This is a genomic window from Streptomyces mobaraensis NBRC 13819 = DSM 40847 (assembly GCF_017916255.1).
GTDB lineage: Bacteria > Actinomycetota > Actinomycetes > Streptomycetales > Streptomycetaceae > Streptomyces > Streptomyces mobaraensis.
Map to the genome: position 1 here is coordinate 5,726,832 of NZ_CP072827.1, position 922,746 is coordinate 6,649,577.

The window sequence follows — 922,746 nt, forward strand, 5'->3', positions numbered from 1 at the left end:
ATGCTCGCGGTCGCTCCCGCACCGGTGATGACGTCGCCGTGGTCGACGTAGAGCACGGACGGGTCCACCCGCACCGCCGGGTAGCGCTCGCCGAGCAGCCGCGCGTACCCCCAATGCGTCGTCGCCGTCCGGCCGTCCAGCAGTCCGGTGGCCGCGAGCGTGAACGCGCCGGAGCACAGGGACACCACCCGCGCGCCCCGCCGGTGCGCCTCGCGCAGGGCGTCCACCAACTCCCTCGGCGGGTCGCCGTACACGTCGGCGGAGGCGGGGACGAGGACCGTGTCCGCGGTGACGAGGTCGTCGGCGCCGTAGGGGGTCCGCGCGCGGAACCACGAGCGGGCGCGCGCATCGCCCTCCGCCGTGTCGATGGCGCAGACGCGCAGGTCGTACCAGCCCTCGGGAGCCGTTCGGCGGTTCCACTCGGCACCGTCCGGGCCGCGCGAGTCGCCCGGCCGCGCGGAGCCGGTCGGGGCGGCGGCACGGCGCGACCGCCCGACGCCCCGGTGATCACCGGCACCCCTTCCGGTGGCGCTGTCCGCGGTGACGACGCCAACGGGCCCGAACGCCTCTTCCGGGCCGAAGCCGCCACCCCGCCCCAACGCTTCTCCAGGACCGAAGTCGGCGCTCCACCCCAAGGCACCGCCGCTGCCGAAGACGTCGGTCCCGAACACATGGCAGGGAATGGCCAATTCGAAGAAGGGCATGCCGTCAGTGGCTGCCACGGCGATCGAGGGCATGGCAGTAATGTACCGGGCGTTGTCATTGCTGCCACTCGTGGCCGTGCGTCGATCTCCCGATGCTGGGGTGCATGAAGTCCCTGCCTGAGCACGTGAAATCGCTCGACCCCCCGTCCGCGGCCCGTTCCGCAGCCCACTCCGCAGCCCATTCCGAGTCCCGCCCCGAAGACCACTCCGAACCGCGTGCTGACCCCCGCCGCTGGCTGGTTCTCGCCGTCGCGTCCGCAGCCCAGTTCCTCGCCGTCCTCGATGTCTCCGCGATCAACGTCGCCTTCCCGGTGATCGGCGAGGACTTCTCCTCGGCCTCGGCGGCCGGGCTCTCCTGGGTGCTCAACGCGTACACCATCGTGCTCGCGGCACTGCTGATCCCGGCCGGACGGCTGGCCGACGTCCTCGGCCGGAGGCGGTCGTTCCTGATCGGCCTCACCGTGTTCGGGCTGGCCTCCGTCGGGTGCGGGCTCGCGCCCGGCCTGGGGTGGCTGGTCGCCGCCCGGGTCGCGCAGGGCGTCGGCGCGGCCGTGCTCGTGCCCACCTCCCTCTCCCTCGCGCTGCCCGCGTTCCCCGCCGCCGAACGCGCCACGGCCGTCGGCGTCTGGACGGCCATCAGCGCCGTGGCGGCCAGTGCCGGGCCGGTGCTCGGCGGGCTGCTCGCCGCGTCCGACTGGCGCTGGGTCTTCCTCATCAACGTCCCGGTCGTGCTGGCCGCCCTGGCGGCGGGCGTCCGCCTGCTGCCGCGTCCCGCCCCGGCCGCCCGGCGGAGCTGGGACCCGCCCGGGACGCTGCTGGTGTTCGTCGCGGTCGGCGCCCTGACGACCGCCGTCGTCGAGGCCGGCGACTGGGGCCGCACCTCGCCTGCCACGCTCGGCGTGCTCGCCGCCGGGATCGTGGCGACCGGGCTCGGCGTCCGGCACGTGCGGCGCGTTCCCGAGCCGGTCGTCGATCCGGCGCTGTTCCGCACCCGGGGTTTCACGGCCGCCACCCTCGGGCTGTTCTGCTACTTCCTCGCGTACTCGGCCATGCTGCTCGCCGCGTCCGTGCTCTGCTCCGACATCTGGGGCTGGTCGGTGCAGCGCTCCGGACTCGCCCTCGCGCCCTGGCCGGGCACGGTGCTCGTGGTCTCCTCCCTGGCCGGCCGCGTCGTCCGGGCGATCGGGGAGCGGGGAGCCGCCACCCTGGGCGCGCTCTGCTTCACGGCCGCCCCGCTGTGGTGGCTGACCAGCGTGAACGGTGAGCCGCGCTACGCCGCCGCGGTCCTGCCCGGGCTCGTCCTCGCGGGCGTGGGCACGGCGCTCTGCCAGTCGGTGATGTTCGCGGCGGCCGGGCGGCTGCCGGAGGACCGGATATCCCTGGGGTCGGGTGTCCTCATGGTGTCCCGGCAGGGCGCCACGGCCCTCGGCGTGGCCGTGCTCGTCGCCCTGGGCGGTGGTGCCCACCGCCTCGGCCTGGGCACTCTCCGTGCGGGATGGGTGTTCGCGGCGGTCACCGCCGCGCTCGCCCTCGTGGCGTGCCTGACGTTCCCCCGCCGCGAGCCTTCCGCCCGTGCGTCGGGTGTCTGACGTCCTTCCGTCGTGGTTCCCCCCGCGCCACTCGGGGTGATCACGCCTGAATCAGGTGAGGATGGGGGGATGGGATTCCATGTCGATTCCGAGGCCGGGCGGCTGCGGCGGGTCATCCTGCACCGCCCGGACCTGGAGCTGAAGCGGCTCACCCCGTCCAACAAGGACGCCCTCCTCTTCGACGACGTGCTCTGGGTCCGCCGCGCCCGCGCCGAACACGACGGCTTCGCCGACGTGCTGCGCGAGCGCGGCGTCGAGGTGCACCTCTTCCGGGACCTGCTGGAGGAGAGCCTGCGGGTGCCCGCCGCGCGCACGCTCGTCCTGGACCGGGTCTTCGACGAGAAGGAGTACGGCCCGCTGGCGACCGGCCCGCTGCGCGCGGCCTTCGAGCGGATGCCCGCCCCCGAGCTGACGTCCTGGCTCGTCGGCGGGATGACCAAGCGCGAGTTCCTGGAGCGGCACGCCGAGCCCGTCTCCGTCCGCTTCCATGTGATGGACCTCGACGATTTCCTGATCAACCCGTTGCCCAACCACCTCTTCACCCGCGACACCTCCGCCTGGATCTACGACGGCGTGTGCATCAACGCCATGCGCTGGCCCGCCCGTTGGCACGAGACCGTGCACTACGAGGCCGTCTACCGGCACCACCCGATGTTCGCGGCGGACGACTTCCACATCTGGTCGGAGGGCCAGGCCGCCTACCCGTCGACCATCGAGGGCGGGGACGTGCTGGTCATCGGGCAGGGCGCGGTGCTGATCGGGATGAGCGAACGGACCACTCCGCAGGCCGTGGAGATGCTGGCCCACCGGCTGTTCGCCACCGGTTCCGCCCGGACCATCGTGGCGCTGGACATGCCCAAGCGCCGGGCCGTGATGCACCTGGACACGGTGATGACCATGGTCGACGGCGACACCTTCACCCAGTACGCCGGGCTGGGCATGCTCCGCTCGTACACCATCGAGCCCGGGGTCGGCGAGCGGGAGCTGAAGGTCACCGACCACCCGCCGGCCCATATGCACCGGGCCATCGCCGCCGCCCTGGGGCTGGACTCGATCCGGGTGCTCACCGCGACGCAGGATGTCCACGCGGCTGAGCGGGAGCAGTGGGACGACGGGTGCAACGTGCTGGCGATAGAGCCGGGCGTGGTCGTGGCGTACGAACGCAACGCGACGACCAACACCTTCCTGCGCAAGCATGGGATCGAGGTCATCACCATCCCCGGCAGCGAACTCGGCCGGGGGAGGGGCGGGCCGCGCTGTATGAGCTGCCCGGTGGAGCGGGATGCCGTCGGGTAGCGCGGGTCCATGGGTGCGGGCCGTGGGACTGAAGTGTCGGTGGGCGCCTGTGAGCGGATGCCGGGAGAAGACCGGTGGGTGCCTGTGAAAGATGCCTGGAGAGGACCGGTGGGTGCCTGTGAGGGATGCCTGGAGAGAACCGGTGGATGCCTGTGAGGGGATGCCCGGAGAGGGCCGGTGGGTGCCTGTGAGGGGATGCCCGGAGAGGGCCGGTGGGTGCCTATGAAGGGCCGGTGTATGCCCCATGAGACGATGAGTGCATAATATTGCGATCAAGCGCATAGCATTCCAGTGCGGAGGCGTACGGGAACGCGCCGCATCCGGGAGCGCACGGCATTCAGGGAGTCCTCATGGCCACAGACCTCGCGGGCCGCGGCCTGCTCAAGGAGACGGATCTCAGCCCCGAGGAGTTCCACGCCCTCGTCGAGCTGGCCGCCGAGCTGAAGGCGGCCAAGCGGGCCGGTACCGAGGTGCCCCGGCTGACCGGGCGCAACATCGCGCTGGTCTTCGAGAAGACCTCCACCCGCACCCGCTGCGCCTTCGAGGTCGCCGCCGCCGACCAGGGCGCGCGCACCACCTACCTGGACCCCGCCGGCTCCCAGCTCGGCCACAAGGAATCCGCCAAGGACACCGCTCGGGTCCTCGGCCGGATGTACGACGCCATCCAGTACCGGGGGCACGCCCAGGAGACGCTGGAGGAGCTCGCCGCGTATGCCGGGGTGCCGGTCTTCAACGGCCTTACCGACATGTGGCACCCCACCCAGATGCTCGCCGACGTCCTCACCATCTCCGAGCACACCGCCAAGCCCCTGGAGCACGTGGCCCTCGCCTACCTCGGCGACGCCCGCTACAACATGGGCAACTCCTACCTCGTCACCGGCGCCCTGCTCGGCATGGACGTCCGCATCGTGGCCCCCGAGGAGCTCTGGCCCGACCCCGAGGTCGTCGAGCAGGCGCGGCGGCTCGCCCGCTGGAGCGGTGCCCGCGTCACGCTCACCCGGGACGTCGCCGAGGGCGTGGCGGGCGCCGACTTCGTCGCCACCGACGTCTGGGTCTCGATGGGCGAGCCGCGCGAGGTGTGGGACGCGCGGATCGCGCTGCTCGCCCCGTACGCCGTCACCATGGATGTCCTCCGGGCCACCGGCAACGCGGCCGTGAAGTTCCTGCACTGCCTGCCCGCCTTCCACGACCTGGGCACCTCGGTCGCCCGGGAGATCCACGAACGGCACGGCCTCACCTCCCTCGAAGTGACCGACGAGGTCTTCGAGTCCGTCCACTCCGTCGTCTGGGACCAGGCCGAGAACAGGATGCACACCATCAAGGCGCTCCTGGTGTCCTGCCTGGGCCGCCCGGAAGGGCCGGAGCAGTCCGGGGAGGCCGCGGTGCCCATCGCGCACTCGTGACGACAGTCACACAACGGTGATAACTTCGCCGGGCAGGCACCAGCCCACCCGGCTGAAGGAGGCCGCGCCCGATGAGCCCGTCGCCCATGAGCCCGTCGCACCCGCCGCACCCGTCGGATGCACCGCACACGCCGAATACGCCGAGCCCGTCGAACACGTCCCACCCCACGAGTCCGGCCACCACCCCGGCGAACCCCTTCACCGGCTCGGCGGCCACGACCGGCGCATGGCGGCACCTGCGCCTGACCCTGGACTCCGGTGTCGCCACCGTCACCCTCACCCGCCCCGACAAACTCAACGCCCTCACCTTCGGCGCCTACGCCGACCTGCGCGACCTGCTCCCCGAACTCGCCCGCGACGGCTCGGTGCGGGCCCTGGTCCTCGGCGGTGAAGGGCGCGGGTTCTGCTCCGGCGGGGACGTGGACGCCATCATCGGCGCCACGCTCGCCATGGACACCCGCCGGCTCCTCGACTTCAACCGTATGACCGGGCAGGTCGTCCGGGCCCTGCGCGAGTGCCCGTTCCCCGTCGTCGCGGCCCTGCACGGCGTCGCCGCCGGAGCCGGGGCGGTCCTCGCCCTCGCCGCCGACTTCCGCGTCGCCGACCCCACGGCCCGGTTCGCCTTCCTCTTCACCAAGGTCGGCCTCTCCGGCGGCGACATGGGCGCCGCCTACCTGCTGCCGCGCGTCGTCGGCCTCGGCCACGCCACCCGGCTGCTGATGCTGGGCGACACCGTCCGCGCCGCCGAGGCCGAACGCATCGGGCTGATCAGCCAGTTGGTGCCGGAGGGGGAGGCGGCCGACGCGGCCCTCGCCCTGGCCCGCCGACTGGCCGACGGGCCCGCCCTCGCCCACGCCCAGACCAAGGCCCTGCTCGCCGCCGAGCTGGACATGCCGTTCTCCGCCGCCGTCGAACTCGACGCCGCCACCCAGGCGCTCCTGATGAACAGCGCCGACTACGCCGAGTTCCACGCGGCGTTCACCGCCAAGCGGGCGCCGCGGTGGCGGGGCGTCTGAGATGCGGGTCGCGGTCATCGGTGGCGGGCCCGGCGGGCTCTACACCGCCGCCTTGTTGAAGCGTCAGGACCCGGGGCACGAGGTCACCCTCTGGGAGCGCAACGCCCCCGACGACACCTTCGGTTTCGGTGTCGTCCTCTCCGACGAGACACTCGGCGGCATCGAGGGCGCCGACCCCGACGTCTACGCCGCGCTCCGCCGCTCGTTCGTCCGCTGGGACGCCATCGACGTCGTCCGCCGGGGCCGGGCCCTGCGCTCCGGCGGCCACGGCTTCGCCGCGCTCGGCCGCCACCGGCTGCTGCGGATCCTGCACGAGCGCTGCCGCGGCCTCGGCGTCGACCTGCGGTTCCGTACGGAGGCGCCGCCCGCCGCCGAACTCGCCCGCAGCCACGACCTCGTCGTCGCCGCCGACGGCGTCCACAGCGCCACCCGCGCCGCCCACGCCGGTCACTTCCGTCCCACCCTCACCACCCACCGCTGCCGCTACATCTGGCTCTCCGCCGGTTTCGCCTTCGACGCCTTCCGCTTCGAGATCGCCGAGACCGAGCACGGCGTGATGCAACTGCACGGCTACCCCTACGCCCCCGACGCGAGCACGGTGATCGTCGAGATGCGCGAGGAGGTCTGGCGCCGGGCCGGCTTCGACCGGCGCACCGAGGAGGAGACCCTCCGCGCGTGCGCCGCCCTCTTCGCCGACGCGCTGGGCGGGCGCCCCCTGCGCTCCAACCGCTCCACCTGGACGGCCTTCCGCACCGTCGTCAACGCCCGCTGGTCGTACGGCCGTACGGTGCTGCTCGGCGACGCCGCCCACACCGCCCACTTCTCCATCGGCTCCGGCACCAAGCTCGCCGTCGAGGACGCCCTCGCCCTGGCCGGGCAGCTGGCCGCGCACCCGGACGTCCCGGCGGCCCTCGCGGCGTACGAGGCCGAGCGCCGCCCGCTCGTCGAGTCCACCCAGCGCGCCGCCCGGGCGAGCCTGGAGTGGTTCGAGGAGCTGGAGTGGCGCCGGGACCGGACGCCGCGCCGGTTCGCCTTCGACCTCCTCACCCGCAGTCGCCGCGTCACCCATGACAACCTGCGGCTCCGCGACCCCGCGTTCGTCGCCGCCGTCGAGGCGGAAGCGGGCGTTCCGGCCGGAACCCCGCCCATGTTCACCCCCTTCACCCTGCGCGGACTGACGCTGCGCAACCGCGTCGTGGTCTCCGCGATGGACATGTACTCCGCCACCGACGGCACACCCGGCGACTTCCACCTCGTCCACCTCGGGGCGCGCGCCCTCGGCGGCGCGGGGCTGGTGATGACGGAGATGGTCTGCGTCAGCCCCGAAGGGCGCATCACCCCCGGCTGCACCGGCCTCTACGCCCCCGAACACGAGGCCGCCTGGCGCCGGATCACCGACTTCGCGCACACCGCGGCCCCCGGCACGGCCGTCGGCGTCCAGCTCGGCCACTCCGGGCGCAAGGGCTCGACACGGCTGATGTGGGAGGGCATCGACGACCCCCTGCCGGAGGGCGGCTGGCCGGTGGCGGGCCCGTCACCGCTGCCGTACCGGCCGGGCGTCAGTCAGGTGCCACGGGAACTCGACGCCGACGAACTGCGGGCGATCAGGGAGCAGTTCGCGAACGCCGCCGCCTCCGCCGCCCGGGTCGGCTTCGACCTGCTCGAACTCCACTGCGCCCACGGCTACCTGCTCTCCTCCTTCCTCTCCCCGCTCACCAACCACCGTGACGACGCCTACGGCGGCGATCTCCCGCGCCGGCTCGCCTACCCCTTGGAGGTCTTCGACGCGGTACGCGCCGTCTGGCCCGCCGACCGCCCGATGACCGTGCGGATCTCGGCGACCGACTGGGCGCCCGGCGGCACGACGGCCGACGACGCGGTGACCGTCGCCCGCGCCTTCGCCGCGCACGGCGCGGACGCGGTGGACGTCTCGACGGGCCAGGTCGTCCCCGACGAGCGGCCCGCGTTCGGCCGGTCGTACCAGACGCCGTTCGCCGACCGGATACGCAGCGAGGCGGGCGTCCCGGTGATCGCCGTCGGCGCGATCTCGTCGTGGGACGACGTCAACTCACTGATCCTGGCCGGACGGGCGGACCTCTGCGCCCTCGGCCGGCCGCACCTCTACGACCCGCACTGGACGCTGCACGCGGCGGCGGAGCAGGAGTATGCCGGGCCGGGCGTGTCCTGGCCGGTGCAGTACCGGGCGGGGAGCCGGAAGCCGCCGGTCGGGCGGCGGGGGTAGGGCGCGCCGCCCCCATCCCGCCCTTTCACCGTTTCCGGGGGGAGTGCCCCGCAGCCCCTGTGAAACCGCGCTGCGCGCGGTTGTCCTCGATCTCCCCCAGCGGGGGCACCCCCAACGGACTGAAATCAGCCGACCCCCCTGTCCAGCACCCCTGCCACAAACGTCTCGCCCGCGTCCCGCAGTCTCCGGTGCAACGCCGTGAACACCCGCGCCGAGCGCACGCCCGGCCACCCCGTGGGCAGCACGGCCGCCGGGAGGCCCGGGTCGGCGTACGGCAGGCGGCGCCAGGAGTCGAGGGCCAGCAGGTAGTCCCGGTACGCCTCCTCGGGCGGCGTCGGCCGCCGCCGCGCCCAGCGGCGCAGCACGGGCTCGTGCGCCTCCAGGAACGCGTGGTGCCGGCGGGCCAGCGCGTCCAGGTCCCACCAGCGGGCCACCGCCTCCGCCGTCGGCTCGAAGCCGAGGTGCCGGCCGTGGAACAGGTCGACGTACGGGGCCAGGCCCAGCCGGTCGAGCGTGTGCCGGGTCTCCTCATGCACATGCGCCGGAGCGATCCAGACGCCCGGTGCCGCCGTGCCGAAGCCCAGCCGGGACAACCGCGAGCGCAGCAGGTGCCGCTTGTGCCGCTCCTCCTCCGGCACGGAGAAGACCGCGAGCAGCCAGCCGTGGCCGGGACGGGTGGCGGGCCGGCCGAGGATCCGGCGGTCGCCGTCGTCGAGCAACTGCCGGGCCGCGTCCGACAGTCCGTACCCGGCCGCGCCGTCCGCCGTCCGGCCGGAGGTCAGCAGGCCGCGCCGCTTCAGCCGGGAGACCGCCGACCGCACCGAGGGCGCGTCCACGCCCACCGCGCCGAGCAGCCGGATCAGCGCCGCGACCGGCAGCGGGCCGGCCGGTCGCCCGGCGGCCCCGCGGCCGTACGCACCGTAGAAGGAGACGATCAGCGAGCGGGGGGTGTGGGACGGCTGGTGGTCAGTCACGGGGAAACTGTAAAGCGCCCGAACGCAGCCGGAACCGCTGGAGTTTGCCGGTGGGCGTGCGCGGCAGCGCGTCGAGGAACACGATCTCGCGAGGGCACTTGTAGGGGGCGATCTCCTTTTTGGTGAACTCGCGCAGGTCGTCGGCGGTGTGCCCGGTGCGCGGGACGCCGGGCCGGAGCACCACGTGGGCGACGACGACCTCGCCGCGCCGCTCGTCCGGCCGCCCGGTGACGGCCGCCTCCAGCACGTCCGGGTGGCGGAGCAGCGTCTCCTCGACCTCGGGGCCCGCGACGTTGTGCCCGCCCGAGACGATCATGTCGTCGGCGCGGCCGAGGAAGGTGTGGCAGCCATCGGGGTCCCGGACGTAGCGGTCGCCGGTGAGGTTCCAGCCGTCCCGGACGTACGTCGTCTGCCGCTCGTCCGCGAGGTAGCGGCAGCCGACCGGGCCGCGCACCGCCAGCAGCCCGGGCGAGCCGTCGGGCAGCGGCCGGCCGGTGTCGTCGACGATCCGCGTCTCGAAGCCGGGCACCGGGCGTCCGGTCGTGCCCGGGCGGGACGTTTCGTCGGCGGCGAGGAAGATGTGCAGCATCTCCGTGGCACCGATGCCGTTGATCAACGGCAGCCCGGTGGCCGCCCGCCAGGCGTGCCAGAGCGCGGCGGGCAGGTGCTCGCCCGCGGAAACGCATCTGCGGAGGGACGACGTGTTGTACGAGCCGATCCGGTCGAGCATCGCCCGGTACGCCGTCGGGGCCGTGAACAGCACGGACACGCGCTGCCGTTGGACGTCGGCGAGCAGCTGCCCGGCGCCCGACCAGCCGGCGAGGACGGCCGAGGCACCGGCCCGCAGCGGGAAGACCAGCAGCCCGCCGAGGCCGAACGTGAAGCCGAGCGGCGGGCTGCCGCCGAAGACGTCGTCCGGCCGGGGCCGGAGCACCCGCGCCGAGAAGGTGTCGGCGACCGCGAGGACGTCCCGGTGGAAGTGCAGGCAGCCCTTGGGCGGTCCGGTGGTCCCGGAGGTGAAGGCGATCAGCGCGACGTCGTCCGCCGAGGTCGCCACCGCGGCGTACGATGGTGGTTTCTTTGCCGACAGCCGCAGCAGGTCACCGGGTGAGCCGCCGCCGAAGGGCGTCGTCCGCAGCCCGGGAACGGCCGCCTTGACCAGCTCGCCGGTGGAGCGCGCGTCGCAGAGCGCGTGCCGTACGCGGGCGATGCGGCAGATCTCGGCGAGCTCACGGGCCCGTTGCGCGTCGGGCACGGTCACGGCGACCGCCCCCGCCTTCATCACGGCCAGCCAGCAGGCGGCGAGGAGCGGGGTGGTGGGGCCGCGCAGCAGCACGCGGTTGCCGGGGACGACACCCAGGTCGGTGGTGAGCGTGTGCGCGAACCGGTCGACACGCTCGCACAGTTCGGCGTACGACCAGACGCTCCCGGACTTGTCCCGCAGCGCCGGCCGGTCGGGGCCGAGCCGCGCCGCGGTCGCGTCCAGCAGCTCCGCGCCGCAGTTGAGCCGGTCCGGGTAGCGCGGGACGTCCGGCCCGAACGGCAGGTCAGGCCATCGGTCGGGCGGCGGGAGGCTGTCGCGGGGGAAGGTGTCGACGTGGGCCGACGGCATGAGCTCCATGACGGGTCGCGCCCCCTCGTGCCGGGAAAGGGTGGAGGTGCGGGGGACCGCCGGCGGCGCGCGGGGGCCGGGGGCGGTGCGGGAGGACTTGCCAGCCGTACGGATGCGCTGCCAGCGTAACGAGGCCGTGACGACAGTCAACAGAGCGCGACAAAGGACCACACGCTTCCGAAAGGACCGACGAGGATGCCTTCCTCCCGAGACACCTTCCAGGACGGCCCGCGAGACACCTCCCAAGGCACCCCCCGAGGCGCCTCTGAGGAAACCTCCGCTGAACGCCCGCCGGGCCGCCCCCCGCTCGCCTCGCTCAGGCCCGAACAGCGCGCCTGGACCGCCACGTTACGCACCCTGGCCGCCCGCCGGCTCCGTCCGCTCGTCGAAGCGGCCGAACCCGGGCGCGTCAACCGTCCGCTGGTGGCCGCGCTGGGCGAACACGGGCTGCTGGCCCGGGTTTTCCCACCGGACGGCGTCGTCCGCGCCGTCGACCTCTGCCTGCTGCGCGAGGCCCTGGGCCAGGAGTGCACCGAGGCGGAGACCGCCCTCGCCCTCCAGGGCCTCGGCGCTCATCCGATCGCCGAGGCCGGCACGGAGAAGCAGCGCGCCCGCTGGCTGCCGGAGGTCGTCGCCGGACGGGCCGTCGCGGCCTTCGCGCTGAGCGAGCCGGAGGCGGGATCGGACGCCGCCGCGCTGAGACTGCGTGCCGAGCCCGCCTCCGGCTCCGGCTGGACGCTGCACGGCGAGAAACAGTGGATCTCCAACGCCCCGGAGGCCGACTTCTACACCGTTTTCGCCCGGACCCGCCCCGACGCCGGCGCGCACGGCGTCACGGCGTTCCTGGTCCCGGCCGACCGGCCGGGCCTCGGCGGCCGGCCCCTGCGCATGATCGCCCCGCACCCCGTCGGGCTGCTCACCTTCGACGGCGTCCCCGTCGGCCCCGACGACGTCCTCGGCGAGGTGGACGGCGGCTTCGGCGTCGCCCTGCGCACCCTCGACCTCTTCCGTCCCAGCGTCGGCGCGTTCGCCGTCGGCATGTCCCGCGCGGCCCTGCGCGTGGCGCTCACCCACGCCGCCGAACGCCGCGCGTTCGGGGGCCCGTTGAAGGACCTCCAGGCCGTCTCGCACCAGCTCGCCGACATGGCCACCCGCACCGAGGCCGCGGCCCTCCTCGTCCACGCCGCCGCCACCGCCTACGACGCGGGCGAACCGGGCGTCGCCGGCCGCTCGGCCATGGCCAAGCTCTACGCCACCGAGACCGCCCAGTACGTCGTCGACGCCGCCCTCCAGATCCACGGCGCCCGCGGCCTGGAACAGGGGCACCTCCTGGAACACCTGTACAGGGAGGTCCGGGCGACGCGCATCTACGAGGGCGCCACCGAGGTGCAGCGCACGATCATCGCGAGGGAGCTGTACCGGTGACCGGGGCCGACGGGGGCCCGGCCCGGCCGACCCGCGTCAACCCGCCGCAACTCTCCCCGCCCCGGGGCTTCTCGCACGCGGTGGTGGCGGAGGGCGGCCGTCTCGTCTTCCTCGCCGGCCAGACGGCCCTCGACGCCGAGGGCCGTCTGCTCCCGGCCGACCTCCCCACCCAGTTCGAACGCGCGCTGGCCAACCTCCTCACCGCCCTGGCGGCCACCGGCGGCACCCCGGCCGACCTGGCCCGCGTCACCGTCTACACGACGGACGTCGCGGCCTACCGCGCGTGCGCGGGAGAGCTGGGCCGTGTCTGGCGCCGGCTCGCGGGACGCGACTACCCGGCGATGGCGGTGGTCGGCGTAGTCCGCCTGTGGGACGAGGAGGCGCTGGTGGAACTGGACGGGGTGGCGGTGCTGCCGTGACCCCCTGATCCCCTGATCCCCTGGTCCGCCGATCCCTCGATCGCGTGCCCGCTCCGGTCGCGGGAGAAATCCGGCCGTCCCGGACGTTGCGCTTCATACGGGTCCGGATGGCGCGAGACGACGGGAGACGGACAGTGGTGCAGGTACGGGTACGACGGTGGTGGCGGCGACCGTTCTTCGCCGGGGCGCTGGGCGTCGCGGTCCTGGCGGCCGGGGCGGCGGCCTACTGGTTCCAGCCGTGGAAGCTCTGGCAGAACGAGACGGTCCACGAGGCGGCACCCACCGCCTCCGCCCGCACTCTGGCCACGGGCACCCTAATCAGCCACGAACACACCACCTCCGGCACCGTCCGCGTCCTCCGCCTCCCGGACGGCAGCCGCACCCTCCGCCTGGAGGGCCTCGACACGAGCAACGGCCCGGATGTGAAGGTCCTCCTCAGCGACGCACCGGTGAAACCGGGCCGCGCGGGCTGGCACGTCTTCGACGACGGCGCCCACGTCAGCCTCGGCTCCCTGAAGGGCAACAAGGGCGACCAGAACTACGCGCTCCCACGGGACTTGGACCTCGACCGCTACACCAGCGTCAGCATCTGGTGCGACCGCTTCGACGTCTCCTTCGGGGCGAGCGCCCTCATGAAGGCATGACGGGCGTGCCAGCAACGTACAAGACGCCGCGGCGGGCTCCCGCCGAGACTCGGACCATGAACGACACCGAGCCCGTCAACCTCGCCAAGGCCCTCGCCTCCTTCGACGACGTCTACAGCCCGCGCATCGTCGCCCGCATGAACGACTACGACGTCCGCGTCGCCCACACCCGAGGCGAGCACGTCTGGCACGTCCACGAGGACACCGACGAGTTCTTCCTCGTCCTGGACGGCCGCTTCGACGTGGCGCTCCGCGACTCCGACGGAACGGAACACACGGTGCGCCTGCACAAGGGCGACACCTTCGTGGTGCCCAAGGGCACCGAACACAAGCCGTCCTCCCCGGGCGCCTCCATCCTCATGTTCGAACCCACGGGCACCCCGACGACGGGCGACCGCCACGAGGGCGAACTCCCGGCGCACGTCGACAGCACGACGGGACACGAGCTGTAGCGACTTTCGTGGTGGCGGGGGAGAGGGTGGAGGGGAGCCGGGCAACCGGCTCCCCTCCACCCCGCTCACATCACGGCCAGCCCTGCTTTACCTTGTCGGGGGCGGTGTTCCAGCTCTTGGGGATGAAGGTGATCACATAGGCTCCGCGGTCGAAGTCCGAGTAACCCTCGGACCAGTTGCGGAACTTGCTCTCGTAGACATGCATGGCACCCAGGCTGCCATTGGGCGCGTGATAGTGATTTCCGTGGGTCCAGACGGTCTTGTCGGCGTCCGCTTCCGTCTGGGCGCCGAACCAGCCGTAGTCGAAATTGACGAATCCCTCACCGGGGCTGGTGGGGCTGCGCGGAATGTTCCTGTCCCTCGACATGTCGACCAGGCCGGTGCCCGGGGCGGGGCGGAAGGCGTCCGGGTCGCCGTACTTCCTCTTGTCGGCCGAACTCGACCGGTCCTGGCCGCTCCAGAAGTGCTTCGAGTAGATGACGGCCTTCATCCTGGACGGGTCGTGATTGCCTCCGTTCCGCTCCTTGAAGGACGGCGTGTTCCGCAGCGCCGAGTAGAACGGGGAACGGGCGTCCTCGTTGCGCAGGGCGTCGTTGCCGTTCGCCAGTTCCTTCTTGAGGTTGTCGAGGTAAGCGCTCTCGTCGTGGGCGTTCTCCAGGGCCCTGTTCATGACGGACGCCACCTCACGCGCCCGCTGGAAGCCCTTCTCCTCGTCGAAGCTCTCCTTCGCGACGCGGCCCTCGAACTCCGCCCGCGTCTCGCCGGACCGGGGCCTGCCGTTCTTCAGCTCGTTCTTGAACCTGTCCTCGTCGAAGGACGCGAAGGCCAGTCTGTTCGTCGGGTACTGACCCGAATTGACCCAGGTGACACCGACGCAGCCGTAGGACAGCCACTCCCGCTGCTCCTCGGTCATCTGCTGCTTCCTGCCGTCGCGGTGGCTGTAGACCTGCTGCCACTTGCGTATGTAGTTGTTGACGACCGTCTCGGCCCTGCCGTACGAGGGACGGTACGGGTCGGGCATCCTGTCGAGCGGCTCGGCGGGAGGGGTGACCCTGTCGTCGGAGTCGGGGGCCCGGAACGACGGGCCGGCGCTCGAAGCGGCCGGAGCGCTTTCGTTGAGCGCGTTGATGTTCGCGACGTCATCCGCCGTGAGGCGGTAGGTTTCGGCGTAGGACTTCGTCTCTTCCCCCGCGCCATTGTCGGCGGCGGCCTCGCCGGCCGACGGCATGAATCCGGCGGTGCATAACACCGCACTCATAGTGGCGAAGACGAGAGCTCTCCGGCGTATGCGCATGGAAACCTGCAACTCCTTTGTCGTGGAACATCGTTGAACGCGGCCGTGCGGAAGCACGTCGCGATGAAGGGGGATTCGGTACGCGTCGCCGCACCTTCGGCGGCGGAAAAACGCGGCCGGGAGGCGGGAAGAAGTGCGAGCGAAGGCAGTCGCAGCCGATGTCGGGCGGGGCGAGACCGGACGTGGCCGCCCGCCCGGCGGGGCGCGTGACCCGGATCGGTCAACCGGCCGAGGCCCCGGCGGCCGCGTTATTCGGAGGCCGTCACCGAGGCGGCGGGGCGAGCCCGGGCCGAAAGGTCCTGTGGGGCCGTCCGTGCGAGTGGAAGAACGCGGGTCGCTGTCACGGCGACAGGGGTGAGGACGCGGACAGGGGCACGGCGTAACACTTCTCGACTCCCGGATACGTGATCGGGTGGATACGAGAAGTGATCATGTCTTCGGGTCGATTCCCCGGCAACACCATGGCGGCAATTCCGGCCACCCCGCCCCAAGGACGATATCCGGCCGCCCCTCCGACCCGACGCTTCGTCCACACAGCCGAAGGGCGCCGCCGCACCCCCTCCCGGCCCGCGTCGACGCGGACGGGGATGGACGGCACGGCGGCGCCCTTCGCGCAGACGCCTCGGGCGCCTCGGATCGCCTCCGGCGCCTCAGATGTCCCGGAAGATCTCGATCTGCGCGCCGATGGAGTTCAACCGGTCCGCCAGGTCCTCGTAACCCCGGTTGATGACGTACACATTGCGGAGCACGGACGTTCCCTCCGCCGCCATCATCGCCAGGAGGACGACGACCGCGGGCCGGAGTGCGGGCGGGCACATCATTTCGGCCGAGCGCCAGCGGGTGGGGCCCTCGACGAGGACGCGATGGGGGTCGAGGAGTTTGACGTCGGCGCCGAGGCGGTTGAGGTCGGTGAGGTAGATGGCGCGGTTGTCGTAGACCCAGTCGTGGATGAGGGTCTGGCCCTGCGCGAAGGCGGCGATGGCGGCGAAGAACGGAACGTTGTCGATGTTGAGGCCGGGGAACGGCATCGGGTGGATCTTGTCGATGGGGGCCCGGAGTTTGGAGGGGCGGACGGTGAGGTCCAGGAGGCGGGTGCGGCCGTTGTTGGCGCGGTATTCGGGGCTGCGCTCGTGGTCGAGGCCCATCTCCTCCAGGACGGCCAGTTCGATCTCCATGAACTCGATGGGCACCCGGCGGATCGTCAGTTCCGACTCCGTGATCACCGCCGCGGCCAGCAGGCTCATCGCCTCCACCGGGTCCTCCGACGGCGCGTAGTCGACGTCCCGGTCGATGTGGGCCACGCCGTGGACGGTGAGGGTCGTGGTGCCGATGCCCTCGACCTTGACGCCCAGCTCCTCCAGGAAGAAGCACAGGTCCTGGACCATGTAGTTGGAGCTGGCGTTGCGGATGACGGTGACGCCGTCGTGCCGGGCGGCGGCCAGCAGGGCGTTCTCGGTGACGGTGTCGCCGCGCTCGGTCAGGACGATGGCGCGGGTGGGGGAGACGCTCCGGTCGACCTTCGCGTGGTACGTGCCGTCGGTGGCGGTGATCTCCAGGCCGAAGTGGCGCAGCGCCGTCATGTGCGGCTGGACGGTACGGGTGCCCAGGTCGCAGCCGCCCGCGTACGGGATGCCGAACTGGTCCATGCGGTGCAGCAGCGGGCCGAGGAACATGATGACGCTGCGGGTGCGCCGGGCGGCCTCGCGGTCCATCGCGTCCAGGTCGAGGTCGGCCGGGGGGACGATCTCCAGGTCGTTGCCGTCGTTGATCCAGCGGGCGCGGACGCCGATGCTGCCCAGCACCTCCAGGATCCGGTAGACCTCCTCGATCCGGGCCACCCGGCGGAGGGTGGTGCGGCCGGCGTTCAAGAGGGTCGCGCAGAGCAGGGCCACGCACGCGTTCTTGCTGGTCTTGACGTCGATCGCGCCGGACAGCCGGCGTCCGCCGACCACCCTCAGGTGCATGGGGCCGGCATAGCCCAGGGAGACGATCTCGCTGTCCAGCGCTTCACCGATACGAGCGATCATATCAAGACTGATGTTCTGATTTCCCCGCTCGATGCGGTTGACCGCGCTCTGGCTGGTGCCGAGCGCGTCGGCGAGCTGCGACTGAGTCCAGCCTCGGTGCTGCCGGGCGTCACGGATGAGCTTGCCGATGCGGGCGAGGTAAGCGTCTGTCATGAGGTAGACGGTATCTCAGATATGAGATCTTTCGCGGCAGGGCGTTGTGATCTATCTTTGTTCTATTGGCATGCGAACAATGTGTTCCCTGCGGCCCGTCACGTCGAGAGGTGGTCGGTGAACCTTCCCCTGCGCACCGCCGGGCGGCCCTGGCGCCCAGTCCTCCTCGCGCTGCCCTACCTCCTGGCGGCCACCGCCTTCCTCCTCCTCTTCGAACGCCGGCGCGACCGGCTGCCGGACCGGCTGGCCACGCACTTCGGCGGTTCCGGCCGGGCGGACGGCTTCACCGTCGCGAACTCCTTCGCCTACCAGGGCCTCGCCCTCGTCCTCTCCCTCGCCGTCCTCTTCGCCGCGCTCGCCTTCTTCCTCGAACTCGAAGTCCTCTCCTGGCGCGCCCTCGCCGCCACCGCCTACGCGGTGGCGGCGCTGATCGGCTCGCTCATGATCTGGACCGTCCTCTGCAACGCGTCCGCCGACGCCCCCGACGACGCCCGGCTCGGCCTCGCCACCCTGCTGACCACCCTGCTCTCCGCCCTCGTGGCGGGGGTCCTCGGTGTCCTCCTCGCCGGTCTCACCGCCCCGCGCCCGCGGCAGGCGGTCGCCGCCCCGGCCTCCGTCGCCCCCCGCCTGCCGCTCGGCGCCTCGGAGGGCGCGGCCTGGACGCGCACGGTGGTCTCCCGCCCGCTGCTCGGCATCGGCGTCGCCCTCGTGGCCGTCGCGGCCGGGTTCGGCTTCGCGGGCGGCTGGACGGCCGGGCTGGGGATGGCGGTCGGCGCCGTGCTGGTGCTGCCGCTGTCCGGCGCGCGCGTCACCGTCGACCGCCACGGCCTGACGGTCGCGCCCGTGTGGGCGCCCCGGCCCAGGCTGCGCATCGGACTCGACCGCGTCGTGTCGGCCGACGGCCGCGCGGTGGACGCGTTCCGCGAGTTCGGCGGCTGGGGCTACCGCGCCCGCTCCGGGCGCAGCGGGTTCGTGCTGCGCTCCGGCGACGCCCTCACCGTCCGGCTGGCGGCCGGCGGCGAGTTCGTCGTCACCGTCGACGACGCCGCGACCGCCGCCGCCCTGCTCAACACCCTCGCCGACCGGGCCCGTCGGCGCGCGGGCACCGGGGGCTGACGTGCTCGTCCGCCTCGACCACGGCTCGCCCGTGCCGCTCGGCGACCAGATCGCCGCGTCCGTCCGCGGCGCGGTCGCCGACGGCTCGGTACGCCCGGGGGAGCGGCTGCCCGCCGCCCGCGCCCTCGCCGACTCGCTCGGCGTCAACGTGCACACCGTGCTCCGCGGCTACCAGCGGCTGCGCGAGGAGGGGATCATCGAACTGCGGCGCGGCCGGGGCGCCGTGGTCACCACGGGTGACGCCGTCGCCGACCGCGCCCGGCTGCTCGCCGCCGCCGGCCGGCTCGTCGCGGAGGCGCGCTCCTCCGGCCTGGGCGACGAGGCCATCCTGGACCTCGTCCGGACCAGCCTCGGCCCCGCCTGACCCGCCCGATCGCGCGGCCCGCCTGACCCGCCTGACCCGCCCGATCGTGCCGCGGGGGAGGCGAGTTGATGCAGTGAGCCGACGAGCGTGCCGGACCCCCTCCGCGCGCGCCCGCCCCGGTGCGCGACACTGGAAGGGACGCGCAGGCCGGAGGTGAGGGGAGCCGACCGATGACCGAACGCAAGCCGCCCGGCGTGGACTTCGAGACCTGGGCCGACCGGCAGATCCGCGAGGCGGCGGCGCGCGGGGAGTTCTCCGACCTCCCCGGCTTCGGCAAGCCGCTGCCCGGCCTCGACCGCCCCTACGACGACATGTGGTGGGTCAAGGAGAAGATGCGGCGGGAGAACCTGTCGTTCCTGCCCCCGTCGCTCGTCCTGCGCAAGGAGGCGGAGGACGCCCACGCGGCGGCGCTCGGCGCCCGGTCGGAACGGGAGGTCCGGAACGTCCTCGCCGCGATCAACGAGAAGATCGCCGCGGCCCTCCGCCGGCCGCCCGAGGGGCCGCCGCTCAACCTGACGCTGTTCGACGTCGAGGACGTGGTGCGCGTCTGGCGCGACCAGAGGGGCGAGAGGGGGAGGCGGGACGGATAGCGGGAGCCGCCGGCGTCGGCTCACCCGGTCGGCGGTACCTCCCATGATCAAAGCTCGCCCCCGCCGAAGCGGAACGGCCACGCCCCAACAGCCCTCTCACAGGGCGAACAGGGCCCAGGGGCTCTCCGCCCGCCCGGCCCCCGAACGTGAGGAGCACCGGCCATGACCTCCACCCCCGACGACGGCGGTTCCGACGTCCCGCGCTGGATGCTCGTCGTATCGGCCACCGCCGACCTGCTGCTCGGCCTGATCAAGCCCGTGCTCAGCGCCCCCAAGGACCGCCAGAACGGCCCGACCGGCGACTGACGCGGGAGCGCGGGCGCCCCGCGCGCGCGATCGCTCATCCGGGCATGACCGATCCCCGGTGATGTACTAGAGTTATCTCGACATCGAGATATATGCCGAGAGAGGCGTACCGTCGTCGTGTCGGCAAGAAATACTAAGGCATGCCTAAGTTAGGGCAACCTTAGCGGACCGGCGCGGCGTTGTCGCGGCAGGATGGCCGCAGTACGCGCATTCATGCACATGAAGGAGACTGTCGTGTCGGCGAACAGCTTCGACGCCCGCAGCACGCTGCAGGTGGGCGACGAGTCGTACGAGATCTTCCGGCTGGACAAGGTCGAGGGCTCCGCTCGCCTTCCCTACAGCCTCAAGGTGCTGCTGGAGAACCTGCTCCGCACCGAGGACGGCGCCAACATCACCGCCGACCACATCCGCGCGCTGGGCAACTGGGACTCGCAGGCCCAGCCCAGCCAGGAGATCCAGTTCACGCCGGCCCGCGTGATCATGCAGGACTTCACCGGCGTCCCCTGCGTCGTCGACCTCGCCACCATGCGCGAGGCCGTCAAGGAGCTCGGCGGCGACCCGGCGAAGATCAACCCGCTGGCCCCGGCCGAGCTGGTCATCGACCACTCGGTCATCGCCGACAAGTTCGGCACGAAGGACGCCTTCGGCCAGAACGTCGAGCTGGAGTACGGCCGCAACAAGGAGCGCTACCAGTTCCTGCGCTGGGGCCAGACCGCCTTCGACGAGTTCAAGGTCGTCCCCCCGGGCACCGGCATCGTCCACCAGGTGAACATCGAGCACCTCGCGCGTACGGTCATGGTCCGCAACGGCCAGGCGTACCCCGACACCCTCGTCGGCACCGACTCGCACACCACCATGGTCAACGGCCTCGGCGTCCTCGGCTGGGGCGTCGGCGGCATCGAGGCCGAGGCCGCGATGCTCGGCCAGCCGGTCTCGATGCTCATCCCGCGCGTCGTCGGCTTCAAGCTGACCGGTGAGCTGCCCGCCGGCACCACCGCCACCGACCTCGTCCTCACGATCACCGAGATGCTGCGCAAGCACGGCGTCGTCGGCAAGTTCGTCGAGTTCTACGGCGAGGGCGTGGCCGCCACGTCGCTGGCCAACCGCGCCACCATCGGCAACATGTCGCCGGAGTTCGGCTCCACCGCCGCGATCTTCCCGATCGACGGCGAGACCCTGAACTACCTCAAGCTCACCGGCCGCAGCGAGCAGCAGGTCGCGCTCGTCGAGGCGTACGCCAAGGAGCAGGGCCTCTGGCTCGACCCGGCCGCCGAGCCCGACTTCTCCGAGAAGCTGGAGCTCGACCTGTCGACGGTCGTCCCGTCGATCGCCGGCCCGAAGCGCCCGCAGGACCGCATCGTCCTCGCGAACGCCGCCGCGCAGTTCGCCCAGGACGTCCGCAACTACGTCGACGACGTCGACGAGGCGGGCAAGGAGTCCTTCCCGGCCTCCGACGCCCCGGCCGTCTCCGCCGGTGCCCCGTCGAAGCCGGTCACCGTGACCGCCCCCGACGGTTCGACGTACGAGATCGACCACGGCGCCGTCACCGTCGCCGCGATCACCTCCTGCACCAACACCTCGAACCCCTACGTCATGGTCGCCGCCGCGCTCGTGGCCAAGAAGGCGGTCGAGAAGGGCCTGACCCGCAAGCCGTGGGTCAAGACCACCCTCGCCCCGGGCTCCAAGGTCGTCACCGACTACTTCGACAAGGCGGGCCTCACCCCGTACCTCGACAAGGTCGGCTTCAACCTCGTCGGCTACGGCTGCACCACCTGCATCGGCAACTCCGGCCCGCTGCCGGAGGAGGTCTCCAAGGCCGTCAACGACCACGACCTCGCCGTCACCTCGGTGCTCTCCGGCAACCGCAACTTCGAGGGCCGGATCAACCCCGACGTCAAGATGAACTACCTGGCGTCGCCGCCGCTGGTCGTGGCCTACGCGATCGCCGGCTCGATGAAGGTCGACATCACCAAGGACGCCCTGGGCACCGACCAGGACGGCAACCCGGTCTACCTCAAGGACATCTGGCCCTCCGAGGCCGAGGTGAACGACGTCGTCGCCAATGCCATCGGCGAGGACATGTTCAACAAGTCCTACCAGGACGTCTTCGCGGGCGACGCCCAGTGGCAGGCCCTGCCCATCCCGACCGGCAACACCTTCGAGTGGGACGCCGAGTCCACCTACGTCCGGAAGCCCCCGTACTTCGAGGGCATGCAGATGGAGCCGGCCCCGGTCACCGACATCGCCGGTGCCCGCGTCCTGGCCAAGCTGGGCGACTCGGTCACCACCGACCACATCTCGCCCGCCGGTGCGATCAAGGCCGACACCCCGGCCGGCAAGTACCTCACCGAGCACGGTGTGGAGCGCCGTGACTTCAACAGCTACGGCTCCCGCCGCGGCAACCACGAGGTCATGATCCGCGGTACGTTCGCCAACATCCGCCTGCGCAACCAGATCGCGCCGGGCACGGAGGGCGGCTTCACCCGCGACTTCACCCAGGACGGCGGTCCGGTGTCGTTCATCTACGACGCCTCCCGCAACTACATCGAGCAGGGCATCCCGCTCGTCGTCCTGGCCGGCAAGGAGTACGGCTCCGGCTCGTCCCGCGACTGGGCCGCCAAGGGCACCGCGCTCCTCGGTGTCAAGGCCGTCATCGCCGAGTCCTACGAGCGCATCCACCGCTCCAACCTCATCGGCATGGGCGTCCTCCCGCTGCAGTTCCCCGAGGGCGCCTCGGCGGAGTCCCTGGGCCTGACCGGCGAGGAGACCTTCTCCTTCACCGGCGTCACCGAGCTCAACGAGGGCCGCACGCCGCGCACGGTCAAGGTCACCACCGACACCGGTGTCGAGTTCGACGCGGTCGTCCGCATCGACACCCCCGGTGAGGCGGACTACTACCGCAACGGCGGCATCATGCAGTACGTGCTGCGCAGCCTGATCCGCAAGTAAGCGGTAGGGCGCTTCGCGCCCGAGGGCCGCATTCCGTGTTCGCACGGGGTGCGGCCCTCGGTGCGTCCGGGCGGACGGCTACGGGATGGTTTCGCCGACGGCGTTGACGAACGCTGCCCAACTCACTCTGGGGAAGCGGATCAACGCACGCTCGGGAGCTTTGCTGTCGCGGACGCGAATAGCCCCGGGAACTTGATCCGCCACTTCGACGCAGTTGCCGCCGTCTCCATTCGTGTAGGACGATGTGCGCCATTCCGTTGTGCGTATGTCAGATGTGGTGCCCATGCGTCGTCCAATCCTTCGCCGCCGATTCGACCAGGGCCAGGGACGCTGCCGGGGAGAGCGCGTCAGCCCTGGCCAGATCGTATGACCGTTGGGAGTGGGCGACCAGGATGGGATCCTCAATGAGTTGACCCGTATCCGCACCTTCGGTGTAGACGGCAGGTGGGGCGTCGCTGAATTCCATCAGCGAGACCATCGTGTTCAGCAATCGGTGTGCTCCGGCGGCGAAGGGCATCACCTGGATGACGACGTTGGGCAGGGTGCGCGTTACCTCGACGAGATGATCGAGCTGCTCGCCCATGACTTCGGGCCCGCCCACGGCTACGCGCAGCGCCGCTTCATGGATGATCGCCCAGTAGACGGGAGCGGACGGGCTCTCCAGCAGTTTTGACCGCTCCATTCGGGCTCGCACGAGCCGTTCCACCACCTCCTGTGAGGTGAACCGCTGCGTAGCCAGTGTCACAGCCCGTGCGTATGCCTCGGTCTGCAGCAACCCGAGCACGTACATCGATGAGATCTCGCTGATCGACTTCGCCTGCCGCTCCAGCTCCGCCGCGTCCTCGAAGTAGTGGGCGACCTTGTACCTCCGGGCGAGCTTGCACAGTCGTTGCATGTGCTTGCCGGTCCCGAAGATCTCGTCGAACCGCTTTGACAGCTCCAACTGCGGGATGCGGAGGGCCGACTCGAACTGGCCGATGTACGAACCCGAGCAGAACGCCCGTGTCCCGAGGCCGGTCTGTGACAGGCCGGCCTCGTTGCGCAGGCGCTCCAGCTCGGAGCCGTAGAACGCGCGCGGGTTGGCGTACGGGTCCTTGGACTTGGTCGCGCTCACACACCCAGCGTATCCACGAGGGGCCGCTGGGTTAGGTGGGTTCCGGAAGCGTCACTCAGAAGAGCAGCCGGTACTGGTTCCAGCCCGACTTCCCCACCAGCACCCGGGACTTGAACGGCGCCGACGCCCGGCCCGTCCCCTTGTACAGCCACAGCGCGCCCTTGCCGTCCCGCGCCAGCAGGTCCGCGTGGCCGTCGAGGTCCACGTCGCCGGTGCCGAGGAGGAGGTTGAACTGGTTCCAACCGTCGCCGATGCGAGTGCGGGACTTGAAGGGGCGGGCCGTGTCGCCGGTGCCCTGGTAGAGCCAGAGGGTGCCCTTGCCGTCGCGGGCGACGACGTCCGTCCGGCCGTCGCCGGTGAGGTCGGCGCGGCCGGCGATCGCCGTGTACTGCCCCCAGCCCGGGCCCACCTTCTTGCGGCCGGAGAGGGAGCCGTCGGCCTTGGCCAGGTAGAGCCAGAGGACGCCCGCGCGGTCGCGGACCAGGATGTCGGACTGCTTGGCGCCGCCGAGGTTGCCGGGGGAGAAGAAGCTGTCGTACTGGCCCCAGTCGGTGGCGACTTCCCGGGCGCCCTTCGGGGTGATGTACCCCACCGAGTCGTCCGGCCCGATGGCGTAGGTGGCTTCCCAGACCCCGTCGCGGTCGTGGTCGACCCCCGTCGCCGCCTTGATCGCGCTCCAGTCGCCGCCGAAGGACTTGCGCGACGCCAGCCCGCCCTTGCCGTCGGGCATGTAGACGAAGTAGCCGCCCCGGCGGTCGACCGCCTGGACGGGGAAGACAGGCGCGTCCGGCGCTATGCGGGCGTTGCCGGCCCGCAGGGCCGGTGCCGCCGGCGGCCGTACGGCTGGGACGGAACCGGGGCCGGGGACATCCGCCGACGCCGTGCCGGCGGTGATGGCGGCCAGGGCGACGGCGGTCGCGGCGGTGAGGGCGCGCGACAGGGCGCGGCGGCGGGAACGGCCGGAAGCGTGGGGCACGTAGGGCTCCGTACGGTAGGAGGCGTCGGGAAAACGGCACGACGGAGGTGTCGCGCGCGTACCGCCCACGCCCCCCCCCGCGTGATCACCGATGCTGCCACACCGTCCCCGGCACCCCGGAGTTGAGGTCACCCTCAAGCCCGCGCGTAGTCGCCCGGGGACGGTCCCGCCAGATCGAACGCGCGGACCGCCCCGGTCCGGTTCGTCGCGGCCGAGGAGACCGGAGCCGGCGGACTCTCCGCGCAGGGCCCTGAAACGCCTGTGGCGCCCCTCCGGGTGGAGGGGAGCCACAGGTTTCGATGTGACCTGACGAAGCGTCAGAACATCAGGCGGTACTGGCCGAAGCCCGTCCCCACCTTGACCGAGCCCTTGAAGGGCTCGTTCTGCTTGCCGGTGCCCTTGTAGAGCCACAGCGCGCCGGACTTGTCCCGCGCCAGCAGGTCCGCGTGGCCGTCGCCGTCGACGTCGCCGGTGCCGACCAGCAGGTCGAACTTGTTCCAGCCGCCGCCGATCTTGGTGCGGCCCGCGAAGGGCTTGTTCAGGTCGCCGGTGCCCTTGTACAGCCAGAGCGTGCCGGACTTGTCGCGGGCGACGATGTCCGTCTTGCCGTCGCCGGTCAGGTCGCCGCGGCCGGCGATGGCCGTGAACTGGCCCCAGCCGCCGCCGACCTTCTTGCGGGCGGACAGCTTCCCGATGATGTCGGCCTGGTAGATCCACAGCACGCCGGACTTGTCGCGCCCGAGCACGTCACCGTACGCCGAACCGCCCAGGTTGCCCGGGGAGAAGACGGTGTCGTACATGCTCCAGCCGGTGCCGACGCGCTGGCTGAAGCCCTTGTCCGCGAACCACGCCTCGTTGTTCTTCTGGACGTAGTAGTGGCCGTCGCCCTCGCCGAACTGGTTGTGCCGCTGGGTCGCCAGCCGCATCTGCTTCCAGGCGTTGCGGGACGCGTTGGTGTTCTTGCCCGCCTTGCGGGCGGTGAGGCCGCCCTTGCCATTGGGCTGGTACGAGTAGTAGTCGCCCTTGTTGTCGATGGCGTTGAGCACCAGGAAGGGCGCCGCGCCGCTCGGGTCGGCGACGGTGGCCTTGGCGGCGGCCGTCTTGTCGGCGGTCACCGTGGGGCCGAGCTTCCCGGCCGGGGCCGCGGCGGGCCCGTCGGCCAGCGCCGTACCGGCGGTGCCGGCCACGAGGGCGGCGGCGATCGCCGTGGTGACGACGCGGGGGAGTGCGCGACCGCCGAAGCGGCGGCCGTTGGTGTGGGTCACGTAAGACTCCGTATTACCGAATTGTCTGAGAAAAGTAGTGCGATCAGAAGACTAGGCGGTACTGGTTCCAGCCCGAACCGTCGATCTTCACCCGCGACTGGTAGGGCGAGGACGCCTTGCCCGTGCCCTTGTAGAGCCAGAGGGCGCCCTTGCCGTCCACGGCGAGCAGATCGGCGTGGCCGTCCCCGTTCACGTCACCCGTCGCGACGAGCTTGGTGAACTGGTTCCAGCCGCCGCCGACCTTCGTCCGGGACGCGAAGGGCTTGTTGATGTCGCCCGTGCCCTTGTAGAGCCACAGCGTGCCGGACTTGTCGCGGGCGACGATGTCCGTCCTGCCGTCGCCGGTCAGGTCGCCGCGGCCGGTGATCGCGGTGAACTGGCCCCAGCCGCCGCCGACCCGCTTGCGCGGGGCGAGCTTGGCGTAGTCGCGGCCGAGCTTGCCGTCGGCCTGGTGGACCCAGAGGACACCCTGCTTGTCCCGGGTGAGGATGTCGGAACCGTAGGTCCCGCCGAGCTCGCCCGGGGTGAAGAAGGTGTCGTAGCCGCCGAAGCCGCGCGCCACCTTGGCGGCGTGGCTCCCGGGGCTCTGGTGGAAGACGTCGCCGTTGTCCACCAGCACGTACATGCCGTCGAGCTTGCCGTTCCGGTTGTGGTCGACGAAGGTGACCGCCTTGGTGCGCTCCCAGTCCTTGTCGCTGCGGGACGACCCGAGCGATCGCAGGCCGCCCTTGCCGTCCGGAACGAAGGAGCGGACAGCGGACTTGTCGACGGCGACGACGAGCAGCACCGGCGCCGCACCGGTCGGCTTCCCGGCGGCGACCTCGGCGGACCGAGTCCCCGGCAGGGCGCCGGAGAACTGCTCGGCGGGGCCGTCGGCCAGCGCCGTGCCGGCGGTGGTGCCGACGAGGGTGACGGCGATCGCCGTCGTGACGAGGCGCGGCAGCGCGCGCCCCTTGCGGCCGGGGATGTGGGCCACTGGGTCTCCTGGAGAAGGAAAGAGGGCACAGAAGTGGAGTCCGGCGGAGCCGGGAACGGGCCGTGCCGCCGGCGAGCGGGGCACGGCCCGGTGGTGCTGTGTCACCTCAGGGGCGTCAGAAGACCAGACGGTACTGGTTCCAGCCCGAGTTGCCGATCTTCACCGGGGCCTTGAAGGGCGCGGCGGCCTCGCCCGTGCCCTTGTACAGCCACAGGGCGCCGTCGTTGTCGATGGCCATCAGGTCGCTGTGGCCGTCGCCGTCGGTGTCGCCGTTGGAGAAGAGGTGGTGGTACTTGTTCCAGCCGCCGCCGATCCGGGTGCGGGCCTCGAAGGGCTTCTGGGCGTCGCCGGTGCCCTTGTAGAGCCAGAGCACGCCGTCCCGGTCGTGGGCGACGATGTCGGTCTTGCCGTCACCGGAGTAGTCGCCCCGGCCCGCCAGCTCGGTGTACGTCCCCCACTCGGCGCCCCGGAGCTGTATCTCGCTGACGAGCCCGCCGTCGAACTTGTTGAAGCGGACGTTGGCCGTCCCGCCCTTGCCCAGTGCGACGAGGTCGGCCGCGTTGCCGCCGCCGAGGTCGCCGGGCGAGATGAGGCCGTGGTAGAAGTACCCGTAGTTGGGCACGAGGTTGGTGTCTTTGCCGGTGATGCCGTGGAACTTGAGGTCGCGGCCGTTCTCGGTGATGAAGTAGTCACCGTCGTGACGGCCGTCGGCGTCGCGGTCGACCTGGGCGATCTCGCTCAGGTCCTTCCACGGGTCGCGGGCCTCGCGCGGCTTCAGGCCGCCCTTGCCGTCGACCTCGTAGACGTAGAAGTCGTCACCCTTGGCGGTGACGGCACCGACCTGGAACACCGGCGCGGAAGCCGACGGGCTCTTCGCGGCGGCGACCTGGGCGCCCGACGTGTGCGCGGCGGCGACTCCGGCCGTCCCCCCGACCAGGGCCACCGCGACGGCGGCGGTGACAAGGCGCGAGAGACCGCGCCGAGAAACACGCGAAACAGTAGTCATGGAAAGTTTCCCCCCAACCATGAGAAAAGGTGCAGCGACGCTGCTCGCCGTCCACGGAGAACAGCGCCGGATCTTCACGAGACCACGTGAAGAGGCGGAACCCGGCGGAGCCGGGAACGGGCCGTGCCGCCGGCGAGCGGGGCACGGCCCGGTGACGCGTCACCGCCAGGGCGGTCAGTAGACCAGGCGGTACTGGTTCCAGCCCGAGTTGCCGATCTTCACCGGGGCCTTGAAGGGCGCGGCGGCCTTGCCGGTGCCCTTGTAGAGCCACAGCGCGCCCTTGCCGTCGACGGCCAGCAGGTCGCTGTGGCCGTCGCCGTTCAGGTCGCCGTTGGAGAAGACCTTGGTGTACTTGTTCCAGCCGCCGCCGACCTTGGTGCGGGCCTCGAAGGGCTTGTTCGCCTTGCCCGTGCCCTTGTAGAGCCAGAGCGTGCCGGACTTGTCGCGGGCGACGATGTCCGTCTTGCCGTCACCGGTCAGGTCGCCGCGGCCCGCGAGGTCGGTGTACTGACCCCACTCCTTGCCGGGGACCAGGTTCTCACCGGAGAAGGTGCCGTCCTCCTTGACGGTGTACAGGCTCAGGTGACCGCTCTTGCTGCGGGCCAGCAGGTCCGACTGCCGGGAGCCGGCAAGGTTGCCCGGCGACAGGATGGTGTCCTTGAAGTGACCGAAGCCCGGCACGACGGTGCGGGCGTGGCCCGCGAGGCCGATGAACTTCAGGTCGCCGCGCTCGACGTAGTAGTTGCCGTCCTGGCGGCCGTCCGCGTCGCGGTCCACCCAGGTGGCCTGCGTGACGTCGGTGAACTTCGCGCCACTGGCCTGGCGCGGCTTCAGACCGCCCTTGCCGTCGGCCTCGTAGTAGTAGAACGCGTCGCCCTTCTTGGCGACGGCACCGAGCGGGAACACCGGCGCGGAAGCGCTCGGCTTCTTCGCGGCGGCGACCTGGGCGCCCGTCGTGTGCGCGGCGGCGACTCCGGCCGTCCCCCCGACCAGGGCCACCGCGACGGCGGCGGTGACGAGGCGCGAGAGACCGCGCCGAGAAACACGCGAAACAGTAGTCATGGAAAGTTTCCCCCCAACCATGAGAAAAGGTGCAGCAGTGCCGCCCTCCGTGCACGGAGAGCAGCACTGGATCTTCACAGACTCTACACAGGCTTCCCGGCCTCAACTACCGCTGGGGTGAACCCAACAGCTCCATCTCGGCCAGACTCGCCTCGCCACCGACGACTTTCAGCCGGTAGTGACGGTAGGTGACCGGAGTGCGCAGAGCGAACACCCGCGTTTGCCGGTCCCATGTGAAGGACTGTCCCTCGCGTCGATCGGTTCCGCTCCAGTCACTCCCATTATTCGAGCCTTCGAGAACCCAACTCCGGGGCGCCCGGGTGCGGTCGGCGGAGGTGAGGGTGTACGAGGTGATCCGGGAGCCGGCGGCCACCTCCAGCGGGACGGTGGTGACGGTGGCGGCGGTGCGGGAGGTGTTGTCGGTGAGGGCGGAGCCGTCCGGGACGGTGACGTCGGACAGCGGGGCCGGGACCTTGTCGTCCTTCGTGATCGAGGTCGGCCCGGCGCCCTCGCCGGAGGCCCAGGAGGACGGCTCGGGGCCCATGGCGAACTCCAGCGTGGCCCCCTTCGCCACCACCGAGTGCGGCAGCGCCGTGGAGTTCCAGGGCTTGCCATCGATCGTCAGCCCCTGCACGTACACGTTCCGCGCGCTGTTGCGCGGGGCCTTGACCACCAGGTCGCGGCCGTTCTCCAGGTGCACGGTCGCCTTGGTGAACAGCGGCGACCCGATCGCGTACTCGCCCTGCCCCATCACCAGCGGGTAGAAGCCGAGCGCGCTGAAGACGTACCAGGCGGACATCTCGCCGTTGTCCTCGTCCCCCGGATAGCCCTGCCCGATCTCGCTGCCGAGGTACAGGCGGGAGAGCACCTCGCGCACCTTCGCCTGCGTCTTCCACGGCTGCCCGGCCGCGTCGTACAGGTAGGCGATGTGGTGGGAGGGCTGGTTGCTGTGCCCGTACATGCCCATGCGGACGTCCCGGGCCTCGGTCATCTCGTGGATGACCCCGCCGTACGAACCGGCGAACCGCGGATCGCCTGTCTCCGGGGTGGCGAAGTAGGCGTCGAGCTTCTTCGCCAGCCCGGACCGGCCGCCGTACAGCGCGGCGAGGCCGCGGGTGTCCTGGGGGGCGGTGAAGGCGAAGTTCCACCCGTTGGTCTCGGTGTAGTCGTAGCCCCAGACCCGCGGGTCGTACGCCTCGGGGGACAGCCGCCACGAGCCGTCCTCGTTCCGGCCCTGGAAGAAGCCGATCCGCCGGTCGAACAGCCTGACGTAGCCGCGGGCGCGGTTGAGGAAGTACTCCGACTCCTCCCGGTAGCGCTCCTTGTGCGTCGTCGCGTAGAGGGACTGGCCCATCCGCGCCAGCCCGAAGTCGTTGAGGTAGCCGTCCAGCGCCCAGGACATGCCCTCGTGCGTCTTCGTGCTCGTCCAGCCGAGGAAGACGGACGTGTCCATGCCCTTGCGGCCGGTGCCGGGGTCCGTCGGCGCGACCGTCGCGTTCTTCAGCGCCGCCTCGTACGCGGCCTCGGCGTCGAAGCGGACGCCCTTCGCGTGCGCGTCGGCGAAGGCGATGTCGGAGCTGGTGCCCGTCATCAGGTCGGCGTAGCCGGGGGAGGACCAGCGCGAGACCCAGCCGCCGTCCTTGAACTGCTGCACGAAGCCGTCCACCATCCGCCCGGCCTGCCCGGGGGCCAGCAGGGAGTACGCGGGCCAGGTGGTGCGGTAGGTGTCCCAGAAGCCGTTGTTGACGTAGATCTCGCCGTCGACGATCCGGGCGCCGGTTCGGGTGGGGGTGGACGTGCCGGTGGGCGCGGAGAACGGGCTGGCGTAGCGGTGCTTGGGGCGATCGGCGGAACCGGTGTTCTCGAAGCCGGAGTTGGGATAAAGGAAGAGGCGGTAGAGGCCCGAGTACAGGGTGGTGAGCTGGTCGGCGGTGGCGCCCTCCACCTCCACCCGGCCCAGCAGGGCGTCCCAGGCCGACCGGGCCCGGTCGTGGACCCGGGCGTACGGCGTCCCGGCCGGGATCTCCTGCTCCAGGTTGGCCTTCGCCTGGTCGGTGCCGATGAGCGAGGTCGCGATCCGCAGGGTGACCGTGCGGTCGGCGCCCGGCCGGAACCGCAGGTAGCCGGTGACGTCGCTGCCGTCCCCTGCCCCGCCGCGCCGCAGCTTGCCGCCGCCGGTCACCGGGGCGTCGAAGACGCCGTAGACGTACAGCCGGCCCGCTCCCGTCGACAGCCCGCTCTTGACGTCAGACCAGCCGGTGAACGTCCCGTGCGCGGTGTCCAGCGTCAGGCCGCCGGCGTTGGTGACGTTGTCAAGGATGACGTTGGCCTTGTCGGCGGATCCACTCGGAAAGGTGAATCTCATCATCGCGGCGTGGTCCGTGGGCACGACGTCGGCCCGCAGTCCGTTGTCGAAGGTGACGCCGTAGTGGTGCGGCGTGGCCGTCTCGCGCGCATGGTGGAAGGGGAGGGCTCGGGCGGTGCGCGAGGCGTCGGGGGTGCCGGCCGCGACCGAGGGCATCACCTGGAAGGTCTGCCGGTCGCCCATCCACGGGCTGGGCTCATGGCTCGCCGAGAACGCCTGGAGGGTGGGCAGGTTGTCGGCGTTGTTCGCCGCCGCGTACCGGTAGAGCCAGCTGGTCGAGCCCGCGTCGGTCACGGGCGTCCAGAAGGTGAAGCCGTGCGGGACGGCGGTGGCGGGGAAGGTGTTGCCGCGGGAGAAGGAGGAGCTGGAGAGGGTGCCGCGGGTGGTGAGGGCGCGGTCCGCGGGGTGGGCCGGGGGCTTCTCCTCGGGCGCGGGGGCCAGGGACACGTCGTCGATCCAGCCCCGGAAGGGCGCGGGGCCGTCGGGGGCGTCGTAGGCGACGAGGACGCGGGCCACGGTCTTGCCGGCGGCGACGCGGCCGATCGCCGCCTCCTTGTTGTTCCACTGGTTGACGTACAGCGTCCTGGAGTCCGCCTGGCCGCGCGGCGTCAGCGGCGCGCCGTGCTGGTCCCGGGCGTCGAGCTGGCTCAGGTAGGTGCCGTCGGTGAAGGCGAGGTCGAGGGAGACATGGGTGGCGGGGTAGCGGGGGTCGCGCTCGGCCATGGCGGGGAAGATCTTGTACGCCAGCCGGGTGCGCGCGGTGACCCGCACGTTCACGGCGAACACCTTGTTGTACGCGTAGGCGCGGCCCTTGGCGCGGTGGGTGCCGCCGTAGCGCAGGGCGTGCTTCCCGGTGAAGCCGGCGCGGGGCTTGGCCGTGGGGGAGGCGGCCGGGCCGGTGTCGGGGTACGTGCGCATGGCCGCGGGCGGCGGAGTGCCGGGGTCCGCCGTGGCGAACTGCACCTCGGCGAGCTGGGTGAGCTCGTCCCCGGCGTTGCCGGTGATGTCGAGGCGGAAGTGACGGTAGGAGGTGTTGCCGGAGAGCGTGAACTGCCGTGTCTGGAGCCGTTTTTCGAAGTCCTCGCCGTGCCGGGTGTCGAGGACGGTCCAGCTCTTGCCGTCCGCCGAGCCGCGCAGGGTCCAGTCCCGGGGGTCGCGGCCGGGGGCGTCGTTGGCGGAGGTGAGGGCGTACCGGGCGACGGCGACGGGCTCGAAGAGGTCGAATTCCAGCCAGGCCGTCCGCTGCCGGACCAGCCACTTGCTGCTGGGCTCGCCGTCGACCAGGTTCTCCTTGATCTCGCCGCCCTCGGCGTTCTCGCCGCTGGCCCGGACGGCGGTCACCTTGTCGGTGGCGTTGCCGGGGATGCCCTGGCCGTCGCCGCCGTCGACGCCCGAGGACCTGGCCCGGCCGTCGGGGCCGGTCTCGGCCGTGTTGCGCCAGTCGGGGCGGGGGTCGCCCGGTTCGAAGGAGGACGCGAAGCTCTCTTCCGCCCGTGCCCCGGCCGCCGCGTCCGCGGCCCTCCCGACGGGCGCCGCCGCGGCGCCGGACGGGGCGATCTGAGGGGCCGTCACCAGTATGGCGGCCACCAGGACGGCCGCGGGACGGGCGAGCGCCCGCCGGCGACGTCTGAGTCTCTGTCTCATCCCTTGCCTCTCCCGAAGGCAGACAACGTTGTCACCCGGATCGCGCTCTGTTAAGTAGGGCGTGAGGCTCCAGTGGTGTCAAGGGTTCCGGGGCTGGTGTCGCCCGGTGTCGGAGAGGTCTCAACTCGGGAAAGACTGACGGTCAAAGACGCTTCCGATCTTGCCCAGTTGGTGAGAAGTGGACTATACCTGTCGGCGTCCGGGGCGACCCCGTGTCGCCGTGGCGGAACCGGGGGAACGCCGGGGCCCACCGAGGGAACGAGCCGACGGCTCCGCCCGGGCACCTCCCCGGCGTACACCCAGCGCCTCCAGCACGCCCAGTACGTCCAGCACGCTCAGCACATCCAGCACGCCCAGCTTCCACCGAACCGCGGTGTCGTGCCCTTCGTCGAGCCGACTGCACAGGGGAGACCGCCACACCGCCTGAGTCCTGGAGAAGGCGAGGACTTGAGCATGGGATCCACCTCGGAATTCAGCCGGCGCGACCTCATCAAACGCGCCGCCGCGCTCGGCCTGGTGGCCGTACCGGCGATGAGCGCGCTCAGCGCCTGCGCGTCCGGCGGCGACGACGATGACGCGAAGCCCGACAAGCCGGCCGGCGGTGGCGGTGGCGCCGGCGAGATGAAGCCGCTGAAGGTGAACGCCTCGGCCCCGCTCGACGTGGTCATCTTCGACGGCGGCTTCGGCCAGCAGTACGCCAAGGACGCGGAGGCCGAGTACAAGAAGGCGTACCCGCAGGCCGAGATCAAGCACACCGGCACCCAGGACATCGCCCCGCAGATCCAGCCCCGGTTCAACGGCGGCACCCCGCCCGACCTCATCGACAACTCCGGCGCCAAGCAGATGGACCTGGGCACCCTGGTCGGCCTCAAGCAGCTCACCGACCTCAACGCCCTGCTCGACGCGCCCTCCCTCGACGACCCCAAGAAGAAGGTGCGGGACACCCTCCGCCCGGGCGTCGTCGAGATGGGCCAGTTCGACGGCGACGAAGTGTGGGTCTTCTACTACGCCTACACCGTCTACGGCGTCTGGTACTCGAAGACCAATCTGGAGAAGCTCGACGCCCAGTACCCGGAGACCTGGGACGAGATGCTCAAGCTCTGCGAGAAGGCGAAGAAGAAGGGCATCGCCGGCTGGACGTACGCGGGCCAGCACCCGTACTACATCCCGTTCAGCCTCTACCCGTTCATCGCCAAGATCGGCGGCACCGAGGTGCTGGACCGCATCGACAACCTGGAGCCTGACGCCTGGAAGCACCCGGCCGTCAAGGCCGCCTTCGAGGCGTACTACGAGCTCTACAAGAAGGGCTACATCCTGCGCGGCACCGCGGGTCTCGACCACATCCAGTCGCAGACGGCGTGGAACGAGGGCAAGGCGCTGTTCATCCCGAACGGCTCCTGGGTGGAGAACGAGTCCAAGAAGATGACGCCGAAGGACTTCCGGATGGCGGTCGGCGCGCCGTCCAGCCTGGACAAGAGCGACAAGATGCCGTTCGGGACCCTCTGGGCGTCCGGCGGCGAGCCGTTCATCGTGCCGAAGAACGCCAAGAACGCGCAGGGCGGCATGGAGTTGCTGCGGATCATGCTGGGCAAGAAGTCCACGCAGAACTTCATCAAGGCGGTCTCCTCCCTCACCTCCCTCAACGGCGGCACCGAGGGTCTCACCCTGCCGCCCGGTCTGGCGTCGTCCCAGGAGGCGCTGACCAAGGCCGGCCGGAACGTGGTCAATCCGCGGCTCCAGGACTGGTACGTCTCGCTCCAGAAGGAGAAGATCGGCAAGGCGGCGCTCGGTCTGATGATGGACGGCCGGCTCACCCCGGACGAGGCCATCAAGAAGATCCAGAAGTACACCGACGACACCCGCAAGGACGACTCCGTCAAGAAGTACAAGCACAAGTAGCCCGTCCCGCACCGTCCCGCACCGTCCCGCGCCAAGGCGGCACCCGTCACGGCAGTTCCAAGATCGGGGTCCGAGGTCATGCAGCACGGTAAGTACCGTTTCATCGCCGGGTTCCTGGTGGTCCCGCTGGCGATCTACGGGGTCTTCGTCGTCTCGCCGTTCGTCCAGGCCATCTACTACTCCTTCACCAACTGGACCGGCCTGAGCTCGAAGTTCAAGATGACGGGGCTGAAGAACTACCAACGCCTCTGGGACGACGAGCTGTTCTGGAAGGCCCTGGGGCACAACCTCCTGCTGCTGCTCGTGCTGCCACTGGTGACGCTGGGACTCGGCCTGTTCTTCGCGTTCATGCTCAACGTCGGGGGCCGCCGCCGGAAGAACGCGGCGGTGGCCGGCGTCCGGGGCTCCGGCTTCTACAAGATCGTCTACTTCTTCCCGCAGGTGCTGTCCATCGCGATCGTCGCCCTGCTGTTCAAGTTCGCCTACAACCCCAACAGCGGGGCGATCAACTCCTTCCTGGACGCGATCGGCCTGGGCTCCCTCCACCCCGACTGGCTGGGCGACCCGGACCTGGCGCTGTGGTGCGTGACGGCGGTGATGGTCTGGAGCAACGTCGGCTTCTACGTGGTGCTGTTCTCCGCCGGGATGAGCGCCATCCCCAAGGACTTCTACGAGGCCGCGCTGCTGGACGGCGCCAACCGGGTCCAGACCTTCTTCCGGATCACCCTGCCGCTGCTCTGGGACACCGTCCAGACCGGCTGGGTCTACATGGGGATCATGGCGCTGGACGGCTTCGCGGTCGTCCAGATCATGATGGACGGGCCGGGCCCGGACTACTCCACCGAAGTCCTCACCTACTACCTCTACACCAAGGCGTTCACCGACGGGCAGGCCGGCTACGCGACGGCCCTGGGCGTGGCGCTGCTCATCGTCACCATGGTCTTCGCGGGCATCGTGATGAAGCTCGGGCGGCGCGAACGGCTGGAGTACTGATGCGCCCGCCCGCGGCCCCGGCGCCCGCCCGTTCCGTCCGTCCGCACAACCACCCGGGGGTGGCACCGTGACCGTGCAAGCCGAGCCGTCGGACCGTCCGGACGCCCCCGCGCCGGCCGCCCCGCCGGAGAAACGGGCGCGGGGCGTGGGCGGCGAGCGCGAGGGCGGCGTGCTGAACGTCTTCTCGCACGGCGTCCTCGTCATCTGGGGTCTGATGGTCACCCTGCCGCTGCTCTGGGCGGTGATGAGCGCCTTCAAGACGGACAAGGAGATCTTCTCCTCGCCCTGGTCGCTGCCGAAGAGCCCGGACTTCGGGGCCTGGAGCCGCGCCTGGTCCCAGGCGCACATGAGCGAGTACTTCCTCAACTCGATCGTGGTGGTGGCCGGTTCGCTGTTCGGCACCATGCTGCTGGGCGCGATGGCCGCCTATGTGCTGGCGCGTTTCGACTTCCCCGGCAACCGCTTCGTCTACTACCTGTTCGTGGGCGGGATGAGCTTCCCCGTGATCCTGGCCCTGGTGCCGCTGTTCTTCGTGATGAAGAACATGGCGCTGCTCAACACGTACCACGGGCTGATCCTCGTCTACATCGCCTATTCGCTGCCCTTCACCGTCTTCTTCCTGACCGGTTTCTTCCGGACGCTGCCCACTTCAGTCGCGGAGGCGGCGTTGATCGACGGCGCGTCGCACACCCGGACGTTCTTCCAGGTGATGCTGCCGATGGCCAAGCCCGGCCTGATCAGCGTGGGCATCTTCAACTTCCTCGGGCAGTGGAACCAGTACCTGCTGCCGGCGGTGCTCAACGTCGGCGACGACGACAAGAAGCTGCTTCCCCAGGGCCTGGTGGCGCTGGCGGCCAGCCAGCGGTACAAGGGCGACTGGTCGGGGCTCTTCGCGGGCCTGGTGATCGCGATGCTGCCCGTCCTCGCCGCGTACATCGTCTTCCAGCGCCAGGTGCAGTCCGGGCTGACGGCCGGCGCCCTCAAGTAGCGGCCGGGCTTCGCGAGGGGCCTTCCGCCGGCTTTCGCCACGGGCCTCCGGGCGGGTCGCCACCCGGTCCGCCGACCCGGAGGCCGCCGGCCGGCCCGGCCGCTTCGCCGACGCCTTCTTCCGGCCCCGGAGCCGCTCCCGAGCCGCTCCCGAGCCGCTCCCGAAGCCGTTCCCGAGCCGCCGGAGGGCCCCGGGGAGCCCCCGGAGAGCCCCCGCCCCTCCGCCCCGGCCGCCGCCGGGCGGTGATCCGTACCATGGGAGGGCCCCGCCCGACGCCGTCCCGGTGTTCGGAGCCTTGACGTGTTCCCGGGTGTGCGGCTGAGCTTAGAGTTCATATGTTGTACGGATACCGGGCTCCACTGTCGCAGCCCGGTGGCCGGGGCGGCGGTCGTGCCGTGCCGACGAGGCGGGAGTGGATGGGCGTGGAGACTCCGGGGTCGCAGTCGTCGCTGCACCGGGCCAACCTGGAGCGGGTCGTCCGCGCGGTGCGCAGGTCGGGGGCGCTCACCCAGGCGGAGATCGCCCGGACCACCGGGCTGTCGGCGGCCACCGTCTCCAACATCGTCCGCGAGCTCAAGGACAACGGCACCGTCGAGGTGACCCCCACCTCCTCCGGCGGCCGGAGGGCCCGCAGCGTCTCCCTCTCGGGCGACGCCGGGATCGTCGTCGGCGTCGATTTCGGCCATACCCACCTGCGCGTGGCGATCGGCAACCTGGCCCACCGGGTGCTCGCCGAGGAGGCCGAGCCGCTGGACACGGACGCCTCCGCCACCCAGGGTCTGGAACGGGCCGAGCACCTGGTCAAGACGCTGATCGCGGCCACCGGCATCGACCCCGGGAAGATCATCGGGGTGGGCCTCGGCGTCCCCGGGCCGATCGACGAGTCCGGGGTGCTCGGCTCGACGGCGATCCTGCCCGGCTGGGCCGGCACCAACCCCCGCGACGAGCTCGCCACCCGGCTCGACGTCCCCGTCCACGTCGACAACGACGCCAACCTGGGCGCGCTCGGCGAACTGGTCTGGGGGGCCGGCCGGGGGGCCGCCGACCTCGCGTACATCAAGGTTGCCAGCGGCGTCGGCGCCGGCCTGGTGATCAACGGGCAGATCTACCGGGGCCCCGGCGGCACCGCGGGCGAGATCGGCCACATCACCCTGGACGAGTCCGGGCCCGTCTGCCGCTGCGGCAACCGCGGCTGCCTGGAGACGTTCACCGCCCACCGCTACGTCCTGCCGCTGCTGCACTCGGCCCACGGCCCGGACCTCACCGCGCCGCGCATGGTCCGGCTCGCCCGCGACGGCGACGCCGGCTGCCGCCGGGTGATCGCGGACGTCGGCCGGCACATCGGCAGCGGCGTGGCGAGCCTGTGCAACCTGCTCAACCCCAGCCGGGTGGTGCTCGGCGGCGACCTCGCGGAGGCCGGGGAGCTCGTCCTCGCGCCCATCCGGGAGTCGGTCGGCCGGTACGCGATCCCCAGCGCCGCACGGCAGTTGGAGGTCGTACCGGGCGCGCTAGGCGGCCGGGCCGAGGTGCTGGGCGCGCTCGCCCTCGTCCTCAGCGAGATGGGCGACTCCTCGCTGCTGGACGGATTGCCGGCGGCGGACGCGCCCGGTCGCCACTGACCTCTTTCCGGGCGCCCGGACGGGCCCTTTCCGGGCGCCGCCCGCAACACACCCCTTGAGTTCACGCACATAACGCATGGCATCGTTGCCATCTCGTTAAGGATTAACTTCTTGACGCCCCTTTGCGGTCCGAGTTGACTTCCGGTCACCTCGGCCGCAACGGCGCGGCCATGTCAGGGAGGTATCCGTACGTGAACACGCATCTGCGTCGCGCCGCGGTGGCCGTCGTCGCTCTGTCGACGGCCGTCACCCTCGCCGCCTGCGGCAAGGCCAAACAGGCCGGCGACAACGGGGACAAGAAGGAGAAGAAGGGGTCGCTCACCATCGGGCTGCTCCTTCCGGAGAACCAGACCGCGCGGTACGAGCGTTTCGACAAGCCGCTGCTCGAAAAGAAGATCAAGGAATTGGCGGGCACCAGCGCCACCGTCCTCTACGAGAACGCCAAGCAGGACGCCTCCGTCCAGCAGCAGCAGGTCGACACGATGATCACCAAGCGGGTCGACGCGCTGATCGTCGACGCCGTGGACGCCAAGTCGATAGCGAGCTCGGTGAAGAAGGCGCACGACAAGGGAATTCCCGTCGTCGCCTACGACCGGCTCGCCGAGGGCCCGGTCGACGCCTACACCTCCGTCGACAACGAACGGGTCGGAAAGATCCAGGGCGAGTCGCTGCTCAAGGAACTCGGCGACAACGCCGGCAAAGGCCAGATCGTCATGATGAACGGCTCGGTCACCGACCCCAACGCCAAGATGTACAAGGACGGCGCCCATTCCGTGCTCGACGGAAAGGTGAAGGTCGGCAAGGAGTACGACACCAAGGAGTGGAAGCCGGAGAACGCCAACGAGAACATGAAGGGCGCGATCTCCTCGCTCGGCAAGGAGAACATCGTCGGCGTCTACTCCGCCAACGACGGCATGGCCGGCGGCATCATCACCGCCCTCAAGAGCGCCGGCTTCGGCAAACTGCCCCCGGTCACCGGCCAGGACGCCGAACTCTCCGCCGTCCAGCGGATCCTCGCCGGCGAGCAGTTCATGAGCGTCTACAAGCCGTACGTACCCGAGACGGAGGCCGCGGCCACCATGGCCGTCGCCCTGGCGCAGGGCAAGAAGCTCGACGGCACCGCCAAGACCACCGTCGACAGCGGCAGCGAGAAGAAGATCCCCGCGATCATCGTCGACCCCTTCGCGCTCACCAAGGCCGACATCCCCAAGTACGTCGGCAAGGAGGGCTTCTTCACCCTCCGCGAGATCTGCACCGACAAGTACAAGTCCGCCTGCGACGCCGCCGGCCTCAAGTAGGGCGCGCGCCCGAGGAGCTGATCCACATGTCCGCTGCGCCCGTTCTGGCGTTGCGCGGGATCTCCAAGCGGTTCGGTGCCGTCCAGGCGCTGACCGACGTCGAGCTGGAGATCCGGTCCGGTGAGGTGGTCGCCCTGGTGGGCGACAACGGCGCCGGCAAGTCCACCCTCGTCAAGACCATCGCGGGCGTCGCGCCCGCCGACGACGGCGTCATCGAGTGGGAGGGGCGGCCCGTCAGCATCGACCGGCCGCACACCGCCCAGGAGCTCGGCATCGCCACCGTCTACCAGGACCTCGCCCTCTGCGACAACCTCGACGTCGTCGGCAACCTCTTCCTCGGCCGGGAGATCTCCCGTGCCGGGGTGCTGGACGAGGTCGGGATGGAGCGCCGGGCCCGCGAGCTGCTCGCCGCCCTGTCCATCCGCATCCCCAGCGTCCGGATCCCCGTCGCCGCCCTCTCCGGCGGCCAGCGGCAGACCGTCGCCATCGCCCGCTCGCTGCTGGGCGAGCCCAAGGTCGTCATCCTCGACGAGCCCACCGCCGCGCTCGGCGTGGAGCAGACCGCCCAGGTCCTCGACCTGGTGGAACGGCTCCGCGAACGGGGTCTCGGCGTGATCCTCATCAGCCACAACATGGCCGACGTGCGGGCCGTCGCCGACCGCGTCGCGGTGCTGCGCCTCGGCCGGAACAACGGGGTCTTCGCCGTGCGCACCACCTCTCAGGAAGAGATCGTCTCGGCCATCACCGGCGCCACTGACAACGCTGTCACCCGCCGTGAGGCCCGCATCGCGGAGGACCGGGCATGACCACCGACCTCTCCAAGACCCCCGAGGCCCCCCGGCCCGCCGCCCCGGCTGTCGTCGCCCCCGTCGATCCCCGGCTGCTCGTCCGCGAGGAGGGCTTCGCCGGCTACTGGTCCGAGTTCCTCCGCAAGCTGCGCAGCGGCGAGCTGGGCTCGCTGCCCGTCGTCGTCGGCCTGATCGTCATCTGCCTGGTCTTCCAGCTCCAGGACTCGGCCTTCCTCGGCGCCGAGAACCTCTCCAACCTCTTCATCACCGCCGCGGGCACCGGCCTCATCGCCGTCGGCATCGTCTTCGTCCTCATCCTCGGCGAGATCGACCTCTCCGTCGGCTCGGTCAGCGGCCTGGCGGCGGCCGTCTTCGCGGTCCTCAACGTCAACCACGGCATGCCCGAATGGCTCGCCCTGATCCTGGCGATCCTCACGGGCACGGTCGCCGGGGTACTCCACGGCTTCTTCTTCGCCCGGATCGGTGTCCCCGCGTTCGTCGTCACCCTGGCCGGCCTGCTGGGCTGGAACGGCCTGATGCTGGAGGTCCTGGGCGCCAACGGGACGATCAACCTCGACGACTCCGGGCTGGTCGCCAAGCTCACCAACCACTACTTCGAGGACATCTCCGCCGCCTACGGACTGGCCACCGCCACCGTCCTGGCCTACTTCCTCGTCGCGTGGCGGGACGCCCGCCGGCGGGCCGCCGCCCAGGTGCCCAGCCGGCCGTTCGCCGAGATCGTGCTGCGCACGGCCGCCCTGGCGGTGCCCGCCTACGCGGTGGCCTGGGTCTTCAACCAGTACAAGGGCCTCCCGCTGGCCGTGGTGATCTTCCTGGGCGTCGTCGTCGCCCTCGACCTGGTACTGCGCCGCACCCGCTACGGCCGCAAGGTCTTCGCCGTCGGCGGCGGCGTCGAGGCGGCCCGCCGGGCCGGCATCGACGTGGCGACGGTACGGATCTCGGTCTTCGCGCTCTCCGGGACGATGGCGGCGTTGGGCGGCATGTTCCTGGCCTCCCAGATCAACGCGGCGAACCAGTCGTCGGGGGCGGGCAGCCTGCTGATGAACGCGATCGCGGCGGCGGTGATCGGGGGGACGAGCCTGTTCGGTGGCCGGGGCAAGACGTGGTCCGCGCTGCTTGGTGTGCTGGTGATCCAGTCGATCGCTTCGGGGATGGCGTTGCTGGGGATCGCATCCGCGGTGCAGTACATGATCACGGGTGCGGTGCTGCTGGCTGCGGTCGTGATCGATTCCGTGTCGCGGCGTACGCAGCGGACGGCGGGCCGCGCGTAGGGCGCCTGCGGCGGGCCGGTGCCCCGGTCCCGCCCCTTCGCCGATTCCTGGGGGCTCCGCCCCCAGACCCCCCTTTCGCGGCTTCGCCGCTCGTCCTCAAACGCCGGACGGGCTGAATATTCAGCCCGTCCGGCGTTTGAGGACAACCGCGCGCAGCGCGGTTTCGGGGGTGCGGGGGCTTGCCCCGCGAGAAACGGCGAAAGGGCGGGACCGGGGCACAGCCCGCCGCAGGCGGTGCCACCGGCCGTCCGGGTGACAAACAACCCCTCACCCGTTCACCGCCATGCCAAGCGGAAGATTAGACTCGACCGACCGGCAAAAGCTCGACAGCTTAAGGAGGCACGGGTGGCCCTGCTGACCCGCATCAGGGAACCGCGCGATCTTGACCGGCTGAGCCCCGAGCAGCTCGACCGGCTGGCCGCGGAGATCCGCACCTTCCTCGTCGACGCCGTCTCCAAGACCGGTGGCCACCTCGGCCCCAACCTCGGTGTGGTCGAGCTCACCATCGCGCTGCACCGCGTCTTCGACTCGCCCAAGGACAAGGTCCTCTTCGACACCGGGCACCAGGCGTACGTGCACAAGCTGCTCACCGGCCGCCAGGACTTCTCCCGGCTGCGGGCCAAGGACGGCCTCTCCGGCTACCCCTCGCGGGCCGAGTCGGAGCACGACGTCATCGAGAACAGCCACGCCTCCACCGTGCTCGGCTGGGCCGACGGCCTCGCCAAGGCCAACCAGGTGCTCGGCCGCGACGACCGGCACGTCGTCGCCGTCATCGGCGACGGCGCCCTCACCGGCGGCATGGCCTGGGAGGCGCTCAACAACATCGCCGTCGCCAAGGACCGCCCGCTCGTCATCGTCGTCAACGACAACGAGCGCTCCTACGCCCCCACCATCGGCGGCCTCGCCAACCACCTGGCCACCCTGCGCACCACCGACGGCTACGAGCGCTTCCTCGCCCGCGGCAAGGACCTGCTGGAGCGCACCCCGGTCGTCGGCAAGCCGCTCTACGAGACGCTGCACGGCGCCAAGAAGGGCCTCAAGGACTTCATCGCCCCCCAGGGCATGTTCGAGGACCTCGGCCTGAAGTACGTCGGCCCCATCGACGGCCACGACATCGAGGCCCTGGAGTCCGCCCTCCAGCGCGCCAAGCGCTTCAACGGCCCGGTGATCGTCCACTGCCTCACCGAGAAGGGCCGCGGATACCAGCCCGCCGAGCAGCACGAGGCGGACCGCTTCCACGGCATCGGCGTCATCCACCCCGACACCGGCCTGCCGGTCTCCGCGTCCGGCGCCAGCTGGACGTCCGTCTTCGGCGACGAGATGGTCGCGCTCGGCCGCGAGCGCGAGGACATCGTGGCGATCACCGCCGCGATGATGCAGCCGGTCGGCCTCGGCAAGTTCGCCAAGGAGTTCCCCGACCGCGTCTACGACGTCGGCATCGCCGAGCAGCACGCCGCCACCTCCGCGGCCGGCCTGGCCACCGGCGGCCTGCACCCGGTCTTCGCCGTCTACGCCACCTTCCTCAACCGCGCCTTCGACCAGGTCCTGATGGACGTCGCCCTGCACAAGTGCGGCGTCACCTTCGTCCTGGACCGCGCGGGTGTCACCGGTGACGACGGCGCCTCGCACAACGGCATGTGGGACATGTCGATCCTCCAGGTCGTCCCCGGCCTGCGGATCGCCGCCCCGCGCGACGCCGACCAGGTCCGCGCCCAGCTCCGCGAGGCCGTCGAGGTCGACGACGCCCCCACGGTCGTGCGCTACTCCAAGGGCACGGTCGGACCGGCCGTCGAGGCCGTCGGCCGGGTCGGCGGCATGGACGTGCTGCGCCGCCCCGCGGACGGCACCGACCGGGCCGACGTCCTGATCGTCTCCGTCGGCGCGCTCGCCCCGATGTGCCTGGAGATCGCCGACCTCCTCGACAAGCAGGGCATCTCCTCCACCGTCGTCGACCCGCGCTGGGTCAAGCCGGTCGACGAGGCGCTGCCCGGCCTCGCGCGGGAGCACCGCGTCGTCGTCACCGTCGAGGACAACGGCCGGGTGGGCGGCGTCGGTTCGGCCGTCGCCCAGGCGCTCCGCGACGCCGGTGTCGACCTGCCGCTGCGCGACTTCGGCATCCCGCCGCGCTTCCTCGACCACGCCTCCCGCAAGGAGGTCATGGCCGAGATCGGGCTGACCGCCCCGGACATCGCCCGCCAGGTCACCGGCCTCGTCGCCAAGCTCGACGGGACGTCCGTCGAGGGCGGCGTCACGGAGGCCGCCGAGGCCGCCGTGCTCCCGGGCGCGGACGAGCCGGGCGAGCCCGCCGAGGCCGCTGAGGCTGCCCGCGACTGACGGCGACCGGCCGCGACCGACGCGACCGACGCAGCCGACCGCGACCGACGCGGCTGACCGCGACCGACGCGGCTGACCGCGACCGACGCGGCTGACCGCGACCGGCGCAGCCGACCGCGACCGGCCGCGACCGACACGGCCACCGGACCCCGACGAGGGCCGGTCGGACCATCCTCCCGGGGTGGTCCGGCCGGCCCTCGCCCGTACCCCCGACCGCCCTCCATCGGGTGAATCCGGCGCGGGCAGGCTGTGGCCCCCCGGGCCCGGCGCCGGACATCGCGGACACTCGCTCAGTTCAGGGACGACGCGGGGCGGCGCGAGCCGCGACTGGTGGAGGTGGGCCGATGGCCACGGAGCGACCGACCCGGAACGACCGCGGCAGGAGCGGGGTGTTCCGGACCAAGACGGTGGAGCAGTCCATCCGGGACACCGAGGAACCGGAACACGTCCTCAAGAAGTCCCTCTCCGCCCTCGACCTCACCGTCTTCGGCGTCGGCGTCGTCATCGGCACCGGCATCTTCGTCCTCACCGGCAAGGTCGCCAAGGAGACCGCCGGTCCCTCCGTGGCCCTGTCCTTCGTCCTCGCCGGCATCGTCTGCGCGCTGGCGGCGCTGTGCTACGCCGAGTTCGCCTCCACCGTCCCGGTGGCCGGCTCCGCGTACACCTTCTCGTACGCCTCGCTCGGCGAACTGCCCGCCTGGATCATCGGCTGGGACCTCATCCTGGAGCTGGCGCTGGGCTGCGCCGTCGTCTCCGTCGGCTGGTCCGGCTACATCCGCTCGCTGCTCGACACCGCCGGCTGGCACTTCCCCGCCGCCCTCTCCGGGCCGCACCACGGCGACTTCGGCTTCGACCTCCTCGCCTGCCTGCTGGTGCTGGTGCTCACCGGGATCCTGATCGCCGGGATGAAGCTGTCGTCACGCGTCACCGCCGTGGTGGTGGGCGTGAAGGTGACGGTCGTCCTCCTCGTCATCATCGCCGGATCGTTCTTCGTCAGCGGCGCCAACTACGACCCGTTCATCCCGCCCTCCCAGGGCACCGCCGGCGGCAGCGGCCTGGCCGCCCCCCTCTCCCAGCTCCTCTTCGGCTTCACGCCCTCGCAGTTCGGCGTCATGGGCATCTTCTCCGCCGCCGCGGTCGTCTTCTTCGCCTTCATCGGCTTCGACATCGTCGCCACCGCCGCCGAGGAGACCCACAACCCGCAGCGCGACGTGCCGCGCGGCATCCTCGGCTCGCTCGCCATCTGCACGGTGCTGTACGTGGCCGTGTCCATCGTCGTCACCGGCATGGAGAAGTACACCCGCCTCTCCGTCGACGCGCCGCTCGCCGACGCCTTCAAGGACGCCGGGCAGCCCTTCTGGGCCGGGCTGATCAGCTTCGGCGCGGCCGTCGGTCTCACCGCCGTGTGCATGATCCTGTTGCTCGGGCAGAGCCGGGTGTTCTTCGCGATGAGCCGCGACGGGCTGCTGCCGCGCGTCTTCTCCACCGTGCACCCCCGCTTCGGCACGCCCTACCGCTCCACGCTCCTCCTCGGCGGCATCGTGGCCGTCGTCGCCGGGTTCACCTCCATCGACGTGCTGGCCGAGCTGGTCAACATCGGGACCCTCTTCGCCTTCATCGTCGTCGCCCTCGGCGTCATCCTGCTGCGCCGCGCCCGCCCCGACCTGCCGCGCGCCTTCCGCACCCCCTTCGTACCCGCCGTGCCGGTGCTGTCCGTGCTGGCCTCGCTCTGGCTGATGCTCAATCTGCCGGCGGAGACCTGGCTGCGGTTCGCCGTGTGGATGGCGCTGGGCGTCGTCGTCTACTTCGCGTACGGGAAGCGGCACAGCAGGGTGGCGGCGGAGGCGGCGCGACGGTGAGGGGGCCTTCCGGACTTCCGGAACGGGGCTGCGGGATCCCGCCCCTCCCGCCCCGCCCCGATTCCTCCCCGACGACCCCGTATGTCACCCGCCGCCGGAACAGACCGACCCCTAGGTTGGCCGCATGCCCGCCGTCCAGCCCGTCGCCGTCCCGGCTCCCGCCGCCGTCCCGCGTCCCCGCGCGAGCGCGGAGCCGTCGTCCACGGCCCCCCGGCGCGGGCTGCCGTTCTGGACCGGCCTGCTGCCCGTCCTGACCGCCCTGGCCCTCGCCACCCGGCTGCCGTCCTTCCTCCGCCCGCTGTGGAACCCGGACGAGGGCTTCCTCGCCACACAGGCCCGGATGCTCGCCCAGGGCGCCGTCCTCTACCGCACCGTCGTCGACCGCAAGCCGCCCCTGCTGCCCTGGCTGTACGAGGCGTGCTTCCGCGCCTTCGGCGACGGCTCGCTGCTGCCCGTCAAGGGGCTCGCCGTGGCGGCCCAGCTGCTGACGGCCGTGCTGCTGGCCTCGCTCGCCCGCCGCCGCTGGGGCGCGTGCGCCGGGCGCACGGCCGGGGTGCTCTACCTGCTGGTCTCCATCGGCCTGGAGCCCGAGGACGCGCAGGCCGCCACCTTCGAGGTGTTCGCCGTGCCGTGGACGGCCGCCGCCATGTGGTGCGCCGACCGCGGCCGCTGGGGCCGGGCCGGCCTGGCCACGGCGGCGGCCCTGCTCACCAAGCAGACCGGGGGAGCGGTCCTGGCGCCCGTCCTGCTGCTGCTCTGGACCGCCCGCCCCGGCCCGCCGGACGGACGGGTCCGCCGCGGCACGGCCGCCCTCGCGGCCGGGCTCACCCTGCCCGTCGCCGCCGTCGCCTGGGCGTGCGGCCCGGCCCGGCTGCTGTTCTGGTGCGTGACCGGCTCCGGCACGTACGCCTCCGTGGACGGCACGGTCGGCGCCTCGGCCGCCCGCGCCCTCACCAACGCCGCCGTCCTGAGCACCAGTTGCGCGGGCCTGCTGGCGCCCGTCTGCCTCCTCCTGCTGGCCCGCCGCCGGTTCGCGCCGCCCGACCTGTGGCTGTGGCTGATCGCCTCGGCGGTGGCCGTCACCACCGGCTTCCACTTCTTCGGCCACTACTACCTCCAGCTGATCCCGCCCCTCACCCTGCTGGCCACCGCGGCCCTGCACGCCCTCCCCGAGGCCGCGCGGCGCGTGGCCGCCGGACTGAGCGCCCTGTCCTGCGCCGCCTTCCTGACCGCCGGACTGGTCGTCACCCCGCCCGAACTGCCGCACTCGCTACGGGTCGCGGACGCGGTACGGGCCCGTACCGCCCCCGCCGAACCCGTGCTGATCTGGGGCATGCACCCCGAGCAGTACTGGTTCGCCCGCCGCCCGCCCGCCGGCCGCTTCCTGACGGCCGGACTGCTCACCAACTACAGCGGCGGCCGGGACGCCTCGGCCGTCGGCGAGGCGTACGGCGTACCGGGCGGCTGGCCCGTCCTCCGCCGCGAACTCCGGGCGCGCCCACCGGCCCTGGTCGTGGACGACTCCCGCGGCCGGCCGTACGCGGTCGCCCGGGTGCCCACGCTCCGGGCCTTCCTGCGGCGCGGCTACGCGCGGGTGGGCAGCGTGGAGGGGGCGGTGCTGTACGCGCGGCGGTGAGCCGCCGCCGTCGCACGGCCGCGGCCGGCCGTCAGGGCCGTACCGTCCGCGGCCCCACCGTCTCCGCGCCCAGCGCCGCGACCCGCTCCCGGAGTTCCCGGTCGGCGGTCGCCACCACGCACCGCCGCCCCCGGGCCCGCTCCCCGGCCGCCACCTCGACGATCCGGTCGTCCCCGCTGCCGTCCGCCGCCTCCACCCGCACCCCCGGCACCGGCTCCGTCCCGCGCGCCGCGCCCTCCACCACCAGGACGACGTCCAGCGGGCCGGGCAGCGGCGGGACGACGTCCGGCAGCCCGTCGGACGCGTACCGGACCAGGGCGTCGCGCAGCCGCTCGGTGGCCCCGCGGCGGTCCCGCCACCAGCCGTCGGGCACACTGCCCACGACGTTGGCCGCGTCGACGAGGAGGAGGGGCCCGGGATCGGCCGCTTCGGCTGCTGTCCTACCGGCGTTCATACCGACCAGGCTCGCACGCCGGGTACGAACCGGAATGCGCTCACCTGCGCAATGTTATTGTCGGGGGTCGGAAATCGCCGGTGAAACGGCTCCGCGCGACGCGGAATTGGGGCAGAGAGAGGCTGGCAGCGAGTCATGGCACGGACGGCCACCCCCACGACCGGCTGGCTGCTGCGGGGACAGGACGGCCGGCTCACGGCCTACGCTCCCGCCGCCAACGGCCTGCTGCGCTGGACCGAGACCGCCCCCGGCGGCCCCGGCTGGACGGGCCCCGAGCGGATCACCGTCCCCGGCCTGGAGCCCCACCTCTCGCTCTGCCGCACCCCGCAGGGGTACGTGTACCTGTTCGGCGTCCGCACCCGCGAGACGGACGACGGCCGCACCGAGACGGACGTCGTCTACGCCACGCAGTTCCAGCCGGGCCGCGCCCTGACGCCCTGGCGCTCCATCGGCACCCCCTACGGGCAGGACCAGGAGCGCGCCGCCCGCATCGGCGCCCCCGCCGCGGTCGTGGACAAGAACGGCCCGCAGGTCTTCCTCCGGAACGCGGGCGGCGGCGTCTGCGGCCGGCGCCAGGACGCCAAGGGCGTCTGGGGCGCCTGGACGGACATGAAGGGCAGCAACGTCCTCGACTCCCTCGCCACGACGGTCACCGAGGACGGGCGCGCCGAACTCCTCGCCCCCTGCGACGGCAGCGTCCAGAGCTGGCGGCAGGAGGAGCCCGGCGGGCCGCTGAAGCGGGTCCGCAACATCCCGGCCACACCGCTGGCCGGCTCCGCCGCCTGCCTCGACGCCGGCGAGGGCCGCGTCAGCCACTTCTGGCGGGACGCCGCCGACTCCGCCCTCCGCGTCCACACCCGCGCCGTGGGCGACCCCGAGGACGACGTCACCCCCGTCCCCCTCGGCTCCTCCGACGACGAGGGCACCGGCCCCGTCGCCGCCCTCCGCACCACCATCGACGGCCACGACTGCACGGTCCTCGCCCAGCGCACGGCGTCCGGCCTGCCGGCCGTCGCCGCCTACCCGACGGGCGACGAGAAGGCGGGCGCGTTCTGGTCGAAGACCGGCGAGGCGTGCGTGGGCGCGCCCGCGATGGCCCTCGACGCGCTGGGACGGGTGGTGCTGGCCGCTTTCGCGCCGGACGGCGGGCTGTGCGTCTCGCGGCAGAAGGACGAGGCGGGGCTGGCGCTGGGGCGCTGGGTGCGGGTGTAGTCGCCTGCGGCGGGCGGTGCCCCGGACCCGCCCTTTCGCCGATTCCTGGGGGCTGCGCCCCCAGACCCCCCTTGTCGCGGCTCCGCCGCTCGTCCTCAAGCGCCGGACGGGCTATATCAGCCCGTCCGGCGTTTGAGGACAACCGCGCGGAGCGCGGTTTCAGGGGGTGCGGGGGCTTGCCCCCGCAAGAAACGGAGAAAGGGCGGGACCGGGGCACCCCCAACGCGGCCGGGGGCCGCACGGAAACTGCGTCCGCACGGCCCCCGGCGCAAAACCCCGGCGTGTTACGCCGGCACGCTCGCGACCCCCGGCTCAAGGAACCGCTTGCCGTTGACCCGCTCCGAGATGCCCTCCCGGTCCAGGTACGGCGTCACACCGCCCAGGTGGAAAGGCCACCCGGCGCCGGTGATCAGGCACAGGTCGATGTCCTGAGCCTCCGCCACGACACCCTCGGACAGCATCAGCCCGATCTCCTGGGCGACACCCTCCAGGACGCGCGCCCGCACCTGCTCCTCCGTCAGGACGGTGTCGCCCTGCTTCAGGAGCGCGGCGACCTCGGGGTCCAGCTCCGGCTTGCCGGAGTCGTGGACGTAGAAGCCGCGCTTGCCCGCCTTGACCACGGCGGCCAGGTTGGGGGAGACCTTGAAGCGGTCGGGGAAAGCGCCGGCCAGCGTCTCGGAGACGTGCAGACCGATCGCCGGACCCACCAGCTCCAGCAGCACCAGCGGCGACATCGGCAGACCGAGCGGCTCGACGGCCTTCTCGGCGACGGCGACCGGGGTGCCCTCGTCGATGACGTTCTGGATCTCGCCCATGAAGCGGACCAGGATGCGGTTGACGACGAACGCCGGGGCGTCCTTCACCAGCACCGCGGTCTTCTTCAGCTTCTTGGCCACGGCGAACGCGGTGGCCAGCGCCGCGTCGTCGGTCCGCTCGCCGCGCACGATCTCCAGCAGCGGCAGGACCGCGACCGGGTTGAAGAAGTGGAAGCCGACGACCCGCTCGGGGTGCTTCAGCTTCGACGCCATCTCGCTGACGGACAGCGACGAGGTGTTGGTGGCGAGGATGGCGTGCTCCGGCACGACCGCCTCGACCTCGGCGAACACCTGCTGCTTGACGCCCATCTCCTCGAAGACGGCCTCGATGACGAAGTCCGCGTCGCCGAAGGCGGCGGCCTTGTCGAGGGAGCCCGTCACCGCGGCCTTGAGGCGGTTGGCCTTGTCCTGGTTGATCCGGCCCTTGAGCAGCAGCATGTCGATCTGGTCGTGGACGTACTTCACGCCCTTGTCGACGCGCTCCTGGTCGATGTCGGTCAGCACGACCGGCACCTCGAGGCGGCGGGCGAACAGCAGCGCCAGCTGCGAGGCCATCAGACCGGCGCCGACGACGCCCACCTTGTTGACCGGGCGGGCCAGCGACTTGTCCGGGGCCCCGGCCGGGCGCTTGCCGCGCTTCTGCACCAGGTTGAAGGCGTAGATGCCGCTGCGCAGTTCGTCGCCCATGATGAGGTCGGCCAGCGCCTCGCTCTCGGCCTCGAAGCCCTGCCGCAGGTCGCCGTTCTTCGCCGCGGAGATGATCTCCAGCGCGCGGTAGGCGGCGGGGGCGGCGCCGTGCACCTTGGAGTCGGCGAAGGCCCGGCCGCGTTCGACGGCCGCGTCCCACGCCTCGCCGCGGTCCACCTCGGGGCGGGAGACCTGGAGTTCGCCCTTGAGCACGGCGGCGGTCCAGGCCAGCGACTGCTCGAGGAAGTCCGCGCCCTCGAAGATCGCGTCGGCGATCCCGAGCTCGAAGACCTGCTTGCCCTTGAGCTGCCGGTTCTGGTTGAGCGAGTTCTCGATGATGACGGAGACCGCGCGGTCCGCGCCGATGAGGTTCGGCAGCAGGACGCAGCCGCCCCAGCCGGGCAGCAGCCCGAGGAAGACCTCGGGCAGCGAGAAGGCGGGGATCGCCTTCGACACCGTCCGGTACGAGCAGTGCAGCCCGACCTCGACGCCGCCGCCCATCGCCGCGCCGTTGTAGTACGCGAAGGTGGGCACCGCGAGCGAGGACAGCCGCTTGAAGACGTCGTGCCCGCCCTTGCCGATGGCCAGCGCGTCCTCACGGGTCTTCAGCAGCTCGACGCCCTTGAGGTCGGCGCCGACGGCGAAGATGAACGGCTTGCCGGTGACCCCGACGCCGACGATCTTCCCGGCCTTCGCCTCCGCCTCGACCTGGTCGATCGCCGCGTCCAGGTTGGCCAGCGACTGCGGGCCGAAGGTGGTCGGCTTGGTGTGGTCCAGGCCGTTGTCCAGCGTGATCAGCGCGAACGTGCCGGCACCCAGCGGGAGGTCGAAGTGGCGCACGTGCGCCTGTGTGACGACCTCGCCGGGGAACAGCTCGGCCGCACCCTTCAACAGTTCGGTGGTGGTGCTCACTTGCCCTCCCAGTGGGGGTTCTCCCAGATGACCGTGCCGCCCATGCCGAGACCGACACACATCGAGGTGAGGCCGTAGCGGACGTGCGGCTGCTCCTCGAACTGCCGGGCCAGCTGGGTCATCAGGCGGACGCCGGACGAGGCCAGCGGGTGGCCGAACGCGATCGCGCCGCCGTACTGGTTGACGCGCGGGTCGTCGTCCGCGATGCCGTAGTGGTCCAGGAGCGCGAGCACCTGCACGGCGTAGGCCTCGTTGAGCTCGAACAGGCCGATGTCGTCGATCGTCAGACCGGCCTTGGCGAGGGCCTTCTCGGTCGCCGGGATCGGGCCGTAGCCCATGACCTCGGGCTCGACGCCGACGAAGGCGTACGAGACGAGCCGCATCCGGACCGGCAGGCCCAGCTCGCGCGCCACGTCCTCGGCGGCGATCAGCGAGGCGGTGGCGCCGTCGTTGAGGCCCGAGGCGTTGCCCGGGGTGACCCGGCCGTGCGGGCGGAACGGCGTCTTGAGGTTGGCCAGGCCCTCCATCGTGGTGCCCGGGCGCATCGGCTCGTCGGCCGTGACCAGGCCCCAGCCCAGCTCCCCGCCCTCGGGCGTGGTCCGGCGCACGGAGATCGGCACGAGGTCGGCCTGGATCTTGCCGTCGGCGTACGCCTTGGCGGCCTTCTCCTGGCTGCGGACCGCGTAGGCGTCCGCGCGCTCCTTGGTGAGCTGCGGGTAGCGGTCGTGCAGGTTCTCCGCCGTCATCCCCATGACCAGGGCGGACTCGTCGACCAGCTTCTCCGAGAGGAAGCGCGGGTTGGGGTCGACGCCCTCGCCCATCGGGTGCCGGCCCATGTGCTCGACGCCACCGGCCAGGGCGATGTCGTACGCGCCGAAGGCGACGCCGCCGGCGACGGTCGTCACGGCGGTCATGGCACCGGCGCACATCCGGTCGATGGACATGCCGGGCACGGTCTGCGGCAGGCCCGCGAGCATGCCGGCCGTACGGCCCAGGGTCAGACCCTGGTCGCCGATCTGCGTGGTCGCGGCGATGGCGACCTCGTCGATCTTGGCGGGGTCCAGGTTCGGGTTCCGGCGCAGCAGCTCACGGATGCACTTGATGACGAGGTCGTCGGCGCGGGTCTCGTGGTAGATGCCCTTCGGGCCCGCCTTGCCGAACGGTGTGCGGACGCCGTCGACGAAAACGACGTCCCTAGCGGTACGAGGCACGTTGGCTCTCCTCCAGGTGCGGATCGCTGCGCGCGGGCATGCCGATACGGCTCCGCCGCGGTGCGGGCTGACAACCTCATGCTACTTACGGGTAACCAAGCTGCACAGCCCCTCCGGCGGGAGCGGCGAAGGTCACATCTGATGGGTTGTGCCCCGGTCCCGCCCCTTCGCCGCTTCCTGGGGCTGCGCCCCAGACCCCCTTGTCGCGGCTCCGCCGCTCGTCCTCGAACGCCGGACGGGCTGAACGTGCCTGAGGTGGCACGTTCAGCCCGTCCGGCGTTCGAGGACAACCGCGCGGAGCGCGGTTTCGGGGGCGCGGGGGCTTGCCCCCGCAGGAAATGGTGAAGGGGCGGGACCGGGGCAACCCCCCTCAGGCCGAAGCCTCCCGCAGCGCGCGGACAAGCACCGGCGTCACCTGCTCCACCTGCCAGGGCCGAGCCCCATGCCCGGCGAGGGCAGCCGCGACGGCCTCCGGCGAAAGATCCCGCGGCGGCTCCCAGCAAACCCGCCGCACCGTATCCGGCGTGATCACATTTTCCTGAGGCATCGTCAACCGCTCAGCCAACGCCGACACAGCGGCCCGCGCCGCCGACAAGCGAGCCGCCGCGACGGGATCCTTGTCCGCCCAGGCGCGCGGCGGCGGAGGCCCGGTCAGCGGCTGGCCGGGCTGCGGGAGTTCGGACTCCGGGACGGCCCGCGCCCGGTCCACCGCCGCCTGCCACTGCTCCAGCTGACGGCGGCTCATCCGCGGCCCGAAGCCGGGCAGCGCGGCCAGCGCGTGCGCGTTGGCCGGCATGTTGAGCGCGGCCTCGATGATCGCGCCGTCGCCGAGCACCTTGCCCGGCGAGACGTCGCGCTTCTGCGCGATCTGGTCGCGCGCGGTCCACAGTTCGCGGACGACGGCCATCTGCCGGCGCCGGCGCACCTTGTGCATACCGGAGGTGCGCCGCCAGGGGTCCTTGCGCGGCGGCGCGGGCGGCGCGGCGGCGATGGCGTCGAACTCCTGGCGGGCCCACTCCAGCTTGCCCTGCCGGTCGAGTTCCTTCTCCAGCGCGTTGCGCAGGTCGATCAGCAGCTCCACGTCGAGCGCGGCGTAGCGCAGCCAGGGCTCGGGCAGCGGTCGGGTGGACCAGTCGACGGCCGAGTGGCCCTTCTCCAGGGCGTAGCCGAGGACGTTCTCGACCATGGCGCCGAGTCCCACCCGCGCGAACCCGGCGAGCCGTCCGGCCAGCTCGGTGTCGAACAGCCGGGCCGGTGTCATCCCTATCTCGCGGAGGCAGGGGAGGTCCTGGGTGGCGGCGTGCAGGACCCACTCGGCGTCGCCGATGGCCTCGCCGAGCGACGAGAGGTCGGGGCAGCCGACGGGGTCGATCAGGGCCGAGCCGGCGCCTTCGCGGCGGAGCTGGACGAGGTAGGCGCGCTGCCCGTACCGGTAGCCGGAGGCGCGCTCGGCGTCGACGGCCACGGGCCCGCGGCCCCCGGCGAAGGCGGCGACGACGGCGGCCAGGGCGTCGCGGTCGGCGACGACCGGCGGGATGCCCTCACGTGGTTCCAGCAAAGGGATCGGCGCCGGTTCGACGTCGTCCGGGGGGCCGCCCCCGGTGGTTCGCAGTGGTGGGTCTGCTGCGGTGTCTTGGGCGTCGGTCACCGGTCAAGGGTATCCGGGGATGACGGAAGCCCGCCGACGGAACGTTCCGTCGGCGGGCGCGGGGGGCGGGTGCGGTCAGTGGATGATGCCGGTGCGCAGGGCGACGGCGACCATTCCGGCCCGGTCGCCGGTGCCCAGCTTGCGGGCGATGCGGGCGAGGTGGCTCTTGACGGTGAGTGCCGAGAGGCCCATCGAGACGCCGATGGCCTTGTTCGACTGGCCCTCCGCAACCAGCCGCAGGACCTCGACCTCGCGGCCGGACAGTTCGCGGTAGCCGCCGGGGTGGCCGGGCGCGCCGGGTGGGCGGCGCTGCATCCGCGCGGCCGCCGCGCCGATCGGGGAGAGCCCGGGGCGGCCGGGTACGCCGAGGTTGGTGCGGGTTCCGGTGACGACATAGCCTTTGACGCCGCCCGCGAGGGCGTTGCGCACGGCGCCGATGTCGTCGGCGGCGGAGAGGGCGAGCCCGTTGGGCCAGCCCGCGGCGCGGGTCTCGGACAGCAGGGTGAGGCCGGAGCCGTCGGGGAGGTGGACGTCGGCGACGCAGATGTCGCGCGGGCTGCCGATGCGGGGGCGGGCCTCCGCGATGGACGATGCCTCGATCACGTCCCGCACCCCCAGGGCCCACAGGTGGCGGGTGACGGTGGAGCGGACGCGGGGGTCGGCGACGACGACCATGGCCGTCGGTTTCGTCGGGCGGTAGGCGAGGCTCGCAGGTTGCTCAAGGAGAACGGACACCAGGCCTCCAGAGGGAGTGGCGGGGACGGGTGCCGACTTTTGGGTAAGCCGGGGCGATCCGTACGGGAAGGGTCACAAGTCCCTTCGGCAGACAAACCGCCCGGCTTTAGGGAATGATCACGAATTGATGAGTAACAATTCGGGCAATTCCGGCCTGAGGGTGATCGCCCCGGTGATCACCCCGATGGCCGTGTCGGCGCACGCCGGACCCGGCCCCCGGCGCGGCACCCCCTGTGCGTACCCCCGCCGTCAGCGGCTCTGCGGCCCCCGCCGCTGCGGCAGCGTCACGATCCCGGCCTCCGGCGCTCCGCCCGGCGGCAGCCCCGCGATCTGGCAGAGCAGGTCGCACCAGGCCGACAGGTGCGCCGCCGTGTCCGGGACGGCCCCCTGCCCGCCCGGCTCGATCGGCGACCACGACGCGCGGATCTCGATCTGCGTGGACGGCGGACGCTCCCGCAGGCCCCCGAAGTAGTGCGAGCCGGCCCGCGTCACCGTGCCGCTCGGCGCCGCGTACGGCACCCGGCGCGCCTCCAGCGCCCCGGTCAGCCAGGACCAGCACACCTCCGGCAGCAGCGGGTCCGCCGCCATCTCCTCCTCCAGATCCGCGTGCACCAGCGTGACCAGGCGGAAGGTCCCGCCCCACGCGTCGTGCCCGGCCGGATCGTGCAGCAGGATCAGCCGCCCGTCCGCCAGTTCCTCGTCGTCCACCACGACCGCCGCCTCCAGCGCGTAGGAGAAGGGGGCCAGCCGCTGGGGCGGCGGGGTGGCGTCGAGTTCGATCTCGGGCCGCAGGAGCACGCCCTGCAGCCCGGCGACCGCCTGCCGGAAGACGGACGGGGAACCCTCCCCACCCACGTCGTCCGGACCGTCCTCGTGGTGTCCGTGCGCCGCAGCCATGCCCGGAAGACTAGGCGGAACGACCGCCGGTTCCGGGTAGGGACACCCACATGCGCGGGTCACTCGTTCGGCCCGTGCGAAGATTTGGGGCATGAGTGAGATGGGCGAGCAGCAGACGGGCCGCGGCGCGGCATACGATTCGGCGTTCCTGCGGGCGTGCCGGCGCGAGCCCGTGCCGCACACGCCGGTGTGGTTCATGCGGCAGGCGGGCCGCTCGCTCCCCGAGTACCGCAAGGTCCGCGAGGGCATCCCCATGCTGGAGTCCTGCATGCGGCCCGAGCTGGTCACCGAGATCACCCTCCAGCCGGTGCGCCGGCACAACGTGGACGCCGCGATCTTCTACAGCGACATCGTGGTGCCGCTGAAAGCCATCGGCATCGACCTCGACATCAAGCCCGGCGTCGGCCCGGTCGTCGAGCGGCCCATCCGCACCCGCGCCGACCTGGAGCAACTGCGTCCGCTGGACGCCGGCGACGTCTCGTACGTGACCGAGGCCGTCCGGATGCTCACCGCCGAGCTGGGCGCCACCCCGCTCATCGGCTTCGCCGGCGCGCCCTTCACCCTGGCCAGCTACCTGGTCGAGGGCGGCCCCTCGCGCAACCACGAGCACACCAAGGCCCTGATGTACGGCGACCCGGAGCTCTGGGCCGACCTGCTGGACCGGCTCGCGGACATCGCCGCGGCCTTCCTCGAGATCCAGATCGAGGCGGGTGCCTCCGCGGTGCAGCTCTTCGACTCCTGGGTCGGCGCCCTGGCCCCGGCCGACTACCGCCGGCACGTGATGCCGGCCTCCGCCAAGGTCTTCGACGCCGTCGCCGGCTACGGCGTGCCGCGCATCCACTTCGGCGCGGGGACGGGCGAACTGCTCGGGCTCATGGGCGAGGCGGGCGCGGACGTCGTGGGCGCCGACTGGCGGGTGCCGCTGGACGAGGCCGCCCGGCGCGTCGGCCCCGGCAAGGCGATCCAGGGCAACCTGGACCCGGCCGTGCTGTTCGCCCCGCGCGAGGCCGTGGAGGCCAAGGCGGCCGACGTCCTGGAGGCCGCCCGCGGCCTGGAGGGGCACGTCTTCAACCTCGGCCACGGCGTCCTGCCCACCACGGACCCGGCCGCGCTGACCCGCCTGGTGGAGTTCGTGCACGAGCGGACGGCGCGCTAGCGGGCGGCCGGCAGGTTTCACACCGTCAGGAAGACCGTCTCCCCCGGGCCCCGGAGCCGTACGTCGAAGCGGTACGCGCGGTGCCCGCCCGGCTCGGGGACGGCCAGCAGGGTGCCCCGCCGTTCCTCCGGGACCGCCGCGAGCAGCGGGTCGTCCGCGGGGGAGGCGAGGTACGCCCGGGTGAACAGGTGCCGCTGCAGCCCCCGTACGTGCAGGCACACCGCCAGATACGGGACCCCGCCCGGCGGCAGGGTGCGGAGCGCGTAGTGCCCGTCGCCACGCGTCGCCACGCGGGCGAAACCGGTGAACGTCACCCCGTCCCGGCGCAGACTGCCCGGCGCGCCCGCGCGGGAGCCGTCCGGGGCCGGCTGCCAGAACTCCAGCAGCGCCTCGGGCACCGGCGCGCCGTCCCCGTCGAGGACGTACCCGTGCAGGGTGACCGCCTCCGGGTGCCCGGCGGGCGCGAGGTCGCCGCCGCCGGGGTACGGCAGGGCGGCGCCGAAGTACGGGCCGACCGTCTGCGGCGGTGTGCCGGACGCCATCAGCGGCTCCCCTCCGTCCAGGTCGCGGCCGGGCCGTCCAGCACGACGTCCCAGCGGTAGCCCAGGGCGTGGCCCGGGACGTTCAGCGCGGGGTCGTAGGCGCCGATCAGGCGGTCGAGGGCGGCGGGTTCGGGGACCGCGCGGGCGATGGAGTCGTGGGCGAGCAGCGGGTCGCCCGGGAAGTACATCTGGGTCACCAGCCGCTGGGCGAAGGCCGTGCCGAACAGCGAGAAGTGCAGGTGTGCCGGGCGCCAGACGGCCGACCGGCCGTCGAGCGGGTACGCGCCGGGCCTGATGGTGACGAAGCGGTAGCGGCCCTCGCCGTCGGTGAGGCAGCGGCCCGCGCCCGTGAAGTTCGGGTCCAGCGGGGCGGGGTGGCGGTCGTCCGGGTGCGCGTACCGGCCCGCCGCGTTGGCCTGCCACAGTTCGACGAGCTGGCCGCGCACGGGCCGGCCGCGCCGGTCCGTGACGCGCCCGGCGACCGTGATCCGCTCGCCGATCGGCTCGCCCGGGTGGCGGCGCGTCAGATCGGCGTCGCCGGGGTCCACGTCGGCGGGGCCGAAGACCGGGCCGGTGAGTTCGACCGCGTCGGGATCGCATAACAGGGACAGCGGGGGCTGCTGCGGTCTGCGCTGCGGTATGCCCTGGTACGGGGGCGGTGGCGGGAGGGCGTCGAGGGGCGTCATGGGCTGTGGCTACCCAGCGGCGGAGCCGGGTTACCCAGGGGGCGGCCACCGGCTGCCGGGAGCCGCGGCCCCCGGCCGCCCCGTCAGATCAGAGGCGCGTCCATCGGCAGTCCCGCGTAGTTCTCCGCGAACTCGGCCGCCGCCGCGGTGGGGGCCGTCAGTCGGTCGAGCCGGGCCGTGCGCAGCCGGTGCTCGTAGGCGTCGGTGGCGGCGTCGGTGTCCGGTGCCGCGTGCAGCAGCAGGGTCATCGCGTGCGAGAACTCCTGCACCTGCCACACCCGGCGCAGGCACAGCTCCGAGTAGCGGTCCAGGAGCGCGGTCGAGCCGGTCCGCCGCCGGTGGGCGAGGCCCCGGGCCATCGTGACGACGTCCGCGAAGGCCAGGTTGAGGCCCTTGGCGCCGGTGGGCGGGACGAGGTGCGCGGCGTCCCCGGCCAGCAGCAGCCGCCCGTACCGCATCGGTTCGACGACCTGGCCGCGCAGCGGGATCACGGACTTGGCCGTCACCGGGCCGTGGTGGAGGGGGCTGCCGGGGACGGCCAGCCGGGCGTCGAGTTCGGCCCAGATCCGGTCGTCGGGCCAGTCCTCCGGCGCGGTGCCGGCCGGGACCTGGAGGTAGTGCCGGGAGACCTCCGGCGACCGCATGCTGTGCAGGGCGAAGCCGCGCTCGTGCCCGGAGAGGATCAGCTCGTCGGAGGCGGGCGGCGCGTCGGCGAAGACGCCCAGCCACGCGTACGGGTACCCGCGCTCGTGCAGCCGGGCCGCCCCCGTGGCGAGCAGCGCCCGGCGGGCGGCGCCGAACGAGCCGTCGCAGCCCGCCACGTAGGAGCACTCCAGCGTCTCCTCCCCGCCGTCGCGCGTGTACCGGAGCACCGGCCGGTCGCCGTCGAGTCCCTCGACCGCGGTCACCGGGGAGTCGAACAGCAGGGGCGTGCCGTCGGCCGTCACCAGCGCGATCAGGTCCTTGACGATCTCGGTCTGCGGGTAGAGCGTGTTGGCCCGGCCACCGGTCAGCGCCGCGACCCCGAACCGGTGCCGCCGCCCGCGGTGCCGCAGCTCGAAGCCGTCGTGCCGGACGCCCTCCCGGTCCAGCCGGTCCGCCGCGCCGCAGGCCCGCAGCACGTCCACCGCGCCCTGCTCCAGCAGCGCGGCCCGCTGCCGCCGCTCGACGTACTCCCGGTCGCGCGCCTCCAGCACCACGCAGTCCACGCCCGCCCGGCGCAGCAGCCGGGCGAGCAGCAGTCCGGCCGGGCCGGCTCCGATGATGCCGACGGTGGTGCGCATGCGGGGATCGCCTCTCGATATGCGGAGGGGCGGATCAGCGCTCCAGCACCAGCGCCTGCCCCTGCCCCACGCCGATGCACAGCGCCGCCACCCCGGTACCGGAACCGGCCGCCGCGAGCTGATGGGCCACCGTACCGGCGAGCCGGGCGCCGGAGCACCCCAGGGGGTGCCCGATCGCCAGTGCCCCGCCGTGCCGGTTCACCAGGGCGGGGTCGAGCTCCGGCCACTCCGCGAAGCATCCCAGCACCTGCGCGGCGTACGCCTCGTTGAGCTCGAAGTGTGTCAGGTCGGCGAAGGACCGGCCGGCCCGGGCCAGGGCCCGGCGGACCGCCTCGACCGGGCCCAGTCCGTACAGGTCGGGCTCGGTGCCGGTGACGGCGGACGCCCGGACGCGGGCCAGCGGCTCCCGGCCGGTCGCCCGCAGCCCCTCCTCGTCGCAGAGCAGCAGGGCCGCCGCGCCGTCGTTCAGCGGGCAGGAGTTGCCCGCCGTGACCGTACCGCCCTCCGGCCGGAACGCGGGCTTCAGCCGGGCCAGGGCCTCCTCCGACGTGGCGTCGCGGATGCTCTCGTCGCGGGCGAGCTCCACGTCCGGCGGGAACACCACCTCGTCGGCGAACGCGCCCTCCTTCCAGGCGCGGGCCGCCTTGCGGTGGCTGGCCAGGGCGTACGCGTCCTGGTCGGCGCGGGAGATGCCGTGCTTGTCGGCGATCAGCTCGGCGCCCTCGCCCAGGGAGACCGTCCACCGCTCGGGCATCGCCGGGTTGGTCATCCGCCAGCCGAGGGTCGTCGAGTACAGCTCCTGGTGGCCGGCCGGGAAGGCGCGGTCCGGCTTGGGCAGCACCCAGGGCGCGCGGCTCATCGACTCCACGCCGCCCGCCACCACCACCGACGCGTCCCCGACGGCGATGGCCCGGTACGCCTGGACGACGGCCTCCAGGCCGGAGGCGCACAGCCGGTTGACCGTCGAGCCGGGGACGGTCACCGGCAGCCCCGCGAGCAGGACGGCCATGCGGCCGACGTTCCGGTTCTCCTCGCCCGCGCCGTTGGCGTTGCCCAGCACCACCTCGTCGATCCGCGCCGGGTCGAGCGCGGGCGCCCGGGCCACCAGGGACCGGACGACGTGGGCGGCCAGGTCGTCCGGGCGGACGCCGGCGAGCGCGCCGCCGTAGCGGCCGAGGGGGGTGCGGACGGCGTCGACGACGTAGACGTCGCGGATGCGGTCGTTCATGCGGTCTCCGTAAGCGGTCGGGCGGTCGGCGGGAAGGGCCGAACGGGCGGCGGAGCTCGGCGAACGGCCCCCGGAAGCACCGACTGACCGTTCGGTCGAGAGTCTTGGCGGGCTCCCCGCCGCATGTCAATGGGGTGCGGGGCGGCGGCCCGGCGCCGTCTGAGACAGTGAGCCCATGAGCAGCGAAGCCCACACCCGCGCACCCCACGTGGCCGTCGTCGGCGGCGGGATCTCCGGACTGGCCGCCGCCCTCCGGTTGCTGGAGGGGGGTGCGCGCGTCACGGTCCTGGAAGGCTCCGGCCGGGTCGGCGGCAAGCTGCTCGCCGGGGAGATCGCGGGCGTCCCTGTGGACCTGGGCGCCGAGTCGATGCTCGCCCGCCGCCCCGAGGGCGTCGCGCTCGCCCGCGCCGTCGGCCTCGGCGACCGCCTCCAGCCGCCGGCCACCGCCACCGCCGGCATCTGGACCCGCGACGGCCTCCGCCCGCTGCCCAAGGGCCAGGTGATGGGCGTCCCCGGCGACCTCGACGCGCTCGCCGCCTCCGGGGTCCTCTCGCCGGACGGCCTGGCCGCCGCCGCCCGCGAGGCGGAGCTGCCGCCCACCGAACCGGGCGAGGACGTCGCCGTGGGCGCCTACGTCGCCGAGCGGTTCGGCCCCGAGGTCGTCGACCGGCTCGTCGAACCGCTGCTCGGCGGCGTCTACGCGGGCAACGCCTACCGCACCTCGATGCGCGCCGCCGTCCCCACCCTCTTCGAGGCCGCCCGCGGCCGGCGCTCGCTCACCGAGGGCGTCCGCGCGCTGATCGCCGCCGCCCCGCCGAACCCCGGCCCGGTCTTCGCCGGCATCGACGGCGGCATCGGGCAGCTGCCGCTCGCCGCCGCCGACGCCGTCCGCGCGGCCGGCGGCGAGATCCGCACCGGCAGCCCGGTCGCCGGCCTGCACCGGACGGCCGACGGCTGGCGGCTCGACCTCGGCGACGCCCACCTGGCCGCCGACGGCGTCGTCCTCGCCACGCCCGCGCCCGCCACCGCCCGGCTGCTCGCCGGCACCGCGGACTCCGCCGCGGCCGACCTGGCCGAGGTCGAGTACGCCTCCATGGCCCTGGTCACCCTGGCCTTCCGCCGCCCCGACGTCGCCGGGCTCCCGGCGGGCAGCGGCTTCCTCGTGCCGCCCGGCGACGGCCGGCGGATCAAGGCGTCCACCTTCGCGAGCAACAAGTGGGGCTGGATCGCCGCCGCCGACCCCGACGTCTTCGTCCTGCGCACCTCCCTCGGCCGCCATGGCGACGAGGACGACCTGCACCGCGACGACGCCGACCTGGTCAAGCTGTCGCTGGCCGACCTCCACGAGGCCGTCGGCCTGGACGCCACGCCGATCGCCGGCCGCGTCACCCGCTGGGACCGCGGCCTCCCGCAGTACCCCGTCGGCCACCTCGACCGGGTGGCGCGGGTCCGCGAGCGGGTCGCGGTCCTGCCCCGGCTGCGGGTCTGCGGCGCGGCCTACGACGGCGTCGGCATCCCGGCCTGCGTCGGCGGCGCCCGCCGCGCGGCCGAGGAGCTGTTGGCCACCCTGCCGCGGGGCGCCCGGGACGCGGGGGGACAATAGGGGGCATGACGACTGACGCCCAGAAGATCCCGAACGCCGGCAAGAAGGCCAAGGACCTCAACGAGGTCATCCGCTACACGCTCTGGTCGGTGTTCAAGCTGCGCGACGTGCTCCCCGAGGACCGCTCCGGCTGGGCGGAGGAGGTCGAGGAGCTGTTCGCGGCCCTCGCCAAGGAGGACGTCACCGTCCGCGGCACGTACGACCTCTCCGGACTCCGGGCCGACGCCGACGTGATGATCTGGTGGCACTCGGAGACCTCGGACGCGCTCCAGAGCGCCTACAGCCGCTTCCGCCGCACCCGCCTCGGGCGCGCCCTGGAGCCGGTGTGGTCGAACATGGCGCTGCACCGCCCCGCCGAGTTCAACAAGTCGCACATCCCGGCGTTCCTCGCGGACGAGACCCCCCGCGAGTACGTCAGCGTCTACCCCTTCGTCCGCTCGTACGACTGGTACCTGCTGCCCGACGAGGACCGCCGCCGCATGCTGGCCGACCACGGGAAGATGGCCCGCGGCTACCCGGACGTCCGGGCCAACACGGTCGCGTCCTTCTCGCTCGGCGACTACGAGTGGATCCTCGCCTTCGAGGCCGACGAGCTGTACCGGATCGTCGACCTGATGCGCCACCTGCGGGCGTCCGAGGCGCGGATGCACGTCCGCGAGGAGGTCCCGTTCTTCACCGGCCGCCGCAAGGCGGTCGCGGACCTGGTGGCCGGGCTGGCCTGAGCCCGGCGACGGAGAACGGCCGCCGGCCGGGCCTTTCGAGCCCGGCCGGCGGCCGTTCGCGTCCTGCCCGGGGTCAGGTGGCCTGCGGCTCCGGGCGCCCCGCGCACGTCGCGTTCCGCACCGGCAGTTCACCCGTGAGCAGGTACTTCTCGAAGTACCCGTTGACGCAGGCGTTCGGCCCGCCGCCGATCCCGTGCGTCCCCGCGTCCCGCTCGGTGACCAGGGCCGCCGAGCCGCGGAACCGGCGCAGCAGCTCCAGCGCGCCCGCGTACGGGGTGGCCGCGTCCCGTTCGGCGGCCAGCAGCAGGACGGGCGGCAGCGCTCTGCGGGCCGTCCCCACCTCGAACGGCCGCTGCCGCGGCGCCTTCCAGTAGGCGCACGGCAGGTTCATGAACGCGTTGCTCCACGTCTCGAACGGCGCCCGCCGGGCGAGGTGGTCGTTGTCGCGGTTCCACCGGGACCAGTCGCGCGGCCAGGACGCGTCGTTGCACTCGACGGCCGTGTAGACGGCGTTGCCGTTCTCGGCGGCCACGCTCCCGGAGGCACCGCCGGCGAGCGCGACCAACTGCCCCTCGTCACCGCGCAGGTACGCGGCGAGCGCCCGCGCCGCCCGGGCCCAGGCGGTGTCGGTGTAGCCGGCCTTGAGGAAGAGGGCCTGGAGCTGCGCCGGTCCGACCTTCCCGCCCGCCGGTCGGCGGCGCAGCCGGTCGGCGGCCTTGTGGTAGGCGGCCAGCACCTCGTGTTCGGTGCGGCCCAGGCGGTACACGTTGTGGTGCCGGGCCGCCCAGCGCCGCCAGTCGTACCAGCGGCGCTCGAAGGCGGCCGACTGGTCGAGGTTGTTCCGGTACCAGATCTTCCGCGGGGACGGGTTGACGACGCTGTCGAAGACCATGCGCCGGACGTGCCCGGGGAAGAGGGTGGCGTAGACGGCGCCGAAGTACGTCCCGTACGACGCCCCGATGAAGTTGAGCCGCCGTTCGCCGAGGGCGGCGCGCAGGACGTCGAGGTCGCGGGCGTTGTTGCGGCTGGTGAAGTGCCTGAGGTCGGGGCCGGCCTTGCGGAGGCAGCCCCGCGCGTACGCCTTGGCCTGGGCGATGCGCTGCCGCTTGTACGCGGCGGAGGGGTGCTCGGGGGCGTCGCTCGGGCCGCGTTCGAAGCGGGCCGGGTCCACGCAGGAGAGCGGCGCGGAGCGGCCGACGCCGCGCGGCGCGTAGCCGATGAAGTCGTACGCCTCGGCGAGCCTCTTCCACGCCGGGAGACCGGCCAGCAGCGGGAAGATCATCCCGGAGCCGCCGGGGCCGCCCGGGTTGAAGACGAGCGCGCCCTGCCGGGCCGAGCGGTCGCCGGTGGCGTGGCCCCTGCTGACGGTGAGACTGATGTGCTTGCCGTTGGGGTGGGCGTAGTCCACCGGGACGGAGAACGTGCCGCACTCCACGGGCGCGGGCAGGCCCTCGGCGGCCGGGCAGGCCCCGAACGTGATGCCCTTGGCCGCGGCCCGCTCGGCCGCGAGCACCACGCCGCGGGCCTCGGCGGGGCTGTCGGCGGCGGAGGGGGCCGTGGGGGCCGTGGGAGAGAGGAGCGCTTCGGTGCCGTGGGCGGCCGGAGCGGAGGTGACGGCGGTGAGGCCGGTGAGGAGGAGGGATCCGACGGTTCCGTAGAGGGCGACTGCGCGCACGGGCGTCCCTTCATATCTAATTGCGACAAAAGGGATATTCGATACACGGATCGGCGAAGTAAAGCACCGGGGGGAGATGTCGGGGGAGTTGGGCCCGATGGGCCCCGCCCCCGCCCCCGCCCCGGCCCCGGGTGGGGCCCGCGGGTGGTTCGCGCGTCAGTAGCGGTGGGCCGCCAGCGTCTCCGCCAGCGCGGCGCGCAGCTCCGGGTCGCGGAGGGCGCGGCGGCCGTGCACGGCCAGTGAGGTGAGCAGGCCGACATCGTCCTGTCCGGTGCCGTCGGCCGGGCGGACCACCGGCGCCCGGTCGAGCAGCGCCCGGCCGGCGGTGGAGGCCCAGAGGGTGTCGGGGTTCACCTCGTACCGCGCGATGGCCAGGCAGCCGGCCGTCAGCGCCAGCGGCACGGCCAGCCAGCCGGCGGTCCGCCCGAACGCGGCGCCGTCGGGCAGCGTCAGCAGCGTCGCCACCCCGGTGAGCAGGGACAGCGCACAGGCCGCCCGGACCTGCCGGACGGCGCCCGTCACCTCCTGGCGGACCCGCGCGGGCACCGCCAGGCCGGCCGCCGTCAGCCGGTCGGCGAGCGCGCGCACCGCGTCGGCCGTGCCGTGCGCGGCCCGTATCCGCGGGACGGGGGACTGTCCTTCGGGGCCCATCGCGCTGATCACCGAGCGCTCGACCTCGTCCCGGCCCACCGGGTCGACGACGGTCGCCCACCCCGTGTGCGCCAGCAGCAGCCGCCGCTGCCGGGCCATCGCGACCAGCGTGAGGTCGGTGACCCGGTCCGGGCCGCCGTTCAGGAACGCCGTCTCGTACAGCGTCAGGGTGTCGAACCCGGCGACGGCCGGGCCGGGCGCGGGGCCCGCCGCCGCCATCGCGGCGTGGCAGAGACGGGCGCAGGCGGCGACGGCGACCACGCACGTCACGATCAGCAGAACGACCCACATACGGGTGTTCTACTCGACGGCTCGCCTCTCGCGCACCTCCATGTCCGGAATGCGGGCTTTGGTGGTCCGGTGTGCCGGATCCGCGCCCGGCCGGCGAGCGGCGTACGGGTCCGGCGCCGCCGTCCTGCGGCAAGATGGCGGGTGGGGGTGATGGGCGTGCGCGAGCGGCCGGGAACGGGAGCCGGAGCGGGAGCGGGGGCGGGTCCCGGGGCGAAGGGCGGGGCGGTCGGGCGGAGGTACGACCCGGACCGGCTGTTCCTGCCCCCCGACGACGACCTGGCGCCCAACCGCCCCGGCGAGACCCTCCGCGCCCGCCTCGACGCGTCCCGCGCCGGCCGCGGCACCCTCCTGCTGGCCCGGCTGCTCGGCCGCCGTCCCGCGGAGGACCGCTGGCGCCGGGCCCTGGCCGCCGAACAGCAGGTCGGCGCGGCCCTGGACGGGCTGACCGCGGGCGGCTGGGAGGTGCTGCACTCCGTCGTCCTGCCCGGCGACGCCGTCATCCCGCACCTGCTGATCGGCCCCGGCGGCGTCTTCGCCGTCCTCGTCGAACCCACCCGGCGCGCCCCGGCGCGGGCGGACGACGCCGTGATCCGCGTCCCGCGCGAACGCCATCCGCGCCCCGCCGTCCGCCGCGCCCGCCAGAGCGCGGCCCGCGCCTCCCTGGTCCTCACCCGCGGCTGCGGCTTCCCGGTCCCGGTGGGCCCGGTCGTCGTCCTGCCCGGCGCCACGGAGGTCCACGACGAGTCCGAGCGGGGCGACGTCCGCGTGCTGCTGCTGCGCCAGGTGACGGGCCTGGGGGTGCTCGGCGGCGTTCTCCACCCGGACCGCGTGGACCGCGTCCATACGGTGGCGCGCAACCGGCGGTTGTGGCTGGGCTGTTGAGGGGGGGCGGCCGGGAAGGATCCGGCTGACTGCCCAGGCCGGTCGCCGACCCGGCTCGCGGGCGGGTCCGACGGCTCGGCCGCCGGTACGGGCGTCGCGGCGGACGCCGGCGGCCTGGCCGCCGGGTTCGGCGGGTGGGGTGGTGGAGCCGGAGGCGGAGCGGACGGGCTAGACGGCCGCGTACGCGTACGCGCGCCCGCGGGGTGTCCGGGTGAGGACGCGCTTGCCGTGCAGGCGGCGGAGGATGATCACGACCGTGCAGTAGGTGAGGGCCCCCGGCAGCTCCCGCTGCACCTCGCGCGGGGTCAGCGGGGTGCCGGCCCGGCGCAGTGCCGCGAGGACCTCGCACTCCAGCGCGCCGCTCGCGCGGCGGCGCCCGCGACGTACCGCGGTGGCAGGTGTGCCCGCTCCCATGTCCTCGGTTCCTCCGCTGTACGACGTCTGCGACGTGCACGACGTGATCACGTGCTGCAGGGGTCCGGTCACGGACCCGACAGACGAGTGTAAGGGGCCGCCCGGACATATAGCGGCGAAGCGGTGGGACGGAGGGGCGGGGGCGGGGCCCTGGCGCGGGGGTGCGGCGGTGGGGCGGTTACGCGGTGGGCGCCGTCGTGCCGTCCGTGCCGTCTGTGCCGTCCGTGCCGTCGAGAAAGGAGCGGGTGAGGGACGCCAGCTCGCCCGGGTCGCCGAACCAGTCCATGTGGCCCTGGCCGGGGACCTCCACGAGGCGGCTGCCGGGGATCGCGGCGTGCAGGTCGCGCGATCCGGCGATCGGGATCATCGCGTCGTCCGCGAACCCCACGACCAGGGTCGGCGCGGTGATGCGCGGCAGCAGGCCGCGGATGTCGACGTGCAATCCGAGTTCTATCTGGCGGAGCACGCCGGCGGGCGGCCAGGGGTCCCAGAGGTACCGCGCCAGCCCGTCGTGGCCGAAGTCGTCGAGGGCCGACGCGCCGTAGCCGGTCAGCGCGGAGAACCGTTTGAACAGTTCGCGGTCCGTGCGGCCGAGCTTGAGCCAGGTCTCGAAGTAGAACCGGTCGCGGGGTCCGGTCGAGTGCGACCAGCCGGCGACCAGGACGAGCCGGCGCACCAGCCCGGGGTACTCGGCGGCGACGGCCGCCGCGGCGACCGCGCCGAGCGAGAAGCCCAGCAGGTCGACCGGGCCGTCGACGGCGGCGCGCGCCGCCCCGGCGACCTGGGCGGCGACGAGATCCAGGGTTAGGGGATCGCCGTTGTCGCCGGTCAGGCCGCTGCCGCTGAGGTTGGGGCGGACGACCGTGTGATCGTCGGCGAAGTACGGCACGACGTTGCCGAAGACCTTCTCGGCGTCCCCGCCGGTGCCGTGCACCAGGACCAGCCCCGGTCCTCGGCCCTCGCTTTCGTAGTGGACGCGGGTGTCGCGAACGGTGGTGAAAGGCATGCGGGCTCCCTGGATCGCAGCACTGAGGAGACCCCGGACGCCGGCCGGCCGCCGGTCCCGGTGATCGTTCGCATCATGTCGGCGGCCGGGAGGCGAGGCCAAGGAGGCGCGGGGTTCTCTGTCACAACGCGCTTGCGGGCAGGGCGACTTCAGGGGGCGGGGGCGGGCCGGTGCGCTCTGCTGCCGGGCGCGGGGCCTCGTCATCGGGGGCGGGGTGCGCTGTCCCCCGGAGGGGGCTCCGTCGAGGTTCCGGCCCCGGCCCCGCCCCCGGTCAGCGTTCTGCGGACGGCCTCGCGGAGCCAGCGGTGGGCTCCGTCGGCGGCGTGGCGCGGGTGCCAGGCCATGCCCATGGTCACGGGCGGGAGCGGCAGGGGGATGTCCAGGAGGTGGAGGCCGAGGGCGGTGGCGGTGCGGGTGAGGGGCGAGGGGGCGGCGCCGGGGAGAGCGGCGGGGACGAGGCAGACGACGTCGCTGTGGGCGACGAGGTGCATCGCGGCCAGGTGGCTGGGGAGGACGGCGGTGACCCGCCGGCGGAGGTCCCGTTCGGCGAGTGCGGCGTCGAGGGGGCCGGTGAACCGGCCGCGGCGGCTGACCGTGACGTGTTCCGCCGCGGCGAGCCGGGCCGGGGTCAGCGGCTCCGCGGCGAGCGGGTGGCCGGGCCGGACGGCCGCGGCCATCCGCAGGGTGACCAGCTCCTCGACGCGGGTCTCGGGATCGACGTGGTCGATCACTCCGACCTCCAGGTCGATCCGGCCGTCGCGGAGGGCCGGACCGGCCTCCAGTTCCTCGGCCCGCAGCCGCAGCGAGACCCCCGGCGCCTCCCGGCGGGCCAGCTCCAGCAGCCCCGGGGCGAGCGCCGCGCCGACCAGGTCGGCGGCCTGGAGGGTGAAGGTGCCGCGCAGGGCGGCCGGGTCGACCTCGGAGCCGGGGCTGAGCAGCGCGCCGAGGCGGCGCACCACCTCGGCGGCCTCGTCGCGCAGCTCCTGGGCGCGGGGGGTGGGCACCATGCCCTGCCCGGCCCGGACGAGGAGGGGGTCCTGGAGGACCCGGCGGAGGCGGGCCAGCGTACGGCTCATGGCGGCGGGCGAGGTGTGCAGGCGAGCGGCGGCGCGGGTGACGCTCCGCTCGTCCAGCAGGGCGTTCAGGGCGACGGCGAGCTGGGCGTCGATCACCGGTTCGGGGCTGTTCACCAGGGTAATTCCATTCTGGGCAATGATTCGTTGCCGATATTCCCATTGTGGCAACGAGGGCTGCTCACCAGGATGAGGGCGTACCGAATCGGCTCGACCTCTGGGGTCCCTCATGATCGTCATCACCGCTCCCACCGGGAAGATCGGCCGCCGGCTGCTGCCGCTGCTCCTGGAATCCGCCCCCGCCCGGGGCGAGCGCCTGCGCGTGGTCGTCCGCGACCCGGCCCGGCTCCCCGACGCGGTACGCGACCGCGTCGAGGTCGTCACCGGCTCGCACGGCGACGCCGAGGTCGTCGACCGGGCCTTCGACGGCGCGGACGCGGTCTTCTGGCTCGTCCCCCCGGATCCGTTCCGGTCCCCGGACGACGGCTACTCCGGCTTCACCCGCCCCGCCGCGAAGGCCCTCGCCGCCCACGGGGTCGGGCACGTCGTCGCCGTCTCCGCGCTGGGCCGCGGCACCCCGGCCGCCGGCCGCGCCGGGCTCGTCACGGCCTCCCTGGCCATGGACGACCTGATCGCGGGCACCGGCGTCGCCTACCGCGCCCTGGCCTGCCCGTCCTTCTTCGAGAACCTGCTGGAGGAGGCCGGCTCCCTGCGGGAGCGGGGCGTCTTCACCGACACCGTCGCCGCCGACCGCAAGGCCCCGCTCGTCGCGGTCGCGGACGTCGCCGCCGTCGCCGCCCGCCTGCTCCTGGACCGGACCTGGACGGGCACGGGCAGCGTCCCCGTCCTCGGCCCCGAGGACGTCTCCCCCGACGACCTCGCCCGCGTCATGAGCGAGCGACTGGGCCGCCCCGTCCGCTACGAGCGGCAGCCGCTCGACGAACTCCGGGCCGGCCTCTCCCGGCACGGTCTGGACGAGGCGTTCGTGCGGGGTGTCGTCGACATGAAGCGGGCCAAGGACGACGGCCTCGACGCCGGCGTCACGCGTACGCCGGACACCGCGACCCCGACGGCCTTCGAGGACTGGTGCGCCCGGGTCCTGAAGCCGGCCGTCCTGTCCTGACGAGGACGCGAGTCCTCGCACCCGTTTCCCCCTCCCAGCCAATGCCCGACCAGTCCCAACCATCCCAACCGAAGGAAGCACTGTGTCCACTCAGGCAACCGAAGCCCCTGTCACCGTCTTCATGCTCGTCAAGACCACGCGCGCATGGCTCGACAAGACCCCCGAGGAGCGGATGCACGCCCTCACCACCGAGATCGTCCCCGTCATCGAGGCCAAGACCACCGGCGTCCGGTCCCGCTTCTTCGACACCGAGTTCTACTCGACGCGCGTCACCGACGTCTGGCTCTGGGAGGCCCGCGACCACCAGGCGTACCAGCTCCTGATCGACGCGCTGCGGGAAACGCCGTTCTGGGACCACTACTTCGAGGTCGTCGACCTCCTCGTCGGCGTCGAGAACGGCTATGCCCGCACCTACGGCTTCGACACCGTGACCACCATCAACACCTGACACACCAGCGAAAGACCGACGCGCCGGTGAACCTGGGCGACTGCGGATAGAGCGGGTTCGGCCCACCGCGACTTCGGACCCGCGTCCGCCGGCGGCGCGGCAGTGGTCAGGAGCGCCCGCGCAGGGCCGGGTGGTCGGCGATCACCGTCGCCGAGCCGGGGGCGATCTCGACCGCGCCGCCGTCGCCGTAGATCCGGCGTTCACTGTGGCAGCGGTCGGTGTCACGACATCCCGGGTTCGACGAGCACCCGGGCGGCTGGCCGGTGCAGACGGCGCCCGGACGAAAGGGCTGGCTTCTTGTCGGCGAGTGGTGGCCGGACCTGGCCCAGGACAAGCGACGAAGCGGCGGCGGTGACGACGCGGTGACGGGCAGACGGAAATGTCTTTCTGCGTGAGGTGCGCGAGGTCGACCAGCGTCCGCACCGGCCCGTCCGTGCACAGCAGCCCGTCGCACAGCTCGAACAAGGCGTCGCCCTGTATGGTCAGAGACGCGTCCAGCCCAGACCGGAAGTGTGCGGCTTCCGGCGAACGTAGCCAGCAGGGCGCCCTGTTGCGCCTTGCTCACGACCGCGGCCTTGGCGCTGATCCACGCTGTGACGGGAGCACAGGATCAGTCGAAGGCCGCCTTCACGTCCCCCGAATACGTGCCCCTTGTACAAGCCGGGCGGTACGCAACCTCCGGGCGGTCTGCTCGTTGTCCCTGTGTCGCGCGGCCGGCGGAAGATGCTCGATCGGGGGCGGAGATGCAGCGACGGTGGGCACCGGTCTGGTTACTCTGCGGCGCCTTCGTGTTAGCCCTCGTCCGGGAACTCCAGCACGGTGAGGGAGGCGAGGGCGTGGCCGTCTCCGTGACGATCGCGGTGGGAGGGCTCTTCGGTGCGCTCGGCATGTGGACGTGGCGTGGTCGGCCGCGGACCGCTCGCTCGACTCACCGGCAAGTCGCGGACGCGGCCGAGGCGTTGGCTATGCTCGTGCACCAGCAGTGGGAACAGGAGGCGATGCTGCGGCAGTTGTTCTCGCCCGCACCGCTGCCCGTTCTCTGGTGGGACGCGGCGCTGCCCGACGCCTGTGACCACCGCCGGCTCATCGGCGACCCCGTCTCGTGCCGGGCGGACGCACCGGAGGACCTGGCCGTCGCGTTCCGGCGCCTGCCGCACCGGCGGCTCGTCGTTCTCGGCCCGGCCGGATCGGGCAAAACCACCTTCGCCGTACTGCTGACGCTCGCGCTGCTGCGCGACCGCGCCCCCGGCGCCCCCGTACCGGTGCTCCTCTCCCTCGCCTCCTTCGACCCGGCACGGCACAGCGCCCACGACTGGCTCGCACGCCAGATCGCGGACGGCTATCCGGCGCTCGGCGACGTCCGGTCGTATGGCACCACCGCCGTAGAGGACCTGCTGGCCGCCCGGTGGGTGATCCCCGTACTGGACGGGCTGGACGAACTGCCTCCGCCCAGCCAGCCCGGCGTACTCGCGGCCCTGAACGCCGCCTTCCCCGCCCACGCGCCGCTCGTCCTCACCTGCCGTACCAGCGCCTACGCCCGGGCGGTCGCTGGGGCGAGTGTGTTGACTGCGGCCGCCGTCATCGAACCGGCTCCCCTGGATGCCGTCGACGCCCTCGCGTCACTGCGGCTCGCCGCGCCGCCCGGCCCGGCGCAGCGGCGCTGGGACCTGCTGGCCCGGCACGTGGCCGACCACCCCGAAGGGCCCGCCGCGCAGGCCTTGCAGAGGCCCCTGCTCACGGCTCTGGCCCGTACGGTGTACGCCGACGCCGGGGGCGACCCCGCCGAACTCGCCGACGTCGGCCGCTTTCCCACGGCGAACGCGGTGGAACAGCATCTGCTCGACGCGCTCGTACCGAGCCTGCTCGAACGGGCCCGCCACTCCAGCGGATCCTCCCGGTCCGGCCGGTCCGTCCAGTCCACCGGGTCCGCCCTGCGCCACCTCGCCTGCCTGGCTCACGGGCTCAGCCGTCAGGGCACGCACGACCTGGCGTGGTGGCAGCTCCACCAGTGGGTTCCCCTGCTCGGCCGTACCTGGAGCCGGGCCGCGGTGTGGAGTCTCGTCGCGGCCCTGGCCGCCCTGTCGGGGTACGCGCTCCACCACGTGGCAGGCCCCCGGCCGCAACTGGATTCGCCCGCGTTCGTGAGGGTGACGTGCGGGGTCGCCCTCGCCCTCTTCGCCATGCAGTGCCTGGCCGCCCGAACCGTTACGCGAGGCGGCGTCCGCCCCCGCCCGCTGCGTACCGCCGCGCTGACGGCGCTGGTGGGGGCGTTGACCAACGCGCTGTGCCAGGTGGTGCTGCGGCGGATGTTCACCCATGTCGGAACGGTGGAGACCGTTCAGCACAATCTCAAGCATCTCACCGTCTACGGCCTGGGCATCTTCCTGGTCCTTCTCGCGTCCGGCCCGCCGGCTCCGCCGCGGGTACCGAGCCGGGGTTCGTTCACGTTGCTGCACTGGCGGGAACGGCTGCCGCGCGCCCTGGCGACCGTCGCCGGGACGGCCGTTCTCATCGGCACGGCGCTTCACCTGTACGTGCTGATCGGCATCTGGCCGTCGGATCCGTGGACGCACAGGACCGCCGTCTCCGCCCTGGCCGTCTGGGCCACCGGCATCGCCGCCGGAGCCCTGTGCGGGGCCGTCCTCGGTGCCGTCCGGTCGGTCCGGACCTCCGCCTCACGGCTGGATGTCACCACTCCGGCCGAATCGATGCGGGCGGACCGGGCCATCACCCTCGTCGGCGTGGCGGCCGCGGCCCTTCTCTTCCACCTGCCGGACGACGTCGCCCTGGCCATGAGCCTTGCCACCGGACACGACCCCTGGCCCCCGGTCTCCGACATCGTGCTGTTCGCCCTGTCCGATCTGCTGCCCGTGGGAATGGTCCTCGCCCTGACCGCCTTCGCCTGGCCGCACTACAGCGTGGCACGGCTGATCCTGGCCGCCCAGGGGCGTCTGCCGTTGCGCTTGCAGACGTTCCTGTCGGAGGCCCACCGGTTGGGCATCCTCCGCCAGGTCGGTTCCGTCTACCAGTTCCGGCACGCGAGCCTGCAACACCGGCTCGCAGCCTCGGCCCACCTACCCCCTCAGCGCGACCGACGCGGCGACAGTCGCACGGCCGTCCGGTCGGCGCTCTGCTCCGGGGCGGGCCCGCCGGGGGAACGGCACGAGAGGCCGCAGGAAGAATGATGCATCCGGCGTCTCGTCCGACGAGGACTCCGGGTCAGGGTCGCCACCGGCGAGGCGTCGCCCTGGAACCTCCCGGTCTGGACCTCACCGGACCCGGTGCCCCTCACCGGTGCCATCGGGCCGGTGACCCGGGCGACCACGACGGTCTTGCCGCGCGGACGGGCGTCTGCCTCACGCCGCGACTTCCAAGTCGGGCGCTGCCCGTGCCTCGCTGCCAGGATGGGCCGGGAGTGGCTACGAAAGAGACGTGTTGTGTTCCCGGGCCGCTCAAAGGGAATTACTACTTCATGAGCTGCCGGTAAAGGGCATACTGCCCGTGTGCACAGACGGGAGGGCGACGGCACGCCCGTGGCAGCTAACGCCACATCACCTGGAAACCACCGGTCCTGGAAGTCACCGGGACCATCAGCCGCCGCATCGATCTCCATCTCGACGGACGCGGGCTGTTGTTGATCCCCTCGTGGTTCGGTCACCGGCTTCCGCTGCTCGATCCCCATGCCGAGCCGCAACCTTTCCTCACGTATCCGGCGCACCGCGAGGCCGTCGGCGCCAGGCCGGACGGGGCGTCGACGGGCGCCTCGGCGGCCGCCCTGGGCGCGTTACTGGGCCGCACCCGCGCCGCGGTACTGCTGACGATCGCCGACAGGACAGGCTGCACCACAACCGAGATCGCCCGCCGAGTCGGCATCTCCGCCGCGAGCGCCAGCGAACACACGTCCGTGTCCGGTCGGCCGAACTCGTCACAACGGCCCGTCACCGCAACACCGCCCTGCACACGGCAACACCCACGGCCCTGGCCCTCCTCGGATCCTGAGGCGAAAGCCCTCGACTACGCCGTACTCCTCACCGAGGCGGTCGCCACGTCGGGTCGAGTTCATCTGCCGGCGCCCGTCCCGAGGGAGTGATCATCGAGATCGCGATCGACCGCGCTATGGGGCAAGCGAAGCTTTCGGCGCACAGGCGGGCTGCTTGCACCGGCTTCGTTCGTCCGCTGAGGGGGTGCTGCCCACGCGGCGCCCCGCCGAATCTGGCTCGGGCGGTCTTGAAGTGGTTTGCTGTCGGGCCTTTCACCGCGAACTCGTGGCTACGGTCGCCGCAGGCGTCCGACCGGGCAGTAGCGCTCGCCGCCCTCAACTGCAAGAGTTAGCCCGGGGGCGATCTCGGTGAGGGCGGGAGTGCGGACGCCATCGGCCGATGGCGCGGCCGGCGCTGGGCGGGACGAACGGTCCGGCGAGGACGTCCCGCAGACGGAGCCGGTCGGTGTAGGTGAGGCTGCCGCGGAGAACGGCGAGCTGGGCCAGGGTGATCAGGCCGGTGCTCTGGTCGTCCCCGTCGCAGAGGACGAGGTGATCGACACGGGCGCCGGCCATGAGGGCCAGAGCCACCTCGACCGTCATGTCGTCACGGACCCGTGGTCCGGAGGCGTCCCTGTCGTCGGCCACGGCCTTGGGGGAGGGATCCACGCCATGCTGATGCTGCGTTCGCGACGGTGTCATACGCGCCTCCTGGCGGACAATGGAGAGGGGTGGGCTGGTGATCACAGTGTGCTACGCGGCCGAATCGAAGCCGGTCCGCCGCCGTGACCCGCGGGACCCCGCTTCACCGACGGGCCGGCCCTGGCCGGCGTGGCCCCGGCACCCCCGGCGGGCCCGGGACGAGGAGGACGGCCCGCGGCGGTGTTCCACGTCCGGCGCGGTGATGACGACCGGGACACCGGAAGGGGTCTGGGCGCCGGTGATGCGGCTCAGCTCCGCCTCGCCCGAACGCACCTGGGCGACCCGCGGGGTGATGCCCGCCGAGACCATCAGCCGGCTCATCCCGCGCCGCTGACCAGGAGTCACCAGGGTGACGACGCTGCCGGACTCGCCGGCGCGGGCCGTGCGGCCGCCGCGGTGCAGGTAGTCCTTGTGGTCGCCGGGCGGATCCACATTGACGACCAGGTCGAGGTCGTCGACGTGGATCCCGCGCGCCGCGACGTTGGTCGCCACCAGGACCTTCACATGCCCGCTCCTGAACTGAGCCAGGGTCCGCGTGCGCTGCGGCTGGGACTTGCCCCCGTGCAGGGCCGCGGCGCGGACACCGCTGCTCAGCAGGTGCTCGGTCAGCCGGTCCACCGCGTGCTTGGTGTCGAGGAACATGATCACCCGGCCGTCCCGCGCCGCGATCTCGGTGGTCGTGCGGTGCTTGTCCGCGTCGTGCACGTGGAGGATGTGGTGCTCCATCGTGGTGACCGCGCCCGCCGACGGGTCGACGGAGTGCACCACCGGGTCCGTCAGGTAGCGGCGGACCAGAAGGTCGACGTTGCGGTCCAGGGTGGCCGAGAAGAGCATCCGCTGCCCGTCGGGACGCACCTGGTCGAGCAGGGCGGTGACCTGCGGCATGAAGCCCATGTCGGTCATCTGGTCGGCCTCGTCGAGGACCGTGACGCCGACGCCGTCCAGCCGGCAGTCGCCCCGGTCGATGAGGTCCTTGAGCCGTCCGGGCGTCGTGACGACCACCTCGGCCCCGGTGCGCAGCGCACCGGCCTGCCGTCCGACGGACATCCCGCCGACGACGGTGGTCAGCCGCAGGCCGCGGAGCGGGCGTACGGGGCGAGCGCGTCGGCGACCTGCTGGGCGAGCTCCCGGGTGGGGACGAGGACGAGGGCGAGCGGTCGCCGCGGCTCGGCACGCCGCCCCGCCGTACGGGCCAGTACGGCTAGGCCGAAGGCGAGGGTCTTGCCCGAGCCGGTGCGGCCCCGGCCGAGCACGTCACGGCCGGCCAGGGAGTTCGGCAGGGTCGCCGCCTGGATCGGGAACGGTACGGTCACGCCTTCGTGGCCGAGCGCGGCCAGCAGCCGCGCGGGCATGGCGAGATCGGCGAACGCCCCGACGGCGGGCAGCGCGGGCGTGACCGTCTTCGGCGGCGCGAACTCGCCCCGCACGGCCGGTCGATTTCCGGGGGCCTTGGAACGGCGCGGACCGCCGGGTCGGTCGAATGTATGGGTGGGGCGGGAACGCTTCATGCGGAACCTTCCTTGACGGGCACGTGGCAAGGAATTCCCGCAGCAGTCGATCCGCGCAGAGAATCTCGAGAGACGAGCCGGATGTGAAATGCCGGGTCGGACCGGTGGAACGTGTCACCGGTCGGATATGCGGCGGAGCGTTCCGCCGCGCGCCCTGAAAAACGGCGAGCCGGGGCCCGCACCCCAATGGTGCGGGCCCCGGCTGCGCAGTACGTCGGTGCCGGTGTCAGGCGATGACGATGTTCTCGGCCGTCGGGCCTTTCTGGCCCTGCGCGATGTCGAACGTCACCTTCTGGCCCTCCAGCAGCTCGCGGAAGCCCTGGGCGCTGATGTTCGAGTAGTGGGCGAAGACGTCGGCGCCGCCGCCGTCCTGCTCGATGAAGCCGAAGCCCTTGAGAGCGGACAGTCCAAGCCCGGCCCCGCCGGCGTCCAGGGTGACGCCGGGCGGGGTCGAGCACGCTCACCACGACGCGCGTCAACGGTCCGCTGGGTCGCCGACGTGTGCCGGCGGCCCGGTGTTCGTCGTCGTTGTCCCCGTTCACGCCGGCGACGCCGCGCCGCAGCATACGGGCGGCGCTTTCACCAGGACAGTGTGAGGGAACCGTCCTGGCCGGCCTGTCCTTGACCGCCTTCGCCGCCAGGGCCGCCCGGGTTGGTTCTGCCCGTAACGGTATTCCCCTTGACGCCGGGGCCGCCGCCGACGCCGTGCTTCCCCCCGTCTCCCCCTCGGCCGGCGTGTGCCCCCGCCGGGCCGGGTCCGCCGCTACCGCCACGGAAATAGGCCGGCCTGCCCGGTTCTCCGGCATGCGTGGATACGCGCTTGACGACTTCCGCCCGCTGCGGATCGCAGGAACCGGTCTCCCCACCCCCGCCTCCGGCACCCGCTCTGGCATTGCCGGAACGGGGCTGTCCGCTTTGCTGTCGTTCTGCTCCGCCGCCTCCGCCCCCTCCCTCACCGCTGCGGCCGGCGGATCCGCCGCGGGCCAGGATCAGTTCGGGGAACCGTTTGGCGCGACGCTCGACGAAGGACGGGCCGCCGGCGGTTCCGTCGGCCCCGTGCCCGCCCGAGCTGCCGGAGCCGGCGGAGGTGGGGTCCCCGTGTCCTCCCTTGCCGCCCCCGCCCCCATTCCGGGGACGGAGACCTCCTTGGCCGACGCGGAGAATGAGCGGCTCTCCCGGTTCGACGCTGACCTCGCACACCAGCAGGGCACCGCCGGCGCCGCCTCCGCCGGGGCCGCCCTTGTGTCCGGCGCTTCCGTTTGCCTGCTGCGTTCCGCCGCCTCCCCCGCCGCCTCCGCCTCCGCCTCCTCCACCGCCGCCCGCCCCGACGGCGGTGATGGTCAACCGGTGGATTCCGTCGGGGACTTGGAATTCGTAGCGGCCGGCCCGCGTGAAGACCCGCTCGGCAGCGGCGGCGGGCGAGGGTGCCACGACCCCAGCGGTGACGAGAGCCAAGACGACGCCGACCAGCGTCCCCGCCCGGCCCGCGCCGGCCGCCGGCCGTGTACGTGCCAGGCACCCGGGCGGGAAAGGGAAGGAGGAGACGGGGAAAGGGCTGCGCATACTGAGCCTCCGTTGTGGATGCTTGACGGGTGCGTCGGACCTTGCGAGGGGATCGAGCCGCGTGTCGGGAGCACGGCGGCCGAGGGCCCGGAGGGCCGCCGGCTCAATCCTCGTTCGCGCGCTTCCGCTGTCTCAGGCCGTCTTCCGGCCCGCCGCGTGCTTGGCCGCCGGCGTCGCCGGTGTCCTCATCGCCAACGGCCTGTCTTCCGAGGGTGCGGGGCTACCAGCTGATGTAGGCGTAGCCGGGCCCGCCGTCCTTGCCGGGGTGCCCCGGGGAACCCGCGTGGCCTGCCAGGCCCGGTGAGCCCGCGCTGCCTCCGGCGGGGGTTCCCCCGCCTTTGCCGCCTCGCCCACCATCGCCGCCTCGCCCACCGTCACCGCCGGCCCCTCCGACCGCCGTGCCGGGAGGCGGGGTGATGGGGTCCGGGGCCTCGACGGCGGCTTGGTGTCCCCCGGCTCCTCCGGCTCCGCCGCCGGCGTCGCGGACGAGGTTGCCCCCCCTGCCGCCTTCGCCCCTGTCTCTGTCGGAGTTCCGGCCGGCCTCGCCATTGGCGCCGTTACCGCCCTTGTGCCCCGGGTTGATGACGGCCGGGACGGAGGCTTCCTGCGTCCCGCCGCATCGGAAACGTGATCGCACCGATGGTGCGGAGACGGCTGTCGCGACTCCGCCCGCCCCGCGCCCCCCGCCGGATTTGGCGTTCCCGGAGGAGAGGCTGCCCCCTCCGTAGTGCCCGCCTCCACCGGGCGCGGCCGCTGCCCCTCCCGGAACACCTTTGAGATCCGGGGAAAACGCGGAGGCATAAGCCACGGCCCCGCGCCGCTCATCTTTCACGACGACACCGATGGCCAGACCGCCTCGGCTGCCGGGCGTACCGGTCTCGCCGGCGTGGCCGTCATAGCCACCGGCGGCTCCGGAGCCGCCTTGACCGCCGGTGCCCTGCCTGCCTGCGGAGCCCGCAGCCCCTCCACGGCTGCCGGGCCGCACCAATACGGACAGTTTGTCTCCGGCGCGCACGGGGACGGCGGCGCAGCGCAAGTACGCACCGCTGTGACCGGAGAATCCGCCGTTGCCACCGCCCCCGCCGCCTCCACCGCCTCCTCCGCCACCGCCACCGGTTCCGAAGGACGCGCCCCCGCCGCCGCCACCCCCGCCGCCGCTCCCACCGGCGCCACCCCCGCCGCCGGCGCCGGCACTCCACAGGTGGAAGGTGACCGACGTCACCCCTTCGGGCACGGTGAAGGTATGCGACCCGAGGCCGAATCCCTGCCCCCCGGCCGCGTGCGCCTGCCCGGGGGCGCCCAGCAGCGCCGCACAGCTCGCCACGCCCACAGCGGCGGCGACAGCCCGGCTGCGCACCCGCTCGTTCAACCGCTTCACTGAATCCCCGTCCTCCCCATTACGTATGCGGTTCGGCGATCAGAGAGCACCGTCCCGCGCTTCCCACCCGCCACGCGCACCGCACAGGCGCGCCGGCTATCCGTCAGCACTGCCTCAAGGCCGCGTTCACCGTGCTTGAGACGCCCGACGTGGTGCTCTGGACCGTCGGGCCGAGCGTGTCCTTGGTACTGCCCACCGGCCCCGCCCCCGGCTGCCCGGCCGAGGACTGTTCGCCGGCGTAACCGCCGGGCGAGGCGGAGCCCATGGGGTCGTACCGGTACGGGTCGGTCACCTCGCGTTCCTGGGTGATCCTGCCTGGGGCCGGCGAGACGATCAGCGCCGGAAACGGAGCACGGTCCACGACCACGACCACGGCCATGGTCGTCGGCCGCCGGCAGGCCCACCGCACGCCCGCGCATCGAAGCCATGCACTCCTCCCTTCGGACAGACCTGTACTGCCGCCACACGGGCACCCTTGAGAGGGGTGCGCCGCAGGGACCCGGCCACGCCGAACCATCGGCACGTGCGCGGGACCGCTTCCGGAGGACCCGACCGTCCTGTGGCTCCAGACAACTACTGGCTCGGCCGCCGGCCGCACAAGGCCCCGCCGGTCCGCGAACGGCACCGGTCTGAATGGCTGTTCAAAGGGGAACGGCAATCCGAGGAGTCGCCATGCCGTAACCCGGACGCAGCGACCCAAATGGCGCCCCCGGCCCATCCCCCCGAACCGCCTACCGTGCCCTCATCACCTACATGGGTGCATTTTCCGGATGTAACCGAAAGTCAACGCCGCAAGCACCCGCGACGGCGCCTGACCCCAGCTGCGACCGCGGCGTCCAGGGCCGGCGAGAGGATCGGTTCGCCGACCGCGCACGGGCAGTCCTGCGGAGAGGGCGGGCCGTCCCAGCTCCCGCGTTCCAACGCGGCGGCAGTCCGCCTACGGCCGTCGCAGGCGGACCGGAGCGGTCAGAGGCGCTCGCGCAGCGCCGGGTGGTCGGCGACCACCGTCGCCGGAGCCGGGGGCGATCTCGAGGTCTGCCGGCGTAGACGACAGCGTGCTTGTCCGGCGCCGGGAACTCGAAGCGGGCGAAGAAGTCGTCCAGAGCACCGGGGTTGACGGCTTGGGTCCCGAGGGATCGCCAGGCAGTGGGGGATCGCCCGCCTGTTCTGGTCGGGTGGGATGCGAGCGAGGGAGCCCTGGCGGGGCCCCGACACGCACAGTGGCCCGGCATGTTGTCAAGCGATGAGGAGTGCTCGTGCTGTCCGCACGACATGGGCGTGCGGACAGCACGGCCGCGTCGGGGCGGCGTCCCCGTCACCGTAGCGTGGTTCGGGACTGTACATGGCCCCCGAAATCCGCTGCGGAGGTGAGGAATTCCCTGGTGGGGATCCCGTGGCGAGGGCCTCCCATGGACTGCGGGGGGCCATGATCCGGCCCGGGGCGGGAGCCTTGGGGGCGGAATTCGATTGCTGACCTCGCGATCAGGAACGTAGCCTGGGGTCGCTCACGGAGCTGTCTGCTCCGCTCGTATATGTCACGAGGTGATGACCTATCTCCCAGGCCTGAGAACCGCTTGCTGTGAGGCTTGACCCCCTGCTCTGTGCAGCAGCGCGCGGTCGTCTCTCAGCAGAGGTCTGCCTTTCGGCCTGGGCGTTGCCATACCCGATTTTCCTGTCGCCGCGCAGTAAGCGGGACGGGCATGCCTGGCCTGCCCCTTTCCCCTTGCTGTCCGCCAGAACAGGAACTGTGTCGTGTCCGCTGACACCAAATCCCTCCCCTCCCGCTCCGCCTCCGCCGGCGGCCGGCCAGGCGGTGGTCGCACCGTCATGCTGGTCGTCGTCTTGGTCGCGGAGCTGATGAACGCTCTCGACGGCTCCGTCGTCTACACGGCCCTGCCCGCCATTCAGCACGACACCGGTGCCTCGGGCGCCGCGGTGCAGTGGATTCACGCCGCCTACGCGCTGACCTTCGCCATTGGGCTGGTCACCGGCGGCCGGCTCGGCGATCTCCACGGCCGCAAGCGGCTCTTCCTCCTGGGGACCGGCGTCTTCACCGCGGCGTCGCTGCTCTGCGGCCTGGCCGGCACACCCGCCGTGCTGATCGCCGCCCGCTTCGTCCAGGGCGGTGCCGCGGCGGTCATGATTCCCCAGGTCCTGGCCACGCTGCACGTGACCTTCGACGAAGGCTCCCGTGCCAAGGCGTTCAGCCTCTACGGCACCGTCATGTCGCTGGGCAGCGTCGCCGGACCGGTCCTGGGCGGCGTGCTCACCAGCGCCGACGTCTCCGGCCTCGGATGGCGCCCGATCTTCCTGATCAATGTGCCCATCGGCCTGGCGGCCGTGCTCCTCGGCCTGCGGCACCTGCCCGAATCCCGCGACCTCGCCGCCCGGCGCCCGGACCTCGCGGGCATGCTCCTGGCCGGCTTGGGCCTGCTGCTGATCGCCTACCCGCTCACCGCCGGCGGGGCACACCAGTGGCCCGTCTGGAGCTTCCTCATGATGGCCGGGGGATTCCTGACCCTGATGGTCTTCGTGGTCCAGCAGCGGGCCAGGACCGCACGGGGCCGCGACCCACTCGTCGTCCTGGCGTTGTTCAAGCGCAGGGCGTTCGCCGCGGGGCTGTCCGCGCAGCTCGTCTTCGGTCTGCTGTCCGGGGTGTTCTTCCTGGCGTGGACTCTGTTCATGCAGGACGGGCTCGGGCTCTCCCCGCGGCAGGCGGCGGCAGGTTTCGTGGTGGCGTCGCTGGGTGAGATGGCCGGGGGGTGGCTGACGATGAGCCTGGCCGGCCGGCACGGCACGCCCTGCTGGCCGCGGCCACCCTGTGCGGATACGCGTGGCTGATCGCAGAGCGGAACACCAGCATGTCCCTGGTGTCGACGGTCGCGCCGATGCTGCCGGTCGGCCCCGGTCTCGGCATGATCGGGGCGGCACTGGCCGACACGACGCTGCGTCAGGTGGACCACGACCACGCCGGCTCCGCGTCCGGGCTGTTCAACACCTCGACCCAGCTCGGCATCGCCCTGGGCACGGCATTGACCTCCGTGGTGTTCTTCGCCCACTCCCCGGCCGGCAGCCATGGCACCACCGTCACTGCCGCGTTCACCGGAACCCTCTGGTACGTCATCGCAGCCCTGCTGGCGATGTGGGCCCTCACGCTCCTGCTGCCCAAGCGCCACGCCACGGATTAGAACCGGCCCTCCGGGGTCCGGACGGCAACGACCGGGCCCCGGGTGCCTCAGGGCGGCCGCCCGGACGTCTGGGTCCGCGCCAACCGGTCCGGACCGCTGCTCTCGCCTGCCGACACATCTGTCAACGAGGAACAACCGATCCCCATGATTCGCGTGTTGATCACCGATGGCCTGCGCCTCACGCGCGAAGCGCTGTCCGTCGTGGTCGCGTCCGAACCCGGCATGCAAGTGGTCGCGCAGGTGCCACGAGGCGACGAGATCGCGCCGCAGGCCCTGCGCACCCGCCCGACCGTGGCGCTGCTCGACGCCCAGCTCCCCGGCCTGGACGGGATCCCGGCCGCGGAACGGCTCAAAGCCGCTCTGCCCCCCTGCCGCGTCGTCATCCTGACCACCCTGGAACGCCCCGGCACCTTGCGAACCGCCCTGGAACTGGGAGTCGAAGGATTCCTGAGCAAAGCCGTATCGGTCAAAGAACTGACCGACTCCGTCCGCAAGGTCGCCCGGGGTGAACGTGTGCTGGACCCACGGCTCGTCACCGACGCCCTGCACACCCCCGACAACCCGCTCAGCGAACGCGACAGGGAACTTCTCCGCCTGGCCGCACATGGCCACACACCCCCGGAGATTGCCGAGATCCTGCATCTCTCACCCGGGACGGTCCGCAACAATCTGGCCGCCGTCAACCGCAAGGTCGGGGCGCGCAACCGTATCGAGGCGATACGCACCGCCACCGCCCTCGGCTGGATCTGACCGGACCGGCCTTCGCCACCGCGCCCTCGGGTGCAATATGCACAGACGACGCCGGACAGCGATGGTGTGAACACCGTCGCTGTCCTCATAGACGGACTGATACTCCAGCAGGATCCCGGGTCCCGGCCGCATCCCTGGAAGGCGCCGAGTGCGAAGCTGCGGGCCCCGCGTTCGCGCGGCGTAGGGGCTCCACGTCGGTCAGACCTACGTGCCGAGAACGACGCCTCGGTCGTCGCCGCGCGCCCCCCTGCTCCCGCGTTCGAACGCACGGGCAGGCCCTCTACGGATGCCGCAGGCGTCCGACCGGGCAGTAGCGCTCGCCGCCTTCAACTGCAAGAGTCAGCCCAGGGGCGATCTCCGTGAAGCCGGCGTCGCGGACGAGTGGCAGGTCGCTGGAGGTCAGTTCCGTCCAGCGGGTGGGGGTGGCAGTGCGGACGGAGAGGGGGAAACCGTCCTCGCGCCACGCCTTGCGGGCCGTGTCGTCCAGGCGCCACCAGGCGAGCTGGGCGCCGTGTCCGGCCTGGGCCATGGTCTTGCCCGCGGACATCTCCAGGCCGGGGTTCAGCCAGAGCACCGGCCCGTCCGGGTCGGCGGGGCCGGGCGGGGCCGGGTCGTCCAGGTCGGTGCCCGACACCTGGAGCTTCACCAGCTCCGGCGGCCAGCCGTCGAGCGGGACCGGCGGGAAGACCCGTACCTCCGCCGTCCCGCCCGTCACCGTGATGCCGGGCAGGGCCGAGGCCCGGCGCCACTCCGCGCCCCGGGCCCGGCGGACGACCTTGCGGATGCGGGCGTCCTGCCAGTCCCGTACGGCTTCGGCCCACTCGCCGTCACCGGTGGAGCGCTCGTCCGACAGCAGGACGAGCACCGCGCGGGCCGCCGTCTCCAGGGCGTCGGTACGGGCCGGCGGGGCGGCCTTCTCGATCCGCACCACCAGCGGCAGGACGAACTGCGGCGCGGTGTCGCGGGGGTCGCTGGAATCGGCCGGGATGCCGGCTTCGGAGCTGGTCACGGACCCAGTCTGCCAGCCGCCCGGCCGGAGCCCCGGGCCGCTATGGTGATCCGGGGAATCGGGGAGGGGTGGGGATCCTGTGGAACTCCGGGACGTCGGCCGCCGGTACGGCGTGCGCGGCCGGTGGGTGCTCAAGGACGTCGCACTGCGGGTGCCGCGCGGCACGCTGCTGAGGATCGAGGGCGGCAACGGCAGCGGCAAGTCGACGCTGCTGCGGCTGCTGGCCGGCATCGACGCCCCCAGCGCCGGACGGATCACCGGCCGGCCCCGCACCGCGTACGTCCCCGAGCGCTTCCCCGCGGCGCTGCCGCTCACCGCCCTCGGCTACCTCACCCGCCTCGGCCGCGTCCACGGCCTCGGCCGGCGGGCGGCCGACCGCGCCGCCCGGGACTGGCTCGAACGCTTCGACGCCGGGCGGTACGCCCGCACGCCGCTGCGGGAGCTGTCCAAGGGCACGGCCCAGAAGGTCGCCGTCGCGCAGGGCCTGGTCGGCGCGCCCGAGCTGCTCGTCCTCGACGAGGCGTGGACCGGTCTGGACGGCGCGTCCCGGCGCGTCCTCGACCGGGCCGTGCTCGAGCGCGTCGCCGGCGGGGGTGCCGTCGTGTTCGTGGACCACGATCCGCGCCGGCTGGCGGGGGAGTGCGGCGCGGTCCACCGGGTGGAGGGCGGACGGCTCGTGGACGGGTCCGCGGGCCCTCGGGCCCGTACCGAACGGGTCCGCGTCGAGGCGGAGGGCACCGGTCCGCTGCCGGAGCGGCTGCCCGGCGACCCGGCCCGGGAACGGCTCACCGGCGCCGTCCGGCTCACCGTCGCCACCGCCGACTCCGACGCGCTGCTCCACGCCCTGCTCACCACCGCACCGCCCTGGCACATCCGCTCGGTGACCGCCGTGCCCGCCCCGGAGGAACCGCACCGATGACCGCCCTGCTGCGCTACCAGGCCGCGCTGCTCCTCCGCTCCCACCGCTGGCTGCCGCCGGTGCTGCTCTACGCCGCCCTCTTCGCGGTCGGGGTACGGCCCGGGGAGCCGGTCCTCGACTCCTTCGGCCTCGCCGCGGGCCTCCTGCTGCCGGTGGCCGCCTGGCTGGTACGCGTCTGCGTCACCAACGAGCCGGACGCCGCCAGGGACTGCGCCGCCGCGGCGGCGCGGCCGTGGCGCGTCCACCTGGCCGGGCTGCTGACCGGCCTGGGGGCCTCGCTCGTCCTGGCCGCCGCCGGGACCGCCGTCGTGGCGCTGATATCGGATCCGCACAGCTCCCGCGGGCGGGTGGCCGTCCCGCAGGCACCGGCCGTCGGCGCGGGGCTCACGGCCGCCGTGAGCTGCGCCCTGCTCGGCACGGCCGTCGGCGCCCTCTGCAACCGGCCGCTGCTGCGCAGCGCGGCCCGGTCCGTACCGGCCACCGTGCTCGCCGTGTTCCTGGTGCTGCTCCCCGGTGGCTCGCCCGCCAACGCCGCCGTCACCGAGCTGGTCAGCGCCTCGCGCAGCGGCGCGGTGAGCTGGCCGCTGCTGCCGCTGGCCGTCGCGGCGGTGTTCGCGGCGGGGGCGGCGGCGGTGGCCTGCGCGCTGAGCTCGCGGCGGTGACCCGGCCGTTGTGCGGGGCTCCGGGTCAGCCGCCGGCGATCAGGTCGGACACCCGGACGAACTCGTAGCCGCGCTCCCGGAGCCGCGGGACGATCGTCCGGACGGCCGCCTCCGTGGCCGGGGCCGCGCTGCGGGTGCAGTGCATCACCACGACCGAACCCGGCCGCGCCTTCGCCAGCACCTCGTCCGCCACCGGCCCGGGCCGCTTGGCGAACGCGTCGCCGCTTATCACGTCCCACTGCACGGCCGTCACCTTCGCCGGGCCCAACTCCCTGAGCACGGACGGGTTGTGACACCCGCCCGGGAAGCGGAAGTACGGCACCGTCCGCTCGACCCCCGCGCGCCGGAACGCGGCGAACGCCTTCTCCACGTCCGCCCGCGCCCCGCCCTTCACCGGCGGGAGGCCGTAGCACGGTGTGGCGAACGCGTGGTGGCTGTACGAGTGGTTGGCGACCTCGAAGAGCGGATCGGCGCCGATCGACCGGGCCTGGTCCGGGTACTGCTCGGCCCATCTGCCGGTCATGAAGAGCGTGGCGGGCACTTTGAGGCGGCGGAGGGTGGCGATGAGGGCGGGGTTGTCGAAGTGTTCGCCGCGGGCGGCGCGGGGGCCTTGGTCGGACGTCATGTCGGCGTCGAAGGTGAGGGCTATGTGTTTGCCGTGGTCGCGGCGGCCGTGTGAGAAGAGGGGGGCTGCGCCGGCTTTGCCTGGGGGGAGCGTCGGGGCGGATGTGGGTGAGGGTTTTGCCGGTGCGGCTGCGGCGGCCGGCTTGTTGCCGGGGGTGGCGGCCTGCGTCGTGCCTTCACCGCCGCCGCAGGCGGTTGCGCAGCAGAGGAGGGCCAGGGCGGGGGCGAGGGCGCGGGATATGCGGGGCACGGTGGGACGTTACCCCGGTGGGGTGTGCCCCGGTCCCGCCCTTTCACCGTTTCTTGCGGGGGCAAGCCCCCGCACCCCCTGAAACCGCGCTCCGCGCGGTTGTCCTCAAGCGCCGGACGGGCTGATTCAGCCCGTCCGGCGCTTGAGGACGAGCGGCGAAGCCGCGAAAGGGGGGTCTGGGGGCGCAGCCCCCAGGAAACGGTGAAAGGGCGGGACCGGGGCACCCCACCCCCTCAGCCGTCCGCCAAGGACTTCGCGTCGCGCGCCAGCGCCGTGAGGCGGGAGATGGCGCGGAAGTACTTCTTCCGGTAGCCCCCGGCCAGCATCTCCTCGCTGAAGAGCCGGTCGAACGGCCGCCCGGACGCGAGCACCGGTACCTCCCGGTCGTACAGCCGGTCGGCGAGCACGACGAGTCGCAGGGCCGTCGACTGGTCCGGCACCGGTTCGACGCCGGTGAGGCAGACCGCGCGGACGCCGTCGCAGAGGGCGCCGTAGCGGCTCGGGTGGACCTGGGAGAGGTGCCGGAGGAGGGCGGGGAAGTCGTCCAGCGAGGCGCCGTCCACCGAGTAGGCCACCCGCTTGACGGTCTCGTCGTCGAAGGGGGCCGGTGCCTCGGGGAGGCCCCGGTGGCGGTAGTCCTCGCCGTCGATGCGCAGGGCGCGGAAGTGGGCCGAGAGGCCCTGGATCTCGCGGAGGAAGTCGGCGGCGGCGAACCGGCCCTCGCCGAGCTTGCCGGGCAGCGTGTTGGAGGTCGCGGCGAGCGCGACGCCCTGTTCGACGAGCTTGCCGAGCAGGGTGGAGACGAGGACGGTGTCGCCCGGGTCGTCCAGTTCGAACTCGTCGATGCAGAGCAGCTCGTGGCCGCCGAGCGTGCGGACGGTCTGCTGGAAGCCGAGGGCACCGACCAGGTTCGTCAGCTCGACGAAGGTGCCGAACGCCTTCCGTTCCGGGGCGGCCGGTGCCGCGTGCCAGAGGGAGGCCAGCAGGTGCGTCTTGCCGACGCCGTAGCCGCCGTCGAGGTAGACGCCGCGCGGTCCGGCCGGGGCGGGCTTGGCCTCCCGCCGGAACCAGCGCTTCCGGCCGCTGCCGGCGGCCGGGGAGCCGAGCCCGGCCGCGAAGCCGGACAGCACCCGGACGGCCTCGGTCTGGCTGGGCTGGTTCGGGTCCGGTATGTAGGTGTCGAACCGCACCGCGTCGAAGCGCGGCGGCGGCACCATCTCGGCGACCAGGCGCTCGGCCGGGACGTGCGGGGTGCGCGAGGTGAGCGCGACGGGCTGCTCGCCCGTCGGGCGGGGTTCTGGGGATGCTGCGGTGGAGGACGACACAACTCTCCAGGGTAGTTCGCCGCCGCGTGCGGGGTGGCCGGGGGCGGAGCGAGGCATGTCACACCGGGGGCGGCGAGGCGTGTCACACTGCGGCCCATGCGACGCCTGTTCCCCTCGCCCACCGCCCCCGCCGACCTCCAGGACCGCGAATGGGGGCTCGACGAACTGGCCGACCTCTACGCCTACCCCGGGGCCGTCGCGGACGGGCGTCCCTGGCTGCGCGCCAACATGGTCTCGTCCCTCGACGGCGCCGCCCACCACGAGGGCCGCTCACAGCCGCTGTCCTCCGCCGCCGACATGCGGATCTTCGGTACGCTGCGCGCGCTCGCCGACGCCGTCGTGGTCGGCGCCGAGACCGTACGGCAGGAGGGCTACCGCCCGGCGCGCGTCCGCGAGGCGTTCGCCGCCCGGCGCGCCGCGCTCGGCCAGTCCCCGGCGCCGGTGATCGCGGTGGTGAGCGCCGGGCTCGACCTGGACTTCGCGCTGCCGCTGTTCGCCGAGCCGCTGGTGCCGACCCTGGTGCTGACCGGCGAGGCGGCCCCCGCCGAGCGGCGGGACGCGGCCGCCGCGGCGGGCGTGGAGGTCGTCGTGGCCGGCGAGGGGAGGACGGTGGACGTGGCGCGCGTACCGGAGCTGCTGGCCGCCCGCGGGATGACACGGCTGCTGACGGAGGGCGGGCCGCGGCTGCTCGGGCAGTTCACGGCGGCCGGGGTGCTGGACGAGCTGTGCCTCTCGCTCGCCCCGATGGTCGCGGCCGGGGTCGCGCCGCGGATCGCCGGCGGGCCCCCGCTGGAGGTGCCGCGGCGGTTCGCGCTGGCGTCGGTGCTGGAGCAGGACGGGTTCCTGTTCACCCGGTACCGGAGGGGGACGGGTGGGCCGGCGGCGGGTGCCGCGGCGGCCGGGGCCGGAGGAATCGGCATCTGACAATCGGCGGAATCCCCTGTTCCGCTTATCGTCCGACGGGCAGAATTGTGTCGGACGCTCCCCCGGGGGCACGGGTTCGAAACAGCGGGCTCCGAGGGAGCACGCGCAGGATGGTTTCTGTGTGGGCCCGGGGCCCACGGAGGAGAAGGGCGCCGACCGTGTTCACGAGCGTATTGATGATCGAGCAGCCGCTGTCCGCGACGGACGTCGACTTCGTCACCGGCCTGCACGACGAGGAGATGTCCTTCGTCGTCCTGATGCAGCCCAGAGGCGCCGAGGACCGGCTGCTGCGCGCCATCGACGACGTCGCCCTGGGCGAGCTGGAACAGGCCGTCCACGAGGCGGACGAGCCCGAGGGCGAGGCCGCGCTGCGGCCCGCCGCCCTCGCGCTGGAGCACTCCCTGCGCCTCCTGCGGGGGGCCGGCAGCGAGGCGGTCGGCCAGATCATCGACGATCATCCGCTGGACCTGCTCCGTTCCGTCGTCGAGCAGACCCACGCCGACGAGGTGATCGTGCTGACCGCACCCCACCTCGTCGAGGAGTTCTTCCACCGCGACTGGGCCTCGCGCGCCCGCCACAAGGTCGGCGTGCCGGTCCTCAAGCTGTACGCGCACGCCGACGCGGACGAGGAGCGGTCCGCGGCCGACGTGGAGTAGACCCTGGACGTCAAACGGGGCCGCCCGCCCGCGGCCATCCGGACAGGTGAGTTTGCCGCCGGACGGGCTGACCCCTCAGCCCGTGGGGGGGTGCCCGCTCCGGGGGACGGGGGCACCCCACCCGGCCGGAGGCCGCCCCGCCCGCACCGGGTGCGAGAATCGGCGCAGTCAGAAGTCCCCGGACCCCCGGGGACGGAGCAGCAGCCGAGAACGACCCAGGGAGCACCGCACATGGCACCGGCCGTCCCCACGACGATGGACCGCCCGCACTTCATCGGCATCGGCGGCGCCGGCATGTCGGGCATCGCGAAGATCCTCGCCCAGCGCGGCGCCCGGGTGGCGGGCAGCGACGCGAAGGAGTCCGCGACCGCGGCGGCGCTGCGCGCCCTCGGCGTCACGGTCCACATCGGGCACGCGGCCGGGCACCTCGCCGAGGACGCCAGCTGCGTGGTCGTCTCCAGCGCCATCCGGCAGGACAACCCCGAGCTGGCCGCCGCCGCCGAGCGCGGCATCCCGGTGGTGCACCGCTCGGACGCGCTGGCGCGGCTGATGGACGGGCTGCGCCCGATCGCCGTCGCGGGCACCCACGGCAAGACGACCACCACCTCGATGCTGGCGGTGGCGCTGGACGCGCTCGCGCTCGACCCGTCGTACGCCATCGGCGGCGACCTCCACGGCCCCGGCACCAACGCCCGGCACGGCGCCGGCGAGATCTTCGTGGCGGAGGCGGACGAGAGCGACCGCAGCTTCCACAAGTACGCGCCCGAGGTCGCGATCATCCTCAACGCCGAGCTGGACCACCACGCGAACTACGCCTCGATGGAGGAGATCCACGAGTCGTTCGAGATCTTCGTGGGCCGGATCCGCCCGGGCGGCACGCTCGTCGTCTCCGCCGACCAGGAGGGCGCCCGGGAGCTGACCCGCCGCCTCGCCGGGCGCACCGGCGACGTCCGGGTCGTCACCTACGGCGAGTCCGAGGACGCCGACGTGCGGATCCTCGACGTCACCCCGCGCGGCCTGACCAGCGAGGTCACCGTGCTCCTCGACGGCCGCGAGCTGTCCTTCGGCGTCTCCGTGCCCGGCCGGCACTACGCGAACAACGCGGTCGCCGCCCTCGCCGCCGGTGTCGCCCTCGGCGTCCCCGCCGACGACCTGGCCGCCGCCCTCGGCAAGTACACCGGTGTGGGCCGCCGCCTCCAGCTCAAGGGCGAGGCCGCCGGCGCGCAGGTCATCGACTCGTACGCGCACCACCCCACCGAGATGACCGCCGACCTGGAGGCCATGCGCGGCGCCGCGGCCGGCTCCCGCGTCCTGGTGGTGTTCCAGCCCCACCTGTTCAGCCGCACCCAGGAGCTCGGCACGGAGATGGGCCGGGCGCTCGCCCTGGCCGACGCCTCCGTCGTCCTCGACATCTACCCGGCCCGCGAGGATCCGATCCCCGGCGTCACCAGCGCCATGATCATCGACGCGGCCCGTGAGGCCGGTGCCGACGTGCGTGCCGAGCACGACATGGCCGCCGTTCCGGACGTCCTCGCGGGAATGGTCCGCCCCGGCGATCTCGTTCTCACCATGGGCGCGGGGGACGTCACGGACCTCGGTCCGCGGATCCTGGCCCGCCTGGAGAGCTGACCCCCGAGAGGACGTACGGCCGATGCCCTACGAGGTCGAGAAGACGGACGAGCAGTGGCGCGCGGAACTGACGCCGGCGGAGTACCAGGTGCTCCGCCGCGCCGGGACGGAACCGGCGTTCCGCGGCGAGTACACGGACACCACCACGGCCGGCGTCTACTCCTGCCGCGCCTGCGGAGCCGAACTCTTCCGCTCCACCGAGAAGTTCGCGAGCCACTGCGGCTGGCCGAGCTTCTACGACCCCAAGGACTCCGACGCCGTCGAGCTCCTGGAGGACCGCTCGCACGGCATGGTCCGCACCGAGGTCCGCTGCGCCCGCTGCGGCTCCCACCTGGGCCACGTCTTCGAGGGCGAGGGCTACCCGACGCCGACGGACCAGCGCTACTGCATCAACAGCATCGCGCTGCGCCTGGAGCCCGCGGAGGGCTGAGCCCGGCCGGGAGGCCGGGACGGGAAGCGGGCCGGCCGGATCCGGCCGTCGGCGACGGGGGGCGCCGACGGCCGGACGGCCGGCGGACCGACGGAGGGGTGGCGGCCGGGACCGGTCGGCCGGGCGGGTGAGGGATGGCCGGCCGGCCCCGACCGCGACCAGGGACGGAATCCCCCCGGTCGGTCGTCCACCACCTTGCCCTGCCCGCCCGCCGGCGCACGGGGGCCGAACGGGCCGTTCGGGGACCGTTCGGCCCCGGTCCGCTACTCGCTCACCCGCAGGACCGCCGCCGACTCCGCCGGCAGGTGGAGCAGGCCGTTCCGCTCCGGGGGCGGGAGGGGGCGCCAGGCGGCGAGGACGCGGGCGGACGCGGGGACGGGGAGCTCGGCCGGGGTGCGGCCGAGGTTGGCGGCCACGAGGAGGGGGCCGCGGCGGAAGGTGACGCATCGGTCGGGGCCGACCGCCGGGTCCGTGTCGGTCCAGCCGGGGGCGGTCAGGGCCGGTTCCGTGTGCCGGAGGGCGATCAGCCGGCGGTGCCAGGCCAGGAGTTCGGCGTGCGGGGCGCGGCCCGGCTCGTCCCAGTCGAGGCAGGAGCGCAGCCGGGTGGCCGGGTCCTGCGGGTCGGGGATCTCCTCCGCGGGCCAGCCGTGGGCGGCGAACTCGCGGCGCCTGCCGCGGCGTACGGCCTCGGCCAGCTCCGGGTCGGTGTGGTCGGTGAAGTACTGCCACGGCGTCCGGGCGCCCCACTCCTCGCCCATGAAGAGCATCGGCGTGAACGGCGCGCACAGCACCAGCGCGGCGGCGCAGGCGAGCAGGCCGGGGGAGAGGCGGGCGGCGAGGCGGTCGCCGAGCGCACGGTTGCCGATCTGGTCGTGCGTCTGCGCGTAGCCGAGCAGCCGGTGGGCGGGGACGGCCGCCGGGTCCAGGGGGCGGCCGTGCGGGCGGCCGCGGAACGACGAGTGGGTGCCGTCGTGGAAGAAGCCGCCGCGCAGCGTCTTGGTGAGGGCGTATTCGGGGTCCGCCGCGAAGTCGGCGTAGTAGCCCTGGGATTCACCGGTCAGTGCGGTGTGCAGGGCGTGGTGGAAGTCGTCGTTCCACTGGGCGTGCAGGCCCAGGCCGCCGGACGGGCGCGGGGTGATCGTGGCGGGGTCGTTGCGGTCGGACTCGGCGATGAGGAAGAGGGGGCGGCCCAGGCGTTCGGCGAGGCCGTCGACGGCCTCGGACAGGTCCGCGAGGAAGTGGCGGGGGCTGTCGTCCGCGAGGGCGTGGACGGCGTCCAGGCGCAGGCCGTCGAGACGGTAGTCCGTCAGCCAGGCGAGGGCGCTGCCGATGAGGTACGTCCGGACTTCGGCGGAGCCGGGGCCGTCCAGGTTCACCGCCGCGCCCCACGGGGTCTGGTGGCGGTCCGTGAAGTACGGGCCGTAGGCGGGGAGGTGGTTGCCGGACGGGCCCAGGTGGTTGTGCACCACGTCCAGGACGACGCCGAGACCGTGCCCGTGCGCCGCGTCGACGAACCGGCGCAGGCCGTCCGGGCCGCCGTACGGCTCGTGGACGGCCCAGGGCGCCACCCCGTCGTACCCCCAGCCGTGTCGGCCGGGGAACGGGCAGACGGGCATCAGCTCGATGTGGGTGATGCCGAGCGCGGCGAGGTGGGGGAGGCGTCGGGCCGCCGCGTCGAAGGTGCCTTCGCGGGTGAACGTGCCGGTGTGCAGCTCGTAGAGGACCGCGCCGGGGAGGTCGCGGCCCGGCCAGTCGTGCCGCCACTCCCAGCGCGCCGGGTCGATGACGGCCGCCGGGCCGTCGGGGCCTTCGGGGAGGCGGCGGGCCCGGGGGTCGGGGCGGAGGGGGCCGTCGTCCAGGGCGAAGCGGTAGCGGGTGCCTTCGGTGCCCGGTGCTTCGCGCTGCCACCAGCCTTCGTGGGCGTGCGTGCGGTGCATGGGGTGGGTGCCGTCGTCCGTGTGGAGCGTGACGCGTCGCGTGTGCGGGGCCCATACCTCGTACAGCACCGGCGGCTCCTCGGGTCGGAGTGGGGTTGCCCCTGCCCCGCCCTTTCCCGTTTCTCGCGGGGGCAAGCCCCCGCACCCCCGTAACCGCGCTCCGCGCGGTTGTCCTCAAGCGCCGGACGGGCTGATTGGCTCAGACCTGGTGCAGCCCCCGCCCCGCCAGGGAGAGCATCACCTCGCCCACCGCCTCCGACAGCGTCGGGTGCGGATGGATGTGCTGGGCCACGTCCGCCGCCTCCGCGTCCCAGCCGACCATCAGCTGGCCCTCGGCGATCATTTCGGAGACGTGGGGGCCGACGAGGTGGACACCGAGGATGCGGCCGGTGCGGTCGGCGACCGCCTTCACCATGCCGCCCTGGCCGTGGACCATGCCCTTGGCGGTGCCGGTCAGCGGCATGGAGTTGACGGTGACGTCGTGGCCGGCGGCGACGGCCTGTTCCTCGGAGAGGCCGACGGACGCCGTCTGCGGGCTGGAGTAGGTGACGCGGGGCACGGCCGCGTAGTCGACCGGGCGGGGGGCGCGGCCGGCCAGGGTCTCGGCGACGAGCAGGCCCTCGGCGAACGAGGCGTGGGCCAGGCCGAGGGAGGGCGGCGGCAGCAGGTCGCCCACGACGTGGACGCCGGGCACCGCCGTCTCCAGGCGCGTCCAGTCGGCCGGGGCGAGGAAGCCGCGGGCGTCGGTGGACAGTCCGGCCGCCGCCAGGCCCAGGCCGTCCGTGACCGGCACCCGGCCGACGGCCACCAGCAGGCGGTGCACGGTCAGTTCGCGGACCTCGCCGCGGGCGGTGCGGACGGTGGCCCGCACCCCGCCCTCGAAGGGGCGCGCGTCTTCCAGGCGCGCGCCCGTCTGCACGTCGATGCCGCGCTTCTTCAGGCCCCGGGTGAGGTGCCGGCTCACGTCGGCGTCCTCCAGCGGAAGCAGCCGGTCCGCCGCCTCCACCAGCGTCACGCGGGCGCCCATGGAGCGGTGCAGCGAGGCGTACTCGACGCCGATCGCACCGCCGCCCAGCACCAGGACGGACGCCGGGAGCCCCGGCGCGAACAGCGCGTCGTCGCTGGTCACCACGTGCCGGCCGTCCGGTTCCAGGCCCGGGAGGGTGCGCGGGCGCGACCCCGTGGCCAGGACGACGCCGCGCCGGGCGCGCCACTCCGTACCCGCCTCGGCGCCGGAGTCCACCCGGATCGTACGGGCGGAGGTGAGGGAGGCGGAGCCGCGGACGACGCGGACGCCCGCCTGGGACAGGTGGCTCTCGACGCCCTTGTGGTTGCGGCCGACGATGTCGTCGCGGGTGGCGGTCAGCGCGGCCCAGTCGACGGACTCCAGTGTGGCCCGCACGCCCCAGCGCTCGCGCGCCTCCGCGATGCCGTCCACCAGTTCCGCCGCGTGCAGCATCGCCTTGCTCGGTATGCAGCCCCGGTGCAGGCACGTGCCGCCGACGAGGTCGCGTTCGGCGAGCACCACGTCCAGCCCGAGGTGCGCCGCGCGCAGTGCGGTGCTGTAGCCGCCGGTGCCGCCGCCGATGACGATGACGTCTGTCTCATGCATGGCACAACCCTCCGCCCAGCAGTGAATATGAGTCCAACGCAAGGTTTCGATCGGAGCGATGAACGATGTTCATGGGGGAGTCGTGAGTCTGCGGCAGATGGAATATCTGGTGGCGGTGGTCGAGGAGCGGTCCTTCACCCGTGCCGCCGAGACGCTCAACGTCACCCAGTCCGCCCTGTCCCACCAGATCAAGGCGCTCGAACGGGAGGTGGGCGGCGCCCTGCTGGAGCGGCTGCCGCGCGGGGTCGGGCTGACGCCCATGGGACGGGCCTTCCTGCCGCACGCCGAACTCGCCGTCCGCAGCGCGGGGCTGGCCCGGCGGGCGGCCAAGGCGGCGGCCGGGGCCGAGGGCGGCGAGCTGCACATCGCGACGCTGCACGCGCTGGCGATCGGCGCGCTGCCGCCGGTCCTCGCCCGCTGGCGGCGCGTGTTCCCCGACGTCCGGCTGCACCTGCGCGAGTACCTGACCACGGACGAGCTGCGCGACCACGTGGACCGGGGCGTCGCCGACATCGCGATCGGCCCCCGGCCCGAGCGATGGGCGGGGCCGGTGGTCTCCCTGGGGACCGAGGAGATCATGATCGTCGTCTCCCGGGACGATCCCCTGGCGGGGCGTACGCGCCCGGTCCACCTCGCCGAACTCGCGGACCGGGCCTGGGTGCGCTGCGTCCTGGAACCGGTGATCGGCGGCCGGCGGTGGCTCGACCGCGAGTGCGAGCGGTACGGGTTCCGCCCGGTGACCGCCATGGAGGTGCAGCACGCGTCCACGGCGGTCCGGCTGGCCGTGGCGGGCGTCGGCATCCTCGCCTGCTCGGTGGAGGTGGCGCGGGCGACGGCGGGGGCGGTCGCCGTTCCGGTGGAACCGGCGTGGCGGCAGGAGCTCACGGCGTACGCGCGCGTCGAACTCACGGGCGCCGCGCTGCGGTTCGTCGAGGCGTGCCGCGAGGACCGGCGGGCGACGGGCGCGCCGGCGCCGCACGTCGGCGGACCGGCCGCTGCCCATCCGGCGCCGCGCGTCAGCGGACCGGCCGTCGCCCTCGCGGCGCCGGCACGGTGAACAGGACGCGGAAGTACGACGCGTCGGCCCGCTCCTCGACCATCCGGCCCTCCGCCTCCACCCAGGCGTGCGCGCCGAACGGCGGGCGGGCCCGGACGCCCACCGCCCAGGCGGGCCACTGACCCCGCGCCCGGCACAGCAGCACCGTCGCCAGGGAGCGCGGGAGGCAGCCCTCATCCGAGGCGCAGCGCAGGCTGACCGCCTCGACGGCCGCCCGCGCGGCGCGCGCCTCGGCGTAGGTGGCCGGGCGGGCGCCGCGCGCGAGGCGGGTGAGGAGGGCCCGGATCCTGGCCGGGGGCCGGCGGGCCAGGCGGCCGGCGAGCGCGACGGCGGCCAGGGCGAGCAGCCGCCGGCCGGGGGAGAGCCGTACCGGGGCCCGCCGGGGGACGACCGCGCTCATCCGCGGACCACCTTCGCTGCGCGCATGCCGGTCAGCAGCCGTTCCACGTCGGCGCGGGCCCGCTCCGCGTCCACCGCGTAGCCCTCGGTCAGGGCGTCCGCCGCCTGGTCGACCGTTCCGCCCGCCAGGAGGGTGCGGAGCGCCAGCGACGCGGTGGCGTTGAGCTGCCAGTAGCGTCCGGTTGCTTCGTCGAGCAGCACCGTGCCGTACTCGGTGTCGGTGGTCGAGGCGTCGGGACGCAGGTGCAGGGCCATCGTTCGTTCTCTCCGTGACGGTGTCGGACGCGGACAGGGCGGGGCGGGTCAGCCGGCGGACCGCACCCACAGCTCGCAGGCGAGCGCGGTGGCGAAGGCCCCCTCGTGCGAGCGGGGCGCGTACGGGCGCTCGCAGAGCGCGCGGAGCGGTCCGGGGTCGGCCAGGCCCAGGGCGGCGAGCCGGGAGGAGTCCCACAGCGCGGCGAGTTCCCGGCGGTGCGCGGCGAAGCCCTCGGCGGCGATCGTCGTGCCGTCCGACTTCGTCCGCCGCTCCAGCACTTCGGAGGGTGTGATCCCGCGCATCGCGGCCTTGGCCAGCGGCTTGAACTCCCATGGGGTGACGCGGTCCTGGGGCCTGGTGGCGAGGCACGCCTCGACCACCCGGTCGTCCAGGAACGGCGAGGCCGACAGGATGTCGTCGGTGCTCGTGAGCTGGTGGAAGCCACGGACCTGCCGCCCGGCGTCCTGGATCCCCAGCAGGTCGGCGTGGGCGCCGCGGGCCGGCGCGAGCGGTACGGCCGTCCGGACGGTCTCCCGCAGGGCCACGGTCACCAGGTGCCGCGCCTCGGGGGTGGCCCACGGGGGCAGCCGCAGTTCGCCGCCCCAGTCGAAGGCCCGGTCGCGGGCGCGGCGGGCGCGACCCCGGACCAGGGCGGCGGCCTCCGCGGTGAGCCAGCGGCGGTAGGAGTCGCCGTCCAGCAGCGTCCGGGCCGCGTCGGCCAGGGGGAATCCGGCGAGCCGCCGGTAGGCGTACAGGGACCGGGCGGCGGTCAGCGGACGGCTGCGCAGCAGGTCGTGGTAGCGGGCCGGGTGACCGGACAGGCTCTGGTCCCCGCCGAGTCCGTCGAGGTGCAGCCGGGAGCCGTGTCCGATGGCGAGGGCGCGCAGGGCCCGCAGCCTGGGGGCGCTCAGCAGGGCGGTGGACGGCTCGTCCGGCGGGCCGGTGAGGTCGGTGAGACCGCTGAAGAAGGACGGCAGGTCCCGTTGGGGGAAGACGATGTGCTTCACCCCCGGCAGCCGGGCCGCGGCCAGCCGGGCCCAGTACACGTCGTCGTCGGCGCTGTCGTCGTTCTCCACGGTGAAGGCGGTCAGCGCGACGGGCTCCCGGGCGGCCAGCACGGTCATGGTGGTGGAGTCCATGCCGCCGGAGAGGTCGCTGGTCAGCGTGGAGGAGTCCCGGGTACGGACGCGGACCGCCTCCTCCAGGGCCCGCCGCAGCGGTGCTGCCGCCTCCGCCAGCGGACGGACCGCCTCCGGGAGGTGCCACCAGCGGTCGACGCGGTGCCGCCGGCCGTCGGGGGAGAGGGTCAGCCGGGAGCCGGGCGGGACGGCGGCCACGCCCCGCCACGCCGGACGGTCGCTCAGCGGGTGCGGAAGGGAGCCGAGCAGACGCAGCGCCAGCACGGTCCGGTCGAGGGACGCGCCGGTGAGGGCGGCCAGGACGTCGGCGCGGTCGCCGGCGACGGCCAGGCCGTCGAGGCTGCCGTGGAAGACGCGGCGCAGGCCGGAGGCGCTGCCCCGGATCTGGGTCCGGCCGCCGACGGAGGCGATGAGGTGGTGGCTGCCGGCCCAGCGGGAGGCCGGCCCGTCGAGCTGCGCCGGATCGGTGGTGCGGGCGGCGAGGGCCGTCAGCTCGGACCGGCTCGCCGAGCAGTGGCCGACGACGACGAGCCGCGCCGTGCCCGCCTCGACGGAGACGACGGGTTCGGCGCCCGTCCGGCCGACCACCCAGGGCCGGCCGGACGGGTGCGTCATGATCCGCGTATGGCCCGGAGGAAGCCGGCCGGCGGCGGCCGCCGCCGTCTCATGGTCCGGCAGGACCACGAAGAACCGCTCTTCTTGACCGGTCACCTCAACCTCCATATCGGGACCGCCGGATCACGACGGATTTACCGGACTTCGAACGGGATCACCAGAACTTCGAGAAGCTGTGCGTGATCGGTTCGGAGCCCTCGAGGCCGATGTATCCGGTGTCCTCCTGGAAAGAGCCGACCTCGAACATTTGCGGAGCCTCGTACGGTGCGAGCGCACGCGGCTCGGTTGCCTCATCGTTCTTCATCGCACATTCACCTTCTTCCTTGTGAATACGGTGGACAAGGTGGTTTCCCGGCAGGGAACGGCGCGAGTCCGCTGCTCATGGGCATGATCGAGCAGTGCGTCCGCGGTCCCTCCGGAAAACCGGGTGTTCTTCCGGGAAGACGATCAACCGTAACCACGGTGGATCACCGCGGGCAACCCCGAACCGGCCCGGAACACGGGGGAGTTGCGGAATGGCGCCCACTGTTTCCCGAGATCCGACATTTGTCATTCCGATGAAGTGAACTCCGGGAAAATGCCGCGAAATTCAGGCATTACGTCGCCGGAACGCCTCATTCCCGGGCCAGCAGCGCCACCGGGTACCGGTGCAACAACCGGCCCAGCAGCACCCGTTCGTCGCACGCCCGGCCCGTCAGCAGCTCCCGCCACCCACCGCCTCCGCCGCCGTCTCCCGGCAGCGTCAGCGCCGTGTCGCCCCAGCCGCCCGCCGCCTCCAGCCCCCGTGCCAGCCGCGTCGCCACCGTCACCACCTCGCCCGAGCGGGCGAAGGCGACGCAGTGGTCGGCGGCGGGCCCCTCGGCGGTCAGCGGGGCGTACGTGGCGTCCGGGCCGAACCAGGCGGGGTGGGCGCGGCGCAGGCGCAGCGCGGTACGGGTGAGGTGGAGCTTCTCCGCCCCCAAGCCGGCGGGCTCCCCGGCCGCGAAGTCCGGCGGGCGGCGGTTGTCGGGGTCGACGAGGGTGCGGGAGACGCGTTCGGTGCCCATGTAGACGTCGGGGACGCCGGGCATGGTGAGGTGGAGCAGTGCCGCGCCGAGCGTGTTGGCCCGGATCGACGCGGCGGCGGTCGCCGCGAAGGCGGTGAGCTCCTCGTGGGCCGGGCCGCACGGCCCGGCGACGACGAAGCGCTCGACCGCCTCCTCGTACGCCGCGTCGGGCTCGGTCCACGTCGTCCGCAGCGCCGCCTCGCGGACGCCCTTGAGGACGGCGGGGACGAGCCGCAGGGCGTCCGGTTCGCCCAGGCCGAAGGCGGTCTGCCAGGCCGTCCAGGCCACGTGCGGCTCGGGCGCGGGCGTCCGTTCCGCCAGCCGGGCGAGCAGCCGCGCCCACGCGTCCGGGTACTCGGTGAGCACCGCTATCCGCGCCCGGACGTCGGCGCCGCGCTTGGTGTCGTGGGTGGACAGGACCGTGCCGGTGGTGGGCCGGTCGCGCTGCGAACGGGCGCAGAAGGCGTGGAACTCGGCGGGCGCGACGGCCGGCCGGCCGGGGGAGCCGCCGACCTCGGTGGCGGACAGCAGGGGCGCGTAGCGGTAGAAGGCGGTGTCCTCCACGGACTTGGCGTGCAGGGCGGCGGCGGTCTGGGCGAACCGGGCGCAGAAGTCCCGATGGTCCGGCCCGTCGCCGAGCCGTCCCAGGGCCGCGTCCCGCACCACGTCCACCGCGTCCGCCTCCGCCGGCACGGCGAACGCCGTCCGCGCCTCCCGCGCCGCCTCCTCCAGCAGGGCGGCGTCGGCGGGGGCCACGGGTGCGCCGGGCCGGGCGTAGGGGCGGTAGACGGGCAGCCGGACGAGGATCTCGCAGAGGGCCGTGCGCAGCGCCCAGGGGGCGTGGTCGCGCAGCGGCAGCGCGCCGTCGCAGATCCGGCCGGCGACGCGGACGAGGCGTTCGACCTCCGTCACCAGCTCGTGGGAGACCATCCGCCAGGCGGCCCGGCGGGCCGTGGCCGGCCAGTCGCCGCCGCGGTCGGGCGGCGGCGCGGCGAACGTCCGGTAGGCGGCGGTGAGCCGCTCGGCGCCGGCCGGGTCGGTGAACAGGCCGTCGACGCGGTGGAGGGCGTCGTAGCCGGTGGTGCCGGCCACCGGCCAGTCGGCGGGGAGCGTCTCGTCGCGGGCGAGGATCTTCTCGACGACCGTCCAGCGGCCCCCGGTGGCCTCGTGCAGCCGCCGCAGGTAGCCGGCCGGGTCGGCGAGCCCGTCCGGATGGTCGATCCGCAGTCCGTCGGCCACCTCTTCGCGGAGCAGCTGGAGCACCTTGGCGTGGGTGGCGTCGAAGACCTCGGGGTCCTCGACGCGGACGGCGATCAGCTCGGAGACGGTGAAGAAGCGGCGGTGGTTGAGCTCGGTGCGGGCCAGCCGCCACCAGGCCGGCCGGTACCACTGGGCGTCCAGCAGCTCGGGCAGCGGCAGCTTCTCGGTGCCGGGGCGCAGGGGGAGGACGTGGTCGTAGTAGCGCAGGGTGCCGTCGTGGACGGTGAAGCGGTCGAGTTCGTCGCCGAGCCGGCCGGCCAGCAGGGGAAGCAGCACCCGGCCGCCGTGCTCGGCCCAGTCGATGTCGAACCAGCGGGCGTAGCGGGAGACCGGCCCGTCCCGCAGCACCTCCCACAGCGGCCCGTTGAGGTGCTCGGGCGCGGGGACGGCCATGTGGTTGGGCACGATGTCGAGGATCAGGCCGAGCCCGTGGGCGCGGGCGGCGCGGGACAGCGCGCGCAGCCCGTCCTCGCCGCCGAGTTCGGCCCGGACCGCCGTGTGGTCCGTCACGTCGTACCCGTGCGAGGAGCCGGGGACGGCCTCCAGGACGGGGGAGAGGTGCAGGTGGGAGACGCCGAGGGCGGCGAGGGCGGGCACGGCCCGCTCGGCCGCGGCGAACGGGAAGGAGGGCTGGAGCTGGAGGCGGTAGGTCGCCGTCGGAGGCGCCGGGCTGTCGCGCTTCATGGGAACATCCGTACCCAGTCGAAGGGCTGTGTGCTCGTCCTACAGTGGGCGTTGCAGGACGGCCAGGCTCCGGTCGGTCAGGGTGAGCCGGTCGCCGGCGGCGAGCTTCCGGCCGTCGTCCGTCACCCCGTCCGGGAGCGCGGTGTCGACCACGACCTGCCAGAGCCGCCCGTGGTCCGGGGGGATGACGAAGTCCAGCGGTCCGTGGTGGGCGTTGAACAGCAGCAGGAACGAGTCGTCGACCACCCGTTCCCCGCGCGGGCCCGGCTCGGAGATGGCGCCGCCGTTGAGGAAGACCGCCAGGGACTTGGCGTACGCGGCCTGCCAGTCGGCGTCCCGCATCTCCTCCCCTTCCGGGGTGAACCAGGCGATGTCGGACAGTTCGTTGAAGGTGCCCTGCTCGGGGCGGCCGTGGAAGAAGCGGCGGCGGCGGAAGACCGGGTGGTCGCGGCGGAGCCAGACCATGGCGCGGGTGAACGCCAGCATCCGCCGCGCCCGCTCGGCCGCCGTGCCGTCCGGACCCGGCCAGTGCACCCAGGACAGCTCGCTGTCCTGACAGTAGGCGTTGTTGTTGCCGCGCTGGGTGCGGGCGAACTCGTCGCCGTGGCTGATCATCGGCACGCCCTGGCTGAGCAGCAGGGTGGCGATGAGGTTGCGCATCTGCCGCTCGCGCAGGGCGAGCACCGCCGGGTCCTCGGTCTCGCCCTCGGTGCCGCAGTTCCACGACCGGTTGTGGCTCTCGCCGTCCCGGTTGTCCTCGCCGTTGGCCTCGTTGTGCTTCTCGTTGTACGAGACCAGGTCGTGCAGGGTGAAGCCGTCGTGGCAGGTCACGAAGTTGACGGAGGCGAGCGGGCGGCGGCCGTCGTCCTGGTAGAGGTCGGAGGAGCCGGTCAGCCGGGATCCGAAGTCGGCCAGGGTGGCCGGCTCGCCGCGCCACAGGTCCCGGCAGGTGTCCCGGAACTTTCCGTTCCACTCGGTCCACAGCGGCGGGAAGTTCCCGACCTGGTAGCCCCCCTCCCCGACGTCCCACGGCTCCGCGATCAGCTTCACCTGGCTCACCACCGGATCCTGCTGCACCAGGTCGAAGAACGACGACAACCGGTCCACCTCGTGGAACTGCCGGGCGAGCGTCGCCGCCAGATCGAAGCGGAACCCGTCCACCCGCATCTCCGTCACCCAGTACCGCAGCGAGTCCATGATGAGCTGGAGCACATGGGGACTGCGCATCAGCAGTGAGTTCCCGGTGCCGGTGGTGTCCATGTAGAACCGCGGGTCGTCCGCCAGCCGGTAGTACGAGGCGTTGTCCAGACCGCGGAACGAGAGCGTCGGCCCCAGGTGGTTCCCCTCGGCCGTGTGGTTGTAGACGACGTCCAGGATCACCTCGATGCCGGCCTCGTGCAGCGCCCGCACCGCCGACTTGAACTCCAGGACCTGCTGCCCCCGGTCGCCCCACGAGGCGTAGGCGTTGTGCGGGGCGAAGAAGCCGATGGTGTTGTAACCCCAGTAATTGGCCAGGCCGAGATCCACCAGGCGGTGGTCGTTGACGAACTGGTGCACCGGCATCAGCTCGATCGCCGTCACCCCCAGGTCCTTGAGGTGGTTGACGATCGCCGGGTGCGCCAGCGCCGCGTAGCTGCCCCGGACGTCCTCCGGCAGCTCCGGGTGAAGCATCGTCAGACCCTTGACGTGCGCCTCGTAGATGACCGTGCGGTGGTAGTCGGTGCGCGGCGGCCGGTCGTCGCCCCAGTCGAAGTACGGATTGACGACGACGGACGTCATCATGTGCGGAGCGGAGTCCAGATCATTGCGGGCGTCCGGATCGTCGAAGTGATAGCCGTAGACCGCCTCACACCAGTCGACGGCGCCGCTCACCGCTCGTGCGTACGGATCCAGGAGCAGCTTGGCGGAGTTGCACCGCTGCCCCCGCTCGGGGGCGTACGGGCCGTGGGCCCGGAAGCCGTACCGCTGGCCCGGCATCACCCCCGGCAGATAGGCGTGGCGCACGAACGCGTCGCTCTCCCGCAGCTCGACCGCCGTCTCCGAACCGTCGTCGTGCAGCAGGCACAACTCGACCCGCTCCGCCGCCTCGGAGAAGACCGCGAAATTGGTGCCCGCACCGTCATAGGTGGCACCGAGGGGATACGCCTGTCCCGGCCAGACCTGCATAGGCTCGACTCTTTCGCTTCTCCGGGCTCTCCCGGGCACCGTTGCCCTGGACCGTCGAGATACAGATCTTCCCCAAAAGCGGCGCCCCCACCGCTCGCCGGGCCACGTCCACCCGGGTGACGGGCGGGATTTCCCCTCGGAGGCCCGCCTTCCGCAAGCGGGTTTCGGCCTTTCTCCGTGCTCCGCGCCGGATATCACTATGAATCAGCTCACTCCCGCACCGGTGCCCCCGGACAACCGCCACACCCGGCAGGCGAGTTCACCGGGCGGCCGACCGGGGCGTGTGCGCCGGCTCCCGCGGGCGCAGTAGTCTGCCTTGATCATTGAACGGGGGGCGGAAGGCGGTGGACTGGTGAGCTCGGGCGGGCTGGAGCTGCCCCCTGCGGACGGCGACGCGGGGGAGGAAGCGCCCGGCGGTACACCCCTCGGCGCCGTCTCGCTGGTGCGCCCCGGCGAGATCGGGGCGGAGCTGGACTGGGACGCCGCCGCGTGGAGCGAGGTGCGCACCCGCGCCCGCCGCGCCGGCCGCGCCTACATCTGGCTGAATCTGGTGGAGCAGCGGCTGCGCGCCGTCGTCGCCGCCGTGCTGCGGCCGGTGTACGAGCCGGTGCACGGCGAGGACGAGTGGGTCGTCGCCGCGGCCGGCCCCGCCGGCCAGGAGTGGGTGCAGCGGGCCGTCGCCGTCCGCGAGGTCAGCCGCCGCAAGGGCTACCTCCTCGACCCCGCCGACGACAACGTCCTCAGCTTCCTCACCCTGCCCCAGCTGCGGGAGCTCCTGGTCCAGCACTGGCCGTGCTTCGAGCCGTACCTCGACGACCGGCGCGAGCTCGAACTGGCCCTCGACGAGCTGGAAGTCACCCGGAACGTCGTCTCCCGCAACCGCGCCCTCTCCCGGACCGTCCTCGACCAGGCGGAACGGGCGTCCGCCCGGCTCCTGGACATCCTCGGCAGCGGACCCGGCGGGCACTCCGTGGACCGGCTGCCCGTCGACGCGGTCGAGGATCTGGTCGGCGACCGGTACGCGGACGTCGTCGGCGTCCACCCGGACCGGGTGCGGCTCCAGCGGCAGCTGCCCGTCGAGGACCTGTTCGGCAGCGCCCGCCGCCTCGACGCGGTGGGCATCGGCCTGAACCTGCTGGTGCAGAACTACTCGGGGCGCCGGCTGGTGCGGCTCGCCGAGCACGGCTGCCGGGCGCGGCTCCTCTTCCTCAACCCGGCGAGCAGCGCGGTCCGCCGCCGGGAGCGCGAGCTCGGCCTGAAGAAGGGCGAGATGAGCCGGTCCGTGGAGATGAACATCATGCACATGCGGCGGGTGCGCGACCGGCTGTCCGACCCGACCGCGTTCGAGATCCGCGTCTTCGACGAGACCCCGCGCTTCACGGCCTACCTCGTCAACGGCGACGGGCCTGACGGGCTCGCCGTGGTCCAGCCCTATCTGCGCAAGGCGCGCGGGATGGAGGCGCCGGTGCTGGTGCTGCGCGGCGGCCGGCGCGCCGAGGTACGGGCGCAGGCACCGGACGAGCACGGGCTGTTCGACACCTATCGCGAGGAGTTCGAAGGGGTCTGGCAGGACTCGCGGCCGGTCTCCTGACGGTTCGCCGCGCCGGGGCCCCGCTGTGCGGAACCCCTCGCCTGGAGCCTCGCGCTCGGCGCTCCCTTGTCCGCCGGCCGGTATGACGCGGTCTCAGCCCGTTGTCAGTGCCTCGTGCGAGGCTGTTCTTCCAACGGGGAAAGCACCACCGAGGGGGGATGTGCCATGGGCTGGCACGGGGAGCTGCTGGTCGGGTTCGACCTGGAGACGACGGGGACGGATCCGGCGGAGGCCCGGATCGTCACGGCGGCCGTCGTGGAGACCAAGGCCGGTGAGCCGGTGGGCCGGAGGAGCTGGCTCGCCGATCCCGGCGTACCGATCCCGGCCGAGGCTGCCGCCATCCACGGCATCACCGGGGAACGGGCGGCGGCGGAGGGCCGGCCCGCCTACGAGGTGGTCGCGGAGATAGGGCGGACCCTGGCCGCGCACTGGGCGGCGGGCACCCCGGTCGTCGTCTACAACGCCGCCTTCGACCTCAGCCTGCTCGCCGCCGAGCTCCGCCGGTACGGCCTGCCGCCGCTGCTGCCGGAGGGCCTCGGCCCGGTCGTCGACCCCCTCACCATCGACCGCGCCGTCGACCGTTACCGCAAGGGGCGCCGCACTCTCGGCGCGGTCTGCGCCGAGTACGGGGTCGTCCTGGACGCCGCCCACGAGGCGGGCGCCGACGCCCTGGCGGCGGTACGGGTCGCCCGCGCGATAGCCGAGCGGCACCCGGGCATAGCGGAGGCCGACCTGGCGGACCTGCACCGCAGCCAGGTGCGCTGGTACGGCGAGTGGGCCGCGGGCTACCAGGCGTGGCTGCGGAGGCAGGGGCAGGAGGGGGCCGTGGTGGACGGGAAGTGGCCGCTGCGGTAGGGCGGGGGAGCGGGGCAGCCCCCGCCGGGCGGCTGCCGGCTACCGGCTGTGGCTGCCGGGCGCGTCGTCGGGCTCGGCCGGGAGGTCCTGCTCCCGGGCCGGTCGCGGCTTCGTGTGGAGCACCTCCCGGGCCTGCTCGGCGGCGCGGAAGGTGCTCTCGGAGACGAAGTCGAGGAAGCGCGCGATGTTCTCCATGCGGATGCCGGCCGGGGTGTCGGAGCCGAGGACGCCGACGCCCTCCCGCGCGGTCCCGACGAGCCCGGCGAGCGCGCGGGCGCTGGCCGTCATCGACTGGTACCAGACGTCGTCGTCGACGGTGTAGCGCTCCCGGCGGCCCTGGTCGCGCTCCCGGCGGATGAGGCCCTGGCTCTCCAGGAACGCGGCCGCCTTGGAGACGGAAGCCGGGCTCACCTGGAGGCGGCGGACGAGTTCGGCGGCGGTGAGGCTGCCGGAGTCGGTGAGGGTGAGGCAGGCCAGCACCCGGGCCATCATCCTGGGTACGCCCGACGCCATGAGGACGGTGGTGAAGGTCTCCTCGTACGCGCGCACGGCCTCGGCGTCGCGTCCGTGGAGCTGCGGGGGCGCCTCCGCGGCCCGCGGCGCGGCCGGTCCGCGCCGCCGGGCGCGGTGTTCGGTGGCACGGTGGGCCAGGTCGGCGCGGTAGGCGGTGGGGCCGCCGTTGCGCATCACCTCGCGGGTGACCGTCGAGGTCGGACGGTCGAGACGGCGGGCGATCTCCGCGTAGGCGAGGCCGTCGGCCAGGCCCAGCGCGATCTGCCGGCGTTCTTGCTGGGTGAGCCTGCCTCCCGGCATCTCGTCCTCCTTCGCGGTCCTGGTCCCGGGGAAGCCGCCACCATAGCGTTCGCCTTCATCTCATTGCAACGAGAGGAGGGCTGACGTTGCGTTACCTGTCAGGATCGTTGCAATGATTTACCCCGATTGACCTGCGTAAATGAGGAGTTGCTGCAACAATGTCGTTGTGAGGTTCGTAAATGCAACGTAGCGTTTCCTTCGTCGGAAAGAGATCGAGCAAGGAGACCACCGTGCAGAAGTTCGCCACCCCCGCCCCCATCTCCGCCGTCCTCGCCATCCCCGCGGGCCGCGTCCGGTTCATCGCCGCCGACCGGGCCGACACCGTGGTCGAGGTGCTGCCCGCGGACGCCTCCAAGGCCCGGGACGTCAAGGCCGCGGAGCGGATCGCGGTCACCTACGACGACGGAGTCCTGCGGATCACGGCCGAGCCGGCGAAGAGCCCGGTCCTGGGCAGCTCCGGATCGGCCGAGGTGACCGTCCGACTGCCCGCCGGTTCCCGGGTCGACGCCAAGACCGCCGACGGTGAACTCCGGGGCGTCGGACGGCTCGGCGACGTCGCCTTCGAGAGCGCGCGGGGCGAGGTCAAGCTCGACGAGGCCGCGAGCGCCCGCCTCGTCCTCCAGGCCGGTGACGTCACGGTCGGACGCCTGGGCGGCGACGCGGAGATCAGCACCCGGAAGGGCGACCTCCGAGTCGCCGAGGCGGTGCGCGGCACGGTCGTGCTGCACACCGAAGCCGGCGAGGTGTCGGTCGGCGCGGCCCGCGGCGTCTCCGCGTCGCTGGACGCGGGCACCGCCTACGGCCGGATCCACAACGCGCTCAAGAACAGCGAGGGCGCGGACGCCGCCCTGAGGATCCGCGCGACCACCTCCTACGGTGACATCACCGCGCGCAGTGTCTGACGCCGTGTCCGGCGGAGCGCGCGCCTGCCGCCGGCCGTCAGAAGGGCCGCCAGCGCACCGCGGGGTCGCCGTCGCGCAGCGACGCGACCCTGCGCCGGAACTCGGCCAGCGCGGCCGGATTGCCCGGCGCGTGCTGGGCGACCCAGGCGCAACTGGCCGTCTCACGCGCCCCGCGCAGCACCGCGCAGCCGTCCCACTCGCGGACGTCCCAGCCGTAGGCGCGGACGAAGGTGTCGTAGGCCCGCGGGTCGAGGCCGTAGCGGTCGCGGCTGAGCGCCATCACGACCAGGTCGTGCTCGCGCAGGTCGGCGGCGAAGGTCTCCAGGTCGACCAGGACGGGCCCGTCCGGCCCGACGTGGACGTTGCGGGGGAGCGCGTCGCCGTGCACCGGGCCCGGCGGGAGGTGCGGGACGAGCGCGGCGGCGGCCCCGGCGAAACCGTCGCGCCGCTCGCGCAGGTACGCCGCGTCCGCCGGGTCGATCGCCTCGCCGGCCAGCAGCAGCCAGCGCTCGACACCGTCGAGCAGTTCGCGCGGCGGCAGGCCGAAGTCCGGGGCGGGCAGGGCGTGGACGAGCCGGAGGAGCCCGGCCAGGTCCTCGGGGGCCGCGGGGCGGACGGCGTCGGGGAGGCGGTGCCAGAACGTCACCGGGTGCCCGTCCGCCAGTGCCACCTCCGCCTCGGCGGGCCGCACGGCCGGGACGCCGCTCTCCGCCAGCCACGTGGCGACGCGCAGTTCACGGCGCGCGCGGTCGGCGAGCGAGGCGTGCCGCCCGACCTTCACCACCAGCCCGCCGGTCGCGAACACCGCGTTCTCGCCCAGGGCGAGCAGCGTCGCGTCGCGCGCCGTGGGCGCCGCCACCCCGGCCCGCGCCAGGAGGGCGCGCGCCCGCCGCTCCGTGAATGCCGCCTCCGACACGTCGGCCACCGTCCGCACCCTCGCTCTCGTTCCGTCCCCTCTGGTCCGTGGGGCGGGCGTTCGGCGCCCGGCGTTCCGGCGAGGGGTGTCCCCGGGCATTCTGCCGCCTGCCGGTGCCGGGGCCCGCACCGGCAACCGCCCGCCGGGGCGGTCGGCCGTCGAACGTCCGTCCCCGCGGACGGATCGCCGAGGCGGGCACGCGGCGCGCAGGAGGCCGTATGAGGTGTGGACGCGGCGGAATGGCCACCGTTGCCCGCGTCGGACGCGCCCGCGACCGGCGGACGCCCCGGCCGGCCGCCGGCGATCGGACGCGCGGGGTACCGACCGCCTGGTACGGTCCCCTCGGCCGCCGTGCCTCACCCCCACGGGGCACGGCGGCCACCTCCGTCACCGGCGGCACCCGCGGAGAATTGCCGGCGCCCGCGGAGAATTGCCGGCGCCCGTCCGCCCGGCCCGCATTAGGCTCCGATCACCGACGTGTGTGACTGGAGCGCTGCATGACGACCGCGATACTCGGCTTCGCCCTCTTCTCCCTCCTGGTGACGGTCTCTCCCGGCCCCGACCTCGTGCTCGTCCTGCGCAACTGCCTGCGCGGCGGCCGTCGGGCGGGTGCCGCCACCGGCCTCGGGGCGGCCGTGGGGTCGCTCGGCTGGGGGGTGGCCGCCGCGTTCGGTCTGGCGGCGGCGCTCCAGCGGTGGGACGCGGCGTTCACGTTCGTCAAACTCGCCGGCGCCGCCTATCTCGTCTTCCTCGGCGCCCAGGCGCTCTGGGCGCAGCGCCGTGCCGTCGCCCTGTCCAAGGAGCCGCCGCCCGCCCTGCTGCGCGAGGGCGACGCGCCCGGGGCGCTCGGCGCCGGCGCGGCCTTCCGGCAGGGCGTCCTGAGCTGCCTGCTCAACCCCAAGGTCGGCGTCTTCTTCGTCGCCGTCGCCCCGCAGTTCCTGCCGGACGGCGCGTCCCCGCTCGCCACGACCCTCCTCTTCGGGGCGATCGACGCGGTCATCGCCGCCGCCTGGCTGCTGCTCGTGACCTTCGGCGCCACCCGCTTCATGGCCTGGCTGCGCCGGCCGCGCGTCCACCGCAACCTGGAACGCGCCACGGGCGGCGTGCTGTTGGTGCTGGGCATCGGGACGGCCGTCGAGTCGGCCTGACGGGCGTCCCGGCGGGGCGAAGCCTGCGCCCGGATGCCCGGATGCCCGGAGGCGGGGAGCCAAGAGGCCCGGCCGCCCGGGGTGCCCGTGCTGAGAGCGCCCGCCCGCCCGACGCGGGATAGGGCGCCCCTGTCCCGTCGGGCGCCGTTCCCGCTCAGGCGGTGAAGTCCGCCGCGTGCTCCTCGGCCCAGGTCGCGAACGTACGGGCCGGACGCCCGGTCAGCAGCTCGACGCCGGGCGCGACCGCGTCAGGAACACCGTCCGTGGCCCGCCACGCGTCAAGCAGCGTGTCCGCGTACTCCTCCGGGATGAAGGCGGAGACCGACCGCTTCCACTCCTCCGGGCTCACGGTCTCGACGGTCAGGGTCCGGCCCACGGCGCGCCCGATGTGCTCCACCTGCTCGCGGAAGGTGAGCGATTCCGGGCCGGAGAGCGTGTGCCCGGTGCCGCGATGCGCCGCGGAGGTGAGCACCGCGTGGGCGGCCTCGGCGATGTCCCGCTCGTGGATGGAGGCGGAGTGCGCCTCGGGGTAGGGGAGGCGGACGACGCCCTCGGAGCGGATGGCGTGGGCCCACCCGAGCGCATTGGTGGCGAAACCTCCCGGCCGCAGCGCGGTGGAGAGGATGGGGGACGCCGCCAGCGCCCGCTCGGCGTCCCGGTGCATGTCGGCGATCGGGTTCCGGACGTCGTCCGGCACCAGTGCGGCGGTCGACGACAGCAGGACGATGTGCTCCACTCCGGCGCGTTCCGCCTCCGCGAGGAAGGCGTCGGCGTGCGACGCCTGCGCGTAGAGGAACACCGACGTCACCCCGTCGAGGGCGGCGGGGAACGTCTCCGGCTCCCCGAGCGAGCACCGCACGGTGGGCGTGCCGTCCGGGAGTTCGAGCCGCTCGGGGGCGTTCGAGGCGACGCGGACCGGACGGCCGTCGGCGCACAGGAGGTCGACGAGGGCCCGGGCCACGCGCCCGCGGCCGCCGGTGACGAGTGTGGTCATGGTGGAGGAGAGCCTTCCGTAGCATGGTGAGGCACATGAAATATGCGCCGCACAAAGATTGTGTCGCGCAAAGATCGACCAACGCAAGGGGATTTCCATGGCGGACGAAGGCCGCGCGCCGGAGCGCGCCGAGCTGCTCGCGCGGATCGAGGCGGAGAGCCGCGGCCATTACGCGGTGTGGACCCTCTTCAACCAGGCGCTGGCGGACCACCTGGGCCTGCACCCCACCGACCTCCAGTGCCTCGGCGTCCTGGACGAGCAGGACGGCCCGCTGTGCACCGGAGAGATCGCCCGCCTCACCGGCCTGACCCCCGGCTCCGCCACCCGCCTCGTCGACCGCCTCGTCAAGGCCGGCCTCGCCGAACGCCACACCGACCCCACCGACCGCCGCCGCGCCCTCGTCTCCCTCGCCCCCGGGTCCCTCGCCACCGTCCGCGCCGCGTGGGACGAGCCGAGCCGGGCCTTCGGCGAAGTGCTGGCCGGCTACACCGACGACCAGCTCGCCGTCATCGGCGACTATCTCCGCCGCGCCTCGGAGGTGGGCCGCGCCCAGGCCGAACGGCTGCGGGGGGAGGCGGCGGGCCGGGCCTGAGCGCCGCTCGCCTCCCGGAACCGGCCGACACGCCCTCCGCCCCGGCTAAGCCGCCGCGCGTACGCCCGTCGCCACCCCGGCGGCCGTGCCGGCCACCCCCGCCTCGTACCGCCGCACCAGCAGTGCCACCACCTCCCGCGCCGCGCCCAGCGGTTCCGTGACCGCGTCGGCGCCCGCCGTGGCGGCGCTCGCGGCGACGCGGTCCGGGAGGCGGCCGGGGGCCAGCATGTAGCGGGCCACGGCGACGCGTCGGCAGCCTCCGGCGCGGAGGGCGCGGACGGCGTCTTCCGTGCGGGGGCCGGTGGCGGAGGCGTACGCGGGGTGGACGGTGTGCCAGCCGGTGGCCTGCCAGGTGCGGGCCAGGGCTTCGACGGTGGCGGTGGCCGCCGGGTCGGAGGAGCCGGCGGCGGCCAGGACGACGCCCGTGGTGCGACGGGCGTGCGCGGGGACGCCCGCCTCGCGCAGACGACTTTCCAGGGCCGAGAGGAGGAGGCGGGACGGGCCCAGCACCGGCGCCTGATGGACCGTCAGCTCACGTGGTGTGGCGGTGCGGAGTACGTCCGGGATGTCCGTCGACGCGTGGAAGGCGTGCGTCAGCAGCAGCGGTACGGCCACCGCCGTCCGTACCCCGTCCTCCGCCAGACGGGCGAGGGCCGTCGGGACGTCGGGCGTGCGCAGGTCCAGGAAGCCGGCCGCGACGCGTACGCCCGGGAGGCGGGCCGCGACCCGGGAGCGCAGGGCGGCGACGGTCGCCGCGTGGCGCGGGTCGCGGCTGCCGTGGGCGACCAGGAGCAGCGCGGGGGGCGTGCCGGTCATTTCGCCGCCAGCCCGCGCGTGCGGAGCACCCGGCGTTCCAGGGGGCTGAAGACCGCCAGGTCGATGGCGATGCCGACGAAGAGGATCAGCAGGATGCCGAGCAGCACCCCGGGCATGTCCGAGTCGGTGCGGGCGTTCTCCAGGTACTGGCCCAGCCCCAGGCCGAGATCCGGTGAGGATGCGATGAGTTCGGCCGCCATCAGGGAGCGCCAGGCGAACGCCCAGCCCTGTTTGAGGCCGGCGATGTAGCCGGGGAGTGCCGCCGGCAGCAGGACGTGGCGTGCGCCCCGGGCCCCCGTCGCGCCCAGGGTGCGGCCGGCCCGCAGGTACAGCGGCGGCACTTGGTCGATGCCGGACACCAGCCCGTTGGCGATGGACGGGACGGCGCCCAGCAGGATCACCGCGTACATCGCCGCGTCCGTGATCCCCAGCCAGATGACCGCCGCCGGCACCCACGCCACCGAGGGCAGCGACTGGAGGCCGGAGAGGATGGGGCCGAGGGCCGCCCGGACGAAGGGCACGCGCGCCACCAGCAGGCCCAGCGGGGTGCCCAGGGCGAGGGCGGCGAGGAAGCCGAGCAGGCCGCGCGAGACGCTGGTCCAGATGATGTCGAACAGCGTCCCCTGGAGCCAGAGTTCGCGCAGGCTGTGCCAGACGGCGGAGGGGTCGGGCAGCTTGTAGTCCGCGGTGACCCCGGCGACGACCAGCAGCTTCCAGACGGCGAGGACGAGCACGACGGCCGTGACCGGCGGCAGCACCTTGTGCAGCAGCACCCGCCGCAGCGGCGGCCGTTCGACCGGGACGGCGTCCAGGGCGTCGAGCCCGGCCTCCAGCCCGGCCAGGTCGGAGGAGGCGGTCCCGGAGACGGCGGTCCCGGAGGAGGCGGTCTCAGTGCTTGCCATGGCGGCGGATCTCCCCACGCAGTTCCTCGGTGATCTCCACGGACAGGTCGGCGACCGCCGCGTCCTCGATGCGGCGCGGCTGCGGGATGCCGATCGTCCACTCCCGCGCCACCCGGCCCGGCCGGGACGACAGCAGGACGACCCGCTGCCCCAGCCGGACCGCCTCGCGCACGTTGTGCGTGACGAACAGCACCGACAGCGCGGACCCCGACGCCGGCGCCTCCGACCAGATCCGGGTGAGTTCGTGGTGCAGCACGTCCCGGGTGATGGCGTCGAGCGCGGCGAACGGCTCGTCCATCAGCAGCAGCCGGCTGTCCTGCGCCAGCGCCCGGGCGAGGGCGACGCGCTGCCGCATGCCGCCGGACAGCTCGTGCACCCGCTTGCGGTGCGCGCCGCCCAGGCGGACGAGGTCGAGCAGCCGCTCGGCCTCCGCCCGCCGGTCGGCCCGGGGCACGCCGCGCAGCCGCAGCGCCAGCTCGATGTTGCGGCCCGCCGTCAGCCAGGGGAACAGGGCGTGCTCCTGGAACATCAACGCCGGCCGGCCGCCGGGCACGTCGATGGTGCCCGCGGTGGGCCGGTCCAGCCCGGCGACCAGGTTCAGCAGCGTGGACTTCCCGCAGCCGCTGGCCCCCAGCAGGCAGACGAACTCCCCGGGGCGGACGTCGAGCGTGATGTCCTCCAGGACCGGCCGCCCGTCGCCGGACCGGCCGAAGTTCTTGTGGACGCGGTCGATCCGGACGGCCGGCGGCGCGTCGCCGGCCGGTGCGGGCGGGGTGCCGGCCGTGCCGGTGCTCGTGGTGGTCGTGGGGGTCGTGGTCGGGGCCATCCGGACCTCCTGGTGTGCGGTCGGGTGGTGCGGGGACGTGGCGTTCCGCCTACTGCCGGCCGAGCCCCGCCGCGTCGACGGGTGGCCGGCCCTCGGCCTTGAGGACCTTGTTGAGCGGAGCGAGGTCGTAGATGCCCGACAGATCGGGCTTGTCCAGCAGGCCGGCGGCGACCGCGTGGTCGGCCTCGGCCCGCAGCGTGGCCGCCAGCGGGTCGTCGGTGGTCCGGATGGACGCCCACGCCGGGTCGAGGACGTCGGCCGGCAGCGCCTTGCCGGACAGCTTCTTCAGCGCCGCGTTGGCGGACGCCTTCGCCTTCGCCGGGTTGGCCGCGATCCAGGCGTTGGTGCGCACCGAGCCGCGCAGCACGGCCTCGACGACGTCCGGGTGCCGATCGAGGAACTTCCTCGACACGATGACGTTGGTGATCACGAACTTCCCGCCGGGCCACAGGGACGACTCGTCCAGCAGCACCTTCCCGCCCTCGGACACCAGCTTCGACGCCGTCGGCTCCGGCACCCACGCGCCGTCCACCGAACCGGACTTGAACGCGTCCGGCGTGACCTTGTTGTCCGTCCGCACCACCGACACGTCGCCCTTGCCGCTCCCCGGGTCGACCTTCCAGCCCTTGCCCGCGACCCAGTTGAGGAAGGCGACGTCCTGGGTGTTGCCCTTCTGCGGGGTGGCGATCCGCTTGCCCTTGACGTCGTCGAGCGTGCGGACCTTCTTGGGATCGACGACGAGCTTGACGCCGCCGGAGGCCGAGCCGGAGACGATCCGCAGGTTCTCGCCCTTGGCCTTGACGTAGCCGTTGATCGCCGGCGAGGGGCCGATCCAGCCGATGTCGATCGAACCGGCGTTGAGCGCCTCGATCTCGGAGGGGCCCGCGTTGAACGTGGTCGACTTGAGCTTGGTGCCGCCGAGTTCCTTCCGGAGGATGCCCTCCTGTTCGCCGACCAGCGGGGTCGCGTGCGTGATGTTGGGGAAGTAGCCGATGGTCACGGAGTCGGCCGACAGCTTCGCCGCGCCCTCGCCGGCCTGCCCGGCGGGGCGCGTGTCGTCCTTCGCGGAGCCGTAGCCGCAGGACGCCAGGGTGAGGGAGAGGGCCAGTGCCAGGAGGGGGACGGCGGTGAGGGAGGCCGCGCGTGGTCGGCGGCGGGCGGAGGCGGGCATGCGGGTGGTTCCTCTCGGCGGGGCGGTGGGGGAGGAGTGGGGGCGCGGCGGGGGCTTGAACAGGAGGTTCCGGCAGGGGCGTTGCGGGGACGTTGCACCGGCGTTGCACGGCGGTGCGGGGTGTGGAGGTTCACGGGGCACGCGTGGTGCCCGGGGTGCGGCGACGACGGGTGGAGGCCGTCGTCGCCACACCCCGAGCACCCTCCGGGGCGGCGCCGGGTGACGGACGAGCCCCCGCCACGCCCGCCACCCGGCTGCGATCGGAGCGGCCCCCGCCGTACCGCCCGCCGTCACCCGGCGTGCGGTGCGGGCCGCCCGCCCGCACATCGCGCGACGCCGCCCCGGCCGCTGCCCAGCGTCCCGCCGCCGACCCGGCCGCCCAGGCGTCCGAAGGTCGCGAAGACGCCCGGGGCGCCACCCCCGCCGCCTGTCGCCATCAGAAGTCCCAGCCGTCGTCCGGAGCCGGGACGGAAGCGTCCGCCTCCGGTCGTCCGGACCCCCCGGACGCCGCCGTGAACGCCGGGCCCGCCATGCCGGCGGTCAGGGTCGTTCCGTCGGCCGGGTCGATCAGCAGGAAGGCGCCGGTGCTCCGGGAGACCGCGTAGTCGTCCAGGGCCAGCGGCTCGGCGGTGCGCAGGACCACCCGGCCGATGTCGTTGGCGGCCAGGGCGCCGGGGGACGGGCGCAGGGCGAGGTCCGCCGGGTCGAGGCGCGACGGCAGCGCCTTGACGACGGCCTTCACCGTGCGCGTGGTGTGCTTCAGGAGCACCCGGTCGCCCTCCCGCAGCGGCCGGTCGGCGACGTGGCAGACGGTCGCCTCGACGTCCCGGACCGGCTCCGGCGCGCCCGCCGCCGGGGCGATGAGGTCGCCGCGCGCGACGTCGAGGTCGTCGGCGAGCCGCACGGTCACCGACTGCGGCGCCCACGCCACGTCCACCGGCGTGCCGAGCGCGTCGATCGCGGTGATCGTGCTCGTCCGGCCGGACGGCAGGACGGTCACCCGCTCCCCGACGCGCAGCACGCCGGAGGCGATGCGTCCGGCGTAGCCGCGGTAGTCGGGGTGGCCGGCGGTCCGCGGGCGGATCACGTACTGGACGGGGAACCGGGCCGGGTCGCCGGTGGGGTCGGCGATCACCGGGACGGTCTCCAGGTGCTCCAGGACGGTCGGACCGCCGTACCAGTCCAGGTGGGCCGAGGGCGTCACCACATTGTCGCCCGCGAGCGCCGACACCGGGATCGCGGTCACGTCGGGGACGCCGAGCGAGCCCGCGTAGGCGGTGAACTCCTCGGCGATCCGGGCGAAGACGGCCTCGGACCAGTCCACCAGGTCCATCTTGTTCACCGCGAGCACCAGGTGCGGGACCCGCAGCAGCGCGGCCACCGCGGCGTGCCGGCGGGTCTGCTCGACGACGCCGTGCCGGGCGTCGACCAGGACCAGGGCCAGCTCGGCGGTGGACGCGCCGGTGACCATGTTGCGCGTGTACTGCACGTGCCCGGGGGTGTCCGCGAGGACGAACCGGCGGCGGGCGGTGGCGAAGTAGCGGTAGGCGACGTCGATGGTGATGCCCTGCTCGCGCTCGGCCCGCAGCCCGTCGGTCAGCAGCGCCAGGTCGGGCGCGTCGTGGCCGCGGTCGCGGGAGGCGTGTTCGACGGCCTCCAGCTGGTCGGCCAGGACCGACTTGGAGTCGTGCAGCAGCCGTCCGACCAGGGTGGACTTGCCGTCGTCGACCGAACCGGCGGTGGCGAAGCGGAGCAGCGAGGTCGCGGCCGCCGGCTCCGTGGCGATACTGGCGATGCTCATGATCAGAAGTACCCCTCGCGCTTGCGGTCTTCCATCGCGGCCTCCGACAGCTTGTCGTCGGCGCGCGTCGCGCCCCGCTCGGTGAGCCGGGAGGCGGCGATCTCCTCGATGACCCGGTCGACGGTCGCGGCGTCCGACTCCACGGCGCCCGTGCAGGACATGTCACCGACCGTCCGGTAGCGCACCACGCGTCTCTCCACCCGCTCCCCGTCCCGGGGGCCGCCCCACTCGCCGGGGGTCAGCCACATCCCGGACCGGGCGAAGACCTCGCGCTCGTGGGCGTAGTAGATGGAGGGGAGTTCGATCCCCTCGCGGGCTATGTACTGCCAGACGTCCAGCTCGGTCCAGTTGGACAGCGGGAAGACGCGGACGTGCTCGCCGGGCGAGTGCCGCCCGTTGTACAGGTCCCACAGCTCCGGCCGCTGGCGGCGCGGGTCCCAGCCGCCGAACTCGTCGCGCAGCGAGAACACCCGCTCCTTCGCCCGCGCCTTCTCCTCGTCCCGTCGGCCGCCGCCGAACACCGCGTCGAAGCGGTGCCGTTCGATGGCGTCCAGCAGCGGCACGGTCTGCAGTGGGTTGCGGGTGCCGTCGGGGCGCTCGCGCAGCCGTCCGTCGTCGATGAACTCCTGGACGGACGCGATGTGCAGCCGCAGCCCGTGCCGGGCGACGACGCGGTCGCGGTAGGCCAGCACCTCCGGGAAGTTGTGCCCGGTGTCCACGTGCAGCAGCGCGAACGGCAGCGGGGCCGGGGCGAACGCCTTCAGCGCCGTGTGCAGCATGACGACGGAGTCCTTGCCGCCGGAGAACAGCAGCACCGGCCGTTCGAACTCGCCCGCCACCTCCCGGAAGACGTGCACGGCCTCCGACTCCAGCGCGTCGAGGTGCGTCAGGGCGTACGGACTGTCGCCGCGAGCCGTCACAGCACTCCCCTCCCCGCCAGCAGCGCGTGCACCGCGTCCGCCGACTCCGCCACCGTCCGCTCGTGGGCGTCGATGCGCAGGTCGGGGTCGTCCGGTACCTCGTACGGGTCGTCCACGCCGGTCAGTCCGGTGAGTTCGCCGGCGGCCTGGCGGGCGTACAGGCCCTTGACGTCCCGGGCCGAGCAGACCTCGACGGGCGTCGCCACGTGCACCTCCAAGTAGCCGGTGCCCAGCGCCTGGTGGCGTTTGCGCACCGCCTCGCGGGTGTCGGCGTACGGCGCGATGACGGGGACGAGGACCGTGACGCCGTGGGCGGCGAGCAACTGGGCGACGAAGCCGATGCGCCGCACGTTGACGTCGCGGTCGGCGCGGGAGAAGCCCAGGCCGGCGGAGAGGAACTCGCGGATCTCGTCGCCGTCCAGCACCTCCACCGGGCGGCCCTCGGCCCGCAGCCGGTCCGCGAGCGCGCGGGCGATCGTCGTCTTGCCCGCGCTCGGCAGGCCGGTGAGCCACACCGTGGCACCCGTCATCCTGTTCTCCCAGGGGGTCGGTCGGTTCGGTTCGTGCGGTGGGTACGCCGTGTGCGGCGCGTGGCTTCCCGCGGTCATCCGTGCAGCCCGCACTCGGTCTTGGTCCGGCCCGCCCAGCGGCCGGCCCGGGCGTCCTCGCCCTCCCGCACCCGGCGGGTGCAGGGTGCGCAGCCGATGGACGCGTACCCGTCCATGAGCAGCGGGTTGGTGAGCACCCCGTGCTCGGCGACGTACGCGTCCACGTCGTCCCGCGTCCAGCGGGCGATCGGCGCGACCTTGACCTTGCCGCGCCGGGCGTCCCAGCCGACGACGGGCGTCGCGGCCCGGGTCGGGGACTCGTCGCGGCGCAGCCCGGTCGCCCACGCGTCGTACCCCGCCAGCCCCTCCCGCAACGGCTCCACCTTGCGCAGCGCGCAGCACAGGTCCGGGTCGCGGTCGTGCAGCGCCGGACCGTACGCGGCGTCCTGCTCGGCGACGCTCTGCGGCGGGGCGAGGGTGATGACGTTGACGTCCATCACCGCCGCCACCGCGTCGCGCGTCCCGATGGTCTCCGGGAAGTGGTAGCCGGTGTCGAGGAAGACGACGTCGACGCCGGGCCGGACGCGGGAGGCGAGGTGGGCGACGACGGCGTCCTCCATGGAGGAGGTGACGCAGAAGCGGTCGCCGAAGGTGTCCGCGGCCCAGCGGAGGATCTCCTCGGCGGGGGCGTCTTCCAGGTCGCGGCCGGCGCTGAGGGCGAGCCGTTCGAGATCGGCCTGCTCACGACGGGTCATCCGGTCCTCCGTTCCTCCGGCCGTCCGTTCCTCCGGAGATCCCTCGGGACAGCAGCCCCAGGAACCTCAGCTGGAACGCGCGGTTGCAGGCGGCGCACTCCCAGGCGCCATGGCCCGCCTCGTGGGGCCGCAGGTCCTCGTCGCCGCAGTACGGGCAGTGGAAGGGGGCGGCGCGCTCGCTCACGACAGCTCCTCCTCGCCGGCCCGGGCCGCCCACGCGGCGAAGCGCTCGCCGTCCGCGCGGCCGGCGAGGTAGCGCCGGAGCACCCGCTCGATGTAGTCGGGGAGTTCGTCCGCCGTCACCTTGAGGCCGCGTACCTTGCGGCCGAACCCGGCCTCCAGGCCCAGCGCCCCGCCCAGGTGCACCTGGTACCCCTCGGCCTGGCGCCCCCGCGCGTCCGTGACCAACTGCCCCTTGAGACCGATGTCCGCCACCTGGATACGGGCGCAGGCGTTGGGGCAGCCGTTGAGGTTGATGGTGAGCGGCTCGTCGAACTCCGGGAGCCGCCGCTCCAGTTCGTCGATGAGGGACGCGCCGCGCGCCTTGGTCTCGACGATCGCCAGCTTGCAGAACTCGATGCCGGTGCAGGCCATCGTGCCGCGCCGGAACGGGGACGGGGCGACCCGGAGGTCCAGTGCCTCCAGACCGGCGGTCAGCGACGCGACCCGGTCCTCCGGCACGTCGAGGACGATCATCTTCTGCTCGGCGGTGGTCCGCAGCCGGCCCGAGCCATGGGCCTCGGCCAGCTCGGCGATCTTCGTCAGGGTGCTGCCGTCCACCCGCCCGACGCGCGGCGCGAAGCCGACGTAGTACCGGCCGTCGCGCTGCCGGTGGACGCCGACGTGGTCGCGCCAGCGCTCCGCCGGGCGCTCGGGCGCGGGCCCGTCGAGCAGCGGGCGGCCGAGGTACTCCCGTTCCAGCACCTCGCGGAACCGTTCCGGCCCCCAGTCGGCGACGAGGAACTTCAGCCGGGCCCGGTTGCGCAGCCGCCGGTAACCGTAGTCGCGGAAGATGCCGATGACGCCGCCGAAGACGTCCGGCACGTCCTCCAGCGGCACCCACGCGCCGAGCCGGACGCCGATCTTGGGGTTGGTGGACAGTCCGCCACCCACCCACAGGTCGAAGCCCGGGCCGTGTTCGGGGTGGCGCACGCCGACGAACGCCACGTCGTTGATCTCGTGGACGACGTCGAGCAGCGGGGATCCCGAGATCGCCGTCTTGAACTTGCGGGGGAGGTTGGAGAAGTCCTTGTTGCCGATGAAGCGGCGCTGGATCTCCTCGATGGCCGGGGTGCCGTCGACGATCTCGTCCTCGGCGATGCCGGCGACCGGCGAACCGAGGACGACACGCGGGGTGTCGCCGCACGCCTCGGTGGTGGAGAGGCCCACCGCCTCCAGCCGTCGCCAGATCTCGGGGACGTCCTCGATGCGGATCCAGTGGTACTGGATGTTCTGGCGGTCGGTGATGTCGGCGGTGCCGCGCGCGAACTCCTGTGACACCTCGCCGATCACGCGCAGTTGGGCGGTGGTCAGCCGGCCGCCGTCGATCCGCACCCGCAGCATGAAGTACTCGTCGTCCAGCTCCTCCGGCGCCAGGACCGCGGTCTTCCCGCCGTCGATGCCGGGCCGGCGCTGGGTGTACAGCCCCCACCAGCGCATCCGGCCGCGCAGGTCGGCGGGGTCGATGGAGGCGAAGCCCGCCTTGGCGTAGATCGTCTCAATACGTGTCCGTACGTTGAGACCGTCGTCGTCCTTCTTCACCTGCTCGTTGGCGTTGAGCGGGGTGAAGTGCCCGACGGCCCACTGGCCTTCGCCGCGGTGGCGGCCGGCCTTGCGGCGGGGTGTCGCCGGTGCGGCGGCTGCGGGGGGTTGCGCGGTGGCGGCCATGGCGTTCTGTCCTTCGGGAGGTCCGCCCGCCGGGCCGGCGCCGCACACCCGGGACGCACACCTGCGCCGCGGGCCGGCCGCCGCAGCCGCTGTATGGCGGCATGGCGGTGCTGACCTGCGGGTATGGCGAGCGGCAGGGTGGGGAGGGTGCGGCTGACGACCCGATAGCGGACGGAATCGGGTGGGGCCCGCCGGTCCGCGCCTTCGGGGACGGCGGTCAGGGAAGCGGTGGTGCTGAGCCTGTCAGCCCGCTGGACAGATGGCGCTGGACACGCGGCCGAGGTCGACGTGACGCCGACTCACCAAGGCAACTCCAGCTCGTGACATGAGGGCAGCGTGGCACGGGCTTTTGGGGGGAGTCCACTGTTCGCCATATGGTGAGACGGCTTGTCTTGATATATGAGATATTGATGATGGTCAGGCGGGACTGTCAGGACTGTCAGGGCTGTCGGTGGCGGCCGGGTGCGCGCCGGGCCAGGGGCCGGGGGTCGGAACGTCCGGCTCGTCCTCCGTCTTCGTCGCGAAGACGGTGAAGCCCCGGCGCTCGTAGTTGGCCATGGCGTGCTCGCCGTCCCTGGAACAGGTGTGCAGCCAGACGCGTCGGGTCGGCGGCAGCTCCGGCCACCGTTCGGCCAGGTCCCAGGCGCGCCGGACGCCGTGGGTCAGCAGATGGCCGCCGATGCGCCGGCCCCGGAAGGCGGGCAGCAGCCCGAAGTAGACGATCTCGACGGAGGCCGCGCGTCCGGTGTCCTCGTGGCCGGCGCCCCCGAACCCGTCGTCGGCGCCCCCGAACTCGGGGCCGGGGTCCCCGGGCGCCAGCTCCGCATAACCGGCCGGCGTCCCCCGGTCGTACGCGACCCACGTCTCCACGCCGGGCCGGTCCAGGTACGCGCGCCACCGCGCGTACGGCCAGTCCAGCCGGTCCGTCCACGTGTGGTCGCCGCCCACGGCCGTGTAGAGGAACCGGCTGAACTCGGGCGACGGCACCTCGGAGCGGACGAAGCGGACATCGGGGCCCGGGCCGGGAGCGCCGGCGGGGACGAGGGCGTCCGGTGCGGTCATGTGGAGTGACCAGGTGGTCACCGGGGTCGTTCTGTTGTCCATGACCTCACCCAACCACGCGTGCCGCGGGGGTTCCGGGTGGCCCCCGCACGGCCGTCCGGCGGATGAACGGACCGGTCGGAGACGGATACGGTTAGGGCGTGCAGGCAGCAACAAATGAACCACCGGGGCAGCGGAAGGGCCGGCTCCACCGAGCCCGGGCCCTGTACCGAAATGTGTCGAAGCGGAGGATGGCGTGGCTGCTCCTCAAGGACACGATCAATTCCTGCATGGAGTACCGCGTCACCGGCCTCGCCGCCGAGGCCGCGTTCTTCACCCTGTTGTCGCTGCCGCCGTTGCTCCTGGGCTTCATGAGCCTGCTGGGGTACCTGGACGACTGGACCGGCACCCACACCATCAGGAGCCTCCAGGACAACATCATCAAGGCGTCCTCGGCCGTCCTGTCGGACCGCGGCGTCAACCAGATCACCGTACCCCTGCTGAACGACGTACAGAACGGCGCCCGCCGGCCCGAGATCGTCTCCGTCGGCTTCGCCATCGCCCTGTGGTCGGGGTCGCGGGCCGTCAACGTCTTCGTCGACACCATCACCATCATGTACGGGCTGGAGGGCCGGCGCGGCATCGTCCGCACCAGGCTGCTGGCCTTCCTGCTCTACATCGTCGCCCTGCTGATCGGGGCGGTGGTGATGCCGCTGATGGTGGTGGGGCCGGAGGCGGTGGAGAACATCGTTCCGTGGAGCGCCGGCGTCGTCCAGGTGCTCTACTGGCCCGTCGTCCTGGTGCTGTCCGTCGCCTTCCTGACGACGCTGTACCACGTGTCGGTGCCCGTGCGGTCGCCGTGGCGCGAGGACATCCCCGGTGCGCTCGTCGCGCTCACGATGTGGGTGATCGGCAGCTTCCTACTGCGCATCTACCTCACCCACACGGTGGAAGGTCTGACGATCTACGGCTCGCTCGCGGCGCCGGTCGCCGTCCTGCTGTGGATCGGCGTCTCCGCCTTCGCGGTGCTCGTGGGCGCGGCGGTCAACGCGGCCATGGACCGCGTCTGGCCGTCGGTGACCACCGCCGCCGCCCGCGCCGAGGCGGACCGCCGCAAGGCCGCCGCGGCGGCGGTGGCGGCCGAGCGGGCGGCGCTGGCGATGGTCCACGAGTACGAGGACGATCCCGAGGGCTACTCGGAGGACGGGCTGCGGGACCGGGAGCCGCCGTCGGAGTTCCCGGAGCGGTGGGCGCAGTTCCTGCCGCCCGAGGACGTGCGGACGCGGCTCCAGCACGTGCGGTCGGACAAGTCGGACAAGGTGGGGAAGGCGGCCAAGGGGGCCAAGGGGGAGCCCCGACACGCCAAGCACCGGAGGCGGTAGAGGGGCGCGTCGGCGGCTCGGGGGAGCGCCGGCGCGGTCGGATAAATCGCTCGCGAGCGCGGCCCGCCGCGCCCTAGAGTCCCCCCGACGGCCGCGGCAGAGCGGCAGGAGGACGCGGCAGCGATGCCGCGCGCGGAATCAGGAGGTGAGCCCGGGATGACTGTCACCACGGCGGCCACGACGGCCCGTACCCGGCGATCGACCACTCTCACCTCCCTCCTTCCGAAGGAACACCGCGTTGTCCTCCAAGTCGTCCACGCATTCCCCGCAGCACCCCCTCGCCCGCTACGGCTGGGACGAGGGCTTCGCTGACGCCTTCGCCCCCTACGCCGCCGAGGGTTGCGCCCCCGGCCGGATCGTCCGCGTCGACCGGGGCCGCTGCGACCTCGTCGTCGCCGACGGGACCGCCGACGACGGCGTCCGCACCGTCCACGGCGACACCTCGCTCGTCACCACGGGCGACCCGCTCCGCATCATGTGCACCGGCGACTGGGCGGCCGTCGACCTGACGACCGGTCATGTACGGGCGCTGCTGCCGCGCCGCACGGCGTTCGTGCGGTCCACGTCCTCCCAGCGGTCCGAGGGCCAGATCCTGGCCGCCAACGTGGAACTGGCCCTGATCGCCGTCCCGCTCTCCACCGACCCCGACCTCGGCCGGGTGGAACGCTTCCTGGCGCTCGCCTGGGAGTCCGGGGCCGAGCCGGTCGTGGTCCTGACCAAGGCGGACCTGGTGCCTGACCCGGCCGCGCTCGGCCACCTCCTCGCCGACACGGAGACGGCCGCGCCGGGCGCCCAGGTGTTCGCCGTCAGCGCGGCCACGGGAGAGGGCGTCGACGTGCTCGGCGCCGTGCTGTCCGGGGGCACGTCGGTGCTCCTCGGCCCGTCCGGCGCCGGCAAGTCCACCCTCGCCAACGCCCTGGTGGGCACCGACGTCCAGGACGTCCAGGCGATCCGCGACCGCGACGGCAAGGGCCGCCACACGACCACCACCCGCAACCTGCTGCCCCTGCCGGGCGGCGGCGTTCTCATCGACACCCCCGGGCTGCGGGGCGTCGGCCTCTGGGACGCCGAGGGCGGCGTCTCCCGCACCTTCTCCGAGATCGAGGCCCTCGCCGCGGAGTGCCGCTTCCACGACTGCGGCCACGACAGCGAGCCCGGGTGCGCGGTGACGGCGGCGATCTCGGACGGGAGCCTGAGCCCCCGCCGCCTCGACAGCTACCGCAAGCTCCTCCGCGAGAACCAGCGCCTCGCGGCCCGCACGGACGCGCGCCTGCGGGCGGAGCTGCGGCGGGAGTGGAAGCTTCGGCGGGCGGAGGGGGCGTACATGGTCGAGCGCAAGCGGGGGCGCTCGCGCTAGGCGGTTTCGGTGGGGGTGCCCCGGTCCCTCCCCCAGAGGGGGCACCCCCATTCACCGATTCTTGCGGGGGCAAGCCCCCGCACCCCCGAAACCGCGCTCCGCGCGGTTGTCCTCAAACGCCGGACGGGCTGAGTGTCGCGCCCGGGCGCACTGATCAGCCCGTCCGGCGTTTGAGGACGAGCGGCGAAGCCGCGACAAGGGGGTCTGGGGCGCAGCCCCAGGAAGCGGCGAAGGGGCGGGACCGGGGCAACCCTCCCCGGAGGGGCAACCCCGCGTCCGATTTCCGCCAGTCCCCCCACCTCCCCTCCCGCACACTGGAACACGTGACAACGACCGCACCCCACCCCGACGACCTCCGGTACCAAGCCGTGAGCAGCAGAGACGCCCGCTTCGACGGCGAGTTCTTCTTCGCCGTCGCGACGACCGGAATCTACTGCCGGCCGAGCTGTCCGGCGGTGACGCCGAAGCGGGCCAACGTCCGGTTCTACCCGTCGGCGGCGGCCGCGCAGGGCGCCGGGTTCCGGGCCTGCCGGCGGTGCCGGCCCGACGCGGCGCCCGGGTCGGCGGAGTGGAACATCCGGGCCGACCTGGTGGGCCGGGCGGTGCGGCTGATCGCGGACGGGGTGGTGGACCGGGAGGGCGTCGCGGGGCTCGCCGCGCGGCTCGGGTACAGCGAGCGGCAGGTGCACCGGCAGCTCACCGAGGAGCTGGGCGCCGGGCCGGTCGCCCTCGCCCGGGCGCAGCGCGCGCACACCGCCCGCGTCCTGCTGCAGACCACGGACCTGCCGGTCACGGAGACCGCCTTCGCGGCCGGTTTCGCGAGTGTGCGGCAGTTCAACGACACCATCCGCGAGATCTACGCGCAGACGCCGAGCGAGCTCCGGGCGCAGGCCAGGACCGGCAAGCCGCTCCGCGCGGGCAAGGGCACCACCCCGGCGGGCGTGCCGCTGCGGCTCGCCCACCGGGGCCCGTACGCCGCGCGGGAAGTCTTCGACTTCCTGGAGCGCCGGGTGATCACCGGGGTCGAGGAGGTGACGGGCACCCCGGGTGCCCGCGTCTACCGGCGCACCCTGCGCCTGCCCTACGGCACCGGCATCGCCGAGGTCCAGGAACCGCCCGCCGGGCACGGCCGCGCGGGCGGCCGGAGCGGCCGGGGCTCTCAGGGCTCCCAGGGCACCCGGGGCAGCTGGCTCGCCTGCCGGCTGCACCTCACCGACCTGCGCGACCTCGCCAACGCCGTCCAGCGGATGCGCCGTCTCTTCGACCTGGACGCCGATCCCGACGCGGTGGCGGAGCGCCTCGGCGCCGACCCTCGGCTCCGTCCGCTCGTCGCCGCCCGGCCCGGCCTCCGGTCACCGGGGGCGGCGGACGCGGAGGAACTGGCCGTCCGGGCGGTGCTCGGGCAGCAGGTCTCGGTCGCCGCGGCGGCCCGCCTCGCGGCTCGGCTCGTCGCCGCCCACGGCACCCCGCTCCCCGTACCCGACGGCACGCTCACCCACGTCTTCCCGGAACCCGGCGTCCTCGCCGAGGCCGGTCTCGACGGCCCCGACGACCCGGGCATGCCGGAGTCCCGCAGGCGCGCCCTGCGGACGGCGGCGGCGGCCCTCGCCGACGGTACCGTCCGGCTCGACCCGGGTGTCGACCGCGACGACGCCGAACGGCGGCTGCTCGCCCTGACCGGCGTCGGCCCGTGGACCGCGGGCTACATCCGGATGCGGGCGCTCGGCGACCCCGACGTCTTCCTCCCCGGCGACGCCGGGGCGCGCCACGGACTCGCCGCCCTCGGCGTGGGTCCGGATGCCGCCGACGACTGGCGGCCCTGGCGTTCGTACGCACTGCACCACCTCTGGAACCACACGCCCGCTGCTGCGGGGAAGTAAGGACGGCACCCGATGCTTCCGACGCTGTACACCGAGATCGACAGCCCCCTCGGCACCCTGCTGCTCACCGGCCGCCCCTCCGTGACCGCCCCGGGCGGCACCGCCCTCGTGTCCCTTTCCGTCCCGGGCCAGCCCAACGGGGCCACCGTCCGTCCCGACTGGCACCGCGCACCCGACGCCTTCGCCGAGGCCCGGCGCCAGCTCGCCGCCTACTTCGCGGGCGGGGCCAAGGAGTTCGCACTCGAGTACGCCGTCGAGGGGACGGAGTTCCGCCGCCGGGTGTGGGACGCGCTCGACGCCGTCCCGTACGGCGCGACCACCAGCTACGGCGAACTCGCCGCCCGCGTCGGCGCGCCCCGCGCGGCCGTCCGCGCGGTCGGCGGGGCCATCGGCGCCAACCCGCTGCTGGTCCTGCGCCCGTGCCACCGCGTCATCGGCGCGGACGGGTCGCTGACCGGTTACGCGGGCGGGCTGGACCGCAAGCGCCTGCTGCTCGCGCTGGAGGCGGGGGAGCGGCCGGTGCAGGACGGGCTGCCCGGCATGTGAGGCGGGTTGTGCGGGCGCACAGGGGGGGGCGCCCGCTCAGCTCCGTGCCACCGACGGCCGTCGGCATGCCGCTCCCGACGGCCCCGGGCCCCCCGCCGTCCAGCCTCGCTCCGCCGCCTTCCAGCCGAGTTGGAGCCGCGTCGTCACCCCGGCCAGTTCCATCAGCCGCTTCACTCGCCGCTGTACCGTCCGCAACCCGAGCCCCAGTTGTTTGGCGACGCTCGCGTCGGTCAGGCCCGACAGGAGCAGCGACAGGACCGCCAGGTCCGTGGCGTCCGGGACGTCGGAGACGGGCGGTAAAGGAGCGTCCTCGACGGGCGGCAGCGGGCGGGCTTCGTGCCAGACGGTCTCGAAGAGAGCGGTCAGCGAGTCCAGCAGTTCCCCCGCGCCGACGACGAGCGCCGCGGGGCCCGCGCTGCCGGAGGGGAGGACAAGGAGCGCCTCCCTCCGGTCCGCGAGGAAGAGGTCGGCCGGTACGCGGTCGGCGATCCGGACCTGGTGCGGAGCGCCGGCCGCGGGGGCGGGGACGCGGAAGGGGCTCCCCGCGCGGTCCACGACCGTGCGGTGACGGACGGGATGCCCGTGTCGGACGGGGTGTCCGGTGCCCGTGTCAACCCAGGGGCGGCCGATGTCAACCCAGGGACGGTCCTTCACCAGTGCGCACACTTCTTCGACGGCTCGCCGCCGCAGCCCCGTCAGACGGTCGGCGACGGCCGCCGCGCCGGTCACCGCCTCGACGGCCGCGCCGGGGCCGCCCGACGGGTCCTCCGACCGCTCCTGCCTGCGCTGTCCTGCGGCTCTTCCGCCTTCCAGGTCCCCGACGGCGGCCGGACCTATGGCACCGGGCACGTGACACCCCTCCCCACGACCGTGTTGCGACTCCCGCCATCATCGCCGCGTGGGGCCCCGCGTGCACTCTTCCCGTATGCCCAGCAGTGTGGACAATAAGGGCATGAGTCAGCTGGGGGATCAGGGACAAGAGGACGCCTGGTGGGCGGAGTTGTACGGCCGGACCACGGACGGTCCGGGCGCCGCCGCCGAGGAGGACAGCCTCGACGACCGGTTCGCTTCCGCCGCGGCCGTCGTCGGCGGCGACCCGCCGCCCCAGGGCTCCCCCCGTCCGCCGGGCCGTCCGTCCCGCGGCGCGCCCCCGCCCAGCGGGCTGCCCGCCCGCGCGGCCTGGTCGGTCTCCCGCGCCGGCGGACTACCGGACCCCTCCCGGCTGCCCCCGCTCCCCGACCTCGCCGGCCCGCTCCGCGGCACCCCGCCACCCCCGCCTCCTCCACCACCACCGCCCCCACCGCCCCCGCCCCCACCGCCGTCCGCGGCCTCCCGCTGGGACCTCAACACACCGCCGCCGTCCGGCCCCGCGCCGCGCGGCTCCCGGCCGGGGCCCGCGGCGCCGGGCCGAAGGCCCGCCTCCCCGCCCCCGAACGGCGCGTGTCCGACGCCGGCGGGCACCCCCGAGACCCCGGACCGCGCGGACGGCCGCGCCGACCGGCCGCGGGGGAGGGAGGAACGGTCGGGAGGAAGCGGCCGACTCACGGCCGGCGAGCGGCCCGGAGCGGGCGATCCACGAGAGGCCGGCGAGCGGCGCGAGGCGGGCGACCGGCCCGACGCGCCGCGCGGCTCCCGTCGTACGGCCCCCGTGGAACGCCCCGGTCGCTCGGGCCGATCCGACCGCCCCGATCGCCCCGACCGGCCGGGGCCGGTGATCCGTCCGCCGCTGTCCGTCAACCGGCCTGACCCGACGGGCCGTTCGGGTCGCGCGCACGAGCCCGAACGGCTGGCCGACCGCGACGGCCGGCCGGCGGGGGGCGGACACCGGCCGGAAGCACCCGTCGGCCCGACGAGCGCCGACCGCCTGGACGCCGGCCCGCCCGGATCCCCCGGGCCCACCCGGGCCCGCACGCCGGACGCCCGCGCATCGACGAGCGCCGGAACCGGACCCGCCTCCCGCGAAAGCACCGGACGACGTGACGACGCGGGGCGACGCGATGGCGCCGGACAACGCGACGGCGTCGGACAACGCGATGGCGCCGGACAACGCGACGGCGTCGGGCGACGTGACGACGCCGGACGACGCTCCACCAGCGGCAGGCGACCGGCACCGCTCCCCGACCCGAACGAAACCCCGACCCGCCCCGACAACGGACCGGGCGCCCCCGGCACAGTGCCCGCCCCCCGGCCCCCGGCAGCCTCCGCCGGGCGGGCTGTCCCCGCCGCCCGACTGGAAGACTTCGCCCAGCCGGAGGCTCCCACCCGACGGGATGCCTCCGCCGGTCGGGCCGCCCCGGACCGATCGGACGCCTTCGCCGGGCCGGAAGCCCGCGCCCAGCGGGAGACTTCCGCCCGGCGGGGTGCCCCGTCCGGGCCGGGTGCTCCTGATCGACCGGAGGCGCCGACCGGGCCGGACACCTCGGAACGGCCGGAAGCCCGCGGTGGACCGGACACCTCCGCCAGTTCGGATGCTGCGCATCGCTCGGACGCTTCCGCCGGACCGGAAGCTCTCGACGGGCGGGACCGCTTCGTCGAGCGGCCCGCCACCGGGCCGGCAGCCTCCCCGGACGCCGTGCACCGCACGGACGCTTTCGCCGGTTCGGAGGCTTCCGGTGGGCGGGACCGCTTCGTCGGGCGGTCCGTCACCGGCGGGCCGGAAGTCTCCCCGGATGCCTTGGCCGGTTCGGATGCCGTGAATCCGTCCGGTGCCTTCGCCCGGTCGGAGGAGACCCCCGGCGGGTCGGAGGTCTCCGCCGGACCGGGAGATTCCCCTCGGTGGGACGCCTCCGCCGGTTCGGACGCCGTGCAGCGCTCCGACGCCTTCGCCCGGTCGGAAGGCTCCGTCGGGCCGGAAGACCGCGCTTGGGGAGAGGGTCCCGGCCGGCCGGACGGCGCCGCTGAAGCGGGAGTGCCCGATCAGTCGGGGGGCTCTCCTCGGCCCGGCGGTCCCGCTCGGCCGGGAGCCGTGGCGAGGTTCGGCGCGTCCGGGGAGGGCAACGCACCCGCGCTGCCGGAATCCTCCGGGGCGCCCGAAGCGACCTCCCACCCCCGCATCACCCCCCGTCCCCAACTCCCCACCCTGCCCGACCTCTCCGCGCTCATCGGTGCTCCCAGGGTTCCCGAAGTCCACACCTTTCCCGATGTCCCCGCACCGCACATCACCGGCGGCCCGCCGCGGGCGCCGCAAGCGTCGGAGACGTCGGGGTTGTCGGACGTCTCCGATCCTCCCGCGACCCCCGACGCCTCCGGCGCGTTCGGCGCCTTCGCGTCCGGTCCCGCGGCGGCGTGCGAGTCCGCCGCGTCGCTGGAGGCCGCCGTGGTGCCGCAGGTGCCCCGGCCGCGGCGCCGGGAAGGCGTCCGGTCCCGGGCGCAGGAGTACGTCGGGCAGGGGCCGCCGACCTACGAGGCGGAGCCGACCGCCTGGCCCGCCGCCGACCCGGGCGGGCTGGAGGACCTCGTCCCCGACACCGTCCTCGACGGCGCCCGGTACGGCGCCATGACGCTGCGGGCCGTCTCCCTGCGCGGCGACTCCGCCCGCTACCGCGGCGAGCCGCGCCGGGACGCGCTGCTGACCGCGCGGTTCGGGAGCGGGGACGGCGCCGTGCTGCTGGTCGCCGTGGCGAGCGGCGCCCGCGCGGCCGAGGGCGCGCACCGGGCGGCGCGGGACATCTGCGCCTGGCTGGGCAGCGCGGTCGGGCGCAGCCACGCTCGGCTGGGTGAGGACATCCGGGCCGGGCGGCGCGGTGAACTGCGCTCCGGGCTGCACCGGCTCACCGACCGCTCGTACGGACGCCTGCGCTCCCGCGCCGCCGAACTCGGCCTGCCGCCCGCCGAGTACACCGCCGCCCTGCGCTGCCTGCTGCTGCCGGCCGACCCCCGGTGCCGTACCCGCGTCTTCTTCGGCGTGGGCGGCGGCGGGCTGTTCCGGCTCCGCGAGGGCGCCTGGCAGGACCTCGACCCGGCGCCGCGCCCGGCCGCGGCCGACCAGGGTGCCGACGGCCCCGGGGGCGACGCGCTGTGCGACGACCGGATCACCGTCGACCTGGGCATCCCGACCCCCGGCACCACCCCCGTGATCGACCCGGAGGAGGTGCCGACCGAACCCTTCCGGTTCCGGGCCGCGGTCGCCCGGCCCGGTGACGCCCTGCTGCTCTGCAGCGCCGGGCTCGCCGAACCGCTGCGCGGCGAACCGGCGTTGGCCGACGCCCTCGCCGAACGGTGGGGCACGCGCGCGCAGCCGCCGGGGCTGGCCGAGTTCCTGTCCGACGCGCAACTGCGCGTCAAGGGGTACGCGGACGACCGGACGGCCGCCGCGATCTGGGAGGCGTAGGGGAGCGCGGGCGGGAAGGCCTTTCCCTTCGATCTCCGCATATGACGACCGGAGATCGAAGGCCGGCGCGTGCCACCGGCGCCGCGCGTAAGACCCGTGCGCGTAAGGGCCATACGCGCAAGAGGTTCTCGCATTTCCGCCGCATCATCATGTTGATGACTCAACAGGAGTCGTCTCTCCGCAGGCGGGGCATGCATTTGCCGTGAGCCTGTTCGATGCCGGGGCGCCGGGGAGGGGTCGGGGCGAACGGAAATGAAGCGGCGGACTGCACACTGGTTGGGCGCGGGGAACCGCGAAGGTCGGGAAGGGTCCGCGGGCGTCACGGCTGGAAACGAGGTGAACGGCGGGGAATGCGAGCCCTACTGGGAAAGACGGCTCGGCCGCGACGACCTGGCGGCGGTCGCGGGGGTTCGGGCGGGACTGCGCCGGTTCCTGGTCCACTGGGGCGCGCCCGGCCGGGCGGAGACCGCCGAGCTGCTGACGAGTGAGCTGGTGACCAACGCCCTGGTGCACACCGACGGCGGCGCGGTGGTGACGGCCGTGCTCGGCGGTGGCCCGTCGGCCGTCGTCAAGGGGCTGCTGCGCGTGGAGGTGCGGGACACCCTGCCCCGGCGCCCGGTGCTCCGCGCGTCCGACGTGGGGCCACCGGCCCGGGAGAGCGGTTCGGGGACGGACGACGACCGGTGCTCCGGTGACGGGGACCGGTGGGCCGGCGAGAGCGTGGCGACCTCCGGGCGCGGTCTGCTGCTCGTCCAGGCCCTGGCCGACGCCTGGGGGGTGCGGACGCACGGCACGGGCAAGGCGGTGTGGTTCGAACTGGCGGCGGAGGGGCGCTGACGAGGGGGCGGTGGGGGGACGGCCCGCGGGAACGGGCGGAAAGGACGTCGCGATGCCGCCCGTCCGCTCCGAGCCGGTGGACGCGCCCGGAGCGAACGGGTCAGCCGAACTGCCGCTCGATGCGTGCCAGTTTCTCCTCCAGGGAGTCGAGTCGCCGGATGGGCTGGGTGTCGTCCTCTGCCGTGAGGTCGATGGGGCCGGTGTGGCCTGTCGTGTTGCTCGTGGTGCTCGCCGTCACCGAAGTGCCCGCCGCAGTGGCCGTACCGGCTGTGTTCACCGCCTGGAGTGGGCGGCCGCGGGCGGGGAGTTGCTCCTGCTCGGTTATGGAAGGCTCCGCCCCGGACTGCGAGCCGATCTGCGCCGGCTGGGGTGCCGCCGGCACCGCCGTCACCTCCACCTGCCGCCCGCCGCGGGCGCGCCCCCACAGCACGCGGTGCTGCCGGTTGTACGCCTTCAGCCGGGCGCGCTCCAGCTTGCCGGCCTCGCGACGGCGCAGCCGGTGCTGGCGGCGCTGCCGCTTGTCCTCGCGGACCTCGTCCACGGCCTCGTCCAGCGTCCGTACGCCCTCCAGCAGCATCAGCGACCAGGCGCCGAACGTCTCGCGCGGCGCCCGCAGCCACCGCACCATGCGGATCTGCGGCAGCGGCCGGGGGACCAGGCCCTGTTCGCGCAGGGCGGCCCGGCGGGTCTGCTTGAGCGCGCGGTCGAAGAGGACCGCGGCCGACAGCGACATGCCGGCGAAGAACTGCGGGGCTCCCGCGTGGTCCATGCCGCGCGGCGCGTGCACCCAGTTGAACCAGGCGGCGGCGCCCGCGAACGTCCACACGAGCATGCGGGAGCCGAGCGCCGCGTCGCCGTGGCTGGCCTCGCGCACGGCCAGGACCGAGCAGAACATGGCGGCGCCGTCGAGTCCGAAGGGCACCAGGTACTCCCAGCCGTCCGTCAGGCCCAGGTTCTGCCGTCCGAAGCCGACCAGGCCGTGGAAGGAGAGGGCGGCGGCCACCGCCGCGCAGCAGAAGAGGAGGACGTAGGACGCGCTGCCGTACAGCGCCTCCTTGCGCCTCCTTCGTTCCTCGGTGCGTTCCCAGGAATCCGTGGCCGTCGCGTCCTCAGGGGCGCCGTGGCGGCCCCGGGAGAACACCGTCACCGCCACCACGGCTCCGGCGAGGGCCACGGCACTGGGCAGAACCCAATTCAGCGGTATGTCGGTCACTCTCATCTTGCGTCCCTTGCATCGCGGTACCGGCCTTTCGCGCGCCATCCTGACGGAATCGGCCAGAGCGCCAAGCGGTTTCCGGGCAACTCGCCGCCAATGGACGCCAAGGACATACGGATAGGTGTGTATTGCTTCGAACAACCTGCTGCGGTACGGGAATTGGGTTCTAATCAATCCACCCGTTCGAGTGGATTGGAGATGATCAGCTTGTGCTCGGTCGGGTGATACGAAGGGTGTCGTGTGGTGCTCGTGTCGGCCGGAGTGCCGCCGACCGGTCCGCCGCGGGACGGACCCGGACATCCCCTGTTCCCGGACGGTCGCTCCCCGCTCCGTGACGATCGGGGTTTGAGCCGCCGGATCCTCCGCCTATGGTTCGAATGGAGACATAGGAGGACCTCTCATGGAGCAGGGCAGACCCCACCCGGCGCTGCCGTACCCGCGCACCGGCGCGCCCGCGCCCGCGTGCGCGCCGCTCGCCGAGGGTGCCGGGGCGCGCGGCGAGCACGTGCACGGCGACCGTTGCGGGCACGCCGAGCACGCCGAGCGCGTCGAGCACGGGCAGTACGTCGAGCAGGGTGAGTACGGTCGTGGCGCCCCCGGCCATGGAGGGCACGCGCACGTGTGCGGGAGCGCCGGTGCGCCGGCGGCCGGTGCCGGGATGGTGGCCCGGCGCATGCCGACCCGCTACTCCGTGCGCGGCCAGGTCCTCGAGGCGCTGCGCAAGGCCCTGGTGAGCGGTGAGCTCATACCCGGTGAGGTCTACTCGGGCCCCGCGCTGGCCGAGCGGTTCGGCGTCTCGGCGACGCCGGTCCGGGAGGCCATGCAGCAACTGGTCGCCGAGGGCGCGGTCGAGGCCGTGCCCAACCGGGGCTTCCGGGTGACCAGCCGGTCCGCCCGCGACCTGGCGGAACTCGCCGAGGTCCGGGGCCTGCTGGAGGTGCCCGTACTGCTCCGGCTGGCCCGTACGCTGCCCGCGGCCCGCTGGCGGGAGCTGCTGCCGCTGGCCGAGACGGCGGCGGCCGTCGCCCGGGGCGGGGACCGCGCCGCCTACGCCGAGGCCGACCGCGACTTCCACCGCGCCCTGCTCGGGCTCGGGGGGAACCGCCAGCTCGTCACCGTCGCCGACGAGCTCCACCGGCGTGCGCAGTGGCCGACCCCCGACGGCCCGGTCCGGCACACGGAGGACCTCGTCGCCGACGCGGCCGAGCACGTCGCCCTCCTCGACGCGCTCGCCGCCCGCGACCTGCCCGCCGTCGAGACGCTCGTCCGCCGCCACTACACGGGGGCCGCGCGCTAGCCGGCGGGTCGGGAACGCTCAGCCGCCCACGGGGGGCGACGCTCGGCCGCCTCCGCCGGGGGCGTCGCCCAGCCCTCCCGCCGGGGGCGACGCTCAGCCGCCCGCCGCGCCTTCCTGCGTGCCGGCCGTGTCCGCCACCGCCGTGGTGTCCGCCGCCGCCGCCGGGCCCGGGGTCAGTCGGTCCGCCAGCCAGGACGGGACCCCGCCCAGCAGCCGCACCAGCCGGCCCGCCTCCGCGCGCAGCCGGGTCGCCTCGGCCGGGTCCGGGAGGACGGCGGCGAGCGAGACGAGGGCCGGCGCGATCCCCACCAGGTAGCCCAGTTCCTCGCGGATGCGCAGCGATTCGGTGTAACCGTGCCGGGCGTCGGCGGTGCGGCCGTCGTGCTCGGCCATGGCCGCCAAGTGCCGCCAGGTGAACGAGAGCAGCAGCCGGTGGCCGTGCGCGGTCGCCCCCGTATGGGCCCGCCGGAAGGCGGCCGTGGCGTCGGACGGGTTGTCCGAGAGGTGCTGGGCGATCAGGCCGCGGCGGAAGTCGAGCAGGGGGCGGCCGGGGGAGTGGGGCGCGAGCAGTGCCGCCGCGCGCCCCAGGGCGGAACGCGCTTCGTCCGCCCGGTCGCGTACCCCCAAAAGGGTGGAGAGGTAGGCGAGATGCCCACGTTCGCATGCCGCCGCGCCGCGCTCCTCGTCGTCCGCGGCCAGCGCCTCCGCGGCGCGCAGCGCGTCCTCGGCGGCGCTCCATCCCTCCGCGGTGAACACACAGCGCTCGATCAGCACGGCCGTGCGCCACCGCGCGGCACCCGGGTCCGTCGCCGCGCGTGGGGCGATCAATTCGGCGGCGTCCTCCCAGCAGGCCCGCGAACGGAGTCGCCACACCGCGCGCTCCAGCGGTCCGTCCTGCGGGCTCGGCCCCTGTGGTCCCCATGGTTCCGTCAAGCCAGATTTCCGCATGGCGGTATCCGCCACAGTGCCCTCCCCAAGCGCGCCGTCGAGCTGGAAGCCAAGCCTGCTCCGATCACAGCACGCGGAACCGGGCCCGGCCAAGAGGCCGGTGTGAAGCAATTCACAAAGCCGGGGGTGGACTTCGGCCGGAAGTGCTGCGAAGATCACCGCCCCCGTCCCTCGCCCACCCGTTGACCAGGCCGTTCCGGCCCGCGACGGTGGCAGCCGTCCGGGCGGCGGGGCGGGAAAATCCCTCGCGCGCCACGCCTGCCTCTGACACCATGGCCCGCGCGCACCACATCGCGCGCACCACATCGCGCGCACCACATCGCGCGCACCACATCGCGCGCATCGCATCGCGCGCACTGCATCGCTACATCGCAACAGCCCAAGCCGCACAAGGGAGACGACCGGACGATGCGCCAGGCCCTCGGAAACATCCAGCGCCCTGACCGGACGACCGTTCCCGAGGACTTCTCCCCTTATGCGCACCTCCAGTCCGGCCCCGACCACCCGGGGCTTCCTGAACATCGGCATCCTGGCGCACGTCGACGCCGGTAAGACCAGCCTCACCGAGCGCCTGCTGTTCGACACCGGCGTCATCGACCGGCTCGGCAGCGTCGACGCCGGCACCACCCGCACCGACTCCGGTGAGATCGAGCGCCGGCGCGGCATCACCATCCGCTCCGCCGTGGCCTCGTTCACCGTCGACGGCCTGCACGTCAACCTCATCGACACCCCCGGCCACAGCGACTTCATCGCCGAGGTGGAACGCGCCCTCGGCGTACTCGACGGGGCGGTGCTCGTGCTGTCCGCCGTCGAAGGGGTGCAGGCGCAGACCCGGGTACTGATGAAGACCCTGCGCCGGCTCGGACTGCCCACCCTGATCTTCGTCAACAAGATCGACCGGACGGGGGCGCGCGAGGCCGAGACGCTGTCCGCGATCCGGGCACGTCTCACGCCGCGCATCATCCCCATGAACACCGTCCACGCCATCGGCACCCGGGACGCCCGGACGCTGCCCGGCTCCTTCGACGACCCCGCCTTCCGCGAACGTGTCGCCGAAGCGCTGGCGGAGGACGACGACGCGCTGCTCACCGACCTCGTCGAGGACCGTGTCCCCGACGCCGGCCGGCTCCGGTCCGGCCTCGCCGACCACACGGCGCGCGGCCTGCTGCACCCCCTCTACTTCGGCTCCGCCCACTCGGGGCAGGGCGTGGCGGACCTCCTGGACGGCATCGCGCGCTGGCTCCCTGACCGGTCCGCCCCGGAGCGGAGTGCCGGGCCCGGCACGTTCGCGGATTCAGCCCCGTCCGCCCCGTCCGCCCCGTCCGCCCCGTCCACCGAGTCCGCCGTGCCCGTCGGCACCGTGTTCGCGGTCGAGCGGGGCGCGAACGGGGAGAAGACCGCCTACCTCCGCCTCTTCTCCGGCTCCCTGCGCCGCCGCGACCGCGTCACCCTGCACCGGCACGGCCCCGACGGCAGCGTCGGCGACATCACCGGCCGCATCACGGCACTCGAGGTCGTCGGAGCGCCGCCCGGCGCCGACCACCGGCTGACCCCCGGCGGCATCGCCCGGCTCCGCGGCCTGCCCGGCGTCCGCGTCGGCGACCGGCTCGGCCCCGTGCCTGCGCCCGGGTCGGCCTTCGGTGGCGGTAACGGCAAGCGGGACGGCAACGGGGACGGGACCGAGGGCGGAAGCGGGGACCCGCTGCCGCGGTTCGCCCCGCCGAGCCTGGAGACGGTCGTCCGGCCCCGGCACCCGGAGGACGCCCCACGCCTCTACGCCGCGCTGGCCGCGCTCGCCGACCAGGACCCGCTGATCGGCACCCGCCCCCTGCCGGACGGCGCCGGCACCTCCCTCCTGCTCTACGGCGAGGTCCAGAAAGAGATCATCGCGGCCACTCTCGGCGAGGAGTTCGGGGTCGAGGCCGTCTTCGAGGAGAGCCGGACCGTCTTCCGGGAACGCCCCACCGGGAGCGGCGCCGCCTACGAGGGCATCGACCGCCACCACACGCCCGCCTTCTGGGCGACGATCGGGCTCCGGGTGGATCCCGGCGCGCCCGGCTCCGGCGTCGTCTTCCGCCGGGAGACGGAACTCGGCGCGATCCCGCTCGGTTTCGACCGCGCCATCGAGGAGACCGCGCGCCGCACCCTCCAACAGGGCCTGTACGGCTGGCCCGTCACCGACTGCGTCGTCACCCTCACCCACTCCGGCTACGCCAGTCCGGTGAGCACCGGTACGGACTTCCGGTCGCTGACCCCCCTCGTCCTGATGCGCGCCCTCGACGAGGCCGGCACCCGGGTGTACGAGCCGTGCCACGCCTACGAGGCGGAGGTGCCCGCCGACGCGCTGAACGCCGTGACCGGGCTCCTCGCCGAGCAGGGGGCCAGGATCCGGGACACCGTGCCCGGCCAGGGGACGTGGCTGGTCAAGGGCGTCATCCCGGTGCGGCGGGTGGCGGCGGTGGAGCGGCGGCTTCCGGCGTTGTCCCGGGGCGAGGGGCTCTGGTGGTCGGCCCCCACCGACGACCTGCCCTGCCCCGGGACCCCGCCGGTCCGGGCCCGGACGGACGGCGATCCGCTCAACCGCGCCGCCTACCTGCGGCACTTGGGACGCGGCTGAGCGGCCCCGGCCCAAGTGCCCCGGTGGCCATGCCCCGGTGGTCACGCGGCGGTGGCCGGTGGCGGGGCGGCGCCGGCGTTCCCCTCCTGATGTACGTCGGCGCCGCCCGCTCCCCCCGGTTCGTGGGGCTCAGTAGCCGCTCCGGTCCTGGTACCAGCCGGAGTCGCCTATCTTCTCCTTGGCCGCGAAGGGCGCGGACGCCTTGCCCGTGACCAGGATGTCCGGCTGCTTGGCCTCGCCCGGGTTCCCCGGCGAGAAGAACGTGTCGTACTCGCCCCAGCCGGACGCGCCCTGGCGCTGTACCGACTCCAGCGGGAAGCGCGGCGCGTCACCGGGCCGTACCCGAGTCGGCTCCTGACGAGCCGTCATGGCGACCGCCCCGGCCCGTCATCGGCCACGACCGCACCCGCGGCGATCGCGACGAGCGCGGCGGCGACCGCCGCGGCGAGGCGAGGGAGTCGGTTCACGTCTCGATCTCCTTGTCGGGCGGTGAACAGGGATGGCGACACATGCGACTGACAGGCCGTCACCCGCTGCTGCGTATGCACATCATTTCACAGTCTCGATGACTGTCAACCGAGTTCACACTCCCGTGTCGTCCTGCGCCGTGCGGCGGCGGACGTCGGTGGTCAGTTTGGCCAGGAGGGCGGCGAGCGTGGCGCGTTCGGGGTCCGAGAGGCCCTCGACGAGCATGGCCTCGCGACTGAGGACCGTGTCGACGGAGCGTTCGATGAGGGCGTGGCCCTCGGGGGTGAGGGTGACCAGCACGGTCCGCCGGCCCGTGGCGCCCGGTGCGCGTTCGACGAGCCCCTCGCGCTCGGCCCGGGCGACGCGCTGCGAGATCGCTCCGGCGGTCACGAGGGTGCGGCGGGTGAGTTCGCGGGTGGTGAGGGCGTAGGGAGGCCCGGAACGGCGGATGACGGACAGGAGGTCGAGGGTGGCCGCGTCGATCCCCGCCCGCCGGAGGGCCCGGTTGCGGTCGTCCGCGAAGAGCTTGGCCAACTGCCAGATGGGGGTGACGATCTCGATCGACCCGGTCGGGGTGCCCGGCCGTTCCCGGCGCCAGGCCGCGGCGATCTCGGCGGCGGAATGGGCGGGTCGGAGCGGTCCGGATGCCGGGACCGCGGAGACGGCCGAGGCGGCGTCGGTCGCGGCGTGGTCCCTCGGGCTGGCGTCCACTGGTGATCCCTCGGCTTGACGTCCACTGCTACGTTTAGACCTAAACGTAGCAGTGGACAGGAGGATTCCGTGCCCCGCACCGTTCTCGTCACCGGCGGCACCAGCGGCATCGGCCGGGCCGTCGCCGCGGCGTTCGCCGCCGACCGGGCCGAGGTCTTCGTCACCGGACGCACCCCTGACACCGTCGAACGCACCGCCCGGGACCTCGGGGTGCGCGGCGTCGTCTGCGATGCCGCCGACCCCCGGCAGGCCGAGGCGCTCGCCGCCCGGCTCGACGACCTGGACGTCCTGGTCAACGCCGCCGGCGGACTGGCCCGGCCGGGCACCGAAGCGGAACCCGGCCTCGACGCCCTCCTCGCCCAGTGGCGGGAGAACCTGGCGCAGAACCTGCTGACCGCCGTGCTCACCACGGCGTCCGTGCGGGACAAGTTCACCGCCGGCGGCTCCGTCGTCAGCATCGGGTCGATCGGCGCCGAGCGCCGGGGCGGCGCGTACGGAGCGGCCAAGGCCGCGCTGGCCGCCTGGAACGCCTCCCTGTCCGCCGAGCTCGCCCCTCAGGGCGTCACCTGCAACGTCGTCGCCGCGGGGTACGTCGCCGGCACCAACTTCTTCCACGGCGGGCTGAGCGCGGAACGCGAACGCGCGCTGGTGGAGGAGACGCACGTCAAGCGCCCGGGGACGGTCGAGGACATCGCCCGGACCGTGCACTTCCTCGCCTCGCCGGGAGCCCGGCACATCACCGGGCAGACGATGCACGTCAACGGGGGCGCCTTCACCACCCGGTAGGGAACCGCCGCCGGGCCCAGGGCCCTTACCGCCCCCGGCCCCCGCTCACTCCGGCGGCTTCCCCTTCAGTCCGTTGCCGCACAGCGGCACCACGGCGAACGGACGGTCGCCCTCCACCGCGTGCTCCGGCACCAGCCCCTCCTGAAGCGCCGCCCAGCAGACGGCGGACGTCGGTTCCACGTACAGCCCGTGCCGGGCGAGTTCGCGGTGGGCCGCGACGATCCGGTCCTCCGGGACGGTCACGAACGTGCCGCCCGTCTCCCGTACCGCCTGCAGGACCTGGGAGCCGCGGGCCGGCCGGGCGATGGCGATGCCCTCGGCGACGGTCGGTTCGGCGGTGACGCGTTCCGGTACCTCGCCGCCCAGCGCGGCGGCGCGCGCGAGGGGCGCGCAACCGGCCGCCTGCACCGCCGTGATGGCGGGCAGGCGGTCGATCAGCCGCTGGTCGAGGAGCTCCTGGCAGCCGAGGCGGGCGCCGAGCACCAGGGTGCCGTTCCCGGCCGGGAGGACGAGCGTGCCGGGCAGCCGGCCGCCCAACTGCTCCCACAGTTCGAACACATAGGTCTTCGTGCCGTGCGGGAAGAACGGGTGGTGGACGTGGCTGGCGTAGAACGTCCCCGGTTCCTCCGCCGCGCGGGCCGCCTCGGCGGCGGTGTCCTCGCGGGAGCCCTCGATCCGGCGCACCTCGGCGCCGTACGCGCGGAGTTGGGCCACCTTGCCCTCGGAGGTGGCCGCCGGCACGTAGACCTCGCAGGCGAGGCCCGCGCGCGCCGCGTAGGCGGCGACCGCCGTCCCCGTGTTGCCGCTGCTGTCCGCCATGACCTTCCGCACGCCCAGCCGGGCGGCCAGCGCCACCAGCAGGACCGCGCCGCGGTCCTTGAACGAGCCGGTGGGCATCAGGTGGTCCGCCTTCAGCAGGACGTCCGGCCGGCCGGGCGCGCTGATCAGCGGGGTCATGCCCTCGCCGAGGCTGATCCGGGGCGGGCGCGGCAGCGGCAGCGCCTCGGCGTACCGCCACAGGGTGGGCGGGCGCCGTCCGAGTTCGACGGCGTTGGGCATGGCCGGCGTGAAGCCGTGGAGGTCGAGCAGGCCGTGGCAGTCGGCGCACCGCCAGGCCGGCTCGGCGAGGGCGTGCAGGCGCCCGCAGGTGCCGCACCGCAGCCGTATTGTGCCGCACGGGGCGTCCGGGTCGTACGCGTCGGCGGACGCCGAGGGGCCGTACGGGGTGTGGGGGTGGAACGGGCCGGAGGGCCCATCGGCCGGAAAACGCATCGTGCCTCTCCTCCTCGTGTCCACCTCATGCGTCACGGGGCGGGGGAACGGAAGCGCCGTTCCGCTGTGCGCCTGCGGTCATGGGCCGGCCCTCGCTCCCGAGCCGCCGACGCGTTTCCGCACGCCTTCCGCTGTCCGGACCCTTGGAGCCATGGAAAGGACAGGCCAGGGACAGCCCACGAACAGACCATGTGCACCACAAGGGCCTTGACAACCATGGTCAACTCCCCACCCAGGCAGAGTGTCCAGTGATCTGGACAGTTCGTCAAGAGTTGAAGCGCGTATCCCCGATGACGTACTTCTAGTCTCGTTCCGGACGCGCGGGACGGGATCGGACGGTCCGGCGAAGCCGATGGGCGTGCGGAGGCAGGGATGACATCACCGGCATCAGCGGGATCAGGGGCATCGGCGGGATCAGAGGCGGCGGTGGCAGAGGCGGCACCGGCGGGACCGGAGGCGTCGTCGGGGGCGGCGGCAAGCACCGCCGATGCCGTGCTCCAGGCCCTGCGCCCGGTCGTCGACGGCCTCGCCGCCACCTTCGGCACCCAGTGCGAGGTGGTGCTGCACGACTACCGGACCCCGGACGCCAGCGTCGTCGCCCTCGCCGGATCCGTCACCTCGCGGTCCGTCGGCGGGGCCATGAGCGAGATCGGCCTGGAGATGCTGGCGCGCGGCGACACCGCGCGCGACAAGCTCAACTACGTCACCAAGACGCCCGACGGGCGCACGGTGAAGTCGTCCACCCTGCTGCTGCGCGACGGCTCCGGGCACGTCTTCGGGTCGCTCTGCGTCAACCTCGACATCACCGAACTCCGGCTCGCCGCCAAGGCGATGGCCGCCCTGGTCGGCACGGCGGACGCCGCGCCGGCGGCCACGACGGTGTTCTCGGACGACATCGGCGAGGTCGTCACCGCCGTGATCGAGCAGGAGGAGGAACGCCTCGGCCGGCCGCTGGCCCACGACTCGCGCCAGGGCCGGCTCCGGGTGATCGAGGCACTGGACGCCCGCGGGGTGTTCCGGCTCAGCCGCTCGGCGCTGGTCGTCGCCGAACGGCTCGGGGTGTCGCGGGCGACGGTCTACGCCGACCTCGGACTGGTACGAGGGGAGCGGCGGGCGCCGGACTGAGAAGTCCGGGAGGCCCACCGCACCGCCTCAACTCATCCGCAGCGCCAGGAAGAAGTCCAGCTTGTCCTCCAGCCGCGACAGGTCGCGCCCGGTCAACTGCTCGATGCGGCCCACCCGGTAACGCAGCGTGTTGACGTGCAGGTGCAGTCGCGTCGCACAGCGCGTCCACGAACCGTCGGAGTCGAGGAACGCCTCCAGGGTCGGGATCAGCTCGGCGCGGTGCCGGTTGTCGTACTCGCGCAGCGGGTCCAGCAGCCGGGCGGTGAACGCGCGGCGCACGTCGTCGGGGACGAACGGCAGCAGCAGGACGTGCGAGGCCAGTTCCTGGTGGCCGGCCGCGCAGACGCGCCCGGGCCGGGCGGCGGCGACGCGGCGGGCGTGCCGGGCCTCCTCCAGGGCGCCGCGCAGCCCCTCCGCCGAGTGGACGGCGGCGCTGACGCCGAAGGTGAGGCGGCCGTCGCCGTCGAGCCCCCGGGAGAGCGGGGCGCGGACGGCGGCCAGCAGCGCGTCGGCGTGCAGGGCGGCGTCGGCGCCGGCCGGCCGGTCCTCGTCAGGGGCGGCCGGGGCCGCGGGGAGCGGCACCAGGGCGACGGCCTCGTCGTCGGTGTGGGCGACGGCGATCCGCTCGGACGGCTCGGTGCCCGTCGCGTCCGGGGCGACCAGCGCCTCCTCCAGCAGGCTCTGGGCGATCGGCCCGGACGGGAGGGCGGCGGCCGTCTCGCCGTCGGTCCACTCCACGCGGGCCACGACGACCTGCCAGTGCGGGGCGGCGCCCGTCCCCGGCGCCAGCACGGGCGCGGCGACCCGCAGCCGGGCGGCGATCTCGGCCGGCGCGGCGTTCGACTGGACGAGCTCCAGCACCTCCTGCGCCAGCCGGCGGCGGACCGTCCGGGCGGCCTCGCGCCGCTCGCGCTCGACGGCGATCAACTGGGTGACGCCGTGCAGCAGGTCGAGGCGTTCGGCCGGCCAGTCGCCGGCGTCGGCCTCCACGGCGAGCAGCCAGTCCGAGAGGACGGTCTCGCGCGGGTCGGCCGGGCCGGCGGACGTGCCGTGGATGGGGAACAGGGAGTACGTGGCCCCGCCCGCCGTCACCCGGTGCGGGCCCCGGCGGCCCGAGCGGGCCGCGGCCAGGTGCTCGCCCGCCAGTACGGCGCTGACCTCGGACGACAGCGCCGGGCCCGCTCCCGCCAGCGAGGAACCGGCGATCGGGCGGCCGGTGGGGGACAGCACCCAGGCGCGCAGGTCCAGGTCCGAGCCGAGCAGGTCCAGGACGACCTCCGGGCCGCCGCCCGCCGGGCCCGAGGTCATCAGCCGGCGGTGCCGGTCCACGACCGCGGCCAGGTCGCCGGCGCGCTCGCCGGAGACCTGCCGGACGACGTGCTCGGTGATGGACGCGAACGACACCGTCTCGTCCACGGAGAACAGCGGCAGCCGGTGCCGGGCGCACGCCTCGATCAGGTCGTCCGGGGTGGAGCTGATCTCCGCCTCGCCCGCCGCGAGCCCGGCCACCCCGGCGGTGGCCAGGATGCGGACGAAGCGCTCGGAGTCGGCCGGTTCCCGGCGCCAGGCCAGGCCGGTGAGGACCAGTTCGCCGCCCGAGAGGTAGCGGCTCGGGTCGCGCAGATCGGTCGTCATCACGCCGCGCACGGTGCGGTCGAGCTCGTCCTCGCCACCGAGCAGTCGAAGGCCCAGCGCGTCGGTCTCCAGCAGTGCGCGCAGCCGCATGGGGGGTCGCCGCCGATCTTTCTCGTGTGTTGGTCGTGTTACCGGTGCGAAGCCGTGAGGTTTCCGCGCTCCGCCTTTCGTTCGAATCTACAAGACGGTGTGCGTGACCAGCCAACCGCTTCATGGTTTCGGTGACTGCTCCCCCCACGTGAAGCCTCTGTGTACTGGCTGCACGCGGCACCGACCCGGCACCGGCCCCCACCCGGAGCTCCCCCACGACCGACCCGCCCGGAGCCGTCCGAACGGCCCAAGCACGGTCCCCGCACCGCCCCCCGTACGGCCGTACCGCCCCCGCCGGGCGGCGGGCGGCGTTCGGCGGCGGGCGGTACGGCCGTACGGCGGCGGGACCAGAGCGAGAAGAGAACGCCCATGGACTTCCTGCGCCCCGACCGCTGGGAGGACGCGCTGGCCGCCAAGGCCGAGCACCCTACGGCGGTGCCCCTGGCGGGCGGCACGGATGTGATGGTCGAGATCAACTTCGACCACCGCCGCCCCAGCCACCTCCTCGACCTCACCCGCATCGGCGACCTGTACGCCTGGGAGGCCGACGGACCCGACGTCCGCCTCGGCGCCGCCGTCCCGTACGCCCGCGTCATCGCGGAGCTGTCCGGCCCGCTCCCCGGCTTCGCCCTGGCCGCCCGCACCGTCGGCTCGCCGCAGATCCGCAACCGCGGCAGCGTCGGCGGCAACCTCGGAGCCGCCTCCCCGGCCGGCGACTCCCACCCCGCGCTGCTCGCGGCGGGTGCCGTGGTCGAGGCCGAGTCGGTGCGCGGCACCCGGCTCGTACCGATCGACGACTTCTACACCGGCGTCAAGCGCAACGCCCTCGCCCCGGACGAACTGATCCGCGCCGTACGCGTCCGGAAGGCCGCCGGGCCGCAGCAGTTCGCCAAGGTCGGCACGCGCAACGCGATGGTCATCGCCGTGTGCGCCTTCGGCCTCGCCCTGCACCCCGACACCCGGACCGTCCGCACCGGCATCGGCTCGGCGGCGCCGACGCCCGTCCGGGCGCGGGCGGCGGAGGACTTCCTGGCCGCCGCCCTCGGCGAGGCCCGCTGCTGGGACACCGGCCGGCCCGTACCGGCAGCCGTCGCCGAGGAGTTCGCGGCCCTCGCGTCGGCCGCCTGCAACCCCATCGACGACGTGCGCGGCAGCGCGGCCTACCGCCGCCGCGCGGTGGGCGTCATGGCCCGGCGCACGCTCGGCTGGGCGTGGCGGGAGTACACAGACGGGACGACGGGGGAGAGGGGCGAGCTGTGCGCGTGAACATGACGGTCAACGGCCGGCCGCAGCGGGCCGACGACGTGTGGGAGGGCGAGAGCCTCCTCTACGTCCTGCGCGAGCGCCTGGGCCTGCCGGGCTCCAAGAACGCCTGCGAGCAGGGCGAGTGCGGCTCGTGCACGGTCCGCCTCGACGGCGTCCCGGTCTGCGCCTGCCTGGTCGCCGCCGGCCAGGCGGAGGGGCGCGACATCGTCACCGTCGAGGGCCTGGCCGCCCGCGCGGGCGTACCGGACGGCCGACTCTCCCCGGTGCAGCGGGCGTTCGTCGACGCGGGCGCCGTCCAGTGCGGCTTCTGCACCCCGGGCCTGCTCGTCGCCGCCGACGACCTGCTCGCCCGCGACCCCGACCCGTCCGACGCGGACATCCGCGAGGCCCTCTCCGGCAACCTCTGCCGCTGCACGGGCTACGAGAAGATCCTCGACGCCGTACGCCTGGCGGCGGCGCGGGGCGGGGGCGGCGTGGGGGACGAGGCCGGCCGCGACGGACAGGAGGGCTGAGACGTGAGGGAACGAACCCCGGCCGGCGGGCCGATGACCGGAGGGCCGGCGGCCGGCGGGCGGACCCCCAGCGGGGCACCCGCCGGGCTCACGCAGGGCAGCCGAACCCGTGGCGGCATCGGCGAGTCCACCCTCCGCCCGGACGGCACGCTCAAGGTCACCGGCGAGTTCGCCTACGCCTCCGACCTCTGGCACGAGGACATGCTCTGGGGCCACACCCTGCGCAGCCCGCACGCCCACGCCCGGATCCGCTCCGTCGACGTCGCCGAGGCCCTCGCCACCCCCGGCGTGTACGCCGTCCTGACCCACGACGACCTCCCGGCCGCCACCCGCTACGGGCTGGAGCTCCAGGACACCCCCGTCCTCGCCGACGGCGTCGTCCGGCACCACGGCGAACCGGTCGCGCTCGTCGCCGCCGACCACCCGGAGACCGCGCGCCGCGCCGCCGCGAAGATCCGGGTGGCGTACGAGGAACTGCCGGTCGTCACCGACGAGGCGAGCGCCACGGCGCCCGGCGCGCCCGTCCTCCACCCCGGCCGTACGGACGGCCACGCGGCCCACGTCCCGCACCCCAACATCGTCCACCGCCAGCCCGTCCGGCGCGGCGACGTCGCCGCCGCGAAGGCCCGGGCGGCGGCCGTCGTCACCGGCGAGTACGAGGTGGGGATGCAGGACCAGGCGTTCCTGGGGCCGGAGTCGGGCCTCGCCGTGCCCGCCGAGGACGGCGGCGTCGACCTGTACATCGCCACCCAGTGGCTGCACGCCGACCTCCGGCAGATCGCGCCCGTCCTCGGCCTGCCGGAGGACAAGGTGCGGATGACGCTGTCCGGCGTCGGCGGCGCCTTCGGCGGCCGGGAGGACCTGTCCATGCAGGCCCACGCCTGCCTGCTCGCGCTGCGGACCGGCCGGCCGGTCAAGATGGTCTACAACCGGTTCGAATCCTTCTTCGGCCACGTCCACCGGCACCCGGCCCGGCTCCGCTACGAGCACGGCGCCGACCGCGACGGCCGGCTCCTCTACGTCACGGCCCGCATCGTCCTGGACGGCGGCGCGTACGCCTCGTCGTCCCCGGCCGTCGTCGGCAACGCCGCCTCGCTCTCCGTCGGACCGTACGAGTGCCCGAACGTCGACGTCGAGGCGCTCGCCCTCTACACCAACAACCCGCCGTGCGGCGCGATGCGCGGCTTCGGCGCCGTCCAGGCGTGCTTCGCCTACGAGGCGCAGATGGACCGGCTGGCCGCCGAACTCGGCCTCGACCCGGTCGAGTTCCGGCGCCGCAACGCGATGTCCCAGGGCTCGGTCATGCCGACCGGGCAGGTCGTCGACTCGCCGGCCCCCGTCGCCGAACTGCTGCGCCGCGTCAAGGCGATGCCGATGCCGCCCGAGCGGCAGTGGGAGACCGCCGGCGGCGGCCCCGACCTGCGGGCGCTGCCCGGCGGGGTCGCCAACACCACGCACGGCGAGGGGGTCGTGCGGGGCGTCGGCTACGCGGTCGGCATCAAGAACGTCGGCTTCTCGGAGGGATTCGACGACTACTCCACGGCACGGGTGCGGCTGGAGTACGCCGGAGGGGAGGCCGTGGCCACCGTGCACACGGCGATGGCCGAGGTCGGGCAGGGCGGCGTCACCGTCCACGCCCAGATCGCCCGGACCGAGCTGGGCGTCTCCCGGGTGACCATCCACCCGGCCGACACCCGCGTCGGATCGGCCGGTTCCACGTCCGCGTCCCGCCAGACGTACGTCACCGGCGGCGCCGTCCGGCACGCCTGCGCGACCGTCCGCGAGCGCGTCCTGGCACTCGGCCGGACGAAGTTCGGGACGTACCACCCGGCCTGGGCCACCGCCGAACTCCTCCTGGAGGACGGCAAAGTCGTCACCGACGGGGGCGAGGTCCTGGCGGCCCTCGCGGACGTCCTGGAGGGCGAGGAGCCGGTCGAGGCCGAGGCGGAGTGGCGGCACCGGCCCACCGAACCGTTCGACCTGCGCACCGGCCAGGGCACCGGGCACGTCCAGTACTCCTTCGCCGCGCACCGCGCGGTGGTGGAGGTGGACACCGAACTGGGCCTGGTCAAGGTCGTCGAACTGGCCTGCGCCCAGGACGTCGGCAAGGCCCTCAACCCGCTCTCCGTCACCGGCCAGATCCAGGGCGGGAGCACCCAGGGGCTGGGGCTGGCCGTCATGGAGGAGATCGCGGTGGACCCGGGCACGGGGAAGGTGCGCAACCCCTCCTTCACCGACTACCTCATCCCCACCATCCTCGACACCCCGGCCATGCCGGTCGACGTCCTCGAACTCGCCGACCCCCACGCGCCGTACGGGCTGCGGGGCGTGGGGGAGGCGCCGACGCTCTCCTCCACCCCCGCCGTCGTGGCCGCCATCAGGCAGGCGACGGGACTGGCGCTGCGGAGGGTGCCGGTGCGGCCGGAGCATCTGACGGGAGGCTGAGAGCGGCCGAGGTGGATGTCCCCCCACACCCCCCATAGATCCCCATATCCCCCCACCCCCACCGGTATCGCACGCTCGGCATCCAAGGAGCAGGCAGACACCATGACGCAGCCATCCGTGGAGCCGGCGGCCACGGCCGCGGGCGCGAGCGCGGGCTCGTGTCCCCCGGCCGGCAGGTCCCGGCTCGACCGGCTCGACCGGTTCTTCCAGATCTCGGCACGCGGTTCCACCCCCGCCCGCGAGGTGCGCGGCGGCGTCACCACGTTCATGGCGATGTCCTACATCGTGCTGCTCAACCCGCTGATCCTGTCCGGCAAGGACGCGTCCGGGCACACGCTCGGCCACGCCGCCCTCATCACGGCGACCGCGCTGGCCGCGGCCGTCTGCACCCTGCTCATGGGCCTCGTCGGCAAGGTCCCGCTCGCGCTCGCCGCCGGGCTCGGCGTCTCCGGGGTGCTGGCCGGCCAGGTGGTCCCGCACATGACCTGGCCGCAGGCGATGGGCATGTGCGTGCTGTACGGGGGCGTCATCGTCCTGCTGGTCCTCACCGGGCTGCGCGAACTCGTCATGAACGCCATCCCGTTGGCGCTCAAACACGCGATCACCATCGGCATCGGGATGTTCATCGCCCTCATCGGCCTGGTGAAGGCCGGCTTCGTGCACGCGGCCAAGGCCGGCGGACCGGTGACCCTCGGCCCGGCGGGCGAGCTGGCCGGCTGGCCGGTGCTGGTCTTCTGCGTGACGCTCCTGACCGTCTTCATGCTCCAGGCGCGGAACGTCCCGGGCGCCATCCTCATCGGCATCGTGACCGGCACCGTCCTCGCCGTCGCGGTCAACGCCGTCGCGGACCCGGGCCCCGGCACCTGGCAGGCCGGCGCCCCCGAACTCCACGGGAGCGCCGTCTCCCTGCCCGACTTCTCCCTCCTCGGCGACGTCTCCTTCGGCGGCTGGGGCTCGCTCGGCGCGCTGAGCGTCGGGGTGATCGTCTTCACCCTGGTCCTGGCCGGTTTCTTCGACGCGATGGCCACGATCATCGGCGTCGGCACGGAGGCCGGACTCGCCGACGACCGCGGCCGGATGCCCGGGCTCAGCCGGGCGCTGCTCGTCGACGGCGCGGGCGGGGCGATCGGCGGGGTCACGGGCGCGTCGGGCCAGACGGTCTTCATCGAGTCCGCCACCGGCGTCGGCGAGGGGGCCCGTACCGGGCTGTCGTCCGTCGTCACCGGCCTCCTCTTCACCGCCTGCCTCTTCGTCACCCCGCTCACCCGAATGGTCCCGGGGGAGGTCGCGGCGGCGGCGCTGGTGGTCATCGGCGCGATGATGATGAGCCATGCGCGGCACATCGACTGGAACGACCGGGCGGTCGCCGTCCCCGCGTTCCTCACGGTCGTCCTCATGCCGTTCACCTACTCGATCACGGCGGGTGTCGGCGCGGGCGTCATCGCCTACACCGCGATCAGAACGGCCGAAGGGAAGTGGCGGGAGCCGGGGACCTTCATGTGGGTGCTGACGGCGGTCTTCACGGTGTATTTCGCGCTGCACCCCATCGAGAACTGGCTGGGCGTCAGGTAGGGATGAGGAGAGGAAGGAGGTTCCCGACATGCTGGACCTCGCGGAAGAGCTGCGCCGCTGGTGCGCGGAGGGCCGCGACTTCGCCGTCGCCACCGTCGCCTCCGTCCACGGCAGCGCTCCGAGACAGCCGGGTGCCGCCCTCGCCGTGGACGCGGCCGGAACGGCGATCGGCTCGGTCTCCGGCGGCTGCGTCGAGGGCGCCGTCTACGAGCTGTGCCGCGAGGCGCTGGAGACCGGCACCGCCCGGCGCGAGCGCTTCGGATACTCGGACGAGGACGCGTTCGCGGTGGGCCTGACGTGCGGCGGCGCGATCGAGGTCCTGATCGCGCCGGTACGGGCGGCGGACCCCTGGCGGGGCGGGTACGAGGCGGCGCTGTCGGCGGCGGCGGACGGGGAGCCCGTGGCGCTGGTCCGCTCCCTGTCCGACGGGGAGCCGGGCGCCCTCCTGGTCCGCCCGGACGGCGCTTTCTCAGGCACGCTCGGAGGGGTGGGGGCCGGGGCTGAGGCGGGGCTTTCGGTCTCGGGGTCGGTGGTGACGGGGGCGTCGCCGGGGCTTTCGGCGGCGGGGGCGGCGGTGGCCGGATCGGCGCTTGAGCCGGTGGCGGGGGCTGCGCCTGGGGCGGCGGTGGCCGGGCCGGTGGTGGCCGGGTCGGCGTCGGCCCCGGCGTCCGTGAGCGACCGGCGGGCGGCCGACGAGGCCGCCGCCTTCCTCGCCGTCGGCCGCACGGGCGTCCTGACGCCGGTCGCCGACGGCGCGTACCGCGGCCGGCCGGCCGAGCTGCTGATCGAGTCCAGCGTCCCGCCGCCCCGCCTGATCGTCTTCGGGGCGATCGATTTCGCGGCGGCGCTGGCGCGCGTCGGGAAGTTCCTCGGCCACCACGTCACGGTGTGCGACGCCCGCCCGGTGTTCGCCACCCGCGCCCGCTTCCCGGACGCGGACGAGATCGTCGTCGACTGGCCGCACCGCTACCTGGACGGTCAGCGGCTCGACCCGCGCACGGCCGTCTGCGTCCTGACGCACGACGAGAAGTTCGATATCCCCCTCCTGGTCCGCGCCCTCCGCCTCCCCCTCGCCTACGTCGGCGCCATGGGCTCCCACCGCACCCACCACGCCCGCCTCGCCCGCCTCCGCGCGGCGGGGCTGGGGGAGGAGGAGCTGTCCGGCCTCCGCTCGCCCATCGGCCTCGACCTGGGCGGCCGGACGCCGGAGGAGACGGCCCTGTCGATCGCGGCGGAGATCGTCGCGGTGCGCAGGGGCGGCTCGGGGATGCCGCTGCGCGGGGCCGGTGTGCCGATTCACCGTGAGGCGGTGGGGGCGGGGTGCTGACGCGGGAGCCGGAACGCGCGGGCGAAGCACGCCAGGCCAGGCATCTCGGGCGAGACGGCTCGGACCTTACGGCTCAGACGAAGAAGGCGTTCATCCCGTCGACATCCGACAGGTACGTCTCGATGGCCGCTATCTCGCCGTCGCGCAGACGGCAGACGGTGGACAGGTGTTCGTCCAGTCGCGCGTCGCCCCGGCGGGCGGTGTTGTGCAGGGACAGGGCCATGTTCTCGCGGCTGACGAGGATGTGCAGCAGCTCGAAGTGGACGCCGTAGGAGGCGATCTTCTCGGCCCGCTCCACCACCGCGTCTGCCCCCTCCGCCGTACCGGAGATCGCGTTGTCGCCGGGCAGTGTCCAGGTGGCGTCGTCGGTGAGCAGTGTGCGGATGCCGGCCCAGTCGCCGGCGCTGAGGAAGGCGTGGAAACGGACGCCGAGCCGGTGGGCGGCCTCGTACTGGGACATGGTTCCTCCACGGGGGTGCGGAAAGGGAGTTGAGGTTAAGGCGATGAACTTCGCTTTAATCCACTCAAGCAGGCGAGGCGCTAAAGCGCAACGCTTTGCTTTAAGGTGTAGGGATGACCGCCAAAAGCAAAGACAGCCGCCCCGGTGGCCGGAGCGCCCGCGTCCGCTCCGCCGTCCACCAGGCGGTGGTGGACCTCGTCGCGGAAATCGGCGCCGACAAGGTGACCGTCCCGGCGGTGGCGCGCCGCGCCGGCGTCCACCCCAGTTCGGTGTACCGGCGCTGGGGGACGACCGCGGCCCTGCTCGCGGACGTGGCGGACAGCCGCCAGGAAGAGGAGGCGCCGGAACTGCTCGGCGACCTCCGCCAGGACCTGGAGCGGGCGGCGGTGTGGACGCTCGCCGACCTCTCCCGGCCGGGAGGCGTGGCGTTCTTCCGCGCCGAGGTGGCACCGGACGTGGACGACCGCAGGGCGGGCCTCCGCGCCTGCCTGGAACGGGTCAGCGCCCGCTTCCGGGCCCCCTTGGAGGCGGCCGCCGGCCGCGGCGGGACGCCGCCCTCCCTGGAGCGGGTGCTCGACCGCGTCGTCGCACCCCTCTACTTCCGCGTGGTCTTCTCCGTCCCCGGGACGGACGAGCGCTACGCCCGGGGCCTCGCCGCCGAGCTGTGCGCCGAGCACCCGGCCGGCTCCTCCGGCTGACGGCCGCCGGCCGCGGAGTGGTCCCGTCCGGGCGGCCGGTAGAATCGACGCCCGTGGCGGACACCCAGTACGAAGACCTGTTGCGGCTAGTGCTCACCTCCGGAACGGCCAAGGCCGACCGGACGGGCACCGGCACCCGAAGTGTCTTCGGGCACCAGCTGCGGTACGACCTCTCCCAGGGATTCCCCCTGGTCACCACCAAAAAGGTGCACCTCAAGTCCATCGTGTACGAGCTGCTGTGGTTCCTCCGCGGCGACTCGAACGTCGGCTGGCTGCGCGAGCACGGCGTCACCATCTGGGACGAGTGGGCCGACGAGAACGGCGACCTCGGTCCCGTCTACGGCGCCCAGTGGCGCTCCTGGCCCGCCCCGGACGGCCGGCACATCGACCAGATCGGCGAGGTCCTCGACACGCTGCGCCGGGACCCGGACTCCCGCCGGATGATCGTCTCCGCCTGGAACGTCGCCGAGCTGGACAAGATGGCCCTGGCACCGTGCCACGCCTTCTTCCAGTTCTACGTGGCCGACGGCAAGCTCTCGTGCCAGCTCTACCAGCGCAGCGCGGACCTGTTCCTGGGCGTGCCGTTCAACATCGCCAGCTACGCCCTGCTCACGCACATGGTGGCGCAGCAGGTCGGCCTCGAACCGGGTGACTTCATCTGGACCGGCGGCGACTGCCACATCTACGACAACCACGTCGAGCAGGTGACCGAGCAGCTCTCGCGCACCCCGTTCGAGTTCCCCGCGCTGCGGCTGCGGAAGGCCGACTCGCTCTTCTCCTACGCGTACTCCGACGTCGAGGTGGTCGACTACCGGCACCACCCGGCGATCAAGGCCCCGGTCGCGGTATGAACGACGCGTCGGCGGACGGCGAGCGGTCGGGCGGCGGACTGACGGACCGCGGGCTGTCGGACGGCGGCCCGGTGGACGGCGGCCGGGTGAAGGTCGGGCTGATCTGGGCGCAGGCCCGTGACGGTGTGATCGGCGCGGGCAACGCGATCCCGTGGCACCTGCCCGAGGACCTGGCCCACTTCAAGGCCGTCACCCTCGGCCACCCGGTTGTGATGGGCCGCAGGACGTGGGATTCGCTGCCCCCGCGGTTCCGCCCCCTCCCGGGCCGGCGCAACATCGTGGTCACCCGCGATCCGCACTGGGCGGCGGACGGCGCGGAACGCGCCGGTTCCGTCGCCGAGGCGCTGCGGCGCGCGGCGGCCGAGCCGCGGGACGCGTCCGCGCCCGCCGAGGTGTGGGTGATCGGTGGCGGCGAGATCTACCGGGCGGCCCTGGAGCACGCCACGGCGCTCGCGGTGACCGAGGTCGACGTGGCGGTGGACGGCGACACGTACGCCCCGGCCGTCAACGGGTCGTGGACGCTCACCGAGGACACCGGCTGGCGGACCTCCGCGTCCGCCTCCGGACTGCGTTATCGCATGCGCGGATACGCCCGTTGACGGCGTTCGTCCCCTGTCCGCGCGGCACCCGGTGAGTTCCCGAACGCTTTCGGCGGCGTAATCCGTCACCGGCGGCTCGCGCGGCATCGGCCGGGCGGTGGCCCTGCGCCCGGCCGCCCGCCGACGGAGGCGAGCGGCCCCGGCCGAGACGGGGACCCCTCATCCCCCCGTCCGCACCACCGCCTGATCCCCCCGGGGCCCGGACAGGTGCAGGATCTCGACCGCCTCCGCGCCCGCCGGTCCGAACCAGTGCGGCTCGCTGGTGTCGAATTCCGTCGCCTCGCCCACCCGGAGGGTGAAGTCGCGCTCACCCACCATGACCCGCAGGTCGCCCGCGAGGACGTAAAGCCACTCGTAACCCTCGTGCGCGACCGGCTTCGGCTCGCGCGGCGCGAGCACCTGCTTGAAGACCTGGACGCGCCCCGGGTACTGGGTGAGCGGGACGAGCACGCTCCCGGGCTTCCGCAGGTGCGGGCGCAGATGGACGCGGGGGTCGCCGGTGGCCGGCGGGGCGACCAACTGGTCCAGGGCGACGCGGTGCGTACGCGCGAGCGGTATGAGCAGATCGAGCGTGGGACGCCGTTTGCCCGATTCCAGGCGGGACAGCGTGCTCACGGAGATCCCGGTCTCGTCGGCGAGCGCTTCCAGGGTGAGGCCGCGGTCGCGCCGCAGGGTCCGTAGCCGCGGGCCGATGGCCGCCAGGGTCTCGGCGAGTTCGGCGTCCGTGGCGTCCGTGGCGTCAGTGGGGTGCATGGACCCCATTTTGCGGTCTTCGCAAAGTCCCTGGTCCGCCGCGGGTGCCCGGCCCGACCATGGCCGGGCAGGCGAAACCGGACGGAAGGCGGGCTCAGGTGACCACGACGACTCCTCCCCTACGACCGGAGCGGCCGGACCGGCCGACTCCGTCCACGGCCCCCACCCCGCCCCCGTTTCCGCTGAGCGCCCGCCGCCGCTGGACGATCCTCGTCATCTGCGCGTTCAGCATGTTCCTCGTCGGCCTGGACACCACCATCGTCAACGTGGGCCTGCCCGCGATCGGCCGCGGCCTCGGCGTGGGGACCCGCGGGCTGGAGTGGGTCGTGGACGCGTACACCGTGGCCCTGGCCGGCCTCCTCATCGCCTCCGGGGCGCTCGCGGACCGCTTCGGCCGCCGCCGCGTCTTCCGGATCGGACTGAGCGTCTTCGGCATCGCCTCCCTCGCCTGCGCGCTGGCCCCGACGCCCGGCCTGCTCGTCGCCGCCCGGACGCTCCAGGGCGTCGGCGCGTCGATGCTGAGCCCGGTCGCCCTGGCGATCGTGGTGAACGCGATGCCCGATCCGCGCGAGCGGGCCCGGGCGATCGGCGTGTGGGGTTCCGTCTTCGGGCTGAGCATGGCGGCCGGCCCGGTCACCGGCGGCGGGCTCATCGCCGCGTTCGGCTGGCGGGCGGTGTTCTGGATCAACGCGCCGGTGATCGCCGCGGCGCTGCTGCTGGTCACGGCGTTCGTACCGGAGTCCCGCGGTCCGCGCGCCCGACGGGTCGACGTTCCGGGTCAACTCCTCCTCACCGTGACGCTCTTCCTGTCGGTCGGCCTCCTGATCGAGGGCCCCCGCGTCGGCTGGGCCTCGCCCTGGGCCGCGGCCGCGTACGCGGGGATCGCCGGGTCCGCGTCCGCGTTCGTCCTGGTCGAGCGCCGACGGCCCGAACCCCTCATGGACCTGGGCCTCTTCCGGCGACCGCCGTTCGCCACGGCCGTGCTCGGCGCGGTGGCGGTGTTCCTCGCGCTGAATGTGACGCTGCTGCTCAACACCCTCTACCTCCAGCACACCCGCGGCTGGTCGCCGCTCGCGACGGGCGCGGCGACGCTGCCCATGGCGCTCGGGGCCACCGTCTGCGCGCCATGGTCCGGGACCCTGGTGGCGCGCCTCGGCCCCCGCCGTCCGCTGCTCGCCGCGGGCGGTTTCCTCGCCGCGGGCGGCCTGTGCCTGACCGGCCTCGGCCGGGACACCGGCGTCCCGCCGCTCCTCGTCGCCTACCTGCTGATCGGCGCCGGGTTCGGCTTCGCCAACGCGCCGATCACCAACACCGCCGTCAGCGGCCTCCCGCCGTCCCGGGCGGGGGTGGCCGGGGCGATCACCTCCACGGCGCGGCAGGTCGGTTCGGCGGTGGGCATCGCGGTCGCGGGCGGCCTGGTCGCGGGCGTCGCCCCGGCGGACCTCGCGCACGCCGCGCGTCCCGGCTGGGTGCTCGTGACGGCGTGCGGCCTCTTCCTCCTCGTCGTGGCCCGGGCGTCCCGGACGACGCCGGGGCCGGCCGAACGGCGCCTGCCGCCCGCCCGCGGCCGCTAACCTGGCAGGTCCGCCGCCCACGTTGAGCCGGGAGCGCCGCACATGATCCGACGCCGTCACGGGAACGCGTTCGTCTGCTGCGACCTGTGCCCGGGGCGTCCCGTCCTCCCCACCCCGAACGACGAGGTCAACCCGGCCAAGTGCATCCGCTGCCAGGGTGATTACCGCTGGCTGCCGGTGCCGCACCCGGAGGACCACCTGTGCGACGTCTGCCGGCGGGAGTGCCCGGACTGCCGGGCGCCCTCCCCGGCGGGCGGCCGGTGCCTGACCTGCCAGGGCAAGTGCCGCGTCTGCCAGGGTCCGTTGCCGGAGCGCGACCTCACCGTCCACGCGGTGGAGCCGGAGGCCCGCAAGGACCGCAAACGCCGCTGGCGCCGCCACTTCTACCCGCACACCGCCGCCCGCGACCGCTGCGACCGCTGCCTGGAACAGGCCGGTTCCCGCGACCCGCTGCGGGCGGTCCTGGCGGCCGTCCCGGACCGGCTCCTGCGCGCCTGCGGCGGCGCGTACCCGCCGGAGGCGATGCGGACGATCTGGGCGCAACTGGACCACCGTACGGCCCGCCAGCTCGTCGAGCGCGTCGAACGCCGCTGGTGGACGAGCTGGTCGAACCGCCCCCTGCGGCGGGACGCCGACGAGCGGCGGGACGGCTACGGACCCGACGACGTCGTCCTGTGGCTCCTGGCCCCCGCCGGCTGCTACGCCGACTGCGAGGACGGCTTCCGCCCGGACGACCCGGACCGCCCCTGCCCCGCCTGCCGCGGCCACGCTCCCCTCCCCGGCCCGCCCACGACCCGCGACGAGGCCGACGAGGAACCACCCCGCACCGCGGACCGCACCCCGGCCGAGGCCGTGGCCCACCGCCCGCCCCAGACCGAATGCACCGGCAGAGACGGCGCCTGCGGCGTCCCCGTCACCGCCCCCTACGACCAGTGCCCCACCTGCCTGGACTGGCCGGTGTGCACCTGCGGTTACCGCCGCTACGACCCGGCTCGCGCCACGGCGTGCCCGGCCTGCTCGTCCGCCTCCGACAGGGGCTGATGGCGCTGTCGTTGCGTCCGGTGGTGCACCGGACGCAACCGGCCCTAGCATTCCTCCCGTGATCAGAGCTGTGGTCTTCGACGTCGGTGAATGCCTCGTGGACGAGACGAGGGAGTACGGGACTTGGGCGGACTGGCTGGGCGTACCGCGACATACGTTCGCCGCCACGTTCGGAGCGGTCATCGCCCAAGGCCGGGACTATCGCGAGACGTTCCAGGCCTTCCGCCCTGGGTTCGACCTTCACGCGGAGCGGGAGAGGCGCGCGGCGGCCGGGAAGCCGGAATGGTTCGGTGAGGCCGACCTCTATCCGGACGTACGGCCCGCTCTGCGGGAACTGCGTGCCGCCGGTCTGTGGCTGGCCATCGCGGGCAACCAGACCGTCCGAGCGGGGAGCCTGCTGCGTGAGCTGTTCCAGGAGGACGTGGATCTCATCGGCACCTCTGACGACTGGGGTGCGAGCAAGCCCGATCCCGAGTTCTTCGCCCGCGTCGCGAAGGCGGTGCCTTTCGAGGCCGAGGAAATCCTGTATGTGGGCGACCGATTGGACAACGACATCCGCCCGGCCGTCGCGGCGGGCATGCGAGCGGCTCTCGTTCGCCGCGGCCCGTGGGGCGTCATCCAGCAACACGATCCGCTCGCCTCGGAACTGCCGACCTTCCGCATCGACCACCTCACCGAGCTGAGCGCGCTCGTCGACACCTTCAATCGCGGAGAGCGCTGACCTCCATTCTTCCTCAGCTCTGCTGGGCCGATCCCGACACGCGTTGCTCATAGCGGCGCAGCATCTACAGGGGCTCCGCCCCGTGCGCCACCGCGATCGCGTCGATCCGGCGCGCCAGGTCGAAGTCAGCCTCGGTGAGCCGGTATCCGGCATCGTGCGTCGTGATAGTGAACCGCACATGATCCCAGCGGAGATCGATGTCCGCATGGTGGCCGATGAGCCGCTCGACGTCCGCCACATGCACGATCAGGGCCACACCCCCGTGGTAGCGGATCCGGAAGCCACGGCTGATCGCCTCGCTCTCGTCCGCCCGCCGCCACCCGGAAAGGGAGAGCAGCCGGTCGCTGATCTCCTGCTCGGAGAGTGGTTCCTTGGCTTCCGTCATGTCATGTCCCTTCGGTCCGCTCACCCTGCGTGCCGTCCCTGGCGCGCCAATGGGCCCGCGCTGACAAGGCTGGATCGGACCCGTCCGGTAGTGTTACCGGGCTGAGGCCCCGGGCTCCGCCGAACCAGCGGGGCGTACCTCCTACAAGTCGTCGAACTCCCCTTTCGCCATGCCGTCCGCGAAGGCGGCCCACTCGCCGGCGGTGAAGAACAGGACGGGTCCTTCGCGATCCCGACTGTCCCGTATGGCTCGCCCTCCGTCAGCTGTCCGGGCGACTTCCACGCATTCCTGGTACGGGCCCTGCGAGGCGGATGCCTTCTTGAACTCCGTTACGATGTGCCGATTCTTCGTCATTCAGCTTTCTCGCTTTCCGGGATGTCCTTCATCGCGGTCCGGATGAATTCCACGCTCTGATCGGGAGCCAGAGCGGACGAGCGCAACGCTTCAAAGATGCGGACGTGCTTGGCGACGTCCTCCGGTTCCTCCTGGATGACAGTGTTCGTGGGGGTGTCGAAGGCTACGGCTTCCGGTGCGGGCTCCGGGCCGAAGCTGTAGACCACGAAGTGACTTGCCATGTGTGCGGCTTTCCACTCGCTCACCGGAAGGACTTGAACCGTCACATTCGGCTGCTGCGCCATCTCTACGATGTAGCGCAGCTGTTCGTGGTGGACTTCGGCGGACGGCATGGGTGCCGTAAGGGCTGGCTCCCAGATCACCGCCGCGAAGTGCGCACCCTTCTCGCTGATCGCGCGGCGCCGTTCTTCCTTGACCTTCAGGAAGGCTTCTTCGGCTTCCGCTGTGTAGACATTGAGGCTGGAGTGCCGCGTCAGCGTGCGCACGTAGTCCGGGGTTTGGAGCAAGCCGGGGATGAACAGCGGCTGCCAGGTGCGAATGTATGAGGCGTCGCCTTCGAGGGTGACGAGGTCGGTGAACTGGTCCGGGAGCCGGTGGTCCATCCACCAGCCGCGTCGATTGCTGACCCGGGCAAGTTGCTCAAGGTGTTCACTGACGACGGGGTCGGTGACTCCGTACAGTTCGAGCATGAGGCGCACATCGCCCGGCTTGGCGGTGACTTGCCCCGCTTCGATGCGGCTCACCTTGGACTTGGAGCCGGCGATCTTTTCTGCCGCATGCTCCTGGTCCAGCTTGGCCGCCTCGCGGTAGCGCCGCAGTGTCGCGCCAAGTCGCCTGCTGCGAACCGTAGGTCGCCCACCTGCGGGCATGGCCCCTCCTTGACTGTCTGTGTCCAGTCTGCACGCGTGGTGACGCTACACGCTAGCGAGTAACCCCTACGAGGTGAAATGCAACTTTGCATTGACGTTGAGTTGCAGTTCGTGTGAGTTGCGCTCTAGCGTGAGGTGCGCCACAAGCGCCGGCCGTGAGTGGCGCTCGTGGCCCAGGTTCCGTCTGCCTGCCCTGGGGGCTGCATGTCCGGACGCACGACCCGACGCGAGTTCCGAGCTGATCGGAGAGCTGTTTTCGGTGCTCGGAGGTATGTCGAATCGGTGTGCCAGGACTGGAAGATTCGAGCCGAGCTGACCGCGTCGGCTGTCCTTCTGGTCAGTGAACTGGCGACCAATGCTGTGCTGCACGCCAAAGGGGGCGAGGGCGTGTTCGAGCTCTGTCTGCGCCGCAGACGCGGAGTGCTTGTTGTCGAAGTGACCGACTCGTCTGGCTTGAGCGTTCCTGAACCGGCCTCGAACGTGCCTGAGTTCGTTGTCGAGGTGCCATACGCAGGTTGCGATAAGGGGTTTGACCTCGATTGCGTCAGCCAATCGGGCCGAGGTCTCCTGATCGTCGCCTGCCTTGCGGCGAAGTGGGGAGTTCGGCAGCGGCTGGACGGTCCCGGTAAGACCGTGTGGGCCCACCTCAAAGTGGAATAGGCGAAGTGTCGGTAACCGTCGGGCGAGCGGCCTCTTTGATTGGCCGCGTTGCGCCGAGTGTTCTTCTTGAAGCCCGCGTGCCAGCCCAGGGAGCAGCGAAACGTTGTGGGAGCAGTCCCACCCGGTGTTCGGCCTGCCCGTCAATACCATCAATCGATCGGGGTCGACCGTGATCAGGTACAACGCCGACTGGCTCGTATCCCGCGACCCCCGCCCCCGCGAGATCCGCGAGACGTGGATGCGCGACGCGCCGGCCATGCTCCGGACCGGACTGCACTTCGAGGCCGTCCGGCTGGCCGTCAGTGTGGTCGGTGTCGTGGCGGACAGCGGTGAGCGGGATGCGATCGAGGACGCTTTCAGGGCAGCCGGTATCGAGAACGCCGTGATCGCCGATCCCTACGGCCGCTGGTTCTACGTCCTCGTGCCGAACGGGACGGCCGGGGAATGGGACGTCCCCGGCATCCACGTCCTGGCCGCCGACCACTACCTCGGCGTCCCGGCGCCGCACCGGGCCGACCCGCCCGGCACGCACTGGCTCCTCTGCCCGCCTCAAGGGGAGGAAGACCTCGCCGACCCGGCGGCCCTGCGGCGGCTGATTGCGGCGGCGTGCGCTCGGGTGGCCGCCGGGCCGGCGGGTACGCCGGGTGGCGTCAACCGGGCGGAAGGTCGAACCGTTGGAGCGGAGGGCGTGAACCTCCGTGCCCACCCCGCCACTTGGCCGGTCCGGACCCCGCGCGACGGGATCCCGTCCCCCCTTCCCGGCGGTACCCTCCTCCCGTCGGGCTCCGTGGCCGGAGGGAGTGGAGCGCATGGCGCGCGAGATGCGACAGCGGCGGTCGGACAGGGAGTTGAGCGGGCGGGAGGTGGGCGAGGATCCGTTCACCTTGGGGGTCGCCTCCGGCGATCCGCTGCCGGACGGCGTCGTGCTCTGGACGAGACTGGCGCCCCGGCCGCTGGAGGCGGACGGCGGGTTACCGCCGGAGTGCCGGATTCCGGTGGAGTGGGCGGTCGCGGCCGACGAGGAGCTGCGGGAGATCGTCCAAGGCGGGACCGCGGTGGCCGACGGGGCGGACGCGCACAGCGTGCACGTCGAGGTGGGCGGGCTGGACCCCGCGCGGACGTACTGGTACCGCTTCCGTTGCGGGCGCTGGACCAGCCCGGTGGGGCGGACGCGGACCGCGCCCGCGCCCGGGGCCGACGTCCGTCAGGTGAGGGTGGGGCTGACGTCCTGCCAGCAGTACGACGAGGGCTACTACACGGCCCTCGCGCACCTCGCGCGGGAGGACGACCTGGACGCCGTCCTCTTCGTCGGCGACTACATCTACGAGAACGAGATCAACGCCCAGGCGGGGGCACGTGGTTACACCGGCGAGCAGCGGCTGCCGGAGGTGTTCGACCACTGGCTGACCACCCTCGACGGCTACCGGCTGCGCTACGCGCTCGGCAAGACCGACGCCGACCTCCGGGCCGCGCACGCCGCGCACCCCTGGATCGTCACCTGGGACGACCACGAGGTCGAGAACAACTACGCCGCCGCCGTCTCCCAGCACAACCTGCCCACCGACGAGTTCCTGCGCCGCCGCGCCGCCGCCTACCGCGCGTACTGGGAGCACATGCCGCTGCGCGAGGCGCAGCGCCCGTGCGGGCCGGACGCGCTGCTGTACCGGCGGTTCGGGTACGGGGACCTGGTGCGGTTCGACGTCCTCGACACCCGGCAGTACCGCTCCGACCAGGCGTACGGGGACGGCTGGCAGTACCCCGGGCCCGAGTCCGAGGACCCGGCGCGCACGCTCACCGGGGCCGAGCAGGAGGCGTGGCTGCTGGACGGTTTCCGGGAGTCGTCCGCGCTCTGGAACGTCGTCGTCCAGCAGGTGGCCTTCTGCCAGCGGAAGGGGAACGTCGGGCGGGCCAAGGTCTCGATGGACGCTTGGGACGGGTACCCGGCCTCGCGCCACCGGATCCTCCAGGGCGCGCGGGACGCGGGCGTCGCCAACCTCGTCGTCCTCTCCGGCGACGTCCACGTCCACTACGCGATGGACATCAAGGAGGACTTCGACGACCCCGCCTCCGCCACCCTGGGCGTCGAGATCGTCGGCACGTCCGTGTCCAGCGGGTTCGACGGGGTCGAGCGGCCGGATGACTGGGAGAACGTGATGCGGGTCAATCCGCACATCAAGTACTACGCGGAGCGCCGGGGTTACGTCGTCGTCACCTTCACCCCGGACGCCGTCCGGGCCGACTACCGCGTCCTGCCGTACGCCACGCGGCCGGGGGCGCCCGTGGGGACCGACGCGAGCTTCGTGTCCCGGGCGGGGCGGCCGGGGTTCGTCCCCGCGTGAACCGGCGGAGCCGGCGGGCGTCGGCCTGACCACCCCGGCGGCTCCACGAACGCTGCACTGTGCAAATATTCGATCGAATATTTGTCCTCTGTTCCCTAGTGCAGTGAGTCGCCTTGACACCTCACAGATGGTCCCGGAGCCTCGCCACCGTCCTCGCCATGGCGGCCTGTGGCGTCTCCGCCACCGCCGCCGTGGCGGCCCCCGGGCCTACGGGCTCCGGCACCGCGCCGAAACCCGTACCCTCCGCGTCGGCCCCGGCCCACCGCGCGACCCCGTCCGCCGTCGAGAAGTTCTGGACGGCCGACCGCCTCGCCGCGGCCGTGCCGCTGGACGCCGGCCGGGGCGCGCCCGGCGCGTTGCCGCGCCCCGGAGTCTCCCGGCTGGCTCCGCCCGGACCCGTGGGCACCGCCCCCAAGGGCATACCCAAGGGCGTGTACGGCGACGGCATCCCCGCCGTCGGCACGTTCTTCTTCGACACCAAGGCCACGGGCGCCACGTACTGCTCCGCGAGCATCGTCCGCAGCGCGCACCGGAATCTCGTCCTCACCGCCGGGCACTGCGCCAAGCACGCGGCCGAGAAGGGCATCTTCATCCCGCAGTTCCGCAAGGGCAAGGCGGTGAAGGACCAGCCCTTCGGCGGCTACCCGGTCCAGAAGGCGTTCACGTACGCCAACTACCAGCCCAACAGCATGCGGGCCGACTCCGACCTCGACTTCGCGTTCCTGCGCGTCGGCCCGGAGTACCAGCGCAAGAAGCAGGTGGAGGAGGTCACCGGCGCCGGACTGCGGCTCCGCGACACCCCGCGCCTCGCCAACCAGGTCACCGTCCACGGCTACCCGCACCTCAGCGGCAACGGCCAGCGGGCGATCAGCTGCACCGTGCCGACCGAGCGCCTCGCCGGCTTCCGCCAGATGCTGATGCGGTGCTCCGGGTTCTACGGCGGCGTCTCCGGCGGGCCGTGGGTCACCGGCTACAACGCCAAGACGCGCACCGGCGACGTCATCGGCAACGTCGGCGGCTACTACGGCGGAGGCCCGCCGCGCAGCTCCGGCCACGACGACTGGATGAGCTACTCGCCCGTCTACGGGCAGGAGATCCAGGACCTCTACCGCGCCGCCGTCGCGGACCGCGCCCCCGGCACCGCCCCGCTGCGCGGCCTCTACGAGGGCAAGCTGGCCGGTCCCGCGAGCGACTGGAAGTACGCCACCCACGTCATGGCCGCCGACGTCGACGCCGACGGCCGCGACGACCTGCTGGTCATCTGGAAGGACGGCGAGGCCACGCTCTACCCGGGCGACGGCCGCGGCGGCTTCGGCACCCCGCGCACCCTCGCCAAGCAGCAGAGCTTCTGGAAGAACGCCCGCTCGGTCACCACGGGCGACTTCACCGGCGACGGCCGCCCCGACCTGATGGTCCTGTGGGCCAAGGACGACAAGAAGGACACCTCCACCGGCAAGGTGAGCGTGTACTCCGACATCAGCGCGGCGCGGCTGACCGGCACCAAGGAGTACGTCGTCCAGCAGGCCGGCTCCGAGTGGAAGTACGCCACCGCGATCACCGCCGGCGCCTACGACCCGGGCAAGGCCGACGACGTCGTCGTCCGCTGGAAGGACGGTGACGTCACCCTGCACAGCGGCGTCACCGGCGGCGGCACCGGCCGCGAGCGGACGCTGGTGAGCAAGGACGCCGCCTGGAAGGACGCCGTCTCCCTCACCACCGCGCAGCTCTCCGGCAAGGGCGCCGACCTGCTCGTCCGCCGCGCGGACGGCAAGCTGGAGGCGTTCTCCGGCATCACCGCGACGTCCGGCCGCCTCGGCGCGTCCGCCGTCCTCCAGCCCGCCCACCCCTCGTACACCCGCAACTCCGCCATGGCGGCCGGCGACTTCACCACCTCCGGCCGGCGCGCCGACCTGCTGGTCCGCTGGACCGAGGGCGAAACCTCCCTCTACGAGGGCACCGGCCCGAAGCGGATCGGCACGTGGAAGACCATGGTGTCCCCGTGACCTGACGCACCCGCGGCGTCCACCGCGGCCCGCCCACGGCGACACCGCGACCCGAACGGGGCGGCACCGGCAACCGACCGGGGCCGCCCCGCTCCCATTCTCCACGTTCGCCGATCCAATGGGGACGGACCCGCGCGGGCCCGTCCTGGGTGACTGCGGATAGCGGCCTGTGCGCCTGTCCGTCCCGTGCTCGTGATTCCCGGCGTCGCCGGTCATGAAAGTGATCAATCGGGGCAGGCGCCCGCCGGGTCCCGGCGGGGACGGGGGTGGCTCCTGCGGCGGGGCGTGAGCGGAGCCGTGCCGATGGCCGGCCGATTCAACAGCCGGCCGGGTCCCGCCGATATCAAAGCGACGCGGAGACCGTGGAGAAGGAGGCGGATGATGGTGCAGGAGTGGCACATGGCGGCCAATATCGGGGCCGGGCTGGGGCTGGGCTCGGTGATCGGGCTGGAGCGTCAGTGGCGGGCCCGGATGGCGGGGCTGCGGACGAACGCCCTCGTCGCCGCCGGGTCCGCGCTCTTCGTGCTCCTCTCCACGTACGGCTTCTCCGACGCCACCAGCACCACGGGCTACGACGGTTCCCGGGTGGCGGCGCAGATCGTCTCGGGCATCGGTTTCCTCGGCGCGGGCGTCATCATGCGCGACGGCCTGCGGGTGCGCGGGCTGAACACGGCCGCCACCCTGTGGTGTTCGGCCGCCGTCGGCGCGCTCGCCGGCACCGGGCTGTACGTGATCGCGATCCTCGGCACGGCCGGCGTCGTCGCCGCCAACACCCTGCTGCGGCCGCTCGCCCGGCGGCTGGACCGGGAGCCGCGCGGCGGGGCGGAGGTGGCGACCGACTACCACTTCGAGGTCGTCTGCACCGAACCCGAGGAGGCGCACGTCCGCACCCTCGTCGTCCAGGCCGTCGGCCGCCCCGGCTTCCGGCTGCGCTCGGTGCACAGCCGCGACGCGGAGGACGTCGGGAAGGTCACCGTCTCCGCCGAACTGACCACCGAGCGCCGCGACGACAGCCTCCTGGAGGAGGCCGTCAGCCGGCTCTCCCTCGAACCGGCGGTCTCGGCGGTCAGCTGGACCGTCCTGAACGCCTCCGACGAGGAGTCGGAGGGCGACGGGGACGACGACGACTACAGCCCGGCCGGACGGGCCCGGCGGCGGGTGCGGAACCTGTTCACGGGCCGGTGACCCGCTTCACGGACCCGCTTCACGGACCCGCTTCACGGGGCGGTGACCCGCGGCGGGTCCTCCCGGCCGGTCGTGCGGCGGAACGTGAACGGGCAGTGCGGGCCGCCGTGCCCGATGGTCGTCGGCCGCTCGAAGGCGAAGCCGTGCCGCTCCGGGTCGACGGCGTCGCTCCAGTTGGCGTCGAAGGCGCAGAGCACCGGCGTCAGCCGCCCGGCGCCGTTCGCCTCCAGCACCTGGTGGTAGAAGCAGCGGTCCACCTGGGCGATGTGCTCCCGGTCGTCGTCCCGGGGGTGGCTGAAGGCGAAGGCGGGCCCGAAGTAGTCGCGTTCGCGCCGCCGGCTGAACTCCACCATCAGCGCGAACGGGTCCGGCGCGGCGTCGAGCGCGGCGGCGACCCCGGCCAGCATCTCCGCCCGGAGCGGTTCGACGAACGCCCGCTCCAGGAGCGGCAGCAGCTCCGCGTCGGGGAGCCCGGGGGAAAGTTCCCGGTACGCGGCCAGGACGGCGAGGGAGACGGCCAGGTTGTGCCGGGACGGCTCGTCCTCGGCCAGGTGCCGCTGGTCGGTGCGGAGGCGCTCGTACCGGTCGCGGAGGCGGGAGGTGAGGCCGTCCGGGACGGAGTGGTGTTCCGCGAGCGCGGTGAAGAACGCCTCGATGGCGAGGTGGGTCTGGTCCACCGGATCGGTGGTGGTGGTCTCGGAGGAGTGATCAGTCACGGGGACTCCCGGTGGTCGGGCCTCTCCCGGACCGGCGGCACACGACCGTGCGGTACGCGTGACGGCCGGACCCGGCGCGAGGCGGGCCGGCCGGCGCACCCACCAACCACCATGGCGCCGGCTTGACGTGTTCAGTTGACGGCTCATGATGGTGGATCGCGGGACGGGCGTCAAACGGTTCGACTCACGGGTTCGACTCAAGGGTTCGGCTTAACGGTTCGACGTGCCGGGCCCCGCCCACCACACTGTTCCCATGCGCATACGCCCTCCCCACCCCGCCGAACTCCCGCTCCTCCAGGACGTCGAACGGGCCGCGGGCGAGCGGTTCCGCGAGGTCGGCATGGCGGAGATCGCCGCGGACGAGCCGCTTCCGCTCGACGAACTGGAGGAGTACCGCCGGGCCGGGCGGGCTTGGGTCGCCACGGCGGAGGCCGGGGGACGGGACGTGGCCGGAAGCCCGCCGGCCGTCGTCGCGTACCTGCTCGCCGACCGGGTCGACGGCAACCTCCACGTCGAGCAGGTCTCCGTCCACCCCGCCGCCGCCCGCCGGGGCGTCGGACGGGCCCTGCTGGAGCACCTCGCGTCCGCCGCCCGCGCGGCGGGGGTCCCCGCGCTGACCCTGACCACGTTCGCGGACGTCCCCTGGAACGCGCCCTACTACGAGCGCTGCGGCTTCCGCCGGCTGGCCGACGACGAGATCACCCCGGAACTCCGGGCGGTCCGGGAGCGGGAGGCCGCGCACGGGCTGGACCGGTGGCCGCGGGTGTGCATGCGCCGGGAGGTGTGACAGGTACGACACCGCCGTCCCGCGTCGTCACCGGTGCGACGCGTACGCCGGGCGCGCGGGCCGCCCGGCGCGCCCCCTGCGGCGGGGCACCTGTGCCACCTCGTCGGTGGCTCGTGCCTCCATCGGGTGAACGGGCGGCCGTACCGCGCCGGGCGGCCCCGCAAGCCAGTAGGAAAGGCACATGCCGCCCAGAACGACACCCACCGAGCGCCAGAAGAGGCTGGGGAGCGAGCTGCGCAAAATGCGCACCGCGGCCGGGGTTTCCACCGACTACGCAGCCCGCCTGCTCGGCGTCGACCGTACGAAGATCTCCCACATGGAGTCCGGGACGCGCGTCGTCTCACCGGAGAGGCTGCGCATCCTCGCCTGCAACTACGCGTGTTCCGACGAGCGGTACATCGAGGCCCTCGCCGACATGGCCACCGACCGCAAACAGGGCTGGTGGGAGCGGTACCGGGCGGACCTGCCGCCCGGCATGCTCGACATCGCGGAACTGGAGTGGCACGCGGAACGGGTCCTGACCTCCCAGGTCATGCACCTCCCCGGGCTCCTCCAGACCGAGGACTACGCCCGCTCGATCTTCGCGGCGGTGCTGCCGCCGCCGAGCCGGCTGGAGGTGGAGCTCCGGGTGGCCTTCCGGATGGAACGGGCCCGCGTCCTGCGCGGCGACCGGCCGCTGGACTACGTCGGGTACATCCACGAGACCGCGCTGCGCACCCGCTTCGGCGGCCGGGACGTGACCCGGCGCCAACTGGAGTACCTGGCCGAGGTGTCCGAACTGGACCACGTCGTCCTCCGGGTCGTCCCGGTCTCCAGCGGCGCCTTCCCGGGCGCCGGGCACTCGCTGCTCTACGCGGAGGGGCCGGTCCGGCAACTGGACACGGCGCAGCTGGATTCCGAACTGGGGCCGCTCTTCTGGCACGCGGAGCTGCAGTTGACGAAGTGCCGGGCGCAGCTCGCGTGGATGGAGAACGCGGCTCTGGACCGGGAGGAGTCCCGGGCTCTGATCCGCGCGGTGGCGCGGGAGCTTTGAGGGTCCCCGGCCCCTCCCCTTCTCCGCCGGACGGGCTGTTCTTCCGCCCGACCGGCGTCTCACCCCCTACACCCCGACGTCGCGGCTCCGCAGATCCTCGAGCGTCTCCCGGCGGACGACGAGCCGCGCCCGCCCTCCCGACACCGCCGCCACGGGCGGGCGGCCGACGTGGTTGTAGGCGGAGGCCATGGACAGGTGGTAGGCGCCCGCCGCCGGGACCGCCAGGAGGTCGCCCGGGCGCAGATCGGCGGGGAGGGCGACGTCCTCGGCCAGCACGTCACCGGCCTCGCAGTGCCGCCCGACCACCGTCACGGCACGGGCCGGTGCCAAGGAGGAACGGTTCGCCAAGTGGACGGTGTAGCGGGCACCGTAGAGGGCGGGCCGGGGGTTGTCGCTCATCCCGCCGTCGACGGCGACGAAGGTGCGCCCGCCCGTCGTCTTGACGGCCAGCACCCGGTAGAGCGCGACCCCGGCGGGTCCCGCGATCCAGCGGCCCGGCTCGACCGTCAGCCGGGGGACGGGGAGTTCGGCGTGGGCGCAGCGCAGGGCGAGTTCCGCGGTGACGCGGTCGGCGTACGCGGCGGGGTCCACGGCTGGGTCGCCGGGGCGGTAGGCGATGCCGAAGCCGCCGCCCAGGTCCAGCTCGGGAAGGGTGACGCCGTGCCGGTCGCGCAGCCGGGCGAGCAACTCGACGAGCTTCCGGACGGCGGTCGTGTACGGGTCGGTGGAGGTGATCTGCGAACCGAGGTGGCAGTGCAGGCCGACGAGTTCGAGCCGGGGCTGGCCGAGGACGCGCACCACCGCCTCCTCGGCCTCGCCGCCCGCGATCGGCAGCCCGAACTTCTGCCCCTCCACCCCCGTCCGTACCGCCGCGTGCGCCCCCGCCGCCACTCCGGGGACGACCCGCAGCAGCACCCGCTGCCTCGTCCCGGCGGGTATGAGCGCGGCCAGCCGGGCGATCTCGCCCGCGCTGTCCAGGACGATCCGGCCGACACCGAACCGGAGCGCGGCGCGCAGGTCGGCGGGGCTCTTGGCGTTGCCGTGCAGGACGACGCGCTCGGCCGGGAAACCGGCGTGCACGGCGAGGTCCAGCTCCCCGGCGGAGCAGACGTCGAGGTCCAGCCCCTCCTCGTCGATCCAGCGGACCATGGCGCGGCAGAGGAACGCCTTGCCGGCGTAGGCGATCCCGGCGCCGGGGAGCGCGGCGCGCCAGGCGCGCGCCCGGGCGCGGACCTCGTCCTCGTCGAGGACGTACGCCGGGGTGCCGAAACGGTCGGCCAGTTCGGCCAGCGGGACCCCGCCGAGCGCCACCTCGCCGGAGGGCAGGGTACGCGCGGAGGCCGGCCACAGGGGGGCCGGGCCGACGGCTTCCGGGGCGCTGGGGGCCGCCGGGGGTGTGGACGCTGCGGGGGTCGCTGCAGTCGCGGGGGTCGCGGGGCTTGCGGGGGCGATGGGCACGGGAGTTCCTTCGACGGGATGGCGGGTTGGGTGGGGAGGCGGGGACGGGGTACCGGGACGGTGCTCGGTTTGGGTCCCTGGCCGTGCCTGGCCGGGCCCGGCCGTATATGGCCCGGCCGGGCCCGGCCGTACGCGGGGTGAGCCGCGCCCGAGCCGGACCGCTCACGCCGCGTACTCACCGGGTCCGGACCCGGCCCCGCGCCCGCCGTTCGCGAACGACCGGGCTCAGCCCGGGAGCGTGGGCAGCAAAGCCGTCGGCGACGGGCCGTCAGGTGAGCGGATGACCGCCGGGGCGGTGAGTTGCGGGTCCACGGAGACGAGGGTGACGCCGAGGGGCGCGGCGAGCGACCGTACGGCCGGCAGGGCCAGCCGGACGGTCGGCTGGTGCGGGCCGAGGCACGCGGTGAGCCGGGCGCGGGTGGTGAAGGCGACGGCCGTCCGGCCCCCGAGCGGCGTACGGAAGACGCGGAGCGCGAAGCCGACGGGACAGGGCCGGACGGGCACGTACAGCACCGGGACCGCGGGCGGGGGCGCCGGGAGGACGGACGTGGAGGTGTGACCGGCGGGGGTGGGAGCGGGGGAGGGGGCGGGAGTGGTGGAGGCCGGGAGCGGCGCTCCGCCGGGATGGGAGGGGTCGTCGGAGGACTCCCCGCCGTCGGCCACCGGGCTGTGGGCGGCCGTCACGGCGGCCACCACGGCCGCTACCGCGGCGGCTTCGGCGGGAGTTCGGTTTACACGCATGACAGTCCTCGGGAAGGATGAGAGGAAAGTGAACCGGGGGTGAGCGAGGTGGGGCAGGGACAGTGCGCCCGAGCCGGCGGCCGGGGCGCCGCGCTGCCCACGGTATGCCCGGCCGGACGCCGGACGACCGTTTCCTTGACAGCCTGTTGACCCGCCACACGGGAGCCTTGACGGCCCGTTGACGCAAAAGACGCGAGACCGGCGCGTTCACCGGGCCCGGGACGGCCTCCGACGTCGGATCACCCGGCGCGCGACCGACCGCCGTGAACCCGTGCGCCGGGTGTGCGCCCCTCCCGTGCGCCGGGTCCCACTACCACTCTGCCATGAGCGGGCAAAGAATTCGGAAGGACTAGTGCGGGGACGGCCGTCCCCCGCGAACCCCGGCGGGAACCCCCTGTTCGCGCGGCGCGGACAGTCCCGCCCGGGGCTGGCGGGTCTTCGATCACCGACGCACGATGCTCACCTGCGGATCGACGGCTCGCGCGGCAACTGGAGGAACACGTGGCGGCAGAGAAGGCGGCAGAGGACAGGGCGGGAACCCCGGCCGGAGCGGCGACGGGTCCGTCGTCGGGAGCACCGACCGGTACGCCGGCCGGATCGGCGACCGGCTTCGAAACCTTCCGGGCGGCGCGGGACTTCCTGCTCGCCCACCGGGAGGACTACCGCGCCGCGTACGACGGCTTCGTCTGGCCCCGGCCCGCGGAGTTCAACTGGGCGCTCGACTGGTTCGACCCGCTCGCCCGGGGGAACGACGCGACCGCCCTGTGGATCGTGGAGGAGGACGGCGGCGAGACCAAGCTGTCCTTCGACGCCCTGCGCCGCCGCTCCGACCGCACCGCCCGCCGGCTGCGCGCCCGCGGTGTCCGCGCCGGCGACCGGATCGTCGTCATGCTCGGCAACCAGGCAGAGCTGTGGGAGACCATGCTCGCCGCGATGAAGCTGCGCGCCGTCGTCATCCCCGCCACCCCGCTGCTCGGCCCCGCCGATCTCGCCGACCGGATCGGCCGCGGCCGGGCCCGGCACGTCGTCGTCCGGACCGCCGACACCGGCAAGTTCGCCGAGGTGCCGGGCGACTACACCCGGATCGCCGTCGGCGGCACCCCGCCGCCCGGCTGGCTCCCGTACGAGGACGGAACGGCGGAGGGGAGCGACGAGCGCGACGGGAGCGACGAGCGCTTCGTCCCCGACGGGCCCACCCCCGCCGACGCCCCCCTCCTCCTGTACTTCACCTCCGGCACCACCGCCCGCCCCAAGCTCGTCGAGCACACCCACGCCTCTTACCCCATCGGCCACTTGTCCACGATGTACTGGATCGGGCTGCGCCCCGGCGACGTGCACCTCAACATCTCCTCGCCCGGCTGGGCCAAACACGCCTGGTCCAACTTCTTCGCGCCCTGGAACGCCGGAGCGACCGTCTTCGTCGTCAACTACACCCGCTTCGACCCGGCCCGCCTGATGGCCGAGATGGACCGCTGCGGGGTGACGAGCTTCTGCGCCCCGCCCACCGTGTGGCGCATGCTCATCCAGGCCGACCTGAGCGCCCTGCGCACCCCGCCGCGTGAGGTGGTGGCGGCGGGCGAGCCGCTCAACCCGGAGGTCATCGAGGCCGTCCGGCGCGCCTGGGGCGTCACGATCCGGGACGGGTTCGGGCAGACGGAGACGTCCGTGCAGGTCGCCAACCCACCCGGGCAGCCGCTGAAAACGGGTTCCATGGGCCGTCCGAGCCCCGGCTTCACCGTCGTCCTGCTCGACCCGGTCACCGGTGAGCCGGCCGACGAGGGGGAGATCTGCCTCGATCTCACGGGCGACCCCGCCAGTCGGCCCGTCGGCCTGATGACCGGCTACGCCGGCGACCCCGAGCGCACCGCCGGGGCGATGGCCGGCGGCTACTACCGCACCGGCGACATCGGCTCCCGGGACGAAGACGGATACATCACCTACATCGGGCGCGCGGACGACGTGTTCAAGTCCAGCGACTACAAGATCTCGCCGTTCGAGCTGGAGAGCGCGCTGCTGGAGCACGAGGCCGTCGCGGAGGCCGCCGTCGTGCCCGCGCCCGATCCGCTGCGGCTCTCCGTGCCCAAGGCGTACGTCGTCCTCGCCGAGGGCTGGGAGCCGGGGCCGGACACCGCGAAGGCGCTGTTCGCCCACTCGCGCGCCGTCCTCGCGCCGTACAAACGCATCCGCCGGCTGGAGTTCGCCGAGCTGCCCAAGACCGTGTCCGGCAAGATCCGCCGCATCGAGCTGCGCGAACGCACCGCGCAGGGCGGCGGTACCGAATTCAGAGAGGAAGACCACCGGTGAGCACACCCTCGTACGCGGGCGGCCCCGTCGACACCCCCCTGCTTCGAGAGACCATCGGCACCAGCCTCACCCGTTCCGTCGCCCTCTTCGGCGACCGGGAGGCGCTCGTCGACGTCCAGGGCGGACGGCGGTGGACCTACGCGGCGTTCGGGCGCGCCGTGGAGGAGGTCGCGCTGGGGCTGCTCGCCAAGGGGGTGGCCCAGGGCGACCGGGTCGGCATCTGGGCCGTCAACTGCCCGGAGTGGATGATCGTCCAGTACGCGACCGCCCGCATCGGCGCGATCATGGTCAACATCAACCCGGCCTACCGGGTGCACGAACTCTCCTACGTCCTGCGGCAGTCCGGGGTGTCGGTGCTGGTCTCGGCCACCGCCTACAAGACGAGCGACTACCGGCGCATGGTCGAGCAGGTCCGCGGGGACTGCCCGGCGCTGCGCGACGTCGTCTACCTGGACGACTCGACGTGGACGGGCCTGGTCCGGCTCGGCGCCGGGACGCCCCGCGAGCGGCTCGCCGAACGCGAGGCCGCGCTGCGCCCCGAGGACCCCGTCAACATCCAGTACACCTCGGGCACCACCGGCTTCGCCAAGGGCGCCACCCTCTCCCACCGCAACATCCTCAACAACGGCTATTTCGTGGGCGAGACGCTGGGCTACACGGAAGAGGACCGGATCGCCCTGCCGGTCCCCTTCTACCACTGCTTCGGCATGGTCATGGGCAACCTCGCGGCCACCACCCACGGCGCCTGCGTCGTCATCCCCGCGCCCGTCTTCGACCCCACCGCCACCCTGCACGCCGTCGAACGCGAGCGGTGCACCTCGCTGTACGGCGTCCCCACGATGTTCATCGCCGAACTCGACCTGCCGGACTTCGCCACCTACGACCTGTCCTCGCTGCGCACCGGCATCATGGCGGGCTCGCCGTGCCCCGCCGAGGTGATGAAGCGGGTCGTCGCCGAGATGCACATGGAGGAGGTCACGATCTGCTACGGCATGACCGAGACCTCCCCGGTCTCCACCCAGACCCGGCGCGAGGACGACCTGGACCGCCGGACGGGCACGGTCGGCCGGGTGCTCCCGCACATCGAGGTGAAGATCGTCGATCCCGAGACCGGCGCCACCGTCCCCCGCGGGGAGCACGGCGAGTTGTGCACCCGCGGCTACTCGGTGATGCTCGGTTACTGGAACGAGCCCGAGCGGACGGCCGAGGCGATCGACGCCGACCGCTGGATGCACACCGGCGACCTCGCGGTGATGGACGAGGAGGGGTACGTCCGGATCGTCGGCCGCAGCAAGGACATGATCATCCGGGGCGGGGAGAACGTCTACCCGCGCGAGATCGAGGAGTTCCTGCACACCCACCCCAAGATCGCCGACGTCCAGGTCATCGGGGTGCCCGACGACCGGATGGGCGAGGAGATCATGGCCTGCGTCATCCTCCACGACGACGCGGGCGGCCTCAGCCGCGACGAACTGGCCCGCTACTGCCGCGGCCGGCTCGCCCACTACAAGGTGCCCCGCTATCTGCGGGTCATGGAGAGCTTCCCGATGACGGTGAGCGGGAAGGTGCGGAAGGTGGAGCTGAGGGAAGAGGCGGTGGCGCTGCTGGAGGGAGCGGGGGTGCGGTAAGGGGCCCCGGTCCCGCCCTTTCACCGTTTCTTGCGGGGGCAAGCCCCCCCGCACCCCCTGAAACCGCGCTCCGCGCGGTTGTCCTCAAACTCCCCCAGAGGGGGTGCCCCCAACGGGCTGATATTCAGCCCGTTGGGGGTGCCCCCTCTGGGGGAGTTTGAGGACGAGCGGCGAAGCCGCGAAAGGGGGGTCTGGGGGCGCAGCCCCCAGGAAACGGTGAAAGGGCGGGACCGGGGCACCCCTACGCGGCGGCCGTGCGCACGAGCATCTTGCCCGTGTTCCGGCCCGCCAGCATGCCGAGGAACGCCTCCACGACCCCGTCGAACCCCTCCACGACCGTCTCGTCCCGCACCACCCGCCCGGCCGCGATGTGCGGGACGAGGAACTCCTCCCACTCCGCCTGCGCGTCCCCGTGCTCGCGGACGAGGAAGCCCTCCAGGCGGATGCTCTTCTCGACGATGTCGTAGAGGTTGCGGGGCGCGGCCGGCGGCTCGGCGCTGTTGTACTGGGCCACCGCCCCGCACCAGGCGATCCGTCCGTGGGGGCGCATCGAGGCGATGGCCGCCTCCAGGTGGTCGCCCCCGACGTTGTCCAGGTAGACGTCGATGCCGTCCGGGGCCGCCTTCGCCAACTGCTCGGCCACGGGCCCGTCGTGGTAGTCGAAGGCGGCGTCGAACCCCAGGACGTCCACGAGATGGGCGACCTTGGCGGCCGAACCCGCGCTGCCGATCACGCGGCCGGCCCCCAGGAGCCGGGCCAGTTGCCCCGCGGTGCTGCCCACCCCGCCGGCCGCCGCGGAGATGAACACGGTGTCCCCCGGCCGCACCCCCGCCACCCGCGTCAGTCCGACGTACGCGCTGAGGCCCGTCCCGCCCAGCAGCCCGAGCCAGGCGCTCAGCGGCACGTCCTCGTGGTGCGGCAGCGCCCGGGCGCCCTCCGCCGTGCTCACCAGCGCGTGCGTCCGCCAGCCCTTGCGGTGGAAGACCAGGTCGCCGACGGCCAGCGCCGGATCGCGGGACTCCACCACCCGCCCGACCGCCCGGCCCTCCAGCGGCGCGTTCAGCTCCCACACGGAGTCCATCGCCTCCCGCATGTACGGATCGACGGACAGCAGGAGGTTCTCCACCAGCGCCGAGCCGGGCTCCACCGCGGGGAGCGGCTCCTCGACGAAGGCGAAGTGCTCGGCGGTGGGCATGCCCTGCGGACGGGCGGTCTGGTGGACGGCGCGGAAGGTGCGGGTGCCGCTGGTAAGCGTGTCGGTGCTGGTCATGGGAGGACCGTAGGCCGGAGGTCGGTGCGGGACCCAGCCCCTGGCGTCGATGGACCGGGGGCTTCCATGAATCCGGTTCATGGACGTAGATTTCCCCGATGCCGCAGAACGAGACCGCCGTCCCGGGGACCGCCTCCTCGAGGACCGCCTCCCCGGGGAAGCCCCCCGAGATCACCTTCCCCGAGCTCCGCGTCCTCGCCGCCGTGGACGCGGCGGGCAGCTTCACCGCCGCCGGAGCCCGGCTGGGGCTGACCCAGTCCGCGGTCTCGCACGCCGTGCGCACCTGTGAACGCAAGCTCGGCGCCGTCCTCTTCGACCGCGGCCGGCACGGCGCACGCCCCACGGAGGCCGGGGCGCGGGCCGTGGCCCGGGCCCGGCGCATCCTGCGGCTGCTGGAGACCATGGGCGCCGAGACCCGCGGGCCGGGCCCGGAAGGGCTCGCCGGACCGCTGCGGATCGCCGCGTTCCGCAGCGCGGCCGCCCAGTTGCTGCCCGGCGCGCTGGCCCGGCTCGCGGTACGGCACCCGGGGCTCGCGCCGGAGGTGCGCATCGTGCGGGAGATCGGGCGCGGTACGGCGGGCGAGGTCGCCGACGGCCGCGCCGACCTGGGCATCGCCACCCTGGACGGCACCCAGCCGCTGCCGCCCGGCCTGGTGGCGGTGCCGCTGATCACCGAGCCCTACTCCCTCGTCCACCCGGCCGGCCATCCGGCGCCGCGCTCCCTGCCGTTGGTCGACTGGGCGGAGAACTGCGGTTCGTACACCCGCGACTGGTGGGCCGGGCAGGACTGGATCCCGCCCGCCACGATCAACGCGGAGGACGACAGCGTCGTCCTCTCGATGGTCGCCCAGGGCCTCGGCATGGCCATCATGCCGTCCCTCGCCCTGGCCATGGCCCCCGCCGGGGTCACCGTCGTGGACCTGGGCCCGACGGGTCCGCGGCGGATCGTCGGCTACGTCACGACCCCGGAGCTGGCGTGCAGCGCGGCGGTCCGCGAGCTGATCCGCGCGCTACGGTCGTGAGCGGGGGGCGCGCCCGCGGGGGTCGCGACCCCGCGCCCGCCGGTACCGCGCCCCCAGCCGGGCCCGCGCCCGTTGACGTTCCGTCCGTCCCGAATGCGCTGACATGACCGGCAATTCCCTCCGTGGGGTGAAGTGCCGGGCGGATCGCTTTGCGCGGTCCGGCGGGTGGGGAGGCTCGGCGCGACGACGAGCGCCCGGGCCGGGCGGCGATCCGAACTCCCGGTCGGGGGAACGTTTCGGTGCTTTGCCGGTCACCTCGTGAGGGTGATGCGCGGCATGGTGCGGCGGGGCCCAGGGCAGTCGTGATGTGTCTCACCCGATGAGCGGATTAGAGGTACTTCATGCGCAGCTTCGCCGTAATGACCCTCCGTGCCGCCGCGTTCCTGGGTGTGCTCTCCGGCCCCGCGCGGGGCACCGCGCCGTCCGCCGCCGCCGGCTCGCCCGCCGCCGGGGCGGGCTTCTTCGACGGCGTCGTGAACTCGGGAAAGGACGCCCTGGAGGCGTGGAAGCTGGAGGCCGCCGAGACGGTCGGCAGCGTCATGGCCCTGCGAAAGCCGGCCGGGCAGCAGGGCTGACCCTCGGCGGATCGCCCGGCGCGCGACGGACCGTCCGCTTCGCGTCGGCGAAGTGCTCAGCGTCGCCCGACCAGTTCCTCCGCGCAGGCGTTGAGCGCGCGCGGTGCGCCCGTGAGGTCCATGACGAACAGCGGGAGCCGGCAGTCGTCCGCCCGGGAGCGGGCCTCGGTCGTGTAGCCGGCGAGGGAGAAGCAGACCCCGGTCGCGTCCTCGGCCAGGGCGTGCAGCCAGAGGCATTCGACGTCCCGCGTGGTGGTGGGCAGCGTCGTGGGATCCACCCGTACGACGAGGCCGTTGGCGAGCAGGTCGACCAGACCCGTCCCCGCCGGCCCGGTCGGCCGGTCCGGCCGGCGGACCTGGGCGAAGCCGAGCCAGCGCAGATAGCGCTGGGCGGCGGTGACGGCGTCGCGCTCGGTGCGGATGGCGACGGGCCGGAAGTCCGGCCGGGTCGTCCGCCGGGCCCCGGCGAGCCCCTCGGTTCCGGCGCCGCCGGCCGGCGCGGCGGAGTCCACGGGCAGCTGGACCACGGCCCCGCACGAGCAGTCGAACTCCGGTCTGGGCCACTGGCCCTGGCGCCCGCAGCCGCCGCAGCGGACGGCGACCCAGCCGTTGCGCCAGGTGCGGTGGGCGACCGGACGCGGAACGGAGCCGGGGGAGACGGGCAGGGTGAGGGGAGCGCCGCAGGCGCAGGGATAGGTGGGCGGAGTGTACGGGTGCTCCCGGCCGCACGTCGGGCAGTGCACCGGAACGCTCTTGGCCATGGTCGGCTCCAGCGAACGGGTCCGTAGGACTGAGGCACTCCATAGTCCACGAAGCGGACGCCGCGAGGGGCGCGAATGGCCGAAGCGGGGACCCGGACGGCGGCGCCGCGGCGCGACCCGGCGGTTGGGACGCCACCGTCCGGGGGTTTAGGGGGCGGGCAGCGGCTCGTACTCGCGGACGGCGTCGATGTCGGCGCCGTGCGGGGTGTTGGCCTCCCGCTCGATCATGATCTCCACCAGCACGGGACGCGAGGTGGCGACGGCTTTCTCGCGCGCCCACTCGATGGCGGGCCGGATGTCGGCGGGCCGGACCACCCGCCGTCCTGAACAGCCGTACGCCTCCATGATCTTGACGTGATCGGTGCCGGTCTCGTCGTAATGGATGTCGACCTGGTAGTTCATGGCGTAGGGGAGGGACGCCTGTCGGATGAGGCCCAGGTACTCGTTGTTGAGCATGATCAGTACGAAGGGGATGGCGTACTGCGCGGCCACCGCCAGTTCCTCGACCGTGTACTGGAACCCGTAGTCCCCCACGACGCCCACGACTTCCGTACCGCCCCGGCCCATGCCCTCCAGCGCCTTCTTGACGCCGATCGCGGCCGGCACTTCCCAGCCGAGCGGACCGGCCTGACCGCAGACCTGGTAATGCCGGGGCCGGTGGGCCTTCTGATGCTGGCCGCCCCAGATCTGGTAGAGGCCGATGGCGGTGACGAAGTACGTGTCCGCGCCGAAGACCTCGTTGATCTCCCGGTAGACCCGGGGCGCCTTGACGGGCACGGTGTCGAAGTCCTCGCGGCGGACGAGGGTCCGTTTCAGCTCGGCGCACCGGGCCCGCCAGGGACCGATGCGCGGCCGGGCGGACCGGGCCCGGGCGGCGGCCAGTAGCGCGGCGAGGAAGGCCCGGGCGTCCGAGACGATCCCCAGCTCCGGTGCGACGACCCGCCCCAGCTGGGTCGGTTCGACGTCCACCTGCACGAACCTGCGCGCGCCGCGGTAGACGGAGAGGTCCGCTCCGGTGTGGCGGTCGCCGAAGCGGGCGCCGACGGCGAGCACGAAGTCGGCCTCCAGGAACGAGGCGTTGGCGTACCGCTGGGACGTCTGGATGCCGGTGGTGCCCATGTTGAGCTCGTGGTCGTCCTCGATGACGCCCTTGCCCATCAGCGTCACCTGGAACGGCAGCCGCAGCTCCTCGACCAGCGCCCGGAGTTCCGCCGCCGCCCCGGCGGTGACGACCCCGCCCCCGGCCAGCACGAGCGGCCGTTCCGCGGCGAGCAGCAGGTCCAAGGCAGCCTCTACGGACGGGCCGTGCGGCGGGCAGGGCCGGACGGGCAGCCGGGCGTCGGTCCCGGGCGCGTACGCGATCTCGTGCCGGGCCACGTCCAGCGGGATGTCGACGAGCACCGGCCCCGGCCGTCCCTCGCGCGCCGTGCGGAACGCCTCCCGGAACACCCACGGCAACTGTGCCGCCTCCTTGACCTGCACGGCCCACTTGGTGACCGGCCGGGCCACCGCCACGATGTCCACCGCCTGGAACGCCTCCTGGTGCAGCTTGCCGGAGACCGCCTGGCCGGTGACGCAGACCATCGGGACCGAGTCCGCGTGCGCCGTGTAGAGGCCGGTGACCAGGTTGGTGGCGCCCGGCCCGGAGGTCGCCAGGGCCACGCCGACCCGCCCGTTGGTCCGGGCCCAGCCGTCGGCCATGTGCGCCGCGGCCTCCTCGTGCCGGACGACGAGGTGCTCGACGCCGCCGTCCGCCTCCAGCGCCTGGTACAGCGGGAGGATGGCGGCGCCGGGGCAGCCGAAGACGATGTCGACGCCCTCGTCCTTGAGGATGTGCACCACCGCGCGCATGGCGGGGATCCGGGGCACGCTGATTCCGCTCATGCGGCCGACATCCTCTCCACGCCGCGCAGCAGGACCGAGTGGTCGAGCCCGCCGTCGCCCTGCGCCCGGACCGCCGCGACCAGTTGGGCGACCAGCCCGCAGAGGGGCAGCGCGACGCCGGCCTCGCGGGCGGCGGCGGTGACGATGCCCATGTCCTTGTGGTGCAGGTCGATCCGGAAGCCCGGGGTGAAGTCCCGGGTGAGGAAGGCGTGCTTCTTCCGGTCGAGGACCGCCGAGCCGGCGAGGCCGCCGTTCAGCACGTCCAGCGCGACGGCCGGGTCCACGCCGGAGCGTTCCAGGAAGACGACGGCCTCGGCGCAGGCTTGCAGCGTGGCCGCGACGATCAGCTGGTTGGCCGCCTTGACGGTCTGGCCGGCGCCGTGCGGTCCGCACAGTGCGGCGGTCGAGCCGAGGACGTCGAACAGCGGCCGGGCCGCCTCGAAGTCCGCGCGCTCCCCGCCCGCCATGATCGACAGGGTGCCCTCGACGGCGCCCGCCTCGCCGCCGGATACGGGGGCGTCCAGGACGCGGAGGCCGCGTTCCGCGCCTGCTTGGGCCAGGGTGACGGCCGTGCGGGGAGTGACCGTCGACATGTCGATGAACAGGGTGCCTGGGCGGGCGTGTTCGAGGACGCCTTCCTCGCCGAGCGCGACGGCCGTCACCTCGGCGTCCGCCGGGAGCATCGTGATGACGACGTCCGCGTCCTGGACGGCTTCCCCTACGGAGGGGGCGGGGGTGCCGCCGTGGGCGGCGAGGTGGTCGAGTTTGTGTTGTTCGAGGGTGTGGGCGGTGAGGGGGTAGTTGGCTTTGAGGAGGTTGTGGGCCATGGGGGAGCCCATGATTCCGAGGCCGATCCAGGCTATGCGCATGGGTTTCCTTTCGGTGGGTGGTGGGTGTGCCCCGGACCCGCCCCTTCGCCGTTTCCTGGGGCTGCGCCCCAGACCCCCTGATCGCGGCTTCGCCGCTCGTCCTCAAGCGCCGGACGGGCTGGATAGCGCGCCCGGGCGCACACTTCAGCCCGTTGGGGGTGCCCCCTCTGGGGGAGTTTGAGGACAACCGCGCGAAGCGCGGTTTCGGGGGTGCGGGGGCTCACCCCCGCAAGAAACGGGAAGGGGCGGGACCAGGGCACACCTCCTACGGCCGATGCTCCAGCGCGACCCACCCGCCGTACCCCACCTTGCGCAACCGCGCGACCAGCGCGCCGAAGTCCAGACGACCCGTCCCGGGCGCCCCGCGCCCCGGGCAGTCGGCGAACTGCACATGCCCGGCAACCGACCCGTACCGGTCGATGACGGCGTCCAGGTCCGCCCCGCCCATCGCCAGGTGGTACAGGTCCATCAGGAACTTCGCGTTCCCCAGCCCGGTCACGGCGTTCACCCGCTCGGCGACGGCGACGGCCGCCTCCGCCGTCACGAGCGGATAGTCCGGCGACTCGGCCGAGTTGAGCGTCTCGATCAGCAGGTCGGCACCGACCCGGTGCGCCGCGCGCGCCGCGAGGACGAGGTTGTCGAGGGCGAGCGCGTCCTGGACGGCGGGATCCACGTCCGGCAGCCGGTTGCCGTAGAGGGCGTTGAGGCCCGTACAGCCCAGCGACCCGGCGAAGTCGGCGGCGACGTCGATGTTGGCGCGGAACCGCTCCGCCTCCCGCCCCGGCAGGGACAGCGCCCCCCGGTCGGGCCCGGGCAGTCGGCCCGCGTAGAAGTTGAGCCCGACGAGCCGGGTGCCGGCGGATGTCAACGCGGCGCTCAGGGCGTCGAGTTCGGAGCGCGGCGGGCACGGTTCGTCCGGCCACGGCCACCACAGCTCGACGGCGGTGAACCCGGCGGCGGCCGCGGCGGCGGGGCGTTCGAGGAGGGGGAGGTCGGCGTAGAGGAGGGAGAGGTTGGCGGCCAGACGCTGTTCGGCGGGCTCGGGAGCCACCATAGGGCCACCTGCTTCCGTATCGTGGAATGAAGAATCCGTTCAACGGAAAAGAAGGTGCCGGAGACTCGTCGGCCTGTCAAGAAGCTCCGGGGCAGCCCCCGGAAAGGAGGGCTGCCCCGGAGCGGTACCGCCGACGGCCGTTACGGCTGCTTGCCCTGCAGGGTCTTCTCAAGGGCGTTCGCGTACAGGCGGGCGCCCCCGATCTTCGGGTGGAAGGACTGGGCCGACAGCCCCCGGGACAGAGGCAGCCAGGACGCCAGCGGGTCATCGGATTTCGTGAGCTTGGTGACGATGGCGTGGATCTGCTCCGGGTCCCCGCACACCGCCTTGCCCGCGAAGTCCTCCGTCGGGTCGGAGAACACCACCTGGGCGCCTTGCTCGCCCGCGTCGGCGGCCGCCTTCTTCATCGCCGCCGTCAAGGTGGGGGCGACACCGTTGAGCCAGGCGGCGGACGCCTCGGAGAGACCGACACCGGGCAGGCCGGGGATGCCCTTGTTCAGGCACGAAGCGCTGCCGGAGAACAGCGGGGGGTACCCCATGAGGACGATCTTCGCATGGGGAGCCCTGTCGTGGATCTCCAGCAGGACCTTTTCGATGTCCGGGCGGACGATCTGGTCGATGATGCCCGGCACTGCCTTCTCCATCGGCTTCCCTATGAAGTCCGAGTCCCGGCTGCCGATGCGGTCCTTGTCCTGGGAACCGAGCTTCTTGTTCGTCTCGTCGTCCCTGTCCAGTACGTCGAAATCCTTGTCCTTGCAGTTGCCGTCGCCGAACGCGAGCAGGCACTTCTTGACGATGTAGGCGAACCGCGAGTCATTGCCGCCGATGGAGATCGTGACCAGGGTCGTGTTGTTGTCCAGGTACCCCTTGTCCATCTGCGGCATCTCACCCCCGTCCTCGTTGTACACGCCACCGTGCTTCACGTTGTACGTACGCGCCCCCGAGCACGCGACCATCTGGTAATCCATGTCCGAATTCCACGTGTCGTCCAGCTCGCCGACCGACTTCGACGTCCCGGGCAGCGTCGCCTGACGGGACCACGCCTTGCGCGACCGGTGGCAGGCATTGCGCTGCTTCGGGTCGCCGTTGCGGTAGTTGGTCTCCGGGTAGTAGTCCGCGTCGCCGTCCGACGCCCCCTCGCCCGAGGAGAACGAATCGCCCATCGCGACCACGGAGTTCTTGGGCTTGCCCGGGAGTTCCTGGAACTGGATCGTGTCCCAGGCGATGTCCTCGTCCGCCGTACCGTCCTCAGTGGCGTTGGACAGTTCCACCGTCGGCTGCCCGGTGAAGTGGAACACGCCCAGGCTCACCCACCGTCCGGCACGCTGTGCCACGAACCGGTCGGGGCTGGTGCTGTCCGTGTTGTGGACCCGGTACAGCGCGTGCTTCGTGTGGGCGCCCGTATCGGGCAGGAGGACCAGGACCCGGGCCCAACTCAGCTTCTGGGGCAGGGTCCAGACTCCGGTGATGGTCATCGGGCCGTCGTTGCCGCCGCCGTGGGCCGCGTTGCGGGTGTGCGCGAACCAGAAGATCCCCGGGTGCCCGCCGCCGTTCGTGTGGAGGTCCCCCTTGCCCTCGTACAGCTTCTCTCCGTCGTGGTGCCCCACGCCGCCCTTGGGGACGCCGTTGAAATGGAAGGTGAAGCTCCCCTCCGAACGCGCCTTGCCGCACGCGGACCACGTCTCCGTCCCGTCCGGCACGGAGGTCACGAGGTGCCCGCCCGGCACGGCGCCGGTGCACACCGGATTGCCGTTCAGCAGATCACGGCCGCGGCCCGGCTCCGGGACCGCCGTCGCGTACTTGATGTCCTCGAACCCGCACGTGTCGGCGCAGTCGGGCTTCCACGTCACGTTGGGCTGGTTCCACCAGAACTGCCGGTAGCAGTCCTCGTCGGGGCACTTCGGCGGGGTCTTCGGGTCGCAGCCGTTGGTGGGGTTGCAGAACGCCTCCAGCGGCGGGGTGACCTGGCTGCGGTACTCCTTCTTCTTCCACCACGCGGGCCGGTAGCCGGCCGAGGAGAACCCCGACTCGCCCGCCCGCTGCTGACGGCCGTCGGTGTTGTAGGAGAAGCCGGTGTCGATGGACCAGGCGGCCCAGCCCATCACCTTCTCCTCGTACGGCCAGTCCTGCGGGTGGGCGGCGTCCTTGACGGCCCCGGGGCCGTCCACGTCGGTGTCCATGAACGGGTGGCCCCAGCTCTTGGCGTAGAGCGGGTTGGCCGGGTTGTTGTACCAGCCCAGCCCCCAGTGCCCGCCGTTCTTGCCCGCCTCCGACGGCGGGTTGAAGCCGAGGTTGTAGTTCCAGACCGCGGTGAACCAGTTCTCCACCCGGGACGGGTCGTCGTTGTTGACGGTGATCTTCTGCCCGTCGGTGTGCACCTCGTTCCACTTGTCGGCGAGGATCTTCATCGAGGCGGCGACGTTGGTGGCGTAGTCGATCGCGACGAGCTTCTGCAGGGCCGGGGACAGGCTCTTCTCGTTGTCCTTCTCATGGCCCGCCAGGCGCATGCCGTCGGTGACCTGCCCGACGCCGTACCCGCAGTCGGACTTCTCCCAGTGGATCCGCCAGAAGGAGTCCGGGTCGTCCTTGACGGGCTTGCGGCCGTAGTAGCCGTCCATCGCGGCCAGCGGATTGCCCATCTGGCCGGGGATCGAACCGCCTTCGGCCTGCCACAGGTTGGATTCCTGCGCCATGATGCCGAGCATCACGTTCGCCGGGATGCGCCCGCCCCCGTTCAGCGTCGGCGGCGGGAACAGGCCCTGCGGGTCGATCGTGCCCAGCCCGGCCTGGTCGCGGTATCCGCCCTGCCGGAGGTACTGGCCGCGCAGCTGGCCGCGGACGGCCATGTCGACGGCCCACTCGACCTGGTTGGGCGTCGGCTGCAGCGCCTGGGCGTTCAGGTCGTTGCGGGAGACGGCGCAGACGCGGTCGGTGTCCCGCGGATCCGTCTCGATGTCGGTGCCGTCGCCGGCCGCGAACGACCGTGCGGCCGGCTTGGCGTCGCGGACGGGAAGGGCGGGGGAGGGCGCCTTGCCGCCCGGCGCCTTCCCGTTCGGCGCCGTCGCGTCCGCGACCGTCTGGCTGAGCTTCTTCCCCGTGGCGGTGGCCGTGCTGGTGACCGTCACCGGCGCCGTCGGGGCCGTGGTCTCGGGGGACGGCGCGGTGCTCCGCCCGGGATCGGGCTCCGCCTTGGTGAAGCCCTTGCCCGCGTCCTTGATGCGGGTCAGCCCGGCCCGGACGCCGGGCGTGAGCACCGGGTCCACGGCGAGCCTGCCGCGGGTCGAGACGTCCTTGCCGGCGGGGGCGTCGATCCGGGTGACGCCGGTGCCCGCCACCTTCGGCGCGCCCTGGGGGCGGCCGGTGAGGAACACCCGGCCCTGGTCGCCCTGCGCGAGGCCGAGGTCCCCGAGCTTCCCGGAGGCGACGACGGCCGGCTTGCCGCGCCCGTGCCACACCTTCGCCTGGGCGGTCCTGGCGTCCTTGCGGTCGACGAAGCCGATCGTGCCGTCCCGCGCGGGCCGGATGTCGAACGGGACGCTGTCGCCGGTGGCGAGGGCCTTCACCTTCCCCGTGCGGTCGAGGTGGACCAGGTCGCGCCCGCTCGCGGCCACGGCCCCGTCCGCGACCGGGACGGCACTGGTCAGCTCGCCCTGCGCGGCCGCCTCGCCCACGGTCTTCCCGGACGCGTCGACGGTCACCACCCGGGTGCGCGTCTTGCGCGGATCGTTCATGTCACGGAAGGCGGTGAACGCGGCCGTGTGCGTCTGGGTGTTGCAGGACGGGTCGAACGAGGCGAGGGAGACGGTGAACGGCAGCTTCTTCACCGCGCCGGTCGTGACGTCGACGATCGCGGCGAACGCGCCGCCCTGCATCAGGTCGGGCTTGTTGGTGAAGGTGCGCGGCGCGTAGACGGCGGCGACGTGGTCCGGGTCCATGACGCACTGGTTGCCGATCCAGGTGTCCTGGGACAGGCCCGGCTCGGCGAGGACGGCGGCGGCCCGCCACTCGTACGCCTTGCCGCTGTCGGCGACCAGGATCTTCAGCCCGCCGGTGTCGGCGGCCGCGGTCACGGCCCGGTCCCCGCTGCTCTTCCAGTCCTTGCCGAGGGTGCCGTCGGGATCGGTGACGCGCCCGGGCGGCGCCGGTTCGGCGGGAGCGGCGCCGCCGGGGCCGGCGGCCGGCCGTGGTGCCGCGGCGGCGGGCGCCGCCTGGGCGAGCCCGCCGGCCAGGGCGGCGCAGGCCAGGACGACGGCCAGCGGCGCGCGTGTTCGTCTTCTTCTGTATGTCAAGGGAGGGGTTCCTGTTTCGTGCTTGTCGTTCTGGTTCGGTTCTGGTTCGGTTCTGATTCCGTTGGGGTTTCGCGGAGTGCACTCGTGCCCATGCCGGGGCACGGCTCGGCCCGCCGCGTCCTCGAGGACGGGCGGTCGACAGGTGGTTTCGTCGGCGGCGCCGGGCGGGCGGCGACCGGACACACGCGGGGCGGTGACCGCCCCCGTACGGCCACCGCCCCGCGTGGAGGGCGGTCGTCGACGGCGCCCCCACGCCGTCCTCCGCCATCCGGGGCGGAGCTCCGCCCGCGCGCCGCGGCCGGGGGTCCGCTTCCCGGCCGGCCGCTGCCCAGAAAGCTAGGGCAACAACCCGGGGGCACCTAGGTTCCGTGTGCACAGTGAACCGGCCGTTCCGGTGCGCCCTCGCACAGTGACGAGGCGACGCCGGGGCGGCGCGCCGGACGGTGTCCCCGCCGGGGTCCGCTCCTGTCGCCGCGCCGGTGTACGGCGTCGGCGCGGGCGCCGCCGTTCACTGTGCACGACGGCACCGGAAGCACCGCTTCACTGTGCAGGCAGGGCCTGGGTGCGGCCCGGCCGGTGCCGTAGCTTTCCGGTCGGCGGGCGCGAGGACCGTGACCGCACCGGCAGCCGGTCTCTCGCCCGGCGTCTCCCGACGTCCCGCCGCTTGCCTCTACTTCGCCTTACTTCGCCTTACTTCCCCCTACTTGCCCCTACTTGCCCCTACTCCCCTTTCCCGCCGCTTCCTTGACGAGGAGAACCACGCATGTCCGCCTCCACCCCCGCACCCCGCCGCCGGCTCCGCGCGATGGCGTTCGCCGGCGTCCTCGCCGCCGCGGCCCTCGGCTCCGTCGGCACCGCCGGCGCCGAGGGCAACCCCACCGGCAGGAGCGAGTACGACTACAGCACCTACCAGAACCCCGAGAGGTGCGCCGACCAGTCGGAGGAGTTCCGCTTCCGCTTCTACTTCAACTCCAATTCCGGCGGAGCCTGGACCAACATCGGCCACCCGATGCACGACCTGACCGTGATGCACATCGGCGGCAGCGGCGGCGGGGACGTCCCCCTGAGGTACTGCGACAAGGGCAAGGGCGCCGGCCAGGTCGTGGGCAACAACTCGGCGTCGGCGTACAACTGGTACCGCGGCTACTGCGCCACCGTCTTCTACAACTCCTGGTACCGGGGCGCCAGCGACCGGATCGCCCCCAACAGCGGCATGAACCTCTCCGCCACGTACAACAACAACAAGTCCATCGACTTCAACGCCTGCTGACGACGGCGTCCGGTACCCACCATGCGACCGAGCCACCGCGGAGCCCTGCCGGCCACCCTCGCGGCCCTGATCCTGTCCGTCCTGGCCGGCTGCTCCGGCACGCACCACGGGTCCGCGGTGGCCCCCGCGGCCCCCGCCGCCGCTCCCGGATCCCCCGACCGGCCGCCGGCGGACGACCCCGCCACCTGGACCCTGCCGCTGATGCGCTACCTGCCCACCGACGCCCAGGCACGCACCATCGGCCGGGCGCGCGAGACCCTCACCCGGGACTGCGCCCGCCGCTACGGCATCACCCTCACCCCCGAGCCCGAACTGCCGCCGCTCGGGCCGAAGAACGTCATGGACTGGCGCTACGGCATCCACGACCGCGGACTCACCGCCCGCCGCGGCTACCAGGTCGACGACGCCCAGCAGGCCCGCTACGACGCCGCGCTGCGGGCCCGGGGCAAGCTGCCGCGACCGTCCCCGGACACCCCCGTCGTCGTGTCCGGCACCCGCCTGCCCCCGGACGTGCTGGCCGCCGCCGGCCCCGAGGCCCGGAAGGGCGTGGTCGCCGGCAAGCCGGTGCCCGACGGCGGCTGCGCCGGCGAGGCGCAGCGCACGCTGGGCACCGCCACCCAGGGGGTGTCCCCCTTCGTGGCCCGGCTCATGACGGCCTCCTACCCCCGGTCCATGGAGGAACCCGACGTCCGGCGGGTCTTCGCCCGGTGGTCCGGCTGCATGCGCGAGCGCGGCTTCCGCTACGCCGCGCCGATGGACGCCAACGACGACCCCGCCTTCCGTCCCGGCCCCCGGGGCGTCACCCGCGAGGAGATCGCCACCGCCGTCGCCGATCTCGACTGCCGCGCGGCACACCGTGTCGCCGAGGTCTGGCACACCGCCGAGACCCGCCTCCAGAACGACGTCGTCGCCCGGGAGGCGGCCACCCTCGCCGCCGAACGGCGCGCCCTCGACCGCACGCTGGCCACCGCCCGGCGGGTGGTGGAGGGGAAGTCCTGAGGATGCGTCCGGAAAAACCGTTAGTGATCTCTATTCGGCGTTCGATGTACCCTTTGCCACCGGGGGTGGCATGGACATGCGGGCGACGGTCGACGAGGGAGCGGTCCGGCGCGCACAGCGCGCGGAGGACGTGCTGGCCATGCAGCGCGCGGCCCGCAAGGGCGGCACCCGGTCGCTCCTGCGCTGGCTGGCCGACCGGACCGGCGCCCGGGTGCGGCTGGTCACCGGCGGGGCCCCGGCGCCGACCGCCGATCCGGCCGGTGCGGCCGACGAGGCCGACCGGCTCCTCCGGTGCGGCCTGGGCGAACTCGCCTCCAGAAACCTCCGTTCCATGGCCATCGACGGCGACGGGCACACGGTGCTGCTCGTCCTCCTGGACGGCCCGCGCGGCATCCGCCCGCCGGTCCTCGCCGCCGTCGCCCCCCGGCCGGTACCGGACCGCCTGCCCGCGCTGCTCGCCGACGCCGCGTCGGTCATGAGCCTGTGCTGGCAGGCCGAGCACGCCGAGCGGATGCGCCGCCGGCTCGCCTGCACCGAGGCGTTCAACCGGGAGGCGGTGCTGCACCTGCTGATGAACGGTCACATCACGGTCGCCCGGCAGGTCGCCGGGGCGCTCTCCCCGCAACTGCCCGCCACGATCCGCTTCTACGTGGTCGAATGCCCGCCCGGGGTCCGCGACGACCTCGCGCCGCGCTGCGCCGAGGCGGCCGAGAGCGCCTGGGTCGTCCGCTGCCCGGTCTACTCGGACCACATCCTCGTCATCGCGCCGGCCGCCGTTCCGGCGCTGGAGGAGACCTTCGCCGCGCTCCGGGACGACTGCCGGGTGGGCGCGAGCGAGGACCTGCCACTGAGCGACACCGCCACCGGCTACGCCCAGGCGTTCCACGCCCTCGCGGCCTCCCGCGACCAGCCCGCCCGGCACGCCCGGTTCGCCGGCCGGCCGGACCTGGCGCTGGCCATCGGCGCGACGGCGACGGCCTGGGCGCGGGAGGTGCTGGCGCCGCTGCACGCCTACTCGGCGAAGCGCGCCCAGGACCCCGACGGCGGGGCCCTGGTGGCGACGGCGGCGTCCTGGCTGGCCTTCTCCTCGCAGGCGATCGCCCACCTGAAGATCCACCGGAACACGCTGTCCGCTCGCCTCAAGCACATCGGAGAGCTGCTGGACCTGGACCTCGACCGGCTGGCCGACCAGTCCCTCCTGGCCCTCGCCCTCCGCGCGGACGCCCTGCCCTTCGACCACCGGGACGCCGGTGCCGCGCACTCCCTCGACGACCTCCTGGCGCGTCCGGCCGCGGTGGCCTGGGCCCACCAGCAGCTCCACCCGATCCGGACGAGACCCGCGGCGGACGAACTCGACCGGACCCTGGCCGCCTACCTGTGCAACGACGGACGGCTCGGCCCGACCGCCACCACGCTCTCCCTCTCCACCACCGCCACCCGCAAACGGCTCGCCCGCATCGAGACGGTCCTCGGGCGGTCCCTGCTCCGCTCGCCCAGCGCGCGGTACGACCTGTGGCTGGCACGCCGGGCGGTGACGCTCGCGGGCGGGGGGTGAACGGGGCTTGGGCCTGGACGGGGCTTGGGTCTGAACGGCCTTGGCCTTGAACGGCCTTGGCCTTGAACGGCCTTGGCCTTGAACGGCCTTGGCCTTGAACGGCCTTGGCCTTGAACGGCCTTGGGTCTGAACGTCCGTGGGCTCAACGGGCCGGCCCGTCCGGCCGCCCGGGGGCGTACGACGTCCGGAAGCGGGAACGCACGTCGTCCGGCCCGTGTACGACGTCGAGTCGCACACGGACCGGACGTGTCACGTCCGTACCGCCCTCCCGCCCGCCCGCGGGCGCGGGGCGGAGCGCCCTACGCCGCGGGCGCGGCCGCCGTCTCGTCCGCGCCCAACTGCCCGGACACGTACGCCGCGAGGCCACCCGCCGTCGGGTGGTTCCACAGCACCGTCACCGGCAGCCGGATCCCGAGCAGCTTCTCCAACTGCCCGCAGACGACCATGGACATCACCGAGTCCAGCCCGAGGTCGGTCAGCGGCCGGTCGCGGTCCAGCTCCGCCGCCGGGATCTTCATCTCGCGGGCCAGCCGTCCGCAGACCTCCTCGTCGATCCGGGCGGCCAGGACGTCGGCGGGCAGCGCGCGCCAGTCGACGGGGGCGGCGGCCTCGGGGGCCCCGGCGTCCGCCTCGGCCTCCGCCGCGCGCCCGGCCGGCGCCTCCGAGCGCAGGGCGCCGAACCGCGTCCCTGGCAGCCAGGCGCACAGCCGCCCGCTCTCGTCGCTGATGACGATGTCGACGGTGTCCGTCTCGGGATCCACGAGCCGGATGTCCACCACACCCGTCTCGGGCGCCTCGCCCACCACGCGCACCTCGCGTATATGGGCGGGCATCCGGACGGTGGGCGGCCCGCCGTAGATGACGGGGACGACGCCGAGGGCCGCGTCCAGCAGCGGCGCCCAGGTGACCTGGTCGCCGGGCACGGCGGGAGCGTGGATCACGGCCCGCAGGACGTTCTCGCCCTTGAGGAGTTCGCGCACCTCCCACGGCCAGGCGATGCCCTCGACGCCGATCGCGTCCAGCCGGCCGATCACCACCGACGGGTCGGCGGTCTCCAGGTCCTCCGGGGCCCGTACGGTCAGGAAGGCGTCCGGGAACGGTACGGCGCTGTCCGCCATGGTCGAACCGGACGTGTGCGTCAGCCAGTTGCCGGGGCCGCCCTTCGCGCCCACGGCCCGGGTGCTGAGCCGCAGATTCAGCCCCTCCCGTACCACCTGCACCTCACGTGCCGAGGCGAGGGCGATGGGGAAGCGCAGCGAGAGGTCGAACAGCGCCTTGCTGCCGCCGACGCCCGGGGCGGCCTCCAGGAAGGTGTGGATGATCGAGGAGGCGGGGACGATCGAGGCGCCGTGCAGGGAGTGCCCGCCCGGGAAGGGCCGGCTGGCCTCGTCCAGGACGGTGTTCCACACCCGCAGCGCGGTGCCGTTGGCGGTGGCGAGGTCCACGGGGGCGCCGAGGAGCGTGTGGCCGCTGATGTCGTGCTGGTGGGAGACGACCGCGGCGGCCGGCAGCACGGCGTCGAGCCAGTGCCTGCGGTGCTGCCAGACGACCGGCGGCAGCTCCGCCGGGGGCGCGGCCGGGTGGTGGAGCGACCAGTCGATCTCCGCGCCGTGGGCGTGCAGCCCGCCCAACCCCGCCAGCAGCGTGCGCAGTTCGGGCTTGTCGCGGCGGAGACTGTGCCCGATGTGCGCGCCGGTGACGTCCAGGTGCGCCAGCGTCTCGCCGATCGAGTGGGAGACCACCGGGTGCGGCGAGACCTCCAGGAAGCGGCGGTACCCGTCCTCGACGGCGGCGGTCACCGCCTGTGCGAGCCGGACCGGTTCGCGCAGGTTGGCCACCCAGTACGCGGCGTCGTGCGGGGCGTCGGAGCGGGGGTCGGCGAGGGCCGTGGTGTAGAGCGGCACCTCGGGGATACGCGGCGCGAGTTCGCGCAGGGCGTCGCGCAGGCCGTCCGTGAGCTCCAGCATGTGGCGGCTGTGGAAGGCGACGTCGGAGTTGACGTTGCGTACCGGCAGGCCCTCGGCCTGCCAGTCGCGGACCAGCGCCGCCACGGCCTCCGCGTCGCCGGAGACCACCGACGACAGCGGCGAGGACGCGATGGCCGCGGAGATCCGTTCGTCGCCGGCCAGCCGCGCCGCCACCTCGTCGAAGGGCAGTCCGACCATGGCCATCGCGCCCCTGCCCGCCACCCGGCGCAGCAGCGCCGAGCGACGGCCGCTGAGCCGGGCGCCGTCCTCCAGGCTCAGCGCCCCGGCCACCACGGCCGCGGCGATCTCGCCCACCGAGTGCCCGATGACGGCCGACGGCCGGTGCCCGTGCGCCCGCCAGACCTCGGCGAGGCCCACCTGCATCGCGAAGATCATGGACTGGGCGCGGTCGACCGCGTCGAAGTCGCCGTCCAGCAGCGCCTGCCGGGCCGAGAAGCCCAGCTCCTCCCGGAACACCGGTTCCAGAGCGTCGATGACGGCCGCGAACTCGGGCCGTTCGGCAAGCAGTTCGGCCCCCATGCCCGACCAGTGCGAGCCGTGCCCCGAGAACACCCAGACCGTCCCGGCGTCCGCCCCGCCGCCGGGTCGTACGGCGCCGGTGACGACGCCGTCCACCTGCCGTTCCGCACTGTCGTCGGCGGCCAGCTCCCGCAGCCGCGCGACGAGTTCGGCGCGGCCGTCGGCGACCACGGTCGCCCGGTGCTCCAGGTGGCTGCGGCGCGTGGCCAGGGTGTAACCGACGGCGGACAGCGGGGTGCCGGGGTGCTGTTCCAGCCAGTCGGCCAGGCGGCCCGCGTAGGCGGTGATCCCGGCGCGGGAGCGGTATGAGAGGGGGTACGCGCGGACGGCACCGCCCTCCGGTTCCGCGGCCGGCTCCTCGGCGGCGGGCGCCTCCTCCAGGACGATGTGCCCGATGGTGCCGCCGTACCCGTACCCGGAGACGCCGGCCCGGCGCGGGGTGTCGCCCTTCGGCCACGGCTGGTGCTCGGTGACCAGCCGCAGCCCCCAGTCGTCCCAGGGGATGTCGGGGCTCGGCTCGCTGGTCAGGACCGTCGCCGCCAGCTCCGCCTCGCGCAGCATCAGGGTGGCCTTGATGATCCCGGCGACGCCGGAAGCGGGTTCGGCGTGGCCGATGTTGGACTTCACCGAGCCGATCCAGCACGGCTTGCCGTCCGGCCGCCCGGCGCCGAACACCGCGTGCAGACCGGACGCCTCGACCGGATCGCCGAGCCGGGTGCCGGTGCCGTGGGCCTCGATGTAGCCGGCGGTGGCCGGGTCCAGGCCGGACCGTTCCCAGGCGAGGCGGAGCAGGTCGCGCTGGGCGTCGGGGTTGGGGGCCATGATGCCGTTGGTCGCGCCGTCCTGCGCGACGGCCGAGCCGCGGATCACGGCGAGGATCCGGTCGCCGTCCCGCTCGGCGTCCGCCAGCCGTTTGAGCACCAGGACGCCGCAGCCCTCGGCGCGCCCGTACCCGTCGCCCTCCGCGTCGAACGGCTTGCTGCGGCCGTCGGGGGAGAGGGCGCCGGCCGCCTCCAGGGTGAGCGTGTACGCGGGCGAGAGGATGATGTTGACGCCGCCGGCCAGGGCGAGGGACGTCTCGCCGGTGAGCAGCGACTGGCAGGCCAGGTGCACCGCCACCAGCGACGCCGAGCAGGCCGAGTCCAGGACGAAGCTGGGGCCGTGCAGGTCGAGGACGTGCGAGACGCGGTTGGCGATGCCGGTGAGCTGGGCGCCGATGCCCGTCCACGGCTCGATCCGGGGCAGGTCCTCCAGCAGCCGCCGCCCGTAGTCGTCGGAGCAGGTGCCGATGTAGACGCCGGCGTCGGAGCCCGCCACGGAGCGCGGCGCCATGCCGGCGTGCTCCAGCGCCTCCCACGCCACTTCGAGGACGAGGCGCTGCTGCGGGTCCATGAACTCCGCCTCGCGCGGCGTGATTCCGAAGAACTCGGCGTCGAAACCGTCGACGTCACCGATGAAGTTGCCCGGCCGGTCGGCACGGCGCAAAGCCTCGGAGAACTCCGGGCTGATCTTCGTGTAGGGACGCCAGCGGTCCTCGGGAGTGGGTTCGACGGCCACCTGGCCGCCGGAGAGGAAATTCCAGAACGATTCCGGGGAGTCGATGCCGCCGGGGAACCGGCAGCCGATTCCGATGAGCGCGACCGATTCTCGCTGCTGAAGCATGCGCGTCATTCCGTTCGTTTGGAAGGGCAAAGGGTGGGTGGGTGATGGGGGAGCGGGGCCGGAAACGGCACAGGTGTTTCCGGCGAGGGGGTTCGGCCCGAGTTCGGTCCGAGGGGGAACGGCTCAGCGGGCCGCGACGCCGACGGTGACGGGCACGCGCCGGAGGGCGTCCGGTGAGGGGCCGTCGGCAGGACGGACGGCCGGGCTCGCGGAAGCGGAGGAGACCCACGAGCTGGAGGAGCCGGGTGATCCGGGTGGTATGGGCGATCCGGAGGCGGCGGAGGAGGCGGCGCGGGCGCGGATGCGGCGGCAGACGGTGAGCGTCCAGTCGGTGCGCGCCCCGGCGGCGCGGTGTTCGGCGGCGGCGCACAGCAGGTCCCAGAGACCGGCAGCGCTCCATTCGGTGAACCGGCGGTGCACGGTCTGCCAGGAGGCGCCGAACACCGGGGGCAGCCGGCGCCAACTGCAGCCGGATCCCGCCACGAACACGATGGCGGCCAGCACCTCGCGGTCGTCGACCCGGCGCTGCCCGCCACCCTGTGGCCGTTTCGGCGTGGGCGGTATCGCCTCCTTCGCCAGGTGCCAGAGGTCGTCCGGGACGAGGCGTCCGGTGAGGACGGTCGGCGCGGGCGCGGGCAGGGAGAGGGCGAGGGGGCTCCGGAAGTCCGGCGCCGACGGGCGGGTGGATAACGCGGGTGAGCTCACTTCGTTTTCTCCGTAATCACGTGTGCACGCGGTAGGGGAAACGGGGGGTGCGCGTCGTTCTCCGGCCGGTGTCCACGGCGATGGGGACCGGGCCGGCGTCTTTCGGCAACTGCCTTTTGCCTGCCGGGCATTCGGGACGTGTGGCCCGAGATCCCGAAAGAGTGCCCTTTAATCGTTGGCCAACACAATGATGGATGTACCATCACAGAAGCGGCAATGTGATCCACGTCACCAAATGTTTTTCATGTCTCACTTGGTGGCACGTCCGCCAGGGAGGTCGTGGAAACCGACGGGGAACTCCCACGCCCCGCCGTCCGACCCCGTCACCGAGCGTGGCGCCTGCGGCCGGTCGCCGCCGACGCAGAGTGAACCCTCTTCCGAACGTACAAACTTGGACGGCGGCCAAGTGAGACGCCGGGCCGGATACCGTGGCGGCATGGTGCGACTGAGAGTGGAATTCACCACGGAACCGTTCGACCTCGACCGCCCGCCCCCGCACGCCGTCGTCGCCCGCGACGTGGTCCAGACGGCCGGCCTCGACCACGTGGACGTCGGCCCCTTCGGCAACACGGCCGAGGGCGGCGCGGAAGCGGTCCTCGCCGCCGTGGGCGAGCTGCTGCGCCGCTCGATCAGCGCGGGCGCGACGCGCGTCTCGCTCCAGGTGAACGTCCTGGACGCACCCGACGCCACCCCGGGGACCGGCCGGTGACGACCCCTCCCCCCGGCCCCTCCCCGGACGCCGACCGCTTCCGCGCCGCGGTGACCCCCCTGGTGGAGGCGATGGGCGGCCTCCTCCTCGACCCGGCCGAGGCCCTACCGGACGACGTGGTCCTCAGCTGGGAAGGCCACGAGGTCCTCGCCGTCCGCCTCCCCCACCTCGCCGACTCCCTCGACCGCATCCTCACCGACCTCGAACGCCGCCACGGCGCCCCCCTCGCCCGACTCGACCGCAAAACCAAGCAGTCCATCGTCCGCAACCTCGAAACCCGCGGCGCCTTCACCCTCCGCCACGGCGTGGAAAAGGTCGCGGCGGCGCTGGGGGTGAGCCGGTTCACCGTCTACAACTACCTGAATTCCCAAGACGAGCGACGCGCCATGGAGCGCGGGGAGCAGCGCTGAAGGTGGGTCCTTGAACCGCCCGGGCGCTCCGCGCGCGTCGTGGCGCGGCATGCTGCACCACGTTCACGGATAGATGAGGTGTGCAGAGCGCTCGGCCGGCAAACAGTCGGGGCGCTCGCGCCTCCTATCGGTTTGCTAAGGAGACGGGCAAGCTCCAGACATGCCCGTCTCGGAGGTAGACGGCCGGCCCACGGTGATCGACCTGTCGCCGATGGCCGTCCGAGCCGTCAGTAGTCTCCGCTTCGGCAGGTCGGGGCCGAACGCAGGATGACGCCCCGGTATGAGCCGGGGCTTCAGTGCCTCACCGCCTGGCTCAGGAGACCCCTCGGTGTGCTGCCCACGCCTGGGCTGCGTCCGCGAGTGCCTGCAACCACTTCTCCTGGGGGTGCTGGGCGGCGATGGCCCGGTGCATGCGCAGGTCGGCTGCGGCAAACGCGTCAATCGCCTTCGTATCCGCGTGAGCGAACGCGGTGCAGCGGGCCGCCCATCCCTCCGCCGACCGCGGGCTGTGGCCGGCGGAGACCAGTTGCACGACGAAACAGGCCGGGTCGATAAACGGGGCCCCGCGAGTGGGCCATGACCAGTCGATCAGCCACGAACCAGCATCCCCGACCATCACGTTGGACGGGTTGATGTCGGTGTGCAGTAGAGCGTCACCGCGGAAGAACGCCAACTCGTCTTCGCTTCTCACGTAGGCGTCCCATCGTTCTTCCTTCCAGTTCCGCGCTGCGCTGGGTGGCGCCAGGCTCGCCGCACGGTTGAGGAGGTCCACGGCGATGGGTAGGTCCGCCGAACCGGGTTCGAAGTCCGCGTCACGTCCCTCGATGACTTCGAACCCAAGAATGATCCACCCGGCGTCATCCCCTACGACACTCCACAGCACCCGGGGTGAGAGGGATTGTACGTACGGGTTGACCGCCCACTCCCGGAGAATGGAGTCTCGTCGCCCTCCTGGCCTATTGATCATGGCCTTGACGAAGAACGGCCCCATCTCGCTGTCGATGACCGCAGCGAAGTCGGTGGTGAAACCCTGCTTCGGGACATGGACTCGCCCGACTTCACCCGTGTATGGGTGGATGAGTTGCCGGAAATGCCCGTCGGGCAGCTCAGTCAAAACGACCCCTTTTCGACCAGGTCAGAACCTAGGCCGGCATGTAGTCGGCGTTCCCAAGCGGCACGCCGAGTTTGGTTCGCACCTCGGGTCGCACGGGTTCTTCGGGACGCAGTCCGGTCGGCACTCCTGGTTGTCCTTGTCCTTGTCCTTGTTCCCCCACCCCCAGACCTCACGGAGGGAGGAAACGGCCTCGGACAGTTCGGGGCTGTTCAGGATAGAGGTCAGCGGGGCGTCGTGGACGTTGCCGACACCCATCCAGGTCGAGAAGACGCAAGGGGCGACGGTGCCGGACGGGTCGACCACAGCCCGCCCGTCACCGCAACCGCCGCACAGGTTGGCTGCGTCCGGCTCCTGCTCCCCGCAGGCCCGTCCGAACTCGCGGATGCGGTCGGCTCCGATCCGGCTGACGCCGATCGACCTCAGGTCGGCCTTGGCCTCTTCGATGGCCTCCGAGTCGATTCCGACGATGCCCACTCGGATCGGGATGCCCAGGGCGAGCGCCTTGACGATGTTCGCGCGCGTCCTGGCGTGACTCGGGCGACCGGTGACCTTGTCGTGGTCCGGCGCCTTGCGCGAGTAGTAGGACGTTGCGAGGGACAGCCTTTCGCGCTGGAACAGGCGCCAGTGGACCGGCGAGACGTGGACGAGGTTGCTGTACACCTCGACGGCCAGACCGATGGTCAGGGCGTGGTCCACCAGCTCCGCGAAGTGCGGGTGCATGGACGGCTCGCCGCCGATGAACTGGACGTCGCGGACGCCGCCGGCAGAGGCCTGGTCAAGGACGCCGAGCCAGTCTTCACGGGACATGTCCCCGTGCGAACCGTCCGGCCCCGACGCGTTGTAACAGTGCAAACAAGAGAGCTGGCACTTACGCGTCAGATCCAGCCACAGAAATTCTACGTTGGTTTGTTCGATCGCTAACGCTTCGGTGGTCACTGACCTGCCCTTCCGCTCGTTGGTGTTTACGGCGCAGCCCTGGTTTTCTGCGCCGTTGCGCGATTGGACGGTGCACCGGTCGGGTTGGAGTTCAGCCACGAGCCAGCCGGACGGGCAACGTGGCCCGCTCACGACGACGCCACGGCATTGCGCACCGTCAGTGCCGCCGTAGAGGCCATCGCGCCACCCCTTCCGCAGCCATCCGATCTCGTCCCGCTCCCGGAGGGAGCGGTGGCTTGTGCGGGCCCACACGATCGCCGCGACCAGTTTGAGCAAAACGGGAGGGCCCTTCCCGTTTCGGCAAGCCTGAGCTCTCGACGAAGCGGGGCCCCGCCTGCCGGGCGATCTCCAGCGGAGTGAGGAGACCGCTGGCGCTACCCGCGGCAGCCGGGAGCTCAAGGACTTAGCGGCTCGTCAAGCCGCTCGGCCGGCAGTGGCTCCCCAGGCCCCGCAACAGCTCGTCGTGCTCGTTTCTGAGCGCCGAGAGGTGGAAGTTGTCCTCTGCCTTCTCGACCGCGCACAACTCCACCTGCAACTCCCTGAGTTCGCTCCGTTTGAGGTCACAGGGGATGCAGGCGGAGCTGGGCGACGTCCAGGGGCCGCTGCTGTGCGGCATCGAACAGCTCATGCGTCCTTCTGCCGACCGGTGGGGCAGGAACAGGGCGGGAGCCGCAGAGGCGAGTCAGCCGGCCGGTCCATGCGGGGGACGTGCGTCACCGCCGGACCGTACGACCGCCCGCTGTCCCGCGAGACCCGCAGCGTCAGGCGGGAACGCGGTTTCGGGTCAGCGCTCACGAACCCTCCGGGAGTAGGCCGGCGGCCCTCAACTCCGGTTTGGTGGCGATCCGGTGCTCGTCCTCCGGGCACGTCCACTCGACGCCGTCCGTCGAACACAGGATGACCTCACCCCACTTCCGGCGAACCACCTGGCCCAGGCGGTTGCGGCCGGTGTCCATGGCCCAGTTGCCGTATCTGACCACTACGCCCCGCCCCCCGACCGATCGCCGTGCTCGTCGCGTGCCATTTAGCCGCCTCCTCACCACTGCCGAGGACGCGGACGGCGGACCCGTCCCAGTCGATCAACAAGCCCCAATTCAGGCGCTCGATGAGGTGTGCCAGGCCGGGCGCCGACGGCGCCAGCTCGACCATGGAGTCGTACAGATCACGGCGTCGCCGGCGGTCCCCGGCGCTACGGTTCTCCGTCATAGCGCCCCCGGAGTCGTCCTCACGGTTTGTCGTCCATGACGGTAGGTGTGCGGTGTGACACTAACCATGGGCGTAAGAAGGGAGTTTGGAACGCGGCTGCATCGAGCTCCCATGTTCCATGGGAGTTACCCGGAAACGCCCAGGTGAGCGGCAACCTCCCGCATGTCCGCCGTGAGGGTGCGGCTACGTGTCTTCAGAATGTCGCCCATGACCTTGCGGGCCAGCGGCTGATGCCGCATCCATTCACCCCGTGTACGCCGTACGCGGATCAGCTCGTCCATCGCGTCTTGGTGAGCACCCAGCAGCGTGTGAGCGCTCGCCACAACAAGGCGATGCCGAACCCAGTTCGAGCCACTGGGCATTCCGATCTGCCTCCGGGCCCTGGCTGACAGGACGCCTTCGTCGGCTCGGTCCAGGACCTCCCGTGCGTCCGCGGAGTTTCGACTGACGAGGAGGATGTCCTCGACGCGCTTCAGCTCGGCCGTGATGGGGCCGACGCCGCCCCAGCTCCCCGGCCAGCTGTCGTCTTCACTTTCCATGCCGGCGACGGCCCTTGAGACCATCTTCCGAGCGTGCTTTGCTTCGTCGGGGCGGTTGTCGCGGACAGCCGCCGCGGCGGCGCGCATCCACAGTTCCGCCCAAACAGCCATTCGGGTCCGGCTCGCTTCAGAGATCTTGGGCTCTACCCGCTCGGCCGTGGCCACCGCCAGTGCGTAGCACTCTCCGAAACGATTTTGACGCAGCAGGAGCCACCCCATGCCCACGACGCCGATCGTCGCGAGATGCTGATGGCCGGCGGTCCTGGCCACCCGAATGCCCTCGGCTATGGCCATGTACGCGAGGTCGTACTGGCGCACCTGAGTGAGGTACTTGCCCGCGACGTACAGGGCTTCTGCGTGGATGGTCGCGGCTTGCCGCGCTTCCTCCCCCTCCGCTGTGGTCACAGCGGTCTGCGTCCGTTGGAGCAGCCCCGGGAGTGCTCGGGCAACCGAATCGAGTTCGCTGGCCCTGTAGAGGGACAGGGCGTGGGCGACCTGTTGACGCGCTCCGGCCGCCCCTCCATCCCCCGCAGGTGTCCCCACGGGCCCATCCAGGCCCAGCGGAGGCATCAGGATCGAGCGGAAGGCGACCAGGTTTCGGCGCGTAGCCTCATCACCCACGACCGGGGCCGGGCTGCCTGCGGCGAACAGCTCCGAGGTCGTTACCTTCAGCGCGCGGGCGAGGGTGTGCAGGGTCTCCGTCCGGGCGTCCCCGCCCTGCTCGACCTTCTGCACTGTCTTGACCGACAGCCCCGCCGCCTCCGCCAATGACTCCTGGCTGAAGCCGGCTGCGAGCCGGTATCGCTTTACGTTCGAGGCCAGTTCACTGGACATACGCTCACCTACTCTCTGAGCAGCCACGGTAGTACGAGGCCGCGGGCACTCCGGCGTCCTCACTCGAACATCTACCCAACTGGGGGGAGGCGATCAGCGGGCGGAGTGAGCCGGGTGGTCGGCGGTGTCGAGGTCGTCGGGGCGACCGTCGTCGCGTCCGGGTTCTCCCGGAGGACGGTGCCGGCCTACGCCGCCCGCCGCCCGCCGCCCGCGGACCCGGGGTGTCGGGGCGGCCTCGGCATCGGCCCCGTCCGGCTCCCGCCCCCGTGTCATCGCGCCGCCTCGCCCAGGGCGCGGCCCGGGCCGGCCGCCGCTCTCGGGGCTCCGATCCGCTCGCGGTGGAAGGCGATGTCGGCCATTCGCCGTTCCGGGCCCCGGCGGCGCAGGAGCAGATGGCCGGCGAAGGCCGCCGGGCCGAAGAACACCTGGGCGGGGATCAGCGCCGCGGCGTGCCCGGTGACCGCGCCGACGATGTGCAGGGCGGCCACCGGGGCCACGCCGCCGAAGAGGGCGACCAGCACGAGCCCGGTGCGCAGTCCCGCCTTCCCGTACGCCTTGTAGGCGGCGGTGGTGAAGAGGGCGTAGGCCAGCAGGTCGCCCATGCCGAGCACGGCGCCGAGGCCCTCCCCGACGCGCAGCCCGGCCGCGGGGGCGAAGGGGTAGCCCTGGACCGCGTCGGACAGTTCCTCGGTCAGGGGGACGACCCAGGCGAAGAACGCGTCGTAGGCGGTGAGCGCGAGGAGGAACCACGCGACGTTCCTCAGCCGCATCCCGCCCTGGACGTTGATGTTGGTGGCGGAGATGACGACCAGGCCGACGACGCAGCTGTTGGCGATCCAGTACGGCGCGGCGGTGTCGCCGAAGGCGAGGTGGGCGCCGAGCACGGCCGCGATCAGCGCGGCGATCAGTGCCCAGCGCAGCCTTCCGTCGCCGATGACGGGCTGGTAGCCGACGGACAGCCCGCCCGCGAAGGCCGCCGCGAGCACCGCCGGCAGGACCGGGCCGGGCAGCGTCAGGTAGAGGTACGGCAGCGCCAGGACGAAGCCCATCATCAGGAAGATGTCGGTGCCGTTGAAGACGCCGATCGGCGGCCTGGGGGTGCGGACGGTGCGGAAGTAGCCGACGGCGCCGACGCACACCGCGCATGCCAGGGCGCAGCTGACCGCGAGTTGGAAGAAGACCGTCATGCGTGGCTCCGGGTGAAGGTGTGCTCCAGCAGGTCGCAGCGGAGCGGAAAGCGCAGCGCCGCTTTCGTGTCGGCCAGCGGCAGGACGGTGACGTCGGCGTCGATGCCCTCGGCCCGCAGCCGTTCGGTCACGTCGGCCGCGCCGATTTCCCTGGAGGCGACCTCCACGCGCAGCCGGCCTTGGGCGGTGACCTCGGCCCGGTGGCGCAGCGGCCAGGGCAGGCCGGGGGTGCCGTCCAGCGCCTCCACGATGTCGCGCGGGGTGACGACGGCGTCGGCGGTGCGGTACAGCTGTCCGGCCTTGCCGAGGATGTGGGAGACCGCGGGGACCGAGGCGAGTTCGCAGGCGGGTTCGCCGTCCAGGGTGCGGACCACGTCACCGGTGTTGTACCGCAGGACGGGCATGCACTCCCGGTAGGGGAAGTACGGGGTGACCGTCAGCTCGCCGAGGCGGCCGGGCCCGGCGGGCTCGCCCGTCTCCAGGTCGAGGACCTCGGTGTACCCCATGTTGGGGTCGATGTGCAGGTGACGGTGGCTACAGGTCCGGCCGCTGACGGGCAGCAGCTCGGTCATCCCGAAGGAGTCACCGACGGTGCGTGCGCCGAAGGTCTCGCGGAAGGCGGCCTCCAGGTTGCGCGACAGCATCTCCCCTCCCGCGTAGACCGCGCGCAGCCCGAAGTCCCGTGGCCCGTAACCGCGTTCGCGGACGACGGTCACCATGCGGGCGAGGTAGCTGGGATTGCCGGTGAGCACCGTCGGCCGGGGGCCGGAGCGGCCGAGCAGGTGCTCGACGGACTCCTCGGGCGGGACCTGTCCCACGACGTGACAGGCGGCGTTGGCGAGGCGGCACACCTCGACGTCCTCCTGCACGGCGGCGGTCGCCCGCGAGCTGAGGTTGATCTGCATCCGGTCGCCGGGCCCGAGGTCGCCGCGGAGTACCAGGGACAGCGCGATCAGAGCGGGCCACAGCTCCATCTCGTAGCGGGAGAGCCAGACCTGGACCGGCGCGCCGGTGGTCCCGGTGGTCTGTGTCACCAGGTACGGGGCGCTGCAGAGGAAGTCGGCGGGGCGGGCGATCAGATCGGCCTTGCGCGTCACCGGGATGCGGGTGAGCGTCTCGGTCGTGATACCGGCCGGGTCCGTCCCGGCGAGCCGTTCCCGGTAGAAGGGCGAGCGCGTGGCGAGCCTGCGCACGGTGCGCTGGAGCGCCCGGTTCTGCAGGTCGCGGCGCTCGGCCGGATCGGTGAACGGTCCGTCGGCCAGCTCGTCGACGTCGTCGCCGAGCGAGCCGAACTCCTCCAGCGTGACGAGCGCGTCGGCGACCAGCCGTTCCACGGCCCGTACGTTCAGCCGCCGGCCGAACACCATGGCCATGGCCACCCGCACCTGCCGGACAGCCGTCTCCAGCACTGATGCCTCCCTCGCACCTCGAACAGGACGAAGGGGTGGGGGCGGCGGACCGCCCCCACCCCCGTGATGTACGTCAGCTGGCGGAACAAGTGCTGAAGAAGACGGCCGTCATCGCGCCCACGACGTACTTGAACTGCTTCGCGCTCGACTTGATGGCGCTCATAAGTGCCTCCCCTGTTTGCTGCGAGTGGACGTCCGCTCGACTCCCGCGGGAGTACCGGCGTTCCGCCCCTTGACGACAGACACAGTGGCGCGACCACCGCGCACGGGCAATGATCGGGTCCATTCAGCGGACCGCGGACCGAGGGGGAAACGCGACCGGGGGAGGGCCGTGGGCCTGCTGTGCACTTCGTCACCGGCGGAGGGCGTCACTGTGCAGACGTTTACTGTTCATCGAGCGGAGGCTGAAGTAGGTTCACCGCTGCCGGTGTTCGAGAACAAGGCGACGCAGCGCTGGCATTGGGCCCGTTCGCCGAGCCGGACGGGCGGCGTGCCGCGTCGACGACCACCAGGCGAAGGGTTCGAACGGGGGAGTTGTGGGGCCGTCCGATCGACGGCCCGGCATGAGAGGGGGACCCTCATGGCGAGATCCGGCGCTGAGGGACGCGGCGTGCTGGAAGGCGCGTTCGCACTCATGGAGGTACTCGCGCACGACGACGAGGTGGGGCTGACCCGGCTGGCGAGCGACGCCGCGCTGCCGAAGGCCACCGCCCACCGGCTGCTCGGGCAGTTGGTCGCGCTGGGCGCGGTGCAGAGTCACGAAGGCCGCTACCGGCTGGGCCCGCGGACGTTTCGGCTCGGGCAGTCCTGGCATCCGGCGCGCGCGCTGCGCGCCGCCTCGGCCCGGCCGTTGCGGGAACTCGCGGCGCTCAACGGTGAGGTGAGCCTGAGCCTGTCGGTGCCCGAAGGCGGACACATCATCGTCGTCGGGGGCATGCGGGGCGAGGTGGGCGAGGTCTTCCCGCTGCGCTCCGGGGCCGTCCTGCCGCCCGGCAGCGCGGCCGAACTGGTCCTGGCGGCGGCCGGCCCGGTGCCGGGGCGGCCCGCGGGGTGGACGGAGGCCGCCTGGGCGCGTGAGGTCGCGCGGATTCGGGAGCGGGGGCTCGCGTTCGACTACGAGCAGTGCGTGGAGTCGCTGTCGTGCGTGGCGGCTCCGGTGCACTCGGCGTCCGGCCAGGTGGTGGCCGCCGTCGCGGTGACCGCCCTGGACGCGAAGCTGATCCCTCCGCTGTGCGACGCCGTGAGCCGTGCGGCGTCGGTGATCAGCGGCAGGCTGGCCCGCCTGCCGGAGCCCGCACCCAGGCCCCGCAGGGCCGGGCCGGCCCCGAACCGGGCCGTGAAGAGCTTAGCGGGCGCGGCCGGTCGAGGCCGCTGAGCCGGCGGCCGGACTGTCCCGTGTGCGGTCGCCCCCGGGGTCCGCACCTCCACATCGCTCAAGTCGACTGCGAAAGCTCCCGCGGTGGCTGGGCCGCGGTGCCCGCCAGCAGTGCGTGGACGCGCCGCCACGCGTCGGCGGACGTGGTGCGATCGGTGCGGAGGAAGCCGTGTCCGACGCCGGGGTAGACGACCGTCTCGTGCGGTGTGCCGGCCTCGCGCAGTGCGTCCGCGATCTCGCGTCGCTGTGCGGGCGGGATGAGGTGGTCCTCCTCGCCGACGAGGAAGAGGACGCGTCCGGTGATCTTCGGGGTGAGCGACAGCGTCGGTTCGGGGCGGCTGATCGGGATGTCGGTGGTCGGCAGCCAGCCGCCGTAGAAGACGGCCACCGCGGCGAGGTCGAACTCGGTGGCCGCGAGGTAGGCGATGTGACCGCCCACGCTCAGCCCGACCATGCCGACGCGCTCGCTGCCGGTCGCGCGCAGGTGGTCGACGGCGGCGCCGACGTCACTGAGCACCTGGGCGCGCGTCATCAGCTCCAGCAGTTCGAAGCCCCGCTTCCGGCCCTCGGGGTCGCGGGGCAGTTCGCTTCCGGGAGCGGTCCTGTGGTGGAAGTCCGGCGCGAGGGCCACGAACCCGAGTGCCGCGAGCCGGTCGCAGACCTCGCGGACACCGGCGTCGACACCGAAGAGCTCCATGCCCACCAGGACGCCCGGGAACGGGCCGGGAGCCGACGGCCGGGCGACGTAGGCCCCCATCGCGGGACCGTCGCCCACCGGGATGTCCCGGCGTTCCGTACGGATGGGGTAGGACCCGGTCGTGCCGGAGTCCGTACTCGTGACGTTCATGCTGTTCATGGCGCCAACGTAGCCACGCCCTAGACTGGTATCCACAGGACGTTTTTCCTAGTAACGGAAGTACCAGGATGCCTCAGTCCACCTCCCGTGCAAGGGAGTTGGGAGAGCTGCTCCGCTCCCGCCGCGAGCGGCTCCGGCCGGCCGACGTCGGTCTGCCCGCAGGGACTCGACGCCGGACCCGCGGCCTGCGCCGTGAGGAGGTGGCCCAGCTCGCGGCTATCTCCTCGACGTACTACACCTACCTGGAGCAGGGCCGCGAGGTACGTCCCTCCCGGCAGGTGCTCGACGCGCTCTCGGCGGCCCTACGGCTCGACGCCGCCGAGCGGAGGCATGTCCACGAACTCGTCCACGGTGCCCCACCCGCCGAGACCCCCGCCGTCGCCGAAGCGCCGCCACCCGCCCTGGCCTCCCTCGTCGACCGGCTCGACCCCTGCCCGGCCTATGTCACCGGCCGGTGCTGGGACGTGCTGGCCTCCAACCGGGCCGCCCGAACCCTGTGGACCGACTGGCCGGCCCGGCCGCCGGAAGCCCGCAACCTGCTCTGGTGGATGTTCTCCGACCCCGCCGCCCGCCAGGTGATGGTGGATTGGCCCGCCGAAGCGTCCGCGCTGCTCGGCCGGTTCCGCACCGCCGCCGCTCGGCACCCGGGCGACCCCGGCTTCGGATCGCTGCTCGAACGCCTCCACGCGGTGAGCCCCGAGGTCAGGGAATGGTGGCCACAGCACCGGGTCATGCCGCTGAGCTCCGGCACCAAACGGCTGCGCCACCCTGCCCTCGGCGAGATCGAGTTGGAGCACGTCGTGCTCCGACTCGCCGACGACCCCGAGCAGAAACTGGTCACCTTCACCGCCTCGGACCGGGTCCAGGCCCGGATCTCCCGGCTGCTGGAGACGGACCGGGCCGAAGGCCCCTGACGACGCGCGGAGCCAGTAGGCCGGAGGCGAAGCCGCGCCGAGGTCCGTCCCCCTGGGTGGGTGCGGCAGGGCCACCCTCTTCACGGTGCCGGACCGTACGTTGGACGGCATGGACGACAACCGGTTGAGCGAATTCCTCCGCGCCCGTCGCGCGTTGGTGCGCCCTGAGGACCACGGGATGCCCGCGGGCGCGCGTCGTACCCCCGGTCTGCGCCGGGAGGAGGTGGCCGTTCTCGCCGGGGTGAGCACCGACTACTACGTGCGGTTGGAACAGGGACGCGAACGCAATCCCTCGTCCCAGGTCCTGCGGGCCCTGGCGGCGGCGCTCCTGCTGAAGGACGAGGAGGCCGCCTACCTGCGCGCCACGGTCGATCCGCCGCCGCGCCCACGCCCCCGGCCCGCCCGGGAGTGCGCCGGTCCGCAACTGGTGTCCTTGCTGGACGCCTGGGCGGGCACCCCGGCCCTGGTCTACGGCCGGTACCTCGACCTGCTGGCCGTCAACCCCCTCGGCGAAGCGCTGTTCTCCTGGCTCGGCGGCGAGAACAGCCTGATCACCGCCATGTTCCTGAACCCGGCCGCGCGGGACTTCTACCGTGACTGGTCCGTGGTGGCGCAGGGGTGCGTGGCCGCGCTGCGAGCCGCCAACCCCACCCAGGACGATCGGCGGCTGCGCGAACTCGTCGGCGAACTGTCCGTGTGCAGCGACGATTTCGCCCGCATGTGGGCGCGCCACGAGGTACGGGCCAAGACGGCCTCCGCCAAGCGGTTCCGGCACCCGACGGTCGGCGACCTCACCCTGGACTTCGAGACCTTCTCCGTCAACAGCGCCCCCGGCCAGCACCTGGTGGTCTACCGGGCCGAGCCCGGCAGCACCGCCGAGCGGTCGCTGACCCTGCTGGGCGACCTCACCGCCATCGATCCCCAGAGCGTTCGAATCACTCCCCAAAACGAAGGACACATCCCACATGAGCACCTCTGACACGTCCATCGACCGTCCCGTGTGGTTCATCACCGGCTGCTCCTCCGGCCTGGGCCGGGCCCTCGCCCATGCGGTGCTGGAACGGGGCTGGCGCGCCGTGGTCACCGCTCGGGACCCCGGCACGGTCGCCGACCTGGTCGCCGGGCACGGGGAACGCGCCCTCGCCCTGCCGCTGGACGTCACCGACGCGGACCGGATCGCGCAGGCGGTCGCCCGGGCGGAGGCGGCCTTCGGGCGGATCGACGTCCTGGTCAACAACGCCGGTTACGGGTACCTCGCCGCCGTCGAGGAGGGCGAGGACGACGAGGTGCGCGCCCTGTTCGACACCAACGTCTTCGGTCTGATCGACACCACCAAGGCCGTCCTGCCCGGCATGCGAGCCCGTCGCTCGGGCCACATCGTCAACATGTCGTCCCTCGGCGGCCTCGCCGGCTTCGGCGCCACCGGCTACTACCACGCCACGAAGTTCGCGGTGGAAGGTCTCTCCGAGTCCCTCGCCGCCGAGGTCGCCCCCCTGGGCATCAACGTGACGATCGTCGAACCCGCCGCGTTCCGCACCAACTGGTCCGGACCCTCCATGCGCCAGTCCGCCGTGGTCATCGACGACTACGCCCCCACCGCCGGCACCCGGCGCACCAGCACCTTCGCCACCTACGGCCACCAGCCCGGGGACCCCGCACGCGCCGCCCGGGCCGTCCTCGACGCCGTCACGGCCGAACGGCCGCCGCTGCGCCTGCTGCTCGGCAAGGCGGCGTACGACATCGCCACCGCCAGGCTCGACTCCCTCCGGACGGCCTTCGACGGCTGGCGCGAGGTGACGCTCGGCGCCGACTTTCCCGCGGAACGCGCGGCCGGCTGACCGCTCAGGGCGCGGCCCGTCGCGCGTGACCGTCGCGGTGGCGGCGCAGGGCTTCGAGCCGCTCGTCGTGCTCGTGCCGCAGGAGCGCGACACGGCTGCCGTCCTCTCGGCGCTCGGCGGCCCGCAACTCCACTTCCAGGGCGCGGAGCTCGCCCTCGTGGATCTCGCAGGGCGGGCACGGCGTCGGTGTGCGCGACGCGCGGGGTCCGCCGCTGTGCGGCAAGAGGATCGGGAGTGAGGGGTGGTTCATCGGGTCCTCGGGTGACAGGTGGGACAGGAACACGGCGGAAAGCGGAGCGGCGAGTCCGGCGGGCGGTCGGCGCGGGGGAGGTGCGTGACCGTGCTCCCGTACGTCCGGCCGCCGTCCCTGGAGACGCGCAGCGTCAGCCGGGAACGCGGCTCCTTCCGCCCGGCGCTCACCGCCGCTCCCAGAGCCCGGCGTCCTTGAGCTCCCGCACGGTCGCGATGCGGTGGTCGTCGAACGGGCAGTCCCATTCACTTCGGCCGTCCGGTGCGCGCAGCACGATGTGCGTGTACTTCTGGCGCACCACCTGGCCGAGCCGGCCGTCCCGGGTGTCGGTGGCCCAGTTTCCGTATCTCACCATCGGACACACCCCCCTGCCGTGGCCCGACTCGGAGTTCGCCTGCAGAGTTCCATGTGAACCACGGGCGTATCCGGGTGGAGCCGAGACACCTGGATCCAGTCCGATGTGATCGACGGCTCTCTGAGTCCTCGCACCGTCCACCTCCATCTGTCGTTGGGGGATGAGGAAACCGTTGCAGGGGCTCGACGGGCCAGGCGTCATGCGGACAGGGCATACGGGTATGCGCCCAACGCATACGGCGGCTCGCGGGTGCGGTCACTCGCAGTTACCGTGAGGGGAGCAGGCGCAAATGCAGTGGTCCGACGCCAGGTTGCGGGAAGCGGCCGCGGAAGGCGACTACGGACGAGTCATCAAACTGGCGCGTGAAAACGCCCGTATGACTCAGGGCCAACTCGGTGACGCCTGCGGACTCTCTCAGTCCGCTGTCTCACGCCTGGAGAAGCGCGGCAGAGGCGAGTACCACATGGCAATGCTCGCGAGGGCGGCAAGTCATCTCGGCATCCCACCGCATTTGGTCGGACTGGCCGACAGCGGTGCGAGCCCGCCCGGGGATGGGAATGATCCAATGGAACGGCGTAAATTTCTGACCGGCGTGGCGATAACCGCCTCCGTGCCAGTCCTCGGTGTGCCGACTCCCGCCCCGCAAGAGAGGGAGACCGGGCAAGCAGCCGTCTTGCGTATGGCTACGACCGCATATCGCCGAATGGACGCCACCGCCCCGGCCCGCGTGCTCGCCGAGGCGGTGCAGGGACATATGCGTCTCATCCAAGCAGTGACGTCGCAGGCGCGGGATCGTTCGACGCGGTCCAGGCTGGCGTCGGTGGGGAGCGAAGTGGCCGGCCTGGCCGGCTGGTTGAGCTGGGACATGGGCGATCACGGCTCGGCGCGAACATGGTACGGAGCCGCGATCAAGGCTGCCCGCCAGTCGGCCGACCCCCTGCTGCTCGCCTACCAGCAGGGCAGCTTGGCAAGTTTCGAAGTGGACGCGGGCAATGTGGCGCAGGGCCTGAGTCTCATCCACGGCGCACGCCGACTGCTGGGCCGTGACAGGCCCGCCATCGCCGCGGCATGGCTCTCTTCGTTGGAAGCGGTCGCGCACGCGACAGCAGGCGATGAACGTGCGGCCGAGCGCGCGCTCGTGGCGAGTGCTTCGGAGGTAGAGCGGCTGCACAGCGCGGATCCGCCGCCGTGGCCGTGGGTGTTCGTATTCGATGAGCGCAAGGTCGCCGCGGCTCGCATTACGTGTGGCGCCCGGCTGGCACGTCCGCGGTGGGTGCATTCGTCTGTGGAAGACGCCTCCGCGGCCCTATCATCGGGGCATGAGAAACAGCGGGCCCTCCTAGCGCTGGACGTGGCCAGTGGACATATGGCCTCCGGGCACTTGGACGCGGCGTTCACCCTCGCGACACAAGCATTGGACGTCGGCTTGAAGTTGCGCTCGGGACGCGTGGTCGAGCGGGCGCGCCAGTTCCGACGAGGTCTCTCCACGGGGAACCCGCCTGTCATCGTCCGCGACTTCGATGAGCGAATGCACGATGTATACCTGTGACGAGAGGGTCGCATGAGGATTGGTATCACGGGCCATCGCGGACTTTCGTCCGAAGTCGAGAGGCGTGTTCGCTTGGAGCTGGCCGCTCTTGTCGCGTCGCTGGAGGCGGCGGACCTGGTCGTCGTGAGCTGCATCGCGGACGGGCCGGATGCGTGGTTGGCGCAGGAAGTTCTCGCCCGGGGCGGGCGGCTTGAAGTCGTGGTTCCTGCCGAGAGCTACCGAGAGGGGCTGCCGCTCTCGCATCACGCGGAGTACGACGAGCTCATGCGCCGAGCTGTCGACGTGCACGCGACGGGACTGCGGCACTCCGACTCACACGCTCACATGGCGGGCAGCGAGCTGATGGTGGGGCTCGTCGACCGGCTGGTCGCCGTTTGGGATGGTGAGCCGGCGCGCGGCTATGGCGGCACCGCCGACGTCGTGGCCTACGCCGAGCGTAACGGCGTTCCCACTCAGGTTGTCTGGCCCGACGGAGCCTCCCGGTAGCAGGTCGCGACGGCCTCGGTCCGGCCCGCACGTCACCTCTTCAGCGCGCGCCGCGCGCGCGACCGCAGCGCGTGGGCCGTGTCGATGGCGGCGGTGCGCGATCGGTGGGCGGCCTCGCGCAGGGGGCCGAGGGCGCGCTTGCCCGGGCCGCGGCTCAGCAACTCCTCGTACAGCGCGAGGTGTTGGGCGGCGATGTGGGACGGGGTGAAGCGGGCCGAGTTCCGGTGGGCCGCTTCGCCCATGCGCCGGCGCGTCGCGTCGTCGCGGATCAGGTCGCACAGCGCGGCGGTGACGCCCGCCGTGTCGCCCGGGCGGACCAGGCGGCCGTCGACGCCGTCGGTGATGATCTCGCGCGGGCCGTTCGGGCAGTCGGTCGCGACGACCGGGAGGCCGCAGCGCATGGCCTCCACGATGGTCATGCCGAAGGACTCCCGGTCGGAGGTGGAGACGGCTATGGACGCCTTCGCCAGTTCCGCCTCCAGGTTGTCCACGTGGTCGTCGAGGGAGACGTGGTCGTGCAGGCCGAGGGCGTCGATGAGGGCGGTCAGGGCGCGGCGCTCGTCGCCGGTGGTGTCGCCCCTGCCGAAGATCCGCAGCCGCCAGTCCGGGTGGGAGGCGACGACGCCGGCGAAGGCCCTGATGAGGAGGTCGTAGCGCTTCACCGGGATGAGGCGCCCGGCGGCCACGACGACCTTGCGGTCGGGGTGCTCGGCCGGGCCGGCGGCCGGAGCCGCGGCGGGGACACTGTTCGCGATCGCCCGTATCCGTACGCCCGGCAGGGCGAGCCCCCGGTAGGCGTGCGCGTCGGCCTCGGTCACGGTGGTGAGCGCGTCCAGCAGGGGGTAGCGGTGGCGTATCTCGTGCCGCAGGCGCAGGCCGTGGCCGGAGAGGGTGAGGTGTTCCTGGCCCACTCGGATGGCGTCGGGGTGGGCCTGCCGGGCGATGTGCACGTTCAGGCCCGGCCGGGTGCCGACGATCACGTCCGTCTCCAACCCGGACAGATACCGGCCGATGCGCTCGTCCGTGAGGCGGCTGTACTGCCGGTGCCGGCCGTCCGCGCGGGGGAAGACGCGGGCGGGCCGGGCGTGGCGGGGGTCGTCGCCGTCGTAGTGCGGGGAGTCGCGGCACAGGTCCACCAGATGGGTCAGCCGGACGCCCGGCGGGGCGCCCATGACCGGCGTCTCGCGGTAGCGGATGGCCGAGATGATCTCCACGTCGTGCTGGGCGGCGGCCAGCGCGGCGGCGAGGTTGAACGTCGACCTGATCGTGCCGCCGACGGTGTAGGCGTTGTGGAGGAGGAAGGAAATACGCATGGGTGCACGCCTCCGGCCGGCGGCTGGTGGGGTCGGTCACGGTGTGGGACACAGCATGCGGCGATCCACCCAAAGATGATCTAAAGAACCCAAAGGCCGTCTTAAGGGAGGAGTCTGCCGACATGGCAGGCTTCATCCCGTGACAGGCATCCTGGTCGTCGAGGACGACCCGCAGCTCGGCCCCGCCCTCCGGCGCGGCCTGACGGCGGAGGGCTACCGCGTCGAACTCGTCCGCGACGGCACCACCGGGCTGGAGCGGGCCCTGACCGGCGGCCACGCGGTCATCGTGCTGGACATCATGCTCCCCGGTCTGAACGGTTACCGCATCTGCTCCGCGCTCCGCGCCGCGGGCCTCACCACGCCCGTGCTGATGCTCACCGCGAAAGGCGGCGAGTACGACGAGGCGGAGGGCCTGGACACCGGCGCCGACGACTACCTCGTCAAGCCGTTCTCCTCGGTCGTCCTCCTCGCCCGGCTGCGGGCCCTGCTGCGCCGGAGCGCCACCGGCACGGCCGACCGGTCCGTGCTGCGGGTCGGCGACCTGTGGGCGGACGTGACCTCCCGCCGCGCGGGCCGGGGCGACGTGGAGTTCGCGCTGACGCCGAAGGAGTTCGCGATCCTCACCTGCCTGCTGCGCACACCGGACCGCCCGGTGCCGAAGGAGGAGATCCTCGACGAGGTCTGGGACCCGGCCTATACCGGCGGCACCGCCATCGTGGAGGTCTACATCTCGACGCTCCGCAAGAAGGCCGACGCCCCCTTCGCCACCCACAGCATCGAGACCGTCCGCGGGTACGGGTACCGCCTCACGCCCCGCGAACGGCCGTGACGACCGCCCGCCGGAGGCCGTGGCGCCGCCGTACGCCCGCTCCGCCGGCCCTGCTCCGCCGGCTGTCCGGACTGCCCGGACACGTCCGCATCGCGCTCGTGGCGGGGATCACCGCCCTCGTGCTGTCCGGCACCGGGGCGTGGTGGTTGTTCCAGCACGTGCGGGAGAACGCCTACCGGGCGACGGACAACCGGGCGTTCGAACTGTCCATCCAGCTCGCCGCCCAGGCGGCAGCGGGCGGGGAGGGGCTCAGCGACCCCCTGCGCGGCTGGCCCCTCATCCAGATCGACCGGGCCGGCCGTACCGTCGCCGCGGCCGGCGGCACCGAGGACCTCACCGGTCTGGCCGGCCGGCTCCCGCCGCCGCCCGAAGGGCCTCCCCGCCGGGCGACCGGCGGCCCGCAGCGGGGCACGGTCCGCGTCGGCGGGGTCGACGAACGCGACCACGACCGTTTCCACCGTCCCGACGGAACGCTGAAGCCGCCGCCCGTCACCAACACCTCCGCCGAGCAGAAGGCGCTCCTCGACCACCGGCAGGCGCACGTCCTCGCCCACCGCACCATGACCGTCTTCGCCACCGCCGTGCACACCCCCGCGCACGCGTGCCGCCGGCCCACCGAGGCCGACGGCTCATGCCGCTCCACCCTCTACGTCCTCGTGCCCCCCGACGACTCCGAGCGGGCCGCCGACCCTCTGCGCGTCCCGCTCCTGGCGGGCGTCCCACTGGCCGCGCTGCTGGTCGCCGCCCTCGCCTGGACGGCCGCGCGCCGCTCGCTGCGTCCGGTCGAGGCGATCAGGCGGGAGGTCGCCGAGATCACCGACACCAGCCTCGACCGCCGCGTCCCCGTCCCGGACGCCCGCGACCCCGTCCGCCGCCTGGCCCTGACCACCAACACCACGCTGGACCGGCTGGAGGCCGCCGTGGAAGCCCGGCGCCGCTTCGTCGCGGACGCCTCGCACGAACTGCGTTCCCCCGTCGCCGCGTTGCGCTACGAACTAGAGACCGCCCTCGCCCACCCCGACACCGTCGACGCGCACGAGACGCTGCGGCACGCCCTCACGGCCACGCGGCGCGTCCACGCCCTCACCGAGGACCTGCTCCTGCTGGCCCGCCCCGACCGGCCCGCTGCCCGTTCCCTGGTCGACCTGGCGGGCCTCGCCGCGGAGCTCGTCCACGAGTACCGCCACCGCGGCCACCCCGTCTCGCTGCGCGCCGGCCCCGACCGGGCACCCGTCCGCGGCGACGGCGCGCAACTCCACCGCCTGCTGCGCAACCTCCTCGACAACGCCGTACGGCACGCGCGTACCGCCGTCGTCCTGGACGTCACCACCGACGGCCGGACGCACACGGTCACCGTCCACAACGACGGCACGCCCCTGGCCCCGGACGAGTACGAGCTGGTCTTCGAGCGGTTCACCCGGCTCGACGAGGCCCGCGCCCGCGACGCGGGCGGCAGCGGCCTCGGGCTCGCCATCGCCCGCGACATCGCCGAGCGCCACGGCGGCACCCTCACCGCCGGCTCCGACCACCCGCGCCCCGGGACCACCTTCACCCTCGTCCTGCCCGGGTCGGCGTGAACTACCAGGGCACGGCCTTCCCCTCGTAGTCGACGAAGTGCAGGCCCCGCTTCCCCCGATGCGCTTCCATCGTCTCCACCACCCCCGGAACGCTCTCCTCCACGCTGAGGTCCGCCTCCGGGCCGCCGAGTCCGGTGCGGACCCAGCCGGGGTCCATCAGGAGCAGGGTCCGGGTGTCCGAGGCGTGCCGGGCGGCGTGGCAGCGCATCAGCTGGTTGAGGGCGGACTTGCTCGCCCGGTAGAGGTCCTGGCCGCCCCGCGTGTTCAGCGAGACGCTGCCCTGGTCGGAGGACATGACGCCGATGGTGCCGGCCGGGGCGACCAGCGGGCGGAGGGTCTCCACGACGCGCATCGGGCTCAGCGCGTTGGTGACCATGACCTCCGTGAACATGTCCGTCGGCACCTCGCCGATCGGGAGATCGCCGCGCGTTATCGCGGCGTTGACGAAGAGGAGGTCGAGCGTCCGCGACGCCAGCCGGTCGCGGAGCGCCGCGATCCGGTACGGGTCTGTCATCTCCAGTGACTCGACGGTCAGTCGGCCCCCGGAGGTGTCGGTGTCGGACGTGAGGGTGGCGGCCAGGTCGTGCAGGCCCGTACGTCCGGTGCCGCGGACGGTGCCGATGACGTCCCAGCCGCGCCGGAGGTACTCGGCGGCGATCCCGAGGCCCAGGGTCCGGGAGGCCCCGACGATGAGAGCGGTTCTACGGGTCTCGGACATGCTGATTCCTGTTCTGGATACGGGCCGGCGGCGGGCGGATTCCGCGGACACGGGCCGGCGGGCAGGGCCCCAGTCTCCGAGCGGGCCCCGCCGGGCGTCCAATACCCTTCCCTCCGCATTGATACCGTTCGGGCATGGATCTGGACCTGCGCAAGCTCCGCTACTTCGTCGCGGTCGCCGAGCACCGGCACTTCGGCCGGGCGGCCCAGGCCCTGTTCATCGCCCAGCCGGTCCTCAGCCGGCAGATCCGGGCCTTCGAGGACGAGTTGGGGTACCGGCTGCTCGACCGCACCACCCGCAGCGTCGAACTCACCGCCGCCGGACGGCAGCTGTACGACGAGGCGCGCCGGATCACCGCCGTCGTCGACGCCGCGCTGCGGCGGGTGCGCGAGGCCGACCGCGGCGAGCAGCGGCTCGTCGTCGCCTTCTCGCCCGGCCTCCAGGTGTCCGACGCCATCCGGGAGTTCACGGCGCGCCACCCCGAGGTCGCGGTCGACGTGTTCCCGTTGCGCTGGTGGGAGCAGGACGCGCCGCTGCGCGACGGCCGCGCCCACGTCGGCTTCCTCCGGCGCCCCTTCGACGACGCCGGGCTGCGCACCGTCCCCATCGGCCGCGAGCGCAAGGTCCTCTGCCTGCCCGCCGCCCACCCGCTGGCCGGTCGTCCCGCTCTCACGGTCGCCGACCTCGACGCCGAGCCGATCCTCGACGTCAGGACGCGGCGGACGTCCTCACTGGAAGAGAAGTTCGAGCTCATCGCCTCCGGGCAGGGTGTCGCCCTCGTCCCGCTCAGCGTCGCGGGCAGGTACTCCCGCCCCGACCTGGTCTACCTCCCCGTCACCGACGCCCTGCCTGTCGAGACCTGCCTCGCCGTCCCGGAGGGCGACTCCTCCGGGCCCGCGTCCGCCTTCCTCGACATCGCCACCGCGACGCTGCGGCGGCGCTCCGGACACGGTGATGGCGAGGCCGGCGGTGAGGGCAAGGCTCACGGCGAGGGTGAGGCCCGCGGCGAGGGTGAGGCCGACGGTGGCCGCGGCTGGTTCGACGAGGTCCACGACCGCCGCCGGTCGGCGTCGCGGGGGCGATCCTGATCGGCGGCGGCGGGCCCGCATGAGCGCGGTCGCGCCCGGGTATCCCGCCAAGCGTGGTTTTTCAACAAAGTGTTGACGCCGAGGTGTCCAGGGCGTTAGCTGTGCGCAGCGCGTCCGAGTGCGGCGAGAAGCGCCACGGAGGTTCCCGTGACTTCGAGTTCGGTGCCGGGGCTCACCCGGTTCAACGCGGCGGACGACGGTGCGGCCCGCGCCGCGCTGTCGGAGGTGTGCGCGAGTACGGCGTGGGTCGAGGAGCTGCTGCGCGGCCGTCCGTACCCCGACGTCCGGGCGCTGCTCGCCGCCTCCGACGCGGCGGTGGCGCGGCTGGACGCGGCGGGGCTCGACGAGGCGCTCGCCGGGCACCCGCCCATCGGGCGGCCCACCCCGGGGGACGCCGTCTCGGCCGGTGAACAGCGCGGCATGACCGGCGCGCCGCCCGCGCTCGCCGCCGAGGTACGCGAACTGAACCTCGCCTACCGGGAGCGGTTCGGCCACGTCTTCCTCGTCTGCGCCACCGGCCTGACCGCCGAGGAGCTGCGCGACGCCCTCCGGCGCCGGATCGGCAACCCGCCCGACCGCGAACGCGAGGTCACCAGAGCCGAGTTGGGGCGCATCAACCGGCTGCGGCTGACCCGGCTCACGGAATCCACCCCCACGGAAACCGCCACCGTCTCCACCCACGTCCTCGACACCGCCGCCGGGCGCCCCGCCGCCGGGGTGACCGTGGCCCTCACCGCCCGTACCCGGGGCGCCTGGTCGGCGGTCGGCACCGCCGAGACCGACGGCGACGGCCGGTGCGGCGGCCTTCCGGCGCTGCCCGGGGAAGCGACCCACGCGCGGCTGCGGTTCGACGTCGGGCCCCACCTGTCCCGTGAACGAGCCGGGGGCGCAGCGTTCTTCCCCGAGGTCACCGCGGTCTTCGCCGTGGCGCCGGGGGAGCACTACCACGTACCGCTGCTGCTCAGCCCCTTCGGCTACTCCGTCTACCGAGGGAGCTAGCACGCGATGACCGAAGCCCCCATGACCGAAGGCCCCACGACCGAAGCCTCCAGCCGTCCCGCCGCCACCCGTCCCGTCCTCGGCCAGAACCAGTACGGCAAGGCCGAGTGCCACGTCGTCCGCGTCACCCGCGACGGCGCGACCCACCACATCAAGGACCTCGTCGTCTCCGTCGCCCTCTCCGGTGACATGGAGGACGTCCACCTCTCCGGCTCCAACGCCAACGTCCTCACCACCGACGCCACCAAGAACACCGTCTTCGCCTTCGCCAAGGAGCGCGGCATCGCCTCGGCCGAGGAGTTCGGCATCCACCTCGCCCGGCACTTCGTCACCAGTCAGCGGGCCATCCACCGGGCGCGCATCCGGATCGAGGAGCACGCCTGGGACCGGATCGACGCGCCCGGCGGCGACGCCCGGCACTCCTTCGTCCGGGCCGGCCGCGAGACCCGTACCGCGCAGATCACCTACGACGGGACGGCCTGGGAGGTGATCTCCGGCCTCAAGGACCTCGTGGTCCTCAACTCCACCGGCTCCGAGTTCCGCGGCTTCGTCAAGGACCACTACACCACCCTTGAGGAGACCGACGACCGCGTCCTCGCCACCGAGGTCAACTCCCGCTGGCGGTACGGCTGGACGGACGACGCCCGGCCCGCGCCGGACTGGGACGGGTCCTGGGCCGCCGTCCGCGGCCACCTGCTGCACGCCTTCGCGGACACGTACTCGTACTCCCTCCAGCAGACGCTGCACGCGATGGGCGGCCGGGTCGTCGAGCACCGTCCCGAGATCGAGGAGATCCGCCTCTCCCTCCCCAACAAGCACCACTTCCTCGTGGACCTGGCGCCCTTCGGCCTCAAGAACGACCACGAGGTCTACTACGCCGCCGACCGCCCGTACGGCCTGATCGAGGCCACCGTCCTGCGCCCGGGGGCGGAACCCGGCATCCCCGTGGACCTCACCTGTCTCTAGGGCTCCGCCCGCGGTACTTCCGGAGGAACAGCACTGTGACAGCAGCACAACCGCGGCGCACCGTCATCGAGAACTGCGCCCTCGCGACCGTGGACGCGCACGACACCGAACACCCCACCGGCCACCTCGTCATCGCGGACGAGCGGATCGAGTCCGTCGGCCCCGGGCCCGCCCCCGCCGGGCTCACCGGCGTCGTCCGCCGGGTGGAGGCCGGCGGCCACCTGGCGACCCCCGGGCTGGTCAACACCCACCACCACTTCTACCAGTGGCTCACCCGCGGCCTCGCCCAGGAGGCCGTCCTCTTCGACTGGCTGAAGGCGCTCTACCCGATATGGGCGCGCATCGACGAGCCCATGGTGTACGAGGCGGCCCGCGCCTCGCTCGCCATGATGGTGCGCGGCGGGGTGACCACCGCCGCCGACCACCACTACGTCTTCCCGCGCGGCAGCGGCGACCTGCTCGGCGCCGAGATCCGCGCCGCCCGCGAGCTGGGGGTGCGGTTCCACCCCACCCGCGGCTCGATGGACCTCGGCGAGTCCGCCGGCGGGCTGCCGCCGGACTTCGCCGTCGAGACGATCGACGCCGCGCTCGCCGCCACCGAGGAGGCGATCGACACCCACCACGATCCGTCCCCCGGCTCGATGCTGCGCGTCGGCGTCGCGCCCTGCTCGCCGTTCTCCGTCACCACCGACCTGCTGCGGGAGGCCGCCGCGCTCGCCCGCCGCAAGGGCGTCCGGCTGCACACGCACGGCTCGGAGACGGTCGAGGAGGAGCGGTTCTGCAAGGAGCGGTTCGGGATGGGCCCGACCGACTACCTGGACTCCACCGGCTGGCTCGGCGACGACGTGTGGATGGCCCACTGCGTGCACATGAACGACGCCGACATCGCCGCCTTCGCCCGCACCGGCACCGGCGTCGCCCACTGCCCGTCCTCCAACGCCCGCCTCGCCGCCGGCACCGCCCCCGTCCCCGCCCTCCTCGCGGCCGGCGTCCCGGTCGGGCTCGGCGTGGACGGCACCGCCTCCAACGAGTCCGGCGAACTCCACACCGAGCTGCGCAACTCCCTCCTCGTCCACCGGCTTTCCTCCGGCGCAGGTGCGTTGACGGCCCGTCAGTCCCTGCGCATGGCGACGTACGGTGGCGCGCGGGTGCTCGGGCGGGCGGACGAACTGGGCTCGCTCGAACCCGGCAAGCTCGCCGACCTCGTCCTCTGGCGCCTCGACGGGCTCGGCCACTCCACCGTCGCCGACCCGGTGGCCGCCCTCGTCCTGGGCCCGCCGGCGCCCGTCACCCTCTCCCTCGTCCACGGGCGGCCGGTCGTCGAGAACGGCCGGCTGGTCACCGCCGACGAGGACGGGATCGCCCGCGCCGCCCGCACCGAATCCCGCCGCCTGGCCCGCATCGCGGCGGGGGAGTGAGGGAACTCCCCATCCCGCGACGCCTCCGGAAACCGTGCTGCCCCATCGGCGGTACGCACAACGACAGGAGGAACGCCCCCGTGACCGTGCCCAGCCCGTCCGCCGACGCCGCCGCCGAACCACCCGAATCGGGGCCGCCCCCGGCGGGCGGCGGGCAGATCCCCGGCCCGGAGGCGTCGTCACCACCGGACGCACCCCCACCCGCGGACGCGCCCCCGCCACCGGAGCCATCCCCGCCACCGAAGTCGTCCCCGCCGCCGGAGGCACCCCCGTCCGTCCACCCCGTCGACGAACTCCCGCGCCCCGCCCGCCTGCTGGCGACCGGACTGCAACACGTCGCCGCCAGCTACGCCGGTGTCGTCGCCCCGCCGCTCGTGATCGGGGCCGCCGTCGGGCTGTCCACGCGGGAGGTCACCTTCCTCGTCGGGGCCGCCCTGTTCACGGCCGGGCTGGCCACGCTGCTCCAGACCATCGGGTTCCGCGGTGTCGGGGCGCGGCTGCCGTTCGTCAACGGCGTCTCGTTCGCGGGCGTCGCGCCCGTCCTCGCCATCGCCGACGGGCAGGCGGACCGGCGGGACGCGCTGCCGGTGGTCTTCGGGGCCGTGATGGTCGCCGGGGCGCTGGGTTTCGTCCTGGCCCCCTACTTCTGCCGACTGGTCCGCTTCTTCCCGCCGGTCGTCAGCGGCACGGTCATCACCCTCATCGGCCTCACCCTGCTCCCCGTCGCCTTCGGCTGGATCCAGGACGGCCACCCGGAGCGGCCCGCGACCGGGACCGGCCTCGGGCTGGCCGGGGCGACGCTGCTCATCGTGCTGGTGCTGCGCCGGCTGCTCCAGGGGTTCCTGCGGCAGATCGCCGTGCTGCTCGGCCTGGTCGCCGGAACGCTGCTGGCCGTGCCCCTGGGGGCGGTGGACGGCTCCGCCACCCGGCACGCGGCGCTCGTCGGCTTCCCCGAGCCGTTCCACTTCGGCACCCCGCACGTCCAGGTGTCGGCCGTGGTGAGCATGTCCATCCTGATGCTGGTGTGCATGACGGAGAGCACGGCGGACATGCTCGCGCTCGGCGAGATCGTCGGGCGGCCGGCGGACGAGACGACGATCGCGGCCGGGCTGCGGGCAGATACCCTCGGCAGCGCCGTCGCACCCGTGTTCAACGGCTTCACCAACAGCGCGTTCGCGCAGAACATCGGACTCGTCGCCATCACCGGCGTGCGCAGCCGCTTCACCGTCGCCGTGTGCGGGCTGGTCTTCGTCGTCCTCGGGCTCAGTCCGGCGTTCGCCTCGCTGGTCGCGCTGGTGCCGCGGCCGGTGCTGGGCGGGGCCGGCCTGGTGCTGTTCGGGACGGTCGCGGCGAGCGGCATCGGCGTCCTGGTCAAGGCGGGGCTCGACCGGGGCGACAACGTGCTCGTCGCCGCCGTCTCGCTTGGCATGGGCATGATCCCCGTCGTCTCCAAGACCTTCTACGCCGGGCATGCCGTCCCGGAGGCGGTGCGGACCGTCCTCGGTTCGGGCGTCAGTGCCGGCTGCCTGACGGCCGTCCTGCTCAACCTCGCCTTCCGGGGAGTGGGGCGCGCCCGGCGGGCCGCCGGACCACCCCGCGTGGCGGAAGGGGAGAAACCGCTGATCTAGTGATAATCGGGGCACACCGACTGCATCCGCCGTGCGGAGAGGGGCCCCATGGACGACCGGCCGCCGCCAGACGACGACGCCTCCGGCGCCTCCGAGACCTCCGAGAGCGAGCCCGGCCGCCGCCGCTTCGTCTTCCCCAGCGCCCTCACCGTGCTCGTCGCCGTCACCGTCGTCGTCTGGGCCCTCGCCTTCGTCATCCCCTCCGGCAGCTACCGGCGGACCCCGGACGGCAACCCCGTCCAGGGCACGTACCACCGCGAGGCGGCGCCCGGCGACTTCGTCCACCGGCTGGGCGAGCTGTTCCTCGCCCCCGTCAACGGCCTCTACGGCATCCGGGACCCGCGCACCGGCCAGGTCGCCCCCGACGCCGCCGGCACCCTCTACGGCAGCGCCGGCGTCTTCCTGTTCGTCCTCGCCATCGGCGCGTTCATCACCGTCGTCTTCGCCACCGGCGCCCTCGACCGCGGCATCGAACGCCTCGCCCACCGGCTGCGCGCCCGCGGCGCCCTGCTGATCGCCGGCGTGATGACCGTCTTCTCGCTGCTCGGCACGGTGGAGGGCTTCGCCGAGGAGACGCTCGGCTTCTACGGTTTGATCGTCCCGCTGATGCTCGCCCTGGGGTACGACCGGATGGTCGCCACCGGCGCCATCATCCTGGGCGCGGGCGTCGGCGTGCTCGCCTCCACCGTCAATCCCTTCGCGACGGGCGTCGCGTCGTCCGCCGCCGACGTCTCGCTCGGCGACGGGATCGCGCTGCGCTTCGCGATGTGGCTGGTCCTCACCGGCGTCACCATCGCCTACGTCCTCTGGTACGCCCACCGGGTGCGCGCCCACCCCGACCGGTCCCTCGTCGGCTTCCTGCCCGGCGACCGGGAACTGGCCGCCGCCTCCGCCGAACCGCCCGCCCTCACCGGGCTGCACCGGACCGTGCTCGCCCTGGTCACCGCCGTCTTCCTCTTCATGATCTTCTCGGTGATCCCCTGGGCGAGCGCCCTCACCGGGCGCGCCGACGCGAAGCCCTACGGCTGGGAACTCGGCTGGTCCTTCGCCCAGTTGGCGGCCCTCTTCCTCACGGCCGCGCTGCTGGTGGGGATCGTGGCGCGGCTGGGGGAGCGGCGGCTGAGCGCGGTCGTCGTCCAGGGCGCGGCCGACTTCCTCGCGCCCGCCCTGACGATCGTCCTCGCCCGCGGTGTCACGGTCATCATGAACAACGCCCGCATCACGGACACCGTGCTGCACTCGATCGAGAGCGCCGTCACCGGCACCGCCGCCTCCGTCTTCGGCGTGATGGTCTTCGTCGTCAACCTCCCCCTCGCCTTCCTCATCCCCTCCACCTCCGGCCACGCCACCCTCGCCATGCCCATCCTCGCCCCGCTCGCCGACTTCGCGGGCGTCTCGCGGGCCGTGGTGGTGACGGCCTGGCAGGCGGCCAGCGGCTGGATGAACCTGTGGGTGCCGACGACGGCCGTGGTGGTCGGCGGGGTGTCGCTGGCGAAGGTGGGCTACGACCGGTACCTGCGCTTCGTCTGGCCGCTGCTGGCCGTGCTGGCGGTGCTGATCTGCGGGTTCGTGGCGTTCGGGGCGGTCGCTACCTGAGGCGGGCGGCTCGGGCCGTGTGGGGACGGGCCCGCCCCGGCGGCCGTCGCGTCCCCGCCGCCCGTCCGGTCCCTTACGGCGCCGCGACCTCCGGCGTCGGCAGCCCCCGCTCGTCGTCCCGGGCGGCCTCGGCCGGTCCTGCCCCTCCGTTCACGGCCGCGAACTGCGTGCGGTACAGCTCCGCGTACCGCCCGCCGAGCGTGAGGAGCTCGTCGTGCGTGCCGCGTTCGACGACCCGGCCGGCCTCGACGACGAGGATCCGGTCGGCGGCCCGGACCGTCGACAGCCGGTGGGCGATCACCACCGCCGTGCGGCCCTCCAGCGCCTCCGCCAGGGCCTCCTGCACGGCGGCCTCGGAGGTGTTGTCGAGGTGGGCGGTGGCCTCGTCCAGGATGACGACGCGCTGCCGGGCCAGCAGCAGCCGGGCGATGGTCATCCGCTGCCGCTCGCCGCCGGAGAGCCGGTAGCCGCGCTCGCCGACGACCGTGTCGAGCCCGTCCGGCAGCGCGCGCACCAGGTCGTCGAGGCGGGCCCGGCGCAGCGCGTCCCACAGCTCGTCGTCCGTCGCGCCCGGCCGGGCGAGGGCGAGGTTGGCGCGGACGGTGTCGTGGAAGAGGTGGCCGTCCTGGGTGACCATGCCGAGCGTGGCCCGCAGCGAAGCGGCCGTCAGGTCGCGGACGTCGACACCGCCGAGGCGCACGCTGCCCGCGTCCACGTCGTACAGCCGGGGCAGCAGCTGCGCGATGGTGGACTTGCCGGCGCCCGACGAGCCGACGAGGGCGATGGTCTGCCCGGGCTCGGCGCGGAACGAGACGCCGTGCAGCACCTCGGCGCCGCCGCGCGTGTCCAGCGCGGCGACCTCCTCCAGGGAGGCGAGGGAGACCTTGTCGGCCGACGGGTAGCCGAAGCGGACGTCCTCGAACTCGACCGAGACCGGCCCGTCCGGCACCGGCCGGGCGTCCGGCCGCTCCGCGATCAGCGGCTTGAGGTCCAGCACCTCGAAGACCCGCTCGAAGGAGACGAGGGCGCTCATGATCTCGACACGGGCACCGGCCAGCGCGGTCAGCGGCGCGTACAGCCGGGTGAGCAGCAGCGCGAGGGAGACGATGGCGCCCGGTTCGAGGGAGCCGCGCAGCGCGAACCAGCCGCCGAGGCCGTACACCAGGGCCAGCGCGAGGGCCGAGACGAGGGTGAGGGCGGTGATGAACGCCGACTGGGCCATCGCCGTCCGCACCCCGATGTCCCGCACCCGGCGCGCCCGGGCGGCGAACTCCGCCGACTCGTCGTCCGGCCGCCCGAACAGCTTCACCAGCGTGGCGCCCGGCGCCGAGAACCGCTCGGTCATCCGGGTGCCCATCGCGGCGTTGAGGTCGGCGGCCTCCCGCTGGAGCCGGGCCATCCGGGCGCCCACCCGGCGGGCGGGCACCACGAACACCGGCAGCAGCACCAGCGCGAGCAGGGTGATCCGCCAGGACAGGGTCAGCATCACGGCGAGGGTGAGCAGCAGCGTCACCAGGTTTCCGACGACGCCCGACAGCGAGTTGCTGAACGCCCGCTGCGCGCCGATCACGTCGTTGTTCAGCCGGCTGACCAGCGCGCCGGTGCGGGTGCGGGTGAAGAACGCGACCGGCATCCGCTGGACGTGGTCGAAGACCGCCGTCCGCAGGTCGAGGATCAGCCCCTCGCCGAGCGTCGCCGACAGCCAGCGGTTGAGCAGGCCGAGCGCCGCCTCGCCCAGGGCGATGGCGGCGATCAGCAGCGCGAGCCGGACGACCGTGCCCGGCTCGTCGCCGTGCACGATCGCGTTCACGACCCGCCCGGCGAGCACCGGCGTCGCCACGGCGAGCAGCGCGCCCGCGACGCTCAGCAGGACGAAGAGGACGATGTGGCGGCGGTGCGGCCGGGCGAAGGCGGCGACGCGGCGCAGGGTGGCCCGGGCGAAGGGGCGCCGGTCGCGCTGCGCGTTGATCAGCCCGTGCAGCTGCATCCAGGCGGTGGTCTCCATGCTCATGGGAGGAACCGTAGAACCTCAACCTCCGTCGAGGTAAAGCGGCGATCGCACCGGAGCGCGCACCACCGCCCGGATCGCGGCCCCGGCCATGGCCCGGAGCGCCGCTCGGTCCGGCCGCCGGAATCCGCCGGCCGGACCAGAGGAGGGACGAGACGGCGTGGACGACCGGGCTCAACGCAGTGGCGAGGGCGCCCAGCGCGAGGGCGAGTGCGGGGGTGACGAGCAGCATGGCGTCTCCTTACCGGGGGCGGGTTCCGGTTCCGGCGAGAACTGCCCGGAGCCCCGTCGTCCCAGTCGCGGTCTCCCCCGTGTGGGCTGCGCTGTATCGATCCCTCGCCGCCTTGTTCGGGGGCGGCGCGGTCTCAGTCGAGGAGTTCGTACGCCGGCAGGGTGAGGAACTCCGCGTAGTCGTCGTCCAGGGCGACCCGCAGCAGCAGGTCGTGGGCCTCGCGCCAGCGGCCCGCCGCGAAGCCCGTCTCGCCCAGCTCGGCGCGGACCGCCTCGAGTTCGGCCGCCGCCACCTCGCGGACGAGGGCGGGCGTCGCCTTCTCGCCGCCGTCCAGGACGACGCCGGTGTGCACCCACTGCCAGATCTGGGAGCGGGAGATCTCCGCCGTCGCCGCGTCCTCCATCAGGTTGAAGATGGCCACCGCGCCCTGCCCCCGCAGCCACGCCTCGATGTAGCGGATGCCGACCTGGACGGCGTTCCGCAGGCCCTCGAAGGTCGGCTTCGCCTCCGTCGTGCCGAGCGCGAGGAGCTGCCCGGCGGTGACGTGGACGTCCTCGCGCAGGCGGTGCTTCTGGTGCGGGCGGTCGCCGAGGACGGCGTCGAAGGCGGCGCGGGCGACCGGGACGAGGTCCGGGTGGGCGACCCAGGAGCCGTCGAAGCCGTCGCCCGCCTCCCGTTCCTTGTCGGCCCTGACCTTCGCCAGGGCCGCCTCGTTGACCTCCGGGTCGCGGCGGGACGGGATGAAGGCCGCCATGCCGCCGATGGCGTGCGCGCCGCGCTGGTGGCAGGTGCGGACGAGGAGTTCGGTGTAGGCGCGCATGAAGGGCACGGTCATGGTGACGGCGTTGCGGTCGGGCAGCACGAACTCCGCGCCCGCGGCACGGAAGTTCTTGATGAGGGAGAAGAGGTAGTCCCAGCGGCCCGCGTTGAGCCCGGAGGCGTGGTCGCGCAGCTCGTAGAGGATCTCCTCCATCTCGAACGCCGCCGTGATCGTCTCGATCAGCACGGTGGCGCGGACCGTACCGTGCGGCAGGCCCAGTCGCTCCTGCGCGAACACGAACACGTCGTTCCACAGCCGCGCCTCGCGGTGCGACTCCAGTTTGGGGAGGTAGAAGAACGGCCCCTTGCCGCGCTCGGCGAGGCGGCGCGCGTTGTGGAAGAAGAAGAGGCCGAAGTCGACCAGCGCGCCGGGTACGGGCCGGCCGGCGACGGTGAGGTGGCGCTCGTCGAGGTGCCAGCCGCGCGGGCGGACGACGACGGTCGCCAGCTCCTCGTCGGGGCGCAGGGCGTACGTCTTCCCCTCCGCGGTGGTGAAGTCGATGCGGCGCTCGAACGCGTCGATCAGGTTGAGCTGGCCCTGGACGACGTTCCGCCAGGTGGGGGCGGAGGCGTCCTCGAAGTCCGCGAGCCAGACGCGGGCGCCGGAGTTGAGGGCGTTGACCGTCATCTTGCGGTCGGTCGGCCCGGTGATCTCGACCCGCCGGTCGTCGAGCGCGGCCGGGGCGGGGGCCACCCGCCACGTCGGGTCCTCGCGGACGCGCGCGGTCTCCGGGAGGAAGTCCAGCGTCCCGGTACGGGCGATCTCGGCGCGCCGCTCGGCCCGGCGGGCCAGCAGGTCGTCACGGCGCGGGGTGAACCGCTCGTGCAGAGCGGCCACGAACTCCAGGGCCGGGCCGGTCAGTACCTCCTCCTGGCGCGTCACGGTCGCGGTCCCGGCGGCGACGGACGGGGTCGGCGCTGCTGCGGGCATGGGCGGTCACTCCTCGCTCGGGGGGATCGGGGGGTGCGGGGGGTGCGGCGGTGCGGGGCCGTGCGGCACGGGGTGCCGCACGGTGACGATCTCTTTGGAGGTTAGTTTCCGCATGCTGGAAATTCAATCCGGTGAGATGGGGGAAGGGCGCTTTCCGGCCGCCGGACGGGCGGTCGCCCATGGCCCGAAGTGCCATCCCGGGGCGGTGACGCGAGGCCGGTGGGTGGGGGACGCCCCCCATCCACCGGCCTCGGCGAGCGGGACTCAGCGCACCGTGAGCGGATCCGCGGCGGTGACCCACACGGGCCCGTCGGCGCACTCGACCCGGCGCCCGACGCCATGGCCGGGTGCGGTCAGAGAGGTGCGGCGGACCTTCCAGGGACGGCCCTCGATGACGCCGACCGGGCCGTCGAGACGCGGGTGGTGACCCGCGATGTTCCAGGCCCGGACCTGGTCGTGGACCTGGTGCGCGGGGCGGGTCCAGTCGATGGTGGCGTAATCGGCCTCGAAGAAGCCGGCCCAGCTCGGCGGTCCGCCCGTCTGGGCGTCACCGGGATCGTCCGCGGCCAGCCGGTCGAGCACGGTGGGGAGCAGGGGCAGGGCCACGCTCAGGACGCGGTCGTTGACGTGGGTGAACGACCAGTCCTCGGAGAGCAGGGGCATGCCGGCCGCGGCCAGGACGGTTCCGTTGTCGAGTTCCTCGTCCATGCGGTGCCAGGTCACGCCGATCGCCTCGCGCCCGTCCCGGACGGCCCAGCCCACGGGGTTGGGGCCCCGGTAGGCGGGCAGCGCGGAGGGGTGGCAGTTGGCGATGCCGTGCCGGGGCGCGTGCACGGCGTCGGCCGGCAGCCGGCGCGGATAGCCGTAGCTGACGGCCATGTCCACGGCGTACGCCCGCAGGAGGCCGCCCACCGCGGCGGTGGTGTGGGGCAGGACGAGATCGACGCCGGAGGGGAGGTCGTGTTCGCCGAGGAGGTGGCCGGGCCAGGCGCGGGGGCGGCGCCACCCGATCACCACGGGCACGGTGTGTCCCAGCCGGCGCACTGCTTCGACCAGGGGCGGGGCCGTCTGCGGCAGGGCCGCCACGACGGCCACGCGCCAGGCGGGTGCGGGACTCATGACGCCACCGTCGCCGGGCCGGCCGGCTCCTGGGCCGGCGTGCCGGTGGCGGCCCGCAGGCTCGCGGGACGCAGGTCCGTCCAGACCCGGTCGATGTGGTCGAGGCAGGTCTGCCGGGGCGCGGCCGGGTGCTCGACCGTCCAGCCGGCGGGGACGGCGATGTGCGCGGGCCACAGGCTGCGCTGCTCCTCGGCGTTGACGAGGACGAGGAAGTCGGTGTCGGCGCGGTCGAAGGGGTTGTCGCTCACGGGGTCTTCTCCAGGGCGTCGGCCGGGGTGTCGGTCGGGGCGTCGGGCGTCGGGGCGTCGGACAGGGCGTCGGTCAGCGCGGCCGGGGTCGGCAGGCTGCGGATCAGGTTGAGGTCGAGGACGTCGGCGAGGCGGGCGTCGAGAGCGGACCGCAGCCGGTGCAGGAGGCGGGCGGCCAGCAGGGAGTGCCCGCCGAGCAGGAAGAAGTCGTCGTCCGGCCCCACCGCCGGCTGCCCCAGGATCTCCGCGAAGACCCCGGTGACCAGCGCCTCGGTGGCGCCGCGCGGAGCACGGGCGGCGCCGGGCCGGGGCGCGGGCGGGGCGGGGAGGGCGCGGCGGTCGACCTTTCCGTTGGTGGTCAGCGGGAGTTCGTCGAGGACGACGAACGCACCGGGAAGCATGTGGTCGGGCAACCGCCGCGCGAGCAGTTCCCGGAGCCGGGCGGGGGCGGTGTCGGGGCTGAGGGCCGCCGGGGCGTGGTCTGTCGTGTCGAGGTCCGTCGGCTCGTACCCCGTCGGATCGGATCCCGTCCGGTCGAGAGCGACGTAAGCCGTCAGAGCCGGGCGGCCCCGGGTGTCCTCGCGGGCGATGACCGCGGCCTGCCGGACGCCGGGGAGGGCCGCGACGGCGGCCTGTACCTCGGCGGGTTCGACGCGGTGGCCGCGGATCTTGACCTGGTCGTCGTTGCGGCCCACGAACTCGTAGGAGCCGTCGGCCCGCCGCCGGGCCAGGTCGCCCGTGCGGTAGAGGCGGGTGCCGGGCGGCCCGTAGGGGTCGGCGACGAATCGGGCGGCCGTCGCGGCGGGCCGGCCGAGGTAGCCGCGGGCGAGTTGGTCGCCGGCGATGTACACCTCGCCCGCGATGCCGTCGGGGACGGGGACGAGCCCCTCGTCGAGGAGGCGGACGCGGGTGCCGGGCACGGCGGTGCCGATGGGCGGCAGGGCCGGCCAGTCCCGGGGCGCCCCGGCGAGGGTGGTGGCCGTGGCGACGTGGGTCTCGGCCGGCCCGTAGTGGTTGTGGAGGGTCTTGCCGGTGGCGGCGCACAGGGCGCGCAGCGGGGGAGTGGGCACCAGGGCCTCGCCGGCCTGGACGAGGTGGGCCAGGTCGGGAAGGGTCTCCCCGGCCTCGACGGCGAACTCCGCGAGCGCGGCGAGGACGGGGTCGGGGGCGTACAGCTCGGTGACGCGGTGTTCCTTGAGCCACGCGGTCCACGCGGCGGCGTCGGCGCGGGTGCCGGCGTCGGGTACGGCCAGGAGGCGGCCGTCGGCGAGGGCGGTGAGGATCTCCTGGCTGGCGACGTCGAAGGCGAGGGAGGTGAACTGGGCGGTGACGGAGCCGGGTTGGGCGGGGAAGCGGTCGAGGTGCCAGTCGACGAGCCGGTCGACGGCTCCCGACGGCATGACCACCGCCTTGGGGACGCCCTGGGTGCCGCTGGTGTGGACGACGTAGGCGGGGTGGCCGGGCAGCCGGGGGCCGCCGCGTTCGGCGTCGGTGAGGCCGACGGGCGGGGCGGCGGCGAGGGCGGCCCGCGCGGCGGCTCCGTCCAGCACCAGCAGCGGGGTGTCACCGGCGGGGCCGGTCAGGGCCGGGGCGAACTCCCGGTGGGTCACCAGCAGTTCCGGGCGGACGCCGGTGAGCAGGGTGGCCAGGCGTTCGGCGGGGTGGCGGGGGTCGATGTGCAGGTAGGCGGCGCCGGCTTCGAGGGCGGCGAGCATCCCGGTGATCGCGTCCCGGCCGCGCCGCAGGCAGAGCGCGACCACGGACTCGTGGCCCAGTCCCCGGGCGCGCAGGACCCGGGCCAGCCGGTGGGCGGCAGCGGCCAGTTCGCCTCGGGTCACGGTCCCTTCCGCGTCGGTCAGCGCGGGCGCGTCGGGGTCCCCGGCGGCCCGCGCGGCCACCCGTTCCAGGACCGGACGCGGTCGGCCGGGCCCGTCGGCGGAGGGCGCGGTCGCCTCTTCCGGCACCGGCTCGGCCGTCAGGAAGGGGAGCCGGCAGGGCCGGTCGAGGCCCTCGTCGGCGAGGGCGCGCAGGGCGTCGAGGAAGCGTTCGCCCAGCTCCCCGGCTCCCTTCGCGGTGAGCCAGTCGGGCCGGTACTGGACCGTGAGGGTCAGACCGGTGCCGGCGCCCGTGCCGCCGGGGTTGACCAGGAGGCAGAGCGGATAGTGGGTGCCGTTGCGCACCTCGGCGGAGGTGACGGTCAGCCCGGGCGCCAGGCTGGTGACGAAGGCGTCGGTGTAGCTCTCCAGGACGACGACGGTGTCGAACAGCTCCCGGAGGCCCGTCACACGGGTGATCTCGGCGAGCCCCAGGTGCTGGTGGGGCATCAGCTCGGTGCGCTGGGACTGGAGGGCGTCCAGCACGGATGCCGCGTCGTGGGCGGTGCGCAGGTCGACGCGGACGGCGGCGGCGTTGTTCATGAGCCCGACCGTCGTGTCCACGCCGGGCAGATGGGGTGGCCGGTCGGCGACGACGGTCCCGAACAGGACGTCCGCCCGGCCGGTGAGCTGGGCCAGGGTCAGCCCCCAGGCGCCCAGGACGAGGGTGCCGAGGGACAGCCCGGCGGCCCGGGCCCGGTCGGCCAGGGCCCGGGTGTGCCGTGGCGACAGACCGAGCCGGACGGTGTCCGGCAGGAGCGGACCGCCGGTCCGGGCGGGTGCCAGGAGGGTGGGCTCGTCGACGCCGGCGAGCACCCCGCGCCACGCCGCGCGGGCGTCGGCGGTGTCCTGGCCGGCGAGGTGGCACAGATAGGCCCGCGCGGAGTGCCGGGTCGGGGTGTGGCCGGGGTCGGCGTACAGGGCCGCGAGGTCGTCCAGCATGACCCGCATGGACCAGCCGTCCATGAGGATGTGGTGGTAGCTCAGCAGCAGCCGGTGCCGGGCCGGGGCGAGACGGACCAGGACGGCCCGCAGCAGCGGCGGCCGGCCGAGGTCGAAGGGACGGGCCCGGTCGGCGGCCGTCAGATCGGCCAGGGCGGCCTCCCGGTCGGCCGGGGCGAGGCCGGTGAGATCCTCTTCGCGCCACCGGACCGGAACCCGGTGGGCCACGGTCTGCCGTCCACGGCCGGACGAGTCGTGCGAGAACCCGGCACGCAGGGCCGGGTGCAGGTCGAGCAGCCGGTCGAAGGCCGCGCGGAGGGCGGTCGCGTCGAGGGGACCGTCGAGGTCGAGACGGGTCTGGACGTGGTACGGGTCCTGGCCGCCGCCCTCGTACTGCAGGGCGTGGTAGAGCATGCCCTCCTGAAGCGGCGAGAGCGGCCACTCCTCGGCGCCGTCGCCGGGCCGGGGGCGGGGCGGCGCGGGGGGTTCGGAGGGGACGGCGTCGGTTGTGGGGGTGCGGGCCGGCTGGGTGCCGGTCGTCGCGGTTCCGGACGGCGCGGGGGCGCCGGAGGATGTGGCGCCGGTTGCGGGGGCGCAGGGTGTCGCGGCGATGGCTGTCGTGGTGCGGGCCGGCGGGGTGCCGGTCGCGGAGGTGCCGGTCGTCGAAGTGCCGGTCGTCGAAGCGCTGGTTGCCGGGGCGCCGGCCGTTCGGGTCCGGGCCGTGGTGGTGCCCGTCGTGGTGGTGTCCGCCGCCGCGACGGCCGTCGCGGCGGCGGTCTGCGTGGCGTCTGCCGTGGCGGCCTCTGCCGTCGTGGCGTCGGCCTGCGTGGACGCTGCCACCGTGGCGTCCGCCGTCGTGACGCCGGTACCGGTTGAGCCGTGATGTGCCCCGGCCGGGTGGGGCACCGAGGCCGTCGGGACGTCGGTCAGCAGGGTGGTCAGGGCCCGTTCCCACAGCGCGGCGAGGGTGCGGGTGCCGGGCTCGTCGAGGAGGTCGGCGGCCCAGCGCCACTCGGCGCGGAACCGGGGCGTGCCGGTGCGTTCGTCGACCAGGCCGTTGATCTCCAGCGGGTGGGAGAGGGGCATCTCGGCGGCGCGGTGGATGCCCAGCGGCTCGGCCTCGGCCGCGTGCGGCCAGGAGTCCGGTGCGGGTGCGGCGAACCGGCCGAGGTAGTTGACGAGGACGGGTCGTCCCGGGTACGCGGCGAGGACGCCGGCGGTCTGCGGGTTGAGGTGACGCAGCAGACCCCAGTCGGCCGGGTCCGGGCCGGTGGCGCGCCGGGCGCGGCGGACGGCGGCCAGCAGCTCGCGCAGCCGGGCGGGCGAGACGCAGTCCTCGGGCCGGGCACCGCCCGGAACCGGCAACCGCACGGGGTACATGCTGGTGAACCAGCCGACGGTGCCGGTGACATCCACTCCGGGAGCGTCGGCCGCGTCCCGGCCGGGCCGGGGGGAACGGCCGTGGCTCTCGGTGTCGAGGACGAGGTGGTCCTGACCCCGGTGGGCGGCGACGGCCGCCGCCAGGGCGGTGAGGAGGATCTCCTCGGTGGTGGCGTCGAGCCGGGCGGGCGCGTCGGCCAGCAGCCGGCCGGTGCGTTCGGGGTCCAGCTCGACGCTCAGGGTGCGGGAGGTGGCGATGGTGTCGCGGGCCGGATCGAGGGGGCGGCCGCCCCAGGGGGCCGGGGCGCCGTCGAGGACGCGGGTCCAGTGCGGCAGACCGGCCATGACCTCGGCCGAGCCGGCGCGGGCCACCTGCTCGCCCGCCCACTGGCGGTAGGAGCCGGTCGCCTCCCAGGCGGTGAGGGCCGCCGCGCCGCCGGTGTGGGCGGCGGCGAGGTCGGGCAGCAGGATCCGCCAGGAGACCCCGTCGACGACCAGGTGGTGGAGCAGCAGCAGGAGCCGTCCCGGACGGTCGCGGCCCGCGTCGAAGAAGACGGCGCGGACCATGATCCCGGCCTGGGGCGCGAGTTCGGCCCCGGCCCGCCGGCGGTGGGCCTCGACGGTGTCGGCGAGCCGCGGTGGCGGCAGGTCGGCGGTGGGGACGACGGTGAGCAGCCCGCCGGCGTCGACCTCGCCGGGAGGCGGGATCTCCGGTGTCCAGACCGCTCCGCCCGCGTGCGTGGCGACGCGCATGCGCAGGGCGTCGTGCCGGTCGAGCAGGACCTGGAGGGCGGCGGTCAGGCTGCCCGCGTCGGCTCCGGCCGGGGTCTCCAGCAGGACGCTCTGGTGGAAGGCGTCGGTGCCGGTACGGACCTCCCGCAGCCAGTGCATGATCGGCGGCATCGGCACCGGCCCGGTGGCGTTCGCGTGGAACAGGTCGGCCGCGGGGGCGGCCGTCCGGTCGCAGACGGCGGCGAGGCCGGCGGGGGTGCGGTGCCGGAAGACGTCCTGGGTGGTCAGGGAGAGGCCGTCCCGGCGGGCGCGGCTGACCACGCGCATGGCGGTGATGCTGTCCCCGCCGAGCCGGAAGAAGTCGGCATCGGCGTCGACTTCGGGCGTGCCGAGGATCTCGGCGTAGACGGCCGCGAGGATCCGCTCGGCCCGGGTGGCCGGCCGTCGGCGCACGGGCGTCCCGGCCCGGCGGCCGGGGGCCGATGGCAGACCGGCGGCCGACGGCAGGTCGGGGGCCGGCGGCAGGGCGGCCAGGGCGGTGCGGTCGACCTTCCCGTGTGCGGTGAGGGGCAGTTCGGCCACGAGGGTCACGCCGCTCGGGACCATGTACTCGGGCAGAGCGGCGGCGAGACCGGCGAGGATCGCCTCCCGGACGTCACCGGGCGCCTCGCCGGAGGCGGCGGTTCCGCCCGGCCCGCCCGGCCCGTCCGGCCCGCCCGGCCCGTCCGGCCCGCCCGGCCCGTCCTGGCCGGCGGGACGGGACGGCACCACGTACGCGTGCAGCCGCTTGCGCCCCTGGGCGTCCTCGCCGACGGTGACGGCCGCGCGGGCGACCTGGGGGAGGGCGGCCAGCGCGGCCCGCACCTCGCCCGGTTCGACGCGGTGCCCCCGGATCTTGACCTGGTCGTCACCGCGTCCGACGAACTCCAGCGTGCCGTCGGGACGGCGGCGTACCAGGTCGCCGGTCCGGTACATGCGCGTGCCCGGCGGCCCGTACGGGTCGGCGACGAACCGGGTGCCCGTCAGGCCGGGACGGCCGAGGTAACCGGCCGCCACCTGGTCGCCGGCGACGTACAGCTCCCCGACCCGCCCGTCGGCGACGGCGGCCAGGGAATCGTCGAGGACGTGGGCGCGCAGCCCGGGCAGCGGGACGCCGATGGGCGGCACCGGTCCGGCGAGGTCGGCGGCGGTCACGTCGTGCAGGGTGGTGAAGGTCGTGCACTCGGTGGGTCCGTAGGCGACCACGAGGCGTGTGTCGGGGCACGCCGCCCGTACCCGGGCCAGGGCGCGCGCCGGGACCGCCTCCCCTCCGGTGATGACGGCGCGCAGCCCGGCCAGGGCCTCGGGCTCGTCGGTGGCGATCTGGTCGAACCAGGCGGTGGTCAGGAAGACGGAGGTCACGCCGTGCGCCCGGACCTGGCCGGCCAGGACGTGCGCGTCGAGCCGGTCGACGGCGGGGACGACGACCCGGCCGCCGCGGGTCAGGGCGGGCCACACGTCGTGGGTGAGGGCGTCGAAGCCGAGCGCCGACGTGAGCATCGTCATCCGGTGGGCGGGGTCGTCCCAGCGCTCCTGGCCGACGAACGCGGCGAGGTTCCCGTGCGTGACCAGGACGCCCTTGGGGCGCCCGGTGGAGCCGGAGGTGTGGAACACGCAGGCGGGCCGGTGGGCGCCGGAACCGGGCTGGGACGAGGTCTGGTGAGCGGGGCGCGGGTGGGCGCGGACGGCCAGGTCGGTCGGGTCGCCGCCCGGCTCCCCGCCTGCCCTCGCACGCTCGGCGAGCACGACGGTCGCCGAGCAACCGGCGTCCTGGACAAGGGAGTCGAGCCGGGCCGCGGGCTGCCGGGGATCGAGCGCCAGATAGGCGGCACCGGCGCGCAGGACAGCCAGCAACGCGATGACGAGCGCGGGGGAGCGGGGGACGCGGACCGCCACGAAGTCGCCGTCGGCCACCCCGACTTCGGCCAGCCTGGCGGCCAGTGCCCGCGATGCCGCGTCGACCTGACCGTAGGTCAGCGTCGTACCGTCCGTGATCAGGGCCGGGGCGTCGGGGTCGGCCGCCGCCCGGGCGGCGAACCGCTCGTGCACGGGCCGGAGTACGGGATCGGGGTGGGGGAGCGCTCCGCCGTCCGTCGAGTGCGGCTGGGCCGGAGTGTCCCGTGAGGACAGATCAGTGATCAACACGAGGGTATTAAGTAGCCGTGCCCACCGGGCCCGGTTCCCGCCTGCTCCTCGGGCGGCGCACACACCACACGAAAGAAGGAGGGAGGCCCGGTATTTGGTGAACTGCAATTCGTGCCAATTCGACGGCGAGGCGCCGGAGGCGAACGCGCACCCGGGGAAGCGGAGTTCGTGTGCGGAACGCTCCCGGTGCCACCGGGCCTGTTCCGTCGCCGCCGCGCCCGGCGCGGGTGAGCGGGCGCGACCGCTCCGGACGTTGCCCGCCGGGAGCCCGGCGGAGCCCCCGGCGTCCGTGCCGGTCGCGGGCAGCCCCCCGGCCTCGTCGGCGGGCCGTCGCGCAGCCGGCGGCCGGAGGGGAGGCGGCCGGGCTCGCCCGAGCGGGGTCGGGGGCCACCCGGAGGAGATCGGAAGGCTCGGCCGAGCGGCCGGAGGGGTCCGCCGGTTCGTCGCGGATCTCCGGCGGGCCGTCGCGCAGCCGGTGGCCGAAGAGGAGGCGGCCGGGCTCGCCCGAGTGGGGCCGGGCTCGCCCAGGCGACGCCGGGGGCCGCCCGCAGAAGGCCAGATGCTCAGCCGAGCAGCCGGAGGAGGTCCGCCGGGGTGTCGATGTCGTCCGGGTCGGCGACGTCGTCGCACGCGACGGCGGTCACCGCCGCCGCGTGCGCGCGGAGGTACGCACGCGCGCCCCGGTCGCCCTCGGCCGATGCGGCGACGCCCGCCCAGTGCGGGCGGGCGAAGAGGACCGGGTGGCCGCGCCGGCCCGCGTACGACGCGGCCACCAGGCCGGCCCCCGCGCGGTGCGCCGCCACCACCCGGGCCACCGCCGCCGCGCCGATCCCCGGCTGGTCCACCAGCATCACCAGGACCGCCGACGCGCCGGTCCCGGCGAGCGACGCCAGACCGCTCCGGAGGGACGAGCCCATGCCGTCCGCCCAGCCGGGGTTCTCCACCACCGTGCACCCCGCCCCCGCGAGCCGCCGCCGCACCTCCTCCGCCGCGGCGCCCGCGACGACGTGCACCGGCCCGCAGCCGCCCGCCGTGAGCTCCGCGACCGCGCGCTCGGCCAGGGTGCGGCCCCGGTGCTCCAGCAGCGCCTTGGGCCGCCCGCCGAGCCGGCGTCCCCCGCCCGCCGCCAGCAGCAGCCCGGCGACGGGCGGAAGGCTGTCGTCCTTCGTCAGCGTCATGCCCCTTGCATAGCGCAATCGCGGCTGTCCGCGCGCCGTACGGGAGTTCGCCGGTCGCTCAGGAAGACGCGGCCTGAATTTCGCTTTCCGTGTGGCGCGGCCCGCGGAAAGTGGCGTTAACTGATCGCGCGTGGCGTGGGCAGGGGGAGATTCGTGGCGGAAGGCGCCGTGGTGGTGGAACAGGAGCCGGCGGGCCGGGCCGGCGAGCGGGACCCGAGGGTGGACGAGCTGGGCGCCGCGGTCTCCCGGCTCCGCAGGGCGCTGGCCGCGCACCCCGCCCGGTTACCCGACCGGGACACCGCCGAGGACGAGCTCGCCGCCCTCGACGCGATGACCCGTACGGGCACCCCGGAGGTGTCGCGCCTGCGCAGTTCCCTGCTCCTCGTGGCGGGGGCCGTCGGGTCGGTGAGCGCTCTGGCCCCGGCCCTGAACGACGTGCGCGAGGCGGTCGACCGCTTCGCGGGGTAGGGGCGCCCGGCCCGGCCTCCCACCACCCCTGCGAAGCCCTTGCCACCGGCGTCGCGGGCCGGCGCGCTCGACCCGTCCGGGGTTCGGGGACAACCGCGTGGAGCGTGGTCGGTCCCGGGGCCCGGGGCGGCGTCCCGGACACAGCTGAGGCGGTGTCCCGAAACGCCCGAGCGAGAGGGACCGCGGCGCGGGGCCGTAATCCGCGGTAACCCGCCGCCGGGCGCCGTCCGCCCCGGAACCCGGCCGTCAGGCCGGCGAGGTGTTCGCCAGCGTCGCCGCCAGCTCCGCCGCGACCTGCTTGAGCAGCGGGACGATGCGTTCCGTCGCCTCCTCCGTGACGCGGCCCGCCGGGCCCGAGATGGAGATGGCCGCGGCCGTGGGGGAGTCGGGGACCGGGACGGCCAGGCAGCGGACGCCGATCTCCTGCTCGTTGTCGTCGACGGCGAAGCCGGAGTCCCGCACCCGGGCCAGGGCGTCGACGAAGACGTCGGGGGACGTGATGGTCTTCTCGGTGGCGGCGGGCATGCCCGTGCGGCCGAGGATCGCGCGGACCTCGTCGTCGGGCGCCTGGGCGAGGAGGGCCTTGCCGACGCCGGTGGTGTGCGGCAGGACACGCCGGCCGACCTCGGTGAACATGCGGACCGAGTGGCGCGAGGGCACCTGGGCGACGTAGACGACCTCGTCGCCGTCGAGCAGGGCCATGTTGGCCGTCTCGCCCGTCTCGTCGACCAGCCGGGTCAGGTGCGGCCGGGCCCAGGTGCCGAGCAGGCGGGCGGAGCTCTCGCCGAGGCGGATCAGCCGCGGGCCGAGGGCGTAGCGGCGGTTGGGCTGCTGGCGGACGTAGCCGGTGGCGACGAGGGTGCGCATCAGCCGGTGGATGGTGGGCAGCGGCAGGCCGCTGGCCGTGGCCAGTTCGCTCAGCCCGACCTCGCCGCCGGCGTCGGCCATGCGCTCCAGGAGGACGAAGGCGCGCTCGAGGGACTGCACGCCCCCGGTGGCTGACGGGGTTCTGGGCTCGGACGAGGGCACTGGTCGGGGTCCTTCCGGGGTGGGGTGAGAGCAGCCTACCGGGCCGTGGCCGGTGGCTCACCCTCGGTTCTGGGGCGTGGAAGTGCCATCCCGGTGGGCGGAAACGACCTGGTGGGGGCGGAGGGGTTGACGGGACTCCGTCAGGGCTGAAAACTGCGGGCCAGCGCTGTTCAACAGAACGTTGAAATCCGCCTGTTGACCCTCGGGGGGCCTGGTGTCCGACCGGCAGTTCGTCCTGCGTTCCCGGCGCGTGGTGACGCCCGACGGCACCCGCCCCGCCTCCGTCGTCGTCGAGGACGGCCGCATCACCGCCGTCACCGGCCACGCCGCCCCGCCCGGCCCCGGCGTTCCGGTCGAGGACCTCGGCGACGACGTCCTCCTCCCCGGGCTCGTCGACACGCATGTACACATCAATGATCCGGGCCGAACGGAGTGGGAGGGCTTCGCCACCGCCACCCGCGCCGCCGCGGCCGGCGGCGTCACCACCCTCGTCGACATGCCGCTCAACAGCGTCCCGCCCACCACCACCGTCGAGCACCTGCGGGTCAAGCGGGACACGGCCCGGCCCGCCGTCCACGTCGACGTCGGGTTCTGGGGCGGCGCGGTGCCGGACAACCGGGCCGACCTGCGCCCGCTGCACGACGCCGGCGTCCTCGGCTTCAAGGCGTTCCTCTCGCCGTCCGGTGTCGACGAGTTCCCGCCCCTGGACGCCGCCGCCCTGGAGGCCGTCGCCGCCGAGCTCGCCGCCTTCGACGGGCTGCTGATCGTGCACGCCGAGGACCCGGAGCGGCTGGACGGCGCGCCCGGCCCGGACGGCCCCCGCTACGCCGGTTTCCTCGCCTCCCGTCCGCGCGACGCCGAGAACGCGGCGGTCGAACGGCTCGTCGACGTCGCCCGCCGGCACGGCACCCGCGTCCACGTCCTGCACCTGTCCTCCGCCGACGCGCTCGGCACGCTCGCCGCCGCCCGCGCGGCCGGCGTCCGGATCACCGCCGAGACCTGCCCGCACTTCCTGACCCTCACGGCCGAGGAAGTCCCGGACGGCGCCACCGAGTTCAAGTGCTGTCCGCCCATCCGCGAGGCCGCCAACCGGGACGCGCTGTGGGCCGGACTGGCCGCCGGCACCGTCCAGTGCGTGGTCTCCGACCACTCCCCGTGCACCGCCGACCTCAAGGTCCCCGACTTCGGCCGCGCCTGGGGCGGCATCGCCTCCCTCCAACTCGGCCTGCCCGCCGTCTGGACCGAGGCCCGCCGGCGCGGCCACACCCTGGACGACGTGGCCCGCTGGATGGCCACCGCCCCCGCCGCCCTCGCCGGACTCGCCGCCAAGGGCGCCGTCGAGCCCGGCCGCGACGCGGACTTCGCGGTCCTCGCCCCCGACGAGACGTTCACCGTCGACCCGGCCGCCCTGTACCACCGCAACCCGGTGACCGCCTACGCCGGCCGCACCCTGAGCGGCGTCGTCCGGTCCACCTGGCTGCGCGGCCGGCGGATCCACCACCGCGGCGCCCTCACCGAACCCACCGGCCGACTCCTGGAGCGCGCATGACCACCAGCGGGACAACCAACGGGACCGTCGACGGGATATCCGGCGCCCCTGCCGCCGCCCTCACCACGTTCACCGGGTCCGCGCGGCCCTACCGGGGCGGCGACCCGTACGCCGACTACCGGGCCGCCGCCGAGCCGCCGTTCGGCCACCTGCCCGACCTCGCCGACCGCCGCCTCGGCGGCTCCGTCATCGCCGCCAACGACGAGTTCTTCGCCGAGCGCGAGAACCTCCTCGTCCCCGGCCCCGCCCGGTTCGACCCCGAGCACTTCGGCCACAAGGGCAAGGTCATGGACGGCTGGGAGACCCGCCGCCGGCGCGGCCCGTCCGCCGCCCACCCGTACCCCGCCGACGGCGACCACGACTGGGCACTGGTCCGGCTCGGCGTGCCGGGCGTCGTCCGCGGCCTCGTCGTCGACACCGCGCACTTCCGCGGCAACCACCCGCAGGCTGTCGGCGTCGAGGCCACCGCCGTGCCCGGCACGCCGTCCCCCGAGGAGCTGTCGGCGGACGGCGTCGGGTGGACCGTCCTCGTCCCGCGCACCCCGGTCGGCGGCCACGCCGCCAACGCCTTCGCCGTCGGCCACCCCGGCCGCTGGACCCACCTGCGCCTCAAGCAGTACCCCGACGGCGGCATCGCCCGCTTCCGCGTCCACGGCGAGCCCGTCCCGGACCCGGCCTGGCTCACCGCGCTGGGGACGGTGGACGTGGCCGCGCTGGAGAACGGCGGCCTGGTCGAGGACGCCTCCGACCGCTTCTACTCCGCGCCGTCCGGCACCATCCTGCCGGGCCGCTCCCGGCGCATGGACGACGGCTGGGAGACCCGCCGCCGGCGCGACCGGGGCCACGACTGGGTGCGCTACCGGCTGGCCGGGCAGTCGCTGCTGCGCGCCGTCGAGATCGACACCGGCTGCCTCAAGGGCAACGCGGCGGGCTGGGCCGCGCTCTCGGCGCGCGACGCGGCGGCCGGCGGCGACTGGACGGAGATCCTCCCGCGCACCCGACTCCGGCCCGACTCCGTCCACCGCATCCCGCTGCCCGGCCACCCGGTCGCCACCCACCTGCGGCTCGACATCCACCCCGACGGCGGGATCGCCCGGCTGCGGGTGCACGGGACGCTGACGGGGGACGGGGTGCGGGGGCTGGAGGAACGGTTCGGGGGGTGAGGCCGGGTGCACTGCCGTTCGCGGTTTCGGGGGTCCGTCACGTCTCCGCGAGCGCGTTCCAGAACATCGTCTCGTAGCTCTGGAGCAGCCGGCCGTACCGGTGGGCCAGGCCCTCGGTGAGGAGCCCGTCCGCCAGTCCGGCCGCGACCGCCGCCAGGGCCGCGTCGGCGGCGTCCGGCGCGGGCCGGGCGAACAGGTCGAAGAAGCCGCAGGCCGTGTCGTCGAACCCGTAGTGCGCGCGCAGCGCCCGGCCCAGGGCGGCGCAGTAGCCGCTCCACGTCGCGAAGTTGACGGTCAGGGCCACCGCCACGTCCACCGGCTCGGCCTGCAGCGCCAGCCACGACGTGTACGCGGGGTACGCCTGGCAGCCCGGCGTCGGCTCGTACGCCCGGACCGCCCGCTCGTCCAGGCCGCAGGCCGCCGCGAGCGGTCCCAGCAGCTCCAGGGCGGTGGTCTCGCCGTCGGCGAGCGGCGCGAAGAACGCCTCGACGGCGGGGCGGCCCGCCGAACGTTCCGCCAGATGGCGGTAGGAGGTCCGGTCGGACGCGATGACGTGGTGCTGCTCCAGGGCGAACGCGGCGATCACCGAACGCGGTGCCGAACCGTCGGCGATCAGGGGGACGAGCCGGTTGGCACCGGTGTCCGGGGCCAGCTCGCGCACCGCGTCGGCGAGGACGTCCTGGGCCGTGCGCGCCATCGGCGTTCCGCCTTCCTGGGGGTGGGCCCGGTGCGGGGACGGGCCGCCAGGATAGCGGCCGGGCACCGCCCGGAGCGGTCACTCGCCCGGCCGGAGCGGTCACTTGCCCAGGTAGAAGAGGAGGAAGAAGAAGGCGGAGATGAAGTGGACGGCGACCAGGTAGATGAAGACCCGCACCGCCATGCCCATGGGCGCGCGGTCCTCCACCTGCGCCGCCTCCCTGAGGGGGGCCGGATCCGGGCTCACGGCCCGCGGCGCGGGGGCCGTCGCGGCCTCGTCCGCGGCCGGTCCCGCCGGCCGACGGTGCGCGGTGTCACTCATGGTGTCCCCTCCGGTTGGGTCCGGCGTCGCCGAGGCACAGCCCGGCCGCGCCGCTCTGCATCAGCGTGTGCATGAACAGCAGGTCCGCCCCGCCGGGCGTGGCGGACGCGATGCGGTGCGGGGTGAGCGAGTCGAAGTGGGCCGCGTCGCCCGGCTCCAGCAGGTGCGTCGTCCCGCCGAGGGACAGCCGGAGCCGGCCGCCGGTGACGTACAGCCACTCCTCGCCCGGGTGCACCCGCACCAGGTCCTCCTGGCCCGCCGCGTCGTGGCCGTGCGGCACGTGCAGCCGCAGGGCCTGCATGGCGCGGCCGGAGCCGCCGGCGCGCCAGTACGTCCAGCCGCCCGCGCGCTGGGGTTCCATCCGGTCCCCGCGCACGATCGGATCCGCCGTCTGGGGCACTTCGCCCAGGAGGTCGGATACCGTCGTCCCATAGGTGCGCGCGAGCGCCAGCAGCATGGGGAGGGACGGCGTCCGGCGGCCGGTCTCCAGCCGGGACAGGTGAGCGGGCGACAGTCCGGCCCGGGCCGCCGCCGCCTCCAGCGTCAGCGCGCTGCGCGTGCGCAGCGCGCGCAACTGCGGGGCGACGGCGGGGAGATCCTCGGTCTCGGGGGCGTCCGTGCCGGTGTTTGGGCTCATGCTCCCGGTATAGCCCTGTCATGCCCCAAAGGCAAAAGTTGTTGCCTCAGAGGCAAATCATCCTCTCTTTGGGGACTCCCCGGATTCGGTGAACGGTGAGCAAACATCAGCCGTTTGTCGTTGACATGACATGTGCTACGCGCGTCATCCTGGGCGCATGAACATCCCCCACCGTTTCGCGCGCCTCGGCGTGCCGGCCGCGCTGGCCTCCTTCCTCTTCCTCGGCGCCCCCGCCGCCGCCATGGCGGCTCCCGCCACCTCCACCCCCACCGTCTCCTCCGGCTCCTCGGTCACGGCCGTCTCGCTCGCCGTGAAGGGCGTCGGCCACGTCTGTCAGTCCGCCCTGCCGTCGCAGGCCCACGACACCCTGGACCTGATCGACGAGGGCGGCCCCTTCCCGTACCCCAAGGACGGCACCGTCTTCTCCAACCGCGAGGGCGTGCTGCCCAAGCAGAGCAGCGGCTACTACCACGAGTACACGGTGGTCACGCCGGGCTCGCCCGACCGCGGCGCGCGCCGGATCGTCGCCGGCCGGGCCGACCACGAGGACTACTACAGCGCGGACCACTACCAGTCGTTCGCCCGGATCGACTTCTCCTGCTGAGTCCCGTCGACCCGTACTCCCGCCGGCCGGCGCCGCGTTGACCGCGGCGTCGGCCGGAACCGGGTGTTCCGCCGGTGGTGCGGCCCGGCGGCCCAAGCTGACGGAGCGTCATATCCCGCACACAACCGGGCAGGTGCCGTCACACCCGGCCGCACCCTCGCACGCTCCGGCGGGCCCCGTCGGGCATCCGGGGAACCGCGAGACTGGGTCGGATGTCAGTCCCTGCCGTTACCGTTCTTCTCGTTCCGCGAACCGCGACCACGGGATCCGTGAACGCACGACGAGAAGGGCGGCGAACTGTCGTGTACCGCTGGGAGATCACCCGGGCAGCGCTGGGGCAACGCGTCCTCGCCATGGTGCGCGGTGACAGCTACGACCAGGCGACGCTGACGTCCGGCACGCTGCTCTCGGCCGGCCTCACCAGCCTGGAGATATCCCTCGCCACACCCTTCGCGCTCGACGCCGTCGCCACCCTGGCCCGGGAGGTCGGCGACGAGGCGCTCATCGGGGCCGGCACGGTCCTGGACGCGGCCTCCGCGCGGATGGCCGTCGAGGCCGGCGCCCGCTTCCTGGCCTCGCCGGCCCTCGACCCCGAGGTGCTGCGCACCGGCCACCGCTACGGCGTCCCGGTGTTCGCCGGGGTCTCGACGCCCGCCGAGATCGTCCGCGCCCTGGAGCTGGGCGCCGACGCCCTGAAGCTGTTCCCGGCCGCCGGCCATCACCCCGGGCGCGTCCGCGAGATCCGCTCCGAACTGCCCCAGGCGGCCCTGGTCCCCAGCGGTGGCGTCGGCGTCGACACCGCACCCGAGTGGATCGCGGCCGGAGCTGTCGCCTGCGGCATCGGCGGCGCCCTGGCGGAGGGCGACCGCGACGCGGTGGCCAAGCGGGTGGAGGACCTGATCGCCCGGCTGGCGGAGGCGGACGGGGGCGAGGCCGCAAGTGCCGGGGGCGCCGGGGAAACGGAATAGGCGCGGGCGAGCGCGGACCGGCGGGCGGCGCGCTCCCCTGGCCACGGGCCCGCACGCGGCAACGCCCCGGCGCCCGCCCGCGCCCCGCCGGGGGAATCGTGCCCGCCTGTCGCGGAGGCGCCTGCCGCGGCGCCGCCCGACCGCGCCCCGGCCCGGGGCATCGCCGCGCGCCGCTCCACCGGCTCGTACCCCCGCGCCGGCCCCGCGGCCCCTGGCCTTGGCCCCCGGCCGTCCTCCCGCGTCGGTCTCTCGCCTGGGGCCCCAGGGCGTCCACCCGCGTCGGCTCCTCGCCTTGGGCCCCGCGCGTCGTCCGTCCACGTCCCCCGTCGTCCCCGCGCCAGACCGGGCCTCACCCGAGCGCCCGCGCGCCGAAGCTCGCCAGCAGCAGCGCGGAGGCGGCCAGCAGCAACAGGCCCGACCCGGCGAGCAGCAGCCGGAAGACCCGGGTGTTCATCCGGTGCCGGGTGCGGGCCACGACCAGGGCGAGGAGCGCCTTGCTGCCCACCAGCAGCGCGTAGAAGGCGACGAGGAAGCCGACCGCGCCCCCCGGGCGCTCCCGCCACGCGTCGACGAGGAGGGGCGATCCGGTCGTCAGCCAGAACAGCCACGGGTGCGGGCTGAGGAGGTTGACCACCACGCCCTGCCGGACGGTCCGCCGGCCGGCGGCGGTACGAACGGAGGCGCCCGGCCCCGAGCCGGGACCCGGCTCTGATCCGGCGCCCGGCCCTGAGCCCTGCCCCGGCCCCAAGCCCTGCCCCAGCCCCGAGCCGAGGCCAGACCCCGAGCCCGCGCCCGGCCCGGGCAAGGCGCCCGGCCCGGGCAAGGCGCCCGGCGCGGCCGGGTCCTCCGGCCGTGGCAGTGTGGCCGTCCGCGCGTCCCGGAGCGTGGTGCAGGCCGGCCACAGCAGGAACAGGCCGCCGACGAGGCCGCCCGCCGCGACCGCCCGGTCCGGCAGCGCGGAGAGCACCGTCACCGACAGCACGATCACCGGTAAGTCGGTCAGCAGCGGCACGGCGGCCACCCGCAGCCCGACCCCCAGCCCGCCGCGCAGCGTGCCCGACAGCACCAGTGCCAGCAGCGGCCCGGGGCTGATCCCCGCGCTCAGGCCGAGCGCCACCCCGAGGGCCAGAACCTTCATCACCGCTCCTCTGCCGAGCCGTAGCTGTCGGCGCCCCCGGCGAGGCCATGGGCCCGCACGCCGGAGCGATCCTCGCGCGCTCCCGGGACGCGCGCCAGAGCGCCCGTCCGCTGCCGGCGCCCGCCACCGGCCGCGTAGGTCCGGACCTATATGTCCGGACAACCGGACCTCCGGACTTCCCGTCATCAGGTCCCCCCGCTACCCTCCACGGCGTGGCGAAGCACCGACCCCCGCAGCACCAGGCCCCCCAGTCCGATGCCTCCCAGCCCGATGCCCCCCGGCACCGGCCCCTCCAGTTCTCCCTCGACCGCGGCAGCCCCGTCCCGCTCTACTACCAGCTGGCCCAGCAGCTCGAAGCCGCCATCGAGCAGGGCGGGCTCGCCCCCGGCAGCCTGCTCGGGAACGAGATCGACCTGGCCGCGCGGCTGGGGCTGTCGCGGCCGACCGTGCGGCAGGCGATCCAGTCGCTCGTCGACAAGGGCCTGCTGGTGCGCCGCCGCGGCGTCGGCACCCAGGTCGTGCACAGTCAGGTGAAGCGCCCCCTGGAGCTCAGCAGCCTCTACGACGACCTGGAGGCCGCCGGCCAGCAGCCCGCCACCCTGCTCCTGGGCCGCGCGACCGAGCCGGCCACCGCCCGTGTCGCCGCCGCCCTCGGGGTGCCCGAGGGGGCGGACGTCGTCCGCGTCGAGCGGCTGCGGCTGGCGCACGGCGAGCCGGTGGCCCACCTGTGCAACCACCTCCCCGTCGGCCTGCTCGACCTGGACGGCGACGTCCTGGCCGAGACCGGCCTCTACCGGCTGATGCGCTCCGCCGGCATCACCCTGCACAGCGCCCGGCAGACCATCGGCGCGCGCGCCGCCACCGCGGAGGAGGCCGAGCGGCTCGCGGAGCCGGCCGGGGCACCGCTGCTGACCATGGAGCGGACGACGTTCGACGACACGGGACGGGCCGTGGAGCTCGGTTCGCACCTCTACCGCGCCTCCCGCTACTCCTTCGATTTCCAGCTCCTGGCCCGGCCGTGAGACGGTCCCCTCGGGCCGTCCGCGATCGTTCGGTCGACAGAATGTTCTGACAAAGTATTGACGCGGTGTGGCGCACACCACTAGAACACCTGCACACCCCGTCGGGGTGCCGGGGAAAACCCCGCCGGACGGCCGTGACGGATCGTGACGGATACTTGGGCGGTTGGGCCCGCTGGACCGGGGCCCGGCCGCACCGTGACAGACAGTGGAAGGGCAAGTCCTCGTGGCAAGGGTTCGGACAGGCGTACGTGCGGTGAGCGCCGTGCTGGCAGCGGTGCTCGGCGCCACACTGGCGGGGTGCAGCAGTACGGGCGGCAAGCGCGCCGAGGAGCGGGCCGCCAAGGCCGCCCAGGGGCGTTCCGCGGTCGACACGCCCCGGTGGACCTTCGCGATGGTCACCCACTCGGGCGATGGCGACACCTTCTGGGACATCGTGCAGAGCGGTGCCAAGCAGGCGGCCGTGAAGGACAACATCAAGTTCCTCTACGCGCATGACGTGGAGGGGAACAAGCAGGCCCAGAGCGTCCAGGCGATGATCGACCAGAAGGTCGACGGCCTGATCGTCTCCCTCGCCAAGCCGGACGCGATGAAGGACGTCGTGGCCAAGGCGGTGAAGGCCGGCATTCCGGTGATCACGGTGAACTCGGGCTCGGACAAGTCCAAGGAGTTCGGCGCCCTCACCCACATCGGGCAGGACGAGGTGATCGCGGGCGAGGCCGTCGGCGAGCAGCTCAACCAGCGCGGGAAGAAGAAGGCCGTCTGCGTGCTGCACGAGCAGGGCAACGTCGGCCACGAGCAGCGCTGCGAGGGCGTGAAGAAAGCGTTCAAGGGCGAGGTGGTGAACCTCTACGTCGAGGGCACCAACATGCCCAACGTCCAGTCCTCCATCGAGGCCAAGCTCCAGTCCGACAAGGACGTGGACGCCGTCGTCACGCTCGGCGCCCCCTTCGCGCCGACCGCCGTCAAGGCCGCCCAGCAGGCCGGCAGCAAGGCCGAGGTGGACACCTTCGACCTCAACGCCAAGGTCGCCGACTCCCTCAAGGACGGCTCCCTCGGCTTCGCCGTCGACCAGGACCCGTACCTCCAGGGCTACGAGGCCGTCGACCTGCTCTGGCTCTACCGCTACAACCGCGACATGCTCGGCGGCGGCCGCCCGGTCCTCACCGGCCCGCAGATCGTCACCAAGGACGACGCCAAGGTGCTGGCCGAGTACACCAAGCGGGGGACGCGATGAGCAGCACCACCGCCACCGTCCCCGAGGCGGGCCCGCGGACCAGGAGCCTGCCGCGCCGCCTGCTCGGCCGCCCCGAGCTGGGCTCGGTCGTCGGCGCCGCCGCGGTCTTCGTCTTCTTCGCGATCGTCGCCGACTCCTTCCTGTCCGCGTCGAGCCTCTCCACCGTGCTCTACGCGTCGTCGACCATCGGCATCATGGCCGTCCCGGTGGCGCTGCTGATGATCGGCGGCGAGTTCGACCTGTCGGCCGGTGTGATGGTGACCAGCTCGGCGCTGGTCTCCTCGATGTTCAGCTACCAGATGACGGCCAACGTCTGGGTGGGCGTCGGCGTCTCGCTGCTCGTCACCCTGGCGATCGGCTTCTTCAACGGCTTCGTCCTCACCCGCACCAAGCTGCCCAGCTTCATCATCACGCTCGGCACGTTCCTGATGCTCACGGGCCTCAACCTCGGCTTCACCAAGCTCATCAGCGGCACCGTCTCCACCAAGACCATCGGGGACATGGAGGGCATCGAGTCCGCCCGCGCCCTCTTCGCCTCCCACTTCACCCTGGGTGACGTGGACCTCCAGGTCACCGTCCTGTGGTGGATCGGCCTGGTCGCCGTCGCCACCTGGGTGCTGCTGCGCACCCGCGCCGGCAACTGGGTCTTCGCGGTCGGCGGCGGCGTGGACGCGGCCCGCGCGGTCGGCGTCCCGGTCCGGCGCACCAAGATCGGCCTGTACATGGCGGTCGCGTTCTGCGCCTGGGTCTCCGGCCAGCACCTGCTGATGTCCTACGACGTGGTGCAGTCGGGCGAGGGCGTCGGCAACGAGCTGCTCTACATCATCGCGGCGGTCATCGGCGGCTGCCTGATGACCGGCGGCTACGGGTCGGCCATCGGCTCGGCGGTCGGCGCGTTCATCTTCGGCATGACGAGCAAGGGCATCGTGTACGCGCAGTGGAACCCGGACTGGTTCAAGTTCTTCCTCGGCGCGATGCTGCTGCTGGCGACCCTGCTCAACGCCTGGGTCCGGAAGCGCGCGGAGGCCAGCAAATGACGGCTCTGATCAGGCTGGCCGGCGTCGGCAAGGACTACGGCAACATCCGCGCCCTGGAGGACGTCTCCCTGGAGGTCCACCCGGGCGAGATCACCTGTGTGCTGGGCGACAACGGCGCCGGCAAGTCCACCCTCATCAAGATCATCGCGGGGCTGCACCGGCACGACGCCGGCACCTTCGAGATCGAGGGCGAGGAGGTCCGCCTCGGCTCCCCCCGGGACGCCCTGGACCGGGGCATCGCCACGGTCTACCAGGACCTCGCGGTCGTGCCCCTGATGCCGGTGTGGCGGAACTTCTTCCTGGGCTCGGAGCCGACCAGGGGCCGCGGCCCGTTCAAGCGCCTCGACGTCGCCGCCATGCGCGAGACCACCCGCACCGAGCTGGCCCGGATGGGCATCGAGCTGCACGACGTCGACCAGCCCATCGGCACCCTCTCCGGCGGCCAGCGGCAGTGCGTGGCCATCGCCCGCGCCGTCCACTTCGGCGCGAAGATCCTCGTCCTGGACGAGCCGACGGCCGCGCTCGGCGTCAAGCAGTCCGGCGTCGTCCTCAAGTACGTGGCCGCCGCGCGCGACGCGGGCCTCGGTGTGGTGCTGATCACCCACAACCCGCACCACGCGTACCTGGTCGGCGACCGGTTCGTGCTGCTCAAGCGGGGCGCGATGGCCGGCAGCCACGCCAAGGCCGACATCGGCCTGGACGAGCTCACCCGGCAGATGGCGGGCGGCAGCGAGCTGGAGCAGCTCAGCCACGAGCTGGAGCGGGCCCCCGCCCCCGACCTGGCGGCGCGGGAACCGGACGGCGGCCCGGGAAAGCCGGACGACGACGCATGACCACCCCGCGGGGCCCGGCACCGGAAGCGGTGCGGGCCCCGCCGCCCGTCGTCCGCCCGTTGTGCGGCGGACACCGCCGGTGAGGCACAATCGGCGACGCGGGCAGCACCCGCACCGACCGCATCCGCGAGGCCCAGGGCCTCCCGAGACCACCGCAGGGACGACGACCTCGTGCGAGCACGCCCCCGATCTGCCGCCGGAGCCCACCGAGGCGCGGAGGTGCCGCGATGAGCATCTACCGCGAGCGGGTCCACCGGGGCTCCGCACGGGCCACCGTCCTCCGGACCACCGGATCGCGCGAACGCCGTTCCCACCTCACCGCGCCCCGGGTGCCCACGGTCGGCATCGACATCGGCGGCACCAAGGTCATGGCCGGCGTCGTGGACGCCGACGGCACGATCCTGGAGAAGGTGCGCACCGAGACCCCGGACAAGTCCAAGAGCCCCAAGGTCGTCGAGGACACCATCGTCGAGCTGGTCCTCGACCTCTCCGACCGGCACGACGTGCACGCCGTCGGCATCGGGGCGGCGGGCTGGGTGGACGCCGACCGCAACCGCGTCCTGTTCGCCCCGCACCTGTCCTGGCGCAACGAGCCGCTGCGCGACCGGCTGGCCGGCCGGCTGGCCGTCCCCGTCATGGTCGACAACGACGCCAACACCGCCGCCTGGGCCGAGTGGCGCTTCGGCGCCGGCCGGGGCGAGGACCACCTGGTGATGATCACCCTGGGCACCGGCATCGGCGGCGCCATCCTGGAGGACGGGCAGGTCAAGCGCGGCAAGTACGGCGTCGCCGGCGAGTTCGGGCATATGCAGGTCGTCCCCGGCGGCCACCGCTGCCCGTGCGGCAACCGCGGCTGCTGGGAGCAGTACAGCTCCGGCAACGCCCTCGTCCGCGAGGCCCGCGAGCTGGCCGCCGCCGAGTCCCCGGTGGCGTACGGGATCATCGACCGCGTCGGCGGCAACATCCCCGAGATCACCGGCCCGCTCATCACCGAGCTGGCCCGCGGCGGCGACGCCATGTGCGTCGAGCTGCTCCAGGACATCGGCCAGTGGCTGGGCGTCGGCATCGCCAACCTCGCCGCCGCCCTCGACCCGTCCTGCTTCGTCATCGGCGGTGGCGTCAGCGCCGCCGACGACCTGCTGATCGGCCCCGCCCGGGACGCCTTCCGCCGCCACCTGACCGGCCGCGGCTACCGCCCCGAGGCCCGCATCGTCCGCGCCCAGCTCGGCCCCGAGGCCGGCATGGTCGGCGCCGCCGACCTCGCCCGGCTGGTCGCCCGCCGCTTCCGGCGCGCCAACCGGCGCCGTGTCGAACGGTACGAGCGCTACGCACGGGCCGGCCGCGGGTGATCACCATGGAGCACACGGACCGCCAGGAGGCCGCGGAGACGCCCGGGAGCACCCCGGGCGGCCCCCGCCCGCGCCGCTGGCTCAAACCGCTGGTCGTCTTCCTGCTCGTCGCCATCCCGGCCGGCTACCTCTACATCTCCGCGCTGCAGAGCCGGAACGGCAACGGCGACAAGCAGGAGGAGCACACCATCACCGGCCTGGAGGAGGGCTGGCCCTCCCGGCTCCAGCGGCGCATCTACGAGGTGACCGTCCCGGCGGACGCCGAGGACGTCGCCCATTTCGAGACCAACTCCTGGAAGTCCAGCTCCCTCTTCCTCCAGTTCACCACCACCCAGGACAAGTTCGGCCAGTGGCTGAACGGCCACGGGATGAAGCCCTCCGACCTGGAAGAGGGCGATGTGACCATCGACGAGGGCGAGGCCGACACCGTCGGCTGGAAGTTCACCGGCAAGCACCACTGGGCGGGCACGGTCCGCGAGGAGGACAAGCCCAAGCCCAACATCGAGGTCACGGCGAACCTCGACGACCCGCGCTACCCGCGGGTGTTCGTCGTCTCGACGACGACTCCCTGACGGGCCGTCCCGCAGCTCCGGGGGGTTTCCTTCGGCAAACCCGTGTCCCTGCGGCCCCACCGGTCCTAGGCTCGGCCCATGGCCCGAGCGGCGGGCCGTGGTGGAGGACGTCATGGACCAGATAGCACCCGAACTGCTCATGGCCCTGGCCGGCGGGACCGCCGGTGCGGCGGGGGACCAGATGTGGCAGTCCCTGCGGAACCTCGTCGCGAGGTGGCGGGCGGGCGGGGAGCCGGAGGAGACGGGCGAGCCGGGCGCGTTGACCGCCCTGGACGAGGCGCCCGACGACGCGGAGCGGGCCGCCGAGCTGGCCGTGGCCCTGGACCGCCGGGCCCGGCAGGACCCCGCGTTCGCGCAGGCCCTCGCGGAGTGGCGGCGGCGGGCGGAGGCTCTGGAGGGCACCACCCGGACCGGCTCGGGCAACGTGCACAACTCCGTCTCCGGGGGCACGCAGAACACTGTCATCCAGGCCCGGGACGTGAGCGGCGGCATCCACCCCGGCGGCGGTTGAGGAGGCCGCCCGGTGGGCGGCCTCGGCCCGCTCGGCTGACGCACGACACCCCCAGGGGCTACTGTGGGCGACGTGTCGGAACAAATCGAACTCTGTTCTCTCGCAGCCGAGTTCACCGAGGCCCTCGCCCGCCAGCAGCGGCTCGCCGAGCGCCGTGAGGCCATCGTGACCAGGCTGCACGACGAGGTCGAGCGGCTGCGCCAGGGCGAGATGGAGACGGCGCTCGACCTCGTGCGCCACTCCCTGATCCGGCTCCACGACCAGATCCTCCGCCAGGCCGAGCACGTCACCGGCCCGCTCGGCGTCGACGAACTGCGGGCCCTGCTGACCGCGCTGGCCGACGAGGCGGCGGACACCGTGGCCAGGACCGGCGTCGAGCGGTACGTCCCCCGGCCCGGCGAGGCGTTCGACCGGACGCTGCAGCGCCCGGTGGGCCGCGTCGCCGCCGAGTCGCCCGAGGCGGAACGGACGGTGGCGCGCGTCGTGGCGGCCGGGTTCGTCCAGGGGGAGCGGGTCGTGCGCAAGGCCGACGTCGTGGTGTGCCGGTGGGAACCGGACGCCCCGCCGGTCGCTTCCTCCCCGGCGACCCCTTCTTCCCCGGCAGACACGCAGAGCACGACGACACATCAGGGCAACTGACGGACAACGGACGGGACGGACCCGGACACGGGCCTCCCGGTGGCGGGAGAGAGACCCTATGGCCGTGTACGGCATCGACCTCGGGACCACCTACTCCTGCGTCGCGCGGATCGACGACGTCGGCAGACCGGCCGTGCTGCGCAACCTCGAAGGAGCGGACACCACCCCGTCCGTCGTCTACTTCGAGAGCGCCGACAGCGTCGTCGTCGGACAGAGCGCCAAGGACGCCACCGTCCTCGACCCCGACCACGTCGTCCAGCTCGTCAAGCGGGACATGGGCGAGCCGGTGCCGCGCGAGTTCCACGGCCGCGCCTACTCACCGGAGGAGATCTCCGCCCGCATCCTCCGCAAGCTCGTCGACGACGCGAAGGCCGCCACCGGCGAGGAGGCGCGCGACGTGGTGATCAGCGTGCCCGCCTACTTCGGCCTCGCCGAGCGGGACGCCACCCGCAAGGCCGGCGAGATCGCCGGGCTGCGGGTGCTGGACGTGGTGGCGGAGCCCATCGCCGCCGCCCTCGACTACGGAGCCCTGGAGGACGCCGCGGAGCACGGGGACCGGGCCATCCTCGTGTACGACCTCGGCGGCGGCACCTTCGACACCACCGTGCTCACCCTGCGCGGCCGCGAACTGACCGTGCTCTGCACGGACGGCGCCAAGGAGCTGGGCGGCAGCGACTTCGACGACCGCGTCGTGGCGCACCTGGCCGACCGCTTCCGCGAGCGCTTCCCGGACGCCGACGACCCGCTGTCCGACCCCCAGTCCGAGACGCAGCTCCGCAAGGACGCCGAGGAGGCGAAGAAGGCGCTGTCCTTCCGGGAGCGCTACACCGTGCGCGTCATGCACCAGGGCAGGGTCGAGGCGGTGGAGCTGACCAGGGGGCTGGTCGAGGAGCTGACCCGCGACCTGCTCGACCGCACCGTCGACATCACCCGCCGTACCGTCGAACTGGCCGCCGAGCGCGGCGTATCGGCCTTCGACGAGGTGCTGCTCGTCGGCGGCGCCACCAAGATGCCGGCCGTCGCCGCCACCCTGCGCGCCCAGTTCGGCTTCGAGCCCAGGCTGCACAACCCCGACCTCGCGGTGGCCCGCGGCGCCGCGCTCTACGCCCTCGACCGGGCCGAACGCGACCGGGCGGAAGAAGGGGCCGGCGCGGAGGAGACCGGCCTCACCCACCGCCCCTACGAGATCTCCACCGTCGCCTCGCGCGGCTACGGCATCAAGGTCACGGACATCGACACCGGCCGGGAGTACGTCACCCACCTCGTGCACGCCAACGACGTCCTGCCGGCCTCCGTGACCGACGACTTCCACACCATCCGCGACGACCAGCGGAAGGTCCGGATCGAGGTGATGGAGCAGGCGGGCGCGGTGGAGTCGGACGAGCCGGCGCACAACACCGCCGTCGCCGAGGGGACGTTGAAGATCCCGCCGGGCAAACCGAAGCGCTGGCCGTTCCAGTGCGTCTTCACCCTCGACACCTCCGGGCTGCTCAACGTCGTCGCCACCGAACGGGAGACCGGCGAGCGGATCGAGATCTCCGTGCGGATCGGGGGCCTGTCGCAGGAGGCCGTCGACGAGGCGCGGGTCGCGATGAGCCGCCAGCGGATCGGCTGAGCGCGGGCAGGACGGGGGTACGCTCGTGGGTTTCGACGAGGCACGGTACCGGCGCGAGGTGCTCGACGCCGGGCTGCCCGTGACCGAGGACCTGCGCACCCGCTACCAACTGCCGCCGGACGCCGACGGGGACGCGGTCGCCGAGGCGGTCGCCGCCGTCCGCGCCTGCTGGCGCCGCAGCCGCGCCCGGCTCCGCTACCGCCCGGTGATCGAACAGCTGGAGGCCGGATACCTGGCCCACCGGCCGCTGTTCGACGCGGCCGCCGCCGGCGATCCCGGCCCCCTGCGGGCCGCCCTCCAGGAGCACGGCCGGCGCGCCGCGTCCCAACGGGCCCGGCTGCGCGCGGCCCTGGAGGAGGCCGCGGGCGGGCTCGGCCTGCTCGCCGAGAGCACGGTCGCGCACCTCGCCGCCGCCCACCGGGTGCCCGAGGACGAGGTACGGGCGGCGCTGTCCTCCGCCGGGCTGCGGACCGCCGAACCGGACGCGCTGCCGCGCTCGGTGCCGCACCCCGCGTACGCGCGCTGCGCCGGCCACCTGGAGGTCCTGGGCCTGCGCCACCTCGCCGACTTCCTCGCCACGGGCACCCCCGGGGGCCGGACCGGCCGGCCGGTGCGGATCTTCGGCCCGCCGCCCGCCGACCCGCCGGCCGTCGAGGCGGCGGCGCGCCGCTGGGGCCGGCTGCCGCACGGCGCCGCGCACACGGCGGCCCAGGCCGTGATCGCCGCCGTCCGCGGCGTCCTGGCCGAGCAGGGCCCGGAGGGACTCGCCCGGATCCTGCGCCACGAACTGGCGGCCCCGCTGCGGACGCGCCACGCCGCCCGCGCGGCCCCGGCCACGCTCCTCGCCCACGCCGTGGGGGAGTTGGGCGTCGCCGAGGACGACGCGCGGCGCCTGGTGTTCGCGGTGCTGCACGAGCCGGCCGGGGACCCGGTGGCCGAGCGGCTGCGCCGGCTGGCCGCCGACGGCCGGCTCGCCGAGGCGGTGGCCGTGGCGGACCGGCTGCCGCCGGACGCGCTCCCCGACGACGTCCGCGCCCTGGCCGAGCGCCTGCGCGGCAGACTCGCCGACGCCCGCGCGGTACTGGAGCAGGCGCGCCGGCTGCCGCCGGCGGAGGCGGACCGGGCCTGGGACCTGCTGGAACAGGCGGAGGCGGCGGTACGCGACCTGCCCGGGACCGACGCCGTACGCCGCGGTCTCGCCGTTCAGCCGGTGCCGGAGCTCACCGCCGTCCGGGACGGCGCGGGCGTCGCGCTCCGCTGGCGGCCCTCGCCGTCCACCGCCGGCGAACCCGAGTACGTCCTGCTGCGCGCCGAGCGGCGCGCGCCGCGCGACGCGGCCGACGGCACGGTGCTGCCGCTGCCGTCGCCGCGCGCCACCTCGTACACGGACGGCGCTCCCCCGCCCTGCGTCCCGCTGTACTACGCGGTCGCCGTCCGCCGCGCCGCCGAACCGGCGAGCGGGTTCTCGCCGCTCGCGGTGAGCGGCCCCCTCGTGCACTGGCCCGAGGTCACCGGCGTCCGCGTGGAGCCCGGGGACGGCCGGATCACCGTCGCGTGGACGTGCCCGGACCAGGCCCGGTCCGTCGAGGTCGTCCGCGTCCCGCCGGACGCGGCGGAGACGCGCGTCGCCGCCCGCCGCGACGGCTTCACGGACGGCGGGCTCGCCAACGGCACCACGTACGGCTACCGCGTGGGCGTCGTCTACCGCACCGACTACGGAACGACCGTGCGCACGCCGGGCGTCCGGCTCACCGCCACCCCGCTCCCGCCGCCCGAACCGGTCGCGGCCCTGGAGATCCGCCCGCTGGACGGCCACCCCGACGGCCGGCTCCTGGCGCGTCTCGACCCGCCCGCCGGCGGGGAGGTACGGCTGTACGGCTTCGCCGGCGCACCCCCGTGGCCGGCCGGCACCCGGCTGCGCACGGCCGACCTGCCCGGGCCGCCGCTCGCGGTCCAACACGCTTCCGACGGGCTGGTGTTCGCGACACCGGACCGGCCCACCGCGGTCCTCGCGGTGACGGTCGCCGGCGACCACGCCGTCGTCGGCGCCCACGACGCGACCGGCGGGCCCGCGCTCGGCACCCCCACGCTCGTCCGGCACGGCGGCGCGGACGTGGTCGTCCTCTTCGACTGGCCGCCGGACGGCGGCGACGAGGCCGAGGTCGTCTGGCGGACCCCCGGCGAGGCGGCGGGACGGCGGCGTACGGTCACCCGCGCCGCCTATCGGCGGGAGGCGGGCGTCCGGCTGCCGGTCGCGGACGGCGCCGGGGTGGAGGTGCGGGTACGGGCGGTGGCCCGGCTCGGCGGGCGGCCCGTGTACGGCCGGCCGGGCACGGCGGCGCTGCCGGCGCGCACCGAGGCCCGCTACCGGCTGGAGCGGCACGGCCTGCCCGGACGCCGCACGGTCACCGCCGTGTTCACCGCCCGCGCCGCCGTACGCGCCGAACGTCTGCTGCTCGTACGGTCGCACGGCCCGTTCTGGCCGCTGGACCCCGCCGACGGGGACGTCCTCGCGGAGGCGGCCGACGTGACGCTCGGCCCCGGGAAGGACGTGCGGCTGTCCGCGCGTCTCACCCGTGGCCCGGGCACCCGGCTGCGCTGCTTCGCCGTCGGCGCGGCGCTGGTACTGCGCGACCCGCCGCAGCACACGCTCGGCGTCACCCGAAGGGAACGCGGGTGAGAACGCCGTGGCGGCGCCGCACCCGGGTGTGCCCGCACTGCCTCCGTACCCTCTCGCGCGAGCGGCTCGCCTACGTCTGCGCGGGCCGCCCGGCCTGCGCGGACGACCGGGCCCTGGCGTCCGCCGACCCTTGGGCCGGGTCCGCGGTGTGCGGCACCTGCGGCCGTACCACCACCCGGCTGCGCTGCACCGCGTGCGACGGGCGGCTGCCGGAGGGCTATCTGCGCACTCCCGGCAGACTGGTCGCGCTCGTCGGGCCGGCCGGCTCCGGCAAGAGCACCTTCATCGGCGTCCTGCTGCACGAGTTGCTGCACGGCCTCGGCGCCGAACTCGACGCCGCGCTGCTCCCCTGCGACGACACCACCGTCCTCGCCTACCACGAGCGGTACGCACGCCACCTGTACGAGGAGCGGCACACCGTCCCCGAGACCGCCGGGCACGACACCGGCCGGCCCCTCGTCCACCGGCTCGGCCGCGTCCGCCGGGGCCGCTTCGGACGGGCGCGCGAGCGGGTGCTGACGCTGGTCTTCCTCGACACCGCCGGCGGGCACTTCGCCTCGCGAGAACACCTGGAGACCCGGCTGCGCTACCTGGCCGCGGCCGACGCCGTCATCGTCCTCCTCGACCCGCGGGACCTGCCCGGGGCACCGGCGCCGGGCGGCGCCGGGGTGCCGGGTCGGTCGGGCGAGGTGCTCGCCCGGGTCCTGGCCCACCTGGGCGGCGGCGGGAAGGTGACCGTCCCGGTCGCGGTCGCCCTCACCAAGGCCGACCTCCTGTGGCCGCACCTCCCGGAGCACTCCCCGCTGCACCGCGCCCGCCGCCCCGGACCCGTCTTCGACGCCGACGACCGGGCCGCCGTCCACGCCGAGCTGCGCGCCCTGCTGCGGCGCTGGCAGGAGCACCAACTCGACGCCCGGCTGGCCCGGTTCTGCACCGACTACCAGTTGTTCGCGGTGTCCATGCTCGGCGCCGCGCCCCGGCGGGACGGCGGCCTCGGACTCGGCGGCGTCGTACGCCCGCACCGCGTCGAGGACCCCCTGATGTGGCTGCTGCACCGCTTCGGCGCCCTCGACCGGGAGCGGAAAGGGAGCGGGGACGCGCGGCTGCCGTGGCGCCGGGGGAGGGGGTGAGCCGTGACCAACCCCGTGCTGCTGCTCATCGTGATCGTCCTGCTGGTCCTCCTGGTCGTCGGGCACGGCGTCTGCGTCACCCTTCCCAGGCTGGTGTGGGCCCAATGGCGCACGGTCTGGCGGACGTTCGGCCGGGCGGCGCCCGTCCCGCCCGATCCGCGCGGCGAACCGGCCGTCCCCGCGTACCCGCGCGTCACCGCCTCCCGCGACCTCCGGGCGGCCTGGTGGGACGGGCTCGAACAGCACGAACGGCTGATGGACGACGCCGAACGGTTCCTGGCCGACCGGGTCGGCGACGGGTTCCGGCGGCCGGGACGGAGCGGGACCGGCGGCCCAGGCTGCCTGATGGTCTTCCTGCGCCCGGCCTTCCTGCTCACGGCCGTCGCCGTCGTGCTGACCGCGACCGCGCTCAACGTCCTTCCGCTGCTGTTCACGCTGACGCTGTGGGCGCTGTGCCGGGCCCTGTGGGGCCTGTGGTGGGCGGTGGGGGCGGGGGTCGCGCGGGCGGAGGGCGCACTGCGCCGGGGACGGGCGCCGTGCCCGTACGCGGACTGCGGACGCGTCATCGAGCGACCGGTCCGGCTGTGCCCGACGTGCCGGGCCCGGCACCGGCGGTTGGTGCCGGACCGGTACGGCGTCTTCCGGCGCCGCTGCCGCTGCGGTGCCCGCCTGCCCGTCGTCCTGCGCGCACACCGCCTGGACGCGTGCTGCCCGCACTGCGGAAAGGGGCTGCCTCCCGGGTACGAACGGGCGCGCGTCGTCGTGCTCGTCGGCGGCTCGGCCGCGCAGCGCGCGGGGGCGCACCGGCAGGGGCTGACCGACCTGGGCGTCCCGCCCGGCACCGAGCCGCCGCTCGTGCGCGCGGCGGGGACGCCCGTCCTGTGGTACGACCCGGCCGGTGACGCTTACGGCAGTCAGGAGTCGGCGGCGGCGCTGGACGTCCTGCGCCGGGCCCACGGGGTGATGCTGGTCGTGGACGACCCCGCCGTCCACGGCGACGCCGTGCGTGCCGCCACCCGGGTCCTGCACGTCCTCTTCGCCCTGCCCCGGCGTTCCCGCCCGCGCCGGCTCGCGCTGCTGTACAGCAGGGCCGTGCGCGGCGACGACACCGCCGTGCGCGCGCGGTTGCGGGCGGCGGGCGGCGGCCATCTGCTGCGGGCGCTGGACGGTACGGGCATCCCGGTCCGCTGCGTCCCGGCCGCGGCGCTCGGGGGGACGGTGCGGTGGCTGGCCGGTACGGCCGATGCGGCGGGCACGGGCGCGAGCATGGCGCCGCCGCTCGCGCGCCCGCCGGTGAACGACGCGTTCCGCTTCCCCCGGCACCGCGTCCCCCGCCACGCACTCCTCCTCGCCCACCTGGCCGGATACCTGGTCGTCCCGCTCGTGCTGACGCTCCTGGAGACGAGCGCGCTGCCGCCGGGCTCCCTCGCGGGCCTGCCGCAGCGGTACGACAAGTGGCGCCACCCGTTGGCGGATACGGTCCACCAGGTCGACCTGGCCGCGGCCGCCACCCCCGACTGGCCGAAGCTCAGGGCGAGTTACTCGGCGCCCGGCCACCCGCCGTCCGCGGCGCTGCCGGGCCACGAGGGCTACTGGTCGGTCCGGGGATCCCCGCGGCAGAGCGGCTGGCTGCGGGCGGACTTCGGGATGCCGCTGCCGCTGGACGAGGTGTCGGTGGACTTCGACCCGGACAGCGTCACGTCGTTCGCGGCGCCGGCCGACGTGGAGGCCCAGGTCGGCGCCCGTACGATCGTGCTTTCGGAGAAGCGGTCGCGCGGCGAGAAGTCGGGCCCCGTCCTCACGAAGACGTACGGCTACGACGTCAGGGTCCCGGAGCCCGTCGACTCGGTCCGCGTCGGCCTCAGTTCCCTCTTCGACAAGAGCGGCAGGGAGGCGCGGAAGCTCCGCCTGCGCGAGGTCAACCTCCGCTGGTCCAGCTCCGACGCCCTGCGCCTGCGCCCGATGGACGGCGGGGGGCTCGCCGTGCGGAACACCACCGCGCGCGACCTCGCCGTCGCGGTCCGCCCACCCCTGCTGCCCGCGGGCTGGCGCGCCACCCCGGTCGGGCGCCCGCCCCGGATCCTGCGGGCGCACGCCGCGTTCGAGGCGCGCTGGCGGATCACGGCCCCGGACGGGATCACCGGCCGCGCGCCCGTCGCCTACGCCGTCGACATCACCGAGGACGGCCGCACCGTGACGGCACGCTGCCTGGCCCTCCTCACCGCCGCGCTGCGGGCCGAGCCGCTCTGCTGAAGGCCGGGAGGCCGCTGATGGCACCGGAGGCTTCAACCGCCGCCGGACGGCGGGGTCCACCGGGGCCCGGCGAAGTCGGCGAGCGCCGCGGCGAGCCCGGGATCCACGTGCGGCGACGGGCCGGTCGAGAGGACGAAGTACCACCCCTCACCCATGCGGGAGCGGCGGGGCGGACGCGGGGCGTCGGCGAGGAGCCGGACCTGGAGCGCGTGGAAGCGCGCGTCCCGGCCCCGGACGATCGCGCGGCGCACGGTGATCTCCTCGACGTGCCGCCACGCGTAGGAGCGCCGCCTGCGCCCGAACACGGAGGTGACCCCGTCCCGGGTCAGCTCCAGTTCCAGCGGCCGTCGCGGCTTGAGGAAGCCCACCGCGGTGATCAGCGCACCGAGGAAGGGCCAGAAGACCAGGCTCAGCCACGCCATCGGCTGGTGCCACTGCCCGCTCACGCTCATCCGGACGACGAAGGTGCCCATGATCACCCCGACCACGGCCCAGTGGGCCAGCGGAAGCGTCCGCGACCGGCCGCGCAGGCGGTAGTGGTCCGCCGTGCGTTCCACCGTGGACTCGCGGGGGTCCGAGAGCTTGGGGAAGGGGACCGCCCAGGGGGCGGACCCGGCCGTTCCGCGGGCCTCGGCCCGCCGCCCGGCCAGATGCTCCTGGAGCCTGCGGTTGCGGAAGCGGTAGGTGCCGCCCGACACCTGCAACAGGCCCGCCGCGCGCGCGTCCCGCAGGAACGCCATCAGCGACCAGGGCACCCGGCCCGCCACCGCGAGGGAGCACTTGGCCAGCAGCCAGCGGCTCCACGGGCTGAGCAGCACCAGCATGGCCGAGGCACCCGCGCAGGAGCCGATCACCGCCTTCCAGCCGCCGCTCCCGCCGTCGAGCCAGAGGAACGCGCTGGTGCCCACCCCGATCAGCGGGGCCACCAGCGTCAGCGTCGTGACGAGCGCGCTCCGCTCGCCGCGCAGGAGTTCGTCGGGGGTCGCGGCGTCCACGGTGTCGGCGGGGGCCGCGTACACGATCATCAGCAGGACGGGCAGGACGCCGCCGACGGACAGCGACACCAGTAGGGGGTCCCCCGCCACGGCGTACAGGGCCAGGAGGAGGACGACGAGGACGGGACCGCCCGTGAGCACCGCGAGGCGGACCAACGGGCCCACGCGCGCGTGCCGGTCGAGAGAGCGCAGGGCCCGGACGAACAGCAGCGGATTGGCGCTGCGGCGCGGTTCGGCCAGGCGCTCGCCGAACCACGCGGTGGTCACGGTCCGGGCGAGGGCCGCGGTGACGACCCCGATCGCCACCTCGGTCGAGCCGAGGAAGTCGGTCGACGGCGAACCGCCCGCCGCGCCGGACATGCCCGCCTTGACGGCGAAGGACAGCAGGATCCCGGTCACCAGCAGCGCCGGCAGGGCCAGCAGCCGGGGCAGCGGCGCCGTGTGCAGCCGCCACCAGGCCAGTTCGGACTCGCCGCGCCGGTTCAGCAGCAGCGCCAGGTACGACAGCCAGGCGTGGGCCCGTTCGGCGTCCCAGGTGCGCGGCGCGTGCAGCCGGCCGGGGTGCGCGGGCACCGGGGGGAACGCGGCGGGCACGATCCGGTCGAGCAGGTGCGCCTCGACGGCATCCCGGGTCGGGAAGCGCTCGCGGTCCGCCAGCGTGCCCGGGTCGGCGGGGCCCTGCTCGTACGCCCGGCGCGCCAGCCACACCATCAGCGGGCTGCTCAGGGCCCAGGCGGCCGGCGCGGCGGGTTCTTCGCGCAGGGTTTTCAGCAGCGGTGCCCACGCGGCGGCGCGGGACCGGGGCCGGGCCTTGCGGAGGTACTCCGCCACCTCGCCGGGGCGCAGCGGCAGCGACTCGATCACCGTGGAGTGCCGCAGCCCCTTGCCCTGCCGGTCGAGGTGGGCGTACTCGGCCGTCCGGGAGACCAGGACCACGTCGCCCCCGCCGCCGAGGCCCGTGTCGAGCGCGTCGAGGACCTCGGCGCGGCGGTGCTCGGGCAGTTCGTCGAGGCCGTCGAGGACGGGCAGTACGCGGCGTTCGAGGACGAGCCGGCGGGCCGGGTGGACGCCGTCCACGGACGGCAGGCCGGGGTGGTCCCGGCGCAGCCGGTCGACCAGCCACTCGGCGAGCGACTGCCGCCGGGCGTCCCAGGACTCCAGCGACAGCATGAGCGGGACCGGCACGTCGTCCTCGCCCTGGGTGAGCCGGCGGGCGAGGAGTTCGAGGGTGAGCAGGACGGACAGCACGGTCTTGCCGGACCCGGCGGTGCCCAGGACGACCAGCCGCCGCCGGGGCCCGAGCCCGAGGAACGTCCCGGCGATGGTGTCGGTCCCGGAGCCGGCGGGCGGGTGCTTCCCGGCGGACGCCACGCGCCGGCTGGGCGTCCAGCGCACGGGCAGCGGCTCGGGGTCCGTCATGTCCCAGGCGTCGGCCTCGGCCCGCCACCGGTGGAGGAGGCTGCGGGCGAGTCGTCGCTCGGCCGCGGCGAGCGGGGCGTCGTCGTCGGGCGGCGGGTGCTCCATCCGCAGCGTCACGTTGAGGTCGCCCCGGAGGATCCCGATCTGGATCAGGTACTCGGCCGTGCAGTCGACCGCGGTGTTGATGATGTCCGGCTCGCCGCCGGTGCCCGTCCGCCTCACCATGTCCGTCCGCCCCCGTCGTCACGCTGTCCGTTGCCGCGAAGCCTCAGCCCTTCTTCGGCGTTCCGTGGAGGCGCACCGTGCCGAGGATCCGCATGACCGTCGAGTCCGGCAGCTCGTCCCGTACGCCCGTGGCGCCGTAGAGGACCCAGGCGACGTAGCCGCCCGCGGAGTTCCTGAACCCGAAGGCGACGGCCTTGCCGTCGGTCGAGCACCTGTTCTTCCGGGGCGCGTTCCTGGACCGGGCCCAGGCGATGCTGCCCTTGACGCCGGACTTGGTGGTGTACGGCCTGGCCGTCCTGTCGGAGATGATGCTCTTCTTGTCCGGCTGTGTGTAGCCGCCGTACACCCACACGGCGGCCTCGTTGACGGCGACGCGGTCGGTGTCCGGCGCCCCCTTGGCTCCCTTGGTGCCGGCCCCCGCCAGCTCGGTGCCCACCACGCGGCCGTTCGTGTCGATGTCGGGCACGCACCACTCGTCCCGGAGGGACGCGAATCCGCTCGCCAGAACGATGAACTTGCCCCAGTTCGCGGGGACGTCGGGGTCGATCGCGCTGTCCCGGAAGCCGTAGTGCGCGGCCGGATCCTTGACGTCCCACTCCGGCGGCACGTCGAAAGCGGTGCCGAACTCGGGGTTGACGACGACCTTCCAGCCCGGGACGGTCGGCCGTTCGGCCGCACCGGCGCGCGGAGTGGTGCTCGGCGACGCGGACGCGGACGCCGACGCTCTCGGGCCGGGCGAAGCGCCCGCCGCCTCCTCCGCCGTCCCGCCGCCGCCCAGCAGCGGGGCTCCGGCGACGCCGACGGCCGCGAGCACGGTCACGACGGCGGCGACCGCGACGGCCTTCGCCCGGCGCCCGGTCCCCGTGGACGGCTCTCGTAACGGCATGGTCAGTACGATAGCGCCTGCTCTTACGAGGGAGCCGTTGCCGGGAGAAGCGCTACGAGGCGGGCCAAGGCGGCCGGGAACCGCCCGGGTTCGCCCTCACGGCCGGGTACGAGGTGATCGCCGGCCCCGGCCCGTTTCCGGTCCTGTCGGAGCGGTCCGCCGCCTGGCCGGTCGCCGCCAGCAGGTCGAGCCCGAGCGGGGTGCACCAGTGCCAGGCGACGTTGCCGTCCCGCTGGGTGCAGATCAGCCGGGCGGCACGCAGGGCTTTGGCGTGTTCCGAGGCGGAGGACTTGCCGATGCGCAGTTCCCTGGCTATCTCGGTGGTGGTGCGCTGCCGCACGAGCAGGTGGAGCACGGCGGCCCGGGTCCGTCCGAGCAGGGCGGCGAGACCGGTGGGCGAGGCGCTGTCGGGTCCCGGGCCGAGCAGGGGGAGGGTGGCCGTCGAGGCGTAGAGCAGGACGCTGGGGCCGTCGTCCCGCAGCGCCACCAGCGGCCGTCCCTGCCAGAGGACGGAGGGGAGCAGGACGACGCCGTGCCCGGACAGGTGCCCTTCCGCGTCCTCGGGGCAGTCGTAGATCAGCGTGGTGCCCTCCCACCGGCCTCCGGGACCCAGACCCGCGAGCGTCGTGAGGAGGCCGTGGTCGGCCAACAGCCGGGTACGCCAGGCCCGTTCGGTGTCGAACGCGGACCGCACATGGTTCCAGGAGCCGGCCAGGACGGTGTCGTAGGCGTCCCGCAGGGCGTCCTCGAGCAACTGCCAGGCTTCCCGGTCCTGGCAGGCCAGCCGCCGTACCCACGGCGTCCGCGGACGGACGGCCGGGCAGACGTGGTCCAGATCCGACCGGACGCGCGCGGCCGGGCTGCGGAGCACGGTGTCCAGCCCGTCCTCCAGCCCCCGGCTGAGGGGATCGAGGAACATGGGGCCGCGCGCCGAGGGCGGGACGAGGGACGTCAGGATCCCGGCCCGGACGGGAAGCGCCCGCCGCGTCCGGCGCTGCCATCCGCTCAATACCGGCGGTAAGGAACGGCGTTGCAGCAGGGCCATGGCGGTGACCAGTTCCGTCAACGGCGCCGGTTCCGCCGCGAAGGACACGCGCAGCAGGTCCTCCGCGGTGAAGTGGAGACGCAGCATCCCGTACCTCTCTCTTCCGCGGGCACCTGCCCGCGCCCCGCGCGACCGGTGCGCGCCGGCCGCGGTTCGGCCAGGACCGAACCGCTCGTACCACAGGGGTCCCGCCACGATTATGAGAAGCACGGTCAGCCGACCGGAAGCGGTAATCGGACGATGTGGCGGAGCCGCGCCCGGTGCTCGTGCGCCGGGCTCGGGCTCCCCCGGGGGACGGAGCTCCCGTCCGGCCGGGGCCCGGGTCCCGGCCGCGCCGCTCTCGGCGGGGCCGCCCGGCGGTCACGGGGGTGCCGCCGGGCCCTCGCCGGGACCACCGACGACGACCCGGCCCGCGTCACCCTCGTCACGGACGCGGGCTCCGGCTACCCGGGGGTGCCCTGTCGTCGGGAGTCCGCCCGGACGGGCGGGGCGCCGCCCGTCCGGGCGGACGGTACGGCGCATAGAATCCGATTCCATGCCGAAGCCTGATGAGCTGATCGTCCGGATCGCCGCCCGCGTGGAGTCCGGGCAGAACAGTCGGATGTCCCTGACCGTCGTCACTGGTGGTGCCGTCATCACCGGCCGACTGGCCCCTGAGGCCATGTGGCGGCGGAGGGTGTCGGAGGTGCTGGGGGACTCCGCCGAACTGGGCGAGTTCGCCGACGTCTTCGACGCCCCCGCGAAGAAGGAAGGGCCGCCCACGCACCTGCACTTTCACGTCGCCCGGATTCTGCAGGGCACGGTGGGCATCCCGGAGACGGGTGGGATGTACCGCGTGGCGATCGAGGACGTCAGTGCCTGGACCATGGGCGACTTCAGCTATTCCGATCAGTGACCGCCCCTTCCGCCCCTTCCGTCTCTTCCGGCTCTCCCGACTCTTCCGACCGGTGATCCGTCGTCCCGTCGTCTGACCCGTCGTCGGCGGCCCGCCGGTGACGAGCGGCCCGCCGGTGACGAGGGGCCCGCCGGGACGCGCCGGCGGGCCCCTCGGCCCTTCGAACGGTCTTCCGGGGCCGCCCGGACGGGTTGCCCCGGGCCGCACCGTCGTGCCCGAGGGGCGCGAGCGGCCGGGCCCGTCCGGTCAGCGGTCCTCGCCGGCCTGACGCTCGCGTACCGCCCGCTCGACGAACTCCACCAGGTCCGCGTGCGAGCTCGACAGCCGGCCCGTGCCGGTGATGTCGCCGGAGTGCAGCGCGATGAGGTAGCGCAGCCGCAGGGCGATCTCGTCGACGATCTCCTCCCTGCTCCGCTGGAGGAAGAGCGGGTCGACCCCGAAGTATTCGGCGAGCGCGGCCAACCGGGCGTCGGTGGTGGCCACTTGTTCGCCCTTGCGGAGCTTGCCGAGCGTCACGTGAGAGACGACCGTCTCGCCCGCCGCCTTGTTGACGGCGTCGGCGATGTGGCGGTCCGACGGCGGTTCCGCGCCGTCGGGGCCGCCTCGCGCCCGCAGGTAGTCCAGCTTCTGCGCGAGGGGCAACGAGGCTGCGGCGCAAGCTGAGTTCACGTCTCTCATGACCACTTTTTTACTCGGTTGCCGCCGGTTACCCATAGGTATGGTCCAAAGCTGTGGGGATGGTCACCGGAGATTGCCGACAAATCATCCCTGGAAGGTGACGTTCCGGTTACCGGGTGTGTGTCATGCGATGGGCTGCACATGAACGGATGGCTGCATTCCACTTGCAGAACAACGCAGTTGACGTACCGTCAGGCACCTGACGGTGCGTCGGCGCGCGGGGCTCCGGGCGGGTTCGCCGGTCTCTCGGCCGGGGTGTCGCCGCCTCCCGCGAGCGGGTGCCCGAAATAGTTACTGACCAGTCGGTTCAACGGCATTGAGACGATCTTGCATTCTCGGCCGGATCTGCCTAAGCTCACCGGCGTTAAGTGGGGTTAACAGCTCGACGCACCGCCTTCCGGAGTCATGGAAGTGTGCGGGGGTCGGGCATACGGGGGAGAGTTTTGAAAGGTATCGGGCCGGAATCCGTCCGTACGGGGATTCCAGGGGGACGTGTCTCGATCGACGAACGGCCGAACGGAGCCGACCGGTGGTGTGCCCCGGTCGTGGAAACCGTCCGTTCTTCACGGGTTCACCGCTTTCACGGGCTGCCGTCAACGCGTCCGTCGCACGCTGATCTCCGCGCGCCCGGCGCGCGGGACTGACTGACTCACCTTCACTTCCGGGTCCGCCGGGCTGCCTGACGCCGCCCTGTCGTGCCCGGGAATCGACCAAGCCTTTTTCATTCGGCCGTGCCGTGGCGGTCCGGGCTACCCGGATCCGGTCGCGCCGCCGTTTCTTCCGACGTCGATCCGTGCTGCCCGCAGGCCGGCCGGCGTCCCGTGTTCACGACGTCATGCGGTCATTCGCCGCGCCAAGGGGGAACCTTTCGCATGCTCGCGCAAGCGATGCCGAGTCGAGGGATCGGGGGAGTGCTCGACACAATCGGCGGCACTCCTCTGATAGAACTCGACAGGATCTTTCCGGACCGGTTGTTCCGCGTCTTCGCCAAGCTCGAGAAGTTCAACCCGGGCGGCAGCGTCAAGGACCGCGTCGCGCTCAACATGCTGCTGCACAAGGTGAGTTCGGGCGAGCTGGTGCCCGGGAGGTCCACGGTCGTGGAGTCCAGTTCGGGTAATCTGGCGATCGGGCTCGCCCAGGTCTGCCGGTATTTCGGGCTGCGGTTCGTCTGCGTCGTGGACGCCAAGACGACGGAACAGAACATCGCCATCATCCGCTCCTACGGGGCGGAGGTGGAGGTCATCACCGAACCGGATGCCGAGACCGGGGAATACCTCCCGAGCCGCATTCGCCGGGTACGGGAACTGGTACGGTCCCTGCCGGACGCCTACTGGCCCAACCAGTACGGCAATCCACTCAACGCGGCGGCGCACGAACAGACGATGCGGGAGATCGTCACGGCCCTGGACGGGCGTGTGGACTACCTTTTCTGCGCGACGAGTTCATGTGGCACACTGCGTGGCTGCGCCGACTTCGCGAGGGAGTCGGGGCTTTCCACGAAAATCGTCGCGGTCGACGCCGTCGGCAGCGCGATATTCGGCGGACAGCCGCCCACCACACGGTTGTTGCCGGGACACGGCGCCGCTCTCCGGCCCGCTCTGTTCGATCCCCGGGCGGCGGACCACGTGGTGCACGTGTCGGACCTCGAATGCGTGAGCATGTGCCGGCGCCTGGTGGACCGCGAGGCCATTCTGGCCGGCGGTTCGTCGGGAGCGGTCGTCGCGGCTGTTCACCGGATGCGCGACGAGATTCCGGACGGCTCCCGCGTCGCGGTCATCTTCCCGGACAGCGGCGAGCGTTATCTGGAGACCATCTATTCGGATTCCTGGGTCGCCCGGAAATTCGGTGACGTCTCCCATCTGTGGCAAGAGAACCCGGGCCCGGTGCCCGAGACCGTAGGAGCAATTCCGTGCTGATCGCCAGACACGCCGACGTCCACGAGGTGCTCGCCGGACGCGAGGAGGAGATCCTCGCCCTCGTCCAGGAGACCTACGGGACCCACGAGGACGGCCGGACCGCCGTCCCGCACTCGACCTTCCTCCGCTTCCCGGGCGACGACCGCAACCGCGTCATCGGGCTCCCCGCGTTCGCCGGCGGCGACAGCCCGGTCGCCGGGATGAAGTGGATCGCCTCCTTCCCGGGGAACATCGACGAGGGCCTGCCGCGCGCCAGCGCCGCCATCGTCCTGAACTCCCTGGAGAACGGCTTCCCCGTGGCCCTCCTGGAGGGCTCGCAGATCTCCGCCAAGCGCACCGCCGCGAGCGCCGCCCTCGCCGCCCGCCTGCTCACCGAGGGCGACGAGCCCACCGGCGTCACCCTCGTCGGCGGCGGCGTCATCAACACCGAGGTGCTGCGCTTCCTCCTGGTGGCCCTGCCCTCGCTCCGCGAGGTCACCGTCTTCGACCTCGACGCCGGGCGCGCCGAGGCGTTCGCCGCGCGCTGCCGCGCGCTGGGCCCGGACCTGACCGTCGAGGTCGTCGCCGACCGCCCCACCGCACTCGCGCGGCACCGCCTGGTCGCCCTGGCCACCACCAGCGGCACCCCCCACCTCGGCTCCGACGAGCTCCGCCCCGGCACCGTCGTGCTGCACGTCTCGCTGCGCGACCTGCACCCCGAGGTGATCCTCGGCGCGCAGAACATCGTCGACGACGCCGACCACGTCTGCCGCGAGCGCACCTCGCTGCACCTCGCCGAACAGCAGGCCGGCAACCGGGACTTCATCGACGCGAGCATCGGCGCGCTCGTCCGCGGCACCGTGCCGTTCACCCGCGACCCCGGGCGGATCACCGTCTTCTCGCCGTTCGGCCTGGGCATCCTTGACATGGCGCTGGCCGAGTACGTCCGCGCGCGGGCCGCCGAGCGCGGGCTGGGTGTGCGCGTCGACGGCTTCCTCGGCCACGACGCGGCGAAGGCCGAAGCGGCGGAGTCCGCCCGATGAGCACCGGCCCCCGCGTCCTCGCCCTTTTCCCCGGCCAGGGCAGCCAGACCCCCGGCATGGGCCGCGCCTTCGCCACGGCCCGCCCGGAGGCGGCGGCCGTCTTCGACGCCGCCTCGGACGCGCTCGGCATCGACATGCGCGCCCTGTGCTGGGACGCCCCCGCACCGGAACTCGCGTCGACGGACAACGCCCAACCGGCCCTGCTGACCGCCTCCATCGCGGCCTGGCGGGTGCTGGAGCACCACGGCGTGACCGCTGCCGCCGCCGCGGGCCACAGCGTCGGCGCCGTGGCCGCGCTGGTCGCCACCGGGCGGCTGGAGTTCACGGACGCCGTGCGCCTGGTCCGGCTGCGCGGCGAGCTGATGGCCGCCGCGCCCGGCGAGGGCGGCATGTGCGCCGTCCTCGCCACCGGCGACGAGCGGGAGAAGGCGCTGGCCGAGGCGGCCGAGCGCGGCCTGGACATCGCCGCCGACAACAGCCCGCGCCAGTTCGTCGCCTCCGGAGACCTGGCCGCGATCGGGGAGTTCGCGGCGGCCGTCGGCGCCCGGGCCAAGCCGCTGGAGGTCTCGCACGCCTTCCACAGCCGGCTGATGGCGCCCGCCGCCGCCGACTGGGAGGCCGCCGTCGCCGAGGTCCGGCTGCGGCCCGCCACCGCCCCCGTCGGGCTGATCACCACCGGCGCCTTCGGCACCGACGACGCGGACCTGCGCCGGGACCTCGCCGACGCGCTCTGCGCGCCGGTCCGCTGGCGGGAGCTGATGGAGGCGGCGGGCGAACGGCCCGAACCCGCCGCCCCGACGGCGGCCGTCGGCCCCGCCAAGGCCCTCGTCGGCCTGGCCAAGCACTTCCCCGCCAAACCGCAGGTGTCCCTGGTGGACACGCCGACCTCCCTCACCGCGCTGCTGCGCCGCCTGGGGGCCTGACAACAGTGAGTACAGCCATGCAGTTCGAACCGTCCACCGTGGCCCTGGTCACCGGCGCCTCCCGGGGCATCGGCCGGGCCTGCGCCCTGGCCCTGGCCGAGGCCGGCTGCGACGTGGTCGTGCACTACGTCTCCCGCACCGAGGCCGCCGAGGAAGTGGCCGAGCGCATCCGGGAGATGGGGCGCAAGGCACTGGTGGTACGCGCGGACATCGGCGTCGAGGCCGAGGTCAAGGCGATGTTCAAGACCATCCGCGCCGAGTGGAAGCGGCTCGACGTCGTCGTCGCCAACGGCGGCATCACGGCCGACGGCTTCCTCGCCACCATGAGCCTCGACAAGTGGCAGCGGGTCATCGACACCAACCTCACCGGCGCGTTCCTCACCTGCCGCGAGTCCGTCAAGATGATGCACCGCACCGGCGGTTCGATCGTCCTGATGGGCTCCACCAGCGGCGTCACCGGCCAGCCCGGCCAGGCCAACTACAGCGCCAGCAAGGGCGGCCTGATCAGCCTCGGCAAGGGCCTCGCCCGCGAGGTCGCCGAGCGCGGCATCCGCGTCAACATCGTCGCCCCCGGGTTCACGGACACCGACATGGTGCGCGACATGCCGCCCGCGGTGCGCGAGCGGCTGATCGGCACGGTGCCCATGAAGCGCGCCGGCACCCCCGAGGAGGTGGCCTCGGCGGTCACCTTCCTGGCCTCGCCGGCCGCGAGCTACATCACGGGGAAGGTCCTCGTCGTCGACGGCGGACTCGTCCCGTAACTCCCGGCAAGCCACCCACCACTAGACACAGGAGTACCGCCATGACCGCCACCTACGAGGAACTGCTGGCGACCGCCGAGGCGCGCACCGCCCTGAACAACCACGTCAAGGCCCAGCTCGTGGAGAGCCTCGGCCTGGAGATCCGCCCCGAGCTGATCGGCGACGACCAGCCGCTGTTCGGCCGGGGCCTGGAGCTGGACTCGCTCGACACCCTGGAGATCGTCGTCATGGTCGAGGAGCAGCTCGACGTCACGATCAGCGACGACGACCGCTCCGCGTTCGGCTCGATCAACCGCCTCATCGACTTCGTCGTCGCCGACCGCGGCGAGATCCCGCAGGTGGAGGCGGCGTGACCACCCCTGCCACTCCCACTTCCGCCCCGCTGAGCTTCGACGCCAACGCGATCCGCGCGCTGCTGCCGCACCGCTGGCCGATGCTGCTCGTCGACCGCGCGTACGACGTCATCCCGGGCAAGTCCGGCTACGGCATCAAGAACGTCACCATCTCGGAGCCGTATTTCGCCGGTCACTACCCCGACCAGTCGATCATGCCGGGCGTCCTCATCGTCGAGGCGATGGCCCAGCTGACCGCCGTCGTCTACGCCTCCGCGTGGCTGGCCGAGGCCGGGCAGAGCGGCGAGGCCGAGGTCGCGGCCCGGGTCGGCTACCTCGGGGCGATCCGGCAGATGAAGTTCAGCCGCCTCGTCGTCCCCGGCGACCGGCTCACCATGAAGGTCGAACTCGGCCGCCCCTTCGACCGGCTGACGCCCGTCACCGTCCAGGCCAGCGTCGACGGCGAGCTGGCCGCCAAGGGCTCGCTGACCGTCAGCGAGCGCACCGCGGGGGACCCGAGTGGACTCCAGTGAGCTGGTGATCCGGCCCTACGAGGAGTCGGACGCGGCGGCGATCGCCGAGCTCTACAACCGGTACGCCGACGTCCCCAACCCGGTGGACCGGAAGCTCGACGCGGAACTCGTCCGCGGCGAGCTGGCGGAACGCGGCACCCGGCTGTTCCTCGTGGTCGAGGCGGACGGGGAGATCCACGGCACCATCGGCTTCTTCCAGGGCCACGTCCGGCGGGCGTACGCCCCGGGCGAGGTGTTCGGGGACATGTTCTTCCTGAGCCCCGCGCTGCGTGGCGGTTCGGTGGCCGGCCGGATCTTCTCGCAGGCCATCCGCACCCTGCGGCTGGCCGGCGTCGAGGTCATCCGGCTCACCGCCAACCCCGGCAACAAGCTGGCCTTCCCGCTCTACCGCCAGGTCGGGTGCAGCGTCACCGGGCCGGTGGAGGCCACCGAGGACGGCAACATCGAGCTGGTCAGCTACATGCCGCGGGTCATGGCCCGGCTGCGCCGGGACTACGCCCACCTCATCCCGCAGTCCCTCCAGCTGAACGCCAGTTGGCGGTACATGGTCGGCGGCGGGGAGCGCGCCCTCGGTGACGACACCGAGGAGCTGGGCGGCCGGACCGTCCTGCGCACCGAACTCGCCATCGAGGGCACGGTGTTCACCGTCCTGCTCGACCCCGAGGACGGCGAGCTGCTGCACGTCGGCACGGACGCGGAGGAGGCGCCCGCCCTGGCGCCGAAGCCCGTGCCCGCGCCGCCGGCCGTCAGCACCGTCGAGGCGGACGGCCTCCGCCTCGAACTGCACCACGGCGACGGCCGGATCGAGCTGCACGGCGCCGGCCACCTCGGCCCGCTGCTGCGCGAGACCTGGCCGGTCTTCGGACCGCCCTTCGTCACCGGCTTCCGCCGCGCCCTGCGGCGGGAGGACGCCCTCACGGTCACCCCGCGCGCCGACGGCTGGCTGGTCGCGGAACGGCACCCGGACGGTGTGCTGTACCGCGAGACGACGCTGGTCGGCGGCGTCCTGGAGAACCGTTTCCGCTGGGAGGGCGGCGAGCCGCCCGCGGACACCCTGCGGACGATCGTCGAAGGCGGCCTGCGCAAGGGGCTGCTGCTCACGGAGGACGGCCATGTGCCGGCCGGCCGCGGGCTGCACCCCGTCGACGCCACCGAGTTCGCCACCGCCGGTGCCGAACTCGGCCGGGACGCGCGGATCGGCTGGTGGGACGAGGCGGCCTCGGTCGGCCTCGACGTCCTGGGCGGCGACGCCCGGGCCCGGCTGGTCACCGACGCGCTGGTGCTGCTGGACTTCGCCCCCGGCGCGTCCGGTACTCCGGGACACGCTCACTCCGTCACCGTCCGCACCGAGTGGTCCGGCGGCGCCCCCATGGCCGCCGACGGGATGGAGCCGCTCGCCGCGCAGGCGGCGGAGCCCGTCGTGGCCCCTCCCCCCGTGCTCCCCGTGGCCGACCGCGCGGCGTGGACGGCGGACACCGTGGCCCGCCGCCCGGTCCACCGGGCGGCCGTCGGCGCGGACACGCTGCTGGTCAGCGCCGAGGCGGGCGGGATCGCCGCCTGGCGGTCGGCGGGGAAGTCCGTGCTCGCCACCCCGTTCCCCAAGGAACGGGTGCTGGGCAGCAACCCGCGCTGGCGGGCCGGCCTCTGGGCCGTCCGCCAGGGGCCGCGCGAGGACCCCGACCGCGGCCTCGGCTGGGGCGCCGAGCGGCACGAGTGGCGCTTCGACGAGGCGACGGGCCGACTGCGCGCGGACGGTCTGGACTGGTCCGTCGCGGCCCCCGCCGACGGCCCGGCCGACCGGCTCGACCTGGACCTGCGGGCCGAGGCGCGCGACGACGAGAGCGAGGTCGTCGTCTGGCTGACCCCGGCCGCGCCCCGGCAGCCCGAGGCCCTGGTGCCCGGCAGGCCCGGCGAGCTCTGGCGGATCCGGAAGCCCGGCGCGTGGCAGCGCTGGAGCGACCGGCTCGCCCTCCGGCTCGCCGACGGCCGTTGGCTGTCCGTCGCGCCGGGAGAAGGGCACGGCACCGAGGTCTTCCTCCGCACCACCAAGGCGGGACCGCTGGTCGGCCTGGTCGCCCGGCAGCCGCGCGGCACGGCCCTCGCGGCCCGCTGGTCGCTCGCGGTCCTGCCCGGCCCCGCCGTCGACGCGCCGCCGCGCGCCGGCGCCGCTGAGACCGCCGCGGGCCGCTGAGACCGCCGCCCCGGGCCGAACCCCCGGGCCCGGGGCGGCACCCGGCTCCGTACCACCCGACCCCGCACCACCCCACCGAACTTCGCACCACCCCACAGAACCGACACACCGGACACCCCAAGGAGACGACATGACCAGCGCCACCCCGGCCACCGTCGCCGAGCAGTACGCGTACCTGCGCACCACCGTCGGCGTCTACACCCCGGGCGCCGCCCTGGCGACCCTCGGCGGCCTGGAGCGCGGTGAGGTCCTCTCCCGCGCCCTGGCCCGCGACAGCGAGTACGTCGAGCCCGACACCGCCCGCGAGAGCCTGATCCTCGACGAGGACGCCACCGTCTGGGACGCCGTCACCCACATCGAGCTGGACGACACCAGCTGGCTGCTCGCCCACTCCCGCGACGACCTGGCCGGCCTGCTGGAGAAGACCGTCGCCGACGCCGGCGTCCAGGACGTCGAGATCACCGGCGCCACCGACCACGTCGCCATCGCCTTCGAGGGCCCCAAGTCCTGGCGGATCGCCGCCGACCTGCTGGACTTCGAGATCTCCAGCCTGGTGCTGCACGGCGCCACCACCGTCACCCTGCCGGGCGACGGCGGCGCCGAGGGCGTCCTCGCCCGCATCGGCACCACCGGCGAGTACGGCTACCTCCTGATCGCCCCGGCCGGCTCCGGCGCCGCCGAGTGGGTCGCCGCCCGCGCCGCCGAGCTGGACGGCGGCCCCGCCGGCGCCGAGGCGCTGCTGCGCGCCCGCACCGAGGTCCGCCACCCGCAGATCCCCGCCCAGTCCGAGGGCCTGACCGTGCGCGAGGCCGGCCTGGAGTGGCTGGTGAGCTGGGGCCGCGAGGACGAGTTCCGCGGCGGCGAGGCGCTGGCCGCCGCCGAGGAGGCCGGGCGCGGCCTGATCACCGTCCTCGCCGAGGCCGGCCAGGCGCCCGCCGCCGGCAGCACCGTCGAGGCCGGCGACCGCGCGATCGGCACCGTCCACCTCGTCGCCCCGCTCGCCGGCACCGACCAGGAGATCGCCCTGGCCCTGCTCGACAAGCCCTTCGACGTCCCCGGCCTGGAGCTCACCGGCCGCACCGCGGACGGCACCGCCGTCACGCTGCGCACCGCCGCCTCCCCGGTCGTCATCCCGCAGTCCTGGAACGAGCGGCTCGGAGCCTGACCATGCGCATCGTCATCACCGGCCTGGGCATGATCTCGGCCGTCGGCTCCACCGCCGACGAGTGCTGGACCGCCATCCGGGCCGCCCGGAGCGGCATCGGCACGGTCACCGAGGTCGACACCACGGGCCTGATCACCACCCAGGGCGGCCAGTCGCCCGTCAAGGAGGTGCCCGGCGTCGACCGCTGTCTGACGCTGGCCCTCACCGCCGCCACCGAGGCCGTCGAGCACGGCCGCCTCGCCGAGGCCGGCTACGCCCCCGAGCGGGTCGGCGTCGTCATCGGCAGCAGCCTCGGCACCAGCCGCAGCGTCGGCACGTTCCACCAGCAGTGGCTCCGCGAGGGCCTGCGGAAGGCGGACGTCCGGCTGCTCAAGGGCTACGCCCTGCACAGCGTCGCCGACGCCGTCGCGGAGAAGCTCGGCCTGGGCGGCCCCCGTTCGCTGCTCTCCAACGCCTGCGCCGCCGGCGCGGTGGCCATCGGCTACGCGCTGGAGCTCATGTGGAGCGGCGAGGCCGACGCCGTGCTCGTCGGCGGCGTGGACCCGCTGGCCGAGCTGTCCTTCAACGGCTTCAACTCGCTGGGCGCGCTGGACTCCGGCGGCTGTTCCCCGTACACCCGCTCCGAGGGCCTCAACCTCGGCGAGGGCGCGGGCTTCCTGCTGCTGGAGAAGGCGGACACCGCCGCGGCCCGCGGCATGTCCGCGGTCGCCGAGGTGGCCGGCTACGGCCTGTCCGCCGACGCCTACCACCAGACCGCCCCGGACCCCGGCGGCGAGGGCGCCCAGCGCGCCATGGCCGCCGCCCTGCACAGCGCCGGGCACACGGTCGAGGACGTCGACTACATCAATGGCCACGGCACGGGCACCCCGACCAACGACAAGGTCGAACCCAAGGCGATCAAGACGCTGTTCAAGACGCCGCCGCCGGTCAGCTCCACCAAGTCGATGATCGGCCACACCCTGGGCGCGGCCGGCGCGGTCGAGGCCGTGGTCTGCGCCCTGGCCGTGCGCGACGGCGTCCTGCCGCCCACCGCCAACACCGGTGGCGCCGAGGCCCCGAGCGGCCTCGACATCGTCCCGGAGGCCGCGCGCGAGCAGGACGTCGACGTCGTCGTCTCCAACTCCTTCGCCTTCGGCGGCAACAACGCCGCCCTGGTGATCCGGCACCCCGAGCGCGTCACCACCGAGCCGCCGGCCGCCGCCGCGGCCGCGGCCGGCCGGGACGTCGTCATCACCGGCGTCGCGGGCATCGCGGGCGCCGCCACCGGCAACGACGAGCTGTTCGCCGCGCTCGCCGAGGGCACGCCCGTCTACCAGGGCGAGGTCGAACTCGACGGCTTCGGCACCCGCCGGGCCGGCACGGTCGACTTCAAGGCCATCGCCGCCGGCATCAACCCCGCCGTGCTCCGCCGGATGGACCCCACCAGCCGGCTGGCCGCGGCCGTGGTCGCCGAACTGCACCGCGCGTACGGCAAGCCGAGCCGCCAGGAGGCCGCGGGGACCGGGCTCATCTTCGCGACCGGACTGGCCCCGATCACCCCGGTCCAGGAGTTCGACAGCGGCGTCGTGCTCGCCGGCGGACCCACCGGCGCCAACCCGAAGTTCTTCCCGAACACCGTGGTCAACGCCGCCGCCGGACACGTCGCCATCCTGCACCGGTTCAAGGGCATCACCGCCACCGTGTGCAGCGGCGGCACCAGCGCCCTGAGCGCGCTGCACTACGCCTACCGGCTGATCGCCCGCGGCGCCGCCGAGCGCATCGTCGTGGTCGTCGCGGACGAGTGCCCCGACGCGCTGGTCGCCGGGCACGTCAAGGTCCCCGGTTTCCTGGGGAGTTCGGACGTCCGTCCGTTCGCGGGCGGCGGCACGGTGCTGTCCGCCGGCGCGGTCGCCATCGCGCTGGAGTCCACGGACGCGGCCCGCGCGTCCGGCCGCCGGGTCCTGGGCCGCGTCGCCGGCTTCGGTCTCACCGGCGACGACAGCGGTATCGCCGGGCTCCGCCCGGACGGCGCCGCCTGGGCCCGCTCGATGACCGAGGCGCTGCGCGCCGCGGACCTCTCGCCCGAGGACATCGGCCTGGTCGCCTCGGCGGCCATGGGCCGCCCGGCCGTCGACGACGCCGAGATCGCCGCGCTCCGCGCCGGCGGCCTGGCGGAACGTCCCGTCACCGCCACCAAGTCGGTGTTCGGCGAGACCTACGGCTCCGCCCCGGGCCTGGCCCTCGCCGCCGCGCTGCGCGCGATGGCCGACGGCGTGCTCCCGGGCACGGCCGGTGTCCCGGACGCGCCGGAGGAACTGCCCGGCCTGGTCCCGCAGGGCGGCCGTCAGGGCGGCGTCGACCACGCATTGATCTCCAGCTTCGCCTACGGCGGCAGTTACGTGTCGCTGGTCGTCTCGAAGGGGGACGTGTGATGACCGCCACCACGACGGCGGCCCGGACCGGCACACGGACGGACGACGTCCTCACCGCCACCGGCCTGGTCAAGAAGTTCGGCGACCGCGCCGTGGTCGACGGCGTCTCGCTGCGCGTCGGCACCGGCGAGATCCTCGGCTTCCTCGGCCCCAACGGCGCCGGCAAGTCGACGACCATCGCCATGCTGACCGGCGCCCTCAAGCCCGACGGCGGCACCATCCAGGTGGACGGCGCCGACTTCGCGGCCGGACCGATGCGCGCCAAGGCCCTCATCGGCGTCGTCCCGCAGGAGATCGCGCTCTACCCGACGCTCAGCGCCCGGCAGAACCTGACCTTCTTCGCGGGCGCCTACAAGCTGTCCCGCGGCGAGCGCCGCGAGCGCATCGACTGGGCGCTCGACGTGGTCGGGCTCGCCGACCGGGCCGGCGACAAGGTCGCGTCCTACTCCGGCGGCATGCAGCGCCGCGTCAACATCGCGGCGGCCCTGCTGCACATGCCGCGGCTGCTCTTCCTGGACGAGCCCACCGTGGGCGTGGACGCGCAGAGCCGCAACCAGATCTTCGAGACGGTGCTGCGGCTGCGCGCCGAGTTCGGCATGTCGGTGGTCTACACGAGCCACTACATGCCCGAGGTCGAGCAGCTCTGCGACCGCATCGTCATCGTCGACCACGGCAAGGTGCTCGCCGAGGGCACCCAGGAGGAACTGCTCCGGCCGCTCGGCGAGGGGCTGCTCGAATGGGCGCCCACCGCCGAGGAGCTGGGGAAGCTCCCCGGCGGCATGTCCTGGCTGGAGGCGCGGTTCGCGGGCCACGGGCAGATCTCCGTGGCCGCGTCCGGCGACGGCTCGTCCGTCCTGCGCATCCGGGTCAACGACATGCCGGCCACCCTGCGCGAGGTCTCCGAGATCGCGGCCGGGACCGGCCTCGGCCTGGGCGGCATCCGCCTCGGCCGCCCCGACCTCGAATCCCTCTTCCTCGACCTGACCGGCCGCCAGATCAGGGACGGTGCCTGATGTTTGCCATGATCCGTAAGGAGCTGCTGGTCCTGTTGCGGGACCGCGCCTCCCTGATCACGCTGTTCGTCTCGCCGATGCTCTTCATCACGGTGATGAGCCTCGCCCTGTCGAACTCCTTCGACACGCTCGGCTCCGCGCCGAAGATGAGCATCTCGATCGTCGACCAGGACGGCGGCGCCGCCGCCAGGAACGTCGCCAAGGCGCTGAAGAGCAGCGACGAACTGGACGTCACCACCGGGCTGAAGAGCGACGCCGCGGACAAGCGGGTGCGGGACGGCAAGGACTCGTTCGCCGTCGTCATCCCGGCCGGCTTCGAGAAGGAGGTGGAGAGCGGCCGGAAGCCGCACTTCTCCTTCGTGGTGGACCCCTCGTCCTCCCGCCAGGTCGTCGACCCGCTCCAGGCCGCCATCCGCAGCGCGGTGCTGACGGTCACCTCCAGCACCCGCACGGCCGTCTCGCTGGAGAAGCAGCGCGCGGCCGAGCGCGACCCGGTCCGCCGGGCCGAGCTGAAGAAGCAGATCGACAAGATCGACGAGACGTGGAGCGGGGTGACCTCGACCAGCACCTTCCCCAAGGGCATGACGGGGGTGAAGTACCCCTCGGTGTACCAGCAGAACGTCCCCGGCTACACCGTGATGTACGTCTTCTTCATCGTCACCGTCATGGCGGGCTCGATCATGGTCGAGCGCCGTGAGGGAACGTTCCGACGGCTGCTCTCCGCGCCCGTACCGCGCTGGCAGTTGCTGCTGGGCAAGGTGCTGCCGTACCTGTTCGTCGCGGTGGCGCAGGTGGGCGTGCTGATGGCCTTCGGCAAGCTCGTCTTCGGCATGGACCTCGGCGTCCACCCGCTCGCCCTGGTGCCGATCACCGTGGCGCTGGGCTGCTGCGCGGTGGCGCTCGGCCTGCTGCTGGCCTCGTTCGCCAAGAGCGAGTCCCAGGTCAACGGCATGGGCACCATCGTCATCCTGGTGCTGGCCGCGCTCGGCGGCTGCATGGTGCCCGGCGTCTTCATGCCGGAATTCATGCGGAACATCGCCGAGTTCACCCCGCACGGCAAGGCGCTCAACGCCTTCCAGGAGGTCATGGTCAAGGGCGCCGACCTCGGGACGGTGCTGCCGGCCAGCGGCTTCCTGCTGGGCCTGGCCGCGCTGTTCTTCGTCCTGGCCGTGCCGCGGTTCCGGTTCGTCAAGTGATCCCCGCCGAGGAGCGGACCGGGACGCTGTACGTCCGCCTCACCGCCGCCCCTCGGCTCCCACGCGACGCCTTCGGCCGCCGCTCCAGCCCGCCCGGGCGGGTGCTGCTCCGCGCGGCGGCAGGGGCGGCGGCCGGACTCCACCAGCCGCCGGAGCGGCTGCCGGACGGCCGCTGGCACTGGCCGGACTCCGGCTGGCGCGGCTCCGTCTCGCACACCGGGGCCCTCGGCCTGGTGGCCCTCGCCCGGGGCGTCTGGGTCGGGGCGGACGTCCAGGAGCACCGGGAACGGCCCGCCGCGCTGCGGTGGCTGGCCCGCGTGCTGGGCCGGCCGCCCGGGGCCGTGGCCACGGTCCGCGAGTGGACCGAGGTCGAGGCCCTGCTCAAGGCCCGGGGCACGGCGGGCGTCCGGCCGGAGCGGCTGGACCCGCTGCCCGGGTGGCGGCCGGGGTGGCGGGACGCGGGCGGGGGGTGGTGGCTGTGGAGCGGGACGCTGGCGGGGGCGGGCTTCGACTGCCACTCCGGTCCCGGTCCCGGTCCCGGTCCTGACTCCGGCTCTGGTCCGGGCCTTGGCTCCGGCCTCGGTCCTGGTCTCGGTCGTGGCCCCGGTCCTGACTCCGGCTCCGGTCCGGGCCTCGGCTCCGGCCTCGGCCCTGGCCCCCGTCCCGGCCCCGGCCCCGGTCCCTGCCCCGAGACGTACGTCGCGCTGGCGGCCCGGGCACCGCTGGCCGTCCGCCCGCTGCCGCCGTACGACGGCGACGGGCACCCCGCCTTCCCCGCGGTGCCATCCGGGGCCGACGGCCCTGGTGACCCCGCCGGCCCCGCCAGTCTCACCGGCCCTGCCGGCCCCCGCAGTCCCAGCAGAACGAAAGGAACGCAGAGATGACCGCCGTCAGCCGCGCACGCCGCGCCGACGCCGGCTACAGCCGGCCGATCTCGCCCACCGAACGGGGCTACCTCGCCGGCGCCCTGGTGACACCGCCGATGGCCATCCAGATCTTCGTCGAGGGCGAGGGCGCCGTCACCGCCGACGAGCTCCGGCGCGCCGTCGCCGTGGCGTCGGAGGCATGCCCCGGCGCCCGTCTGGTCAAGCGGGGCAACCGCTGGGCGGACAGCGGGATCACCCCGCCCGTCCTGGAGGTGGACGGCGCCGCGCTCGACCGCCGGACCTTCGACACGGCCGGCAGCGAGGTGCTGCGCCGGCCGTTCAGCCCGGTCAAGGGCCCCAACTGCGAGGTGCTGCTGCTCTCCGGCGAGCCCGCCACGATCGTCTTCCGCGCCTTCCACGCTGTCATGGACGGCAAGGGCGTGATGACCTGGGCGCAGGAGGTCTTCCGCGCCCTGCGCGGCGAGGAGCCGGTGGGCGCGCCCTCGACGGAGACCGAGTCGGGCGTCGTCAAGCGCTTCGGCACCGGTGCTCCCGCCCCGGGCCCGGCCCCCGAGTGCCCCAACCCCTTCGACCGGCTGCCGGCCGGCCGGGACACCGGGGACGTCTCCGACGTGCCCTGGCTGTGGCGCCGCAGGACCGTCGAGGGCAACCACAACGCCGTGGTGGCCAGGACGGCCGCCGCGCTGTGCGCGCTGCTGCCGGACGAGGACTGCCGCTTCATGGTCCCGGTCAACATCCGCCGCCACGACCCGTCCCTCGCCTCCACGGCCAACCTCAGCCTCCCGCTGTTCGTCGACGTCCCCGCGGGCGCCGACCGGGCGCAGATCCAGGGGCGGCTGCTGCGGGCCATGTTCGAGCGGCAGGAGCTGTCGTCGATCGGCGCGTTCCCCGTCACGTCGTCCGGCATGGCGCCCACCCTCGGCGCGGCCCGCGCGACCCGGGAGCACCGCGAGACGTACCCCTGCACGCTCGTCGTCTCCGACCTGGGCAAGGTCGACCTGGACGCGCTCTCCGGCGGCGGTTTCACGGCCGCGACCGCGTACTCGCTGCCCATGCACGTGCCGTACGCCCCGGCCTTCCTCACCGTCTACCAGCCGCCGGGCCGCACCGAGATCGGCCTCTCGTGCCGTAACGAGCCGGGCATGGCCGCCCGGGCGGACGCCCTGCTCGACCTGATCGCAGAAGAACTGACCGGTCTGCCGGCCCGGACCGGCTGACGAAGGAGTGACCACCATGGGGGACAACGGGCACCTGCCCGGTGAGCAGTGGGACGCGGTCGTCGTCGGCAGCGGCTTCGGCGGCCTGGTCTGCGCCGGCTACCTGGCGGCCTGCGGGCGCCGGGTGCTCGTGCTGGAACAGCACGACGTGGCCGGCGGCAACGCCCACGCCTTCCGGCGCCGCCGCGCCTACGAGTTCGACGTCGGCCTGCACTACGTCGGCGACTGCGGACCCGGCGGCATCCTGCCCGCCATCCTCTCCGGCCTCGGCCTCGCCGACCGGGTCGCCTTCCGCTCCCTGGACCCGGACGGCTTCGACGAACTCGCCCTCCCCGGCCTCGACGTCCGCGTCCCGGCCGGCTGGGACCGCTACCGGGACCGGCTGAAGCGGGCCCTGCCCGGGGACGCCGAGGGCATCGACGCCTTCGCCGCGATCTGCGAGGCCATCGGCAAGGAGAAGCACGAGGCCCTCCTCGCCGACATGGACCTCGACGACCCGCGGATGCTCAAGCTGATGCCGCTCACCGGGCGGTGGGGCCGCCGGACGCTGCACGACCTGTTCGAGCACTGCGGGCTGTCGGCCCGGGCCCGCGCGGTGCTGGCCGCGCAGTCGGCCAACTACGGTTCGCCGCCCAGCGCCACCACGGTCTTCACGCACGTCTCGGTGCTCGACCACTATCTGCGCGGCGCGTACTACCCGATGGGCGGCGCGCAGGGGCTCGTCGCGGCGCTCGTCGAGGCGCTGGAGGCGCGCGGCGGCGAACTGCGCACCCGCAGCCGCGTAGAGCGCATCCTCGTCGAGCGCGGTACCGCGCGCGGCGTCCGGCTCGCGGACGGTACGGAGATCGAGGCGCCGCTCGTCGTCTCGAACGCCGACTACCCGCGCACCATCCTGGAGCTGACCGGCGCCGAGCACTTCCCGCCCGCGCTGGTCAAGCGCACGCGCGGCGCGACCATGCGGCTGCCGGTGGCGGTCCTGTACGCGGGCCTGGACCGCGACTTCTCCGACCGCCCCAACGCCAACGTGTGGTGGCACCGCGGCTGGGACGTCGAGGCCGCCTACCGCGAGGTCGCCGAGGGCTGCCCGTCCGGCGAACTGCCCTTCGCCTTCCTCTCCTTCGCCTCCCTGAAGGACCCCGAGTCGCCGCACGTCTGCCCGCCCGGGCACACCAACCTGCAGGTCATGGCACCGCTGGCGCTGCGCTACGGTGGTCCCGAGCAGGGCGGTTACCGGCGCGACCCCGCCTACGCGGCGGAGAAGGAACGGGTCACCGAGCTGCTGCTGACGGCCGCCGAGCGGGCGCTCGGACCGATCCGCGACAGCGTGGTGCACCTGGAGACGGCCACCGCGCTCACCCACCAGCGGTACATCTCCTCGACCGGCGGCACCCCGTACGGGCTCGCCACCTGGGGGCCGTTCGGCATGCGGCCGGAGGCGCGCACCAGCGTCAAGGGCCTGTACGTCGTCGGCCAGAGCAGCCGCTACGGCAGCGGCATCGTGGGCGTGGCGATCAGCGGCATCCTGTGCGCGGCCCGCGTCACCGGCCGCCGGCTGCTCGCGGAGGCGCACGCGGGCGCGGTCTTCACCGACCCCGCGCTGCTGCCCGAACGCCCCGCCGACTGGGACCCGATGGCGGTGTCCCGCGGCGCGGCCCGACGGGACCGCTCCGTGGCCCGCACCGGGCGGGGGACGCGTGGCGGCGGCGAGCCCGCCGTTCGCGCCGAGGGAGCCGACCGGACCGGGGGAGCGGCCCGCATCGAGGGGGCGGCCCGCGACGCGAGCGCCCCCGCCGGGCGCGCGCCCCGCACCCGTACCGACGCCGCCACCCGCCCCGACCCCGCCACCCGCCCCGACCGGGTGGCCCGCACCCGTACCGACAACGCACCGGCCACCGTGGGGGACCAGCCGACATGAGCCACACACCCGTCTACGACCTCCTGACCCGCGCGGCCGGCGAGCACCCCGACCGCCCGGCCGTCCGCGACGCCGCCGGCCGCTGGAGCTACGCGCAGCTCGCCGCGCACAGCCGCAGGACCGCCGCCTGGCTCGCCGGGCGCGGCGTCGGCCACGGCGACCGCGTCATGGTCCGCCTGGCGAGCGGCCGCGAGTACCTGGCGCTGCTCTACGGCACGCTGGCCCTCGGAGCCGTCCTCGTCCCGGTCAACCCGGCGATGCGGGACTTCCAGCTCCGCGGCGTGATCGAGGACGCCGAGCCCGCGCTCGTCGTCACCGACCCGGCGCACACCGACGCCGTCCGCGCCCTCACCGGCCGGCCCGTGCTCGGCCTCGACGAGGCGTGGGCGGAGATCGCCGAGCAGGAGCCGGCCCCCGTCACCACCACGGCCATCTCCCGTGACGTGGCACTCCTGATGTACACCTCCGGCACCACCTCCCGCCCGAAGGCCGTCGTCTCCGAGCACGCCCAGGTGCTGGCCGCGACCCGGGCCGTCGCCGCCCGGCTGCGCTACCGCGCCGACGACGTGGTGTACTGCCGGCTGCCGCTCTCCTTCGACTACGGTCTCTACCAGGTCTTCCTCGCCGCGCTGGCCGGCGCGGAGATCGTGGTGCCGGGCGAGGTCCCGGACGTGATGCTGCTGCGCGGCATCCGGGAGACGGCGGCGACCGTCGTGCCCCTCGTGCCGTCCCTCTCGGAGATGCTGGTACGGCTGGCCGCCCGGGACCCGGAGCCCACCTCCGTCCGGCTGTTCACCAACACCGGCGCCGCCCTGCCGCCGCCCTCCGTGGCGGCGCTCCGCGCGGCCTTCCCGGGCGCCTCGGTCTCGCTGATGTACGGCATCACCGAGTGCAAGCGCGTCTCGATCCTGGAGCCCGACGAGGACCTGGACCGTCCGGGCTCCGTCGGCCGGCCGCTGCCGGACACCGAGGTCCTGGTGGTGGACGACGAGGGCCGGCCGCTGCCGCCCGGCGAGACCGGGGAGTTCGTCGTCCGGGGACCGCACGTGATGTCCGGCTACTGGCGGGCCCCCGAGCAGACGGCGCGGCGCTTCCGGCGCTGCGAACGGACCGGCGAGGTACGGCTGTTCACCGGCGACTACGGCCACCGGGACGCCGAGGGACACCTCTACTTCTCCGGCCGGCGCGACGACATCTTCAAGCGCCTCGGCATGCGGGTGAGCACCCTGGAGGTCGAGGCCGCCGCGCTGGACGTCCCGGGCGTCCGGGAGGCCGTGGCCCTCGCGCCCGACGGCAGCCGGGACCTCACCCTCTTCGTCGTCGGCGGTCCGGAACCGGCCGAGGTCCGGCGCGAGTTGCGCGCCCGGCTGGAGGCCGCCAAGGTCCCGGCCGCCGTCCTGACCGTGCCCGCCATCCCGCTCACCGGAAACGGCAAGCCGGACCGGAAGGCGCTCGCCGCGGGCCTGGCCTGACGGCGTCACGACCAACAGGCCGCAAAAAGGCGGCGCAAGCAGGCAACAGCAGTCACAGAACGACAGGAGCCGCACATGAGCACCCAGTGGGACGACCGTTTCGAGCAGGTCCTCCGCCGCAACCTCCCCGACCTCCCCGCCGAGGACGCCCTCCTGCCCGAGGCCGACCTCATGGACCTCGGCCTGGACTCCATGGGCATGATCAGCCTGCTGATGGACCTGGAGACCGAGTACGGGGTGCGCATCCCCGAGTCCGAGCTGACCTTCGAGGCGTTCGCCTCGGTCGCCGGCCTGTGGGCCGTCGTCGGCTCCGTCACCTCGGCCGCGTAGGGGGAGCCCGCATGACCACGACCACCCCGCCGCGCCCGGGCGAGCGGCACCTCGCCCGGATGGCCCGCGGCGCCGAGGGCATCAAGCCCTCGGAGATCCCCACCCTCTTCGCCGTGCGCGGCCGCACCGACGTGGTGTCGCTCGCCGGCGGCATGCCCAACCTGGAGGGCCTGCCGCAGCGCGCGATCGCCGACGAGACGGCCGGCCTGGTCGCCCTCGGCGGCAAGGTCGTGCTCCAGTACGGCTCCGCCCAGGGCCTGCCCAAACTGCGCGAGCAGATCTGCGAGGTGATGTCCCTGGAGGGCATCGCCGCCGACCCGGACGACGTCGTCGTCACCGTCGGCTCGCAGATGGCCCTGGACTTCGTCACCCGCATCTTCTGCGACCCGGGCGACCTCGTCCTCACCGAGGCCCCCAGCTACATCGGCGCCCTCGGCGTCTTCGCCTCGTACCGGGCCGACGTCGTCCAGGTGCCGGTGGACGACCGGGGCCTCGTCCCGGACGCACTGCGCGTCGCGCTGGAGGACGCCGAACGCGCCGGACGGCGGCCCAAGTTCCTCTACACCGTGCCGAACTTCCACAACCCCGCCGGCGTGACGCTCGCCGTCGAACGGCGCGCCGAGGTGCTGGAGATCTGCGCCGCGCACGACGTCCTCGTCGTCGAGGACAACCCGTACGGCATGCTGGCGCTCGACGGACGGACGTTCCCCGCGCTCCGCTCGATGGACGCCGAGAACGTCGTCTACCTGGGCTCCTTCTCCAAGACCATCGCGCCGGGCCTGCGCATCGGCTGGGTCACCGCCCCGGCCGCCGTCCGCGAGAAGCTGGTGCAGGCCGCCGAGTCCACGACCCTCTGCCCGCCCGCCTTCACCCAGGCCGTCCTCTCGCGCTACCTGGCCCGGCACGACTGGCGCGCGCAGATCGACACCTACCGGGACAGCTACCGCGTCCGCCGCGACGCCATGCTCGCCGCGCTGGCGGAGCACCTGCCCGAGGGCAGCCGCTGGACCCGGCCCGAGGGCGGCTTCTTCGTCTGGGTCACCGTCCCGGACGGCGTCGACACCGACGCGCTCATGCCCTACGCCGACCGGCACAAGGTCGCCTACGTCCCCGGCAGTGCCTTCTACGCGGAGGGCAGCGGACGCGGCCGGAGCGAACTGCGGCTCTCCTTCAGCTACCCCACCCCGGAACGCATCGCGGAAGGGGTCCGCCGCCTGGGCCTCGCGATCACCGACTACCAGTCGGCGCACTAAGCCGCCGGCACCGCCGAACGACCATCACGACCCCAGGATTGGGTGAAGAAAAACCATGTGCGGAATTGCAGGCTGGCTCTCCTACGGCCGCGACCTCGAGCGCGAGCGCCCCACCGTCGAGGCGATGACCGCCACCATGGCGCTGCGCGGCCCCGACGCCTTCGGCGTCTGGACCGACCGCCACATCGCGCTCGGCCACCGGCGGCTGTCCATCATCGACCTGGAGGGCGGCAAGCAGCCCATGGTCGAGGAGACGCCCGCCGGCACCGTCGCCCTCACCTACAGCGGTGAGGCGTACAACTTCACCGAGCTGCGGGACGAACTGGTGCGGCGCGGCCACCGGTTCCGCACCACCAGCGACACCGAGGTCGTGCTCCACGCCTATCTGGAGTGGGGCGAGCGGGTCGCCGAGCACCTCAACGGCATGTACGCCTTCGCCGTCTGGGACGGCCGCACCGAGAAGCTGGTCCTCGTCCGGGACCGGCTCGGCATCAAGCCGCTCTACTTCTACCCGACCGCCGACGGCGTGCTGTTCGGCTCCGAGCCCAAGGCGATCCTCGCCAACCCGCTGGCCGAGCGCGTCGTCGACGTCGCGGGCCTGCGCGAGCTGCTGACCTTCACCAAGGACCCGGGCCAGGCCGTGTGGGCCGGCATGTCCGAGGTCAAGCCGGGCACGATCGTCACGGTCGACCGCAACGGCCACCGGGAGCACACGTACTGGCGCCTGGAGGCCAACCGCCACACGGACGACACCGACAAGACCGTCGCCCGCGTCGGCGAGCTGCTGGAGGACGCCGTCGCCCGCCAGCTCGTCGCCGACGTCCCGCGCTGCGTCCTGCTCTCCGGCGGCCTGGACTCCAGCAGCATCACCGCCCTCGCGGCCGGGCACCTGAGCGCCCAGGGCGAGCGGCTGCGCAGCTTCGCCGTGGACTTCACCAGCCACGACGAGAGCTTCACCCCCGACCAACTGCGCGTCGCCCGGGACACCCCGTTCGCGCACGACGTGGCCGGGCACGTGGACTCCGACCACACCGACATCCTCATCGACCACCGCCAGCTCGCCGACCCGGAGCTGCGCCGCGCCGTCGTCGCCGCCCGCGACCTGCCGGCCGGCATGGGCGACATCGACATGTCGCTGCTGCTCCTCTTCCGCGCCGTGCGCGAGCGCTCCACGGTCGCCCTCTCCGGCGAGTCCGCCGACGAACTGTTCGGCGGCTACCGCTGGTTCCACGACCCGGCGGCCCAGCAGGCGGACTTCTTCCCCTGGCTGATCAACCTCGGCGAGAACGGCGACTACAGCCCCCTCGGCGTCGTCCGCCCCGAGGTCCTCGGCGCCCTGGACCTGGGCGGCCACCTGCACGAGAGCTTCGCGCGCGTCACCGCCGAGGTCGGCACGGTCGAGGGCGAGAGCGACTTCGAGTACCGGATGCGCCGCAGCTCCTACGTCCACCTGACCCGCTTCGTCCGCACCATGCTCGACCGCAAGGACCGCATGAGCATGGCCGCCGGCCTGGAGGTCCGGGTGCCGTTCTGCGACCACCGCCTGGTCGAGTACGTCTACAACACCCCCTGGTCGATGAAGACCTTCGACGGCCGCGAGAAGAGCCTGCTGCGCGCCGCCACCCGTGACCGCCTGCCGCGCTCGGTGGTCGAGCGGGCGAAGAACTTCTACCCCTCCACCCAGGACCCGGACTACGTCGCGGCCCTCCAGAAGCAGGCCCGCGACCTGCTCGCCGACTCCGACCACCCGGCCTTCCAGCTCGTCAACGAGGGCTGGCTGCGCCAGGTGCTCGCCATCGACGCCACGGAGATGCCGCTGGGCGCCCGCAACGGCATCGAGCGCGCGCTGGACGTCGCGGTCTGGTTCGACCTCTACAACCCGGAACTGCGCCTGGCCTGACGACGCAGGGGGCGCGCCGCGACGCGGGCGACGCGCCCCCTCCCTCCCCCTTTCCGTCCCTCTCCTCCCTACCCTCCGTCCGGCACATCCGGATCGCCCAGTTCCGCCTGACGATAGGATCAAGCGCGTGACCAAGCTCGACAGAACCCAGCTCCGCATCGGCGACGACGAGCGCGAGGCAGCCCTCGATGCTTTGACCACGCACAGCCGCGAGGGCCGGCTGACCATCGACGAGTACGGCGAGCGCGCCGAGGCCCTCCAAGAGGCCCGCACCCAGGCGGACATCCTGGCCCTCTTCAAGGACCTCCCCGAACCCCGCCCGACCCTCGCCCCCACCACCCCGGACACCTCCCTCACCCCGGCCGCCGGCCGCCCCGCCACCCCGGAGACCCGCCGCGGCCCCCTCGGCCTCCCCGACCGCACCGACCGCCCGACCCGCGCCACCGACCGCTTCGCCGGCACCCTCCTCGGCGTCCCCGTCGGCGCCGTCGCCGCCGCGGGCGTCAGCTACGCCACGGGCAGTTGGCTCTTCATGTTCCTGGCCCCGCCGATCGCCTACGCGGCGGACCGCCTGTCCCGCCGGGGGCGGAAGGACTGACAGCGGGGAGCGGGGCGCGAACGGCGGGAGTGGCGCGACGCGTTGACACACGCCGGCCCGGCGAGGCGTGTCCGGCCACGCGAGGCCCGCGAGAAGCGGTGGCGAGGCCATTTCTTCGCCGCTTCTTCCCGGCACGGGACGCGGTTTCAGCCGCGGCGTCTACGAGGGCGGGGCCCACCCCTGAATCCCGCCAGCCCTGACACCCTGAGCACCGCGTGGGCCGTCACCGCGTCCAGCGCGCGGGTCAGCTGCTCCAGGTCGGCGGAGCCGATGCGCAGGGTGCCGTGGGTGCGGGAGTGACGGAGGGCGGTGTCGAGGCGGTGCCAGAGCGCCGGGTTGGCGGCGAGGACCTGGAGGTCGAGCTCCAGCCGGTTGCCGGCGGCGTCGCGCAGGACGAGCCGCTGGGCGAACGCGCCGCCCCAGTGCACGGCGACCAGCCGGCCGGTGAGCACGCGGCGTCGGCGCAGCAGCCCGCGCGAGGCGAGCCAGCCGTCCCCGGCCGTCACATGTGGCGGTAGCAGGATCGCCAGCAGCACCACGGCGAGGGCCGCCCACAGCAGCGTACGCGGGCCGGTCAGCCCCAGTGTGCCCGCGTCCAGCGCGATCAGCACCGCGAAGAGCAGGGCGGCGCAGCACGCCGCGCCCCGGGCCCTGGCCGGCCAGCCGGTGTCCGCTACGGGTCCCATACCGCCTACCGTAGGCGCCGCCCGGCGGCGCTGCCCAGGACGAAGGCGCCGACGGGGATCTCGGTGTGGGGCCGCAGGCCGAGGGCCCGGGCGGGGATCTCGCCGTCACCGCCGCCCAGGATGCAGCCGGACAGGCCCATGGCCGTGGCCACCAGGTGGAGCGTCTGGAGCAGCACCCCGGTGTTCTTCAGGGTGAGGGCGTAGGCGTGCGCCGCGTACTTCCACGACAGGCGCTTGAAGCGCGACGCCACGGTGACGTGCACGTCCGGCGGCGGCCCACCGGTCGCGGCCGTTCCCTCCCGCACCAGCGCGTCCACCTCCGCCGGGCCGCCCGGCAGGACGGTCAGCGCGTGGGCGAGCGCGTCGTAGTGGTACAGGCCGCGGCCGAGCCCGGCACAGCGGTGCACGGCCACGTACAGTTCCAGCTCGTACGCCGAGCCGGCGCTGGGGTACGGGCGGCTGGTGACCGCGTACGGCCGGTCGTGCCCGGGCCGGGCGTCCAGCACCGTACGGACACGGGCGGCGCGGTACAGCCACCCCGCCAACTCGTCCACGTCCAGCGGGCTTTCACCGTAGGCGCGGACCGATGCGCGGGACTCCAGGACGTCGGTGAACGTGCGGTCCTCGCGCCGCGCCTCGTCCGGGTCGGGACGGCGCAGGGGGATGGTGCGGCCCGGACGGGCGGGTGCGACGGGCGGGGCCGGCGCCTCGGTGGCGCGCAGGGGGAAGACGGGGCCGTAGAGGCGGTCGCGGAGGCCGGCCCGGCTGCCGTCGTGGGCCAGCAGCTCGTGGAACGACCAGCCCGGCGGGAGCGCGGCCGTGCCGGGACCGTCGCCGTGCACCGGGTGCAGAAAGCCGGCGACGTGCAGCAAGGACAGGACCTCGGTGAGCTCGTCCTCCGTCAAGTCCGGTAGCGCCGACAGGAGTTCCTGACGCGTCGTGGGCCCGGCCAAGGGGGCGAACACCGCTGCCGCCCGCGCGTCGTCGAGGCGGATCCGGAACCGGGACCGCGGTGACTCGGCCACGAGCGTGCCGTCCAGCGGGCGCAGATGAGCGGCCTGGTCGAGCGTCACCGCGCCCGGTGGCGGGGGGCCGGGGCGTGGGGCCGCCTCCGGCGCCAGCGGTACGGCGGTGGCCAGTGGGCGCGTTCCGGCAGCGGTGGCGTGATGGCACAGCGAGTGGCCGAGGTGGTCCAGGCAGTACCGGAGCAGGGCGACTCCGGTGTCCGGAAACCGGCCGGTGAGGTCATCCAGAGCCACCGGGCCCCGCGTGAGCGCCGTCAGCATCTCCGCCAGCGGCCGGCCACCCGGGCCGGCCGGCGTGCTGCCCCAGCGGTGGCGCACGGTCACGAGCCCCTGATCGTCACCGTCGTGGTGCACCGTCGTGCCGGGTGCCAGGGACAGGAAGAGCGCACTCACGGGCGGCTGTCCCCCAGGGCGGCGGCGGCCCGTGCCGCGAAGTGGCGCAGCATGGCCTCCTGAGCGGCATCCAGGCCGAGCCGATTGCACATCAGGTGGGCGCACCGGTTGGCGGTGAGGGCCGTGCGGGGGCTGGGCAGGGCGAGCAGCGAGGGGTCGTCGCGCAGGGCGGCGAGGTCGGGGGCGAAGGCACCGGCGCGCTCCAGGCCCGCGAGGCTCGCGTGGAGCCGCGCGACGCTGTGGTGCCACGCGGCGAGCGGCCCGTCGCCCGGCGCCGCGGGGACCGGTGTGGCCAGCAGCCCCGCCGCGCGCCGCAGCAGACCGGGGCGCGCGCGCTCGTACGCCCGGTCGAAGCCCTCCGTGTCGTACGCGGCCCCGAGCATGCGGCGCCACGACTCCGCCCCGGCCCGCAACGCTGCCAGGCGCTGCCCGGCGTCCGACGCCGTCACGGTCCACGTCAGCAGCAGGACCGCGAAAGCGGCCGACAACCGCTCGGCGGGGGAGGGGCGGCGGGCGAGCAGGGCCCGGGCGCAGTCGCTCGCCTCGACGAAATGCCGCTCGACGGCGGCGAGGGAGGCGCCGGTGCCGTAGCGGTCGTGCTCGGGCCGGTACGGGCGGATCTGCGCGGTGTCGTGCAGGCCGCGCCACGGCTCGTGGGCCGGCAGGTGCTCCTGCTGCGCCGCCGCCGTGGCGAAGCGGTGGTAGGCCGCCTCGTCGACCGTGCACGGCGAGGGGTGGCGGGCCAGCCAGTCGTTCCACCGCTCCACGAGGTGGCCGGCGGCATCCCCGAGGGGTTTCGCGGACCGGACGCGGACCCGCAGATGGGGGCCGCCCTCCCAGTAGCGGAGGAAGAAGTGGCCGCCGACGGTCCCGGTCCGGGCGAGCCGGCCGAGTTCGGGTACGACGGCGTCGAGCAGCAGGACGTCGAGGTCGCCCTGGTGGAAGAGGTGCACGGCCGTCCAGTGGCCGGACGGCGGTGAGATGTCGGGTGAGGCGTCAGGCGCCGGCACGGTGCTCCCCGGGGAGGCCGGACGGGGGTCCGGCGGGCAGTTCGATGACGAGTTCGGTGGTGTACGGGCCCGTACCGGGGCCCTGGTCGGCGGCCGGGTCGGGCAGCGCTTCCTCGATGTGGACGACGGTGTCGGGCGCGGTGAGCGCGCGCGTGAAGGCGGCGGTCAGCAGGGGCGAGGCGAAGTCGACGTAGGCGGGCTTGTAGCCCTTGTCCGCGAACGGGTCCGGTGCCGGCCCCCCGGCCGGGCGGGTCCGCGCGAAGCAGCGCTGCGGAAGGCCCACCGCGCGCTGCCAGGCGAGCAGCCGCAGCAGGTGGTCGTGGCCGTGCTCGCCGGGCCGCGGCAGCGGTACGGACGCGGCCCGGGTGAGCCAGCCGCGGCGGCGCAGGACCACGTTCCCGGCGCGGAGGCGGGGCAGGTGGCGGATGCCGTCGGCCGGCACGTCGTCCGTGAAGGGGCCCGGCTGGAGGGGGTGCCCGGTACGAAAGAGGGTGTGCGGGTCGCCGAACAGCCGCAGCACGGTGGCGAGCGGGGGTGGCAGCAGCTGCGGGCTCATCAGCCCGAGGTGCACGGGGACGAGGTCGACTGCTGGGCGCGGCGCGTGGAGGGCGGGCAGGCCGGTGGCCGTGTCGACGTGCACCGTCACCTCGCCCAGCGCGATGCGCTGGTGGGCGGGGCGGCTGTCGCGGGTGAAGGGGTGGTCGAAGACGTGCGGCACGGTGGGGCGGCGCAGGTTGGTGTTGGAGGCGTACAGCCCGCCGAGGTCGACCGGGAGCGGGTCGCATACGGAGGCGGGGGCGGCGGGGCCCGGCGGCACCGGGCGGCCCGTGGCGCGCGCGTGGATGCGGTCGAGGCGGCCCTGCCAGTGGCCGTGCCCGGCGGTGACGGCGTTGAGGACGGCGTACGGCCGCCCGTCCGGGCCGGCCAGCGGCTGCACGTAGTGGGCGAGGGACAGCGGCGGACGCGGGAGGGCGAGGCCGGTGGGCAGGTCACCGGCGTGCAGGGCGGCCGTCACGCGGCGCCGCTCGCCGGCGAGCCGGCGCAGGACGGGCAGGGGGCTCGCGGCCAGCAGCTCGTCGTCCGTGCCGAATCCGGGGTCGAGCAGGTCGCGTACGCGCTGCGCGGCGGGGGACTGCTCGTCCTGGAGCTGGTGCAGGACGAGCAGCAGCGGCACCCGGGCGGCCGGGCCGTGGCGTTCGGTGAGCCACGCCGCGGCGGCGTGCCGGGCGGGCAGGTCGCGGTCGAGGACCGCCAGGGCGCGGCCCGTGGCGGTGAGATCGGCCAGCAGGGGCCGCCAGTGCGGATGACCGAGCGTGGCGGCGTCACCGCCGAGCACGCTGTCCTCGTGGAACGGCCGGCGCTCGTAGCTCTCGCGCGGGGCGGGAAGGCCCAGGGTGTCCTCGACGGACCGCAACCGCTCGCGGACGGCACGGTCACGGCGGCGACGCTCACTGTGGGTGGACGCGGACTGATGCCGCGTCAGTTCCATGCGCAGGCCGTGCAATGCGGCGCCTACGGGCGCGAGTTCCGGCGCCGCCTCCTCCAGCCAGGCGGTCAGCGCCGTCAGGTGGCAGGGCGCCGCGTCGTCCAGCGGCAGATCCTCCTGGAGGATGCCGGCGGCCAGGAAGCGCCCTACCGCGGGCCCGGCCTCGGCGGCGGTGAGCCCGTCGACCTGCCGCACGGCCTCCATCAGCCGGGACAGCTGTCCCGGTGCCGGCAGGGCGGTGATCCTCGCCCCGGCGGTGGGCGGGATCAGGCGTATCGCCTCCGGGGAGGCGTGCAGGGCCGGATTGGAGCGCAGGCGCAGGGTGGCGCGCAGTTCGGGGCGGGTGCGCAGCAGGGCGTCGGCGATGCGGCGCAGGCGCGCCAGGTTGATCTCCGCCTGCACCGGTCGCCGAGTCATGTCCCCGAAGTCCAGCCAGGGCCCGGACGGGCGCCACCGGGCCTGCCCGGTGGCGGTGAAGGTGCTGTACGGGCTGGTCTTCGCGGCCGCACGGGACAGGTAACGGGCCAGGCTCACCAGGACCTTGGTGCCCGGCGCTCGGCCGTGGGGGGTATCGAGCCAGCGTTCCAGGACGTCGTCGAGGCCCCGGCTGCCGTGCAGCAGCCCCTGCCGGAAGGAGGGGTCGGTCAGCGGACCGCGCAGCGCCCCGAGCACGGCCTCGGTCTCGCGCGCGAGCGTGTCCGCCAGCGCCGCGCGGCGCTGTTCCTGGCGGGCCCGTGCCGCGAGCCAGCCCTCGACACGGGCGGCGAGCGGCGCCGGCAGCGCGGCCTGTACGGCGGCGTCCCACTCGGTGGTACGGGGAGTACGGCCCTGGTGGGCGGCGCGGCGCAGGCCGATGACGCGGGGGCGCGGCGCCGGGTCGGGCAGCGCCCCGATGACGGCATGCAGCGCGTCGGCGACGGCCCGGCCCTCGGCGTCGATCCGTTCCTGCTCGGCGAGGACGGTCTCGGCCAGGGCGTGGCTTTCGGGGGTGTTGAGGGCGGCCAGCACGGACCGGGGGACGCCGGCGACGCGTAGCACCGGGTCGGGCGGCATGGCGGCAGCGGTGTTCACGACAGGGCTCCGGGGACGAGGACGGGAACGCGGAGGCGTGGTTCGGGCGCCGCGTGGCCGAGGGTGACGTGACAGGCCACCGCGCCCTCGCCGGGCTCCACCCGCAGCAGGGCTGCCGCCGCGGGTGTCGGGCGGTCGTCGCACCAAGCCGTCAGCCCCGTCTCGTGCGCGGCGACCCGCAGACGCAGTGCCTCGGCCGCGCGCAGCGGCAGTTCGCCCAGCAGATGCACGGTGACGGGCGCGTCGGCGAGGGCCGCGACGGCGGCGGGGCCACTGCGCGTGAGGACGTACGCCAGGGAGGCGGTGTCGCCCGGCCGCACGGGCTCCGGACCGTCTGTCACCGGCCCGTACAGACCGGCCTCCAGGCCCGCGACGTCCCGTACGGTCACCCGGTACGGTGCCCGTACGCCGGCCGCGGCCAGTACCCGGACCAGCTTCTCGCGGGTGACCGCCGCACCGGTACGCAGGTGCGCCGGGGGGCCGGTGGGCAGGTCCGCCAGCACGGCGTCGAGCCCGGCGCCCGCGGCGGCGGGCGGTGGGGCGGCCGGCCCCCCGTGCAGAAGCAGCGTGCCGGGCCCGGCGCCCGACTGCCGCGTACACAGTCCGCAGGCCGCCGCCACCAGGGCGGCCCGGGCGGCCCGTTCGCCCGTGTCGTCACCGGGCAGGTGCAGCACGAGGCCCGCCCCGCTCTCCGGGAGGGCGCCGGCGCCGGGTACGAGAGCGTGGGCGACCGGGTCGTAGGCGTACCTGCCCCGGGGCACAGGGGCGTCATCCCCTGCGGCGAGCAGCGGCCGTGGGACGTGGGCGTGGGCGAGCCCCGGGGACGTACCGGGGCGGGCTTCGAAGGGGCCCGGTCCACAGGCGTGCCCCAGGACGGCGGCCAGGTGGTGCGGCGTCACCGGGCCGGACGCCGGGGGACAGCCGCACGTCCGGGCGGCGCGCAGCGCGTCACCGGCCGTGCCCAGTGGCGGGAGCGGCGGTAGGGACAGCGGGAGGCCGGGCGGGGGCGTCATGAGCGTCACGGACCTCGTCACGGGAACGGGTGCGGGTCGGTGGACAGCTCGCCGGTGAGCCGGGGCAGGCCCTCGGTGCGCCGCATCAGGTGCCCGTACGTCACCGGGGCGGTGCCGGGGACGACGACCTTGACCGCCGTCAGGTCCAGCGCCGTGAGCTCGGCGGTCGTCTGGTCCACGGCGAGCACGTCGAACCCCGTGTCGAGGTAGCGGCGGACCAGGTCGCGCAGGTCGTCCGTCAGGTCGTCGTGGTGCCGGGGCAGCCGCCGGCCGCGGTGCACCTCGGCGAAGCCGCGGGGCGGCCGGCCCTCCAGGAGGAACGCCAGCCGCCCGGAGAACTCGGGCGCGGCGGCCACGAGGGCGTGGTCGGCGGGGTGGGTGATGCCGGAGGGGTCGAGGGCCAGCTGCCGGGCGCGTTCCTGCCGGGCCGGGTAACGGGCGGCGAGCAGGGACAGGTGCGGGCCGAGCTCCATCAGCGCGCGCACCGCGGCCTGTTCGGGGTCGGGGTGGGCGCCCGCGGCGAGGGCCGCGCGCGGCGTGCCCGGCCGTTGGTCCTCGTCGACGGCGAGCGCCACGACGCACGGGATCTCCTGCTCCAGGGTGGCGTCGAGGAGGTGGACGCGGTGCCCGGTCAGCTGGGCCAGGTGCTCCACGAGGAGCGGCACGGTGCGGTCGCGCGCGCTGCCCGGGTCGATGGCGTCGAGCGGGGCGCGCCGGTACCACGCCGTGAAGAAGGCGTCCCGCTCGGCGACTTCGAGCAGGCCGTGCAGTTGCGCCTCCTCGGCACAGCTGCCGAGCGCGCAGCCGTTGGAGACCTCGAAGACGAATCCCCGGTCGCCCGGGTCCCGCTCGTCCGCGGAGAGGAAGTACGCGTACGAGCGGGGCAGCAGCACCGGCCGCGCCCGCCCGTGGGACCACGCCCACACCCACTCCGTCACCCGGTCCTCCGCGAACCGGCGGAACGGGAAGCCCGGCACGTCGTAGTGGCTGTCGGGGTGCAGACCCAGCGTGCGCGGGTCGACGGCGTCGTCGCGTACGTCGGCGTACGCGGCCCGGACCACGGTGCGGCGGGCCCGCGGCCGGACACTCGCGTAGCGTTCGGCCCCTTCGAGGAGCGCGGCGGCCGTCGCCGTGTCCCGGTCGGGGCCGGCGCCCAGGCCCGCCTCGGCCTCGCCGCCGTCCGGCAGCGCGAGCGGTGCCCGGGCCAGCGGGACCGCCGCCGTCGCCTGCGTCACACCGCGCACCAGCCCCGTCTCCGGGTCGGCCAGGAGCGCGCGGAGCAGCGCGGTGTCCGGCCGCCGCAGCCGCAGGCCGGGGCGCGGCTTGGGCCGGGGCACGAGCGCGCGCGGCACGGCGGTGGGCGCGTCGTCGGGGAGCCCACCGCACACCGGACAGCACGGGTCGGGGAGGAAGGCGTGCGTGCTCACGTCGAGGGCACGCAGGCCGACCACCGTCATGGAGCGGGCCGCGCGGGCGTCGGGGGCGGTGAGGCGCTCGGCCACGAGGCGGGCGGTGAGGGTGACGGCGGGCGCGGTGAGCAGGGGCGAGGGCAGCGCGTACAGGTCGGGGGCGTGGCCGAGCACGGCCCGGGCGACGGCCCGGTCCGGTGCGTGTGCGCGCCGCATGCCGAGGCAGCGGTGGCAGCCGGGCACGCCGGGCCGTACGACCGGCCCGACCACCGCGCGGTCGCCCTCGGTCCACACCGGCAGGAAGGGCACGCCGAGCGCGGTCGCCCGCCGCAGGGCGCCGTCGTGCTCGTCGTCGGTGGCGCGGGCGTCGGTGACCGTTACGACGGCGGCCACCGCGGGCCGCCCGCCGAGGACCTCGTCGACCGCGTGGTGCAGCACGCCGCCGTCACCCGACACGAGAACGTCAGTGCGCGCCAAGGAGCACCACCCGGGCCACGAACGGGGCGTGCGCCGCGAACGCGCTGTCGTGGTCCAGCGGCACCGCGTACGCGGTCCAGCCCCGCGCCGCCAGCCGGTCGGCGAGGAGCCGGCACCGGCCGGCCGGGTCCAGGCCGGGCAGGGCGGCGGGCACCGGTGCCGGCGCGCCGGTCCGCACGGCCGGCGTCGTACCGGCGGGCGGGCACGCGCCCTGTCGGCGGGCGAGCAGGGCCCGCGCCGCCTCGGCGAACGCCTCGGCGGCCGGCGCGGCGCACCCGACGGCGACCCCGTCCTCCGCGACCAGCGCGACGACGGGCGCGCCCAGGCCCCCGGAGACGTCCAGGACGGGGGGAAGGGGGCCGAGGGCGTCCACCAACCGCCAGTGCCGGGCCGCCTCACTGTGGTGCGGCAGCACGGCCGGGTCGAGCACGGGGTACGGCCCGGCGTCCGGCGCCGCCATGCGCCGCAGGGCCAGCTGCCGCACGGCACCGAACAGCGCCGCCTCGACGGCGGCGTCCCAGCTCTCGGCACAGGCGGTGCCGGCGGGGGCGGGCGTGGCGTGGGCGGCGGGGGCCCGCTCGTCGAGCGGGAGAACGACGGAGGCGGGCAGGGGCTCCGTACGGCCGTCGGCCAGTCGTTCGGCGAGGAGGTGGTCCGTCGCCGTCCGCTCCACCGCCGCCGCCAGCGCGTGGGCGGCGGCCGCACGGCGCAGTGCCTCGTCGTGGGCGGCGCGCGGGTCGAGGGCGGCGCCGGTGACCGTGCCGCCGCCGGGCAGGTCGCAGCGGGCCACCGTCAGGGGGATCTGTGTGCCGTACGCCGTGGTGGGCGGCCCGTAGGGGCCCGTCAGTCCGTCGGCACAGGCCGACAGGCGCCGGGTCAGGTCGTCGGGGGCGAGGGCCGGCGCTTCGCGCAGTTCCTTCAGGCGTACGGCGAAGTCCTTGTCCGCCGCTCCGGCCGGGGGTGCTGCCAGGACGCGGTGCCGGTGGGAGGCGAGCGTTTGCCAGTCGATGCGCAGGACGCCGGTGTCGTCCTCTTCGGGTATGCCCGTCAGCAGCCGGAACACCGCCAGGGCCACGCGCCCGCCCACCAGAGCCGTCGCGGCCGCCGTGGGCTCCGGGGCCTGCGCGGGCGCGGGACGGTGCCGCAGGCGGTGCAGGACGTCGGCCCAGCGCTGGGCACCGTCGTACGGCAGCAGCCAGCAGCCGTCGTACCGGGCCAGGGCGCGGAACAACGGCGTACCCGTGGCCCGGCACGCGTCCTCGATCGCGGCGACCGCCCGTACGCCGTCGGGCCCTTCGCCGTCGCCCGCGTAGACGACGGCGTCCACCCGCCCGGCCGCTTCCCGCGGGTCCGCGGCGTGCACGCGGCGCAGCCCGCACGCGAGCAGGGCGTGCCGGGCGGCGTCGGCGAGGGGGCCGTCGCCGGCCGACAGGACACGCGCGGCGCGGTAGCGCTCGAAGTGGTGCTCGGGGGAGTCGAGCCAGTTCCCGACGTACGCGATCTCGGGTGCGTGGACCCGCAGTTCGTCGTCGGTCAGGCCGTGCGGCAGCGGATCGGCTGCCTCGCGGACGAAGCCGTGTGCCCGGAGCGTGTCGAGCAGGCGCAGCGCGACCGTCCGGTGGCCGTCGGGGAGGGGCGCCAGCGCGGCGTCCACGTCCTGCCGGCCGTCGAGCAGGGGCCGTAGCCGCTCCAGCCACGCGTGGACGGTCGCGCCGCGGAGGGCCACGGCGGACGACGGGCCCAGGACCGCGGCACCGTCGGCGGTCGGCGCGTACCGCACCTGCGGTGCCAGTGTCAGTCGGCGGCCCACGGTCGGCTTCCTCCCCCAGATCTGTGGGCGGTTCGGGAGTGCGAGGCCGGGCCCCGGCGGCGCGTCCTCCGCACCGCCGGGGACCGGCCCGGTATTACGACAGCGCGCAGGAGCTGCTGGCGCTGCGACAGCAGGCGTACGCCCAGGCGGCGTTGTCGTCGCTCTCGACGGCGTCGTCCTGCACGACCTCGAACATCTCGTCGCCGAGCTGCTCCAGGTCGAGGAGGGCTGCGTTCGCTGCGTTCTCCATGGACCGCTCCTTTCGTCCGATCAACGATGAACAGCGCATTGATAACCCGGGACGCGCGACAGCAGCCACCCATGCCGCATACTCGCGCGCCCCACCCCGCACTCGCCGCCGCACCCCGTCCGACCTGCGTATTCACCGACGTCAACCTCCCTGCTTTCCCTCCGTCTTCGATTCCTCTCACCTTCGCCTCCCGCATTTTTTCGGCAGTCTTCATGGCCCTCTTCCCGTCGCCTTCCATCGCGTTGCGGTGCCGCGTCCGATGCTGGAGGCGGACCACCGAGCGGAGGAGGGCCGGGTGAGGAAGGTTCATTTCGACGGCACGCACCGGGTGCGGCGCCCCGAGGAGACGTGGGCCGTCATCGACGGCCGGCGAAGCGCCTTCGGCGTCACCCGGGTCGCCGACGTGACGGGGCTGGACCGGCTGGGCGTACCGGTGGTGATGGCGGTCCGCCCGGCGGCGAAGACGCTCACCGTCTCGCAGGGCAAGGGCACGTCTCTGCTGCTGGCCCGGATCTCCGCCGTCATGGAGAGCGTGGAGCTGTGGCACGCCGAGTACGCCTGCCCGGCCGCCGAGGTGACGCGCGTTCCCGCCCGCGAGCTGGAGCTGCCGTACGACGTCACGGACCTCCAGCAGCACCACGGGAGCCTGCTGGGTGAGCACACCCCGCTGGACTGGCTGACCGGCAAGAACGCCGTGACCGGCGCGCGGACCTTCGTCCCCCGGTCGTACGTCGCCATGGACTACCAGGTGTCCGACGCCTGGGAGCCCCCGCTGCTGCACGGCTCGACCAACGGGCTGGCCGGCGGCAACAGTTACGACGAGGCCGTCACGCACGCGCTGTACGAGGTCGTCGAGCGCGACTGCACGGCGGCGATCGGCTCGGTGCCCGTCACCGAGCGGCGGCACGTCGACCCGGCGAGCGTCGACGACCCGATGTGCGCCGGCGTCCTGGAGCGGATGGCCGACGCGGGGGCGTGGGTGGAGATCGTGGACGTGCCCAACCGCTGGGGGCTGCCCTGCTTCGTCACCTACGTGTGGTCCGAGGACTTCCCCGCGCTGGCCGTCGGTTCGGGCGTGCACAGTTCCGCCGCGGTGGCCCTCAGCCGGGCGGTCACGGAGTCGGCGCAGAGCCGGCTCACCGCCATCGCCGGCAGCCGCGACGACCTGGCCGACGCGCTGTTCCCGCACGAGCCGTCCGTCCCCGGTGAACCGCCCGTCACGGCGGGGGAGGTCGTGCCGTGGAAGGACGTCTCCGCTGCCGGGCCCGACTTCGCCGAGGACACCGAGGAGACGCGGTGGCTGGCCGAGCGGGTGCTGGAGGTGACCGGTCGGCCGCCGGTGGTGGTCGACCTCAGCACCGAGGAGGACTTCAGCGTGGTCAAGGTGGTCGCCGCCGGGCTGGAGTTCGACGGCCGGCACGAGATCACCCGGCCCCTGTCCGCCCCCGCGCCGCTCCTGAAGGAGGCATCGTGACGATCCACGTGTTCCTCGGCCCCACGCTGTCCCCGGAGGAGGCCCGGCAGGCGGTCCCCGGTGCGGTCGTGCACCCGCCGATCCGCCACGGCGACCTGCTCGCCCTGCACCTGGGCCCCGGCGACACCGTCGTCGTCATCGACGGGGTGTTCCACCAGACCGCTCCCGTGCGGCACAAGGAGATCACCGACGCCCTGCGCCGCGGCGCGCGGGTGATCGGCGCCTCCAGCATGGGCGCGCTGCGCGCCGCCGAGCTGTGGCAGTGCGGCATGGAGGGCGTCGGCCTGGTCTTCGGCATGTACGCCCGGGGCGACCTGGACGCCGACGACGAGGTCGCCGTCGGCCACCTTCCGTCCGGCGACTACCGGGCGCTGACGGTACCGCTGGTCAACATCCGCTGGACGATCGCCAACGCGGTCGCCGAGGACGCGCTGACCGCCGGCGCCGGCGACGTGCTGCTGGAGGTGGCGCGTTCCCTGCACTACACCCAGCGGTCCTGGGGCGCGCTCGTGCACACCGCGAGCCGGACGCACCCGGAGGCGGCCGAAGCCGCCGTCGCCCTGCGCGCGTTCGCCGAACGCCGGCCCGACCTGTCCGACCTCAAGCACAGGGACGCCCTGCTGGCCCTGGCGCACGCCCGCGAGCCGCGCCCCGGCGGACCGGTCCCGGCCGACATCCCGGCCCCGCTGGTGCCCCGGACGATGTACCTCGAACGGTGGCGCGCCCTGCACCGCCCGGCCACCGCCGCCCCCGGCGGGCAGGTCGCGGACGTGGGCGAACTGGATCAACTGCGCTTCCAGCAGTTGTACGCGCCGGACTTCCCGGGGCGCTACCGGCGGTTGGCGCTGCGCCGCATCGCCGGCGGCGGGGCGGGGCGTGCCGACGTCGCGTCGACGGACGACTCCGCGCTGGCCGACGCCGCGCTCAAGGCGGCGGAGGAGCGCGGTCTCACCGCCGACCGCCTGCCGGACGGCGCCTGGGCCTCCTGGCTGACGGAGGAGGAACGGGCCTCCGGCGACGCCCGGAGCCGGCTGCTCACCCTCCTCGTCCGGTCGTTCCGCGTCGGGCCCGGAGCCGCACCGTTCAACGACGTGCCCGCCGAGCTGCGGGACGAGGACGGGGAGTGGGTGCTCAGCGCCGGCGCGGTGGCCGCCGCCGACCGGCTCAACACGCAGATGGCCCGCACCGGCAGACGGCGCACCCCGCGGCACCTGCCCGGCGCCCTGGTACGGCGCCACCTCGCGGACGTCTGGCGTGCCACCGGCCCGGACGGGCTCGCGGCCGCCGCCCACGACCGGGGCTTCTTCTCCCTGGAGGAGGCCGAGGAGGCCGCACGGCGCTTCGTCCTGCTGCACCGCGTCGGGGCCGCGCCCCGCACGGCCGCCGGCTGAGGGCCAGGGGGTCAGGTCCCGTCTCTCCGGGGCGACGGGATGAGGGAGGAGGCCACGGCCTTGTTCACCGCGTCCATGCGCGAGACCGCGCTCAGCTTGCCGTAGATGCTGCGCAGATGGCGCTTCACAGTGCCCTCGGCGATCGACAGGCGGCGCGCGATCTGGGCGTTGCTCAGCGCCTCCGCGGCCAGGGCGAGCACCTCGCGCTCCCGGGCCGACAGACTCTCGCCGGGCGCCCGGTCGAGGCGGTCGAGCCCCTGCCGTGACACCGACAGGATCACGTGGCCGGGGCCCCGCTCGACCTGGACGCTGTGGATGGCGGCGATCAGTTCGTGCCGCGTCGACCCCTTCACCAGGTACGCCCCGGCGCCCAGGCCGAGCAGCTCCCGGGCCAGCGCGACGTCGTCGTGCATGGTGAGCACGACGACTCGGCAGCCCGGCACGACGGCGCGCAGCTGCGCCAGCGTCTCGCGGACGCCCTGGCCCGGCATCTCGACGTCGAGGAGGACCACGTCGGGGCGCAGCTCGGCGGCCTTCTCGCACGCGTCCTTGCCGTCGTGGGCCTCGCCGGCGACCTCCAGGCCGGGCGACGCGGCGAGGATCTCGGCGACGCCCTCGCGGAACAGCGTGTGGTCGTCGGCCAGCAGGATCCGGACGGGCCTAGCCGCGCTCGCCACTGGCGTTCCCGTGGGGCCTGTCGAGCGGTACGCGGAGCCGGACACGGGTGCCGTGCCCGGGGCGGCTGTCCACGGTCAGGCTGCCGCCGAGAAGCGCGGCACGCTCGCGCATGCCGAGGAGACCGCCGTGCCGGCCGGACGCGGCGGGATCCAGGTCCGTGAAGCCGCGGCCGTCGTCCTCCACGGTGGCGCGCACCTCGGCCGGGGTCACCTCCACGGTGACGGTGATGCGGCCGGCGTGGGCGTGGCGCAAGGCGTTGCGCTGGGCCTCGCGGAGTACGAGGCGGACCTCGCGGGCGGTGCGGGACTGCATCAGGGACTCGTCGCCGGTGACCAGGACGCGTACGGTGCCGGGGACTCGGCCCGTGGTGCCGAGGTCGCGGGCCGGATCGGACGCGAGGGGGAGGGCGTCGGGGGTGCCGGCTGTCGTGCCGGCGCCGGCCGTATCGGTCTTGTCGGCCGTGTCGGTCTTGTCGGCTGTGCCGGCGGTCCGTGTGGTCCCGGTGGGTTCGGCAGGGGCGCGTAATCCGGCCATGACGGTGCGCAGGTTCTCCAGCGAGGCGCGGACGGCGTCCCGGGCCGCCGCGAGCTTGCGTTGTGCCAGCTCCGGGCGGGTGTCGCGGTACATGTCGTACAGCTCGAAGGAGGTGAGGGCCGAGCCGAGGCCGGCGGCGACCTCGTCGTGCAGGTCCCGGGCGATGCGACGGCGTTCGCCGGCCAGGGTCCCGGCCTCCGCCGCGGCGTCCGGGGAACGGTCCACGGGGCGCTCCGTCACCATGCCCGGCACCCCCGCCACTCCGTACGCCTGCAGCTTCCCGGCCTGAACCTTTGTTCGATCCGTGCAGCGTACCCCGATGTTGCTGAGGGCGCGTCAGGAAGCGGTCAACATCACGCCGTTGTGGTGGCGGCCTGACCGGGGGGCCGGTGTGCGCCGAAAGAGGCACGTCCCGTTGTTCCCTTCGGTGCCGTCGCAATGCCCCGCGTTGAGCCCCGCCCGCCGGCTTGATAGACAGCGCTCCGGAAACAATCGGGAAGCGTGGGGCGGGAGTTCCGGTGCGCCACGGGGTGTCCGGGGTAGCGGCGGGGTGGTCCGTCAGCGGGGGAGGCTGATCGATGAACGTGCTGATCGTCGAGGACGACGACGGAGTGGCCGAGGCGCTGGAACGCACGCTGGTGGCGCACGGCTACGGGACGCACCGCGTCGGCACCGGCGCAGAGGCCCTGGACCGGCTCGGTGAGGAGCAGTTGGTCCTGCTCGACCTGGGCCTGCCCGACCTGGACGGCTTCGAGGTGTGCCGGCGGATGCGGAAGGCGTCCTGCGTACCGGTGATCGCCCTCAGCGGCCGGAGCCGGGAACTCGACCGGGTGCTGGCCCTGCACCTGGGAGCCGACGACTTCGTCGCCAAGCCCTTCAGCCGCTACGAGTTGGTGGCCCGCATCGAGGCCGTCCTCCGCCGGGCCGCGGGCTGCGTCCGGCACGGCACCGCGCCCGCCGCGGAGACGGTCCCGGACGCCACCGCGCCGTCGGCCACGTCGCCGGGATGCGGGTCCGGGCCGGGGGCGCGCCGGGCCGGGCCCGACCCGCTGGAGGCCGGCCCTCTGCGGGTCGACCCGCGCACACGGAAGGTATTCGTCCGCGGTCAAGAGGTACGGATCACGCGCAAGGAGTTCGACCTGCTGCTCCTGCTGATGCGGGAGCCCGGCACGGTGATGGAGCGCCAGGAGATCATGTCCCGGGTGTGGGACGAGAACTGGTTCGGCTCCAGCCGCACCCTCGACGTCCACGTGCGCTCCCTGCGCGGCAAGCTCGGCGACCGGCAGTGGATCGAGACGATCCGCGGCGTCGGCTACCGGCTGGCCGTGCCGGCGACCGCCCAGGCGTGAGATGGGGCGCACGGGACGGACGGCGCGGTGTGCGGAGGCGCCGCCGGGCGTACGCCTCGCCCGGCCCTCGCCCGGGTCTCCACCCGGGGCCTTGACCGGGTGCCGCCCCGGGCCGGCGGCACCGACGGCACGGAACCGGCCACGGAGGCCGTCGGCGCCCGGCCGGCCACCGGCCGCGCCCGCGACGTACGGCTCGGCCCGGACGGGAGCGCTGCCGTGGCCACGCAGGCCACGCGGGTCGACGTCCTGCTGCACAGCACCGCCCGAGCCACGCCGGCCGGCCATGAATCCTCCTCGCCGTGCGGACCGCCGAACCGCGGGTACACGTGGCCATGTGCGACCAGAGGCCCCGCACGACCGCCGCGGAGACCGCCCGCGCCCGCGCACCGTCACGGCGCGGCAGTGCCGCGGCCGGCCGGCCGGGCTCGGGTCCCGGCCCGGGCGTCGCGGTGGCTCTCCCGGCTTTCTCCGGCCTCTAGTTGGGGCTGGCCCGCGCCGCGGCCGGAAGGCCGCGGGCGGTCGCGGTGATGCCGCTCCTGCGGCCGGCCCGCGCCGCCCGCACGATGACCGGAAACGAAGCCGACCGGGCGTCGAGCCCGGTTCCGGCATGGTGAATACTCGCTCCTCATTGCCTCCCCACAGCGCGAAGAACGGCAGGGAAAGAGCCATGACTGTCACGCCGGTGAAACCCGCTCATACCGAGCCGGAGCGGCCGGTCCGCCGCCGCTGGCGCGCCTGGTTACTGGAGGGTCTGAGCGAGCAGTCGGCACGTCATCCGGGCCCCCATGGCACACCGCCGGAGGAGCACGAGGGACACAGCTGGTGGCGCGTCATGTGCCTGACCGGTGTCGACTACTTCTCCACCCTCGGGTACCAGCCGGGCATCGCCGCGCTCGCCGCCGGCCTGCTCTCGCCGCTGGCGACCCTCGTCCTCATCGCCCTCACGCTGCTGGGCGCGCTCCCCGTCTACCGCCGGGTGGCCAGGGAGAGTCCGCACGGCGAGGGCTCCATCGCCATGCTGGAACGGCTGCTGCCCTGGTGGGCGGGGAAGCTCTTCGTCCTCGTCCTGCTCGGCTTCGCCGCCACCGACTTCATGATCACCATCACGCTGTCGGCGGCCGACGCCTCCGCCCACGTGGTGGAGAATCCTTTCGCCCCGTCGTGGATGCGGCACGCCAACGTGTGGATCACGCTGCTGCTCCTCGCCGGCCTCGGTGCCGTGTTCCTCAAGGGCTTCCGCGAGGCGATCCGGGTCGCCGTCCTCCTCGTCGGCGTCTACCTCGTGCTCAACCTGGTGGTCCTGGCCACCGCGGTGTGGCACGTGGCGGCCGGGCCCGAGGTGGTCGGCGACTGGTGGCGCTCCCTGACCACCGACTACTCGTCGCCGTTCGCCATGATCGGCGTGGCGCTCCTCGTCTTCCCACGGCTCGCGCTCGGCATGTCGGGCTTCGAGACGGGCGTCGCCGTCATGCCGCAGATCCGCGGCGGCACCGGCGACACCTACGACAACCCCGCCGGCCGCGTCCGGGACACGCGCCGGCTGCTCACCACCGCCGCCCTGTTCATGAGCTGCTTCCTCCTGGTGAGCAGCCTGGCCACCACGTTCCTCATCCCCGCCGAGGAGTTCGAGAAGGGCGGCGAGGCCAACGGCCGCGCGCTCGCCTACCTCGCGCACCGGTACCTCGGCGAGGTCTTCGGCACGGTCTACGACGTCTCGACCATCGCCATCCTCTGGTTCGCCGGCGCGTCCGCGCTCGCCGGCCTGCTCAACCTCGTACCGCGGTTCCTGCCGCGCTACGGCATGGCCCCCGAGTGGACTCGGGCGGTGCGGCCTCTGGTGCTGCTCTTCATGGCCGTCTCGGTCACGATCACCATCCTGTTCGACGCCGACGTCGACGCGCAGGGCGGCGCCTACGCCACGGGAGTGCTCGTCCTCATCCTCTCGGCGTCCTTCTCGGCGACCATCGCGGCCCGCCACCGAGGGCACAGGGCGGCCACCGCCGGCTTCGCCGTGATCAGTGCGGTCTTCGCGTACACCCTGGTCACCAACGTCATCGAGCGGCCCGACGGCCTGAAGATCGCCTCGTTCTTCATCGCCGGCATCCTGCTGTCCTCCCTGGGCTCGCGGATCAGCCGCTCCTTCGAACTACGGGCCGTGAACGTGACGTTCGACGAGGGGGCCGAGCGCCTCATCGACGAGGTGGCCTCCACCGGCCCGCTGCGGATCATCGCCAACGAGCCGGACGAACGCGACGAGGCCGCGTACCGCGAGAAGGAGTACAGCCAGCGCGAGGAGACCCACATACCCGACGGCTCGCCCGTCCTGTTCCTGGAGGTGACGGTCCAGGACTCCTCCGACTTCACCGCCGACCTCAACGTCACCGGCGAACACCGCCACGGCGCGCGCATCCTGCGCGTCGAGGGGCCCGGCGTGCCCAACACGATCGCGGCCGTCCTGATGGAACTGCGCAACCGCACCGACCGGGTGCCGCACGCGTACTTCAACTGGACCGAGGGCCACCCGCTCAGCCACCTGCTGCGCTTCCTGGTCTTCGGCGACGGTGAGGTGGCCCCGGTCACCCGCGAGGTACTGCGCCGCGCGGAACCGGACCTGTCCCGGCGCCCGCGGATCCACGTGGGGTGACACGTGGCGCGACGAGATCCGGTCAGTGGGCGTGGCGGCCCGGGTTACGGTCGGGGCGTCGGTTCCGGTGGCCTCGGAGCCAGTGTGGCCCACAGGAAGCGCGGCGGCGGAAACGAACGCGTGGTGTCACGGCTCCGACGGCGTGAGCCGCACCTACGGCGAACGGCGGACCCCGCACCCGCTGCACCTCGATGTGGCGGCCGGGGCGTGCACGGCACTCTTCGGGCGCAACCGCTCCGGAAAGTCGACGCTCCTGCGCATCGCCGACGACCGCGACCGGCCGACGTGACTCGTCGTCTGGTTGCGGTGAACGTTGCGCAAGAGGTCACGATTCCACGGAGAGTACGCAAGGCGGAACGGAAGACAAGGCATCCATGCTCCCCTGGGCCTGGGCCCCTGGTGAAGTCCAGGCGTTCCTCGCGGCGGCCGGAGGGGAAGGCCACAGGCGGTTCTTCGCGGCCCTGCTGCTCTCGCTCATGGGGCTCCGTCCTGCCGAGGTGTGCGGCCTGCGCCGGGAGGACGCAGACCTGGAAGCGGAGACGTCGAACGTTGCCAACGCGCGGACGCTGTCCGGGAACAGGCGGGGGAGCGGCTGATACCCCTCCCGCCGATGGCGTGCGACGCCAGAGTGGTCCCCGTCGCGTACGCCTGTACGATGCCCGCGCCGCGGGCCTCACGTACTTGGCGAACAAGGGCGTGCTGGGTCACATCCTCGCCCGGTGGGCCGGCCACGCGAACGTCAAGACGACGGAGAAGTGGTACGTGAAGCCCGGCGTGGATGACCTCCGTCCTGCGGCGGAAGCCTGGGGCGGCGTGGTGGAGGCCGGCACCCCCGTCCGTGAGATTTTGTGAGGTGTGGGAGCGTGAGCGGGTGAGCGAGAGTACGCCGAACACCCTGCAATACCGCTTCGACGGGCCGGAAGACGCCCCGGTCCTGATCCTGGGTCCCGCCCTGGGTACCACATGGCACAGGTCGTCGGAAGCGCCTTCTGGCGTCCACGTGGTCTACGTCGCTGCTGTTCATGCAGGTGGGGCCTCTGTGGTCCGGGTGCATCGATGATGTTGGTGACAGCAACGTGACGCGTGATGGTTCCACTGAGGCCCCCTGCCGGGCAGGTGCTGGCAGAGGCCTGCGGGAGCGGGTGAGGACGGATTGTGGCGGTATGCAGCGTTCGGTGACGGTGCCGTTGTATTCCGGCTCTCGGCAGTGCGTCGGGACTTGCACGATCTCTCAGATGCGACCCGACGTGGTGACGGGGGAAATCGTGACTCGCGCCGCCGAGTCGGGGCGCAGCCATCTGTGCGCCGCCTGGTGGAGCTGGTCAGGAGTGACCGCCTGCAGGGTTCGAGGCCATTCCCATAGCCAGGTGTGGGCCAGGCCAAGTGACTGGATATGGGTCAGCATGGCTGCCAGTCCACTCTGTGGGGCGAGGGACGCTGCCAGAGTGCCACAAGCGTGGCCTACCGCGCGGGTCAGCTCATCGAGCGGAACCTGATGGGTTCGTAGCTGCTCGACTTCCTCGAGGAGGATGCGCTGAGCAGCGGATCGGTGGGCGGCCGGGACGTCCACGTTGGCTTCGAGCAGGGAGTGGTCGGTGTAATGGTGGAGGCGGCTCCAAGGTGAGTAGCTCCAGCGAAGGGTTTGCCGGAATTTCCGCATGAGGCGGGCGTTGTATCCGCCGCCGAGGACCAGGTGAGCGGCGTAGAGCGCGGGATGATCCGGGGCAGAGCGGCCGGGGACGGTCCAGGCTGCTCTGACGCAGGCGCTTTCCCCTCCGCCTGCCTGGACTTGCTGCCATCCACGGCGTGGATTCTGCACAGAGGATTGGCTGGGGGATGTCGCAGGAGCAGCGTCGGTCGGCCCCAAGCCTCCAATGAAGTCCGTCAGGACGGAAATAGCCTCATGAGGGTCTATCGAACCTACTGCGGTGAAGCAGGATCGACCAGCATCCAGCGATGCTGTCAGCGGTTCACCGCTCAGGAGTTGTACGGCGAGGTCAATGTCAGCATCGGCCAGTGAGGCCAGGTCGACGTCTGCTGTGTGCCTGCTGTGGAGCATCCGGCGGACTGCGGCGCCCGCGAGGGCGTCGTGGTCGCCTTTCTCCTCGTCCGCGCGGGCTTTGAGGACCGCGGCGTGGCCGGCGAGCTCGTCAGGGGCGCCGGTTGCCTGGGCGAAAGCGCTGGCGAGTTGATGTAGCAGGGTGGTCCAGTTGTGCGCAAGGCAGGTGAGTGACCAGAGCAGGCCCTGGTTGTGTGTGGCAACGGTGAGGCGTCCGCCGTGGTGGGCCACGGCAGGGGCCAGCCCAGCAATTGGGCCGTCGGGGGACGGGAGGGACTCTGCTAACAAGCTGGCGCGTGCGGAGGCCACCTCGGGCGTATTCGGCGTGAGGCGTAGAGGTGTGAAGCCGGTGATCTCGACAAGAGGTACGTCCCCGTAACGGACGGCGGTGACGCTTTGCTGAGGTGTCGGCCTATGAGTAACGAGAGATGCCAGGGGAAGGACAGGTGCACCGGTGATCACTGGGCTGCCTCCAAGGAGAGTACCGCGACGTGTTGCTGGGCGAGGAAGGGAGCAACTGCGCCCACTTCTTCGGGTGTGACGGTGAGGATCTGCAGGGGAAGTTCCTGGACTGCCTCGGCTGCACCGTGCAGCAGCTCCATCGAGCCCACGAGCAGGAGGCGTCCCAATGGCTGGTCCTGGGAGCGCCACATCTGGGAGGCAAGACGCCGGGCCGTACGTGCCACTTCGTCCTGGGACGGACCAGTCCGCGCGATGGTGGCGAGTTCGTCGCGTATCTCGGTGACCAGTTGCTGCGGTGTGATGGTCTCGGCGTGCAGAGCCTCGATGATCCACGGGAGCGGAGCCCGCCCGTCGAAGGGGTTGCCGAACAGGCCGATATAGGTTCCCAGGTCTGTCACTCCCGTCGTGGGGCAGAGTCTGCGGTCCAGTCGGCCTAGCGGGTCATCGACAAGGACGTCGGCGAGTACGACTGCAGCAAGCAGCTCACGTGTGGGACGAGCCGCCTCGGGAGCGCGGAAGGCGATGGCCGTCGCTGGATGAGGGGCGTGAGGGTCGGACCGGCGCAAGAAGCGGTCTTCGGCGAGGGGCGGATCGGCCACGGGAGAGTCCTCGGAGCGCTCAAAGCGTTTGCTGATGGCTCCGAAGGCTTCGTGGATCTGGTCAGCGATGGATGCCTGGTCAAATGATCCACTGACCGTGAGTACAGCATTCGCCGGAGCGTAGAACTTCTGCAAGAAATGATCTAGCTGCTGGGGGGTGAGGGTCTCCACCCGGTCGACACCGTATCCGTTATGGGTGTTTTCTGGTGCGTTGAAGGCAATTTCCGAGATCCACATCCAGGGGAACCCGCCGAACGGTTGGCCGTCAATATTGGCCCGGATTTCGTCTTTGACTATCTGGACCTCTCTGCGCATCACGGCAGGTGACGTCTCCTCGACCGACATTCGCTGTGCTTCGAGCCTCAGCAGTGCTCCGACTTCCGCTTTCGGTAGCACTCCGTAGTAGTCGGTGTGGTCGGCCTGGGTGGTGGCGTTCAGCATGCCACCGCTCTGGAGTATGTGGTTGACCTGCGCCTTCGGAACACCGTCCCATAGCACGTGCTCGCAGAGGTGGGCGATCCCGTTGAGGTCCCTGGGCTCTGTACGGAAGCCGACGTCGTAGTGAACGGCGACGCCGACCAAGCCGTGAGCGTCGTATGGATCAAGAACCACTCGCAGGCCGTTGTCGAGTTTCAGTCGTTCGAAGCCACTGGCCATGGCTGTCACCTCCGGGTGTATCGAGCCAAGTTCCTGTACATGAAACACTCTTGACTCGTTGCTGGCTCCTGCACAAGGTGGCCCAGACATCAAACTGAAAAGCGGAGGGATCACGTGACGAGCGTCCACGAAAAACCGCTGCTTGCGGGTTCATTGAGGGCCAAGGACATCCAGATGGCCGCCACTGCCGATCTGGACCGGCGTGTCGTGCTCATCAGCGGTGCGATCGACGTGAACACGCACGACATCGTCGTGACCTTCGAACTGCCGGAACCCGGCAAGTGGCAGATCATCAAGAGTGAGTCGAACCTGACCGATCTGCCTTGGCTCACCTGGCAGATGACCTGTGACGAACACACCCGCTTCTCTGCCGACAGCGACGCCATGATCGTCTCGCGTCAGTTCGCCAAAACCTTCATGACGCCGGACCAGGACCGCATCACCTTCTATGACGGTGAAGTCAGGCCGGGTGAGGCGGTGTTGAAGATGTTCACGATCGAGGCTGCTCGACGACGGACGACCATCAACCACAACCGGTTCGTTCCCCCGCCCACTGACGTGCCCGGCACGAGTCCTCAACGTCCGGAGCAGCCCACTCAGCCCCGTCCCATCAAACAACAGCTGGAGGAGCAGATCCGGCTGGTGGTGGAGAACGGGATGCCGCCGCGCCCCGCGATCGAGCTCTACATTCCTGTGACGTCGATCAAGGGATGAAGGCTGATGTCCTTCGGGGGGTGCGAGCAGGCACCCCCCGAAGGACTGACCGAGGACGTGAATGAAGACCGCTTACCTTCACCGCTTTGTTGTTGCCCGCACTGTCTCCATGCTCGGCGACCGTGCCGCAGAGAGCGCACTGCCGATCATCCTGCTGCTGGTCACGGACGACCCACTGGTAGCCGGGCTGGTCACCGCCTCCAACATTCTCCCCGCATTGCTCTTTTCCCTTCCGGTGGGCCACCTTGCTGATACCCGGGAACGCCGCGGGCTCTTGATCACGGCTGATGTGTGGCGGGCGGTTCTGGGGCTTGGGCTCGCCCTGGTCCTCCTTGCGCCCGAACCTTCCGTCGCGTTGCTGGTCAGCATCACGTTCCTCATGGGATGCGGTGACGTCCTCTTTTCCGTGGCCTCGCACACCTATCTGCCTGCGCTTGTCCCGTCGACGCGAATCATGCGTGCCAATACCGCTCTGGAGGCCGGGGACGCGGCGGCTACGCTCACCGGCCCGGCGCTCGCCGGCGTTCTCGTCTCCCGGTTCCCGCATCCAGTCGCACTGGTGGTGAACGCCGGTTCCTTCGTCGTTTCCGCGGTATTGCTGGCTCGGCTGCCCACCGCAAGGGCCCCGCATGCCGACGACCACAGGGTAAGCAGCAACTGCCGGACCGCGCGGAGACACGGGGATGTGCTTGCCGGCTTTCGTCTGCTCATCTCCGACCCGCTACAACGGATCCTCCAACTGGCTTGTATCTACATGCACCTGGCCGCCGCCCTGTTCGTCCTGGTGATCGTGGCAGTGTCCGTGCAGACACTGCACATCGGGCCTTTCCGTACCGGTCTCGTTCTCTCCGCGGCGGGGGTGGGGGGCCTCATCGTGACCTTGCTGGTTACCCGATTCGTCGAGCACCTCCCTTGGGGGCTGCTACTCGGCACGGCACTGTGCGGGCTGGCTGCGACCTTTCTGTGGCTGGCCATGGCCCAGGGATTCGTCAGCCTCTTCTTTGCAGCACTGTGCATGGATGCATGTTCCGCTTTCGCCTTCGTCACAGCCGGCTCCGTGCGTCAGGTGTTCACTCCCGCTAAGGCGCTCGGGCGGCTCACGGCCGCTGCGGGCCTCGTCAGCGCAGCCGTGCGTGCCGCGGGCGTCCTGAGCGGCGGTGCTGTCGTGGCTTGGGCGGGTGGCCGTACAGCCGCCGTCGTCCTCGGAGTTATCGGCCTGGTATGTGCCGTGCCCCTGCTGATGGCCCGGACAGCACGCCGTCCGATCGCGGCCGACGCGACACCTGCGTCCTGACCGCACACGTTCTCTCAGTCCAGGAGACCCTTGTGCCCAGCACCTTCTTCCCCGCGCCGGAGGTCCTCGACAGCCCTCGCGGCCGCCAGTTCACCGGGACCATTCGCCAAGCCCTCGCAATTCCACGAACCGCGCTACCGCCCAAAGCCTCCGTCGTCATCATCGGTGGTGGACTGGCAGCCCTCACCCTTGCTGCGCAACTGTGGCACCACGGCATACGCGACTTCCTCCTGCTGGAACGCGAACCACGCCTTACCGGACGCTTCTTCACCCGGGTCGACAACGTCGGCCAACTGGTGCTGCGCAGCCCTTACGAGCACCACCCCGGTGCCGAAGGACACCGGGACTGCGAAATGCTGGATTTCGCCCGGCTGCACTGGTCCCAGTTGACGGAAGTGGAACAACACGAAGTCCGCATGGCGCAGTCGGGACAACGCGGTGTTGCACCCATCGACATCTTCGAGTCCTACTGCTCCCACGTCGCAGCCTCCCACGGCGTGCCTGAGAGGTCACGGCGAGCAGAGGTCCTCGAGGTGGCCGGAGCGGATGGAGGGTGGCAGGTCGTCACCGACCGCGGCACCGTTCAGGCTGCGAACGTCGTGTGGGCAGTAGGCGAACCTCGGCGTCCCGCGCCCCGAACCTGGGACACCAGTTCACCGCGGGTACGCTATTGGGACGAGCCGCAGAACAGTGATGCCCGGAAATCAACACATGCCGTCATCGGTTCAGGGCTCAGCGCCGCCCACATCGTCCATGATCTGTGTGCTCGCGGTGAACATGTGCAATGGATCTTCCGCGGTAAAGAGCACTACCAGTGTGCCGATGTGAACGCCGCTTTCTTCCGCCCGGAAGGCCGGGCGATTTTCACTCAGAGATCACTTGCGTACCGAAGCAGGATGCTCTCGGTGGAGCGTCGTCCGACCGTCATGTTCGAGTTCCGGCCGCGTCTGCAGGCATGGGAGGAGTCCGGCCGCCTCCGGGTTTTCCGGGAGACCGAGATCGAGTACCTCAAAGACCGCGGTACGCACGTCGAGATCGGCCTGGGAGACAGCAGCCCCATAGGAGTGGAGCAAGTCCATCTCGCCCTCGGAACCAAGGCATGCTTCGAGCCCGGACTACGGGACACCGAGGTCCAGTTGTACGGCGGACTGCCTCTGGTCCATGAAGAGACCATGGAGCTCGCCGGCACCACCCGACTGTACGTGATGGGAGCACTGGCGTCCTTGGCGCTGGGCCCGGCGGCACGCAACATCGATGGCCACCGGGTGGCCGCTGCCCGCATCACCACCGCCCTACAGGCTCGAAATGCCGGTGCTGACCAACCAGGATCGAACGGCTGAACAGGACGAGCGAATGATCATCGTGGACTACAAGGGAGCCGAGTCGGCTCTCGAGCCTCAGCTGATCGTGCTGGGAACGGAAAGCGAACGGATCTTTGCAGCACTGGGCATGACCACCCATCTCCGGAGCCTCGGAGAAGTCATGCTCGGCGCGGAACGAGCCGAGCACACCGGCTCATGGTCCCTGAACTGGATGGAGGCGGTAGAGCGCGGCATTCACTTCTGGGAGACCTTCCGCAATCGATTCACCTCTGCCCGCTTGGACGGCATCCGTCGCAACGGAGCACCCAGGGAGAACCTGGCTCGTTGCGGGACGGCTGTTGCCACCGAGCTCGGTCTGCCCGCCGATGACCCACTCGTGGCACTGCTGGCCGTCGCAATGATCCGCCGCGAGGAGTTCGACGACTACGTCCAGAAGAATGCGAAGGGAGCACGCACGTGAGGTACCGGGGAAACCCACCAACACTGGAGCTGTCCGACGCCTTTTACGCACGCTACTGGGAACGCGGCCCAGTGCACGTTCGCAACGCTGCCCCAGGGAGATTCAAGGAGCTCTTCGACACTGCAGCCTTCGAAGAACTCTTGGACTTCGGAGCACTGCGCTCAGGTTTCGTCACCGTCATCCACCAAGGCCGGCCCGTGGCCGCAGAACTGCTCTGCCGTGAACCCCAGGACGTGGGCGGAGTTGAGCACGACGACCTCGTCGACCCGCAGGCGCTGACTCCCTACCGCGAGCAAGGCGCAACGATCATCCTCGCCTGCCTCCAGCTGTACTCCCGGCAAGTGGCGGGACTCGCTCAACGGCTGTCGGATGCCATGAGGTGCGACGTAGAGGCGCACGCATTCCATACACCGGCCAGCACTCACGGCCTGGCTCCGCATTTCGACGGTGAGCCCGGGTTCCTCCTGCAGCTGGAAGGAAGCAAGCACTGGACCCTGCATCCGCCACTCACCGACGGGCTGCCAATTCAAGGCGGCCACCCGCCGATCGACTGGCAGCCAGATGAAACCCTGACCCAGCGGTTCACTGTAGAGCCGGGTGACCTCCTGTACCTTCCTCGAGGCTGGGTCCACTATGCCGATACCACGGAACAGCACTCCCTCCACATAACATTCCAAGCGCTGCTCAACCTCGAACGAGACGTGATCCTTGATCGTGTCGAACGCGAAGTGGACGAGGCTGTACGCAAGGAGGACGTCCTGCCGGTGGTCCCCGAAGACGGACCGTCGGCCTTGGCTGCCCATGTCCGGGTGATATCAGCGAAGTTGGCTGCATGGGCCGATGAACTGGAGGGCGCCGGGCCCGAGTAGCGATCCGGCACGGCCTTTGCTGTGGTCACCACAAGGTGGGGCTGGCCCTTGGGCCAGGAGCAGATCTGAGTTCTGGCGTTACCGACAGCGCCCAACACCGCAGGAATTGAAGAGCCGATACTGTCGATCAGGTTAAGGGGCACACCTGCTGGTGAGAGTCAATCGGCCAGTATTTAGATTGACAGGTAAGTGTTCCGGTGGTCTGCAAGGAATATTGGCCCGATCCCTTTCGGCTGACACCTTGACTATGTGTCGGTATTGCTTAACCCTGGGGTGGGTCGGAGTGCCGTGTCCATGAGCGGAAACGGAATTTTCGTTGCAGCAACGGCGAATCCGGCAAATGGTGAGTCACGTAGGCCACGCTATTCCAACTGCACTAGGAGGAGATTCCATGAGCGAGAAAGGTGTGGAGCGGGACGACTTCGACAGTCTCGTTGCCAGCGTCTCGGCGAAGGTGACTGCCGAGCAGGTTGAGGAAGCCCAACGCGTGTCCCAGGCCCTCTCCGAATCACCGTCGGAGTTCGGCCCAGTCGTCATGTTCGCATTGGACAAGAACTGATTGATCCCCGAGTCGTCCGCCCATCGGGCGGACGACTCGCCGGCCCTCGGGAGCAGTGTTGATCAGCACGCATGGATTGCCAGCAGTTCTCGAAACGCTGTCCGTGCTCGTTGCCTCGGACGGAACTCCCTCGGACGCCGTACCGGCGGGCTCCGCTGCCGGGCGGCTGGCGTGGCTGTGGCAGCAGTACATGCGCCGGCTCGAACCGGCGGTCCCCACGCTCGACACCGACCTCGGCGCACTTCCGGTCCACATCGGCGACACTCCCCAGGGGCAAGCCCTGCTGGACGCCTTCCACCGGGCTTGTGCCGCGGACAGTGTCTCGTACGAACGGCCACGCTACACGGCGGAGGATGCGAACCAGCTGATCCGATCCTCTGAGCAGGTATCGGACGCCCTCGACGGCTTGGCCTCTGCCTGGCCCGAAGTGCGAACGCTGTACGGGCTGCTACTTCCGATCGTGGTGCTCGCCCCATCGCGCAGCCTGGCCGGGGGGACCGCGAGCAGTTTGCCAGGGGTGCTGTGGGCCTCGGTCACACCGGCATGGACCCGGACCGATGTGCAGGAATTCCTTTTGCATGAGCTCGTGCACACCACTCTCTTCCTTGAGGAACGCCGGTACGGCTTCTACCGCAACATGCGTCTGCTGCTCGACGAAGAAAACCTCACACCGAGCGCCATCAGGACAGATCGAAGGCCGTTGGACAAGGTCTTCCACAGTATCGTGGTAGCGACTGAGATCCTTCTGGCCAGAATCCGACTAGGAACGTCCTCTCATTCGGGTGACTCACTGCATCCGGACAGTGAAATCCTCCGGGAGAACGCACTGACCAGCATCAGGGCGGTGCAGAAATTGGACACGAGCAGGCTCCTGACGTCACGGCCGATCGAGATAATGGAAAAATGCCGGACCCATCTTCAGCAGATGGTTCCGTTCCGTTAAGGAGTTTTCATGTACAGCCTGGTGGGCGCTCGCGCGATCACGGAGAACCTGGTGGTGCTCGCGTCGGCCGACGGCACGCCGCCACCTCGCACGCTCAGCGAGCTGCGGACCGCCTTCCGTCGGCGGATGTATTCCTCTCGAAAGGGCTCCCCAGCGTCAATGGCCGCATTGTCGGCAGAACCGGTCGGCAATGGGGAGAGAGAGCCAAGGATCGTCGCCGGTGGAGACGAGCTGCGCAGCCTCGTGCATGGATTCGACTTACCGCGGCACAGCAGTGACGACGTGATACCGGCTCCCGGATGGCGTGTCGAGAAGGTCGTTCTCGGCTGGCGCCAGCTATGCATGCTGGACGACACGCTTGGCGGCCTGGCGGAGGTCGTAGTCGACACTGTGTTCGTGGCCGGTGCTGGTTGGACGGGCTCGATGTCGAACAACAAGCACATTGGGGTCCTTTGGCTCATGCCCGGCCGTGAGTGGCGGAACGAGGAGGTCGTCGAAGCGTTTCTGCATGAGATCACCCACACGACGCTGTTTCTCGACGAACGCCGCTACGGCCACTTTCTGCCTGCGGCCGCTGACGTGCGCGTACGCTCCGCCATCCGGCAAGATGTCCGGGAGTACCCGGCAGTTGTGCACAGCACCCTGGTTGCGGCCGAGCTCCTGGCCTGGCGTGAGCGGCACAGCACTCCGGACATCGCCTGTCGCAGGCTGCACGGACCGACCAGGGAGCTGACGGCACGGGCTCAAGAGGCGCACGCGCAGATTGTGGCAGAAGACCTGCGACGAGGACTGCTTACACCTCGGATGCGTGAACTCGTCGAGGAGGCCGGAGAGCGGATCCGTATCAGCGCCGCATCATCGGCCTGATATGGCGAGCAAGGTCCCACGTTCCCTTGATCCCTGCCACCGATGGTGAGGACGTCATCGTGTACTACACCAGCGGGTTCCACGAGTGTCTGAGTAACCTGGTTGTCCTGGCCAGCACCCGGATGAACGGTGCCGTCCGCACCGAGCAGGACCTCGCCACGGGCCTACGGAACTTCATCGCAGCCACCAACACCACCCAGGCGGCCCCCGGGCCTCTGCACATCGTGGACGACGAGGACCGGCTTCGCACCCTGGCCCGGCAGTTCGGTCGCGAACCTGCAGACAGAAGACGGAAGTTGGCTGCACTCCCCGAGATGGTGGAACTGTTCCAGGACGCTTTGAATATCCTGCCCCCGCAGGCGCAGCGCCTCTTTCGCCTATTGGTGACCGAGGTTGCCCTGTTTGACAGCGAAGTGGTCGTCCCCGGCAGCGGAGCACTGGTAGAGCAGGTGGGTTCCATCTACATCGCCGTAGGGGCTGACTGGACAGCCTCCGACGTGGCCGAGTGTCTTGTCCACGAGATGACTCACCTGTTGTTGCGCTGCGACGAGCATCGCTACGGCCACTACGTCAACCCTGCTGACGCCGTGCGAGAGCAGAAGTTTAGTCGGACCGCCGTATCCTTGACCCAGCGGTCACCCATGGTTGCCTTTCATAGCTTGGTCGTGGCGGCCGAGATCATGGGCCTGCGCTCGCAACTGCGCGGCGGAAATCGCAACTCCCCGGCAGGGGGCGCCCATGGGCCCGACAAACTGCTGGTTCATCGGGCTCTGCAATGCGCGGACGAACTCCTGCAACGGACCGATCGGGACAATCACTACCGTGAGCGCGCCATCGTCCTCATGGAACACGCCGCCACCGGGCTCCGCTCGGCCCTCCCCGAAATGGCTCTCTGATCATGCAGGTATCGCACAAAGGAAGCCGGTTCGTCGTTCTCGACGAGATTCTCGACCCGGCGAGTGAGTCCGCCATGTGGGCCTGGTTCCAGACTCAGTCATTCGGCATCAGCGTACCCGGCAACTGGGGACGTCGCCCGTTCGACGGGGTCGGAGCCTATGCAAGCCCCTCTCTGGTCATCGATGCCTCCGCACCGCCGGCCGAATTGTTGGGACGAACGCTCCTGAAAGCTGCGCAGCTGGCGCAGGACGTGGTCGGTGTGCCAGGAAAGGACTGGCGCGCCGTCAGCCGAACCTGTTGGACGTATCCGGCTGGCGCACAACTGAGTTGGCACAATGACAGTGCTGGTGATCAGACGGGCGCGTACGTCTGGTACGTTCATCCGCAATGGGGCGCCTCCTGGGGAGGCGAGCTGCTCATCGTAGACGAGCCGGCGTCCCAACTGGTCACCAGGGCAATCGAGTCCGGGCTGGTCCGCCCTGGGGAAACCGAGTCCCCACTTGCCTCCGAAGCCGAGTCGAAAGTGCTGTTCAGTGCTCTTGATCCGGTGTGCGTTCAGGCTCGGCCCAACCGTATGGTTTTGCTCATGCGAGACACCTTCCACACGGTGCGACGAGTCGACACTTCCGCAGGAGACCGCTCGCGTTGCTCGGTGGCCGGCTTCTTCCTGACGATGGACGGAGCAAGTCAAGTGGCCAATGAAGAGCAGCAGTCCAGGTCGACGACTGGTACTGCAGGCCTTTCGAGTCAACTGGCAGCACATCAGAGGGCTGAGGGTCGGCCGGTACAGCGTGGCTAACCCCTCCGGCGGTTCCTACCGCGAAGTGTTGAGTCGCCACGCCGCCCGGCACTTGCTCGCGGCGGCAGGGCTGGCACGGCTGTCCATGGGGATGGTGGGACTTGCACTGGTGCTCTCGGTCCGCGAAGCGACGGGGTCGTTCGCCGCGGCCGGCTTCGCGGCGGGCGCCTTCGCCCTGACCGCTGGGGTATTGGCGGCAGTACGTGGACGGTTGATCGATCTCAAGGGCCACCGTCGCGGACTGTGGGTCCTGGGCGCCGGGTACGCCCTCGTGGGCTGTGTCCTCCTGGTACTCGTGATCACGGCGCAGAATCCGGTTGCCCTGATCGCGGCCTCGGGGATGCTGGGAGCCGTTGCCCCTCCGGTATCGGCCGCAACGAGGACTGCATGGGCTGACATGGTTGGCCGTGGACCGCTCCTGTCGACAGCCCTGTCGCTCGACACGGTAACGGAGGAACTGCTCTCCCTCGTAGGACCGGTCATCACCGGGTTCCTCGCCGCGACAGGAAGCCCGGTGATTGCTCTCACCGTAGCGATCGGCCTTGAGGTGCTGGCGGTGGGACTGTTTCCTGGCGGATCGATGCGCACCGCCGCGGCTCCCACCACCACGACTGGGCGCGAGGGGCGGCGGCTGCACAGTTCGCTCCGGGTACTGATCGCTGCGGGCCCGGCACTCGTTCCCCTGCTGGCGGTGGGCATAGGTTTCGGCATACTCGACGTGGCGGTCCCTGCCCTGGCTCTACAGCATGGAGGCACGGCGTCGGCGGGTTGGATGTTGGCGCTCCTGCCGGCCGGTAGCACCCTGGGTGGCCTCTTCTATGGACATCGCACGTGGTCGTCTCCGCTTGCGAAGCGCTACAGATGGCTTTGCCTCATGTTGGCTGTCGGCTTTGCCCCTTTGCCTCTCATGGCCTGGGAACCGTCGGCATTGCCGCTGTTGTTCGTCGCGGGCTTGGTCGTCGCGCCTACGGTCGTTACGTGCTACCTGTTGGTGGACGAGGTGACCCCGGACGGCCGGAAGACGGAAGCAGCCACATGGGTCAGCACTTTCAACAACACAGGGACAGCCGCCGGGTCAGCCCTTTCTGGAGCTCTCGTTGCCGGTTTCCCGCTGGTGGTGGTCTTCACCCTGCCGGCTGTTGCCGTGACCGCCACCACGCTTGGCATGGTGCTGTGGCAGTGGCACCCGGCGCGGAGTGGAGCCGCGAGCGGGTCGGTCGTACGACCGGTGCGGGTGCCCCGCCGTCACTAGCCTCGCTGTTTCGGTTGGGCTCGGTTGAGCGCTGTCCCAGCGATGGCCGGCGAGGGGTGGCCGGTAGGGCGGGCCACTGGGCTGTCCGTCAATGCTGGTCGCGGGTGGACGAGCAGTCAACTCATCGTGATCCTGTCCAGAGCAGGTTCAGTGCCGGTTCGGACGAGGATTTCCGGAAGTGGTCGGGGCATGCGGTTGTGCTGGGGGCGGTGGGACGGTTGCGTGGCACTGTTCCGGGCGGGGGTCTGACTCATGACTTCTTTGACCGAAGTGTCTTGTCACAGACATGTCGACTGTCGTTGCGGGATGGTGCCTGCTGTCACCGAGCCACAGGGCGTGTCCCAATAGGGGCCTTGCCGTCTTTCAGGCGCCGTCACGGTTCAGACCGCCCGGCCAGGCAGGTGCCAGCCACCCAGCACATCACCATGTGGGAGGCGGACCACCATGACGACCAGACAGCGCAGCACTTCCTCCACCAGCACAGGCCCGCCTGCTCGGGACGAGGTCGTCCTGGGTGTGGACACGCATGGCGAGGCTCATGTCGCCGCAGTGGTCTGCCCACTGGGCCAGGTCCTGGGCACCAAGTCCTTTCCGGCCACAGCGGTCGGCTACCGTCAGCTGCTCGCCTGGGCCCGCAAGTTGGGCACGGTGCGCCGGGCCGGGGTGGAGGGCACCGGTACCTTCGGCGCGGGCTTGTCCCGCTACCTGCTGGCGCAGCACGTAGCGGTGTTCGAGGTGAACCGGCCCGACCGCTCGGCCCGCCGTCTGCTCGGGAAGTCAGACCCGCTCGACGCGCAGGCCGCCGCGCGGGCCGTGCTCAGCGGTCGCGCCCGGGCGCGGGCAAAAACTGGCAACGGTCCGGTGCAGAGCGCCCGGATGTTCAAAGTCGCCAAGGATTCCGCGGTCAGGGCCCGTACCCAGGCGATCAACCAGCTCAAGGCCGTCCTGGTCGTAGCCGACCCGGCCCTGCGGGAACGACTGTCCGGCCTGGGCAACCGCGAACTGTTCCGCACCTGCGCACGCCTCGGCCCGCGCGAGGGTGAGGTCGGCGGGGGCGATGAGGGCACCGTAACTGACGCCACCCTCATTGCACTGAGTATGCTGGCTCAGCGCATCGAGCAGCTCACCGGACAGATCGATGAGCTGAATCAGCGACTGACCGGGCTCGTTGAACGCCATGCCCCGCAGCTGCTCGCGCCGGTCGGCATCGGCCCGGACTCCGCTGCCACGCTCCTGATCACCATGGGCGACAATCCCGAGCGGCTGAGCACCGAGGCATCCTTCGCTGCCCTGTGCGGAGTCAGCCCCATCGAGTACTCCTCGGGCGGTCGGAGCTCGCACCGGCTCAACCATGGTGGCGACCGGCAGGCGAACGCCGCTCTGCACCGGATCGTGTTCACCCGGCTGCGCCACGACCCGCGCACCCAGGCGTACTACGAACGCCGCACCCAGGAGGGCAAAACCCGTCGTGAGATCATCCGATGCCTCAAGAGATATGCCGCCCGCGAGGTCTTCAACCTGGTCAGGGCGGTGTCTACCAACCCCCCGTTATAGGGGCGTCCGTGACAGATGAGAGGGTCTGGCGGGTGACTGAGACACCGGCGAACACCCTGCAATACCGCTCTGACGGGCCAGAAGACGCCCCAGTCCTGGTACTGGGGCCGGCGTTGGGTACCACATGGCACATGTGGGACCGGCAGGTGCCGGAACTGACCCGGCAGTGGCGCGTCTTCCGCTACGACCTCCCGGGCCACGGCGGCGCGCCCGCCCGCCCGGCGGCCACGGTCGGCGAGCTCGCCGACCGGCTGCTCGCCACCCTCGACGCCCTCGGCGTCGAGCACTTCGGCTACGCGGGCTGCTGCATCGGCGGTGCGATCGGCGCCGACCTCGCCCTGCGCGGCCCGGAGCGGCTCGGCTCCCTCGCCCTGATCGGGTCGGCCGCCCGCTTCGGCACGGCGGACGGCTGGGGCGTACGGGCCTCCGAGGCGCGCTCCCACGGCCTGGACCCCGCGGCGCGGTCCGCGCCCGAGAACTGGTTCAGCCCCGCCTTCGCCGCGGCCCAGCCCGCCATAGTGGACTGGGCCGTCCACATGGTGCGCACCACCGACGTCCCCTGCTACTCCGCCGCCTGCGAGGCGCTGGCCGCCTTCGACGTCCGCTCCGGCCTCGAACGGGTGGGCGTGCCCACGTTGGTGCTCGTCGGCGCCGAGGACCAGGTGACGCCGCCCGCCGACGCCCGCGTCCTGGTCGCCGGCATCCACGACGCCCGCCTCGCCGTCGTCCCCGGCACCCGCCACCTCGCCCCCGTCGAGCAACCCGCCGCCGTCACCGACCTGCTGGTGAACCACTTCACGGCGGACTGGCACCGGCCGGGGGTCGCTCGGCGGGGACGCGGCCCGGGCCCCGGTACGCCGCCGCCCGCGCCCACCGCTCCGGCAGGGGCGGGCGAGCGTTCCGCCGGTGGTTCGCCCGGCGGTCCCTTTGCGGGTAGTCCTGCCGGTCAGCCGGACGTCAGCGGACCGGGTATGCCGCCCACCGGTGGTGCGTCCGGTGGGGCGGGCGTGCACGCAGGCCCCTCCGTCGGCCCGTCGTCGGGTTCCCCGGCCTCGTCCGGCGGCCCCTTCGCGGGTGGTGCGGGTGGTCCTGCCGGTCTGCCGGAGCCCAGTGGGTCGGGTGTGTCTTCCCCTGGGGGTGCGTCCGGTGGGGCGGGCGTGCACGCCGGCCCGTCTTCGGTTCCTCCGGTCACGCCCAATGGACCGTCGGAGGCCGGCGACGCCGGTCAGTCGAAGCAGAGCGGGTCGGGTGGGCCCTCCGTCGGGGGCGCGCCCGGCGGTTCGGGCGTGCGTGCCGGTCTCTCCTCGGGTGCTTCGGGTGTTTCCACCGGCCCCTCTTCGGTTCCTCCGGTCATGTCCGGCGGCCCCTTCGCGGGCGGTCCTGCCGGTCTGCCGGACCTCAGCGGGTCGGGTGGGCCGTCCGCCGGGGGTGCGCCTGCCGGTCCGGGCCCGGCCGGTCAGGGGGTACGCGGCGGCGGCCCGTCTCCCGCCGGCGCGGGCGCGCCCGCCGGTTCGTCGCCCGCCGGCTCGTCGTCCGGTGCTCCCGCCGGCTCGTTCGCGGCCGCGCCTGCCGCGCCGCCAGGCGTGGTTTCCGGTGACGCGCCGACGGCGCTGTTGCCGCCGATCGTGCTGGAGGACGGGCCGGTGCCGTCCGCCGCCTTCGCCGAAGGGCCGCCGGAGGGCTGGCCTCCGCCGCGGGCCGCCGACGCGCCACAGGGCGTGTTCGGCCCGCCCCCGGCGAACGGAGTACCGGATTCCGCCCCGGATCCGGCTCCGTTCGGCACGGCGCCCGGGCCCTTCGGTCCCGTCGACGGCCGGCGGCCGACCGCGCCCGGGGCGGCCCACGGGCCGGAAGCCATGCTCCGCAACGGCACGTTGCGCGCCGACGTCTTCGGCCCCCCGGCGGGCCCGCCGGTCGACAGCCCGTACGCCGCCCCTGCCCCGACCTCCGTTCCCGGCTGCTCGGCCGAAGGGCCGGCCGACGCGGCTCCTCAGGGCACGCCGACGGCGTACGGCCCGCCTGCGGAAGCCGCCGCTCCGGGGGCGAGTGGCTTCGGACCGTTCCCGGGCCCGTCCCCGGCCCCCGCCACCGACGGTCGTACCGAACGCTTCGGTCCCTCGTCCCTGCCCGGCTTCGGACACGGCGTCACCGGCCCGACGGCCCCGGCTTCCCAGGCGGGCGCGCCGGGTGCCGAAGTCCCGTACGGGACTGTGGGATTCGGCTCTCCGGCCGGCGGCCTCACCTCCCTGGAGGAGGGAGCGCCCTCCACGGCCCGGCCCGCGGCGGGCCCTTCCGCGGGAACCGGTGCCACAGGCGCGGACGCGGCGGCATCCCAGACGGAGCGGCCCGGACAGGACGGCCCCGCCCGGGTGGACGTACCGACGACGGACATGTCCGCGCTGTCCACGCCCACTTCGGCGAGCCACCGCGAGGCCGCTGAGAAGGGGATCGGTGAGGCGGTGGCCGGTTCCGCGCGGGTGGACGTGCCCACGACCGACATGTCCGCGCTGTCCGCGCCGAGTTCGACGCGCCGTCCCGGGGCCCGGACCGGCGGGAACCACAGGACGATGACGGCGGAGACCGGCGATGCGGCACGGGTGGGCTCGGCCGGTGAGACCGGCGTGGACGTGTCCGCCGCTGACCCGTCCCCGGCGGGCGAGCGGACGCCGACGCGCCGTCACGACGGCGTCGGGGCGGGTGCCGACAAGGCGACGGCGCCGGGTTCCGGCCGCGTGGATGTGCCGACGACCGACATGTCGGTGCTTCCCGCTCCTGGCTCGGCGGCGGCTGTCGGCGACGCGCCCGGTGCGGGTGGCTCCGCCTCGGACGCTGCTCGCGTGGATGTGCCCACGACGGACATGTCGGCGCTCGCCGCGCCTGGTTCTGCGGCGGTTGTCGATGGGGCGCCTGGTGCGGGTGGTTCCGCTTCGGGTGCCGCCGGGGTGGATGTGCCGGGGGCGGACATGTCCGCGTTCGCCGCGCCTCGTTCGGTGGCGGCTGCCGGTGACGGGCCCGGTGGTGCGGGTGGTGCGGGTGGTTCCGGCCTGCATGCCGGCCGGGTGGATGCGTCCGCGCCCTCCGTATTCGGTTCGGCGGCTGCCGGTGACGCGCCCGGGGCGGGTGGGTCGGCATCCGGCGTTGCCCGAGCGGGTGGGCCGGGTGCCGAGGTGTCCATGGGGTCCGTATCGGGGGCGCCCGTTCGTTCGGGGGACGGCGCGGCGGATTCGGGACGGGAGGCTGCCGACGTGCCGACCACCGACATGTCCGCCGTTTCCGCGCCGAGTTCAGCCGGTCGCTCCGGGGGCCGGGCCTCGGCCGCCGAACCGGCCCGGACGGCCCCCCAGACCGCCCCCGAGACGTCCCAGAGCGACACCGGCACCGGCCGTCCGAGTGCCCGGCGTACCTCCGGGAGGACCGGCATCGGGGTGGGCGTGGGACGGCAGGCTGCCTTTGGGGCACGGGGGCAGCGGGAGGGGGCGGATGCCCCGGCTGCCGCGACAGCCTCAGCGGCCCCGGCGGCCCCGGCCGTCGCGGCAGAGGAACGGCCCGTCGGTATGGACACCGGCACTCACCCTGGCACCAGCACTCACGCCGGCACCGGCACCCACCACCCCAGTACCGACACCCCGACCGGCCTGGGCGTCGACCCCGGCGTCAGCCCCGACACCCCCACCCCCACCCCCACAACCACCCCCTCCGAAGTCGCCCGCAGAGAAGACGTCCGGCCCGCCGGTTCCGGCACTCTGCCCGTCGCCGCGCCCGGCGCGGATGCCGCCGCGGCCGCCGACGCGCGCGCCCCGCGCGCCCGGCACCGGGCCGGGGACGCGTACTCGGCCGACGCCCTGACCGTCGTCGAACCGGGGGCGGGGGCCGACGCCGGGGGCGCGGGCGCCTCGGCGGGGGCGCTCGACGTGCGGCGGCGGGCGCTGGGGGAGGCGCACGGCGAGGCGCACGGCCAGGCGGCCGGCGCGGATCCGTTCACGCGCGAGTTCGAGGACTTCGCGGCGCGCGTCACCTGGGACGAGAGCTGGTCCCGTCCCGGCCTCGACCCGCGGACGAGGGCGCTGCTCACCCTGACCGCGCTCACCACCGGGGGGCACTTCCAGGAGCTGCCCGGCCACGCCCGGGCCGCGCTCCGGCTGGGGGTCACGCCGGGCGAGATCCAGGAGGCCCTGCGGCACACGGCCCTCTACGCCGGCCTGCCCGCGGCAAGGGCCGCCCTCGCCGCGATCCGGCCGGTCATGGGTGACGGGCAGGGCCGACCGGAACCGTCCCCCGAGGACAGCGCGCCCGGTCGTCCCGACGCGCACCCCTAGCCCCAGCGCCATCATGGAGACATGAAACTCACCAAGTACGGTCACGCCTGCGTCCGTCTGGAGAAGGACGGCCGCGCCCTCGTCATCGACCCCGGCGGGTTCACGGAGGAGGACGCGGCCCTCGGGGCGGACGCCCTGCTGGTCACCCACGAGCACCCGGACCACTTCGACGCGCTCCGGTTGCGGGCCGCCTTGGAGGCCAACCCCGCCGCCGAACTGTGGACGCTGCGGAGCGTCGCCGAGCGGCTCTCCGCAGCGTTCCCGGGACGCGTGCACACCGTCGGCGAGGGGGACGCGTTCACGGCCGCCGGGTTCGACGTCGAGGTGCACGGGCAGTTGCACGCCGTGATCCACCCGGACATCGAACGGATCACCAATGTCGGCTACTTCGTGGACGGCACCCTCTTCCACCCCGGCGACGCCCTCACCGTCCCCGGCCGGCCGGTGGACACGCTGATGGTGCCGGTGATGGCGCCGTGGAGCCGGGTCGGCGACGTCATCGACTACCTCCGCGAGGTCTCGCCGCGCCGGGCGATCGACGTCCACGACGCGCTTCTCACCGACCTGGCGCGGCCCGTCTACGACCGGATGCTCGGCCCGGACGGCCCCGGCGTCGGCGGTGCGGAGCACTCCCGGCTGGCGCCGGGGGAGAGCGTCGAACTCTGACCTCCAAGCCCGTGCAGTCACCCCTCCCACCTGCGAAAACGGGCGTTGTCAGACCCTCCCGTTAGGGTGGCCGCATGCGCATCGCCACCTGGAACGTGAACTCGATCACCGCCCGCCTGCCCCGGCTGCTGGCCTGGCTGGAGAGCAGCCGTCCGGACGTGCTGTGCCTCCAGGAGGTCAAGTGCGCCGCGGACGCGTTCCCCTACGAGGAACTGCGCGGCCTCGGCTACGAGGCCGCGGTCAACGCCACCGGCCGGTGGAACGGTGTGGCCGTGCTCTCCCGCGTCGGCATCGCCGACGTGGTGACCGGCCTCCCGGGCGGTCCGGACTTCGAGGGCGCGCAGGAGCCCCGGGCCATCTCGGCCACCTGCGGGCCCGCCCGCGTCTGGTCGGTCTACGTGCCGAACGGCCGGGACGTCGAGCACGACCACTACGGCTACAAGCTCCGCTGGTTCGAGGCGCTGCGCGACGCCGTGGCCGCCGACGCGGCGGGCGCCCGCCCGTTCGCCGTCCTCGGCGACTACAACGTGGCGCCGACCGACGACGACGTCTACGACCCGGCCGTCTTCGAGGGCGCCACCCACGTGACCCCGGCCGAGCGCGCCGCCCTCGCCGCCCTGCGCGACACCGGCCTGTCCGACGTCGTGCCCCGGCCGCTGAAGTACGACCACCCGTACACCTACTGGGACTACCGGCAGCTGTGCTTCCCGAAGAACCGGGGCATGCGCATCGACCTCGTGTACGGCAACGCGGCGTTCTCGGGCGCGGTCAAGGACGCGTACGTCGACCGCGAGGAGCGCAAGGGCAAGGGCGCCTCGGACCACGCGCCGGTCGTCGTCGACCTGGACGTTTAGACGACCTCGACCAGACGACCTCGACGTCCGCCGTCCCGGGTGCTCGGCCGATCCGGGCACCCGGCCGATCGGGCGCCCGGGCCCTGTCGCCGCGACCACGCCCGAAGCCGGACGGACGGACGACCCGGCTCGCTCAGGCCAGGTTGTCGGTGACGCGCCGGAGCACGGAGACCGCCGTCGCGTACTCCTCCTCCGTGATGTCACCGACCAGCTCCGCGCGCACCCGCGTCATGTGCTTCTTGGCCGCCGCGAGGCCGGCGTGCCCCTGGGCCGTGAGGGTCAGGCGGCCGTCCGCGTCGGCGACGAGCCAGCCCCGGTGCACGAGCACGTCGGCGGCGTTGGCCGTCACCTCGGGGTCCATGCCGTAGGGCACGTGCACGGCGCGGATTTCCTCCCGGGTGAGGCCGTGCTCGGCGCGGACGACGTTGTTGAGTGCCCACCACTGCGGCTGGGTCAGGTCGATGCGCGCCAGGGCGGCCCGCGAGTGCCGCAGGATCGCCTCGACGGCGCGCCAGGCGACGAGGGCGATGGGGGGTTGGGCGGATGTGGCGGTGCCGCTTCGCGAAGTGCTCACGTTCGTCATGATCACGAAGCTAGGACCTCAAGTGCGGTTGAGGGCAAGGCCGGTGTCGACGCCGACGCACCGCGCCACGCACCGCCGCCCGCACCCTCGTCGACGACGGCCGAGTGGGCCGCGCTGCTCTGGGGCGGCCCCCCACCCCGGAGGAGCCGACGGCCGGCGGCGGTGCGGCACTCGCCGGCGCGAGTGCGGCGCCCGGCCCCGCCGCCGGCGCCTCCCGGGACGAGCGCCGCACCGAGCCGACCGCTGTCAGCCCACCAGCCGCCGCAGGTCCACCGCGTCGGCGAACGCCTTCATCCCCGCGTCGTTCGGGTGCAGATGGTCCCCGCCGTCGAAGCGCGGCAGCATGCGTTCCGGGTGCTGCGGGTCGCGGATGGCGGCGTCGAAGTCGAAGACCGCGTCGTACAGGCCGCCGTTCTGCCGGATGTGCCGGTTGATCGCCGTCCGCTGGGCGTCGGCCGTCGCCGTGCAGTCGTAGAAGCCGCCGCAGGGCGCGATGGTCGCCGCGACGACCCGCAGGCCGCGCTCGTGCGCGCGTTCCGCGATCGACCGCAGGGCGGCGATCACCTGGGTGGCGGTGGTGCCGGCCCGGATGTCGTTGACGCCCTCGAAGACGATCACGGTCCGGACCTGGGACTGCGCCAGCACGTCGCGTTCCAGCCGGTGGCCGGCGCTGACGCCGCTGAGCGTGGTGCTCGGGCCGCTGCCCTGGTAGCGGTCGTCGACCACCCGGTTGCCGGAGATCCCGCTGTTGAGCACGCCGTACGCGGGCACCGCGTGCTGGGCGCGCAGCCGCCGGGACAGCAGGTCGGGCCAGCGCCCGTTGGCCTCGGGGGTGGACCGTTCGCCGTCGGTGATCGAGTCGCCGAGCGCGACCACCGACCCGGGGCCGCCGCCGACGTCGACGCCGGTGAGCAGCGGCCAGGTGGCGAGCGTCCCGGTGTACGCGCCCGCGTCCCGGTCGGCGGTGCGGTCGCCGCCGCCGTCGGCGGTCAGGAAGGACCGCTGGTTGGTGTAGTTGTGCACGGGCAACGCCCGTACGGTGCCGGGCAGGTGAATGCTCACCAGGAGGCTGGTGTCCGGCGGCACGGTGAACCCGAGCGGGTCGCTGAACCGCTGCGTCCCGGCCGGCAGCACGACCGCCTGCTTTCCCCCGAACGTGAGCGTCCGGGGCGCGGCCGCGGCCGTCGCGCCCTTCCTCTGTACGGCGACGGTCGCGTGGCCGATCCGCACCGGCTCGGCCGCGAACGTGTTCTCCAGCCGGATCCGGGTGCGCGGCCCGCCCGCGCTCCCGTGCACCACCAGCCGCAGCGTCCGGTCCTTCCACGGTCCGACGGCCGTGTACCCGGACGTGGGAGCCGCCCAACTGCCGGTCCACTCGTTCGTGGGAGCGCGCAGCGCCATGGAGAAGACGTGCAGCCCGGTCGCCGCGCGGGGGGCCTGCGGCAGGACGACCGACTCCACGTCCCGGCCCCGGGCGACCGGCACGGTCACCGCGTGCAGCCGGGTGGTCTCCGTACGCCGCCCGCCGGGGGTGTTGAGGTGCGGGAGGCCGACGGCCTTGGTGGTCAGCGGGCCGCGACGCCAGTCGGGGGCGGTCAGCCGGTACGTGGTGCGGGAACCGTCGCGGTAGCGGACGGTCCCGGTGCCGCTGACGTCACCGCCCGGCCCGGCCGCCGCGCTCCCCGCGACGAGGAAGGTGAGCGCGTCGCCCCGGCCGCGCAGCCGGACCGTCTGGCCGGCCGCCCGGACGTTGTCGGGCGTGCCCGGCGCCGAGCGCGGCCAGCGGAGCGCGGAGCCGTCGATCGGCAGTTCCTTGCCGGGGGTCCAGCCCGCCGCGGCGAGGTCCTGGGCGGAGAAGGAGCCGCCGGCTCCGTCGAAGTCCGCCTCCCGGGGCCGGGCGTCGTCGCTCACCGCCTTGTTGTCGAAGAGCCGCTCCAGAGGGAGCGGCTCCTTCGCCGGTTCGGCCGGTGCGGCGGGGCGGGCGAGCGCCGGGGCGTTCGCGAAGGCGACGGCGCACACCGCCCCCACCACGACGGTTCCCGCCGCCGCCCGCCGTCTGTGCCGCCGTTCCGTGTGTGCCGTGCCGTGCGCTGTCCGGAGCATGCTTCTCATGCCTCCCGTGATTCCCCACGCCGAATGTGGCGGGATGAAGTTAGGGAGACCACGGAACCACGTCAAGGAGGCCGCCAGGCCACGTCGTCCTGCCGCGTGCGGGTGGTGGGGCCATCTGCACGAGTGCGATCCTTGCCGGTATGAACATTCCCTTTTTGGACGGCTGGCGCAGGCGGCACGACGCGGCACGCGGGGGCGCCGCGCACGGCACGGCCGACTGGGACCCGGAGGGCCTGGCCGAGCTGCTGTCGGAGTGCGAACTGCTGCGCGCCCAGGCGGAGTCGGCGGGCGTGGCGCTCGACGACGGGCCGTCCTCCCTGGAGGCCCTCGACCAGCTGCAGCCGCGCTGGCGCGGCGACGAGGAGCTCCAGTCCTGGCTGGGCAACGACGCGGGGCTGTACCTGGGGACGGTGCTGGTCCGCACGGTCGGCGGCGCGGCCTGGCAGATCCGCTCCGACGGCCAGCCGGTGGTCCGGCTCGCCGGCGGGCGCGAGGTGGACGTGGTCGAGACCGGGCACGCCTGGGCGGAGGACGGCGCTCCGGAGCTCTCCCAGGTGTACGCCGAGCTGTCCGAGAACTGACGCCGAAACGCGGCGGGTGCCGGACGCCGGGCCGGACGCCGCGCGTCGGGCACCGGGTCGGGCGCGCCGCCGGACCGACGCACCCGGCCGGCCCGTCGGACCGCCGCAGCGAGCCCGCGCGGCGCGTCGCGGTGGCATGACGAACCCCGGTGCCGGGCCGCACGGCGGTCCCCGCGCCCGGCGCCCGGCTCGCTGGTGGCGGCCGGTGTCGCCACCGCACCCGCCCGCCTCATCTCGCAGCCGCCCAGGGCCGCCCCACCCGAGCCCGTCCTGCCCGCGGCTGTCTCGGTGGCACCCCCGCAGCCGCGGCTGTCTCGGTGCTTCCGCAGCGTTGCCGAGCCCGTCCTGCCCGCGGCTGTCTCGGTGCCACCCGCAGCCGCAGCTGTCCCGGCCCCTCGCAGCCACCCCCCCCCGGGGTACGACCCTCACCCCGTGAACGGAATCACGTACTCCAACCGCCACCGATCCGCCCGCACCACCAGGTCGGACGTCTCCACCGCGCGCCCGTCGCCGTCGAAATGCGTCCGTTCGACGACCGTGACGCACTGCCCGGCCGCGCAGCCCAGTGCCTCCGCCTCCGGTGTGGTGGCCGGTCGGGAGCCGACCAGTTCGCGGGCCCGGACGACCCGTACGCCGATGGCGGCCAGCCGGCCGCGCACGCCCCGGCGGGCGTACGGACCGCGTTCGGGGTGGACGACGTCGGTGCCGGCGGTGACGGCCAGCGGCTCCCAGCTCGTGGCGAGCTGCACCGGGCGGCGGTCGGCCAGGTACTCGTACTCCGTGCACACCACCGGATCGCCCGGGGCGATGCCCAGCCGCTCCGCGATCCGTGCCGGCGCGGGCGCCTCGGCGGAGGTCGCCTCCCAGGTCAGTGAGGTTCCCCCGGACGGGTGACCGCACGGCGGGTGCTGGTCCCGGATCGGGTGGCCGTCCTGGTCCGGCCGCCGGTTCCGCTCCCGCTCGCGCTCCCGATCCTGATCCCCGTCCCGGTCCGGCCGCTGGTCCCGGTCCGGCCGCCAGTCCCCGTTCGGCCGCGGGTCCCGCGTCGGCGGCCGACCCCACGTCAGGTGCGGGGCCCGCACCGGATGCCGGTCCCGGACCGTGCGGATCTCCGCCGCGAACGGTGTGTCGACCGCACCGGTCGTACGCAGCAGCGTGCCCAGCGGCGCCCGGTCGGCGACGAACACCCCGCGGCCGAACTGCCCCTCCGCGTACCCCGCGGCCTTGAGCACCCGGACCGCCCGGTCGACGGTCTGGTCGCTGGCCGCGTAGGCCCGTTTGAGCTCGGAGCGGGAGGGGATCCGGGCGCCGACGGTCAGTGAGCCGTCGTCGATGCGCCGCCGCAGGTCGTCCGCGATGCGCAGGTATACGGGCCTGCTGTCGGCCACTCCGGGCTCCCTTCCCCCTGGTTCCCCGTTCCCCCATTCGGACCCACAGGCTAGGTACCCAGGCTGGGTCTGTGTACCTAGGAAAGCCCAGGTGACCCCCGATGCGGGGTGGGGGAGAGGAGCGGGTGCGCCGGAGGAAATGTCGGCCTGGTGCCGTTCCGTACGCGTGTCGCCGGTGACGTCCCGGAACGCCCCTGGATAGGTTGCTCCGACCGGCCGGTGCGGGCCTCCGGACAAGGGTCAGCCTCCGGACAGGGGCCAGCCTCCGGACAGGGGCCAGCCTCCGGACAGGGGTGACCCTCCAGGCAGGGCGGGCCTCCGGACAGGGCGAGAGTGAGTTGGGCAGAGCATGGCCGTCGATCCGCTGATCGAACTGCGTGGCGTCAACAAGTACTACGGGAAGCTGCACGTCCTCCAGGACATCGACCTCACGGTCGGCCGGGGCGAGGTCGTGGTGATCATCGGCCCGTCGGGCTCCGGGAAGTCCACGCTGTGCCGGACGATCAACCGGCTGGAGCCCATCGACTCCGGCACGATCACTCTGGCCGGGCAGCCGCTCCCGGCGGAGGGCCGGGCCCTCGCCCGGCTCCGGGCCGAGGTGGGGATGGTCTTCCAGTCGTTCAACCTCTTCGCGCACAAGACCGTCCTCGCCAACGTCTCGCTGGCCCAGGTGAAGGTCCGCGGCCGGGGCAGGGAGGAGGCGGACCGCCGCTCGCGCGAACTCCTGGAGCGGGTGGGGCTTCTGGCCCACGCGGAGAAGTACCCGGCCCAGCTCTCCGGCGGCCAGCAGCAGCGCGTGGCCATCGCCCGCGCGCTCGCCATGGACCCCAAGGCGCTCCTCTTCGACGAGCCGACCTCGGCCCTCGACCCGGAGATGATCAACGAGGTGCTGGAGGTGATGCAGCAGCTCGCCCGCGAGGGCATGACGATGGTCGTGGTCACCCACGAGATGGGCTTCGCCCGCTCCGCCGCCAACCGCGTGGTCTTCATGGCCGACGGCCGCGTCGTCGAGGACCGCGTCCCCGAGGAGTTCTTCACGGCCCCCGAGAGCGACCGGGCCAAGGACTTCCTCTCCAAGATCCTCAAGCACTGAGCGGGTGACGCAGCACATGGCACACCGCACCGCCGGCCGGGTCCTGAGCGTCCTCGCCGCCCTTGCCGCCCTCGCCCTGCTCACCGCCGCCTGCGGCAAGGAGGGCAGCCCGCCGATCAAGGGTCCCGCGCCCGGGGAACTCCCCGCGTACCACGTCGCCACCGGCTTCTCGCTGCCCGGCTCGCCCACCTGGCGCGCGGCCAAGGGGCGCGGCCACCTCACCGTCGGCGTCAAGGAGGACCAGCCCTACCTGGGCGAGAAGGACCCCGCCACCGGCGCGTACTCCGGTTTCGACATCGAGATCGCCCGGATGATGTCCGCCTCGCTCGGCTTCGACCCCAAGACCCTCGCCTTCCGCACCATCGCCTCCGCCAACCGCGAGACGGCCCTGCAAAACGGCCAGATCGACTACTACGTCGGTACGTACACCATCAACGACCTGCGCAAACGCCAGGTCGGCTTCGCCGGCCCGTACTACGTCGCCGGGCAGTCGCTGCTCGTCCGGAAGAACGAGAACGACATCCAGGGCCCGCAGGACCTCGACGGCAAGCGGGTCTGCTCGGTCGCCGGGTCCACTCCGCTCCAGCGCCTCCAGCGGGAGTTCCCCAAGGCCCAGGCCGTCGCCTACGACACGTACTCCATCTGCGTCGACAACCTCCTCAGCCTCCAGGTCTCCGCCGTCACCACCGACGACACCATCCTCATGGGCTTCGCCGCCAAGGCCCCGGACGAGCTGAAGATCGCCGGCCAGCCGTTCTCCAAGGAGCCCTACGGCATCGGCGTCCCGCGCGGCGACACCGCGCTGCGGCTGGCCCTCGACGACGCCATCGAGGAGCACGAGCGGAACGGCGACTGGAAGAAGGCGTACGACGCGACGCTCGGCCGGTCCGGCGTCCCCGCGCCGAAGCCGCCGGCCGTCGACCGCTACGGCACCGGGAGGTCCACCCCGTGAACGTTCTGACCGACAACCTCTCCCTCTACGGCGAGGGCCTCCTCGGGACCATCGAACTCACCGTCTACGGCTCGCTGCTGGCCCTCGCCCTCGGCTTCCTGATGGCGTCCTTCCGCGTCGCTCCCGTCGCCTCGCTGCGCGCCTTCGGCACCGTGTGGGTGACGGTCCTGCGGAACACGCCGTTGACGCTGCTGTTCTTCGCGGTGGTGCTGGGCCTGCCGCGGTTCGGCGTGGTGCTGCCGTTCCAGCTCTTCGCGGTGCTCGCGCTCGGCTGCTACACCTCGGCGTTCATCTGCGAGGCCGTCCGCTCGGGCATCAACACCGTGCCCGTCGGCCAGGGCGAGGCCGCCCGCAGCCTCGGCATGACCTTCGGGCAGACGCTCGCCACGGTGATCCTGCCGCAGGCGTTCCGCTCGGTGATCCCGCCGATCGGCTCCACCCTCATCGCCCTCGCCAAGAACTCGGCCATCGCCGGCTCCTTCAGCGTCACCGAGCTCCTGGGCACCTACAAGACGCTCAACGAACTCGGCTACAGCATCATCTGGACGTTCGTCTGGATCGCCGTCGGCTATCTGATCGTGACCCTGACCATCAGCGCGATCTTCAATGTGATGGAGAAGCGGTGGGGAGTGGCCCGGTGACCGGAACCGCCCTGTACGACATCCCCGGCCCGCACGCCCGCCGGCGCCACCGCCTCTACGGCCTGATCGCGAGCGTCGCGATCGCGGCCCTCGTCGGCTGGGTGGTCTACCTCCTCTTCGACACCGGGCAGTTCACCGCGCAGAAGTGGACGCCGTTCGAGTACGTCGGCATCCAGGAGATGCTGCTGCGCGGGCTCGCCAACACCCTCCGCGCCTTCGGCTACGCCGCCGTGTTCTCGCTCGTCCTCGGCGGGCTGCTGGCGGCCGGGCGGCTCTCCGACCACCGGCCGCTGCGCTGGGCGGCCACCGTGATCGTGGAGTTCTTCCGGGCCATGCCCGTGCTGGTGATGATCTTCTTCGTCTTCGTCGCCCTCAAGGTCCAGCCGCTGCCCGCCCTCGTCACCGGCCTCACCCTCTACAACGGGTCGGTGCTCGCGGAGGTCTTCCGCACCGGCGTCGACTCCGTCGAGCGCGGCCAGCGGGAGGCCGCCTACGCGCTGGGGATGCACAAGACGCAGGTCATGACGTACGTCCTGGTGCCGCAGGCGGTCCGGGCGATGCTGCCGACGATCATCAGCCAGCTCGTCGTCGCCCTGAAGGACACCTCGCTCGGCTTCCTGATCACCTACGAGGAGTTCCTGCACGCCGGCAAGCTGATCGCGGGGAACCTGGACTACGGGCTGCCGTTCATCCCCGTCGTCATGATCATCTCGCCGGTGTACATCGGGATGTGCATGCTGCTGTCCTGGCTGGCCACCTGGGTCGCCAAGCGGCAGCGGCGCAGCGTCAAGACGGAGGCGGTGGAGGTGGCGCCGGCCGAGCCGGGGACGCTGCTCCCCGGTCCGGCCGGCCACCCCCCGCCGCACTAGCGCCCGTCAGGCGTCCGCGCCCAGCCACAGGTCGGGGCCGAACACCTCGTAGTGCAGGTCCGCCGCGGCGACGCCCGCCGCCAGCAGCTGCGCCCGCGCCGCCCGCATGAAGGGGAGCGGACCGCACAGGTACACCACCGCGTCGGCCGGGACGTCGATCGCCGACAGATCCGCGTAGCCGGTGCGCTCGGCCGGCCACTCGCCCTCCGGGCGCTCGTACCAGACGTGCGCCTCGGCGTCCGGCAGCTTCTCGACGAGCCGGCGCACGTCCTCGCGGAACGCGTGGTCCGCCTCGCTGCGGTCGGCGTGGACGGCGATCACGCGGCGGGTCGAGCCGGTCGCGGCCAGGTGGGCGAGCATGCCGACCATCGGGGTGCAGCCGATGCCCGCGGAGACGAGCACGACCGGACGGTCGCCGTCCGCCAGCACCACGTCGCCGAAGGGAAGGCTGACCCGGAGCACCGCGCCGACGTCCACGTGGTCGTGGAGGTGGTTCGAGACCTCGCCCGCCGGGTCGCCCGGGACGCGCTTCACGGAGAAGCGGAGGGCGTCGTCCGGCCAACCGGAGAGGCTGTACTGGCGGATCTGCCGGGCGCCGTCGGGCAGTTCGACACGGACGGAGACGTACTGGCCGGGCCGGCCGGCGGGCAGCTCCCGGCCGTCGAGCGGGCGGATCTCGAAGGTGGCGACGTCCGCGGTCTCCCGGTGGCGGGCCACGACGCGGCAGGGCACGAAGACCTCGCCCGCCGGGACGCCCGCGTCCTCGTACAGCCGGGCCTCCAGGGCGATCAGCGCGTTGGCCATCAGCCAGTAGACCTCGTCCCAGGCGGCGGCGACCTCGGGGGTGACGGCCTCGCCCAGCACCTCGGCTATCGCGGCGAACAGGTGCCGCCGCACCAGCTCGTACTGCTCCGCCGTCACGCCGAGCGCGGCGTGCTTGTGCGCGATACGGGACAGCATCGCGTCCGGGCGGACGTCCGGGTGCTCCACCAGCGCGGTGGCGAACGCGGCGATGGCGCCCGCGAGGGCCTGGCGCTGGCTGCCGTTGGCCTGGTTGCCGCGGTTGAAGAGGTCCCGCAGCAGGTCGGGACGCTCGGCGAACATCTTGTCGTAGAAGAGCGGGGTGATCTCGCCGATGGCCCCGCCCACGGCGGGCAGGGTCGCGCGGACGATCTCGGTCGACTTCGGGGACAGCACGGCGGCTCCTTGCGTTTCGCGCCCCGGACGGATAATGCGCATCCAGGACTCGCATTTCAGGGTGTGCGGACGCCGTGTGGCGTGCGGCGCCGGTTGTGATCAGGGGTGTGGGTCGGGTCCGTCCTCGGGCCTGGCGGTCAGGCTCAGCAGGACCGGTCCGGTCGGCTGCCGGACCAGGTCCTGGACGGTGATCGGGTCGAGGGCGGCGAAGAACGCCTCCTGCGCGTCGCGCAACGCCCCCCGCAGTCGGCAGGCCCCGCGCAGCGGGCACGGCGGATCGTCCTCGCAGCCGACGACGTCCCCCGAGCCCTCCAGGGCGCGCACCAGCCGGCCCACCGAGCCCGTCAGCCCCAGGGTGGTGAGCGCCAGCCCGCCGCCCCGGCCCCGCCGGGTCTCCACGACCCCCAGGTGCGTCATGCGGCTGACCACTTTGGCCGCGTGCGTGTACGGCACTCCCACCGCGGCCGCCACCTCGCGGGTGGTGGGCGCGGTGGTCTCGGCACCGCCGGACGTCACGGCCAGGCGCATGGCGATGCGCAGGGCGATGTCCGTGCTCTTGGTCAGTCGCACAGTTGTACTTTACCTAATCGGAGTTTTGGAGTCGCATTAGGGGGGTGGGGTGGGGCTGGGGGTGCTCGGTGTGACTTGCCCCGGGGCCGGGTGCGTGGCGCTGCGTGGCGCTGTGTGGCGCGGATCCTGCCGACGGACGCGGAGCCACTGACCCCGCGTCACCATCACCATGCCGCCCGCCCGCGTACCCCCGGCCCGCGTACGCTCGCCCGCCTACGCCCCACCCGATGTCGCGATCAGCGGAACGGCCGCCCGAGCGGCGCCCGTTCGCTACGTGCGGTCGAGTGACGGCCGGTACCAGTGGTACGGGGAAAGCCTCGTGAGATTGACAGACGGTCAACGCGAGGCGAGTCTGACTGCCGTGTTCGACGGCCCCCGGCGACCTTTCCCGGGGCGCGGTCGGCCTGGAACCATCACCGATTCTCCGGAGGCAGTAGTGGCAGACGCAGGCGCACACGGCGGGCGGTACGGCAAGGTGCTGGCGGCGGTCGGCGCCGCCACGGCCCTGGCGGCGGGGGCCGCCGCCCCCGCCACGGCCGCCACCCCGGCCCACGGCGGCGAGCGCTACGTCGCCCTCGGCGACTCGTACACCTCCGCGCCCGGCGTGCCCACCCAGAGCGGCGGCGACTGCGCCCGCTCCAGCGTCAACTACCCGTCGCTCACCGCGAAGGCGCTGCACCAGAAGTCGTTCAAGGACGTCAGCTGCAGCGGCGCCAAGACCGACGACATGTGGCGCGCGCAGGGCGCCAACGCCCCGCAGCTGAACGCCCTCGGCAAGAAGACCCGTCTGGTCACCCTCGGCATCGGCGGCAACGACATCGGCTTCGGCGAGATCATCGGCACCTGCGCCCAGCTCTCCGTCTCCGACCCGGCCGGCGCCCCTTGCCGCAAGAAGTACACCGCGGCCGACGGCGGCGACCTGCTGAACAAGCGCATCGCCGACGCCGCGCCCAAGGTGGCCCGCGTCCTCAAGGCCGTGCACCAGCGCGCCCCGCACGCCCGCGTCGTCCTCGTCGGCTACCCGTCGATCATGCCGGACAGCGGTGTCGGCTGCTTCCCCGACGTCCCGATCGCGGCCGGGGACACCCCGTACCTGCGGGACACCGAGAAGAAGCTCAACGCCATGCTGAAGCAGCAGGCGCGCAAGGCCCACGTCCGGTACGCCGACACCTACCGCGCGACCGTCGGCCACGACGTCTGCCGCCCGCAGGCCGACCGCTGGATCGAGGGCGCCCAGCCGGCCCGTCCCGCCGCGCCCTTCCACCCGAACGCCGACGGCGAGCGGGCGATGGCCAAGCCGGTGATCACCCAGGCGCGGGGCCGCTGACCGACGGCGGAGCACGGACCGGCCGGCAGCCGGAGCACGGACCGGCCGGCAGCCGGAGCACGGGCCGGCCGGCAGCCGGAAACGCCAAGGCGGTCGACACGCCGGAACGACAAGGCGGCCGACAGCCCGAGCGGATCCCCGGCCGGGTGCCGTGTCGCGCCCTGTCGGCGGAGGAGTCCGGCGAGTAGGGTCCGGGGCCTCTCAGCCGACAGGGAGGTACCCATGGCAAGACCGCCAGCGCGCCGGCGAACGACCGTGCTCTGCGCGACGGCCGCACTCGTGGCCGGACTCGGCATCATGCCGGCCGCCGCTCAGGCCGGCCCCGACACCGCTCAAGGCGCCGGCCGCGCCCCCGCCAAGACCCCGCTGGCCGTGGGCCGCGGCGGTGCCGTGGCCAGTGTCGACGCCGACGCGTCCGCCGCCGGCATCGAGGTGCTCAAGGGCGGCGGCAACGCCGTCGACGCGGCGGTGGCCACGGCCGCCGCCCTCGGCGTCACCGAGCCGTACTCCGGCGGCATCGGCGGCGGCGGCTACTTCGTGTACTACGACGCGAAGGCCCGCAAGGTCTTCACCATCGACGGCCGCGAGCGGGCGCCGCTCAGCGCGGACAAGAACCTGTTCGTCGAGAAGGGCCACGCGATCCCCTTCGAGGAGGCCGTCACCAGCGGACGCGCCGTCGGCGTCCCCGGCGCCCCCGCCACCTGGGACGCGGCCCTGCGGTCCTGGGGCAGCAGGTCGCTCGGCCAGGTGCTGAAGCCCGCCGAGCGGCTGGCCCGCAAGGGCTTCACCGTCGACGAGACCTTCCGGCAGCAGACCGCCGACAACGAGAAGCGCTTCCGCGACTTCCCCGCCACCGCCCGCCTGTTCCTGCCGGGCGGCAGGCTCCCGGCCGTCGGCTCCACCCTCAAGAACCCGGACCTCGCCCGCACTTACGAACTGGTGGGCAAGCGCGGCATCGGCGCGATGTACGGCGGGGACCTGGGCCGCGACGTGGTCCGTACCGTCCGCACACCACCCGTCGCTCCCGGCGCGCACCGCGTCGTACGCGCCGGTGACCTCACCCAACGCGACCTGCGCGCGTACGCGGTCAAGCGTCCCGGTCCCACCCACACCACCTACCGGGGGCTCGACGTCTACGGGATGGCCCCTTCGTCGTCCGGCGGGATCGCCGTCGCCGAGGCGCTGAACATCCTGGAGAAGGGCGACCTCCGCAAGCTCGACGACACCACGTACCTGCACCGCTACCTGGAGGCGAGCCGGATCGCGTTCGCCGACCGCAACCGGTGGATCGGCGACCCCGCGCAGGAGAAGGTGCCCACGGCGGCGCTGACGTCCAAGCGGTTCGCGGCCTCGCGGGCCTGCCTGATCAAGGGCGGCCGGGCGCTGATCAGTCCGCTCGCCCCCGGCGACCCCCGGCACCCCAAGCCCTGCGGCACGACGGGCCGTGCCGCCCCCACCCCGTACGAGGGGCAGCAGACCACCCATATGACGGTGGCCGACAAGTGGGGGAACGTCGTCTCCTACACCTTCACCATCGAGCAGACCGGCGGCAGCGGCATCACCGTGCCCGGCCGCGGCTTCCTGCTCAACAACGAGCTGACCGACTTCTCGTTCACCCCGGTCAGCCCGGGCGTCCACGACCCGAACCTGCCCGGCCCGGGCAAGCGCCCGCGCTCGTCGATCTCGCCGACGATCGTCCTCGACCACGGGAAGCTGAAGTTCGCGCTGGGCTCGCCGGGCGGGGCGACGATCATCACCACCGTCCTCCAGACGCTGCTCAACCACGTCGACCGCGGGATGCCGCTGGTCGACGCCATCGCCGCACCGCGCGCCAGCCAGCGCAACGCCGCGACGACGGACGTGGAGCAGGCGCTGTGGGACGGCTCCGTACGCCACCGGCTGGAGGCGAAGGGGCATGTGTTCAAGCTGAACCCGTCCTTCATCGGCGCCGCGACGGGCGTCGAACAGCTGCCGGACGGGCGGTGGCTGGCCGCCGCCGAGAAGGTCCGGCGCGGTGGCGGGTCCGCGATGGTGGTGCGGCCGGGGCGGTGAGCCGCGGCGGGCCGGTGGGGCGCCTTCCCGGGCGTCCCACCGGGCGTCATACGAGCAGGTGGAGGACCGCCTCCGTCGTATCCGTCTCGCCCAGCAGCGGGAACACCCGCTCGACGGCGTTCCGGTGCCGTTCCGGATCGACGTCCGTGACCGAGTCCGTCACCACCGTCACGTGGTAGCCGTGTTCGTGCGCCGCCCGGGCCGTGGACTCCACGCCCAGGCCGGTGGCGATCCCGGCCAGGACGAGCTGGGTGACGCCGTGCCGGCGCAGCCGCTCGTCTAGGCCGGTGCCGTGGAAGGCGCCCCAGGTGCGCTTGAGGACGACGATGTCGTCGTCCGCGCGGCCGAGTTCGGGGCGCGGGTCCGCGAAGTCGGCGGGGTGTTCGCCGGTGCGGCGCCCGGCCTCCGTACGGCCGGGTGCCGCGCCGACGACGCGGACCAGGACGACGGGGAGGCGGCGGGCACGGAAGGCCGCGGCCAGCCGGGCCGCGCGGGCGACGACCTCGTCGGCGGGGCGCGCGGTCGGCAGGGCGGTGATGCCCTTCTGGAGGTCGACGAGGACGAGGGCGGTCCGCGGGTCGAGCGTGGTGGCAGGCATGTCCTCACCCTAGGCGGTGAACAGCCAAACTGACAAGGTTGGCTGTTTAGTGCTGGCGGCATCGAAAGGGTGGTCCGAAGGTCGCGTCGGTCTTGCCTCGGCGGGTGGCGGGTCATACGGTCGCAGTCCACGCGGATCTTCGCGCGTAGCCCGGCGTCCCGTATGCCGGATCACGCCCCGGCGGAGGAGCAGCTCATGACCACTGTTGTGCGCGCCGCACTGGTCCAGGCCGGCTGGACCGGTGACACCGAATCGATGATCGCCAAACACGAGGAGCACGCCCGCGCCGCCGCCGCGCAGGGCGCCCGGGTGATCGGCTTCCAGGAAGTCTTCAACGCCCCCTACTTCTGCCAGGTCCAGGACAGCGAGCACTACCGCTGGGCCGAACCGGTCCCCGACGGGCCGACCGTCCGCCGGATGCGCGAACTCGCCCGGGAGACGGGCATGGTGATCGTCGTCCCGGTCTTCGAGATCGAGCAGTCCGGCTTCTACTACAACACCGCCGCCGTCATCGACGCCGACGGCAGCTACCTCGGCAAGTACCGCAAGCACCACATCCCGCAGGTCAAGGGCTTCTGGGAGAAGTACTACTTCAAGCCCGGCAACCTCGGCTGGCCGGTCTTCGACACCGCCGCCGGCCGGATCGGCGTCTACATCTGCTACGACCGCCACTTCCCGGAGGGCTGGCGGCAACTCGGCCTGGCCGGCGCCCAGCTCGTCTACAACCCCTCGGCCACCTCCCGCGGCCTCTCCGCGTACCTCTGGAAGCTCGAACAGCCCGCCGCCGCCGTCGCCAACGAGTACTTCGTCGCCGCGATCAACCGCGTCGGGCGGGAGGAGTACGGCGACAACGACTTCTACGGCACGTCGTACTTCGTCGACCCGCGCGGGCAGTTCGTCGGCGACGTCGCCAGCGACACCAAGGAGGAACTGGTCGTCCGGGACCTGGACTTCTCGCTGATCGACGAGGTGCGGCAGCAGTGGGCCTTCTACCGCGACCGGCGCCCCGACGCGTACGAGGGGCTGGTGCGGCCGTGAGCGCCCCCGGCCCGGCCGTCACCCCGGGCCTCCACGCCCGCCACCGTGCCGTCCTCCCCTCCTGGCTGTCCCTCTACTACGCCGAGCCCATCGAACTCACCCACGGCGAGGGCCGCTACGTCCGGGACGCCGAAGGCCGCCGCTACCTCGACTTCTTCGGCGGCATCCTCACCACCATGACCGCCCACGCGCTGCCCGAGGTCACCAAGGCGGTCGCCGAACAGGCCGGCCGGATCCTCCACACGTCCACCCTCTACCTCGACCGGCACATGGTCGAACTGGCCGAGCGCATCGCCGCCTTGAGCGGCATCCCCGACGCCCGCGTCTTCTTCACCACCTCCGGCACCGAGGCCAACGACGCCGCGCTGCTGCTGGCCACGACGTACCGGCGCTCCAACCAGATCCTGGCCATGCGCAACAGCTACCACGGCCGTTCCTTCTCCACCGTGGGCATCACCGGGAACACCGCCTGGTCGCCCACCAGCCTCTCGCCGCTCCAGACGCTCTACGTGCACGGCGCCGTCCGCTCCCAGGGCCCCTACGCGCACCTCTCCGACGCGGCGTTCACCGCCGCCTGCGTCCGCGACCTGGAGGACATGCTCGGCCAGGCGCACGGGACGGTGGCCGCGCTGATCGCCGAACCGGTGCAGGGCGTCGGCGGGTTCACCGCGCCGCCCGACGGGCTCTACGCGGCCTTCCGTGAGGTGCTGAACCGGCACGGCATCCTCTGGATCAGCGACGAGGTGCAGACCGGCTGGGGCCGCACCGGCGACCACTTCTGGGGCTGGCAGGCCCACGCCGAGAACGGCCCGCCCGACCTGCTCACCTTCGCCAAGGGCATCGGCAACGGCATGTCCGTCGGCGGCGTCGTCGCCCGCGCCGAGGTGATGGACTGCCTGGAGGCCAACTCCATCTCCACCTTCGGCGGCAGCCCGGTCACCATGGCCGCCGGCCTCGCCAACCTCACCTACCTCCTCGAACACGACCTCCAGGGCAACGCCCGGCGCGTCGGCGGCCTGCTGATCGAACGGCTCCGGGCCGTCGCCGCCGGCCTGCCCGTCGTCCGGGAGGTACGCGGCCGGGGCCTGATGATCGGCGTCGAGCTCACCTCGTCCGACGCCGCGGCGGCTGCCCTCGAACGGGCTCGCGAGGAGGGCCTGTTGATCGGCAAGGGCGGCCGGGACGGCTCCGTCCTGCGCATCGCCCCGCCGCTGACCCTCACCGTCGCGGAGGCGGAGGAGGGCGCGGCGGCGCTGGAACGGGCGCTGCGGCGGGTGTGGGACGCGTCGGGGAAGGAGGAACACCGGTGACCAGGACCCTCGTCCAGGGCGGCCTCGTCGTCACCGCCGCCGAGGAGACGTACGCCGATGTCCTCGTCGAGGACGGGAAGGTGGCCGCGCTGGCGGCGGCCGGCAGCTCGGTCGCCCGGGGCTGGACGGCCGACCGGGTGATCGACGCGACCGGCAGGTACGTCGTACCGGGCGGCGTGGACGCCCATACCCACTTCGACTTCCCCTTCGGCGGCACGTCGTCCTCCGACACCTTCGAGACCGGCACCCGGGCCGCGGCCTGGGGCGGCACCACGACCGTCGTCGACTTCGCGGTGCAGACGCGCGGCCGGGCGCTGCGCGAGGGGCTCGACGCGTGGCACGCCAAGGCGGAGGGGAAGTGCGCGGTCGACTACGCCTTCCACATGATCCTCTCCGACGTGAACGAGGACACTCTGAAGGAGATGGATCTCCTCGTGGGCGAGGGGCTGACCTCGTTCAAGCTCTTCATGGCCTACCCGGGGGTCTTCTACAGCGACGACGGGCAGATCCTGCGGGCCATGCAGCGCGCCGCCGGCAACGGCGGGCTGGTCATGATGCACGCGGAGAACGGCATCGCGATCGACGTCCTCGTCCAACAGGCCCTGGCGGCGGGCAGGACGGCCCCCCGGTACCACGGCGAGGTCCGCAGGGCCCTGCTGGAGGCCGAGGCCACCCACCGCGCGATCCAGCTCGCGCGGGTCGCCGGCAGCCCGCTGTACGTCGTCCACGTCTCGGCGGAGGAGGCGGTCGCGGAGCTGGCGGCGGCCCGGGACAAGGGACTCCCGGTCTTCGGCGAGACCTGCCCCCAGTACCTCTTCCTGTCGACCGACAACCTGGCGGAACCCGGCTTCGAGGGCGCGAAGTACGTGTGCTCGACGCCGCTGCGCCCGCGCGAGCACCAGGCGGCCCTCTGGCGCGGGCTGCGCACGGACGACCTCCAGGTCGTCTCCACCGACCACTGCCCGTTCTGCTTCTCCGGCCAGAAGGAGCTGGGCCGCGGCGACTTCTCGAAGATCCCCAACGGCCTGCCGGGCGTGGAGCACCGGATGGACCTCCTCCACCAGGCGGTCGTCGACGGCCACATCACCCGCCGCCGCTGGATCGAGCTCGCGTGCGCCGCCCCGGCCCGGATGTTCGGCCTGGCGCCGCACAAGGGCACCATCGCCCCCGGCGCCGACGCCGACCTCGTCGTCTACGACCCGCGGGCCACACAGGTCCTCTCCGCCACCACGCACCACATGAACGTCGACTACTCGGCGTACGAGGGGAAGGAGATCACCGGCCGCGTCGAGACGGTCCTGTCCCGCGGCGAGATCGTCATCGACGAACGGCGGTTCACGGGCCGGACGGGCCACGGCCGCTACGTACCGCGGACCACCTGCCAGTACCTCGCGTAACTCGCCGTACCTCGCGTCGTCTTAAGGAGCACAGCTTTGGACTTCGGCCTCGTCCTGCAAACCGACCCGCCCGCCACCGCCGTCGTCGAGCTGATGCGCCGCGCCGAGCGCCGCGGCTTCCGGTACGGCTGGACGTTCGACTCCGCCGTGCTGTGGCAGGAGCCGTTCGTCATCCACAGCCGCATCCTGGAGCACACCGAACGGCTCATCGTGGGGCCGATGGTCACCAACCCCTCCACCCGCACCCCGGAAGTCACGGCCTCCACGTTCGCCACGCTCAACGACATGTACGGCAACCGCACGGTCTGCGGCATCGGGCGCGGCGACTCGGCGATGCGGGTGGCCGGCCGCCGCCCCAACACCCTGGCCGCGCTGAGCGAATCGATGCGGATCATCCGCGACCTCGCCGAGGGCCGCGAAACGGACGCCGGCGGCACGCCGCTGCGGCTGCCCTGGGTACGGGACGGCCGGCTCCCGGTCTGGATGGCGGCCTACGGCCCCAAGGCCCTCGCCCTGGCCGGCCGCGAGGCCGACGGCTTCATCCTCCAGCTCGCCGACCCCTTCCTCACCGAGTGGATGGTCAAGGCGGTACGCGGCGCGGCGGAGGAGGCCGGCCGCGACCCGTCGTCCGTCACGGTCTGCGTCGCGGCCCCCGCCTACGTCGGCGACGACCTCGCCCACGCCCGCGAACAGTGCCGCTGGTTCGGCGGCATGGTGGGCAACCACGTCGCCGACCTCGTCACCCGCTACGGCGCCCACTCGGGCCTCGTCCCCGAGGCCCTCACCGCGTACATCGAGCGGCGCCAGGGCTACGACTACAGCCACCACGGCCGCGCGGGCAACCCGTCGACGGACTTCGTCCCGGACGAGATCGTCGACCGCTTCTGCCTCCTCGGCCCGGCGGAGGCGCACGTGGCACGCCTGGAGGAGCTACGGGCGCTGGGCGTCGACCAGTTCGCGGTGTACGCGATGCACGACGCGAAGGAGACGACGATCGACACGTACGGGGAACGGGTGATCCCGGCCCTGACGGAGGCGGCCTGACTCGTTGCTACCCGACCCGCCGCCGCCCCACCTCCCCATACGCCTCCCGCGCGTCGAGCAGCTCCTCCCAGTGCTCACCGGCCCAGGCGCAGGCGACCTCCAACGGCCCGAGCAGACCGCGCCCGAGCGGGGTCAACGCGTACTCGACGCGCGGCAGGGAACCGGGATACACCGCCCGCTCGACGAACCCGTCCCGCTCCAGCGCCCGCAGCGAGGCGGTGAGCACCTTGGGCATGACGCGCCGCAGGGGAACCCGCAACTCGGAGAACCGGCGCGGCGCGCCCTCAAGACACCGAATGATCAAAGGCGACCATTTGTCCCCGAACCGGATCGGATTGAGCGAGGAAGGGCACAACTAATCGAACATGTCGGCAGGCAGGGGTTCCCTCATAGCGTCACGATAGCCGCCCGCGGACCGGTATCCGGGAGGTAACCGGTGCGGTGGCTACGGTCACGGCACCGGCCGGGGCGAAGGGCTCCGGCCCCGCTGAGAGGCATCCCCATGAAGATCGTGATCTTCGGCGCGGGCGGCAGGACGGGCCGTCACCTGGTGGCGGAGGCGACCCGCCGGGGCCACACCGTCACCGCCGTGGTCCGCGACCCGTCCCGCCACCGCGACCTGCCACCACAGGCCCGGGTGGAGGCGGGTGACGTCACCGACGAGGCGGCCGTGGAACGCCTGGCCGCGGGCCATGATGCCGCTATCTCGGCGGCCGTCGACCTGTCCGGTTCCCCGCACGACTTCTTCACGACGTCGACCCGAGCCCTGACCGAGGGCCTACGGAAGGCCGGCGTCCGCCGCCTGATCGTCGTCGGCCTCGCCTCCGTCCTCCGCGGCCCGTCCGGCACCCTGCGCGTGCGAGGACGACGACCACTCCAAGCCCGGAGCCTGGCCGCTGTACGAGCTACCCCCGCGCGTGCGGGGACGACGCGGTGGCCGACGGCGCGAAGTCCTGGGCACCGGAGCTACCCCCGCGCGTGCGGGGACGACCTGGAGCGGCTGCGCGGCACGATGGAGGCCGGGGAGCTACCCCCGCGCGTGCGGGGACGACCTGCATGTCTCCGGTCTCGATACGCGCACGCCAGAGCTACCCCCGCGCGTGCGGGGACGACGGTAGCGGGTGTGTCCGCCGGGGTGGACTGGACGAGCTACCCCCGCGCGTGCGGGGACGACGCCGCACCGAAGCGGCGGGTGCGGCGCTCGGCCGAGCTACCCCCGCGCGTGCGGGGACGACACTTCCTGACCTGCGGCGTTCTCAGGCGCTGGGCCGTTTTTCCTTCACCTCCTTCCCAGGTCGCCACGGCTCACCCGCGCCCCCGCGCGGCCGGGCCATAAGGGTGAGGCCGTCGAAGTCCGTGGGGGTCCAGCGTTCGCGGCCGCACGTGCGGGCCGACCAGCCCTGTTCGGTTGCCGCGGGCTCGATCATCACAGCTTGGCCGTCGCGGATGCGGTCGGAGAGGAGGGACCAGAGGCGGTCGCGGATGCGGGCGTTGGGAGATCCCACGTAGACGCCCGGAGCGGCCTCGATGAACCAGCGGGTGAGGTGGCCGCGGAGTCCCGGGGGCGCGGCGATGAGGACGACCACCGTTGTGCCGGCGCTCATCCGCTCGTTTCCGAGGTCGGGCCGGTGTCCGGAGCGGGCGGAGGTGGCGGGATGACGTCCAAGTGGGTGTCGGAGGCGAAGGGGTCACCCCAGTTGCGCCCCCCGGTGACGACCGTGTCGCCATCATCCCAGAGGCCGTTCAGCTCCTCGGCAGGAAGGCCCGCGTTGCCGGGGGAGAGAAGGTGCTTGACGTCGGTGACGATCCGAGGGAGGAGCTTGCCCTGTACGACGGCGTCGCGGAGGGCGGTTCGAGCGTCCCGTTCCGACGTCAGACCCTTTGCGGCGAGGTCGAAGGCGAGGGGGATGGTGAATTCGGCCTTGTACAGGTCGGCGACGTCCAGGACGAACGACAGGGCGGAACCCGTGTGAACGAAGCCGAGCGCGGGACTGACGCCGAGGCCGGTGACGACGGCGTGGCAGATGCCGTAGAGCGCCGCGTTGGCCGCTGAAAGCAGTCGGTTGACGTCGTCGCCTGCAGCGAAGGCGTCGCCCGCTTTGTAGTCGCGTTTGACCCAGGGCACCCCGGTGCGGCGGGAATGCTCCACGTACAGCCTCCGGACACGGGTGCCTTCTCGGCCGCGTAGCTGCTGAAGGGTCAGCCGTGCCGTGTCCTCACCCGGGAAACGGAGGTCGTACATGCGGCGGGCGACCGCCGTACGCTCCTTGGGCCGGGTGACGAGCCACGCCTGCCGCAGTTGGAGCCCGGCACCGCGGGCCGTGCTCAGGCCGGCGGCGTACAGGCGCACCCCGTGTTCGCCGACCCAGCAAACGGAGGTGGCCGAGTCGGCGAGCAGGGCCACGGCGGCGTGGGTGATGCGGCTGCCGGGGCCGATAAGGAGTACGGCGAGGTACGCGGCGGGGACGTGAACCACCGGGCCCTGTTGACCAACACGATCGCGTTGTCGTCCCGGTCGATGTGGCATCGCTCGACGTAAAGGCTGGAGACACGGTCCTCGACGCGGTGAACGTCCTGTGGCCCCGCCTTCCACCAGGGCTCAGGCACGCGGCACCGCCGCGGGCACCGGGGCCAGGGTGAGCAGGCCCTGGCCGTACCCCTTGGCGGGGCCGATGCCGTTCAGGAGGGCCGTACGCAGCGCTTCCGCGTCGGTGACGCGCAGACGGCCCTGGAAGGTGGCGGTGGAGATGGTGACGCGTGGCCCGTTCTGCTTTTTGCGGAAGCGCAGGATGTCGCGGGACACGAGGGAGACGGCGGGGGCGGGAACGGGCGGGGTGTCGGGTTCGAGGCCCGGAGCAGGGGCGGCCGCGGGGTCCACGGGCGGAATGGTGAAGCCGTGGCGCTTGGCCTGGCGGAACAGCCAGTCGAGCTGCTGGGCGGTGGTGCGGTGGGCGACGCGGACACCGCGGGGCCATCGCCGGCCGTCCGCCGGGGCTGCGAGGCGGCGATTCTGTTCCGGGCTGGGCTTCGAGGGCTGCAGAACGGACTGCACCGGGTTGGCGGTCAGTCGAAAGGCAAACTCCTGCTCTTCCACGACACGGTGGAGCAGCGGCGAGTAATCGGCGATCAGGGGCTCGCCCCCGTCCGCTCCCGGCCAGCCGGCATCTTCCACCAAGCCTTGCCAGGAGGGGCGGCTCTGGGTGAGTACCAGGATCTCGGCGCGATGAGGGGTGTTCGTCTCCAGGCGCCACAGGACGCGTTCCGTCACGGGCTGGTGGGCGAGACCGTTCATGACGGCGGCGTGCAGGCAGTGCGGATTGGCCAGCAGGGCCACCGCGCCCCGGCGGCGCGGGTTGAGAGCGATCTTCGACAGGTATGGCATCGGGTCACCAGCCCAGGAGGGCGAAGGGGTCGTGGCCGGGGTCGGCCCCGGCGGCAGGGATGTCGGAGGCGGGGGAGGCGGGGGAGTCGCCAGAGTTGGCGGCGTCATGGCCCGTGGGAATGCGGACCCACAGATGACGCACGGCTCGTTGGCCGAACGCGGTACCGGTCTTGAGGTCGTAGGTGTCCGGTACGTCGGCGGCGAGCACCTCTCCCGCGGGATCCTCGACTGTGGCCTCCAGAGTGACTTCGGAACCGCGGATACGTCGGCGATGGTGTTCGGCCGCTTCCCAGGGAACCGTCCCGAGGACGGCCGTCAGGTCGGCGTCGTGATGCAGTCCGAGGCTCACACGGCCGGTCGGCGGACAGGAGCGACGCCCGAGCGAGAGAGGGAAGGCCGGGTGACGGACAGCGCGTTCCAGACCGGCCAGCAAGGGAGCGGAGCCGCGCAGGGCGACGACGAACACCGCGTCCTGGAGGTAGTAGCGCTGCGTAACCCCCGTGTACTTGGCGGGAGTCGTCCTCTTCTGCACCCTCTTGCCGTCGACCTTTGCGGAGGGCAGGGCCAGGCCCCGGTGATCACTCACGGTGTGGTAGTCGCGCAGCAGGGTGCCCGGCTGGTCGACGCGAACGCCCATGTCCAGGTCGACGAGGTCGGCGATGGACGCCTCGCGGGGGCGGCCCTCGGCGGCCGCCAGCAGGCCGAGGACTCCCGACTTGGTGGGCTGCGGAAGGGTCTCCCGGCGGTTGTAGCGGGAGGGCCCGCCCCAGGACTGCAGGGGAGCGGCCAGCCGCAGCACGAGAATGGCCTGGTCGGTCATCGCCCGTCGTCCTCTGCGGCGATCGGCAGGAGGGGCTTCCCGGCGAGCCACGTTTCGAGGAGGTCGTCCACCTCGTCCAGAAGCTCGGGGAAGAGGCGCGACGGCCCGAATGCCGCCTCGAGCTCCTTCTCTCCCAGGGCATAGGTCGCCAGAGTGCGCAGCGGGACGGTACCCCAGGACGTGCCGACGGCACGCAGTTCCTCCGCCAGCCTCACCGCGGACTCGGAGGCCAGTCCGGAGGTTCCGGTGACGGGCTTCTCGAAGGCCGAGACGAGGTTGACCGGCTGGTCCGCCCGCAGGGTGACGAGCACCAGGTGCGGGAGCGTGCGGTGGGCGAAGGAGTTCTGGTGCCCGGTGGGCATCGAGCGGGTGAAGGCGTCGAGGAAGCGCTTCGCCGCGTCGCGGGTGGCTTCGGGGGAGGAGAGGTTGTCGCGCAGCTGGTGCACCCCGAGAACGGCGTACCGGTAGAGGGTGGAGGAGTTGAACTCCACGGTACCGATCATGCCGGCGCCGCTGTCCTCGACGTTCTCGTCGTCCACGGCGGTGTAGTAGTCGAACTCCGTGCGCACCGCGTGGGTCGAGAGGGCGTGGGCGACCTGGACGGCAGCATCCACATTCAGCTTCGGCAGGTCGGCGACCATGCGGCCGAAGAGGGCCACTTCGGCAGGGTGTCCGGTGGCCAGGGCCTCCACCACGGGCAGCTTCTTGACCTCGTTCTTCAGATCGGCGTCCGGAAGGGCGGCAAGTTGCGCGCCGCGCCCGTCAAGGGAGGCGACGAGGGTGTCGAGCTGGCGCTTTCCGAAGAACAGCAGGTAGGCGGACTGCTCGTCCTTCTTGGTGGACTTGGCGATGCCGAGCTCACCGACCAGTGCGGTGGCCAGTCGCTCGGACTGAGCGGTGTCCAGGCCCGCACCGCCGTCGGTGGCGGGCCGAGCGAGCCGCTCGGTCAGCAGGGCCGCGATCCGCTTCGTGCGGGTCGCCTGGTCCCCGGCCGGCTGGTCTTTGGCGAACTCGATACGCGTCGCACGCTTCCACGCCTGGGAGGAGACCCGGGCCCGGCGTGCGCCACCGTACAGCGCCTGCTTCGGGGTGCCCGAATCATCCCGGTTGATATTGGAAGGCGGCAGGCTCTGGAGGATGTGGATCTCGACGAAGAGGTTGGGCTGGTGGGGCATGGCAGGGCTCCTTCGGTATGAGCGCCGCAGAGCGGTACGAAGAGGAAAAGAAGAGAGGGTGGCCCAGGCTTGGGGTGCAGGGGGTACATGAGGGCACGAGCGCCCGCGAGCCGATCGCGGGGCGTGCCACTTCCCCCGGAGACCGTCGGCGCACCGGCTGACGGGTGGTTCAGACCTTGGATGACTCGCGATGGAAGTCGCGTTCCCACTTGGCGCGCCACCGCGACTGCGCGTCCGGCCGGTACGGATCGTCCCAGTCGCGCACGGCCTGGCGGACACCGTCGTAGTCGAGACCGATATCGGCCTTCCTCAGCAGGGGAACCAGGCCGCGGAGGTGGTGGGCCAGCTCATCGGCGCTGAGCGAAGTGAGCAGGGTGCCCAGCCGGCGTTCCACCGCGACGCGGTCGGGGCCTCCGTCCTGCGCGAGAAGACGCCGGCAGGCGGCCCCGGGAGTGGCCCCGGGCGTGTGCAACGAGCGCTTCCTGCCCTGCTGGTGAAGGCCGAAGAGGGTGAGAGCGGTGTGCTCGGCGGTGAGATCTCGGGTGAGCGCGCCGCGGTCCCGCAGCTCGTTGCTCATTCGGAGGCGGTGGAACGCCCACATGGCAGGGACTGTGCCCGGCTCCTCGCTCAGACCGGACCGCAGCGCGGCCAGTTCGGCGGCGGCGTGGGGCCGGTCGGGGTCGAAGCCTGCCCAGTACGCGGGCGGGGAGCCGGATTTCCCCTTCGCGCCCTCTGCTCCCTCGGGGGCGGGGGCGTTGTACTGGAGGCCCCAGGCGCGCAGGACCCGGCCGTGCCGAGGGGTCTGCCAGTCACACAGGTCGCAGTGGAGCCGGGTGTAGTCCAGCCCGACGCCCGCTTGGCGCATCAGGGGAAGGAGAGACCGGAGATGGTGCACCAGCTCGTCGAGATCCAGGGCGGTCGACACGGCGAACAGGCGGCGGCCGACAGTGTCCTTGAAGAGCAGGGATTGTGACCCGTTGGTCCCCCCTTCCTGATCGGACCGCCGGCGCTCGACCTCCTCCATCTCCTTTGTTTCCCGCAGGAGATGGAGACGCAGGGAGTGGCAGGCCGTGCCGATGCCGATGCCCGGCCGGTGCACGGGCTCGGCAGCCCCGTGCTGATGGAGGCCGAAGAGGGTCAGCGCAGCGTGCTCGGCCTCATAGGACCGGGGTAGGCGTTCCGCGTTCCGCTTCTCGTCCGTCAGCTCCACCCGGTGCAGATACCGCATGCCGGCCACGCTGCCGGGCTCCCGGCCGAGCCCTTCCCGCACGGCTCGGAGGCCGTGTTCGGCCCAGGCGGGGAGGCCGCGCCTGCCCTGCTCGGCCGGGCCGGACGGCCAACCGGAACACACTTCCTCCCAGAAGTACGGCCGACGGCGTTTGCCACCGGTGGTGGCTGCGGAACTCATGCCGCTCCCCCCTCTGCCAGGCGCGCCTCCGCAGTGCGCCACAGCGTCTCGTTCAGCCGGTTGTAGAAGAGGCCGGCGGCCTTGCCGCTCCGAAAAGTGACCTCCTTGCCGTTCACTTTCTCCGTGCGGCCGATCATGGCACGGGGCGGGACGGCGGACAGCAGACTGCTTGCCTCCTCCCTGGCGGCCCGTCGCAGCGTCAACTCCCAGCATTCCAGCGCTTTGTCCAGCAAGTCGTAGTCATCCCCGACGGTGCGCAAGCCTGCGAGGAGGCGTCGCATCCTGCCGTCCACGGCGTGCAGGAAGCGGGCCGAGGGCCGTTCGCCCTTGTCCCGGGGCAGTGGTTCGCCGCCGGAGGCCCGGCGGAGATCGGCGTGGAGGCCGTCCAGCGCGCGGGCCACCCGGTCGGCCTGTTCGGCGCACTGCAGAATTTCCTGACGGAGTCCGTTCTCCCCGGACAGCAGCGAGGCGACGGGCAACGGCAAACTGTCGGCGATGGCGTTTTCCACGACGGCTGACTGGTTGCCGTACTCCAGGCCGCTGATCTGCACGTTCAGGGGGTAAGTGGCGGAAAGACCGTCGTCGTTGAGCAGGCCGTCCACTTGACGCAGCAGCAAGGAAGTGTACGGGCCGTCACCGTCCTCGGGGACCGCGAGCGCGAGCAGTGAACCCAGCCCTTGCCAGGCCGCACGGCCGGAGGCGTGGCGACGGGGACGTTGGTGCGGCTGACCGGCCTTGGGCTTGGCCGTGTGATTCCAAGCGGTGTGCGGCTCTTCCTGGGGAGTGGAGGTGAGCCGGTCACCGGCGCAGACGATCACCTGTCGCACTCGGAGGCCATGGTCGGTCTCGGTCGGGATCAGGCGGATCCGGCGGGCCTGGAAGGTGAGGAGGTCGAGCAGGCCGCCTGCGGGGCGGGTGGACCACTCGGGGCCGGCCGGGGACTTCCAGGCGAGGGAGCTCGGCCGCTCGTCCCAGGCCCACTGTGGGAGATCGTCGGGATCCAGGCCGCTCGGGTAGATCGGCGTGTTGAGCAGCAGCGTCTCGTACAGGGTGCGGCCGGTTGGGACGATGACGCCGAGCTGGCCCAGCGGGGAGGTCGGGTTACCCGTCGTCTTCCCTGCCTTCGCCTGCAGATCGCCCACGGCGCCTGTCTTGATGGCGGCGGTGTCCCAGCAGTGTGCGTGCAACAGCCACAACGCCGCGTCCGCCGGTGTGAGATCCAGGTGGTCGGCATCGGTGAGGGTACTGAACAAGGGGACGTTGTTGCCCGACGCGATGGAAGGGACGAGCAGGGTGGACGGCTTGGTATCACCGCTGAGCGCCGTCAGGCCGGCGGCTTGCGCGAACGGTCGTTCCGTGGAGGAGAACAGATGGAATCGCTTGCCGTATCGGGGACCGAGGTAGTCGGCAATCTCCTGTGCTTCGGCGTCGGAGAACTGACCTCGTTCGAACCGCTCGGCCCACTCCTTGGGCGTCCGTGGCACACCGAGGGCGTGCAACATGATCGGCATCAGGAGCTGGCGCAGGACGGCGGGCAGCATGGTCGGGGCCGGCAGGTCCAGCCGCAGGATGGTGTGGGCCCGCGTGAGCGCTTCGAGAAGCCCGACCTCGGACTTCTCACACTCGCCCTTGGGCTTATCGCACCTGAGAACGGGTAACCAGCCGTCCCGGACGAGATCTCCTGTTACTTCCATCGGTCCTCTCGCTTCGTGGCGCATGTTCTTCGGAATATGCGGGGGTGACAGCTCAACGCCGTTGATCGGAGCAGGGGTTGGTGGATCGAACCGTGTGGAGAAGATTTTCACACAAGGCTTGTCATTTACAAGCGGTTTCGGCTTCTCTACCGCTTCCTACGCGACGAACTACGCGATGAACATCACGGAGTCGCTCCGGCGGTCGGCGGGTACGCTGCCGATGTCGCGGCGTCCCCGCCTCCCCGTGGTGGTGCGGGGGTGTTCCGGCTTGTCACTTGATGTCGTCCCCGCACGGGCGGGGAGCAGATCCGGCTCGGGGCGCCGCTTCGGATCTTCTCAGTCTCGCGCGACCAGCAGGCCGATTTCGGGTTCGTACGAGAGCCGGTTGGTACCCAGGATGGCCGCGCCGTCGTCCAGGACCAGCGCGCGGGCGTAGCGGAGCCAAGGGTCGCCGGCCCAGCCCGGCAGCGCGCCCAAAGTCTTCTCGGCTTCCTCCGACAGCCGGCCGGGCAGCCGGACGCTGCCGCCCAGCAGGCGTTCGACCACCGATTCGTCCGGTGCCTCGCCGTGCGCGCCGAGGCGCGTTCCGTCAAGTGCCGTGTATCCGTTGGCAAGGCGGTGTACGAGAACGACTTCGACGCCGAGCTCCCCGTCCCGCACTACGGCGTCGAGGTCCTCCTCCTTGGGCGTCGCGGCACCGGCGTAGTGCAGGCCCTCCAGGGTGGGCGCCGCCCAGTTCCGGGGGCGCGTGAGGACGTATTTACCTGCGGCCTCCTGGCGATTCGCCTCCTCGGCCCGCCAGGCCTCCAGTGCGGATGGCTCCTGCCACTCCGGAGGGCACACGTCGGCCTCCCCGTACGCGCGAGCGACCAGGGTCGGCACGTCCGACGGAATGCTCCAGGGAACTCCGCCCGCCCTGTCGGCTGTACCGTTGGCCAGCAGCGGACCTGCCGCTTCGGCCACCAGGGCTGTCGCGCGGAGCAGCGGCCACTGTCCGTAAACCTTCTGGGAGGCCGGGAGGAAACGGGGGCGTCCCTGTTCGGAACCGGCAGCTACACCGGTCACGATCACCCTCGGTGTTGTGTGTGCCCGTGGCCTGGCCGTTCCGGCGTGCCGGTGCAGTCGGCCGATGCGCTGCAACAAGAGGTCCACCGGGGCCAAGTCGGTGATCAGGAGATCCGCGTCGACGTCGAACGACTGTTCTGCGAGCTGCGTGGCGATCAGCACCATGCGCTTGGGCCGGGAACCGCCTGCTGCCGGGCCCAGGAGACGCAGGCACTCCTCCGTCCGGTCGGCCCGGTCCTTGGCGCACAACTGTCCGTGGAGAAGGTGGACTGTGCCTTCGACGCCCTCCCTGCGCAGTGCCTCGTAGATCGCCTGTGCGCGAGCCACCTGGTTGACGACCACGAGAACGACCCCGCCGTCCGCCACCTCCTCCCGCACCTTCGCGGCGACCGCCGACCCGTCGCTTTCGACGTCCGGGAGCCACGAGAGCCGCACGGGCGTGGACGAACGCCAGGACGGTGTGGGCAGCCGCGAACTTTCCGCCACCGGCTGCCCCGACACCGCATAAGCAGCGGTCACACACGGGTATCCGGCGGGTTGGGGTACCGGCTGCCGCACGTCCTCGTCGGCGAGGGCTCCCGAGAGGTACGCGTCGACGAAAGCCTGCCGCTGAGCCGGCGGCAGCGTTGCCGACAGGAGCACCACCGGCACCCCGGCCTGCCCCAGCCACCGCAGGGCCTCCAACAGGAACTGCCTCATGTAGACGTCGGCCGCGTGCACCTCGTCCACGATCACGACCTTGCCCGCCAGCCCGGCGAATCTGAGCATTACGTGGCGGGTGCGTGTCGCGGCGTAGAGCAGGTGGTCTACGGTGCCGACGGCGAAGGGGGTGAGCAAGCCGCGCTTGCCGCCCAGGAGCCACTGGGGAGGTCCGGTGCGATCGATGTCGTCCGCGCCCGCCGGACCGCTGGGGCCGCCGAACTCGTCGTCCTCATCGATCGCCCCATAGACCTCCCAGGGGTCGGCCAACGTCCCGTCGCTGCCGTCGGTTCCGGTCGGCCGGATCCCTTCCCAGATCTCACGCCATAGTGCGTTGTAGCGTCGCTTGCCGTGCAGTAGTGCGACATGCTGTTCCAAGATTGGGTCGAACGACCCAACCCACGACACTACTTGGGCATACATGGGATCGCATGTCGCCTGCGTAGGCATGGCCACGAAAACACCGTCGCAGCCGAAACGCGCCGCGAGCACCTCTGCCGCGGCCAGCGCCGCCTTGGTCTTGCCCTCACCCATGGGGGCCTCGGCGATGAGCAACCCGGGCGCCGGTATCGACCAGGCCCGTTCCACCAGCTCCCGTTGCGAGGCACGGGGGCGCACGCCCAGCCGTTCCGTCAGCGGAGCCATGGGACTCTTCGGCAGGGCGAGCTGCCTCCAACCGCCCCGCAGCCCCAGAGCTTTCCAGGCGGTCGCCGCTCTCCGGCACGCCTGGGCAGGCGAGACGCCCTGGGCGTCCGCAATACCCGCGAAGTGCCGGTGGTCGCTGGCGATCCAGTCCGCCATCACGACCAGCCCCGACAACGTCAGCTGCTCGGCTTTCCGTAAGGCCGAGACCGGCCTGGCCGCTGCCACGCTCTCGAATCCCACCGCGCGTGTGAACACGTCGACGAGCACTCGCTGGGTCTCGGCCCAAGCAGGTCCCGTACCTTGTGCGTCCTGGGACGGCGGCTTCTTCTTCGAGGGGAACTTCCCATGATGCCCGGCCACCAGGGGCAGCACCCACGCGACGGCTTCGTCTCTCTGCCACTCCTCCCGCAGTCGGGGCAGAAGCATCGCCGCTCCTGCCACGTCGTGACGCCACTTGACGCTCCTGGGCAAGCGGCGCCACGTCAAACCGGCCGCCCGCACCGGGGATGCCTCTGCCGGGTCCAATCCCTGGAAGGACGGACTTGCCTTGCCGCAGTCGTGAATGCCGCACATCCACATGAACCAGGTGCGTCCCCGCCCGTTGCTGATCTCGTCCAACCGCTTGCGGATCGAGGGCGCCAGGTACTCGTCCCACATCACCCCCGCCACAGCGGCGGTATCCAGCAGATGCCCGATCAGCAGATGAGTCCGCCCGCCGTTCCGCGCGGCGGACTTACCCCACAGCCGCGCCACTCGGGTCACGGTCTCCTGCGGTACCCCCATCGACCGCATCAGGCTGACGACGGACTCCTCGCTACGCACGATGCAACCCCTCCCCGAGTCACTTCTGTCTGCTGACGAGCTGACGAGGTGAAGGGTAGGGGGACCCACTGACAACGCCGGTCGGGGCAGGAAGCCGGTGGTGAACGAGGTAAAGGAAAACGGGCAATCGTGCTAGCGTCACCGCAGGTCAGGAAGTGTCGTCCCCGCACGCGCGGGGGTAGCTCACGGACTTTCGTTCCCGGCCGGGGGGCGTTGATGTCGTCCCCGCACGCGCGGGGGTAGCTCGACCGTCTGACGCTTCAGGTCGTAGAACCCCTCGTCGTCCCCGCACGCGCGGGGGTAGCTCGTGCGCGCTGCGGGTGAGCGCGCCCGTGTAGGCGTCGTCCCCGCACGCGCGGGGGTAGCTCGGAGCCCCGCCATGACCGCTGACGACCCGTGGAGTCGTCCCCGCACGCGCGGGGGTAGCTCCGACGCCTTCAACACCTACTTAGAGTGGTCGTCCCCGCACGTGCGGGGTAGCTCCCCGATACAGGCCTTGCTGATGCTGAGCAGCCAGTCGTACCGCACGTGCCGGTGCGTCCCTCCCTACGGCACCCGCGCCGTCCACCCCTCCGACGCGAACTTCGTCTCCGCCAGTTCGACCGCGCGGGTCATCTCCTCCTCCGTCGCCGCGCCCGTTGTCAGGCCGTAGCGGGTGCGGAAGGAGGTGATCATGCGGTCGATGACGGTGGCGCGGGGAAGGCCGGTTTGGCGGCGGAGGGGGTCTACTCGCTTTTTGGCGCTCTTGGTGCCCTTGTCGGAGAGCTTTTCGCGGCCGATGCGGAGGACGTCGAGCATTTTGTCGGCGTCGATGTCGTAGGCCATGGTCACGTGGTGCAGGACGGCGCCGTCGCCGGAGACCACGCGCTTCTGGGCGGCGCCGGCGATTTTGCCGGCCTCGGTGGCGATGTCGTTGAGGGGCTGGTACCAGGCCTTGATGCCCATGTCCCCGAGGGCGCCGAGGACCCAGTCGTCGAGGTAGGCGTAGCTGTCCGCGAAGGACAGTCCCTGCACGAGGGAGTCCGGTACGTAGAGGGAGTAAGTGATCGTACTTTGGGGTTCTACGAACATAGCCCCACCGCCACTGATGCGCCGGACCACCGTCATGCCGTGGCGTGCAGCCGATTCCGTGTCCACCTCGTTGCGGAGGGACTGGAAGCTGCCGATGATCACGGCCGGGGACGCCCATTCCCAGACGCGCAGCGTGGGCGGGCGGCGGCCGGCGGCCACTTCGGTGGTGAGGACCTCGTCCAGGGCCATGTGCAGGGCGGGCGACTGGGGGCCGTCGTGGATCAGCTGCCAGTCGTAGTGGTGCCAGTCCGTCGCGTTCGCGAGGGCCCGGCGGACCGCCACGCCCACGGCCTCCGAGGTGAGGCCGAACATCACCGTGCCCCGCGGGAGCGCCGCGTCGACGCGGGTGGCGAGTTCCTGCGCGGACAGGTCGGCGCTCGCGCCTTCCAGCGCTCGGTTGATGTCGAACAGCGCCTCGTCGGGTTCGAGGAAGAAGTCACCGGCGACGCGGACGTCGCGCAGCACCCCGTCCCGTTCCTCCAGGTCCACGACGACGAGCTTGCCGCCCGGCACCTTGTACTCACCGTGCACGACGCACCCTCCTGAAACATCCCGCCGGGCCGGTCCCGGTGGCGGACACCGTCACGTTACGTGCTGGGGGCACCCAGTGTCCCCACGGGTGGTCCTGCTCCTGCTGTGTGGTGTGGGGCTTTCGGGGGTGAACCGGTCTCGAATTCCTCGCCTTTCACTCGGGTTCCGGCGTGGCAATCTCCGGCGGCACATGGGACATGGCGCTTTTTCACCTCACCATGTGCGGGATTCGGCGGATAAGTTCCCAGCCGTGCCGAGAACGCGTCGCCGGGTATCCGGGGCGCTCATCACGTCTGAAAGGGGTTTCAGAGGTGGATGAAACGACGTACCTCACCGACGAGCTGCGCCCGGTCGCCGAATGGGTCGGAGAAGACGTCTCCGACCTCGTGAAGAAGTACGAGGCCGCCGTCGCGGAGCACCCCGAACCTCGGTTCGTGGAGGTCGCCAGGGCCGAGCCCGACACCCGGGTCGCGGCCGACTTCCACAAGGAGTACAACCTCACCATCGTCCCGCGCGTCCTCGTCCTGAAGGTCTCGGTGGACGCGCAGACCGGTGCGGACTGGCACGCGAAGGTGGAGGTCACGCCCACGGTCTTCGGCTACAAGCTGAAGAGCTCGGGCTTCGAACTCTCCCGCCTCAACAGCAGCATCACGATCCACCCGGCCATATCGGTGGCCGGCGCAGATCTGACGCTCGGTTTCTACGGACCGAAGCTCTGCTTCGGGGTGAGCGGCGACGTCTGGTACTGGGCCCTGAAGAAGCACAAGAAACCGATCGACGCATCGAACCTCTTCTGCCTCATGTGATCTGCCTCATGTGAGTTCTCGTGCGGTTACCGCGCGGTTCTCGCAGGGGTTCTCATGGAGTTCTCATGGGGTTCTCACACGGGTTTTCGCGCACGTTCCCGTGTGAGTTCTTCCGGTATTCGAAGGAAGCCGGAAGAGGTCGGGTGATCCGCCCTGCCGGTGCCGACCGCAGGGTGGATCGCCCGTTTTCGGGTGCCGTCCCGGCCGTGCGGCTTCGGCCGGGACGGCACCCGGGTCGAGTAGGCCCCGCACCGCCGTTCACCTGCCCGTCTCCGCCCGGCCACCTCCCCGGCCCCGGTTGTCGGTGGGGCATGATTCGATGGGCGTATGATCGATGACTTTCTCGCAGGGGACCTGACCGACGTCGAGGAGGCGGTGCGCAAGGCCGCCGCAGCCGAGATCATGCCGCGCTTCCGGCAGCTCGCCGCCCACGAGGTCGTCGAGAAGAAGGGGCCGCACGATCTGGTGACGGTCGCCGACCGGCTGGCCGAGGAGCACCTGACGGCGTCGCTCACCGCGCTGCTGCCCGGGTCGCGGGTGGTCGGGGAGGAGGGCGTGCACGCGAATCCGGCCGCCCTGGACGCGCTGCACGGGGACGACCCGGTGTGGATCGTGGACCCGGTCGACGGCACCCGGCAGTTCGTCCACGGCGACCCCGGCTTCGCCACGCTCGTCTGCCTCGCGCACCGCGGCGAGCTGCTCGCCTCCTGGACGTACGCGCCCGCGCTGGACGAGATGGCGACCGCCCGCCGGGGAGCGGGGGCCTTCCTCGACGGGAAGCCGCTGCGTCCCGGGGCCGCCGCGCCCGACGCCGAGCTCCGGGTGGCGATATCCCACTACGACTTCACCGACGACCACGAGAAGCGCGTGCTCGCGCGGCTCGACACGCCCGGCGTCGTGCCGCGGCCGTGCGGCTCGGCGGGCCTGGAGTACCTGAACGTGGCGCGGGGGGCGGCCGACGCGATCGCCTTCACGTGGCCCAACGCCTGGGACCATGCCGCCGGGCTGCTGCTGGTCGCCGAGGCGGGCGGGGCGAGTGCGACGGTGGCGGGCGAACCGTTCCGGATCGGCGGGGGCAACACGATGCCGTTCTCCGCCGCGCGGGACGCCGGCACGCTCGCCCGTATTCTGGGGCTCCTGGCGGCCTGAACAGCAGTCACAGGAGAGCCGCCGCGCCCCGGTCCACGCGCTCAGAGGGGAGTCCGCCGGTGCCCACCATGCTCGACGCCGTCGTCGTAGGGGCCGGCCCCAACGGGCTGACCGCCGCCGTGGAACTGGCCCGCCGCGGCCTGTCCGTCGAGGTCTTCGAGGCGGCCGACGGCATCGGCGGCGGCGCCCGGACCGAGGAGCTGACCCTCCCCGGCTTCCGCCACGACCCGTGCTCCGCCGTGCACCCGCTCGGCGTCGGTTCGCCCGCGTTCGCGGACATGCCGCTGGCCCGGCACGGCCTGGAGTGGCTCCACCCCGAGCTGCCGATGGCGCACCCGTTCCCCGACGGGTCCGCCGCCGTCCTCTCCCGGCGCGTGGGCGAGACGGCCGCCTCCCTCGGCGAGCACGACGCGGGCGCGTACCGCCGGGCGGTCGAGCCCTTCCACGGGAAGTGGGACACCCTCGCCCGGGACTTCCTGCGCACCCAGTGGGACGGGCTGCCCGGCGACCCGGTGGGCTACGCCCGGTTCGGGCTGTCGGCGGCCCTGCCCGCGGCCGTGTACGTGCGCCGGTTCCGCGACGCCAAGGCGCGGGCGCTGTTCGCCGGGCTCGCCGCGCACGGCATCGCGCCGCTCACCGGCCTCGGCACGGCCGGCATGGCCCTGATCTTCGCCCTCGCCGCGCACGAACGCGGCTGGCCCGTGCCGCGCGGCGGCTCCCAGGCCATCGCCGACGCGCTCGCCTCGTACCTGCGTGAGCGCGGCGGCGCGGTCCACACCGGCTTCGAGGTGCGACGGCTCGACGACCTGCCGCCCGCCCGCGCCTACGTCTTCGACACCTCGCCGACCGCCCTCGCCCGGATCGCCGGGCTCGGCGACGCCTACCGGGGCTTCCGCTACGGGCCGTCCGTCTTCAAGATCGACTACGCGCTGTCCGGGCCGGTGCCGTGGCGCGCCGAGGCCGCGCGCCGGGCCGGGACGGTGCACGTCGGCCCGACGTACGGGGAGATCCGCGAGGCGCTGAGCGCCGCCATGCATGGACGGGACCCCTCCGTTCCCTTTCTCATCACCGCCCAGCCCAGCATCGTCGATCCCAGTCGGGCGCCCGAGGGGAAGCACACGTTCTGGGTGTACGGGCATGTGCCCAACGGCTGGCGCGGTGACGCGACGGAGGTGATCGAGCGTCAGATCGAACGGTTCGCGCCCGGCTTCCGCGACCTGGTGCTGGCCCGGGCCGTCGCCGGGCCGCCGGCGCTCGCCGCCCGCAACGCCAACTATGTCGGCGGCGATATCGCTTGTGGCTCGGTGGCCGGGTTGCGGCTGCTCGTTCGGCCCAAGCTCGCCCGGGTGCCGTACGCGACCGCCCATCCCGCCGTCTTCCTCTGCTCGTCGGCGACGCCGCCGGGGCCGGGGGTGCACGGGATGTCGGGGCATCATGCGGCTCGGGCGGTGTGGCGGAGGTTGCGGGGCGGACGGTACGGAGCCGCGGGCCGTCCGGCGGAGGGGTGACCGCGCCCGCCGGACGTCGGTGGCCTGATCCTTCCGATCGCCCGGGAAGCGTGAGCGGCGCGTTGCCGCCAGTACGCCCGCGACCTGAGTGATCTCGGGGCTCCCGGGCAAGGCTGCGGCGGGTGGTGCCGCGTGCCCTCCGCTTGCCGGCGGGGCCGTGGAGCCGCCCGGGGGAGCCGCCACCCGGCGCTCCCTCCGGGGAACGCGAGAGAAACGGGTCCGTGATGAGACGAGCACTCGTGGCGGGGACACTGGCGCTGGGGCTGGCCGCGGCCGTGCCGGTCCTGGCCGCCACCCCCGCTTCGGCCCTGGACGCCTTCGAGATCCGCAACGACCGCAGCGGCAAGTGCCTGACCGTGAACGGCGACAACGTCGAGATCCGCACCTGCGGCAACGGTTCGTCGCAGTGGTGGATGTGGGACGGCAAGAAGCTCCGCAGCCTCGCGAACATGCACTGCCTCGACGTCCGCAACGGCGGCATCAACGAGGCCGTCCAGGCGGTCGGGGACTGTCACGGCAACGCCAACCAGCGCTGGTTCTTCTGGAACCGCGAGCTCCACACCGATCTGAACGGACAGATCGCCCAGGTCCAGCGGGCGGACGACACCTGGGACGGTGCGGGGATCAACATGCACGACCCCAACGGCGGCTCCTGGCAGCACTGGTACACCACCCAGGTCTGATCACGAGGGCGTGACCACGAGGGCACGACCACAAGGGGCTGCCCGCGCCGGGCGCGCCCGGACGGGCCGCCCCGCTCCCGCCCGCGGGGCCGCCGGCCGGTCCCTCGCCCGGTCGGCGGCCCGCCGTCGTACGGACGCCGTCACGCCGCCGGCCGCAGGTGGGCGAGCAGGTCGGCGCGGAGCGCCTCCGGGGCGGTGCCCAGGGCCCGGAGCACCTTCACCGTCGACGGGTGGTCGAGGGTCAGGACGCCGAGGACGATGTGCTAGGTGCCGATCCAGTTCTCCTTGCGGGCGAGCGCCTCCCTCAGGGACTGTTCCAGCGCCCGCTTGGCCTCCGCGGCGAACGGGACGTGCGGCCGGGACCCCTTCGGGGAGCGGAACGGCCACCACCGGGACGCCGTCTCGTCGGCCCCACCCGCCCCACTCGTGCCGCTCACCCCACGGTCCAGCGCCCCCGGCCCGAAGGCCCGCTCGGCGCGGGCCCGTACGGCCGACAGGTCGATGCCCAGCGAGCGCAGCGCCTCCGCGTCGTCCTCGTCCAGGGATCCCGTCGACCGGATCGCCTCCCGGCACGCCTCGGGGGTGATGCCGAGACGGAAGAGGGCGGCGCCGCCCAGGGACTGCGGGCGGCCGGCGACGGCGGCGAGCAGGTGCTCGGCGCCGATTCGGGAGTGGCGGAGGAGGCGCGCCTCCTCCTGGGCGCCGATCACCGCGAACCGGGCTTCCTTGGTGAACCTTTCGAACATCGCCGTCTACCTCCGGGCGTGCTTCTTGTGGACTGCCTGCCTGCTCACACCGAGTTGGGCGCCGATCTCCTCCCACGACCAGCCCAGCCTGCGGGCGTTGTCGACCTGGAGTGCCTCGAGTCGTTCGACCAGCCGCCGCAGCGCGGCGACGGCGCGCAGCCCCACGCGGGGGTCGGTGTCCATGGCGGCCTCGGTGGTGCCGACCGCGTCTTTCGCGTCTGTTCCGGCCATATGTCAACCATGGATGACGCGACCGCCGCCTGTCAGCCATCATTGACACGCTCCCGCGGTCGACGCCCATGTCGGATTTCCGCCAGCCCCGGGCGCCGCCGGCACCGATGCTTGACCGCATGCACACCGACTTCGACCGTTGCGTACGGGCCGCGCGGTCCAAGGACCCCCGCTTCGACGGCTGGTTCTTCACCGCCGTCCTCACCACCCGTATCTACTGCCGTCCCAGCTGCCCCGCGGTCCTGCCCAAGGACCGGAACATGAGCTTCTACCCGAGCGCCGCCGCCGCGCAGCAGGCCGGGTTCCGGGCCTGCAAGCGCTGCCGGCCCGACGCGAGCCCCGGCTCGCCGCGCTGGAACGAGCGGGCCGACGTCGTCGCCCGCGCCATGCGGCTGATCGCCGACGGGACGGTCGACCGCGAGGGCGTGCCCGGCCTCGCGGCCCGCCTCGGCTACAGCGCCCGCCAGATCGAACGCCAGCTCCTCGCCGAACTCGGCGCCGGGCCGCTCGCCCTCGCCCGCGCCCAGCGTGCGCAGACCGCCCGCGTCCTCATCGAGACCAGTGAACTCCCCATGGCGGACGTCGCGTTCGCCGCCGGCTTCGCGTCGGTCCGCGCCTTCAACGAGACCGTGCGGGCCGTCTTCGCCCTGACGCCCACCGCGCTCCGGGCCCGCGCCGGACGCGGCCGGCCGGCCGCCGCGCCGGGCACGCTCACCCTCCGCCTGCCGTTCCGGGCCCCGTTCACCCCCGACAACCTCTTCGGCCACCTCGCCGCCACCGCCGTCCCCGGCGTGGAGGAGTGGCGCGACGGCGCGTACCACCGCACCCTGCGCCTGCCCTACGGCCACGGCACCGTCAGCCTCCGCCCGCTGCCCGACCACATCGCCTGCCGCCTCGCCCTCTCCGACCAGCGCGACCTCGCCGGGGCCATCAGCCGCTGCCGGCGCCTGCTCGACCTGGACGCCGACCCGGAGGCCGTCGACGCGCTGCTGGGCACCGACCCGCACCTCGCGCCGCTGATCGACAAGGCGCCGGGACGCAGGGTGCCGCGCACGGTCGACGCCGAGGAACTGGCCCTGCGGGCCGTCCTCGGACAGCAGGTCTCCACGGCCGCGGCCCGCACCCTGGCCGCCCGGCTGGTCACCGCCCACGGCACACCCGTCGAGACGTCCGCCCCGGCCGGCGGGCGGCCCCCGGGCGGGCTCACCCACCTGTTCCCGACCACCGAGGCCCTCGCCGCCCTCGACCCCGCGTCCCTGGCCATGCCGGCCGGCCGCCGCGCCGCCTTCACCCGCCTGGTCACCGCCCTCGCCACCGGCGACCTCGACCTCGGCGTCGGCAGCGACTGGAACCGCGCCCGCGCCCGGCTTGCCGGGATACCCGGCATCGGCCCCTGGACCGCCGACATCATCGCCATGCGCGGCCTCGGCGACCCCGACGCCTTCCTGCCGACGGACCTGGGCGTCCGCCGGGCGGCGGCCGGCCTCGGCCTGCCGGCCACCCCCGGCGCCCTCACCCGCCACGCGGCGGCCTGGCGGCCTTGGCGTGCCTACGCCGTCCAGTACCTGTGGTCGACGGACGACCACCCGGCGGCCCGGATGCCGGGGCGCCCCCGAGAGGGGCGCGTGTGACGGGGGTGGGGTGCTGGGGGTGTGTGGTGTGCCCCGGTCCCTCCCTTTCACCGTTTCTTCCAGGGCTCCGCCCCGGACCCCGGCGCCACGGGCTTCCGCGCCGCGGCATCCGGGCGGGCGGGCCCGCGCCTGCGACGGCCCGGCTCCGCCGAGGGCCGTACGTACCGGAACCGGCTCCGCCGAGGGCTGTACGTACCGGAACCGGCTCCGCCGAGGGCTGTACGTACCGGAACCGGGTCCGCTGCCCTGCCGCGTCCCCGGCAGCAGGGCCTTCCTCCGAAGCCGTCGGCCGCCCGCCGGAACGCGACGCGGGGCCGGGGCCCGGCGCCCGGCCCGACGGCGTACCCTCCGGCAGTACGAGCCCCAGCCGCCCGCCCCGGGAGTCACCCCCACCCACCCATCGAAACGGAAGCGAACGGATCACTCCATGTCCGCCGTAGACACCGTCGCCGTACACACCGTCATCGACAGCCCCTACGGGCCCCTCACCCTGGTGGCCGCCGACGGCGCCACGCTCTCCGGGCTCTACGTCCTCGACCAGCGGCACCGGCCGGGGGACGAGGGGTTCGGGCATCCCGACCCCGCGCCGTTCACCGAGGTCGCGCGCCAGATCGCGGCGTACTTCGAGGGGCGGCTCACCCGCTTCGACGTGCCGCTGGACCTGCGCGGAACCCCGTTCCAGCGCCGGGTCTGGGCCGGGCTCCTGGAGATCCCCTACGGGGAGACGATGTCCTACGGGGAGCTGGCGCGGCACATCGGCGCGCCCAGCGCCTCCCGCGCGGTCGGACTGGCGAACGGGAAGAACCCCGTGTCGATCATCGTGCCCTGCCACCGGGTGATCGGCGCCGACGGCAGCCTCACCGGCTACGGCGGCGGGCTGGAGCGGAAGCGGCGCCTGCTGGAACTGGAGGGGGCGCTGCCGTCAGGGGCGGGGGACCGGCAGGACGCGCTGTTCTGAGGCCGGGACGCGCGGGTCCGCGACCGCGCGACGGCGGGCGTCACCGCGCCGGGAGCGGTATCAGATCGTCGACGACGAGGTCCGGGCTCTCCGCCGGGCCGGTGTCCGCCCTGATCAGGCGGTCCAGGAAGGCGACGACCCCCGCCGTCCCGGTGGCGAAGTCGGCGCTCTCGCGGAGCGCCTGCTCCCCGGGGAAGCCCGTGCCCTCCGCGCTGTCCACCCGGAAGAGGAGGACGCCCTCCGCCACCTTCCAGGCCGCTTCCCGGTAGCGCGGCTCGCCGGTGAACCGCCACACGTCGAGCAGCGCGTTGCCCATCCCCGACAGCCCGTGGAAGAACTGCGGCAGGACGGCGTACTTGTGGTGGACGTTCTCGACGAGGGGGGCGAGCCACCGCTCGAGTTCGTCGTCGGGCCGCACGGCCAGGTAGCGGACCAGTGTGGTGAGGACGCCCGCCGAGCCGAAGTCCCAGTAGCACCGCGCCACGATGGAGGCGTCCGCTTCCGTCTCCAGGGGCACCATGGCCGGGAAGCCCTCGAACTCCGTCCCGTGCCGGACCGCGTACGCCAGGTCGTGCCCGAGGGCGGAGCGGCCGAGGGCGAAGGCGCGTTCGTCGTGCGCCGCCTGCGACAGGCAGAGGAGGAACAGCGCGATCCCGCTGCCGCCGCTCGCGTAGCCCAGCGGTACATTCCCTTCCGCGTCCGGCCAGTACGGGCCCCGGGGGCCGTGGAGGCGGGTCTCGGCGAGCCGTTCGCCGGCCCGGACGGCGGCGTCGAGGAAGTCGTCGCCGTACCCGTCGCGCCAGAACCGGAGGCAGGCGGTCCCGTACCCCGCCAGGCCGTGCAGCACGTCGGCCGAGGCGTCGAGCAGCGGGTGCCGCCCGGCCCGTCGCAGGAGTTCGGCGGCGGCCTCGGGCCGGCCCAGCTCGCGCAGGACCCAGGCGATGCCGGCCTGCCCGAGGTAGAGGCCCGGCGGGTACGCGTCGTCGGTGATGCTCCGGTCGGCCATCCAGGCGGTCAGTCGCGCCGGGACCGCGTCCGCGCCCCCGGCGTGGTGCAGCGTGTGCAGGACGCCCGCGGCACCGTAGGCGACGGAGAGGGGATTGGTCTCGAAGACGGCGGGGTCCGCGGGGAACAGTCGGTCGTCGCGCTCCGGCGTGGCGGTGCGTTCGAGGTAGCGGAGGGCGGAGTTCCGCGTCTCCCGGGCGAGTTCGCGCGTGCCGCGTCGCGGTGGCTCCGGTGACCCCGGTGATCCCGGTGGCTCCGATGGTCCCGGCGACGCCGGTGATGCCGGGGACGGGTGGGGCGCGGGGCGACCGGCCGCCGGGTCCGGAGCGGGGGTTCGGACCGGAGCCGACACCGAACCGGAAGCCGCAGCCGGGCCGGAGGCCGTGGCCTGAGCCGACTCCGGGCCGGAGGCTGGAACCGGGCCGGAGGCCGCAATCGGAGCCTGAACCGGTGCCGTGACGGGCAAGGTGGCCAAGGCCGCGGCGACGTCGTCGATGTCGGGCGCGCGCCCGGACCCCGGCTGCTCCATGAGCGTGTCCAGCAGCTCGACGAAGGGACCGGACAGCCCCAGTTCCGCGGTGAGGTCGTCGAGGAACCGGCGGCGCGACGGCGCGTACAGCTCGGTCATCGCGTTCGCCAGCATGACGCTCCCGAACACCACCGCACCCAGCGCGTAAAGGTCGTTGGCCCGGTCGGCGCCCCCCGACCGCACCGCCTCGGGCATCGCCATGCCCGGCGTGTGAAGGCCGACGGGCGGGTCCACTCCTTCCTCGACGGCGCATTCGAGGTCGATGACGCGGATTCCGCCCTCGTTCGGGACGATGACGTTGTTGAAGGAGAGGTCCCCCAGGACGATGCCATGGCGGTGGGCTGCCCCGATCGCCCGGGCCAGCCGCACCCAGTGGGGGCGGAGGCCGGAGAAGTAGTCGTCCAGAGCGGTCCGGGTGGTCCCCGCCCGGTAGAGCGGATTCGTCCGGATGGTGTGGCGGCCCAGGTGCTCGCCCGGCAGATATTCCTCGACGAGGAAGGTGTGTCCGCCCTCCTCGAAGATCTCGACCGGACGCACGAAGAAGCCGCAGTCGAAGAGGGCGCGCAGGATGCGGTACTCCTTCTCCAGCAGCTCTACGGCGTCGAGGCGGCCGGATCCCACCTCGATGTGCGGCCGGGCTTCCTTCAGCACGACGGGCCGGCCGGTGGACCGGTCGTCGGCGAGGTAGACCCCGCCGCGATTGGAGAAGCCGAATGCCGACGTCACGCGGAACCGCCCGTCGCGGAGTGCCGGCGCCGTCCCGGTCCCCGCCGCAGGCGGTCCGTCCGGGGCGAGCGGGTCGGTCAGCCACTCCGGGAGGTGCCAGTACGGGAGCCGGACGTCGGAGACGTACGATCCGTCGCGGTCGGCGATGACGTACCGGCGGCTGCCGTCCGGCCGCAGCAGCGTCCGTGGGCTGAAGCCGCCGTACCGGTAGTAGACGCACGAGGAACGCGGCCACCTCCGGTCCGAGAGGACGTACGGGCCCTGGAAACCGTCGAGTTCGGCCGCCAGGACGTCTCCGAGACGGAGGAACGCCCGGTCGTCGGGCGGGTAGAAGGTCATGAACTTCCCGCCGGAAGCCCGGGGCCACAGCTTGCCGTTGACCTCGGCCACCGTCCGGGCGTCCAGCAGGAACTTGAACGGCACGGCGGCGTCCACGGCGCATCCGGCCGCTCGCTCCAGGCACGCGGGGGAATCCTGGGAGCGCACCGCCACGTGGATCTTCCAGCCCTGCTCGGGGGCCGTCGCCGACGTGGCGCGCGGCGACTCGGCGACGTACCAGAGGCCGCTGCGGCGGAGCGTCCAGCCGGGGGGCGCGAGGGCCTCGAACACCCCGGCGTGCTCCGGGCCCGGCGTGTACGCGTCCGCGCTCTCGAACCACCTGGGGTGGTACTGCGCGTAGGCGTTGAGGACTGCCCAGTCGTGCATGACACCGCCTCGCGGTCGGCCAGGGGCGAACGTGCGTCGTGGTGCCGGTCGCGGTCGGGCGGCGCCGCTCGCGTGGGACGGCACCGGGACCGGGAACGCCGCGTTCGCGACGGCGGTCGGGGACGCCGTCCCATGGTGGGCACGGTCACTTCAGGGTGGGTCCGGCGCAGCTGTTCTGGTAGCAGGAGGTGAGGCTCACGTAGCCCCTGATCTCCTGGGCGTCACGGCCGCCTCCCGCGTGCGCGAGAAGTACCCTCTGCAGTTCGAGAACCGAGGGCATCACCTGCTGGGCGAGTTCGCCCGCCGTCGTTCCCGACGTGGTCGGTTCCGTCATGTCGTCCACTTCCCGACATCCGACGAATCTCTTGAATGGTGCACCGATGTTGGTCGGTCCGGTGGCACACGGCCCTTCCGGCGGTCGGCGGCTCACCGGCCTCCTGGCCGAGCGCTCGACAGGTACGGATCACCGCATAGAGCGCGGCATCATTTCCAGCGTGCGCCGTGTCGTCCGCGCCCGCAATTCGCGCCACGCGCGCTCCCTCAACTCTCCGGGCTCCCCTCCCACCGCCGCAGCAGCGCCGGCAGCGCCGTCCCGATCGGCTCCCGGATCACCTCGTCCGCCCGTTCGTCGTACGGCGTCGGCTCGGCGTTGACGATGACCAGCCGGGCGCCGTGGTCGGCCGCCACCCCGGCGAGCGCCGCCGCCGGGTTGACCATCAGGCTCGTCCCGACGGCGAGGAAGACGTCGCACGCCTTGGTCACCGTCAGGGCGTCGCCGAGCACGGCGGGGTCCAGCGGCTGCCCGAACATGACCGTCGCCGACTTCAGGATGCCGCCGCACTCCTCGCACGCCGGGTCCGGTTCACCCGCCGCGACGCGCTCCAGCGCGGCCTCCATCGCCGACCGCGCGCCGCACTCCGTGCAGACCACCGACCGGGCGGAGCCGTGCAGTTCGAGCACCTTGCGGTCGGGCAGACCGGCCGCCTGGTGGAGGCCGTCCACGTTCTGGGTGATGACGCGGACGGGGGTCCCCGAGCGTTCCAGCCGCACGATCGCCTCGTGGGCGGCGTTCGGGCGGGCCCGGAGGGTGGGGGCGTCGCGGCGCATCAGCCAGGAGCGGCGGCGGATCTCCGGATCGTTCATGTAGTACTCGTAGGTGACGAGCTTCTCCGCCTCCGGGTCCCGGCGCCAGAGGCCGTCGGGGCCGCGGTAGTCGGGGATGCCGGAGTCCGTGGAGACGCCTGCGCCGGTGAGGATCGCCACCAGGGGGTTCTTCGCCATGCGGCGAGGGTACGCAGTGGTGCCGCGCGGGGCGAGCGGAATTCGTCCGGCCGCCCCCGCGCCCCCGGAGCGCCCGGCGGGCGCCGCCCTCAAGCGCCCGCGGGCCCGGAGTCGTCCGCCGGCAGGCTGTCCATGAACGAACTCACCGAGAACACCGCCCGCCCCGGCCCCGCCGGTCCGTACCCGGGCGGCGACGTCAGGCCGAACTCGTCCATCGTCGCCCGGTAGGTCTGCAGCAGCCGGATGTGGTACTCGAGCGGCGCGCCCTGCGGGTTGGAGCGGCCGAGCGGGGTCGTGGGCTCCGGGCACCAGGTGGTGAAGCGCGGGGTGATGCCACGCGACATGAAGAACCGCAGCCCCTCCGCCGTCGAGTCGACGGCCTCGCCGACCGTCGCGAACCCGGCCGGTGCCGCCATCTCCACGCCCGCCACGAAGTTGGGGATGACGTTCCGCGGGCCGAAGACCTCGGCCGAGTCCAGGATGCGGCGGTGCCACTCGTCCCGGCCGACGTAGCGCTCCTTGCCCGGGCAGTACAGCTCGAACAACCGCCGGTCCCACACCTCGTAGTTGGGGTGGTAGATGCGGATCCCGTAGTCGTGGAACCGCTGGACGTCCGCCTTCGGCAGCGCCTGGGCGACGACCTTCCCGGTCCAGCGCCCGGGGAAGCGCTCCTCGATCGCCTGCGCGTAACGGCCGTAGAAGTCCGCCTCGGTGAGCCCGTCCACCCGCGAGGTGATGGAACCTCCGGTGAGGGTGTACGCGCGCGAGGCGCCGGCCGTGTCGTGCTTGTCGATGATCTCCAGCGCCTCCAGTACCTCCTCCACCGACTTCACGCCCGTGTACGGGCGGCCGGCCGCCTTGTGCTGGCGCCAGTTGTGGTTGATGTCGCAGTACTGGCACTCCTCCTTGGCACCGAAGTACTGGCAGACCCGGAAGACCGTCAGGTAGATGAGGTAGCCCCACTGGATGGTCGGGGCGACCTCCATCACCGACTTCCCGTTGGCGAGCGTGTGGCGGTAGTAGTCCGGCATCGGCGGCAGGCCCACGTCCGCGATGTGCCGGCCGTCCAGCATCAGGCCGAGCGCACCCTCAGGGGTGACCCCGACGCGGTACGGGGACTGGGGATTGACCCGTACGGAGACGACGGTGCGCCGCAGCCCGTAGGGGCCGCCGGTCAGCACGATCTCCTCCGGCGGCCGGCGCAGCGCGGCGGCGCCCAGCTCGGGGAGGGTGCGGTGGTCGAAGGAGAAGATGAAGTAGGACTTCGGTTTGACGTCGCCGCCCTCCTCCCCGGCGAGCGCGGACTCGTCGAAGGCGATCCCGCCGCGCAGCAGGTCCTCCTTGATGACGGCTTCCCGCGGCACCCCGGGGAAGCGGTCCATCAGGTCCTCGACCTCTTCCGTACGGCTGCGTCCCATGACCGCTCCCTCTCCGCGTCCGTCCCTCGTGTCCCGCACCGCCCCGGCCGACCGGTTTCCCTGGCCGGATCGAGCCGGATCGAGCCGGATCGAGCCGGATCGAGCCGGATCGATCCGGTTCAGGCCGGGAAGTCACCGCCCCGGCGCGGGCAACGACGCGCAACGGAGTGCGCCGGGGCGGCACTTGCGCCGCCCGGAACGGCCTCGCGGCATCCCTCGGAAGCCCCGGCGCCGACCGGGCAGCACCCCGCCGATGCTAGCGCGCGGGCACGGGACGCCCGGGTCCTAGGTCTTTCGGCCGGCATGGCCGGCATGGCCGACACGGCGGACACGGCGGACACGACGGACGGGACGGACAGGACGGGTAGGACAAGGCACTACGAGCGCGGCGGGCACCGGCCCATCCGTCACCGAACCGCGCTCCCGGTCCCCGGCACCGGCACCTCGCCCCCCGCCGGGGCCCCCTCCCGCAGGGGACGGTGGTGCAGCCAGTCCAGTACCTGCTCCGCGTGGCGGTCCGGCGGGAACACCGGGTAGAAGACGTGCTCCACCCGCCCGTCCAGTACCACCAGCGTCAGCCGGGTGAACAGCCGTTGCCCGCCCGCCTCGAAGGTGGGCAGCCGCAGTTCGTCCGCCAGCCGCAGCGCCGGGTCGGAGAGGACGGCGAACGGCAGGCGCAGCCGCTCGACGACTTCCCGCTGGTAGGCGGTGTCCTGGCCGGACAGGCCGTAGACCCGCGCCGCGCCGGCGGCCGTGAGTTCCTGGTGGTGGTCGCGGAAGCCGCAGGCTTCCGGGGTGCAGCCGCGGGCTCCCGGGATGGCGTTCCAGCCCTCGGGGAGGTCGGTGCCGGGCCGTCCGGTGAGCGGGTACACGTAGATCACGGTACGGCCGGGGCCCAGCGCGTCCAGGCGGACGGACCGGCCGTCCGTGTCCGGGAGTTCGAGGGGCGGCAGGGCCTGGCCGGGCAGGGTGTCGCAGGCGCCGTCGTCCTCGGGGACGGGCAGTCCGGCGGGCAGGCGGGTGATGTCGTGCATGGCGTCTCCCTCAGTCGTGGTGGGTCCGGGGTGCTCCTGTGGGTCGGGAGCGCAGCTGTCGCGGTGGGCGGCCTCGTGCAGCCGGGCGGCCAGCGCCGCGCGGCGGGCGGCGAGGGCGTCGATGCGGCGGGTCAGGTCGTCGATCGCCGCCCGGTAACCGGCCAGTGAGGCCGGGCAGTCGTCGGCGTGCGGGCGCCCGGCCGCCAGGCAGTCGAGGAAGGGACGGGTGTGCTCGACGGCGATGCCGAGCCCGTTGAGGTCGCGGATCTCGCGGATGACCCGCACGTCGTGCTCGTCGTAGTCCCGGTAGCCGTTCGCCAGCCGGGCGGGGGTGACCAGGCCCAGTGCCTCGTAGTACCGCACCGCCTTGACCGTCGCGCCCGCCCGCCGCGCGGCGTCCCCGATCCTCACGACCCCGTCCTCATATTCCCCATGACCGCCTCCGCTCTCGTCCCCCGGAGGCTAAACCCTGCCCCCGGGGGCAGGGTCAACCCGTCACGACGACCGGCCGTCGTCCCCGTCCCCCCGCTCCCGCGCGCTCTCCGCCACCCGCCGCAGCCGCGGGTGGCGGACCGGCCCCTGCTCGGTCATCGCCTCCCCGATTATCGTCCGCAGGGCGTCCCGCAGCCCGTGCAGCGCGTGGTGCCGGGCCGGGCCGGCACCCGGGTCCGCGCGCAGCTCGGTCAGCAGCGACCAGCACAGCGCCAGCATCACCAGGACGAACGGCAGCGCGACGAGGATCGTCGCGGACTGCAGCGACTTCAGCCCCCCGGCCACCAGCAGCACCGCCGCCACGGCGGCCATCAGCACGCCCCACGTGACCACCAGCCAGTTCCGGGGGTGCAGGGCGCCGCGGCTGGTCAGGGAGCCCATCACCAGGGACGCGGAGTCGGCGCTGGTGATGAAGTACGTCATCACCAGCAGCATGGCGATCCACGAGACCAGGGTGGCCAGCGGCAGCGTGTCGAGCAGGGCGAACAGCGACGCCTCCGCGCCCTCGGCGACGGTCCCCGCCATGTCGGCGGCGCCGGTCATGTCCAGGCGGAGGGCGCTGCCGCCCATGACGCAGAACCAGACGATCGTCGCGCCGCTGGGCACGAGCAGCACGCCGATCAGGAACTCGCGGATGGTCCGGCCGTGCGAGATCCGGGCGATGAACGTGCCGACGAACGGTGCCCAGGACAGCCACCACGCCCAGTAGAACACCGTCCAGGCGCCCAGCCAGGCGGAGTCGGTGAAGGCCCCGGTGCGGGTGGCGAGGGTGACCAGGTTGTGCAGGTACGAACCGGTGGCGGCGGGGACGGCGTTGAGGATGAAGACGGTGGGGCCGAGGAGGAAGACGAACAGCATCAGGCAGGCGGCCAGCGCGATGTTGAGCGTGCTCAGCCACTTCACGCCCTTGTGCAGGCCGGAGAAGGCGGAGAGCACGAACGCGGCGGAGAGGGCGCCGATGACGACGAGTTCGACGGACGTGGAGTCCTTGACGCCGGTGGTGATGTTCAGTCCCTTGGCCACCTGGAGGGCGCCCAGCCCCAGGCTGGTGGCGGTGCCGAAGACCGTCGCGAACACGGCCAGCAGGTCGATGATCCGGCCCGGCCAGCCGTCCGCCCGCTCCTCGCCCAGCAGCGGGACGAAGACGGAGCTCAGCCGGTTGCCGCGGCCCTTGCGGAAGCCCGCGTAGGCGAGGGCGAGCCCGGCCATGCCGTAGATGGCCCAGGGGTGCAGCGTCCAGTGGAAGAACGAGTACTCCAGCGCGGTGCGGGCGGCGCCCGGCGAGTCCGGGGAGACGCCGCTGCCCGGCGGGGGCGCGACGAAGTGCTGGAGCGGTTCGCCGACGCCGTAGAACATCAGGCCGATGCCCATCCCGGCGCTGAACATCATCGCGATCCAGGCGAGGTTGCCGAACTCCGGCCGGTCGTCGTCCGCGCCGAGCCGGATCCGGCCGAAGCGGCTGAGCGCGATGACCACGCACAGCACGAGGAACACGTCGGCGGCGATGACGAACAGCCACGCGAAGTTCGACAGCACCCAGCCGAGGGCGGTGGTGGAGACCCGGTCGAAGGAGCGTTTGCCGAGCGCCGCCCAGGCGACCACCGCCAGGACGGCGACGGCGCCGACGGCGACCAGGGGCGGGTCCGGGCGGTCGTCCCGCGACGAGGGGGGCGAGGGGGACGCGTCGGTGGTCTCGGTGCTCATGACGCCCCACTATGGCCGGATTGAGGGGATTCCCGGGGCTGGCACGCCGCCCGGGGGCGATGGGCACCGCCCGAGGGGATGGGCACCGCCCCGGCCGCCCGGATAGGGTGCGCGGGCGCGGCGCGGCGCGGCACCGGACGACACCTGGAGACAGAGGGGCAGCGGATGACCGACGCACATGTGCTCATCGCCGCGGACAAGTTCAAGGGCTCGCTGACGGCCGTCGAGGTCGCCGCCCACCTCACGGCGGGACTGCGCCGGGCGGCGCCCGGCCTGGACGTGACGGCACTGCCGGTCGCCGACGGGGGCGACGGGACGGTGGACGCGGTCGTCGCGGCCGGGTTCACCCGCCGGACGGCCCGGGTGACCGGGCCGCTCGGCGAGCCCGTCGAGGCGGCGTGGGCGCTCGCCGGTGACACGGCCGTCGTCGAGATGGCCGAGGCGTCCGGCCTCCGGCACGTACCGCCGGGGCGCCGAGCGCCCCTGACCGCCACCACGTACGGCACCGGCGAGCTGCTGCGGGCGGCCCTCGACGCGGGCGCCCGGCGGATCGTGCTCGGCGTGGGCGGCAGCGCCACGACCGACGGCGGGGCCGGCATGCTCGCCGCGCTGGGCGCGCGGTTCCTCGACGGCTCGGGGCGGCCCCTGGGGCCCGGGGGCGGCGCGCTCGCCGCTCTCGCCCGGGCGGATCTGTCCGGGCTGGACGGGCGGCTCGCGCGGACGGACGTCGTCCTCGCCTCCGATGTCGACAATCCGCTGACCGGCCCGTCGGGGGCGGCGGCGGTCTACGGCCCGCAGAAGGGGGCCTCCCCGGCCGACGTGACGCTCCTGGACCGCGCCCTCGGCCGCCTCGCCGACGTCCTCGACCCCTCCCGGGCCGCCGCTCCCGGCGCCGGCGCCGCCGGAGGGCTGGGGTACGGCGCCCTCGTCGGGCTCGGGGCGGTCTTCCGGCCCGGGATCGAGGTGCTGCTCGACGTCGTCGGGTTCGAGGAGGCGCTGGCCCGTGCGGACGTGGTGATCACGGGGGAGGGGTCGCTGGACGCGCAGACGCTTTATGGCAAGGCGGTCCAAGGAGTCGCCACGGCGGCGCGGGCGCGGGGGGTGCGGGTGGTGGCCGTGTGCGGGCGGCTGGAGCTGGGGTGGGGGGATCTCGTGGTGCTCGGGGTCGGGCGGGCGTACGCGCTGTCCGAGCTCGAACCGGACCCGGAGCGGTCCATGGCGGAGGCCGGGCCCTTGCTGGAGCGGGTGGGGGAGCGGATCGCTCGCGAGGCGCTCGACTGAGTGCCGGGGGAGGGGGCCCCAGACCCGCCCTTTCACCGTTTCCTGGGGGCTGCGCCCCCAGACCCCCCCTTTTCGCGGCTTCGCCGCTCGTCCTCAAACGCCGGACGGGCTGTATCCAGCCCGTCCGGCGTTTGAGGACTGGGGGTACCCCCTCTGGGGGAGCCCGCAGCGCGCTTCGGGAGTGCGGGGGCTTGCCCCCGCAAGAAACGGTGAATGGGGGTGCCCCCTCTGGGGGAGGGACCGGGGCGCGAAAAAGGCCCCGGACTTCCGCCCGGGGCCTCAAGCCAAAAACTACGGCAGCTGCGCTGCCCGCGCTTCCCGCCGATTATCGCGGAACGTATTCACCCGCCGCGCAGTGGCGAACAGCGGAATCACCGCGCCAAGCACGACCTGAAGCGCACACCCCGTCTGAAGCAGCAGCTCCCCACCCGGCGCGTCGAACGCCCAAGCGGCCAGCAGCCCCATGCTGAGCACGATCCAGCTGAGCATGGCGACGGCCAGTCGCCCGCGCGGCTTCGGGTACTCGACGCGGCTCACCATCAGCCACGCGACACCCACGATCGCGAGGAGCGTCGGCACGAAGGGCAGCTCCAGCAGCACCACGGAGACGACCGTCAGCGCGCCGAACGGGCTCGGCATGCCCTGGAAGATCCCGTCGCGCAGCGTGACGCACGAGAAGCGGGCGAGCCGTAGGACGACCGCCAGCAGCACCACCACCGCCGCGACGGCGGACACCTTCTGGTGCGCGCCCTGGGCGACGACGCCCCACACCACCACGAAGTACGCGGGGGCGAGGCCGAAGCTGATCAGGTCGGAGAGGTTGTCCAGCTCCGCGCCCATCGCCGAGCTGCGCAGCTTCCGCGCCACCAGGCCGTCGAACAGGTCGAAGACGGAGGCGAGCAGCATCAGCATCACCGCGGTGGCGGCGTTGTTGCGCGCCATGCCGCCGTCCTCGTTGTTGGTGAGGTGCGGGATGAGGATGCCGGTGGTGGTGAAGTACACCGCCATGAAGCCGCAGATGGCGTTGCCCAGGGTGAGGGTGTCCGCTATCGACAGCCGCGTGGACAGCGGCATGTCGTCGACGTCGTCCTCGGGCTCGGCCTCCGGGACCCAGGTCGCCTGTGTGTCGGGATCAATCACGGTCAAGGCGGGTCACTCCTGCTGTCGTGGCCTGTCCCACCTCGACGGCCGCCTCGACGCCCTCCGGCAGGTAGACGTCGACGCGCGAGCCGAAGCGGATCAGACCGATGCGCTCGCCCTGCTCCACCTTGGTGCCCTGCGGCACGTAGGGGACGATCCGCCGGGCGACGGCGCCGGCGATCTGCACCATCTCGATGTCGCCGAGCTCGGTGTCGAAGTGCCAGACGACGCGCTCGTTGTTCTCGCTCTCCTTGTTGAACGCCGGAACGAACCCGCCGGGGATGTGCTCGACCGACGTCACGGTGCCGGCCAGCGGCGCGCGGTTGACGTGGACGTTGAGCGGGCTCATGAAGATCGCGACGCGGGTGCGGCCGTCCTTCCAGGGCATGATGCTCTGCACCACGCCGTCGGCCGGGGAGATCACCCGGCCCTGGGCGATCTCGCGTTCCGGGTCGCGGAAGAACCACAGCATGCCGGCGGCCAGCGCGGTCGTCGGCACGGCGAGCGCGGCCCAGCGCCCGGAGCGGCGGGCGCGGGTGAGGCTGACCGCCGCCGTGGCGACGGTGGGGAGGAGCCACGGCGATGCTCCGCGCGCGAGGCGTACACCGAGGAGGCTGTCGCGTGGTGCAGAGGTAGAGCTGTGGGGCATGGGTGACCTTCGTAGCGGAGGGTGCCGCATAGCGATCGGGGGACGGCGGCTTTCCGGCGATGCTATCGGTTGCGACCGACAACTGGCTAAGCGCCAGGGCCAGTAGATGGCCGGACATCGATGACAGAGTGTGATCTACTTCTCGACAAATCCTCTACGAAAGCCCCTCATTTCGGACAATTCCTACTGCTTCACCCCTGAATTCGGTACTCCTCCAGGAGTCGCCGACCGATGATCATTTTCTGGATCTCGGCCGTTCCCTCCCCGATCAGGAGCATCGGGGCCTCCCGGTAGAGGCGCTCGATCTCGTACTCCTTGGAGAAGCCGTAGCCCCCGTGGATGCGGAAGGCGTCCTCCACGACCTCCTTGCAGTACTCGGAGGCGAGGTATTTGGCCATCCCGGCCTCCAGGTCGTTGCGCTGACCGGAGTCCTTGGTGCGGGCGGCCCTCACCATCATCGCATGAGCGGCTTCGACCTTTGTCCCCATTTCAGCCAACTTGAACTGAATCGCCTGGTGCTGGGCGATGGCCTTCCCGAACGTGTGACGCTGCTGCGCGTAGGCGACGCCCAGTTCGAACGCACGCTGTGCGACGCCGCAGCCACGCGCGGCGACGTTCACGCGGCCGACCTCGACGCCGTCCATCATTTGGTAAAAGCCGCGTCCGGTGGTGCCGCCGAGTACGCGATCGGCCGGCACCCGCAGGCCGTCCATGATCAACTCGGTGGTGTCGACGCCCTTGTAGCCCATCTTGTCGATCTTGCCGGGAATGGTGAGCCCCGGCCTGACCTGCCCGAACCCGGGCTCCTTCTCGACGAGGAAGGTGGTCATCGACTTGTGCGGGGCCGAGCCCTCCGGCAGCCCCTCGTCCGTCCGGCACAACACCGCGACCAGCGTCGACGAGCCGCCGTTGGTCAGCCACATCTTCTGGCCGGTGAGGACGTACTCGTCCCCGTCCCGGACGCCCTTCGAGGTGATGGCCGACACATCGGAGCCCAGCCCCGGCTCGGACATCGAGAACGCGCCCCGCACCTCGCCGGTGGCCATCCGCGGCAGGAAGTGCTCCCGCTGCTCGGCCGTCCCGTGCTGCTTGAGCATGTAGGCGACGATGAAGTGGGTGTTGATGATCCCCGACACGCTCATCCAGCCGCGGGCGATCTCCTCCACACAGAGCGCGTATGTGAGAAGGGACTCACCGAGCCCGCCGTACTCCTCCGGGATCATCAGCCCGAACAGGCCGAGTTCCTTGAGGCCCTCGACTATCTCCGTCGGATATTCGTCGCGGTGTTCCAGGTCCGTCGCGACCGGAATGATCTCCTTGTCGACGAAGTCCCGGACCGTGGCGAGGATCTCCCGCTGGACGTCCGTCAGTCCCTCGGTCTGTGCGAGGCGGCCCATCTCACTTCTCCCGGACGATCGGCTCGGGGCGGCCCGGCTGCTCGCCGCCGCGCTCCTTGATGTACGTGGCGGTGGGCACCATCACCTTGCGCCGGAAGACGCAGACGAGCGTGCCGTCCTGCTTGTGACCGCGGGTCTCGACGTAGACGACCCCGCGGTCGCTCTTCGACTTCGACGGCGTCTTGTCCAGCACGGTCGTCTCGCCGTAAATGGTGTCGCCGTGGAACGTCGGCGCCACGTGCTTCAGGGACTCGACCTCCAGATTGGCGATCGCCTTCCCCGAGACATCCGGTACCGACATTCCCAGCAGCAGTGAATAGACGTAATTGCCGACGACGACGTTCTTCCCGAAATCCGTCGTCCGCTCCGCGTAGTTGCTGTCCATGTGCAGCGGGTGGTGATTCATGGTGAGCAGACAGAAGAGGTGGTCGTCGTATTCGGTGACCGTCTTCCCGGGCCAGTGCTTGTAGACGTCGCCGACAGTGAACTCTTCGTAGGTCCGGCCGAACTGCATGACGGTCACGCCTCCGGGATCTCGAACTTGGACGTACGGGACATGCCGGCCGCCCGGCCCTTGCCCGCGATCACCAGCGCCATCTTCCGGCTGGCCTCGTCGATCATCTCGTCGCCGAGCATCGCCGAGCCCTTGGCGCCGCCCGCCTCCGAGGTGTAGTACGCGTAGGCGTCCAGGATCAGCTCGGCGTGGTCGTAGTCCTCCTGCGACGGCGAGAAGATCTCGTTGGCGAGCGCCACCTGGTCCGGGTGGAGCACCCACTTGCCGTCGAAGCCCAGCGCCGCCGAGCGCCCGGCGACCTCGCGGTAGCCGTCGGCGTTGCGGATCTGGAGGTACGGGCCGTCGATCGCCTGGAGGTCGTGGGCGCGGGCCGCCATCAGGATGCGCATCAGGATGTAGTGGTAGGCGTCGGCGCCGTAGCCGGGCGGCTGCTCGCCGACGACCAGGGACTTCATGTTGATCGACGCCATGAAGTCGGCCGGCCCGAAGACGATGGTCTCCATGCGCGGCGACGCGGCGGCGATGGCGTCCACGTTCACCAGGCCCTTGGCGTTCTCGATCTGCGCCTCGATGCCGATCCGGCCGACCTCGAAGCCCATGGTCTTCTCGATCTGCGTCAGCAGCAGGTCCAGGGCGGCGATCTGCTGGGCGTCCTGCACCTTGGGCAGCATGATGCAGTCCAGGTTCGGGCCCGCGCCCTCGACGACCGTGACCACGTCCCGGTACGTCCAGTGGGTGGTCCAGTCATTGACGCGCACGACCCGGGTCTTGCCCGTCCAGTCGCCGTTGTTGAGCGCGTCCACGATCGTGTGGCGGGCGCCCTCCTTGGCGATCGGCGCGCAGGCGTCCTCCAGGTCCAGGAAGACCTGGTCCGCCGGGAGGCCCTGGGCCTTCTCCAGGAAGCGGGGGTTGCTGCCGGGGACGGCGAGGCAGGAGCGGCGGGGGCGGAGCCGGTTGACAGCAGGGGTGCCGGTCATGCGGAGACCTCCAGGGGGTCGAGCGCGTTCGCTGTGCGGATCTCATCGACGATACGGCCGATGATCTCGGTGATACCGAAGTCCTTCGGGGTGAAAACCGCCGCCACCCCGGCCTCCCGGAGCACGGCGGCGTCGGCGGACGGGATGATCCCGCCCACGATCACGGGCACCTCGCCCGCCCCCGCCGCCCGCATCCGGGCCAGCACGTCGGGGACGAGCTCGGCGTGCGAGCCGGAGAGGATGGACAGGCCGACGCAGTGCACGTCCTCCGCGACGGCCGCCGCGACGATCTGCTCGGGGGTCAGCCGGATCCCCTGGTAGACCACCTCGAACCCGGCGTCGCGGGCGCGTACGGCGATCTGCTCGGCGCCGTTGGAGTGCCCGTCCAGGCCGGGCTTGCCGACGAGCAGCCGCAGCCGGCCGGTGCCCAGGTCCGACGCCGTCCGGGCGACCTTCTCCCGGACGGCCGCGAGCGGCGTGCCCGCCTCCGCGGTGACGGCCAGCGGCGCGCCGCTCACGCCCGTCGGGGCGCGGAACTCGCCGAAGACGTCGCGCAGCGCCCAGGCCCACTCCCCGGTCGTCACCCCGGCGCGGACGCACTCCAGGGTCGCGGGCATCAGGTTCTCGGAGCCGGCCGCGGTCTTCTTCAGCACCGACAGCGCCTCCTGGGCGCGGAACTCGTCCCGGTCGTCCCGCCACCGGTGCAGCGCCGCGACCACCCGCGCCTCGTCGGCCGGGTCCACCGTCATGATGGCGGTGTCGAGGTCGGCGGTGAGCGGGTTGGGCTCGGTGGTCTCGAAGCAGTTGACCCCGACGATCTTCTCCTCGCCCGACTCGATCCGCGCCCGCCGCTCGGCGTGCGAGGAGACGAGCCGGGCCTTGAGGTAGCCGGACTCGACGGCGGCCATCGCGCCGCCCATCTCCTGGATGCGGTCGATCTCGGCGAGGCTGTCGGCGACCAGCCCGGCCACCTTCTCCTCGATCACGTGCGACCCGGCGAAGATGTCCTCGTACTCCAGCAGGTCGCTCTCGTGCGCCAGCACCTGCTGGATGCGCAGCGACCACTGCTGGTCCCAGGGGCGCGGCAGGCCCAGCGCCTCGTTCCAGGCGGGCAGCTGGACGGCGCGGGCGCGGGCGTCCTTGGAGAGGGTGACGGCCAGCATCTCCAGCACGATCCGCTGGACGTTGTTCTCCGGCTGCGCCTCGGTCAGGCCCAGGGAGTTGACCTGGACGCCGTAGCGGAAGCGGCGCTGCTTGGCGTTCTCGATGCCGTACCGGTCCCGGGTGATCCGGTCCCAGATGCGGCCGAACGCCCGCATCTTGCACATCTCCTCGACGAAGCGGACGCCCGCGTTCACGAAGAACGAGATCCGGGCGACGACGTCCCCGAACCGCTCGGCCGGCACCTGCCCGGAGTCGCGCACCGCGTCCAGCACCGCGATGGCGGTGGACATGGCGTACGCGATCTCCTGGACGGGCGTGGCCCCGGCCTCCTGGAGGTGGTAGCTGCAGATGTTGATCGGGTTCCACTTGGGGATGTGCGCCACCGTGTACGCGATCATGTCGGTGGTCAGCCGGAGCGACGGACCCGGCGGGAAGACGTGCGTCCCGCGCGACAGGTACTCCTTCACGATGTCGTTCTGCGTCGTCCCCTGGAGCGTGGTGACGTCCGCGCCCTGTTCCTCCGCGACCACCTGGTACATCGCCAGCAGCCACATGGCGGTGGCGTTGATGGTCATGGAGGTGTTCATCCGCTCCAGCGGGATGTCCTGGAACAGCCGCCGCATGTCGCCCAGTTGCGAGACCGGGACGCCGACCCGGCCGACCTCGCCGCGGGCGAGGACGTGGTCCGGGTCGTAGCCGGTCTGCGTCGGCAGGTCGAACGCGACGGACAGGCCCGTCTGGCCCTTGGCGAGGTTGCGCCGGTAGAGCGCGTTGGACGCCTCGGCGGTGGAGTGGCCGGCGTACGTCCGCATCAGCCAGGGGCGGTCCTTCCGCCGCGCGCTCGTCTCGTCGCCGCCCATCAGGCGTCCCGGAAGCGGTTGATGGCCCCGATGTGCCGGGCCCGCATCTCCTCGTCGCGGACGCCCATGCCCTCCTCGGGGGCCAGCGCCAGCACGCCGACCTTGCCCTGGTGGAGGTTGCGGTGCACGTCGTACGCGGCCTGGCCGGTCTCCTCCAGCCGGTACGTCTTCGACAGCGTCGGGTGGATCTTCCCCTTGGCGATCAGCCGGTTGGCCTCCCACGCCTCGCGGTAGTTGGCGAAGTGCGAGCCGACGATCCGCTTCAGCGACATCCACAGGTAGCGGTTGTCGTACTGGTGGTCGTAGCCGGAGGTGGAGGCGCAGGTGACGATCGTGCCGCCCTTGCGGGTGACGTAGACCGAGGCGCCGAACGTCTCGCGGCCCGGGTGCTCGAAGACGATGTCCACGTCCTCGCCGCCGGTCAGTTCGCGGATGCGCTTGCCGAACCGCTTCCACTCGCGCGGGTCCTGGCTGTGCTCGTCCTTCCAGAACCGGTACCCCTCGGCGTTCCGGTCGATGATCGCCTCGGCGCCCATCCGCCGGCAGATCTCCGCCTTCTGCTCGCTGGAGACGACGCAGATCGGGTTGGCGCCGCCGGCGAGCGCGAACTGCGTGGCGTACGAGCCGAGTCCGCCGCTCGCGCCCCAGATCAGCACGTTGTCGCCCTGCTTCATCCCCGCGCCGTTGCGCGAGACGAGCTGCCGGTACGCGGTGGAGTTGACCAGGCCGGGGGCCGCGGCCTCCTCCCAGCTGAGGTGGTCGGGCTTGGGCATCAGCTGGTTGGACTTGACCAGCGCGATCTCCGCCAGGCCGCCGAAGTTGGTCTCGAAGCCCCAGATCCGCTGCTGCGGGTCAAGCATCGTGTCGTTGTGCCCGTCGGCCGACTCCAGTTCGACGGAGAGGCAGTGCGCGACGACCTCGTCGCCCGGCTTCCACGCGTTGACGCCGGGGCCGGTGCGCAGCACGACGCCCGCGAGGTCGGAGCCGATGACGTGGTACGGCAGGTCGTGGCGGGCGGCGAGCGGCGAGAGCCGGCCGTAGCGCTCCAGGAAGGAGAAGGTGGAGACGGGCTCGAAGATCGAGGTCCACACGGAGTTGTAGTTCACCGAGCTGGCCATCACGGCCACCAGCGCCTCGCCGGGCCCGAGTTCGGGCACCGGCACCTCCTCGACGTGCAGGGACTTGCGCGGGTCCTTCTCCCGGGTCGTCAGCCCGGCGAACATGTCCGCCTCGTCCTTGTGCACGGTCACCGCGCGGTACGACTCGGGGATCGGCAGGGCTGCGAAGTCCTCGCTGGTGGTGTCGGGGGCGAGGATGGCGTCGAGTATCTGGTTCACGGTAGTGCCTCCGGCGAAGCGCGTTCTCGGGGAAACGGCTTGAGGGAACGTCGGGGGATGGTGCCGTCGGTTCGGTGGGGTGGCGCGGGAGCGCGCGGGGTGAGCGCGCAGGCGGTACGTGTGCTGTGCCTGGTGACGCAGGCGGTCCGGGCGCACAGATGGTGCTTGTGGGGACAGCCGGCACACGACGCCTGTTGTCTGTGCGCCGGCCGCCCGGACGCCATCAAGGTATGGCACGGCGTGCCACTCGACAAGACACTCGGTGCCAGGAATTTGAGACATCTGTCACCGGGGGTTCACATATGAGCGGACGTCTCCGGCGGAAGGGACGGATCCGCCGGGTCGCGGGCGAACGGCCCGGCCGGTTCGTCGGTCGATGTCCGAGGTCCCGCCTAGGTTGACGGGGGACGAAATCGTGCACAGGAGGAACACATGGCTCAGCTGCTGAGAGTGCAGAACTTCAATGTCTCGAGTGACGGCATCGGCGCCGGCGAGGACCAGAGCCTGGAGCGCCCGTTCGGCCACGTCGAGCCCGAGAGGCTGTTCGCCTGGGCCGGTGCCACGGCGAGCTGGCCCATGCGCACCGACCCCGGCGGGAGCCGGGGCCTCGACGACTACTTCACACGGGACTTCTCCCGCAACATCGGTGCCGAGATCATGGGCCGCAACAAGTTCGGCCCCCAGCGCGGCCCCTGGCGGGACCACGAGTGGCGCGGCTGGTGGGGTGACGAGCCGCCCTTCCACACTCCGGTGTTCGTCATGACCCACCACAAGCGTCCTTCGTTCACGCTCTCCGACACCACGTTCCACTTCGTCGACGGCGACCCGGCCTCGGTCCTGGAGCGGGCGCGCGAGGCGGCCCGGGGCAAGGACGTCCGGCTCGGCGGCGGGGTCACCACCATCCGGCAGTTCCTCGACGCCGACCTCGTCGACACCCTGCACGTGGCGGTCTCACCGGTGAAGCTCGGATCCGGGCTCCGGCTCTGGGAGTCCCCCGACGAGCTGCTCGACCGGTTCCACCTCGATGTCGTGCCCAGCCCGAGCGGCGTGACGCACCACTTGTTCTGGCGCAAGTGACACCCTTCGGCACCTTCAGTCCTCGCCCGACGAGACACCGAGGTCGCGCCGCATCGCGGTGCGCAGGGTACGGAGCAGGTCCCAGACGGCGTGCTGGGCGCGGGACGCGGAGTCGAGGGTCTCGCCCGCTTCGGGCTCGTCGCGTTCGAGGCGTTTGACCTGGCCGTAGACGTCGCTCAGGGCCCGGTTGACGGTCTGCGCCGGGCCGAGGACGTGCTCGGGGGCGATCATCTGCGCCTCGGAGTAGCGGTCGCGGAAGGCGGCCTTCGCCTCGTCGAGGGCCGCCTTGTCGGTGTCGTCCGCTGTGCCGCGTTCGCGGAGTATGTGCAGGTGGCGGTTGAGGGCGGTGGTGAACTGGCGGGCGTCCCGGTTGAGTTCCGTGTAGCACGTGCGGCGGAGGGCGAGGTTCTCGCGCTCCTCGTCGTGCGCGCGGACGAGCCGTATCTCGCGGCGTCTGGCGCGTTCGGCGCGGCGTTGGGTGAGCAGGGACCCTCCCAGGGTGCCCGCCATGCCGGCCACGGCGATGATCACTGAGCTGAGATCCATGCTGTCCTCCGTCGCGCACCGGAGAGCCCCGTCCGCCGGCGCGGGGGACGGGGCTCTTGTCGGCGGCTTGCTGTGCCGCCTGGTACTCCAGTGTGCTGGGTGGACGTTCGGCCGACCCCGTCGTCAGACGCGGTCGGCCGCGATGAGGACGTACTGGAAGGATCCGTCCCGGTACGACTCGATGAACGCCTTCTCGATGCCGGTGACCAGCGAGGACGTGGCCCGCAGCTCCCAGTACGGCAGGGTGTCGGGGGTCAGGTCGATCACGGTCTGCGGCACCAGCCGGTTGTCGGCCATGGCCCGCAGGTACTCGCGGCGGGAGTGGATGTTGCACTCGAAGTGGGCGTTGATCTGGGAGACCCACTTCGACGGCTGGCCGTAACGCGGGTTCCAGCAGCCGGTGATGGTCACGTACCGGCCGCCCACCTTGAGGAAGCGGGAGTGCTCGGCGAACAGGTCGTGCAGGTCCACGTACATGGTCGACTCGTTGTTCCACGAGGCGGCCACGCTGCCCTTCTCGAACGGGGTGTCGAGCATGTTGCACACGCGGGAGCGCACGTGGTCCTGGATGCGCAGGTCCCGTGCCCGCCCGTTGCCGAAGTCGGCCTGGGTGGCGGACAGGGTGACGCCCTCGACCCTGCAGCCGAAGCGCCGGTGCGCCATGATCATGCACCCGCCGCGCCCGCAGCCCGCGTCGACGAGGAGGTCGTCGGTCCCGATGGGGCCGAGGTGGTCCAGGAGGAAGTCGGCTTGGGCGGATTCGAGCCGGTGCAGCTCGGCGATCAGCTTCTTCTCGTACTCGCTGTGCTCCGGGTCGCCCAGGGCCTCCTGGCTGACGGCACCGATGCCGTAGTGGTGGTGGTAGAGGCCGTCCACGTCACCGAGGCGCAGGTTCACCGGCCTCGCCTCGTTGTTCCAGTACCGGGCGATGTCCTCCTGGTAGGGGGTCGCCGGAGCCGGGATCGTCGCGGCGGCGGTGGGGATGATTTCCGTGGTCATAGAGAGACGTCCGTTCCTTACCAGAAGTCGGGCAGGCTGTAGCGGTAGGTGTTGGTGCGGTGCCAGTCGTGGTTGCCGTCGACCCAGGCGGCCACGCCCTTGAGGAAGCGCACCACGCTGGGCAGGGGGCAGTGCGCGGCGAGCTCGGCCGCCGCCGCCTCGAAGGAGTGCATGAGTTCGTTGTGGATCTCGACCGCCTTGAGATAGGCGTCGCGCTCCGAGAGCTGCCGGCGTTCCGCCAGGACCACGGGCAGGTTCAAGTGCTTGCCGGGACTGGCGAGTTCCTTGGTGTACGAGTAAAGGTCGTTGACGATGGTGGTCGCGTTCCCGGCCAGCGCGATGACCCGCTGCATCTCCGGGCGTGCGTGCAGGTCCGCCGGCAGCTCGTAGCCTCCGACGGTGTCGGTGATGGTGGGACAGGGGCGGAAGTTGTTGAACTGGCGCATGGCCAGGTACTCCCACACCTCCGGGTCGTGGTCGGTCTCGGCCCAGGCGGCCTCGGCCAGGTAACCCAGGTGCAGCCGTGCCATGTCGTGGCGGAAGCGGTCGGCCTGGGAGGGCGTGGCCATGCGCACGAAGTAGTCCATCGCGCTGCGGTAGGCCCGCCGCGGGGGGTCCGAGCCGAGTGACTCCTCCCACGCCGGCGCGTACTCCTGGGTCGTGTGGAGCGGGTCGAGCGCGGTGTGTGCCAAGAGGAGGCGTCCGCCGAGGCCGACGGGCGAGCCGCCGTGGTCCTCGCAGTAGCAGTCGTCGACGGCGTTCTCCGCGACCATCAGCCGGGCGGCGATCATCAAGTGATCGACCGTGGGGGCGTCGGGGTGGCAGCCGACCATGTACCGCCCGATGGAGAAGCCGTCGAACTGGCCTTCCCACTCCTCGGGGTAGAGCCGGACCTCGTCCTCGGCCCAGCGCTTGATCCGGCGGCTCACCTCCTCCACCCGGACCGGGTCGGGCTCCGGGACGGGATGGTGGTAGAGGCCGGGTACGGCCTGTCCTTCTGCGGGCGGGGCCGGGGCGGGCTCCGGCGGTGGCCGGTGCGACGTGAGGGCCAGGGACGCCAGGGACAGCGCGGCGGTGCCGAGGCCGCTCGGCCCGCCGAGGACCCGTTGGGGATCCGGGGCGATCGCCGGTGCGGAGACGATCACCGGTTCGGAGACGCTTGCCGGTTCGGAGACGCCCGCTGGTTCGGAGACGCTTGCCGGTTCGGATGGTGCGACCGCTCCCGCGCCGGCCAGGGACAGCGCGGTCGTGCCCAGCCCGGTGGGTCCTCCCAGGACCCGTGCCGCGGTGGGTACGGCGGCGGGTTCCGAGGGCGGGGCGGGCGGCGTGCCGGTGCTCGGCGGGAAGGGATGAGCGACCGGCGGACGCGGCATCGCGGCGAGGGCGAAGGCCGCCGCCGGGATCGGCAGGTCGGGCGCCGACGGAGTGGGGACGTCCGGCACCGTGCCGGCCGGCTCCGACGGCGGCGCGGGGACGGACGGTCCACGGGCCCCGGGATCGGGCATCTGCTACTCCTCGTTGCGGTGGGGTGTGCGCTCGTGCGGTGTGGGCGGGCGAGCCGGCCCGCTTCGCGCGGCGTGCGTGCCCTCAGTCGCGTCGGCGGGCGATCTGCACGTTCTCCATGACCCCGAGTGCGTCGGGTACCAGCACCGCGGCGGAGTAGTACGTGCTGACGAGGTACGAGACGATCGCCTGCTCGTTGATGCCCATGAAGCGCGCCGAGAGGCCCGGTTCGACCTCGTCCGGCAGCCCTGTCTGCCACAGGCCGATGACCCCTTGGTTCTTCTCGCCCGTGCGCATGGCGATGATGGAGCTGGTCTGCTCCTTGGTGATCGGGATCTTGTTGCAGGGCAGGATCGGGACCCCGCGCCAGGCCGGGACGGACTGTCCGCCGAGATCGACGTGGTCCGGATAGAGCCCGTACGCGTTGAAGCCGCGTCCGATCGCGGCGATCGTCCTCGGGTGGGCCAGGAACAGCTTGGTGCCACGGCGGCGACAGAGCAGGTCGTCCATGTCGTCCGGGGTCGGCGGGCCGGAGTGGGTCTGGATGCGCTGCTTGAAGTCGGCGTTGTGCAGCAGCCCGAACTCGCGGTTGTTGACCAGCTCGTACTCCTGGCGCTCGCGCAACGCCTCGATCGTCAGCCGGAGCTGCTCCTCCAGCTGGTTCATCGGCCCGTTGTAGAGGTCGGAGACCCGTGTGTGGACCCGCAGGATGGTCTGGGCGACCGACAGTTCGTACTCACGCGGTTCGAGCTCGTAGTCGACGAAGGCACCCGGCAGGTCGGCCTCGCCGACATGCCCGGCCGACATGGCGATCTCGGCCTCACCGTGCTTGTTCTGCCGTCGCTGTGCGGCGGCGGCGAACTCGGCGACATGGGCTTGGAGGCCGGGTACGGAGTCCCGCACGGTGGCGAAGTCGGCGCGGGAGAGGGTGAGGAGGGTGCCGGAGGTCTCGGCGGTGGCCGTGTAGTCGTAGCGGGCGTCGGGGTCCAGAAGGGCGTTCTCCCCGAAGTGGCCGCCGTCCGCGAGCACCGCGAGGGAGGCCTCCCCGCCGTACTTGCCCTCACCGATCTGGCGGATACGCCCGTGGGCGATCAGATGGATCCGGTCCGCCGGGCTGCCGCGCTCGACGATGACCTCACCGGCGGTGAAGTCCCGCTGTTCACAGCGGGCGGCGAGAGCGGTGAGGGCGCTCACGTCGTCGAAGCCCCGCAGCAGGGCCAGTTCGCCGAGTTCCCGGGGGATCACACGGACCGTGGCACCCTCCTGCACGAACTCGATGCACCCGTCGCCGACGGTATGCCGCAGCCGCCGGTTGACCCGGTAGACGCCGCCCTTGGTCTCGACCCAGGGGAGCATCCGCAGCAACCAGCGGGAGGTGATCTCCTGCATCTGCGGCGCGGACTTGGTGGTGGTGGTGAGATTGCGCGCGGCCGAGGTGCTCAGCGACTGCTGCGGCGCGGCCGGTGCGGCCTCGGGTCCCGGGCTGCTGTCCACGGTCATCGGGTGGCTACTCCTTGCCTGGCCGGGCGGCCGACGCACGAGTGTGCGCCGATACGAGACGCGGAGGATCCGGCAAGTCAGGGAGGGGTGATTGCAGTGATCCTTCCAACAGCGGGACGGTAACGGCCAGTTGAGCCGGTCGGCCCGGAAAGCCGGTCGCTTCCTTCGAAGCGGTGATATTCTTTCGAATCCGGTTTATCTGATCAATGAGTGATATAGCGTCACTTCGTCGGTCGGCGAGGGGGCGCGGTACGCCGCGTGCGTCGCCGCCTTCGAACACGGAAAGTGCCTCCCAGCCGGGTGAGTCGAGACTTTCGGGCAAGTCTCGTCATCCCGGTCCGGAAGGCACTTTCTTCACCGAAGCGTTCAGGTTAGACGCTGAAGGCTCCGCCCTTGATGGCGGATACGAGGCCCGCGAAGGCGGCCGCGGGGACACGCAGTATGGGGCCGGTGGGGCGCTTGCTGTCGCGGATGGGGATCGCGCCGGATGGCGCGGAGGCGGGGGCCCATTCGACGCAGTCTGTGCCGTCCCGGTCGCTGTAGCTGCTCTTGACCCATGTGTTCATTTCGGTGCCCTCCCGTCAGGGATTGAGGCTTTCGCCCTTGAGGGAGGATATGAACCCCGCGAAGGCGGCTGAGGGGAATCGCAGGACGGGGCCGTCCGGCGTTTTACTGTCCCGGACGGGGGTGGAGTCGGGGATATCTAGGCCGATTTCCACGCAGTTGGTACCGTCGGGGTGGCTGTGGCTGCTCTTCACCCAGCGCGCGACGCTTGTAGCTACTTTCACGACCCCTCCCATACTCTTCCAGTGCGTCTCTGATGAAGGCGACTGATTCGCTCGCTGACAGGCAGTCGGCTCTGAGCACATCGTACGTGCGGGTGTGTCGGGCGACGACTGCCGGATCGTCACTGAAGTGCCCCCTTTCCAGAGACTCGAAGTACACCCACTCTTCTCCGTCGATAAGTTTGAGGATCGTCATCGACGTTCTCGGGCGCAGGAGTTGGCTGTTACTTGCCGGAGCGATCTGAATGCGGATGTTGGGGAGCTTTCCTACGTCCAGCAGATGGCGGCACTGTGCCGCCATCACCTTCGGGGACCCGACCACGTTGCGGAGAGCGCTCTCGTCCACGACGACCATCAAGAGCGGACCGTCTGCACAAAGGAACCGCTCTTGCCTGGAAAGGCGAATACGGATGCGCTGCTCCCTCCTCGCCGGGTCCGTGTCATGGGCGAACAGTGCTTGTACGTACTCCTCGCTTTGCAGTAGCCCGGGCATCACATTGGCTTGAAACGCGAGGAGGCGTGTCGCCTTGGCCTCGAAGTTGATCCGGCGCTGAAACCAGTCTGGGTACGCCTGGTCGGGATACCAATCGGTCTCCCGCCATAGCTTGTACAGTGCACCGCCGGTGCGCAGCTTTGCGTCACACCGCTTTACGAGCGGTTCGCTCGGTACCCTGTCGCCCGTCTCGATGCGGCTCAGTACCGACCGCTCGCAGAGGATCTGCGGGGCCAGTGATTCCTGTGTTTCTCCTGCTGCCCGTCGGTAATGGGCGAGCAGTTGACCAAACGCGCGGCGCCCTCCCGGGGCGGAACTGGCGGCGTTGCGGGCGGACATGCCCCCTCCAACCCATGATCACGTGTCGTGTCAGTGCGTCACTGGCACGCCACGAAGTGTTGCGTGTCACTCATGGCGCGCGCAACTCTCCTGGTGGGGCGTGAAGTTGCGCTCCGTGGCACATGGGAAGGCGCACAGATGATCGAGTCCACGTACCGCCGTGCCGCCGGCGCGAGACCGTCGCACCGCACGCCGCCGAAGGCGTGCCCGGGCCGGGTGGAGGGTGCCGCGTGACGCACATGTCGTTCGGGCACGTGCTCGTCCCCAACCCCCAGGCGCCGTGCGCCGCGTGCACGCGCATCACCGAGGCGCGGCGCGCCGCCGAGCGCGCGGGCGACTGGCCCCGCGCGGAGCGGCTGCGCCGCGAGAGCCTGCGGCACGCGGAGGCGCACCGTGGCTGACTGGATCCCCCAGCCGCTCGAACTGATCCTGGACATCGAACGCGACCGGTTCGGCGTCGTCGTCGGCTGGGACCACGACACCCGCCGGATCACCCTCCGCCCGCCGGAGGGCGGACGGACCTGGCACCCGACGCGGTACCGCCGCGCCACCGCCACCGACAAGCTGCGCGCCCGCGTCAACAAGCTGAACAGGGAGGGACGTCCATGGTGACGCCGTGCGAGGCGTGCCAGTGGTGGGACACCGTGATCGGCCGGACCGAGGCGCGGGTGCGCACCGCGCCAGACCGCTGGGAGCGGGCCACCGCGGAGGAGCACCGGGCCCAGTACATCGCCAACCGGGCGGAGCACGTCCGCCGGGACCACGCGTGAACGTCACGGGTTCAGGCGGTCCCCACGCCGCGGTCCTTCGCGTGGCCGGTGGAGCTGGGGGTTGGAGCGGTCATGTCCTGTAGGCCGGTGACGGTCAGGAGCCGGAGTTTGCCGGCGGCTTCGCTGTCGGCAGCGGCGGTGAAGACGATGATGCGCAGGTCTGCGCCGTGGAGGGAGAGCACGTCGCAGTCGAGCTCGATCGGGCCGACTTGGGGGTGGTCGATGGTCTTGCGTCCGCTGGCGTGGTGCGCGACGGCGGAGCCGTCCCAGAGGCGGGCGAAGTCCGTGTTCGATCGGCGCAGGTCGCCGATCATGGCGGCCAGCCGGCGGTCGGCCGGGTAGCGCGAGGCGACGCCGCGCAGGTCGGCGACCAGGGCGGCCCGGTGCCCCTCTGGGGAAGGGTGCCGGACCCGGCCGGGGTCGTTGTGGAAGGTGCGCCAGACCAGGTTCGTCTCGCGGCCGGCGCGGCGTCGTGTCTCGCCGTGCAGGGCCGCCCACAGGTCGTTGTGTTCCAGCAGGGTCCAGGCCGCGTCGAAGACGGCGATCGGCACGTTGCCCAGACGGTTGAGCAGCCGTTGCACGTTGGGGCCGATCAGCTGGGGGACGGTTCCGTCGAGCTCGGCGGCGTGGCCGGCGAGCCGGCAGGCCAGCTTGAATTCGGCGTCGGTGAGTCGCAGGGCGCGGGACAGCGCCCGCAGGACGTCGGCGCTGGGGTGCGCGCGGCCCTGTTCGAGGCGTTTTGCCTGGCCCGACCCGGGCCAGGCAACCCCGGTTCCCGCAGGGCCAGACTCGGTCTAAGGCCCAGGGAAAGGGCCGAGGGGAAGGGAAGCCAGGGATGAGCACTCCGACCACGGACGCACCGGTCGCACTGCCGCTGCCCGAACGCGGCACGAACCCCCGCAGCGTCGCCTGCGCCCCGGACGGGCCGGCGGAAGCGACCGGGACCTTGCGCGAGCGCGACGGCGACCTGCCCAGGTGGCCGGGCCCCTTCCCCCTCGTCAATCGCTCCACCACTCATCGATCCCGAAAGGATCCGTGATGTCGTCCTTCCTCGTCATCGGAGCCACCGGAAACGTCGGCGGCGCCCTGGTCATCCAGCTCCACGAGCAGGGCCACCACGTGCGGGCCCTGGTCCGCAGTGCCTCGCGGGCCGAACTGATTCCGGCCGGCATCGACATCGCCGTCGGCGACCTGGACGACGCCGAGAGCCTGACCCAGGCCGCCCGTGGTGTCGACGGCGTCTTCTTCATGCAACTCGCCCCGCTGCCCGCACAGGCCGAGAACATGATCAAGGCCGCCCGTACCGCCGGAGTACGCAAGATCGTGGTGCTGTCCTCCATCGGTACCGTCCTGGAACCGCTGCCGCTGATCGGAGCCAGGATCGCCGCCCGCGACCAGGTCTTCCGTGGCTCCGGGCTCGACGTCACCTACCTGCGCGCCAACACCTTGATGACGAACGCGACATGGTGGTGGCCCACGATCCGCGACGAAGGCCGCGTCTACGACGCGAGCGACCCCGGCAGGACCGTGCCCGTCGACCCCTTCGACATCGCCCGTGTCGCCGCCCTCGCCCTCACCCAGGATGGCCACGCCGGCCGCGCCTACATCCTCAACGGCCCGCAGGCGCTCACCGCCCGCGAGCAGGTGGAGATCCTCGCCGACGTCCTGGGACGGCCGATCGAGTTCGTGCCGCTGCCCCCCGAGCAGTTCGCCCAGCGGAGCATCGAGCGGGGTACTCCGCCCGAGATGGCCGCCGCAGTGCGGAACCTCAACGAGCTGTTCCGCGCCGGACGCGCCGGAGTCATCAGCGACGACATCACCAACCTCACCGGCTCCGCCCCGCAGACCTTCCGCCAGTGGTGCGAGGAGCATGCGGGCGAATTCCACTAAGACCATGTCGCACGTGGCAGTTGGCCGTTGTTGCGGTCACAGGGGGGAGTGGGCGGCGAGCCTTTGCCGCCTGTGGCCGGACCTTCGACGGTGGGACCGTCTTCAAGCTCAGGTCAGGTCGTTCATAACGCCTATCAGAAGGGCGAGCGCCAGTGTTCCGTGGACGACTATTCCCACAGTCGCCGGGATCCTGACTCCCTTGCTCAGGCGGCCGCTGCGTCGGGCGACGGCCGAACACGACAGCCACAGCCCCAGCACCGGCAGGACGAGGAACCCGATGAATCCCAGCAGTCTGATGCCGTACGTCTCGCTCTGCATTGGGAAGAGACACAGCAGCCATGTCAGGGGGATGAGCAAAAGGGCGAGGAGTAGCCGGACAGCGCGGGACACCGGTCCTCGGAGAGCCCGGCTCAGCGGGGGCCGAGGAGGTCGCGGCGGCACGAACGCGGTGTGCGTCGGCGGACGGAAACCGGGCTCCTGCGGTGGGCTGGAGACAGGTTGTCGCGGCGGTGTCGTCGGCGCCTCGGGCTGCGGCATTCCGAAGGGTCCCGCGGGCTCGGCGGCGTTGCGGGCGAGAATGAAACGGCCGGCGTCATGCCGGGAAGAGCAAGTCGGCGCTGGTCTGCGGTCGCGCGCGAGGGCGTCTGCGGTGCGGGCGTAGACGAGGTTCAACGGGAGGCCCCCGGGATGGCCGGGCACGCCTTGTTCGACCACGTCGACGAAGTACTTCGTGAAGTACGTCTGGGGGCGGGGTGCCACGCGGTCCGGTTCGAATCCGGCTTTGTTGTAGGCGCCGCTGGCGGCCAGGGTGATGGCGCCCGTGCCGGCCGTCATGTCGATCAGCCGCTCAGTGGCATGGCCGTCGCCGAGGCAGTGCCGCGGCTGGGTGGCGACACCGGCGAAGCAGCAGTCCAGGATGAGGATCTTCGTCTGGGCCTCGCATGCCCGCAGGGCGGCACGCACATCGGCGAACGGAAGCCCGATGGTCGTTCGCCGGTAGCCTTCCTCAGGGGACTCACACAGTGCCAGGCACAGTTCGTCTTCCACGGAGTGGCCGTGGCCCACAAAATAGAAAAGGGCGACATCCGTGACGTCCTCATATGCGGTCATGAGAGTGTCCGGCAGACCTCCGCGGCGACGTGGGTCGCGCTCGATGTGCACCCGGTGAGCAGGCCAGTCGCACAGGGGGCCGGTGAGCAGCCCCGCCATCCGATCCAGGCTGTTGCCGGCGGGCGGTACAGGCGGCAGAAACCTGTAGTCCGACACCCCGATCAGGACTGCTCGTGAACGCGAGTAGTCCCGCAAGGGACTGTCACTCATCGAGCAATCGCTCCAGAATCGGCATCACCTCATCCACGTTGGTAGCCTCCAGGACAAGTCGCTCCCCACGAACGGTCATCTCGATCCGTAGGCCCGACCGCCGCGAGCGAAAGAACTCCGGCAGCGTCCTGAACGCCTCCACCACACCCGCGCTGCTGGCGAGCACGACCAGCACGTCGAACGTGCCCAACTCCCCGTGCCCCGGCCGGCCGGGTGCCATGGCCACGTCCGTGCCCGGCTGGCCGCGCAGCCAATCCCGCAGCGGAAGCATCTGCGAGGGATCGGAAACGGTCAGCTCGATGTTGTCCCCCATGCCGGTCCCCCGTTACCCCACTCGGCTCGGCGCCCGTTCGATCCGGATCCGGATATCGTGCCGGGTCGGTCATCCTGCCACGGGAATGGACCCTCACGTACGAGAATCAGCACATCGGACGTGCCGGCTCCCGGGAGACGGTTCCCGCGTGCGCAACGCCGCTTTGACGTCGGTACGGCCCAGGGTTTCACCGAATGCCTTCAGGGCGCGGTCAAGACCGGCCGTCGTCTCGTCGGGGTGGTTCACCAGGGCACCGTCCGCCCCTCGCGGTCCAGGTACGCCAGGCCGGGGGTGCCCAGCCGGGACAGCAGGACGTCCACGAGGAGCGGCGCGCTCTCCTCGACGGTGAAGGGCGCGTCGGGGCCCCCGAGTTCGGTGCGGATCCAGCCCGGCGCCAGGAGGACGCAGCCGCGCCCGGCGTGGGCCTGGGCCTGCCGGACCGCGAAGGAGCGCAGGAACATGTTCAACGCCGCCTTGCTGCCCCGGTAGAGCTCGCGGCCCGCGGTCGTGTTGTTCGTGATGCTGCCCTGTCCGGACGACATCGCTCCGATGAGGCCCGTGGGGGACACCAGGTCTTCGAGTGCCTCGATCGCGCGCAGGGGGCCGAGGGCGTTGGTGGTCATCACCTCGACGAAGGCGTCCGTCGTCACCTCGCCGATGGGGGTCCACTCGTCGCTGGTGGTGCCGGCGTTGACGAAGAGGAGGTCGAGCCGGTCGCGTTCCGCCAGGCGCTCGTGCAGGCGCTCGTGCAGGGGCGGCAGGTGGCCGGGCTCGTTGACGTCGAGGTGGTCGATGGTGACGCGCCCGTCGGCACGTTCCGCGAGATCGTGCAGGGGGGTGCGCGCGGAGGGGTCGCGGACCGTGCCGATGACGTTCCAGCCCCGCCGGACGAACTCGGCCGCCATCGCGTGGCCGAGGCCGCGCGAGGCTCCGATGACGAGGGCGGTCGGTGTTCGCCGCCCTGTGCTGCTGGTCGATGGCATACGACGGTCGTCTCCGTTTCGTCGGTGGTTCGGTGGTTCGGTCGTACGGGGGGAGTCTGCTCGCCGTGCCGTCCCGGGGCGATCCGGGCGGGCCGGTTCGTAGGATTCCCGCTGTGACAGGTGCCTCCGCGTCCGGATCCTTCGAGATCCAGCCCGACGACGTCCGAATCATCCGCGCGTTGCAGGTCGCGCCCCGCGCGTCCTTCGCCTCGATGGCGGCCGCGCTCGGCCTCACCGAGAGCGCCGTCAACCGCCGGTACCGGCGCCTGTGCGCCGAGGGCGTCCTCCGCGTCGTCGGGGTGGTGAACCCGGGAGCGCTGGGGCAGAGCAGGTGGCTGGTGCGGCTGCGCTGCCGGCCCGGCAGCGTCGAGGCGATCGCGAACGCGCTCGCCCGGCGGGACGACGTCAACTGGGTGGCCGTGGGGGCGGCGGGCTCCGAGGTCACGTGCGCGACGCAGTCGCGGGACCGGGCGCAGCGCGAGGAACTGCTCGGCCGGCGGCTCCCGCGCACCGCCGCGGTGCTCGACATCGACGCGTTCGCCATGCTCCGCCAGTTCATGGGAGGCCGCGGCCACTACTGGGCCGCGCTGCGCGGCACGCTGTCCCCCGAGCAGGAGGCGATGCTCGCCGGGGAGGAACAGCCGTTCACGGAGTCCCCGGTGGTCGCCGGCGACCCCGTACGTCTCACCCCCGAGGACGAGCGGCTTCTCGACGCGCTCGCCGCGGACGGCCGGGCCGGTCTCGTCGCCCTCGCCGCGGCGACGGACTCCACGCCGGGCCGGGCGTCCCGCCGCCTCCGCGCCCTGCTGCGGCGACGCGTCGTGTACTTCGACGTCGAGATCGCCCCGGCGGCCCTGGGCTTTCACGCACGGGCCAACCTGTGGCTGCGGGTGCACCCGTCGGAGGTGAAGAACGTCGGCCGCGCGCTCGCGCGGGAACCCGAGATCGCCTTCGCGGCGGCCATCTCCGGCCCGTACAACATCCATGCCGTCGCCCACTGCCGGGACTTCGACGAGCTCTTCGAGTTCACCTCCGACCGGATCGGTGCCCTGCCCGGTTTGCAGAGCATGGAGGTGTCGCCCGTTCTGCGGCACGTCAAGCAGGCGGGCACGCTCGTATCGGGTGATCGCCTCGTCGGGGCAGCGGATCCCCGGCGGCTTCCGTCCGCTCCGGCCTGATCGTGAGCCGCGTCGCCTGATCGTGAGCCGCGTCGCCGGGACGTGAGTCGCGTCGCCGGGACGTGAGCCGTGTCGGCCGGAAGGTGATCTGCGTCGCCCGGCAGGTGATCCGCGCCGGCGCGAGCGTGATCGGCGTCGGCCGGAAGGTGATGCGCGACGCTCCGGACGTGATGCGCGCCGCCCGTAACGTGATCGCGCCGCCCGGAACGTGATCTGCGTCGCGATTCGGCCACCCGCCGTTTCCCGGGGCCGCCCAGTGTGAAGGCGAGCCGCGAAAACGGGCCAGGGTGGGGAACGCCCGCCGGGCCCGCGCTCCGCAGGAAAGGAAACCGAGCCTTGCCAAAAGGCAGCAGCGCCGCGGTCCGGCGCGACGGCAGCGATGCGAGGGCCGCGGCCGACAGCCGGCACCCGGCGCTCTCCCGGGCGGCCGAACGCCGTCGCGCCTCCCGCTCGCGGCGCACGGACGTCACGGTCACGGACGAGCGGCTGGTGAGACGCGCGGTGAAGGCGGCGGCGCTCGGCAACGCCATGGAGTGGTTCGACTTCGGCGTCTACAGCTACCTCGCCGTGACGATCGGCGACGTCTTCTTCCCGTCCGGCGACGGCGCGGTGCGGCTGCTGTCGTCCCTGGCCACCTTCGCCGTGGCCTTCCTCGTACGACCGCTCGGCGGGCTGTTCTTCGGGCCGCTCGGCGACCGCGTCGGCCGCAAGCGGGTGCTGGCGCTGACGATGGTGCTGATGGCCGCCGGCACGTTCGCCATCGGCCTGATCCCCTCCTACGCGGCCATCGGATTCTGGTCCCCGGTCCTGCTGATCCTGCTCCGGATGCTCCAGGGCTTCTCCACCGGGGGCGAATACGGCGGCGCCTCCACCTTCATCGCCGAGTACGCGCCCGACAAACGCCGTGGGTACTACGGCAGTTTCCTCGAATTCGGCACCCTCGCCGGTTACGTCGGCGCCGCCGGACTCGTCACGCTCATGAGCGCGTGGCTGGGCGGCGACGGGATGCGGGAGTGGGGGTGGCGCGTCCCCTTCCTCGTCGCCGGACCGCTCGGGCTCGTCGGCCTGTACCTGCGGCTGCGGCTGGAGGACACGCCGGCCTTCCGGAAACTGACCGAGGAGCCCGCCGACCGGAGCCGTCACCGGGAGGCGACGGCCGGGCTACGGGAGATCTTCACCACGCAACGATCCCGGCTGGCCCTGTGCGTCGTCCTGGCCGGCGCCTACGGCATCACCGACTACATGCTGCTCTCCTACCTGCCCACCTACCTGACCGACCGGCTGGGGTACGACGACGCGCACGGCGTGGCCGTCCTCGTCGTGACGATGCTGCTGCTGATGTGCGTCATCACGACGGTGGGCCGGCTCAGCGACCGCGTGGGCCGGAAACCGCTGCTGATGGCGGGTATGGGCGGCTTCGTCGTGCTGTCGGTACCGGCGTTTCTGCTGATCGGACAGGGGAGTCTGCTCGCCGTGCTCGGCGGCATGCTCCTGCTCGGCCTTCCCCTGGTCTGCCTGCTCGGCACGATGTCGGCCGCGCTCCCCGCCCTCTTCCCCACCCGCGTCCGCTACGGCTCCCTCTCCATCGGCTACAACCTCTCCACCTCCCTCTTCGGCGGCACCACCCCGCTGATCACCACCGGCCTGATCCACGCCTCCGGCAGCGACCTGGCCCCCGCCTGGTACGCGGCGGGCGCGGCCCTCGTCGGCGTGGCCGCGGTGGCCCGCATGAAGGAGACGGCCGGCCGGCCGCTGGAAGGGTCGCCGCCGTCGGTGGCGACGGAGGAGGAAGCGGCGGGGATCGCGGCCGGCCGGACGCCGGACGACGGCGCCACGGTGTGAGGCGGTCCCGCCGGAGCGGCGGGGAGAACCCGGGAGAGGCGCGCCGGGCGGGGTCCTGGTGCCGCATCGGCGCACGTTCGCCCTGTAGTGCCTCGGTTCGGATGGCGCAGTCTCGACGAACGTCCCGTCCGAAATCCGCCAGCATGTTGGCGGTCGGTCGGGCGAGGATCCGCTCGTGATCGCTGAAACGCAAGGAATCCGCATCCGGCATCGCGGACATGAACCGCAGGTCGATCCCACCGCCTACGTCGCGCCGACGGCCACGCTGGTCGGTGATGTGCGCGTGGGACCGAGGGCGCGCGTGATGTACGGTGCGGTGCTCGACGCCGAGGGGGCTCGGATCGAGGTCGGGGAGGCGGCGGTGATCTGCGAGAACGCGGTGTTGCGCGGGTCTGCGGTCGCCGGCGATCAGCCGGTGCTTGTCGGCGACCACGTCTTCGTGGGGCCGCACGCCACGCTGCTGGGCTGCGAGGTCGGCAGGTGCGTCTATGTGGCGACCGCGGCGACGGTCCTGCAGAGCGCGCGGTTGGGGGCCGGCTCGGTTGTCGCTGTCGGCGCGCTCGTCCATGCGCGCACCGTTCTGCCGGGCGAGTACTTCGTGCCGCCGCACACCGTGGCGCTTGACACGCCGGTGCGGCTGGTGGCCCCGGGCGATCCGGGCCTGGCCGAGGCCGTCGGCCGGGTGGGCTTCGCGCACGTGGCGTTCGGTGTCGACATGGAGTGGACCGACCGGATCAGCCGGTACGAGCACATCGCGGAGGTGCGCGTCGCCGAGTTCGGCACGCACTGGGACGACGAGGTTGTGAATCCCGGCTAGTGCCGCATCAGCGGCCCTTGTGCTGTGCGGAGGTGACACGCCGTCCGGATGCCACTCCGGCGGGCGCGCCCCCGGCAAGCTGTGTTGACGGCAGAGCGAGTGCGGGTCCGTGAGACCGATGACGACAGGGGCAGACGGCTGCTGCGGATCACCGCAGGGGCACCGGGTCGGTGGGCGAACGTTGCCTGATGCGGCACTAGTAGGCGGCGATCGCCCAGAAGAGGCCCACCTCGTCCTCGCTCACCGCGATCAGCCCGAGATCGCCCCAGAGGTCGATGCCGTCGATGTACTCGCAGGTGAGGAAGCCGCTGAAGCAGAAGTACGCGGAGAGGCCCGACGCGATGAAGTCGTGGGCGGGGTCGGAGGCGGCGGCCTCCGCGGTGGTCCGGAAGCGGGCCGTGGGGCCGTAGCGGTCGAGCAGCGTCCGGGCGTCCGCCAGGACGGCGTCCCGGTCCGGGCGGGACCGGACGGGGGCGGTTTCCGTCCCCCACGACTCGGTCATGATGGCGAGCGAGGCGACCGCCGCCTCCTTCTCCACAGGGTGCAGCAACTGGGAGAAACCGGAAGCGGGCGGCGGCTCGAAGGGGTAAGCGGGCACCGTCCGGCGGGCGGTGCTGTTGCGGTCCCAGTCCAGTCGTACCCAGCGGCGGGGATCGGGGACCGACCGGCGCATGACGGCGATGGCGTCCTGCGTCCAGTCCTCGTGCAGGCGGGGTCCGGTCGCCGCGAAGGTGTAGTGATCGTCGAGCAGCCGCAGCGCCGCCGCGTTCCAGGGGTTGCGGCGGCTGCGCAGTTCGTACAGCAAGCCGTTGACCTCCCGCTGGAAGGCGTCCTTCGGCTCGCGGGGGATGCCGTCGAGCCGGCCCAGGGCCCAGGCGACGAGTTCGTCCTCCCCTTCCCCGGCGCCGGGGCCGGCGAGAACGGGACGCTCCGGGAGGGGCGGCGGGCCGTCGGCGCCATGGTCGAAACCGTCGCACAGGGCGTCCGAGAGGGCTTCCAGGTAGGTGTCGAGGACGTCGATGGGCGACTGGTCGGCAGGATGGGACATGGCGTCACTTTAGGTACCCCGCGTAACCGGCCCGCCCTCGGGTCGGAGGTCGTGCCGGCCGGACGTCTGCCGTGGCGGTACTCGGCACGCACCGGCGGTGTCCTCGGCCGCCCGGGCCGGACGCGCGTGACGGCCGGGCCGGTGTTACGGCCGGCCGGAGGCGGTGGTCCGGGTGGGGCCGGGCCGCGACACCCCCGCCCTCAACGGGACTTGAGCACCTTCTCGATCGCCGCCATCACATCCCCCAGCGGCGCGTCCGTCCGCGCCACCGCCACCATGACCTCGCCCTCGGGGTGCGCCGTGACCACAGGCCCCTCCGGCAGCGGGGCGCGGCCCGCGCCGATGCCCTTGCCGAAGGTCTCGCGGACGATCGCGAACGCGTGGTCCAGCTGGGCCTCGACGTCGCCCTCGCCGCCGCTGCGGAGCCAGCGGCGGAGGACGTGGTTGTGGGCGGTGACGACGGCGGAGGCGGCGACCTCGGCGAGCAGCGGGTCGTCGTCGTGGTGCGTGCCCTCCTCGAAGTGGCCCAGGAGGTAACGGGTGAAGAGGCGTTCGTAGCGGGCGACGGAGGCGATCTCGCGCTCGCGGAGGGTGGGGACCTCGCGGGTGAGGCGGTAGCGCGCGACCGAGACGGCCGGGGAGGCCGCGTACATGCGCATGACCTCCTTGATGCCCCGGCACACCGTGTCGAGCGGGTTCTCGTGCGCGGGGGCAGCGTCCAGGACCCCGGCCGCGCGGACGAGGGTGTCGTCGTGGTCCGGGAAGATCGCCTCTTCCTTGGAGCGGAAGTGGCGGAAGAACGTGCGGCGGGCGACCCCGGCCGCCGCCGCGATCTCGTCGACGGTGGTGGCCTCGTAGCCCTTGGTGGCGAACAACTCCATGGCGGCGGCGGCGAGTTTGCGGCGCATGGTGAGGCGCTGGGCGGCGGCGCGCCGGGAGCCGGCGGCCTCCGGGGCGGGGGAGGACGGCGACGGGCGCGGGCCGGGCGGCCCGGGCTCCTCGGAGCCGCTGGTGGCGGTCCCGCGCGGGGAGCGGACGGACTTGGCGGGCTGGGACATGTGGGGAACGTAACACGCCCCCGCGCGCCCGCGCCGGGACGGACCGCCGACCGGTTCCAGCAGCCCGCCCCACCCTTCCGCCGCGCCCCGTACTCCCGGGCCCCCGGGCCGCTCGACCGCGTGGCTCGGGGCCGCCTCCCGGGAGCCCTCACCCGCGCCACGCGGCCCCGGGCTCCCGGACCGTTCGGCCGCGCCTCGCGCCGCCGGGCCCTTGGAGCTGTCGGCCGCGGCACGCGAATCCGAGGCCCCGGGACCGTCCGTCGGGCCTCGCCGGGCCGGGTTCGGGGAGTCCGCCGCCGCGTCCCGCGCCCCCGGGCCCCCGGAGCGTTCCGCCGCGGTCCCCGTGGCCGGGGCGTCAGGCCCGCGCATACTCGCGGAAGCCGCGTCCCGTCTTGCGGCCGAGGCAGCCCGCCGCGACCAGGTGTTCCAGCAGGGGCGCGGGTGCGAGGCCCGGGTCGCGGAACTCGCGGTGCAGGACGCGCTCGATGGCGAGCGAGACGTCCAGGCCGACCACGTCGAGGAGTTCGAAGGGGCCCATCGGGTAGCCGCCGCCGAGCTTCATGGCGGTGTCGATGTCGTCCGGCGAGGCGTAGTGCTCCTGCACCATCTTCACCGCGTTGTTGAGGTACGGGAACAGCAGCGCGTTGACGATGAACCCGGCGCGGTCCCCGCAGTCCACCGGGTGCTTGCGGACGGCCGCGCAGACCTCGCGGACGGTGGCGTGGGCGTCGTCCGCCGTCAGCACCGTCCGCACCACCTCCACCAGCTTCATCGCGGGCGCCGGGTTGAAGAAGTGCATGCCCACGACGTCCTGCGGGCGGGACGTCGCCCGGGCGCAGGCGATCACCGGCAGCGAGGAGGTGGTGGTGGCCAGGACGGCTCCGGATCGGCACACCTTGTCGAGCGCGGTGAACAGCTCCCGCTTGACGGCGAGGTCCTCGGCCACCGCCTCCACGGCCAGGTCCACCTCCGCGAGGGCGTCCAGGGAGCCGGCCGGGGTGATCAGTTCCAGGGCCGCGTCGCGCTGCCCGGCGGTGATCCGGCCCTTCTCCACCGAGCGGGCCAGTGACGCCGCGACCCGGGCGCGGGCGCCCTCCGCCTTGTCGGCGGTGCGGGCGGCGAGCACCACCGGGAGGCCCGCCCGGGCGAAGACCTCGGCGATGCCGCTCGCCATCGTCCCGGAGCCGACGACGCCGACGGAGCGCACGGGCCGGCCGGCCGTCCCGGTGCCGGACGCCCCGGGCGTCTCCGCGTCCGGGACGGTCTCCGACGAGCCCGGCGCCGCGTACGTGTAGAAGCCGCGGCCCGCCTTGCGGCCGGTCAGCCCGGCCGCGGCCAGCTGCCCGAGGATCGGCGCGGGCGCGTGCAGCCGGTCGCGCGAGGCCGCGTACATGGCCTCCAGCACGGTCCGGGCGGTGTCGACGCCGATCAGGTCCAGCAGGGCCAGCGGTCCCATCGGCAACCCGCAGCCCAGCTTCATCGCGGCGTCGATGTCCTCGCGGGACGCGTACCGCGACTCGTACATGGCGGCGGCCTGGTTGAGGTAGCCGAACAGCAGCCCGTCCGCGACGAATCCGGGCCGGTCGCCCACCGCGACCGGCTCCTTGCCCAGCTCGTGGGCGAGTTCGGTGACGGCGGCGACCGCGCTCGGGGCGGTGAGCACCGAGGAGACCACCTCCACCAGCTTCATCGCCGGCGCGGGGTTGAAGAAGTGCAGGCCGAGCACCCGTTCGGGATGGGCGGAGTCGGCGGCGAGGCGGGTGACGGACAGTGCGTTGGTGCCGGTGGCCAGGATCGCCGTGGGCGCGACGATTCCGTCGAGGGCGGTGAAGACGTCGTGCTTGAGCGCGTAGTCCTCGGGCACGACCTCGATCACCAGGTCGGCGCCGGCGGCGTCGGCGAGGTCGGCGGAGGTGCGGAACCGGCCCAGGGCGGCCCGGCGTTCGTCCTCGGTCAGCTTGCCGCGGGTGACCGCGCGGGCGGTGGCGGCGGTGAGCGACTCGACGGCTCGGCCGGCCGCCTCGGCGCTGACGTCGATGCCGACCACCTCGCGGCCGGCCCGCACCAGGGCCTCGGCGATGCCGGAGCCCATGGTGCCGAGGCCGACGACGGCGACGGACCGCAGCGGGCCGGCGGGGGCGGTGGCCTCGGCGGCGGTACGGCCGGTGGGGGTACGGCCGGTGGCGGGGGACGGCGGGACGGTGGACTGACGGTCCATGACGGGACTCCAGAGGGTGTTTTCCGGCCCGGGGGCCCGCAGGGAGCGGCGGCGGGCGTGCCCCGGGCACGGGGAACTCGGCGGGAGCGACGGGAGCTGCGGGAAATACGGGAGCTTCGGGGGCTGCGGGGTACCGGCCCGGCGGCGCTGCCGGGCGCGGAGGCGCGGCGCGTCCCCGCGCGGGCGCGGCGCCTTAAGGATTTCCGCGGACGGGTAAAGGGCGTCCACGGGGAGGGAGTCGTGCGAGCGGCCGGCCCTGTCCCGGGGCCGTGCCGTACTGGAGTGCCGAACCGGCGGACGGCACCGGGAACTCCGGTGCCACGACGGCCGCGTCACCGGCCGCCCGAGCCGGGGTGCGGCTCGTGCCGGGAGATTAACTCACCGGTAACCGCGAGCGCCAGGGGGCGGGGGCCCGAATTAGTATGTGGTACAGGCCACTCGGGGAGGAGCGGGAATGGAAGAGGAATTCCGCGTACTGCTGAAGCGGGTGCGGGCCGAACTGGTCTCCCCGGCCGAGTTCACGGCGTACGAACGGCTGCTGGCCCTCGCGCGCACCGACGGCCGCGCCGCCCGCGACGAGCTCGCGGAGGTACTGGTCGCCCCCGAACAGCCGCTCTGGGCCCGGGAGATCGCCGCCTTCGCGCTCGGCGTCCAGGGGGACCGGCGGGCCTTCGAGACGCTGGTGCTGCTGCTCAACTACCGGGAGCCGGTGCGGTGCGCCACCGCGGCGTACGCGCTCGCGCGGCTGCGCGACCCGCGGACGGCCCGCGCCGCCGCCGCCCTCGCCACCAACCCGCTGCGGACCGCGTACGCCGTCCACCCCGTCCGGCTGCTGACCGAGCTGCGCGCGCCCGAGTCCGTGCCCGCCCTCCTCTCCACGTTGGAGCGGCTGTTGGCCGCGCGGGACCACTGCTGGCCGGTCGCCCGGGCGTGTGTCGAGGGACTGGGTCTGCTCGGGGACCGGCGGGCCGAGGCGACCCTGGTCGCGGCGCGCGAGCACGAGCGGCTGCGGCCGGCGGCGATAGTGGCCCTCGCCCGGCTCAACGGCCGGCCCCTCCCGACGGTGCGCGCGCGCAACGGGCCGCGGGGGTGAGTGTGCGTTTCGACGGGCTGGATGGTGCGTCCGTGGGGGCAATCACCTGACCGGGCGAATTCCCTTTGCACAAGGTGAGTTGAGGTCAGCGGCAGGTAATGTGTGCGGCGGCGTCCTTCGGGGCGCCCCCCTTCATGGAGGGACCGGCGTACGTCGGTTCGCGGGGGACCCCGGACACCGGGTTCCTCCGGTAGCGGTCACCGGATCTTGGCCGTGTTGAAAGGGGGGCGCTCCTATGACAGGTCGCCACCGCAGGCCTCGCCCGTCGATCTGGAAGCGTTTCACGCGGAAGGTGAGGGAGTGGCTGCGGAAGGGCTGACCCTCGGCTCGCACAACCCAAGCCGAGGGCCGTAAAGCCCTTGGGTCCCGTCCGGATACCGGTCCGGGCGGGGCCCTTTTTCCGTGTGGACTCCACCGTTCGGCATCAGGTTAGCGCCCTTGCGGTGCGGGTGCACGGGGGTGCCCCCTCTGGGGGAGGGACCGGGGCGCCCCCCCCTCAAAGCCCCCGCACGTACCGCACCTCCACCACCGGCTCCCCGTCCACCGGATCCACACGCTCCGCGCCGTCGGCCGTGAACCCCGCGCGAGCGTAGAAGCGCCGGGCGCGCGCGTTCTCGCGGAGCACCCAGAGCCCCAGACGCGCATCCCCCCGTTCCCGCGCCCTCTCCAACACACCGGCGCACAGCGCCCGCCCCACGCCGGTTCCGACGAGCGCGGGGCGCACGTAGAGGGCGTACAGCTCACCGGCGGGCGCTGGGAGATCCTCGTCGCGGGAGGGGCCCAGGCAGGCCCAGCCGATCACGCCGTCGAGGGGGGACTCGGCGACCAGTTCCGCCATCGGGTACGCGGGTGACGACCGGCGCGCCCGGTGGGCGGCGGCGTCCGCGAGCGGGTCCATGGCGTCGAGGTACCGGTCGGGGACGAGTCCCCGGTACGCCGTCCGCCAGCCGCCGACCCGGATCTCCGCCACGGCGTCCACATCGTCGTCGGTCATCTTCCGTATGCGCACCATGCACGCACGTTAGCGGTCCCGGGATGCCCGCAGACGGAAACGTCGGGATGTACGCGGATCGAGCGCACCCCGATTTGGGCAGGTGGGGCGTTGGTGATTGGCTTTGCCCGCACCCGCGGGACGCGCGGGCTGCCGCACATATCGTCATCCCGGAATCCCGGAGGGCAAGTCATGGGCCAGGTCGAGGCCACCACCGAGCGGATCATCTCAGCGGACCCGGAGGAGGTGTTCGACACGCTCGCCGACTACAGCGGCACCCGTGCCAAGCTGCTGCCCGAGCAGTACAGCGAGTACGAGGTGCGGGAGGGCGGCGACGGCGAGGGCACGCTGGTGCACTGGAAGCTCCAGGCCACCAGCAAGCGCGTCCGGGACTGCCTGCTGGAGGTCACCGAGCCGTCCGCCGGGCAGCTGGTGGAGAAGGACCGGAACTCCTCCATGGTCACCACGTGGACCGTCACCCCCGCCGGTGAGGGGCGGGCCAAGGTCGTCGTCAGCAGCACCTGGACCGGCGCCACCGGCATCGGCGGCTTCTTCGAGCGGGCCTTCGCGCCCAAGGGGCTGGCCCGGATCCACGACGCCGTCCTCGCCCGGCTCGCGGCTGAGGTGGAGAAGGGCTGAGCCCCTGGAGGCGTCTCACCTGTTCGAGTGGTTTTCCCGGCCCGGCACCGGACCGTCACAACCCTTCCGACCGGCGGAAAGCCGTCACGGCCGTACTCCCGGGTAAAACGTCGCGCTTGCTCCCCGTTGTCGCGTAATGCGAAAAAAGGGCGGCCGGACGATCAGGCGCGACGACGGGAGCACACACGTGGGCGGGTCCATCTCCGAGGCCATCGTGGCGACGAGCGGTCCACCCGCCCTGCCCGCCGCGAACGGCCCCGTCCCGGCCGGGACCCCCGACCGGGACCCCCGGCCGGGACGGGGGAGGGTCCGCGTCGTCTTCACCGCGCTGATGCTCACCCTGCTCCTCGCGGCGCTCGACCAGACGATCGTGGCCACCGCGCTCCCGCGGATCGTCGGCGACCTGCACGGCGTCGACCGCATGACCTGGGCCGTCACCGCCTACCTGCTCACCTCCACGGTCGTGCTGCCGCTCTACGGCAAGGTCGGCGACCTGCTCGGCCGCAAGACCGTCTTCGTCTTCGCGATCGTCGTCTTCGTCCTCGGCTCCGGACTGGCCGGCTGGTCGCGGACCATGGACCAGTTCATCGCCTTCCGCGCGCTCCAGGGCGTCGGCGCCGGCGGGCTGCTGATCGGTGTGCAGGCGATCATCGCCGACATCGTCCCGCCGCGCGAGCGCGGCCGCTTCATGGGCGTCATCAGCGCCGCCTTCGGGCTCGCCTCCGTCGCGGGGCCGCTGCTGGGCGGGTTCTTCACCGACCACACCTCCTGGCGCTGGTGCTTCTACGTCAACGTCCCCTTCGGGCTGGTCACCCTCGCCGTCGTCCTCAAGGCCCTGGACCTGCCCCGGCCCACCGCCCGCGGCCGGTTCGACGTCCTCGGCGCGCTGCTGCTCAGCGCCAGCGCCACCTGCCTGGTGCTGCTGACCAGTTGGGGCGGCACCGAGTACGCCTGGACCGACCGCGTCACCCTCGGCCTCGCCGCGGGCGCGCTCGGCACGGCCCTGCTGTTCCTCGTCGTCGAGCAGTACGCGGCCGAACCCATCATCCCGCCCCACCTGTTCCGCGACTCCGTCTTCGTCGTCACCGGCCTGATCGGCGCGGTGGTCGGCGTCGGCCTCTTCGGCGCCGCCAGCTACCTGCCGACCTTCCTGCAGATGGTCGACGGGGCCGGCGCGACGGAGTCCGGGCTGCTGATGCTGCCGATGATGGGCGGCGTCGTGGCCGCCTCCCTCGTCGCCGGCCAACTCGTCAGCCGCACCGGCCACTACAAGCTGCTGCCCGTCCTCGGCTGCGCCCTCGCCGCCGAAGGCATGTACCTGCTGTCACACCTGGACGCCGGGACGGGCCGGCTGGTCTACAGCCTCTGGATGGCCGTCCTCGGCACCGGCATCGGCCTCTCCCTGCCCGTCCTGATCCTCGCGGTGCAGAACTCCGTCCACCCCGCCGACCTCGGCACCGCCACCAGCGCCAACAACTTCTTCCGGCAGATCGGCGGTTCGGTCGGCGCGGCCGTCTTCGGGACCCTCTTCGCGCACCGGCTGGCCCACCGCCTCGCCGCCGAACTGCCGCGCCGCGCCGGGCTCCCCGACGCCGACTCCCTCACGCCCGGCCTGGTGCACGCCCTCCCGGCGGCGCTGCGGGACGGCTACGTCCGGGCGTACGCGGACGCCATGCCGCGGATCTTCCTCTACCTGGTGCCGGTGTTCGTCCTCGGCTTCCTGCTCGCCTTCCTGCTGAAGGAGAAACCACTGGTGTCCCACAACGCCCCCGAAGCGCCCACCATCCCACCCGCCCGCAACGAGCCGACCCCGCCACCGCCCGCGCCGCTGATCACCGAACCGGATCCGGGGCGTGAGGCGTACGTCCGGGAGGCGGAGTACGTCCGGGAGGCGGCGTACGCCCGTGAGCCCCGGGAGGGGACGTACGTACGCGAGGGGGCGCGCGTTCCCGACGACGCGCCGTACGCCGCCGGGGTGCCCGTCACCGGCGCCGTGCAGCACCAGGACGGCACCACCGTCGCCCGCGCCGCGCTCACCCTGATCGACGCCCAGGGGCGGCAGATCGGGCGCGGCTCCAGCGGCGACGACGGCCGGTACGCGCTGAACACGCCCGGCACGGGCTCGTACGTCCTCATCGCCGCGGCCGGAGGCCATCAGCCGCAGGCGGTCACCGTGACCGTCGGCGACCGGCCGGTCGAACTCGACGTCGTCCTCGGCGGCGCGGGCCGGCTCGCGGGCACGGTCCGCGCCGCCGACGGCAGCCCGGTGTGCGAGGCGCTGGTGACGCTCACCAGCGTCCAGGGCGAGGTCGTCGCCTCCACCCGGACCGGGCACGAAGGCGGTTACGTCATCGGCGAACTCGTCGCCGGCGAGTACACCCTGGCCGCCAGCGCCCCCGCCTACCGTCCGGCCGCGCTCCCCGTCACCGTCCAGTCCGCCCGCGAGACCCGGCAGGACGTCGAGTTGGCGGGCGGCGCGGTACTGCGCGGGACGGTGCGCGCCGGAGGCGGCCGGCCGGTCGAGGACGCCCGCGTCACCCTGCTCGACGCGGGCGGGAACGTCGTCGACTCCGCGATCACGGGCGCCGACGGCACGTTCCGCTTCGTCGACCTGTCCGCGGGCGAGTACACCGTGGTCGCGGCCGGATACCCGCCGGTGGCCACGGTGCTCCAGGTCGCCGGGGGCGGCCGGACGGAACGGGATCTGCAGCTCGGCCACGCGGACCAGGGGCTGACGGACATGTTCCGGGAGCGGCACGGGAGGTGAACCGCCGCGTCGGCGGGCCTTGTTCAGGGGCGGTCGGCGCGGCGGTACACCGAGTGCTGGAGCTGGTCCTTGGCCGGTCCGGTGGTGCGCCAGGTGAGCCGCCACTCGTCGGCCGAGACGACGGTGAACGTTCCGTCGTAGCGGTCCCGGCCGCAGGGGTGGCGGGTGGTCCAGTGCCCGGTGCGCAGGTCCAGGGGGTGGAAGGGGCGGCCGTCGGCGAAGCGGACGTCGGCCGTGCCGTCCGGCCGGCCGTACAGCAGGAGCGTCCGGCCCGCCCGGCCGGTGACGCCGTTCCAGGTGAGCCCGCCGTCCTCGACGTGCAGCAGGTGCGTCGCGCCGGCGGCCGGGCGGAACACGGCCGTACCGCGGAAGGTGCCCTCCTGGCCGGTGGCCAGGTCGCGGAGGACGCGGTGCACCGTCCACCGCCCGGTGAGGTGCGCCACGGCGTCGGGAACGGGGTGGGGGGCTTCGGGGGCTGGTGGGGCGGTGGAGCTCATGGGGGCATTATCGCGGGAGGGGGAGGTGGCTCTTTCGGGGCGGCTGGTGTGGGTGGTGTGGTCGGTATGGCCGGTGCCGAGGGCACCGACCGCTCCCCGTCACCTGCCCTTCAGCCCATCACCAGCGCGATCTTCCCCCGCCCGTGCCCCGTCTCGATCGCGCGGTGCGCGTCCGCGGCGCGTTCCAGGGGGAAGGTGCGGGAGACCTCGACGCGCAGCCGGCCCTCCGTCCAGAGGCCGGTCAGCGCGCTCAGCCGCGCGGCCGACCGCTGGGTGCGGAGCACGCGGACGCCCAGGGCGGGGGCGCGGTCGAAGCCGACGATCGTGCCGATCCGGTCCCGGTCCGCGACCAGTTCGACCGAGGCGTCCAGCGCCGCGCCGCCCGCCGCGTCGAGCGCGACGGTGATCCCCCGCGGCGCCAGCGCGCGGACCCGCTCCACCAGGCCGTCGCCGTACGCCACCGGGAGGGCGCCCAGGGAGCGCAGGTAGTCGTGGTTGCGGGGGCTCGCGGTGCCGATCACGGTGGCGCCGTACGCCCGGGCGAGCTGCACGGCGACCGTACCGACACCGCCGGCCGCCGCGTGGACCAGCAGGGTGTCGCCGGCGCCCACCCCGAGCAGTTCCAGGGCCGTGTGCGCGGTCTGCGCGGACGCGGAGAAGGCGCCGGCCACCTCCCACGGCATGCCCGCGGGCTTGGCGACGATCTGGTCGACGGGCACCACGACGTACTCGGCGTGGCACGCCATCGGGGCCCAGCCCAGTACCTCGGCGCCGACCGGGAAGCCGCCGGCCGGGAAGCCGTCGGCCGTGGAGCCGCCCGCCGTGGAGCCGCCGGCCGTGGAGCCGTCGGCCGGGGAGCCGCCCGCCCGGAAGCCGTCCGCCGCGAAGCCGTCCGCGTCCTCGCCGGTCCGGTCGACCACCCCGGCGAAGTCGTTGCCGATCGTCAGCGGGAACGCCGGTGTGGTGCCGGTGTGGAACAGGCCGCGCCGGACCGCGCCGTCGACGGGCTGCACCCCGGCCGCCCGTACGCGTACCCGCACCTGTCCAGGGCCGGGCTCGGGGGTCGGGAGTTCGAGCGGTTCCACGACCTCGGGGCCGCCGAACGCGTTGATCGCCGCTGCCTTCATGCGCTTCTTCCTCGTCTCGCGCGGGTTCCGGAGGGTGCCTCCCCCTCCGCTGCGCGATCATCGTCCGACCTCGACCGCGGTTGAGGTCAAGCCCGGGACGCCGCCGCGTTCCCCAACGTGCCCACGGAGCCGCGCAGGTGCCGGATCAGCGCGACCGCGGTGGCCGCCGTCGCCCCGGAAGGGGCCGCGTGACCGCGCGGGGGTAGGTCACCGACTCCTTCGCCGGGCGGCGGGGGGGGCGTTGATGAGCCAACTCCACGGCCCCGCCCGCACCACACAGGCCATTTTCAGCACCATTCACCACACGGTCCTCTTACCGCTTGTCCGTGTACGTGGTAGTACGGGAGGGCCGCACCAGACGGGGGTGAGTCATCGGGCGCCCCGCGCGCCCGTACCAGCGACCGACCACGAACGGAGCCCTGCCCGCGATGAACGACTCGACAGCCGCCCGCCTCGACGCGTCCGCCGACCGCCGCGAACCCGTCGCCGCCACCCCCACGGAGCACCTCGACCCCGTCGCCGACACCGCCCGGATGACGGCCGCCCTCCGCGCCCGCGAGTCCGAGCGGCCGGACCGGCTCTTCGACGACCCGTTCGCCGCCGCCCTCGCCGGTGACACGGGACGGAGACTGGCCGACCAGGCCGGCATGGTGGAGGCCATACCCGTCCGCACCCGCCACTTCGACGACCTCCTCCTGACGGTCACGGGCGCCGCCCCCGCCACCCCCGCCGCGACCGCCGCACCCCGCCAACTCGTCCTGCTCGCCGCGGGCATGGACAGCCGCGCCTACCGCCTCCCGCTCCCCACGACCGTCCTCTACGAGGTCGACCGGCCGGACCTGCTGCGGCTGAAGGAGTCGCTGCTCGGCGACGCCGTGCCGCGCTGCGCCCGCCGGGTGCCGGTCGGCGCCGACCTCGCCGCCGACTGGGCCGAGCGCCTCACGGCGGCCGGGTTCCGCCCCGACGAGCCCACCTGCTGGCTGGTCGAGGGGCTCACCCAGTACCTGGAGGAACGCGACGTCCTCCGCCTCCTCGACCGGATCACCGAACTCTCCGCCCCCGGCAGCCACCTCCTCGCCGACTTCGTCGCCGGGTCCCTGTTCCACGAGCCGGCCGTCCGCCCCATGCTGAGCCTCCTCGAACGCTCGGGAGCCGGGTGGCGGTACGGCACCGACGAGCCCGAGCCGCTGTTCACCGAGCGGGGCTGGCGGCCGGAGACGGTGACCTACGCGGCGGTCGGCGCGGCTCTCGGCCGGTGGCCGGAGGCGGGGCCGCGCGGCGGCGAACTCGTCCACGCCGTGCGCTGAACAGCGCACCGCGGCACAGGGGCCGCCCGTTCCCCTTCTCCCGTTCCTCCGACGCCTCCGACGCCTCCGACGCCTCCGACGCCTCCGACGCCCCCGACGAGGAGACATGACCGCACCCGATCCCGCCCGACCGCCGTGCGCCGACGTCATGATCGCCGGCGCCGGCATCGGCGGCCTCACCGCCGCGCTCAGCCTGCACGCCGTCGGCATCCGGCCGCTCGTCCTGGAGTCCTCGCGCCGCATCTCCCCGCTCGGCGTGGGCATCAACCTGCAACCCGCCGCCGTCCGGGAGCTGCACGAACTCGGCCTGGCCGACGAGCTGGCCGCCATCGGCGGCCAGGTCGTCGCCCACGTCTTCACCGACCGGTACGGCACCGTCCGCTACAGCGATCCGCGCGGCACGGCCGCCGGCTACCGCTGGCCGCAGTACGCCGTCCACCGCGGCGACTTACAGATGATGCTGCTGAGAACGGTGAGAGAGCGGATCGGCCCGGAGGCCGTCCGGACCGGTGTCCGCGTCGAGGACTTCACCCAGACCCCCGACGCCGTCCACGTCCACGCCTTCGACCGGACCACCGACCGGTACGAGCACCGCACCGCCCGGGTCCTCGTCGCCGCCGACGGCATCCACTCCCGGCTCCGCGCCCGTCTCCACCCCGCCCAGGGGCCCCTCCGGTGGAACGGCGTCACCATGTGGCGGGGCGTCACCGAGACCGACGCCTTCCCGCGGGACAACGCGCTGTTCCTCGCGTCCGACGAGCGGAACGCCCAGTTCGTCGCGTACCGGATCTCGCCCGCGACCCCGGCCCGCGGCCGCAGGCTGCTCAACTGGATCTGCGCGGTGCCCACGGGCACCCCCGGCCCGCTCGCCGGCGACGCGCACCGGAACCGTCCCGGCCGCCTCGCGGACGTCCTCCCGCACTACGCGGACTGGCGGTTCGACTGGACGGACCTGCCCGCGCTCCTCGCCGGCGCCGAGCGGATCCTCGCGTACCCCATGGTCGACCGCGACCCCCTCCCGGCCTGGGGCGAAGGCCGCGTCACCCTCCTCGGCGACGCCGCCCACCCCGCGTACCCCTCGGGCGCCAACGGCGGCTCCCAGGCGGTGCTCGACGCCCGCGTCCTGGCCCACCGCCTCGCCACCGAACCCGACCCCGTCCGGGCCCTGGCGGCGTACGAGGACGAGCGGAAGGCGCCCACCGCGGCGGTCGTCCTCGCCAACCGCGAGCTGGACCGCGTCGCCAGGGCCCGCTCGGCGGCCGGCGGCCCGGACGCGCGACGCGATCTGGAACGCGCCGCGGCGGCCCACCGGCGGGCGGCCGGCGAGGCCGCGGCCCTCAACTCCCGCCCCTCCTACACCCCACGAGCCGTGAGCTGACCCGCGCACACGTCTTCAATTCCACCGGCCCGGGCCCCAGGATGCTCTGTGAGCGGCAAGGACGGATCATCCGCGAGGAACGGGAGACGACGTGCGCTACGTACAACTGGGGGGCTCGGACCTGAAGGTGTCCCGGATCTGCCTGGGCATGATGAGCTACGGCGGTGGCCCCACCGCGCAGAAGTGGTTCCTGGACGAGGAGGCCGCCGAACCCGTCGTACGGCACGCGGTCGAGGCGGGTGTCACCTTCTTCGACACGGCCGACATGTACTCCTCCGGCCTCAGCGAGGAGATCACGGGACGCCTGCTCTCCCGCCTCTTCCCGCGCCGTGAGGACTACGTCCTCGCCACCAAGGTGTACTTCCCCATGGGCCCCGGGCCGGACGACCGCGGCCTGTCCCGCAAACACATCACCAAGGCCATCGACGCCTCCCTCCGCCGGCTCGGCACCGACTACGTCGACCTCTACCAGATCCACCGCTGGGACTACGACACGCCCATCGAGGAGACGCTGGAGGTCCTGCACGAACTCGTCGCCGCCGGCAAGGTCCGCGCCCTGGGCGCGTCCAGCATGTGGGCCTGGCAGTTCGCCAAGGCGCAGCACCTGGCCAGGGCCAACGGCTGGACCCCGTTCGTCTCCATGCAGAACTACTACAACCTCCTCTACCGCGAGGAGGAACGCGAGATGATCCCCCTCTGCCGCGACGAGAACGTGAGCTGCATCCCGTGGAGCCCCCTGGCCCGCGGCATGCTCACCGGCACCCGGGACCGCGACGGCGCCCACCGCACCCTCCGCTCGGGCAACGACCAACTCGCCCGCCGCCTCTACGAGGAAGCGGACTTCGACGTCGTGGACGCCCTCCGCACGGTGGCCACGGCCCGCGACCTGCCCCCGGCCCGCATAGCCCTGGCCTGGCTCCTCGCCAAACCCCCCGTCGCGGCCCCGATCGTCGGCGCCACTCGCGCCTCCCACGTGACCGACGCGGCCGCCGCCGTCGACCTGGTCCTGACGGACGACGAGATCGCCACCCTGGAGGCTCCCTACCGCCCGCACCGGGTACTGGGGTTGCGACGGTGACGGGGGCCGCCCTGCCGGAGACCTCCGCGCGCTCGGGTCCGATGTGCCGCCGGCTCGCCCCGCCGTTCGGGGCCTTCCCGGCGGCCGTCGGGAAGGATCAGCTCCCCAGGCTCGCGAGAACCGCCTTGGCGGCGTTCTCACCCGAGGTCGCCGCGTCGGCGAGCGAAGGCATGTCGAGCTGGTAGTCGCCGGCCAGGTGGATCGGACCGAGGGGCTCGCGCAGCGTCGGCAGCGAGGCGCGCCTCCCGGGGGCCCAGAACGGCACCACACGGCGGTGCCGCCGCACGATCCCCTCCCCGAGCTTCCCTCGGAGCTGGGGGTAGACCGACATCAGGTCCGCGACGAACCGATCGACGATCTCTTCGTCGGACAGCTCGAACAAGTCGTCCGCCACGGCGCCGCCGGCGAAACAGGCCGGCGCACCTCCGGGCTTCCGTGCCCCACCCTTCCGGATGGCGGCGGCGTGGTTGAACACCGCTTGGAACGAGAGCCGCGGCGTGGAGACGCCGAACAGATCGTCCCAGGGCTGAGGCCCTTCCTCCGCGGTGAAGAAGCCGACGATGACGTACCGGCCGTAGCGGATGTCATCGAACGCGTTGCGGTACCTCTGCGGGAGTTCCGGAAGGATCCGCGACGCGACGCGCCTGTCGAGTCTGGCGCGGACCCGCTTCGCGATGCGGCTCTCCGACGTGAGGAACGGAACGGCGGCGAGGATGCGGGCGCCGACCATCGCCATGCCGACCCGGTCCGTGAGGCTCATCCGCGTGCGGAACATGAGCGCGAACAGGTCGGACGTGTCGACCAACCGCCCGTTGAGAGCGAGTGCGACACTCTTGCCGGCCAACGAGCCCATCTCGATGCCGTGGTGGTGGAGGGCGTCGATCAACGGCCCGGTTCCCTCGGTGAACTGCGTCCCGACGTTGATCCAGTAGTCGCCCTTCCGGACCGTCTCGACGCGTCCGCCCGCCCGGTCCGCGGCCTCGAGCACGATGACGTCGCTCTCGTCGGCGAGCGTCGTCGCCGCCGTCAGCCCGGCCATCCCCGCGCCGATGACGACGGCGTCGCAGGTTTCCTCATGTACGGGCCGTGCCGCGCTCGCCGCCTTCAATTCGGGCTCCGCGCTCGTCATCCTTTTCGCTCCTCACTCCGGCGCTCTTCGGCGCTCCGAACGGCTGTGACACCGGGCTCGACCGGCGCCGGCGACGCGCCTCGCCTTCCTGCGCACCCGACGGCAGGCCAAGGACGATCACAGCGGCCGGTCAGGGCTCTCGCCTGATGCGGTGGGCTCGGCGGAACCGCAGGCGAGGGCGAGCAGTTTCCGCCAGTCGGCCGGCGACGCCGATGGCGGTACGCCGGGCCGGTCGCGCGGCAGCAGCACCCGCAGTGCGCCGGGTCGTACCGAGCAGACGACCGGCGTGCGAAGCCACAGCGCCTCCCCGTCCACCGCGACCGGGATCCGCGCCTCCTCCGCCGGGGTCTGCGGTCCCCCGGCGGTCACCTCGACCCGCCGCGCGGTCGTCACGGTGAGCCCCGGCGCCTGCGAGCCCCGTACGGCCAGCTCCGCCGCCCGCGCCGCGTTCTCCACCCTGATCCCGATCACGCCCAGCTCGCCGCTGTCGAGCACGGTCCGGCGCCCGCCGCCGCTCAACTCGTCGGGGGAGGCGTACGGGTTGTTGCTGACCAACAGCGCCTGCTGCCCCGCGAGCAGGGTGCCGTCCACGCGCGCGTCGAGCCGGCGCGCGCCCTCCCGGGCCAGGAGGTCCGGCATGAGCTTCAGGGCGGTACCCGCCTTGTCGTCGCGGTACTCGGGGCTCTGCACGATGTCCGCGTACACACCGAAGGACACCGTGTTGACGAAGGGACGGCCGGCGACGTCGCCGAGGTCGATCCGCATCTCCTCGCCGTCGGTCAGGGCGTCGAGGCAGCGGGCCGGGTCGGCGCGGTCGAGTCCGAGGTCCATGGCGAAGTGGTTGCGGGTGCCCGCGGAGATCACCAGGAACGGCAGCCCGTGTTCGGCGGCGACGGCCGCGACCAGCGCCTGAGTGCCGTCGCCGCCGGCGACGCCGAGCAGGTCGGCGCCGTCTCCCACGGCCTCGCGGGCCAGTTCGCCCACGTCGACCGGGTCCGACGGGTCCAGCAGGATCACCCGCGCGCCCAGTCGCTCCGCCCGCCTGACGAGGTCGAAGCGGCCGACCTTGCCGCCGCCCGACCTGGGGTTCATGATCAGCACCGCCCGCTCCGGGCGGCGTGCGCGGACGGGCCGCTGCGACCGGGGCGGCCGCGCCCGGTGCAGCGCCGCTCGGCCGCAGGCCGCCGCGGCCGCCCAGCACAGGGTGGAGATCACGGCGATCAGCCACAGACCGCTCCGCGCGAAGAACACCAGCACGCCGACCGGCGCCGCGACGGCCACCAAGGCCCCGAACAGCCGCACCGGACCGCGCCGGGACACGAACCACCAGAGGCCGGCGGCGCAGACCACCAACCCGAGGACACCGGCCCCGGACACGAGCAGCCCACCCTCGCCCAGCGCGAGCAGCAGCACCGCCACAGCGGCCGTCGCCGCGACCAGGGCGCACCACGCGAGCAGCCGAGCGGCCGGGCCGGCCCGCGACCGGGGCCTTCGTGTCGTGTGTATGGCGTTCTCCTGGGCGTCCTTCTGGGCGTTCTCCTGGGCGTTCTCCTGGAGGGGGCAGAGCCGTCCCCGTCCCACCAGCCTGGCGCAGCGCCCCTGGCCGAGTGCGTCCCGGACGCCTGAACGGGTGAGCGTGCGTTTTCAAACTCGAATCGTGTTCTAGTGCGGGGGTCGGTCAACCGCTGTCAAAGCCCGGGAGGCATTCCTGGCCACCCTGCTGCGGTACGCCGCTCGTGGATCGTGGCGGGTCGATGGGGTGACGCCCTCGTCGGGACGTCAGCCGTCCGCGCCGGCCGTCGGCCGGCGAGCCCCTTCCATGGCGTAGGTCTCCAGGTACGCGGTGACGAGACGGCGCGCCTCGTCGATCGTGGCGTCGTCCGCGGCCGGCGAGCGCCGGAACGCGATGTCGAAGAGCCGGGTGCCGGTCTCGAAGGCGAGGAGCAGCGCGAGCAGGGGCGTGTCGGCCGCTACGAAGCGCTGCTCGACGAGGTGGTGCCAGAGCCGTTCCGCCTGCGCCTCGTCGAAGGCGCGCACCATGTCGTCGAGCGTGGCGTGACGGCCCGCGAACCACAGCTCGGTGCAACTGCGATGACGACGGAGGTAGTCGAGGAGCAGATCGATCAGGATGTCGACGGCCTCGCGCAGCGTCCGCGCCCTTGGTTCGGCCAGCATGGCGCCGATGAGCCCGTCCAGCTCGCTCAGGTGTCGCCGCAGCAGTTCGGCGTCGACCTGGTACCGGTCGGCGAAGTAGTGGTACATCGAGGCGGCCGGGATGCCGACCCGCTCGCCGATGGCCTTCAGCGTGGCGGCCTCGTAGCCCCTCTCGGCGAGCAGGGCTTCGGCGGCGTCGAGGATGGCCTTCCTCCGCTCCATCCCGCGCCGCTGGGCCGCCGGGCGAGCCGGGACCCGGTTTGCCGCCTGGCGCGGGCCGTGGCGAGGTTGCGTTTCCACGGGTGGTGTGGATGCAGCCCGTTCTGCACCTACCTTCGGACCGCTCCGGTCGGCTGCGTCGGCGGCAGCTGGATTCACCTCGACGACGAAGTGCCCCGCGTGTGGCTTCAATTCAATCGGGACCGTACGTCGTTCGCCGGGATGGAGATCTGTGAGTTCGACCTTGAACGGCCCTCAGGGATGGGTCCACCGTGACCGGAAGGCGGCTCGCGGGACGGGCGCACGCGCAACGGCTGGTATTACTGAGGCATGCAGGAAGAGACGGCACGCTCCGCGATCGACACGTTCATCTCCGCGTTCAACGCCTCGGACGACAGCTATGTGACTGCCCTGCTCTCGCAGGCCCTGACCTCAGATGTGGTCCTCTGGGGGCCGTTGGGCCGCATCGAAGGGATCGCGGCGGTCGAGCGGTTCGTGCTGGACATCCGGCGCCACCCGGCGGGGGCCGGCACGATGGTGCGCTGCTCGGCGGTGGACATGCCGGACGAGTGGGCCCGGTACCGGTGGGTCTTCACCATGCCGGACGGAGGCCCCCGCCTGGCGGGAACGGACGTCGTCCATCTGCGTCGGAGCCTCATCGACCAGGTCATCGTCTTCGCGGGGGAGATCGAGCCGTCCGCCTCCTGAGTCGTTCTGCCAACTCGGCGATCCCGCGCGGTCACAGCACCGACCGTCCCTCGTGCGCCCCGTCCCCGTCGGCGCCCGTGAGGCGAACCGGGACGTCAACGCGCCCTGCGCCGACGGCGGTTCAGCCGCACGCCTGAGCGGCTCTGTCTGTGTGACCACGAGGACCACGAGTACCGCGAGGTCCACGTGGGTCACGGGGGTCACGATGATGGCGACCACCGATGCCCCAGGGCCACGGGCCGGCAGCCCCCTTGCGCCTTCGGACGGCTGGGGTACAACGGGGGGATGGCGAAGATCCGGGCCGCCGTGAACGCGGTCCCGGGCGGGCGGGGATGTGGCGGCGGGTGAACGGGGGAGGGGTGGGTGGTGGGGGCGCGTCGGCGCGTGGGGGTGGCGTATGGGTGGATGGCGCGCGGTGGTTGGTCGGGTTGCACGGGTCCGTTGGTGGGGGCGCTTACGGTGGGTCGGTGGTGCTCGTGACGGGTGACGGCCGGGGGAGTGAGTGTGCCGTGCGCGCCGAGGGGGGCAGGCGGTGCGCGGCTGCGGACCGTCGCCGCCCGGCGGGCCGTACGGGCGTCGCGCCGCCCGGTCGCACGCGCCGCACCACGCCGACCATGTCCGAGGCGATCCGTCCCGTCGTGGCGGGGGCGGTGGAGGAAGCGTATGGCTAGTGGCACGGCAGCAGGGGTGGACGGCGACGGGGGACGGGTGGACGCGCGGGCGCTCGACGAAGTCGTCCGGTTCACGTCCGAGCTGATCCGGATCGACACCACCAACCGCGGTGGCGGCGACTGCCGGGAGCGGCCCGCCGCCGAGTACGTGGCGGAGCGGCTCGCGGAGGTGGGGATCGAGCCGTTCCTGCTGGAGCGGAAGCCGGGGCGGACCAATGTGGTGGCCCGGGTTCCGGGCGCGGACCCGGTGGCGGGGGCGCTGCTCGTCCACGGGCACCTGGACGTGGTGCCGGCCGAGCCGGCGGACTGGGCCGAGCACCCGTTCTCGGGCGAGGTGCGGGACGGCGTCGTCTGGGGGCGCGGCGCGCTCGACATGAAGAACACGGACGCGATGGTGCTGGCCGTGGTCCGCGCCTGGGCGCGCGCGGGGGTGATGCCGCCGCGCGACATCGTGCTGGCGTTCACCGCGGACGAGGAGGACAAGGGGGAGGCCGGCGCCGGCTTCCTCGCGGACGAGCACGCCGCGCTGTTCGAGGGCTGCACCGAGGCGATCGGCGAGTCGGGCGCGTACACCGTCCACGGGGCCGGCGGGCTGCGGCTGTACCCGGTGGCGGCGGGGGAGCGCGGTTCGGCGTGGGTGGAGCTGAGGGCCCGGGGCACGGCCGGGCACGGGTCCAAGGTGAACCGGGAGAACGCGGTGGCCAGGCTGGCCGCCGCCGTCACCCGGATCGCCGAGTACGAGTGGCCGGTCCGGCTCACCCCCGTCGTACGGGCCGCGCTGCGGGAACTCGCCGCCGCCCACGGCATCGACGTCGACCGCGACGGGCCGCGGCCGGAGGAGGTGGAGGAACTGCTGGGCAAGCTGGGTCCCGCCGCCAAGCTGGTGGCCGCGACCGTCCGGAACAGCGCCAACCCCACCATGCTCAGCGCCGGTTACAAAATCAACGTGATCCCGGGGACGGCCACCGCGTTCGTCGACGGCCGGACCGTGCCGGGCGGGGACGAGGAGTTCGCCGCCACCCTGGACCGGCTCACCGGCCCGGACGTGGACTGGACGTTCTTCCACCGCGAGCGGGCCCTGCAAGCGCCGGTGGACGCCCCGGTGTTCGCCCGGATGCGGGCCGCGCTGGAGCACTTCGACCCGGACGCGTACGTGGTGCCGTTCTGCATGTCCGGCGGCACGGACGCCAAGCAGTTCTCCCGGCTGGGCGTCGCCGGTTACGGCTTCTCGCCGCTGCGGCTGCCCCCGGGCTTCGACTACCAGGGGCTGTTCCACGGCGTCGACGAGCGGGTGCCCGTGGACGCCCTGCACTTCGGCGTGCGGGTCCTGGACCGTTTTGTGATGCACGAGGCGAGCCCCCGCTCGTCCCACCACCCCCTGCCCGAGGAGGCGTAGCGATCATGGTGCCCAAGCCCACGGCGCCCTGCGGAACCTGGCCGTCCCCCGTGGACGCCGCCCTGGTGGCGGAGCACGGCGGCCGCCCCGATTTCGTGGGCTGGGTCGGCGACGACCTCTGGTGGGTCGCGGCCCGGCCGGCGGAGGGGGGCCGTCGGACGCTGATCCGGCGGCGTCCCGGCGGCGGGGAGGCCGTCGCGCTGCCCGCGCCGTGGGACGTCCGCACCCGGGTGCACGAGTACGGCGGGCGCGCCTGGGCCGGCACGGTCCGGGCGGCCTCCGGCGGCGGCCCGCTGCTGGTCTTCGCGCACGGCCCGGACCAGCGGCTGTACGCGTGGGAGCCGGACGGGCCCGACCCGTCGCCCCGGCCGCTCACCCCGACGTCCGCCGTCGGCGGCGGGCTGCGCTGGGCGGACCCGGTGCTCCTCACCGAACGGGGCGAAGTCTGGTGCGTACTGGAGGAGTTCACAGGCCCGGGGCCGGGCGACGTGCGGCGGCTGCTCGCCGCCGTTCCGCTCGACGGCCGCGCCGCCGGCGACCGGACGGCCGTCCGCGAGCTGACGGACGACCGGCACCGCTTCGTGACCGGCCCGCGCCTCTCGCCGGACGGCAGCCGGGTGGCCTGGCTGGCCTGGGACCACCCCCGCATGCCCTGGGACGGCACCGAGCTGCGGATCGCGCGTGTCGACGGGGGAGGGGGCGGTGGCGCGGGCGACGGGTGGATCGCGGACGGTGGCGGCGGTGGCGCGGGCGCGGGCGACGGGCGGATCGCGGATGTCCATGGCGGTGCGGATGCTCCCGACAGCGCGGACGCCCAGCCGGACGGCGCCCTCGCCCGCTTCACGGACGTGCGGACGGTCCTGGGCGGCCCGGAGGAGGCCGTCGCCCAGGTGGAGTGGGCGCCCGACGGCACCCTGCTGGCCGTCACCGACCGCACGGGCTGGTGGAACCTGCACCGGGTCGACCCGGAGACCGGCCGGGCCGTCAACCTCAGCCCCGCGAAACAGGAGTTCGCGGGGCCGCTGTGGCAGCTGGGGCAGCGCTGGTTCGTCCCGCTGCCCGGCGGACCGATCGCCGTGCTGCACGGCGCCGGCGCCCAGGTGCTCGGCGTCCTCGACTCCGAGACCGGGGCCGTGGCCGACGTCGCCGGGCCGTGGACGGAGTGGGCGCCCGCGCTGGACGCGCACGGCACCCGCGTGGTCGGCATCGCCGCCGGGCCCGCCGGCGGCTACGAGGTCGTCGAGCTGGACGGGCGGACGGGCCGGGCCCGGGTGGTCGGCGCCGCGCACCGGGACGTCGTCGACCCGGCGTACCTCCCGCGCCCGGAGGTCCGTACCTTCACCGGGCCCGACGGCCGCGAGGTGCACGCCCGGATCCACCGGCCGCGCCACCCCGAACGGGCCGTCCCGGACGGCGAACTGCCCCCGTTCGTCGTCCGCGCGCACGGCGGCCCGACCGGCCGGACGCCCCTCGCGCTCGACCTGGGCGTCGCCTACTTCACCTCGCGCGGCATCGGTGTCGCCGTCGTCGACTACGGCGGCTCGACGGGGTACGGCCGCGCCTACCGGGAACGGCTTCGGGAGCGCTGGGGCGTCGTCGACGTCGAGGACTGCGCGACGGTCGCCGGGGCCCTGATCGCCGAGGGGGTCGCCGACCCGGCCCGGCTCGCGGTCCAGGGCGGCAGCGCGGGCGGCTGGACGGCCGCCCACTCCCTCGCCGCCACGGACCTGTACGCGTGCGGCACGATGCTCTTCCCGTTCCTTGACCTCATGGCGGAGGCCGACGACGGCACCCACGACTTCGAGTCCCACTACACGGAGAGCCTGATCGGCCCGCGCGACCGGGTGCCCGAGCGCTACCGCGAACGGTCGCCGCTCCGCCGGGCGGACCGCATCAAGGTGCCCTTCCTGCTCCTCCACGGCCTGGACGACCCGGTCTGCCCGCCCGGCCAGAGCGAGGCCCTGGCCCGGGCGGCGCGCGGTCGCGGGGTACCGCACGCCTTCCTCGCCTTCGAGGGGGAGGGGCACGGCTTCCGCCGGAAGGAGACGCTGGTACGGGCGCTGGAGGCGGAACTCTCCCTGTACGCCCAGACGTTCGGCTTCGACGCGCCGGGGGTGCCGGAGCTGGAACTCGACCGGTGACGGCGGCCGGGGCTCGCCCCCGGCCGTTCTCCCGCCTTCGGGGCATCGGAACAACGGAATCAAAGGGGAGGGACGGGCGAGCGGTAGCGGTGATTCCCCCAGGCCGGCAGCTCATGTAAGGTAAGGCTTACCTTATTCGCACTGGATGGTGGGGGAACCCGTCGTGGAGCACACTGAACTCTCCGGCCGCGTCGCGCTGGTCACCGGCGCCGGACAGGGCATAGGCGAGGCCGTGGTCCGGGCCCTCGTCGCACGGGGAGCCCGGGTCGCGGCCCTCGACGCGGTGCCCGACGGCATCGGCGAACTGGCGGCGGAGTACGGGCCCGAGCGGGTCACCGCCCACACCGCCGACGTCTCGGACGCCGCCGCCGTCGAGGCCGTCGTCGAGGAGGTGGAGACGTCCGTCGGGCCGCTCGGCATCCTCGTCAACGTGGCCGGGGTCCTGCACTCCTCGCCCGTCGTCGCCCTCACCGACGAGATGTGGGACCGCACCTTCGCCGTCAACACCACCGGCGTCTTCGTCGCCTCCCGCGCCGTCGCCCGCCGGATGGCCGCGCGCGGCGCCGGCTGCGTGGTGACGGTCGGTTCCAACGCGGCGGGCGTGCCCCGGACCGGCATGGCCGCCTACGCGGCGTCCAAGGCGGCGGCGACCATGTTCACCAAATGCCTGGGCCTCGAACTCGGCCGCAGCGGCGTGCGCTGCAACGTCGTGTCCCCCGGTTCCACCGACACCGCCATGCAACGGGCGCTGTGGACGGACGACGAGGCGCCCGCCCGCGTCATCGACGGCGACCCCGGCACGTACCGCGTCGGCATCCCCCTCGGCCGGATCGCCGAACCCTCGGACATCGCCGACGCCGTCGCCTTCCTCGTCTCGGACCGGGCCCGGCACATCACCATGCACAACCTGTACGTGGACGGCGGCGCGACGCTGCGCGCCTGACGGAACGTTTCGGCCGGTGGTTTCCCGACGGTGGTGCCCGTCGGCGGCCGGGGAAGGCGAGCCTCCCGTCGGTGCGGCCTCGGGGGCGTCGGCCCGGGCCCGGCCGACGCCCCCTGGCGGGCGCTCACCCTGCCCCGTCGCTTCCCTTTCGGCACTCCTGGTCCCGTCCAGCCCCTCCCGGCGCCCTGGCCCCTCCCGTCGCCCCCCCCGGGGACCGGCCGGACCCCACCCCCACCCCCCACCCCACGCCCGGCGTCCACTCGCGCCGGAGGAACGGAGCAGCAGGTGACCACGGTTCAGCACGTCACCGCCCCGCCGCCGAACGAGCCCGCCGGGCGCGCCGGCGCCACCGGTGCGATATCCGCTTCACCCACGTCACGCACGCCATCCGCACCACCCACACCACTCGCATCCCCGAAAACCTCGCGGAACGACGCCGAACGGCGCGGCGCCGTCGAAGCCGTCGGCGCCGCGACCGAACTCCTCCACGCCTACGACCCCCACGACACCCGCTTCTTCGCCTCGCCCACCCGCACCCTCCTCGCCCGCGGCGTACGCGCCGAAGTCCCGCACGGAGACGCCCCGTTGGCGCGGCGCGTCGCCGAGACCCTGGAGACCCAGCGGCGCGCGGGCCACCCCACGCCCCTCGTCATCGGGTCCGTGCCCTTCGACCGGAGCGCACCGGCCGCCCTCGCCGTCCCGGAGACCGTCCGCACCGCTCCGTCGCCGGCCGCCGACCCGCTCATGGCGCTCCCCGCCGTGCCCCCGCCCGCCGCCGAGTGGGACGTCCGTCCGGAGCCCGCGCCCGCCGGTTACGCGGCGGCCGTCGCCGAGGCGGTGCGCCGGATGAAGGACGGGGAGTTCGGGAAGGTCGTCCTCTCCCGCACCCTCCGCCTCACCTCCTCCCGCGACCTCGACCTCCCCGCGCTGCTCGACCGCCTCGCCCGCCGCGACCCCACGGGCTACACCTTCGCGGTGCCGTCCGGCCCCGGCCGGACGCTGCTCGGCGCCAGCCCCGAACTGCTCGTCTCCAAGCGGGGCGGACGGATCGTCACCAACCCCCTCGCCGGTTCGACGCCGCGCAGCGCCGACCTGGCCGAGGACGTCCGCCGGGCGGCGGCCCTGCTGGAGTCCGAGAAGGACCTGCACGAGCACGCCATGGTCGTCGACGCGATCCGCGACGCGCTCGCCCCGTACTGCCGCTCCCTCGACGTCCCCGAACGCCCCACCCTCGTGCGCACGGCCACCATGTGGCACCTCTCCACCACCCTCCGCGCCGAGCCGGCCGACCCGTCCGTCTCCGCGCTGGAGCTGGCCTGCGCCCTCCACCCCACCCCCGCCGTCTGCGGCACCCCGACCGACACCGCCCGCCGCGTCATCGGGGAGCTCGAACCGTTCGACCGCGGCGCGTTCACCGGGATGGTCGGCTGGGGCGACGCCGACGGCGACGGCGAGTGGGTCGTCACCATCCGCTGCGCGGAGGCCGAACCGGCCGCCCGGCGGCTGCGGCTGTACGCCGGGGCGGGCGTGGTCGAGCAGTCGGACCCGGAGGCGGAGACCGCCGAGACCGGCGCCAAGTTCCGTACGTTCTTGCAGGCAGTGGGAGTGGACCAGTGACGGATATCCAGGACGGCGGCGGTACGGCGGCGGGCGCCCGGGGGCGTACCGGGTCCGGCGACGCGCCCGGCAACCAGCCCGAGTTCGTCGCGTACCCGGCCGAGTTCGCCGAGCGCTACCGCGCCGCCGGCTACTGGCGCGGCGAGACCTTCGGACGGATGCTGCGCGACCGCGCCGCCGCCCACCCCGACCGGATCGCGATCGTCGACCCCGGCCCCGCCCCGGACGGCTCCACCACCCGCCGCTGGACGTACGGGGAGCTCGACGGGCGGGCGGACCGGATGGCCGCCGGGCTGCTGGCCCTCGGCGTCGGCAAGGGCGACCGCGTCGTCGTCCAACTCCCCAACGTGGCCGAGTTCTTCGAGGTCGTCTTCGCGCTGTTCCGCGTCGGCGCCCTGCCGGTGTTCGCCCTGCCCGCGCACCGCGACAGCGAGATCCGGCACTTCTGCGCCTTCACCGAGGCCGCCGCGTACGTGATCCCCGACGTCGCGGGCGGCTACGACCACCGCGAACTCGCCTCCCGCGTCCGGGCCGAGGTGCCCACCCTCCGGCACGTCCTCGTCGCCGGCGACCCCGGGCCGCACACCGCCCTCGCGGACGTGCCGACGGCGGACGCCGGGGCCTTCGACGCCGCGTACGCCGGACCCGAACCGCACGAACTCGCCTTCCTCCAGCTCTCCGGCGGCTCCACCGGCGTACCCAAACTCATCCCGCGCACGCACGACGACTACATCTACTCGCTGCGCGGCTCCAACGAGATCTGCCGCGTCGACGAGCACAGCGTCTACCTCTGCGCCCTGCCCGCCGCCCACAACTTCCCGCTGAGCTCGCCGGGCACGCTGGGCGCCCTCTACGCCGGTGCCCGGGTGGTCCTCGCGCCGCGGCCCAGCCCGGACGTGGCGTTCCCGCTCATCGAGCGCGAGGGCGTCACCCTCACCGGCCTGGTGCCGCCGCTCGCCCTCGTCTGGACGGAGGCGGCGGCCGCCACTCCGTACGACCTGTCCAGCCTGGAGGTGCTCCTCGTGGGCGGCGCGAAGTTCAGCGAGGAGGCCGCCCGACGGGTGCGGCCCGCCCTCGGCTGCACCCTCCAGCAGGTGTTCGGCATGGCCGAGGGCCTGGTCAACTACACGCGCCTCGACGACCCCGAGGAGATCATCGTCGGCACCCAGGGCCGGCCGATCTCCCCCGACGACGAGATCCGCGTCGTCGACGACGAGGACCGCGACCTGCCCGCGGGCGAGACCGGGCACCTGCTCACCCGGGGCCCGTACACCATCCGCGGATACTGGCGCGCGCCCGAGCACAACGCCACGTCCTTCACTCACGACGGCTTCTACCGCACCGGTGACGTCGTGCGCCTGACGGAGGACGGCTACCTCGTCGTCGAGGGCCGGGCCAAGGACCAGATCAACCGGGGCGGCGAGAAGGTCGCGGCCGAGGAGATCGAGAACCACATCCTGGCCCACCCCTCGGTGCACGACGCCGCCGTGGTCTCCATGCCCGATCCGTACCTCGGCGAACGCACCTGCGCCTACGTGGTGTTGCGAGAGGGCGCCGAGCCGGTGCGGTCGGCGGCGCTGAAGAAGTTCATCCGCGGCCGGGGGCTGGCCGACTACAAGGTCCCGGACCGCGTGGAGTTCACGGACGCCTTCCCGCAGACCGGGGTCGGCAAGGTGTCGAAGAAGGACCTCAGGGCGGCGATCGCGGCGGAGCTGGCGAGGAAGGGGCGCTGAGGGGGCGGGTGGGAGACGGTTTCCGGACCGGCACCGGCGAACGGTTTCCGGACCGGCACCGGCGAACGGTTTCCGGACCGGCACCGGCGAACGGTTTCCGGACCGGCACCGGCGACCGCGAGTCGTAAGACAGCGACCGCGAACCGCAGGACAGCAACAGCGAACAGCAGCGATCAAGCACATCAGCGACAGCCGACAGCGCGGCGCGAGCCGCCCGCTCACGACCCCACCGAAAGGCCACCGCACCATGGCGCTCCCCGCCATCACCCCCTACCCCATGCCCGCCGAGGCCGACCTCCCGGCGAACAAGGTGGACTGGACCGTCGACCCGGACCGCGCGGTCCTGCTCGTCCACGACCTCCAGAACTACTTCCTCGGCGCCTTCACGGCCGGTGCCTCGCCGGTGACCGAACTGCTCGCCAACGTCGGCCGGTTGAAGAAGGAGTGCGCGCGGCTCGGCATCCCGGTCGTGTACTCGGCGCAGCCCGGCGGCCAGAGCCCCGCCGAGCGCGGCCTCCAGCAGGACTTCTGGGGGCCCGGACTGCCCGCCGACGGGCACGCGGAGGCCATCGCCGAGGCGGTGGCGCCCGACGCCGGGGACACCGTCCTCACCAAGTGGAAGTACAGCGCGTTCGTCCGCTCCGACCTGGCCGAGCGGATGGCCGCGCAGGGCCGTGACCAGCTCGTCGTCGTCGGCGTCTACGCGCACATCGGTGTCCTGATGACGGCCTGCGACGCGTGGATGCGCGACATCCGGCCGTTCGTCGTCGCGGACGCCGTGGCCGACTTCTCGGCTGACGACCACGCCATGGCCCTGCGCTGGGCCGCCGCCAAGTGCGCCGTCGTCACCACGACCGACCGGATCCTGACGGGCGCCGAGGGGAACTGACGGCCATGTCCCCGAACCGAGACCCGCGCCGCCGCACCCGGCGGCCGGGCCGTGGCGACCGCGGTGGGTTCCGCCCGGCGGTTCCCGTGACGACGCCGGGAGCGCGACGGTGACCGTACGGACCCTCGACCGGTTCCCGCTTCCGCCTTCCGCCGTCCGGGAGAGCGCTCCGGGGGACGCCCGGGAGAACGCCCGCGAGAACGCGCTGGAGAACTCGCTGGAGAACTCCCGGGAGCGCACCGCCCCCGAGGCCGCGGCACCGCCAGGGCTGCGCCTGACGGCCGCCCAGCGCGAGCTGTGGTCCCGGCCGGGCCGCGAGCAGGGCGGAGCGACGCAGGTCAGCGCGACGTCGGTCACCGCCGCGCCGATCACCGCCGCGCCGATCACCGCCGCGTACCGGGAGATCCGCGGCCCGCTCGACCCGGTCCTGTTCGCGGAGGCGCTGCACCGCACGGTCGGCGAGGCGGACGCTTTGCGCATGCGCGTCGTCGACACTCCGGACGGTCCCCGCCAGCGGCCGATCGCGATCGAGCCGCCGGGCCACGGGTTCCCGCTCTGCGCCGCGGACTTGCGTGTGACGGAAGGGATGGGCGAGACCGGTGGGGGAGACGGCGGTGAGGACCCGGAGGCGTTCCGCACCGCGCTGACGTGGATGCGCGCGGACCTCGTCCGGGGGTTCGACCCGGACGGCGGGCCGCTGTTCGCGTACGCGCTGTTCCGCGTCGGCGACCGGCGCTGGCTCTGGTACCGGCGGGTGCACCGGGCCCTGCTCGACGCGCACGGCCACCGGCTGGTGGACCGCCGGGTGGCCGAGGTGTACACGGCCCTGGCGGCCGGCGAGGACCCGGGCCCCAGCCCGTTCGGCCGGCTCGCGGACCTCGTCGCCGAGGACGCGGCCTACCGCGCCTCGCCCGCCCGCGAACGGGACCGCGCGTACTGGCGGAGCCGGCTCGCGCACCCGACCGTCGGGGACGACGACGCGAGCCACACCTCAAGCGATCACCACCGTCATCCCCATCCCACCGGGAACACCTTCCACCTCGACGCCGAGACCACGGCCGGGCTGTGCGAACTCGCCGCGTCCGTCCGGGGTTCCCGGACCGGGCTGCTCCTCGCCGCCCAGGCCCTGCACCTGTGCCGCGCCACCGGGCGCCGGGACGTCTTCCTCGGCCTGCCGCTGCCGGGACGCACGGGACCGGCGGCGCTGCGCGTGCCCGGGACCGTACGGAACACGGTTCCGCTGCGACTCGCCGTCAGCCCCGACGCCACCCTCGCCGGCCTGGTCCGGCAGGCCGACGACGCCGTCCGCGAGGCCCGTGCGCACCAGCGCTACCGCCGCGCCGACCTCCGCCGCGACCTCGGTCTCCCGGCCGGGCATCCCGCCCTCGCCGGACCGCTGGTCGACGTCGTCCCGGCCGTGGAACCGGTCGCCTTCGCCGGCGCGCCCTCCACGCTCCACGCGCTCACCCCCGAGAAGACCGGCGAGGGGGCAGCCGTCACCTTCCGCTTCCCCTCCGGCGAGACGGCGGACGAGGGCCTCCGAGTGGACACATGGACCGACCATCCGTCCGAGCCTCAGGAGCAACGGCATGCCCTGCACGCCCTGCTGACCCGCCTCCCGGCCCTGGACCCCCACGTACCGCTCTCCGACCTGTCCCTCGTCCCTGACGAGGAACACGAACGCGCCCTTCGCGAAGGCAACGACACGGCCGTTCCCGTTCCGGCCACGACGGCGATCGGCCCCTTCGAGGCCCGTGCCGCCCGGACCCCCGAGGCGACCGCCCTCGTCGCCGGCGACGAGCGCCTGACCTACGCCCGCCTGAACGCCCGCGCCAACCGCCTGGCCCGCCACCTCACCACCCTCGGCGTCCGCCCCGGCACCTTCGCCGCCGTCGACCTGCCCTGGTCGACCGCCGGGGTGGTGGCCCTGCTCGCCGTCCTGAAGGCGGGCGGCGCTTGCTTGTTCTCGGGGGAAGGGGAGGCACGCGGGAAGGATTCGCACGCCATCGGCGGCCCACGCGCCGCCGGTCCGTACGGTGAACCGACCGTACCAGTCTGCGTCTTGACGACCGCGTCCACCCGGTCGGCCTGTTCCGCCCGGTCCGCGGAAGGCCCCCGAACCGTCCTGCTGGACGACCCTGACCTCCCGGCCGTCCTGGCCGCCCACCCACCCGTCGATCCGGCCCGCGCACTGACCCCCCACGACCCCGCCTACGCCACCCGCACCACCAACACCAACCACCACACCGTCGTCGTCCCCCACTCCGCTCTCGACAACCGCCTCCGCTGGCTCCAACACCACCACCCCCTCACACCCGCCGACCGACTCCTCCTCCAAGGCCCCTCCTCCCCGGACACCTTGGCGGTTGAAGTGCTGTGGCCCCTGCGCGAGGGAGCGACGCTCGTCCTGGCCGCGCCGGAGACCGGTGAGACCGGTACGAGCGGTACGAGCGGTAACGAGGCGGCGGACGGCCGGGCGAGCGGCTGCGGTGCCGACGCACCCGCGGCCGAGACCGGACCGGATGACCGGCCCGACGAGGCCGGCGAAGCCGGCGCGCCGGTCCCATCACCCGCGCGTCGCGTACGCGAACACGGCATCACCGTAGCCCGCTTCGACACCGCCGCCCTCCGGAAGTTCCTGGGTGCGCCGGAAGCGGGGGAGTGCGGACGGTTGCGGCACGTCCTGACCGGCGGGGAACCGCCGGACCAGGCGACCGCCGATCGCTTCACCCGCCTACTGCCGCACACCGCCCTGCACCACCACTTCGGCCCACCGGAGGCGCCCTCGGCGGCGCACCGCACGTGGGCGCCAGAGGGGGCCGCGCCGCACGGAACCGTCCGGCCCGTCTGGAACGCGCGCCTCCACGTCCTCGACCCGGCGCTCAGGCCCTGTCCGCCGGGCGTCCCGGGCGAGTTGTACATCGCGGGCACCCCGCTCGCCATGGGGTACGCCGGCCACCCGGCCCGTACCGCCGGGCGTTTCCCGGCCGACCCGTACGGGCCGCCCGGAACGCGGATGTACCGTACGGGTCGAGGGGCCCGCCGCCGCGCGGACGGCGGCGTCGAACTCCTCGCCGCATCCGACCCGGACGGCTGCCAGGGCCCGACCGGCGGCGGAGAGCCACCCGGAACGGCACCGGCCGACGGCGCACCGGCGGGATGACTTGCCCCCCGCCATCAAGCTCCGGCCTCGGCGGATGCCGCCGCCGAGGCCGGTCGAACGCGACACGGGTACGCTGGCCCGCCCGGGCGCCGTTCACGGCCCGGGACGTATGACGGGGACGAGAGACGACGGGGTGAGGCCCTTGCCCAGCACACCGGGTGAGCCGGGCGCGGCGCATACGACCGGAAGGCCGGGCGCCACCGGTACCGCGGGCGACTCCGGCACTTCCGGCCCGGCCGCCGGCGCGTCCTCCGCACCCCGTACGCACGCCTCGCCCACAGCGTCACCCCAGCCCCCCGACGCCCAGGGGCAACCGGGAAACACCCCCCTCCGCCCCCGGATCCTGGGCCGCGACCCGCTCCCCGCCCCCTGGATCCCGGGAGCGGGCACGGGCGCCCCCGCCCTCTGGCTGCTGCGCATGCCGGACCGGGACCGCCCGACCCCTCGCGAGGAGTACGAGACGGTCCTGGACGCGAGCGAACGCGCCCGCGCCGCATCCTTCGTCCGGGACCTGCACCGCGACCGCTACATCGCCGCGCACCTCGCGCTGCGCCGGCTGCTCGGCGCGTACCTGGACGTGGCCCCGGCAGCCGTCGAACTGTTCCGCGAACCCTGCCCCTGCTGCGGCGCCCCGCACGGCCGCCCGGCGGCGGCCGGCGCGTCACTGCGCTTCAACCTCTCCCACGCCGGCGAACTGGCCCTGCTCGCCTTCGCGGACACGCCGGTCGGGGCGGACGTGGAGGAGGTGCAGCCGGCGTCGGTCGTCGACAGCGTCGGCCGCTCGCTGCACCCCCGGGAGGTGGCCGAACTGGAATCCCTCCCGCCCGCCGACCGGACGACGGCCTTCTCCCGCTGCTGGACACGCAAGGAGGCGTACCTCAAGGGCACCGGCACCGGCCTCGCGGAACGCCTGTCGGTGACGTACGTGGGCTGCGGCCCACGCCCCACGTCACCCCCCGGCTGGACCCTGTCCGACGTCGAGGCCCCCCAGGGCTACACGGCCGCGGCGGCCTTCGCGACCCCCGAACCGCCCACCGCCTGACGCCGCCCCCAGCCCTCGCCGCCCTTCACCCGAACGGAGCAGTCCCGTGCCCGCCGCGCCGGGCGTGCTGCGAAGGTGAGGGCATGGCCTCCAAGCGCAAGTCCTCGACGAGCGGTCCGTCCCGCGCCGGTTCCGCGGGGAGCCGGCTGCGGGAGGTGGCGACGACAGGGCGGGTCGTCCTGTTGGTCGTCGCCGTGCTGGCGCTCGTCTTCGTCTTCGAGAACACCCGGCACGTCACGATCCGGATCATCGGCCCCGAGGTGTCGGCGCCGCTGTGGCTCGCGCTCGCCGCGATGCTGGTGATCGGCTGGCTGCTGGGGCGGTTCGTGACCGTACGCCGTCGATGACGCGCGCGGGCGCGGACGGTGTCAATACGCCTCGGGCCCCCGCCTCTTGCGAGACGGGGGCCCGAATTCCAGTGCGCCACCAGGGACTCGAACCCCGGACCTGCTGATTAAGAGTCAGCCGCTCTAACCAACTGAGCTAGCGGCGCGGGAAGAAAATTATCAGATCTTCCGGCCGAAGCAAATGCGGCCAGGGGCTGGTTACCCTGTGCTGCCCCTTGTGCGTCATGCGTGGTCGCGGCCTCCTCGCCTCAGCTCCAAGGCGACACCAGCCCCGCCTCATAAGCGGTGATCACCAGCTGCACCCGGTCCCGGGCGCCCAGCTTCGTGAGCAGTCGCGACACGTGCGACTTGGCCGTGGCCACCGTGATGAACAGGTCCTGGGCGATCTCGCTGTTCGACCGGCCGCGCCCGACCAGGGTCAGTACCTCCCGTTCCCGTTCGGTGATGCCCTCGATCGCGGCGGGGGGACGCCTCGGTGCGGCGGCTTCCGAGCGTTCCGCGGCGAAGTCGGCGATCAGGCGGCGCGTCACGCCCGGCGCGAGCAGCGCGTCGCCCGCCGCGACCACGCGGATCGCCGCGAGGATGTCGTCCAATGCCATGTCCTTGACGACGAATCCGCTCGCGCCGGCCCGGAGGGCGCCGTAGACGTGCTCGTCCTCGTCGAAGGTGGTGAGCACGAGGACGCGGGCCGTCGTCGGGCCGGCCGTGATCCGCCGGGTGGCCTCGATGCCGTCCATACCGGGCATCCGGATGTCCATCACCACGACGTCGGGAAGGAGTTCACCGGTGAGCCGGACCGCCTCCAGGCCGGTGGCGGCCTCGCCGACGACCTCCAGGCCGGGGTGGTCGGCCATGAGTACACGCAGGCCGGACCGCACCAGCGGCTGGTCGTCGGCGAGCAGGATCCGGACGGTCATCGGGCCTCCGTGGCGGGATCGGCGGACGTCGGGGCGGGTGTCGGGACGGATGCCGTGGCGGGAGTCGGGGCGGATGCCGCGACGGGGGTTGGGGCGGGTGTCGGGGCAGAAGCCGTGGCGGGCGTCGGGACGGATGCCGGGGCGGGAGTCGGGACGGACGCCGTGGCGGGAGTCGGAGCGGATGCCGGGACGGACGCCGGGGCGTCAACCCGCTTCTCGCGCCCGGCGGTCGCGGGCAGCGGCAGCCGGGCCGCCACCCGGAAGCCCCCCTCGGCGCGCGGACCGGCGCTGAGGTGACCGCCCAGCAGGCCGACCCGCTCGCGCATGCCGATGATGCCGAAGCCGGCGGTGTCCCGGGCCGGGGCCGCACCGGCCCCCGCCGCCCCGGCCGCCCCCGCCACCCCCGCCGCACCCGCCGCACCTTCCATCCCGCCGCACCCGTCGTCCACGACCTCCACCACCAGCTCCTCCTCGCCGTACCGCACCGTCAGCCGGCACCGCCCGGTCCCCGCGTGCCGCACCACGTTCGTCAGCGCCTCCTGCGCGATCCGGTAGGCGGACAGGTCGATGTCACCGGGCAGCGGGCGCCGCTCGCCCTCCCGGCGCAGGTCGACGCGGACCCCCGCGTCCGCCGTCGACGCCGCCAGCCGTTCGAGGTCCGCGAGCCCCGGCGCGGGGGCGAGCGGCGGCCGTTCCGCGGCGTCGGCGTCCCGCGCTTCGACGGCGTCCGCGCTCCGCTGCGCCCGTCGCAGCGACACCAGCGTGCGCCGCAGCCCCGCCAGGGTCTCCCTGCTGGTGGACTCGATCGCGCGCAGGGCGTCGCGCGCCGCCGCCGGCTGCGTCTCGATCACCCGGCTCCCCACCCCCGCCTGGATGGCGATGATGCCGACGCTGTGCGCGACCATGTCGTGCAACTCCCGTGCGATCCGCAGTCGTTCGGCGGTCACCGCCTCGGCCACCTCCTGCGCGCGCAGCGCCGCTTCCCGCGCGCGCAGCGCCACCGCGTGCTCGCGGCGCTCGCGGCTGAGCAGCCCGGCCGTGCAGCTCGCGGACAGCGCCAGGACGGCGGTCACCGCGTTGACCGTCATGTTGTCCCCGTGCGCGAACAGGCCGATCACCGGCAGCTGGACGGCGGCCGTCACGGCCACGGCGGCGACGGACGTCCGCCGGGCGCGGGTGGCGACGACGAGGGCCAGGACGGCGTCCGCCCCCAGATACGCCAGGAACTGCCCCTGGTACGCCATCGCCGCATCCGCCCGGACGTCCTCAGGGCGGACGGGACCGTGCCCCGGAGGGCCCGCCACCACCAGGGTCGATCCGGCCAGCGCCAGTCCCAGCGCGAGCAGCGGCGCCCGGCGCGCCACGCCGACGAGCAGGCTCACGGCCGACAGCCCCGCGATGCCGCGGGCCGTGTCCGACGCCCACCGCGTGGCCCCCACCAGCAGTCCGACGGCGAGGAGATACCCGGCACCTCCCGCCCACGCCAGGGCCCTCGCGCCCGCCCTCGTACCTGTCCCCGCGCCCATGCCCATGCCTGCGCCCATGCCTGCGCCCACCCCCGTCCCCGTCCCGGCGCCCATGCTCGCGCCCGTGCCCATGCTCGCGCCCATGCCCGTCCCCGTCCACGCCCCCATGCCCGCCCCCGTCCCCGCGCCCGCCCTCCTGCCCGCCCCCGCCCCCGTCACCGGCGGGACGTCCCCGACCGCGTCACCCGGCGCGAGGCCCACGGTGCGAGTCCGGGGCCGACGGCCCGTCCGGCCGTCCACGACATGATCATCAGGGGTTTCACGCCGTGAGACTAACCACCCGCCCCCCACCCGGCATCAGCCCGGGGACGTACACCCCCGGGCGAACCCGTCCACCCGCAATACCGCCCCCGGCCCCATGCCCGTACCCCGGTATCCCGGCCAGGCTGGGGCCCATGATCGAAGTCAGCGAACTCACCAAGCGCTACGGTGGCAAGACCGCCGTCGACCGACTGTCCTTCACCGTCCGCCCCGGCCGGGTCACCGGATTCCTCGGCCCCAACGGAGCCGGCAAGTCCACCACCCTGCGGATGATCCTCGGCCTGGACGCCCCCACCGCCGGAGCGGCCACCGTCGACGGCGTCCCCTTCCGCCGCCACCCGCGCGGCCTGCGGCACGTCGGCGCGCTCCTCGACGCTTCCCACGTGCACGGCGGGCGCACCGCCGCGGCCCATCTGGCCGCCCTGGCCCGGAGCAACGCCCTCCCGCGCCGCCGGGTGGACGAATCGCTGGCGGAGGTGGGGCTGACCGAGGCCGCGAACCGTCGCGTCGGCGGCTTCTCCCTCGGTATGAAGCAGCGGCTGGGCATCGCGGCGGCCCTGCTCGGCGACCCGCCCGTGCTCCTCTTCGACGAACCGGTCAACGGCATGGACCCGGAGGGCGTGCTCTGGGTGCGCAACCTCTTCCGGCGGCTGGCCGCCGAGGGGCGCACCGTCTTCCTCTCCAGTCACCTGATGTCGGAGATGGAGAACACTGCCGACGACCTGATCGTCATCGGCCGGGGCCGCCTCATCGCCGCCGAGCCGCTGCGGGACTTCGCGACGCGCGGTACCCACCGCGCCGTCGCGGTGGCGACGCCGCAGGCGGCGGAGCTGGCCGCCGTCCTGACCGCGGCGGGCGCGATCGTGGAGCGGGAGGGTCCGACCCCCGAACCGGAACGAGACGCCGCGACCCCCGAACGGGAGCGACCGACCCCCGAACGGGAAAACCCGGCCGCCACGCGCCGCCTGACCGTGACCGGCCTCCCGGCCGCCCGCATCGGCGCCCTCGCCCACGAGCACCGCATCCGCCTCGACGAACTCACCCCCCACACCGCCTCCCTGGAGGCGGCCTTCATGGAACTCACCGCGACCGCGACGGAATACCCGGCAGGACGCCCCCGATGACGAACCCGACGCCCCCTCCCGGCCGCGAGGCCCCCCAGACCCCCCAGACCCTTGAAGCCCCCGTCCGCTTCCGCGACCTCGTGGCCGCCGAGTGGATCAAAACCCGGTCCCTTCGCTCCACCCCCTGGACCGTCGCCCTCACCCTCCTCTTCGTCGTCGGCTCCGCCGTCGCGGCGACGGCGTCGGACCACCACACCCGCCCCGGCCCCGCCGACTTCCTCCCCTACGACGCCTATCCGCCGGCCGGCTCCTGGACGCTGATCCTCGTCGCCGGCAGCGTCGGCGCCCTCACCGTCGTGAGCGAGTACAGCACCGGCCTGGTCCGCGCCACCACCGTGGCCGTCCCCGCCCGCGGCTCGGTCGTCCTGGCCAAGGCGGTGGTCACCGCCGTGCTGTGGACGGTGGTCGGCACGATCGCCTCCGCCGGTTCCTTCCTCGCGTCCCAGGCCGTCCTGAACGAGCGGCACGCCGGCGTCCCGATCACCCACCCCGGGGTCTTCCGGGCGCTGACCGCCACCGCGCTGCTGGCGCCGGTCTGCGCCCTGGTCGGTCTGGGCCTGGGCGTCCTGCTCCGGCACTCCGCCGCGACCATGGTCGCCGCCGTCTTCCTGCTGCTGGTGCTGCCCCCGATGTTCTCGGAGCGCGTCCGCTGGGCGGCGGACGTGCGGCACGCGATGGTCTCGTCCGCCTGGTCGCGCCTGGTCCAGAGCTGGGATCCCGACCCCGTGTCGCTCGCCTACTCGCCGACGGTCGCCGGTTCCTGGGCCGTGTACGTGCTCTGGCCGCTGCTCGCGGTGGCACTGGCCGTCCTCGTCGTCCGACGGCGGGATGTGTGAACCCTCGTGACCGGCCGTCAGTCCTCGTCCACGCTCGACAGCGCGTCGGTGATCAACCGGGTGGCGAAGTCCGGGTCGTCGGTGAGGCGGTTGATGTGATCGGCGAGCAGGAAGGCGGTGACCTCCAACGGGTTCATCTCGGCCTCGGTCCAGAACCCGTACTGCTTGCGCCACAGGCTCGGGCTCAGATCGGCGCCCGCGGCGATGATCAGCCCGGCCATCGTCGGGATCGCCTCGGGGCGGACGCTCTTGGGCATCATGCGCATCGTCCCGACCACGTTGGGCACCACATACGCGAAGACGTCCTTGCCGTGCGCCTCGTACGCCTCGCGCAGCCACTTCATGAACATGAAGATGAGCGTGCACGCGCCGTCCAGCACGTCGTTGGCCCCCCCGGCGTCGAGGGAGGCCGTGAACCGTCCCATCAGCGCCCGCTGTTCGGGATCCGTCCGGCTCTTGCCCGCCTGGACGGTCTTGAGCCGGGAGTCGATCAGCATGAGCGCCGCGCCCACGTCGCCGGCGGGAGCGTACTGGGGGTCGCAGATGGACGGCACGGAAATCCTCCTCACTCGACCGCGGCGGGTGGCGCGGCGTGCCCGCAGGGTAGTCCGCCGACGGCACGGGGGTCCGCCGAACGCCGGAGCCGCCGCCCCTTCGGTCGCCGCCCCGCCGTGTGCGGCGGGCACCTTAGGCTTGCGGCTCGAACGCCAGCTCAACGAAAGGCTCCCCGATGGTCGCGAGCGTCGCCGTCCTGTCCGACGTCCACGGCGTACTGCCGGCCCTGGAGGCGGTCCTCGCCGAACCGGACGTCACCGCGGCCGACCTGATCGTCGTCACGGGCGACCACGCGGCCGGCCCGCAGCCCCTCGAAGCGCTGGACCGGCTGCGTGCCCTCGGCGACCGGGCCCTCCTCGTCCGCGGCAACGCCGACCGGGAACTCGCCGCGCTGGCACGGGGCGAGATGGCGCCGGACGACGCCTGGGAACCGGACCTCTGGGCCGCCCGGCGGCTGCGCGACGAGGACGTGGAACTCCTCGCGAACCTGCCGCACCCGGTGACCATGGAAGTCGACGGCTTCGACGGCAGGGTCGTCTTCTGCCACGGCACCCCGCGCGACGACGCCGAGGTCGTCCTCGTCGACACCCGCCTCGACCGCTGGGCCGAGGTCTTCGCCGAACTCCCCGACGACGTACGGACCGTGGTCTGCGGCCACACCCACATGCCGTACGCCCGCCTTGTCGACCGCCGCCTCGTCGTCAACTCCGGCAGTGTCGGCATGCCGTACGGCCGGCCGGGCGCGTCCTGGGCCCTGCTCCGCGACGGACAGGTGCACCTGCGGCACACCCCGTTCGACGTGGACGCCGCCGTGGACCGGGTGGCGAGGGAATCGTCCTACCCCGCGGCCCGCGCCTGGGCGGACCACTACGTCCGGGCGAGGACGACGGACGCGGAGGCGCTCCGCGCGTTCGGCCCCCGGGACGGCAGGGACGCTCCCGCGTCGCCGGATCCGTCGGCGTGCTAAATGCGTGGCAGCGACGGGGACTTGAGCGTTAGGGTCGGGTCCCTTCGGTGGTCGCGTGGTCGCGTGGTCGCGAGGTCGCGAGAGGAGCGTTTGGTGGAGGGATTCGACCCCAAGACGAGCTTCGGATACGAGGTGTCGCAGCGCTACGACGACGAACCGCGCGGTGACGAGGCCGAGACGGTCGCGTTCCTGGCCGGACTCGCGGAGGGCCGGGCCGCCCTGGAGTTCGCGGTGGGCACCGGCCGGATCGCGCTCCCCCTCACGCGGGCGGGGGTACGGGTGGACGGGATCGAGCTGTCGCCCGACATGGTCGACCGGATGCGCGAGAAGCCGGGCGGCGACGGGATCGACGTCACGATGGGCGACATGTCCCGCGTCACCACCGGCCGCCGTTACGGTCTCGTCTACCTCGTCTTCAACACGATCGGCAACCTGCTGACCCAGGAAGACCAGGTCGAGTGCTTCCGGAACGCCGCCGCCCACCTCACCGACGACGGCGTCTTCGTCGTCGAGTGCCGGGTTCCGACCGCGCCCTCCCGCGCCGGTCACCAGTACCTCGACACCGAGCGGGTCGGCCTGGACTACGTCGACCTCGATGCCGGCCGGTACGACCCGCTGACCCAGATCCTCGACGTGAACCACATCCGCATCAGCGGCCAGGGCATCCGGCTCTCCCCGATCAGGCTGCGCCTGGCCCACCCGCCCGAGTTCGACCTCATGGCCCGCATCGCCGGACTCCGGCTGCGCGATCGGTGGGGCGGGTGGAACGGCGAGCCGTTCACCGCGGCGAGTTGGCGCCACGTGAGCGTGTACGAACGGGCGGACAGCGCTTCCGGGTGACGGGCGACTGGCGACGGGCGACTGGTGGTTGTGGGCGCTCCCGGGTGTCGCACACCCCGGCCTATCCCACCGCCCGGAACTCCCAAGCCCGCTCCGGGCCGCCCGCGCCCAGCGGCCGGAGGACGACCTGGCCCGCCCAGGACGGTTCGGGGGCGACGTCGACGGCGAGTTCGGCGCCGCCGGGGGAGCCTGGGAATCCGGGGGAGGCGTCGGCGTCGTCCGGGACGACGAGGTGGAAGAGGAGGCCCGCGCCCGAGCCGACGTGCGTGGGCCGCAGGGACCAGGAGCGGTGCCGGGCGCCCGCCCCCACCTGCTTGCCCGGCTCGGGCTCCCCGTGGAAGCCGAGCAGCGTCCCGCTCCGGACGTTGCGGACGGTCCGCGTCCCGTCGTCGAGCTCCTCCAGGATCCACTCCTGCTCGCCCGGGCCGGCGGTCCGCGGCATGAGGAGCGTGGGCGTTCCGGGTTCGGCGGAGCCGTCGCGGAGGGTGAGGAACCGGCCGCCGGGCCGGGCGATCGTGTAGACGCCGTTCGGTACCAGAGCCAAGGCCGACTCCCTTTCTGACGCGCGGCGCCACGAGGGGCGCCTCGGACTTCCGGGCGGAGCCATACGTCCCCGGTCCCGGCGTCCCGTACCGGGGTGAGGCCCCCGCGTCACCCCTCGGGCGCACGACGGCCTCACCCGGGGGAGGGCGCGCCGTCAGCGGGCGGCTCAGTGGGCGGTTCGGCAGGCGGTTCGGCGGGCGGGTGAGCGGGGCGATTCGGCGGGGCGCTTCAGGTGGGGGCGCTCAGCCGGTGGCCGTCGCGTGCGGGTTCGCCTCCCGGCCCTCCGTGCTGAGCAGTACCACCGTCGACTCCGGCCCGATCCCCAGCGCGGCCCGCCGCGCGACCGCGTCCGGCCCGGAGAGCGCTGCCCGCAGGCCCGCCAGGGAGGCGGCGCCGCAGGGCCCGGACGGAACGCCGAGTGCGCCCAGGTCGGCCATCGCCCGGGCGGCGTCGGCCTCGCCGACGGCGACGGCGGCGTCCAGGCCGTCGCGGAGGAAGGGCCAGGCGAGCGCGGACGGCGTTCCGCAGTTCAGGCCCGCCATGGCGGTCTCGCCGGTGGTGACGGTCACCGGTTCGCCGCGCGTGAGGCTTTCGAGGAGGCTCGCCGCCGCCTCCGGCTCGACGGCGAGCAGCGCCGGGCCCGGCCGGCCGTCGGCGGCCGGGGGCCGGCCGCGGTAGTGGGTGACGGCGGCCTGCGCCAGCGAGCCCACGCCGACGGGGACGGTCACCAGGTCCGGAGCCCCGGCGCCGGCCGCCGCGAGCTGCTCGTCGATCTCGGCGAACAGCGTGGAGTAGCCCTCCACGATCCAGCCGGGGATCCGTTCGTAGCCCGGCCAGGCCGTGTCCTGGACGAGGACCGTGTCCGCGGCGCGCGCGGCCTCGGCCGCCTGCCGCACGGCCTCGTCGTACGGTCCCGCCACCCGCACGACCTCGGCGCCCTCGCCTTCGATGGCGGCGACGGCGGCGGGGTGGACGCCCGACGGGACGAAGACACGGGTCCGCAGCCCGTTGTCGCGCCCCGCCCGGGCCAGGGCCCGGCCGTGGTTGCCGTCGGTGGCGGTCACCAGGGTGATCCCTGCCCGCCCCTCGGCCCCCTCCCGTCCCTCGGCCCCCTCCCGTCCCTCCGCCGCACGCTCGGCCAGGATGCGGTGCACCGCCCAGAACGCGCCCAGCGCCTTGAAGGCGGGCAGTCCCAGCCGGGACGACTCGTCCTTGACGAAGATCCGCCCGACGCCCAGTTCGGCGGCGAGCCGCGGCAGTTCGGTCAGGGGCGTCGGCGCGTAACCGGGCAGCGCGGCGTGGAACCGCCGCACCTCGGCGGGGCCGGACGCGCAGGTCCAGGAGCGGGCGGCCGGACGGGCGAACCAAGAGGGGGCGAGGAGGGCGGTGGAGGTCGCGTTGTCGGTCATGGCAGCAGCCTGCGGCCTGGCCCTCACTCCGGTCCAGCGCATGATTCCGACCTATATTCGTCGGCGAAACCGAATGGTCAGTGCATCCGTTCCCCGGGGGGAAGCCCGTGTTCGACCTCCACCGCCTCCGCCTCCTCCGCGAGCTCAAACATCGCGGCACTCTCGCCGCCGTCGCCGCGGCCCTCTCCTACAGCCCCTCCACGGTCTCCCAGCAGCTCTCCCAACTGGAGGCGGAGGCAGGCGTGAGGCTTCTGGAGCCGGTGGGGCGGCGGGTGCGGCTGACGCATCAGGCGGAGATCCTCGTCGCTCACACCGAGGCGGTCCTCGAACGCCTGGAACGCGCCCAGGCGGACATCGCCGAGTCGCTGAACGACGTCGCCGGCACCCTCCGCGTCGCCGCTTTCCAGACAGCCGCGCTCACGCTCGTCCCGCCCGCACTGACCCTGCTCCGCGCGGCCCACCCGCGCTTGAGGCTCCACGTCACCCAGGGCGAACCGGAAGACGCGCTCCCGGCGCTGCTGGCACGGGACTTCGACCTGGTCGTCACCGAGGAGTACCCCGGCGGCTCGATCCCCCACCCGGCCGAACTCGAACAGGACCCCCTCCTCGCCGACACCCTCCGCCTCGCCACTCCCCACCGGACGGACGACGGGCCATCGACCGCCGTCCCCTCCCTCCACCGGGCGGACGACGAGCCTCCCGCCGCACTCCGCTCCCTCGCCGGCCACCCCTGGGTGATGGAACCGGAAGGCACGGCCGCCCGCCGCTGGGCCGTGGCGCTCTGCCGGGACGCCGGCTTCGAACCCGACGTCCGCTTCGAGTCCAGCGACCTCTTCCTCCACCTCCGCCTCGTCGAGGAGGGGCACGCCGCCGCCTTCCTCCCCGACCTCGTCTGGAACGGCCGCCACCCCACCGTCCCCCTCCACCCCCTCCCGCACGGCCGCCACACCCGCCGCATCTCCACCGTCGTCCGCCGCGGCCGCGCCCGACACCCGGCGATCACCGCCTGCCGCACCGCCCTCCGCCAGGCGACCCAGAACGCGGCGAGACCGGCGGGCTGAGACGGCGCCGCGCCGCCCACCGCCGTCGTCTCACTGAACTCCGAGCCGGGCTCCGAGCCGGGCTCCGGGCGGTCTCACCGGACCCCGAGCGGCAGCGCCCCGTACGCCCCCGTCCGCACCCCCGGATCCGCCGGTTCACGTGATGTCACCGCGGGTGACAGCCGGACGAACGTGTCGGCGAAGCGTCGGGCGCAGAACCGCTCCAGGCCGCCGTGCCGGCCCACCCAGGCGCGCATCTCCTCTTCTCCGCCCGGGAGTTCGTCCAGCAGCCGGTCGAAGACGCGGGCGTGGTACGCGACCGCCGATCCGCCGAACCGGCAGACGGTCCACCGCCGGTCGGCCAGTTCCGCGACATGGGCCCGCAGCACGCTCGTCGCGTCGTGGCAGAAGACGACGTCGTCCTCGAAGACCAGCACGTGCCGCAGCCTCCGCTGCCGCGCCTGGGCGACGGCGGTCCGGTGCGCGAGGGCGTGGCCGGCCGCCGGTTCGCCGGGGACGGCGGGGGCGGGCAGGCGGCGGACGCGCCCGGCGATGCCCAGCCGCCGGAAGCGGCGGTGGGCGGCCACCCAGCGGTGCGCCTCGGCGTCGGCGCTGACGCACACCAGGGCGTCGAACTCGTCGAGCGGATGCCCGCGTTCGGCCGCGTGCTCGGCGACCCAGGCGTCGACGACGTCACCGCACGTCTCGCGGTAGTGGTCGACGACGGGCTCGACGGCCAGGCCCGCCTCCTCCCAGGCGAGGAGGTGGTCGCGGCAGCGGTCGGCGGTCTCCACGGGAACGGCCGTGCCGGGCGGCCGGACGGACCGCCGCGTCCAGCGCAGGAACGGCAGGCACAGCGCCCGCGCCCCCGCCGCCCGGAACCGCTTGTGCAGCGGCCCCACCTCCGCCCCCGCCCCCCGCAGCCGCGGGTTGAGCCCCGGCCAGACCTCCGTACGGCAGGCGAACAGCCCGAGATCCTGCATGCCGATCTCGAACGGCGGCGCCCCCGGGTCCGTCCCGCGCGGATCGCGTCCCCACGTCCCGAACGACGCGCCGTCGAACACCGGGTCCAGGTGCGTCCGCACGCCGCGCAGGTCGTCGCCGAGCAGCGGCCCGTGCAGCAGGTCGCGGGAGTACGGGTGCTCGTCCGCGTACGCGAGGAGGCCGGCGAGCGCGCCGGGCGCGAGGAGGACGTGCGCGTCCACGCACAGCACCCACTCCGTCCGGGCCTCGCGGACGACGAGGTCCCGCAGCGCGCTGCCGCGCACGTGCCCGGCGGGCACGTACCGCAGGCCGGGCACCGTTCCCTCCAGCGCCCGCAGGCCCGCGCCGGCCGGTCCGTCCGGATCGCCGTCCACGACGAGCAGGTCCACGCGGCCGGCGGCCTCGGGATGGTGGAGGCGGAGGGAGAGGAGGGTGAAGTAGGCGCCGTCGTAGTCGTCGTGGACGGCCGTGCCGACGGTCAGGCGGGTGGTGGGTGCGGCGGCGGCCATAAGGGGGTCCCCGTTCACCGGGCGGAGGCGGAGAGCCGGCCGTGGAAGGCGAACCGGCTGTCGAGCAGCTTCGCCGACGGCGAGGCGACCGGACGCACCTGGTACCAGGCGTCGGACGGGAAGAAGACGAGCGAGTCGTGATCCGGCTGCACGTCCCGGAACGACTCGGCGATGCCCGGGTGCCCCTCGCGGACCGTCGTGTCGTAGATCCGCGTCTGCCCGCCGGTGAACCCGCGGGGCCTGCGGTGCAGGTGGTAGACAAACGAGATGCGGTACGAATCGCTTGGGCCTGGGTCCGGGGCCGGGCCCGCGCTGTCGCGTACGGGCGGCTCCTCGCGCCGCGCGTCGAGCGGCAGTTCGTTGTGCATCGCGAACCCGAACGACACTCGGGGATCCACCACCGGCACCCCCAGCATCGTCATCACCATCGGCGCCAGCCGCGTCACCACGGCGGTGAGCGCCGGGAACCGGTCGGCCTGGTCCGCACACCGCCACGTCGGCGGAACCATCGCCTCCGCCCCCGCGCCCCGCCCCCTCACCTCGTCCATCAGCGCATGGCACCCCTCCTCCAGCAGCCGGTCGGCCGCCGCCGCGCCCAGGACGTCGTCGAACCGGCAGATCTGCGTCGCCAGTGTCACCGCCGTCGAGGCGGTCCCCCGGGGCGGCGCACTCGCGCGCTCCGCTTCGGCCACACCCACGCTCTCGGTCATCCCGCCACCTCCGCCTGCTCCGGGGACCCGCCCCCCGGGGTTGCGGCAGGGGTACCACGAGACGTACGGGACGAAACGGGCGCCGGCCGGCGCCATCCGGCCGGGTGAACGCGACGGGCCCAGCCGGGCAGACCGGCACACGGCTCGGCACCCTCACCACCGGAGAGTGAACATCCGCTTCGCGAGGGACCGGTACGGGAAGCATCGGAGCCATGGGCTCCCCCGCGCCGCCGCGTTTCCACATGCCGTTCCGGTCCCGCCTCAACCCCCACGTCGACCGGACCCGGGCCCGTACGAAGAAGTGGGCCCGGAAGATGGGCATGTTCGACGAGGGGTACCTGGAGTGGCCGCGGAGGTGGAGCGAGGAGACGTTCGACGAGGCCGACTTCCCGCTGTTCATCGCCTTGACCCATCCCGACGCCGACGCGGCCGAGTTGGACCTGGTGACCGCTTGGCACGTCGCCCTGTGGTTCGTCGACGACCTGTTCCTGCCGCTCTACCGGCGGGACCACGACCAGGAGTCGGCCGCGGCCCAGGTGGACCGGCTGATGCTGTTCCTGCCGCTGGACGGACTGCCCCGGCCCCTGACCCCTGACCCCTGAGCATCCCGTGGAGCGGGCCTTCGCCGACCTGTGGACCGGCACGGCCGCCACCATGACCCCGCTCTGGCGCGAACGGTTCACCGGCAGCGTGCGGCGTTTCCTCGACGGGGTGCTCTGGGAGCTCGAACACGTCGACCACGCGATCACCGACCTGATCGAGTACCTGGGTGCGTGCCGCGACTTCGGCGGCCTGCAGTTCACCGCCATCCTCATGGAGCACGCGATGGGCGAACTCTCCCCGGGCGTCCTGCGCGGCCGGGAGTTCCGCACCGCCACCGACGCGTTCGTCGACGCCGTCAGCCTGCACAACGACATCGTGTCGTACGACAGGGAGGTCGACGAGGGAACCATCGGCAACAACGGCGTCGAGGTCGCCCGCAACGCCCTCGGGCTGAACCGGCGGGACGCCGTCGCCGTCGTCGACGACCTGCTGACCGCCAGGGTCGACACCCTGGCAGCCGCCCCGACGGCCGTACCGGCGGAAGCGGTGCGGTTCGTCGGGGCGCTGCAGGAGGCGCTGGCGGGTTCGTACCGCTGGCACGAGCTGACCGGCCGCTTCGGCGGGACGGCGGCCGGATTCGCGGCGAAGCCGCGCGGTCTGGGCACCTCCGCGGCCTACGTCTTCGAGGTACGCGCCTGAGGGGGCGCAGGCCGGAATCCGAGTGGGGGCCGGAACCGGTACGGCCCCGCCGCCCGGTACTCCCGGGCCGGCCACCACAGCGCCGCGTAGTCCGGGAAGCGGCGCACCCCGCACGCGGTGCAGACGATCGCGGACCCGGACTCCGTCCAGCCGTCCGCCGGATGGCGGCAGTTGGCGGACGGCGTTCCCTCCTTCACGTCCCTCGCGTCCCTCGCGTCCCTCACGCGTGCGCCGCCCTCTGGTGGCGACCCATCTCGACGGTCAGCGCGACGGCCGTCGTACGGTCGCCCGCCCGCGACGCCGCGTAGTACGCCGCCTTGATGCGCGCGCACTCCGCGCACCGCGCGCTGTGCGTCCGCCCGGCTCCGGCGGGGTGGGCGGGCGCCGTCACCGCTTGTCCTTGTAACGCGCCCGCGCCGCCTCCGGCAGCGACCGGATGCTCTCCGGCATCGCGTGCCACTCGATTCCGCCCCCGGGCGGCCGGAGTTGGTACAGCGACCACCGGTGGTCCATGACCTCGCCGACGCGTTTCCGGGCGGCGTCCCACACGAGTTCGCCGATCAGGGGTGCGTAGATTTCGCGAGCTTGTTCGGGGGTACAGGCCATGGGGGGAAACCTCTCGGTGTTCACTGTCCGTGCCTCTAGAGTCGCCTTGCGCTTGCGCCTTGAACAGGCGGGTGGCTTGGACGTGGTGGATCGTCCACCGATCTTGGGGGCTGACGTGCACACGGATGAGGGTCAGGATGACGGGCCGGACACGCCGCTCAAGCACTTCGGTGAGGAAGTGCGGATCGAGCGGGAGAGGTTGGGGATCCGGCGCGACGAATTGGGCAGGGCCGCCCATTGCGGCTATTCGCTGGTCGCGAAAATCGAGTCGGGAGAGCGTGTCCCTCCTCCCCAATTCGCAGAAGCCTGCGACCGGGTCTTCCCGCATTCGCATGGCCGCTACACGCGACTGTGGAAACTCGTCCTCAAGTGCGCCTTCCCTCCGTCCTTCCGCAAGTATGTGGAGCAAGAAGAGATCGCTACCGTCATTCGACGGTTCAACTGTTACCTCGTACCCGGTCTGGTGCAGACGGAGGACTATGCGCGGGCCGTGATGGCGACCGGTCGTGCGCGAAACCAAGAGGATTTGGTCACGGCCCGAATGGCCCGCCAACGCATTCTGGAGCGCGCGCACCCGCCCCAGTTGTGGATCATCTTGGATGAAGCGGCCCTGCGGCGCATCTACGGTGGGCCGGAAGTGATGAGAGGACAGTTGGAGCGCCTGCTGACCCTGGCGGACACCGTGCCGCATGTAGTCCAGGTGTACCCACAGAGCGCGGATCACTTCCACGGCGTCGTGTCGCCGTTCGGCCTCCTGTCCTTCGACGAAGGTGCCGACGTGGCGCACGTGGAAGGGTTGCTGGGTGGGCGCTTGACGGCCGAGCGGCATGAGGTCGCTGTGGCGCAAGAAGCGTTCTCGATGCTGATGGCCAAGGCGCTGTCGCCCCTTGACTCGTCCCGGCTGATCGAGTCGGTTCTGAAGGAGTGCTACCAGTGAAGTCGAGCGGCCGAATACCTGAGTCGGCCTGGAGAAAGTCGAGTTACAGCAACAACGACGGCAGCGAATGCGTCGAAGTGGCGCACCGCGCCGACAGTGCCGTCCCCGTCCGGGACAGCAAACGGCCCCACGGGCCGCACCTCACCCTCCCGGCCCCCGCCTGGACCACCTTCATCGACGCCGTCAAGGGGCGGACGCTGCGCGGGTGAGGGCGCGCGCCCGGCCCTCCCGGCCGGGCCCTCGGGAACGGGCAATCCTCAGGTGTCGGTGACGAGCCCTGCACGGCCACCGCGCCGGCCAACGCAGCGCACCACGACCGCGAGAGAGGGGCCGCATCCGGCGCGCCAACCACCTGCGGCCACGGGTGCACCCCATTCGGCGATGCGACAGGCGTGCCCCCGCGCCCCGCGCGGGCCAAGCCGGTAGTCGCACCGCGCTATCCATCCGGTCCCGTGGTCGCCGGCCGACTCCGGTTGTCGCCCGTCAGCGGGCTCCTGAACGTCGGGTGCGGTAACGGAAAGAGGGCGCAGGGGCCGCTGGGGTCGGCCGGCCTGTCGGCCCTCCGGGCTACCTCACCCCTCCCCAACTGTCAGGCAAACCGATCATCTTCCTCCGATCGCGTAGATCACCGTGGCCTTTCCCTCGGAGGTGCGTTCACCAGTAGGTGTACGCGATCGATCGAGACGGCAGAGGTGAAGGGTGTCCCCTGGCACGGCGGAAAGCGTCCTGCGGGAGTTGGAACCATCTGTCGAGCGGTTGCTGAACCGGCATCTGGCGGTTGCACGTGACTGGTTGCCCCATCAGTACGTGCCGTGGAGTGCGGCGAGGGACTTCGACGGGCCGCTGGAAGGCTCGGGCTGGGATCCGGGGCAGTCGGCGCTGCCGCATGCGGTCCAGGACGCGCTGGTCATCAACCTGCTGACCGAGGACAACCTGCCCAGCTACCACTTCGAGATCGCCTCACGGCTCGGCCGTGACGGTGCCTGGGGCACGTGGGTCCACCGGTGGACGGCGGAAGAGGACAGGCACTCGTCCGTCCTGCGCGCCTACCTCCACGCTCGGCGGGGCGTGGATCCTGTCGCCCTCGAAAACCTGCGGATGCGGCACGTGGGCAACGGATACCACAACGACCTGCCGACTCCGCTGCATCTTCTGGCCTACGTCACGGTGCAGGAACTGGCGACCCGTCAGGCGCACCGCAACACCGGCGCGGCGTGCGGGGACCACGTCGGTGAGGCGCTCATGGCCAGGATCTCGGCCGACGAGAACCTGCACATGCTCTTCTACCGGGGCCTGTACGAGGACGCGATCCGAGCGTTTCCCGACGACGCCCTCGTCGCCCTCGCCGACGTGATCCGCGGCTTCCGGATGCCCGGCACCGAGATCCCCGGCTTCCGGGCGCGCGCCGCGCGCGTGGCCGCGGCGGGCATCTTCAACCTGGACGTCCATCTCGAATACGTGCTTCGGCCGCTGGTGCGGGCGCTCGGCGTGATGACCACGACCGGGCTGGGGCCGGCCGGGCGGGAGGCGCAGGAGCACATCGGGCGGCAGATGGAACAGCTCGAGGCGCAGGCATCCCGCGCGCGTGACGTCTACGTCCGTCTCAACGCATGCAGGGCGTCCGGCCCGGCGACGGAGGAACAGGAGATCCCGGCATGACACAGTCACCGGACCAGGCGGAACAGTCGGCGCTCCCCGAGAACCTGCTGGCCTTGCTGACCGACCACCTGGGCGTGCGTGCGCACCCCGAGAACCTCTCCGCCGGGATGACGTTCGAAAGCCTCGGCATGGATTCCCTGTCGCTGATGGAACTCGTGGTCGCCGCGGAGGAGAAGTTTGCCGTCGTCCTGCCCGAGGACGCACTGGACCTCGCTCCCTCCTCGACCCTCGCCGAGGCGGCTCGCGCCTTCCGGAACGCGCGTGCGGTCTGAGGTAGCCGTCACCGGCCTCGGCCTGGTGACCCCCGCGGGGCACACGGTGTCGGCGAACTGGGAGGCCCTGTGCCGGGGCCGTTCGCTCGCCGCGACCGACCCCGAACTGGCCGGCCTTCCCGTCGACTTCTCCTGTCGGGTCCGCGACCTGGACGTCGACGGGGAGCTCGGCCGGCCCCTTGCCCGCCGAACGGACCGTTTCATCCAGTTCGCCCTGATCGCCGCACGCCGGGCCGTCGCCGACGCCGGGCTCGATCCGTCGTCCTGGAGGGGAGAGCGGATCGGAGTGATTCTCGGCGTCGGGTCGAACAGCCTGAGTTCCTACGTCGACGAGTTCTGCCGTCTCGGCGCCGGGAAGCCGGAGCGTGTCTCGCCGCTCGCCCTGCCGCGCAGTGTGCCCAACATGGCCGCGAGCGAGGTCGCGATCGATCTCGGCGTCCGCGGTCCCAACTTCACCACCTCCAGCGCCTGCGCCTCGGGCGCGACCGCCATCGGCGTCGCACGCGACCTGCTGCGCTCGGGGACCTGCGACATCGTCCTCGCGGGCGGCAGTGAGTCGGCCCGCTCCCGTATGGCGGCGACGTGCTTCACCCGGATGCGGGCCCTCTCCCGGCGGCGCGAGCAGCCGGCTCTCGCCTGTCGTCCGTTCGACGCCGAACGGGACGGAATGGTCCTGGGCGAGGGCGCCGCCGTTCTCGTCCTGGAGCGGCCCGCCACCGCGCGCGCCCGTCGGGCACGGGTCCTCGCCCTGCTGGGCGGCTACGGCGCCGGATCCGACGCGTACCATCCCGTGGCTCCCCACCCTGGGGGAGAAGGGGCGGCCCGGGCCATCTCCGCCGCCTTGGCCGACGCGGGGTGCGGCCCCCGGGACATCGGGCTGGTCAACGCGCACGGCACCGCCACCGTCCTCAGTGACGCCTCCGAGGCGGCGGCCCTCACGCGTGTCTTCGGAGCCGACGCACCACCGGTGACCGCGTCCAAAGGCGTCATCGGCCACACCCTCGGGGCGGCCGGGGCGGTCCAGGCGGCCTACACGGTCCTCGCGCTGCGGCACGGAGCCGTCCCGCCGGTGGCGAACTTCGCGCACCAGGAAGGGGACCACAAGCTCGACATCGTGGCCGGGCACCCTCGCGCGACGGCCGCAGAGGCCGGAATCAGCTGCTCCTTCGGATTCGGCGGCCAGAACGCGGTCCTGCTGTTCACGGCTCCCTGAGCGGATCCGACGACGGTACGGGCCAGCGGGCGGGAGGGACGCACAGGTGGATGCGGTACGGCGGCGGGCGTGGCTCGTGGTGGTGGGCGCCCTGCTCGCCGCGGTGTGCGCCTGGGCACTGGCCCCGGTCGCGCTGTCGGCGCTGGGCACGGGCGGTGCGGTCGCCACGGGAACGGAGGCCGGGCGAGCCGGGCGGCAGGCCGAGCGGCTGGGCGTGCCCTCGCCCGATCTGCTGCTCACCGTGGACCGGCCCGGCGAGGGAGGCGGGACGGGGACGGTCCGGGAAGACGTCGGGGCCGTGGTGAAGACCCTCTCCCGGCATCCGGCCGTACGGGCGGTGTGGTCCGCCCAGACGACCGGCAACACCTGGCTGCGGTCGAAGGACGGCCGGTCCCTGCTCATCGGCGTGCGGCTGAGAGGGACGGACAAGGAACGCAAGACCGCGGCCCCCGATGTCGTGGCCGCCGCACGGTCCGCCGCTTCGAGGGCCCGCGTGGAGCCGAGCGGTGAGGTCTGGACCAACCGGGAGATCGACGAGACGATCGAACACGACCTGCGCCGGGCCGAGTTGACGGCGGCACCGGTGCTCTTCCTGCTCCTGGTCCTCGCCTATGGATCGGTCGTCGCCGCCTTGCTGCCGGTCCTTGTGGCCGTGACGGCCGTCGGCTGCACGCTTCCGGTCCTGGGCGTGCTGGCCCAGTGGACCAATGTGTCACGGGTCGCGGTGAGCGCCGCCTCCGCCGTCGGGCTCGGCATGGCTGTCGACTACAGCCTCTTTCTGCTGGCCCGGGTACGCGAGGAGATGGCACGGGGCGTGGACCGGGAAACGGCGCTGACCGCCGCTCTCCGCTCCAGTGGCCGTTCGGTCGCCTTCTCCGCGGCCGCCGTCTCCACCTGTCTGGCCACCGCCATGGTGGTTCCCGTTCCTCTGCTGCGCGGACTCTCCCTGGCGGGGATGGTCGTCACCGTGCTGTCCGCGCTCGTCGCCCTGCTGGTGCTGCCGTCGTGCCTTCGGCTGCTCGGCCCGCGCGTCCGGGCGTGGGATCCGCTGGCACGGTGGCGGCGTACGGACACCGGGGACGACAGCCGCTTCTGGCGGAGGACGACACGCACGGTCACCGCGCGGCCTCTCCTCGCCGGCGGCCTCGCGGTCCTCGCCCTGGTCCTGATGGCGGTCCCGTTCACCCACGCCAGGCTGGGCCTTGTGGACGAGCGCACCCTGCCCCCGTCCGCGTCGGCGGCCTCCGCCGCGGCCCGCGTGGGCCACGAGTTCGCCGTCCCGCCCGAGCACGTCCTGTCCGTGGTGGTGACCGGCCTCGGGGCGCGGGACGCCGCGCCTGCCTACGCCGCACGCCTCAACGGTCTTCCGGGCGTGGCGGGCGTACGCGTGGAACGCACCGCCCGGTCCGCCGCGGCAGGGAGGGGGGAGGCCGCCGTGCTGTTGGTCGCCTCTGCCGCGCCACCCGGCACAGCCGAGGCGGAGGCGCTGGTGCGGAGGGTGCGGGAGGAACCCGCGCCGGGAGCCGTGGCGGTCGCCGGGCGGGCCGCGGAGATCGCGGACAGCGCGACCGCGGTGTGCGGCGCCCTGCCGACGTGCGGGCTGCTCCTGGCGACGGGACTCGTGGTGCTCCTCGGGCTGTTCACCCGCTCTCCCGTCGCCCCCCTCAAGGCCGTGGCCGTGGCGGCCGTCAGCCTCGGGGCCGGTCTGGGGGCGATGGTCCTCCTCTTCCAGGACGGCCACGGCCGTGCCGTGCTCGGCGATTTCACCGCCCCCGGTGCGCTGGACGCCTCCACGTTGCTGTTCGTCCTCTTCATCACGCTCGCCCTGTCGGTGGACTACGAGGTCTTCCTGCTCGGCCGCATCCGCGAGGAGTACGAACGCAGCCGTGACAACCGCGGCTCGATCGTCGACGGCATCGCGCGCACGGGCCGGCTGATGACCTCGGCAGCCGCGGCCGTGGCGGTCTCGACCGCCGCCATGGGCGTGTCCCATGTCGCGCTCCTCAAGCTCATCGGCATCGGTATCGCTCTCGGTGCCCTCGTGGACGCCGTACTGGTACGCGGTGTCCTGGTCCCCGCTGTCATGGCGGCCCTGGGGCCGGCCAACTGGTGGACACCACACGGCAGTCGGATCGCACGGCGGACGGCCGTACGCGGGATGACCGCACACGCGAAGGAAGGAGAAGGCTGAGTCAATGAGTCGGTTCAGGGAGGGCCTCGCCTGGGGGCCGGACGAACCCTTGCCCCGGGTGACCGCGATCGAGACGGCCGTGCCACCCCATCGGTATCGTCAGGAGGACATCATGGCCGCCCTGGCACGCACCACATTGATGGAATCCCAAACGGGGATCTTGATGCTGCGCAAGATCCAGGCCAACGCCGGAGTGGCCACACGGCACTTCGCCCTGCCGCTGGAGCGGCTCATCGAGCTCGACGACTTCACCGAGAACAACCGCTTGTGGCACGACGCCGCCCTGGAACTCGGGGAACGCGCGCTCACCGGGGCCCTGCGGGCGGCGGGGGTGGAGCCGGGCGAGGTCGACGCGGTGATCAGCACCACCGTGACGGGCCTCGCCGTGCCTTCGCTGGAGGCCCGTCTGGCGCACCGGGTGGGCCTGCGGCCGGACGTCACGCGCATTCCCCTGTTCGGGTACGGCTGCGCGGGAGGAGCCGCCGGACTCGCCCGGCTGAACGACTACCTCCGGGCCCACCCGGCCCATGTGGCCGTCCTCCTGGCGGTGGAACTGTGCTCGCTGGCGTATCAGATGCAGGACACCTCGATGGCGAACATCGTCGCCGGCAGCCTCTTCGGGGATGGTGCGGCCGCGGTCGTGGCCGTCGGCGGACACCGGGGCACCGCAGCCGCGGCGGCGGGCCCCCAGCTCGTGGATTCCCGCAGTCGGCTGGTCCCCGACAGCGAGGAAGTGCTCGGCTGGGACATCGGATCCCACGGCTTCAGGATCCTGCTCGCCCCCGAGGTGCCCACGCTCACCGAGGAGCATCTGCCCAAGGCCGTCCATGACTTCCTCGGCACGTACGATCTGCTGCCGGGCCAGGTCGGAAGCTGGATCGTCCACGGTGGCGGCCCTAAGGTCCTCACCGCCGTGGAGAGGTCCTTCGATCTGCCGCCCGCGGCTCTGGAGCCCACGCGCCGGTCCCTGGCGGAACGGGGCAACCTCTCGTCCGTCTCCGTCCTGGATGTCCTGCACACGACGATGCGGACACCTCCACGGCCCGGTACGCCGGGGCTCGTCGCGGCCATGGGTCCGGGGTTCGCCATCGAACTCGCCCTGGTCCGCTGGTGAACCGCGACTGCCCCGCCCCTTCCCGACGCAAGGAATCGAAAGGGATCGAAAGGAAATGGCATCGTGACGGTTGTGGGATCGGGCCAGCTCCCCGCCGGGTTGCTGGCACTCATCACCTTGATCACCGTGGAGCGCGGCTTCGAACTCCTCGTGGCACGACGGCACGCGCGCTGGGCCGCCGCCAACGGCGGGGTGGAATACGGCCGTCGGCACTATCCGGCCATGGTCGCCCTCCACGTCGGCCTGCTCGTCGGCATCCTGGTCGAGGTCGCGGCGGCCCACCGGCAGTTCGTACCGGCGGTCGGCTGGCCGGCCCTGGCCGCCACCTCCCTGGTCCAGGTGGCCCGGTGGTGGTGCGTGCGGTCGCTCGGCCCACGCTGGAACACGCGCGTGATCGTCGTCCCGGGCATGCCCCTGGAGACCCGCGGCCCCTACCGCTGGCTCCGGCACCCGAACTACGTCATCGTCGTGACCGAGGGCCTGGCCCTGCCCCTGGTCTACAACGCCTGGCTGACCGCCCTCCTCTTCACCGCCGCCAACGCAGTGCTGCTGGCCGTACGGCTGCAGGTGGAGAACAGGGCGCTGGGGCTCGCGTCATAGGCGTATCGAGCACGGGCGTTGTCGACAGTCGCAGGTCCCGATCAAGGCGAAGACCTCCGGTGCCGCCCATAAGTGGCCGCGCCGCCGGCGGGTCGGCGGAACCGTTGCCGGAGGAGCACCGGGCAGAAGGCAGGCGGCGGGTTATCGCGTTGCATGGACACCGGAGCGGCGTTTACCCTGTTTTGCGTTCCGCTTGTGCCCATTCCGGGGCCCGGCGCTGTGTTTCGAGGTGACGACTTATCTCCCAGGCCAAGTAGCCGTCCGCAGTTCCCCACGTTCTGATCGTTCGAACGTGTCCGGGGGCGGACGTCGCGCCGGCCTGAGTTGCGTCACCCACCCCCGCGTTTCCCTGTCGTTTTCCGGGTGCAGCTCTGCCGTCTGCCCCGGGTTTCGTGTTGTCCGGCCCCGGCGCGGCTGACGGCAGGGCTCCCCGTCTCCTTGGATCAGGAGCCCCACAGTGCCTTCCCCCGCGCTCGACGACGAGCCACAGCAGACCACCCCACACCCGGATCACCTCACACCCGGCCTGTCGAAGATGGGCCTGGCGGCCTGGATCGCCCTCCTGGTGCTGCTGGGCGCCGAGCTGATGGACTTGATGGACCAGTCGGTCGTCCTGACCGCCCTGCCCGCGATCCAGGAGTCGACCGGCGCCGGACCGGCCGCCGTGCAGTGGCTGACCACCGGCTATTCCCTGCCCATCGCCGTCGGGCTGATCACCGGCGGGCGCCTCGGCGACCTCTTCGGCCGGCGAAGGATCCTGCTCGTCGGCGCCGCCGTGTTCACCACGGCCTCGCTGCTGTGCGGCCTCGCCGCCGGGCCGGGCGTGCTGATCGGCGCCCGCGCCCTCCAGGGCGTGGGCGTGGCCGTCATGATCCCCCAGATCCTGGCCACCCTCCACGTCACCTTCGACGGGCAGAACCGCAGCAAGGTGTTCGGTCTGTACGGGGTGATCATGTCGCTCGGCAACGTCCTGGGCCCGGTGATGGGCGGCCTGCTCACCGAGGCCGACCTGCTCGGGCTGTCCTGGCGGCCGATCTTCCTGGTCAACGTGCCCGTCGGCCTCGCCGTGCTCCTCCTGGGACGCCGGTTCATCCCCGAGTCGACCGTGCCGAAGGCCGCCCGGCCGGACCTGACCGGCATGCTGCTGTCCGCCCTGGCCATCGTCCTGATCGTCTTCCCGCTCAGCGAGGGACACCTCCACCACTGGCCGCTGTGGTGCTTCGCCCTGCTCGCCGCCGGCCTCCTCACCCTCGGCGCCTTCCTGCGCCACCAGCGGCGCAAGCAGGACAACGCCCCGCTCGTGCCGCTGTCCCTCTTCCGGGACAGGCAGTTCTCCGGCGGCACGGCCGCACAGCTGGCGCACGGCCTGCTGTGCGGGCTGTTCTTCATGACCTGGACCCTCTACCTCCAGCGAGGGCTGGGCATGAGCCCCTTCCACGCGGCCCTGGCCTTCGTGCTGCTCTCCGTGGGCGAGCTGGCCGGTGCGACCATCACGACGAAGAGCGGCGGACGCTTCGCCCGCCGCCTTCCGCAGACCGGAGCCCTCATCACGCTCGCCGCGATGGTTGCTTACGCGTTCCGGATCGACGCGGGCCAGGGGGGCCTGACCCTGCCGGCGATGACCGCTCCGGTGGTACTGATCGGGTTCGGCCTCGGCATGGTCGGCGGCCCGCTGGCCGACCTGTCGCTGGCCCGCGTCCCGCACGGGAACGCCGGAGCCGCTTCCGGTCTGTTCAACACCGCCATCCACCTGGGCATCGCCCTCGGCACCGCGCTGACCGCCCTGGTGTTCTTCGCCACCACCGGCGGCTCGCCCGACGCCGGGCTCAACCGCGACGCGTTCGTCACCGTGCTGTGGTGGGTCAGCGGCCTCCTCGCCTTGATGTGGGCCCTGATGTTCTTCCTGCCCAAGCACACGGAGAACCGGGCCGGCTGAGCCGGTTCCCCGAGCCGTCCTCCTCGGTGGGGCCGGCGGGCGCCGCGGTCATCCCTTCTCGGCGTTGCGGGCGCGCAGCGCCTTCACTTTGTGGCGGTTGCCGCAGTGCTCCATGGAGCACCAACGGCGGCGACTGGGGCGTGAGGTGTCGACGTAGACGAGGTGGCAGTCCTCGGCGGCGCAGGTACGGATGCGGTGTGCGAAGGGGCCGGTCAGCAGCTCCACGGCGTCTTGGGCGACGGTGGCCACCAGGTGGGTGCCCGTGGGGTTCCCGGCCCACTGCCGGTCTCCGGCCGGCGAGATGCCGGGTGCCAGGGCCGGGCGGGCGGCCGCCTCGTTGATGGCCGTGATGTCGCCGGGCGGGTGCGGCTCGCCGCGCGTGTGGGCGAGGACCACTCGGAACAGCGCGTCCCGCAGCCTCCGCGCGTCCGTCACCTCGGCCGCGGAGATCCTCAGTGCGGGCGTCGGCGTGAGCCGTGAGCGCTCCGCCCAGGCGGCCAGGTCGGCGGGCCCGTGCAGGACCTCGTACCGGCGGTAGGGGCCGGGGCCGCCGGTGGTCAGCAGTTCCAGGCAGAGCGCGCCGGGATCGAACCGGTACGCGACACCGGTGTGGGAGCGCAGCGTCAGACCCGTGGTTGCGGAGGAGTCCATGTAACCAATATAACTGGTTACATGGCACTGAGTTGGAAATTGGTCATCGACAGCACGAACGCGCCCGCCCTCGCGGACTTCTGGGCCGCGGCCCTGGAGTACGAGGTGGAAGACCCCAGCGCCCTCGTCGAGCAGTTGCTGGCCGCCGGCCGCATCGGCGAGGAGGCGGTCGCCGAGCATCGTGGCCGCAAGACCTTCCGCGGTTTCGCCGCGATCCGCCACCCTGACGACCCGTTCGATCCGTTCAGCGGCGTCGGCCGCGGCCGACGGCTGCTCTTCCAGGACGTACCCGAGGGCAAGTCCGGCAAGAACCGCCTGCACATCGACGTCCACGGCGAGCCGGGCGGCCTCGACGAACTGGTGGACCGGCTGGAAGGTCTGGGCGCCACCCGCGCCCACGAGGTCGACAAGGGGCCTGCCGGTCATTGGTGGGTCATGCGGGACCCTGAGGGCAACGAGTTCTGTGTGGCGTAGGGGCGTTTGACCGCGCTCAGCCGTTCGCCGTCCAGCCCGGTCCGTTCCCCGGGGCGGGGCGTCGTGTGTCCGTGGCGCCCAGGGCCGTCAGGATCTCGTCGAGGGTGCGCTCGAAGAGGGGCTCGGGGTCGGTGAGGGCGAAGTCGAGGTGTCCGAAGACCTCGACGGCGACCGTCCCGTACAGCCGCGCCCAGCAGGCGACGAACACGTAGATGACCTCCAACGGCACCGGCTCGCCGTCGAGATGCTCGCGGACCTCCTCCAACTGCGCTGTCCACGCGGGATCGAGTCCGGTGGGCGGGGCGATCGTCCCTTCGCGCCACAGCCGGACCATGAGGTCCAGGAGGACGCCGCCGAAGCGCCAGCCGGAGTCGTGGGCGGCGGTGCCGGGCGTGGTGTCCGCGTCCGCGTCCGGCTTGGCGAACAGCAGCCCGAACTCACGCGGGTGGGCGAGCGCCCAGCGGCGCAACTCGCGGCACACCTCGCGCAGTTGGCCGCCCGGCCCGGCGTCCGGGTGGCGGTCGCGGGCGGCGGCCAGGGTGGCGGCGAGTTCGTCGTAGAGGGATGAGGCGAGCGCCTGGATCAGGTCGCGGTGGCCGGCGTAGTAGCGGTAGAGGCCGGGGGCGGTCATGCCTATCTCGCGGGCGATGGCCCGCAGGGTGACGGCACCCGGGCCCTCCTCGACCAGCAGCCGCCGGCCGGTGCGCAGGATCTCCGCCAGGGCCTCGTCGCGTACCCGGTGGCGGCGGCCGGTGCGCGTTCCCGCAGTGCTGGACATCGGGCCGTGCCCGCCTTCCCGCTTGACAAAGTGAACGCCTGTAACTTTACCTTCTCCATGAAAGTTAACGGTGTTAGCAATCGAGCTGTCTCCTCGGGGGAGTCTGGAATGAAGTACGGCATCGTCCTCACCTACACGGTCACTCCGCGCTGGCTGGCCCTCTCCCGCGAGCAGCGCAACGCGATGCGCGCCGCGCACCTGGAACCCGTCTTCGCCGCCCACGCCGACCGGGTGCGGGCGCGCTTCTTCGACGCCGAGGCGTTCACGGGCCGCTTCTCGGACTTCACCGTGCTGGAGACCGACGACCTGGGCGCGTACTACTTCCTGATCGAGGCCCTGCGCGACACCCCGGTCATCGCTGAGGGCTACCTGACCTTCGGCGAGGTGTTCCTGGGCGTCGAGGACGGCTTCGAGGCGTACGAGCGGGCCCTGGCCGCCGGAGCGGCCCGCTGAACGGGAGCCGGAGCCCGGGGCGATGTCAGTGGTGGGCGGTTGAATGGCGGATTGACCGTTCACACGCTGGTGAAGCTGCTGCCCGACCCGGACGCCCTCCGGACCCGCTGTCGCGCACTCGACCTGCTCGACCACATCCTCGATCCGTCCTTCCCCATCTACTCGTTCACGCCCGACTGGCGGCCGGGCGTCGACCTGGCGACCATGGACATCGGCTCCGGCGACGAGTACGCGGTCGTCTACTTCGAGCGGCCCGTCGACCGTGACGCCGCGGCGGCGGTCCTGACCGGCGCACCGCTGACCCACCGGACAGTGACCGCATTGTCCCCCGCCGCCGACTTCGACGCGGTGGCCGCGCGGGCCCGCGCGCTGGGCCGCACGGTCTGAACCCGGCATCCCCAGGTTGCCGTTGCTGTGTTCGATACCGTAAACAGGTCCGCCGGGCTGGGAGGTCTCGTCCAGGGTCGCGCTGGGCATCGAGAACAGCACCGAGGTCTTGGCCTTCTTCAGCGCCAGGTCGACGGAGCCGAGCCAGGCGTCGTCCATCCTCGTGAAGTGCAGCAGTGGCCGCCGGGGTCGACGATGGCGATGTTCATCGCGGTGCCCGTCCCCTCGGCCGCGCTCCGGCCGGCGGCGGCGATGCGAGTGCCGGAGCAGACCTCACGCGGCGGCTGTTCTTGCCGGGTACCACGCTCGAATCCCGCTGACCGCCGCGCCGCGCCGCATCACGGCGACCGGCCGGTCCGGTACGGCCGGCTGCCACGACGGGGCGTCACGTGTGGACGTCGAGCAGGTAGTTGTTGTTGACGACGAAGGTGACCAGGCCCGTCCCGGTGCCGAAGAAGCCCGTCCCGGAGTCGTTCGCCTGGCTGCCGGAGCCGCGTTCGGTGGCGTTGCCCGTGGCTCCGCTGTTGTCGCGGTCGAAGCGGCGGTCGATGGAGTACGTGACGACCTGACCGGTGTCCGTTCGCTTGAGGCTGTCGGTGGTTCTCGTCGTGAAGAAGAGGTCGCCGCTGCCGGTCACCGAGCCGGAGATCGTCAGTACGGCCGGGAAGGACTGGTCGGGCGTCGCGCAGCGGAAGTCGCTGCCGCTCTTGCCGTCGACGGCGCCGGTGAGGGGATGTGCGTTCACGCTGATCGATCCGGCGCAGTTGACGACCGCCGGCGGTGTGCGGGCGGCGCCGGCCGCGGTGCCCGGCAGCGCGGCCGACGCCGCCAGGAGCAGGGCCGCCGCCCCGGCGGCGGACCAAGCGCGTGTGGTCACGAGGGACATCACGGTCCTCCTTCACCCTGCGGTGCGTGCGGTGTACGCACCGCCCGCTTTCGAGTGTGGTGCCGGGGGGACGGGGTGAATATCGCTCGTTCAGGTGACGGTCGGGGCCGACGGCGGGCCGGTGGCCGGACGTTGGGAGCCGTCGGCCCGTGGGGTCACCGGGCCTACCGCTCCGATGCGGTGAACTCGAAGCGGGCCACGTCACCGTCGGTGGCGGAGCGGCGGAAGCCCGCCTTCTCCAAGACGCGGACGGACGCCGGGTTCGCCAACTCGGCGCCGGCGGACACGGTGTGGACGCCGGGTGCGGCGAGGGCGAACGCCGCCAGGGCCCGGGTGGCCTCGGTGGCGTAGCCCCGGCCGCGGCGGGAGGCCACGATTCCGTAGCCGAGCTCCAGGATCCCCTCGGCGGGCGGCCAGAACAGGCCGATGGAGCCGACGACGTGACCGCCGGAGCGTTCGACGACCAACCGGTGGCCGTACTCGCCGAGCCATGCCGGGTTCTGCCGGAGGAGGCCGGCGATGACGTGGTCGCCTTCGGCGGGGAAGTCGTCCGCCCACTGTGCCGACCGGGCGTCGGCGAGGACCGCCGCAGCCTCGGCGGTGGTCCAGGGGCGCAGGACGAGGCGCTCGGTGGTCAGCTCGGTGTGGGGTGTAGCGATGGGGGAACTCACGTGATTCTCCTGGTCGTCGTGACGACCGGACCACGCTGTCTGGCTAGCGCGCGGGCCGGAAGAGGGTATGTCGAAGAGGGCCTGCGACGGCCATATTCATCGACCTCCTCATCCGTGATCACACGCGTCTCTCGCGTCGGCGTGAACGTAACACCCTGCCGTGTGCGGCGTAAACGTGTTCTGGATCACGCCCGGGCGCGTGCGGGGCGGTCAGCGTTGCGCCTCCGCGCCGTCCGTGACCTCCCGCAGCTTCAGGACGTCCCCCGACGGTTCCACCTCGACCGGGACGCTCGATCCGTCCGCCGACCTGAGGGTGAAACAGGGGTCCTCGCGGGCGAGTTGCCGCAGCTCCTCGTCCTCCGTGCGGCCCGGCTCCGTCTCGGCCACGGCCTCCCAGCCGCGGCCGCCGGGCCCTGCGGTCACCCGAACGGGGACGCTGATCAGGCATGTTTCGCTGTTGGCCCACCATTCCAGGCGGGCGCGTGCCACTTCTCCAGGGGATCGCACCGCCACCTCCGTCACGTCCCGCGGCCGGCGCCCCGGGTTCCGGGAGGTTGGCGGGCCGGTGACGTGGGTGGGCGTCCGGGGGGCGTCTGGGGGGGCGAATCGCAGGAGCGATCGGCCGGAACCCGACCCCCGTCCGTCGGCCGAGATCGTCGGATGCACAATGCACGTATGCCGATAACGAACACGCCGACGGCGGCGGTCATCGACGATGCCGCTCCGATCAGCCGCTTTCTGGCCCGTGCCTTCGACGACGACCCGATGATGCGCTGGTTCTTCCCCGAGGAGTCCTCGCGCGAAGCGTCGTTGACCACCTACTTCTCGACGATTTTCAGTCGGCAGTACGTCCTCAACGGCGTGTGCGAGCGGACCGCCGACGCCGCCGCGTTCTGGGTGGCGCCGGAGGCGCAGGAGAAGGCCGTGCCTGATGCGGAGACCATCCAGGAGCTGGTGGCGCTGCTCGGGGACCGGGCCGGGCTGTTCGGGGAAGCCGTCGAGACGGCCGCCCGGCACACGCCTCAGGAGCCGCACTGGTCCCTGGCGTTGATCGGTGCCGACCCGGCCGCCCAGGGGCAGGGGCAGGGGTCCGCCCTGCTGCGTTCCGGGCTGGCCAAGGCCGACGCGTCGGGCATGCCCACCTACCTGGAGTCCTCCAAGGAGTCCAACATCCCCGTCTACGAGCACTTCGGCTTCACCGTGCGCGAGGAGATGGTGCTGCCGGGCGGCGGGCCCACGCTGTGGGGCATGTGGCGTGAACCGCGCCGTCCGGCCGGCGTCTAGGGGTAGCCCCGGGGTCGGACCCGCCGCTACGGGCGGACGTAGGGGCGGGTCATGATCTCCATGTTGTGACCCGACGGGTCCTCGAAGTACGCGCCGCGCCCGCCGAACCAGCCGTTGACCCGGCCCGGTTCGGTGTGGTGCGGATCGGCGTAGTAGGTGACCCCGAGCGCCTCCAGCCGGTCGATCATGCCGTCGAACCGCTCCTCCGGCACGAGGAACGCGTAGTGCTGCGACTGGATCGGCTCGTCGCGCTTCTCGCAGTAGTCGAGCGTCACCCCGTTGCCGAGGTCGACGGGGAGGAACGGTCCGAACGGCGCGCCGACCTCCAGGCCCAGGACATCGGCGAGGAACTCCGCCGACCGCCGGCGGTCCGCGGCGTAGACGGCGGTATGGTTCAGCTGGATGACGGACGTGACGGACGCGGACTTGGCCTCGGGCTCGGACGCGGACTCGGTCGAGGGTGTGTGGGCAGGCTGCGGTGTGTTCTGCATGGGGGTGTGTTTCTCCGGGTCTTGGATTCGCTGACGCGCGGTCGATTCACTGACGCGTGGTCGATTCGCTGACGCGCGGCGATGCGCGCTGATGCACGGCGGCGCCACGACAGGCGCCCGCTGAACGGAAGACGCGGAGAGGAAGGCGGGGCTCTCACCCGCCTCGCGCTCACTCCGAGGCCGGGAACCCTGCTCGTGTATGGCCCATGGCCGACCCGGCAGTCACCCGGCCGACTCTAGTGGATCGTCGGCCGGCGGGGCAACGGCGGACGGCGGTTGACGGAGCGTCAGGTCCGGTGCGCCGTGACCGCCACCGCCGCGTACCGCAGCGTGAACGCTCCCCCCAACCCGTCGACCGCCGCGCCGACGCCCTCCAGCACCCGCTCCCGGACCTCCGGCGGCAGCCCTGTGTGGGCGCCCGACGTGGGCAGTTGGTCCAGCCACTCGTCCCGGGTGTACGTACGCTCCCACTCGACGTTCCACCGTTCCGGGGCGTCGAACGCGCCCGAGCCCCGGATGCCGTCGGCCGCCCGCGCGCACAGCGGCTCGTACGGGGCCGGGCCTGACGTCCACTGGCGGGCGGCGAGCGAACCGGGCAGCAGCCGGTCGTAGACCGTGGCGAACGCCTCCGCCACCTCCGGGGAGGGGAGTGCCGCGTTCCAGAAGACGGCCAGCCGGCCGCCCGGCCGCAGTGCTTCGGCGGCCTTCGCCGGGCCGGCGGCGGGGTCGATCCAGTGCCAGGTCTGGCCGGAGACGACGGCGTCGAAGGTCCGGCCGGCGGGGTCCCAGGTCTCGAAGGCGGCGGTCTCCACGGCGAGTCCGCCGCGCCGCGCCCAGGCGGCCATCCGGTCGTCGACCTCGACGCCGAGCACGCGGTGGCCGGCCGCGCTGAACTGCCGGGCGGCGATGCCGGTTCCGGTGCCGACGTCGAGGATGTCGAGGGGGCGGGGGCTTCCGGCGGCGATCCGGTGGATCAGGGCGTCGGGGTAGCGGGGCCGCGTCCGGTCGTAGCGTTCGGGGTCCGCGCCGAAGGACTCCGCCATGTGACGGGCAAGATGGGGCGCGTGAGATGAGGGACGTGCTCCCTCTGGCAAGGGAGTGGGCATGTGCCCACTCTAGTGGGCGAGCGCCCACTTGTCGGGGGAGCCGACCGGCGGAGAGGGAGCGGTGCGCGATGCCGACGGGCGTGGCCATGCGGGATGCGCGGGAGCGGCTGTTCGACGCGGCGGAACGGGTCCTGCTGCGGGACGGGCCCTCCGCGCTGACCAGCCGGGCGGTCACCGCGGAGGCGGGGTGCGCCAAAGGCGTCCTGCACCGGCACTTCGCCGACTTCGACGCGTTCCTCGCCGAACTCGTACGGGACCGCGTCCGGCGGATCGAGGAGCGGGGGGCCGCCCTGCGCGCCTCCGCCGGGACGGGCGACCTCGTCGGCCGCCTCGCCGACGAGCTCACCGACCTGTTCGAGTCGGTCGCGGTGGCGATCGTCGGCCTCGTCACCTCCCGGGACGGGCTGCGGGCCCGGCTCCGCCGCGAACGCCCCACCGGCGTCCCGCTCCTGACGGACGCGGCGGGCGTACTCGCCTCGTACCTCGCCGCCGAGCGCGACCTCGGCCGCCTCGCCCCCGACGCCGACGTCGACGTCCTCGCCCCGACGCTGATCGGGGCGGCGCACCTGCTCTTCGCCGACCGGACGGGCCCGCCGCCGGGCGCGGACGCGGTGCGCAGGACCGTCGCGGCGGTCGTGGGCGGTGTCGTGCGGGAGGGGTAGCGGGAGTGAGCGGGTTCGGGGGCGCGGCAGCCTGCCGGTTCGGCGGTGAAGCGCCGGGGCGAGGCCCATGCCCGACGGAGTGGCCGGGAGGGTGCCGGCGGCGGGATGCCGTGCGGCCGCGTCCGGAAGGCCGGTGCCCGGTGGAGGGCCGAGGGCGGGTTGGGGGGTGGTCAGGCCGCCGCGGAACTCCGCCTTCGCCGGGACCGGTCCCGCCGGACTCCGTCAGCCGGTGGTCCAGCGGTGGCCGGGGAGGAAGCGGACGTCGTACCGCTCGGGGACCGTGGCGAACTTCCCGGGGTCCGGGACGACGGGCTCGCGCGGCAGCCCCGCCTCGTCCGTGGGTACGCCGAGGGCCTCGAAGAACCGCTCGAACGTGCCCCCGGGGCCTGCGGCGACGCCGACGACCCGGCTGTGGTGCCGTTCCATCCGGTACGCGTGCGGGCAGCCGCGCGGCACGAAGCCGAAGTCGCCGGGGGTCAGCAGCTTCTCCTGCTGCCGGCCCGCGGTGTCCTCGACGAAGAGGCGGACGGCGCCGGCCGTGACGTAGAAGACCTCGTGGGTATCGGCGTGGACGTGGGCCGGGATGAGGTCGCCCTTCGGGCCCTCCACGGTGAAGAAGTTGAACATGTTCCCGGTCTGTTCGCCGCCCGCGTAGACGGTGATGAGGTCGCCGAAGAGGTGGGCCCGGTCGCCCTCGCCCTTCTCGATGAAGTACGGCCTGCCGGGGTCGGCGGGTATGTGCGAGGTCCTGCGGTAGCGGGTGGCGAATTCGATGGTCATGCGGGTCTCCGGTGCGATGCGGGGAGGATGGGGACGGCCTCGGGTGTGAATGTCAGGTAGCCTGACATGGTCGGCGGTGGCGGGCAAGTCGCCCCTCGCGCCCCGGCCTGTCCCGTCCGATCCCCGGCGTCCTGTGAGGAACCGATGCACCGCAGCCTGTCCCAACTCCTCGGCGAGGGGCGCCGATGGTTCGACGACGGGCTGTCGGCCGCCATGGAGGCGGCCGGCGCCACGCCCGTGTCCCCGGCCCAGCTGCAGCTCTTCTCGGTGCTGGATCCGGAGGGCACCACCGTCTCCGAGCTGGCCCGGCGGATGGGCGTCACCCGGCAGACCGCGCACCAGGCCGCGCACGGGCTGATCGCCGCCGGGCTGCTGGAGCAGGTCCCCGACCCGGGGTCCGCGCGGCGGCGGCTGGTCCGGCGTACGGCGGAGGGGGAGCGGGCGCATCGGCTGGCGGCGTCCGTGCTCACCCGGCTGGAGGACCGGCTGGCGGAGCGGATCGGAGGCGAGGCGGTCGCCGCGCTGCGGGGGGCACTGGAGGCGGGGTGGGGCGAGCCGCCGTCGTCGGGGTGAGCGGCGGTTGCCGGGGCGTATGGCCGCTACTGGGGTGAGCGGCCGCCGTCGGGGCACGCGGCCATCGTCAGGGCGCGCGGACGTCCCCGAGGTGAGCCGCCGTTGTCGGGCGGGGTGAGCCGCGTGCCGGACGGGCCGGGTGGTGCGGCCGGGGCCGGGGTCCGGCCCGTCCGGCGTTCGCGTCAACCCCGTGCCCGGTCCACGTACTCGAAAACCGACCCGTCCGGATGCCGGGCCACCAGGTTCCGCCCGATGGGCGTCGGCACCGGGCCGGCGATGACCTCCGCGCCGACCGCCTTCAGGTCGCGGACCGCCTCGTCCACGTCCGTCACCGCGATGGTGGCGGTGATCTTCCGGAGGATGGACAGTTCCGCCTCGGGGCCGCTCATCAGGAAGAAGCAGCCGACCGCGGCGACCGATACGCCGCCGCGCCGGAAGCGCACCGCTTCCGTGCCGGTCAGCCGTTCGTAGACGGCGATCGCCGCTTCCAGATCGCCGACGCACACCCTTAGCGAAGTCCCGAGAATGTTCATGGCAGCCAGGCTAGTTGTCCTGGGGCGGTGCGGAAGACGGCCTTTGGGCGCCGAACTGCCGTTCATTACACGGGGGTTCGTCAACCGGCGCGCGGGGGCGGCCGGAGCGCCCCCTCCGGTCTCTTCCCGAGCGTCCCGCCCGTCGGGCATGGTGGTGCTCCCGCCCCGCCCCCGGCGGCCGTGTCCCGTCCCGGGACCGGGCCGTCACCCGCCCGCCCGTGTCAGGCGGCCGTGCACCGCGGTGATCTGCGAAGGTGGACAGAAAAACGGTTGCGGAAAAGCTCCGCCGGACAAGCGGGCGCGGCGGACGGCGATCCGCGGGACGGAGGTGCGCAGGATGCAGCGGAGCCACTCGTACGCGCCTCCCACGTCACCCATGTCACCCACGCCCCTCACCCCTCCCGCGTTCCCCGCCGCCGAGCGCGGGCTGCCCGTCCCGCCCGAGCTGCGCGAGCGGTTCGCCGAGGCCGCGTCCCGGACCGCGCCGGAGCCCGTCGGCGGCGGGTCCGAGCTCCGGGCGGCGGCCTGCGGCTACCGGGCCCGCCGGGGGCCGGCCCCGGATCCTTCCGACGTCCTCGCCGCGCCCGGCGCCCAGCCGCTGCTGCTGGCCCTGCTGGCCTCCGCCGGCGGCGAGGTGCTGCTGACCCGCCCCTGCGCGGCCTGGTACGCGCCGCTCGCCCGGCTGGCCGGCCGGCTGGCGTACCACGTGCCCGTCACCGCCGAGGCCGGCGGCGTCCCCGACCCCGTCGCGCTGCTGGAGACCGTCCGCCGGGTCCGCGCCGAGGGCGGCAGGCCGCGGTTCCTCGTCCTGTCGGTCGCCGACGACACCACCGGCACGGTCGCGCCGCCGGAGCTGGTGCACGAGGTGTGCGAGGCCGCGGCCGGCGAGGAGCTGACGATCGTCAGCGACGAGACCTGGCGGGACGTCTGCCACGATCCGCACGCCACGGTCTTCGTCGGGCCCGCCGAGATGTATCCGGAGCGCGTGGTGGTCCTCACCGAACTCGCCGGGACCCTGCTGCCGGCCGCCTGGCCGGCCGCGTTCGCCGTGTTCCCGAGGTCCGGGCCGGGGCCCGTGCTGCGGGCCCGGGCGGCGTCCGTCCTGGACGCGCTGCGCGCCGAACTCGCGCCTCCCGTCGCCGTCGCCGCCCGCTGGGCGCTGACCGAACCGCCGCCCGTCCGCGAGCACACCGCCGCCGCCGCGCGGCTCTACGGGCGGACGTCCGCCGCCGTCCTGGAGCGGATCACCGCGGCCGGGGCGCTCGCCCGCCCGCCCCAGACCGGCCCCCACCTCTACGCCGACCTCGGCGAACTGCGGGCCGGCCTGGCCCGGCGCGGCGTCACCGACTCCGTCGAGCTGGAGGCGCACCTCGGCGCGGCGCTCGGGCACCCCGTCCCCGGCGGTCACCGCTTCGGGGACGAGCCGGACGCGCTGCGCGTCCGGCTCTCCGCCCTGCCGTTCCTCGGCACCGGCGACGAAGCGCGGCAGCGCGCCCTCGACTCCCCGGACCCGCCGGCCCTGCCGGAGGTCGCCGAGGCGCTGGCCGGCCTGGAAGCGGCGTTCCGCGCCCTGGCCGGCACGGACACCTGAGGTTCCCGACCACCGTCGACGAGCGTGCCGCCGCTCCCGCCCCGCGCCGGCACCCCGGTCCCCCCGAACGGAGCCCTTCGATGACCGAGCAGACCGAGCGCCCCCTCTCGGAACCCGAGCGCCCCCTCCCGGAACCGCGTCCGACCGGGGAGATCCGTACCTGGCCACGGTCCTTCGCCGACCGGCTCACCGCGCCGCTGCCCGGCGTCCGGGCGCTGGCCAGGGTGGCCCGGGAGGGGATGCTGCGGCCGGGCGCCGAGGCGCTGCGGGAGGTCCCCGACCTGCCGGTCGCCCCCGGCCCGCCGCCGGTCGTCAACGCCGCCACGGTCGCCGTCACCTGGGCCGGGCACGCCAGCTGGGTGATCGCCGTCGGCGGGCTCACCGTCCTCACCGACCCCGTGTGGTCCCGGCGGATCCTCGGCACCCCGCCCAGAGTCACGCCGGTCGGCGTCCGCTGGGAGGACCTGCCCCGGGTGGACGCCGTCGTCATCAGCCACAACCACTACGACCACCTGGACGCCCTCACCCTCAAACGGCTCCCGCGCCACACCCACCTGCTGCTCCCCGCCGGTCTCGGCCGCTGGGCGCGGCGCCGGGGCTTCACCCGCGTCACCGAGCTGGACTGGTGGGAGGCGGTCGAACTGCCGGGCGCCGCCGGGCCCGTCCGCTTCGACTTCGTGCCCGCCCACCACTGGAGCAAGCGGACGTTCACCGACACCTGCCGTTCGCTGTGGGGCGGCTGGGTGCTCACCGCGCCCGACGGCCGGCGGGTGTACTTCGCGGGCGACACCGGCTACGGCCACTGGTTCGAGCGCATCGGCGCCCGCTACCCGGGCATCGACCTGGCGCTGCTGCCGATCGGCGCGTACGCGCCGCGCTGGATGCTCGCGCCGGTCCACACGGACCCGGAGGAGGCGGTCCGGGCCTGCCTCGACCTGGGCGCCCGGTCCATGGCGCCGATGCACTGGGCCACCTTCCTGCTGTCCGCCGAACCGCCGATGGAGCCACTGCGCCGGGTGCGCGCCGCCTGGCGGGCGGCGGGCCGGGACCGGGACGACCTGTGGGACCTGCCCGTCGGCGGCTCCCGGGTGCTGGAGGGGCCGACGGGACCGGAGAGCGCCCGGGGCGCGGGGCCGGAGCGCGCGCGGCGGGCCTGGGGCGGCGCCGCGCAGTGAGCGCGCGTCGAGAGCGGGAGCGCGTGGCCCCGGCTCACCCCCGCGACCGGGCCGCCATCGCCTCCCAGAACTCGTGCAGCTCCCTGGCGCGCATGCCCGCCCAGTGCGGCGTCCGCCTGCGCAGCACGCCGGGGGAGCGCCGCCGCACCCGGCCCCGCAGCAGGACCTGCTGCTGCCGGCAGAAGGGCTCGCGCAGCTCGGCCCGGGCCCGGACGCCGCGCGGCGGGTAGGGGCAGAACTGGAACGGGCAGGTGGGCAGGCAGGTGGAGCCCGGCGCGGGGAGGGTGGAGGTGCCGGCCGTCAGCTCCGGGTGGAGGGGCGTCCGGTCCTGGCTGAGGCACGGCGGGAGCGGGGCGCCGGGCTGCCGCGAGCGGCGGAAACGGTCCTCCACGTCGTCCGGCCGGCCGTCGCGCTCGATGAGGTTCGTCAGCACCAGGACGTCGGCGACGAGGCGCTGGGCGCGCGCGTCGAGGGTGCTCCAGCCGACCGAGGGCGGCAGCCACAGGTTGTGCTTGCGGTAGCGCCGAGGGGCGCAGGCGCGCGAGCCGATCGTGTCGACGACGGCCTTCTCGTCGATCCAGAGGAAACGTTCCGGACGGCGGGTCTCCAGGGCGAGCGCCGCCAGGTCCCCGGCCTCGGCGACGAACGGGTGCAGGACCCGTTGCCCCGCCGCGCCGTCCCCCGTACCGTCCGGCGCCCCCGCGCCCGCCATCGCCAGCCAGCGGCGCACCGTCTGCACGGCGGTGGTCGGCCGGGCGGCGGGCGGCCCCGAGTCGTCGTCCCCGCCCGTGTCGGCCGCCTCCGCGTCCGGTCCGCCGCGGGCGATGCTGTCCGGCAGCTCCCACAGGCAGAGCGCCTGCACGAGGGTGAGCTGCGCGTACCAGCACCGGGACCGCTGGAGCGCGGTCTCCGCGTGCCGGATGAGCTCGCCGCGTCCGCCCTCGTACGCGAGGGGGTGCCGCTTCCGCCGGTTGGCCGCGTACTTGAAGCCCTGGGCGAGCGCGTTCTCCAGGACCAGCGGCAGGTCGGAGGTGCCGCCGGTGTACCGCGGGTCGAGGTGGCGCATCCACTTCGTCAGCCGGTACCGCGCCTCGTCGCGGTGGCCGTCGGAGACGGACCCGAGCAGCATCGGGATCATCCAGGCCCGGATGACGAACTCGCGTACCAGATCCACCCGTTGCCGCCGGTAGCGGCGGTGGAGCTCCTGCCGTTCGCGGTCGCGCGGGTCCGGCTCGCCGGCGCCGGGGCCACGGCCGGCCGGCGACGGCCCCGCCGCGGCGGCCCACGCGTCGTACGCCCGCCGCCGCTCGTCCTTCAGCGCGCGCACCCGCGCCTGGTACTCCTCCACGGGGTCGGTGTCGACCCCGACCCGCCGGCGGATCACGGCGAACGCCGGATCCCCGCCGTCGCCGAACTCCTGGGCGGCGGCCAGCCGGACGGTGTGCGACGGCTCCTGCCGGGCCAGCTCGAAGAGCCGCTCGTACAGCGGGACGGTGTCCGTCTTCCCGGCCGCCTCGCGCAGGGCCGCGCCGAGCTGTTTGACGAGGCCGAGCTTGGCCTCCTCCAGGGTCCGGACGTTCCCCTTGACGTCCGCCCACCGCCTGGTCAGCGTGGCGGTGACGGTCGGCAGCAGCCGCGGCTCCGCCTCCACCGCGTCCATCTCCAGCGCGGCGGCGTAGAGATCCAGCGCCTTGGGATCCGTACGCCGGTCCGCGGCGGCGGCGAGCTGCCGGGCCAGCGACCGGCCGCTCAACGGCGACCGCCGCCACAGCTCGTGCAGATCGCGGCGGACGTCCGCCGCCAGACCCCCGCCGGTGCCCGCGAGTTCGGCCGCGCGCTCCCGGGAGAGCAGCACCAGCGCGATGAGCAGCTCCCGGCTGGGACCGGGCGGTGACAGCGCCTGCTGGACGAGGGCGCCGGCGCGGCGCTCCCCGAGGTGGGCGAGCAACCGGAAGCCCAGGTACGCCTGGATGACACTGTGCGGGAAGCGGATCTTCCGCTCGAACCCCTCGACCAGGCCCAGGGCGTCCGCGCGGGACGCCGCCCGGGCGAGCGCGGCCTGGCACTGGCCCGTGTTGCCCGTCGCCAACTGCCGCTTCTCCTCCTCCCCGAGGCGCTCCCGGAGGGCGTCCCAGAGCCGCTCGCGATGCCACTCGGAGAAGGCGTCGCCGCGCTTGCCGTACCGGTCGAAGCGGTGCCCGGCCCACAGGTGCCCGGCCGTCGCCCCGACCCGCCGGGCCGGGCCCGGATGGACGTCCCCGCCCAGCAGGTCGCCGAAGCCGACCTCCAGCTTGTCCTGGAGCAGCCCGGCGCAGGCCAGTGCGGAGACGGTCGTCAGGGTGTCCTCGCGCTCCCGCGCCGTCAGCCCGACGTCCTCCCGCAGCCGGCCCTCCACCAGCGCGTGGTACCAGGTCTCCAGCAGCCACAGCCGCAGCGTGGACCGGTCCCAGCTGCGGGTGTCCAGCCGGTGCGGGTCGTTGCGCGGCCGGTCGCGCTCCAGGCTGCGGTGGCGGTGCAGATCCCGGGCGATCTGCAGGTAGATGGGCGACTCGGTGGCCTCCGCCGTCTCCACGACCCAGTCGAGGCGGCGCTCGTCCGACTCGGCGGCGCGTTCCTCCACGAAGCGCAGCGCCTCCTCCTCGCTGAGCGGCTCCAGTTCGATGATCGCGGCGTGCGTCCCCTCCAGCGGTGTGTGCGGACGCGACGCGATGACCAGCGGGAGGCGCTCCTCGTAGGCGCGCTCGATGGCCCGGCGGATGATGTTGTCCCGGTCGTCCTGGTAACGCTCGCCGAGCACGGCCTCCTCCAGCCCGTCCGCGATCACCACCGGCTTGTCGTCCGCCAGCAGTTGCTGCCAGACCCGCTCGTTCTTGCTGCGCGCCAGGATGCCCTGCGGCGCCTCTTCCGCGAACCGGCGCCGCGCCAACTGCTCGAAGTCCAGCTCGCCCTGGTCCGCGGTGTCCCGCAACCGGACGGGCACGGGCACGGCGCCCTGCCGCGCCAGCATCTCGGTGAGCCGCACCAGGACCGCGGTCTTGCCCGTGCCCAGGCCGCCGACCAGCAGGTACGGCCGCCGGGTGGCCCGGTCCCGCAACCGCTCCGCGATCACCTGCGCCACCTCCTGGCGGCCGACGATCTCGGCGGTGTCCGGCCCGGCCGTCGGGACCAGCTCATGCGGGGTGCGCCGGGCCTTGGCCAGATAGCGCCGCTTCGTCCAGCCGTACCAGCAGAACAGGAAGGCGGCGGAGGCGATCCCGGCCGTCAGCACCGGACCCACGAAGCGGATCAGCGCGTCGAAGCCCGCGTTCCCCTTGCGCCAGGTCTCGAACGGCGTCGTCTGCCCGGTGACGACGATGTACACGCCCTCGGCACACCAGGCGGCCACCACCAGCGCGATCAGCAGGCAGCAGGCGCGCGAGACCGCCGTGTACGAGTTCCAGCGGCGCCACTTGCCCGGGCGCGGCGCGCCGTGCCGGGCCTCGCGGCGGACCGCACGGCGGTGGCGGCGCGAGAGAACGGCCCAGTGCAGGGCGGCCGCCGCCCGGCGGAAGGGGAGCGTCACGACGGGGGCGGGGCGGGGACGGGATGTGCCGGGCGGACGGCGGACGACCTGCGTCATGCGGCGTCTCCTCCCGGAGGGGTGGGGAGGCGTTCACTTCACGGTAGGCACCGGCGGAATGCGGTCGCAAGCGGGGCGTGTGCCCCGGCATCGCGGCTGCGCCGCTCGTCCTCAAGCGCCGGACGGGCTGGATCAGCCCCTCCGGCGCTTGAGGACGAGCGGCGCAGCCGCGAAAGGGGGGTCTGGGGGCGCAGCCCCCAGGAAACGGCGAAGGGGAGGGACCGGGGCAACCCCCTACGGCCGAGCCTCCAGCACGTGCACCCGAAGGGCCGCCCCCGACAAGGGATGTCTCGTCTCCCGCTCACACCGCATACCGAGCTTCCGCATGACCCGCTCCGACGCGTCGTTGCCCACCGCGTGGACGCTGACGATCCGGGCCAGACCCCGGTCGCGGAGGGCGAAGTCCAGGACGGCACGGGCGCCTTCGGTGGCCAGGCCGCGGCCCCAGAAGGGGCGGCCGAGCCGCCAGCCGATCTCCACGGCGGGCAGGATCTCCGGCAGGTAGCGGGGCACGGACAGGCCGACGAAGCCGATCAGCCGCCGGTCCTCGCGGAGTTCGGCCGCGAAGAGGCCGATGCCGTGCTCCTCCCACTCGCGTTCCCAGGCGGCGATGCTCGCGGCCGTCTGGGCGCGGTCCTGCACCGAGCCGTCCCGGATCCACCGCATCACGTCCGGATCGCCGTTGATGGCCGCCATCGGTTCGAGGTCGTCCTCGCGCCAGCGGCGCAGCGTCAGTCGCGGGGTGCGCAGGGTGATCGTCATGGGGGCATCCTGCCCACTCCCACGACCCTTAGAGGTGAATCGGGCCACGCTCGGCCGGTCTTGGGGCTCGGAGGAGTGGTAGGAACGGCGCACCGTCCACGACCCGGGGAGCCCCTGTGCGTCCGACCTTCCGTGCCGCGCGCCTCGCCGCCGCCCTCGCCGCCGTCTCGTCCCTGCTCTGGTCGCCGCCGCCGGCCGCCGCCGGAGCCCCCACCGCGTACGCGGCGCTCGGCGACTCGTACACCTCCGGCGTGGGTGCCGGGCCCTACGACCCGGCGGGCGGGCTGTGCTTGAGAAGCCCGCGCGCCCACGCTCCGCTGTGGGCCGCCGCCCACGGGGTGCGGGACTTCCGGTTCACCGCCTGCGCGGGCGCCACCAGCGACGACGTGCTGCGGGAGCAGGTGGGCGCGCTGGACCCGGGCGTCCGCCTCGTCACCCTGACGCTCGGCGGCAACGACGTGGGCTACTCCCGCGTCATGCTCGCCTGCAGCGTCGGCCGGCCCGGCACGTGCGACGGGGAGGCGGACCGGGCCGAGGCCGAGATGGACCGCTCCCTGCCCCACCGGCTGGACGCCGCGTACCACACGATCGCCCAACGGGCGCCGCACGCACGGGTGGTGGTACTGGGGTACCCGTACCTCTTCGGCGCCCCCTCCTGCCTGGTCCCCTCCCCGCCGAACGCCCGGCGGATGGACGCCGCGCTCGATCACCTGGACGCGGTGGTCGCCGACCGCGCCCGGGCCGCGCGGTTCACCTACCTCGACGCGCGCCGGACCTTCGCCGGGCACGGCGCCTGCTCCGGCGCGCCGTGGATCAACCCGGCGGGACCGCTGTTCTGGGAGTCGTACCACCCCAACGCGGAAGGCCAGCGCGGGTACTTCAGGCTCCTGTCGCGCGGGATCTGAACGGGTGCGGTCGGACTGAGCGAGTGTGGTCGGGCTGAACGGGTGCGGTCGGGCCGGACGGGTGCGGTCGGGTCACGGCCGCCGCGGTTTCGAGGCGACGACGATCGCGTAGCCCAGCTCGGGCGTGACCGTGAGCCGGTCCATCGCGTCGAGCAGGGTCCGGCGCTCCTCGCGTTCCTCCGGAGGGACGTCCGTGCCGTCCGCCCGGATGGCCGCGCAGAGGGCGCGGAGGGTCTGCGGAACGCTGTGCTCCGAGACGTCCGTGACGCTCTCGACGGCCAGTCCCGCGTCGGCGAGCAGCGCCGGGTAGTCGGCGAGCGGGAGGATCGCGGCGATCCGGTTGAGGGCGCAGAAGGTGTCGAGGGCCGGGCGGCTCGCGGCCGGCAGGGGCGCGCGTTCGACGACGTTGGCGATGGCGAGCCGGGCGCCCGGGCGCAGCGCGTCATGGATCCGGCGCAGGACGTGCCGGGGGTCGGGCATGTGGAGGAGGGATTCGAAGAGCCACGCTCCGTCGAAGGAATCGGCGGGGAAGCGCGCCTCGGCCACGTCGGCGAGCCGGAAGGAGACCCGGTCGGACAGGCCCTCGGCCGCCGCCGCGGCGGACGCCAGGCGGACCTGCTCGCCGCTGAGGGTGATGCCGGTGACGGTGGCGCCGGTGGTCCGGGCGAGCTGGAGGGCCGGGCGGCCGGTGCCGCAGCCGGCGTCCAGGACGCGGTCTCCCGGGCCGACCCCCAGGGCGTCGGTCATCAGCCGGGTCATGCGGGCGGACGCGGTGGCGACGGAGGCGGCGGGGGCGCTCTCCGCCGGATCCGGCCAGTGGCCGAAGTGGATGCTGCCGCCGAGGAGTGCGGCGGTCCGTTCGCTGTACCGGTCGTAGAGTTCCGCGATGGCCTGGGGGGTGACGTCCCGGAAACCACTGATCATGACGGGTTCCTCCTACGGGGAAGAGGGCGGTGTCGGGCTGACCGACCGGCCTGACCGAGCGGCCTGACCGAGCGGCCTGATCGACGAGCGTCGCCCGCAGAGACACGGACGATCTCCCGAACGTTGCCCCCTCGCGCCCGCGGTGCGACAGGGCACGTCCGGCGAAACGGGACGGAAGCCGCGCCCGACTGGCCGGAACCCTCCGCACCCCTGTTCGGGAAGGGGGTGGACGAATCACGGCCGACGCGCCGCCGAGCTGGACCTTTTGCGGCGGAAGACGGCCCTCCGCGGGACAAAAAAGAGCGATTTTGCGCCGCGCCCCTCACTGGTCACCATGTGCTTCTGTCGCACGTATCTGCGACCTGCCCGCAGGATGAGAGGCGCACCACCCCATGCACGAAACCGACGGCACCCCCGCGCGCCGTTTCGGCCTCCCCACGGCGATAGCGCTGGTCATGGGGAACATCATCGGCGGCGGCATCTTCCTGCTGCCCGCCTCCGTCGCCCCGTACGGCACCGTCAGCCTGCTCGCCTTCGGGGTGCTGACGGTCGGGGCCATCGCGCTCGCCCTGGTCTTCGGACGGCTCGCCGAGCGGCACCCGCGGACCGGCGGCCCGTACGTGTACGCGCGCGAGGCGTTCGGCGACTTCGCCGGCTTCCTCTCCGCGTGGTCGTACTGGACCATGACCTGGGTCAGCAACGCCGCCCTGGCGGTGGCCGGCGTCGGCTACTTCCACGCGCTGACGGGCGGGAAGGGCTCGATGGGCACCGACCTGGCCGTGGCCCTGCTGATGCTGTGGCTGCCGGCCCTGGCCAACCTCGCCGGCACCCGCTGGGTGGGCGCCGTGCAGCTGGTCTCCACGGTGCTCAAGTTCGTCCCGCTGCTGTTCGTGGCGGTCGTCGGACTCTTCTACTTCGACCCGCACAACCTGGGCTCCTTCAGCGAGGGGGGCGGGAACTGGGCCGGCGGCCTGACCGCGTCCGCGGCGATCCTGCTCTACAGCTACGTCGGCGTCGAGTCGGCGGCGATGAGCGCGGGCGAGGTCCGCGACCCCAAGCGCAACGTCGGCCGGGCCAGCGTGTTCGGCACCATCGGCGCAGCCCTGGTGTACCTGCTCGGCACCCTCGCGGTCTTCGGCACCGTGCCGCACGGCAAGCTGGTCGGCTCCTCGGCGCCGTTCTCCGACGCCGTGAACGCGATGTTCGGCGGCGAGTGGGGCGGCACCCTGATCGCCGCCGCCGCGGTGATCTCCATCGTGGGCGCGCTCAACGGCTGGACGCTGATGAGCGCCCAGGCCCCGTACGCGGCGGCGAAGGACGGCCTGTTCCCGGCCGTCTTCGCCCGCAAGCGGCGCGGGGTGCCGACGGCGGGCGTGCTCGCCGCGTCCGTCCTGGCCACCCTGCTGACGGTGATCAACTACGTGTCGGGGGCGGGCGGGGTCTTCGAGATCCTGGTGCTGGTCACCACGTTCTCCGCGACCGTGCCCTACCTGCTGGCCGCCGCCGCGCAGGTGTACTTCCTGCTCACCGGCCGGCGCGACCGGGTGCGCGCGGGCCGGCTGACCCGCGACATGGTGCTGGCGCTCGGCGCGTTCGCCTTCTCCTTCTGGCTGGTCGCGGGCGCCGGCTACAAGGCGGTGTACCAGGGCGTGCTGTTCCTCTTCGCGGGCGTGCTCGTCTACGTGTGGATGGCGGCCCGACGGACGGCCGCGGCCGGGGGCGAGGACTCCGCGTCCGCCGGGGAGCCGACGGCGGCCGAGGAGCCCGCCGCGGAGGCGGCCCTCCGGGGCTGAGCCCCTTTCGCGCCGGGGCCTTTCCTCAGGCTCGCCGGTCGCCGGTGTGACCGGCGGGAGCGCGCAGATGGTGTACGCGAGCGGGCGGCACGTTGTCCCAGACGACGTGCCGCCCGACGCCGTACCGGGCCGTGAACGCGTCCAGCAGCGCGGCCACCGCCCGGTGCCGACGCGCCTCGGCCCTGCCGCCGGTCAGCGCGCGCAGCGGCCGGGTGCCGAGGTAGGCGAAGAAGGTCAGATATCCGCCCGGGACGAGGGCGCGCAGGTACTGCGCGAGGATCGCCTCGACCGTCTCCGGCGGGAAATTGGTGAACGGCAGACAGGAAACGATCAGGTCGTAGCGGTGTTCGCCCAGATCGAGCTCCGTGATCGATGCCGGTACCAGCCGGATGCGGTCACCGGCCGCCACCATGGCCGGGTTCGTCTCCCTCAGCCCCTCCAGCGCCCGCACGAACCGGGGGTTGACCTCCACGGCGTCCAGCCGGTCGCCCGGCCGCTCCAGCAGCTCCGCCAGCACCCGGGTGACCGTGCCCGTACCGGCGCCCGCCTCCAGCACCGTCCGGGGGCGCCCGTTCCGCGACGCCCGGCCCGCGCGGTCCCGGCCTGCGAGGTTTTGGTCCGGGTGGCCCCGGTCCGCTCGGTTCCGGTCCGCGCGGTCCCGGCCCGCGTGGCCCCGGTCCACCAGCGGCTGGGCCAGTCGGCAGGCCAGGCTGTGGCTGCTGGGGGCGATGGCTCCGGTGATGCGGAAGGTGCGCACGGACTCCCGGAGGAAGGCAAGCGGGCCTGCCGGGGGAGCGGGGGCCGGGTGGCGGGTGATACGGGAGGCGTCCGAGGCGCCGGTGACGGTAGGGGGCGTGGATGCGACAGGGCCGGCGTAGTCGAAGGCGGTCGGAAGGGGCGTCTGGTCCATGGCCACGACGCTAGGAACCGCGAACCGCCCGGCCATCGGCCGAACCGACCCGCCCACCCCCTACCGAAGTCGGGGGTCCGCCCGCCCGGTCGGCGGAGGCCCGCCGTCCGGGCCCGTGCCTAGGCTGGGCGCGTGTTCACCCTGACCGACCGGACCTGGCCCCGCTGGGCCGATGCCCTGCTCATCGCCCTGGTCGGCTTCCTGTCGGCGCAGGAGGCGTACATCCGCGGCGGAGACCGCCTCCTCGGTCCCGAGGCCGCCGTCGCGCTGGCCGTCGCCACGACGGCCACGCTGATCCCGCGCGAACGGTTCCTCCCGCTCGCCGCGGTCATGGCGGTCGCCACCGCCGCGCTGCTGGGCGTCGCTCCGCCGCTGCTCGTCGTCCTCTTCCGCACGGCCCGGCGCGGCCGGACCGGTCTCGCCGTGCTGTGCGCGGCGGCGGCCCTGACGGGCAACCGGTTCGCCGACCCCGGCCGCAACCTGTGGACCCTGCACCTCTACGGCCCCGTCATGCCCTTGGCCCTCGCGCTGGCGCTCGGGCTGTGGGCGGGCAGCCACCGGCGGCTGGTCGCCGCCCTGGACGACCAGGTGGAGCGGCTGCGCGTCGAACGCGGCCTCCGCGCCGAACAGGCCCGGCTCGCCGAACGCGCCCGTATCGCCGCCGAGATGCACGACGTCCTCGCCCACCGCCTCACCGTCCTCGCCCTGCACGCCGGAGCCCTCCGGCGGCGCGCCGCCGACCTCCCCGAGCCCGTCGCCGAACGGCTCGCCCTGCTGCGTACCACCTCCACCGAGGCCCTCGCCGACCTGCGCGACGTCCTCGGCGCCCTGCGCCACACCGATGACGGGCCGGACGCGGCCGACCGGCGCGAACCGCGCCTCGGCGAGCTGCGCGAACTGCTGGACGAGGCACGCGCCGCAGGGCAGTCGATCGAGGCGGACCTCGCCGGCGACGCCGCGTCCGTCCCGGTCAGCCACCGCCTCGCCGTCCACCGCGTGGTCCGGGAAGCCCTGACCAACGCCCGCAAGCACGCCTCCGGCGCGCCCGTCCGGGTCGCCGTCCACTACGGAACGGCGGAGTCCGCCGTGGAGGTGCGCAGCGCCGCGGGCACCCCGTCCGAAGCCGCCGGGCTGGGCGGCGGATACGGTCTGATCGGCCTCACCGAACGTGTCACGGCGCTCGGCGGCCGGCTGGAGTACGGGCCGACGGACGGGGGCGGCTGGCGCGTGGCCGCGACCGTCCCCGGAGCCGGGCGGCACACCACGGAACGCGCGGGAGCGGCATGATCCGGACCATGATCGTCGACGACGACCGGCTGGTCCGGCTCGCCCTCGCCGACATCCTCGACGACACCCCCGGCATCACCGTCGCCGCCGAGGCCGCCGACGGCGCCGAGGCGCTGGAACTGGCCCGCGCCCACCGGATCGACGTGGCCCTCATGGACGTGCGGATGCCCCGCGTGGACGGCATCGAGGCCACCCGGCGGCTGCGCGCCCTGCCGGACCCGCCGCAGGTCGTCGTGCTCACCACCTTCGACCTCGACCAGTACGTGTACGACGCGCTGGCGGCCGGCGCGTCCGGGTTCCTGCTCAAGGACACCGAACCCGACGAGATCGCCCGCGCCGTGCGGGTCGTCGCCGCCGGCCAGGCCATGCTCCATCCGCACGCCGCCCGCCGCCTCATCGACCGCTACCACGACACGGCCCGCCCGTCCGGCCGCGCGGCCAGGGTCCGGGTCGCGCGGTTGACGCCCCGCGAGACCGAGGTCCTCGCCCTGCTCGCCGGAGGCGCGTCCAACGCCGGGATCGCCGCCGCGCTGGGGATGCGGGAGAGCACGGCGAAGGCACACGTCAGCCGGATCCTGGCGGCGCTGGAGGTGGGCAACCGGGTGCAGGCGGCGCTGTGCGCGCGGGACGCGGGGATCGGCGCCGGCTGACCGACGGGCCGCTCGGCGGAACGGGCTTCGAGGCCGCTACCTGCGAGGTAATCGCCGTCCGCGCGCGGGACCGGCAAGCTGTGGGCATGCCTCCGGACCCGGGCGCTCGGGTTCGGAGGCTCCCCAAAGACCTTCGTCAGGAAGAGAGTTCGCCATGTCCGCCACGTCCGCCCAGTCCGCCCAGTCCGTCCACGAGACCGCCGTCGCCCGCTACCTCGCCGCCTGGAACGCCGACGCGGAGACCCTCGCGGCGGCCGTCGCCGCCGCCTGGACCGAGGACGGCTCCTACACCGACCCGCTGGCCGACGTCGCCGGGCACGAGGGGATCACCGCCGTGATCACCGCCGCGCACGAGCAGTTCCCCGGCTTCGAGTTCCGGCCGTCCGGTGTCGTGGACGGGCACCACAACACCGTCCGCTTCGGCTGGGAGCTGGTCTCCACCGCCGACGGTTCCGCGCCCGTCGCCGGCTTCGACGTGGCCGTGCTCGCCGAGGACGGCCGCATCCGCAGCGTCCTCGGCTTCCTCGACCGGGTGCCCGCTACGGCGTGAGGCTCCGCAGGTACGCGGCCGTCTCCTGGTCGGCGGGGAGGAAGGTCTCCAGCGCCAGTTCGGAGACGGTCACGTCCAGCGGGGTGTTGAAGGTGGCGATGGTCGAGACGAACGACAGCGTCCGGCCGCCGACGTCGATCACCATCGGCAGGGCGACCGGGGCGCGCCGGTCGGCCATCCGCTCCTCGCCGCAGGGGTCCGGCATCGGGAAGCCGGTGACCTCGTCGTACAGCGCGCGCAGCGGCGCCGACCGCATCAGGGCGAGCTGACGGTCCATCTGGTGCAGCAGGTGGCAGCGCCACTCCAGGAAGTTGCGGATGCGCGGCGCCATGCCGTGCGGGTGCAGGGTCAGCCGCATGGCGTTCTGCGGCGGCGCCAGCAGCTCCTCGGCGACGCCCTCCAGCAGCAGGGGGACGCCCCGGTTGGCCGCCACCACCTGGTACGTGCCGTCGACGACCAGCGCGGGGAAGGGCTCGTAGCCGCGCAGCAGGACGTCCAGGCTCTCGCGCATCTCGCTCAGCGCCGGGTCGTCGAGCGACCGTTCGGGGTAGCGCGGGGCGTAACCCGCCGACATGAGCAAGGCGTTCCGCTCCCGCACGGGGACGTCCAGATGGTCGGCCAGGCGCAGCACCATCTCCTCGCTCGGCCGGGACCGGCCCGTCTCGATGAAACTGATGTGCCGGGCCGAGGAGTTCGCCCGCAGGGCCAGCTCCAGCTGGCTGATCCGGCGGCGGTTCCGCCAGGAGCGCAGGAGCTCGCCCACTTGCGTTGCCGTCGAGGCCGCAGTAATCGTCATGCGTGTGACCGTAACCCGTCGCCCCTCGGGCCGACGGGAAATAACTCCCGCCCCGTGGGAGCCTTGGGGTACCGGCGGTGCGGTGCCTGCCGCGCGGCACCGGTGGTGTGTGGTGCGACGAAGACGGAGCACGGTCGAAGAGGAGCTGTCATGACGGTCGAACCGCTGTCGCAGCAGGACGTCGAGGAGCGCCTCCGGGAGCTCCCCGGCTGGACGACGGACGGACTGCTGCTGCGCCGTACCTACACCTTCGCCGGGCACCTCCCGGCGGCGGCCATGGTGCTGCACATCGCGGTCATCCAGGACGAGTTGGGGCATCACGCGGAGGTCACGCTCGGCTACGACCGGGTCGGTGTCGCGGTGAACACGCACAGCGTGGGCGGCAAGGTGACCGGCCTGGACATCGAACTCGCGCGCAGGATCGAGGCGGTGGCCGCCGGACACGGAGCGCGGGCGGTCTGAGCGGGGGCGCGGGTCGTCCGAGCGGGACGCCGCTTTCGGTGCGCAGGGGGCGTCACTTCGGTACGCCGGGCGCTCCTCATGGCGCGGCCCGCCCTCAGGACACGGCCGGTCCCACGGCACGATCAGCTTTCACGACACGATCAGCTTTCACGACACGGGCAGCCGGTACAGCGCGTCGACGTCCGCCGCGTACGCCTTCTCTATCGCCCGCCGTTTGAGCTTCATGGTGGGTGTCACCAGCCCCTGCTCCTCGGTGAACTGGCCGGGCAGGATGCGGAAGGTGCGGATCGACTCGGCCGGCGGCGCCTGCGCGTTGGCGGCGACCACCGCCCGCCGGATCTCGGCCTCCAGCTCCGGGTCGCGCACCAGCTCGCCCGGGGGCGGGACGGGCCGGCCGCGCATCGCGCACCAGTGCGCGACCGCCGGGCGGTCCAGGGTGACCAGAGCGGCGAGGAACGGGCGGCCGTTGCCGACGACCAGGCAGCGGTCCACCAGGGGGTGCGCCCGGACCCGTTCCTCCAGGGCCGAGGGCAGGACGCCCGTCCCTTCGGAGGTCGCCAGGGACTCCGCCTTGCGGCCCCGGATCGTCAGGTACCCGTCGTCGTCGAGCGCGCCCAGGTCCCCGGTGGCCAGCCAGCCGTCCCGGAAGACCGCCTCGGTGCCGCGCGGGTCGCCCAGGTAGCCGGCGAAGACCTGCGGGCCCCGGAGCCACACCTCGCCGTCGTCCGCTATGCGCACGCCGGTGCCGGGGACGGGCGTGCCGACCGTGCCGAAGCGCGGTCGCTCCGGCGGGTTGGCGGTCACGGCACCGGTGGTCTCCGTCAGGCCGTAGCCCTCGACGAGGGTGATGCCGGCGCCCGCGAAGAAGAGACCGAGGCGCCGGTCGAGGACGGCGCCGCCCGACAGCCCGAACCGCAGCCGGCCGCCCAGACTCTCCCGGAGCCCGGAGTAGACGAGCCGGTCGAACACCCGGCGCCGGACGCGCAGGGCCGTACCCGGGCCCGGGCCGACGCCGAACGCCCGCTCCTCCAGGGCGCCGGAGTGGCGGACGGCCACCTCCACGGCCCTCTCGAACGTCCGCTCGCGGCCGGTGCGCTCGGCCTCGTGACGGGCGGCGGTGAAGACCCGCTCGAACACATAGGGGACCGCGGCGAGGAACGTCGGGCGGAAACTCCGCAGCTCGGACAGGAACACCGGCCCCGACATCCTGGACTGGTGCCCCACCCGGACCCCGGCCCGCACGGCGGCGACCTGGACCATCCGGCCGAGGACGTGCGCGAGCGGCAGGACGAGCAGGGTGGACGCCTGCTCCCCGCGGCCGGAACCGGGGCCGGTCCCGGGGCGGAAGACCGGGCCGAAGCGGCCGACGACGTTGTCGGTCTCCGCCATGAAGTTGGCGTGGGTGAGGACGCACGCCTTGGGACGGCCGGTGGTGCCCGGCGTATAGAGGACGGTGGCCGGGGTGCCGGGGGTGACGGCCGCGCGCCGGCGGTGCACCTCCTCGTCCGCGACCCCGGCGCCGGCCGCGGTCAGCTCCTCGACGGCCCCGGCGTCGAGCTGCCACAGCCGGCGCAGGCCGGGCAGCCGGTCGACGACCGAGCCGACGGTCATGGCGTGGTCGCCGTGCTCGACGACGCAGGCGGAGACCTCCGCGTCGTGCAGCGTCCAGTAGACCTGCTCCACGGACGCCCCCGGGTACAGCGGCACCGACTGGGCGCCGACGGACCACAGGGCGAAGTCGAACAGCGTCCACTCGTAACGCGTCCGGGAGACGATCGCGACCCGGTCGCCGACCCGGACGCCCTCCGCCAACAGGCCCTTGGCCAGCGCCGTCACCTCGTCCCGGAAGGCCGCCGCCGTCACATCCCGCCAGCCGTCGGCCGCCCGACGGCCGAACGCCACCCGGTCCGGAGTGGCGGCGGCGTGCTCGAACACGGCATCCGCCAGACCGCCGGAGGGCGGCACCGGTACCAGGGGTGGGACGGTGATCTCGCGCACTACCTCGCTCCTCGCCACGCTCCGCACAGCGCGGGTGACCGTACCCGATCCCTCAACGGTGAACCCTGAGGCTCCGATAGACGGACGGGGCTCACGGTATCTGCACGAAATCTCCCTGACCTGGCTCGATTACGTCCTGTACCTCCTGACCATCCGGCCCGGCCGGGGTGTGCAGGCGGTCGCCGGCCGCCAGGATCGCCTGCGACAGCGCTTCCGCGCTGCCCCGCGCCGCGCTGTCCCGTTCCGGACCGGGGCCCTGCAACAGGACGACGTCGATGGCACCGAGCTCCGGCAGCCCCGCCCTGACCGGGACCGGCACCAGCCCCGGCGGGATCATGCCGCGCGTATGGGCCATCACCCCCAGCCCGGCCCGGGCCGCCGCGACCAGGCCGTTGAGGCTGCGGCTGGTGCAGGTCACCCGCCAGGCCCGGCCCTCGCGCTCCAGGACGTCCAGGGCCCGCGCCCGCGTGATCGCCGGGGCCGGGAAGACGACCAGCGGCAGGGGTCGGCGGGCGTCCAACCGCAGCCGCTCGCTGCCGATCCACACCAGGCGGTCACGCCAGACGAGCCGGCCGTTCTGCGGCTGCCGGGGGTGGCGCTTGACCAGCACCAGATCGAAGCGGCCGGCCGCCATCTGCTCGTGGAGCGTGTCCGACAGGTCCACCGTGAGCTCCAGGTCCACCTCCGGGTGCTCACGCCGGAAGCGCTCCAGGACCTCGGGCAGCCGGGTGAGGACGAAGTCCTCGGAGGCTCCGAAGCGCAGCCGCCCGCGCAACCGCGTCCCCGCGAACCAGTGGGCGGCCCGCTCGTTCGCCTCCAGGATCGTCCGGGCGAAGCCGAGCATGGCCTCCCCGTCCTCGGTCAGCTCCACGCTGTGCGTGTCACGGACGAACAGCCGCCGGCCTGCCGCCTCCTCCAGCCTGCGCACCTGCTGGCTGACGGTCGACTGGCGCACCCCCAGGCGATGGGCGGCCTGGGTGAAGCTGAGCGTCTGCGAGACGGCGAGGAAGGTCCGCAACTGCACCGGATCGAACATGCCCCGAGCCTATCGTCGGTCGTGATGACAGTCAGCATGGTGAACGGGGTTCCCGATGACCGTACCCCCGGGCAGGCTGGCACTCATGCGCCGACCGGCTTTTCCTACCTTTCCGTCTTCCTTCCCCTCCTTCCCTTCCTTCCTGTCCCGGCTGCCCGTTGATCCCTACGTGGCCGCGCTGCTCGGCACCGTCCTGCTGGCGGTACTGCTGCCGGCCCGGGGCTCGGCGGCGACGGTGGCCGGCATCGCCGCCAAGGTCCTGGTGGGCCTGCTCTTCTTCCTCTACGGCGCCCGGCTCTCCACCCGGGAGACGGTCGAGGGACTGCGCCACTGGCGACTGCACACGGCGGTCCTCTGCTGCACCTTCGTCATCTTCCCCCTGCTCGGGCTCGCCGCCCGCGGCCTCGTCCCCTACGTCCTGACCCCGAGCCTCTACGACGGCTTCCTCTTTCTGTGCCTGGTGCCCTCCACCATCCAGTCGGCCATCGCCTTCACCTCCATCGCCCGCGGCAATGTGGCGGCGGCCATCTGCGCGGGCTCCTTCTCCAGCCTCGTGGGCATCGTCCTCACCCCCCTTCTCGCGGCGGCGCTGCTCGGCAACAGCGGAGCGGGCTTCTCCCTGGACTCGCTGCTGTCGATCGTCCTGCAACTGCTCGCGCCCTTCCTCGCCGGCCAGGCGCTGCGCCCCTGGATCGGCGGCTTCATCAGTCGCCACCGCACCATCCTGGGCCGGGTCGACCGCACCTCGGTGCTGATGGTCGTCTACGTGGCCTTCAGCGCCGGCATGGTGCGTGGCGTCTGGAGCCAGGTGACGCCGTGGCGGCTGCTGGCCCTGCTGGGCGTGGAGGCCGTCCTGCTGGCGGTCATGCTCTTCGTCAGCGGCTACGGCGCGCGCCGGCTCGGCTTCTCCCGCGCGGACCGGATCGCCATCGTCTTCGCGGGGTCGAAGAAGGGCCTCGCCGCCGGACTGCCCATGGCCACCGTCCTCTTCGGAGCCGAGTCCAGCCTCGCGGTGCTGCCCCTGATGCTCCTCCACCAACTCCAGCTGATGGTCTGCGCCGTGCTCGCCAAACGCTTCGCCCGCCAACCGGACACCGCCCCGTCGACGGCCGGCCCCTCGCAGACGGACCCCTCGCCGGCGGACCCCTCGCCGGCGGACCTCTCGCCGGCGGACCCCTCGGATACCGGCCCTTCCAAGGCCGGTCCCCAGGGCACTGTCCCCTCCCAGGACACCGGCCCCTCTCAGGACACTGTCCCCTCCCAGGCCGACGTCCCGGACGTTGGTGCGCGGGAAGTTGACGCCCCGCAGGCCGCGCCGAGTGAGGCGGTGCCTGTCCGGCCCGAGATCACGACCGGCCGGGCGCGGTAGGCGGACCGGCCGCACCGCCCTTCACGCCGACCCCATCGCTCTTCAGGCCGACCATCGCCCTTCACGCCGACCCCATCGCCCTTCACACCGACCGCATCCCCCTCCACGTCGACCAACGCCTTCACGCCGACCGCGTCGCCGTGCGCACCGCCACGCGTCGCCGTTCACGCCGGTCGCAGGACCACCTTCCCCTGGTTGGCCCGCGATTCCATGATCTCGTGGGCCTTCGCGGCATCCTCCAAAGGCAGCTCGGCGTGGACGCACGGTCGTAGCCGGCCCTCGGCGTGCAGCGCCCAGAGGTCCTGCCGCCACTCCTCCATCAAGTCGGGCCGGTGGCGGGCTATCAGGGCCATCTGGAAGCCGATCGCCGATTTCGCGCCGACCAGCAGGTCGTACGCCCGGAGAGTGCCCCCGCCGGAGCTGTAGGCCACCAACCGCCCACCGGGCGCGAGCGCTTGCAGGGCGGGGGAGAGGAGGTCGCCGCCGACCGCGTCCAGGATGACGTCCACCGGTTCTCCCCAGGACTCCTCCTCGTAGGTGACGGCCTCGTCGGCGCCCAGCGACATGACGAACCCGAGCTTTTCCCGCGAGCCGACCGCCGCCACCACACGGCCCGCCCCGCGGGCCCGGGCGATCTGCACGGCCAGATGCCCGGCACCGCCGGCGGCCCCTGTGACCAGCACCGACTCGCCCTCGGCGGGCCGTGCCGCCTCATAGGCGCCTCTCGCGACGAGCCCGCAACGGACCAGGGCGACGGCGTCGGTGGCGCTCGCGCCGTCGGGGATCCGGGAAGCCATCGAGGCGTTCAACAGGGCGTAGTCCGCGTACCCGTCGCCGAAGCAGAGGCCGGTGACCCGCTCGCCCGCCCGGAACCCGGTCACGTCCGGACCGACCGAGACGACCTCTCCCGCCACGTCACCGCCCAGGCCGGCGGGATGAGGCAGCCCGCCCTCACGGACCTTCCGCGTCACGGGCAGGGTCACGCCGATCGCCTCGACGCGCACGAGCAGTTCGCCCGGGCCGGGGCGGGGGACCTCCGCCTCCTCGACCCGCAGGACCTCGGGGCCGCCGTTCTCGTAATAGCGGACACGTCGCATGGTGCACCTCCACAGCCGTCGGACGCCGGACACCTTCATTGGGGGTCCCAACGGTTAAGACTGTAGCGGATTCCGTTGGGGATTCCCATGGTTTTTCGTGGGAATTCCCAACGAGTCCGGGCTACCCTCGACGCATGGCACACACACGTACGGATCCCGGCACCGGCGAGCCCGCCCTCGGCCACATCCAGTCCCTCCCGAGCTGGCTGCTCAACCGCGCCTCCGCCCGCGGCCGCCGCCTCGTCGCCGACGCGCTCGCGCAGGACGGCATGCGCATGCCCCACCACGCCGTGCTCTCCGCCGTGGCCGATCTCGGCCCGGTCGCCCAGGCGGAGCTGGGCCGAACGACGGGGTTCGACCCCAAGGACATGGTCGGCATCCTCAACGACCTCCAGGCGCAGGAGCTGATCACCCGCGCCCCCGACCCGTCCGACCGCCGCAAGAACGCCATCACGCTCACCGCCGAAGGCCGCAAGCGCCTCAACCGCCTCACCGAGCTGGGGGACGCGGCCAACGAGGAACTGCTGTCCGCTCTTTCGCCGGCCGAGCGGGAGCTGTTCCTCGCCCTGCTCGCCCGCGTCGTCGACCAGGGCTGACCCGCTGTGAGGCGGGTCCCGGCCTGCCGGTGGGGAGGGTGTGAGGGCAGGGTTGGGAGAACCCCCGAGGGGCCCGCGGGATCGGTGTAGGGGGAAGCCCTGAAGTGACCCCGGTCCAGCCCTGATATTCGGCCAAATCCGGGACGCCCTCCCCTCGGATCTGGTGGGATGGCTTCGCGCGAAACTCCCGCCCCGTGCGCAGCCGTCGGCGTATGACATGCCGAATCCCAGCACCGCGAAAGGAGCCCGAGTGACCCTGCAGCAACTGCACTACTCCTGCTCGTCCGCGGCCTCGGGCCCCCGCTTCACCGCCGCCAGCCCCGACCTGCCCGCTCTCCTGCTCGGGGAGACCGAGCCCCTGCTCACCTACGAGCCGCCGGACACCGCTCCCGCGTCCGGCCCGGCCCGCGCATTCCCCGCCGGCTCCACCGACCCGACCGCCTGCAACCCCACCGCCACCAGCCCCACCCCCACCGCTCCCTCCGGCTCCCCCGCGGGCACCGGCGAACTCGTGGACCTCCCCGTCGTCTTCAGCCACAATCGCCTCTCCGACGGCACCCGGCTGCTCTGCCGCACCGTGTGTACCGGCACCTACCTCCGCGGCCGGCGCCACGCCTTCCACGCCCACGCGGTCCGGTTGACACAGGACGGGCCCTTGCCCGGCGGCCTGTTGCCCATCGAGGCGTGGGAGTCCCCCTCCTGGGCCGAGACCACTCCGGACGACGGAGTCCCCGTCCCCTTGGCGGCCTTCGCTCCGGCCCGCCGCATCGGCAAGGAGGGACTGCTGGAGTTCGTCACCGCCCGTGCCGAGCGACTGGAACCCTTTCTCACGGACGTCCGCTCCCTGTTCCGCAGTCCCGACTCGCCTCAACTCCTCGTGATCGAACGGGACACGACCCGCATCGCGCACTGGATCGCCGTCGCCAGCGCCGTACTCCCGCGTGAGCACGCCCACCGGCTCACCTTCACCACCTACACCCGTCGGCCACTGCTCGCCCGGCACCAGATCGTCGGCGCCCTCCCCGGGTCCGACTTCGACTACGCCCACGTCGCGGCCGACCGGCGCTACCGCGTCCACGACTGCGCGGGCGGCCAGTCCAGCCCCGTCCGGGACGAACCCGACCCCTGGGCCGTCGTCGCCGCCCGGGTGCTCCTGGCGGGCAAGCCCGCGCTGTTCACGGAGGCCGCCCGGCTCCGCGCCGCCGGTGACCGCGACACCACGCACGACGCCGGTCGGCTCGCCGCCGTCGCGCTCCGCGAAGGGATCGCCCTCGACTCGGCGGGACGGGCGGCCGCCGCCCGCTGGGCCCGTCAGCACGGCCACCACGGTCAGCAGGTCCGGCCCGGGCGGAACGGGCGGCAACCCGCGGACGACCGCATGGACAGAGCGGACGGAGTGGAGAGGGCGGACAGAACGGACGGCCCGGGCGGAGCGGTTCCGAACGCGGTGCTCACCGCCCTGGCCCGGGGCGGCACCCCCCGCACCTCGGCGGAATGGGCCGCCCTCGCCGAACTCGCCGATGACTTCGGCCCCTTGACGGACCACCCCGCGGGCGAGCGGCTCAGACGCGACCTGCGCGCGGAGCTCGACCGCGCCGCCCCCGGCGAACCCCTCGAACAGGTGCTGTCCCTCCTCCGCCTCGCGGAGGCCCTGCGCGTCGACCACACCCCCGTACTCACCGCCCGCCTGAGCGCCGCCCTGCTCGGTGACGCCCAGCAGGACCGCGAACGGGTGTGGGCGGCGGTCACCGGACGCCCGGGACTGACGGCGGCGGTCCTCGACGCCCTGGAGCGCACCGCGGCCACCGGCGACCCGTCGTCCGTCGTCCGCCTCCTCACCACCGGCTTCCCGAAAGAGCGGTTGGTGGACCACCCCCACCTGCGCATGGCGGCGGCCGTGGCGGGCCGGCCGCTCCCGCCCGACCAGGACCGCACCGACCTCCTCACCGCGCTCACCCGGGCGGCCGGGCGCCGCCACGGCTCCGACCCGGCCGTCCTGCGCACCGCCTACCGGCTGATCTGGGGCAGCGCCCGGCCCACCGCCGCCGAGGCCGCCGCGCTGCTGTCCCGGCTGCCCGCCGAGCGGCACCGCGCCGCGGGCCTCGACGACGTGCTCGTCCGGTCCGCGCTGGAGAGCGGCCCGGACGACGAGCACGCGCCCGCCGTCGCCCGGACCCTGATCCTGCGGTGCGGTCAGCGGCTCGACCCCCGCCGGCGCGCCGCGCTCCTCCTCCTCGACCAGGCGGGAGCCCTCGCCGACGGAGAGGAACAGCCGGGCTTCGCCGCCAGGGTCCTCGCCCTCCGCGAGCAGGCGGCGCCGCTGGAACCGGCCATCGACGAGCGGGTGTGCGGCGCCCTCCTCCGCAGACTGCTCTCCGGCGAGCCGTGCCACGACGAGCTGTCCGCGCTCGTCCGCTCCGGCGACGAGGAACTGCTCACCGCCTACGCCCGCATGGCCCGTAGCGGACTGGCGGACCTGGTCCTCCGCCGCTCACCCGAGTTCGCGGGCGTGTGCTTCATGGCCTGGAACGCCGAGGCCGGCGAGAGCGATCTCTGGGACGACCTCCGGAACGATCTGCTGGTCACCGTGCTGCGCCCCGCCGTCCGCCGGATGACCCGAGAGGAGTTGGACGAAGTCCAGTGGTTCCTGAGTGAACAGGACGGCGCCTGGGGCGAGATGTTCCTCGACTGGAACAGGCGCCCCGGGGTGCTCGGCAGGCTCGGGTCCCTGTGCCGGACGGCGGGGGCGCGGGCGCGACCGGACTGAGCTTGCCGGGCCGCCCGCGCCCGGCCGCAAAGGCGCGAAAAGCGCCCGTCACGGCATCACAATGCGCTCCTCGCCCGCGTAGACATTCATCGACGACCCGCGCAGGAACCCCACCAGGGTCATCCCCGTCTCCACCGCCAGGTCGACGGCCAGGGACGAGGGCGCCGACACGGCGGCCAGGACGGGGATCCCCGCCATGGCCGCCTTCTGCGCCAGCTCGAAGGAGGCCCGCCCGGAGACCAGCAGCACGGTGCCGGACAGGGGCAGGGACCCCTCGCGCAGCGCCCTGCCGACGAGCTTGTCGACCGCGTTGTGCCGTCCGACGTCCTCGCGTACGTCCAGGAGTTCGCCCTCCGCGGTGAAGAGGGCCGCCCCGTGCAAGCCGCCGGTGCGGTCGAAGACCGTCTGGGACGCCCGCAGCCGATCGGGGAGGGTGGCCAGCAGCGCGGGCGAGAGGCGGACGGGCTCCGGGCCGTCCGAAACCGGCCAACGGGCCGTGGTCCGTACCGCGTCCAGGCTGGCCTTGCCGCACAGTCCGCACGACGACGTGGTGTAGACGTTGCGTTCCAGGCTCACATCGGGGACGGGCACGCCGGGAGCGAGCCGGACGTCGACGACGTTGTAGGTGTTGGAGCCGTCGTCCTTGGCCCCCGCGCAGTAGACGATGTTCGCCAGGTCCTCGGCCCGTCCGAGCACCCCCTCGCTGACCAGGAACCCGGCCGCCAGCGCGAAGTCGTCGCCCGGCGTGCGCATGGTGATCGCCAGCGGTTTGCCGTTGACCCGGATCTCCAGCGGCTCCTCCGCCACCAGCGTGTCGGGGCGCGTGTTCACCGCCCCGTCCCGGATGCGGATGACGCGGCGGCGTGCGGTGACCCGTCCCATGCTGATCGGTTCCGTTGCTGTCGGCGGCGGCGGACGGCTCATTCTCGCCGGAGCCGGTGACGGACGGGGAGTCGGGTCCGACGGTTGGGCCGGGGGCCGGGGGCCGGGGGCCGGGGGCCGGGGGCAGGGGGCCAGGAACCGGGAGCCGGGCGAACGGGCGGGGGCGGCGGCGACCCCTCCCGCAACCCCCCCACCCCTTACCGGCGGTCGTACGTGACATGGGCCTCATCGCGTACGAGGCACCCTGCCGCCGGCCCGGACAGGAGGCTACCGTTCGGTAGGCAACGTGCTGTTCCCCGCCCCGACTGTGCACCGAGAGCGGAGAAACCTCATGGCACCGACCCTCAACACCCTCGTCCTGCGCCCCGGCGCCGAATGGGACACCGCCTGGCGGCGCTGCCTGGACACGGCCCCCGAGGCGTTCCGGGACGACCGCGTCCTCAACCTCTGGAACGGCGCCTGGCACGCGGACGGCCGTCCACTGCCCGCCGTCACCCCGGTCGACGGCACCCCCGTCGCCGGGCCCCCGCGCCTCGACGCCGAGGCCGCCCACCGGGCCGTACGCGCCGCGCTCGATCAACACCGCGCCTGGCGCGAAGTGCCACTGGCCGATCGCAGGGCCAGGGTGAGCGCCGCGCTGGACGCCCTGGAGGAGCACCGCGACCTCCTCGCCCTGCTCCTGGTCTGGGAGATCGGCAAGCCCTGGCGGCTCGCGCGGGCCGATGTGGACCGCGCGATCGACGGGGTGCGCTGGTACGTGGACGGCATCGCCGGGATGACCGCGGGCCGCGTCCCGCTCGCCGGTCCGGTGTCGAACATCGCCAGCTGGAACTACCCGATGAGCGTGCTCGTCCACGCCATGCTCGTCCAGGCGCTGGCGGGCAACGCGGTGATCGCGAAGACCCCGACCGACGGCGGCCTGTCCTGCCTGACGCTGGCCTGCGCTCTCGCCGTGCGCGAGGGCCTGCCGCTGACCCTCGTCAGTGGCAGCGGCGGCGAGCTGTCAGAGGCGCTCGTCCGGGCGCCGGAGATCGGCTGCGTCTCGTTCGTCGGCGGGCGGGACACCGGCGCCCGGGTCGCGACCGCCGTCGCCAACCTGGGCAAACGCCATATTTTGGAGCAGGAGGGCCTTAACACCTGGGGCATCTGGAACTTCAGTGACTGGGACACCTTCGCCCCGCAGATCCGCAAGTCCTTCGACTACGGGAAGCAGCGGTGCACGGCCTACCCCCGCTTCGTGGTGCAGCGCTCGGCGTTCGCGGACTTCCTCGCCGTGTACCTGCCGGCGGTACGGTCCGTGCGCTTCGGGCATCCGCTGGCCACGGAGTGGCCCGCGGACGATCTTCCGGACCTGGACTTCGGCCCGCTGATCAACGCGGCCAAGGCGAAGGAGCTCACCGACCAGGTGGCCGAGGCGATCGACCGGGGTGCCGTCCCGCTGCACCAGGGCTCCCTGGCGGACGGACGCTTCCTGGCGGGCCAGGACCGGAGCGCGTACGTCCCACCCGTCACCCTGCTCAACCCGCCCCCGTCGTCGCCCCTGCACCACGCGGAACCCTTCGGTCCTGTGGACACCATCGTCCTCGTGGATACCGAAGCGGAACTGCTCGCCGCCATGAACGCCAGCAACGGCGCCCTGGTCGCGACCCTCTCCTGCGACGACCCCGAGACCTTCGGCCGCCTCGCCCCGCAGATCAGGGCCTTCAAGGTCGGCCACGGGAAGCCGCGCTCGCGCGGTGACCGCGACGAACTGTTCGGCGGTTTCGGCGCGTCCTGGCGGGGCGCCTTCGTGGGCGGGGAGCTGCTGGTCAAGGCGGTGACGCAGGGTCCGTCAGCGGAGGAACGCCTGCCGGGCAACTTCCCGGACTACCACCTGATGCCCTGACGCGGCCGACGGGACCGCCGTGGCCGCACGCCTACCGCTACCCGCGAGACGCAAGGCGTGACGTGACCCGTGAGACGCGACGCCTGACGTGACCCGTGAGGCGCACGTGCTCCACGCGCCCGTACCCCGCGCGCACCCCTGGGCGGCCCGGCGGCACCCCGCCCACCGCCCGGCCCTGACCTCCCCCGACGGCGGAAACCCCGCCGACCGGGGGTCCTCTTTCCCCGAGCGACACCGAAGACGCCGGGTATGCCCATAAACACCCTTTATGGGCAGCCCAAAAGCCCTGGTCAAAGGCGCTCCGAAACCTTGATAGAGTTATCCATGTCGCCGCGGGGAACGCCCCGAGGAGACAACACCTAGTCCGGGTGGCGGAATGGCAGACGCGCTAGCTTGAGGTGCTAGTGCCCTTTATCGGGCGTGGGGGTTCAAGTCCCCCCTCGGACACATATGAGAACCCCAGCTGAGCTGGGGTTCTTTTGTTTGTCCGGCGGTTCGCCGACGGGTCGGACCCCGGTGATCTTCTGCGGGCACCTGGGCGGCATAATCGGACATCCGGGGTGAAAGCCCTGATTCGATCCCGCAACCGCAGGAGCAGTTCATGATCTTCATCGTCGTCAAGTTCACGATTCGTCCGGAGCGGAGCGACGAGTGGCTCGGTCTCGTCGAGGACTTCACCCAGGGCACCCGGCGGGAGCCGGGCAACCTGTTCTTCGAGTGGTCGCGGAGCGTCGAGGACCCGAACCAGTTCGTGCTGGTCGAGGCGTTCAAGGACGGCGCGGCCGGCGAGGTGCACGTGAACTCGGAGCACTTCAAGAAGGCGATGTCCTGGATGCCCGACCTGATCGCCAAGACCCCCGAGATCGTCAACGTCGAGGTGCCGTCCGAGGGCTGGTCGGCGATGGCGGAGCTGTCGCCGCGCGGCTGACCCGCCCGACGGCCGAGGCCCCGTTCGCCCTCACGTAGAGGGCGGGCGGGGCCTCGGTGTCTTTGGGTACCGTGCGGAGGCGCGCCGCACGGTGCCAGGAGGGGTGGGGATGACGGCCGAATCGTTTTACCGGACCGAACCGTCGGAGGGTGCCGCCTGGCGGCTCGCGATTCTGATGGGCGCGAACACGCGCACGTACAAGTTCGCGCTCGGTTCCGCGCTCCTCGCCTGTGCCGAGCGGGGCGAGGACGCCGCTCCGCTCCGGGACGTCGCGGCGGCGTACGCGATGGGCGTCGTCGGCCGGCGTGCCGACGCGCCCCAGGCCCCGGCCGGGACGTCCGGAGGGGACGCCGACTTCCTGGCCGTCGCCGCGCGGGAAGGGGAGGAGTCGAGGAGGCTCGGCCGGCCCACGGAGGCTCTGCTGGACGCCGCCGTCCGGACCATGCCGGGAATGGTCATGCGGAAGTTCCACAATCTGCGGGGCGGTACCGAAGTGCCGCATCGTTTCTACGAGCTGACCGGCCGCGGGGCCGGGCGTGTCGTCCGGCTGACCCCGCAGCTCCGGCGGCTGGCGCGGGATGGGCAAGCTTGCGTCCTGCGCGCGGAGCTGGAGGCGCGGTGGAGCATCGTCGAGAGTTCCTTCTCGGCGGCGGTCGGGCGCAGCCTGATGAGCGACGGCGTCCGCGTGGACTGGGGCACGCTGACCCTCACCGACCGGCGCAGGCGCCGGTCGGTGGCCCGGGTCGGGGACGCCCTGATCGGGTTCCAGCACGGCCGGTGCCTCATCTGCGGGGACGGCATCGTGCCGGGGGACGGGATGGCCGTGGACCATGTGTTCCCGTACGCCCTGATGCGGCGGTTCGGCGGGGCCTCCGCGTGGTCGGGGCCCGATCTCGACGTGATCTGGAACCTGGCGCCGGCGCACCCGCGCTGCAACGGCGCCAAGAGCGACCGGCTGCCCACCGCCGCCGAACTGGCCGGGCTCGCCCGGCGCAATGAAGCGATCATGGGCTCCCCGCATCCTCTGAAGAAGACGCTGGAGTTGACTCTCGCGGCGGCCGGAGGCGGCGGGTGGCCGGAGTTCCTGCGAGCCGTCCAGACGGTGTGCTGCTGAGGGAACTCGTGGAGCGGGGCCCGTGCCAGGCCGTCGAATCCCTTGAACGGACAGGGTGGTTCCGGTTGTTACGGGGGAATAGGGGATCTTTCGGGAAGATCGGGAGAGAGGCGCCATTGAAGGCGGGGTGGGGGTTCCCGCACGATTGGGGCGAAGCGGTGGCGTCGGGGAGGGCGGGGCGGCGTGGTGGAGGTTCGGGACGTCGTGGTCGTCGGTGCCGGGCCCACGGGGCTGGCCCTGGCGATCGCGCTGCGGCGGTACGGGCTGGACGTGCTCGTCGTCGAGAAGGAGCCGAGTACGAAGCGCGAGGCCCGGGCGTGCGTCATCTGGCAGCGGGCCCTTGAGGCGCTGCGGGACCTCGGGTGTGCCGAGGACCTGGTCAGGGCGGGTGTGGTGGTGCGGCGCGGGTCGTTCCGGGTGCGGGGGCGGCTGTGCGGGGAGTACGACCTGGCCATGCCGGGGACGGCCTTCCCGTGTCCGCTCGCCATCGAGCAGGACACCACCGAGCGGCTGCTCCGCGGCCGGCTGCGGGCGCTGGGGGAGGACGTCGGCTGGGGCACCGAGGCCGTGGCGGTGCGGGTCGGGGCGGACGGCGCCGAGGCCGACCTGCGGGGGCCGGACGGGCGGGGGCGCACGGTCGCGTGCCGGTGGATCGTGGGGTGCGAAGGGGCGCACAGCGTCGTGCGCAAGACCCTGGGCATTCCCTTCGAGGGCGAGCGCCGGACCGGCCTCCAGGCCGTGCAGATCAACGCCAAGCCCGACTGGCGCTTCCCGCTGGACCGCGACCTCACCCAGATCTTCATCCAGCGGGGCGTCTCCCTCATCGTCAGCCCGCTGCCCGGTGGAGCGAGCCGGTTCTTCGCCTTCCGGGACGACCCCGCGCCGCGCAGCGAGGAACCGCCCGGCGTCGAGGAGATGCGGGCGCTCGTCGCCCGCGCCACCGGCGACCCCGACGTCCGGCTGGTGCCGACGGACCCGCCCTGGATCAACCGGGCCCGCTTCCACGACCGCCTCGCCGCCTCGCTCCGCCACGGCGCCGCCCTGCTCGCCGGCGACAGCGCCCACCTGTGGGCGCCCATCGGCGGACACGGCCTCAACGCCGGGCTGTGCGCGGCCCACAACCTCGGCTGGAAGCTCGCGGCCGTCCACCAGGGGCGCTGCCGCGAGGAGTTGCTCGACACCTACTCCGACGAGCAGCGCCGCACGGCCGCCGGCGTGATGCGGGACATGCGCCACAACATCATCGAACTCCCGCCCGGCCCGCTGACGCTCGCCGCCCTGAGCCTCGCCGCGCCGGTGGTCATCGGCAGCCGGTGGGCCGAACGGCGGACGCGGCTGATGATGAGCGACTTCGCCCGGCACCACCGGCCCAGCGCCCTCTCCGCCGACACCGCCGGCCGGGGGCCGCTGCGCGCCGGCGACCGGCTGCCGGACCTGGCCGTCCGCGACCACGACGGCCGCCGGCGGCGCCTCCACGAACTGCTCTCCTACCGCAGGTGGACGCTGCTCGTCTTCGAGGGCGGGGACGAGAGCGGGGACGGCGAGGGGCGGAGCGCGGAGCCGCCGGGGCTGCCGGAGCGGTACCGCGCGGCGTTCGAGGTGTTCCGGGTCCGCCCCGAGGCCGGTGCGGCCGGTGCGGTGCCCGCCGGGACGCTCCTGCTCGTCCGCCCGGACGGGTACGTGGGCCTCCGCGCGGCCGTCGGCGACCGGCGCGCGCCGGCCGCCTACCTGGAACGGTGGTTCGGCTGAGGACTGAGGACTGAGGACCGAGTGCCGAGGACTGAGGGCCGAGGGACTCAGCGGTCCGCGCGCACCACCATCCTCGACGGTCCGTGGAAGACCAGGTCGTCCGCGTACCGCACCGGGCCGTCCGGCTCGTCCGCCGCGAGCCGCAGCCCCGGCAGGCCGGTCAGCAGCCGGCGGAGACCGGTCTCCGCCTCGACGCGGGCCAGCGGGGCGCCGAGGCAGTAGTGGGCGCCCAGCCCGAAGCCGCAGTGGCGGCGGGCGTCGCGGAGGACGTCCAGCCGGTCGGGGTGCGGGAAGCGGCGCGGGTCGCGGTTGGCCGAACCCAGGACCAGGGTCACCTTCTCGCCCCGCCGGATGGTCCGCCCCCCGATCTCGCCGTCCTCGTGCGCGCGGCGGCTGATCAGCTGGACCGGGCCGTCGTAGCGGACCAGTTCCTCCACCGCCCCCGGCAGCGACTCCGGCCGCTCGCGCAGCAGCGCGAGCTGGTAGGGGTGGGCCAGCAGGGCGAGCAGGCCCTTGCAGAGGAGGTTGGTGGTGGTCTCGTGGCCGGCCGTGAGCAGGTGGACGCAGGTGCCGACGAGGACGTCGTCGCCCAGCGGCTCCTCCTCGGCCGCCCGCAGCATGGCCGATATCAGGTCCCCTTTGTCTCCCACCCCCGCCGGGTCGGCGGTGCGGCGCCGGGACAGTTGGGCACGGAAGTACGCGTCGAGTTCGCGAGCCGCCGTGTCCGCCACCCGGTAGGCGTCGCTCCGCCGGGCGGCGCGGGCGTTGGTGGCCTGCTGGAGGTCGACCGCCCGGGCCCGGAACCAGGGCCGGTCGTCCGCCGGCACCCCGAGGAGTTCACTGATCACCAGGAGTGGGAAGGGCGCGGCGAACCGGTCGACCAGGTCGGCCCGCCCGTCCTCGTCCAGCGTCTCGGCCAGGTCGGCGACGAGCCGGCCCGCGAGTTCGTCGACGCGGGGGCGTAGCCGCTCGACCACGCGGGGCGTGAAACTCCTCGCGACCAGCGCGCGGACGCGGGTGTGCCGCGGCGGGTCCATGAAGACCATCCAGTCCGACGCCGTCCGCCGCAGATGCGGGCACCCGGCGGGCAGCGGCGCGGGCAGGCCGCCGCGGCCGTACCGGCGGTCGGAGAGGACGGCGGTGACGTCGGCGTGACGGAACAGGTACCAGCCGTCGTCGGCCCGGTGCACGGGGTCGTCCTCGCGGTAGCGCTCGTAGAGGGGGTACGGGTCGGGGATGTGCACATCGGAGAGGCGGAAGGGGCCGAGGAGTGTCATGGGTGCCTCCGAGGTGCGGATCTGTTGGGTGTGCGGGTTTGGTGAGGGGGCGGGTTTGGTGGGTGTGCGGGTGTGGTGGCGGACCACTGGGCGTCGGGTCGCGTGGTGAGGTGGCACCCGGCGTCGGACCAGTTGGCGTTGGACCGTCCGGTCTTGGGCTGCCCGGTGGGAGACCACCGGACGGCGGGTCGCGCGGTGAAGTGGCACCCGGCGTCGGATCAGCCGGCGTGGGGCCACCCGATCTTGGGCCACCCAGTGACGGATCACCGGACGTCGGGCCGCGTGGCGATGTGCCACCCGTCGTCGGCAGAGCCGGCGATGGACTACCCGCCCTTGGTCCACCCGGTAACGGGCCGCCGGATGACGGGCCACCGGACGACGGACCACTGGACGACGGGCCGCCGGACGACGGGCCGCCGAACGAGGTGCCTTCGAGCGGCCGTTCTCGGCACGCGCTCACCGTGCCCCCCGTACGGTGTCCACCAGCAGCCCCGGGTCCAGCGGTGGGCCGTCGGCGCGCCAGGCCACGTGGCCGTCCGGGCGCACCAGGACGTACGGCCTGCCGTACAGCCGCGCCACCAGCCGGTCGTGGCAGTGGGTGACCGCGAGTGGCACGCTCCGGCGGGCGAAGGCGTCGGTGAGGGCGTCCGGCGGTGGGGCGTCCGCGAAGCACAGCAGGCGGAAGCCGGTGCCGAAGAGGTCGAGCGTCGACGTTCCGCCGCTGAGCCAGGCGTGCGGGGCGCGGGCGCCGGGCAGGGCGCCGGAGCGCCAGTCCCCGTCGTCGCCGTCCGGATCGGTGACGATCAGCGGGGAGGCGTAGCGGTGGCCGAAGTGCAGGTCGGGGGCGTCGAATTCGGTGTGGACGGCCTCGCTGCCCAGCCGCCGGGCCAGTGCCGCACGGGCCCGGTCGCCCTCTGGGGTGTCCAGCAGGATCTCCTGGGGGAGCGTGCGGTCGACCGTGCGCCGCAGGTTGGCTCCGGCCGCCGCCAGACCGCGCTCCGCGACCGGACGGCGTTCGGTCGCGTACGCGTCGAGCAGTCCCGGCCCCGCCCAGCCGGCCAGCTCGGCGGCGAGCTTCCAGCCGAGGTCGGCGGCGTCGCCGATGCCGGTGTTCATGCCGAAACCGCCCGCCGGCGGGAGGGTGTGCGCCGCGTCCCCGGCGAGCAGCACGCGGCCGACGCGGTAGCGGTCGGCGATCCGGTGGGTCAGGTGCCACACGTGCTCGGACACCACCTCCAGCGGGGTGTCCACGGCGACGGCGGACCGCAGCAGCGCCATCGGATCCTGGTGCCGCGCCGTCTCGGCGGTGGCGGTCAGCCGGTACAGCCCGTGGCCGTCCATCGACCGCAACGGATAGCGCAGGTCCGGGGGTCGGGTGAGGAAGTAGACGAGGGCCCGGCGGTCACCGAGCCGTGCGTCGAGTTCCGGCGCGCGGAAGAGGATGTTGCGGAAGATGCGGACGGGGTGGCGGGAGGGTGCGTCGACACCGAGGAGCCGGCGGACGGTCGACGTGGCGCCGTCGCAGCCGACCAGCCAACGGGCCCGCACGGTGCGGCGGGTGCCGTCGGCGAGGCGGGTGACGGAGGCGGTGACGCCGGTGGCGTCCTGGACGAGGCCGTCGAGGCGCCGGCCGTGCCGCAGCGGTCCGTCGGGATGGACGCCGACCGCGCGGGCGAGCAGCGGCAGTAGCAGGTGCTGCGGACAGACCTGCTCCGGTTCCGGCGTCCAGGGGAGCGGCGGCCGGCTGTCGGAGGTGCCGAACGCCAGGCGGTGGATCTCGTGGCCGCCGACCGCGGTCACCCACGCCACGTCCAGCGGGTGGTCGCCGGGCCAGCCGGCCGTCCGGATGGCGTGCGCGAGGCCCCAGCGCCGGAACAGCTCCATCGAACGCGGCCCGACCGTACCGACCTTGGGGTGCTCCACCCGCCCGTCGGAGGCGTCCAGGAGCCGGAAGCGGACGCCCCGGTGTCGCAGGTCCAGGGCCAGCGCCAGCCCGACCGGGCCGGCGCCGACGATCAGGACGTCGGTGTCGAAGGGCGCGCTCCGGCCCCCGCTCCCTTCCCCGTCGGCATGCGTGGTCGTCATCCTTCGCGATCCCTCCTCTTCGGATCCGTCGCTCCTGGTAGGCCCCGGAAGAAGTCGGCGTAGAAGGCCGCCATGTCGCTGACCCGGTCCGGCACCCGGGGGCAGGCGCGTGCCGCGGCGGCGAGGTGGGCGAAGCGCAGGGCGAGGGCGCGGCGGGCGACGTCGGGGCGGGGGACGGGCTCGGGCGCGGCCTCCAGTTCGAACGTCGGCCCCGCCGTCCGGCCGCGGCGGCCCGAGTCCATCGTGACCAGCAGTTCCGCCAGCGGGCGCATGATGCCCGTCATGACGTCGATGGAGGCGTTCATCAGTTTGGAGCGGCGCAGACTGCCGTCGGCGCTCTCGCCGAAGTGCTGGACCATGAGGCGCAGCATCAGCTCGTACGCCTGGTTGAACAGCCGGGCGACCGCGCGCGCCTCCAGGTCGGTGACGGGGTCCTTGGCCGCGTCGCCGGTGCCGAGGGTGGGGTTGCGCAGCACGGGATAGGCGGGGTCCCAGGGGAGCAGCCGGCCGTGCGGTCCGGGGGCGCGTTCGGTGGTGAGCAGTTCGCCGATCCGCAGGAACGTCTCGAAGTGCGAGGTCTCCGGCGGGGGAGCGGCGCCGGAACCGCCCTCGCCCTGTTCGGTGATGAGGTCGACGGCGAACAGGGCGCTGGCGAGGTCGTCGACCTCCAGTTGGTAGTCGGGGTGGGCGGTGTTGACGGACTCCCGCAGGAAGAGGTGGTGTTCGCCGCCGCCGCGGCCCTTCTCCACCAGGAACAGGTCCGGGACGCGCCGCAGGCCCTCCCGGATGGCCGCGTACAGCTCGCTGATCGATCCCCAGGCGCCGGGGTGCGGCGCGGGTGGGGCGTGCGGAGTGCCCTCCTGGCGCAGTTCGGGGGTGAGGCCGGCGGGCTGCTCGACGGCGATGTACCGCTGGACGCTGCCGATGCTCAGCCCTTCCAGGGCGAAGTCGAGGGGTACGGGCAGCCGCCCGTTGAGCGTGCCGAAGTCGATCACCGGAACGTGGAACGGTTCGCCGAGCGCCATGATGATGTTGTTGACCAGCAGGAAGTGGATCATCTCCTCGCGGGCGACGTTCAGCAGGCCGCCGCGGATCCCGTCGTCCAGCGTCGCCCCGCCCTGGCCGCAGACGAGTTCGAGCTGGCGCGGGGTCCACAGGCCGCGCCGCACGAGGACGCGGCCCGCGCCGTGCGTGGGCAGGGAGAATGCGGCGTACAAGTACTGGAGCATCACGGCCAGTTCGAGGGTGGCCGCCTGTTTGAGGACGGCCCACAGCCGGCCGCGGGTGGTGATCGGCGGCGGCGCGGTCGGCGGCGCGGGAACGGCGAGCGGCGGGCGGATCCCGGCCTGCTGGTTGCGGAGGTAGGCGAGGAGCAGCCGGGCCTTCGGGTCGGTGAGGTCGCGGGTGGGCGGCATGTAGTACGTGCGGTCCTTGTTGCGCGGGTCGCACATCTGCCAGGCCAACTCGGCGTAGGTCTCGACCTTGCAGCGGTCGGCGAGGCTGAACACCTCGGACTTCATGAAGGTCGACACCTGCTCGTAGTAGGCGAAGACCTCCCGGTGGAGGAGGGCGAAGTCCACGTCCTCGCGCGGGACCGCGTCCAGGTGCCAGTCGTCGGGCAGGACGCGGACCGCCAGCGAGCCGGCGCCCGCCCAGAAGCGGAGCGCGTCCGCGTCGTCGTAGGCGGTCCAGGCGGAGCCGGGGGCGCGGGGGTCGGTGCCCGGGGTGTCGGCGGGGCCGGTCGAGAGCAGGACGCGGCAGGTGCCGGCGCGGTCGCCGCGGAGGAGGAGGCGGGCGTGGCCCTGGGCGTTGGTGGTGAGGGTGCACTCCGGGGTGTACGGCGTGGGGGCGGGCGCGGGTGCAGGGCTCGCGGTGCGCGCTCGGCCGGCCGGTGCGGGGGCGCCGCCGACGGGGCCGTGCGGTACGGCGCCCGGTGCGCCGACCGTTTCGCCGGTCCGGCCGTCCGGTCCGCTGTCCGTTCCGCCCACCGGGTCGTTCGGCGTGCTGCCTGTGCTGCCATCCGTTCTGCCCGACCCGCCCCCCGGACCGGCATCCGATTCCCCGCCCGGTTCCCCACCCGCCTCCTCGCCCCGCCCCGCCCGCACCCCCAGCACCACAGCATCCGCGCAGCGCGCCCCCGGCGTGCCCGCCACGCGGTCGGCGGGGAGTGCGCGCGGGTTGTAGTACTGGCGGACGCGCACCTCCACGGGTGCCGGGCGCCCGCGGACGAACGAGCGCAGGCGCACCGGGACGGCGTGGTCGGCGCCGCGCGCGCGGTCGCGGTGGTGGAGCACCACGAACGCGTCGTCCGACTGCACGACGGCCTCCCGCTCGGCCAGCAGCACCCGCCGCCGCCCGCCGGGAGCCGTCCGGGTCAGGAACAGCCGCTCGTCCCCGGCCTCCGGAGAGCCTGCGGCCCGGGCCAGGGAATCGGCCCGGTCCACGGTGACGAGCCCCGACGTCGCGTCCGAGGGGTACGCGCCGGCGGGCAGCCGGGCGACGAGCGTCCCCGACGCCGTCCACAGCTCCAAGTCGCCCAGGTCCAGAGCGGGACCGAGCGCGTGCAGCGGACCCGGACCCGCCTCCTCCGCCCGATGCGTGACCGGAACGGCGGTGATCATGTCCAGGACCGCGAGATCGTCCGTCAGCCGCAGCGAGAGATGGCGCAACGGGCTCCCGGGGACGGGTTCCAGCAGCCGCCCCGCCGGATAGGTGCGCATTTCGTGCGCGTACCAGGGGGCGACCGTGCCGCGGACGCGCCAGTGCACAGGCGCGTCGGGGACGACGGGGGTGCTCATGCCGTCCAGGGCGAACCGGACGACGAGCCCGTCCGCACCGCCCCCCGCGACCGCCGACCGCAGCGCCTCCGCGACGGGGGAGCGGACCGCGCCGGGCGGCCACTCCGCCTCCTCGCGGACGACCACGAACTGGTGCACGGCGGCGTACCGCAACTGCTCGGCGAGGATGTGCTCGCCGACGTCGAGGATCCGCCCGAACTGCACCCATCGCGGCGGCTGGAAGCCGGTGACGCCCCCGGTGAACAGGTAGCCGTCGTCGTGCGAGCGGCCCAGCCGGCCGACGCCGAACCGGCCGGTCATCAGGGCCGTCGTCCACCGCGACGCGGGATCGAGGTCGAAGACGCGGGCGCGGTTGACGGTGGTGCGCAGGTAGGGGTTGTAGTGGCCCCAGACGTCCACGGCACGCCCGACGACGGGGTCCTCGGTGTCCGTCCGCCCGTCCGGGCCCTGGACGGCGGTGACGCGCGCGTCGAAGAGGAAGTGCCCGTTCCCGTCGAGGTTCCAGCCCGTCGCCACGCTGAAATCGCCGTCCGGGCAGGGGCGTCCGCGGCGGTCGTAGCGGGGTCCGCGGCGGCGCAGCCAGGCGTGGTACTCGGCGGCCGGCCGGTCGGCGGGGAACGGGACGGGCTCCGGTCCGTCGTCGACGAGGGTGCGCGGACCCGCCATGTCCACCAGGCCGTTGCGCGGCCCGGTGGGCAGCCGGGTGGTGGCGACGCCGGCGAAGTGCAGGCGGGGCAGGTCGAAGACGCTCACCGCAGGGCCCCCGCGCGCCCCCGGCGGCCGGATACGCCGATGACGCGGGCCGGCGGCGCGTAGTGGACGACCTGGTGGACGGCGTGCAGCGCGGACTCGATGGCGCCCTCGATCCAGGCGGGCGCCGTGGAGCAGTGCTCGCCCGCGAAGAACAGCCGGCCGGCCGGGCGGGCCGCGCGCAGCCGTTCCATCTCGCACTCGGCCGCCGACCTGCCCCAGCGGGTGGCGCAGCCGCCGCTCCACCGCGACTGCCCCCAGACGGCGCTCGCCGAGCCCAGCACCATGCCGGGCCGCCGGAGCCGGGGGTGGGCGGCGGCGAGTTCGTCGAGGACGAGCCGGTGCCGCCGGCGGGCCGGCAGCCGGCCGATCCGCTCGGCCTCGTCGCCGATGGTGTAACTGGCGAGCAGCGCGGCGCCGTTGCCGGGGGAGTCGCCGACCGCGTCCTCCGCGCGGTCGTCCGCCGCCGGGTAGTAGGTCTGGCGTATCAGCCCCCCGGTGAACGACGCGCCGCCCCGGATGCCCTCCTCCCGCCAGAAGGGCTCCCGGCAGTGGAGCGCCACCTTGGTCGCAGGGCAGTAGACGACGTCCTCGAGCACGGCGCGCTTGTCGTCGTCCACGCCGCTGAGCCGGACCCGCCGGAGTGCCGGGAAGGGCAGGGTGCAGACGACGAAGTCGGCCTGTTCCACCGTGGTGCGCGCCCCGGCGCGGACACGGACGAGCACGCCGTCGTCCCGGACGTCGATGCCGACGACCCGACGCCCGCAGGAGAGGCGGCCCTTGAGCCGGCCGGCGAGCCGGCGCGGCAGCTGGTCCATGCCGCCGTGCAGCCGGAGGAGGGCGGGGCTGGTCTCCGTGAGGATGTCGTCCAGGAAACTGTTGAGGCGTCCGCTGCACCCGGTGCGGATCTCCGGGTGGGCGGAGAACAGGGAGTGCAGGTCGATCCGGTCGCGCGCCGGACCGCGCAGGTGGGGGGCCAGGTCGAGGCGGGCGACGAGGTCGAGGAGCTGGCGGTGCAGGTCGTCGCGGAGCGCCGCGCGCAGCTCGGGCGGGGCGGTGGCGTCGACGACGGCGGTCAGCCAGGCGCCGAAGGCGATGGCCGGGGCGGCGTACCGGCGGTCGCCGCCGCGCAGCGCGAGTTCGGCGCGGAAGGTCTCGCACAGTGGCCCGGAGGCGTCCCGGACCCGGACGAAACCCGTGGGAACGCGCAGGAAGGCGTTCTCCTCGGAGAGGAGCGTGGTGAACCTGCGCAGATTTCCCGTGAGCCCCATCCGGTCGATGTATTCGAGGGTGAGGCGGTGGTGCGCCGGAATGCGCATGGCGCCCAGTTCGACCGTCGGCGCGTCCGGCCCGGTGCCGAAGCGGTGGGTGAGGACGCGCCCGCCGATACGGGTGTCGCCCTCGATCACCTCGACGTGGAAACCGCGGCGTTCCAGCTCGTAGGCGGTGGTGAGCCCCGCCACCCCGGCTCCCAGCACCAGGACGCGTGGTCGCCCGCCCCCGCTCCCGCCGACACCCTCGTCGAATGTGTGCACATGCCAAACTTCAGGCGTGCCGGACATCGTGGTTCCCCCCGCAAATGTGACCTATTTCCATTTTGTGGTTCCTAAAGACGCCACGGGATCGCGAGTCGCACAGCGGTTTTTCCGGACAGGGCGGACTTGTGAGCATTGCGGCAGGTCGGCAGGCCGGAGGCGTAGAGGAATTACGCGCCCGGGGTAAGCGGGACCCCAGGCCGTTGCGGAACACGGATCACGCGGAGCGCTCGCCCGCCGCGCGACGGAAGGACCGCCCGGCCCGCTGTGAGCTCCACGGCAGCCCCACCCCCGGGTCGTACTCCATCGGGAGTACGGAGAACCCCGTTCCCAGGGACGAGGACGCACCGCGCGGGGCGCGGCATCGTGGAAGGTATGAAGGACGACGGTACGGACCACAGGGGCACCCCGTGAGCCTCCTCGCGCTCTCGGTACTGCTCTGCCTGGTGTCCGCCGTCTGCTACGCGGCGGCGGCCATCGTGCAGGAGCGGGTCGCCGCGACGGCCGGCGAGGGGATCCGCGGGCCGCTGCGCAGCGGAGCCTGGTGGGGCGCCGTGGCCCTGACCGGCCTGGGCGCCGGGCTGCACGTCCTGGCGCTCGCCTGGGGACCGCTCAGCCTGGTGCAGCCGATGGGGGCGCTCACGATCGTCTTCGCGCTGCCCATGGCCGCCGTCTTCGCGCACCGGCCCGTCGGCGCCGCCGGCTACCGCGGGGCGCTGCTGGCCACCGGCGGCCTCGCCGGCCTGCTCGCGCTCACCGGGCCGCCCGGCACGGAATCCCTGCCCGCCGGTGAACGTCCGCTGCTCGCCGCCGGGATGGGCGCCGCCGTGGCCCTCACGGCCCTCGTCGCCCGCCGGGCGCGACGGCCCGTCGTCCGCGGCGTCCTCCTGGCCACGGCGGCGGGTGTCGCCTTCGGCATGGGCTCGGTCTTCACCAAGGCCGCGGCCGAGGACGTCACCGGGCACCGGACGGAGGCGCTCCTCCCGACGCTCGCCATCACGGCGGTCCTCGCCTCGGCCGGCATGGTGCTCTCCCAGGCGTCCTACCGCGGCGCGGGCCTCGCCGCCCCGCTGGCCACCGTCACCGTCGTCAACCCCGTGGTGGCCGCGGCCGTGGGGATCTGCTGCCTGGACGAAGCGTTCCGCCACGGCCTGACGGGCGGGGTGCTCGCCGGCCTGGCGGGCGCCGCCGCGGCGGCGGGGGTGGTCATCCTGACGTTCCGGGGCGCGGTGGAGGTGTCCGGTGCGGCGGGGGCGGAGGCGGTGGAGGTGTCCGGTGCGGCGGGGGCAGAGGCGGCGGAGGTTTCTGGTGCGGCCGGGGAGGAGGCGCCGTCGGCGGGTCTCGTCGGCCGGCAGCGGGAGGGGCGGGCACCGGCGTGGCCACCGCTGCCCGACGGCACGGGGGCCGGTCCCGGTCCCGGCGCGTACGGTCCGTGCGTGCCGCCGGACGGGGAGGCGTCCGGGGCGGCGTCTGCGCCTACGGCCGGGTCGGGGTCCGGTTCTTCGTCCACGCCGCCCGGGTCGACGTCCGCGCCGCCCGGGTCGCTTCCCGGGCCGGCCCGGGGGCCCGTCACCCGCTCCGGCCGACGGTGCCTGGTCTCGCCGTCGGCGCGACAGCGGTCCCGGACGGGCTGAGGCGGTGCCGGATGGGCTGCGATGCTCATCCCGGGCGGGCTCAGGGGGAGCCGAACGGGCCAGGGTGGTCCCGGGCGGGCTGAGGCGGTTCCGGATGGCCTGGGGCAGCTCCGACCAGGCCGGCGCGGGCCGGAACGGACTGAGGCGGCCCCGGGCGAGCCGCGACGGTTCCGACCAGGCCCGCGCGGATCCGTACCGGCCCGCGCGGATCCGTACGCGATGACGGCGGTTTCCACGGCCCGCCGCCGCAGCTGGGAAGCCACACACGGCCGACGCGACAGGCAGGCAGGCCACCCCGGTTGAAGCACCGGCCCGCGCGCGGGCGACTCCCGCCGGTTCAGCCCGCCATGTCCCCGCGCCGACACCGCACCGCCACCCCGCGCCACGGAAGCCGGCCCTCCACGGGCCGGAACCGCACCGTGGTGCCCGTACGTTCGCGGCGCCACCATGGGTGCCGGCCGCGTCAGAGCCGACGCGCGCCGCCGTCTACCGAGGAGCGCCCGTGGACTTCGACGTCGTCGTGGAGATCCCGCAAGGCAGCCGCAACAAGTACGAGATGGACCACCGGCTCGGGCGCATCCGGCTGGACCGGCTGCTGTTCACGTCCACCTGGTACCCCGCCGACTACGGCTATGTGGACGGCACCCTGGGTGCCGACGGGCAGCCGCTGGACGCTCTCGTCCTGGCCGGGGACCCCACCTTCCCCGGGGTGGTGATCCGCTGCCGGGCGATCGGCATGTTCCGGATGCGGGACGAACAGGGCGAGGACGACAAGGTGCTGTGCGTACCGGCCGCCGACCCCCGCCACGAGCACCTGCGCGACCTGCGGCACCTCCCCGAGTACGACCGGCTGGAGATCCAGCACTTCTTCGAGGTCTACAAGGAACTCGAACCGGGCAAGTCCGTCGAGAACGCCTGCTGGGCCGACCGCGCGGCGGCCGAGGCGGAGATCCTCGCCTCCCGCGCCCGCGCCGGGAACGCGTCGGAAGGGCCGACCCGGTAGGAGCCACGGATCGCACCGCCGGCCGCTCCGCACCACCGAATCACCGCACCACCGCACACCACCGCACCACCGAACGGCCGGCGGTCGAAGCCCCCTCCCCCACCATCCCCCACGCCAATCCGACCGGTCGGTATTCAGAGCTGACGCAGCAGCGCCTCGACGCCCCCGTCGACGTCGAGGCACCCGGCCTCGCCACCCACCGGCACCAGCGCGTACGAACGCGCCAGAAATCCGCGCAGTTCGGCGGTGTCGATCTGCACCATGGCCACGCCCTCCGGCGCGTGGAACTCCAGGACCGTCCGCTCCGGCCCGCACGGCCAGACCCGGACGTCGCCGCCGCCCGACGGGGACAGCAGTCCGCCGGCCAGCAGTTCGCGCGCGAACGCCCACTCGACCTCGGCGCCGTCGAGCGAGGCGGCCGCCGGGAAGGCGATGCGCACCGCGAAGGGGTCGGCGCGCCGGTACCGGAGCTGGGCGGGGACGGAACGGGTCTGCGGGGAGGACGCGATGAGTCGGGCCTGGACGGCCTGGTCGATGACGGTGGGCAACGCCTTCTCCCTTGCGGTTGGTTGGTCTTCCCGATGGTGGGGGCCGTGGCACTCCGCAGGGTGAGACGGCGGATCGCAGGACTCAGTGCTTGATTCGAGCGTGAGATGCGTCACGGCCCTTGAATGAACAGGGCATTTCATGCCTCTGCCTATGAATACCTACGAACTCAAGCACTTCCGCCAACAGTGAGGGTCCACGCGTAACAGGCTTACGTTGCCTGGTGCCTCTGCCGTCGCAGAGGTCACAGCGGTGGTCGCGCGGCAGCGCAGACGTACTGCCGCGCGGCAACCGTACTGCCGCGCGGGCGAATTGACCCTCGCGCGCCCCTGCGGCGCCCGGCTCAGGACGGGGGCCGCTCCTGCCGGTACTCCTCCAGCGCCGGCGCCGTCTTCGTGGGGACGAACTCGGTGATGCTGTACTCGCACACCCCCGCCACCGAGAACGGATCGCTCCGCGTGATCTCCTCCATCTTCGCCCGGTCCTCGCCGACCGCGAGGATGATGCCGCCGTCCCGCGGCACCTTGCGCCCGGAGGCGAGGAACACCCCCGACGCGTAGTGCGCGTCCAGCCAGGCGAGGTGTTCGGCGTGCGCGGCTTCCACGCGGTCGAGCGGGGCGATGTAGGTCAGCTCCAGTACGAACATGATCACAGGCTACGGCCCGGGCGGCCGTCCCGTACGGTGTCCTCGCCATGAACCACACGACTGATGACACGACCGGCGAACCGCCCCCCGGCTGGCCCACCACCGAGGCGGAGGCGCTCGCCGTCCAGGACGCGCTCCGGGACCGCGTGGTCCTCGACGAACCCGGCCCCGCGCCCGGCGCCGAACTGACCGCCGTGGGCGTCGACGTCGCCTACGACGACGAGCACGACCTCGTCGCCGCCGCGGCCGTCGCCCTCGACACCCGCACCCTGCGCGTCGTGGCGGAGGCCACGGCCGTCGGCCGGGTGGCGTTCCCCTACGTCCCCGGGCTGCTCGCCTTCCGCGAGATACCGACGGTCCTGGCGGCGCTCGACCGGCTGCCCGCCAGCCCCGACCTCGTCGTCTGCGACGGCTACGGCCTGGCCCACCCCCGCCGCTTCGGCCTCGCCGCGCACCTGGGCGTGCTGACGGGACTGCCGACGATCGGGGTCGCGAAGAACCCGTTCACCTTCCGCCACGCGCCGCCCGGACCGGCCCGCGGCGACACGGCGCCCCTGCTGGACGGGGACGAGGAGGTCGGCCGCGCGCTGCGCACCCGGGAGGGCGTCAAACCGGTGTACGTCTCCGTCGGCCACCGCGTGAACCTGGACCGCGCCTGCGCCCACACCCTCGGCCTGGCCCGCGCCTACCGCCTCCCGGAGACGACCCGCGCGGCGGACGCGCTGTGCCGGCGGGCGCTGGCGGAGGCGCGCTGAGGGGAAAGCGGAAGAGGGGCTTTCCGCTTGTCAGTGGCGGCTGGGAGCCTGAATCCGTGCTGACCGACGGACTGCCGGCGGGCGAATCCGAGACCTGTGGGAGCCGGCCGCGTGGACGCCTCCCGCCGCTGGGTAGGCAGGCCCCGGCAGGCCGTCCCGCCGACCAGGAGGACCCCATGCGACCGACCGTGCGACCGACAGGATTCATCCCGCCCCTCTGCACCCCCCTCACCCCCGACGGCGCCGTCGACACCCGCTCGCTGCACCGGCTCGTCGAGCACGTGCTGGACGGCGGGGCTTCGGCGCTGTTCGCGCTCGGCACGTGCGGCGAGGCCGTCTTCCTCACCGACGAGCAGCGCCGTACCGTCGTGCGGACCGCCGTCGAGGCGGCCGGCGGACGCGTCCCCGTCCTCGCCGGCGTCATCGACACGACCACCCCGCGCGTGCTGGAGCGCGCGCGGGAGGCGGCCGGCCTGGGCGCCGACGTCCTCGTGGCCACCGCGCCGTTCTACACGGACACCCACCCCGCCGAGACCGCCGACCACTTCCGCCGCGTCCGCGCCGAGACGGGCCTGCCCCTGCTCGCCTACGACATCCCCTCCCGCGTCCACACCAAGCTGCCGCCCGCCGTCCTCCTGGGACTCGCCGAGGACCGCACCCTCGTCGGTCTCAAGGACAGCAGCGGCGACCTCGACACCCTGCGCCACCTCCTGGTGGCCCTCCGCCGCCGCGGCCTGGACCGCCGCTTCTCCGTCCTCACCGGCTCCGAACTCACCGCCGACGCCGCCCTCCTGATCGGCGCCGACGGCGTCGTCGCCGGCCTCGGCAACGTCGATCCGGCCGCCTACACCCGCCTCCACACCCACGCCACCGCCGGCCGCTGGCCCGAAGCGGTCACCGAACAGAACCGCCTCACCACCCTCCAGACCCTGACCCGCGCGGCCGACCCGGCAACCATGAGCGGCACGGCGGCGGCCGTGGGAGCCTACAAGGCGGCGCTGGAACTCCTGGGAGTGATCGACTGCCGAGCCACGGCCACACCGCTGCGGCCGCTGCCGCAGGAGAGCGTGGAAGAGGTGCGTCGGCGCCTGGAGGAGGGCGGGCTGCTCCCAGGGTGACTGTGAGGACGAGTCTCTCGCTTCCCCCCTCCAGGGCATGCGAAAGAGGTGTTTGCGCAGGTGGCGGGCGGTGCCCGTGGTGCGGAGGCTTCCCCCTGGGAGGACCCGCGCCAGAATGGGGCCATGCCCGCCCTGGAGACCAACCCGAAGACCAGTGCCCGGATGAGCAAGCAGCGCAGTCGTGACACGGACATCGAGATCGCTCTCCGCAAGATCCTGCACGCCGCCGGTTTCCGGTACCGGGTCCACCGCAGGCCACTCAAGGGCGTGCGCCGTGAGGCCGACATCGTCTTCGGCCCGGCACGCGTCGCGGTCTTCGTCGACGGCTGCTACTGGCACGGCTGCCCCGAGCATGCGACGTGGCCGAAGACGAACGCCGGGTTCTGGCGGGAGAAGATCGAGAAGAACCGCACACGGGACCGCGACACCGACGCCCGGCTCGCCGAGGCGGGGTGGGCGTCGATCCGGATCTGGGAGCACGACAGCGCGGCGGAGGCGGCGGAGCGGATCGCCGCTCTGGTGCGAGAACGGCGGACCGGGTAGATGCCGGCAGGCCGCGACGGTGCTGGAGCCGTCAATTCCGCTGGCCACCACAGGCTAAACTTCCGCCACATGGCCAGCTCGGACACAGACTCGGGATTCCTCAAGGATCCGCATATTTTGGACCTCTTCGCGGGTCCGGGCGGTCTCGATGTGGCCGCGCACATGCTCGGCGTGCCCTCACTCGGAATCGAGTGGGACAAGAACGCCTGTGAGACGCGTTACGCGGCCGGCCTCCCGACGTTGCACGCGGACGTCAGCGCCGTGCGGCAGCACAGATTCGAAGAGCTGCCCAAGGCGCTGAACGTGCTGGCCGGCGGGCCGCCGTGCCAGACGTACTCGGTGGCGGGCAGCGGAGCCGGGCGCAAGGCCTTGGACAAGGTCGAGGGGCTCATTCACGATCTGGTGGCCGGTGCCGACGATCAGGAGATCGACAAGCGACTGGCGACGCTGGAGGGGAGCAGCCCGGAGGAGCAGCGCCGAGAGGGGTGGAAACCCGATCGGAGGACCGCCCTCGTCCTGGAACCCCTCCGCTATGCGATCAAGGCTCTCCACAGTCCCAACCGCGACCGGCGGCCGTTCGACGTGATCGTTTTGGAACAGGTGCCGCAGGTCAAGGCGCTCTGGGAGGTCTACCGAGAGGTATTGGAGAGCGGACTGCCCGGTGCGGACGGGCGCAAGGTGAAGTACAAGGTCGCCAAGGTGGAGACGCTGCGCACCGAGGCGTACGGAGTCCCCCAGACTCGCCGCCGTGCGATTCTCATCGCTCGACTCGAGCAGCATGGCGCCCCTTCCCTCCCCGGTGCCACTCACCACACCTTCAACCCTCACAAGCCGAAACAGGGTGGCCCCGAGGACGAGAAGGCGGTGGCGCAAGCGGCCGCCGTCCAGACCGCTCTGCCGATCGGGACGTCCCGGAAGCCGCCGGTGCCCTTGCCGTGGGTCCACATGTGGGAGGTACTGGGGAAGACGGAGCGGTTGCCGGGCGGCAGGAAATCCTCCTTCAAGATCGTGTCGAACTACGGAAGCGGCGGTGATCCGAAGAACCGAGGAGTCCGAACGGATCGCCAACCGTCCTTCACCGTCACGGGGAAGGTCTCCCGGAACGCCGTGCTGAACCCGGACGGCACGCCGCAGAAACCGGATCGTCTGACCATCCGAGAGGCCGGCATCCTCCAGACGTTTCCACCCAACTACCCCTGGTCCGGTGGCGATCGGTCGCAGCAGGTGGGCAATGCCGTACCACCGTTGTTCGGTATGCACGTGCTGACTGCGGCGCTCGGCCTGCCTCCCTTGACGGAGGAGGCGGAGAAGAAACTGCGGAAAAACTGGCGCGAGTACAGCTACGACGAAGTCACCACCTTCCGCAAGGAGGGCTGTGGTGAACCGGACGGCTGCGGACCCGGCTGCCCGAAACCCGAGGATCAGGCTGTCCCCTCCAAATCCTCCCGCCCCCGCACCGGCGCGTCCGCGAAGAGGTCCGAGAAGTAGTCCACCAGCGCGCTCACGGACAGCTCGGGCGCCGGCTCCTCCTCGGGACCGGTCGGGAGTTCCTGCCGTGAGACCTGGCGCGCGTACTCGGCTTCGGCGATCCAGTCGAGGAGGGGACGGGACTCGCGTTCGACGTCGGGGGCGATCACGTCGTACATCAGTGTTGCCGCCGACGCGTTGACGGCTCCCATGAGGGCGTTGACCTCGCGGCCGGTGGTGATCACGCTCTTCGCGACCAACCGGACGATCGCCTGAGCGGTGGGTCGGTGGTTGATCACCGACATGCGCAGGGCGGTGTTCATGATGTCCTGGTTGGCGCAGGCCGTGACGACGGGGGAGTAGTCTGAGCCGTCGCGGAAGAGCTCGGCCGCCCACCAGAGGCGGGCGAAGGACTGCTTGTGGTACTGCCCGCGGAACCGGTCGGCCGCCACCTTGGTATCCGACAGGTGCCGCCAGATCACGTAATCGGGAGCCACGCCGAGCGACAGGTAGTTCCAGAAACCGGGATCAGCCGCCTCGCGTCGGGTGAGTCGGAGCGCGGCGTGCAGTCGTGGTGCGAGCCAGGCGTCGGCCTGGGTGGCCTTGAGCCCGCCGGCCCGACAGTAGGCCATGGCGTCCTCGGCCAGGTCGCGGACGGGTAGCAGTTCGCCACGCCGGTCGGTGTGCGGCAGCGGTTCGGTGACCCGATTGAGCTTGAGGCTCTGCACGTCCTCGCGACCGGTCAGCAGCCCTTCGGTGAGGAATTCCGCCGCCTCGGCGTTGGGAAGGAGCGCGAGGCGCTCCGGGAGGTGGCTGGGCCGGTCGGTCATGCGTCGTCCCCCTGGGTAAGGCGTTCCAGATCGCGGATGGTGGTGGAGAGCGTCCGGGGGACGCCCGCGCGTTTCGAGGCGGCGAAATGGATCCGGGGTTGGAGCTCGCCCCAGCCGGCGGCGGATGATCCCATGCGGGCCGCATGGACCTCGCGGAGGGCGTCCTCGGGATCGCGATCGGGATATACATCGGGAAGCATCGCCCGAAGCACTTCGCCCTGCCATCCGTGCGGGAACAGCGGAGTGCCGTCCTCCTCGATTTCCAAGTCGCCGACCGCCGAATGGAAGACGGCGGTCCAGACATCGGAGCACATCTGGGTGAGAAGAAGTTCCCGTACGGTCTTCTCCGCGCCGTTGCCGCCGTCACCGCCCATCAGCCCCTCGAGCCCGTCGAAGTCGGTGTTGACACGTACGGCGGGGAGCCTCCCGGTGGTGTCGACCACCCATGGGGAGTCCTTGAAGCGCCGCAGCCGACTCGCGCCGGAATCGAAGCCCAGTAGTTTGACGTCGAGTTCGCGAGCGAGGGAGGGCGCGGTCTCGATGACGTCGACGAACCATTCCACGTCGGAGGTGGAGATCACTCGGCCGCGCACGCCGTCCACCGTGGCGACGACATGGACTGCCAGGGTGGCGCGGTCGAGGAGGTCGCACCGGTGGAGGTAGAGCTCGCCCGTCAGTTCGCGGCCGTCGGCGGCGACCGGGGACAGCTCCACGGCCGTCCGCGTGTTGGTGGCGCGCTCCGTGAGCACCGCGACGACCCTGACGTCCTGCCAGGTGTCGCCGGAATTCACCGCCTTGGCCGGCAACTCGGCCCGAAGGCGGAGCCGTGCCTGGACCCAGTCGGGACGGTCGTCGTTCGGCCCGAGGGCCACGACGCGCTCGATGGTGGAGAGGTATTTGCTCTCCACGTCTTCCCAGGGCTCGCCCTCGGCCTTGAGCTGCGCGCTGACGACACGCCAGGAGACGTTGCCGGTGAGTCGCCGGTAGGGGTAGACCTTCACGCCTGCTCTCCCTTCCCGCTGCGGAGTTCGACGACAAGCCCGGTGAGCTGGGCTCGGACGGGGTGGCGGGACACGTCGGTGACACCACGGAAGACGGCTTTGCGGCTGCCGGGGCTCAACCGCAGCGCCCCGTCGACGACCTCGCATCCGCTGACGGCGACGAGTTCCTTCCAGTGGGCGACGGGACGGGGGCCCGAGCGCACGTCGAACTTGGCGACCGGCGTGACAGGACGGTCCGTGTCGACACTCGGCGAGACGCGCAGGTCGACGGTGACCGACCAGGCCCCCGTCTCGTCGATCAACGCGTCCACGTTGTCCAGCTCGGGCAGCGCGGTGCCGGAGGGGCGCGGCTTCTTCGTGACGCCGCCCACCTTCAGCCGGCCGGCGATCTTCGCCTCCCCGCCGTTGCGGCGCTTGGCCCGGGGTACGGCGACGAGATCGCGTACCGCCTGGTTGGCGAGGGTGGTCAGAGTGGCGATGCGGCGGTGGGCGGATGGCGAGTAGGTGAGGCGGAGTTCCTCGGTCTGGCCCCACTTGTTGTGCTCCGGTGGCTCGGAGGCACGGAGGAACTCCTCGGCGGCGTCGGCGCCGGGGGCGTCCGGGCCTGCCGCGCGGCCGACGAGGAGGACGGCCTGGAACGGATTGGTGCCGATCGGGACGTTGGGGACGCCGTTGTTCTTGACGGTCATGCGATTGCCCCGCATGCAGACCAGTCGGTTGGGGCGACCCTCGACATCGTCCTCGGCGTTGGTGACCAGGACCACGGCCTCGTGAGACACGCCGCCGCGCACCTCGCCGCCCCGCAAGGGCACGCTCAGCCGCACGGTCGCGCGCGCGACCTGGCCCGGGGCGGTGAGGCGGTCGACCGTGTCGCCCTCGAGGAAGGCGCGTAGAGCACGGGTGCGGGACGGCTGGGTCTCGGCCGGATCCACGATCTCCTCGGGGATGAGGATCTCGCCGTTGCGGTACGTGCGAACGGACGCCTTCAAGTGCGCCTCGTGGCCGCCGCCCTCGGTCATCGCGGCCCAGAAGTTGCGGCCGAGCGCGTCCTTGAGCCTGGCGTGCATCCGCTGGACGGAGTCGTCGTCATCGACGCTGTCCTCGTCGCCGGTGACCGGTGCCAGGCTGGCGACGTCATGGGCGCCGACGATGAGGAAGGACGTGCCGGGCTCACCGCTCTCGCGGGTGAGGTGGAGCCGTTCGACGGTCTCCTCGTCCGCCCACCAGGAACGGGCCACGTCACTGGACTTCGCGTTCGGGTCGGGGCGGCCGAACCAGGCCGGGCCCGCGAATGCCCTGCCGTCGACCTCGCGCCAGGGGAGATCGAGGCGGCCGATCAGACGGCGTTCGGTGCGCCCTTCGTGGGGCTCGGAGAGGGTGGAGTTGATCAGCACGAGCCCGAGGCGGCTGGTGGCCCAGAGCGTGGCCTTCCCGAGGCCGTAGGATCCGCCCGCGCCGGAGTCCTTCTTCTGGCTGTCGAGCTGTCGGCGTACGACCGCGGCGAAGAGCCCGTCGCCGTAGTCGTCGCCGGTGAGGCCCGTGGCGTTGTAATCGTCGACGCGGAGCAGTACCAGGCGATCGCGCTGGTACATGTCTCGCAGTCCGGCCGCGATCGTGCGCGAGACCTTGTCCTGTCGGCCGCCGTCGGCGGTGAACGCCTCGTAGTGCGGGAGCAGCCGTTCCCAGTCGACGGCCTCGCGGAAGCGGGAGAGGGCCTCACCGGTGAGTTCGTGCAGGGTGTATCGGACCCGGACGGGTCGGGTGGGGTCGAGACGCGCGTCCAGGCTGTTCTGGGTGGCCTCGCGGGCGAGGACCGAGACGTCGGCCTCGAAGGCGAACGCGGCGGCGTTGCCGTACTCGCGGCCGCCGTCGTCGTGAGCCGGCCGGTGGTACCACGAGACGGGCAGTCCCAGTTGGGCGTCGGCGCTGCGCGTGTGGATGGTCTCCAGGTCGGTGTTGAGCAGATCCGCGATGCGCCGGATCGTCTCGTCCCGGGGGACGGAACGGCCGACGATCCAGGCCGAGACGGCGGCCCGGGTCATGCCGAGATCCACGGCCAGGTCCGTCTGGCTCTTCCCGGCGTTCCTGAGCTGGCGTGCCAGCCAGGGGCCGAAGTCCTCAGCCGCCTCCACGTCCCACCCGCTTCCGATCGATGCACCCGAGTGAGAGCCACCGTACCCCACCGCTGTTGACGGGGTGACCGCCACGTCAAATGAACTTTGACAGGGGCCGGCTCGGCCCGGGGAAGTCTTGTGGGCGACAAAATTCGGAGTCTGGAATTCCGCCCTATTCGTAGAGAAATGCGTAAGAAGTTCCCTGGGCGGCCGTACCGAATCGACCGAGGGCGCCCCTTGCGTTGCCCTGGGATTCCGTGATGAGATCTCACCTCAGCCGCCCCACCGGCAAGTTGGGTCAACTGCCTGCTCCCAGGGCACCGTTGTGCCTTTTTCGGTCGGATCGCCCCCACGCGACCCGGTCTCTTCCGCACCGCCTCGCACCACTTCCTCGTGAACTCCCACGAAAGCGAAAGCGCAGGTACCCCAGTGCCCTTGAAAAAGACCCCGCTTGACGAGATGCGCACCATCGTTCGCCAGTACGACGCGCTGGCCGACGATCCTGAGGCTCAGGCGGCGTACCTCGGCCTCATGGGTGGGCTCGACCACGGCATGGTCGCCTCCTATCGCGACGTCCTCCTCGGCGAAGTCTCCGCGACGAACCGTCGCCGCCCGCAGCGGAACCCGACGGGCCGTCAGCGCGTCGCCACGGTCACGATCACTCTGCACGTCGTCCGCTGACGGCACGGCCCGTCAGCTGCCCCCGCCCGCCCCTCGCCCGAAAGTGGAACCCTTCGTGGCCGATCAGCAGTCCCCCGTGATCCGCACCGTCGTCGAGCAGTCCCGTCGCGTTCTGGAGACCTATCGCGTCGACCCCGGCCTGATCCCCGAACACGCCAACGGTGAACGCCGTATCACCCAGGGCGGGTACGGCGACCGTCAACTCTTCGAGTTGGTCCAGAATGCCGCCGACGAGATCCGCGACGAGCCCGGCGGGCGGATCCACGTGGTGCTCACCGACACCCACCTGTACTGCGCCAACCAGGGAAACCCGGTGACCCCCGAAGGCGCGGAGACCATCCTGCGCATGAGCATGTCGCGGAAGCGCGGCGGGCAGATCGGGCGGTTCGGCGTAGGTGTGAAGTCCGTCCTCGTGGTGACGGACACCCCCGAGTTCTTCAGCAGCACCGGCAGCTTCGGCTTCGACCGAGCCTGGTCGTACGACCTCATCCGGAACGTACCCGGTGTGCGGGAGCGGCACGGCGAGGACTTCGAGGCACCCGTGCTGCGCATGGCCCGCGAGCTGGACTCGGATGCCGAACGCCTCGCGGACCCGGTGCTGGACGAGCTGCTGGGATGGGCGACCACCGTGGTCCGCCTGCCCCTGCTGCGCGGCGCTGCCGACCGGCTGGGCAAGGACATGCACGGACACCAGGGTGTGGCGGGCCACGAGGCGCGTGACGAATTCCCGTCCGGCTTCCATCTGTTCTCCTCGCACGTGGGTCAGGTGGTCCTGGAGGACCGCCGGCCCCGCCCGATCGCCCGCCGGGTGCTCCGCGCCGAGCGCGACGGCACCCTGTGTACGATTCACGAAGAGCGGGTCGGCAAGCCGCCGGTCGCCTCGCAGTGGCGGGTCTTCACCCACAGCCACGAGCCGACCGAGGCCGCTCGTCGCGACGCGGGCGAGCTCCACGGACGTCTGACCGTCGACCTCGCCTGGGCCGTTCCCGCTTACAAGCGCGAGGAGAGCGGTCTGCTCAGCCCCGCCGGCCCGCGTCGGCGCGGACAGTTCTGGGCGTACTTCCCCAGCAAGTACGAGATGTCACTGACCGGCATCCTGAATGGCGCCTGGAAGACCAACGAGGACCGACAGAACCTGCTCGATGCCTCTCCCTTCAACGCGGAGATGATCCAGGTCGCGGCACGGCTGGTGGTGGACTCCCTGCCCGGGCTGGCGCCCCCGGAGGACCCCGCCGCGTACCTGCCGCTGCTGCCCGGCCGTTCCAGGGAGGCCATCAGCTGGGCCGACAGGCACCTGTTGGAGCAGATCTGGGAGACGGCGGCACAGCGTCCGTCGCTGCCCGACCAGGACGGCGTGCTGAGGAATCCCCGTGAACTGCGCGTCCACCCCGACCTGTCGAAGGACTTGGCCGCGACCAACCGCTGGTTGAAGCAGTGGCACGCGTACCCCGGCCGGCCCAAGGACTGGCTGCACCCGTCCGTGGAGGCCACGACCCTGCGTTCCGGCAAGGTCGAACACATCCTGGACCGGACCAAGCAGCAGAAGGCCGATGTCCGCGAGTGGCTGGAGGCGTTGGTCTCCGACGGCACCGCCAAGGCTTCCGAGACCGCGATCCGGATCGTCGCCGACATGATCGAGTCGGGAGCCGCCTGTGCCGCGGAGGCACGCAAGGCCAAGATCGTGCTCACCGAGGAACACGGCATGGTCGCACCCGTGCCGGGACGCGTCTTCCGACGTGCCGACGACGACGGCCTGCGGGAGTCGCTGGTCTACGTCGATCGGGCGCTGTCCGACGATCCGTCGTTGTCCGGCCCCCTGACCACGCTCGGGATTCGGGAGGCCGACGTCCGGGGCCGATTCGTGAGCGTGCTCGACGAGGGCTTCGACTCCTACGGCCCGCGTGAGTGGACGCGGTTCTGGGACCTGTTCCACCAGGCGGGGGCATCGGTGGTGGGCCACGAGCTGGTCAAGCGCGTGGCCGCTCCGCTGGGCACGCTCATGGTGCGGACGGCAGACGGGCAGTTCCGCGTCCTGCGTGACTGCATGCTGCCCGGCGCCGTGGTCACCGCGCACGGCGACCCCGGCATCGCGGTGGACATGGAGTTCCACTCCGACGACACCGGCTTCTTCCGTGAGGTGGGCCTGCGCGACCGCCCGAGCGTCGGCCATCGGCCGGAGGACGAGCCCTGGTTCGAGGAATACCGGGAAGCCATGCACACGGCGTACTGCCGCAAGCTCGACGACCGCGCGAGCCGGCCGACCCTGGCCCGGACGAAGATCGAGGGCGCGGCCGTCGGTGGCCCTCTCCACCTCCTTCCCCGGCTCTCCGAGGAAGCGCGCGCCGCGTTCCTGCGGTTGCTCCCCGAGGAAGGGCTGATCGAGAACTGGACGCTCCAGATCGGGGCCCAGGTCTCCACCCGCCGGACCGCGCCGTCCCCGATCCGCTGGATGCTCGCCCGGCACGGCCGGGTGGAGACGTCGCAGGGCGTCAAGCCGCTCAAGGAAGCCGTGGGCCCGCAGCTGTCGGAATACGGCGACGTGCTCCCGGTGGCTTCGATCAGCGTCGAGAAGGCCCGCAAGCTGAAGCTCGCGGACAGCGTGGAGAAGGTCCGCCCCCAGCAGTGGGAGCAGCTTCTGGAGAAGCTCCAGGAGAGCGAGGACGACGCCTTCGTCGGTTCCACCTACGCCTTGCTGACCCGGCTGGGAATCGATTTTCCCGAGGACTCCCTGACCCGCTGCCGGATCGGTGACGCCTGGGAGACCCGGGAGGACGGGGAGATCGCCGTCGCCGCGAGCGCGGAAGAGTACCGATCGCTGCGGGCCGAGCGCGTGCCGGCGTTGTTGCTGCCGGATCGGGAGTCCGCCGACCTCATGGTCGAGACCTGGGGCATGCTGCGGCACAAGGACGTCGTCAGCCACGAGACCCGGCACGAGTCGACCGTGGACGCCGTCCCCCTGACCGAGGAGTTCCCGACCCTGCGGCAGCGGATGGGCTCGTCCGCAGGCACCTACACGCTGCTGCGGTGCTCCTCGTTGGAAGAGGTGGTCAAAACCCCGCACGGCGTGCGGGCGAAGACCCTGGAGAGCGCGCGTCAGGGCAACGTGATCAAGGTTCTGGACACGCTGGACCGGCTTGCCACTCTGCGGGCCGTGGACCGTGAGCTGGGCCTGCGGATGGGCGAAGCCGGTTGTCGCGCGGTGCTGGAGGCCCAGACCCGCCAGGAGCAGGACGAGAAGATCCGGTCCGCACTGAAGGCGATCCGTGAGGCCGAGGACGTGACGGCCAAGCTGGAGTTGCTGATCGGTGCGGACGCCCTCCGCGAACGGTTGCCCGCCGGCCTGATGGACGCCGAGCGGCAGGAGCTGGGTGGGCAGGAGCCCTCCGGGCGTCGGATCGCCCAGATGGCGTTCAACGCACACGGCGACACCATCCTCAAGACCCACAGCCGAGACATCCAGGAGCGTTTCCCGAACGCTCCGTCGTCCTACACCGGCGGTTCCGCGGCGGTCTCCTTCGTCGCCGACCTCGGGTTGCCCGCGCCCTTCGCAGGCTACCGGGCCCCGACCCTCGACCAAAGCCTGACGGTGGAAGGCCCGCGGGACTTCCCGCGTCTCCACGACTACCAGGAGCGGCTCGCTCTCAACATCTTCGAGATGCTGGACCGGTTGACCCCGCAGCGGGCCATGTTGTCGCTGCCTACCGGCGCGGGCAAGACGCGCGTCACCGCCGAGGCCGTCATCCGCTGGGTGAAGCAGGCCGGCGAGCTCAAGGGGCCGATCCTGTGGATAGCCCAGACCGAGGAGTTGTGCGAACAGGCCGTACAGAGCTGGAAGTTCGTCTGGGAGAAGGCCGGCGCGCAGACCCGGCTGACGATCAACCGGCTCTGGACCTCGAACGAGGCGGCCCGTGTGGTCGACGGGCCACAGCTCGTCGTAGCCACCGACGCCAAGCTCCAGGTGTGTCTCGACACCGACCGGTACGCCTGGCTGAGGGATGCCGCCCTGGTCGTGGTGGACGAGGCCCACGTCGCGACCAGCCCGAGCTACACCAGGATTCTCGGCCTGCTCGGCCTGACCCCGCGCCAGACCGAACGCCACCTGCTCGGTCTCACGGCCACCCCGTTCCGCGGCCACAACGAGGAGGAGACCCGCCGCCTCGTCAACCGGTTCGGCGCCCGCCGGCTCGACGAGGGTGTCTTCCCCGCCGACGACGCCTATGGCTACCTCCAAAAGGAAGGCGTGTTGGCGCAGGTCGAACATCGGGAGCTGACCGGCGGCACCATCGAGCTGTCCCGCCAGGAGCGGGAGAGCGCCGAGCAGCTCAGCCTGCTGTCCAAGGCCGCCGAGCAGCGGCTCGCCGACGATCACGACCGGAGCCTTCGCATCGTCGAGGAGATCGCGGCCATGCCGGAGGACTGGCCGGTGCTGGTGTTCGCCACCTCGGTGGAACACGCCAAGTACCTGGCGGCGAAACTGAAGGACCGCGGGATCTCGGCGTCGTCGGTGGACGCCACCACCTCCGACAACGACCGCCGGGCCCGCATCCGGGAGTTCCGTGACGGCAGGGTCCGGGTGCTCACCAACTACGGCGTGCTGACCCAGGGGTTCGACGCCCCCGCCACCCGCGCCGTGGTGGTCGCCCGACCCGTCTACAGTCCGAACGTGTACCAGCAGATGATCGGACGCGGTCTCCGCGGCCCCCGCAACGGCGGCAAGGACACCTGCCTGATCCTCAACGTCCGGGACACCATCCGGAACTTCGAGACGGCCCTCGCCTTCACGCGGTTCGAGCACCTGTGGAGCAAGAAGTGACCCTTTCCGTCGTCGAAGCTCCCGCTCTCACCCCCGAGCAACAGGCGGTCGTGGACCAGCCCTGGGATACCCGCCTGCTGGTCACCGCGGGAGCGGGGTCGGGCAAGACCCACACGCTCGTACGCCGCCTGGACGCGCTCGTCGGTCACGTCGACCCCGACGAGGCCCTGGAAGCCTCCGAGCTGTTGGTCCTCAGCTTTTCCCGGGCCGCCGTCCGCGAGCTGCGAGACCGCATCGCCCGGCACGGCGAGCACGCGAGGAGGGTTCGCGTGCAGACCTTCGACTCCTGGGCGTACTCCCTGCTGGTACAGGCGTACCCGGACGGGGAGTGGGCGGCGCTCTCCTTCGACGAGCGCATCCGGGCGGCCACCGCGGCGATCGAGAAGGGCGCGCTGGACACGATGGAGTCGGGCCCGCCCGCCCATGTGATCGTCGACGAGGTGCAGGACCTCGTGGGCGTCCGCCGGGAGATGGTCGAGTCGCTGCTCGACCGGCTCCAGGACTCCTGTGGGTTCACCCTCGTCGGTGACTCGGCCCAGGCGATCTACGACTTCCAGATCGAGGACCCGGAGGAGTACGCCGACCGCGCCGACCTCTTCCTCCGTTGGGTGCGTGCCTCGTACGCCGACGATCTGGTGGAACTGAACCTGACCCGTAACTTCCGGGCCGCCACGCCCGAAGCGCGTACCGCTCTCCCGCTCGGCCCGGCCGTGCAGGGCATCGGCAGCGCCCCCGAAGGCGCGGACGCGGCAGCCGAACGGCTCCACGGAGACCTGCGCGAGCTGCTGCTCGACCTGCCCGACCTGGGTCCGCTCGACGACGCGTTCACCCTGGACACCCTGCGGTCCTTCCCCGGCACCTGCGCCGTCCTGACCCGCGACAACCGCCAGGCCCTGCTCGTATCGGAACGGTTGCATTTGCACGGCGTGCCGCACGCTCTACGGCGCTCGCTCCGGGACCGACCGGTGCCGTACTGGGTCGCCGAACTGCTGCGTCGCACCCGGGCCGCCACCCTCACCGAGGAACGGCTGCGGGAACTGCTGGACGGGATGCCGCTGCCGGAGGGCACCGATCCGGACCGGGTGTGGCGGGCTCTGCGGGCGGCGGCACGCGGCACCGGCAGGGGCACGCTCGACGTGGCACGAGTGCGCGGACTGGTGGCGGAGCGTCGCTTCCCCGACGAACTGGCCGACCCGGAACCGGCCCGACTGATCGTGTCCACGGTGCACAGCGCCAAGGGCTTGGAGTTCGACCGGGTGGTACTGCTCACTCCGCCGACCGTCGCGGAACTGCGTCGTCGCCGTGCCGACCGACTCGACGTGCCCGCCGAGGCCCGCGCCCTCTACGTGGCGATGACCAGGGCTCGGGAGGACCTCTATCGCCTCGCCCCGCCGGACACGGTGATGTTGCGGAGACACATGCCGACCGGCCGCTGGTACAGGGGAGCGCCGCGGCAGGGATGGCGTCGCCACGGCATCGAGGTACGGGCCGGTGACGTGAGTGCCCTGGAGCCGGCCGACGCCCGGGAGAACGCCCTCGCAGCGCAGGCGTATCTGTTGGAGCGCGTACGGCCGGGAGACGCCGTGACGTTCCGGCTGCACGACTTCCTTCCCATGGGCCCCGTGCAGAGCCCCCGGTACGCGTTGCTGCACGAGGGACGTGAGATCGGCGAGGCTTCCGAGACTTTTAGAACCGACCTGTACTCCGTCCTGAAGGTCGGCCCCGACTGGGACGTCCGGTGGCCGGAGGAGATCGTCGGACTGCGGATCGACTGCCTGGAGTCGGTCTCGGGCAGCACGGCCGCCGGGGCCAACGCCGGCCTGGGCGGTCACGGAGTGTGGATCGCCCCGCGCGTCGGCGGAATCGGACGGTTCCGGCGTTCGGCCGGAACCGAGGAGGAGCAGGAATGACCATCCACGCAGGGCGGCACGCCGCACACTACGAGGTCCGCGAGGATCTGGTGGCCCGGCTCCGCCGGGAGCTGCTGGGCCCGGACGTCGGAGCCTCCGCCGAGGAACGCGCCGAAGTGCTGGACCAGGACGCTCCGATCACCCGTTACCCCATGGGGGTCCTCTTCCCCCGCCCGGCGGACGCCGAGGCCGCCCGTCGGCTCGAGGAGGACGAACACGAGCAGAACGGCCCGGACGGAGAGCTCGTGCCCGGGAGGGAGAGCCTCGACGATTCGGGGGAGACCGTCGATCGTCCGGTCGCCGGCGTCCGACGCCCGTCCTCCGTCGGCCTGACCTTCGCCGTCGACCCCGCCGTCTGCCGGGAGATCGTGGTCTCCGCACGCGCGGCCGTGTACGAGCCGGAGGACGCCGAGGGCCGCAGGATCCCGGCTCGTCGCAGCGAGGCTCGCACCACCTCCGACCAGCGGGAGCGCTGGTGTCGGGTGGAGCTGGACCTGCCGGACGTCACGGTGGACGTCACGCGGCCGGGACGGGGCGCGTCGTGCGACCTGGTCGACGGCATGGTGCGGCTGGAGGTGCACGTACGTCGTCCGTCGGCGGAGACGGGGACGGTCACGGTCACGGTCGCCCTGGTCAACGTCCAGAGGGTGGGAGAGCGGGAACTCCAGGACGCTTTCGCCCTGTTCCAGCCCGGTCTTGTGATCCGCGCCGCCGACGGTTCGAGCGCTTTCGTCGAGCGCCCCGCGGCCCTGTCCGCCGCGGACCCCGAGCTGGAGACCGGCCGGTTGTTGCACCGGCACGCCCCGACCTTCGCCACCGGTCACGGCTGTGCGGCAGTGTGGGACTGGGAACCGGTCCCGGTCGGCCTCACCGATGTGCGGCACGCGGGTGTCACCGAGGTGCGCACCGAGTTCCTGCCCACGCACGAGGTGCTGCTCACCGACTCCAACCCGGAGATCGACGACCGCGCTCTGACCATGCTGGGCCTCGCCGAGGCGCCCGACGCCGAGGTGCTCGCCGCCCTGGAAGGGCTGGCCGCGGGCTACGAGCAGTGGATCGAGCGGAAGCGGGCCGAGGCCGCGGCCCTTGCCGGCACGGCGCACGAGGAGGCCGCGGCAGCCCAGGTCGCGGCCTGCGGAGAGGCGTTGGACCGGATCCGGCAAGGCATCGCGCTGCTGCGGGACAAGCCTGACCTGATGCGGGCGTTCCGCCTGGCCAACCAGGCGATGGCCGTGCAGCGCTCCCGCAGCGCCTGGATCAAGGCCGATCGGGTCGGTGAACCGGACCTCGCCTCGGCGCGCTGGCGACCGTTCCAGATCGCCTTCGTCCTGCTGTGCCTGGCCGGTGTGGACGACCCCGAGCACCCGGACCGGGGCGTGTCGGACCTGCTGTGGTTCCCCACCGGCGGCGGCAAGACCGAGGCGTATCTCGGCCTGATCGCGCTGACCACCTTCCTGCGACGGATGCGCCGCGGCGCGGCGGGCGGCGGTGTCACCGTCCTGATGCGCTACACGTTGCGTCTGCTCACCCTCCAGCAGTTCGAGCGCGCCGCGATCCTGATCTGCGCCATGGAGCGGATGCGTCGTGCGAACCCCGCCGATCTCGGCCAGGAGGAGATCTCCCTGGGCATGTGGGTGGGGCAGTCGGCCACTCCGAACACTCTGGAGGCGGCCGATCGACAGCTCGTCGCCGCTCGTTCCGGGAGGACGCTCCAGACGGAGAACCCGGTCCAGCTGCACGCCTGCCCGTGGTGCGGGACGGCCCTCGACGCCCACCATTACTCGGTCGATCGGGACGCCGTCCGGATGGACGTGCGCTGCCCCGGAACTGACTGCGCGTTCTCCGGCGGGCTGCCCGTGCACCTGATCGACGAGACGGTGTACCGGGCCCGGCCCACCCTGGTGATCGCCACCGTCGACAAATTCGCCTCGATGCCGTGGCGACCGCAGACCGCCGCGCTGTTCAACCGGGACCGCCAGGACACCACCCCGCCACCGGAGTTGATCGTGCAGGACGAGCTGCACCTGATCTCCGGTCCGCTGGGGACCCTCACCGGTCTGTACGAGACGGCCGTCGACGTGCTCGCCGATCGGCCCAAGGTGATCGCCTCGACCGCGACCATCCGTCGCGCCGGCGACCAGGGCAGGGCCTTGTTCTGTCGCGAGGTGCGCCAGTTCCCGCCCGCCGGCCTCGACGCCCGCGACTCCTGGTTCGCCGTGGAGACCCCGGCCGGAGAGAAGGCCTCCCGCCGATACGTGGGCCTGTTCGCTCCCGGCACCAGCCAGTCGACGTTGTTGATCCGCACTTACGCCACCCTGCTGCACCAGGCGATGCGAACCGACACCACCCCGCAGGTCCGCGACGCGTACTGGACGCTGGTCGGCTATTTCAACAGCCTGCGCCTGCTGTCCGCCGCCGAACTCCAGGTCCACGACGACGTCGTGGCCCACCTGGAGCACCTGGCCGAACGCGACGGTTGCGAGCCCCGCTCCGTAGGCAACAACTCCGAGCTGACCAGTCGGGTCGACGCCAGCGACATCCCGGCCCGCCTCAAGCAGATCGAGCGCCGGTTGCCCGGTGACGACGTGGTGGACGTGCTCCTGGCCACGAACATGATCGCCGTAGGCGTGGACGTGGACCGTCTGGGCTTGATGGCCGTCATGGGACAACCGCAGACCACCGCCGAGTACATCCAGGCCACCAGCCGGGTGGGCCGTGCCCACCCCGGCCTGGTGGCGGTGATGCTCAACGCGACGCGCCCGCGCGACCGTTCCCACTACGAGAACTTCCAGCACTTCCACTCCGCGCTCTACCGCGAGGTCGAGTCCACCTCGGTGACCCCCTTCTCGGCCCGTGCGCGTGACCGTGGGCTGCACGCGGTGATCGTCTCCTTGGCTCGCATCCTGATTCCCGCCGCCCGTGCCGACACGGCCGCCGGGGACATCGACCTCTTCGTGGACGAGCTGAGGGAGCGGATCCGCCCCATGATTCTCGAACGGGTGGCGAAGGTCTCCCCGGAAGCGACCGCCGCCAAGGAGGTCGAGAACGTGGGCGCGGCCTTCGACGAGTTCGTCGACTGGTGGTACGACGAGGCCGAGCGGCACGGGGGCCTCCACTACGAGCCGAAGCGCGGACGCCGCGTCCCCTCGCTGCTCAAGTCCTACAACGACGCCCTGGAGGACGTCGAGGCGTGGGGGACCCTCTGGTCCCTCCGCGATGTCGACGCCGAGTCCGCCCTGTTCATGGAGGCATCCCGATGACCCCGCCCCCTTCCCGCCGTCGGCGGGGCACCGACGGCTCGCCGGTACCGGCCCGCACCCTGCCCCGCCGCGGGGCGGTCCGGCGTGCCCAGGCCATCACCACGTACGGTGTGGGATCCCTGGTCGCCGTGGAGCAGGAATCGTTCATCGTCACCGGTATCGACGGCGCCGAGGCGCAGTGGTCCCGCGACGAGGCCCCGGTGATCCACGAGCCGCGCCTCGCCCGCGTGCTCGGGGTCCGGCGGTTCCGGCTCCCCCCGGCCTCCGGCGACGGCAGCCGCGACGGAATCCGGGTGCGTCGCTTCCCCCTGTGGCACCACTGTCCCGAGTGCCACGCGCTCGACCACGTGCGGCGATTCAACTCACCGCCCGGACGCAACGAGTGCGCGGAGTGCTCCGAGACGCTCGTGCCGTCGCGTTTCGTGATGGCCTGCGAGGACGGGCACATCGCCGACTTCCCGTATTGGAAGTGGCTCCACAGGGGCCGACGCGGTGACGGCGAGGCCGGTTTCTGCGGGGGCCGGATGAGCCTGCGCTCATCGGGCCGCACCTCGTCGCTCCGTTCGGTGGTGCTCTCCTGCTCCTGTGGAGTCCCGGACGTGTCCATGGAGGGCTCCTTCCGTCGCGGCGCACTCAAGGACCTGAAGATCCGCTGCGAGGGCAAGCGTCCCTGGCTGAGGGACGCCCCGGACGTCCCCTGCTCGCAGCCGCCCCGGACCCTGCAGCGTGGTTCCTCCTCGGTGTGGCAGCCCGTGCTCCGCTCGGCCCTGTCCATTCCGCCGTGGAGCGACACCCGCGTACAGGCCCTGGCCGGCCACTGGGACGAGCTCCGCGCCTGCTCCACTCCCGCCGAGATCGAAATCCACTTGAAGTACATCTTCGACGGCGCTCCTTCCCCGATGAGCGCCCGGCAGGTCATGGACATGCTCGCCGCGATGGAGGCCGAGGACCCCATCGGGGAGGACCACGGGTCCGACGTGGACCGGGAGCGACGCTACCGGGCTCTACGGGACGTGGAGTACGAGCGTCTGTGCGCGGGCAACCCGGAGGACTCCGGCCGCCACACCGAACAGTTCGTGTGCGAGCCTCCGACCGGTGACACGACGTCACTGTCCGGCCTGGGGCTGGTCGCTCCGATGCTGGTGAAGAAGCTCCGCGAGGTGCGCGCCCTCAAGGCCTTCACCCGGATCATCGACCCCGAGACCTCCTCCGAGGGCCATGAGGCGGAGCTTTCCCTCGCTCCCACCGACTGGCTGCCGGCCATGGAGGTCCACGGCGAGGGAGTCTTCCTCCGGCTGGACGAGGACAGGATCGACGCCTGGGCCGAACACCCGGGAGTCGCCGCCCGAGTGGAACACATGCGTCGTCGGCACCAGCGGGTCCTCACCGAACGGGCCTCCGATCCGGGGCGGGTCCCGCTCTCTCCCGCAACCCCGCGCATGGTCCTGCTGCACACCCTCGCGCACGTGATGATCAACGAATGGAGCCTGGACTCCGGATACCCGGCTGCCTCGCTCCGTGAGCGCGTCTACTCCGGTGACGAGATGGCGGGCGTGCTCGTCTACACGGCCACCAGCGACTCGGCCGGCAGCCTCGGCGGTCTCGTGGCGCAAGGGGAGGTCGACCGCCTTGTCCCGGCGGTGCGCTCGGCGATCCACCGTGCCGAGTGGTGCTCCGCGGACCCGCTCTGCGTCGAGACCGAGGCGTCGGGTGTCGGCGGCACCAACATGGCGGCCTGCCATGCCTGCGTGATGCTTCCGGAGACCAGTTGCGAGCACAACAACGGACTGCTCGACCGAGCCCTCCTCGTCGGCACCCCTGAGGACCCGTCGATCGGTTTCTTCTCTCGCCTGCTCGCTCCCTGAGCGCCGGAGGACGACACCCTGGGAGGCAGGCGAAAGACGTCCTCCGTCGGGCCGGCGGGGGGCACGCGGGGTTCATCGGTGTCCCGTCTCGCGGACGGTCAGTCCCCGCCGGCGAGCGCGGCCCGGACGGCGAGTCCCAGGGCCCGACCCACCGGAGGCGGTGAGGCGTGCCCTACCTGGCGGTAACGGACCGTCTTCCGCCCGGCGAAGCTCCAGTCGTCCGGGAAGCCCTGCAGGCGTGCGGCCTGCTCCACGGTCAACGCCACCATGCCCTTGACACCGAGCGACACGTCCCAGGGGAACTCGGGCCCCGGGGGCTCGTCGGCGACGGTTCCCCCGTTCACGCGCATACGGGCCCAGGAACGCTTCGACCCGGTCGGCCCCAGGTCGGCCCCGCCGCGGTTCCACGAGCCGCCGACCAGGGTCGGGGCGACCCGGTCGGCCTGGGCCGCCCACGCCGTCGCATGAGGCCAACCGCGGGCGGCCATGGAATCGCCGAGCGCCTCGCCCACGGTGGGTGGCGGGTTCTCGTCGGGCGTGGGGACGACGAAGTCCCCGACCGAACCTTCTTTGAAGGCCACGAGGATTCCCTGCTTGCGGTCCTGGGGCACGCCGTGGTCCATCGCGTTGAGAACGAACCAGTGGTGCCGGTACCCGAGATGCCTCAGCTCGGCGGAGACGTACGCGCGAATCGGCTCGTAGGCGGGCTTGGAGACCAAGTCCGGGACGTTCTCGACGAGCAGGGCGCGGGGCTGTACGCCGTGCATCAACATGATCGTCGCCTCGAGCACCCGTATCTCCTCGGCGCTGTCCGCGCGCGCCACGGCGGCCCCGGCCTTCACCCGCGGCAAACCGGCGGCCAAGAGATCGACATCGTAGGTGGCCTGATGGTCCACCGGATCGAAGTCCAACAGGTCCGTTTCGAGGACGTTCCACCGCGGACGATTGAGGCGCAGGGTCTCGCAGGCGACCGGGCGGTTGTCCAGAAGCAACACGGGATCGAAACCGGCCTGTTCGAGGCCGAGAGCGAGACCGCCCGCGCCGGCGCACACGGCGAGGCAGCTGAGGCGTTCGAGGGGGGACTCTTCCATGATCACCGTTTGTGTTCTTCCGGAAACTCGATGCGAGGCGGGAAGGGCAGGCTACCCCGCACGCCCACGGTGTCGTACGGCGGTCGTCGGGTGACGGGGCGACCGACTCGACGCCTGCAGTGAGCCGGGCGAATCGGACGACGCCCGGCGTCGATGGACCTAGCGTGTACCCGTAAGCGAACGACGCACCGGAGGATTCCATGGCCCGCACCCCCGCCCCCCTCGTCGCGAGAGCGAAGGTCCGCGAGTTCGCCCTCTCCCTCCCCGAAGCCGTCGAGGAGTTCCCCTGGGACGAGAGTGCCGTCGTCAAGGTCAACAAGAAGATCTTCGTCTTCCTGGGGGCGGAGGGTGCGGAGGCGCCCGGTATCAGCGTCAAGCTGCGGGACGAGGAGGCGCACGGGCACGCTCTCGCCGTGCCCGGGGCCGCGCCCACGGGGTACGGGCTGGGGCGGTCCGGGTGGGTGTCCGTTCCGCTGGTCGCCGGGGGTGCGCCTGTGGAGCTGCTGTGCGACTGGGTGGAGGAGAGCTACCGCACCATCGCGCCCAAGCGGCTGGTCGCGCGGCTCGACGGCTGACGTACGCGCTCCGCTCGGGCGCTCCGTCAAGTGGCGTCCGGCGCGCGGGGCTTGTGGAGAGTGGAACACGTTCTTAACATCACGAGTGTTACAGCGGTCTTGTCATAGAGACGCGTCATGGCGGGTCGGGTCGGCAGAGGCGACGGTCACGGGGAGCGAGCCGGATGGCAGATGCAGTGGGCGGGCCGCTCGCCGGGGTGCGGGTCGTGGAGCTGGCCGGGATCGGGCCCGGGCCGTTCGCCGGGATGCTGCTGGGGGACCTGGGGGCCGATGTGGTCCGGGTGGACCGTCCCGGGGGGCCCGGGCTGGGTATCGATCCGCGGCGGGACGTCACCCACCGCAACAAGCGCTCCGTGTGCGTCGACCTGAAGACGGACGGCGGGGCGGAGGCCGTACTCGGCCTCGTCGAGCGGGCCGACGTGCTGCTGGAGGGGTACCGGCCCGGCGTCGCGGAGCGGCTCGGTGTCGGGCCCGGGCCGTGTCTGGCGCGCAATCCCCGGCTGGTCTACGGGCGGATGACCGGGTGGGGGCAGGACGGGCCGCTCGCGCGAACCGCCGGGCACGACATCGGGTACATCGCCGTCACCGGCGCCCTCGGGCTGACCGGTCCGGCCGACGGGCCGCCGTACCCGCCCGCCAACCTGCTCGGCGACTACGCCGGCGGATCCCTGTACCTCGTCGTGGGTGTCCTCGCCGCCCTGCTGCACGCCCGGGCCACCGGCACCGGCCAGGTCGTCGACGCCGCCATCGTCGACGGCACCGCCCACCTGACCGCCATGCTCCGCGGCATGCTCGCCGCCGGCGCCTGGCAGGACCGGCGCGGCGGCAACCTGCTGGACGGCGGCGCGCCGTTCTACGGCGTGTACGAGACGTCCGACGGCGGGCACATGGCCGTCGGGGCGCTCGAACCGCGGTTCTACGAGGAGTTCGCGCGGTTGCTGGGGCTGGACGGCGAGACTGCCGCCGGGCGGGACGACCCCGGCCGGTGGGGCGGGCTGCGGGAGGCCGTCGCCGAGCGGTTCCGGCGGCGTACCCGGGCCGAGTGGACGGCGGTGTTCGAAGGGACGGACGCCTGCGTCGCGCCCGTGCTCTCCCTGGGCGAGGCCCCCGGCCATCCGCACCTCGCCGCCCGCGGCACCTTCGCCGACCGCGACGGCGTCGTCCAGCCCGCCCCCGCGCCCCGCTTCTCCGCCACCCCCGGCTCCCTCCGCCGGCCGCCCGCGCCGCCCGGCGCGCACACCGAGGAGGTCGCCCGCGACTGGGACGTTCCCGGACTCCGAGAGAAGGGGCCGCAGTGACGCGAGCCATGGACCGACGGATCTTCGACGACCGGCACGACGCCTTCCGGGCCACCGTGCGGACCTTCCTCGACCGCGAGGTCGCGCCGCACTACGAGCGGTGGGAGGAGGACGGCGTGGTCTCCCGCGACGTCTGGCGGGCGGCCGGCAAGCAGGGGCTGCTCGGGCTCGCCGTGCCCGAGGAGTACGGCGGCGGGGGCACCCCGGACTTCCGGTTCGGCGTCGTCCTGGCCGAGGAGTTCGCCCGCGCGGGCGCGGCCGGATTCGCCGCCGGGCTGCACAACGACATCATCGGGCCGTACCTCACCGGCCTCGCCACCGAGGAGCAGAAGCGGCGCTGGCTGCCCGGGTTCTGCAGCGGCGAGACGGTCACCGCCATCGCCATGACCGAGCCGGGGGCCGGGTCCGACCTGCAGGGGATCCGCACGACGGCCGTGGACGAGGGCGACCACTGGCTGCTCAACGGCTCCAAGACGTTCATCTCCAACGGGATCCTCGCCGACCTGGTGATCGTCGTGGCCCGGACCACCCCCGAGGGCGGGGCCAAGGGGCTCAGCCTGCTCGTCGTCGAGCGCGGCACGGCGGGGTTCGAGCGCGGCCGGAACCTCGTCAAGATCGGGCAGAAGGCGCAGGACACCGCCGAGTTGTTCTTCGACGACGTCCGCGTCCCCAAGGAGAACCTGCTCGGCGAGCTGCACGGCGCGTTCGGCCACCTCATGGCCAACCTCCCGCAGGAACGGCTGCAGATAGCCGTCTCCGCCGCGGCCGTCGCCGAGCACCTGGTGGAGATCACCACACGGTACGTCAAGGAGCGCGAGGCGTTCGGCCGGCCGCTCGCCCGGTTCCAGCACATCCGCTTCGAGCTCGCCGAGATGGCCACCGAGTGCGCCGTCACGCGCGCCTTCGTCGACCGCTGCGTGGAGGAGCACGCCGAAGGGCGGCTCGACGCCGCGCACGCGTCGATGGCCAAGTGGTGGGCGACCGAGCTGCAGAAGCGCGTCGCCGACCGGTGCCTCCAACTGCACGGCGGGTACGGCTACATGGCCGAGTACCCGGTCGCCCGGGCGTTCACCGACGGCCGGATCCAGACGATCTACGGCGGCACGACCGAGATCATGAAGGAGATCATCGGCCGTTCGCTGCTGGCCTGACGGCCCCCCTCACGGACACCCACCCTCCGCACGCACTCAGGAAGGCTGCCGAACTTGAGCACCGAAGCGTACGTCTACGACGCCATCCGCACCCCCAGGGGCCGCGGCAAGGCGAACGGCTCCCTGCACGGCACCAAGCCCATCGACCTCGTCGTCGGACTCCTCCACGAGCTGCGGCGCCGCTTCCCCGACCTCGACCCCACCGCGATCGACGACATCGTGCTCGGCGTGGTCAGCCCGGTCGGCGAGCAGGGGTCGGACATCGCGCGGATCGCCGCCGTCGCCGCGGGGCTGCCCGAGACGGTCGCCGGCGTCCAGCAGAACCGCTTCTGTGCCTCCGGCCTCGAAGCCGTCAACACGGCCGCCGCCAAGGTCCGTTCCGGCTGGGAGGACCTGGTCCTCGCGGGCGGCGTCGAGTCCATGTCCCGGGTGCCCATGGCCTCCGACGGCGGTGCCTGGTTCGGCGACCCGATGACCAACTTCGCCACCGGCTTCGTCCCCCAGGGCGTCAGCGCCGACCTCATCGCCACCCTCGGCGGCTACACCCGCCACGACGTGGACGCCTTCGCCGCCCGCTCCCAGGAGAACGCGGCCCGGGCCTGGAAGGAGGGCCGCTTCGACCGCTCCGTCGTCCCCGTGCGCGATCGCAACGGCCTCGTCGTCCTCGACCGCGACGAGCACCTGCGCCCCGGCACCACCCCCGAGACCCTCGCCAAGCTCAAGCCGTCCTTCGCGGGCATCGGCGAGGCGGCCGGCTTCGACGCCGTCGCGCTGGCCAAGTACCACTGGGTGGAGCGGATCGACCACGTCCACCACGCCGGCAACTCCTCCGGCATCGTCGACGGCGCCGCCCTCGTCGCCATCGGCAACGAGCGGATCGGCGAGCGGTACGGGCTCACCCCGCGCGCCCGGATCGTCTCCGCCGCCGTCTCCGGCTCCGAGCCGACCATCATGCTCACCGGCCCGGCGCCCGCCTGCCGCAAGGCCCTGGCCAAGGCCGGGCTGACCATCGACGACATCGACCTCATCGAGATGAACGAGGCGTTCGCCGCCGTCGTGCTGCGCTTCGCCGACGACATGGGCATCGGCCTGGAGAAGATCAACGTCAACGGCGGGGCCATCGCCCTCGGCCACCCGCTCGGCGCCACCGGGGCGATGCTTCTGGGCACGGTCGTCGACGAGCTGGAACGGCAGGGCAAGCGGTACGGGCTGGTCACGCTGTGCGTGGGCGGCGGCATGGGTGTCGCCACCGTCGTCGAGCGCCTGTGAGCGGCGGGCAGCACCGCATGCTGTCCGGCCACGCCCGCCCCGGCCGTACCCGCCACCCAGACCTCCAGGAGAACCCCACCATGAGCACCACCGGAACCACCGACACCGCCGGCACCCCCGGCCCCACCGAGACCATCCGCTGGGAACAGGACGCCGACGGCATCGTCACCCTCGTCCTCGACGACCCGAACCAGTCCGCCAACACCATGAACCGGAACTTCCAGTCCTCCCTCACGGCGGTCGCCGACCGCCTGGAGGCCGAGCGGGAGTCCGTCCGTGGTGTGATCTTCACTTCCGCGAAGAAGACCTTCTTCGCCGGCGGTGACCTCCGCGAGCTCATCGCGCTCCGGCCGGAGGATGCCGAGACCGCGTTCCGGGCCACCCAGGAGCTCAAGCGCGACCTGCGCCGCATCGAGACGCTCGGCGTCCCGGTCGTCGCCGCGCTCAACGGCGCGGCGCTCGGCGGGGGGTACGAGATCGCCCTCGCCTGCCACCACCGGATCGCCCTCGACGCGCCACGCGCGAAGTTCGGACTGCCGGAGGTCACACTCGGCCTGCTGCCCGGCGGCGGTGGCGTCACCCGCACCGTACGCCTCCTCGGCATCGCCGACGCGCTGCTGAAGGTCCTCGTCCAGGGCACCCAGTACAGCCCCCGGCGGGCGCTGGAGGCCGGGCTGGTGCACGAGGTCGTCGACAGCGCCGAGGAACTCGTCGCGAAGGCCCGGGAGTTCGTGCTCGCCCACCCCGAGTCGCGGCAGCCGTGGGACACCGACGGCTACCGGATGCCCGGCGGGACGCCGTCCCACCCGGCGCTCGCCGCCAATCTGCCCGCCTTCCCCGCGACGCTCGTCAAGCAGACGTCGGGCGCTCCCTACCCCGCCCCCCGCACCATCCTCGCCGCGGCCGTCGAGGGCGCCCAGGTGGACTTCGAGACCGCCTCGACGATCGAGTCCCGCTACTTCGTGGACCTCGCCACCGGGCAGACGAGCAAGAACATGATCCAGGCGTTCTTCTTCGATCTCCAGGCGGTCAACGCCGGTCGCAGCCGACCCGCCGGGCCGGAGCCGCGGAAGGTGACCAAGGCCGCCGTGCTCGGCGCCGGCATGATGGGCGCCGGCATCGCCTACGCCTGCGCCCGCGCCGGCATCGACGTCGTCCTCAAGGACGTCTCGCTCGACAACGCCCGCAAGGGCAAGGAGTACTCGGCCGGGCTGCTCGCCAAGGCCCTGGCCAAGGGCCGGACGACCGAGGAGAAGCGGGACGCGCTGCTCGCCCGCATCACCCCCACCGCCGACCCGGCCGACCTGGCCGGCTGCGACGCCGTCATCGAGGCCGTCTTCGAGGACCCGGCCCTGAAGCACAAGGTGTTCCAGGAGATCCAGCACATCGTCGCCCCCGACGCGCTGCTCTGCTCCAACACCTCCACCCTGCCCATCACCCTGCTCGCTGAGGGCGTCGAGCGGCCCGCCGACTTCGTCGGGCTGCACTTCTTCTCGCCCGTCGACAAGATGCCGCTCATCGAGATCATCAAGGGCGAGCGCACCGGCGACGAGGCCCTGGCCCGCGCCTTCGACCTGGTGCGGCAGCTCGGCAAGACGCCCATCGTCGTCAACGACTCGCGCGGCTTCTTCACCTCGCGGGTCATCGGCCGGTTCATCTCCGAGGGCGTCGCCATGATCGGCGAGGGTGTCCCCGCCGCCACCGTGGAACAGGCCGCCGCCCAGGCCGGCTACCCCGCCAAGGTGCTCTCCCTGATGGACGAGCTCACCCTCACCCTGCCCCGGCGCATCCGCGAGGAGGCCCGCCGCGCCACCGAGGCGGCCGGCGGCACCTGGACCCCGCACCCGGCGGACGCCGTCATCGACCGGATGATCGACGAGTTCGGCCGCACCGGCCGCGCGGGCGGCGCCGGCTTCTACGACTACGAGGACGGCCGCCGGACGGGCCTGTGGCCGGGGCTGGCCGAGCACTTCGGCCGTGCGGTGCAGCCGGCCGACATCTCGCTGACCGAGCTCCAGGAGCGGATGCTGTTCGCCGAGGCGCTGGACACCGTCCGCTGCCTGGAGGAGAACGTCCTCACCTCGGTCGCCGACGCCAACATCGGCTCGCTGTTCGGCATCGGCTTCCCCGGCTGGACCGGTGGCGCCCTCCAGTACATCAACGGCTACCCCGGCGGCCCGGCCGGCTTCACCGCCCGCGCCCGCGAACTCCAGACGGCGTACGGCGACCGCTTCGCGCCGTCACCGCTGCTGCTGGAGAAGGCGGAGCGGGGGGAGTTCTTCACGGACTGATCCGCCGGGCGGGGCCCGTCGGGCGCGTCCTCGGCCGTCGGGCCGTCGCGCCCCGCGTACGGACCCCGGGTGCCGACTTCCCCATGCTGCGCGGTCGTCGTGCGTTCCCCGGGGCGGGGGCCGGCCGGGTCGCGGCCGGCCCCAAGGTACCGGTGGCACTGATGGCCGTGCCGCTGCCGGCCACGACCGGCGTCGCCGTCCGGCTCATCGAGGACGCGGCCGACGCCGCCCGAGCGGTGGGGCGTCGGGGCCGCCGGGCGCCCCCGGGCTTGCGGGCCCGAGACGTATCCGGGCGCCGCCCGGCCTCCACGGACCACCGGGCGGCGTCCCGAAGCGCCGTCAGTGCGCCATGGCTCCCTTGATCGCGTCCTTCGTGCGGTCCACCAGGGACGCGATCGGGCCCACGCTCCACTGCGCGGCGGTGGAGCCGGCCGCCACGGGGTGCGGGTGGGTGGGGGCGACCTTCTCGGCCGCGCGGAGCATCGTTCCCATGCGCTTGAGCTGGGCCTCGTCGCGGCCCGCCCGGAGCGTGGGGAACTCCTCGCGCTCCTCGCGCTCGGCGTGGTCCACCACGGCCTTCTCGAACTCGCGCAGCTGCGCGTCGAAGTCCGGGCTGTCGACGTCCATCTTCTCCAGCCGGGCGAGGACCCTGTTCGCCTCCGCCTCCTCCGCGTTGCGGGCGTCCGCCTCCTTCTTGCCGGCGGTGTCGCGGGCCACGGGCCGGACGACCATCTCCTCCGCCGTCTCGTGGACGGCCAGCAGCGCCCTCAGCTCGTCGAACGCCTGCTTCTTGTGCTCCCCGTCCGCCGCCTTGACGTCGGCGAAGAGCTCCCGGATGCGGGCGTGCTGCGCCAGCAGGACGGCCACGACGTCGCCCTCGGGCAGCCGGGCGGCCTGCTCCCGGTCGGACTTCGCACCACTCATGAGGTTGCCTCCCTGTCGTTGCGGGCTGTCTCGGGCGCGGATCGCGATCCGGCGATCACCTGATGCGCGGATGTCCGGACACGCCGACGGGAATCCCCCGGGACTCCGCGTTTCCAGCCTAGGGGGCGTATGAGGGGGCGGCATCCGCCCGGGGCACCGGGGGCGTCAGGGGTGCCGGCCCGGTGCGGTGACGTCGTCCGGGTGCCGGGGCCGGTGCGCACGCCGGGGTGGCGCGGCCGGCGGGTCCCACCGGGCCGAACGAGATCCCGAAGGGGTCAGTCCGGCCCGTCGTCCCCCGTCCCGTACGTCCGCCGCAGCTCCTCGCGCAGCGCCCGCTGGAACGCGGTCACCAGCGCCTGGACCACCAGCGGCTGCATGTGCGCCGATAGCGACTTCATCGCCTCCACCTCCGTCGGGTCCGTCTCCCTGGCCTCGTACGGGCCCCACACCTCCTCGTGGAACAGCCGGGTCAGCTCGTGGGCGGTGGACCGGGCGTGGTCGAGCAGGACCGTGCGCGCGGCGAGGACCGTGTCCAGGGACGCGGGGACGGCCAGCAACTGGGTGCCCAGGGCCAGCAGGCCCGGGTCCACGCGAAAGCGCGCCGCCTCACCGCGATCCCCGGCGACCGCCCGGCGTTCGAGCACGTCCATGGCGGCGAGCTTGCCGATGTCGTCCTCGGTCAGCGGGCGGCCCGCGCGGCGTTCCAGCTCGGCGTGGGTGATCTCCTCGGTGCCGTCCGGGACCCAGGAGGCCACCACCCCCCGGTGGATGGCGAGGTCGTGCGCGCTCAGGTCCTCCGGGAGGCGGCGCAGATAGCGCTCGATGGCGGCAAGCGTGAGGCCCTGGTGCTGCAACTCCTCGATCAGCGCGAGACGGGAGAGGTGGCCGGGGCCGTAGTGGCCCACGCGGCGCGGGCCGAGCGCGGGCGGCGGCAGCAGTCCGCGCGTGCTGTAGAAGCGGATGGTGCGGACGGTCACCCCGGCGCGCGCGGCGAGTTCGTCGATGGTGAGGAGGTCCGGCTCCCCGGTCTCCGTGGCCATGCCCCGTGCCTCGCTCTCCGGCTCTCGGACCTCACCGGCCGCTCCAGCCACTCCGTACGCGTACCCCTACCGGTACGACCACGCGCGCCCGGCGGACGCGGCAGTGCAACAGTAGGGGTGTACCACCGTTGGTGTAAGAGCGGGCGACGATCACTCACGACCAGGGTGGGCCGTACGGAGCGCGCCGGCCCGGATCCGCGTGGATCCGGGCCGGCGGCCGTGTTCCCCCGGGTCAGTGACCGTGCGTCCGGAGCGCGTCCTGGATCTTCGGCCAGGAGGCGGGCCGCGCCGGCTTCTTCGCGGCGAGCGACGCGCCACCCGTACGGGCCGTCGCCTTCGCCCCGGCCTTCGCCGGCAGGCCGATGCCCGCCTTGGCCGCCTCCGCCGCGCTCGGCTTGGAGGCGGTGAACAGCCAGGTGTCGAAGAGCGGCTTCAGCTTCTTGCCGGAGACCTGCTCCGCGTGGGCCACGAAGTCCTGGACCGAGCCGTTGCCGTACCGGTTCTTCGCCGTCCAGCCCTTGAGCGTCTCGAAGAACACCTTGTCGCCGACCGTGTTGCGCAGCGCCTGGAGGGCGATGGCCCCGCGCTGGTAGACGGCGCCGTCGAACTGCTTGTCCGCGCCCGGGTCGGCCGGCTTGACCGTCCAGAACTTGTCGTCGGCCGGGTAGAGGGCGTAGGTGTAGTCGGCGAGTTCCTGCGCCGTGCCCTCGCCCTCCTTCTCCGACCACAGCCACTGCGCGTAGGAGGCGAAGCCCTCGTTGACCCAGATGTCCCGCCAGTTCTTCACCGAGACGCTGTCGCCGAACCACTGGTGGGCCAGCTCGTGCACGATGAGCGAGACGTTCGCGCCGTTGGCGAACGGCGCCGGGCTGTAGAACGGCCGGGTCTGCGTCTCCAGGGCGAACCGGGTGGGCACGTTGGGCACGTAGCCGCCGACGGCCGTGAAGGGGTACGGGCCGAAGACGCTGCTCTCCCAGTCGATGACCTCGGCGCTGCGCTCGACGCTCGCCTTCGCCGGCTCCAGATTGTCGCCCAGGTCCTTGCTGTAGGCGTTGATCACGGGCAGGCCGTTGGACGTGGTGTCCGTGGTGATCTCGAACTTGCCGACGGCCAGTGTGGTCAGGTAGCTCGCCTGCGGCTTGGTGGAGCGCCAGTTCCAGCGCGTCCAGCCGAGCTTGGAGGTCTTCGAGGCGAGGACGCCGTTGCTGATCGCCTGCACGTCGTCGGGGACGGAGACCGAGATGTCGTACGTCGCCTTGTCGCGCGGGTGATCGTTGCTCGGGAACCACCAGGCGGCCGACTCCGGCTCCTGCGCGGCGATGCCGCCGTCCGGCGTGCGCTGCCAGGCGGACGAGCCGTTCACCTTCACCGCGGACGGGGTGCCGCTGTACCGGACGACGACGGTGATCTGCTTGCCCTCGGGGAGGGACGCGGCCGGGGTGATCTCCAGCTCGTGGGTGCCCGTCTTCTTGAACGCGGCCTTCTTGCCGTTGACCAGGACGTCGCTGACGTCCAGCAGCAGATCGAGGTTGAAGCGGGACAGCGCCTGCGTCGTGGTCGCGGTGATGGTGGCGGTGCCCTCCAGCCGGTCGTTCTTCGGCTGGTACTTGAGCCGCAGGTCGTAGTGGGAGACGTCGTAGCCGCCGTTGCCGGCGTCCGGGTAGTAGGAGTCTCCGATGCCCGGCGCGCCCGGCGTGCCGTCGGCCGCCGACGCGGGGACCGCGAGCAGCAGGAAGGCGGCAGCGGCGGCGGCGCTCGGAACGAGGAGTCTGTGACGCACGAGACACTCCAACTCGTAGGGGGCGGAAGATCGATCGCAGCCTATGCACTCACCCGCGGTGCGGGAATGTCCATGACGAATCCAGACATGCGACTGACATCCGGCCGACACAGGCGGAGCGGTGTGCTCCACCTCGCCGTACCGACCCGACGGTACGTCAAATCGCGCTTGGCGCAAGGGAGTTGCTGGGTTAGCGTCCGTCCGTGAAAAACAACATGCGTCACATGCGCAACAAGGGTTTCTTGAAACGTACGGTTCCGGCCGCCGCCACGGCACTCCTGGCCGCCGTGGTCGCGGCACCGGCTCCGGCGCAGGCCGCTTCCTCCGGGCGAAGCGTCGACGAGAGCACTCCGGTCTACTCCTACGACCGGGCCGTCCGGGAGACCGTCTATGTGGAGACGGGGAAGGACAGTGACGGCGACGGGCGTACCGACCGGGTCGCCGTGGACATCATCCGGCCCAGGGAAGCGGCGGAGCAGGGCCGCAAGGTCCCGGTGATCATGAATGCCAGCCCGTACTTCCAGAGCATCGGGCGGGGTCCGGAGAGCCAGGTCAAGACCTACGACGAGCAGGGCCGGCCCCTGCAGTTCCCGCTCTACTACGACAACTACTTCGTCCCGCGCGGCTATGCCGTGGCCCTGGTCGACCAGCCCGGGACCAACCGTTCCGACGGCTGTTCGGACGCGGGCGGCCCGTCGGACGTCGCGGCGGCCAAATCGGTCGTCGACTGGTTCAACGGCCGGGCGAACGGCTACACCTCACGCACCGGGGACGGCGGCGCCGACGCCGACTGGACCACCGGTTCCGTCGGCCTGATCGGCAAGAGCTACGACGGATCGATCGCCAACGGTCTCGCGGCCACCGGCGTCGAGGGCCTGAAGACCGTCGTCCCCATCTCCGGGCCCAGCTCCTGGTACGACTACTACTTCTACAAGGGCGCCTCCACCAACTCCACCGAGGGCATCGCCGGCCACGCGCGGTACGTCGAGACCGACGAGGTGAAGGCCCGCTGCAAGGCCATGGACAAGGCGCTGGTCGAGGGCTCGCCGCGCGACGGCAACTGGACCGGCATGTGGCAGGACCGCGACTACGTCCGCGGCGCGGACAAGGTCCGTGCCAGCGTCTTCGCCGTCCACGGCCTCCAGGACCTCAACGTCCGCACCCAGCACCTCAACCGGTGGTGGGACGCCCTGGCCGAGAACGGCGTCGAGCGCAAGATCTGGCTCTCGACGGCGGCGCACACCGACCCGTTCGAGTTCCGCCGCCAGGAGTGGGTGACCACCCTCCACCGGTGGTTCGACCACTACCTGATGGGCTACGACAACGGCGTCGACAAGGAGCCGATGGCCGACGTCGAGCGGGCTCCCGGCCAGTGGACCACCGACCGGGTCTGGCCGCCCAGCGGCACCGGCCGCGCCACCGTGCGCCCGGCCGCCGGGCCGGTCGCGGGGGTGGGAACGCTGGGCGCCGAGCCCGCCAAGGCCGGCACCACGGCCGAGTTCACCGACGACCCCGCCCTCGGCGAGCTCGACTGGGCGGCGGACGCCGACCGGCCGACCCCGGCCAAGGCGTCGTTCGCCACCAGGCCGCTCGGCCGCGACCTCCGGCTGTCCGGACACGGCTCGGTGACGCTGAAGGTCACCCCGACCACGAACTCGGCGACGCTCTCCGCCGTCCTCGTCGACCTCGGCCCGGACACCATCCGGGACTACAAGAACGGCGGCGGCGTCTCGATCCTCCCCGAGAAGGAGTGCTTCGGCAGCGGCACCACCGGGGACACCGGCTGCTTCAAGAAGGCCGCCCCCGCCACCAAGAAGGTCGAACAGACCGTCTTCAGCCGCGGCTGGGCCGACCTCGGCCACTACGCCGGCTTCCCCCGGCGGGAGATCACGCCCGGCAAGCAGTACGACATCACCCTCGACCTCGGCACGGCCGACCACGTGGTCCCGGCCGGCCACCGGCTGGCCCTGATCGTCGCCGGTACGGACAAGCCGTACATCGACGCCCCGGCGTCCACGCCGAAGCTGACCGTGGACCTCGCCGGCAGTGCGGCGGAACTGCCCGTGGTCGGCGGCTACCGGGCCTTCGCGCGCGCCACGGGCGACGACCGGACGTGAGGCGGCGGGGTGCGGGGCCGTCTCCCGGAGGCCGCCCCGCACCCCTTCTGCACGGCAGTGGACGCGCGTACGCTCCCGCCCGTGCCGAAACCCACGCGGAACACCCGCATATCCTGGACCACTTCAGTCCTCGCGGCCCTGGCGGCGCTGCTGGCCGTCCTCGCCGCACCACCGGGCGCGGCCCAGGCCGCGCCCCCCGGAAGACACGCCGGCGAGAGCAGACCCGTCTACTCCTACGACCGCGCCGTCCGCGAGTCCGTCTGGGTCGAGGCGCCCACCCGCGCCGGCGGCACGGACCGGGTCGCCGTGGACGTCGTCCGGCCGCGCGAGGCCGCCGAGAAGGGCGTCCGCGTCCCCGTGATCATGGACGCCAGCCCGTACTACTCCTGCTGCGGACGCGGCAACGAGAGCCAGAAGAAGACGTACGACGCCCAGGGGAAACCCGTCCAGTTCCCCCTCTTCTACGACAACTACTTCGTCCCGCGCGGCTACGCCGTGGTACTCGTCGACCTCGCCGGAACGAACCGTTCCGACGGCTGCGTGGACGTCGGCGGGCGCTCGGACGTCCAGTCCGCCAAGGCCGTCGTCGACTGGCTCAACGGCCGGGCGCGCGCGTACGGTTCGCGCACCGGGAACACACCGGTGACGGCGGACTGGACCACCGGCGCCGTCGGAATGATCGGCAAGAGCTACGACGGCACCGTCGCCAACGGCGTGGCCGCCACCGGTGTGGACGGCCTGAAGACGATCGTCCCCATCGGCGCCATCAGCTCCTGGTACGACTACTACTTCGCCAAGGGCGCCGCGCTGTTCGGCAGCGGCCCCGACGGCCTCGCCTCGCGGGTGGAGAGCGCCGAGGCGCGCGCCCGCTGCCAGGACGTCCAGCGGAAGCTCGTCGAGGGCGCGCCCCGCAATGGCGACCGGACACCGCTGTGGAGCGAGCGCGACTACGTCCGCGACGCGGGGAACGTGCGCGCCAGCGTCCTCGCCGTGCACGGCATGCAGGACCTCAACGTCCGCACCAAGCACCTCGGCCAGTGGTGGGACGCGCTCGCCGCCAACGGCGTCGAGCGGAAGATCTGGCTGTCGCAGACCGGACACGTCGACCCGTTCGACTTCCGGCGCGACGCCTGGGTGCGCACGCTGCACCGCTGGTTCGACCACTACCTGATGGGCTACGACAACGGCGTCGAGCGCGAGCCGATGGCCGACGTCGAGCGGGCGCCCGACCAGTGGACCACCGACCGCGTCTGGCCGCCCGCCGGCACCCGGGCCACCACCCTGCGCCCGGCGGCCGGATCCGCGGAGGGTCCGGGCGTACTCGGCCTGGAACCCGCCCGGCCGGGCAGCACCGCCGAGTTCACGGACGACCCGGCGCTCGGCGAGAACGACTGGGCGGCGGCGATCGACCGGAGCACCCCCGCGAAGGCCGGCTTCGTCACCCGGCCGCTCGCCCGCGACCTGCGCCTGTCCGGTTCCTCCACGGTCCGGCTGCGGGTGACCCCGTCCACCGCGTCCGCCCACCTCTCGGCGGTCCTCGTCGACCTCGGCCCGGCCACCATCCGCGACTACGCCGACGACGCCGAGGGCATCACCACCCTCACCGACCGCACCTGCTGGGGCGCCGGCACCCCCGGGGACACCGGCTGCTTCCTGCGGACCGAGGCCAGGACGGCACGGGTCGACCACACCGTCTTCAGCCGCGGCTGGGCCGACCTCGGCCACTGGGGGAGCGGCAAGCGCACCCGGGCCGTGACCCCCGGCACCCCGTACACCATCACCCTCGACCTCGCCGCGACCGACCACGTCGTCCCGGCCGGCCACCGGCTGGCACTGATCGTCGCGGGCACCGACCGCGGCCTGATCGAACCGGCCTCCACCACCCCGCGGTTGACCCTCGACCTGGCCGCGACCTCGGCGAACCTGCCGCTGGTCGGCGGCTACGCGGCGTTCGCCCGCGCCACCAAGGGCGGCGCCCGGCCGCCCGTCAAGCCCGCCCACCCGTACGGGCTGGGGACGCCCCGGCAGACGCGGCTGCCCTGACCCCCGCTACGGCCGGTCGTCCAGCGCCAGTTCCGCCGCCTCCCGGGCGCACCCCCAGGAGACCGTGACCCCCGACCCGCCGTGCCCGTAGTTGTGCACCAGCCGCGCCCCGCCCGGGAGCCGCTCCGCCTCCAGGCGGACCCGGTGCCGGGCGGGGCGCAGCCCCACGCGATGGGCCAGGACGCGGGCCCGGGTCAGCCCCGGGTGCACCCGGGCGCACCGGGCGATGATCGCCTGGGCCAGGGACGGCGTCGGCGTCCGGTCCCACACGTGGGCGCGGGCCGTCCCGCCGAGGACCAGGCCGTACGGCTGGGGGAGCAGGTAGGCGGGGGCGCCCGTCCCGTCGTCGGCGGCGGTGAACCACTCGCGTATCCCCGGGTTCTCGACGACGACGAGCTGGCCGCGCACCGGGTGCAGGTGCGGGTCGCCGGCGAGCCGGCCGGCGCCCAGGCCGGTGCAGTTGACGACGACCGGGGCCGCCCGGGCCGCGTCGGCGAGGGCGGCGACCGGGCGGAGGGTGACGGTGCCGCCGGCCCGGCCCAGCCGGCGTTGCAGGTAGCCGAGGTGCGCGGGCATGTCGATGAGCGGCAGCCGGGCGCGCACGGCCCGGTCGTAGCCGCGCGGCGTCTCGTGCGGGGCCGCGTCGCGCAGCCCGGGGACACCGGACGCCCACGCGCCCAGTCCGCCGACGGAGACGCCGGCGTGCACCCCGTCCACCATGCGCACCCCGGTCTCCTCCGGCCGCCGGGCCAGGCCGGCCAGGACGGGCAGGGACGCGAGCGACCAGGCGGCCACGGCCTGGGCCGGTTCCGCGCGGTACGGCCACCACAGGCCCCCGGCCACCGCGGAGGTGGTCTGCACGGCCGTCTCCCGCGTCCACACCTCGACCCGCAGTCCGCGTTCCGCGAGGAGGACGGCGGTGGTCAGGCCGATGACGCCGGATCCGATGACGATCGCATCGCTCACCATGGAGTGAAGGTACCGACAGGCGGCGGCCGTTGGGCGGGGATTACCGGGCGCTGGGGGAATGACCGGCTCGTCACGGGGCGGCCGCACGCCCCGGCAGGCGGATTCGGACCGATAGAGTCGGCCCCGACATGAACGCCACCCTCGTCGCCAAGAACCTCGCCGCCGGCCACGGCGACCGCACCCTCTTCACCGGGCTGGACCTGGTCGTCGCCCCCGGCGACGTGATCGGGCTCGTCGGGGCCAACGGCGCCGGGAAGTCCACCCTGCTGCGGATGCTCGCCGGGCTCGTGGAGCCCGACGAGGGCACGGTCCGGATCAGCCCGCCCACCGCCACCGTCGGGCACCTCCCGCAGGAGCCGGAGCGGCGGCCGGGGGAGACGGTGCGGGCGTTCCTGGCCCGGCGCACCGGCGTCGCCGCCGCGCAGGCCGCGCTCGACACCACCACCGAGGCGCTGGCCGCGGGCGCGCCCGGCGCGGACGACGCGTACGCCGTCGCGCTGGAGCGCTGGCTGGCGTTGGGCGCGGCCGACCTGGACGAGCGGGCGGAGGAGGTCGTCGGCTCGCTCGGCCTCACGGTCGGTCTCGACCGGCCCATGACGGACCTGTCGGGCGGCCAGGCGGCCCGCGCCGGCCTGGCCTCGCTGCTGCTCAGCCGCTACGACGTGTTCCTGCTCGACGAGCCCACCAACGACCTGGACCTGGACGGCCTGGAGCGGCTGGAGAACTTCGTCACCGGGCTGCGCGCGGGCACCGTCCTGGTCAGCCACGACCGCGAGTTCCTCACCCGGACCGTCGACCAGGTGCTGGAACTGGACCTGGCCCAGCAGCAGGTCACCCTCTTCGGCGGCGGCTACGGCGCCTACCTGGAGGAGCGTGAACGGGCCCGCCGGCAGGCGCGCGAGGCGTACGAGGAGTACGCGGACACCCGCGCCGCCCTGGAGGCCCGCGCCCGCACCCAGCGGAACTGGATGGAGAAGGGCGTCCGCAACGCCCGCCGCAAGGGCAACGACATCGACAAGATCACCCGGAAGACGCGGATCGAGGCCAGCGAGAAGCAGGCGTCCAAGGCGCGGCAGACCGAGCGGCTCATCGAGCGGCTGGAGACCGTCGAGGAGCCGCGCAAGGAGTGGCAGCTCAAGATGGAGATCGCCGCCGCGCCCCGCTCGGGCAACGTGGTGGCCACCCTGCGCGGGGCCGTGGTGCGCCGCGGCTCCTTCACCCTCGGCCCGGTGGACCTCCAGATCGACTGGGCCGACCGGGTCGCCGTGACCGGCGCCAACGGCTCAGGGAAGTCCACCTTGCTGGCCGCGCTGCTGGGCCGGCTTCCGCTGGACGAGGGCTCGGCCGCGCTCGGCCCGGGCGTGGTCGTCGGCGAGGTGGACCAGGCGCGGGCGCTGTTCTTCGGCACGGAGACGCTGCTCGACGCGTTCGGGGTGGCCGTCCCGGAGCTGGTACCCGCCGACGTGCGGACGCTGCTCGCCAAGTTCGGCCTCAAGGCCGACCATGTGCTGCGCCCCGCCGTGACCCTCTCGCCGGGCGAGCGGACCCGCGCCGCGCTGGCGCTGCTCCAGGCCCGCGGCGTCAACCTGCTGGTGCTCGACGAGCCCACCAACCACCTTGACCTGCCGGCCATCGAGCAGCTCGAGTCGGCCCTCGCCTCGTACTCGGGCACCTTGCTGCTGGTCACGCACGATCGGAGGATGCTGGACGCGGTGCACACCACCCGGCGGATCATGGTCGAGGACGGCCGCATTATGGAGCGCTGAGGGCGCGGTTCCCGGTTTTCCTGACCCGTTCGAGCGAACTTCGGCCCGAAAAAAACCTTCGTCGCAGGTCAACTCTTCGCCAAGCCGTCACCGTCGCCCGTCCGGCCGAAAACCATGGTTTTCCGGTGAAACGGCACGTACCGTGAGAAAAGAGTGCGCCCGAGGCATCCCCCGCCACTCGTTCGATATGCGGAACGTTGGCAACGCTTTTACGAACCCGTGGGCGCGGAGCGACGTCTGTGGGTGCGGACGTCCGTGGGGCGTCCGCATCCCCACCGTCGAATCGAGGCGTAAGGCCATGTCCCCGACACTCTCCAGTTCCACCCCCACCCCGCTGGCGCCGCCGGCGGGGCGGGCGCTGTACAGCAGCGCGCCACCGCCGGGGGAGCGCACCCTGGTGGACGTCCTCGACGCCACCGCCGCCGGCCACCCCGACGCCCCGGCCCTCGACACCGAGGCCGGCGTCCTCACCTACCGGGAGCTGTGCGCGGAGGTCGAGACCCGGGCCGAGCGGCTGCGCCGGGCCGGGATCGGACCGGGCGACCGGGTCGGCGTCCGGATCCCCTCCGGCACCGCCGAGCTCTACCTCGCCATCCTCGCCGTCCTCCGCTGCTCCGCCGCCTACGTCCCCGTCGACGCCGACGACCCCGACGAGCGCGCCGCCACGGTCTTCCACGAGGCCGAGGTGTGCGCCGTCCTCACCGGCGACGGCGCGCTCGCCCCCGGCCGCCGAAAGCCCGGGGCCGCCGGACCCCGGCAGCCGCTGCCCGAGGACGACGCCTGGATCATCTTCACCTCCGGCTCCACCGGCGCCCCCAAGGGCGTCGCCGTCTCCCACCGCAGCGCCGCCGCCTTCGCCGACGCCGAGGCCGCCCTCTTCCTCCAGGACGAGCCGCTCGGCCCCGGCGACCGGGTGCTGGCCGGCCTCTCCGTCGCCTTCGACGCCTCCTGCGAGGAGATGTGGCTGGCCTGGCGGCACGGCGCCTGCCTGGTGCCCGCCCCCCGCGCGCTGGTCAGGGCCGGCCACGAGCTGGGCCCCTGGCTGGTCGAGCGGGCCGTCACCGTCGTCTCCACCGTCCCCACCCTGGCCGCCCTCTGGCCCCGGGAGTCCCTGGACCGGGTGCGGCTGCTGATCGTCGGCGGCGAGGCGTGCCCGCCCGGCCTCGTCGAGCGGTTCGCCGTCCCCGGCCGCGAGATGTGGAACACCTACGGGCCCACCGAGACCACCGTCGTCGCCTGCGCCGCCCGCATGGAGCCCGGCGAGCCGGTCCGCATCGGCCTGCCGCTCGACGGCTGGGAGCTCGCCGTCGTCGACCAGGACGGCGAGCCCGTGCCGTACGGCGCCGAGGGCGAGCTGGTGATCGCCGGCGTCGGCGTCGGCCGCTACCTCGACCCCGCCAAGGACGCCGACCGCTTTCGGCCCTGCCAGGCCCTCGGCAGCGACCGCGCCTACCGCACCGGCGACCTCGTCCGGGCCGACGAGGAGGGCCTGGTCTTCGCCGGCCGCGCCGACGACCAGGTCAAACTGGGCGGCCGGCGGATCGAGCTCGGCGAGATCGACGCCGCCCTCGGCGAGCTCCCCGACGTCCACGGCGCCGCCGCGGCCGTCCGCACCACCCCGTCCGGCTCCCAGCTCCTCGTCGGCTACCTGGTGACCGCCCCGGGCTTCGACGCGACCGCCGCCCGCGCCCGGCTCACCGAACGGCTGCCCGCCGCGCTCGTCCCCGTCCTCGCCGAGGTCGGCGAGCTGCCCACCCGCACCTCCGGCAAGGTCGACCGCGACGCCCTGCCCTGGCCGCTCCCCACCACCGGCGGCGCCGCCCCCGGAGCGGGCGAGGAACTGCACGGCACGGCCGCCCGGCTCGCGGACCTCTGGGAGGAGCTGCTCGGCGTCCGCCCCGGCCCCGACTCCGACTTCGTCACCATGGGCGGCACCAGCCTCACCGCCGCCCGCATGGCCTCGGCCCTGCGCGAGCACCACCCCGGCGTCTCCGTCGCCGGCCTCTACCGGCACACCGTCCTGCGGGACATGGCCGCGCACATCGACGCCCTCGACACCCCCGTCGAGGACACCGGACCCCGCCGGACCGTCCGCCCGCTGCGCCGCCGCACCGGCGCCGCGCAGATCCTGGTGCAGACCGTCCTCTACGGCGTCCAGGGCCTCCGCCTGCTGACCGGCCTCGCCGTCGCCGACAACCTCCTCGGTGTCTTCGCGCCGCAGGTCTGGGCGCCGTACACCGCCTGGTGGCTGGTGGCCGTCGCCTGGGTGCTGCTGTTCAGCGCCCCCGGCCGGTTCGCGATCGGCGCCCTCGCCGCCCGCGTGCTCACCCGTGGCGTCACCCCCGGCGCCCACCCGCGCGGCGGCCGCGTCCACCTGCGGCTGTGGGCCGCCGAACGCACCGTCGCCGCCTTCGGCGTGCCCTCCCTGATGGGCACCCCCTGGGCCCGCTGGTACGCCCGCGCCCTCGGCTGCGCCGCCGGCCGGAACGTCTCCCTCCACGCCATGCCCCCGGTCACCGGTCTCGCCGAGTTCGGCGACGGGGCCAGCGTCGAGCCCGAGGCCGACATCGCCGGCTGGTGGATCGACGGCGAGACCCTGCACGTCGGCCCGGTCCGGCTCGGCGCCGACTCCCGGGCCGGCCACCGCAGCATGCTGATGCCCGGCTCCTCCCTCGGCGACGGCGCCGAACTGGCACCCGGCGCCTGCCTCGACGGCCACGTCCCCGCGGGCGAGACCTGGGTGGGTTCGCCCGCCCGCCCGGACGCCGCCGCCCACCACGCGAGCGGCCCGGTCCGCCCCGCCGAGGACTGGCCCGCGCCGCGCCGCGAGCGCTCCCGCCGCTGGGCCACCGCCTACGCCCTGGCCCTGTTCGGCATGCCGCTGCTGCCCCTGCTCGCCGCCGCGCCCGCCCTCGTCGCCACCTTCTGGCTGATCAAGGACAGCGCCTCGCTCACCACGGTCGCCGTCAGCCTGCTGCTCGCCGTCCCCGCCTTCACCGTGGTCACCACGGTCTGCTGGATGCTCGTCGTCGCCGGCACGGTCCGCGTCCTCAACCGGGGCATCAGCGCCGGCCTCCACCCCGCCTGCGGCGGCGTCGCCTGGCGCGCCTGGGTGATCACCCGGCTCCTGGACGGCGCCCGGCGCAACCTCTTCCCGGTCTACGCCAGCCTCGCCACCCCGGTGTGGATGCGGATGCTCGGCGCCCGGATCGGCCGCGGCGCCGAGCTCTCCACCGTCCTGCCGCTGCCGTCCCTGCTCACCGTCGACGACGGCGCGTTCCTCGCCGACGACACCCTCGTCGCCCCCTACGAACTGCGCGGCGGCTGGCTCCGCCTGGGCACCGCGCACGTCGGCCGCCGGGCCTTCCTCGGCAACTCCGGCATCATCGGCCCCGGCCGTTCCGTCCCCGACCACGGCCTGGTCGGCGTCCTCTCCGACGCGCCCGAGCACAGCGAACCCGGCACCTCCTGGCTGGGCCGGCCCGCCATGCCGCTGCCCCGCGTCGCCACCGTCGCCGACGCCGGGCGCACCTTCGCCCCGCCCCGGAGACTCGTCCTGGCCCGGGCCGGCGTCGAACTGTGCCGGATACTGCCGCTCATGTGCGGCCTCGCCCTGGCCGACATGGTGCTGCTCGGCGAACAGTGGGCGCTCAACCACGGCGGCCTCGGCCTCGCGGCACTGGTCGCCGCGCCGTTGCTCTTCATCGGCGGCATCCTCGCCGGACTCCTCGCCACCGCCGCCAAGTGGCTGCTCGTGGGACGCTTCCGGAGCGGTGAACACCCGCTGTGGAGTTCCTTCGTCTGGCGGAACGAACTCTTCGACACGTTCGTGGAATCCCTCGCCGTCCCCTGGTTGGCGGGACCCTTCACCGGCACCCCCGTGCTGAACTGGTGGCTGCGCACCCTGGGCGTCCGTATCGGCCGGGGTGTGTGGTGCGACACCCACTGGCTGCCGGAGACCGACCTCATCACCCTCGGCGACGGGGCCACCGTCAACCGCGGCTGCGTCCTCCAGACCCACCTCTTCCACGACCGGATCATGCGCATGGACACCGTCCACCTCGCCGAGGGCGCCTCCCTCGGCCCGCACGGCATCGTGCTCCCGGGCACCACCGTCGGCGCCCACACCGCCATCGCCCCGTCCTCCCTCGTGATGCGCGGGGAGACCGTCCCGCCGGGCACCCGCTGGGCGGGCAACCCGATCGCCGGACAGCGGCCCGCCGCCGCCCCCCAGCGAGAGGCCGCCGCGTGACATGGGGGCACGACACACCTGCAGCCGCCGCGTCCTCCTCGCCGCGCTGGCCATCCCGGTGACCGCCGCCGCGGTGGGCGGCGGCTCCCGCCGCCGGCCCGCCCGCGAGGAGCACTACTTCCCCCGGCACGGCTCGTACGGCCACCACACCCTCGCCTACCACCTGGAGCTGGACTACGACCCGCGCGGCCACCGGCTCGACGGCCGCGCACGGATCGAGGCGACGGCCAACGGCGCGATCGACTCCGTCGAACTCGACCTGGCGAAGCTCACGGTCGACGAGGTCCTCCTCGACGACCGCCCGGTCCCCTTCCGGCACCGCGACGGCAAGCTGCGGATCACCGCCGACCGCACGCTGGAACCGGGCCGCCCCTTCACCCTGGACGTCCGCTACGGCGGACGTCCCCGGCCCGTCCACTCGCCGTACGGCCCGATCGGCTGGGACCGCACCGGCGACGAGCACGACGGCACGCTCGTCGCCTCCCAGCCGGTGGGGGCGCCGTCCTGGTTCCCCTGCAACGACCGCCCCGACGACAAGGCCGCCTACACCTTCGAGGTGACCGTCCCGGCCGGCTACGACGCGCTCGCCAACGGCTCCCTGGTCGACCACCGGGAGGCGGACGGCAGCGCCCGCTGGACCTACCACCACCCCGGCCCGATGGCCTGCTACCTCGCCGCCCTCTACACCGGCCGCTTCCACCGCGAGACCTGGACCGAGGAGGACATCTCCGGGGCCCCCGTCCCCGTGCACGTCGCCTGCCCCGCCGGGGCGGTCGACCGCGTCCGCCACGACCTCGCCCGCCAGGGCCGCATCCTCCGGCTCTACACGGACCTCTTCGGCCCCTACCCGTTCGAGTCCTACGGCGTCACCGTCGTCGACGCCGAACTGTCCGCGCCCGTCGAGAACCAGACCCTCTCCGTCTTCGGCCGCAACCACATGGACGGCCGGCGCGGCTGGGAGACGCTGGTCGCCCACGAGACGGCCCACCAGTGGTTCGGCAACAGCGTCAGCCTCGCCGACTGGCAGCACATCTGGCTCAACGAGGGCTTCGCCACCTACGCGGAGTGGCTCTGGTCCGAACACCTGGGCGAGGACGACGCCGACACCCTCGCCCGCCGCTCCCGCACGGACCTCACCGCCCGCCGCCAGAACCTGCGCATCGCGGACCCCGGGCGGCGGCACCTGTTCGACGACCGGGTGTACGTCCGGGGGGCGTGCGCCCTGCACGCCCTCCGCCTGGCCGTCGGCGACGACCCCTTCTTCCGCGTCCTGCGCACCTGGCACGAGACGCGACGGGGCGGCAGCGCGGACACGCCCGGATTCCTCACGCACGCGAGGCGGGTCGTGGCGCGGGATGTGGAGGACGTCTTGGCGCCGTGGCTGTACGAGAAGCGGGTGCCGGAGTTCCGGCGGTAGGGGGGTGCCCCGGTCCCGCCCTTTCACCGTTTCCTGGGGGCGAGCCCCCAGACCCCAAAACCGCGCTCCGCGCGGTTGTCCTCAAACGCCGGACGGGCTGATTCAGCCCGTCCGGCGTTTGAGGACGCGCGCCGCAGGTGCGCTCGGGGGTGCGGGGGCGCCGCCCCCGCAAGAAACGGTGAAAGGGCGGGACTGGGGCTTCTACCTGCGGCCCTCCGGCCGCACGAGCCCCGCGCGCCGCAGCGCATCGGCCATCGCTCCGCCAGCCGCAGGCGCGGAAGCCTCACGCCGCGGCCGGGGCGTCCCCCCACGCCGGTTCTCCCGCGGCTCCCGCCGCGGTGAAGCCGACGCCTCGTCGTCCAGCCGCAGCGTCAACGAGATCCGCTTCCGCGGAATGTCGACTTCCAGCACCTTCACCCGCACGATGTCCCCGGGCTTGACCACATCCCGCGGATCCTTCACAAAGGTCCTCGACATCGCGGACACATGCACCAGCCCGTCCTGGTGAACCCCGACGTCCACGAACGCCCCGAAAGCGGCGACGTTCGTGACGACGCCCTCCAGGATCATCCCCGGCGCCAGATCCCCGATCTTCTCGACCCCGTCCTTGAACGAAGCCGTACGGAAGGCGGGCCGCGGATCCCGCCCCGGCTTCTCCAGCTCGCGCAGGATGTCGGTCACGGTCGGCAGACCGAAGGAGTCGTCCACGAACTCCTCGGGCCGCAACGACCGCAGCACGCCGGTGTTACCGATGAGTGCGGCGACCTCGCTCCCCGTCCGCTTCGCCATCGCCCGCACCACCGGGTACGCCTCGGGATGCACGCTGGACCCGTCCAGCGGGTCGTCGCCCCCGCGGATGCGGAGGAAGCCGGCGCACTGCTCGTACGCCTTGGGGCCGAGCCGGGCCACGTCCTTGAGCGCCTTGCGGGAGCGGAACGGACCGTTCGCGTCACGGTGGGCGACGATGTTGTCGGCCAGGCCGGAGCTGATGCCGGAGACCCGGGAGAGCAGCGGCGCGGACGCCGTGTTGACGTCGACGCCGACGCCGTTGACGCAGTCCTCGACGACCGCGTCGAGCGAGCGCGACAGCTTCACCTCGGACAGGTCGTGCTGGTACTGGCCGACGCCGATCGACTTGGGGTCGATCTTGACGAGCTCGGCCAGCGGGTCCTGGAGCCGCCGCGCGATGGACACGGCGCCGCGCAGCGACACGTCCAGGCCGGGCAGCTCCTGCGAGGCGAACGCGGAGGCGGAGTACACCGAGGCGCCCGCCTCGGAGACCATCACCTTGGTGAGGCCCAGCTCCGGGTGACGGCCGATCAGGTCGGCGGCCAGCCGGTCCGTCTCCCGGGAGGCCGTGCCGTTGCCGATGGCGACGAGCTCCACCCCGTGCTCCTTGGCGAGCCGGGCGAGGGTGGCCAGGGAGGCGTCCCACTTGTTCTGCGGGACGTGCGGGTAGATGGTCTCCGTGGCCGCGACCTTGCCGGTGGCGTCGACGACGGCGACCTTCACGCCCGTACGGAAGCCCGGGTCGAGGCCCATCGTGGCGCGGGTGCCGGCCGGGGCGGCGAGCAGCAGATCGCGCAGGTTGGCGGCGAAGACGCGGACCGCCTCGTCCTCGGCGGCCTGGCGCAGCCGCAGCCTCAGGTCGATGCCGAGGTGGACGAGGATGCGGGTGCGCCAGGCCCAGCGGACCGTGTCCGCCAGCCACTTGTCGCCCGGCCGCCCCCGGTCGGCCACGCCGAACCGGCGGGCGACGGCCTGCTCGTACGCGCTCGGGCCCGCCGCCGCCTCACCGGCCGGCTCCGGCTCCAGGACGAGGTCGAGCACCTCTTCCTTCTCGCCGCGCAGCATGGCGAGCACCCGGTGCGAGGGCAGCTCGGTGAACGGCTCGGCGAAGTCGAAGTAGTCGGCGAACTTGGCGCCCGCCTCCTCCTTCCCCGACCGCACCTTGGCGACCAGCCGGCCCCGCGTCCACATCCGCTCGCGCAGCTCGCCGATCAGGTCCGCGTCCTCCGCGAACCGCTCGGTGAGGATCGCCCGGGCGCCCTCCAGCGCGGCGGCCGGGTCGGCGACGCCCTTGTCCGCGTCGACGAAGGCGGCGGCAGCGGCGAGCGGCTCGACGCCCGGGTCGGACAACAGCCCCTCGGCCAGCGGTTCGAGCCCCGCCTCGCGCGCGATCTGGGCCTTCGTCCGCCGCTTGGGCTTGAACGGCAGGTAGATGTCCTCCAGCCGGGCCTTGGAGTCGGCCTCGCGGATCCGCGCCTCCAGCGCGGCGTCCAGCTTGCCCTGCGAGCGCACCGACTCCAGGACGGCGGTCCGCCGCTCCTCCAGCTCCCGCAGGTAGCGCAGCCGCTCCTCCAGGGTGCGCAGCTGGGCGTCGTCCAGCGCGCCGGTCGCCTCCTTGCGGTAGCGGGCGACGAACGGCACGGTCGCCCCGCCGTCGAGCAAGTCGACGGCCGCCTTCACCTGCCGCTCCTGTACGCCGAGCTCCTCGGCGATCCTGCCTTCGACCGACGTACCGGTTGCCGTCACGATCACGCTCCGCTTTCTCATCTCGGACTGCGCTTCGCATTGTGGCAGGTGCCTCGGACAACGCGGGCCGCGCCGCCCCCGGCTCAGCTCTCGGCGGAGCCGCCCGTCGCGCGCGGGGCGCCCGTGGGGGACCCTCCGGCGGCGGCGATCCGGGCGGCCAGGCCCTCGGCCAGCTCCGTCAGCCGCTCTGTCCCCTCCGGGCCCAGGTGCTCCCACGGCCCGGCGTCCAGCCGGTCGGTGGCCTCCTCCACGTCCCGGCGCAGCGCCGCGCCCGCCGGGGTGAGCGTCCCGTCGGCGGTGAACAGTCCGCGCTCGCGCAGCCGCCGCGCGCCCCCCTCCAGCTCCTCCGCGCTCCACCCGCGGGTGCGCAGCAGCCGCCGGGACAGTGCACTGCCCTCCCGCCCGGCCGCATGGCTGACCAGCGCCTCGACGGGGTCCAGCCCGGCGCCGGCCAGCGCCGCCAGGTGACCGCCGCCGCGGTGCTCGCGGAGCATGGTCGCCGCGTGCCACAGGGCCAAGTGCGGGGCGTCGGGGACGGGCTGGTCCGCCTGGGCGGCGTACAGCGGCCGCGACGCGCGCTCGCCCGCCTCCGCCGCGCGCAGCGCGAGCTCCGCGGCCTCGGCGATCTCCGGCGAGGCGACGGCCTCGTCCCCGAATATCCGGCGCAGGGCCGCGTCGCAGGCCCGCAGCCGCGCGGTCACCGCCTCCTCCGGCGTCACCCGCTCCCACGCCACGGGGACATGACGGGCCACCAGCTCGTGCTTGAACACGTGGAACGCCGCCGTCACCGCACCCGCGCCGACCCGTCCCATGGCGCCGGCCCGCTCGGCGAAGTACCGGGCGTGGCCGTCCTCCACCCCGAACGCGGCGAACTCCCGGGCGGTCTCGGGAGTGAAGTACGTGAAGACGTGTATGCCTTCGAGGACACGCTGACAACGGCGGCCGGCGGAAAGAAGAGAGGAAGGAATGGTCATGTCCGCACGGTAGGTGGCGGACCGGCCCGCACGGAAGACAGGGAGGTCCGGGGCCGCGGGCTGGGCGTGACGTCCCGTCACTCCCGGCCCGGCGCCGCCGGAACCGGCACGCTCCAGGTGAACCGGGGCTCCCTGCGCTCCAGGAACGCCGTCACCCCCTCCGCCAGGTCGGCGCTCGCGTGCCCGAGTTGCGCCCAGTGGGCGACGCGCTCCGCCGGTACCGGCTCGGGACGGGTGAACTCCTTGGCCGCGGCCTGGGTGAGCTGGGAGCGCGAGGCGAGCAGCCGGGCGAACCCGGTGACCCGGGCGTCCAGTTCGTCCGGCGCCCACACCTCGTCCACCAGGCCGGTGCGCAGCGCCCGTTCGGTGTCGATGAGTTCGGCGGAGTACAGCAGGTAGCGGGCGGCGGCCGGGCCGATCAGGCCGGTGAGCCGGCGGGTGGACGAGGCCGCGTAGACGACGCCCAGCCGGGCCGGGGTGACGCCGAAGAGGGCGCCCTCGGCGGCGAACCGGAGGTCGCAGGCGACGGCGAGCTGGCAGCCGCCGCCGACGCAGTGGCCGCGCACGGCCGCGAGCGTCGGTTTGGGGAAGGCGGCCAGTGCCTCCTCGGCGGCGACGGCCAGGTCGCGCGGGTCGCCCTCGCCGCCCGCGGTGAGGGAGGCGATGTCGGCGCCCGCGCAGAAGGTGTCGCCCTCGCCGGTGAGCACCAGGACCCGTACGTCCGGGTCCGCGGCGCAGCGCTCCAGCAGCGGGGGGAGCGCCCGCCACATGGCGGGTGTCATGGCGTTCCGCTTGGCGGGGTGGGCGATGCGGATCGTCGCCGTGCCGCCGGCGACGTCCAGGTGCAGTGCGGGCTCCATGCGACGGATGCTAACCGGTGCCAACCGGACGGCCGGGGCGGTCCGCCGCGGATCGCTCGGGGGACCGGCGAAGCGACCTGGTCCGGAGCGTTCCGCGAACGACGATCAGGGCAGCCAGGAACAGTCGCGAGAGTGACTGCGGCATACGCACGCGATCAAATAGCGTCGATTGGCGGCGACTTCTGATCAGCTGTCCGCGCGGACTGTGGTCTTCCCAACACTCGTCGTGTGCGGTGGAGCCACGGCGAGGGGTTGGTATCGGACATGGAGATCGTCGGGAGCGTCCCGCCCGAGCCGGGCCAGGCCCCGCCGCCCGCGGCGCCCCGCGAGCCGGCCGGCCCCGCAGGCCGCCCCGTGCGGCAGGGCCGCTGGCGGTTCACCGCCCCCGCGCTCCCCACCTCCGTGCCCCGCGCCCGGCACGGCGTCCGCGACCTGATGCGCCGTCAGAAGGTGCCGCTCGGCGCCGACCTGCTGGACGGCCTGCTGCTGATCGTCTCCGAACTGGTCACCAACGCCGTCCAGCACGCCGCCCTGCTCTCCCCGGAACTCACCGTCGAGGTCTCCGTCGGCCCGGCGGAGGTGCGGGTGGCCGTCGAGGACGGCCACCCCTACCGGCCCCGCCCGCTGGTGCCCGACGAGGAGCGGATCGGCGGCCGGGGGCTGCTGCTGGTGCAGGCCGTGGTGGACGAGGCCGGCGGCAGCTACGACGTCGAGCACACCGCGGGCGGCGGCAAGGTCGTCTGGGCCGTCCTGCCCCTCACCGCCGCGCCCGCCCCTCCCCGCGCCGCCGGCCCTACCAGCCCGCCCCGGCCCCGATGACCTCGCGGACGGCCGGCCGCGCCGTGTCCAGCACCGTCATGAACCACGCCGAGAACGTCACCTCGGACATCAGCTTCTCCAGCTCGGCGGGGGTCACATAGGCGTACTCCTCCACCTCCTCCGGATCCGGCTCCGGCGTGGCCCGCACGGTGCCGACGAAGAGGTGGTTGTACTCCTGCTCCACCAGCCCCGACAGCGGGTCCGGGTGGTTGTAGCGCACCGTGCCCGCCTCCCGCAGCAACTCGGGGGCCAGGCCCAGCTCCTCCGCCGTACGCCGGGCCGCCGCCACGAACGGCAGTTCGCCAGGGTACGGGTGCCCGCAGCAGGTGTTGGACCACACGCCGGGGGAGTGGTACTTGCCCAGGGCCCGGCGCTGGAGCAGCAGCCGCCCCTGTGCGTCGAAGAGGAAGACCGAGAAGGCGCGGTGCAGCCGGCCGGGGGCGAGGTGCGCGGAGACCTTCTCGGCGGTCCCGATGGTTCTGCCGTCCTCGTCGACCAGCTCAAGCATGATCGGTTCAGCGGCTTCGGGGGAGGCGGGGGCCGCGGCGGAATCGGCGGAGCGGCCCTCGGCTGATGTGATCGGCATTGACCATCCTCGGGTGTCGGTCTTGGCCCTCAAGTCTGCCCCACGGCGACCGGCGCGGAACGCGGGGACCGGAGGGAAACGGAAGCGCGCGGGCGAGCGCGGATCAGTGGCAGAGCCGCGCCTCGCGCTCCGCGTACCCGCCCGGTTCCAGCTGGAAGGTGCAGTGCTCGACGGCGAAGTGCTGCCCCAGGCACCCCTGGAGGTCCCGCAGCATCCGCTCGTGCCCGGCCGAGTCCAGCGCCTCCCGGTCCACCACCACGTGCGCCGACAGCACCGGCATCCCCGAGGTGATCGTCCAGACGTGCAGGTCGTGCAGGCCGGTGACCCCCGGCAGGGCCGTGATGTGCGCCCGGACCTCGTCCATGTCCACGTCCCGGGGCGCGGCCTCCAGCAGCACGTCCAGCGCCTCGCGCAGCAGCTTCAGCGTCCGGGGCACGATCATCAGCCCGATCAGCAGCGAGGCCACCGGGTCGGCCCGGGTCCAGCCCGTGGCCATGATCACCAGGGCGGAGATCACCACGGCCAGCGACCCCAGCGCGTCCGAGAGGACCTCCAGGAACGCCCCGCGCACGTTCAGGCTCTCCTTCTGCCCGCGCATCAGCAGGGACAGCGAGATCAGGTTGGCGACCACGCCCACCAGGCCGAACACCACTGTCGTCCCGCCCGGCACCTCCGTCGGCGCGGCCAGCCGCTGGACCGCCTCTAAGAGGATGTAGCCGCCGACGCCGAGCAGCAGCAGGCAGTTCAGCACCGCCGCCAGGATCTCGGCGCGCGCGTAGCCGTAGGTGCGCCGGCCGCCGCTCGGCCGGTTGGCGAAGTGGATCGCGACCAGCGCCATCCCGACGCCCACCGCGTCCGTCGCCATGTGGCCGGCGTCGGCGAGCAGCGCCAGCGAACCGGTCAGCGCCGTGCCGACGATCTCCGCGACCAGCACCGAGAGCGTGATGCCCAGGGCGATCCGCAGCCGCCCCCGGTAGGCCGCCGCCGCGGTGCCGGTCGGCGGGGGCCCGCCGTGCGCGTGGCCGTGGTCGTGCCCTGCACCCATGAACGCCGCCTCCCGCGTACCGGTCCCCGGCGGCGGGTGCCGCCCGGCTCCTCAGTGAACTACGGGCGGGGGGCCCTGGGCAACGCGACACCGAACACCGTTGTCATCCCCGCTGACCTGCGAGGATTCCACCGGATCGAGGGACGTTCCGGGTTCAGTCGGCGGACGCGTCCGGGTGCCGCAGCCGCCAGCCCTCCCAGGCCGAGACGACCATGCTCCGCACGTCGTGGCGCGGGCTCCAGCCGAGGGTCCGGGTGATCAGGTCGTTGGCGGCGACGACCCGGGCCGGGTCGCCCGGCCGGCGCGGGCCCGTCTCGGGCGTCAGGTCCGGGCGGCCGGTGACCTCCCCGACCAGCTGGGCCATCTCGCGCACGGACACCCCGTGCCCGGTGCCCACGTTCAGCGTCAGGTCGCCCGCCTCCGGGCGCTCCGCCAGCCGGCGGGCCGCGGCCAGGTGCGCGGTGGCCAGGTCCTCGATGTGGATGTAGTCGCGGACGCAGGTGCCGTCCGGGGTGGCGTAGTCGTCCCCGAAGATCCGCGGGCGCTCGCCCCGGGTGATCCGGTCGAACATCATCGGGATGATGTTGAACACACCGGTGTCCGCCAGCTCCGGCCGGGCCGCGCCCGCCACGTTGAAGTAGCGCAGGCAGGCGGTGGACAGCCCGTGCGCCGCGCCCACCGCCCGGACCAGCCACTCGCCGGCCAGCTTGGTCTCCCCGTAGGGGTTGATCGGCAGGCACGGCGTCGCCTCGGTGACGAGATCGACGTCCGGCATCCCGTAGACGGCCGCGGAGGAGGAGAAGACGAAGCTCCGCACGCCGGCCGCGACGACGGCCTCCAGCAGCACGGTCAGCCCGTGCACGTTCTCCCGGTAGTACAGCAGCGGCCGCTCGACCGACTCCCCGACCTGCTTCTTGGCCGCGAGGTGCACCACACCGGTCACCCCGTGCTCCTTCAGCGCCCGGTCCACGGTCTCCCGGTCCAGGACCGAGCCGCGCACCAGGGGGACGCCGTCGGGCAGCCGCGCCGCGTCACCGCTGGACAGGTCGTCCAGGACGGCCACCCGCTCGCCGGCCTCCGTCATCGCCCGCGCCACATGGGCCCCGATGTACCCGGCCCCACCTGTGATCAGCCACGTCATGACGGCACCCTAGACCAGTCCGGGCGCCCCGCCGCCGCGCGCCGGGCCGGGCCCGGGCGGGCCGGGAACCACCGCGGCGCCCCGGACGTCCTCCTCGTGAGGCCCGGCCCGCACCCGGCGGTGAACGGCGGCTTCCAGTGATCCGATAGCCTCTGCCGACGTGCCGCTCGCCACCGACGCCGGGGCCCCCGCGCGGCACCACCGCTGCCCGGACACCTGCGGACCCGAGGCGGCCAGGCACGCTTCCAAGGAGTGAGTTCGTCTGTCGACCGCCATCCTCACCGGTTTGCCGCCCGTCGGCTCCTCCCTGGAGGGCGACCTGCGGTCCCTGGGCTTCGACGTGCGCGTGGCGGCCGACGCCGCGGAGGTGTCCGCCGCACTGGCGGCCGCCCCGGCGAACGCCCGGCTCGCCCTCGTCGACCACCGCTTCGTCGGGCACCTCCACAGCCTCCGGCTCGCGCTGACCGACCCCCGCTTCCCCGCCGCCGCGGTGCACGGCGCCCTCACGGTGCAGCCCGAGGCGCGGGCCGCGCTGCGGGACGTCGTCGCGCTCGCCGACGGCCGGCACCGGGTGGGCGCCCACGTCGGCTTCCCGGCCGCGCCGGCCTCCCCGCTCGACGTCCTGCCGGACGCCCTGGCCGCCGGCCTGGAGGCGCACGGCGTCGCCGTGCACCGCCCCGAGCTGGGCGTCCTCGTCGCCGACGTCCCCCCGGACGCCCCGGCCCGGGCGCACGCCCAGGCGGCCGTCGCGGCCACCGACGACGAGGCGGTCCGGCTGCGGAACGCGGTGAAGTCCCGTGACGGCTTCTTCACCACCTTCTGCATCAGCCCGTACTCCCGCTACATCGCCCGCTGGTGCGCCCGGCGCGGATTCACCCCTAATCAGGTGACGACCGCTTCGTTGTTGACGGCGCTGATCGCGGCGGGCTGCGCGGCGACCGGCACCCGCCCCGGGTTCGTCGCCGCCGGCCTGCTGCTGCTCTTCTCGTTCGTCCTGGACTGCACCGACGGGCAGCTCGCCCGCTACTCGCTCCAGTACTCCACGCTCGGCGCCTGGCTCGACGCCACCTTCGACCGGGCCAAGGAGTACGCCTACTACGCGGGCCTGGCGCTGGGCGCCGCCCGCGGCGGTGAGGACGTCTGGGCGCTGGCGCTCGGCGCGATGGTCCTCCAGACCTGCCGGCACGTCGTCGACTTCGCGTTCAACGAGGCCAATCACGACGCCACGGCGAACACCAGTCCGACCGCCGCGCTCTCCGGGAAGCTGGACAGCGTCGGCTGGACGGTCTGGGCCCGCCGCATGATCATCCTGCCGATCGGCGAGCGCTGGGCGCTGATAGCCGTCCTCACGGCGCTCACCACCCCGCGCGTCGTCTTCGTCGTGCTCCTGATCGGCTGCGCCTTCGCCGCCTGCTACACCACCGCGGGCCGCGTCCTGCGCTCAGTGACTCGCAAGGCCCGCCGCACCGACCGCGCCGCCCGCGCGCTGTACGAGCTCACCGACTCCGGCCCGATCGCCGAGACCGCCGCCCGCGTCACCCGCGTCAAGGGCGCCGTGACCGTCCCGCTGCTGGGCCTCGTGGCCACCGCGGCGCTGCTGGTCCCGCTGCTGGTCAAGCCCTTCGGCAGCCCTCTGGGCGTCGCCGGCGCCGCGGTCTACGCGATCTTGGCCGGCCTCGCGGTCGCGACTCCTTCCAAGGACCCCCTCAAGGGCCCCCTCGACTGGCTGCTCCCGCCCGTCCTCCGGGCCGCCGAATACCTGGCGATCCTGATCCTGGCCGCCCGCTCGGACGCCGCCGGAGCGCTTCCCGCGGCGTTCGGACTGGTCGCCGCGGTCGCCTACCATCACTACGACACGGTGTACCGCATCCGCGGCGGCACCGGCGCGCCCCCGCACTGGCTGGTCCGGATGATCGGCGGCCACGAGGGACGGGCGCTGGCGGTCACCGTCGCCGCCGTCCTGTGGCAGGGCCAAGGCTTCACGATCGCGCTGACGGCCCTCGCGGCCGGCATCGCCCTCGCGGTGCTCATCGAGAGCATCCGCTTCTGGGTGTCCTCCGGGGCGCCCGCAGTACACGACGAAACAGGAGAACCCGCATGATCGGCCTCGTGCTGGCAGCCGGCGCCGGACGCCGTCTGCGCCCCTACACCGACACCCTCCCCAAGGCCCTGGTGCCGGTCGATGGCGACACCACCGTCCTCGACCTCACCCTGGCCAACTTCGCGGAGGTCGGTCTGACCGAGGTCGCGATCGTCGTCGGTTACCGCAAGGAGGCCGTGTACGCGCGGCAGGCGGCGCTGGAGGAGAAGTACGGCCTCAAGCTCACCCTGATCGACAACGACAAGGCCGAGGAGTGGAACAACGCCTACTCCCTGTGGTGCGCCCGTGAGGTCCTCGGCCGCGGCGTGATCCTGGCCAACGGCGACACCGTGCACCCGGTCTCCGTCGAGAAGACGCTCCTCGACGCCCGCGGCAACGGCCAGAAGATCATCCTCGCCCTCGACACGGTGAAGAACCTCGCCGACGAGGAGATGAAGGTCATCGTGGACCCCGAGAAGGGCGTCCAGCGCATCACCAAGCTGATGGACCCGGCCACCGCGACCGGCGAGTACATCGGCGTCACCCTGATCGAGGCCGAGGCCGGCGCCGAGCTCGCCGACGCCCTCAAGACCACCTTCGAGAAGGACCCCGACCTCTACTACGAGGACGGCTACCAGGAGCTGGTCAACCGCGGCTTCAAGATCGACACCGCGCCGATCGGCGACGTCAAGTGGGTCGAGATCGACAACCACGACGACCTCGCCAAGGGCCGGGAGATCGCGTGCCAGTACTGACGAGGCTCATCCCCTCGCCGGTCGTCGTCGACATCCGGGCCGGGGCCCTGGACGATCTCGCGAGCGTCCTCGCGGACCAGCGGATCTCCAGCTCCGGCAAGCTGGCCGTCGCGATCAGCGGCGGCTCCGGGGCGGCGCTGCGCAAGCGGCTCGCCCCGGCGCTGCCCGGCGCCACCTGGTACGAGGTCGGCGGCGGCACCCTCGACGACGCCATCAAGCTGGCCGACGCCATGAAGTCGGGCCACTACGACGCCGTCGTGGGCCTGGGCGGCGGCAAGATCATCGACTGTGCGAAGTTCGCCGCCGCGCGCATCGGCCTGCCGCTGGTCGCCGTGGCCACGAACCTCTCCCACGACGGTCTCTGCTCGCCGGTCGCCACCCTCGACAACGACGCGGGCCGCGGCTCGTACGGCGTGCCCAACCCGATCGCCGTCGTCATCGACCTCGACGTCATCCGCCAGGCCCCCGGCCGCTACGTCCGCTCCGGCATCGGCGACGCCATCTCCAACATCTCCGCCGTCGCGGACTGGGAGCTGGCCAACCGGGTGCGCGGCGAGGACATCGACGGACTGGCCGCCGCGCTGGCCCGGCAGGCCGGCGAGGCCGTGCTGCGCCACCCCGGCAACGTCGACGACGACGGGTTCCTCCAGGTGCTCGCCGAGGGCCTCGTGCTCACCGGCATCTCGATGTCCGTGGCCGGCGACAGCCGCCCGGCCTCCGGCGCCTGCCACGAGATCAACCACGCCTTCGACCTGCTCTACCCCAAGCGCGCCGCCCCGCACGGCGAGCAGTGCGGCCTCGGCGCCGCCTTCGCCATGCACCTCCGCGGTGCCCGCGAGGAGTCCGCGCTGATGGTCGAGGCCCTGCGCCGGCACGACCTGCCCGTGCTCCCCGGCGACATCGGGTTCACCGAGGACGAGTTCGTCCGCGCCGTGGAGTTCGCTCCGCAGACCCGGCCCGGGCGGTACACCATCCTGGAGCACCTCGCCCTCACCACCGACCAGATCAGGGACGCCTACGCCGACTATGCAGAAACCGTCAGTCGCTGAACTCCGGCCGGTCGTCCACCCCGCGGGGGTGAAGGACCGGCGCAGCGGTGAGCACTGGGCCGGCCGCCTGTACATGCGGGAGATCTCGCTGCGGGTGGACCGCCACCTGGTGAACACCCGTGTCACGCCCAACCAGCTCACCTACCTGATGACCGTCGCGGGCGTCCTCGCGGCCCCGGCCCTGCTGGTGCCGGGGATCGCTGGCGCCGTGCTCGGCGCCGTCGCCGTCCAGCTCTACCTGCTGCTGGACTGCGTCGACGGCGAGATCGCCCGCTGGAAGAAGCAGTACTCGATGTCCGGGGTCTACCTGGACCGGGTCGGCGCCTACCTGTGCGACGCCGCCGTCCTCGTCGGCCTCGGCCTGCGCGCCGCCGACCTCTGGGGCAAGGGCGGTGCCGACTGGCTGTGGGCCTTCCTCGGCACCCTGGCCGCGCTCGGCGCCGTGCTGATCAAGGCGGAGACCGACCTCGTCGGCGTCGCCCGCCACCAGAACGGCATGCCACCGGTCAAGGAGGCCGCGGCCGAGCCGCGTTCCTCCGGCATGGCCCTGGCCCGCAAGGCCGCCGCGGCACTCCAGTTCCACCGGCTGATCCTCGGCATCGAGGCGTCGCTGCTGATCGTGCTCCTCGCGATCCTGGACCAGGCCCGGGGCGACCTGTTCTTCACCCGCCTCGGCACCGCCGTCCTCGCCGGCATCGCCCTGCTCCAGACGCTGCTGCACCTCGTGTCCATCCTCGCCTCCAGCAGGCTGCGATGAGCGCCCGGGGCCTGAAGGTCGGCGCGGTCGTCCTCACCATGGGCAACCGCCCCGCCGAGCTGCGCGCGCTGCTGGAGTCGGTCGCCAAGCAGGACGGCGATCCGATCGAGGTCGTCATCGTGGGCAACGGCGCGCCGCTGCCCGAGCTGCACGTCCCCGGGCTGGCCGTGCGGACCGTCGAGCTGCCCGAGAACGTGGGCATCCCGGCCGGCCGCAACGTCGGCATCGAGGCGTTCGGCCCGGCAGGACGCGACGTCGACGTCCTCCTCTTCCTGGACGACGACGGCCTGCTGCCCAACCAGGACACCGCCGAGCTCTGCCGCCGGGCGTTCGAGGCCGACCCGAAGCTGGGCATCATCAGCTTCCGGATCGCCGACCCGGACACCGGCGTCACCCAGCGCCGGCACGTCCCCCGGCTGCGTGCCTCGGACCCGATGCGCTCCTCCCGGGTGACCACCTTCCTGGGCGGCGCCAACGCCGTCCGCACCCGGGTGTTCGCCGACGCGGGCTGCCTGCCGGACGAGTTCTTCTACGCGCACGAGGAGACCGACCTCGCCTGGCGGGCCCTCGACGCGGGCTGGATGATCGACTACCGGGCGGACATGGTCCTGCACCACCCGACCACCGCCCCCAGCCGGCACGCGGTCTACCACCGCATGGTGGCCCGCAACCGGGTCTGGCTGGCCCGTCGTAACCTCCCGGCCCTGCTCGTCCCGGTCTACCTCGGGGTGTGGATGCTGCTCACCCTGGCCAGGAAGCCCTCGATGCCGGCGCTGCGCGCCTGGTTCGGCGGCTTCAAGGAGGGCTGGACGACGCCGTGCGGCCCGCGCCGGCCCATGAAGTGGCGTACCGTGTGGCGCCTGACCCGGCTGGGTCGCCCGCCGGTGATCTGACAAGCTCTTGTCTGAGAGCATCGGGCGCTGCCGGGGGACCGTCCCCGGCAGCGCACCTTGAGGACGAAAGTGTCAACAGTGAGCGAGACAACGCACGGCAGTGCGGTCGCCATGAGTGCTGCACCATCACCCGACGAGGGGCTGTCGGCCGCCGAGCTGGCGAGGAAGTACGGCCTGTCGGTCAGCGGCGCCCGCCCGTCGCTGCCGGAGTACGCCCGGCAGCTGTGGGACCGGCGGCACTTCATCCTTGCCTTCTCCCGGGCCAAGATGACGGCCCAGTACAGCAAGGCCAAGCTGGGGCAGCTCTGGCACGTGGCCACGCCCCTGCTGAACGCCATGGTCTACCTGCTGATCTTCGGCGTGCTGATGGGGCAGGGCGGAAAGCTCGGGGGAATGGGGACCTACATCCCCTTCCTGGTGACGGGTGTGTTCGTCTTCACCTTCACCCAGAGCTCGGCGCTCTCCGGGGTCCGGGCCATCTCGGGCAACCTGGGGCTGGTGCGCGCCCTGCACTTCCCGCGGGCCGCGCTGCCGATCTCCTTCGCACTGCAGCAGCTTCAGCAGCTGCTGTTCTCCATGTGCGTGGTCTTCGCCTTCCTGATCGGTTTCGGCCATATGCCGGCGCTGTCCTGGCTGCTGATCGTGCCGGTGCTGGTGCTGCAGTTCGTCTTCAACACCGGCCTGTCGCTGATCCTGGCGCGGATGGGCAGCAAGACCCCGGACCTCGCGCAGCTCCTGCCGTTCATCCTGCGGACGTGGATGTACGCGTCCGGTGTGATGTACAACATGGTCGCGGCGCTGAAGAACGCGAAGGCGCCCGGCTGGGTCATCGACGTGCTGAGCGCCAACCCGGCCGCGGTCTACATCGACCTGATGCGGTCCTCCCTGATCACCAGCCACGCGGCCGAGAAGCACATCAACCTGCCGCAGCACGTCTGGCTGCTGGCCGTCGGCTGGGCCGTCGTCGTCGGCCTCGGGGGCTTCGTGTACTTCTGGAAGGCTGAGGAGCAGTACGGCCGTGGCTGAGCAGAGCACCGCCCCCGACGGGGCCCGTATCCCCACCGTGATCGCGGACGACGTGCACATCGTCTACCGCGTCTACGGCGGCAACACCGGCCGGGGCAGCGCCACCGCCGCGCTCAACCGGATCGTCAAGCGCACCCCGGGCGCCGGGGTGCGCGAGGTGCACGCCGTCAAGGGTGTGAGCTTCACCGCGTACCGGGGCCAGGCCATCGGCCTCATCGGCTCCAACGGCTCGGGCAAGTCCACGCTGCTGAAGGCCATCGCCGGGCTGCTGCCCACCGAGCGCGGCAAGGTCTACACCGACGGTCAGCCGTCCCTGCTGGGCGTCAACGCCGCGATGATGAACGACCTCACCGGCGAGCGGAACGTCATCCTCGGCGGTCTCGCGATGGGCATGACCCACGAGGAGATCCGCGAGCGCTACCAGGACATCGTCGACTTCTCCGGCATCAACGAGAAGGGCGACTTCATCACCCTGCCGATGCGGACGTACTCGTCCGGCATGGCGGCCCGGCTGCGCTTCTCCATCGCCGCGGCGAAGAAGCACGACGTGCTGATGATCGACGAGGCGCTGGCCACGGGTGACCGGTCCTTCCAGAAGCGCTCGGAGGCGCGGGTGCGCGAGCTGCGCCAGGAGGCCGGCACGGTCTTCCTGGTCAGCCACAACAACCGCTCGATCCGGGACACCTGCGACCGGGTCCTCTGGCTGGAACGCGGCGAGTTGCTGATGGACGGCCCGACGGACGAGGTCGTCCGGGCCTATGAGAAGGAGACCGCCCGCTGAGGGCGGAATCGGGCCTCCCGCCGCGACCGCGCGGTGGGAGGCCCGTCTCCGTTTCCGTGTCAGAAAATGACATGGACGCGCATATTGACTGGGACGGGTCCGGCAGGGCGTGGCATTGTATGGATCAAGCACGGACCTCGGCGAAGACCGCGTGCTTGTACGGCGTACGCTGTAGCGTGCTGTGCCAGGGAGGCGCCCGGCGATGCCGGGCACCGGGGGCGTTTCAGGGGCGGCTCACGGGGGAGCAGGGCAGGAGGCCGCGCTGCGGCGTGTCCGAAATAGGATGTTCTGGGTCGGCAGTGTAGAACGGGAGATGTGACGGCGATGGCTGTGATGGCTGCGGGGCCTCTCCAGATCAGAGGCGCATACGCCGTCTGTGGTCCGGGCAGCCCGCGATGACCGCGGGGACGGACGCGCACGCGCGTGCCGTGCTCGACAAGGCCGCGCACGAGAACTTCCCGGTCGCGCCGTTCTTCCTGCCGCGCGCCCGGCGTGACGATCTGATGGCGATCTACGGGTACGCGCGGCTGGTCGACGACATCGGCGACGGCGACGTGGCCCCCGGCGGGCGCGACGCCGAGCTGCTGGGCCTCGGCCGCGAGCGGGCGGACGACCGGCTCGCGATGCTCGACGCCTTCGAGGCCGACCTGCGGCGGGTCTTCGCCGACCACGGCACCGGCCCGCGCCACCCGCTGCTCCGGCGGATCCGGCCGCTGGTCCGGCGGCACGGCCTCACCCCGGAGCCCTTCCTGGGCCTGATCGAGGCCAACCGGCAGGACCAGCGGGTGCGCCGCTACGCCACGTACGGCGACCTGGCCGCCTACTGCGAGCTGTCGGCGAACCCCGTCGGACGGCTTGTGCTCGGGGTCACCGGCACGGCCAGCCCCGAGCGGATCCGCCGCTCGGACGCGGTCTGCACGGCGCTCCAGATCGTCGAGCACCTCCAGGACGTGGCCGAGGACCTGGCACGTGACAGGATCTACCTCCCGGCCGAGGACATGGATCGTTTCCGGGTGAGCGAGGCCGACCTCGCGCGGCCCAGTGCGGGCGCGTCGGTGCGCGCCCTGGTCGCGTTCGAGGCGGAACGCGCCCGGTGCCTGCTGAATGAAGGGACCCCCCTGGTGGGTAGCGTCCACGGCAGGCTGAAGCTGTTGCTCGCGGGGTTCGTGGGCGGGGGGAGGGCCGCGCTCCGGGCGGTCGCCGCCGCGGGACACGACGTACTCCCCGGACCGCCCAAGCCCACCAAGCTCAGCCTGCTGCGCGAGGTGGGGGCGACACTGCGAAGAGAGGGGTGAGCGGGACCGTGATCGGAACGCCACACGCGTCCGCACCGGTACTCGCCGCGTACAGCTACTGCGAGGCCGTCACCGGACAGCAGGCCGGCAACTTCAGCTATGGGATCAGGCTGCTGCCCACCGCCAAGCGGCGGGCCATGTCCGCGCTCTACGCCTTCTCCCGGCGGGTCGACGACATCGGGGACGGGCCGCTGGACGACGAGTCCAAGCGGCTGCGGCTGGAGGAGACGCGCGCCGTGCTCGGCCGGATAAGGGACGGCGACGTCGAGGAGGACGACACCGACCCGGTGGCCGTCGCCCTGGCGCACGCCGCGCGGCGCTTTCCCATTCCGCTCGGCGCGCTCGACGAACTGATCGACGGCGTTCAGATGGACGTTCGCGGCGAGACCTACGAGACCTGGGACGACCTGGCGGTGTACTGCCGCTGTGTCGCGGGGTCGATCGGACGGCTCTCGCTGGGCGTGTTCGGCACCGTGCCCGGCGCACGGGACGCCGAGCGCGCCTCCGAGTACGCCAATACGCTGGGGCTGGCGCTCCAGCTCACCAACATCCTGCGTGACGTCCGGGAGGACGCGGCCAACGGCCGTACCTACCTCCCCTCCGAGGACCTCGCCAAGTTCGGCTGCTCGGCCGGGTTCGGCTCCGCCGTCCCGCCGGAGGGCGCCGACTTCACCGGCCTGGTGGCCTTCGAGGTCCGGCGCGCCCGCGCGCTGTTCGCCGAGGGCATGCGGCTGCTGCCGATGCTCGACCGGCGCAGCGGCGCCTGTGTCGCCGCGATGTCCGGCATCTACCGCCGGCTGCTCGACCGCATCGCCGAGACCCCGCAGGCCGTGCTGCGCGGCCGGGTCTCGCTCCCCGGCCGGGAGAAGGCCCTGGTGGCCGTCCGCGGGCTGTCCGGCTACGACGCGCGCAGCGTCCACCGGCAGACCGCCAGGGGGCGCGCTTGATGACCCCCGCCCGCACCGGCGGGCCGGACGCCGGGGGACCGCGCGCGGGCGCAACCTCCGATGGCGCGGACGCGTCCCTGACAGCAGCCAGAAGGGTGGGAGCATGACGGAGACGGACGCACCCGCCGTACCCGCCGGCCGGTCGGGCCACTCCGACGGGTCGGCCGCCGTGGTGGTCGGCGGCGGGCTCGCCGGCGTCACCGCGGCGCTCGAACTCGCCGCCGCCGGGCTCCGGGTCACGCTGCTGGAGGGCCGCCCCCGACTGGGCGGCCTCGCCTTCTCGTTCCGGCGCGGCGAGCTGACGGTCGACAACGGGCAGCACGTCTTCCTGCGCTGCTGCACCGCCTACCGCTGGTTCCTCGACCGGATCGACGCCGGCCACCTCGCCACCGTGCAGGACCGCCTCGACGTCCCGGTGCTGGACGTCGGCCACCGCTCCGGCCGCCCGCGACTGGGCCGGCTGCGCCGGGCCGGGCTGCCGGTCCCGCTGCACCTGGCCGCCAGCCTGGCCACGTACCCGCACCTGTCGTTCGCCGAGCGGATGGGCGTCGGCCGCGCCGCGCTGGCGCTGCGCGGGCTCGACCCCGCCGACCCGGCGCTGGACGACATCGACTTCGCCACCTGGCTGCACCGCCACGGGCAGTCGGCCCGTACCGTCGAGGCGCTCTGGGACCTGGTGGGCGTCGCCACGCTGAACGCCACCGCCGACCAGGCGTCGCTGGGGCTGGCCGCCAAGGTCTTCAAGACCGGGCTGCTCTCCGAGCCCGGCGCCGCCGACATCGGCTGGGCCGGCGTCCCGCTCGGCGAGCTGCACGACACCCGGGCCCGCGCCGCGCTGGACAAGGCCGGGGTGCGGGTGGCGCTGCGCACCCGCGTCACCGGGCTCACCCGGGCCGACGGCGGTGGCTGGCGGGTGGAGACCGAGACCGGGCCGGGCACCGGCGAGCGGCTGGAGGCCGACGCCGTGGTGCTCGCCGTACCGCAGCGAGAGGCGCACGCCCTGCTGCCGGACGGCGCGCTGCCCGACGCCGGGCGGCTGCTGGAGATCGGCACCGCGCCGATCCTCAACCTGCATGTGATTTATGATCGCAAAGTCCTGCGGCAGCCGTTCTTCACGGCGCTCGGGTCTCCCGTGCAGTGGGTCTTCGACCGGACGCACTCGTCCGGTCTGGCGGCCCGCACCGCGAGCGGCCAGTACCTCGCCGTCTCCCAGTCGGCCGCGCAGGACGACATCGACCGGCCGGTCGCCGAGCTGCGGGCGCGCTACCTGCCCGAGCTGGAGCGGCTGCTGCCGGCCGCCCGCGGCGCCGGCGTGCGGGACTTCTTCGTGACCCGGGAGCGGACAGCGACGTTCGCCCCCACACCGGGCGTCGGCCGGCTGCGGCCGGGCGCCCGGACCGACGCGCCCGGCCTGTTCCTGGCCGGTGCGTGGACCGCAACCGGCTGGCCCGCGACCATGGAGGGCGCCGTGCGCAGTGGTCTCAGCGCCGCGGACGCGGCCCTCTCCGGGCTCGGCCGGACCTATCGCAGCCCCGTGCGGGAGGCGGTATGACCCAGCGAGCCCCCCAGGCGCCCGCCCCCCGAACGGGGCGTGCGTGAGCACGATCACCAGAGGAGAGACCGTGACTTCGGCGATCCCAGCCTGCGATACCGGCGACGTCAGCGCCCTGTTGGAGCGCGGACGGACGCTCGCCGCGCCGGTGTTGCGTGCCGCCGTCAACCGGCTCGCGGCACCGATGGACACCGTGGCCGCCTACCACTTCGGCTGGATCGACGTCGACGGGCGGCCGACGGACGCGGACAGCGGCAAGGCCGTCCGCCCCGCCCTGGCCCTGCTCTCGGCCGAGGCCGCCGGCGCCGCCCCGGAGACGGGCGTGCCGGGGGCGGTGGCCGTCGAGCTCGTGCACAACTTCTCGCTGCTGCACGACGACCTGATGGACGGCGACGAGCAGCGCCGGCACCGCGACACCGTCTGGAAGGTGCACGGCCCGGCGCAGGCGATCCTCGTCGGCGACGCCCTCTTCGCGCTCGCGAACGAGGTGCTGCTGGAGCTGGGGACGGCCGAGGCCGGCCGGGCCACCCGCCGGCTGACCACCGCCACCCGCAAGCTCATCGACGGCCAGGCCCAGGACATCTCCTACGAGCACCGCGAGCGGGTCACCGTGGCGGAGTGCCTGGAGATGGAGGGCAACAAGACCGGTGCCCTGCTGGCCTGCGCCGCCTCCATCGGCGCGGTGCTCGGCGGCGCCGACGACCGCACGGCCGACGTCCTGGAGGCGTACGGCTACCACATGGGCCTCGCCTTCCAGGCGGTGGACGACCTGCTGGGCATCTGGGGCGACCCGGAGGCCACCGGCAAGCAGACCTGGAGCGATCTGCGGCAGCGCAAGAAGTCGCTGCCGGTCGTGGCCGCCCTGGCGGCGGGCGGGCCGGCCTCCGAGCGGCTCGCGGCCATCCTGGCCGAGGACGCCAAGCTGACCGACGCCCAGCTCGCCGACTTCGACGAGGAAGAATTCGCCAGCCGCGCGGCGTTGATCGAGGAGGCCGGCGGTCGGGAGTGGACCTCGCAGGAGGCCCGCCGGCAGCACGCGACGGCGATCGAGGCGCTGGACGGAGTTGACATCCCGTCAGATATCCGGGCCCGTCTCGTCGCGCTGTCGGACTTCGTTGTAGTACGAAAGAGATGATGAGTATTCACCCGAACTAGCCATCGCGGTCGCCGGCCGGCGCGCTGCTCGCGTCGGTCGACGGAAACCCCAGGTACGGCAGTACGGCAGAGAAGCAACTCACTGCATTAGGGGAAACCATGACAGCGACGACCGACGGCGCCGGGGCTCTTCTGCCCCGTGTCGCCGAGGCCGGTCACAGCGCCACCGCTGTGACAGAAGTGAAGGAGGAGGCGGCCGGCGGAGCACCGGCCGCCGTCCGCGCCGCCGCCGAGCGGGCCACCGCCCGGGCGACCGAGTACCTCCTGTCCCGCCAGAACGAGCAGGGATGGTGGAAGGGCGACCTGGAGACCAACGTCACCATGGACGCCGAGGACCTGCTGCTCCGCGAGTTCCTGGGGATCAGGGACGACCGCACCACCCGCGCCGCCGCCCGCTGGATCCGCTCCCAGCAGCGTCCCGACGGCACCTGGGCCACCTTCCACGGCGGCCCCGGCGAACTGTCCGCCACCGTCGAGGCGTACGTCGCCCTCCGGCTGGCCGGGGACGCCCCGGACGAGCCGCACATGGCCGCCGCCTCCGCCTGGGTCCGCGAACGCGGCGGCATCGCCGCCAGCCGGGTCTTCACCCGGATCTGGCTGGCCCTCTTCGGCTGGTGGAAATGGGAGGACCTCCCGGAGATGCCTCCGGAGATCATGTTCCTCCCCAAGTGGATGCCGCTGAACATCTACGACTTCGCCTGCTGGGCCCGGCAGACCATCGTGCCGCTCACCGTCGTCGGCGCCCACCGGCCCGTACGGCCCGCGCCGTTCGCCCTCGACGAGCTGCACACCGACCCCCGCCGCCCCAACCCGCCGCGCCCGCCCGCGCCGGCCGCCACCTGGGACGGCTTCTTCCAGCGCCTGGACAAGGCGCTGCACGCCTACCGCAGGGTCGCCGTCCGCCCGCTGCGCCGCGCGGCGCTCAACGCCGCCGCCCGCTGGATCGTCGAGCGTCAGGAGAACGACGGCTGCTGGGGCGGCATCCAGCCCCCGGCGGTCTACTCCGTCATCGCCCTCAGCCTCCTCGGCTACGACCTCGACCACCCCGTGCTGCGCGCGGGCCTGGAGTCGCTGGACCGCTTCGCCGTCTGGCACGAGGACGCCGACGGCGAACCGGTCCGGATGATCGAGGCGTGCCAGTCCCCGGTCTGGGACACCTGCCTGGCCACCATCGCGCTCGCCGACGCGGGACTCGCCCCGGACCACCCGGCGCTGGTGAAGGCCGCCGACTGGATGCTGGACGAGCAGGTGCTGCGCCCCGGCGACTGGTCCGTCCGGCGCCCCAAACTCCAGCCCGGCGCCTGGGCGTTCGAATTCCACAACGACAACTACCCGGACGTCGACGACACCGCCGAGGTGGTGCTCGCCCTGCTGCGCGTCCGGCACCCGGACCCGGCGCGGGTCCAGGAGGCCGTCCGGCGGGCGATGCGGTGGACCGTGGGCATGCGGTCGAGGAACGGCGCGTGGGCCGCGTTCGACGTCGACAACACCAGCCCCTTCCCCAACCGGCTCCCGTTCTGCGACTTCGGCGAGGTCATCGACCCGCCCTCCGCGGACGTGACCGCCCACGTGGTCGAGGCGCTGGCCGTCCTCGGCAAGCAGCACGACCCCCGCGCGCGCGGGGGCATCGAGTGGCTGCTCGCCGAACAGGAGGAGTGCGGCGCCTGGTTCGGCCGCTGGGGCGTCAACTACGTCTACGGCACCGGTGCGGTGGTCCCCGCGCTCGTCGCCGCGGGCCTGCCCGGCTCCCACCCCGCCCTCCGGCGGGCCGTCGCCTGGCTGGAGAGCGTCCAGAACGCCGACGGCGGCTGGGGCGAGGACCTCCGCTCCTACCGGGACGCCGACTGGATGGGCCGCGGCGCCTCCACCGCCTCCCAGACCGCCTGGGCCCTGCTGGCCCTGCTGGCGGCGGGGGAGCGGGACAGTCCCGCCGTCGAACGCGGGGTGGCCTGGCTGGCCGACACCCAGCGCCCGGACGGCTCCTGGGACGAGCCCTACTTCACCGGCACGGGCTTCCCCTGGGACTTCTCCATCAACTACCACCTGTACCGGCAGGTGTTCCCGCTCACGGCCCTCGGCCGCTACCTGCACGGCGAGCCCTTCGCTGCCCGGGAGGTCTGATGGACCCCGGCACGGAACCACCCGTAGCGCCCCTGCTGGTCGCCTGCGCCCTGGGCATCGAGCGCCTCGCCCTGCGCGGCGGCCGGCACGGCGCGGCGGGCTCCGCCACCATCCTGCGCACGGGCATGGGCCCGCAGGCGGCGGACCGTGCCGTGACCGCGGCGCTCGGCGGCGACGGCAGGTACGCCGCGCTCGCCGACGCCGCGGTGATCGCCACCGGGTTCTGCGCCGGCCTCGCCCCCGGGATGCACCCCGGGGACCTGGTCGTCGCCGACGAGACCCGGGACGCCGAAGGGCGCACCGAGTGCGCCGGCGTGGAGCTCCTCGCCAAGGAGCTCGCCCGGGTGGTACCCAGGCGCACCATCCACACCGGCCCACTGGTAGGTTCCGACCATGTGGTGCGCGGGGCGGAACGATCCGCCCTGCACGCCTCGGGGGCGCTCGCGGTGGACATGGAGTCCGCCGCCACGCTCAGAAGCGCCGTCCGGGCCGGCCCGCGCCCGGTTGCGGCCGTCCGAGTGGTCGTGGACGCTCCCGAACACGAGCTTGTCCGCATCGGGACCCTGCGCGGTGGAATATCGGCATTCCGCGTGCTGCGCACCGTCCTTCCGGCCTTTTTTGCATGGCACCGTTCTTTGCTGCTCCCCAGGAGGTGAGCCAGATGGCAATGCCGCTTCGTCAGTCCATCCGCGTAGGCACCTATCTCGCAGAACAGAAGCTGCGCAGGCGGGAGAAGTTCCCGTTGATCGTGGAACTGGAACCGCTCTTCGCGTGCAACCTCAAGTGCGAGGGCTGCGGCAAGATCCAGCACCCGGCGGGGATCCTGAAGCAGCGCATGCCGGTGGCGCAGGCGGTCGGCGCGGTGCTGGAGTCCGGCGCGCCGATGGTCTCCATCGCGGGTGGCGAACCCCTGATGCATCCCCAGATCGACGAGATCGTGCGGCAGTTGGTGGCCAAGAGGAAATACGTCTTCCTCTGCACCAACGCGATGCTGCTGCGCAAGAAGCTCGACAAGTTCAAGCCCTCCCCGTATTTCGCCTTCGCGGTGCACATCGACGGGCTGCGCGAGCGGCACGACGAGTCCGTGGCGAAGGAGGGCGTCTTCGACGAGGCGGTGGCGGCCATAAAGGAGGCGAAGCGGCGCGGCTTCCGGGTCACCACCAACTCGACCTTCTTCAACACCGACACCCCCCAGACCATCGTCGAGGTGCTCAACTACCTCAACGACGACCTGAAGGTGGACGAGATGATGATCTCGCCCGCCTACGCCTACGAGAAGGCCCCCGACCAGGACCACTTCCTGGGCGTCGAGCAGACCCGGGAGCTGTTCTCCAAGGCGTTCGCCGGCGGCAACCGGAAGCGGTGGCGGCTCAACCACAGCCCCCTCTTCCTGGACTTCCTGGAGGGCAAGGCCGACTTCCCCTGCACCGCCTGGGCCATCCCCAACTACTCGCTCTTCGGCTGGCAGCGTCCCTGCTACCTGATGAGCGACGGGTACGTGCCCACCTACCGGCAGCTGGTCGAGGAGACCGACTGGGACAAGTACGGCCGCGGCAAGGACCCGCGCTGCGCCAACTGCATGGCGCACTGCGGCTACGAGCCCACCGCCGTGCTGGCGACCATGAGTTCGCTCAAGGAGTCGCTGCGCGCCGTCCGCGAGACCGTCTCGGGCAACCGGGACTGACCGCCGTGACCGTGACGGAACCGGTCGCCCTCGGCATGCCCTCCGTCCCCGCCCGGATCGCCGTACGCCGGCCCAGCCGGCAGATCCGGGTCGGGTCGGTGGCCGTGGGCGGGGACGCGCCGGTGTCGGTGCAGTCGATGACGACGACGCGGACGTCGGACATCGGTGCGACGTTGCAGCAGATCGCGGAGCTGACGGCGTCGGGGTGCCAGATCGTGCGGGTGGCGTGTCCGACGCAGGACGACGCGGACGCGTTGAAGGTGATCGCGGCGAAGTCGCAGATCCCGGTGATCGCGGACATCCACTTCCAGCCGAAGTACGTGTTCGCGGCGATCGATGCCGGGTGTGCGGCGGTGCGGGTGAATCCGGGGAACATCAAGCAGTTCGACGACAAGGTCAAGGAGATCGCCAAGGCGGCCTCCGACGCCGGGACGCCGATCCGCATCGGTGTGAACGCCGGGTCGCTGGACCGCCGCCTGCTGCAGAAGTACGGCAAGGCCACCCCCGAGGCGCTGGTGGAGTCGGCGCTGTGGGAGGCGTCGCTGTTCGAGGAGCACGGCTTCCGCGACATCAAGATCTCGGTCAAGCACAACGACCCGGTGGTGATGGTCAACGCCTACCGGCAGCTCGCCGCCCAGTGCGACTACCCGCTGCACCTGGGGGTGACGGAGGCGGGCCCGGCGTTCCAGGGCACGATCAAGTCGGCCGTGGCCTTCGGTGCGCTGCTGTCGGAGGGGATCGGTGACACGATCCGGGTCTCGCTGTCGGCGCCGCCGGCGGAGGAGGTCAAGGTCGGCATCCAGATCCTGGAGTCGCTGAACCTGCGCCAGCGTCGGCTGGAGATCGTCTCGTGTCCGTCGTGCGGGCGGGCGCAGGTGGACGTCTACAAGCTGGCCGACGAGGTGACGGCGGGCCTGGAGGGCATGGAGGTGCCGCTGCGCGTGGCGGTGATGGGCTGTGTGGTCAACGGTCCGGGTGAGGCGCGTGAGGCGGACCTGGGTGTGGCGTCCGGCAATGGCAAGGGGCAGATCTTCGTGAAGGGCGAGGTCATCAAGACCGTCCCCGAGTCGAAGATCGTCGAGACCCTCATCGACGAAGCGACGAAGCTGGCCGACCGGATGGCGGCGGCGGGCACGCCCTCGGGGCCGCCCGCCGTCACCGTCGCCGGCTAGCGAGGACCGACACGGGACCCGGCGCGAGGGGCCGGGGACGACCGGGGGAGCCGACGGGCCGGAAGGCGGCCGGAGAGATCCGGCGGCCGGGGCGGCCCGGCGGAGCCCCGGAACAGACAAGGCCGACTGAGCTAAGGAGGGGGCCGGCGTGTCGCTGCTGGAGAACATCCGCGGTCCGCGGGACCTGAAAGCACTGGACGCGGAGGAGCTGGACGAACTCGCGGCGGAGATCCGCCACTTCCTGGTGCACGCCGTCGCCAGGACCGGCGGCCACCTCGGTCCCAACCTCGGCGTGGTGGAGCTCACCATCGCGCTGCACCGCTCCTTCGACTCGCCCTCCGACCGGGTCCTCTGGGACACCGGACACCAGTCGTACGTCCACAAACTGCTGACGGGACGTCAGGACTTCTCCAAGCTCCGCAGCAAGGGCGGCCTCTCCGGCTACCCCTCCCGCGAGGAGTCCGAGCACGACGTCATCGAGAACAGCCACGCCTCCACCGTCCTGAGCTGGGCCGACGGCCTCGCCAAGGCCAACCAGGTGCTCGGCCGCTGGAACCGGCACGTCGTCGCCGTCATCGGCGACGGCGCCCTCACCGGCGGCATGGCCTGGGAGGCGCTCAACAACATCGCCGCCGCCAAGGACCGGCCGCTGATCATCGTCGTCAACGACAACGAGCGCAGCTACGCGCCCACCATCGGCGGCCTCGCCGACCACCTGGCCACCCTGCGCACCACCGACGGCTACGAGCGCTTCCTCGCCCGCGGCAAGGAGACGATCCAGGGCCTGCCCCTGATCGGCAAGCCCCTGTACGAGTCGCTGCACGGCGCGAAGAAGGGGTTCAAGGACGCCTTCGCCCCGCAGGGCATGTTCGAGGACCTCGGCCTGAAGTACCTCGGGCCGATAGACGGGCACGACATCGCCGCCGTCGAGTCCGCGCTGCGCCGCGCCAAGCGCTTCCACGGGCCCGTCCTGGTGCACGTGCGGACGGAGAAGGGGCGAGGCTACCGGCCCGCCCTGGAGGACGAGGCCGACCGCTTCCACACCGTCGGCGTGATGAACTCGCTCACCGGCGAGCCGCTCGCCCCCGCCACCGGCACCTCGTGGACCTCGGTCTTCGGCGACGAGATGGTGCGCATCGGCGCCGAGCGGGCGGACGTGGTGGCGCTCACCGCCGCGATGCTCCACCCGGTCGGCCTGACGAAGTTCGCCGAGCGGTTCCCCGACCGGGTCTGGGACGTGGGCATCGCCGAGCAGCACGCCGCCACGTCCGCGGCCGGACTGGCGACGGGCGGGCTGCACCCGGTCTTCGCCGTCTACGCCACCTTCCTCAACCGGGCCTTCGACCAGGTGCTGATGGACGTCGCCCTGCACAAGTGCGGCGTCACCTTCGTCCTGGACCGCGCGGGCGTCACCGGCACCGACGGCCCGTCGCACAACGGCATGTGGGACATGTCCGTCCTCCAGGTCGTCCCCGGCCTGCGGATCGCCGCCCCGCGCGACGCCACCCGGCTGCGCGACGAACTCCGCGAGGCCGTCGACGTCTCCGACGCCCCCACCGTCGTCCGCTTCCCCAAGGCGACCGTCGGGGCCGACATCCCGGCGGTGGACCGCGCCGGCGGCATGGACGTCCTGCACCGCGCGGAGACGCCCGACGTGCTGCTCGTCGCCGTCGGCACCATGGCCGAGGTCGCGCTGGAGGCCGCCGGCCTGCTGGCCGCCCGCGGCACCGGCTGCACCGTCGTCGACCCCCGCTGGGTCAAACCGGTCGACCCCGCACTGCCCGCCCTCGCCGCCGGACACCGCATGGTGGCCGTCGTCGAGGACAACAGCCGCACCGGCGGCGTCGGCTGGGCCGTCGCCCAGGCGCTGCGCGACGCGGACGTCGACCTGCCCGTCGAGACCATCGGCATCCCGGAGCGGTTCCTCGCCCACGCGAAACGCTCCGAGGTGCTGGCCGACCTGGGCCTCACCCCCGCCGAGACCGCCGGCCGGATCAGCGCGGTCCTGGCCCGCAAGGAGGCCGGGAGGGCCCCGCGCCGGGCCGCCGCCCCGGCGCGTAAGGAGAACGCATGACCGTCGAATCCACCGAGGACGCCGCCGCCGGGACCAAGGGCTTCGACCTCGCCCGGCTGCTCGCCGAGCGCGGCGGCGAACGGTACGAGCTGCACGCCCGGCACCTCAACCACCAGCTGCCCCGGATGCTGCACACCATCGGCTTCGACAAGGTGTACGAGCGGGCCGAGGGTGCCTACTTCTGGGACGCCGACGGCGACGACTACCTCGACATGCTCGCCGGTTTCGGGGTGATGGGCCTCGGCCGCCACCACCCCGTCGTCCGCAAGGCCCTGCACGACGTACTCGACGCCTCGCTCGCCGACCTGACCCGCTTCGACTGCCCGCCGCTGCCCGGCCTGCTCGCCGAGAAGCTGCTCGGCTACGCGCCGCACCTGGACCGGGTGTTCTTCGGCAACAGCGGTACGGAGGCGGTCGAGACCGCCCTGAAGTTCGCCCGCTACGCCACCGGGAAACCGCGCGTCCTGTACTGCGCGCACGCCTTCCACGGGCTCACCACCGGCTCCCTGTCCGTCAACGGCGAGAGCGGCTTCCGCGACGGCTTCGCCCCGCTGCTCCCGGACACGGCGATCGAGCTGGGCGACCTGGACGCACTGGAGCGGGAGTTGCGGCGCGGCGACGTCGCCGCGTTCGTCGTCGAGCCGATCCAGGGCAAGGGCGTCCACCTGCCCCCGCCCGGCTTCCTCCGCGCCGCGCAGGAACTGCTGCACCGGCACAAGGCGCTGCTCATCGCCGACGAGGTGCAGACGGGGCTGGGGCGTACCGGGAAGTTCTTCGCCTACCAGTACGAGCAGGGCGTCGAGCCGGACCTGGTGTGCGTGGCCAAGTCGCTGTCCGGCGGCTACGTGCCCGTCGGGGCCACGCTGGGCAAGGACTGGATCTTCAAGAAGGTCTACTCCTCGATGGACCGCGTCCTCGTCCACTCCGCCAGCTTCGGCTCCAACGCCCAGGCGATGGCGGCCGGTCTCGCCGTCCTGTCGGTGATGGAGGACGAGCGCGTCGTCGAGAACGCCCGGGCCACCGGTGACCTGCTGCGGTCACGGCTGTCCGCGCTCGTCGACAAGTACGAGCTGCTGCACGACGTCCGGGGCCGCGGCCTGATGATCGGCATCGAGTTCGGACGGCCCAAGTCGCTGGCCCTGCGGGGGCGGTGGACCATGCTGCAGGCCGCGCGGAAGGGGCTGTTCGCGCAGATGGTGGTGGTGCCGCTGCTGCGGAAGCACCGGATCCTGACGCAGGTGTCGGGGGACCACCTGGAAGTCATCAAGCTGATTCCGCCGCTGGTCATCGGGGAGCGGGAGGTCGAGCGCTTCGTCACGGCGTTCACCGCGGTGATGGACGAGGCGCATGGGGGCGGGTCGTTGATGTGGGACTTCGGGCGGACGCTGGTGAAGCAGGCGGTGGTGAATCGGTGAGGGGGCCCCGGACCCCCTTTTCGCGGCTTCGCCGCTTGTCCTCAAACGCCGGACGGGCTTGATTCCGCCGGGCGCACGATGTAGCCCGTACGGCATGCGAATCACCCAAGCGGGTCTGGACGATCTCCGGACTCGCTCCACGCTTGTGTCGTACCTCAAAAGCCGGTAACGGGCTGCCCTGTCAGCGCCTGGGCGATCTGCCAGAGCTGACCGTTGCGCGACGCCTTTATGAGTACCTTGTCGCCTGGGAGAAGGATCTTTTCGAGCAGTTGTGCGGCGGTTGCGTTGTCGGCGGCCATCGCAATCTGAGGGACGCCGGCAGCACCCGCGTGGAGGACGAGCTGCTTCACCATGTCCCCGCCGACCCCGACCACGATGTCGATGCCCAGCTCTCCCGCCATGCGTCCAATGGAGCGGTGGGCCTCCAAGGCATCGTCGCCAAGCTCGAGCATTTCGCCGAGTACGGCGATCGTCCGGCCGCCGACCGCTTTGCCGTCTGTCTCGGTCACGAGAGACCTCCGTCGGGTAGGGGCGCGAAGGTGATCGCGCGGCCGGTGTAGGAAGTGGAGAGGCGGCTGAGGGGGACGCGGTCGTGCGTCTGGCCCCAGGCCGACGGATCCCGAAAGAAGATGGTGGGGTCGGGTCCGTCCTCGTAGCCGCGGAGGATGACTAGGTGTCCGCCGGCGCGGCCGTCGTCCGGGAACTGCTCCGTCACAGACACAATGAGCGGGGCATCATCGAGCCGTCTCGACAGCTCTTTGGCGGGGACGGGTTCCGCGGTCGAGGGCACTCCGAGTTCGGAGGCCAGGCTCGCGATCCCCGCGTGAACCGCTCCGCGCGGGGTCAGGATTTCGTGCTTGACCGCGAGTTTCAGGAGTTCGGTCACCGTCGGCGCTGGGCGCCCGTAGGCGAGAAGGATCATCCGAAGTGACGCCAGGCCGCACGCCCGGTTGGACCACTCGATCCGGTCTCCGAGTGCCCACCCGCCGTGTAGATCCCATTCGGCGGGGTCGATGAGCTGTCGGCACATGGGCACTTCGTGGACGCGCGGCACAGTGGCAGGCTCCTACGGCAAGACGATGGCCTCCCGAGTCGCCGTGATGCTGGAGAACACGGGAGTGGGCAGGGGGACATCGTACGGCGGTCGGGCCAGAGCCTCGTGCAACATCGCCAGAACGCAATCCGTGTGCGTGAGGCCGACCATCGCCGCTCCGACCGCGAAGTTGCTGTCACGAGACATGCCCGGCGTGCTGTTGACCTCCAGCACGTACGCGCCACCGTCATCGGTGACGATGAAGTCGATCCGGGCCGAGCCGCGCAAGCCGATTCCGTCCCACAGCGTCCGGGTGTCCCGGGCGATCCGGTTCAGCGCCACGGGTTCCAGCTCTGCGGCCCGGACGGCGACGGTGCCCCTTGAGTCCGGGTCGAGCTTGGTGTCGGCGTCGTAGAACTCGGCTTCGGTCGCCTCGGTGGTGAGCGGAGGAAAGATCATGACGGAGCCGCCCGGGAGCTCCAGCATCCCTACGGTGACGGGAGTGCCGATGATGTAGTCCTCCACGAGTACCTCGCCGCCGCTTTCGACGGCGGCCCCCGCAAGGGCCCGGGGCAGGTCGGCCGCGTCGCGGACAAGGCTCATACCCACGCTGGACCCGCCGAAGGGCGGCTTCACCATGACGGCTTGACTGCCCCAGTTCACCGGGCCGCCCGACCAAAGGCGCCAGCCCGGCGTGGGGACGCCGAGGGTCAGCATGACGCGCTTACAGAGGACCTTATCGGCCGCCACCGCGGATGCCTGTACCCCGCTGCCGCAGTAGGGCACGCGCAGATAATCGAGCAGGCCCTGAAGGCGGCCGTCCTCCCCGAAGGGTCCGTGCAGGTTCGAGAGGGCCACGTCGTACGAGACCAGCTCCCTGATGAAGTCGGGCTGAGTAGGGTCCAGCACGCTCCACTGAGTCCCGATCTCTTCGAGCGCCTCACCCAGGGCGGTCACGGACCTCTGCTCGACGGGACACTTGGAGTGGTAGAGCCTGTCCTCGGCAGAGACGGGCCCGTAGATGAGGGCGACGCCGAGGCCCTGCCGGCCTCGCCCCCACCCGCGGAGCTCCTCGGCGGCGTGGTGCGCCGCCTGCCGTGAGCTGGAGTCGAGAAAGACGGTCATGCGAGTACCCCTTCGAAGGTTTGGGTGACGGGCCCGCCAACCCAGGCGGCTCGGTCCGGGCGCTCGTCGTGCGGACGGACGGTCAGCGGTTCGCCGGCCTGGTTGTGGACGGTGACCTCGCGCTTTGCGACCAGGCCACGCATGGTCGCGATGACGACGGCGGCGACTGCTCCGCTGCCGCACGAAAGCGTCTCGGCCTCGACCCCACGTTCGTAAGTGCGGATCTTGAGTGCCTGGCGGCCAAGACGCTGAACGAAGTTGACGTTGGTGCCGATCGGCGTCAGGTTCCTGTGGTGCCGGACGACACGGCCGACCACTTCGGCGTTGACGGCGTCCACGTCGTCCACCACGGCGACGACGTGCTCCGTGCCGGTGTGCACGCTGTCGAACCATGTCGGCCGGCCGTTGATGATCGTCTGCACGACGCGGGGCTCGATGGGCCCCACTTCGGCGGTGACCCACACGGAATCGGTGTCGACGGTCGCTTCGTGCAGGACACCCGCCATGTGGAGCTGCATCGTCCGAAAGCCCTGGTCACACCGGGCCGCCCACGCCGCGCAGCGCAGCGCGTTGCCGCACATCGTCGCGATCGAGCCGTCCGCGTTGAAGCATTCGACTTCGAGCACCGTGTGGGGGGCGCTGGCGAAGCGGCTGACGACCAGGCCGTCCGCCCCCACGCCGGTCCGCCTGGCGCAGAGACGTGCCGCTTCCTTGGGCCAGTCCGTCTGGGCGTTCAGGCGGGGGTTCGTGAAGAGGATGAAGTCGTTGCCCGCTCCGTGGATCTTGCGAAAGCGCATGGCAAAGCTCCTCGCGTGATGGGTTGAGCCGGGTGGTGGCAACTCGGACAGGCAGCACTCAGTGCCAGGTGATGGGCCGGTAAACGGTCCGCGGGGTGCGCATGACCAGCGGAGCGTGTCCGGCGAAGAGGAGAATGCGGTAGGCGGAGGTGCCGGCGGCCCGCATGTCCCGGACGCGTTGGTAGCTGCCGTTGAGGAGAACGAAATCCCCTATGCGGACGTCCATCGGCAGCCGGGTGGCCTTCGCGGTTCCCACCGGCGGCGGGGGTTCGGAGGGCTGCTCTTTGCTGCGGCGCTTGTACACCTCAGCCCCTCCAGACGTCCAGCAAGAGCATCTCCAGGCGGTGGCGGAGCGGCGCCATGTCGATCGAGGAGAGGGGCACCCAAGCCGCCGCGCCCCTTTCGATCGCCGAGGGAAAGACCGCGTCGGAGTGGGCCCGGAAGAGGTAGCGGAAGCCCACGCGAAGGCGCTGTCCGTACGCGTGCCCCCTCGGCGGGGTCACGTCGATCAGGAACGGGCCGTCGTCCGCCGGCTGCCTCCAGATGTCCCGGATGCCGACTTCCTCGGTCAGAAGACGAAGTCCGGCCTCCACGAGGGAGTTGTCCCGCTCTTCCGGCTCGGCCTCGGCCAGGGCGAAGCCCCCAGCGTGCCGCAGGCAGAGGAGGCGGTCCTGTTCGTCGGCGACGACGGCCGCGGCCATGACGAGGGGGCAGCGTTGGTTGTGGGTGCAGCCTCGACGGCGCGAGTGGTCGAGGGCTGCGTCGTACACCGGTGCCAAGATCTTTTGGTCTTCGGGGTGCAAGTGGATGTAGCGGTTGAGCTCCCGGACGATCTGGTCTTCCTGAACGCTCACGGCGCACCCAGCCCGTTGCGTTCCGTGTAAATCCACAGGAGTCGCCGGGTCAGGAGGGCCACGTCCCGCAGGTAGAGGAACGCGCCGAAGGTGGGGGTGCTGTGGGTCGGCCGGTTGTTGTAGTCGATCAGGGTGTAGCCCTTGCGAACCAGCTCTCGTACCTCTTGATCGTTGTCGGCCCCGAGCTCTTCGCAGAGCAGCAGGTTCAGATGACCGACGACGGCCGGCGTCACGCTGTCCATGGCCTCGCGGGTCGTGGTGTCCATCCGCAAGGCGAGAGCGGACTCAGTGCGCGAGGCGATGCCCTCGATGTCGATGGGAAGACTGCCGTCGGCAGCGTCCTCGGCCATCCCCACCACCTTGCCGGTACTTGCCAAAGTCATCACTGCCCCCTCCGGGCAAGTTTTGAGCCGTGCCAAAGAAGCTAGGAGGGGGCCGGATGACGCTCCACGAACGTGCCGGAACTTGCCAGGCGTTCACCCTAGAGATTCGATGGCGGCGGTGATGAGTTCACGCGCGGCGCCACCGTAGACGGCAAGTTCAGCCAGGTCGCTGAAGGTCTTGGCATACATGGCAAGTTCGTGCTGCTGCACGACGGTGAGATGGGCTGAGACAAGCTCGACATTCACCGTCGCATCGTCGTAGAGAAAGAACCCTTCGACCGGCCAGAGTTTTGTGCGGTCTGCGTCCTGGGGGATGATGCCGATGCTCACCGATGGCAGTGCCATGGCGCTCAGGAGGTAGCCGAGTTGGCCTGCCATCACGTCCGTGCCGCCGATGCGGTATCGCAGCACGCTTTCCTCCAGGAGGATGGCGAATTTGTGGTTCCCGTAGACGATCTTCTGTTTCTCCATGCGCACGGCGACGGCCGCCGGCACGTCGTCGACGAGCCCGCGGCGGTCGCGAATGGAGGTGAGGAGTGCCGTGATGTATGAGGCCGTCTGTACGGGTCCAGGGATGAGCCACGGGGAGTAGATACGGAATCGCTCAGTACGCTCCCAGAGTGGAACTACTGACTCCTGTGCCCACTTCAGGCCGTGACGCTCCATCTTGCGCCACTCGACGTACATGCCCTCAATGCCGCGGGCTGTGGTGATGAGGTCCTCGACGTCACCCTCAGCGTCGCACGCGGTACACCAAGCGCGGAGGTCGCGCTCCGAGGGCGCACGGGTGCCGCTCTCGAAGCGTGATGCTTTCGACTCGTGCCAGCCAAGCCGGCGAGCCAGCTCTCGCTTGGTGAGATCGGCTCCCATCCGGATCTCGGCCAAGCGTCGTCCGAGAGCCTTACGGGCTTCCTGGACGCTCGAAGAGGGAGAGGCCATGGCAGGTGACGGTACAGCCCGACCGGTCAGGCCAACTCGAACTGAGAGTGTGGCGTCCCCCGCTCCCACACGGCCTCGAAGGCCGCGCCGCAGAGCTTCGCCACCTCCGGGTCTTCCGTGAGTTCCATGTCCATGTTCTCGCCCTCGCCGTCGAAGTGGTTGACGAGGACGAGGTGGGAGTCGAACACCCAGAAGTCGTTACCCGGGAGTGCCAGGTCGGTTGCGCCGCGCCGTGAGAGCCAGCGCACGCTCTCCCCGGCGGCGATGTTCAGCCCGTCCGTCACGTCGTACTCGAAGCGGATGTACTCGCTGACGGGCGTCGAGACGACGCGGGCCCGTCGGACCTCGACGCCCCGCGACACGGCGCGCGTAACGGTGGTGTGCCAGTCAGCCCAGCGCTCGGCGGGGTTGAGGGGCACGCCGGCCTTCCAGTCGATGAAGGCTGGATCCGACTTCATGTACGCGTCGCGCATCTCCAGGTGGACGGCCGTCCGCCGGCAGTCGCGGAACAGTTCCTCAAACGTTGGGGGCTGAGCCATCCGTCGTCACCTCCACGTCGGCGTCCTTGGCGTGCAGTCCCATCTCCAGGAAGAACTTGACCACGCGACGGGGGATCTCCACTGCCGACTCGTGGTCGGGGATGTCCATCTCCCCGAGACGCTCGGCGTCTTCCACCTTCCACCCCTGGACGAGGTAGGTGTCCTTCACGTCGTCGTAGTAGATGGTGGGCGAACCGCCGCTGGGGCTCTCCGGGTCCTTGCCGAGCATGATCAGGGCCATGATGTCCTCCTCGGACGCCAGTGACGATCTGTGCGCCCGATCTTGCCCGCGACCGTGTCGTGGAACGAGGAACTTGCCCAAACTTGCCCGGGCTTTCGGCGGAGTCGATCTCGCTTACGGTGGCCGTCAGGCCGTGAGCAAGCGCTCCCGCAGTCGCTCGCGGTCCTCCGCCGAGAATCCCAGACCGTCGGAGAGGTACCGCTCCACCGATCCCCACGTCTCGTCGATCGTCGCGAACGCCTCCGCCAGGTACTCCGCCCGCGCCGCGAACAGCGGTGTCATCAGCTCCAGTACCTCCGGCGGCAAGGGGGTCTCGCGGCGGACGGGGAACCGCCGGTGCGGCGCGTCGGACAGCAGGTAGTCCGCCTCGATGGCGTCGCGCGGGACGTCGAGGGCGAGGAGGGTGACGGCGACGGCGAGGCCCGCCCGGTCCTTGCCGGCGGCGCAGTGCATCAGGGCGGGGACGTCCCCGTCGGCGAGGGAGCGCAGGACGCGGGTGTGTTCGGCGGTCCGGTGGGTGATGATCGACCGGTAGGAGGCGGTCATGCGGGCGGCGGCCCGGCCCTCCGAGAGCAGGGTGCGCAACTGCTCGGGGGTGCCGTGGTGGACCATCCGCCAGAACTCGTCGCCGTCCGCCTGGTCGCTCATGGGGATGTTGACGTTCCGGACGCCGGGCAGGGTCACGTCCGGGCCCTGGTCGGCGATGTCGGCGGCGTTGCGGAAGTCGAAGACGGTGTGCAGACCCAGCGAGCCGAGGAACTCGGCGTCCGCTTCGGTGGCCCGGGCCAGGTGGCCGCTGCGGAAGAGGGCGCCGGGCCGTACGCGCCGTCCGTCGGCGGCCGGGAGGCCGCCCAGGTCGCGGAAGTTGCGGACCCCCGTGAGCAGGGGTTCGGTCGTGGGGACCTGGGGCGTCTGGGTCACGGGTACTCCTGACGGTCGTCGGCGGCGCCGAGGGGCACACGGCGCCGGTCCGACCCTACGTCCGCCCTATTCCGGATGAGGTGACTCAATCGGGGTGGGATACATCACGGCACGTCAACCCCTGGTTACGGTGGCGTAGGTCACTTGGTAGCAGGAATGATGTGCTGACGTGGCAGACGATTCGAATTCAATGAGCAAGAGCGCGATCGGGTCGTACGCAGCCGTCGGGGACAGCTTCACCGAGGGCGTCGGCGATCCGGGGCCCGGCGACTCGTTCATCGGCTGGGCCGACCGACTGGCCGTACTCCTGGCCGACGAGCGGGAGGAGCACACCTTCCGGTACGCCAACCTGGCGGTGCGCGGCAGGCTGCTCGACCAGATCGTCGAGGAGCAGGTGCCGCGGGCGAAGGAGCTCGCGCCCGATCTGGTGACGTTCTGCGCGGGGGGCAATGACATCCTGCGGCCGGGTTCCGACCCGGACGACGTGGCCGAGCGGTACGAGGCGGCGGTGGCCGACCTGCGGGCCTCGGTCGGCACGGTGCTGGTGTGCACCGGCTTCGACACCCGGGACGTACCGCTGCTGAAGCACCTGCGGGGCAAGATCGCCACGTACACGGCGCACGTCCGCGCCATCGCCGACCGGCACGACTGCCCGGTGCTCGACCTCTGGTCGCTGCGTTCGGTGCAGGACCGGCGGGCCTGGAGCGAGGACCGGCTGCACCTCTCGCCGGACGGGCACACCCGGGTCGCGCTGCGCGCGGCGCAGGTGCTGGGCCTGGAGGTGCCCGCCGACCCGGACCAGCCGTGGCCGGCGGAGGACCAGCGGACGCCGGCAGAGGTGCGGCGGGACAACATCCACTGGGCGCGGGAACACCTGGTGCCGTGGATCGGGCGGCGGCTGCGCGGGGAGTCGTCGGGCGACCACGTGGAGCCCAAGCGGCCGGATCTGCTGCCGCTGTAGCGAACGGCGAGGCGTACCGCGCACGGATCGGGCCCCGGCCCTTTCCCTTTTGAGGGGAAGGACCGGGGCCCGATCCGTCGGATGCGGTCCTCCGGTGGTGTGCGAGGGGGCGGGTGCTCCGCCTACGGACAGAGCCGCCGGTGCGGCAGGTCGGCCCAGACGATCCGGCCGCGCCCCGCGTCGTCCGGCCGTACGCCCCACGCCTGGGAGAGGGCGCCCACGAGCAGCAGTCCCCGCCCGCTCTCCTCGTCCGTCCCGCTGAAGCGCGCCCGCGGCTCGGTGGGGGCGCAGCCGTGGTCCGCGACCTCTATGCGCACCAGCGCCTCGTTCACCCGCAGATGGCAGCTGACCTTGTCGCTGTCCGTGTGCCGCACCGCGTTGGTGAAGAGTTCCGACACCACCAACCGGGCGTCGTCGCACGCGGTTTCGTCGATGCCCCATTCCCGCAGCCGGGCGAGGACTCGTCTTCGCGCCTCCGCCACCGAGGCGTTGAGGGCCGGGAAATTGAACCCGTAGGCGTAGGCGGCCTGCGGGCGCCCGCCGAAGCAGCCGCCGCGGCGCCCCAGCAAAGGTGCGTCTTGGGAGGGGACCACTCCGCAACTATGTGCGATGCGAGTCAGATGTGGCAAGCTTCAGTCTGTAAATTGCAGAATCGAAAGCACAGCCTGTCGGCTTTGCGAACTGCGTGGCACACTGCTGGGCACAGGACGGCAGTTGGCGCAGGAGGAGGGGACAGTGGGGGACGCGCGGCCGGCAGGGGCTCCGACCGTGCTGCGTGTCGTACTCGGCAAGCGGCTGCACGATCTGCGGGAACAGGCGGGACTCTCCTTCCAGGAGGCGGGCCGGGCGCTCGACGTCACGCACGCCACCATCCGCAGGATGGAGAAGGCCGAGGTCGGCCTGAAGGTCCCGTACGTGGAGAAGCTGCTGCGGATCTACGGCGTCGAGGACCCCGCCGAGGTCGAGGGCTTCCTCGCCCTCACCCGGGAGGCCAACCGGCCCGGCTGGTGGCACCGCTTCCGGGACGTGCTCCCCGAGTGGTTCAGCGCGTTCGTCAGCCTGGAGGGGGAGGCCAACCTCATCCGCGCCTACGAACCGCACTACGTCCCCGGGCTGTTGCAGACGGAGGCGTACGCCCGCGCGGTGCTCCGCGCCGGGCAGCCGCACGCGCCGGACGCCGAGATCGAGCGGGCCGTCACCGTCCGCCGCGAACGGCAGAACCTGCTCGTCCGGGAGAAGGCACCCCTGCTGTGGGTGGTGATGGACGAGACGGTGCTGCGCCGCCCCATCGGCGGTCCCGAGGTGATGCGGGCCCAGGTGGACCGGCTCATCGAGGCCACCGCCCTGCCGAACGTACGGCTCCAGGTCATCCCGTACGCCGCCGGGCCGCACCCGGCGATGTACGGGCCGTTCCACATCTTCCGGTTCCCCATCGAGGAGCTCCCGGACATCGCGTACGCCGAGAACCTCATCGGCGCCTCCTATTTCGACCAGCGCGAAGACGTCTCGGCCTTCCTAGAGGCACTGGACCGGATGTGCGCGCAGGCCGCGCCGGCACACACCACCAAGGCATTCCTGGGTGGCATTCGTAAGGAGATCTGAACCATGGATCGCATATACAACGGCATGCCCGCCACCGACCTCGGCACCGAGGGCTGGCGCAAGCCGTGGAGCGGCGGCAACGGGGGAAGCTGCGTCGAGGTCATGCGCCTGAGAGACGGCCGGGTCGCCCTGCGCCAGTCCACGGACCCGGAGGGGCCCGCGCTGATCTACACGCACAGCGAAATGGAGACGTTCATCAGGGGGGCCAAGGCCGGCGAGGCGGACTTCCTGCTCGCCGGCGCGGCGGAGGGGCCGCGGACGTGAGCGGGGGAGCGGCGGCGGGCCGACGGCCGGGCGGCGCAGGGAGTTCCGGCGGCTCTCGGAGCGCGTCGGGCCGCTGACGACGGCAGTAGGCGTCCCGCTCCGCCGGTGCCGCGCACCGGACGCGACGAGGGGTCCGCGCGACGGGACCCCGGCGTCGTCCCGGTGCCGTGGCGCCCGTACGGTGAACCGCGGGCCACGGGGGTGCCGGCGGAGAACCGGCGGGTACGGCGGAGTGGGGCTCAAGCGAGGAGCGGGGCTCGGGCAAAGACCTGGGCTCAGGCAAGGGCTCGGGCTCAAGCAGGGACTCGGGCTCAAGCAGGGGAAGCGGTACGGCCGTCGGCCGGTCCGGGGGAGGGGAACCCACCGGCCGGGCCGCCGGTGCCGGACCGTCGCACAGCCGCAACGACCGGCATCGGACCGGGGGTTGCGGGATCCGCACAGTTCGGAAGGGGCAGGGAGTGACGGAACAGGGCACGGGCGGCGGGGGATTCGCGGCCGAGGAGATCGACACCAGTCGGCCGCACCCGGCCCGGATGTACGACTACTACCTCGGCGGCTGGGACAACTACGAGGTCGACCGCGCCGCGGCGGAACGTTTCATCGAGGTCATACCCGACATACGCCCCGGCGCCCGGGCCAACCGCGACTTCCTGCTGCGCGCCGTGCGCAAGGTCGTCGAGAGCGGGGTGCGCCAGATCATCGACATCGGCACCGGCATCCCCACCTCCCCCAACACCCATGAGGTGGCGCAGGAGGCCGATCCCGACGTCCGCGTCGTCTACGTCGACAACGACCCGATCGTGGCGACACACGCCGGGGCCAAGCTGACCAACAACGGCAACGCGAGCTTCCTGCTCGCCGACGTGCGCGAGCCGGAGCGGATCCTCGCCCACCCCGAGCTGCGCCGCATGATCGACTTCGATCAGCCGGTGGCCCTGCTGCTCGTCGCCATCCTGCACTTCATCCCGGACGAGGAGGACCCGGCCGGGATCGTCGCCGCCCTGGCCGAGGCGCTGCCCGAGGGCAGCTGCCTCGTCCTCAGCCACGGCACCACCGACTTCCACAGCGAGGCCGCCCGGGCCGCCGCCGACGCGTACAAGAACGCCACGGCCTCGGTGACGCTGCGGACGTACGCGGACATCGTCCCGTTCTTCGACGGCTTCGAGCTGCTGGACCCCGGCGTCGTCCAGGTGCCGCTCTGGCACCCGGACGGCGAGCCGCCGACCCCGGCCGAGCTGGCCCGGGTCGGCTTCTACGGCGGGGTGGGGGTCAAGGGCGGTCGGTGACCGGCCCCCCGGCCGGGATGTCGCAGCTGTCCTTGAAGCCCTGACTGGCCAGTCCCAGCGCGGCGTTGGTGCGGGAGCGGAGGTTCTCGACCGAGATCATCTGCGTCAGCTCGACGAGCTGGGCGTCGTCCAGGTGCTGCCGCAACCGCTCCACCAGGGCGTCGTCCACGGTGGGCGGAGTCGCCGTCATCGCCTCCGCGTACTCCATCACGTCACGCTCCAGCGGCGTGTAGACGTCGCTGTCGCGCCAGCGCGGCACGTCGCGGAGCTTCTCGTGTGCCATGCCGTGCTGCCGGTTCTCCCAGTAGCCGAAGTCCATGCACCAGGAGCAGCCGATGGACGCCGCCGAGGCCATCACGGCCAGCGCCTTCAGGCCGGGGTCGAGCCGCTTCCAGCGGACCGCGGCCAGCTCGAAGACGGAGGTGGCCAGCAGTACCCCGGTGTGGTGGCCCATGGCCAGGACCGGGTCGAGCACCTTGCCGTAGGCGCGGCGGCAGTACCGGGCGGCGAGGCGGGTCAGCGGGGTGGCGGGCGGGTTCAGGGGGATGCGGGCCATGGCGGTGCCGCTCCTCTCGGGTCGCTCGGACCGGCGGCGGGACGTCGATCCCGGCCGCCGGTTCGTGTTCTTCGGTCGCTTGCGGGAGGGGGACGGGCGAGGCGGCGCGGATGTGACAGGTTTCGGGAAGGGATTTCCCCGGCTTGTGCGTGCCGGTCCTGCGGGGTCGCGCGTGCTGGTCCCGCGAGGTCGCGCGCGCCGGCTCTGTGGGTCCGCGCGCCGGCCCCCGCCCCCCTGCCCGACCAGGTGCGCCTAGCCTGGACCCATGCACGACGAGCTGTTCCCCCGCCCGTGCGTCGAGGTGGCGCCGGGAGCCGTGCACGTCCCCGGCTGGCTGGACGAGGCCGCGCAGCAGCGGCTCCTCCGGGCCTGCCGGGAGTGGGCGAGGCCACCCGCGGGTCTGCGGACGGTCCGGATGCCGAACGGCGGCGCGATGTCCGTCCGCACGGTCTGCCTCGGCTGGCACTGGTACCCGTACGGGTACGCCCGGACGGTCGTCGACGGCGACGGCGCCCCCGTCAAGCCGTTCCCCCACTGGCTCGGCGCGCTGGCCCGCGACGCGGTGGCGCGCGCGTACGGGACGCCGCCCGGTCCCGAGCCGTACGACATCGCGCTGGTCAACTTCTACGACGCCGGGGCGAGGATGGGCCTGCACCGCGACGGCGACGAGAAGTCCGCCGCCCCCGTCGTCTCGCTCAGCCTCGGTGACTCCTGCGTGTTCCGGTTCGGCAACACGGAGACCAGGACGCGCCCTTGGACGGACGTCGAGCTGCGCAGCGGCGACCTGTTCGTGTTCGGCGGCCCGTCCCGGTTCGCGTACCACGGTGTGACCCGGACGTTCCCGGGTACGGCTCCGGCGGGGCTCGGGCTGACCGGGCGGCTGAACGTCACGCTCAGGGTCAGCGGGTTCTGAGGCGGGGAGCGGCGGATTGTAAGGCGTTTGCATTAACCCGCGTCTGCAACTATTGTCGGAGCGACTAAGCGGCGTGCGCAAGTAAGCCCCGCGTCCGGGCCGCCGCGCAACGCAGACACCGATCGAAAAGGCACCCCCATGTCCCTCAAGGAAATCCTTCCCGGCCGGCTCGGGTTCGGCACCGCCCCCCTCGGCAACATGTTCCGCGCGATCCCCGAGGAGGACGCCCTCGCCACCGTGGAAGCGGCCTGGGACCAGGGCATCCGCTTCTACGACACCGCCCCCGTCTACGGCGCCGGCCTGGCCGAGGAGCGCCTGGGCAAGGTGCTGTCCGGCAAGCCCCGCGACTCCTACGTGCTCTCCTCCAAGGTCGGCCGGGTCATCCTCGACGAACCGGAGACCGACGTCCCCGACTTGGGCGAGAAGGGCGGCCTCTTCCAGCACGGCAACCCGAACAAGGTGCTCCACGAGTGGACCGCCGAGGCCACCGAGCGCTCGATCGAGGGCAGCCTCAAGCGCCTGGGCGTCGACCGCCTCGACATCGTCTGGGTCCACGACATCGCCCAGGACATCTACGGCGACGCGTGGGTGGGGAAGTTCGAGGAGGCCCGCACCGGGGCCTTCCGCGTCCTGGACCGGCTGCGGGACGAGGGCGTCATCAAGGCGTGGGGCCTGGGCGTCAACCGCACCGAGCCCATCGAGCTGACCCTGGCCCTGGACGAGCCCCGGCCCGACGGCTTCCTGCTCGCCGGCCGCTACACCCTGCTCGACCACGAGCACGCGCTGGGCCGCCTGCTGCCCATGGCCCAGGAGCGGAACGTCGACATGGTCGTCGGCGGCCCGTACAGCTCCGGCGTCCTCGCCGGCGGCACCCACTTCGAGTACCAGCAGGCCCCGCCGGAGATCGTCGAGCGCGTCGGCAGGCTCACGGCCCTCGCCGGCCGGCACGGCGTGAGCATCAAGGCCGCCGCCCTGCAGTTCTCCCTCGCCCACCCGGCCGCCGCCGCCGTCATCCCCGGCGCCAGCCGGCCCAGCCGCATCGCCGAGGACACGGCCGCGCTGAACGAGGCCGTCCCGGCCGCGTTCTGGGCGGACCTGCGGGAGAGCGGGCTGGTCGCCGCGGACGCTCCGCTCCCGGTCTGACCTTCGCTCCCGGTCCGGCCCCCGGGTCGGCCGTCCCCCGGCGGGACGGCCGCCCCTCCGGCGAGAAAACGATCAACGATGGCGCGGGCGGGCGCGGCCGTCCGATAATGAGACGGACCGTTCCCCACGCCTGGAGGTGCCGTGACCGGCTTCCGCGTCCCCAGAATCCCCCTCGACGCGCTCCGCCCGGCCGCCTTCGGCGCCGACCCGTCGGGGGAGCGGATGGCCCGCATCCGGCGCTCGCCGCACTTCGCGGGTGGCGTCTTCGTCAACCCCCCGGGCCCCGAGCGGACCCCGAGCACCCGCTCGATGCTGGGCTTCCTGCCCACCTACTTCCGCAAGGAGGAGCGGGTCCGCCGCGCCCCCGCCCACGCCATCCCCGTGCACCCCACGACCGTCGCCGACCTGGCCGAACCCGCCGAGTCGGGGCTGCGGCTCACCTGGATGGGCCATTCCGGCGTGCTGACCGAGATCGACGGCCACCGGGTGCTGATCGACCCCGTCTGGTCCGAGCGCTGCTCGCCGTTCGCCTTCGCGGGCCCGCGAAGGCTGCACCCGGTGCCGATACCGCTCGCCGAGACCGGGCGGGTGGACGCCGTGGTCATCTCCCACGACCACTACGACCACCTGGACATGCCCACCGTCCGCGCGCTGGCCCGGACCGGAACGGAGTTCGTCGTACCGCTCGGCGTCGGCGCGCACCTGGAGCACTGGGGGATCGCGGCGGGGCAGATCACCGAACTCGACTGGCACGAGACGACGTTCGTCGGCGAACTCACCCTCACCGCCACCCCCGCCCGCCACTTCTGCGGGCGCGCGCTGCGCAACACCCAGCACACCCTCTGGGCCTCCTGGGTCATCGCCGGCCCCCGGCACCGCGTCTTCCACAGCGGTGACACCGGCTACTTCCCCGGCTTCGCCGGCATCGGCGAGCGCTACGGCCCGTTCGACGCCACGATGATCCAGATCGGCGCGTACAGCGAGTTCTGGCCCGACATCCACATGGAACCGGAGGAGGGCCTGCGCGCCCACCTCGACCTCCAGGGCTCCGCCCCCGCCGAGCGCGGCGTCCTCCTCCCCATTCACTGGGGCACCTTCAACCTCGCCCCGCACCCCTGGGACGAGCCCGCCGAACGCACCGTCACCGCCGCCCGCCGCGCCGGCGTCCGCTACGCCGTCCCCCGCCCCGGCCAGCCGTTCGAACCGGCCGCGGGACTGCGGCCGGACGCCTGGTGGCAGGCCGTCGCGGCGGCGGCCCCCGAGGAGCAGGGCGCCGGCCGGGCCCCGGCACCCGCGGCGCGACTCGACCTCGCGACCGAACGCTGAGGCGGGGCCGCCCGGTTGAGCAGCTTCACCGTGCATCTGCGGCGGGTCCACGACGAGCGCCTCCCGGCCCGGACCCGCCGCTCCGACCTGCGCTCCTGCCTGGTGCACTTCGCGCCCTACGGCTTCCGCGCCACGTACCACCACCTCACCCTGAGCGCGCGGATCCCGGGAAACGTCGAGCACGACCCCGCGGCCCTGATCCGCGCCGCCGACGAACTCCACGCCGCCCGGCGCCTCTGGCTCGCCCACGTCCGCGACCGCGCGGCGGACCGGCGGGCGGACAAGGCGCTGGGACGACGCCACGAACCGACCGGCGACGCCTGGCGCGCCGCGCACGGATGGCGCGCCTGGCGGCGGGGCTGGAACAACATCGCCTTCTGCCCCGACCCGGTCGTCCACCCGACCGCGCCGCTGCCGGCCGTGATCGAGCACGTCATCCACTGGACCCCGCCGGCGGACGGGACGCACCCGCCCACGTGCCGGGCCTGCGGGGAGCCGGGCGGCGACGGCTACGGGCCCGCGCCCGGCGGCGGTTCACCGCCGACGGTGTGCGGGCGGTGCGGCGTCAGGGGCCTCTGAGAGACGGCACCGGCCGGGGAGTCCGTCGCGCACCTCGCTGCCACCCGCGGTTGCGTCCGGCCGCCGCCCTACGGACGCGACCCGGCCGCGTCGCCCGGCGTCGGTCCATCAGTACGGTGAAGCCATGCCGAACGGACCCGCTTCCCGCCGAACCGTCCGCACCCACCTCACCACCCCCGACGGCCGACGCCTCTCCTACCTCGACTTCGCGCCCGCCGGGGGTCGGCCCCTGCTCGCGCTGCACGGACACCTCGGCGAGGGCGCCGAGTTCGCGGAACTCGCCGCCGTGCTCGGTGCCGACGGATGGCGGGTGATCGCGCCCGACCAGCGAGGGCACGGCGACTCCGACCGGGCGTGCCGGTACGACCGGGACGGCTACCTCGACGACTTCCGCCTGCTGCTGGCCCACCTGGGCCTCGACCGTCACCCACTGCCCGTCCTCGGGCACTCCCTCGGCGCCGTCAACGGCTATCACCTGGCCGCGAGCCGGCCCGGCACGGTCAGCGCCCTGGTGAACATCGACGGACCCGCCTCCCTGCCCGTCGTCACACCCGTCCCGCTGTCCTTCCTGCTGGGGCTGCCGTACCAGGCCCCGACACGCGAGGAACTCCTGGCCGCCTGCGGCACGTTGGCTCCGCTGCTGGAGAACGGACTGCGGCCGTACGGCGACGGCTGGCGGCTCGGATGCCATCCGGAGGACATGGTCGACTCGGACGCCCGTGTGCTGGGGGACCACTGGAGCCAGTGGTCGGGTTCCGACTGTCCCGCGCTGCTCCTGCACGGAACGGCGAGCGCGGTGCTGCCCACCGCCCAGGCCCGGGAGATGGCCGCCCGCCGCCCAGGCACGACCCTCGTCGAACTGGACGCGGACCACTGGGTGCACCTGCGCAGACCGGAGGAGTCGGCGACCGCGGTCCGCGGGTTCCTCCGGGCGGTTCAGGGGACCGGGTGAAAGCGACACCCGCTCCTCCCGGCCCTGTCGAAGGCCGGAAGGCGGGCCGGGTGCGCGGTCGACGGAACCGGCCGTCCCGACGGCGACGCGTTCCGCTCACGCCAGGCCGCCGAGCGTGTACCGGTCGAAGGCGTCGTACAGGTCTTCCTCGTCGACGACGGCGGCGTCGGCCGAGGGCGCGGCGGCCGTGGCGAGGAGGGCGGTGAGGCGGGCGAGGGCGGGGAAGCGGGCCTCGGCGTCGGGGTGCACGGCCCTGGCTCCGGCGAGGAGGGGGGCCGAGGCGGCTTCGCCGAGGAGGAGGCCACCGGTGAGGTAGACGGTGTACGGCCGCCCGGTGATCTCGGCCAGGGCCCCGCCGGTGGCGAGGCTGTTCAGGCAGTCGGCCAGGGGGGAAGCGGAGCGGGCCGGGTCGCGGTCGTGCTCGGTGTGATCGACCGCGTAGTGCGGCACCGCGCGGACCCGTTCGACGACCTGGCGTCGTACGGACGGGGGCAGGCCGATCCAGTCCGCGCCGGGTGCGAGCCCGGCGAGCGCGTCGGCCGCGCGGTGCTCGGCTTCCTCCAGACGTCCGGTGTCCACGGCGAGCGTGGTGAGGGCGAAGGCCGGTTCGGCCCCGGGAGTCGGCTCCGTCCGTCCCGTCCGGTCGGTGACCGCGAGGAAGAGGGTGTGGCCGTTCATGTCGTTCGCCTCGCCGGTGGTCGGTGGGGGCCGGTAGGCACGGTGGCCGTACCGGCCGTGGTCGTGCCTACTTCTTGATGCAGATCTTGCCCTGGCTGTGGTTCTCCAGGGTGGCCGTGTGCGCCTTCCCGTCGGCCGTGATCGTGAAGGTCGCCTTGGCCGAGTAGGAGTGACACTCGCCCTTCGGCGGCGGCCAGTTGGCGACGACCCGCGCCTTGAACTTGTTCTTTCCCGAACCGGTGTCGTGCGCGACCTGGGTGCCTTCCTTGAAGAGGGTGACGGAGATCGAGTACTCCGGCATCTTCTTCTTGCAGCCCTTGAGGTCGGCGTGGACGTTGATGACGTCCGGGTTGGTATGGGACTCGTGCGGAGAGTCGAGGGCGGCCTCGCACTTGTCCCACACGGTGGCCGACGACTGCGCGACCGGCGCGGCCGGAGCCGCGGCGTGGGCCTGGAAGGGGACGATCAGGCAGGCGGTGGCGAGCGCGCCGGTGAGGATGTGCCGTCTCATGATGTACCTCCGGAAAGTCGGGAATACCCGGCGAACCTATGACTCGCCCGTCTCCCGGCGACACCACGTATCAGGCCAATTGCCGCTCCCGGGGCCGTGGTGCCCGGCCGCCGTGGTGGCCGGGCGGCGCCGACGGCTCCTTCCCGCGTGAACCGGCCCCTTCCCGCGTGAACCGCCGCGCGGCGGCCCCCGGTCGTCCGGCCGGGGACCGCCGCGCGGATGGGCCCGAGGGCTCGGGGGCCGGCGCAGCCTGGACCCTCAGTGCCCTGGATCGCAGCACGAGTCCCGTCGCAGCAGCCGTCCGACCGCCGGCCACTCGCCGTGCGTCGAGCTGCCGTGACGGGCCGCCGGGGCCGCGTCGCCGGCGTAGGCGTCGAGGAGCTTCCGCTGCTCGAAGGGGAGGCCGCCGCGGAGCACGGACTCCGTCCGCACCAGCGAGTCGAAGTCGGTGAACGGGTCGCCGTCGACGATCGTCATGTCGGCGAGCTTGCCCGTCTCCAGCGTGCCGAGGTCGCGTTCCGCGCCGAACACCCGGGCCGGGACGGCCGTCGCCGTGCGCAGCGCCTCGGCGGGGGAGAGGCCGTGGCGGTGCAGGGCGCGCAGGCCCATGTGCAGGGAGAGGCCCACGGGGACCAGCGGGGCGTCCGTGCCGAGGGCGACGAGACCGCCGCCGGAGAGGATCCGCCGGTAGACGTCCACCTCGGTGCGGAGGGTGGCCAGTTGGTCGCCGGTCGGCCGTTCGGCGGCGGTCTTGCGGACGAGGTCCACGTCCCACGGCGGCATCAGCCGCGTCACCCGCGGGTCCTCGGCGAGGCCCGGCTGCTCGCCGATCAGCGGGGTCGAGGTGAAGATGGTCGCGATCATGTGGAAGTCCGTCCGGGTGTAGATCTCCCGCACGTCCTCGTACGCCCGCCCGCTCGCCGACGTCGCGTGCCCGAACTCCAGCCGCTGGGTGGCCTGGAGATGGGTCGTCAGGTCCTGCCCGAGCTGGACGCCCGGGGTGCAGAGGTGGGAGCCGGTGCGCACCCCCAGCACGTCGTGGGCGTGCCGGGCCGCCTCCTCGATCACCCAGCCGGGCGCGCGGACGTACGTCTTCACGAAGTCCCAGTCCAGGGCCGAGGCCCGGGACAGCGACCGGCGCAGGCCCTCGCGGGTGCGGTGCGCCCGGCCCATGCTGTACGCGACCCGGCTGCCGTCCAGCAGTTCGCCGCAGGTCAGCAGGCGCGGCCCGGCGAGGTCGCCGGCGTTCACGGCCTCGCGGATCCGGGCCTGCTCGTACGAGGCGCCGCCGAGCGAGACGGCCGTGGTGATGCCGTACGCGAGCTGGAGGGCGGTCTGCCGGCCGCCGTAGGTGATCTGCCAGGGGTGGGTGTGCGCGTCCCACAGGCCGGGCAGGACCGTCCGCCGGGACGCGTCCACCCGGCGCCGCGCGGCGCGCCCCGCCCGGTGCGGCTCGACGGAGCGCACCCGGCCGTCGCGGACGAGGACGTCGACGTCCTCCCGGACGGTGTCCCCGGTGCCGTCCCAGAACCGGCCGGCGTGCACGACCGTGTCCACGGGCGTCGGGCGGCGGTAGTCGAGCCGGACGGGGACGGTACGGGTGGTGTTCTTGTCGACGTCCAGCAGCCGCAGCTTCCCGGCCGACAGGTAGAGGATCCGGCGCGAGTCCGCCGACCAGGACGGGTGGTCCGCCGCCTCCTCGGTCAGCCGGCGCGGCGCGCCCGCCGGGGTGCCGTCGGGCTTCACGGGCAGCAGCCACAGCGCGGACTCGCTGATCACCGCCATGTGGCGGCCGTCCGGCGACCACACCGGCCCGGAGTCGTAGCGGTCGGAGACCGAGGCGTGCGGGGCCAGGGCGTGCAGCCGGGACGTGCCGTCGGACGTGTCGATGACACGGATGAGGTTGTAGCCCTCGCGGAAGCGCTGGTTCAGCCGATTGCGGTCGCAGTACGCGACGTACCGCCCGTCGGGCGACCAGCTGGGCCGGCCCGGCAGCCCGCCGCCGCCCATCGGCGCGGCCAGCACCCGGTCGGTGCCGGCGGCGAGGTCGCGGACCAGGAGGTTGCCGGAGAGGTCGAGGCAGGCCAGCCGCGTGCCGTCGGGGGAGAGCGCCGGGCTCACCCGGCCGCCGCCGGCCAGCTCGGTGTCCTCCCCGGAGCCGAGGTCGTGCCGGCGGACGGCGAGCAGCCCCGAGCGGTCGTCGGCGTAGACCAGCGCCTTGCCGTCGGGCGTCCACGACGGGCCGAGGAGGTAGCGGGTGACGTCGGCGCGCACCACGCGGCGGGGCGCCGCGCCGCCGTCGACGTCGGCGACCCAGAGCGCGTTCAGCGCGGCGAACGCGACCCGGCGGGCGTCCGGCGACAGCGCGGGCAGGTGTACCGCCCGCACCCGGCCGACCCCGCCGACCTCGACGTCGTACCGCTTGACGCGGTAGCGCGGCCGGTCGACCGGCAGTTTCGCGGTGAACGGGACGGTGGCGACGGTCGTCGCTCCCGGATCCTTGCCGCCACCGGCCGCCGTCAGCCGGACGACCCGGAATTGGCCCTCCACCGTCAGCAGCAGCTCGTCGCGGGAGATCCACCGCGGCGGCACCGGCTCCACGTCGCCGTCGACGGGCACGGCCGCGCCGTCCACGACCAGGGTGCAGGACGCGGTGGGGGCGGCGGTCGTCCGCAGGTACGCCAGCCGCCCGCCCGGACTCACGGCGGGCGTCATGACCTGTGCCTTCGCCGTCTCCGTGTGTTCGACGCGGACCGGGCCGCGGCCGTCGGCGGGCACCGACGCCACCGTCCGGGACACCAGCGCGTCCTTGGTCGCCTGGCCGCGGACGAACAGCAGCCGCTTGCCGTCCGGCGACCAGACCGGGTCGAAGTCCTCCCACGCGCCGTCCTGCAGCGGCCCGTCCTGGTCCGTGAGCCCGGTCACCCGGGTCAGCGCGCCGGTCCGGACGTCCACCGTCCAGATCCGGTACGGGCTGCCGGCCACCGGGTCGCCCTGGCGCTCCGAGGCGAACGCGATCCGGGTGCCGTCGGGGGACCAGGCCGGGCCCCGGTCGTCCCAGGGACCCTCGGTGAGCTGCCGCAGCCCCGTCCCGTCGGGGCGGAGGGTCCAGATGTGGAAGCCGCCGCCCCGGTACGCGCAGACGGCGAGCAGCCGGCCGTCCGGGGAGTGCACGGGCCGGGTCGGCTCCAGGTCCGGTGGGGTGATCGCCACGGCGTCCCCGCCCTTGCGGGGCAGCGACCAGAGGACGTTCTGCACCTCGGCCACGACGCGGTCGCCGAAGAGGGACGCCGAACCGTTGGTGGCGGCGGTGAAGGACAGCACGGGCGCCCCGGAGGCCGCCGCTCCGGCCGCGGCAGCCGGTGCCGCCTCCGCCGGCGTCGGAACCACCCCGACCGCCCCGGTCATCCCGGCCGCGGCGGCGGTGCCCGCGGTGGCCTGGAGGAATCTGCGCCGGGAGAGGGGAGAGAGGCGAGTGCCCGAGGGGCCCTGGACGTCCAACTGTCCTCCTGGGGTGCGGGAGTTGCACGGGGCGTGAGAGGAAGATCCGGATCGGATCATCGTTCACGGTGCGGGGGGCCGGGGTCAACACCCCAAAGACCGAACCATCGCCCCTCGGATCACCGCCCCTCGGATCACCGCCCCCTCGGATTGCCGCCCCGAGGATCACGCGGGCCGATCACAACCCCTCCACCTTGAACGCGTCCTGCTCGATGAGCAGCTTGTCGAGCCGCGCCTTGTCGACCCGGTTGGCGATCTCGTCCACCTCCTGCCGGTCCCGCACGCACTTGGCCAGCGTGAACGCCGATGACACCACGAAGATCAGCCCCAGCCCCAGGAACCCCCGCTCCCAGGCCCCCACGGGCAGCTTCACGATCCCGACCGCCAGCGCCACCAGCGACAGTCCGAAGGAGAGGGCGGCCTGGATGTAGAACGCGGTGGTCGTCGGCCGCTGTATCGATGGAGTACTCATGCCCGGCAGCGTCCCGGACCGGGGCCACGGCCGACATGAGTACCGCTACTCATCTCCAGCACCGCGCCCTGGGACCGGATACCCGGTACCCAGGCCCCACCCCGCCCCCGCCCGCCAATCCGTGCGCGACCACCCCACGGCGTGCGGTATTGTTCTCTTGCGCGGTCGGCAAGGGCACCAGCCCGGGCCGGACGAGCACCGGGACGTGGCGCAGCTTGGTAGCGCACTTGACTGGGGGTCAAGGGGTCGTGGGTTCAAATCCCGCCGTCCCGACCGGGAAAACACCCTCTGATCTGTGGAAAACCGCAGGTCAGAGGGTGTTTTGCGTTGGTCTCGCGATGGGGTGACCTGATGGGTCGTCAGGCGCCCGGAGGCCACTTGGGGACCACGGGCCGGAAAAACCGCTGATCAGGCCCTGTATCGCTGGGGACCAAGATCACCGGAAGAATTGGGCGATTGTGGACATCTCGCAACGCCTGGAGAGTGGCCGCCAGCGGCTTGGAGGGCACCGAGGCGCCTCGGAGGTGGGCGCTGAGGGAGGTCCCGCCGGTGACGCGGAGCGATCCGGCCCGGGCGGCTGTCGGTGCAGGAGGTGTGAGAGGGCGAGTCGGTGGCGCTGGGGCGCGATGGCACGCTGCCACCGGGCCCGGACGGCGGTCAGCTCTGCGAGGGCGCGGCGGCTGCCGGTGATGAGGCGGTGGGGGCTGTTTGCCGGATCGTCCGTGAACGCCTGGATCCGCAGGGCGGCGAGGTGGGCGTGCGCGAGCAGGGCACGCTGGAGGATGTACTCACCCCAGTGTTCCGGCGAGCCGACCGGGGCCGATACCAGGGCCATGAGGCCGGCCGGCGTGAGGTCGGCGGTGAGGAGGCCGCGGTGCTGTGCCTCCCACCACCGTGACCGGATCGATGGGTTCACCCCGGTGGGCCAGGGTTGTCAGGCCACGGAAGAGGGCGTGGTGCAGGGGCAGGGTGAAGTCGTCGGCCTGCAGCCACCGCGTGGTCGTCAGCTCGTCCGGGTGCGCGGTGACGGCGGCCGGCAGCAGCCGTTCTTCGGACAGCGCCTCCTCACCACCATCACGTCGTGGTTGCGGGGGCAGCGGGGTGCGCGGGAGGGAGCCGGGGTGCCGGGGAACCGGCCGGCGAGGTCGTCCAGGAACCCGGTCAGTGCGTCGGCCTCGGTAAGGGCGGCGTTGACCGGGTTGGGGCCGGTGGGATCGGTGGTGGCCTGGGCCAGGCGCTGGGCGCGTATGCGCAGAGTCCGGCGGGCGTGGTCCGCCCGGACCATCCGCGCGTACGCCACCGCGTGCTGAGGACGGCGGCGTGCGCCGCGGCCACTGCCGATGTGAGGTCGTCCCGCTCGGCCGTGTACCAGGCCACGGCGGCGGACCGGTCGCCGAACTCGCGTACGGCGGCGGGCGGCAGGAAGTCCTCGGGCAGCGGGAAGCACTCCTCGTTGCCGGGCTCGGCGGCGGCCACCGCCGCCAGGCCCGTGGCGAGGTAGTGGTCGAGTACGCGCTTGAGCGCATCGGGCCCCGTGTCCAGGCTGCGTGCGTAGAGCCGCACGAGATCGTGCATCGTCCAGCGGCCGGGCGCCGTCTCCGTGACGAGGTGCGCGGCGGCCAGCCGCTCCAGGCATGCCTCGGCGGCTGCCGGGTCGGTGTCCGCCAGGGCCGCCGCGGCGTACCGGTCGAGGTGCGTGCCGGGGTGGCAGCCGAGGTGGGCGAACAGGCGGGTGACGCGGTCGGGGAGTTGTTGCAGCGTCAGTCGCAGCGCCGCTCGCACGCTGGTGTCCTCCAAGTCGAGCAGGCTCAGCCGGCGCCTCTCGTCGGACAGTTCGGCGGCCATCGCGCCCAGCGGCCAGGTGGGCCGTTGCGCCAGGCGGGCGGCCACCACCCGCAGTGCCAGGGGCAGTCCGCCGCACAGCTCGGCCAGCCGTCGCGCGGCCGCCGGCTCCACGCGTACCCGGTCGGCGCCCAGGACCCCGGCCAGGAGCATCGTGGCGTCTGTCGACCCGAGCACGTCCACGGCGACGGGCCGGGCGGTGTCGGTGACGATCAGTCCCGGCAGCCGGTGTCTGCTGGTGACGACGGTGACGCAGTGGCGCCCGCCGGGCAGGAGCGGTCGGACCTGCTCGGAGTCGCGCGCGTTGTCGAGCACCACGAGGAGTCGGCGGTCGGCGGCCAGCGACCGGAACAGTGCGGCCGCGCTGTTGACCGACTCCGGTATCCGGCCGTGCGCCACACCGAGCGCCGGCAGGAATTCGCGCAGCACGTCCATGACAGAAGGCTCGCCCGTGCCGCCGAAGCCGCGCAGGTCCGCGTAGAGCCGCCCGTCGGGGAAGGCGGCACGGCTCTGGTGGGCCCAGTGCAGCACGAGCGCCGTCTTGCCCACCCCGGCGGGTCCGATGACCAGGCAGACGGGCGCCTCGCCCGCGGCGGCCCGGGACACCGCGGCCAGCTCCGCCGACCGCCCGTGAAAGCCGCGCGGCGCCCGCGGCAGCAGGTCGGGCGTACCCGCGGGCACAACGGCCTCCGGGCCAGCGGCAGGCGGCAGTATCTCCGTCGTGGGAGGCCGGCGGGGTCGTCCCAGGCTCGCCAGGCGCTCCATTCCGCTCGCGTCCTGCGGGCTCAGGCGCAGGGCTGTGGCCAGGGCGGACACGGTCCGGCGCTGCGGCCCGCGCGAGCGGCCGCGTTCCATGTACGACAGGGCCCGCACACTGATCCCCGCCGCCCGCGCCGGCTCCTCTTGCGTAAGCCCGGCACCCTTGCGCAGGCGGTGCAGGAGCGCGCCGAAGTCACCGTCGGCCGGTGTTTCCGTACCCGTGCTCAAAGCCCCCCGCAACGCCAGGCCCCACCGGATGCGCGACCCCATCCGCAAAAGTATGCGGCAACCTACTTTTGCGGGTGGGATTTCCTGTTGCGTCCGGTTGGCGTCGGGTTGGCTTGAGGCCGTACGAACGCGGGGTCGGCCCCACCCGGCCGCCCGGCTCCGCCACTTCGCGAACCACTTGTGCGCCGGCGCATCCCGTGCCGGACACCCCGGGAGCGGGCCGGCCGGTCTCGCGAACGCGCCGTGCCCGCGCCGCGACACCCACCTCACGAAAGGTCTCCTCATGAGCAATCGGACCGTTCTTTCAGGGCTGGCAGCAGTCCTGGGAGCGAGCGCCATGCTGCTGGGCGGCATGTCCGGCAGCGCGAGCGCCGCCGACGACGGCGATACCGAATACCAGATCAAGAACGTGCAGACGGGGCTGTGCCTGGACTCCGACGCCAAGGGCAACGCCTTCACCAAATCCTGCGAAAACGACAACCCGTACCAGCAGTGGGGCATGTTCGGGTCCGACAAGGAGGGTCGGGACGTAAGGAGCGAGAAGACTGGCAGATGCCTCGAAACCGTCGGCCAAGGCGATGCTGTCAGAACCGCGCCGTGTTCCCCCGATTCGCCCCGGCGTCACAGCGGTGGGAGACGGTAACGCTCCCCGGCGGGAGGTACATATTCAAGAACGGCGCCAACGGCAGGGCGCTGGATTCCAATGCCAAGGGGCAGCTCTACACGAGCCCTTATGGCACGGGCAACCTTGTACATGCAGTGGTGGCTCTGGTAGGCAGCCCCATGTGCCTGCCAGGCACGTCTTCGGGAATCTGAGCCCGGTCCGTGGGCTCTCCCGCCGGGACGGCATCACCGACTCTGGTTCCGGCCTTTCCCGGCAGGCGGGAAACCGGCGTCACCGGATCCGGTTGTGCCGCGAAAGCCGGGCGGAATTCCCCGGCCGAGGGCCTGCGCATACGGCAATTCCGGAGGCAACTCGCCTGCGTTTCAGATCGCCCGTCCCGATTTTCCGGTCGGGCGCCCCGCGGAAAAATCGGCACGGAAGCCATTCTTCAGCGCATTCACGAAAGGTTACCTCATGAGCAAGCGAACCGTTGTTTCGGGGCTGGCAGCAGTCCTGGGAGCGAGCGCGATGTTGCCGGCCGGTATGCCCGGCAGCGCGAGCGCCGCCGGAGTCGGAATCCAGGCGGTGGGAAGCCAGTTCAAGAATGAGAAGACGGAACTTTGCCTGGACTCCGACGGCCAGGGCAACGTCTACACGAAAGGCTGCGCCTGGGACAAGCACAACGCCTACCAGCAGTGGGGGGTCCAAACGATCGCTCCGGAGTGGCTCAATATTTTCTTCATGTATAACGTACAGACCAACAGGTGCCTCGAAACCGGCAGCGGCGACACCATAAGAACTGCGCCCTGCACCGGGAGTCTCTCCCAGCAGTGGAGCAAAACCACTTACAACGGTGCGTGGATCACCAAAAACGTCGAAAACGGCACATGACCGACGCCGAAGCCGCCGACCGGCTTGCCGCCACGGCGGCCTGAGAGAACTGACCCCGACACACCACGGGCCCCGGGGGAACCGGCCATGGCATCCCCGGGGCCCAGGCCCGGAGGGTCCTGCGCGGCGGGACGTGCGCTTCCCGACCAGTGGCAGGCGTGACTCCGACGCCGTGGTGTCCGGCCATGGCGCCTCCGCGAAAACTCGCTGGCGGAACCACGGCGGCCACTGTTATCTTTCCGACGGCCGTGCGAGAGAACGAGGAGGTGGTACCCGTGAACGCAGTATCGACATGGGTGCTCCCCTCCGGGGTCACGGTCGGGCGATAGGTCGCCCGGGAGCGCCGTTCAATGGCACTCCCGAAAGGCACGACCATGCAATTCACCTCTGAACAGCGTCTCGACGACGCCGTCCTCGAGCGCGAGTTCACCCTCGGTGACATCCCCGGCATCCTGTGGACGCCCGCATCCGCGCCCGCACCGGCGCCGCTGATCCTGCTCGGCCCCCCTCCTCTCGGGCTGCGCAAGACGTACCCCCGGCTGGCGGCCCGGGCCCGGCACGCCGCGGCCGACGGCTTCGCCACGGCTACCATCGAACTCCCCGGAAGCGGCGACCGGCCCCGCCTGCCCGCCGCCGAGCGGGCCCGCGCCGATCTGCGCCGGGCGCTGGAGGCCGGCGAGCCGGTGAGCGACGAGATCATCGACGCCCTCGTCCTCCCGCTGGTCGACAAGGCGGTCCCGGAATGGCGGGCCGCCCTGGACGCCCTCCTCGCGCTGCCCGAGATCGGCGGCCCGGTCGGGTACTCGGGGGGAGTGATCTCCATCGGCGTTCGCCTCGCGGTGGTCGAGCCGCGGATCTCGGCCGCTGTTCTGTTCGCCGGGAGTTTCGTGCCTCGCGCCATGTTCGAGGAGGCCCGGCAGGTCACCATTCCGCTGCACGTCCTGTTGCAGTGGGACGACGCGGGGAACGACCGGCAGGCGGCCCTGGATCTGTTCGACGCCTTCGGCTCCAAGGAGAAAACCCTGCACGCCAACATGGGCGGGCACACCGGAGTCCCGCAGTTCGCGGGGGACGCCGCGGCCCGGTTCTTCACCCGACACCTGAAGTGACGCCGGGCCGTCAGGCCACCAGCAGACGGTAGCCGCGTCGGCCAGGATGCCGCCCGTTCAGGGACAGGCCCCGGCCCTCCTCGGCTCCGTACATCGTGGGCCCCTGCCGTCCCCCTTGGTAGGGGCCCGTAGAACATCTCGCACTACGAGTCCTGGCACACCCCGCGAGCGGAGAGCACGGCCGCCCCGCCGGGAACCCGGCGGGGCGGCAGCTGCCGGGCCCCGGTCAGCCGAGGTCGCTGCGGTACCAGTTCCAGCTGGTGGAGGCCGAGTTGTCCCAGACCTTCACCGGCCGGGAGACCGCGTCGTCACGGCCGTCGAAGGTGTGCAGCGCGACCTCGTTCTTGCCGTCCTTGTCCTGGCCCTTGTTGTAGAGGACGCCGAGGTCCGCCTTGCCGTCGCCGTCGAAGTCACCGGCGGCGGGCTTGGCGGCGTCGGCGTTCCAGCTGCCGGTGGTGGTGTCGTTGTTGTCCCAGGCGCGCTTGGGGGCGTTGATGCCGTCGGCGCGGCCGTAGCCGATGTGGAAGGCGGTGCGGTTGCTTCCGGTCCGGTCCTTGCCTTCCTTGTAGAGGATGCCGAGGTCGGCCTTGCCGTCGCCGTTGAAGTCGGCGGCGACCGGCTTGCTGCTCTGCCAGTTCCACGAACCCGTGGTGCGGTCGTTGTTGTCCCACGCCCGCTTCGGCCGGGTGATCGCGTCGGCGGTGCCGTAACCGATGTGGAAGGCGGTGCGGAAGTCGCCGCCGGCGTCTCTGCCCTCGTTGTAGAGGATGCCGAGGTCGGCCTTGCCGTCGCCGTTGAAGTCGGCCGCGACCGGCTTGCTGCTCTGCCAGTTCCACGAACCGGTGGTGCGGTCGTCGTTGTCCCACACCCGCCTCGGTTCCCGGACGCCGTCGGCGGTGGCGTACGCGATGTGGAAGGCGGTGCGGAAGTCGCCGTCGGCGTCCCGGCCCTCGTCGTAGAGGATGCCGACGTCGGCCCTGCCGTCGCCGTCGAAGTCGGCCGCGACCGGCTTGGACCGCTTCCAGTCCCAGGACTGGGTGGTCCGCCACCGCTTCACCGGCTTGTCGAAACCGGGGCCGTTGCTGGTGAAGGTCCACAGGGCGGTGCGGTTCCGCTTCGTGTCGTCCTGGCCCTCGTCGTAGAGGACGGCGATGTCGGTCCTGCCGTCACCGTCGAAGTCCCCGGCCGTCACCTTGGAATCGGCCCAGTTCCAGGAGCCGCTGCCGGCCTGGAGGTTGTCCCACGCCTTCACCGGCGCGGCGAACGAGCCGCGGCCGGTGCTCCGGAGTGTCCACAGTGCGGTGTGGTTGTCCTCGCCCTCCCGGTCGTAGCCGTAGAGGATCGCCAGGTCGGCCTTGCCGTCACCGTCGAAGTCGCCGGTGGTCTGCCCGGCCGTGCCCCGGTTGGCGACGAAGAAGCCGGCGCCGGGGGAGGTCGGCCCGGTCCGGCCCGCGTCGTCGACCGCGCGGGCGGTCACGGTGTGCGGTCCCTCCGCCAGGGCCGTGGTGTCCAGGCTCACGCTGTACGCCGGCCCGGGCCCGGACGCCGTACCGACGGCGCGGCCGTCCACGAAGAAGGCGGCCCCGGCCGGTTTCCCCTCCTCCTCGGCCACGGACGCGGACAGCGTGACCGTACCGCTGAGGACGCCGCGGTCCTCCGGGCCCGTGACCCGGGTGACGGGCGGGGTGGCACGGGGGTACGGGTCGACGCCGTCGTTCACCAGGCCCTTCTGACGGGCGCAGGAACCCCACTGGCCCGCCCCGGAGCCCCGGAGGATCCTCTCCGCGACGGTGATCTGCTCCTTCTTGGTCGCCTGGTGCGGATACTCGGCGAACTCCCGGCCGTTGTAGGCGTCCCAGGTGGGCTTCATGATCTGGAGGCCGCCGTAGTAGGGGCCTTCGGGGTTGACGACGGTCCAGTCGCCCGAGCTCTCGCACTGGGCCATCCGCTCCCACATCGCCAGCGAGGCGGCGGAGGCGGGCGGGGCCGAAGTGAGAAGTGTGGCCGGGGCGAAGGAGGAGACGAGGGCGGCGGCAAGGGCGAACCGCACGGTGCCGCGGGGTCTTTGGGGCATGGAGGACGTCCTGGGGATGAGGAGCGGCGACCGCGTCAGGTGACGGGTCACCGCGAAGTCGGTGGCTGCACCAACGCTGACGAAGCGCATCGGGGAAGTGTGACGGCGGGGCATACGAAAGGGCCCCGCGCCCGTCGTCGCGCGCCTACTCGGTCAGCCCCCGCCACCTCGCCGGCGACGACGGCCACCTGGCCGAGCGGATCGGCACCCACCTCACCAGCAGCGTGGTGGACCGCCACCCACCGGCAGGCTGCGTCGTCACCGTCGGGGCGATGCCGGTGGCCGCGACCATGCGCCGGGTGATCTCCCCCCACTGCTCGTCGGAGAGGACGGGGTCCTCCGGTGCGGCACGGACCGACAGGTGCCAGACGTGCCTGGCCGGGCGGCGGCTCTTGCGCGGGCGTGGCGCCGCAGTTCGACCCGAGCCGGCGACGGCCGGTCGGGACGGCGCCTATCCCAGGTCTCGTTGTCGGGCGGAGTGCGGGTCGATCTGGTCCCACCACCAGGCGACGGCCGGGTAGGGCAGTGGTTCGGTGGGCAGGTGCGGGGGAGGTGTGGGGGTGATGGTGACGGCGTGTCCGGGCGTGAGGTAGCGGAGGGCCTTGGCCGCGAAGGTGAGATGGCCGCTGAGTACGAGGTCGAGTCCGGCGAGGTACTGGCGTAGCTGGGGACTGGCGTGAGGGAGGATCCGGTCGCGGAGTCGGAGGTAGCAGGCCAGGGCGCGGTCGCGGATGGCAACGCCTTCGTGCATGGCCTCCTGGAGGGTCCGTCCCGGGTTGTTGTGGAGGATGGTGTCGAACATGCTGCGTTTCGGTTGAGCGTGTGCGGATTCTTTGAAGTAGGAGTACCGCTGGTTGTCGAATACCGCGGTGGTCATGGCGGCGTCCACGGCGGCTCGGACCGGGAGGGAGGCGAGTTCCCGTTCGGGTACTTCGATGCCTTCCGCGACCTCCACGATCGGTGGGGTCGCTTCCGGGCCTCCGACGGCGTAACCGAGGGTGAGGTGTTCGTTGACCGTCATGCGGCTGTCGTGCTCGCGGACGTGGGCTTCCCAGGCTTGTCCCCACAGCCAGCGCGCCTGCCCTTTGGCGAACCGGTCGAACTGGACCGGAGTGGTGAGCTGTCGCAGACGGGACAGCGCGTCGCCGAGGGCGGCTTCGCCCGGACTGGTGTCGTCGAAAATGTGGGGTATGCGCAGGATTTGGGTCCAGCGGGCGATGAGCCTCACGGCGTCGGTAGTGCGTACGGTGCGGTGATCGGGGACGGTGAGGTCGTTGGCGAGGAAGGCCCAGGTGTTGTAGTCGTCGAGGGCCTGGGCGAGATCTCCGGTGGCGTGGGGGAACAGGTGGGTCACCAGAGTCACGCCGGTGTGGGCGTACATGGTGTTGGCCATGTCGTCACCTGAACCGAAGTCGTAGCTCCGGACCCAGGCCAGGGTCCGCTCCACGCGTTTGTCGCCGTCAGGCCCGACTTCACCGGGGATGGGGCAGTAGAAGGTCAGGAAATCGTCGGGGACCGGGTTGAGCGTCACGGCTGATCCTCCTTGCGAGAGCCCGGGGCTCACTGGTCGCGTTCGGTGGCCAGGCGGGTCAGACTGGTCAGGGCAGCCGCAGCGGCTGGCCGAAGCGTGGCGGCCCGGAGATGCCGAAGGGCGGTATCGGTGAGACGGCGGGCCTCGCCCAGGGCCCAGGTGCGGGCGCCGGTCTCCTCCATCAGCCGGACCGCCCGCTCCAACTGCCGCTGGTCCAGCGGGAGAGGCGAGGAGAGGAGACGGCCCAGGGCACGGCCGGCAGGGCTCTCGGTGTTGAGCGCGTAGGCGATGGGGCCGGTCTTCTTGCGCGCCGCCAGGTCGGACCACCGTGGTTTGCCCGTGGCCTCGGGGTGTCCCCAGACGTCCAGCAGATCGTCGGTGAGCTGGAACGCCGCCCCAAGGTGAGCCCCGAAGGCCCGCAGATGCTCCACCCTTGCCTGGTGGGCGCCCGCGGCGAGCGCGCCGAGAGCGCATGACGTGGCGGTCAGCGCCCCGGTTTTGGACTGCGCCATCGCCGAGGTGTCCGGCACGGACACGACCGGGCGGTCCTGGAAGACCACGTCGGCGTATTCGCCCTCGATCAGGTTCTGCACGGCCTTGTTCAGTTCGGCCGGCCCGGTGTCCGCCAGCGGCCCACCCGCGTCCAGGAGCACCTCGGCGGCCAGGAAGAACAGTGCGTCCCCGGCAAGGATCCCGGCCGGTATCCCGAACGCGGCCCACAGCGCGGGGCGGCCCCTGCGTATGCGGTCCCCGTCGATGATGTCGTCGTGCAGTAGTGACGCGTTGTGGACCAACTCGACCGCCACCGCCGCCGGCAGAGCGGCCATATGGTCCCCACCGACGCCCTGGCAGGACAGCACCACCAGCGCCGGCCGCAGTCCCTTGCCCTGCTTCCCGGCAGGCCGCGTGCCGTCCGCCTCCCACCAGCCGAAATGGCACCCGGCAAGGTGCCGGATCCTGCTTGGCAGCCGCTCCACCGCCTCCCGTAACGACGGGGTGATCAACACACCGACCTGTTCGAGAATGTCCTGCGCCCGTTCTTGGGGTGCTGACGGTAATGCGGCAGGTCCGTCCATCCCGGCCTCCTTGTCTGCCCCGGGGGCGTATGAGGTTCCACCGGCCCTGTGCTACGGGGAAGGGACTTCCTCGAACGGTGCTCCCGCCCCACTGGTGTGGCAACAGCCCTGTCGGACAGGAGTACGGCTACATCCGGAAGCCGTCGGCACCACCGTGAACCAACGGGTCACCGGTCGGTCCGCCGCCGCCGGGGACCACGTCGGCGGACGACCGGTTCGGGATCGCGTGACTCCGCCGAAGGAAAGTCCTCGTGTCTCCGAGTGCCTGACCGCCGACGTCTCGTGGCCGGTGGACGTTCCCTGCGCACGAAGGAACCGTGGCGGCCGAACGCACTTCCGGTCGGCCGGCCGGGTGAGTGGGCGGTTCGCCTGGGGTAGCCCATTGTGGGGTTCGTTGTCTCGTTATGGGGTTTCTCGCTCCTGGTGCGCGTGGGGGGTGCCATGGCCGAACTGCCGTCCCGGCCTGCCGGTTCCGCCGGTCGTCCGGTCGCGGTCGTCGGGGTGTCGTGCCGGCTGCCCGGGGGCGTCGGCGACCTGTCCGGGCTGTGGGAGGTGCTGGAGCAGGGCCGGGACGTGGTAGGCGAGGTGCCGGCGGACCGGTTCGACGTGCGCCGGTTCGTCGACGCGTCGATGCCACGCGTGGGCAAGAGCCGTACGGCGGCGGGGGGATTCCTCGACGACGTCGCCGGGTTCGACGCCGGGTACTTCGGGATCGCGCCCAAGGAGGCGTCACGGATGGACCCGCAGCACCGGCTGCTGCTGGAGCTGGCCGTGGAGGCGCTGGACGACGCGGGCATCGCGCCCGCACGGCTGGCCGGTTCGGACGCGGCCGTGTTCGTCGGGGTGTCGGACACGTCGTACGGCGGGCTGCAGATGATGCACCCGGAGGCGGTCAACGCCTACACCATGTCCGGCGGCGCGTCGTCCATCGCGGCGAACCGGCTGTCGCACTTCTTCGACCTGCGCGGGCCCAGCATGGTGGTGGACACGGCGTGTTCGTCCTCGCTGGTGGCCCTGGACCGGGCGTGCCGCACCCTGTGGGACGGCACCAGCGCGGTGGCGCTGTGCGGGGGAGTGAACGTCCTGCTGAGCCCCTACCACTTCGTCGGGTTCTCCCAGGCGGCCATGCTCTCGCCGACGGGCAGGTGCGCCGCGTTCTCCGCCGCCGCCGACGGCTTCGTCCGGGCGGAGGGCGGCGGTGTGGTGGTGCTGAAGCCCGCGGCGGACGCCGTGGCGGACGGCGACCGGATCCACGGGCTGATCCTGGGCACGGGGACGAACAGCGACGGCCGGACCATGGGCCTCGCCCTGCCCAGTGCGCGGGCGCAGGAGGAGCTGCTGCGGTCGGTGTACGAGCGGGCGGGCGTCGGCCCGGACGAGCTCGTGTACCTGGAGGCGCACGGGACGGGGACCCCGGTCGGGGACCCCGTGGAGTGCCAGGCCATCGGCCGGGCCCTGGGGCGGCCGCGGACCACCGGGGCCCTGCCCATCGGCTCGGCGAAGACCAACTTCGGTCACCTGGAGCCCGCTTCGGGGATCGTGGGCCTGCTCAAGGCCCTCCTCGTGCTCCGGCACCGGACCGTCCCGCCGACGCTGCACGCCACCCCGGCCCATCCCGACATCGACTTCGACGGACTGAACATCACGCCTGCCGCCGAGGCGCGCCCGACGGCGACCGTCGCCCGTCCCGTCGTCGGTGTCAACTCCTTCGGTTTCGGCGGCTCGAACGCTCATGTGGCCCTCACGGCCGGCCCCGGTGCGACGCCGGGCGGTGAGCCGGCGGGGCCTCCCGCGCCTCCCGCGCCTCCCGCGCCTCCCGCGCCTCCCGCGCCTCCCGCGGGGAGGCCCCTGCCGCTCGTCGTCTCGGCGCGCACGGCGGCGGCGCTGGCCGAGGCCGCGGCCGCCATGGTCGCGCGGCTCGAACCGGGTCTCACCGAGGGCGAGTTCTATGACATCGCCTACACCGCGTGCCGGCGTCGCGGACTCCATCCGCACCGGCTGGCCGTCCTGGCGACCGTGAGGACGGCCGTCCCGCTGCTGCGGTCCTTCGCGCTCCCGGAACACGGCCCCGCGACGGAGACGGAGCCTCCCGCGACATCCACGGACCCGGCACCGGCCCTCGGCCAGGGCCTCCAGGGCCTGGGCGTGACGTCGCAGGCGGTCGAGCACGGACGGGTCGCGTTCGTCTTCCCGGGCAACGGCTCGCAGTGGGCCGGCATGGCCGCCGACCTGCTGGAGAGCAGCGCCGCGTTCCGCGCGGCGGTCGCGGAGGCGGACGAGCACCTCTCGCCGCTCCTGGGCTGGTCGCCGCTCGACGAGCTCGCGGCACCGCCGGAGGCGCAGCGCATGTCGCTGACGCGGGTCGCACAGCCGCTGCTGTTCGTCGTTCAGGTCGGCCTCACACGGCTCTTGCGCGAACAGGGCATCACGCCGTACTGCGTCCTCGGGCACAGCGTCGGCGAGGTGGCGGCCGCCCACGTGGCGGGGGCGCTCGATCTGGGACAGGCGGCCCGAGTGGTCGCGGCGCGCAGCGCGCGGCAGGCGGACACCGCCGGGACGGGCCGGATGGCGGCCGTGGCGCTGGGCGAGGCCGACGTCCGGGAGGCGCTGGCGGACCATCCCGGAGTCGAGGTCGCCGCGGTCAACAGCGGGCGCGACGTGACCGTCGCCGGCCCGTCCGACGCCGTGCGCGTGTTCCTGGCGCGGCTGGCGGAGCAGGGGGTGGCCGGCACGGAACTCGACGTGGACCACGCGTTCCACAGCGCGGCCATGGACCCCGTCGAGCAGCCGCTGCGGGAGGCCCTCGCGGACCTGCGGCCCGCGGCCCCGGCCGTGCCGATGATCTCCACCGTGACGGGGGAGCCGGTGGACGGCACCGGCCTCGACGCGGCGTACTGGTGGCGCAACGTCCGCGAACCCGTCGCGTTCGCCCCCGCCGTGGAACGCGCCCTCGACCTCGGCGCCGACATCCTCCTGGAGGTCGGCCCGCACCCCGTCCTGAGCCCCTTCCTGCGGCGCGTCGCCGCCGGCCGGCCGCGCACGACGATCGCCGTGACCGGCACGCTGCGGCGGGGCGAACCCGGGGCGGAGGCGATGGGACGGGCGGTCGCCACGCTGCTCGCCCAGGGCGCGGACCCGGACTGGCGCGCGTACTTCCCCCGCCGGGGCGCGGTGGCGGACCTGCCCGCCTACCCCTGGCAGCGGGAACGTCACTGGAACGGCACGCCCCACAGCTGGCTGCGCACCAGCGGCTCCGGTGAACTGGACCACCCGCTGCTGGGCGAGCGGATGCCGGCGCCGTGGCCGACCTGGCAAGGGACGGTCGAACCGGTCCTCGTGCCCTGGCTGGCCGATCACCGACTGGCCGGATCCGTGGTCGTCCCGGCGACCGCCTACGTGGAGATGGCCCTGGCGGCGGGCAGGCTGGCGCTGGACCGCGCGGCCGAAGTGGACCATCTGGAGATCACCCGCCCCCTGGTGGTCCCGTGGGCGGACGCCGGCAGCGTCCGGGTCCAGCTCGCGATCAGCCCCGATGACGGACGGGTGCACATCACCAGCACCGACGCCCAGGCCCAGCGGCCGCGCCCCCATGTACGGGCACGGGTCCGGGCGCTGTACGGCCACGCCCCGGCGGACGTCGACGTGGCCGCCGCCCGGGCGCGCTGCCGCCGCACCACCATCACCGGCGCGGAGCACTACGAGTCCGTCGGCCGGGCCGGACTGCGCTACGGGCCCGGCTTCCGGCTCCTCGACGTGCTGCACGTGGGCGACGGCGAGGTGCTGGCGGCCTACCGGCACCAGGCGGCGGACGATGCCTTCTCCGCCCACCCGGCCCTGCTGGACGCCGCCTTGCAGGCGGGGGCGCCGCTGCTCGGCGACGCCGTGGCGGACGGCGCCGTGTACCTGCCGGCGGCGATCGGTGCCGCCCGGGTGTGGCACCGCCCGGCGGCGACCGGGTGGGCGTACGCGCGCCGGCTCTCGGCCTCCGGGACCGAGGTGTGCTGGGACGTCCTGGTCACGGACGACGACGGGCGGGTCAGCGCCGAACTGCGGAGCTGCCGCCTCCGCCGGCTGGCCGGAGCCCACCGCACCCCTGTGACCGTCCATCACACCGTCCTCCGCGCGGTCACTTCTTACGACGAGCCGGTATCGGACGCGCTGCCGCCGGACGAGCTGTTGACGACGGCGGTCGACGAACCCGTGCAGGGCGGACCGTCGTTGGCCGCGGCTGACGGGTCCGCGCGGGGTGAGCCGTCAGTGACCATGTCGGACGGATCGGCGCGGGGTGAGCCGTCGGGGGCCGTGACCGGCCGGCCCGTCTCGGGTGAGCCGTCGGGGACCCTGACCGGCCAATCCGTTCCGGGTGAGCCGTCGGGGACCGCGACTGACGGACCCGTGCCGGGTGAGCCGTCGGGGACCGCGACCGGGCAACTCGCCCCGGACGAGCCGCCGATGACCGCCACGGACATCGCCTCGGCGGCCGCGCGACAGGTGGCGGCGCTGCGCGCCGACTGGCGCGGTCATGACTACCCCCGATTCGTGGCGGCCCTCAAAAAGGCCGCCGCCCACTGCTACGCCGCCGCCCTCGCCGCCTTCCTCCCGCGGCCTGACGCCCCCTTCACCGCGGCCGACCTCCTCCGCGTCGGCACGGTGCCCCGGCACGCCACGTTCCTCTCCGCCGTGCTGCCCGAACTGCGCCGTCACCGCCTGGTCGGCCGGGACGACTCCGGCGGGTACCGGCTGCTCCGCACCCGGTTCGACGACACCAAGGCGTTGCGCGACCTGATCCTGCGCTTCCCCCGCTACGCCCCGGAAGGCCGCCTGGCCCTCCACGGTCTTCGCGTGCTGCGCGCCGCCGGCGACCACCGCCCGGTCGAGCACCTGCTGTCCGACGGCGGCTTGGCCGATCTCGAGCAGCTGTACGACACGGGCGTCATCGGCCGATTCCACAACCGGCTGGCCCAGGCGCTCCTGCGCGTCGTCGTGGAGCGTTGGCCCGACGACCGCCCGCTGCGCGTCCTGGAAGTCGGCGCGGGCACCGGCGGCACGACGGCGGCCCTGCTGCCGCTGCTGCCGCCCGAGCGCACCCGGTACGTCTTCACCGACGTCTCCCCGGCCTTCCTCACCCGCGCCGAACACCGCTTCGCCGCCTATGACTTCCTCACGTTCCGCACCCTCGACCTCGACGCCGACCCCGCCGCACAGGGCCTGCCCGAGGGCGGCTTCGACGTCGTCGTCGCGGCCAACGCGCTGCACACCGCGCGGTCCGTCGAGGCCGCCGTGCGCAACGTGGCGGCGCTGGCGGCACCGAACGGCCTGCTGCTGGCCGTCGAGAGCCACGACCCGTACGTCCTGGCTCCCCTCTTCGGCGCCCTCGACACCTTCTGGGACCGCACTGACCACCACGAACGTCCCCACTCACCCCTCTTGACGGCCGACCGGTGGGCCGCCCTGTTCACCCGCTGCGGCTTCACCGACGTCGTCCGCACCGGCGACGACACCGCGCCCTGCCGTGACGACTTCTCCGTCCTGCTCGCCACCGCGCCCCGGCGTCCCACTCCGCACCCCTACCCGTACCCGTACCCGCACCCGTCGCCGCCGGGGCCCGGGCGCCACTGGACCGTCGTGGCGGAGACGCGTGGGGAACTCCCGCTGGCGCGGGAGGTGGCCGCCCGGCTCCCCGGGCCGGGGGACGGCCCCGCGCACTCGGTCGAGGCCGTGGACGACGTGCCCGCCCACCGGCCCTCGACGCCGAGCCGCGGCGCCACCGGAATCTGCCTGATCCTGGGCGCCCACCAGCTGCCCGAGCCCGCCGCGACCGTGACGCTGACCACCCGCCGCGCGGCACTCCTGCGCCGGATCACGGCGGCCTGCCCCCGCCGGCCGGACGGCGCCCGGACGGCGCTGACCGTGGTCACCCGGCCCAGCGGCGCCCTGCCCCCGCCGGAACGCCCCCTCGCGCCCGAGGACGCCGCCGTCTGGGGCGTCATGCGCACCCTGGCCAACGAGGAGCCGGAACTGGACGTGCGCACCATCTCACTGGACCGCACCGGCCGGACGGAGACCGACGCCCGGCGCCTGGCCCGCGAACTGCTCACGGCGACCGGCGAGACGGAAGTGGCCCTCACCCGTTCCGGCGGCCGCTTCGCCCCCAGGGAACTGCCGCTGCCGGCCGGTCACATCACGACGACCGCCGAACACGCCACCGCGTACGCCCTGGAGATCCGTACACCCGGCCTCTCCTACCGGCCGGCCTGGGTGGAATGCGCCCCCGAACCGGTGGGGCCCGGCGAGGTGGCCATCGACGTGCGCGCCGCCGCCCTCAACTACCGGGACATCATGCAAGCGGTCGGCCTGCTGCCGGCGGAGGCCGACGAGGGCACGTTCACCGAGGCGGGCCCGGGCCTGGAGTGCGCCGGCGTGGTCACCGCCGTCGGCGACGGTGTCACCACCGTCCGCCCCGGCGACCGGGTCTTCGCCCTCGCACCGGCCTCCCTGGCGTCCCGGACCCGCACCGTCGTCCAGGCCGTCGGCCGCATGCCGCACACGATGTCGTTCGCCGAAGCCGCCACCCTCCCCGTCGTCTACGCCACCGTCCACTACAGCCTCCACGACCTCGCCCGCCTGCGTCCCGGGGAGACGGTCCTGGTCCACGGCGGCGCGGGCGGCGTCGGCCTGGCCGCGCTGCGCTACGCCCACCTGCGTGGCGCGCGCGTCATCGCCACGGCCGGCACCCCCGCCAAGCGGGAGCTGCTGCGCCACCTCGGCGCCGACCACGTCCTGGACTCCCGCGGCCTGGACTTCGCCGCGCACGTGCGGGACGTCACCGACGGCCGGGGAGTCGACGTGGTGGTCAACTCCCTGGCGGGCGAGGCCATCACCCGGGGTCTGGAACTCCTGCGTCCCGGCGGGCGGTTCGTCGAACTGGGCAAGCGCGACATCTACGAGAACCAGCCCCTCCTCCTGCGGCCCTTCCGGCACAACCTGGCCTTCTTCGGCGTCGACCTGACCTCCCTCGCCTTCGACCCCGACCAGGGCGCCCGCCTGTTCGCCGAGGTCACCCGGCGCGTCCACGACGGCTCCTACCGGCCCCTGCCCCACAGCGCCTACCCGGCCGCCCGGGTGGCCGAGGCGTTCCGGCTGCTGCAGCACTCCCGCCACGTCGGCAAGGTCGTCGTCACCTTCGATCCCCTGGACGAACCCGCGGTCGTCGAACGGCCGGTCACCGCGCCCCGGTTCGGCTCCCAGGGCACCTACCTGGTCACCGGGGGCACGAGCGGGTTCGGGGCCGCCGGCGCCCGCTGGCTGGCCGACCGCGGGGTGCGCCGCCTGGCCCTGGTCAGCCGCCGCGGCCCGCACGCTCCGGAGGCCGCCGGCCTCCTCGCCGACCTGGCCGCACGCGGCGTCACCGCGACGGCGTACGCGGCCGACGCCGCCGACCCGGACGGCATGCGCCGCGTCATCCGGCTCATCGACGCCACCGGACACCCGGTCGACGGCGTCCTGCACTGCGCCATGCACCTGGACGACGACCCGCTGGCCGACCTGACCGACGAACGCTTCGCCGCCGTCCTCACCCCCAAGACCACCGGAGCCGCCGTCCTCGAACGCCTCCTCGCCGACCGCCCCCTGGAGACCTTCCTCCTCTACTCCTCGGACACCACGTTCCTCGGCAACATCCGCCAGGCCGCCTACGTCGCCGCCAACCTCCACCTGGAAGCGCTCGCCCGGCAGCGCCGGCAGCGGGGCCTGCCCGCCCAGACCCTCGCCTGGGGCGCCATCGACGAGACCGGATACGTCGCCCGCAACGACCTCGCCCGCACCCTGACCGCCGTCGGCATCGAACCCCTCAGCCCGCGCGAAGCCCTCACCACCGCCGGCCTGCTGATCAGCCAGGGCGCCACCGTCGCCGGCGTGGGCCGCTACAACTGGGCCCGCCTCCGCGGCATCCTGCCCCTGCTCGCCTCCCCCCGCTGCGCCTCCCTCCTGCCCGAGGACCTCCAGGAGGCCGACCACACCCACGAGGAGATCCTCCGCATCCTGGCCACCATGCCCTACGAGGAGGCGGCGCGAGCGGTCGCCGCCACCCTGGCCCGGCTCATGGCCGACGTCCTGCACCTGGACGAGCGGAACATCGACCACGACCGGCGCCTCGACGAATACGGGCTCGACTCTCTCATGCTCGCCGAACTCCTGGTCTCGCTCCGCAAACGCTTCGACATCGACATCCCCCCGCTGGAACTGCTCCGCAGCGGCGGCACCATCACCGACATCTCCCACCTCGTCCTGCTCCGCCTGGGCATCACCGCCGACGACCCGGAGCCACCGGCACGGGACGCGGAGCTGAGCGTCGGTGAACGGTGAACGCGGAGGCGTGTGTGTGAGGGGCGAACAGCGGGGGAGGGAACGACCGCTCGTGTCCCCCGGGAAGCGCCGCCGTGGGTCAGCCGGAGGAGCGTCCGTACAACTGGGACCGCGACGTGACCCCCAGCTTCGGGAAGATCTTGTAGAGGTGATAGCCGACGGTGCGGGGGCTCAGGAACAGCCGGGCGGCGATCTCGCCGTTGCTCAGGCCCTGTGCGGCGAGCCGCATGACCTGGAGTTCGCGTGCTGTCAGACGCTGTTCCCCGCCCATGGGAACGGCCGCCGTCGAAGGCCCCTGGGTGGAGCGGCCGCCCGCGGCCCGTAGTTCGGCGCGTGCCAGTTCCGCCCATGGCAGCGCGCCCACGCTGTCCAGTTGGACCTCGGCGAGGTGCAGTTGCTCGCGGGCCGGTTTGATGCGGCGGTGGCGGCGGAGCCACTCGCCGTAGAGCAGGTGGGTGCGGCCGGTCTCGAAGGGGGAGAGGCCGGTGTCGGCCAGGGCGGCCAGGAACAGGTCCTCCGCTTCCTCGCCGGTGGCGAGCAGGGCCCGGCTGCGGTGCCAGCCGGAGCGCAGCTGTGGATGGTTCGCCGGCACCGGGTGGAGGGGGTCGCGGTCGGTCAGCACGTGGTGGGCGCGCTCGGGCTCGCCGGCTCTGACGCACGCCTCGACGAAGTCGGGCAGGACGATCCAGCGCAGCATGAAGTGTCCGGCACCGCCCTCGGGGGAGCAGACCTCGGCCAGCAGCTTGACCGCGTTCAGGGGCTGCCCCTCGGCCAGGGCGTTGAGGCCCTGCGCCCAGTGGGCCAGGGCGATGGCGGAGGCGATCCGGCGCGGGGTGGAGATCTCCAGCGAGTCGCGGGCCAGTTCGTGGCAGCGGTCGCCGTCGCCCTGTGCCGCGGCCAGCCAGGCGAGCATCGCCCGCAGGTGGGAGGCGGCGCCCAGTTGGCCGGTCTCCAGGGCCAGGGAGAGGGCCTCGGTGCCGTTGGCGGTGGCGGTGGGCCAGGGGCCGGTGACGAGCTGGAGCGCCACGAGAGGGGCCAGGGACATCGGGAGGGAGCCGATCGCGCCGTTGCGGCGCAGCGTGTCGACCGCGTGCTGATGGGCGTCGCGCAACGGCTCGGTGGCATGGAGGAGGTACGGCAGGAAGGTGGGCGGCCACACCCACGGTCTGGGGTCGGTGCCGGACAGCCAGATGACGGGGACGTCCTTGCCGTCGGCGCCCGTCTTCCCCTCCGGCCCGCCGCCGTGCGCCTCCAGAGCCGTACCGTCGTGGCGGGCGTCCGGGGCCGCGTGGCCGGACAGGCCCGCGAGGTACCGGAAATGCGCCACGAAGCGGTCCCGGACGTCCGGTGTCACCGCCGGGAGCCGCGCCAGCAGACCGGCGATCTCCGCCAGCCGCGCCGGGTCGTCGGCCACCCAGGCCGAACGCGCCGCCATCACCAGCGTCTCGCAGGCCAGCCGGGGATCGTCCTCCTGTACGAGGCGCGCACCCTCCAGCAGGATCAGGCAGGCGACGGCCGGATCGCCGGAGGCGTGGGCGATGGCCCCGCGCACCTGGACGAGCCGGGCGCGCAGCGCGGGCACGTCGGACAGCGGCTCGGCCTCGTTGAGCAGCGCCTCGGCCTGGGCGGTCTCGGCGGCCTTCCAGGCGCACTCGGCGGCGTCGACGAGCAACCGGGCGCGGTCGCGCGGGGTGGAGACCAGTGCGGCGGCCCGGCGCAGTGCCTTGGTGGCGGTGGCCACTCCACCGGAGCGCCGGGAGCGGCCGGCCATCTCGGCCAGCAGGTGCGCGACTCTGTCGTCGGGGCCCACCGCGGCGGCGGCCAGGTGCCAGACGTGCCGGTCGTCGCCCTCGCCCAGCGCGTCGGCCAGGGCGAGGTGCGCGGCGCGCCGTTCGCTGAGCGGCGCGCCCTGGTAGACGGCCGAGCGGACCAGGGGGTGGCGGAACCGGACCCGTTCCGGGTCCAGGGAGACCAGCCCCGCGGTGGCCGCGGCGGACAGCTCGTGCAGGGCGCGTTCGGTGTCCCCGGCGGCGCGGACGATGACCGCCAGGTCTCCGTCGCCCTCGGCGGCGGTCAGCAGCAGGGCGTTGCCGGGCTCGGCCAGCAGGCTGGTGGCCCGGCAGCGGAAGAGCCGCTGCAGCCGCTCGGTCAGCGGCAGTTCGTCCGGTAGGGCCGCCGCGCCGCCGAGCTGTTCGGGGCTGAGGGCGGCGGACAGTTCGACCAGGGCGAGGGGGTTGCCGCCCGCCTCCCGCAGCAGTCGCTCGCGCACCGCGGGCGCGGCTTCGGGCAGCAGGTGGGTGAGCAGCGACCGGGCCGCGTCCGCCTCCAGGGGGGAGAGGCGCAGGTCGGGCACGCCCGGCGCCGGAAAGGGCTGGGACCCGTCCCGTACGGCGAAGACCACCGCGACGCCTTCGGCGCCGAGCCGCCGGGCCACGAAGAGGAGGGCGTCGGCGGAGGGGGAGTCCAGCCAGTGGGCGTCGTCCACCAGCAGGATCAGCGGTTCCGCGCGGGACGCCTCCGACAGGAGCGTCAGCGCGGCGAGCGCCACCAGGAACCGGTCGGCGGGTGCGGTGTCCATGCCGAAGGCCGAGCGCAGCGCCGCGCTCTGCGGGGGCGGCAGGGCGTCGGCCGCGCCGAGCAACGGGCGCAGCAACTGGTGCAGGGCGGCGAAGGGCAGCTCGGCCTCGCTCTCCACGCCGACGGTGGACAGCACCCGCACCCCGGGTCCGGCGTGGTCCGCGAGGTGCTGGAGCAACGCGCTCTTGCCCACCCCGGCCGGGCCGCGCAGTACGAGGGCGTGGCTGCGCCCCTGGCGTACGCCGGCCGTGACCTCCGCCAACCGCCGTAACTCACACTCCCGTCCGACCAGCATCGATGCTCCTTTCCCTGGACGCACTCTGTCATATGACAGATACATTCACTGATCAATCCGCTCTTATCCGGCCAGGATTGACGCACTTCCTCCGGTTACCTGATCGCCGGCCCCCGTCGAGCGACAGATGCCCGACCGTCCGGGGCTGCCGGAAGGTTGCTGTCGCGGCAGGCCCCCAGAGGCGGCACCACGCTCGGGGCACCGCCGCCACAGGACCGTTCTCACGAGGAATGCACGCCTGGCGTGGGTGGATATATGTCGTTGTCTGATGTTGCTTCGAGTCGCGTGTCCGCCGGCGAGGGAGTGGACGATCCCCACCCGCCGGGCCCGTACGCGGTGGTGGAGGGGCCGCTGGGCGTCACCGACCTGTTGGCGGTCGTGCGCACGGTCCTCGACGGGCACGGCCCGGCGTCCGTGCGGCCGGAACTGACCGTGCACGGGCCCGGCCGGTACACGGTGCGGGTGGACGGCGCCCGTCTGGACGTCCGCAGCAGTCCCCTGTCGGACCAGCCGCCGGGCACGCTGGACCCCGTCGTCGCCGGGCCGGGCACCCACCGGATCGTGCTCACCGCCTCGGGCGCCCCGTCCGAACGCGCTCACGACCTGTTCACGGCACTGGCCGCGGCCGTCGACCGGCGGGCCCAGTGCTACACGGAGGCCGAGGCCGCCGCCATCGTGGCCGGAATGCCGCTGCTGGACCGCTACGCCCGCCCCGAACCGGCGCTCTCCCGCTGGGCCCTGGTGTTCCGGGACCACTACGTGGAGAACAGCGTCGGCTTCCTGCTGGCCATGGAGCGCGCCGGACTCGCCCCCGAGTGGATCTTCGCGCTGTCCAAGGGCGACAGGACGCAGCACCGTGAGCGGGTGCACTCCTGGTTCCTGCACCGCGGCTACGCCAGTGACGTCCTGGACAACTCCGTCATCAACGGCACCGCCGGAGCGGCCGAAACCGCCCACGCGCGCGCCGTGGACGCCCAGGTGGCCGATTTCGTCCGCCGGGCGCACGCCGCGGGCCGCAAGGTCCTGGTCATCGACGACGGCGGGCTGCTCGCCCAGGGCTACGGCGCCGACGGGCCGGGACCACGGGTGGACGCCGCCGTCGAACTGACGGTCAGCGGCCTCAAGCGCATCGCCGCCGCCCCCGGCGAACTGGCCATACCCGTACTGAACATGGCGCGCTCCCGGCTCAAGTCGAGGCTGGGCTACAACGAGATCGCCGACTCCTGCGTGCGCCGGCTGCGCGCCATCGTGCCCGGCCAGAAGTTCATCGGCCGCCATGTCCTGTTGCTGGGCTACGGCACCCTGGGCGCCCGCGCGGCCCGTTCGCTGCGGGCCCTGGGCTGCCGGGTCGCCGTGGTGGACACCGACGTCCTCGCGCTGATCACCGCCGCCGAGGACGGCTTCGAGACCCACCGCACCATCGCGGAGGCCCTCGCCCGGCAGCGGCCCTTCCTCATCCTCGGCAGCAGCGGCGACACCGCCGTCACCGCCGAGGACGTGCCGCTGCTGCCCGACGGCGTGCTGCTGGCCGGATTCGCCACCAAGGACTTCAGCGTCCTCACCGACGGCTACCCCGGCGCCACCGCGCTGCGCATCCCGCACGTCGGAGTGCGCTACGACCTGCCGCACGCCACCTCCGTCACCGTGCTCGGCGACGGACGCTCGCTGAACCTCTTCGAGTACGAGGGCATCGCCAACCGCGGCTACGACGCCTACCGTGCCGGCACCCTGCTCGCCGCGCTCGCCCTCTGCCGCGACATCGGGCGGTTCCCGCCCGGAGTCCACCTGGAACCGGTGGACCGGATCATCGACGAGGCCGGGCTGTTCGACGCGTACTACAGCCAGTACCTGTGCGCCCGGACCGCCCCACTGGGCACCGGGGCGTTCTCCCGAGCCGACGCCATCGACCGCGAGACCGCCCATGCCCGGTAGGCCGCACGTGTGCGTGGTCGGCCACGGGGTGGCCGGCCGGCTGCACCGGCAACTCCTCGAGGGCATGGGGCTGTCTGTCTCCGTCGTCGACCCCGCCGCTCCCCGCCACGACACCCCCGTCGCTACTGCCGCCACCCTCACCGAACTGCCCGCCGACCGGCCCGTGGACGTCTGGTCGGTCTGTACCCCGACCGCCGCCCACGTCCACACCGTGGCAGCCGTCCTCGACCGCGACCCCGAGGCCCGCGTCCTGGTGGAGAAACCGGCCTGCCGCTCCTGGGAGGGCCCCGAACTCTCCGCACTCCTCGACGCGCACGACCGGGCCCGGCTGGTGGTGATGAACCAGTACGCGCACGCCAAGGCACCCGCCATCCTCGAAGCCGTACGGGCCGAGTTCGCGCCCCGGCACCCGGTGCGGGCCATCCGCGTGGCCTTCTGCAAGGACCGCCGTGAGGACATCGCGGCCGGCCGCTTCGTCGACCTCGACTACGGAGTGTTCGGCTACGAGTGGCTGCACATGCTCGCCGTCCTCGGTTCCCTGCTGCCCGCCCCGGCCTTCGACCGCTACCTGCGGGACGCCCCCGCGCCGCACGCCGTACGGATCGCGCGCGATCCACGGCTGGCCAGCACCGCGGCCCACGAGACCACGACGCTGAGGACGGCCGACGGGTCCGCGGTCGAGATCGAGCTGTACTCCACCATCACCGGCCCCGACGCCCCGCACACGGCCCCCGCGCCCGCCTGGGCCCGCCGCACGGGACCCGCCACCGACAGCCGGCTGCGGCTGGCCCGGGTCGAGGCCGGACCGGTCGTCCTCACCCTCGAACTCGACCCGGTCTTCCTGCCCAACGGCACCCGGCTGCCCCGCAACACCCACCGGCTGACCCTGGACGGACCGGGCGGCCACCGCGAGTGGCTGGTTCCCGACTCCCCGATGGACAACGCGTTGCGGCACGCCGTCGCGACGCTGCTCGGACCCGGTCCGCGCCCCCCGCTCGACCTGCGGCCCCTCGGCCGCATCGGCCGGCTGGCCCGACTGGCCGCCCGTACGGACACCCCCGCCGACGCCCCCCACACGGCCCCCACCGCCCTGCCGACCCGACTGTGAAAGCGAACCGCCCATGAGCCGGATCTGCCTCGTCATCCCCAGCAACAGGTTCGACCAGTACTTCATCCAGCTCCCTCTCGACGCCGTCACCGCCGCCGGCCAGCTGCGGGCGCAGGGACACACCGTCGCCGTGTGGGACCAACGCCTCCAAGAGGCCCCCGACGGCCAGGACTTCGACCTGCTGGTGGTCTTCTCCGCGATCGCCGACCGCGCCCAGTGCTACCCCCTGGAACTGGAACCGGTACGGGCCGCCGTCGAACGCGCCGCCGCCCGCTACCCGGCGGCCCGTACCGTCGCGGTCGGCCCGCACGGCACCCACCTGCCCGCCGCCACCCGCGCCGAACTGGGCGTGGACCACATCGCCTGCGGCGAGACCGACTCGGCCACCGTCGGCGCCGTCCACAGCCTGCTCGGCGGCGCCGACGCACCGGTGCTGCCGGCCACCACCACCCCGCACAACCTGTTGGACTCCCCGGAGCCCCGCCCCCGGCCCTTCCCCAACATCCCCCTGGAGGAATTCGCCTTCCCCGCCTACGACCTGGTGCCCGTCGCGGACTACACCGCCGAGGTCATCTCCGGCGGGCTGCCGCTGCCCGGCCCCTGCGGCATGGTGCTGGCCGCCCGCGGCTGCACCTACGGCTGCACCTTCTGCCACCTGCCGTTCGGCACCAGGATGCGCAACCAGCCACTGGACCGGGTCGAGCGCGAGATCGACGCCCAGCAGAGCGCTGGCCTGGACTTCGTGTTCTTCCTCGACTACGTCTTCGGCATCAACCGCGCCTTCTACGGCGACCTGTGCGCCCGGCTGGAGGGCCGCGGACTGGGCTGGGTCGGCCAGACCCGCGCCGAGGTCGTCCTCAAGAACGACGTCACCGCCTGGGCACGGGCCGGCTGCCAGGGCATGTGGCTGGGCGCCGAATCCCCCGCCATCGCCCAGACCGGCGTCCACAAGCGGGTCAGCGAGGCACAGATCGCGGAAGCCGTCCACAAGCTGAAGGACGCGGGCATCACCCCCTTCGCCTTCGTCCTGCTGGGCCTCCCGCAGGACGAGGCGTGCACGTCCGGCCGCCTCGTCGACTGGGCCGCCGGACTGCCCGCCTGGTTCGGCATCAACCAGCTCTACCTGCGCCCCGGCACCACCCTCTACGACCGGCTCGCCCCCCGGTACAACGGAGGGACGCGCCCGGCCACCTGGCGCGAGGTGCAGGAGGTCACCCGCCGCTACCGCGCCTCCTACCCCACCGACCTCGACCACCAGCAGCGGCAACTCGAACAGCTGCCCAACTACCTGGGCAACGCCATCGCCCCGGTGGCGGGCTGAGGAGGCCGTCGTGCTGCGTTTCGGCATCCTCGGCTGCGGCTCCATCGGCGGCTTCCTCGGCCGGCTGCTGGCCCGGCCCGACGGCCCGCTGCGCGGACGGGCCCGGCTGGCCGCGGTCGCCGGACGGGACCCGGTACGGGCCGGGAAGCTGGCCGCCGAACTGGGCTGCGCGGCCCTCCCCGTCGACGAGCTGCTGGCCCGCCCGGACATCGACGCCGTCGCCGTGTGCACCCCCTCCGGCACCCATGCCGACCTGGGCGCCGCGGCCCTGCTCGCGGGCAAGCACGTCCTGGTCGAGAAACCCCTCGACGTCACTCCCGAGGCCGCCGACCGGCTGATCGCCGCCGCCCGGCACAGCGGCCGCACCCTCGGTGTCGTGTCCCAGCACCGCTTCGACCCGGCGACCCGGGTGGCGAAGACCGCGATCGAGGACGGCGCACTGGGGCGGATCACCTCCGTCCTCATCGAGGTGCCCCTGTGGCGGGCGCCGTCCTACTACGCGTCGGGCCGGTGGCGCGGCACCCGCGCCCTGGACGGCGGGGGCGCCCTGATGAACCAGGCCGTGCACGCCGTCGACCTCGCCCAGTGGCTGGCCGGCCCCGTGGTGGAGGCCGCGGCCCACACCGGCCTGCTCGCCCACGACGGCCTGGAGGTCGAGGACGTGGCCACCGCCAGCCTGCGGTTCGCCGGCGGCGCGCTCGGCGCCCTGCTGGCCACCACCGCCGCCTACCCGGGGCGCACCACCCGCGTCGCGGTCAACGGCGAGCGGGGGTCGGTCGTCATCGACGACGACGAACTGGCCTATTTCCACGCCGCCCGCGACGGCGAACCGACCGGTGCCTACGGCGCCTACGGAGACGGCAACCAGGCCGCCGAACACCGCACCCCGCCACCGGAGCCCCCGGTGCGCGACCGCGTCGGCCTGCTCCACCAGCCCCACCGCGACCAGCTCGCCGACTTCTGCGACGCGGTGCGCACCGGCCGGCCGCCCCTCGTCGACGGCGCCGCGGGACGGCGGGCGGTCGCCGCGGTGCACGCCGTGTACACCTCCGCCCGCACCGGGCGCACGGTGCGTCTCGACGACAGCGGCAACCCCGTACAGGACACGGAGAGGAACCCATGAGCGCGACCCTTCGGCAGCCGGCGCCGGACGAGCACAAGGAGGCGCTGGCCCGGCTCTTCGACCGCAGCGCCCCGACCTACGAGCGGACCGGAGTCTCCCACTTCGCCGACCTCGGCCGACGGCTGGTGGAGCACGCCGGTCTCCGGGAGGGCGAGCGGGTCCTCGACGTGGGGTGCGGCACCGGCGCCGTGCTCGTCCCGGCGGCCCGGGCCGTCGGACCGCGCGGATCCGTGACCGGCGTCGACCTCTCCCCGGGCATGGTGGAACGGGCCCGGGCGGCCATCGCGGAGGAAGGACTGGACAACGCCCGCGCGCTCGTCGCCGACGCCGAGACCGCGCACTGGCAGCCCGACGGACCCGTCGACGGCAGCCTCGACGCCGTACTCGCCGGCATCTCGATGTTCTTCTTCCCCCACCCCCGGGCCGCCGCCGCCCGGTACCGCCGCCTGCTCGGCCCGGACGGCCGGCTGGCCCTCTCCTGGTGGGGGGAGCAGGACGCGCGGTGGGCGCCGGTCTTCGCCGCCAGTGCGCCGTACGGGGGCGCCTCCTCCCACCGGCTCCCGCCGGACAGCCCGTTCCGCTCCGTCGAGGACCTGCACACCATGCTGTCCGAGGAGGGCTTCGGCTCCGTCGACACCGTGGAACGGCCCTGCGTCACCCGCTTCCGCGGCGTCCGCCAGTGGTGGCAGTGGGTGTGGTCCACCGCGGGCCGGCAGTTCTGGGAGAGCGTGCCCCAGGAGAGGATGCACGAGGCCATCGCCGCCGTCGAAGCGGAACTGTCCCGGCTGCGCGCCCCCGACGGCAGCCTGACCAGCCGGAACATCGTCCGCTTCACCGTCGCCCGGGTCGTACGGTGAACGACACCCGTACGCTGCCGCACCACTCCCTCCCCACCGTGCCCACCGCCCACCCCCTGTTCTCCCCGGAGTGGCTGCGCGCCGCGGCCGACGCCGCGGCCGGACAGTCCCCGCACGACGACACGGCCCTCCGGCTCGGCCTGTGCCTCACCGATCCGCCCCCCGGGGTGGCCGGACGGCTCCTCGTCCTCGTGGACCAGACCACCGGCGCCCTCGCGTTCCGGGCGGGGGAGTGGGACGAGCGCCCCACCCTCACCCTGACCCTCACCCATGACGATGCCCGCCTCCTGCTGTTCGGGGACGCCGAGCAGCGGGTGCGGCTGTTCGAGCACGGCGGGCTCGTCCTGGAAGGCGTGTTCCTCTTCCTCTTCTTCCTGGACCGGCTGCTGCAGCAGGACCCCGCCGGGGTGCTGGCCCGGCTCCGGCGGTGCACCGCCGGTGCACCGCCGGAGGCCCGCCCTTGGCCCGACGCCGGACCCCTCGCCATCCCGGAGGACGAGGCCGCCGCGGCCCGCGCCGCCGCCGAGATCCTGCCCCGCACGATGGACGCCCTGCGTGCCGAACTCGGCCGCACCACCCCCGGCGCCCAGCTCCACGTCGGCCACGCCCCCAGCGGCACCGAGGTCTCCGCCGCCCTGGGCAGCTGCCGCCCGGGCGTGCCCTTCACCCGCGCCTCCCGGCCCATCTGGTACTGCTGCGCCAAGACGCTGGGCGCGGTGGCCGTCGGCCGGCTGTGGGAACGCGGCCTGCTCGACCCGATGGCGCCGGTCAGCCGCTACCTGCCCTGGTACGACGGCGACGGCCGCGAACGCGTCACCCTTCACCAACTGCTCACCCACACCTCGTCCGTCCCCATGGGCCTGGACCCGCTGCACGGGGCCATGGCCGCCCCGGTCGCCCTCCGCCGCGAACTGCTGCGGCGGATGACGGTCCCCACCGGCACGCCTCCCGGCACCCGCATCACGTACGGGCCGTGGTGGGCGTGGTTCCTGATCGCCGAGGTCGTCCGCGCCCTCGACGGCCGCGACTACGAGCGCTACCTCACCGAGGAGATCCTGGCACCCTGCGGCATGGACGCCACCCGCGTGGTCCTCACCCCGCGGGAGTACCGCGCCGAGGCGGACCGGCTGCCCCTCATCCACATCACCGGCGGCGGCCTCCCGTCCCAGCCCACCCACTGGTACGCGACCGAGGCCGCCTGCACCCGGCCCATCCCCGGGCTCAACGTCCGCGGGCCCATGTCCGACCTGGCGCTGTTCTTCACCGCGCTCGCCGACGGCGGCCGCGGGCGCCACGGGCGCATCCTGCTGCCGCAGACCGTCACCGCGCTCACCACCCGCCACCGGGTCGGCCTGGTGGACGCGTTCGGCAACGCCGACTGGGGGCTCGGCTTCCGCGTCGAGTCCCGCCATCTCGGGGACGCGTGCACGGCCTTCAGCCGCCATGCCTCCCTGCGCACCTTCGGCCACTACGGGCTGTGGACGTCGGCGGTCTTCGCCGACCCGGACGCCGGCCTGGTCGTGGCCCTGCACCTCAACGGCAAGACCTGGCAGGAGGAACACCAGCGGCGGATGATCACCATCGGTGACGCCGTCTACCAGGACCTCCGCCTGACCTGACCCCGGGTCCTCGACCCGCACCACGGAAACGGAGAACGAGCATGACCACCCCGCAGCCCGGGGCCGCACTCCCGGCCGGCTCACCGCACGCCATCATCGACGTCGCGGTCGCCTTCTGGAAGTCCAAGGCGCTGCTGAGCGCCGTCGAACTGGGCGTCTTCGAGGAGCTCGCCGCAGGCCCCGCCACCCGCCCCGACCTCACCCGGAAGCTGGGCATCGCCGGCCGCGGCGCCGCCGACTTCCTCGACGCCCTGGTGTCCATGGGGCTGCTGGAACGTGACGACACCGGCGTCTACCGCAACTCCCCGCTCGCGGACCGCTACCTGGACCCCCGCAAGCCGGCCACCGACATCTCGGGCTACCTCTCGTTCCTCAACGCGGGCTTCGGCTGTTGGACGGGCCTGACCGCCGCGCTGCGCAGCGGCGGCCGCCTGGACTTCTCCGCGGCCCTGGCGGCTTCGCAGGCCGCGGACCAGGGCGGCGCCGGCGACCCGAAGCTGGTGGACACCGGAGCCGCCGACGACACCTTCGGGGAGGCGTACGCCGCCCCCGACCAGGTGACCGGGTTCCTGCGCGCGATGACCGGCTACAGCATGGGCGCCAACCAGGCCCTCGCCGAGCGCTACGACTGGTCGGGGGTGCGCACCGTGGCCGACGTGGGCTGCGCCGAGGGCTCGCTGCTCGCACAGGTGCTGTCCCGGCACCCGCACCTCCAGGGCATCGGCTTCGACCTCCCGGTGGTCGGCACCGGTTTCGACGCCCACCTGAAGCGGGTCGGCCTCGCCGACCGGGCGCGCTTCGCCGGGGGAGACTTCCTCACCGGCCCGCTGCCGGTCGCCGACGCCATCGTGATGGGCCACGTCCTGCACGACTGGGACCTGGACACCAAGAAGATGCTCATCGGCAAGGCGTACGACGCACTGCCGCGGGGCGGCCGGCTGCTGATCTACGAGTCGCTGATCGACGACGACCGGCGCGAGCGCACCACCGGCCTGCTCATCAGCCTCAATGTCTCCACCGTCTCGGCCGGCGGCCTGGGCTACACCGGCGCGGAGTGCGGCGACTGGATGCGCGCGGCAGGCTTCCGGGACATCGCTGTGAGCCACCTGGACGGCCCGGAATACCTGGTGGCCGGGGTCAAGTAGCCGGCGGGCCCGCCCTGCGCCGTGACGGCATCGAGGTGCCGGACGACCATGACGCGGCGCCACGCCGTCTCCCGTCCCCCGGTCCCGCCACGGACGTGCGTGCCCTCCGCGGCGCGGCCTCCCGGAAACGCCTGACGGGTCGGCCGCGCCGTGGCCCACCACCGGGACCCGCACGCCGTGGCGCTCTCCAGACCGTACGGGCGGCCCGGCCGTTCGGCGGATGGTCCGCGGGTGCGGCGCGGGCGCGGGCTCAGGGACCGTTCGCGAACGAGGCTTCTTGCGGGGTCACTTGGCTGAATCGCGCCGTCGCGCATCGTCAAGCCGTGGGCTACGGTAATACGAGCGAAGCTCGCGCGCCGGATGCCGAAGCGCGGGCCCGCAGACGCCCATCCGCAGGTGACGACACGAGCATCGCGCCGCATCGAGCCGGCCGTGAACCGCGACTCCGTTGCTTTCCCCCTTCCTTCCGGACCGGATGGGCCACCTCTGCCCCGCCGCGTGGGCACGGCCCGACTCACCACTGTGGACAGCTCGTTCTTGAGGACTCGGGGGTGGGTGACGATCGCGACCGACCGGCCGCTCGACGGGGCCCGCTCCGAGCAACCGGCAGCGTGGAGCCGCCGTGCGGTGTCCGCTTCCTCCTGTGACGTCGAGCCGATCACCATTCCTCGTACGTGCGGCAGACAGTGCTGCTGCGACGGCGCCTCTTCCTGAGGTTGCCCGGCTCCCACTGTCCGCGTCCGCGCCTCGAAGGAACTTCCATGGCATCCACAGTGATGGGGGATGCGCCGGGACAGGGAGGCCCTGCCGGCGACGGCAAGACCTTCTTCGGCCACCCCCGCGGCCTGGCCACCCTCTTCATGACCGAGTTGTGGGAGCGCTTCAGCTACTACGGCATGCGGGCCCTGCTCGTGTACTACCTCATATCGGGTGGCCCCGACGGCGACGAGGCGGGCCTGCGCGCCGGCGGACTGGCGATGAGCACGGCCGCGGCCTCGTCCCTCTACGCCGTCTACCTGGCGATGGTCTACCTTCTCGCCTTGCCCGGCGGCTGGTTCGGCGACCGGGTCTGGGGACCGCGCAAGGCGGTCCTCATCGGGAGCTGCGTCATCACGGCCGGTCACCTCACCCTCGCCCTGCCCGGCGCTCCGGCGTTCTTCACCGGGCTCACGCTGGTGGCACTCGGCTCGGGCCTGCTCAAGGCCAACATCTCCACGATGGTCGGCTACCTCTACACCGGTCCGCGGGATCCGCGCCGGGACGGCGGGTTCACGCTCTTCTACGTCGGCATCAACCTCGGTGCCTTCGGTGCGCCGTTCGTCATCGGCACGGTCGGCGAGACCGTCAGCTGGCACGCGGGGTTCGCGCTCGCCGGTGTGGGAATGGCCCTGGGAGCGGCACAGTTCCTGGCCGGTACCAAGCACTTGGCCCCCGCGAGCGACGTGGTGCCGAGCCCGGTGCCCCGACAGGAGCGCGCACGCTGCCTCTTGGTGGGCCTCGCCTGGCTGCCCGTCGCCGCCGTCTTCTACGGTGTGGTCGTCGCCACCGGAATCTTCTCGCTCAACTGGCTGCTCGTCCCGATCACGATACTCGGGCTGATCGCCCCCACCGTGGTGCTCGTCCGCGTCAGGCGGAACAAGGACCTCACTCCCGCCGAGCAGGCCAGGATGACCCGTTACATCTGGTTCTTCGTCGCCGCGGCCGTCTTCTGGATGATCTACGACCAGGGCGGTTCCACGCTGGCGGTGTTCGGGAAAGGCTCGACCACGGGCGAGTCGTTCGGCGTCGACTTCCCGGCCGCTTGGTTCCAGTCGCTGAACCCCCTGTTCGTCATGGCGCTCGCGCCGCTCTTCTCCTGGCTGTGGCCGTGGCTGGCACGCCGCGACAGGGAACCCGGCCCGATGACGAAGTTCGCGGTGGCACTGCTGCTGATCGGCGGGTCCTTCGCCGTCCTCACCGTGTCCATGGCGCTGGCCGCGGGCGGCGCCCGGGTGAGCCCGATGTGGCTGGTGTCGATCTACCTGGTACAGGCGGTCGGTGAGTTGTGCTTGTCTCCTGTGGGCCTGTCCGTCACCACCAAGCTGGCGCCCGCCCGGTACGGCAGCCAGATGCTGGGAGTGTGGTTCCTGGCCGTGACGGCGGGCAACTGCTGCACGTCGCTGCTCGGCATCGCCGGAATCGGCCTGGACGGCACAGGGGGCGTCGTCGCCGAGGCGGCACTGGCCACCGCTGTCGGGCTCGCGCTGTTCGCGGGACGTGGGAGGGTGCGGTAGCCGCCCGGGCGGAGCCCGGCGCGTCACTCGTGTGCGACGTCGCGAGACCTCCCGGATCCGTCGGGAGACGCCGGGCCGGTCTCGTGGCCGCGGGCCCGAGGAGGCCGCGACCGCGCGGTGCGAAGTGGCGTCATCCGACCGCCTGTTCCGCATGGCGCGAAGCGGTCCACTCCTGCGTGGGCCGCCCCATTGGGCCCGTATCATGGGGAGAGTCAGTATCCAGGACTGTTTCCGTAGGAACGGGGCAGATTGTCACGGGATGCATGGGCTGATCAGGATTTTTCCGGGGGACTCGTGCCTGACGACGAGGCGAGCACGGCACATGGCGGCATGGGCCGCTGCGGGGACCCGGACTCCGCGGTCGAACGAGCGGCCGACCGTCATGGCGCCGCCTTCACCGGCGCCGTCACCGCCGCGGGGTGGACCGAACGCCGCCAGAGCACGGCGGCCATGGGCGGGCCGCCGGGGGCGCGCCGGCGCTCCCGGGCGACGGCCGCCCCGGGGCCGCCGCCCGCGTTCGCGACTGCGGTGAGGAGAGGCCGCGCGACTCGCCCCTCGGGCGTGACAGCCCTGGTCCCCCTGGTGGGCGGGGGCGGGGTGGCCGCCGCGCGCCTCCGCCCCGCCCGCTCGTCCCGAAGGCCCACCGAGGCGAGTCGACGTCTCCGTCGAAGGCGCCGCGGCGTTCCCTGAAAGCCGTTTGCTCTCCGAAGGGATCGGCCCTGTGTATTACGCAGTTCTCGGACCGCTTCGCCTGGTCGTCGACGGCGAGCCGCTGTCGATGCGATCCCGTAATCTGTCGATCATTCTGACCACGCTGCTCGTGCGGGCGGGGAGCGTCGTCACCGTCGACGACCTCATCCGCGAGGTATGGACCCAGCCGCCGCAACGGGCACGCGACGCCATTTACGTCAACATCTCCAAATTGCGCCGGACACTCGGCGACATGTCCCAGGACGGCGTGTTGAGGAGCCGGTACCCCGGCTATGTGATGCGTCCTCACGACGGTCAGCTGGACCTCCAGGTCTTCCACCGCCACCGGGTCGAGGGCCACCGGTACATGGCGAACGGCGACTACCTGGCGGCGGTACACGCCTGGAAAGCCGGGCTCTCCCTCTGCCGGGGCACTCCGCTCGGCGGGGCGCACTGCGGAACCGGACCCATCCTGGGGAGTTTCGACTCGTGGCTGCAGCAGTCGCGGGCCGAATGCGTCGAACTGGCCGCTTGGTCCCAACTCCGCGGCGGCCTGTGTCACTCGGCGATCAGTTTCCTCACGCTCCATCTGGCGCAGTACCCGTTGAACGAAATCCTGCACCAGCAGCTTATGCTCGCGTTTTTCCTGTCACGTCACCGCGCTCAGTCCCTCGGAGTGTTCCAAAGGGCCTGCCGGGTCCTTGCCGACGAACTCGGTGTCGGTCCCAGCCGGGACCTCCAGGTGGTACGGGACATCGTCCTCACCGACGACGTCGGCCGCGCCGAGCGCGTCCTCGCGAGTGCCGTGGCGTCGTCCGTCAGCAGCTTGCGGCCGTCGGGAGAGCTCTGGTGCCAGCCTGATTCCGTTGACTAGTCCGTTGATCGGCCGGCCACAGCGGGCGACGTCAGAGGGAGGCTCCCTCCTGCGCGAAACGGCGGATCCGCGGCACCGGGGAGAACATGATCGGCGCCACGGCGGAGACGAAGAGCAGGCCGGCCACCCAGAGGAGCGCCCGCGCGTCGGCGAGGCCGCCGAGCCAGGAGGTGACCAGGCCCCCGAGGGCGATGCCCCCGAACACCAGGGCCCGGTACCCCGCCACGACCCGGCCCAGAAGCCCGTTCGGGGTGACGGTCTGCCGCAGCGTGGCGGTGAGGACGTTGCAGACCGCCAAGCCGCCGTTTATGACGACCAGGAGAACGGAGATGAGGAGGAGGGACACCTGCCGCCCCGATACGGCGGGGATGAGCAGGGCGGGGACGCCGCCGGCCACCATCGCCGCGAGGTACATGACGCCGACCGGGAGGCGCCGGGCGAGCCAGGCCGCGCCCGCGGCCCCGGCCAAGCCGCCGGCCGCGCCCGTCGCGAGGACCATGCCGATCGCGCCGGCGCCGAACCCGAGAACACGGTTGACGTACACCAGGAACGCCGTCTGGAAGACGGTGTACGCCAGGTTGCAGAGCGCCCCGGCCATGGTCACGGCCCGCAGCGGGGGCGAACGCACCAGGAAACGCAGCCCGTCGCGGAAATCACGCCAGGGAGTGCCGGCACCGGGGACCGGGCCGGGCTCCGGCCGTTTGATGAGCAGGAGGGAGAGGACCGACACCAGGTAGGAGCCGGCGTTGAGCGCCAGGCAGAGTGGTGCGGAGAGCCGCTGGACGAGCAGTCCGAACAGGCCCGGCCCCGCGATCTCCGCCGCCGCCTGGCTCACGGACACCCTGCCGTTGGCCGACAGCAGATCTTCCGGAGCCACGAACCTCGGCAGGTAGGCCACGAGGCACAGGTCGAACAGCACGGTGAACGTCCCGATGCCCGTGGCGAGGATGGCCAGCCGGGACAGGGTCAGGCACCCGAACGCCGCGAGCACCGGAACGGCCCCGATGAGGAGGGCGCGGGCGGCGTTGGCGGTGATCAGCAGAGGGCGGCGTCTGCTCCGGTCGACGAGGACTCCGAGCGGGAGCGCCAGGACGAGGAAGGGCAGGTATTCGGCGAACCGCAGCAGCCCCAGATCGGCGGCGTCGGCGCCCAGGACGACAAGGGCGGTTATCGGCAGGGCCAGCAGGCTGACCTCGGCGCCGAACAGCGAGACCGTCTCGCCGGCCCAGAAGACGTGGAAATCGCGATTGCGTCGCAGCCCTCTCCGGGGTGAGGGCCGTGCCTCCGGGGGCATCAGCGCGACACCTGCCGGAGCGACCGGTCCGGACGCGACCGGATACCGCGTCCCCCCGCTCCTGTCGCACCGGAATCCGCCAACCGGTGGAGACGGCCGAACGCCGCGTCGAGGTACTCGGGAGCCGCGCCGAACGCCAGGCGCACACGGTCATCCGTTCCCCGCCAGAAACCCGGTCCGGGCATCAGCCGCACGCCGGTCTCCGCCAGCGTCCGGTCGCAGAACCGCCGGGCCCCGGCGGTCGGGTCGGTCAGCTTCAACCAGAAGCACAGGCCGCCCGCCGGAGGCGCGGCCGGCTCGAAGACGTCGAGGAGGGAGAGGGCCCGTACGGCGACGGCCCGGCGTTCGGCCAGCATCGGCAGGTTCCCGTCCAGCGGCTGTTCCAGCAGGGCCGCCGCCGCTCGCTGGGCCACCAGCGACGGGCCCATGCGCAGCCGCTCGGCCACACCGGTGAGCATCCGGGCGACCGCCGGCGCCGTGGTGATCCACCCGACGCGGATCCCGGGGCAGCCGAAGGACTTCGACACCGAGTTCACCTTCGCCACATGGCCGGCGTCGAGGAGGGCCTGGTTCTCACGGGGGCGTTCGCCACCGACGATCAATTCGTCGTAGACCTGGTCCACGAGGAGCAGCGCGTCGTCGGCGCCCGCCGCCTCCGCGTGCCCGGCCATGGCACCGTCGGCCAGGACGAGGCCGTCGGGGTTCGACGGACTGTGCACCCACCGCATGCGCGCCGGGGCGGCGCCGTCGGGCTCCGCGTCCAGCGGGACGACGACGGCGCCGAGGTTCTCGAGGATGTCCCGGTAGAAGAGGACGCTCGGCGCCTGGACGGCCACCCGGTCGCCGGGGTCCAGGAAGGTGTGCGCGAGCAGGAACAGCGCCTCGGTCGCCCCGTGCGTCACGACGATGTGGTCCTCGTCCACGGACAGACCGTACTTCGCGTTCTCCCGGGCCGCGATCCGGCGGCGGAGTTCCGGTTCTCCCCGCGGGTCGGGATAGTTCCCGGCACGGAATCCGACCCGGCCGGCCGATGTCGGCAGACCGTGCAGCAGGGCTTCCGCGAGATCCCACGTGGGATCTCCGCTGCCCTGCGCCGCACGGGCCTGTCGTTCGATCAGGGACAGCTCATGCCAGCGACGGCACGGCGTGATCATGGGCACCTCCGTGAGTTGTCAGGCGGCCCGGGAGGGCCGGACGGGAACGCCTCCGCTTCCGGACGCCGTCTCACAGCCGCAGCTGTATCGGCAGGGTGACCGGCGTCGCGCCGGTTTCCGGCGGAGCGGCGTCGAACAGCTCCGTGAGGTCCGCGTACGCCCGGTCGAACGACCGCGGCGGCGTCGTGGGCTCGAACAGCCCGTCCGCCTCCCATCGTTCGGGATCCAAGCCGATCGCCCAGGCGTTGAGCCAGGAATGCCCGTGCAGCCGCGCCCGTCGCTCGGGCATCGTGTCCTCCACGGCGATGAGGAAGACGGCCAGGGCCACCTCCTCCAGCACGGCCATCGAATGGCGGTGGTCGGCCGCGAGCTCGTCCGCCGACTTGCCCTCCACGAGGTTGCGTTCATATGCCTCACGCAGGAACGGGACCGTGTAGTAGTCGATGAAGCGGAAGTTCCGGCCTTGCCGTCCGTCCTTGCGCTCCCACTGTTTGAACAGCCGTTTGACCTGGAGGGTGAGGGCGTACAGGCCCGGGGTCGCGGCGCGGACCGCGGCGGCCTTCTCCTCGTCGAGGAAGATGCCGTTGAACATCTGCGGGGTCGCCGTGGTCCAGCCGACCAGCGTGTCCCAGATGAAGGACAGGGCCATGATCAGGGGCTCGCCGAAGTACGAGTACGAGCTGTGGATGTTGTACTCGACCCAGTCGTTCTGGCCGAGCACGAAGCGGTTCAGTTCCTCGACCCGCTCCGGGCGCAGGGCCTGCCGGGCATCGTCGCCGATCAGCTTGATCAGCGCCGAGTTCTCGAAGGCGATCATGTTGGAGCCCGGGGAGTAGAACGGGTCGGAGAAGGCCGCCGCCTCGCCCACGCAGCCCCAGCGGTCGGCCGAGAACACCCGGCTGGTGGTGTAGCTGTAGTCGCGGACCGCCAGGAAGTCGAGCACCTCGTGGCGGACCAGCGCGGAGGCGACCGCCGGCTCGTGCCGCTCCAGCCAGGCGACGGCATCGGGGAGGGTGCTCATGCCGTCGATGTCGTGGAACTCGCCGGACGACACGATGCCGACGCTCGTGTTGCCGGAACCGAGCGGAATGAGCCAGACCCAGTACCCCGGGCCCATGAGATGGACGGTGGAGAGCCGGCGCCGGCGGCCCGGCACCCGTTTGTGCCAGTCGACCTGGTCGTCGGGGACGAAGTCCTCGACGTCGAGCCGGCCCGTGACGCGGAACCACGCGGCGTTGAACTCCCCCTCCGTGGGCCGCCCCAGCCCCAGTTTGCGCTGGAGGAACCGGGCCCGTCCCATGGCGTCGACCACCCACCGGCAGCGCGCTGTCCGGGCCACCCCGTCCCCGTCGGTGTAGCGCACCAGGTGCGGGTCCCGGCCGGGGGCCAGGTCGATGTCGAGGACCTTGGCGCCGGTGGCGATCTCGACGCCGGCCCGGCGGTTCATCGTGTAGAGGTCGTTCTCCAGGACCCCGCGGTCGATCTGGTAGGTGGGCCGCCCGCAGAAGGCCGACAACCCGATCTCCGGGGCGTCGGCGAACGGCTCGCCGGCCCGCCCGAAGAAGTAGCGCAGGCCCAGTTTGGGGAGGTGCTTCTCCGTCATGTACTCGGCGAGCCCGAGGACCGACGCGAAGTAGAACCCGGCGATGTCCACCGTCGACTCGCCGACCTTGTGGGCCGCCGGCGGCACCGGGTAGGTCTGCCCGTCGATCACCAGGACCGAGGCGTCGGGCCGCTCGCGGCGCAGGTGCCGCGAGAACGTGGCACCCGCGAGCCCGCCGCCGCACACGACCACGTCGTACCAGGGAACGCCTTCGTGGGCCGCGGAGGGCTCAGGAGCGAACAGGGTCACGGGAGTCCTCCGGATCGCCGGGGGCGGCACCGCCGCCCCGGATGTCGGTCGTCGGCCGGGTCAGTACCTCGGACCAGGTGGCCATCAGCCGTGCGGCGGCGGTCGCGTCGAGCCGGTCCGTGTCGTGCTCCAGGGTGGCGACGAGGCGCTGGGCCCCACCGGGAGCCACCGGTTCGAGCGACACCCCGAGGACGAGAGGATGGTGGAGCCGGCCGAGGGCGACGCACTCCTCGACCACGGTCAGCCGCCCGGCGCCCTCGCGGGCGTGGTGGAAGTGCACGAAGTTGAACCACCCCGCGACCGCCCGGTCGTCCGCGACGCGGCCGGCCAGCGGGAATCCCGCCCAGGGCTCCATCGCCTCGAGCCCGGCCTGGACCGCGGCCGCCGTGGGGGGCGGCGCGCCGCCGTCCCAACGGGCGGTGAAGGGCAGGATGTTCCAGAACAGGCCGGTGGTGCGCAGCGGGTCGGTGAGCCGCTCGGACCTGCCGTTGGCGACGACGCCGACCGTCACGGACGGCGCGCCGCCGTGACGGTGGAGGGCGTCCAGGAAAGCGGCGAGGCAGCGGGCCTTGGGGGAGACGCCCTCCGCCCGGGCACTCGCCAGTACCGCCGCGACCCGCTCCGGCGGCACCACGACCTCCGTGTCACCCACCCGCCGCGTCTCCCGGTGCCGTGGGGCCGACGTGTCGTCGGGGAGCGCGGCGAGGGCCTCGGCCCAGAAGCCGCGTGCCCGCGGGTCGCCGGCGAACGCCCGTTCCAGGGCGACGAATTCCCGGTACGAGTCCACCGGTGGCGCCGCGGTGTCCGGGAGGCGGCCCGCGCGGAGCGCTTCGTAGTCCTCCAGCAGCTCGTTGCGCAGCTGGACCCCGCTCCACCCGTCCGTCATCGCGTGGTGCGCGGACATCACGACGTCCGCCTCGGTCGCGGAGCGCGTGACGACGCGGAAGCGGGTCCACGGCGCCGGGCCGTCGAGGACGAACGGGTCGGCGAGGTCGGCCTCGACCACGGCGTTCAGCACCCCGTCGGCGTCGTCCCCGGGGCGGGTGCCAACGGTCTCGACGGGCGTGGCCTCCGGCGGCAGCACGCATTGCAGCAGGCGCCCCGAACCGGCCGCCCGGATCACGGTGGTGCGCAGTGACCGGTGCCGCTCGACCAGGCCGCGCACGGCGTGCTGCAGCACCTCGACGTCCAGGTCGTCGTCGCGCAGCCGCCACCCCGCGACGCAGTGGTAGGCGTGCAGGGCCCGCTGGGCCGGCTCGGCGGACCATGCGACCATGCGCTCCTGGAGGTGCGTCAGCGGGTAGGCGTCCTCGCACCGCTCCGGCAGGTGCCGGGCCTCCTCCTCGGTCAGGGCCACCACCGGTTCCACGGCCGGTGCGGCGGATCCGGCGCCGTCGGTGTACCGGGCCACCCCGCGCGCCAGCGCCCGCACGGTCCGGTGCCGGATGACGTCGCTGGTGCGCAGGCCGATCCCCGCGCGCTGCGCGGCGTGCACGGCCTGGATCAGGCGGATCGAGTCGCCGCCGAGCCGGAAGAAGTCCTCCTCGACGCCGACCACGGACAGGCCCAGGACCTCCGCCCACACCTCGGCCAGGCGCGACTCGAGCGGGTTCGCGGGTTCGCCCACCGAACGTTCGGCCATCCGCCGCGCGTGCACCTCCATGAGGGCGCGGCGGTCCACCTTGCCGTGCTCTGTGGTGGGGAAGGCGTCGACGCCGTGCACGGCGGCGGGGACCAGGTGCGGGGGAAGCGTCCGGGCGAGGTGATCGCCGAGCTCGCGCGCCAGGACCTCGTCGTTCTTCGGGCCGTGGGCGCCCGGCCCGCGGACGAAGGCCACGAGGACCCCGCGGGCGGCGTCCGCGACCACGACGGCGTCCTCGACCCGCTCGTGGGCGCGCAGCGCGTTCGCGACCTCGGCGGGCTCCACCCGGAACCCGCGGATCTTCACCTGCTCGTCCCGGCGCCCGGCGAAGACCAGCTCCCCGTGCTCGTCCCAGGCGCCGAGGTCCCCGGTGAGGTGCAGCGGGCCCTGGTCCGGGCGGAAGGGGTGCGGGACGAACCGGCGGGCACTCTCCTCCCGGTCCCCGACGTATCCGGACGCCACGCCGCGCCCGGAGATCGCGATCTCGCCGATGACATGGCGGGGCAGCAGGTTGCGGTCCCGGTCCAGGACGTACACCTGCTTGTTCGCGCGTGGCCGGCCGATCGGCACGGCGCGGTAGGCGCGCCGTGGGTCCACCCGGTGCAGCGTCGTGTTCACGCACGCCTCGGTCGGGCCGTACCCGTTGTACACCGCGACGCCGCGGGCCGCGTACGCCGTCAGATCCGCGGCGTTGGCCGGTTCCGCCGCCGAGATGAGCACCCGGAGGTCCGCCGGCCGTGCCGGGTCGAGGTGGGTGAGGTACGAGGGGGTGATGGTGGTCGCCGTCACCGCGTGCTCCGCCATCAGGTCTTCCAGACGGCGCGGATCGGCGAGGGTCCGCTCGTCGGGGAGGACCAGCGCCGCCCCGGCGAGGTGGGTCATGACGACGTCGAGCAGGGCGCCGTCGAACGAGAGCGCCATGAACTGGAGGTAGCGGTCGCCCGGGCCGAGGCCGAGCTCCGTCACGTGGTCGAGGCCGACGTTCACCAGCCCGGCGTGGTCGAGGACGACCGTGCGCGGGGCCCCGCCCGAGCCCGAGGTCGTGATCACCGCGGCGGCGTCGCCGCCCCGGGAGTCCGGCCAGGCCGGGGCGGACGGCGGCCCCGCCGCCGTGCCCGCGGGGAACTGGAGGTCCACGCAGCACACGGCGAGCGCGGGCAGTTCGGCGACGCGGTCGAGCAGGCCGGAGTGCAGCGCGAGGGCCTTGGCCTTCGTGGTCCCGACGATCCGGGCGACGCGGTCGGCCGGGGTGCGCGGGTCGATCGGGACGTACGCCGCCCCGGCGGCCAGGCACCCCCACAGCGCCACGAGGGTGTCCGCGGTGCGCGCGGCGAGGACGGCCACCGCCTCCCCGGCCGCGAGGCCGAGGTCGTCCCGCAGGTGGTGGGCGAACCGCGCGGCACGGTCGTGCAGTTCGCCGTAGCTCACCGTCCTGCCGCCCGCCAGCACGGCGGGGGCACCGGGAGCCGCGGCGGCCACCGCCCGGAACCGGGCGGCCAGGGAGTCGTCCGGGGTGTGGGCGGGGACGTCGGTGGCGTTGAGGGTGTCGAGCTGGTGGAGGATCTCGTCGTCGTCGAGCAGGTCCAGGCGGGCCACCGCGGTACCGGTGTCGGCGAGGTGCTCCAGCACCCGTTCGACCAGTCCGACGACGTGGTCGGCGAACCACACGGGGTAGAGGCCGTGCCGGTCCTCCACTTCGAAGCCGCCCTCGACCGGGTCGATCGTGATCACCAGGTCGGCGGCGTCGTCGGCCGGCACGGGCAGGTGCAGGCCGGCCGCGGTGACGAGCACACCGGTGTCCTGCGGCCCGCCCGCCCGGGCCCACAGGTCGCGCACGGGGAAGCCCTGCGTCGCGTAGGAGGCGGCGACCCGGTCGCGCACGTGCTCCAGCAGCGACCGGAGGCTGCCCCGCCGCTCCGGGCGGAAGACCAGCGGCACCCGGTCGTCGTGTGCGTAGGGGCTGTTCACCCCGCGGAGCCGGGGAGTGGTCAGCCAGACCACGTCGTGCGCCGACGTGCGCTGGACGACCACCACGAGGGCGGCGAGGAGCACGACGAAGCCCCCGAGGGCCTGCCCGCCGCTCACGGCGGCGACCCGGCGGCGGGCCTCCGGACCGATGGCGGCGCGGCGCCGCGTCCCCGGGGCGGCCGTCGCGGTGGTGACGAAGGACTCGGCCCAGCGCAGGGCGTCCTCGGCGGACGGCATGGCCGCCAGCCAGTCGGCACGCTGCCGGTGGTGGGCAGGGCCCCGCAGGGCCTCGGCGCGCGAGACGGTCACGACCAGCTCCAACGCTTCGCACCGTAGAGCCGCTCGGCGTGGCGGCCCTGCGCCTGGCAGGACTTGACCAGGCGTTCGGCTTCCTGGAGGGGGAAAGACTCGGTGGTGTAGGGGATGCCCAGCAGGGGGTAGAGCCACGGCTCCTCGCCCATCGCGTACACGTAGACCTCCGCGCCGTCGAACCGCTCGACGACGCCGAGGGCCTCCTGGGAGGTGGACGCCCGCCCCCGCCGGCCCTGGTCGTGGTCCCGGTCGAGCGGCCGGGCGAAGTACGGGCCGTAGACCCAGCTCGCCGGCGCGCCCTCGCACTCCATGCCCAGGAACAGCAGGTCGATGTCGCCGACCAGGTCGTGCACCCGCTCGTACACCGCCGGGTTGACGTTGGCGGTGTCGGCCCCGACCAGCACCGTCCGGCCGCCGAGGCGCAGGTGGTACGTGGTCTTGGAACGGATCGCGAGGTCGTGGTGCTCGCCGACGAACGGGACGGCGGTGATCGCCCCGTTCGGCAGGCGCACGACGTCGAGCTCCCGCACCTCCCGGACGTCGGGGAAGCCCAGGTGCTCGACCACGAGGCGCAGCGAGGGGTCCATGAGTCCGCCGCCGTCGCTGCCCGGCACCACGACCGTGCCCACCTTGTGCCGGATCTGCAGCAGCGCCTCGGGCAGGACGTGGTCGTGATGGGCGTGGGTGATCAGGACGTAGTCGATGCGGTCGGGCAGGTCGGCGAAAGAGAGGCGCGGTACGTCGGAGGCGTGGTCGTAGGCGATGACGGGATCGACGAGGATGCTGACGTCCCCGTCCTCGAACAGCACGCAGGCGTGCCCGAAGTAGCTCACCCGGACCCGCCCGCTCCCGGCCGGCGTGCCCTCGCCGCCCTGCCACGCCCGCGGGGGCTCGGTGGTGAACAGCGCCCGGAACCCCGGGCGGGACCCGGCGTCCAGGTTCAGCGCGTCGGCGAGCGCGTCCGGGTCGGCGGGTGCGGTGCGGGCCCGGAACAGCGCGTCGAGCTCCGGCGCGGCGAAGGGCACGGCGAGTTCCACGGCGCCTTCCCCGCCCCCGTCGGCGACGGGCAGGCGCGGGGTGGAGAACGCGAAGGGGCGGTCCCCGTCCCGGTCCGAGCGCACCAGGCGCAGGCACTGCTCCGAGGGGTCCGCCAACGCGCCGGTGTAGAGCAGCCGTTCGTACAGGCGGCACCGCGCCCGGTGGTGGCGGTCGTACTCCAGCTCCACCAGGCCGCGCAACGCGGCCGGGACGGAGGGGTACAGCGGTTCCAGCGCGGCTCCCGTCATGCCCTCCAGGAGCTCGTCCAGCTCGGCGAACGCCGCCACGAACTCCCGCCGGTGCCGCGCCCGGGCGCGCGTCGCCTCCAGCAGCGCCCGGACCTCGGCGACCCGGGCGCCGCCGAGGTCGAGGAACGGGCCGGAGCGCGTCGCCGGGTTGGCCGCCGCGGCGGCGTGCATCGCCGGGGAGCGGACGTAGGACTCCATCATCCGCAGGTGCCGTTCGACGACGACGAAGGCGGCGGTCGCCGGCGCGACGAGGTGCACCCACGCGTACCAGCGGTCGACCAGCGGCTCGGCCTCGACGTCGCCGCGCAGGAAGTACCGGGCGGTGGTCCCCGGCGCCGTCACGACCGGCCTCCGTCGGTGACCAGGGCGTCCAGGTCCGCCAGCGCCGACTCGATCTCCTCCAGGTCCTCCACCGCGAAGTACCGGCTCTGGAGCCGGAGGATGTCGTACGTCGCGAACCGCACCACCTCCGGGTCGAAGGGCTCGACCGGGCAGGCCGGGTCGAGGCACTGCCGGATCTCGTCGGCCGAGGAGAGGATGGCACCCCCCAGCGCCCGGAGGCCGCCGGGCATCCGGATCAGACCGGTCTCCAGCGTGCTCCACAGGATGCCCTGCAGCAGCGCGAAGTCCTCGGGGCGCCCGGCGCACCGGACCCCGATCCGGCCGAACTCCTGATACAGGTCGGCCGTGCGCGCGTGGGCCAGGTAGGGGCCGTGGCCGAACAGGTCGTGGAACAGGTCGGGCAGCCGGGCGAAGCGCAGCTCCTCGGGCGCGCGCATCCGGCTGGTGACGGGAAACCGCCGGTGCAGGAGCATGTCGAAGAACTCGGGGCCCTTCACCAGGCCGTCCACGGCCACGCAGGTCCAGCCGCTGACCGCGCTCAGACGCTCGTTCACCTGCCCGAGATCGGGCACGTGGTCGGTCGGGAGGCCGAGCAGGGCGAGCCCCTCCAGGTACAGGGGCGGCGCCGCCGCCGGCACCAGCTCCGCCTGCTGGCGGTAGAGGTGTCGCCATACCTCCTGGTCGACCGGCCCATAGGGTTCCTGAACCGGCGGTACTCCGTGAGTGTCCACCTCTGCTCCTTCCGGCGGGAACGGCTCCGTGCCGGCCCCGGGATCCGCGCTCAGTACCGCAGTTCGATGGTCAGGGGGGCCGGGGAGTCCGCGGGCCGGGCGCCCACGGCCCGGTCCAGCGGATCGCCGGCGTGATCGAGGAGCGTCCCCGCGATCCGGAGGAAGGCGCGCCCGAGCGCGGCGAGCGCGTCGGCGTCGGCGCGGGCGCGGGGCGCCACGATCTCGACGTCCAGGGTGTCCGCGCGCTCCGTGACGTCGAACCACAGCGGGGTGTGGGCACCGAAGACCACCTCGGACCGGGGCGCGTCGTCGGCGGCGGTCCGGGGCCCGAGGGTCGGCGTCCGCGGCTGGAGGGTCAGGCCGACGTCGGCGAGCGGCGCGTCGGCGGCCAGTCCCAGTGCCCGGCCGATGTCCCCCGGCGGGACCCACCGGTGGGCGAGCGCGTCGCGGACCGACCGGCGCACGGAGGCCAGCAGAGCGGCGAAGGACGCGTGCGGCTCGACGCGGTCGCGGATGCCGACGGTGTTGATCAACGGGCCGAGCTGCTCGTCGAGGAGGGGACCGTCCCGCAGCGACACCGGCGACAGCACGACGAGGTCGGTCTGCCCGGTCATGGCGAACAGGAACGCCTTGACCAGGGCGTGCAGTCCGCCGAACAGCGTCGCGCCGGTGTCCGCGCAGAGCGCCCGCAGCGCGCGGGTGCGGCGGGCGTCCAGGCTCACCCACCGGCGGCACCCGAGGAAGTCCCGGGGCCCCGACGGGCGGCCGATCCCGAGCGGCGTGAGATCGGGGCGGGTGTGCTCCGTCCCGGCCAGCCGCTCCGCCCACCAGGCCAGTCCGGCGCGCCCGGCGGGGCTCTCCAGGTGGGCGAGGTGGTGGGCGGCGACGTCGCGGAACTGACGCGCCGGCGGACGGGGAGCGGCCCCGCCGTTCCGCCGCGCCCGCTGGTCGCGCCGCCACCACCGGGCGAGGACGTCGCAGGACAGGCCGTCCCACACGATGTGGTGGGCGGTGAGCACGGCGAGGGTCGTCCCGCCGGGCCGCCGGACCAGGTGGAGCCGGAACAGGGGCCCCTCGGCCAGATCCAGCGGCTCGGCCGCCTCCTCGTGGAGCAGTGCGCGCAGGTCCCCGGCGGCGGGGGAGCGGGACAGGTCGGTCAGCCGGAGGGCGTCCTCGTGGCCGTGCGGCCGGATCCGCTGCCGGGGGCGGTCGCCGACCAGGGGGAACCCGGTGCGCAGGATCTCGAAGGACTCGACGAGCCCGGCGAACGCCGCGCGGGCGGCCGCGGGGTCCCACGGCGTGCCGAGGTCCAGGACCTCGGGCAGCGCCGCGGGCGTCTCCGGGTCCCGGAACTGGTCGAGCAGCCAGAACTCCGACTGCGCGGGCGACAGCGGGTGGTCGTCGGCGTCCGGGACCCGGCGGATCGCGGCCGGCGGGCCGGCGGGCCGCCGCGCGGCCGGTGCGCGGCGGGCGTCGATCAGCTCCGCCTGGCGGGCGAGGGTGGGGTACGTCAGCACGTCCTCCAGCGCGAGGGCCGCGCCCAGCTCCTCCTCGACCCGGGTCACCAGCACCACGGCCAGCAGGGAGTGGCCTCCGAGGGCGAAGAAGTCGTCGTCGGGAGCGGGGTCGGGGCGTCCCAGCACTTCGCCCCACAGCGCCCGCAGCACGGCCGCCGTACCGGACGCGGAACCGCGCGGGGCCGGTGCGGCGGGGCCGTCCGACCGGTCCCCCGCCGGGGACCGCGCGAGGCCGGCGGACCGGGCGTGGAGCGCGTCCAGGTCCACTTTGCCGCTGGCCGTGACCGGCCAGTCGGCCACGGTGACGAACCGGTCGGGGACCATGGCCGGGAGCAGCAGCTCCCGCAGCCGCCGCCGTAGCGCGGGGATCCGCTCCCGGTCGCGGTCGTCGACGTAGGCGACCAGCGACGGGGTTCCGGCGGACCCCGTCCGGGCGTCGGTCGCGGCGTCGCCGGTCAGCAGGCCGGTGCCCAGGATCGCGGCGCGGACCTCGTCCAGCTCCACCCGGTGACCGCGGATCTTCACCTGGCGGTCCCGCCGCCCCGCGAACACCAGGTCACCGGAGGGCAGGCGCCGGGCGAGGTCCCCCGAGCGGTACCGGCGGCGGGGCGGGAGCCCGTCCGGCGCGTGCGTCCCGAAGACGCGGGCGGTCTCGTCGGGCCGGCCGAGGTAGCCGCGGGCCACGGTGGGCCCGCTGATGACGATCTCCCCGACGGCGCCGTCGGGGACCGGGCGCCCGTCCGCGTCGAGCAGGTCCACGCTCGTCGTCCCGATCGGGCGGCCGATGTTCTGCGCGTCGGACGGCGGTCCGGGCGCCTCGGAGGGATCGAGCCGCTTGAAGGTGGTGAAGACGGTGGTCTCGGTGATGCCGTAGCCGTTGACGACGTCCGCCCCCGGTACGTGTCCGGCGAAGCGCCGGACGGCCCCGGGGCGGATGGGCTCCCCGCCGAGCACCACGTAGCGCAGCCGGTCCGGCGCGCGGCCGGGCCGGCGGTCGAGCTCGTCCACCAGCCGCTCGAAGGTGCTCGGGACCTGGGACAGCACGGTCACACCGTGCCGCACGAGGGCCGGGAGCAGCCGGCGCGCGTCCCGGCGGGTGGCCTCGGGGACGATGACGACCCGGGCACCCCGGGACAACGGGAGGTGGACCTCCCAGACGGAGAAGTCGAACGCGATCGAATGGGTGCACGTCCAGACGTCGTCCTCGCGGAACTCGAACGGCCAGCCGCCCGCCCACAGCAGCGCGAGGGCGTTCGCGTGCTCCACCACGACGCCCTTGGGCGTGCCGGTGCTGCCGGAGGTGTAGATGACGTACGCGGGGTCGTCCGCGCCGCACGCCGGAGGGAGGCCGTCCGCCTTCTCGTCGTCGTCCCGCGCGTCGGGCACCTCGTCCAGGGCGAGTACGGGAAGCCCCTCCAGCCCCTCGGGGAGCAGGCCGCGGCCGTGGCCGTCGACCACCAGGAGGGCCGGCCGGGAGTCCTCCAGCACGGCCCGGCGGCGCGCCTCGGGGTGGGCCGGGTCGATCCCGAGGAAGGCGCCGCCCGCCTTGAGGATCGCGAGCTGGGTGACGGGCACCCGCTCGGTGCGCTCGACCGTGTAGCCGACGATCCGCCCGGGCCCCACGCCGAACTCGTCGCGCAGCCGGCGGGCGAGCCGGTCGGCCCTGCGGTCGAGCTCCCCGTAGGTGAGGACCCGGTCCTCGCACACCACGGCGGGGCGCCCGGGAGTGAGCCGGGCGTGCCGTTCCACCGCCGTGTGCAGCAGGACCGGTGCCGTGGCGGTCGGCGCGGCGGCGGCCACCGCGGCGACGGTGGTGCCGGACGAGTGCGGGAGGGCCGCGATCGTGGTGGACAGGCCGGCGACCCAGCGTTCGACCGTCGTGCTCGCGAAGAGGTGGGAGTCGTACTCCACCTCGCCGCGCAGCCCGCCCTCGTCCTCCACGAAGGTGACGATCATGTCGAGTTTGCCGACGCCGCGATCGACGTCGACCCGGCGGGCGCGGGGCTCCCCCCACACTGCCTCCGTCCGGGCCCCGGGCGCGTTCTGCAGGACCAGCATCACGTCGAACAGGGCCGAGCGCCCGGGGTCGCGCACCAGGCCGAGATCCCGGACGACCAGGTCGAGGGGGTACTCCTCGTGGGCGAACGCGTCCAGGGCGGCCGACCGGACCCCGGCGAGGAGCTCGTCCACCGACGCCTGGGGGTCCACGTACGTCCGGAGGGCCACGCTGTTGACGAAGGAGCCGAGGACGTCCTCCAGATCGACGTGCGGCCGGCCGGCCACCGGAGTGCCGACGATCAGGTCGCGCTGCCCCGTCAGCCCGTGCAGCCACACGCAGACCGCGGTGAGCAGACCCATGAACAGGGTGGCCCGGCGTTCCCCGGCCCACGACCGCAGCGCGCCGGTCACCTCGGGGCCGAGCACGAAGCGCCGCACGTCGGCGCCGGGAGCCTTCGCCGCGCCGCGCGGGGCGTCCAGCGGGAGGGCGAGGGCCGGTGGCGGCCCGGCCAGCCGGTCCGTCCAGAAGCGCCGCAGCCGCCGTCCCGCCGGCCCGGCGAGCCGCGCACGCTCCCAGGCGGCGTAGTCGCGGTACTGGAGGCGGGCGGGCGGCGGCTCGGCCGGGCCGTCCCCGGTGGCGAGGGCCCGGCACCGCGCCGCCAGCTCGGTGAGCATGAGGGTCAGCGACCAGGTGTCGCTGATCAGGTGGTGGATCACGAGGTACAGCACGGTTCCCCGGTCCGCCGCCGCCGGGGCGATGAGCCCGAGCCGCAGGAGGGGGCCCGCCTCGGTGTCGAACGGCCGCTCGCTCACGGTGCGCAGCAGGCGGGACGGGTCGGCCGCCGTGGTGTGCTCCACGGGCACCCAGCCGGGCTCGGGGGGCCGGACGCGCTGCACGAGCTCCCCGTCCACCAGCGAGAACGTCGTGCGGAGGATCTCGTGCCGGGCGACGAGACCGTCCACCGCCGTGCGCAGGACGCCGGGGTCGGGGACCTCCGTCAACTCGACGCCGATGGCGATGTTGTACGCCGAGGACGTGGCGTCGAAGCGGCTCGCGATCCAGTGGCGGAGCTGGCTGTGGGACGCCGGGACCGCCGCGGCCGGCGGCGTGGGCTCCAGGCGGGCGACCCGGCACGCGGCGTGGTCGCAGCCCCGGACCACCTCCGCCTGCGCGCGGATCGTGGGGTGCGCGAAGATCGTGATCACGTCCAGGCGCCCGCACACCCCCGCCGCCGCGCGCGTGGCCACCCGCGCGGCGTCCAGTGAGGTGGCGCCCCGGGCCAGCACGTCGTCGTCCGGGCCGGGCGCCGCACCGTCCAGGACGTCGCGCCACAGGGCGGCGAGGACGTCCTCGGCCGATCCCGGCGGGCCGGCGGCCTCGCGCGCCGCCGGGCCGCCCGGAGGCGCCGGGCGCGCCGTGGGGAGGGCTTCGACGTCGACCTTGTCGTGCGCGGTCCGGGGGAAGGCGTCCAGCACGTGGACGACCTCGGGGACCATGCCGGACGGCAGGAACGCGCCCGCGTGCGCGCGGAGGGCCTCCGGATCCGGCGGGGCGGACGGCGCCGCGCGGGTCACCCAGGCGGTCAGCCGCCCGCCGCCCGCCTCCGCCGACGGGCCGCCGCCCACCACGCGGACGACGGCCTCGTCCACGGCGGGATGGCGGCACAGCACGGCCTCGACCTCGGCCGGGGCGACGCGCAGGCCCCGGACCGACAGCTCGTCGTCGAGCCGCCCCAGGAACTCCAGGTTCCCGTCGGCGCGCCACCGGACCCGGTCCCCGCTGCGGTAGAGCGGCTCCTGCCCTGCGACAGGGCGCCGCACGAAGCGCTCGCCGGTCAGCTCGGCGTCGTTCAGGTAGCCGGCGGCCAGGCAGCGCCCGCGCACGTACAGTTCGCCCGGCACGCCCAGCGGCGTGAACCGCCCGTGGCGGTCGAGCACGGCGACGCCGACCCCCGGGATCGGACGGCCGACGGGCACGGGCTCGCCGACCGGCCCGGCCGAGCAGTCGAACGACGTGACGTCCACGCAGACCTCGGTCGCCCCCCACCCGTTGAGCAGGTGGGCGCCCCCGCGGCGGCCGACGACCTCCTCGAACAGCCCGACCAGCCACGGGTGCAGGGTCTCCGCGCCGGCCAGGACCCACCGCAGCGACGAGAGCGCGGGCTGGAGACCGAGCGCGGCCACGTGTTCGAGCAGGCTGCGCAAGGGGGAGGGCACCAGGTCCACCACGGTGACCCGTTCGCGCTCGATGGCGTCGAGCACCCGCGCCGGGTCGCGTTCGTGGCCGGTGGGCAGGAACCACACGCGGCCCCCGACCGGCAGCAGCCGGAACATCTCGCAGACGGCGGGGTCGAACGAGAGCGCCGTCCGCCCGAGCGAGACGTCCTCGGGGCCGAGGGCGAGGTGGTCGATGAGCCACCGCTGACGGTTGACGAACGACCGGTGGCGCACCAGCACACCCTTCGGCTCGCCCCGGGAGCCGGACGTGAACATGAGGTACGCGAGGTCGTCGCCGTGCGACCGCGGGAACTCGGGGCGCGCGTCGGCCGGACCGAGGTCCTCCAGGACGACGGCGGGGCGGTCCGCCGGGAGCGCGGCCCGGGCGGCCCGGGTGGTCACGGCCAGCCGCACCCCGGCCGCCGCCAGCAGCCGGGCCCGCCGGGCCGCGGGCAGCGTGGGGTCGAGCAGGAAGAACGCGCCTCCGGCGGTGAGCACGCCGAGGGCCGCGGTGAGCGTCGCGCAGGACCGCTCGGCGACGACGGCCACGATCTCCCCCCGCGCGATCCCGCGCGTCAGCAGGGCCCCCGCCACGTGCTCGGAGCGCTCCACGAGCTGACGGTAGGTGAGGCGCTCCGCGTCGCAGGCCGCCGCGGTCCGCTCGGGGTGGCGGCCGGCCGCGGCCCGGACGAGGGCGTGGATCGTCGTCTCCGCCGGGACCCGGGACGGCAGGCCCGTGAGCCACCGCCGCTGGGCGTCGGTCTCGGCGGGGGAGAGCACCGGCAGCGCGGCGAGGTCCTGCTCGGGGCGGGCGGTACCGGCGGCGAGCACACGGGCGGCCGCCTCCCGGAGAGCGGCACCGGACGCGTGCGGGTGTTCGAGGGCGAGGGTTGGGGCGGCACCGGGCCGCAGGATGAGCTCGCCCCGGGCCGCGGGCCCGTCCCCCGGGGCACCGGCGTCCGCGACGGCGACGGTCCAGCGGCCCGCGGGCCGGGGGGCGGGGAGCCGGTTCGCGAGGGCCGAGCGCACGTGGGCGAAGGAGCGCGAGGGGGAGCAGTCCACGGTGACGCCGTGCGCCGCGGTGGTCCCGTCCGCCGGTTCCACGGTGACGACCAGGTCGAGCCGGTCCCGGTCCACGTACCGCTGGAGGACGATGACGGCGGCCGCGAGGACGTCGTGGACGGAGTGGTGGCCGCCGTCGCCGCCCTCGGCCCGGGGCGGAGCCCCGGTGTGCACCGGGCTCATGCGCCGCCGCCCCCTTCCGGGCCCGCCGGCGACCGCGGTGCGGAGAGCATGTCGGACACGGTGCGCACGTCGGAGGGCGGGAGCGGGGCGGACGGCTCGGGCAGCCGCAGCGGCGGCGTCGTGCCGGACCGGTACCCGGCCGGCCCTTGGTACTCGGACACCTCGCCCGCCCAGTTGCGCAGGACCGCCCGTTCCGGCGACAGGCTGAGCAGGTAGTTCGGAGCGACCGGGATCTTCCCGCCGCCACCGGGGCTGTCGATCACATAGGTCGGGACCGCGTAGCCGCTGATGTGCCCCCGCAGGCCCTCGATGATCTCGATGCCCTTGGTGACGCTCGTCCTGAAGTGGCCCGCGCCCCGCACGGAGTCGCACTGGTACAGGTAGTAGGGGCGCACGCGGATCCGCACGAGCTCGGTGCACAGCCGGCGCTGCACCTCGACGCTGTCGTTGATCCCCGCGAGGAGGACCGCCTGCGCGCCGATGGGGGCGCCGGTGCGGGCGAGGCGGGAGCAGGCCGCGGCGAGTTCCGGGGTGATCTCGTACGGATGGTTCACATGGATGTTCACCCACATCGGGTGATTCGCCTCGATGATGTCGCACAATTCGTCGTCCACGACGAACGGATTGAAGACCGGGGCGCGCGTGCCGAGCCTGATGATTTCGACATGCGGGATCTCCCGGATTTCCGCGACGATCTCGGCCAGCCGTTTGCGCGCCATCGACAGGGGATCGCCACCGCTGATGAGGACGTCACGCACCCGCGGCGACTCCCGGATGTACCGGATCTGCTCCCGCCAGTCCGTTCGGCTGTAATTCTGCTGCCCGTCCCCGACGAATCGGCTCCGCGTACAGTACCGGCAATACGACGTGCAGGAACTGGTGACGAGCATGACGAGCCGGTCGGGGTACTTGTGGATGATTCCGCGCACCGGCTCGTGCTCGACCTCCGAATTGGCGTCGGGCAGCCATCCGTCGAAGGCCTCCATCTCCCGCGAGGTGGGAACGACCTGGCGCCGCAGCGGGCACCGCGGGTCGTCCCCGTCGATGAGGCTGAGGAAGTACGGGGTGATGTCCACCCGGAACAGGTCGTCCGAGCCGAGGGCGCTCTCCTCCTCCTCGGTGAGCTTGATCACCTCGCGCAGCTGCGAGGCGCGGCGCAGCCGGTGGGTCATCTGCCAGCGCGGGTCGGTCCACTCGGCCTCGGGGACGTCCGCCCATCGGGGATGACGGGCACCCGATTCACTCCGCACACCGCTTGGCATCTGCAACCTCCGGCTTGATCCGGGCGAACCGAGTTTCCACCATAGGCACATTCCCGACGGCTGTTCAAGTAATACTGAATTGCCCTTCAGGTGCTGTGCACGGCATTTTTAAGGTCCTTTTTCAGGTGCTTTTTAGAACGTTTTTAGAGTCGCCGCCCGATGGCTTCCGGGCTCTCTGGCGCGCCGGGGGACGGCTCTGGTACACCATTTCGGTGCGTCGAATTTGTTCGTTCCGGTCGGGCCGATCGCGGCCGGACCGTCCGGCCGGCCTGGAATCAGGGGTGGAGCGGTGACTGGGACTACCGGGAAAGTGTTCACCTGGAATCCACGGCCGGGGGGCCTCGACCGCGTGGGAATCGAGGACGACAGCCTGCGGGACGGGTTGCAGGGCGCCTTCGTGCGCCACCCCGCGCTCGACGAGAAGAAGGCGCTCCTGGAGTCCTCCGCGGCGATCGGGGTCCAGGCCGCCATGCTCGGGTTCCCCTCCGCCTCGCCGGGCGCCCGGGCCGAGGCGGGCCGCCTCGTCGAGCACCTGGATCGCCGGGGCGTCCCGCTCGTCCCGCGCTTCCTGGCGCTGGCCGACCCGGCGAGCATCGCCCCGATCACCGAGCTCGACCGCGGCAGCGACCGGGACGTGTGGGCCGACTTCTTCGTCGGGTGCAGCCCGCTGCGGCGGCGCGTCGAGGGCTGGACCCTCGACAGCGTCCTCGACCGCATCACATCGGCCGGGGCGGCGGCCCGCGAGGCCGGCACGCGGTTCGGCGTCAGCCTGGAGGACGCCACCCGCACGCCGCCCGAGGAACTCGCCCGGATGGTCGACGCGGCGGTCGGGGTGGGGGCGGAGGTGCTCACCGTCTGCGACACGGTGGGGGAGTCGACACCCGAGGGCGCCGCGCGCGTCGTGCGGGCGGTGCGCGAGGCCGCGCGCGGCGCGGCGGCCGGCCGCGGCCCGGAACCGGAGATCTGGTGGCACGGCCACGACGACCGCGGATTCGCGCTGGCGAATGCCATCGCCGCCGCCGAGGCCGGGGCGGACACCATCAGCGGCGCGTTCCTCGGCCTGGGGGAGCGGGCCGGGAACACCGCGCTCGAACTGGTCGTGATGTACCTCTACCAGGCCGGACACCCGGGCTACCGGCCGGACCGGGTGCTCGGCCACTGCCGCCGGCTCGCGGAGGCGACGGGCATGCCGGTGCGGCCGAACGCCCCCCTGATCGGCGATCAGGCGTTCGCCACGTGCACGGGGACCCATGTCGCGGCGCTGGTCAAGGCGCGCCGCTGGGGACGTGAGACGGAGGACCTGGTCTTCTCCAGCGTGCCCGCCGCCGCGCTCGGACGCACTCAGACGATCATGGTCGGCCCGACGAGCGGACGGGCCGCCGCCCGCGAGGCCCTCGCCTCGATCGGCGCCCCGGCCGACGAGGACACCGTGGAAGCGGTCCTGGCGCGCGCCCGGTCCCGGGACCGGTGGCTCCCGCCGTCGGAGATCCGCGCACTGCTCGGGACCGGAGGTGCGCCGGCATGATCCCGCAGAGCATGACCAGCAAGATCCTCGCCCGGGCGGCGGGCCGGGACCACGTGGTCGCCGGGGAGATCGTCGAGATCGCGATCGACATGGCGTTCACCCACGACCCCGTCTGCGAGGGCCTCCGCCGAGAGTTCCACGACGCGTTCGGTCCGGACGCCACCGTCTGGGATCCCGACCGGATCGCCCTCTTCGAGGACCACCTCGTGCCGGCCAAGGACGCCGAGTCGCGGCGGCTCGCCGCGAGCATGGCGCGGTTCGCCGCCGAGCAGGGCATCACCCACCACTACCCGTACGGCGAGAACTACGGCATCTGCCACGTGATGATGTGCGAGGAGGGGTTCGTCCAGCCCGGGACGGTGGTCCTCGGCACGGACTCCCACTCGGTGACCTACGGGGCGTTCAACGCCTTCGGCTCCGGCGTCGGCATGATCGACATGGTGAACGCCTTCTACACGGGCGACTTGTGGTTCCGGGTCCCGGAGACCGTCGAGGTCCGGATCGAGGGTGTCCTCCCCCCGGGTGTGCTGGCGAAGGACGTGATCCTGACCCTCATCGGCGACCTCGGCCTGGGCGGCGCCTCCGGCCGGTCGATCGAGTTCTCCGGCTCCACGGTCGACGCGATGTCGGTCGAGGAGCGCATGACGCTGTGCAACATGGTCGTGGAGGCCGGGGCGGTCAACGGGATCATGAGCCTCTCGGCCGCCGCCGCGGACTACCTGGCCACCAGGCCGCGCACCACCGCCTACCAGCCGGTGACCGGCGACCCCGGAGCGCCGGTCGCGCGGCGCCTGGAATACCGCGCCGAGCGCCTGCGCCCCGCCGTCGCCTACCCGCACCGACCGGACAACGTGCGCTCCATCGACGAGGCGATGGCCGACCGCATCCGGGTGGACCAGGTCTACATCGGGTCCTGCACCGGTGCGAAGTACGACGACATCGAGGTGGCCGCCGCCGAGCTGGCCGGCCGGCGCGTGGCGCCGGGGGTCCGCCTCATGATCGTGCCGGCCACCATGGGGATCTACCGCCGGCTGATCCTGTCCGGCGTCATGAGCACGCTGCTCGCCGCCGGGGCCGTGATCGAGTCGCCCGGCTGCAAGGCGTGCTACGGCGCGCACGGCGGCGTCGTCGGGGACGGCGAGGTGTGCCTGTCCACGACCAACCGCAACTTCCGCGGGCGCATGGGGAACCCCAAGTCGTCCGTCTACCTGGCATCGCCGGTCATCGCCGCGCGCAGCGCGCTCGCCGGCCTGATCACGGAGTAGCCGGTGACGCCGACCACACCACCGACGGTGCTCGTCCTCCCCGGCGAGGGGATCGGACCGGAAGTCGTACGCGTCGGACGCGCCGTCCTCGAACACGTCCTCGACCGGGCCGGGTTGCCCGCCACCATCAGCGAACACGCCGTGGGCCGCCCGGCGTACGAGCGCACCGGGCAGTGGCTGCCCGACCCCGTGCGGGACGCGCTCGACCAGGCCGCGGCGGAACCGCGCGGCGCCGTCCTCTTCGGCGCGACGGCGGACGAGCCGATCGGCGAACTCCGCAGCCGCTACGACCTGTACGCCAACCTCCGCCCGGCCCGCCCGCTGCCGGCCCTGCACGCCGTCTCACCCCTCCGGCCCGAGCGCCTGGAAGGCGTGGACGTGCTGATCGTGCGGGAACTGGTGTCGGACGTGTACTACGGGCGCCGCAGGACGGGCACCGACGCGGGGCGGCGGTGGGCCGGACAGGAGATGTACTACCGGGAGGACGAGGTCCGCCGCATCGTGCGCTGCGGCCTCGGGCACGCCGAGGCCCGGCGCCGCCACCTCACCCTGGTGCACAAGGCCAACGCCATCCCCGACGTCTTCGGGCTGTGGCTGGACGTCCTCGCCGAGGAGCGCGCGGCCTACCCGCACGTCGAGGTCCAGGACAGGTACGCCGACACCATGGCGATGGAACTCGTCCTGCGGCCGGCGGACTTCGACGTCATCGTGACCGGAAACCTGTTCGGCGACCTGCTCTCCGAGATCACCGGCGCGGTGCTGGGATCGCTGGGACTGATGCCCTCGGCGTCCCTGAGCCCCACCGGGTTCGCGCTGTACGAGCCGGTCGGCGGCACGGCCCCCGACATCGCCGGCACGGGACGCGCCAACCCGCTCGGGACGATCGGCTCCGTCGAGCTGATGCTGCGGCACACCTTCGGCGCCCCCCGATGGGCCGACCGCCTGGCCGCCGCCGTCGCCCTGGCGGTCGGGCTGTGGCGCACCCCCGACATCGCCGGCCCGGGGGACAAAACGTGCACCACCGAGGAGATGGGCGCCGCGGTGTGCGACGCGTTCGACGCAGTGGCGACGGAGGAGGCGACGGAGTGATGACCCCACCCACACCCGGCGGACCGGGCGGGACCCCCGACGACGCCCCGCGGGACTACGACGACGCGGTCCACCGGGCCGGCTACCGCGGGGTGTTCGGCCCCGCGACCTCGTTCCTCGGACTGCCCCGGTGCGACCAGGGTCCCACCGGGTACGCGGGCGCCGACGTGGTGATCCTCGGCGCGCCCTTCGACGGCACCACGTCCCACCGGCCGGGGGCGCGCTTCGGGCCCCAGGCCATCCGGCGGGCCGACTACCTGCCCCACGTCCCCTACCGCCCCCACCTCGGGCTCGGCATCGATCCGTTCGGCGAGCTGACCGTCGTGGACGCGGGGGACGTGCCCACCCCTCCCGGCGAGACGGAGCAGGCCCACGCGCTCCTGGAGCGCGCGGTGGGGGACGTCGTGGCCGCGGGCGCCGTTCCCTTCACCCTGGGCGGAGACCACAGCGTCGCCTGGCCCGCGATGCGGGGCATCGCCGGCCGACGCGGCGCCGGGACGTTCTCGGTCATCCACTTCGACGCCCACGCCGACATCGGCGACACCAGCGACTTCGGAACGAAGTACGGACACGGCACCGTGATGCGCCGGGTGCTGGAGGCGGGCATCGTGCCGGGAGACCGGTTCGTGCAGATCGGACTGCGCGGCTACTGGCCCGGACCGCGCACGCTCGCGTGGGCGTCCGAGCTGGGGGTCCGTTCGGTCACGATGCACGAGCTGCGCTCCCGGGGCCTCGACGCCTGCCTGGCCGCGGTCCTCGCGCAACTCGGCGACGGACCCGTCTATTTGACGATCGATATCGATGTGGTCGATCCGGGCATGGCCCCGGGGACGGGGACACCCGAACCGGGCGGGCTGACCAGCCGCGAACTCCTCGACGCCGTGCGGACCTGCGCCCAGCGCACGGACCTCGTCGGGGCGGAGGTCGTCGAGGTCTCGCCCCCCTACGACGGGCCGGGCGAGATCACCGCCTTCCTGGCCAACCGCGTCGTGCTGGAGGTGCTGTCGGGCATGGCGTGGCGACGCCGCGCCGCGTCGCAGGCCGGGAACGGAGGAGCACCCTCATGATGCTCAGCGGCCTCGCCTACGGGGTGGGGGACTTCGTGGACACCGACGTGATGAGCCCCGGCCGCTTCGAGCCCTACGAGGGGCCGGAGCAGCTCGCCCGGATCGCGCTGATCGACTACCCGGCCGCCACCCCGTTCGTCGATCCGGCGACGGGCCGCTCACCGTACACGGTCATCTTCGCCGGGACGGAGTTCGGCTGCGGTTCGAGCCGGGAGACCGCGCCGCAGGCCCTGCACCACGCCGGGGCCCGCGTGGTCGTCGCCAAGTCCTTCGGCAACATCTTCTTCCGGAACTGCGTCAACATGGGCCTGTTGTTCCCCGTCGTCGCCGACCACGGCCTGGACGAGTCCGTCACCGGCCGGCCCGTCACCGTGGACCTCACCCACCGGGTGGTGACCTGCGCCGGCCGCCGGATCGAATTCGCCGACCTCGGGCCCCTCCAGGGCATCGTCGACGTCGGCGGCCTCACTCCCTACACCCTCGCCCGCGTCCGGTCGGGACAGAAAAGGTGTGACCGATGAGTGCGCCCCACCCGTCCCCGCGACTCGTCTCGCTGCGTCCCGACGTCGTGGCCGAGCCCCTGATCGACCGCTGGTACGCGTGGTCGCACCTGCTCTCACCGGCCACGGCGGCGCGCAACATCGCCCGCCGTCACCTGCCCATCATGACCTCCTACCTGAAGGCACCGGCGGTGCACCGGCGGTCGGCCCGGACACCGGCCCTGGCCGGCGGCCCGTTCATGGACCTGGACGGAGACCGCTCGGCGGACGTCGAGGAACTGATCGGGACCACCCGGCGCCGCGCCGCGCGGCTGCTCGCACTCGACGCCGCGGTGGACGCCCTGCAGGACCTGCTGGCCGACGCCGACCCCCGCATGCCGCTCGAACAGCTCTACCCCCAGGTCCCGGAACCACTCAAGGGCTACGTGGAACTCGTCTACGACCTGCGAGGCAACGCCTCCTTCCGGCTGATCGAGGCCCTGCTGTACCGCAGCGACTACGCCGCGCCCGACGGGCAGTCCCTCGCCCTGTCACCCCTGCGGGCGGACCGCCGCCCCTTCGTCCTGTCCACCCCCCGCCTCGACGCCGACGACCGGACCGTACTGCCCGTCGCCTTCGACCACCCCGGCCTCGACGTCATGTTCTCGACGACGCGCTCACCCAGGCCGTTCGGCGAGATCGCGGAGGCCCTGGAGCTCGGCCCCGACACGGCGGCGGCACTCGCACCGTTCTTCACCCCGGCCGATGCCTCCGCGGCGGCCCCGCCCCGGGAGCCCGTCGGGGCGCCGCGCCTCCGCTACCTCGGCCACGCCTGCGTCCTGGCCGAGAACGCCCACGGCTGCCTCCTGGTGGACCCGCTGCTCCCACCGGAGTTCCCGGGCGCCGGCCCCCGCCTGGCCGACGGCGACCTGCCCGACCGCATCGACCACGTCCTGATCACCCACGGACACCAGGACCACTTGGTGCTGGAGACACTCCTGCGCCTGCGCCACCGGATCGGGACGATCGTCGTCCCCCGCTCGGACGCGGGGTCGCTGCAGGACCCGTCGCCGCGCCTGGCGCTGGAGGCGGCGGGCTTCCCCCGGGTGATCGAGCTCGGGGAACTCCAGGAGACCGAGACGCCGGTGGGCCGGATCACGGCCGTGCCCTTCTTCGGCGAGCACGGCGATCTCGCCATCTCGGCGAAGACGGCGTGGCTGCTGGAGGCCGGGGGCCGGACCGTGCTCTTCGCCGCGGACACCGCCACGGTCGATCCCGACGCCTACGCGCACGTCCGGCGGGCCGTCGGCCGGGTGGACGTGCTCTTCCTGGGCATGGAGTGCGAGGGCGCCCCGCTGACCTGGCTCTACGGCCCCCTCTTCACCCCCGAGCCCGACCGCGAGGTCGCCGCGCGCCGGCGCCTGAACGGCAACGACGACCGCGGCGCGGCGGCCCTCGCCGAGGCGATGGGGTGCGGTCGGGCGTACGTGTACGCCATGGGCCACGAGCCGTGGGTGTGGTACCTGACGACGACGACCTTCGACGAGGCCGCGGTCCCGGTGCGGGCGGCCGAGCGGTTCGTGGCGGCCTGCCGGGCCCGGGGGATCGAGGCGCGGCGCCTGCACGGTTCGTGCGACCTGCCGTGGTGACGGCGGCGCACCCCGGTGCGACGAACCGTGCCACCGGGCCCACGTCGTTCCCCCCAGCCCGCAGAAAGGAGCGGCCGTGACCCCTCCCGACCCGCCCTCGACGGCCGAGCGGCTCATCCGCGGCCGGCGCGCGGTCCGCGCCTACCGGCCCGATCCCGTACCGGACACGGTGATCACCGCGATCTTCGACCTGGCCGCCGCCGCGCCGTCGAACGGCAACACCCAGCCCTGGTCGGTCGACGTCGTCAGCGCCGGGGCCCGCGAACGGCTCGGCGAGGCGCTGGTACGGGCCGCCGAGGAGGGGAAGCAGACCCCCGACTTCCCGGTGCGCCCGTACACGGGCGTGGCCGCGGAGCGCTGCGCCGCGGCCGGAGCGCTCATGTACGGAGCGCTGGGGGTCGCGCGCGGCGACCATGCCGGCCGGCGCCGGGCGTTCCTCGCGGGACTGCGCTTCTACGGAGCGCCGCACGTCGCGCTGCTGTCGCTCCCCGCCGACGCGGACGAACGCATGGCGGCCGACCTCGGCATCTACGCGCAGACCCTCATGCTCGCCATGACGGCCTACGGCGTCGCCAGCTGTCCGCAGGGAGTGCTCGGACTCTTCGCCGACGCGGTGCGCTCCGTCCTCGGCCCGACGACGGACAAGCTGTTGTTCGGCGTCTCGTTCGGCTACGCCGAACCGAAGGCGATGAGGGCGATGCCGGTGGTTCCCCGGGTACCGCTGGCGGAGACGACGCGCTTTCATCGGTGAACGGGCCGGGTCCCGGGCAGCCGGCAGGGCGCTTCCGCCGCGTTGTGTCCGGGCCCGGCGCACGGCCCGTCCCGGCGCGGCGTCACCGGCCGGGCGCGGGCTGGGGTCGAGTCGACGGTGTACCGGGCGGCGGCGGGCATGTCCGTTGCCCAAGAGGCGTGTTCGCGTGGTGGCGGGAGCGGTGCCGCGCGCGCCGAAGAGACGATGTCGCGGTGGCGTCCGTTGTCGTAGCCGCGGACGAGTTCGCGCTGTTGCGTGGCCTCCGGCGAGGTGGCGGCCGGGGGCCACACCGGCCAGGTCGATCGAGCGGCGGTCGGAGCGGACGGAGGTACCGCCGGGTGGTGGCCCGGATGCCCCGCCGGGCACCCGATGCCGTTCTCCGGCGGATTCGTCGGCAACGGGGTCAGCTCTGGGCGGTGGGCCGGACGACGATCTCGTTCACGTCGACGGTCGGCGGCTGGTCGATGGCGAACGCGATGGCCTGGGCGATCGCTTCGGGCGGTATCGCGATCCGGTCCCGCATCGCCGTGATCTCCGCTCGGACCCGCGGGTTCGTTGACGCCTCGGCGAAACCGGTGGCGACGACACCGGGCGAGACGGTGGTCACCCGCAGGGAGTCACCGGCTTCTTGGCGCAGTCCTTCGCAGATGGCGCGGACCGCGAACTTCGTGCCGGCGTAGACCGCCATGGCCGGCACGACGCGGAACGCGGCCGTGGACGCGATGGTGACGAAGTGGCCCGTGCCCTGGGCCCGGAAGACCGGCAGCGCGGCGCCGATGCCGTGCAGGACGCCCTTGATGTTGACGTCGACCATCCGGTCCCACTCGTCGACGCGCAGGTCGTCGAGCGGTGAGATCGTGCCGGCTCCGGCGTTGGCGACCAGTACGTCGAGCCGGCCGAAACGCTCGCCGGCGAGTGCGACCAGGGCGTGGAGGTCGTCCCGTCGGGTCACGTCCGTGCGGGTCTGCACGGCCGTGCCGCCCGACTTCTCGATCCGCGACACCAGCTCCGCGAGGCGCTCGGAGCGGCGAGCGCCCAGGACGAGGCGCGCGCCTCGCGCGGCGAGCAGCAGGGCGGTCGCCTCGCCGATGCCGCTGCCGGCTCCGGTGATCGCCACGACTTTGCCGTCGATTCCTGACACGGTGTCTTCCTCTTCCTTCTGAAGGGATTTCGGTGATCGCTCGGGGGCCGCGGCCGGAGGGCGCCACGGCACCGCGTCCGCAGGCCGCCGGTGAGGGCCGAACTGCCCCCGGGAGCATCAGTCTGAGGCGGCTTTAGCCTGGTATCCAGAACGTGTTTATTCTGGAACCAGGAGTGCCAACCACCGTGCCGCGACAGCCGCATCAACGCCATGAGCTGGGGGCTTTCCTCCGCAGCCGCAGGGAGCGGATCACTCCTGACGAGGTCGGGCTGCCCCGCACCGGCCGACGCCGGACCCCGGGCCTGCGGCGGGAGGAACTCGCGCTGCTCGCCGGGATCAGCGCGACCTGGTACACGTACCTCGAACAGGGCCGGGACATCCGCACCTCGGACCAGGTGCTCGACGCCCTCGCCGCGGCGCTGCGGCTGGACCGGCACGAACGCGGCCACCTCTTCCGGCTCGCCGGACACGCGCCCGCGGCCGAACCCGAAGGACCCGAGCCGCTCACGGCCGAGGTGGCGGCGGTCCCGCTCCTGCTCCAGCCGCACCCGGCGTACATCATCGACGGCAACTACGACGTGCTCGGCTTCAACCAGGCGGCCGGCGAGCTCTTCCCGGGCCTGGCCGCGGCCGCGGACCGCCCGGCGAACTTCGCCCGGTGGGTCTTCCTCGAACCCGCGGCCCGGGACGTCCTGGTCGACTGGGAGCCCGAGGCACGCGGCCTGCTCGCCCGGTTGCGGACGCTGGCCGGACGCCACCCGGGTGACGTCCGGTACACCCGGGTGATCGACGAGTTGCACGCCGGCAGTCCGGAAGCACGCGCCTGGTGGCCTCGGTACGACGTGCAGGCCCGGCAGGGCGGACGGAAACGGCTGCGGCGCCCGGGGCGCGGGGTCGTCGAGTTCTCCTACACGGCGTTCCACCTGGCCGAACACGCGGAACAGACCCTGGTGATCTACTCCGAGGGCCGGGAGTCGGTTGACGCGGGGCCCGCGGCGTCGGGGCCTGTGGCGTCGGGGCCTGTGGCGTCGGGGCCTGTGGTGTCGGGACCTGTGGTGCCGGGGCCCGCTTTGTCGGGTCCCGTGGAGCCCGGGCGTTGACAAGGGCCCGTCCAGGGCCGCGGACCGGCGTTCGCCGCCCGCACGCTGCCGTTGCCCGGGCGGGGGAGCGTGACGGACCCCTGCCCGGACACCGGCGCCGGCGCACCCGGCCGACCGGATCCGGTCAGGGCTCGGCCCGCCAGTCGGCTTCGAGGCGCCTGCGGCCGTCGGGCCCGGTCACCGCCCTCCAGTGGGCGCGGGGCCGCGTGGGCGCGGCCCCTTCGGCGGTCGTACCGGGACGGGCGGGAGCGCCGAGGGCCCGCAGGACGGGGGTGTCGACGGCGCCGTCGGCGACGCGGCGCGCGGTGCGCCGGAGGAAGGCGCGGGCGGACGCCGTACGGCAGTGCACCGCGCCGGGGTCACGGCGGCGGATGTGGATGAGGGGCAGGACGGTCATGGGCGGCTCACCTCCGCGGGGTGGTGGGGGCGGGGCGCGGCCGGGGCCCGCGATGTGCGGCGCGTCCGGCGGCGGGGGCCGGTGGCGGGGAGAGGCCGGCCGGGGAACGGCACGGCGGCCTCCGCGCCGCGGGCCGCGGCGGGATCGACAGGGCAGGGCAGGGCAGGGCTACGGCTCCGCGCGGGAAGCCGGTGGGCAGTCGTCGTCGCGGAGGGCGGCGACGGTGCGGGGCACGGCTCCGCGCGGGAGGCCGGTGGGCGGGGTGCCCCGGGCGGCCGGCGGGGGGAGCCGCCGGCCGCCCGGGGCGCTCAGTGGCCCAGGGCGAGCTGCGCGACGCGGACGACGACCAGGGCCATCGCGGCGAGCAGGTAGACGCGCAGGGCGGTGAGGCCGACCTTGCGGCCGGTGGAGATGAGGGGCCGGGGCAGTTCGTGGAGCGGCGGCATCCGCCAGTTCTCCTTGCCGGTGCGGTCGACGGGCCCGCCGAGCGCCCATCCCTTGCGACGGCGGCGCGTCTCGGCGTAACCGAGGGCGAGGATGCCCGCGACCCCGCAGACGCCCATGATGTCGAGGATCGCGCCGGAGGTGATGTCCGGGAAGAGGACGGCCGCGGTCAGGATGATGGAGAGGGTGACGAGGACGGCGACGACGAGGGAGGTGAACACGTTCATCGCGCGCCCGTTGACCCACGGCCCGAGGACGGCCTTGTCGTTGCAGAGCAGGAGGAGGAAGACCGAGGCGGAGGGCAGCAGGACGCCGGCGAGGGTCTGGACGCCCTCGGTGAGCAGGCCGAGCGGTGAGCCCGGGATGACGACGATGACGGCGGCGGTGAGGACGAGCCCGGCGAAGACGGCGTAGAAGCCCTTGGCGCCCTTGACGCCGCGGTGCAGCGAGTGCTTGAGGCCCATGACGTCGCCGATGGCGTAGGCGGTGGAGAGGGAGACGGCGGAGGCGCCGATGATCGACGCGTCGAGCAGCGCGATGGCGAACAGCACGCCCGCGGTCTTCCCCGCGTACCTTTCCAGGCCGGCCGCCACGTCACCGGCGTCGGTGAAGTCGCCGAACTCCCCGTGCCCGGCGAACGCGGCGGCGCAGAAGCCCATCATGGCGGCGGCGCCGATGATGACGATCCCGATGCCCAGCCACAGGTCGGCCTTCTCGTAGCGCATGAAGCGCGGGGTGATGCGCTTGTCGATCACGTACGACTGCTGGAAGAACAGCTGCCAGGGGGCCACCGTCGTGCCGACGATCGCGATGATCAGCAGCATGACGTCCGACAGCCGCGCGTGCTGCGGCATGGTGGGGACGACGAGGTCGTGCGCCATCCGCCCGGTGGCGGGGTGGACGATGAAGTAGACGGGGACGAGCAGCAGCGAGCCGGCGCACAGGAGGATCGCGGTGCGCTCGAAGCGGCGGAACGAGCCGGTGGACGCGGCGGCGACCACGATCACGGCGGCCAGCAGCACGCTCGGCACCTTCGGCAGCCCGAGGTAGCCGACGGCCAGGGTGATGCCGATGAACTCGGTGACGAGCGTGAGGGCGTTGAGCAGGAACAGGTCGATGACGGAGAACGCGCCCCAGAACCTGCCGAACCGCTCCAGGATCAGCCGCGCGTGCCCGACCCCGGTGACGGCGCCGAGCCGCAGCACCATCTCCTGGTTCACGTACAGCACGGGTATGAGCAGGACCAGGGTCCACAGCAGGCTGGTGCCGTAGTCCTGCCCCGCCTGGGTGTACGTGCCGAAGGCGCCGGCGTCGTTGTCGCCGACCATCACGATCAGGCCGGGGCCGACGATCGCGAGCAGCGTCTTGAGCTTGGCGGACAGGCCCCGGCGCGGAGCGGTGTCGTCCAGCCTGATGGTGCCCAGGGCGCCGCGGATGTCGCCGACGTGGGCGTCGTCGAGCACGGCGGTGGCGCGGGGCGCGGGAACGGTCGCGGTGGTGGTGGGGTCGGTGGTGGTGAGGTCGGTCATGACAGCCTCCCGGTTCTCCCCGTCGGGGGAGGTCTGGGCACGCGGCAGCGATCCTCCCTGCGAGCGGGCAGCACGAGGCCCCGAGACGGCGGGGTGCCGCGACGGGAGGGGGCTGCGTCGGCTGTGGCGCGTGGGAGCGCGCAGGGAAGGTCGTTACCGCATACCGGAGGTCAACGAGGACATACGGATGGGGGGCCTACTGTGGCCCGGACTGTGACTGTTGCCGTCCATGTCTCGCCTCCTCCCGGCCGGGGCGCGCGCGGGCGCCATAACGGACACGGCAAGGAGCCAACCGGCCCGGTACGGACCGGCTCACCCCAACTCGTCAGAGCTTTGGCACTCCACGGCGTAATCCCTCGGTCCGGGCAGCCACTTGGGATCACCCCTTAGGCCGGGGAGATCTGTCCTGAACCTGGGCGTCTCTCGACGTCGTGGGGTCAGTGGCCTGTGTCCGTGAAGACGCCTCACCGAACGAGGTGCCTCATGCGATTCGAAACCTCGGGTCGAAACCGAAGCGTCGCGAACGTTCAGCAGCATAGCGTGATACTTGCGTCCGAACGCAAGTGTTTGACTCATTCTTGACGCCTCGGACGGACGGGTGGCCGAGGCCGACGGTACCGGCACGGTCCGCTTCCAGGCCGCGGCGTCGGGGAAGGTGCTGCGGCGGCCGACGCCGGACGGCCGCCACCGGGTACGCGGCCGTCAACCGGGTCCGGCCCCCCGGTCGGCCCTCTGGTCCAGGTCCGGATCCAGGTCCCTGGTGGAGCTGCGCAACGGCTCGGCCGCCGGGCTGGACGGCACCTCCGCTGGGTAGACACGAGGAGGAGGCGGGGAAGCGTCGGGGCGTCTCCTCGTATCCCCCGATCCCGTATCCCGTATCCCGTATCCCGTATCCCGTATCAGGTATCCCGTTTCCCGGCCGCGATCGACCTGCGAAGGCGGTGCTCGATGCTCGTGTCGTCCCCTGAGGGCCGTGTTCGCGCCGTGCCGCTGCACCGGGTGGTGGCCCAGGTGGTGGCGAACGGTCCGTTGGGGTTGATGGAGGAGACGGGCCGGCAGGGACAGGGCGACGTGGTGCGGCTGGGGCTGGGGGCCTTCCGGCCGTTGCTGGTCACGCATCCCGAACACCTGCGGCACGTGCTGCGCGACGCGGCGGAGAACTACGTCCGCGGGACCGCGATGTGGAACGCGCTGGGCCGGTTGACCGGGCAGGGCATCGCGGGGGAGGGACCGGGATGGCTGGCCAGCCGCAACGCGCTGCGCAAGGCGATGTCCGCCACCTACCTGCAGCGGGTGGGCGCGACGGTCGCCGATGCCGTCGAAGAGGCGGTGGAGGCGTTGGCGGGCCGGGCGGAGCGCGGGCCGGTGGACGCGGTGGCGGAGATGACCCGTCTGGTGCACCGGGTCATCAACCCCGTCTTCTTCGCCTCCCGCATCGACGCCGCCCAGTGCGACCGGCTGGGCGAGGAGGTGGCCGGCGCGCTGGGTTCGCTGCTGTGGCGGATGGCGATGCCGTTCGTCCCGTACTGGGTGCCGCTGCCGGGGGACCGGGCGTTCGCCCGCGCGACGTCCGTCATCAAGGACATCCTGCTGCCGGTCATCGAACGGGCCCGGCGCGCGGAGAACGACGGACCCGACCTGATGAGCGCCTTGCTGCGGGCCCGGGACGCCCACGGGCGGCCGCTCGGCGACGAACACGTCCGCCAGGACATCGTGGCCCTGTTCGTGGCCGGTTCGGAGTCCAGCGCACTCACGCTCACCTGGACGTGGGTGGTGCTCTCCCGCCATCCGGAGATCGCGGCCCGCGTCCGCCGGGAAGCCGACGAAGTGCTGGCCGGCGGGCCGCCGAGGTTCGAGCACGCGCGGCGCCTGGTGTACACGCAGCGGGTGCTGGCCGAGGTGATGCGGCTGTACTCGATGGCCTGGGCGGTGCCCCGCGTCGCCCGGCGGGACGACCGGCTCGGCCGGGTCCCGGTACCGGCCGGTACCACCCTCGTCGTCTCCCCTTATCTGACGCACCGGCTGGCCGACTTCTGGCCCGATCCGCTGCGCTTCGACCCCGACCGGTTCGAGAGGAGCGCCGTACGCGCACGCCACCCGCTGGCCTACCTGCCGTTCGGCGACGGCGCCCACCAGTGCGTGGGCCAGGGCTTCTTCACCCTGGAGGCGACGCTGGTCCTGGCCGCCGTGCTGAGCCGGTACGAGGTGCGCGTGCTCGGTGATCCCCGCCCCCGCCTGGCCGTGGCACTGCCCCCCGACCGGCCCGTCGGCCTCGCCCTCACCCGGCGTACCCGCTGACGTCCGCACCCAGCGAAAAAAGGGTTCCTCGCGGGAACACCGCCGGCCGCCCGGTCAGCCGTACCCGGGGAGTTCCCACAGCCAGGACAGGGCCGCGATGCCGGGTGCTCCGGCGGGCGGTGCGGTGTCGGTGAAGGACCCGGTGGTGACCACGGCCCCCGGGTGGCGGCCGTCCGGGTCGCTGTAACGCCCGGCCCGCAGACCCCACTCCGCGTTGCCCCTGAGCAGCGTCGACAGATGGTCGAGGTGCTGCCGTAGCGGTCCGCTCGCCGTGGGGAGGACTTGCTCGCGCAGGCGCGCGAACCGGGCCGTGAGGCGGTTGGTCAGTGCGACGGCCTCCTCCAGCGCCTTGTGTACCGGCAGGCCCCGCTCCTGGGCGAGGATGTCCACCAGGTTCAGCCGGCAGCCGGTGGCGTGCGCGCTGCGCGCGGCCAGCCACCGCTCCTTGCCGTAGGAGAACAGGTCGTCGTCGAAAGCCGCCGTGGTGAACGCCAGTTCGCGCAACGCCCGTACGGCAGGGGAGGCCATGTCCCGCTCCGGGATCTCCACGCCGTCGACGATCTCCGCCCAGCAGAGTGTGGCCGGGCCCGCGGCGGTGTGCTGCCGCATGTGCGCGTAGTCGTTCAGCGCAGGCGTCCGGTCCTGGGCCCGGCACGCGAACTCCCACAACACGCCGTAGAACCACCCCCGGTGTTCCTCGACCACCCGTGCCCACTGCGCGGCGGTACTCCAGGTCCGGCCGCGCTCGGCCAGATCGCGCACGGCGGCCAGGAGCACGTCCCCGGGCGGCCCCATCACCGCCCGCGGCACCTCCAGCACCCGCAGGACCCGTGAGGCGAGCCTCGCGAAGTCACCCGGGCGCACGCCGGCCGCGCCCTCGTCGCAGTGGGCGTCGTCGAAGGCGAACATCAGCGTGCACCAGTCCACCGCCAACTGCAGCCGCCCGGCCGGTGCCCGGGGCATGATGCGTCCGTAGAACTCACCGCAGTCGTTGTTCAGCATCCGCGACCGCTCGGGCTCGCGCAGGCCCAGCCCGAATCCGTTGAGCCAGCGTCCGCCACGCTCCGTCATCCGCCAGGCATCGGGGTGCGCGGGCGAGGCGAACGGACAGTAGCGGGGCGCGAGCACGACCCGCACACGCGCGCCGCCCCCTCTTCCAGCACTTGCGCCACCGCCACGTGACTCCTCCCGCGGTCCGCCGTCCCGGGGTGGATACCCACCTGCGCGTCCCCCGGGCCGGGATCCCGGCTCCGCACATGCGAGCGACCCGTGACCGAAGCACCGCCCCGGCCCCAGGACCGGACAGGTGACCCGCCATCCCCTTGGACCGCGGCCGGATCATCGGCAGGCTCACCGGCTTCCGCACCACCCACCTCACCCGCTTCGCCACCACCGGTGAGCACCGCCGGCGCTCCGCAAGGCAGTATGGGGACTATGACCGAGATCCACACCCCCCGCCTGCTCCTGCGCCGCTGGAGCGACGACGACCTGGCCCCCTTGGCGGACGTCAACGCCGATCCGCACGTCATGCGCTGGATCGACGACGGCTCGGTCCTCGACGCGGACGGTACGGCGGAGACCGTCGAGCGGTGGGAGGAGGAGTGGGACGAGGAGGGCTTCGGGGTCTTCGCCGTGGAGCTCCTGGGGTCGGGCGAGCTGGCGGGCGCCGTCGGGCTGTCCGTCCCCGAGTCCCTGCCGGAGGTCCTGCCCGCCGTGGAGATCACCTGGCGGCTCGGCCGGCCCTTCTGGGGCCAGGGTTACGCCTCCGAAGCCGCCCAGGCCACCCTGGAGTTCGCGCTCCAGGATCGCGGCCTCGACCGGGTCGTCGGCATCGTGCGCCCGGGCGACGCGGCCTCGAAGAACGTGCTGCGCAAACTCGGTATGGAACCGGAGCGCGCGACGACCCACCCCGTCCACGGCTTCCCCCTGCACATCCACTCCATCGACCTCACGGAGTACGCGGCCTGAGCGTTCCCACCCAGTGCTGCGCACCACCGGGAGTAGCACGCCGCGCCCCCCGGGGGACGCGGCGTGCCCGCGGACTACCAGGTGAAGGCAGCCGACTGCTTGCCGGTGGCGGTGCAGTAGGAACTGAAGCTGCCGGTGGGCTTGTTGACGGTGAGCTTCAGGGACCAGTTGGTCTCGCTCGGCGCTCCCCCGAGAGCGGCCGAGTCGGTGGTGTCACCGTCGGACAGCGAGCCGGTGGTGAGCGGAAGCGGACCGAACGAGATCGGGTCGCCCGTGGCCGCGGCCGCATGCGCGGTGCCGGAGAACCGCACCTCGCTCGTCGCACCGCCGGAGGTCTTGTTCAGCTTCAGCGTGGCGGTCACGGTGTTGGCTTTGAGCGGGTACTGGGTGCGGATGTCCGTGGAGTCGACGCGTATCGTCTTGCCGCCGCCGGAGTCCGCGGCGGTGAGTGTGACGGTGCCGACGCCGGCGGAACCGCAGTCGTACGTGGCCGTCGCCGTCGCCGGAGCGACGGCCGCCGCCGGTCCGGCCAGGGCCAGGGAAGCGGCGAGCGCGCTCGCGGCGGCGATCGAGGTCAGGGCGACGCGTCGCGCCGAGAAGCCGTGCATAGGGTGCTCCTTCGCGGATGTGCCGTGTTCCTGGCGGAACCTGGATACGTGCGAGTGCCGGGCCCGGCGTCTCGACCGCAGTAAAGCCCGCGCTTCTCTTGCGGCGGTTGGTGATCGGTTGGCGATTTCTTGGTCCGGTGTCCCCATAGGCCGCGTATGGCACATCCGGGCAAGATGGGCTCGAATGTTCCGACTCAGGGAACCCCCATGACCCGAAAAGGAGCAGCGTTGTTTGAACCACGGGATGACGCCCGCGCGCAGTGGCGTGTCGTGCTCAACGACGAGGGGCAGTACGCGATCTGGCCGGCCACCCGGGAACTGCCCGCCGGCTGGTGGGCGGAGGGTGTCGGCGGGGTACGGGAGCGGTGCCTGGCCCGGGTGCAGGAAGCGTGGACCGATCCGTGTCCGGTGAGTCTGCGCCGTCGCGTGGCCGAGGGGGTGACCGGCGGTGCTGTCGACGTGACGACGGTCACCGGGCGGCTGGCGCGCCGGGTGCCGGGGGCGGAAGCCCTGCGCGGGGAGGGGTTCGCCCTGACCTTCGGGGAGTTGGAGGCGGTGTCGAACCGCTGGGCGCGGTACCTGCGGTCGCTGGGCGTGGGGCGCGGAGCGGTGGTGGGGGTGCTGCTCGGGCGGGGGGCCGACCTGCACGCGGTGACGCTCGGCGTGTGGAAGGCGGGGGCAGGGTGCCTGCCGCTGGAGACCGAGTCCCCGGTGGCCTCGCTGTGCGCACTGCTCAGCGTCGCGGGGGCGCGGTTCCTGGTCACCGAGATGCCCTACGGGGTCGGTGGTTTCGGCGGACGGGTGCGGTACGCGGACGATCCCGAGGTGCGCGGCGTGCTGGCCCGGCTCTCGGACGAGCCGCTCGGAGGGGCACCGGATCCCGAGGACGTGGCGTATGTGATGCGGGTGCCCGCGGTGGCCGGGCCCCCGCTCGCCGTCGCGGTCCCTCACCGGGGACTGGCACATCACCTCGGCTCGGTCGCAGCGGAGTTCGCGGGGACGGGTGGCGGCGGTACGGCGGTCTGCGCGCCGGTCGCCTCCGAGGGGGCGGTGACGGGGTTGTGGGCGCCGCTCTGGGCCGGGCGGCGGGTGCTGCTCGCACCGAGGGCGCTGGACCCGGGGCGGCCCGGCGAGTGGCTCTCGCGGGCCGGAACGTGCGCGTTGCTGGCCATGACGGCTTGTCAGCTGGAGCACGTGGTAACACAGTTGGGCGAGGCAGGCGGCGCGGCGCTGGCCCGGCGGTTCGTCGTCACGGGCGGCGCACCCGGACCCGCGGCGGCCCGACTCGCCCAGCGGCTCGGCCCCGGCCGGCTGCGCACCGCGTACGGGGCGGCCGAGACGTCGTTCGGTCCCCTGCTGCCCCCCGAGCCTGACGGCGACACCCGGACGCGCGTGCTGGACGGCGATTTCCTGCCGGTTCCGGACGGTGCGGTGGGGGAGCTGTACGTGACCGGCCCGGGCGTGGCGCGTGGCTATGTGGGGCGGCCCGCGCTGACGGCGCAGCGGTTCGTGCCGGACCCCTACGGTCCGGCAGGGGCCCGGATGTATCGCACCGGGGAGTCGGCCCGCCGGACGAGTACGGGTGAGGTGCGGCTGCTCGGCCGTACCGACCGGCAGCTGTGGGTGCGTGGCCACCGGGCCGATCCAGTGGAGACCGAGGAGGCGCTCCACGATCACCCGGGCGTCGCCGAGGCCGTCGTCATGGGTGTCGAGGACGCGCCGGGCGTCGTCCGGCTGGCCGCCTACGTGGTGGCGCGCCCCGGCGCGGAGGGGCTGGACGAGGCGGCTCTGGCGGCCCACTGCGAGCGGCGGGTGCCCGCCCACCTGGTCCCCGCCGACGTCACCCTCGTCGACGAGGTGCCGCGCGGCGCCGACGGGCGGGTGGAGCGGTCGGCGCTGCACGGACGGACCGCGGGGCGCGGGCCGGGGGAGCCCGACGGGCGCCGCGGGCGGGCCGACCCCTGGAAGCGCTCGTTCCGCGGCGGATCCGGCCTCGTCGCTTCGCTGGCGGCGCACCGGGTACCGGGAGTCTGCTTCGCGTTATGGGAGGGCGGGCGCCTGGTGGCGGTCGAGGCGGCGGGCAGCGACGGCGCGGGCCGGCCGATCACCCCACGCACCGCCTTCCCCGCGGGGCGGCTGAGCCGGCACGTCGCGGCGCTGGGTGCCCTGCGCCTGGTGGACCAGGGGCTGCTGGCGCTGGACGCCCGGGTCGGCCGCGCCGGGGGCGTCCCGGTCACCTTGGCGGACCTGCTGTGCCGCCGCCGAGCCGATGTGGGCGCCGCGTTGCTGCCCGGGCTGCTGGAGGACGCCACGGGCGAGGCGCTCGGCCCCCTGCTGCGACGTCTGGTGCTGGGGCCGCTCGGCCTGGACGGCAGCCGGTTCGGCGCGCCCCCGTCGGGGAACGGCGGCGGCGTGCCCGTGGCCCGGGTGGGTCATGACGCCACCGGCCGGGCGCTGCACGGCGTCGGCCGGTCCGCCGGTCGGCTCCAACTGTGGGCGACGGCGCCGGATTTGGCCAAGGTGACGTGGGAGCTCCGGCGCTCCCTGCGTGGCGCGCCGTGCGAGCGGGACTCCATGGCGCCCGTCGCGGTTCCGTGCCCGGGCGGCCTCCACGGTCTCGCCGCGGAGACCGAGGCCCAGGACGGCGAAGCCCGCGGTGCCCAGGAGGCGTGCGATGCCGCCGACGCGGCGCCGCCCGGCTACTACGCGGCGTCGGCGTTCTGCCCGGGCGCGGACCGCGGTCTCGTCGTGCTGGCCAACGGCAGTGCGGGGGGCCGCGTCGGCAGGGAGATCGCGGCCGGCCTGAAAGAGCGTACGTCATATGACGGACAGCTGCCGGACGGGTGGTGACGGAACGTCGACGGAAGCCCGCCGGATCTCGATCCGGGGCCAACTGACTGGTACGCAGAGTGAGTTGTTGGGCAAGTGTGTTGTCGACGGCGGGTCTGCTCCACACAATGATTTGGCAATGTCTTCGCGGGGGGCGGGGCGTGCGCGGTCCCGGAAGGAGGCGGAGTGGCGCCCCGATTGGCGTTTCAGGTACTGGGGCCGCTCAAGGTGAGCGCGGACGGCAGGCCACTGCTGTTGCGCAGCGCACGGCAGCGCGCGGTACTGGTCCTGCTGCTCCTCACCCCGGGACGGCCCGTTTCCGTCGAGGCCCTCGCGGAGGCCGTCTGGCATGGGGACCCGCCCGCCACCGCGCGCAACCAGATAGCCATCTGCGTCTCCGCGCTGCGCAAGACGTTCCGCGACGAGGCGGGCGTGGACGACCTCATCGAGACGCTGCTGCCCGGCTATGTGTTGCACAGCGAGGGCCATTACGTCGACGTGGCCGACCTGTACGAGTCGGCCGCGGCCGCCCGGGCCGCCGTCGAGGCGGGGAACGCGGCGGAGGCCGCGGCACGCTTCGAGCACGCCCTCGCGCTCTGCTCGGGGCCGGTACTCGACGGCGTGGACGGCGGCGCGCTCAGCGGCACCGCCGGCAGGATCACCGAGTTGCGGACCAATCTGATCGAGGAGTACGCCACCCTTCGGCTCGGGCAGGGCCACTACCGGTCGGCGGTGGAGTGCCTGGCCCCGGTCGTCGCCGAACACCCGCTGCGCGAGAACGCCCGCGCCATCCTCATGCGGGCGTACCACCTGTCGGGCCGACGGTCCGAAGCGCTGGACTGCTACCGCGAGGGACGCCGCGTCCTCGTCGCCGAACTGGGCGTCGAGCCCGGTCCCGAACTGCGGGAGGCGCACCGCGAGGTGCTGGAGGACGACGGGTGGACCGCGGCCGTGCCGGGCGCCGTCACTCCGGACGCCGCCCCGGACACCGCGCACGACGCCGCCCCCACGTCCGTCCCCGTCCCGGTCGCCGTGCGTCGCCGGATGCCCCTGCCCCCCGAGCCGTTCGTCGGGCGCGAGGCCGAACTGCGGCTCCTGGAGCGGCTCGTGCCGATGGCGCCGGGCCGAACCAGCGGCGCCACGGCCGGCGTCGTGGCGATCCGCGGGCCGGCCGGGGTCGGCAAGAGCGCGCTGGCCCTGCACTGGGCCGACCGGGCGGCGGAGCACTTCCCCGACGGCCGGCTCTACCTGGACCTCGGGGATCCGCGGGGGCCCGGCGGTCATGGCCCGGCCGAGGCGGCTCTGGAGCAGGCGCTCCGCGCGCTCGGGATACCCGGGACCTCGGTCCCCGCGGATCCCGTGGACCGGGCGGCGCTCTACCACGCCGCCCTCGACGGCAGACGGCTGCTCGTCGTCCTCGACGACGCCCGCTCCCTCGAGCAGATCCGCCCGTTGCTGCCCGGCCGCGGCCCCGCCCGGGCCCTGGTCACCAGCCGCGACCCGCTGCACGGGCTCGCCGGGACGGCCGACGCGGTGCGGGTGGACCTCGACGTCATGAGCCGGGCCGAGTGCCTGGACCTGCTCGCCGCCACGATCGGGGAGCACCGGGTGGCCGCCGAACCGGACGCGGCCGAGCGGCTGGTGGACCTGTGCGACCGGCTTCCGCTCGCCCTGCGGGTCATCGCCACCCGGCTGCTGTCCGACCACCGGTGGTCGCTGCGCCAGATGGCGGCACGGGTGGAGGACCGCCGTGAGCGGGTGAGCACCCTCAGCCCGGGCGAGAGCGGGGTGCGCTCGAGCGTCTGGCTCGGCTACCGGGCGCTCCCCATGCGCGCCGCGCGGCTCTACCGGCAGCTTTCCATGCTGGACGTGCCCGACTTCCCGTCGTGGATCGGCGTTCCCGTCCTCGGTGTCACCCCGGAGGTGTCCGAGCGACTGCTGCACCAACTCGTCGGTGCCCGGCTCCTGGACGTCCGTCCCGCGCACGGTGGAACGAACCGCTTCCGTTTCCAGGAGGTGATGCGCCGGTTCGCCCGGGAGCGGTGCCTGGCCGAAGACGACGAGCAGGAGCGCGAACAGACCCTGGAAAGGGTCCTGAACGCCGTGCTCTCGGTGGTGTACGCGGCACAGGAGCAGTTGTACGGGAGAGGGGAGACCCCGCACAGCTGCCCGCAGTCCCCCGAGCCGGTCCCGGGCGAGACGGTGAGCGAACTCGTCGCCGATCCCATCGAATGGTTCGAAGGGGAGCGTGAGGCGCTCGGCGCGTTGGTGGTGCAGGCGGTTCGGGAGGGGCGGACGAAGCGCGCGTGGCTCCTCGCCGTCGGAATGGTCCCGTTCTACGAAATACGCAACTACCTGGAAGACTGGCGACGCACCGCCGAGTGCGCCCTGGAAGGCGCCCGGCGCGCGGGTGACACCCGCGGGGCGGGCACCATGCTCCGCTCCCTGGGGACGCTCGCGATCTACCAGCGCCGCTACGAGGAGGCGCGGGAGCGGCTGCTCACCGCCCTGTCCTACCTGGAGCGGAGCGACGACACCCAGGGCCGGGCCATCGTGCGGCGCAACCTCGCGGTCTGCGCCCGCTTCTACGGCGACCTCACCGAGGCGGCCCGCTACTGCGAGGAGTCCCTGACGCTGTTCCGGCGGTCCGGGGACAACTCCGGCCTCTCCCACGCGCTGGGGCTGCTCGCCCAGATCGAGATCGAGCAGGGCGATCCGGAACGCGGTGTGGAGCTCAGCAACCAGGCCATCCAGGTGAGTTACGAGGCGGGGTCGCTGCGCAGCCGCACCCAGAACCTCTACCGCCTGGCGGAGGCGCTGCTCGGAGCGGGCCGGCCGGTGCAGGCCGAGCGGGTCTGCCACGATGTGGTGGGACTCGCCCGCGGCCAGGGCGACCGGCTCGGGGAGGCCCACGGCCTCTGCGCGCTCGGCGAGGCGCAGTGGCGGCAGCACCGACCGCACAAGGCCCGTGCCAGCCTGTTGCTGGCGCTGCGCCTCGCCGAGGAGGTGGGCGACCGGTTCCTGCAGGCCCGGATCGTCACCCACCTCGCCTGCGCGGACGCGGTCCGCGGCGGCACCGGCGCGGGCGAGCCCCTGGACTGGGCCCTGGAGGAGTTCCGTACCCTCAACGCGCCGCTGTGGGAGCGGCGCGTCGGCCGGCTGCGCGAGGCGTTGGAGTCGCACGACGCGGTCCATCCCATCGAAGGCGCGTTCCTGGCCTGTCTGCTCGCCGACCGCTGACGCGCCCGCCGAGCGCCTCCCGGGCCCGGGTACGCGTCACGTCCAGGGCAGGTCGTCCTCGTCCGCCCGGGGCCCGGGGGCGGGGAACGCCGCGGTCCCGGCGGGCACTTCGGTGACGGTACGGGGATCGCGCATGAAGGAATCTCCTCACGGGTGCACCGGAAATGTTTCCCGTAATCCTTGGGATCGTCTTCTGCCGGGATTCTAGTGGCGGGCGTTTTTCTCGTCGTTTCGCCGCTGTTTCGCGCGCTCGAAATCGATCCGATAACACGCGGAGAGGGCCCGGGGATATGGTCCTGGAAAGTCGTGCCCAGGAGATGCCGTGGGACGGAGATTGCGCTGTGCTGAACTCTGCTGGTGTCGCTTCCCGGTCCGCCGGAGGGGATTCCGGACCGGCCGGCCCGGGCGCCGGAGGGCCGGGGCCGCTGGTCTTCCGGCTGCTGGGCCCGGTCTCCGCGATCCGGGCGGGCGCGGTGGTTCCGCTGTCCGGGACCAAGATCCACACCGTGCTCGCGGTGCTGCTGCTCGCGCGCGGTGCGCTGGTCGCCGACAGCCGGCTGAGCGCGGCGCTGTGGGAGGATGCGCCGCCGCCCACGTCGAACGCGCAGATCTACACCTATGTGTCCCGGCTCAGGAAAACGCTCGGAAACGGCGCGCGGATCCACCGGAAAGGTCCGGGATACGTTTTCGACGCCCGTGGGGCCGAAATAGACCTGCTCACTTTCGAACGACTCGAGCGGCTCGGCAGGCGGGCCTTCGAGGAGAACCGCCACGAGGAAGCGGGGAGACTGCTCGGAGCCGCCCTGGACTGCTGGAGCGGCCATGCCCTGGAGAACGCGACCGAGCACCTTCTGCGGTTCGAACGGCCACGTCTGGAAGCCCTGCGGAAGCGGGCGTTGGACTGCCGGATCGAGGCGGACCTGTCGCTGGGGCGGCACCGATTACTGGTGCCCGAACTCCTCTTCCTGGTGGCCCGCTTCCCCACGGACGAGAACCTGCGCGCCCACCTCATCACCGCACTCCACCACTCCGACCGGCAGGCCGAGGCCGTCCGGGTCTACGGCGAAGGCCGTCGGATCCTCGACGAACAGCTCGGCGTCCTGCCCGGGCGGCGGCTCAGCGGCGCCTACCTGCGGATGCTGCGCGGCGGGAGTGCCGAGACACCGCGCCGGCCGCTCGTCCCGCCACCCGCCCGGACCGCCGCACCCACCGGACACGACCGCCGCAAGACGGGCGGCCCCGGTGAGCCCGTGCCACGGCGGTGCCCGGTGCGGACAGCCCTGTTCCCGACGGACGGCCGGAACCGTCCGTCACCGACGCAAGGATGGTGACTGCCCGTGAGTGAGGCGGACCCGATCTCCCGGTCGAGCGCGGCCCGGGCGCTCTGCTCGGCCATCGAGGAAACGGCCGGCCTGCTGGAGGTGGACTACGTCCGCGACGACGTGCTGCGCGTGCTGGACGTGTACGGAGGCGAGCTGAGCCGGGCCGTGGTCGCCTTCCGCGTGGCGACCGGCGCGCACCGCGCGGACGAGCTCGACTGCCGGTTCACGGTGCCACGGGACGTCGATCCGTACCGGCTCGCCGTGGACAGCGGGCTGTTGGAGGAGACGGACCACCCTGTGGCCCGGCTGCTCGCCGACCTGCGCGACAACTGCCCCGTCGACGGCTACGGCATCGACTTCGGCGTGGTGGGGGGCTTCAAGAAGATCTGGGTGGTGCTGCCCCGTACCGCCCTGCACAGCGTCACGGAACTCGCCGGCCTCCCGTCGATGCCGCACAGCCTGGGAAAGAGCCTGGACTTCATCTCCCGGCACGGCCTGGGCGACACCGTGGGCCTGCTCGGCGTCGACTACCGCAACCGCACCGTGAACGTCTACTTCGGCGAGCCGCCCGCCGGGGGCATCGCCCCCGAGTCCGTACGGTCCATGCTGCGGGAGGTCGACCAGGCCGAACCGAGCGAGCAGATGCTCCGGCTCGGCCGCCGGGCCTTCGGCGTCTACGTGACCCTCGGCTGGGACTCCCCGGTCATCGAGCGGATCTGCTTCGCCGTGGCGACCACGGACCCGGCCTCCCTGCCCGTCGAACTCGACGAACGGATCGAGCGGTTCGTGCGCCACGTGCGCCGCACGGACCCCGACACGAGGTTCGTCTACGCCGTCGCCTCACAGCCCGACGGCGAGTACTACAAGCTCCAGTCCTACTACCGGTGGGACTCCGGTGTGCGGGACATCATGCGGCTCCCGGCGGGGGCCCTCGCGGACCCGGTGTGATCCGGCACCGCCTTCCCCTCTTCTCCCTCTCGTTCCCTCTCGGAAGGACCGACCTTGAGCACCCTGAAAGTCCCGGTACTGATCGTGGGCGGCGGCGGTTCCGGACTGGCCGCCTCCGTCTTCCTTTCGGGCCACGGTGTCGAGCACCTGCTGGTGGAGCGCCGCGCGGACACCTCGCGCCTGCCGAAGGCGCACTACATCAACCTGCGCACCATGGGCATCTTCCGCCAGTACGGCCTGGCGGACGACGTGGCCGAACGGGCGGCCACGCCCGAGCAGTTCGGCACGGTCCGATGGCAGACCACGCTCACCGGTCCGGGCCCGCTGGACGGGCGGGTCATCCACGAGATGGACGGCTTCGGGGGCGGCGCGCTGCGCGAGGCCTACGAAGCGGCGGGCCCCGCGCTGCCGGCCAAACTGCCCCAGGTGCGCCTGGAGCCGGTGCTGCGCCGCCACGCGGAGCAGCGCAATCCCGGGCACGTCCGGTTCGGCCACGAGCTGGTCGCGCTGACCGAGGCCGCCGACGGCGTCACCGCCGAGATCCGCTGCGTCGAGACCGGCCGGATCACCACGGTCACCGCGCAGTACCTGATCGCCGCGGACGCCGGCCGCACCGTGGGTCCCGCCCTCGGCGTGCGCATGGAGGGCCCGCCCGCCCTCTTCGACGCCACCACGGCCTACTTCTCCGCGGACCTGTCCGAGTGGTGGACCGAGGGCTCCATCATCACCTGGTTCCTCAACCCCTACCGCCCCGACCTGTCCGGCGCCCTCATCGAGATGGGCCCGACCTGGGGCAGGCACTGCGAGGAGTGGGGACTCCACCTGCCGCTCACCGGGATCGACCGCATGGACGAGAAGGCGGTTGCCGACCGCGTCCGCGAGGTGCTCGGCCTGCCCGGTCTCGACCTGACCCTGCACGACGTGACGAGCTGGCGCGTGGAGGCGGTCCTCGCCGAGCGCTACCGTCACGGCCGGACGTTCCTCGTCGGCGACGCCGCCCACCGCCAGCCGCCGGCCGTCGGCCTCGGCCTCAACAGCGGTATCCAGGACGCGCACAACCTCGCCTGGAAGCTCGCCGCGGTGCTCTCGGGACGTGCCTGCGACGGCCTGCTCGACACCTACGAGACCGAGCGCCGGCCCGTCGGCCGGTCCAACACGGCCTGGGCGATGTCCGCCGCCGCGCACCACCAAGTGGTCATCGACGCCGCCGTCGGCCTCGGCCCGCACGTGCCGCCGGAGCGCCGGACACCCGTGTTCCTCTCCTACTTCTCGCCGACACCGGTCGGCGCCGCACAGCGCGCCAGGGCCGCGGAGATCTTCGCGACCCACCGCGGCGAGTGCCAGGCCCTCGACGTGGAGACCGGATTCGCGTACGAGCAGGGCGCGATCGTTCCGGACGGCAGCCGGCCGCCGGCCCGCTCGCCGCTGGGCGACGAGTACCGGCCCGTGGTCCGCCCGGGGCACCTGCTGCCGCACGCCTGGCTGGAACGGGACGGGCGACGTGTGTCCACCCATGACCTGGTCGGGCCCGACGCCGGTTTCGTGCTGTTCACCGGGGCGGGCGGGGCGATGTGGACCGAGGCGGCCGAACGGGCGGCCGGGAAGCTCTCCGTGCCCGTGACCGTGGTCCGGATCGGAGACGGGGACGAGGGCGCGGAGTACGCCGACGCCGACGGCGCCTGGCGGCGCCTGCGCGGAACGGACGGCGGCGCCGCCGCTCTCGTCCGGCCGGACCAGCACGTGGCCTGGTGTGCCACGGGTGCCGAGGCGGACCCCGCCGGGGCCCTGACCGAGGCGCTCGCCCATGTTCTCGGCGGCCTCGGCGTTCCCGGACACCGGGCCCCGTGACGGCCGCGCCGGCCCCCCGAACCTCCCGACGAACGACGGAAACGGAAGCAGCAGCATGATCGACAGAAGGTCCTTCCTCGTCGGCACCGGCGGTGCCGCGCTGGCCGCGACGGCGCTGACCGGCGCCGCGCAGGCCGGTACCGGAACCGCCGGCACCCGGTGGACCCGGCTCGCCGACCGGCTCCGGGGACGCCTCGTGCTCCCGTCGGACGCGGACTACCGGAGGGCCAAGCAGCTCTACCAGGTCCAGTTCGACGCCATCAGCCCCCAGGCGGTCGCCTACTGCGCCTCCGCCGCCGACGTCGCCGCCTGCGTACGCTTCGCCCGGGCCCACGGCATACCCGTCGCCGCGCGCAGCGGTGGCCACAGCGCGGGCGGCTACTCCACCACCCGGGGCCTGGTCGTCGACGTGTCCGGCCTCGACTCCGTGGTACGCGGCGACCGATCGGTGCGGATCGAGCCCGGCGCCCAGTTCGTCGACATCGCGGACACGCTCGCGCCGGCGGGACTCGGCGTCTCCGCCGGATACTGCCCGACCGTCGCGGCCGGCGGGTTCTTCCAGGGCGGCGGCATGGGCCTGTTCACCCGCAGCATCGGCATCGCCTCCGACAAGGTGACCTCGGCGCAGGTGGTCCTCGCCGACGGGCGCACCGTCGTCGCCTCACCGCACCGCCACAGCGACCTGTACTGGGCCCTGCGCGGCGGCGGTGGCGGCAACTTCGGCATCGTCACGTCGTACGAGGTCACCCCGTCACCGCTGACCGACGTGGCCGCCGTCAACCTCGTATGGACCTTCGACCAGGCCCTGGACATGCTGGACGGCTGGACCCGGTGGCTGACCGACGCCCCGTGGACGGTCGGCAGCGGAGTCAACGTCACGCTGACCGACGCGGGGCCCGGCACGGTGCCGACCGCCGCCGTGTTCCTGGGCTCCGTGGACACCGGCAAGGCGTTCGACGACGAGATCGCCCGGCTGGTCTCGCTGGTCGGCCGACCCCCGGTGGGCCGGCGGAAGTTCACCGCCCCGTACAAGTCGGTCCTGATGTCGCTGTACCAGTGCTCCGAACTCACCGTGCAGCAGTGCCACCGCTCCGACACCTCATCCGGCGGGACGCTCCAGCGCCCGGCGTTCGGCGCCTGGCGCAGCCGGCTGTTCGAACGGACGATGCCGCGCGAGGGCTGGGCCGCGGCGCTGAAGGCATTCGACGCGAGCCGGTTCCCCGGGCAGATGCGCCAGTTGCAGATCTCCGCCCTCGGCGGCCGCGCCAACACCGTACGCCGCGACGCCACCGCCTACGTCCACCGCGACAGCCTCTTCTCGGTCAGTTACCTCACCTCGAACACCGCCGGGCCGGTGCCGTACGAGGCCAAGTCCGCCGCGTGGGAGTACGTCGACCACGGCTTCGCGGTGATCGACCCCTACTCCAACGGCGAGACGTACCAGAACTTCATCGACCCGCGCCTGCCGGACTGGCGGCGCTCCTACTACGCCGAGAACTACCCGCGGCTGGCGCGGATCAAGGAGAAGTACGACCCGTACCGGCTCTTCCGGTTCGCGCAGGGCGTCGGCTGACCCGCCGCCCGGCGCCCGCTCTCCGGCACCCGAGGCACTCCGGCCGCTTCCGGACCGACCCAGACAGGAGCACTCCATGAAGATCGCGGACCCGGCGCGCCCGGCCCGGCTGCCCCTGCCCGACGGGGTCTCCCCCGACGAGGTGCGCCAGGCCACGGCCCGCCTGATCGCGCACATCCACGCCAGGACCGACGAGGACGGCGCGATACGAGAGCGGTGCGAGAGCAGGGTGCTGGAGTCCGCGCTCGCCCTGTCGCTGATGTCCAGGACCGGGACGGACTCCCCGGCACGCGGTCGCCTCCTCGCCTACCTGCGCGGGCACCAGGAGTCGCCGGACGCGCTGGACCGGGTCCTCGCCTCGCGTGCCATCGGGCTCGCCGCCGGCCGGGAGCCCGGCGGCGACAGGGCCCTCGCCGCGACCCTGGCGTCGGGCGTCCTCGACGCCGCCCCGGGCTTCATCTCCACCCGCCGCCGCCTCATGGTGTACGCGGTGCTCTCGGTGCTCGGCTGCCCACTGCCCGCCGACGCCGCACTCCCGGGCGGCGGAGGGGTCCCCACCGACCCGCTGCACTCATGGGCCGCCGTGCAGCAGGCGGCCATCACCCTGATCCTGTCCGACGCCCTCGGCGTACGGAACCGGGCCACCGAGGCCGCCCTGGACACCCTCCTGGCCACCGACCCCGCCACCACGGTGTGGGAGGGCTACGCCTTGATGCACCTGCTGGTGCTGCACGCGCTCGCCGGAACACCCGGCCACGAGGAGACCGTGCGCCGCGGCCTCGCGACGCTGCTCCGCCACCAGCGCACCGACGGAGGCTTCCCGTTCGTCCTGGAGATGCACAACTGGTGCACCTCCACCGGGGGTCTCGCCCTGCATGCGGCGGGCGCCGACCGGGCACTGCTGCGCCGGATGGCGGCGACGCTCGCCACCCGGCGGGGCGGCGCGCCGCTGCGCTCGCTCTCCCGCGGCAGGGCGCTGACCGGCGGCTGGTCCATGTCACCGCTCGTCGCGCAGAACGACGTCGACGACACCTCCTGCGCCCTGGAGTTCCTGCAGGCGGTCGACCCGGTCGCGCACGCCCGGACGGTACGCGGCGGGGTGGCCGCCCTGCTGGCCGTGCAGGGCGCGGACGGCGGCTTCCCGACCTACGTCGAGGGCGCCTCCTCGGAACCGTGCATGACGGCCGCCGCGGTCTGCGCGCTCGGCCCGCACCCGGCCGCCGCGCCGCGGCGTGCGAAGGCGCTGGCGTTCCTCGCCGACAGCCAGCAGGCCGACGGCGGCTTCGAGCCGGGCTGGAGCCGAAGCCGCCTGCACAGCCTGTTCCGCGTACGGCTCGCCGCCTGCACGGCGGGCCCGGACGACCGGCGCTCCGCCGGCATGGCGGCGCGGATCGAGCGGACCGTGCGCGAGACGCAGAACGCCGACGGCGGCTGGGGCATGCGGCCCGGTGACCCCAGCGACGACATCAGCACCGCCTACGGCCTGATCACGCTCTGCCACGCCGACGATCCGCGGCCCGTCGGCGCCGCCCTCACCTGGCTGCTGGAGCGGCAGAAGGCCGACGGCAGTTACGGCGGCCCTCCCGACATGGTCGGCCCGCGCCCCTTCGCGTACCACTTCCCGCTGCTCACCGACATCCCGGTGCTGCTCGCCTTCGGGCACGCCCGCGCCCGGGTCCGGCACCTGGGCGGCTGAGCGACGCGGTCCACCCCACGGAACACGGAGACACAGACATGCTGCGAAAACTGGCCGCCCTGCCCAGCGGAAGGGTGGGCAAGTGGGTCGTCATCGCGCTCTGGGCCGTCGTCCTGGTCCCGGCGCTGATGCTGGCCGGGAAGCTCGGTGACGCGGAGGAGAACGACAACGCGGCCTGGCTGCCCGGCAACGCCGAGTCCACCGCCGTCGCCGAACGCGCTCAGAAGGTGATGCCCATCGACTCCGTGCCCGCGATCGTGGTCTACGACCGGGCCGGCGGGGTCACCCCGGCCGACCTGGCCAAGGCGCGCGCGGACGCCAAGGCGTTCCGGGGCGTCGAGAACGTCGTCGGCACGCCGCAGGGGCCGGTCGCGTCCCAGGACGGCGAGGCCATCCGGACCGTCGTCCAGGTACACAAGGACAAGTCCGGCTGGGAGGGGCTCGGCAAGACCGTCGACGCGATGACCGACATCGGCGGGAAGGGCGCGGACGGCCTGGGCTTCCACATCGCGGGACCGGCCGGCCACGGTGCCGACTCGATCAAGGCGTTCGGGGGCGGCGGCGCGCTGACCACGATCACCGCGCTGGTCGTGGTCGCGATCCTGCTGGTCACCTACCGCAGCCCGCTGCTTCCGCTGCTGCCGCTGATCACCGTCGGCGTGGCCCTGACGGCGGCCAAAGCGCTGATCTACCTCTTGGCCCGGGACACCGGGCTCGTCGTCAACAAACAGACGGGTTTCATCCTGGTCGTGCTGGTCTTCGGCGCCGCCACCGACTACGCGCTGCTGCTGACCTCCCGCTACCGGGAGGAGCTGGCACGGCACCGGGACCGGCACAAGGCGATGGCGGAGGCCCTGTACCGCTCGGGCCCGGCGATCGTGGCCAGTGCGGCGACCGTCGCGATCAGCCTGCTGCTGCTGACGCTCGCCGTCCTGAACTCCACCAAGGGCATGGGCCCGGCCTGCGCCGTCGGCGTCCTGGTCGGCCTGCTCGCCATGGTGACGCTGATGCCGGCCCTGCTGGTCGCCTGCGGCCGGTGGATCTTCTGGCCGGTGAAACCCGCCTACGGTGCCGAGGGCGAGAAGAAGGAGAGCGTCTGGAACCGTGTGGGGAACGCCGTTTCGGGCCGCCCGCGGCTGGTGTGGGCGGGCACCGCGGCGGTGCTCGCGGCGATGGCCCTCGGCACCCTCGGACTCGATGCCTCCGGCCTGTCGAACAAGGACCAGTTCACCGGCAAGCCGCAGGTGGTGGTGGCCGAGGAGGTCCGCGCCGCCCACTTCCCGGCCGGGGCGGGCGACCCGGTGTACGTCGTGGCCGCCGCCGGCGCGGCCGACCGGGTGCGGACGACACTGGCGGGAGTGCCCGGGATCGGCGCTGTCGCGGACCCGGTGGTCCGGGACGGCGAGGCCGTGCTGCTCGCGCAGTTGACGGACGAGCCCAGCGGCGAGGCGGCGAGACGCACCGTCGAACGGGCCCGGACCGCGGTGCACCGGATCGAAGGCGCGGACGCGCGGGTCGGCGGCAGCACCGCGATCATGGTCGATACGGAGAACGCGGCGGCCCGCGACTCCACCGTGATCATCCCGATCGTGCTGCTCGTGGTCCTGCTCATCCTGGCGGTACTGCTGCGCGCGGTGGTCGCGCCGCTGCTGCTGATGGCCACGGTGCTGCTGTCGTTCGGCGCGGCCCTCGGCGTGAGCGGCCTGGTGTTCGAGCACGTGCTCGGCCTCGCCGGAGCCGACGCCTCGTACCCGCTGCTGGCCTTCGTGTTCCTGGTGGCGCTGGGCATCGACTACAACATCTTCCTGGTGACCCGGATCCGGGAGGACACACTGCCGCACGGCACCCGGCGCGCCGCGCTGACCGGCCTGTCGTCCACGGGCGGTGTGATCACCTCGGCCGGCGTGGTGCTGGCCGGCACTTTCGCGGCGATGGCTTCGCTGCCCCTGGTCTTCGCGGTGGAACTGGGCTTCACGGTGGCGTTCGGCGTGCTGCTCGACACCATCGTGGTGCGCTCGGTCCTGGTCACGGCACTCGTCCTGGACGCGGGCCGCTGGATGTGGTGGCCCGGCGCGCTGTTCCGGCGCCGCGACGACGTCCCGTCGCCGGCCGGCGAGGCCGTTCGGACACCGGCGCGCAGCGGCACATGAACCACCCCGCCGAGGGCTCCCGCGCCGCGCCGGTCCGGGCCCACGCTTTCGGGGCAGACCCTAGGAGTGCGAAGACGATGGACACGAAGGACACGAGGGACCGGGGCATCCGCCGCGGCACTGTGACCGCCGCCCCGGTGGCCGTCGGACGGCGCGGACGGCGGACCGACGCCGACCCGGGAGCGGAGCGGCGGGCGGGCGGCACGGACGGCGCGGGTGCGCTGCGCATAGCCGAACTGGAGCGGGAGATCCAGGAGTTGCAGCGCGCCAACGAAACCCTCAAGCAATACGTCAGCAAGGCGCTGGACCTGGGCACCGTCCCCACCCGGCGCCGGGACGACCCGGCCCAGCCCCCCGGCGGGCCGGGCGGCTCGCCCATGCCCGGCCCGGCACCCGGTCCCGTGCCGGGCCCCGCCGTGGAGTTCCGGGTGCTCGGCCCGGTCGAGGCGGCCGTCGGCGGCCGGTGGGTGGACCTCGGCGCGCCCAAGCAGCGTGCGGCGCTCGTTCTGCTGGTGAGTCAGGCGGGCCAGCCGGTCTCGGTCGACGCGCTGGTGGAAACGCTGTGGGAAGGCCGGCCACCGCAGTCGGCCATCACGTCGCTGCACGCGTACATCGCCAATCTGCGGCGCGTCCTGGAACCGCACCGGGCGCCCCGCACACCGGCGACGGTGCTGTGCACCCGGGGTCGCGGGTACCTGCTGAACAGCAGGGCCGTCGAGGTCGACGCCCACCGCTTCTGGAAGAGCGCCACCGCCGGCTGGCAGGCCCTCGACCGGGGTGACCCACAACGGGCACTGCACGCGTTCCAGGCCGGTCTGGACCTGTGGCGCGGTGAGGCGTACGCGGAAGCGGCCACGACCCCGCACGTGCTGCCCGAGGCCGTACGCCTCGAGGAACTGCGCCTGTCGGTGATCGAGAGCCGCTGCGCCACCCTGATCGCGGTGGGCAACCACGAGATGGCGGTGCCCGAACTGGTGGCCTTCACGCAGGCCCATCCCCTGCGCGAGTACGGCTGCGAACTGCTGAGCCTCGCGCTGTACCGGGCGGGCCGGCAGGCCGACGCGCTGTCGGTGCTGCGGGTCCACCAGAAGAGGATGGTGGAGGACCTGGGCATCTCGCCCAGCCCGGCGCTGCGGCACCTGGAGACGGAGATCCTGCGCCAGGCACCGGAGCTCGACGGCTCCCAGCGGGTGCCCGGCGGCGGGTCAGCGGGCGAGGACTAGGGTGGTGGGTGACGGGGTGTCCAGGAAGCGGACGTCCTCGAACCCGGCGGCGGTGAGCCACGTGCGGTAGTCCCGGCGTCGCCAGGTGGAACCGCGCCGGCTCTTGAGCAGCATCTCGCCGGCGAAGGTGAGCGCGAAGGGCGGGCCACCGCGATCGTCGTCGGCGATGTAGTCGGAGACGACGAGCGTGCCGCCGGCCCGCAGCGCTCGACGGGCCCGTGTGAAGATCGCCTGGTTCTCCTCGGGCCCTTCCTGGTGGGCGATGTTCGAGTACATGACGACGTCGTGATCGCGGTCGCCGAAGTCGACGGTGTGGAAGTCGCCGTCGACGTGCTCGACCCGGTCGCCCACGCCCCGTTCCGCCAGCAGCCGCCGGGCGATCGCGTTGATCGGCGCCCAGTCGATCTGGACGGCCCGGGCGTCGGGGTTGAGCCCGAGCCAGACGGCCGAGCAGACCCCCGAACCGCCGCCGATGTCGAGCACCGAGATCCTCCCGGCGTCCGCCAGCCCGAGCGCCTCGGCGGCGAGGTGCGCCACGGGCACGGTCTGCGCGGCGATGGCCTGGACGAGTCCCTCCCAGTGCGGGTTGTCGGCGATCTCCACCACCGCGTCCGCCACCGGACCGCCGGCCCGTACCGCGTCGGGCAGCGCGGCCAGCGAGGCCATGTGGCCCATCTTGAGGCGGGCGAACCCGGCCAGCGACTCGGGCCGGTCCGCCACGAGGAAGGCGGACGCCTCGGGAGTGTTGCGGTAACGGCCCTCCGCCACCGTCACCAGGCCCAGGGCGACGAGGCCGTCCAGCAGCGCCTGTGCGCCGCGCGGCGCGATCCCGGCCCGTTCGGCCAGCGCCGCCGGTGTGGCGGCACCGGCCTCCAGGTGCGTGAACAGGTCGCAGGCCGCCGCCGTGCCCAGCGTCCCGGTGGCCCAGTAGCCGTTGATCAACCGCATGATCCGGTCGGATCGGGGCCCAACCTGCGTGCCGTCGCCGGTCCCGGTCATGCGGTCCTCCCCACGTGCGGACGCCGCGCGGCGCCGGCCACCCGGTGCTTCCCTCGGCGGTCACCGGTGGTGCCGTCGACCCAGGTGCCCAGGGCCATCTCCGCGGTGATGCCCGGGCCGAAGCCGGCGATCACGCCGGTGGCGCCCGTGGGCAGCGGTCCTTCCTCGAACCGTCTGCGCAGCGCGTCGAGCACCACCGCGCTGGCGATGTTGCCGTACTCGGTCAGCGTCCCCCGACTGTGCCGGAAGACCGAGTGCTCGACCCCGAGGTACCGGGCGAGGTCGTCGAGGATCCGCGGGCCGCCGGCGTGGACGATGTAGAAGTCGAGGTCCGCGGCGTCCCAGCCGTGGTCCGCGGCGAGGCCGCGCAGCACCGGGGCGAGCGGCTCCATGGTGCCCGGCACCCGGCGGTCGAGCCGGAAGTGGAACCCGGTGCCGCGTACGGCGTAGGAGATCCACTCCTCGGTGTTCGGAATGAGGTAGGAGGCGTTGCGTCGCAGCCGGACACCGGCGACGCCGGCACCAGGCCGGCCGCGCACCACGGCCGCCGCGACCGCGTCCCCGAACAGGCCGTCGGACAGCAGCGAACCGATGTCGTCGGCGTCGGGCTGGTAGCACAGCGAGCACATCTCGCACGAGACGATCAGTACGTTGCTGCCGGGGTGGGCCACGCAGAAGTCGTGGGCGCGGTTGATCGCCGCCCCGCCCGCCGCACAGCCCAGTTGGGCGATGGGCAGTTGCCGGGTGTCGTAGCGGAATCCCATGGTGTTGATCAGCCATGCGGTGAGCGAGGGCATCATAAAACCGGTGCATGACACATAGATGATCGCGTCGATGTCCTCGGCCCGCAGCAGGGCGTTCGCCAGGGCCTCCTCGATGGCGTCGGGGCAGCGCTTCTTCGACTCGATCTCGTAGATCCGGTTGCGTTCCTCGAATCCCGGGTGGTCCAGGGCCTTCTCGACGGGCTGCACCAGGTGACGTTTCCGCACCCCGGTGTTCTCTATCAGCCGCAGCGCCAGCGGCAGTTGCGGCTTCCCGGCGTGGGCCTCCCTGGCGAACTCCAGAGTCTGTTCCATGGTGATGGTGTAATCCGGTACTCGCACCGCGGGTTTGCACAGGACGGGCGTGTCCGGCGTCTCGATCTCGGGAAGTGAGGACATGGCTCTGCCTTTTGCCTCCGTCTTCTGTCGTCAGGTGTGGCGATGACCCCGGTCAGTTCGGGCGCAGGTTGTTCCGCAGCTCGGTCCGCAGCACCTCCGCGACCCGTTCGATCTGGTCCGGGCGGAGCTCCGCGTGCATGGGAATGGCCAGGTTGCGCCGGAAGAGGTCGGCCGAGACCGGACAGTGCCGCCCGGTGTCGAACACCGGCTGCACATGGCAGGCCCACGTACCGTGGCCGCAGCCGATGCCCTGGGCCCGCAACGCGGCGGCGAGACCGGAGCGGTCCACCCGCGGGTCGAGGGTGACCAGGTAGGACTGCCAGGCGTGGGTGCGGTCCGCGGGGACGTGCGGCAGCGTGAGCAGTTCCTCGTCGGCCAGCAGCAGCCCGTACGCCGCCGCCGCCGCGCTCCGGCGTTCCAGGAGCTCACCGACCCGGTCCAGCTGCACCAGGAGGATCGCGGCGGCGATGTCGGAGAGCTTGTAGTTGTGGCCGATCTCGGTGAACGAGGGGATGGGCAGCCCCGCGGCCCGGGCTTGGTCGTAGATGCTGCCGATGCCGAACGACGACCGGAGGCGGGCCGCCGCTCCGATCACCGGGTCGGCGGCGAGCAGCGCTCCGCCCTCACCGCTGCTGGCGCCCTTGCGGCCGTGGAAGGAGAGGCAGGCCACCGGAGCGAGCGCGCCCGTCGGACGTCCCCCGTAGGTGGCACCGACCGCGCAGGCGGCGTCCTCGACGACGAACAGGCCGTGCCGGTCGGCGAGGGCCGTCAGCTCCGCGTAGTCGGCGGGCAGCCCGACGGTGTCGACGGCGATCACGCCCACCGTGCGCGCGCTGATGAGATCCGCCACCGCCCGCGGGTCGATGGTCCCCGTGTCGCCGCGTACGTCGGCGAAGACGGGCGTGGCGCCGACGTAGCGCACCGCGTGGGCCGGGGCGGGGAAGGTGTAGTCGGCGACGATCACCTCGTCGCCGGGCTCGACGCCGAGCGCCAGCATGGCCAGGTGGAGGGCGGCCCCGCAGTTGCTCAGCGCGACCGCGTCGCCGACGCCGTGGTCCTGCCGCAACCGGGCTTCGAGCGCCTTGCCCTTCGGGCCCTGGCCGGCCGGCCACCCCGAGGCGAACACCTCGGCCACGGCCGCGAGTTCTCTCTCGCCCAGGCTCGCGTGCACGAGCGGGACGTCTTCCGTGGTCGTCGTCATCGGAGGCCGGCCTCTCGGTTCGCTCGTCCTCTGTCGGTTCGTGGTCCCCGGCCGGTTCGTTCGCCGGTCACGCCGCGGACCGTCCGGCCGGGTCGGGGGCGGGCGGGGTGTAGCGGAGCGGGGTGATCTGCTGTACGTCGTGGCGCCGGCGCATCCGCTCCACCGCCTCGGAGTCCACGGACCGTCCGGCGGCGAAGATCTCGACGATCTCCTCGAAGTAGCGCTCGTGGTCCGGCGAGGGGGAGCTCTGGAACAGCATCCGAGCCGGCCGGCCGGTGGGGTTGCGGAACGCGTGCGGTGTGCCCGGCGGCACGAACATGCAGCCACCGGCGGTCACCCGGACCGGCCGGTCACCGTTCGGGGACTCCCAGTCGTGCCAGGTGTCCCGGGTGCGCCGGGTGGGCTCGAAGGCCAGGAGCTCCAGCTCTCCTTCCAGGAGGTAGAAGAACTCCTGGGAGTGGCGGTGGGTGTGCGCGCCGACGTCGAACCCCGGTGGCACGATCACCTCGAACACGGAGGAGGCGGAGCCGTCCGCGGCCGTGACCTTGAAGGTCACGTCCTGCGCCTTGGTGGTGAGTTTCCGGCCGTGGCCGGGCGGGACGATGAGACCGCTCATGTGGTGTCGCTCTCTCGGGGGCGGATCGCCGGCGCCGGCGAGGGCCGGCCGCGCGGCGGAACTCTGCGGAAGCGGAGACCCGGGGCCCCGGGCCGGAGGCGTGTAGGGGGGCGGGGCGTCGGCGGCGTGCCGTTACGACGCGCGCCCCGAGCCCGGTCCGGCCGGCCTCCGCAGCGAGGATGTCAGCGGTGACTTGGGGGCGGCTGGGCCCGGAGTTGGTGCCTGCTTGCCGCCAAGCGGAGCCCAATCCACCGGACACTCCCCGGCAAGGGGCGGCGCCGAGGATGCTCCCCCGGAGAGGGCACCCCCGGTCAGGGGCGCCGGTGCCCGCGCCTCGGGGAACCGGCCGGCGTGGCCGCCCACCGCGACCACTGACGCGCTCTCCCGGACCTTCCCCTCCCTGCCCGGCCGACGCAAAGGACAACCCCATGGGAAGCGTGTCGTCGTACAAGCCCGGTCGCACGCCGCGGCGCGCCGCGACCCGCACGTCGCCACACCGGCACGGCCTCTACCTCGGCGTCGTACCGGAACGAGCGGCGCGCGTCCGCGGTGCCATGCCGCTCGTCCTCGACCACGACCTCGACGTCCTGCCGGAGGCCGGCCGCCGGCTGACGGTCCGACGGCTCGCGGACGCCGTGGCCGACCTCGCGAACCGCCTCGCCGCCGCCGGGGTGTGCCCCGGCGGCCACGTGGTGATCTGCAAGGCCCCCAACTTCGACCTGTGGCTGCTGGCGACGGCGGCGGAACGCGTGGGCGCGGTCCCGGTCATGCTCTCCCACCACTTGGATCCCGGGTCCGTCGCCGCGCTGCTGGCCCGGCTGGATCGGCCTCACCTGATCACCGACGGTCCCGGGCTCCGCTCCCTGACCGATGGCGGCGTCGATCCGGCGGGCCTCACCCGGAGCGTGATCGGTGTGGGCGACGCCGGTCCCGGCGCGGTGGCGCTCGCCGGACTGGAAGGCGCGGTACCGGTACGGCCGGTGCTGCGCGGCCTGGACGAACCCGCCCTGATCACCCACACCTCCGGCACCACGGGGCTGCCCAAGCTGGTGGTGCACACGCCGCGGACGATGCGGTCCCGGCTGCGACCGCAGCTGTTCCTGCTGGGGCTGATGAGAAAGCGCGGGACCGTCGCCATCCATCTGCCCTTCGGCCACTCCAGGACATTCGCGGCGCTGGCCCTCTGCCTGCTCCAGGGCATGCCGGCGCTCCTGGTGAAGGACGGAAGCCCGGACGCCGCCGCCGCGTTCTTCGCCGAGCGGCGGCCCTGGCTGATCGAGGCGCTGCCCAACTCCTTCCTCGCCTGGGAGGAGCTGGCCGACGACGCACGGCGTCCGTTCGCCTCGGTGAAGTACTTCAGCAGCACCTTCGACGCGATCCACCCCAGGACGGTTCGCCGCCTGCTGCACGCCTCCGCCCGACGGGCGCAGTTCTTCCAGATCTACGGGCAGAGCGAGGTGGGCCCCGCGGCCGGCCGGCCCTACTATCGCGGGTTGGCCCGCTGGATGGACGGCCGCTGCGTGGGCTATCCGCTGCCGGGCAGCGCCCGGGTCAGGCTGGTGGGCCGGGACGGCGGCCGCCCCTCACGCCGGAACCCCGGCTTCATCGAAGTCCGTTGGGACGGGCTGGCCAAGACCTACCACGGTGAGCAGGAGCGCTACGACGCCCAGCTGCACGACGGTTGGTGGCGCACCGGGGACGTGGGCTACCGCACCATGTTCGGGTGCCTGCACCTGCTCGACCGCGAGTTCGACGCGATCCCCGGGGTGAGCAGCAACCTGGAGGTCGAGGACCACCTGCTGGACGAGCTGGCGGAGTTGGCCGAGGTCGTCGTCGTCCCCGGCCCCGGCGCCGAGGCGGTCCCTGTCGTGTGCACCCGCCATGACGAGCCGCTGGACCGGGAGCGCTGGCACGCCGCCACGGCGGCGTATCCGTCGCTCGCGGACCCCGTCCAGATCCCCCTGGCCGAGCTGCCGCGTACCGCCACGCTGAAGACCCGCCGGGTGGAACTCTCCCGCCGTCTCCAGGCCGGTCTCTGAGGTCCGGCCGGTACGGGAACCCGCGCCGGACCGTTCCGGCGCGGGTTCCGCGGTTCACCAGGGTCCGTGGTAGGACAGCCCCAGGACGAGGACCGCCACCGCGGTGGCCAGGAACACGATCCCGCCCACGATGTCGCGGGACCCCACCCGCAGGTGGGCGATGATGGCGCCGATGAAGTACAGCACCAGGCCGCAGGCCGCGAGGGTCCCCAGGAGCGGCACGGCGAGCCCGGCCAGCAGCCCCACCGTGCCCGCCGCCAGCAACGTGCCCAGGATGGGTACGTACTTGCGGGGTATGCCCTTCATGTCCGCCTGGGTCTTGGGGTATTCGTGGCCGATCAGGTAGGTGACGGCGGCGGCGCCGTTGAAGACCGCGCCGAGAAGGGTGACCGTGACGAAGGCGATGAACACGTTCTCTCCGCTCTCTGGAGACGATGTTTCGGGTGCCCCATCGTGGACGCTGTTCTCTCGGGTGGTCGGATGCCGGGCGCGCCGGTGACCTTTGCGCCCGGCGGCCGCTGCTCAACACCACGCCCAGCGGGTGCCGTTGGGGCGCAAACGCTTCACGCGTGCTGGTGATCGTACATGTCACCGGGGCGTGAGCAGCCGGTCTCGCGTGCTTCCGTCGGACGCGTACCGAGGCGCGGGCGGCGGGGCGGCGGGGCGGGTCTCCTTGTCCGGCCGACCCTGGACTTACTAGGACGTCCAACTATATGGTCGTGGCCAACAAGCCCGCGGTGCAGGGAAGCCGGTGTGAATCCGGCACGGTCCCGCCACTGTGACCGGGGAGCGCGTTTTCACCGGCGAGGGGCCGTCCACGGAAGGGCGGCCGTCGACAGGAGGAACGTCACTGACGGAGCGGCGACGCGACGTCGGGAAGGCGGAAGGCGCGTGGTGATCCGGGAGTCAGGATACCGGCCGCGCGGTGGTTCCGTGTTGTCCACGAGGATGGAGCAGACACGCATGGCACCGGTCCGTTTCCACGACCCAGGTGATCCGGCACGGCGAGCGGCATCGTCCGCCGCCTGACCGCCGGCCAACCCCTGCGCGTTCCCACGGCTTTCGAGCGGGCCCTCATGAGTGACGGCCGCCCGTCGCCGTGCCGTCCCCGGATCCCACCTGTCGAGACCTGACGAGAGCAGGCTTCCATGGTCCGTGAACTGACGCATTTCGTCGCCGGAAAACACGCCCCGGGAACATCGGGCGCCTTCGGTGACGTGTACGACCCCAACACCGGTGAGATACAGGCCCGCGTGCCCCTCGCGAACCGGGCCGAGACCGAGCGCGCCGTCGCCGACGCCGTCGAGGCGCAACGCGCGTGGGGGGAGTGGAACCCGCAGCGGCGTGCCCGCGTCCTGCTCCGGTTCCTCGAACTCGTCGAGAAGGAGAAGGACGCGCTGGCCCGGCTGCTGTCGAGCGAGCACGGGAAGACCGTCGCCGACGCGCACGGTGACATCCAACGGGGACTGGAGGTCGTCGAGTTCGCGGCCGGCGTCCCCCACCTGCTCAAGGGCGAGTTCACCGACAACGCCGGCACCGGCATCGACGTCCACTCGCTGCGCCGGCCCCTCGGCGTGACCGCCGGCATCACACCGTTCAACTTCCCCGCGATGATCCCGCTCTGGAAGGCCGCGCCGGCCATCGCCTGCGGCAACGCCTTCGTCCTCAAGCCGTCCGAGCGCGATCCGTCCGTCCCGCTGCGGCTCGCCGAGCTGTTCCTGGAGGCCGGGCTGCCGCCGGGGGTGCTCAACGTCGTCAACGGCGGCAAGGAGGCCGTCGACACGCTGCTGGAGGATCCGCGGGTCAAGGCGCTGGGCTTCGTCGGCTCGACGCCCGTCGCCGCGCACGTCTACGCGACCGCCGCCGCGCACGGCAAGCGCGCCCAGTGCTTCGGCGGCGCCAAGAACCACCTGATCGTGATGCCCGACGCCGACCTGGACCAGGCCGCCGACGCCCTGATCGGCGCGGGCTACGGTTCGGCGGGCGAGCGGTGCATGGCCGTGTCCGTCGCCGTGCCCGTCGGCACGGAGACCGCCGACGCGCTCGTCGCCCGGCTGACCGAGCGGATCGCCGGGCTCCGCATCGGCCGGTCGGACGACCCCCGGGCCGACTTCGGCCCGCTCGTCGGCCGCGACGCTGTCGACCGCGTCCGCCGGTACGTCGACCTCGGGGTGGAGGAAGGGGCGGAACTCGTCGTGGACGGGCGCGGCTTCCGCCTCCCCGGGCACGAGAACGGGTTCTTCGCCGGCGCCTCCCTCTTCGACCGGGTCACCCCCGACATGCGCGTCTACCAGGAAGAGATCTTCGGCCCGGTGCTCTCCGTCGTCCGCGCCGCCGACTACGAGGAGGCGCTGCGGCTGCCCAGCGAGCACCCCTACGGCAACGGCGTCGCCCTCTTCACCCGGGACGGCGACACCGCCCGCGACTTCACCCGCCGGGTGGAGACCGGCATGGTCGGCGTCAACGTCCCGATCCCCGTCCCGGTCGCGTACCACACCTTCGGCGGCTGGAAGCGGTCCGGCTTCGGCGACCTCAACCAGCACGGTCCCGACGCCATCCGCTTCTACACCCGTACCAAGACCGTCACCTCGCGCTGGCCCTCCGGGGTCAAGGAAGGCGCGAGCTTCACCCTCCCCACGATGGGGTGAGCGCGATGACCACCCTCCTCACCGAGGACCAGCTCGCCCTGGTCGAGACCACCCTGGACTTCGCCCAGGAACACCTCGCCCCGCACGCCGTCGCCTGGGACCGGGACAAGCACTTCCCCCTCGACGTCCTGCGCAAGGCCGCCGGCCTCGGACTCGGCGGCGTGTACGTGTCCGAGGACGCGGGCGGCTCCGGCCTCACCCGCGCCGACGGCGTACTGGTCTTCGAGGTCCTGGCCACCGGCTGCCCGTCCATCGCCGGGTACCTCTCCATCCACAACATGGTCGGCTGGATGATCGACCGCTACGGTGACGCCGCCCAGCGCGAGCGCTGGCTGCCCGCCCTGTGCGCCCTCGACCGGCCGGGCAGCTACTGCCTCACCGAACCGGGCGCCGGCTCCGACGCCGCCGCGCTGCGCACCCGGGCCGTCCGCGACGGCGACCACTACGTCCTCACCGGCGTCAAGCAGTTCATCTCCGGCGCCGGCGCCTCCGAGGTGTACGTGGTGATGGCGCGCACCGGAGGCGACGGGCCGCGCGGCATCTCGGCGTTCGTCGTCGAACGCGACGACCCCGGGCTGTCCTTCGGCCCCGACGAGCGGAAGATGGGCTGGAACGCCCAGCCCACCCGCCAGGTCGTCCTGGACGGCGTCCGGATCCCCGCCGACCGCCGGCTCGGCGCCGAGGGCGACGGCTTCCGCATCGCCATGAACGGCCTCAACGGCGGCCGCCTCGGCATCGCCGCCTGCTCCCTCGGCGGCGCGCGGAGCGCCCTGCACCGCAGCCTGGAACACCTCGCCGACCGCGAGGCGTTCGGCGCGCCGCTGCTGGAGGCGCAGGCGCTCCAGTTCCGGCTCGCCGACATGGCGACCGAGCTGACCGCCGCCCGCGCCCTCGTCCGCCAGGCCGCGGAGGCCCTGGACCAGGGCGACCCCAAGGCGGCCGAACTCTGCGCCATGGCCAAGCGGTTCGCCACCGACACCGGGTACTCCGTCGCCGACCGGGCTCTCCAATTGCACGGTGGCTACGGCTATCTCAGCGAGTACGGCATCGAGAAAATAGTCCGCGACCTCCGCGTGCACCGCATCCTGGAAGGAACCAACGAGATCATGAGCCTCATCGTCGCCCGCGGCCTCACGGCGGGGGTCCGGTGATGGCCGACGACTCGGTGCTCCTGCGTACGGAGGGGCACGCGGGGTACATCACCCTCAACCGTCCCAAGGCGCTCAACGCCCTCACCCATGCGATGGTCGACCGGATCGCCGACGCGCTCGACGCGTGGGAGGCGGACCCGGCGGTACGGACCGTCGTCATCGCCGGCGCCGGCGAACGCGGCCTCTGCGCGGGCGGCGACATCCGGGCCATCCACGACGACGCCCGGGCCCTGCGCGACGGTTCGCACGCCACTGGTGGCGACGCCCGCGCCGCCGGTGACGGCGACCGCGCCGCCCGTGACGAGGTCCAGGCCGTCCGCGACAGCGCCCGCGCCGCCCGCGACAGCGCCCGGGCCACCCGCGACGACGCCCGCGCCGCCCGTGAAGGAACCCGCGCCACCCGCGCCGACGACCGCCCCGGAACCGGCAGCGCCTCCGCCGCCTTCTGGCGCACCGAATACCGGCTCAACGCCCGGATCGCCCGCTACCCCAAGCCGTACGTCGCCCTCATGGACGGCATCGTCATGGGCGGCGGCATCGGGATCTCCGCCCACGGCGGCGTGCGGATCGTCACCGAGCGCTCGCGGCTGGCCATGCCCGAGACCGGCATCGGCTTCGTCCCCGACGTCGGCGGCACCTACCTGCTGGCCCTCGCCCCGGGCGGACTCGGCACCCACCTCGCGCTGACCGCCACCGCCGTGGGGGCCGCCGACGCGCTGCTGTGCGGGCTCGCCGACCACCACGTCCCCGCGGCCCGGCTGCCCGAGTTCGCCGCCGCCCTGGCCCGCGGGACCGTCCACGACGTCCTCCCCGGCTTCGTCGCACCGCCCCCGGAGGGCGAGTTGGCCGCCCACCGGGAGTGGATCGACGCCTGCTACGCGGCCCCGACCGTCGAGGAGATCCTCGACCGGCTCCGGGCGTGCGGACACCCCGCCGCCAAGGAGGCCGCCGAGGCGATCCTCGCCAAGTCGCCCACCGCCCTGAAGGTCACCCTCGCCGCCCTGCGGCGCGCCCCCGCGCTCGGCCCGCTGGAGCGGGTGCTGGAACAGGAGTACCGCGTCTCCTGCGCCGCACTCGCCACACCGGACCTGGTGGAGGGCATCCGCGCCCAGGTCGTCGACAAGGACCGGAACCCGCGCTGGACGCCCGCCACGCTCGCCGACGTCTCCGCCGAGGACGTCGAGCGCTTCTTCGCCCCGCTCGGCGACCGGGAGCTCACCCTGGCCCCCGGCGACGGTCCACTACAGGAGGTGCCCTGGTGACTGCGACCCCAGAGAACGCGACTTCCCCGACCCCCGCGACGATCCCCGCGGCCGGCAAGGCCATCGGCTTCGTCGGCCTGGGCAACATGGGCGGCCCGATGGCCGCCAACCTCGTCGCGGCCGGACACCGGGTCACCGGTTTCGACCTGCTGCCCGAGGCCGTCGAGGCCGCCGCCAAGACCGGCGTCCGGCCCGCCGCCTCGGCCGCCGAGGCCGTCGCCGACGCGGACCTGGTGTTCACGATGCTGCCGACGGGCCGGCACGTGCTCGGCCTCTACACGGACGGGGGGCTGCTGGCCGCCGCCCGGCCCGGCACCCTGTTCGTCGACAGCTCGACGATCGACGTCGCCGACGCCCGGGCCGCCCACGACGCGGCGCGCGCCGCCGGCCACCGGGCCCTGGACGCACCCGTGTCGGGCGGGGTGTTCGGCGCCGAGGCCGCCACCCTGACCTTCATGGCCGGCGGCGAGGCGGCGGAGTTCGCGCAGGCGGAGCCGGTGCTGGCCGCGATGGGCCGGAAGATCGTGCACTGCGGACCCGCGGGCTCCGGGCAGGCCGCCAAGATCTGCAACAACATGATCCTGGGCATCTCCATGATCGCCATCAGCGAGGCGTTCGTCCTCGGCGAGAGCCTCGGCCTCTCCCAGCAGGCGCTGTACGACGTGGCGTCCACGTCCTCCGGGCAGTGCTGGGCCCTCACCGTCAACTGTCCGGTGCCCGGACCGGTCCCGGCCAGTCCCGCCAACCGCGACTACCGGCCCGGCTTCGCCGCCCCGCTGATGGCCAAGGACCTCGGCCTCGCCGCCAACGCGATCCGGGCCGGCGGCGTGGACGCCGAGCTGGGGCTGCGGGCGGCGGAGCGGTTCGCCGCGTTCGCGGCGGGGCGCGGGGCCGCGGAGGACTTCTCCGGGATCATCCGCGAGATACAGGACCGCTCGGGCCGGGGCGCCTCGGGCCCTGACGGCTCGGCGCCGGACGAGGGTACGGCATGACGGGCCCCGACGGCACGCCGTCGTACGCGCCGCCCTACGAGACGATCGTCGTCGAGCGCAAGGGCCGTACCGCGCTGCTCACCCTCAACCGCCCCGATGCCCTCAACGCGCTCAACCTCCAGGTCATGCACGAGGTCGTCGACGCCACCGCCGCCCTCGACCGGGACCCGGACATCGGCTGCGTCGTCATCACCGGCTCCGGGAAGGCGTTCGCCGCGGGCGCGGACATCAAGGAGATGCGGCCGCGGAGTTACCTGGACATGTACCTCAGCGACTGGTTCACCGCCTGGGACCGGCTCGGCGCGCTGCGGACGCCCACCGTCGCCGCCGTCTCCGGCTACGCCCTGGGCGGCGGCTGCGAACTCGCCATGCTCTGCGACATCCTGCTCGCCGCCGACACCGCGGTCTTCGGCCAGCCCGAGATCAAGCTCGGGGTCGTCCCCGGCATCGGGGGCTCGCAGCGGCTGACCCGGGCCGTCGGCAAGGCCAAGGCCATGGAGCTGTGCCTCACCGGCCGCACCATGGACGCGGCCGAGGCCGAACGCGCCGGGCTGGTCTCGCGCGTCGTCCCGGCCGGCGACCTGCTCGCCGAGGCCCTGAGCGTCGCCGAGACCGTGGCCGGGATGTCGGCGCCCGTGGCGATGATGGCGAAGGAGAGCGTCAACCGCGCCTTCGAGACCACCCTCGCCGAGGGCGTCCGCTTCGAACGCCGGCTGTTCCACGCGGTGTTCGCGACCGAGGACCAGAAGGAGGGCATGACGGCGTTCGTGGAGAAGCGGCCACCGCGCTTCACCCACCGCTGACCGCCGGCCCGGGGGCGCCGACCGCCGGCGCCCGGGCCGGACGCGGGGCCTCGGCCACCGGCGTGGGGCGTTCCACCCGCGCGGCCGTCAACCGCCGCCACGGGATCGCCGGGCCGCGCGAGGGTGCGGTCCCGGCGGCCCGCGGGTCGGCGGGGCGCCGGGTGGACACGCCCCGCCGGGCCCGTACGCCGCCGGGCCCTTCGGGCCCCCGCGCCGCCGGACCCGCCGGGCTGGTCCGTCAGTCCGTCAGCACCCGGACAGCTCCCCCCGGACGGTCCGGGCCGCGGTCACCAGGTTCTCCAGTGACGCCCGGGTCTCCGGCCAGCCGCGGGTCTTCAGCCCGCAGTCCGGGTTGACCCACAGCCGTTCGGCCGGGATCGCCTCCAGTCCGGCGCGCAGCAGTTCCGCCGCCTCCTCGGCGCTCGGCACGCGCGGCGAGTGGATGTCGTACACCCCCGGCCCGGCCTCGCGCGGATAGCCGTGCGCGGCCAGTTCGCGGGCGACCTGCATGTGCGAGCGGGCCGCCTCCAGGCTGATGACGTCGGCGTCGAGGTCGTCGATGGCCCGCACGATGTCCCCGAACTCGGCGTAGCACATGTGCGTGTGGATCTGGGTGTCCGGCCGCACCCCGCCCGTGGTGAGCCGGAACGCCTCGGTCGCCCATTCCAGGTACGCCGGGCGGTCCGCGGCCCGCAGTGGCAGGGTCTCGCGCAGCGCCGGCTCGTCGACCTGGACGACGGAGGTACCCGCCGCCTCCAGGTCGTTCACCTCCTCGCGCAGGGCGAGGGCGACCTGCCGGGCGGTGTCGGCGAGCGGCTGGTCGTCGCGGACGAAGGACCAGGCGAGCATGGTGACCGGCCCGGTGAGCATGCCCTTGACCGGGCGATCGGTGAGGGACTGGGCGTACGTCGTCCACCGTACGGTCATCGGCTCGGGCCGGGAGATGTCGCCGGCCAGGACCGGCGGGCGGACGTAGCGGGTGCCGTACGACTGCACCCAGCCGTGCTGGGTGGCCAGATAGCCCGTCAGCCGCTCGGCGAAGTACTGCACCATGTCGTTGCGTTCGGGCTCGCCGTGCACCAGGACGTCCAGGCCGGTCTTCTCCTGGAAGGAGATCACCTGCTGGATCTCGGTCCGGATGCGCTCCTCGTAGCCGGCCGGGTCGATCCGGCCCGCGCGCAGGTCGGCGCGGGCGGCGCGGAGGTCGCCGGTCTGCGGGAAGGAGCCGATGGTCGTGGTCGGCAGCAGCGGCAGGCCGAGGCGGGCGCGCTGCGCGCCGGTGCGCTCGGCGTACGGCAGGGAGCGGCGGGTGTCGGCGGCCGTGACGGCGGCGGCCCGGGCCCGGACCGCCGGGTCGTGGGTGATCGGGGAGGCCGCGCGGGAGGCGAGGTCCGCCCGGTTGGCGGCCAGTTCGGCGGCGATGGTGTCGGTGCCCTGGGCGAGGCCCTTGGCGAGCGTGACGATCTCCCGCGTCTTCTGCTGCGCGAAGGCCAGCCAGCGCAGGATCTGCGGCGCGATGTCGCGTTCCATGGCGGCGTCGAGGGGGACGTGCAGCAGGGACGAGGACGCGGACACGTCCACCCGTTCGGCCAGGCCGAGCAACGTGCCCAGGGCGGCGAGGGACTTCTCCAGGTCGTTCACCCAGATGTTGCGGCCGTCGACGACGCCGGCGACCAGGCGCTTGCCGGGCAGCCCGCCGACGGCGGCGAGGTCGCCGAGGTTGGCGGCGGCGGACCCGGTGAAGTCCAGGGCGAGCCCCTCCACCGGCGCCTTGGCGAGCACGGGCAGGGCCTCGCCGAGCCGGTCGAAGTACGAGGCGACCAGCAGCTGCGGCCGGTCGGGCAGCGTGCCGAGGTCCCGGTAGGCGCGCTCGGCGGCGTTGAGCTCGGCCGGGGTGCGGTCCTGCACCAGGGCGGGCTCGTCGAGCTGCACCCACTCGGCGCCCGCCGCCCGCAGGTCGGCCAGCACCTCCGCGTACACCGGCAGCAGCCGGTCCAGCAGGGTGAGCGGGACGAAGTCCGGGTCCACGCCCGGCGCGGGCTTGGCCAGCAGGAGGTAGGTGACGGGCCCGACGAGGACCGGCCGGGCGGTCAGGCCCAGGGCGAGGGCCTCCTTCAGCTCCGCGACCTGCTTGGCGGAGTCGGCGCGGAACACCGTGTCCGGGCCCAGCTCCGGCACCAGGTAGTGGTAGTTGGTGTCGAACCACTTGGTCATCTCCAGCGGCGCCACCTCCTGCGTGCCGCGCGCCATCGCGAAGTACCCGGCCAGGGCGTCCTCCTCGACGGCGGCCCGGTGCCGGGCGGGGATCGCGCCGACCATGACGGTGGTGTCGAGGACGTGGTCGTAGTACGAGAAGTCGCCGGTGGGCACCTCGTGGAGGCCGGCCGCGGCGAGCTGCTCCCAGGTGTCCCGGCGCAGGCCGGCGGCGGTGTCCCGCAGGGCGTCGGCCGTCACCCGGCCCTTCCAGTAGCCCTCGATCGCCTTCTTGAGTTCACGGTTCCGGCCCTGGCGGGGGTAGCCGTACACGGTGGCCCGTGCTGCCGCGGCTGCGGACTTGGTGGTCACGGAGATCTCCTTCGCGAGATGGATCCCTGAGATCCCGGGACGGGACGAGAGCGCGAAGGGTGACGGACCGGGCGGGCCGAGCGCGCGCGGCACAGCGCGGTCGTCCGCCTGGTATGTACGCCGACCCGCCCTCGAGGTCACCGGGATGTCCGCGCCCGAGTGGTTCGCGCGCGGGCAGGTGGCAGGTCTTCGGACTCGCGGGCGCGCCTCGTGCCGTACGGATCCTGGCGGATGCCGTACGAGGCACCTACTGGCCGTCGCTTCCCGGGCCCCGTGCGTCGGGCCCAGTGCGTATGACGGCGGTCGTTCCCGCTCACCGCTGCGGGGCAGTCCCGGATTCCCACCGGGTTCCCTCTTGCGACGCTCCCGTCTGGCGGGCGGGGCGAACCAGCTGCGCTCGTCAGCCTAGAGGGTGCGGGGTGTGCGACGGAAGGGAGTTCGTGACGCGGAGAGTGAGGTGGGACACGTGGGACGGCCGTGAGTCAGGAGGCATGACGGGCGTCCGACTCGTGCGGACCGGGCGCCGGCCGGACCATGGAGGGGTGGATGGTGACGTGGCACTCGACGTGGCGCCGACGCCCCGGACGGCCGTGGCGTGGCTGCCGCCGCACGCCCTCCGGCCGGCGATCCAGGAGATCCGCACGGAGTACGACCCGCAGGTGCGGCGCTGGCCACCGCATGTGAACCTGCTGTTCGGCTTCGTGCCCGAGGACGACTTCCCCCGCGCCCTGCCGCTGCTCTCCGCCGCCGCGGCCGAATGCCCGGCCTTCCCGGTCCGGCCGGCGGGCGTGCGCTTCTTCCGGCACCGGCGGTACGCCACGGTGTGGCTCGACCCGGCGGCGGGCGGCGCCCTGGCCTCCTGGACGCGCCTGCACGACGAACTGACCTCCCGCTTCCCGCTGTGCCGCGGGCGCGGGGAACGCTTCGTTCCGCACCTCTCACTCGGACGCACCACGGAGCCGCGCGCCCTGGCGGCCGAGCTCGCCGCTCGGCTCGGCCCCATGCCGGCCGCGGTCGAGGAGATCGCGGTGCTCTCCCGGCGCGGGGAGGAGGAGCCCATGCGGACGCGGGCCGTGGTCACGCTGGGGGCGGGGGAGGTGCGGTGGGCGGGGGAGGTGCCGTGGTAGTCAGGGCCGGGGAATGAGCGCTGCCCGTGTCGCCCACAGGCGGTCAAATACCTTCGGCCCGCGCGAAGTTGATGATCGTCACCTGTTTGACCGGTGACGCACGCTGTGCCATAGTCGTCGGCACGCCCACACCGGGCGCAGGCACTTCGCGGCGTACGGAGGGCTCGGCGTGATCAATCGGCGTACGTTCGGCAAGGCGCTCGGCCTCGGGGCCGGCGGTGCGGCCACCGCCGCGCTGCCGGGGGTGCCGGGGGTGGCGCGGGCCGCCGCGGAGCGGCGGCCCGGTGCTCGTCGACCCGGGAGTTTCCCCCCGCTCAAGAAGGTCAGGGCCGGTCTGCTGGAGATCGGTTACGCCGAGCTGGGGCCGGCGCACGGGCCGCCGGTCGTCTGCCGCCGGGGAGCGGCGCTACGAGCCGTACGAGAAGCGGCTCGCGGCCCGGCCGCACATCGCCGTGCCGACGGTGACGCTCGACGCCGAGCACGATCCGTTCACGGCCCCGGGCGGTGGTTCCTCGTACCGCGACCGGTTCACGGGCCCGTACGACCACCGGTTCCTGAAGGGCGTCGGGCACAACCTGCCGCAGGAGGCCCCCGAAGCGTTCGCCCGAGCCGTCGTCGACGCCCAAGGACCCTGACGGCCCGTCAACACACCTGACAGGAGTGAGGAACATGACCGTGCGGGACAGTGACTCCGCAGTACGTCGCGCGCGCTTCGGCGCGTTGCCCGAGCGGATCGCGTACGAGGACATGGTCGAGGAGAAGGCGGCCTCGCCGGCCGCGCCGCCGGAGTACGGCGGTGGCGAGCCCGAGGCGCGGAGCCATCTCGGCTGCCTGGCCTGGGACCTGGCCCTCTAGAAGCGGCCTCCGCGCCGGGACTGGTACGGTGGGGAGGCCAGTGATCTTTCGCAGAGGAGACGGACATGGTGGTGGGTGACGACGACATCTCCGGGTGATACCCGGATCTGATCGGCCACCGGCAGGCGCGCTTCGGGCGGTACCGCCGTCGTGGTCATCTCGTCGTCCCCTTTCGCCTGTTCAGGCGCGGGGCGCTCGTCGTACGGCGGTTCCCTCCGCGGCGGAGCGCCCTGCCCTCCGTTCCCCACGAGGTCATCCCCATGTCCGATGTCACCGTCATCTGCTCCCGCCTCTCCTTCTCCTGGCCCGACGACACCCCGGTCTTCGACGACCTCTCCTTCACCGTCGGCGCGGGCCGCACCGGCCTGGTGGCGCCCAACGGCTCCGGCAAGAGCACCCTGCTGAGGCTGATCGCCGGCGAACTCCGCCCGACGGCCGGGTCGGTGACCGTCCACGGCACGGTCGGCTACCTCCCGCAGACCCTGCCCCTGACCGGCGAACCGACGGTGGCCGAGGTGCTCGGGGTCGACGCGGTGATCCGCGCCATCGACGCCGTCGAGTCCGGGGACGCGAGCGAGGAGCACTTCACCACCATCGGCGACGACTGGGACGTCGAGGAGCGCACCCGCGCCCAACTCGACCGGCTAGGGCTCGGCGGGCTCGCCCTCGACCGGACCCTGGGCACGCTCAGCGGCGGTCAGATCGTCAGCCTCGGCCTGGCGGCGCAGCTCCTCAAGCGGCCGGACGTGCTGCTGCTGGACGAGCCGACCAACAACCTCGACGCCGACGCCCGCCACAAGCTCTACGACGTCCTCTCCGAGTGGAACGGCAGCCTCCTGCTCGTCAGCCACGACCGGGCGCTGCTGGACCGCATGGAGCGGATCGCCGAACTCGACCGGGGCGAACTACGGCTGTACGGCGGCACCTTCACCGAGTACGAGCAGGCCGTACGCGCCGAGCGGGAGGCCGCGGAGCGGAGCGTCCGCAACGCCGAACAGGAGGTGAAGCGGGAGAAGCGCGAGATGCAGCAGGCCCGCGAGCGGGCCGAGCGGCGCGCGAGCAACGCCGCCCGCAACCTCAAGAACGCCGGCCTGCCGCGCATCTTCGCCGGCACCATGAAGCGCGGCGCCCAGGAGTCCGCCGGCCGGGCCGGCCAGACCCACGCCACCCGCGTCCACGAGGCGCAGGCCCGGCTCGACGAGGCGGGCCGCGCCCTGCGGGACGAGCAGCGGCTGGTCCTGGAACTGCCCGACACCGACGTCCCCGCCGGCCGCACGCTCATCCTGGGCGAGCGGCTGCGGGTGCGCCACGGCGGGCGCGAGCTGTTCGCCGGGGACGGCGTCGACCTCACCATCCGCGGACCCGAGCGGATCGCGCTCACCGGGCCCAACGGCGCCGGGAAGACGACGCTGCTGCGGCTGGTCTCCGGCGACCTGGCCCCGGACGGCGGGACCGTCCGGCGCGCCGACGGGCGGATCGCCTCCCTGTCGCAGCGCCTGGACCTGCTCGACCCCGACCGCACGGTCGCCGAGAACTTCGCGGCGTCCGCCCCGCACCGGTCCGAGGCGGAGCGGATGAACCTGCTCGCGCGGTTCCTGTTCCGCGGCCCCCGCGCCCACCTCCCCGTACGCGTCCTCTCCGGCGGCGAGCGGCTGCGCGCCACGCTCGCCTGCGTCCTGTGCGCCGAACCCGCCCCGCAGCTCCTGCTGCTGGACGAGCCGACGAACAACCTCGACCTGGTCGGCGTCGGGCAGCTGGAGAGCGCCCTGGCGTGCTACCGCGGGGCGTTCGTCGTGGTCAGCCATGACGAGCGGTTCCTCGAACGGATCGGTGTCGGCCGGTGGTTGCGCGTCGCCGACGGCGAGCTGACGGAGACGGGGGCGCCGGGCGCCTGAACCGGGGCCTGAGCCGGGCGCGTTCGAGCGGTGTGGCCGAGCGCCGATCCGTTCGGCTGCGCCGGGCGTCCTAGCCGAGCACCGCCGCCGATCGGCCGGGCCGGGTGCGGTCACCGGTCCGGCCGTCCTTGCGGGGGGCCGGTGTCACCCGCCAGGATGGTGACGTGAACCTGGACCACGTCTTCGTGTGCGGCAACCCGGCCCTGGACTTCGCGGCCACGCTCCGGGCGCGCCGCACGGCGCGGTTCGAGATGTTCGCGACGCCGGACCGCCTGGACGCCTGGTACGTGGAGTCCGGCCTCGTCGACACCGTCGCGCCCGCCCGGCGGGCCGACGTCGAGCGGGCGACGGCCGTCCGGGAGGCCGTCTACCGGCTGGTCACCGACCGGCGCCTCGGCGGTGGGTGCGCGGACTTCGACGACGAGGCGCTCGCCGTGGTCAACGACGCGGCGGCGAGCGCGCCCGCCGCGCCGCGGCTCACCCACTCCGGCCGCTGGACGGCGGCGACGCAGCGCGAGGCGCTGGCGGCCGTCGCCCGGCACGCGGTGGAGCTGCTGGCCGGCGCGGACGTGCCCCTGCTCAAGGAGTGCGGCAACCCCGAGTGCACCCGCGTCTACATCGACCGCTCGCGCGGCCGGCGCCGGCAGTGGTGCGGCATGGAGTCCTGCGGCAACAAGATCAAGGCCGCCGCCTACCGGGCTCGCCGGAAGACCGCCGCCGCTCCGGCGGGGTGACCGGTCGGGACGGCCGGGGCTCCTCGGCGGGCGCCCCGGGCGCGCCCGCGCGCAGGCCGTCCGTGACGAGGTCGAAGAGGCGCCGGGCGCGTTCCCCGGCGTCGGCGCGGGGGCCGATGTGCCAGAGGCCGGCGATGGCGAGGAGGAAGTCGTCGGGGGTCACCCCCGGGCGGATGGTACCGGCCTTCTCGTTGGCCTCCAGGAGGAGTTCGACGGCCTCGGTGATCGGGGCGTGGCCCCAGCGGGCCGGGGTGGCGGGGGCGCGGGTGGCCTCGCGCATCGCGTCGGCCAGGCCCGCCTTCGCCGCCGCGTACCGGGCCAGCCGGTCCAGCCACTCGCGCAGGGCCCGGTCGGGCGGCCGGGTCGCGAGGAGGTGCCGCGCGGCGTCGTGGACCTGCTGCACCTCGAAGCGGTAGACCTCCAGGATGAGCGCCTCCCGGTCGGGGAAGTTGCGGTAGAGCGTGCCCTGGCCGACGCCCGCCTTCCGGGCGATCGTGCTCAGCGCGACGGCGGGGGAGTGCGTCAACTCGGCCAGGGCCGCGGCCAGGATGCGCTCGCGGTTGCGCCGGGCGTCCGAGCGGCGGGGCGGGGGCCCGCCGTCCTGCTGTGGCACCGTCGTCCGCACGCGCTTCCTCGCCCTCTGTCCGTACCCGGCCCCCCACTTGACCCTTGCCCGCCCGACGGCCGTCGGCTAGGTTCAAGTATCCGGACAGCTGTCCGCTACGCGTCGGCCGGACAACTGTCCACGTACAGCACACTTTAGTGGCCGGGGCGGCCGTCGGAACGGTCGATGGCCCATCGGGCCGGCCACTCCCGTGATCCGTAGGCGCCGACCACCGTGCCGGAACCGCCGTGTGGCGGCCGTCGCCAGAACCAGCGCACGACAACCGTGCCGAAACCGCCGTGTCGAAAAGGGCCCCCATGACCGCACCGACGTCCAGCGTCATCACCCTGCACGTCAACGGAGAACCCCACACCCTCACCGTCGACCACCGCACCACCCTGCTCGACGCGCTGCGCGAGCGCCTCGACCTCACCGGTACCAAGAAGGGCTGCGACCACGGCCAGTGCGGCGCCTGCACCGTGCTGCTCGACGGCCGCCGCGCCGTGGCCTGCCTCCAGCTCGCCGTCGCCGCCGAGGGCCGCGCCGTCACCACGATCGAGGGCGTCGCCGACGGCGAGCGGCTGCACCCCGTCCAGCAGGCGTTCCTCGAACTCGACGGCTACCAGTGCGGATACTGCACCCCCGGGCAGATCTGCTCGGCCCTCGCCGTCCTCGACGAGCACGCGGCCGGCTGGCCCAGCGCCGCCACCGACGACGTCCGCCCCGAGGCCGGTCCGCCCGCCCTCACCGACGCCGAGATCCGGGAGCGGATGAGCGGCAACCTGTGCCGCTGCGGCGCCTATCCGACGATCGTCCGCGCCGTCGCACGGGCCGCGGAAGAACGCGCCGAGCGGTCCGGGGCGGTGGTCGCGTGAGGGAGTTCCGCTACCACCGCGCCGCCGACACGGCCGACGCGCTCGCCCTGCTCGCCGCCGACCCCGAGGCCCGGCCGCTGGGCGGCGGCACCAACCTCGTCGACCTCATGAAGACCGGCGTCGAGCGGCCCGCGCTCCTCGTCGACCTGCGCGACCTCCCCCTGGACACGATCGGGGCCACCACCGACGGGGGACTGCGCGTCGGCGCGACGGTCACCAACAGCGACCTCGCCGCCCACCCCGAAGTACGCCGCCGATACCCGGCGTTGACACAGGCCGTCCTCGCCGGCGCCTCGGGACAGCTGCGCAACATGGCGACGGTCGGCGGAAACCTGCTCCAGCGCACCCGCTGCGGCTACTTCACCGGCGGGGCCGCCGGGGCCACGGCGTGCAACAAGCGGACGCCGGGCAGCGGTTGCGCCGCCCTCACCGGCGACCACCGCAACCACGCCGTCCTCGGCGCCTCCGCGCACTGCGTCGCCGTCCACCCGTCCGACATGGCCGTCGCCCTGGCCGCCTTCGACGCGGTCGTCGCCTACGAGACCGCCGACGGGCCCGGCGAACTGCCCCTCGCCGCGTTCTACCGGCCGGTGGGCAGCACCCCGCACGAGGAGACCGCGCTGCCGCCCGGCGCACTGGTCACCGGCGTCGTCCTGCCGCCCGCGCCACCCGGCCCGTCCCGCTACCGCAAGGTGCGCGACCGCGCGTCCTACGCCTTCGCGATCGGCTCGCTCGCCGCCGCGCTCGACATCAGGGACGGCGTCGTCCGTGAGGCGCGGCTCGCCTTCGGCGCGGTCGCCTCCCACCCCTGGCGGGCCCGCCGGGCGGAACAGGCCCTGACCGGGGCCCCGGCCGACGCCACCGCGTTCGCCGCGGCGGCCGACGCCGAACTCGCCGGCGCCCGGCCCCTCCCGCACAACGGCCACAAACTGCCGCTGCTGCGCCACCTGACCGTCCGCACCCTGACCGAACTCGCCGAGGAGGCGGCCGGCCGATGACCACGGCGACGAACACCCCCACCTCCCGCCCGGCGCCCGCCGTGGGCGCCTCGCACCTCCGCGTCGAAGGGCGCGACAAGGTCACCGGCGCCGCCCGCTACGCCGCCGACCACCCCGCCGACGGGCTCGCCCACGGCTGGATCGTGCTCTCCACCGTGGCCCGCGGGCGCATCCGGTCCGTCGACGACGCCCCCGTCCTGGCGCTGCCCGGCGTCCTCGCCGTCCTGCACCACGGCAACGCGCCGCGCCTGAAAGAGGACTTCGTCGGCACCTTCGGACCCGACGCCACCACGCGGATCCTCCAGCACGACCGGGTGCCGCACATGGGCTGGCCCGTCGCCTGCGTCGTCGCCGAGACGCCCGAGCAGGCCAGGGAGGCCGCCGAGGCGCTCACCGTCGGCTACGACACCGAGCCGCACGACGTACGCCTCCGCCCGGACCACCCCGGCAGCTACCCGCCCGAGGCCACGGCCATGGGACCGGGCAGCACCGACAAGGGCGACGTGGCGGCCGAACTCACCGCGTCCGACGCGGTGGTGGACGCCTGGTACACCACCCCCGAGGAGCACCACAACCCGATGGAGCCGCACGCGGCCATGGCTCGCTGGGACGACGGGCGGCTGGAGGTCGTCGACTCCACCCAGGGCGCCTATGCGACCGCCCGGGACCTCGCGCAGCTCCTCGGGCTCGACCCGGACGTGGTGCGGCTGCGGTCCGAGCACGTGGGCGGCGGGTTCGGCAGCAAGGCGCAGGCCCGCCCGCACGTCGTCCTCGCGGCCATGGCGGCGACCGTGCTCGGCCGCCCGGTCCGGATCGCGCTCACCCGGCAGCAGATGTTCTCGCTGATCGGCCACCGCAGCGCCACCGTCCAGCACGTCCGGCTGGGCGCCGGCCCGGACGGCCGGCTGCGCGCCCTGGAGCACACGGCGCTCAGCGCCACGTCCACCGTGCGCGAGTTCGTCGAGCCGAGCGCCGCGTACGGGCGGTCCATGTACGACGCGAGCGGCCACCGCACCGTCCACCGGGTGCTGCCCCTGGACGTCCCGACACCCACGTACATGCGGGCACCCGGCGAGGCCCCCGGCTCGTTCGCGCTGGAGTGCGCGCTCGACGAACTGGCCGAGCGCTGCGGCCTGGACCCGCTCGTGCTGCGCGCCCGCAACGAGCCCGCCGCCGGGCCCGTCTCCGGACTGCCCTTCGCCGGGCGGCGGCTGACCGACTGCTTCACCGAGGGCGCCCGCCGGTTCGGCTGGGCCGGGCGCGACCCGCGGCCGGGCGTCCGCCGCGACGGCCGCTGGCTCGTCGGCACCGGCACCGCCGCGTCGTCCTTCTTCACCGGCGCCTTCCCGGCGACCGCCACCGCGACGGCGCACCCCGACGGCACCTTCACCGTCCGCATCGCCGCCGCCGACATCGGCACCGGCGCCCGCACCGCCCTCACCCAACTCGCCGCCGACGCCCTGGAGGTGGCGCCGGACCGGGTCCGCGTCCTGATCGCCGACAGCGACTTCGGCGACGCGTGGGTGGCCGGCGGCTCCATGGGCACCCGCTCCTGGGGCTGGGCCGTCCGGCTCGCGGCGGCCGACCTGCGCGAACGCCTCACGCCCGGCGCCGACATCCCGGCCGGCGGGCTCACCGTCCGGGCCAGTACGGAGGAGGCGGTGCGGGCCCTCGCCGCGTACGAACGGCACGCGTACGGCGCCCAGTTCGCCGAGGTCGCCGTCGATCCGGGCACCGGCGAGGTCCGCGTCCGCCGGATGCTCGGCGTGTTCGCCGCGGGCCGCATCGTCAACCCGCTGACCGCCCGCAACCAGCTCACCGGCGGCATGGTCTGGGGCCTGTCGATGGCCCTGCACGAGGAGGCCGTCCGCGACACCGCCTCGGGCGGCCTCGTCAACGCGGACCTGGCCGGCTACCACGTCGCGGCCCACGCGGACGTCCCCGCCATCGAGGTGCACTGGCTGGACGACCCGGACCCCGACGACCCGGTCGGCATCAAGGGCATCGGCGAGATCGGCACGGTCGGCTCCGCGGCGGCCGTCGCCAACGCCGTCTGGCACGCGACCGGCGTCCGCCACCGCGACCTGCCGATCCGCCCCGACCGCGTCCTGACCGGCGCCGCCGCGCCCGTGGAGGGGGACCGTGCTGGACATCGCTGACGACCTGTCCGTCTGGGCCGCCGAGGGCCGCGGCTTCGCCGTCGCCACCGTCGTCTCCGTCACCGGCAGCGCCCCGCGCGGCCCCGGCGCCGCCCTGGCCGTCGACGACGGGGGCCGGGCCGTCGGCTCCGTCTCCGGGGGGTGCGTCGAGGCGGCGGTGTACGACCTGTGCGTCCAGGCGCTGCGGGACGGGACGGCGCTGCGGGAGCGGTTCGGATACAGCGACGACGACGCGTTCGCCGTCGGCCTGACCTGCGGCGGCACCCTGGAGGTGCTGGTCGTCCCGTATCCGGCGGCCGCCCCGGCGCGCGCCGTCCTCGGCCGCGCCCTGACGGCCGCCGCCCGCGGCGAGGCGGTGGCCCTGGCCCGCGTCGTCCGGGGCCCGGCCGGGCTCGCGGCCGGGGCGCTGCTCGTCCGCCCCGACGGCACGTCCGAGGGCGGCCTCGGCGGCCCGCCGGAGCTCGACCGCGCCGCCGCGGCCCAGGCGCACGCCCTGCTCGGCGCGGGCCGCACCGGCACCGTCGAACTGGCCGCCGACGGCACGCTCTGCCCCGGCGGCGACCTGACGCTCCTCGTCGAGTCCGGCCTCGCACCGCCGCGGCTGATCGTCTTCGGCGCGGTCGACTTCACTGCGGCGCTCGTCCGCGTCGGCAAGTTCCTCGGGTACCACGTCACCGTCTGCGACGCCCGTCCCGTCTTCGCCACGGCGGCCCGCTTCCCCGAGGCCGACGAGGTCGTGGTCGACTGGCCGCACCGCTACCTCCGCCGCACGCCCACCGACGGCCGCACGGCGCTGTGCGTCCTCACCCACGACGCCAAGTTCGACGTCCCGCTCCTCCGGGTCGCCCTCCGGCTGCCGGTCGCGTTCGTCGGGGCGATGGGCTCGCCCCGCACCCACGCCGACCGCGTCGGGCGCCTCCGCGAAGCGGGCGTCACCGAGCGGGAGTTGTCCCGCCTCCGCGCCCCCATCGGGCTCGACCTGGGTGGGCGCACCCCGGAGGAGACGGCGCTGTCCATCGCCGCCGAGATCATCGCGGCCCGGCACGGCGCCACCGGCCTGCCGCTGACGGGGAGGACCACGGCGATCCACGGGGTGGGGGTGTGAGGGCCGACGCCAGCGTACGACCAGGCCGAGACCCCGAGTGACGAGGAGGGCGCGTGCGGTTCGCGCTGGAGGCACTGTTCGCCGAGGTACCCGCGGAACAGGTCGCGGAAGCCCGTGCGTTCTACCGGACGCGGCCGGCCGGCCGCGGCCCCGCCTCGTGGGAGGAGCTCCGGGAGGTGCGGGCGAAGCGGCCGGCTCCGCGCGCCGCCGAACCGCCCGCCGTCGAGGAGACGGCCGAGGCCGCCGGGGTGTGCGTCCCCGTCCGGATCCTCATGCCGTCCGGCGGTCCGCCCCGTGGCGTCTACCTGGACATCCACGGCGGCGGCTTCTACATGGACTCGGCGGCGCACGGCGACGTGCGCAACCGCGAGCTCGCGGACGCCCTGGGCGTCGCCGTCGTCAGCGTCGACTACCGGCTGGCCCCCGAACACCCCTGGCCGGCGGCGCCCGACGACTGCGAGGCGGCGGCGCTCTGGCTCCTCGGGGAAGCCGGCGCCCGCTTCGGAACGTCCCGGCCGGCGATCGGCGGGACCTCCGCCGGGGCGACCCTCGCCCTGACCACCCTGCTGCGGCTGCGGGACCGGGGCGCCGCCGACCGGTTCACCGGCGCCGCGCTCCGGTTCGGCACCTACGACCTGAGCGCGCGGACCCCGGCCGGCCGCCGCATCGCGGACGAGTACTTCCTCCGGGCGTACGCCGGACACGTGGCGGACCGCACCGTCCCCGACCTCTCCCCGCTCTACGGCGACCTCGGCGGGCTGCCCCCGACGCTGCTGGTCGTCGGCGCCGAGGACGTGCTGCTGGAGGACAACCTGGCGCTGGCGGCCCGGCTGTCGGCGGCCGGCAACGACGTCGACCTCCGCGTGTATCCGGAGGCACCCCACGGCTTCACGGCCCACCCCACGGCCCTTGCCGCGACGGCGCTCGACGACATCGCGTCCTGGCTGCGGGACCGCATCACAGGGCCGTAGGGCGGGCGCCCGCCCCCGCCCGTCCTCAGCGGTCCTTCCGCGGCTGGGTGAAGCGCAGCATGTTGCCCGCCGGGTCGCGGAAGGCGCAGTCGCGGACGCCGTAGGGCTGGTCGATGGGCTCCTGGAGGACCTCGGCGCCGGTGGCGCGGATGCGCTCGAAGGTGGTGTCGCAGTCGTCGGTGGAGAAGATCACGCCGCGCAGCATGCCCTTGGCCATGAGTTCCGCCATGGCCTGCCGGTCGGCGGGGGAGGCGTTGGGGTTGGCGGCCGGCGGTTCCAGGACGATCTCCACGTCCGGCTGCGCGGGTGACCCGACGGTCACCCAGCGCATCCCCTCGAAGCCGACGTCGTTGCGGACCTCCAGTCCGAGGGCGTCGCGGTAGAAGGCGAGGGCCTTGTCGTGGTCGTCGACGGCGATGAAGCACTGGGAAAGCTTGATGTCCATGCCTCCGACGCTACGAGGCCGCGGCGGATCGCGCTTCTCCGATCCTGACCGGTTCGCCGTGCCGGAGCGGCCGGGTGAGGATCTTGGCGACGCACGCCGGTATCGCGGCGCCCGCCTCGTGGTTCCGCGCCCGGTACGCGCTCGGGCTCTCGCCGACCAGCTCGGTGAAGCGGGAGCTGAACGACCCCAGCGAGGTGCAGCCCACCGCGAAGCAGACCTCCGTCACGCTCAGGTCGCCCCGCCGCAGCAGCGCCTTCGCCCGCTCGACGCGGCGGGTCATCAGGTAGCCGTACGGCGTCTCGCCGAACGCGGCGCGGAAGCTGCGGGAGAAGTGGCCGGGCGACATGAGGGCGACGGCGGCCAGCGCCGGGACGTCCAGGGGCCGCGCGTAGTCGCGGTCCATCGTGTCGCGTGCGCGGCGCAGCCGCGCCAGGTCCTCCAGGGTCACGCCGTCCAGGATGGCACGGGGGTCGGACACCGGGCGCCGCCGCCGGGAGGCGGGGGTAGGGTCGGTGCCTCCGCCGGGAAATACGGGGGCACGCTGCGGGCTCCGAAGGTACGGTGTGGGGCTTCGGCCGGGGCCCGGCCGGCCGCCGGTGCCGTCGCGGCCCGCCGCGCGCCCGCCCTCCCGCGCCCCCTGCCCGTACCCACGACGTCCGCCCCGCCGCGTCCGCCGTCCCGCGCGGACGGCCCCGCCCCACGGATGGAGAAACGATGAGCAAGGCCACGAGCACGACCCCGCCCGCGCCCGCCTCCTCCCCGCACGTCGCCGACGTCCACGACCTGATCCGGGTGCACGGCGCACGCGAGAACAACCTCAAGGACGTCGCCGTCGAGATCCCCAAGCGCCGGCTGACGGTGTTCACCGGCGTCTCCGGCTCGGGCAAGAGCTCGCTGGTCTTCGACACGATCGCCGCCGAGTCGCAGCGGCTGATCAACGAGACCTACAGCGCCTTCGTCCAGGGCTTCATGCCGACCCTGGCCCGGCCCGAGGTGGACGTCCTGGAGGGGCTGACCACCGCGATCATCGTCGACCAGCAGCCGATGGGCGCCGACCCGCGCTCCACGGTGGGCACCGCCACCGACGTCAACGCGATGCTGCGGATCCTCTTCAGCCGGCTCGGCCGGCCGTACGTCGGCCCGCCCGGCGCGTTCGCCTTCAACACCCCCTCCGTCCGGGCGAGCGGCGCGATCACCGTCGACCGGGGCACGAAGAAGGCCGAGAAGGTGACCTTCTCCCGCACCGGCGGCATGTGCCCGCGCTGCGAGGGCCGCGGGAACGTCACCGACCTGGACCTTTCCCAGCTCCTCGACGACTCCAAGTCCCTCGCGGAGGGGGCGCTCACCGTCCCCGGCTACAAGGCGGGCGGCTGGAACCACCGCCTCTACACCGAGTCCGGGCTCTACGACCCGGACAAGCCGGTCCGCGAGTTCACCGAGAAGGAGCGGTACGACCTGCTGCACCGCGAACCGACCAGGATGAAGATCGCGGGCATCAACATGACCTACGAGGGCCTCCTCCCGCGCATCAGGAAGTCGATGCTGGCCAAGGACCGGGAGGCGATGCAGCCGCACATCCGGGAGTTCGTGGACCGGGCCGTCACCTTCACCACCTGCCCGGACTGCGACGGCACCCGGCTGAACGAGGCGGCACGGTCCGCCAAGATCCGGGGCATCGGCATCGCCGACGCCTGCGCGATGCAGGTCAGCGACCTGGCCGACTGGGTACGCGGCCTCGACGAGCCCTCGGTGGCGCCGCTGCTCGGCAAACTCGCCCACAGCCTCGACTCGTTCGTGGAGATCGGCCTGGGCTACCTCTCCCTGGACCGGCCGGCCGGCACGCTGTCCGGCGGCGAGGCGCAGCGCGTCAAGATGGTCCGCCACCTCGGCTCGTCCCTCACCGACGTCACCTACGTCTTCGACGAGCCGACCATCGGCCTGCACCCGCACGACATCGCCCGGATGAACGGCCTGCTGCTGCGGCTGCGCGACAAGGGCAACACGGTGCTGGTGGTGGAGCACAAGCCGGAGGTGATCGCGATCGCCGACCACGTCGTCGACCTCGGCCCCGGCGCCGGCGGCGCGGGCGGCACGATCTGCTTCGAGGGGACGGTGGAAGGGCTGCGGGCCGCCGGCACCCTCACCGGCCGGCACCTCGACGACCGGGTCGGCCTGAAGAAGACCGTGCGCGAGCCCACCGGCACCCTGCCCGTCCGCGGCGCGACGGCCCACAACCTGCGCGGCGTCGACGTCGACATCCCGCTCGGGGTGCTGGTCGCCGTCACCGGCGTCGCGGGATCGGGCAAGAGCTCGCTGGTGCACGGCTCGATCCCGGCGGGCGCGGGCTTCGTCTCCGTCGACCAGGCCCCGATCCGCGGCTCCCGGCGGAGCAACCCGGCGACGTACACCGGGCTGCTCGACCCGATCCGCAAGGCGTTCGCCAAGGCCAACGGCGTCAAACCGGCGCTGTTCAGCGCCAATTCGGAGGGCGCCTGCCCCGCCTGCGGCGGCGCCGGGGTCGTCTTCACCGACCTGGCGATGATGGCCGGCACCGCCGCCACCTGCGAGGACTGCGAGGGCAAGCGGTTCGACGCGTCCGTGCTGGAGTACCGCCTCGGCGGCCGGGACATCAGCGAGGTGCTGGCCATGCCGGTGTCCGAGGCCGAGGAGTTCTTCGCCGCCGGCGAGGCCCGCACCCCGGCCGCCCACCGGATCCTGCGCCGCCTCGCCGACGTCGGCCTCGGCTACCTCACCCTCGGCCAGCCGCTCACCACGCTCTCCGGCGGCGAGCGGCAGCGGCTGAAACTCGCCACGCACCTGGCGGAGAAGGGCGGCGGCCCGTCCGTGTACGTCCTCGACGAGCCGACCGCCGGCCTCCACCTCGCCGACGTCGAGCAGCTCCTCGCCCTGCTCGACCGGCTCGTCGACTCCGGCGCGTCCGTCATCGTCGTCGAACACCACCAGGCCGTCATGGCCCACGCCGACTGGATCATCGACCTGGGCCCCGGCGCGGGCCACGACGGCGGCCGGATCGTCTTCGAGGGCACCCCCGCCGACCTCGTCGCCGCCCGTTCGACGCTGACGGGGGAGCACCTGGCGGAGTACGTGGGGTCCTGACGGGCGCGGACGGCCGGGAAGGCCGGGCCCGCGCCGGGGGCCCGGGCCGCCGGGGAGACCGGCCCTCAGGGAGCCCGGCCCTCAGGGAGACCGGGCCTCCCGGAGAGCCGGACCCTCGTGCGGGAAAACCGACCCTCAGGCCCCCGGACCCTCACGACAGGGCGACCAGCTCCCGGTACTCCTCGCTCCACAGGTCCTCGTCCGCGTCCGGCAGCAGCAGGACACGGTCGGGGCGGAGGGCGTCGACGGCGCCCTCGTCGTGGGTGACCATGACGACTGCCCCCGGGTAGGAGCCGACCGCGGCCAGGACCTCGTCGCGGGAGGCGGGGTCGAGGTTGTTGGTCGGCTCGTCCAGCAGCAGCACATTGGCGCCGGAGTGGACCAGCCCGGCCAGCGCCAGGCGGGTCTTCTCCCCGCCGGACAGCACCCCGACGGGCTTCTCGGCGTCGTCCCCGGTGAACAGGAACGCGCCCAGGACGCCCCGGAGTTCGCCGTCCGTCAGGTGCGGCGCGGCGGACGCGAGGTGCCGGCGGACCGTGCGGGCGGGGTCGAGGGTGTCGTGCTCCTGGGCGAAGTAGCCCAGCCGCAGCCCGTGTCCGCGCACCACCCGGCCCGCGTCGGGCGCCACCTCGCCGGCCAGGACGCGCAGCAGCGTCGTCTTGCCCGCGCCGTTGGGCCCGAGCACCACCAGCCGGCTGCCCCGGTCCACGGCGAGGTCCACCCCGCCGAGGACGGGCCGCCCGGCGTACGACTTGGCCAGGCCGACCGCGCCGAGCGGCACCCGGCCGCACGGCTCCGGCTCGGGCAGCCGGATCCGGGCGGTCTTCTCCGTCCGCCGCACCGGTTCCAGCCCGGCGAGCATGCGGTCGGCCCGCCGGCTCATGCTCCGGGCGGTCACGGCGGTGGCGGACCTGGCCTTCATCCGGTCCGCCTGCGCGTGCAGGGCGGCGGCCTTCCGCTCGGCGTTCGCCCGCTCCCGGGTACGGCGCCGCTCGTCGGCCGCCCGCTGCGCCAGGTACGTGGTCCAGCCGGTGTTGTGGACGTCGATCGTCGCCCGGCCGGGGTCGAGGTGGAACACGCGGTTGACGACGGCGTCCAGCAGCCGCGTGTCATGGCTGATCAGCACGAGGCCGCCCTGGTGGTTCCGGAGGAAGTCGCGCAGCCAGGAGGCGGAGTCGGCGTCGAGGTGGTTGGTCGGCTCGTCGAGCAGCAGGACGCCGTCGTGGCCGGCGAACAGGATCCGGGCCAGCTCGACCCGGCGCCGCTGCCCGCCCGACAGGGTGCCGACCGGCCGGCCCAGCACCTCGTCGGGCAGGCCGAGCCCGGCGGCCACCCGGGCCACCTCCGCCTCGGCCGCGTACCCGCCGCCGGTCTGGAAGGCGGCCTCGGCACGGGCGTACGCCCGCATCGCCCGGTCCAGCGCGGCCGGCCCGGAGGCAGCGGCCAGCCCGGCCTCCGCGCGCCGCAGCGCGTCCAGAGCGCGGTCGAGGCCGCGCGCGGAGAGGATCCGGTCGGTGACGGTCACGTCGGGGTCGGCGGCCCGGGAGTCCTGGGCGAGGAAGCCGACCGGCCCGGTGGCCACCACGCTCCCGGCGGCGGGCCGCGCCCGGCCCGCCAGGACGGTCATCAGGGTGGTCTTCCCCGCGCCGTTGCGGCCGACCAGGCCGACGCGGTCGCCGGGGGAGACGGTGAAGGAGATGTCGGACAGCAGCAGCCGCGCGGCCGCGCGCAGCTCGACACCGCGAACGGTAAGCATGAGGTAACGCTCCGAATAAGCTCAAGGACACACTTCTGGCGTGGAAGCGGGTCCTGAGCTAGGAGATTCGGGGCGTCGACATGCGATAAACGATAACCGGCGGGCCGGTGGCGGCGCATCTCCTTTTGCCGCCCGCGGCTCAGCCCCTCGCCCGGCCCCCGCGCTCGAGGCTCTGCTGCGGGACGTAGGCGGGGCGCACCGACCGGACCGCCGAGGGCCCGGGGCGGCGGCCCCGTCCCCGCTTCCCTCCGCAGCCCGGGCCGGCCGACGGGTCACAGCAGCAGTTCTCCCTGCGGGTAGCCGTTGCCGATCCTCTCACGGGGGCTGTACCCGCCCTTGCCGTCCCCTTCGTAGAACCACAGGTCACCTGCCGCGTCGCGCCCGGCCAGGTCGGGGCGGCCGTCGCCGTCGAGGTCGCCGGGGGAGACCAGCGCGGTGTAGATCTGCCAGCCGGTGCCGACGCGCTCCCTGGGGGCGTAGCCGCCGTGGCCGTCGCCTCTGTACAGCCACAGGTCGCCGGCCGTGTCCCGGCCGATCAGGTCGGGCCGGCCGTCCCCGGTGAAGTCGCCGGGCGCGACGAGGGCGGTGTACACCTGCCAGCCGTTCCCGATCTTCACGGGCGCGGCGTAACCGCCGCCCGCCGAGCCCTTGGACAGCCACAGGTCGCCGGCCGCGTCCCGGCCGATGACGTCGGGGCGGCCGTCTCCGGTGAAGTCGCCGGGGGCGAGGAGGGCGTCCATGGCCTGCCAACCGGTGGAGACCCGCACCCGGGTGTCGCCCGAATAGGCGCCCGTCCGGGGGGCGGCGGGGTAGCGCCAGAGCGTGCCTGCCTTGTCGGCGGCGAGCACGGCGTTCCCGTCCCGTGCGGCCAGCCGCATCATGGACCACCCGGTGCCCGCCTTGCACGCGCCGGCGACCGTGCCGTCCGGCCGTCCCGTGTAGCGGAAGAGGCCGCCGGCCGCGTCCCTGCGGAGGATGCCGCCGGCGCCCGGGCCGGCCGGTCCGCAGTCGGACCAGTACGCCGCGCCGCGCAGCAGCCGGTGGTCGGAAACCCTCGTGTCCAGGGGGAGGACGTCGGCCTTGACGTCCTTGAAGTGGCCCGCGGAGAGGAAGAGGTAGTCGATCTTCTCCCGGCCGAAGGTGGCGTCACCGGAACGGCAGCGGCTCCGGGAGGGCGGGCAGACGTCGCCGAAGTGGTCCTTGTCGGTCTCGTCCGCTTCGAGGAACGAGCCCTCCCCGCCGTCCTCGATTCCCTTGTCGTAGAAGGCGGAGAGCGCGGCCGACCGGGCGTGGCCGTTGAAGTCACCGCCGAGGACGACGGGGATTCCCTCCGCCTGCCACTGCGCGGCCCGGTCCGCCAGCCGGTGGGCCTCGGCCGTGCGGAGGGTGGAGTCCGCCGCCCAGTAGAGGTGCACGGAGCAGGCCCAGTTGACCCGGTTCTGGACGTAACTCTTCACGCAGGGGCTCTTGATGGGCTCGTCCTCGCCGCCCACCGTCAGGTCCAGCACCTTCGTGTCGACGACCGGGCCTTTGGCGAGGACGGCCATCCCGTAGTCGGCCCCGCCGCACACCGCCCCCTTGCCGTCGGACGCGCTCCGGCCCGGGAGGGTCGTCGCGTACAGGCCGTGGAAGCCGAGCGGGGCGAGCCGCTTCTCGATCGCGTCGTACTGCGGCCGGCAGACCTCCTGGAGGAAGATCTGGTCGGCGGCCCAGGTGCCGGTGGCGGCCTGGTCGGCCACCGTGTCGATGCGGCGCTGGTTGTCGTACCCCTTGGCGTCGCCGCACATGTTGCCGCAGAGGTTGTAGCTGACGAACCGCAGGGGTGGGGCGTTGCCGGCGGACACCGTGTCCGCCTGGGCGGCCGTCGCGGTCACGAGCCCGCCGGCGCAGAGCGCCAGCGAGGTGAGCGCGGTGGCCACGAGGGAGGTGAGGCGTCGCACAAGTGACTCCTGTGGAAGCGGTGAGGGAGGAGGCGGAAGCCGGAGCCGGTACGGCTGTGCGGCCTACCAGTTGGTGCCGATCCGCACCCGCGAGCCGCCGGCGAACCCGGGACCGGAGTAGCGGTAGAGCTTGTGGTCGGAGGGATCGATGGCCAGCAGGTCGGGTACGCCGTCGCCGTCGAGGTCGCCGACGCCCGTGATGCCGGTCATGGTGTTCCAGTTGGTGCCGATCTTCGTCCGGGTGCTCCCGTTGTAGTGCGGGCCGGAGTAGCGGTAGAGGTCGCCGCTGTCCTTGTCGACGGCCAGGATGTCGGCCACCTTGTCGCCGGTCACGTCGCCGATGCCGACGATGTCGCTCATTCCGTTCCAGCCGAAGCCCAGCTTTTCGCGCGATCCGCCGCCGAAGTCGGGGCCCGAGTAACGGTAGAGGTCACCGGTCCGCTTCTCGACCGCGATGATGTCGGGCTTGCCGTCCCCGTCGAGGTCGCCGACCGGGGTGAGGTGGGTCATGTTGGACTGCGCGGCGGGGGGTTCCGCCGGGAACGGATCGGCGTGGTCGTTGGCGAGACCGGCGCGCGCGCCGCAGCTGCCCCAGGCGAAGTACTCGGGGAGCGACCAGGTGGTGGCGCTGATGGGCAGGTGCCAGGCCATGGACACCAGGCCGGAGCAGTCGGTGCGGTACGACCTGCCCTGGAGGTCCGGGTAGTAGCGGGACTGGCTGTAGGGGACGCCCTTGTCGATCCAGTACTGCACCCGCTGGATCATCTCGGTGCGGCTTATCTCACCGCCGACCGTCGAGGTGGCCGCGGCGGACTTCACCGCCGCCGCCCGCGGGGCGGGCGCCGCTTGCGAGGGCGCGGTGACGCCGAGGACGAGAGCGCCGAGCGTCGCGGCCAGCAGGGCCGAGCGGACGGCCGGACGACGTACGAATGCGGACATGCGAGATCTCCTTGATGACGGGATCGGGGTGTGTGGTGAAGGTGTGGAGCGGGAGGGGCGGCAAGACCGCCGCAGGGGGGACGGGCAGGGGCGTGGGGTGGTCGCCCACGCGGCGGCTTACGCGGCGCGCCGGAGGCGGTGCTGGTGAGGCGGCCGGTGGTGATCCGGCGGCGGAGCGGCGCGTACCGGTGGCGGACGGCGTCGAATCGGCGTGGTTCCGCGCCGGGTTGACGCGGATCGGAGGGATTCGGCGGCGGACCGGCGCGGGGGAAGGGCGCGCCACACCTGACGGGCGTCGGGCGTTGGCGTGCCTGGCGTGCCTGGCGTGCCTGTGCCTGGCGTGCCCGGCGTGCCGAGCGTGCAGAAGCGGCGGGGCAGTGGTCCGGCGGAATGGTGGTACGACGGCAGGGACGGAAGGCGCCGTCGTGGAACGGCCGTCGATCACGTGGCGGCCGGGGGGCTCCGGTGGTTCAGACGGTGGGGATCACGGCCGTGTAGCCGTGGGCCGCGAGCGGTTCCCGCAGGAGTGTGAGGAGCACGTTCGCGCGGTCGAGCGCGGCCGTGTCGGTGACGGCGAAGAGGAAGAGGACGACCTCCATGCCGTCACCGGCGGGGCGGACCCGCACGTGTTCCAGGCCGTCCGCCGGGCCCGTGTGGGCCCAGAAGAGGTCGTGCAGCAGATCGGCTTCGCACCCGGCCGGCGCCACCGTGGATCCCGCCCCGACCAGCCGGGCACGGACGAAACGCATGGGGCTAGTCCCACCCGATGCCCGAGTCGGACCGGGCGGCGGGCGCGTGACCGCTCACGGCTCGCGTGATCCGCTGTGTCGACTCCCCGGTGTCCTGGTCCGTGGTCACCGAGGTGCTGATGAGGCCCACGCAGAGGAGCAGCAGTACGAGGGCCGCCAAGGCGGTGCGGCGTGTGGTCCAGGTCAACGGAGTCCCCCCTGAGATCCGGCTGAAGTGGCATGGGTGTTCCGGTGGTGGAACGGCCCGGGTCTGTCCCGCGGGCCGTTCGTGTCACCGGCCCTCCCGGTGATCTCCATCCTGCCCCATGCGACGGGTGGGGAGCAGGGGGTTCCCGTGGCATCAAAGTGGCTGGCACCCTGCTGCCACCCCTCGGTGGCGGTGCCGGCCGAACGGCCGGCTTCCCGCCCTGCCGTCTTCACCGCTCGGGTGTCAGTGGCCTTCCCTAAGATGGAGCCGCAATCACATCGAACGTGCGTGCCTTCGGTGTGCGCACCGGGAGGGGAACGTGCTGACTGCGCTGGGGCTCGATACCGCGACGGAACGCGTGTATCGGGGGATGCTGAGGTATCCCCACGCCGGAGTGGCCGACCTGAGCCGGCGGCTCGGTCTCACCGAGCGGCGACTGCGTGAGGCGCTGGACCAGTTGGTCGACATGGAGCTCCTCCACTCCTCCCGGGAGAACCCGGACCTCCTGCGCGTGGTCAATCCCGAGGTGGGCCTGGAACTGCTGGTGCGCCGCCGGGAGTGCGAGCTGGCCCGCCGTCAGGAGGAACTGGCCCGGGGCAAGGAGGCCGTCGCCCGGACCGTCGCGGAGTTCGCTGCCCTGCGCTCGGACTCCCGGATGGAGGTGGCCGAGCGGCTGGTCGGTCTGGACGCCGTCCAGGGCCGCCTGGAGTGGCTCGCCCGGGAGGTCACCGAGGAGTGCCTGGCCATCAATCCCGGCGGGGCGCAGTCGAAGGCCAGCCTCGACGCCGCCCGGCCGCTGGACGAGGACGCCCTGGGGCGGGGCGTCCGCCTGCTGGTCCTGTATCAGGACAGCGTCCGGAACGACCAGGGCACCCTCTCCTACGCCCGCTGGATGGCCGAGAAGGGCGGTGAGGTCCGTACCCGGCCCGTCGTACCGCCCCGCCTCCTGATATTCGACCGACGGACCGCCGTCGTCCCCCTCGACCCCGGCAACTCCCGCCTGGGAGCCGTCTGCACCCGCTCGCCGGGGATCGTGGCCGCCTTGGTCGCCCTCTTCGAACTGGCCTGGGAGACGGCGAACCCGCTCGGCGCCGACGGCCGCGGGCGAGCCGCGGACGAAGGTGCCGAAACGCTCACCCCGGCCGAACGGGAACTGCTGAAGATCCTCGCGTCCGGGCTGACCGACGAGGCGGCGGGCAAGCGGCTGGGCGTCTCTCTTCGCACCGTCCGCCAGCAGATGGCGGCGCTGATGGAGCGGCTGGGCGCGACGAGCCGGTTCGAGGCGGGCCTGAAGGCGGCGCGGAGGGGCTGGCTTTAGGGGGGGCTGACTGGCTTAAGGGGCCGGGGGGGGCGGGGGCTTGGGGCTTGGGGGGCTTCAGGGGGCGCGGATCGGTGGTTCGGGCACCGTCCGGCCTCCTCACCCCTACCCGCCACCCCCTGCCCGTTACCGTTCCACCGGTCGTGGGCCGACGGGGGCCGGACGGTGCAGCAGCGCCCGGACGGCGAGGCCGGACGCGATCCCGGCGGCCGCGGTGGTGGCCGCCCACGGGGCGGGCCACACCGGCAGGCGCAGGGCGTGGTCGACGGACCAGCGGCCCGGGCCGGCCACGGCGACGGCGAGGGCGAGGGCGACGAGGACCAGCGGGTACTCGTAACCGTCGTCCTGCACCCACAACCCGTGCGGCCACTTGACGGTCAGGGCGACCGTCATCACCCCGGCGATCCCGGCCGCCGCGAGCGGGGTGAGGCCGCCGCAGGCCAGCAGCAGCCCGGAGCCGATCTGCGTGGTGCCCGCGGCGAGGGCGGTGAGCGCCCCGCCGCGGAAGCCGTCGCGGCGGAACTCCTCGGCGCCGCCCGCCAGTCCGGAGCCGCCGAGCAGCCGGCTGACCTTCTGTACGCCGTGCCCGGCGACGAGCGGGCCCACGGTCAGCCGGATCAGCAGCAGCGCGGTGTCCACGGTCAGCCGGCGGCGTGCGGGTCGACCATGGCGTGCGCGTAGACGAGCCCCAGGCCGTAGGCGCCGCCGTGCTCCTTGACGACCTGGGTCGTGGCCGCGTACGTCTCCGTGCGGGCCCAGTCGCGCTGGAGCTCCAGCAGCACCTGCAACCAGGTGACGGGGACGGCGCCGGCCGCCGTCATCCGCCGCATCGCGTGCTTGTGGGCGGCGGGGGTCACCCCGGCCGAGGCGTCGGCGACGACGTAGACCTCGTAGCCCTGCGCGAGCGCCGACAGGGCGGGCATGACGAGGCAGACCTCGGTCCACAGCCCCGACAGGATGATCTTGGTGCGGCCGGTGGCCTTGACGGCCTCGACCAGGGCCTCGTCCTCCCAGGCGTTCATCGACGTGCGGTCGACGATCTCCTGCTCGGGGAACACCTCGCGGAGCTGCGGCAGCAGGGGGCCGGAGAACGACTCGGCGGCCACAGTGGACAGGACGACGGGCACGTCGAAGGCGCGGGCGGCCTTGGCCAGCCCGACGGTGGCGTTGACGACCCCGGCTCGGTCGGCGCTGCCCGCGCCGAAGAACATCTGCGGCTGGTGGTCCACGAACAGCATCATCGCGTTGTGGGGGGTGAGGAGTCCGGCGCTCGGCACGGCTCGGACGGTGGTGAGGTCGACCATGGTGGTTTCCTTCCGGTGAGAGGGATGGTGAGGCGGAAGCCTTTGTGGTTCCGCCGGTGGGACCGACGCTATGGCCGCCGCCGGGACGGGAGTTGACCGTGAGCGGCCGGAGGTGTTCCGACGCCGCACGCGGGTCGGCGCGGTAAGCGTCGGAGCGGGAGGGGCCGGAGCAGGAGGGAGCAGAGCGGGAGGGGCCGGAGCGGGAGGGGCCGGAGCGGGAGGGAGCAGAGCGGGAGGAGTCGGAGCGGGAAGGGTCAGAGCAGGAAGCAGGGGTCGAAGGCGGCCTGCGACCGTTCGGGCGCGTCGCCGCGGGCCGCCCGCCACCGCCGGTGCTGCTCCGAAGCGGCCACGACCTCCGCGAGCAGCCCGGCCTGACGCGCGCCGGCACTGCCACCGCCGCCGCCGGTTCGGGAAGGTGCCGGCGTGGCGTGGTAGCCACCGAAGTGGGCGGCCGGGCTCCACTCGGGCCGTACCGGGGGCAGCGCCTCGTCCAGCCCCTCGTACTCGGCCGCCGCGTACACGATCCGGCCGCCGACGACGGTGAGGACGGACTCGATGTGCGGGATGTCCTCGGCCGGGACGGTGAGGTAGTCCTGGTCCAGGACGGCGAAGTCACCCAGGAAGCCCTCCTTGAGGACGCCCTTGACGGCTTCCTCGCCGGTCATGCGGGCGCCCGCACGGGTGTAGAGGGCGAGCGCGGTCTCGCGGGAGAGGAGCCGGTCCGGCGGGTAGAGGGCCAGGTCGCCGACGGTTCGGCCGGTGACCAGCCAGTGCAGGGCGACCCACGGGTTGTAGGAGGAGACGCGGGTGGCGTCGGTGCCTGCCGCCACCGGAAGGCCGCGTTCCAGCATCTCCTTGACGGGCGGGGTCCGGGCGGCGGTCTCGGCGCCGTACCGTTCGGCGAACACCCGGCCCTGGAACGCCATCCGGTTCTGCACGCTCACCCCGCCGCCCAGGGCGGCGACGCGGTCCAGGCTCTCGGCGGACGCGGTCTCCGCGTGGTCGAAGAACCAGCGGTTGCCGCCGGGGAACAGCCCCTCGGCCGCCAGCTTCTCGAAGACCGCCAGGTCGCGGCGGATCGTCTCGTCGTAGGTGGCGTGCAGCCGGAAGCCCCAGCCGTGTTCGGCGAGCAGCCGGACCGCCTGCTCGAACTCGCCCTCGTAGCCCGCGGCGAGCTCGGGCCGCGGTTCCGCGAAGTTCTCGAAGTCGGCGGCGGCCCAGGTGAGGTTCTCGCCGGCGCCGTTGAGGCGGAGCCACTCGTCGCCGTCGCCGGGCCGGACGGTCTCCACCCAGCGGCGGAGGTCGGCGAGTTCCTGCCCGGCGGTCTGCGGGAAGAGGTGGTAGGCGATGCGGAGGGAGAGTTCGCCGGAGCGGGCCAGGTCGACGACGGTGGCGTAGTCGTCCGGGAAGTTCTGGAAGCCGCCCGCCGCGTCGATGGCGGACGTCAGCCCGAACCGGTTCAGCTCCCGCAGGAAGTGCCGGGTGGAGACGCGCCGGCCGGCCTCGTCCAGGGTGGGCGCGGCGGCCAGCGTCGAATAGAGGATCAGGGCGCTGGGCGCGGCGAGGAGGACGCCGTTGGGGTCGCCGGCGCGGTCGCGGACGATCTGCCCGCCGCGCGGGTCGGGGGTGTCACGGGTGATGCCGGCGGCGCGGACGGCCGCGCGGTTGAGGATCGCGGACTGGTAGAGGTGGAGGACGAAGACCGGTGTGTCCGGTGCGGCGGCGGTGAGTTCGGCCGGGGTCGGCAGTCGGCGCTCGGCGAACTGGTCCGCCGTCCAGCCGCCGACGACCCGGATCCACTGGCCCTTGGGGGTGCGGCCCGCCTGCTCGCGCAGCATGGCGAGCGCCTGCCGCAGCGAGGGGACGCCGTCCCAGCGCAGTTCGAGGACGTAGTTGAGGCCGCCGCGGATGACGTGCAGGTGGGAGTCGTTGAGCCCCGGCACGGCCCGCCGGCCCAGGGCGTCCACGACCCGCGTCCGGGGGCCGACGTGCCGGGCGACGTCCCGGTCGTCACCGACCGCGAGGACGCGTCCGTCGCGCACGGCGAGGGCGCTGGCGGCGGGGCGGGCGGGATCGCCGGTGTAGAGCTTGGCGTTGCGGAGGACGAGATCGGCGGTGTGGGTGGTGCCGGGAGGGGCGTCGGGGGTGTTGGGTTCGTCGGGGACTGGGGTGACGCCGCTGACGGGCATCGAGGGCATGACGGGATCGCCTTTCGGGAAGGGGGGGCTTTCTGGCCGGGGTGTTCAGAGCGGGGTGTTCAGAGCGTGAGCGTTCGGAGCGGGGGTGTCCGGAGCGGGGGTGTCCGGGCGGGGGTGTTCGGAGCGGGGGTGCCCGGAGCGAGGAGTGTTTGGAACGGGAGTGTTCGGAACGGAACGTTCAGAGCGTGCGGCGCACGCCCGCCTGGCGTTCGAGATCCCGCAGTTGCACGGCCAGATCGCCCTCGACCGCCGCGGAGGCGGGCCCGGTGCGCCCGATCGGCAGGACCCGCGCGCCGCGCATGTCCTCCAGCATCAGGGCGAACGCGGTGTACAGCGCGACGGCGGCCAGGAGCAGGCCGAGCGTCCCGGAGACGGTTCCGAGCCAGGCGCGGCCGGTGAGGTTGTGACCGGCGGCGACCGCGAAGCGCGGCACGGCGACGCACAGCACCAGCCACAGGGCGCGTTTGCGCGCCGCCACACTCGCCATCATCAGGGCGAAGAGGGCGAACACCGCGTTGAGGACGCCCAGCACGCGGGTGCCCTCGGCCGGGTCCAGGGTCAGGACGAGGGAGGTGGCCAGCCACAGGCCGGAGAAGCAGGCCATGAGGGAGGCCGCGAGCACGTCGCGCGCCCCGAACGCCAGGATCGCCACAAGGAGTTGCAGGACGAAGGCGGGCAGGATGACGAGTCCGGCCGCCTGCCGGGCGCCCGGCCCGAGCACCCCGAGCTGGAGGCAGCCGACGACGACGGAGGCGATGGCCACGGCGTAGAAACCGAGCGGCATCGGGGAGGCGATGGGCCGCAGGTTGATCCGCGTCATGCGGCGGAGGTCGGGCTCGTGGTGGGGCGGTTCCATGACCCCGTCCGGTGATCGGGGGCCTGGCGACGAGGTCGCGGGGTCGGGGTGGGCGTCGGGCTGGGGATGAGGGCCGGGCAGGGGCTCCCGCCGCCGCCCCCTCACGCGGCGTCCAACGCCCGCCGCAAGCACCCCACGGCGAGGGCGATGGCCGACTCCGCGGCGCACGTGGCCCGCAGGGCGTCGAGCATGACGAAGTCATGGATCGTGCCCAGGAAACGCACGGCGGTCACCGGAACGCCGGCGGCCCGCAGCTTCTCCGCGTACGCCTCGCCCTCGTCCCGCAGCACGTCCGCCTCTGCGGTGACGACGAGCGCCGGCGGCAGACCGGCGAGCTGCTCGGTGGTGGCGCGCAGCGGCGAGGCGGTGATCCGCGCCCGCTGCTCCGGGTCGGTGGTGTACTGGTCCCAGAACCAGCGCATGCCGTCGCGGCGCAGGAAGTACCCCTCGGCGAACCGGTGGTAGGAGTCGGTGTCGAACGAGGCGTCGGTGACGGGGTAGAAGAGCACCTGACAGCGGAACGGCACCCCGCCGCGTTCCTTGGCCAGCAGGGTCAGGGCGGCGCTCATGTTGCCGCCGACGGAGTCCCCGGCGACGGCGAGACGCTCCGCGTCGAGTCCCCTGCCCGCGCCCTCCGCCACGATCCACCGGGCCACCGTCCAGTTCTGCTCGACGGCGACCGGGTAGCGGTGCTCGGGCGACAGGGCGTACTCGGGGAAGACGACGGCGGCCCCCGCGCCGACGGCCAGTTCCCGCACCAGCCGGTCGTGCGTACGGGCGTTCCCGAACACCCAGCCCGCGCCGTGCAGGTAGAGCACCACCGGCAGCGCCCCTGACACACCGGCGGGCCGGACGATCCGCACCCTGACCTCGCCCGTCGGGCCACCGGGGACCGTCACCCACTCCTCGTCCACGGCGGGCGGCTCGACGGGCGGCGGCCCGGCCTGCGCGTCGTCGACGGCCCGACGGCCCTCGGCGGGCGGCAGTTGGTAGAGGAACGGCGGGTGCGCGGTGGCGGCGGCGAACGCGGCGGCGGCCGGTTCGAGGACGGGCGGGTGCGCGGGGCGGTCGGTCATGGGGAGGGTCCTTCGGTGCGCTGAGGGGCGGACCCGCAGGACGCTAGGCGGGGGGCCCGCCGCGGAGGTGACGCGGCGTGCACGTTCCCTTGCCCGTCGGCGCACGGATCGGCCCCGACCGCCGGGGCGTCTGCCGCCGGGGTGTCTGCCGCCGGGGCGCCGGCTGGACGCTCGGATACGTCGGTTCGCCGATCGGACGTCGGCCGCCCGCCGAGGTCACGGGCGAAGAGCCACCAGCACGTCCACGACGTACGTCTCCTCGACCGAACCGTCGGGAAAGGCCGCGCTCAACAGCCCGCGTTCGGCGGTGAAGAAGGCGCGCCGTCGCTCGTCGTCCAGGACGAGAAACGCCGAGCGACTGCCGATATTGGCCAGATGGACGTCGAGGGAGACCACTCGGCTCCAGCGCAGCCGGCGGCGCGCGACCCGCAGCCCGGTCAGCCCGGCCGCCCGGACGGCGTCGGCGTCGTCCGGCCGGGTGGCGGGAGTCGGCTTCGTCCCGCAGCAGCGCGCGACGCGCTCGTGCTGCGCGCGGATCCACGGCACGTCGAAGGCCGTGGTGTTCCACCAGATCGCCAGCGCACCGCCCGGACGCAGGACACGCAGCGCCTCGGGGACGGAACGGGCCGTGTCGGTCCACTGCCAGGACTGCGCGTACGTGACGAGGTCGACGGAAGAGGCGGCCAGCGGCAGGGCATTGCCGTCACCCCGCACGACCGGCACCCCGGGCAACGCCTCCCGGCACAGGCGGGCCATGGCCGCCCCGGGCTCGACGGCGACCACCTCGGCGCCTCTCGCGCACAGCAGCGCGGTGGCGATACCGGTACCAGCGCCGACGTCGGCGACGCGCGCGCCGGCGAGCCGGCGCCCGGACAGTTCCTCGACGGCGTCCAGGAGCGCGGGCGGATAGGAGGGCCGGGCGGTCGCGTACTGGGCGGCGGCCGCGTCGAACGACCGGGCGCGGGGATCTGCGGTCATCCCCGCATGATCCCCCCGCGGCATCCGTCTTCGGCCGCCTTTCGCGCACTCCGTTCCGGTGGGTGGGTGCCGGTTCACGCGTGATGAGGACCCTCCCCGACGCAGAAGCCTCCTACGGCGTGGATCGAGTGGTGATCACTCTGCGGATCCGCCTTCGTGGCGACGCGTCGTGATCCGGCTTCCCCGAAACCCGACTGACACAGGGCTCGTCAGTGCGACGAAATGTCCATTCGTCGTACTGGCGAGTGAAAGGCAGTCGGCATGCCGCACTCTGCACCGCGACCGATTCCCGAGCCGAACGGCCTGCTCACCGCGGAACGGGTGGTGGACATGGCCGCCCCTGTGGCGCCGGCCATCTCGCCGGACGGTCGCCTGGTCGCCTATGGCGTGGTCGCGAACAGCGGAAGGGGCGGACGTCCGCACAGCTCCATCTGGGTCGCCGCCGCCGATGGCAGCGCGGCCCCGCGCATGCTGACCGACGGCAGGGCCCGCGACGCCGCCCCGAAGTGGGCGCCGGACTCGGCTTTTCTGTTCTTCACCTCCGACCGCGGGGAGCGGGGCACCGCTCAACTCCGGCGGATCCTTCCGGACGGTAGCGAAGACATCGCCAAGGCGGAGACCCTGACCAGGTGGCGCGGGGGCGTCTGCGACTACTACCCGCTCGCCGACGGCCGGACCGTCGTCCTGCTCGCCGAGGACGAGCCCACTGCGGAGGACGAACGTCGGGAGGCCGAAGGCGACGACGCGAAGGTCTGGGGCCGGCACCTCCCGGTCACCCGGCTACGCCTGCTCGACTTGGCGACCGGCGTGGTCCGCACCGTGGACGGCCTCGGGGACCGCCATGTCGTGGGGGTGACTCAGCGTCCGGACGGCGGCCCGCTGGCCGTGCTGAGCTGGGCCACCCCCGAGATCGATCCCGGCGTCAGGACGGCAGGACTGCATCTGGTCGTCCCGGAGACGGGAGCGGTCCGGGACCTGGGCCCGGTCGGGGCCGAGGCCCGGTACCCGGTCTGGTGGAATCGCGACGGTGCATGGCATCTGGCCCATCTGGCGGTGACCCCGGGGCACTTGGTGGGCGCGCTCGCCGTGATCGACACGGTCCCGCGGGCGACCGGCCCGACCGTCGAACAGCGCAATCTCTCGGTCGGCATGTCCGCCTGCCCCACCGAGCTGGTGCAGGTCGCCGACGGACCGCCGCTGGCGCTGTTCGCCGACGGGCTGGATACCGCGCTGTACCGGCTCGACCCGCAGTCGCTGCGGTTGCACCGATTGTGCTGCGCGCCCGGCGCGCTCGCCGGGCTCTCCGCAAGTCACTCGGGAGAGACCCTCGCTGTGCTGATGAGCACCGCGCGTGAGCCCAAGAACGTCCACGCGGGCCCCGTGGGCGGTCCAATGCTCCGGCTCAGCGATACCAGTCCCGAACTGCGCGCGATGTGCTGGGGTGTCCAGGAACGGCTCAGCTACCAGGCGTCCGACGGACTTCAGCTGGACGGCCTGCTGATCCTGCCTGTCGGCCGGACTCGGGACGAGGGCCCTTTCCCGCTCGTCACCATGGTCCACGGCGGCCCTTACTTCCGCCATGCCGACGAGTTCACGCTCAACGCGGTCGACTGCGGCCAGTGGCTGGCGACCGCCGGATACGCGGTCTTCCTCCCCAATCCCCGCGGCGGATCGGGCCACGGCCATGAATTCGCCGCCGTGGTGGCGGGCGCGGTGGGCGGCGACGAGTGGACCGACATCCTCGCCGGGATCGACATGCTGATCGCCGAGGGAGTCGCCGATCCCGAACGCCTGGGCATCTCCGGCTGGAGCCACGGCGGTTTCATGGCGGCCTGGGCCATCGGCCGAACCGGGCGGTTCAAGGCCGCCATGATGGGCGCCGGCATCAGGGACTGGGGCATGCAGGCCGGGACCGGTGAGTGGGGGATCATGGACGCGGCGCTCGGCGGCAGCACCGGCTGGAACGGGCCGGGACCGCACCTCCACGACCGGAACAGTCCGATCTCCTACGCGTCCCGGATCCGCACCCCTGTCCTGATCCTGCACGGCGAGGAGGACACCAACGTCCCACTCGGCCAGGCGGTCCACTTCCATCGAGCACTGCGCCATTTCGGCGTCGAGCACGAGCTCGTCGTCTACCCCCGAGAGGGCCACGGGCTGCACGAGCGCGCCCATCAACTCGATGCCCTCCGACGTATCCGCGCCTGGTATGACCGCTGGCTGTAGGCCCCTACCAGGGCGGGGATCCGAGCCGTGATCGATGAACGGCGAAAGCAAGTCCTTTGATCCAGATCATCGATGCGCGTAAGCGGAGGCCGGCGATGTCGCTGTCCGGGATCTTGTTTCAGCGGGTGACCATGCCCGACGAGGGGCGAATTCGCAGATTGATCGGGACTCGATACGTGCCCCGGCCCGCCCGCTCGGTGCCGAGCGACGGGTGATGCGTCCCGCGTCGCCGAACGAAGACCCGTCAGTGGACCGGCCGGGAACCGTCCCCTCCATGTCGACGCCGGGCGGAGGGGGGACGTATCCCGGCCGCTCAGGGGCGGCTCGGTAAAGAGCTGCCTGCCTTTGAGCGGCAGCGGAGCCTCACGCGCCACTCCCGCTCGGGCCGGCGACGGGCCGCGGAGCAGGCGCCGGCGGCCCGCGTCACGCCGACCTGGGTGAGCAGCAGGTTGCCCCGCGGCGCCGGCTGCGAGGCCCGGATGCATTCCCAGGCGTCGAACCCACCGATTCGGGGGCCGCCGGGGACGCGGGGCAGCCGGCGCTCCGCGTCCGGCCGCTCAGCGCCCAAGGGAGGCGTGAACAGGGAAGTACGAAGAAGGGGGGAGGAAGAAGAGGACAGTCAACTGACCTAATACCGCGCCGCCTCCGCCGCCCACACTGACGGTGACCGCTCCGCCGCGCCCCACGCGGCGGTCACGAAGGAGGAGTCACGCGCAGATGGACGTCGAGGAGAGGACCGCCCGGGCGGTCGGCACCGACCGGCTCGCGGCGTGGCGGGACGCGACCGAACGCGCCCTGACCGCCGCCGTACAGGTGAGGACGCGCCAGGACGGCGACTTCGCCGGCACCCTCGGCGTACACCACCTCGGCTACCTGCGGGTGTTGTCGCTGACGGCGGACCCCGTCCGGCTGAGCCGGACGCCCCGGCTCGTCGCGCGCGATCCCGTCGACGCGCTCCTCGTCGCCCTCCAGCAGGACGGAACCGCCGCCCTGACACAGGACGGCCGCAGCGCCTCCCTGCGCCCGGGCGACCTGGCGGTGATCGACCTGCGGCGCCCGTTCTCCCTGGAACAGCGGCAACGCTTCCGGCAGCGGCTGTTCCGGCTCCCCGGGGGCGTCCTGAACGTACCGGGGCCGATGCCGGCATCCGTGACCGGACGCGCCCTGTCGGCGCACGGGGGAGCGGCGGCGCCGCTCGCCGCCTTCCTGGCGCGCCTTGCCGACCGCGCGCCGAGGATCGCCCCGACCGTCGGCGACGCCCTGGGCGGCACGGTCGCGGACCTGCTGGCCGGGCTGGTGGACGCGTACGCCGAGGAGCCCGACGACGGCCCGGGCGCCGCCCGGGACCACCTGCTGCCCGCCGTGTACCGCTACATCGACCGGCACCTGTCCGACCCCGACCTCACCCCCGAAACCGTGGCCCGCGCCCACCGCATCTCCGTCCGCTACCTCCACCGCCTCTTCGAGGCCGAGGAATCCACCGTCGGCGGCCACATCCGCCGCCGCCGCGTCGAGGAGTCGGGCAAGGACCTCACCCGCCCCACCCCGGCCCGCGACCGCCCCACGATCGCCACCATCGCCCACCGCTGGGGCTTCCCCAGCCCGGCCCACTTCAGCCGCGCCTTCCGGGCGGCGTACGGGCTGTCGCCGCGCGAGTGGCGGGGGGCGGGGGAGGGGGCGGGCCTCACCGGGGCCCGCTCTTGAGGGGCGGCTCGACGAGTCCGGCCGGGAGGGTACGTTCACGGCGGCTATGCCCGCGCGTGTGGAGCGGTTCCGAGGAGTCATCCGGCGGGGTGCCGAGTTGAGAGCCATGCCACGAGGGCGGGGACGACGACTCGGCGCCATGCCCGCCGCCTTCACGGACGGACCACTCCCGCGCCTTGGGGATGACGTGCCGCTGCTTTCGTCGAGGCCGACAACTGCGGACCACCCCCGCGCCCGCGGGGACGACTTTGTGTGACCGGTGTCATGCAAAAGAGCTGAAGGACCACCCCCGCGCCCGCGGGGACGACGTGGGGCAGCAACCGCTCGCGCCAGTGCGCGAGGGACCACCCCCGCGCCCGCGGGGACGACACTTCGTGACCTGCGGCTTTTCGCGGGCAGGGCCCCGTTTTCATTCACTTGCGAATCCAGGATCGTGGTCGAGAGCCTCCAGTGCGGGCAGCGCGCGCAGCGCATGTGCGCGCCGGGTTTCCGGACGTACCGTGTTCGGCTCACGGCCGAGCTGTAGGCCAGCATACGGTCGGGCAGGTGGCCGGGATCGAGCAACTGGCCCAGACCGCCGCCCGATTCCGATGGAGCGCCGCCTACCGGAGGTGGCGCTGATCGCCGCCCGGAGCGGTGTCAGCGCGCGTCACCACCGGCGCCGTGCCGCCCCTCGCGGCCATGCCGCATCGGCACCGACGAAACGTGCAAGTCCCGCCACGCAGTAGGCGAGACGCCGTAAGCCGTGCGGAAGCTGCGGCTGAAGTGGGCCGCGTTGGGGAAGCCCCAGCGTTTGGCCGTCGAGGCGACGGGCGGGTGGGGGCGGCCGGTTCGAGCGCCGGAGAGTTCTCGGCGGCATTCCTCCAGGCGGCGTTGCCGGATCCAGCCGCTGACCGTGATGCCGTCGGCGGCGAACAGCTTGTGCAGGAGGCGGGTGGAGATGTGGTGGTGTGCCGCTATGCCGCCGGGGGTCAGGTCGCGGTCGCCGAGCCGTTCGTTCACGTAGGCGCGGAGCCGCGAGGCGAGGGGGTGGCGGTCCGGCGGGGTGTCGGACGCCTCGCCCGACGTCTCCGATTCCGTCGCCAGGGCGCGCAGCAAGCCGGTGAAGCCGCCGGCCAAGTGCTCCGCCGCGCGTGGCGGGAGTTCCCGCGCGGTGGTGGCCACGTCCTCCAGTAACGGCCCCAGCAGGGACGCGATCGAGCCCCGCCCGTGCGGGTGGACGCCGCTGAGGCGGTCGATGACGGCCGGATCCGCGCCGAGCAGGCGGCGGGGTACGCCGATGAGGTGCAGGACGAAGTCGTCCGCCTCGTGGAAGGTGAACGGCGTCGTGGCGTCCAGGACGACGACGTCGTGCGGGCCGCACGCGAGTAACTCGCCGTCGCGGACGAACGACGCGGCGCCGCGCCCGTGAACGGCGACGACGAGGTGGTCCGCGACCGCGCCGGGGGCCGAGGCGGCCAACGGCGCCGGTTCCACGGCACCCGGCGAGCCGGTCACCGTGACCATGCACAGCGGGCCCAGCGGGTGGGCCGCGACGCGTACGGCCGCCCGGGTCAGGGTCTCGCCGGCCGGCGGACGGCCTGGATCGGCGGAGGAGCGGGCCGTCGCGGGCACGCCGGGCATGCCGGGCACGCCAAGGCCGCCCGAAGCATCACGCGCGCCGGACGCCGCCGGGCGCGCGGTGTTCGCCGAACAGGCCGGTACGGCGCGCGCGGTCGTGAACGCGGTACGGGCCGCCGGGACGGCGCTCGGCTTTCCGTTCGCGGAACCGGCCGTCGCCGTACGCGACGTCGTGCCGACCGTGGCAGTTATGGCAGCCGTGGTAACGGGAATCATCGTTCTCCTGGAGCTGGATGGGACTCGGACGGAACACACGACCCACCCTCCAACCCCCGCCCCCACCCCACGTAGGTCGTTTGACTGCCCACCGACGCCTAGACGATCTTGACCGCACCCCAAGCGGTATCCTGAGCCGCACGCCGGACCACGGCGTGTCACGACACGTCGAAGTGGTGGTGAGGTCCCGGGGCGCCCACTCTCCGAGGGTGCGCGGCGCTGGTGCGGCGGCATCCGCGACGCCCGGGGAACAGGAGGCGGCCGTGACGTCCACAGCCGGTACCGGGGCCCTCGTGGGCCGGCACCGTGAGAAGGCGCTGCTGGGCCGTGCGCTGGACGACGCGCGGACCGGCACCGGCGGCTCGGCGCTCCTGCTGCGCGGCGAGCCCGGGATCGGCAAGACGGCCCTGCTGGAGTGGACGGAGGCGCGCGCCCGCGCCCTCGGTTTCACCGTGTTGCGCGCGGTGGGCGCCGAGGCCGAGGCGGAACTCGCGTTCGGAGCGCTGCACCAGGCGCTCTGGCCCCTGCTGCAACGCTCCGAGGCGCTGCCGGCCCGCCAGCGCGAGGCGCTGGAGTGCGCGCTGGGACTCCGCGACGGAATGCCGCCGAACGGTTTCACCGTCGGCGCCTCCGCGCTGTCCCTGCTCGCGGAGGCGGCCCGCGAACGCCCCCAACTGCTGCTGATCGACGACCTGCACTGGGCCGACTCGTCCAGTGCCACGGTCTTCGCCTTCCTGCACCGCCGGCTCACGGAGCTGCCGCTCGTCATCGTCAGCGCCAGCCGCCCCGACCGGGCGGCCACCGAGGGCTGGCCCGCGCACCCGGTGGACGTCGGGGCGCTGCCGCCCGCCGACGCGGGCGCCCTGCTGCGGCAGCGGCACCCCGAACTCGCCGCCACCACCGCCGACCGCGTACTGGAGGAAGCCGCGGGCAACCCGCTGGCCCTCGTCGAACTCCCGCGCCACCTCCGCGAGGACCAGCTCAAGGGCATCGTCCCGCTGCCCGAAGGACTGCCCCTCGGGCAGCGACTGGAGCGGCTGTTCACCGGCCGGCTCCAAGCCTTGAGCGCCCCGGCGGCCCGCACCCTCCTGCTGGCCGCCCTCAGCGGCACCACGGCCGGCGACACCGGCGGCGCTTGGGCACACGCGGCCACCGCGGTCGCCGGCCGTAACGCCGCAGCCGCAGAGACCGCCGTGCCGGCCGCCGGGCCTGCCGGGCCGACCGCCGGGCCTGCCGGTCCGGACGTGTCCGCCGCCCCCTCCGGTCTCGCCGCAGCCGCTGGTCCGGACGCGTCCGCCGCCCCCTCCGGTCTCGCCGCAGCCGCTGGTCCGGAGGTGTCCGCCACCCCTTCCGGTCTCGCCGCAGCCACCGGCCCGGCCGGCTCCACCACGGCCGCCGGGCCTGCCGGCTCTAATGCGGCCGCCGAACTTGCCGGATCCACCGCGACCGCTGGGCTTGCCGATTCCCCCGCGACCGCCGCATCTGTCACCCCTGCCGGGTCTGTCACCCCTGCCGGGTCTGCCACCCCTGCCGGGTCCACCGCGTCGGCTGAGCCCGCCGCGTCGGCTGAGCGCGCCGAGCCCGCCGAGCCCGCCGAGCCCTGCGTGGCCGCTGCAGTTGCCGGGCTGACCGGGCCCGACGTGTTCGTCGGCCCCTCCCGGCCCGCCGCGACCGCCGGGTTTGCCGATTCCGCCGCGACCGCCGCGACCGCCGCGACCGCCGGGCTTGCCGACTCCGCCGTAGCCGCCAGCCCTGCCGGGTCAGCCGTAACCGCTGAGCCTGCCGGGTCCGCCGCAGCCGCTGAAGCCGCCGATTCCCCCGCGACCGCCGCAACCGCCGGCCCCACCGCCAAAGCCGACCCCACCGCCAACCCTGGCCCTGACACCACCCCCACCCCCACCCCCACCGCCGAAGCCGTCCTCGACGAGATCGAGGCCGGCGGGCTCGCCCGGTTGGACGCCTCCGGGCGGCTCCTCTTCCGGCACCCACTCGTCCGCGCCGCCGTCCTCTCCACCGCCCGCCGTTCCGAACTCCGTGCAGCGCACCGGCAGTTGGCGGCCGGTCTGGACGTCGGTGACCCGCGCAGGCTCGTGCACGAGGCGTCCGCCGCCCTCGTCCCGGACGAGGACCTCGCCGCCCGCCTCCAGGAGGCGGGCGGCCGGATCGCCCGCCGCGGCGGCGCCGCCGAAGGCGCCCTGCTGCTCGACCGCGCGGCAGCGCTCAGCACCGAACCGGCCGCCCGCGCCCGCCGGCTGACCTGGGCGGCGGTCATGGCCGCCCACGGCGGCCGGCTCCGCTACACCGCGCGGCTGGTGGAGGAGCTGCGCCGGGGACCCGTACCGCCGGACGCGGCACCGCTGTTCGCGTATGCGACGGTGTACGTCGACCAGGGCCACCGCGTCGACTTCGCGTCCTCGTTCACCCTCCTCCCCGAAGCCCTGGACGCGCTCACCGCGCCCGGCGCGGAGTCCTTCGGCGGCCTCGCCGAGCAGGTCTGCTTCAAACTCCTGCTCGCCGCCACCTACACCGACGACGCCCGCGCGTGGCAGGCCCTGGAACGCCACCTCGACGACATGTCCCCGCTGGCCCGGCTGTGCCACCGTGCCTGGTCCGACCCGGCGCGTACCGCACAGGGCGTCTCCGAGGAACTGAAGGCCCTGGTCGCGGGGATGAACGAGGAGCAGGAGGCCGGCGGCGCGTGGCTGCTGCTGTGGACGGCGTCGGCGGTGGACCTCGCCGACGACGACCTGTGGCGCCGCTTCACGGGCCAGCACGCCTACGCCACCCAGGGCTCCATCGCCAAGGCCCGCTCGTACCAGGACTTCCTGCGCGGACGCTGGGACGCGGCCGGCGACTGCCTGCGGGAGGCCGAGGTCGCCGACGAACTCGGTTACCACTGCAACGCACTCCTCTTCCGCCTCGCCTACGCCCACTTCGCCGCCGGCCGCGGCGACGAGGACGAACTGCGCATGGTGGACGGCCTGATCCGGCCGGTGGCCGTCCGCGCCCGCATGCGGTACGCCACCGACCGGCTCACCCACCTGACCGCCCTCGCCGCCCTGGCGCACGGCCGGCACGAGGACGCCTACTGCGATCTGGTCTCGCTCACCCCGCCGGGCATCCTGCCCCGCGGCCTGCCCTGGTTCCAGCTGCCGTTCCTCGACTTCGTCGACGCCGCCGTGCACACCGGACGGCGCGCGGAGGCGCGGGCGCACGTGGCGGCGGGACGGGCGGCGCGGATGGCGGAGATCTCCGCCCACCACGCCTTCCTCCTCGCCGCCGCCACCGCCCTCGCCGCGCCCGACGACGAGGCCGACGCCGCCTACCGGGCCGCCTACCAGGTGCCCGGCGCCGACCAGTGGGTCTTCGAACTCGCCCGGCTGCGGCTGGCCCACGGCTCGTGGCTGCGCCGCCACCGCCGCGCCGAGGCGCACGACGTCCTGCGCGAGGCCCACCGGGCGTTCCAGGGACTGCGCGCCCGGCCGTGGGAGGAGCGGTGCGCGCGCGAACTCCGCGCGGCCGGCCACGCGGTCGGCCCGACCGCCGGCGGGCACGCGCTGCTCACCGGGCAGGAGCTGCGCATCGCCGAACTCGCCGCGACCGGCCTGACGAACAAGGAGATAGCCCAGCGGCTCCGGCTCTCCCCGCGTACGGTGGCGGCCCACCTGTACAAGATCTTTCCGAAGCTCGGCATCACCACCCGCGCGGCCCTCGCGCAGGCGCTGCGGCACGACTGACGGCGGGGGCCGGAGGCGGCCTCCGCCGTCCCGGCCCACCCCGCGCTCTGTCAGGACGAGGCTACGGGCCGCCGCCCGGCGGAACTTGCCCACGAGTGCACCCACCCTTGCCCCACAGCGCACAGCGCACAGCGCACAGCGCAGGGCACAGCGCAGGGCACAGCACAGCGCACAGCGCACGGAGCGACCGCGCACACCGGCGCACGCCCCGCGAACGCGCTCCGTCAGCAGGCCGTATCAGGCCGTATCAGGCCGTATATAAGGCCGCTTTCCCGCCGAACGGGGTAAGCGCGTGCCGAAGGACGACGCGTCGGCCGCCGCCCGGAGGCGCTGAGCCTCGGGCGGTACCGGGCGCGCGGCACGTACGGCAAAACGGAGGACGGGTGATCGTCGATGAGTTTTCTGGACCGGATTCCCCGGCAGAGCCGGGACCGCGCTGAGGAACGGGCACGCGGCCGGGTGCCAGGCCCGGTGCCGGACCGTGCGGAGGAGCCGGTGAGCGCCCTCGTCTCCCGGGCGTCCGACCAACTCGCCGAGCTGGTACGGGCGGAGATGCGGCTGGCCCGGGCGGAGATGCTCGAAAAGGGGCGGAGCTTCGGCCGGGGCGGCGGCCTTCTCGGTGGCGCCGGCCTGGTGGCGTACGTGGCGTTCATGGCCCTGGCGGCGGCCGCCGTCGCCGCCCTGTCCCTGGTGCTGCCGGTGTGGGCGGCGGCGCTCGTCGTCGCGGGGGTGCTGGCCGTGTGCGCCGGGGTGCTGGCCGTCGCGGGCCGCAGGCGGATCCGCGCGGCTGCGCCGCCGGTTCCCGGGCAGGCGATCGAAGGCGTCAGGAAGGACACCGCGATGATCAAGGAGAGGAGTACGCGATGAGCGCGAGTTCCGAGGGCGGACGGTCCGGTGTCGGACGGGACGAGGTCGCACGGTCCGAGGCCGGACGGGGCGCCCCGACGATGGAGGACCTGCGGGCCCAAGCGGAGGACGCCCGCGAGGAACTGGGCGGCACGGTGGACGCCCTCGCGCGGAAGGCCGACGTGAAGGCGCAGGCGAAGCGGAAGGCGACCGCCGTCAAGGACGCGGCCGGGCAGGCCACGGAACAGGTGCTCGCCAAGGGTTCGGACGCCGTCCGGCAGGTACGGGACCGGGTACCGGAACCCGTCCGCGCCCAGGCGGCCACCGCCCGCGCCGAACTGGCACACCGCACCACCACGGCCGTCGCGACGGTACGCGAACGCACCCCGGCGCCGCTGCTGATGGCGGTCCGGCAGGTCACCGGGTTGCTGCGCCGTGGGCGGGGACCCCTGCTGGCGGCGGGGGCCGTCGTCCTCGTGACCGGGGCGGCGCGGCGCGCGAGGAGGTCCCCGTGAAGGCGGTGAAGATCGCCTACAAACCGGTCGGGCTCGTCCTCGGCCTGGCCGGCGGCATGCTCGCCGGAGCGGCGTTCCGCCGGACGTGGAAACTGCTCGGGCACGACGACGACGCACCCGACGCGACCGACGAGGACCGCACCTGGCGCGAGATCCTGCTCGCCGCGGCCCTGCAGGGCGCGGTCTTCGCCGTCGTCAAGGCGACCGTCGACCGCGCCGGCGCCACCGCGACGCGCCGACTGACGGGAACGTGGCCGGACTGACCGGCATCCCTCCACCGGGCCGGAGACCCCTGCGGCCCGCGCTCCCGCCCCCACTCTCGGCGAGGACGCGGCGCCCGGTGGGACGGCCGCAGCCGACTGGGTGCCGGGCCTGACCGGGGGCACGGGCTCGGCCGGGTTTCGGGCCCGCCCGGTGACGGGATTGGCCGGAGCCGGGTCCGTCGGGGCCCGAGCCACCCCGGTCCGGCGGCTCCCCGGTCCCGAGGTCACCCCCAACCGCGGTCCGGCAGACCGCCGCACCGCACCGCACCGGAACCCCCTCCGCGTTCTCGCACCCCTCCGGGGCGCCACCCCGTCAGGAGAGCTTGCCGTCGTAATCCGGCAGCTTGAAGCCCTTCTCGTAGTAACCGCCCGCGAAGTCGGTGGAGCGGTTGCCGATGTTCGCGGTGATGCGGTAGCCGCCCTCCGTCAGCTCCTCGCGGCAGCGCTCCTTGCCCTCGGCCTTGCTCTCGCCGTGCTCCCGGGTGCAGACCGCGTCCACCGGGTAGCCGGCGGCCCTGAGTTCCTTCCGGGCGGACGAGGACGACGTGCGGGCGGTGACGAAGAGGACGGCCACCTTGTGCTCGTGCGCCCACTCGGCCACGCGGAGGACGGGCTCGTTGGCGCGGCCCGGGTGGTAGTAGGTCTCCAGCGCGGTGTTGTCGATGTCCAGTACGACGGCCGGCTTCCCGCCGCCGTGGCCGGCGACCCGGTCCCGCAGCCAGGGGAGCACCGGATCGACGGCCTTGCGCACGTCGGCCTGCCAGGTCCGGTAGTCGGGGACGTCCGCGTCGGGGCCGGCCTGTGCGGCGTTGGCGGTGCCCGGCGCCGCGAAGGGCAGCGCGAGCGCGGCCAGCGTGGCGAGGGCGGCGGTACGGAACCTCGGAGCGGGCCGGGCGGGCCCGGCGGTCCCGGTGGACCGGGTGAGCGGGGCGGACGTGGTGGGGGGCATCGATCGCGTTCCTTCCGGTGACCAGTGTGACCATCGGACAGGTCAGCAGCATCGGGGGGCGGCCAGGCGAAGGAACGGTGTCGCCGATGTGAAGACTCCTGAAGCATCCGCACCACGGCTCCCACCCGTACCACGGCCCCGCCCACGCCGTCCGGCAGCCGCCGGCCCGACGTGAACAGGCGCACCACCGGGTATCAGCCCGCTATGACCGGTACGAAGAGTTCCGCCGGAACCGTGATCCCCGCCCGGGAAGGCCGCCGGGCCCGTACCCTCCCGCGGCAGGCGTCCGGCCCGGCCGCTCCCGCCCGCACCGGCGCCGGCGACTGGACGAGACGGGCACCGTCCCGCCTGCACCACAGCCGGCCCACGGAACCCGGTTACGTTCGCCTCCGGCACGGGCGCGGCTTCCGTTACCGCGACGCGGAGGGCGCGCCGCTGCGCGACCCCGACGCGCTCGCGCGGATCCGCGAGCTGGTCATCCCGCCCGCCTGGCGCGATGTGTGGATCTGCGCCCGGCCGGACGGCCACCTCCAGGCCGTGGGCACCGACGCCGCGGGCCGCCGCCAGTACCTGTACCACCCGGCGTTCCGCGCCGAGCAGGAGCGGGCCAAGCACGACCACGTCCTGGACGTCGCCGAGGCGCTGCCCGCGCTCCGGGAGGCCGTCGAGGGGCACCTCACCGACCGGGGCCTGACCCGGCGCCGCGTCCTGGCCACCGCCGTCCGCCTGCTGGACCTCGGCTTCTTACGCGTCGGCAGCGACCGCTACACCGAACTGCACAACAGCTACGGCCTCACCACGCTGCTGCGCGAACACGCCCGACGCAGCCGTGGCGCGGTCGTCTTCACCTACGTCGGCAAACACGGCAGGGAGACCGTCCTGCCCGTCAGCGACCCCGCCGCCTGCCGCACCCTGACCGCGTTGCTCCGCCGCCGCGGCGGCGGCGACCGGCTGCTCGCCTACTGGGACCGGCGCGCCTGGCACGACGTGAGCGGCGACGACGTCAACGCCTACCTCAAGGAACAGGCCGGTCTCGACGTCACCGCCAAGGACTTCCGCACCTGGCACGCCACCGTGATGGCCGCCGTCGCGCTGGCCGTCTCCCAGGGCGCCGCCCGCAGCGAGACCGCCCGGCGCCGGGCCGTCGCCCGCGCGGCGGCCGAGGTCGCCGGCTACCTCGGGAACACGCCCGCCGTCTGCCGCGCCTCGTACATCAACCCGCGGGTGATCGAGCTGTACGAGGAGGGCGTCACCATCGCCCCCGCCCTCCCCCGCCTGGGCGCCGACACGGACCCCGGCGTCCCGGCCACCCACGGCCAGGCCGAACGAGCCGTCCTCCACCTGCTCCGAACGGGCCACCCACCGGCGGCCCCCTGACCACCCACGCCGCCTCCTTGATCGGAACCTGTAGCCGACAACCCCGGGATCGCTGTTCGGTGTTGCCGGAAGCAGTGTGATCGAAAAGGGTTTGCGGGCGAGGGCCGCGGTCGGATAGACGTAACCACCGGACCCCACCACGAGGGTTGAGGGGCCACGACAGCGAGAGGAGGGACAAGCCCATGATCCCCGTGATCATCGCGCTTCTGTCCTTCCGGGGTACGGACCACGTCTGACCCCGGAGCGGACGGGCGCCTTCACCGGAGCGTGCCACGACCGTGAGAACGAACGACCTGACCATGCGTCCGATCACCGGACACGACGAACTCGACCTCTTCCGCCAACTGCCTTACGCCCTTAACGAGGAACTGGCGGACGACCTCGCCGCCGGCCGCCGACGTCCGGAATGGATGTGGGTCGCCCTCCGCGGTGACCGCCTGCTCGCCAGGGCGGCCTGGTGGGGCCGACCAACCGGCGACGCGCCACTCATCCTGGACATCCTCGACATCGAGGACAGCGCTTCGGGCTCCGATCACGTGGACATCGGGGTCCGGCTTCTGCACGCCGCGATGGCCGCCACCCTGCCGAACGGGTCGCGTCCCCCCGAGTACAGCCGTTTCGTCCCGCCGGGCTGGCGTGAGAACGCGGTAACGAGACAAGCCGTCGAAGACCGCATGACGGTACTCGAACGGGCCGGTGCCCGGCTCTTCGTCGAACGACTACGCCTGGAATGGCGTCCGGGATCGCCGGTTCCCGAGCCCGACGGGCGCCTCGTCTTCCGGCCGGTCCGCGATGTCGAGGAACTCGTGGCCCTGATGTCCTCGGTTCTGGACGGGACTTTGGACGCACACAGCCGTGACGACCTGACCCGGATGTCGGGACACGAAGCGGCCGTCCGGCACTATGAGGACGAGCTGGCGCGTTATGCCAGTCCGCGGGACTGGTGGCGCATCGCGACGCTGCCCGACGGAGCGCCCGTGGGGTTCGTCGTCCCGGCACGCAACGACTACAACGCGATCATCGCCTACATCGCGGTCCTGCCCTCACACCGCGGCAACGGCTACATCGACGACATCCTCGCCGAGGGCACCCGAATCCTCGCCGCGCAGCACGTCCCCCGCATCCGCGCGTCCACGGACCTCGGCAACACCCCGATGGCGAACGCCTTCCGGCGCGCCGGATACGTCAATTTCGAGCGCGAGATCAACATGACCTGGAGCTGATCGAGTACGGGGCGCGACCTGTCGGCCGGTTCGCCGGCCGCCCGTCCGGACAGGGTCCATGCGGTGAGGTCGCGCCAGTCGGCGACGGGACGGACCGCGCGACGGGCGTCGAGCAACCCTCTCCCGCCAGGAACCGGCAGGTCCTGGCAGGGAGAGGGCAGCGTTCACCGGCAGGGCGTGGTTCAGGTCGACGGTCGACCCGTCGACGGTAAGCCGCGGGCCGCTTGTGGAGTGAGCATGTTCTTCTCCGGTTCGTGTGGTTGTCGAGTACGCGGTGGTGCCGTCAGTCGGTGAGGTTCCGGGGGTGGGCCGCGTGGTAGCCGTCGCCGCCGGTCAGGCCGTAGTCGTGGATCGTGTACCGGGTGCCGGCGCCGCCGGCCTGCTCGTAGGCCCAGTACTTGGTGTGGGCGGCGTCGGCCCAGTGGTCGAAGATCACGACGTGGCGGAACCTCGCCGAGTCGCTGCCGGCCTTGATGACCAGGTCGCCCTGGCCGAGGGCGGGCATGGCGATGGGGGTCGTCCAGCCGTCGTTCGCCAGGGCGACGGTGTTCGGGCCCGGCTGGGGCAACTTCAGGGCCATGGAGGCGTAGCCGGAGCAGTCCTGGCGGAAGCCGTCCTTCCAGATCAGGTCCCGGCTGTAGGGCACCGGCTTGCCGCCCCGTGCGACGAGCCAGGTCCTCGCCCGCTCGATCTCGTCGTGCCGGGTGATCGCCGGCGCCGCGGGGATGGCTCCTGCCTGTGGTGCGGTGGCGTGCGTCGGTCCGGTGAGCGTGACCGAGCCGAGCAGGGCGGCCGCTGCGAGAGCGGGGACGGACCAGCGGTGGGAACGTGACACGGATTCCTCCTGGTGGTGGTGCGGCCGGCGGGTCCGGCCTGGCCCACACGCTGACGCCGTGATCACCGCCGGCCCAGTCGGTCAGCCGGGCCGTCCGGAGAAGCCGCACGTCAGAGCGGGGTGGGGAGTTGTCCGGAACGGTTCCGGTCCGGAGCGGGACCTCGTTCGGGTGATATCCGAGCCTCCGGCTCCGCGCGGCATCCGGAGGTCAGGACGCGGTGGGCCCGCGGCGTGGCCCGAGCGAGGGACCGCCGGCCGGCCGCGTACCGGGAAACTGGGTCCGTGACCGATGGGCAGGGGACCCCCGGACCGCGCCGGGCCTTCGCCGAGCGCTTCGACCTGCTGTACCGGGAAGCGGGCAAGCCGCTGCTGCGCAGTGTGTCCGCCGCGGTCGCGCGCGGCCGCCCGGCCGGCGCGGACGGCCGCCCGATCCGGGTCCCCGCCCAGCGGATCAGCGACTGGCGCGGCGGGCGAGCGGTACCCGCCCGGTTCGAGCCCCTGGCAGCCGTCCTGACCGTACTGATCGGGGAAGCGCGCCGAGCCCGCTCCCGGCCGGTCGTACCGGGCCTGTACGACGTGGCCGACTGGCGTGCGCGGTGGCAGCAGGCGACCGACTCGCCCGCCGACGCACAGGCGGCCGGTGAGGCGGAGACCGCTGCGAAGGTTCCGTGCCCGTACCGGGGGCTCGCCGTCTACCAGGCAGACGATGCCCGGTGGTTCTTCGGCCGGGAGCAGGACACGGCGGCGCTGGTCGGCGAACTCGGCCGTTGCCTGGACGGGGACGGTCCGCTGATCCTGCTCGGTGCGTCCGGGGCCGGGAAGTCCTCGCTGCTGCGCGCCGGCCTGCTCCCCGCACTGGCCGACGGCGCGCTGCCCGGCTCGGACACGTGGCCGGTGGCCGTTCTCACGCCGACCGGTGCTCCTCTCACCGCGCTCACCCGTGCTCTGGCAGGAGCCCTCGGACGCGAGCCGGCCGGGCTCCGGAAGGCCGCCGAGGCCGGACCGGAGGCGTTCCGGGACACGCTCCTCCGGCAGCTGCCGGACGGACGCAGACTCGCCGTGGTCGTCGACCAGTTCGAAGAGGTCTTCACCCTGGTCACCGACCGGCGGCAGCGGGCTCTCTTCCTCGGCGCCCTGCGCGCCGCCACCGCTGCCGTGCCGGGCGGGCCGGTCATGCTCGCGGTCCTCGGCCTGCGGGCCGACTTCTACCAGGACTGTCTCGATCATCCGGACCTCCTCGGCCCCCTGCGCAGGCATCAGCTGGTCCTTCCGCAGATGACGCCGCCGCAGCTCGCCCGCGCCATCCGCAAGCCGGCCGAGGCGGCGGGCCTGGAGCTGGAGGAGGGCCTGCTCGATGTGCTGCTCAGGGACCTCGGGCTGCGGGACTGGGAGAGCGGTGACCGCCCCGAGCCGGGCGCGCTGCCGCTGCTCTCCCATGTGCTGCTGTCCACCTGGCAGCAGCGGACCGGCCACCGGCTCACCCTGCGCGGCTACCGGCTCACCGGCGGTTTGCGCGGTTCCGTCGCCCAGGCCGCCGAGCGCGCCTGGGCCGGCGTGCACCCGAGCGAGCACGACATCGCACGCCAGGTGCTGGTCCGGCTGGTCAGGGTCGGTCCCGACGGCCAGGACACCCGACGGCGGGTCGGCCGGGCCGAGCTGTTCGCCGCGCTGCCCGACCATGTCTGCGTGCAGCGGCTGCTCGACGGCTTCGCCGCCGCCCGGCTGCTCACCCTGACCGCGGACACCGTCGAACTCACCCACGAAGCCCTGCTGGGCGCCTGGCCACGGCTGCGCGAGTGGATCGAACAGGACCGCTCCGGCCTGGTGACACACCAACGACTGGAACAGGACGCCGTGAGCTGGGCGGCCGAGCGGCGGGATGCGGCCCTGCTCTACCGGGGCACCCGCCTGGCTCCGGCCCGTTCCTGGGCCGATGTCGACGGTGAGCGGTTCGGACTCAGCCCGCTGGCAACCGAGTTCCTCGCCGCCTCCACGACGGCGGAGGAGGCCGCGCGGCGGGCCGAACAGCGCAGACGGCGACGGCTGCGGGCGCTGGTGACAGGACAGGCGGTGCTGCTCGCCCTGCTCCTGATCGCCGGCGGGGTCGGCTTCGTCCTGTACCAGCGGGCGGATCACGCATCCCGCCAGGCGACCGCGGCCGCGTTGATGGCACGCTACGAGAACATCTCCGCCGACCAGCAGCCGGAGCTGGGCCTTTCCCTGGTCACTTCCGCGTACGCGCGAGACCGCTCGGCCCCGGGCGCCGCCGCCGCGCTGGCGTCCGCGACCGGCTCGCGTTTCGCCGGGGCGATGCCGACCGGGCAGCGAAGTCAGTGGACCCTGGCCTTCGACCCGCAGTCGGGAGTGCTCGCCACCGCCGGTACCAACGGACGGGTGAGCCTGTTCCAGCCTGACCGGCGGCGGAAGACGGCCACCCTGGCTCCCGGCACCGGCGGCGCTCCACTCTCCCCACCCGACCCCGCGTACGCCCGCGAACCCTTCGGCGGAATCGCGCAGGGCGCGCCGGGCCCGCTCGCCTTCGCCCCGCGCGGTCACCTGCTCGCGGTCTCCACCGGCCGGCGGATCGACGAATGGGATGTGACCGATCCGAGGGCGCCGCACTGGATCCGGGCGATTTCCGAACAGGCGCATGATGTCAACGCGCTGGCGTTCAGCCCGGACGGCGCAACCCTCGCCGCCGCCGGCAACGACGGCGCGGTACGGCAGTGGGACACGGATTCGGGCAGGTTCCGGACCCGGCCTCGGTACCTGCACAGCCCGGTCCTCGGGGTCGCCTTCAGCCCGGACGGGAGCACTCTGGCCGCGTGCGCCCGTGACCAGGACATCCGGCTGTGGCGGCGGGACGGCGGCGCTGAGCCGCGTCTGCTTCCCCGCGTACACAGATTCTCCGTCATCCATGTCGCCTTCAGCCCGGACTCCCGGACGCTGGTCTCCACCAGCGACGATCACACCGCTGTGTTGTGGGACGTCCCGACCGGGCGCGACAAGCACCGTCTGTCCGCGGGCGACGCCGTCTTCGACGCCGCTTTCAGCCGTGATGGAAAACTGGTGGCCACCGCCTCCTACGACCACAGTGTCCAGTTGTGGGACGCGGAGACGGGAGCGATGACCGAGAAGCTGACCGGTCACACCGACCGTGCTTTCGGCGTCGCGTTCGGCCCGGACGGGCACTGGCTGGCCAGCGTCGGCATGGACGGCAACGCGGTGTTGTGGGACATGACCGGACCAGAGCGGATCTTCTCGCCGGCGGCCCGGGTGCGCGGTCTGGCATCGAGCCCGGATGGCACCTTGCTGGGCACCGGAGACGACAACGGCATCGTGCGCGTATGGCGCCGACGGCCGAACGCACGCGACGGCCGGTACCTCCGCCTGGTCCGGCAGCGCCGACTGCCGCTGCCGGACGGCAGGGTGTGGCGGGTGGCGTTCTCACCGGACGGCCGGACGCTCGGCATCGTCACCGACTCCCCGCAGGTGTGGCTGCTGGACATCCGCACCGGCGGCTTGTGGCGGCTGCCGGTCGAGGTCAAGAACGAAGACCACGAATGGGGCCGCTCGATCGCCTTCGCCGGCACGGACGAGGTGCTCAGCACGAACGACCTCGGTGTGACGAGGATCTGGGACGTGCGCACCAGGCGCCTGCTGAACCAGCTTCACGATCATGAGTCCAGGGCACTGGCTGCCGATCCCCAAGGTCGTTTCTTCGCCAGACCCCACGGGGACAGACTCGAACTGCTCGACGCGGCCGGACGACCTCTGGCCGACTCCCCCTTCCCGACGGGAGTGGGTGTCGGGCTCGTGCTGAGCCTGAGCCCGGACCGCACCCGGCTGGCCGCCACCCTCAGCGACCAGAGCATCGCGGTATGGCAGGTCCGTGCCGCGCCCGGTCGGCCGTACTCGCTCACGCTCCGGGCCACCAGACTGCGCCGCCGCTCCCTCACCGGCCTTGAAGCGCTGGCCTTCAGCCCTGACGGACGCACCCTCGCCGCTGCCGACGACAACCACACCATCCAGTTGTGGGACATCGGCACCGGGCAACCGACGCTGACCCTCACCGGGCACACCGACAAAGTGGGGCCGCTGGCCTTCAGCCCGGACGGAAAGACCCTGATGAGCGGCGGCGACGACCGCACCGTCAGATTCTGGGACCTCGACTCCGACGACGCCTTCCGCCGCGTCGACCTCGCAGTCCGGGCCCGGAGGCCGGAGACCGAGTAGCCCACGCACCCGGCGCAGGTCCCGTGCCGCAAGGGGCCGGCGGCGAGGCGGCTCCCGCGCCTTCCCGGGCTGGGCGCACGGGCGCCGCCCACCGGCGAGCACCACGTCCCGATGGAACAGCGCGGCGCCTCCGCCTCTGACCCACCCGAGTGGCGTAAGCCCACTGACGGAGCCGCCTTGCGTACGCCGCGCCCCAGGGGTTACTCGCCAGGCGAACGAAGGCGCTCGGAAGGCGTCGGGGCCGCCCTGCGCGGGCAGGCGCGTGATCGTCACCGAGCCGGCGCCGGCGCCCGCAGGGCCGGCCGGACGCCGGTGACCGTGTCCCGAGAACGCGAAGGAACGGAGGACGTACGTCATGCAGGCAGACGACAGCGCCCGGCAGCCGGAGCGGCAGGGCGAGCGGAGCGGGAGGCGGCGGGACGAGGGCGGGGCACCGCGCGCGCGGCCCGCGCCGATCGGCAAGGGCGACACGCCGAACGTGGCCGGCAGCGACGTACAGCAGCCGGAGATCGCGGAGGGCCCCGTCGAGGGACTGCAGCCCGGTGAGGAAGTGCGGCGCGGCCCGTGGCACCCGCCCGTCGAGGTCGACCCGCCGCCCGGTTACGGCCGCCCGCCCGGGGAACGCGGCCGGAAGGGCCGTACCAAGGAGAACCCCGAAGGACCCGAAGGGAAGGAGACCTCGTGACCACCCCCCACGACCCCGGCGCCTCCCCGGAGGACGAGGGCATCCCCGACCTGCAGGACGGCACGCCGGAACAGCAGCGGTCGAGCGACCCCCAGCGGATGCCGGTACCGGGGGACACCCCCACCGCCGTCACCGAGGAGCGGCCGACCGCCGAGGAGTTGCGGGAAGGTCGGCCACTGGACGAACGGCTGGACGAGGAGGAGCCCGAGGCGGACCCCGCCCGCCTCGCCGGACCCACCCGGCCCGCCCGCGACGAGCCCGAACCCGACGAGCCCGCCCCCGGCGCGGAGGCCGGCGACGAGGAGCCCGCCGGGCTGCTCTACGACGAGCCCGACCCCGACCGCCCGCGCAACCAGGACGTGTACGCCCAGGAGGGCACGACCGACGGCCTCTCCGCCGAAGAGGAGGCCGTGCGCATCAAGGACGACGGCGAAGCGTTGTGACGCGTCCGGTTTCTGACGGTTCGGCGTGTTCTCCGGCAGCCGGGGCGCCGTCCGGCGGCCGCCGTAGCCTCCGCCGTCCGGCGCGGCCTCTACGGGCTCCGCGGTCTCCGGACGGCGCGCGGCACCGGCCGTGCCCGGCTGTGTCTCGCGGCCGCCCGTGACGGCGCGGTCTTCCCGCCCTTTCACCGCGGCTACTCGGATGCCCCGGCGGCCACCGCCCCGCTGACGGCGCCGGCCGGGCCGCCGCCGGGAGATGCCCGCCCAGGCGGCCCGGGCCGGCCGCGACGACTCGGCGCCGCGCCGGCCTGTCACCCGGAGACGCCGCGGCAGGTCCGCCGGACCGACACGGTGATCAAGACGCTGTCCCCGCAGGTCCTCACCAGTGTCCGAGTCCGCTCCCCCCCCGCCCCCCGCCGGTGTGACCGCCGTCTCAGTGGCCGTCGCCGTCCGCCGCCGTGACGTGGCGTCATACAGATGCCGCATGTGAGATGCGGAAGCCCCGCTTGCGGGAGCGCGGCCCACTGTATGTAAATGCCATCCATACCCCACCGGCTTCGCCTCCGACGACGTGTGAAGCCGTCGGGTGAACGGCGGTTCGTCGTGCCACCCGCCGCTGCGGGGGAGCACGTACGGCCACGGCGCCCCCCGACAGGACCGCCGAGCCGTCGGCCGGTCACCAATGAACCGGCCATCGACGAAAAGGACTTGGAACGCCCCGGATGAGCGTCACACAGACAACCGAACCCACCACCCCACCCACGCGCGACCGCCGCCGCGCGTTCATCCCGCTGCTGGCGCTCGGCACGTTCGCGCTCGGCGTGGACGCCTATGTGATGGCCGGACTGCTGCCCCTGGTGGCGGACGGCCTGGACGTCTCCGCGTCCTCGGCCGGACAGATGGTCACGGTGTTCACGCTCTGCTACGCGCTGGGCGGCCCGGTCTTCGCCACACTCCTCGCCGCGCGGCCGGCGAAGACCGTGCTCGGCGTGGCGCTCGTGGTCTTCACCCTCGGCAACGCGCTGACCGCCCTCGCCCCGACCCTCGGCGTCCTGCTGATCGCCCGGGCGGTGGCCGGCGTCGGCGCGGGCGTGTACTCGCCCATCGCCGCCGCCACCGCGGCCGGCCTCACCTCCCCCGAACGGCGTGGCCGCGCACTCGCCACCGTCATGGGCGGACTGAGCGTCGGCACCGTCGTCGGCGTCCCCGCCGGCATGCTCCTCGCGTCGCACATGGGCTGGCGCGGCACACTGTGGCTGATCACCGCGCTGGGCGCGGTCGCCCTGATCGGCGTCGTCCGGCTGCCGGACGTCGAGGTGAGCGCTCCGCCGCCGCTGGGGCAGCGGGTGCGCGCCCTCGCCGGCGGCCGGGTCGCCGGCATCGTCACCGTCTCGCTGCTCGGCGGCGTCTCCAGCCTCGGCCTGTACACCTACCTCGCCGAGTTCCTGGAGGACGCCGCCCACACCGACGGGACGGTCTGGGCCATGTGGGCCTGGGGCGCGGGCGGCATCGTCGGCAGCCTGCTCATCGGACCCGTCGTCGACCGGACCCGCCGCCCCTTCGCCGCGGTCACCTGCGTCCTGGCCCTCATCGCCGCCGCCCAGTTCGCCCTGCCCGCCGCCGCCCACACCGCCGTGGCCCTGACGGTCGTCCCGCTCGTCGTCTGGGGCGCGGCCGGGTGGGCCGTCCAGGTGCCGCAGCAGCACCAGCTGATCGCGGCCCAGCCGCGGCACGCCACGGTCGCCGTCTCGCTCAACAGCTCCGCCGTCTACCTCGGCAGCGGCATCGGCTCCGCGCTCGGCGGCCTCGTCCTGGGGTTCGGCACCTCCCCCGGCGCCCTGCCGTACTGCACGGGAGCCCTCACGCTGCTCGCCCTCGCCCTGCACCTGACCGTGGTGCGCGGCGCCACCCGACGATCTGAGGAGCCGACATCGACACCGTCCTGACCTGGGGAAACCACCGGGACCAGGGGCAAGGGCCGGAGGCGGGGCCGCCTAGCATGACCCCCATGGACATCGGCCTCCGTCACCTGCGGTACTTCCTCACCCTGGCCGAGGAACAGCACTTCACCTGGGCCGCCGACCGGCTCGGCATCTCCCAGCCCACCCTCAGCCGGCACATCCGGCGCCTGGAGGAAGAGCTGGGCCGGACGCTGCTGGACCGCAGCACCCGCCATCCCCGCCTCACCGAGGAGGGGCACCGCCTGCGGGACGATCTCCAACTCCTCCTGCCGCAGCTCGAAACGGCGCTCCGGCCCGCCGAACCGCAGTCGTCGCTGCGCCTCGGCTACGCCTGGGGCTTCCCCCTCCAGCGGGGCCGCCGGGCCCAGGCCGTGCTGGAGGAGCGGCACCTCGTCCGGGTGCGGACCGTGCGCCGGGACGACCGCACCGCCGGGCTGCGCGACGGCTCCGTCGACGCGGCGCTGCTCTGGGGGACCGTCCACGACCCGCGGCTGGTCACCACCGAGATCCTGCGCGAGCCGCGCATCGCGGCCGTCTCCCGGAACTCCACCCTGGCCGTGCGCGAGCGGGTCACCTGGCGGGACCTCGGGCGGCGCTGTCTCGTCGTCAACACGGTCAGCGGCACCCTCACCCCACGGGACTGGCCGGCCGACGCCACCCCCGAGATCGCCGCCGAGACCTCCAACATCGAGGAGTACCTGCACGCCGTCGCCGCCCGGCGCGGTGTCGGCGTGCTCCCGGTGTCGGTGGCCGCCCAGCACCCGGACCCGGACATCCTGTACCTGCCGCTCACGGGCGCCCCGGAGGCCGTCCTCACCTACGCCTACCCCCGCGCCAACCCGCACCCGTACGCCGAGACCTTCGGCCGCGTCCTGCGGCGGGGCCGGGCCGACGAACGAGCCGCCTTCGTGAAGAACACCGAGCCCGACGGCCGGGGCGCGAAGGCGGCGAGCCGCCGGGCGTGAGCCCCGGGCGCGGCCCCGGGGACCGCCCGCCTTCGCACGGCCCCGCCGCCCCCGGCCCGGGGTGCTGGTGGCGGCCGTCCGCGTCGGCCAAGCTGGAGACCCGGCCGGAACCACGGAAAGGTCTGCCTTGTACCTCGCCAACCCCGACCGCTACGCCACCATGCCCTACCGCCGCGCGGGCCGCAGCGGACTGAAGCTCCCCGCCGTCTCCCTCGGCCTGTGGCACAACTTCGGCACCGACCGCGACCTCGACACCCAGCGCGCCCTCGTCACCCACGCGTTCGACCACGGCGTCACCCACTTCGACCTGGCCGACAACTACGGCCCGCCGCCGGGAGCGGCCGAGACCGCGTTCGGCCGGGTGCTCGACGGCGGGCTGCGCGCCCACCGCGACGAAATGGTCGTCTCCACCAAGGCCGGCTACCTGATGTGGCCCGGCCCGTACGGCGAGTGGGGCTCCCGCAAGCACCTGCTGGCCTCCCTCGACCGGAGCCTGCGCCGCATGGGCCTGGAGTACGTGGACGTCTTCTACTCCCACCGCCCGGACCCCGGCACCCCGCTGGAGGAGACCATGGGCGCCCTGGCCACGGCCGTCCGGCAGGGCAAGGCCCTCTACGCCGGCGTCTCCAACTACCCGCCGGAGCAGACCCGCGAGGCCGCCCGCATCCTCCGCGACCTCGGCACCCCGCTCCTCCTCCACCAGCCCCGCTACTCCCTCCTCGACCGCGCCCCCGAGGAGGAACTGTTCGACGCGCTCGACGAACTCGGGGTCGGCGCGATCGTCTACTCGCCCCTCGCCCAGGGCCTGCTGACCGACCGCTACCTCGACGGCATCCCGCCCGGTTCCCGGGCGGCCGGCGCCAGCCCGTTCCTCACCTCGGCCGACGTCACGCCCGAACTCGTCGTCCGGTTGCGGGCGTTGAACGACGTGGCCGTCAAGCGCGGCCAGACCCTGGCGCAGCTCGCGCTGGCGTGGGTGCTGCGGTCCACGGTGACCTCCGTGATCGTCGGGGCCAGCAGTACGGCGCAGCTCGACGACAGCCTGGCCGCGACCCGGAACCTCACCTTCACGGAGGAGGAACTGGCCCTCGTCGACGCCGCGCTGGAACCCGCCTCCTGACGACGGCGGCGACCGCGACAGCGACGGCAACGGCAACGGAAACGGCAACGGTATGGCGACGGCGCCGGGGTGCTCGCCCGCGAACCCCCGGCGCCGCCGCGCCCCTCACCGCGCCGCGCTGCCCTCCTCCGCGTCGTCGGGCATCCGCCGCCCCGGCACCCGCACGTCCTGGTACTGGGCGCGCTGCATCTCGTACAGCTCGCGGAAGAGGCCGGCGGCCGACGGGCGCAGCAGTTCCTCGAAGGTGCCGGACTCGACCAACTCGCCCTTGTCCAGGACGTGGATGAGGTCCGCGTGCCGGACGGAGGCGAGGCGGTGGGTGATCAGGACGACCGTCTGCCCGCCGTCCGCCAGTTTGCGGATCCGCTCGAAGACCTCCAGCTCCGCGCGCGCGTCGAGGGCGGAGGTCGGCTCGTCGACGATCAGGATGTCCGCGTCGCGGTAGCGGGCGCGGGCGATGCCGAGCCGCTGCCACTGGCCGCCGGAGATCTGGTGCCCGCCCCGGTAGCCCTTCGACAGCAGGGTGTCCCAGCCGTGCGGCAGCTCCGCCACCACCGTGTCGGCGCCGGTGTACGCGGCGGCCTCCTCCACCGCCGCCTGGTCCACCGGCCGGTCCGGGCGGCCGACGGCGACGTTCATCCGGCAGGTGAACGGCCAGCGGTGGAAGTCCTGTCCGACCATGCCGATCCGCGACCACAGCCGGTCGCGGTCCAGGGTGCGGGCGTCGACGCCGTCCCACCGGACGGCGCCCGCGTCCGGGTGGTACAGGCCGGCCAGCAGCTTCGATACGGTCGTCTTGCCCGAGCCGTTCTCGCCGACCAGGGCGACGATCCGGCCGGCCGGGATGTCGAGGGTGACGTCCTTGAGGGCCGGCCGTTTGCGCTCGGCGGGTTTCTCCGCCCCGCCCTGCCCGTCGTCGTCCTGCCCGTCGTCGTCCTCCGGGTAGTGGAAGGTGACGTTCTCGAAGCGGATCGACGACACCTTGTCCGGCACCGGTTCGCCGCCTGACGGGATCGTGTACTTCCGCGCCTCCGTGAAGAGCCGCTCCAGGTCCCCGACGTAGGCCGACTCCTCGTACAGGTTGTTGACCTGGAGGACGAGGGCGGTCAGGCTCTGCCCGCCGCCGCGGATGGCCAGGACGGCCGTGCCCGCGATGGACAGCGACATCACGCCCGTGGCCAGCAGCGCGCCCAGCGACGTGTACGTCAGGGCGGCGGCCAGCCCGGTCAGGGCGGAGGCCAGCAGCCGGACCCGGGCCCGGCCGGTCGCCAGCCGGGACTGCTCGGCCTCGGACGCCTCGGCCATCGCGCGGAAGTGGCGCAGCAGGAACGGGCCGACGTCGTGGACGCGGATCTCCGCGGCGGGGCCCGTCCGCATCAGCGTCTGCGTCAGCAGCCGGCCCGCCCGGGCGTGCTGCATCCAGCGCAGGTAACTGGCGTACCGGGCGCGGGCGCTGCGCAGCGAGGCCCAGGAGCGGGGGACGGTCATCAGGATCAGCAGCGGCAGCAGCACCGGGTGCAGGACGGTGAGGACGCCGGCCGCCGCCGCGAAGCTCACCAGGGAACCGATCACTCCCGTGCACACCTTGACCATGCGGCGGGCGGAACCCGCTCCGTACTGGGCGGAGTCCATCAGCCGGTTGAAGCGGGCGTCCTCGATCGCCGCCAGCTCCACCCGCGCGACCCGCGCCAGGTACATCTCGGTGGCCACCCGTTCCACCTTGGGCTCCAGCCGGCCGGTACCGGCCGTGGACGCGGCGTCGGCCAGCGCGCCCACGACCCCGGTCACCGCGACGCCGATCATGGCGGGGACCGCGGACTGCACCCGGTGGCCGATCGTCCCCGCGGCCAGGACGGTCGCCAGCACGCTGTTGACCGCGATCAGTCCCACGGCCTGCCCGATGCCCCGGACCAGCTCGCCCAGGCCCACGGTCCACAGCGCGCGGCGGTCGGCGCGCAGGGCCAGGCGCGCGGTGAACGCCACCATGCGGGGCAGTTGCAGCGCCATCGCCCACAGCGACATCTCGAAGTAGGCGTTGTGGTGGTCGGCCCAGCGCGCGTCGTACAGCAACGGCCCGCCGAACAGCAGCCGTTCGGACGCGGACCCCTCGCCGGCCTCCGTCCCCTCGCGCACGCCCCGCGTTCCTCGGGTGATCCTCACGCCTCCCCTCCGTCCGTGACGGTCCAGCCCTGGAGGGACAGCAGCGCCCCGGCGGTGAACTCGGCGAGCAGCGCCGCCGTGCGGGGCGTACGGGCGGCGGGCGGCCGGGCCGGATCGGCCCACACCGTCGCCGGCCGCGGCCGGCCGGTCCATCGCTGGGCGGTGAACACGACGGCGAGCCGCCCCCGCCCGCCCGCGGTACGGCGGTGGACCAGGTGGCAGAACTCCAGGTCGCCCGGGTCCACGCCGACGCCGGTCTGCCGCCGGACCTCGGACAGGGCGCGCGCGGTGACCGGTTCGCCGTGCCGCAGCACGCCGGTGGGCGGGGCGAGCGGGCCGGGCCGGGGGACGAGCAGCACGCGCCCGTCCTCCCGCTGCAGCAGCACGGTCACGTCGACCGGACAGGTGTCCGTGCCACGCGTGCCGGCCTCCTTGCGGCGCCGGCGAACCGGCGGACTCTGCACGGATCGGAATGCGAACGGCAAGGGCGCCTCCATGGTGGGCGAGTGACGTTCGTTGCGGTGATGCACCGCGCCTCCTCATTGACGGGCCGGATCGGACGGGTGCTCGGAAAAACGACCCCCGATCGGGGACGTCACGGCTCCCCAAGTGCGCCTGATCGAGCGGGAATTCGACCCGTCGTCAATGGTCCAGCAATGACGGGCCGCGCGGCCCGCCGCCCGCTGTGCGATTCACCCGGGCGTGTCCCGTCACCCGATCCGGGCCTTGCGTTGCGGACGGGAACACACCCGCCGACACCCCGGGAACGTTCCCCCACCACCCCCTCCCGTCCGCCACCGGACGCGGCGCGAACGCGGCTTTGCAACCGGCGGGGTGAACGCCTCGACCGGACCGCGCGCGGGCGGTGTGCCCGCGGCCTGATGCGGCGCTACGTCACGACCGCCTGTGGCAGCCGGACCGGCGGGGGCAGCGGCGGGCCGGCCGGATCGGCCCGCATGCCCTGGATCAACAGCGCGGCGAAGCGCCGTGAGGCGGCCACCGCGGCGGCCGGAGAGGCGGTCCGGATGCCGCCGTTGGCCATGAGCACCATGATCAGGTCGTCCAGGACGAAGTCCGGGCGCAGCTTGCCGACCGCCTTGGCCCGGCGGGCGAGTTCGGCCGCCTTGCCCAGTGCCCGCTCCCGGTCCGCGGTGAAGTCGATCGCGCGGGGGTAGGCCGAGGCGAACGCCGCGGTGAACCCCCGGTCCCGCGCCCGCATTTCACACACCGCCTCGATCACCAGGCGGAAGCCGCGCCACGGGTCGGGGTCGGCCAGTCCCTCGTCGACGACAGCCGTGCAGGCCGTCATCCGCTCGCGGAAGGCTTCGGTGACCAGCACCTCCTTGGCCGGGAAGTGCCGGTAGAGGGTCGCGGGTCCTACCCCGGCACGCCGTGCGATCTCGCGCATCGCCACGTCCAGTCCCCGCTCGGCGAAGGTCGTGCGGGCCACGGCGAGGATGCGCTCCCGGTTGTCCCGGGCGTCGGAGCGCGGGGAGTGAGGCATGGGGGAGTGAGACAGCGGGGAGTGAGGCAAAGGGTCCGTCACCACTCTCACTTTAGCCAGACGGACGGGGTGTTCCGACTAACGTCCGACGCCATGAGAGCACTGACCTTCGCCGAGTACGGCCCCGCGAGCGTCCTGCGGGTCGCCGACGTACCGGAACCGCACGCGGGCCGGGACCGCATCCGGGTGCGCGTGCGGGCATCGGGCCTCACTCCCGCCGACTGCCGCTTGCGTGCGGGCCGGTTCCGCGACGTGGCGCCGCTGCGCCTGCCCCACGTGCTCGGCATGGACGCCGCGGGCGTCGTCGACGAGGTCGGCCCAGGGGTGACCGGCATCCGGCCGGGCGACGAGGTCTTCGGCCTCGTCGACGTGGCGGAACTCGGCGGCGCGAACGCCGAGTACGCGGTCCTGGCCGCCTGGGCGCGGAAGCCGGACGCGCTGAGCTGGGAGCAGGCCGGCGGCGCGGCCGGGAACGTCGAGACCGCCACGCGGGCCCTCGACCGGCTGAGGGTCGGCGCCGGCACGACTTTGCTGATCGAGGGCGCGGCCGGCGGGGTCGGCACGGTCGCCGTCCAACTCGCGGCGGCCCGCGGCGCGACCGTCATCGGTACGGCCGGGGTGCGCAACCACACGTTCGTCGCGGGGTTGGGGGCGACGCCGACCACCTACGGCCCCGGGCTGGAGGAGCGGGTCGCCACCCTGGCACCGGACGGAGTCGACGCCGCCCTGGACTGCGCGGGCTCCGGCTCGCTGCCCGCTCTGGTGGACCTCGCAGGAAGCCCGGACCGGGTGGTGACCATCGCCGACACGAACGCCGCGGAGCACGGGGTCCACCACACACGCTCGGCGGGCCCGGGAGCGGACCCGCAGGCGCTCGAAGGACTGGCCGTGGCCGCCGCTCTCGCCGGTCAGGGCCGCTTCACCGTGCCGGTCGCGGCCGTCTTCCCCCTCGACGACGCGGCCGCGGCCCACCGGCTGAGCGAGACCGGCCACGCCCGGGGAAAGATCGTGCTCACCCCCTAGTGCCGCAGCGTCGACGCACCGGGCCCGTGCGGCGCGGCGGGTCACCGGGCGCCCCGGACGGAGGGGGAGGCGGCGGCGCGCCGCGCGTGTCCGTCCGCAAGAATCGCCTCCGCACGCACCGACCCGGCCCAACGGCGGCCGGTCCGACGAGGACGACCCAAGGAGCGCACATGTCCGCCCCCTCCACCCCCGCCTTCCACGACGTGCGGATCGACGCCCTCACCGGCGGCCCCGCCGACCTCGCCCGGTACCGGGGCAAGGCCGTCCTCGTCGTCAACGTCGCCTCCCGGTGCGGCCTGACCCCGCAGTACGCCGCCCTGGAGAAGCTCCAGCAGCGGTACGCCGACCGCGGTTTCACCGTGCTGGGCGTTCCCTGCAACCAGTTCATGGGCCAGGAGCCCGGCAGCGCGGACGAGATCGCCACCTTCTGCTCGGCCACCTACGGTGTGACGTTCCCGCTGACGGAGAAGATCGACGTCAACGGCGAGCAGCGGCACCCGCTGTACGCCGGGCTCGTGGACACTCCCGACGCCGAGGGGCACACCGGGGACATCCGCTGGAACTTCGAGAAGTTCGTCATCGCCCCCGACGGTACGGTGGCGGCCCGGTTCGGCCCGCGGACCGAGCCCGACGCCCCCGAGGTGACGGCCGCCATCGAGGCGGTGCTGCCCGCCTGACGCGGGGTGCCGGGCGGCGGACGTCGCCCGGCCGGGCGCGTGCGGTCCACGAGAGGCGGGGGCCGGAAGTCGCCTTGCCCTCAGACGGCCGGCCGGATGGCCAGGGCCGCCGCGACGGTGAGCGCGATCCGGCGGCCCCCGCCCCCCCGGAGCTCAAGGCATGCCACGCCTTCCTCGACGCCGGGGACACCCTGGTGTTCCCCGCCCTCGACCGCTACGGCCGGTCCCTCCAGGACCTGATCAACAGGGTGGCCGAGCTCCGCCGCCGCGAGTCGTCGCGCCGTTTCCACAGGTCGGCTTCTTGATCGTCGTTAAGGTACGTTAGGTACGTCAGATATGTAGACGGAGGAAGCGCCACGGCCGTAACGCTTCCTGGACGCACGCCGCTTGACGTCGTGGACGCCCCGAGGGGGCGCTGGTCCACGGTCGAGAGAGCGGCCATGACCCCCGTGACGGAGCAGGCGATGCGAATCGGCGCCGATCAGGTGCAGCTGGACGAGTACGGGCGCACCTGTTACCAGGACGCACTCTTCACCGGCGAGGTCGAGGGGCACGCGGACAGCGGGCAGCTGGTGACGCTCTTCAGCTACGCCGACGGCGTCGAACACGGGCCGCAGCAGGCGTGGTGGCCGGACGGGACCAAGCGGACCGAGGGCGTTACCCGGATGGGCGCCGCCGTGGGTGAGTGGCGGCACTGGCACTCCAACGGCCGGCTGTCGGAGCTGGTCGTCCTGGACGAGCACGGCCGGTTGATGAGGAGGCAGCGCTGGAACGCCGCCGGTGAGCTCACCATGGACAAAGCGGTCCGCCGACCCGGCTGATCCGGTCGTGCCGGGCGAACCGGCCTGAGGTTTCGTCGCTCGACCGAGTCGACCGAGTCACTCGTCCTGGCCCGGCGGGCTGTGGGGCCGGGCCCAGCGGGTGATGCCAGGCCCCGTCGTCAGCGGACGAAGATCCGGTGCGGATTCCGGGTGGCGGCGGGCTGGTCGCGATCCAGGCCGGCCCCTGGGTACGCCTTGCCCGTGCTCCTCACCCCGAAGCTGCCGAGTACGGCGAACAAGCCGGTCACGCCGGCCAGGCCCGGAGCAGCGCCGCCGCCCCCGATGAGGCAGGCGGTCACGATCAGGGCCACCCCGGCCAGAAGCATGACCCAGCCGAGCACGCCGCGGTTCTGCTTCTTCCGCGCCGCGGTCGGCGCCGAGTCCAGCACCACCCTGACCGGGACGCGGCAGTGGCCGCAGACAGTGTCCAGGACGACGGACCCCGACTCCGGCCGGTGGACCGCACCGAGCGGGAACAGCTGCCACTGCGAGTGGTAGGTCGTGCTCCGCAGCCCCTCGGTGCGGGTCAGGCTCGCCCGGTGGCCCAGGCGTAGCCGCGATACGTGCACCGGCGTACTCATGGCTCTCGTCCCCCTCCCGCGCCCGGCTTCCCCAGGCGCCCGCGCGGTCGGCATGTCAGTGAACGCATCGCCGCCGGTCTGTCGCGACGCCATCATCGGGTTCGGCCGGCACCGGCGTCCAGGAGTGTGAGGAACCAGCCACCGCCACCCCTTGAGTCGTCGAACAGGCGTGGGGTTAGCATATGAGCGCCGCCTAGCTCGAAAGATACGCCTGTGACTGTCAATGACGACACGTTCGCCAACTGGAAGTACCGCGAGGAGATCGCGGAATCGATGATCCCGATCATCGGGAAGCTGCACCGGGAGCGGGACGTCACCGTCCTGGTCCACAGCCGCTCCCTGGTGAACAAGTCGGTGGTCAGCATCCTCAAGACCCACCGGTTCGCCCGGCAGATCGCGGGGGAGGAGCTCGCGGTCACCGAGACGATGCCGTTCCTGCGGGCGCTCACCACGCTCGACCTCGGGCCGTCGCAGATCGACATCGGCATGCTCGCCGCGACCTACCAGGCCGACGACCGCGGGCTGTCCGTGGAGGAGTTCACCGCCGAGGCCGTCGCCGGGGCGCTGGGCGAGAACAAGATCGAGCGCCGTGAGCCGCGCGACGTCGTGCTGTACGGCTTCGGCCGCATCGGCCGCCTCCTCGCCCGGCTGCTGATCGAGAAGGCCGGCTCGGGCAACGGCCTGCGGCTGCGCGCCATCGTGGTCCGCAAGGGCGCGGGCCAGGACATCGTGAAGCGCGCCTCGCTGCTGCGGCGCGACTCCATCCACGGCCAGTTCCAGGGCACGATCACCGTCGACGAGGCGAACAGCCGGATCATCGCCAACGGCACCGAGATCCAGGTGATCTACTCCGACGACCCGACGACCGTGGACTACACGGCGTACGGGATCAAGGACGCCATCCTCATCGACAACACCGGCAAGTGGCGCGACCGCGAGGGCCTCTCCAAGCACCTTCAGCCGGGCATCGCCAAGGTCGTGCTGACGGCCCCGGGCAAGGGCGACGTCCCCAACGTCGTCCACGGCGTCAACCACGACATGATCAAGCCGGACGAGCAGATCATCTCCTGCGCGTCCTGCACCACCAACGCGATCGTCCCGCCGCTGAAGGCGATGGCCGACGAGTACGGCGTCCTGAACGGTCACGTGGAGACCGTCCACTCGTTCACCAACGACCAGAACCTGCTGGACAATTACCACAACTCCGACCGCCGTGGCCGCTCCGCGCCGCTGAACATGGTCATCACCGAGACCGGCGCCGCCTCCGCCGTCGCCAAGGCGCTGCCCGACCTCAAGGCGCGTATCACCGGCAGCTCCATCCGGGTCCCGGTGCCGGACGTCTCGATCGCCATCCTCAACCTGCGGCTGGCCCGCGAGACCACGCGCGAGGACGTCCTCGACTACCTCCGCAACGTGTCGCTGACCTCGCCGCTGAAGCGCCAGATCGACTTCATCAGCGCGCCCGACGCCGTGTCCAGCGACTTCATCGGCTCGCGCCACGCGTCGATCGTCGACGCCGGCGCCACCAAGGTCGAGGGCGACAACGCGATCCTCTACCTCTGGTACGACAACGAGTTCGGCTACTCCTGCCAGGTCGTCCGCGTCGTCCAGTACGTCTCCGGGGTGGAGTACCCGACGTACCCGGCGCCGCTGGCCTGACGCCCCGGGCCCGGCTCCGACCGTAGAGGCCGCTCCCCGCGACGCCGCTCACCGCGGCGGGGGAGCGGCCTCTTCCGTATCGCGGCTCATGACATGTGACCTGTAACACCGTAATGTGAAATGGTACAGCCGTCGCGAAGTCCCAGGAGGAAGACCGTGTCCGGACCCGCCGCCGTCCCCATCCGCACGATGAGCCACGACCTGCCGGTGTCCGACGAACTGGCGGCCTTCATGGGAGCGGGCTGGGCGCCCGTACCGCCGCCGTCCGGGAGCACCCGGTCGCCCCTCGCGGACGCCACCGCCGCCCGCCGGACCCGCCTCTCCGCGCGCTTCCCGGGCGAGCGGCTGATCGTGCCCGCCGGTACGGCGAAGGTCCGCTCCAACGACTGCGACTTCCGCTTCCGCCCGCACAGCGCCTACGCCTGGCTGACCGGCCTGACGGGCGAGGACCAGGCCGGCCACGTCCTCGTCCTGGAGCCCGACGGCCCGCACGGCCATCAGGCGGTGCTGTACGTCCGGCCGCGCCCGCCCCGCTCCGCCGGCTCCTCGGCGTTCTACCGCGACCGCCGGCACGGCGAGTTCTGGGTCGGCCGCTCGCCGGACCCCGCCGAGACCGAACGCGCGACGGGCATCCACTGCGCGCCCCTGGAGGCCGACGCCGCCCTCCCGCCCGGCCGCGACGCCACCGGCGACGGCGAACTCGCCGCCGTGCTCAGCGAGTTGCGGCTCGTCAAGGACGCCTGGGAGGTCGGCCAGCTGCAACAGGCCGTGGACCACACCGCCGCCGGCTTCGAGGACGTCGTCCGCGCCCTTCCGCGCGCCCTGGCGCACCCGCGCGGCGAGCGCTGGATCGAAGGCGTCTTCGGGCTGCGCGCCCGCGCCGAGGGCAACGGCACCGGCTACGAGACCATCGCCGCGTCCGGCGCGCACGCCTGCGTCCTGCACTGGACCCGCAACGACGGCCGGCTGAACCCGCGCGACCTGCTCCTCCTCGACGCCGGCGTGGAGACGGACACCCTCTACACCGCCGACGTCACCCGCACCCTCCCCCTCTCCGGCCGCTTCTCGCCCGTCCAGCGGCAGGTCTACGAACTCGTCCTCGCCGCCCAGGACGCGGGCATCGCCGCCCTCAAACCGGGCGCGAGCTTCCGCGACTTCCACCGGGCCGGCATGCGCGTCATCGCCGAGGGCCTCACCGACTGGGGCGTCCTCCGCACCCCCGACGGCGACCTCCACCGCCGCTACACCCTCTGCAGCAGCGGCCACATGCTCGGCCTGGACGTCCACGACTGCGCCCAGGCGCGCGCCGACGCCTACCTCGACGGCGTCTTGGAGGAGGGTCAGGTCCTCACCGTCGAACCCGGCCTCTACCTCCAGCCCGACGACGAGACCCTGCCGCCCGCCCTGCGCGGCATCGGCGTCCGCATCGAGGACGACCTCGTCATCACCGCGAACGGCGCCCGCCTGATGTCGGGAGCGCTCCCGCGGACACCGGACGCGATCGAGGCGTGGATGGACGAACTGGGCGCCGCGGCCGGGTAGTCCGGGCCGGGCGGGCCGCTCGGTCTCGGCGTCGGACGCTTCGGCGCCGGGTTCCGGGCGCCCACTGGCGCAGGCAGGCGTCGAAGCTCCGCCCGTCATCCCCGATCGGCGGGCAGGGTGGCGGAGGTGAGGAAGTAGGTGACGGAGTAGAGGAACCGGCCGTTCTCGATCGCGTCGTCCAAGAGCGTGTCGAAGCGGCGCGCTTCGGCGCGGGAGAGGCGGCCGCGGTCGGCGAAGGCGCCGGCCCAGTGGCGGATGCCCATGGTGCCGTCGACGGTGCGCTTGTCACGGACGAGAAGGGTGTGCGGCTCGACTTCGACGTCGAGCAGGCCGCGTGCGGTGAGGAGGCCCGGCACGCGGCGGGCGAAGGTGCCGTGCCGGATGCCGTGCCCCTCGCGCAGCCCCAGGACCTTCGCGGCCAGGCGGTGGTCGTCGATGTCGAGTGCCTGGGTCGCCGTGTCCGGGTCGCAGATGACGACACGGCCGCCGGGGCGGACGACGCGCAGCATCTCGTCCAGCGCCCGCTCGGGTTCCTCGACGTGCTGGAGGACGCGGTCCGCCCAAGCTCCGTCGAACACCGCGTCCTCGAACGGCAGGCGGCGGCTGTCGGCGACGACGACCTGCCGCAGGCCCGCGTGCTTCATCTCGGCGCACATCGTCCGGGACAGGTCGCAGGCGACGGCCTCGGCGCCGGTTCCGGCCGCGAGTTCCCGCACGGTGTCCCCGGTGCCGGCCCCGACGTCGAGGAACCGCCGGCCGGGCCGCGCGTGGAGCAGGTCGCGCAGGCGCCGCTTGTAGGAGACGAAGAACGGCTCGCTCCGCAGCCGGTGCAGCGTGCCGACCAGGTGTACCGGGTCGGGGTGCGCGTCGACGTCGGAGAAGGCGTGCGGCACGTAGGAGTCGGCCATGGCCGGACCCTACGGCCCGGGCGGCCGTCGCGCGGCCGGAACCACGGGGTCCGCGCCGGACTCGTCAGGGCACCCTCGCCGCGGTCCCGGTCAGGACGTCTTCTGCAGCAGCCAGGCGTTCGGGGTGAAGGAGGGGTTGACGAAGACGACGCAGCCGCCGCTGTAGTACGTCTGGACCTTGGTCCAGCCCTTCGGCGGTTGGGCGGAGGCGCAGGCGTTGACCTGGGTACCGACGGGCAGACCGTCCAGCTGCTTGATCATCTTGATGTTGGAGCCGCCCATCGCGCGGCACGAGGCGCTGGTGCCCCAGTTCACGTCCACCCAGCCGTCCGGGGTCATCGAGTCGGCGCACACCGTACGCGTCTCGCCCGGCGACGCCTGGGCCGGACTCGCCGTGACGGCGGCGGCGAGCGTCGCGCCGAGAAGTGCCAGACCCGCGGTGCGGAGTCGTCTCATGGGGGTTCTCCCAAGCGTGAAGGTCCACTGACGCGCTGGTGGATCAGTGTCGGTGACGGCATTCAAGGGCTTGGGAGAAGGACTTGAGGAGTGCATTTTCGGCCATGAGGGCGAAGCCTCGCAGGTGGCGGGCCCGGCGGGTGGAACGCCGCCGTCCGCCGAGCCGTCGTGCGGACGCCGTGCCGTCGTGCGTACGCCCAGCGGTCGTACGGATGCCGTGCGGGGCCGTGCCGCCGTCAGCCCTGCCGTCCGTGGCCGCCCGGGCGGGCGCCCGGATGGATCCGCTCCAGCGCCTCCCAGCCGCTGTCCCGCTCCCGCGCCGCCTCCTCCGCGCGGCCACCACCGCGCAGGCCGAACAGCCGCTTGGCGATCAGCAGGTAGATCACCACGGCCAGGTTGATGACCAGGGTGCAGACCTTCAACGGGCTGATCCGCTCGTGCAGTTCGTACACCTCGGGCACCAGCAGCACGCTCGTGGCCACGAAGGTCAGGTACTCGGCCCAGCGCGCGGCGCGCCACAGGCCGATCGCCTCCACCCCCTCGAGCACCGCGTACGCGGCGATGACCAGGCCGATCACCCACAGCGTGCGGTCGTGCGCCGCGAACGCCTTGTCCAGGTCGCCGAGCAGGCCGTGGCCGCGGACGCCGCTGGGGCCGCCGACACCGTTCTGGAGGTCGTCCACGACCCGGTAGAAGGGACCCCGGAGGCGGGCGCGTTCGTGGGCGAAGACGAACACGGCGACGGCCATGACGGCGAGGACGACGAAGTGCACCAGCCGGTCGAGGGCGATCAGGCGGAGGACGTAGCGGTCGCGCAACGGGCGCCCGCGGAGCGGGAGTTCGATGGCGTCGCGGGACTCGGGGGTCTCGCGCCCCGGGCGGTCCGGCGGCGGCAGCGGGAGCCACGCGTCGCAGCGCAGGCAGCGGTGCCAGCGGTGGCCGTCGGGCGTCTCGCGCACCACGAGCGCGTCCTCCGGCGAGACGCGCGCAGCGTCGGTGCCGACGAGGCGGTGGCCGCGCAGGGCGCAGTCGAGCAGCTCGTAGTGGATGCCGCGTCGGCGCCGTACGCCCGGCGCGGGTTCCAGACCCGGGGTGTCCGTCACTGATGTCGCCCTTCGCTCGGTCCGCACGGAATTATGACCGTCCGTCGGGTGCGGCATGCCGCGTTTGACGTCGTCATTGCCCGGTGTTGGGAGGGGCGCGGGGCGGGCGGGCCGTTACGTGCGGCGGCACCCCTTGGCCAGAGCTGTGCAATGTGAAATATTACAGCGCGTGCCCCAGAGCGACTCCTCGGACGTCATCGTGGTCGGAGCGGGCGTCGTCGGCGCCGCCTGCGCCCACTACGCCGCCCGCGCCGGCCTCTCCGTCACCGTCATCGACCGCGGGCCCGTGGCCGGCGGGACCACCGGGGCCGGTGAGGGCAACCTCCTGGTCTCCGACAAGGAACCCGGGCCCGAGCTGCAACTCGCGCTGCTCTCCACGCGGTTGTGGCGGGAGCTGACCGACGTGCTGCCGGCCGCCGTCGAGTACGAGGCCAAGGGCGGCCTCGTCGTCGCCGCCGACGCCGCCGGGGCGGACGCGCTGCGGGCGTTCGCCGCACGCCAGGCGGCGGCGGGCGTCACCGCCCTCGACGTCCCGGCGGACCGGCTGCGCGACCTCGAACCCCACCTCGCCCCCGGCCTCGCCGGCGGCGTCCGCTACCCCCAGGACGCGCAGGTCCAACCCGCCCTCGCCGCCGCCCACTTGCTGCGCGCCGCGGGCGGGCGGGTGCGGGTGCGCACCGGCGAGCCCGTCACCGCCGTCCTCACCGGCCCCGGCGGCGCGGTACGCGGCGTCCGGACGCCCGCCGGCGCCGTCCACGCCCCGTACCTGGTCAACGCGGCCGGCACCTGGGGCGGCGACGTGGCCCGGCTGGCCGGGGCGCGCCTGCCCGTCCTCCCGCGCCGCGGCTTCGTCCTCGTCACCGAACCGCTGCCGCGCGTCGTCCGGCACAAGGTGTACGCGGCGGACTACGTCACCGACGTCGCCAGCGGCTCGGCCGCGCTCCAGACTTCGGCGGTCGTCGAGGGCACCCCGGCGGGCCCGGTGCTCATCGGTGCCAGCCGGGAGCGGGTCGGCTTCGACCGCACCCTGTCCACGGAGGCGCTGCGCCGCCTCGCGGCGGGGGCCACCGCCCTGTTCCCGGTGCTCCGCACGGTGCGCGCGACGCGGACGTACGCCGGGTTCCGCCCGTACCTCCCCGACCACCTCCCGGCGATCGGCCCGGACCCGCACGTCCCCGGCCTGCTGCACGCCTGCGGCCACGAAGGCGCGGGCATCGGACTCGCCCCGGCCACCGGCGCGTTGATCGCCGCCCTGCTGACGGGCGACCGGCCTCCGGTCGACCCGGGGCCGTTCACGCCCGGCCGGTTCGCGGGGGTGACGGCGTGACGGCCGGGGGGTGCCGGGGGCTCCTGGTCGGTGCTGCCGGTGGGGGCGTTCGGGCCGTCGAGAGCGCGCCCGTGTGTGCAGCGGGGGAGGGCCGGCCGCTTGGTGGCGTCCCCACCCCTGGTCGCCTCACCCCAGCCCCCCTCGCCGGCGGGGTGGTTTCCCGGCCGGTGCCGCTGGTGGGGGCCTTCCGGCCGCCCCGGGCGCGCTGGTGTGCGTGGAAGGCGGAGGGCCGGCCGCGTGGGGGCCTCCCCACCCCTGGTCGCCTCACCCCAGCCCCCCTCGCCGGCGGGGTGGTTTCCCGGCCGGTGCCGCTGGTGGGGGCCTTCCGGCCGCCCCGAGCGCGCCGGTGTGTGCGGAAGGCGGAGGGCCGGCCGCGTGGCGGTCTCCGCACCCCTGGTCGCCTCACCCCAACTCCCCTCACCGAAAGGAGTCCCGCCATGCCCCGTCGCCGCGCCCCCGGCCCCCCGGCCGACGCCGTCGCGTTCGAGATCAGCTTCGACGGGCGTCCCGTCCGCGCCCTGCCCGGGCAGACGATCGCCGCCGCTCTGTGGGGCGCCGGTGTGCTCGCCTGGCGGACGACGCGCGGCGGCGGCCGGCCGCGCGGCGCGTTCTGCGGCATCGGGCAGTGCTACGACTGCCTCGCCACCGTCAACGGCGAGCCCAACCGGCGGGCCTGCCTGCTGCCGGCCCGGCCCGGGGACGCCGTCACCACGCAGGAAGGACACGGCCGTGCCGGACTCGCCGTCTGAGCCCCGGGGCCCGCTCGACGGCCCCCGCCGCGCCTACGACCTCGCGGTGATCGGTGCGGGCCCCGCCGGGACGGCCGGTGCCGTCGCCGCGGCCCGGCTCGGGCTGTCCGTCGCGCTCCTCGACGCCGCCGACCGGCCCGGCGGACAGTACTTCCGTGACCCGGCACCGGAGTTGGCGGCCCTGCGGGGGCGGCGGGCGACGCTCCCCGGGCGGTCCGCCTTCGCCGCCCTGCGCGCCCGGCTCGCGGCGAGCCGCGTCGACCACCTCGCCGCCCACCACGTCTGGTCCGTGACCAGGGAGGACGCGGACGCGTGGAGCGTCCACGCCGTCACCGGACCCGACGGCGACGGCGGCGCGCCGGTCCGCGTACGGGCCCGCGCGGTGCTCCTGGCGACCGGTTCCCAGGAGCGCCAACTTCCCTTCCCCGGCTGGACGCTGCCCGGCGTCGTCGGCGCGGGCGGCGCGCAGGCGATGCTCAAGTCCGGGCTCGTGCTGCCCGGGAAGCGGGTCGTCGTCGCGGGCAGCGGGCCGCTGCTGCTCGCCGTCGCCTCCTCGCTGGCCGCCGCCGGGGCGCGGGTCCCGGCCGTCGTCGAGGCGTCCGGCTACCTCGGGTACGCCCGCCACCCGCGCGCCCTCGCCGTCAACCCGCACAAGGCGTTCGAAGCGGCTGTCCACGGCGGGGCGTTGCTCCGCCACCGGGTGCCGGTACGCACCCGGAGCGCGGTCACGCGGGTGCACGGCACCGACCGGGTGGAGGCCGTCACCGTCACCCGCCTCGACCGCGACTGGCGGCCCGTCCCCGGCACCGGCCGCCGGATCGCCTGCGACGCGCTCGCCGTCGGCCACGGCCTGGAGCCGCGCGTCGAACTGGCCACCGGCCTCGGCTGCGCCACCCGCCGCACCCCGGACGGCGGCCACGCCCTCGCCGTGGACGGCCTCCAGCGGACCACCGTTCCCGGGCTCTGGGCGGCGGGGGAGGCCGCGGGCGTCGGCGGGTGGCAACTCGCCTGGCTGGAAGGGGAGGTGGCGGGTGTCGCGGTGGCGCTCCGGCTCTCCGGCCGGACCGGTGCCGTCCCCGGCGAGCACCTGCGCGCCCTGCGCCGCCGGCGCGACCGGCTGCGGTCCTTCGCCGACGCGATGGCCGCCGCCCACGCGCCGGGGGAGGGCTGGACGGACTGGCTCACCGACGACACGGACGTGTGCCGCTGCGAGGAGGTGACGGCGGGCCGCGTCCGCGCGGCGGTCGCCGAACTCGGCGCCCACGACGCGCGGACCGTCAAACTCCTCACCCGCGCGGGCATGGGCTGGTGCCAGGGCCGCGTCTGCGGAACCGCCGTGACCTGCCTGGCCGCCGCCGCCCGCGACGGCGGTACGGCGCGGCGGACCGCATCGGCGCCGGCCCCCGCCCGCCGGCCGCTCGCCGTGCCCGTCCCGCTGGGCGTGCTGGCCGCGCTCGACGATCCGGAGCCGGAGCCCCGCGACTCCGCCACGCCCGAGACTCCCGTGTCGCGTGTGTCGGGTGCGGCCGGTGTGCCGGGGCCTTGCCCGCCCGGCGGGGTCGACGGATCGGGTCCGTCAGGCGTCGCCTCGCCCGGGGACCCCGTGTCGCGTGTGCCGGGTACGACCGGTGTGCCGGGGCCCTACCTGCCCGGCGCGGCCGACGAACGGGGCCCGTCCGGCGCCACCCCGCCCGGGGACCCAGTGCCGCGCGTGCCAGGTACGACCGGCGCGCCGGGGCCCTACTCGCCCGGCGCGGCCGACGAACCGGGTCCGTCCGGGGCCACCCCGTCCGAGGACCCCGTGCCGCGCGCGCCCGGCGAAGCCGGTGTGCCGGAGCCTCAGCCGCCCGGCGCGGTCGACCGGCCGGACCCGTCCGGTGCCGCCCCGCCCGGCGGCCGCCGCATCCCCGCCCCGCGCGCACCGGGCGGGGGTTGATCCGCGCGTACCGAGCGGGGGACTGATCCGCCCAACCGGCCCTGCACACCGCCCCTTGTGGGCACCCCCACCCCCCAATAAAATGTCACACACCACAGAAGGGCATCGGCATGACCGCCACCTCCTGGAACACCACCCACCCCTGGCGCGGCGTCATGGTCGCCACCGCGCTCCCGCTCCGCGACGACCTGGCGATCGATCACGACACGTACGCCGCCCACATCCGCCGCCTCCTGGACGCCGGCTGCGACGGTGTCGTCCCCAACGGCTCGCTCGGCGAGTACCAGACGCTCACCGACGACGAGCGGGCCCGCGTCGTACGGACCGCCGTCGAGGCGGCGGGGGACGGGGCCCGGGTGATGCCCGGGGTGTCGGCGTACGGCGCGGGGGAGGCGCGGCGGTGGGCGGAGCAGGCCGCCGAGGCCGGCTGCGGGTCCGTGCTGCTGCTGCCGCCGAACGGCTACCGCGCCGACGAGCGCGCCGTCCGCGCCCACTACGCGGAGGTCGCGCGCGCCGGGCTGCCGGTCGTCGCGTACAACAACCCCGTCGACACCAAGGTCGACCTGACCCCGGAGCTGCTGGCCGCCCTGCACCGCGACGGGTCGATCGTCGCCGTCAAGGAGTTCTCCGGCGACGTCCGGCGGGCCTACGAGATCGCCGAACTCGCGCCCGGACTCGACCTGCTCGTCGGCGCCGACGACGTGCTGCTGGAGCTGGCGACCGCCGGGGCGGTCGGCTGGATCGCCGGGTACCCCAACGCGTTCCCCGCCTCCTGCGCCGCCCTCTACCGGGCCGCCGCCGACGGCGACCTCGGCACCGCCCTGCCGCTCTACCGCTCGCTGCACCCGCTGCTGCGCTGGGACTCCCGGACGGAGTTCGTGCAGGCCATCAAGGTGTCCATGGACGTCGTCGGGTTCCACGGCGGCCCCAGCCGGCCGCCGCGGCTGCCGCTCACGCCGGACACCGAGGCCCTGGTACGCGCCGCCACCGAGAAGGCCGTCGCCGACGGCCACCACTGACACCCCAGCGGCCACGAAAGGACGTCCGTGCGCACCCGCCACGTCTTCCACGCCGTCGACTCGCACACCGAGGGCATGCCCACCCGCGTCGTCACCGGCGGCGTCGGGGTGATCCCCGGCGCCACCATGGCCGAGCGGCGGCGGCACTTCATGGAGCACCTGGACCACCTCCGCACCCTCCTGATGTACGAGCCGCGCGGCCACGCCTCCATGAGCGGCGCGATCCTCCAGCCCCCGACCCGCCCCGACGCCGACTACGGCGTCCTCTACATCGAGGTCTCCGGGGTGCTGCCGATGTGCGGCCACGGCACCATCGGCGTCGCCACGGTGCTCGTCGAGACGGGCATGGTCCCGGTCGCCGAACCCGTCACCACCGTCCGCCTCGACACCCCGGCCGGTCTCGTCACCGTCGACGTACGGGTGGAGGACGGCGCGGCGAAGGCGGTCACGCTCACCAACGTCCCGTCGTTCTGCGTCGCGCTGGACCGGAAGGCCGACGTCCCCGGGTACGGCACGGTGACGTACGACCTCGCCTTCGGCGGAAACTTCTACGCGTTCGTCGAACTCGACGCGCTCGGGCTGCCGTTCGACCGCGCCCGCAAGGACGAGCTGCTGGCGGCCGGACTCGCCGTCATGGAGGCGGTGAACGCCTCGCCGGACCGGCCCGTCCACCCCGTCCATCCCGAGATCGGCGGGCTCAAGCACGTCTACCTGGCCGCGCCCGGCTCGGACGCGCAGCACTCGCGGCACGCGATGGCCATCCACCCCGGCTGGTTCGACCGGTCGCCCTGCGGCACCGGCACCTCCGCCCGGATGGCCCAGCTGCACGCCCGCGGCGCCCTCCCGCTCGGCCGCGACTTCGTCAACGAGTCCTTCATCGGCACCCGGTTCACCGGCCGGCTGGTCGCGGAGACCGAGGTCGGCGGGGTACCGGCCGTCGTCCCCGCCATCACCGGACGCGCCTGGATCACCGGCACCGCCCAGTACTTCCTCGACCCGGACGACCCCTTCCCCGGAGGCTTCCTCCTGTGACTCCCGCCCCGTCCACCATCCCCTCCTCTTATTCCTCCGCCAACCCGGCCGATCCGGCCGACATCCTCACGGAGTTCACCGCCCCCGGCCCGCGCGCCGCCGCCGACGCCGTCCGACGGGCCCGCGCCGCGCAGCCGGAGTGGCGCGGCGCGGGCGCCGCCGCCCGCTCGGCGGCCCTCGCGGCGGTCGCGTCGGCGATCGAGGACGCCGCCGCCGAACTGGCCGCCCTCGCCGTACGGGAGGTGGGCAAGCCCGTCACCGAGGCCCGCGCGGAGGTGGCCCGTACGGTCGCGATCTGGCGGTACTACGCCCAGGCCCCGTACGAGCCCACCGGGGCCGTCCACGAACCGGCCGCCGGGCCGGGCCTGTTGCTCACCCGCCGCCGCCCGCACGGCGTCGCGGGCCTTGTCACGCCGTGGAACTTCCCGTTCGCCATCCCGAGCTGGAAGGCCGCGCCCGCCCTCGCGGCGGGCAACACCGCCGTCCTCAAACCCGCGCCCGAGGCCACCGTCTGCGCCCTGCGCCTCGCCGAACTGGCCCGACAGGCGCTCCCCGAGGGGGTGCTGACCGTCGTCCCCGGTGGCGCCGAGGAGGGTGCCGCCGTGCTCGACGCGGCCGACGTGGTCTCCTTCACCGGCTCGACGGCCGTCGGCACCCGCGTCGTCGCCGCGGCGACCGCGCGCGGCGTGCCCGTCCAGGCCGAGACGGGCGGGCTGAACGCCGCGATCGTCCTGCCCGACGCCGACATCGGGCGGGCCGCCGCGGACATCGCCGCCGCCGTCGCCGGCTACGCGGGGCAGAAGTGCACCGCCACCGGCCGGATCGTCGCCGTGGGCGCCGCCCTCGACCCGCTCCGCGAGGCCCTGGCCGAGGCGGTGCGCGCGCTCCCGGCCGGCGATCCGGCCGATCCGGCGACGGTCTGCGGGCCCGTCATCTCCGCGCGGGCCCGCGACCGGGTGGCCGAGGCGGCGGACGGCGTGTCCGTCCTCGCCGCGGGACCCGCGCCCGAGGGGCCCGGGTGGTACGCGGCGCCGACCCTGGTCGAGAAGGCGCCGGCGGGGCACCGGCTGCTCACCGAGGAGGTGTTCGGCCCGATCGCGGCCCTGCTGCCCGCGGCCGACCTCGCCGAGGCCGTACGGATCACCGACTCCGTCCCGTACGGGCTGGTCACCTCGCTGCACACGGCCGACCTCGACGCCGCCCTGCACGGACTCGACGCGCTCCGCACCGGTATGGTCCGGGTCAACGCCCCGACCACCGGCGTGGACTTCCACCTCCCCTTCGGCGGCACCGGGGCCTCCGGCCACGGACCGCGCGAACAGGGTTGTGCCGCCCTGGAGTTCTACACGGCCCAGCGCACGTACACGCTGCTGCCCCGCACCGCGGGGTGACCCCAAAACGCAATGTGACATTGTACGCTGGTGGTCCAGTCCATCGGGGCGCGAAAGGGACACCATGGGCCACCTCAAGCAGCGCAACCTCATCACCGCCCGGGAGCGCCTGCGCGACCAGGTCGCCCACGCCCTGCGCGCCGCGCTGATCTCCGGTGAACTGCGCCCCGGCGAGGTCTACTCCGCGCCCGGCCTCGCCGAGGACTTCGGCGTCTCCGCGACACCGGTCCGCGAGGCCATGCTCGACCTGGCCCGGGAGGGGCTGGTCGAGCCCGTCCGCAACAAGGGCTTCCGGGTCACCGAGGTCGACGAGCGCGACCTCGACCAGTACACCGAGATCCGCACGCTGATCGAGGTGCCCATGGTCGGCCGGATCACCCGGACCGCCTCCCGCGCGGACCTGGAGGCGCTCCGCCCGGTCGCCGAGGAGATCGTGCGCGCCGCCCGCGAGCACGACCTCATCGGTTATCTGGAGGCCGACCGGCGGTTCCACCTCACGCTGCTCGGCCTGTCCGGCAACGAGCGGCTGGTCGAGACCGTCGGCGACCTCCGCAAGCGCTCCCGCCTCTACGGCCTCACCGCCCTCGACGAGCGCGACGAGCTCATCCCGTCGGCCGAGGAGCACGTCGAGCTGCTGGACCTGATGCTCGCCGGGGACGCGGAGGCCGCCGAGGCGTGCATGACCCGCCACCTCGGCCACGTCCGCTCCCTCTGGGCCGCGAACGCGGCGGCCGCGGACCGGCCCGCACCACGGAGGACGGCCGGCGCGGGCCGCTGACGCGAGGGCGCCGAGCGGCGCTTGCTCGGTGATCGGTCGCCGCGGCGCTGGCGATGTGGTCGCCCTCGTGCGGCTGACGTGTCGAGGCCCCGCCGCGCGGCGGCAGCCTCGTGCGGTCGGCGTCCGCGCCGTTGGCGGGTTCGTCTCCGTGCGGCTTCTGGGCGGGGGTTCTGCCGTTGCCCGGCGGCCGTCGCGCGGCTGTTTGGTAGTCGGTCGGCGCGGCGCTGTCGGTGTGGTCGTCCCAGCAGCGGCTGACGTACAGAGGCCCTGCCGTGGGGTGGCAGCCGGCCGGCGGGACGCCGTCGGTGCGGTCGTCCCCGCGCGGCCCCCGTGTAGCGGCCCCACCATGGGGCAGAAGCCGTCGCACAGGCGCCACCGGCACCGGCCTCGTCACCCGTCGCTCTCGTCGCCGGCCGCCGCCGGGCGGGTGGCGGACGGGTGACCGGCGTCCGTGGACGGTGCCGCTGACAGCGTGCGGGGCCGACGGCGGGAACGGAGGTGCGGCGACGTGAGTGGCCTGGTGCCCGCGCTGGTGGCGCTGCTCGCGGCCGGGGGCAACGCCCTCGGGACGGTGCTCCAGCGGATCGCCGCGCGGACGGTACCCGAGGGGGACGCGTTCAGCGTGCGGCTGGTGCGGCACCTGGTGCGCAGCCCGGCGTGGCTGGGCGGCATCGCCGTGATCGTCGGCGCGGCGGCCTGCCAGGCGCTGGCCCTGACCCTGGGCTCGCTGTCGCTGGTCCAGCCCATCCTGGTCACCGAACTCCCCTTCACCCTGCTCATCGCCTGCGCCCTCGCCCGGCGGCGGCTGCCGGCGGCTGGATGGGCGGCCTCGCTGATGGTCGCGGCCGGGCTCGGGGTGGGGCTGGCGGCGGCGGCCCCGGGCGGAGGCGGTGACACGGCCTCCGGCGCCCGGTGGACCGTCACCCTCGCGGGCGCCGGTGCCGCCGTGGCGCTCTGCGCGGCGGCCGCCCTGACCCGGCCGCGCGGCCGGGCGCGCGCCGCGCTGTTCGCCTCGGCCTCGGCGATCGCGTACGCGCTGACCGCCACCCTGATGAAGGCGGCCACCGGCACCTTCGACGATCACGGCGTCGGCGCCTTCTTCACGGCCTGGCAGACGTACGCCTTCGTGGCCGTCGGCGCCTGTGCCCTGTTCCTGCTGGCCAACGCCATGGAGTCCGGGCCGCTGGTGGCCTCCCAGCCCGCGCTCACCCTGGGCGAGGCGCTGGTCAGCCTGGCGCTGGGGAGCCTCGTCTACGGGGAGCGGGTGCGGACGGGGTGGTGGCTCGTGCCGGAGGGCGCCGGGGCGGCGCTCGTCACCTGGGGGATCCTGCTGCTGCCCGGCGCCGACCCGGAGGGCGGGGAGCCGGCGGGGGAGCGGCGCTGACCGCTCTCCTCGGGAGCCGAGGGACGCCTGTGACCTGGGAGTCGAGTGACGCCTGTGACAGCCGTTTCAACAGGTTGTCGTACTATGTCCGACGTCGCTCTGTACGTCCTCGGCCGTCTCGCCGCCACATCCGTGTGTCCGCTCCCGGGGGCCGTCGCGGCTTCGAAGACCCCGCGCACGCCGTAAGAAGCGGGGGAAAGCGCGGAAAGTCCCGGCCGTCCCAGGCCACGCCCTGGCGGCACCGGCAGAACGGAAGAACATCACGTGGATGTGAGCGCGGCCAATCGAAAGGGCCTCAGCCTCTTCGCCCTGATCATGATCGGCCTGGGGTCCATCTTCGGCTCCGGCTGGCTCTTCGGGGCCGGCCAGGCGGCCCAGGTCGCCGGACCCGCCGCGCTGGTCGCCTGGGTGATCGGCGCGATCTTCATCGGCATGATCGCCATGTCGTACGCCGAGGTCGGCGCGGCCTACCCGCTGCCCGGCGCCATGGCCCGGTTCGGTTCCATCTCGCACGGCCCGGTGCTGGGCTTCGTCACCGGCTGGGCGGTGTGGATCGCGACGGCCTCGCTGATCCCGATCGAGTCCATCGCCGGCACCCAGTACATGGCGTCCTGGAACTTCGGCTGGGCCCGCGGCCTGGTCGAGGACGGCCACCTGACGGCCACCGGCATCGGCATGGCCCTGCTCCTGACCATCGCCCTGTGGCTCGCCTGCTACTGGTCCGTCGCCCTGCTGGCGCGCGCGAACAACCTGCTGACGCTGGTGAAGTTCGCCATCCCCATCATCGCCATCGCCGCGCTCATCGCCTCCGGCTTCCACACCGGCAACTTCACCGCCCACGGCGGCTTCGCCCCCAACGGCTGGTCCGCGGTGCTCACCGCCGTCTCCGCCTCCGGCGTCGTCTTCGCCTTCAACGGCTTCCAGGCCGTCGTCAACCTCGGCGGCAACGCCAAGAACCCGGGCCGGGCCATCCCGCTCGCCCTCGTCGGCGCGCTCTCCCTCGGCCTGATCATCTACCTGGCCCTCCAGGTCGCCTTCCTGGGCTCGGTCCCGCCGGAGCGGCTCGCGGAGGCGGGCGGCTGGCACGGCGTGAACTTCGCCTCGCCGTTCGCCGACCTCGCCAAGCTGCTGATGCTGCACTGGGTCGTCACCCTGCTCCAGTTCGGCGCGTTCATCTCGCCGTCCGGCGCCAACATCGGCAACGTCGCCTCGTCCGCGTACCTGGCGCAGAACCTCGCCGAGACCGGGTTCTTCCCCAAGAAGATCGCCGAGGTGCACCCGCGCTACGGCGTCGCCCGCCCCGCCATGTGGCTCAACCTGGCCTTCTCCGTCCTCCTGCTGCTCACCATCGGGCACAGCTGGGAGGCCCTGGCCAGCGTCGTCTCCGCCGCGATGGTCGTCTCGTACCTGATGGGCCCGATCGCCGTCGGCGTCTTCCGGAAGACCAAGCCCGGCCTGCCGCGCCCCTTCCGGCTGCCCGCCGCCGCCGTGCTCTGCCCGCTGACCTTCGCGTTCGCCGCCTGCGCCCTGTACTGGTCCAAGTGGCCCAACACCGGCAAGGTCGCCCTGCTCACCCTGGTCTCGCTGCCCATCGCCGCGATCGTGCTGCGCCGCAAGGGCGAGCGGAACCTGGCCAAGCAGTTCGCCCCCGCCTGGTGGATGGCCGCCTTCCTGCTCTGGACCGGCCTGGTCTCCGCGCTCGGCAGCCCCGAGTTCGGCGGCCACGGGGTGATCCCCGGTGGCCTCGACACCGCGCTGGTCGGCGTCTCCGCCCTCGGCTTCTACTTCTGGGCCGTCCGCGCCGGCGTCCGCGCCCACCAGGCCGGGCTGCCCGGCCCCGACCCAGTCCTCGACGGACGTGACGCCCCCGACGTCACGCCCGTCCCCGGCCCGCGCACGGCCGAGCCGTCGGCGGCGGTCGTCTCCTGACGCCGGCCCCTCCCCGCACGTCACAGACCCCGCCGCTCCGGGCAAGGAGCGGCGGGGTCTGTGACGTAAACGGAGGGGCAGGGCCCTGTGAGCGAGGCGGCCCGTTCGGGATATCTTGATGTCGAGCAATGTTGCAAACGTGGAGCGGAGCACCCGGTGACTGACTCGACCATCATCTATACGCACACCGACGAGGCGCCGGCGCTGGCGACGCACTCGTTCCTGCCCGTGGTCAAGGCGTACGCCTCGACGGCCGGCGTCACCGTGGAGAGCCGCGACATCTCCCTGGCCGGCCGCATCATCGCCAGCTTCCCCGAGTACCTGGACGAGAGCCGGCGCATCCCCGACGCCCTCGCCGAGCTCGGCGCGCTGGCCAAGACCCCCGGCGCCAACATCATCAAGCTGCCGAACATCTCGGCGTCCATCCCGCAGCTCAAGGCCGCCGTCGCCGAGCTCCAGGAGCAGGGCTACACCCTGCCGGACTACCCGGACGACCCGAAGACCGACGAGGAGCGGGAGATCCGCGCCCGCTACGACAAGGTCAAGGGCAGCGCCGTCAACCCGGTCCTGCGCGAGGGCAACTCCGACCGCCGCGCCCCCGCGTCGGTCAAGAACTACGCCAAGGCCCACCCGCACCGCATGGGCGCCTGGAGCTCCGACTCCAAGACGAACGTCGCCACCATGGGCGTCGACGACTTCCGGTCCACCGAGAAGTCCGCCGTCATCGCCGAGGACGGCACCCTGCGCATCGAGCTCTCCGGTGACGACGGCACCACCACCGTCCTCCGCGAGTCGGTCCCGGTGCTCGCCGGCGAGGTCGTCGACGCCTCCGTGATGCGCGTGGCCGCGCTCCGCGAGTTCCTCACCGCGCAGGTCGCCCGCGCCAAGGCCGAGGGCGTGCTGTTCTCCGTGCACCTCAAGGCCACCATGATGAAGGTCTCCGACCCCATCGTCTTCGGCCACGTCGTCCGCGCCTTCTTCCCGAAGACCTTCGCCGAGCACGGCGAGGCGCTGGCCGCCGCCGGCCTGTCCCCCAACGACGGCCTCGGCGGCATCTTCAAGGGCCTGGAGGCGCTGCCCGAGGGCGCCAAGATCAAGGAGTCCTTCGACGCCGAACTCGCCGAGGGCCCGGCCCTCGCGATGGTCGACTCCGACCGCGGCATCACCAACCTGCACGTCCCCAGCGACGTCATCGTCGACGCCTCCATGCCGGCCATGATCCGCACCTCCGGCCACATGTGGGGCCCGGACGGCCAGGAGGCCGACACCCTCGCCGTCCTCCCGGACAGCAGCTACGCCGGCGTCTACCAGGCCGTCATCGAGGACTGCCGCGCCCACGGCGCCTTCGACCCGTCGACCATGGGCTCCGTCCCCAACGTCGGCCTGATGGCGCAGAAGGCCGAGGAGTACGGCAGCCACGACAAGACCTTCGAGGTCCCCGTCACCGGCACCGTGCGCGTCCTCGACGCCGCCGGGAACGTCGTCCTGGAGCAGGCCGTCGGCGCCGGCGACATCTTCCGCATGTGCCAGACCAAGGACGCCCCCATCAAGGACTGGGTCAAGCTGGCCGTCACCCGCGCCCGCGCGACCGGCGACCCGGCCGTCTTCTGGCTCGACGAGAACCGCGCCCACGACGCGCGGCTCATCGAGAAGGTCAAGGCGTACCTGCCCGAGCACGACACCGAGGGCCTGGACATCCGCATCCTCGCCCCCGTCGAGGCCACCAAGCTCTCCCTGGAGCGCATCCGCCGCGGCGAGAACACCATCTCCGTCACCGGCAACGTGCTGCGCGACTACCTGACCGACCTCTTCCCGATCCTGGAGCTGGGCACCAGCGCCAAGATGCTGTCGGTCGTCCCGCTGATGAACGGCGGCGGCCTCTTCGAGACCGGCGCCGGCGGCTCCGCGCCCAAGCACGTGCAGCAGCTCGTCAAGGAGAACTACCTGCGCTGGGACTCGCTCGGCGAGTTCTTCGCCCTCGTGCCCTCCTTCGAGCACTACGCGAAGACCACCGGCAACGCCCGCGCGCAGATCCTCGCCGACACGCTCGACCGCGCCACCGCGACCTTCCTGGAGGAGGACAAGTCGCCGAGCCGCCGCCTCGGCGGCATCGACAACCGCGGCAGCCACTTCTACCTCGCCATGTACTGGGCGCGGGAGCTGGCCGCCCAGACGGACGACGCGGAGCTGGCCGGCGCGTTCGCCGGGCTCGCCAAGACGCTCACCGAGGCGGAGTCGACGATCGTCGAGGAGCTCGTCGCCGTACAGGGCAAGCCGGTCGACATCGGCGGCTACTACCAGCCCGACGTCGAGAAGGCCGCTGCCGTGATGCGGCCGTCGGCGACGTTCAACCAGGCGCTGGCGCTGCTCGGCTGATCGCTGTATCGGTAGCACCCCGGCCCGGCGGGCGGCTTCGCGCCGCTCGCCGGGCCGGCGCTCAGGCGGTGAAGACCCCGCCCTTGACAGCGGATATCAGGTCGGCGAAGGCCGAGGCGGGGATGTTCAGCAAGGGGCCCGTGGGACGCTTGCTGTCCCGGAGGGGGACGATGCCGGACACCGCGACAGCGGGGGCCCATTCGACGCAGTTGCCACCGTTGTTGCTGTGGGAGGACTTGAACCAGCGGGGGGAATCGGTCGTCACAACGCGCCCTTTCGTACCTGCTCGATCATGGCCACAGACGCCGCCTGAGACAACGATTCGGCCTGAAGCTGATGGTAGGCCGTCAACATGGGTACTACGGACGCGAGCTCCCGGTCCAAGTTCCCCTGGGCCTGAGATTCGGCGTAGCAGAGGACGGACCGGTCTGGCAAGGTCAAGAGATTGACGGGCAGGTCAAACGTTCGACGCTCACCTATGTCGTACGGCGCCACCTGTAGCAGGGTGTTCGGCAACTGGGCGAACTCGATCAGGCGCGCCAACTGGGCGTTCATGACGGCTGTCCCGCCGACAGTGCGACGAATGCAGCTCTCGTCCATGGTCACGAACATCATGGGCGGGTGAGTTCTCACCAGGTCCGCCTGTCGCTTCGCGAGGAAAGCAACGCGTTGATCGGCCTGTTCGGGCGTGATGGCGCCCCGCCGTACGGCACTGTCGGCCAACACTCTCGCGTACTCCGGGGTCTGCAACAAGCCGGGGATGATCCCGATCTCGTACAGCCGGATCTCCACGGCGCGGCTCTCGTACTTCACGTACTCCGGGAACCCCTCCAGCATCGCGCCGTGCTTGATCTCGCGATACTCCCGCTCGAACGCGTCCGCCGCGCCGCCGGTTCCGAAGGCCTGGTCGACGCTGCGCGAGAACCGGAGAGTCGGAGGCTTCCGACCAGTTTCGATCGCTGAAATATGCACGCTGGAATATCCCGTGCGGGCGGCCAGATCCTCCTGCCTCCAGCCGCGCGACTCCCGCAAGCTGCGCAGGCGCGCCCCGAAGGCGGCTTGGGGGGACGCGTCGGGGTTCAACTCCCGTCGGTTCAAGAAGCCTTCACCAATCTTCCGTTCGCCGCTTACAGGTTGAAGGCTACCCAGACGCGGGGCCACCCTGAACCTCCCCGGTAGCGAAAGGGCTACGGAGAGGAGTGATCGCCTGTGTCCGACGGACGGAAGGCGCACCAGTCGTATCGCATGGGTGCCCAGGTGCGGGACCCCGGCGGGCGGCGGGCGGGTGAGGCTGCGGATCGCGAGGAGCCGTTCATGCAACTACGCCTGTTCGAGGGGTGTTTGGACGGGTCGGTTGACCCGGACGCCTGGGCCCCCGAGCCGCTCGAACTGGTCGTGGACACCGAACGCGATCAGGTCGGCGTCGTGGTCGGCCGGGACGCGGGCACCGGCCGGATCACCCTGCGCCCTCCGGAGGGCGGGCGCGTCTGGCACCCGTCGCAATGCCGTCGGGCCAACGCCATGGACCGTTTGCGCGCCCGGGTGATCCAGCAGAACCGGGAAGGGCGCCGGTGGTGAGTGCGGTGCCCGGCCCACGGAGGGAAGGGCCGAAGACCGTCGGCGAACGGCGCGCCGGCTGCGCGGAGTGCCGTCGGCTGCGCGAGGAGTTCGCCCGGGCCGTCCGCTCGGGTGACCGGGCTGCGGCGGAGGGTGTCATGGCCGCCCGAGGGCTGCACGAGTACGCGGCGCACTGGGGGGCAAATCGAGCGAACCAGGGCGGGAGTCGCCGGCTTTCCTCACCTTGCCGCACTGGGCCGGGCCCCGGTCGGACCGGCCGGTACGGGCACCGGCGACGGCAGCGCCTGCGTGGTGGACTGGGCCAGGGTCGCCGCCGGACCCGCGTGGGTGGATCCGGCGTGCACGGCCGTACGGCTGATGGAGTCGGGGCACGCACCCTCCGACGCGATGGCGTGGATCGAGCAGTTCGACAGTTGGCGGAACGCCGATCCGAGAGCGGTGGACGCGTTCGTCAACGTTACGTGTCGGCGCTGGACGGCACGGGTCGGCGAGCGAGGTGCGCGACGGAGCAACGCCAGGTTCCGGCATCTGCTCGGCTGCACCGGCTCCTGGCCGGCGTGCAAGGAGAGGCGGGGTCCGTGATCGTCGCCGGTGGTACCGTGCCGAAGTTCTCCGTCGGGCAGCGGCTCGACGAGGAGGTCCGAGTGATTCCCGGCACCGGGGACTTCGGCGAGCGGTTTCTCGGTACGGACAGGGGAGTGGCGTGAGCGACGCGGTGAAGGTCGTCGAGAAGGTGGCGTGGATCCTGCGGGACGGTGACGGCCGGGTCCTCGTCGCCCGTTCGCACGGCAAGGACGCCTACTACCTGCCGGGCGGCAAGCCCGAACCCGGGGAGAGCGACCGCGACGCGTTGGTCCGGGAGATCCGCGAGGAACTGGGCGTCGAGCTCGTCCCGGAGACCGTCGCCCCGGCGTTCACCGTGCGGGCCGCGGCACACGGCAAGGCCGCCGGTACCGAGGTCCGGATGGCCTGCTATACGGCCGGCCACCGCGGTACCCCGGAGCCGCACGCCGAGATCGCCGAACTGGCCTGGCTGGACCCGGCCGGGCCCGCGCCCGTCAGCGGCGCGACCCGGGCGGCGCTGGACCGGCTCCTCGGCTGACGCCGGACCGGCGGCGTCCGGTCACCGGCCGCGCGGCGCGTACATGATGACGGCCATGCCGACGAGGCACACCAGCGCGCCGACGACGTCGTAGCGGTCGGGCCGGTAGCCGTCCGCCACCGCGCCCCAGACGAGCGAACCGGCCACGAACACGCCGCCGTACGCGGCGAGGATCCGACCGAAGTGCGCGTCGGGCTGGAGCGTGGCCACGAAGCCGTAGAGGCCCAGGGCGACGACCCCCGCGCCCGCCCAGAGCCAGCCGCGGTGCTCGCGCACCCCCTGCCACACCAGCCAGGCGCCCCCGATCTCGAACAGGGCGGCGACGACGAACAGGGCGGCGGAGCGGGCGACGAGCATGGTGCCGGACTTTCGGGAGGCGGGACGGACGGGAGCGCGCGCGGACCGGCGCGCTCCCCACGACCGTAACCGCTCAGGCGTCCGCCCCCGGCCGCCGCCCGGCGGCGAGCGTCGCCGGCGCGTACCCGAACTCGGCCGGGACGTCCACGCCCAGCGCCCGGGCCAGCGGCACCATCACCGCGAGGTGGTGGACGGCGTGGTGGGCGACGAACACCAGCTCCCGGCCCACCGTGGACGGCGTCCGGGCCACCGAGCCGTCCGGGGCCACCACGCTCACCACCTCGACCGGGCGCTTCAGGTCACCCGGCGCGACGGTCCCGACCAGCCCCCGGACGTGCGCCAGCCGGGCCAGCGCCGCGTCCCGGTCCGTCTCGACCGGGCCGCCGCGCGTGCGCCGGTCGTAGTCGACGGTGCCGCTGCCGGCGCCCGCGAGGATGGCCGTGTAGTGGTCGACGCAGTGCCGTACGTGCCCGGCGATGGGGCTCGCGCCGCGCGGGCGGTGCAGGTACTGGTCGTCGGTGAGTATCCCGACCAACTCGCCCACCTGCCCGAGCTGTTCGGCGGCGCACGCGGTGACGGAGGTCGTGGTGCCGGCGGTGGTGGGGTCGTCCAATGGTCGTCTTCACCTTCCTCGCGGTGCCCTCGGCTCGCTCCCCGTGCCGTCCACGGTAGCGCTCCACGACCGGTGGACGGTGGGGTTCCGGCGGGCCGCCGCCGGGGCGGAGCGGGCCTCGACGTCAGGTCGCCTCTCGTTCGGGGGAGGGTAAGGGCCGTGGCGCACTGTCACTCCATCGAGGGACGCTCGCCCGGAGGGGCCGGAACGTCCGTGCCGAAGAGGGGCCGGTCCGCGCCGAAGGCCGCGTCGGGGGCGAAGAACCGGGCCACGTCCTCCTCCGTCACATCGGCGAGCCGCGCGGGGTTCCAGCGCGGGTTCCGGTCCTTGTCGACGACCTGGGCGCGGATGCCCTCGACGAGGTCCGGCGAGGACAGCGCCGCGCAGGAGACCCTGAACTCCTGTTCCAGCACCGCCTCCAGGGAGTCCAGGCCGCGGGCCGACCGCAGGGCGGCGAGCGTCACCTTGAGGGAGGTGGGGGAGCGGCCGAGAAGGGTGCCGGCGGCCTCCTTGGCGGCCGGGGCGCCGTGGTCCAGCAGCCGTTCGACGATCTCCTCGACGGTCGGAGCGGCGTAGCAGGCGTCGATCCACTCCCGGTCGGCGGCGAGCCGGCCGGGCGGGGCCGGGCGGACGTGCCGGGACAGCACCTCGTCGGCCGGGTCCGTCGCCAGCTCGGCGGTCAGGGCGGGCAGCGCCGCCGCCGGTACGAAGTGGTCGGCGAGCCCGCACAGCAGGGCGTCGGCGGCGCCGATCGCGGTGCCGGTGAGTCCGAGGTGGGTGCCGAGTTCCCCGGGCGCGCGCGACAGCAGGAACGTGCCGCCGACGTCCGGGACGAAGCCGATGCCGGTCTCCGGCATGGCCACCCGGGAGCGCTCGGTGACGATCCGCACGCTCCCGTGCGCCGACACCCCGACGCCGCCGCCCATGACAATGCCGTCCATGAGGGCGACGTACGGCTTGGGACAGCGCGCGATGCGGGCGTTGAGCCGGTACTCGTCCCGCCAGAACGCCGCCGACGCGGTGCCGCCGCCCGCGCGCACGTCGTCGTGGATGGCGCGGATGTCGCCGCCGGCGCAGAGGCCGCGGTCGCCGGCGCCGTCGAGGACGACCGTCCGGACGGCCGGGTCCCGCTCCCAGGCGGCCAGGGCGGTGTCGATCCGGCGGACCATCGGGTGGGTGAGGGCGTTGAGGGCCCGGGGCCGGTCGAGGGTGATCCGGCCGGCGTGGCCCTCGGTCCGCAGGAGGACGTGGTCGTCGGCGGTCATCGGGCGGCTCCGGGCAGCCCGTGGGCTCTCGTGCCGGGCGGGGTCGGGGTCGGCTGCATGCTCTCGCTCGTTCCTTCCGGGCTCCGGGGATCCGGGCGGGACGGCGAACGGCGGCCCGGTGGCTCCCCGGCTCCCCCCGTGCACCCGCGCGGCCCCCTTCGGCGCGTACCTTCCGGCACATCCTGCCCCGCCGGTCACCGAAGAACCATCCGTAACGGAGGAAAAGGCGGCGGGGAAAGCGAACGGGGCGCCGCCCGCGTGGTGGCGGCCACGCGGACGGCGCCCCGCGATCAGGGGGCGGTGAGCGGACGGGACCGGACGGACCCCGGGACCAGCAGCCGCTCGGCGAGCCGCCCGAAGAGCAGCCCGAACCCGGCCCAGAGCGTGCCCTGCACGGCGAGGGCCGCCAACCGGAACCGCCACAGCACATCGGCCGGGAAGCCGTCCGGCACCTCGTCGACCGGGGGCAGGAACGCGTACGCCAGCCCGACGGCGACGAGCAGCGCGGCACCGGCGGCCACCGAGGCGTTCCAGCCGCCCAGCCGCGGCAGCAGCGCCCGGCCGAGGACGACCGCGCCGACGCTCAGCAGCACACTGAGCACGATCATCAGGAAGTACAGCGCCGTCCGCCGGTCGATGGTGTCCGGATCGCCCACCGAGGGCGGATTGGCGGGGTACTTGAGGAACGGGACGACGTAGAGGGCCAGCAGGGCGCCGCCGGAGACCAGCGCGGCCGTGGCGCGCGGGCCGAACCGGCCGACGCGGCCCAGCGCCACGCAGAACGCCAGCGCGGCGATACCGCCCAGCGCCACGCCGTACACCAGGACCGCGGTGGCCAGGCCGGCCGTCGACTGCAGGGCGCGGCCGACGGGTTGACCGCCGCCGTGCCCGTGCTCGTGGGCCTCCTCGAAGGCGATGGCCGCGTCCACGTGCGGCTCGCCCAGCAGATAGGCCACGGCCAGGGCGAGCAGCCCCGCGCCGAGCCCGGCGAGCAGTCCGCGGACGAGCAGCGCCCGGACGGGGACGGGAGTCACGGCGCGCGTCCCGCCGCCGGTCAGTGGCATGGGAAGCCGAGCAGGTGACGGCCGTCGTGGAGCCACTCGTGCACGTTCTCGCCGGATATCAGCGAGGTGGCGCCCTGTTCCGCGCCGACGAAGTAGAGGAGGGCCAGCAGGAGCAGGCCGACGAGGACCGCCCAGGGGGCGATCTCCTTCAGCGATACGGGGGTGACGTCGGGGACCGTGGCGGACGGGGTGAGGGCGGACGATGCCATGGCAGAACCTCCTGGGGGAGTGTCGCGTCCCGTTCTCGGGTGCCGGACGACGAGGGGCGGGTCTGACTCCCCGGGCGCCGAGCGGAACGCCCCGGAACACAGTGGCGCGACCGTGCCGGATTCCCACCGGCTTCCGTCACCCGTCGTCGTGTCGTCGTGACCGTACCGTTTTGAGCCATCCCCGCGCCATGGACGAGGGGAGGCGCACCCGCGCGCCGCCGGGCGCGAAATGCCAGGCCGTGCCGGGTGCGTGGGGACGGAGGAGCGGGAAGGGCGGATGAGGTGACGGTTCGGGTGACGCTGGTCGCGCCGGTGGGGACGGCGGCCTTGCGGGAGGCGCGGTTCGACGACGACGTGCCGGGGGAGGCGGTGTTGCGGGAGGTTCGTGCCCGGGCGGGCGTTCTCGCCGGTCTGTCCGGATCGGGTGGCTTCCGGCGGGTGTACACCGGCCCGGAGCGGCGCTGCCGGGCGACGGCCGAGGCCCTGGGCGTGCACTCCGTGCCAGCGGCGGAGTTGGGCGATCCGGACCCGGGGGAGTGGCGGGGACGAACGCTCGCGGAGGTGGCGGCGGCCGATCCCGCCGGGGTCGCCGCCTGGCTGACGGACCCGGACGCGGCCCCGCCCGGCGGGGAACCGCTGCGCTCCCTGCTCACCCGTACCGGCGGCTGGCTGGCGTCACAGGCGGAGGCGGGCGGCCGGGTGCTCGTCGTCGCAGGACCGGCCGTGGTCCGCGCCGCCGTGGTCGGCGCGCTGGAGCTGCCGCCGGCCGCCTTCTGGCGGCTCGACGTACCGCCGCTGTCGCGCACGGAGCTGACCGGACGGGCGGGTCGGTGGAACTGGCGCTGCGCCACGCCGCTTTGACGCCGGGAGGGGGGGCCGCCGCCGGGCCCGCCGGGCCGGCGGGACGTTGTGAAGGGTTCATCGGAAATTGGCAGAAAGCCGTGGTTGATGGCACTCAGTGCCACTGCCACAGTCATGGTGCGGCCCGACGCTCCGGCGGCCGGTGAGCGCGCCCTCCCGGCGTGCCCGTCGGCATGCGGTGGAGCGGGATCGGGCCGCGCACGATCGCTCGGAAGCACGGCGGCGGGTCGGGACGGGCCAACGCCCGTGGCCCGCCGGTGGATCGGACGCACCTTCGAGGCGACACCGGGAGACGGTCATGGTTGAGGCAGGGACGGCGGCGGTCGATACGGCCCGGGAGCTGGCGCGGCGGTGGGCCGAGGAGCCGCGCTGGAAGGGGGTGGAGCGGACGTACTCGGCGGAGGATGTGGTGCGGTTGTCGGGGAGTGTGCGTGAGGAGCATTCTCTGGCGCGGCGGGGTGCGGAGCGGTTGTGGCGGGAGTTGCACGAGCGGGATTACGTGCATGCGCTGGGTGCGTTGACCGGTGGTCAGGCGGTGCAGCAGGTGCGGGCGGGGCTGCGGGCGATCTACCTGTCGGGGTGGCAGGTGGCGGCTGATGCCAATGTGGCCGGGCAGACTTATCCGGATCAGAGTCTGTATCCGGCGAATTCGGTGCCGCAGGTGGTGCGGCGGATCAACAACGCGCTGCTGCGGGCGGATCAGATCGCCACGGCCGAGGGGGACGCCTCGGTGGACTGGCTGGTGCCGATCGTGGCGGACGCGGAGGCGGGGTTCGGTGGGCCGCTGAACGCGTTCGAGCTGACCAAGGCGATGATCGCGGCCGGTGCGGCGGGCATCCACTACGAGGACCAGCTGGCGTCGGAGAAGAAGTGCGGGCACCTGGGCGGCAAGGTCCTCGTCCCCACCGCCCAGCACATCCGCACCCTCAACGCCGCCCGCCTGGCGGCCGACATCGCCGACGTGCCCACCCTGATCGTCGCCCGCACCGACGCCCTGGCGGCCAACCTCCTCACCAGCGACGTCGACGAACGCGACGCCCGCTTCTGCACGGGTGAGCGCACGGCGGAGGGCTTCTACCGCGTCGAGCCGGGCATGGCCCCCGTCATCGCCCGCGGCCTCGCCTACGCCCCCTACGCCGACCTGCTGTGGGTCGAGACCGGCACCCCCGACCTGGCGCAGGCCAAGGAGTTCGCGGAGGCGGTGCACGCCGAGTACCCGGACAAGATGCTGGCCTACAACTGCTCGCCCTCCTTCAACTGGAAGGCGGCCCTGGACGACGACCGGATCGCCAAGTTCCAGCGGGAACTGGGGGCGATGGGTTACCGGTTCCAGTTCATCACCCTGGCGGGGTTCCACTCCCTCAACCACGCGATGTTCGACCTCGCCCGCGGCTACGCGGAGCACGGCATGACGGCGTACGTGGAGTTGCAGGAGCGGGAGTTCGCCGCGCAGGCCGACGGCTTCACCGCCGTCCGTCACCAGCGCGAGGTCGGTACCGGCTACTTCGACCTGGTCTCCACGGCCGTCAACCCGGCTTCCTCCACGACCGCCCTGACCGGCTCCACCGAGGAGGAGCAGTTCCACTAGCCGGCGGCCGGACAGCCGCTCCGGCGGGACCCGTTCCGAACGGAACGGCTCCCGCCGGAGCGGTTTCCCCGTAGCGCCTTCAGGGCAGTTCCCCGAGAACCCCCGGCTCCCCCCCCGCTCACCCCGGCCGGACGATCCCGGCGGCACGCGCGGCGGACGGGAACGGACGCGGGCCATCCGGCAAAGCCTCCGCGCCCCTCCCCGCCCCGCCACCCCCACCCGTCCCGCGCCGCCCCGGCAGCACCGGGCCGCTCACACCACCCCAGGAGACCGCCATGGCAACTCCCGCCCTTTCCAGTCGCGTTGGCGCCCCTCGCACCCTGAGCGTCCTCGGCGGCCGGACCGCCCCGTACGACGACGTCCTGACCCCCGCCGCCCTCGCCTTCGTCGCCCGCCTCGACGCGGCCTTCGCCGGCCGCCGCTCCGCGCTCCTCGCCGAACGCCGCCACCGGGCCGCGCTCCTGGCGCGCGGCGGCGCCCTCGACTTCGTCCCCGCCACCTCGGCCGTCCGCGCCGACCCCTCCTGGCGCGTCGCCCCGCCCGCCCCCGGACTCACCGACCGCCGCACCGAGCTCACCGGCCCCCCGGACCGCGCCACCGCGGCCGCGGCCGCCGCCTCCAGCGCCCGGGTGTGGACCGCGGACTTCACCGACGCCACCGCGCCCACCTGGCACACCATCATGGAGGGCCACCGGACGCTGCGCGCGGTGAGCGAGGGCCGGACCGGGCCGGGACCGGCCGCCGGGCCCACCCTCGTCGTCCGCCCCCGGGGCTGGCACCTCACCGAGCGGCACCTGATCGTCGACGGCCGCCCGGTCCCCGCCGCCCTCGTCGACCTCGGCCTCTACCTCTTCCACTGCGCCCGGCTCCAGACCGCGGCCGGCCGCGGCCCGTACTTCTCGCTGCCGCAGGTGGAGAACCACCTGGAGGCGCGGCTCTGGAACGACGTCTTCGTCCTCGCCCAGGACCTGCTCGGCCTGGAACGCGGCACGATCCGCGCCACCGTCACCGTCGAAACGGTCACCGCCGCCTTCGAGATGGAGGAGATCCTCCACGAACTCCGCGAGCACGCGGCCGGGCTGGCCGCCGACCACGCCGGCTATCTGAGCAGCGTCGTCCGGACCTTCCCGCACCGGCGCGACCACCTCCTCCCCGACCGCGCCAAGATCACCGCCACGGCGCCCTTCCTCCGCGCCCGCACCGAACTCCTCGTCCGCACCTGCCACCGCAGGGGCGCCCACGCCCTCGGCGCCGCGGCCGTCCGCGCCGTCCCCGTGCTCGGACACGACCGGCAGGCGGACGAGGCGGCCCTCGCCCGCATCCGGCTCGACGCGGAACGGGAGGCCGAGGCCGGCTTCGACGGCACCCGGGTCGCCCACCCCGGCCTGCTCCCCGTCTGCCGCACGGCCTTCGACGCGGTCCTCGGCGACCGCCCGCACCAGCTCGAACGCACCCGCGAGGACGTCCACGTCACCGCCGCCGACCTGCTCGCCGTCCACCGCACCAGCGGCCGCCCCACCGAACAGGGCGTCCGCGCCGCCCTCGGCACCGCCCTCCGCTGCCTGGACGCCTGGCTGCGCGGCGACGGCCGCGTCGTCCACCAGGGCCGGCTGGAGGACGCGGGCTCCGCCGAACTCGCCCGCTGCCAGCTCTGGCAGTGGCTCCACCACGGAACCGTCCCGCGCGCCCGCGTACTCCGGCTGCTCGACGAGGAGAGCTCCGCCCTCGCCGCCGGCGACCCCAACTCCCGCTGGGCCGACGCCCGCGACGTCCTCGTCCGCTCGGCCCTCCAGGACGAGCTGCCCGCCTCCTTCACGACGGACGCGTACGCGCGGTACCTGATGGCACGGGAGTGACGGCGCGCCCGGACCCTCAGCGCCCCCGGCGGCTCAGCCGGGGGCACACGCAGGCCACCTCGCCGCACACGTGGTGCCGCAGCGGGTCGCGGCGCGGCGCCACGCCGTTGCGCAGCTCGGCCGCGTACGCGCCGGGCGGCTCCCGGTACGGGGAGCTGGTCTTGCAGTCGGGGCACGCCCACCGGCCGAAGATGCCTTTTACCGCCTTGCCGCAGCCGGTGCACTCGTGCTCGGTGATCTCGGGCAGCATGCTTCGCCTCAGTTCGGAAGGGGCGGATCTGTTCGGACGGGCCGGTGGCGGCAACGGTACCCGCAGGGCCGCCCGCCGGCCCCTCCCGGGCCGCCTCCCGCCGCCCCGGCCGGGAATACGCCCCGGCCGGGAATATGCCCCCGTCTCCCCGCCGTTGCGGCCCATGACGGTTTTCCGATCATGAACGCGGAGGGGGCCCACATGACCATCCTGGTCACCACGCCGAACGGCTCGGTGGGGCGGTATGTGACGGAGGCGCTGCGCGACCGCGACGACGTGCGGTTCCTGGTGCGCTCGGCGGCCGGCGCGGAGGCGCTGGGCGCGGTCCGGGGCGAGGTCGTGCGCGGGGACGCCGCCGACCCCGACACCGTGCGGCGCGCGGTCGCCGGCGTCCGGCGGCTCTACCTAGCCCACCCCTTCGCCGCCGACCAGGCCGCCGTCGAGACCGGCCTCGCGCTCGCCGCCCTGGACGCGGGCGCGCACCGCGTCGTCAAGCTCGGCGCCCGCCCGTTCACCAGGCCCGGGATGGTCCCCGACCCCGTCACCGGCGCGCACGACACCATCACCGCGCGGCTGCGGGACGCCGGCGTGCCCGAGCTGACCGTCCTCCGGCCCGACCGCTTCCTGCAGAACTTCCTCCCGTCCGCCGCCGCCCTCGCCGCGGGCACCCTGGCGGACCCCGGCGGCGCCGACGCCGCCCGCGGCCACGTGGACACGCGGGACATCGCGGAGGTAGCGGTCGCCGAACTGCTGGCGGACCGGCCGGTCGGGGGCGACCTCGACGTCAGCGGGCCGGAGGCGCTGGCGCCCGGGGATCTCGCGGAGCGCTTCGCCGCCGCTCTCGGGCGGGAGGTGCGGTTCGTGGACGTGCCGCTCGACGCGGCGTGGCGGGCCGGACTCGCCGGTCGCGGGGTGCCCGCATGGCATGTGGAGGGTTTGTACGGCCTGTACGCCAACTACCGGCGGGAGGGCGTGGCGGGGCTCGGGGACGGCGTTCAGCGCGTCCTCGGCCGCGTGCCGCGCTCGGCGGCGGAGTTCGCGGCCGATCTCCTCGCTCCCGCGGTTGGTGTGCCCCGGACCCCCTGAAACCGCGCTCCGCGCGGTTGTCCTCAAGCGCCGGACGGGCTGATTTCAGCCCGTCCGGCGCTTGAGGACAAGGGGGTCTGGGGCGCAGCCCCAGGAATCGGCGAAGGGGAGGGACCGGGGCACCAGCCCGCCGCAGGCGCCCCACCCCTCACCCCGGCAGCCGCACCGCGATCAGACAGATGTCGTCCTGCCCCGTCACCGACGGCTCCGCCAGCAACGTGTCGCAGAACGCGTTCAGATCGGCCCCGGCCAGCCCGGACGCCGTCCGGGCCAGCCGGGCCAGGCCCTCGTCGATGTCCTCGTCCGGCCGTTCCACCAGCCCGTCCGTGTAGAGCAGCAGCGTGCCGCCGGGCGGCAGTGGTGCGAAGCCGCTGATCCGCCACTCGTCGGGGACGGGCATCCCCAGCAGGGGCGAGGTGGCGCCGTCCAGGAAGCGGGTGCCGCCGTCGCGGTCCACGACCAGGGGCGGCGGATGCCCCGCCACGCAGTAGTGCGCCTGCCGGCCGCCGTCCGGCGTGTGCTCGATGCGGACCAGGGCGCAGGTGGCCGTGCCCTCCTCCGGGTCGAGGACCTGGGTGGCCCGGTCCAGCCGCCGGATGATGTCGCCGGGCGGCTCCTCCCGGTCGGCGGCGAGGCTGCGCAGCATGTTCCGCATCCGGCTCATCGTCACGGCGGCCTCGATGTCGTGCCCCGCCACGTCCCCGATGACGAGCACCGGTGCGCCGTCCCCGAGCACGAAAGAGTCGTACCAGTCGCCGCCGACGTCCGCCGCCGCCGGGCTCGGCAGGTACCGGGCCGTGATCACCAGGTCGTCGTAGCGCGGCGGCTCGGTCAGCAGGCTGTGCTGGAGGGCCAGAGCCACCCGCTGGGTGCGCTGGAACTCGATGATGTTGCGCAGCGGATCGTGGGCCTGCTCCAGGAGTTCGCGGAGCAGCGCCTCGTCGGTCGCGTCGATGGGGTCGCGGTCGCCGCAGGCGAAGGCGTCGACGATCGCGGCGAGCGTGCCGTCGATGACGACGGGGACGACCACCATGCTGTGGGCGCGCACGTCCCGCAGCCACGCCATGCTGTCCGGCGGGGCGGTACCGGGCGGGATGTGGTCGGGGTCGAACGACTCGTGCACCACCCGCCGTTCGCGGACCGCGCGGGCGAACGTGCTGTCCGGCGCGATGTGTTCCTCGCCGAGCCGGGCGGGGTGCGGGGGGAGGCCCTCCCGTGAGCGGGCCGCGATCCGCTCCACGACCAGCGGGGCGTCGCCCGTCAACTGGTAGGTGGGCTCCCGCATGAGGTAGATGCCGCACTTGTCGGCGAGGGACGGGACGATGACGTCACCGAGCGCGGCGAAGGCCGACCGCGGCTTGGTGGACTCCGCCAGCAGGGCGGCGCCGCGCGCCAGCACCTCCTTGCGGCGTTCCTCCCGCCACCGGTCCTCGATGTCCGTACAGGTGCCCACCCACTCCACGACCCGGTCGCCCTCGCGGACCGGCACCGCCCGCACGTCGAAGTGGCGGTACGTACCGTCGACCGTCCGCAGCCGGTACACGTACCGGAACTCGTCCGGCACCTCCTCCAGGGCGCGCTGCCAGGCCGCGTCCATCGGCTCCCGGTCCTCAGGGTGCAGGGCGTCGAGCCAGCCGTCCCCGCGGAACTGCTCCCACGTCTGGCCGGTCACCCGCTCCCAGCCCGGGCTGGGCTCGATCGTGCCGCCCTTGGCGGCGGTCACCCACATCATCTGGGTGTTGGCGGTCACCAGGTTCTCGAACCGCCGCAGCGCGCGCAGCCGTTCCTCCGACACCCGGCGGATCCGCTCGGTGGCCCGCATCTGCTCGGTGACGTCCATCGCCACGACCAGGACGCCGCGCTCCTCCTCCGACGCGCCGACGGCCGACAGGCTGAACGTGTAGTAGCGCGTCCCGCCGTCCTCCCGCGAGGCGCCCTCGGTCGGCGCGGCGGCCAGCGACACCGGCGCCCCGGTGTTCCGCACGTCGTCGAAGAGGGCGAGGTAGCCGCGCTGCCGCAGGTCGGCGAAGACCTCGGTGATGGGGACGCCGAGCGGCCGGTCGCCGAACAGCTCGCGGTAGACGGCGTTCATGTACACCAGGCGGTGATGCGGCCCCCGGGTGACGGCCATGGCGACCGGGGCGGGGTCGAACATCCGCCAGTCGGGGGCCGGGGGCGGCGGGGCTGTGCTCTCCGGCATGGTCCTCGGTCCTTCCGTCATCCGATGGCCGCCGTGCGACGGCCGTCGTCCGGTGGGCTGCCTCCCGGCGGGCCGGTACGGGCCCCGGCACACCGGCTCCCACCGGCTCCCACCGGTCCCGGCACCCCTCACCCCAGCGGCTGCTCCGCCCAGATGACCTTGCCGTCCGGCGTGTACCGGGTGCCCCAGCGGTCGGCGAGCTGGGCCACCAGGAACAGGCCCCGGCCGCCCTCGTCCTCGGCCGCCGCGTACCGCAGGTGCGGCGAGGTGCTGCTGGTGTCGGAGACCTCGCAGATCAGCGTGCGGTCACGGAGCAGCCGCACCCGGATCGGCCCGGAGGCGTGCCGGATCGCGTTGGTGATCAGCTCGCTGAGGATCAGCTCGGTGGTGAAGACCGCCTCCTCCAGGCCCCACAGCGCCAGCTGCCGGGTCACGTCGGCACGGGCGCGGCCCACCACCGCCGGGTCGGACGGCAGCTCCCACTCGGCGATCCGCTCCCGTTCCAGGATCCGGGTGCGGGCCACGAGCAGGGCGATGTCGTCGCTCTGCCGGGCCGGCAGCAGCGCCTCCAGCAGCGCCTCGCAGGTCTCCTGCGGGGTCCTGCCGGGCTGCTCCGCCAGGGTGTCGCGGAGGACGGCGAGGCCGGCGTCGATGTCCCGCTTGCGGTCCTCGACCAGCCCGTCCGTGTACAGCACCAGGCTGCTGCCCTCCGTCAGCCGCAGTTCCACCGCCTCGAACGGCAGCCCGCCCAGCCCCAGCGGCGGGCCGGCCGGCAGCTCCGGGAACTCCACGGTGCCGTCCGGGGCGACCAGGGCGGGCAGCGGATGCCCGGCACGGGCCAGCGAGCAGACGCCCGTCACCGGGTCGTAGACCGCGTACAGGCAGGTGGCGCCCGCGATGGCCGGTTCGTCGGCGTCGCCGGCCGCCTCCTGGTCGATCCGGGCGACGAGTTCGTCGAGGTGGCCCAGCAGTTCGTCCGGGGGCGGGTCGAGGGCGGAGAAGTTGAGGACGGCCGTGCGCAGCCGGCCCATGGTGGCGGCCGCGTGCAGGCCGTGCCCGACCACGTCGCCGACGACCAGCGCCACCCGGGCGCCGGGCAGCGGGATGACGTCGAACCAGTCGCCGCCCACCCCCGCCTGCGCCGGCAGATAGCGGAAGGAGACGTCCAGTGCCGTCTGCTCGGGCAGTCCGCGCGGCAGCAGGCTGTGCTGGAGGGCGACGGCCATGTCGTGCTCGCGCGTGTAGCGGCGGGCGTTGTCGACGCACACGGCCGCGCGCGCCGCCAGCTCCTCGGCCAGCGACAGGTCCTCGTCCTCGAAGGGCTCGCTGTCGCTGGTGCGCCAGAAGTTGGCGATGCCCAGCAGTACGCCGCGCGCCTTCAGCGGCACGGTGATCAGCGACCGGAAGCCGTACTCCAGGACGGCCTGGGTGCGCTCGTAGTCCTGCGTCCGCCAGCCGTCCGAGGCCGCCAGGTCGGGGACGAGCACCGGGCGCCCGCTGACGAAGCCGGTGGCCTGCGGAGTGGGCCCGGCGAAGGTGACCAGGTCGCCCGCCGGGTACAGCGGATGGTCGTCCCGCGGTCCGGTGAGCGCCACCCGGCGCAGCTCGGCGGCGTCGCCGCCCATCGCCATCCGGGGCTCGTCGCCGTGCAGGACGGCCTCGGCCAGGTCGACGGTCGCGTAGTCGCTGAACCGGGGCGACGCCACCCGGGTCAGCTCCTCGGCCGTCCGCCGGACGTCCAGCGTGGTGCCGATGGCGACGCTCGCGTCGTACAGCAGCCGCAGCCGGCCGCGCGCCGTCTCGGCGCGGCCGGCCAGGGCCCGCAGCTCGGTGGAGTCCCGGAGGGTGGCGACGCTGCCGGGCGGGCCGCCGCCGCGGTCGGTCGGCCGGTTGTTGACCGCCAGCAGCCGGTCGCCGACGGGCAGCACCTCGTCCGAGACGACCTTGCGCGAGGCCAGCAGCTCGGCCGTCCGCGGGTCCAGGCCCAGGTCGCGGACGTGCCGCCCCTCGACGTCCGGGGGCAGCCCGAGCAGCCGCCGCGCCTCGTCGTTGACCAGCAGCAGCCGGCCGTCCCCGCCGACGATGACCACGCCCTCGCGGACCGCGTGCAGCACCGCGTCGTGGTGCTCGTACATCCGGGCCATCTCGGCCGGGCCCAGGCCGTGCGTCTGCCGCCGCAGCCGGCGGCTCACCAGGGCCGTCCCGGCGGTCGCCAGGGCCAGCGCCACCGCGCCCGCGCCCAGCACCCACGGCAGCTGCCGGTCGAAGGCGCTGCTCACGGCGGCGACCTTGATGCCCGAGGACACCGCCCCGACGATCCGGTCCCGGTCGTCGCGGACCGGCACCACGGCCTGCACCTCCTCGCCGAGCGGGCCGTGCACGCTTTCGATGGTGACCTTGCCGTCCTTCAGCGACGGCTCGACGGTGCCGACGAAGTGCTTGCCGATGCGGGAGGGGTCCGGGTGGGTGTAGCGGATGCCGTTGCGGTCGGTGACGACGATGAAGTCGACGCCGCCGCGGTGCCGGGCGTCCTCGGTCAGCGGCTGGAGGACGGACGTCGGGTCGGGGCCCGCCATGACGGCCGGCAGCCCGGGGGCGTGCGCGAACGCCTCGGCGGCGGCCAGCGATCGGTCGCGGGCCGCCTGGAACCTGTCGGTCCGCGCCTGGAAGAGCAGGGTGCCGACCGCGGCCACGACGAGCAGCAGCACGATGAGCACCTGCAGCACGAACATCTGGCCGGCGACGCTACGGGTGGTCGCCACCCGCCAGCGCCCCGCCGACGCCCCGCGCGGCCGTCGGCGCCACCACCGCCGCTCAGGGCGTTCACCCACGTGCGAGCCGGCGGGCCGGCGGCCCGACGGCCTCCAGGAGCGGCCCCGGATTCGGGCCATGTTCCATGTCTACCCCGCCGTACCGCGCGGCGCGAATGATGGCCGCCGGGCGGGGGGCGCTCGGCGGCGCCGGGGCCCGGGTCACCACTCCTCGTCCGCGAGACCGGCGTCCCGGTCCTCGTCGCTGACCACCTGCTCCAGGGCGTCCTCCTTCATCTGCTCGATCTCGTCCGCCACGTCGCGTTCGGAGAGGGTCATCTGCCGGCTCCTCTGTCGGCTCGGGGGAGGCTGGGGGAGGGGGTGGCGACGGCGCGCCGCGTACGGCACCCATCCCACACGCGGACGGGGCACGGCGCAGCCCGCCGCCCCTCGAACGGGTGATATCGCGGAGAACGCGCCCGTGGGAAGGGTGGCGGGCCATGGCGTACCGGATCCGGCCGCATCAGGCCGGATCAGGTCAGCACTGGGGCCGGCGGCCGTGGTTGGCGGCGTGGTTGCGGCGGGCGCGCTTCTTGCGGCGGCGCTTCGAGGACATGGGACCTCCTCGGGTCGGTGCGGTTTCCGCTGGGGCTCCTTACCGGTTTCCACGGTTCCACACCCGTTTCCCGAGTGCCACGGGAGTCACCGCCGCCGGCCCGGGGCTACCCCGCCGTCCGGAACACCAGCACCGTGTTGTGCCCGCCGAACCCGAACGAGTTGCTGAGCGCGACGTCGACCCGCTGCTTCCGCGGCCCGCCCCGCACGGCGTCGAGGGAGAGAGCGGGATCGAGCCGCTCCAGATTGGCGACGGGCGGGACGAGGCCGTGCTGCACGGTCAGTACGGTGACGGCCGCCTCGACGGCCCCCGCGGCCCCGAGCGTGTGCCCGAGCACCCCCTTGGTGGCCGTGACGCTCGGGCCGTGGGGGAGCAGAGCCTCGATGACGCGTCCCTCCACGAGATCGTTGGGCGGCGTCCCGGTCCCGTGCGCGTTGACGTGGTCCACCTCGTCCGCCGACACCCCCGCGTCGGCCAGGGCCAGCCGCAGCGCCCGCCGGGCGCCGGCGCCCTCGGGGTGCGGGGCGGTCGGGTGGTACGCGTCGGTGGCCGAGCCGCTGCCGGCGAACAGGGCGCGCGGGACGGCACCCCGCGCCCGCGCGTGCTCCGGCCGCTCCAGGACGAGGACGGCGGCACCCTCGCCGGCCACGAAGCCGTCACGTTCGGCGTCGAAGGGCCGGGAGGCGGCGGGTGGGTCGTCGCGGCGGCGGGAGAGGACGCCGAGCCGGTCGAACCCCACCATGTTCAAGGGGGTGAACCCCGCCTCGGTGCCTCCGGCGAGGACGACGTCGCAGCGGCCGGCGGTCAGCCAGAGCCGGGCCAGGGAGAGGGCGTCCGCTCCGGACGCGCAGGCGGTCACGGTGGCCGTGCTGGGGCCCAGCGCGCCGCAGTCCAGGGCCACTTCCGCGGCCGCCATGTTGATCAGGCTCATGGGGTGCAGCAGGGACGAGACGTACTCCGGCCCCCGGTCGCGCAGTCGGGCCTGCTGGTGCCACGTCGTCCAGCCGCCCCCGCTCCCGCTGCCGATGACGACACCGACCCGCGGCCCGTCCCAGACGGCGGGGTCGAGCCCGGCGTCGGCCACCGCCTCCCGCGCCGCGAGCAGTGCGGCGCGCGCGAACGGGTCGAGGCGCCACGCCTTGCGGCGCAGCGGCGCGAGGGCGTCGTCCAAGGCGGGCAGCGCGCAGCAGAAGTCCACGGCGTGTCCCTGGAGGGCGGGTCCCCGCGTCGCCGTTCCGACGCCGGCGCACACGGCGTCCCACGTCGGCTCGCGGCCGATCCCGCCCGCCGTGACCAGGCCCAGGCCCGTCACCGCCACCTCCGGACCGTAGCAGCGGGGTACGACAACGCCCCCGGACGGGCTCGGCCCCCGACAACGCCTCCGGGCAGGCTCGGCCCCTGCCCATGCCCCGGACGGGCCCGGCCCCCGCCGATGCCCCGGACGAGCCCCCGCCGCCGTCAGCCCGCGAGCGCCCGGTCGTAGCGCTCGGCCTTCGCCTCCGCCCGCCGCAGCCCGCGCCGCTTCATCCCCCGGCGGACGCACCGCACCAGCTCCTCGCCGTAGGGCAGGGCCACGAACGTGCCCACCGCCAGCGCGATCCCGGCCAGGTACTTGCCCGGCAGCGGCCGGCGGCGCGGGACGAACTTCCAGGCCGTCGGGTCGCCCGCGCCGCCGCGCAGCAGGGACCGCACCTGGTCGGGGTGGAGGCACATCAGCGACGCCAGCGCGGCGAACGGCAGCGACTCCAGGAAGCTGTGGATGTGCTGCTCCACGGGTTTGACGTCCCGTTCGCTGTCCACGGCCGTCCGGACGTCCCACAGCGCCGTCGCCTCGTGGCAGGCCGTCGCCCCGAGCTGCACCGACAGCAGCAGCGGGTTGACCTCGAAGAGGAGGGTGAGGGCGACCGGGATGCCGACCTCGGTCATCATCAGCGAGTGGATCAGCGACTCCTTGGTGCCCGAGGTGTCCTCGATCCGGGTGCGCCGGTGCATCACCCAGTCGGCCACACCCGGGATGAACCAGGAGGGCAGCAGCCCGTACATCAGATAGCGCGTCGTGGCGTTCTCCACCGCGACCTCGGACGCCAGGTCCGAGGCGAGGGACGTCCTGGCCGCCAAGGAGGAGGCGGTGCCCGGTGAACGCCGGGAGAACAGCGGCGACTTGACCGCCAAGGACGTCTTCGAGCTCAGGGAAGCGGCGACGCCGCGCTGACGGAACATGCGCAAAGGGTCCTTCCTCGCACGACTGAGAACGACTGAGAACGACTGAGAACGACTGGGACGGACAAGAAGGAAGAGGCCGGCCGTCACAGGACGCGGTAAGGGCTCGCCTCCGCCCGGCGGAAGGCCATCCCGTGCCCGGGGGCGCCGTCGGCCGCGGGCCGAATCGTTCCGCCGGTCGGGTCGAGGGCACCCGAGAACAGCGTCGACTCGATCCGCACATGGTCGTGGAACCACTCAAGGTGCCGCAGGTTCGGCACACACGCCGCCACATGGGCGTGCGCGTGGGGCGCGCAGTGCCCGGAGATCTCCAGGCCGTGCGCCTGGGCGACCGCCGCCGCCCGCAGCCAGCCGGTCAGCCCGCCGCAGCGGGTGGCGTCCGCCTGGAGGCAGTCGACCACCCGGGCCAGCCGGCCGAAGTAGGCCGGGTCGTACCCGTACTCGCCCGCGGCGACGTCGCAGCGGCACTGGTCGCGGACGACCGCCAGCCCCTCCAGGTCGTCGGAGGACACCGGCTCCTCGAACCAGGCCACGCCCAGCTCGGCCAGCGCCGCGCCGACGCGGACCGCCTGCTTGCGGCCGTAGGCGCCGTTGGCGTCCACGTACAGGGCGGCCTCCGGGCCGATGGTCTCCCGCGCGTGCCGCACCCGTTCGAGGTCGCGGTGCACCTCCCGGCCCCACGACTCACCGATCTTGATCTTGACGCGGCCGATCCCGTGCCCCCGCACCCAGCCGTCGAGCTGCATCGCCAGATGCGTGTCGTGGTACGTGGTGAAGCCGCCCGACCCGTACACCGGCACGTCCTCCACGACCGCGCCGATCAGCCGGACCAGCGGCAGGCCCAGCAGCCGGGCCTTGAGGTCCCACAGCGCGATGTCCACCGCCGACACCGCGCACCCCAGCAGCCCTTGCCGGCCCGCGTTGCGCACGGCCCGGACCATCGCCTCGTTGGCCCCGGCGACGTCCAGGGCGCCGCGCCCCACGACGAGGTCGGCCAGCAGCCCGGTGACGGCCGCGCCCGCCTCCGCGGGGGCGTATGTCCAGCCGGTGCCGGTCACCCCGTCGCAGTGCGCCTCGACGACCACGACCGTGGTGGCGTCCCAGGCGAGGGTCCCGTCGGCCTCGGGGGAGTCGGCCGGAACCGTGAACGCCGCGACGTCCAGCCCCTCGATCCGTCCGCCGGGCTTGCCGTCACCGCCCATCGCCCGTCAGGACTCCTTCTTGTGCCGGTGCGGCAGGAACTCCTGGACCTTCGCCTTGATGCCCTGCCGCACCATGCCCGCCCGGTCCGTGTCCCCCTTGAGGATGGATTTGGCCGTGGCCTCGATCTGGTCCCAGTCCGCGTGCGGCGGGATCGGCGGCACCGCCGGGTCGGTCACGAACTCCACCACCGCGGGCCCCTGCGCTGCCAGCGCCTCGCGCCACGCCGGCTCCACGTCCTCCGGCTTCTCCACCTTGACGCCCGTCAGCCCGATCGACCGGGCGAAGTCCGCGTACGGCACGTCCGGCAGCTGCTGGGACGGCAGGAACTGCGGCGACCCGCTCATCGCCCGCATCTCCCAGGTGACCTGGTTGAGGTCCTGGTTGTTCCACACCCCCACCACCAGCCGCGGATCCTCCCACTCCGCCCGGTACTTGGCGATGGTGATCAGCTCGGCCAGCCCGTTCATCTGCATCGCCCCGTCGCCCACCAGCGCCACCACCGGCCGCTCGGGGTGGGCGAACTTGGCGCCGATCGCGTACGGCACACCGCTGCCCATGGTGGCCAGGGTGCCGGAGAGCGAACCGCGCATCGGCGGGCGCATGCTCACGTGCCGCGCGTACCAGTTGGCGACCGAACCCGAGTCGCAGGTGACGATCGCGTCCGACGGCAGCAGCGGGGACAGCGCCCGCGCCACGTACTCCGGGTTGACGGGATCGGCGCTCACCGCCGCCCGGGCCTCCACCACCTTCTTCCAGCGGGCCACGTTCTGCTCCACCTTCCGCTGCCAGTCGCGGTCGGTGGAGCGCCGCAGCAGGGGGATCAGGCGCTGGAGGGTGGCGCGCGCGTCGCCGATGAGGTTGACCTCGTACGGGTAGCGCAGCCCGGCCATGTGCGGGTCCAGCTCGATCTGCACGGCCCGCGCGGAGCCGAACTCCGGGAGGAACTGCGAATAGGGGAAGTTGGAGCCGATCGTCAGCAGCGTGTCGCAGTCGCGCATCAGCTCGTACGACGGGCGGGTGCCCAGCAGGCCGATCGAGCCCGTCACGTACGGCAGGTCGTCGCCGAGCACGTCCAGGCCCAGCAGGGCCTTGGCGACCCCGGCCCCCAGCAGGTCCGCGACCTGCTCCACCTCGGCCCGGGCCCCGGCGGCGCCCTGCCCGACCAGCATCGCCGTCCGGTGGCCCGAGTTGAGGACCTCCGCGGCCCGCTCCAGGGCCTCGTCCGACGGTGCCGCCTGCCAGTCGCTGTGGTCGAGGCTGGACGGCACCATCTTGAACGCGTGCCCCGGCGCGCTGTACGGGAGCTCCTGGACGTCGGCGTGCACGATCACCGCCGTCGGCGCCCGCCGCCCCAGCGCCGTGCGCGCCGCCCGGTCCAGGACGTTGGGCAGCTGCTCCGGGACGGTGACGGTCTCCACGAAGTCCGAGGCCACGTCCTTGAGCAGGGTGTGCAGGTCCACCTCCTGCTGGTACGCGCCGCCCATCGCCGTCCGCGCCGTCTGGCCGACGATCGCCAGCACCGGGACGTGGTCGAGCTTCGCGTCGTAGAGGCCGTTGAGCAGGTGGATGGCGCCGGGGCCGGACGTGGCGACGCAGACCCCCAGCCGCCCGCTGAACTTCGCGTATCCGACGGCCTCGAAGGCCGCCATCTCCTCGTGCCGCGCCTGGATGAAGCGCGGCTGGTCGCCCGCCCGCTCCCAGGCCGCGAGCAGCCCGTTGATCCCGTCGCCGGGATAGCCGAAGACCCGCTCCACGCCCCACTCGCGCAGCCGGGCCAGGATGTGGTCGGAGACCTTCTCAGCCACTGTGTTCCTTTCCGCTGAGTGTCCGCTCAGCCCGCCGTGTCGGCGAGCCGGGGCAGTACCTCGGTCCGGTAGAAGTCGAAGAAGCCCCGCTGGTCGGGGCCGATCTGGTTGACGTGGACCCGGTCGAAGCCGGCGTCCGCGTACGCCCGCAGCGCCGCCGCGTGCTCCTCGGGGTCGTTCCCGCAGGTCACCGCCTGGGCCACCCGGTCGGGGGTGACGAGCTGGGCCGCCTGCTCGAAGTGGGCCGGCGTCGGCAGCACCTGGTTCAGCTCGCCGGGCAACTGCTCCACCGCCCACAGCCGGTGCGCGGTGCGCAGCGCCTCGTCCCGGTCCGGCCCCCAGCACACCTTGACGCCGCCGTGCACCGGCCGGCCCGCGCCGCCGGCCCGCCGGAAGCGGTCGACCGCGTCCGCGTCCGGGCTCATGGTGATCAGCCCGTCGCCACACCGGCCCGCCACCTCCGTGGCCGCCGGGCCGAAGGCCGAGACGTCGATCGGCACCGGTTCGTCCGGAAGGGTGTACAGCCGGGCGTTCTCCACGGTGTAGTGCCGCCCGGCGTGGCTGACCTGGCCGCCCTCGAAGAGCAGCCGCATCACCCGGACGGCCTCCTCCAGCATCTCCAGCCGGACCGCCGCCCGCGGCCACGGACCGCCCAGCACGTGCTCGTTGAGCGCCTCGCCGCTGCCCACGCCCAGCCGGAACCGGCCGGGTCCCAGCAGGACGGCGCTGGTCGCCGCCGCCTGCGCGGTGACGACCGGGTGCATCCGCACGGTCGGACAGGTGACGGCGGTCTCGACCGGCAGGGAGACCGCCTTGGCCAGCGCCCCGATCACCGACCAGACGAACGGGCTGTGCCCCTGCTCGCCGGTCCACGGATGGAAGTGGTCGGAGATCCACAGCGAGGTGAACCCGGCGTCCTCGGCCATCCGGGCCTGCTCGACGAGGTCCGCGGGGGAGTGCTCCTCGCAGGACAGGAAGTAGCCGTACCGGGTCACGGGGGCCATCGACGGAGACTCCCTCCTCGTCTGGGGCCGGTGTGCTCAGACCGGACGGGTAACCCGGCGGTGCGGTGCCGAAACCTCGCGCCGACGGCGGGCCCCGGTGGCGGGGGCGGTCGGCCGGTGGCGGAGACTCGCCCTCATGACCAGTCACGACGAGCTGCCGCTGGCCGGCGGGAACGTCAGCGGGGGCGTCGTCCGCGTCGGCGACACCGTCCGCCGTCCCGCCGGCCCCTGGACCCCCGCCGTCCACGCCCTCCTCACCCATCTGCACGCGGCGGGCTTCACCGCCGCGCCGCGTCCCCTCGGCATCGACGACCGGGGCCGCGAGGTCCTGACGTACGCGCCGGGCGACGTCGTCTGGCCCGACCGGTTCGCCCTCCTCGACCCCGAGGAGCGGCTGGCCCGGGTGGGCCGGACCATCCGCGCGTTCCACGACGCGGTCCGGGACTTCACCCCGCCGCCGGACGCCCGCTGGCGGACGCTCGTCCCGGCCGACGGCACCGAGATCATCGCCCACCACGACCTGGCCCCCTGGAACCTGGTGACCGACGGCGACGGCCCCTGGGCCTTCATCGACTGGGACACCGCCGCCCCCGGCACCCGCCTCTGGGACCTCGCCTACGCCGCGCACGGCTTCGTCCCGCTCACCGACCGGCCCGGCCTCCGGCGCACCGACGCCGACGCCGCCCGCCGCCTGCGCGTCCTCGTCGACGCCTACGGCCTGGACGAGCCGGAACGCCGCCGCCTGGTCCCCCTCCTGGCCCGCCGCGCCCAGGCGATGCACGACTTCCTCCGCACCCGCGCCGCCCGCGGCGAACAGCCCTGGGCCCGGATGTGGTCCGAGGGGCACGGCGACGTCTGGCGCGCCGACGCGGAGTACACGGAACGGCGCGCGGCGGACTGGGAGCGGGCGCTGCTGGACGGGTGAGCGGTGGCGGGACGTCGGGAGCCTCCCGGCGCCCGGGCAGGTGGCCCCCGCGCTCAGTCCTTCCCGCCGCCCGCCGGTGTGTGCCGGAACCACCGTGCGGCCAGTGCCGCCCCCGCTCCCGCCAGTATCGCGCCGCCCGCGAGGGCGAGGCGCAGGTGGCCGGTGGTGACGCCGTCGTGGAAGGCCAGGCCCGCCAGGGCCGTGCCGCAGGCCGCGCCGGCCAGGCGGCCGAAGGAGAGCTGGGAGGAGGCGCGGCCGTGCAGGCGCCGGGGGACGGAGTTGAGGGCCGCGCGGGACGTCGAGGGGAACAGCAGGCCCAACCCCGCGCCGAGGAGGACGCCGCCGGGCAGCAGCCAGAGGCCGTGCGGCGCGGTGCCGGGCACGGCGTACGCGGCGCAGGCCGCCGCGCAGGCGAGGAAGCCGGCGGTCGCCGGGACCCGTTCGCCGTAGCGATCGGTGAGCCGGCCGGCCACCGGGCCCGCCGCGCCGATGCACAGGGCCACCACCATCGGGGCGAGCGCCGCCCGCAGGATGCCGTAGCCCGCCGCGTGCTGGAGGTACTGCTCGACGAGGTAGAACGAGCCGATCATCACCGCGAAGGTGAGGGCGGCCACGGCGGACGCGCCGCGGACCGCGCCCATCGGGGGCCGTTCGCCGGGCACCGGCGCCGGGCGGCGGCGGTGTGCGCCCTCCGCCGGGGACCGTGCCCAGCGCAGGACGCACACCGCCGGCGCCAGCCCCAGCGGAAGCAGCGCCCACCAGTTGGCGCGCCACCCCCATACCTCCGTGAGCACCCCGCCCAGCAGCGGCCCCACCAGGTTCGACAGCCCCGAGGCCGCCCCCCAGATGCCCAGCGCGGTGCCCCGCCGCTCCGCCGGGAAGCCGGACACCGCCCCGGCCAGCGCCGCCGGGCTGGCCAGCCCGGCGCCCGCGCCCTGGAGCACCCGGGAAGCGACGAGCACCCCGAACGAGCCCGCGAGCGCGCCCGTCAGGGTGCCCGCGCAGAACACCGCCAGCCCGGCCAGGGCCACCGCCCCGGGGCCGAACCGGTCCACCAGCCGCCCGCCGGGGAACAACCCCACGGCGTACACCGCGAAGTACGTGGTCATCAGCCACGCGGCGGTCCCCGCCGAGACGTCGAACGCCGAGCCGACCGACGGCAGGGCGACGGCGACGATCGTCCCGTCGGCCTGGAGCAGCGCGGCGGTGGCGGTGTAGACGGCGAGCCGGTTCCAGGCGGCGCGCGGCACGGCGGGGCGCCGCACACCGGCGCCCGCCGCGCCCGCGGTATCGGTCATGCCGGGTCAACTCCCTTTGTCAGTCGGCCGGATCGGGGACCGCCGCCGCGGCCGGCGCCGTGCGCCGCGCGGGCCACCACGCCTTCTCGCCCAGCAGGTACGTGACCGCCGGCACCAGGACCACCCGCACCAGGACGGTGTCGAGCAGCACGCCCAGCGCCACCGTGAAGCCGAGCTGGAAGAGCATCACCAGCGGCAGGATCATCAGGATCGAGAAGGTGCCCGCAAGCACCAGGCTCGCACTGGTGATCACCGATCCGGTGCTGAGCAGGGCGGTGCGCACGGCGGTGCGGGTGTCGTGGGCGCGGGCGTCCTCGCGGACCCGTGCCATGAGGAAGATGTTGTAGTCGACGCCCAGCGCGACCAGGAAGAGGAACGCGAACGTCGGCATCACGGGGTTGACGCCGTGCTGCCCCAGCAGGTCCCGGAAGACGAACATCGAGATCCCGAGCGCCCCGAAGAACGACACGACGACCGTGGCGATGAGGTACAGCGGTGCCACCACCGCCCGCAGCAGCGCCACCAGCACCAGCATGATGATGGCCAGGACCAGCGGCACCAGGATCCGCAGGTCGCGGTCGGCGGCGTGCTTGGTGTCGAGCTGCACGGCCGGGTCGCCGCCCACCACCGCCCGTACCCCGGACGGGAGTCCGGAGGACAGCGCGTGCCGGACGTCGGCCACCCGGTCGAGCCCCTTCGCGTCGTACGGGTCGGTGTCGAGGACGGCCTGGAGCCGGCCCGCCCGGCCGTCCTCCGACCGGACGCGCTGGGGCGCGACCGAGGCGATGTCCGGCACCGAGCGCACCCGGGCGGCGGCCCCGGCGAGGTCAGCGTCGGACAGCGGGCCGTCGGCGCGTTCCACGACGACCGTCAGGGGCGCGGCGGTTCCGGCGGGGAAGGCGTCGGAGAGGGTGCGGTAGCCGGCGGCGGACGACGTCGGTTCGCGGAAGGCGTGCAGCAGGCTCATGTCGTCCACGGACCGGGTCAGCCCGGTCGCGCCCGCGGCGAAGAACAGCAGCGTCGCGGCCGTCGCCCACCACGGCCGGCGGAACACCGCCCGCGCCGTGCGCTCCCAGGCGCGGCCGATCGCACCGGGACCGGCCGCCCCCTGCCGCGCGCGGACGCGGCGCAGCAGGGCGCGCGGGCCGATCAGCGCCAGCAGCGCGGGCATCAGCGTGAACGTGGAGAGCAGCACGCTCGCGGTCCCGATGATGCCGACCGGGCCCAGCACCCGGGTGGAGCCGAGGTCGGCGGCGAAGAGGGCGGACAGCGAGGCCATCACCGTCAGCCCGCTGAAGAAGACGGTGGGCCACACCCGCCGCACGGCGCGGCGCAGGGCGGGCCAGGCGGCGGACGGGTCCGCGGCCAGCTCCTCCTGGTAACGGGCCGTCATCAGCAGGCAGTAGTCGGTGCCGGCGCCGAACATCAGGATCAGCATCAGCGACGTGGCCTGGCTGTTGACGAGCAGCCCGGCGTGCGCGGCCAACGCGTAGACGATTCCGGCGGCCAGGACGTAGGCGAAGCTCACGACGACGAGCGGCACGAACGCCAGCAGCGGGGAACGATAGACGATCAGCAGGAGGACGAGGACCAGGACGGCGGTCGCCGCCAGCAGCCGGAAGTCGACGTCGCTGAAGACGGCGATGGCGTCGGCGCTGATCCCGGCCGGGCCGGTGACGTCGGTGGTCACGCCCGACGGCGGGTGGAGGGCGTCGCGCAGCGCGTCGACCGTCTCGCGGACCTTCTTGCCGCCGGTCGCGGTGACCGGGACGACCGTCACGGCCACCGAGCCGTCCGCCGAGACCAGCCCGGGGACGGGCCGGCCGCCGGCGGTGAAGGGGGCGACGGGCGCCTGGGTGCCGGGTACGGTACGCAGCCGCGTGGCCTCGGCGACGACCGCGTCCCGGTCGGCGGGGGTCAGCCCGCCGGGGCGGCGCTGGACGACCAGGGCCGGGCGGGTGTCGCCGTCGGGGAAGCGGTCCTTGAGGAACCGGGACACCTCGGCGGACGGCGCCGAGTCGGGCAGGAAGGCGGCGGCGTTGTTGCTCGTGACGCTCTGCAGCTTGCCCTGGAACGGGCTGAGCAGGCCGGCGAGCAGCAGCCAGGCGACCACCACCAGCCAGAGGAGCAGGCGCGGCCGGGCGCCGGAGGCGGGTGGCGCCGAAGGCGCGGTCTTCCGGTCGGGCCCGCTCCGCTGACGCCCGGCCTTCGCTTCGCTACGCACTGCATCACCGCATTCGGGGTCTAATCTGGGGCCTCGGCTCGGGGCCTCAACAGTCCCGCCAGATAGTAGACCAAGCGCCAAGGCTTAGACACCTTGTCAAGGAGGGTGAGTGGACACCGAACGACCCGATGCGGCGGCCGGCCGTTCCGGTTCCGGATGGAACCGGATGGTCGCCCTGCACAAGGAACAACTGCGCGCCGCCATCGGGGAGGCCGCGGTGCAGATCGCGGCCGAGCAGGGCCTGGCCGGCACCACCATGTCGAAGATCGCGGAACGGGCCGGCGTCTCCCGGGCCACCGCCTACAACTACTTCAAGGACGTCGAGCACGTCCTGCTGTCGGTGGTCAGCGACGAGGTCGACAGCTTCTACGGGCGGCTGCGCGAGCGGCTGGACGGCGTCCACGGCCCCCGGGCCCGGCTGGAGGCGTTCCTCACGGCCCACCTGGAGTACTTCGCGCGCCCCGAACGCCGGTCCGGGGCCCTGCAGTTGCAGGCCCTCGGCATCAGCCCGACCAGACGGGAGCGGATGGCCGCCCACACCGACCGGCTGCGCGCCCTCCTCTCCGAGGTGCTGGAGAGCGGCCGGGCGGAGGGCGTCTTCGACGAGCGCGTCAGCCCCGACCGGCACGCCGAACTCCTGATGCACCTGCTCTCGGCCGCCCGCGGCCAGGTGCTCAGGGGCGACGTGCCGGTCGCGACGCTCGCCGCCGACCTGCTGCTGCTCGTCGAGAACGGGCTGTGTCAGGACGGCCCGTCCGAGGCGGCCGGGCGGGGGCGCGCGTAGCGGAAGACGCAGACGTGGTGCCCGTCCGTCTGCCGGCGCAGGCTCTCGGCCGACATCTCGGGGAAGGCCCGCCGGGTCGCCTCGAAGTCGAGCTCGCAGAGGACGGGCCGCGGCTCGCTCAGCCCGATGTCCTCGGCCGCGGTCAGGCACATGCAGGTCCGGCACACCTCCATGACCACGTCCTCGTCGTCCGTCGAGACGTCGATCGCCTCCTCCAGGAAGCCCATGGCCGCGAACCGGGGGAGGGCTTTGCCGAACCCCTCGGCGAGCGAACACCCCGTGATCAGCGGCCCCATCCGGGCCGCCTGGCGCTCGGGATACCCGTCGAGCAGCACCTCCCGCGCCTCCTCCGGTCCGCGCTCCGCCTCCAGTTCGAGGTAGCGGCGCAGGCGGTCGCCGAGCATCCGGCGCGTCTGCGCCCGCTTGTCGGCGCCGTCACCGCTCCCGGCGGCCGGACCGGTCGGTGCCGTCGGTGCGGAGGGGGTCCGGGTCGTGTCGGTCACGCTGCTTCTCCTCGTGTCGGGGGAGGGGTCGGGGGGTGTGGTGCGGGGTGTCGTCCCGCGGGCCGGGGGCTCCGCCCCGGGAAAGCGGTGCCGGGACCGCCGCGCGCAGCGCGGTCAGCACCTCCGACGCCGCCCGCCGGGCGTCGCGGACGCACTCGTTGACCGCGACGCCGTGGTACGCGGCGCCCGCCAGATGCAGTCCGGGCACACCGGCGACGGCGTCCAGCAGCGCGCGCACCCGCGCGCCGTGCCCCGGCGTGTACTGCGGGATCGCCTCGGGCCAGACGTGGTCGTGCCGGAACTCCGGCCCCGCCGCCGGGCCGAACAGCGCGGTGACGTCGCGGTGCACCGCGGCCACCGCCTCGTCCGCGTCCAGCTCCGCGAACCCCGGGTCCTCGGCGCCGCCCGCGAAGGCGCGCAGCAGGACGCCGTCGGGCGGCGCGCAGTCGGGGAAGACGACGGACGCGTGGACGACGCCGAGGATCCTCGTGGGCTCCGGCGGCACCGTCAGATAGCCGAAGCCGCGCGGCAGGACGGCCAGGTCGCGCCGCCGGTAGCCGACGGACACCACGCGCACCGGCGCGTACCGCACCCCCGCCAAGGTCCGTGCGGGGCCGGGAAGTCGCGGCGCCAGCAGCCGCGCGGCGGCGGGGGCGGGCACGGTGACGACGACGTGGTCGGCGCGGACCGGCTCGTGCCCCGCCGTCTCCACCAGCCAGCCGCCGTCCGGCCCGGGGGCGGGCCGCAGGGCGGTCACCGGGCGTCCCGTCAGCAGCCGTTCGCCGAGCCGCCGCGTCAGGGCGTCCACCAGCACCCGCATGCCGCCGTCGGCGAAGCCGGTCAGCCGCGGGGGCGGTCCCGCGCGGCCCGCGGCGCGGAGCAGCCGGCCGCGCAGGGCGGCCAGCAGCAGGCCGCCGCGGTCGCGTTCGAGCGCCCTGATCCGCGGGAAGGCCGCGTCCAGACTGGTCGTCCAGGGGTCGCCGGAGGTGACGCCGTGCACCAGCGGCGCCGCCAGCAGGGCGGCGGCCCGCGAGCCGAACCGCCGGGCGAGGAAGGCGTGCACGGTCTCCTCCCCGGCCGCTGGGCGGACCAGCGGCTCGGCCAGGACGCGGGCCTTCGCCGCGGGGCCCAGCAGCGGGCTGGCGGCGAACGAGGCGGCGCCGAGCGGCAGCGGCAGCAGCCGGCCGCCGCGCAGCAGGAACCGCTCCCGGGCGGCGTCCGCGGCCGGCCGCAGCCGGGGGCCGAGCCCCAGCGCGTCGGCCAGGGCGCGGGTGTCGGCGCCGTTGTCGAGGAAGCCGTTGGGGCCCAGATCGACGGTGTAGCCGTCGGCGCGGTGGCGGGCGATCTTCCCGCCGGCGACGGGCTCCGCCTCCAGGACCGTCACCTCCGCGCCGGGGAGCGCGGACAGCACCTCGACGGCGGCGGTCAGCCCGGTGATCCCGGCGCCGACGACGGCGACGCGCGGGCGTGCCCCGGTCACGGCGCCGCGCCGGGCGCGGAAGCCCGCCCGTTCCCGGCCGGATCGGGCCCGGTCGGACCGAGTGCGGCCGGACCGGGCCCGACCGGATTGAGGATCTCCCGGCACGTCGGATCCGCGCACCCCGCGCAGCGCAGCCCGAACTGCGGTCCGCAGGGGATTCCTGCGGCCAGATGGTCGGCGACCACCTGCGCCATGGCGTCCAGGAAGAGCGGGTCGTCATTGGGCGCCGGCGCCCGCCGGAACCGTGCGACACCGGCCTCCTCGGCGGCCTCCGCGAACTCGACGTCAATTTCCGACAGCGTATCCAGATGGTCAGTGGTGAAAATGATTCCCACTATCAGGATATTGCGCCGCCCCTGTTTTCCGAGGGACCGAATGACGGATTCCGTGTTCGGCCCCTGCCATGTCACCGGCCCGACGTCGGCCTGAAAGCACAGCACGTGCTCCTGGCGGTCGCCGAGCTCCCGCATCACATCGCGAACGGTTCCCGCCACTTCCTGAAGATAAGGGTCCCCTCTGTTGATCACGCGCTGTGGAAGGGAGTGCGCGCTGAACAGCACCACGACGTCGTCCCGCTCGGATTCCGGGAATTCCGCCAGTCCCTCGCGCACCTTCGCCGCCATGGCCTGCACATACGCCGGATGCGTCGACCAGCGGTCGACGACGCTCCACCGGAAGGCGGTGTCCAGCCGCAGCCGCCGGGCCGACGCCCACAGCTCGTGCAGACTGGAACCGGTGGTCGAGCAGGAGTACTGCGGGTACTGCGGGAACGCCACGACGCGCCGCACCCCGTCCGCCGCCATCCGGCGCAGCGCCTGCGCGCTGCTCGGCTCGGTGTAGCGGAAGGCCAGGTAGAAGCGGTGCGGCGCGGTCTGCGGGCTGAGTACGTCGAGCCGCTTGACCAGCCCCTCACCCTGACGGACCGTCCAGTCGTACAGCGGGGAGCCGCCGCCGATGCCGGCGTAGACCTTCTCCAGCCGAGGGGTGCGCAACCGGGCGATCAGCGGGCCCAGAGCGGACTGCGCGGGGAGCCGGATGATCTCCCGGTCGCTGAACAGGGAGTGCAGAAAAGGGCCGACCTCGCGCAGCGTACGAGGTCCGCCCAGGTTCATCAGGACGACGCCGGTAGGGCTCGGATTCTCATGTTCCATATTTCGTCCACCCCCAATCAAGGGGCGATCCTAGACTCGCCCTTGACACTCAAACAAGGCCCCTAACAGACTGGCCGAGGCATGAATTGGGAACTCTGAATAACGGGGGCTGAGCTTCCGGGATGAGTATTTTCCTCGACGCCGCCGCGGGTAAGGACACCCGGCGGGCGCCCATATGGATCATGCGGCAAGCAGGCCGATACCTGCCCGAATACAACGCACTCAAAGAGCGCTACGGCTTCTGGGAGATGTGCCGCGATCCCGAGGTCGCGGCCGAGATCACCATGCTGCCCCTGCGGCGGTTTTCCCTCGACGCGGCGATCCTTTTCAGCGACATCATGACGCCGCTCGCCGACATGGGAGTGGAGATCGAATTCGCCCCCGGCCCGGTGGTCACCCGGCCGGTGCGCACCCTCGCCGACGTACGGCGGCTGCGGGTGCCGGGGCCCGAGGGCACGGCACCCTTCGTCGCCGACGCCGTCCGCGCCGTGCGCGAGCGCTGCCACGTGCCGCTGATCGGTTTCGCCGGCGCGCCGCTCACCCTCGCCACCTATCTGGTGGACGCGGGCGGGGCCGCCGACGGCCACGCCGGCTTCCGGGTGTGGCTGCACGCCCAACCCGAGGCCGCCCGGCTGCTGCTGGACCGGCTCACCGACGTCACCATTGACTACCTGCGCACGCAGATCGCCGCCGGGGTCCAGGCCGTACAGCTCTTCGACAGCTGGGCCGGGTCCCACGAACCCGCCGTCTACGCGGAGTTCGGGCTCCCGTACACCCGGCGGGTGCTGGCCGCCCTGGACGACCCGGCGGTGCCGCGCGTCCACTTCGCGGTCGGCGCCCACCACCTGCTCGGCCTCTTCGCGGACCTGCCCGCCGAGGTCGTCGGCGTCGACTGGCGGACCCCGCTGTCCGCCGCCCGCCGGGCGCTGCCCGGCCGGACCCTCCAGGGCAACCTCGACCCGGCCGTCCTCGTCCACCGCCCCGAGGCCCTGGCCGAGCGCGCGCGGGCCGTGCTCCGGGAGGGCCTGGGCGGCCCGCACATCTTCAACCTCGGCCATGGCATCCGCCCGGACACGCCCGTCGGGCACGTCCAGCGCCTCATCGAGACCGTGCACGGGTTCGACCGGCACGCGGAGGCCGACGGGGCCGGACCGGCCGGCGACGACGGAAAGGGGGTGCCCGCATGACGACCCGACGGGACCAGGCGCTGGCGCTGATGCTCGACGCGCAGGCCGCGCTGATACGGGCCCTGGAGGAGTGCGACGGCGAGGGCGGCGAGGGTGACGGCCGCCGCCGGTTCACCGCCCACGACTGGGAGCGGCCCGGCGGCGGAGGCGGCTGGGCCCGCGTCCTGGAAGGCGGTGCCGTCTTCGAACGGGCCGGCGTCAACGTGTCGGCCGTCCACGGCGACCGGGTCCCCGACGCCATCACCGACCGCCACGACATCGACCCCGACGCCGGCTTCTTCGCCACCGGCCTGTCCACCGTCCTCCACCCGCGCAACCCGTGGGTGCCCGCCTTCCACGCCAACTTCCGCTACTTCGAAGTGGGTTCGGACGGCGCGGCCCACGACGTCTGGTGGTTCGGCGGCGGCGCCGACATGACGCCCTCCTACGGCTTCGAGGAGGACGCCCGGCACCTGCACCGCACCCTGAAGGACTGCTGCGACACCTACGACCCCGACTTCTACGCCCGGGCCAAGGAGCGCTGCGACGCCTACTTCTACCTGCCCCACCGGCAGGAGACCCGCGGCGTCGGCGGCATCTTCTTCGACCACCTGCGCCCCGACGGCCCCGACGGCTGGGACCGCGCCTTCCGCCTCGTCGCCCGTGGCCTGGACGCCCTCGCCCCCGCCTACTTACCGATAGTCCGCCGGCGCGCCCGCACCCCGTACGGCGAACGCGAGCGGCGCTGGCAGCTCCTGCGCCGGGGCCGGTACGTGGAGTTCAACCTCCTGCACGACCGCGGCACCCGGTTCGGCCTGGAGAGCAGGGGCAACACCGAGGCCATCCTCATGTCCCTGCCGCCGACGGCCTCCTGGGGCTTCGACCTCAGGCCGGAACCCGGCAGCGAGGAGGAGCGGCTCGCCGACTTCCTGCGGCCCCGCGACTGGCTGGCCGCCGGCACGGTCGGAGCGGCGCGATGACCGTCCTCGTCACCGGACTGAGCCACCACACCGCCGCGCACCCGGTACTGGAACGTCTCGCGCTGACGCGCTCCCAGGCGGCGGCCCTGCTGGGCCTGCTGGCCCGCTCCCCGGCCCCCGCCGAGGCCGTCGTCCTCGCCACCTGCAACCGCGTCGAGATCTACCTCGAGTCCGACCGCCCCGACCGCGCCGCCGACGAGGCCGTCCGCGCCCTCGCCGAGACCACCGGCGCCCCCGCCGCCGACGTCCGCCCCCTGCTCTACACCCACCGGGGCCCCGACGCCGTCGCCCACCTCTTCCACGTCGTCAGCGGCCTCGACTCGATGGCACTCGGCGAACCCCAGATCCGCGGCCAGGTCCGCGCCGCCTACCGCCTCGCCACCGACCACGGCACGGCGGGAGCGGTCCTCCACGACCTCTTCCAGCACGCCCTGCGCACCGGCAAACGCGTCGAGACCACCACGGGCGTCGCCCACGCCGCCGCCGACCTGGTCGGCGTGGCCCTCGACGCGGCGACGGACCTCCTCGGCCCGCTCTCCGCCCACCCGACGGTGATCGTCGGCGCCGGAGCCCTCGGCTCCCTGACCGTGGCCGCGCTGCGGCGGGGCGCGGACGGGGGCGGGGCAGCGGCGGCGCGACCCGCGCGAGCCGACGCCACCGCCGGTGGGATCGTCGTCGTCAACCGCGGCCGGGAAGCCGCCGAACGGCTCGCCGGGCGGTACGGGGTCCGGGCCGCCGGACTGGACCGACTGCCCGCGCTCCTCGCGCGCGCCGGCCTCGTCGTCGCGGCGACGGGCGCCGGTACGCCGGTGATCACCGCGGAGCTGGTCGCCGCCGCCCGCGCCGGCGGGCCCGGGCACCCGCTCGTCCTCGTCGACCTCTCGCTGCCGCGCAACGTGGAACCGGCCGCCGCCCGGCAGCCCGGCGTCCGGCTGGTCGACCTGGCCGGCCTGGAAGCCCGGCTGAAGGAGGCGTCGGCACGGGTGCCGGTGGACGAGGCGCGGCGCATCGTCGCCGAGGAGACGGCCGCGTTCCTGACCGGACGCCACCTGGCCACCGTGACCCCGCTCATCGTCGCCATGCGCAACAACGTGCTGTCCATCGCCGAAGCCGAGGTCGACCGGCTGCTCGGGCGCACCCCGGCCCTCGCCGACCACGTACGCGGCGAAGTCGCGCGCACCGCCCGCCGCATCGCCGAGAAGATCGTCCACCGGCCGACCGTCCGCGTCCGGGAGATGGCCGCGCAGCCGGACGGACACGCCTACGTGGCCGTCGTGCACGACCTGTTCGGCGGACCGGACCAGCCCGCGCCGCCCGGTCCCGCGACGGGCCCGGCCGGAAGGGAGACGCCATGACACCGGGGACCCCGGCCACGTACGGGATGAGGTTCCGCGGCGCCGCCGTCGGGCGCGCCACGCTCCGCATGGGCACCCGGCGCAGCGCCCTCGCCCTGGCCCAGTCGTCCGCCTTCGCCCGCGCCCTCGAACGGGCCACCGGCGTCCGGGTGGAGACCGTCGGCGTCACCACCGAGGGCGACACCAACAGCGCGCCCCTGACCGCCATGGGCGGCACCGGCGTCTTCGTGCAGGCGGTACGCGCCGCCCTGCGCGCCGGCGCCGTCGATTTCGCCGTCCACTCCTACAAGGACCTGCCGACCGCCGGGCCGTCGGACGTCGTGGTCGCCGCCGTCCCCGTCCGCGAGGACCCTCGCGACGCCCTCGTCACCGCCGACGGACGCCCCCTGGACCGGCTGCCCGCCGGCGCCCGGATCGGCACCGGCTCGCCCCGCCGCGCCGGCCAGCTCGCCGCGCTGCGCCCGGGACTCGTGGTGGTGCCGCTGCGCGGCAACGTGGACACCCGGCTGGGCCGGGTCCGCGACGGCCGGCTCGACGCGGTGGTCCTCGCCGCGGCGGGGCTGGCGCGGCTCGGGCGGCTCGGGGAGGCGGCGGAACTATTCGCTCCGGACCGGCTGGTGCCCGCTCCCGCGCAGGGGGCTCTCGCCGTCGAGTGCCGGGCCGACGACGCGGCGCTCGTGCGGTTGCTCGGGTCGCTGGACCACGTGGTGACGCGGGCGGCGGTCGACGCGGAGCGGGCTGTGCTGGCCGAGTTGGAGGCGGGGTGCAGTGCTCCGGTGGGGGCGCATGCTCGGTCGGTGGGCCGGGCTCTCGACCTGTGCGCCGTCATCACCGCGACGGACGGGTGCCGGCGCACCTTCCGCCGGGCCGAGGTCCCGCTCGATCCGGTTGCCGCCGCGGCGGCGGGGCGGGAGCTCGCGCGGGCGTTGCGCAAGGAGCACTGAGGGTGCCCCGGTCCCGCCCTTTCACCGTTTCCTGGGGGCTGCGCCCCAGACCCCCCTTTCGCGGCTTCGCCGCTCGTCCTCAAACTCCCCCAGAGGGGGCACCTCCAACGGGCTGAAACACCGCGCCCGGGCGCACCACTCAGCCCGTCCGGCGCTTGAGGACAACCGCGCGGAGCGCGGTTTCAGGGGGTCCGGGGCCCGCCCCGGGAAACGGTGAAAGGGCGGGACCGGGGCACCCCCACCACAACCAGGAGGACCGATGACCGACCGACCGACGCACCGCCCCCGCCGCCTCCGCCGCACCCCCGCCCTACGCGACCTCGTCGCCGGAACGGACCGGCACCCCGGCCACCTCGTCCTCCCCCTCTTCGTCAAGGAGGGGATCGCCGAGCCCACCCCCATCACCACCATGCCCGGCGTGCTGCAGCACACCCTCCCGTCGCTGCGCAAGGCGGCGCGCGAGGCGGTGGACGCCGGGGTGGGCGGGCTGATGGTGTTCGCCGTGCCCGAGCGCAAGGACGCCGTCGGTTCGGCGGCGCTCGACGCCGACGGGATCCTGCCGCGGGCGCTGCGCGAGGTGGCCGACGAGGTCGGGGACGCGGCGGTGGTGATGAGCGACGTCTGCCTCGACGAGTTCACCGACCACGGCCACTGCGGCGTCCTCGCGCCCGACGGCCGGGTGGACAACGACGCCACCGTGGAGCGGTACGCCGCCATGGCCGTGCTGCACGCCGAGGCGGGCGCCCACTGCGTCGGCCTGAGCGGCATGATGGACGGGCAAGTGGCCGCCACCCGTGCCGCGTTGGACCGGGCGGGGCACGAGGAGACGGCGATCCTCGCCTACACCGCCAAGTACGCGTCCGCCTTCTACGGCCCCTTCCGCGACGCGGTCGAATGCGACCTGCGCGGCGACCGCGCCACGTACCAGATGGACCCGCGCAACCGCACCGAGGCGCTGCGCGAGCTCGCGCTGGACGAGGCGGAGGGCGCCGACCTGGTCATGGTGAAGCCCGCCCTGTGCTACCTCGACGTCCTGCGGACCGTCGCCGACCACGCGCGGGTCCCGGTGGCCGCGTACCAGGTGTCCGGCGAGTACGCGATGGTGGAGGCCGCGGCGGCCCGCGGCTGGATCGACCGGGAGCGGGCCGTCGCCGAGACCCTCACCGCCGTCCGCCGGGCCGGGGCCGATGTCGTCCTCACCTACTGGGCGGTGGAGGCCGCCCGCCGGATGGGCTGACGCACCGCCCATCGGGCGATTCCCGGCGGACTCCGGACCGTGGGGCACCGCCGGGGAGCGGCGGCCGGTAAGGATGGGCGGGCCCCTTGTCGTCGCTCCGCCGCCCGGCCGAGGAGACCGCGTGCCCCAGCCGGACCCGCCGCCCCCGCCGCCCGGCCCCCGGGGCGACCGTGCCTGACGCCCCCGCCCCCGCCGTGCTGCGCGTCCGCGGCGTGCGCAAGGCGTACGGCCGTCACCCCGTCCTGCGCGGCATCGACCTCGACCTGCCGGCCGGTTGCCTGGCCGGGGTCGTCGGCGAGAACGGCTCGGGCAAGACCACGCTGCTCCGCGTCCTCGCCGGGCAGACCAGGCCGGACCGGGGGACGGTCGAGTGCCCCGGGCCCGTCGGCTACTGCCCGCAGGAGACGGTCCTCAACCCGGCGTTCACCGTGGACCAGCACCTGGAGTTGTTCCACGTCGCCTACCGCCTCCCCGACGCGCGCCGCGCGGACGAACTGCTGGACGCGCTGCGGTTCACCGCCTACCGCCACCACCGCGTCGGCGCCCTCAGCGGCGGCACCCGGCAGAAGCTCAACCTCGTCCTCGCCCTGCTGCACGACCCGCCGCTGCTCCTCCTCGACGAGCCGTACCAGGGCTTCGACTGGGAGTCGTACCAGCGGTTCTGGGAGCTGGCCGGCGAACTCCGCGCCGCCGGGCGGTCGTTCCTCGTCGTCTCGCACATCGCCTACGACACCGCCCGCTTCGACCGGCTCTGGCGGCTGGAGAACGGCCGGCTGGCCCCCGGCGGGCGGTCCGGGTCCGGAGCCGGACCGGCGGCGGAGGGGTGACGATGCGGCCCACCGCCTGGACGTACTTCTCCACCGCGGCCCGTTTCGCCCTGCTCGAACACGTCCGCAACCGGCTCGCCCTCGTCCTCGTCGTCGTGTTCGTCCCGCTGTGGATCTCCCTCGGGCACGCGGTGGTCGACAGCCACGAGGTGCGCTTCATGCTGCGCGCCACGCACGGGACGGTCACCGCGCACGGCAACGACCTCGGCAACATCACGGGCGCCCTCAACGCGGTCACGCTCATCGTCGGCTTCATGATGTTCTCGGTGACGTTCAGGGCGGCCGGCTTCGACCGGCGGCTGGCGATGGCCGGTTACCCGCGCCGCCACCTCATCGCCGCCAAGTTCGCCGCGCTCGTCGTGGTCGCCGCCGTGACCTGCGCCTACGCGACGCTGTCGGTGTGCCTGTACTGGTCGCCCCGGCGGCCCTGGCTGCTCGCGCTGGCCCTGGCCTGCGGGGCGCTGACCTACGGCGGGCTGGGCGTGATGCTCGGCGCCCTGCTCCGCAGCGAACTGGCCGGCATGCTGCTGATCATCATGACCAGCATCATCGACGCCGGTCTGCAGAGCCCGCTCGCCAATCCGGTCGCCGACGACGACGTCATCCGCTACCTCCCGTCGTTCGGCGCCATGCAGGTCGCCACGACCGCCGGCTTCCGCGACGCGATCCCGCTGCCCTACCTCCTCCTCGGCCCCCTGTGGTTCGCGGGCGCCCTCCTCGTGGCGGCCCTCGCCTTCCGCTTCCACACGCGCGACCGCCGCAACACGTTCGCGGACGGGTGACGGACCCCTCGGCATCCGGCCGGTGCCCGCGGCCGCCCGCCCCGGCTGGGCGCAGGCAGGGTCGCCGGTCACACGAATCCGGGTCGGAGCCGGGATCAGGCCGTTGACGCCAGGTAATAGCCTGCCGGTGTGACCGGACGGGGCGAGGATGTGGACGAGGGACTGCTGGCCATCGCGGAGGCGGCGCTACCGGGGCAGCGGTGGCACGGGGCGCGTGTCCTGCGTCACCCCTCGCACGACGTACTGCTGCTGCCCGGGACCGCCGCGGTGCGCGTGGCGCGTACACCCTCCGCCGCCGCGGTGCTGCCGCGCCAGGCCGAGTTGCTGCGCCGGCTGGCACGGCTGGACCTGCCGTTCAAAATACCCGGGCCGCTGTCCGAGGTGGTGACGGTCCAAGGACGCACCGGCGTGGCCCTGAGCTGGGTGTACGGGTGGCCGACACCCCGTCCGTACGGGCACGAGCGCGGCAGGCTGCTGAGTTTCAGGCCGGAGCGGTTCTCAGAGCTGCTCGGCGTACTGAGTGAGGTGGACTGCGGCCCACTCCAGGACGTGCTGGGTGTTCCGCACGAAGGCGTGGGCGGCCACGGCTGGGGCGAACTGATGCTCGGTGAGGTGATTCCGCGGCTGCCGTGGACCAGGCGCCGCGAAGCACGTCGGCGCATCGGCCAGGCGCAGGGCCTCCCCGTGCCGGAGCCCCGCCTGGTGCACGGCAAGCTCGACGCCGACAACCTGCTGTGGGACGGGCGGCGGCGGCTGGTCGGTGTGCTGGGCTGGGACCGGGCCCAGCTCTTCGACCCCGCGCTCGACACGGCATGGCTGTTCGGGCAGCAGTGGGATCCGAGGCGGGCCGGCGCCGACCGGGAGCAGATGCGTCGGATCCGGATCTGGGTGCGCACCCTGGGTCTGGAGCCGCTGGCTCGTGCGATCCTCGACCACGAGTCTGAAGAGCACCTGGCGTACGAAGTCGGCAAGACAGTCGCATGGCTGGACCAGACCACCGGCTGGTGAACCGTCAGGCGCTGCGCTGCGGTTGCCCGGCGGCGGGAACCCGCCGGAGCGCGCCGGGCATCATGGAGGGATGGGGCGGTTCGTTCGCTCCGGAGAGGGGTGGATCCATGCGCCGTGATCGGCCGACCGACGACCAGTTGACGAGGGTTTTCGCCACCGTGCTGAAAGAGGTGCTGAGCGGCCAGGGGTTGCGGAACCACACCGGGCTCGACATGGAAACGGACGACGCGCTGTGGGAGATCGCCAAGTACGGCCCGGGGGCCCCTCCCGAACTCGTCGACGCCGCCCGTGCCGCCTTCGCCGGACAACTGGACGGCAGCAACGCCCGCCGCTGGCAAGCAGAGCTCCAGCGCAAGTTCGAAGCCAGCCGGCAGCGCACCGCCGAGCGCGACTCAAGGCTCAGGGCCACCGAGGCTCGCGGTGGTGCCGAGCCGCCGGCGAAACCGCCCAGAGCGACGCCGACCTCAGTGCGGGCGGTACGCGTCAACGGCGATCAGACCTACTTGGACGAGTACGGGCGCACCTGCTACGAAGGAGAACTCTTCACCGGCGAAGTCGAGGACCTCGCGGACAACGGGCGCACCGTGCTGCTCGGCACCTACTCCTCGGGCATCGAGCACGGACGGCAGCAGGAGTGGTGGCCGGACGGGACCAAGCGGGCCGACGGCGTGACCGTCATGGGTGCCGCGGTGGGTGAGTGGCGGTACTGGCACGCCAACGGCCGGCTGTCGGAGTTGGTCATTTTCGACGAACGCGGCCGGGAGATGTCGAGAAAGCGCTGGAATGCCATGGGTGAGGTGACCATGGATCATGTGACTCGCCGGCCCTCCTCCTGAAACAGGATCACCGAAGCGCTCGCGTCCCCACCAGGAGGGGCAGGCCGGTGCCTGTCTCTGGAAGCCGGCTGCTCCCGCATCGACCCTCGGCGCCGCACGCACCCGGACGCCGAGTCCAGCGGATGGTCGTCCGCCATGGCCACGGTGGACGCGGCTCGGTGCCCAAACGAACCCCATGGCGCGACGACTGCCGCCGGTGCGGCGGGAAACCGTCTGCCCCATCCGGCGGGGCGTGGGCCGGCCGGCCGTCTCCGCGTCCTTCCGGCCTGACGCTCTGTGACCAGGTCACACGACCTGGGCCAGACCCCCGGTGTGCCGTCCCGGCAGCGGTGCGGTGACGGCCAGGTCCGCGTCCAGCCGGTCCGTCAACTCCCGAGCCTGGTCCGGAACGCGGCGGGCTGCCCAGCGCTCGACGAGGCCGAGGAAGCCCCGCAGGTCGTCCTGTACGGACCGCAGGATGCCGGGGAGGTCCGCGACCGGTATCCCGACGGGTCGGGTGGGAGGCGGCTCGGCCGCGAAGCCGCCGTCCGGCCAGAGTCGCACGGTCGCTTCGGCGAGTTCGACGCGCGGCGTCGGATCGTGGCCCAGCCAGGGCACCTCTCCGTCCGTCACCAGGCTGGACCAGTCGCGCCAGTCCCGCAGACCGCAGCAGCAGCCGGGGTTCACGGTGACGTCGAGGCCGGTGTGACGGAAGCGCAGGCCGCCGTCGACGGAGATCTCCTCCTCCGCGAGCATCCGGCGGACGAGTGCGGCGGCGTCCGGCGCGGGCGGGTCGTCGTCGGACGCGCCGACGGTGTGCCGGGCCAGGGCCGCCATGGCGCTGCCGACCTCGTCCGGCGTCATCCGGCCGGACAGGGCGAGCGGCCGGTACGGCGGCAGGCCGGCCACCGGCCAGAGGGTGAAACCGGTGGTGTCCGCGGTCTCCAGGACGATATCGACGATCAGCATGAGCGCAGTCTGCGTTCCCTGCGGCGAATGTGCCCGCCCTTTTCCCGGGCACCCGCCCTTTTCCCGGGCACCCGCCCTTTTCCACGGCGGCCGCCCGGCTTCCCAAGGGCGGCCCTTCGCGGACCGGAGCACGGGCGGGGCTAGGACGGGCGTGGCGGGCGCGGCGGGCCGGCGTCCGGGCCGCCTCGGATCCGCGGACGCCGGACCCGACACGCCGTCCGCGCGACCGGACACGCGGGCGCTCCGGGTCCGCGTCCGCGGCCCGGGGGTCTGGTATTCGTGCCCTCACCACCGCTTCCCCGCCCCGCCCGCATGGCCGGCCGGGACCCGGGTATCCGGGGCGGCCGGGGGACGAGCAGGGAGGAGCGGGCATGCCGGACAGGGCACGCGCCGTCGGCGCCGTCGCCGAGACGCTGGGGTGGTGGGCCGGGCTCACCCTGTTGTGGGTGGTGCTGATCTCGTCCGTGGACGTCCTGGAGGCCGGGGTCGGGGCGGGGGCCGCGGCGGCCGGGGCGTGGGCGGCCAGGGCGGCGCGCCGGGCGGCGGCGGAACGGTGAACTGGTGGCTGGCGGGCGCCGCCCTCCTCGTCGCCGGCGGGCTCGGCCCCTGCCTGTGGGGCGCCGCGACCGGCGGCACCGGCCGCCGCATGACCGCCCAGAACACCGCGACGCTGCTGCTGTGCCTGGTGTTCCTGCTGCTCGCCCAGGGGTACGAGCGGCCCGCCTACATCGATCTCGCCCTCGTCGTCTCCGTGCTCGGCCCGGCGGGCACCCTCGTCTTCGTCCGCCTCTTCGAGACGTCACCGGGACCGTCCGGCACCACCTCCCGGCTGCTCGGCCCGCTCGTCGCCGCGGCCACCGTCGCCACCGTCGTCCCGCTCTGCGTCGCCACCGGCCCCGGCCGGGCCATGGCCAAACTGATCGTGATCGGCGTCCTGCTGCTCGCCGGGGGAGCGGTCACCACCCGGGCGGTGCGCGGTGGATGACGTCCTCGGCGGCCTCGCGCTGCTCCTCGTCGCGGCGGCCGCGACCGCCGCCGTCCTCAACCGGGACCCGGCCCGGCAGGCCGTCGTCCTGTCGCTCCTCGGCCTCGCGCTCGCCGTCCTGTTCACCGTGGACCAGGCGCCGGACGTCGGCCTCTCGCAGCTCGCCGTCGGATCGGCGGTCACCCCGCTGATGATCTTGCTGACGGTCCGCAAGGTGCGGCGGATCGGCCGGAGCCGGCAGGCGGAGGAGCACGAGAAGGGGCGGTCCCGATGAGCCACCGCGTCCGGCTGTGGGTCCTGGCCCTGGGGCTGCTCGCCACCGCCGCCCTGTTCGCCGCAGCCTGCGCCGAACTGCCGCCGTTCGGCGGCGACCGGCACCCCTACGGCGACCGCGCCGTGCACGCCGCGCTGCTCCGGCACACCGCCAACACCGTCTCCTCCGTCAACTTCGACCAGCGCGCCCTCGACACCCTCGGCGAGGAGAGCATCCTGTTCGGCTCCGTCCTCGGCACCGTCGTCCTGCTGCGGCAGACCCGCGACGAGCACCGGACCGCCCCCGTGCCCACGCCCGTACCGGCCGGGACCCGCCGCTACGGGTTGCTCCTGCTGCCCGTCACCCTCCTCATCGGCCTGTACGTCGTCGCCCACGGCCAGCTCAGCCCCGGTGGCGGCTTCCAGGGCGGCGTCGTCGTGGCGACCGCCGTGCACCTGCTGTACATCGCCGTCGACTACCGCGCCCTGGAACGCGTCCGGCCGCTCGGCGCCTACGAGATCGCCGACGCCGCAGGCGAGGCCGCGTACGTCCTCACCGGCGCGGGCGGACTGCTCGCCGGCGCCGCCTACCTGGCCAACGTCCTGCCGTACGGCACCTTCAACACCCTCTCCTCCGGCGGCACCGTCCCGCTGCTGAACGCCGCCGTCGGCGTGGAGGTCGCCGCCGCCGTGGTCGTCCTGCTGGCCCGGTTCCTGGGCCAGGCCCTGGAGATCGAGGGTGACGAGGACCGGCGGGAGGGCGCGGGATGAGCGTCCTGCCCTACCTCGTCGCCGGCTGGATCTTCCTCGTCGGCGTCTACGGCATGGCCACCAGCCGCGACCTGGTGCACGCCGTCGGCTGCCTGTCCGTCACCCAGTCCTCCACCTATGTGCTGCTCCTCGCCGTCGGCTACCGCAAGGGCGGCACCGCGCCGGTCTTCTCCGACATCGCGCCCGGCTCCCGGCCCGTCGTCGACCCCGTCGTCCAGGCCCTCGCCCTCACCGACGTCGTCGTCGGTGCGACGGTCACCGCGCTGCTGCTCGCCCTCGTCGTGCAGATCGCCAAACGGCACGGCACCACCGACCCCGACGCCCTGTCCGAACTGAAGGGCTGAGCCAGTGGACCGGCTGCTCCCGCTGATCGTCGTCGTCCCGCTGCTCGGCGCCGCCCTGCTGGCCGGCGCGGGCCGGTGGATGGCCCGGCCGGTCGCAGAGACCGTCGGCTGCCTCTGCGCCGCCGCCTCCGCCGGCCTCGCCGCGGCCGCCCTCGCCGGCGGCCCGTACGTCGTCTGGGCCGGCGACTGGCGGCCCGTCGACGGCCACGGGGTGGGCATCGTCCTCACCGGCGACCGCACCGGCACCGGCCTCGCCGCCCTCACCTCGCTCCTCGTGGTCACCGTCCTCGCCTACGCCTGGCGCTACTTCGACGAACCGCCGCGCGGCCACACCGGCTCCTTCCCCGCCCTCATCCTCCTCTTCCAGGCGGGCATGTGCGGCTTCGCCCTCACCGGCGACCTCTTCAACGCCTTCGTCTTCTTCGAGCTCATGGGCGTCGTCGGCTACGCCCTCACCGGCTACCGCGTCGAGGAGGCGCGGCCCGTCCAGGGCGCGCTCGCCTTCGGCTTCGTCAACTCCCTCGGCGGCTACGCCAGCCTGCTCGGCATCGCCCTGCTCTACGCCCGCACCGGCGAACTCGGCATGGCCCAGGCCGGGCGCGAACTCGACGCGCTCGGCCGGCCCGACGCCCTGGTCCTCGCCTCGCTCGTCCTCGTTCTCACCGGGCTGCTGATCAAAGCCGCCGCCGCGCCCTTCCACTTCTGGCTGCCCGACGCCCACGCCGTGGCCCCGACGCCCGTCTGCATGCTGCTCTCCGGCGTCATGGTGGAGATGGGCGTCTACGGCGCCGCCCGCGTGTACGTCACGGTCTTCGCCGGGCCCGGCGGCGTCCCCGCCGAGGACTTCCGGCGCGCCCTGACCGTCCTCGGCCTGCTGACCGCCCTCACCGGAGCCGCCCTGTGCTGGCAGCAGCGGCACCTCAAACGGCTGCTCGCCTTCTCCACCGTCGCCCACACCGGCCTCTTCCTCGCCGGGCTCGCCGCGCTCGAACCCGACGGCGTCACCGGCGTGTTCCTGTACGTCCTCGGGCACGCGGGCGTCAAGGCCGCCCTCTTCGCGTGCACCGGCGCGCTCCTCGACCGCTACGGCGGCGTGGACGAGCACCGGCTGCACGGCCGGGCCCGCGAGATGCGCGGCGTCGGCGTCCTCTACGCGGCCGGCGGACTCGCCCTCGCCGGGCTGCCGCCGTTCGGGACCGCCCTCGGCAAGGCGCTGGCCGAGGAGCAGGCCGCGTGGCTGACCGCCCTGTACGTCGTGGTCTCGGCGGTGACCGGCGGCGCGGTGCTGCGCGCCGCCGCCCGCGTCTTCCTCGGCGCCGGCCCCCGCGAGGAGGACGAGTGCGGCGCCCCCGAGACCACCGGCGACCAGGAGGAGCCCGAGACCGAACGCCGGGTGCGCCGGCTGCCGTCGCTGATGGCCACGGTCGCCGCCCTCCTGCTCACCGGCGCCCTCGCCGTCGGCACCGTGCCCGCCCTGGCCCGCGGGGCGGCCGGCGCGGCGCGCGCCTTCACCGACCACGCCGGCTACGCGGCCACCGTGCTGGACGGCACGCATGCCGCGCCCGGCGCGGGGCACCCGTCCCCGTGGTGGAGTCCGGCCGGAGTGGGCCTCGGCCTGCTCTCGGCCCTGCTCGCCACCGGGCTGGCGGCGCTCGGCGTACGGGGTGCCGTCCCGGCCCGGCGGTGGGCGGCCCCACTGCGCCGGCTGCACTCCGGGCACGTCGGCGACTACGTGGCGTGGGCGGCGGCCGGCATCGGACTGCTGTCGGCGCTGGTCCTGTGGCCGGGCGGCTGACCGGTCGGGCGGTTGGGCGGTTGGCCGGTCGGCGGTCGGGCGGCTCGCGTGGCGGGCGGTCTCGCGGCGGGGCGGCGCGTGACGGGGCCCACGGCCGTAAGACCCACAACCGAACGGCCCCACAACCGAACGGCCCCACGGCCGGACGGACACACCGCACCGGCGGCCGGGCGGTCGCCATCCCGCCCGGTGGAGCGAGAAGCCGGGCCGGCGCCCCCGATCGGGCGCCCACGCCCTGCGGCACCCCGTCCCGGGTGCCACGGTGGTCGTGGACGACCGGTGGCGCGCCCGGCCCGCCGAACGGAGGGAGACCCGATGACGGACGGACGGGCGACAGGGGAGACGGGAGAGACGGAGGAGAAGGCGCTGCGCGCGGCACGCCGGGCGCTGGCGCGGCGCGTCGACGGCGAGGTGCGCTTCGACGCCGGCAGCCGCGGCGCGTACTCCACCGACGGGTCCAACTACCGGCAGCCGCCCCTCGGCGTCGTCCTGCCGCACACAGTGGACGCGGGCGCCGAGGCGGTCGCCGTGTGCGCCGAGTACGGGCTCCCCGTCCTCTCCCGCGGCGGCGGCACCAGCCTCGCCGGGCAGACCACCAACCGGGCCGTCGTCATCGACTGGTCCAAGTACTGCCACCGGCTCGTCTCGGTCGACCCCGAGGCCCGCACCTGCGTCGTCGAACCCGGCATCGTCCTCGACGACCTCAACCGGGAACTCGCGCCGCACAAGCTGAAGTTCGGGCCCAAGCCGTCCACGCACGGCCAGTGCACCATCGGCGGCATGATCGGCAACAACTCGTGCGGCGCCACCGCCCAGTCCTACGGCAAGACCGTCGACAACCTCCGCCGGCTGGAGATCCTCACCTACGACGGGCTCCGCTGCTGGACCGGCCCCACCGGCGACGACGAGTACGAGCGGATCCAGGCCGCCGGCGGCCGGCGCGCCCACCTCTACCGGGGGCTGCGCGGCCTGGCCGACCGCCACCTCGCCGAGATCCGGCGCGGCTACCCCCGCATCCCCCGCCGCGTCTCCGGCTACAACCTCGACTCCCTCCTCCCCGAGAACGGCTTCCACGTCGCCCGCGCCCTGGCCGGCAGCGAGGGCACCCTCGTCACCGTGCTGCACGCCGAGCTCGACCTGGTGTCCGTACCGGCCGCCGCGACCGTCCTCGTCCTCGGCTACGACGACATCTGCGCCGCCGCCGACGACGTCCCCCGCCTCCTCGAGCACTGCCACCCCGACCAACTGGAGGCCATCGACCACCGCATGGCCCAGCTGATGCGCGAGGAGGGCGCCTACCTCGACTCCCTCGAACGCCTCCCCGCCGGGAACAGCTGGCTGATGCTCCAGTTCACCGGCGACAGCACGGAGGAGACCGACGACAAGGCCCGCGCCCTGCTGCGGGCCGTCGGCCGGCGCGAGGACGCCCCGGACGTCGCCCTCTCCGACGACCCCGAGCGCGAACAGGCGATGCTCAAGGCCCGCGAGGCCGGCCTCGGCGTCACGGCCCGGCCGCCCGACGACCGCGAGACCTGGGAGGGCTGGGAGGATTCCGCCGTCCCCCCGGACCGCCTGGGCGACTACCTGCGCGACCTCAAGAAGCTCTTCGGCGAGTTCGGGTACCAGAGCGCCTCCCTCTACGGGCACTTCGGGCAGGGCTGCGTCCACACCCGCGTCCCCTTCGGCCTGCGCACCGCCGAGGGCGTCGCCGACTTCCGCCGCTTCCTGCACCGGGCCGCCGACCTCGTCCAGGAGTACGGCGGCTCCCTCTCCGGCGAGCACGGCGACGGACAGGCCCGCGGCGAACTGCTCGTCCGCATGTTCGGCGAGCGGCTGGTCGGCGCGTTCGCCGAACTCAAGCACCTCTGCGACCCCGACGGCAAGATGAACCCCGGCAAGGTCGTCCACCCCCACCGCGTCGACGAGAACCTGCGCCTCGGCCCGCTGTGGCGGCCCTCCGCCGAGGACACCCACTTCCGGTACCCGGACGACGAGCACGAGTTCGGCCGGGCCGTGCTCCGCTGCGTCGGCATCGGCCAGTGCCGCGCCAGCACCGGCGGCGTCATGTGCCCCTCCTACCGCGCCACCCGCGAGGAGGAGCACTCCACGCGCGGCCGGTCCCGGCTCCTCTTCGAGATGCTGAACGGCCACGAGGACTCGACCGTCACCGACGGCTGGCGGTCCACCGCCGTCCGCGACGCCCTCGACCTCTGCCTGGCCTGCAAGGGCTGCAAGTCCGACTGCCCGGTTGGGGTGGACATGGCCACCTACAAGGCCGAGTTCCTGTCCCACCACTACGCCGGCCGGCTCCGGCCCGCCGCCCACTACAGCCTCGGCTGGCTCCCGGTGTGGGCCCGGCTCGCCCGTGCCGCGCCCCGCGCCGTCAACGCGCTCCTCCAGGCGCCCGGCGTGGCCGCCGTCGGCAAGCGGCTCGCCGGCGTGGCGGGGGAGCGGCGGCTGCCGGTCTTCGCCGAGGAGTCGTTCCTCGACTGGTGGCGGGCCCGGGGCACGCCCGCGCCCGAGCCGGGCGACCCGCGCACGGTCCTGCTCTGGCCCGACACTTTCAGCACCCACTTCCACCCGAACGTCGCCCGGTCCGCCGTCCGGGTGCTGGAGGACGCGGGGTTCCACGTCGCCGTTCCCGAACGGCCCGTCTGCTGCGGCCTCACCTGGATCTCCACCGGTCAACTCGGCACGGCGAAGCGGGTGCTGCGCCGCACCCTCGACACGCTCGGGCCGTGGATCGCGGCCGGGACGCCCGTCGTCGGCCTGGAACCGTCCTGCACGGCCGTGTTCCGGGCCGACGCGCCGGAGCTGATGCCCGAGGACCAGGACGTCCGGCGGCTCTCGGAGCAGTTCCTCACCTTCTCGGAGCTCCTGGTCAACCGGGCGCCGCGGGACTGGCGGCCACCGCGCGCGGCCCGGACGGCGCTGGTGCAGACGCACTGCCACCAGCACGCCGTCATGAAGTTCGACGCCGACACGGAGCTGATGAAACGCGCCGGACTGCACGCCGACGTCCTCGACGAGGGCTGCTGCGGCCTCGCCGGCAACTTCGGCTTCGAGCGCGGCCACCACGACCTGTCGATGACCGTCGGCGAACAGGGCGTCCTCCCGGCCGTCCGCGCCGCCGGACCCGCGACGTACGTCCTCGCCGACGGCTTCAGCTGCCGCACCCAGATCGAACAGGGCGGCACCGGCCGCCGGGCCATGCACCTGGCCGAGGCGCTCGCCCTCGGCCTCGACGGCCCGGCCCCGGCCGAACACCCGGAGAAGCTCGGCGCCCCGCGCCCGGACCGGCGGCGGGCCGACGCGTGGGCGGTGGCGGCGGTGGCCGGTGCCGGGGTTGCGGGAGCGGTGGCGGCCGCGGCCCGGGGGGTGGTCCGGGGCCGCGGCGACTGAAGGGGTGCCCCAAGAGTCTCAGCCGGAGTCTCAGATGGAGAACACGCCGTGGTCGTACCAGCCGTTTCCGGCGCTCTGGTCCCACCAGGCGCTCCACACCTTCCCGTTGGCCCCCGCCCAGAACACGTCCAGGTGCCCGGAGGTACGGGCCACCGCCGTGACGCCGCTGCCCGGCACGGCCGGGACGGGCCACTGGGCGGCGATGGGGAAGACCCCGTGGTCGTACCAGCCGTTCCCGGCGCTCTGGTCCCACCAGGCGCTCCACACCTTGCCGTCGGAGCCGACCCAGAAGACGTCGAGGTGGCCGCTGGTGCGGGCGACGGCGGCGACGCCGGTGCCGGGGGCGGCGGGGACGGGGAAGGAGGCGGCGATGGGGAAGGCGCCGTGGTCGTACCAGCCCGCGCCCGCGTTCTGGTCCCACCAGTTGCTCCAGATCTTGCCGTCGGTGCCGACCCAGAAGACGTCGAGGTGGCCGCTGGTGCGGGCGACGGCCGCGACGCCGCTGCCGGGGGCGGCGGGGACGGGGAAGGAGGCGGCGATGGGGAACGCGCCGTGGTCGTACCAGCCCGCGCCCGCGTTCTGGTCCCACCAGTTGCTCCAGATCTTGCCGTCGGTGCCGACCCAGAAGACGTCGAGATGGCCGGAGGTGCGGGCGACGGCGGCGACGTCGGTGCCGGAGGCGGCCTGGACCGGGAAGTCACGGGCGATGGGGAAGGCTCCGTGGTCGTACCAGCCCGCGCCCGCGTTCTGGTCCCACCAGTTGCTCCAGATCTTCCCGTCGGTGCCCGCCCAGAAGACGTCCAGGTGCCCGGAGGTCCGGGCGACCGAGGCGATGCCCGTCCCGGGGGCGGCGGGGGTGGGGAACTCGCGCGCGATGGGGAACGCGCCGTGGTCGTACCAGCCGTTCCCGGCGATCTGGTCCCACCAGTTGCTCCAGATCTTCCCGTCCGTGCCCGCCCAGAACACGTCGAGATGCCCCGAGGTCCGGGCGACGGACGTGACCCCGGTGTCGTGGGCCGCCGGCACCGGCCAGTCGCGGGCGATCGGGAACGCGCCGTGGTCGCCCCAGCTGTTCCCGGCCTGCTGGTCCCACCAGTTGCTCCACACCTTCCCGTCGGTGTTCACCCAGAAGACGTCCAGGTGGCCCGAGGTGCGCGCCACCGAGGTGACCCGGTTCGCGGGCAGCCGGGGCAGCAGCGTCTGCCGGATCCGGCGCTGGCACACCGCGCAGAACGGCTGACCCAGCACCCGCATCCGGCAGTTGTACTGCGGCCGGAACGCGGCGCAGTGGTAGTAGTCGGCCCCCTCGAACGCGCCCACCGTGGCGGCGCCGACGGGGTTGGGCTGCGTGTCGCACAGCGCACAGTTGGGGTTCCGCGTCGTCGGCATCGCCGTGGCGGGGGCGACGAGGTCGCGCCACTTGTTCGTCGCCCGGTTGGGATCGATGGTGACGTTCGGCTGCGCCGGCTCGACCGCCGGGTGGGTGTTGCGGTCGGTGTCGATGCCGCAGCCCAGGTAGGACTCGTACTCGTCCGCGAGGCCGAACGCCGTGTGGCCCATCTCGTGCAGGCCGATCTCGTTGGCGTTGGGCGCGAGGGAGAAGACCGCGACCGATCCGCCCGAGCCGCCGTACACGGTCGAGTTGACGATCACCATCACCATGTTCCACTGCGGCACCTGCTGCCCGGCCACGGTGAGGGCGGTTCCCGTGTTGACCGTCAGCAGCCGGCGGGTGCCGTTGTTGCAGAACGCCGCGTCGAAGTAGGTGGCCGGTGCCGCGCCCGTGCCGCCGCAGGCCGTGGGGTCGTCGGCGCCGCTGTCCGCCGAGCGGACGTCCACCCGGTAGACGTTGATCGCGGACCGCAGCCCGGTGAACGGCGCGGTGGCGAAGAGGGTGTCGACGAAGCTCCGCGCGTTCGCGGCGAACTGGCCCAGCTCGGTGGCGCGGTAGCCGTCGCCCATGATGACCAGGTTCCAGCGGGCGTTCGCCGGACCGTTGTCGACGATCTTGGTGGTGCCGATGACGGCACCGTCCCCCGTACCCATCTCAACGGCCCCCCTCGGGCGTCTCGTCGGTCTCGTCCGTGTCCGGTGTGAGGGAGAAGCGCGCCACCTCGGCCGCGGCGGCCACCGTCGGCCCCGGGGTGAGCGGGCTGCTCACCAGGGCGACGTGGTCGGCCCCCTCGATCTCGGGGACCAGCACCGCGAACGTCCCCTTCGGCTCGTCCACCGGCACCCGGGCGAGCGAGCGCTCCGCGTCGTCGGAGAACACCTCGGCGTCGTGGCGCACCGGGGGGTGCATGACGCGCCGGTAGAGCGGCCGTTGCCGGCCGTCGCGGACCTCCACCCAGAAGCCCTTGACCTCGGACTCCCCGGCCGTCGCGGCCGTGGGGTGCGGGCCGGTCAGGTCGTCGGTGGGCGGCGGGGCGGCGTCCACCCGCTGCCGGGAGACGAGCCGGATGTCCGGCCCCTCGTACTCGAAGATCAGCCGGACGGCGGCCGGGGCGGCCGGTCCGGAGCCGGTGTGCTGTTCGGATGTCACGGTCGTCCATCCCCATTTCAGGGTTCTCAGGGTTGCCGGGCGGTGTCCTTGCCGGGGCGGTGTCCGGGGCGCTTTCCGGGGCACGGTTCCGCTGGGATCCGGGGAGCGCCGACGATGGGGATGCCCTCGGGAAGGGACGGGACCCGGGACGTCCGGGACGGAGACCGTCGGGACGGCGACCGTCGGGACGGGGACGCGTCGGCCCTTCGGGAAGGCGCGGGCCCGGCCGCGGGCGGACGGGCGCAGGGCGGGGCACGGAGAGCGGGCAGTCCACGAGCGGGAGAACAGAGGGCGGGGAACCGGCTCGCGTCGCACGGCCCGCACCCGGCCCGCGCACCGCTCACGCCCCGGCGGTGCCGTCGGACGATTGCCCGGCGCCGCCACTGGTCATGGTGAGGGCGCGCCGGACACCCGCGCAATACCCCCGAACGGGTGATGTGGGGTGGGGCGGCAGGGGCGCGGCGGGGTGCCGCGTACACGGGTACGACCCCGCCGCGCGGCGGGGTCGTACGCGTCGGGCCGCCGCACGTCCGGCCGCCGCGCGGTCAGCGCCGGGCGCGTCGCAGGCCACCGGCCACGCCCGCCCCGGCCGCCAGCGCGGCCAGCGCCAGGGCGCCGCGGTGGCGGGAGGCCCACGGCTGGGCGGCCCGGACGACCGTCCGGTCGTCGAAGAGGCCGTGGGCGCCGAAGTCGTGGCCGCCCTCGTCGTCCTCCGGATGCCAGAGGTTGACCGGCATGCCCTCCTCCGTCGGCATGGACGTCTGCTGGGCGGAGAAGCCGGTACGGGCGAGGTAGCGGTCCAGCAGCCCCGGCGCCACCGCGTTCGCGAGCAGCGTCCCGACGGTGCTGCCGCCGATCCAGTACTCGCGCCGGCGCGGGTGGTCGGCCGCGTACACGACGGCCCGGGCGGCCACCTCCGGCTGGTAGATCGGCGGTACGGGCTGGGGGCGGCGCGGCATCCGGGTCAGCGCCCACCGGAACTGCGGCGTGTTGACGGCCGGCAGCTGGACCATCGTCGTCCGCACCCTGCTGCCCTCGTGCAGCAGCTCGCAGCGCAGCGACTCGTTCATGCCCTGGATGGCGTGCTTGGCCCCGCAGTAGGCGGACTGGAGGGGGATGCCGCGGTAGGCGAGGGCCGAGCCGACCTGCACGATCGTGCCGTGGTCGCGGGGCAGCATGCGGGACAGGGCGGCCTGGGTCCCGTACACGTACCCCAGATAGGTGACTTCCGTCGTGCGCCGGAACTCGTCCGGTTCGATCTCGACGAAGGGCGCGAAGACGGTGGCGAAGGCGTTGTTGACCCAGACGTCGACCGGGCCGAACTCCTCCTCCACCCGGTTCGCCGCCTCCCGCACGGCGTGCGCGTCGGCCATGTCCACGGGGATGGCGAGGGCTCTGCCCCCGGCCTTCTCGACTTCCCGGACGGCGGCGTCGAGCCCCTTCCGTCCCCGTGCCAACAGGGCGACGCTGTCTCCGCGAGCGGCGAACGCCCGGGCGGTCGCCCGCCCGACCCCGCCGCTCGCACCGGTCACCACGACGACTTTCGGCCTCCTGCGGATGTTCACCGCCGCCGGGTACCCGGCCGGGTGGACGGCAAACGGGGGCGGGGCGCGGACCGGTCGGTTCCGGCATGCTCGGCGTATGCGAAACCACCGCGTACCGACGCTCGCCGCGCTGCTCGTCCTGGTCGTGCTGATGCCGGGGCCGGCACTCGGTCCGGCCGCCGCGAACGCCGTCGCCCGCACGAGAGCGGCGACCGCCGGGGGCCGCGCGCCGGCCGCGGGCCCCGGCTCGGTAGAGCGGCTGTACGGATCCGAGAACCGCACCTTCCCGACGACGCGCCGCGAGGTGGCCCTCACCTTCAACGCCGCCTGGGACGAGGCCGGCCTGGCGGACGTCCTGCGCACGCTCGACCGGAGCGGAGCGCCCGCCACCTTCTTCCCCACCGGCCGGTTCGCCGAGCGCCACCCGGACGCCGTCCGGGCGATGGCCCGCCGGCACGGCGTCGGCAGCCACTCGCACACCCACCCACACTTCTCCCGCCTCACGCGCGCGGAGGTGGAGGAGGAGGTGACGGCCGCCGACCGCGCTCTGCGCGCCACGGGCACCGTCCCCCTGCCCTTCTTCCGTTTCCCCTACGGCGAGACCACGCCGCAGGCCATCGCCCACGTCAACTCCCTCGGCTTCGCCGACATCGAGTGGACCACCGACACCAAGGGCTACCTCGGCACCCCAGGCGGGATGACCGTCCAGCAGGCGGTGAAGCGCGTCGCCGACGTCCTCCGCCCCGGCGCCATCATCCAGATGCACATCGGCTCCGCCGACGGCTCGGGCGAGGTCCTGGACGCGGAAGCGCTCCCGCAGATCATCGACTTGGTGCGGGCGCGGGGGTACGAGGTGGTGGACCTGCGGGGGCCGGCGGGCGCCGCCACCGCGCCGGATCGGACCGGCCCGGTCAGACGGACCACTTCTCCTTGATCGTCGCGACCTGGCCCTTGCCGTCGAGCGTGATCTCGTAGACGTTGCCGTAGCAGCCGAACGGCGGCTTCACGCGGCTGTGGTCCTCGGCCAGGCAGCGGTCGATGTGCATGGCCAGCTGGTCCTTGTCGACCGGCTTGTACTGCCCCGGGCCCGCGCTCAGCGCGAGCTGCGCCTTGACGCCGGAGGCGAGCGTGTAGTGCTTGGCCTCGCCCTCACCGTGGTAGATCCAGTCGTTGGGCGTGCACTTGGGCTTCGCCGTCTGGGCCTCGAAGCCGCTCGCGTCCCGCTCCAGCTTCACCTCGATCATCGTGTGCCCGGCGGGCATGACGGGCGGCTTGCCGCCGCAGTCGTAGGTGTCCGGGCCGGCGTCGCCGCCCTTGGCCGGCTTGGCGGACGGCTTCGCCGAGGCGGCCGAACCGCCGGAGCCGCCGGCCGCCTTGTCGTCCTCCGGCCCACAGGCGGCGAGCCCGCCGGTCAGCGCGGTCACGAGCAGCAGCGTGCTCACGATCCGTCGGGTCGAGCGCATAAGAATCCCCCGTGCAATGAAACGTGAAGAGTAAATTGACGTGATCATGCTTGATCGTCGAGTGTTCTACACCAGCGACGACCCAAGATCCAATCGGTGCCGCGCACGGGAACGCGGACTCTTCGTTGCCGCGCCGGGGGAAACCGGCGATGCTGGCCCGATGCCGGGACAGCGCAAGAGGAAACGTCAGCGGGAGCGTGAGAGGGAGCGGGCCGTTGACCGGTTCGGGCCCGAGGCGGGGTGGTGGCAGCCGCTGTTCGAGACCCGGGACGAGGAGGAGTGGCACGCGCATCTGCGGAGTCTCCGGGAGGCCGACCCCGGGATCGACTGGTCGGCGATGCGGATGGACATGTTCTGCGGGCGCCTGACGCAGCCGACCGTCTTCCGGCTGAGCCGGTTCGTGCCGCACGACACTTCGGGTGCCGGTTCCGGTCCGGGGCAGGCGAGCGTCCCCGGGACCGGCACGGCTGACTGACCGTTCGCTACCGCTCGTCGCGCGCGGCGAGCCGTTCGGCGATCACGGTCCTGACCGTCTCGTGCAGCTCGTCCGACGTGAAACCGAGGCCGCGCAGGATCCGCGCGGCCGGGCTCTCCTCGACGCGGATCAGGCCCAGCAGGGTGTGTTCCGTGCCGATCCAGTCGTGGCCGAGGTCGGCCGCCGCGAGGCGGGCCTGCTCACCGCTCGGAGAACCCCTCCGGAGCCCGCCACTCGTGTTCCAGGACCGCGTGGACGATGGAGTCGCGCCACGCCCCGTCCACATGGAACTGCTCCCGTATGCGGCCCTCTTCGGCCAGTCCCGCCTTCGCCAGCGTCCTGCCCGACGCGATGTTGGACGGGGAGCGGGTGGCCCAGATCCGGTGCAGTCCCAGGTGCCGGAAGCCGAGCGCGCAGAGCAGGTGAACCGTTTCGGTGCCGAAGCCGGCGCCCCACGTGTCCGGGTGGAGCATGAAGCCGATGGTGCCGGCCTTCTCGGAGAACGGGTCCAGGTCCAGGTCGGCCCGCCCGATCAGCCGGGCGTCGGCCGAGCGGACCACCGCGAGCATGTAGACGGTGCGCGGCACCGCGCCCGCGTGGCCCGCCGCGCGGGAGATCGACTCCGCGACCTCGTCCCGGGTCTGCGCCCGGCCCCTCATGTGCTGCGCGACGTCGGCGTGGCCCTGGACGGCGTGGAGCGCGTCGAGGTCGGTGCCGCGGATCTCGCGGAGGCGGAGCCGGGAGCCGGTGACGGTGATCGGGTGCATGGGGGAACGGTAGCGACGGGCGCGGCGGGATTCCCCTCATTTCCAGGGCGCCCGTTGGCACGTTCGTCCGGCAGGGCTTATGTCGCCCCGGGGGAGGGCCGGCCTCGCGTGGCGAGTCGGCCCTCCCCGCCGCCGTCAGCCGCGCGCGCCCCCGCCGAGGGAACTCAGGTCGTGGGCGTAGATGCCGACCGCGTGGGCGATGACGTCGATGTTGGTGTCGAACGCCTTGAGGTCGAGGTTCGACAGGTTGTCGCCCTTCGCGTGGTAGTTGGGGTCGTACGGGGCGCCGGCCTTGCCGCCGAACTTGGCGGCCTGCTCCGGGGACTTGATGCCCTCGGCGCCGGTGAAGGTGCCGCCGGCGGGGATGCCGGTGGCGATGAACGGGCCGTAGTCGGAACGGCCGTCGAAGTCGGTGCCCTCGTGGGGCTTGCCCTTGCGGTCGAGGTAGCCGTTGATCAGCTTCTCGATCTCCGCGGAGCCCTTGGGGCCGGGGCCGGAGCCCTTGTGGTCGGAGTCGTCGCCGTCGTAGACCAGCTGGGCCGGGTTGGGCGAGGCGATCATGTCGAAGTTGAGGTAGAGGGCGATCTTCTTGCGCTCGGCCTCGGAGAGCTGCGCCACGTAGTGCTCGGAGCCCAGCAGCCCCAGTTCCTCGCCCGACCACCAGGCGAAGCGGACCTTGTTGGTGGGCTGCTGACCGGAGCGGCGGGTGCGGTCGGCGAGCTTGAGGGCGACCTCCAGCAGGCCGGCGGAGCCGGAACCGTTGTCGTTGATGCCCGGGCCCTCCGGGACGGAGTCGAGGTGGCTCCCGAGCGCGACGACGTGGCGCGGGTCGCCGCCCCGCGTCTCGGCGATCACATTGGGGGTGCGCCGCTTGATGTGCTGCTGCTGGATGTCGAGGGCCACTCGCACCTCGCCCTTGGCCGCCGCCGCGGCCAGCGCCTCGCCGTCGGCCTGAGAGATGCCGGCGGTGGGCACCTTGCCGTCGGCCGGGCTCCCGAACGACGGCTTCGCCACGCCGCCCGCGACGTTGTTGTAGATGATCGTGCCGACCGCGCCCGCCGCGGCGGCGGCCTTCTGCTTCTCCGCGAAGGTGCAGCCGCCGCGCTTCACGAGGGCGATCCGGCCGGTGAAGGACGTCCCCTGGTAGTCGTCGGCCGCGCAGCCGGAGTCCTTGTCCACCCGGGCGAGCGCCAGCGCCGCCCGCAGCCCCGACTTCGGCGTCGACGGCGAGAACTCCGCCGCCTTGACCTGGAGATCACGTGCGTCGGGGGAGACGACCGACAGCTTCTCGGTCAGCGTCTTCGCCTGCCAGACGTCGAACCACTGGTACGAGACCCGGTAACCGGCCTGCTTCAGCAGCCGGTGGACGTACGCGGCCGACGCCTCGTGACCGGCCGTCCCCGCGGCCCGGTTGCCGCCGTTGGCGTCCGCGATCCGCTGCAGCGCCTTGAGGTGCCGGTACGCGCCCTTCGCCGACGCGTCCCGTTCCAGCTGTCTCGCGAGCCGTTCGGCCTTCCGGTGCTGGCGCGCCGGGCCGTCGGCGGTCCGGGCGTCGGCCGGTGCGGCGGAGAGCAGCACGGGGGCAGCGACGGCGGTGGATATGAGGGCGGCCAGCGCTTTGCGGCCACGCGGGCCACGGGGGCGACGGGGGAGGCGCACGGGGACGGGTCCTTTCTCGGGGGACGGGTGCGGGTACTGGTACGGACCTTAAGGAGCACCGGTCGTCCCGTGGGAGCCCTCGCCGGCTTCCGACACAAGATCGCCACATGCCGGTCACGCGGGGGCGGTGACCACCGCCGAGGCGTGGCCGCAGGGGCCACTCCGCGAGGGGCGGGCGGGTACACGATCGCCGCGCGCGGAACCGCGCCGCGCCGGCCCGGCACCCCTCGCCCACCCGCCCCGGGGGCCGAAGCCGGCCGAACGGCGAAGGGCGGGCGGCCCGTTGGGGCGGCGGCGCGCCGCGCGGTGGTCCGTCGACCGCGCCGCCTCCCCGGCCGGGCCGTCTCAGCCCGTCTGCGCCTGGTCGTACAGCGTCTTCGCGACGTCGCCGAAGTACGGTCCGAACATCGTGTTCGGCAGGAAGGTGTAGCCGAAGCTGTTCACCGACGCCTGGAGCCCGGTGCCGGTCGCCTCGTCGAACGAGGTGAACCAGGGGCCGCCGCTCGAACCGCCGGTCATGTTGCAGGAGAGGCCGTGGTCCTTGGTGAGGAGGAAGTCCTTCGTGCTGTTCCCGCTGCAGTGGATGAGCTTCGTCCCGTCGTACGGCGAGGCGGCCGGGAAGCCGAAGGAGTACATGCGCTTGTTGTAGCCGCCGTTGAAGTCCAGGCCCTGGCCGCCGACGACGTCCGTCAGCCGCTTGCCGTCGAGCGGGCCGACGACGGCGGCGCCGACGTCGTTGTTCATGTCCTCGCTCGCCGTCCACTGCGGGGTGGAGAGCGTCTTCGTCGCCGCCCAGGTGCCGTAGGGGGCCTGACCGTCGTGGTAGCCGGGGACGAACGTCCAGTTGGTGTGCCAGTTGCCCTGGTACTTGACGCAGTGTCCGGCGGTCAGGACCGTGCTGCCGTTGGCGCTGGTGACCGCGTCACCCGAGCAGGACGCCGTACGGCCCTGCATGGTGAAGAACACCCGGCCCGACGTCTTGACCACCGCGCCGCCGCCCGTCCACGGGCCGCCGGCCTGCGGGAACGAGCGGACGGCGGTGGTGTCGTGGGTGGTTGTGGGGGTCGTGGGGGCGACGGTGGTGTGGTGGGCGCCGGCCTGTACGGGGGCGGGCGGGGCCGCGGGGTGGTCGGCGGTGAGGTCCAGCGGGGTGGCCGAGCGCATCCGCTCGGGCGTCCAGAAGGCGGCGGCCTGCTGCCGCGCCTCCGCCGTGGCGGCCGCGGTGTGCTCGGTGGCCGGCGGGGGCGCGGCACCGGCGGCGCCGGTCCCGAGGCCGGGTACGGCCAGGGAACAGGCGGCCAGCAGGGCGCCGGTGGCGATGGCGGTCGTGCGGGGGTGTCGTCTCACGCGTACTCCCTCTGCCGTGGCCGGCGCGCGGTGGGCGCGCGGCGGCCGTGTGGGGGCCGGACCGCGCCAAGGGCGGCCCGGGCAGACGAGCGGTGCGACGTGCTGTGCCGAGCGGCTGTGCCTACGAGCTGTGCTCACGTGCTGTGCCGACGAAGCCTGAGTTGCCGAGTGGCATCGGCGTGCCGGTCTCCGTGTCCGGTCCGACGCCCCGGTTCCGACGCCCCGGTGTCCCGGCGCGCGTCCGGAGAAGTCCGGAGGAGACCTGTGCGGAAAGCGTGCCACGAGCCCGCATGAATTGACAGGGGCGCGTCAAGCCAGGTCTGGCCGTCAGGCGGAACGACCGGCCCGACGGCGTCGTACGTGCCGGTGGTCCCCGACTCCGCCGAGTCGAGCAGCCGCGAGGTGAGGTCCCGCACGTCGACCGCCTGAGTGGGCAGGCCGGGCGCACCGGGGACCGGCATCGGCCCCCGCGGATCGCGCGCGGCCCGGGCGACCCGGTAGCCGGAGCGCCCGCTGCGGTCGCCCGGGCCGTGATCGGCTGTCACGTCGACTTCGGCAGCACTGGAACGCGCCCGGTCCCGACGGAACCCGCTCAGCCCAGATCGAACGCGTTCGGCAGCCCCAGCCGCAGCCGCACCTCGTCCCGCCGTTTCACCGCCTCCAGCTCCGGCGCCCGGTACAGCGGTGTGATCGAACAGTGCTCCGCGGCCGAACCGTCCGCCTCCAGCAGCGCGTTGACCGCCGCCCGCGCCGACGCGTTGGCGCCCTCCATCGTCGCCAGGTCGATGTCCGTGGCCACGTAGTCGCCGGCGAGGAAGAGGTTCGGGATCGCCGTTCGGGCCTCCGGGCGGTTGCCCCAGGTGCCCACGGGGTGGATGAGGAGCTGTTCGTCGTTGGTGGCCTCCGCGTTCGGCCCGCCGAGGCGGACCGCCGGGTCCAGGAACCAGGAGTGCAGCACCGAGTCCCTGAGCACCGTCCGCCCGGTGTCGTTCAGGCTCGCCTTCAGCTGCGCCCACACCTCGCGCGCCACCTCCTCCCGGGTGCACTGCTTGGCCGTCCGCCCGTAGAGGATGCCGGGCTTGTCCCACTCCGACACGTCGCAGGACAGGCAGTCGGCGACCGTGCCGTCCCCGTAGTCCCGGCGGACGTCCCGCCCGGCCCAGAACTGCGCCTGCGAGACGGAGGTGATCGACCATGGGGAGTCGATGTGGTTGATGTGGCCGTGGATCACCGGCGTGGGCTCGGTGAGGTAGAACTGGATGCCCGTCATCCAGTCCGTCCGGAGCGCGTCGCACCGTGCCAGCCGGGGGTCGGCCGCCCGGACCTCCGCGTTCCAGGTGGTACGGGCGTGCTCGACGGGGAGCGCGGAGACGTAGTGGTCGGCCGTGACGGAATGGCGTTCGCCTCCCGCGTCCATGATCACGGCCTCCGTGATCCGGCCCCCGGCCAGCCGCAGGTCCCGTACCTCCCACCCCGTGTGGAACTCCACACCCAGGGACCTCAGGTACGTCACCCACGGGTCGATCCACGCCTCATTGGTCGGGGCGTTGAGCAGCCGGTCGGGCGGGCCGTCCGCGCCCCGGCCGAGCAGGTTGAAGACGAACGCCTCGGCGCAGGTCGCCACCGTCTTGGCGCTCGCCACCTCGGCCTTGGTCGCGACGATGTTCCGGGTCAGGCCGATGCAGAGCAGCCGCTGGTAGTCCGGCGACATGCGCGCCGCGCGCGTGAACTCCCACCACGGCGTACGCTCCCACTCCGTGCGCCGCCGGCGCTCGCAGCTCGTGAACCAGACCAGCAACCGCCCGGCGAAATAGGCGATCTCACGCGGCGGGACGCCGGTGAAGGTCTCCAGCAGGGCCGTCAGCGCGCGCCGGAGCTCGTCCGGCGTGAGGACGGGCGGCGGGGAGCCGGGGTTGGCGAACGGGAGCCGGATGTCCTCCTTCCCCGTGCGGGCGATCAGCATCTCGCCGGGCGAGACGAGGTTGCCGTGGCAGCCGTCGCGGTTGCCGGGGAACGGGATGCGGCGCAGCGTGTCGGGCAGGTTGTGGTAGATCCCGGGGATGAAGCGGAAGCCGTGCTCCCCGGGCAGGGGTCTCCGCCCGCCGCGCGCGCTGCCCGGCACGTCCATGCTCCGGGCCTTGCCGCCGAGCGCGTCCTTGCGCTCGTACACCGTGACGCGGTAGCCGCGCTCGGCGAGTTCGTGCGCGGCGGTGAGGCCGGCGACGCCGCCGCCGAGCACGGCGACCGTCCGTCCCGTGACCCCTCGGCGTCCGCCGCTCCGCCCGGCGGGGCCGGTCCGGGGCGGCGGGGACGACGCGTTCGCCGTCCCCGCCGCCCCTCCGAGCGCGGTGGCCGCGGCGGCGGCCGTGAGCCCTCCCACGAACGTCCTGCGAGCGGTTCCCTCGCGCTCCACGCCCGCTTCCCCACTCTTCGTGCCCTGCTCGACCATGGGAATCGCAACCCCCTACCGTCGGTAACACGTCGTGTGGCGCAGGAGCATAAGGGCGCCCCTCCCTTCCCGACCCCGGCCGGACGCCAACCGGCCCCGGCGCGCGGCAGGATGGCCGGAACCCACCCCCGGGGCGGGGAAAGACCCCCGCCCGGCCGCCCGGCGGCGGAAGGGGCCGACGACGGCACGTCACCGGCCCCCGGGCGGTCCTCCGGGAGCGTCGCGGGCCTCGGAGGCAGGCGTCACACGAAGGCGCTGTGGCCGGTGACGGCCTTCCCGACGATGAGGGTGTTCATCTCGCGGGTCCCCTCGAACGAGTACAGGGCCTCGGCGTCGGCGAAGAACTTTGCGATCTCGTACTCGAGGACGATGCCGTTGCCCCCGAAGAGCTCGCGGGCCCAGGCGACGCACTCGCGCATCCGGGCGGTGGTGAACGCCTTGGCGAGGGCGGCCTGTTCGGCGGTTCCCCGGCCGGCCTCGGTCAGCTGGGCGAGGCGGACGGTCATACCGAACATGGCGGTCACGTTGCCGAGCATCTTCACCAGCAGGTCCTGGACCAGCTGGAAGGCGCCGATGGGCCGGCCGAACTGCGTACGGTCCACGGCGTAGGCGCGGGCCAGTTCGTAGGCGCGCACCGCGACCGCCAGCGCCTGCCAGGCCACCCCGCCCCGGGTGCGGGCCAGGATGGCGGCGGTGTCGCGGAAGCCGTCGATCCGCTGGAGGCGGTCGGCCTCGGGGACCCGCACCCCGTCGAGGGTGATGTCGGCGTTCTGCACGGTGCGGAGCGCGATCTTGCCCTCGATCTTGGTGGCGGTGAAGCCGGGGGTGTCCTTCGGCACCACGAACCCCTTGACGTGGCCGTCGGCCGTGTCGCGCGCCCAGACCACCACGAGATCGGCGAACGTGCCGTTGCCGATCCACCGTTTGGCCCCGTCGAGGACCCAGGTGTCGCCCTCGCGCCGGGCCGTGGTGCGCATGCCGCCCGCGACGTCCGAGCCGCCCTCGGGCTCGGTCAGGGCGAAGGCGCCGATCGTCCTCATCGCGGCCATGTCGGGCAGCCAGCGCTCGCGCTGCTCGTCGCTGCCGCCGCCGTGGATGCTGCCCATGGCCAGCCCGGTGTGGACGCCGCAGAACACCCCGAGCGACGGGTCGACCCGGTTGAGCTCCAGGGTGAGGAAGCCGGAGAACAGCGCGCCGCGCTCGCGGCCGTCGCCGAACTCCGGATAGGTGTAGCCGGCCGGGTTGATCGCGGCGATCTTCTCGACCGCCTCGAAGGGGAACTCCGCCCGTGCCCAGGCGGCGTCGGCCAGCGGTTTGATTTCTTGCTCCAAGTGGTCGCGGATGGCGGCCAGTTCCGCCCGTTCGGCGTCGCCGAGCAGGTCGGCGTACCCGAAGAAGTCCGGGGTGGGGTCGGCGGGCTTGGGCATGACAGGTGACTCCTTCTCCTACGGAGGGGACGACGGGGTGCGGCCCCGCCGGCCCCGCGGATGCCGGGCGGTGTCGGACGGGCGCTGCGGCTCCGTCGGGCGATCGCTTCAGCTCTGCTGGGCCCGGTGCACGGGCGATCGCCTCAGCTCTGCTCGGCCCTGTGCACGGACGATCGCTTCCGCTCTGCTGGGCCCGGCGAACAGGCGATCGCCTCAGCTCTGCTCGGCCCGGCGCAGCGCCTCGTTCAGTGCCAGCTGTTTGCGGTCGCGCAGCGCGGCGCGCCGCCGGTACGTCTCCGGGCCGCTCCCGTACGCGGCCTCCGTCTGGGCGACGAGCGTGGCGACGGCGTCGGCGTCCAGCTCCGGGTGGCCGAGCCGCCGCCAGCCCTCGGCCAGGCCCGGGCCCAGGTGCCGCATCATGTGCCGGATGCCGCCGGGGCCGCCGCCGAGGTGGAAGCTCTCGAACGGGCCGACGGCGGCGTACCGGCCGCCCAGCGAGGCCCGCATCACCGTGTCGAGTTCCGCGGCGTCGAGGACACCGCTCAGGACGAGGTGGAACGCCTCCTGGAGTACGGCGCTCTGCAGCCGGTTGGCCGCGAACCCGGGAAGTTCCCCGCGCAGCCGCACCGGCGTCCTGCCCAGCGACCGGTAGAGGGCGAGGGCCTCCGTCACGGTCTCCTCCGCGGTGCGCTCGCCCGGCACGATCTCCACGAGCGGGACGACGTGCGGCGGGTTGAAGGGGTGGGCGACGAGCAGCCGCGCGGCGGCGGCGTCCGGCAGCCGTTCGGCGATGCGGGTGGCGACGATGCCGGAGCTGGAGGTGGCCAGCAGCGCGTCGGCCGGGGCGTGGCGGGCGGCGTCGGCGAACAGCCGCCGCTTGAACTCCACGTCCTCCGGCCCGTTCTCCTGCACCAGCCGCGCGCCGGCCACGGCCTCGGCCAGGTCGTGCGTGGTGCGGATGCGGGCGCGCAGGCCGGCCGCGTCGCTGCCGGGGAGCGCGGTGGCGAGCATCGGGAGCGCCTCGTCCACGGCCCGGTCCAGGTCCTCGCGCGGGTCGGTGACGGTCACCTCCCAGCCGTACGCGGCGAACAGCGCGGCCCAGGCGAGGCCGATGGTCCCGGCGCCGACGACGGCGACGGTGCCCGGCGGGCGGGTGGCGGTCATGAGGACGCCTCCTCGGCGAGGTAGTCGTGGACGGGTACGGCCGGGGCCAGGGTGAGGTCCGTGACGATATGGCTGGCGGAGACGATCCCGAGCACGGGCAGGTCCGCCAGCGGCGCCAGGACGTGCGCGAACAACTGGAGCCGCGCGGGCCCGGTGTGGGCCTCCTTGACCACCAGGTCGGTGATCCGGGTGCGGACGAGCTCGCAGACGCGCGGGGTCCCGTCGTAGCCCGGGACGACCTTGAGCATGTACGTGGGCACGGCGATCCGCTCGCGGGCGGCCTCCGGGTCGAGCGGCCGGTGCTTGTAGCCCATCGTGGCGGTGGCCACCCGTACGCTGCCGTAGTCGAGCGTGCCGACCAGCGCGGCCTGTTCGGCGTACAGCGCGGGCCTGCCCATCGCCTTGGGATAGGCGCCCACTTCGCGGCCCGCGGCCGTGGCCGCGAAACTGTCCAGGTACATGGCGTGCAGGTACTCGCCGCGCTCCGCCCCGAAACGCACCGCGATCGCCTGCCCCGCCTCGACGTACGGGCCGTAGGACGTGACGTCGCCCATCTTCATCACCTCGAACCGCACCAGCGGTTTGTCGGCGTCCACGCGCAGCGGCTCGGGCACCACCGCCCGCAGCGCGTCGGGGTCGGTGCGGTACACGATGCTCAGGTACTCGCGGTCGGTGAAGCGGACGGCGGCGGGGGCGTACGCGGGCGCCGTGACGGGCGTGTCGAGGGTCCGCAGGACCTCCGCGCGGTTCACCGTCCGCTCCACTCCGGAGCGCGCCGCTCGGTGAAGGCGCGCACCCCTTCGGCGAAGTCGGCCGAGCGCAGCAGCGCGCCGGTCTCGGCGGCCTGCGCGGCGAACGCCTCCGGCTCCGGGACCCCGTCCGCCCGCCGGACGGTCCGCTTCACCGCGGCCAGGGCCAGCGGCGCGTTGGCGGCGATCTCCTCGGCCAGTTCCAGGGCGGCGGACAGCGCCCGGCCGTCCGGGGTGACGCGGTTGACGACGCCGAGGTCGCGGGCGCGTGCGGCGGTCACCGCACGGCCGGTCAGGAGGAGTTCCATGGCCAGGTGATGGGGGACGCGCTTGGGGAGCCGGACGGCCCCGCCGCCCCCCGGGATCAGCCCGCGCCTGACCTCGGGGAGCGCGAAGGAGGCCCCTTCGGCGGCGACCACCAGGTCGCAGGCGAGGGCGAGTTCGAAGCCGCCGCCCAGTGCGTGGCCCTCGACGGCCGCGATCAGCGGCTTGGACGTGGCCGCCTCGACGAGCCCGGCGAAGCCCTTGCCGGGCACGGTCACCTCTTCCCCGCGGGCGGCGGCCTTGAGGTCCATGCCCGCGCAGAAGGTGCCGCCCGCGCCGGTGAGGACGCCCACCCGCAGCCCGGGTTCGGACTCCAGGCGGTCGACGGCGGCGGCGATGCCCCGCGCGACGTCGGCGTCCACCGCGTTGCGGGCCCGCGGGCGGTCGATGGTGACCACGAGGGTGCCGCCGACGGTGCGGGTACGGACGGACTCCGGTGCTCCGGTACGCGTGCGGTCGCTCACCGTCCGGCCTCCCCGCGGGCGAGCTCGTCGAGCACCTCGTCGGTGTGCTGGCCGGGCAGCGGGGCGTGCCGGCGCACCGAGGCCGGGGTGGCCGAGAACACCAGCGGTATGCCGATCACCCGGTAGGCGCCCTCGGTGGGGTGCTCGGCGACGTCGAGCAGGTGGCCGTCCCGCACGTAGGGGTCGTCGGCGGCCTCGTCGAGGCGCAGCACGGGACCGAAGGGGACGTTGTGCCGGGCGCAGACCTCCGCCCACTCCGCGGTGGTCAGCCGGGGCGTCACCGACTCCAGCAGATCGGCCAGGTCCTCGCCGTCCCGCGTGGAGTCGATGAACTCCCCGTTGACGCGCGGGTCCTCGGCGAGGTCGGGGCGGCCCGCGGCGACGAACAGGTCGCGGAAGTTCTCCGGGCTGTACGGCATGACCATCGCCAGGCCGTCCTTGGTCGGACGCGCCCGGTGCCCCTTGTTCATGGACAGCGGGAAACCGGTCGGGCCCTCCGGCGGCTCGAAGGTCCGGCCCTGGAGGTGCTCGACCAGGTTGAACGCCAGCAGCGTGTCCACCATGGGCACTTCGACGCGCTGCCCGCGGCCGGTCGCGCGCTGGTGCACGAGGGCGGCGAGCGCCGCGTAGACGATCGTCAGCGCCGCGACCTTGTCCCCGAAGATGCTCGGCAGCACCACCGGAGCCCCCACGTCGCCCGCGCGCTGCGCGAGATCGACGAGACCGGAGGCGGCCTGCACCGTCTCGTCGTACGCGGCCAGCACGGCCCGGTCGGAGCCGGAACGGAACCCCTGCGCGTGGACGTGGACGAGGCGGGGGTTGACCGCGGCGAGGCTGTCGTGGTCCATGCCCAGGCGGCGCAGGGCGCCGACGCGCATGTTGGTGATCAGGATGTCGGCGGTGCCGATCAGGTCCAGTGCCCTGGCGCGTTCGCCCTCGTCTTTGAGGTCGAGCCGCACGCTGCGCTTGTTGCGGTTCACGTTGAGGTTCAACGGGGTCATGCCGGGCGTGCGGTGCAGGGTGCCGATCCGTACGGTGTCGTTCGGCGACTCGATCTTGACGACGTCGGCGCCGAGGTCGCCGAGGATCTGGGCCGCGTAAGGGCCCATGACCACCGTGGACAGGTCGACGACGCGCACCCCGGCGAGCGGGCCGCCCGGTGCGTCGGTCTTTTCAGCGGATTCCATCACCACTCCGGAACGGAAGACGGGACAGGAAAAGGGAATCGAGAGGTTCACGGGTTTCCCGGTGACCTGCAAAACGCTAGTCCCGTGGGGTGCGGGGACCCAAGCGATCAGTGATACCGATGCGCGAAAAACGGCGTGACCGGGGTGGTCACGCCGTTTTCGGGGGGAGTGGAGCGGGGCCGGAGAGGCCGTTCAGCCGAGATCGCGGGGAGGGTGGGGAGGGGCCTCGGGGGCGTCCCCGGGGGCGTTCCCGGGGGCGCCCCCGGACGTGTCGAGCGGCGCGTCGAAGGGCTCGTCCGGTGGCTCGTCCAGGGGTGCGGCGAACTCCTCGCCCGCCGCGCTGATCAAGGTGTGCAGGTCGCCGTCCGGCCGGGCGCGGTCGCGGCGCCAGACCAGACCGGTCGCCAGGGCGGGCGAGAAATCGCGGAACGGCAGGACGACGCTGGTGTCCTTTCCCTCCCCACGGCTGCCCGCACTGAGCAGGGTGATACCGAAGACCGAACCGTTCGCCACGATTTCACGCACGCTCGCGTAATCCCCGATTTCGAGATTGATCTCCCGGTGGATTCCCGCGGCTTTCAGCCGCACCTTGAGCTGGTCGAAATAGGTCGGGAGAGTGCCGGGCGCGGACGTCACATAGGTGTGGTCGGTGAGTTCGCTCAGCGACACCGAGCCCCGCCCGCCGAACTCGGCAGCGGGCAGCAGCGCGCCCAACGGCTCGTGCAACAGCTCCAGCACCTCGATGCCCTCGGCGTGCACGGGCAGGTGCACCAGCGCCATGGCCAGGTCGCCGCGCTGTACGGCGGCCACGAGGTTCCCGCTGTTGCCGGGCCACCGCTTGACGTCGTACGCGTCGGCGCAGCGCGTCTCGAGCCGCGCCAGGCGCTCCCGCAGCAGCGGGTGCAGGGCCGGCACCACCCCCACGTACGCCGTCCGCCGCTCCGGCCCCAGGGCCTGGCGCAGCCGCCAGGGAAGGTCGTCGAACCGGCCCAGGACGTCCTTCGCCGCCGGCAGCAGCGCCGCACCGGCGGGGGTCAGCGCGACGTGGTGCGAGTCCCGGTCGAAGAGCCGCCGGCCGAGCTCCCGCTCCAGGTCCCGTATGCGCCGGCTCAACGGCGAGGTGGCCATGTGCAGTTGCCGCGCGGCGCGGGAGAAGCTGAGGTTCTCGGCGACGGCCACGAAGTAGCGCAGGTGAAAGATCTCCACTGCCGGACCCTATCGGCGCCCCCCGGGGCGGGCTTCGCCGTCGCCCGCGTCCCCGCCATGACGCCCTCGCTCGCGCCCCCAAGTCCACGGCAGGATGGCCGGAACCCACCGTCGGGGTGATTGAAAGCGCCCTCCGGCCGCCGGGACCATGGAGGGGGACCGGTGAGGACGGGTGGCGGGAGCCCGGGGAGCCGGGCGGGAGGCAAGGTCTGTGGGACTGCGTATCCATTTCGGCAGCGAAGACGTCGTCCGCACCCGGCTGGCGCAGACGCCCGACCCGATGTGGGAGGTGCTGCTGAGCCTGCACATGCTCCAGACCACCGACGGACCGCTGGTGTTCGACCGGTGGCGCCGCGAGGTCCGGGGCCGCCTCGACCCCGGCGCCCGCCGCCTGCTGGCGCTCGCCCCACCGCGCGGCTACTCGCCGGACTTCCTCACCCCGGCGGCCGGCGCCGGCGGCCTCGACCTGGGCATCAGCGCCCTGCTGTCCACCCCGCGCGGCCGGCTCCGCGACGACCTCACCCAGTTCGCCGTCTCCCAGGGGCACACCGCGTCCTGGATGCGCGGGATCGCCGACGGCGACCTGGACGCGCTCAAGGGCCTCGGCGAGGCCGTCCGCTCGTACTACCGGGTGGCCCTCGCGCCCCACTGGTCACGGGTACGCGCGGAGGTCACGGCCGACCTCGCCGCACGCGGCCGGATGACGCGCACGGTGGCCGACCTGCCGTCCGGCGCCTTCGACCACCTGCTGCGCACCCTGCACCCCACCCTGGAGTGGTCCCCTCCGGTACTGATCATGCACGGCCCGCACGTCGAGGGGGACCTGCACCTCGACGGGCGCGGGCTGCTCCTGCTGCCGTCCTTCTTCTGCTGGCGCAAACCGACCGTGCTGCGCAGCCGCGACCTGCCGCCCGTCGTCGTCTACCCGATCGAGCACAGCCCGTCCCAACTCATCACCGGGCGCGAGGCGTCCGGGCGCGGCCAGGCGCTCGTCGCGCTGCTCGGCCGGACCCGGGCGACGCTGCTGGAGGCCGTCGCCGAGGGCGGTACCACCACCGAACTGGCCCGCACCGCCGACATCGCCGCCGCCACCGCCAGCCACCACGTGTCCGTCCTCCGCGAGGCGGGCCTGCTGATCACCCGCCGGGTGGGCGGCGCCGCCCACCACACCCTGACCCCGCTCGGCGCCCAACTCCTCAACGGCCGCCGGGTCGCATGACGTCCGCGTGCCCACTGCGGGTGCCTGACCAGGCGGTTTAGAACCTCTTCGAATGTGATGGCCGGTCCGTCCGCCTTACCGGAGACTGGTCACCAGGGGGATGCGGGGGAGAGACGGGGGGCCCGACGTGACAGGACGTGAGCCGTTCGACACCGGAGGGGCGTGCGCACGATGAGTGGGGCACGCACCACCGGTCCGCGGGTGCCGACGGGGGTGAGCGCGGGAGTCGTCGTGTACGACCGCGACTCGGGCACCTGCGCCGAACGGCTCGACCCGGACGCGCGGTTCCGGTCGGCGTCAGTGGTGAAACTGCTGATCGCGCTCGACCATCTGTGGGACCGCGGCCCGGCCGACGCCCTGCCGCCGGACGACCGCTCCCGGCTGGACGCGATGCTCGCACGCAGCGACGACGCCGCGGCCGGCCACTTCTGGGAGCGGAACGGGGGAACCGGCGTGATCACACGCATGGTCTCCCGTCTCGGACTCACGCACACCGCCGGACCACCGGCCGGCTTCCCCGGCCACTGGGGATATTCGGCCATCACGGCGGCCGACACCGTCCGCGTCTACCGCTACCTGCTGGACGCGGCGCCGCCGCCCGTCCGCACGGCCGTGCTGGGGCCGCTGCGGCGGGCGACCCGGCTCGGCGCCGACGGATTCGACCAGTCCTTCGGCATACCGACCGCCTTTCCCCGCCCCTGGGCCGTGAAGCAGGGCTGGTCCGGCTACCCGCCGGCCGATCCGGGACGAGGCGAGGTCGAGGGGGTGGACCTCGGCCGTCCCGCCCTGCACACGACGGGACTTGTGGGCCCGGACGACCGCTGGATCGTCGCCGTCCTGACCCTGCACCCGGCCGGCACGCCGTACGCGGCGGCGGGGGAGACGGTGACGGGGATCGTACGGTCACTGAACCTGCCCTGAGCGGCCCCGGCCCGATGCGGCCGGACATGGCACCGAAGCGCCACCGCGTACAGCCACCCCGGCCGACCCCCGCGGGCCGGCGGCCGGCCGGGGGCCAGTCTCCGCTCGGTCAGCGCTGATCGTCGCGGCGGCCGTCAGGGGCTACGACGAATCCCCTGACCGAGTGGCCGCTGCCGCTCTCGGCCGCGCGGAGCTGGGCCCTCCGCATCGCTTCGACGAGTTCCGTGTACCTGGGGTCGGTCCACTCCATGGCTCCGTTCTCCTTCCGTTCCGGTCCGGGAAGGTTACGCGCTTTGGCTGGGGCGCTTGGGGATGATGACGATCGGCCCTCCGTCGTCGGAGTGTTGGCAGGTCGCCGCAACGTTTGCAGCCAGCCCGCGTGTCGGGTCGCCCCACAGCTCCGAGTCCACGGCAAACCCCGCCGCCTCGATCAGGGCGGTGGTGCGCCCGATGACCTCCGGGCAGAAGCGGCCGGCGTTCGGGCGTTCCGGCGTGTGGTGGACGAACATCCCCAGGCCGTTGCACAGATCGCGGTACGCGCGAGTGTGAAGGATCAGCGCGTGCCAGCCCTCGTCCACGACCCTGGACGGCACGATGGAACGTTCGGGGAAGCGCGCCGCCGTGACGACGAATTTGAGGGCCTCGGTCACGATGCGGCCGCACGTCTTGAGTGAGATATCCGGGTTGTCGTCCGCGACCGTGGCGCGAACGCTGTGGAACGCGTCACCGAGAAGCGCCCGGACATCAGGTACCGATTTCGGTCCGGCAAACCGCGCCGGCATCGTAGGTGGGGTCATGGTGCTCCTCCTCTTGATCCGCTTTATCCGCGTGAGAGTGTGGTTTCGGGTGACGGAGAACGGTGGCGGACGTTCCGCCCGTTCCCGGGCGATCAGGCGGGGAGCCCGCGCCGAAAGCGCAGGACGCCCTGAGCGGTGATCACCGGGCCGTGCGGTGAGGGTCCGAAATCGGGGGGCTCGACCGCCGGCCCGAGTGCCGTGTAGTCCTCGATGCGCCGGACTCCGCAGCCGTCGCAGGTCAGCACGCCCCTGTCGGCCGTCCAACCGTCCGCCGGGTGCCGGCACGGGACCTTCATCGGCAGGGCTGTGCGCCGGGGTTCGTCGTGCGCGGGGTCCGTGCGTCGCTGTCGGGCATGGGCGCTCCTGTCGGTCGGTGGCTGTGCGATGTGCGCAACCACCGTCCGGCACCGGGCCGCTGGGGCCCAGGGACAGGGTGGGCGAGTCAGTGGACCCGCTGGTACGCGGTGTCCTATAGGGCTGGGGAACTATCCCTCGACCTGCAAACGGATGGCCAGGTCCCTGATCGGGGAGCCTCGCCGCAACTCCCGCTCCCGGAGTTCGGCGACAAGCTGCCGGGCCGTGGTGTGGTACCGCATCCACTCGGGCGCCGTGCGCTCGGCGGAGAGCAGGGCCCTGGTGGCCGCGGCGTCCTGGCGCATCTCGGCGTGGGCCAAGGCGCGGTCGACGCAGTGCCGGGCGAGCCACGTCGGCGGGAGGTCGGACAGGTGGGGGATGCGCTGCGCGTGCCGGAGGGCCGTGTCCGGTTTCCCCAGGTCGACATAGGCGTTCACCATTGCCACCCCGGCGTTCGTCGGCCCGAAGGGCGTGGCGTAGTCGATCCGGTCCCTCCCGATCCGCGCGGCAGCGGCGGCGGCCAGGGAGAGCAGGTCCTCGGCGGTGGCGGCACGGTCGCCCCGGACCGCGGCGCTGGCGCCGCGCAGCAGCAGAATCCCCCACAGGGAGAGGTCCACGGGCTCCGAGCGGAACCCGGGCTCGATGCGTTCCGCCATCCGCACCGCCACCTGCTCGGCGTCCGCCACCCGCCCCTGCTTGGAGAAGATCCAGGACAGAGTGGAGACCCCGATGATCTCCAGTCGGGGGTCGTCGGACTGCCGCGCGGCAGCCATGGACCGCTCCAGGGCCGTGTAGGCGGCGTCCTCCTTGCCGAACGCCGTCAGCGTCGTCGCGGCCACCTGATACGCCTCGGCGAGTACGGCGTAGGAGGCCGCGCGGTCCTCCCCGGTGTACGCGCGGACCGCGGCACGCGCGTCCGCCAGCAGCGTCGGCAGCAGTGCCGTGATCTTCGTGAGCTCGCCCAGGCGCCGGATCCGTTCGGTGCTCCGGATGCTGTCCCTGAGCTGGGCCACCGTCGGCGGCTCCCGGTCCTCGGAGTCGCTGCCGAGCCCCGGGAATTCCCCTAGAGGCGTCACTGATTGCCGGAGGGCCAGCAGGCTGGCGGGCTCGGATCCGTTGGAGGGCTCCAGCACGGTCGGCGCGCCCAGGAGGACGGATGTCTCGACGTCCAATGCCCGCGCGAGTTTGTGGAGGGTGGCCATGCGGGCTGTCAGCCGCTGGTTCTGCTCCAGTTTTCGCACCGTGTCCGCACTGAGCGACGCGGCCTCCGCAAGGGACTCCTGAGTCAGCCCCCGCTTCGCCCGCAACTCCCGCAGCCGGTCACCGAGTGTCGTCGCCATGCTCCAACCCGTCCGAAGAGCGGCACTCCAACGTCCCCTACGGTACGCCGACGGCGGGGGCCGTATCAGTGAACGCCGGTGCGGCGGCCCGGAACTGCCGGATAGGCAAGAGCACTCGACGTGGGGCGGACTCCCAATGATCATGAGGGGGGAAACGCCTGTGGCAGGATGACGGCATGTTGATCCGAAAGGCCGATGCCGCGTAGACGTCCCAAGGCTGTCCGCGCCGAGCGATGGCGGCCACGTAAGTATGTCCCGGTGCAACGGATTCATGGCGTTTCCGCCCTTACCCGTGCTGCTGTCCGACGCCTGGAGGACGAGCGTCTGGGGCGGGATGCGGTTGCCGAGGCGCTGTCCCGCTTCGTGTGGGCGTTCCGGCAGCCGGGCCGCTATTTGAACGCTTCCGAGGTGTGGGAGCCCGGCCTGGAGGTCGAGGACGCGCGTGACACCTTGGAAGAAGCCATGCGCCACCTGCCTCGTGGTGCCCGGCATGACCTGGGCCGGCTGGTGCAGCGAATAGACGCCGAGTTCGAGCGTCGTACGCTGCCGAACCCCGGCCGCATGAGTGAGTGGACGGCGGGCCGCTGGTGGTGGTGGCGAATCCGAGAACGCTGACCACGGGGGAAGCCGGCGGCTTTGACGCGGCGCTCGTGGGCCTGCCGAGCGTTTCGGGGCGAGGGGTCGGGGCGGTCACTCGTCGGCGAGGCGTTGGAGGACCTGCGTGAACGCACCCGTGTCGAGCAGGCCGGCGAGTACCTGGGTGATGTTGCCGATGCCGGCGTCCCGGACGATCAGGCCGTCGGAGCACCGGAAGTAGCGGCCGCCGAGTTCCTCGCCCGTCCGGGACCACCTCGCCATCAGGCGCTCGACCTCGGCGAGGGTGAACACGGTCGCGCTCCAGCGGGAGCCGTCCGATGACAGCCGCACTTCCACGTCGACGTTGCAGACGGCATCCAGATCCTCGTCGGCGTCGGGCACGAACGACGCCTCGAACCGTTCGGTGCGAACGCGGTACCAGGGTCCGTCCCAACCCTGCTCTGTGGCCTCGTCCTCTGCGCTGGTCATGCGCGAAGTATGTCGCTCCGCTCGCGACCGGGGTCCGCTTTTCTTCAGGGCGGCGTCCTCATGGGGGTCTTCGGCAACCTGTAGTGGGGTGAAGCGGGTCGGCGGTTGCTGTCCCCGCTGTTCTGGACCGACAGGAATCCCTACGGCCGGTTCGAGCTGGACGTGGGCTCCCAGCCCCTCGACTCCTCCGCCGCGTCGGCTATGGCGCCCAGCCCTCCGCACTGCACCCGGGGCGCAAGCGACCCGTTCGGTCGCGTACCGCAGACGACCGGGCGCGGCACGCTCGTTCAGGGTGCCGACAATCAAGTCCGCGGTGGGGTCCAGGGCGGGGCGGCCCGTAGTCGGGGGCGGAGTTGTCTGAAGTCTGCGGCTGCGAGGATCTCGGCGGCTTGACCGGTAGGTGGTTAGCCGCCATATTACTTCTTGTGAGTGACGAGGATGCGAACCCCGGCGCTGCGCCGACGCTCGAGCAGGCGCGGAAGCAGATCGCGCGGTACGGGCTTGAGGCCGACCCGCAGGCGGTGCTTGTCGCGGTGCGCCTGATGGCCGCCGGGGCGCGCCTGGACCGGGCGTCCGAAGTGCACTTCGCGCGTTCCGGGCTGTCGACCGGCCGCTACCGCCTCCTGGTGGACCTCGAGGACAGTGACGGGGAGAAGTCGCCGTCGCGGCTCGCGAAGAGCCTTGGCGTCTCGCGCGCCACAGTGACCGGCCTGGTCGTCGGCCTGGAGCGAGAGGGCCTGGTGGCTCGGCGCGCCTCGACGGAGGACGGGCGGGGTGCGGTGGTCGTCCTCACGGCGCGCGGCAGCCGGCGGTTGCGTGACATGGCGGCGGACCACTTCGCGCGGCTGGAGGCGCTGGTCGGTGGACTGGCTCCCGACGAACGCGGGCTGTTCCTCGATCTCCTGGAGCGGATCACTCAGCGCATCGACGCGCTGACCGCCGAATAGCCGCAGCACGTCACTTCCGCGCGGGGGCGGCTGCCTCGACCGCGCGGAGCGCTTTTACATACCCAGATAGTTAGCCCCCTAAGTAACTAGTTAGCCAGCTAAGTATTTTCGCGGAGTCACATGAGTCCCTCTCCCGGAACCACCCAACACGGTCCCGCCACGCGTCCGTTCACCCTGTGGAAGGAGGCCGCGACCGCCTACCTGGCCCCCGCGCTCACCGCCGGGCTCGGCGGATTCCTCGGCGGCCGGCCCGAACTGACCAGAGCCGCCTTCACCTCGATCGGAGCCACATCGGCCTTCGTGGCCTGCGTCGTCGGCGCGTGGCTGCACCGCCGTGGCCGTCCCCGGCGCTGGACAGCCTCGGCGCCGCGACCGGTACTCACCCTCGGACTCGCCACCACAGCGGTCGGAATCGCCGGCCTGGCCGGATGGTTCGGATCCGACTGGCTGCCGTCGCACACACCGGTGCCCTATGCCGGATGGCTGGAGCGGCTGCGGATCGACCTGCCGCTGTCGGCCGGCCTGGCCGCCGCCATCGTCACCTGGCGGTGGCACGGCACGACATCCCGGCAACCGGCCTGACCCAGCCCCTCCCACCCGGTCCCACCCGGTCCCACCCGGTTCTCCAGACCCCTCACCCACGAAAGGCACAGTGTGATCACCATCGTCGGCGCCACCGGCGCCACCGGCAGCGCCCTGATCCGGCGGCTCGTCGAACGGGAAGTCCCCTGCCGCGCCGTCAGCCGTACACCCGGCGATCTACGCGCCGCCATCGGCGCGAACACGCCCGTCGAGATCGTGGGTGCGGACGCCGCGGACCCTCAGACGCTCCGCGACGCGTTCGAGGGATCCGCGCAACTGTTCCTCGCCATGGCCAACAGCCCGCGTCAAGCCGAGCTGGAGACCAACGTGATAGACGCCGCGGCCCATTGCGGGGTACGGCACGTGGTCAAACTCTCCGCCCCGGCGGCCGAGCCCGACTCACCGGTGGCCGTCTCGCGCGGCCACTGGCGGGTCGAGGAACACCTGGCGACAACCGAAATGACGGCTACGCTGCTCCGGCCCTACGCGTTCATGCACAAGCTGCTCCTGAACGCCCCGGCGATCACCGAGGGCGTCCTCGTCGGGGCCATGCGCGAGGCCCCCTGCAACTACATCGACGTCCGGGACATCGCCGATGTCGCCGCCGAGACCCTTCTGCACCCCGGCCTCGCCGGTGCCACCTACACCTTGACCGGCCCGCGGGCCTTCAGCCACCCCGAACTCGCCCGACTGCTCGGCGAGCTGACCCGCCGCCCCGTTCGCTACGTCGACCTGCCGCCGAACGAGTTCCACAGCCACCTCCTGTCCACCGCACACATGCCGCCCTGGCTCGCCCACCACGTGGTGGAGATCCAGCAACTGGCCATGGCGCGCCCGGAATCTCCCAACGACACCATCGAGACCGTCCTCGGCCGCCCCGCCAGGACACTGCACGCCTTCCTCCGCGAGCATCTCCACATGTTCACCAAGACCGCCTGACCGCCCGCCCGACCCGCTGCCTCGGCCCCGCCCGGCAAGCCGGCGTCGCCGACAACGCTTTCTCGCTACGGCAGTTGACCGGTCACGCGCCTGGCGCCCGGCGGCGGCGTTGGCGCAGGTGGAGGACGGCGGCGACAGTGCAGACGGCCGCGGTCAGGACGCCTATGGAGAGGTAGACCAGGCCCTCGGGGTCGACGCCGCCGGGCTCGGCTGCGGCCCCGGTGCGCTCGAGGGCGATGTCCGTGCCACGGGCCGGTGACGCGCCGGCACCGCGGGAGGGTGACGTCGGTGTCGTCCCCTGCCCGTCGGGCCCGACGGCCGAAAGGTCCGCGCCTCCCGCGCCGCCCGCCGATCCGGACGGCGCGCCACTCGACCCGGCGTCGGCCCCCGTGGTGCCGGGGGGTGCCGTGGCACCGGAGCCGGCGCCGGAACCGGGCGCGCCCGAACCCGACGTACCGGAACCGGATGTGCCCGAGCCCCGCGTCCCCGTACTCCCGGAGATTCCCGGGCCGGTCGAACCACCCGGGGCACCCGATCCATCCGCCCGCGCGATGTCGAAGGATGCCACCACGCCGTTCCCGGCGCTCAGCGTGCACGGTGCGGTGAACTCGCCCGGGGAGGTCACACCACCGTTCGCGTCCCTCGTGGTGAGGTGCAGGGTCAGCTGACGGACGGTGATTTTCGCGGAGCCTGGCTTGTCGAGGACGATCCGGGGCGCGGTGCCGGTTCCCTTGATGTCGGACGAGCCCCACCCGATGGTCGTCCTCGGCACGGTGAACAGCACGTCGCGGTCGATGTCACCCTCGGGTGCGACCACGACCGTCTTCGCGTCCACCGTCCCCTCGACGCTGCTGACCCCGAAGAATCGCAGAGCGGCGGCGATGCCACCGTTCACCGGTGCGTCCGCGCTGAGTGGGAACGCGGGGGTGGGCTTGCCGACCACGGCCGTCGTCGGGATGGCCGAGTTCAGCCGCAGCGTGACACTCTGCCGACCCGCCGGGCTGGGAAAATCACAGGTGTACTGCTGGGTAATGGCTGTCGGGTCCGCAGCGGCGGGTCCGGCGTCCAAGCCGACCACGGCAGTGCCGGCGATCCACAGCGCCACTGCCGCTCCCCATGCCTGTCCAGTGTTCATCTTGGTTCCCTTGTAGCGAGGCGGACCCTTTCCACCACCGAGAGCCCGCGGGTACACAGCGGTGTCATGGACCCGTTCCGGTTGCTCATCCGAATCGAAACGATCACGGAGAGTGCGGGTCAGGTTGTGGAGGTGGGCTCAGGTGGTCCTGGAGTTCTGCGTGGCGGAACTGGTAGACCGCGCCGGCCTGGCGCAGCACGCCCCGGCGGCAGGCGTCGTCCAGGAACTCGATCAGCCGCCAGGGCAGCCGCCCGGTCAGCGGCAGCCAGATGCGCGCCAGGGCAACCCACTGCCCCCACGCCGTCAGGCTGAGCCCGTACCCGAGCCCGCCCGCGAAGGCCGCTTCGAGCCCGAACACGAGACCGGCCCCGATCCCGAGCAGGGGCCCCATGACGAACACGTTGACGGCCGCGGCTCCCACTCCGAAGACGAGCGCCCACATGAGGACATGGACGAGCACATTGTTGCGGTTGCTGGTCAGCAGCGCGGCCGGGCTGACGGCGGATTCGATGTGGTCGGGGACCTCCAGCCAGGCCATCAGCCCCAGCACCAGCCCGACAGCGAGGCCGAACCCGGGCACGAACAGCACCGTGCCGACGAGGTTGCCGCTCTCCAGTCCGTCCGCGAGACCGATGCGCGCGACGATGCCCCGGTCCACGAGGACCAGTGCGGCCGCCGCCAGGGCGCCGAGGACCAGCCCGGCCAGGAACTTGGAGCGGGGCTCGACGCCGCGCTGCACCCGGCTCCGGCCGAAGATCTGCACCCGTACCCGCGCCGGCGGCGCCACCCCCCGGTACGCCGATCCGTACAGCGCTCCGAAGCCCAGACCGGCCACGAGGCCGTGCAGGACGGCGACCACGAGGCCGCGCTCCATGGCGCGCCCGAGGCCGTAGTGGGTCACGACCATGTCCACCGGGATGTTCCCGATGCCGGTCGTCACCCCGAAGGCCAGAGCGGCCAGGAACCCGATCAGACAGACCCGCGCGCGGCGGCTCATGGCCGTGCCGAGCCGCCACCATTCGAGGTTGCGGCTGCCGAGTGCGGACAGGTGTACGGCGAGGTGGCGAAGCCAGTGCTGGGCGCGCTCGGCGTCCCACTGCCGGGTCCCGCTGTCGTCTGCCAGGGGCCGGTAGGCGGCGGGGATGAACGCGGCCACCAGATGCTCGCGGATCGCGTCGGCGTCCTGGAACGACCGGGTGCTCAGAAGGTCCTGCGGGCGGCCCTCGCCGGCGTCGCCGTAGACCGTGCGCGCCATGGTGACCATCAGCGGTGTGCCGAGCGCTTCCGCGACGTTCTGCGCGCCCTGGCTGCGCGGCTCTTTGCGCAGTTCCTCCAGGACCGGGACCCAGGGCGACGTACGACCGTCACCGTCCGGTGGGCCCATGCCGGACAGATAGTCGCCGAGGTCGCCCATGGTGAGCCTCTCCAACTCGACCACCGCGGCGCCGGTGAGCACCTTGCGCGGTTTTCCCGACTTTTCCTCTACCGCCTCTATGTACTCCTGGGTACGGCTGGTGAGCAACAGGGGCATATCGCCGAGGCTGTTGAGCGCGTCGAGGGCCTTCAGCCGGAGGTCGGGCGCGAGTTCGTCGAACCCGTCGAGGACGGGCAGCACCCGGTCCTCCTCGATCAGGGCCCTGGCCAGGGTCCTGCCGTCCTGCGCCGCCGCCCCGAGGCCGTAGTCGCGCACGAGAGTCCGGGACATCCAGGTGCGCAGGGACAGCGCGGCCGGGTCCCAGGAGCCCAGGCCGAAGATCACCGGTACCCGGTCGCCGCGAGCCGGGTTCTTCAGCAGGCCGAGGGCGAAACGGGTGGTCAGGATCGTCTTGCCGGACCCGGCGGCGCCCAGCACCACCAGTCGGCCGGAGGGGACGGACCGGTAGACCTGCACGATCCGGTCGAGTCCGTCCGCGAGCGGCAACGGCCCGGGGTCCGCGGCGAGCGGGACTCCACGGATGCGCGCCCAGTAGTCGAAGGGGACCTTCTCCGCGTGCCGGAACCGCACCTGCAGGGGGGCGGGATCGTGCACCCGGCGCCGCTCCTCCTCGGCCTTCCACTGACTGCGCACCAGCGAGGCGAGTCGCCCGGCCGCCCTCCCCAGCTCCCCCGGCCCGTCGGCCGGCGGCATTGGCCCGGACACCTCGTTGAGCCCGTCGAGCCGATCCGGTAGTCGCAGTATCCGTTCCAGTTGATGGAGTTGCCGACGAGTCAGGTCCGCGTACCACCGTTCCACCCGACTCGCCGTGAGCCTGCCGATCCCCTCGCGGCCGTGATGTGTGGTGACGACGCCGATGACGTGCCCGTCGCTCCACACGAGCGCCCCCGACATCCCCTCCCAGGGAGACCGCCTGGGCTCGTCACGAGGAGCCGGCGGGGCCTGGACGGTGAACTCGAGGGTGCCCTCGCGCACGTTCGCCGTCGCCCGGCCGCGCGCGTAGTGGGAGTCCCGGTACGTCGTGGCGGCGCGCCCGTCGAGGGAAGCTCTCTCCGAGCGGAGCTTGAACCAGGGGAAGCCCAGCGCCCCGCAGTCCACCTCCGCCAACTGCGCGATACGGCCGAACCGCACCGGCGGTACATCGGCGGCTAGTCGACCGTCGAGCCGCCCACCGGGACGCGCGTCCACCTCGATCCTGAGCAACGCGATGTCCGTGCCGTCGTCCGCCCAGACGCATTCCCCCGGCACCTCGCACGGGGTGCCCTCGTCGGTGAAGAAGCGAGCGAGGACCGCCGCCGCGCCGTCCAGCGCGTGCGCGGCCGTGAGCACCGTGTCCCGGGTCACCCGGTAACCCGACGCCAGACGTACCCCGTCGGCGTCGCCGACCGTGACAACGACCTGGACCACACGCCGCAGATCGACCCCGTCCCGCTGTGGCTCCGGCTCCCCGGCCACCTCGGGGCTCACCGCTCGTTCGGCTCGGCGTTCCCGGAAACGGCGACCGGTCTGTGCGACCCCGCCAGAGTCGGCTTCAGCGTCAGCGAGATGCGCTGGGTGGACGTCTTCCCGAGCCCCACGTCCGCACCGGAATCCACAACCAGGAAACGGACCTTCGCCTGGGCCTGTGCACTCCGTTCCAGCGCAACCGACAGCTCCAGCTCGATCGGCCCCAACTCGAAGCGCAGCGCCTCGCCTTCCGCCGCGCCGACCGCCCGGTCCAACTCCTCCCGCAGATCCCCGATGACACTCGCCAGCTCGATCACAGTGCGCTCTCTCTCCAGGACTCCCCGTGCACACGGGAATGCGATTCCGATACGCCTCCGGCCCGAAATCAGTGGCCCGATCACGTCCCGTCGGGCGGTGGCGCGAGACGTCGACGCCACCCGCTCGTGCTGGACAGCCACAGGTCCATTCGTTCCGAGTTCGCGCCGTTGGCGGATTCCATCACGTTCAGGCCCTCCGCGATCTCCCGATGAAGGTCCCGAAGCCTCAGGTAGCGGGCCACGAAGATGGTTTTCCGGGCGCGGCCGACCTCCAGCGTGCCGCACGCGTAGACGACCGGCAGCAGCCGTTCGGCCGGCGCCTCGGCTGAGGGGCTGCCGCCGCCGGAGACGGAGGCGACCGGGGCCGGGAACCCGGTGTACAGTGCCGCCTCCTCCAGCATGCCGACGAGCGGCACGATGCCCCAACGCCTCCGCACCTCGGCCTTGATACTGCGCGGGTTGCGCGGCTCGGGCTGGGCCTCGGCCGCCGTCAGCCGGATCGCCCCGGACTTGCGCTCGGCGATATCCAGCCAGGACAGCTTCGGCGTCTTGACGACAACCCCGTAGACCATGCGCACCGCCCGGCGCCGGCCTCGCCTGTCGGTGCGGTGTACGACCTCTGTCCACCCCCCCCGCCCATCGCCTTGTGGACCGGCACCGGCCCGCCCAGCGGGTAGCGCGTAGTGTTCCCCGCGTCCGCGTACCGGGCCACCAGCGCCAGGGTCTGGATCGCCGGCCGGTGGGCCTGGTTGGAGGAGCGGAAGTCCAGCACGTCCGACAGCCTGATCAGACCGCGCCGGTAGTGGTCGGTGCACGACGCCTTCAAAGTGGTCTGTACCATGCGCCGGTAGACCGGCCCCCGGGTCTTGAGCTCGGGGCGGCCCCGGGGAAACCGGCCGTACTGCCTACAGAACTTCAGCAGCACGGCGAAGCACAGCCGCGTCGCACCACGCTTGCCGGACGCGCGCGCCTGCTCGTCCTGCAACAGCGTCCAGTGCTCGACGAGTCCATCCAGGTCCAGCGGAGTACGGGCCACGATCGCCGATCTTCCCCGCAGAGCTTTACCCACCGCAGCCGAACGGTCGCGGACTCATCCATGCGAGTGACGTCCTCACAAGATCACCCCCGCTTGCGGCTGGTGACAGCGTTCTTGCCAGCACCCCGGCTACGCTGCTCCGGCCCTACGCGTGTCATGCACAAGCTGCCCCTGAACGCCCCGGCGATCGCCGAAGGCGTCCTCATCGGGGCCAGGGGCGAGGCTCCCTGCAGCTACATCGACGTCCGGACATCACCGACGAGGGGCGGCACCCGGCGGCCGGCGAGGAACGGGACCCAGCGGGGAGCCGGGCGCTCGGTGTCGCCCAGGGGGAGTCTGATCGGCATGGCTCCCACCGTCGTCGAGCACCGGCGGCCGGGGCGTCGTCTTCGTGGGGGATCACGTTCCCCCGTGAGAGCTACCTTTCGTCGTTCTGGTGGCTGATGGCGGATGGGAGAGGGGCCAGGTCGTCGAGTAGTCCGGCGAGGTCCGCGGGGGCCTCCAGGTGGGCCATGTGGCCCTGGCCGGGGAGTATGCGCACCTCGGCGTGGGGGACGCGCTTCCGTACGTCGTCGAAGGACGTTCCGTAGGGGGCCCTTCCGTGGTTGCGCTCACCGACGACCAGGTCGACGCGAGCCGTCTCCCGTCCCCATGCGTCCGGCGGTACGGCCGCGTTCAGCGCGGCCAGTTCGGCGTACGCCGGCACGCTCAGGCGGCACAGGGTCGCCCATGTCTCGCGGTCCGCCCTGAGGGACTCGACGTACGCCGTGTCGAGGCCGGCGAGCCGGCCGATCACCAACCCGGCGGTGGCGTTCCAGTCCGCCGCCTCCGCGGCGGCCTTCATGTCCGGCAGGACGTCCGCCCCGAACGGCCGGACCACCGGCTCGTAGGCGATCACCTGACGCGGCGGGCGCTCCTCGGCGGCCAGCAGGGCGATCAGGCCGCCGTAGCTCCAGCCGAACAGCGTCTGGCCGGGCGGGAGTTGGTCGAGGACCGCGGCGAGGTCATCGATCTCCGACCGCAGTGAGTACGCGTCGGTCAGCGGGCCGGAAGGGGCGCGGCCCCGGCGGTTGACGACCGTCACCGACGGCCATGCCTCGACGGCGGCCGCGACGTGGCGCCACTCGCGCGCGTCGCTCATCGCGCCCGGGACGACGACCAGGCCCGGCGCGTCCGCCCGCCCGTACACGTCGATCGTCACCCAACTGTCCCCGCCGCCGACCGGCAGCTTCTTCTGGATCGTTTGCTCCATAAATTCATTATGGAGCAAACGCTCTACAATGCAAGGGTGCCTTCACCGACTCGTGGACGACCACGCGCCTTCGACCGTGACCGAGTGATCCTCGAAGCCGCCCGCCTCTTCTGGCGCTCCGGCTACTCCGGAACGTCCACCCGCGCCCTCACCGCGGCGCTCGGCCTCTCCACCTCCAGCCTCTACGCGGCCTTCGGCAGCAAGGCCGGGCTGTTCGAGGAGGCGGTGCGGACGTACGCCGAGCGGTACCGGGAGATCTACCGGCGGGCCGTCGCGGAACCGGACCTCCCGACCGTCGTCGAACGCGTCCTCGTCGACTCCGTCCTCGAGTTCACCCAGCCCGAGGACACCCACCCGGGCTGTCTGCTCAGCAGCGCCGTGATGACCGACAGTACGAGCACCCTCGACACCAGCGCCCACTACGCCGAGCTGCACACCTGGAACGAGCGGGCCCTACGGGCGCGCGTCGGGCGGGCGGTCGGGGACGGGGAGATCGCCGCCGCGACCGACGCCGCGGCCCTCGCCGGACTCGTCCAGTCCGTCGTGCACGGCCTGTCGGTGCGGGCCCGGCTCGGTGCGGACCGCGAGGACCTGCTGGCCACGGCGCGGCTCGCGCAGAAGGCGATCTGCGCATCGCTCGCGCCCCCGGACCCGGGTCCTGACGCGCGCGCCCACCGTTCCGGGCCCTGACGCGCGCGCCCGCCGTTCCGGGCCCTGACGCGCGCGCCCGCCGTCACACCAGGCGGTGCCCGCCGTCGACGTGCAGCACGGTCCCGGTGACGAACCCGTTGCGCAGCACCGACAGGAACGCCTGGGCGATGTCCTCCGGCGTACCGATGCGCCGGGCCGGGAGACGTTCCGCCAGGTCGGCGAAGGCCGCGCGCTTGTCCATGCCGAGCCGGTCCCAGACGGGCGTGTCCACCCACCCCGGCGACACCACGTTCACGCGCACCGGGGCCAGTTCGAGCGTGAGGCCGGACGCGAGCGAGGCGAGCGCGCCGTTGGCCGCGGCCACGATCGTGTTGGAGCCGTTCGGGCGGTAGGCGTTGATGCCCGAGGTGTAGGTGAGGGAGCCGGTGACCCGCCCGGCCGCGTACTTGCCGACGAGCCAGGCGCCGAGCAGCTTGACGTCCAGGACGCTGCGGGCGGCCGCGGCGGTGATGTCGGCGCTCCGGCCGTACGCCCCCGTCACGTCCGCCGCCGTGACCACCACGTGCTCCACCGGCCCCACCGCGTCGAAGAGTTCGGCCACGTCCTCCTCCCTGCCGATGTCCGCCCGCAGCGTGCGGATCCGCCTTGCGGCGGCCGATCCCGGTGCGGCGGCGGCCGGTTCCAGCGCGGCGCGGGCCGCCGCGAGCCGGTCGGCGGACCGGCCGGCGATCGTCACGTCCAGGTGCTCGGCGAGCAGGGTGCGGGCGAGGGCCAGGCCCATTCCGGAGCCGCCGCCGATGATCAGTGCGTCAGTCATGGCACCGAGCCTGTGCCGCCGCCAGGGGCGCGGGAAGGCCGGGCGGATCCCGGGGGCCGGGAACCCGGGTGTGGCACGGCCACCCGGAAGGCCGCCGTCCGGTGGCAGACTCGACGGGATGAACGCCATGGGGGAATTCCTGCGGACCCGGCGCGGGCGGATCGGCCCGGCCGACGTCGGCCTGCCCACCGGACCGGGCGCCCGGCGCGCCCCCGGACTGCGCCGGGAGGAACTGGCCGCGCTGGCCGGGGTGAGCGTCGACTACTACGCCCGCATCGAACAGGGCAGGGAGACGGCGCCCAGCGACGCGGTCCTGGACGCGCTGGCCCGGGTGCTGCGGCTCACCGACGACGAGCACGCCCACCTGTTCGCCCTCGCCGACCGGGCCGCCGGCCGGTCGCCGCGCCGCCGGCCCGCCGCCCCGCGGCCGGTCGGCCAGGGGCTGCGGCTCCTGCTGGAAGCGGTCCGGCCCGGCCCGGCGTACGTGCTGAACGAGACCAACGACGTACTCGCCGCCAACCCGGAGGGGTACGCCCTGATGCCCGGCCTCGGCGACTGGCCGCCGGGCCGGCGGAACACCGTCCGATACACCTTTCTGCACCCGGCCGCGCGCTCGGTCTTCGCCGACTGGCGGCGGGTGGCCCGCAACTGCGTCGCCCACCTGCGTACCGTCGAGCCGGCCGCCCCGGCGGCCACCGCCGCCCTCGTCGCCGAACTGTCCGCCGCCGACCGGGAGTTCGCCGCGTTGTGGGACCGCCACGAGGTGCTGGTCAAACGCGGCGGCGCCACGGACTTCGACCACCCGGTGATCGGCCGCGTCACCCTCGCCAACGAGGTCCTCACCACCGCCCACCCGGGCAACCGCCTCCTCCTCTACCAGGCCGCCCCCGGCACGCCCGAACACGACGCGCTGGTCCTGCTGGCCATGGCGGCGGAGGGGACGGGCGGTGGATCGGGGCCGCACCTGGAATGCTGGGAGCGGCACGAAAACGGGTGACAAGGGGCGAACGGGAGCGTGTTCGGATGGGCCGTGACAGTGTGAGCGCCACCCTGATCGTCGCCGCGCCCGCCGCGACGGTGTTCGCCGTCCTGGCCGACCCGACGGCCCACGCCGCGATCGACGGCACCGGCTGGGTGCGGGGAGCCGTCGACCGGGCGCCGCTGACCGAGGTGGGGCAGGTCTTCCGGGTAGACATGTACCACCCCGGTCACCCGGACGGCGACTACCGCGTCGCCAACAAGGTCCACGTGTACGACCCGCCGCGCGCCATCGGCTGGCTGACCGGGCAGGACAAGGGCGGCGGACGCCTGGAGTCCGGCGGCTGGTTCTGGCGGTACGACCTCGAACCGCTCGGGCCGTCCACGACCGGGGTCACGCTCACCTACGACTGGACGGCGGTGCCCCGGTCCATCCGCGAGTACCTGCGCTTCCCACCGTTCGGCCCCGAGCACCTGCCGGAGTCGCTGCGGCACTTGGCCGGGATCCTGGGGGACGAGTGGCCGGGGGCCGGATCCGCCTAGAGGCCGTTGCCGATGGGGGGTCATGCCGCGGGCGACGAAATCCCTGGCGGCGGGCACGGCTGCCGCTGGGGCTCCGTCCCGGCCTGGTCTCTTTGTGGGGCGCCGGCCCCGCCCTGGGGCCAAGCCCCACCGACCCCGCCGCAACGGGCCGGTTCGGAGCCCGTTACAGGCGCGGGGTGCGCTCCTCGATCCGGTAGTCGAAGGCGACACCGCTGACGCTGGTTGTGGTCACGCCGCCGTCGACGGTGAGGACGGCCCCGTTGACGTAGGACGCGGCGGGAGACAGCAGCCAGTCGATCGCCTCGGCGACCTCCTGCGGATCACCCGGCCGCCCGGCGGGAGACAGCCGGGTCGCCTCCTCGTACCCCGCCTCGGCGCCGCCCGCCAGCCCCGCCTCCGCCGCGAACCGCGCCATCCGCCGGTCGGCCATCTCCGTGCGCACCCAACCCGGGCACACCGCGTTCGCCCGCAGCCCCTGCGGCCCGTAGTCGACGGCGAGGGAGCGGCACAGGTGGAGCAGACCCGCCTTGGACGTCGCGTAGCCGGCGTTGCCGACGCTGTTGCGGAGCGCGGCGACCGAGGCGACCGCGACCACCGCCCCGCGGGCCGCCAGCAGGTGCGGCAGCGCGGCACGCAGCAGCAGGAACGGGCCGGTGAGGTTGGTCCGTATCAGCTCTTCCCAGTCCTCGACCGCGATGTCACCGACCGCGCCGGGCCGCCCGATTCCGGCGTTGAGCACCACACCGTCGAGTCTCCCGTAGGCCGTCACCGTCTTCTCGACGAGCTCGCGCACGGCCTCGGGGTCGGCGGTGTCGGAAGGGTGTGCCAGCGCTCCGGTCTCCTCGGCCACCCGGTGCAGCGGCTCGGGCCGCCGCCCGGAGATCACCACCTGGTGCCCGGCGGTGCGCAGCAGCCGGGCGGTGGCGGCTCCTATTCCCGTTCCCCCGCCCGTCACCAGGACAACACGCTGTTCCGACATGGCCGTTCGCCCTCCGAAGGTGGTCGGCTTCCGGTACCCCGCGCTGCGATCATACGAAGCGCCGGCATCACCGGGCCGACCGGGTGCCACTGCGGCCGGCAGCGCCGCGGCTGGATCCCAGTGCCGAGGACGGCTTCGCCGTCGTGGTGGGTGAGGGCTTCCCGCCCGCCCCCGGCCGGCGCCCGCCGGCACCGGTTCGCCGACATCCGCGTCACCCCGAAACGCCGGGCCGCCTCCCGGTCGCCGGCGCGACCCTCCCCTGAACCGGGTCGGCGCCGTAGCCGCGGAGCATTGCGTTCAGGATGTCGGTCAGTCGGGGGGCGACGTCGACGACGGCGTGGGCGAGGTCCGGGTCCGTTTCGTACAGGCGGCGCAGTTCGGTTCCAGGGGCGGCCATCTGCCAGAGGGCTCCGGCCATGGCCGTGGCCGTGGCGACGACGTTTCCGGCCTGTTCCGGGCTCAGATCGGCCACCCGGCGCAGTGCCTCGCCCACGGCCTCGACCTCGGCGATGGCGGTCAGCTTGAACGAGCGGACGCTGTCCAGCGAGACGTTGCGTTCCAGGTTCAGCGGGGTGTGGGCGAGCAGATCGCAGAACAGGGGGCGGGCCACGAGCGACTCGGCCAGCAGGCGGGCGACGGTGTGCGGGTCGTCCGTGGTGTTTGACGGGTCGTCCGTGGTGTGTGCCCGGGCGTCGGTGCGTGCCGTGTCGTCAAGTTGTTCGCGTACCGATCGCGACCACTCCACCCATCCGGCGGAGGCCAGGCGGAGGAAGATCTCCTCCCGCGTCTCGAAGTAGCGGAGCATCGCCGACTTGTGCATCCCCACCTCGGCGGCGATGTCGGTCAAGGTGACCGATCGGATGCCGTTCGCCGTGGCCAGGCGGGACGCCGCGGCGAGGATCGCGGCCTCGCGGGCGCGCTTGGCCTCGGGGCTCCGGGCTCGGGTGGGCTGACTGCGGCTGACCATAGGGGCATGCTAGCTAGCGCAACCATGTTGCGCTAATAACAAAACCGTGTTTTGCTACGGGCATGGCAGCCCAGACGTGGTTCATCACCGGTTCCTCCCGCGGCTTCGGCCGCTCCCTCGCGGTCGCCGCCCTCAAGGCGGGCGACCGGGTCGTCGCCACCGCCCGCCGGCCCGGGCAACTCGCCGAGCTGGTCGAGAGGTTCGGCGACCGGGTACTCCCCGTGGCGCTCGACGTGACCGACGCCGCCGCGGCCACGGCCGCCCTCGACGCCGCCCGCGACCGCTTCGGCCGTGTCGACGTGATCGTCAACAACGCCGGGTACGCCAACGTGGCGCCCGTCGAGACGGCTCCGGAGGACGACTTCCGCCGTCAGTTCGAGACCAACTTCTGGGGCGTGTACAACGTCTCCAAGGCGGCGCTGCCCCTGCTGAAGGCGCAGGGCGGCGGGACCGTCGTCCAGTTCTCCTCGATCGGCGGACGGGTGGGCGGCAGCGCCGGCCTGGGCTCCTACCAGGCGGCCAAGTTCGCCATCGACGGGCTCACCCGCGTACTCGCCGCGGAGACCGCGCCGTTCGGCATCCGCTACCTCGTCGTCGAGCCGAGTGGCTTCGCCACCGACTGGGCCGGGGCCTCCATGGACGTCCAGGACGTTCCGCCCGAGTACCGGGCGACGGTCGGGGCCTTCCACGAACGGGCTCGGGCCGCCGGCCGGGCCGCCGGGGATCCCGATCGTGCCGCGGAGATCCTGGTGCGGGTGGTCCGGCGGGAGCACGTGCCCACTCACCTGCCCCTGGGGGCGACCGCGGCCCGCATGGCGCTCGACCACTCGCGGCGTCGGACTGCCGAAGCGGAGGCGTGGCAGGGCGTCTCCGTCTCCGCCGACTTCGGAGCGGAGTACCCCGTCGATCTCCCGGCGGACGTCGCGGAGGCCGACGCGCAGCGGGCCTGAGGCGGGTTCCCTTGGTGCCGGAGGCGTCGCCGGCGGTTCGGCATCGGCCCGCCGCCTTCCCGAATTCCGGAGTGTTCTGGGAGGCCGCCGTCCGGGCTCAGCCGGGCGGAAGACCGGACAGGTCGGGCGCGACCCGGCCAAGTACCCGCGCAGGGCGTCCTCCGGAATGCCGGGAGCGTCGACCCGCGTTCGGCCGGTGCGTCGACGGGCGCCACGGCGGGAGCCGGATGGTGATGCTCCCCGCCGGGCGGACGGCCGCCTGGCGCGGACGGCTCCGTGACCGGCGTCTGCCGCATGAAGGGGAGGTCAGTCGCGAGGACCGCCACGAACGGAACTCGTACCTAACGCACTTCCTCGGTCGGCGCCGCCGTCGGCCCGGCGTGCACGGGCCGCTCCTCTCCCCGGTGTACCGGCCAGGCGCAGGGCGGCCACGGCCAGCAGGGAGGCGAGGGCCATCCCTGTGAACATCGGAACGGCGGTGTGCTCGCCACCGAGGCCGACCAACGGGGCGGCCACCGCGCTCAGGAGGCTCTGGATGGTGCCGAGGGCGGCGGAGCCGGTTCCGGCGGCCTGGGGAACGCGGTCCAGAGCGAGGGCGGCCGCGTTGATACTGGCCATGCTGATCCCGATGAAAGTGATGGAGATCAAGGTCAGGACCACGATCGCGTTCAGCAGGCCGGCCAGGGACAGCGCGCACAGGGCGGCGGAGCCGGCAACCATCACGCCCAGGCCGGTCCGCAGTAGCGACGCGGGCGTGAAGCGGCCGACGAGCCTGGTGACGGCGGTACCGGCCGCGACGCTGACGACGCCGACGGAGGCGAAAGCGGCCGAGGTCCGGGCGACGTCGAGGCCGAGGAGGTTCTGGAAGACGAAGGAGGCACCGCCCAGGTAGCAGAACAGCACGGCCAAGGTCATGCCGAAGCAGAGTGCGTGGCCGAGGTAGGGGCGGTCGGTCAGGACCTCGCGTACGGCGCGCGCGGTGGCCGCGATGCCCCCGCGGTGGCGCCGCTCGGGCGGCAGGCTCTCGGGAACGCCGACCGCCGCGGCCAGCACGGCCAGGAGCGAGGCCGCCGACAGGACCCAGAAGACCCCGCGCCAGTCGCCGGCCCCGATGACGGCACCGCCCACGACGGGAGCGATGACCGGGGCGATCCCCATGAGGGTCATCAGGACGCCGAGCAGCCTGGCGGCCCTGTCGCCCTGGGCGACGTCGGAGATGACCGCCCGCCCGATCACCACGCCGGCGGCACCGCTGAAGCCCTGGAGGAAACGCAGGACGACCAGCCAGCCCAGGGAAGGCGCGAGCGCGCAGCCCGCAGTGGCCGCGACACAGGCGGCGCCACCGGCCAGGAGGGGGAGGCGGCGTCCGAAGCGGTCGGAGAGCGGCCCCAGGACCAGCTGCCCCAGCCCCATACCGACGAGGAAGGTCGTCAGCGTGAGCTGCACGCCCGAGGCGTCGGTGCGCAGATCGCCCGTCATCTGCGGGAAGGCGGGCAGGTACATGTCCGTGGCCAACGGCATCACGAACGCCAGCAGCACCAGGGCAGCCGTCATCAAAGGCATCGGAGATCTCCAGGGAAACGGGCACAGCGAGCGGCAGCCGCACCGACCCCGCAGCGCTTGCGGGCGGGGACTCGAGCCGGACGCCTCGGAACGGGACACCGCTGTCCCGTGCGAGGTTTCCTGCCGCCGACGACGACCGTAGGCGGGGTCCTCCGCCGGCACATCGGCCCTGGGACCGGAATGACACCCTCCGCCCGACCTAGGGCAAACGGCGCGAAGAACAGCGGCTGCGCCACTCGTCCTCGAACCCCCTCAAGGGGGGCACTGCAACGAGCTGACTCCCGCGTCACACCTTCCCCGCGCGGCGTTCCGCCACCAGGAGCCAGACGAGGTACGCGCCGCCCAGGACGCCCGTCACCGCGCCCACCGGCAGGCGGTCGGCGCCGGAGAGGGAGACGAAGCCGATCGGGCCGGCGGCGGCCGTCGCGGCCGCGGTGAGGAGGGTGGCCGCGGCCATCAAGGCCAGGCGGGTGCGTTCCACCGGCACCCCGAGCGCGTGCGCCGCGTCGTCGCCGAGTTCCATCGTCGAGAGGCGGCGGCCGTACGCGGTGACCACCGGCGGCAGGACCGCGCAGGCGACGGCCGGCGGCCCCACCCCGTCCCAGCGCCCCCGCGTCTGGTGTCTCGGCGCTTGGTGCGCCCGCGTCTGGTGTCTCCGCGCCCGGCGCCCCTGCGTCCGATGTCTCCGCGCCCGGTGCGCCCGCGTCCGGCGTCCCTGCCTCTGGTGTCTCCGCGTCTGGCGTCCCCGCGCCAGGCGTCCCCGTTTCCGGCGTCCCCGCGCAAGGCGTCCCCGCGTCCGGCGCCCCCGCGCCCGAGGCGCTCGCCCCTGGTCACGCTGGACGAGACGGCGGTCGCGGCGCTGGAGGCGAGGTGGGGGACCGGCTGAGGGCCGGCTCGGCCCCTCCGGCGTCACGGACGCCGCTCAGTCCACCCACACCCGCACCAGGCATCTGCGGGCGCGCGGGTCGGGCGAGTCGGTGAAGGCGGTGCGGCCGTGCAGTACGACGGTGTTGTCCAGCAAGAGGAGGTCTCCCCGGCGCAGGGGGACGCGCAGGGCGGTGCGCGGGTCGGACAGGATCCGGTCGACGGCGTCGAGGGCCGCCCGCTCGTCCGGAGCCAGTGGCGCGCCCGCTTCCTGGTGGGCGCGTTCGATCCCCCGACGGTTGTAGTGGACGCGCAGGCCGGCGCCGTGCCGCCGGAAGACGGGACGGCGCCGGTCGAAACCGGGCCCCCGACCGAAGCGGAAGTCCTGGTAGAGGCGGGGCAGGGCCCAAGGGGCGTCGGTGAGAAGCCTGTTGTGCAGGGCGTGGCCGCTGGCCAGTAGCGAATCTCCGCCGTGTGCGGCCGGCCGTACGCACAGCAGCCCGAGCACGCGCGGGGGATGGGGCGCCGGGGTGCGGTCGGTGTGGAGGGTCAGGGCGAGGTCGGTCTTGCCGAGCCCGGCGTTGTCGGCCACGGCGACGAAGCCGCCGGCGTCCGCCGGCCGCACCGCGCCCAGCGAGGCGGCGAGCCGCCGGCACAGGGCGGCGCACTCCGGGTCGGTGCGGCCGGCCACGGGAAAGCCGCGGATCACGACGAACCCGCGGCCGTTCCACAGGCGCCGGGTGATCTGCGCGGCGAGGTCCGCGACTGCCCTCCCCGGAACGGGCCCCAAGTCCTGCCCGCCGCTGCCCAGTTCGCGCGCACAGGCAGGTGGCATCGGAAGCAGCCAGTCCTCCGCACCGAGGGTGTCGCCGGTCCAGGTCGTGGGCGCTTCGACCGGGGTGGGCTGAGTCATCCGCTCACCTTTCCGCGGCGGTTGTCCGCCGACGCGTTCCGTCCGGAACGTACCCGACGGCACGGCCGGGCGCAGCCCCGGTACGCGCCGTTCCGGGGGAGCGCGGGCGTGTGACGGTTGCCGTGCCGGCTCCCGGGGCGCCGGGGCGGCGGCCGGCGCCGAGCGCCCCACTCGGCGCCGACCGAGGCTCCCGTGTGCGGACCTGGCCGGGGCCGACCCGTCGGGAAAGACGCACCCGGGGACGGAGAAGGACATCCCCCGGTTCTGCGAACGGCTGTTCGCCGCGCACGCCCCGGCGGCGTCCGGACGCTGCTCTCGACGCCGGCTGCGGCACCGGCCGGCACGTCGCCTACTTCACCGAGGCGGGAGTGGACCGCGTCGGCTTCGACTGCCAGGAGAACATGACGGCCTTCGCCCGCGAGCGGCGGCCCGGACCGGACTACCGCGTCGACGACATGCGGTCCCTGCGCCCGGGCCGCGCCTTCGACGCCGTCACCTGTTTCGGCTGGGCGCTGTCCAACCTGCACACCGACGCGGACGTGTCTCGCTCGGTGGAGACCTTCGCCGTCCACTGCCGGCCCGGCGCGCTGCTGTTCGCGCATGTGCCCAACCCGCTCGCCGACCCCGTGGAGGCCGCGTTCCAGCGCCACTTCACCCTCGCGAGCCCCTCCTTCACCGCGACCGCCGGGCCACGTACACGCTCGACCGCCGCCGGCAGCTCCTCACCCGCGGGCGGCTGTGGCGCGTCCCACCACCCCGGGATCCCGGACCTTTCCCGACTCCCCGCATTCCCCGGGTGCTTCGGGCGGGGATCTGTCCGGAGGCGCCCTGTACGTCCTGGCCCGCTACGCGGGCGTCTGACGCCCGCCGCCATCCGGAAAGCCGCCCTTCTCCCGCCCGCCCGACTGCCGCAACGGTATGGGGGAAACCGGTGGGACGAACCACACGGCCTTGATGGATCAGGGGAGATACTGCGCTTTCAAGAGTTTCGGCAGGCGCGTTCGAGTGAACTTGGGGCGCGCGCGACGGAAGTTTTGCGCCCTTGCGCCCCCCGCGGGTCAGTGATCCCCGCCCATGACCGTGGCACACGCCGGTATGAATTGTTGACGTGCCCCGAGCAAGTCGCACAACGGGGGAAAACGGGAAGGGTGGGACGGAATCCGTGATTCGAGTTCTCCTGGTGCACGACACCTCGCTGCTGCGCACCGCCCTCATGGAACTGATCGGAAGAGAACCGGAGTTCGAGGTGCACGCCGCGCCGTGGCGCCGCGCGGTCCTGACCGCGCGGACAGTGCGCCCGCGCGTCTGCGTCGTCGACATGGACAGCCCCCACGCGGCCGGACCGGGCCTGCGCGAACTGTCCGGCGGATGCGCCGAGGGGGACGCGCGCCCGGCCCTGCTCGCGCTGGCCACCGCGGAACGGCCGGGGCCGCTGCGCCGGGCGTACGAGGAGGGGGCCTTGGGGTACTTGAGCAAAAACGCTTCACCGGACCGGCTGGTCGAGGGCATCAGGTACGTCGCCAAAGGCGAGCGCTACATCGACGAATCCCTCGGCTTCGGCTTCCTGGAGGCTTCCGAGATCCCGCTCACCCGCCGTGAACTGACCGTCCTGTCACTCGCCGCCGAGGGCGCCGGCGTCGGGGAGATCGCCCGCAGCCTGCACCTGTCGCACGGGACCGTACGCAACTACATGTGCGCGATCACCCGGAAGACCGGGGCGCGCAACCGGGTGGACGCCATAAGAGTCGCCCGGGGGGCCGGCTGGGTCTGACGGGCCGCCGGCCGTCGCCTCCGCCATGAGGTCGCGGTACAGCGGGGACGCGCGGAGCAGCTCCGCGTGGTCCCCGCACACCGTGTGCGGCCCGTCCATCACCAGCACCCGGTCCGCGCGGAGCGCCGAGGCGGCCCGGTGCGCGACGACGACCAGGGTGCCGCCCGGCCGCCGGGCGAACGCGTCCTCGGCGCGGGCCTCCGCGGCCGGGTCCAGGTGGCAGGTCGCCTCGTCCAGCAGCGCCAAAGGCGCCGGGGACAGGTACGCCCGGGCCAGCGCGATCCACTGCCGCTCGCCCGCGGAGAGCCCGGCGGGCGCGACGACCGCCCCGAACCCGCCCAGCCGCTCGGCCAGTCCGGCCATGCCGACGGCTCGCGCCGCCGCCCACAGTTCGTCCTCCGGCACCGGGTCCGGCCGGAAATAGCCGAGGTTCTCGGCCAACGTCCCCGAGAAGACGTACGCCTCCTGCGGGATCAGCACCCGCCCCGCCCGCGCGGCCGTGTCCCGCGCGGGCAGCCCGCCGATGGTGACGTCACCGCGGGCGGGCACCAGCAGCCCGGCCGCCAGCCCGGTCAGCGTCGACTTCCCGATCCCGCTCGGGCCCACGACGGCGAGCCGGGCCCCCGGCGGGACGCGGAGGTCCAGCGCGTGGACGACGGGGGCGGCGTGGGGGCCGTAGGCGAAGGTGACACCGCGGAGTTCCAGGGCGGGTGCGGGTGCGGGTGCGGGTGCGGGTGCGGGTGCGGGTGCGGGCGCGGGCGCGGGCGGCGCGGTCGCCGCCGTGCCGCCGGGCCGCGGAAGGCGCCCCGGGGCCTGCCGCGCCGTCGCGGGAGCGCCTGCCGGCATCCGGTCCGCGGCGGGATCCGGCGCGTTGTCGGCCGCCGAGGGCTCGGGGGCCGCGGTCGGCCCGTCGGGCCGCGGGAGGCGGCCCGGGCCTTGCGGTGCCGCCTCCGCCGCCGACCGGGCCGGTCCGCGCGGGGTGTTCGTCGGCGGTCGGTCCCCGGTACGGTCCGGCGGCGACGGAACGGCGGCGGTCACGCGGCCCGCGACGTGCCCCGGCCGCGCCGCCTTCGCCGTCGGTCCGGACCGCCCCGCCGGGGGCGCGGCCGTCGGGGCGCGCGTGGCGGCCGGACCCGCCGGCCCGTTCGTCACCGCGGCACCCGCCGCGGGTGCGTCCGGTGGCCCGTCGGCCGAGCGGTGGGGGAGGGGCCCGCCGGACGTCCCCCCGGACCCGCCGGACCCCGCCGTCAACCGCCGTATGACGACGGCGAGTCGTGCCCCGCTCGCGCCCAGGCCGTGGACGAGTTCCTGGACCGCCGGGAGGAGGGACTGGGTCACGTAGGCCAGCGCGCCGACGAAGGCCCCGGGGGTGGTGCCGTGGTCCAGGAGCCAGGGGGCCAGGACGAGGAGGAGGATCACGGGGAGGCGGCCCGCGAGGGTCAGGGCGGCGACGCGGACGAGGGACCAGCGGGCCAGGGCGCGGGCCGCGTCGCGTTCGGCGTCGACGAGGGCGCCGGTCGCGGCGGCGACGCGCCGCTCCGCGCCGCCCGCCGTGATGTCCCGCAGCCCGCGCGCCACGTCGTCGAGGGAGCGGGCGAGCGCCTCGTCCGCCACCAGTACCGCCTCCTGGCGGCGGGCCAGCACCCGTAGCGTCACCAGGAACAGCAGCAGTCCCAGGAGCAGCGGCGGCACCACGGCCAGCAGCAGGGCGGGCGCCAGGGCGCACAGGCCGGCCAGCGCGCCGCCGGCCGTGAAGACGAACGAGCGGGAGACCATCACGAGCCCGGCGAACGTGTCGCGGGCGATCTCCACCTGGTGGGTGAGGCGGGACACCGCCGCGGCGTCGCCGTCCGCCAGGGCCCGGCCGACGACCCGCCGGACGAGGCCGTCGCGCAGCGGCTCCACCAGGTCGGCGGTGGCGCGGTAGGTGCGCCCGGTGCCGTACGCCCCGGCGAGGACGGCGAGGGCGGCCAGGCCGAGCCAGCCGAGGCCTGTGGCCGCCCGGCCGGCGAGGAACCCCCGGTCCAGGGCCCGGGCCAGCGCGTAGCCCAGGGCGAAGGTGTGCCCCGCCTCCAGCACCGACCAGCCGGCGAGCCGGGCCAGGGCGCCCCGCCGGGCGGCGAGGAACCGCAGCCCCTGGCGGGCGGTCGACGGCGTACGGCCCGGCTCAGGCACCGAACACCGCCCGGTACTCGGGCAGCCGCCACAGCTCCGCGTGCGGCCCGGCCGCCCGTACCCGGCCGTCGTCGAGCCAGACGACCCGGTCCGCGCGGGCGGCCGTCGAGGCGCGGTGGGCGACGATCAGCCGGGTGCGGGCGGCGACGTCGTGCAGCAGCGCGCGGCCGACCTCGCGTTCGGTGGGGGAGTCCAGGCTGGACGTGGCGTCGTCGAGCACGAGGACGCGTTCCGCGTGCGCGAACGCCCGTGCCAGGCCGAGGCGTTGGACCTCGCCGCCGGACAGGGGCGCCGCCGCGCACGGCGTCGCGTACCCCTCCGGCAGCCGGCGGACGAAGCCGTCCGCGCAGGCCGCGCGGGCGGCGGCGGTCACCGCCTCGTGCCCCGGGTCGGCCGCGCCGAACGCGATGGTGCCGCCGATGGTGCCGCCGAGGAGGGCGGGCCGCTCGAAGGCGTAGCCGACGGCGTGCCGCAGCGCGTCGTGGCTCAGCTCCGGGAGCGGGACGCCGTCCAGCGCGACGGTCCCGGCGTCCGGGTCGGCGAGCCGGCCGGCGAGCGCGGCGAGGACGGACTTGCCGGTGCCGGACCGGCCCACGACGGCCACCGACGTGCCGCCCGGGACGGTGAGATCGACGTCGCACAGGATGATCCGGTCGCCGCGCACGGCGGTGACGCCGCGCAGCTCCAGGGTGCCGTCGCCGGGCGGGGCCGGCCGGGTCCCGTACGCCGGGGCGGGGACGGCCAGCACCTCGGCCAGCCGGCCGGCGGCGGCCCGGGCCCGCACCAGCCCGCTCAACTGGCCGACGATCATGCCCACTCCGGTGGCGAGTACCGCGTACCGGGAGGCGGCCAGGACGTCGCCCACGCTGATCCGCCCCTGGGACAGCCGCAGACCGGCGACGGCGAGGACGGTGATCTGGAGCAGCGGTACGAGGGTGACGGCGCGGGCGGCGGCCCGGCCCTGGACCCGCCAGACCCGGTGCCCCTGCCGGGACAGTCCGCTCAACGGGCGCAGAATACGGGCGCGTTCGCGGTCGGCCGTGCCGGCGGCGGCGATGGTCCTCGCCCCCGTCAGGGCCTCGGCCAGCCGTCCCGCGATGTCCCCCTGGAGCCGCTGGTAGCGGGCGGCACAGTCGGTGGAGGCGCGGGCGAAGGCGCGGAGGAGGAGGACGAGCAGGGGCGCGCCCGCCAGGAACGCCACGGCGAGCCAGGGGTCGATGAGGGCGAGCGCGACGACGCCGCCCAGCGGGCCCGCCGCCGACGCGACGGCGGCGGCGAGGGCGCCCGGCGCGGCGCCGGCGTCGGCGGTGTTCCCGACGAGGCGCGTCACCAGGTCGCCGGGCGGGGCGTCGGCGGTGGCACGCGGCCCGGCGGCCAGCACGTGCCGCAGGAGCCGGTGGCGGAGCCATGCGGTGGACCGGGCGGCCGTGGTGCCGGCCAGGAGGTCGGCGAGGGCGTCGAGGGCGGCGGGGGCCGTGAGCAGCACGGCGCACAGCGCCACCCAGCGGGTGGCTCCGGCGTCGTGGGCCAGTAGCCGGTCCACGGCGCGGCCGAGGGCGGCGGGGAGGAGGAGGGCGGCGCCGGCTGAGGTGAGGCTCAGTGCGGCCAGGGCCGTGGCTCGGGCCGTGCTGTGGCGTGTGGTGGCCAGGAGGAGCTGGTCGCCGGGGGTCATGGGGTCACCGTCCTCGCGGTCGGGGTGGGGTGGGGCACCCCACCCATGACGGCCGGCCCCGGCCGGCCCCCACGGGAGAGGGCCGGCCGGGGCCTCAGGCCAGGCGGCGCGTCACAGACAGAGGAGCACGCTCGCCGTGCTGACGCAGGAGAGCAGGCTCGCGGTGCTCTGCCCGCCGCCGCCGTGCAGCTCGTCGGACTCCAGGTTCTGCAGGTCGAGAAGTGCCATGACGGTGTCCTTTCTCGGGGACTGTCGGTGCTGTGCTACGGCCCCGCCGAACGGCGGTGCCGGGTTCAGGGGCCCGCGGGCGGTGCGGGCGGGAGGGGCGGCAGGAACGGCAGGCGGGCCGGGCGGTCGCCGCGGGCGGCGGCCAGGGCCAGCAGGCAGCCGGCCGTTCCGGTGGCGAGGTCCATGGAGAGCCGCATCATCTGGTGGCCGGGGAAGGCGAGTTCGCCCCGGTAGCCCATGGCGTACCAGTCGAGGGCGTCGATCTGCGCGGCCACCTGCCCGGGGGTGACGCCCGGGGCGGTGGTGCGGGCGAGGTGCAGGACCATGCCGGCGCGGCCCTGGAACAGGCCGGGCTGGGCGTAGAAGCGGGACCGGGCGGCGGCCGTGATGCCGTCGCGGGCGGCGGCGAGCGCCGGGTCCGGTTCCCCGCCGGCCGCCGCGAGGAAGTCGTCGAGGACCATGCCGATCCCCACGCTCCCGTCCCCGACGTACGGCATGGTGCGCCAGCCCTCGTCGACCTCCAGCGTCCCGTTGCCGGTGGTGACGCACCGGGCCAGGTCCGCGCGGAGCGCCCGTCCGGCCAGGTCCAGCAGGTCGGGCGCGCCCGTCCGGTCGTACAGCCGGAGGAAGAGCAGGGCCGGTCCGGTCGCGCCGCGCAGCAGCCCGGCCTGCCGGCCGCCCGCCGCTTCGCCGCCGTCGGCGTCGTCGGCCGTGAGGCGGTCGGCGAGGATCCGGGCGGCCCGCAGGGCGTGCTCGCGGAGGGCGGTGTCGCCGGTGGTGCCGGCGAGGTGGTCGAGGAGGAGGCCGAGGCCGGACAGGCCGCCGCGCAGGTCGGACGAGAGCCGTTGCCAGTTCTCGCGCAGGATCGCCTCGGTGAGGTCGAGGGCGCGCCCGGTGTGGCCGAGCCGGTCGAGGACGAGGGCGGCTCCGGCGACGCCGTCGTAGAGGCCGAGCGGGGTGCCGGGCGGCAGCGGGTCGGTGTGGTCGAGCAGCCACCGCTCGCCCGCCTCGTAGCGGGGCGCGCCCGCTTCCTCCAGGGCGTACAGCACCCCGGCCGCGCCGTGCGCCAGGCCGAGCCCGCCGCCGTCGCCGAACTGGGCGATGTCGCCGGGGAAGAGGCGGTCGTCGCGCTCGGGCGTGGCGGACGCGAGGAGGGCGCGGACCATGGAGTCCCGGCTCGCCGGCCAGTCGCCTGGCCGGGGCGGCCGGGCGGACGGGCGTGCCGCGCGGGCGGCCCCCGCCGCTGCCGCCCCCGCCTCGCGGGTGATCTCGGCCACCGCCTCGTCCAGGAACTCCCGCGGCACGCCCGGGAACTGGGCTGCGATCACCTCGGCGAGGTGCGCGGCCTGCTCCCGGTCGATGACGAAGAGCGTGGTGACCGGCAGGAACAGGGCCAGCCGCAGGCACGCCAGCGCGTACCGGTCCACGTCCCGGCCCCGGCGGTCCGGCGGGGCGAAGAAGCCGGGGTGGGCGACGACCTGCCGGCCGTGCTCGCTCGCCGGCGCGGCGGCCTCGAAGTCGATGAGGGTGACCGACCGTTCGTCGGGCGCCACCATGATGTTGAACATGTGCAGGTCGTTGAAGACCAGCCCGCGGGAGTGGACGGCCTCGACGGCCTCCTCCACCGCCCGGTGGATCCGCAGCGCCCACGCGGTGTACGCGGCGACGGCGGCCGGGTCGGGCTCGGCGGCGAGCAGCGGATGGCGTTCGGCGAAGAAGGAGTTGAGCGGTCTGCCCTCGACGAAGTCCATCACCAGGAAGCTGTGCTCGCCGAGCGTGAACCAGTCGCGGTACCCGGGCGCGGCGTCCAGACCCGCGAGCCGTTCCAGCGCGTCGCGCTCGCGCTCCAGCCGGGCGACGGCGTCCGCGCCGTCGGCCGCGAGACCGGCGTACGGCCGGCCCTCCTTGAGGACGACCTTCCGCCCGTCACGGGTGTCGGTGCCCCGGTAGACGCCGCCGCCGTTGGAGAAGTGCAGCGCCTTCTCGATGCGGTACGGCAGGTCGGCCACCGTGGTCGCGTTGCGCGCCGCGAGGTGGGGTTCGAGGAACGCCGGGAGGGTCACCCAGGACGGCACCCGGAACGCCGGGTCACGGGAGTCCGGGACGAGCCGGCCCGTGCCGTCCTCGACCGCCGGGACGAGCGTGCCGCGCTCGCCGACGCAGAAGCGGCGGGCGAAGGCGCCGTAACGGACGTAGAGCGGGCCCGCGTTCCAGCGGAGGTCGGTGAGGATGTACGGTCCTGGCCGGCCGCCGAGGAGCGCGTCGAGCTCCTCCAGCGTGGTGCGCAGCTGCTCCTCGTCCGCCGGGTAGACGGTGACGAACTTGCCGCTGTGGTCGCGTCCCGCGTACTTCGTGTTGCGGAGGTGCAACTGGTGCGGTCCGGGCACGAACTTGAACGGGATGCCCCGGGGGACGCAGTAGTCCCAGACGTCGGCCGCCGTCTTGTCCGCCGTCCCGGCGGTCGCGGAGACGTGGATCTTCCAGCCCTGGAGCGGCTGCCCGGGGAGCGGCCCGCCGTCAGGCCCGGCCGGGAAGAGGTTCAGCCAGTCGCCGCTGCGGGCGGTGGCCCAGCCGTCCGGGACCGGCCGCCGCGCGGTCTCGAACAGGCCGTCCTCCGTGGTGGTCCCGGCGAGGGTGGGCAGGCGGTCCGGGGTCTCGTAGAAGTGGCGGTCGGCCAGGCTGTAGACCTCGTACCGCTTGTCCATGCGTTCCCCCTCGGCCCCTCGGCTGCGATGCGTCGAGATTTCCACGCAGGGGGGAGCCGGACCAGTCACACGTGTCACCAATGGGCCGTGCGAAACGCATGGTGGAGGATGTCATTCCAGGGGTCGGCTCACTGAGGCGTCGGCTCACCGAGGGGTCGGCTCACCGAGGGGTCGGCCCACCCCCTACTCCAGGGCCACCGTGACCGTCTTCGGCCGCTGGTACTCCGCGAGCACCGGCACGCTCAGGTCGGTGCCCTGGCCGGACTGCCGCCGTCCGCGCGGGCCCGCTCCGGCAGGCCGTCCAGCGCGGCGGGCGGGCCCAGCCACAGGGCGGCGTGCCCGCGCACCGCTCCCGGGCCCGTCTCCGGGTCGGCGGTGACCACCCGGCGGCCGAGCGCCGCCCGGCCGCCACGGCCGCCCGCACGTCGTCCACCACGACCAGCGGCGCGTCCAGCCGCACGGCCCCCGCGTGTCCGTTCGTCGCCGCCCCGAGGGCGGCCGGGCGTCAGGCCAGCCGCCGTACCGGCTCGCCCGTCAGGAAGGCGGCGATGTCCTCCACGGCCTGGGTGAAGTACGCCGTGTAGTTGCGGCGGGTGACGTAGCCCAGGTGCGGGGTGGCCAGGAGCCGGGGGAGGGTGCGGAAGGGGTGGTCGGCGGGGAGCGGCTCCTCGTCGAAGACGTCGACGCCGGCCCCGGCGATCCGGCCGTCGCGCAGCGCGCGGGCCAGCGCGTCCTGGTCCACGATGGCCGCTCGCGAGGTGTTGACGAGGTAGGCCGTCGGCCGCATCAGGCGGAGCTCCGCCTCGCCGACCAGCCCGCGGGTCCGCTCGCCCAGCACCAGGTGGACGGAGACGAAGTCGCTGTCCGAGAAGAGCTCTTCCTTGGTGACCCGGACGGCGTCCGCGGCGGCGGCCCGCTCGTCGGTGAGGTTCGGGCTCCAGGCCGCCACCTCCATGCCGAACGCCCGCCCGATCCGCGCCATCCGGCTGCCGGTCTTCCCCAGCCCCAGCAGCCCCAGCCGCCGACCGTGCAGGTCCGTCCCGACGGTGCTCTGCCAGGGGCCGCCGTCGCGCAGCGCCGTGTTCTCCTGGACCAGGCCGCGGGCCAGCCCCAGGAGCAGCGCCCAGGTCAGCTCGACGGGCGGCTCGGGGTTGCTGTCCGTCCCGCAGACGGTGACGCCGTGCCGGGCCGCCGCGTCGAGGTCGAGGGACGCGTTCCGCATGCCCGAGGTGATCAGCAGCCGGAGCTTCGGCAGCCGGGCGAACAACTCGGCCGGGAACGGCGTGCGTTCCCGCATGACGACGACGATCTCGCTGTCGGCCAGCTCCTCGGCGAGCCGGTCGTGCCCCGCGACGTGCTCGCGCAGGACCCGCACCTCGACGGCGTCGCCGAGGGCCGACCAGTCGGCCGTGGAGAGGGCGACGCCCTGGTAGTCGTCGAGCACGGTGCAGCGGAGCGTCATCATGTGGTCCTTCGGTGCGGTGAACGGCGGAACGGCCGGTGGGACGGTGACACTCTGCCAGGGGCCCGCGTGGCCGCCCGCCGGGAACCCTTCCCCTTCCCGTTCCCCGCGGGCCGTTCAGGCCGCGGGCAGCAGGGAGCGCAGCGGCCGGGTGTCCGGGACCTCGGCGGCCACCGCCTCCACCGCGGCCGGCACCAGCTCTCCGTACCCCTCCGGCAGGCGCAGCCGGGCCGCGTCCGACCAGGACAGCTCCCAGCCGGCCCAGCCCGCGTCGACGAGTTCCAGCACCACGAGCGCGTGCAGGCCGCGCAGCAGTTCGGCCCGGGCGTCCGCCCCGCCGTCCCCGCCGGTCAGCCGGGCGGCGACGTGCCGGAGGAGGCCGCCGTCGACGGCGTCCAGCAGGGCGCGCAGCGAACCGTCGCCGCCGGTGTACGCGGCGGTGGCGGCGCGCAGCCGCTCCACCTCCGCCGCCCGGTGGGCGCGGATCCCGAAGTGCACCAGCTCCGGCCACGAGGCGCGGCGCAGCCGCAGCACCTCGGGCGCCAGCGTCGCCTCCTCCAGCCGGACCAGGAGCCGCTCCGGGGCGTCGAGGAGCTCCAGGGACCACCGCTCGGGCCCGCGCGCGGCCCGCCCGTCGTCGGGCAACGCCTCGATCAGCGCGACCCGTTCGGCCATCGGCGGGTGCGCGTCGTAGGGCGACGGCTCGCCCCCGGGCAGCTCGCGGGCCAGCCGCTCGAACTCCGCGCGCCGGCCCGGCGCCGCGAGCAGGTGCCCGAGGCCGCCGTAGAACTGCCCCTCGGGCGGCAGGAGTCCGGCCGGGAGGCCCAGCGTGGCGTAGCCGTCGAGGTAGAAGTCGTGCAGGGTGGCGAGGGCGGCGGTGCGCCGCAGGGCGGACGCGGTGGCGTCCCGGCCCGCGACGCGGACCGCGACCCGGTCGGCGGCGAGTTCCTGCCGGCGGCCGTCGCCGCGGGTGACCCGCAGGTAGAACTTGGCGTAGCCGACGAAGAGGCGGGCCATCAGGCGGTGGCTCCGCCCGGCGCCCGTGGAGCCGGCCTTCTTGGGCTTCCGGCCCTTGAGGGCCCGCTTCTCGGCCGCCGCCCGCTGTTTGGTGAGTTCCTTCTCCACCAGTTTCTCGGATTGCCTCCGGAAGGCCGTCACCGTCCGGGCGAGCGCGTGCCGGCCGCGCAGGGTGATGGCGGAGATCCGGGTGTCGGCATTGCAGTAGTGACCGAATTCATGGCCGAGTACGGCACGTAGCTGGCTGTCCGTCAGTCCGGTCATCAGCGGTATCCCGATATAGAGCCGGCGGCGTCCCGGAACGAGGCCGAGGAAGCGGGAGTTCTCGGAGACCGCCGCGTTGACCCCGCCGATGAGGAGGATCTCGTCGGGCGCCCGGGTGCCCGCCGTCGCGGCCACCTCGCGGACGGCCGCCCACAGCCGGGGCTGCTCCGCCTCGCTGACGGGCAGGCCGTCCTCGCCGTCGTCCCCCGGGGTGCGGAGGTGCAGCATGCCCCGCACCAGCGGGACGGTCAGCAGCAGGGGCAGGGCGATGAGCTTCACCGTCGCGGGGTGCGCCCCGAGCGACCGGTAGACGAGGACGGCGGTGCCGATCAGGGCGCAGAGCACCGCGAGGCAGAACAGATAGAAACCGAAGAGGAGAACGAGCGCGCGGAACGCGCGAAGAGAAACGCCCATCGGGCAGTGGCCCTCACCCGGGTAAGAGAAATGAACGGTGGTGAAAGGCCGTCATTATGTCGTACGTGCGTTTGGGGCGGCAAATGTTTTACGGGGAGGGGTGAGTTGGCGGGGGAGGGGGTGAGGCAGGGAGTGTGGGAGGGTGGAAGATTGAATTCCGGAATGGTCACGGAGTGCGGGGCGGGGTGCCTCCGGCGGGAGACCTAGCCAACCCCCGTGGGGCTCCCTATCATTCGAACGCTCCTCGTCCCAGCGGGCCGTGAAGATTGTCATGGGCATGCCTTATCGACGCTCCTGACCAGCCCCTCTTCCGGCCCGGCACGTCGTTCCGCCGGAAGTCGGAGGCCGCGGCCGGAGGCCGGGCACCGCGACGTCCGCGGAACGGTCCCCCCGTCCCCTCGGGCCGCCCGCGCCGCCCGAAGGCAACCGATTGGAGCACCATGCCCGCAGGTCTGGTCACCGCCGGCGCGATCGCCGCGCTGTTCGCCTCGGCGTTCGGCACCCAGCAGCCCTCGGTCATCACCAACCCGCCGCCGGACAAGATCGTCATCGAGATCGCGACGGTCAACGGCTCGGGCTGTCCGGCCGGTACGGCCGCCATCGCGGTGTCGCCCGACAACACCGCCTTCACCGTCACCTACAGCGACTACCTGGCCCAGGTCGGCGTGGGCTCCAAGCCCACCGACTTCCGCAAGAACTGCCAGCTCAACCTGATCGTGCACGTACCGCAGGGCTTCACCTACGCGATCGCCAGCGCCGACTACCGCGGCTACGCCAAGCTGGAGCCCGGCGCGACCGGCACCGAGAAGGCGTCCTACTACTTCCAGGGCTCCTCGCAGACGACACCCAGCTCCCACACCTTCAGAGGCGCGTACGGCGACAACTGGCAGGCCACCGACTCCGTCCCGGTGGGCTCGCTGGTGTGGGCGCCCTGCGGTGAGCGGCGCAACTTCAACATCAACACGGAACTCCGCGTCAACGCCGGTACCTCCGACCCCACCAAGACCAACAGCTTCATGACCATGGACTCGACGGACGGCAGCATCAACACGATCTACCACCTGGCGTGGAAGGAGTGCCCGAGCAGGTAGCGGAAACGGCGGCCGGGACGGGCGGCGCACGTGCCCGGACCCGGCCGCCGGGGGGACCGCACGCCGCGTTCATCACGATTTTATGCCCCGTTAAACCCACGTCACCTGCGAATATAGCGCTCCGCAGGCCCATGGTGACCCAGAGGGTATAGACCTCTGGCGGAAATCACGCCAGTGTGGGGAAGACCACCGCGAAGCCCGCGTCCCCCCACGGTCCCGCCTTCGCGTCCCCCCTCGATCGCACAGAGCCTCAAGTCTGCTTCCAGCCGTGACACCCTGAGCCCCGCGCCTCCGGCGGACGCCCTCATCGGCGCCCCGGACGCGGTCGTCCCACCACCGGCCGGCCCCTGGCGCGGCCCGTGGGACCGCGGTCTCCCCGGCGGGCCGTCCGCCGCCGACCCCCGCCCCCGGGCCGCCGTCCCGCTCCGCCCGGCCCATGTGATCTCGCTCCCCGCCTCCCCGCGCTCCGTCGCCGCCGCCCGCGCCTTCTCCCGGCGCCTGCTGGCCGAGTGGGGACTGGACGCGCTGACGGACGACACCGCCCTCCTGCTCTCCGAACTGGTCACCAACGCGATCGTGCACGTCCCCGAGGGCACCGGCGACGTCGAGCTGTCCCTCTCCCGCACCCCCGCCCACCTGGTCGCCCGGGTCACCGACCGCGGCGGTGCCCTGCCACGCTGCTCGCTCGCCGCGAAGGACAGCGAGAACGGGCGCGGCATGTGGCTCGTCGAGCAGATCGCCGAGCGCTGGGGCCACCACGCCTCCCCGGCCGGCAAGACCGTGTGGTTCGCCCTGCCGCTCCCGGACGGCCACCGCGCCCCCGGCGGCCCGTCGGCCGTCCCCGCCCCGCCGGGCCCGGCGGACGCCTGAGCCGTCTCCCCGCCTCTCCCCGACGCCGCCCGGCTGCGCGCCGCGCGGAATCCGAGGGACGATGGAGAGCGGCGCGACGGACGGCGGCGCGAGCGGCGGGACCGGGCCGGGCGCGACGACCCGGCCGGCACCCCCGAGGCCGCCCCCACCGCGCGGGCGCAAGGAGGACCTCGCATGGGCACCACCGACGGATTCCGGACCGGCCCCGGCCGGACCCGGCCCGCCTGGGACGAGGCGGGCAGCCTCCTCGACGTGCTCAGCGTGGCCGCCGTGGTCCTCGACCGCGAGGGCCGGATCATCCTGTGGAGCCCGCAGGCCCAGGACCTGTTCGGCTGGACCCCGGCCGAGGCGCTCGGCCAGTACGCCGCCAAGCTGCTGGTCGCCGAGGAGGACCTGGCCGTCGTCCTCGACCTGTTCGACCGGGTGATGGGCGAGGGCGAGAGCTGGGCCGGCGTCTTCCCCGTCCGGCACAAGGACGGCGGCCCCCGCCTGGTCGAACTGCGCAACGTCCGGCTGGAGGGCCCGCACGGCAGCATGTACGCCCTCGGCATCGCCACCGACCGGGAGGTCCTGCGCGACCTGGAACGGGACCTGGCGCTCTCGCTGCGCCTGGTGGCCCAGTCCCCGATCGGCCTCGCCGTCCTCGACACCGACCTGCGCTACGTGATGGTCAACCCCGCCCTGGAGCGCATCCACGGCTTCTCCGCCGAGGAACACCTCGGGCGCCGGATCGGCGAGGTGCTGCCGTTCGTGGACGTCGAGGAGAGCGAGGCCACCATGCGCCGGGTGCTGGCCACCGGTGAACCGGAGCTGGACCGGTTCGTGGCGGGCGGCATCGGCGGGGGCGAGGACGACCGGGCCCGGCTGGTGTCCTACTACCGGCTGGAGGACGCGGGCGGGCACATCCTCGGCGTCGCCGCGTCCGTCGTGGACGTCACCGACCGCTACCGCGCCGACCTGGCCGCCGCGGAGGCCCGGCGCCGGCTCGCCCTGATCGCCGACGCCTCGGTGCTCATCGGCACCACCCTCGACCTCGACCAGACCGCGCACGAACTGGCCGAGGTCGTCGTCCCGGCGCTGGCCGACGTCGCCGCCGTGGACGTCCTGGACGCCGCCCTGGAGGGCAACCGCGCGCCCCAGGGCCGCGCCACGGCGATCCGGGCCCTGGCGGTCGCCTCGGCGGGCACCGCGGGCGCCGTCGACGCCGCGCGGGCCGCCGACCCGGTCGGCGAGCTCGCCCACTACCCTGCCGACCGGCTGGTCGCCGAGTGCGTGGCCACCGGCCACCCGGTCCACCTGCCCCGCGTCGGCACCCGCGACCTGCCGCGCATCGCCCGCGACGGGACCGCCGCGGCCCTCCTGGCCCGGGCCGGCCTCCACTCGTACATCGCCGTACCGCTGATCGCCCGCGGCGAGGTGCTCGGCGCCCTGGACCTCAAGCGCACCGACAATCCCGCCCCGTTCACCGAGGACGACGTGGTGCTGGCGGGCGAGCTGGCCGCCCGCGCCGCCGTCTGCATCGACAACGCCCGCTGGTACCAGCGGGAGCGCGCCGCCGTGCTCAGCCTCCAGCGCACCCTGCTGCCCCAGCGCCCGCCGAGCCCGCCGGGCCTGGAGGTCGCCTACCGCTACCAGCCGGCCGGCGCGGCCGGGCAGGTCGGCGGGGACTGGTTCGACGTCGTCCCGCAGGACGGCGGCAAGAGCGCCCTGGTCGTCGGCGACGTCATGGGCAGCGGCATCACCGCGGCCGCCGCCATGGGCCAGCTCCGCACCGCCGCCCGGACCCTCTCCGGCCTCGGCCTGGACCCGGCCCAGGTGCTCCGGCACCTCGACCGCGCCGCCACCGGTCTGGACCAGCAGATCGCCACCTGCGTCTACGCCGTGTTCGACCCCGAGGGCGGCCGGTGCTGCGTGGCCAACGCCGGGCACCTCCCGCCCGTCCTGCTGCGGGACGGCGGCCCGCCCGTCCTGCTGGACCTGCCCACCGGCGCCCCGCTGGGCGTGGGCGGCGTGCCCTTCGAGAGCGTGGCGGTGGACCTCGCCCCGGGCGACCGGCTCGTCCTGTACACGGACGGCCTGGTGGAGACGCGCGACGAGGCCCTGGACGTCCGCCTCGCCGAGCTCGTCCGCGTCCTGGACGCGCCCAGGACCGGCCTGGAGGAGACCTGCGACCTGCTGCTCTCGGTGTTCCGTGAGGGGAGCGACGACGATGTGGCGCTGCTGATCGCGGAGGTCGGCGGCCGGGAGGGCGCGGGCCGCTGAACGGGCGCCGTCCGGCGCGGGGTCAGGCGCCGTCGCCCGCCGCGTTCCCGTCGGCGGGCAGGTTCTGTAAGGCGCACCGGGCCCGGGCGGCGGTGTCGAGGATGTCGCTCAGCATGCGCGACAGCTGGTCCACGCGCGCCGGCGGGGTTCCCGACGCGGGCCCGCCGCCCGCGAGTTCGCCGTTGACCTGCCGGAAGACCTGCTCGTCGAGGAAGTAGGCGGGCCGCGGGATGCCCAGGCTGTCGCTGACCTTGAGCAGCGTCTCCAGGGTGAGGTTGGAGCCGTCCGCCGACTCCGCCTGGGAGAGCGTCCGTTTGGAGACCCCGGCGCGTTCCGCCAGCCCGGCGAGGGTGAACGGGCCGTCGGGGTGGTGGTGGCGCACGTACCGCAGGCGCCGGGCGACGTCCGCCTTGGCGGCGGTGATCCGCGCCTCCAGGGACGGGCGTTCCCCGCCCCCCGCGGGCGCTCCCCCCTGCTGCATCGTCCACCCTCTCGCGCGCTCCGACCCGAGGACTCTAACCGGCCGGGGAGCGGCTCAGCCATGGAAGTACCCCTAGGACAAAGCAGCGTTCTATGGGTGATTGCCGGATTTGTCGAGAGTGAGGACGGAGGGAAGACGGATATGGACCGACTTTGGGTGCAATACATTGCGACTTGGGGCAGCAAGTTGCCATGGCCGGATGCGGATGGCTAACGTCCGCGATGACACGGACGGCGACCGCTCAAAGCCACGGGGGTGCTTTGAGGGCGGTCGCCGTCCGTTTCGTCCCGCAGCCGCTCACCCGTCCCCGTCCCGCAGGTACGGCACCGTCCACCCCTCGGCGTCGTACTCCGACAGGCACCGGTCCACGAAGCCGCACAGCTCGTCCCGGAGCCCGGTGCGTTCCGCGAACCGGAAGGTCTCGAAGCGGGTGACCTCCGGGTTGGCCGCGTGCAGGCTCTCGTAGAGCTCGTGCCGGCTCGCGAACTCGCTGCCCACGCCGTCCCACACCAGCTTCATCAGCTTGGCGCGCTCCTCGGCGCCGCCGCCGTCCGCGCCCCGCAGGTAGACGTCCAGGAACGGGCCGAGACCGGGCGCGCGGAAGTCGGAGGGATGGGACACGGTGCCGATGAGGGGCCCGGCGACCAGCCGCTGGATGAGCTGCCGGACCGTCCGGTACGCGGTCGGGGCCAGCACCCGGTAGGCGAGGCAGGGCGCCAGCGGAGGGTGCACACGGCCGCGCGCCCACGGCTCGGACCGCTCGGTCATGGCCGTCACCAGCGCGTGCACGGTGTGCCGCCACGCCAGCGCCTCGCCCACCCCCGACTGGACGCCCGGGTGGACGTCGCTGCCGTTGCTGCGCACGGCCTTCAGCAGCAGCCCGCACAGGAAGTCGAGCTTCACCGACATCCGGACGGCGCTGTGGAAGAGGAACCGCGGCAGGAACCCGCTCCCGTGGGCGAACGCCCCGGCCCGCTCCACGTCGCGGTGGATCAGCACGTTCGGCCACGGCACCACCGCGCGGTCGAAGACCAGCAGGGCGTCGTTCTCGTCGAACCGGCTGGACAGCGGATGGTCGAACGGGCTGTCCGACCGGCCGTCCCGGAGCTCGTACCCCGCCCGGCAGACGACCTTGAGCCCCGGGGTGTCCAGCGGCGCGACGAACGACACCGCCTGCGCCGGATCGTCCGGCCGCGGACCGGTGTGACTCACGAACGCGTACTGCGTCAGGGCCGCCCCCGTGGCGATCCCCTTCGCCCCGCTCACCACGATCCCGTCGGCCGTCTCCGCCACCACCCGGACGCGGATCCCCGCGCCGTCCTCCGCGTGCCGGCTCACCGGCGGGTCGACGAGGGCGTGGCTCAGGAACAGCACCCGGTTCTGCGCCCGCGCGTACCAGGCCGAGGCGTTGGCCGCGAACGGGCCGTAGAAGCCCGGGTCGGCGCCCAGCGTGGCCATGAACGACGCCTTGTAGTCCGGCGTCCGGCCCATCCAGCCGTACGTCATCCGCTGCCACACCGCGATGGCGTCCCGCGCGGCCCGCAGGTCCGCCGTCCCGCGCGGCGCCCGGAAGAACGGGTGGGTGACCGTCCCGCCCGCGTCGCTGTCCGTGGTCAGCACCCCGCGCAGCGCCGGGTCGTGGAGGGCGTCGTAGAGCCGGGCGAGCGTCCGGGCGCTGTTGCGGAACGCCGGGTGGGCGGTGACGTCCGCGACGCGCTCGCCGTAGATCCACACCTCGCGGCCGTCCCGCAGGCTCTCCAGGTACTCGGCGCCGGTGGGCGGCCGTTCGGCGGCGCGACCGCCGTCCTGGCGCGGTGGGGCGGGGGAGCCGACGTGCTGGTCGCGCATGGGCGGTGCCTCCTGCCGGTTGACTGCCGGTCGTTGTCGTTCCCGCGTCCCTACTCCGGCCCCGCTGCCCAGGGGGCCGCCGTCCCGCGCCGGGCCTCAGCCCGCCATCGCGCTGACGCCCCCGTCGACGACGACGTCCGCGCCGTTCACGTACGCCGCCGCGTCCGACGCGAGGAACGCCGCGAGCGCGGCCACCTCCTCGGGCCGGCCCACCCGCCCGGCCGGGATCCGCCGCAGCAGGCCGGGCACCCCGCCGTCCGGGTCGTCGATGTGCGGGGCCGTCGCACGGGTCCGGATCAGCCCGGGGCTGATGGAGTTGACCCGGATCCCGTGCGCCGCGCCCGCCCCGCACAGGTGCCGCGTCAGCGCGAGCACACCCCCCTTCGCCGCGCCGTGCGCCGCCTGCTCGACGAAGAGGGCGCCGCGCGAACCCGAGATCGACGCGATGTTGAGGACGACCCCGCCGCCCCGCGCGACCAGGTGCGGCCAGGCGGCCCGGGTGCACAGGTAGACGAGGTCGAGCTCGTTGCGGAGGGTGTGCTCCCAGTCGTCCGGGCCGAGCCGGTCGAACGGCGCGTTCCGCAGCGACGACGCGTTGTTGCACAGGACGTCGAACGGACCGAAGGCGTCCACGGCGAAGCCGATCCACGCCTCGGCCCCCTCCCGCGTCGACAGGTCGACCGGCGCGAGCGACACCATCTCCCCGCCCGCCTCCCGCACCAGCCGGACCGTCTCGTCCGCCGTCCGGGGATCGCGCCCGCACCCGACGACGCGGGCGCCCTCCCGGGCGAACTCCACGGCCGCCGCCCGGCCGATCCCCGAACTGGTGCCGCTGATCAGAGCGGTCTTGTCGGCAAGCCGGCCCATGGCCGCGTCCTCCGTTCGCCCGACACTCCGGAAGCCGGCGCCACGGACCGCCCGCGGACGCCGTCGAGGAAGGCGGCGGTCCGCTCGGGGGTGGCGATGCTGCGCCACATGGCCGGCGGATCGTCGAAGTTGGCGGCGAAGGCCGCGGCCACCGCCGGATCCGCGGCCGCCGCCCGGAACAGCTCCAGCAGCTGCGGGGTGGGCGGCCGGACGAACGCGGCGGTCCACTGCGCCACGCTCTCCGCGTACGGGCGCATCCGCTCCTCCGCGGCTCGGCAGAACGCCTCGTCGAACGGCGGCCCGGCGGCCACCGCCTCCGCGAACTCCAGGGCGCAGTACGAGGCCAGGTTGGCGCCCTGCGCGGTGACGGGGTCGTTGACGCACCAGGCGTCCCCCAGCGCGAACGCCCAGGTGCCCTCGGCCAGCGCCCGCCACGCCCGGCGCACCACCGGCACCACCCCGCCCTGGACGAGGTCGCCCGGCCCGTTCAGCCGGAACTCCCGCTCGTCGATCCGCTCCCGCAGCCCGGGCACATGGCGGCGCAGCGCGCCGAGCACGGCGGCGTGGAAGCGGTCCGGGTCCCGGTCGTACGGGGTGCGGCAGACGGCTTCGAGCGGGCCGCCGGGGACGGCCTCCAGGCCGAGGACGTCGACCCGGCCGTCCGCGCACACGAACGGCATCCGCAGCACCTCGCCCACACCGGGCACGGCATGGAACTCGATGCTCCGGGGAACGTCCTCCGCGATGCCCCGGTACAGGCCCCCGCACAGCACCCGCTGCGGCGCGTCGAACGGGGAGCACCGGGGGTCCCGGGGGAACAGCTCGCCGGCCGCCCGGCCGCCCGCGACGACGACCAGGTCGTGGTCGTCGGCGAGGCCGCGGACGGTCCGCGCGGTCAGCTCGGTGACGACGTGCCGGCCGCCCCGCGCCACGTACTCCTCGACCAGCGCGGGCAGGTAGAGCCGGAAGTCGACCATGCTGTAGGCGGGGTGCGGGTCGGCGCGGAAGGACAGCGGCTCCGGGCCGTGGACGGTGACCGTCCGGGTCTCGGCCAGGGTGTCCGGCGCCGTCCAGAAGTCGACGCCCAGCAGGGCCTCGCGGCGGCGGGTGCTCCCCGAGCGCGCCACGAAGTTCAGCGCCCGGCCGCGCCGTACGTCCTCCGGCGACCGCGCCCCGAACAGCGTTGCCTCGACGCCCAGTTGACGCAGCCGCAGGGCGAGGTGGAGGCCGGCGACGCCGTCCCCGGCGATGGCGATCCTCATGGGCCCGCCACCCGTCGCACGGCCGGGCCCCGGAGCTTCCCGGTGGCGCCGCGGTCGATGCGGTCCACGATGGTGATCCGCCCGACGGTGACGCCGAGTTCGCGCAGCACCTCCGTGGTCCGCCGGGGGACCAGGCACGGCTCGCCGGGGGCGGCGACGAGCAGTTCGACGTGCTCGCCGCGGAGCGGGTCGGCGACGGGCACACAGGCCAGGTCGGCGCAGTCCAGGACGGCGCGCAGCCGCTCCTCCAGCACACCGAGGTCGATCCGGCGGCCGTTGACCTTGATCAGCCGGGAGCGGCGGCCCCGGAACCGGAAGGCGCGGTCGTCCAGCCGCCGGACGTGGTCGTCGGTGGTCCACCGGGGCAGCGGCCGGCCGTCCGGGCCCAGGGCGAGCCGGGGGCCCGCGACGGTGAGCCGGCCGGCGGGCCCGGGGGCGAAGCGGACGTCGTCCATCAGCGTCCAGGGCTCCGGCGCCCGCGCCCCCGGCGTCCGCAGCGACGGCCCGGTCCGCTGCCGGTGGGCGATGGCGCCGGTCTCCGTCGACCCGAACACCTCGACCAGCCGCACCCGTCCGGGGCCGGTCGCCGCCGCGAACTCCGCGGCCGTCGCCGGGAGCGTGGCGGTGCTGTGCAGGACGGTGACGTGCTCGCGCCGGCCCAGCACCGACGGGTCGCGGAGCAGGACGGGGAAGGCCCACGGGATGGCGACCACCAGCCACCGGCCCGCGTCGAGGGCGGGCGCCGGCAGCCCGTACCGGGGCCAGTAGCAGACCGGGACGCCGAGCGCGGCGGGCAGCAGCACGGTGGCGACCAGGCCGTACAGGTGCGTCGGGGGAGCGAAGGACAGCACCGCCCGGGGGCGGTCGGCGCGGACCAGCCCGGCCAGCAGGTGCGCCTCCGTCCACAGCTGCCACCTGCTGTGCCGCCAGCGGACGGCGGGGCCCGTGCTGCCGGAGGTGCACACCTCGACGAGGTCCGGCACCACCTCCGCCACCAGCCTCGCCGCCGCCTCCGGCCCCAGCCCGTCCCAGCGGACGACCGACGGGCCCGGCGGCCGGTCCGGCGCGGCCAGCACCCCGCCGAGGAACTCGCGCGGCGACGGCTCCGGATACCCCTCCATCACCGCTCCCCACCGGCCGGGCCCACCACCGCGGCCGCGTAGGTGCCGCCCCACGCGGCGGCGGTCACCAGGGCGCGGCGCGGCCCGGCCGCCCGCTCGTCCGAGAGGAACGCGCGGGCGCCGGGCAGCGGATCGGGCGGCTCCGTCGCGTACGGCAGCCGGCCGCCGCCGCAGCCGTCGAGCGCGGCGACGAGGGACAGCAGCGGGCCGGCCGCCTGGCAGTGCCCGACCGCCCCCGCGAGGGCGGTCAGCCGGGTGCCGGCCGGCTTGAGACAGGAGGAGACGGCGGCGAGCTCGGCCTCGTCCAGGGCCGGTACGCCGTGGGCGCACCCGTAGACGTCCACGTCCTCCGTGCCCCGCGCGCGGGCCCGGTGCGGGCCGGGGCCGTGCAGGGCGAGGTCCAGCGCCCGGGACCAGGTCTCGGCGCACAGCGGCGCGCCGGACGCCCGTCCGGGACCCGAGGTCACCGCGTGCCCGAGCAGCGCGCCGAGCGCGTCCGCGCCCCGGGCCCGCGCGTGGCCGGCCGCCTCCAGCACCACGGCCGCCGCCGCCGGCGCGACCGGGCCCGGGGCCGGCGTCCGCGCGTACGGCCGGGACGGGCCGGGGCCGCGCAGCCCGTAGGCGCCGAACGCCCGCGCGAGCGTGCCGGTGACCTCGTCGGCCGCCACGACGACGACGGCGTCGGCCTGGCCCGCGCGGATCAGGTCGGCCGCGTGGCCCAGGGCGACCAGCCCCGAGGCGTCACCGGTGGAGACGGCCGAGAGCGGGCCGCCCAGGCCCAGTTCCAGGGTGGCGTAGCCGGCCGTCACGCTGGTGACGATGTTCGGCGCGTGCACGGCGCTGACGTACTCCGGTCCCTCCCGGCGGACGGTCTCGTTGAGCAGTTCCACGGTCCCGATCGGACCGGCGGCGGTCGCCACGACGACGCCGACCCGCGCGCCGTCCCGCAGCCCCGCCTCGTCCCAGGCCATGCGCGCGGCGGCCACCGTCAGCGCGCCCAGGGCGTCGACCCGCGACCGGTGGCCCGGGGCGAGGTGGCCGGCCAGGTCCTCCGGTACGAGGGGCGTGCCGCCCGGGGCGGGGCGGCGGAGGGCGGTGAGGAATGCGTGCCGCCCGAGCCCCAGCGGGGAGACGACCCCGGCGCCGGTGAACACGAGTTCCGTGCCGGGCGGTCGCGGGTTCTCGCCGCCGTCCCGGGACAGGACCAGCGAGCAGCAGGCGCCGCCGAACGCGATCGAGTTGGACAGGGCGACCCGGACGCCGGCCCGCCGGGCGGTGCGCGGGACGACGTCCCAGGCCGGTGTCGCGTCCGCGTTGGCGGTCGGAGGGAGGAGCCCGTCCCGCAGCGCCAGCGCGGTCAGCACCGCCTCGACGGCGCCGCAGGCCCCCAGCGTGTGCCCGACCTGCGGCTTGGAGCTGCTCATCGGCGGCGGGTGCGGTCCGGTGAACACCGCCCGCATGGCGCTGAGTTCGGCCGTGTCGTTGGCCGGCGTCCCGGTGCCGTGACCGTTGACGTAGCCGACCGCGTCCGGGCCCAGGCCCGCCCGGCCCAGCGCGCCGAGCATCGCGTTCCGCAGCCCGGCGCCGTCCGGCGGCGGCGCGGTGATGTGGTGGGCGTCGCTGGTCAGCCCGTAGCCGCGCAGCCAGGCGAGGACCGGCACCCCGCGCGCCCGGGCCGATCCCTCCGACTCCAGCACCAGGAACGCCACCGCCTCCCCGAGGCTCAGCCCGCCGCTGCGGGCGTAGGGCGCGCAGGGCGCGGAGTCGATCGACTTCCAGCTGGCGAACGTGGCGACGGTGGTGACGTTCAGCGCCTCGTACCCGCCCACCAGCATCACCGTGGCCCGCCCGGCGGCGACGGCGTCGTACGCGTACCCGACGGCGTTGGCGCCGGCGACACACCCGGTGGCGAAGACCGCCTTCGGCCCCCGGGCGCCCACGGCCGCCCCGAGCTCGTCGGCCACGGTGTGCGCCGGGTGCGCGGCGGGGCCGGCGGCCGCCCGGTAGCGCTTCCAGAGCTCCTCGGAGCCGGCGTTGGTCCCGAGGGCGAGACCGATCTCGTACGGGTCGAGGGAGTCGGGGGCGAGCGCGGCGTGCCGCAGGGCGCCGAGGCCGGCCTGGCGGATGAGGAGGGCGGCGTCGGGGGGTCCGGCGGGGGCGGAAGGCTCGGTACGGCCTGTGGTCTCGGGGCTCTCGGCGCCCCCGGGCGGCGTGACGGCGCGGGCGCTCTCAGCGCTTGCCGCGCCCGGGGAGCCTGCCACCCCCTTGGCCCCCGGCCGCGACGACGCCGGGAGCCGGGCCGCCACCACGTCCGCCAGGTCCGAGCACCGCCCCAGAGCCGAGTCGCCGGCGCACACGGCCCGCCAGACCTCCTCCGTCCCGACGCCCAGCCCGGTGGCCAGGTACACCCCGGTGACGGCGACGCGCGGCGGCGCGGCGGGCCGTCGGTCGGGGCTCACGCGGCACCGCCCCCGGCCGCCCGCCGCGCCTCCGCCGGGGCGCGCGCGGCCGCGGGGTTCCCGGCGGGCCCGTCGGCGGGCTCCGTGACGAGGGCCACGATGGCGCGGATGGTCCGCAGCCGGTCCGGTTCGACGGGCCGGGGCGGGAGACCGAGGGCCCGCTCCACCCGTGTGAGGACTTCCAGTTGGGCCAGGCTGTCGTAGATCGCGTCCGGCAGTTCGTCCAGCGGGCGGTCGCGGGGCCACTCGGCCGCCGACGTGCCGAGGACCGCCCCGACGGTCGCGCGGACGACGGACTCGGCGGCGCGCGGTTCACTGACGCGCGGTGCGTCGGCGCGCGGGTCCGTGGCGTGCGGTTCACCGGACATGGGACCTCCCCTGCTGTGCGGGCAGCCCGTCGGCCGCCTCGGCGTCGGGTGCCGCGAGCGGCGCGGTGAGCCGCCCGGACCGGATCAGGCCGACGAGACCGGCCAGGTCGGTGTCGAGCCGCCGGTCCCGGTCGACGAACGGGACCACCGTCCGGACCAGGTCGCGGGCAGCCCGCGTGGCGGGGGCCATCCGGTCGCGGCCCCGCAGGTCCACCGCCTGGCACAGCGCGGCCAGGGCGATCGCGGCGATGTTCTCGACCAGTTCGACGGTCCGCCGGGCGTCGCGGGCGGCGATGGAGGCCATGCTCACCTTGTCCTGGTTGTGGGACTCGGTCGAGCGGGAGAACGCCGTCGCCGGCGCGCTGTTCTTCAACGCCTCGGCGGCCAGGGAGGAGCAGGCGATCTGCGCGGCCTTGAAGCCGTGGTGGATGCCGGCGTCGGCGTCCGTGTCGTCCGTCGGGCGGACCAGGTTCGCGGTCAGGCCCTGGTTGCTCTTCTCGTCGACGACCAGCGCCACCTGCCGGTCCAGCAGGTCACCGAGGCTCGCCACGGCGAGCTTGAGGGCGTCCATCGCCTGCCCGACGTGGCCGCCGTAGAAGTTGCCACCGTGGTGGACCTCCCCGGCCACCGGGTCGAACAGGGGGTTGTCGTTGGTGGAGTTGATCTCGGTGTCGAGCCAGTCGGTGACCCAGTCCAGCGTGTCGTTGAGCACCCCGGTCACATGCGGCGCACAGCGCACGGAGTAGCGGTCCTGCAGCCCGGTGCGCAGCATCTGGTAACCGGCGCCGTCCAGCCGGGGGTTGGCGCCGACCCGCTCCTGATGCTCGACGGTCAGCTTGGAGCCCGCCAGCAGCCGGCGGATCCGCGCCGCGCTGGCCCGCTGCCCCGGATGCGGCTTCTGCGTGTGCAGGAACGGTTCGAACGGGCCGCTGCTGGCCCGGACGGCCTCCGCCGTCAAGGCCGTGCACAGGTCCGCGACGACGGCCAGCTCGCGCGCCGCCCGGACGGCCGCGACCGCGTAACCGCTCATGAACGACGTGCCGTTGATCAGCGCCAGCCCCTCCTTCGGCGCCAGCTCCACCGGCGTGAGACCGGCCCGGCGCAGCGCCGCGGCGGCGGACCGGGGCTCGCCCCGGTGCAGCACCCGGCCGTTGCCGGTCAGCATGTCGGCCAGGTACGCCAGCGGGACGAGGTCGCCGCTCGCGCCCACCGAACCCCGCTCCGGGATCAGCGGCAGGATGTCCTCGCGCAGGCAGTCCGCCAGCAGCTCCACCAGCGCGACCCGCACCCCGGAGTAGCCGCGGGCCAGGCAGTTGGCCCGGATCAGCATGGTCGCCCGGGTCACGTCGGCCGGCGCCGGGTCGCCGCTCCCCGCCAAGTGGCCGGAGATGAGGTTGCGTTGCAGGGTGGCGGCCTTCGCCGGCCCGATGTGCCGCCCGCAGCTGTCGCCGAAGCCGGTGGTCACCCCGTACACGGGCTGCCCGGAGGCGACGAGCTTGTCCTTGACCCGCTGGGCGGCGGCCATCCGCGCCCCGGCGGCCGGGTCGAGCCGGATCTCCCGCCCCTCGGGGCGCCGCGCGAAGTCCGCGACGTCGTCGGAGCGCAGTGCGTCGGATCCCAATACCAGGGCCGCGCCGGTCGTTCCGGCCCGCGGCGGATTCTGTGTAGGTGTCAACGGCATTACGGAGACCCCCTCGATCCTGGTTTCCCTCCGGATGGTAGGCGGATTTCACCGCCGCGGGTGAGGGGCCGGGAGGAAGGAGAACCCGAACGTGGCATCCGTAGGCCAATACGATGACGGATTCCCACCTGAATTGCGGCGTCATTCGACCGGAATACCACGTCGCCCTGGGATAAATGACGCCGGAATTCATGGGATGAACCGCCGATCGCGCATCGGCCGACGCGGCTGCCGGCCACCGCGCGTACCGCCCCGCGGCCCGTATCGCCGAACGACGTGAAGGAGCACCGCAGATGCCACAGGATCTCCCCGCCCCCTCCGGGCTCCTCCGTCCCGCCCGGCGGCACGTCCTCGGTCTCGGCGCCGCCCTGGGCGGGGCCTTCGTCCTCCGCCGGGCCTCGGCCCCCGGGACCGGCCACCACCCGGACCCCCCGGCCGTCCTCACCGTGCGCACCGGCGATACCGTCACCCTCGCCCGCACCACCCGCCTCCGCCGCCTCACCGTCGAGCCCGACGGCGTCCTCACCGCCCCCGAGGGCGAGGACCTGACCCTCACCGTGGACGGGGTCGAGACCGGTACCGTGCCGACCGCCGACGGCCGGCTCCGGATCACCCCGGGGACCTACCGCGGCGACGTGGCCGTCACCGTGACCGAGCGGCACACCGTCCGCCACTACGACCTCGCCTTCCCCTTCCGGCAGGCCCTGTACGTCGGTGCCGACGGCCCGGACCCCGCCCGTTCGGTTCCCGCCGCGCGGCGCGGCGGCCGGACCGGCCGGTCGGCGGCCGAGGGCCTGACCGTCGTCTCCACCGGCGCGGTCTTCAACGGCGTCCACGTCGGCGGCGGTTCGTACCTCCTGCGCGCCCCGCGCGTCGACCTCACCGGCGACGGCCGCTGTGACTTCGTCGGCTACGGCGCCGCCCTCACGGCCACCGGCCCCCGGACCCGCCTGGTGGTGGACGGAGCCCGGATCACCTGCCACGGCGTGATGCGCGCGGCGCTGGTCGCCACCGGCGGTGCCACGGTCGTCGTCCGGAACTCCCTGCTGCGCACGCGCGACGGCACGCTGCCGGACGGCTACCGGCCCACCGTCGACCCCCGCCACATGAGGGCCGCGCCCTGGCTGCTCGGCATCACCGGCAACGCTCGTACCACCAACCTCAGCGGCAGGGGCACCACCGTCGCCTACCTCGCCTCCACCCTCACCTCGGAGGGCTGGGGCGTCCTGTCCTCCGAGGGCGGCAGCGCCGGCGGCAGGATCGCGGCGGTCAACAGCCGGGTGACGACGGCCCGCAGCGGTTACGGCTCCTACGTCTGCGACGGCGTCACCCAGCACCTCCTGGGCTGCGACCTCGACGTCGCCGACTACGCCGCCGTCATCCGCGGCGGTTCCCTGCACTACGGTGACAGCACCCGGGCAGCGGTACGGAGACTCGCCGCCGACTGGCGACTGGGCCTGACGGAGGCGGAACTGGTCGCGCTCACCCCGCGCGCCACCACCATCCGCTCCCGCCGCTTCGGCGTGATGTGGCACGGCCCCGGCCGCCTCCGCGTCGACGGCGGCACCGTGCTCGACACCGTCGGCCCGGTGCTCCTCGGCAAGGGGCAGCCCGCGCGGATCACCGTCGACGGCTCCCGCGGCGCGCGCCTGCGGTCCGCCGACGGCGTCCTGATGCAGCTCATGGACGACGACGACCCGGGCCCGCACAGCGCCGCCGACCCCCCGGAGATCACCGGCCGTGTCTACCGCGACCCGCCCGGCCCACCTGTGCGCGCCGACGGGTTCGACACCACGGCCCCCCACCCCACCGACGTCACGGCCGAGTTCACCGACACCGACCTGACCGGCGACTTCCTCAACGGCACGCGCGGCGGCACCCGCCGGCTGCCCGGTCTCGACCTGCGCCTCACCCTCGTCCGTACCCGCCTCACGGGCGTCGTCTCCGCCACCACCGCCCGGCACCGGATCGCCGCCGTCGACGCCTCCCGCCTCCGGGAGCTGGGTGTCGTCACCAACACGGCATCCCCGGTGGTCAACAACGGAGTGGTCCTCACCCTCGGACCGGGCAGCCGGTGGACCCCCACCGGCACCTGCCACCTGTCGGCCCTCCACCTGGACCCCACCGCCCGGCTGGCCGCTCCGCCCGGCACGAGACTGGAGGTCACCGTCGACGGCCGCGCGGTCGTCCCCGCGCCCGGCGGCGGGTGGACCGGCGCGGTCGCCGTCCGCGTCCGGCCGGCCGGGCCGCGCCCGGCACCGAGGACCGACGGCCCGGGACCGCCGGCCGGCGGCTCACGCCCGGCGCCGCACCCGCAGCGTCCCCCCGGCGCGCCATGACCGCACGACGGCCCCCCGCTCGGTGGCGCGCACCGTGGCCGCCTCGGCGATGTCGAGGCGCAGCAGCTCCGGGCCGGGACCGGGCGGGAGGGTCGCGCGGTCCCGCAGTACCTTCAGGAAGCCGGCCGCGGCGGCCCGATCGGTGACGGCCACCGCCCGCCCGCTGATCTTGGCGTCGTCCGCCGCCATCCTCGCTGTTCCGGCTATTCCGGTCGCGCCGGCCGTCCCGGCCGGGTTGTGCCGGCCGCACCGGCGCTCGCTGGTGGCGCTGTGCAGGGCGCAGCGCGGATCGTGGCGCAGATCGGCGGACTTGACCGAGCCCGGCATGACGAAGAGCCAGAGGTCCGAGGCGTGGAAGACCGGCTCCACGCCGCTGATCCGGGGCGCGCCGTCGCGCCGCAGGGTGGCGAGCAGAGCGTGCCGGTCGGCTTCGAAGGCCGCCCTCACGGACGCCGCGAACGCCGGTTCGGCGGCGGTGAAGGCATCCCACGTGACCATCAGCCCACTCCCCTCACGTGCGGGACGGCCCGGTCCGCGCGGCCCCGCCCGGCGCCGGCACCTCGTCGGCCGGAGCACCGCCGATCCGGTGGAACCGGCCCAGGTAGCTGAGCAGCGGACGCGCCGACGGCTTCACCCTGCACGCGGTCACCCATCCGATCGTGAGCAGGTGGTCGCCGTTCGGCACCTGGCCCTCGGTACGGCACTCGAACACGCAGGCCGCGTCCGCCAGGATCGGATGGCCCCCGTTCGGCGCGGGGTGCCAGCCGATCCCGTGGAACTCGTCGCCCGCGCCGAAGCGTTCGGACGAGGCGAACCAGCGGGCGACCGGCGCCTGGTGCTCCTGGAGCAGGTTGACGACGAACCCGCCCGAGTCGGCGATCGCGCCGGAGAGCCGGCTGCCCCGGCGCAGGCACACGGAGAGCAGCTCGGGGTCCATGGAAACGGAGGTGACCGATCCGGCGGTCATCCCGGCCGGCCCGGCCCGGGTGAGGACCGTCAGCACCGCGACGGCCGTCGGCAGGTGGCGCATCGCCGCCCGGAAGTCCCGCTCCGCCAGTCCGGTACCCGCCGTGTGTTCCATCGGTCCGTCCTCACTCCGGCCCGCGCGGGTGGGATCCCGGGCGGGCGGGTCGACAAGGCGACCAGCACACCTCGACCATACGCCAGGACGTTACGACGATTATCGCCGTCGTGGGGAATCCCTTCCAACGAGGTATAGGGAACCGGAAGTCGGTCGGACGATCCGTTTATGGGCTGTGCGGACCATGGGATTTGGGGTGACTTCACCCGCTCGGAACGGCGGCTCGTTTACGCTGGAAAGCGCGGCGATTTCCCCGCGCCGATGTCCGTTCCGCGCGTTCTTTTCACCTTCCGAGCCGGCTTTCTGTCGGATCGTCGGTCCCTTCGGATGGCCGACCCGCAGGACGACGAAAAGCGTCCGGCCCCTGCTTCCAGCCGGACGTCCGGTCCGCGCACACCCGCCCCCGCCCCCGGGAGGGACCACCGCCATGCCGCCCCCGCACCGCACCGCCCCCGCGCCGCGCCGCCGCTGGTGGATCCTGGGCGTCCTCAGCACGGCCCAGGTGCTGGTGGTGCTCGACGGCACCGTCATGAACATCGCGCTGCCCTCGGCCCAGGCCGACCTCGGCTTCTCCGACGACGGCCGGCAGTGGATCGTCACCGCCTACGCGCTCGCCTTCGGCAGCCTCCTGCTGCTCGGCGGCCGGATCGCCGACCTGTTCGGACGGCGGACCGCCTTCCTCGCCGGGCTGGCCGGATTCGCCGGTACCTCCGCCCTCGCGGGCGTGGCCGACGGCTTCGGCGTCCTCGTCGCGGCCCGCGCCGGGCAGGGCCTCTCCAGCGCCCTGCTGGCCCCCGCCGCCCTCTCGCTCGTCGGCATCACCTTCACCGAGCCGGGGGAGCGCGCGACGGCGTTCGGCGTCTGGGGCGCGGCGGCCGGCGCGGGCGGCGCGGTGGGCATGCCGCTCGGCGGCGTCCTCACGCAGTACCTGGGCTGGCGCTGGGCCATGTACGCCAACACCGTCGTCGCCGGCCTGGCGCTGGCCGCCGGGGCGCTGCTCCTCGCCCGGGACCGGCACCCCCGCGCCTCCCGGCTCGACGTCCCCGGCACCCTGCTCGTCGGAACCGGCCTGTTCTGCCTGGTCTACGGCTTCGCCGCGGCCGGGAGCCACCCGTGGTCCGCCGTCGCCACCTGGGGGTTCCTCGCCGCCGCCGGCGTCCTGCTCACGGCCTTCGCCGGGTGGCAGACTCGGGCGCCGCACCCGCTGCTGCCGCCACGCGTCGTCCTGGACCGCGACCGGGCCGCCTCCCTGATCGCCCTCCTCCAGACCAGCTCGGCGGTCTTCGGCGTCTTCCTCTTCGGCACCTACTACCTCCAGCGCTCCCTGGGGTACGGCCCGGCCGCGACCGGGCTCGCCTACCTCCCGATGATCGCCGCGCTCATCGCGACGTCGCCGCTGGCCACCCGGGTCCTCCTGCCGCGCCTCGGGCCCCGGACGGTGATCGCGGCCGGCGCGGCACTCGCCGCCTCCGGCCTCCTCCTGCTGGGCTCCCTGGGCCTCGACAGCCCGTACCCGTCCGCCGTCCTCCCGGCGCTGGTCCTCACCGGCGCGGGGCTGGGGACGATCATCACGGCCACCACCAGCCTCGCCACCCTCGGGGTGGCGCCGGCCGACTCCGGGGTGGCCTCGGCGACCGTCAACGCCATGCAGTACGTGGGCGGTTCGGTCGGCGTCGCCCTGCTCACCACCGTCTCCACGGCCACCGCCGCCGCCCGCCTCGCCGGGCGCGCCGGCCCGGACGCGGCCGCCCGCGCCCAGGCCGACCTCGCCGGCTACCACGCCGCCTTCCGCTGCCTGGCCGCCGCCTTCGCCGTCTGCCTCCTCGTCGCCGTCCCGCTCTACCGCCGCTCACCGACGGCCCGCCGCACGGACGCGGCGCCGGAACGGGCGGGCTGACCGACGGCGTCGCTCCCGTCGCGGTCGAGGCGGACGTCGGCTTCGGGCACCTCTAGCGCTTCTTTCCGACTGCCGCGGGACGGAGGCTGACGGCGGCAGCCGGCTCGGGCCGGCGGCGGGCGCATGGTGCACCGGGCCCGCCGGTGCGGCCGCCCGTGGTCAGACCGGAACGCGCACCGGCTCGACACCGCCGCGGGCCCGGCCGAACCCGCCGGCCAGGACCGTGCGCCCGCGCCCGCCGCCCCGCCCCGCGGCGCGCGGCCGGAGCCGGAGGATGCGGGAGACGCCGAGCGCCTGGACGGCGAACACCGAGGAGAAGGCGATCCGGTAGTCGTCGCCGGTGGCGTCCAGCAGGACGCCGACGGCCAGCAGCGTCGTGATCGAGGCGATGAACCCGCCCATGTTGACGATGCCCGAGGCGGTGCCCTGCCGCTCCGGCGGGTTCGCGGGGCGGGCGCAGTCGAAACCGATCAGCGAGGCCGGGCCGCAGGCGCCGAGGACCAGGCACAGCGCCGCCAGCAGCCACATCGGCGCGTGCGCCCCCGGCCAGCCGAGCACGGCCGCCATCACCAGGGCGGTCGTGACCACCGTGCCGAGCGCCAGCGCCGTCCGGGCGGCGGGACGGCGGGAGACCACCTGCCCGTACACCGGTCCGACCGCCATGGCGGACACCGCGGACAGGGCGAGCAGCCCGCCGGCCGCCTCGCGGGTCAGGCCCTGCGCCTCGACGAGGAAGGGGAGCCCCCACAGCAGCATGAAGACCGTCGCCGGGAACTGGGCCGTGAAGTGCACCCACATGCCCAGCCGGGTGCCCGGCTCCCGCCAGGCGGCGGCGATCTGCCGCCGGACGTACGCCGCCCCCGCGGCCGGCACGGCCGGCGGCGTGTGGCCCTCCGGGTGGTCCCGGAGGAACAGCAGGGTCAGGACGAGCACCAGGGCACCGGCCGCCGCGCTGCCCGCGAAGGTCGCGGTCCAGCCGAGACCGTGCAGCGCCCGGGGGATCACGAGCGTGGAGACGAGGTTGCCGACCGTCCCGATCAGCGCCGCCACCTGCGAGATCACCGGCGCCCGGTGCGCGGGGAACCAGCGCGACCCCAGCCGCAGCACGCTGATGAACGTCATGGCGTCCCCGCAGCCGAGCAGCGCGCGCGACACCAGCGCGGTGCCGTACGTGGGGCTCAGCGCGAAGCCCAGCTGACCGGCGGTGAACAGCGCGGCGCCGAGGAGGAGGACCCGCTTGGTGCCGAGCCGGTCGATCATCAGCCCGACGGGGATCTGCATCGCCGCGTAGATCAGCAGCTGGAGGATCGAGAACGTCGAGAGGGCGGACGCGTTGATGTGGAAGCGGTCCGCGGCGTCGAGCCCCGCGACGCCGAGGCTGGTCCGGAAGACGATGGCGACGAGGTACACGGACACCCCGACGCCCCACACCAGCATGGCCCGCCGCCCGCCGGGGGGTGCCTCCGGCGCGGGGAGGGAGGTGGACCGGACACGGGCAGGGGCCGGCAGGGCCGGGGCTGAGGCGGGGGGCATCCGTACAGCTTAAGTGCGTCAATAAGAGGAAAAGTCCGTTTTGAGCGGTGAGTTCGCTCACGTGGCGACGCTCGCGTGACGACGGCCACGTGACGACGGCCACGTGACCGCCCGCCCTGTGCCCACGCGTGATGAGTTTGGGCGGATAACGTCAAATAGCGAGAAAAACGTGTGGCGATACCCCCGGGCAGGGCAGACTGTTGCGGGGGCTTGGAGCCGTGGACCTGTCGCCGGGGCTCCGGAGCATGTGGGCCCGCGCGCTGTGGGCGGTGCGCCGGCGAGCAGGGGGATGGATGACGCAGTCGATTTCGCGGTGGCCGCACGCTTCGGCCAAGCGCGCCACGGATGAACACGCTTCGGATGAGCACGCCTCGGCCCGGGGCCCGGCGGGCCGCCGCGGCCGTACGGTGGTGGTGGTCGGCGCCGGCCCGTACGGCCTGTCGGTCGCGGCGCACCTGCGCGAACGCGGCATCCCTGTACGGGTGTTCGGCGAAGTGATGGGCAGCTGGCGGCACGCGATGGCGACCGGCATGTACCTGAAGTCCACGCCCGCGGCGACCGACCTGTCGACGCCCCGGGCGGACGGCCGGCTCGCCGACTTCCGGCGCGAGCGCGCGGAACCGGAGCTGACCGAACTCACCCCCATCCCCTGCGAGGTCTTCGTCGCCTACGGGATGTGGTTCGCCGCGCGGTTCGTCGACGGCGTCGACCCGCGGCGGGTGACGTCCGTCGAGCGCGACCCGGGCGGCTTCACCGTCCGGCTCGACGACGGGGAGCCGGTACCGGCCTCGGCGGTGGTCGTCGCCACCGGCCTGGGCGCCCTGGCCCATGTCCCGGGCGAACTCGGCGGGTTGGCGCCCCAAGGCCCCGGCCCCGACACGCTGCTCTCCCACACCAGCCACCACACCGACCTCTCCCGGTACGCCGGAATGCGGGTCGCCGTGGTCGGCGGCGGGCAGTCGGCCCTGGAGAGCGCCGCGCTGCTGCACGAAGCCGGCGCCCGGCCGTCCGTCCTGGTCCGCGCCCCCCGGGTGCGGTGGGGCGACACCCCGGTCCTGGAACGGCCGCTCCTCGACCGCCTCGCCCGGCCCGCCTCGCCGCTCGGCACCGGCTGGATCCTGGCCGGACTGTGCGCCGCGCCCCAGGCGGTCAGCCGACTCCCGTCCCCCGCGCGGCTGTTGATCCACCGCCGCGCCCTGGGCCCCTCGGGCGGCTGGTGGCTGCGCGACCGCGTCGAGGGCGTCGTCCCCGTCCACACCGGCTGCCGCGTCGAGCGCGCCGACCCCGCGGGGGAGCGGGCCCGCCTCACGCTGACCGGCCCGGGAGACGTACCCCGCGAGCTCGTCGCCGACCATGTGCTGGCCGCCACCGGCTACCGCGTCGACCTCGACGTCCTGCCCTTTCTGCCGCCGCCCCTGCGCGGGACGGTGGTCCGCGTTCCGGGCTCCGGGGCTCCGCGTCTGACCGGCGCCTTCGAATCCTCCGTCCCCGGCCTGTACTTCACCGGCATCCTGGCCGCGCCCATGTTCGGGCCGATGCTCCGCTTCGTCGCCGGTACCGAGTTCGCCGCCCGGCGCATCACCCGCCACCTCGCGAGGCACGCACCGCGCCCCTGACCGCGGGCCCGCTCACACCACGCGCGTGAGCGGGCCGTCAGTCCACCGGGTCCGGCGACCGCAGCCGGACGCCGACGACGCACGTGTCGTCGTCCGTGTCCGAACCGCTGTGGGTCAGCAGCCGGTCCAGCCGCTGCTCCAGCGTGGCGCCGCCCCGGGCCGCGGTCGCCACCAGCTGCTCCAGGCTGTCCTCAAGGGAGCGGTCCTTCCGCTCGATCAGCCCGTCCGTGTACAGCAGCAGCACATCGTCCTGTTCGAGCTGGATCTCGCCCTCCTCGTACTCCGTCTCCCCGATGGCGCCCAGCAGCAGCCCCCGCACCAGCGGGACCGTCGACGCCCGCCCGCCGCGGATCAGCACCGGCGGCAGGTGGCCCGCGCGGGCCCACCGCAGCACCCGGGTCTCCGTGTCGTACAGCGCGCAGATCGCGGTGGCGGTCACCTGGTCGGTGAGGTGGTGGGCGACGAGGTTGAGCCAGCCCAGCAGCTGGGCCGGACCGGCGCCGGTGGTCGCCAGGCCGCGCAGCGCGTTGCGCAGCGCCACCATGCCCGTGGCCGCCTCGATGCCGTGCCCGGCCACGTCCCCCACCGACAGCAGCACCCGCTTCGACGGCAGCACGATCGCGTCGTACCAGTCGCCGCCGACGAGGCTGTCGTCCTCGGCCGGGCGGTAGCGCACCGCGATGTCCAGGTCCGGGGCGTCGATCGGGCCGTGCGCGGGCGGCATGATGGCCTGCTGGAGCTGCCGGGCCAGCCGGTTGCGCTCCGCCGTCCGCTGCTCGCTGTACGCGAGCTGGTCGCGGGTGGCCGCCAGCGCCACCTCCGTCCAGTGCTGCGCCGAGATGTCCTGGAACGCGCCGCGCACCGCCACCAGCCGGCCGTCGGCGTCGAGCACCGGCTCGGCGACGACGCGGATATGCCGTGTGATGCCGTCCGGCCGCTGGAGCCGGAAGGCCGTCGACGCGGGCCTGCGGTGGTGCAGGACGGTCCGCAGGAACCGGCCGATGGCCGCCGTGTCGTCGGGATGGGCGAGAGCGGCGAGCTGCTCCAGCGGGACCGCGGGCGCGGTCGCGGGCAGCCCGTGCAGCGAGAACAGCTGCTCGCTCCAGATGATCCGCCCGGTGGTGAGGTCCTCCTCGAACCCGCCGATGCGGCCCAGCCGCTGGGCGTGCCGCAGCAGATGGGCGAGGCGGGCCGTCTCCCCCGCGAGCCGCCAGATCAGCAGCACCTCCCGGCCGTGCCGGCTGATGCTGACGTCCGCCGTGGTGGGCACCCGCACCTGCCCGACGATCGCCGTGAACGGCATGCCCTCCGCCCGGAACGGCTCGCCCGTGGCGTGGACGTGCTCCACCTTGGCGAACAGCCCGTTCTCCTCCGCCGCCAGCGGATACGCCTCCAGCAGCAGGGCCCCGGCGACCGCTCCGCGCGGCCGGCCGCCCGGGTCGGTGAACCGCGGATTGGCGTGCCGGATCCGGAAGTCGACCAGGCGGCCCCGCGCGTCCGACTCGCCGCACAGCACCAGCGCCGGGTCGTACAGGCTGTCGGCCAGCTCGACGAGCTCCGGGCCGGGGGCGGCCGGCACCGGCTCCGGACGGGCGGCGGGCAGTGTCTCCAGGGTGTGCGCGACGAGCTCGGCGAGCGCGTCGAACTGCCGCCGCACGGCGGGCAGGCGCTGCGCCGGGGCGCCCGGCCAGCAGATCTCCAGCACGCCGAGGATCCGCCCCTGCGTCTCTACCGGCACCGCGACCCGGCCGCCCGCCGGCAGCAGCCGGTGGGCCACCGAGGGCAGCCCGGTGGCGGACAGGTCGTCGAACCACAGCTGGTCGCGGGCGGCCAGCGCCCGGCGGGCGGGCGTGGCCACCCCCGGCGGTACGTAGTGCCAGCGCACCGCCTCGTCCGCCGGGATGCCCGCGTACCCCGCCAGGCGCAGCGAACCGCCGGAGCCGGACGCCCAGATGGCGACGGCGGTGGCGCCGAGCGGCGACAGGGCGTGCTCCAGCAGCGCGCGGGCGACGGCTTGCGTGTCGTCGGCGGCGAGCGCGCCGCTCTCCGCCGTCCGCAGCCGCACCGCGACGGACGCCTCGTCGCCCGCAGGCTCCTTCGCCCCGTCGCCCACCCGGGCGAGGAAGTCCCGCGCCGCGTCGGAGAGCCGGTCCCGCGCCGCCTGGTTGACGATGTCGGCCGCGAGCTCCAGCGGGGGCACGCCGGCGGCCTCGGCCAGCTCGTCCAGCTGCCGGGCGGCCTGCACCGGGCTCAGCCGCAGCCGCTCCACGAGCACGCCCTTGGCCATCTCCAGCAGCGCCCGCCCGTCCGCGGCGGCGTGCGCGCGCAGCACCTCCTCGCGCAGCCGCGCCACGGTGGCGGCGAGCCGCCCGAGCCCGGAGGCGGGCGGACCGCCGTTCTCGGCGGACTCGCCCGGATCCCCGGCTCCGCCCACGGGCGCGCCGGTCCCGGCACCGGCCGAGCCGTCGACACCGGCCGGAGAACTGTCCGCACCGAACCGCGCCACCGGCACCGCCCCGGCCGGAACGCCACCACGGCCTGACGCCGGACCACCGCCCGACGAGGCGGCGCTCACGGGACCACCGCCCACCCGGCCACTGTCCGACGAGGCGGTGCCCGCAGAGCCGCCGTCCGGTGAGCCGCCGCTCATGGAACCACCGCCCACCCGGCCGCCGTCCGGGCAACCGCCGCCCGCCGGTTCGGTGCCCAAGGCGCCGCCGGGGAAACCCTCACTCACGGAGGCGTCCCGCCGTTCCTCTTCCACTTACGACGCTCCTCGGTGACGGCACGGACGGTGGGCGGCGGGCGTCGGGCCGGTGGTCACGGTGTCAGCCTGCGGCGGATGCGGTCGATCAGATCGTCGGCGTCGACCGGCTTGGTGACGTAGTCGCTCGCCCCCGACGCCATGGTCTTCTCCTCGTCGCCCGGCATCGCCTTCGCCGTCACCGCGATGATCGGCAGGTCCGCGTACCGGGGCATGTCCCGGATGGCGGCCGTGGCCGTGTACCCGTCCATCTCCGGCATCATCACGTCCATCAGCACGATGTCGACCTCGGGGTGCCCGGTCAGCGTCTCGATCCCGGCCCGCCCGTTCTCGGCGTGCAGCACGGTCATCCCCTGGAGTTCGAGCATGCCGGTGAGCGCGTACAGGTTGCGCGCGTCGTCGTCGACGACCAGGGCCGTCCGCCCGGCGAGCACCGGATCCCGCCCCGGCCCGGCGGCCGGGTGTGCCTCCCGGGCCGCGGGCAGCCGCGGCGGGACGTCGCCGGGCCGCTCGGCCGACAGGTGCAGCGCGATCCGCTGCCGCAGCTCGTCGAGGCTGGACAGCAGGTCCAGCGGCCGGCCGGCGAACCGCTCGCGGATCTCCCGCTCGCGCGCGCCGCCGACGCCGCGGCTGTTGTGCGCCAGGACGGGCATGGTGCGCAGCGCCGGATCGGCGCCCATCGCCTCGACGAACCGCAGCACTTCCTCGTCGGGCATGTCGAGGTCGAGGACGACGCAGTGGCAGACCTCGGTGGCGAGCACGGTCGCCGCCTCCTGGGCGCCGACCGCGCTGATGATGTCGACCGGGTCCGGTACCGCCGCGCCGGGGGCGGGCGCGAGGCCGGCGCGGGCGCTCTCGGCGACCATCGACAGCAGCCCGCGCGGCTGCTGCTCGATGACGAGCAGGCGCCGCTGCCGCGGTACGGCGGGGGCGGACCGCCGCTCGTCCTCGAGGTCCGCCGCCGCGGGCGGGAGCGGCTCGCCCTCGGGGGAGGGCGGCGCCTGCTCGTGGAAGTCCGGCCGGGCCACCGGGAGGTACAGCGTGAACGTGCTGCCCTCGCCCGGCGTGCTGCGGGCGGTGATCGAGCCGCCGAGCAGGTACGCGATCTCCCGGCTGATCGACAGGCCGAGCCCGGTCCCGCCGTACTTGCGGCTGGTGGTGCCGTCCGCCTGCTGGAAC

760 protein-coding genes, 3 tRNA genes, 14 pseudogenes, 2 CRISPR repeat arrays and 3 riboswitches (2 of these 782 running past the window's edge) are annotated in these 922,746 nt (G+C 73.5%); of the genes and pseudogenes, 415 read left to right on the forward strand and 362 right to left on the reverse strand.

Going from position 1 to position 922,746, the window contains the following annotated elements:
- Nucleotides 1-737 carry the 5' portion of a GlxA family transcriptional regulator gene (locus J7W19_RS24780; protein ID WP_233478171.1) on the reverse strand. 469 nt of this gene lie to the left of the window's left edge, so the window shows 737 of its 1,206 coding nt (coding positions 1-737); its start codon is at nt 735-737; the stop codon falls past the left edge of the window.
- 71 nt (nt 738-808) lie between these two features.
- Between J7W19_RS24780 and J7W19_RS24785 the strand changes: the two genes are divergently transcribed.
- From J7W19_RS24785 to J7W19_RS24805, 5 genes are all read left to right on the forward strand, one after another.
- A complete protein-coding gene (locus tag J7W19_RS24785) occupies nt 809-2,293 on the forward strand; it encodes an MFS transporter (RefSeq protein ID WP_004947384.1) in 1,485 nt (494 codons plus the stop codon).
- Nucleotides 2,294-2,362: 69 nt separating this feature from the next.
- Complete coding sequence (locus J7W19_RS24790; RefSeq protein WP_004947382.1) at nt 2,363-3,589, forward strand: arginine deiminase; 1,227 nt, start codon at nt 2,363-2,365, stop codon at nt 3,587-3,589.
- A gap of 350 nt (nt 3,590-3,939) precedes the next feature.
- Nucleotides 3,940-4,992: an ornithine carbamoyltransferase gene (gene argF / locus J7W19_RS24795; protein WP_004947379.1), complete on the forward strand. Its 1,053-nt coding sequence runs from the start codon at nt 3,940-3,942 to the stop codon at nt 4,990-4,992.
- 71 nt (nt 4,993-5,063) lie between these two features.
- Nucleotides 5,064-6,008 (forward strand): enoyl-CoA hydratase family protein, encoded by a 945-nt coding sequence (locus tag J7W19_RS24800; RefSeq protein WP_004947377.1) that lies wholly within the window; start codon nt 5,064-5,066, stop codon nt 6,006-6,008.
- 1 nt (nt 6,009) lies between these two features.
- Nucleotides 6,010-8,250, forward strand: coding sequence for a bifunctional salicylyl-CoA 5-hydroxylase/oxidoreductase (locus tag J7W19_RS24805; RefSeq protein WP_004947374.1), 2,241 nt, complete (start codon nt 6,010-6,012; stop codon nt 8,248-8,250).
- Between the two features lie 125 nt (nt 8,251-8,375).
- On the opposite strand, the gene J7W19_RS24810 is transcribed toward J7W19_RS24805, so the two are convergent.
- Both J7W19_RS24810 and J7W19_RS24815 read right to left on the reverse strand, forming a co-directional pair.
- A complete protein-coding gene (locus J7W19_RS24810; RefSeq protein ID WP_004947371.1) occupies nt 8,376-9,224 on the reverse strand; it encodes a PaaX family transcriptional regulator in 849 nt (282 codons plus the stop codon).
- A complete protein-coding gene (locus J7W19_RS24815; protein WP_004947368.1) occupies nt 9,217-10,845 on the reverse strand; it encodes an AMP-binding protein in 1,629 nt (542 codons plus the stop codon). The genes J7W19_RS24810 and J7W19_RS24815 overlap by 8 nt, the downstream gene beginning before the upstream one ends.
- Nucleotides 10,846-11,031: 186 nt before the next feature.
- Between J7W19_RS24815 and J7W19_RS24820 the strand changes: the two genes are divergently transcribed.
- From J7W19_RS24820 to J7W19_RS24835, 4 genes are all read left to right on the forward strand, one after another.
- Nucleotides 11,032-12,261, forward strand: coding sequence for an acyl-CoA dehydrogenase family protein (locus tag J7W19_RS24820; RefSeq protein ID WP_004947366.1), 1,230 nt, complete (start codon nt 11,032-11,034; stop codon nt 12,259-12,261).
- Entirely contained in the window at nt 12,258-12,680 is a 423-nt protein-coding gene (locus tag J7W19_RS24825; protein ID WP_004947363.1) for a RidA family protein, read from the forward strand. Before J7W19_RS24820 ends, J7W19_RS24825 begins: the two co-directional genes overlap by 4 nt.
- Nucleotides 12,681-12,787: 107 nt before the next feature.
- Nucleotides 12,788-13,324 carry a DM13 domain-containing protein gene (locus J7W19_RS24830; RefSeq protein WP_051072643.1) on the forward strand — a complete coding sequence of 179 codons (537 nt, stop codon included), beginning with the start codon at nt 12,788-12,790 and terminating at the stop codon, nt 13,322-13,324.
- Between the two features lie 56 nt (nt 13,325-13,380).
- Nucleotides 13,381-13,776 carry a cupin domain-containing protein gene (locus tag J7W19_RS24835; RefSeq protein ID WP_004947357.1) on the forward strand — a complete coding sequence of 132 codons (396 nt, stop codon included), beginning with the start codon at nt 13,381-13,383 and terminating at the stop codon, nt 13,774-13,776.
- Nucleotides 13,777-13,846: 70 nt separating this feature from the next.
- On the opposite strand, the gene J7W19_RS24840 is transcribed toward J7W19_RS24835, so the two are convergent.
- Complete coding sequence (locus J7W19_RS24840; RefSeq protein ID WP_040890501.1) at nt 13,847-15,070, reverse strand: protein-glutamine gamma-glutamyltransferase; 1,224 nt, start codon at nt 15,068-15,070, stop codon at nt 13,847-13,849.
- Between the two features lie 650 nt (nt 15,071-15,720).
- On the reverse strand, nt 15,721-17,250 hold the full coding sequence (locus J7W19_RS24845; protein WP_004947350.1) for a helix-turn-helix domain-containing protein: 1,530 nt from the start codon (nt 17,248-17,250) through the stop codon (nt 15,721-15,723).
- Nucleotides 17,251-17,367: 117 nt separating this feature from the next.
- On the opposite strand from J7W19_RS24845, the gene J7W19_RS24850 reads away from it, so the two are divergent.
- The 5 genes from J7W19_RS24850 to acnA all read left to right on the forward strand — a co-directional run bounded on the left by J7W19_RS24850 (nt 17,368) and on the right by acnA (nt 22,575).
- Complete coding sequence (locus tag J7W19_RS24850; RefSeq protein WP_004947348.1) at nt 17,368-18,366, forward strand: hypothetical protein; 999 nt, start codon at nt 17,368-17,370, stop codon at nt 18,364-18,366.
- Between the two features lies 1 nt (nt 18,367).
- Nucleotides 18,368-18,730 (forward strand): GntR family transcriptional regulator, encoded by a 363-nt coding sequence (locus J7W19_RS24855; protein ID WP_004947345.1) that lies wholly within the window; start codon nt 18,368-18,370, stop codon nt 18,728-18,730.
- A 170-nt stretch (nt 18,731-18,900) separates the two neighbouring features.
- On the forward strand, nt 18,901-19,320 hold the full coding sequence (locus J7W19_RS24860) for a DnaJ family domain-containing protein (protein WP_004947343.1): 420 nt from the start codon (nt 18,901-18,903) through the stop codon (nt 19,318-19,320).
- Between the two features lie 162 nt (nt 19,321-19,482).
- Nucleotides 19,483-19,626 carry a hypothetical protein gene (locus J7W19_RS24865; protein ID WP_154080469.1) on the forward strand — a complete coding sequence of 48 codons (144 nt, stop codon included), beginning with the start codon at nt 19,483-19,485 and terminating at the stop codon, nt 19,624-19,626.
- 234 nt (nt 19,627-19,860) lie between these two features.
- Nucleotides 19,861-22,575, forward strand: a complete 2,715-nt coding sequence (gene acnA / locus J7W19_RS24870) for an aconitate hydratase AcnA (protein WP_004947339.1) — start codon at nt 19,861-19,863, stop codon at nt 22,573-22,575.
- Nucleotides 22,576-22,653: 78 nt separating this feature from the next.
- Here acnA and J7W19_RS24875 read toward each other — a convergent pair whose 3' ends face one another.
- From J7W19_RS24875 to J7W19_RS24910, 8 genes are all read right to left on the reverse strand, one after another.
- A complete protein-coding gene (locus tag J7W19_RS24875; RefSeq protein ID WP_004947337.1) occupies nt 22,654-22,860 on the reverse strand; it encodes a DUF397 domain-containing protein in 207 nt (68 codons plus the stop codon).
- Nucleotides 22,844-23,689 (reverse strand): helix-turn-helix domain-containing protein, encoded by an 846-nt coding sequence (locus J7W19_RS24880; protein WP_004947334.1) that lies wholly within the window; start codon nt 23,687-23,689, stop codon nt 22,844-22,846. The genes J7W19_RS24875 and J7W19_RS24880 overlap by 17 nt, the downstream gene beginning before the upstream one ends.
- A gap of 55 nt (nt 23,690-23,744) precedes the next feature.
- Nucleotides 23,745-24,665 carry an FG-GAP repeat domain-containing protein gene (locus J7W19_RS24885; RefSeq protein WP_004947331.1) on the reverse strand — a complete coding sequence of 307 codons (921 nt, stop codon included), beginning with the start codon at nt 24,663-24,665 and terminating at the stop codon, nt 23,745-23,747.
- Nucleotides 24,666-24,982: 317 nt separating this feature from the next.
- A complete protein-coding gene (locus J7W19_RS24890; RefSeq protein ID WP_004947325.1) occupies nt 24,983-25,930 on the reverse strand; it encodes an FG-GAP repeat domain-containing protein in 948 nt (315 codons plus the stop codon).
- Between the two features lie 43 nt (nt 25,931-25,973).
- Entirely contained in the window at nt 25,974-26,906 is a 933-nt protein-coding gene (locus J7W19_RS24895; RefSeq protein WP_004947321.1) for an FG-GAP-like repeat-containing protein, read from the reverse strand.
- 115 nt (nt 26,907-27,021) lie between these two features.
- Nucleotides 27,022-27,912, reverse strand: coding sequence for an FG-GAP repeat domain-containing protein (locus tag J7W19_RS24900; protein WP_040890490.1), 891 nt, complete (start codon nt 27,910-27,912; stop codon nt 27,022-27,024).
- Nucleotides 27,913-28,086: 174 nt separating this feature from the next.
- The gene (locus J7W19_RS24905; protein WP_040890486.1) at nt 28,087-28,974 is read right to left on the reverse strand and encodes an FG-GAP repeat domain-containing protein; all 888 of its coding nucleotides are present in this window, start codon (nt 28,972-28,974) and stop codon (nt 28,087-28,089) included.
- A gap of 106 nt (nt 28,975-29,080) precedes the next feature.
- Nucleotides 29,081-32,983, reverse strand: coding sequence for a GH92 family glycosyl hydrolase (locus J7W19_RS24910; RefSeq protein WP_004947313.1), 3,903 nt, complete (start codon nt 32,981-32,983; stop codon nt 29,081-29,083).
- Between the two features lie 453 nt (nt 32,984-33,436).
- Here J7W19_RS24910 and ngcE point away from each other — a divergent pair, with 453 nt between their 5' ends.
- From ngcE to J7W19_RS24960, 10 genes are all read left to right on the forward strand, one after another.
- A complete protein-coding gene (gene ngcE, locus J7W19_RS24915) occupies nt 33,437-34,882 on the forward strand; it encodes an N-acetylglucosamine/diacetylchitobiose ABC transporter substrate-binding protein (protein WP_004947310.1) in 1,446 nt (481 codons plus the stop codon).
- 78 nt (nt 34,883-34,960) lie between these two features.
- Entirely contained in the window at nt 34,961-35,875 is a 915-nt protein-coding gene (locus J7W19_RS24920) for a carbohydrate ABC transporter permease (protein WP_004947307.1), read from the forward strand.
- A 67-nt stretch (nt 35,876-35,942) separates the two neighbouring features.
- Nucleotides 35,943-36,863, forward strand: a complete 921-nt coding sequence (locus J7W19_RS24925; protein ID WP_004947303.1) for a carbohydrate ABC transporter permease — start codon at nt 35,943-35,945, stop codon at nt 36,861-36,863.
- A 422-nt stretch (nt 36,864-37,285) separates the two neighbouring features.
- Nucleotides 37,286-38,482: an ROK family transcriptional regulator gene (locus J7W19_RS24930; RefSeq protein ID WP_325176109.1), complete on the forward strand. Its 1,197-nt coding sequence runs from the start codon at nt 37,286-37,288 to the stop codon at nt 38,480-38,482.
- Between the two features lie 191 nt (nt 38,483-38,673).
- A complete protein-coding gene (locus tag J7W19_RS24935; protein WP_004947296.1) occupies nt 38,674-39,780 on the forward strand; it encodes a substrate-binding domain-containing protein in 1,107 nt (368 codons plus the stop codon).
- A gap of 17 nt (nt 39,781-39,797) precedes the next feature.
- Nucleotides 39,798-40,586 (forward strand): ATP-binding cassette domain-containing protein, encoded by a 789-nt coding sequence (locus J7W19_RS24940; RefSeq protein WP_078588089.1) that lies wholly within the window; start codon nt 39,798-39,800, stop codon nt 40,584-40,586.
- Nucleotides 40,583-41,860, forward strand: coding sequence for a sugar ABC transporter permease (locus J7W19_RS24945; RefSeq protein ID WP_004947291.1), 1,278 nt, complete (start codon nt 40,583-40,585; stop codon nt 41,858-41,860). The genes J7W19_RS24940 and J7W19_RS24945 overlap by 4 nt, the downstream gene beginning before the upstream one ends.
- Nucleotides 41,861-42,205: 345 nt before the next feature.
- Nucleotides 42,206-44,194, forward strand: a complete 1,989-nt coding sequence (gene dxs, locus J7W19_RS24950) for a 1-deoxy-D-xylulose-5-phosphate synthase (protein WP_004943726.1) — start codon at nt 42,206-42,208, stop codon at nt 44,192-44,194.
- Nucleotides 44,195-44,538: 344 nt separating this feature from the next.
- Nucleotides 44,539-46,053 carry an amino acid permease gene (locus J7W19_RS24955; protein WP_004943729.1) on the forward strand — a complete coding sequence of 505 codons (1,515 nt, stop codon included), beginning with the start codon at nt 44,539-44,541 and terminating at the stop codon, nt 46,051-46,053.
- Between the two features lie 124 nt (nt 46,054-46,177).
- The gene (locus J7W19_RS24960) at nt 46,178-47,689 is read left to right on the forward strand and encodes an ArnT family glycosyltransferase (protein WP_004943732.1); all 1,512 of its coding nucleotides are present in this window, start codon (nt 46,178-46,180) and stop codon (nt 47,687-47,689) included.
- Nucleotides 47,690-47,720: 31 nt separating this feature from the next.
- On the opposite strand, the gene J7W19_RS24965 is transcribed toward J7W19_RS24960, so the two are convergent.
- Nucleotides 47,721-48,143, reverse strand: a complete 423-nt coding sequence (locus J7W19_RS24965; protein ID WP_004943734.1) for a PIN domain-containing protein — start codon at nt 48,141-48,143, stop codon at nt 47,721-47,723.
- Nucleotides 48,144-48,278: 135 nt separating this feature from the next.
- On the opposite strand from J7W19_RS24965, the gene J7W19_RS24970 reads away from it, so the two are divergent.
- Nucleotides 48,279-49,355 carry a PLL family lectin gene (locus J7W19_RS24970; RefSeq protein WP_004943737.1) on the forward strand — a complete coding sequence of 359 codons (1,077 nt, stop codon included), beginning with the start codon at nt 48,279-48,281 and terminating at the stop codon, nt 49,353-49,355.
- A gap of 284 nt (nt 49,356-49,639) precedes the next feature.
- On the opposite strand, the gene J7W19_RS24975 is transcribed toward J7W19_RS24970, so the two are convergent.
- The 5 genes from J7W19_RS24975 to J7W19_RS24995 form a co-directional block, all read right to left on the reverse strand.
- Nucleotides 49,640-51,769: a 3-hydroxyacyl-CoA dehydrogenase NAD-binding domain-containing protein gene (locus J7W19_RS24975; protein WP_004943740.1), complete on the reverse strand. Its 2,130-nt coding sequence runs from the start codon at nt 51,767-51,769 to the stop codon at nt 49,640-49,642.
- On the reverse strand, nt 51,766-52,980 hold the full coding sequence (locus J7W19_RS24980; RefSeq protein ID WP_004943743.1) for a thiolase family protein: 1,215 nt from the start codon (nt 52,978-52,980) through the stop codon (nt 51,766-51,768). Before J7W19_RS24980 ends, J7W19_RS24975 begins: the two co-directional genes overlap by 4 nt.
- Nucleotides 52,981-53,350: 370 nt before the next feature.
- The gene (locus tag J7W19_RS24985; RefSeq protein WP_078588168.1) at nt 53,351-54,628 is read right to left on the reverse strand and encodes a ribonuclease D; all 1,278 of its coding nucleotides are present in this window, start codon (nt 54,626-54,628) and stop codon (nt 53,351-53,353) included.
- Between the two features lie 75 nt (nt 54,629-54,703).
- Entirely contained in the window at nt 54,704-55,363 is a 660-nt protein-coding gene (locus J7W19_RS24990) for a response regulator transcription factor (RefSeq protein ID WP_040891381.1), read from the reverse strand.
- A gap of 249 nt (nt 55,364-55,612) precedes the next feature.
- Nucleotides 55,613-56,260 (reverse strand): DUF3000 domain-containing protein, encoded by a 648-nt coding sequence (locus J7W19_RS24995; protein ID WP_040891379.1) that lies wholly within the window; start codon nt 56,258-56,260, stop codon nt 55,613-55,615.
- Between the two features lie 100 nt (nt 56,261-56,360).
- On the opposite strand from J7W19_RS24995, the gene hemE (J7W19_RS25000) reads away from it, so the two are divergent.
- Nucleotides 56,361-57,416 (forward strand): uroporphyrinogen decarboxylase, encoded by a 1,056-nt coding sequence (gene hemE, locus J7W19_RS25000; protein ID WP_004950074.1) that lies wholly within the window; start codon nt 56,361-56,363, stop codon nt 57,414-57,416.
- Between the two features lie 17 nt (nt 57,417-57,433).
- Here the strand turns inward: hemE (J7W19_RS25000) and pcaG are convergent, their stop codons facing one another.
- From pcaG to J7W19_RS25020, 4 genes are all read right to left on the reverse strand, one after another.
- Nucleotides 57,434-57,958, reverse strand: coding sequence for a protocatechuate 3,4-dioxygenase subunit alpha (gene pcaG / locus J7W19_RS25005; RefSeq protein WP_004950072.1), 525 nt, complete (start codon nt 57,956-57,958; stop codon nt 57,434-57,436).
- Nucleotides 57,958-58,644 carry a protocatechuate 3,4-dioxygenase subunit beta gene (gene pcaH / locus J7W19_RS25010; protein ID WP_004950069.1) on the reverse strand — a complete coding sequence of 229 codons (687 nt, stop codon included), beginning with the start codon at nt 58,642-58,644 and terminating at the stop codon, nt 57,958-57,960. The genes pcaG and pcaH overlap by 1 nt, the downstream gene beginning before the upstream one ends.
- An 83-nt stretch (nt 58,645-58,727) precedes the next feature.
- Nucleotides 58,728-59,927 (reverse strand): 4-hydroxybenzoate 3-monooxygenase, encoded by a 1,200-nt coding sequence (locus J7W19_RS25015; RefSeq protein ID WP_004950068.1) that lies wholly within the window; start codon nt 59,925-59,927, stop codon nt 58,728-58,730.
- Between the two features lie 34 nt (nt 59,928-59,961).
- Nucleotides 59,962-61,155: a thiolase family protein gene (locus tag J7W19_RS25020; protein ID WP_004950066.1), complete on the reverse strand. Its 1,194-nt coding sequence runs from the start codon at nt 61,153-61,155 to the stop codon at nt 59,962-59,964.
- Between the two features lie 175 nt (nt 61,156-61,330).
- Between J7W19_RS25020 and hemG (J7W19_RS25025) the strand changes: the two genes are divergently transcribed.
- Complete coding sequence (gene hemG, locus J7W19_RS25025) at nt 61,331-62,758, forward strand: protoporphyrinogen oxidase (RefSeq protein ID WP_004950064.1); 1,428 nt, start codon at nt 61,331-61,333, stop codon at nt 62,756-62,758.
- Between the two features lie 5 nt (nt 62,759-62,763).
- Nucleotides 62,764-63,480 carry a hydrogen peroxide-dependent heme synthase gene (gene hemQ / locus J7W19_RS25030; RefSeq protein ID WP_004950062.1) on the forward strand — a complete coding sequence of 239 codons (717 nt, stop codon included), beginning with the start codon at nt 62,764-62,766 and terminating at the stop codon, nt 63,478-63,480.
- 73 nt (nt 63,481-63,553) lie between these two features.
- Here hemQ and J7W19_RS25035 read toward each other — a convergent pair whose 3' ends face one another.
- Together J7W19_RS25035 and J7W19_RS25040 are read right to left on the reverse strand one after the other, a co-directional pair.
- On the reverse strand, nt 63,554-65,155 hold the full coding sequence (locus J7W19_RS25035; protein WP_004950060.1) for an alpha/beta hydrolase: 1,602 nt from the start codon (nt 65,153-65,155) through the stop codon (nt 63,554-63,556).
- A gap of 156 nt (nt 65,156-65,311) precedes the next feature.
- The gene (locus J7W19_RS25040) at nt 65,312-66,097 is read right to left on the reverse strand and encodes a TIGR04222 domain-containing membrane protein (protein ID WP_004950058.1); all 786 of its coding nucleotides are present in this window, start codon (nt 66,095-66,097) and stop codon (nt 65,312-65,314) included.
- A 150-nt stretch (nt 66,098-66,247) separates the two neighbouring features.
- Here J7W19_RS25040 and J7W19_RS25045 point away from each other — a divergent pair, with 150 nt between their 5' ends.
- Nucleotides 66,248-66,979 carry a nuclease-related domain-containing protein gene (locus J7W19_RS25045; RefSeq protein ID WP_004950057.1) on the forward strand — a complete coding sequence of 244 codons (732 nt, stop codon included), beginning with the start codon at nt 66,248-66,250 and terminating at the stop codon, nt 66,977-66,979.
- Between the two features lie 168 nt (nt 66,980-67,147).
- On the opposite strand, the gene J7W19_RS25050 is transcribed toward J7W19_RS25045, so the two are convergent.
- The 3 genes from J7W19_RS25050 to J7W19_RS25060 form a co-directional block, all read right to left on the reverse strand.
- The gene (locus J7W19_RS25050) at nt 67,148-67,465 is read right to left on the reverse strand and encodes a BlaI/MecI/CopY family transcriptional regulator (RefSeq protein ID WP_233478172.1); all 318 of its coding nucleotides are present in this window, start codon (nt 67,463-67,465) and stop codon (nt 67,148-67,150) included.
- A 106-nt stretch (nt 67,466-67,571) separates the two neighbouring features.
- The gene (locus J7W19_RS25055) at nt 67,572-68,399 is read right to left on the reverse strand and encodes an alpha/beta fold hydrolase (protein ID WP_004950053.1); all 828 of its coding nucleotides are present in this window, start codon (nt 68,397-68,399) and stop codon (nt 67,572-67,574) included.
- A gap of 200 nt (nt 68,400-68,599) precedes the next feature.
- Nucleotides 68,600-69,589 (reverse strand): LysR family transcriptional regulator, encoded by a 990-nt coding sequence (locus J7W19_RS25060; protein ID WP_004950051.1) that lies wholly within the window; start codon nt 69,587-69,589, stop codon nt 68,600-68,602.
- Nucleotides 69,590-69,701: 112 nt separating this feature from the next.
- Here J7W19_RS25060 and J7W19_RS25065 point away from each other — a divergent pair, with 112 nt between their 5' ends.
- From J7W19_RS25065 to J7W19_RS25075, 3 genes are all read left to right on the forward strand, one after another.
- Nucleotides 69,702-70,595, forward strand: a complete 894-nt coding sequence (locus tag J7W19_RS25065) for an NAD(P)H-binding protein (protein ID WP_004950049.1) — start codon at nt 69,702-69,704, stop codon at nt 70,593-70,595.
- Between the two features lie 82 nt (nt 70,596-70,677).
- Entirely contained in the window at nt 70,678-71,043 is a 366-nt protein-coding gene (locus J7W19_RS25070) for a darcynin family protein (protein ID WP_004950047.1), read from the forward strand.
- A 965-nt stretch (nt 71,044-72,008) separates the two neighbouring features.
- The gene (locus J7W19_RS25075; protein ID WP_004950046.1) at nt 72,009-74,228 is read left to right on the forward strand and encodes an NACHT domain-containing protein; all 2,220 of its coding nucleotides are present in this window, start codon (nt 72,009-72,011) and stop codon (nt 74,226-74,228) included.
- Nucleotides 74,229-75,358: 1,130 nt separating this feature from the next.
- Here the strand turns inward: J7W19_RS25075 and J7W19_RS25080 are convergent.
- The 4 genes and pseudogenes from J7W19_RS25080 to J7W19_RS25095 all read right to left on the reverse strand — a co-directional run bounded on the left by J7W19_RS25080 (nt 75,359) and on the right by J7W19_RS25095 (nt 80,582).
- Nucleotides 75,359-75,724: a CBS domain-containing protein gene (locus J7W19_RS25080; protein ID WP_004950043.1), complete on the reverse strand. Its 366-nt coding sequence runs from the start codon at nt 75,722-75,724 to the stop codon at nt 75,359-75,361.
- A 51-nt stretch (nt 75,725-75,775) separates the two neighbouring features.
- Nucleotides 75,776-77,232: pseudogene (locus J7W19_RS25085) on the reverse strand (DEAD/DEAH box helicase).
- A gap of 226 nt (nt 77,233-77,458) precedes the next feature.
- The gene (locus J7W19_RS25090; protein WP_078588169.1) at nt 77,459-77,638 is read right to left on the reverse strand and encodes a cold shock domain-containing protein; all 180 of its coding nucleotides are present in this window, start codon (nt 77,636-77,638) and stop codon (nt 77,459-77,461) included.
- 2,638 nt (nt 77,639-80,276) lie between these two features.
- On the reverse strand, nt 80,277-80,582 hold the full coding sequence (locus J7W19_RS25095; RefSeq protein ID WP_040891371.1) for a hypothetical protein: 306 nt from the start codon (nt 80,580-80,582) through the stop codon (nt 80,277-80,279).
- A gap of 1,343 nt (nt 80,583-81,925) precedes the next feature.
- Here J7W19_RS25095 and J7W19_RS25100 point away from each other — a divergent pair.
- The 3 genes from J7W19_RS25100 to J7W19_RS25110 all read left to right on the forward strand — a co-directional run bounded on the left by J7W19_RS25100 (nt 81,926) and on the right by J7W19_RS25110 (nt 84,111).
- On the forward strand, nt 81,926-83,014 hold the full coding sequence (locus tag J7W19_RS25100) for an MFS transporter (RefSeq protein WP_158688809.1): 1,089 nt from the start codon (nt 81,926-81,928) through the stop codon (nt 83,012-83,014).
- A gap of 20 nt (nt 83,015-83,034) precedes the next feature.
- Entirely contained in the window at nt 83,035-83,361 is a 327-nt protein-coding gene (locus J7W19_RS25105; protein ID WP_086025267.1) for an MFS transporter, read from the forward strand.
- A gap of 144 nt (nt 83,362-83,505) precedes the next feature.
- Nucleotides 83,506-84,111 (forward strand): response regulator transcription factor, encoded by a 606-nt coding sequence (locus J7W19_RS25110; protein WP_040891369.1) that lies wholly within the window; start codon nt 83,506-83,508, stop codon nt 84,109-84,111.
- A gap of 280 nt (nt 84,112-84,391) precedes the next feature.
- On the opposite strand, the gene J7W19_RS25115 is transcribed toward J7W19_RS25110, so the two are convergent.
- On the reverse strand, nt 84,392-85,120 hold the full coding sequence (locus tag J7W19_RS25115; protein WP_004950037.1) for an aminoacyl-tRNA hydrolase: 729 nt from the start codon (nt 85,118-85,120) through the stop codon (nt 84,392-84,394).
- A gap of 79 nt (nt 85,121-85,199) precedes the next feature.
- Here J7W19_RS25115 and J7W19_RS25120 point away from each other — a divergent pair, with 79 nt between their 5' ends.
- Together J7W19_RS25120 and J7W19_RS25125 are read left to right on the forward strand one after the other, a co-directional pair.
- Nucleotides 85,200-86,039, forward strand: coding sequence for an ABC transporter ATP-binding protein (locus tag J7W19_RS25120; RefSeq protein ID WP_210455379.1), 840 nt, complete (start codon nt 85,200-85,202; stop codon nt 86,037-86,039).
- Nucleotides 86,036-86,701, forward strand: a complete 666-nt coding sequence (locus tag J7W19_RS25125; RefSeq protein WP_004956394.1) for a hypothetical protein — start codon at nt 86,036-86,038, stop codon at nt 86,699-86,701. Before J7W19_RS25120 ends, J7W19_RS25125 begins: the two co-directional genes overlap by 4 nt.
- 25 nt (nt 86,702-86,726) lie before the next feature.
- On the opposite strand, the gene J7W19_RS25130 is transcribed toward J7W19_RS25125, so the two are convergent.
- Together J7W19_RS25130 and zapE are read right to left on the reverse strand one after the other, a co-directional pair.
- The gene (locus tag J7W19_RS25130; RefSeq protein WP_040892914.1) at nt 86,727-87,575 is read right to left on the reverse strand and encodes a polysaccharide deacetylase family protein; all 849 of its coding nucleotides are present in this window, start codon (nt 87,573-87,575) and stop codon (nt 86,727-86,729) included.
- Nucleotides 87,576-87,808: 233 nt separating this feature from the next.
- Nucleotides 87,809-88,900: a cell division protein ZapE gene (zapE, locus tag J7W19_RS25135; RefSeq protein WP_004956027.1), complete on the reverse strand. Its 1,092-nt coding sequence runs from the start codon at nt 88,898-88,900 to the stop codon at nt 87,809-87,811.
- Nucleotides 88,901-88,996: 96 nt separating this feature from the next.
- Here zapE and J7W19_RS25140 point away from each other — a divergent pair, with 96 nt between their 5' ends.
- The 4 genes from J7W19_RS25140 (at nt 88,997) to msrB (ending at nt 92,539) form a co-directional block, all read left to right on the forward strand.
- Nucleotides 88,997-89,824 carry a pyrimidine reductase family protein gene (locus J7W19_RS25140; RefSeq protein WP_004956024.1) on the forward strand — a complete coding sequence of 276 codons (828 nt, stop codon included), beginning with the start codon at nt 88,997-88,999 and terminating at the stop codon, nt 89,822-89,824.
- A gap of 158 nt (nt 89,825-89,982) precedes the next feature.
- A complete protein-coding gene (locus J7W19_RS25145; RefSeq protein WP_040892836.1) occupies nt 89,983-90,480 on the forward strand; it encodes a hypothetical protein in 498 nt (165 codons plus the stop codon).
- Between the two features lie 231 nt (nt 90,481-90,711).
- Nucleotides 90,712-92,109, forward strand: a complete 1,398-nt coding sequence (murC, locus tag J7W19_RS25150) for a UDP-N-acetylmuramate--L-alanine ligase (protein ID WP_004956019.1) — start codon at nt 90,712-90,714, stop codon at nt 92,107-92,109.
- A gap of 22 nt (nt 92,110-92,131) precedes the next feature.
- Nucleotides 92,132-92,539, forward strand: coding sequence for a peptide-methionine (R)-S-oxide reductase MsrB (msrB, locus tag J7W19_RS25155; protein ID WP_004956016.1), 408 nt, complete (start codon nt 92,132-92,134; stop codon nt 92,537-92,539).
- A gap of 263 nt (nt 92,540-92,802) precedes the next feature.
- Here msrB and treZ read toward each other — a convergent pair whose 3' ends face one another.
- Nucleotides 92,803-94,545 carry a malto-oligosyltrehalose trehalohydrolase gene (treZ, locus tag J7W19_RS25160; protein ID WP_004949354.1) on the reverse strand — a complete coding sequence of 581 codons (1,743 nt, stop codon included), beginning with the start codon at nt 94,543-94,545 and terminating at the stop codon, nt 92,803-92,805.
- 130 nt (nt 94,546-94,675) lie between these two features.
- Nucleotides 94,676-96,088, reverse strand: coding sequence for a dihydrolipoyl dehydrogenase (lpdA, locus tag J7W19_RS25165; RefSeq protein WP_004949356.1), 1,413 nt, complete (start codon nt 96,086-96,088; stop codon nt 94,676-94,678).
- A gap of 97 nt (nt 96,089-96,185) precedes the next feature.
- On the opposite strand from lpdA, the gene J7W19_RS25170 reads away from it, so the two are divergent.
- Nucleotides 96,186-97,145 (forward strand): LysR family transcriptional regulator, encoded by a 960-nt coding sequence (locus tag J7W19_RS25170; RefSeq protein WP_004949359.1) that lies wholly within the window; start codon nt 96,186-96,188, stop codon nt 97,143-97,145.
- Here J7W19_RS25170 and J7W19_RS25175 read toward each other — a convergent pair.
- The 6 genes from J7W19_RS25175 to glgX all read right to left on the reverse strand — a co-directional run bounded on the left by J7W19_RS25175 (nt 97,105) and on the right by glgX (nt 104,710).
- The gene (locus J7W19_RS25175; RefSeq protein WP_004949361.1) at nt 97,105-97,545 is read right to left on the reverse strand and encodes a lasso peptide biosynthesis B2 protein; all 441 of its coding nucleotides are present in this window, start codon (nt 97,543-97,545) and stop codon (nt 97,105-97,107) included. The two genes, J7W19_RS25170 and J7W19_RS25175, sit on opposite strands and share 41 nt — an antisense overlap.
- Complete coding sequence (locus tag J7W19_RS25180; protein WP_004949363.1) at nt 97,542-97,799, reverse strand: lasso peptide biosynthesis PqqD family chaperone; 258 nt, start codon at nt 97,797-97,799, stop codon at nt 97,542-97,544. Before J7W19_RS25180 ends, J7W19_RS25175 begins: the two co-directional genes overlap by 4 nt.
- 48 nt (nt 97,800-97,847) lie before the next feature.
- On the reverse strand, nt 97,848-99,650 hold the full coding sequence (locus tag J7W19_RS25185) for an asparagine synthase-related protein (protein WP_051072671.1): 1,803 nt from the start codon (nt 99,648-99,650) through the stop codon (nt 97,848-97,850).
- A 58-nt stretch (nt 99,651-99,708) separates the two neighbouring features.
- Entirely contained in the window at nt 99,709-99,858 is a 150-nt protein-coding gene (locus tag J7W19_RS25190; protein WP_106429688.1) for a lasso RiPP family leader peptide-containing protein, read from the reverse strand.
- A 310-nt stretch (nt 99,859-100,168) separates the two neighbouring features.
- A complete protein-coding gene (treY, locus tag J7W19_RS25195; RefSeq protein WP_004949366.1) occupies nt 100,169-102,544 on the reverse strand; it encodes a malto-oligosyltrehalose synthase in 2,376 nt (791 codons plus the stop codon).
- Nucleotides 102,545-102,583: 39 nt separating this feature from the next.
- Nucleotides 102,584-104,710, reverse strand: a complete 2,127-nt coding sequence (gene glgX, locus J7W19_RS25200; RefSeq protein ID WP_004949368.1) for a glycogen debranching protein GlgX — start codon at nt 104,708-104,710, stop codon at nt 102,584-102,586.
- 352 nt (nt 104,711-105,062) lie between these two features.
- Here glgX and J7W19_RS25205 point away from each other — a divergent pair, with 352 nt between their 5' ends.
- The gene (locus J7W19_RS25205; protein ID WP_004949370.1) at nt 105,063-106,301 is read left to right on the forward strand and encodes an SAV2148 family HEPN domain-containing protein; all 1,239 of its coding nucleotides are present in this window, start codon (nt 105,063-105,065) and stop codon (nt 106,299-106,301) included.
- 165 nt (nt 106,302-106,466) lie between these two features.
- The gene (locus tag J7W19_RS25210; RefSeq protein ID WP_004949372.1) at nt 106,467-107,156 is read left to right on the forward strand and encodes a 3'-5' exonuclease; all 690 of its coding nucleotides are present in this window, start codon (nt 106,467-106,469) and stop codon (nt 107,154-107,156) included.
- 39 nt (nt 107,157-107,195) lie between these two features.
- Here the strand turns inward: J7W19_RS25210 and J7W19_RS25215 are convergent, their stop codons facing one another.
- Nucleotides 107,196-107,969, reverse strand: a complete 774-nt coding sequence (locus J7W19_RS25215) for a GbsR/MarR family transcriptional regulator (RefSeq protein WP_004949375.1) — start codon at nt 107,967-107,969, stop codon at nt 107,196-107,198.
- A 230-nt stretch (nt 107,970-108,199) separates the two neighbouring features.
- Here J7W19_RS25215 and J7W19_RS25220 point away from each other — a divergent pair, with 230 nt between their 5' ends.
- On the forward strand, nt 108,200-108,871 hold the full coding sequence (locus tag J7W19_RS25220; protein ID WP_004949377.1) for a DUF4097 family beta strand repeat-containing protein: 672 nt from the start codon (nt 108,200-108,202) through the stop codon (nt 108,869-108,871).
- 37 nt (nt 108,872-108,908) lie between these two features.
- On the opposite strand, the gene J7W19_RS25225 is transcribed toward J7W19_RS25220, so the two are convergent.
- Nucleotides 108,909-109,787 carry a phosphotransferase enzyme family protein gene (locus tag J7W19_RS25225; protein ID WP_040891199.1) on the reverse strand — a complete coding sequence of 293 codons (879 nt, stop codon included), beginning with the start codon at nt 109,785-109,787 and terminating at the stop codon, nt 108,909-108,911.
- Nucleotides 109,788-110,284: 497 nt separating this feature from the next.
- Here J7W19_RS25225 and J7W19_RS25230 point away from each other — a divergent pair, with 497 nt between their 5' ends.
- Nucleotides 110,285-110,935: a LysE family translocator gene (locus J7W19_RS25230; protein ID WP_004949380.1), complete on the forward strand. Its 651-nt coding sequence runs from the start codon at nt 110,285-110,287 to the stop codon at nt 110,933-110,935.
- Nucleotides 110,936-111,089: 154 nt separating this feature from the next.
- Here J7W19_RS25230 and J7W19_RS25235 read toward each other — a convergent pair whose 3' ends face one another.
- On the reverse strand, nt 111,090-111,929 hold the full coding sequence (locus J7W19_RS25235) for an NAD(P)H-binding protein (RefSeq protein WP_004949382.1): 840 nt from the start codon (nt 111,927-111,929) through the stop codon (nt 111,090-111,092).
- A 97-nt stretch (nt 111,930-112,026) separates the two neighbouring features.
- On the opposite strand from J7W19_RS25235, the gene J7W19_RS25240 reads away from it, so the two are divergent.
- Nucleotides 112,027-112,521, forward strand: coding sequence for a MarR family winged helix-turn-helix transcriptional regulator (locus tag J7W19_RS25240; protein WP_004949384.1), 495 nt, complete (start codon nt 112,027-112,029; stop codon nt 112,519-112,521).
- 45 nt (nt 112,522-112,566) lie between these two features.
- Here J7W19_RS25240 and J7W19_RS25245 read toward each other — a convergent pair whose 3' ends face one another.
- The 12 genes from J7W19_RS25245 to J7W19_RS25295 form a co-directional block, all read right to left on the reverse strand.
- Nucleotides 112,567-113,337: a sirohydrochlorin chelatase gene (locus J7W19_RS25245; RefSeq protein WP_004949385.1), complete on the reverse strand. Its 771-nt coding sequence runs from the start codon at nt 113,335-113,337 to the stop codon at nt 112,567-112,569.
- Nucleotides 113,334-114,239, reverse strand: coding sequence for an ABC transporter permease (locus tag J7W19_RS25250; RefSeq protein WP_004949388.1), 906 nt, complete (start codon nt 114,237-114,239; stop codon nt 113,334-113,336). Before J7W19_RS25250 ends, J7W19_RS25245 begins: the two co-directional genes overlap by 4 nt.
- Complete coding sequence (locus tag J7W19_RS25255) at nt 114,226-115,065, reverse strand: ABC transporter ATP-binding protein (protein WP_004949390.1); 840 nt, start codon at nt 115,063-115,065, stop codon at nt 114,226-114,228. The genes J7W19_RS25250 and J7W19_RS25255 overlap by 14 nt, the downstream gene beginning before the upstream one ends.
- 49 nt (nt 115,066-115,114) lie before the next feature.
- The gene (locus J7W19_RS25260) at nt 115,115-116,236 is read right to left on the reverse strand and encodes an aliphatic sulfonate ABC transporter substrate-binding protein (RefSeq protein WP_004949393.1); all 1,122 of its coding nucleotides are present in this window, start codon (nt 116,234-116,236) and stop codon (nt 115,115-115,117) included.
- Nucleotides 116,237-116,672: 436 nt separating this feature from the next.
- Nucleotides 116,673-118,037, reverse strand: a complete 1,365-nt coding sequence (locus J7W19_RS25265) for a sulfate adenylyltransferase subunit 1 (RefSeq protein ID WP_004949395.1) — start codon at nt 118,035-118,037, stop codon at nt 116,673-116,675.
- A 2-nt stretch (nt 118,038-118,039) separates the two neighbouring features.
- Complete coding sequence (cysD, locus tag J7W19_RS25270) at nt 118,040-118,957, reverse strand: sulfate adenylyltransferase subunit CysD (RefSeq protein ID WP_004949397.1); 918 nt, start codon at nt 118,955-118,957, stop codon at nt 118,040-118,042.
- Nucleotides 118,954-119,487 carry an adenylyl-sulfate kinase gene (gene cysC, locus J7W19_RS25275; RefSeq protein WP_004949399.1) on the reverse strand — a complete coding sequence of 178 codons (534 nt, stop codon included), beginning with the start codon at nt 119,485-119,487 and terminating at the stop codon, nt 118,954-118,956. The genes cysD and cysC overlap by 4 nt, the downstream gene beginning before the upstream one ends.
- A gap of 74 nt (nt 119,488-119,561) precedes the next feature.
- A complete protein-coding gene (locus tag J7W19_RS25280; protein ID WP_004949401.1) occupies nt 119,562-120,260 on the reverse strand; it encodes a phosphoadenylyl-sulfate reductase in 699 nt (232 codons plus the stop codon).
- Complete coding sequence (locus J7W19_RS25285; protein ID WP_004949403.1) at nt 120,247-120,444, reverse strand: hypothetical protein; 198 nt, start codon at nt 120,442-120,444, stop codon at nt 120,247-120,249. The genes J7W19_RS25280 and J7W19_RS25285 overlap by 14 nt, the downstream gene beginning before the upstream one ends.
- On the reverse strand, nt 120,441-122,147 hold the full coding sequence (locus J7W19_RS25290; RefSeq protein WP_004949406.1) for a nitrite/sulfite reductase: 1,707 nt from the start codon (nt 122,145-122,147) through the stop codon (nt 120,441-120,443). Before J7W19_RS25290 ends, J7W19_RS25285 begins: the two co-directional genes overlap by 4 nt.
- A gap of 243 nt (nt 122,148-122,390) precedes the next feature.
- Complete coding sequence (locus J7W19_RS33860) at nt 122,391-122,474, reverse strand: putative leader peptide (RefSeq protein ID WP_351506350.1); 84 nt, start codon at nt 122,472-122,474, stop codon at nt 122,391-122,393.
- A gap of 90 nt (nt 122,475-122,564) precedes the next feature.
- On the reverse strand, nt 122,565-123,251 hold the full coding sequence (locus tag J7W19_RS25295; RefSeq protein WP_004949407.1) for a GNAT family N-acetyltransferase: 687 nt from the start codon (nt 123,249-123,251) through the stop codon (nt 122,565-122,567).
- Between the two features lie 188 nt (nt 123,252-123,439).
- Between J7W19_RS25295 and J7W19_RS25300 the strand changes: the two genes are divergently transcribed.
- The 4 genes from J7W19_RS25300 (at nt 123,440) to J7W19_RS25315 (ending at nt 128,353) form a co-directional block, all read left to right on the forward strand.
- Nucleotides 123,440-124,570 carry a YihY/virulence factor BrkB family protein gene (locus J7W19_RS25300; protein WP_004949409.1) on the forward strand — a complete coding sequence of 377 codons (1,131 nt, stop codon included), beginning with the start codon at nt 123,440-123,442 and terminating at the stop codon, nt 124,568-124,570.
- A 238-nt stretch (nt 124,571-124,808) separates the two neighbouring features.
- Nucleotides 124,809-125,927, forward strand: a complete 1,119-nt coding sequence (gene rsgA, locus J7W19_RS25305; RefSeq protein ID WP_004949411.1) for a ribosome small subunit-dependent GTPase A — start codon at nt 124,809-124,811, stop codon at nt 125,925-125,927.
- A gap of 323 nt (nt 125,928-126,250) precedes the next feature.
- Entirely contained in the window at nt 126,251-127,807 is a 1,557-nt protein-coding gene (locus J7W19_RS25310) for a DNA-3-methyladenine glycosylase 2 family protein (protein ID WP_210455381.1), read from the forward strand.
- A gap of 12 nt (nt 127,808-127,819) precedes the next feature.
- Nucleotides 127,820-128,353, forward strand: coding sequence for a methylated-DNA--[protein]-cysteine S-methyltransferase (locus tag J7W19_RS25315; RefSeq protein ID WP_004950814.1), 534 nt, complete (start codon nt 127,820-127,822; stop codon nt 128,351-128,353).
- Nucleotides 128,354-128,389: 36 nt separating this feature from the next.
- Here J7W19_RS25315 and J7W19_RS25320 read toward each other — a convergent pair whose 3' ends face one another.
- Nucleotides 128,390-129,202 (reverse strand): helix-turn-helix transcriptional regulator, encoded by an 813-nt coding sequence (locus tag J7W19_RS25320; RefSeq protein WP_004950813.1) that lies wholly within the window; start codon nt 129,200-129,202, stop codon nt 128,390-128,392.
- Nucleotides 129,203-131,318: 2,116 nt separating this feature from the next.
- Here J7W19_RS25320 and J7W19_RS25330 point away from each other — a divergent pair.
- Complete coding sequence (locus J7W19_RS25330) at nt 131,319-132,683, forward strand: protein phosphatase 2C domain-containing protein (protein WP_325176066.1); 1,365 nt, start codon at nt 131,319-131,321, stop codon at nt 132,681-132,683.
- 252 nt (nt 132,684-132,935) lie between these two features.
- The gene (locus J7W19_RS25335) at nt 132,936-133,520 is read left to right on the forward strand and encodes an ATP-binding protein (RefSeq protein ID WP_152264033.1); all 585 of its coding nucleotides are present in this window, start codon (nt 132,936-132,938) and stop codon (nt 133,518-133,520) included.
- Between the two features lie 100 nt (nt 133,521-133,620).
- On the opposite strand, the gene J7W19_RS25340 is transcribed toward J7W19_RS25335, so the two are convergent.
- Nucleotides 133,621-134,739 carry a DUF2637 domain-containing protein gene (locus tag J7W19_RS25340; protein WP_004950804.1) on the reverse strand — a complete coding sequence of 373 codons (1,119 nt, stop codon included), beginning with the start codon at nt 134,737-134,739 and terminating at the stop codon, nt 133,621-133,623.
- A 397-nt stretch (nt 134,740-135,136) separates the two neighbouring features.
- Between J7W19_RS25340 and J7W19_RS25345 the strand changes: the two genes are divergently transcribed.
- On the forward strand, nt 135,137-136,033 hold the full coding sequence (locus J7W19_RS25345; protein ID WP_004950802.1) for a GntR family transcriptional regulator: 897 nt from the start codon (nt 135,137-135,139) through the stop codon (nt 136,031-136,033).
- Nucleotides 136,034-136,126: 93 nt separating this feature from the next.
- On the opposite strand, the gene J7W19_RS25350 is transcribed toward J7W19_RS25345, so the two are convergent.
- Nucleotides 136,127-136,981 (reverse strand): hypothetical protein, encoded by an 855-nt coding sequence (locus tag J7W19_RS25350; RefSeq protein WP_051072703.1) that lies wholly within the window; start codon nt 136,979-136,981, stop codon nt 136,127-136,129.
- A gap of 475 nt (nt 136,982-137,456) precedes the next feature.
- On the opposite strand from J7W19_RS25350, the gene J7W19_RS25355 reads away from it, so the two are divergent.
- Nucleotides 137,457-139,598: an elongation factor G gene (locus tag J7W19_RS25355; protein WP_004950796.1), complete on the forward strand. Its 2,142-nt coding sequence runs from the start codon at nt 137,457-137,459 to the stop codon at nt 139,596-139,598.
- Between the two features lie 129 nt (nt 139,599-139,727).
- Here J7W19_RS25355 and J7W19_RS25360 read toward each other — a convergent pair whose 3' ends face one another.
- Together J7W19_RS25360 and J7W19_RS25365 are read right to left on the reverse strand one after the other, a co-directional pair.
- Nucleotides 139,728-139,967, reverse strand: a complete 240-nt coding sequence (locus J7W19_RS25360; protein ID WP_004950794.1) for a hypothetical protein — start codon at nt 139,965-139,967, stop codon at nt 139,728-139,730.
- Between the two features lie 213 nt (nt 139,968-140,180).
- The gene (locus J7W19_RS25365; RefSeq protein ID WP_004950791.1) at nt 140,181-140,777 is read right to left on the reverse strand and encodes a MarR family winged helix-turn-helix transcriptional regulator; all 597 of its coding nucleotides are present in this window, start codon (nt 140,775-140,777) and stop codon (nt 140,181-140,183) included.
- A 69-nt stretch (nt 140,778-140,846) separates the two neighbouring features.
- On the opposite strand from J7W19_RS25365, the gene J7W19_RS25370 reads away from it, so the two are divergent.
- Entirely contained in the window at nt 140,847-141,563 is a 717-nt protein-coding gene (locus tag J7W19_RS25370; protein WP_004950788.1) for an SDR family NAD(P)-dependent oxidoreductase, read from the forward strand.
- Between the two features lie 45 nt (nt 141,564-141,608).
- Here J7W19_RS25370 and J7W19_RS25375 read toward each other — a convergent pair whose 3' ends face one another.
- On the reverse strand, nt 141,609-142,835 hold the full coding sequence (locus tag J7W19_RS25375; protein WP_004950786.1) for a threonine synthase: 1,227 nt from the start codon (nt 142,833-142,835) through the stop codon (nt 141,609-141,611).
- A 492-nt stretch (nt 142,836-143,327) separates the two neighbouring features.
- Here J7W19_RS25375 and J7W19_RS25380 point away from each other — a divergent pair, with 492 nt between their 5' ends.
- On the forward strand, nt 143,328-143,960 hold the full coding sequence (locus tag J7W19_RS25380) for a helix-turn-helix transcriptional regulator (RefSeq protein ID WP_004950784.1): 633 nt from the start codon (nt 143,328-143,330) through the stop codon (nt 143,958-143,960).
- Between the two features lie 27 nt (nt 143,961-143,987).
- Here the strand turns inward: J7W19_RS25380 and J7W19_RS25385 are convergent, their stop codons facing one another.
- A complete protein-coding gene (locus J7W19_RS25385) occupies nt 143,988-145,685 on the reverse strand; it encodes a PucR family transcriptional regulator ligand-binding domain-containing protein (protein WP_004950780.1) in 1,698 nt (565 codons plus the stop codon).
- Between the two features lie 369 nt (nt 145,686-146,054).
- On the opposite strand from J7W19_RS25385, the gene J7W19_RS25390 reads away from it, so the two are divergent.
- The 5 genes from J7W19_RS25390 to J7W19_RS25410 all read left to right on the forward strand — a co-directional run bounded on the left by J7W19_RS25390 (nt 146,055) and on the right by J7W19_RS25410 (nt 152,807).
- Entirely contained in the window at nt 146,055-146,951 is an 897-nt protein-coding gene (locus tag J7W19_RS25390; protein WP_004950776.1) for an FAD binding domain-containing protein, read from the forward strand.
- Entirely contained in the window at nt 146,942-147,463 is a 522-nt protein-coding gene (locus J7W19_RS25395) for a (2Fe-2S)-binding protein (protein WP_004950774.1), read from the forward strand. Before J7W19_RS25390 ends, J7W19_RS25395 begins: the two co-directional genes overlap by 10 nt.
- A 33-nt stretch (nt 147,464-147,496) precedes the next feature.
- Nucleotides 147,497-149,908, forward strand: coding sequence for a xanthine dehydrogenase subunit D (gene pucD / locus J7W19_RS25400; RefSeq protein WP_004950771.1), 2,412 nt, complete (start codon nt 147,497-147,499; stop codon nt 149,906-149,908).
- Between the two features lie 102 nt (nt 149,909-150,010).
- Nucleotides 150,011-151,480, forward strand: a complete 1,470-nt coding sequence (locus J7W19_RS25405) for an NCS2 family permease (RefSeq protein WP_004950768.1) — start codon at nt 150,011-150,013, stop codon at nt 151,478-151,480.
- Nucleotides 151,481-151,508: 28 nt separating this feature from the next.
- Nucleotides 151,509-152,807 carry an XdhC family protein gene (locus J7W19_RS25410; RefSeq protein ID WP_004950767.1) on the forward strand — a complete coding sequence of 433 codons (1,299 nt, stop codon included), beginning with the start codon at nt 151,509-151,511 and terminating at the stop codon, nt 152,805-152,807.
- Nucleotides 152,808-152,880: 73 nt separating this feature from the next.
- Here J7W19_RS25410 and J7W19_RS25415 read toward each other — a convergent pair whose 3' ends face one another.
- Entirely contained in the window at nt 152,881-153,267 is a 387-nt protein-coding gene (locus J7W19_RS25415; RefSeq protein WP_004950765.1) for a nuclear transport factor 2 family protein, read from the reverse strand.
- 113 nt (nt 153,268-153,380) lie between these two features.
- Between J7W19_RS25415 and J7W19_RS25420 the strand changes: the two genes are divergently transcribed.
- The 3 genes from J7W19_RS25420 (at nt 153,381) to J7W19_RS25430 (ending at nt 155,415) form a co-directional block, all read left to right on the forward strand.
- Nucleotides 153,381-153,965 (forward strand): TetR/AcrR family transcriptional regulator, encoded by a 585-nt coding sequence (locus tag J7W19_RS25420; RefSeq protein WP_004950761.1) that lies wholly within the window; start codon nt 153,381-153,383, stop codon nt 153,963-153,965.
- Between the two features lie 53 nt (nt 153,966-154,018).
- Complete coding sequence (locus tag J7W19_RS25425) at nt 154,019-154,816, forward strand: thymidylate synthase (RefSeq protein WP_004950759.1); 798 nt, start codon at nt 154,019-154,021, stop codon at nt 154,814-154,816.
- Between the two features lie 86 nt (nt 154,817-154,902).
- A complete protein-coding gene (locus J7W19_RS25430; protein WP_152264153.1) occupies nt 154,903-155,415 on the forward strand; it encodes a dihydrofolate reductase in 513 nt (170 codons plus the stop codon).
- A gap of 159 nt (nt 155,416-155,574) precedes the next feature.
- Here the strand turns inward: J7W19_RS25430 and J7W19_RS25435 are convergent, their stop codons facing one another.
- Nucleotides 155,575-156,177 carry a helix-turn-helix domain-containing protein gene (locus J7W19_RS25435; protein ID WP_004950978.1) on the reverse strand — a complete coding sequence of 201 codons (603 nt, stop codon included), beginning with the start codon at nt 156,175-156,177 and terminating at the stop codon, nt 155,575-155,577.
- 89 nt (nt 156,178-156,266) lie between these two features.
- On the opposite strand from J7W19_RS25435, the gene J7W19_RS25440 reads away from it, so the two are divergent.
- Genes J7W19_RS25440 through J7W19_RS25450 form a run of 3 tightly spaced genes read left to right on the forward strand, consistent with a single transcriptional unit; the run spans nt 156,267 to nt 159,504 of the window.
- The gene (locus tag J7W19_RS25440; RefSeq protein WP_004950976.1) at nt 156,267-157,742 is read left to right on the forward strand and encodes an MFS transporter; all 1,476 of its coding nucleotides are present in this window, start codon (nt 156,267-156,269) and stop codon (nt 157,740-157,742) included.
- A gap of 42 nt (nt 157,743-157,784) precedes the next feature.
- Complete coding sequence (locus J7W19_RS25445; RefSeq protein WP_004950975.1) at nt 157,785-158,783, forward strand: hypothetical protein; 999 nt, start codon at nt 157,785-157,787, stop codon at nt 158,781-158,783.
- 58 nt (nt 158,784-158,841) lie between these two features.
- On the forward strand, nt 158,842-159,504 hold the full coding sequence (locus tag J7W19_RS25450) for an HAD family hydrolase (protein WP_040891637.1): 663 nt from the start codon (nt 158,842-158,844) through the stop codon (nt 159,502-159,504).
- 64 nt (nt 159,505-159,568) lie between these two features.
- Here J7W19_RS25450 and J7W19_RS25455 read toward each other — a convergent pair whose 3' ends face one another.
- The 3 genes from J7W19_RS25455 to J7W19_RS25465 form a co-directional block, all read right to left on the reverse strand.
- Nucleotides 159,569-159,889 carry a 4a-hydroxytetrahydrobiopterin dehydratase gene (locus J7W19_RS25455; RefSeq protein WP_004950971.1) on the reverse strand — a complete coding sequence of 107 codons (321 nt, stop codon included), beginning with the start codon at nt 159,887-159,889 and terminating at the stop codon, nt 159,569-159,571.
- 141 nt (nt 159,890-160,030) lie between these two features.
- Complete coding sequence (locus J7W19_RS25460) at nt 160,031-160,243, reverse strand: DUF397 domain-containing protein (protein WP_004950969.1); 213 nt, start codon at nt 160,241-160,243, stop codon at nt 160,031-160,033.
- Nucleotides 160,240-161,112: a helix-turn-helix domain-containing protein gene (locus J7W19_RS25465; protein WP_004950966.1), complete on the reverse strand. Its 873-nt coding sequence runs from the start codon at nt 161,110-161,112 to the stop codon at nt 160,240-160,242. The genes J7W19_RS25460 and J7W19_RS25465 overlap by 4 nt, the downstream gene beginning before the upstream one ends.
- A gap of 204 nt (nt 161,113-161,316) precedes the next feature.
- On the opposite strand from J7W19_RS25465, the gene J7W19_RS25470 reads away from it, so the two are divergent.
- The 4 genes from J7W19_RS25470 (at nt 161,317) to J7W19_RS25485 (ending at nt 167,299) form a co-directional block, all read left to right on the forward strand.
- Complete coding sequence (locus J7W19_RS25470) at nt 161,317-161,772, forward strand: ATP-binding protein (RefSeq protein WP_004950965.1); 456 nt, start codon at nt 161,317-161,319, stop codon at nt 161,770-161,772.
- Nucleotides 161,773-162,581: 809 nt separating this feature from the next.
- Entirely contained in the window at nt 162,582-164,111 is a 1,530-nt protein-coding gene (locus tag J7W19_RS25475) for an alkaline phosphatase D family protein (protein ID WP_004950963.1), read from the forward strand.
- Between the two features lie 113 nt (nt 164,112-164,224).
- On the forward strand, nt 164,225-166,114 hold the full coding sequence (locus J7W19_RS25480; protein ID WP_158688818.1) for an FG-GAP-like repeat-containing protein: 1,890 nt from the start codon (nt 164,225-164,227) through the stop codon (nt 166,112-166,114).
- Between the two features lie 378 nt (nt 166,115-166,492).
- Complete coding sequence (locus tag J7W19_RS25485; RefSeq protein WP_233478174.1) at nt 166,493-167,299, forward strand: MgtC/SapB family protein; 807 nt, start codon at nt 166,493-166,495, stop codon at nt 167,297-167,299.
- 32 nt (nt 167,300-167,331) lie between these two features.
- On the opposite strand, the gene J7W19_RS25490 is transcribed toward J7W19_RS25485, so the two are convergent.
- Entirely contained in the window at nt 167,332-168,015 is a 684-nt protein-coding gene (locus J7W19_RS25490) for an L-2-amino-thiazoline-4-carboxylic acid hydrolase (RefSeq protein WP_004950958.1), read from the reverse strand.
- Nucleotides 168,016-168,268: 253 nt separating this feature from the next.
- On the opposite strand from J7W19_RS25490, the gene J7W19_RS25495 reads away from it, so the two are divergent.
- Together J7W19_RS25495 and J7W19_RS25500 are read left to right on the forward strand one after the other, a co-directional pair.
- A complete protein-coding gene (locus J7W19_RS25495) occupies nt 168,269-168,802 on the forward strand; it encodes a GNAT family N-acetyltransferase (protein ID WP_004950956.1) in 534 nt (177 codons plus the stop codon).
- A 181-nt stretch (nt 168,803-168,983) separates the two neighbouring features.
- Entirely contained in the window at nt 168,984-169,835 is an 852-nt protein-coding gene (locus J7W19_RS25500) for a helix-turn-helix domain-containing protein (protein ID WP_040891634.1), read from the forward strand.
- Between the two features lie 66 nt (nt 169,836-169,901).
- On the opposite strand, the gene lysA is transcribed toward J7W19_RS25500, so the two are convergent.
- Nucleotides 169,902-171,287, reverse strand: coding sequence for a diaminopimelate decarboxylase (lysA, locus tag J7W19_RS25505; protein ID WP_106429718.1), 1,386 nt, complete (start codon nt 171,285-171,287; stop codon nt 169,902-169,904).
- Between the two features lie 231 nt (nt 171,288-171,518).
- Nucleotides 171,519-172,034 (reverse strand): SAV_915 family protein, encoded by a 516-nt coding sequence (locus tag J7W19_RS33865; protein WP_411848846.1) that lies wholly within the window; start codon nt 172,032-172,034, stop codon nt 171,519-171,521.
- Nucleotides 172,035-172,673: 639 nt separating this feature from the next.
- Here J7W19_RS33865 and J7W19_RS25515 point away from each other — a divergent pair.
- Together J7W19_RS25515 and J7W19_RS25520 are read left to right on the forward strand one after the other, a co-directional pair.
- Nucleotides 172,674-174,338 (forward strand): AMP-binding protein, encoded by a 1,665-nt coding sequence (locus tag J7W19_RS25515; RefSeq protein WP_051072705.1) that lies wholly within the window; start codon nt 172,674-172,676, stop codon nt 174,336-174,338.
- Nucleotides 174,335-175,966, forward strand: a complete 1,632-nt coding sequence (locus J7W19_RS25520) for an AMP-binding protein (RefSeq protein ID WP_004950946.1) — start codon at nt 174,335-174,337, stop codon at nt 175,964-175,966. Before J7W19_RS25515 ends, J7W19_RS25520 begins: the two co-directional genes overlap by 4 nt.
- A gap of 241 nt (nt 175,967-176,207) precedes the next feature.
- On the opposite strand, the gene J7W19_RS25525 is transcribed toward J7W19_RS25520, so the two are convergent.
- Complete coding sequence (locus J7W19_RS25525) at nt 176,208-177,236, reverse strand: NADP-dependent oxidoreductase (RefSeq protein WP_004950945.1); 1,029 nt, start codon at nt 177,234-177,236, stop codon at nt 176,208-176,210.
- Between the two features lie 98 nt (nt 177,237-177,334).
- Between J7W19_RS25525 and J7W19_RS25530 the strand changes: the two genes are divergently transcribed.
- Both J7W19_RS25530 and J7W19_RS25535 read left to right on the forward strand, forming a co-directional pair.
- Nucleotides 177,335-178,258 carry a LysR family transcriptional regulator gene (locus tag J7W19_RS25530; protein WP_004950942.1) on the forward strand — a complete coding sequence of 308 codons (924 nt, stop codon included), beginning with the start codon at nt 177,335-177,337 and terminating at the stop codon, nt 178,256-178,258.
- A gap of 359 nt (nt 178,259-178,617) precedes the next feature.
- The gene (locus J7W19_RS25535; RefSeq protein ID WP_040891631.1) at nt 178,618-178,833 is read left to right on the forward strand and encodes a hypothetical protein; all 216 of its coding nucleotides are present in this window, start codon (nt 178,618-178,620) and stop codon (nt 178,831-178,833) included.
- Nucleotides 178,834-178,889: 56 nt separating this feature from the next.
- On the opposite strand, the gene J7W19_RS25540 is transcribed toward J7W19_RS25535, so the two are convergent.
- The 5 genes from J7W19_RS25540 to J7W19_RS25560 form a co-directional block, all read right to left on the reverse strand.
- Nucleotides 178,890-179,594: a hypothetical protein gene (locus J7W19_RS25540; RefSeq protein WP_004950939.1), complete on the reverse strand. Its 705-nt coding sequence runs from the start codon at nt 179,592-179,594 to the stop codon at nt 178,890-178,892.
- Between the two features lie 147 nt (nt 179,595-179,741).
- Nucleotides 179,742-181,478 (reverse strand): glyoxylate carboligase, encoded by a 1,737-nt coding sequence (gene gcl / locus J7W19_RS25545; protein ID WP_004950936.1) that lies wholly within the window; start codon nt 181,476-181,478, stop codon nt 179,742-179,744.
- Nucleotides 181,475-182,347: a 2-hydroxy-3-oxopropionate reductase gene (locus tag J7W19_RS25550; protein ID WP_004950935.1), complete on the reverse strand. Its 873-nt coding sequence runs from the start codon at nt 182,345-182,347 to the stop codon at nt 181,475-181,477. The genes gcl and J7W19_RS25550 overlap by 4 nt, the downstream gene beginning before the upstream one ends.
- A 265-nt stretch (nt 182,348-182,612) precedes the next feature.
- Entirely contained in the window at nt 182,613-183,401 is a 789-nt protein-coding gene (locus J7W19_RS25555) for a TIM barrel protein (protein WP_004942404.1), read from the reverse strand.
- A 140-nt stretch (nt 183,402-183,541) separates the two neighbouring features.
- Nucleotides 183,542-187,690, reverse strand: coding sequence for an SGNH/GDSL hydrolase family protein (locus J7W19_RS25560; protein WP_004942406.1), 4,149 nt, complete (start codon nt 187,688-187,690; stop codon nt 183,542-183,544).
- A gap of 763 nt (nt 187,691-188,453) precedes the next feature.
- Here J7W19_RS25560 and J7W19_RS25565 point away from each other — a divergent pair.
- The 3 genes from J7W19_RS25565 (at nt 188,454) to J7W19_RS25575 (ending at nt 191,514) form a co-directional block, all read left to right on the forward strand.
- Complete coding sequence (locus J7W19_RS25565; RefSeq protein WP_004942407.1) at nt 188,454-188,960, forward strand: hypothetical protein; 507 nt, start codon at nt 188,454-188,456, stop codon at nt 188,958-188,960.
- A gap of 21 nt (nt 188,961-188,981) precedes the next feature.
- Nucleotides 188,982-189,959: a hypothetical protein gene (locus J7W19_RS25570; RefSeq protein ID WP_004942409.1), complete on the forward strand. Its 978-nt coding sequence runs from the start codon at nt 188,982-188,984 to the stop codon at nt 189,957-189,959.
- A 70-nt stretch (nt 189,960-190,029) separates the two neighbouring features.
- Nucleotides 190,030-191,514: a helix-turn-helix domain-containing protein gene (locus J7W19_RS25575; protein WP_004942411.1), complete on the forward strand. Its 1,485-nt coding sequence runs from the start codon at nt 190,030-190,032 to the stop codon at nt 191,512-191,514.
- A gap of 299 nt (nt 191,515-191,813) precedes the next feature.
- On the opposite strand, the gene J7W19_RS25580 is transcribed toward J7W19_RS25575, so the two are convergent.
- Both J7W19_RS25580 and J7W19_RS33870 read right to left on the reverse strand, forming a co-directional pair.
- The gene (locus tag J7W19_RS25580) at nt 191,814-195,683 is read right to left on the reverse strand and encodes a type I polyketide synthase (RefSeq protein ID WP_201768208.1); all 3,870 of its coding nucleotides are present in this window, start codon (nt 195,681-195,683) and stop codon (nt 191,814-191,816) included.
- Nucleotides 195,684-195,806: 123 nt separating this feature from the next.
- Nucleotides 195,807-196,388, reverse strand: coding sequence for a transposase (locus J7W19_RS33870; RefSeq protein WP_004942417.1), 582 nt, complete (start codon nt 196,386-196,388; stop codon nt 195,807-195,809).
- 436 nt (nt 196,389-196,824) lie between these two features.
- Between J7W19_RS33870 and J7W19_RS25590 the strand changes: the two genes are divergently transcribed.
- Nucleotides 196,825-197,097, forward strand: a complete 273-nt coding sequence (locus J7W19_RS25590) for a thiamine-binding protein (RefSeq protein WP_078587881.1) — start codon at nt 196,825-196,827, stop codon at nt 197,095-197,097.
- A 71-nt stretch (nt 197,098-197,168) separates the two neighbouring features.
- Nucleotides 197,169-197,507 (forward strand): helix-turn-helix domain-containing protein, encoded by a 339-nt coding sequence (locus J7W19_RS25595; RefSeq protein WP_078587893.1) that lies wholly within the window; start codon nt 197,169-197,171, stop codon nt 197,505-197,507.
- Between the two features lie 313 nt (nt 197,508-197,820).
- Here J7W19_RS25595 and J7W19_RS25600 read toward each other — a convergent pair whose 3' ends face one another.
- The 7 genes from J7W19_RS25600 to J7W19_RS25630 all read right to left on the reverse strand — a co-directional run bounded on the left by J7W19_RS25600 (nt 197,821) and on the right by J7W19_RS25630 (nt 204,732).
- Nucleotides 197,821-198,621, reverse strand: a complete 801-nt coding sequence (locus J7W19_RS25600) for a hypothetical protein (protein WP_004942422.1) — start codon at nt 198,619-198,621, stop codon at nt 197,821-197,823.
- A gap of 21 nt (nt 198,622-198,642) precedes the next feature.
- Nucleotides 198,643-199,833 carry a radical SAM protein gene (locus tag J7W19_RS25605; RefSeq protein WP_201768209.1) on the reverse strand — a complete coding sequence of 397 codons (1,191 nt, stop codon included), beginning with the start codon at nt 199,831-199,833 and terminating at the stop codon, nt 198,643-198,645.
- Nucleotides 199,834-199,960: 127 nt separating this feature from the next.
- Nucleotides 199,961-200,185 carry a hypothetical protein gene (locus J7W19_RS25610; RefSeq protein ID WP_078587883.1) on the reverse strand — a complete coding sequence of 75 codons (225 nt, stop codon included), beginning with the start codon at nt 200,183-200,185 and terminating at the stop codon, nt 199,961-199,963.
- Nucleotides 200,186-200,348: 163 nt separating this feature from the next.
- The gene (locus J7W19_RS25615) at nt 200,349-200,537 is read right to left on the reverse strand and encodes a hypothetical protein (protein ID WP_004942427.1); all 189 of its coding nucleotides are present in this window, start codon (nt 200,535-200,537) and stop codon (nt 200,349-200,351) included.
- Nucleotides 200,538-200,888: 351 nt separating this feature from the next.
- Nucleotides 200,889-202,136: a helix-turn-helix transcriptional regulator gene (locus tag J7W19_RS25620; protein WP_004942429.1), complete on the reverse strand. Its 1,248-nt coding sequence runs from the start codon at nt 202,134-202,136 to the stop codon at nt 200,889-200,891.
- 269 nt (nt 202,137-202,405) lie between these two features.
- Nucleotides 202,406-203,323: a hypothetical protein gene (locus J7W19_RS25625; protein WP_004942432.1), complete on the reverse strand. Its 918-nt coding sequence runs from the start codon at nt 203,321-203,323 to the stop codon at nt 202,406-202,408.
- Nucleotides 203,320-204,732, reverse strand: coding sequence for a phenylacetate--CoA ligase family protein (locus J7W19_RS25630; protein ID WP_004942433.1), 1,413 nt, complete (start codon nt 204,730-204,732; stop codon nt 203,320-203,322). The genes J7W19_RS25625 and J7W19_RS25630 overlap by 4 nt, the downstream gene beginning before the upstream one ends.
- A gap of 580 nt (nt 204,733-205,312) precedes the next feature.
- On the opposite strand from J7W19_RS25630, the gene J7W19_RS25635 reads away from it, so the two are divergent.
- Nucleotides 205,313-206,107 carry an IclR family transcriptional regulator gene (locus J7W19_RS25635; protein ID WP_051072541.1) on the forward strand — a complete coding sequence of 265 codons (795 nt, stop codon included), beginning with the start codon at nt 205,313-205,315 and terminating at the stop codon, nt 206,105-206,107.
- A gap of 58 nt (nt 206,108-206,165) precedes the next feature.
- On the opposite strand, the gene J7W19_RS25640 is transcribed toward J7W19_RS25635, so the two are convergent.
- Nucleotides 206,166-206,963 carry a dienelactone hydrolase family protein gene (locus J7W19_RS25640; protein ID WP_106429575.1) on the reverse strand — a complete coding sequence of 266 codons (798 nt, stop codon included), beginning with the start codon at nt 206,961-206,963 and terminating at the stop codon, nt 206,166-206,168.
- 68 nt (nt 206,964-207,031) lie between these two features.
- Here J7W19_RS25640 and J7W19_RS25645 point away from each other — a divergent pair, with 68 nt between their 5' ends.
- The 3 genes from J7W19_RS25645 to J7W19_RS25655 all read left to right on the forward strand — a co-directional run bounded on the left by J7W19_RS25645 (nt 207,032) and on the right by J7W19_RS25655 (nt 209,715).
- Complete coding sequence (locus J7W19_RS25645; protein ID WP_040888999.1) at nt 207,032-207,877, forward strand: helix-turn-helix transcriptional regulator; 846 nt, start codon at nt 207,032-207,034, stop codon at nt 207,875-207,877.
- A gap of 109 nt (nt 207,878-207,986) precedes the next feature.
- On the forward strand, nt 207,987-208,856 hold the full coding sequence (locus J7W19_RS25650) for a helix-turn-helix domain-containing protein (RefSeq protein ID WP_051072542.1): 870 nt from the start codon (nt 207,987-207,989) through the stop codon (nt 208,854-208,856).
- On the forward strand, nt 208,843-209,715 hold the full coding sequence (locus tag J7W19_RS25655) for an oxidoreductase (RefSeq protein ID WP_004942442.1): 873 nt from the start codon (nt 208,843-208,845) through the stop codon (nt 209,713-209,715). The genes J7W19_RS25650 and J7W19_RS25655 overlap by 14 nt, the downstream gene beginning before the upstream one ends.
- Nucleotides 209,716-209,719: 4 nt before the next feature.
- Here J7W19_RS25655 and J7W19_RS25660 read toward each other — a convergent pair whose 3' ends face one another.
- The gene (locus J7W19_RS25660; RefSeq protein ID WP_040889000.1) at nt 209,720-209,998 is read right to left on the reverse strand and encodes a hypothetical protein; all 279 of its coding nucleotides are present in this window, start codon (nt 209,996-209,998) and stop codon (nt 209,720-209,722) included.
- A 133-nt stretch (nt 209,999-210,131) separates the two neighbouring features.
- Nucleotides 210,132-210,320 (reverse strand): hypothetical protein, encoded by a 189-nt coding sequence (locus J7W19_RS25665; protein WP_004942446.1) that lies wholly within the window; start codon nt 210,318-210,320, stop codon nt 210,132-210,134.
- 289 nt (nt 210,321-210,609) lie between these two features.
- Between J7W19_RS25665 and J7W19_RS33540 the strand changes: the two are divergent.
- From J7W19_RS33540 to J7W19_RS25675, 3 genes and pseudogenes are all read left to right on the forward strand, one after another.
- Nucleotides 210,610-210,825: pseudogene (locus J7W19_RS33540) on the forward strand (helix-turn-helix domain-containing protein); the annotation flags it as partial.
- Nucleotides 210,826-211,023: 198 nt separating this feature from the next.
- Complete coding sequence (locus J7W19_RS25670) at nt 211,024-211,869, forward strand: hypothetical protein (RefSeq protein WP_233478307.1); 846 nt, start codon at nt 211,024-211,026, stop codon at nt 211,867-211,869.
- Between the two features lie 12 nt (nt 211,870-211,881).
- Nucleotides 211,882-212,355 carry a hypothetical protein gene (locus J7W19_RS25675; protein ID WP_004942450.1) on the forward strand — a complete coding sequence of 158 codons (474 nt, stop codon included), beginning with the start codon at nt 211,882-211,884 and terminating at the stop codon, nt 212,353-212,355.
- 32 nt (nt 212,356-212,387) lie between these two features.
- Here J7W19_RS25675 and J7W19_RS25680 read toward each other — a convergent pair whose 3' ends face one another.
- Nucleotides 212,388-213,668 carry a glycosyltransferase gene (locus tag J7W19_RS25680; protein ID WP_004942452.1) on the reverse strand — a complete coding sequence of 427 codons (1,281 nt, stop codon included), beginning with the start codon at nt 213,666-213,668 and terminating at the stop codon, nt 212,388-212,390.
- Nucleotides 213,669-213,807: 139 nt separating this feature from the next.
- On the opposite strand from J7W19_RS25680, the gene J7W19_RS25685 reads away from it, so the two are divergent.
- Nucleotides 213,808-214,497, forward strand: a complete 690-nt coding sequence (locus tag J7W19_RS25685) for a response regulator transcription factor (RefSeq protein WP_004942453.1) — start codon at nt 213,808-213,810, stop codon at nt 214,495-214,497.
- Nucleotides 214,494-216,074 carry a sensor histidine kinase gene (locus J7W19_RS25690; RefSeq protein ID WP_004942455.1) on the forward strand — a complete coding sequence of 527 codons (1,581 nt, stop codon included), beginning with the start codon at nt 214,494-214,496 and terminating at the stop codon, nt 216,072-216,074. Before J7W19_RS25685 ends, J7W19_RS25690 begins: the two co-directional genes overlap by 4 nt.
- A gap of 1 nt (nt 216,075) precedes the next feature.
- Here J7W19_RS25690 and J7W19_RS25695 read toward each other — a convergent pair whose 3' ends face one another.
- A complete protein-coding gene (locus tag J7W19_RS25695) occupies nt 216,076-216,792 on the reverse strand; it encodes an SDR family NAD(P)-dependent oxidoreductase (RefSeq protein WP_004942457.1) in 717 nt (238 codons plus the stop codon).
- A gap of 134 nt (nt 216,793-216,926) precedes the next feature.
- Here J7W19_RS25695 and J7W19_RS25700 point away from each other — a divergent pair, with 134 nt between their 5' ends.
- The 6 genes from J7W19_RS25700 (at nt 216,927) to J7W19_RS25725 (ending at nt 224,487) form a co-directional block, all read left to right on the forward strand.
- Nucleotides 216,927-217,880, forward strand: a complete 954-nt coding sequence (locus tag J7W19_RS25700; RefSeq protein ID WP_004942459.1) for a LysR family transcriptional regulator — start codon at nt 216,927-216,929, stop codon at nt 217,878-217,880.
- A 147-nt stretch (nt 217,881-218,027) separates the two neighbouring features.
- The gene (gene uraD, locus J7W19_RS25705) at nt 218,028-218,879 is read left to right on the forward strand and encodes a 2-oxo-4-hydroxy-4-carboxy-5-ureidoimidazoline decarboxylase (RefSeq protein ID WP_106429576.1); all 852 of its coding nucleotides are present in this window, start codon (nt 218,028-218,030) and stop codon (nt 218,877-218,879) included.
- Between the two features lie 21 nt (nt 218,880-218,900).
- Nucleotides 218,901-219,845 carry a factor-independent urate hydroxylase gene (pucL, locus tag J7W19_RS25710; protein ID WP_051072546.1) on the forward strand — a complete coding sequence of 315 codons (945 nt, stop codon included), beginning with the start codon at nt 218,901-218,903 and terminating at the stop codon, nt 219,843-219,845.
- Nucleotides 219,846-219,880: 35 nt separating this feature from the next.
- Complete coding sequence (locus J7W19_RS25715) at nt 219,881-221,263, forward strand: 8-oxoguanine deaminase (RefSeq protein ID WP_004942464.1); 1,383 nt, start codon at nt 219,881-219,883, stop codon at nt 221,261-221,263.
- A 158-nt stretch (nt 221,264-221,421) separates the two neighbouring features.
- Nucleotides 221,422-222,891, forward strand: a complete 1,470-nt coding sequence (locus J7W19_RS25720) for a nucleobase:cation symporter-2 family protein (protein WP_106429579.1) — start codon at nt 221,422-221,424, stop codon at nt 222,889-222,891.
- A gap of 48 nt (nt 222,892-222,939) precedes the next feature.
- Complete coding sequence (locus J7W19_RS25725; RefSeq protein WP_004942467.1) at nt 222,940-224,487, forward strand: YfcC family protein; 1,548 nt, start codon at nt 222,940-222,942, stop codon at nt 224,485-224,487.
- Between the two features lie 73 nt (nt 224,488-224,560).
- On the opposite strand, the gene J7W19_RS25730 is transcribed toward J7W19_RS25725, so the two are convergent.
- The 6 genes from J7W19_RS25730 to J7W19_RS25755 form a co-directional block, all read right to left on the reverse strand.
- Nucleotides 224,561-226,492 carry an ABC transporter ATP-binding protein gene (locus J7W19_RS25730; RefSeq protein WP_004942468.1) on the reverse strand — a complete coding sequence of 644 codons (1,932 nt, stop codon included), beginning with the start codon at nt 226,490-226,492 and terminating at the stop codon, nt 224,561-224,563.
- Between the two features lie 368 nt (nt 226,493-226,860).
- Nucleotides 226,861-228,477: a malate synthase A gene (gene aceB / locus J7W19_RS25735; RefSeq protein ID WP_004942469.1), complete on the reverse strand. Its 1,617-nt coding sequence runs from the start codon at nt 228,475-228,477 to the stop codon at nt 226,861-226,863.
- A gap of 264 nt (nt 228,478-228,741) precedes the next feature.
- Nucleotides 228,742-229,596 carry a methionyl-tRNA formyltransferase gene (locus J7W19_RS25740; RefSeq protein WP_051072544.1) on the reverse strand — a complete coding sequence of 285 codons (855 nt, stop codon included), beginning with the start codon at nt 229,594-229,596 and terminating at the stop codon, nt 228,742-228,744.
- On the reverse strand, nt 229,593-229,844 hold the full coding sequence (locus J7W19_RS25745) for an MbtH family protein (RefSeq protein WP_004942471.1): 252 nt from the start codon (nt 229,842-229,844) through the stop codon (nt 229,593-229,595). The genes J7W19_RS25740 and J7W19_RS25745 overlap by 4 nt, the downstream gene beginning before the upstream one ends.
- A complete protein-coding gene (locus J7W19_RS25750; RefSeq protein WP_158688753.1) occupies nt 229,841-236,956 on the reverse strand; it encodes a non-ribosomal peptide synthetase in 7,116 nt (2,371 codons plus the stop codon). Before J7W19_RS25750 ends, J7W19_RS25745 begins: the two co-directional genes overlap by 4 nt.
- 563 nt (nt 236,957-237,519) lie before the next feature.
- Nucleotides 237,520-238,134, reverse strand: a complete 615-nt coding sequence (locus tag J7W19_RS25755) for a nucleotidyltransferase family protein (RefSeq protein WP_004942473.1) — start codon at nt 238,132-238,134, stop codon at nt 237,520-237,522.
- Between the two features lie 153 nt (nt 238,135-238,287).
- On the opposite strand from J7W19_RS25755, the gene J7W19_RS25760 reads away from it, so the two are divergent.
- The gene (locus J7W19_RS25760; protein WP_004942474.1) at nt 238,288-238,602 is read left to right on the forward strand and encodes a DUF5955 family protein; all 315 of its coding nucleotides are present in this window, start codon (nt 238,288-238,290) and stop codon (nt 238,600-238,602) included.
- Nucleotides 238,603-238,848: 246 nt separating this feature from the next.
- On the opposite strand, the gene J7W19_RS25765 is transcribed toward J7W19_RS25760, so the two are convergent.
- Complete coding sequence (locus J7W19_RS25765) at nt 238,849-239,631, reverse strand: IclR family transcriptional regulator (RefSeq protein ID WP_004942475.1); 783 nt, start codon at nt 239,629-239,631, stop codon at nt 238,849-238,851.
- Nucleotides 239,632-239,845: 214 nt separating this feature from the next.
- Between J7W19_RS25765 and allB the strand changes: the two genes are divergently transcribed.
- Nucleotides 239,846-241,180 (forward strand): allantoinase AllB, encoded by a 1,335-nt coding sequence (gene allB / locus J7W19_RS25770; protein ID WP_004942476.1) that lies wholly within the window; start codon nt 239,846-239,848, stop codon nt 241,178-241,180.
- Nucleotides 241,177-242,343, forward strand: a complete 1,167-nt coding sequence (alc, locus tag J7W19_RS25775; protein WP_004942477.1) for an allantoicase — start codon at nt 241,177-241,179, stop codon at nt 242,341-242,343. Before allB ends, alc begins: the two co-directional genes overlap by 4 nt.
- Nucleotides 242,344-242,380: 37 nt before the next feature.
- Here the strand turns inward: alc and J7W19_RS25780 are convergent, their stop codons facing one another.
- From J7W19_RS25780 to J7W19_RS25790, 3 genes are all read right to left on the reverse strand, one after another.
- Nucleotides 242,381-243,040 (reverse strand): thiaminase II/PqqC family protein, encoded by a 660-nt coding sequence (locus tag J7W19_RS25780; RefSeq protein WP_004942478.1) that lies wholly within the window; start codon nt 243,038-243,040, stop codon nt 242,381-242,383.
- Nucleotides 243,041-243,139: 99 nt separating this feature from the next.
- Entirely contained in the window at nt 243,140-243,361 is a 222-nt protein-coding gene (locus tag J7W19_RS25785) for a DUF6126 family protein (protein ID WP_004942479.1), read from the reverse strand.
- Complete coding sequence (locus J7W19_RS25790; protein ID WP_004942480.1) at nt 243,354-243,998, reverse strand: helix-turn-helix domain-containing protein; 645 nt, start codon at nt 243,996-243,998, stop codon at nt 243,354-243,356. The genes J7W19_RS25785 and J7W19_RS25790 overlap by 8 nt, the downstream gene beginning before the upstream one ends.
- A gap of 157 nt (nt 243,999-244,155) precedes the next feature.
- Here J7W19_RS25790 and J7W19_RS25795 point away from each other — a divergent pair, with 157 nt between their 5' ends.
- Both J7W19_RS25795 and J7W19_RS25800 read left to right on the forward strand, forming a co-directional pair.
- The gene (locus J7W19_RS25795; RefSeq protein ID WP_004942483.1) at nt 244,156-244,602 is read left to right on the forward strand and encodes a guanyl-specific ribonuclease; all 447 of its coding nucleotides are present in this window, start codon (nt 244,156-244,158) and stop codon (nt 244,600-244,602) included.
- 302 nt (nt 244,603-244,904) lie between these two features.
- On the forward strand, nt 244,905-245,570 hold the full coding sequence (locus tag J7W19_RS25800; RefSeq protein WP_004942486.1) for a bifunctional 4-hydroxy-2-oxoglutarate aldolase/2-dehydro-3-deoxy-phosphogluconate aldolase: 666 nt from the start codon (nt 244,905-244,907) through the stop codon (nt 245,568-245,570).
- 349 nt (nt 245,571-245,919) lie between these two features.
- Here the strand turns inward: J7W19_RS25800 and J7W19_RS25805 are convergent, their stop codons facing one another.
- Nucleotides 245,920-246,708: a LysE family transporter gene (locus J7W19_RS25805; RefSeq protein WP_004942487.1), complete on the reverse strand. Its 789-nt coding sequence runs from the start codon at nt 246,706-246,708 to the stop codon at nt 245,920-245,922.
- Nucleotides 246,709-247,046: 338 nt separating this feature from the next.
- Between J7W19_RS25805 and J7W19_RS25810 the strand changes: the two genes are divergently transcribed.
- The 12 genes from J7W19_RS25810 to J7W19_RS25865 all read left to right on the forward strand — a co-directional run bounded on the left by J7W19_RS25810 (nt 247,047) and on the right by J7W19_RS25865 (nt 261,583).
- A complete protein-coding gene (locus J7W19_RS25810; RefSeq protein WP_051072547.1) occupies nt 247,047-247,730 on the forward strand; it encodes a GntR family transcriptional regulator in 684 nt (227 codons plus the stop codon).
- Between the two features lie 223 nt (nt 247,731-247,953).
- Nucleotides 247,954-248,964 carry a sugar ABC transporter substrate-binding protein gene (locus tag J7W19_RS25815; protein WP_078587891.1) on the forward strand — a complete coding sequence of 337 codons (1,011 nt, stop codon included), beginning with the start codon at nt 247,954-247,956 and terminating at the stop codon, nt 248,962-248,964.
- Nucleotides 248,961-250,001, forward strand: coding sequence for an ABC transporter permease (locus tag J7W19_RS25820; protein WP_004942498.1), 1,041 nt, complete (start codon nt 248,961-248,963; stop codon nt 249,999-250,001). The genes J7W19_RS25815 and J7W19_RS25820 overlap by 4 nt, the downstream gene beginning before the upstream one ends.
- Complete coding sequence (locus J7W19_RS25825; protein WP_004942499.1) at nt 249,998-250,834, forward strand: ATP-binding cassette domain-containing protein; 837 nt, start codon at nt 249,998-250,000, stop codon at nt 250,832-250,834. The genes J7W19_RS25820 and J7W19_RS25825 overlap by 4 nt, the downstream gene beginning before the upstream one ends.
- Before the next feature lie 227 nt (nt 250,835-251,061).
- Entirely contained in the window at nt 251,062-252,183 is a 1,122-nt protein-coding gene (locus J7W19_RS25830) for an ROK family glucokinase (RefSeq protein ID WP_004942501.1), read from the forward strand.
- Between the two features lie 5 nt (nt 252,184-252,188).
- On the forward strand, nt 252,189-252,755 hold the full coding sequence (locus J7W19_RS25835; RefSeq protein WP_040889048.1) for a hypothetical protein: 567 nt from the start codon (nt 252,189-252,191) through the stop codon (nt 252,753-252,755).
- Nucleotides 252,756-252,867: 112 nt separating this feature from the next.
- Nucleotides 252,868-253,266, forward strand: a complete 399-nt coding sequence (locus J7W19_RS25840; RefSeq protein ID WP_004942505.1) for a hypothetical protein — start codon at nt 252,868-252,870, stop codon at nt 253,264-253,266.
- 72 nt (nt 253,267-253,338) lie between these two features.
- The gene (locus tag J7W19_RS25845) at nt 253,339-253,905 is read left to right on the forward strand and encodes a nucleotide exchange factor GrpE (protein ID WP_233478175.1); all 567 of its coding nucleotides are present in this window, start codon (nt 253,339-253,341) and stop codon (nt 253,903-253,905) included.
- Between the two features lie 58 nt (nt 253,906-253,963).
- Nucleotides 253,964-255,520: an Hsp70 family protein gene (locus J7W19_RS25850; RefSeq protein ID WP_004942510.1), complete on the forward strand. Its 1,557-nt coding sequence runs from the start codon at nt 253,964-253,966 to the stop codon at nt 255,518-255,520.
- A gap of 25 nt (nt 255,521-255,545) precedes the next feature.
- Entirely contained in the window at nt 255,546-258,200 is a 2,655-nt protein-coding gene (locus tag J7W19_RS25855; protein WP_210455383.1) for a hypothetical protein, read from the forward strand.
- On the forward strand, nt 258,197-259,330 hold the full coding sequence (locus J7W19_RS25860) for a GTPase domain-containing protein (RefSeq protein ID WP_004939209.1): 1,134 nt from the start codon (nt 258,197-258,199) through the stop codon (nt 259,328-259,330). The genes J7W19_RS25855 and J7W19_RS25860 overlap by 4 nt, the downstream gene beginning before the upstream one ends.
- Before the next feature lie 3 nt (nt 259,331-259,333).
- Nucleotides 259,334-261,583, forward strand: coding sequence for a hypothetical protein (locus J7W19_RS25865; RefSeq protein WP_004939212.1), 2,250 nt, complete (start codon nt 259,334-259,336; stop codon nt 261,581-261,583).
- A gap of 32 nt (nt 261,584-261,615) precedes the next feature.
- Here the strand turns inward: J7W19_RS25865 and J7W19_RS25870 are convergent, their stop codons facing one another.
- The 3 genes from J7W19_RS25870 to J7W19_RS25880 are packed head-to-tail and all read right to left on the reverse strand — an operon-like array spanning nt 261,616 to nt 266,240.
- Nucleotides 261,616-264,222 carry an NACHT domain-containing protein gene (locus J7W19_RS25870; RefSeq protein WP_004939216.1) on the reverse strand — a complete coding sequence of 869 codons (2,607 nt, stop codon included), beginning with the start codon at nt 264,220-264,222 and terminating at the stop codon, nt 261,616-261,618.
- Between the two features lie 43 nt (nt 264,223-264,265).
- On the reverse strand, nt 264,266-265,108 hold the full coding sequence (locus J7W19_RS25875; protein ID WP_004939218.1) for a hypothetical protein: 843 nt from the start codon (nt 265,106-265,108) through the stop codon (nt 264,266-264,268).
- 52 nt (nt 265,109-265,160) lie between these two features.
- A complete protein-coding gene (locus J7W19_RS25880) occupies nt 265,161-266,240 on the reverse strand; it encodes a winged helix-turn-helix domain-containing protein (RefSeq protein ID WP_004939221.1) in 1,080 nt (359 codons plus the stop codon).
- Nucleotides 266,241-266,688: 448 nt separating this feature from the next.
- On the opposite strand from J7W19_RS25880, the gene J7W19_RS25885 reads away from it, so the two are divergent.
- Nucleotides 266,689-267,048 (forward strand): hypothetical protein, encoded by a 360-nt coding sequence (locus tag J7W19_RS25885; RefSeq protein WP_004939224.1) that lies wholly within the window; start codon nt 266,689-266,691, stop codon nt 267,046-267,048.
- A 246-nt stretch (nt 267,049-267,294) separates the two neighbouring features.
- Here J7W19_RS25885 and J7W19_RS25890 read toward each other — a convergent pair whose 3' ends face one another.
- Nucleotides 267,295-267,726 carry a hypothetical protein gene (locus J7W19_RS25890; protein WP_152264105.1) on the reverse strand — a complete coding sequence of 144 codons (432 nt, stop codon included), beginning with the start codon at nt 267,724-267,726 and terminating at the stop codon, nt 267,295-267,297.
- A gap of 872 nt (nt 267,727-268,598) precedes the next feature.
- On the opposite strand from J7W19_RS25890, the gene sbnA reads away from it, so the two are divergent.
- The 19 genes from sbnA to J7W19_RS25985 all read left to right on the forward strand — a co-directional run bounded on the left by sbnA (nt 268,599) and on the right by J7W19_RS25985 (nt 290,761).
- Nucleotides 268,599-269,642 carry a 2,3-diaminopropionate biosynthesis protein SbnA gene (gene sbnA / locus J7W19_RS25895; protein ID WP_004939228.1) on the forward strand — a complete coding sequence of 348 codons (1,044 nt, stop codon included), beginning with the start codon at nt 268,599-268,601 and terminating at the stop codon, nt 269,640-269,642.
- Complete coding sequence (sbnB, locus tag J7W19_RS25900; protein ID WP_004939232.1) at nt 269,636-270,664, forward strand: 2,3-diaminopropionate biosynthesis protein SbnB; 1,029 nt, start codon at nt 269,636-269,638, stop codon at nt 270,662-270,664. The genes sbnA and sbnB overlap by 7 nt, the downstream gene beginning before the upstream one ends.
- Nucleotides 270,661-271,587, forward strand: coding sequence for an ACP S-malonyltransferase (locus J7W19_RS25905; RefSeq protein WP_004939233.1), 927 nt, complete (start codon nt 270,661-270,663; stop codon nt 271,585-271,587). Before sbnB ends, J7W19_RS25905 begins: the two co-directional genes overlap by 4 nt.
- 17 nt (nt 271,588-271,604) lie before the next feature.
- Nucleotides 271,605-272,348, forward strand: coding sequence for a 3-oxoacyl-ACP reductase family protein (locus J7W19_RS25910; RefSeq protein WP_004939235.1), 744 nt, complete (start codon nt 271,605-271,607; stop codon nt 272,346-272,348).
- A gap of 41 nt (nt 272,349-272,389) precedes the next feature.
- Entirely contained in the window at nt 272,390-272,701 is a 312-nt protein-coding gene (locus tag J7W19_RS25915; RefSeq protein ID WP_004939237.1) for an acyl carrier protein, read from the forward strand.
- Nucleotides 272,698-273,213, forward strand: coding sequence for a 3-hydroxyacyl-ACP dehydratase FabZ (fabZ, locus tag J7W19_RS25920; protein ID WP_004939238.1), 516 nt, complete (start codon nt 272,698-272,700; stop codon nt 273,211-273,213). Before J7W19_RS25915 ends, fabZ begins: the two co-directional genes overlap by 4 nt.
- Nucleotides 273,200-275,404, forward strand: a complete 2,205-nt coding sequence (locus J7W19_RS25925; protein WP_004939241.1) for a GNAT family N-acetyltransferase — start codon at nt 273,200-273,202, stop codon at nt 275,402-275,404. Before fabZ ends, J7W19_RS25925 begins: the two co-directional genes overlap by 14 nt.
- 130 nt (nt 275,405-275,534) lie before the next feature.
- Entirely contained in the window at nt 275,535-276,569 is a 1,035-nt protein-coding gene (locus tag J7W19_RS25930) for an aminomethyltransferase family protein (protein ID WP_004939244.1), read from the forward strand.
- 2 nt (nt 276,570-276,571) lie between these two features.
- Entirely contained in the window at nt 276,572-278,980 is a 2,409-nt protein-coding gene (locus J7W19_RS25935) for a beta-ketoacyl-[acyl-carrier-protein] synthase family protein (RefSeq protein WP_004939247.1), read from the forward strand.
- A complete protein-coding gene (locus J7W19_RS25940) occupies nt 278,980-279,993 on the forward strand; it encodes an ABC transporter ATP-binding protein (protein ID WP_004939250.1) in 1,014 nt (337 codons plus the stop codon). The genes J7W19_RS25935 and J7W19_RS25940 overlap by 1 nt, the downstream gene beginning before the upstream one ends.
- Nucleotides 279,994-280,001: 8 nt before the next feature.
- The gene (locus J7W19_RS25945; RefSeq protein ID WP_004939252.1) at nt 280,002-281,189 is read left to right on the forward strand and encodes an ABC transporter permease; all 1,188 of its coding nucleotides are present in this window, start codon (nt 280,002-280,004) and stop codon (nt 281,187-281,189) included.
- Nucleotides 281,186-282,073 carry a 4'-phosphopantetheinyl transferase family protein gene (locus tag J7W19_RS25950; RefSeq protein ID WP_004939255.1) on the forward strand — a complete coding sequence of 296 codons (888 nt, stop codon included), beginning with the start codon at nt 281,186-281,188 and terminating at the stop codon, nt 282,071-282,073. The genes J7W19_RS25945 and J7W19_RS25950 overlap by 4 nt, the downstream gene beginning before the upstream one ends.
- On the forward strand, nt 282,070-283,293 hold the full coding sequence (locus tag J7W19_RS25955) for a hypothetical protein (protein WP_004939258.1): 1,224 nt from the start codon (nt 282,070-282,072) through the stop codon (nt 283,291-283,293). Before J7W19_RS25950 ends, J7W19_RS25955 begins: the two co-directional genes overlap by 4 nt.
- A 16-nt stretch (nt 283,294-283,309) precedes the next feature.
- Nucleotides 283,310-285,208: a phytoene desaturase family protein gene (locus J7W19_RS25960; RefSeq protein WP_004939261.1), complete on the forward strand. Its 1,899-nt coding sequence runs from the start codon at nt 283,310-283,312 to the stop codon at nt 285,206-285,208.
- Nucleotides 285,205-286,680: a class I adenylate-forming enzyme family protein gene (locus J7W19_RS25965; RefSeq protein ID WP_004939264.1), complete on the forward strand. Its 1,476-nt coding sequence runs from the start codon at nt 285,205-285,207 to the stop codon at nt 286,678-286,680. The genes J7W19_RS25960 and J7W19_RS25965 overlap by 4 nt, the downstream gene beginning before the upstream one ends.
- A 75-nt stretch (nt 286,681-286,755) precedes the next feature.
- Nucleotides 286,756-287,010 (forward strand): acyl carrier protein, encoded by a 255-nt coding sequence (locus J7W19_RS25970; RefSeq protein WP_004939267.1) that lies wholly within the window; start codon nt 286,756-286,758, stop codon nt 287,008-287,010.
- An 11-nt stretch (nt 287,011-287,021) separates the two neighbouring features.
- Nucleotides 287,022-288,263, forward strand: a complete 1,242-nt coding sequence (locus J7W19_RS25975) for an aminotransferase-like domain-containing protein (RefSeq protein WP_004939269.1) — start codon at nt 287,022-287,024, stop codon at nt 288,261-288,263.
- A gap of 55 nt (nt 288,264-288,318) precedes the next feature.
- Entirely contained in the window at nt 288,319-290,163 is a 1,845-nt protein-coding gene (gene asnB, locus J7W19_RS25980; RefSeq protein ID WP_004939271.1) for an asparagine synthase (glutamine-hydrolyzing), read from the forward strand.
- Nucleotides 290,164-290,290: 127 nt separating this feature from the next.
- Entirely contained in the window at nt 290,291-290,761 is a 471-nt protein-coding gene (locus J7W19_RS25985; RefSeq protein ID WP_004939274.1) for a DUF1707 domain-containing protein, read from the forward strand.
- Between the two features lie 146 nt (nt 290,762-290,907).
- Here J7W19_RS25985 and J7W19_RS25990 read toward each other — a convergent pair whose 3' ends face one another.
- From J7W19_RS25990 to J7W19_RS26025, 8 genes are all read right to left on the reverse strand, one after another.
- On the reverse strand, nt 290,908-291,447 hold the full coding sequence (locus J7W19_RS25990; RefSeq protein WP_004939277.1) for a hypothetical protein: 540 nt from the start codon (nt 291,445-291,447) through the stop codon (nt 290,908-290,910).
- 5 nt (nt 291,448-291,452) lie between these two features.
- Nucleotides 291,453-292,865 carry a SagB family peptide dehydrogenase gene (locus J7W19_RS25995; protein ID WP_004939281.1) on the reverse strand — a complete coding sequence of 471 codons (1,413 nt, stop codon included), beginning with the start codon at nt 292,863-292,865 and terminating at the stop codon, nt 291,453-291,455.
- Nucleotides 292,862-293,875, reverse strand: a complete 1,014-nt coding sequence (locus J7W19_RS26000) for a lantibiotic dehydratase C-terminal domain-containing protein (RefSeq protein WP_004939284.1) — start codon at nt 293,873-293,875, stop codon at nt 292,862-292,864. The genes J7W19_RS25995 and J7W19_RS26000 overlap by 4 nt, the downstream gene beginning before the upstream one ends.
- Complete coding sequence (locus tag J7W19_RS26005) at nt 293,862-296,432, reverse strand: lantibiotic dehydratase (protein WP_004939287.1); 2,571 nt, start codon at nt 296,430-296,432, stop codon at nt 293,862-293,864. Before J7W19_RS26005 ends, J7W19_RS26000 begins: the two co-directional genes overlap by 14 nt.
- Nucleotides 296,429-297,445 carry a hypothetical protein gene (locus J7W19_RS26010; RefSeq protein WP_158688721.1) on the reverse strand — a complete coding sequence of 339 codons (1,017 nt, stop codon included), beginning with the start codon at nt 297,443-297,445 and terminating at the stop codon, nt 296,429-296,431. The genes J7W19_RS26005 and J7W19_RS26010 overlap by 4 nt, the downstream gene beginning before the upstream one ends.
- A 17-nt stretch (nt 297,446-297,462) precedes the next feature.
- Nucleotides 297,463-299,331 carry a TOMM precursor leader peptide-binding protein gene (locus J7W19_RS26015; RefSeq protein ID WP_233478176.1) on the reverse strand — a complete coding sequence of 623 codons (1,869 nt, stop codon included), beginning with the start codon at nt 299,329-299,331 and terminating at the stop codon, nt 297,463-297,465.
- A complete protein-coding gene (locus J7W19_RS26020; protein ID WP_004939297.1) occupies nt 299,318-301,141 on the reverse strand; it encodes a hypothetical protein in 1,824 nt (607 codons plus the stop codon). The genes J7W19_RS26015 and J7W19_RS26020 overlap by 14 nt, the downstream gene beginning before the upstream one ends.
- Nucleotides 301,142-301,235: 94 nt before the next feature.
- A complete protein-coding gene (locus J7W19_RS26025; RefSeq protein ID WP_004939300.1) occupies nt 301,236-301,391 on the reverse strand; it encodes a hypothetical protein in 156 nt (51 codons plus the stop codon).
- 295 nt (nt 301,392-301,686) lie between these two features.
- On the opposite strand from J7W19_RS26025, the gene J7W19_RS26030 reads away from it, so the two are divergent.
- On the forward strand, nt 301,687-302,865 hold the full coding sequence (locus J7W19_RS26030) for a YcaO-like family protein (RefSeq protein WP_040887728.1): 1,179 nt from the start codon (nt 301,687-301,689) through the stop codon (nt 302,863-302,865).
- Nucleotides 302,862-304,256 (forward strand): TfuA-like protein, encoded by a 1,395-nt coding sequence (locus tag J7W19_RS26035; RefSeq protein ID WP_004939304.1) that lies wholly within the window; start codon nt 302,862-302,864, stop codon nt 304,254-304,256. Before J7W19_RS26030 ends, J7W19_RS26035 begins: the two co-directional genes overlap by 4 nt.
- Nucleotides 304,257-304,267: 11 nt before the next feature.
- On the opposite strand, the gene J7W19_RS26040 is transcribed toward J7W19_RS26035, so the two are convergent.
- Both J7W19_RS26040 and J7W19_RS26045 read right to left on the reverse strand, forming a co-directional pair.
- Entirely contained in the window at nt 304,268-304,933 is a 666-nt protein-coding gene (locus tag J7W19_RS26040; protein WP_004939307.1) for a response regulator, read from the reverse strand.
- Nucleotides 304,917-305,693 (reverse strand): sensor histidine kinase, encoded by a 777-nt coding sequence (locus J7W19_RS26045; protein ID WP_158688722.1) that lies wholly within the window; start codon nt 305,691-305,693, stop codon nt 304,917-304,919. Before J7W19_RS26045 ends, J7W19_RS26040 begins: the two co-directional genes overlap by 17 nt.
- Before the next feature lie 353 nt (nt 305,694-306,046).
- Between J7W19_RS26045 and J7W19_RS26050 the strand changes: the two genes are divergently transcribed.
- The 5 genes from J7W19_RS26050 (at nt 306,047) to J7W19_RS26070 (ending at nt 310,313) form a co-directional block, all read left to right on the forward strand.
- The gene (locus tag J7W19_RS26050; RefSeq protein ID WP_004939313.1) at nt 306,047-306,817 is read left to right on the forward strand and encodes a response regulator transcription factor; all 771 of its coding nucleotides are present in this window, start codon (nt 306,047-306,049) and stop codon (nt 306,815-306,817) included.
- Between the two features lie 667 nt (nt 306,818-307,484).
- Complete coding sequence (locus J7W19_RS26055) at nt 307,485-309,461, forward strand: APC family permease (protein ID WP_051072462.1); 1,977 nt, start codon at nt 307,485-307,487, stop codon at nt 309,459-309,461.
- Between the two features lie 142 nt (nt 309,462-309,603).
- Nucleotides 309,604-309,750, forward strand: coding sequence for an ATP-binding cassette domain-containing protein (locus tag J7W19_RS26060; protein ID WP_004939322.1), 147 nt, complete (start codon nt 309,604-309,606; stop codon nt 309,748-309,750).
- An 85-nt stretch (nt 309,751-309,835) separates the two neighbouring features.
- Nucleotides 309,836-310,057, forward strand: coding sequence for a site-specific integrase (locus tag J7W19_RS26065; RefSeq protein WP_004939324.1), 222 nt, complete (start codon nt 309,836-309,838; stop codon nt 310,055-310,057).
- A gap of 85 nt (nt 310,058-310,142) precedes the next feature.
- The gene (locus J7W19_RS26070; RefSeq protein WP_154080505.1) at nt 310,143-310,313 is read left to right on the forward strand and encodes a hypothetical protein; all 171 of its coding nucleotides are present in this window, start codon (nt 310,143-310,145) and stop codon (nt 310,311-310,313) included.
- 379 nt (nt 310,314-310,692) lie between these two features.
- Here J7W19_RS26070 and J7W19_RS26075 read toward each other — a convergent pair whose 3' ends face one another.
- Both J7W19_RS26075 and J7W19_RS26080 read right to left on the reverse strand, forming a co-directional pair.
- A complete protein-coding gene (locus J7W19_RS26075; RefSeq protein ID WP_158688724.1) occupies nt 310,693-311,751 on the reverse strand; it encodes a M16 family metallopeptidase in 1,059 nt (352 codons plus the stop codon).
- Nucleotides 311,752-311,978: 227 nt separating this feature from the next.
- Complete coding sequence (locus tag J7W19_RS26080) at nt 311,979-313,238, reverse strand: M16 family metallopeptidase (RefSeq protein WP_004939330.1); 1,260 nt, start codon at nt 313,236-313,238, stop codon at nt 311,979-311,981.
- Between the two features lie 114 nt (nt 313,239-313,352).
- Here J7W19_RS26080 and J7W19_RS26085 point away from each other — a divergent pair, with 114 nt between their 5' ends.
- The 16 genes and pseudogenes from J7W19_RS26085 to J7W19_RS26155 all read left to right on the forward strand — a co-directional run bounded on the left by J7W19_RS26085 (nt 313,353) and on the right by J7W19_RS26155 (nt 330,604).
- A complete protein-coding gene (locus J7W19_RS26085) occupies nt 313,353-313,952 on the forward strand; it encodes a DUF6423 family protein (protein ID WP_004939333.1) in 600 nt (199 codons plus the stop codon).
- A 61-nt stretch (nt 313,953-314,013) separates the two neighbouring features.
- Nucleotides 314,014-315,246 carry an MFS transporter gene (locus J7W19_RS26090; RefSeq protein WP_004939336.1) on the forward strand — a complete coding sequence of 411 codons (1,233 nt, stop codon included), beginning with the start codon at nt 314,014-314,016 and terminating at the stop codon, nt 315,244-315,246.
- Nucleotides 315,247-315,278: 32 nt separating this feature from the next.
- On the forward strand, nt 315,279-316,586 hold the full coding sequence (locus tag J7W19_RS26095) for an NAD(P)-binding domain-containing protein (protein ID WP_040887688.1): 1,308 nt from the start codon (nt 315,279-315,281) through the stop codon (nt 316,584-316,586).
- Nucleotides 316,552-317,028, forward strand: coding sequence for a DUF6187 family protein (locus J7W19_RS26100; protein ID WP_158688725.1), 477 nt, complete (start codon nt 316,552-316,554; stop codon nt 317,026-317,028). Before J7W19_RS26095 ends, J7W19_RS26100 begins: the two co-directional genes overlap by 35 nt.
- The gene (locus tag J7W19_RS26105) at nt 317,025-317,897 is read left to right on the forward strand and encodes a JmjC domain-containing protein (RefSeq protein ID WP_078587660.1); all 873 of its coding nucleotides are present in this window, start codon (nt 317,025-317,027) and stop codon (nt 317,895-317,897) included. Before J7W19_RS26100 ends, J7W19_RS26105 begins: the two co-directional genes overlap by 4 nt.
- 391 nt (nt 317,898-318,288) lie before the next feature.
- Nucleotides 318,289-318,456: a hypothetical protein gene (locus J7W19_RS26110; protein WP_004939354.1), complete on the forward strand. Its 168-nt coding sequence runs from the start codon at nt 318,289-318,291 to the stop codon at nt 318,454-318,456.
- Nucleotides 318,457-318,511: 55 nt separating this feature from the next.
- Entirely contained in the window at nt 318,512-319,399 is an 888-nt protein-coding gene (locus J7W19_RS26115) for an aKG-HExxH-type peptide beta-hydroxylase (protein WP_004939358.1), read from the forward strand.
- Between the two features lie 9 nt (nt 319,400-319,408).
- Nucleotides 319,409-320,266, forward strand: coding sequence for an aKG-HExxH-type peptide beta-hydroxylase (locus J7W19_RS26120; protein WP_004939362.1), 858 nt, complete (start codon nt 319,409-319,411; stop codon nt 320,264-320,266).
- Nucleotides 320,267-320,325: 59 nt separating this feature from the next.
- The gene (locus J7W19_RS26125; RefSeq protein WP_106429506.1) at nt 320,326-321,162 is read left to right on the forward strand and encodes an aKG-HExxH-type peptide beta-hydroxylase; all 837 of its coding nucleotides are present in this window, start codon (nt 320,326-320,328) and stop codon (nt 321,160-321,162) included.
- Between the two features lie 2 nt (nt 321,163-321,164).
- Nucleotides 321,165-321,962, forward strand: coding sequence for a 2OG-Fe(II) oxygenase (locus J7W19_RS26130; RefSeq protein WP_078587663.1), 798 nt, complete (start codon nt 321,165-321,167; stop codon nt 321,960-321,962).
- Nucleotides 321,955-323,214, forward strand: coding sequence for an MFS transporter (locus tag J7W19_RS26135; RefSeq protein WP_106429498.1), 1,260 nt, complete (start codon nt 321,955-321,957; stop codon nt 323,212-323,214). Before J7W19_RS26130 ends, J7W19_RS26135 begins: the two co-directional genes overlap by 8 nt.
- 444 nt (nt 323,215-323,658) lie before the next feature.
- Nucleotides 323,659-324,768: an IS110 family RNA-guided transposase gene (locus J7W19_RS26140; protein WP_040887691.1), complete on the forward strand. Its 1,110-nt coding sequence runs from the start codon at nt 323,659-323,661 to the stop codon at nt 324,766-324,768.
- Nucleotides 324,769-324,800: 32 nt separating this feature from the next.
- Nucleotides 324,801-325,742: pseudogene (locus J7W19_RS33175) on the forward strand (alpha/beta fold hydrolase); the annotation flags it as partial.
- A 378-nt stretch (nt 325,743-326,120) separates the two neighbouring features.
- Entirely contained in the window at nt 326,121-329,084 is a 2,964-nt protein-coding gene (locus J7W19_RS33875) for a carboxymuconolactone decarboxylase family protein (RefSeq protein WP_338106354.1), read from the forward strand.
- 21 nt (nt 329,085-329,105) lie between these two features.
- Entirely contained in the window at nt 329,106-329,750 is a 645-nt protein-coding gene (locus J7W19_RS26150; RefSeq protein WP_004939378.1) for an MBL fold metallo-hydrolase, read from the forward strand.
- Nucleotides 329,751-329,824: 74 nt separating this feature from the next.
- Nucleotides 329,825-330,604: an exodeoxyribonuclease III gene (locus J7W19_RS26155; protein WP_004939380.1), complete on the forward strand. Its 780-nt coding sequence runs from the start codon at nt 329,825-329,827 to the stop codon at nt 330,602-330,604.
- 133 nt (nt 330,605-330,737) lie between these two features.
- On the opposite strand, the gene J7W19_RS26160 is transcribed toward J7W19_RS26155, so the two are convergent.
- Nucleotides 330,738-331,178 carry a MarR family winged helix-turn-helix transcriptional regulator gene (locus tag J7W19_RS26160; protein WP_158688726.1) on the reverse strand — a complete coding sequence of 147 codons (441 nt, stop codon included), beginning with the start codon at nt 331,176-331,178 and terminating at the stop codon, nt 330,738-330,740.
- Between the two features lie 255 nt (nt 331,179-331,433).
- Nucleotides 331,434-333,290: an SGNH/GDSL hydrolase family protein gene (locus tag J7W19_RS26165; protein WP_004939384.1), complete on the reverse strand. Its 1,857-nt coding sequence runs from the start codon at nt 333,288-333,290 to the stop codon at nt 331,434-331,436.
- 149 nt (nt 333,291-333,439) lie between these two features.
- On the opposite strand from J7W19_RS26165, the gene J7W19_RS26170 reads away from it, so the two are divergent.
- Nucleotides 333,440-333,880 carry a DUF6278 family protein gene (locus J7W19_RS26170; protein WP_078587670.1) on the forward strand — a complete coding sequence of 147 codons (441 nt, stop codon included), beginning with the start codon at nt 333,440-333,442 and terminating at the stop codon, nt 333,878-333,880.
- 425 nt (nt 333,881-334,305) lie between these two features.
- On the opposite strand, the gene J7W19_RS26175 is transcribed toward J7W19_RS26170, so the two are convergent.
- Nucleotides 334,306-335,268 carry a GntR family transcriptional regulator gene (locus J7W19_RS26175; protein WP_004939389.1) on the reverse strand — a complete coding sequence of 321 codons (963 nt, stop codon included), beginning with the start codon at nt 335,266-335,268 and terminating at the stop codon, nt 334,306-334,308.
- Between the two features lie 349 nt (nt 335,269-335,617).
- Between J7W19_RS26175 and J7W19_RS26180 the strand changes: the two genes are divergently transcribed.
- Genes J7W19_RS26180 through J7W19_RS26195 form a run of 4 tightly spaced genes read left to right on the forward strand, consistent with a single transcriptional unit; the run spans nt 335,618 to nt 338,823 of the window.
- Nucleotides 335,618-336,361: an amino acid ABC transporter ATP-binding protein gene (locus J7W19_RS26180; RefSeq protein WP_004939392.1), complete on the forward strand. Its 744-nt coding sequence runs from the start codon at nt 335,618-335,620 to the stop codon at nt 336,359-336,361.
- A gap of 16 nt (nt 336,362-336,377) precedes the next feature.
- Nucleotides 336,378-337,313 carry a glutamate ABC transporter substrate-binding protein gene (locus J7W19_RS26185; RefSeq protein ID WP_040887741.1) on the forward strand — a complete coding sequence of 312 codons (936 nt, stop codon included), beginning with the start codon at nt 336,378-336,380 and terminating at the stop codon, nt 337,311-337,313.
- The gene (locus J7W19_RS26190) at nt 337,310-337,954 is read left to right on the forward strand and encodes an amino acid ABC transporter permease (protein WP_004939398.1); all 645 of its coding nucleotides are present in this window, start codon (nt 337,310-337,312) and stop codon (nt 337,952-337,954) included. Before J7W19_RS26185 ends, J7W19_RS26190 begins: the two co-directional genes overlap by 4 nt.
- The gene (locus J7W19_RS26195) at nt 337,951-338,823 is read left to right on the forward strand and encodes an amino acid ABC transporter permease (RefSeq protein ID WP_004939401.1); all 873 of its coding nucleotides are present in this window, start codon (nt 337,951-337,953) and stop codon (nt 338,821-338,823) included. Before J7W19_RS26190 ends, J7W19_RS26195 begins: the two co-directional genes overlap by 4 nt.
- A 6-nt stretch (nt 338,824-338,829) precedes the next feature.
- On the opposite strand, the gene J7W19_RS26200 is transcribed toward J7W19_RS26195, so the two are convergent.
- Complete coding sequence (locus tag J7W19_RS26200) at nt 338,830-340,020, reverse strand: globin domain-containing protein (protein ID WP_004939403.1); 1,191 nt, start codon at nt 340,018-340,020, stop codon at nt 338,830-338,832.
- 99 nt (nt 340,021-340,119) lie between these two features.
- The gene (locus tag J7W19_RS26205; protein ID WP_004939406.1) at nt 340,120-340,590 is read right to left on the reverse strand and encodes an RrF2 family transcriptional regulator; all 471 of its coding nucleotides are present in this window, start codon (nt 340,588-340,590) and stop codon (nt 340,120-340,122) included.
- 436 nt (nt 340,591-341,026) lie between these two features.
- Between J7W19_RS26205 and J7W19_RS26210 the strand changes: the two genes are divergently transcribed.
- Both J7W19_RS26210 and ggt read left to right on the forward strand, forming a co-directional pair.
- Nucleotides 341,027-341,917, forward strand: coding sequence for an SGNH/GDSL hydrolase family protein (locus tag J7W19_RS26210; protein ID WP_004939409.1), 891 nt, complete (start codon nt 341,027-341,029; stop codon nt 341,915-341,917).
- A gap of 222 nt (nt 341,918-342,139) precedes the next feature.
- Nucleotides 342,140-343,969 carry a gamma-glutamyltransferase gene (gene ggt / locus J7W19_RS26215; protein ID WP_040887696.1) on the forward strand — a complete coding sequence of 610 codons (1,830 nt, stop codon included), beginning with the start codon at nt 342,140-342,142 and terminating at the stop codon, nt 343,967-343,969.
- Between the two features lie 46 nt (nt 343,970-344,015).
- Here ggt and J7W19_RS26220 read toward each other — a convergent pair whose 3' ends face one another.
- Entirely contained in the window at nt 344,016-344,567 is a 552-nt protein-coding gene (locus J7W19_RS26220) for an isochorismatase family protein (RefSeq protein ID WP_004939416.1), read from the reverse strand.
- Between the two features lie 195 nt (nt 344,568-344,762).
- Between J7W19_RS26220 and J7W19_RS26225 the strand changes: the two genes are divergently transcribed.
- From J7W19_RS26225 to J7W19_RS26240, 4 genes are read left to right on the forward strand one after another with little or no spacing between them, the layout of a single operon-like run.
- Entirely contained in the window at nt 344,763-345,605 is an 843-nt protein-coding gene (locus J7W19_RS26225) for a nitrilase-related carbon-nitrogen hydrolase (protein WP_004939418.1), read from the forward strand.
- Entirely contained in the window at nt 345,602-346,915 is a 1,314-nt protein-coding gene (locus J7W19_RS26230) for an aspartate aminotransferase family protein (protein ID WP_004939421.1), read from the forward strand. Before J7W19_RS26225 ends, J7W19_RS26230 begins: the two co-directional genes overlap by 4 nt.
- The gene (gene hydA / locus J7W19_RS26235) at nt 346,912-348,312 is read left to right on the forward strand and encodes a dihydropyrimidinase (RefSeq protein ID WP_004939424.1); all 1,401 of its coding nucleotides are present in this window, start codon (nt 346,912-346,914) and stop codon (nt 348,310-348,312) included. The genes J7W19_RS26230 and hydA overlap by 4 nt, the downstream gene beginning before the upstream one ends.
- A 36-nt stretch (nt 348,313-348,348) precedes the next feature.
- Nucleotides 348,349-349,356 carry a TIGR03842 family LLM class F420-dependent oxidoreductase gene (locus J7W19_RS26240; protein ID WP_004939426.1) on the forward strand — a complete coding sequence of 336 codons (1,008 nt, stop codon included), beginning with the start codon at nt 348,349-348,351 and terminating at the stop codon, nt 349,354-349,356.
- A gap of 7 nt (nt 349,357-349,363) precedes the next feature.
- On the opposite strand, the gene J7W19_RS26245 is transcribed toward J7W19_RS26240, so the two are convergent.
- On the reverse strand, nt 349,364-349,711 hold the full coding sequence (locus J7W19_RS26245; RefSeq protein WP_233478179.1) for a winged helix-turn-helix transcriptional regulator: 348 nt from the start codon (nt 349,709-349,711) through the stop codon (nt 349,364-349,366).
- 147 nt (nt 349,712-349,858) lie between these two features.
- Here J7W19_RS26245 and J7W19_RS26250 point away from each other — a divergent pair.
- Nucleotides 349,859-350,185, forward strand: a pseudogene (locus tag J7W19_RS26250) (NAD(P)-dependent oxidoreductase); the annotation flags it as partial.
- A gap of 73 nt (nt 350,186-350,258) precedes the next feature.
- A CRISPR array of direct repeats spans nt 350,259-350,591; the repeat unit is 28 nt; unit sequence GAGCTACCCCCGCGCGTGCGGGGACGAC.
- 21 nt (nt 350,592-350,612) lie between these two features.
- Here the strand turns inward: J7W19_RS26250 and cas2e are convergent.
- The 9 genes and pseudogenes from cas2e to J7W19_RS26295 form a co-directional block, all read right to left on the reverse strand.
- On the reverse strand, nt 350,613-350,960 hold the full coding sequence (gene cas2e / locus J7W19_RS26255) for a type I-E CRISPR-associated endoribonuclease Cas2e (RefSeq protein ID WP_040887699.1): 348 nt from the start codon (nt 350,958-350,960) through the stop codon (nt 350,613-350,615).
- Nucleotides 350,957-351,963 (reverse strand): annotated as a pseudogene (gene cas1e, locus J7W19_RS26260) (type I-E CRISPR-associated endonuclease Cas1e). The gene cas2e and the pseudogene cas1e overlap by 4 nt, the downstream one beginning before the upstream one ends.
- Nucleotides 351,956-352,738 carry a type I-E CRISPR-associated protein Cas6/Cse3/CasE gene (gene cas6e, locus J7W19_RS26265; RefSeq protein ID WP_004939436.1) on the reverse strand — a complete coding sequence of 261 codons (783 nt, stop codon included), beginning with the start codon at nt 352,736-352,738 and terminating at the stop codon, nt 351,956-351,958. Before cas6e ends, cas1e begins: the two are co-directional and overlap by 8 nt.
- 4 nt (nt 352,739-352,742) lie before the next feature.
- Complete coding sequence (cas5e, locus tag J7W19_RS26270; protein ID WP_004939439.1) at nt 352,743-353,558, reverse strand: type I-E CRISPR-associated protein Cas5/CasD; 816 nt, start codon at nt 353,556-353,558, stop codon at nt 352,743-352,745.
- The gene (cas7e, locus tag J7W19_RS26275) at nt 353,555-354,733 is read right to left on the reverse strand and encodes a type I-E CRISPR-associated protein Cas7/Cse4/CasC (protein ID WP_004939441.1); all 1,179 of its coding nucleotides are present in this window, start codon (nt 354,731-354,733) and stop codon (nt 353,555-353,557) included. Before cas7e ends, cas5e begins: the two co-directional genes overlap by 4 nt.
- Nucleotides 354,734-354,902: 169 nt before the next feature.
- The gene (gene casB, locus J7W19_RS26280; RefSeq protein WP_004939444.1) at nt 354,903-356,141 is read right to left on the reverse strand and encodes a type I-E CRISPR-associated protein Cse2/CasB; all 1,239 of its coding nucleotides are present in this window, start codon (nt 356,139-356,141) and stop codon (nt 354,903-354,905) included.
- Complete coding sequence (casA, locus tag J7W19_RS26285) at nt 356,138-357,946, reverse strand: type I-E CRISPR-associated protein Cse1/CasA (protein ID WP_233478180.1); 1,809 nt, start codon at nt 357,944-357,946, stop codon at nt 356,138-356,140. The genes casB and casA overlap by 4 nt, the downstream gene beginning before the upstream one ends.
- A gap of 225 nt (nt 357,947-358,171) precedes the next feature.
- On the reverse strand, nt 358,172-361,066 hold the full coding sequence (locus J7W19_RS26290) for a CRISPR-associated helicase/endonuclease Cas3 (RefSeq protein ID WP_004939451.1): 2,895 nt from the start codon (nt 361,064-361,066) through the stop codon (nt 358,172-358,174).
- Nucleotides 361,067-361,223: 157 nt separating this feature from the next.
- Nucleotides 361,224-361,495: a CRISPR direct-repeat array (repeat unit 28 nt; unit sequence GTCGTCCCCGCACGCGCGGGGGTAGCTC).
- A gap of 117 nt (nt 361,496-361,612) precedes the next feature.
- The gene (locus J7W19_RS26295; RefSeq protein ID WP_004939453.1) at nt 361,613-362,668 is read right to left on the reverse strand and encodes a lipoate--protein ligase family protein; all 1,056 of its coding nucleotides are present in this window, start codon (nt 362,666-362,668) and stop codon (nt 361,613-361,615) included.
- Between the two features lie 311 nt (nt 362,669-362,979).
- On the opposite strand from J7W19_RS26295, the gene J7W19_RS26300 reads away from it, so the two are divergent.
- The 4 genes from J7W19_RS26300 to J7W19_RS26315 all read left to right on the forward strand — a co-directional run bounded on the left by J7W19_RS26300 (nt 362,980) and on the right by J7W19_RS26315 (nt 366,814).
- Nucleotides 362,980-363,474 carry a hypothetical protein gene (locus tag J7W19_RS26300; protein ID WP_004939456.1) on the forward strand — a complete coding sequence of 165 codons (495 nt, stop codon included), beginning with the start codon at nt 362,980-362,982 and terminating at the stop codon, nt 363,472-363,474.
- Between the two features lie 327 nt (nt 363,475-363,801).
- Nucleotides 363,802-364,623 carry an inositol monophosphatase family protein gene (locus J7W19_RS26305; protein ID WP_004939459.1) on the forward strand — a complete coding sequence of 274 codons (822 nt, stop codon included), beginning with the start codon at nt 363,802-363,804 and terminating at the stop codon, nt 364,621-364,623.
- 59 nt (nt 364,624-364,682) lie between these two features.
- Nucleotides 364,683-366,131, forward strand: coding sequence for a phytoene desaturase family protein (locus tag J7W19_RS26310; RefSeq protein WP_004939461.1), 1,449 nt, complete (start codon nt 364,683-364,685; stop codon nt 366,129-366,131).
- A gap of 224 nt (nt 366,132-366,355) precedes the next feature.
- Entirely contained in the window at nt 366,356-366,814 is a 459-nt protein-coding gene (locus J7W19_RS26315) for an RICIN domain-containing protein (protein ID WP_078587674.1), read from the forward strand.
- Between the two features lie 263 nt (nt 366,815-367,077).
- Here the strand turns inward: J7W19_RS26315 and J7W19_RS26320 are convergent, their stop codons facing one another.
- Together J7W19_RS26320 and J7W19_RS26325 are read right to left on the reverse strand one after the other, a co-directional pair.
- Nucleotides 367,078-367,560, reverse strand: a complete 483-nt coding sequence (locus J7W19_RS26320; protein WP_004939465.1) for a Clp protease N-terminal domain-containing protein — start codon at nt 367,558-367,560, stop codon at nt 367,078-367,080.
- A gap of 6 nt (nt 367,561-367,566) precedes the next feature.
- Nucleotides 367,567-367,791, reverse strand: a complete 225-nt coding sequence (locus tag J7W19_RS26325) for a hypothetical protein (protein WP_004939468.1) — start codon at nt 367,789-367,791, stop codon at nt 367,567-367,569.
- 119 nt (nt 367,792-367,910) lie between these two features.
- On the opposite strand from J7W19_RS26325, the gene J7W19_RS26330 reads away from it, so the two are divergent.
- Together J7W19_RS26330 and J7W19_RS26335 are read left to right on the forward strand one after the other, a co-directional pair.
- Nucleotides 367,911-369,422: an AlkA N-terminal domain-containing protein gene (locus J7W19_RS26330; protein WP_004939472.1), complete on the forward strand. Its 1,512-nt coding sequence runs from the start codon at nt 367,911-367,913 to the stop codon at nt 369,420-369,422.
- 427 nt (nt 369,423-369,849) lie between these two features.
- The gene (locus J7W19_RS26335) at nt 369,850-370,380 is read left to right on the forward strand and encodes a methylated-DNA--[protein]-cysteine S-methyltransferase (RefSeq protein WP_004939475.1); all 531 of its coding nucleotides are present in this window, start codon (nt 369,850-369,852) and stop codon (nt 370,378-370,380) included.
- A 40-nt stretch (nt 370,381-370,420) separates the two neighbouring features.
- On the opposite strand, the gene lanKC (J7W19_RS26340) is transcribed toward J7W19_RS26335, so the two are convergent.
- From lanKC (J7W19_RS26340) to J7W19_RS26365, 6 genes are all read right to left on the reverse strand, one after another.
- A complete protein-coding gene (gene lanKC / locus J7W19_RS26340) occupies nt 370,421-373,345 on the reverse strand; it encodes a class III lanthionine synthetase LanKC (RefSeq protein WP_004939476.1) in 2,925 nt (974 codons plus the stop codon).
- Nucleotides 373,346-373,490: 145 nt separating this feature from the next.
- Nucleotides 373,491-373,679 (reverse strand): hypothetical protein, encoded by a 189-nt coding sequence (locus J7W19_RS26345; protein WP_152265658.1) that lies wholly within the window; start codon nt 373,677-373,679, stop codon nt 373,491-373,493.
- 206 nt (nt 373,680-373,885) lie between these two features.
- The gene (locus tag J7W19_RS26350) at nt 373,886-374,626 is read right to left on the reverse strand and encodes an SIR2 family NAD-dependent protein deacylase (RefSeq protein ID WP_004939481.1); all 741 of its coding nucleotides are present in this window, start codon (nt 374,624-374,626) and stop codon (nt 373,886-373,888) included.
- 89 nt (nt 374,627-374,715) lie between these two features.
- Nucleotides 374,716-376,044 (reverse strand): radical SAM protein, encoded by a 1,329-nt coding sequence (locus tag J7W19_RS26355; protein WP_004939483.1) that lies wholly within the window; start codon nt 376,042-376,044, stop codon nt 374,716-374,718.
- A gap of 407 nt (nt 376,045-376,451) precedes the next feature.
- The gene (locus tag J7W19_RS26360; protein WP_004939486.1) at nt 376,452-377,489 is read right to left on the reverse strand and encodes a MerR family transcriptional regulator; all 1,038 of its coding nucleotides are present in this window, start codon (nt 377,487-377,489) and stop codon (nt 376,452-376,454) included.
- Nucleotides 377,490-377,573: 84 nt separating this feature from the next.
- Complete coding sequence (locus J7W19_RS26365; RefSeq protein ID WP_004939490.1) at nt 377,574-379,274, reverse strand: BCCT family transporter; 1,701 nt, start codon at nt 379,272-379,274, stop codon at nt 377,574-377,576.
- Between the two features lie 165 nt (nt 379,275-379,439).
- Between J7W19_RS26365 and J7W19_RS26370 the strand changes: the two genes are divergently transcribed.
- The gene (locus J7W19_RS26370; RefSeq protein ID WP_004939493.1) at nt 379,440-380,555 is read left to right on the forward strand and encodes a glycerate kinase; all 1,116 of its coding nucleotides are present in this window, start codon (nt 379,440-379,442) and stop codon (nt 380,553-380,555) included.
- A 291-nt stretch (nt 380,556-380,846) separates the two neighbouring features.
- Here the strand turns inward: J7W19_RS26370 and pssA are convergent, their stop codons facing one another.
- The 7 genes from pssA to ccrA all read right to left on the reverse strand — a co-directional run bounded on the left by pssA (nt 380,847) and on the right by ccrA (nt 388,593).
- Complete coding sequence (gene pssA, locus J7W19_RS26375; protein WP_004945535.1) at nt 380,847-381,701, reverse strand: CDP-diacylglycerol--serine O-phosphatidyltransferase; 855 nt, start codon at nt 381,699-381,701, stop codon at nt 380,847-380,849.
- Nucleotides 381,688-382,344, reverse strand: a complete 657-nt coding sequence (locus tag J7W19_RS26380) for a phosphatidylserine decarboxylase (RefSeq protein WP_004945532.1) — start codon at nt 382,342-382,344, stop codon at nt 381,688-381,690. The genes pssA and J7W19_RS26380 overlap by 14 nt, the downstream gene beginning before the upstream one ends.
- 191 nt (nt 382,345-382,535) lie before the next feature.
- Complete coding sequence (locus J7W19_RS26385) at nt 382,536-383,741, reverse strand: acyl-CoA dehydrogenase family protein (RefSeq protein ID WP_004945530.1); 1,206 nt, start codon at nt 383,739-383,741, stop codon at nt 382,536-382,538.
- A gap of 1 nt (nt 383,742) precedes the next feature.
- The gene (locus tag J7W19_RS26390; RefSeq protein ID WP_040889958.1) at nt 383,743-384,255 is read right to left on the reverse strand and encodes a MaoC family dehydratase; all 513 of its coding nucleotides are present in this window, start codon (nt 384,253-384,255) and stop codon (nt 383,743-383,745) included.
- 5 nt (nt 384,256-384,260) lie between these two features.
- The gene (locus J7W19_RS26395; RefSeq protein WP_004945524.1) at nt 384,261-385,232 is read right to left on the reverse strand and encodes an HpcH/HpaI aldolase/citrate lyase family protein; all 972 of its coding nucleotides are present in this window, start codon (nt 385,230-385,232) and stop codon (nt 384,261-384,263) included.
- A complete protein-coding gene (locus tag J7W19_RS26400) occupies nt 385,229-387,256 on the reverse strand; it encodes a protein meaA (RefSeq protein ID WP_004945522.1) in 2,028 nt (675 codons plus the stop codon). The genes J7W19_RS26395 and J7W19_RS26400 overlap by 4 nt, the downstream gene beginning before the upstream one ends.
- Entirely contained in the window at nt 387,256-388,593 is a 1,338-nt protein-coding gene (ccrA, locus tag J7W19_RS26405) for a crotonyl-CoA carboxylase/reductase (protein ID WP_004945519.1), read from the reverse strand. The genes J7W19_RS26400 and ccrA overlap by 1 nt, the downstream gene beginning before the upstream one ends.
- Nucleotides 388,594-389,025: 432 nt before the next feature.
- Between ccrA and J7W19_RS26410 the strand changes: the two genes are divergently transcribed.
- Nucleotides 389,026-389,670: a dihydrofolate reductase family protein gene (locus J7W19_RS26410; protein WP_004945516.1), complete on the forward strand. Its 645-nt coding sequence runs from the start codon at nt 389,026-389,028 to the stop codon at nt 389,668-389,670.
- A 15-nt stretch (nt 389,671-389,685) separates the two neighbouring features.
- On the opposite strand, the gene J7W19_RS26415 is transcribed toward J7W19_RS26410, so the two are convergent.
- The 7 genes from J7W19_RS26415 to J7W19_RS26440 form a co-directional block, all read right to left on the reverse strand.
- Nucleotides 389,686-390,216 (reverse strand): hypothetical protein, encoded by a 531-nt coding sequence (locus J7W19_RS26415; RefSeq protein ID WP_040889939.1) that lies wholly within the window; start codon nt 390,214-390,216, stop codon nt 389,686-389,688.
- A gap of 123 nt (nt 390,217-390,339) precedes the next feature.
- Nucleotides 390,340-391,215: a geranyl diphosphate 2-C-methyltransferase gene (locus J7W19_RS26420; protein ID WP_004945512.1), complete on the reverse strand. Its 876-nt coding sequence runs from the start codon at nt 391,213-391,215 to the stop codon at nt 390,340-390,342.
- A gap of 17 nt (nt 391,216-391,232) precedes the next feature.
- Entirely contained in the window at nt 391,233-392,720 is a 1,488-nt protein-coding gene (locus J7W19_RS26425; RefSeq protein WP_004945508.1) for a family 2 encapsulin nanocompartment cargo protein terpene cyclase, read from the reverse strand.
- A gap of 82 nt (nt 392,721-392,802) precedes the next feature.
- A complete protein-coding gene (locus J7W19_RS26430) occupies nt 392,803-394,218 on the reverse strand; it encodes a family 2B encapsulin nanocompartment shell protein (protein ID WP_004945504.1) in 1,416 nt (471 codons plus the stop codon).
- A 371-nt stretch (nt 394,219-394,589) separates the two neighbouring features.
- Nucleotides 394,590-394,784 (reverse strand): DUF397 domain-containing protein, encoded by a 195-nt coding sequence (locus J7W19_RS26435; RefSeq protein ID WP_004945500.1) that lies wholly within the window; start codon nt 394,782-394,784, stop codon nt 394,590-394,592.
- 15 nt (nt 394,785-394,799) lie between these two features.
- On the reverse strand, nt 394,800-394,937 hold the full coding sequence (locus tag J7W19_RS33185) for a DUF397 domain-containing protein (RefSeq protein ID WP_233478181.1): 138 nt from the start codon (nt 394,935-394,937) through the stop codon (nt 394,800-394,802).
- The gene (locus tag J7W19_RS26440; protein WP_004945497.1) at nt 394,888-395,835 is read right to left on the reverse strand and encodes a helix-turn-helix domain-containing protein; all 948 of its coding nucleotides are present in this window, start codon (nt 395,833-395,835) and stop codon (nt 394,888-394,890) included. The genes J7W19_RS33185 and J7W19_RS26440 overlap by 50 nt, the downstream gene beginning before the upstream one ends.
- A gap of 230 nt (nt 395,836-396,065) precedes the next feature.
- Between J7W19_RS26440 and J7W19_RS26445 the strand changes: the two genes are divergently transcribed.
- From J7W19_RS26445 to J7W19_RS26455, 3 genes are read left to right on the forward strand one after another with little or no spacing between them, the layout of a single operon-like run.
- Entirely contained in the window at nt 396,066-396,236 is a 171-nt protein-coding gene (locus tag J7W19_RS26445) for a hypothetical protein (RefSeq protein WP_158688781.1), read from the forward strand.
- Nucleotides 396,229-396,447: a hypothetical protein gene (locus tag J7W19_RS26450; RefSeq protein WP_004945495.1), complete on the forward strand. Its 219-nt coding sequence runs from the start codon at nt 396,229-396,231 to the stop codon at nt 396,445-396,447. Before J7W19_RS26445 ends, J7W19_RS26450 begins: the two co-directional genes overlap by 8 nt.
- Complete coding sequence (locus J7W19_RS26455) at nt 396,441-396,605, forward strand: hypothetical protein (protein WP_158688780.1); 165 nt, start codon at nt 396,441-396,443, stop codon at nt 396,603-396,605. The genes J7W19_RS26450 and J7W19_RS26455 overlap by 7 nt, the downstream gene beginning before the upstream one ends.
- An 11-nt stretch (nt 396,606-396,616) precedes the next feature.
- Here J7W19_RS26455 and J7W19_RS26460 read toward each other — a convergent pair whose 3' ends face one another.
- A complete protein-coding gene (locus J7W19_RS26460) occupies nt 396,617-397,186 on the reverse strand; it encodes an MmyB family transcriptional regulator (RefSeq protein ID WP_004945492.1) in 570 nt (189 codons plus the stop codon).
- Nucleotides 397,187-397,643: 457 nt separating this feature from the next.
- Between J7W19_RS26460 and J7W19_RS26465 the strand changes: the two genes are divergently transcribed.
- Nucleotides 397,644-398,495, forward strand: a complete 852-nt coding sequence (locus J7W19_RS26465) for an NAD(P)H-binding protein (RefSeq protein ID WP_004945490.1) — start codon at nt 397,644-397,646, stop codon at nt 398,493-398,495.
- Nucleotides 398,496-398,603: 108 nt separating this feature from the next.
- Here J7W19_RS26465 and J7W19_RS26470 read toward each other — a convergent pair whose 3' ends face one another.
- The 3 genes from J7W19_RS26470 to J7W19_RS26480 form a co-directional block, all read right to left on the reverse strand.
- Nucleotides 398,604-399,815: a caspase family protein gene (locus J7W19_RS26470; RefSeq protein WP_158688779.1), complete on the reverse strand. Its 1,212-nt coding sequence runs from the start codon at nt 399,813-399,815 to the stop codon at nt 398,604-398,606.
- A complete protein-coding gene (locus tag J7W19_RS26475) occupies nt 399,808-400,128 on the reverse strand; it encodes an effector-associated constant component EACC1 (protein WP_004945484.1) in 321 nt (106 codons plus the stop codon). Before J7W19_RS26475 ends, J7W19_RS26470 begins: the two co-directional genes overlap by 8 nt.
- A 242-nt stretch (nt 400,129-400,370) precedes the next feature.
- Nucleotides 400,371-401,111, reverse strand: coding sequence for an SDR family NAD(P)-dependent oxidoreductase (locus J7W19_RS26480; RefSeq protein ID WP_040889936.1), 741 nt, complete (start codon nt 401,109-401,111; stop codon nt 400,371-400,373).
- Nucleotides 401,112-401,224: 113 nt separating this feature from the next.
- Between J7W19_RS26480 and J7W19_RS26485 the strand changes: the two genes are divergently transcribed.
- The 4 genes from J7W19_RS26485 to J7W19_RS26500 all read left to right on the forward strand — a co-directional run bounded on the left by J7W19_RS26485 (nt 401,225) and on the right by J7W19_RS26500 (nt 404,948).
- Nucleotides 401,225-402,289, forward strand: coding sequence for an Lrp/AsnC family transcriptional regulator (locus J7W19_RS26485; RefSeq protein ID WP_004945479.1), 1,065 nt, complete (start codon nt 401,225-401,227; stop codon nt 402,287-402,289).
- 62 nt (nt 402,290-402,351) lie between these two features.
- A complete protein-coding gene (locus J7W19_RS26490) occupies nt 402,352-402,501 on the forward strand; it encodes a hypothetical protein (protein WP_158688778.1) in 150 nt (49 codons plus the stop codon).
- Nucleotides 402,502-402,625: 124 nt separating this feature from the next.
- Complete coding sequence (locus J7W19_RS26495; RefSeq protein WP_004945476.1) at nt 402,626-404,131, forward strand: MFS transporter; 1,506 nt, start codon at nt 402,626-402,628, stop codon at nt 404,129-404,131.
- A gap of 175 nt (nt 404,132-404,306) precedes the next feature.
- Nucleotides 404,307-404,948, forward strand: coding sequence for a gamma carbonic anhydrase family protein (locus J7W19_RS26500; RefSeq protein WP_004945473.1), 642 nt, complete (start codon nt 404,307-404,309; stop codon nt 404,946-404,948).
- Between the two features lie 196 nt (nt 404,949-405,144).
- On the opposite strand, the gene J7W19_RS26505 is transcribed toward J7W19_RS26500, so the two are convergent.
- The 3 genes from J7W19_RS26505 to J7W19_RS26515 form a co-directional block, all read right to left on the reverse strand.
- On the reverse strand, nt 405,145-405,996 hold the full coding sequence (locus tag J7W19_RS26505; protein ID WP_004945466.1) for a hypothetical protein: 852 nt from the start codon (nt 405,994-405,996) through the stop codon (nt 405,145-405,147).
- A 200-nt stretch (nt 405,997-406,196) separates the two neighbouring features.
- Nucleotides 406,197-407,054, reverse strand: a complete 858-nt coding sequence (locus J7W19_RS26510; RefSeq protein WP_004945463.1) for a TetR family transcriptional regulator — start codon at nt 407,052-407,054, stop codon at nt 406,197-406,199.
- Nucleotides 407,055-407,409: 355 nt separating this feature from the next.
- Nucleotides 407,410-409,272, reverse strand: coding sequence for a 3-hydroxyacyl-CoA dehydrogenase family protein (locus tag J7W19_RS26515; protein WP_004945461.1), 1,863 nt, complete (start codon nt 409,270-409,272; stop codon nt 407,410-407,412).
- A gap of 454 nt (nt 409,273-409,726) precedes the next feature.
- Between J7W19_RS26515 and J7W19_RS26520 the strand changes: the two genes are divergently transcribed.
- Nucleotides 409,727-410,365: a HEAT repeat domain-containing protein gene (locus tag J7W19_RS26520; protein WP_004945459.1), complete on the forward strand. Its 639-nt coding sequence runs from the start codon at nt 409,727-409,729 to the stop codon at nt 410,363-410,365.
- A gap of 496 nt (nt 410,366-410,861) precedes the next feature.
- Here J7W19_RS26520 and J7W19_RS26525 read toward each other — a convergent pair whose 3' ends face one another.
- A complete protein-coding gene (locus J7W19_RS26525; protein WP_004945455.1) occupies nt 410,862-411,377 on the reverse strand; it encodes a GNAT family N-acetyltransferase in 516 nt (171 codons plus the stop codon).
- 171 nt (nt 411,378-411,548) lie between these two features.
- Between J7W19_RS26525 and J7W19_RS26530 the strand changes: the two genes are divergently transcribed.
- Together J7W19_RS26530 and J7W19_RS26535 are read left to right on the forward strand one after the other, a co-directional pair.
- Entirely contained in the window at nt 411,549-411,995 is a 447-nt protein-coding gene (locus J7W19_RS26530) for an SRPBCC family protein (protein WP_004945453.1), read from the forward strand.
- A gap of 136 nt (nt 411,996-412,131) precedes the next feature.
- Complete coding sequence (locus tag J7W19_RS26535; protein WP_078588044.1) at nt 412,132-414,762, forward strand: MFS transporter; 2,631 nt, start codon at nt 412,132-412,134, stop codon at nt 414,760-414,762.
- Nucleotides 414,763-414,785: 23 nt separating this feature from the next.
- On the opposite strand, the gene J7W19_RS26540 is transcribed toward J7W19_RS26535, so the two are convergent.
- Entirely contained in the window at nt 414,786-415,259 is a 474-nt protein-coding gene (locus J7W19_RS26540) for a DUF6314 family protein (protein ID WP_051072609.1), read from the reverse strand.
- A gap of 110 nt (nt 415,260-415,369) precedes the next feature.
- On the reverse strand, nt 415,370-416,386 hold the full coding sequence (locus tag J7W19_RS26545; protein ID WP_004945445.1) for an NADP-dependent oxidoreductase: 1,017 nt from the start codon (nt 416,384-416,386) through the stop codon (nt 415,370-415,372).
- 428 nt (nt 416,387-416,814) lie between these two features.
- Here J7W19_RS26545 and J7W19_RS26550 point away from each other — a divergent pair, with 428 nt between their 5' ends.
- The 3 genes from J7W19_RS26550 (at nt 416,815) to J7W19_RS26560 (ending at nt 420,149) form a co-directional block, all read left to right on the forward strand.
- On the forward strand, nt 416,815-417,693 hold the full coding sequence (locus J7W19_RS26550; protein WP_004945442.1) for an SAM-dependent methyltransferase: 879 nt from the start codon (nt 416,815-416,817) through the stop codon (nt 417,691-417,693).
- Nucleotides 417,694-417,799: 106 nt separating this feature from the next.
- A complete protein-coding gene (locus J7W19_RS26555; protein ID WP_210455385.1) occupies nt 417,800-419,071 on the forward strand; it encodes an FAD-dependent monooxygenase in 1,272 nt (423 codons plus the stop codon).
- Between the two features lie 91 nt (nt 419,072-419,162).
- Nucleotides 419,163-420,149, forward strand: a complete 987-nt coding sequence (locus J7W19_RS26560) for an aldo/keto reductase (protein ID WP_004955883.1) — start codon at nt 419,163-419,165, stop codon at nt 420,147-420,149.
- A gap of 97 nt (nt 420,150-420,246) precedes the next feature.
- Here J7W19_RS26560 and J7W19_RS26565 read toward each other — a convergent pair whose 3' ends face one another.
- The 3 genes from J7W19_RS26565 to J7W19_RS26575 all read right to left on the reverse strand — a co-directional run bounded on the left by J7W19_RS26565 (nt 420,247) and on the right by J7W19_RS26575 (nt 423,654).
- Nucleotides 420,247-421,278 (reverse strand): FAD-dependent oxidoreductase, encoded by a 1,032-nt coding sequence (locus J7W19_RS26565; RefSeq protein WP_004955881.1) that lies wholly within the window; start codon nt 421,276-421,278, stop codon nt 420,247-420,249.
- A 117-nt stretch (nt 421,279-421,395) separates the two neighbouring features.
- The gene (locus J7W19_RS26570) at nt 421,396-422,859 is read right to left on the reverse strand and encodes a diacylglycerol/lipid kinase family protein (protein WP_004955879.1); all 1,464 of its coding nucleotides are present in this window, start codon (nt 422,857-422,859) and stop codon (nt 421,396-421,398) included.
- 198 nt (nt 422,860-423,057) lie between these two features.
- Nucleotides 423,058-423,654, reverse strand: coding sequence for a TetR/AcrR family transcriptional regulator (locus J7W19_RS26575; protein WP_004955878.1), 597 nt, complete (start codon nt 423,652-423,654; stop codon nt 423,058-423,060).
- Between the two features lie 327 nt (nt 423,655-423,981).
- Here J7W19_RS26575 and J7W19_RS26580 point away from each other — a divergent pair, with 327 nt between their 5' ends.
- The 10 genes from J7W19_RS26580 to J7W19_RS26625 all read left to right on the forward strand — a co-directional run bounded on the left by J7W19_RS26580 (nt 423,982) and on the right by J7W19_RS26625 (nt 438,301).
- Nucleotides 423,982-424,359: a nuclear transport factor 2 family protein gene (locus tag J7W19_RS26580; protein WP_004955876.1), complete on the forward strand. Its 378-nt coding sequence runs from the start codon at nt 423,982-423,984 to the stop codon at nt 424,357-424,359.
- A gap of 663 nt (nt 424,360-425,022) precedes the next feature.
- The gene (locus J7W19_RS26585; protein WP_051072758.1) at nt 425,023-426,426 is read left to right on the forward strand and encodes a M20/M25/M40 family metallo-hydrolase; all 1,404 of its coding nucleotides are present in this window, start codon (nt 425,023-425,025) and stop codon (nt 426,424-426,426) included.
- A 5-nt stretch (nt 426,427-426,431) separates the two neighbouring features.
- Entirely contained in the window at nt 426,432-428,567 is a 2,136-nt protein-coding gene (locus J7W19_RS26590) for a prolyl oligopeptidase family serine peptidase (protein WP_004954193.1), read from the forward strand.
- Nucleotides 428,568-428,712: 145 nt separating this feature from the next.
- Nucleotides 428,713-429,510 (forward strand): 2,3-dihydro-2,3-dihydroxybenzoate dehydrogenase, encoded by a 798-nt coding sequence (locus tag J7W19_RS26595; RefSeq protein ID WP_040892478.1) that lies wholly within the window; start codon nt 428,713-428,715, stop codon nt 429,508-429,510.
- 285 nt (nt 429,511-429,795) lie between these two features.
- Nucleotides 429,796-431,127: an isochorismate synthase DhbC gene (gene dhbC, locus J7W19_RS26600; RefSeq protein ID WP_004954199.1), complete on the forward strand. Its 1,332-nt coding sequence runs from the start codon at nt 429,796-429,798 to the stop codon at nt 431,125-431,127.
- Nucleotides 431,124-432,860, forward strand: a complete 1,737-nt coding sequence (locus tag J7W19_RS26605) for a (2,3-dihydroxybenzoyl)adenylate synthase (protein ID WP_004954200.1) — start codon at nt 431,124-431,126, stop codon at nt 432,858-432,860. Before dhbC ends, J7W19_RS26605 begins: the two co-directional genes overlap by 4 nt.
- Before the next feature lie 247 nt (nt 432,861-433,107).
- Nucleotides 433,108-433,749 carry an isochorismatase family protein gene (locus tag J7W19_RS26610; RefSeq protein WP_004954203.1) on the forward strand — a complete coding sequence of 214 codons (642 nt, stop codon included), beginning with the start codon at nt 433,108-433,110 and terminating at the stop codon, nt 433,747-433,749.
- Between the two features lie 109 nt (nt 433,750-433,858).
- On the forward strand, nt 433,859-436,912 hold the full coding sequence (locus J7W19_RS26615; RefSeq protein ID WP_004954204.1) for an AMP-binding protein: 3,054 nt from the start codon (nt 433,859-433,861) through the stop codon (nt 436,910-436,912).
- Nucleotides 436,913-437,054: 142 nt separating this feature from the next.
- Nucleotides 437,055-437,954: a 4'-phosphopantetheinyl transferase family protein gene (locus J7W19_RS26620; protein ID WP_004954207.1), complete on the forward strand. Its 900-nt coding sequence runs from the start codon at nt 437,055-437,057 to the stop codon at nt 437,952-437,954.
- An 83-nt stretch (nt 437,955-438,037) separates the two neighbouring features.
- Nucleotides 438,038-438,301 (forward strand): hypothetical protein, encoded by a 264-nt coding sequence (locus tag J7W19_RS26625; protein WP_004954210.1) that lies wholly within the window; start codon nt 438,038-438,040, stop codon nt 438,299-438,301.
- A gap of 72 nt (nt 438,302-438,373) precedes the next feature.
- Here J7W19_RS26625 and J7W19_RS26630 read toward each other — a convergent pair.
- The 3 genes from J7W19_RS26630 to J7W19_RS26640 form a co-directional block, all read right to left on the reverse strand.
- Nucleotides 438,374-438,447 (reverse strand) — tRNA-Lys (locus J7W19_RS26630).
- Between the two features lie 102 nt (nt 438,448-438,549).
- Nucleotides 438,550-439,218 carry a response regulator gene (locus J7W19_RS26635; protein ID WP_004942249.1) on the reverse strand — a complete coding sequence of 223 codons (669 nt, stop codon included), beginning with the start codon at nt 439,216-439,218 and terminating at the stop codon, nt 438,550-438,552.
- Nucleotides 439,215-440,852: a sensor histidine kinase gene (locus J7W19_RS26640; RefSeq protein WP_233478182.1), complete on the reverse strand. Its 1,638-nt coding sequence runs from the start codon at nt 440,850-440,852 to the stop codon at nt 439,215-439,217. The genes J7W19_RS26635 and J7W19_RS26640 overlap by 4 nt, the downstream gene beginning before the upstream one ends.
- A gap of 287 nt (nt 440,853-441,139) precedes the next feature.
- Here J7W19_RS26640 and J7W19_RS26645 point away from each other — a divergent pair, with 287 nt between their 5' ends.
- A complete protein-coding gene (locus J7W19_RS26645) occupies nt 441,140-442,129 on the forward strand; it encodes an ATP-binding cassette domain-containing protein (RefSeq protein WP_004942246.1) in 990 nt (329 codons plus the stop codon).
- Nucleotides 442,126-442,965 carry an ABC transporter permease gene (locus tag J7W19_RS26650; protein WP_004942244.1) on the forward strand — a complete coding sequence of 280 codons (840 nt, stop codon included), beginning with the start codon at nt 442,126-442,128 and terminating at the stop codon, nt 442,963-442,965. The genes J7W19_RS26645 and J7W19_RS26650 overlap by 4 nt, the downstream gene beginning before the upstream one ends.
- A 17-nt stretch (nt 442,966-442,982) precedes the next feature.
- Here the strand turns inward: J7W19_RS26650 and J7W19_RS26655 are convergent, their stop codons facing one another.
- Nucleotides 442,983-443,519 carry a hypothetical protein gene (locus J7W19_RS26655; RefSeq protein ID WP_004942242.1) on the reverse strand — a complete coding sequence of 179 codons (537 nt, stop codon included), beginning with the start codon at nt 443,517-443,519 and terminating at the stop codon, nt 442,983-442,985.
- A 176-nt stretch (nt 443,520-443,695) separates the two neighbouring features.
- Between J7W19_RS26655 and J7W19_RS26660 the strand changes: the two genes are divergently transcribed.
- Nucleotides 443,696-444,487, forward strand: coding sequence for a metallophosphoesterase family protein (locus J7W19_RS26660; protein ID WP_004942241.1), 792 nt, complete (start codon nt 443,696-443,698; stop codon nt 444,485-444,487).
- 93 nt (nt 444,488-444,580) lie between these two features.
- On the forward strand, nt 444,581-445,327 hold the full coding sequence (locus J7W19_RS26665) for a class I SAM-dependent DNA methyltransferase (protein ID WP_004942239.1): 747 nt from the start codon (nt 444,581-444,583) through the stop codon (nt 445,325-445,327).
- Nucleotides 445,328-445,388: 61 nt separating this feature from the next.
- Here J7W19_RS26665 and J7W19_RS26670 read toward each other — a convergent pair whose 3' ends face one another.
- Nucleotides 445,389-445,871, reverse strand: a complete 483-nt coding sequence (locus tag J7W19_RS26670; RefSeq protein WP_004942236.1) for an RICIN domain-containing protein — start codon at nt 445,869-445,871, stop codon at nt 445,389-445,391.
- Nucleotides 445,872-446,112: 241 nt separating this feature from the next.
- On the reverse strand, nt 446,113-447,279 hold the full coding sequence (locus J7W19_RS26675) for a diaminopropionate ammonia-lyase (protein ID WP_004942235.1): 1,167 nt from the start codon (nt 447,277-447,279) through the stop codon (nt 446,113-446,115).
- A gap of 107 nt (nt 447,280-447,386) precedes the next feature.
- Between J7W19_RS26675 and J7W19_RS26680 the strand changes: the two genes are divergently transcribed.
- Entirely contained in the window at nt 447,387-448,340 is a 954-nt protein-coding gene (locus J7W19_RS26680; protein ID WP_004942233.1) for a LysR family transcriptional regulator, read from the forward strand.
- Between the two features lie 74 nt (nt 448,341-448,414).
- Here J7W19_RS26680 and J7W19_RS26685 read toward each other — a convergent pair whose 3' ends face one another.
- Together J7W19_RS26685 and J7W19_RS26690 are read right to left on the reverse strand one after the other, a co-directional pair.
- Nucleotides 448,415-449,812 carry a glycosyltransferase gene (locus J7W19_RS26685; protein WP_004942231.1) on the reverse strand — a complete coding sequence of 466 codons (1,398 nt, stop codon included), beginning with the start codon at nt 449,810-449,812 and terminating at the stop codon, nt 448,415-448,417.
- Between the two features lie 14 nt (nt 449,813-449,826).
- Nucleotides 449,827-450,522, reverse strand: a complete 696-nt coding sequence (locus J7W19_RS26690; protein WP_004942229.1) for a 2OG-Fe(II) oxygenase — start codon at nt 450,520-450,522, stop codon at nt 449,827-449,829.
- 212 nt (nt 450,523-450,734) lie between these two features.
- Here J7W19_RS26690 and J7W19_RS26695 point away from each other — a divergent pair, with 212 nt between their 5' ends.
- Both J7W19_RS26695 and J7W19_RS26700 read left to right on the forward strand, forming a co-directional pair.
- Nucleotides 450,735-451,124: a hypothetical protein gene (locus J7W19_RS26695; protein ID WP_004942227.1), complete on the forward strand. Its 390-nt coding sequence runs from the start codon at nt 450,735-450,737 to the stop codon at nt 451,122-451,124.
- 7 nt (nt 451,125-451,131) lie between these two features.
- Nucleotides 451,132-451,764, forward strand: coding sequence for a terpene synthase family protein (locus tag J7W19_RS26700; RefSeq protein WP_004942226.1), 633 nt, complete (start codon nt 451,132-451,134; stop codon nt 451,762-451,764).
- Here J7W19_RS26700 and J7W19_RS33880 read toward each other — a convergent pair.
- The 3 genes from J7W19_RS33880 to J7W19_RS26710 are packed head-to-tail and all read right to left on the reverse strand — an operon-like array spanning nt 451,740 to nt 452,370.
- Nucleotides 451,740-451,988 (reverse strand): DUF6255 family natural product biosynthesis protein, encoded by a 249-nt coding sequence (locus J7W19_RS33880; RefSeq protein WP_358616624.1) that lies wholly within the window; start codon nt 451,986-451,988, stop codon nt 451,740-451,742. The two genes, J7W19_RS26700 and J7W19_RS33880, sit on opposite strands and share 25 nt — an antisense overlap.
- Entirely contained in the window at nt 451,985-452,155 is a 171-nt protein-coding gene (locus J7W19_RS26705; RefSeq protein ID WP_154080465.1) for a hypothetical protein, read from the reverse strand. The genes J7W19_RS33880 and J7W19_RS26705 overlap by 4 nt, the downstream gene beginning before the upstream one ends.
- Nucleotides 452,152-452,370, reverse strand: a complete 219-nt coding sequence (locus J7W19_RS26710) for a hypothetical protein (protein WP_004942224.1) — start codon at nt 452,368-452,370, stop codon at nt 452,152-452,154. Before J7W19_RS26710 ends, J7W19_RS26705 begins: the two co-directional genes overlap by 4 nt.
- Nucleotides 452,371-452,422: 52 nt before the next feature.
- On the opposite strand from J7W19_RS26710, the gene J7W19_RS26715 reads away from it, so the two are divergent.
- From J7W19_RS26715 to J7W19_RS26755, 9 genes are all read left to right on the forward strand, one after another.
- Nucleotides 452,423-453,307, forward strand: a complete 885-nt coding sequence (locus J7W19_RS26715; protein WP_233478183.1) for a helix-turn-helix domain-containing protein — start codon at nt 452,423-452,425, stop codon at nt 453,305-453,307.
- Nucleotides 453,304-453,516, forward strand: a complete 213-nt coding sequence (locus J7W19_RS26720; RefSeq protein ID WP_040888898.1) for a DUF397 domain-containing protein — start codon at nt 453,304-453,306, stop codon at nt 453,514-453,516. The genes J7W19_RS26715 and J7W19_RS26720 overlap by 4 nt, the downstream gene beginning before the upstream one ends.
- A gap of 490 nt (nt 453,517-454,006) precedes the next feature.
- The gene (locus J7W19_RS26725; RefSeq protein ID WP_040888897.1) at nt 454,007-454,966 is read left to right on the forward strand and encodes an acyl-ACP desaturase; all 960 of its coding nucleotides are present in this window, start codon (nt 454,007-454,009) and stop codon (nt 454,964-454,966) included.
- On the forward strand, nt 454,963-455,238 hold the full coding sequence (locus tag J7W19_RS26730) for an acyl carrier protein (protein WP_004942217.1): 276 nt from the start codon (nt 454,963-454,965) through the stop codon (nt 455,236-455,238). The genes J7W19_RS26725 and J7W19_RS26730 overlap by 4 nt, the downstream gene beginning before the upstream one ends.
- Nucleotides 455,228-456,451, forward strand: a complete 1,224-nt coding sequence (locus tag J7W19_RS26735) for a beta-ketoacyl-[acyl-carrier-protein] synthase family protein (RefSeq protein WP_004942215.1) — start codon at nt 455,228-455,230, stop codon at nt 456,449-456,451. The genes J7W19_RS26730 and J7W19_RS26735 overlap by 11 nt, the downstream gene beginning before the upstream one ends.
- Nucleotides 456,452-456,497: 46 nt before the next feature.
- Entirely contained in the window at nt 456,498-458,642 is a 2,145-nt protein-coding gene (locus J7W19_RS26740) for an MMPL family transporter (RefSeq protein WP_004942213.1), read from the forward strand.
- A 4-nt stretch (nt 458,643-458,646) separates the two neighbouring features.
- Nucleotides 458,647-459,756 (forward strand): type III polyketide synthase, encoded by a 1,110-nt coding sequence (locus tag J7W19_RS26745; protein WP_040888894.1) that lies wholly within the window; start codon nt 458,647-458,649, stop codon nt 459,754-459,756.
- Between the two features lie 72 nt (nt 459,757-459,828).
- Nucleotides 459,829-460,356 carry an isoprenylcysteine carboxyl methyltransferase family protein gene (locus J7W19_RS26750; protein ID WP_004942210.1) on the forward strand — a complete coding sequence of 176 codons (528 nt, stop codon included), beginning with the start codon at nt 459,829-459,831 and terminating at the stop codon, nt 460,354-460,356.
- Between the two features lie 457 nt (nt 460,357-460,813).
- Complete coding sequence (locus J7W19_RS26755; protein WP_004942208.1) at nt 460,814-462,292, forward strand: MFS transporter; 1,479 nt, start codon at nt 460,814-460,816, stop codon at nt 462,290-462,292.
- A 48-nt stretch (nt 462,293-462,340) separates the two neighbouring features.
- Here the strand turns inward: J7W19_RS26755 and J7W19_RS26760 are convergent, their stop codons facing one another.
- Nucleotides 462,341-462,943, reverse strand: coding sequence for a CGNR zinc finger domain-containing protein (locus J7W19_RS26760; protein WP_004942206.1), 603 nt, complete (start codon nt 462,941-462,943; stop codon nt 462,341-462,343).
- Between the two features lie 21 nt (nt 462,944-462,964).
- On the opposite strand from J7W19_RS26760, the gene J7W19_RS26765 reads away from it, so the two are divergent.
- Entirely contained in the window at nt 462,965-463,417 is a 453-nt protein-coding gene (locus J7W19_RS26765) for a VOC family protein (RefSeq protein WP_004942204.1), read from the forward strand.
- 16 nt (nt 463,418-463,433) lie between these two features.
- Here J7W19_RS26765 and J7W19_RS26770 read toward each other — a convergent pair whose 3' ends face one another.
- On the reverse strand, nt 463,434-464,195 hold the full coding sequence (locus J7W19_RS26770) for a TetR/AcrR family transcriptional regulator (protein ID WP_004942202.1): 762 nt from the start codon (nt 464,193-464,195) through the stop codon (nt 463,434-463,436).
- A 108-nt stretch (nt 464,196-464,303) separates the two neighbouring features.
- On the opposite strand from J7W19_RS26770, the gene J7W19_RS26780 reads away from it, so the two are divergent.
- Both J7W19_RS26780 and J7W19_RS26785 read left to right on the forward strand, forming a co-directional pair.
- Nucleotides 464,304-464,648, forward strand: coding sequence for a darcynin family protein (locus J7W19_RS26780; RefSeq protein ID WP_004942200.1), 345 nt, complete (start codon nt 464,304-464,306; stop codon nt 464,646-464,648).
- A gap of 51 nt (nt 464,649-464,699) precedes the next feature.
- Complete coding sequence (locus J7W19_RS26785; protein WP_004942198.1) at nt 464,700-465,035, forward strand: hypothetical protein; 336 nt, start codon at nt 464,700-464,702, stop codon at nt 465,033-465,035.
- Between the two features lie 78 nt (nt 465,036-465,113).
- Here J7W19_RS26785 and J7W19_RS33190 read toward each other — a convergent pair.
- The 4 genes and pseudogenes from J7W19_RS33190 to J7W19_RS26805 all read right to left on the reverse strand — a co-directional run.
- Nucleotides 465,114-465,194 (reverse strand): annotated as a pseudogene (locus J7W19_RS33190) (GlcG/HbpS family heme-binding protein); the annotation flags it as partial.
- Between the two features lie 226 nt (nt 465,195-465,420).
- Complete coding sequence (locus tag J7W19_RS26795; protein ID WP_004942195.1) at nt 465,421-465,921, reverse strand: hypothetical protein; 501 nt, start codon at nt 465,919-465,921, stop codon at nt 465,421-465,423.
- A 164-nt stretch (nt 465,922-466,085) separates the two neighbouring features.
- Complete coding sequence (locus J7W19_RS26800) at nt 466,086-466,592, reverse strand: GNAT family N-acetyltransferase (RefSeq protein ID WP_004942193.1); 507 nt, start codon at nt 466,590-466,592, stop codon at nt 466,086-466,088.
- Between the two features lie 210 nt (nt 466,593-466,802).
- A complete protein-coding gene (locus J7W19_RS26805; RefSeq protein WP_004942191.1) occupies nt 466,803-467,015 on the reverse strand; it encodes a hypothetical protein in 213 nt (70 codons plus the stop codon).
- Nucleotides 467,016-467,267: 252 nt separating this feature from the next.
- On the opposite strand from J7W19_RS26805, the gene J7W19_RS26810 reads away from it, so the two are divergent.
- Nucleotides 467,268-467,876, forward strand: coding sequence for a GNAT family N-acetyltransferase (locus J7W19_RS26810; protein WP_004942189.1), 609 nt, complete (start codon nt 467,268-467,270; stop codon nt 467,874-467,876).
- Nucleotides 467,877-467,902: 26 nt separating this feature from the next.
- Here the strand turns inward: J7W19_RS26810 and J7W19_RS26815 are convergent, their stop codons facing one another.
- Together J7W19_RS26815 and J7W19_RS26820 are read right to left on the reverse strand one after the other, a co-directional pair.
- Complete coding sequence (locus J7W19_RS26815; protein WP_004942187.1) at nt 467,903-468,367, reverse strand: VOC family protein; 465 nt, start codon at nt 468,365-468,367, stop codon at nt 467,903-467,905.
- Nucleotides 468,368-468,654: 287 nt separating this feature from the next.
- Nucleotides 468,655-469,410 carry a class I SAM-dependent methyltransferase gene (locus J7W19_RS26820; protein ID WP_004942185.1) on the reverse strand — a complete coding sequence of 252 codons (756 nt, stop codon included), beginning with the start codon at nt 469,408-469,410 and terminating at the stop codon, nt 468,655-468,657.
- A gap of 131 nt (nt 469,411-469,541) precedes the next feature.
- On the opposite strand from J7W19_RS26820, the gene J7W19_RS26825 reads away from it, so the two are divergent.
- Nucleotides 469,542-470,135 carry a TetR/AcrR family transcriptional regulator gene (locus J7W19_RS26825; protein WP_004942184.1) on the forward strand — a complete coding sequence of 198 codons (594 nt, stop codon included), beginning with the start codon at nt 469,542-469,544 and terminating at the stop codon, nt 470,133-470,135.
- Between the two features lie 222 nt (nt 470,136-470,357).
- Here the strand turns inward: J7W19_RS26825 and J7W19_RS26830 are convergent, their stop codons facing one another.
- A complete protein-coding gene (locus tag J7W19_RS26830; protein WP_004942182.1) occupies nt 470,358-470,915 on the reverse strand; it encodes a quercetin 2,3-dioxygenase in 558 nt (185 codons plus the stop codon).
- Nucleotides 470,916-471,059: 144 nt separating this feature from the next.
- On the opposite strand from J7W19_RS26830, the gene J7W19_RS26835 reads away from it, so the two are divergent.
- Entirely contained in the window at nt 471,060-471,488 is a 429-nt protein-coding gene (locus J7W19_RS26835) for a MarR family winged helix-turn-helix transcriptional regulator (RefSeq protein WP_004942180.1), read from the forward strand.
- Nucleotides 471,489-471,670: 182 nt separating this feature from the next.
- On the opposite strand, the gene J7W19_RS26840 is transcribed toward J7W19_RS26835, so the two are convergent.
- Nucleotides 471,671-472,021 (reverse strand): VOC family protein, encoded by a 351-nt coding sequence (locus J7W19_RS26840; protein WP_004942178.1) that lies wholly within the window; start codon nt 472,019-472,021, stop codon nt 471,671-471,673.
- 376 nt (nt 472,022-472,397) lie between these two features.
- Between J7W19_RS26840 and J7W19_RS26845 the strand changes: the two genes are divergently transcribed.
- Together J7W19_RS26845 and J7W19_RS26850 are read left to right on the forward strand one after the other, a co-directional pair.
- Nucleotides 472,398-473,612 carry a pyridoxal phosphate-dependent aminotransferase gene (locus tag J7W19_RS26845; RefSeq protein WP_040888889.1) on the forward strand — a complete coding sequence of 405 codons (1,215 nt, stop codon included), beginning with the start codon at nt 472,398-472,400 and terminating at the stop codon, nt 473,610-473,612.
- Nucleotides 473,613-473,692: 80 nt separating this feature from the next.
- Nucleotides 473,693-474,787, forward strand: coding sequence for an MBL fold metallo-hydrolase (locus tag J7W19_RS26850; protein WP_210455387.1), 1,095 nt, complete (start codon nt 473,693-473,695; stop codon nt 474,785-474,787).
- Nucleotides 474,788-474,821: 34 nt separating this feature from the next.
- Here the strand turns inward: J7W19_RS26850 and J7W19_RS26855 are convergent, their stop codons facing one another.
- Together J7W19_RS26855 and J7W19_RS26860 are read right to left on the reverse strand one after the other, a co-directional pair.
- Nucleotides 474,822-478,406 carry an NACHT domain-containing protein gene (locus J7W19_RS26855; protein ID WP_004942171.1) on the reverse strand — a complete coding sequence of 1,195 codons (3,585 nt, stop codon included), beginning with the start codon at nt 478,404-478,406 and terminating at the stop codon, nt 474,822-474,824.
- A gap of 234 nt (nt 478,407-478,640) precedes the next feature.
- Nucleotides 478,641-479,168 carry a GNAT family N-acetyltransferase gene (locus tag J7W19_RS26860; RefSeq protein WP_004942169.1) on the reverse strand — a complete coding sequence of 176 codons (528 nt, stop codon included), beginning with the start codon at nt 479,166-479,168 and terminating at the stop codon, nt 478,641-478,643.
- 116 nt (nt 479,169-479,284) lie between these two features.
- On the opposite strand from J7W19_RS26860, the gene J7W19_RS26865 reads away from it, so the two are divergent.
- Nucleotides 479,285-480,073, forward strand: coding sequence for an SGNH/GDSL hydrolase family protein (locus J7W19_RS26865; protein WP_004942167.1), 789 nt, complete (start codon nt 479,285-479,287; stop codon nt 480,071-480,073).
- Between the two features lie 72 nt (nt 480,074-480,145).
- Here J7W19_RS26865 and J7W19_RS26870 read toward each other — a convergent pair whose 3' ends face one another.
- The gene (locus J7W19_RS26870; RefSeq protein WP_004942166.1) at nt 480,146-480,997 is read right to left on the reverse strand and encodes an SAM-dependent methyltransferase; all 852 of its coding nucleotides are present in this window, start codon (nt 480,995-480,997) and stop codon (nt 480,146-480,148) included.
- Nucleotides 480,998-481,389: 392 nt separating this feature from the next.
- Between J7W19_RS26870 and J7W19_RS26875 the strand changes: the two genes are divergently transcribed.
- Entirely contained in the window at nt 481,390-482,790 is a 1,401-nt protein-coding gene (locus J7W19_RS26875; protein WP_004942163.1) for an amino acid permease, read from the forward strand.
- 25 nt (nt 482,791-482,815) lie between these two features.
- Here the strand turns inward: J7W19_RS26875 and J7W19_RS26880 are convergent, their stop codons facing one another.
- Nucleotides 482,816-483,700, reverse strand: a complete 885-nt coding sequence (locus J7W19_RS26880) for a class I SAM-dependent methyltransferase (protein WP_004942161.1) — start codon at nt 483,698-483,700, stop codon at nt 482,816-482,818.
- Nucleotides 483,701-483,832: 132 nt separating this feature from the next.
- Here J7W19_RS26880 and J7W19_RS26885 point away from each other — a divergent pair, with 132 nt between their 5' ends.
- From J7W19_RS26885 to J7W19_RS26895, 3 genes are all read left to right on the forward strand, one after another.
- Complete coding sequence (locus tag J7W19_RS26885; protein WP_004942160.1) at nt 483,833-484,987, forward strand: sensor histidine kinase; 1,155 nt, start codon at nt 483,833-483,835, stop codon at nt 484,985-484,987.
- Nucleotides 484,984-485,637 (forward strand): response regulator transcription factor, encoded by a 654-nt coding sequence (locus tag J7W19_RS26890; protein WP_004942158.1) that lies wholly within the window; start codon nt 484,984-484,986, stop codon nt 485,635-485,637. Before J7W19_RS26885 ends, J7W19_RS26890 begins: the two co-directional genes overlap by 4 nt.
- Before the next feature lie 154 nt (nt 485,638-485,791).
- Nucleotides 485,792-486,187: a nuclear transport factor 2 family protein gene (locus J7W19_RS26895; RefSeq protein WP_004942155.1), complete on the forward strand. Its 396-nt coding sequence runs from the start codon at nt 485,792-485,794 to the stop codon at nt 486,185-486,187.
- Here J7W19_RS26895 and J7W19_RS26900 read toward each other — a convergent pair.
- Nucleotides 486,177-486,983 carry a helix-turn-helix domain-containing protein gene (locus J7W19_RS26900; RefSeq protein ID WP_040888886.1) on the reverse strand — a complete coding sequence of 269 codons (807 nt, stop codon included), beginning with the start codon at nt 486,981-486,983 and terminating at the stop codon, nt 486,177-486,179. The two genes, J7W19_RS26895 and J7W19_RS26900, sit on opposite strands and share 11 nt — an antisense overlap.
- A 150-nt stretch (nt 486,984-487,133) precedes the next feature.
- Between J7W19_RS26900 and J7W19_RS26905 the strand changes: the two genes are divergently transcribed.
- Nucleotides 487,134-487,445: a 4a-hydroxytetrahydrobiopterin dehydratase gene (locus J7W19_RS26905; RefSeq protein WP_004942151.1), complete on the forward strand. Its 312-nt coding sequence runs from the start codon at nt 487,134-487,136 to the stop codon at nt 487,443-487,445.
- A gap of 147 nt (nt 487,446-487,592) precedes the next feature.
- On the opposite strand, the gene J7W19_RS26910 is transcribed toward J7W19_RS26905, so the two are convergent.
- A complete protein-coding gene (locus J7W19_RS26910) occupies nt 487,593-489,443 on the reverse strand; it encodes an AMP-dependent synthetase/ligase (protein ID WP_004942148.1) in 1,851 nt (616 codons plus the stop codon).
- Between the two features lie 91 nt (nt 489,444-489,534).
- Nucleotides 489,535-490,479, reverse strand: a complete 945-nt coding sequence (locus tag J7W19_RS26915; RefSeq protein ID WP_004942146.1) for a LysR family transcriptional regulator — start codon at nt 490,477-490,479, stop codon at nt 489,535-489,537.
- A gap of 85 nt (nt 490,480-490,564) precedes the next feature.
- Here J7W19_RS26915 and J7W19_RS26920 point away from each other — a divergent pair.
- Nucleotides 490,565-491,596: pseudogene (locus tag J7W19_RS26920) on the forward strand (bile acid:sodium symporter family protein); the annotation flags it as partial.
- 416 nt (nt 491,597-492,012) lie between these two features.
- Here J7W19_RS26920 and J7W19_RS26925 read toward each other — a convergent pair.
- Nucleotides 492,013-492,945 (reverse strand): quinone oxidoreductase family protein, encoded by a 933-nt coding sequence (locus J7W19_RS26925; RefSeq protein WP_004942142.1) that lies wholly within the window; start codon nt 492,943-492,945, stop codon nt 492,013-492,015.
- 134 nt (nt 492,946-493,079) lie between these two features.
- On the opposite strand from J7W19_RS26925, the gene J7W19_RS26930 reads away from it, so the two are divergent.
- A complete protein-coding gene (locus J7W19_RS26930) occupies nt 493,080-493,541 on the forward strand; it encodes a MarR family winged helix-turn-helix transcriptional regulator (RefSeq protein ID WP_004942139.1) in 462 nt (153 codons plus the stop codon).
- Between the two features lie 250 nt (nt 493,542-493,791).
- The gene (locus J7W19_RS26935) at nt 493,792-496,308 is read left to right on the forward strand and encodes a GTPase-associated protein 1-related protein (protein ID WP_004942138.1); all 2,517 of its coding nucleotides are present in this window, start codon (nt 493,792-493,794) and stop codon (nt 496,306-496,308) included.
- A 48-nt stretch (nt 496,309-496,356) separates the two neighbouring features.
- On the opposite strand, the gene fdhD is transcribed toward J7W19_RS26935, so the two are convergent.
- Entirely contained in the window at nt 496,357-497,190 is an 834-nt protein-coding gene (gene fdhD / locus J7W19_RS26940) for a formate dehydrogenase accessory sulfurtransferase FdhD (protein ID WP_004942136.1), read from the reverse strand.
- Nucleotides 497,191-497,521: 331 nt separating this feature from the next.
- Here fdhD and J7W19_RS26945 point away from each other — a divergent pair, with 331 nt between their 5' ends.
- The 5 genes from J7W19_RS26945 to J7W19_RS26965 all read left to right on the forward strand — a co-directional run bounded on the left by J7W19_RS26945 (nt 497,522) and on the right by J7W19_RS26965 (nt 502,866).
- Complete coding sequence (locus tag J7W19_RS26945) at nt 497,522-499,075, forward strand: aldehyde dehydrogenase family protein (RefSeq protein ID WP_004942134.1); 1,554 nt, start codon at nt 497,522-497,524, stop codon at nt 499,073-499,075.
- Nucleotides 499,076-499,437: 362 nt separating this feature from the next.
- A tRNA-Leu gene (locus tag J7W19_RS26950) sits at nt 499,438-499,522 on the forward strand.
- Nucleotides 499,523-499,676: 154 nt separating this feature from the next.
- Nucleotides 499,677-500,003 carry a putative quinol monooxygenase gene (locus J7W19_RS26955; protein ID WP_004942132.1) on the forward strand — a complete coding sequence of 109 codons (327 nt, stop codon included), beginning with the start codon at nt 499,677-499,679 and terminating at the stop codon, nt 500,001-500,003.
- Between the two features lie 109 nt (nt 500,004-500,112).
- A complete protein-coding gene (locus J7W19_RS26960) occupies nt 500,113-501,117 on the forward strand; it encodes an HNH endonuclease (RefSeq protein WP_004942130.1) in 1,005 nt (334 codons plus the stop codon).
- Nucleotides 501,118-501,300: 183 nt separating this feature from the next.
- A complete protein-coding gene (locus J7W19_RS26965) occupies nt 501,301-502,866 on the forward strand; it encodes an FAD-dependent oxidoreductase (protein ID WP_004942128.1) in 1,566 nt (521 codons plus the stop codon).
- 47 nt (nt 502,867-502,913) lie between these two features.
- Here the strand turns inward: J7W19_RS26965 and J7W19_RS26970 are convergent, their stop codons facing one another.
- The 4 genes from J7W19_RS26970 to J7W19_RS26985 all read right to left on the reverse strand — a co-directional run bounded on the left by J7W19_RS26970 (nt 502,914) and on the right by J7W19_RS26985 (nt 511,311).
- Complete coding sequence (locus tag J7W19_RS26970; RefSeq protein ID WP_004942127.1) at nt 502,914-504,143, reverse strand: cytochrome P450; 1,230 nt, start codon at nt 504,141-504,143, stop codon at nt 502,914-502,916.
- 456 nt (nt 504,144-504,599) lie between these two features.
- Nucleotides 504,600-506,228, reverse strand: a complete 1,629-nt coding sequence (locus J7W19_RS26975; protein ID WP_004942124.1) for an FAD-dependent monooxygenase — start codon at nt 506,226-506,228, stop codon at nt 504,600-504,602.
- Entirely contained in the window at nt 506,225-509,779 is a 3,555-nt protein-coding gene (locus J7W19_RS26980; RefSeq protein WP_004942123.1) for a ferritin-like domain-containing protein, read from the reverse strand. The genes J7W19_RS26975 and J7W19_RS26980 overlap by 4 nt, the downstream gene beginning before the upstream one ends.
- A complete protein-coding gene (locus J7W19_RS26985; RefSeq protein WP_158688752.1) occupies nt 509,776-511,311 on the reverse strand; it encodes a flavin monoamine oxidase family protein in 1,536 nt (511 codons plus the stop codon). The genes J7W19_RS26980 and J7W19_RS26985 overlap by 4 nt, the downstream gene beginning before the upstream one ends.
- A gap of 410 nt (nt 511,312-511,721) precedes the next feature.
- Between J7W19_RS26985 and J7W19_RS26990 the strand changes: the two genes are divergently transcribed.
- Nucleotides 511,722-512,945 (forward strand): DMT family transporter, encoded by a 1,224-nt coding sequence (locus tag J7W19_RS26990; protein WP_004942120.1) that lies wholly within the window; start codon nt 511,722-511,724, stop codon nt 512,943-512,945.
- Between the two features lie 502 nt (nt 512,946-513,447).
- Entirely contained in the window at nt 513,448-513,948 is a 501-nt protein-coding gene (locus J7W19_RS26995; protein WP_004945942.1) for an inorganic diphosphatase, read from the forward strand.
- A 134-nt stretch (nt 513,949-514,082) separates the two neighbouring features.
- On the opposite strand, the gene ssgD is transcribed toward J7W19_RS26995, so the two are convergent.
- Entirely contained in the window at nt 514,083-514,496 is a 414-nt protein-coding gene (gene ssgD / locus J7W19_RS27000; RefSeq protein WP_004945939.1) for a spore wall synthesis regulator SsgD, read from the reverse strand.
- A 341-nt stretch (nt 514,497-514,837) separates the two neighbouring features.
- Nucleotides 514,838-515,140 (reverse strand): YciI family protein, encoded by a 303-nt coding sequence (locus tag J7W19_RS27005; protein WP_040890064.1) that lies wholly within the window; start codon nt 515,138-515,140, stop codon nt 514,838-514,840.
- Nucleotides 515,141-515,187: 47 nt separating this feature from the next.
- On the opposite strand from J7W19_RS27005, the gene J7W19_RS27010 reads away from it, so the two are divergent.
- From J7W19_RS27010 to J7W19_RS27025, 4 genes are all read left to right on the forward strand, one after another.
- A complete protein-coding gene (locus J7W19_RS27010; protein WP_004945932.1) occupies nt 515,188-515,895 on the forward strand; it encodes an endonuclease V in 708 nt (235 codons plus the stop codon).
- A 176-nt stretch (nt 515,896-516,071) separates the two neighbouring features.
- Complete coding sequence (locus J7W19_RS27015) at nt 516,072-517,013, forward strand: dihydrodipicolinate synthase family protein (RefSeq protein ID WP_004945929.1); 942 nt, start codon at nt 516,072-516,074, stop codon at nt 517,011-517,013.
- A gap of 123 nt (nt 517,014-517,136) precedes the next feature.
- Nucleotides 517,137-517,556, forward strand: a complete 420-nt coding sequence (locus tag J7W19_RS27020) for a very short patch repair endonuclease (RefSeq protein ID WP_004945926.1) — start codon at nt 517,137-517,139, stop codon at nt 517,554-517,556.
- Nucleotides 517,557-517,625: 69 nt separating this feature from the next.
- On the forward strand, nt 517,626-519,044 hold the full coding sequence (locus J7W19_RS27025) for a DNA cytosine methyltransferase (protein ID WP_040890061.1): 1,419 nt from the start codon (nt 517,626-517,628) through the stop codon (nt 519,042-519,044).
- Here the strand turns inward: J7W19_RS27025 and J7W19_RS27030 are convergent.
- Genes J7W19_RS27030 through J7W19_RS27040 form a run of 3 tightly spaced genes read right to left on the reverse strand, consistent with a single transcriptional unit; the run spans nt 518,978 to nt 522,986 of the window.
- Nucleotides 518,978-519,853, reverse strand: a complete 876-nt coding sequence (locus J7W19_RS27030; RefSeq protein ID WP_004945920.1) for a DUF6339 family protein — start codon at nt 519,851-519,853, stop codon at nt 518,978-518,980. The two genes, J7W19_RS27025 and J7W19_RS27030, sit on opposite strands and share 67 nt — an antisense overlap.
- Nucleotides 519,850-520,854 (reverse strand): hypothetical protein, encoded by a 1,005-nt coding sequence (locus J7W19_RS27035; protein ID WP_004945917.1) that lies wholly within the window; start codon nt 520,852-520,854, stop codon nt 519,850-519,852. Before J7W19_RS27035 ends, J7W19_RS27030 begins: the two co-directional genes overlap by 4 nt.
- Nucleotides 520,851-522,986, reverse strand: a complete 2,136-nt coding sequence (locus tag J7W19_RS27040) for a helix-turn-helix domain-containing protein (protein WP_004945912.1) — start codon at nt 522,984-522,986, stop codon at nt 520,851-520,853. The genes J7W19_RS27035 and J7W19_RS27040 overlap by 4 nt, the downstream gene beginning before the upstream one ends.
- 417 nt (nt 522,987-523,403) lie before the next feature.
- Here J7W19_RS27040 and J7W19_RS27045 point away from each other — a divergent pair, with 417 nt between their 5' ends.
- Genes J7W19_RS27045 through drmB form a run of 5 tightly spaced genes read left to right on the forward strand, consistent with a single transcriptional unit; the run spans nt 523,404 to nt 535,497 of the window.
- Entirely contained in the window at nt 523,404-523,649 is a 246-nt protein-coding gene (locus J7W19_RS27045) for a hypothetical protein (protein ID WP_152263506.1), read from the forward strand.
- 55 nt (nt 523,650-523,704) lie between these two features.
- Complete coding sequence (locus tag J7W19_RS27050; RefSeq protein ID WP_004945905.1) at nt 523,705-528,462, forward strand: DEAD/DEAH box helicase; 4,758 nt, start codon at nt 523,705-523,707, stop codon at nt 528,460-528,462.
- Nucleotides 528,459-530,372, forward strand: a complete 1,914-nt coding sequence (locus J7W19_RS27055; RefSeq protein ID WP_004945902.1) for a UvrD-helicase domain-containing protein — start codon at nt 528,459-528,461, stop codon at nt 530,370-530,372. Before J7W19_RS27050 ends, J7W19_RS27055 begins: the two co-directional genes overlap by 4 nt.
- Entirely contained in the window at nt 530,369-533,632 is a 3,264-nt protein-coding gene (locus J7W19_RS27060) for a helicase-related protein (protein WP_004945900.1), read from the forward strand. Before J7W19_RS27055 ends, J7W19_RS27060 begins: the two co-directional genes overlap by 4 nt.
- On the forward strand, nt 533,629-535,497 hold the full coding sequence (gene drmB / locus J7W19_RS27065; protein ID WP_004945897.1) for a DUF1998 domain-containing protein: 1,869 nt from the start codon (nt 533,629-533,631) through the stop codon (nt 535,495-535,497). The genes J7W19_RS27060 and drmB overlap by 4 nt, the downstream gene beginning before the upstream one ends.
- Before the next feature lie 98 nt (nt 535,498-535,595).
- Here drmB and J7W19_RS27070 read toward each other — a convergent pair whose 3' ends face one another.
- Nucleotides 535,596-536,588, reverse strand: coding sequence for a DNA cytosine methyltransferase (locus J7W19_RS27070; protein ID WP_040890058.1), 993 nt, complete (start codon nt 536,586-536,588; stop codon nt 535,596-535,598).
- Between the two features lie 200 nt (nt 536,589-536,788).
- Between J7W19_RS27070 and J7W19_RS27075 the strand changes: the two genes are divergently transcribed.
- The 5 genes from J7W19_RS27075 to J7W19_RS27095 all read left to right on the forward strand — a co-directional run bounded on the left by J7W19_RS27075 (nt 536,789) and on the right by J7W19_RS27095 (nt 543,172).
- Entirely contained in the window at nt 536,789-537,163 is a 375-nt protein-coding gene (locus tag J7W19_RS27075) for an MmcQ/YjbR family DNA-binding protein (RefSeq protein ID WP_004945891.1), read from the forward strand.
- A gap of 164 nt (nt 537,164-537,327) precedes the next feature.
- Complete coding sequence (locus J7W19_RS27080) at nt 537,328-538,461, forward strand: CaiB/BaiF CoA transferase family protein (RefSeq protein ID WP_040890048.1); 1,134 nt, start codon at nt 537,328-537,330, stop codon at nt 538,459-538,461.
- An 8-nt stretch (nt 538,462-538,469) separates the two neighbouring features.
- On the forward strand, nt 538,470-539,612 hold the full coding sequence (locus J7W19_RS27085) for an acyl-CoA dehydrogenase family protein (RefSeq protein WP_004945884.1): 1,143 nt from the start codon (nt 538,470-538,472) through the stop codon (nt 539,610-539,612).
- A 54-nt stretch (nt 539,613-539,666) separates the two neighbouring features.
- Nucleotides 539,667-540,881 (forward strand): acetyl-CoA C-acetyltransferase, encoded by a 1,215-nt coding sequence (locus tag J7W19_RS27090; RefSeq protein WP_004945882.1) that lies wholly within the window; start codon nt 539,667-539,669, stop codon nt 540,879-540,881.
- An 80-nt stretch (nt 540,882-540,961) separates the two neighbouring features.
- Nucleotides 540,962-543,172: a 3-hydroxyacyl-CoA dehydrogenase NAD-binding domain-containing protein gene (locus tag J7W19_RS27095; protein ID WP_004945879.1), complete on the forward strand. Its 2,211-nt coding sequence runs from the start codon at nt 540,962-540,964 to the stop codon at nt 543,170-543,172.
- A gap of 339 nt (nt 543,173-543,511) precedes the next feature.
- Here J7W19_RS27095 and J7W19_RS27100 read toward each other — a convergent pair whose 3' ends face one another.
- From J7W19_RS27100 to J7W19_RS27110, 3 genes are all read right to left on the reverse strand, one after another.
- Nucleotides 543,512-544,096, reverse strand: coding sequence for a hemerythrin domain-containing protein (locus J7W19_RS27100; RefSeq protein WP_004945875.1), 585 nt, complete (start codon nt 544,094-544,096; stop codon nt 543,512-543,514).
- A gap of 275 nt (nt 544,097-544,371) precedes the next feature.
- Nucleotides 544,372-545,136, reverse strand: a complete 765-nt coding sequence (locus tag J7W19_RS27105) for a MerR family transcriptional regulator (RefSeq protein ID WP_004945873.1) — start codon at nt 545,134-545,136, stop codon at nt 544,372-544,374.
- A 232-nt stretch (nt 545,137-545,368) separates the two neighbouring features.
- A complete protein-coding gene (locus J7W19_RS27110; protein ID WP_004945870.1) occupies nt 545,369-546,916 on the reverse strand; it encodes a M1 family metallopeptidase in 1,548 nt (515 codons plus the stop codon).
- Between the two features lie 224 nt (nt 546,917-547,140).
- On the opposite strand from J7W19_RS27110, the gene J7W19_RS27115 reads away from it, so the two are divergent.
- Nucleotides 547,141-549,033 carry a Xaa-Pro dipeptidyl-peptidase gene (locus J7W19_RS27115; protein ID WP_004945868.1) on the forward strand — a complete coding sequence of 631 codons (1,893 nt, stop codon included), beginning with the start codon at nt 547,141-547,143 and terminating at the stop codon, nt 549,031-549,033.
- An 81-nt stretch (nt 549,034-549,114) separates the two neighbouring features.
- Complete coding sequence (locus J7W19_RS27120) at nt 549,115-551,076, forward strand: Xaa-Pro dipeptidyl-peptidase (protein ID WP_051072621.1); 1,962 nt, start codon at nt 549,115-549,117, stop codon at nt 551,074-551,076.
- A 6-nt stretch (nt 551,077-551,082) separates the two neighbouring features.
- Here the strand turns inward: J7W19_RS27120 and J7W19_RS27125 are convergent, their stop codons facing one another.
- Nucleotides 551,083-552,045, reverse strand: coding sequence for an FAD-dependent oxidoreductase (locus J7W19_RS27125; RefSeq protein ID WP_004945863.1), 963 nt, complete (start codon nt 552,043-552,045; stop codon nt 551,083-551,085).
- Nucleotides 552,046-552,173: 128 nt separating this feature from the next.
- Between J7W19_RS27125 and J7W19_RS27130 the strand changes: the two genes are divergently transcribed.
- From J7W19_RS27130 to J7W19_RS27140, 3 genes are all read left to right on the forward strand, one after another.
- Nucleotides 552,174-553,811 carry an ABC-F family ATP-binding cassette domain-containing protein gene (locus J7W19_RS27130; protein ID WP_004945860.1) on the forward strand — a complete coding sequence of 546 codons (1,638 nt, stop codon included), beginning with the start codon at nt 552,174-552,176 and terminating at the stop codon, nt 553,809-553,811.
- A 298-nt stretch (nt 553,812-554,109) separates the two neighbouring features.
- Nucleotides 554,110-558,063: a Pls/PosA family non-ribosomal peptide synthetase gene (locus J7W19_RS27135; RefSeq protein WP_051072620.1), complete on the forward strand. Its 3,954-nt coding sequence runs from the start codon at nt 554,110-554,112 to the stop codon at nt 558,061-558,063.
- A 1-nt stretch (nt 558,064) separates the two neighbouring features.
- A complete protein-coding gene (locus tag J7W19_RS27140) occupies nt 558,065-559,480 on the forward strand; it encodes a M1 family metallopeptidase (RefSeq protein ID WP_004945854.1) in 1,416 nt (471 codons plus the stop codon).
- A gap of 201 nt (nt 559,481-559,681) precedes the next feature.
- On the opposite strand, the gene J7W19_RS27145 is transcribed toward J7W19_RS27140, so the two are convergent.
- From J7W19_RS27145 to J7W19_RS27155, 3 genes are all read right to left on the reverse strand, one after another.
- Nucleotides 559,682-562,021, reverse strand: coding sequence for a Tex family protein (locus J7W19_RS27145; protein ID WP_325176094.1), 2,340 nt, complete (start codon nt 562,019-562,021; stop codon nt 559,682-559,684).
- Between the two features lie 77 nt (nt 562,022-562,098).
- A complete protein-coding gene (locus J7W19_RS27150) occupies nt 562,099-562,989 on the reverse strand; it encodes an SCO6745 family protein (protein ID WP_051072723.1) in 891 nt (296 codons plus the stop codon).
- A gap of 77 nt (nt 562,990-563,066) precedes the next feature.
- Entirely contained in the window at nt 563,067-563,849 is a 783-nt protein-coding gene (locus J7W19_RS27155) for an enoyl-CoA hydratase/isomerase family protein (protein ID WP_004951755.1), read from the reverse strand.
- Between the two features lie 264 nt (nt 563,850-564,113).
- Between J7W19_RS27155 and J7W19_RS27160 the strand changes: the two genes are divergently transcribed.
- On the forward strand, nt 564,114-564,668 hold the full coding sequence (locus tag J7W19_RS27160; protein ID WP_004951757.1) for an ATP-binding protein: 555 nt from the start codon (nt 564,114-564,116) through the stop codon (nt 564,666-564,668).
- Here the strand turns inward: J7W19_RS27160 and idi are convergent.
- From idi to galE, 3 genes are all read right to left on the reverse strand, one after another.
- The gene (gene idi, locus J7W19_RS27165) at nt 564,643-565,254 is read right to left on the reverse strand and encodes an isopentenyl-diphosphate Delta-isomerase (RefSeq protein WP_004951758.1); all 612 of its coding nucleotides are present in this window, start codon (nt 565,252-565,254) and stop codon (nt 564,643-564,645) included. The two genes, J7W19_RS27160 and idi, sit on opposite strands and share 26 nt — an antisense overlap.
- Nucleotides 565,255-565,357: 103 nt before the next feature.
- Nucleotides 565,358-566,299 (reverse strand): cation diffusion facilitator family transporter, encoded by a 942-nt coding sequence (locus J7W19_RS27170; protein ID WP_004951760.1) that lies wholly within the window; start codon nt 566,297-566,299, stop codon nt 565,358-565,360.
- 154 nt (nt 566,300-566,453) lie between these two features.
- The gene (gene galE, locus J7W19_RS27175; protein WP_004951761.1) at nt 566,454-567,440 is read right to left on the reverse strand and encodes a UDP-glucose 4-epimerase GalE; all 987 of its coding nucleotides are present in this window, start codon (nt 567,438-567,440) and stop codon (nt 566,454-566,456) included.
- 262 nt (nt 567,441-567,702) lie between these two features.
- On the opposite strand from galE, the gene J7W19_RS27180 reads away from it, so the two are divergent.
- The 17 genes from J7W19_RS27180 to J7W19_RS27260 all read left to right on the forward strand — a co-directional run bounded on the left by J7W19_RS27180 (nt 567,703) and on the right by J7W19_RS27260 (nt 588,196).
- The gene (locus J7W19_RS27180; RefSeq protein WP_040891863.1) at nt 567,703-569,541 is read left to right on the forward strand and encodes a DUF5941 domain-containing protein; all 1,839 of its coding nucleotides are present in this window, start codon (nt 567,703-567,705) and stop codon (nt 569,539-569,541) included.
- Complete coding sequence (locus J7W19_RS27185; protein WP_004951766.1) at nt 569,538-570,275, forward strand: phosphocholine cytidylyltransferase family protein; 738 nt, start codon at nt 569,538-569,540, stop codon at nt 570,273-570,275. The genes J7W19_RS27180 and J7W19_RS27185 overlap by 4 nt, the downstream gene beginning before the upstream one ends.
- Nucleotides 570,263-571,324 carry an iron-containing alcohol dehydrogenase family protein gene (locus J7W19_RS27190; protein ID WP_004951768.1) on the forward strand — a complete coding sequence of 354 codons (1,062 nt, stop codon included), beginning with the start codon at nt 570,263-570,265 and terminating at the stop codon, nt 571,322-571,324. The genes J7W19_RS27185 and J7W19_RS27190 overlap by 13 nt, the downstream gene beginning before the upstream one ends.
- Entirely contained in the window at nt 571,302-572,081 is a 780-nt protein-coding gene (locus J7W19_RS27195; protein ID WP_004951771.1) for a CDP-alcohol phosphatidyltransferase family protein, read from the forward strand. Before J7W19_RS27190 ends, J7W19_RS27195 begins: the two co-directional genes overlap by 23 nt.
- On the forward strand, nt 572,078-572,974 hold the full coding sequence (locus J7W19_RS27200) for a glycosyltransferase family 2 protein (protein ID WP_004951774.1): 897 nt from the start codon (nt 572,078-572,080) through the stop codon (nt 572,972-572,974). Before J7W19_RS27195 ends, J7W19_RS27200 begins: the two co-directional genes overlap by 4 nt.
- A 78-nt stretch (nt 572,975-573,052) precedes the next feature.
- Entirely contained in the window at nt 573,053-574,000 is a 948-nt protein-coding gene (locus tag J7W19_RS27205) for an ABC transporter permease (RefSeq protein ID WP_004951777.1), read from the forward strand.
- Nucleotides 573,993-574,781, forward strand: coding sequence for an ABC transporter ATP-binding protein (locus tag J7W19_RS27210; protein WP_004951780.1), 789 nt, complete (start codon nt 573,993-573,995; stop codon nt 574,779-574,781). The genes J7W19_RS27205 and J7W19_RS27210 overlap by 8 nt, the downstream gene beginning before the upstream one ends.
- A gap of 395 nt (nt 574,782-575,176) precedes the next feature.
- Nucleotides 575,177-576,076: a squalene synthase HpnC gene (hpnC, locus tag J7W19_RS27215; RefSeq protein ID WP_004951782.1), complete on the forward strand. Its 900-nt coding sequence runs from the start codon at nt 575,177-575,179 to the stop codon at nt 576,074-576,076.
- Nucleotides 576,077-576,084: 8 nt separating this feature from the next.
- Complete coding sequence (gene hpnD, locus J7W19_RS27220; protein ID WP_078588210.1) at nt 576,085-577,023, forward strand: presqualene diphosphate synthase HpnD; 939 nt, start codon at nt 576,085-576,087, stop codon at nt 577,021-577,023.
- Between the two features lie 103 nt (nt 577,024-577,126).
- Nucleotides 577,127-578,575, forward strand: coding sequence for a hydroxysqualene dehydroxylase HpnE (gene hpnE, locus J7W19_RS27225; RefSeq protein WP_004951786.1), 1,449 nt, complete (start codon nt 577,127-577,129; stop codon nt 578,573-578,575).
- A gap of 70 nt (nt 578,576-578,645) precedes the next feature.
- Nucleotides 578,646-579,710: a polyprenyl synthetase family protein gene (locus J7W19_RS27230; protein ID WP_004951789.1), complete on the forward strand. Its 1,065-nt coding sequence runs from the start codon at nt 578,646-578,648 to the stop codon at nt 579,708-579,710.
- A 119-nt stretch (nt 579,711-579,829) separates the two neighbouring features.
- Nucleotides 579,830-581,851 (forward strand): squalene--hopene cyclase, encoded by a 2,022-nt coding sequence (shc, locus tag J7W19_RS27235; protein WP_040891867.1) that lies wholly within the window; start codon nt 579,830-579,832, stop codon nt 581,849-581,851.
- On the forward strand, nt 581,851-582,507 hold the full coding sequence (locus tag J7W19_RS27240) for a phosphorylase family protein (RefSeq protein WP_004951795.1): 657 nt from the start codon (nt 581,851-581,853) through the stop codon (nt 582,505-582,507). The genes shc and J7W19_RS27240 overlap by 1 nt, the downstream gene beginning before the upstream one ends.
- A gap of 5 nt (nt 582,508-582,512) precedes the next feature.
- On the forward strand, nt 582,513-583,535 hold the full coding sequence (gene hpnH / locus J7W19_RS27245; RefSeq protein ID WP_040891869.1) for an adenosyl-hopene transferase HpnH: 1,023 nt from the start codon (nt 582,513-582,515) through the stop codon (nt 583,533-583,535).
- Nucleotides 583,536-583,570: 35 nt separating this feature from the next.
- Entirely contained in the window at nt 583,571-584,707 is a 1,137-nt protein-coding gene (gene ispG, locus J7W19_RS27250; protein ID WP_210455465.1) for a flavodoxin-dependent (E)-4-hydroxy-3-methylbut-2-enyl-diphosphate synthase, read from the forward strand.
- A 148-nt stretch (nt 584,708-584,855) separates the two neighbouring features.
- Nucleotides 584,856-586,781, forward strand: coding sequence for a 1-deoxy-D-xylulose-5-phosphate synthase (gene dxs / locus J7W19_RS27255; protein WP_004941369.1), 1,926 nt, complete (start codon nt 584,856-584,858; stop codon nt 586,779-586,781).
- Nucleotides 586,778-588,196, forward strand: a complete 1,419-nt coding sequence (locus J7W19_RS27260; protein ID WP_004941368.1) for an aspartate aminotransferase family protein — start codon at nt 586,778-586,780, stop codon at nt 588,194-588,196. The genes dxs (J7W19_RS27255) and J7W19_RS27260 overlap by 4 nt, the downstream gene beginning before the upstream one ends.
- Nucleotides 588,197-588,351: 155 nt before the next feature.
- On the opposite strand, the gene J7W19_RS27265 is transcribed toward J7W19_RS27260, so the two are convergent.
- The 11 genes from J7W19_RS27265 to J7W19_RS27315 all read right to left on the reverse strand — a co-directional run bounded on the left by J7W19_RS27265 (nt 588,352) and on the right by J7W19_RS27315 (nt 595,028).
- The gene (locus tag J7W19_RS27265; RefSeq protein ID WP_004941367.1) at nt 588,352-588,705 is read right to left on the reverse strand and encodes a glutamate ligase domain-containing protein; all 354 of its coding nucleotides are present in this window, start codon (nt 588,703-588,705) and stop codon (nt 588,352-588,354) included.
- A complete protein-coding gene (locus J7W19_RS27270; protein WP_040888575.1) occupies nt 588,702-589,226 on the reverse strand; it encodes a C39 family peptidase in 525 nt (174 codons plus the stop codon). The genes J7W19_RS27265 and J7W19_RS27270 overlap by 4 nt, the downstream gene beginning before the upstream one ends.
- 36 nt (nt 589,227-589,262) lie before the next feature.
- Nucleotides 589,263-590,354, reverse strand: a complete 1,092-nt coding sequence (locus J7W19_RS27275) for a D-alanine--D-alanine ligase family protein (protein WP_004941364.1) — start codon at nt 590,352-590,354, stop codon at nt 589,263-589,265.
- Nucleotides 590,351-591,151: a diaminopimelate epimerase gene (dapF, locus tag J7W19_RS27280; RefSeq protein ID WP_004941362.1), complete on the reverse strand. Its 801-nt coding sequence runs from the start codon at nt 591,149-591,151 to the stop codon at nt 590,351-590,353. Before dapF ends, J7W19_RS27275 begins: the two co-directional genes overlap by 4 nt.
- A 58-nt stretch (nt 591,152-591,209) precedes the next feature.
- Nucleotides 591,210-591,455 carry a hypothetical protein gene (locus J7W19_RS27285; protein WP_106429550.1) on the reverse strand — a complete coding sequence of 82 codons (246 nt, stop codon included), beginning with the start codon at nt 591,453-591,455 and terminating at the stop codon, nt 591,210-591,212.
- Between the two features lies 1 nt (nt 591,456).
- Nucleotides 591,457-592,005 (reverse strand): NUDIX hydrolase, encoded by a 549-nt coding sequence (locus J7W19_RS27290; protein WP_004941358.1) that lies wholly within the window; start codon nt 592,003-592,005, stop codon nt 591,457-591,459.
- Complete coding sequence (locus J7W19_RS27295; protein ID WP_233478184.1) at nt 592,002-592,388, reverse strand: hypothetical protein; 387 nt, start codon at nt 592,386-592,388, stop codon at nt 592,002-592,004. Before J7W19_RS27295 ends, J7W19_RS27290 begins: the two co-directional genes overlap by 4 nt.
- A gap of 93 nt (nt 592,389-592,481) precedes the next feature.
- The gene (locus J7W19_RS27300; protein ID WP_040888569.1) at nt 592,482-593,327 is read right to left on the reverse strand and encodes a helix-turn-helix domain-containing protein; all 846 of its coding nucleotides are present in this window, start codon (nt 593,325-593,327) and stop codon (nt 592,482-592,484) included.
- 26 nt (nt 593,328-593,353) lie between these two features.
- Entirely contained in the window at nt 593,354-593,866 is a 513-nt protein-coding gene (locus tag J7W19_RS27305; RefSeq protein WP_004941353.1) for a DUF6879 family protein, read from the reverse strand.
- Complete coding sequence (locus tag J7W19_RS27310; protein WP_004941351.1) at nt 593,844-594,107, reverse strand: hypothetical protein; 264 nt, start codon at nt 594,105-594,107, stop codon at nt 593,844-593,846. Before J7W19_RS27310 ends, J7W19_RS27305 begins: the two co-directional genes overlap by 23 nt.
- Before the next feature lie 126 nt (nt 594,108-594,233).
- Nucleotides 594,234-595,028: a tyrosine-protein phosphatase gene (locus J7W19_RS27315; RefSeq protein ID WP_004941350.1), complete on the reverse strand. Its 795-nt coding sequence runs from the start codon at nt 595,026-595,028 to the stop codon at nt 594,234-594,236.
- 169 nt (nt 595,029-595,197) lie between these two features.
- Between J7W19_RS27315 and J7W19_RS27320 the strand changes: the two genes are divergently transcribed.
- Entirely contained in the window at nt 595,198-595,989 is a 792-nt protein-coding gene (locus J7W19_RS27320; protein WP_040888563.1) for an SGNH/GDSL hydrolase family protein, read from the forward strand.
- 122 nt (nt 595,990-596,111) lie between these two features.
- Here J7W19_RS27320 and J7W19_RS27325 read toward each other — a convergent pair whose 3' ends face one another.
- Nucleotides 596,112-596,582 (reverse strand): ATP-binding protein, encoded by a 471-nt coding sequence (locus J7W19_RS27325; RefSeq protein ID WP_233478185.1) that lies wholly within the window; start codon nt 596,580-596,582, stop codon nt 596,112-596,114.
- Between the two features lie 142 nt (nt 596,583-596,724).
- Here J7W19_RS27325 and J7W19_RS27330 point away from each other — a divergent pair, with 142 nt between their 5' ends.
- The 3 genes from J7W19_RS27330 (at nt 596,725) to J7W19_RS27340 (ending at nt 599,141) form a co-directional block, all read left to right on the forward strand.
- Nucleotides 596,725-597,591 carry a helix-turn-helix domain-containing protein gene (locus J7W19_RS27330; RefSeq protein WP_004941346.1) on the forward strand — a complete coding sequence of 289 codons (867 nt, stop codon included), beginning with the start codon at nt 596,725-596,727 and terminating at the stop codon, nt 597,589-597,591.
- A gap of 3 nt (nt 597,592-597,594) precedes the next feature.
- Nucleotides 597,595-597,855, forward strand: a complete 261-nt coding sequence (locus tag J7W19_RS27335) for a DUF397 domain-containing protein (RefSeq protein WP_004941345.1) — start codon at nt 597,595-597,597, stop codon at nt 597,853-597,855.
- Nucleotides 597,856-598,313: 458 nt separating this feature from the next.
- The gene (locus J7W19_RS27340) at nt 598,314-599,141 is read left to right on the forward strand and encodes an SAM-dependent methyltransferase (RefSeq protein WP_004941344.1); all 828 of its coding nucleotides are present in this window, start codon (nt 598,314-598,316) and stop codon (nt 599,139-599,141) included.
- Here the strand turns inward: J7W19_RS27340 and J7W19_RS27345 are convergent.
- Nucleotides 599,125-599,697: a carboxymuconolactone decarboxylase family protein gene (locus J7W19_RS27345; RefSeq protein WP_004941343.1), complete on the reverse strand. Its 573-nt coding sequence runs from the start codon at nt 599,695-599,697 to the stop codon at nt 599,125-599,127. The genes J7W19_RS27340 and J7W19_RS27345 overlap by 17 nt on opposite strands.
- A 265-nt stretch (nt 599,698-599,962) precedes the next feature.
- On the opposite strand from J7W19_RS27345, the gene J7W19_RS27350 reads away from it, so the two are divergent.
- The 5 genes from J7W19_RS27350 to J7W19_RS27370 all read left to right on the forward strand — a co-directional run bounded on the left by J7W19_RS27350 (nt 599,963) and on the right by J7W19_RS27370 (nt 604,610).
- Nucleotides 599,963-600,610, forward strand: a complete 648-nt coding sequence (locus tag J7W19_RS27350) for an alpha-ketoglutarate-dependent dioxygenase AlkB family protein (protein ID WP_004941342.1) — start codon at nt 599,963-599,965, stop codon at nt 600,608-600,610.
- Nucleotides 600,611-600,748: 138 nt separating this feature from the next.
- Nucleotides 600,749-601,753 carry an aldo/keto reductase gene (locus J7W19_RS27355; RefSeq protein ID WP_004941341.1) on the forward strand — a complete coding sequence of 335 codons (1,005 nt, stop codon included), beginning with the start codon at nt 600,749-600,751 and terminating at the stop codon, nt 601,751-601,753.
- A gap of 141 nt (nt 601,754-601,894) precedes the next feature.
- Nucleotides 601,895-603,079 (forward strand): MBL fold metallo-hydrolase, encoded by a 1,185-nt coding sequence (locus tag J7W19_RS27360; RefSeq protein ID WP_004941340.1) that lies wholly within the window; start codon nt 601,895-601,897, stop codon nt 603,077-603,079.
- A gap of 15 nt (nt 603,080-603,094) precedes the next feature.
- On the forward strand, nt 603,095-603,658 hold the full coding sequence (locus J7W19_RS27365; RefSeq protein ID WP_106429549.1) for a hypothetical protein: 564 nt from the start codon (nt 603,095-603,097) through the stop codon (nt 603,656-603,658).
- A 124-nt stretch (nt 603,659-603,782) separates the two neighbouring features.
- Complete coding sequence (locus J7W19_RS27370) at nt 603,783-604,610, forward strand: alpha/beta fold hydrolase (protein ID WP_004941338.1); 828 nt, start codon at nt 603,783-603,785, stop codon at nt 604,608-604,610.
- Between the two features lie 96 nt (nt 604,611-604,706).
- Here the strand turns inward: J7W19_RS27370 and J7W19_RS27375 are convergent, their stop codons facing one another.
- The 4 genes from J7W19_RS27375 to J7W19_RS27390 form a co-directional block, all read right to left on the reverse strand.
- Entirely contained in the window at nt 604,707-605,288 is a 582-nt protein-coding gene (locus tag J7W19_RS27375) for a hypothetical protein (protein WP_004941337.1), read from the reverse strand.
- Between the two features lie 67 nt (nt 605,289-605,355).
- On the reverse strand, nt 605,356-605,799 hold the full coding sequence (locus J7W19_RS27380) for a hypothetical protein (protein ID WP_004941336.1): 444 nt from the start codon (nt 605,797-605,799) through the stop codon (nt 605,356-605,358).
- A 258-nt stretch (nt 605,800-606,057) separates the two neighbouring features.
- Nucleotides 606,058-609,300 (reverse strand): amidohydrolase family protein, encoded by a 3,243-nt coding sequence (locus J7W19_RS27385; protein ID WP_004941335.1) that lies wholly within the window; start codon nt 609,298-609,300, stop codon nt 606,058-606,060.
- 178 nt (nt 609,301-609,478) lie between these two features.
- Entirely contained in the window at nt 609,479-609,772 is a 294-nt protein-coding gene (locus J7W19_RS27390) for a YiaA/YiaB family inner membrane protein (RefSeq protein WP_004941333.1), read from the reverse strand.
- A gap of 199 nt (nt 609,773-609,971) precedes the next feature.
- Between J7W19_RS27390 and J7W19_RS27395 the strand changes: the two genes are divergently transcribed.
- Nucleotides 609,972-610,045, forward strand: a tRNA-Pro gene (locus tag J7W19_RS27395).
- A gap of 337 nt (nt 610,046-610,382) precedes the next feature.
- Nucleotides 610,383-610,670 (forward strand): hypothetical protein, encoded by a 288-nt coding sequence (locus tag J7W19_RS27400; protein WP_040888560.1) that lies wholly within the window; start codon nt 610,383-610,385, stop codon nt 610,668-610,670.
- On the opposite strand, the gene J7W19_RS27405 is transcribed toward J7W19_RS27400, so the two are convergent.
- Together J7W19_RS27405 and J7W19_RS27410 are read right to left on the reverse strand one after the other, a co-directional pair.
- Entirely contained in the window at nt 610,561-610,869 is a 309-nt protein-coding gene (locus J7W19_RS27405) for a DnaB-like helicase N-terminal domain-containing protein (RefSeq protein WP_078587812.1), read from the reverse strand. The two genes, J7W19_RS27400 and J7W19_RS27405, sit on opposite strands and share 110 nt — an antisense overlap.
- Nucleotides 610,870-610,933: 64 nt before the next feature.
- Nucleotides 610,934-612,643: an XRE family transcriptional regulator gene (locus J7W19_RS27410; protein WP_158688746.1), complete on the reverse strand. Its 1,710-nt coding sequence runs from the start codon at nt 612,641-612,643 to the stop codon at nt 610,934-610,936.
- Nucleotides 612,644-612,884: 241 nt separating this feature from the next.
- Between J7W19_RS27410 and J7W19_RS27415 the strand changes: the two genes are divergently transcribed.
- From J7W19_RS27415 to J7W19_RS27425, 3 genes are all read left to right on the forward strand, one after another.
- Entirely contained in the window at nt 612,885-613,244 is a 360-nt protein-coding gene (locus tag J7W19_RS27415; protein ID WP_152263458.1) for an RICIN domain-containing protein, read from the forward strand.
- Between the two features lie 435 nt (nt 613,245-613,679).
- On the forward strand, nt 613,680-614,096 hold the full coding sequence (locus J7W19_RS27420) for an RICIN domain-containing protein (protein WP_158688745.1): 417 nt from the start codon (nt 613,680-613,682) through the stop codon (nt 614,094-614,096).
- Nucleotides 614,097-614,470: 374 nt separating this feature from the next.
- Nucleotides 614,471-615,205 carry a dienelactone hydrolase family protein gene (locus tag J7W19_RS27425; RefSeq protein ID WP_004941324.1) on the forward strand — a complete coding sequence of 245 codons (735 nt, stop codon included), beginning with the start codon at nt 614,471-614,473 and terminating at the stop codon, nt 615,203-615,205.
- 226 nt (nt 615,206-615,431) lie between these two features.
- Here the strand turns inward: J7W19_RS27425 and J7W19_RS27430 are convergent, their stop codons facing one another.
- From J7W19_RS27430 to J7W19_RS27440, 4 genes and pseudogenes are all read right to left on the reverse strand, one after another.
- Entirely contained in the window at nt 615,432-617,279 is a 1,848-nt protein-coding gene (locus tag J7W19_RS27430; protein ID WP_040888556.1) for an FG-GAP-like repeat-containing protein, read from the reverse strand.
- A 221-nt stretch (nt 617,280-617,500) separates the two neighbouring features.
- Nucleotides 617,501-617,667: pseudogene (locus tag J7W19_RS33885) on the reverse strand (mobilization protein); the annotation flags it as partial.
- A 63-nt stretch (nt 617,668-617,730) separates the two neighbouring features.
- Nucleotides 617,731-618,810 (reverse strand): terpene synthase family protein, encoded by a 1,080-nt coding sequence (locus J7W19_RS27435; protein WP_004941320.1) that lies wholly within the window; start codon nt 618,808-618,810, stop codon nt 617,731-617,733.
- 29 nt (nt 618,811-618,839) lie between these two features.
- Entirely contained in the window at nt 618,840-619,886 is a 1,047-nt protein-coding gene (locus tag J7W19_RS27440) for a polyprenyl synthetase family protein (protein ID WP_004941318.1), read from the reverse strand.
- A gap of 441 nt (nt 619,887-620,327) precedes the next feature.
- On the opposite strand from J7W19_RS27440, the gene J7W19_RS27445 reads away from it, so the two are divergent.
- Entirely contained in the window at nt 620,328-628,250 is a 7,923-nt protein-coding gene (locus J7W19_RS27445; protein WP_004941316.1) for a type I polyketide synthase, read from the forward strand.
- Nucleotides 628,251-628,329: 79 nt separating this feature from the next.
- Here J7W19_RS27445 and J7W19_RS33545 read toward each other — a convergent pair whose 3' ends face one another.
- A complete protein-coding gene (locus tag J7W19_RS33545; RefSeq protein ID WP_004941314.1) occupies nt 628,330-631,122 on the reverse strand; it encodes a helix-turn-helix transcriptional regulator in 2,793 nt (930 codons plus the stop codon).
- A gap of 285 nt (nt 631,123-631,407) precedes the next feature.
- On the opposite strand from J7W19_RS33545, the gene J7W19_RS27455 reads away from it, so the two are divergent.
- The 9 genes from J7W19_RS27455 (at nt 631,408) to J7W19_RS27495 (ending at nt 644,064) form a co-directional block, all read left to right on the forward strand.
- Nucleotides 631,408-633,054 (forward strand): Rossmann-fold NAD(P)-binding domain-containing protein, encoded by a 1,647-nt coding sequence (locus J7W19_RS27455; protein WP_004941311.1) that lies wholly within the window; start codon nt 631,408-631,410, stop codon nt 633,052-633,054.
- Complete coding sequence (locus tag J7W19_RS27460; RefSeq protein WP_040888554.1) at nt 633,044-634,162, forward strand: Gfo/Idh/MocA family oxidoreductase; 1,119 nt, start codon at nt 633,044-633,046, stop codon at nt 634,160-634,162. Before J7W19_RS27455 ends, J7W19_RS27460 begins: the two co-directional genes overlap by 11 nt.
- 13 nt (nt 634,163-634,175) lie before the next feature.
- Nucleotides 634,176-635,483: a B12-binding domain-containing radical SAM protein gene (locus tag J7W19_RS27465; protein ID WP_004941308.1), complete on the forward strand. Its 1,308-nt coding sequence runs from the start codon at nt 634,176-634,178 to the stop codon at nt 635,481-635,483.
- A gap of 10 nt (nt 635,484-635,493) precedes the next feature.
- A complete protein-coding gene (locus J7W19_RS27470) occupies nt 635,494-636,606 on the forward strand; it encodes a Gfo/Idh/MocA family protein (RefSeq protein ID WP_004941305.1) in 1,113 nt (370 codons plus the stop codon).
- Nucleotides 636,603-637,463, forward strand: a complete 861-nt coding sequence (locus J7W19_RS27475; protein WP_004941303.1) for a class I SAM-dependent methyltransferase — start codon at nt 636,603-636,605, stop codon at nt 637,461-637,463. Before J7W19_RS27470 ends, J7W19_RS27475 begins: the two co-directional genes overlap by 4 nt.
- Nucleotides 637,460-639,082, forward strand: a complete 1,623-nt coding sequence (locus J7W19_RS27480) for a serine hydrolase domain-containing protein (RefSeq protein ID WP_004941300.1) — start codon at nt 637,460-637,462, stop codon at nt 639,080-639,082. Before J7W19_RS27475 ends, J7W19_RS27480 begins: the two co-directional genes overlap by 4 nt.
- A gap of 41 nt (nt 639,083-639,123) precedes the next feature.
- On the forward strand, nt 639,124-640,227 hold the full coding sequence (locus J7W19_RS27485; RefSeq protein WP_004941298.1) for a methyltransferase: 1,104 nt from the start codon (nt 639,124-639,126) through the stop codon (nt 640,225-640,227).
- Between the two features lie 761 nt (nt 640,228-640,988).
- A complete protein-coding gene (locus J7W19_RS27490) occupies nt 640,989-642,500 on the forward strand; it encodes a peptide MFS transporter (RefSeq protein ID WP_040888550.1) in 1,512 nt (503 codons plus the stop codon).
- Between the two features lie 721 nt (nt 642,501-643,221).
- Entirely contained in the window at nt 643,222-644,064 is an 843-nt protein-coding gene (locus J7W19_RS27495; RefSeq protein ID WP_004941294.1) for an AfsR/SARP family transcriptional regulator, read from the forward strand.
- Between the two features lie 31 nt (nt 644,065-644,095).
- Here the strand turns inward: J7W19_RS27495 and J7W19_RS27500 are convergent, their stop codons facing one another.
- The 8 genes from J7W19_RS27500 to J7W19_RS27535 all read right to left on the reverse strand — a co-directional run bounded on the left by J7W19_RS27500 (nt 644,096) and on the right by J7W19_RS27535 (nt 662,872).
- Nucleotides 644,096-645,358, reverse strand: a complete 1,263-nt coding sequence (locus J7W19_RS27500; protein ID WP_004941290.1) for an MFS transporter — start codon at nt 645,356-645,358, stop codon at nt 644,096-644,098.
- Nucleotides 645,358-646,512: a pyridoxal phosphate-dependent aminotransferase gene (locus tag J7W19_RS27505; RefSeq protein ID WP_004941288.1), complete on the reverse strand. Its 1,155-nt coding sequence runs from the start codon at nt 646,510-646,512 to the stop codon at nt 645,358-645,360. Before J7W19_RS27505 ends, J7W19_RS27500 begins: the two co-directional genes overlap by 1 nt.
- Nucleotides 646,513-646,582: 70 nt before the next feature.
- Nucleotides 646,583-648,364, reverse strand: a complete 1,782-nt coding sequence (locus J7W19_RS27510; RefSeq protein WP_004941286.1) for an NAD(P)/FAD-dependent oxidoreductase — start codon at nt 648,362-648,364, stop codon at nt 646,583-646,585.
- Nucleotides 648,345-652,295, reverse strand: a complete 3,951-nt coding sequence (locus tag J7W19_RS27515; RefSeq protein WP_004941283.1) for a non-ribosomal peptide synthetase — start codon at nt 652,293-652,295, stop codon at nt 648,345-648,347. The genes J7W19_RS27510 and J7W19_RS27515 overlap by 20 nt, the downstream gene beginning before the upstream one ends.
- Complete coding sequence (locus J7W19_RS27520; RefSeq protein WP_004941280.1) at nt 652,280-653,914, reverse strand: MBL fold metallo-hydrolase; 1,635 nt, start codon at nt 653,912-653,914, stop codon at nt 652,280-652,282. The genes J7W19_RS27515 and J7W19_RS27520 overlap by 16 nt, the downstream gene beginning before the upstream one ends.
- On the reverse strand, nt 653,911-654,645 hold the full coding sequence (locus tag J7W19_RS27525; protein WP_004941277.1) for a phenylalanine 4-monooxygenase: 735 nt from the start codon (nt 654,643-654,645) through the stop codon (nt 653,911-653,913). The genes J7W19_RS27520 and J7W19_RS27525 overlap by 4 nt, the downstream gene beginning before the upstream one ends.
- A gap of 50 nt (nt 654,646-654,695) precedes the next feature.
- Complete coding sequence (locus J7W19_RS27530) at nt 654,696-661,622, reverse strand: non-ribosomal peptide synthetase (RefSeq protein WP_004941274.1); 6,927 nt, start codon at nt 661,620-661,622, stop codon at nt 654,696-654,698.
- Nucleotides 661,619-662,872, reverse strand: coding sequence for a KamA family radical SAM protein (locus J7W19_RS27535; protein ID WP_201768197.1), 1,254 nt, complete (start codon nt 662,870-662,872; stop codon nt 661,619-661,621). The genes J7W19_RS27530 and J7W19_RS27535 overlap by 4 nt, the downstream gene beginning before the upstream one ends.
- Before the next feature lie 361 nt (nt 662,873-663,233).
- On the opposite strand from J7W19_RS27535, the gene J7W19_RS27540 reads away from it, so the two are divergent.
- The 7 genes from J7W19_RS27540 to J7W19_RS27570 all read left to right on the forward strand — a co-directional run bounded on the left by J7W19_RS27540 (nt 663,234) and on the right by J7W19_RS27570 (nt 670,709).
- A complete protein-coding gene (locus tag J7W19_RS27540) occupies nt 663,234-664,409 on the forward strand; it encodes a 2-isopropylmalate synthase (RefSeq protein ID WP_158688743.1) in 1,176 nt (391 codons plus the stop codon).
- On the forward strand, nt 664,406-665,674 hold the full coding sequence (locus J7W19_RS27545) for a 3-isopropylmalate dehydratase large subunit (RefSeq protein ID WP_004941263.1): 1,269 nt from the start codon (nt 664,406-664,408) through the stop codon (nt 665,672-665,674). The genes J7W19_RS27540 and J7W19_RS27545 overlap by 4 nt, the downstream gene beginning before the upstream one ends.
- 3 nt (nt 665,675-665,677) lie before the next feature.
- Nucleotides 665,678-666,763 (forward strand): isocitrate/isopropylmalate dehydrogenase family protein, encoded by a 1,086-nt coding sequence (locus J7W19_RS27550; protein ID WP_004941258.1) that lies wholly within the window; start codon nt 665,678-665,680, stop codon nt 666,761-666,763.
- Complete coding sequence (gene speB, locus J7W19_RS27555; protein WP_004941255.1) at nt 666,763-667,830, forward strand: agmatinase; 1,068 nt, start codon at nt 666,763-666,765, stop codon at nt 667,828-667,830. The genes J7W19_RS27550 and speB overlap by 1 nt, the downstream gene beginning before the upstream one ends.
- Nucleotides 667,827-668,351, forward strand: coding sequence for a 3-isopropylmalate dehydratase small subunit (locus J7W19_RS27560; RefSeq protein WP_004941252.1), 525 nt, complete (start codon nt 667,827-667,829; stop codon nt 668,349-668,351). The genes speB and J7W19_RS27560 overlap by 4 nt, the downstream gene beginning before the upstream one ends.
- Complete coding sequence (locus tag J7W19_RS27565) at nt 668,348-669,958, forward strand: MBL fold metallo-hydrolase (RefSeq protein WP_004941248.1); 1,611 nt, start codon at nt 668,348-668,350, stop codon at nt 669,956-669,958. The genes J7W19_RS27560 and J7W19_RS27565 overlap by 4 nt, the downstream gene beginning before the upstream one ends.
- 76 nt (nt 669,959-670,034) lie before the next feature.
- Nucleotides 670,035-670,709, forward strand: coding sequence for a nitroreductase (locus J7W19_RS27570; RefSeq protein ID WP_004941245.1), 675 nt, complete (start codon nt 670,035-670,037; stop codon nt 670,707-670,709).
- 403 nt (nt 670,710-671,112) lie between these two features.
- On the opposite strand, the gene J7W19_RS27575 is transcribed toward J7W19_RS27570, so the two are convergent.
- Nucleotides 671,113-671,850 (reverse strand): SDR family oxidoreductase, encoded by a 738-nt coding sequence (locus J7W19_RS27575; protein WP_040888546.1) that lies wholly within the window; start codon nt 671,848-671,850, stop codon nt 671,113-671,115.
- Between the two features lie 185 nt (nt 671,851-672,035).
- Here J7W19_RS27575 and J7W19_RS27580 point away from each other — a divergent pair, with 185 nt between their 5' ends.
- Nucleotides 672,036-672,950 (forward strand): helix-turn-helix transcriptional regulator, encoded by a 915-nt coding sequence (locus J7W19_RS27580; RefSeq protein ID WP_004941238.1) that lies wholly within the window; start codon nt 672,036-672,038, stop codon nt 672,948-672,950.
- Nucleotides 672,951-673,074: 124 nt separating this feature from the next.
- On the opposite strand, the gene J7W19_RS27585 is transcribed toward J7W19_RS27580, so the two are convergent.
- Nucleotides 673,075-673,347, reverse strand: a complete 273-nt coding sequence (locus J7W19_RS27585; protein WP_004941235.1) for a hypothetical protein — start codon at nt 673,345-673,347, stop codon at nt 673,075-673,077.
- 308 nt (nt 673,348-673,655) lie between these two features.
- Nucleotides 673,656-675,320 (reverse strand): NRAMP family divalent metal transporter, encoded by a 1,665-nt coding sequence (locus J7W19_RS27590; RefSeq protein WP_004939189.1) that lies wholly within the window; start codon nt 675,318-675,320, stop codon nt 673,656-673,658.
- 309 nt (nt 675,321-675,629) lie between these two features.
- A riboswitch (M-box (ykoK) riboswitch) is annotated at nt 675,630-675,803 on the reverse strand.
- Nucleotides 675,804-676,268: 465 nt separating this feature from the next.
- Between J7W19_RS27590 and J7W19_RS27595 the strand changes: the two genes are divergently transcribed.
- Nucleotides 676,269-677,618, forward strand: coding sequence for a cytochrome P450 (locus J7W19_RS27595; protein ID WP_004939184.1), 1,350 nt, complete (start codon nt 676,269-676,271; stop codon nt 677,616-677,618).
- A gap of 54 nt (nt 677,619-677,672) precedes the next feature.
- On the opposite strand, the gene J7W19_RS27600 is transcribed toward J7W19_RS27595, so the two are convergent.
- Nucleotides 677,673-678,755 (reverse strand): terpene synthase family protein, encoded by a 1,083-nt coding sequence (locus J7W19_RS27600; RefSeq protein WP_004939181.1) that lies wholly within the window; start codon nt 678,753-678,755, stop codon nt 677,673-677,675.
- Nucleotides 678,756-679,052: 297 nt separating this feature from the next.
- Between J7W19_RS27600 and J7W19_RS27605 the strand changes: the two genes are divergently transcribed.
- On the forward strand, nt 679,053-679,586 hold the full coding sequence (locus J7W19_RS27605) for a GNAT family N-acetyltransferase (protein ID WP_004939177.1): 534 nt from the start codon (nt 679,053-679,055) through the stop codon (nt 679,584-679,586).
- A gap of 74 nt (nt 679,587-679,660) precedes the next feature.
- Here the strand turns inward: J7W19_RS27605 and J7W19_RS27610 are convergent, their stop codons facing one another.
- Nucleotides 679,661-680,194 carry a hypothetical protein gene (locus J7W19_RS27610; protein WP_004939174.1) on the reverse strand — a complete coding sequence of 178 codons (534 nt, stop codon included), beginning with the start codon at nt 680,192-680,194 and terminating at the stop codon, nt 679,661-679,663.
- A 228-nt stretch (nt 680,195-680,422) separates the two neighbouring features.
- Here J7W19_RS27610 and J7W19_RS27615 point away from each other — a divergent pair, with 228 nt between their 5' ends.
- The 9 genes from J7W19_RS27615 (at nt 680,423) to J7W19_RS27665 (ending at nt 697,023) form a co-directional block, all read left to right on the forward strand.
- Complete coding sequence (locus tag J7W19_RS27615) at nt 680,423-683,044, forward strand: AMP-binding protein (protein WP_158688719.1); 2,622 nt, start codon at nt 680,423-680,425, stop codon at nt 683,042-683,044.
- 165 nt (nt 683,045-683,209) lie between these two features.
- A complete protein-coding gene (locus J7W19_RS33205; RefSeq protein WP_233478186.1) occupies nt 683,210-686,263 on the forward strand; it encodes an AfsR/SARP family transcriptional regulator in 3,054 nt (1,017 codons plus the stop codon).
- 341 nt (nt 686,264-686,604) lie between these two features.
- Entirely contained in the window at nt 686,605-687,594 is a 990-nt protein-coding gene (locus tag J7W19_RS27635) for an AfsR/SARP family transcriptional regulator (protein WP_004939165.1), read from the forward strand.
- Between the two features lie 6 nt (nt 687,595-687,600).
- The gene (locus tag J7W19_RS27640) at nt 687,601-688,533 is read left to right on the forward strand and encodes an aromatic prenyltransferase (RefSeq protein WP_004939162.1); all 933 of its coding nucleotides are present in this window, start codon (nt 687,601-687,603) and stop codon (nt 688,531-688,533) included.
- Nucleotides 688,534-688,587: 54 nt separating this feature from the next.
- A complete protein-coding gene (locus tag J7W19_RS27645; RefSeq protein ID WP_004939159.1) occupies nt 688,588-690,381 on the forward strand; it encodes an FAD-dependent monooxygenase in 1,794 nt (597 codons plus the stop codon).
- A gap of 55 nt (nt 690,382-690,436) precedes the next feature.
- Nucleotides 690,437-691,954 (forward strand): FAD-binding oxidoreductase, encoded by a 1,518-nt coding sequence (locus J7W19_RS27650; protein ID WP_040887670.1) that lies wholly within the window; start codon nt 690,437-690,439, stop codon nt 691,952-691,954.
- Nucleotides 691,955-692,030: 76 nt separating this feature from the next.
- The gene (locus J7W19_RS27655; protein ID WP_004939154.1) at nt 692,031-693,650 is read left to right on the forward strand and encodes a prenyltransferase/squalene oxidase repeat-containing protein; all 1,620 of its coding nucleotides are present in this window, start codon (nt 692,031-692,033) and stop codon (nt 693,648-693,650) included.
- 38 nt (nt 693,651-693,688) lie between these two features.
- A complete protein-coding gene (locus J7W19_RS27660; protein ID WP_004939150.1) occupies nt 693,689-695,800 on the forward strand; it encodes an MMPL family transporter in 2,112 nt (703 codons plus the stop codon).
- A 77-nt stretch (nt 695,801-695,877) separates the two neighbouring features.
- Nucleotides 695,878-697,023, forward strand: a complete 1,146-nt coding sequence (locus J7W19_RS27665) for an AfsR/SARP family transcriptional regulator (protein WP_004939147.1) — start codon at nt 695,878-695,880, stop codon at nt 697,021-697,023.
- On the opposite strand, the gene J7W19_RS27670 is transcribed toward J7W19_RS27665, so the two are convergent.
- From J7W19_RS27670 to J7W19_RS27685, 4 genes are all read right to left on the reverse strand, one after another.
- The gene (locus J7W19_RS27670; protein ID WP_004939144.1) at nt 697,006-698,022 is read right to left on the reverse strand and encodes a class I SAM-dependent methyltransferase; all 1,017 of its coding nucleotides are present in this window, start codon (nt 698,020-698,022) and stop codon (nt 697,006-697,008) included. The two genes, J7W19_RS27665 and J7W19_RS27670, sit on opposite strands and share 18 nt — an antisense overlap.
- Complete coding sequence (locus J7W19_RS27675; RefSeq protein ID WP_004939143.1) at nt 698,019-699,182, reverse strand: type III polyketide synthase; 1,164 nt, start codon at nt 699,180-699,182, stop codon at nt 698,019-698,021. The genes J7W19_RS27670 and J7W19_RS27675 overlap by 4 nt, the downstream gene beginning before the upstream one ends.
- A gap of 52 nt (nt 699,183-699,234) precedes the next feature.
- The gene (locus J7W19_RS27680) at nt 699,235-700,383 is read right to left on the reverse strand and encodes a DegT/DnrJ/EryC1/StrS family aminotransferase (RefSeq protein WP_004939140.1); all 1,149 of its coding nucleotides are present in this window, start codon (nt 700,381-700,383) and stop codon (nt 699,235-699,237) included.
- Nucleotides 700,384-700,450: 67 nt separating this feature from the next.
- On the reverse strand, nt 700,451-700,999 hold the full coding sequence (locus J7W19_RS27685; protein WP_004939138.1) for a cupin domain-containing protein: 549 nt from the start codon (nt 700,997-700,999) through the stop codon (nt 700,451-700,453).
- A 428-nt stretch (nt 701,000-701,427) separates the two neighbouring features.
- Between J7W19_RS27685 and J7W19_RS27690 the strand changes: the two genes are divergently transcribed.
- Nucleotides 701,428-703,038, forward strand: a complete 1,611-nt coding sequence (locus J7W19_RS27690; RefSeq protein ID WP_004939135.1) for a class I adenylate-forming enzyme family protein — start codon at nt 701,428-701,430, stop codon at nt 703,036-703,038.
- A gap of 54 nt (nt 703,039-703,092) precedes the next feature.
- On the opposite strand, the gene J7W19_RS27695 is transcribed toward J7W19_RS27690, so the two are convergent.
- On the reverse strand, nt 703,093-703,449 hold the full coding sequence (locus J7W19_RS27695) for a DoxX family protein (protein ID WP_004939134.1): 357 nt from the start codon (nt 703,447-703,449) through the stop codon (nt 703,093-703,095).
- A 286-nt stretch (nt 703,450-703,735) separates the two neighbouring features.
- Nucleotides 703,736-703,975: riboswitch (cobalamin riboswitch) on the forward strand.
- A gap of 211 nt (nt 703,976-704,186) precedes the next feature.
- Here J7W19_RS27695 and J7W19_RS27700 point away from each other — a divergent pair.
- The 5 genes from J7W19_RS27700 to J7W19_RS27720 all read left to right on the forward strand — a co-directional run bounded on the left by J7W19_RS27700 (nt 704,187) and on the right by J7W19_RS27720 (nt 709,894).
- Nucleotides 704,187-705,686 (forward strand): CoA-acylating methylmalonate-semialdehyde dehydrogenase, encoded by a 1,500-nt coding sequence (locus J7W19_RS27700; RefSeq protein WP_004939131.1) that lies wholly within the window; start codon nt 704,187-704,189, stop codon nt 705,684-705,686.
- Nucleotides 705,683-706,837: an acyl-CoA dehydrogenase family protein gene (locus J7W19_RS27705; protein WP_201768181.1), complete on the forward strand. Its 1,155-nt coding sequence runs from the start codon at nt 705,683-705,685 to the stop codon at nt 706,835-706,837. The genes J7W19_RS27700 and J7W19_RS27705 overlap by 4 nt, the downstream gene beginning before the upstream one ends.
- Nucleotides 706,837-708,099 carry an enoyl-CoA hydratase/isomerase family protein gene (locus tag J7W19_RS27710; RefSeq protein ID WP_004939126.1) on the forward strand — a complete coding sequence of 421 codons (1,263 nt, stop codon included), beginning with the start codon at nt 706,837-706,839 and terminating at the stop codon, nt 708,097-708,099. Before J7W19_RS27705 ends, J7W19_RS27710 begins: the two co-directional genes overlap by 1 nt.
- A gap of 86 nt (nt 708,100-708,185) precedes the next feature.
- Complete coding sequence (gene mmsB, locus J7W19_RS27715) at nt 708,186-709,091, forward strand: 3-hydroxyisobutyrate dehydrogenase (RefSeq protein WP_051072461.1); 906 nt, start codon at nt 708,186-708,188, stop codon at nt 709,089-709,091.
- On the forward strand, nt 709,088-709,894 hold the full coding sequence (locus tag J7W19_RS27720) for an enoyl-CoA hydratase (RefSeq protein WP_004939120.1): 807 nt from the start codon (nt 709,088-709,090) through the stop codon (nt 709,892-709,894). Before mmsB ends, J7W19_RS27720 begins: the two co-directional genes overlap by 4 nt.
- Nucleotides 709,895-710,140: 246 nt before the next feature.
- Here J7W19_RS27720 and metE read toward each other — a convergent pair whose 3' ends face one another.
- On the reverse strand, nt 710,141-712,459 hold the full coding sequence (gene metE / locus J7W19_RS27725) for a 5-methyltetrahydropteroyltriglutamate--homocysteine S-methyltransferase (protein ID WP_004939117.1): 2,319 nt from the start codon (nt 712,457-712,459) through the stop codon (nt 710,141-710,143).
- A gap of 163 nt (nt 712,460-712,622) precedes the next feature.
- Nucleotides 712,623-712,866: riboswitch (cobalamin riboswitch) on the reverse strand.
- A gap of 147 nt (nt 712,867-713,013) precedes the next feature.
- Here metE and J7W19_RS27730 point away from each other — a divergent pair.
- The 5 genes and pseudogenes from J7W19_RS27730 to J7W19_RS27750 all read left to right on the forward strand — a co-directional run bounded on the left by J7W19_RS27730 (nt 713,014) and on the right by J7W19_RS27750 (nt 717,070).
- The gene (locus tag J7W19_RS27730) at nt 713,014-713,586 is read left to right on the forward strand and encodes a 2'-5' RNA ligase family protein (protein ID WP_004939114.1); all 573 of its coding nucleotides are present in this window, start codon (nt 713,014-713,016) and stop codon (nt 713,584-713,586) included.
- A 377-nt stretch (nt 713,587-713,963) separates the two neighbouring features.
- A pseudogene (locus J7W19_RS33210) lies at nt 713,964-714,221 on the forward strand (alpha/beta fold hydrolase); the annotation flags it as partial.
- A 34-nt stretch (nt 714,222-714,255) separates the two neighbouring features.
- Nucleotides 714,256-714,441, forward strand: coding sequence for a hypothetical protein (locus tag J7W19_RS27740; RefSeq protein WP_004939109.1), 186 nt, complete (start codon nt 714,256-714,258; stop codon nt 714,439-714,441).
- 260 nt (nt 714,442-714,701) lie between these two features.
- Nucleotides 714,702-716,336, forward strand: coding sequence for a ribosomal protection-like ABC-F family protein (gene abc-f, locus J7W19_RS27745; RefSeq protein ID WP_004939106.1), 1,635 nt, complete (start codon nt 714,702-714,704; stop codon nt 716,334-716,336).
- 164 nt (nt 716,337-716,500) lie between these two features.
- Nucleotides 716,501-717,070 carry a CGNR zinc finger domain-containing protein gene (locus J7W19_RS27750; RefSeq protein ID WP_004939103.1) on the forward strand — a complete coding sequence of 190 codons (570 nt, stop codon included), beginning with the start codon at nt 716,501-716,503 and terminating at the stop codon, nt 717,068-717,070.
- Here J7W19_RS27750 and J7W19_RS27755 read toward each other — a convergent pair.
- Entirely contained in the window at nt 717,015-717,695 is a 681-nt protein-coding gene (locus J7W19_RS27755) for a TetR/AcrR family transcriptional regulator (RefSeq protein WP_004939101.1), read from the reverse strand. The two genes, J7W19_RS27750 and J7W19_RS27755, sit on opposite strands and share 56 nt — an antisense overlap.
- A 296-nt stretch (nt 717,696-717,991) precedes the next feature.
- Here J7W19_RS27755 and J7W19_RS27760 point away from each other — a divergent pair, with 296 nt between their 5' ends.
- From J7W19_RS27760 to J7W19_RS27780, 5 genes are read left to right on the forward strand one after another with little or no spacing between them, the layout of a single operon-like run.
- The gene (locus tag J7W19_RS27760; RefSeq protein ID WP_004939098.1) at nt 717,992-718,549 is read left to right on the forward strand and encodes a 2Fe-2S iron-sulfur cluster-binding protein; all 558 of its coding nucleotides are present in this window, start codon (nt 717,992-717,994) and stop codon (nt 718,547-718,549) included.
- Nucleotides 718,546-719,547: an FAD binding domain-containing protein gene (locus J7W19_RS27765; RefSeq protein WP_004939097.1), complete on the forward strand. Its 1,002-nt coding sequence runs from the start codon at nt 718,546-718,548 to the stop codon at nt 719,545-719,547. The genes J7W19_RS27760 and J7W19_RS27765 overlap by 4 nt, the downstream gene beginning before the upstream one ends.
- Nucleotides 719,544-721,706 (forward strand): xanthine dehydrogenase family protein molybdopterin-binding subunit, encoded by a 2,163-nt coding sequence (locus J7W19_RS27770; protein WP_004939093.1) that lies wholly within the window; start codon nt 719,544-719,546, stop codon nt 721,704-721,706. Before J7W19_RS27765 ends, J7W19_RS27770 begins: the two co-directional genes overlap by 4 nt.
- Nucleotides 721,690-722,811, forward strand: a complete 1,122-nt coding sequence (locus tag J7W19_RS27775) for an XdhC family protein (RefSeq protein WP_004939090.1) — start codon at nt 721,690-721,692, stop codon at nt 722,809-722,811. Before J7W19_RS27770 ends, J7W19_RS27775 begins: the two co-directional genes overlap by 17 nt.
- A 53-nt stretch (nt 722,812-722,864) precedes the next feature.
- A complete protein-coding gene (locus J7W19_RS27780) occupies nt 722,865-723,782 on the forward strand; it encodes an alpha/beta hydrolase (protein WP_004939086.1) in 918 nt (305 codons plus the stop codon).
- Nucleotides 723,783-723,807: 25 nt separating this feature from the next.
- Here the strand turns inward: J7W19_RS27780 and J7W19_RS27785 are convergent, their stop codons facing one another.
- Together J7W19_RS27785 and J7W19_RS27790 are read right to left on the reverse strand one after the other, a co-directional pair.
- Nucleotides 723,808-724,227, reverse strand: a complete 420-nt coding sequence (locus J7W19_RS27785; RefSeq protein ID WP_004939083.1) for a VOC family protein — start codon at nt 724,225-724,227, stop codon at nt 723,808-723,810.
- Nucleotides 724,228-724,237: 10 nt separating this feature from the next.
- Nucleotides 724,238-724,675, reverse strand: a complete 438-nt coding sequence (locus tag J7W19_RS27790; protein ID WP_040887656.1) for a helix-turn-helix transcriptional regulator — start codon at nt 724,673-724,675, stop codon at nt 724,238-724,240.
- A 266-nt stretch (nt 724,676-724,941) separates the two neighbouring features.
- Here J7W19_RS27790 and J7W19_RS27795 point away from each other — a divergent pair, with 266 nt between their 5' ends.
- Entirely contained in the window at nt 724,942-727,344 is a 2,403-nt protein-coding gene (locus J7W19_RS27795; protein WP_004939078.1) for an ATP-binding cassette domain-containing protein, read from the forward strand.
- Nucleotides 727,345-727,495: 151 nt separating this feature from the next.
- Here the strand turns inward: J7W19_RS27795 and J7W19_RS27800 are convergent, their stop codons facing one another.
- The 5 genes from J7W19_RS27800 to J7W19_RS27820 all read right to left on the reverse strand — a co-directional run bounded on the left by J7W19_RS27800 (nt 727,496) and on the right by J7W19_RS27820 (nt 732,915).
- Nucleotides 727,496-729,100: an ABC-F family ATP-binding cassette domain-containing protein gene (locus J7W19_RS27800; RefSeq protein WP_004939076.1), complete on the reverse strand. Its 1,605-nt coding sequence runs from the start codon at nt 729,098-729,100 to the stop codon at nt 727,496-727,498.
- Nucleotides 729,101-729,372: 272 nt separating this feature from the next.
- Nucleotides 729,373-731,040, reverse strand: a complete 1,668-nt coding sequence (locus J7W19_RS27805) for an FG-GAP-like repeat-containing protein (protein WP_004939073.1) — start codon at nt 731,038-731,040, stop codon at nt 729,373-729,375.
- A gap of 63 nt (nt 731,041-731,103) precedes the next feature.
- Complete coding sequence (locus tag J7W19_RS27810) at nt 731,104-731,979, reverse strand: FG-GAP repeat domain-containing protein (protein ID WP_004939071.1); 876 nt, start codon at nt 731,977-731,979, stop codon at nt 731,104-731,106.
- A gap of 470 nt (nt 731,980-732,449) precedes the next feature.
- Complete coding sequence (locus tag J7W19_RS27815) at nt 732,450-732,728, reverse strand: hypothetical protein (RefSeq protein WP_004939069.1); 279 nt, start codon at nt 732,726-732,728, stop codon at nt 732,450-732,452.
- Nucleotides 732,729-732,732: 4 nt separating this feature from the next.
- A complete protein-coding gene (locus J7W19_RS27820) occupies nt 732,733-732,915 on the reverse strand; it encodes a hypothetical protein (protein ID WP_004939066.1) in 183 nt (60 codons plus the stop codon).
- A gap of 319 nt (nt 732,916-733,234) precedes the next feature.
- Between J7W19_RS27820 and J7W19_RS27825 the strand changes: the two genes are divergently transcribed.
- Nucleotides 733,235-734,233: a helix-turn-helix transcriptional regulator gene (locus tag J7W19_RS27825; protein WP_040887623.1), complete on the forward strand. Its 999-nt coding sequence runs from the start codon at nt 733,235-733,237 to the stop codon at nt 734,231-734,233.
- Nucleotides 734,234-734,359: 126 nt separating this feature from the next.
- Here J7W19_RS27825 and J7W19_RS27830 read toward each other — a convergent pair whose 3' ends face one another.
- From J7W19_RS27830 to J7W19_RS27855, 6 genes are all read right to left on the reverse strand, one after another.
- Nucleotides 734,360-734,872, reverse strand: coding sequence for a DoxX family protein (locus tag J7W19_RS27830; protein WP_004939061.1), 513 nt, complete (start codon nt 734,870-734,872; stop codon nt 734,360-734,362).
- Between the two features lie 2 nt (nt 734,873-734,874).
- Nucleotides 734,875-735,537 (reverse strand): hydrolase, encoded by a 663-nt coding sequence (locus J7W19_RS27835; RefSeq protein WP_004939058.1) that lies wholly within the window; start codon nt 735,535-735,537, stop codon nt 734,875-734,877.
- 254 nt (nt 735,538-735,791) lie between these two features.
- Entirely contained in the window at nt 735,792-737,735 is a 1,944-nt protein-coding gene (locus J7W19_RS27840) for an amidohydrolase (RefSeq protein ID WP_004939055.1), read from the reverse strand.
- A 178-nt stretch (nt 737,736-737,913) separates the two neighbouring features.
- Nucleotides 737,914-738,591: a GPR1/FUN34/YaaH family transporter gene (locus tag J7W19_RS27845; RefSeq protein ID WP_004939053.1), complete on the reverse strand. Its 678-nt coding sequence runs from the start codon at nt 738,589-738,591 to the stop codon at nt 737,914-737,916.
- A gap of 101 nt (nt 738,592-738,692) precedes the next feature.
- The gene (locus J7W19_RS27850) at nt 738,693-739,667 is read right to left on the reverse strand and encodes an alpha/beta hydrolase (protein WP_004939052.1); all 975 of its coding nucleotides are present in this window, start codon (nt 739,665-739,667) and stop codon (nt 738,693-738,695) included.
- 216 nt (nt 739,668-739,883) lie between these two features.
- On the reverse strand, nt 739,884-740,645 hold the full coding sequence (locus J7W19_RS27855; RefSeq protein ID WP_004939049.1) for a class I SAM-dependent methyltransferase: 762 nt from the start codon (nt 740,643-740,645) through the stop codon (nt 739,884-739,886).
- 261 nt (nt 740,646-740,906) lie between these two features.
- On the opposite strand from J7W19_RS27855, the gene J7W19_RS27860 reads away from it, so the two are divergent.
- Together J7W19_RS27860 and J7W19_RS27865 are read left to right on the forward strand one after the other, a co-directional pair.
- On the forward strand, nt 740,907-742,871 hold the full coding sequence (locus tag J7W19_RS27860) for a S9 family peptidase (protein WP_004939048.1): 1,965 nt from the start codon (nt 740,907-740,909) through the stop codon (nt 742,869-742,871).
- Nucleotides 742,872-743,588: 717 nt separating this feature from the next.
- Entirely contained in the window at nt 743,589-744,575 is a 987-nt protein-coding gene (locus J7W19_RS27865; RefSeq protein WP_004939046.1) for an AraC-like ligand-binding domain-containing protein, read from the forward strand.
- 639 nt (nt 744,576-745,214) lie between these two features.
- On the opposite strand, the gene J7W19_RS27870 is transcribed toward J7W19_RS27865, so the two are convergent.
- Nucleotides 745,215-746,198 carry a helix-turn-helix domain-containing protein gene (locus J7W19_RS27870; RefSeq protein ID WP_004939044.1) on the reverse strand — a complete coding sequence of 328 codons (984 nt, stop codon included), beginning with the start codon at nt 746,196-746,198 and terminating at the stop codon, nt 745,215-745,217.
- Between the two features lie 476 nt (nt 746,199-746,674).
- Between J7W19_RS27870 and J7W19_RS33550 the strand changes: the two genes are divergently transcribed.
- From J7W19_RS33550 to J7W19_RS27890, 4 genes are all read left to right on the forward strand, one after another.
- Nucleotides 746,675-750,148: an AAA family ATPase gene (locus J7W19_RS33550; protein ID WP_004939039.1), complete on the forward strand. Its 3,474-nt coding sequence runs from the start codon at nt 746,675-746,677 to the stop codon at nt 750,146-750,148.
- Nucleotides 750,149-750,619: 471 nt separating this feature from the next.
- The gene (locus J7W19_RS27880) at nt 750,620-751,015 is read left to right on the forward strand and encodes a phage holin family protein (RefSeq protein ID WP_040887621.1); all 396 of its coding nucleotides are present in this window, start codon (nt 750,620-750,622) and stop codon (nt 751,013-751,015) included.
- On the forward strand, nt 751,012-751,509 hold the full coding sequence (locus tag J7W19_RS27885; protein WP_004939035.1) for a DUF3618 domain-containing protein: 498 nt from the start codon (nt 751,012-751,014) through the stop codon (nt 751,507-751,509). The genes J7W19_RS27880 and J7W19_RS27885 overlap by 4 nt, the downstream gene beginning before the upstream one ends.
- Complete coding sequence (locus tag J7W19_RS27890) at nt 751,506-751,772, forward strand: DUF4235 domain-containing protein (RefSeq protein ID WP_004939033.1); 267 nt, start codon at nt 751,506-751,508, stop codon at nt 751,770-751,772. The genes J7W19_RS27885 and J7W19_RS27890 overlap by 4 nt, the downstream gene beginning before the upstream one ends.
- Nucleotides 751,773-752,085: 313 nt before the next feature.
- Here J7W19_RS27890 and J7W19_RS27895 read toward each other — a convergent pair whose 3' ends face one another.
- Nucleotides 752,086-752,721, reverse strand: a complete 636-nt coding sequence (locus J7W19_RS27895; RefSeq protein ID WP_004939030.1) for an HAD family acid phosphatase — start codon at nt 752,719-752,721, stop codon at nt 752,086-752,088.
- Between the two features lie 204 nt (nt 752,722-752,925).
- On the opposite strand from J7W19_RS27895, the gene J7W19_RS27900 reads away from it, so the two are divergent.
- Together J7W19_RS27900 and J7W19_RS27905 are read left to right on the forward strand one after the other, a co-directional pair.
- A complete protein-coding gene (locus J7W19_RS27900; protein ID WP_004939028.1) occupies nt 752,926-754,098 on the forward strand; it encodes a DNA topoisomerase IB in 1,173 nt (390 codons plus the stop codon).
- 299 nt (nt 754,099-754,397) lie between these two features.
- On the forward strand, nt 754,398-755,321 hold the full coding sequence (locus J7W19_RS27905) for a GNAT family N-acetyltransferase (RefSeq protein WP_004939025.1): 924 nt from the start codon (nt 754,398-754,400) through the stop codon (nt 755,319-755,321).
- Nucleotides 755,322-755,604: 283 nt separating this feature from the next.
- Here J7W19_RS27905 and J7W19_RS27910 read toward each other — a convergent pair whose 3' ends face one another.
- Complete coding sequence (locus J7W19_RS27910) at nt 755,605-756,156, reverse strand: hypothetical protein (protein ID WP_004939022.1); 552 nt, start codon at nt 756,154-756,156, stop codon at nt 755,605-755,607.
- A 282-nt stretch (nt 756,157-756,438) separates the two neighbouring features.
- On the opposite strand from J7W19_RS27910, the gene J7W19_RS27915 reads away from it, so the two are divergent.
- The 6 genes from J7W19_RS27915 to J7W19_RS27940 all read left to right on the forward strand — a co-directional run bounded on the left by J7W19_RS27915 (nt 756,439) and on the right by J7W19_RS27940 (nt 765,563).
- Nucleotides 756,439-760,392: an nSTAND1 domain-containing NTPase gene (locus J7W19_RS27915; protein ID WP_004939019.1), complete on the forward strand. Its 3,954-nt coding sequence runs from the start codon at nt 756,439-756,441 to the stop codon at nt 760,390-760,392.
- A 355-nt stretch (nt 760,393-760,747) separates the two neighbouring features.
- Nucleotides 760,748-761,077, forward strand: coding sequence for a hypothetical protein (locus tag J7W19_RS27920; protein ID WP_004939016.1), 330 nt, complete (start codon nt 760,748-760,750; stop codon nt 761,075-761,077).
- The gene (locus tag J7W19_RS27925; protein ID WP_004939014.1) at nt 761,074-761,520 is read left to right on the forward strand and encodes a DUF5709 domain-containing protein; all 447 of its coding nucleotides are present in this window, start codon (nt 761,074-761,076) and stop codon (nt 761,518-761,520) included. Before J7W19_RS27920 ends, J7W19_RS27925 begins: the two co-directional genes overlap by 4 nt.
- A 719-nt stretch (nt 761,521-762,239) precedes the next feature.
- Entirely contained in the window at nt 762,240-763,463 is a 1,224-nt protein-coding gene (locus tag J7W19_RS27930) for an MFS transporter (RefSeq protein ID WP_004939012.1), read from the forward strand.
- Between the two features lie 62 nt (nt 763,464-763,525).
- Complete coding sequence (locus J7W19_RS27935; protein ID WP_158688718.1) at nt 763,526-764,443, forward strand: LysR family transcriptional regulator; 918 nt, start codon at nt 763,526-763,528, stop codon at nt 764,441-764,443.
- Nucleotides 764,444-764,570: 127 nt separating this feature from the next.
- A complete protein-coding gene (locus J7W19_RS27940) occupies nt 764,571-765,563 on the forward strand; it encodes an aldo/keto reductase (RefSeq protein WP_040887619.1) in 993 nt (330 codons plus the stop codon).
- A gap of 105 nt (nt 765,564-765,668) precedes the next feature.
- On the opposite strand, the gene J7W19_RS27945 is transcribed toward J7W19_RS27940, so the two are convergent.
- The 3 genes from J7W19_RS27945 to J7W19_RS27950 all read right to left on the reverse strand — a co-directional run bounded on the left by J7W19_RS27945 (nt 765,669) and on the right by J7W19_RS27950 (nt 769,227).
- Nucleotides 765,669-767,696, reverse strand: a complete 2,028-nt coding sequence (locus J7W19_RS27945) for an ABC transporter ATP-binding protein (RefSeq protein ID WP_004939008.1) — start codon at nt 767,694-767,696, stop codon at nt 765,669-765,671.
- 23 nt (nt 767,697-767,719) lie between these two features.
- Nucleotides 767,720-768,208: an NUDIX domain-containing protein gene (locus J7W19_RS33225; protein ID WP_233478188.1), complete on the reverse strand. Its 489-nt coding sequence runs from the start codon at nt 768,206-768,208 to the stop codon at nt 767,720-767,722.
- 404 nt (nt 768,209-768,612) lie between these two features.
- Complete coding sequence (locus J7W19_RS27950) at nt 768,613-769,227, reverse strand: TetR/AcrR family transcriptional regulator (RefSeq protein ID WP_004939005.1); 615 nt, start codon at nt 769,225-769,227, stop codon at nt 768,613-768,615.
- Between the two features lie 93 nt (nt 769,228-769,320).
- Between J7W19_RS27950 and J7W19_RS27955 the strand changes: the two genes are divergently transcribed.
- The 4 genes from J7W19_RS27955 to J7W19_RS27970 all read left to right on the forward strand — a co-directional run bounded on the left by J7W19_RS27955 (nt 769,321) and on the right by J7W19_RS27970 (nt 771,748).
- Nucleotides 769,321-770,250 carry an NADP-dependent oxidoreductase gene (locus tag J7W19_RS27955; RefSeq protein WP_004939004.1) on the forward strand — a complete coding sequence of 310 codons (930 nt, stop codon included), beginning with the start codon at nt 769,321-769,323 and terminating at the stop codon, nt 770,248-770,250.
- A gap of 170 nt (nt 770,251-770,420) precedes the next feature.
- Complete coding sequence (locus J7W19_RS27960) at nt 770,421-770,927, forward strand: glutathione peroxidase (RefSeq protein WP_004939001.1); 507 nt, start codon at nt 770,421-770,423, stop codon at nt 770,925-770,927.
- A 74-nt stretch (nt 770,928-771,001) separates the two neighbouring features.
- The gene (locus tag J7W19_RS33230) at nt 771,002-771,232 is read left to right on the forward strand and encodes a recombinase family protein (protein WP_040887618.1); all 231 of its coding nucleotides are present in this window, start codon (nt 771,002-771,004) and stop codon (nt 771,230-771,232) included.
- A 135-nt stretch (nt 771,233-771,367) separates the two neighbouring features.
- Nucleotides 771,368-771,748: a toxin-antitoxin system YwqK family antitoxin gene (locus J7W19_RS27970; RefSeq protein ID WP_004938989.1), complete on the forward strand. Its 381-nt coding sequence runs from the start codon at nt 771,368-771,370 to the stop codon at nt 771,746-771,748.
- Between the two features lie 119 nt (nt 771,749-771,867).
- Here the strand turns inward: J7W19_RS27970 and J7W19_RS27975 are convergent, their stop codons facing one another.
- Complete coding sequence (locus J7W19_RS27975; RefSeq protein WP_004938987.1) at nt 771,868-772,329, reverse strand: hypothetical protein; 462 nt, start codon at nt 772,327-772,329, stop codon at nt 771,868-771,870.
- A gap of 213 nt (nt 772,330-772,542) precedes the next feature.
- On the opposite strand from J7W19_RS27975, the gene J7W19_RS27980 reads away from it, so the two are divergent.
- Both J7W19_RS27980 and J7W19_RS27985 read left to right on the forward strand, forming a co-directional pair.
- Nucleotides 772,543-773,988, forward strand: a complete 1,446-nt coding sequence (locus tag J7W19_RS27980; protein WP_004938986.1) for a glyceraldehyde-3-phosphate dehydrogenase — start codon at nt 772,543-772,545, stop codon at nt 773,986-773,988.
- 189 nt (nt 773,989-774,177) lie between these two features.
- A complete protein-coding gene (locus J7W19_RS27985) occupies nt 774,178-775,530 on the forward strand; it encodes an aminopeptidase P family protein (protein WP_040887632.1) in 1,353 nt (450 codons plus the stop codon).
- 95 nt (nt 775,531-775,625) lie between these two features.
- On the opposite strand, the gene J7W19_RS27990 is transcribed toward J7W19_RS27985, so the two are convergent.
- The 3 genes from J7W19_RS27990 to J7W19_RS28000 all read right to left on the reverse strand — a co-directional run bounded on the left by J7W19_RS27990 (nt 775,626) and on the right by J7W19_RS28000 (nt 777,997).
- Entirely contained in the window at nt 775,626-776,438 is an 813-nt protein-coding gene (locus J7W19_RS27990; protein WP_004938983.1) for a methyltransferase domain-containing protein, read from the reverse strand.
- Between the two features lie 90 nt (nt 776,439-776,528).
- Entirely contained in the window at nt 776,529-776,894 is a 366-nt protein-coding gene (locus tag J7W19_RS27995) for a hypothetical protein (protein WP_004938981.1), read from the reverse strand.
- 236 nt (nt 776,895-777,130) lie between these two features.
- The gene (locus J7W19_RS28000; RefSeq protein WP_004938976.1) at nt 777,131-777,997 is read right to left on the reverse strand and encodes a DUF2127 domain-containing protein; all 867 of its coding nucleotides are present in this window, start codon (nt 777,995-777,997) and stop codon (nt 777,131-777,133) included.
- Nucleotides 777,998-778,166: 169 nt separating this feature from the next.
- On the opposite strand from J7W19_RS28000, the gene J7W19_RS28005 reads away from it, so the two are divergent.
- The 10 genes from J7W19_RS28005 (at nt 778,167) to J7W19_RS28050 (ending at nt 791,918) form a co-directional block, all read left to right on the forward strand.
- Entirely contained in the window at nt 778,167-779,324 is a 1,158-nt protein-coding gene (locus tag J7W19_RS28005; protein WP_004938974.1) for an NAD(P)/FAD-dependent oxidoreductase, read from the forward strand.
- A gap of 437 nt (nt 779,325-779,761) precedes the next feature.
- Nucleotides 779,762-780,073 (forward strand): (2Fe-2S)-binding protein, encoded by a 312-nt coding sequence (locus tag J7W19_RS28010; RefSeq protein WP_004938970.1) that lies wholly within the window; start codon nt 779,762-779,764, stop codon nt 780,071-780,073.
- Nucleotides 780,054-782,009, forward strand: a complete 1,956-nt coding sequence (locus J7W19_RS28015) for an NAD(P)/FAD-dependent oxidoreductase (protein WP_004938968.1) — start codon at nt 780,054-780,056, stop codon at nt 782,007-782,009. Before J7W19_RS28010 ends, J7W19_RS28015 begins: the two co-directional genes overlap by 20 nt.
- Before the next feature lie 110 nt (nt 782,010-782,119).
- A complete protein-coding gene (locus tag J7W19_RS28020; RefSeq protein WP_004938965.1) occupies nt 782,120-783,028 on the forward strand; it encodes a dihydrodipicolinate synthase family protein in 909 nt (302 codons plus the stop codon).
- Nucleotides 783,029-783,055: 27 nt separating this feature from the next.
- A complete protein-coding gene (locus J7W19_RS28025) occupies nt 783,056-784,060 on the forward strand; it encodes a proline racemase family protein (RefSeq protein WP_004938960.1) in 1,005 nt (334 codons plus the stop codon).
- Nucleotides 784,057-785,451 carry an aldehyde dehydrogenase family protein gene (locus J7W19_RS28030; RefSeq protein ID WP_004938957.1) on the forward strand — a complete coding sequence of 465 codons (1,395 nt, stop codon included), beginning with the start codon at nt 784,057-784,059 and terminating at the stop codon, nt 785,449-785,451. Before J7W19_RS28025 ends, J7W19_RS28030 begins: the two co-directional genes overlap by 4 nt.
- A 64-nt stretch (nt 785,452-785,515) precedes the next feature.
- Nucleotides 785,516-786,229, forward strand: coding sequence for a GntR family transcriptional regulator (locus J7W19_RS28035; RefSeq protein ID WP_004938955.1), 714 nt, complete (start codon nt 785,516-785,518; stop codon nt 786,227-786,229).
- 508 nt (nt 786,230-786,737) lie between these two features.
- Nucleotides 786,738-787,613 carry a DMT family transporter gene (locus J7W19_RS28040; RefSeq protein WP_004938952.1) on the forward strand — a complete coding sequence of 292 codons (876 nt, stop codon included), beginning with the start codon at nt 786,738-786,740 and terminating at the stop codon, nt 787,611-787,613.
- A 264-nt stretch (nt 787,614-787,877) separates the two neighbouring features.
- Nucleotides 787,878-789,542: an APC family permease gene (locus tag J7W19_RS28045; RefSeq protein WP_040887612.1), complete on the forward strand. Its 1,665-nt coding sequence runs from the start codon at nt 787,878-787,880 to the stop codon at nt 789,540-789,542.
- 156 nt (nt 789,543-789,698) lie between these two features.
- On the forward strand, nt 789,699-791,918 hold the full coding sequence (locus J7W19_RS28050; RefSeq protein ID WP_004938949.1) for an NADP-dependent isocitrate dehydrogenase: 2,220 nt from the start codon (nt 789,699-789,701) through the stop codon (nt 791,916-791,918).
- Nucleotides 791,919-791,979: 61 nt separating this feature from the next.
- On the opposite strand, the gene J7W19_RS28055 is transcribed toward J7W19_RS28050, so the two are convergent.
- Together J7W19_RS28055 and J7W19_RS28060 are read right to left on the reverse strand one after the other, a co-directional pair.
- Nucleotides 791,980-792,183 carry a DUF397 domain-containing protein gene (locus J7W19_RS28055; RefSeq protein ID WP_004938946.1) on the reverse strand — a complete coding sequence of 68 codons (204 nt, stop codon included), beginning with the start codon at nt 792,181-792,183 and terminating at the stop codon, nt 791,980-791,982.
- Entirely contained in the window at nt 792,180-793,016 is an 837-nt protein-coding gene (locus J7W19_RS28060; protein ID WP_040887610.1) for a helix-turn-helix domain-containing protein, read from the reverse strand. The genes J7W19_RS28055 and J7W19_RS28060 overlap by 4 nt, the downstream gene beginning before the upstream one ends.
- Nucleotides 793,017-793,232: 216 nt before the next feature.
- Here J7W19_RS28060 and J7W19_RS28065 point away from each other — a divergent pair, with 216 nt between their 5' ends.
- The 3 genes from J7W19_RS28065 to J7W19_RS28070 all read left to right on the forward strand — a co-directional run bounded on the left by J7W19_RS28065 (nt 793,233) and on the right by J7W19_RS28070 (nt 794,598).
- On the forward strand, nt 793,233-793,496 hold the full coding sequence (locus J7W19_RS28065; RefSeq protein ID WP_078587643.1) for a hypothetical protein: 264 nt from the start codon (nt 793,233-793,235) through the stop codon (nt 793,494-793,496).
- 578 nt (nt 793,497-794,074) lie between these two features.
- On the forward strand, nt 794,075-794,203 hold the full coding sequence (locus tag J7W19_RS33235; RefSeq protein ID WP_004938936.1) for a hypothetical protein: 129 nt from the start codon (nt 794,075-794,077) through the stop codon (nt 794,201-794,203).
- Nucleotides 794,200-794,598, forward strand: a complete 399-nt coding sequence (locus tag J7W19_RS28070) for an NUDIX hydrolase (RefSeq protein ID WP_004938934.1) — start codon at nt 794,200-794,202, stop codon at nt 794,596-794,598. Before J7W19_RS33235 ends, J7W19_RS28070 begins: the two co-directional genes overlap by 4 nt.
- 21 nt (nt 794,599-794,619) lie before the next feature.
- Here J7W19_RS28070 and J7W19_RS28075 read toward each other — a convergent pair whose 3' ends face one another.
- From J7W19_RS28075 to J7W19_RS28095, 5 genes are all read right to left on the reverse strand, one after another.
- Nucleotides 794,620-794,955, reverse strand: coding sequence for a YnfA family protein (locus J7W19_RS28075; RefSeq protein ID WP_004938931.1), 336 nt, complete (start codon nt 794,953-794,955; stop codon nt 794,620-794,622).
- A 73-nt stretch (nt 794,956-795,028) separates the two neighbouring features.
- The gene (locus tag J7W19_RS28080) at nt 795,029-795,568 is read right to left on the reverse strand and encodes a DinB family protein (protein WP_004938927.1); all 540 of its coding nucleotides are present in this window, start codon (nt 795,566-795,568) and stop codon (nt 795,029-795,031) included.
- Between the two features lie 170 nt (nt 795,569-795,738).
- Complete coding sequence (locus J7W19_RS28085) at nt 795,739-796,833, reverse strand: enoyl-CoA hydratase/isomerase family protein (RefSeq protein ID WP_004938925.1); 1,095 nt, start codon at nt 796,831-796,833, stop codon at nt 795,739-795,741.
- 290 nt (nt 796,834-797,123) lie between these two features.
- Entirely contained in the window at nt 797,124-797,867 is a 744-nt protein-coding gene (locus J7W19_RS28090) for a CbtA family protein (protein ID WP_004938920.1), read from the reverse strand.
- A 20-nt stretch (nt 797,868-797,887) separates the two neighbouring features.
- Nucleotides 797,888-798,106, reverse strand: a complete 219-nt coding sequence (locus tag J7W19_RS28095) for a CbtB domain-containing protein (RefSeq protein WP_004938918.1) — start codon at nt 798,104-798,106, stop codon at nt 797,888-797,890.
- A gap of 294 nt (nt 798,107-798,400) precedes the next feature.
- Between J7W19_RS28095 and J7W19_RS28100 the strand changes: the two genes are divergently transcribed.
- The 3 genes from J7W19_RS28100 (at nt 798,401) to J7W19_RS28110 (ending at nt 802,411) form a co-directional block, all read left to right on the forward strand.
- The gene (locus tag J7W19_RS28100) at nt 798,401-798,967 is read left to right on the forward strand and encodes a histidine phosphatase family protein (protein ID WP_004938916.1); all 567 of its coding nucleotides are present in this window, start codon (nt 798,401-798,403) and stop codon (nt 798,965-798,967) included.
- A gap of 298 nt (nt 798,968-799,265) precedes the next feature.
- The gene (gene aceA / locus J7W19_RS28105; protein WP_210455391.1) at nt 799,266-800,555 is read left to right on the forward strand and encodes an isocitrate lyase; all 1,290 of its coding nucleotides are present in this window, start codon (nt 799,266-799,268) and stop codon (nt 800,553-800,555) included.
- A gap of 275 nt (nt 800,556-800,830) precedes the next feature.
- Nucleotides 800,831-802,411: a malate synthase gene (locus J7W19_RS28110; RefSeq protein WP_004956316.1), complete on the forward strand. Its 1,581-nt coding sequence runs from the start codon at nt 800,831-800,833 to the stop codon at nt 802,409-802,411.
- Nucleotides 802,412-802,427: 16 nt separating this feature from the next.
- Here the strand turns inward: J7W19_RS28110 and J7W19_RS28115 are convergent, their stop codons facing one another.
- Nucleotides 802,428-802,661, reverse strand: coding sequence for a hypothetical protein (locus tag J7W19_RS28115; protein ID WP_004956318.1), 234 nt, complete (start codon nt 802,659-802,661; stop codon nt 802,428-802,430).
- A gap of 201 nt (nt 802,662-802,862) precedes the next feature.
- Between J7W19_RS28115 and J7W19_RS28120 the strand changes: the two genes are divergently transcribed.
- The gene (locus tag J7W19_RS28120; RefSeq protein WP_004956320.1) at nt 802,863-803,747 is read left to right on the forward strand and encodes an NmrA family NAD(P)-binding protein; all 885 of its coding nucleotides are present in this window, start codon (nt 802,863-802,865) and stop codon (nt 803,745-803,747) included.
- Between the two features lie 148 nt (nt 803,748-803,895).
- Here the strand turns inward: J7W19_RS28120 and J7W19_RS28125 are convergent, their stop codons facing one another.
- From J7W19_RS28125 to J7W19_RS28155, 7 genes are all read right to left on the reverse strand, one after another.
- Nucleotides 803,896-805,947, reverse strand: a complete 2,052-nt coding sequence (locus J7W19_RS28125) for a SpoIIE family protein phosphatase (protein ID WP_004953991.1) — start codon at nt 805,945-805,947, stop codon at nt 803,896-803,898.
- A 128-nt stretch (nt 805,948-806,075) separates the two neighbouring features.
- Complete coding sequence (locus J7W19_RS28130) at nt 806,076-808,838, reverse strand: SpoIIE family protein phosphatase (RefSeq protein WP_078588256.1); 2,763 nt, start codon at nt 808,836-808,838, stop codon at nt 806,076-806,078.
- Nucleotides 808,839-809,419: 581 nt separating this feature from the next.
- On the reverse strand, nt 809,420-810,625 hold the full coding sequence (locus J7W19_RS28135) for a beta-ketoacyl-[acyl-carrier-protein] synthase family protein (protein ID WP_004953987.1): 1,206 nt from the start codon (nt 810,623-810,625) through the stop codon (nt 809,420-809,422).
- Nucleotides 810,626-810,771: 146 nt separating this feature from the next.
- On the reverse strand, nt 810,772-811,356 hold the full coding sequence (locus J7W19_RS28140; protein WP_233478313.1) for a diguanylate cyclase: 585 nt from the start codon (nt 811,354-811,356) through the stop codon (nt 810,772-810,774).
- Nucleotides 811,357-811,619: 263 nt separating this feature from the next.
- Nucleotides 811,620-812,735, reverse strand: a complete 1,116-nt coding sequence (locus tag J7W19_RS28145; RefSeq protein WP_004953983.1) for an enolase C-terminal domain-like protein — start codon at nt 812,733-812,735, stop codon at nt 811,620-811,622.
- Nucleotides 812,736-812,741: 6 nt separating this feature from the next.
- Nucleotides 812,742-814,541 carry a thiamine pyrophosphate-requiring protein gene (locus J7W19_RS28150; protein WP_004953979.1) on the reverse strand — a complete coding sequence of 600 codons (1,800 nt, stop codon included), beginning with the start codon at nt 814,539-814,541 and terminating at the stop codon, nt 812,742-812,744.
- A 26-nt stretch (nt 814,542-814,567) separates the two neighbouring features.
- Nucleotides 814,568-815,536, reverse strand: coding sequence for a TIGR03557 family F420-dependent LLM class oxidoreductase (locus J7W19_RS28155; RefSeq protein ID WP_040892420.1), 969 nt, complete (start codon nt 815,534-815,536; stop codon nt 814,568-814,570).
- Nucleotides 815,537-815,681: 145 nt separating this feature from the next.
- On the opposite strand from J7W19_RS28155, the gene J7W19_RS28160 reads away from it, so the two are divergent.
- Nucleotides 815,682-816,470, forward strand: coding sequence for a phosphotransferase enzyme family protein (locus J7W19_RS28160; RefSeq protein ID WP_004953972.1), 789 nt, complete (start codon nt 815,682-815,684; stop codon nt 816,468-816,470).
- 53 nt (nt 816,471-816,523) lie between these two features.
- Here J7W19_RS28160 and J7W19_RS28165 read toward each other — a convergent pair whose 3' ends face one another.
- Together J7W19_RS28165 and J7W19_RS28170 are read right to left on the reverse strand one after the other, a co-directional pair.
- Entirely contained in the window at nt 816,524-817,768 is a 1,245-nt protein-coding gene (locus tag J7W19_RS28165) for an MFS transporter (RefSeq protein WP_210455393.1), read from the reverse strand.
- Nucleotides 817,769-817,787: 19 nt separating this feature from the next.
- A complete protein-coding gene (locus tag J7W19_RS28170; RefSeq protein WP_004950553.1) occupies nt 817,788-819,992 on the reverse strand; it encodes an MMPL family transporter in 2,205 nt (734 codons plus the stop codon).
- Nucleotides 819,993-820,101: 109 nt separating this feature from the next.
- Here J7W19_RS28170 and J7W19_RS28175 point away from each other — a divergent pair, with 109 nt between their 5' ends.
- A complete protein-coding gene (locus tag J7W19_RS28175; protein ID WP_004950551.1) occupies nt 820,102-820,776 on the forward strand; it encodes a TetR/AcrR family transcriptional regulator in 675 nt (224 codons plus the stop codon).
- Here J7W19_RS28175 and J7W19_RS28180 read toward each other — a convergent pair.
- From J7W19_RS28180 to hemH, 3 genes are read right to left on the reverse strand one after another with little or no spacing between them, the layout of a single operon-like run.
- A complete protein-coding gene (locus tag J7W19_RS28180; RefSeq protein WP_004950550.1) occupies nt 820,734-821,279 on the reverse strand; it encodes an L-2-amino-thiazoline-4-carboxylic acid hydrolase in 546 nt (181 codons plus the stop codon). The genes J7W19_RS28175 and J7W19_RS28180 overlap by 43 nt on opposite strands.
- Nucleotides 821,212-822,759, reverse strand: coding sequence for a protoporphyrinogen oxidase (hemG, locus tag J7W19_RS28185; protein WP_040891499.1), 1,548 nt, complete (start codon nt 822,757-822,759; stop codon nt 821,212-821,214). The genes J7W19_RS28180 and hemG (J7W19_RS28185) overlap by 68 nt, the downstream gene beginning before the upstream one ends.
- Nucleotides 822,756-823,910: a ferrochelatase gene (gene hemH, locus J7W19_RS28190; protein ID WP_004950544.1), complete on the reverse strand. Its 1,155-nt coding sequence runs from the start codon at nt 823,908-823,910 to the stop codon at nt 822,756-822,758. The genes hemG (J7W19_RS28185) and hemH overlap by 4 nt, the downstream gene beginning before the upstream one ends.
- A gap of 122 nt (nt 823,911-824,032) precedes the next feature.
- On the opposite strand from hemH, the gene hemE (J7W19_RS28195) reads away from it, so the two are divergent.
- The 9 genes and pseudogenes from hemE (J7W19_RS28195) to J7W19_RS28235 all read left to right on the forward strand — a co-directional run bounded on the left by hemE (J7W19_RS28195) (nt 824,033) and on the right by J7W19_RS28235 (nt 833,045).
- The gene (gene hemE, locus J7W19_RS28195; RefSeq protein WP_051072697.1) at nt 824,033-825,097 is read left to right on the forward strand and encodes a uroporphyrinogen decarboxylase; all 1,065 of its coding nucleotides are present in this window, start codon (nt 824,033-824,035) and stop codon (nt 825,095-825,097) included.
- Nucleotides 825,094-826,056, forward strand: a complete 963-nt coding sequence (hemF, locus tag J7W19_RS28200; protein WP_004950539.1) for an oxygen-dependent coproporphyrinogen oxidase — start codon at nt 825,094-825,096, stop codon at nt 826,054-826,056. Before hemE (J7W19_RS28195) ends, hemF begins: the two co-directional genes overlap by 4 nt.
- The gene (gene hemA / locus J7W19_RS28205; RefSeq protein ID WP_004950537.1) at nt 826,053-827,411 is read left to right on the forward strand and encodes a glutamyl-tRNA reductase; all 1,359 of its coding nucleotides are present in this window, start codon (nt 826,053-826,055) and stop codon (nt 827,409-827,411) included. Before hemF ends, hemA begins: the two co-directional genes overlap by 4 nt.
- The gene (gene hemC / locus J7W19_RS28210) at nt 827,408-828,355 is read left to right on the forward strand and encodes a hydroxymethylbilane synthase (RefSeq protein WP_004950532.1); all 948 of its coding nucleotides are present in this window, start codon (nt 827,408-827,410) and stop codon (nt 828,353-828,355) included. Before hemA ends, hemC begins: the two co-directional genes overlap by 4 nt.
- A gap of 259 nt (nt 828,356-828,614) precedes the next feature.
- The gene (gene hemB / locus J7W19_RS28215) at nt 828,615-829,592 is read left to right on the forward strand and encodes a porphobilinogen synthase (protein WP_004950529.1); all 978 of its coding nucleotides are present in this window, start codon (nt 828,615-828,617) and stop codon (nt 829,590-829,592) included.
- 278 nt (nt 829,593-829,870) lie between these two features.
- Nucleotides 829,871-830,419 (forward strand): annotated as a pseudogene (locus J7W19_RS28220) (ATP-binding cassette domain-containing protein); the annotation flags it as partial.
- A gap of 2 nt (nt 830,420-830,421) precedes the next feature.
- On the forward strand, nt 830,422-831,201 hold the full coding sequence (locus tag J7W19_RS28225; protein ID WP_004950523.1) for an ABC transporter permease: 780 nt from the start codon (nt 830,422-830,424) through the stop codon (nt 831,199-831,201).
- Between the two features lie 129 nt (nt 831,202-831,330).
- A complete protein-coding gene (locus tag J7W19_RS28230; RefSeq protein ID WP_004950520.1) occupies nt 831,331-832,209 on the forward strand; it encodes a phosphotransferase in 879 nt (292 codons plus the stop codon).
- A gap of 107 nt (nt 832,210-832,316) precedes the next feature.
- On the forward strand, nt 832,317-833,045 hold the full coding sequence (locus J7W19_RS28235; RefSeq protein ID WP_004950517.1) for a toxin-antitoxin system YwqK family antitoxin: 729 nt from the start codon (nt 832,317-832,319) through the stop codon (nt 833,043-833,045).
- Nucleotides 833,046-833,330: 285 nt separating this feature from the next.
- Here J7W19_RS28235 and J7W19_RS28240 read toward each other — a convergent pair whose 3' ends face one another.
- Nucleotides 833,331-833,993: a hypothetical protein gene (locus tag J7W19_RS28240; protein ID WP_004950515.1), complete on the reverse strand. Its 663-nt coding sequence runs from the start codon at nt 833,991-833,993 to the stop codon at nt 833,331-833,333.
- Nucleotides 833,994-834,364: 371 nt separating this feature from the next.
- On the opposite strand from J7W19_RS28240, the gene J7W19_RS28245 reads away from it, so the two are divergent.
- The 7 genes from J7W19_RS28245 (at nt 834,365) to J7W19_RS28275 (ending at nt 841,542) form a co-directional block, all read left to right on the forward strand.
- On the forward strand, nt 834,365-834,550 hold the full coding sequence (locus tag J7W19_RS28245; protein WP_004950509.1) for a hypothetical protein: 186 nt from the start codon (nt 834,365-834,367) through the stop codon (nt 834,548-834,550).
- Nucleotides 834,547-834,978, forward strand: a complete 432-nt coding sequence (locus J7W19_RS28250; RefSeq protein WP_040891506.1) for a monovalent cation/H+ antiporter complex subunit F — start codon at nt 834,547-834,549, stop codon at nt 834,976-834,978. Before J7W19_RS28245 ends, J7W19_RS28250 begins: the two co-directional genes overlap by 4 nt.
- Nucleotides 834,971-835,252, forward strand: a complete 282-nt coding sequence (locus tag J7W19_RS28255; protein WP_004950501.1) for a Na(+)/H(+) antiporter subunit B — start codon at nt 834,971-834,973, stop codon at nt 835,250-835,252. Before J7W19_RS28250 ends, J7W19_RS28255 begins: the two co-directional genes overlap by 8 nt.
- Nucleotides 835,249-836,001: an MnhB domain-containing protein gene (locus tag J7W19_RS28260; protein WP_004950498.1), complete on the forward strand. Its 753-nt coding sequence runs from the start codon at nt 835,249-835,251 to the stop codon at nt 835,999-836,001. Before J7W19_RS28255 ends, J7W19_RS28260 begins: the two co-directional genes overlap by 4 nt.
- A complete protein-coding gene (locus J7W19_RS28265; RefSeq protein ID WP_004950496.1) occupies nt 835,998-836,345 on the forward strand; it encodes a sodium:proton antiporter in 348 nt (115 codons plus the stop codon). The genes J7W19_RS28260 and J7W19_RS28265 overlap by 4 nt, the downstream gene beginning before the upstream one ends.
- Before the next feature lie 4 nt (nt 836,346-836,349).
- Nucleotides 836,350-838,140 (forward strand): complex I subunit 5 family protein, encoded by a 1,791-nt coding sequence (locus J7W19_RS28270; protein WP_004950494.1) that lies wholly within the window; start codon nt 836,350-836,352, stop codon nt 838,138-838,140.
- Between the two features lie 315 nt (nt 838,141-838,455).
- Entirely contained in the window at nt 838,456-841,542 is a 3,087-nt protein-coding gene (locus J7W19_RS28275; protein ID WP_004950492.1) for an FAD-binding and (Fe-S)-binding domain-containing protein, read from the forward strand.
- Between the two features lie 30 nt (nt 841,543-841,572).
- On the opposite strand, the gene J7W19_RS28280 is transcribed toward J7W19_RS28275, so the two are convergent.
- The 3 genes from J7W19_RS28280 to J7W19_RS28290 all read right to left on the reverse strand — a co-directional run bounded on the left by J7W19_RS28280 (nt 841,573) and on the right by J7W19_RS28290 (nt 845,649).
- On the reverse strand, nt 841,573-843,588 hold the full coding sequence (locus J7W19_RS28280; RefSeq protein ID WP_210455395.1) for a M64 family metallopeptidase: 2,016 nt from the start codon (nt 843,586-843,588) through the stop codon (nt 841,573-841,575).
- Nucleotide 843,589: 1 nt separating this feature from the next.
- Nucleotides 843,590-844,084 (reverse strand): hypothetical protein, encoded by a 495-nt coding sequence (locus J7W19_RS28285; protein ID WP_004950486.1) that lies wholly within the window; start codon nt 844,082-844,084, stop codon nt 843,590-843,592.
- A 545-nt stretch (nt 844,085-844,629) separates the two neighbouring features.
- Nucleotides 844,630-845,649: an SDR family oxidoreductase gene (locus J7W19_RS28290; RefSeq protein ID WP_106429708.1), complete on the reverse strand. Its 1,020-nt coding sequence runs from the start codon at nt 845,647-845,649 to the stop codon at nt 844,630-844,632.
- Between the two features lie 76 nt (nt 845,650-845,725).
- On the opposite strand from J7W19_RS28290, the gene J7W19_RS28295 reads away from it, so the two are divergent.
- Nucleotides 845,726-846,562: a polysaccharide deacetylase family protein gene (locus J7W19_RS28295; protein ID WP_004950479.1), complete on the forward strand. Its 837-nt coding sequence runs from the start codon at nt 845,726-845,728 to the stop codon at nt 846,560-846,562.
- Here the strand turns inward: J7W19_RS28295 and J7W19_RS28300 are convergent.
- Nucleotides 846,540-847,091: a hypothetical protein gene (locus J7W19_RS28300; RefSeq protein WP_004950478.1), complete on the reverse strand. Its 552-nt coding sequence runs from the start codon at nt 847,089-847,091 to the stop codon at nt 846,540-846,542. The genes J7W19_RS28295 and J7W19_RS28300 overlap by 23 nt on opposite strands.
- 160 nt (nt 847,092-847,251) lie before the next feature.
- Here J7W19_RS28300 and J7W19_RS28305 point away from each other — a divergent pair, with 160 nt between their 5' ends.
- Nucleotides 847,252-847,566 carry a hypothetical protein gene (locus J7W19_RS28305; RefSeq protein ID WP_233478189.1) on the forward strand — a complete coding sequence of 105 codons (315 nt, stop codon included), beginning with the start codon at nt 847,252-847,254 and terminating at the stop codon, nt 847,564-847,566.
- A 7-nt stretch (nt 847,567-847,573) separates the two neighbouring features.
- On the opposite strand, the gene J7W19_RS28310 is transcribed toward J7W19_RS28305, so the two are convergent.
- From J7W19_RS28310 to J7W19_RS28360, 12 genes and pseudogenes are all read right to left on the reverse strand, one after another.
- Nucleotides 847,574-847,852 (reverse strand): Clp protease N-terminal domain-containing protein, encoded by a 279-nt coding sequence (locus J7W19_RS28310; RefSeq protein ID WP_004940690.1) that lies wholly within the window; start codon nt 847,850-847,852, stop codon nt 847,574-847,576.
- On the reverse strand, nt 847,767-848,333 hold the full coding sequence (locus J7W19_RS28315) for a GNAT family N-acetyltransferase (RefSeq protein WP_004940692.1): 567 nt from the start codon (nt 848,331-848,333) through the stop codon (nt 847,767-847,769). Before J7W19_RS28315 ends, J7W19_RS28310 begins: the two co-directional genes overlap by 86 nt.
- Before the next feature lie 135 nt (nt 848,334-848,468).
- Nucleotides 848,469-849,992, reverse strand: a complete 1,524-nt coding sequence (locus tag J7W19_RS28320; protein WP_004940694.1) for a M28 family metallopeptidase — start codon at nt 849,990-849,992, stop codon at nt 848,469-848,471.
- Nucleotides 849,993-850,337: 345 nt separating this feature from the next.
- The gene (locus J7W19_RS28325) at nt 850,338-851,339 is read right to left on the reverse strand and encodes a trypsin-like serine peptidase (protein ID WP_004940696.1); all 1,002 of its coding nucleotides are present in this window, start codon (nt 851,337-851,339) and stop codon (nt 850,338-850,340) included.
- Nucleotides 851,340-851,671: 332 nt separating this feature from the next.
- Nucleotides 851,672-851,869, reverse strand: a pseudogene (locus tag J7W19_RS33240) (oxidoreductase); the annotation flags it as partial.
- Nucleotides 851,870-851,931: 62 nt separating this feature from the next.
- The gene (locus J7W19_RS28330) at nt 851,932-853,788 is read right to left on the reverse strand and encodes a hydroxysqualene dehydroxylase (RefSeq protein ID WP_051072498.1); all 1,857 of its coding nucleotides are present in this window, start codon (nt 853,786-853,788) and stop codon (nt 851,932-851,934) included.
- A 242-nt stretch (nt 853,789-854,030) separates the two neighbouring features.
- Nucleotides 854,031-855,215: an acyl-CoA dehydrogenase family protein gene (locus J7W19_RS28335; RefSeq protein ID WP_004940703.1), complete on the reverse strand. Its 1,185-nt coding sequence runs from the start codon at nt 855,213-855,215 to the stop codon at nt 854,031-854,033.
- A gap of 213 nt (nt 855,216-855,428) precedes the next feature.
- A complete protein-coding gene (locus J7W19_RS28340) occupies nt 855,429-856,379 on the reverse strand; it encodes a 3-hydroxyacyl-CoA dehydrogenase NAD-binding domain-containing protein (protein ID WP_004940705.1) in 951 nt (316 codons plus the stop codon).
- On the reverse strand, nt 856,376-857,131 hold the full coding sequence (locus J7W19_RS28345; protein ID WP_004940707.1) for an acetoacetate decarboxylase: 756 nt from the start codon (nt 857,129-857,131) through the stop codon (nt 856,376-856,378). The genes J7W19_RS28340 and J7W19_RS28345 overlap by 4 nt, the downstream gene beginning before the upstream one ends.
- On the reverse strand, nt 857,128-857,916 hold the full coding sequence (locus tag J7W19_RS28350) for a crotonase/enoyl-CoA hydratase family protein (RefSeq protein ID WP_004940709.1): 789 nt from the start codon (nt 857,914-857,916) through the stop codon (nt 857,128-857,130). The genes J7W19_RS28345 and J7W19_RS28350 overlap by 4 nt, the downstream gene beginning before the upstream one ends.
- Complete coding sequence (locus tag J7W19_RS28355) at nt 857,913-859,103, reverse strand: CaiB/BaiF CoA transferase family protein (protein WP_004940711.1); 1,191 nt, start codon at nt 859,101-859,103, stop codon at nt 857,913-857,915. Before J7W19_RS28355 ends, J7W19_RS28350 begins: the two co-directional genes overlap by 4 nt.
- 192 nt (nt 859,104-859,295) lie before the next feature.
- The gene (locus J7W19_RS28360; protein WP_004940712.1) at nt 859,296-860,309 is read right to left on the reverse strand and encodes a LysR family transcriptional regulator; all 1,014 of its coding nucleotides are present in this window, start codon (nt 860,307-860,309) and stop codon (nt 859,296-859,298) included.
- A 211-nt stretch (nt 860,310-860,520) separates the two neighbouring features.
- Between J7W19_RS28360 and J7W19_RS28365 the strand changes: the two genes are divergently transcribed.
- Together J7W19_RS28365 and J7W19_RS28370 are read left to right on the forward strand one after the other, a co-directional pair.
- On the forward strand, nt 860,521-861,528 hold the full coding sequence (locus tag J7W19_RS28365; RefSeq protein WP_004940715.1) for an ArsR/SmtB family transcription factor: 1,008 nt from the start codon (nt 860,521-860,523) through the stop codon (nt 861,526-861,528).
- Between the two features lie 171 nt (nt 861,529-861,699).
- Entirely contained in the window at nt 861,700-862,449 is a 750-nt protein-coding gene (locus J7W19_RS28370; protein WP_063825761.1) for a serine hydrolase, read from the forward strand.
- Between the two features lie 109 nt (nt 862,450-862,558).
- Here the strand turns inward: J7W19_RS28370 and J7W19_RS28375 are convergent, their stop codons facing one another.
- The 4 genes from J7W19_RS28375 to J7W19_RS28385 all read right to left on the reverse strand — a co-directional run bounded on the left by J7W19_RS28375 (nt 862,559) and on the right by J7W19_RS28385 (nt 864,940).
- On the reverse strand, nt 862,559-862,699 hold the full coding sequence (locus J7W19_RS28375) for a hypothetical protein (protein WP_158688734.1): 141 nt from the start codon (nt 862,697-862,699) through the stop codon (nt 862,559-862,561).
- Between the two features lie 34 nt (nt 862,700-862,733).
- Complete coding sequence (locus J7W19_RS28380; protein WP_233478190.1) at nt 862,734-863,246, reverse strand: glycine-rich domain-containing protein; 513 nt, start codon at nt 863,244-863,246, stop codon at nt 862,734-862,736.
- 92 nt (nt 863,247-863,338) lie between these two features.
- Complete coding sequence (locus J7W19_RS33890; RefSeq protein ID WP_004940720.1) at nt 863,339-863,542, reverse strand: DUF6255 family natural product biosynthesis protein; 204 nt, start codon at nt 863,540-863,542, stop codon at nt 863,339-863,341.
- A gap of 189 nt (nt 863,543-863,731) precedes the next feature.
- Nucleotides 863,732-864,940, reverse strand: a complete 1,209-nt coding sequence (locus J7W19_RS28385) for a helix-turn-helix domain-containing protein (RefSeq protein ID WP_004940722.1) — start codon at nt 864,938-864,940, stop codon at nt 863,732-863,734.
- Nucleotides 864,941-865,198: 258 nt separating this feature from the next.
- Here J7W19_RS28385 and J7W19_RS28390 point away from each other — a divergent pair, with 258 nt between their 5' ends.
- On the forward strand, nt 865,199-865,555 hold the full coding sequence (locus tag J7W19_RS28390; protein ID WP_004940724.1) for a hypothetical protein: 357 nt from the start codon (nt 865,199-865,201) through the stop codon (nt 865,553-865,555).
- 75 nt (nt 865,556-865,630) lie between these two features.
- Here the strand turns inward: J7W19_RS28390 and J7W19_RS28395 are convergent, their stop codons facing one another.
- Nucleotides 865,631-866,005 carry a hypothetical protein gene (locus J7W19_RS28395; RefSeq protein WP_004940726.1) on the reverse strand — a complete coding sequence of 125 codons (375 nt, stop codon included), beginning with the start codon at nt 866,003-866,005 and terminating at the stop codon, nt 865,631-865,633.
- A 425-nt stretch (nt 866,006-866,430) separates the two neighbouring features.
- Here J7W19_RS28395 and J7W19_RS28400 point away from each other — a divergent pair, with 425 nt between their 5' ends.
- The 3 genes from J7W19_RS28400 (at nt 866,431) to J7W19_RS28410 (ending at nt 868,473) form a co-directional block, all read left to right on the forward strand.
- Nucleotides 866,431-866,952 carry a MarR family winged helix-turn-helix transcriptional regulator gene (locus J7W19_RS28400; RefSeq protein WP_040888276.1) on the forward strand — a complete coding sequence of 174 codons (522 nt, stop codon included), beginning with the start codon at nt 866,431-866,433 and terminating at the stop codon, nt 866,950-866,952.
- A 120-nt stretch (nt 866,953-867,072) separates the two neighbouring features.
- The gene (locus J7W19_RS28405; RefSeq protein WP_004940730.1) at nt 867,073-867,534 is read left to right on the forward strand and encodes a hypothetical protein; all 462 of its coding nucleotides are present in this window, start codon (nt 867,073-867,075) and stop codon (nt 867,532-867,534) included.
- A gap of 72 nt (nt 867,535-867,606) precedes the next feature.
- Nucleotides 867,607-868,473 (forward strand): NmrA family NAD(P)-binding protein, encoded by an 867-nt coding sequence (locus tag J7W19_RS28410; RefSeq protein ID WP_004940732.1) that lies wholly within the window; start codon nt 867,607-867,609, stop codon nt 868,471-868,473.
- An 82-nt stretch (nt 868,474-868,555) separates the two neighbouring features.
- Here the strand turns inward: J7W19_RS28410 and J7W19_RS28415 are convergent, their stop codons facing one another.
- From J7W19_RS28415 to J7W19_RS28435, 5 genes are all read right to left on the reverse strand, one after another.
- Nucleotides 868,556-869,608: a DUF6801 domain-containing protein gene (locus J7W19_RS28415; protein WP_158688735.1), complete on the reverse strand. Its 1,053-nt coding sequence runs from the start codon at nt 869,606-869,608 to the stop codon at nt 868,556-868,558.
- A gap of 103 nt (nt 869,609-869,711) precedes the next feature.
- Nucleotides 869,712-872,510 carry a trypsin-like peptidase domain-containing protein gene (locus J7W19_RS28420; protein ID WP_051072500.1) on the reverse strand — a complete coding sequence of 933 codons (2,799 nt, stop codon included), beginning with the start codon at nt 872,508-872,510 and terminating at the stop codon, nt 869,712-869,714.
- Nucleotides 872,507-872,806 (reverse strand): trypco2 family protein, encoded by a 300-nt coding sequence (locus tag J7W19_RS28425; protein WP_004940738.1) that lies wholly within the window; start codon nt 872,804-872,806, stop codon nt 872,507-872,509. The genes J7W19_RS28420 and J7W19_RS28425 overlap by 4 nt, the downstream gene beginning before the upstream one ends.
- Nucleotides 872,807-872,886: 80 nt before the next feature.
- A complete protein-coding gene (locus J7W19_RS28430; RefSeq protein ID WP_040888280.1) occupies nt 872,887-873,378 on the reverse strand; it encodes a Tn3 family transposase in 492 nt (163 codons plus the stop codon).
- An 882-nt stretch (nt 873,379-874,260) separates the two neighbouring features.
- Complete coding sequence (locus J7W19_RS28435; protein WP_004940740.1) at nt 874,261-875,094, reverse strand: alpha/beta fold hydrolase; 834 nt, start codon at nt 875,092-875,094, stop codon at nt 874,261-874,263.
- A 36-nt stretch (nt 875,095-875,130) separates the two neighbouring features.
- Between J7W19_RS28435 and J7W19_RS28440 the strand changes: the two genes are divergently transcribed.
- A complete protein-coding gene (locus tag J7W19_RS28440) occupies nt 875,131-875,784 on the forward strand; it encodes a TetR/AcrR family transcriptional regulator (RefSeq protein ID WP_201768193.1) in 654 nt (217 codons plus the stop codon).
- Nucleotides 875,785-875,827: 43 nt separating this feature from the next.
- On the opposite strand, the gene J7W19_RS28445 is transcribed toward J7W19_RS28440, so the two are convergent.
- A complete protein-coding gene (locus J7W19_RS28445; RefSeq protein WP_040888309.1) occupies nt 875,828-876,562 on the reverse strand; it encodes an SDR family oxidoreductase in 735 nt (244 codons plus the stop codon).
- A 118-nt stretch (nt 876,563-876,680) separates the two neighbouring features.
- Here J7W19_RS28445 and J7W19_RS28450 point away from each other — a divergent pair, with 118 nt between their 5' ends.
- Together J7W19_RS28450 and J7W19_RS28455 are read left to right on the forward strand one after the other, a co-directional pair.
- Entirely contained in the window at nt 876,681-877,559 is an 879-nt protein-coding gene (locus J7W19_RS28450; RefSeq protein WP_051072502.1) for a helix-turn-helix domain-containing protein, read from the forward strand.
- A 26-nt stretch (nt 877,560-877,585) separates the two neighbouring features.
- Nucleotides 877,586-878,083 (forward strand): SRPBCC family protein, encoded by a 498-nt coding sequence (locus J7W19_RS28455; RefSeq protein WP_004940747.1) that lies wholly within the window; start codon nt 877,586-877,588, stop codon nt 878,081-878,083.
- A gap of 163 nt (nt 878,084-878,246) precedes the next feature.
- Here J7W19_RS28455 and J7W19_RS28460 read toward each other — a convergent pair whose 3' ends face one another.
- The 3 genes and pseudogenes from J7W19_RS28460 to J7W19_RS28465 all read right to left on the reverse strand — a co-directional run bounded on the left by J7W19_RS28460 (nt 878,247) and on the right by J7W19_RS28465 (nt 880,029).
- Nucleotides 878,247-879,062, reverse strand: coding sequence for an SDR family NAD(P)-dependent oxidoreductase (locus J7W19_RS28460; RefSeq protein ID WP_004940749.1), 816 nt, complete (start codon nt 879,060-879,062; stop codon nt 878,247-878,249).
- Between the two features lie 152 nt (nt 879,063-879,214).
- Nucleotides 879,215-879,319 (reverse strand): annotated as a pseudogene (locus tag J7W19_RS33945) (helix-turn-helix domain-containing protein); the annotation flags it as partial.
- Nucleotides 879,274-880,029: a TetR/AcrR family transcriptional regulator gene (locus J7W19_RS28465; RefSeq protein ID WP_004940751.1), complete on the reverse strand. Its 756-nt coding sequence runs from the start codon at nt 880,027-880,029 to the stop codon at nt 879,274-879,276. The gene J7W19_RS28465 and the pseudogene J7W19_RS33945, both read right to left, overlap by 46 nt.
- A 62-nt stretch (nt 880,030-880,091) precedes the next feature.
- Between J7W19_RS28465 and J7W19_RS28470 the strand changes: the two genes are divergently transcribed.
- Complete coding sequence (locus J7W19_RS28470) at nt 880,092-880,979, forward strand: SDR family NAD(P)-dependent oxidoreductase (RefSeq protein ID WP_004940753.1); 888 nt, start codon at nt 880,092-880,094, stop codon at nt 880,977-880,979.
- A 306-nt stretch (nt 880,980-881,285) separates the two neighbouring features.
- On the opposite strand, the gene J7W19_RS28475 is transcribed toward J7W19_RS28470, so the two are convergent.
- The 3 genes and pseudogenes from J7W19_RS28475 to J7W19_RS28485 form a co-directional block, all read right to left on the reverse strand.
- Nucleotides 881,286-882,533: a multidrug effflux MFS transporter gene (locus J7W19_RS28475; RefSeq protein WP_233478191.1), complete on the reverse strand. Its 1,248-nt coding sequence runs from the start codon at nt 882,531-882,533 to the stop codon at nt 881,286-881,288.
- A 295-nt stretch (nt 882,534-882,828) separates the two neighbouring features.
- Nucleotides 882,829-883,146: pseudogene (locus J7W19_RS33245) on the reverse strand (iron chelate uptake ABC transporter family permease subunit); the annotation flags it as partial.
- A 318-nt stretch (nt 883,147-883,464) separates the two neighbouring features.
- Complete coding sequence (locus J7W19_RS28485; RefSeq protein ID WP_004940762.1) at nt 883,465-884,319, reverse strand: TauD/TfdA family dioxygenase; 855 nt, start codon at nt 884,317-884,319, stop codon at nt 883,465-883,467.
- 194 nt (nt 884,320-884,513) lie between these two features.
- Here J7W19_RS28485 and J7W19_RS33895 point away from each other — a divergent pair, with 194 nt between their 5' ends.
- Both J7W19_RS33895 and J7W19_RS28495 read left to right on the forward strand, forming a co-directional pair.
- A complete protein-coding gene (locus J7W19_RS33895; RefSeq protein WP_004940764.1) occupies nt 884,514-885,485 on the forward strand; it encodes a class I SAM-dependent methyltransferase in 972 nt (323 codons plus the stop codon).
- Nucleotides 885,486-885,637: 152 nt separating this feature from the next.
- Nucleotides 885,638-886,009: pseudogene (locus J7W19_RS28495) on the forward strand (LuxR C-terminal-related transcriptional regulator); the annotation flags it as partial.
- Here J7W19_RS28495 and J7W19_RS28500 read toward each other — a convergent pair.
- The 7 genes from J7W19_RS28500 to J7W19_RS28530 form a co-directional block, all read right to left on the reverse strand.
- Nucleotides 885,932-888,265, reverse strand: a complete 2,334-nt coding sequence (locus J7W19_RS28500; protein ID WP_004940767.1) for an ATP-binding cassette domain-containing protein — start codon at nt 888,263-888,265, stop codon at nt 885,932-885,934. The pseudogene J7W19_RS28495 and the gene J7W19_RS28500 overlap by 78 nt on opposite strands.
- Nucleotides 888,258-889,937 (reverse strand): ABC transporter ATP-binding protein, encoded by a 1,680-nt coding sequence (locus J7W19_RS28505; RefSeq protein ID WP_004940770.1) that lies wholly within the window; start codon nt 889,935-889,937, stop codon nt 888,258-888,260. Before J7W19_RS28505 ends, J7W19_RS28500 begins: the two co-directional genes overlap by 8 nt.
- Nucleotides 889,938-890,048: 111 nt before the next feature.
- Nucleotides 890,049-890,165 (reverse strand): SapB/AmfS family lanthipeptide, encoded by a 117-nt coding sequence (locus J7W19_RS28510; RefSeq protein WP_004940771.1) that lies wholly within the window; start codon nt 890,163-890,165, stop codon nt 890,049-890,051.
- 65 nt (nt 890,166-890,230) lie between these two features.
- A complete protein-coding gene (lanKC, locus tag J7W19_RS28515) occupies nt 890,231-892,870 on the reverse strand; it encodes a class III lanthionine synthetase LanKC (RefSeq protein WP_004940773.1) in 2,640 nt (879 codons plus the stop codon).
- Nucleotides 892,871-893,112: 242 nt separating this feature from the next.
- Nucleotides 893,113-893,253, reverse strand: coding sequence for a hypothetical protein (locus J7W19_RS28520; RefSeq protein WP_210455398.1), 141 nt, complete (start codon nt 893,251-893,253; stop codon nt 893,113-893,115).
- Nucleotides 893,254-893,375: 122 nt separating this feature from the next.
- Nucleotides 893,376-894,332: a D-2-hydroxyacid dehydrogenase family protein gene (locus J7W19_RS28525; protein WP_004940775.1), complete on the reverse strand. Its 957-nt coding sequence runs from the start codon at nt 894,330-894,332 to the stop codon at nt 893,376-893,378.
- A gap of 117 nt (nt 894,333-894,449) precedes the next feature.
- Nucleotides 894,450-896,027 carry a M48 family metalloprotease gene (locus J7W19_RS28530; protein ID WP_004940777.1) on the reverse strand — a complete coding sequence of 526 codons (1,578 nt, stop codon included), beginning with the start codon at nt 896,025-896,027 and terminating at the stop codon, nt 894,450-894,452.
- 440 nt (nt 896,028-896,467) lie between these two features.
- Here J7W19_RS28530 and J7W19_RS28535 point away from each other — a divergent pair, with 440 nt between their 5' ends.
- The 3 genes from J7W19_RS28535 (at nt 896,468) to J7W19_RS28545 (ending at nt 900,250) form a co-directional block, all read left to right on the forward strand.
- On the forward strand, nt 896,468-897,118 hold the full coding sequence (locus J7W19_RS28535) for a DUF4360 domain-containing protein (protein WP_004940779.1): 651 nt from the start codon (nt 896,468-896,470) through the stop codon (nt 897,116-897,118).
- Nucleotides 897,119-897,556: 438 nt separating this feature from the next.
- The gene (locus J7W19_RS28540; protein ID WP_004940782.1) at nt 897,557-897,988 is read left to right on the forward strand and encodes an ATP-binding protein; all 432 of its coding nucleotides are present in this window, start codon (nt 897,557-897,559) and stop codon (nt 897,986-897,988) included.
- A 174-nt stretch (nt 897,989-898,162) separates the two neighbouring features.
- Nucleotides 898,163-900,250 carry a SpoIIE family protein phosphatase gene (locus J7W19_RS28545; protein ID WP_004940784.1) on the forward strand — a complete coding sequence of 696 codons (2,088 nt, stop codon included), beginning with the start codon at nt 898,163-898,165 and terminating at the stop codon, nt 900,248-900,250.
- A gap of 22 nt (nt 900,251-900,272) precedes the next feature.
- On the opposite strand, the gene J7W19_RS28550 is transcribed toward J7W19_RS28545, so the two are convergent.
- The 8 genes from J7W19_RS28550 to J7W19_RS28585 form a co-directional block, all read right to left on the reverse strand.
- Entirely contained in the window at nt 900,273-900,731 is a 459-nt protein-coding gene (locus J7W19_RS28550; protein WP_004940786.1) for a helix-turn-helix domain-containing protein, read from the reverse strand.
- Nucleotides 900,732-901,028: 297 nt separating this feature from the next.
- A complete protein-coding gene (locus J7W19_RS28555; protein ID WP_004940787.1) occupies nt 901,029-902,579 on the reverse strand; it encodes a 4-hydroxyphenylacetate 3-hydroxylase family protein in 1,551 nt (516 codons plus the stop codon).
- Between the two features lie 96 nt (nt 902,580-902,675).
- A complete protein-coding gene (locus J7W19_RS28560) occupies nt 902,676-903,446 on the reverse strand; it encodes an SDR family NAD(P)-dependent oxidoreductase (protein ID WP_004940788.1) in 771 nt (256 codons plus the stop codon).
- Nucleotides 903,416-904,708: a styrene monooxygenase/indole monooxygenase family protein gene (locus tag J7W19_RS28565; RefSeq protein WP_004940789.1), complete on the reverse strand. Its 1,293-nt coding sequence runs from the start codon at nt 904,706-904,708 to the stop codon at nt 903,416-903,418. Before J7W19_RS28565 ends, J7W19_RS28560 begins: the two co-directional genes overlap by 31 nt.
- The gene (locus J7W19_RS28570) at nt 904,705-905,829 is read right to left on the reverse strand and encodes an AMP-binding protein (protein WP_004940790.1); all 1,125 of its coding nucleotides are present in this window, start codon (nt 905,827-905,829) and stop codon (nt 904,705-904,707) included. Before J7W19_RS28570 ends, J7W19_RS28565 begins: the two co-directional genes overlap by 4 nt.
- On the reverse strand, nt 905,829-908,288 hold the full coding sequence (locus J7W19_RS28575) for a beta-ketoacyl synthase N-terminal-like domain-containing protein (RefSeq protein WP_004940791.1): 2,460 nt from the start codon (nt 908,286-908,288) through the stop codon (nt 905,829-905,831). The genes J7W19_RS28570 and J7W19_RS28575 overlap by 1 nt, the downstream gene beginning before the upstream one ends.
- Complete coding sequence (locus J7W19_RS28580; protein WP_004940792.1) at nt 908,285-908,656, reverse strand: acyl carrier protein; 372 nt, start codon at nt 908,654-908,656, stop codon at nt 908,285-908,287. Before J7W19_RS28580 ends, J7W19_RS28575 begins: the two co-directional genes overlap by 4 nt.
- Complete coding sequence (locus J7W19_RS28585; RefSeq protein WP_051072504.1) at nt 908,646-910,337, reverse strand: aromatic amino acid ammonia-lyase; 1,692 nt, start codon at nt 910,335-910,337, stop codon at nt 908,646-908,648. The genes J7W19_RS28580 and J7W19_RS28585 overlap by 11 nt, the downstream gene beginning before the upstream one ends.
- 293 nt (nt 910,338-910,630) lie before the next feature.
- Between J7W19_RS28585 and J7W19_RS28590 the strand changes: the two genes are divergently transcribed.
- Nucleotides 910,631-912,676 carry a hypothetical protein gene (locus J7W19_RS28590; RefSeq protein ID WP_004940796.1) on the forward strand — a complete coding sequence of 682 codons (2,046 nt, stop codon included), beginning with the start codon at nt 910,631-910,633 and terminating at the stop codon, nt 912,674-912,676.
- Here J7W19_RS28590 and J7W19_RS28595 read toward each other — a convergent pair.
- Nucleotides 912,632-913,174, reverse strand: a complete 543-nt coding sequence (locus J7W19_RS28595) for a pyridoxamine 5'-phosphate oxidase family protein (RefSeq protein ID WP_004940797.1) — start codon at nt 913,172-913,174, stop codon at nt 912,632-912,634. The two genes, J7W19_RS28590 and J7W19_RS28595, sit on opposite strands and share 45 nt — an antisense overlap.
- Nucleotides 913,175-913,187: 13 nt before the next feature.
- Nucleotides 913,188-913,757: a flavin reductase family protein gene (locus J7W19_RS28600; protein WP_004940798.1), complete on the reverse strand. Its 570-nt coding sequence runs from the start codon at nt 913,755-913,757 to the stop codon at nt 913,188-913,190.
- A 427-nt stretch (nt 913,758-914,184) separates the two neighbouring features.
- Between J7W19_RS28600 and J7W19_RS28605 the strand changes: the two genes are divergently transcribed.
- Nucleotides 914,185-915,654 (forward strand): MFS transporter, encoded by a 1,470-nt coding sequence (locus tag J7W19_RS28605; RefSeq protein WP_004940799.1) that lies wholly within the window; start codon nt 914,185-914,187, stop codon nt 915,652-915,654.
- 159 nt (nt 915,655-915,813) lie between these two features.
- On the opposite strand, the gene J7W19_RS28610 is transcribed toward J7W19_RS28605, so the two are convergent.
- Nucleotides 915,814-917,091: an MFS transporter gene (locus J7W19_RS28610; protein WP_004940800.1), complete on the reverse strand. Its 1,278-nt coding sequence runs from the start codon at nt 917,089-917,091 to the stop codon at nt 915,814-915,816.
- A gap of 389 nt (nt 917,092-917,480) precedes the next feature.
- Between J7W19_RS28610 and J7W19_RS28615 the strand changes: the two genes are divergently transcribed.
- A complete protein-coding gene (locus J7W19_RS28615; protein WP_004940801.1) occupies nt 917,481-918,803 on the forward strand; it encodes an FAD-dependent oxidoreductase in 1,323 nt (440 codons plus the stop codon).
- A 37-nt stretch (nt 918,804-918,840) separates the two neighbouring features.
- Here J7W19_RS28615 and J7W19_RS28620 read toward each other — a convergent pair whose 3' ends face one another.
- A complete protein-coding gene (locus J7W19_RS28620) occupies nt 918,841-921,378 on the reverse strand; it encodes a SpoIIE family protein phosphatase (protein WP_411848847.1) in 2,538 nt (845 codons plus the stop codon).
- A 245-nt stretch (nt 921,379-921,623) separates the two neighbouring features.
- Nucleotides 921,624-922,746, reverse strand: the end of a protein-coding gene (locus J7W19_RS28625; RefSeq protein ID WP_004940803.1) for a HAMP domain-containing protein. It continues 3,161 nt past the right edge of the window; only the last 1,123 of its 4,284 coding nucleotides appear in the window; its start codon lies off the right edge, out of view; it ends in the stop codon at nt 921,624-921,626.

Bases quoted from the DNA above. Each gene is read 5' to 3' on its own strand.
- J7W19_RS26895 (WP_004942155.1), top strand. From the start codon at position 485,792: ATGTCCGCCACGTCCGCCCAGTCCGCCCAGTCCGTCCACGAGACCGCC.
- J7W19_RS26860 (WP_004942169.1), bottom strand. From the start codon at position 479,168: ATGACGATCACCCTGCGCACCCCGCGACTGACGCTGCGCCGCTGGCGC.
- J7W19_RS24835 (WP_004947357.1), top strand. From the start codon at position 13,381: ATGAACGACACCGAGCCCGTCAACCTCGCCAAGGCCCTCGCCTCCTTC.
- J7W19_RS25245 (WP_004949385.1), bottom strand. From the start codon at position 113,337: ATGACCGGCACGCCCCCCGCGCTGCTCCTGGTCGCCCACGGCAGCCGC.
- J7W19_RS25360 (WP_004950794.1), bottom strand. From the start codon at position 139,967: ATGACGGCTCGTCAGGAGCCGACTCGGGTACGGCCCGGTGACGCGCCG.
- J7W19_RS28525 (WP_004940775.1), bottom strand. From the start codon at position 894,332: ATGACGCTCCGCTGCACCGTGCTCGACGACTACCAGGGCGTCGCCCTC.
- J7W19_RS28570 (WP_004940790.1), bottom strand. From the start codon at position 905,829: ATGGAGGGGTATCCGGAGCCGTCGCCGCGCGAGTTCCTCGGCGGGGTG.
- cas2e (WP_040887699.1), bottom strand. From the start codon at position 350,960: ATGAGCGCCGGCACAACGGTGGTCGTCCTCATCGCCGCGCCCCCGGGA.
- J7W19_RS25345 (WP_004950802.1), top strand. From the start codon at position 135,137: ATGGAGCAGGGCAGACCCCACCCGGCGCTGCCGTACCCGCGCACCGGC.
- J7W19_RS28305 (WP_233478189.1), top strand. From the start codon at position 847,252: ATGCCGGGACAGCGCAAGAGGAAACGTCAGCGGGAGCGTGAGAGGGAG.
- J7W19_RS25280 (WP_004949401.1), bottom strand. From the start codon at position 120,260: ATGACCCGTCGTGAGCAGGCCGATCTCGAACGGCTCGCCCTCAGCGCC.
- J7W19_RS27585 (WP_004941235.1), bottom strand. From the start codon at position 673,347: ATGACCGTCCTGCCCCTCATCCACATCCGCCGCCGTGACCCCGGCGCG.
- J7W19_RS24910 (WP_004947313.1), bottom strand. From the start codon at position 32,983: ATGAGACAGAGACTCAGACGTCGCCGGCGGGCGCTCGCCCGTCCCGCG.
- J7W19_RS28265 (WP_004950496.1), top strand. From the start codon at position 835,998: ATGAGCGTCCTGCCCTACCTCGTCGCCGGCTGGATCTTCCTCGTCGGC.
- J7W19_RS25550 (WP_004950935.1), bottom strand. From the start codon at position 182,347: ATGCGCATAGCCTGGATCGGCCTCGGAATCATGGGCTCCCCCATGGCC.
- J7W19_RS26590 (WP_004954193.1), top strand. From the start codon at position 426,432: ATGGTGCCCAAGCCCACGGCGCCCTGCGGAACCTGGCCGTCCCCCGTG.
- J7W19_RS26505 (WP_004945466.1), bottom strand. From the start codon at position 405,996: ATGTCCCATCCTGCCGACCAGTCGCCCATCGACGTCCTCGACACCTAC.
- J7W19_RS24920 (WP_004947307.1), top strand. From the start codon at position 34,961: ATGCAGCACGGTAAGTACCGTTTCATCGCCGGGTTCCTGGTGGTCCCG.
- J7W19_RS25040 (WP_004950058.1), bottom strand. From the start codon at position 66,097: ATGTGGGTCGTTCTGCTGATCGTGACGTGCGTGGTCGCCGTCGCCGCC.
- J7W19_RS26355 (WP_004939483.1), bottom strand. From the start codon at position 376,044: ATGGGACGCAGCCGTACGGAAGAGGTCGAGGACCTGATGGACCGCTTC.
- J7W19_RS24840 (WP_040890501.1), bottom strand. From the start codon at position 15,070: ATGCGCATACGCCGGAGAGCTCTCGTCTTCGCCACTATGAGTGCGGTG.
- J7W19_RS27465 (WP_004941308.1), top strand. From the start codon at position 634,176: ATGAGCCGGATCTGCCTCGTCATCCCCAGCAACAGGTTCGACCAGTAC.
- J7W19_RS26595 (WP_040892478.1), top strand. From the start codon at position 428,713: ATGGTGGGGGAACCCGTCGTGGAGCACACTGAACTCTCCGGCCGCGTC.
- shc (WP_040891867.1), top strand. From the start codon at position 579,830: ATGACAGCGACGACCGACGGCGCCGGGGCTCTTCTGCCCCGTGTCGCC.
- J7W19_RS25375 (WP_004950786.1), bottom strand. From the start codon at position 142,835: ATGCGTTTTCCGGCCGATGGGCCCTCCGGCCCGTTCCACCCCCACACC.
- J7W19_RS26855 (WP_004942171.1), bottom strand. From the start codon at position 478,406: ATGACGCAGGTCGTCCGCCGTCCGCCCGGCACATCCCGTCCCCGCCCC.
- J7W19_RS27590 (WP_004939189.1), bottom strand. From the start codon at position 675,320: ATGACCGACCTCACCACCACCGACCCCACCACCACCGCGACCGTTCCC.
- J7W19_RS28130 (WP_078588256.1), bottom strand. From the start codon at position 808,838: ATGGCCCGAATCCGGGGCCGCTCCTGGAGGCCGTCGGGCCGCCGGCCC.
- J7W19_RS27005 (WP_040890064.1), bottom strand. From the start codon at position 515,140: ATGTTCGTACTGGAGCTGACCTACATCGCCCCGCTCGACCGCGTGGAA.
- lanKC (WP_004939476.1), bottom strand. From the start codon at position 373,345: ATGCACGACTGGGCAGTCCTCAACGCCTACGCGCAGTACCACCCCAGG.
- J7W19_RS27375 (WP_004941337.1), bottom strand. From the start codon at position 605,288: ATGAACGGCCACACCCTCTTCCTCGCGGTCACCGACCGGACGGGACGG.
- J7W19_RS28430 (WP_040888280.1), bottom strand. From the start codon at position 873,378: ATGGTCTACGGGGTTGTCGTCAAGACGCCGAAGCTGTCCTGGCTGGAT.
- J7W19_RS26155 (WP_004939380.1), top strand. From the start codon at position 329,825: ATGCGCATCGCCACCTGGAACGTGAACTCGATCACCGCCCGCCTGCCC.
- J7W19_RS25990 (WP_004939277.1), bottom strand. From the start codon at position 291,447: ATGGGACCCGTAGCGGACACCGGCTGGCCGGCCAGGGCCCGGGGCGCG.
- J7W19_RS26370 (WP_004939493.1), top strand. From the start codon at position 379,440: ATGACCGACGCACATGTGCTCATCGCCGCGGACAAGTTCAAGGGCTCG.
- J7W19_RS26325 (WP_004939468.1), bottom strand. From the start codon at position 367,791: ATGGCCGGAACAGACGCGAAAGACGCGGTCGGCACCACCGAGGCCGCC.
- J7W19_RS27975 (WP_004938987.1), bottom strand. From the start codon at position 772,329: ATGAGTACGCCGGTGCACGTATCGCGGCTACGCCTGGGCCACCGGGCG.
- hpnH (WP_040891869.1), top strand. From the start codon at position 582,513: ATGGCAATGCCGCTTCGTCAGTCCATCCGCGTAGGCACCTATCTCGCA.
- J7W19_RS26850 (WP_210455387.1), top strand. From the start codon at position 473,693: ATGACCGAGCAGACCGAGCGCCCCCTCTCGGAACCCGAGCGCCCCCTC.
- J7W19_RS25015 (WP_004950068.1), bottom strand. From the start codon at position 59,927: ATGCGCACCACCGTCGGCATCATCGGAGCCGGCCCGGCCGGACTGCTG.
- J7W19_RS27310 (WP_004941351.1), bottom strand. From the start codon at position 594,107: ATGGCCCTGATCATGCTCGGCAAGGACCCGGAGAGCCCCAGCGGCGGT.
- J7W19_RS25945 (WP_004939252.1), top strand. From the start codon at position 280,002: ATGATCCGTAAGGAGCTGCTGGTCCTGTTGCGGGACCGCGCCTCCCTG.
- J7W19_RS25465 (WP_004950966.1), bottom strand. From the start codon at position 161,112: ATGCCCGCAGGTGGGCGACCTACGGTTCGCAGCAGGCGACTTGGCGCG.
- J7W19_RS26900 (WP_040888886.1), bottom strand. From the start codon at position 486,983: ATGACGATTACTGCGGCCTCGACGGCAACGCAAGTGGGCGAGCTCCTG.
- J7W19_RS25965 (WP_004939264.1), top strand. From the start codon at position 285,205: ATGAGCCACACACCCGTCTACGACCTCCTGACCCGCGCGGCCGGCGAG.
- J7W19_RS25530 (WP_004950942.1), top strand. From the start codon at position 177,335: ATGCCGCAGAACGAGACCGCCGTCCCGGGGACCGCCTCCTCGAGGACC.
- J7W19_RS27680 (WP_004939140.1), bottom strand. From the start codon at position 700,383: ATGACGACGACCACGGAAGACGTCCCGCTCGTGCACGCGAGCCTGGGC.
- J7W19_RS26545 (WP_004945445.1), bottom strand. From the start codon at position 416,386: ATGAAGGCAGCGGCGATCAACGCGTTCGGCGGCCCCGAGGTCGTGGAA.
- J7W19_RS25175 (WP_004949361.1), bottom strand. From the start codon at position 97,545: ATGAGCGCGGTCGTCCCCCGGCGGGCCCCGGTACGGCTCTCCCCCGGC.
- J7W19_RS26905 (WP_004942151.1), top strand. From the start codon at position 487,134: ATGACGGTCGAACCGCTGTCGCAGCAGGACGTCGAGGAGCGCCTCCGG.
- J7W19_RS27740 (WP_004939109.1), top strand. From the start codon at position 714,256: ATGACCGTGCGGGACAGTGACTCCGCAGTACGTCGCGCGCGCTTCGGC.
- cas7e (WP_004939441.1), bottom strand. From the start codon at position 354,733: ATGCCCCACCAGCCCAACCTCTTCGTCGAGATCCACATCCTCCAGAGC.
- J7W19_RS25250 (WP_004949388.1), bottom strand. From the start codon at position 114,239: ATGGCAAGCACTGAGACCGCCTCCTCCGGGACCGCCGTCTCCGGGACC.
- J7W19_RS28475 (WP_233478191.1), bottom strand. From the start codon at position 882,533: ATGACGGCTGCCCTGGTGCTGCTGGCGTTCGTGATGCCGTTGGCCACG.
- J7W19_RS28535 (WP_004940779.1), top strand. From the start codon at position 896,468: ATGCCCGCAGGTCTGGTCACCGCCGGCGCGATCGCCGCGCTGTTCGCC.
- J7W19_RS25340 (WP_004950804.1), bottom strand. From the start codon at position 134,739: ATGAGAGTGACCGACATACCGCTGAATTGGGTTCTGCCCAGTGCCGTG.
- J7W19_RS27125 (WP_004945863.1), bottom strand. From the start codon at position 552,045: ATGGTGAGCGATGCGATCGTCATCGGATCCGGCGTCATCGGCCTGACC.
- J7W19_RS27855 (WP_004939049.1), bottom strand. From the start codon at position 740,645: ATGACCGCAGATCCCCGCGCCCGGTCGTTCGACGCGGCCGCCGCCCAG.
- J7W19_RS27870 (WP_004939044.1), bottom strand. From the start codon at position 746,198: ATGCCCGGCGTGCCCGCGACGGCCCGCTCCTCCGCCGATCCAGGCCGT.
- J7W19_RS27195 (WP_004951771.1), top strand. From the start codon at position 571,302: ATGCAGAAACCGTCAGTCGCTGAACTCCGGCCGGTCGTCCACCCCGCG.
- msrB (WP_004956016.1), top strand. From the start codon at position 92,132: ATGCCCTACGAGGTCGAGAAGACGGACGAGCAGTGGCGCGCGGAACTG.
- J7W19_RS25555 (WP_004942404.1), bottom strand. From the start codon at position 183,401: ATGGTGGCTCCCGAGCCCGCCGAACAGCGTCTGGCCGCCAACCTCTCC.
- J7W19_RS25535 (WP_040891631.1), top strand. From the start codon at position 178,618: ATGACCCTCCGTGCCGCCGCGTTCCTGGGTGTGCTCTCCGGCCCCGCG.
- J7W19_RS28140 (WP_233478313.1), bottom strand. From the start codon at position 811,356: ATGTACGGGCTGCTGCCCTCCTGGTTCATCCCGGGTGTGGCCGACTGG.
- J7W19_RS27155 (WP_004951755.1), bottom strand. From the start codon at position 563,849: ATGGAGCCCGCACTGCACCTGGACGTCGCCGGCGGCACGGCGACGATC.
- J7W19_RS24800 (WP_004947377.1), top strand. From the start codon at position 5,064: ATGAGCCCGTCGCCCATGAGCCCGTCGCACCCGCCGCACCCGTCGGAT.
- J7W19_RS26010 (WP_158688721.1), bottom strand. From the start codon at position 297,445: ATGACGCCCCCGCCCGGCCTCCCGCTGTCCCTACCGCCGCTCCCGCCA.
- J7W19_RS25075 (WP_004950046.1), top strand. From the start codon at position 72,009: ATGCTCGTGCACCAGCAGTGGGAACAGGAGGCGATGCTGCGGCAGTTG.
- J7W19_RS28085 (WP_004938925.1), bottom strand. From the start codon at position 796,833: ATGACCGCCGACGACCACGTCCTCCTGCGGACCGAGGGCCACGCCGGC.
- J7W19_RS25880 (WP_004939221.1), bottom strand. From the start codon at position 266,240: ATGCTGCGTCTCCACTTCACCGCGGAGGACCTGCTGCGCGTGTCCTTC.
- J7W19_RS26225 (WP_004939418.1), top strand. From the start codon at position 344,763: ATGACCACTGTTGTGCGCGCCGCACTGGTCCAGGCCGGCTGGACCGGT.
- J7W19_RS27905 (WP_004939025.1), top strand. From the start codon at position 754,398: ATGCGTCCGATCACCGGACACGACGAACTCGACCTCTTCCGCCAACTG.
- J7W19_RS27100 (WP_004945875.1), bottom strand. From the start codon at position 544,096: ATGAGTGGTGCGAAGTCCGACCGGGAGCAGGCCGCCCGGCTGCCCGAG.
- J7W19_RS33860 (WP_351506350.1), bottom strand. From the start codon at position 122,474: ATGTCACGAGCTGGAGTTGCCTTGGTGAGTCGGCGTCACGTCGACCTC.
- gcl (WP_004950936.1), bottom strand. From the start codon at position 181,478: ATGAGCGGAATCAGCGTGCCCCGGATCCCCGCCATGCGCGCGGTGGTG.
- J7W19_RS25930 (WP_004939244.1), top strand. From the start codon at position 275,535: ATGACCAGCGCCACCCCGGCCACCGTCGCCGAGCAGTACGCGTACCTG.
- J7W19_RS25410 (WP_004950767.1), top strand. From the start codon at position 151,509: ATGCTGGACCTCGCGGAAGAGCTGCGCCGCTGGTGCGCGGAGGGCCGC.
- J7W19_RS26770 (WP_004942202.1), bottom strand. From the start codon at position 464,195: ATGTCCAGCACTGCGGGAACGCGCACCGGCCGCCGCCACCGGGTACGC.
- J7W19_RS28470 (WP_004940753.1), top strand. From the start codon at position 880,092: ATGGCAGCCCAGACGTGGTTCATCACCGGTTCCTCCCGCGGCTTCGGC.
- J7W19_RS26330 (WP_004939472.1), top strand. From the start codon at position 367,911: ATGCACACCGACTTCGACCGTTGCGTACGGGCCGCGCGGTCCAAGGAC.
- J7W19_RS28545 (WP_004940784.1), top strand. From the start codon at position 898,163: ATGGGCACCACCGACGGATTCCGGACCGGCCCCGGCCGGACCCGGCCC.
- J7W19_RS27700 (WP_004939131.1), top strand. From the start codon at position 704,187: ATGGTCCGTGAACTGACGCATTTCGTCGCCGGAAAACACGCCCCGGGA.
- J7W19_RS27985 (WP_040887632.1), top strand. From the start codon at position 774,178: ATGAGCCACGACCTGCCGGTGTCCGACGAACTGGCGGCCTTCATGGGA.
- J7W19_RS28065 (WP_078587643.1), top strand. From the start codon at position 793,233: ATGCAACTACGCCTGTTCGAGGGGTGTTTGGACGGGTCGGTTGACCCG.
- J7W19_RS26140 (WP_040887691.1), top strand. From the start codon at position 323,659: ATGACGACCAGACAGCGCAGCACTTCCTCCACCAGCACAGGCCCGCCT.
- J7W19_RS26765 (WP_004942204.1), top strand. From the start codon at position 462,965: ATGGCACTGAGTTGGAAATTGGTCATCGACAGCACGAACGCGCCCGCC.
- J7W19_RS25470 (WP_004950965.1), top strand. From the start codon at position 161,317: ATGTCCGGACGCACGACCCGACGCGAGTTCCGAGCTGATCGGAGAGCT.
- J7W19_RS26975 (WP_004942124.1), bottom strand. From the start codon at position 506,228: ATGACGACCACGCATGCCGACGGGGAAGGGAGCGGGGGCCGGAGCGCG.
- J7W19_RS28260 (WP_004950498.1), top strand. From the start codon at position 835,249: ATGAGCCACCGCGTCCGGCTGTGGGTCCTGGCCCTGGGGCTGCTCGCC.
- J7W19_RS27490 (WP_040888550.1), top strand. From the start codon at position 640,989: ATGGCATCCACAGTGATGGGGGATGCGCCGGGACAGGGAGGCCCTGCC.
- J7W19_RS24790 (WP_004947382.1), top strand. From the start codon at position 2,363: ATGGGATTCCATGTCGATTCCGAGGCCGGGCGGCTGCGGCGGGTCATC.
- J7W19_RS26385 (WP_004945530.1), bottom strand. From the start codon at position 383,741: ATGGGCCGCCTCGCACAGACCGAGGGACTGACGGACGTCCAGCGGGAG.
- J7W19_RS27500 (WP_004941290.1), bottom strand. From the start codon at position 645,358: ATGCCCCCGGAGGCACGGCCCTCACCCCGGAGAGGGCTGCGACGCAAT.
- J7W19_RS28505 (WP_004940770.1), bottom strand. From the start codon at position 889,937: ATGACCCCCGGCGACCAGCTCCTCCTGGCCACCACACGCCACAGCACG.
- J7W19_RS27865 (WP_004939046.1), top strand. From the start codon at position 743,589: ATGGACGTCGAGGAGAGGACCGCCCGGGCGGTCGGCACCGACCGGCTC.
- pcaG (WP_004950072.1), bottom strand. From the start codon at position 57,958: ATGGCGTCCGGCACACCGCCGCAGACGGTCGGCCCGTACTTCGGCGCC.
- J7W19_RS26825 (WP_004942184.1), top strand. From the start codon at position 469,542: ATGCCGACGGGCGTGGCCATGCGGGATGCGCGGGAGCGGCTGTTCGAC.
- J7W19_RS28340 (WP_004940705.1), bottom strand. From the start codon at position 856,379: ATGACCGCCACCCGCCCGCCGGGCACCGTCGCCGTCGTCGGCGCCGGG.
- J7W19_RS28225 (WP_004950523.1), top strand. From the start codon at position 830,422: ATGCGGCCCACCGCCTGGACGTACTTCTCCACCGCGGCCCGTTTCGCC.
- J7W19_RS26530 (WP_004945453.1), top strand. From the start codon at position 411,549: ATGGGCCAGGTCGAGGCCACCACCGAGCGGATCATCTCAGCGGACCCG.
- J7W19_RS26625 (WP_004954210.1), top strand. From the start codon at position 438,038: ATGGCCTCCAAGCGCAAGTCCTCGACGAGCGGTCCGTCCCGCGCCGGT.
- J7W19_RS25385 (WP_004950780.1), bottom strand. From the start codon at position 145,685: ATGCGGCTGCGCGCACTGCTGGAGACCGACGCGCTGGGCCTTCGACTG.
- J7W19_RS25790 (WP_004942480.1), bottom strand. From the start codon at position 243,998: ATGAGCCCAAACACCGGCACGGACGCCCCCGAGACCGAGGATCTCCCC.
- J7W19_RS27070 (WP_040890058.1), bottom strand. From the start codon at position 536,588: ATGGAAGAGTCCCCCCTCGAACGCCTCAGCTGCCTCGCCGTGTGCGCC.
- J7W19_RS28110 (WP_004956316.1), top strand. From the start codon at position 800,831: ATGGCAACTCCCGCCCTTTCCAGTCGCGTTGGCGCCCCTCGCACCCTG.
- J7W19_RS26780 (WP_004942200.1), top strand. From the start codon at position 464,304: ATGAAGTACGGCATCGTCCTCACCTACACGGTCACTCCGCGCTGGCTG.
- J7W19_RS27030 (WP_004945920.1), bottom strand. From the start codon at position 519,853: ATGACCGACCGGCCCAGCCACCTCCCGGAGCGCCTCGCGCTCCTTCCC.
- J7W19_RS25335 (WP_152264033.1), top strand. From the start codon at position 132,936: ATGAAGCGGCGGACTGCACACTGGTTGGGCGCGGGGAACCGCGAAGGT.
- cas5e (WP_004939439.1), bottom strand. From the start codon at position 353,558: ATGACCGACCAGGCCATTCTCGTGCTGCGGCTGGCCGCTCCCCTGCAG.
- J7W19_RS26130 (WP_078587663.1), top strand. From the start codon at position 321,165: ATGCAGGTATCGCACAAAGGAAGCCGGTTCGTCGTTCTCGACGAGATT.
- J7W19_RS26580 (WP_004955876.1), top strand. From the start codon at position 423,982: ATGCAGGAAGAGACGGCACGCTCCGCGATCGACACGTTCATCTCCGCG.
- J7W19_RS26675 (WP_004942235.1), bottom strand. From the start codon at position 447,279: ATGACCGACAACGCGACCTCCACCGCCCTCCTCGCCCCCTCTTGGTTC.
- J7W19_RS27020 (WP_004945926.1), top strand. From the start codon at position 517,137: ATGCCCGCCCTGGAGACCAACCCGAAGACCAGTGCCCGGATGAGCAAG.
- J7W19_RS28310 (WP_004940690.1), bottom strand. From the start codon at position 847,852: ATGTGGACGGGGCGTGGCGCGACTCCATCGTCCACGCGGTCCTGGAAC.
- J7W19_RS25910 (WP_004939235.1), top strand. From the start codon at position 271,605: ATGCAGTTCGAACCGTCCACCGTGGCCCTGGTCACCGGCGCCTCCCGG.
- J7W19_RS25640 (WP_106429575.1), bottom strand. From the start codon at position 206,963: ATGAACAGCATGAACGTCACGAGTACGGACTCCGGCACGACCGGGTCC.
- J7W19_RS24805 (WP_004947374.1), top strand. From the start codon at position 6,010: ATGCGGGTCGCGGTCATCGGTGGCGGGCCCGGCGGGCTCTACACCGCC.
- J7W19_RS26730 (WP_004942217.1), top strand. From the start codon at position 454,963: ATGACACAGTCACCGGACCAGGCGGAACAGTCGGCGCTCCCCGAGAAC.
- J7W19_RS25695 (WP_004942457.1), bottom strand. From the start codon at position 216,792: ATGTCCGAGACCCGTAGAACCGCTCTCATCGTCGGGGCCTCCCGGACC.
- J7W19_RS28485 (WP_004940762.1), bottom strand. From the start codon at position 884,319: ATGACTCAGCCCACCCCGGTCGAAGCGCCCACGACCTGGACCGGCGAC.
- J7W19_RS25700 (WP_004942459.1), top strand. From the start codon at position 216,927: ATGGATCTGGACCTGCGCAAGCTCCGCTACTTCGTCGCGGTCGCCGAG.
- J7W19_RS28120 (WP_004956320.1), top strand. From the start codon at position 802,863: ATGACCATCCTGGTCACCACGCCGAACGGCTCGGTGGGGCGGTATGTG.
- J7W19_RS24945 (WP_004947291.1), top strand. From the start codon at position 40,583: ATGACCACCGACCTCTCCAAGACCCCCGAGGCCCCCCGGCCCGCCGCC.
- J7W19_RS28435 (WP_004940740.1), bottom strand. From the start codon at position 875,094: ATGGAGCAAACGATCCAGAAGAAGCTGCCGGTCGGCGGCGGGGACAGT.
- J7W19_RS25295 (WP_004949407.1), bottom strand. From the start codon at position 123,251: ATGGACAACAGAACGACCCCGGTGACCACCTGGTCACTCCACATGACC.
- J7W19_RS26690 (WP_004942229.1), bottom strand. From the start codon at position 450,522: ATGACCGAGAGCGTGGGTGTGGCCGAAGCGGAGCGCGCGAGTGCGCCG.
- J7W19_RS25870 (WP_004939216.1), bottom strand. From the start codon at position 264,222: ATGGTGAGGCGGACGGGCACCGGCGGCGAGCCGGACATCATCAACACC.
- J7W19_RS25055 (WP_004950053.1), bottom strand. From the start codon at position 68,399: ATGCCTTTCACCACCGTTCGCGACACCCGCGTCCACTACGAAAGCGAG.
- J7W19_RS26945 (WP_004942134.1), top strand. From the start codon at position 497,522: ATGGCACCGACCCTCAACACCCTCGTCCTGCGCCCCGGCGCCGAATGG.
- J7W19_RS24905 (WP_040890486.1), bottom strand. From the start codon at position 28,974: ATGACTACTGTTTCGCGTGTTTCTCGGCGCGGTCTCTCGCGCCTCGTC.
- aceB (WP_004942469.1), bottom strand. From the start codon at position 228,477: ATGCCCGCAGCAGCGCCGACCCCGTCCGTCGCCGCCGGGACCGCGACC.
- J7W19_RS26525 (WP_004945455.1), bottom strand. From the start codon at position 411,377: ATGGTGCGCATACGGAAGATGACCGACGACGATGTGGACGCCGTGGCG.
- J7W19_RS25725 (WP_004942467.1), top strand. From the start codon at position 222,940: ATGGACGACCGGCCGCCGCCAGACGACGACGCCTCCGGCGCCTCCGAG.
- hemG (WP_004950064.1), top strand. From the start codon at position 61,331: ATGAGCAGCGAAGCCCACACCCGCGCACCCCACGTGGCCGTCGTCGGC.
- J7W19_RS26930 (WP_004942139.1), top strand. From the start codon at position 493,080: ATGGCACACACACGTACGGATCCCGGCACCGGCGAGCCCGCCCTCGGC.
- J7W19_RS27720 (WP_004939120.1), top strand. From the start codon at position 709,088: ATGACGGGCCCCGACGGCACGCCGTCGTACGCGCCGCCCTACGAGACG.
- J7W19_RS25890 (WP_152264105.1), bottom strand. From the start codon at position 267,726: ATGAGAGACGTGAACTCAGCTTGCGCCGCAGCCTCGTTGCCCCTCGCG.
- J7W19_RS26845 (WP_040888889.1), top strand. From the start codon at position 472,398: ATGTCACCCACGCCCCTCACCCCTCCCGCGTTCCCCGCCGCCGAGCGC.
- J7W19_RS27685 (WP_004939138.1), bottom strand. From the start codon at position 700,999: ATGAGCGGTCTCATCGTCCCGCCCGGCCACGGCCGGAAACTCACCACC.
- J7W19_RS33875 (WP_338106354.1), top strand. From the start codon at position 326,121: ATGTCCGGCGGCCCCTTCGCGGGCGGTCCTGCCGGTCTGCCGGACCTC.
- J7W19_RS25915 (WP_004939237.1), top strand. From the start codon at position 272,390: ATGACCGCCACCTACGAGGAACTGCTGGCGACCGCCGAGGCGCGCACC.
- casB (WP_004939444.1), bottom strand. From the start codon at position 356,141: ATGAGTTCCGCAGCCACCACCGGTGGCAAACGCCGTCGGCCGTACTTC.
- drmB (WP_004945897.1), top strand. From the start codon at position 533,629: ATGACCCCGCCCCCTTCCCGCCGTCGGCGGGGCACCGACGGCTCGCCG.
- J7W19_RS28555 (WP_004940787.1), bottom strand. From the start codon at position 902,579: ATGCGCGACCAGCACGTCGGCTCCCCCGCCCCACCGCGCCAGGACGGC.
- J7W19_RS25500 (WP_040891634.1), top strand. From the start codon at position 168,984: ATGCCGCCCAGAACGACACCCACCGAGCGCCAGAAGAGGCTGGGGAGC.
- J7W19_RS25190 (WP_106429688.1), bottom strand. From the start codon at position 99,858: ATGAAGAACGATGAGGCAACCGAGCCGCGTGCGCTCGCACCGTACGAG.
- J7W19_RS28020 (WP_004938965.1), top strand. From the start codon at position 782,120: ATGACCGCCACCTCCTGGAACACCACCCACCCCTGGCGCGGCGTCATG.
- J7W19_RS25805 (WP_004942487.1), bottom strand. From the start codon at position 246,708: ATGAAGGTTCTGGCCCTCGGGGTGGCGCTCGGCCTGAGCGCGGGGATC.
- J7W19_RS26610 (WP_004954203.1), top strand. From the start codon at position 433,108: ATGGCGCTCCCCGCCATCACCCCCTACCCCATGCCCGCCGAGGCCGAC.
- J7W19_RS25300 (WP_004949409.1), top strand. From the start codon at position 123,440: ATGGCGTGGCTGCTCCTCAAGGACACGATCAATTCCTGCATGGAGTAC.
- J7W19_RS26455 (WP_158688780.1), top strand. From the start codon at position 396,441: ATGGTGACGCCGTGCGAGGCGTGCCAGTGGTGGGACACCGTGATCGGC.
- J7W19_RS27970 (WP_004938989.1), top strand. From the start codon at position 771,368: ATGACCCCCGTGACGGAGCAGGCGATGCGAATCGGCGCCGATCAGGTG.
- J7W19_RS27950 (WP_004939005.1), bottom strand. From the start codon at position 769,227: ATGCCTCACTCCCCGCGCTCCGACGCCCGGGACAACCGGGAGCGCATC.
- J7W19_RS28280 (WP_210455395.1), bottom strand. From the start codon at position 843,588: ATGGGTACGGGGGACGGTGCCGTCATCGGCACCACCAAGATCGTCGAC.
- J7W19_RS25110 (WP_040891369.1), top strand. From the start codon at position 83,506: ATGATTCGCGTGTTGATCACCGATGGCCTGCGCCTCACGCGCGAAGCG.
- J7W19_RS28165 (WP_210455393.1), bottom strand. From the start codon at position 817,768: ATGACCGATACCGCGGGCGCGGCGGGCGCCGGTGTGCGGCGCCCCGCC.
- J7W19_RS25485 (WP_233478174.1), top strand. From the start codon at position 166,493: ATGATGGTGCAGGAGTGGCACATGGCGGCCAATATCGGGGCCGGGCTG.
- ngcE (WP_004947310.1), top strand. From the start codon at position 33,437: ATGGGATCCACCTCGGAATTCAGCCGGCGCGACCTCATCAAACGCGCC.
- J7W19_RS26710 (WP_004942224.1), bottom strand. From the start codon at position 452,370: ATGGCCTGTACCCCCGAACAAGCTCGCGAAATCTACGCACCCCTGATC.
- J7W19_RS28335 (WP_004940703.1), bottom strand. From the start codon at position 855,215: ATGCCCAAGCCCGCCGACCCCACCCCGGACTTCTTCGGGTACGCCGAC.
- speB (WP_004941255.1), top strand. From the start codon at position 666,763: ATGACCCCACCCACACCCGGCGGACCGGGCGGGACCCCCGACGACGCC.
- J7W19_RS28405 (WP_004940730.1), top strand. From the start codon at position 867,073: ATGAGTCCCTCTCCCGGAACCACCCAACACGGTCCCGCCACGCGTCCG.
- J7W19_RS26305 (WP_004939459.1), top strand. From the start codon at position 363,802: ATGATCGATGACTTTCTCGCAGGGGACCTGACCGACGTCGAGGAGGCG.
- J7W19_RS26520 (WP_004945459.1), top strand. From the start codon at position 409,727: ATGGAAGAGGAATTCCGCGTACTGCTGAAGCGGGTGCGGGCCGAACTG.
- J7W19_RS26100 (WP_158688725.1), top strand. From the start codon at position 316,552: ATGCCGGTGCTGACCAACCAGGATCGAACGGCTGAACAGGACGAGCGA.
- J7W19_RS25080 (WP_004950043.1), bottom strand. From the start codon at position 75,724: ATGACACCGTCGCGAACGCAGCATCAGCATGGCGTGGATCCCTCCCCC.
- J7W19_RS33545 (WP_004941314.1), bottom strand. From the start codon at position 631,122: ATGCTGGTCGGACGGGAGTGTGAGTTACGGCGGTTGGCGGAGGTCACG.
- J7W19_RS27200 (WP_004951774.1), top strand. From the start codon at position 572,078: ATGAGCGCCCGGGGCCTGAAGGTCGGCGCGGTCGTCCTCACCATGGGC.
- J7W19_RS27300 (WP_040888569.1), bottom strand. From the start codon at position 593,327: ATGGCCTCTCCCTCTTCGAGCGTCCAGGAAGCCCGTAAGGCTCTCGGA.
- J7W19_RS26425 (WP_004945508.1), bottom strand. From the start codon at position 392,720: ATGCCCGATCCCGGGGCCCGTGGACCGTCCGTCCCCGCGCCGCCGTCG.
- J7W19_RS25390 (WP_004950776.1), top strand. From the start codon at position 146,055: ATGGACTTCCTGCGCCCCGACCGCTGGGAGGACGCGCTGGCCGCCAAG.
- J7W19_RS27440 (WP_004941318.1), bottom strand. From the start codon at position 619,886: ATGGACGGACCTGCCGCATTACCGTCAGCACCCCAAGAACGGGCGCAG.
- hemF (WP_004950539.1), top strand. From the start codon at position 825,094: ATGACGACCCGACGGGACCAGGCGCTGGCGCTGATGCTCGACGCGCAG.
- J7W19_RS26090 (WP_004939336.1), top strand. From the start codon at position 314,014: ATGAAGACCGCTTACCTTCACCGCTTTGTTGTTGCCCGCACTGTCTCC.
- J7W19_RS27670 (WP_004939144.1), bottom strand. From the start codon at position 698,022: ATGACCGGGACCGGCGACGGCACGCAGGTTGGGCCCCGATCCGACCGG.
- J7W19_RS25680 (WP_004942452.1), bottom strand. From the start codon at position 213,668: ATGCGTATTTCCTTCCTCCTCCACAACGCCTACACCGTCGGCGGCACG.
- J7W19_RS28075 (WP_004938931.1), bottom strand. From the start codon at position 794,955: ATGCTCGTCGCCCGCTCCGCCGCCCTGTTCGTCGTCGCCGCCCTGTTC.
- fdhD (WP_004942136.1), bottom strand. From the start codon at position 497,190: ATGGGACGGGTCACCGCACGCCGCCGCGTCATCCGCATCCGGGACGGG.
- J7W19_RS27475 (WP_004941303.1), top strand. From the start codon at position 636,603: ATGAGCGCGACCCTTCGGCAGCCGGCGCCGGACGAGCACAAGGAGGCG.
- J7W19_RS25730 (WP_004942468.1), bottom strand. From the start codon at position 226,492: ATGGAGACCACCGCCTGGATGCAGCTGCACGGGCTGATCAACGCGCAG.
- J7W19_RS27160 (WP_004951757.1), top strand. From the start codon at position 564,114: ATGGAGATCGTCGGGAGCGTCCCGCCCGAGCCGGGCCAGGCCCCGCCG.
- lpdA (WP_004949356.1), bottom strand. From the start codon at position 96,088: ATGCATGAGACAGACGTCATCGTCATCGGCGGCGGCACCGGCGGCTAC.
- J7W19_RS26180 (WP_004939392.1), top strand. From the start codon at position 335,618: ATGGCCGTCGATCCGCTGATCGAACTGCGTGGCGTCAACAAGTACTAC.
- J7W19_RS25105 (WP_086025267.1), top strand. From the start codon at position 83,035: ATGTCCCTGGTGTCGACGGTCGCGCCGATGCTGCCGGTCGGCCCCGGT.
- hemC (WP_004950532.1), top strand. From the start codon at position 827,408: ATGACACCGGGGACCCCGGCCACGTACGGGATGAGGTTCCGCGGCGCC.
- J7W19_RS26470 (WP_158688779.1), bottom strand. From the start codon at position 399,815: ATGAGTGACAGTCCCTTGCGGGACTACTCGCGTTCACGAGCAGTCCTG.
- hemA (WP_004950537.1), top strand. From the start codon at position 826,053: ATGACCGTCCTCGTCACCGGACTGAGCCACCACACCGCCGCGCACCCG.
- J7W19_RS28245 (WP_004950509.1), top strand. From the start codon at position 834,365: ATGCCGGACAGGGCACGCGCCGTCGGCGCCGTCGCCGAGACGCTGGGG.
- J7W19_RS27260 (WP_004941368.1), top strand. From the start codon at position 586,778: ATGACCGTCGAATCCACCGAGGACGCCGCCGCCGGGACCAAGGGCTTC.
- J7W19_RS27545 (WP_004941263.1), top strand. From the start codon at position 664,406: ATGATCCCGCAGAGCATGACCAGCAAGATCCTCGCCCGGGCGGCGGGC.
- J7W19_RS27085 (WP_004945884.1), top strand. From the start codon at position 538,470: ATGGACCGACGGATCTTCGACGACCGGCACGACGCCTTCCGGGCCACC.
- J7W19_RS25655 (WP_004942442.1), top strand. From the start codon at position 208,843: ATGAGCACCTCTGACACGTCCATCGACCGTCCCGTGTGGTTCATCACC.
- J7W19_RS26345 (WP_152265658.1), bottom strand. From the start codon at position 373,679: ATGACGGAACCGACCACGTCGGGAACGACGGCGGGCGAACTCGCCCAG.
- J7W19_RS25795 (WP_004942483.1), top strand. From the start codon at position 244,156: ATGAACATCCCCCACCGTTTCGCGCGCCTCGGCGTGCCGGCCGCGCTG.
- J7W19_RS26870 (WP_004942166.1), bottom strand. From the start codon at position 480,997: ATGATCAGTGGTTTCCGGGACGTCACCCCCCAGGCCATCGCGGAACTC.
- J7W19_RS26640 (WP_233478182.1), bottom strand. From the start codon at position 440,852: ATGGGGGCGTGGACGGGGACGGGCATGGGCGCGAGCATGGGCACGGGC.
- J7W19_RS25350 (WP_051072703.1), bottom strand. From the start codon at position 136,981: ATGCGGAAATCTGGCTTGACGGAACCATGGGGACCACAGGGGCCGAGC.
- J7W19_RS33865 (WP_411848846.1), bottom strand. From the start codon at position 172,034: ATGCGTGTAAACCGAACTCCCGCCGAAGCCGCCGCGGTAGCGGCCGTG.
- J7W19_RS27025 (WP_040890061.1), top strand. From the start codon at position 517,626: ATGGCCAGCTCGGACACAGACTCGGGATTCCTCAAGGATCCGCATATT.
- J7W19_RS27130 (WP_004945860.1), top strand. From the start codon at position 552,174: ATGAACGCCACCCTCGTCGCCAAGAACCTCGCCGCCGGCCACGGCGAC.
- J7W19_RS28590 (WP_004940796.1), top strand. From the start codon at position 910,631: ATGCCACAGGATCTCCCCGCCCCCTCCGGGCTCCTCCGTCCCGCCCGG.
- J7W19_RS28315 (WP_004940692.1), bottom strand. From the start codon at position 848,333: ATGCACCCGATCACCGTCACCGGCTCCCGGCTCCGCCTCCGCGAGATC.
- J7W19_RS28235 (WP_004950517.1), top strand. From the start codon at position 832,317: ATGCGCCGTGATCGGCCGACCGACGACCAGTTGACGAGGGTTTTCGCC.
- J7W19_RS27770 (WP_004939093.1), top strand. From the start codon at position 719,544: ATGACCACGGCGACGAACACCCCCACCTCCCGCCCGGCGCCCGCCGTG.
- J7W19_RS26465 (WP_004945490.1), top strand. From the start codon at position 397,644: ATGTCGTCCTTCCTCGTCATCGGAGCCACCGGAAACGTCGGCGGCGCC.
- J7W19_RS26025 (WP_004939300.1), bottom strand. From the start codon at position 301,391: ATGGAGAACGCAGCGAACGCAGCCCTCCTCGACCTGGAGCAGCTCGGC.
- J7W19_RS25065 (WP_004950049.1), top strand. From the start codon at position 69,702: ATGATCGTCATCACCGCTCCCACCGGGAAGATCGGCCGCCGGCTGCTG.
- J7W19_RS25240 (WP_004949384.1), top strand. From the start codon at position 112,027: ATGGCGGACGAAGGCCGCGCGCCGGAGCGCGCCGAGCTGCTCGCGCGG.
- J7W19_RS26055 (WP_051072462.1), top strand. From the start codon at position 307,485: ATGACTGTCACGCCGGTGAAACCCGCTCATACCGAGCCGGAGCGGCCG.
- J7W19_RS27815 (WP_004939069.1), bottom strand. From the start codon at position 732,728: ATGCGTTTCGTCCGTGCCCGGCTGGTCGGGGCGGGATCCACGGTGGCG.
- J7W19_RS26165 (WP_004939384.1), bottom strand. From the start codon at position 333,290: ATGCTCCGGACAGCGCACGGCACGGCACACACGGAACGGCGGCACAGA.
- J7W19_RS25885 (WP_004939224.1), top strand. From the start codon at position 266,689: ATGCCGAAGCCTGATGAGCTGATCGTCCGGATCGCCGCCCGCGTGGAG.
- cas6e (WP_004939436.1), bottom strand. From the start codon at position 352,738: ATGCCATACCTGTCGAAGATCGCTCTCAACCCGCGCCGCCGGGGCGCG.
- J7W19_RS26685 (WP_004942231.1), bottom strand. From the start codon at position 449,812: ATGGCCGCCGCCGCACCCACCACCCGCCTGACCGTCGGCACGGCCGTC.
- J7W19_RS28275 (WP_004950492.1), top strand. From the start codon at position 838,456: ATGACGGACGGACGGGCGACAGGGGAGACGGGAGAGACGGAGGAGAAG.
- J7W19_RS27275 (WP_004941364.1), bottom strand. From the start codon at position 590,354: ATGACCGTCTTTCTCGACTCCAGCTCACGGCAGGCGGCGCACCACGCC.
- alc (WP_004942477.1), top strand. From the start codon at position 241,177: ATGACCACCAGCGGGACAACCAACGGGACCGTCGACGGGATATCCGGC.
- J7W19_RS28125 (WP_004953991.1), bottom strand. From the start codon at position 805,947: ATGCCGGAGAGCACAGCCCCGCCGCCCCCGGCCCCCGACTGGCGGATG.
- J7W19_RS33890 (WP_004940720.1), bottom strand. From the start codon at position 863,542: ATGAAGGTCCCGTGCCGGCACCCGGCGGACGGTTGGACGGCCGACAGG.
- J7W19_RS25670 (WP_233478307.1), top strand. From the start codon at position 211,024: ATGGACGCCACCGCCCCGGCCCGCGTGCTCGCCGAGGCGGTGCAGGGA.
- J7W19_RS26535 (WP_078588044.1), top strand. From the start codon at position 412,132: ATGCGAAAAAAGGGCGGCCGGACGATCAGGCGCGACGACGGGAGCACA.
- J7W19_RS27080 (WP_040890048.1), top strand. From the start codon at position 537,328: ATGGCAGATGCAGTGGGCGGGCCGCTCGCCGGGGTGCGGGTCGTGGAG.
- J7W19_RS28115 (WP_004956318.1), bottom strand. From the start codon at position 802,661: ATGCTGCCCGAGATCACCGAGCACGAGTGCACCGGCTGCGGCAAGGCG.
- J7W19_RS25435 (WP_004950978.1), bottom strand. From the start codon at position 156,177: ATGGGGTCCATGCACCCCACTGACGCCACGGACGCCACGGACGCCGAA.
- lanKC (WP_004940773.1), bottom strand. From the start codon at position 892,870: ATGGACAAGCGGTACGAGGTCTACAGCCTGGCCGACCGCCACTTCTAC.
- J7W19_RS25835 (WP_040889048.1), top strand. From the start codon at position 252,189: ATGGAGCACACGGACCGCCAGGAGGCCGCGGAGACGCCCGGGAGCACC.
- J7W19_RS26480 (WP_040889936.1), bottom strand. From the start codon at position 401,111: ATGCCATCGACCAGCAGCACAGGGCGGCGAACACCGACCGCCCTCGTC.
- J7W19_RS27885 (WP_004939035.1), top strand. From the start codon at position 751,012: ATGAGCGCGAGTTCCGAGGGCGGACGGTCCGGTGTCGGACGGGACGAG.
- J7W19_RS25595 (WP_078587893.1), top strand. From the start codon at position 197,169: ATGGGCGGCCTCCTCCTCGACCCGGCCGAGGCCCTACCGGACGACGTG.
- J7W19_RS28600 (WP_004940798.1), bottom strand. From the start codon at position 913,757: ATGGAACACACGGCGGGTACCGGACTGGCGGAGCGGGACTTCCGGGCG.
- J7W19_RS27295 (WP_233478184.1), bottom strand. From the start codon at position 592,388: ATGACTTTGGCAAGTACCGGCAAGGTGGTGGGGATGGCCGAGGACGCT.
- J7W19_RS28550 (WP_004940786.1), bottom strand. From the start codon at position 900,731: ATGCAGCAGGGGGGAGCGCCCGCGGGGGGCGGGGAACGCCCGTCCCTG.
- J7W19_RS28605 (WP_004940799.1), top strand. From the start codon at position 914,185: ATGCCGCCCCCGCACCGCACCGCCCCCGCGCCGCGCCGCCGCTGGTGG.
- J7W19_RS27420 (WP_158688745.1), top strand. From the start codon at position 613,680: ATGAGCAAGCGAACCGTTGTTTCGGGGCTGGCAGCAGTCCTGGGAGCG.
- J7W19_RS28160 (WP_004953972.1), top strand. From the start codon at position 815,682: ATGACCAGTCACGACGAGCTGCCGCTGGCCGGCGGGAACGTCAGCGGG.
- J7W19_RS28355 (WP_004940711.1), bottom strand. From the start codon at position 859,103: ATGGAATCCGCTGAAAAGACCGACGCACCGGGCGGCCCGCTCGCCGGG.
- J7W19_RS25290 (WP_004949406.1), bottom strand. From the start codon at position 122,147: ATGGCCGCCACCGCGCAACCCCCCGCAGCCGCCGCACCGGCGACACCC.
- J7W19_RS28510 (WP_004940771.1), bottom strand. From the start codon at position 890,165: ATGGCACTTCTCGACCTGCAGAACCTGGAGTCCGACGAGCTGCACGGC.
- J7W19_RS26440 (WP_004945497.1), bottom strand. From the start codon at position 395,835: ATGTCCGCCCGCAACGCCGCCAGTTCCGCCCCGGGAGGGCGCCGCGCG.
- J7W19_RS25755 (WP_004942473.1), bottom strand. From the start codon at position 238,134: ATGACGCTGACGAAGGACGACAGCCTTCCGCCCGTCGCCGGGCTGCTG.
- hemE (WP_004950074.1), top strand. From the start codon at position 56,361: ATGGGCGAGCAGCAGACGGGCCGCGGCGCGGCATACGATTCGGCGTTC.
- J7W19_RS27710 (WP_004939126.1), top strand. From the start codon at position 706,837: ATGGCCGACGACTCGGTGCTCCTGCGTACGGAGGGGCACGCGGGGTAC.
- J7W19_RS26435 (WP_004945500.1), bottom strand. From the start codon at position 394,784: ATGAACACATGGGTCAAGAGCAGCTACAGCGACCGGGACGGCACAGAC.
- hpnC (WP_004951782.1), top strand. From the start codon at position 575,177: ATGACCGCGGGGACGGACGCGCACGCGCGTGCCGTGCTCGACAAGGCC.
- J7W19_RS25565 (WP_004942407.1), top strand. From the start codon at position 188,454: ATGTCCGCCTCCACCCCCGCACCCCGCCGCCGGCTCCGCGCGATGGCG.
- J7W19_RS27185 (WP_004951766.1), top strand. From the start codon at position 569,538: ATGATCGGCCTCGTGCTGGCAGCCGGCGCCGGACGCCGTCTGCGCCCC.
- J7W19_RS26550 (WP_004945442.1), top strand. From the start codon at position 416,815: ATGAACGACTCGACAGCCGCCCGCCTCGACGCGTCCGCCGACCGCCGC.
- J7W19_RS27560 (WP_004941252.1), top strand. From the start codon at position 667,827: ATGATGCTCAGCGGCCTCGCCTACGGGGTGGGGGACTTCGTGGACACC.
- J7W19_RS27610 (WP_004939174.1), bottom strand. From the start codon at position 680,194: ATGCACGGCTTCTCGGCGCGACGCGTCGCCCTGACCTCGATCGCCGCC.
- J7W19_RS27240 (WP_004951795.1), top strand. From the start codon at position 581,851: ATGGACCCCGGCACGGAACCACCCGTAGCGCCCCTGCTGGTCGCCTGC.
- J7W19_RS24860 (WP_004947343.1), top strand. From the start codon at position 18,901: ATGACCGAACGCAAGCCGCCCGGCGTGGACTTCGAGACCTGGGCCGAC.
- J7W19_RS27835 (WP_004939058.1), bottom strand. From the start codon at position 735,537: ATGGTCGACCTCACCACCGTCCGAGCCGTGCCGAGCGCCGGACTCCTC.
- J7W19_RS26220 (WP_004939416.1), bottom strand. From the start codon at position 344,567: ATGCCTGCCACCACGCTCGACCCGCGGACCGCCCTCGTCCTCGTCGAC.
- J7W19_RS26960 (WP_004942130.1), top strand. From the start codon at position 500,113: ATGACGGCCGAATCGTTTTACCGGACCGAACCGTCGGAGGGTGCCGCC.
- J7W19_RS27960 (WP_004939001.1), top strand. From the start codon at position 770,421: ATGTCCGCCCCCTCCACCCCCGCCTTCCACGACGTGCGGATCGACGCC.
- J7W19_RS25455 (WP_004950971.1), bottom strand. From the start codon at position 159,889: ATGACGGAAGCCAAGGAACCACTCTCCGAGCAGGAGATCAGCGACCGG.
- J7W19_RS24785 (WP_004947384.1), top strand. From the start codon at position 809: ATGAAGTCCCTGCCTGAGCACGTGAAATCGCTCGACCCCCCGTCCGCG.
- J7W19_RS27460 (WP_040888554.1), top strand. From the start codon at position 633,044: ATGCCCGGTAGGCCGCACGTGTGCGTGGTCGGCCACGGGGTGGCCGGC.
- J7W19_RS26475 (WP_004945484.1), bottom strand. From the start codon at position 400,128: ATGGGGGACAACATCGAGCTGACCGTTTCCGATCCCTCGCAGATGCTT.
- J7W19_RS25820 (WP_004942498.1), top strand. From the start codon at position 248,961: ATGAGCAGCACCACCGCCACCGTCCCCGAGGCGGGCCCGCGGACCAGG.
- J7W19_RS26695 (WP_004942227.1), top strand. From the start codon at position 450,735: ATGGGCTCCCCCGCGCCGCCGCGTTTCCACATGCCGTTCCGGTCCCGC.
- J7W19_RS27810 (WP_004939071.1), bottom strand. From the start codon at position 731,979: ATGTCCGCATTCGTACGTCGTCCGGCCGTCCGCTCGGCCCTGCTGGCC.
- J7W19_RS25785 (WP_004942479.1), bottom strand. From the start codon at position 243,361: ATGAGTGACACCGCGCACCGTCGGCCGGCGGGACCGGCCGCGGACGAG.
- J7W19_RS26335 (WP_004939475.1), top strand. From the start codon at position 369,850: ATGTCCGCCGTAGACACCGTCGCCGTACACACCGTCATCGACAGCCCC.
- J7W19_RS26585 (WP_051072758.1), top strand. From the start codon at position 425,023: ATGGCTAGTGGCACGGCAGCAGGGGTGGACGGCGACGGGGGACGGGTG.
- glgX (WP_004949368.1), bottom strand. From the start codon at position 104,710: ATGCAGGTCTGGCCGGGACAGGCGTATCCCCTCGGTGCCACCTATGAC.
- J7W19_RS26830 (WP_004942182.1), bottom strand. From the start codon at position 470,915: ATGACCATCGAATTCGCCACCCGCTACCGCAGGACCTCGCACATACCC.
- J7W19_RS27445 (WP_004941316.1), top strand. From the start codon at position 620,328: ATGGCCGAACTGCCGTCCCGGCCTGCCGGTTCCGCCGGTCGTCCGGTC.
- J7W19_RS27935 (WP_158688718.1), top strand. From the start codon at position 763,526: ATGGACATCGGCCTCCGTCACCTGCGGTACTTCCTCACCCTGGCCGAG.
- dapF (WP_004941362.1), bottom strand. From the start codon at position 591,151: ATGCGCTTTCGCAAGATCCACGGAGCGGGCAACGACTTCATCCTCTTC.
- hemB (WP_004950529.1), top strand. From the start codon at position 828,615: ATGACCGACCGACCGACGCACCGCCCCCGCCGCCTCCGCCGCACCCCC.
- J7W19_RS25235 (WP_004949382.1), bottom strand. From the start codon at position 111,929: ATGACCACACTCGTCACCGGCGGCCGCGGGCGCGTGGCCCGGGCCCTC.
- J7W19_RS28585 (WP_051072504.1), bottom strand. From the start codon at position 910,337: ATGCCGTTGACACCTACACAGAATCCGCCGCGGGCCGGAACGACCGGC.
- J7W19_RS24970 (WP_004943737.1), top strand. From the start codon at position 48,279: ATGGCACGGACGGCCACCCCCACGACCGGCTGGCTGCTGCGGGGACAG.
- J7W19_RS28415 (WP_158688735.1), bottom strand. From the start codon at position 869,608: ATGAACACTGGACAGGCATGGGGAGCGGCAGTGGCGCTGTGGATCGCC.
- J7W19_RS27660 (WP_004939150.1), top strand. From the start codon at position 693,689: ATGCTGCGAAAACTGGCCGCCCTGCCCAGCGGAAGGGTGGGCAAGTGG.
- J7W19_RS25315 (WP_004950814.1), top strand. From the start codon at position 127,820: ATGCTTCCGACGCTGTACACCGAGATCGACAGCCCCCTCGGCACCCTG.
- J7W19_RS25975 (WP_004939269.1), top strand. From the start codon at position 287,022: ATGACCACGACCACCCCGCCGCGCCCGGGCGAGCGGCACCTCGCCCGG.
- J7W19_RS28095 (WP_004938918.1), bottom strand. From the start codon at position 798,106: ATGGCATCGTCCGCCCTCACCCCGTCCGCCACGGTCCCCGACGTCACC.
- J7W19_RS25355 (WP_004950796.1), top strand. From the start codon at position 137,457: ATGCGCACCTCCAGTCCGGCCCCGACCACCCGGGGCTTCCTGAACATC.
- J7W19_RS25140 (WP_004956024.1), top strand. From the start codon at position 88,997: ATGCGACGCCTGTTCCCCTCGCCCACCGCCCCCGCCGACCTCCAGGAC.
- J7W19_RS24865 (WP_154080469.1), top strand. From the start codon at position 19,483: ATGACCTCCACCCCCGACGACGGCGGTTCCGACGTCCCGCGCTGGATG.
- J7W19_RS26365 (WP_004939490.1), bottom strand. From the start codon at position 379,274: ATGAGCACCGAGACCACCGACGCGTCCCCCTCGCCCCCCTCGTCGCGG.
- J7W19_RS26880 (WP_004942161.1), bottom strand. From the start codon at position 483,700: ATGGACCAGACGCCCCTTCCGACCGCCTTCGACTACGCCGGCCCTGTC.
- J7W19_RS25650 (WP_051072542.1), top strand. From the start codon at position 207,987: ATGGACGACAACCGGTTGAGCGAATTCCTCCGCGCCCGTCGCGCGTTG.
- J7W19_RS26890 (WP_004942158.1), top strand. From the start codon at position 484,984: ATGATCCGGACCATGATCGTCGACGACGACCGGCTGGTCCGGCTCGCC.
- J7W19_RS28300 (WP_004950478.1), bottom strand. From the start codon at position 847,091: ATGCGCTCGACCCGACGGATCGTGAGCACGCTGCTGCTCGTGACCGCG.
- J7W19_RS28445 (WP_040888309.1), bottom strand. From the start codon at position 876,562: ATGACTGACGCACTGATCATCGGCGGCGGCTCCGGAATGGGCCTGGCC.
- J7W19_RS27955 (WP_004939004.1), top strand. From the start codon at position 769,321: ATGAGAGCACTGACCTTCGCCGAGTACGGCCCCGCGAGCGTCCTGCGG.
- J7W19_RS27530 (WP_004941274.1), bottom strand. From the start codon at position 661,622: ATGAGCCCGGTGCACACCGGGGCTCCGCCCCGGGCCGAGGGCGGCGAC.
- J7W19_RS25740 (WP_051072544.1), bottom strand. From the start codon at position 229,596: ATGAGTCCCGCACCCGCCTGGCGCGTGGCCGTCGTGGCGGCCCTGCCG.
- J7W19_RS27900 (WP_004939028.1), top strand. From the start codon at position 752,926: ATGACCGGTACGAAGAGTTCCGCCGGAACCGTGATCCCCGCCCGGGAA.
- J7W19_RS25495 (WP_004950956.1), top strand. From the start codon at position 168,269: ATGCGCATACGCCCTCCCCACCCCGCCGAACTCCCGCTCCTCCAGGAC.
- J7W19_RS27015 (WP_004945929.1), top strand. From the start codon at position 516,072: ATGCGACCGACCGTGCGACCGACAGGATTCATCCCGCCCCTCTGCACC.
- J7W19_RS26430 (WP_004945504.1), bottom strand. From the start codon at position 394,218: ATGACCGTGGACAGCAGCCCGGGACCCGAGGCCGCACCGGCCGCGCCG.
- J7W19_RS27485 (WP_004941298.1), top strand. From the start codon at position 639,124: ATGACCACCCCGCAGCCCGGGGCCGCACTCCCGGCCGGCTCACCGCAC.
- J7W19_RS27410 (WP_158688746.1), bottom strand. From the start codon at position 612,643: ATGGGGTCGCGCATCCGGTGGGGCCTGGCGTTGCGGGGGGCTTTGAGC.
- J7W19_RS28595 (WP_004940797.1), bottom strand. From the start codon at position 913,174: ATGGTCACGTGGGATGCCTTCACCGCCGCCGAACCGGCGTTCGCGGCG.
- J7W19_RS25840 (WP_004942505.1), top strand. From the start codon at position 252,868: ATGGACCAGATAGCACCCGAACTGCTCATGGCCCTGGCCGGCGGGACC.
- J7W19_RS26660 (WP_004942241.1), top strand. From the start codon at position 443,696: ATGGTCGCGAGCGTCGCCGTCCTGTCCGACGTCCACGGCGTACTGCCG.
- J7W19_RS25590 (WP_078587881.1), top strand. From the start codon at position 196,825: ATGGTGCGACTGAGAGTGGAATTCACCACGGAACCGTTCGACCTCGAC.
- J7W19_RS26185 (WP_040887741.1), top strand. From the start codon at position 336,378: ATGGCACACCGCACCGCCGGCCGGGTCCTGAGCGTCCTCGCCGCCCTT.
- J7W19_RS25445 (WP_004950975.1), top strand. From the start codon at position 157,785: ATGATCCGACGCCGTCACGGGAACGCGTTCGTCTGCTGCGACCTGTGC.
- J7W19_RS25170 (WP_004949359.1), top strand. From the start codon at position 96,186: ATGGAATATCTGGTGGCGGTGGTCGAGGAGCGGTCCTTCACCCGTGCC.
- J7W19_RS26835 (WP_004942180.1), top strand. From the start codon at position 471,060: ATGCACCGCAGCCTGTCCCAACTCCTCGGCGAGGGGCGCCGATGGTTC.
- J7W19_RS27430 (WP_040888556.1), bottom strand. From the start codon at position 617,279: ATGCCCCAAAGACCCCGCGGCACCGTGCGGTTCGCCCTTGCCGCCGCC.
- J7W19_RS28450 (WP_051072502.1), top strand. From the start codon at position 876,681: ATGAACGCCATGGGGGAATTCCTGCGGACCCGGCGCGGGCGGATCGGC.
- pucL (WP_051072546.1), top strand. From the start codon at position 218,901: ATGACCGAAGGCCCCACGACCGAAGCCTCCAGCCGTCCCGCCGCCACC.
- J7W19_RS26515 (WP_004945461.1), bottom strand. From the start codon at position 409,272: ATGGACCGTCAGTCCACCGTCCCGCCGTCCCCCGCCACCGGCCGTACC.
- hemH (WP_004950544.1), bottom strand. From the start codon at position 823,910: ATGGAACATGAGAATCCGAGCCCTACCGGCGTCGTCCTGATGAACCTG.
- J7W19_RS28530 (WP_004940777.1), bottom strand. From the start codon at position 896,027: ATGGGCGTTTCTCTTCGCGCGTTCCGCGCGCTCGTTCTCCTCTTCGGT.
- J7W19_RS27845 (WP_004939053.1), bottom strand. From the start codon at position 738,591: ATGGAACCGCCCCACCACGAGCCCGACCTCCGCCGCATGACGCGGATC.
- J7W19_RS27650 (WP_040887670.1), top strand. From the start codon at position 690,437: ATGATCGACAGAAGGTCCTTCCTCGTCGGCACCGGCGGTGCCGCGCTG.
- J7W19_RS27095 (WP_004945879.1), top strand. From the start codon at position 540,962: ATGAGCACCACCGGAACCACCGACACCGCCGGCACCCCCGGCCCCACC.
- J7W19_RS26415 (WP_040889939.1), bottom strand. From the start codon at position 390,216: ATGGATCTCAGCTCAGTGATCATCGCCGTGGCCGGCATGGCGGGCACC.
- J7W19_RS25665 (WP_004942446.1), bottom strand. From the start codon at position 210,320: ATGGTGAGATACGGAAACTGGGCCACCGACACCCGGGACGGCCGGCTC.
- J7W19_RS25635 (WP_051072541.1), top strand. From the start codon at position 205,313: ATGGCGAGATCCGGCGCTGAGGGACGCGGCGTGCTGGAAGGCGCGTTC.
- J7W19_RS27860 (WP_004939048.1), top strand. From the start codon at position 740,907: ATGCCGCACTCTGCACCGCGACCGATTCCCGAGCCGAACGGCCTGCTC.
- J7W19_RS25935 (WP_004939247.1), top strand. From the start codon at position 276,572: ATGCGCATCGTCATCACCGGCCTGGGCATGATCTCGGCCGTCGGCTCC.
- J7W19_RS25230 (WP_004949380.1), top strand. From the start codon at position 110,285: ATGACGACCGCGATACTCGGCTTCGCCCTCTTCTCCCTCCTGGTGACG.
- J7W19_RS27895 (WP_004939030.1), bottom strand. From the start codon at position 752,721: ATGCCCCCCACCACGTCCGCCCCGCTCACCCGGTCCACCGGGACCGCC.
- J7W19_RS28580 (WP_004940792.1), bottom strand. From the start codon at position 908,656: ATGTCCGGTGAACCGCACGCCACGGACCCGCGCGCCGACGCACCGCGC.
- J7W19_RS26875 (WP_004942163.1), top strand. From the start codon at position 481,390: ATGCACGAAACCGACGGCACCCCCGCGCGCCGTTTCGGCCTCCCCACG.
- J7W19_RS27380 (WP_004941336.1), bottom strand. From the start codon at position 605,799: ATGAGACGGCACATCCTCACCGGCGCGCTCGCCACCGCCTGCCTGATC.
- J7W19_RS25475 (WP_004950963.1), top strand. From the start codon at position 162,582: ATGGCGCGCGAGATGCGACAGCGGCGGTCGGACAGGGAGTTGAGCGGG.
- J7W19_RS27010 (WP_004945932.1), top strand. From the start codon at position 515,188: ATGAACCACACGACTGATGACACGACCGGCGAACCGCCCCCCGGCTGG.
- J7W19_RS27785 (WP_004939083.1), bottom strand. From the start codon at position 724,227: ATGGACATCAAGCTTTCCCAGTGCTTCATCGCCGTCGACGACCACGAC.
- J7W19_RS25780 (WP_004942478.1), bottom strand. From the start codon at position 243,040: ATGGCGCGCACGGCCCAGGACGTCCTCGCCGACGCGGTGCGCGAGCTG.
- J7W19_RS27140 (WP_004945854.1), top strand. From the start codon at position 558,065: ATGGGGGCACGACACACCTGCAGCCGCCGCGTCCTCCTCGCCGCGCTG.
- J7W19_RS25460 (WP_004950969.1), bottom strand. From the start codon at position 160,243: ATGACGAAGAATCGGCACATCGTAACGGAGTTCAAGAAGGCATCCGCC.
- J7W19_RS27390 (WP_004941333.1), bottom strand. From the start codon at position 609,772: ATGAGTACTCCATCGATACAGCGGCCGACGACCACCGCGTTCTACATC.
- J7W19_RS27840 (WP_004939055.1), bottom strand. From the start codon at position 737,735: ATGCCCTCGATGCCCGTCAGCGGCGTCACCCCAGTCCCCGACGAACCC.
- J7W19_RS28240 (WP_004950515.1), bottom strand. From the start codon at position 833,993: ATGCTGATCGTCGATATCGTCCTGGAGACCGCGGACACCACCGGTTTC.
- J7W19_RS24845 (WP_004947350.1), bottom strand. From the start codon at position 17,250: ATGACAGACGCTTACCTCGCCCGCATCGGCAAGCTCATCCGTGACGCC.
- J7W19_RS25525 (WP_004950945.1), bottom strand. From the start codon at position 177,236: ATGACCAGCACCGACACGCTTACCAGCGGCACCCGCACCTTCCGCGCC.
- J7W19_RS27415 (WP_152263458.1), top strand. From the start codon at position 612,885: ATGAGCAATCGGACCGTTCTTTCAGGGCTGGCAGCAGTCCTGGGAGCG.
- J7W19_RS25940 (WP_004939250.1), top strand. From the start codon at position 278,980: ATGACCGCCACCACGACGGCGGCCCGGACCGGCACACGGACGGACGAC.
- J7W19_RS25580 (WP_201768208.1), bottom strand. From the start codon at position 195,683: ATGCTTCAGCAGCGAGAATCGGTCGCGCTCATCGGAATCGGCTGCCGG.
- J7W19_RS27850 (WP_004939052.1), bottom strand. From the start codon at position 739,667: ATGACCGACCGCCCCGCGCACCCGCCCGTCCTCGAACCGGCCGCCGCC.
- J7W19_RS25540 (WP_004950939.1), bottom strand. From the start codon at position 179,594: ATGGCCAAGAGCGTTCCGGTGCACTGCCCGACGTGCGGCCGGGAGCAC.
- ggt (WP_040887696.1), top strand. From the start codon at position 342,140: ATGGCAAGACCGCCAGCGCGCCGGCGAACGACCGTGCTCTGCGCGACG.
- J7W19_RS25215 (WP_004949375.1), bottom strand. From the start codon at position 107,969: ATGCCGGGAGGCAGGCTCACCCAGCAAGAACGCCGGCAGATCGCGCTG.
- J7W19_RS27075 (WP_004945891.1), top strand. From the start codon at position 536,789: ATGGCCCGCACCCCCGCCCCCCTCGTCGCGAGAGCGAAGGTCCGCGAG.
- J7W19_RS27995 (WP_004938981.1), bottom strand. From the start codon at position 776,894: ATGAGACGACTCCGCACCGCGGGTCTGGCACTTCTCGGCGCGACGCTC.
- J7W19_RS26915 (WP_004942146.1), bottom strand. From the start codon at position 490,479: ATGTTCGATCCGGTGCAGTTGCGGACCTTCCTCGCCGTCTCGCAGACG.
- J7W19_RS25415 (WP_004950765.1), bottom strand. From the start codon at position 153,267: ATGTCCCAGTACGAGGCCGCCCACCGGCTCGGCGTCCGTTTCCACGCC.
- J7W19_RS28395 (WP_004940726.1), bottom strand. From the start codon at position 866,005: ATGACCAGCGCAGAGGACGAGGCCACAGAGCAGGGTTGGGACGGACCC.
- J7W19_RS27665 (WP_004939147.1), top strand. From the start codon at position 695,878: ATGGACACGAAGGACACGAGGGACCGGGGCATCCGCCGCGGCACTGTG.
- J7W19_RS27595 (WP_004939184.1), top strand. From the start codon at position 676,269: ATGCTCGTGTCGTCCCCTGAGGGCCGTGTTCGCGCCGTGCCGCTGCAC.
- J7W19_RS26395 (WP_004945524.1), bottom strand. From the start codon at position 385,232: ATGACCGGCACCCCTGCTGTCAACCGGCTCCGCCCCCGCCGCTCCTGC.
- J7W19_RS26420 (WP_004945512.1), bottom strand. From the start codon at position 391,215: ATGACCACGGAAATCATCCCCACCGCCGCCGCGACGATCCCGGCTCCG.
- J7W19_RS27800 (WP_004939076.1), bottom strand. From the start codon at position 729,100: ATGCTTACCGTTCGCGGTGTCGAGCTGCGCGCGGCCGCGCGGCTGCTG.
- idi (WP_004951758.1), bottom strand. From the start codon at position 565,254: ATGCCGATCACATCAGCCGAGGGCCGCTCCGCCGATTCCGCCGCGGCC.
- J7W19_RS24900 (WP_040890490.1), bottom strand. From the start codon at position 27,912: ATGACTACTGTTTCGCGTGTTTCTCGGCGCGGTCTCTCGCGCCTTGTC.
- sbnA (WP_004939228.1), top strand. From the start codon at position 268,599: ATGCTCGCGCAAGCGATGCCGAGTCGAGGGATCGGGGGAGTGCTCGAC.
- J7W19_RS28380 (WP_233478190.1), bottom strand. From the start codon at position 863,246: ATGACCCCACCTACGATGCCGGCGCGGTTTGCCGGACCGAAATCGGTA.
- J7W19_RS24815 (WP_004947368.1), bottom strand. From the start codon at position 10,845: ATGGAGCTCATGCCGTCGGCCCACGTCGACACCTTCCCCCGCGACAGC.
- J7W19_RS28565 (WP_004940789.1), bottom strand. From the start codon at position 904,708: ATGAGGATCGCCATCGCCGGGGACGGCGTCGCCGGCCTCCACCTCGCC.
- J7W19_RS26955 (WP_004942132.1), top strand. From the start codon at position 499,677: ATGATCTTCATCGTCGTCAAGTTCACGATTCGTCCGGAGCGGAGCGAC.
- J7W19_RS25960 (WP_004939261.1), top strand. From the start codon at position 283,310: ATGGGGGACAACGGGCACCTGCCCGGTGAGCAGTGGGACGCGGTCGTC.
- cysC (WP_004949399.1), bottom strand. From the start codon at position 119,487: ATGACGGGTGCCACGGTGTGGCTCACCGGCCTGCCGAGCGCGGGCAAG.
- J7W19_RS25850 (WP_004942510.1), top strand. From the start codon at position 253,964: ATGGCCGTGTACGGCATCGACCTCGGGACCACCTACTCCTGCGTCGCG.
- J7W19_RS26565 (WP_004955881.1), bottom strand. From the start codon at position 421,278: ATGACGAGCGCGGAGCCCGAATTGAAGGCGGCGAGCGCGGCACGGCCC.
- hpnE (WP_004951786.1), top strand. From the start codon at position 577,127: ATGACGGAGACGGACGCACCCGCCGTACCCGCCGGCCGGTCGGGCCAC.
- J7W19_RS26820 (WP_004942185.1), bottom strand. From the start codon at position 469,410: ATGGCGGAGTCCTTCGGCGCGGACCCCGAACGCTACGACCGGACGCGG.
- aceA (WP_210455391.1), top strand. From the start codon at position 799,266: ATGGTTGAGGCAGGGACGGCGGCGGTCGATACGGCCCGGGAGCTGGCG.
- J7W19_RS26080 (WP_004939330.1), bottom strand. From the start codon at position 313,238: ATGGCCAGTGGCTTCGAACGACTGAAACTCGACAACGGCCTGCGAGTG.
- J7W19_RS26320 (WP_004939465.1), bottom strand. From the start codon at position 367,560: ATGTTCGAAAGGTTCACCAAGGAAGCCCGGTTCGCGGTGATCGGCGCC.
- J7W19_RS25265 (WP_004949395.1), bottom strand. From the start codon at position 118,037: ATGAGCATCGCCAGTATCGCCACGGAGCCGGCGGCCGCGACCTCGCTG.
- J7W19_RS24965 (WP_004943734.1), bottom strand. From the start codon at position 48,143: ATGAACGCCGGTAGGACAGCAGCCGAAGCGGCCGATCCCGGGCCCCTC.
- argF (WP_004947379.1), top strand. From the start codon at position 3,940: ATGGCCACAGACCTCGCGGGCCGCGGCCTGCTCAAGGAGACGGATCTC.
- J7W19_RS26635 (WP_004942249.1), bottom strand. From the start codon at position 439,218: ATGACCGTCCGGATCCTGCTCGCCGACGACCAGCCGCTGGTGCGGTCC.
- J7W19_RS25610 (WP_078587883.1), bottom strand. From the start codon at position 200,185: ATGAGCTGTTCGATGCCGCACAGCAGCGGCCCCTGGACGTCGCCCAGC.
- J7W19_RS25830 (WP_004942501.1), top strand. From the start codon at position 251,062: ATGAGCATCTACCGCGAGCGGGTCCACCGGGGCTCCGCACGGGCCACC.
- J7W19_RS28460 (WP_004940749.1), bottom strand. From the start codon at position 879,062: ATGTCGGAACAGCGTGTTGTCCTGGTGACGGGCGGGGGAACGGGAATA.
- pcaH (WP_004950069.1), bottom strand. From the start codon at position 58,644: ATGACGCCCCTCGACGCCCTCCCGCCACCGCCCCCGTACCAGGGCATA.
- J7W19_RS25825 (WP_004942499.1), top strand. From the start codon at position 249,998: ATGACGGCTCTGATCAGGCTGGCCGGCGTCGGCAAGGACTACGGCAAC.
- J7W19_RS26840 (WP_004942178.1), bottom strand. From the start codon at position 472,021: ATGAACATTCTCGGGACTTCGCTAAGGGTGTGCGTCGGCGATCTGGAA.
- J7W19_RS24955 (WP_004943729.1), top strand. From the start codon at position 44,539: ATGGCCACGGAGCGACCGACCCGGAACGACCGCGGCAGGAGCGGGGTG.
- J7W19_RS25955 (WP_004939258.1), top strand. From the start codon at position 282,070: ATGACCGCCGTCAGCCGCGCACGCCGCGCCGACGCCGGCTACAGCCGG.
- J7W19_RS24820 (WP_004947366.1), top strand. From the start codon at position 11,032: ATGCCTTCCTCCCGAGACACCTTCCAGGACGGCCCGCGAGACACCTCC.
- mmsB (WP_051072461.1), top strand. From the start codon at position 708,186: ATGGGCGGCCCGATGGCCGCCAACCTCGTCGCGGCCGGACACCGGGTC.
- J7W19_RS26350 (WP_004939481.1), bottom strand. From the start codon at position 374,626: ATGGCGAAGAACCCCCTGGTGGCGATCCTCACCGGCGCAGGCGTCTCC.
- J7W19_RS25045 (WP_004950057.1), top strand. From the start codon at position 66,248: ATGGGCGTGCGCGAGCGGCCGGGAACGGGAGCCGGAGCGGGAGCGGGG.
- J7W19_RS26400 (WP_004945522.1), bottom strand. From the start codon at position 387,256: ATGGGCGGCGACGAGACGAGCGCGCGGCGGAAGGACCGCCCCTGGCTG.
- J7W19_RS26925 (WP_004942142.1), bottom strand. From the start codon at position 492,945: ATGCGACGTGTCCGCTATTACGAGAACGGCGGCCCCGAGGTCCTGCGG.
- J7W19_RS27605 (WP_004939177.1), top strand. From the start codon at position 679,053: ATGACCGAGATCCACACCCCCCGCCTGCTCCTGCGCCGCTGGAGCGAC.
- J7W19_RS27170 (WP_004951760.1), bottom strand. From the start codon at position 566,299: ATGGGTGCAGGGCACGACCACGGCCACGCGCACGGCGGGCCCCCGCCG.
- J7W19_RS27930 (WP_004939012.1), top strand. From the start codon at position 762,240: ATGAGCGTCACACAGACAACCGAACCCACCACCCCACCCACGCGCGAC.
- J7W19_RS27335 (WP_004941345.1), top strand. From the start codon at position 597,595: ATGGATCGCATATACAACGGCATGCCCGCCACCGACCTCGGCACCGAG.
- J7W19_RS27655 (WP_004939154.1), top strand. From the start codon at position 692,031: ATGAAGATCGCGGACCCGGCGCGCCCGGCCCGGCTGCCCCTGCCCGAC.
- J7W19_RS27990 (WP_004938983.1), bottom strand. From the start codon at position 776,438: ATGGCCGACTCCTACGTGCCGCACGCCTTCTCCGACGTCGACGCGCAC.
- J7W19_RS25570 (WP_004942409.1), top strand. From the start codon at position 188,982: ATGCGACCGAGCCACCGCGGAGCCCTGCCGGCCACCCTCGCGGCCCTG.
- J7W19_RS25255 (WP_004949390.1), bottom strand. From the start codon at position 115,065: ATGGCCCCGACCACGACCCCCACGACCACCACGAGCACCGGCACGGCC.
- J7W19_RS28295 (WP_004950479.1), top strand. From the start codon at position 845,726: ATGCGAAACCACCGCGTACCGACGCTCGCCGCGCTGCTCGTCCTGGTC.
- J7W19_RS26170 (WP_078587670.1), top strand. From the start codon at position 333,440: ATGAACATTCCCTTTTTGGACGGCTGGCGCAGGCGGCACGACGCGGCA.
- J7W19_RS27305 (WP_004941353.1), bottom strand. From the start codon at position 593,866: ATGGCTCAGCCCCCAACGTTTGAGGAACTGTTCCGCGACTGCCGGCGG.
- J7W19_RS28370 (WP_063825761.1), top strand. From the start codon at position 861,700: ATGAGTGGGGCACGCACCACCGGTCCGCGGGTGCCGACGGGGGTGAGC.
- J7W19_RS26645 (WP_004942246.1), top strand. From the start codon at position 441,140: ATGATCGAAGTCAGCGAACTCACCAAGCGCTACGGTGGCAAGACCGCC.
- treY (WP_004949366.1), bottom strand. From the start codon at position 102,544: ATGAAGCGCGACAGCCCGGCGCCTCCGACGGCGACCTACCGCCTCCAG.
- J7W19_RS28465 (WP_004940751.1), bottom strand. From the start codon at position 880,029: ATGGTCAGCCGCAGTCAGCCCACCCGAGCCCGGAGCCCCGAGGCCAAG.
- J7W19_RS27350 (WP_004941342.1), top strand. From the start codon at position 599,963: ATGCACGACGAGCTGTTCCCCCGCCCGTGCGTCGAGGTGGCGCCGGGA.
- J7W19_RS25875 (WP_004939218.1), bottom strand. From the start codon at position 265,108: ATGCCGTTACGAGAGCCGTCCACGGGGACCGGGCGCCGGGCGAAGGCC.
- J7W19_RS26760 (WP_004942206.1), bottom strand. From the start codon at position 462,943: ATGGACTCCTCCGCAACCACGGGTCTGACGCTGCGCTCCCACACCGGT.
- J7W19_RS26065 (WP_004939324.1), top strand. From the start codon at position 309,836: ATGCTCCCCTGGGCCTGGGCCCCTGGTGAAGTCCAGGCGTTCCTCGCG.
- J7W19_RS24960 (WP_004943732.1), top strand. From the start codon at position 46,178: ATGCCCGCCGTCCAGCCCGTCGCCGTCCCGGCTCCCGCCGCCGTCCCG.
- J7W19_RS25420 (WP_004950761.1), top strand. From the start codon at position 153,381: ATGACCGCCAAAAGCAAAGACAGCCGCCCCGGTGGCCGGAGCGCCCGC.
- J7W19_RS28455 (WP_004940747.1), top strand. From the start codon at position 877,586: ATGGGCCGTGACAGTGTGAGCGCCACCCTGATCGTCGCCGCGCCCGCC.
- abc-f (WP_004939106.1), top strand. From the start codon at position 714,702: ATGTCCGATGTCACCGTCATCTGCTCCCGCCTCTCCTTCTCCTGGCCC.
- J7W19_RS26540 (WP_051072609.1), bottom strand. From the start codon at position 415,259: ATGAGCTCCACCGCCCCACCAGCCCCCGAAGCCCCCCACCCCGTTCCC.
- J7W19_RS25970 (WP_004939267.1), top strand. From the start codon at position 286,756: ATGAGCACCCAGTGGGACGACCGTTTCGAGCAGGTCCTCCGCCGCAAC.
- J7W19_RS25625 (WP_004942432.1), bottom strand. From the start codon at position 203,323: ATGACGGTCTTCTTCCAACTCGCGGTCAGCTGCGCCCTGGCATGCGCG.
- J7W19_RS28145 (WP_004953983.1), bottom strand. From the start codon at position 812,735: ATGGGCGGTGACGGCAAGCCCGGCGGACGGATCGAGGGGCTGGACGTC.
- J7W19_RS28035 (WP_004938955.1), top strand. From the start codon at position 785,516: ATGGGCCACCTCAAGCAGCGCAACCTCATCACCGCCCGGGAGCGCCTG.
- J7W19_RS26745 (WP_040888894.1), top strand. From the start codon at position 458,647: ATGAGTCGGTTCAGGGAGGGCCTCGCCTGGGGGCCGGACGAACCCTTG.
- J7W19_RS27115 (WP_004945868.1), top strand. From the start codon at position 547,141: ATGCGCAACAAGGGTTTCTTGAAACGTACGGTTCCGGCCGCCGCCACG.
- asnB (WP_004939271.1), top strand. From the start codon at position 288,319: ATGTGCGGAATTGCAGGCTGGCTCTCCTACGGCCGCGACCTCGAGCGC.
- J7W19_RS25210 (WP_004949372.1), top strand. From the start codon at position 106,467: ATGGGCTGGCACGGGGAGCTGCTGGTCGGGTTCGACCTGGAGACGACG.
- J7W19_RS25575 (WP_004942411.1), top strand. From the start codon at position 190,030: ATGGACATGCGGGCGACGGTCGACGAGGGAGCGGTCCGGCGCGCACAG.
- hemQ (WP_004950062.1), top strand. From the start codon at position 62,764: ATGACGACTGACGCCCAGAAGATCCCGAACGCCGGCAAGAAGGCCAAG.
- J7W19_RS26555 (WP_210455385.1), top strand. From the start codon at position 417,800: ATGACCGCACCCGATCCCGCCCGACCGCCGTGCGCCGACGTCATGATC.
- J7W19_RS25645 (WP_040888999.1), top strand. From the start codon at position 207,032: ATGCCTCAGTCCACCTCCCGTGCAAGGGAGTTGGGAGAGCTGCTCCGC.
- J7W19_RS25180 (WP_004949363.1), bottom strand. From the start codon at position 97,799: ATGGCCCTGCACCTGCGTCCCGACGCCTCGACCACCGACACCGAGTAC.
- J7W19_RS26810 (WP_004942189.1), top strand. From the start codon at position 467,268: ATGCCGATAACGAACACGCCGACGGCGGCGGTCATCGACGATGCCGCT.
- J7W19_RS25125 (WP_004956394.1), top strand. From the start codon at position 86,036: ATGACCGCCCTGCTGCGCTACCAGGCCGCGCTGCTCCTCCGCTCCCAC.
- J7W19_RS27760 (WP_004939098.1), top strand. From the start codon at position 717,992: ATGACCGCACCGACGTCCAGCGTCATCACCCTGCACGTCAACGGAGAA.
- J7W19_RS28615 (WP_004940801.1), top strand. From the start codon at position 917,481: ATGACGCAGTCGATTTCGCGGTGGCCGCACGCTTCGGCCAAGCGCGCC.
- J7W19_RS24995 (WP_040891379.1), bottom strand. From the start codon at position 56,260: ATGGCTGCGGCGCACGGACACCACGAGGACGGTCCGGACGACGTGGGT.
- J7W19_RS27675 (WP_004939143.1), bottom strand. From the start codon at position 699,182: ATGTCCTCACTTCCCGAGATCGAGACGCCGGACACGCCCGTCCTGTGC.
- J7W19_RS26815 (WP_004942187.1), bottom strand. From the start codon at position 468,367: ATGCAGAACACACCGCAGCCTGCCCACACACCCTCGACCGAGTCCGCG.
- J7W19_RS28330 (WP_051072498.1), bottom strand. From the start codon at position 853,788: ATGGTCGAGCAGGGCACGAAGAGTGGGGAAGCGGGCGTGGAGCGCGAG.
- J7W19_RS27690 (WP_004939135.1), top strand. From the start codon at position 701,428: ATGGGAAGCGTGTCGTCGTACAAGCCCGGTCGCACGCCGCGGCGCGCC.
- J7W19_RS27135 (WP_051072620.1), top strand. From the start codon at position 554,110: ATGTCCCCGACACTCTCCAGTTCCACCCCCACCCCGCTGGCGCCGCCG.
- J7W19_RS27920 (WP_004939016.1), top strand. From the start codon at position 760,748: ATGCAGGCAGACGACAGCGCCCGGCAGCCGGAGCGGCAGGGCGAGCGG.
- J7W19_RS27565 (WP_004941248.1), top strand. From the start codon at position 668,348: ATGAGTGCGCCCCACCCGTCCCCGCGACTCGTCTCGCTGCGTCCCGAC.
- J7W19_RS26970 (WP_004942127.1), bottom strand. From the start codon at position 504,143: ATGACACTCCTCGGCCCCTTCCGCCTCTCCGATGTGCACATCCCCGAC.
- J7W19_RS26120 (WP_004939362.1), top strand. From the start codon at position 319,409: ATGTACAGCCTGGTGGGCGCTCGCGCGATCACGGAGAACCTGGTGGTG.
- J7W19_RS26380 (WP_004945532.1), bottom strand. From the start codon at position 382,344: ATGCCCCACAGCTCTACCTCTGCACCACGCGACAGCCTCCTCGGTGTA.
- galE (WP_004951761.1), bottom strand. From the start codon at position 567,440: ATGACGTGGCTGATCACAGGTGGGGCCGGGTACATCGGGGCCCATGTG.
- J7W19_RS26150 (WP_004939378.1), top strand. From the start codon at position 329,106: ATGAAACTCACCAAGTACGGTCACGCCTGCGTCCGTCTGGAGAAGGAC.
- J7W19_RS28385 (WP_004940722.1), bottom strand. From the start codon at position 864,940: ATGGCGACGACACTCGGTGACCGGCTGCGGGAGTTGCGGGCGAAGCGG.
- J7W19_RS26390 (WP_040889958.1), bottom strand. From the start codon at position 384,255: ATGCAGTTCGGCCGGACCTACGAAGAGTTCACTGTCGGCGACGTCTAC.
- J7W19_RS26050 (WP_004939313.1), top strand. From the start codon at position 306,047: ATGAACGTGCTGATCGTCGAGGACGACGACGGAGTGGCCGAGGCGCTG.
- murC (WP_004956019.1), top strand. From the start codon at position 90,712: ATGGCACCGGCCGTCCCCACGACGATGGACCGCCCGCACTTCATCGGC.
- J7W19_RS28610 (WP_004940800.1), bottom strand. From the start codon at position 917,091: ATGCTGGTGTGGGGCGTCGGGGTGTCCGTGTACCTCGTCGCCATCGTC.
- J7W19_RS24830 (WP_051072643.1), top strand. From the start codon at position 12,788: ATGGCGCGAGACGACGGGAGACGGACAGTGGTGCAGGTACGGGTACGA.
- J7W19_RS26110 (WP_004939354.1), top strand. From the start codon at position 318,289: ATGAGCGAGAAAGGTGTGGAGCGGGACGACTTCGACAGTCTCGTTGCC.
- J7W19_RS25405 (WP_004950768.1), top strand. From the start codon at position 150,011: ATGACGCAGCCATCCGTGGAGCCGGCGGCCACGGCCGCGGGCGCGAGC.
- J7W19_RS25620 (WP_004942429.1), bottom strand. From the start codon at position 202,136: ATGTCCAGTGAACTGGCCTCGAACGTAAAGCGATACCGGCTCGCAGCC.
- hemE (WP_051072697.1), top strand. From the start codon at position 824,033: ATGAGTATTTTCCTCGACGCCGCCGCGGGTAAGGACACCCGGCGGGCG.
- J7W19_RS28560 (WP_004940788.1), bottom strand. From the start codon at position 903,446: ATGGGCCGGCTTGCCGACAAGACCGCTCTGATCAGCGGCACCAGTTCG.
- J7W19_RS27270 (WP_040888575.1), bottom strand. From the start codon at position 589,226: ATGTGCCGACAGCTCATCGACCCCGCCGAATGGGATCTACACGGCGGG.
- J7W19_RS26795 (WP_004942195.1), bottom strand. From the start codon at position 465,921: ATGTCCCTCGTGACCACACGCGCTTGGTCCGCCGCCGGGGCGGCGGCC.
- J7W19_RS27105 (WP_004945873.1), bottom strand. From the start codon at position 545,136: ATGGCCACGGAGACCGGGGAGCCGGACCTCCTCACCATCGACGAACTC.
- pucD (WP_004950771.1), top strand. From the start codon at position 147,497: ATGACCGGAGGGCCGGCGGCCGGCGGGCGGACCCCCAGCGGGGCACCC.
- J7W19_RS27370 (WP_004941338.1), top strand. From the start codon at position 603,783: ATGCCGAACGGACCCGCTTCCCGCCGAACCGTCCGCACCCACCTCACC.
- J7W19_RS27150 (WP_051072723.1), bottom strand. From the start codon at position 562,989: ATGACCATTCCTTCCTCTCTTCTTTCCGCCGGCCGCCGTTGTCAGCGT.
- J7W19_RS25905 (WP_004939233.1), top strand. From the start codon at position 270,661: ATGAGCACCGGCCCCCGCGTCCTCGCCCTTTTCCCCGGCCAGGGCAGC.
- J7W19_RS24875 (WP_004947337.1), bottom strand. From the start codon at position 22,860: ATGGGCACCACATCTGACATACGCACAACGGAATGGCGCACATCGTCC.
- J7W19_RS26650 (WP_004942244.1), top strand. From the start codon at position 442,126: ATGACGAACCCGACGCCCCCTCCCGGCCGCGAGGCCCCCCAGACCCCC.
- J7W19_RS25020 (WP_004950066.1), bottom strand. From the start codon at position 61,155: ATGAACGACCGCATCCGCGACGTCTACGTCGTCGACGCCGTCCGCACC.
- J7W19_RS26510 (WP_004945463.1), bottom strand. From the start codon at position 407,054: ATGTCCCAGCCCGCCAAGTCCGTCCGCTCCCCGCGCGGGACCGCCACC.
- J7W19_RS28010 (WP_004938970.1), top strand. From the start codon at position 779,762: ATGCCCCGTCGCCGCGCCCCCGGCCCCCCGGCCGACGCCGTCGCGTTC.
- J7W19_RS25260 (WP_004949393.1), bottom strand. From the start codon at position 116,236: ATGCCCGCCTCCGCCCGCCGCCGACCACGCGCGGCCTCCCTCACCGCC.
- J7W19_RS26315 (WP_078587674.1), top strand. From the start codon at position 366,356: ATGAGACGAGCACTCGTGGCGGGGACACTGGCGCTGGGGCTGGCCGCG.
- J7W19_RS27795 (WP_004939078.1), top strand. From the start codon at position 724,942: ATGAGCAAGGCCACGAGCACGACCCCGCCCGCGCCCGCCTCCTCCCCG.
- J7W19_RS27425 (WP_004941324.1), top strand. From the start codon at position 614,471: ATGCAATTCACCTCTGAACAGCGTCTCGACGACGCCGTCCTCGAGCGC.
- J7W19_RS27355 (WP_004941341.1), top strand. From the start codon at position 600,749: ATGTCCCTCAAGGAAATCCTTCCCGGCCGGCTCGGGTTCGGCACCGCC.
- J7W19_RS25675 (WP_004942450.1), top strand. From the start codon at position 211,882: ATGAGGATTGGTATCACGGGCCATCGCGGACTTTCGTCCGAAGTCGAG.
- J7W19_RS26575 (WP_004955878.1), bottom strand. From the start codon at position 423,654: ATGGAGCGGAGGAAGGCCATCCTCGACGCCGCCGAAGCCCTGCTCGCC.
- J7W19_RS27505 (WP_004941288.1), bottom strand. From the start codon at position 646,512: ATGATCACGCCGTGCCGTCGCTGGCATGAGCTGTCCCTGATCGAACGA.
- J7W19_RS28375 (WP_158688734.1), bottom strand. From the start codon at position 862,699: ATGGAGTGGACCGACCCCAGGTACACGGAACTCGTCGAAGCGATGCGG.
- J7W19_RS27345 (WP_004941343.1), bottom strand. From the start codon at position 599,697: ATGGCCCGCATCCCCCTGAACCCGCCCGCCACCCCGCTGACCCGCCTC.
- J7W19_RS26410 (WP_004945516.1), top strand. From the start codon at position 389,026: ATGGCTCAGCTGCTGAGAGTGCAGAACTTCAATGTCTCGAGTGACGGC.
- ispG (WP_210455465.1), top strand. From the start codon at position 583,571: ATGCCCTCCGTCCCCGCCCGGATCGCCGTACGCCGGCCCAGCCGGCAG.
- J7W19_RS27060 (WP_004945900.1), top strand. From the start codon at position 530,369: ATGACCATCCACGCAGGGCGGCACGCCGCACACTACGAGGTCCGCGAG.